At 58.9% G+C, this 913,744-nt stretch carries 807 protein-coding genes, 13 tRNA genes, 3 rRNA genes, 1 other RNA gene, 11 pseudogenes and 1 riboswitch (2 of these 836 running past the window's edge); of the genes and pseudogenes, 469 read left to right on the top strand and 366 right to left on the bottom strand.

The window, feature by feature from the left end:
* Positions 1-422, top strand: partial view of a flavin prenyltransferase UbiX gene (gene ubiX, locus AB7M29_RS30970; RefSeq protein ID WP_007894343.1) — the 3' portion only. Its footprint begins 211 nt before the window's first position; 422 of the gene's 633 nt are visible here — the last part of the coding sequence; its start codon lies off the left edge, out of view; its stop codon occupies positions 420-422.
* The gene (locus AB7M29_RS30965; RefSeq protein ID WP_008009029.1) at positions 415-699 is read left to right on the top strand and encodes a YceK/YidQ family lipoprotein; all 285 of its coding nucleotides are present in this window, start codon (positions 415-417) and stop codon (positions 697-699) included. Before ubiX ends, AB7M29_RS30965 begins: the two co-directional genes overlap by 8 nt.
* A 127-nt stretch (positions 700-826) precedes the next feature.
* Here the strand turns inward: AB7M29_RS30965 and AB7M29_RS30960 are convergent, their stop codons facing one another.
* From AB7M29_RS30960 to AB7M29_RS30950, 3 genes are all read right to left on the bottom strand, one after another.
* A complete protein-coding gene (locus AB7M29_RS30960; RefSeq protein ID WP_030129552.1) occupies positions 827-1,468 on the bottom strand; it encodes an oxidoreductase in 642 nt (213 codons plus the stop codon).
* A 27-nt stretch (positions 1,469-1,495) separates the two neighbouring features.
* Positions 1,496-3,211, bottom strand: coding sequence for a C13 family peptidase (locus AB7M29_RS30955; RefSeq protein WP_454248657.1), 1,716 nt, complete (start codon positions 3,209-3,211; stop codon positions 1,496-1,498).
* A 113-nt stretch (positions 3,212-3,324) separates the two neighbouring features.
* The gene (locus AB7M29_RS30950; RefSeq protein ID WP_052967098.1) at positions 3,325-3,780 is read right to left on the bottom strand and encodes a MaoC family dehydratase; all 456 of its coding nucleotides are present in this window, start codon (positions 3,778-3,780) and stop codon (positions 3,325-3,327) included.
* Positions 3,781-3,974: 194 nt separating this feature from the next.
* Between AB7M29_RS30950 and AB7M29_RS30945 the strand changes: the two genes are divergently transcribed.
* Genes AB7M29_RS30945 through AB7M29_RS30935 form a run of 3 tightly spaced genes read left to right on the top strand, consistent with a single transcriptional unit; the run spans position 3,975 to position 5,651 of the window.
* A complete protein-coding gene (locus AB7M29_RS30945; protein ID WP_038981371.1) occupies positions 3,975-4,337 on the top strand; it encodes a CidA/LrgA family protein in 363 nt (120 codons plus the stop codon).
* Positions 4,334-5,050: an LrgB family protein gene (locus AB7M29_RS30940; protein WP_008009037.1), complete on the top strand. Its 717-nt coding sequence runs from the start codon at positions 4,334-4,336 to the stop codon at positions 5,048-5,050. The genes AB7M29_RS30945 and AB7M29_RS30940 overlap by 4 nt, the downstream gene beginning before the upstream one ends.
* Positions 5,051-5,060: 10 nt before the next feature.
* Positions 5,061-5,651 carry an LON peptidase substrate-binding domain-containing protein gene (locus AB7M29_RS30935; RefSeq protein WP_052967100.1) on the top strand — a complete coding sequence of 197 codons (591 nt, stop codon included), beginning with the start codon at positions 5,061-5,063 and terminating at the stop codon, positions 5,649-5,651.
* 91 nt (positions 5,652-5,742) lie between these two features.
* Here AB7M29_RS30935 and AB7M29_RS30930 read toward each other — a convergent pair whose 3' ends face one another.
* Entirely contained in the window at positions 5,743-7,059 is a 1,317-nt protein-coding gene (locus AB7M29_RS30930; protein ID WP_217858171.1) for a bifunctional DedA family/phosphatase PAP2 family protein, read from the bottom strand.
* 177 nt (positions 7,060-7,236) lie between these two features.
* The gene (locus tag AB7M29_RS30925; protein ID WP_052967102.1) at positions 7,237-7,935 is read right to left on the bottom strand and encodes a DNA-3-methyladenine glycosylase; all 699 of its coding nucleotides are present in this window, start codon (positions 7,933-7,935) and stop codon (positions 7,237-7,239) included.
* A 189-nt stretch (positions 7,936-8,124) separates the two neighbouring features.
* Here AB7M29_RS30925 and AB7M29_RS30920 point away from each other — a divergent pair, with 189 nt between their 5' ends.
* The 13 genes from AB7M29_RS30920 (at position 8,125) to AB7M29_RS30860 (ending at position 20,704) form a co-directional block, all read left to right on the top strand.
* Complete coding sequence (locus AB7M29_RS30920; protein WP_217858170.1) at positions 8,125-9,396, top strand: glutamate-5-semialdehyde dehydrogenase; 1,272 nt, start codon at positions 8,125-8,127, stop codon at positions 9,394-9,396.
* Between the two features lies 1 nt (position 9,397).
* Positions 9,398-10,087: a nicotinate-nucleotide adenylyltransferase gene (gene nadD, locus AB7M29_RS30915; protein WP_008009047.1), complete on the top strand. Its 690-nt coding sequence runs from the start codon at positions 9,398-9,400 to the stop codon at positions 10,085-10,087.
* Between the two features lie 72 nt (positions 10,088-10,159).
* Entirely contained in the window at positions 10,160-10,654 is a 495-nt protein-coding gene (gene rsfS / locus AB7M29_RS30910) for a ribosome silencing factor (RefSeq protein ID WP_038981377.1), read from the top strand.
* 9 nt (positions 10,655-10,663) lie between these two features.
* Complete coding sequence (gene rlmH / locus AB7M29_RS30905) at positions 10,664-11,131, top strand: 23S rRNA (pseudouridine(1915)-N(3))-methyltransferase RlmH (protein ID WP_007937439.1); 468 nt, start codon at positions 10,664-10,666, stop codon at positions 11,129-11,131.
* Positions 11,132-11,141: 10 nt separating this feature from the next.
* A complete protein-coding gene (gene mrdA / locus AB7M29_RS30900) occupies positions 11,142-13,037 on the top strand; it encodes a penicillin-binding protein 2 (RefSeq protein WP_217858169.1) in 1,896 nt (631 codons plus the stop codon).
* A gap of 31 nt (positions 13,038-13,068) precedes the next feature.
* On the top strand, positions 13,069-14,172 hold the full coding sequence (rodA, locus tag AB7M29_RS30895) for a rod shape-determining protein RodA (protein ID WP_187326416.1): 1,104 nt from the start codon (positions 13,069-13,071) through the stop codon (positions 14,170-14,172).
* Positions 14,173-14,189: 17 nt separating this feature from the next.
* Positions 14,190-15,200 (top strand): lytic murein transglycosylase B, encoded by a 1,011-nt coding sequence (gene mltB / locus AB7M29_RS30890; RefSeq protein WP_454248656.1) that lies wholly within the window; start codon positions 14,190-14,192, stop codon positions 15,198-15,200.
* Positions 15,200-16,210: a septal ring lytic transglycosylase RlpA family protein gene (locus tag AB7M29_RS30885; RefSeq protein ID WP_123720531.1), complete on the top strand. Its 1,011-nt coding sequence runs from the start codon at positions 15,200-15,202 to the stop codon at positions 16,208-16,210. The genes mltB and AB7M29_RS30885 overlap by 1 nt, the downstream gene beginning before the upstream one ends.
* A gap of 183 nt (positions 16,211-16,393) precedes the next feature.
* Positions 16,394-17,551, top strand: a complete 1,158-nt coding sequence (locus AB7M29_RS30880; protein WP_123720530.1) for a D-alanyl-D-alanine carboxypeptidase family protein — start codon at positions 16,394-16,396, stop codon at positions 17,549-17,551.
* 80 nt (positions 17,552-17,631) lie between these two features.
* Positions 17,632-17,907 (top strand): DUF493 domain-containing protein, encoded by a 276-nt coding sequence (locus AB7M29_RS30875; protein WP_008009062.1) that lies wholly within the window; start codon positions 17,632-17,634, stop codon positions 17,905-17,907.
* Positions 17,907-18,554, top strand: coding sequence for a lipoyl(octanoyl) transferase LipB (gene lipB, locus AB7M29_RS30870; RefSeq protein WP_123720529.1), 648 nt, complete (start codon positions 17,907-17,909; stop codon positions 18,552-18,554). Before AB7M29_RS30875 ends, lipB begins: the two co-directional genes overlap by 1 nt.
* A 1-nt stretch (position 18,555) precedes the next feature.
* Positions 18,556-19,578, top strand: a complete 1,023-nt coding sequence (gene lipA, locus AB7M29_RS30865) for a lipoyl synthase (protein ID WP_007946663.1) — start codon at positions 18,556-18,558, stop codon at positions 19,576-19,578.
* A gap of 175 nt (positions 19,579-19,753) precedes the next feature.
* A complete protein-coding gene (locus AB7M29_RS30860) occupies positions 19,754-20,704 on the top strand; it encodes a S66 peptidase family protein (protein WP_454248655.1) in 951 nt (316 codons plus the stop codon).
* A 116-nt stretch (positions 20,705-20,820) separates the two neighbouring features.
* On the opposite strand, the gene AB7M29_RS30855 is transcribed toward AB7M29_RS30860, so the two are convergent.
* The 5 genes from AB7M29_RS30855 to leuS all read right to left on the bottom strand — a co-directional run bounded on the left by AB7M29_RS30855 (position 20,821) and on the right by leuS (position 26,861).
* Positions 20,821-22,143 (bottom strand): lytic murein transglycosylase, encoded by a 1,323-nt coding sequence (locus AB7M29_RS30855; RefSeq protein WP_454248654.1) that lies wholly within the window; start codon positions 22,141-22,143, stop codon positions 20,821-20,823.
* A 62-nt stretch (positions 22,144-22,205) separates the two neighbouring features.
* Positions 22,206-22,370, bottom strand: coding sequence for an alternative ribosome rescue factor ArfA (gene arfA / locus AB7M29_RS30850; protein WP_094470475.1), 165 nt, complete (start codon positions 22,368-22,370; stop codon positions 22,206-22,208).
* A 112-nt stretch (positions 22,371-22,482) separates the two neighbouring features.
* A complete protein-coding gene (holA, locus tag AB7M29_RS30845; protein ID WP_007894408.1) occupies positions 22,483-23,520 on the bottom strand; it encodes a DNA polymerase III subunit delta in 1,038 nt (345 codons plus the stop codon).
* 39 nt (positions 23,521-23,559) lie between these two features.
* Positions 23,560-24,165: an LPS-assembly lipoprotein LptE gene (locus tag AB7M29_RS30840; protein ID WP_454248653.1), complete on the bottom strand. Its 606-nt coding sequence runs from the start codon at positions 24,163-24,165 to the stop codon at positions 23,560-23,562.
* Between the two features lie 89 nt (positions 24,166-24,254).
* Complete coding sequence (leuS, locus tag AB7M29_RS30835) at positions 24,255-26,861, bottom strand: leucine--tRNA ligase (RefSeq protein ID WP_454248652.1); 2,607 nt, start codon at positions 26,859-26,861, stop codon at positions 24,255-24,257.
* A 280-nt stretch (positions 26,862-27,141) separates the two neighbouring features.
* Between leuS and AB7M29_RS30830 the strand changes: the two genes are divergently transcribed.
* Both AB7M29_RS30830 and AB7M29_RS30825 read left to right on the top strand, forming a co-directional pair.
* Positions 27,142-27,462, top strand: coding sequence for a hypothetical protein (locus tag AB7M29_RS30830; protein ID WP_052967118.1), 321 nt, complete (start codon positions 27,142-27,144; stop codon positions 27,460-27,462).
* A gap of 106 nt (positions 27,463-27,568) precedes the next feature.
* The gene (locus AB7M29_RS30825; protein ID WP_454248651.1) at positions 27,569-28,348 is read left to right on the top strand and encodes a YdcF family protein; all 780 of its coding nucleotides are present in this window, start codon (positions 27,569-27,571) and stop codon (positions 28,346-28,348) included.
* 118 nt (positions 28,349-28,466) lie between these two features.
* On the opposite strand, the gene lnt is transcribed toward AB7M29_RS30825, so the two are convergent.
* The 5 genes from lnt to miaB form a co-directional block, all read right to left on the bottom strand.
* Positions 28,467-29,990 carry an apolipoprotein N-acyltransferase gene (lnt, locus tag AB7M29_RS30820; protein ID WP_454248650.1) on the bottom strand — a complete coding sequence of 508 codons (1,524 nt, stop codon included), beginning with the start codon at positions 29,988-29,990 and terminating at the stop codon, positions 28,467-28,469.
* A gap of 8 nt (positions 29,991-29,998) precedes the next feature.
* Positions 29,999-30,838: an HlyC/CorC family transporter gene (locus tag AB7M29_RS30815; RefSeq protein ID WP_030129528.1), complete on the bottom strand. Its 840-nt coding sequence runs from the start codon at positions 30,836-30,838 to the stop codon at positions 29,999-30,001.
* 5 nt (positions 30,839-30,843) lie between these two features.
* Entirely contained in the window at positions 30,844-31,338 is a 495-nt protein-coding gene (ybeY, locus tag AB7M29_RS30810) for an rRNA maturation RNase YbeY (RefSeq protein WP_454248649.1), read from the bottom strand.
* Positions 31,331-32,347: a PhoH family protein gene (locus AB7M29_RS30805; protein WP_217858151.1), complete on the bottom strand. Its 1,017-nt coding sequence runs from the start codon at positions 32,345-32,347 to the stop codon at positions 31,331-31,333. Before AB7M29_RS30805 ends, ybeY begins: the two co-directional genes overlap by 8 nt.
* 224 nt (positions 32,348-32,571) lie before the next feature.
* Positions 32,572-33,900, bottom strand: coding sequence for a tRNA (N6-isopentenyl adenosine(37)-C2)-methylthiotransferase MiaB (gene miaB, locus AB7M29_RS30800; protein WP_454248648.1), 1,329 nt, complete (start codon positions 33,898-33,900; stop codon positions 32,572-32,574).
* Between the two features lie 134 nt (positions 33,901-34,034).
* Here miaB and AB7M29_RS30795 point away from each other — a divergent pair, with 134 nt between their 5' ends.
* Positions 34,035-34,364, top strand: coding sequence for a DUF1820 family protein (locus AB7M29_RS30795; RefSeq protein ID WP_007894425.1), 330 nt, complete (start codon positions 34,035-34,037; stop codon positions 34,362-34,364).
* 112 nt (positions 34,365-34,476) lie between these two features.
* Here AB7M29_RS30795 and AB7M29_RS30790 read toward each other — a convergent pair whose 3' ends face one another.
* From AB7M29_RS30790 to AB7M29_RS30775, 4 genes are all read right to left on the bottom strand, one after another.
* The gene (locus AB7M29_RS30790; protein ID WP_008070087.1) at positions 34,477-35,031 is read right to left on the bottom strand and encodes a tetratricopeptide repeat protein; all 555 of its coding nucleotides are present in this window, start codon (positions 35,029-35,031) and stop codon (positions 34,477-34,479) included.
* A gap of 224 nt (positions 35,032-35,255) precedes the next feature.
* Positions 35,256-36,539 (bottom strand): glutamate-1-semialdehyde 2,1-aminomutase, encoded by a 1,284-nt coding sequence (gene hemL, locus AB7M29_RS30785; protein ID WP_052967419.1) that lies wholly within the window; start codon positions 36,537-36,539, stop codon positions 35,256-35,258.
* Positions 36,540-36,557: 18 nt separating this feature from the next.
* Positions 36,558-37,181, bottom strand: coding sequence for a thiamine phosphate synthase (gene thiE / locus AB7M29_RS30780; RefSeq protein ID WP_217858150.1), 624 nt, complete (start codon positions 37,179-37,181; stop codon positions 36,558-36,560).
* A gap of 32 nt (positions 37,182-37,213) precedes the next feature.
* Positions 37,214-38,011, bottom strand: a complete 798-nt coding sequence (locus tag AB7M29_RS30775; protein WP_019581334.1) for a hydroxymethylpyrimidine/phosphomethylpyrimidine kinase — start codon at positions 38,009-38,011, stop codon at positions 37,214-37,216.
* A 427-nt stretch (positions 38,012-38,438) separates the two neighbouring features.
* Here AB7M29_RS30775 and AB7M29_RS30770 point away from each other — a divergent pair, with 427 nt between their 5' ends.
* The 4 genes from AB7M29_RS30770 to AB7M29_RS30755 all read left to right on the top strand — a co-directional run bounded on the left by AB7M29_RS30770 (position 38,439) and on the right by AB7M29_RS30755 (position 44,881).
* On the top strand, positions 38,439-40,814 hold the full coding sequence (locus AB7M29_RS30770) for a hybrid sensor histidine kinase/response regulator (RefSeq protein WP_217858149.1): 2,376 nt from the start codon (positions 38,439-38,441) through the stop codon (positions 40,812-40,814).
* Positions 40,815-40,889: 75 nt separating this feature from the next.
* Positions 40,890-42,539 carry an acyl-CoA dehydrogenase family protein gene (locus tag AB7M29_RS30765; protein ID WP_217858148.1) on the top strand — a complete coding sequence of 550 codons (1,650 nt, stop codon included), beginning with the start codon at positions 40,890-40,892 and terminating at the stop codon, positions 42,537-42,539.
* A gap of 129 nt (positions 42,540-42,668) precedes the next feature.
* Positions 42,669-44,168, top strand: coding sequence for an AMP nucleosidase (gene amn / locus AB7M29_RS30760; protein WP_217858147.1), 1,500 nt, complete (start codon positions 42,669-42,671; stop codon positions 44,166-44,168).
* A gap of 71 nt (positions 44,169-44,239) precedes the next feature.
* Positions 44,240-44,881, top strand: coding sequence for a pseudouridine synthase (locus AB7M29_RS30755; RefSeq protein ID WP_225923286.1), 642 nt, complete (start codon positions 44,240-44,242; stop codon positions 44,879-44,881).
* On the opposite strand, the gene AB7M29_RS30750 is transcribed toward AB7M29_RS30755, so the two are convergent.
* Positions 44,876-45,085, bottom strand: a complete 210-nt coding sequence (locus AB7M29_RS30750) for a DUF2788 domain-containing protein (RefSeq protein ID WP_007894445.1) — start codon at positions 45,083-45,085, stop codon at positions 44,876-44,878. The two genes, AB7M29_RS30755 and AB7M29_RS30750, sit on opposite strands and share 6 nt — an antisense overlap.
* A 225-nt stretch (positions 45,086-45,310) precedes the next feature.
* Positions 45,311-45,790, bottom strand: coding sequence for an Lrp/AsnC family transcriptional regulator (locus AB7M29_RS30745; protein ID WP_007894448.1), 480 nt, complete (start codon positions 45,788-45,790; stop codon positions 45,311-45,313).
* A gap of 435 nt (positions 45,791-46,225) precedes the next feature.
* Here AB7M29_RS30745 and AB7M29_RS30740 point away from each other — a divergent pair, with 435 nt between their 5' ends.
* Complete coding sequence (locus tag AB7M29_RS30740; protein WP_454248647.1) at positions 46,226-47,224, top strand: DUF6515 family protein; 999 nt, start codon at positions 46,226-46,228, stop codon at positions 47,222-47,224.
* On the opposite strand, the gene AB7M29_RS30735 is transcribed toward AB7M29_RS30740, so the two are convergent.
* Complete coding sequence (locus AB7M29_RS30735; RefSeq protein ID WP_217858145.1) at positions 47,218-48,114, bottom strand: cation diffusion facilitator family transporter; 897 nt, start codon at positions 48,112-48,114, stop codon at positions 47,218-47,220. The two genes, AB7M29_RS30740 and AB7M29_RS30735, sit on opposite strands and share 7 nt — an antisense overlap.
* A 41-nt stretch (positions 48,115-48,155) precedes the next feature.
* The gene (locus AB7M29_RS30730) at positions 48,156-48,575 is read right to left on the bottom strand and encodes a polyribonucleotide nucleotidyltransferase (protein ID WP_217858144.1); all 420 of its coding nucleotides are present in this window, start codon (positions 48,573-48,575) and stop codon (positions 48,156-48,158) included.
* Between the two features lie 109 nt (positions 48,576-48,684).
* Between AB7M29_RS30730 and hrpB the strand changes: the two genes are divergently transcribed.
* Positions 48,685-51,201, top strand: a complete 2,517-nt coding sequence (gene hrpB / locus AB7M29_RS30725; protein WP_454248646.1) for an ATP-dependent helicase HrpB — start codon at positions 48,685-48,687, stop codon at positions 51,199-51,201.
* Positions 51,202-51,326: 125 nt separating this feature from the next.
* Here the strand turns inward: hrpB and AB7M29_RS30720 are convergent, their stop codons facing one another.
* Together AB7M29_RS30720 and AB7M29_RS30715 are read right to left on the bottom strand one after the other, a co-directional pair.
* Positions 51,327-52,409: an endonuclease/exonuclease/phosphatase family protein gene (locus AB7M29_RS30720; RefSeq protein WP_454248645.1), complete on the bottom strand. Its 1,083-nt coding sequence runs from the start codon at positions 52,407-52,409 to the stop codon at positions 51,327-51,329.
* Positions 52,410-52,483: 74 nt separating this feature from the next.
* Positions 52,484-53,158, bottom strand: a complete 675-nt coding sequence (locus tag AB7M29_RS30715; protein WP_201062083.1) for a YciC family protein — start codon at positions 53,156-53,158, stop codon at positions 52,484-52,486.
* A gap of 177 nt (positions 53,159-53,335) precedes the next feature.
* On the opposite strand from AB7M29_RS30715, the gene AB7M29_RS30710 reads away from it, so the two are divergent.
* The 3 genes from AB7M29_RS30710 to AB7M29_RS30700 all read left to right on the top strand — a co-directional run bounded on the left by AB7M29_RS30710 (position 53,336) and on the right by AB7M29_RS30700 (position 55,332).
* A complete protein-coding gene (locus AB7M29_RS30710) occupies positions 53,336-54,076 on the top strand; it encodes a DUF2076 domain-containing protein (protein WP_454248644.1) in 741 nt (246 codons plus the stop codon).
* Between the two features lie 142 nt (positions 54,077-54,218).
* Complete coding sequence (locus AB7M29_RS30705) at positions 54,219-54,698, top strand: LabA-like NYN domain-containing protein (RefSeq protein ID WP_030129509.1); 480 nt, start codon at positions 54,219-54,221, stop codon at positions 54,696-54,698.
* A 22-nt stretch (positions 54,699-54,720) separates the two neighbouring features.
* Positions 54,721-55,332 carry a 3'-5' exonuclease gene (locus AB7M29_RS30700; RefSeq protein WP_007895390.1) on the top strand — a complete coding sequence of 204 codons (612 nt, stop codon included), beginning with the start codon at positions 54,721-54,723 and terminating at the stop codon, positions 55,330-55,332.
* Positions 55,333-55,462: 130 nt separating this feature from the next.
* On the opposite strand, the gene AB7M29_RS30695 is transcribed toward AB7M29_RS30700, so the two are convergent.
* Positions 55,463-55,909 carry an Lrp/AsnC family transcriptional regulator gene (locus tag AB7M29_RS30695; RefSeq protein WP_217858139.1) on the bottom strand — a complete coding sequence of 149 codons (447 nt, stop codon included), beginning with the start codon at positions 55,907-55,909 and terminating at the stop codon, positions 55,463-55,465.
* 163 nt (positions 55,910-56,072) lie between these two features.
* On the opposite strand from AB7M29_RS30695, the gene yedA reads away from it, so the two are divergent.
* Complete coding sequence (yedA, locus tag AB7M29_RS30690; protein ID WP_201062086.1) at positions 56,073-56,999, top strand: drug/metabolite exporter YedA; 927 nt, start codon at positions 56,073-56,075, stop codon at positions 56,997-56,999.
* Positions 57,000-57,064: 65 nt separating this feature from the next.
* Positions 57,065-58,399, top strand: a complete 1,335-nt coding sequence (locus tag AB7M29_RS30685) for a DEAD/DEAH box helicase (protein WP_038981420.1) — start codon at positions 57,065-57,067, stop codon at positions 58,397-58,399.
* A gap of 123 nt (positions 58,400-58,522) precedes the next feature.
* Here AB7M29_RS30685 and AB7M29_RS30680 read toward each other — a convergent pair whose 3' ends face one another.
* On the bottom strand, positions 58,523-59,764 hold the full coding sequence (locus AB7M29_RS30680) for a TIGR03862 family flavoprotein (protein WP_217858137.1): 1,242 nt from the start codon (positions 59,762-59,764) through the stop codon (positions 58,523-58,525).
* Positions 59,765-60,046: 282 nt separating this feature from the next.
* Entirely contained in the window at positions 60,047-60,967 is a 921-nt protein-coding gene (locus AB7M29_RS30675; RefSeq protein WP_454248643.1) for a histone deacetylase family protein, read from the bottom strand.
* Positions 60,968-61,196: 229 nt separating this feature from the next.
* Between AB7M29_RS30675 and AB7M29_RS30670 the strand changes: the two genes are divergently transcribed.
* From AB7M29_RS30670 to AB7M29_RS30660, 3 genes are all read left to right on the top strand, one after another.
* Entirely contained in the window at positions 61,197-61,766 is a 570-nt protein-coding gene (locus AB7M29_RS30670; protein WP_454248642.1) for a GNAT family N-acetyltransferase, read from the top strand.
* A gap of 106 nt (positions 61,767-61,872) precedes the next feature.
* The gene (gene tesB, locus AB7M29_RS30665) at positions 61,873-62,742 is read left to right on the top strand and encodes an acyl-CoA thioesterase II (RefSeq protein WP_007895344.1); all 870 of its coding nucleotides are present in this window, start codon (positions 61,873-61,875) and stop codon (positions 62,740-62,742) included.
* Complete coding sequence (locus AB7M29_RS30660) at positions 62,739-63,332, top strand: HAD family hydrolase (RefSeq protein WP_454248641.1); 594 nt, start codon at positions 62,739-62,741, stop codon at positions 63,330-63,332. The genes tesB and AB7M29_RS30660 overlap by 4 nt, the downstream gene beginning before the upstream one ends.
* A 126-nt stretch (positions 63,333-63,458) precedes the next feature.
* Here the strand turns inward: AB7M29_RS30660 and AB7M29_RS30655 are convergent, their stop codons facing one another.
* Entirely contained in the window at positions 63,459-64,418 is a 960-nt protein-coding gene (locus AB7M29_RS30655; protein WP_217858133.1) for an alpha/beta fold hydrolase, read from the bottom strand.
* Positions 64,418-65,311, bottom strand: a complete 894-nt coding sequence (gene ypfJ, locus AB7M29_RS30650; RefSeq protein WP_217858132.1) for a KPN_02809 family neutral zinc metallopeptidase — start codon at positions 65,309-65,311, stop codon at positions 64,418-64,420. Before ypfJ ends, AB7M29_RS30655 begins: the two co-directional genes overlap by 1 nt.
* Positions 65,312-65,554: 243 nt before the next feature.
* Here ypfJ and AB7M29_RS30645 point away from each other — a divergent pair, with 243 nt between their 5' ends.
* Positions 65,555-66,331, top strand: coding sequence for an IclR family transcriptional regulator (locus tag AB7M29_RS30645; protein WP_217858131.1), 777 nt, complete (start codon positions 65,555-65,557; stop codon positions 66,329-66,331).
* A gap of 288 nt (positions 66,332-66,619) precedes the next feature.
* Positions 66,620-67,555, top strand: coding sequence for a DMT family transporter (locus AB7M29_RS30640; RefSeq protein WP_217858130.1), 936 nt, complete (start codon positions 66,620-66,622; stop codon positions 67,553-67,555).
* Here AB7M29_RS30640 and AB7M29_RS30635 read toward each other — a convergent pair.
* Positions 67,545-68,882 carry an MFS transporter gene (locus AB7M29_RS30635; RefSeq protein WP_454248640.1) on the bottom strand — a complete coding sequence of 446 codons (1,338 nt, stop codon included), beginning with the start codon at positions 68,880-68,882 and terminating at the stop codon, positions 67,545-67,547. The genes AB7M29_RS30640 and AB7M29_RS30635 overlap by 11 nt on opposite strands.
* A gap of 490 nt (positions 68,883-69,372) precedes the next feature.
* Here AB7M29_RS30635 and quiC point away from each other — a divergent pair, with 490 nt between their 5' ends.
* Both quiC and AB7M29_RS30625 read left to right on the top strand, forming a co-directional pair.
* Positions 69,373-71,274 (top strand): 3-dehydroshikimate dehydratase QuiC, encoded by a 1,902-nt coding sequence (gene quiC, locus AB7M29_RS30630; RefSeq protein WP_454248639.1) that lies wholly within the window; start codon positions 69,373-69,375, stop codon positions 71,272-71,274.
* A 103-nt stretch (positions 71,275-71,377) separates the two neighbouring features.
* Positions 71,378-72,055: a TetR family transcriptional regulator gene (locus AB7M29_RS30625; RefSeq protein WP_052967454.1), complete on the top strand. Its 678-nt coding sequence runs from the start codon at positions 71,378-71,380 to the stop codon at positions 72,053-72,055.
* Between the two features lie 103 nt (positions 72,056-72,158).
* Here the strand turns inward: AB7M29_RS30625 and AB7M29_RS30620 are convergent, their stop codons facing one another.
* The 5 genes from AB7M29_RS30620 to AB7M29_RS30600 form a co-directional block, all read right to left on the bottom strand.
* Positions 72,159-73,013, bottom strand: coding sequence for a shikimate dehydrogenase (locus AB7M29_RS30620; RefSeq protein WP_095054660.1), 855 nt, complete (start codon positions 73,011-73,013; stop codon positions 72,159-72,161).
* Entirely contained in the window at positions 73,010-73,459 is a 450-nt protein-coding gene (gene aroQ, locus AB7M29_RS30615; RefSeq protein ID WP_454248638.1) for a type II 3-dehydroquinate dehydratase, read from the bottom strand. Before aroQ ends, AB7M29_RS30620 begins: the two co-directional genes overlap by 4 nt.
* A 177-nt stretch (positions 73,460-73,636) precedes the next feature.
* On the bottom strand, positions 73,637-74,548 hold the full coding sequence (locus tag AB7M29_RS30610) for a LysR family transcriptional regulator (RefSeq protein WP_217858125.1): 912 nt from the start codon (positions 74,546-74,548) through the stop codon (positions 73,637-73,639).
* Positions 74,549-74,682: 134 nt separating this feature from the next.
* Positions 74,683-75,762: a tRNA (uridine(54)-C5)-methyltransferase TrmA gene (gene trmA, locus AB7M29_RS30605; protein ID WP_217858124.1), complete on the bottom strand. Its 1,080-nt coding sequence runs from the start codon at positions 75,760-75,762 to the stop codon at positions 74,683-74,685.
* On the bottom strand, positions 75,759-77,054 hold the full coding sequence (locus tag AB7M29_RS30600; RefSeq protein ID WP_030129488.1) for an NCS2 family permease: 1,296 nt from the start codon (positions 77,052-77,054) through the stop codon (positions 75,759-75,761). Before AB7M29_RS30600 ends, trmA begins: the two co-directional genes overlap by 4 nt.
* Positions 77,055-77,280: 226 nt before the next feature.
* On the opposite strand from AB7M29_RS30600, the gene AB7M29_RS30595 reads away from it, so the two are divergent.
* Positions 77,281-77,736, top strand: a complete 456-nt coding sequence (locus tag AB7M29_RS30595) for a DUF4879 domain-containing protein (RefSeq protein WP_454248766.1) — start codon at positions 77,281-77,283, stop codon at positions 77,734-77,736.
* 67 nt (positions 77,737-77,803) lie between these two features.
* Positions 77,804-78,355: a DJ-1 family glyoxalase III gene (locus tag AB7M29_RS30590; RefSeq protein WP_454248637.1), complete on the top strand. Its 552-nt coding sequence runs from the start codon at positions 77,804-77,806 to the stop codon at positions 78,353-78,355.
* A 6-nt stretch (positions 78,356-78,361) separates the two neighbouring features.
* Here the strand turns inward: AB7M29_RS30590 and AB7M29_RS30585 are convergent, their stop codons facing one another.
* The 3 genes from AB7M29_RS30585 to AB7M29_RS30575 all read right to left on the bottom strand — a co-directional run bounded on the left by AB7M29_RS30585 (position 78,362) and on the right by AB7M29_RS30575 (position 80,312).
* The gene (locus AB7M29_RS30585; RefSeq protein WP_038981447.1) at positions 78,362-78,649 is read right to left on the bottom strand and encodes a HigA family addiction module antitoxin; all 288 of its coding nucleotides are present in this window, start codon (positions 78,647-78,649) and stop codon (positions 78,362-78,364) included.
* Between the two features lie 14 nt (positions 78,650-78,663).
* Positions 78,664-78,942 carry a type II toxin-antitoxin system RelE/ParE family toxin gene (locus AB7M29_RS30580; protein WP_038981449.1) on the bottom strand — a complete coding sequence of 93 codons (279 nt, stop codon included), beginning with the start codon at positions 78,940-78,942 and terminating at the stop codon, positions 78,664-78,666.
* 131 nt (positions 78,943-79,073) lie between these two features.
* Positions 79,074-80,312, bottom strand: a complete 1,239-nt coding sequence (locus tag AB7M29_RS30575; RefSeq protein WP_217858119.1) for an MFS transporter — start codon at positions 80,310-80,312, stop codon at positions 79,074-79,076.
* Positions 80,313-80,854: 542 nt separating this feature from the next.
* Here AB7M29_RS30575 and AB7M29_RS30570 point away from each other — a divergent pair.
* The 3 genes from AB7M29_RS30570 to AB7M29_RS30560 are packed head-to-tail and all read left to right on the top strand — an operon-like array spanning position 80,855 to position 83,533.
* Positions 80,855-82,297 carry a cytochrome ubiquinol oxidase subunit I gene (locus AB7M29_RS30570; RefSeq protein ID WP_052967965.1) on the top strand — a complete coding sequence of 481 codons (1,443 nt, stop codon included), beginning with the start codon at positions 80,855-80,857 and terminating at the stop codon, positions 82,295-82,297.
* Positions 82,298-82,300: 3 nt separating this feature from the next.
* On the top strand, positions 82,301-83,308 hold the full coding sequence (gene cydB / locus AB7M29_RS30565) for a cytochrome d ubiquinol oxidase subunit II (RefSeq protein ID WP_217858117.1): 1,008 nt from the start codon (positions 82,301-82,303) through the stop codon (positions 83,306-83,308).
* A gap of 57 nt (positions 83,309-83,365) precedes the next feature.
* Positions 83,366-83,533 carry a DUF2474 domain-containing protein gene (locus tag AB7M29_RS30560; RefSeq protein WP_052967973.1) on the top strand — a complete coding sequence of 56 codons (168 nt, stop codon included), beginning with the start codon at positions 83,366-83,368 and terminating at the stop codon, positions 83,531-83,533.
* A gap of 66 nt (positions 83,534-83,599) precedes the next feature.
* Here the strand turns inward: AB7M29_RS30560 and AB7M29_RS30555 are convergent, their stop codons facing one another.
* Positions 83,600-84,724 carry a methyltransferase gene (locus AB7M29_RS30555; RefSeq protein ID WP_217858116.1) on the bottom strand — a complete coding sequence of 375 codons (1,125 nt, stop codon included), beginning with the start codon at positions 84,722-84,724 and terminating at the stop codon, positions 83,600-83,602.
* A gap of 190 nt (positions 84,725-84,914) precedes the next feature.
* Positions 84,915-85,622: an autoinducer binding domain-containing protein gene (locus AB7M29_RS30550; protein ID WP_217858115.1), complete on the bottom strand. Its 708-nt coding sequence runs from the start codon at positions 85,620-85,622 to the stop codon at positions 84,915-84,917.
* Between the two features lie 271 nt (positions 85,623-85,893).
* Here AB7M29_RS30550 and AB7M29_RS30545 point away from each other — a divergent pair, with 271 nt between their 5' ends.
* Positions 85,894-86,670 (top strand): ferredoxin--NADP reductase, encoded by a 777-nt coding sequence (locus AB7M29_RS30545; protein ID WP_454248636.1) that lies wholly within the window; start codon positions 85,894-85,896, stop codon positions 86,668-86,670.
* A gap of 43 nt (positions 86,671-86,713) precedes the next feature.
* Here AB7M29_RS30545 and mscL read toward each other — a convergent pair whose 3' ends face one another.
* Positions 86,714-87,127 carry a large-conductance mechanosensitive channel protein MscL gene (gene mscL / locus AB7M29_RS30540; protein ID WP_123721377.1) on the bottom strand — a complete coding sequence of 138 codons (414 nt, stop codon included), beginning with the start codon at positions 87,125-87,127 and terminating at the stop codon, positions 86,714-86,716.
* A 285-nt stretch (positions 87,128-87,412) separates the two neighbouring features.
* Here mscL and katB point away from each other — a divergent pair, with 285 nt between their 5' ends.
* From katB to radA, 3 genes are read left to right on the top strand one after another with little or no spacing between them, the layout of a single operon-like run.
* Positions 87,413-88,954: a catalase KatB gene (gene katB / locus AB7M29_RS30535; RefSeq protein WP_217858113.1), complete on the top strand. Its 1,542-nt coding sequence runs from the start codon at positions 87,413-87,415 to the stop codon at positions 88,952-88,954.
* A 57-nt stretch (positions 88,955-89,011) separates the two neighbouring features.
* Positions 89,012-89,566, top strand: coding sequence for an ankyrin repeat domain-containing protein (locus AB7M29_RS30530; RefSeq protein ID WP_217858112.1), 555 nt, complete (start codon positions 89,012-89,014; stop codon positions 89,564-89,566).
* A gap of 45 nt (positions 89,567-89,611) precedes the next feature.
* On the top strand, positions 89,612-90,979 hold the full coding sequence (radA, locus tag AB7M29_RS30525) for a DNA repair protein RadA (RefSeq protein ID WP_007937264.1): 1,368 nt from the start codon (positions 89,612-89,614) through the stop codon (positions 90,977-90,979).
* A 130-nt stretch (positions 90,980-91,109) separates the two neighbouring features.
* Here radA and AB7M29_RS30520 read toward each other — a convergent pair whose 3' ends face one another.
* The gene (locus AB7M29_RS30520; protein WP_217858111.1) at positions 91,110-91,478 is read right to left on the bottom strand and encodes a PilZ domain-containing protein; all 369 of its coding nucleotides are present in this window, start codon (positions 91,476-91,478) and stop codon (positions 91,110-91,112) included.
* Between the two features lie 158 nt (positions 91,479-91,636).
* Between AB7M29_RS30520 and AB7M29_RS30515 the strand changes: the two genes are divergently transcribed.
* The 3 genes from AB7M29_RS30515 to yjiA all read left to right on the top strand — a co-directional run bounded on the left by AB7M29_RS30515 (position 91,637) and on the right by yjiA (position 95,050).
* On the top strand, positions 91,637-93,703 hold the full coding sequence (locus AB7M29_RS30515) for a carbon starvation CstA family protein (protein WP_454248635.1): 2,067 nt from the start codon (positions 91,637-91,639) through the stop codon (positions 93,701-93,703).
* 14 nt (positions 93,704-93,717) lie between these two features.
* The gene (locus tag AB7M29_RS30510; protein WP_007895266.1) at positions 93,718-93,915 is read left to right on the top strand and encodes a YbdD/YjiX family protein; all 198 of its coding nucleotides are present in this window, start codon (positions 93,718-93,720) and stop codon (positions 93,913-93,915) included.
* Between the two features lie 163 nt (positions 93,916-94,078).
* Entirely contained in the window at positions 94,079-95,050 is a 972-nt protein-coding gene (gene yjiA / locus AB7M29_RS30505) for a GTPase (protein ID WP_217858945.1), read from the top strand.
* A gap of 130 nt (positions 95,051-95,180) precedes the next feature.
* Here yjiA and AB7M29_RS30500 read toward each other — a convergent pair whose 3' ends face one another.
* The 5 genes from AB7M29_RS30500 to AB7M29_RS30480 all read right to left on the bottom strand — a co-directional run bounded on the left by AB7M29_RS30500 (position 95,181) and on the right by AB7M29_RS30480 (position 103,597).
* Positions 95,181-95,888 (bottom strand): GntR family transcriptional regulator, encoded by a 708-nt coding sequence (locus AB7M29_RS30500; RefSeq protein ID WP_217858944.1) that lies wholly within the window; start codon positions 95,886-95,888, stop codon positions 95,181-95,183.
* Between the two features lie 26 nt (positions 95,889-95,914).
* Positions 95,915-96,619 (bottom strand): FadR/GntR family transcriptional regulator, encoded by a 705-nt coding sequence (locus AB7M29_RS30495; RefSeq protein ID WP_048396477.1) that lies wholly within the window; start codon positions 96,617-96,619, stop codon positions 95,915-95,917.
* Between the two features lie 67 nt (positions 96,620-96,686).
* Positions 96,687-98,000 carry a C4-dicarboxylate transporter DctA gene (locus AB7M29_RS30490; RefSeq protein WP_454248634.1) on the bottom strand — a complete coding sequence of 438 codons (1,314 nt, stop codon included), beginning with the start codon at positions 97,998-98,000 and terminating at the stop codon, positions 96,687-96,689.
* Positions 98,001-98,272: 272 nt separating this feature from the next.
* Entirely contained in the window at positions 98,273-99,526 is a 1,254-nt protein-coding gene (glyA, locus tag AB7M29_RS30485) for a serine hydroxymethyltransferase (RefSeq protein WP_217858942.1), read from the bottom strand.
* Between the two features lie 222 nt (positions 99,527-99,748).
* Positions 99,749-103,597, bottom strand: coding sequence for a bifunctional diguanylate cyclase/phosphodiesterase (locus AB7M29_RS30480; RefSeq protein ID WP_454248633.1), 3,849 nt, complete (start codon positions 103,595-103,597; stop codon positions 99,749-99,751).
* A 286-nt stretch (positions 103,598-103,883) separates the two neighbouring features.
* Here AB7M29_RS30480 and ettA point away from each other — a divergent pair, with 286 nt between their 5' ends.
* Positions 103,884-105,548, top strand: coding sequence for an energy-dependent translational throttle protein EttA (ettA, locus tag AB7M29_RS30475; RefSeq protein ID WP_123721386.1), 1,665 nt, complete (start codon positions 103,884-103,886; stop codon positions 105,546-105,548).
* A gap of 185 nt (positions 105,549-105,733) precedes the next feature.
* On the opposite strand, the gene AB7M29_RS30470 is transcribed toward ettA, so the two are convergent.
* The 4 genes from AB7M29_RS30470 to AB7M29_RS30455 form a co-directional block, all read right to left on the bottom strand.
* On the bottom strand, positions 105,734-106,228 hold the full coding sequence (locus tag AB7M29_RS30470) for a GreA/GreB family elongation factor (protein WP_454248632.1): 495 nt from the start codon (positions 106,226-106,228) through the stop codon (positions 105,734-105,736).
* Positions 106,229-106,298: 70 nt separating this feature from the next.
* Positions 106,299-106,655, bottom strand: a complete 357-nt coding sequence (locus AB7M29_RS30465) for a hypothetical protein (RefSeq protein WP_217858938.1) — start codon at positions 106,653-106,655, stop codon at positions 106,299-106,301.
* A gap of 204 nt (positions 106,656-106,859) precedes the next feature.
* Entirely contained in the window at positions 106,860-108,713 is a 1,854-nt protein-coding gene (locus AB7M29_RS30460; RefSeq protein ID WP_454248631.1) for an Lnb N-terminal periplasmic domain-containing protein, read from the bottom strand.
* Between the two features lie 105 nt (positions 108,714-108,818).
* Positions 108,819-109,307 carry a DUF3015 domain-containing protein gene (locus AB7M29_RS30455; protein ID WP_007901840.1) on the bottom strand — a complete coding sequence of 163 codons (489 nt, stop codon included), beginning with the start codon at positions 109,305-109,307 and terminating at the stop codon, positions 108,819-108,821.
* 277 nt (positions 109,308-109,584) lie between these two features.
* On the opposite strand from AB7M29_RS30455, the gene AB7M29_RS30450 reads away from it, so the two are divergent.
* Both AB7M29_RS30450 and AB7M29_RS30445 read left to right on the top strand, forming a co-directional pair.
* Complete coding sequence (locus AB7M29_RS30450; protein WP_217858643.1) at positions 109,585-112,023, top strand: Lon protease family protein; 2,439 nt, start codon at positions 109,585-109,587, stop codon at positions 112,021-112,023.
* 306 nt (positions 112,024-112,329) lie between these two features.
* Positions 112,330-112,671 (top strand): PA4575 family protein, encoded by a 342-nt coding sequence (locus AB7M29_RS30445; protein WP_007901845.1) that lies wholly within the window; start codon positions 112,330-112,332, stop codon positions 112,669-112,671.
* Between the two features lie 5 nt (positions 112,672-112,676).
* Here the strand turns inward: AB7M29_RS30445 and AB7M29_RS30440 are convergent, their stop codons facing one another.
* The gene (locus AB7M29_RS30440; RefSeq protein WP_454248630.1) at positions 112,677-114,506 is read right to left on the bottom strand and encodes a hypothetical protein; all 1,830 of its coding nucleotides are present in this window, start codon (positions 114,504-114,506) and stop codon (positions 112,677-112,679) included.
* A gap of 160 nt (positions 114,507-114,666) precedes the next feature.
* Between AB7M29_RS30440 and AB7M29_RS30435 the strand changes: the two genes are divergently transcribed.
* The 3 genes from AB7M29_RS30435 (at position 114,667) to AB7M29_RS30425 (ending at position 116,403) form a co-directional block, all read left to right on the top strand.
* Complete coding sequence (locus AB7M29_RS30435) at positions 114,667-115,155, top strand: TIGR00645 family protein (RefSeq protein WP_007901849.1); 489 nt, start codon at positions 114,667-114,669, stop codon at positions 115,153-115,155.
* A 203-nt stretch (positions 115,156-115,358) separates the two neighbouring features.
* Entirely contained in the window at positions 115,359-115,655 is a 297-nt protein-coding gene (locus tag AB7M29_RS30430; protein WP_052967582.1) for a DUF6482 family protein, read from the top strand.
* Positions 115,656-115,785: 130 nt separating this feature from the next.
* Positions 115,786-116,403, top strand: coding sequence for an FKBP-type peptidyl-prolyl cis-trans isomerase (locus AB7M29_RS30425; protein WP_007901858.1), 618 nt, complete (start codon positions 115,786-115,788; stop codon positions 116,401-116,403).
* 71 nt (positions 116,404-116,474) lie between these two features.
* Here AB7M29_RS30425 and AB7M29_RS30420 read toward each other — a convergent pair whose 3' ends face one another.
* The 3 genes from AB7M29_RS30420 to AB7M29_RS30410 all read right to left on the bottom strand — a co-directional run bounded on the left by AB7M29_RS30420 (position 116,475) and on the right by AB7M29_RS30410 (position 118,415).
* Complete coding sequence (locus AB7M29_RS30420) at positions 116,475-116,732, bottom strand: PA4570 family protein (protein ID WP_095632313.1); 258 nt, start codon at positions 116,730-116,732, stop codon at positions 116,475-116,477.
* A gap of 206 nt (positions 116,733-116,938) precedes the next feature.
* On the bottom strand, positions 116,939-117,280 hold the full coding sequence (locus AB7M29_RS30415) for a zinc ribbon domain-containing protein YjdM (protein WP_454248629.1): 342 nt from the start codon (positions 117,278-117,280) through the stop codon (positions 116,939-116,941).
* 166 nt (positions 117,281-117,446) lie between these two features.
* Positions 117,447-118,415: a polyprenyl synthetase family protein gene (locus tag AB7M29_RS30410; RefSeq protein WP_030129461.1), complete on the bottom strand. Its 969-nt coding sequence runs from the start codon at positions 118,413-118,415 to the stop codon at positions 117,447-117,449.
* A 240-nt stretch (positions 118,416-118,655) separates the two neighbouring features.
* Here AB7M29_RS30410 and rplU point away from each other — a divergent pair, with 240 nt between their 5' ends.
* The 5 genes from rplU to AB7M29_RS30385 all read left to right on the top strand — a co-directional run bounded on the left by rplU (position 118,656) and on the right by AB7M29_RS30385 (position 122,417).
* Positions 118,656-118,970 carry a 50S ribosomal protein L21 gene (gene rplU / locus AB7M29_RS30405; RefSeq protein ID WP_007901869.1) on the top strand — a complete coding sequence of 105 codons (315 nt, stop codon included), beginning with the start codon at positions 118,656-118,658 and terminating at the stop codon, positions 118,968-118,970.
* Positions 118,971-119,005: 35 nt separating this feature from the next.
* Positions 119,006-119,281 carry a 50S ribosomal protein L27 gene (rpmA, locus tag AB7M29_RS30400; RefSeq protein ID WP_007901871.1) on the top strand — a complete coding sequence of 92 codons (276 nt, stop codon included), beginning with the start codon at positions 119,006-119,008 and terminating at the stop codon, positions 119,279-119,281.
* Between the two features lie 193 nt (positions 119,282-119,474).
* The gene (gene cgtA / locus AB7M29_RS30395; protein ID WP_454248628.1) at positions 119,475-120,698 is read left to right on the top strand and encodes an Obg family GTPase CgtA; all 1,224 of its coding nucleotides are present in this window, start codon (positions 119,475-119,477) and stop codon (positions 120,696-120,698) included.
* Between the two features lie 123 nt (positions 120,699-120,821).
* Positions 120,822-121,940 carry a glutamate 5-kinase gene (gene proB, locus AB7M29_RS30390; RefSeq protein ID WP_038981484.1) on the top strand — a complete coding sequence of 373 codons (1,119 nt, stop codon included), beginning with the start codon at positions 120,822-120,824 and terminating at the stop codon, positions 121,938-121,940.
* Positions 121,941-121,952: 12 nt separating this feature from the next.
* Positions 121,953-122,417, top strand: a complete 465-nt coding sequence (locus AB7M29_RS30385; RefSeq protein WP_008068400.1) for a CreA family protein — start codon at positions 121,953-121,955, stop codon at positions 122,415-122,417.
* Positions 122,418-122,601: 184 nt separating this feature from the next.
* Here the strand turns inward: AB7M29_RS30385 and rpsT are convergent, their stop codons facing one another.
* Complete coding sequence (gene rpsT, locus AB7M29_RS30380; protein ID WP_003185593.1) at positions 122,602-122,880, bottom strand: 30S ribosomal protein S20; 279 nt, start codon at positions 122,878-122,880, stop codon at positions 122,602-122,604.
* A gap of 252 nt (positions 122,881-123,132) precedes the next feature.
* Here rpsT and murJ point away from each other — a divergent pair, with 252 nt between their 5' ends.
* The 6 genes from murJ to ispH all read left to right on the top strand — a co-directional run bounded on the left by murJ (position 123,133) and on the right by ispH (position 130,672).
* Positions 123,133-124,671, top strand: coding sequence for a murein biosynthesis integral membrane protein MurJ (gene murJ / locus AB7M29_RS30375; RefSeq protein ID WP_454248627.1), 1,539 nt, complete (start codon positions 123,133-123,135; stop codon positions 124,669-124,671).
* 129 nt (positions 124,672-124,800) lie between these two features.
* Entirely contained in the window at positions 124,801-125,751 is a 951-nt protein-coding gene (gene ribF / locus AB7M29_RS30370; RefSeq protein WP_052967592.1) for a bifunctional riboflavin kinase/FAD synthetase, read from the top strand.
* A complete protein-coding gene (gene ileS, locus AB7M29_RS30365) occupies positions 125,752-128,583 on the top strand; it encodes an isoleucine--tRNA ligase (protein WP_454248626.1) in 2,832 nt (943 codons plus the stop codon).
* A complete protein-coding gene (gene lspA / locus AB7M29_RS30360) occupies positions 128,576-129,088 on the top strand; it encodes a signal peptidase II (RefSeq protein ID WP_007901890.1) in 513 nt (170 codons plus the stop codon). Before ileS ends, lspA begins: the two co-directional genes overlap by 8 nt.
* Before the next feature lie 7 nt (positions 129,089-129,095).
* The gene (gene fkpB / locus AB7M29_RS30355) at positions 129,096-129,533 is read left to right on the top strand and encodes an FKBP-type peptidyl-prolyl cis-trans isomerase (protein WP_176466970.1); all 438 of its coding nucleotides are present in this window, start codon (positions 129,096-129,098) and stop codon (positions 129,531-129,533) included.
* A 191-nt stretch (positions 129,534-129,724) separates the two neighbouring features.
* Positions 129,725-130,672 carry a 4-hydroxy-3-methylbut-2-enyl diphosphate reductase gene (gene ispH / locus AB7M29_RS30350; protein ID WP_033054296.1) on the top strand — a complete coding sequence of 316 codons (948 nt, stop codon included), beginning with the start codon at positions 129,725-129,727 and terminating at the stop codon, positions 130,670-130,672.
* Here ispH and AB7M29_RS30345 read toward each other — a convergent pair.
* Positions 130,641-131,198, bottom strand: a complete 558-nt coding sequence (locus AB7M29_RS30345; RefSeq protein ID WP_217858695.1) for a GspH/FimT family pseudopilin — start codon at positions 131,196-131,198, stop codon at positions 130,641-130,643. The two genes, ispH and AB7M29_RS30345, sit on opposite strands and share 32 nt — an antisense overlap.
* 132 nt (positions 131,199-131,330) lie before the next feature.
* On the opposite strand from AB7M29_RS30345, the gene AB7M29_RS30340 reads away from it, so the two are divergent.
* From AB7M29_RS30340 to thiO, 7 genes are read left to right on the top strand one after another with little or no spacing between them, the layout of a single operon-like run.
* Positions 131,331-131,804, top strand: a complete 474-nt coding sequence (locus AB7M29_RS30340) for a GspH/FimT family pseudopilin (protein ID WP_008008702.1) — start codon at positions 131,331-131,333, stop codon at positions 131,802-131,804.
* Positions 131,801-132,250 carry a type IV pilus modification protein PilV gene (gene pilV / locus AB7M29_RS30335; RefSeq protein WP_305446957.1) on the top strand — a complete coding sequence of 150 codons (450 nt, stop codon included), beginning with the start codon at positions 131,801-131,803 and terminating at the stop codon, positions 132,248-132,250. The genes AB7M29_RS30340 and pilV overlap by 4 nt, the downstream gene beginning before the upstream one ends.
* The gene (locus AB7M29_RS30330; RefSeq protein ID WP_454248625.1) at positions 132,247-132,960 is read left to right on the top strand and encodes a PilW family protein; all 714 of its coding nucleotides are present in this window, start codon (positions 132,247-132,249) and stop codon (positions 132,958-132,960) included. The genes pilV and AB7M29_RS30330 overlap by 4 nt, the downstream gene beginning before the upstream one ends.
* 10 nt (positions 132,961-132,970) lie before the next feature.
* A complete protein-coding gene (locus tag AB7M29_RS30325; RefSeq protein ID WP_217858651.1) occupies positions 132,971-133,450 on the top strand; it encodes a pilus assembly PilX family protein in 480 nt (159 codons plus the stop codon).
* A complete protein-coding gene (locus AB7M29_RS30320) occupies positions 133,437-136,556 on the top strand; it encodes a pilus assembly protein (RefSeq protein WP_454248624.1) in 3,120 nt (1,039 codons plus the stop codon). The genes AB7M29_RS30325 and AB7M29_RS30320 overlap by 14 nt, the downstream gene beginning before the upstream one ends.
* Before the next feature lie 14 nt (positions 136,557-136,570).
* A complete protein-coding gene (locus tag AB7M29_RS30315; protein ID WP_038981497.1) occupies positions 136,571-136,972 on the top strand; it encodes a type IV pilin protein in 402 nt (133 codons plus the stop codon).
* Between the two features lie 56 nt (positions 136,973-137,028).
* Complete coding sequence (gene thiO / locus AB7M29_RS30310; RefSeq protein WP_217858653.1) at positions 137,029-138,129, top strand: glycine oxidase ThiO; 1,101 nt, start codon at positions 137,029-137,031, stop codon at positions 138,127-138,129.
* Positions 138,130-138,253: 124 nt separating this feature from the next.
* On the opposite strand, the gene AB7M29_RS30305 is transcribed toward thiO, so the two are convergent.
* From AB7M29_RS30305 to AB7M29_RS30290, 4 genes are all read right to left on the bottom strand, one after another.
* Entirely contained in the window at positions 138,254-139,594 is a 1,341-nt protein-coding gene (locus AB7M29_RS30305; RefSeq protein ID WP_217858654.1) for a sigma-54-dependent transcriptional regulator, read from the bottom strand.
* A gap of 2 nt (positions 139,595-139,596) precedes the next feature.
* Positions 139,597-141,186, bottom strand: a complete 1,590-nt coding sequence (locus AB7M29_RS30300) for a sensor histidine kinase (RefSeq protein ID WP_454248623.1) — start codon at positions 141,184-141,186, stop codon at positions 139,597-139,599.
* Positions 141,176-141,409 carry a PP0621 family protein gene (locus tag AB7M29_RS30295; RefSeq protein WP_052967613.1) on the bottom strand — a complete coding sequence of 78 codons (234 nt, stop codon included), beginning with the start codon at positions 141,407-141,409 and terminating at the stop codon, positions 141,176-141,178. Before AB7M29_RS30295 ends, AB7M29_RS30300 begins: the two co-directional genes overlap by 11 nt.
* Before the next feature lie 137 nt (positions 141,410-141,546).
* Positions 141,547-142,569, bottom strand: a complete 1,023-nt coding sequence (locus AB7M29_RS30290) for an outer membrane protein assembly factor BamD (protein ID WP_217858656.1) — start codon at positions 142,567-142,569, stop codon at positions 141,547-141,549.
* A gap of 151 nt (positions 142,570-142,720) precedes the next feature.
* Between AB7M29_RS30290 and rluD the strand changes: the two genes are divergently transcribed.
* The 7 genes from rluD (at position 142,721) to AB7M29_RS30255 (ending at position 147,814) form a co-directional block, all read left to right on the top strand.
* Positions 142,721-143,683 carry a 23S rRNA pseudouridine(1911/1915/1917) synthase RluD gene (gene rluD, locus AB7M29_RS30285; protein ID WP_007901932.1) on the top strand — a complete coding sequence of 321 codons (963 nt, stop codon included), beginning with the start codon at positions 142,721-142,723 and terminating at the stop codon, positions 143,681-143,683.
* A complete protein-coding gene (pgeF, locus tag AB7M29_RS30280) occupies positions 143,680-144,405 on the top strand; it encodes a peptidoglycan editing factor PgeF (RefSeq protein ID WP_217858657.1) in 726 nt (241 codons plus the stop codon). Before rluD ends, pgeF begins: the two co-directional genes overlap by 4 nt.
* A 129-nt stretch (positions 144,406-144,534) precedes the next feature.
* Positions 144,535-147,099: an ATP-dependent chaperone ClpB gene (gene clpB, locus AB7M29_RS30275; protein WP_454248622.1), complete on the top strand. Its 2,565-nt coding sequence runs from the start codon at positions 144,535-144,537 to the stop codon at positions 147,097-147,099.
* A gap of 300 nt (positions 147,100-147,399) precedes the next feature.
* Positions 147,400-147,475: transfer RNA gene (locus AB7M29_RS30270), tRNA-Asn, on the top strand.
* 9 nt (positions 147,476-147,484) lie between these two features.
* Positions 147,485-147,561: transfer RNA gene (locus tag AB7M29_RS30265), tRNA-Pro, on the top strand.
* A 5-nt stretch (positions 147,562-147,566) separates the two neighbouring features.
* Positions 147,567-147,642: transfer RNA gene (locus AB7M29_RS30260), tRNA-Lys, on the top strand.
* Positions 147,643-147,737: 95 nt separating this feature from the next.
* Positions 147,738-147,814: transfer RNA gene (locus AB7M29_RS30255), tRNA-Pro, on the top strand.
* A 105-nt stretch (positions 147,815-147,919) separates the two neighbouring features.
* On the opposite strand, the gene AB7M29_RS30250 is transcribed toward AB7M29_RS30255, so the two are convergent.
* From AB7M29_RS30250 to AB7M29_RS30230, 5 genes are all read right to left on the bottom strand, one after another.
* Positions 147,920-148,315 carry an HvfA family oxazolone/thioamide-modified RiPP metallophore gene (locus tag AB7M29_RS30250; RefSeq protein ID WP_217858658.1) on the bottom strand — a complete coding sequence of 132 codons (396 nt, stop codon included), beginning with the start codon at positions 148,313-148,315 and terminating at the stop codon, positions 147,920-147,922.
* A 307-nt stretch (positions 148,316-148,622) separates the two neighbouring features.
* Complete coding sequence (locus tag AB7M29_RS30245; RefSeq protein ID WP_217858659.1) at positions 148,623-149,921, bottom strand: NAD(P)/FAD-dependent oxidoreductase; 1,299 nt, start codon at positions 149,919-149,921, stop codon at positions 148,623-148,625.
* Positions 149,922-149,981: 60 nt separating this feature from the next.
* Positions 149,982-150,155 (bottom strand): DUF3094 domain-containing protein, encoded by a 174-nt coding sequence (locus AB7M29_RS30240; RefSeq protein WP_050681443.1) that lies wholly within the window; start codon positions 150,153-150,155, stop codon positions 149,982-149,984.
* 51 nt (positions 150,156-150,206) lie between these two features.
* Positions 150,207-150,734, bottom strand: coding sequence for an MOSC domain-containing protein (locus AB7M29_RS30235; RefSeq protein WP_123721410.1), 528 nt, complete (start codon positions 150,732-150,734; stop codon positions 150,207-150,209).
* Complete coding sequence (locus tag AB7M29_RS30230; RefSeq protein WP_052967624.1) at positions 150,731-151,357, bottom strand: DUF1780 domain-containing protein; 627 nt, start codon at positions 151,355-151,357, stop codon at positions 150,731-150,733. Before AB7M29_RS30230 ends, AB7M29_RS30235 begins: the two co-directional genes overlap by 4 nt.
* A 129-nt stretch (positions 151,358-151,486) precedes the next feature.
* Between AB7M29_RS30230 and AB7M29_RS30225 the strand changes: the two genes are divergently transcribed.
* Positions 151,487-151,954: an FAD/FMN-containing dehydrogenase gene (locus AB7M29_RS30225; RefSeq protein ID WP_217858660.1), complete on the top strand. Its 468-nt coding sequence runs from the start codon at positions 151,487-151,489 to the stop codon at positions 151,952-151,954.
* A gap of 11 nt (positions 151,955-151,965) precedes the next feature.
* On the opposite strand, the gene AB7M29_RS30220 is transcribed toward AB7M29_RS30225, so the two are convergent.
* The 4 genes from AB7M29_RS30220 to ppk2 form a co-directional block, all read right to left on the bottom strand.
* Positions 151,966-152,412, bottom strand: coding sequence for a potassium channel family protein (locus AB7M29_RS30220; protein WP_217858661.1), 447 nt, complete (start codon positions 152,410-152,412; stop codon positions 151,966-151,968).
* A 22-nt stretch (positions 152,413-152,434) separates the two neighbouring features.
* Positions 152,435-153,535, bottom strand: coding sequence for an AI-2E family transporter (locus AB7M29_RS30215; protein WP_217858662.1), 1,101 nt, complete (start codon positions 153,533-153,535; stop codon positions 152,435-152,437).
* A 108-nt stretch (positions 153,536-153,643) separates the two neighbouring features.
* Complete coding sequence (locus AB7M29_RS30210) at positions 153,644-155,422, bottom strand: SulP family inorganic anion transporter (protein ID WP_454248621.1); 1,779 nt, start codon at positions 155,420-155,422, stop codon at positions 153,644-153,646.
* A gap of 49 nt (positions 155,423-155,471) precedes the next feature.
* Positions 155,472-156,296: a polyphosphate kinase 2 gene (gene ppk2, locus AB7M29_RS30205; RefSeq protein ID WP_217858664.1), complete on the bottom strand. Its 825-nt coding sequence runs from the start codon at positions 156,294-156,296 to the stop codon at positions 155,472-155,474.
* Positions 156,297-156,652: 356 nt separating this feature from the next.
* Between ppk2 and AB7M29_RS30200 the strand changes: the two are divergent.
* From AB7M29_RS30200 to AB7M29_RS30185, 4 genes and pseudogenes are all read left to right on the top strand, one after another.
* A pseudogene (locus AB7M29_RS30200) lies at positions 156,653-157,997 on the top strand (MFS transporter).
* 122 nt (positions 157,998-158,119) lie between these two features.
* Entirely contained in the window at positions 158,120-159,325 is a 1,206-nt protein-coding gene (locus tag AB7M29_RS30195; protein WP_454248620.1) for a benzoate/H(+) symporter BenE family transporter, read from the top strand.
* 108 nt (positions 159,326-159,433) lie between these two features.
* Entirely contained in the window at positions 159,434-160,702 is a 1,269-nt protein-coding gene (locus tag AB7M29_RS30190) for an OprD family porin (RefSeq protein ID WP_454248619.1), read from the top strand.
* A gap of 5 nt (positions 160,703-160,707) precedes the next feature.
* Positions 160,708-160,863 (top strand): annotated as a pseudogene (locus AB7M29_RS30185) (LysR family transcriptional regulator); the annotation flags it as partial.
* On the opposite strand, the gene dctM reads toward AB7M29_RS30185, so the two are convergent.
* The 4 genes from dctM to AB7M29_RS30165 all read right to left on the bottom strand — a co-directional run bounded on the left by dctM (position 160,858) and on the right by AB7M29_RS30165 (position 165,452).
* Complete coding sequence (dctM, locus tag AB7M29_RS30180) at positions 160,858-162,141, bottom strand: C4-dicarboxylate TRAP transporter large permease protein DctM (protein ID WP_454248618.1); 1,284 nt, start codon at positions 162,139-162,141, stop codon at positions 160,858-160,860. The pseudogene AB7M29_RS30185 and the gene dctM overlap by 6 nt on opposite strands.
* A complete protein-coding gene (locus AB7M29_RS30175; RefSeq protein ID WP_030130380.1) occupies positions 162,138-162,770 on the bottom strand; it encodes a TRAP transporter small permease in 633 nt (210 codons plus the stop codon). Before AB7M29_RS30175 ends, dctM begins: the two co-directional genes overlap by 4 nt.
* Before the next feature lie 71 nt (positions 162,771-162,841).
* Positions 162,842-163,837: a C4-dicarboxylate TRAP substrate-binding protein DctP gene (dctP, locus tag AB7M29_RS30170; RefSeq protein WP_217858669.1), complete on the bottom strand. Its 996-nt coding sequence runs from the start codon at positions 163,835-163,837 to the stop codon at positions 162,842-162,844.
* Positions 163,838-163,997: 160 nt separating this feature from the next.
* A complete protein-coding gene (locus AB7M29_RS30165) occupies positions 163,998-165,452 on the bottom strand; it encodes a TrkH family potassium uptake protein (RefSeq protein WP_217858696.1) in 1,455 nt (484 codons plus the stop codon).
* Between the two features lie 247 nt (positions 165,453-165,699).
* Here AB7M29_RS30165 and AB7M29_RS30160 point away from each other — a divergent pair, with 247 nt between their 5' ends.
* Both AB7M29_RS30160 and AB7M29_RS30155 read left to right on the top strand, forming a co-directional pair.
* The gene (locus tag AB7M29_RS30160; protein WP_201062126.1) at positions 165,700-166,389 is read left to right on the top strand and encodes an energy-coupling factor ABC transporter permease; all 690 of its coding nucleotides are present in this window, start codon (positions 165,700-165,702) and stop codon (positions 166,387-166,389) included.
* A 63-nt stretch (positions 166,390-166,452) separates the two neighbouring features.
* The gene (locus tag AB7M29_RS30155; RefSeq protein ID WP_007938959.1) at positions 166,453-166,668 is read left to right on the top strand and encodes a hypothetical protein; all 216 of its coding nucleotides are present in this window, start codon (positions 166,453-166,455) and stop codon (positions 166,666-166,668) included.
* A gap of 9 nt (positions 166,669-166,677) precedes the next feature.
* On the opposite strand, the gene yacG is transcribed toward AB7M29_RS30155, so the two are convergent.
* The 5 genes from yacG to pilB are packed head-to-tail and all read right to left on the bottom strand — an operon-like array spanning position 166,678 to position 171,289.
* Positions 166,678-166,878 (bottom strand): DNA gyrase inhibitor YacG, encoded by a 201-nt coding sequence (gene yacG / locus AB7M29_RS30150; RefSeq protein ID WP_077750267.1) that lies wholly within the window; start codon positions 166,876-166,878, stop codon positions 166,678-166,680.
* Positions 166,875-167,498, bottom strand: coding sequence for a dephospho-CoA kinase (gene coaE / locus AB7M29_RS30145; RefSeq protein ID WP_052967650.1), 624 nt, complete (start codon positions 167,496-167,498; stop codon positions 166,875-166,877). The genes yacG and coaE overlap by 4 nt, the downstream gene beginning before the upstream one ends.
* Positions 167,495-168,367 (bottom strand): prepilin peptidase, encoded by an 873-nt coding sequence (locus AB7M29_RS30140; protein ID WP_454248617.1) that lies wholly within the window; start codon positions 168,365-168,367, stop codon positions 167,495-167,497. Before AB7M29_RS30140 ends, coaE begins: the two co-directional genes overlap by 4 nt.
* A gap of 1 nt (position 168,368) precedes the next feature.
* On the bottom strand, positions 168,369-169,586 hold the full coding sequence (locus AB7M29_RS30135) for a type II secretion system F family protein (RefSeq protein ID WP_454248616.1): 1,218 nt from the start codon (positions 169,584-169,586) through the stop codon (positions 168,369-168,371).
* Between the two features lie 2 nt (positions 169,587-169,588).
* Positions 169,589-171,289: a type IV-A pilus assembly ATPase PilB gene (pilB, locus tag AB7M29_RS30130; RefSeq protein ID WP_454248615.1), complete on the bottom strand. Its 1,701-nt coding sequence runs from the start codon at positions 171,287-171,289 to the stop codon at positions 169,589-169,591.
* Positions 171,290-171,515: 226 nt separating this feature from the next.
* Here pilB and AB7M29_RS30125 point away from each other — a divergent pair, with 226 nt between their 5' ends.
* Positions 171,516-171,941: a pilin gene (locus AB7M29_RS30125; RefSeq protein ID WP_454248614.1), complete on the top strand. Its 426-nt coding sequence runs from the start codon at positions 171,516-171,518 to the stop codon at positions 171,939-171,941.
* A gap of 316 nt (positions 171,942-172,257) precedes the next feature.
* On the top strand, positions 172,258-172,614 hold the full coding sequence (locus AB7M29_RS30120) for a BON domain-containing protein (protein ID WP_123721427.1): 357 nt from the start codon (positions 172,258-172,260) through the stop codon (positions 172,612-172,614).
* Positions 172,615-172,897: 283 nt separating this feature from the next.
* On the opposite strand, the gene AB7M29_RS30115 is transcribed toward AB7M29_RS30120, so the two are convergent.
* From AB7M29_RS30115 to dksA, 15 genes are all read right to left on the bottom strand, one after another.
* Positions 172,898-173,194, bottom strand: a complete 297-nt coding sequence (locus tag AB7M29_RS30115; RefSeq protein WP_454248613.1) for a DUF2845 domain-containing protein — start codon at positions 173,192-173,194, stop codon at positions 172,898-172,900.
* Positions 173,194-176,172, bottom strand: coding sequence for a DUF748 domain-containing protein (locus AB7M29_RS30110; RefSeq protein ID WP_454248612.1), 2,979 nt, complete (start codon positions 176,170-176,172; stop codon positions 173,194-173,196). The genes AB7M29_RS30115 and AB7M29_RS30110 overlap by 1 nt, the downstream gene beginning before the upstream one ends.
* Positions 176,173-176,233: 61 nt before the next feature.
* A complete protein-coding gene (locus AB7M29_RS30105; RefSeq protein WP_454248611.1) occupies positions 176,234-177,250 on the bottom strand; it encodes a class I SAM-dependent rRNA methyltransferase in 1,017 nt (338 codons plus the stop codon).
* Between the two features lie 217 nt (positions 177,251-177,467).
* On the bottom strand, positions 177,468-179,405 hold the full coding sequence (gene acs / locus AB7M29_RS30100; protein ID WP_217858677.1) for an acetate--CoA ligase: 1,938 nt from the start codon (positions 179,403-179,405) through the stop codon (positions 177,468-177,470).
* A 202-nt stretch (positions 179,406-179,607) separates the two neighbouring features.
* Positions 179,608-181,272 (bottom strand): glucose-6-phosphate isomerase, encoded by a 1,665-nt coding sequence (gene pgi, locus AB7M29_RS30095; RefSeq protein WP_217858678.1) that lies wholly within the window; start codon positions 181,270-181,272, stop codon positions 179,608-179,610.
* Between the two features lie 230 nt (positions 181,273-181,502).
* Positions 181,503-181,883, bottom strand: coding sequence for an aspartate 1-decarboxylase (gene panD, locus AB7M29_RS30090; RefSeq protein ID WP_008153310.1), 381 nt, complete (start codon positions 181,881-181,883; stop codon positions 181,503-181,505).
* Between the two features lie 195 nt (positions 181,884-182,078).
* The gene (gene panC, locus AB7M29_RS30085) at positions 182,079-182,939 is read right to left on the bottom strand and encodes a pantoate--beta-alanine ligase (RefSeq protein WP_217858679.1); all 861 of its coding nucleotides are present in this window, start codon (positions 182,937-182,939) and stop codon (positions 182,079-182,081) included.
* Complete coding sequence (gene panB / locus AB7M29_RS30080; RefSeq protein WP_123361272.1) at positions 182,936-183,736, bottom strand: 3-methyl-2-oxobutanoate hydroxymethyltransferase; 801 nt, start codon at positions 183,734-183,736, stop codon at positions 182,936-182,938. The genes panC and panB overlap by 4 nt, the downstream gene beginning before the upstream one ends.
* Before the next feature lie 387 nt (positions 183,737-184,123).
* Positions 184,124-184,609 (bottom strand): 2-amino-4-hydroxy-6-hydroxymethyldihydropteridine diphosphokinase, encoded by a 486-nt coding sequence (gene folK / locus AB7M29_RS30075; RefSeq protein ID WP_454248610.1) that lies wholly within the window; start codon positions 184,607-184,609, stop codon positions 184,124-184,126.
* A 3-nt stretch (positions 184,610-184,612) separates the two neighbouring features.
* Positions 184,613-186,013 (bottom strand): polynucleotide adenylyltransferase PcnB, encoded by a 1,401-nt coding sequence (locus AB7M29_RS30070; RefSeq protein WP_008068509.1) that lies wholly within the window; start codon positions 186,011-186,013, stop codon positions 184,613-184,615.
* Positions 186,014-186,853: 840 nt separating this feature from the next.
* Entirely contained in the window at positions 186,854-188,290 is a 1,437-nt protein-coding gene (locus AB7M29_RS30065; RefSeq protein WP_217858681.1) for a sigma-54-dependent transcriptional regulator, read from the bottom strand.
* Between the two features lie 22 nt (positions 188,291-188,312).
* The gene (locus tag AB7M29_RS30060; RefSeq protein ID WP_217858682.1) at positions 188,313-191,267 is read right to left on the bottom strand and encodes a sensor histidine kinase; all 2,955 of its coding nucleotides are present in this window, start codon (positions 191,265-191,267) and stop codon (positions 188,313-188,315) included.
* Positions 191,251-191,427 carry a hypothetical protein gene (locus AB7M29_RS30055; protein ID WP_003176118.1) on the bottom strand — a complete coding sequence of 59 codons (177 nt, stop codon included), beginning with the start codon at positions 191,425-191,427 and terminating at the stop codon, positions 191,251-191,253. The genes AB7M29_RS30060 and AB7M29_RS30055 overlap by 17 nt, the downstream gene beginning before the upstream one ends.
* A 77-nt stretch (positions 191,428-191,504) precedes the next feature.
* A complete protein-coding gene (gene gluQRS, locus AB7M29_RS30050; protein WP_454248609.1) occupies positions 191,505-192,401 on the bottom strand; it encodes a tRNA glutamyl-Q(34) synthetase GluQRS in 897 nt (298 codons plus the stop codon).
* A 204-nt stretch (positions 192,402-192,605) separates the two neighbouring features.
* On the bottom strand, positions 192,606-193,049 hold the full coding sequence (gene dksA, locus AB7M29_RS30045) for an RNA polymerase-binding protein DksA (RefSeq protein WP_030130357.1): 444 nt from the start codon (positions 193,047-193,049) through the stop codon (positions 192,606-192,608).
* 334 nt (positions 193,050-193,383) lie between these two features.
* Between dksA and AB7M29_RS30040 the strand changes: the two genes are divergently transcribed.
* Together AB7M29_RS30040 and sfsA are read left to right on the top strand one after the other, a co-directional pair.
* Positions 193,384-194,556 (top strand): pyridoxal phosphate-dependent aminotransferase, encoded by a 1,173-nt coding sequence (locus AB7M29_RS30040; protein WP_052967680.1) that lies wholly within the window; start codon positions 193,384-193,386, stop codon positions 194,554-194,556.
* Complete coding sequence (gene sfsA, locus AB7M29_RS30035; RefSeq protein WP_448725247.1) at positions 194,556-195,263, top strand: DNA/RNA nuclease SfsA; 708 nt, start codon at positions 194,556-194,558, stop codon at positions 195,261-195,263. Before AB7M29_RS30040 ends, sfsA begins: the two co-directional genes overlap by 1 nt.
* On the opposite strand, the gene AB7M29_RS30030 is transcribed toward sfsA, so the two are convergent.
* Positions 195,260-195,577, bottom strand: coding sequence for a Rieske (2Fe-2S) protein (locus AB7M29_RS30030; RefSeq protein WP_217858685.1), 318 nt, complete (start codon positions 195,575-195,577; stop codon positions 195,260-195,262). The two genes, sfsA and AB7M29_RS30030, sit on opposite strands and share 4 nt — an antisense overlap.
* A gap of 274 nt (positions 195,578-195,851) precedes the next feature.
* Between AB7M29_RS30030 and AB7M29_RS30025 the strand changes: the two genes are divergently transcribed.
* The 3 genes from AB7M29_RS30025 to AB7M29_RS30015 are packed head-to-tail and all read left to right on the top strand — an operon-like array spanning position 195,852 to position 198,478.
* Positions 195,852-196,835 (top strand): FecCD family ABC transporter permease, encoded by a 984-nt coding sequence (locus AB7M29_RS30025; RefSeq protein ID WP_217858697.1) that lies wholly within the window; start codon positions 195,852-195,854, stop codon positions 196,833-196,835.
* A complete protein-coding gene (locus tag AB7M29_RS30020; RefSeq protein WP_454248608.1) occupies positions 196,835-197,602 on the top strand; it encodes a heme ABC transporter ATP-binding protein in 768 nt (255 codons plus the stop codon). The genes AB7M29_RS30025 and AB7M29_RS30020 overlap by 1 nt, the downstream gene beginning before the upstream one ends.
* A 21-nt stretch (positions 197,603-197,623) precedes the next feature.
* Complete coding sequence (locus AB7M29_RS30015) at positions 197,624-198,478, top strand: ChaN family lipoprotein (protein WP_454248607.1); 855 nt, start codon at positions 197,624-197,626, stop codon at positions 198,476-198,478.
* Between the two features lie 280 nt (positions 198,479-198,758).
* Here the strand turns inward: AB7M29_RS30015 and AB7M29_RS30010 are convergent, their stop codons facing one another.
* From AB7M29_RS30010 to AB7M29_RS30000, 3 genes are all read right to left on the bottom strand, one after another.
* Complete coding sequence (locus AB7M29_RS30010) at positions 198,759-199,031, bottom strand: TfoX/Sxy family protein (RefSeq protein WP_007902045.1); 273 nt, start codon at positions 199,029-199,031, stop codon at positions 198,759-198,761.
* A gap of 234 nt (positions 199,032-199,265) precedes the next feature.
* Positions 199,266-199,610, bottom strand: a complete 345-nt coding sequence (locus AB7M29_RS30005; protein WP_052967693.1) for a pentapeptide repeat-containing protein — start codon at positions 199,608-199,610, stop codon at positions 199,266-199,268.
* 91 nt (positions 199,611-199,701) lie between these two features.
* Complete coding sequence (locus tag AB7M29_RS30000) at positions 199,702-201,258, bottom strand: bifunctional aminoglycoside phosphotransferase/ATP-binding protein (protein WP_454248606.1); 1,557 nt, start codon at positions 201,256-201,258, stop codon at positions 199,702-199,704.
* Between the two features lie 118 nt (positions 201,259-201,376).
* Here AB7M29_RS30000 and mrcB point away from each other — a divergent pair, with 118 nt between their 5' ends.
* The 3 genes from mrcB to AB7M29_RS29985 are packed head-to-tail and all read left to right on the top strand — an operon-like array spanning position 201,377 to position 204,787.
* Positions 201,377-203,701 (top strand): penicillin-binding protein 1B, encoded by a 2,325-nt coding sequence (gene mrcB, locus AB7M29_RS29995; RefSeq protein ID WP_217858689.1) that lies wholly within the window; start codon positions 201,377-201,379, stop codon positions 203,699-203,701.
* A 16-nt stretch (positions 203,702-203,717) separates the two neighbouring features.
* On the top strand, positions 203,718-204,452 hold the full coding sequence (locus tag AB7M29_RS29990) for a tetratricopeptide repeat protein (protein ID WP_454248605.1): 735 nt from the start codon (positions 203,718-203,720) through the stop codon (positions 204,450-204,452).
* A complete protein-coding gene (locus tag AB7M29_RS29985; protein WP_123361256.1) occupies positions 204,452-204,787 on the top strand; it encodes a YqcC family protein in 336 nt (111 codons plus the stop codon). Before AB7M29_RS29990 ends, AB7M29_RS29985 begins: the two co-directional genes overlap by 1 nt.
* On the opposite strand, the gene AB7M29_RS29980 is transcribed toward AB7M29_RS29985, so the two are convergent.
* On the bottom strand, positions 204,788-205,210 hold the full coding sequence (locus AB7M29_RS29980; RefSeq protein WP_454248604.1) for a DUF4124 domain-containing protein: 423 nt from the start codon (positions 205,208-205,210) through the stop codon (positions 204,788-204,790). It lies immediately after the preceding gene.
* Positions 205,211-205,611: 401 nt separating this feature from the next.
* On the opposite strand from AB7M29_RS29980, the gene AB7M29_RS29975 reads away from it, so the two are divergent.
* The 14 genes from AB7M29_RS29975 to AB7M29_RS29910 all read left to right on the top strand — a co-directional run bounded on the left by AB7M29_RS29975 (position 205,612) and on the right by AB7M29_RS29910 (position 221,073).
* Positions 205,612-207,336 carry an acetolactate synthase 3 large subunit gene (locus AB7M29_RS29975; protein WP_217858692.1) on the top strand — a complete coding sequence of 575 codons (1,725 nt, stop codon included), beginning with the start codon at positions 205,612-205,614 and terminating at the stop codon, positions 207,334-207,336.
* Positions 207,337-207,338: 2 nt separating this feature from the next.
* Positions 207,339-207,830 carry an acetolactate synthase small subunit gene (ilvN, locus tag AB7M29_RS29970; protein WP_003176102.1) on the top strand — a complete coding sequence of 164 codons (492 nt, stop codon included), beginning with the start codon at positions 207,339-207,341 and terminating at the stop codon, positions 207,828-207,830.
* A 48-nt stretch (positions 207,831-207,878) separates the two neighbouring features.
* A complete protein-coding gene (ilvC, locus tag AB7M29_RS29965; protein WP_454248603.1) occupies positions 207,879-208,895 on the top strand; it encodes a ketol-acid reductoisomerase in 1,017 nt (338 codons plus the stop codon).
* A gap of 146 nt (positions 208,896-209,041) precedes the next feature.
* Positions 209,042-209,899 (top strand): CDP-diacylglycerol--serine O-phosphatidyltransferase, encoded by an 858-nt coding sequence (pssA, locus tag AB7M29_RS29960; RefSeq protein ID WP_008006914.1) that lies wholly within the window; start codon positions 209,042-209,044, stop codon positions 209,897-209,899.
* Between the two features lie 63 nt (positions 209,900-209,962).
* Positions 209,963-210,976 carry a protein-methionine-sulfoxide reductase catalytic subunit MsrP gene (gene msrP, locus AB7M29_RS29955; protein ID WP_217858693.1) on the top strand — a complete coding sequence of 338 codons (1,014 nt, stop codon included), beginning with the start codon at positions 209,963-209,965 and terminating at the stop codon, positions 210,974-210,976.
* Entirely contained in the window at positions 210,976-211,596 is a 621-nt protein-coding gene (gene msrQ, locus AB7M29_RS29950; RefSeq protein ID WP_217858694.1) for a protein-methionine-sulfoxide reductase heme-binding subunit MsrQ, read from the top strand. Before msrP ends, msrQ begins: the two co-directional genes overlap by 1 nt.
* Before the next feature lie 544 nt (positions 211,597-212,140).
* Positions 212,141-213,679: ribosomal RNA gene (locus AB7M29_RS29945) — 16S ribosomal RNA — on the top strand.
* Between the two features lie 123 nt (positions 213,680-213,802).
* Positions 213,803-213,879 (top strand) — tRNA-Ile (locus tag AB7M29_RS29940).
* Positions 213,880-213,888: 9 nt separating this feature from the next.
* Positions 213,889-213,964 (top strand) — tRNA-Ala (locus tag AB7M29_RS29935).
* A 229-nt stretch (positions 213,965-214,193) separates the two neighbouring features.
* Positions 214,194-217,085 (top strand): 23S ribosomal RNA (locus AB7M29_RS29930).
* 157 nt (positions 217,086-217,242) lie between these two features.
* Positions 217,243-217,358, top strand: a 5S ribosomal RNA gene (gene rrf / locus AB7M29_RS29925).
* Together the 16S, 23S and 5S rRNA genes with 2 tRNA genes alongside form the textbook arrangement of a ribosomal RNA operon.
* 149 nt (positions 217,359-217,507) lie before the next feature.
* A complete protein-coding gene (locus tag AB7M29_RS29920) occupies positions 217,508-218,167 on the top strand; it encodes a paraquat-inducible protein A (protein WP_123501347.1) in 660 nt (219 codons plus the stop codon).
* On the top strand, positions 218,154-218,777 hold the full coding sequence (locus tag AB7M29_RS29915; RefSeq protein WP_007896874.1) for a paraquat-inducible protein A: 624 nt from the start codon (positions 218,154-218,156) through the stop codon (positions 218,775-218,777). Before AB7M29_RS29920 ends, AB7M29_RS29915 begins: the two co-directional genes overlap by 14 nt.
* Entirely contained in the window at positions 218,770-221,073 is a 2,304-nt protein-coding gene (locus AB7M29_RS29910; protein ID WP_454248602.1) for an MlaD family protein, read from the top strand. The genes AB7M29_RS29915 and AB7M29_RS29910 overlap by 8 nt, the downstream gene beginning before the upstream one ends.
* 117 nt (positions 221,074-221,190) lie before the next feature.
* Here the strand turns inward: AB7M29_RS29910 and mksF are convergent, their stop codons facing one another.
* Genes mksF through mksB form a run of 3 tightly spaced genes read right to left on the bottom strand, consistent with a single transcriptional unit; the run spans position 221,191 to position 225,996 of the window.
* Positions 221,191-224,031, bottom strand: a complete 2,841-nt coding sequence (mksF, locus tag AB7M29_RS29905) for an Mks condensin complex protein MksF (RefSeq protein ID WP_454248601.1) — start codon at positions 224,029-224,031, stop codon at positions 221,191-221,193.
* The gene (gene mksE, locus AB7M29_RS29900; protein WP_048397727.1) at positions 224,028-224,729 is read right to left on the bottom strand and encodes an Mks condensin complex protein MksE; all 702 of its coding nucleotides are present in this window, start codon (positions 224,727-224,729) and stop codon (positions 224,028-224,030) included. Before mksE ends, mksF begins: the two co-directional genes overlap by 4 nt.
* Positions 224,719-225,996 (bottom strand): Mks condensin complex protein MksB, encoded by a 1,278-nt coding sequence (gene mksB / locus AB7M29_RS29895; protein ID WP_048397728.1) that lies wholly within the window; start codon positions 225,994-225,996, stop codon positions 224,719-224,721. The genes mksE and mksB overlap by 11 nt, the downstream gene beginning before the upstream one ends.
* 238 nt (positions 225,997-226,234) lie before the next feature.
* On the opposite strand from mksB, the gene AB7M29_RS29890 reads away from it, so the two are divergent.
* Both AB7M29_RS29890 and rimI read left to right on the top strand, forming a co-directional pair.
* Positions 226,235-226,975: a hypothetical protein gene (locus AB7M29_RS29890; RefSeq protein ID WP_048397729.1), complete on the top strand. Its 741-nt coding sequence runs from the start codon at positions 226,235-226,237 to the stop codon at positions 226,973-226,975.
* Positions 226,968-227,420 carry a ribosomal protein S18-alanine N-acetyltransferase gene (gene rimI / locus AB7M29_RS29885; RefSeq protein ID WP_048397730.1) on the top strand — a complete coding sequence of 151 codons (453 nt, stop codon included), beginning with the start codon at positions 226,968-226,970 and terminating at the stop codon, positions 227,418-227,420. Before AB7M29_RS29890 ends, rimI begins: the two co-directional genes overlap by 8 nt.
* A gap of 120 nt (positions 227,421-227,540) precedes the next feature.
* On the opposite strand, the gene AB7M29_RS29880 is transcribed toward rimI, so the two are convergent.
* The gene (locus AB7M29_RS29880) at positions 227,541-227,945 is read right to left on the bottom strand and encodes a serine kinase/phosphatase (RefSeq protein ID WP_048397731.1); all 405 of its coding nucleotides are present in this window, start codon (positions 227,943-227,945) and stop codon (positions 227,541-227,543) included.
* Between the two features lie 174 nt (positions 227,946-228,119).
* On the opposite strand from AB7M29_RS29880, the gene can reads away from it, so the two are divergent.
* On the top strand, positions 228,120-228,764 hold the full coding sequence (can, locus tag AB7M29_RS29875; RefSeq protein WP_052965823.1) for a carbonate dehydratase: 645 nt from the start codon (positions 228,120-228,122) through the stop codon (positions 228,762-228,764).
* Positions 228,765-228,771: 7 nt separating this feature from the next.
* Here can and AB7M29_RS29870 read toward each other — a convergent pair whose 3' ends face one another.
* The 3 genes from AB7M29_RS29870 to AB7M29_RS29860 form a co-directional block, all read right to left on the bottom strand.
* A complete protein-coding gene (locus tag AB7M29_RS29870) occupies positions 228,772-229,296 on the bottom strand; it encodes an SET domain-containing protein (protein WP_217858861.1) in 525 nt (174 codons plus the stop codon).
* A gap of 180 nt (positions 229,297-229,476) precedes the next feature.
* Positions 229,477-230,649, bottom strand: coding sequence for a hypothetical protein (locus tag AB7M29_RS29865; RefSeq protein ID WP_454248600.1), 1,173 nt, complete (start codon positions 230,647-230,649; stop codon positions 229,477-229,479).
* 180 nt (positions 230,650-230,829) lie between these two features.
* Positions 230,830-231,150, bottom strand: coding sequence for a hypothetical protein (locus AB7M29_RS29860; RefSeq protein WP_217858859.1), 321 nt, complete (start codon positions 231,148-231,150; stop codon positions 230,830-230,832).
* Positions 231,151-231,470: 320 nt separating this feature from the next.
* Between AB7M29_RS29860 and AB7M29_RS29855 the strand changes: the two genes are divergently transcribed.
* From AB7M29_RS29855 to AB7M29_RS29845, 3 genes and pseudogenes are all read left to right on the top strand, one after another.
* Complete coding sequence (locus AB7M29_RS29855; protein ID WP_454248599.1) at positions 231,471-232,784, top strand: MFS transporter; 1,314 nt, start codon at positions 231,471-231,473, stop codon at positions 232,782-232,784.
* A 117-nt stretch (positions 232,785-232,901) separates the two neighbouring features.
* Positions 232,902-233,630, top strand: a pseudogene (locus AB7M29_RS29850) (PAS domain-containing protein); the annotation flags it as partial.
* Between the two features lie 156 nt (positions 233,631-233,786).
* Positions 233,787-234,218: a methyl-accepting chemotaxis protein gene (locus AB7M29_RS29845; protein WP_437180809.1), complete on the top strand. Its 432-nt coding sequence runs from the start codon at positions 233,787-233,789 to the stop codon at positions 234,216-234,218.
* 129 nt (positions 234,219-234,347) lie between these two features.
* Here AB7M29_RS29845 and ggt read toward each other — a convergent pair whose 3' ends face one another.
* The 4 genes from ggt to AB7M29_RS29825 form a co-directional block, all read right to left on the bottom strand.
* The gene (ggt, locus tag AB7M29_RS29840; protein WP_454248598.1) at positions 234,348-236,192 is read right to left on the bottom strand and encodes a gamma-glutamyltransferase; all 1,845 of its coding nucleotides are present in this window, start codon (positions 236,190-236,192) and stop codon (positions 234,348-234,350) included.
* Between the two features lie 181 nt (positions 236,193-236,373).
* Positions 236,374-237,165, bottom strand: coding sequence for a lipopolysaccharide biosynthesis protein (locus AB7M29_RS29835; protein WP_217858855.1), 792 nt, complete (start codon positions 237,163-237,165; stop codon positions 236,374-236,376).
* Positions 237,166-237,730: 565 nt separating this feature from the next.
* A tRNA-Met gene (locus AB7M29_RS29830) sits at positions 237,731-237,807 on the bottom strand.
* Positions 237,808-237,923: 116 nt separating this feature from the next.
* Positions 237,924-239,981 carry a methyl-accepting chemotaxis protein gene (locus AB7M29_RS29825; RefSeq protein ID WP_454248597.1) on the bottom strand — a complete coding sequence of 686 codons (2,058 nt, stop codon included), beginning with the start codon at positions 239,979-239,981 and terminating at the stop codon, positions 237,924-237,926.
* A gap of 323 nt (positions 239,982-240,304) precedes the next feature.
* Here AB7M29_RS29825 and AB7M29_RS29820 point away from each other — a divergent pair, with 323 nt between their 5' ends.
* Together AB7M29_RS29820 and AB7M29_RS29815 are read left to right on the top strand one after the other, a co-directional pair.
* Entirely contained in the window at positions 240,305-241,522 is a 1,218-nt protein-coding gene (locus tag AB7M29_RS29820; RefSeq protein ID WP_217858853.1) for an MFS transporter, read from the top strand.
* 148 nt (positions 241,523-241,670) lie between these two features.
* A complete protein-coding gene (locus tag AB7M29_RS29815) occupies positions 241,671-241,904 on the top strand; it encodes a hypothetical protein (RefSeq protein WP_217858852.1) in 234 nt (77 codons plus the stop codon).
* Positions 241,905-242,025: 121 nt separating this feature from the next.
* On the opposite strand, the gene ychF is transcribed toward AB7M29_RS29815, so the two are convergent.
* The 8 genes and pseudogenes from ychF to AB7M29_RS29775 all read right to left on the bottom strand — a co-directional run bounded on the left by ychF (position 242,026) and on the right by AB7M29_RS29775 (position 248,950).
* Positions 242,026-243,126 carry a redox-regulated ATPase YchF gene (gene ychF / locus AB7M29_RS29810; protein WP_052965811.1) on the bottom strand — a complete coding sequence of 367 codons (1,101 nt, stop codon included), beginning with the start codon at positions 243,124-243,126 and terminating at the stop codon, positions 242,026-242,028.
* Between the two features lie 23 nt (positions 243,127-243,149).
* On the bottom strand, positions 243,150-243,734 hold the full coding sequence (gene pth / locus AB7M29_RS29805; protein ID WP_007905795.1) for an aminoacyl-tRNA hydrolase: 585 nt from the start codon (positions 243,732-243,734) through the stop codon (positions 243,150-243,152).
* Between the two features lie 169 nt (positions 243,735-243,903).
* Entirely contained in the window at positions 243,904-244,506 is a 603-nt protein-coding gene (locus AB7M29_RS29800) for a 50S ribosomal protein L25/general stress protein Ctc (RefSeq protein WP_052965810.1), read from the bottom strand.
* A 143-nt stretch (positions 244,507-244,649) separates the two neighbouring features.
* Positions 244,650-245,591, bottom strand: a complete 942-nt coding sequence (locus AB7M29_RS29795; protein ID WP_003171603.1) for a ribose-phosphate pyrophosphokinase — start codon at positions 245,589-245,591, stop codon at positions 244,650-244,652.
* A gap of 46 nt (positions 245,592-245,637) precedes the next feature.
* Positions 245,638-245,712 (bottom strand) — tRNA-Gln (locus tag AB7M29_RS29790).
* Between the two features lie 37 nt (positions 245,713-245,749).
* Positions 245,750-246,602 (bottom strand): annotated as a pseudogene (ispE, locus tag AB7M29_RS29785) (4-(cytidine 5'-diphospho)-2-C-methyl-D-erythritol kinase).
* Positions 246,603-246,604: 2 nt separating this feature from the next.
* Positions 246,605-247,222, bottom strand: coding sequence for a lipoprotein insertase outer membrane protein LolB (gene lolB / locus AB7M29_RS29780; RefSeq protein ID WP_217858851.1), 618 nt, complete (start codon positions 247,220-247,222; stop codon positions 246,605-246,607).
* 3 nt (positions 247,223-247,225) lie between these two features.
* On the bottom strand, positions 247,226-248,950 hold the full coding sequence (locus tag AB7M29_RS29775; RefSeq protein ID WP_454248596.1) for a tetratricopeptide repeat protein: 1,725 nt from the start codon (positions 248,948-248,950) through the stop codon (positions 247,226-247,228).
* Positions 248,951-249,185: 235 nt separating this feature from the next.
* Here AB7M29_RS29775 and hemA point away from each other — a divergent pair, with 235 nt between their 5' ends.
* From hemA to AB7M29_RS29745, 6 genes are all read left to right on the top strand, one after another.
* The gene (hemA, locus tag AB7M29_RS29770) at positions 249,186-250,475 is read left to right on the top strand and encodes a glutamyl-tRNA reductase (protein ID WP_052965803.1); all 1,290 of its coding nucleotides are present in this window, start codon (positions 249,186-249,188) and stop codon (positions 250,473-250,475) included.
* The gene (prfA, locus tag AB7M29_RS29765) at positions 250,472-251,554 is read left to right on the top strand and encodes a peptide chain release factor 1 (protein WP_095051167.1); all 1,083 of its coding nucleotides are present in this window, start codon (positions 250,472-250,474) and stop codon (positions 251,552-251,554) included. The genes hemA and prfA overlap by 4 nt, the downstream gene beginning before the upstream one ends.
* A complete protein-coding gene (prmC, locus tag AB7M29_RS29760) occupies positions 251,555-252,385 on the top strand; it encodes a peptide chain release factor N(5)-glutamine methyltransferase (protein WP_454248595.1) in 831 nt (276 codons plus the stop codon). It abuts the gene before it with no gap.
* Positions 252,379-253,134: a molybdopterin-synthase adenylyltransferase MoeB gene (locus AB7M29_RS29755; RefSeq protein ID WP_454248594.1), complete on the top strand. Its 756-nt coding sequence runs from the start codon at positions 252,379-252,381 to the stop codon at positions 253,132-253,134. The genes prmC and AB7M29_RS29755 overlap by 7 nt, the downstream gene beginning before the upstream one ends.
* Positions 253,127-253,918 (top strand): glutamate racemase, encoded by a 792-nt coding sequence (gene murI, locus AB7M29_RS29750; protein WP_454248593.1) that lies wholly within the window; start codon positions 253,127-253,129, stop codon positions 253,916-253,918. Before AB7M29_RS29755 ends, murI begins: the two co-directional genes overlap by 8 nt.
* A 120-nt stretch (positions 253,919-254,038) precedes the next feature.
* On the top strand, positions 254,039-254,557 hold the full coding sequence (locus AB7M29_RS29745) for an acyloxyacyl hydrolase (RefSeq protein WP_454248592.1): 519 nt from the start codon (positions 254,039-254,041) through the stop codon (positions 254,555-254,557).
* 137 nt (positions 254,558-254,694) lie between these two features.
* Here the strand turns inward: AB7M29_RS29745 and AB7M29_RS29740 are convergent, their stop codons facing one another.
* The 6 genes from AB7M29_RS29740 to AB7M29_RS29715 all read right to left on the bottom strand — a co-directional run bounded on the left by AB7M29_RS29740 (position 254,695) and on the right by AB7M29_RS29715 (position 260,423).
* Entirely contained in the window at positions 254,695-255,000 is a 306-nt protein-coding gene (locus AB7M29_RS29740) for a YkgJ family cysteine cluster protein (RefSeq protein WP_007905822.1), read from the bottom strand.
* A 60-nt stretch (positions 255,001-255,060) separates the two neighbouring features.
* Positions 255,061-255,837, bottom strand: coding sequence for an SDR family NAD(P)-dependent oxidoreductase (locus tag AB7M29_RS29735; RefSeq protein ID WP_454248591.1), 777 nt, complete (start codon positions 255,835-255,837; stop codon positions 255,061-255,063).
* Positions 255,838-255,899: 62 nt separating this feature from the next.
* Positions 255,900-257,348 carry a deoxyribodipyrimidine photo-lyase gene (gene phrB, locus AB7M29_RS29730; protein WP_217858845.1) on the bottom strand — a complete coding sequence of 483 codons (1,449 nt, stop codon included), beginning with the start codon at positions 257,346-257,348 and terminating at the stop codon, positions 255,900-255,902.
* A 33-nt stretch (positions 257,349-257,381) separates the two neighbouring features.
* Complete coding sequence (locus AB7M29_RS29725) at positions 257,382-258,323, bottom strand: MerR family transcriptional regulator (RefSeq protein WP_201062292.1); 942 nt, start codon at positions 258,321-258,323, stop codon at positions 257,382-257,384.
* Positions 258,323-259,282, bottom strand: coding sequence for a YbgA family protein (locus AB7M29_RS29720; RefSeq protein ID WP_454248590.1), 960 nt, complete (start codon positions 259,280-259,282; stop codon positions 258,323-258,325). The genes AB7M29_RS29725 and AB7M29_RS29720 overlap by 1 nt, the downstream gene beginning before the upstream one ends.
* A gap of 154 nt (positions 259,283-259,436) precedes the next feature.
* Positions 259,437-260,423 carry an NAD(P)/FAD-dependent oxidoreductase gene (locus AB7M29_RS29715; protein WP_454248589.1) on the bottom strand — a complete coding sequence of 329 codons (987 nt, stop codon included), beginning with the start codon at positions 260,421-260,423 and terminating at the stop codon, positions 259,437-259,439.
* A gap of 196 nt (positions 260,424-260,619) precedes the next feature.
* Between AB7M29_RS29715 and AB7M29_RS29710 the strand changes: the two genes are divergently transcribed.
* Together AB7M29_RS29710 and hemH are read left to right on the top strand one after the other, a co-directional pair.
* Positions 260,620-261,528, top strand: coding sequence for a TIGR01777 family oxidoreductase (locus AB7M29_RS29710; protein ID WP_454248588.1), 909 nt, complete (start codon positions 260,620-260,622; stop codon positions 261,526-261,528).
* Between the two features lie 8 nt (positions 261,529-261,536).
* Positions 261,537-262,562, top strand: a complete 1,026-nt coding sequence (gene hemH / locus AB7M29_RS29705) for a ferrochelatase (RefSeq protein ID WP_454248587.1) — start codon at positions 261,537-261,539, stop codon at positions 262,560-262,562.
* A gap of 101 nt (positions 262,563-262,663) precedes the next feature.
* Here hemH and AB7M29_RS29700 read toward each other — a convergent pair whose 3' ends face one another.
* Both AB7M29_RS29700 and upp read right to left on the bottom strand, forming a co-directional pair.
* Positions 262,664-263,938, bottom strand: coding sequence for a uracil-xanthine permease family protein (locus tag AB7M29_RS29700; protein ID WP_454248586.1), 1,275 nt, complete (start codon positions 263,936-263,938; stop codon positions 262,664-262,666).
* A gap of 2 nt (positions 263,939-263,940) precedes the next feature.
* The gene (upp, locus tag AB7M29_RS29695; RefSeq protein ID WP_454248585.1) at positions 263,941-264,579 is read right to left on the bottom strand and encodes a uracil phosphoribosyltransferase; all 639 of its coding nucleotides are present in this window, start codon (positions 264,577-264,579) and stop codon (positions 263,941-263,943) included.
* 175 nt (positions 264,580-264,754) lie between these two features.
* Here upp and AB7M29_RS29690 point away from each other — a divergent pair, with 175 nt between their 5' ends.
* Positions 264,755-265,312 (top strand): hypoxanthine-guanine phosphoribosyltransferase, encoded by a 558-nt coding sequence (locus AB7M29_RS29690; RefSeq protein WP_052965782.1) that lies wholly within the window; start codon positions 264,755-264,757, stop codon positions 265,310-265,312.
* 100 nt (positions 265,313-265,412) lie between these two features.
* Here the strand turns inward: AB7M29_RS29690 and dauA are convergent, their stop codons facing one another.
* On the bottom strand, positions 265,413-267,134 hold the full coding sequence (gene dauA / locus AB7M29_RS29685; protein WP_454248584.1) for a C4-dicarboxylic acid transporter DauA: 1,722 nt from the start codon (positions 267,132-267,134) through the stop codon (positions 265,413-265,415).
* Between the two features lie 151 nt (positions 267,135-267,285).
* On the opposite strand from dauA, the gene AB7M29_RS29680 reads away from it, so the two are divergent.
* Both AB7M29_RS29680 and AB7M29_RS29675 read left to right on the top strand, forming a co-directional pair.
* On the top strand, positions 267,286-267,771 hold the full coding sequence (locus AB7M29_RS29680; protein WP_217858838.1) for a hypothetical protein: 486 nt from the start codon (positions 267,286-267,288) through the stop codon (positions 267,769-267,771).
* A gap of 63 nt (positions 267,772-267,834) precedes the next feature.
* The gene (locus AB7M29_RS29675) at positions 267,835-268,122 is read left to right on the top strand and encodes a PA4642 family protein (RefSeq protein ID WP_052965776.1); all 288 of its coding nucleotides are present in this window, start codon (positions 267,835-267,837) and stop codon (positions 268,120-268,122) included.
* Between the two features lie 115 nt (positions 268,123-268,237).
* Here AB7M29_RS29675 and mqo read toward each other — a convergent pair whose 3' ends face one another.
* The gene (mqo, locus tag AB7M29_RS29670) at positions 268,238-269,746 is read right to left on the bottom strand and encodes a malate dehydrogenase (quinone) (RefSeq protein WP_217858837.1); all 1,509 of its coding nucleotides are present in this window, start codon (positions 269,744-269,746) and stop codon (positions 268,238-268,240) included.
* A 740-nt stretch (positions 269,747-270,486) separates the two neighbouring features.
* Positions 270,487-270,720 (bottom strand): hypothetical protein, encoded by a 234-nt coding sequence (locus AB7M29_RS29665; RefSeq protein WP_008012002.1) that lies wholly within the window; start codon positions 270,718-270,720, stop codon positions 270,487-270,489.
* Positions 270,721-270,925: 205 nt separating this feature from the next.
* On the opposite strand from AB7M29_RS29665, the gene AB7M29_RS29660 reads away from it, so the two are divergent.
* Positions 270,926-271,510: a YajG family lipoprotein gene (locus AB7M29_RS29660; RefSeq protein ID WP_007905851.1), complete on the top strand. Its 585-nt coding sequence runs from the start codon at positions 270,926-270,928 to the stop codon at positions 271,508-271,510.
* Between the two features lie 129 nt (positions 271,511-271,639).
* On the opposite strand, the gene AB7M29_RS29655 is transcribed toward AB7M29_RS29660, so the two are convergent.
* Entirely contained in the window at positions 271,640-271,846 is a 207-nt protein-coding gene (locus tag AB7M29_RS29655) for a hypothetical protein (RefSeq protein ID WP_007939788.1), read from the bottom strand.
* Positions 271,847-272,039: 193 nt separating this feature from the next.
* On the opposite strand from AB7M29_RS29655, the gene AB7M29_RS29650 reads away from it, so the two are divergent.
* Positions 272,040-272,318, top strand: coding sequence for a hypothetical protein (locus tag AB7M29_RS29650; protein ID WP_454248583.1), 279 nt, complete (start codon positions 272,040-272,042; stop codon positions 272,316-272,318).
* Between the two features lie 225 nt (positions 272,319-272,543).
* On the opposite strand, the gene AB7M29_RS29645 is transcribed toward AB7M29_RS29650, so the two are convergent.
* On the bottom strand, positions 272,544-273,707 hold the full coding sequence (locus AB7M29_RS29645; RefSeq protein ID WP_217858835.1) for a 1-acyl-sn-glycerol-3-phosphate acyltransferase: 1,164 nt from the start codon (positions 273,705-273,707) through the stop codon (positions 272,544-272,546).
* Positions 273,708-273,849: 142 nt separating this feature from the next.
* Between AB7M29_RS29645 and AB7M29_RS29640 the strand changes: the two genes are divergently transcribed.
* The 4 genes from AB7M29_RS29640 to AB7M29_RS29625 all read left to right on the top strand — a co-directional run bounded on the left by AB7M29_RS29640 (position 273,850) and on the right by AB7M29_RS29625 (position 276,006).
* Positions 273,850-274,032, top strand: coding sequence for a CPXCG motif-containing cysteine-rich protein (locus tag AB7M29_RS29640; RefSeq protein WP_052967976.1), 183 nt, complete (start codon positions 273,850-273,852; stop codon positions 274,030-274,032).
* A 6-nt stretch (positions 274,033-274,038) separates the two neighbouring features.
* Positions 274,039-274,299 carry a putative signal transducing protein gene (locus AB7M29_RS29635; RefSeq protein WP_038981600.1) on the top strand — a complete coding sequence of 87 codons (261 nt, stop codon included), beginning with the start codon at positions 274,039-274,041 and terminating at the stop codon, positions 274,297-274,299.
* A gap of 35 nt (positions 274,300-274,334) precedes the next feature.
* A complete protein-coding gene (locus AB7M29_RS29630) occupies positions 274,335-274,958 on the top strand; it encodes an SOS response-associated peptidase (protein WP_038981601.1) in 624 nt (207 codons plus the stop codon).
* Between the two features lie 229 nt (positions 274,959-275,187).
* The gene (locus AB7M29_RS29625) at positions 275,188-276,006 is read left to right on the top strand and encodes a M48 family metallopeptidase (RefSeq protein WP_217858833.1); all 819 of its coding nucleotides are present in this window, start codon (positions 275,188-275,190) and stop codon (positions 276,004-276,006) included.
* Between the two features lie 150 nt (positions 276,007-276,156).
* On the opposite strand, the gene AB7M29_RS29620 is transcribed toward AB7M29_RS29625, so the two are convergent.
* The 3 genes from AB7M29_RS29620 to AB7M29_RS29610 form a co-directional block, all read right to left on the bottom strand.
* Complete coding sequence (locus AB7M29_RS29620) at positions 276,157-276,741, bottom strand: TMEM165/GDT1 family protein (protein ID WP_217858937.1); 585 nt, start codon at positions 276,739-276,741, stop codon at positions 276,157-276,159.
* Between the two features lie 91 nt (positions 276,742-276,832).
* Positions 276,833-276,957: riboswitch (yybP-ykoY riboswitch) on the bottom strand.
* A 39-nt stretch (positions 276,958-276,996) separates the two neighbouring features.
* Complete coding sequence (locus tag AB7M29_RS29615) at positions 276,997-277,995, bottom strand: methyltransferase (RefSeq protein WP_454248582.1); 999 nt, start codon at positions 277,993-277,995, stop codon at positions 276,997-276,999.
* Positions 277,996-278,028: 33 nt separating this feature from the next.
* Entirely contained in the window at positions 278,029-278,994 is a 966-nt protein-coding gene (locus tag AB7M29_RS29610; protein WP_217858933.1) for a 2-hydroxyacid dehydrogenase, read from the bottom strand.
* A gap of 91 nt (positions 278,995-279,085) precedes the next feature.
* On the opposite strand from AB7M29_RS29610, the gene AB7M29_RS29605 reads away from it, so the two are divergent.
* The 7 genes from AB7M29_RS29605 to AB7M29_RS29575 all read left to right on the top strand — a co-directional run bounded on the left by AB7M29_RS29605 (position 279,086) and on the right by AB7M29_RS29575 (position 289,982).
* Positions 279,086-279,715 (top strand): LysE family translocator, encoded by a 630-nt coding sequence (locus AB7M29_RS29605; protein WP_217858932.1) that lies wholly within the window; start codon positions 279,086-279,088, stop codon positions 279,713-279,715.
* A gap of 262 nt (positions 279,716-279,977) precedes the next feature.
* A complete protein-coding gene (locus AB7M29_RS29600) occupies positions 279,978-281,660 on the top strand; it encodes a fatty acid--CoA ligase (RefSeq protein WP_217858931.1) in 1,683 nt (560 codons plus the stop codon).
* Between the two features lie 334 nt (positions 281,661-281,994).
* Entirely contained in the window at positions 281,995-283,884 is a 1,890-nt protein-coding gene (locus tag AB7M29_RS29595) for a DUF1302 domain-containing protein (RefSeq protein WP_048397782.1), read from the top strand.
* A gap of 28 nt (positions 283,885-283,912) precedes the next feature.
* A complete protein-coding gene (locus AB7M29_RS29590) occupies positions 283,913-285,277 on the top strand; it encodes a DUF1329 domain-containing protein (protein ID WP_454248581.1) in 1,365 nt (454 codons plus the stop codon).
* Between the two features lie 392 nt (positions 285,278-285,669).
* Positions 285,670-288,408 carry a LuxR C-terminal-related transcriptional regulator gene (locus AB7M29_RS29585; protein WP_217858936.1) on the top strand — a complete coding sequence of 913 codons (2,739 nt, stop codon included), beginning with the start codon at positions 285,670-285,672 and terminating at the stop codon, positions 288,406-288,408.
* An 85-nt stretch (positions 288,409-288,493) separates the two neighbouring features.
* Positions 288,494-289,135: an MBL fold metallo-hydrolase gene (locus AB7M29_RS29580; protein ID WP_454248580.1), complete on the top strand. Its 642-nt coding sequence runs from the start codon at positions 288,494-288,496 to the stop codon at positions 289,133-289,135.
* Between the two features lie 118 nt (positions 289,136-289,253).
* Positions 289,254-289,982 carry an OmpA family protein gene (locus AB7M29_RS29575; protein ID WP_217858935.1) on the top strand — a complete coding sequence of 243 codons (729 nt, stop codon included), beginning with the start codon at positions 289,254-289,256 and terminating at the stop codon, positions 289,980-289,982.
* Between the two features lie 133 nt (positions 289,983-290,115).
* On the opposite strand, the gene ehuA is transcribed toward AB7M29_RS29575, so the two are convergent.
* From ehuA to ehuB, 4 genes are all read right to left on the bottom strand, one after another.
* Complete coding sequence (ehuA, locus tag AB7M29_RS29570; RefSeq protein ID WP_454248579.1) at positions 290,116-290,910, bottom strand: ectoine/hydroxyectoine ABC transporter ATP-binding protein EhuA; 795 nt, start codon at positions 290,908-290,910, stop codon at positions 290,116-290,118.
* 80 nt (positions 290,911-290,990) lie between these two features.
* The gene (ehuD, locus tag AB7M29_RS29565) at positions 290,991-291,647 is read right to left on the bottom strand and encodes an ectoine/hydroxyectoine ABC transporter permease subunit EhuD (RefSeq protein WP_052966315.1); all 657 of its coding nucleotides are present in this window, start codon (positions 291,645-291,647) and stop codon (positions 290,991-290,993) included.
* Positions 291,644-292,303, bottom strand: a complete 660-nt coding sequence (gene ehuC / locus AB7M29_RS29560) for an ectoine/hydroxyectoine ABC transporter permease subunit EhuC (RefSeq protein WP_052966314.1) — start codon at positions 292,301-292,303, stop codon at positions 291,644-291,646. Before ehuC ends, ehuD begins: the two co-directional genes overlap by 4 nt.
* 69 nt (positions 292,304-292,372) lie before the next feature.
* Positions 292,373-293,230: an ectoine/hydroxyectoine ABC transporter substrate-binding protein EhuB gene (gene ehuB, locus AB7M29_RS29555; RefSeq protein ID WP_454248578.1), complete on the bottom strand. Its 858-nt coding sequence runs from the start codon at positions 293,228-293,230 to the stop codon at positions 292,373-292,375.
* Positions 293,231-293,512: 282 nt separating this feature from the next.
* Between ehuB and ehuR the strand changes: the two genes are divergently transcribed.
* From ehuR to AB7M29_RS29515, 8 genes are all read left to right on the top strand, one after another.
* Complete coding sequence (gene ehuR, locus AB7M29_RS29550) at positions 293,513-294,907, top strand: MocR-like ectoine utilization transcription factor EhuR (protein ID WP_052966312.1); 1,395 nt, start codon at positions 293,513-293,515, stop codon at positions 294,905-294,907.
* A 107-nt stretch (positions 294,908-295,014) separates the two neighbouring features.
* Positions 295,015-295,986, top strand: a complete 972-nt coding sequence (gene eutB / locus AB7M29_RS29545; RefSeq protein ID WP_454248577.1) for a hydroxyectoine utilization dehydratase EutB — start codon at positions 295,015-295,017, stop codon at positions 295,984-295,986.
* 36 nt (positions 295,987-296,022) lie between these two features.
* A complete protein-coding gene (gene eutC / locus AB7M29_RS29540) occupies positions 296,023-297,015 on the top strand; it encodes an ectoine utilization protein EutC (RefSeq protein ID WP_454248576.1) in 993 nt (330 codons plus the stop codon).
* 42 nt (positions 297,016-297,057) lie between these two features.
* Positions 297,058-298,248 carry an ectoine hydrolase DoeA gene (gene doeA / locus AB7M29_RS29535; RefSeq protein ID WP_217854462.1) on the top strand — a complete coding sequence of 397 codons (1,191 nt, stop codon included), beginning with the start codon at positions 297,058-297,060 and terminating at the stop codon, positions 298,246-298,248.
* Between the two features lie 3 nt (positions 298,249-298,251).
* Positions 298,252-299,253, top strand: a complete 1,002-nt coding sequence (gene doeB / locus AB7M29_RS29530) for a N(2)-acetyl-L-2,4-diaminobutanoate deacetylase DoeB (RefSeq protein WP_217854461.1) — start codon at positions 298,252-298,254, stop codon at positions 299,251-299,253.
* 129 nt (positions 299,254-299,382) lie between these two features.
* The gene (locus AB7M29_RS29525; RefSeq protein ID WP_454248575.1) at positions 299,383-299,862 is read left to right on the top strand and encodes an Lrp/AsnC family transcriptional regulator; all 480 of its coding nucleotides are present in this window, start codon (positions 299,383-299,385) and stop codon (positions 299,860-299,862) included.
* Positions 299,863-300,156: 294 nt separating this feature from the next.
* Positions 300,157-301,629, top strand: coding sequence for an NAD-dependent succinate-semialdehyde dehydrogenase (locus AB7M29_RS29520; protein WP_454248574.1), 1,473 nt, complete (start codon positions 300,157-300,159; stop codon positions 301,627-301,629).
* A 23-nt stretch (positions 301,630-301,652) separates the two neighbouring features.
* Complete coding sequence (locus tag AB7M29_RS29515; RefSeq protein WP_454248573.1) at positions 301,653-303,038, top strand: aminotransferase; 1,386 nt, start codon at positions 301,653-301,655, stop codon at positions 303,036-303,038.
* A 240-nt stretch (positions 303,039-303,278) separates the two neighbouring features.
* Here AB7M29_RS29515 and AB7M29_RS29510 read toward each other — a convergent pair whose 3' ends face one another.
* Positions 303,279-303,713: a YhcB family protein gene (locus tag AB7M29_RS29510; RefSeq protein WP_217854458.1), complete on the bottom strand. Its 435-nt coding sequence runs from the start codon at positions 303,711-303,713 to the stop codon at positions 303,279-303,281.
* Between the two features lie 145 nt (positions 303,714-303,858).
* On the opposite strand from AB7M29_RS29510, the gene AB7M29_RS29505 reads away from it, so the two are divergent.
* From AB7M29_RS29505 to zapE, 3 genes are all read left to right on the top strand, one after another.
* The gene (locus AB7M29_RS29505; RefSeq protein WP_048395377.1) at positions 303,859-304,488 is read left to right on the top strand and encodes an alpha/beta hydrolase; all 630 of its coding nucleotides are present in this window, start codon (positions 303,859-303,861) and stop codon (positions 304,486-304,488) included.
* Between the two features lie 24 nt (positions 304,489-304,512).
* A complete protein-coding gene (locus tag AB7M29_RS29500) occupies positions 304,513-305,868 on the top strand; it encodes a tryptophan--tRNA ligase (RefSeq protein ID WP_048395379.1) in 1,356 nt (451 codons plus the stop codon).
* Between the two features lie 90 nt (positions 305,869-305,958).
* Complete coding sequence (gene zapE / locus AB7M29_RS29495) at positions 305,959-307,053, top strand: cell division protein ZapE (protein WP_008004987.1); 1,095 nt, start codon at positions 305,959-305,961, stop codon at positions 307,051-307,053.
* 179 nt (positions 307,054-307,232) lie between these two features.
* Here zapE and AB7M29_RS29490 read toward each other — a convergent pair whose 3' ends face one another.
* Positions 307,233-308,129 (bottom strand): GlxA family transcriptional regulator, encoded by an 897-nt coding sequence (locus tag AB7M29_RS29490; protein WP_173667540.1) that lies wholly within the window; start codon positions 308,127-308,129, stop codon positions 307,233-307,235.
* A gap of 244 nt (positions 308,130-308,373) precedes the next feature.
* Here AB7M29_RS29490 and AB7M29_RS29485 point away from each other — a divergent pair, with 244 nt between their 5' ends.
* On the top strand, positions 308,374-309,510 hold the full coding sequence (locus tag AB7M29_RS29485; RefSeq protein ID WP_038981619.1) for an acyl-CoA dehydrogenase family protein: 1,137 nt from the start codon (positions 308,374-308,376) through the stop codon (positions 309,508-309,510).
* A gap of 134 nt (positions 309,511-309,644) precedes the next feature.
* Here the strand turns inward: AB7M29_RS29485 and AB7M29_RS29480 are convergent, their stop codons facing one another.
* Positions 309,645-310,685: an NADP(H)-dependent aldo-keto reductase gene (locus tag AB7M29_RS29480; RefSeq protein ID WP_052966296.1), complete on the bottom strand. Its 1,041-nt coding sequence runs from the start codon at positions 310,683-310,685 to the stop codon at positions 309,645-309,647.
* A gap of 245 nt (positions 310,686-310,930) precedes the next feature.
* Between AB7M29_RS29480 and rplM the strand changes: the two genes are divergently transcribed.
* The 7 genes from rplM (at position 310,931) to AB7M29_RS29445 (ending at position 315,818) form a co-directional block, all read left to right on the top strand.
* Positions 310,931-311,359 (top strand): 50S ribosomal protein L13, encoded by a 429-nt coding sequence (rplM, locus tag AB7M29_RS29475; RefSeq protein WP_007905295.1) that lies wholly within the window; start codon positions 310,931-310,933, stop codon positions 311,357-311,359.
* A 14-nt stretch (positions 311,360-311,373) separates the two neighbouring features.
* Positions 311,374-311,766, top strand: a complete 393-nt coding sequence (gene rpsI / locus AB7M29_RS29470) for a 30S ribosomal protein S9 (protein ID WP_002555064.1) — start codon at positions 311,374-311,376, stop codon at positions 311,764-311,766.
* 267 nt (positions 311,767-312,033) lie between these two features.
* The gene (gene petA, locus AB7M29_RS29465) at positions 312,034-312,627 is read left to right on the top strand and encodes a ubiquinol-cytochrome c reductase iron-sulfur subunit (protein ID WP_038981621.1); all 594 of its coding nucleotides are present in this window, start codon (positions 312,034-312,036) and stop codon (positions 312,625-312,627) included.
* Positions 312,627-313,838: a cytochrome b gene (locus AB7M29_RS29460; protein ID WP_038981622.1), complete on the top strand. Its 1,212-nt coding sequence runs from the start codon at positions 312,627-312,629 to the stop codon at positions 313,836-313,838. Before petA ends, AB7M29_RS29460 begins: the two co-directional genes overlap by 1 nt.
* Positions 313,838-314,620, top strand: a complete 783-nt coding sequence (locus tag AB7M29_RS29455) for a cytochrome c1 (RefSeq protein WP_217854450.1) — start codon at positions 313,838-313,840, stop codon at positions 314,618-314,620. The genes AB7M29_RS29460 and AB7M29_RS29455 overlap by 1 nt, the downstream gene beginning before the upstream one ends.
* A 150-nt stretch (positions 314,621-314,770) precedes the next feature.
* Complete coding sequence (locus AB7M29_RS29450; RefSeq protein ID WP_007905304.1) at positions 314,771-315,388, top strand: glutathione S-transferase N-terminal domain-containing protein; 618 nt, start codon at positions 314,771-314,773, stop codon at positions 315,386-315,388.
* A 16-nt stretch (positions 315,389-315,404) separates the two neighbouring features.
* A complete protein-coding gene (locus AB7M29_RS29445; protein WP_018930121.1) occupies positions 315,405-315,818 on the top strand; it encodes a ClpXP protease specificity-enhancing factor in 414 nt (137 codons plus the stop codon).
* Positions 315,819-315,968: 150 nt separating this feature from the next.
* Here AB7M29_RS29445 and AB7M29_RS29440 read toward each other — a convergent pair whose 3' ends face one another.
* The 4 genes from AB7M29_RS29440 to AB7M29_RS29425 form a co-directional block, all read right to left on the bottom strand.
* On the bottom strand, positions 315,969-316,547 hold the full coding sequence (locus AB7M29_RS29440; RefSeq protein WP_052966293.1) for a BON domain-containing protein: 579 nt from the start codon (positions 316,545-316,547) through the stop codon (positions 315,969-315,971).
* A complete protein-coding gene (locus tag AB7M29_RS29435) occupies positions 316,544-317,137 on the bottom strand; it encodes a phosphoheptose isomerase (protein WP_007904374.1) in 594 nt (197 codons plus the stop codon). Before AB7M29_RS29435 ends, AB7M29_RS29440 begins: the two co-directional genes overlap by 4 nt.
* A 104-nt stretch (positions 317,138-317,241) precedes the next feature.
* Positions 317,242-317,604, bottom strand: coding sequence for a YraN family protein (locus AB7M29_RS29430; RefSeq protein ID WP_007904371.1), 363 nt, complete (start codon positions 317,602-317,604; stop codon positions 317,242-317,244).
* Positions 317,604-319,415 carry a penicillin-binding protein activator gene (locus tag AB7M29_RS29425; protein ID WP_217854449.1) on the bottom strand — a complete coding sequence of 604 codons (1,812 nt, stop codon included), beginning with the start codon at positions 319,413-319,415 and terminating at the stop codon, positions 317,604-317,606. Before AB7M29_RS29425 ends, AB7M29_RS29430 begins: the two co-directional genes overlap by 1 nt.
* Before the next feature lie 167 nt (positions 319,416-319,582).
* On the opposite strand from AB7M29_RS29425, the gene rsmI reads away from it, so the two are divergent.
* The 18 genes from rsmI (at position 319,583) to lpxC (ending at position 339,089) form a co-directional block, all read left to right on the top strand.
* Positions 319,583-320,488, top strand: coding sequence for a 16S rRNA (cytidine(1402)-2'-O)-methyltransferase (gene rsmI / locus AB7M29_RS29420; RefSeq protein WP_448725180.1), 906 nt, complete (start codon positions 319,583-319,585; stop codon positions 320,486-320,488).
* A 73-nt stretch (positions 320,489-320,561) separates the two neighbouring features.
* Positions 320,562-320,915: RNase P RNA component class A (gene rnpB, locus AB7M29_RS29415), an RNA gene on the top strand.
* 353 nt (positions 320,916-321,268) lie between these two features.
* Positions 321,269-321,724, top strand: coding sequence for a division/cell wall cluster transcriptional repressor MraZ (gene mraZ, locus AB7M29_RS29410; RefSeq protein ID WP_003205355.1), 456 nt, complete (start codon positions 321,269-321,271; stop codon positions 321,722-321,724).
* Positions 321,721-322,668, top strand: a complete 948-nt coding sequence (gene rsmH, locus AB7M29_RS29405; protein ID WP_052966291.1) for a 16S rRNA (cytosine(1402)-N(4))-methyltransferase RsmH — start codon at positions 321,721-321,723, stop codon at positions 322,666-322,668. Before mraZ ends, rsmH begins: the two co-directional genes overlap by 4 nt.
* Positions 322,665-322,958: a cell division protein FtsL gene (ftsL, locus tag AB7M29_RS29400; protein ID WP_038981628.1), complete on the top strand. Its 294-nt coding sequence runs from the start codon at positions 322,665-322,667 to the stop codon at positions 322,956-322,958. The genes rsmH and ftsL overlap by 4 nt, the downstream gene beginning before the upstream one ends.
* Positions 322,958-324,697: a peptidoglycan D,D-transpeptidase FtsI family protein gene (locus tag AB7M29_RS29395; RefSeq protein WP_177319036.1), complete on the top strand. Its 1,740-nt coding sequence runs from the start codon at positions 322,958-322,960 to the stop codon at positions 324,695-324,697. The genes ftsL and AB7M29_RS29395 overlap by 1 nt, the downstream gene beginning before the upstream one ends.
* Positions 324,697-326,160 carry a UDP-N-acetylmuramoyl-L-alanyl-D-glutamate--2,6-diaminopimelate ligase gene (locus AB7M29_RS29390; RefSeq protein WP_217854447.1) on the top strand — a complete coding sequence of 488 codons (1,464 nt, stop codon included), beginning with the start codon at positions 324,697-324,699 and terminating at the stop codon, positions 326,158-326,160. Before AB7M29_RS29395 ends, AB7M29_RS29390 begins: the two co-directional genes overlap by 1 nt.
* Positions 326,153-327,520, top strand: coding sequence for a UDP-N-acetylmuramoyl-tripeptide--D-alanyl-D-alanine ligase (locus tag AB7M29_RS29385; protein ID WP_454248572.1), 1,368 nt, complete (start codon positions 326,153-326,155; stop codon positions 327,518-327,520). The genes AB7M29_RS29390 and AB7M29_RS29385 overlap by 8 nt, the downstream gene beginning before the upstream one ends.
* Positions 327,520-328,602 carry a phospho-N-acetylmuramoyl-pentapeptide-transferase gene (mraY, locus tag AB7M29_RS29380; protein WP_007904350.1) on the top strand — a complete coding sequence of 361 codons (1,083 nt, stop codon included), beginning with the start codon at positions 327,520-327,522 and terminating at the stop codon, positions 328,600-328,602. The genes AB7M29_RS29385 and mraY overlap by 1 nt, the downstream gene beginning before the upstream one ends.
* 5 nt (positions 328,603-328,607) lie before the next feature.
* On the top strand, positions 328,608-329,954 hold the full coding sequence (gene murD / locus AB7M29_RS29375) for a UDP-N-acetylmuramoyl-L-alanine--D-glutamate ligase (protein WP_454248571.1): 1,347 nt from the start codon (positions 328,608-328,610) through the stop codon (positions 329,952-329,954).
* Positions 329,951-331,168 (top strand): putative lipid II flippase FtsW, encoded by a 1,218-nt coding sequence (gene ftsW / locus AB7M29_RS29370; RefSeq protein ID WP_217854444.1) that lies wholly within the window; start codon positions 329,951-329,953, stop codon positions 331,166-331,168. The genes murD and ftsW overlap by 4 nt, the downstream gene beginning before the upstream one ends.
* Positions 331,158-332,228, top strand: coding sequence for an undecaprenyldiphospho-muramoylpentapeptide beta-N-acetylglucosaminyltransferase (gene murG, locus AB7M29_RS29365; protein WP_050681759.1), 1,071 nt, complete (start codon positions 331,158-331,160; stop codon positions 332,226-332,228). The genes ftsW and murG overlap by 11 nt, the downstream gene beginning before the upstream one ends.
* On the top strand, positions 332,221-333,681 hold the full coding sequence (murC, locus tag AB7M29_RS29360) for a UDP-N-acetylmuramate--L-alanine ligase (protein WP_123719473.1): 1,461 nt from the start codon (positions 332,221-332,223) through the stop codon (positions 333,679-333,681). Before murG ends, murC begins: the two co-directional genes overlap by 8 nt.
* On the top strand, positions 333,678-334,658 hold the full coding sequence (locus tag AB7M29_RS29355; RefSeq protein ID WP_052966283.1) for a D-alanine--D-alanine ligase: 981 nt from the start codon (positions 333,678-333,680) through the stop codon (positions 334,656-334,658). Before murC ends, AB7M29_RS29355 begins: the two co-directional genes overlap by 4 nt.
* A gap of 4 nt (positions 334,659-334,662) precedes the next feature.
* The gene (locus tag AB7M29_RS29350) at positions 334,663-335,529 is read left to right on the top strand and encodes a cell division protein FtsQ/DivIB (RefSeq protein ID WP_052966282.1); all 867 of its coding nucleotides are present in this window, start codon (positions 334,663-334,665) and stop codon (positions 335,527-335,529) included.
* A 15-nt stretch (positions 335,530-335,544) separates the two neighbouring features.
* Positions 335,545-336,804, top strand: coding sequence for a cell division protein FtsA (ftsA, locus tag AB7M29_RS29345; protein ID WP_007904319.1), 1,260 nt, complete (start codon positions 335,545-335,547; stop codon positions 336,802-336,804).
* 67 nt (positions 336,805-336,871) lie between these two features.
* Positions 336,872-338,065 (top strand): cell division protein FtsZ, encoded by a 1,194-nt coding sequence (gene ftsZ / locus AB7M29_RS29340; protein WP_007904318.1) that lies wholly within the window; start codon positions 336,872-336,874, stop codon positions 338,063-338,065.
* A gap of 112 nt (positions 338,066-338,177) precedes the next feature.
* Positions 338,178-339,089 carry a UDP-3-O-acyl-N-acetylglucosamine deacetylase gene (lpxC, locus tag AB7M29_RS29335; protein WP_007939852.1) on the top strand — a complete coding sequence of 304 codons (912 nt, stop codon included), beginning with the start codon at positions 338,178-338,180 and terminating at the stop codon, positions 339,087-339,089.
* Positions 339,090-339,264: 175 nt separating this feature from the next.
* Here the strand turns inward: lpxC and AB7M29_RS29330 are convergent, their stop codons facing one another.
* From AB7M29_RS29330 to AB7M29_RS29310, 5 genes and pseudogenes are all read right to left on the bottom strand, one after another.
* Positions 339,265-340,758: a sensor domain-containing diguanylate cyclase gene (locus AB7M29_RS29330; protein ID WP_217854443.1), complete on the bottom strand. Its 1,494-nt coding sequence runs from the start codon at positions 340,756-340,758 to the stop codon at positions 339,265-339,267.
* Between the two features lie 318 nt (positions 340,759-341,076).
* Positions 341,077-341,256, bottom strand: a complete 180-nt coding sequence (locus AB7M29_RS29325) for a hypothetical protein (RefSeq protein WP_217854442.1) — start codon at positions 341,254-341,256, stop codon at positions 341,077-341,079.
* Between the two features lie 38 nt (positions 341,257-341,294).
* Positions 341,295-342,008 (bottom strand): annotated as a pseudogene (locus AB7M29_RS29320) (heavy metal sensor histidine kinase); the annotation flags it as partial.
* 8 nt (positions 342,009-342,016) lie between these two features.
* Positions 342,017-345,130 carry a multidrug efflux RND transporter permease subunit gene (locus AB7M29_RS29315; RefSeq protein ID WP_454248570.1) on the bottom strand — a complete coding sequence of 1,038 codons (3,114 nt, stop codon included), beginning with the start codon at positions 345,128-345,130 and terminating at the stop codon, positions 342,017-342,019.
* Positions 345,127-346,287, bottom strand: a complete 1,161-nt coding sequence (locus AB7M29_RS29310) for an efflux RND transporter periplasmic adaptor subunit (protein WP_217854440.1) — start codon at positions 346,285-346,287, stop codon at positions 345,127-345,129. The genes AB7M29_RS29315 and AB7M29_RS29310 overlap by 4 nt, the downstream gene beginning before the upstream one ends.
* Before the next feature lie 589 nt (positions 346,288-346,876).
* Here AB7M29_RS29310 and AB7M29_RS29305 point away from each other — a divergent pair.
* On the top strand, positions 346,877-347,239 hold the full coding sequence (locus AB7M29_RS29305) for a DUF6124 family protein (protein WP_217854439.1): 363 nt from the start codon (positions 346,877-346,879) through the stop codon (positions 347,237-347,239).
* A gap of 312 nt (positions 347,240-347,551) precedes the next feature.
* Positions 347,552-347,809 carry a hypothetical protein gene (locus AB7M29_RS29300; RefSeq protein ID WP_007905458.1) on the top strand — a complete coding sequence of 86 codons (258 nt, stop codon included), beginning with the start codon at positions 347,552-347,554 and terminating at the stop codon, positions 347,807-347,809.
* A gap of 167 nt (positions 347,810-347,976) precedes the next feature.
* Here AB7M29_RS29300 and AB7M29_RS29295 read toward each other — a convergent pair whose 3' ends face one another.
* The 5 genes from AB7M29_RS29295 to norR form a co-directional block, all read right to left on the bottom strand.
* Entirely contained in the window at positions 347,977-348,726 is a 750-nt protein-coding gene (locus tag AB7M29_RS29295; protein ID WP_454248569.1) for a YkgJ family cysteine cluster protein, read from the bottom strand.
* A gap of 83 nt (positions 348,727-348,809) precedes the next feature.
* Positions 348,810-349,136 carry a hypothetical protein gene (locus AB7M29_RS29290; protein ID WP_454248568.1) on the bottom strand — a complete coding sequence of 109 codons (327 nt, stop codon included), beginning with the start codon at positions 349,134-349,136 and terminating at the stop codon, positions 348,810-348,812.
* 177 nt (positions 349,137-349,313) lie between these two features.
* Positions 349,314-349,772: a GNAT family N-acetyltransferase gene (locus AB7M29_RS29285; RefSeq protein WP_217854478.1), complete on the bottom strand. Its 459-nt coding sequence runs from the start codon at positions 349,770-349,772 to the stop codon at positions 349,314-349,316.
* A 27-nt stretch (positions 349,773-349,799) separates the two neighbouring features.
* On the bottom strand, positions 349,800-350,702 hold the full coding sequence (locus AB7M29_RS29280) for a chemotaxis protein CheW (protein WP_454248567.1): 903 nt from the start codon (positions 350,700-350,702) through the stop codon (positions 349,800-349,802).
* Positions 350,703-350,920: 218 nt separating this feature from the next.
* Positions 350,921-352,474, bottom strand: coding sequence for a nitric oxide reductase transcriptional regulator NorR (norR, locus tag AB7M29_RS29275; RefSeq protein WP_454248566.1), 1,554 nt, complete (start codon positions 352,472-352,474; stop codon positions 350,921-350,923).
* Between the two features lie 147 nt (positions 352,475-352,621).
* On the opposite strand from norR, the gene hmpA reads away from it, so the two are divergent.
* Both hmpA and AB7M29_RS29265 read left to right on the top strand, forming a co-directional pair.
* Positions 352,622-353,803, top strand: coding sequence for an NO-inducible flavohemoprotein (gene hmpA / locus AB7M29_RS29270; protein ID WP_454248565.1), 1,182 nt, complete (start codon positions 352,622-352,624; stop codon positions 353,801-353,803).
* Positions 353,804-354,036: 233 nt separating this feature from the next.
* Positions 354,037-354,813, top strand: coding sequence for an ABC transporter substrate-binding protein (locus AB7M29_RS29265; RefSeq protein WP_217854433.1), 777 nt, complete (start codon positions 354,037-354,039; stop codon positions 354,811-354,813).
* Between the two features lie 124 nt (positions 354,814-354,937).
* Here the strand turns inward: AB7M29_RS29265 and AB7M29_RS29260 are convergent, their stop codons facing one another.
* The 5 genes from AB7M29_RS29260 to AB7M29_RS29240 all read right to left on the bottom strand — a co-directional run bounded on the left by AB7M29_RS29260 (position 354,938) and on the right by AB7M29_RS29240 (position 360,271).
* Positions 354,938-355,579: a helix-turn-helix transcriptional regulator gene (locus AB7M29_RS29260; RefSeq protein WP_038981650.1), complete on the bottom strand. Its 642-nt coding sequence runs from the start codon at positions 355,577-355,579 to the stop codon at positions 354,938-354,940.
* 99 nt (positions 355,580-355,678) lie between these two features.
* The gene (locus AB7M29_RS29255) at positions 355,679-356,806 is read right to left on the bottom strand and encodes an NAD(P)/FAD-dependent oxidoreductase (RefSeq protein ID WP_454248564.1); all 1,128 of its coding nucleotides are present in this window, start codon (positions 356,804-356,806) and stop codon (positions 355,679-355,681) included.
* Positions 356,807-356,954: 148 nt separating this feature from the next.
* Positions 356,955-357,902: an ornithine cyclodeaminase family protein gene (locus AB7M29_RS29250; protein ID WP_454248563.1), complete on the bottom strand. Its 948-nt coding sequence runs from the start codon at positions 357,900-357,902 to the stop codon at positions 356,955-356,957.
* A gap of 139 nt (positions 357,903-358,041) precedes the next feature.
* The gene (rhlB, locus tag AB7M29_RS29245; protein WP_217854429.1) at positions 358,042-359,529 is read right to left on the bottom strand and encodes an ATP-dependent RNA helicase RhlB; all 1,488 of its coding nucleotides are present in this window, start codon (positions 359,527-359,529) and stop codon (positions 358,042-358,044) included.
* An 85-nt stretch (positions 359,530-359,614) separates the two neighbouring features.
* Positions 359,615-360,271, bottom strand: a complete 657-nt coding sequence (locus AB7M29_RS29240; RefSeq protein WP_123719455.1) for an alpha/beta hydrolase — start codon at positions 360,269-360,271, stop codon at positions 359,615-359,617.
* Positions 360,272-360,740: 469 nt separating this feature from the next.
* On the opposite strand from AB7M29_RS29240, the gene AB7M29_RS29235 reads away from it, so the two are divergent.
* The 4 genes from AB7M29_RS29235 to AB7M29_RS29220 all read left to right on the top strand — a co-directional run bounded on the left by AB7M29_RS29235 (position 360,741) and on the right by AB7M29_RS29220 (position 364,903).
* Positions 360,741-361,772 (top strand): amino acid ABC transporter substrate-binding protein, encoded by a 1,032-nt coding sequence (locus AB7M29_RS29235; protein ID WP_217854428.1) that lies wholly within the window; start codon positions 360,741-360,743, stop codon positions 361,770-361,772.
* Between the two features lie 65 nt (positions 361,773-361,837).
* Positions 361,838-363,019: an amino acid ABC transporter permease gene (locus AB7M29_RS29230; RefSeq protein WP_454248562.1), complete on the top strand. Its 1,182-nt coding sequence runs from the start codon at positions 361,838-361,840 to the stop codon at positions 363,017-363,019.
* 10 nt (positions 363,020-363,029) lie between these two features.
* Positions 363,030-364,127 (top strand): amino acid ABC transporter permease, encoded by a 1,098-nt coding sequence (locus AB7M29_RS29225; RefSeq protein WP_038981657.1) that lies wholly within the window; start codon positions 363,030-363,032, stop codon positions 364,125-364,127.
* Positions 364,128-364,138: 11 nt separating this feature from the next.
* The gene (locus AB7M29_RS29220) at positions 364,139-364,903 is read left to right on the top strand and encodes an amino acid ABC transporter ATP-binding protein (protein WP_038981658.1); all 765 of its coding nucleotides are present in this window, start codon (positions 364,139-364,141) and stop codon (positions 364,901-364,903) included.
* Between the two features lie 65 nt (positions 364,904-364,968).
* On the opposite strand, the gene AB7M29_RS29215 is transcribed toward AB7M29_RS29220, so the two are convergent.
* Positions 364,969-365,457: a type II toxin-antitoxin system MqsA family antitoxin gene (locus tag AB7M29_RS29215; protein ID WP_217854426.1), complete on the bottom strand. Its 489-nt coding sequence runs from the start codon at positions 365,455-365,457 to the stop codon at positions 364,969-364,971.
* The gene (locus tag AB7M29_RS29210) at positions 365,454-365,765 is read right to left on the bottom strand and encodes a type II toxin-antitoxin system MqsR family toxin (RefSeq protein ID WP_217854425.1); all 312 of its coding nucleotides are present in this window, start codon (positions 365,763-365,765) and stop codon (positions 365,454-365,456) included. The genes AB7M29_RS29215 and AB7M29_RS29210 overlap by 4 nt, the downstream gene beginning before the upstream one ends.
* A gap of 166 nt (positions 365,766-365,931) precedes the next feature.
* Between AB7M29_RS29210 and AB7M29_RS29205 the strand changes: the two genes are divergently transcribed.
* The 5 genes from AB7M29_RS29205 (at position 365,932) to AB7M29_RS29185 (ending at position 369,880) form a co-directional block, all read left to right on the top strand.
* The gene (locus tag AB7M29_RS29205; RefSeq protein ID WP_217854424.1) at positions 365,932-366,591 is read left to right on the top strand and encodes a FadR/GntR family transcriptional regulator; all 660 of its coding nucleotides are present in this window, start codon (positions 365,932-365,934) and stop codon (positions 366,589-366,591) included.
* A complete protein-coding gene (locus AB7M29_RS29200; protein WP_454248561.1) occupies positions 366,581-367,897 on the top strand; it encodes a CynX/NimT family MFS transporter in 1,317 nt (438 codons plus the stop codon). Before AB7M29_RS29205 ends, AB7M29_RS29200 begins: the two co-directional genes overlap by 11 nt.
* Before the next feature lie 128 nt (positions 367,898-368,025).
* Positions 368,026-368,496: a nuclear transport factor 2 family protein gene (locus AB7M29_RS29195; protein ID WP_454248560.1), complete on the top strand. Its 471-nt coding sequence runs from the start codon at positions 368,026-368,028 to the stop codon at positions 368,494-368,496.
* A gap of 39 nt (positions 368,497-368,535) precedes the next feature.
* On the top strand, positions 368,536-368,856 hold the full coding sequence (locus AB7M29_RS29190; protein WP_038981663.1) for a GIY-YIG nuclease family protein: 321 nt from the start codon (positions 368,536-368,538) through the stop codon (positions 368,854-368,856).
* Between the two features lie 88 nt (positions 368,857-368,944).
* Positions 368,945-369,880, top strand: a complete 936-nt coding sequence (locus AB7M29_RS29185) for a glutathione S-transferase family protein (RefSeq protein ID WP_217854422.1) — start codon at positions 368,945-368,947, stop codon at positions 369,878-369,880.
* A 147-nt stretch (positions 369,881-370,027) separates the two neighbouring features.
* On the opposite strand, the gene AB7M29_RS29180 is transcribed toward AB7M29_RS29185, so the two are convergent.
* Positions 370,028-370,378 (bottom strand): glutaredoxin family protein, encoded by a 351-nt coding sequence (locus AB7M29_RS29180; RefSeq protein ID WP_454248559.1) that lies wholly within the window; start codon positions 370,376-370,378, stop codon positions 370,028-370,030.
* Complete coding sequence (gene yejK, locus AB7M29_RS29175) at positions 370,378-371,382, bottom strand: nucleoid-associated protein YejK (RefSeq protein ID WP_038981666.1); 1,005 nt, start codon at positions 371,380-371,382, stop codon at positions 370,378-370,380. Before yejK ends, AB7M29_RS29180 begins: the two co-directional genes overlap by 1 nt.
* Positions 371,383-371,778: 396 nt before the next feature.
* Between yejK and AB7M29_RS29170 the strand changes: the two genes are divergently transcribed.
* Together AB7M29_RS29170 and AB7M29_RS29165 are read left to right on the top strand one after the other, a co-directional pair.
* Entirely contained in the window at positions 371,779-372,060 is a 282-nt protein-coding gene (locus tag AB7M29_RS29170) for an HU family DNA-binding protein (protein ID WP_007905514.1), read from the top strand.
* A gap of 374 nt (positions 372,061-372,434) precedes the next feature.
* Positions 372,435-373,382 carry an IS110 family transposase gene (locus AB7M29_RS29165; protein WP_217858081.1) on the top strand — a complete coding sequence of 316 codons (948 nt, stop codon included), beginning with the start codon at positions 372,435-372,437 and terminating at the stop codon, positions 373,380-373,382.
* A gap of 54 nt (positions 373,383-373,436) precedes the next feature.
* Here AB7M29_RS29165 and rlmF read toward each other — a convergent pair whose 3' ends face one another.
* The 5 genes from rlmF to AB7M29_RS29140 all read right to left on the bottom strand — a co-directional run bounded on the left by rlmF (position 373,437) and on the right by AB7M29_RS29140 (position 380,167).
* Entirely contained in the window at positions 373,437-374,459 is a 1,023-nt protein-coding gene (gene rlmF / locus AB7M29_RS29160; RefSeq protein ID WP_454248558.1) for a 23S rRNA (adenine(1618)-N(6))-methyltransferase RlmF, read from the bottom strand.
* Positions 374,460-374,735: 276 nt separating this feature from the next.
* Positions 374,736-377,582, bottom strand: coding sequence for a valine--tRNA ligase (locus AB7M29_RS29155; RefSeq protein WP_454248557.1), 2,847 nt, complete (start codon positions 377,580-377,582; stop codon positions 374,736-374,738).
* Between the two features lie 209 nt (positions 377,583-377,791).
* Positions 377,792-378,181, bottom strand: a complete 390-nt coding sequence (locus AB7M29_RS29150; RefSeq protein WP_217854419.1) for a DNA polymerase III subunit chi — start codon at positions 378,179-378,181, stop codon at positions 377,792-377,794.
* An 8-nt stretch (positions 378,182-378,189) separates the two neighbouring features.
* A complete protein-coding gene (locus tag AB7M29_RS29145) occupies positions 378,190-378,618 on the bottom strand; it encodes a DNA polymerase III subunit chi (RefSeq protein WP_008072051.1) in 429 nt (142 codons plus the stop codon).
* Positions 378,619-378,676: 58 nt separating this feature from the next.
* Entirely contained in the window at positions 378,677-380,167 is a 1,491-nt protein-coding gene (locus AB7M29_RS29140; RefSeq protein WP_217854418.1) for a leucyl aminopeptidase, read from the bottom strand.
* Positions 380,168-380,462: 295 nt separating this feature from the next.
* Between AB7M29_RS29140 and lptF the strand changes: the two genes are divergently transcribed.
* The 8 genes from lptF (at position 380,463) to pdxJ (ending at position 388,932) form a co-directional block, all read left to right on the top strand.
* The gene (gene lptF, locus AB7M29_RS29135; RefSeq protein WP_217854417.1) at positions 380,463-381,581 is read left to right on the top strand and encodes an LPS export ABC transporter permease LptF; all 1,119 of its coding nucleotides are present in this window, start codon (positions 380,463-380,465) and stop codon (positions 381,579-381,581) included.
* Complete coding sequence (gene lptG, locus AB7M29_RS29130; RefSeq protein WP_217854416.1) at positions 381,574-382,635, top strand: LPS export ABC transporter permease LptG; 1,062 nt, start codon at positions 381,574-381,576, stop codon at positions 382,633-382,635. Before lptF ends, lptG begins: the two co-directional genes overlap by 8 nt.
* A 171-nt stretch (positions 382,636-382,806) precedes the next feature.
* Entirely contained in the window at positions 382,807-384,606 is a 1,800-nt protein-coding gene (gene lepA, locus AB7M29_RS29125) for a translation elongation factor 4 (protein WP_052966249.1), read from the top strand.
* 5 nt (positions 384,607-384,611) lie between these two features.
* The gene (lepB, locus tag AB7M29_RS29120) at positions 384,612-385,466 is read left to right on the top strand and encodes a signal peptidase I (RefSeq protein WP_217854415.1); all 855 of its coding nucleotides are present in this window, start codon (positions 384,612-384,614) and stop codon (positions 385,464-385,466) included.
* Between the two features lie 184 nt (positions 385,467-385,650).
* Positions 385,651-386,340, top strand: coding sequence for a ribonuclease III (rnc, locus tag AB7M29_RS29115; protein ID WP_052966248.1), 690 nt, complete (start codon positions 385,651-385,653; stop codon positions 386,338-386,340).
* On the top strand, positions 386,333-387,235 hold the full coding sequence (gene era, locus AB7M29_RS29110) for a GTPase Era (protein ID WP_008073130.1): 903 nt from the start codon (positions 386,333-386,335) through the stop codon (positions 387,233-387,235). The genes rnc and era overlap by 8 nt, the downstream gene beginning before the upstream one ends.
* Positions 387,236-387,403: 168 nt before the next feature.
* Positions 387,404-388,090 carry a DNA repair protein RecO gene (gene recO / locus AB7M29_RS29105; RefSeq protein WP_217854414.1) on the top strand — a complete coding sequence of 229 codons (687 nt, stop codon included), beginning with the start codon at positions 387,404-387,406 and terminating at the stop codon, positions 388,088-388,090.
* A 98-nt stretch (positions 388,091-388,188) separates the two neighbouring features.
* On the top strand, positions 388,189-388,932 hold the full coding sequence (pdxJ, locus tag AB7M29_RS29100; protein WP_217854413.1) for a pyridoxine 5'-phosphate synthase: 744 nt from the start codon (positions 388,189-388,191) through the stop codon (positions 388,930-388,932).
* A gap of 38 nt (positions 388,933-388,970) precedes the next feature.
* Here the strand turns inward: pdxJ and mltF are convergent, their stop codons facing one another.
* Positions 388,971-390,431, bottom strand: coding sequence for a membrane-bound lytic murein transglycosylase MltF (gene mltF, locus AB7M29_RS29095; protein ID WP_217854412.1), 1,461 nt, complete (start codon positions 390,429-390,431; stop codon positions 388,971-388,973).
* 274 nt (positions 390,432-390,705) lie between these two features.
* Between mltF and purL the strand changes: the two genes are divergently transcribed.
* From purL to AB7M29_RS29080, 3 genes are all read left to right on the top strand, one after another.
* The gene (gene purL, locus AB7M29_RS29090; protein ID WP_454248556.1) at positions 390,706-394,602 is read left to right on the top strand and encodes a phosphoribosylformylglycinamidine synthase; all 3,897 of its coding nucleotides are present in this window, start codon (positions 390,706-390,708) and stop codon (positions 394,600-394,602) included.
* 5 nt (positions 394,603-394,607) lie between these two features.
* Positions 394,608-394,919, top strand: a complete 312-nt coding sequence (locus tag AB7M29_RS29085) for a Nif3-like dinuclear metal center hexameric protein (RefSeq protein WP_038981681.1) — start codon at positions 394,608-394,610, stop codon at positions 394,917-394,919.
* 564 nt (positions 394,920-395,483) lie between these two features.
* On the top strand, positions 395,484-395,948 hold the full coding sequence (locus AB7M29_RS29080; protein WP_454248555.1) for a DUF6124 family protein: 465 nt from the start codon (positions 395,484-395,486) through the stop codon (positions 395,946-395,948).
* A 189-nt stretch (positions 395,949-396,137) separates the two neighbouring features.
* On the opposite strand, the gene nagE is transcribed toward AB7M29_RS29080, so the two are convergent.
* The 7 genes from nagE to AB7M29_RS29045 form a co-directional block, all read right to left on the bottom strand.
* The gene (gene nagE, locus AB7M29_RS29075; RefSeq protein WP_454248554.1) at positions 396,138-397,853 is read right to left on the bottom strand and encodes an N-acetylglucosamine-specific PTS transporter subunit IIBC; all 1,716 of its coding nucleotides are present in this window, start codon (positions 397,851-397,853) and stop codon (positions 396,138-396,140) included.
* A 42-nt stretch (positions 397,854-397,895) separates the two neighbouring features.
* The gene (gene ptsP, locus AB7M29_RS29070; protein ID WP_454248553.1) at positions 397,896-400,412 is read right to left on the bottom strand and encodes a phosphoenolpyruvate--protein phosphotransferase; all 2,517 of its coding nucleotides are present in this window, start codon (positions 400,410-400,412) and stop codon (positions 397,896-397,898) included.
* A 47-nt stretch (positions 400,413-400,459) separates the two neighbouring features.
* Positions 400,460-401,482, bottom strand: a complete 1,023-nt coding sequence (locus AB7M29_RS29065; RefSeq protein WP_217854407.1) for an SIS domain-containing protein — start codon at positions 401,480-401,482, stop codon at positions 400,460-400,462.
* Positions 401,463-402,569 carry an N-acetylglucosamine-6-phosphate deacetylase gene (gene nagA, locus AB7M29_RS29060; RefSeq protein ID WP_217854406.1) on the bottom strand — a complete coding sequence of 369 codons (1,107 nt, stop codon included), beginning with the start codon at positions 402,567-402,569 and terminating at the stop codon, positions 401,463-401,465. The genes AB7M29_RS29065 and nagA overlap by 20 nt, the downstream gene beginning before the upstream one ends.
* Before the next feature lie 86 nt (positions 402,570-402,655).
* The gene (locus AB7M29_RS29055) at positions 402,656-403,387 is read right to left on the bottom strand and encodes a GntR family transcriptional regulator (protein ID WP_038981696.1); all 732 of its coding nucleotides are present in this window, start codon (positions 403,385-403,387) and stop codon (positions 402,656-402,658) included.
* 508 nt (positions 403,388-403,895) lie between these two features.
* Entirely contained in the window at positions 403,896-404,399 is a 504-nt protein-coding gene (locus AB7M29_RS29050) for a L,D-transpeptidase family protein (RefSeq protein ID WP_038981698.1), read from the bottom strand.
* 65 nt (positions 404,400-404,464) lie between these two features.
* Positions 404,465-405,016, bottom strand: a complete 552-nt coding sequence (locus tag AB7M29_RS29045) for an NUDIX hydrolase (protein ID WP_217854405.1) — start codon at positions 405,014-405,016, stop codon at positions 404,465-404,467.
* 146 nt (positions 405,017-405,162) lie between these two features.
* Here AB7M29_RS29045 and AB7M29_RS29040 point away from each other — a divergent pair, with 146 nt between their 5' ends.
* The 5 genes from AB7M29_RS29040 to purT all read left to right on the top strand — a co-directional run bounded on the left by AB7M29_RS29040 (position 405,163) and on the right by purT (position 408,524).
* Positions 405,163-405,762: a CoA pyrophosphatase gene (locus AB7M29_RS29040; protein WP_052966546.1), complete on the top strand. Its 600-nt coding sequence runs from the start codon at positions 405,163-405,165 to the stop codon at positions 405,760-405,762.
* Positions 405,763-405,818: 56 nt separating this feature from the next.
* The gene (locus AB7M29_RS29035) at positions 405,819-406,343 is read left to right on the top strand and encodes a gamma carbonic anhydrase family protein (protein ID WP_003221962.1); all 525 of its coding nucleotides are present in this window, start codon (positions 405,819-405,821) and stop codon (positions 406,341-406,343) included.
* A complete protein-coding gene (locus AB7M29_RS29030) occupies positions 406,340-406,555 on the top strand; it encodes a DUF1289 domain-containing protein (RefSeq protein WP_052966547.1) in 216 nt (71 codons plus the stop codon). The genes AB7M29_RS29035 and AB7M29_RS29030 overlap by 4 nt, the downstream gene beginning before the upstream one ends.
* Before the next feature lie 220 nt (positions 406,556-406,775).
* On the top strand, positions 406,776-407,243 hold the full coding sequence (locus AB7M29_RS29025; protein ID WP_454248552.1) for a VUT family protein: 468 nt from the start codon (positions 406,776-406,778) through the stop codon (positions 407,241-407,243).
* 99 nt (positions 407,244-407,342) lie between these two features.
* A complete protein-coding gene (gene purT / locus AB7M29_RS29020; protein ID WP_217854403.1) occupies positions 407,343-408,524 on the top strand; it encodes a formate-dependent phosphoribosylglycinamide formyltransferase in 1,182 nt (393 codons plus the stop codon).
* 121 nt (positions 408,525-408,645) lie between these two features.
* Here the strand turns inward: purT and AB7M29_RS29015 are convergent, their stop codons facing one another.
* The 3 genes from AB7M29_RS29015 to AB7M29_RS29005 form a co-directional block, all read right to left on the bottom strand.
* Complete coding sequence (locus AB7M29_RS29015) at positions 408,646-409,962, bottom strand: MFS transporter (RefSeq protein ID WP_454248551.1); 1,317 nt, start codon at positions 409,960-409,962, stop codon at positions 408,646-408,648.
* A 249-nt stretch (positions 409,963-410,211) separates the two neighbouring features.
* The gene (locus AB7M29_RS29010) at positions 410,212-411,456 is read right to left on the bottom strand and encodes a transporter associated domain-containing protein (protein WP_454248550.1); all 1,245 of its coding nucleotides are present in this window, start codon (positions 411,454-411,456) and stop codon (positions 410,212-410,214) included.
* Between the two features lie 12 nt (positions 411,457-411,468).
* A complete protein-coding gene (locus AB7M29_RS29005; protein WP_217854400.1) occupies positions 411,469-412,281 on the bottom strand; it encodes a cytochrome C assembly family protein in 813 nt (270 codons plus the stop codon).
* Positions 412,282-412,491: 210 nt separating this feature from the next.
* On the opposite strand from AB7M29_RS29005, the gene ffh reads away from it, so the two are divergent.
* The 5 genes from ffh (at position 412,492) to rplS (ending at position 416,062) form a co-directional block, all read left to right on the top strand.
* Complete coding sequence (gene ffh / locus AB7M29_RS29000; protein WP_008014733.1) at positions 412,492-413,868, top strand: signal recognition particle protein; 1,377 nt, start codon at positions 412,492-412,494, stop codon at positions 413,866-413,868.
* A 249-nt stretch (positions 413,869-414,117) separates the two neighbouring features.
* A complete protein-coding gene (gene rpsP, locus AB7M29_RS28995; RefSeq protein WP_003198088.1) occupies positions 414,118-414,369 on the top strand; it encodes a 30S ribosomal protein S16 in 252 nt (83 codons plus the stop codon).
* Between the two features lie 5 nt (positions 414,370-414,374).
* Positions 414,375-414,911, top strand: coding sequence for a ribosome maturation factor RimM (gene rimM / locus AB7M29_RS28990; RefSeq protein WP_123358223.1), 537 nt, complete (start codon positions 414,375-414,377; stop codon positions 414,909-414,911).
* Positions 414,893-415,666, top strand: coding sequence for a tRNA (guanosine(37)-N1)-methyltransferase TrmD (gene trmD / locus AB7M29_RS28985; protein ID WP_173667518.1), 774 nt, complete (start codon positions 414,893-414,895; stop codon positions 415,664-415,666). The genes rimM and trmD overlap by 19 nt, the downstream gene beginning before the upstream one ends.
* A gap of 45 nt (positions 415,667-415,711) precedes the next feature.
* Entirely contained in the window at positions 415,712-416,062 is a 351-nt protein-coding gene (gene rplS, locus AB7M29_RS28980; RefSeq protein WP_003175895.1) for a 50S ribosomal protein L19, read from the top strand.
* A 366-nt stretch (positions 416,063-416,428) separates the two neighbouring features.
* Here rplS and suhB read toward each other — a convergent pair whose 3' ends face one another.
* A complete protein-coding gene (gene suhB / locus AB7M29_RS28975; RefSeq protein WP_123358119.1) occupies positions 416,429-417,247 on the bottom strand; it encodes a type III secretion system regulator SuhB in 819 nt (272 codons plus the stop codon).
* Between the two features lie 146 nt (positions 417,248-417,393).
* Here suhB and trmJ point away from each other — a divergent pair, with 146 nt between their 5' ends.
* From trmJ to AB7M29_RS28870, 21 genes are all read left to right on the top strand, one after another.
* Positions 417,394-418,164 carry a tRNA (cytosine(32)/uridine(32)-2'-O)-methyltransferase TrmJ gene (gene trmJ, locus AB7M29_RS28970; protein WP_217854398.1) on the top strand — a complete coding sequence of 257 codons (771 nt, stop codon included), beginning with the start codon at positions 417,394-417,396 and terminating at the stop codon, positions 418,162-418,164.
* 2 nt (positions 418,165-418,166) lie between these two features.
* Positions 418,167-418,943 carry a serine O-acetyltransferase gene (cysE, locus tag AB7M29_RS28965; RefSeq protein WP_007903579.1) on the top strand — a complete coding sequence of 259 codons (777 nt, stop codon included), beginning with the start codon at positions 418,167-418,169 and terminating at the stop codon, positions 418,941-418,943.
* 239 nt (positions 418,944-419,182) lie between these two features.
* Complete coding sequence (iscR, locus tag AB7M29_RS28960; protein ID WP_007903581.1) at positions 419,183-419,674, top strand: Fe-S cluster assembly transcriptional regulator IscR; 492 nt, start codon at positions 419,183-419,185, stop codon at positions 419,672-419,674.
* A 50-nt stretch (positions 419,675-419,724) separates the two neighbouring features.
* Positions 419,725-420,939: an IscS subfamily cysteine desulfurase gene (locus AB7M29_RS28955; protein ID WP_052967501.1), complete on the top strand. Its 1,215-nt coding sequence runs from the start codon at positions 419,725-419,727 to the stop codon at positions 420,937-420,939.
* A gap of 84 nt (positions 420,940-421,023) precedes the next feature.
* Positions 421,024-421,410 (top strand): Fe-S cluster assembly scaffold IscU, encoded by a 387-nt coding sequence (gene iscU, locus AB7M29_RS28950; RefSeq protein WP_003443374.1) that lies wholly within the window; start codon positions 421,024-421,026, stop codon positions 421,408-421,410.
* Between the two features lie 34 nt (positions 421,411-421,444).
* A complete protein-coding gene (iscA, locus tag AB7M29_RS28945; protein ID WP_007903589.1) occupies positions 421,445-421,768 on the top strand; it encodes an iron-sulfur cluster assembly protein IscA in 324 nt (107 codons plus the stop codon).
* A gap of 8 nt (positions 421,769-421,776) precedes the next feature.
* Positions 421,777-422,298, top strand: coding sequence for a co-chaperone HscB (hscB, locus tag AB7M29_RS28940; protein ID WP_030129844.1), 522 nt, complete (start codon positions 421,777-421,779; stop codon positions 422,296-422,298).
* A gap of 51 nt (positions 422,299-422,349) precedes the next feature.
* Positions 422,350-424,215, top strand: coding sequence for a Fe-S protein assembly chaperone HscA (gene hscA, locus AB7M29_RS28935; RefSeq protein WP_454248549.1), 1,866 nt, complete (start codon positions 422,350-422,352; stop codon positions 424,213-424,215).
* On the top strand, positions 424,215-424,556 hold the full coding sequence (gene fdx / locus AB7M29_RS28930; RefSeq protein ID WP_008014719.1) for an ISC system 2Fe-2S type ferredoxin: 342 nt from the start codon (positions 424,215-424,217) through the stop codon (positions 424,554-424,556). Before hscA ends, fdx begins: the two co-directional genes overlap by 1 nt.
* 14 nt (positions 424,557-424,570) lie before the next feature.
* On the top strand, positions 424,571-424,771 hold the full coding sequence (gene iscX / locus AB7M29_RS28925) for a Fe-S cluster assembly protein IscX (RefSeq protein ID WP_038981733.1): 201 nt from the start codon (positions 424,571-424,573) through the stop codon (positions 424,769-424,771).
* A 92-nt stretch (positions 424,772-424,863) separates the two neighbouring features.
* A complete protein-coding gene (gene ndk / locus AB7M29_RS28920) occupies positions 424,864-425,289 on the top strand; it encodes a nucleoside-diphosphate kinase (protein ID WP_007916882.1) in 426 nt (141 codons plus the stop codon).
* Positions 425,290-425,317: 28 nt separating this feature from the next.
* Entirely contained in the window at positions 425,318-426,466 is a 1,149-nt protein-coding gene (gene rlmN / locus AB7M29_RS28915) for a 23S rRNA (adenine(2503)-C(2))-methyltransferase RlmN (protein ID WP_007903600.1), read from the top strand.
* Positions 426,467-426,478: 12 nt separating this feature from the next.
* Entirely contained in the window at positions 426,479-427,237 is a 759-nt protein-coding gene (gene pilW, locus AB7M29_RS28910) for a type IV pilus biogenesis/stability protein PilW (RefSeq protein WP_007903601.1), read from the top strand.
* On the top strand, positions 427,237-428,271 hold the full coding sequence (locus AB7M29_RS28905) for a RodZ domain-containing protein (RefSeq protein WP_454248548.1): 1,035 nt from the start codon (positions 427,237-427,239) through the stop codon (positions 428,269-428,271). The genes pilW and AB7M29_RS28905 overlap by 1 nt, the downstream gene beginning before the upstream one ends.
* 3 nt (positions 428,272-428,274) lie before the next feature.
* Positions 428,275-429,384: a flavodoxin-dependent (E)-4-hydroxy-3-methylbut-2-enyl-diphosphate synthase gene (gene ispG, locus AB7M29_RS28900; protein WP_007903603.1), complete on the top strand. Its 1,110-nt coding sequence runs from the start codon at positions 428,275-428,277 to the stop codon at positions 429,382-429,384.
* Between the two features lie 37 nt (positions 429,385-429,421).
* Positions 429,422-430,711, top strand: coding sequence for a histidine--tRNA ligase (hisS, locus tag AB7M29_RS28895; protein ID WP_052967496.1), 1,290 nt, complete (start codon positions 429,422-429,424; stop codon positions 430,709-430,711).
* A gap of 40 nt (positions 430,712-430,751) precedes the next feature.
* Positions 430,752-431,393, top strand: a complete 642-nt coding sequence (locus AB7M29_RS28890) for a tetratricopeptide repeat protein (protein ID WP_052967495.1) — start codon at positions 430,752-430,754, stop codon at positions 431,391-431,393.
* A complete protein-coding gene (bamB, locus tag AB7M29_RS28885) occupies positions 431,386-432,537 on the top strand; it encodes an outer membrane protein assembly factor BamB (protein ID WP_032830306.1) in 1,152 nt (383 codons plus the stop codon). Before AB7M29_RS28890 ends, bamB begins: the two co-directional genes overlap by 8 nt.
* A 135-nt stretch (positions 432,538-432,672) precedes the next feature.
* The gene (der, locus tag AB7M29_RS28880) at positions 432,673-434,142 is read left to right on the top strand and encodes a ribosome biogenesis GTPase Der (RefSeq protein ID WP_217854396.1); all 1,470 of its coding nucleotides are present in this window, start codon (positions 432,673-432,675) and stop codon (positions 434,140-434,142) included.
* Between the two features lie 223 nt (positions 434,143-434,365).
* Positions 434,366-435,514: a pyridoxal phosphate-dependent aminotransferase gene (locus AB7M29_RS28875; RefSeq protein WP_454248547.1), complete on the top strand. Its 1,149-nt coding sequence runs from the start codon at positions 434,366-434,368 to the stop codon at positions 435,512-435,514.
* Positions 435,502-436,293, top strand: coding sequence for an amidohydrolase (locus AB7M29_RS28870; protein WP_217854394.1), 792 nt, complete (start codon positions 435,502-435,504; stop codon positions 436,291-436,293). Before AB7M29_RS28875 ends, AB7M29_RS28870 begins: the two co-directional genes overlap by 13 nt.
* A gap of 205 nt (positions 436,294-436,498) precedes the next feature.
* Here AB7M29_RS28870 and leuA read toward each other — a convergent pair whose 3' ends face one another.
* The gene (gene leuA, locus AB7M29_RS28865; RefSeq protein WP_050681792.1) at positions 436,499-438,178 is read right to left on the bottom strand and encodes a 2-isopropylmalate synthase; all 1,680 of its coding nucleotides are present in this window, start codon (positions 438,176-438,178) and stop codon (positions 436,499-436,501) included.
* A 396-nt stretch (positions 438,179-438,574) separates the two neighbouring features.
* On the opposite strand from leuA, the gene AB7M29_RS28860 reads away from it, so the two are divergent.
* A complete protein-coding gene (locus AB7M29_RS28860; protein ID WP_454248546.1) occupies positions 438,575-438,931 on the top strand; it encodes a hypothetical protein in 357 nt (118 codons plus the stop codon).
* 136 nt (positions 438,932-439,067) lie between these two features.
* Here AB7M29_RS28860 and AB7M29_RS28855 read toward each other — a convergent pair whose 3' ends face one another.
* The 3 genes from AB7M29_RS28855 to AB7M29_RS28845 all read right to left on the bottom strand — a co-directional run bounded on the left by AB7M29_RS28855 (position 439,068) and on the right by AB7M29_RS28845 (position 442,339).
* On the bottom strand, positions 439,068-439,889 hold the full coding sequence (locus AB7M29_RS28855) for a peptidoglycan DD-metalloendopeptidase family protein (RefSeq protein ID WP_454248545.1): 822 nt from the start codon (positions 439,887-439,889) through the stop codon (positions 439,068-439,070).
* 3 nt (positions 439,890-439,892) lie between these two features.
* Positions 439,893-441,272, bottom strand: a complete 1,380-nt coding sequence (xseA, locus tag AB7M29_RS28850) for an exodeoxyribonuclease VII large subunit (protein ID WP_038981755.1) — start codon at positions 441,270-441,272, stop codon at positions 439,893-439,895.
* Positions 441,273-441,376: 104 nt separating this feature from the next.
* Complete coding sequence (locus AB7M29_RS28845) at positions 441,377-442,339, bottom strand: LysR family transcriptional regulator (protein ID WP_454248544.1); 963 nt, start codon at positions 442,337-442,339, stop codon at positions 441,377-441,379.
* Between the two features lie 100 nt (positions 442,340-442,439).
* Between AB7M29_RS28845 and AB7M29_RS28840 the strand changes: the two genes are divergently transcribed.
* From AB7M29_RS28840 to guaA, 4 genes are all read left to right on the top strand, one after another.
* On the top strand, positions 442,440-443,207 hold the full coding sequence (locus AB7M29_RS28840; protein ID WP_454248543.1) for a sulfite exporter TauE/SafE family protein: 768 nt from the start codon (positions 442,440-442,442) through the stop codon (positions 443,205-443,207).
* Between the two features lie 164 nt (positions 443,208-443,371).
* The gene (locus AB7M29_RS28835; protein WP_217854390.1) at positions 443,372-443,920 is read left to right on the top strand and encodes a sugar ABC transporter ATPase; all 549 of its coding nucleotides are present in this window, start codon (positions 443,372-443,374) and stop codon (positions 443,918-443,920) included.
* A gap of 207 nt (positions 443,921-444,127) precedes the next feature.
* The gene (guaB, locus tag AB7M29_RS28830; protein ID WP_123358100.1) at positions 444,128-445,597 is read left to right on the top strand and encodes an IMP dehydrogenase; all 1,470 of its coding nucleotides are present in this window, start codon (positions 444,128-444,130) and stop codon (positions 445,595-445,597) included.
* 93 nt (positions 445,598-445,690) lie between these two features.
* Complete coding sequence (gene guaA, locus AB7M29_RS28825) at positions 445,691-447,268, top strand: glutamine-hydrolyzing GMP synthase (protein WP_007903619.1); 1,578 nt, start codon at positions 445,691-445,693, stop codon at positions 447,266-447,268.
* Between the two features lie 293 nt (positions 447,269-447,561).
* On the opposite strand, the gene AB7M29_RS28820 is transcribed toward guaA, so the two are convergent.
* Together AB7M29_RS28820 and AB7M29_RS28815 are read right to left on the bottom strand one after the other, a co-directional pair.
* Positions 447,562-449,865: an autotransporter outer membrane beta-barrel domain-containing protein gene (locus AB7M29_RS28820; protein WP_454248542.1), complete on the bottom strand. Its 2,304-nt coding sequence runs from the start codon at positions 449,863-449,865 to the stop codon at positions 447,562-447,564.
* Positions 449,866-450,134: 269 nt separating this feature from the next.
* Positions 450,135-451,034, bottom strand: coding sequence for an alpha/beta hydrolase (locus AB7M29_RS28815; protein ID WP_454248765.1), 900 nt, complete (start codon positions 451,032-451,034; stop codon positions 450,135-450,137).
* Positions 451,035-451,198: 164 nt separating this feature from the next.
* Here AB7M29_RS28815 and AB7M29_RS28810 point away from each other — a divergent pair, with 164 nt between their 5' ends.
* Positions 451,199-451,561 carry a hypothetical protein gene (locus AB7M29_RS28810; protein ID WP_454248541.1) on the top strand — a complete coding sequence of 121 codons (363 nt, stop codon included), beginning with the start codon at positions 451,199-451,201 and terminating at the stop codon, positions 451,559-451,561.
* Positions 451,562-451,717: 156 nt separating this feature from the next.
* Here the strand turns inward: AB7M29_RS28810 and AB7M29_RS28805 are convergent, their stop codons facing one another.
* Positions 451,718-456,445, bottom strand: a complete 4,728-nt coding sequence (locus AB7M29_RS28805; RefSeq protein WP_454248540.1) for a membrane-targeted effector domain-containing toxin — start codon at positions 456,443-456,445, stop codon at positions 451,718-451,720.
* A gap of 99 nt (positions 456,446-456,544) precedes the next feature.
* Positions 456,545-457,249 carry a trehalose operon repressor gene (gene treR / locus AB7M29_RS28800; RefSeq protein WP_052966223.1) on the bottom strand — a complete coding sequence of 235 codons (705 nt, stop codon included), beginning with the start codon at positions 457,247-457,249 and terminating at the stop codon, positions 456,545-456,547.
* Positions 457,250-457,487: 238 nt separating this feature from the next.
* On the opposite strand from treR, the gene treP reads away from it, so the two are divergent.
* The 5 genes from treP to AB7M29_RS28775 all read left to right on the top strand — a co-directional run bounded on the left by treP (position 457,488) and on the right by AB7M29_RS28775 (position 464,917).
* On the top strand, positions 457,488-458,930 hold the full coding sequence (gene treP / locus AB7M29_RS28795) for a PTS system trehalose-specific EIIBC component (RefSeq protein ID WP_454248539.1): 1,443 nt from the start codon (positions 457,488-457,490) through the stop codon (positions 458,928-458,930).
* Positions 458,931-459,046: 116 nt separating this feature from the next.
* On the top strand, positions 459,047-460,696 hold the full coding sequence (treC, locus tag AB7M29_RS28790; protein WP_217854385.1) for an alpha,alpha-phosphotrehalase: 1,650 nt from the start codon (positions 459,047-459,049) through the stop codon (positions 460,694-460,696).
* Between the two features lie 107 nt (positions 460,697-460,803).
* Positions 460,804-462,027: a maltoporin gene (locus AB7M29_RS28785; protein WP_217854384.1), complete on the top strand. Its 1,224-nt coding sequence runs from the start codon at positions 460,804-460,806 to the stop codon at positions 462,025-462,027.
* A 62-nt stretch (positions 462,028-462,089) separates the two neighbouring features.
* A complete protein-coding gene (gene ptsP / locus AB7M29_RS28780; protein WP_454248538.1) occupies positions 462,090-464,624 on the top strand; it encodes a phosphoenolpyruvate--protein phosphotransferase in 2,535 nt (844 codons plus the stop codon).
* 2 nt (positions 464,625-464,626) lie between these two features.
* The gene (locus AB7M29_RS28775) at positions 464,627-464,917 is read left to right on the top strand and encodes a PTS transporter subunit EIIB (RefSeq protein ID WP_454248537.1); all 291 of its coding nucleotides are present in this window, start codon (positions 464,627-464,629) and stop codon (positions 464,915-464,917) included.
* Between the two features lie 222 nt (positions 464,918-465,139).
* Here the strand turns inward: AB7M29_RS28775 and AB7M29_RS28770 are convergent, their stop codons facing one another.
* Positions 465,140-465,466 (bottom strand): hypothetical protein, encoded by a 327-nt coding sequence (locus AB7M29_RS28770; RefSeq protein WP_217854381.1) that lies wholly within the window; start codon positions 465,464-465,466, stop codon positions 465,140-465,142.
* A gap of 465 nt (positions 465,467-465,931) precedes the next feature.
* On the opposite strand from AB7M29_RS28770, the gene AB7M29_RS28765 reads away from it, so the two are divergent.
* Entirely contained in the window at positions 465,932-467,308 is a 1,377-nt protein-coding gene (locus AB7M29_RS28765) for a multicopper oxidase family protein (protein ID WP_454248536.1), read from the top strand.
* A complete protein-coding gene (gene tadA, locus AB7M29_RS28760) occupies positions 467,308-467,805 on the top strand; it encodes a tRNA adenosine(34) deaminase TadA (protein ID WP_048395492.1) in 498 nt (165 codons plus the stop codon). The genes AB7M29_RS28765 and tadA overlap by 1 nt, the downstream gene beginning before the upstream one ends.
* A gap of 135 nt (positions 467,806-467,940) precedes the next feature.
* Here tadA and cmoB read toward each other — a convergent pair whose 3' ends face one another.
* The 9 genes from cmoB to AB7M29_RS28715 all read right to left on the bottom strand — a co-directional run bounded on the left by cmoB (position 467,941) and on the right by AB7M29_RS28715 (position 479,820).
* Entirely contained in the window at positions 467,941-468,897 is a 957-nt protein-coding gene (gene cmoB, locus AB7M29_RS28755; protein WP_454248535.1) for a tRNA 5-methoxyuridine(34)/uridine 5-oxyacetic acid(34) synthase CmoB, read from the bottom strand.
* Positions 468,894-469,673, bottom strand: coding sequence for a carboxy-S-adenosyl-L-methionine synthase CmoA (gene cmoA, locus AB7M29_RS28750; protein WP_454248534.1), 780 nt, complete (start codon positions 469,671-469,673; stop codon positions 468,894-468,896). The genes cmoB and cmoA overlap by 4 nt, the downstream gene beginning before the upstream one ends.
* A 159-nt stretch (positions 469,674-469,832) precedes the next feature.
* Positions 469,833-470,318, bottom strand: coding sequence for a hypothetical protein (locus tag AB7M29_RS28745; protein WP_454248533.1), 486 nt, complete (start codon positions 470,316-470,318; stop codon positions 469,833-469,835).
* Positions 470,319-470,462: 144 nt separating this feature from the next.
* Positions 470,463-471,104, bottom strand: coding sequence for a lysoplasmalogenase (locus AB7M29_RS28740; RefSeq protein ID WP_454248532.1), 642 nt, complete (start codon positions 471,102-471,104; stop codon positions 470,463-470,465).
* A gap of 2 nt (positions 471,105-471,106) precedes the next feature.
* Complete coding sequence (locus AB7M29_RS28735) at positions 471,107-471,499, bottom strand: protease inhibitor I42 family protein (protein ID WP_217854375.1); 393 nt, start codon at positions 471,497-471,499, stop codon at positions 471,107-471,109.
* Between the two features lie 205 nt (positions 471,500-471,704).
* Positions 471,705-474,122: an endopeptidase La gene (lon, locus tag AB7M29_RS28730; RefSeq protein WP_454248531.1), complete on the bottom strand. Its 2,418-nt coding sequence runs from the start codon at positions 474,120-474,122 to the stop codon at positions 471,705-471,707.
* A 732-nt stretch (positions 474,123-474,854) separates the two neighbouring features.
* Complete coding sequence (locus AB7M29_RS28725) at positions 474,855-475,232, bottom strand: DUF6124 family protein (protein ID WP_123719399.1); 378 nt, start codon at positions 475,230-475,232, stop codon at positions 474,855-474,857.
* 574 nt (positions 475,233-475,806) lie between these two features.
* On the bottom strand, positions 475,807-478,215 hold the full coding sequence (locus AB7M29_RS28720; protein WP_454248530.1) for a glucose/quinate/shikimate family membrane-bound PQQ-dependent dehydrogenase: 2,409 nt from the start codon (positions 478,213-478,215) through the stop codon (positions 475,807-475,809).
* A 222-nt stretch (positions 478,216-478,437) separates the two neighbouring features.
* Positions 478,438-479,820 carry a carbohydrate porin gene (locus tag AB7M29_RS28715; protein ID WP_454248529.1) on the bottom strand — a complete coding sequence of 461 codons (1,383 nt, stop codon included), beginning with the start codon at positions 479,818-479,820 and terminating at the stop codon, positions 478,438-478,440.
* Positions 479,821-480,135: 315 nt separating this feature from the next.
* Between AB7M29_RS28715 and AB7M29_RS28710 the strand changes: the two genes are divergently transcribed.
* Both AB7M29_RS28710 and AB7M29_RS28705 read left to right on the top strand, forming a co-directional pair.
* Complete coding sequence (locus tag AB7M29_RS28710; protein WP_007941719.1) at positions 480,136-480,366, top strand: VF530 family protein; 231 nt, start codon at positions 480,136-480,138, stop codon at positions 480,364-480,366.
* A gap of 2 nt (positions 480,367-480,368) precedes the next feature.
* Positions 480,369-481,025 (top strand): Pr6Pr family membrane protein, encoded by a 657-nt coding sequence (locus AB7M29_RS28705; protein WP_217854372.1) that lies wholly within the window; start codon positions 480,369-480,371, stop codon positions 481,023-481,025.
* A 183-nt stretch (positions 481,026-481,208) separates the two neighbouring features.
* Here AB7M29_RS28705 and AB7M29_RS28700 read toward each other — a convergent pair whose 3' ends face one another.
* On the bottom strand, positions 481,209-482,000 hold the full coding sequence (locus AB7M29_RS28700; RefSeq protein WP_454248528.1) for a siderophore-interacting protein: 792 nt from the start codon (positions 481,998-482,000) through the stop codon (positions 481,209-481,211).
* Positions 481,997-482,587, bottom strand: a complete 591-nt coding sequence (locus AB7M29_RS28695; RefSeq protein ID WP_217854370.1) for a PadR family transcriptional regulator — start codon at positions 482,585-482,587, stop codon at positions 481,997-481,999. Before AB7M29_RS28695 ends, AB7M29_RS28700 begins: the two co-directional genes overlap by 4 nt.
* Positions 482,588-483,064: 477 nt before the next feature.
* Here AB7M29_RS28695 and AB7M29_RS28690 point away from each other — a divergent pair, with 477 nt between their 5' ends.
* The 5 genes from AB7M29_RS28690 (at position 483,065) to AB7M29_RS28670 (ending at position 488,815) form a co-directional block, all read left to right on the top strand.
* Positions 483,065-483,556 carry a CS1 type fimbrial major subunit gene (locus tag AB7M29_RS28690; RefSeq protein WP_454248527.1) on the top strand — a complete coding sequence of 164 codons (492 nt, stop codon included), beginning with the start codon at positions 483,065-483,067 and terminating at the stop codon, positions 483,554-483,556.
* 107 nt (positions 483,557-483,663) lie between these two features.
* Positions 483,664-486,183, top strand: coding sequence for a CS1-pili formation C-terminal domain-containing protein (locus AB7M29_RS28685; protein ID WP_454248526.1), 2,520 nt, complete (start codon positions 483,664-483,666; stop codon positions 486,181-486,183).
* A gap of 5 nt (positions 486,184-486,188) precedes the next feature.
* Positions 486,189-487,454, top strand: a complete 1,266-nt coding sequence (locus AB7M29_RS28680) for a hypothetical protein (protein ID WP_454248525.1) — start codon at positions 486,189-486,191, stop codon at positions 487,452-487,454.
* 59 nt (positions 487,455-487,513) lie between these two features.
* Positions 487,514-488,257, top strand: coding sequence for a molecular chaperone (locus AB7M29_RS28675; protein WP_217854367.1), 744 nt, complete (start codon positions 487,514-487,516; stop codon positions 488,255-488,257).
* A 63-nt stretch (positions 488,258-488,320) separates the two neighbouring features.
* Positions 488,321-488,815 (top strand): CS1 type fimbrial major subunit, encoded by a 495-nt coding sequence (locus AB7M29_RS28670; RefSeq protein ID WP_123719389.1) that lies wholly within the window; start codon positions 488,321-488,323, stop codon positions 488,813-488,815.
* A 157-nt stretch (positions 488,816-488,972) separates the two neighbouring features.
* Here AB7M29_RS28670 and AB7M29_RS28665 read toward each other — a convergent pair.
* Together AB7M29_RS28665 and AB7M29_RS28660 are read right to left on the bottom strand one after the other, a co-directional pair.
* Positions 488,973-493,588: pseudogene (locus tag AB7M29_RS28665) on the bottom strand (dermonecrotic toxin domain-containing protein).
* A 175-nt stretch (positions 493,589-493,763) separates the two neighbouring features.
* A complete protein-coding gene (locus tag AB7M29_RS28660; RefSeq protein WP_454248524.1) occupies positions 493,764-496,877 on the bottom strand; it encodes a transglycosylase domain-containing protein in 3,114 nt (1,037 codons plus the stop codon).
* Between the two features lie 658 nt (positions 496,878-497,535).
* Here AB7M29_RS28660 and AB7M29_RS28655 point away from each other — a divergent pair.
* Positions 497,536-498,957 (top strand): amino acid permease, encoded by a 1,422-nt coding sequence (locus tag AB7M29_RS28655; RefSeq protein WP_217854363.1) that lies wholly within the window; start codon positions 497,536-497,538, stop codon positions 498,955-498,957.
* A gap of 56 nt (positions 498,958-499,013) precedes the next feature.
* Here AB7M29_RS28655 and AB7M29_RS28650 read toward each other — a convergent pair whose 3' ends face one another.
* On the bottom strand, positions 499,014-500,138 hold the full coding sequence (locus tag AB7M29_RS28650) for an OpgC family protein (protein WP_217854362.1): 1,125 nt from the start codon (positions 500,136-500,138) through the stop codon (positions 499,014-499,016).
* Positions 500,139-500,390: 252 nt separating this feature from the next.
* On the opposite strand from AB7M29_RS28650, the gene AB7M29_RS28645 reads away from it, so the two are divergent.
* From AB7M29_RS28645 to AB7M29_RS28635, 3 genes are read left to right on the top strand one after another with little or no spacing between them, the layout of a single operon-like run.
* On the top strand, positions 500,391-501,332 hold the full coding sequence (locus AB7M29_RS28645) for a glycosyltransferase family 2 protein (RefSeq protein ID WP_052966194.1): 942 nt from the start codon (positions 500,391-500,393) through the stop codon (positions 501,330-501,332).
* 1 nt (position 501,333) lies between these two features.
* A complete protein-coding gene (locus AB7M29_RS28640; protein ID WP_454248523.1) occupies positions 501,334-502,842 on the top strand; it encodes a glucosyltransferase domain-containing protein in 1,509 nt (502 codons plus the stop codon).
* Positions 502,843-502,889: 47 nt separating this feature from the next.
* Positions 502,890-504,461: a glycosyltransferase family 39 protein gene (locus AB7M29_RS28635; RefSeq protein WP_454248764.1), complete on the top strand. Its 1,572-nt coding sequence runs from the start codon at positions 502,890-502,892 to the stop codon at positions 504,459-504,461.
* Here AB7M29_RS28635 and AB7M29_RS28630 read toward each other — a convergent pair.
* The 6 genes from AB7M29_RS28630 to AB7M29_RS28605 form a co-directional block, all read right to left on the bottom strand.
* Entirely contained in the window at positions 504,409-504,693 is a 285-nt protein-coding gene (locus tag AB7M29_RS28630) for a putative quinol monooxygenase (protein WP_454248522.1), read from the bottom strand. The two genes, AB7M29_RS28635 and AB7M29_RS28630, sit on opposite strands and share 53 nt — an antisense overlap.
* A 264-nt stretch (positions 504,694-504,957) precedes the next feature.
* On the bottom strand, positions 504,958-506,364 hold the full coding sequence (locus AB7M29_RS28625; protein ID WP_217854360.1) for an ATP-binding protein: 1,407 nt from the start codon (positions 506,362-506,364) through the stop codon (positions 504,958-504,960).
* Positions 506,361-508,172 carry a DAHL domain-containing protein gene (locus tag AB7M29_RS28620; protein WP_454248521.1) on the bottom strand — a complete coding sequence of 604 codons (1,812 nt, stop codon included), beginning with the start codon at positions 508,170-508,172 and terminating at the stop codon, positions 506,361-506,363. The genes AB7M29_RS28625 and AB7M29_RS28620 overlap by 4 nt, the downstream gene beginning before the upstream one ends.
* A complete protein-coding gene (locus tag AB7M29_RS28615; protein ID WP_454248520.1) occupies positions 508,169-509,128 on the bottom strand; it encodes a cytochrome-c peroxidase in 960 nt (319 codons plus the stop codon). Before AB7M29_RS28615 ends, AB7M29_RS28620 begins: the two co-directional genes overlap by 4 nt.
* A 45-nt stretch (positions 509,129-509,173) precedes the next feature.
* Positions 509,174-511,048: a putative bifunctional diguanylate cyclase/phosphodiesterase gene (locus tag AB7M29_RS28610; RefSeq protein ID WP_217854357.1), complete on the bottom strand. Its 1,875-nt coding sequence runs from the start codon at positions 511,046-511,048 to the stop codon at positions 509,174-509,176.
* Positions 511,045-513,351, bottom strand: a complete 2,307-nt coding sequence (locus AB7M29_RS28605; RefSeq protein WP_448725092.1) for an EAL domain-containing protein — start codon at positions 513,349-513,351, stop codon at positions 511,045-511,047. The genes AB7M29_RS28610 and AB7M29_RS28605 overlap by 4 nt, the downstream gene beginning before the upstream one ends.
* A 257-nt stretch (positions 513,352-513,608) precedes the next feature.
* On the opposite strand from AB7M29_RS28605, the gene AB7M29_RS28600 reads away from it, so the two are divergent.
* From AB7M29_RS28600 to AB7M29_RS28585, 4 genes are all read left to right on the top strand, one after another.
* Positions 513,609-514,967 carry an HD domain-containing phosphohydrolase gene (locus AB7M29_RS28600; protein WP_454248519.1) on the top strand — a complete coding sequence of 453 codons (1,359 nt, stop codon included), beginning with the start codon at positions 513,609-513,611 and terminating at the stop codon, positions 514,965-514,967.
* Between the two features lie 206 nt (positions 514,968-515,173).
* Entirely contained in the window at positions 515,174-515,608 is a 435-nt protein-coding gene (locus AB7M29_RS28595) for an NUDIX hydrolase (protein ID WP_448725090.1), read from the top strand.
* 23 nt (positions 515,609-515,631) lie between these two features.
* The gene (locus AB7M29_RS28590; RefSeq protein ID WP_008012224.1) at positions 515,632-516,270 is read left to right on the top strand and encodes a LysE family translocator; all 639 of its coding nucleotides are present in this window, start codon (positions 515,632-515,634) and stop codon (positions 516,268-516,270) included.
* A gap of 2 nt (positions 516,271-516,272) precedes the next feature.
* On the top strand, positions 516,273-516,770 hold the full coding sequence (locus AB7M29_RS28585; RefSeq protein ID WP_454248518.1) for an N-acetyltransferase family protein: 498 nt from the start codon (positions 516,273-516,275) through the stop codon (positions 516,768-516,770).
* Between the two features lie 221 nt (positions 516,771-516,991).
* Here AB7M29_RS28585 and metR read toward each other — a convergent pair whose 3' ends face one another.
* Entirely contained in the window at positions 516,992-517,909 is a 918-nt protein-coding gene (gene metR / locus AB7M29_RS28580; protein ID WP_052966183.1) for a transcriptional regulator MetR, read from the bottom strand.
* Positions 517,910-518,029: 120 nt separating this feature from the next.
* Between metR and metE the strand changes: the two genes are divergently transcribed.
* Positions 518,030-520,342, top strand: coding sequence for a 5-methyltetrahydropteroyltriglutamate--homocysteine S-methyltransferase (gene metE, locus AB7M29_RS28575; protein ID WP_454248517.1), 2,313 nt, complete (start codon positions 518,030-518,032; stop codon positions 520,340-520,342).
* Between the two features lie 82 nt (positions 520,343-520,424).
* Here metE and AB7M29_RS28570 read toward each other — a convergent pair whose 3' ends face one another.
* From AB7M29_RS28570 to AB7M29_RS28560, 3 genes are all read right to left on the bottom strand, one after another.
* On the bottom strand, positions 520,425-523,769 hold the full coding sequence (locus AB7M29_RS28570) for a hypothetical protein (RefSeq protein ID WP_454248516.1): 3,345 nt from the start codon (positions 523,767-523,769) through the stop codon (positions 520,425-520,427).
* Between the two features lie 240 nt (positions 523,770-524,009).
* Complete coding sequence (locus tag AB7M29_RS28565) at positions 524,010-526,910, bottom strand: hypothetical protein (protein WP_454248515.1); 2,901 nt, start codon at positions 526,908-526,910, stop codon at positions 524,010-524,012.
* Positions 526,889-529,585 (bottom strand): dermonecrotic toxin domain-containing protein, encoded by a 2,697-nt coding sequence (locus AB7M29_RS28560; protein WP_454248514.1) that lies wholly within the window; start codon positions 529,583-529,585, stop codon positions 526,889-526,891. Before AB7M29_RS28560 ends, AB7M29_RS28565 begins: the two co-directional genes overlap by 22 nt.
* Before the next feature lie 286 nt (positions 529,586-529,871).
* Here AB7M29_RS28560 and AB7M29_RS28555 point away from each other — a divergent pair, with 286 nt between their 5' ends.
* Positions 529,872-530,906, top strand: a complete 1,035-nt coding sequence (locus tag AB7M29_RS28555; RefSeq protein ID WP_217854349.1) for an alpha/beta fold hydrolase — start codon at positions 529,872-529,874, stop codon at positions 530,904-530,906.
* A gap of 151 nt (positions 530,907-531,057) precedes the next feature.
* On the opposite strand, the pseudogene AB7M29_RS28550 reads toward AB7M29_RS28555, so the two are convergent.
* A pseudogene (locus tag AB7M29_RS28550) lies at positions 531,058-531,401 on the bottom strand (DUF6124 family protein).
* 226 nt (positions 531,402-531,627) lie between these two features.
* Here AB7M29_RS28550 and AB7M29_RS28545 point away from each other — a divergent pair.
* The 3 genes from AB7M29_RS28545 to AB7M29_RS28535 all read left to right on the top strand — a co-directional run bounded on the left by AB7M29_RS28545 (position 531,628) and on the right by AB7M29_RS28535 (position 533,989).
* A complete protein-coding gene (locus tag AB7M29_RS28545; protein WP_217854348.1) occupies positions 531,628-532,293 on the top strand; it encodes a DsbA family oxidoreductase in 666 nt (221 codons plus the stop codon).
* A 95-nt stretch (positions 532,294-532,388) separates the two neighbouring features.
* On the top strand, positions 532,389-533,084 hold the full coding sequence (locus AB7M29_RS28540; protein ID WP_052966172.1) for a hypothetical protein: 696 nt from the start codon (positions 532,389-532,391) through the stop codon (positions 533,082-533,084).
* Positions 533,081-533,989 carry a hypothetical protein gene (locus AB7M29_RS28535; RefSeq protein ID WP_217854346.1) on the top strand — a complete coding sequence of 303 codons (909 nt, stop codon included), beginning with the start codon at positions 533,081-533,083 and terminating at the stop codon, positions 533,987-533,989. Before AB7M29_RS28540 ends, AB7M29_RS28535 begins: the two co-directional genes overlap by 4 nt.
* 109 nt (positions 533,990-534,098) lie before the next feature.
* Here the strand turns inward: AB7M29_RS28535 and AB7M29_RS28530 are convergent, their stop codons facing one another.
* The 11 genes from AB7M29_RS28530 to AB7M29_RS28480 form a co-directional block, all read right to left on the bottom strand.
* Positions 534,099-534,428: a GlpM family protein gene (locus tag AB7M29_RS28530; RefSeq protein ID WP_195840131.1), complete on the bottom strand. Its 330-nt coding sequence runs from the start codon at positions 534,426-534,428 to the stop codon at positions 534,099-534,101.
* 8 nt (positions 534,429-534,436) lie between these two features.
* Complete coding sequence (locus tag AB7M29_RS28525) at positions 534,437-535,765, bottom strand: two-component response regulator AauR (RefSeq protein WP_217854345.1); 1,329 nt, start codon at positions 535,763-535,765, stop codon at positions 534,437-534,439.
* A complete protein-coding gene (locus tag AB7M29_RS28520; protein ID WP_048395546.1) occupies positions 535,762-537,663 on the bottom strand; it encodes a two-component sensor histidine kinase AauS in 1,902 nt (633 codons plus the stop codon). Before AB7M29_RS28520 ends, AB7M29_RS28525 begins: the two co-directional genes overlap by 4 nt.
* A 239-nt stretch (positions 537,664-537,902) precedes the next feature.
* On the bottom strand, positions 537,903-538,637 hold the full coding sequence (locus AB7M29_RS28515; RefSeq protein WP_217854344.1) for an amino acid ABC transporter ATP-binding protein: 735 nt from the start codon (positions 538,635-538,637) through the stop codon (positions 537,903-537,905).
* The gene (locus AB7M29_RS28510; protein ID WP_095051339.1) at positions 538,634-539,305 is read right to left on the bottom strand and encodes an amino acid ABC transporter permease; all 672 of its coding nucleotides are present in this window, start codon (positions 539,303-539,305) and stop codon (positions 538,634-538,636) included. The genes AB7M29_RS28515 and AB7M29_RS28510 overlap by 4 nt, the downstream gene beginning before the upstream one ends.
* On the bottom strand, positions 539,305-540,051 hold the full coding sequence (locus AB7M29_RS28505) for an amino acid ABC transporter permease (protein ID WP_253549898.1): 747 nt from the start codon (positions 540,049-540,051) through the stop codon (positions 539,305-539,307). Before AB7M29_RS28505 ends, AB7M29_RS28510 begins: the two co-directional genes overlap by 1 nt.
* A gap of 191 nt (positions 540,052-540,242) precedes the next feature.
* Positions 540,243-541,157 (bottom strand): glutamate/aspartate ABC transporter substrate-binding protein, encoded by a 915-nt coding sequence (locus tag AB7M29_RS28500; RefSeq protein ID WP_217854342.1) that lies wholly within the window; start codon positions 541,155-541,157, stop codon positions 540,243-540,245.
* 448 nt (positions 541,158-541,605) lie between these two features.
* Positions 541,606-543,144, bottom strand: coding sequence for a glycerol-3-phosphate dehydrogenase (gene glpD / locus AB7M29_RS28495; RefSeq protein WP_217854341.1), 1,539 nt, complete (start codon positions 543,142-543,144; stop codon positions 541,606-541,608).
* A gap of 308 nt (positions 543,145-543,452) precedes the next feature.
* Positions 543,453-544,208: a DeoR/GlpR family transcriptional regulator gene (locus tag AB7M29_RS28490; protein WP_007898523.1), complete on the bottom strand. Its 756-nt coding sequence runs from the start codon at positions 544,206-544,208 to the stop codon at positions 543,453-543,455.
* 84 nt (positions 544,209-544,292) lie between these two features.
* Positions 544,293-545,798, bottom strand: a complete 1,506-nt coding sequence (glpK, locus tag AB7M29_RS28485; RefSeq protein WP_007898522.1) for a glycerol kinase GlpK — start codon at positions 545,796-545,798, stop codon at positions 544,293-544,295.
* Between the two features lie 76 nt (positions 545,799-545,874).
* Positions 545,875-546,726 (bottom strand): MIP/aquaporin family protein, encoded by an 852-nt coding sequence (locus AB7M29_RS28480; RefSeq protein ID WP_217854472.1) that lies wholly within the window; start codon positions 546,724-546,726, stop codon positions 545,875-545,877.
* Between the two features lie 371 nt (positions 546,727-547,097).
* Between AB7M29_RS28480 and ybaK the strand changes: the two genes are divergently transcribed.
* Both ybaK and AB7M29_RS28470 read left to right on the top strand, forming a co-directional pair.
* Positions 547,098-547,568, top strand: coding sequence for a Cys-tRNA(Pro) deacylase (gene ybaK, locus AB7M29_RS28475; RefSeq protein ID WP_217854340.1), 471 nt, complete (start codon positions 547,098-547,100; stop codon positions 547,566-547,568).
* Positions 547,569-547,684: 116 nt separating this feature from the next.
* Positions 547,685-548,467 (top strand): PhzF family phenazine biosynthesis protein, encoded by a 783-nt coding sequence (locus tag AB7M29_RS28470; protein WP_448725078.1) that lies wholly within the window; start codon positions 547,685-547,687, stop codon positions 548,465-548,467.
* A 52-nt stretch (positions 548,468-548,519) separates the two neighbouring features.
* On the opposite strand, the gene AB7M29_RS28465 is transcribed toward AB7M29_RS28470, so the two are convergent.
* Complete coding sequence (locus AB7M29_RS28465) at positions 548,520-549,629, bottom strand: ABC transporter ATP-binding protein (RefSeq protein WP_454248513.1); 1,110 nt, start codon at positions 549,627-549,629, stop codon at positions 548,520-548,522.
* The gene (gene argF, locus AB7M29_RS28460) at positions 549,626-550,546 is read right to left on the bottom strand and encodes an ornithine carbamoyltransferase (RefSeq protein ID WP_217854337.1); all 921 of its coding nucleotides are present in this window, start codon (positions 550,544-550,546) and stop codon (positions 549,626-549,628) included. Before argF ends, AB7M29_RS28465 begins: the two co-directional genes overlap by 4 nt.
* A 406-nt stretch (positions 550,547-550,952) precedes the next feature.
* Here argF and AB7M29_RS28455 point away from each other — a divergent pair, with 406 nt between their 5' ends.
* The 3 genes from AB7M29_RS28455 (at position 550,953) to grxD (ending at position 553,925) form a co-directional block, all read left to right on the top strand.
* Positions 550,953-551,243 carry a hypothetical protein gene (locus tag AB7M29_RS28455; RefSeq protein ID WP_052966158.1) on the top strand — a complete coding sequence of 97 codons (291 nt, stop codon included), beginning with the start codon at positions 550,953-550,955 and terminating at the stop codon, positions 551,241-551,243.
* A gap of 134 nt (positions 551,244-551,377) precedes the next feature.
* The gene (locus AB7M29_RS28450; RefSeq protein WP_454248512.1) at positions 551,378-553,486 is read left to right on the top strand and encodes a molybdopterin oxidoreductase family protein; all 2,109 of its coding nucleotides are present in this window, start codon (positions 551,378-551,380) and stop codon (positions 553,484-553,486) included.
* A 97-nt stretch (positions 553,487-553,583) separates the two neighbouring features.
* A complete protein-coding gene (grxD, locus tag AB7M29_RS28445) occupies positions 553,584-553,925 on the top strand; it encodes a Grx4 family monothiol glutaredoxin (protein WP_007898513.1) in 342 nt (113 codons plus the stop codon).
* 197 nt (positions 553,926-554,122) lie between these two features.
* Here the strand turns inward: grxD and bfr are convergent, their stop codons facing one another.
* Together bfr and AB7M29_RS28435 are read right to left on the bottom strand one after the other, a co-directional pair.
* The gene (gene bfr / locus AB7M29_RS28440; RefSeq protein WP_007898512.1) at positions 554,123-554,596 is read right to left on the bottom strand and encodes a bacterioferritin; all 474 of its coding nucleotides are present in this window, start codon (positions 554,594-554,596) and stop codon (positions 554,123-554,125) included.
* A gap of 198 nt (positions 554,597-554,794) precedes the next feature.
* Positions 554,795-555,013 (bottom strand): bacterioferritin-associated ferredoxin, encoded by a 219-nt coding sequence (locus AB7M29_RS28435; protein ID WP_052966153.1) that lies wholly within the window; start codon positions 555,011-555,013, stop codon positions 554,795-554,797.
* A 313-nt stretch (positions 555,014-555,326) separates the two neighbouring features.
* Here AB7M29_RS28435 and AB7M29_RS28430 point away from each other — a divergent pair, with 313 nt between their 5' ends.
* The gene (locus tag AB7M29_RS28430; protein WP_007898510.1) at positions 555,327-555,929 is read left to right on the top strand and encodes a peroxiredoxin; all 603 of its coding nucleotides are present in this window, start codon (positions 555,327-555,329) and stop codon (positions 555,927-555,929) included.
* Between the two features lie 119 nt (positions 555,930-556,048).
* On the opposite strand, the gene rnt is transcribed toward AB7M29_RS28430, so the two are convergent.
* The gene (gene rnt / locus AB7M29_RS28425; protein WP_007898509.1) at positions 556,049-556,726 is read right to left on the bottom strand and encodes a ribonuclease T; all 678 of its coding nucleotides are present in this window, start codon (positions 556,724-556,726) and stop codon (positions 556,049-556,051) included.
* Positions 556,723-557,769 carry a dihydroorotase gene (pyrC, locus tag AB7M29_RS28420; RefSeq protein ID WP_217854334.1) on the bottom strand — a complete coding sequence of 349 codons (1,047 nt, stop codon included), beginning with the start codon at positions 557,767-557,769 and terminating at the stop codon, positions 556,723-556,725. Before pyrC ends, rnt begins: the two co-directional genes overlap by 4 nt.
* A gap of 157 nt (positions 557,770-557,926) precedes the next feature.
* Between pyrC and AB7M29_RS28415 the strand changes: the two genes are divergently transcribed.
* A complete protein-coding gene (locus AB7M29_RS28415; protein ID WP_454248511.1) occupies positions 557,927-558,835 on the top strand; it encodes a flagellar protein MotY in 909 nt (302 codons plus the stop codon).
* Between the two features lie 129 nt (positions 558,836-558,964).
* The gene (locus tag AB7M29_RS28410) at positions 558,965-560,182 is read left to right on the top strand and encodes an argininosuccinate synthase (RefSeq protein ID WP_052966148.1); all 1,218 of its coding nucleotides are present in this window, start codon (positions 558,965-558,967) and stop codon (positions 560,180-560,182) included.
* Positions 560,183-560,327: 145 nt separating this feature from the next.
* Here AB7M29_RS28410 and AB7M29_RS28405 read toward each other — a convergent pair whose 3' ends face one another.
* Positions 560,328-560,942: a hypothetical protein gene (locus AB7M29_RS28405; protein WP_454248510.1), complete on the bottom strand. Its 615-nt coding sequence runs from the start codon at positions 560,940-560,942 to the stop codon at positions 560,328-560,330.
* 569 nt (positions 560,943-561,511) lie between these two features.
* Between AB7M29_RS28405 and AB7M29_RS28400 the strand changes: the two genes are divergently transcribed.
* Positions 561,512-562,138, top strand: coding sequence for a response regulator transcription factor (locus AB7M29_RS28400; protein WP_008069501.1), 627 nt, complete (start codon positions 561,512-561,514; stop codon positions 562,136-562,138).
* Positions 562,139-562,229: 91 nt separating this feature from the next.
* On the opposite strand, the gene AB7M29_RS28395 is transcribed toward AB7M29_RS28400, so the two are convergent.
* From AB7M29_RS28395 to metG, 8 genes are all read right to left on the bottom strand, one after another.
* On the bottom strand, positions 562,230-562,409 hold the full coding sequence (locus AB7M29_RS28395) for a PA3496 family putative envelope integrity protein (protein WP_007898493.1): 180 nt from the start codon (positions 562,407-562,409) through the stop codon (positions 562,230-562,232).
* Positions 562,410-562,517: 108 nt separating this feature from the next.
* Entirely contained in the window at positions 562,518-563,156 is a 639-nt protein-coding gene (gene nth, locus AB7M29_RS28390) for an endonuclease III (protein ID WP_448725071.1), read from the bottom strand.
* A gap of 25 nt (positions 563,157-563,181) precedes the next feature.
* Entirely contained in the window at positions 563,182-563,772 is a 591-nt protein-coding gene (locus AB7M29_RS28385; protein ID WP_217854331.1) for an Rnf-Nqr domain containing protein, read from the bottom strand.
* A complete protein-coding gene (locus tag AB7M29_RS28380; protein ID WP_454248509.1) occupies positions 563,765-564,376 on the bottom strand; it encodes an RnfABCDGE type electron transport complex subunit G in 612 nt (203 codons plus the stop codon). The genes AB7M29_RS28385 and AB7M29_RS28380 overlap by 8 nt, the downstream gene beginning before the upstream one ends.
* Positions 564,373-565,365, bottom strand: a complete 993-nt coding sequence (locus AB7M29_RS28375) for an RnfABCDGE type electron transport complex subunit D (protein ID WP_217854329.1) — start codon at positions 565,363-565,365, stop codon at positions 564,373-564,375. Before AB7M29_RS28375 ends, AB7M29_RS28380 begins: the two co-directional genes overlap by 4 nt.
* A complete protein-coding gene (gene rsxB / locus AB7M29_RS28370; RefSeq protein ID WP_454248508.1) occupies positions 565,352-566,359 on the bottom strand; it encodes an electron transport complex subunit RsxB in 1,008 nt (335 codons plus the stop codon). Before rsxB ends, AB7M29_RS28375 begins: the two co-directional genes overlap by 14 nt.
* The gene (locus tag AB7M29_RS28365; protein WP_123719347.1) at positions 566,356-566,925 is read right to left on the bottom strand and encodes an Rnf-Nqr domain containing protein; all 570 of its coding nucleotides are present in this window, start codon (positions 566,923-566,925) and stop codon (positions 566,356-566,358) included. The genes rsxB and AB7M29_RS28365 overlap by 4 nt, the downstream gene beginning before the upstream one ends.
* Positions 566,926-567,054: 129 nt before the next feature.
* Positions 567,055-569,106 carry a methionine--tRNA ligase gene (gene metG / locus AB7M29_RS28360; protein ID WP_454248507.1) on the bottom strand — a complete coding sequence of 684 codons (2,052 nt, stop codon included), beginning with the start codon at positions 569,104-569,106 and terminating at the stop codon, positions 567,055-567,057.
* 321 nt (positions 569,107-569,427) lie between these two features.
* Between metG and apbC the strand changes: the two genes are divergently transcribed.
* Positions 569,428-570,522, top strand: coding sequence for an iron-sulfur cluster carrier protein ApbC (gene apbC / locus AB7M29_RS28355; protein ID WP_448725065.1), 1,095 nt, complete (start codon positions 569,428-569,430; stop codon positions 570,520-570,522).
* Between the two features lie 130 nt (positions 570,523-570,652).
* On the opposite strand, the gene AB7M29_RS28350 is transcribed toward apbC, so the two are convergent.
* Positions 570,653-571,411 (bottom strand): SDR family oxidoreductase, encoded by a 759-nt coding sequence (locus AB7M29_RS28350; RefSeq protein WP_454248506.1) that lies wholly within the window; start codon positions 571,409-571,411, stop codon positions 570,653-570,655.
* A 164-nt stretch (positions 571,412-571,575) separates the two neighbouring features.
* Between AB7M29_RS28350 and AB7M29_RS28345 the strand changes: the two genes are divergently transcribed.
* From AB7M29_RS28345 to groL, 4 genes are all read left to right on the top strand, one after another.
* Positions 571,576-572,307 (top strand): HugZ family pyridoxamine 5'-phosphate oxidase, encoded by a 732-nt coding sequence (locus tag AB7M29_RS28345; protein WP_454248505.1) that lies wholly within the window; start codon positions 571,576-571,578, stop codon positions 572,305-572,307.
* A 66-nt stretch (positions 572,308-572,373) separates the two neighbouring features.
* Complete coding sequence (locus AB7M29_RS28340) at positions 572,374-572,850, top strand: FxsA family protein (protein ID WP_052966136.1); 477 nt, start codon at positions 572,374-572,376, stop codon at positions 572,848-572,850.
* A 247-nt stretch (positions 572,851-573,097) separates the two neighbouring features.
* The gene (locus AB7M29_RS28335) at positions 573,098-573,391 is read left to right on the top strand and encodes a co-chaperone GroES (RefSeq protein ID WP_052966135.1); all 294 of its coding nucleotides are present in this window, start codon (positions 573,098-573,100) and stop codon (positions 573,389-573,391) included.
* A gap of 49 nt (positions 573,392-573,440) precedes the next feature.
* Positions 573,441-575,084 carry a chaperonin GroEL gene (groL, locus tag AB7M29_RS28330; protein WP_008155543.1) on the top strand — a complete coding sequence of 548 codons (1,644 nt, stop codon included), beginning with the start codon at positions 573,441-573,443 and terminating at the stop codon, positions 575,082-575,084.
* A 203-nt stretch (positions 575,085-575,287) separates the two neighbouring features.
* Here groL and AB7M29_RS28325 read toward each other — a convergent pair whose 3' ends face one another.
* Positions 575,288-576,031, bottom strand: a complete 744-nt coding sequence (locus AB7M29_RS28325; RefSeq protein WP_217854322.1) for a phosphatase PAP2 family protein — start codon at positions 576,029-576,031, stop codon at positions 575,288-575,290.
* A gap of 217 nt (positions 576,032-576,248) precedes the next feature.
* On the opposite strand from AB7M29_RS28325, the gene colR reads away from it, so the two are divergent.
* The 5 genes from colR to AB7M29_RS28300 all read left to right on the top strand — a co-directional run bounded on the left by colR (position 576,249) and on the right by AB7M29_RS28300 (position 579,966).
* Positions 576,249-576,932 carry a two-component system response regulator ColR gene (colR, locus tag AB7M29_RS28320; RefSeq protein ID WP_008069526.1) on the top strand — a complete coding sequence of 228 codons (684 nt, stop codon included), beginning with the start codon at positions 576,249-576,251 and terminating at the stop codon, positions 576,930-576,932.
* Positions 576,922-578,202, top strand: a complete 1,281-nt coding sequence (locus tag AB7M29_RS28315; RefSeq protein WP_217854321.1) for a sensor histidine kinase — start codon at positions 576,922-576,924, stop codon at positions 578,200-578,202. Before colR ends, AB7M29_RS28315 begins: the two co-directional genes overlap by 11 nt.
* Before the next feature lie 147 nt (positions 578,203-578,349).
* Positions 578,350-579,018 (top strand): class I SAM-dependent methyltransferase, encoded by a 669-nt coding sequence (locus tag AB7M29_RS28310; protein ID WP_217854320.1) that lies wholly within the window; start codon positions 578,350-578,352, stop codon positions 579,016-579,018.
* Positions 579,019-579,022: 4 nt separating this feature from the next.
* Entirely contained in the window at positions 579,023-579,736 is a 714-nt protein-coding gene (locus AB7M29_RS28305; protein WP_454248504.1) for a lipopolysaccharide kinase InaA family protein, read from the top strand.
* Between the two features lie 2 nt (positions 579,737-579,738).
* Entirely contained in the window at positions 579,739-579,966 is a 228-nt protein-coding gene (locus AB7M29_RS28300) for a hypothetical protein (protein ID WP_217854318.1), read from the top strand.
* A 186-nt stretch (positions 579,967-580,152) separates the two neighbouring features.
* Here the strand turns inward: AB7M29_RS28300 and AB7M29_RS28295 are convergent, their stop codons facing one another.
* The 10 genes from AB7M29_RS28295 to AB7M29_RS28250 form a co-directional block, all read right to left on the bottom strand.
* A complete protein-coding gene (locus tag AB7M29_RS28295; protein WP_454248503.1) occupies positions 580,153-583,179 on the bottom strand; it encodes a multidrug efflux RND transporter permease subunit in 3,027 nt (1,008 codons plus the stop codon).
* A gap of 13 nt (positions 583,180-583,192) precedes the next feature.
* Positions 583,193-584,341, bottom strand: a complete 1,149-nt coding sequence (locus AB7M29_RS28290; protein WP_217854316.1) for an efflux RND transporter periplasmic adaptor subunit — start codon at positions 584,339-584,341, stop codon at positions 583,193-583,195.
* A gap of 169 nt (positions 584,342-584,510) precedes the next feature.
* Positions 584,511-585,611, bottom strand: coding sequence for a DUF1513 domain-containing protein (locus AB7M29_RS28285; RefSeq protein ID WP_217854315.1), 1,101 nt, complete (start codon positions 585,609-585,611; stop codon positions 584,511-584,513).
* Between the two features lie 14 nt (positions 585,612-585,625).
* Entirely contained in the window at positions 585,626-586,690 is a 1,065-nt protein-coding gene (locus AB7M29_RS28280) for an imelysin family protein (protein ID WP_217854314.1), read from the bottom strand.
* Positions 586,691-586,717: 27 nt separating this feature from the next.
* Positions 586,718-588,145: a di-heme oxidoreductase family protein gene (locus AB7M29_RS28275; protein ID WP_454248502.1), complete on the bottom strand. Its 1,428-nt coding sequence runs from the start codon at positions 588,143-588,145 to the stop codon at positions 586,718-586,720.
* Between the two features lie 326 nt (positions 588,146-588,471).
* Complete coding sequence (locus AB7M29_RS28270) at positions 588,472-589,815, bottom strand: imelysin family protein (protein ID WP_454248501.1); 1,344 nt, start codon at positions 589,813-589,815, stop codon at positions 588,472-588,474.
* Between the two features lie 237 nt (positions 589,816-590,052).
* Positions 590,053-592,101: a putative bifunctional diguanylate cyclase/phosphodiesterase gene (locus tag AB7M29_RS28265; protein ID WP_123719333.1), complete on the bottom strand. Its 2,049-nt coding sequence runs from the start codon at positions 592,099-592,101 to the stop codon at positions 590,053-590,055.
* A 383-nt stretch (positions 592,102-592,484) separates the two neighbouring features.
* Positions 592,485-593,081, bottom strand: a complete 597-nt coding sequence (locus AB7M29_RS28260) for a superoxide dismutase (RefSeq protein ID WP_007898423.1) — start codon at positions 593,079-593,081, stop codon at positions 592,485-592,487.
* Positions 593,082-593,257: 176 nt separating this feature from the next.
* Complete coding sequence (locus tag AB7M29_RS28255) at positions 593,258-593,860, bottom strand: LysE/ArgO family amino acid transporter (RefSeq protein ID WP_008069553.1); 603 nt, start codon at positions 593,858-593,860, stop codon at positions 593,258-593,260.
* A gap of 5 nt (positions 593,861-593,865) precedes the next feature.
* Positions 593,866-594,267: an ACT domain-containing protein gene (locus AB7M29_RS28250; protein WP_217854311.1), complete on the bottom strand. Its 402-nt coding sequence runs from the start codon at positions 594,265-594,267 to the stop codon at positions 593,866-593,868.
* A gap of 96 nt (positions 594,268-594,363) precedes the next feature.
* Here AB7M29_RS28250 and AB7M29_RS28245 point away from each other — a divergent pair, with 96 nt between their 5' ends.
* The 4 genes from AB7M29_RS28245 (at position 594,364) to AB7M29_RS28230 (ending at position 598,529) form a co-directional block, all read left to right on the top strand.
* Complete coding sequence (locus AB7M29_RS28245; protein WP_454248500.1) at positions 594,364-595,257, top strand: LysR family transcriptional regulator ArgP; 894 nt, start codon at positions 594,364-594,366, stop codon at positions 595,255-595,257.
* 82 nt (positions 595,258-595,339) lie between these two features.
* Complete coding sequence (locus tag AB7M29_RS28240; RefSeq protein ID WP_217854310.1) at positions 595,340-596,332, top strand: NAD-dependent epimerase/dehydratase family protein; 993 nt, start codon at positions 595,340-595,342, stop codon at positions 596,330-596,332.
* Between the two features lie 117 nt (positions 596,333-596,449).
* Positions 596,450-597,319: an ATPase gene (locus AB7M29_RS28235; RefSeq protein ID WP_454248499.1), complete on the top strand. Its 870-nt coding sequence runs from the start codon at positions 596,450-596,452 to the stop codon at positions 597,317-597,319.
* Between the two features lie 361 nt (positions 597,320-597,680).
* Positions 597,681-598,529, top strand: a complete 849-nt coding sequence (locus tag AB7M29_RS28230; RefSeq protein ID WP_448725052.1) for a cache domain-containing protein — start codon at positions 597,681-597,683, stop codon at positions 598,527-598,529.
* Positions 598,530-598,654: 125 nt separating this feature from the next.
* Here AB7M29_RS28230 and AB7M29_RS28225 read toward each other — a convergent pair whose 3' ends face one another.
* Both AB7M29_RS28225 and pobA read right to left on the bottom strand, forming a co-directional pair.
* Positions 598,655-600,172, bottom strand: a complete 1,518-nt coding sequence (locus AB7M29_RS28225) for an MDR family MFS transporter (RefSeq protein ID WP_217854307.1) — start codon at positions 600,170-600,172, stop codon at positions 598,655-598,657.
* Positions 600,173-600,250: 78 nt separating this feature from the next.
* The gene (gene pobA / locus AB7M29_RS28220) at positions 600,251-601,444 is read right to left on the bottom strand and encodes a 4-hydroxybenzoate 3-monooxygenase (protein WP_454248498.1); all 1,194 of its coding nucleotides are present in this window, start codon (positions 601,442-601,444) and stop codon (positions 600,251-600,253) included.
* A gap of 179 nt (positions 601,445-601,623) precedes the next feature.
* On the opposite strand from pobA, the gene AB7M29_RS28215 reads away from it, so the two are divergent.
* The gene (locus AB7M29_RS28215; protein WP_454248497.1) at positions 601,624-602,535 is read left to right on the top strand and encodes a helix-turn-helix domain-containing protein; all 912 of its coding nucleotides are present in this window, start codon (positions 601,624-601,626) and stop codon (positions 602,533-602,535) included.
* 131 nt (positions 602,536-602,666) lie between these two features.
* On the opposite strand, the gene AB7M29_RS28210 is transcribed toward AB7M29_RS28215, so the two are convergent.
* Together AB7M29_RS28210 and AB7M29_RS28205 are read right to left on the bottom strand one after the other, a co-directional pair.
* Positions 602,667-602,843: a hypothetical protein gene (locus AB7M29_RS28210; protein ID WP_167344819.1), complete on the bottom strand. Its 177-nt coding sequence runs from the start codon at positions 602,841-602,843 to the stop codon at positions 602,667-602,669.
* A 219-nt stretch (positions 602,844-603,062) separates the two neighbouring features.
* The gene (locus AB7M29_RS28205) at positions 603,063-603,968 is read right to left on the bottom strand and encodes a LysR family transcriptional regulator (protein ID WP_217854305.1); all 906 of its coding nucleotides are present in this window, start codon (positions 603,966-603,968) and stop codon (positions 603,063-603,065) included.
* Between the two features lie 114 nt (positions 603,969-604,082).
* Here AB7M29_RS28205 and AB7M29_RS28200 point away from each other — a divergent pair, with 114 nt between their 5' ends.
* Together AB7M29_RS28200 and AB7M29_RS28195 are read left to right on the top strand one after the other, a co-directional pair.
* Positions 604,083-604,964 (top strand): MBL fold metallo-hydrolase, encoded by an 882-nt coding sequence (locus tag AB7M29_RS28200; protein ID WP_217854304.1) that lies wholly within the window; start codon positions 604,083-604,085, stop codon positions 604,962-604,964.
* A gap of 215 nt (positions 604,965-605,179) precedes the next feature.
* Positions 605,180-605,794: an NAD(P)-dependent oxidoreductase gene (locus AB7M29_RS28195; RefSeq protein ID WP_217854303.1), complete on the top strand. Its 615-nt coding sequence runs from the start codon at positions 605,180-605,182 to the stop codon at positions 605,792-605,794.
* A gap of 142 nt (positions 605,795-605,936) precedes the next feature.
* On the opposite strand, the gene AB7M29_RS28190 is transcribed toward AB7M29_RS28195, so the two are convergent.
* Positions 605,937-606,818, bottom strand: coding sequence for a LysR substrate-binding domain-containing protein (locus AB7M29_RS28190; RefSeq protein WP_454248496.1), 882 nt, complete (start codon positions 606,816-606,818; stop codon positions 605,937-605,939).
* A gap of 159 nt (positions 606,819-606,977) precedes the next feature.
* Here AB7M29_RS28190 and AB7M29_RS28185 point away from each other — a divergent pair, with 159 nt between their 5' ends.
* The 6 genes from AB7M29_RS28185 to AB7M29_RS28160 all read left to right on the top strand — a co-directional run bounded on the left by AB7M29_RS28185 (position 606,978) and on the right by AB7M29_RS28160 (position 614,402).
* Complete coding sequence (locus tag AB7M29_RS28185; RefSeq protein WP_454248495.1) at positions 606,978-608,615, top strand: 5-guanidino-2-oxopentanoate decarboxylase; 1,638 nt, start codon at positions 606,978-606,980, stop codon at positions 608,613-608,615.
* Positions 608,612-610,060 carry an aldehyde dehydrogenase family protein gene (locus tag AB7M29_RS28180; protein WP_217854300.1) on the top strand — a complete coding sequence of 483 codons (1,449 nt, stop codon included), beginning with the start codon at positions 608,612-608,614 and terminating at the stop codon, positions 610,058-610,060. The genes AB7M29_RS28185 and AB7M29_RS28180 overlap by 4 nt, the downstream gene beginning before the upstream one ends.
* A 218-nt stretch (positions 610,061-610,278) precedes the next feature.
* Entirely contained in the window at positions 610,279-611,382 is a 1,104-nt protein-coding gene (locus AB7M29_RS28175; RefSeq protein WP_454248494.1) for an extracellular solute-binding protein, read from the top strand.
* 195 nt (positions 611,383-611,577) lie between these two features.
* Complete coding sequence (locus AB7M29_RS28170; RefSeq protein ID WP_217854299.1) at positions 611,578-612,486, top strand: ABC transporter permease; 909 nt, start codon at positions 611,578-611,580, stop codon at positions 612,484-612,486.
* On the top strand, positions 612,483-613,331 hold the full coding sequence (locus AB7M29_RS28165) for an ABC transporter permease (protein ID WP_217854298.1): 849 nt from the start codon (positions 612,483-612,485) through the stop codon (positions 613,329-613,331). The genes AB7M29_RS28170 and AB7M29_RS28165 overlap by 4 nt, the downstream gene beginning before the upstream one ends.
* A 15-nt stretch (positions 613,332-613,346) precedes the next feature.
* Positions 613,347-614,402, top strand: coding sequence for an ABC transporter ATP-binding protein (locus AB7M29_RS28160; RefSeq protein WP_454248493.1), 1,056 nt, complete (start codon positions 613,347-613,349; stop codon positions 614,400-614,402).
* 153 nt (positions 614,403-614,555) lie between these two features.
* Here AB7M29_RS28160 and AB7M29_RS28155 read toward each other — a convergent pair whose 3' ends face one another.
* A complete protein-coding gene (locus AB7M29_RS28155; protein WP_217854296.1) occupies positions 614,556-615,485 on the bottom strand; it encodes an AraC family transcriptional regulator in 930 nt (309 codons plus the stop codon).
* A 335-nt stretch (positions 615,486-615,820) separates the two neighbouring features.
* Here AB7M29_RS28155 and AB7M29_RS28150 point away from each other — a divergent pair, with 335 nt between their 5' ends.
* Entirely contained in the window at positions 615,821-616,174 is a 354-nt protein-coding gene (locus AB7M29_RS28150; protein WP_454248492.1) for a putative quinol monooxygenase, read from the top strand.
* Between the two features lie 41 nt (positions 616,175-616,215).
* A complete protein-coding gene (locus AB7M29_RS28145) occupies positions 616,216-616,446 on the top strand; it encodes a hypothetical protein (protein ID WP_052967297.1) in 231 nt (76 codons plus the stop codon).
* Here AB7M29_RS28145 and AB7M29_RS28140 read toward each other — a convergent pair whose 3' ends face one another.
* From AB7M29_RS28140 to AB7M29_RS28100, 9 genes are all read right to left on the bottom strand, one after another.
* A complete protein-coding gene (locus tag AB7M29_RS28140; protein WP_217854294.1) occupies positions 616,447-617,076 on the bottom strand; it encodes a flavin reductase family protein in 630 nt (209 codons plus the stop codon).
* 285 nt (positions 617,077-617,361) lie between these two features.
* A complete protein-coding gene (locus tag AB7M29_RS28135; protein ID WP_217854293.1) occupies positions 617,362-618,681 on the bottom strand; it encodes an MFS transporter in 1,320 nt (439 codons plus the stop codon).
* A gap of 321 nt (positions 618,682-619,002) precedes the next feature.
* Positions 619,003-620,337 carry a sigma-54-dependent transcriptional regulator gene (locus tag AB7M29_RS28130; RefSeq protein WP_217854292.1) on the bottom strand — a complete coding sequence of 445 codons (1,335 nt, stop codon included), beginning with the start codon at positions 620,335-620,337 and terminating at the stop codon, positions 619,003-619,005.
* Positions 620,337-622,097, bottom strand: coding sequence for a sensor histidine kinase (locus AB7M29_RS28125; protein WP_454248763.1), 1,761 nt, complete (start codon positions 622,095-622,097; stop codon positions 620,337-620,339). The genes AB7M29_RS28130 and AB7M29_RS28125 overlap by 1 nt, the downstream gene beginning before the upstream one ends.
* A gap of 76 nt (positions 622,098-622,173) precedes the next feature.
* On the bottom strand, positions 622,174-625,014 hold the full coding sequence (locus AB7M29_RS28120; RefSeq protein ID WP_454248491.1) for an RHS repeat-associated core domain-containing protein: 2,841 nt from the start codon (positions 625,012-625,014) through the stop codon (positions 622,174-622,176).
* A 33-nt stretch (positions 625,015-625,047) separates the two neighbouring features.
* The gene (locus tag AB7M29_RS28115) at positions 625,048-627,816 is read right to left on the bottom strand and encodes an RHS repeat domain-containing protein (protein ID WP_454248490.1); all 2,769 of its coding nucleotides are present in this window, start codon (positions 627,814-627,816) and stop codon (positions 625,048-625,050) included.
* A gap of 33 nt (positions 627,817-627,849) precedes the next feature.
* On the bottom strand, positions 627,850-630,597 hold the full coding sequence (locus AB7M29_RS28110) for an RHS repeat domain-containing protein (protein WP_454248489.1): 2,748 nt from the start codon (positions 630,595-630,597) through the stop codon (positions 627,850-627,852).
* The gene (locus tag AB7M29_RS28105) at positions 630,594-635,090 is read right to left on the bottom strand and encodes a SpvB/TcaC N-terminal domain-containing protein (protein ID WP_454248488.1); all 4,497 of its coding nucleotides are present in this window, start codon (positions 635,088-635,090) and stop codon (positions 630,594-630,596) included. The genes AB7M29_RS28110 and AB7M29_RS28105 overlap by 4 nt, the downstream gene beginning before the upstream one ends.
* 219 nt (positions 635,091-635,309) lie before the next feature.
* Positions 635,310-636,833 carry a fumarate hydratase gene (locus AB7M29_RS28100; RefSeq protein WP_052964313.1) on the bottom strand — a complete coding sequence of 508 codons (1,524 nt, stop codon included), beginning with the start codon at positions 636,831-636,833 and terminating at the stop codon, positions 635,310-635,312.
* A 527-nt stretch (positions 636,834-637,360) separates the two neighbouring features.
* Here AB7M29_RS28100 and AB7M29_RS28095 point away from each other — a divergent pair.
* From AB7M29_RS28095 to AB7M29_RS28085, 3 genes are read left to right on the top strand one after another with little or no spacing between them, the layout of a single operon-like run.
* Positions 637,361-638,467, top strand: a complete 1,107-nt coding sequence (locus tag AB7M29_RS28095) for a diguanylate cyclase domain-containing protein (RefSeq protein WP_454248487.1) — start codon at positions 637,361-637,363, stop codon at positions 638,465-638,467.
* Positions 638,460-639,395: an iron-sulfur-binding ferredoxin reductase gene (locus tag AB7M29_RS28090; RefSeq protein ID WP_217854290.1), complete on the top strand. Its 936-nt coding sequence runs from the start codon at positions 638,460-638,462 to the stop codon at positions 639,393-639,395. Before AB7M29_RS28095 ends, AB7M29_RS28090 begins: the two co-directional genes overlap by 8 nt.
* 31 nt (positions 639,396-639,426) lie before the next feature.
* Positions 639,427-640,176, top strand: a complete 750-nt coding sequence (locus AB7M29_RS28085) for an enoyl-CoA hydratase-related protein (RefSeq protein ID WP_217854289.1) — start codon at positions 639,427-639,429, stop codon at positions 640,174-640,176.
* A gap of 210 nt (positions 640,177-640,386) precedes the next feature.
* Here AB7M29_RS28085 and pyk read toward each other — a convergent pair whose 3' ends face one another.
* Entirely contained in the window at positions 640,387-641,838 is a 1,452-nt protein-coding gene (gene pyk / locus AB7M29_RS28080; protein ID WP_217854288.1) for a pyruvate kinase, read from the bottom strand.
* Between the two features lie 208 nt (positions 641,839-642,046).
* Here pyk and AB7M29_RS28075 point away from each other — a divergent pair, with 208 nt between their 5' ends.
* The 3 genes from AB7M29_RS28075 to AB7M29_RS28065 all read left to right on the top strand — a co-directional run bounded on the left by AB7M29_RS28075 (position 642,047) and on the right by AB7M29_RS28065 (position 643,435).
* The gene (locus tag AB7M29_RS28075) at positions 642,047-642,325 is read left to right on the top strand and encodes a hypothetical protein (protein ID WP_217854287.1); all 279 of its coding nucleotides are present in this window, start codon (positions 642,047-642,049) and stop codon (positions 642,323-642,325) included.
* Positions 642,326-642,469: 144 nt separating this feature from the next.
* Complete coding sequence (locus tag AB7M29_RS28070) at positions 642,470-642,844, top strand: tetratricopeptide repeat protein (RefSeq protein ID WP_454248486.1); 375 nt, start codon at positions 642,470-642,472, stop codon at positions 642,842-642,844.
* A gap of 231 nt (positions 642,845-643,075) precedes the next feature.
* Positions 643,076-643,435 (top strand): PilZ domain-containing protein, encoded by a 360-nt coding sequence (locus AB7M29_RS28065; protein WP_454248485.1) that lies wholly within the window; start codon positions 643,076-643,078, stop codon positions 643,433-643,435.
* A 147-nt stretch (positions 643,436-643,582) separates the two neighbouring features.
* On the opposite strand, the gene AB7M29_RS28060 is transcribed toward AB7M29_RS28065, so the two are convergent.
* Positions 643,583-643,954 carry a DUF6124 family protein gene (locus tag AB7M29_RS28060; RefSeq protein WP_454248484.1) on the bottom strand — a complete coding sequence of 124 codons (372 nt, stop codon included), beginning with the start codon at positions 643,952-643,954 and terminating at the stop codon, positions 643,583-643,585.
* A gap of 510 nt (positions 643,955-644,464) precedes the next feature.
* Between AB7M29_RS28060 and AB7M29_RS28055 the strand changes: the two genes are divergently transcribed.
* The 6 genes from AB7M29_RS28055 to AB7M29_RS28030 all read left to right on the top strand — a co-directional run bounded on the left by AB7M29_RS28055 (position 644,465) and on the right by AB7M29_RS28030 (position 660,269).
* Positions 644,465-644,962: a hypothetical protein gene (locus AB7M29_RS28055; protein WP_454248483.1), complete on the top strand. Its 498-nt coding sequence runs from the start codon at positions 644,465-644,467 to the stop codon at positions 644,960-644,962.
* 67 nt (positions 644,963-645,029) lie between these two features.
* A complete protein-coding gene (locus AB7M29_RS28050; RefSeq protein WP_454248482.1) occupies positions 645,030-648,053 on the top strand; it encodes a hypothetical protein in 3,024 nt (1,007 codons plus the stop codon).
* 150 nt (positions 648,054-648,203) lie between these two features.
* Positions 648,204-649,220, top strand: a complete 1,017-nt coding sequence (locus AB7M29_RS28045) for a Tc toxin subunit A (RefSeq protein ID WP_454248481.1) — start codon at positions 648,204-648,206, stop codon at positions 649,218-649,220.
* The gene (locus AB7M29_RS28040) at positions 649,124-651,808 is read left to right on the top strand and encodes a Tc toxin subunit A (RefSeq protein WP_454248480.1); all 2,685 of its coding nucleotides are present in this window, start codon (positions 649,124-649,126) and stop codon (positions 651,806-651,808) included. Before AB7M29_RS28045 ends, AB7M29_RS28040 begins: the two co-directional genes overlap by 97 nt.
* A gap of 69 nt (positions 651,809-651,877) precedes the next feature.
* On the top strand, positions 651,878-655,963 hold the full coding sequence (locus tag AB7M29_RS28035) for a Tc toxin subunit A-related protein (protein WP_454248479.1): 4,086 nt from the start codon (positions 651,878-651,880) through the stop codon (positions 655,961-655,963).
* A complete protein-coding gene (locus tag AB7M29_RS28030; protein WP_454248478.1) occupies positions 655,956-660,269 on the top strand; it encodes a hypothetical protein in 4,314 nt (1,437 codons plus the stop codon). The genes AB7M29_RS28035 and AB7M29_RS28030 overlap by 8 nt, the downstream gene beginning before the upstream one ends.
* A gap of 23 nt (positions 660,270-660,292) precedes the next feature.
* Here AB7M29_RS28030 and AB7M29_RS28025 read toward each other — a convergent pair whose 3' ends face one another.
* The 6 genes from AB7M29_RS28025 to AB7M29_RS28000 all read right to left on the bottom strand — a co-directional run bounded on the left by AB7M29_RS28025 (position 660,293) and on the right by AB7M29_RS28000 (position 667,194).
* Positions 660,293-661,624: a DUF58 domain-containing protein gene (locus tag AB7M29_RS28025; protein ID WP_454248477.1), complete on the bottom strand. Its 1,332-nt coding sequence runs from the start codon at positions 661,622-661,624 to the stop codon at positions 660,293-660,295.
* A gap of 181 nt (positions 661,625-661,805) precedes the next feature.
* Positions 661,806-662,807, bottom strand: a complete 1,002-nt coding sequence (locus tag AB7M29_RS28020; protein WP_454248476.1) for an AAA family ATPase — start codon at positions 662,805-662,807, stop codon at positions 661,806-661,808.
* Positions 662,804-663,967 carry a DUF4350 domain-containing protein gene (locus tag AB7M29_RS28015; protein ID WP_454248475.1) on the bottom strand — a complete coding sequence of 388 codons (1,164 nt, stop codon included), beginning with the start codon at positions 663,965-663,967 and terminating at the stop codon, positions 662,804-662,806. Before AB7M29_RS28015 ends, AB7M29_RS28020 begins: the two co-directional genes overlap by 4 nt.
* Positions 663,964-665,508 (bottom strand): DUF4129 domain-containing protein, encoded by a 1,545-nt coding sequence (locus AB7M29_RS28010; protein WP_454248474.1) that lies wholly within the window; start codon positions 665,506-665,508, stop codon positions 663,964-663,966. The genes AB7M29_RS28015 and AB7M29_RS28010 overlap by 4 nt, the downstream gene beginning before the upstream one ends.
* Positions 665,495-666,472, bottom strand: coding sequence for a stage II sporulation protein M (locus AB7M29_RS28005; RefSeq protein WP_217854280.1), 978 nt, complete (start codon positions 666,470-666,472; stop codon positions 665,495-665,497). Before AB7M29_RS28005 ends, AB7M29_RS28010 begins: the two co-directional genes overlap by 14 nt.
* On the bottom strand, positions 666,469-667,194 hold the full coding sequence (locus AB7M29_RS28000) for an RDD family protein (RefSeq protein WP_217854279.1): 726 nt from the start codon (positions 667,192-667,194) through the stop codon (positions 666,469-666,471). The genes AB7M29_RS28005 and AB7M29_RS28000 overlap by 4 nt, the downstream gene beginning before the upstream one ends.
* Before the next feature lie 170 nt (positions 667,195-667,364).
* Between AB7M29_RS28000 and sbcB the strand changes: the two genes are divergently transcribed.
* The gene (sbcB, locus tag AB7M29_RS27995) at positions 667,365-668,795 is read left to right on the top strand and encodes an exodeoxyribonuclease I (protein ID WP_454248473.1); all 1,431 of its coding nucleotides are present in this window, start codon (positions 667,365-667,367) and stop codon (positions 668,793-668,795) included.
* A gap of 98 nt (positions 668,796-668,893) precedes the next feature.
* Here sbcB and mvaT read toward each other — a convergent pair whose 3' ends face one another.
* Entirely contained in the window at positions 668,894-669,271 is a 378-nt protein-coding gene (gene mvaT / locus AB7M29_RS27990) for a histone-like nucleoid-structuring protein MvaT (RefSeq protein WP_007903853.1), read from the bottom strand.
* 327 nt (positions 669,272-669,598) lie between these two features.
* Between mvaT and purU the strand changes: the two genes are divergently transcribed.
* Together purU and AB7M29_RS27980 are read left to right on the top strand one after the other, a co-directional pair.
* On the top strand, positions 669,599-670,447 hold the full coding sequence (gene purU, locus AB7M29_RS27985; protein ID WP_007903852.1) for a formyltetrahydrofolate deformylase: 849 nt from the start codon (positions 669,599-669,601) through the stop codon (positions 670,445-670,447).
* 81 nt (positions 670,448-670,528) lie between these two features.
* Positions 670,529-670,705 (top strand): hypothetical protein, encoded by a 177-nt coding sequence (locus tag AB7M29_RS27980; RefSeq protein ID WP_217854277.1) that lies wholly within the window; start codon positions 670,529-670,531, stop codon positions 670,703-670,705.
* 23 nt (positions 670,706-670,728) lie between these two features.
* Here the strand turns inward: AB7M29_RS27980 and AB7M29_RS27975 are convergent, their stop codons facing one another.
* The 5 genes and pseudogenes from AB7M29_RS27975 to AB7M29_RS27955 all read right to left on the bottom strand — a co-directional run.
* Complete coding sequence (locus tag AB7M29_RS27975; RefSeq protein WP_217854276.1) at positions 670,729-671,724, bottom strand: lysylphosphatidylglycerol synthase transmembrane domain-containing protein; 996 nt, start codon at positions 671,722-671,724, stop codon at positions 670,729-670,731.
* Positions 671,721-672,497: a DUF2334 domain-containing protein gene (locus AB7M29_RS27970; protein WP_454248472.1), complete on the bottom strand. Its 777-nt coding sequence runs from the start codon at positions 672,495-672,497 to the stop codon at positions 671,721-671,723. The genes AB7M29_RS27975 and AB7M29_RS27970 overlap by 4 nt, the downstream gene beginning before the upstream one ends.
* Positions 672,490-673,611 carry a glycosyltransferase family 4 protein gene (locus AB7M29_RS27965; RefSeq protein WP_454248471.1) on the bottom strand — a complete coding sequence of 374 codons (1,122 nt, stop codon included), beginning with the start codon at positions 673,609-673,611 and terminating at the stop codon, positions 672,490-672,492. The genes AB7M29_RS27970 and AB7M29_RS27965 overlap by 8 nt, the downstream gene beginning before the upstream one ends.
* A 222-nt stretch (positions 673,612-673,833) precedes the next feature.
* Positions 673,834-674,598, bottom strand: coding sequence for a methyl-accepting chemotaxis protein (locus AB7M29_RS27960; RefSeq protein WP_437180779.1), 765 nt, complete (start codon positions 674,596-674,598; stop codon positions 673,834-673,836).
* Between the two features lie 93 nt (positions 674,599-674,691).
* Positions 674,692-675,723, bottom strand: a pseudogene (locus AB7M29_RS27955) (HAMP domain-containing protein); the annotation flags it as partial.
* Positions 675,724-675,907: 184 nt separating this feature from the next.
* On the opposite strand from AB7M29_RS27955, the gene AB7M29_RS27950 reads away from it, so the two are divergent.
* On the top strand, positions 675,908-677,395 hold the full coding sequence (locus AB7M29_RS27950; protein ID WP_217854272.1) for a helicase HerA-like domain-containing protein: 1,488 nt from the start codon (positions 675,908-675,910) through the stop codon (positions 677,393-677,395).
* Positions 677,396-677,515: 120 nt separating this feature from the next.
* Here the strand turns inward: AB7M29_RS27950 and AB7M29_RS27945 are convergent, their stop codons facing one another.
* Positions 677,516-677,971 carry a DUF721 domain-containing protein gene (locus AB7M29_RS27945; protein WP_007906612.1) on the bottom strand — a complete coding sequence of 152 codons (456 nt, stop codon included), beginning with the start codon at positions 677,969-677,971 and terminating at the stop codon, positions 677,516-677,518.
* A gap of 307 nt (positions 677,972-678,278) precedes the next feature.
* On the opposite strand from AB7M29_RS27945, the gene secA reads away from it, so the two are divergent.
* The 4 genes from secA to AB7M29_RS27925 all read left to right on the top strand — a co-directional run bounded on the left by secA (position 678,279) and on the right by AB7M29_RS27925 (position 684,112).
* Entirely contained in the window at positions 678,279-681,014 is a 2,736-nt protein-coding gene (gene secA, locus AB7M29_RS27940; protein ID WP_052964293.1) for a preprotein translocase subunit SecA, read from the top strand.
* A gap of 135 nt (positions 681,015-681,149) precedes the next feature.
* The gene (argJ, locus tag AB7M29_RS27935; RefSeq protein ID WP_454248470.1) at positions 681,150-682,367 is read left to right on the top strand and encodes a bifunctional glutamate N-acetyltransferase/amino-acid acetyltransferase ArgJ; all 1,218 of its coding nucleotides are present in this window, start codon (positions 681,150-681,152) and stop codon (positions 682,365-682,367) included.
* 165 nt (positions 682,368-682,532) lie between these two features.
* A complete protein-coding gene (locus tag AB7M29_RS27930; protein ID WP_052964292.1) occupies positions 682,533-683,165 on the top strand; it encodes a glutathione S-transferase family protein in 633 nt (210 codons plus the stop codon).
* Entirely contained in the window at positions 683,162-684,112 is a 951-nt protein-coding gene (locus tag AB7M29_RS27925) for a Nudix family hydrolase (protein ID WP_454248469.1), read from the top strand. The genes AB7M29_RS27930 and AB7M29_RS27925 overlap by 4 nt, the downstream gene beginning before the upstream one ends.
* Positions 684,113-684,238: 126 nt before the next feature.
* Here AB7M29_RS27925 and AB7M29_RS27920 read toward each other — a convergent pair whose 3' ends face one another.
* The 3 genes from AB7M29_RS27920 to AB7M29_RS27910 are packed head-to-tail and all read right to left on the bottom strand — an operon-like array spanning position 684,239 to position 687,822.
* On the bottom strand, positions 684,239-684,820 hold the full coding sequence (locus AB7M29_RS27920) for a cob(I)yrinic acid a,c-diamide adenosyltransferase (protein ID WP_217854269.1): 582 nt from the start codon (positions 684,818-684,820) through the stop codon (positions 684,239-684,241).
* A 2-nt stretch (positions 684,821-684,822) separates the two neighbouring features.
* A complete protein-coding gene (locus AB7M29_RS27915; RefSeq protein WP_217854268.1) occupies positions 684,823-686,859 on the bottom strand; it encodes a sensor histidine kinase in 2,037 nt (678 codons plus the stop codon).
* Between the two features lie 45 nt (positions 686,860-686,904).
* Complete coding sequence (locus tag AB7M29_RS27910) at positions 686,905-687,822, bottom strand: putative 2-dehydropantoate 2-reductase (protein WP_217854267.1); 918 nt, start codon at positions 687,820-687,822, stop codon at positions 686,905-686,907.
* 140 nt (positions 687,823-687,962) lie between these two features.
* Between AB7M29_RS27910 and AB7M29_RS27905 the strand changes: the two genes are divergently transcribed.
* Positions 687,963-688,448 (top strand): YajQ family cyclic di-GMP-binding protein, encoded by a 486-nt coding sequence (locus AB7M29_RS27905; RefSeq protein ID WP_007906601.1) that lies wholly within the window; start codon positions 687,963-687,965, stop codon positions 688,446-688,448.
* Between the two features lie 138 nt (positions 688,449-688,586).
* A complete protein-coding gene (locus AB7M29_RS27900) occupies positions 688,587-689,429 on the top strand; it encodes a mechanosensitive ion channel family protein (RefSeq protein WP_052964289.1) in 843 nt (280 codons plus the stop codon).
* Between the two features lie 165 nt (positions 689,430-689,594).
* Here the strand turns inward: AB7M29_RS27900 and AB7M29_RS27895 are convergent, their stop codons facing one another.
* Positions 689,595-690,917 (bottom strand): OprD family porin, encoded by a 1,323-nt coding sequence (locus tag AB7M29_RS27895; RefSeq protein WP_217854266.1) that lies wholly within the window; start codon positions 690,915-690,917, stop codon positions 689,595-689,597.
* An 898-nt stretch (positions 690,918-691,815) separates the two neighbouring features.
* Here AB7M29_RS27895 and AB7M29_RS27890 point away from each other — a divergent pair.
* Both AB7M29_RS27890 and AB7M29_RS27885 read left to right on the top strand, forming a co-directional pair.
* A complete protein-coding gene (locus AB7M29_RS27890) occupies positions 691,816-692,241 on the top strand; it encodes an HIT family protein (protein ID WP_217854471.1) in 426 nt (141 codons plus the stop codon).
* Positions 692,242-692,244: 3 nt separating this feature from the next.
* The gene (locus AB7M29_RS27885) at positions 692,245-692,451 is read left to right on the top strand and encodes a SlyX family protein (RefSeq protein WP_050683199.1); all 207 of its coding nucleotides are present in this window, start codon (positions 692,245-692,247) and stop codon (positions 692,449-692,451) included.
* A gap of 76 nt (positions 692,452-692,527) precedes the next feature.
* On the opposite strand, the gene AB7M29_RS27880 is transcribed toward AB7M29_RS27885, so the two are convergent.
* Entirely contained in the window at positions 692,528-693,130 is a 603-nt protein-coding gene (locus tag AB7M29_RS27880) for a cold shock domain-containing protein membrane protein (protein ID WP_454248468.1), read from the bottom strand.
* 464 nt (positions 693,131-693,594) lie between these two features.
* Between AB7M29_RS27880 and AB7M29_RS27875 the strand changes: the two genes are divergently transcribed.
* The 18 genes from AB7M29_RS27875 (at position 693,595) to nadA (ending at position 708,030) form a co-directional block, all read left to right on the top strand.
* Positions 693,595-693,933, top strand: coding sequence for a ribbon-helix-helix domain-containing protein (locus AB7M29_RS27875; protein ID WP_217854470.1), 339 nt, complete (start codon positions 693,595-693,597; stop codon positions 693,931-693,933).
* Between the two features lie 137 nt (positions 693,934-694,070).
* Positions 694,071-694,292: an FmdB family zinc ribbon protein gene (locus AB7M29_RS27870; protein ID WP_010457489.1), complete on the top strand. Its 222-nt coding sequence runs from the start codon at positions 694,071-694,073 to the stop codon at positions 694,290-694,292.
* A 122-nt stretch (positions 694,293-694,414) separates the two neighbouring features.
* Positions 694,415-696,190, top strand: a complete 1,776-nt coding sequence (gene aspS, locus AB7M29_RS27865) for an aspartate--tRNA ligase (protein ID WP_217854265.1) — start codon at positions 694,415-694,417, stop codon at positions 696,188-696,190.
* 123 nt (positions 696,191-696,313) lie between these two features.
* A complete protein-coding gene (locus tag AB7M29_RS27860; protein WP_008072427.1) occupies positions 696,314-697,060 on the top strand; it encodes a YebC/PmpR family DNA-binding transcriptional regulator in 747 nt (248 codons plus the stop codon).
* 158 nt (positions 697,061-697,218) lie between these two features.
* Positions 697,219-697,743, top strand: a complete 525-nt coding sequence (ruvC, locus tag AB7M29_RS27855; protein WP_007897036.1) for a crossover junction endodeoxyribonuclease RuvC — start codon at positions 697,219-697,221, stop codon at positions 697,741-697,743.
* Between the two features lie 114 nt (positions 697,744-697,857).
* Entirely contained in the window at positions 697,858-698,472 is a 615-nt protein-coding gene (ruvA, locus tag AB7M29_RS27850) for a Holliday junction branch migration protein RuvA (protein ID WP_038981959.1), read from the top strand.
* Positions 698,473-699,534, top strand: coding sequence for a Holliday junction branch migration DNA helicase RuvB (ruvB, locus tag AB7M29_RS27845; protein WP_454248467.1), 1,062 nt, complete (start codon positions 698,473-698,475; stop codon positions 699,532-699,534). It begins immediately after the preceding gene.
* Between the two features lie 127 nt (positions 699,535-699,661).
* Positions 699,662-700,129 carry a tol-pal system-associated acyl-CoA thioesterase gene (gene ybgC / locus AB7M29_RS27840; RefSeq protein ID WP_007897031.1) on the top strand — a complete coding sequence of 156 codons (468 nt, stop codon included), beginning with the start codon at positions 699,662-699,664 and terminating at the stop codon, positions 700,127-700,129.
* Complete coding sequence (gene tolQ / locus AB7M29_RS27835; RefSeq protein ID WP_052964284.1) at positions 700,119-700,814, top strand: protein TolQ; 696 nt, start codon at positions 700,119-700,121, stop codon at positions 700,812-700,814. The genes ybgC and tolQ overlap by 11 nt, the downstream gene beginning before the upstream one ends.
* Positions 700,815-700,837: 23 nt before the next feature.
* Positions 700,838-701,290, top strand: a complete 453-nt coding sequence (gene tolR, locus AB7M29_RS27830; RefSeq protein WP_162556275.1) for a protein TolR — start codon at positions 700,838-700,840, stop codon at positions 701,288-701,290.
* The gene (gene tolA, locus AB7M29_RS27825; protein ID WP_217854264.1) at positions 701,290-702,369 is read left to right on the top strand and encodes a cell envelope integrity protein TolA; all 1,080 of its coding nucleotides are present in this window, start codon (positions 701,290-701,292) and stop codon (positions 702,367-702,369) included. Before tolR ends, tolA begins: the two co-directional genes overlap by 1 nt.
* 29 nt (positions 702,370-702,398) lie before the next feature.
* Positions 702,399-703,667 (top strand): Tol-Pal system beta propeller repeat protein TolB, encoded by a 1,269-nt coding sequence (tolB, locus tag AB7M29_RS27820; protein ID WP_201060569.1) that lies wholly within the window; start codon positions 702,399-702,401, stop codon positions 703,665-703,667.
* 52 nt (positions 703,668-703,719) lie between these two features.
* Positions 703,720-704,217: a peptidoglycan-associated lipoprotein Pal gene (pal, locus tag AB7M29_RS27815; protein WP_003178634.1), complete on the top strand. Its 498-nt coding sequence runs from the start codon at positions 703,720-703,722 to the stop codon at positions 704,215-704,217.
* Positions 704,218-704,223: 6 nt separating this feature from the next.
* Positions 704,224-705,072 (top strand): tol-pal system protein YbgF, encoded by an 849-nt coding sequence (gene ybgF, locus AB7M29_RS27810; protein ID WP_217854263.1) that lies wholly within the window; start codon positions 704,224-704,226, stop codon positions 705,070-705,072.
* A 167-nt stretch (positions 705,073-705,239) separates the two neighbouring features.
* Positions 705,240-705,887 carry a 7-carboxy-7-deazaguanine synthase QueE gene (gene queE / locus AB7M29_RS27805; protein WP_008072914.1) on the top strand — a complete coding sequence of 216 codons (648 nt, stop codon included), beginning with the start codon at positions 705,240-705,242 and terminating at the stop codon, positions 705,885-705,887.
* Position 705,888: 1 nt separating this feature from the next.
* Entirely contained in the window at positions 705,889-706,581 is a 693-nt protein-coding gene (gene queC, locus AB7M29_RS27800) for a 7-cyano-7-deazaguanine synthase QueC (RefSeq protein ID WP_454248466.1), read from the top strand.
* Between the two features lie 63 nt (positions 706,582-706,644).
* Positions 706,645-706,720 (top strand) — tRNA-Lys (locus AB7M29_RS27795).
* Positions 706,721-706,971: 251 nt separating this feature from the next.
* A complete protein-coding gene (nadA, locus tag AB7M29_RS27790; RefSeq protein WP_052964278.1) occupies positions 706,972-708,030 on the top strand; it encodes a quinolinate synthase NadA in 1,059 nt (352 codons plus the stop codon).
* A gap of 135 nt (positions 708,031-708,165) precedes the next feature.
* Here nadA and AB7M29_RS27785 read toward each other — a convergent pair whose 3' ends face one another.
* The 12 genes from AB7M29_RS27785 to arcD (AB7M29_RS27730) form a co-directional block, all read right to left on the bottom strand.
* Entirely contained in the window at positions 708,166-708,654 is a 489-nt protein-coding gene (locus AB7M29_RS27785) for an RDD family protein (protein ID WP_052964277.1), read from the bottom strand.
* A 96-nt stretch (positions 708,655-708,750) separates the two neighbouring features.
* Positions 708,751-708,963: a cold-shock protein gene (locus AB7M29_RS27780; RefSeq protein ID WP_003175786.1), complete on the bottom strand. Its 213-nt coding sequence runs from the start codon at positions 708,961-708,963 to the stop codon at positions 708,751-708,753.
* A gap of 391 nt (positions 708,964-709,354) precedes the next feature.
* Complete coding sequence (gene gcvT, locus AB7M29_RS27775; RefSeq protein WP_429384440.1) at positions 709,355-710,479, bottom strand: glycine cleavage system aminomethyltransferase GcvT; 1,125 nt, start codon at positions 710,477-710,479, stop codon at positions 709,355-709,357.
* 33 nt (positions 710,480-710,512) lie between these two features.
* Positions 710,513-711,889, bottom strand: a complete 1,377-nt coding sequence (locus AB7M29_RS27770; RefSeq protein WP_217854261.1) for an L-serine ammonia-lyase — start codon at positions 711,887-711,889, stop codon at positions 710,513-710,515.
* Between the two features lie 139 nt (positions 711,890-712,028).
* The gene (gene gcvP / locus AB7M29_RS27765) at positions 712,029-714,896 is read right to left on the bottom strand and encodes an aminomethyl-transferring glycine dehydrogenase (RefSeq protein WP_454248465.1); all 2,868 of its coding nucleotides are present in this window, start codon (positions 714,894-714,896) and stop codon (positions 712,029-712,031) included.
* Between the two features lie 11 nt (positions 714,897-714,907).
* Positions 714,908-715,291, bottom strand: coding sequence for a glycine cleavage system protein GcvH (gene gcvH, locus AB7M29_RS27760; RefSeq protein WP_008005432.1), 384 nt, complete (start codon positions 715,289-715,291; stop codon positions 714,908-714,910).
* Between the two features lie 433 nt (positions 715,292-715,724).
* A complete protein-coding gene (locus AB7M29_RS27755; RefSeq protein ID WP_454248464.1) occupies positions 715,725-717,233 on the bottom strand; it encodes a sigma-54-dependent transcriptional regulator in 1,509 nt (502 codons plus the stop codon).
* Between the two features lie 155 nt (positions 717,234-717,388).
* Entirely contained in the window at positions 717,389-717,751 is a 363-nt protein-coding gene (locus AB7M29_RS27750) for a DUF5064 family protein (RefSeq protein WP_217854259.1), read from the bottom strand.
* A gap of 12 nt (positions 717,752-717,763) precedes the next feature.
* Positions 717,764-718,693: a carbamate kinase gene (gene arcC / locus AB7M29_RS27745; protein WP_454248463.1), complete on the bottom strand. Its 930-nt coding sequence runs from the start codon at positions 718,691-718,693 to the stop codon at positions 717,764-717,766.
* A 185-nt stretch (positions 718,694-718,878) separates the two neighbouring features.
* On the bottom strand, positions 718,879-719,889 hold the full coding sequence (locus tag AB7M29_RS27740; protein WP_052967949.1) for an ornithine carbamoyltransferase: 1,011 nt from the start codon (positions 719,887-719,889) through the stop codon (positions 718,879-718,881).
* 69 nt (positions 719,890-719,958) lie between these two features.
* Entirely contained in the window at positions 719,959-721,215 is a 1,257-nt protein-coding gene (gene arcA / locus AB7M29_RS27735) for an arginine deiminase (protein WP_217854257.1), read from the bottom strand.
* A gap of 37 nt (positions 721,216-721,252) precedes the next feature.
* Positions 721,253-722,680: an arginine-ornithine antiporter gene (gene arcD, locus AB7M29_RS27730; RefSeq protein ID WP_217854256.1), complete on the bottom strand. Its 1,428-nt coding sequence runs from the start codon at positions 722,678-722,680 to the stop codon at positions 721,253-721,255.
* Between the two features lie 447 nt (positions 722,681-723,127).
* Between arcD (AB7M29_RS27730) and arcD (AB7M29_RS27725) the strand changes: the two genes are divergently transcribed.
* Both arcD (AB7M29_RS27725) and AB7M29_RS27720 read left to right on the top strand, forming a co-directional pair.
* Positions 723,128-724,555, top strand: coding sequence for an arginine-ornithine antiporter (gene arcD / locus AB7M29_RS27725; RefSeq protein WP_217854255.1), 1,428 nt, complete (start codon positions 723,128-723,130; stop codon positions 724,553-724,555).
* Positions 724,552-724,731, top strand: a pseudogene (locus AB7M29_RS27720) (AlkA N-terminal domain-containing protein); the annotation flags it as partial. The gene arcD (AB7M29_RS27725) and the pseudogene AB7M29_RS27720, both read left to right, overlap by 4 nt.
* Positions 724,732-724,878: 147 nt before the next feature.
* Here AB7M29_RS27720 and AB7M29_RS27715 read toward each other — a convergent pair.
* From AB7M29_RS27715 to gap, 8 genes are all read right to left on the bottom strand, one after another.
* Positions 724,879-726,210 carry a CoA transferase gene (locus AB7M29_RS27715; protein WP_454248462.1) on the bottom strand — a complete coding sequence of 444 codons (1,332 nt, stop codon included), beginning with the start codon at positions 726,208-726,210 and terminating at the stop codon, positions 724,879-724,881.
* A gap of 166 nt (positions 726,211-726,376) precedes the next feature.
* Positions 726,377-726,772: a YbaN family protein gene (locus AB7M29_RS27710; protein WP_052967954.1), complete on the bottom strand. Its 396-nt coding sequence runs from the start codon at positions 726,770-726,772 to the stop codon at positions 726,377-726,379.
* 145 nt (positions 726,773-726,917) lie between these two features.
* Positions 726,918-727,526 carry a biliverdin-producing heme oxygenase gene (locus AB7M29_RS27705; protein WP_217854253.1) on the bottom strand — a complete coding sequence of 203 codons (609 nt, stop codon included), beginning with the start codon at positions 727,524-727,526 and terminating at the stop codon, positions 726,918-726,920.
* A 107-nt stretch (positions 727,527-727,633) separates the two neighbouring features.
* Positions 727,634-730,198 (bottom strand): TonB-dependent receptor, encoded by a 2,565-nt coding sequence (locus AB7M29_RS27700; RefSeq protein WP_454248461.1) that lies wholly within the window; start codon positions 730,196-730,198, stop codon positions 727,634-727,636.
* Between the two features lie 122 nt (positions 730,199-730,320).
* Complete coding sequence (locus tag AB7M29_RS27695; protein ID WP_454248460.1) at positions 730,321-731,286, bottom strand: FecR family protein; 966 nt, start codon at positions 731,284-731,286, stop codon at positions 730,321-730,323.
* A 95-nt stretch (positions 731,287-731,381) separates the two neighbouring features.
* Complete coding sequence (locus AB7M29_RS27690) at positions 731,382-731,900, bottom strand: RNA polymerase sigma factor (protein WP_217854250.1); 519 nt, start codon at positions 731,898-731,900, stop codon at positions 731,382-731,384.
* Between the two features lie 77 nt (positions 731,901-731,977).
* Entirely contained in the window at positions 731,978-732,442 is a 465-nt protein-coding gene (locus AB7M29_RS27685) for a methylglyoxal synthase (RefSeq protein ID WP_007903352.1), read from the bottom strand.
* A gap of 80 nt (positions 732,443-732,522) precedes the next feature.
* Positions 732,523-733,524: a type I glyceraldehyde-3-phosphate dehydrogenase gene (gene gap, locus AB7M29_RS27680; protein ID WP_052967860.1), complete on the bottom strand. Its 1,002-nt coding sequence runs from the start codon at positions 733,522-733,524 to the stop codon at positions 732,523-732,525.
* A gap of 219 nt (positions 733,525-733,743) precedes the next feature.
* Here gap and edd point away from each other — a divergent pair, with 219 nt between their 5' ends.
* The 11 genes from edd to AB7M29_RS27625 all read left to right on the top strand — a co-directional run bounded on the left by edd (position 733,744) and on the right by AB7M29_RS27625 (position 747,510).
* Complete coding sequence (edd, locus tag AB7M29_RS27675; protein ID WP_052967861.1) at positions 733,744-735,570, top strand: phosphogluconate dehydratase; 1,827 nt, start codon at positions 733,744-733,746, stop codon at positions 735,568-735,570.
* A complete protein-coding gene (locus tag AB7M29_RS27670; protein WP_217854249.1) occupies positions 735,567-736,526 on the top strand; it encodes a glucokinase in 960 nt (319 codons plus the stop codon). Before edd ends, AB7M29_RS27670 begins: the two co-directional genes overlap by 4 nt.
* A gap of 176 nt (positions 736,527-736,702) precedes the next feature.
* Positions 736,703-737,434 carry a response regulator gene (locus tag AB7M29_RS27665; protein WP_008006907.1) on the top strand — a complete coding sequence of 244 codons (732 nt, stop codon included), beginning with the start codon at positions 736,703-736,705 and terminating at the stop codon, positions 737,432-737,434.
* 31 nt (positions 737,435-737,465) lie between these two features.
* Positions 737,466-738,893 carry an ATP-binding protein gene (locus tag AB7M29_RS27660; RefSeq protein WP_201060690.1) on the top strand — a complete coding sequence of 476 codons (1,428 nt, stop codon included), beginning with the start codon at positions 737,466-737,468 and terminating at the stop codon, positions 738,891-738,893.
* Between the two features lie 228 nt (positions 738,894-739,121).
* Positions 739,122-740,381, top strand: a complete 1,260-nt coding sequence (locus AB7M29_RS27655; protein ID WP_454248459.1) for a D-mannose isomerase — start codon at positions 739,122-739,124, stop codon at positions 740,379-740,381.
* A gap of 129 nt (positions 740,382-740,510) precedes the next feature.
* On the top strand, positions 740,511-741,818 hold the full coding sequence (locus AB7M29_RS27650; RefSeq protein WP_123719265.1) for an ABC transporter substrate-binding protein: 1,308 nt from the start codon (positions 740,511-740,513) through the stop codon (positions 741,816-741,818).
* A 157-nt stretch (positions 741,819-741,975) separates the two neighbouring features.
* The gene (locus tag AB7M29_RS27645; protein ID WP_007902369.1) at positions 741,976-742,884 is read left to right on the top strand and encodes a carbohydrate ABC transporter permease; all 909 of its coding nucleotides are present in this window, start codon (positions 741,976-741,978) and stop codon (positions 742,882-742,884) included.
* A complete protein-coding gene (locus tag AB7M29_RS27640; protein WP_030131859.1) occupies positions 742,877-743,722 on the top strand; it encodes a carbohydrate ABC transporter permease in 846 nt (281 codons plus the stop codon). The genes AB7M29_RS27645 and AB7M29_RS27640 overlap by 8 nt, the downstream gene beginning before the upstream one ends.
* A 3-nt stretch (positions 743,723-743,725) precedes the next feature.
* On the top strand, positions 743,726-744,886 hold the full coding sequence (locus AB7M29_RS27635; protein WP_217854246.1) for an ABC transporter ATP-binding protein: 1,161 nt from the start codon (positions 743,726-743,728) through the stop codon (positions 744,884-744,886).
* 191 nt (positions 744,887-745,077) lie between these two features.
* The gene (locus AB7M29_RS27630; protein WP_217854245.1) at positions 745,078-746,424 is read left to right on the top strand and encodes a carbohydrate porin; all 1,347 of its coding nucleotides are present in this window, start codon (positions 745,078-745,080) and stop codon (positions 746,422-746,424) included.
* A 231-nt stretch (positions 746,425-746,655) separates the two neighbouring features.
* Positions 746,656-747,510, top strand: coding sequence for a D-hexose-6-phosphate mutarotase (locus AB7M29_RS27625; RefSeq protein ID WP_217854244.1), 855 nt, complete (start codon positions 746,656-746,658; stop codon positions 747,508-747,510).
* A gap of 158 nt (positions 747,511-747,668) precedes the next feature.
* On the opposite strand, the gene AB7M29_RS27620 is transcribed toward AB7M29_RS27625, so the two are convergent.
* Positions 747,669-748,529 carry a MurR/RpiR family transcriptional regulator gene (locus tag AB7M29_RS27620; RefSeq protein ID WP_173667542.1) on the bottom strand — a complete coding sequence of 287 codons (861 nt, stop codon included), beginning with the start codon at positions 748,527-748,529 and terminating at the stop codon, positions 747,669-747,671.
* A gap of 228 nt (positions 748,530-748,757) precedes the next feature.
* Between AB7M29_RS27620 and zwf the strand changes: the two genes are divergently transcribed.
* The 4 genes from zwf (at position 748,758) to AB7M29_RS27600 (ending at position 752,575) form a co-directional block, all read left to right on the top strand.
* Complete coding sequence (gene zwf, locus AB7M29_RS27615) at positions 748,758-750,227, top strand: glucose-6-phosphate dehydrogenase (RefSeq protein ID WP_008072962.1); 1,470 nt, start codon at positions 748,758-748,760, stop codon at positions 750,225-750,227.
* Positions 750,214-750,927: a 6-phosphogluconolactonase gene (pgl, locus tag AB7M29_RS27610; RefSeq protein ID WP_217854243.1), complete on the top strand. Its 714-nt coding sequence runs from the start codon at positions 750,214-750,216 to the stop codon at positions 750,925-750,927. The genes zwf and pgl overlap by 14 nt, the downstream gene beginning before the upstream one ends.
* Before the next feature lie 17 nt (positions 750,928-750,944).
* Positions 750,945-751,610, top strand: a complete 666-nt coding sequence (locus tag AB7M29_RS27605; protein ID WP_217854242.1) for a bifunctional 4-hydroxy-2-oxoglutarate aldolase/2-dehydro-3-deoxy-phosphogluconate aldolase — start codon at positions 750,945-750,947, stop codon at positions 751,608-751,610.
* Between the two features lie 239 nt (positions 751,611-751,849).
* Positions 751,850-752,575 carry an intradiol ring-cleavage dioxygenase gene (locus tag AB7M29_RS27600; protein ID WP_454248458.1) on the top strand — a complete coding sequence of 242 codons (726 nt, stop codon included), beginning with the start codon at positions 751,850-751,852 and terminating at the stop codon, positions 752,573-752,575.
* A gap of 2 nt (positions 752,576-752,577) precedes the next feature.
* On the opposite strand, the gene AB7M29_RS27595 is transcribed toward AB7M29_RS27600, so the two are convergent.
* Both AB7M29_RS27595 and AB7M29_RS27590 read right to left on the bottom strand, forming a co-directional pair.
* Positions 752,578-753,759 carry an aminotransferase class V-fold PLP-dependent enzyme gene (locus AB7M29_RS27595; RefSeq protein ID WP_454248457.1) on the bottom strand — a complete coding sequence of 394 codons (1,182 nt, stop codon included), beginning with the start codon at positions 753,757-753,759 and terminating at the stop codon, positions 752,578-752,580.
* A gap of 25 nt (positions 753,760-753,784) precedes the next feature.
* Entirely contained in the window at positions 753,785-754,021 is a 237-nt protein-coding gene (locus AB7M29_RS27590; protein ID WP_007949456.1) for a DUF3820 family protein, read from the bottom strand.
* Positions 754,022-754,225: 204 nt separating this feature from the next.
* Between AB7M29_RS27590 and AB7M29_RS27585 the strand changes: the two genes are divergently transcribed.
* Together AB7M29_RS27585 and AB7M29_RS27580 are read left to right on the top strand one after the other, a co-directional pair.
* On the top strand, positions 754,226-754,693 hold the full coding sequence (locus tag AB7M29_RS27585) for a PA2169 family four-helix-bundle protein (protein WP_217854239.1): 468 nt from the start codon (positions 754,226-754,228) through the stop codon (positions 754,691-754,693).
* A 324-nt stretch (positions 754,694-755,017) separates the two neighbouring features.
* Positions 755,018-755,752, top strand: a complete 735-nt coding sequence (locus AB7M29_RS27580; protein WP_454248456.1) for a hypothetical protein — start codon at positions 755,018-755,020, stop codon at positions 755,750-755,752.
* 96 nt (positions 755,753-755,848) lie between these two features.
* Here the strand turns inward: AB7M29_RS27580 and AB7M29_RS27575 are convergent, their stop codons facing one another.
* Both AB7M29_RS27575 and AB7M29_RS27570 read right to left on the bottom strand, forming a co-directional pair.
* Complete coding sequence (locus AB7M29_RS27575) at positions 755,849-756,319, bottom strand: MaoC family dehydratase (RefSeq protein ID WP_007902410.1); 471 nt, start codon at positions 756,317-756,319, stop codon at positions 755,849-755,851.
* Between the two features lie 43 nt (positions 756,320-756,362).
* Complete coding sequence (locus AB7M29_RS27570; protein WP_454248455.1) at positions 756,363-757,307, bottom strand: alpha/beta hydrolase; 945 nt, start codon at positions 757,305-757,307, stop codon at positions 756,363-756,365.
* 236 nt (positions 757,308-757,543) lie between these two features.
* Here AB7M29_RS27570 and fadD2 point away from each other — a divergent pair, with 236 nt between their 5' ends.
* The gene (fadD2, locus tag AB7M29_RS27565; protein ID WP_454248454.1) at positions 757,544-759,232 is read left to right on the top strand and encodes a long-chain-fatty-acid--CoA ligase FadD2; all 1,689 of its coding nucleotides are present in this window, start codon (positions 757,544-757,546) and stop codon (positions 759,230-759,232) included.
* Between the two features lie 381 nt (positions 759,233-759,613).
* Positions 759,614-761,314, top strand: a complete 1,701-nt coding sequence (fadD1, locus tag AB7M29_RS27560) for a long-chain-fatty-acid--CoA ligase FadD1 (protein ID WP_217854235.1) — start codon at positions 759,614-759,616, stop codon at positions 761,312-761,314.
* 164 nt (positions 761,315-761,478) lie between these two features.
* Here fadD1 and AB7M29_RS27555 read toward each other — a convergent pair whose 3' ends face one another.
* Complete coding sequence (locus tag AB7M29_RS27555) at positions 761,479-761,856, bottom strand: hypothetical protein (RefSeq protein ID WP_217854234.1); 378 nt, start codon at positions 761,854-761,856, stop codon at positions 761,479-761,481.
* A gap of 190 nt (positions 761,857-762,046) precedes the next feature.
* Here AB7M29_RS27555 and AB7M29_RS27550 point away from each other — a divergent pair, with 190 nt between their 5' ends.
* The 3 genes from AB7M29_RS27550 (at position 762,047) to def (ending at position 763,904) form a co-directional block, all read left to right on the top strand.
* Positions 762,047-762,238, top strand: a complete 192-nt coding sequence (locus AB7M29_RS27550) for a CsbD family protein (RefSeq protein WP_052964952.1) — start codon at positions 762,047-762,049, stop codon at positions 762,236-762,238.
* A gap of 170 nt (positions 762,239-762,408) precedes the next feature.
* Positions 762,409-763,368 carry a YihY/virulence factor BrkB family protein gene (locus AB7M29_RS27545; protein WP_217854233.1) on the top strand — a complete coding sequence of 320 codons (960 nt, stop codon included), beginning with the start codon at positions 762,409-762,411 and terminating at the stop codon, positions 763,366-763,368.
* Positions 763,365-763,904 carry a peptide deformylase gene (def, locus tag AB7M29_RS27540; protein ID WP_217854232.1) on the top strand — a complete coding sequence of 180 codons (540 nt, stop codon included), beginning with the start codon at positions 763,365-763,367 and terminating at the stop codon, positions 763,902-763,904. Before AB7M29_RS27545 ends, def begins: the two co-directional genes overlap by 4 nt.
* 138 nt (positions 763,905-764,042) lie before the next feature.
* Here the strand turns inward: def and AB7M29_RS27535 are convergent, their stop codons facing one another.
* Positions 764,043-764,459 (bottom strand): GNAT family N-acetyltransferase, encoded by a 417-nt coding sequence (locus AB7M29_RS27535; protein WP_454248453.1) that lies wholly within the window; start codon positions 764,457-764,459, stop codon positions 764,043-764,045.
* Positions 764,460-764,801: 342 nt separating this feature from the next.
* On the opposite strand from AB7M29_RS27535, the gene AB7M29_RS27530 reads away from it, so the two are divergent.
* The 4 genes from AB7M29_RS27530 to AB7M29_RS27515 all read left to right on the top strand — a co-directional run bounded on the left by AB7M29_RS27530 (position 764,802) and on the right by AB7M29_RS27515 (position 768,483).
* The gene (locus tag AB7M29_RS27530; RefSeq protein ID WP_454248452.1) at positions 764,802-765,743 is read left to right on the top strand and encodes a fatty acid desaturase; all 942 of its coding nucleotides are present in this window, start codon (positions 764,802-764,804) and stop codon (positions 765,741-765,743) included.
* Between the two features lie 135 nt (positions 765,744-765,878).
* Positions 765,879-766,670, top strand: coding sequence for a phosphate/phosphite/phosphonate ABC transporter substrate-binding protein (locus AB7M29_RS27525; protein WP_454248451.1), 792 nt, complete (start codon positions 765,879-765,881; stop codon positions 766,668-766,670).
* A 239-nt stretch (positions 766,671-766,909) separates the two neighbouring features.
* A complete protein-coding gene (locus AB7M29_RS27520; RefSeq protein WP_454248450.1) occupies positions 766,910-767,473 on the top strand; it encodes a sigma-70 family RNA polymerase sigma factor in 564 nt (187 codons plus the stop codon).
* Positions 767,470-768,483: an ABC transporter substrate-binding protein gene (locus AB7M29_RS27515; protein WP_454248449.1), complete on the top strand. Its 1,014-nt coding sequence runs from the start codon at positions 767,470-767,472 to the stop codon at positions 768,481-768,483. The genes AB7M29_RS27520 and AB7M29_RS27515 overlap by 4 nt, the downstream gene beginning before the upstream one ends.
* A 143-nt stretch (positions 768,484-768,626) precedes the next feature.
* Here AB7M29_RS27515 and gstA read toward each other — a convergent pair whose 3' ends face one another.
* Positions 768,627-769,229 (bottom strand): glutathione transferase GstA, encoded by a 603-nt coding sequence (gstA, locus tag AB7M29_RS27510; protein ID WP_454248448.1) that lies wholly within the window; start codon positions 769,227-769,229, stop codon positions 768,627-768,629.
* A gap of 99 nt (positions 769,230-769,328) precedes the next feature.
* Between gstA and AB7M29_RS27505 the strand changes: the two genes are divergently transcribed.
* The gene (locus tag AB7M29_RS27505) at positions 769,329-770,198 is read left to right on the top strand and encodes a LysR family transcriptional regulator (protein WP_454248447.1); all 870 of its coding nucleotides are present in this window, start codon (positions 769,329-769,331) and stop codon (positions 770,196-770,198) included.
* Positions 770,199-770,327: 129 nt separating this feature from the next.
* Here AB7M29_RS27505 and AB7M29_RS27500 read toward each other — a convergent pair whose 3' ends face one another.
* The 3 genes from AB7M29_RS27500 to gntR form a co-directional block, all read right to left on the bottom strand.
* The gene (locus tag AB7M29_RS27500) at positions 770,328-770,696 is read right to left on the bottom strand and encodes a hypothetical protein (protein ID WP_454248446.1); all 369 of its coding nucleotides are present in this window, start codon (positions 770,694-770,696) and stop codon (positions 770,328-770,330) included.
* A 148-nt stretch (positions 770,697-770,844) separates the two neighbouring features.
* Entirely contained in the window at positions 770,845-771,477 is a 633-nt protein-coding gene (locus AB7M29_RS27495; protein WP_454248445.1) for a glutathione S-transferase family protein, read from the bottom strand.
* Between the two features lie 66 nt (positions 771,478-771,543).
* Positions 771,544-772,575, bottom strand: a complete 1,032-nt coding sequence (gntR, locus tag AB7M29_RS27490) for an HTH-type transcriptional regulator GntR (RefSeq protein WP_454248444.1) — start codon at positions 772,573-772,575, stop codon at positions 771,544-771,546.
* A 215-nt stretch (positions 772,576-772,790) separates the two neighbouring features.
* Between gntR and AB7M29_RS27485 the strand changes: the two genes are divergently transcribed.
* Together AB7M29_RS27485 and AB7M29_RS27480 are read left to right on the top strand one after the other, a co-directional pair.
* Positions 772,791-773,324: a gluconokinase gene (locus AB7M29_RS27485; RefSeq protein WP_217854228.1), complete on the top strand. Its 534-nt coding sequence runs from the start codon at positions 772,791-772,793 to the stop codon at positions 773,322-773,324.
* 81 nt (positions 773,325-773,405) lie between these two features.
* Complete coding sequence (locus AB7M29_RS27480) at positions 773,406-774,758, top strand: GntP family permease (protein ID WP_454248443.1); 1,353 nt, start codon at positions 773,406-773,408, stop codon at positions 774,756-774,758.
* 117 nt (positions 774,759-774,875) lie between these two features.
* Here AB7M29_RS27480 and alaC read toward each other — a convergent pair whose 3' ends face one another.
* A complete protein-coding gene (alaC, locus tag AB7M29_RS27475) occupies positions 774,876-776,093 on the bottom strand; it encodes an alanine transaminase (RefSeq protein ID WP_123357886.1) in 1,218 nt (405 codons plus the stop codon).
* 138 nt (positions 776,094-776,231) lie between these two features.
* Between alaC and AB7M29_RS27470 the strand changes: the two genes are divergently transcribed.
* From AB7M29_RS27470 to AB7M29_RS27460, 3 genes are all read left to right on the top strand, one after another.
* The gene (locus AB7M29_RS27470; protein ID WP_052964940.1) at positions 776,232-776,894 is read left to right on the top strand and encodes a LysE family translocator; all 663 of its coding nucleotides are present in this window, start codon (positions 776,232-776,234) and stop codon (positions 776,892-776,894) included.
* 66 nt (positions 776,895-776,960) lie between these two features.
* Positions 776,961-777,446: a GyrI-like domain-containing protein gene (locus tag AB7M29_RS27465; RefSeq protein ID WP_048395713.1), complete on the top strand. Its 486-nt coding sequence runs from the start codon at positions 776,961-776,963 to the stop codon at positions 777,444-777,446.
* Positions 777,447-777,543: 97 nt separating this feature from the next.
* The gene (locus tag AB7M29_RS27460; protein WP_217854224.1) at positions 777,544-778,032 is read left to right on the top strand and encodes a GNAT family N-acetyltransferase; all 489 of its coding nucleotides are present in this window, start codon (positions 777,544-777,546) and stop codon (positions 778,030-778,032) included.
* A 134-nt stretch (positions 778,033-778,166) separates the two neighbouring features.
* Here the strand turns inward: AB7M29_RS27460 and AB7M29_RS27455 are convergent, their stop codons facing one another.
* The 4 genes from AB7M29_RS27455 to AB7M29_RS27440 form a co-directional block, all read right to left on the bottom strand.
* A complete protein-coding gene (locus AB7M29_RS27455; RefSeq protein ID WP_454248442.1) occupies positions 778,167-779,999 on the bottom strand; it encodes an ABC transporter ATP-binding protein in 1,833 nt (610 codons plus the stop codon).
* Positions 780,000-780,092: 93 nt separating this feature from the next.
* Complete coding sequence (locus tag AB7M29_RS27450; RefSeq protein ID WP_007902463.1) at positions 780,093-780,650, bottom strand: peptidylprolyl isomerase A; 558 nt, start codon at positions 780,648-780,650, stop codon at positions 780,093-780,095.
* A gap of 3 nt (positions 780,651-780,653) precedes the next feature.
* On the bottom strand, positions 780,654-781,457 hold the full coding sequence (locus AB7M29_RS27445; RefSeq protein ID WP_123501439.1) for an alpha/beta fold hydrolase: 804 nt from the start codon (positions 781,455-781,457) through the stop codon (positions 780,654-780,656).
* Between the two features lie 14 nt (positions 781,458-781,471).
* On the bottom strand, positions 781,472-782,395 hold the full coding sequence (locus AB7M29_RS27440) for a LysR family transcriptional regulator (protein WP_008069097.1): 924 nt from the start codon (positions 782,393-782,395) through the stop codon (positions 781,472-781,474).
* Positions 782,396-782,444: 49 nt separating this feature from the next.
* On the opposite strand from AB7M29_RS27440, the gene AB7M29_RS27435 reads away from it, so the two are divergent.
* Entirely contained in the window at positions 782,445-782,774 is a 330-nt protein-coding gene (locus tag AB7M29_RS27435; RefSeq protein WP_048395716.1) for a hypothetical protein, read from the top strand.
* A 229-nt stretch (positions 782,775-783,003) separates the two neighbouring features.
* Positions 783,004-783,603 carry an FMN-dependent NADH-azoreductase gene (locus tag AB7M29_RS27430; protein WP_052964935.1) on the top strand — a complete coding sequence of 200 codons (600 nt, stop codon included), beginning with the start codon at positions 783,004-783,006 and terminating at the stop codon, positions 783,601-783,603.
* 209 nt (positions 783,604-783,812) lie between these two features.
* Here the strand turns inward: AB7M29_RS27430 and AB7M29_RS27425 are convergent, their stop codons facing one another.
* On the bottom strand, positions 783,813-784,760 hold the full coding sequence (locus AB7M29_RS27425; RefSeq protein ID WP_217858081.1) for an IS110 family transposase: 948 nt from the start codon (positions 784,758-784,760) through the stop codon (positions 783,813-783,815).
* A gap of 367 nt (positions 784,761-785,127) precedes the next feature.
* Between AB7M29_RS27425 and AB7M29_RS27420 the strand changes: the two genes are divergently transcribed.
* Positions 785,128-785,994, top strand: a complete 867-nt coding sequence (locus tag AB7M29_RS27420) for a carboxylate/amino acid/amine transporter (RefSeq protein WP_217854222.1) — start codon at positions 785,128-785,130, stop codon at positions 785,992-785,994.
* Positions 785,995-786,104: 110 nt separating this feature from the next.
* On the opposite strand, the gene AB7M29_RS27415 is transcribed toward AB7M29_RS27420, so the two are convergent.
* Positions 786,105-787,403, bottom strand: coding sequence for a mechanosensitive ion channel family protein (locus tag AB7M29_RS27415; protein WP_454248441.1), 1,299 nt, complete (start codon positions 787,401-787,403; stop codon positions 786,105-786,107).
* A 193-nt stretch (positions 787,404-787,596) separates the two neighbouring features.
* Between AB7M29_RS27415 and AB7M29_RS27410 the strand changes: the two genes are divergently transcribed.
* Positions 787,597-788,943, top strand: coding sequence for a DEAD/DEAH box helicase (locus tag AB7M29_RS27410; protein ID WP_008153197.1), 1,347 nt, complete (start codon positions 787,597-787,599; stop codon positions 788,941-788,943).
* 115 nt (positions 788,944-789,058) lie between these two features.
* Here the strand turns inward: AB7M29_RS27410 and AB7M29_RS27405 are convergent, their stop codons facing one another.
* The gene (locus AB7M29_RS27405) at positions 789,059-789,337 is read right to left on the bottom strand and encodes a hypothetical protein (RefSeq protein WP_217854220.1); all 279 of its coding nucleotides are present in this window, start codon (positions 789,335-789,337) and stop codon (positions 789,059-789,061) included.
* Positions 789,338-789,885: 548 nt separating this feature from the next.
* Here AB7M29_RS27405 and AB7M29_RS27400 point away from each other — a divergent pair.
* Positions 789,886-790,446, top strand: a complete 561-nt coding sequence (locus AB7M29_RS27400; RefSeq protein ID WP_454248440.1) for a hypothetical protein — start codon at positions 789,886-789,888, stop codon at positions 790,444-790,446.
* Positions 790,447-790,510: 64 nt separating this feature from the next.
* Here AB7M29_RS27400 and AB7M29_RS27395 read toward each other — a convergent pair.
* Positions 790,511-790,723 (bottom strand): annotated as a pseudogene (locus AB7M29_RS27395) (hypothetical protein).
* Between the two features lie 662 nt (positions 790,724-791,385).
* Here AB7M29_RS27395 and AB7M29_RS27390 point away from each other — a divergent pair.
* Genes AB7M29_RS27390 through AB7M29_RS27380 form a run of 3 tightly spaced genes read left to right on the top strand, consistent with a single transcriptional unit; the run spans position 791,386 to position 795,506 of the window.
* Positions 791,386-794,151, top strand: coding sequence for an aldehyde dehydrogenase family protein (locus AB7M29_RS27390; RefSeq protein ID WP_454248439.1), 2,766 nt, complete (start codon positions 791,386-791,388; stop codon positions 794,149-794,151).
* Positions 794,115-794,300 carry a hypothetical protein gene (locus tag AB7M29_RS27385; protein WP_454248438.1) on the top strand — a complete coding sequence of 62 codons (186 nt, stop codon included), beginning with the start codon at positions 794,115-794,117 and terminating at the stop codon, positions 794,298-794,300. The genes AB7M29_RS27390 and AB7M29_RS27385 overlap by 37 nt, the downstream gene beginning before the upstream one ends.
* Before the next feature lie 48 nt (positions 794,301-794,348).
* Complete coding sequence (locus AB7M29_RS27380) at positions 794,349-795,506, top strand: MFS transporter (RefSeq protein WP_217854217.1); 1,158 nt, start codon at positions 794,349-794,351, stop codon at positions 795,504-795,506.
* A gap of 75 nt (positions 795,507-795,581) precedes the next feature.
* On the opposite strand, the gene AB7M29_RS27375 is transcribed toward AB7M29_RS27380, so the two are convergent.
* A complete protein-coding gene (locus AB7M29_RS27375; RefSeq protein ID WP_454248437.1) occupies positions 795,582-796,316 on the bottom strand; it encodes a DUF899 domain-containing protein in 735 nt (244 codons plus the stop codon).
* A 201-nt stretch (positions 796,317-796,517) separates the two neighbouring features.
* Between AB7M29_RS27375 and AB7M29_RS27370 the strand changes: the two genes are divergently transcribed.
* A complete protein-coding gene (locus tag AB7M29_RS27370; protein WP_052964917.1) occupies positions 796,518-796,910 on the top strand; it encodes a hypothetical protein in 393 nt (130 codons plus the stop codon).
* Positions 796,911-797,035: 125 nt separating this feature from the next.
* Here AB7M29_RS27370 and AB7M29_RS27365 read toward each other — a convergent pair whose 3' ends face one another.
* From AB7M29_RS27365 to AB7M29_RS27350, 4 genes are all read right to left on the bottom strand, one after another.
* Positions 797,036-797,905, bottom strand: a complete 870-nt coding sequence (locus tag AB7M29_RS27365; protein WP_217854214.1) for a DUF6279 family lipoprotein — start codon at positions 797,903-797,905, stop codon at positions 797,036-797,038.
* Between the two features lie 77 nt (positions 797,906-797,982).
* Positions 797,983-798,699, bottom strand: coding sequence for a TorF family putative porin (locus AB7M29_RS27360; protein ID WP_217854213.1), 717 nt, complete (start codon positions 798,697-798,699; stop codon positions 797,983-797,985).
* 210 nt (positions 798,700-798,909) lie between these two features.
* Positions 798,910-799,098: a hypothetical protein gene (locus AB7M29_RS27355; RefSeq protein ID WP_017337097.1), complete on the bottom strand. Its 189-nt coding sequence runs from the start codon at positions 799,096-799,098 to the stop codon at positions 798,910-798,912.
* Positions 799,099-799,238: 140 nt separating this feature from the next.
* A complete protein-coding gene (locus tag AB7M29_RS27350; RefSeq protein WP_454248436.1) occupies positions 799,239-799,451 on the bottom strand; it encodes a hypothetical protein in 213 nt (70 codons plus the stop codon).
* On the opposite strand from AB7M29_RS27350, the gene AB7M29_RS27345 reads away from it, so the two are divergent.
* Together AB7M29_RS27345 and AB7M29_RS27340 are read left to right on the top strand one after the other, a co-directional pair.
* The gene (locus AB7M29_RS27345; protein WP_030131899.1) at positions 799,450-800,286 is read left to right on the top strand and encodes a CvfB family protein; all 837 of its coding nucleotides are present in this window, start codon (positions 799,450-799,452) and stop codon (positions 800,284-800,286) included. The two genes, AB7M29_RS27350 and AB7M29_RS27345, sit on opposite strands and share 2 nt — an antisense overlap.
* 282 nt (positions 800,287-800,568) lie before the next feature.
* Positions 800,569-801,501, top strand: coding sequence for a DMT family transporter (locus AB7M29_RS27340; protein ID WP_454248435.1), 933 nt, complete (start codon positions 800,569-800,571; stop codon positions 801,499-801,501).
* On the opposite strand, the gene AB7M29_RS27335 is transcribed toward AB7M29_RS27340, so the two are convergent.
* Positions 801,437-802,627 (bottom strand): MFS transporter, encoded by a 1,191-nt coding sequence (locus tag AB7M29_RS27335; protein ID WP_217854210.1) that lies wholly within the window; start codon positions 802,625-802,627, stop codon positions 801,437-801,439. The genes AB7M29_RS27340 and AB7M29_RS27335 overlap by 65 nt on opposite strands.
* A 104-nt stretch (positions 802,628-802,731) precedes the next feature.
* On the opposite strand from AB7M29_RS27335, the gene ptrR reads away from it, so the two are divergent.
* Together ptrR and AB7M29_RS27325 are read left to right on the top strand one after the other, a co-directional pair.
* Positions 802,732-803,625 (top strand): putrescine utilization regulator PtrR, encoded by an 894-nt coding sequence (ptrR, locus tag AB7M29_RS27330; protein WP_052964911.1) that lies wholly within the window; start codon positions 802,732-802,734, stop codon positions 803,623-803,625.
* Between the two features lie 139 nt (positions 803,626-803,764).
* Positions 803,765-803,896, top strand: a complete 132-nt coding sequence (locus AB7M29_RS27325; RefSeq protein ID WP_454248434.1) for a PA1414 family protein — start codon at positions 803,765-803,767, stop codon at positions 803,894-803,896.
* Between the two features lie 205 nt (positions 803,897-804,101).
* On the opposite strand, the gene AB7M29_RS27320 is transcribed toward AB7M29_RS27325, so the two are convergent.
* The 5 genes from AB7M29_RS27320 to speB form a co-directional block, all read right to left on the bottom strand.
* Positions 804,102-804,353, bottom strand: coding sequence for a phosphopantetheine-binding protein (locus AB7M29_RS27320; protein ID WP_454248433.1), 252 nt, complete (start codon positions 804,351-804,353; stop codon positions 804,102-804,104).
* Between the two features lie 241 nt (positions 804,354-804,594).
* Positions 804,595-805,974: a sodium:solute symporter gene (locus tag AB7M29_RS27315; protein ID WP_454248432.1), complete on the bottom strand. Its 1,380-nt coding sequence runs from the start codon at positions 805,972-805,974 to the stop codon at positions 804,595-804,597.
* 164 nt (positions 805,975-806,138) lie between these two features.
* Positions 806,139-807,650: a purine-cytosine permease family protein gene (locus AB7M29_RS27310; RefSeq protein WP_217854208.1), complete on the bottom strand. Its 1,512-nt coding sequence runs from the start codon at positions 807,648-807,650 to the stop codon at positions 806,139-806,141.
* A gap of 54 nt (positions 807,651-807,704) precedes the next feature.
* The gene (locus AB7M29_RS27305) at positions 807,705-808,127 is read right to left on the bottom strand and encodes a YybH family protein (RefSeq protein WP_448110412.1); all 423 of its coding nucleotides are present in this window, start codon (positions 808,125-808,127) and stop codon (positions 807,705-807,707) included.
* Positions 808,128-808,136: 9 nt separating this feature from the next.
* Positions 808,137-809,087: an agmatinase gene (speB, locus tag AB7M29_RS27300; RefSeq protein ID WP_030131905.1), complete on the bottom strand. Its 951-nt coding sequence runs from the start codon at positions 809,085-809,087 to the stop codon at positions 808,137-808,139.
* Positions 809,088-809,492: 405 nt separating this feature from the next.
* Between speB and AB7M29_RS27295 the strand changes: the two genes are divergently transcribed.
* The gene (locus AB7M29_RS27295; RefSeq protein WP_448724977.1) at positions 809,493-810,386 is read left to right on the top strand and encodes a LysR family transcriptional regulator; all 894 of its coding nucleotides are present in this window, start codon (positions 809,493-809,495) and stop codon (positions 810,384-810,386) included.
* 4 nt (positions 810,387-810,390) lie between these two features.
* A complete protein-coding gene (locus AB7M29_RS27290; RefSeq protein ID WP_217854205.1) occupies positions 810,391-810,987 on the top strand; it encodes a tRNA-uridine aminocarboxypropyltransferase in 597 nt (198 codons plus the stop codon).
* Positions 810,988-811,125: 138 nt separating this feature from the next.
* Here AB7M29_RS27290 and AB7M29_RS27285 read toward each other — a convergent pair whose 3' ends face one another.
* The 3 genes from AB7M29_RS27285 to AB7M29_RS27275 form a co-directional block, all read right to left on the bottom strand.
* Positions 811,126-812,490: an HlyD family type I secretion periplasmic adaptor subunit gene (locus tag AB7M29_RS27285; RefSeq protein WP_123494640.1), complete on the bottom strand. Its 1,365-nt coding sequence runs from the start codon at positions 812,488-812,490 to the stop codon at positions 811,126-811,128.
* A 70-nt stretch (positions 812,491-812,560) separates the two neighbouring features.
* Complete coding sequence (locus tag AB7M29_RS27280; protein ID WP_454248431.1) at positions 812,561-814,720, bottom strand: type I secretion system permease/ATPase; 2,160 nt, start codon at positions 814,718-814,720, stop codon at positions 812,561-812,563.
* 91 nt (positions 814,721-814,811) lie between these two features.
* Complete coding sequence (locus AB7M29_RS27275; protein WP_454248430.1) at positions 814,812-816,170, bottom strand: TolC family outer membrane protein; 1,359 nt, start codon at positions 816,168-816,170, stop codon at positions 814,812-814,814.
* 591 nt (positions 816,171-816,761) lie between these two features.
* On the opposite strand from AB7M29_RS27275, the gene AB7M29_RS27270 reads away from it, so the two are divergent.
* Positions 816,762-823,892 (top strand): retention module-containing protein, encoded by a 7,131-nt coding sequence (locus AB7M29_RS27270; RefSeq protein WP_454248429.1) that lies wholly within the window; start codon positions 816,762-816,764, stop codon positions 823,890-823,892.
* 109 nt (positions 823,893-824,001) lie between these two features.
* Here the strand turns inward: AB7M29_RS27270 and xopAW are convergent, their stop codons facing one another.
* The 3 genes from xopAW to AB7M29_RS27255 all read right to left on the bottom strand — a co-directional run bounded on the left by xopAW (position 824,002) and on the right by AB7M29_RS27255 (position 826,678).
* Positions 824,002-824,628 (bottom strand): XopAW family type III secretion system calcium-binding effector, encoded by a 627-nt coding sequence (xopAW, locus tag AB7M29_RS27265; RefSeq protein ID WP_454248428.1) that lies wholly within the window; start codon positions 824,626-824,628, stop codon positions 824,002-824,004.
* A gap of 239 nt (positions 824,629-824,867) precedes the next feature.
* Positions 824,868-825,920, bottom strand: coding sequence for a sensor histidine kinase (locus AB7M29_RS27260; protein ID WP_454248427.1), 1,053 nt, complete (start codon positions 825,918-825,920; stop codon positions 824,868-824,870).
* A complete protein-coding gene (locus AB7M29_RS27255) occupies positions 825,920-826,678 on the bottom strand; it encodes a response regulator (RefSeq protein ID WP_454248426.1) in 759 nt (252 codons plus the stop codon). Before AB7M29_RS27255 ends, AB7M29_RS27260 begins: the two co-directional genes overlap by 1 nt.
* A gap of 292 nt (positions 826,679-826,970) precedes the next feature.
* Between AB7M29_RS27255 and pyrF the strand changes: the two genes are divergently transcribed.
* Positions 826,971-827,669, top strand: a complete 699-nt coding sequence (gene pyrF / locus AB7M29_RS27250; protein WP_195840113.1) for an orotidine-5'-phosphate decarboxylase — start codon at positions 826,971-826,973, stop codon at positions 827,667-827,669.
* Between the two features lie 138 nt (positions 827,670-827,807).
* Here the strand turns inward: pyrF and AB7M29_RS27245 are convergent, their stop codons facing one another.
* Positions 827,808-828,812, bottom strand: coding sequence for an NADP-dependent oxidoreductase (locus tag AB7M29_RS27245; RefSeq protein WP_052964897.1), 1,005 nt, complete (start codon positions 828,810-828,812; stop codon positions 827,808-827,810).
* A 236-nt stretch (positions 828,813-829,048) separates the two neighbouring features.
* Here AB7M29_RS27245 and AB7M29_RS27240 point away from each other — a divergent pair, with 236 nt between their 5' ends.
* From AB7M29_RS27240 to AB7M29_RS27225, 4 genes and pseudogenes are all read left to right on the top strand, one after another.
* A complete protein-coding gene (locus AB7M29_RS27240; RefSeq protein ID WP_454248425.1) occupies positions 829,049-829,810 on the top strand; it encodes an SDR family oxidoreductase in 762 nt (253 codons plus the stop codon).
* Positions 829,811-830,142: 332 nt separating this feature from the next.
* Positions 830,143-831,531: an aminotransferase-like domain-containing protein gene (locus AB7M29_RS27235; protein ID WP_217854198.1), complete on the top strand. Its 1,389-nt coding sequence runs from the start codon at positions 830,143-830,145 to the stop codon at positions 831,529-831,531.
* Between the two features lie 108 nt (positions 831,532-831,639).
* Positions 831,640-832,743 (top strand): annotated as a pseudogene (locus AB7M29_RS27230) (HAMP domain-containing protein); the annotation flags it as partial.
* A complete protein-coding gene (locus AB7M29_RS27225; protein WP_437180777.1) occupies positions 832,723-833,604 on the top strand; it encodes a methyl-accepting chemotaxis protein in 882 nt (293 codons plus the stop codon). The pseudogene AB7M29_RS27230 and the gene AB7M29_RS27225, both read left to right, overlap by 21 nt.
* 71 nt (positions 833,605-833,675) lie before the next feature.
* Here the strand turns inward: AB7M29_RS27225 and AB7M29_RS27220 are convergent, their stop codons facing one another.
* The gene (locus tag AB7M29_RS27220) at positions 833,676-834,434 is read right to left on the bottom strand and encodes a hypothetical protein (RefSeq protein WP_195840112.1); all 759 of its coding nucleotides are present in this window, start codon (positions 834,432-834,434) and stop codon (positions 833,676-833,678) included.
* 393 nt (positions 834,435-834,827) lie between these two features.
* On the opposite strand from AB7M29_RS27220, the gene AB7M29_RS27215 reads away from it, so the two are divergent.
* The 4 genes from AB7M29_RS27215 to AB7M29_RS27200 all read left to right on the top strand — a co-directional run bounded on the left by AB7M29_RS27215 (position 834,828) and on the right by AB7M29_RS27200 (position 835,240).
* Positions 834,828-834,903 (top strand) — tRNA-Glu (locus AB7M29_RS27215).
* Between the two features lie 2 nt (positions 834,904-834,905).
* Positions 834,906-834,981: transfer RNA gene (locus AB7M29_RS27210), tRNA-Gly, on the top strand.
* A gap of 104 nt (positions 834,982-835,085) precedes the next feature.
* A tRNA-Glu gene (locus AB7M29_RS27205) sits at positions 835,086-835,161 on the top strand.
* A 3-nt stretch (positions 835,162-835,164) separates the two neighbouring features.
* Positions 835,165-835,240: transfer RNA gene (locus AB7M29_RS27200), tRNA-Gly, on the top strand.
* Between the two features lie 60 nt (positions 835,241-835,300).
* On the opposite strand, the gene AB7M29_RS27195 is transcribed toward AB7M29_RS27200, so the two are convergent.
* Entirely contained in the window at positions 835,301-836,167 is an 867-nt protein-coding gene (locus AB7M29_RS27195; RefSeq protein WP_454248424.1) for a response regulator transcription factor, read from the bottom strand.
* 409 nt (positions 836,168-836,576) lie between these two features.
* On the opposite strand from AB7M29_RS27195, the gene AB7M29_RS27190 reads away from it, so the two are divergent.
* The 11 genes from AB7M29_RS27190 to AB7M29_RS27140 all read left to right on the top strand — a co-directional run bounded on the left by AB7M29_RS27190 (position 836,577) and on the right by AB7M29_RS27140 (position 846,521).
* Complete coding sequence (locus AB7M29_RS27190; protein ID WP_030131923.1) at positions 836,577-836,768, top strand: Flp family type IVb pilin; 192 nt, start codon at positions 836,577-836,579, stop codon at positions 836,766-836,768.
* A 26-nt stretch (positions 836,769-836,794) separates the two neighbouring features.
* On the top strand, positions 836,795-837,325 hold the full coding sequence (locus AB7M29_RS27185; RefSeq protein ID WP_454248423.1) for an A24 family peptidase: 531 nt from the start codon (positions 836,795-836,797) through the stop codon (positions 837,323-837,325).
* A gap of 2 nt (positions 837,326-837,327) precedes the next feature.
* A complete protein-coding gene (locus tag AB7M29_RS27180; protein WP_454248422.1) occupies positions 837,328-838,656 on the top strand; it encodes an AAA family ATPase in 1,329 nt (442 codons plus the stop codon).
* Positions 838,657-838,671: 15 nt separating this feature from the next.
* Complete coding sequence (gene cpaB, locus AB7M29_RS27175) at positions 838,672-839,478, top strand: Flp pilus assembly protein CpaB (protein ID WP_454248421.1); 807 nt, start codon at positions 838,672-838,674, stop codon at positions 839,476-839,478.
* A gap of 75 nt (positions 839,479-839,553) precedes the next feature.
* Positions 839,554-840,900 carry a TadE/TadG family type IV pilus assembly protein gene (locus tag AB7M29_RS27170; RefSeq protein WP_454248420.1) on the top strand — a complete coding sequence of 449 codons (1,347 nt, stop codon included), beginning with the start codon at positions 839,554-839,556 and terminating at the stop codon, positions 840,898-840,900.
* 11 nt (positions 840,901-840,911) lie between these two features.
* The gene (locus AB7M29_RS27165; RefSeq protein WP_454248419.1) at positions 840,912-841,391 is read left to right on the top strand and encodes a TadE/TadG family type IV pilus assembly protein; all 480 of its coding nucleotides are present in this window, start codon (positions 840,912-840,914) and stop codon (positions 841,389-841,391) included.
* The gene (locus AB7M29_RS27160; RefSeq protein ID WP_429428990.1) at positions 841,391-841,885 is read left to right on the top strand and encodes a TadE/TadG family type IV pilus assembly protein; all 495 of its coding nucleotides are present in this window, start codon (positions 841,391-841,393) and stop codon (positions 841,883-841,885) included. Before AB7M29_RS27165 ends, AB7M29_RS27160 begins: the two co-directional genes overlap by 1 nt.
* Complete coding sequence (locus tag AB7M29_RS27155; protein ID WP_454248418.1) at positions 841,879-843,099, top strand: AAA family ATPase; 1,221 nt, start codon at positions 841,879-841,881, stop codon at positions 843,097-843,099. Before AB7M29_RS27160 ends, AB7M29_RS27155 begins: the two co-directional genes overlap by 7 nt.
* A 3-nt stretch (positions 843,100-843,102) precedes the next feature.
* Complete coding sequence (locus tag AB7M29_RS27150; protein ID WP_258616516.1) at positions 843,103-844,545, top strand: CpaF family protein; 1,443 nt, start codon at positions 843,103-843,105, stop codon at positions 844,543-844,545.
* A complete protein-coding gene (locus AB7M29_RS27145; RefSeq protein WP_454248417.1) occupies positions 844,542-845,528 on the top strand; it encodes a type II secretion system F family protein in 987 nt (328 codons plus the stop codon). The genes AB7M29_RS27150 and AB7M29_RS27145 overlap by 4 nt, the downstream gene beginning before the upstream one ends.
* A 30-nt stretch (positions 845,529-845,558) precedes the next feature.
* A complete protein-coding gene (locus AB7M29_RS27140; RefSeq protein WP_454248416.1) occupies positions 845,559-846,521 on the top strand; it encodes a type II secretion system F family protein in 963 nt (320 codons plus the stop codon).
* Positions 846,522-847,004: 483 nt separating this feature from the next.
* Here the strand turns inward: AB7M29_RS27140 and AB7M29_RS27135 are convergent, their stop codons facing one another.
* The 7 genes from AB7M29_RS27135 to AB7M29_RS27105 form a co-directional block, all read right to left on the bottom strand.
* Entirely contained in the window at positions 847,005-847,274 is a 270-nt protein-coding gene (locus AB7M29_RS27135; RefSeq protein ID WP_429428978.1) for a DUF3613 domain-containing protein, read from the bottom strand.
* A gap of 18 nt (positions 847,275-847,292) precedes the next feature.
* Positions 847,293-848,003, bottom strand: coding sequence for a tetratricopeptide repeat protein (locus tag AB7M29_RS27130; RefSeq protein WP_052964879.1), 711 nt, complete (start codon positions 848,001-848,003; stop codon positions 847,293-847,295).
* A 113-nt stretch (positions 848,004-848,116) separates the two neighbouring features.
* Positions 848,117-849,346 (bottom strand): type II and III secretion system protein family protein, encoded by a 1,230-nt coding sequence (locus AB7M29_RS27125; RefSeq protein WP_454248415.1) that lies wholly within the window; start codon positions 849,344-849,346, stop codon positions 848,117-848,119.
* Positions 849,347-849,447: 101 nt separating this feature from the next.
* A complete protein-coding gene (locus tag AB7M29_RS27120; protein WP_217854186.1) occupies positions 849,448-849,693 on the bottom strand; it encodes a hypothetical protein in 246 nt (81 codons plus the stop codon).
* Between the two features lie 396 nt (positions 849,694-850,089).
* On the bottom strand, positions 850,090-850,647 hold the full coding sequence (locus AB7M29_RS27115) for a hypothetical protein (protein WP_217854185.1): 558 nt from the start codon (positions 850,645-850,647) through the stop codon (positions 850,090-850,092).
* A gap of 82 nt (positions 850,648-850,729) precedes the next feature.
* Entirely contained in the window at positions 850,730-851,533 is an 804-nt protein-coding gene (locus AB7M29_RS27110; protein WP_454248414.1) for a putative hydro-lyase, read from the bottom strand.
* Between the two features lie 91 nt (positions 851,534-851,624).
* The gene (locus tag AB7M29_RS27105) at positions 851,625-852,572 is read right to left on the bottom strand and encodes a LysR family transcriptional regulator (protein WP_454248413.1); all 948 of its coding nucleotides are present in this window, start codon (positions 852,570-852,572) and stop codon (positions 851,625-851,627) included.
* Between the two features lie 275 nt (positions 852,573-852,847).
* On the opposite strand from AB7M29_RS27105, the gene AB7M29_RS27100 reads away from it, so the two are divergent.
* Both AB7M29_RS27100 and AB7M29_RS27095 read left to right on the top strand, forming a co-directional pair.
* Positions 852,848-854,131 (top strand): MFS transporter, encoded by a 1,284-nt coding sequence (locus AB7M29_RS27100; protein WP_367372574.1) that lies wholly within the window; start codon positions 852,848-852,850, stop codon positions 854,129-854,131.
* A 120-nt stretch (positions 854,132-854,251) separates the two neighbouring features.
* A complete protein-coding gene (locus AB7M29_RS27095; RefSeq protein ID WP_454248412.1) occupies positions 854,252-855,493 on the top strand; it encodes an OprD family porin in 1,242 nt (413 codons plus the stop codon).
* Between the two features lie 65 nt (positions 855,494-855,558).
* On the opposite strand, the gene AB7M29_RS27090 is transcribed toward AB7M29_RS27095, so the two are convergent.
* The 3 genes from AB7M29_RS27090 to AB7M29_RS27080 all read right to left on the bottom strand — a co-directional run bounded on the left by AB7M29_RS27090 (position 855,559) and on the right by AB7M29_RS27080 (position 857,689).
* Entirely contained in the window at positions 855,559-856,197 is a 639-nt protein-coding gene (locus AB7M29_RS27090; protein ID WP_052964877.1) for a LysE family translocator, read from the bottom strand.
* A 1-nt stretch (position 856,198) separates the two neighbouring features.
* A complete protein-coding gene (locus AB7M29_RS27085; protein ID WP_052964876.1) occupies positions 856,199-856,969 on the bottom strand; it encodes a 2OG-Fe(II) oxygenase in 771 nt (256 codons plus the stop codon).
* A 93-nt stretch (positions 856,970-857,062) separates the two neighbouring features.
* Entirely contained in the window at positions 857,063-857,689 is a 627-nt protein-coding gene (locus AB7M29_RS27080; RefSeq protein WP_454248411.1) for an alanyl-tRNA editing protein, read from the bottom strand.
* 90 nt (positions 857,690-857,779) lie between these two features.
* Between AB7M29_RS27080 and AB7M29_RS27075 the strand changes: the two genes are divergently transcribed.
* Positions 857,780-858,778 (top strand): LysR substrate-binding domain-containing protein, encoded by a 999-nt coding sequence (locus AB7M29_RS27075; RefSeq protein WP_201060630.1) that lies wholly within the window; start codon positions 857,780-857,782, stop codon positions 858,776-858,778.
* 194 nt (positions 858,779-858,972) lie between these two features.
* Here AB7M29_RS27075 and AB7M29_RS27070 read toward each other — a convergent pair whose 3' ends face one another.
* Both AB7M29_RS27070 and AB7M29_RS27065 read right to left on the bottom strand, forming a co-directional pair.
* Positions 858,973-859,380, bottom strand: coding sequence for a PA2817 family protein (locus tag AB7M29_RS27070; protein WP_007905217.1), 408 nt, complete (start codon positions 859,378-859,380; stop codon positions 858,973-858,975).
* A 109-nt stretch (positions 859,381-859,489) separates the two neighbouring features.
* Complete coding sequence (locus AB7M29_RS27065; RefSeq protein WP_454248410.1) at positions 859,490-861,937, bottom strand: acyl-CoA dehydrogenase; 2,448 nt, start codon at positions 861,935-861,937, stop codon at positions 859,490-859,492.
* Positions 861,938-862,185: 248 nt separating this feature from the next.
* Between AB7M29_RS27065 and AB7M29_RS27060 the strand changes: the two genes are divergently transcribed.
* From AB7M29_RS27060 to AB7M29_RS27045, 4 genes are all read left to right on the top strand, one after another.
* On the top strand, positions 862,186-862,845 hold the full coding sequence (locus AB7M29_RS27060; protein WP_123723066.1) for a transglutaminase-like domain-containing protein: 660 nt from the start codon (positions 862,186-862,188) through the stop codon (positions 862,843-862,845).
* A 43-nt stretch (positions 862,846-862,888) separates the two neighbouring features.
* Positions 862,889-863,512, top strand: coding sequence for a glutathione S-transferase family protein (locus AB7M29_RS27055; protein WP_123723067.1), 624 nt, complete (start codon positions 862,889-862,891; stop codon positions 863,510-863,512).
* A 133-nt stretch (positions 863,513-863,645) separates the two neighbouring features.
* The gene (locus tag AB7M29_RS27050; protein WP_454248409.1) at positions 863,646-864,578 is read left to right on the top strand and encodes an ABC transporter ATP-binding protein; all 933 of its coding nucleotides are present in this window, start codon (positions 863,646-863,648) and stop codon (positions 864,576-864,578) included.
* Positions 864,575-865,354 (top strand): ABC transporter permease, encoded by a 780-nt coding sequence (locus tag AB7M29_RS27045; protein WP_030131947.1) that lies wholly within the window; start codon positions 864,575-864,577, stop codon positions 865,352-865,354. Before AB7M29_RS27050 ends, AB7M29_RS27045 begins: the two co-directional genes overlap by 4 nt.
* Before the next feature lie 170 nt (positions 865,355-865,524).
* Here AB7M29_RS27045 and AB7M29_RS27040 read toward each other — a convergent pair whose 3' ends face one another.
* Positions 865,525-866,040, bottom strand: a complete 516-nt coding sequence (locus AB7M29_RS27040) for a DUF2062 domain-containing protein (RefSeq protein WP_123723069.1) — start codon at positions 866,038-866,040, stop codon at positions 865,525-865,527.
* Positions 866,041-866,176: 136 nt separating this feature from the next.
* Here AB7M29_RS27040 and AB7M29_RS27035 point away from each other — a divergent pair, with 136 nt between their 5' ends.
* From AB7M29_RS27035 to AB7M29_RS26965, 15 genes are all read left to right on the top strand, one after another.
* A complete protein-coding gene (locus AB7M29_RS27035) occupies positions 866,177-868,411 on the top strand; it encodes a DNA internalization-related competence protein ComEC/Rec2 (protein ID WP_454248408.1) in 2,235 nt (744 codons plus the stop codon).
* A 96-nt stretch (positions 868,412-868,507) separates the two neighbouring features.
* Positions 868,508-869,143: a MotA/TolQ/ExbB proton channel family protein gene (locus tag AB7M29_RS27030; RefSeq protein ID WP_008067747.1), complete on the top strand. Its 636-nt coding sequence runs from the start codon at positions 868,508-868,510 to the stop codon at positions 869,141-869,143.
* Complete coding sequence (locus AB7M29_RS27025) at positions 869,140-869,568, top strand: ExbD/TolR family protein (protein ID WP_052964865.1); 429 nt, start codon at positions 869,140-869,142, stop codon at positions 869,566-869,568. The genes AB7M29_RS27030 and AB7M29_RS27025 overlap by 4 nt, the downstream gene beginning before the upstream one ends.
* Positions 869,568-870,578, top strand: a complete 1,011-nt coding sequence (gene lpxK / locus AB7M29_RS27020; RefSeq protein WP_038982078.1) for a tetraacyldisaccharide 4'-kinase — start codon at positions 869,568-869,570, stop codon at positions 870,576-870,578. The genes AB7M29_RS27025 and lpxK overlap by 1 nt, the downstream gene beginning before the upstream one ends.
* Positions 870,579-870,603: 25 nt before the next feature.
* Positions 870,604-870,789, top strand: coding sequence for a Trm112 family protein (locus AB7M29_RS27015; protein ID WP_003174668.1), 186 nt, complete (start codon positions 870,604-870,606; stop codon positions 870,787-870,789).
* Positions 870,786-871,550, top strand: a complete 765-nt coding sequence (gene kdsB / locus AB7M29_RS27010; protein WP_454248407.1) for a 3-deoxy-manno-octulosonate cytidylyltransferase — start codon at positions 870,786-870,788, stop codon at positions 871,548-871,550. Before AB7M29_RS27015 ends, kdsB begins: the two co-directional genes overlap by 4 nt.
* On the top strand, positions 871,550-872,014 hold the full coding sequence (locus AB7M29_RS27005; protein ID WP_038982080.1) for a low molecular weight protein-tyrosine-phosphatase: 465 nt from the start codon (positions 871,550-871,552) through the stop codon (positions 872,012-872,014). The genes kdsB and AB7M29_RS27005 overlap by 1 nt, the downstream gene beginning before the upstream one ends.
* Entirely contained in the window at positions 872,011-873,030 is a 1,020-nt protein-coding gene (gene murB / locus AB7M29_RS27000; protein ID WP_038982081.1) for a UDP-N-acetylmuramate dehydrogenase, read from the top strand. Before AB7M29_RS27005 ends, murB begins: the two co-directional genes overlap by 4 nt.
* Before the next feature lie 234 nt (positions 873,031-873,264).
* A complete protein-coding gene (locus tag AB7M29_RS26995) occupies positions 873,265-873,735 on the top strand; it encodes a (2Fe-2S)-binding protein (protein WP_038982082.1) in 471 nt (156 codons plus the stop codon).
* Entirely contained in the window at positions 873,732-876,053 is a 2,322-nt protein-coding gene (locus AB7M29_RS26990) for a molybdopterin cofactor-binding domain-containing protein (RefSeq protein WP_454248406.1), read from the top strand. The genes AB7M29_RS26995 and AB7M29_RS26990 overlap by 4 nt, the downstream gene beginning before the upstream one ends.
* A complete protein-coding gene (locus tag AB7M29_RS26985; protein WP_454248405.1) occupies positions 876,053-877,036 on the top strand; it encodes an XdhC family protein in 984 nt (327 codons plus the stop codon). The genes AB7M29_RS26990 and AB7M29_RS26985 overlap by 1 nt, the downstream gene beginning before the upstream one ends.
* A complete protein-coding gene (locus AB7M29_RS26980; protein WP_454248404.1) occupies positions 877,033-877,626 on the top strand; it encodes a nucleotidyltransferase family protein in 594 nt (197 codons plus the stop codon). The genes AB7M29_RS26985 and AB7M29_RS26980 overlap by 4 nt, the downstream gene beginning before the upstream one ends.
* A 415-nt stretch (positions 877,627-878,041) precedes the next feature.
* The gene (locus AB7M29_RS26975; RefSeq protein ID WP_225922858.1) at positions 878,042-879,184 is read left to right on the top strand and encodes an acyltransferase; all 1,143 of its coding nucleotides are present in this window, start codon (positions 878,042-878,044) and stop codon (positions 879,182-879,184) included.
* An 11-nt stretch (positions 879,185-879,195) separates the two neighbouring features.
* The gene (locus tag AB7M29_RS26970; RefSeq protein ID WP_217854170.1) at positions 879,196-880,113 is read left to right on the top strand and encodes a DMT family transporter; all 918 of its coding nucleotides are present in this window, start codon (positions 879,196-879,198) and stop codon (positions 880,111-880,113) included.
* Entirely contained in the window at positions 880,113-881,009 is an 897-nt protein-coding gene (locus AB7M29_RS26965) for a hypothetical protein (protein ID WP_217854169.1), read from the top strand. Before AB7M29_RS26970 ends, AB7M29_RS26965 begins: the two co-directional genes overlap by 1 nt.
* A gap of 15 nt (positions 881,010-881,024) precedes the next feature.
* Here the strand turns inward: AB7M29_RS26965 and AB7M29_RS26960 are convergent, their stop codons facing one another.
* A complete protein-coding gene (locus tag AB7M29_RS26960; protein WP_217854168.1) occupies positions 881,025-881,912 on the bottom strand; it encodes a LysR family transcriptional regulator in 888 nt (295 codons plus the stop codon).
* Positions 881,913-882,173: 261 nt separating this feature from the next.
* Positions 882,174-885,380 (bottom strand): ribonuclease E, encoded by a 3,207-nt coding sequence (gene rne / locus AB7M29_RS26955; RefSeq protein WP_454248403.1) that lies wholly within the window; start codon positions 885,378-885,380, stop codon positions 882,174-882,176.
* A gap of 701 nt (positions 885,381-886,081) precedes the next feature.
* Here rne and rluC point away from each other — a divergent pair.
* Genes rluC through sppA form a run of 3 tightly spaced genes read left to right on the top strand, consistent with a single transcriptional unit; the run spans position 886,082 to position 888,709 of the window.
* The gene (gene rluC / locus AB7M29_RS26950; protein ID WP_038982087.1) at positions 886,082-887,044 is read left to right on the top strand and encodes a 23S rRNA pseudouridine(955/2504/2580) synthase RluC; all 963 of its coding nucleotides are present in this window, start codon (positions 886,082-886,084) and stop codon (positions 887,042-887,044) included.
* Entirely contained in the window at positions 887,031-887,693 is a 663-nt protein-coding gene (locus AB7M29_RS26945; RefSeq protein WP_217854166.1) for an HAD-IA family hydrolase, read from the top strand. The genes rluC and AB7M29_RS26945 overlap by 14 nt, the downstream gene beginning before the upstream one ends.
* 26 nt (positions 887,694-887,719) lie before the next feature.
* Positions 887,720-888,709 (top strand): signal peptide peptidase SppA, encoded by a 990-nt coding sequence (gene sppA / locus AB7M29_RS26940; RefSeq protein WP_201060641.1) that lies wholly within the window; start codon positions 887,720-887,722, stop codon positions 888,707-888,709.
* 61 nt (positions 888,710-888,770) lie between these two features.
* On the opposite strand, the gene AB7M29_RS26935 is transcribed toward sppA, so the two are convergent.
* Entirely contained in the window at positions 888,771-889,349 is a 579-nt protein-coding gene (locus tag AB7M29_RS26935) for a Maf family protein (protein WP_007904014.1), read from the bottom strand.
* 104 nt (positions 889,350-889,453) lie between these two features.
* Here AB7M29_RS26935 and AB7M29_RS26930 point away from each other — a divergent pair, with 104 nt between their 5' ends.
* The 17 genes from AB7M29_RS26930 to AB7M29_RS26850 all read left to right on the top strand — a co-directional run bounded on the left by AB7M29_RS26930 (position 889,454) and on the right by AB7M29_RS26850 (position 903,145).
* The gene (locus AB7M29_RS26930) at positions 889,454-889,981 is read left to right on the top strand and encodes a YceD family protein (RefSeq protein ID WP_004371317.1); all 528 of its coding nucleotides are present in this window, start codon (positions 889,454-889,456) and stop codon (positions 889,979-889,981) included.
* Positions 889,982-889,994: 13 nt separating this feature from the next.
* On the top strand, positions 889,995-890,177 hold the full coding sequence (gene rpmF, locus AB7M29_RS26925; RefSeq protein WP_003179396.1) for a 50S ribosomal protein L32: 183 nt from the start codon (positions 889,995-889,997) through the stop codon (positions 890,175-890,177).
* A 3-nt stretch (positions 890,178-890,180) separates the two neighbouring features.
* Positions 890,181-891,191: a phosphate acyltransferase PlsX gene (plsX, locus tag AB7M29_RS26920; RefSeq protein ID WP_454248402.1), complete on the top strand. Its 1,011-nt coding sequence runs from the start codon at positions 890,181-890,183 to the stop codon at positions 891,189-891,191.
* A 125-nt stretch (positions 891,192-891,316) separates the two neighbouring features.
* Positions 891,317-892,255 carry an ACP S-malonyltransferase gene (gene fabD, locus AB7M29_RS26915; protein WP_454248401.1) on the top strand — a complete coding sequence of 313 codons (939 nt, stop codon included), beginning with the start codon at positions 891,317-891,319 and terminating at the stop codon, positions 892,253-892,255.
* Between the two features lie 16 nt (positions 892,256-892,271).
* On the top strand, positions 892,272-893,015 hold the full coding sequence (gene fabG / locus AB7M29_RS26910; RefSeq protein ID WP_008014356.1) for a 3-oxoacyl-ACP reductase FabG: 744 nt from the start codon (positions 892,272-892,274) through the stop codon (positions 893,013-893,015).
* 191 nt (positions 893,016-893,206) lie between these two features.
* The gene (acpP, locus tag AB7M29_RS26905; RefSeq protein ID WP_003175607.1) at positions 893,207-893,443 is read left to right on the top strand and encodes an acyl carrier protein; all 237 of its coding nucleotides are present in this window, start codon (positions 893,207-893,209) and stop codon (positions 893,441-893,443) included.
* A 108-nt stretch (positions 893,444-893,551) separates the two neighbouring features.
* Positions 893,552-894,796: a beta-ketoacyl-ACP synthase II gene (gene fabF / locus AB7M29_RS26900; RefSeq protein ID WP_217854164.1), complete on the top strand. Its 1,245-nt coding sequence runs from the start codon at positions 893,552-893,554 to the stop codon at positions 894,794-894,796.
* Positions 894,796-895,611, top strand: coding sequence for an aminodeoxychorismate lyase (gene pabC / locus AB7M29_RS26895; RefSeq protein ID WP_454248400.1), 816 nt, complete (start codon positions 894,796-894,798; stop codon positions 895,609-895,611). Before fabF ends, pabC begins: the two co-directional genes overlap by 1 nt.
* 3 nt (positions 895,612-895,614) lie before the next feature.
* A complete protein-coding gene (gene mltG / locus AB7M29_RS26890; protein WP_217854162.1) occupies positions 895,615-896,829 on the top strand; it encodes an endolytic transglycosylase MltG in 1,215 nt (404 codons plus the stop codon).
* A 19-nt stretch (positions 896,830-896,848) separates the two neighbouring features.
* Complete coding sequence (tmk, locus tag AB7M29_RS26885) at positions 896,849-897,481, top strand: dTMP kinase (protein WP_454248399.1); 633 nt, start codon at positions 896,849-896,851, stop codon at positions 897,479-897,481.
* Positions 897,474-898,460 carry a DNA polymerase III subunit delta' gene (locus tag AB7M29_RS26880; protein WP_052964848.1) on the top strand — a complete coding sequence of 329 codons (987 nt, stop codon included), beginning with the start codon at positions 897,474-897,476 and terminating at the stop codon, positions 898,458-898,460. The genes tmk and AB7M29_RS26880 overlap by 8 nt, the downstream gene beginning before the upstream one ends.
* Positions 898,461-898,503: 43 nt before the next feature.
* Positions 898,504-898,860 carry a PilZ domain-containing protein gene (locus tag AB7M29_RS26875; RefSeq protein ID WP_008014345.1) on the top strand — a complete coding sequence of 119 codons (357 nt, stop codon included), beginning with the start codon at positions 898,504-898,506 and terminating at the stop codon, positions 898,858-898,860.
* Positions 898,861-898,874: 14 nt separating this feature from the next.
* Complete coding sequence (locus AB7M29_RS26870; RefSeq protein ID WP_217854159.1) at positions 898,875-899,666, top strand: TatD family hydrolase; 792 nt, start codon at positions 898,875-898,877, stop codon at positions 899,664-899,666.
* A gap of 382 nt (positions 899,667-900,048) precedes the next feature.
* Positions 900,049-900,687, top strand: a complete 639-nt coding sequence (locus AB7M29_RS26865; RefSeq protein ID WP_007942012.1) for a TetR/AcrR family transcriptional regulator — start codon at positions 900,049-900,051, stop codon at positions 900,685-900,687.
* 138 nt (positions 900,688-900,825) lie between these two features.
* Positions 900,826-901,794, top strand: a complete 969-nt coding sequence (locus tag AB7M29_RS26860; protein ID WP_052964846.1) for a GTP 3',8-cyclase MoaA — start codon at positions 900,826-900,828, stop codon at positions 901,792-901,794.
* Between the two features lie 168 nt (positions 901,795-901,962).
* On the top strand, positions 901,963-902,568 hold the full coding sequence (locus AB7M29_RS26855) for a DUF4823 domain-containing protein (protein WP_007903975.1): 606 nt from the start codon (positions 901,963-901,965) through the stop codon (positions 902,566-902,568).
* A gap of 16 nt (positions 902,569-902,584) precedes the next feature.
* Positions 902,585-903,145: a DUF1285 domain-containing protein gene (locus AB7M29_RS26850; protein ID WP_008067797.1), complete on the top strand. Its 561-nt coding sequence runs from the start codon at positions 902,585-902,587 to the stop codon at positions 903,143-903,145.
* Positions 903,146-903,207: 62 nt separating this feature from the next.
* Here AB7M29_RS26850 and AB7M29_RS26845 read toward each other — a convergent pair whose 3' ends face one another.
* Positions 903,208-904,080, bottom strand: coding sequence for an esterase/lipase family protein (locus tag AB7M29_RS26845; protein ID WP_454248762.1), 873 nt, complete (start codon positions 904,078-904,080; stop codon positions 903,208-903,210).
* A 248-nt stretch (positions 904,081-904,328) separates the two neighbouring features.
* Between AB7M29_RS26845 and AB7M29_RS26840 the strand changes: the two genes are divergently transcribed.
* The 9 genes from AB7M29_RS26840 to AB7M29_RS26800 all read left to right on the top strand — a co-directional run.
* Entirely contained in the window at positions 904,329-905,045 is a 717-nt protein-coding gene (locus AB7M29_RS26840) for a FadR/GntR family transcriptional regulator (protein WP_052964845.1), read from the top strand.
* Positions 905,046-905,176: 131 nt separating this feature from the next.
* Complete coding sequence (locus AB7M29_RS26835) at positions 905,177-906,052, top strand: SMP-30/gluconolactonase/LRE family protein (protein WP_454248398.1); 876 nt, start codon at positions 905,177-905,179, stop codon at positions 906,050-906,052.
* Between the two features lie 273 nt (positions 906,053-906,325).
* Positions 906,326-907,144, top strand: coding sequence for an SDR family oxidoreductase (locus AB7M29_RS26830; protein WP_454248397.1), 819 nt, complete (start codon positions 906,326-906,328; stop codon positions 907,142-907,144).
* Between the two features lie 130 nt (positions 907,145-907,274).
* A complete protein-coding gene (locus AB7M29_RS26825; RefSeq protein ID WP_038982104.1) occupies positions 907,275-908,279 on the top strand; it encodes a substrate-binding domain-containing protein in 1,005 nt (334 codons plus the stop codon).
* A 66-nt stretch (positions 908,280-908,345) separates the two neighbouring features.
* Complete coding sequence (gene araG, locus AB7M29_RS26820; RefSeq protein ID WP_454248396.1) at positions 908,346-909,890, top strand: L-arabinose ABC transporter ATP-binding protein AraG; 1,545 nt, start codon at positions 908,346-908,348, stop codon at positions 909,888-909,890.
* A 9-nt stretch (positions 909,891-909,899) separates the two neighbouring features.
* Positions 909,900-910,868 (top strand): L-arabinose ABC transporter permease AraH, encoded by a 969-nt coding sequence (araH, locus tag AB7M29_RS26815; RefSeq protein ID WP_095055320.1) that lies wholly within the window; start codon positions 909,900-909,902, stop codon positions 910,866-910,868.
* 265 nt (positions 910,869-911,133) lie between these two features.
* Entirely contained in the window at positions 911,134-911,847 is a 714-nt protein-coding gene (locus tag AB7M29_RS26810; protein WP_123723093.1) for a GntR family transcriptional regulator, read from the top strand.
* Positions 911,844-912,842, top strand: coding sequence for an ADP-ribosylglycohydrolase family protein (locus tag AB7M29_RS26805; protein WP_454248395.1), 999 nt, complete (start codon positions 911,844-911,846; stop codon positions 912,840-912,842). The genes AB7M29_RS26810 and AB7M29_RS26805 overlap by 4 nt, the downstream gene beginning before the upstream one ends.
* A 221-nt stretch (positions 912,843-913,063) precedes the next feature.
* Positions 913,064-913,744, top strand: the start of a protein-coding gene (locus AB7M29_RS26800; RefSeq protein ID WP_454248394.1) for a purine-cytosine permease family protein. It continues 786 nt past the right edge of the window; only the first 681 of its 1,467 coding nucleotides appear in the window; it begins with the start codon at positions 913,064-913,066; its stop codon lies beyond the right edge, outside the window.

Raw genomic sequence — 913,744 nt, 5'->3', positions numbered from 1 at the left:
GCGCCGCCGCCGGGCAGATTCGGGTGTATGGCAAGGAAGACTGGATGTCGCCGGTGGCTTCGGGCTCTGGCTCGCCAGCGGCGATGGTGGTGGTGCCGTGTTCCACCGGGACCTTGTCGGCTATCGCGACCGGGGCCTGCAACAACTTGATCGAACGGGCTGCCGATGTGACGTTAAAGGAGCGCCGGCAGCTGATTCTGGTGCCGCGCGAGGCGCCGTATTCGAGCATTCATCTGGAGAACATGCTCAAGCTGTCGAACATGGGCGTGACGATTTTGCCGGCATCGCCGGGCTTCTATCACCAGCCGCAGACCATCGATGACTTGATCGACTTCGTCGTGGCGCGAATTCTCAACTGTTTAAACATCCCGCAAGACATGCTGCCGCGTTGGGGCGAACACCATTTGAGCAGCGATGAATAAGCTGCTGATTATCCTGCTGGCTTTGCAATTGGCGGGCTGCGCCACGGCGCGCACGCTCGATGCCGCCAAGCCTGGAGCGCCGGTGGTGTATTCGGGGACGCGTCTGGATTTGTATGCGATGAATGGCGGGTGCTGCGCTATGGACCGATTCGGCGCAGAAGCGCCGAGCTATCCGGGTGTTGACCTGCCGGCCAGTGCGTTGCTCGACACGTTGCTGTTGCCGCTGTCGTTGTTGACGGTGATTGGCGTAAGTTTTCAAGCGACCGGTGGGTTGTAGCGTTCGGCTGTGAATCGGTGTTGCGCCCTTCGCGAGCAAGCCCGCTCCCACATTTGATCTGTGTCGTTCACAAATCCAATGTGGGAGCGGGCTTGCTCGCGAAGGCGTCCGTTTGGGCGCCGCAGAATCATTTGCCCAACTTGCGCAACTCATCCGACTCGACAATCCGCACGCCATCCTGCTCTTCCAGCGCCAGGCGCCACATGGCACGGGCCAGTTGGCAGGCTTCGATGCCGTGGTACTTGCCCGGAATCAATCGCGACAACGGACCGGCGACTTTCTCGCCCAGTCGTGGCTCGACGCGATCGCCCAGCAACAGCGAAGGCCGGCAAATGGTCAGCTGCGGCCAATTCTGCGCGCGCAATGCGTGTTCCATCTCGCCTTTAACCCGGTTGTAGAAAATCGAGGATCGCCGATCGGCACCCAGAGCGCTGATCACGATCAAGTGCCGTGCGCCCATTTCCCGCGCACGTTTGGCGAAGGCCACCACCATGTCCAGGTCTACCGCGCGAAACGCTTGCTCGGAGCCTGCCTGTTTGATCGTGGTGCCGAGGCAGCAGTAGGCAATGTCGACGCGACCGTTCAATTGCGGCAAAAACACCGCCGGGTCGCCGACCGGGTTTTCCAAGTGAGGATGCTCTGCCAGTGGCCGGCGTGAGGGGGCCAATACTCGTGTAATCGTTGGCTCGTTGAGTAGACGGTCAAGCAAATGTTCACCGGTTAACCCGGTAGCTCCGGCAAGCAATACATGCTGAGGCGTCAAGTACATAGTAATTCCCCCTTGATACTATTCAGCTTAGTTGCTCTTTTCATCCTTGCTGATAGAGACACTTTGCAGTGCCTTTCGTGCCTGTTGTTTGCGCAACAGTTGCCAGTGGCTGAGAACGGTTTTCGGTGCCCAGATCTGTGGCTCGGAAGCTTCGAAGCTGTCGGCCAGTTCACGCTCGGCCACGGTGGCGCTGGCCAGTTTGAAGGCTTGCTCCAGATCGTCGGTCTGGTTCAGCGCCTGGGCGAACAGCGCGTCGCCGAAATACGTGAAGTTGGCTTCTTCCGAACACCCAAAGGACACTCGATCGGCGCGCGAGGCGGTCATGATCAGGGTGCGTTCATCCTTGAGGGCGGGGATGAAACCACCGGAATAGCAGGACGAAATCACGATGATTTTGTCACGCTTCTTCAGGGGCGCGAGGACGGCGGCGAGTTCGTCGGCCGGCAAATCGGCCAGTTCCATGCGCGGCTGGTCGAGCACCAGTTCGTGTTCACTGGAGCCATGGCTGGTCAGGTAAATGAACAGCAAGTCTTCCGGACCGCTGCGTTCGGCCAGGGTCTGGGCGGCGCGGCGCAGGTTTTCCCGGGTGGCCATCGGCCGGTCGCCGAGGTGATCGCGATGGTTGACCAGGCGGATCTGGCCGAAGGCGCCGAAACGGCTGGCGAGCATGTTGGCGACGTAGTCGGACTCGCGCAGGAACACGCTCTGCTTGCCATCGCCGCCCAGGGTCAAGGTGTACAGTTCGACCGCCGGGGTCGAGGCCGGCACGTTGGCCAGTGCATCGTCGAGCAAGCGCCCTTGGGCCAGCAAGCCGAGTTCAAGAGGGTCGGGCAGCAGCTTGCCGTCGGCGTCGCGCACGCGCTGACTATTGACCCAGGTGCCGCTCTGCACCGTGCCATCGGTCAGCACCAAAGTACCTTTGCCCTGATAGTTGTCGCCATCGAACTGGCCGATATAGAAGCTGCCATCGGCCAGGTTCAAGCGGCCCTGACCGGTGAAACGCCAGTCGCTGAACTGACCGATATAGTGACTGCCGTCGGCGCCGATCAACTCGCCCTTGCCGCTGAGCACGCCTTCCTTGAAGTGACCCAGCCAGACATCGCCATCGGCGTTTTCGTAGCGGCCCTTGCCATGCAGTTGATTGTTCTTGAAACCGCCGACATAGATATCGCCATCGGCGCTGTTGAAGGTGCCATTGCCTTCCAGCTGGCCATTGGCGAAATGCCCGGTGAACTGATTGCCGCTGGCATCGCTGCGCTGGCCTTCGCCGTTGGGTTTGCCGTGGGCAAATTGACCCTGGTATTGACTGCCGTCTGCGAGTTCCAGACGACCGAGCCCTGAATATTGATCGGCCTTGAATTCGCCGCGGTAGGTCATGGCGTTTTCTTTGAGGGTGCCTTCACCATCGCGTCTACCCGCCTTGAAACCGCCGGTATAGCTGCTGCCAGTGGTGGTCAGGGAGCCTTGGCCGTCGAATAGCCCTTGCTGGAATTGTCCGCGATAGACCTCGCCGTTGCTGCCATGCCATTCGCCTTGGCCATGCCATTGGCCTTTGTCGAACTGGCCGGCGTACCAGCTGCCGTTCGGGTAATCGATGCGGCCTTCACCTTGCAGCAAGCCATTGACCAGATCACCGCGATAGCGTCCGCCGTCCGGCAGGCGGGCGTCGGGGGGCAACAGCGATTCGCCATCGCCGCAAGCGGTGAGCAACAGGGTCAGAGCAAGGAGTGCAAGTGGGCGCATAGCGGGATCCGGGCAATTAGACGACCGAGTATGCCGCAGCTATGTGTCGCATTTATAGGGACACGGCAGAGACACGGCGCGAAACAGCGTGGCTGCTTCGCATCCGGGATGCTTTACACGAAGCAGAGGGACAGTGGCTCGGCGATATACGCCGGTTTGTCCGACCCTTCGATTTCAAGCGTGGCGGTGGCTTTGAGCAACCATTGGCCGGGTTTCTTCTCGATGACCTCGTTCATGTCGACCTTGAGTCGCACCCTGGAATTGACCTTCACAGGCTGGATGAAACGCACGCTGTCCAGACCGTAGTTGACCACCATCTTCGCGCCTTCGGGCAGGATGAGGATGTCTTCCATCAGTTTGGGGATCAGTGACAACGACAGGAAACCATGGGCAATGGTGCTGCCAAAAGGTGTTTGCGCAGCTTTGACTGGATCGACATGGATGAACTGATAATCGCCTGTGGCTTCTGCGAACAGGTTGATACGTTCCTGGTCGATGGTGAGCCACTGGGAACGTCCGAGTTCCTTGCCGACATAATCTTTGAGCTCCGCAACTGGAACATAGGGCATTGAGACTCTCCTTGGGTTCATCGGTTTTTAGTTTTTCGAGCGGGGGGATGACCTCCCTTGCGAACCACTTTAGATCAACATGACAAATTGTTCCGGTCAACTATCCATGCTTTTGGCGAATGCCGATTCATAGCGTTGGCGTGCTTATAATGTCGGGCCCCTTCTTTGTGGGGAGAGCGCGTGGGAGATGATGGATGTTGTTACGTGGCCTGACCTGGCTGGTGCTTTTTCAATTGCTCGGCACCGCCCTCAATCATCTGTTTTTGCCGGTACTGCCGGGGCCGATCATTGGCCTGCTGTTGCTGCTGGGGTATCTGATTATTCGCGGGCAAGTCGGCGAGCCCCTGAACCTCGCCGCCAGCAGCTTGCTGCGTTACCTGCCGTTGCTGCTGGTGCCGCCGGCGGTGGGGGTGATGGTTTACGCCGCCGACATTGCCGCGGATTTCTGGGCGATCACCGGTGCGCTGGTGCTGTCGCTGCTGTTGTCGATGGCCTTCGCCGGCGTGTTGATGCAGCGCATGGTCAAGCCTCACGCTCATCGCGAGGACGGCCAATGATTTTCGATTGGCACGGCGCCTGGGCGTCGGTAATTCATCATCCATTGTTCGGTATTGGTATTACGCTGGGGGCGTATCAGTTGGTGCTGGCAGCGTTCGAGAAAACCCGCTGGGTTTTTCTGCAGCCGGTACTGGTTTCCATGTTGCTGGTCATCGCTGTGCTGGTCGGTTGCGGCCTGAGTTACGCCGAGTACCGCAAGAGCACCGAGATCCTCAGTATCTTGCTCGGGCCGGCCACTGTTGCGCTGGCGGTACCGCTGTACCTCAACCTGCGGCGGATCCGGCAGTTGTTCTGGCCGATATTTACTACGCTGGTGATAGGTGGTGTGGTCGCCACGGGCATGGGTGTGCTGCTGGGCTGGTGGTTCGGCGCCGAACACATGATCCTGATGACCATGGCACCCAAATCGGTGACTTCGCCGATTGCCATGCTGGTGGCGGAGCAGATCGGTGGTGTCGCGGCATTGGCGGCGGTGTTCGTATTGATTACCGGGGTGATCGGGGCGATCTTCGGGCCGAGTCTTTTGACCCGTCTCGGTGTCCACAGCCCAGAGGCCCGCGGCATGGCTCTGGGCATGACCGCTCATGCGGTCGGCACTTCGGTGGCCTTGCAGGAAAGTGAAGAGTGCGGTGCCTTCGCGGCACTGGCGATGAGTCTGATGGGCGTGGCCACGGCGGTGTTCCTGCCGTTGGCGGTGTCGATGGTGGTGTAAGGAAATGTCTATGAGTCTGCCGCTTTTTCCGCTGAACACGGTGCTGTTTCCGGACTGCATCCTCGACTTGCAGATCTTCGAGGCGCGTTATCTGGACATGATCGGTCGCTGCATGAAACAGGGCGGCGGCTTCGGCGTGGTGTGCATCCTCGACGGTGAAGAAGTCGGCATCGCCCCCGAAGGCTACGCACGGGTGGGGTGCGAGGCGCTGATCACCGACTTCCACCAGCAGGACAATGGCCTGCTGGGTATTCGGGTGAAGGGCGGGCGGCGTTTCCACGTTGTGCGCACCGAGGTGCAGCGCAACCAGTTGATCGTCGCCGAAGTCGAGTGGCTGGAAGACGAGCCCGAGCAACCGCTGCAGGATGAGGATGCCGACCTGGTCGCACTGCTCAAGGCTTTGGCGGAACACCCGATGGTCGAAGCGCTGAGCATGGGCACCGAAGCGACGGGGCAACAGTCGCTGGCTAATCAGCTGGCCTACCTGTTGCCGTTTGCCGAGGTGGACAAGATAGACCTGCTGCAACTTGATGATCCGCAGCAGCGGCTGGATGCGATTCAGGCGTTGCTGGATGAGTTGCAGGGTGAGTTGTTTGCCTGACGTCCGCTAAAAGATCGCAGTCTGCGGCAGCTCCTACATTAAATTGGCGTACTCCCTGTAGGAGCTGCCGAAGGCTGCGATCTTTTGATCTTCAGTACGCATACCTCAACATCGCATGCGGCATGTGCCTCAACACAAAGAAACCGAACAATGCCACCAATGAAGGCAACACCAGCCACCAGATTTTCTGCGGCATGGCGTTGAGCGACGTCTGGCGTTGAGTCAGCCAAAGGCTGGCCGCACACACGCATGCCGCCAGCATCGCGCCGGCCAGTACATCGGTCGGCCAGTGCGCGCCCAGGTACACCCGTGAAAAGGAAATCGTCAGCGCCGGCAAGCAGCCCACCAATAACCAGGTCAGGCGCATGCGCGGCGGTTGTCCGCGACCCGCCAGCACCGCCAGCGTCAAGAACAGCGCGAAAGAGCCCGAGGCATGGCCGCTGGGCATGCTGTAGCTGGTCAGTGGGTCGCTCAGCACTTCCGGGCGCACGCGGGCGAAAAAGTGCTTGGTCGCGGTGTTGCCCAGCGCGGTGAACAGCAGGGTGCCGCCGGCGAAGATCGCGTGCCGCCATTGTCGTGTCAGCAACAGCAAGACTGTCAGCAGCGCGCTGATCATGAACATGTTGCGGAATTCACCGATCAGCGTGAACACCACAGCCGCTTCATCAAGCACCGGGCTGCGGTGCTCCTGTATCAGGGTCATCAATCCCTGGTCGAGGGCGGTCAGGTGCGGGTAGCCGATGAACAGCCCGATCAGGATCAACAGGCTCATGCTGCTGATCCAGATGGTCGCCCGGCGATGGCGGCGAAGGCTGCTGTTTGCGCTCAGACCGACCATCACCGCAATGCTGCCGGCGACAATCCCGGCTTCAGGCCAGAAACCTTCCGGCAATGGCAAGCGAATCGCCGCCCCGGTGGCCCAGCCCGGCAGGAGATAGGCGAGGCTCCAGCCCGCGGCAGCCAACAGGCTGACGACGGCGAAGCGCGGGAATGGCATGTCGAACATCCCGGCGACCATTGGCAGCATTGGCCGCAGCGGGCCGATAAAGCGTCCGACCAACAGGCTGGCGATGCCATAACGCTGGAAATAAGCCTCGGCCCCGGCCATCCATTCCGGATGATGGCGCAACCCTGGCAGGCGACGGATGTTCTGGTGGAAATGTCGCCCTAAAAAGTACGAAACGATGTCGCCCAGTACACCGCCGAGGAAACCCAGCAGCAGCGTTTCACCCAATGACAACGCGCCACTGCCGGCCAGCACCGCCACGGCAAACAGCAACACTGTGCCGGGCACGATCAGCCCGGCAATTGCCAGGCATTCAACGCAAGCCACTATGAACACTGCTGCGGCCAGCCACTGCGGATTGACCGTCAACCAACCGGTCACGCTATCGAGCCATGGGCCCATAAAAACAACTCCATCGAATAATCAATCGGTCCCAAAGGACGAACGCAATCTTCAAAACACTACAGGTCTCATGTGGGAGCGAGCCTGCTCGCGATAGCGGAGTGTCAGACGACATCTACTTCGACGATCAGTCTGCTATCGCGAGCAGGCTCGCTCCCACAAGGGATTTCCCAATATTCAGGACAACAAAAAATAATCGCGACCTTCGACTTGCCCCCGGCGCAGCGGGTTACGCGTGCAGTAAAGTGCGTAAGCCGCATCAACAAAACGGTACATCAAATGTTCGTCGCGCCCGTGGGGGATGCCCAGGCGTGTGGTCTGGATGATATGGCCGGGCGCGGGCCCGACATCTTCCACCAGCAGCACTTCATGGTCGAAGCGCTTGGCATCCCAGACCGGCACCTTCAGTCCCAGCGCTTTGCAGAGCAGCGTCTGCCCGGCACACAGTTTTTGCGAGGGGCGAGGGCGGCCCTGAGCATCGGGATTGTTCAATAGCATCTGCGCCAGGCTCGCCGGCCCGCTCAGTTCGTCGACCCATGGATAGGCGGATTTGATCAGCACTGCATTGCCTGGCCCCTGAGCGCTGAAGTTCAGGGAATCGCCGCCGCGGGCGTAATACATATAGATGTGGCCGCCATCCAGAAACAAAGCCTTACGCTTTTCTGTGTAGCCAAGTGAGGCGTGGCTGCCTTTTTCTTCGCAGTAATAGGCTTCGGTCTCGATAATCCGCGCACTGAGCCACAGATCGCCGACCCGATGACGGATGATTTTGCCCAGTAAATCCCGGGCCAGCGTTTGCGCATCGCGGTCGAAAAATGCATCCGGCAGCCCCTTGGGCTGGTGCGTAGTGGATGCAGAAACAGGCAGATTGGTCATGATGAACAGCGTTTATCAGGGCTGATTGAGTCGTGATGATAACAATATGCAGCTTAATCCCGGCTGAACGTCGGCAAATTGCGCTCCATTTCGACCATCCGCCTGTCACCGCTGTTAGTCCCGGGACGCGACAGCTATAATCTGCCGCTTTACTCTTTACCAAGACTTTAGCAAAGACCATTGCAGACCATGACTGAGTCCGTTCTTGACTACATGACCCGTTTGGGTCGCGCCGCCCGCGAAGCTTCCCGCGTGATCGGCCGTGCCAGCACCGCGCAGAAAAACCGCGCCTTGCAGGCAGCTGCCAATGCGCTGGACGCTGCACGCGCCGAGCTGACCGCAGCCAATGAACGGGATTTGGCCGGCGGCCGCGCCAACGGTCTTGAGCCTGCTCTGCTGGAACGTCTGGCACTGACCCCGGAACGCATCGACGGCATGATCGTCGGTTTACGCCAGGTCGCGGCCTTGCCGGACCCGGTGGGTGCGATCCGCGACATGAGTTATCGCCCGTCTGGCATCCAGGTCGGCAAGATGCGCGTGCCATTGGGCGTGATCGGGATTATCTACGAATCACGGCCGAACGTGACCATCGATGCCGCCAGCCTGTGCCTTAAGTCCGGCAACGCGACCATTTTGCGTGGCGGCTCCGAGGCGATTCATTCCAACCGTGCGATTGCTGCCTGCATCCAGCGCGGTCTGGCCGAGGCCGGTCTGCCGGCCGCCGTGGTGCAAGTGGTCGAAACCACCGACCGTGCCGCCGTTGGCGCGCTGATCACCATGCCTGAATACGTCGACGTTATCGTGCCCCGTGGCGGTCGTGGCCTGATCGAGCGGGTCAGTCGCGATGCCCGCGTGCCCGTCATCAAGCACCTGGATGGCATCTGTCACGTCTACGTCAGTGCCCACGCCGATCTGCCGAAAGCCCAGCGCATTGCATTCAATGCCAAGACTTATCGCTATGGCATCTGTGGTGCCATGGAAACCTTGCTGGTGGATCAATCGGTTGCCAAGGAGTTCCTGCCGTCGATGGCTGCCCAGTTCCGCGAAAAAGGCGTCGAACTGCGCGGTTGCGAGCGCACCCGGGCGATCATCGAGGCCGTTGCGGCCACTGAAGAAGACTGGCACACCGAATATCTGGCTCCGATCCTTTCGATCCGTGTGGTCGACGGTCTGGATCAGGCCATCGAGCATATTAATAAGTACGGCTCCCATCACACCGATTCAATCGTCAGCGAAAACCTGGCCGACACCCGGCGTTTCGTGGCTGAAGTCGATTCGTCTTCGGTCATGATCAACACCCCGACGTGCTTCGCCGATGGCTTCGAATACGGATTGGGTGCCGAGATTGGCATTTCTACTGATAAGCTGCACGCCCGCGGTCCGGTGGGCCTCGAAGGGCTGACCTGCGAGAAGTACATCGTGGTCGGTGACGGTCAGTTGCGCGGCCAGGAGTCGGTCTGACTTGGGCGACTTCGACCCGTCAGCCCAAGTGACCGCCAGCGAGCCCCAGCCTCGACGCATTGGCGTACTGGGCGGGACCTTCGACCCGGTGCACATCGGCCATTTGCGCGGTGCGCTGGAAGTCGCCGAATCGCTGGCGCTTGATGAGTTGCGTCTGACACCCAGTGCCAGGCCGCCTCATCGCGGTACGCCGCAAGTGTCGGCGAAGGACCGTCTGGCGATGGTCAAGTGCGCGGTGGCCGGTGTGCCACCGTTGGTGGTGGACGCTCGCGAATTGCAGCGGGACAAACCGTCCTACACTATCGATACCCTGGAACTGATGCGTGCCGAACTGGCCGCCCCAGACCAGGTTTTTCTACTTTTGGGCTGGGACGCATTTTGCGGCCTGCCCACTTGGCACCGCTGGGAAGAGTTGCTCCAGCATTGCCACATCCTGGTGCTGCAACGCCCGGATGCCGACAGCGAACCGCCGGATGCCTTGCGCAACCTGCTGGCAGCGCGCTCGGTGAGCGACCCGCTGGCCCTCAAAGGGCCGAGCGGACAGATTGCATTCGTCTGGCAGACGCCGCTCGCGGTATCCGCCACCCAGATCCGTCAACTGCTGGCCAGCGGTAAGTCGGTACGTTTCCTGGTGCCCGACGCGGTCCTGGCCTACATCGATGCGCACGGGCTTTACCGTGCGTCGAACTGAAAAAGGGCGCGCTTCAAGGCACGTGAATGCGTGTATCGAAGCGCCCGAACATACGAGCAAAACGAGTTTTATATGACTGACAAAGACGTAAACAAAGTAAAGCGCAAGGGCACGTTCAAGAGCGCTCCACTGCCAGTAGTGGCCAATACCGGCCCGGAGTTGCGCGGCGAAGAGCTGGTCAAGGTCGCCGTAGCGGCCCTGGAAGACGTCAAGGCCCAGGATGTTCTGGTGATCGACGTTCGTGAAAAGCAGAGCATCACTGATTTCATGATCATCGCTACCGGTACTTCCAACCGCCAGATCGGCGCGATGCTGGATAAGGTCCGCGAGGCGGTCAAGGCCCAAGGCGTCAAACCGTTGGGTGAAGAAGGCAAGGGCGACAGCGACTGGGTATTGCTGGATATGGACGATGTCATCGTGCACATGATGACTGCCAGCGCTCGCCAGTTCTATGACCTGGAGCGTTTGTGGCAGGGTGCCGAGCAGAGCCGTGCCGGCAGCGCCGCGCACCACAGCCCGGAAAACACCCATGAGCATTTCATCAAGCTCAACAAAGACCAGCAATAAGGGACCGCTGTGCGACTGCGACTGATCGCCGTCGGTTCACGCATGCCCAAATGGGTGGAAGAAGGCTGGCATGAATATGCCAAGCGTCTTCCGTCCGAGCTGGCGCTGGAACTGGTGGAAATTCCGCTCAACACCCGCGGCAAGAACGCCGACGTGGCGCGCTTTATCCGTCAGGAAGGCGAAGCCATGCTGGCCAAGGTCGGGCCGAACGAGCGCGTTGTCACCCTCGAAGTCCACGGCAAGCCCTGGAGCACCGAGCAACTCGCGGTCGAACTCGATCGCTGGCGGCTGGACTCGCGCACGGTGAATTTCATGGTCGGTGGCCCCGAGGGGCTGGCGCCGGAGGTCTGTGCCCGGGCGGATCAACGCTGGTCGTTGTCGCCGTTGACGTTGCCGCACCCATTGGTGCGGATTCTGATCGGCGAACAGCTGTATCGTGCCTGGACAGTCCTGTCCGGCCACCCTTACCACAAGTAGTTCTGCCCTCATGCCCCAGCCGATCCGCATCAAGGACCACGAAAAAGACGCCCGTCTAGTGCGTGGCCGCGTCGTGTTCGGGGCCATTGCAGTGGTGGCGCTGATTGGCGTGCTGATCGCGCGGCTGTATTTCCTTCAGGTGATCCAGTACGAGTACCACTCGACCCTGTCGGAAAACAACCGCGTCCATGTTCAGCCGATTCCGCCGACTCGCGGGTTGATCTTCGACCGCAATGGCGTCGTAGTGGCCGACAACCGGCCGAGCTTCAGCCTGAGCATGACCCGCGAACGCTCCGGCAACTGGCAGCAAGTGCTCGACGTGATCGTCGAGGTGCTGGAGCTGACGCCCGAGGACCGGGTGATCTTCGAGAAACGCATGCGTCAGGGGCGCCGGCCGTTTGAGCCGGTGCCAATCCTGTTCGAACTGACCGAAGAGCAGATCGCCCGCATCGCGGTGAACCAGTTCCGCCTGCCTGGTGTGGAAGTGGTCGCGCAGCTGGTGCGGCATTACCCGCAGGGCGCGCACTTTGCGCACTCGGTGGGTTACATGGGGCGGATCAACGAGAAAGAGCTGAAGACGCTCGATCCGGTCAACTACAGCGGCACCCACCACATTGGCAAGACCGGCATCGAGCGTTTTTATGAGCCCGAATTGCACGGCCAGGTGGGTTACGAGGAAGTCGAAACCAACGCACGAGGCCGTGTATTGCGCGTGCTCAAGCGTACTGATCCGATTCCCGGCAAGGACATAGTCCTGAGCCTGGACATCAAATTGCAGGAAGCCGCCGAAGCCGCACTGGGCGGTCGCCGTGGTGCGGTGGTGGCGCTGGACCCGAAAACCGGCGAAGTGCTGGCGATGGTCAGTCAGCCGAGTTTCGACCCGAACCTGTTCGTCACCGGCATCAGCTTCAAAGCCTATTCCGAGTTGCGCGATTCCATCGACCGGCCACTGTTCAACCGCGTGTTGCGCGGTCTGTACCCGCCGGGCTCGACGATTAAACCGGCGGTGGCGATTGCCGGTCTGGATGCGGGCGTGGTTACGGCGTCGAGCCGGGTCTACGATCCCGGTTACTACCAATTGCCCAACTACGATCACAAATACCGTAACTGGAACCGTACCGGCGACGGGTACGTGGATCTGGACACGGCGATCATGCGTTCCAATGACACCTACTTCTATGACCTGGCCCACAAGCTGGGGATCGATCGGTTATCGGCGTACATGAGCAAATTCGGCATTGGCCAGAAGGTCTCCCTGGACATGTTCGAAGAGTCGCCGGGGCTGATGCCGACCCGGGAATGGAAGCGCGCGACCCGTCGTCAGGCCTGGTTCCCGGGCGAGACGCTGATTCTGGGGATCGGTCAAGGCTATATGCAATCGACTCCGTTGCAACTGGCGCAGGCCACAGCGCTGGTGGCCAACAAAGGCGTCTGGAACCGTCCGCACCTGGCGAAGACTGTCGAAGGCGAGCGGCCGAAGGACGAAAACCCCATGCCGGACATCGTCCTGCGTGACCCGTCGGACTGGACCAAGGTCAACCACGGCATGCAGCAGGTGATGCACGGTGCCCGCGGTACGGCGCGCAAGGCCTCCATCGGTGCTCAATACCGGATTGCCGGCAAGAGTGGTACGGCTCAGGTGGTCGCGATCAAGCAGGGTGAAAAGTACGACCGCTCCAAGGTTCAGGAGCGTCACCGCGACCACGCCTTGTTCGTCGGCTTCGCGCCGGCCGACAACCCGCAAATCGTAGTGTCGGTGATGGTCGAGAACGGCGAGTCCGGTTCCGGCGTCGCCGCACCAGTGGTGCGTCAAATCATGGACGCCTGGCTCCTGGACCAGGACGGCCGACTGAAAGCCGAATACGCCAGCCCTATCAGTGCGGAGGCTACGGCCCGTGAAGAGTAATTTCGATCGCATCCTCTCCAGCGAGGATGTGATGCGTCGCCGTGCGACGCTGCTGCAACGCATGCACATCGACGGCCCGTTGCTGATTCTGCTGCTGACCCTGGCTGCCGGCAGCCTGTTCGTGCTGTATTCGGCCAGTGGCAAAAGCTGGGATCTGCTGGCCAAACAAGCCACTTCCTTCGGCATCGGTCTGGTATCGATGATCGTCATCGCCCAGTTCGAGCCGCGCTTCATGGCCCGTTGGGTGCCGGTCGGTTATGTGATCGGCGTGCTGTTGCTGGTGGTGGTGGATGTCATGGGCCACAACGCCATGGGCGCCACGCGCTGGATCAACATTCCGGGGGTGATCCGCTTCCAGCCTTCGGAATTCATGAAGATCCTGATGCCGGCAACCATCGCCTGGTACCTGGCCAAGCGCTCCTTGCCGCCACAGCTCAAGCATGTGGGCATCAGCCTGTTTCTGATCGGATTGCCGTTCATTCTGATCGTGCGTCAGCCCGACCTTGGCACTTCGTTGTTGATCCTGGCGGGTGGCGCGTTCGTACTGTTCATGGGCGGCCTGCGCTGGCGCTGGATTCTCAGTGTGATTGCTGCCGCCGTGCCGGTGTCTGTGGCCATGTGGTACTTCGTGATGCACGACTACCAGAAGCAGCGCGTCCTGACGTTCCTCGACCCGGAGAGCGATCCGCTGGGTACCGGCTGGAACATCATTCAGTCGAAAGCCGCCATCGGTTCCGGCGGCGTGTTTGGTAAAGGCTGGTTGCTCGGCACTCAGTCGCACCTGGACTTCCTGCCGGAAAGCCACACCGACTTCATTATTGCGGTGCTGGGCGAAGAGTTCGGCCTGGTGGGCATTTGCGCACTGTTGCTGATTTACCTGCTGTTGATCGGTCGCGGGCTGGTGATTACCGCCCAGGCGCAGACATTATTCGGCAAATTGCTCGCGGGCAGCCTGACCATGACGTTTTTTGTTTACGTTTTCGTCAACATCGGTATGGTCAGTGGCCTGTTGCCGGTTGTGGGGGTGCCGTTGCCGTTCATTAGCTACGGAGGAACTTCGCTGGTGACGCTACTGTCAGCGTTTGGGGTTTTGATGTCGATCCATACCCATCGTAAGTGGATCGCACAGGTTTGAATAAGGTGAAGATTTCAATGCAAGTAATGCGTGGCTGGGCGACTCGATACGCACCGTGGGTCGGCCTGGTAAGCATCCTTGGTACCGCGCAGCAAGCGTGGGCCGGCGATTATGAAGGCTCACCCCAAGTGGCCGAGTTCGTCGGTGAAATGACCCGCGACTATGGCTTTGCCGGCGAACAGCTGATGGGCGTGTTCCGCGAAGCCGAGCGCAAACAGTCGATTCTGGACGCGATCTCCAAGCCCGCCGAACGGGTTAAGCAGTGGAAAGAATATCGTCCGATGTTCATCACCGATGCGCGCATCGCTCGTGGTGTGGACTTCTGGCGTCAGCACGAAGCGGTCCTGGCTCGTGCCGAGCAGGAATACGGCGTGCCGGCGCAGGTGATTGTCTCGATCATCGGCGTCGAGACCTTTTTTGGTCGAAATACCGGAAATTTCCGGGTGATCGATGCCTTGTCGACCCTGGGTTTCGACTATCCTCCCCGTGCCGAATTCTTCCGCAAGGAATTGCGTGAATTCCTGCTGCTGGCCCGTGAAGAGCAGGTGGACCCGTTGACCCTCAAAGGCTCCTACGCCGGGGCCATGGGCTTGCCGCAGTTCATGCCGAGCAGTTTTCGCGCCTATGCTGTGGATTTCGACGGTGACGGCCACATTAATATCTGGAACAACCCGGACGATGCCATCGGCAGCGTCGCCAGTTATTTCAAGCGTCACGGCTGGGTCGCCGGCGAACCTGTGGTCAGCCGCGCCGATGTGCGTGGCGATCAGGTAGACGAGGGTTTGACCGCAGGCATTGAACCGACGAAAACCGTCGGGGAGTTGCGGGCGCTGGGCTGGTCGAGTCATGATGCGCTGCGCGATGATATGCCGGTCACGGCTTTCCGTCTGGAAGGTGACAATGGCCCCGAATACTGGATGGGCCTGACGAATTTTTACGCGATCACGCGTTATAACCGCAGCGTGATGTACGCCATGGCCGTACATCAACTGTCTGAACAGCTGGTCCAAGCACGGGGCGTCAAGTAATGCGGGCATTGCCTATGAATAAACCCCTGAAGCTCATGGCATTCGCCGCGTTGACGGTTCTGGTCGCCAGTTGTTCGACCAGCCGTGCGCCGGCTCAGAAGTCTCCGACCGCCGTTCGTTCGGCACCTGGCCTGGATATCAACCGGGCTCACAAGGATGGCGCACCCTGGTGGGACGTCGACGTATCGCGCATCCCGGATGCCACGCCGACTCTGCACAGCGGTCCTTATAAAGCCAACCCGTACACCGTGCTGGGCAAGACTTATTTCCCGTTGCAAGAGTCCAAGACCTACGTGGCCTCGGGTACTGCGTCCTGGTACGGCACCAAGTTCCATGGTCAGAACACCGCCAACGGCGAGGTGTATGACTTGTATGGCATGAGCGCCGCGCACAAGACCTTGCCATTGCCAAGTTACGTTCGGGTGACCAACCTGGACAACAACAAGAGCGTGATTCTGCGGGTCAACGATCGTGGGCCGTTCTACTCGGACCGGATCATCGACTTGTCCTATGCAGCGGCCAAGAAGCTCGGCTATGCCGAAACCGGTACCGCGCGGGTCAAGGTCGAAGGCATCGACCCGCAGCAATGGTGGGCACAGAAGGGCCGTCCGGCGCCGTTGATGCTTAATGAACCGCAAGTGGCGCAAAATGCCGCGCCGACTGTGACGGCCTCCACCGGCACCGTCGAGCAGTGGACGCCACCGCCGCAGCAGCACGCCGCGGCCGTTGTGCCTGTGCAGATCGATGCAAAAAAAAACGCTTCTGTACCAGCCTCTGGCCAGTATCTGCAGGTGGGCGCGTTCGCCAACCCGGACGCTGCAGAACTCCTGAGATCGAAGCTCAGCGGGATGGTGAGCGCTCCGGTGTTCATCAGCTCGATCGTGCGTAACCAGCAGACCCTGCATCGGGTGCGCCTGGGGCCGATCGGTTCGCCGGGTGAAATCCAGCAGGTGCAGAACAGCGTGCGGCTGGCCAACCTCGGTTCGCCGAGCCTGGTCAGCGCCGAGTAGTACCTGGTACTTGATTGACGGTTCGCCTGCGGTTTGGGGGGGCGAACCGGGTTGTTGGCTCGTTGAAGAATAAAAGCCCGGCAAGGGTTGCAGAGTGAGCAACTGAACACGCGACAACTTTTTAGAGAGTTGTCTGATTAGTTTTGCCCTAGGGCAGTTTCCATTAGCGATTTCGAGAGACGGATGAATATCACCACCTTTGCCAAACGCCTGTGCCTGCTAGTCCCGCTGCTCCTCTCGCCTGCCGCTTTTGCGGTCGAGATGATGCCGTCGCCACCGCAACTGGCCGCCAAAGCCTACGTACTCATGGACGCCAGCAGCGGCAACGTGCTGGTAGAGAACAACGGTGACCAGCGTCTGCCGCCGGCCAGCCTGACCAAGCTGATGACCGCTTACATCGCGACCCTGGAAATCCGTCGCGGCCAAATCGGCGAGAACGACCCGGTGACCGTCAGCGAGAACGCCTGGCGTACCGGCGGTTCGCGGATGTTCATCAAGGTGGGTTCGCAAGTCACCGTCAGTGATCTGTTGCACGGCATCATCATTCAGTCGGGTAACGACGCCAGTGTTGCGCTCGCCGAGCATATCGCCGGCAGCGAGGATGCCTTCGCCGATCTGATGAACAAAACCGGCGCCGAACTGGGCCTGACCAACACCCACTTCATGAACCCGACCGGCCTGCCAAACCCTGAGCACTACTCGTCGGCTCACGACATGGCGGTGCTGGCTCGCGCGATCATCCACGAAGACCCGGCTCACTACGCGATCTACTCGCAGAAAGAGTTCTTCTGGAACGGCATCAAGCAGCCTAACCGCAACCTGCTGCTGTGGCGCGACAAGACCGTCGACGGTCTGAAAACCGGTCACACCGACGAAGCCGGCTACTGCATGGTGTCTTCGGCCGTACGTGATGGCATGCGCCTGATCGCCGTGGTGTTCGGCACTAACAGCGATGTAGCCCGCGCTGCTGAAACCCAGAAGCTGCTGACTTACGGTTTCCGCTTCTTCGAAACCCAGACCTTCTATCAGAAAGGCGCCGAGCTGGCTCAGGCACCTGTCTGGAAAGGCACTACCAATCAAGTCAAGGCCGGCCTGGCTCAAGACCTGACCATGACCCTGCCAAAAGGCCAGCTGAAAAAGCTCGCCGCCAGCATGACCATGACCCCGCAACTGGTCGCGCCAATCGCCAAGGGCGATGTGATCGGTAAAGTCGAAGTGAAACTGGATGACAAGGTGGTGCACAGCGCCGACCTGATCGCTCTGGACGCGGTCGACGAGGGTGGTATCTTCCGCCGCATGTGGGATAGCATCCGTCTATTCTTCTACGGCTTGTTCAACTGAATTAGTGTGGACCTGCATGGCCCCGTTCCAATCCGGAGCGGGGCCATGTCCGTTGCCACGGCTTACGAGGCCGTTACGCCATGACAGACACTGAAGTAAAGGCGCCAAAAATCGAATTCCCCTGCGCGGATTACCCGATCAAGGTAATCGGCGACACCGGCGTGGGTTTCAAGGACAAGATCATCGCGATCCTTGAGAAACACGCCACCGTTGACCACAACACCTTTGCCGAACGGCAGAGTACCAACGGCAAATACACGACCATCCAGTTGCACATCATCGCCACCGGCCAGGAACAGCTGTACGACATCAACAGCGAGTTGCGGGCTACCGGTTTCGTGCACATGGTGCTGTGATGTCTGGCACGCTGGGCTTTCGCGAACTTGGTCAGATGGCTTACGAGCCGGTCTGGCATGCCATGCAGCGCTTCACCAACGAACGCGGCAGCGATGCCGCCGACGAAATCTGGCTGGTGGAACATCCGCCGGTATTCACCCAGGGCCAGGCCGGCAAGGCTGAGCATCTGTTGCTGCCGGGGGATATTCCGGTGGTGAAGGTCGATCGCGGTGGTCAGGTGACTTACCACGGTCCCGGCCAATTGGTGGCCTACCTGTTGCTGGACGTGCGCAAGCTGGGGTTCGGCGTGCGTGACCTGGTCAGCCGCATGGAGCGATGCCTGATCGAGCTGCTGGCCAGCTACGGCGTGACCGCAGTGGCCAAGCCGGATGCGCCGGGTGTCTATGTCGATGGCGCGAAAATCGCTTCTCTGGGTCTGCGGATCCGCCACGGTTGCTCCTTTCATGGCCTGGCCTTGAATGTGGATATGAACCTGGAACCGTTTCGACGGATTAATCCCTGCGGCTACGCCGGGCTGGCAATGACCCAGCTGCGCGATCACGCAGGATCGATTGAATTTGCCGAGGTAAGTGCCCGGCTGCGCGCGCAGCTCGTCAAACACCTCGACTATGCTGAGCAGACGACCCTAACGGGCGGAATCGACTGATATGACTACTGATGCAGTGCAAACCATGATCCCGACGCTCGATGTCACCGAGCGTCCGGCCCCGCGTGCCAAGGTTGAAGCCGGCGTCAAGCTGCGCGGCGCCGAGAAGGTTGCACGCATCCCGGTGAAGATCATCCCGACCACTGAACTGCCGAAGAAACCCGATTGGATTCGCGTGCGCATCCCGGTTTCCCCGGAGGTCGACCGCATCAAGGCCCTGCTGCGTAAACACAAGCTGCACAGCGTGTGCGAAGAGGCGTCTTGCCCGAACCTGGGCGAGTGCTTCTCCGGTGGCACCGCAACCTTCATGATCATGGGGGACATCTGCACCCGTCGCTGCCCATTCTGCGACGTCGGCCATGGTCGTCCGAAGCCACTGGACGTCAACGAGCCGGAAAGCCTGGCCATCGCCATCGCCGACCTGAAACTCAAATACGTGGTAATCACCTCGGTAGACCGCGACGACCTGCGTGACGGCGGTGCCCAGCACTTTGCCGACTGCATCCGCGAAATCCGCAAGCTGTCGCCGAACGTGCAGCTCGAGACCCTGGTCCCGGACTACCGTGGCCGCATGGACGTCGCACTGGAAATCACCGCCGCCGAGCCACCGGATGTGTTCAACCACAACCTGGAAACCGTGCCGCGCCTGTACAAGGCTGCGCGTCCGGGTTCGGATTACCAGTGGTCGCTGACCCTGCTGCAACGCTTCAAGCAGATGATGCCGCACATTCCGACCAAGTCCGGCCTGATGCTGGGTCTGGGCGAGACCGACGAAGAAGTCATCGAAGTCATGAAGCGCATGCGCGAACACGACATCGACATGCTGACCCTGGGCCAATACCTGCAACCGTCCCGCAGCCACTTGCCGGTCCAGCGCTTCGTGCACCCGGATACCTTCGCCTGGTTTGCCGAGGAAGGTTACAAGATGGGCTTCAAGAACGTCGCTTCCGGCCCGTTGGTACGTTCCTCGTACCACGCTGACGAGCAGGCGAAACTGGTCAAGGCCGAGCTGATGTCGTCCTGATCCCGTTTTGAGAGCAAAAAAGGCCCGCAAGGCTTCTCAGGCCTTGCGGGCCTTTTTTTAGCAGTGCCCACGGCGATTACAGTCTTTTCCTGCAAACCGTGGTGCGATTGACCCTCTTCTGTTTATTCCCGTTCCTGACTACTGTGTGCTTAAGCGTTCACAGGGAGAATCATGGATGACTGCTCGACCGACCCACACCCTTTGTCCTCATGCTCCCGTTTCGGCCTTGCCACCTGCAGGGCTGATCGGTGTGATTGCGCCCGCCGGCCCCGCAGCGCTGGACACCGATAAAGCCATTGCCTGGATGCGCGCTCGCGGCTATTCGCTGCGCGTGTTTCCCGGCGTTTATGAGCAAGAGGGTTATCTGGCCGGCAGCGATGATGTGCGGCTCAATGACTTGCATGGCGCATTCGCCGACAGCGAGGTCGATGCCATCATCTGTCTGCGTGGTGGTTACGGTACGCCGCGTTTGCTCGATCGCATCGATTACGAATTACTGCGCAACAACGCCAAGCCGTTTATCGGCTACAGCGACGTCACTGCACTGCACTCGGCCATCAGTCGTTATGCCGGGTTCGTGACCTTCCATGGCCCGATGCTCAACGCTGACCTGCTGGGTGACAAGCAGCAACCCACCGAGTTCTCGTTTTTCAACATGCTGCGTGGGCAGGTGAAGGCGGGCAGTGTGCTTTCTCACCCGGTGGCCTGGCCGTTGACCACAATCGAGCCCGGCATCGCTCACGGGCGTTTGCTGGGGGGCAATCTGTCGATGATCGCCGCAACCATGGGCACGCCTTACGAGATCGATGCCGAGGGCGTCATCCTGTTCATAGAGGACATCAACGAGCCGCTGTATCGCATCGACCGGCTGCTGACTCATTTGCGTCTGGCCGGCACGCTGCACAAGCTGCGCGGGGTTCTGGTTGGGGATGTGGCAGGGGTTGATGCAATTGCGCTGGAGAGGTTGCTCAAGCAGACCTTTGCTCCTTTGCGGATACCGGCGCTGTCCGGATGGCGTAGCGGGCATTGTGATCCGAATTTGACGCTGCCGATGGGCGCGCTGGTCAGGCTGGATGCGGGGAACAAGGTGTTGGTGTTGGAGCAGGATGTGGTGATCGAGCGGTAGTTCGTTAGCGTCTGTTAGTCAGTCTTCGCGGGCAAGCCTGCTCCCACAGGATCAAGGTGTACGCAAATGTCGCCTTCACCTTTGAACTTGTGGGAGCGGGCTTGCCCGCGATGCTTTTAGCGGTTACGCAACCCTTCCAGCAACTTGTGCGTCGGATAACCATCCGCCGGCCAGCCAAACGACTGCTGGGCGCTGCGGATCGCTTTGCGGGTATTGGCGCCGATAATTCCGTCGGCGGTCCCTGCGTCGTAGTTCTGGGCGCTCAGCAGGTTTTGCAGTTCGATTCGCTCGGTACGGCTCAGCGGCAAGTCATCTTTCGGCCATAGACCGCTGATCAAACCGCCGCCATTGAAGCGCTCGGACAGCAGGCTCACGGCCAAGGCGTAGGACGAAGAGTTGTTGTACTTGAGAATCGCGCGGAAGTTATCGAGGACCAGGAACGCCGGGCCGCGATAGCCTGCCGGCAGCAGCAGGGCGGCCGACAGGTGTTCGGAACCTGCTGGAACCTGGCCGCCATTGGGCAGGGTCACCCCCAGTTGCCGCCACTCGGCAACGCTCTTGCGAATCGTGCCATCGGCCAGGGCGTAATTGAAGCCGCTCGGCAATTGCGCTTCGAAGCCCCAGGGCTGGCCTTTCTGCCAGCCGGAGCTTTGCAGGTAGTGCGCGGTCGAGGCCAATGCATCTGCGGAGCTGTTCCAGATATCGCGGCGGCCATCGCCGTCGAAGTCCACAGCGTGGGTATTGTAGGTGGTCGGAATGAACTGGGTCTGGCCCATGGCGCCGGCCCAGGAGCCGAGCATTTTCTCAGGTTCGATATCGCCCTGTTGCAGGATTTGCAGGGCAGCGATCAATTGCGCATGGGCAAAGCCTGGACGTCGACCTTCATAAGCCAAGGTCGCCAGGGAATTGATCACCGACTTGGTGCCCTGGAACTGACCGAAGTTACTTTCCATGCCCCACACCGCGACCAATGCCTGACGGTCGACGCCGTAGCGTTGCTCGATGCTTTGCAGGATGTCGGCGTACTGGCTGACCAGTGCCTGACCTTTGCGCACCCGCAACGGCGACAGCGCGCCATCGAGGTATTCCCACACCGGGCGAGTAAATTCCGGTTGGCTGCGATCGGCACGGATCACGCTGTCGTCCATGCTGACATTGGCAAAAGCACGATCGAACAGGTCGGCGCGAACACCGGCGGCGAGGGCGTCTTTACGGAAACCCGCCTGCCATTCGGCAAAGGTCTGGGTAGGCTGGATATCGAGATTTTCACCGGTTGGAACCACCGGCGGAATGACCGCAGGGGCCGTCGCAACGGTGCGGGTCTGAAGCGGTTGGGCGTCGGCGGCAGTGGGTTTTTCCGCGCAGGCGACAAGCAGAACGAGGCTGGAGGCAGCTATCAGTTGGCGAAGAGGCCAACGACGGGAAAGACAAAGGGGCATGCACAGGTCCAGAGGATACGAATCAGGTGCAGACCTTAACATGTTGAGCGATGGCTTGCCTTTCAGGCCGCCAGAAAGTAAGAAGCCTCCCAGCTATTAGACTGGAAGGCTTCGCGGCGGTAGCTGCCTTTGCCCTTGCCGGCTCGTTCCTGACGGCTGCGGAACAGTGGCTGGGCGATGATGGATTTGGCCTTGTTTGGGCCATTTTTGGATGGCTTTTTGCTCATGATGATCTCTCGCAAGTGAGTGGGTTTTGCGGGGGGAATAATCTGCCGAAGTAGGGATTCTGTCTAGTCCCTACATTGTGTAGGACCTTTCGGACGCCTTCGCGGGCAAATATTACTCGGCAGGCAACGACAATCTCTGACCGGCCATCAACAGCGTCAACCGACTAAGGCTCATCCACGGCGAACCCGCCGCCTGGCCTTTGATTTGCGCGTCGATGCGCTGTGCTTCGAGCAGCAATTGCGCCCAGCGTTGCGCAGAGTAACGTTGCAGCGCCTTGCTCATCAGCGGTTTGCGTTTGTCCCAGATCGGCGGTCGGGCCTGGCTGAAGGCTTTGTCCAGCGGCACGCCCTGGCTGTATTGCAGCGACAGGTTGGCCAGCAGACGCAGCTCCCGGGCCAGCGCCCAGAGAATCACCGGCGGTTCGACACCTTCGCCACGCAATCCTTCGAGCATGCGCAGGGCGTGAGCCGCTTCGCCATTAAGGATTGCATCGGTCAGGCCGAAGACATCGAAACGCGCGCTGTCGGCCACCGCCGCCTGCACGGTTTCGACGGTGATCTGGCCACCCTCGGCCATCAGCTTGAGCTTTTCGATTTCCTGGGCGGCAGCCAGCAGGTTGCCCTCGACCCGAGCGGCGATCAGTTCGACGGCGTCCTGACTGGCGGAAAGCCCGGCCTGGGACAGGCGTTGACGGATCCAGCTCGGTAATTGGTTGGTGTCCACGGGCCAGATCTGCACGAACTGGGTTTGCGGACCTTCGATCAGTGCCTTGCCCCACTTGGTCTTCTGCGCGCTGCCGTCAAGCTTGGGCAGGCTGATCAATAGCACCGTGTCTTCGGCTGGGCGCGAGCAATACTCAATGAATGCCGCGGCGCCTTTGTCTCCGGGTTTGCCGGAGGGCAGACGCAGTTCCAGAAGACGCTTTTCGGCGAACAGCGACATGCTGGCGCCGGCCTGCAGTAGCGTACCCCAGTCGAAACTGGCGTCGGCGGCAAAGACCTGGCGTTCATCGAAACCTTGCTGGCGGGCAGCCGCACGAATGGCGTCGGCGGCTTCCTGACACAGCAGTGGGTCATCGCCACTGATGACGTAAACCGGCGCGAGGGCGCCTTGCAGGTGTTTACCGAGTTGGGCGGGGGCGAGTTTCATAAGAAGAGGCAAACGGGGCGCCTGAGCGCCCCGTAAGGCTTATTGCTGCGGCAGTGCGACAGGCGACTGACGCGGCGTCTGCGCTTCAGCCTTCTGCGCCGCCTCCAGTGCGTCGGCTTCAGCCTTGGCCCTGGCGTCAGCGGTCTGTTGCAGCTGTTCCAACTGCGTCGGGGTCAGCTGTTGCAGGCGCAGCATCATGCGTTGAATCAGCTCACGACGCATTTCCTTGCGGGCATCGTTGGCTTCCTGGTCGGAGCCCACCAGGTTGTTGCCATCATGAATGAAGACTTTCTGTACTTCGAGCTTGTCGCTCAGCAGTTGCAGGTTGCCCTGACCCCGGATGTCGTAGCTCAGCACCGTGCTCATCTGGTACTCGCCAGTACGACCGGCGCCCGCGTAACTGAGGATGCGCTGGCTTTCCTGCTCATCGGCCAGAAACAGCTTGTAAGGCGCGCTGCTGTAGACCTTGACGCCACTGCTTTCCAGCACCTGACGCAGTTGCGTCACGGTTTCGCCGTAGGCATTGCGGGCACTCAGATCGAGTTCCTTGATTGCCAGTTCAGTGGTGCCGGTGCCGCGCAGCTGGAAACCGCAGGCGCTCAGCAGGACTGCAAGGCCCATCACCAGCAAATTGCGTTTGATCATCTTGTTGCTCCCCTTGAAACCATGTGGGCCGGTCAAGCGGCCCGAAAGGTTTTACTCGGCGCCAGGCATGACCTGGCGCCCGATCCAATTTAGCTGGCGACGATATTGACCAGTTTCCCGGGCACTACGATCACTTTGCGAATAGTCAGGCCATCGACGAAGCGCAGGACGTTTTCGTTGGCCCGTGCGGCAGCTTCGACTTCTTCGCGGCTGGCACTGGCCGGCATTTCGAGGTGGCCGCGCAGTTTGCCATTCACTTGAATGACAAGCTGCAGGCTGTCCTGCACCAGGGCGTTTTCGTCTAGTACCGGCCAACCGGCATCGATTACCGGGTCAGCATGGCCCAGTCGATGCCACAGTTCGTGGCTGATGTGCGGGGTGATCGGTGCCAGCAGCAGGACTACGGTTTCCAGACCTTCGTGAATCAGTGCGCGATCCTGTTCGGTGCCTTGCGCGGCTTTTTCCAGCACGTTCATCAGCGTCATCACTTGGGCGATGGCGGTGTTGAATTTGTGGTTCTGGCCGACGTCGTGGCTGGCCTGCTTGATGGCCTGGTGGATCGAACGGCGAATGGCTTTCTGCTCGTCGTTCAGGCTGGCGACGTCCAGTTTGCCCGGAAGGCCCTGAGTGACGTGCGCTTGAGCCAGACGCCAGACGCGTTTGAGGAAGCGGTGCGAACCCTCTACTCCGGAGTCGGACCATTCCGCGCTCATGTCAGGTGGCGAGGCGAACATCATGAACAGGCGGCAGGTGTCTGCGCCGAACTGGTCAATCATCGACTGTGGGTCAACGCCGTTGTTTTTCGACTTGGCCATCTTCTCGGTGCCACCGATTTCCACCGGCAGGCCGTCTGCGATCAGCTTGGCGCTAATGACCTTGGCCTTGCTGTCGCGTTCGAGTTCGACGTCCGCCGGGTTGAACCATGTGTAAGCACCATTGGCTTCGCGACGATAGTAAGTCTCGGCGATCACCATGCCCTGAGTCAGCAGGTTCTTGAACGGCTCGTTGGAGCTCACCAGGCCTTCGTCGCGCATCAGCTTGTGGAAGAAGCGCGCGTAGAGCAGGTGAAGAATCGCGTGTTCGATGCCGCCGATGTACTGATCCACCGGCAACCAATGGTCGGCCGCCGCTTTTTCCACCAGACCACCTTCATAGTGTGGCGAGGCGTAGCGGGCGTAGTACCACGAGGACTCGACGAAGGTGTCCATGGTGTCGGTTTCACGCTTGGCCGCAGCGCCGCATTTCGGGCAGGTGCACTCGTAGAATTCGGGCATGCGCGCCAGCGGCGAACCGGCACCGTCCGGTACGACGTCTTCCGGCAATACCACAGGCAATTGATCTTCCGGGACCGGCACATCACCGCAGGTGTCGCAGTGGATGATCGGGATCGGGCAGCCCCAGTAGCGCTGGCGGCTGATGCCCCAGTCACGCAGGCGGAACTGGGTGCGCGAGGCGCCGAGGTTTTTCTTGATCAGCGCCACTTCTATGGCGTCGAAGGCGCCTGCGAAGTCGAGGCCGTCGAATTCGCCGGAGTTGATCAGCGTGCCGTGCTCGCCGTACGCATCCTGCCAAGGGGCCGGGTTGGTGTCACCAGAACTTGTGCGCACCACGGATTTGATCGGCAGGTTGTACTTGGTGGCGAACTCGAAATCACGTTCATCGTGAGCCGGAACAGCCATCACCGCGCCATCGCCGTAATGCATCAGCACGTAGTTGGCGACCCATACCGGGAGTTTCTCACCGGTCAGCGGATGCTCGACGAACAGCGAGGTCGGCAGACCTTTTTTCTCTTGCGTGGCGACGTCGGCTTCGGCGACGCTGCCGCCCTTGCATTCAGCGATGAACGCTTGCAGCTCAGGGTTGTTCTGCGCGGCCAGGGCAGCCAAATGGTGTTCGGCGGCCACCGCAACGTAGGTTGCGCCCATCAGGGTGTCCGGACGGGTGGTGAATACTTTCAGTGCGCCGGTTTCGCCGATGGAGGCGACGTCGAACGGGAACTGCACTTCCATGCCGCGGGATTTGCCGATCCAGTTGCGCTGCATGGTCTTGACCTGCTCAGGCCAGCCCGTCAGTTCGTCGAGGCTTTCCAGCAGCTCATCCGCGTAGGCGGTGATCTTGAAGTAGTACATCGGGATTTCGCGCTTTTCGATCAGCGCGCCGGAACGCCAGCCGCGACCGTCGATCACTTGCTCGTTGGCCAGAACGGTCTGGTCGACCGGGTCCCAGTTCACGGTGCCGCTTTTTTTGTAGATCACGCCTTTTTCGAACAGGCGGGTGAACAGCCATTGTTCCCAGCGGTAGTAATCCGGCTTGCAGGTGGTCACTTCACGCGACCAGTCCACCGCCAGGCCCAGGCTGCGCAGCTGGGATTTCATGTAGGCGATGTTTTCGTACGTCCACTTGGCGGGCGCTACGTTGTTCTTCATCGCGGCGTTTTCTGCCGGCATGCCGAAGGCGTCCCAACCCATGGGTTGCAGGACGTTCTTGCCTTGCATGCGCTGATAGCGGGAGATCACGTCGCCGATGGTGTAGTTGCGCACGTGCCCCATGTGTAGCTTGCCGCTGGGGTAAGGGAACATCGACAGGCAGTAGAACGTCTCCTTGCCTGGCTGTTCACTGACTTCAAAGGACTTTTGCTCGTCCCAGAACGACTGGGCGTCGGCTTCGATTTCACGGGGCTGATATTGTTCGTGCATGGCTACTTTTGAACTGAATAGGGGTGGCCTAATCCTCTTCAATGCAACGCTGGACGGTGATAACGCCAAATCGACGTTCCGGTGCCCAGACGAGCTGGAAGTGGAGTTACAGGAAGCGCCGTAGCATACATGACCGCACTCTACCGAGGGAAACCCTGATTACACGCAAGGAGGCGGCCAATACCCGCTCCGAGGGCCGTTGGTCGCGGCACTCAGCCGGTTTTTTCAGCGAGGCTAAGCTCTAAAAGGGGAGTGAGTCTTATCTTCAATGAGGTGATGGATGGTTGAGTCACAGCAAAAAGTTACAAAACCGGAGCTGTACGAAAAACTGATAGACCGTCTCGCGATGGCCCTGGATACGGCCAAAACAGCCGGACGGCTGCGTGATGAGCGTCCCCTGGAGCTGGAACTGCGTGGCTTGAGCCCCGCAGAGTTTGAACTGGTCAAGGCCTATCTGGATCGTAGTGAACGTGAAACGCACGGATGCTTGTCAGCAGCAGTGAAGCAACTCGAGGCACCACGTTCGGCCAAGATCATCTGGCTCAAGGATAAGGCACCCGGCAAAGGCGCGGTAAAGGTCCGGTCGTTGCAATTCAAGTAAGGGCACTTGAAGCCATGGGCTATGGTTTTTTGAAGCAAAGTCCTTCCACATTTGTTGTCGCAATGCGTCAACCCACCTAGGCTTCGGGCATCTATGGAGATGCCCGATGCCTTTTCGTTATTTCATTAAACAACTTCTACTGCCGCCCGGCATTTTATTGCTACTGCTGGTGCTTGCCTGGTGGTGGCGCCGCTCAAGGCCGAGGCTGGCGGGGTTGTGTTTCATCCTTGGCGTGGGCGGCTTTTGGTTGATGAGCCTGCCGGTGGTGGTGGAGTGGAGTGCCAAGGCCCTGGAGCGAGAGCCGCCGCTGGCGCGCGAGGAATGGGCAACTTTGGGCCAGCGCGCCGATGCGATCGTGGTGCTGGGTTCAGGGCGTGAGCGTGGCGATCCGGCCTGGGGCGTCGACCAGCCGACTGGCGTAGGCCTGGGGCGCGAGCGCTATGCCGCGCGCCTGGCCAAGGCGTCCGGCTTGCCGATTCTGACCAGTGGCGGCCTGCATTACGGCACGCCACCTACCGAAGCGAAGCTGATGGCGGACTCATTGCTCGATGATTTTGGTGTGACGGTGCGCTGGCAGGAAGGGCGCAGCCGCACGACCTGGGAAAACGCGCAACTCAGCGCCCAGGTGTTGTTGCCGGAGGGGATCAAGCGGGTGGTGGTCGTGACTCAAGCCTGGCACATGCCGCGAGCGGTCTGGAGTTTCCAGCAGGCCGGGTTTGAGGTGGTGCCCGCGCCAGTGGGGTTTTTAGGCGTGGACAATGCCCGGCCGCTGGGCGGCTGGATGCCGGAATTCAAATCGATCTGGCAGAGCGGGCAGTTGATGAATGAGGCGGTGGGGCAGCTCGGGTATTCGTTGTTTTATCGAGGCGATGTTGAGGTTAATTGATATCGTGCCTGTGACGCCGCCTTCGCGAGCAAGCCCGCTCCCACATTTAAACTCTGTCGTTCACACATTATGTGTTCACAGAGGATCAAATGTGGGAGCGGGCTTGCTCGCGAAGCTTTTAAACGGTTTTCGCCATCCGGTTGGCCACGAGCGCCCAACCAAATAACAACACGCAAACGATGATCAACGGCCACGAACGCCATTGCAGGTACGGCGTCAGGTTGTGCATCGGCACCACTTCGCCATACAGAATGCCTTGTTCGAACTGCGGGATCTGCGCAGTGATCTGACCAAACGGGTTGATCAGGCCGGTCACGCCGTTGTTGGTGGCGCGGATCATCCAGCGGCCGGCTTCAAGTGCGCGCATCTGTGCCATCTGCAAATGTTGCAGAGGGCCGATCGAGGTCCCGAACCAGGTGTCATTGCTGATGGTCAGCAGCAAATCGCTGCGGGCGGCGAGGCCGGCGGCGAATTCCGGGTAGACCACTTCGTAGCAGATGAACGGCGCAATCTGATAACCCTTGGCTTGCAGCAGCGCCTGATCGGCCGGCCCACGGGCAAAGTCGGACATCGGCAGGTCGAAGAAAGCGATCAGGCCGCGCAACACTTCCTGCAATGGAACGTATTCGCCGAACGGCACCAGTTTCTGCTTCAGATAAGTGCCATCGCCTTCACCAACAACGGTAATGCCGTTGAAAAAGCGCTTCTCATGATGGACTTCCTGGCGAATCGGTACGCCGGTAATCAGCGCCGATTTACGCTCGGCGGCGAAGCTTCCCATCATGTTCAGGTAGCCCTCGGCGGACTCCTTGAGCACCGGGACCGCCGTCTCCGGCCAGATCAGCAGGTCGACGCGTTTGGAGCTGAAACTCATATCGCGGTACAGCGCCAACTGCGCATTGAGCTGCGAGGGGTCCCACTTCATGCTTTGTTCGATATTGCCCTGAATCGCCGCGACGCTCAGGGGGTCGCCCGCCGGGCTGGTCCAGGCATGTTCCTTGAGCGCCATGCCGGCCACCCATGGGCCAGCCAGCAGTAGCACGCCGACAGCGATGAAGCCTTTACGGCCAGTGCGCACCAATCGTGCAGCGTTGTAGATCAGCGCAGCCGTCAGGGCCAGGGTGAAGGAAATCAGCCACATGCCGCCGACAGGCGCGAGCCCGGTCAGTGGACCATTGAGCTGGCTATAACCGGAATAGAGCCATGGGAAACCGGTAAGGAACCAGCCGCGAAAGGCTTCCTGACCCACCCACAACGCCGCAAATGCCAAGGCATCGGCCAGCGGCGCTTCGTTACGGCGCAGCCAGCGCGCCCAAATCCAGGCGGGCAGGGCAAAGAACCAGGCAATTGCGGCGGTGAAGAGCAGCATCAAGAAGCCGGCCAGCAGCACCGAGGCGCCGCCGAAGTTGTGAATGCTGTAGTAGATCCAGCTGGTGCCTGCGGCAAACAGGCCGAAACCGAAACACCAGCCACGGCCCAAGGCCTGGCGGGGGCTCAGTTCGCGCAGCCCGGCGTAAAAGAAACCGACCGCCAGCAATGCCAGCGGCCAGATATCGAACGGCGCCAGGGCCAGGGTGGTGAGTGCACCGGCTGCCACGGCCAGCAGGTTACCGGGCCAGCCGGGGCGGGTTACGCGAAGCATGTCAATCCTTAACGGGCAATGGGCGACAGACGCAGCAAATGAATACGACGGCTATCGGCATTGAGGATGCGGAAGCGGTAGGCGCCGATTTCAGTGATTTCGTTGCGTTTTGGCAAGTGTCCGAACGCGCTCATCACCAGGCCGCCGACGGTGTCGAATTCGTCGTCGGAGAATTCGCTGTCGAAGAACTCGTTGAAGTTATCGATCGGCGTCAGGGCCTTGATCAGGAAGTCACCGCTGGGCAGCGGCTTGATGTAGCTGTCTTCTTCGACGTCGTGCTCGTCTTCAATGTCGCCGACGATCTGTTCCAGCACGTCTTCGATGGTCACCAGGCCAGCCACGCCACCGTATTCGTCAATGACGATGGCCATGTGGTTATGGTTGGCGCGAAACTCGCGCAGCAGCACATTCAGGCGCTTGGACTCGGGCACGAACGTGGCCGGGCGCAGCAGATCCTTTATGTTGAAGCTGTCGCCGTTTTCCTTGAGGATCAACGGCAGCAAGTCCTTGGCCAGCAACACGCCCATCACGTCATCGTGGCTTTCGCCGATCACCGGGTAGCGGGAGTGGGCCGAGTCGACCACGGCCGGCAGGAACTCGCGAGGTGTCTGGGTCGCCTTGATGCTGATCATCTGCGAGCGCGGGACCATGATGTCCCGCACTTGCAGGTCTGCAACCTGGATGGCGCCTTCGACGATGGCCAGCGCTTCGCTGTCCAGCAACTTGTTTTGATGTGCATCGCGCAGCAGCTCCAGCAGCTCCTGGCGGTTCTTCGGCTCGTGGGCAAAAGCCTGGGTGAGCTTACCCAGCCATGACTTCTGCCCGTTGCTCGATCGATCTTCGCTCATAGCGATTACTCTGAATCCTTTGTTGTTACGATTGGGGATGTGTCTGTTTCGTCGTCCGCATAAGGGTCCGGATGACCCAGCTCTGCAAGCAACGTTCGTTCCAGTGCTTCCATTTCTTCGGCTTCGTCATCATCTATATGGTCGTAACCAAGCAGATGCAAGCAGCCGTGAATGACCAGATGCGCCCAGTGGGCCGTTAATTCCTTGCCTTGTTCCGCCGCTTCGCGCTCGACCACTGCTACGCAGATCACCAGATCGCCAAGCAAGGGAATGTCGAGAAATTCATCGGGAACATCGGCCGGGAACGACAAAACGTTGGTGGCGTAGTCTTTCTGCCGCCAGGTGAAGTTCAGTTCGCGGGCTTCCTCCGCGTCGACCAAACGGATGGTCATTTCGGAGTCGGCAGTACGCTGGCGCAGGGCCAGTTCGCACCATTGACGGAATTCGGCTTCGCTTGGGGCAGACGCTTCGGTAGCCAGTTGCAGATCAAGCTCAAGCATCGGGGCGAGTGTCCTTGGGAGAGAACTTCGCCGGTTCGTCGGCTGTGCGATTTTCGAAGCGCTCGTAGGCTTCGACGATGCGCTGCACCAGCGGATGGCGCACCACGTCCTTGGGCATGAAGTGCGTGAAGCTGATACCCGGTACGTCTTTCAACACCTCGATCACGTGATGCAGCCCGGACTTGGTGCCTTTCGGCAGGTCGACCTGGGTGATGTCACCAGTGATGACGGCGGTGGAACCGAAGCCGATCCGGGTCAGGAACATCTTCATCTGCTCGACGGTGGTGTTCTGGCTTTCGTCGAGGATGATGAAACTGTTGTTCAGCGTACGACCGCGCATGTAGGCCAGCGGCGCGACTTCGATCACTTGACGCTCGATCAGCTTGGCGACGTATTCGAAACCGAGCATTTCGTAGAGTGCGTCATAGAGCGGGCGCAGGTACGGGTCGATTTTCTGGGACAGGTCGCCGGGCAGGAAGCCGAGCTTTTCGCCCGCTTCAACCGCCGGACGGACCAGCAGAATGCGGCGAATCTGCTCACGCTCCAGCGCGTCTACCGCGCAGGCAACGGCCAGATAGGTCTTGCCGGTACCGGCCGGGCCGATGCCGAAGTTGATATCGTTACCGAGGATTTCCTTCACATAGCGCAGCTGATTCAAGCCGCGAGGGCGAATCATGCCTTTCTTGGTGCGCAAGGCGACGGACGGTTCGGCGGGGGAGTGGTTGTCCAGTTCCTCGACGGCCGATTCCTGCAGGAACAGGTGAACCATGTCCGGCGACAGCTCGGTACCTTTGGTTTCCCGGTACAGGCGGCGCAGCAGGTTTTCCGCGGAGGTGGTGTGCTTGGGTTCACCGATCAGTTCGAACTGATTTCCGCGGTTGCGGATCTCGATCGCGAGGCGCTGTTCGATCAAGCGCAGATGCTCGTCGAATTGCCCGCACAGATTGGCGAAGCGGCGAGCTTCAAAAGGCTCGAGGATGAAACGATGTGGTTCTATGGGTGCGTTCAAGGTCGTATTTAGCCGCCCAGGGGCAATTATGATGAATCAAGGATAGCGCCAGTCGCCTGGGTGCGAAAGCTCTTAAATAAGATGCCGGTTGGCGCTTGATCTGTGGCGAGGGGGCTTGCCCCCGTTCGGCTGCGAAGCAGTCGCGAAATATTCGGGATCGCTTCGCGATCCAACGGGGGCAGCCCCCTCGCCACAAAAGCCCGGCTCCCACAGATGACGAGGTGTTATTGGATCAGCGAGCCCCGCAGCGAGTGCGGTTGCGCGGCATCGATGTGCACATCGGCGAACTGGCCGATCAGGGTCGGATTGTCGCAGCGGAAGTTGACGATACGATTATTCTCGGTCCGGCCTTGCAGTTCACCGGGGTCTTTTTTCGAATAATCGGTTACCAGAATCCGCTGAATGGAGCCCACCATTTGTCGGCTGATCTCGAAACCTTGCTGGTTCAGGCGATGTTGCAGGGCGTTCAGGCGTTCTTTTTTCAGCGCTTCCGGCGTTTCGTCAGCCAGATCGGCGGCCGGAGTACCCGGGCGCTGGCTATAAACGAACGAGTAGGAGAAGTCGAAACCGACGTCTTCGATCAGCCTCATGGTCTGTTCGAAGTCTTTCTCGGTCTCGCCCGGGAAGCCCACGATAAAGTCAGAGCTGATGCAGATCCCCGGCACGGCGGCCCGCAACTTGCGCAGTTTGGATTTGTACTCCAGCGCGGTGTGGTTGCGCTTCATCGCCGCGAGGATCCGGTCGGAACCGGATTGCACCGGCAAATGCAGGTGTTTCACCAGTTCCGGTACGTCGGCGTGGGCCTGGATCAGGCTGTCGGAGAATTCCAGCGGGTGCGAGGTGGTGTAGCGAATCCGGTCGATGCCATCGACGGCGGCCACTACGCGGATCAGTTCTGCCAGATCGGCCAGGCGACCGTCGTGAGTGGTGCCGCGATAACCGTTGACGTTCTGCCCCAGCAAGGTCACTTCGCGCACGCCGTTTTCGGCCAGGTGAATGATCTCGGCAATCACGTCGTCGAATGGTCGGCTGACTTCTTCACCGCGCGTATATGGCACTACGCAGAAGGTGCAGTACTTGCTGCAGCCTTCCATGACCGACACGTAAGCGCTCGGCCCGTCGATGCGTGGCTCGGGCAAGTGGTCGAATTTTTCGATTTCCGGGAACGAGACGTCGACTTGCGGCAGCTTGGTCAGGCGCGCGGCGTCGATCATTTCCGGCAGGCGATGCAGGGTCTGCGGGCCGAATACCACGTCCACGTACGGAGCGCGATCACGGATGGCCGCGCCTTCCTGGCTGGCCACGCAACCGCCGACAGCGATGACCATGTCAGGGTTGGCCAGCTTCAATTCGCGCCAGCGGCCCAGCTGGGAATACACCCGGTCCTGGGCGCGTTCGCGGATCGAGCACGTGTTGAGCAGGATCACGTCGGCATCTTCAGCACGAGCGGTGACTTCCAGGGCCTGATGTTCACCCAGCAGATCGACCATGCGCGAGCTGTCGTACTCGTTCATCTGGCAACCGTGGGTTTCGATGTAAAGCTTCTTGGCCATGGACAGAGTCATCACGTGATTCAAAGAACCGCGCATTATAGGGAACATGCACCAAGGTTCCTACCGTTGCGCGTCCGACGGCTATGCTATAGTTCGCGCCCTCATTTTTATCCCCGATGTGTTACCCGCCCACCATGACCAAACGTGAAGCTCCAATCTACAAGGTGATTTTCCTCAATCAGGGCCAGGTGTACGAAATGTATGCCAAGCAGATCTATCAAAGTGATCTGTGGGGCTTCCTGGAAGTGGAAGAGTTCGTCTTTGGCGAGCGCACGCAAGTGGTCGTCGATCCGAGCGAAGAGAAGCTCAAGGCTCAGTTCGAAGGCGTTGTGCGCAGTTTTGTGCCGATGCATTCGATCGTGCGCATCGACGAGGTCGAACGCCTCGGCACCCCGAAAATCAGCGAAGCCCGCGGTGCGGTCGGCAATGTCATGCCGTTTCCGATGCCGATGCCTGAGAAGTAGTCTTCGAGACCGGGTGGCTCACTTCGCGGGCAAGCCTCGCTCCTACAGGCCAGCGCTGCCCTTGTAGGAGCGAGGCTTGCCCGCGAAGAGGCCAGAAAGACCAACGCAGAATTTAAGGCAGTGGCGAAAACGGCGTGCGCCCATCGGCGCTCTGCAATTCCATCAGGTATTTACGGAAAATTTGCCCCAGCACCTGGGTAGCGACTTCCAGATCTTCGCGGGGCATTTTTTCGGCGACTTCGTCGGCGGTGTCCAGCGCCTCTTCGGCACCGTTGACGGCGGCCATTTTCAGCACGATATACGCCTGAACATTATTGGCCGGTACGCCTTCACCGTGGAAGAACATGGTGCCGAGTTTGAATTGCGCCTGGGCGTGGCCTTGCAGCGAGGCCTTTTCGAAGTAACTCAGGGCTTGATTGAGGTCGCGGGGCGCGTTTTTGCCGTCGTAGTAGAACTCACCCAACTCGTATTGCGCTTGCGCATCCCCTTCATCCGACGCTTTCTGACAGGCGGCGAGCGCTTGCGTCAGGTCTTGCGGCTGAGTATTGAGGGTGCAGCGACCCATCGCCGGGATCAACAACGAGTTGCCGCCTGCTTGTGCGAGCGCGAGCAGGGGCTGAAGGAGCAACAGGCAGCCCAATGCAAGGGTGCGGCCGGTGCGGTTCATGGGAATCGACTTACCTCTGAGGGGCGCGTGGACCCATCGAGGGATCCAATAAGCGCGCATTATGAAATAAGCAGGGCCAACCTTACAAAGTCTTTACTCGTTTTTCTGCTGCACGGGGAATATATCGCCCACTTTGCGGGGGATTATTGGCAGATGAGTAGGAAAAAGGACGCGAATGTAGGTGAAAGCTGACGCTGGCAATAGCCAACGTCAGCGTCGCAGCTTTATTTCAGTGCGGCGAATGCACGCTCGGCGGCGTCCAGTGTCAGTTTCAACTCGGTTTCGCCGTGGGCGATCGAGGTGAAACCGGCTTCAAAGGCGCTTGGCGCCAGGTACACACCGCCTTCGAGCATCAGGTGGAAGAAACGCCCGAACAGGCCGGCATCGCTGGCCATCACATCTTCAAAGGTCACGATGTCGTCGGCGCCGCTGAAGTACAGGCCGAACATGCCACCCGCCTGAGTGGTCACGAACGGAATGCCGGCGGCGTCGGCGCGCTGTTGCAGGCCATCGAGCAGACGGCTGGTGTAGTCGCTCAGCTCGGCGTGGAAACCAGGACGACTGATCAGGCGCAGAGTGGTCAGGCCCGCCGCCATCGCCAGCGGGTTACCCGACAACGTGCCAGCCTGGTAGACCGGCCCCAGTGGCGCGATTTGCTCCATGATCTTGCGTTTGCCACCGAAGCAGCCAACCGGCATGCCGCCACCGATGATCTTGCCGAAGGTGCTCAGGTCCGGCGTGACGCCGTAATGGGCTTGGGCGCCACCGAGGGCGACACGGAAACCGGTCATCACTTCGTCGAAAATCAGCACCACGCCGTGCTTGTCGCACAGGGTCCGCAGGCCTTCGAGGAAGCCCGGTGCCGGCGGTACGCAGTTCATGTTGCCGGCCACTGGCTCGACGATGATGCAGGCCACGTCCTGGCCGACTTCGGCGAGCATGGTTTCTACCGCGTCGATGTCGTTGAACGGCAGGGTCAGGGTGTGTTTGGCGAACGCCGCCGGTACACCGGCAGAACTCGGCACGCCTTGGGTCAGGGCGCCGGAACCGGCCTTGACCAGCAGGCTGTCGGAGTGACCGTGGTAGCAACCTTCGAATTTGATGATGCTGTCACGGCCGGTGAAGCCACGGGCCAGGCGGATGGCGCTCATCGTCGCTTCGGTGCCGGAGCTGACCATGCGCACCATTTCCATCGACGGCACGATCGAGCAGACCAGATCGGCCATTTCGGTTTCCATCGCGGTCGGGGCGCCGTAGGACAGGCCGTGTTCCAACTGTTTGCGCACCGCGTCCAGCACGTCCGGATGGCTGTGGCCGAGAATCATCGGCCCCCAGGAACCCACGTAATCCACATAACGCTTGTCGTCTTCGTCGGTGACGTAGGCGCCTTCGGCGTGTTTGAAGAACAGCGGCGTGCCGCCAACACTCTTGAACGCACGAACAGGCGAGTTCACGCCTCCGGGAATGTGTTTCTGGGCATTGGCAAACAGGGTTTCGGAACGAGACATGATCGGGCTCTCAGAAAATCAGGATTTGAATAATTCATTAAAGGCGCGGGCGCGGCGCGTTACTTCAGCCGTGTTCTCGGCGCCAAACAGACCATGCACCACCGCCAGCAAGTCGACCCCGTGGGCCACCAGTGGCGTAGCGTTGTCCAGAGTAATGCCGCCGATCGCGCAGATTGGCAGGTGCAGTTTGCCGCGAGCCTGATCGAGCAGATCGAGGCTGCAGGCCGGTGCGCCGGGCTTGGTGTTGGAGTTGAAGAAGCGGCCGAAGGCGACGTAGCTGGCGCCTTCTTTGGCGGCTTGTTCGGCGAGTTCGAGTTGCGCGTGGCAGGTCGAACCGATGATCGCCTGACGACCGAGCAGTGCGCGAACCGGCATCAGCGGGCCATCGGTCTGGCCCAGGTGCACGCCGACATTCAAGCGTGCGGCCAGTTCGGCGTCGTCGTTGATGATCAGATGGGTCTTGTAGCGTTCGCACAGATCGCGCAGGGCTTCGGCCTCACGCAGGCGACGGGCCTCGTCGCTGCTCTTGTCGCGGTATTGCAGCAGGGTGACGCCGCCTTCAAGCGCCGCCTCCACGTACGAAAGAAATTTCCCGGCCAGTAACTGGCTGTCGGTAATGGCGTACAGGCCACGTAGTTTCATCGGACAAGCCTCACCGCAATACTAATAAAAAGTTACGAACAGAAGTCCAGTGGCAAGCGGCGCGGCACGAACTGGCCTTTGCCCAGCTGCTCCGCATCACGCAAGGTGCGCCAAGTGTAGTCAAGCGCGCTCTGTACGGCACTGGCAAGGTGTTCACCCTGGGCCAGGCGACCGGCGAGGGCGCTGGCCAGCGTGCAACCGGAACCGTGATAGCTGCCGGGCAAGCGCTGGCAGGTAAAGGTTTCGCGGCGACCGTCGCGGCTGTACAGGCGATTGTGTATCTCGTGTTCGTCGCCATGACCGCCGGTGATCAGCAGGTGTTTGACGAACGGCAGGAGTTTTTCAGCGCACTCGTCCGCGGTGCCTTCGGGCAGTTCTGCGAGGATGCGGGCTTCGGGAAGGTTGGGGGTGGCAATGATCGACAGCGGCAACAGGCGTTCGCGCATGGCGTAGCCGACCTCGTCCTTGCCCAGTCGTCCACCGCCACCGGCGCGCAGCACCGGGTCGCAGACCACCGGCAAATGCGGGTGCGCTGAAAGCAGTTCGACCACGGTGTCGACCATTTCCAGGGAACCGAGCATGCCCAGTTTGACGGCGGCGACTTCGGAGTCGTTGAGCACGGCGTTGGCTTGGGCCAGCACCCACTCGCGATCGAGAACGCGGAAGTCAGTGACGTTGACGGTGTCTTGCACGGTCAGGGCGGTGACGGCCGGAGCCGCATGACAGCCCTGAGCGAGCAGGGCTTCGATATCTGCCTGCAAGCCGGCGCCACCACTTGGGTCGTGGCCGGAGAGACAGAGGACAACGGGGCGAGAGCTGTAGATATTCATGGTGCGCGAGCTTACCACCAAACATGTTTTTTCGGGTGTTGTGGCCGCCATCGCGGCCGATACATTGTGGTGGGGGGCTTGCCCTCGTTCGGCTGCGAAGCGGTCGTAAACCGGCCGATGCGGTGTTCCTGGCAGAAGGCAAAGGGGGCGCTTCGCACCCCAACAGGGGCAAGCCCCCTCGCCACAAGTAATCGCTACGCGCTGAGGCATTGTCACAACCTGACCAAGCCAACAGCTCTAACTCAATGCATAGAGCTGGAACGCTTGTTCTAGAGCCTTTGCAGGAAAAATTTCAATGGTGTTCAATGGCCATCAACGGCTATGCTAGAGTGGATCCAAACCAATAACAGGTAATACCGGTTTTACGTCTACTCAAAAGGAATGGGGGGCTTCCTGACAGAACCGGACAGGCCACGCTGGGGCTTAAATGCGCTATTTGCTGATGTTGCTGTTGTGCTTGCCCCTCCTGGCGAGCGCCGTCGAATTCGACGAGTTCACCCAGAGCCTTCCCCTGGGCCGAACGATGCAGGTTTATGAAGACGCGGGCGGTCAGGCGACCATCGCCGATGTCCGTGCGCAAGCGGCGGCCGGGCAGTTCAACCCTCACGATAAAGCCACCCTCAACGCCGGTTATTCGCGTTCGGTGTTCTGGCTGAAAATCGACTTGCAGTACCGCCCGACCAACCCGTCGGCACAACAGACCTGGTTGCTGGAGTTGGCCTATCCGCCCCTCGATCACCTCGATCTCTACTTGCCCGATGCTGGCGGTGACTATCAATTGGTCCGACAGACTGGCGATGCATTGCCGTTTACCACTCGCGAGATCCGCCAGAACAACTATCTGTTCGATCTGAACTTCGCGCCTGGGCAGGCGCAAACCGTGTACCTGCGTCTGCAAAGCGAAGGGTCGGTTCAGGCGCCCGTCACTTTGTGGTCGAGCACCGCTTACCTCGAACAGCAGCCGACCCGGCTCTATGTGCTGGGGCTGATTTACGGTGTGTTGCTGGGGATGCTGGTCTACAACCTGTTCATCTATCTCAGCGTGCGCGACACCAGCTACCTCTATTACATCGTCTATATCGCCTCGTTCGGCTTGTATCAGCTGTCGGTGAATGGCGCGGCCGTGGAGTATTTCTGGCCAAACAATCCGTGGTGGGCCAACGCTGCGACGCCGTTCTTCATCGGCTGTTCAGGATTGTTCGGCAGCCAGTTCGCCCGCAGCTTCTTGCAGACGGCCACCCACAGTCGCTGGCTCGACCGTTTGCTGCTGGTGTTGATTGCGTTCAGCGCGCTGGTGGTCGGGTTGTCATTGATGACCAGTTACGCCCTGGCCCTGCGTCTGGCGACATTGCTGGCATTGGTCTTTACCGTGGTGATTTTCGCCGCCGGGATTTTCGCCTGGTGGCGTGGCCTGCGGGTCGCGCGGTATTTCATCATTGCCTGGTCGGCGTTCCTGCTTGGGGGCATCGTCAATACCCTGATGGTGCTGGGTTATTTGCCCAACGTATTCCTGACCATGTACGCCAGTCAGATCGGCTCGGCGATCGAAGTGGCGCTGCTGTCCCTGGCCCTGGCCGATCGCATCAATGCCATGCGTGAGCAACAGGCTCAAACGCTGTTCGATGCCGGCCAGAAGCTCGAAGTGCTGAACCAGCAACTGGCTCACAGTAACAAGCTCAAGGACGAATTCCTCGCCACCCTGACCCACGAACTGCGCACGCCCATGAACGGTGTTATCGGTTCGCTGGAGTTGATGCAGACCGTCGAGATGAACCCTGAGCTGGAGCAATATCAGCAAACGGCTGCCGGTTCGGCGCGGGACATGATGCGCATGGTCAATGGCATCCTCACACTGACCGAATTACAGGCCGGCAAGCTCAAGGTCTACCCGGACACATTCAGTTTGCGCGGTGTGGTCGAGGCCTTGCGCCTGCAGTTCGATGGCAATGCATCGAGCAAGTCGCTGGACTTCAAGGTCGAGGTTGCACCGGGGCTGCCGGATCGCTTGCACGGCGACAGCGGCAAGCTGACGCAATGCCTGGAATGCCTGCTGGATAACGCGATCAAATTCACCCGGATCGGCGGATTGGCGCTGCGGGTGACGGGCAAACCTGTGGCGCCCGATCGGCTGGCGCTGTCCTTTGCGGTGATCGACACCGGCATTGGTTTTACCGATTTGGACGAGGCAACGCTGTATCAACGCTTCTTCCAGCTCGACGGCTCGATGACCCGTGAATACGGTGGTTTGGGCGTTGGCCTGGCCATTTGTCGGCAACTGGTCGAATTGCTCGGCGGGCGCCTGAGCCACCGCTCGGAACCGGGACGCGGCAGTCGCTTCCAGCTGGACGTCGAATTCGAGCTGCCGATGGAATCTGCGCCTTCGATTATCCGGCAAACCTCCCACCTGCGTTTGCCCCAGGACTGCACGGTGTTGCTGGTCGACGACAACAGCATCAATCAATTGGTGATGCGTGGCATGTTGCTCAAGCTTGGGTTCCGCGTGCGCACCGCCGACAGTGGCATCGCTGCGCTTGATCACTTGCAGCGTGAAACCGTTGATGCGGTGCTGCTCGATTGTCAGCTGCCGCCACTGGATGGCGCCTCGATCTGCAGCCGGATCCGCGCCTTGCCGGGTTGCGCCGAATTACCCGTGTTCATGATTGCCCTGAGTGCGGACCGGGCCTATTGCCCGAGCGACACCTTGGTCGACTACCTGAGCAAACCGGTGAAATTCGCGGATCTGCAGGCGGCGCTTTATCGGCGGGTGCTCTGTCCGGGGCAAGGCGAAAGCGCCGACAGTTAGGCAGATATGCCACTTTGTTCAACCTCGGGGCGGTGCTTAACTGAAAGTCCCTTGGCTGACCAAAGGAGCCCCGTCATGAACCTGCATCAGTTCGCCGAAACCCACGAAGTCACCAACCAGCCTCCATCGCTGGACGGCACCAACCTCTATCGCATCGACCTGCCGTTGCAGGAGTGGTCGCGGCGTTTCGATGCCGGTTGGGCCGAGTCGCGGATCGACGCTTACGGCGCATTGGCCGGCGGGCCGCTGATGGAGGCGGGGTTTGCGGCCAATCAGAACAAACCGGTGTTCGTCAGCCATGACCGCTACGGCTATCGCATCGATTTGGTGGAATTTCACCCGGCTTACCACGAGTTGATGCGCACGGCGGTGGAGCATGGCCTGACAGGCTTGCCCTGGACCGATCCCCAACCGGGCGCCCACGTTGCCCGCGCGTCCATGACCTATTTGCACAGTCAGGCTGAAGCCGGCAGCGGTTGCCCGCTGACCATGACCTTCGCCAGTGTCCCGGCGATGCGCCTGCAACCGGATCTGGCCGAACAATGGCTGCCGAAAATCCTCGCCACCGAATACGACCCGCGCAACGTCGGCATGGCCCACAAGGCCGGGGTCACCATCGGCATGGCCATGACCGAGAAACAGGGCGGCACCGACGTGCGAGCCAACACCACCAAGGCTTATCCGGTCGGCGCCAGTGGGCCCGGTCAGGCGTATGAACTGGTGGGCCACAAGTGGTTCTGCTCGGCGCCGATGTGCGACGCCTTCCTGACCCTGGCCCAGACCGACAAAGGCTTGACCTGTTTCCTGCTGCCGCGTCATCGACCAGACGACACACGCAATCAGTTCTACATCCAGCGGCTGAAGAACAAACTCGGCAACTGGTCCAATGCCTCCAGCGAGGTGGAATTCCGTGGCGCCCTGGCCTGGATGGTCGGCGAAGAGGGGCGAGGTGTTCCAACCATCATCGAAATGGTTGCCATGACCCGCTTCGATTGCATGGTCGGCTCCAGCGCGCTGATGCGCCAGGCGTTGACCCAGGCCAGCCATCACTGCGCCCACCGCAAGGTCGGTGGCAAGTTGCTGAGCGAGCAACCCTTGATGCAAAACGTACTGGCCGACCTGGCCCTGGAAAGCGAAGCGGCGTTGGCCTTGAGTTTGCGCATGGGCCGGTCGCTGGATCATCTGGATGACGAGCACGAAGCAAAATTCGCCCGACTGGTGACGGCGGTGGGCAAGTACTGGATCTGCAAACGCGCGCCCGCGATGATCAATGAGGCTGCCGAATGCATGGGCGGCGCCGGTTATGTCGAAGAAAGCATCTTGCCGCGTTTGTATCGTGAGGCCCCGGTTAACTCGACGTGGGAAGGTTCCGGCAACGTGCAATGCCTCGACGTGTTGCGCGCATTGTCGAAAGAGCCGGGCGTGCTTGATGTGCTGTTCAGCGAATTGGGCGACGGTCATGGCGACAAACGTCTGGCCGCGCATATCAGCCAATTGCAGGCGGCGTTCAAGGACACCGCCGAAATTCAATACCGCGCCCGCCAGCTCACCGAAGACATCGCCTTGGGGCTTCAGGCCAAGCTGTTGCTGGAGGCGGGGAATGCGGCGGTCAGTGATGCCTTCATCGCCAGTCGCCTCGGGTCGGCCGGTCGGGTGTATGGAACGTTGCCGCGCGGGCTGGATGTGGAAGCGATTGTGGCCCGGTCGACCCCGCAAGGGTTCTGACCACAATTTGATCAACAGCACTGAAACCTGTGGGAGCGGGCTTGCCCGCTCCCACAGGGTTTATCTGTATCTCAGAATTGATGTGCAGCCAACACGCCACTGTTCCCGTGAAGCGACGATGCAGGCAAGATGAAGGTCTGCAAGTCAGAACACAGGAAGCTGATCGTGACCGAAGCGTTTATTGTCGTTCAAACCGCCGAGCAAGCCGTGGATCGGCTTGCTGCCTTGCACGAGCGTGCAACCACAGCGCTGAATCAGGCGCTCAAGCGTTATCTCAAGGATCGCGTCGAGCCGGACGCAGAGCAGCGTGCTCTGTTTCGTTATCCCGAGTTGCGTCTGACCTACCTTTGCCAGGGCGAAGTCCCACAGACCACTCGCGCCTATGCCAAGGTTCAACTGCCGGGAACCTACAGCGTCACCGTCACTCATCCCCGCGCTTTCCGCAAATACCTGCTGGAACAACTTGTCCCGTTGATGCACGACTTCACCGTGACCGTGGAAGTCGGCGTCAGTCAGCAGAACATTCCGTATCCGTATGTGGTCGAGCAGGGCGATGAGCTGGCCGGCTCCGGCGTCACGGCGGCGGTGCTGGCGCGCGTGTTCCCGAGTACGGATTTGTCGGCCGCCACCGATGGCATTGCCGATGGTTTGTACGATTGGGAAAACACCGACCCGTTGCCCCTGGCCCTGTTCGACGCCGCGCGAGTGGATTTCTCCCTGCGCCGACTGGTGCATTACACCGGCAGCGACTGGCGCCATGTGCAGCCGTGGATTCTGCTGACCAACTACCACCGCTACGTCGACCAGTTCATCGTTCATGGCCTTGAGCAACTGCGCAACGATCCGCGTTTTGTGCGCATGGTGTTGCCGGGCAACGTGATCATCGAAAAGAGCATGGACCACGGCGAAGCGTCGGCGATTGCCGCGGGCGTGGTCTGGCATCGTTACCAGATGCCGGCCTATCACCTGATCGCCAGCGACGGCCATGGCGTGACCCTGGTGAACATCGGCGTCGGCCCGTCCAACGCCAAGAACATCACCGACCACCTGGCCGTGCTGCGTCCGCATTGCTGGCTGATGATTGGTCACTGTGGCGGCTTGCGTCAGTCGCAGACCATTGGCGACTACGTGCTGGCCCACGCTTACATGCGCCGCGACGGGATTCTCGACCGGGTCGTGCCGCCGAACATTCCGATTCCGGCCCTGGCCGAAGTGCAGATGGCGTTGCAGCAAGCGGCGGCCAACATCACCGGTGAGAAGGGCGACGAGCTGAAGAAACGCCTGCGTACCGGAACCGTATTGACCTACGACGACCGTAACTGGGAACTGCGCTGGGCGCAGGAACGTCCGCTGATCAACCTGTCTCGCGCCGTGGCGGTGGACATGGAAAGCGGCACCATCGCCGCGCAGGGTTACCGCTTGCGGGTGCCATACGGCACATTGCTCTGCGTATCGGACAAACCGTTGCACAGCGAAATCAAACTGCCGGGTTCGGCCAACGCCTTCTATGAACGCGCGGTCAGCCAGCACTTGAAGATCGGCATCGAAGCGGTGGATCTGTTGCGCACCGAGCTCAACTCGCTGCACTCGCGCAAACTGCGCAGCTTCGACGAGCCGCCGTTCCGCTGATTGTTCTCATGGTCATTTAGCGGTTGGGGCACTAGCATTAGCAGCCCTGACCGTTAGATGTTCTTCTCGCCATGTCTCGTCCTCCACGTCCCGTTTCCCGTCGCCCTGGCGTGAAGCCTGCGCCATCCTCTTCAGCCCCGCGCCGTGTCGCCAAAGCGCCGCCGGCCGAGCCGAAGCTGATTCTGTTCAACAAACCTTTCGATGTGCTGACGCAATTCAGCGACGGCGAAGGGCGGGCGACGCTCAAGGATTTTATCGAGATTCCGGGAATTTATCCGGCAGGGCGGCTGGACCGTGACAGCGAAGGCTTGCTGTTGCTGACCAATGACGGTCAGCTTCAGGCGCGAATTGCCGACCCGAAACACAAACTGGCCAAGACTTACTGGGTGCAAGTGGAAGGTGAGCCAACCGCTGTGCAGTTGCAGCGATTGCGCGATGGCGTCGAACTGAACGACGGCATGACATTGCCGGCCGAAGCGCGACAGCTGGATGAGCCCGAACTGTGGCCGCGCAACCCGCCAGTGCGCTTTCGTAAAAGCGTGCCGACCAGTTGGCTGGAGCTGGTGATTCGCGAAGGGCGCAACCGTCAGGTACGACGCATGACCGCGGCGGTCGGCTTGCCGACGTTGCGTCTGGTGCGGGTCAGAATCGGCGACTGGTCGATCGAAGGGCTCGATCAGGGCCAGTGGAAGGAAGTGCCGGCGCGCTTATAGAGTGCCGGATTCGATCAGGCCGATCACCACGCTTTTGATCACGAACGCGGCCACGCCCAGCCCCAGTACGAAGAACAGAATAAACGAGCCGAAGCGCCCGGCCTTGGATTTTTTCGCCAGATCCCAGACGATGAAACCCATGAAAATGATCAGGATGCTGACCAGGCCAGTCATCATCCACTCTTCGAGTACTGCAGGATCCATCGAACATCTCCAGCGCGGGTGGGGCTAAAAGGCGCTGGAGTATACGCCATGGCGGATTGGCGGGGCATTGACCTGCGTCGGTGTGTCGCAGCTATTCGTCGCCCAGAGCACTCTTGTAGGAGCTGTCGAGTGAAACGAGGCTGCGATCTTTTGATCTTGTTTTTAAAAAGCAAAATCAAAAGATCGCAGCCTCGTTTCACTCGACAGCTCCTACAGAAGCGGGTTTCAGCTGCGCAAATGAGTCAGCGGCAACTCGGTGCTGTTGAGCACCTGATTCAACACAAAACTTGACCGCACACTCGTCACCCCTTCAATCCGGGTCAGATGCCCCAGCAGCAGTTTCTGATAGTGGTCCATGTCCGGCACCACTACCTTGAGCTGATAATCCGCATCCATTCCCGTCACCAGGCTGCATTCCAGCACTTGCGGCAAGGTGCGAATGGCGGCTTCGAAGTTCTCGAAACGCTCGGGTGTATGGCGGTCCATGCCGATCAGCACGTAGGCGGTCAGGCTCAGGCCGAGCATCTTGCGGTCCAGCAAGGCGACCTGGCGGGTGATGTAACCGTCGTCTTCCAGTTGCTTGACCCGCCGCGAGCAAGGCGAAGGCGACAGGCCTATGCGTTCGGCCAACTCCTGATTGGAGATGCGCGCGTCGCGCTGTAATTCCGCCAAAATGCTCAAGTCGTATCGGTCGAGTTTGCTCATCAATCTGGCCTTTGTCATAACTATTGCGGCGGATTATCTATCCTGAGTTAAAAATTGCGCAAGTGATGTTTATTTGAGCAATCTTCGCAATCCTCTGTCGTCGCTCCGGGCCTATTCTTATCACCAGAATCACTGCTCGGACAAACAGTCCAATGCGGCTCGCCCAATCAGGCCAGCTGCGGTCGCCACCCCCACCGGGGATGTGTTGGCCCCCGAGCTACACACTGTCCAGAAGACGGCGTGAGGTGAGCCGACGTCATAAGCGTCGAGCACGGACGAAGTTCTCAAAGGGAGGCCGACGGGTCTCCCTTTTTTATTGCCCGGAATTCATGGGCGACCCTCAATAAATAAGTTGCGTGACTGATAACCTGTTGCAGAACCGGCCTGTGCTTTCCCAGTCTTACGTACAGGCCCTAACCCGCAGTGAGGAAAAGCATGAAGTCGCGCATCTGGCGTTTGGCCGGTGTTGGTTTGCTGTGTGTGAGTGTCACTGCGCAATCGCTTGCCGACGAGCCGCAAATCCGTGGGCCCGATGGCGGCCAGCGCGGACCGGATCATCAAGGAAAGGGCCAGGGCCATGACGGTAACAACCAGCCCCGGCCGCAGAACAACGAAATCATTCGTGGCGACAACAGCCGCAAGTTCGAACTCCACGACCAGAATCAGGGCGGCGAGCGGCAGAACCGTCCCTCGCACGATCCCAATACTCAGGGCCGACCGCCGCAACAACCCAGTAACAATCTGCCGATTCAGGGCCGGCCCGACACCGTGCGCCAGACCCAGGAACCCCGGCGTGGCTACTATCAGGACGAACCACGGCGCAACAATGACAACCGGAATTGGCAGACTGGCGGTCAGGGCTCACGTCATGATGATCGTCGCTGGCCCGGTCGCCCGGATGGGCGCGGCAATGGCTGGGGCCCCGGCCCGCAGTATCGTCCGGGGTACGTGATCGACCGCTTCCCGGAGCGCAACTACCGCGTGCCGTATCGTGGCCAGGATTATTTCTATTCCGGTGGTTACTGGTATCGCCCGCACGGCCCACGTTACGTGGTGGTTCAGCCGCCTCGCGGGATTCGGGTCAGCTACTTGCCCGATTACGCGCGTGAAGTGTGGATCGGCGGTGCGTTGTTGTTCCTGGCGGCCGGTGCGTATTACGCCTATCAGGAGAGCACTCGGGATTACGTCGTGGTCGAACCACCCGTGCAGCCGCAACCGGTGAACACTGGTTATGACGTGGTGGCGTATCCGGCCAACGGCCAGTCGCCAGAGGAGGTCAGTCGGGACGGTTACGAGTGCTATCGCTGGGCCATGGAGCAGAGCGGTTTCGATCCGCGCGCCGTCACCTATCAACCGGATCCGTCGGTGGTGCAAGCCTACCGACAGGCCCAGGGCAACTGTCTGAGTAGTCGCGGTTATCAGGTGAGTTACTGAGCCCTGGCGGCGTTCACCACTTCCTGTGGGTCGGCGTGCACCAGCACTTCGGCTCGCGGGTAGGCGGAGTGAATCGCCTCGGCGGCTTGATCGCTGATGCCGTGGGCAACTGACAGAGTCAGCTCCCCCGGCAATTCCAGATGTAACTGTACGAACCACTGGTTGCCGGAGATTCGTGTGCGCAGGTCATGTGCGCCCAAAACCCCCGGTACGCTGCAGGCCAGTTCAAGCATGTGCTGGCTGACATCCGGCGGCAGCTCTTCATCCATCAGCACTGCAAAACTTTCCCGGGCGATATGAATGGCGCTCCAGAGGATGTAGGCCGCGATCCCCAATCCGAACCAGGGGTCGACTTGATGCCAGCCAAACCCGGCCAGCACCAGCGCCACCAGAATGCTGCCGTTGAGCAGCAGGTCCGAGCGGTAATGCAAGGAGTCGGCACTCACGGCGTTGGAACCGGTTGCCTTGATCACCCGATGCTGCAACATCAGCAGGGCCACGGTCAGGGCGAGGGAGAACACAATCACTCCGATGCTGAGCCACGCTGCGCCTATCGGCTCCGGATGTTTCAATCGTTCAATCGCCTGCAAGGCGATCAGCACCGCACTGCCGCCAATGAACAGCGCCTGAGCCATACCCGCCAATGATTCGGCCTTGCCATGCCCGTAACGATGATCGTCGTCGGCCGGGCGCAAGGCGTAATGCACGGCCAGCAGATTGAGCAGCGAGCTGACGCCATCGAGTGCCGAGTCGGTCAGCCCGGCGAGCATGCTCACCGAGCCGCTCAGCCACCAGGCGATGGCTTTGGCGACGATCAGCGTGCACGCCACCGCCACCGAGGCGCGCGTCGCCAGCCGCAGCAGGCGGGCGTGTTCGGTACTGGTGGTCATAGGTGTGGCTGTTCCTTTAAGTGTCCTTTCGAACGCATGAATTATGCGGCCGGTTGCAGGCCGAACATGGCCAGTTGCTGGGCGCTGCCCTTGTGCTGGATCAGGCGTGGATCGTCCAGCGGGAAGCTGCGGCCCAACTCAGTTTCGAGAATAGTCTGCAACTTGTGGTTATCGACCTTGCCATCGACACCGATGGCTTCCTTGAGTTTTTCCGGAGCCACCTGAGCAGTCCGGCCTGGCTCGAAGTAAATGGCGCCCGTGGCGAAGTCCACCGCAAAGGCGATCAGGCCTGGGATGATGTAAAACAGCAGACCCACGGCATCCAGCGCGGCGATGGCCGGGTCGATCTTGCCGTCGATCTGACCGCGACGATCCGGGTAGAAAATCGAGCCGCAGGCCGTTACCTGGGTCAGCAAGGTCGCGACCAATACACCGCCGATCAAGCGAAAGGGAGCACGCATATGAAATCTCCTGGGTTATTACAAAACGAAGGGGTGCCTGTATGAATTAGGACCGTGATAAACACCAAGCAGTTCGCCGTTATACTCGCCGCTCTGTTTGGGAGCCAGCATGATTTCTTTGCCGATTGATGAAGTTTTACCCGCCCTGCGTGAAGCCCTCGCTACACGCCACGAAGCCGTGCTCGAAGCACCGCCCGGCGCCGGTAAAACCACCCGCGTGCCCTTGGCCTTGCTCGATGAGTCGTGGCTGGCCGGGCAGACCATTCTGATGCTCGAACCGCGCCGATTAGCCGCGCGGGCGGCGGCGGAGCGGTTGGCCAGTGAACTGGGCGAGAAGGTTGGTGAAACCGTTGGCTACCGGATTCGTCTCGACAGCAAAGTCGGCCCCAACACCCGCATCGAAGTGGTCACCGAAGGCATCCTCACCCGGCGCTTGCAGGATGACCCGGCGCTGGAAGGCGTGGGCTTGCTGATTTTCGATGAGTTCCACGAACGCAGTCTCGATGCCGACCTGGCGTTGGCCCTGAGCCTCAATGGCCGGGAGCTGTTTCGTGACGATCAGCCACTGAAAATCCTTCTGATGTCGGCAACCCTGGAAGGCGAGCGCCTGGCCGGGTTGCTGGACGATGCGCCGATCCTGCGCAGCGAAGGTCGCATGTACCCGGTGGCAATGCGTTGGGGTCGGCCGTTTCAGCCCGGTGAATTTATCGAGCCGAGGGTGGTGCAGACCATCCTCGACGCGCTGAACGATGAGACCGGTAGCCTGCTGGTGTTCCTGCCGGGGCAGGCCGAGATCCGTCGGGTGCATCAACAATTGGTCGATGCGCTGGGCGAGGGCACGCCTGTGTTGCTCTGCCCGTTACACGGCGAACTGGATCTGACGGCGCAGCGTGCGGCGATCGATCCGGCGCCTGCGGGTAAACGCAAAGTGGTGCTGGCCACCAACATCGCCGAGACCAGCCTGACCATCAACGGTGTGCGCGTGGTGATCGATGCCGGGCTGGCGCGAGTGCCGCGTTTCGACCCCGGCAGCGGCATGACTCGCCTGGATACTCAGCGCATTTCCAAAGCGAGTGCCACGCAGCGCGCGGGCCGGGCAGGGCGCCTGGAGCCCGGCGTGTGTTATCGGTTGTGGTCGCAGGATCAGCACGAGCAACTGGCGGCTTACGCCAGTGCGGAAATTCTCTCGGCGGACCTCGCCGGGCTGGCCTTGCAACTGGGGCGTTGGGGCGTGACGCCGAGTCAATTGGTGTGGCTCGATGTCCCTCCGGCAGCGGCTTATGCACAGGCTCAAGATCTGCTTGAACGTTTGGGCGCGCTGGAGGGCGAGGCGCTGACCCGTCATGGTCAGGCGATGGCTGAACTGCCGGCTCATCCTCGCATCGCGCATTTGCTGTTACGCGGTCAGGCGCTAGGCTTGGCCGACATGGCCTGTGATGTCGCGGCACTGCTCGGCGAGCGGGATATCTTGCGTGGCGCTGGCGCGGATCTGCACAGCCGATTGGTGCTGTTGTCCGGCGAAGAACGGGCCGCACGCGGCGCTCAGGGTGGCGTGCAACGTGCCCGGCAACTGGCGCGGCAGTATCGCGGTTACCTGCGGGGTAAAGCGTCGGAACCGGTCGGCGATCCGGATCATCCGCGCTGGCTCGGTGCGCTGTTGGCGTTGGCCTATCCCGACCGCGTAGCCCAGCAGCGGCGGGCCGGTGGCGCTGAATATCGATTGGCCAACGGTCGTGCGGCGCTGTTTGCTGAAGCGGACAGCTTGATGAAGCAACCGTGGCTGGTGATCGCCGATCTGGGCAGTCGCCAAGGCCAGCGTGAGGAGCGGATTTATCTGGCGACGGATTTCGATCCAGCGTTGTTCGATTCAGTGCTGGCCGAGCAGGTGCGTTGCGTCGATCAACTGGATTGGGATGAGCGCGAAGGCGTGCTGCGGGCCGAGCGTCAGCGCAAGGTTGGCGAATTGATTCTTAGCCGTGAGCCGCTAACCGGGCTCGACGAAAGCGCCCGCTGTCAGGCGCTGGTGAACCTGGTGCGGCGCAAAGGTCTGGAACTATTGCCGTGGACTCCGGAACTGCGTCAGTGGCAGGCACGAGTTGCGTTATTGCGGCAGTTGGACCTTGGCAGCAAGGGTGAGAGTGAGTGGCCGGATGTCAGCGACACCGCTCTGCTCAAAAGTCTCGAACACTGGTTGATGCCCTATCTGGGGAAAGTCTCGCGCCTCAGTCACTTCGCTAACCTGGACTTGTCGAGCATTGTTCACAACTTGTTGCCGTGGCCGCTGCCGCAACGGCTCGACGAACTGGCGCCGCATCACCTGAGCGTGCCTTCGGGTTCATCGATCCGTTTGGATTACAGCGAACAGCCGCCGATTCTCGCGGTGCGCTTGCAAGAACTGTTCGGCTTGGCCGAGACGCCGCGCATTGCCGGTGGGCGGCAAGTGGTGAAACTGCATCTGCTGTCTCCGGCGCGGCGACCGGTGCAGGTGACTCAGGACCTGGCGAACTTCTGGCGCAGTACGTATGCCGAGGTGAAGAAGGATTTGAAGGGGCGCTATCCGAAGCATTACTGGCCGGATGATCCGCTGGTGGCCGAGGCGACCGCGCGGATCAAGCCTCGTAAATAGTCAGTCGCATCGGTGGTGCGGCATTCGCGAGCAAGCCCGCTCCCACATTAAATCTTCAGTGAGCACAGCATTTGTGTACCACCGAGATTCAGTGTGGGAGCGGGCTTGCTCGCGAAGCTTTTGACCTAAGGCGCTGCCGGCAACAGAAACCGCGCAATCACCGGCAAGTGATCGGAAATCCGTAACGTATCGTCCTGTCTCACCCTCGCCTCAACCCGTTTGATGTGCGGGCTGTAAAACAGGTAATCGACGGTCCGGTCCGGGCCGTTCAAGCCTGGGTCATTCGGGTAATGGGTCAGCCATTGCGCCCGGTCGATACCGCTGGCTTCGTTGTTGGTGGGGATCATCGGGTATTTGTCCCACAGCACATGCAGCGCGCTGTCGGCGGAATAGGGCGTGCGTTGTTCAGCGGGCAGGCGTCGATACTGGCCCAGCGGCAACAGGTTGAAGTCGCCACCGATCAGCCACGGCGTGCCGCGGCTTTCATACTTGTCGAGGACCTTGGCCACGGCTGTCACCTGGCTTTGCAAGGTTTCGTCGAGCGCGGTGGTGGCACGGTCCAGATGGGTGTTGAACACGGCCATTTGGCCGCCATTGCTCAATGGCAGGTGAGTGACCAGCAAGGCGTTTTTCGGCTTGAACAGACGGCTGATGAAATTGGTCGGTGCGACCGGTAATTGCAGGCGTTCGGCGTGTTCGATCTGGTAGCGGCTCAGGGTTGCCAATTGCCGGCCAACGCTGCCGTAGATGTGCGGTTCAGGCACGAAGTCGGCTTTCCAGTCGAAGGCCTGCGCGCTGCACGGATACAGGTCGGTGACTCGATCCTGAAGCAATTTGAACTGGTTCTGGTAGTCACTGGCCTTGGCGCCGTCATCGAGTTCCTGCAACAGCACGATGTCCGGTTGCTCGTCGCGAATCACCCGCGCCACTTCGTCGAGGCTGAAGGCCATGTCTTCAGGTGTAGGGCTCTCGTCGTTCCCTGCGGCCAGGTCGTTCCAGAACACGTAGCGCTTGCCTGCCAGATATTGGACGTTCCAGGTCATCACCTTCAGCGCCTGGCCGGGCACCAGCGTCGGCGCTTGGGCGTTGCAACTGACTGGCAACACTTCCTTGGCTTCGGGGCGCCAGGTCAGGCTGTAGATCAGCAATGCAATCAGGCCAATGGCAATCAGCAGGCACAGCAGGGTGTAGCGCAGTAGACGGGTCATGGCTCGGCTTATAGCGTTACAAAATTGACCCCGAGCATAACCGAGAGCAGCGCCCAAGCCCAAGGGTAGAGCGCTTAGAGCGCTCCGTCAGCTTTCTCGGGCGCATCGGCGATCAGCATGAACAAACGGAACACCACCACGCTGGTGAACAGTTGCAGAAAGCTGTGGGCGCTGTCGATCAGCAGTGATATCACCGGGTTCTGCGGATCAGGGTAAACCGCCAGCGTCGCCCCCTTGAGTACCCACAGCGGGCCCATCACGCACAGAATGCACACCAGAATGCGCAGGAAATTCCCGCGGGTCAGGCGCAGGCTTTCCTTCATCGCCGCCAGCGGTGCCAGGCCGCGCAGCACCAGCAGGTACTCGCCGAACGCCAGTGTCACCATCAACCAGATGCCCGGCAGGAAATACAGCGACAGGCCGATCAGGATCAGCAGCGTATTGAGGGCGGTCAGCAGGGCGAAGCGCGGCCACAGGGTCGCGGAGGTTGCCAGCAAGTCGCGGGTGCGCGGCGATTCGCCACGGCTGCGGGCATCGAGAAACAGGATCAGTGCGGCGGTGTACAGCGGATACACCAGCAGGCCGACCAATACACTGATGCCGGGGAAACTGTCCGGCTCGGTGGAGTGGTCGACCACTTGTTGCAGCAGTGCCTCGACAATCACCAGCGGCAGGCACAGCTGCACGATCTGGCGCAGATTGCGCTTGAAGAAATACAGAGAGTCACGCAGTACGTCGAACGGATTCATCAGTCGGTATCGCAGGTTGAAAGCAGTGCCTCACTTTAACCGATGAAACCCTTTAGGGCGCAAACGTAAACGTTCGGTAAAGGTCATTGAAACATCCTGTATCAGCCCCATTACTGGTGAGCACCTTATCCACAGTGGATGAGGACGACGATTTTCCCGGCAATCTATGAGGTCGCCATGAACAGCGAAGAACAAACCCTGATCGATGGACTGTTTTCCCGGCTGCAACAGGCCGAAACGGATTCAGCCCCGCGCGACGCCCAGGCCGAAGCGCGGATCAAGGAACACCTGACTCGCCAGCCAGCGGCGGGCTATTTCATGACCCAGGCGATTCTGGTGCAAGAGGCAGCCATCAAGAGCCTCGACGAACAGAACAAGCAACTCACCCGACAAGTCCAGCAATTGCAGGCTGAACTGCAATCGGCCAAGGCTCAGACGGCGGCTCCGGCGCCGAGCAGCGGTGGCTTTTTGTCGAGTATCTTCGGTGGTGGCTCCCGTGATCCGCAGCCTGCACCGACTCAAAGCGCAGCCCCGTCGAATGGCGGCTGGCGTGAACCGGGGCGGCCATCGTTCAATGCCCAGCCGCCACAGCAGAATTTCGGTGCCGCACCGCAGCCAAATTACGCACCACAACAGGCGGCCGGCAGCGGTTTCCTCGGCGGTGCATTGAAAACGGCAGCGGGCGTGGCCGGTGGCGTGATGCTCGCGCAGGGCATCAGCAGCCTGTTCCAGCACAATCAGCAGCCGGAAGTGGTTGAAGTCATCAAGGAAGAACCGGCTCAGGTCAACGATCAGAGCGACAGCAGCAATGATCAGCGCGTGGCTGACAACTCCAGCGATCAAGGCGGATTCGCCGACGCCGACTATAGCGATGACAGCTCATCGTTCTTCGGTGGCGACGACGACTCCTTCGTCTGATACATCTGTGGCGAGGGAGCAAGCCCCCTCGCCACACGGCCGATTATTCGCGGAACAATCCTTCGGGCTGGCATACTGGGCAACTTTTCGGGCCCTGGTGCCTGATCCTGCCCGCGCTTTGGCACGCTAATGAGGATGTACGGTGAAAAAAATCGCAGTGTTCGCCGATGTCCAGAACCTCTATTACACCGTGCGTCAGGCTTATGGTTGCCACTTCAACTACGCCGCGCTGTGGGCTGACGTCAGTAAAGAAGGGCAGATCGTCGAGGCCTATGCCTATGCGATCGATCGTGGCGACAGCAAGCAGCAGCAGTTTCAGCAGATCCTGCGCAATCTCGGTTTCATCGTGAAGCTCAAGCCCTACATCCAGCGCAGCGACGGTTCGGCCAAAGGCGACTGGGACGTGGGCATCACCCTCGACATCATGGACGCCGCCGATCATGTCGACGAAGTGGTGCTGGCCTCCGGCGACGGTGATTTCGACATGCTGCTGGAGCGCATCATCAGCAAGCACGGTGTGCAAGCGGTGGCCTATGGCGTACCCGGTCTCACCGCCAATTCGCTGATCCGCGCCGCCAGTCGTTATGTGCCGATCGAAGGCGCGTTGCTGCTCAAGAATTGATTTTTACGGAGTTGAAACAGGTTTGGAACGCATAGCAGTCATCGACTTTGAAACCACCGGACTCTCCCCGAGCAGCAGCTGCCGGGCCACGGAAATTGCCGTGGTGATTCTTGAACAGGGGCGCATCGTCGAGCGTTATCAAAGCCTGATGAACGCCGGCGTGCGGGTGCCGGCCTTCATTGAGCAACTCACCGGCATCAGCAACGCCATGCTGCGCACCGCGCCCTCGGCCGAGCAGGTGATGAACGAGGTCAATGAATTCGTCGGCATCACACCGCTGCTGGCGCACAACGCTGCGTTTGACCAGAAGTTCTGGGACTACGAACTCGGGCGAATCAAACGCACACGATTGCAGAACTTTGCCTGCTCGCTGTTACTCGCCCGCCGCCTGATGCCCGCCGCGCCAGACCACAAACTCGGCACCCTCACCACGTTCGCCAGCCTGCCCAATACCGGCAAGGCTCACCGGGCCATGGCCGATGCCGAAATGGCGGCCAACCTGACGGCGCACTTGGCCGAAGAGTTGCGGCGCAAGCATGGGCTGCGGGAGTTGTCCCATGATCTGCTGGTCAGTTTGCAGAAAGTGCCGGCGGCGAAGATTAATGAGCATTTGAAGCGGTATCGTGGGTTCTGAGTACGCCGCAGATTGAGTGTGGGAGCGGGCTTGCTCGCGAAAACGGTGTGTCAGTCGACATTAATGTTGAATGATAAATCGCTTTCGCGAGCAAGCCCGCTCCCACATTGGGTCTGCGGTGACATTAGATCTACTTCCCTTCCAACTGCCCCAACGGCACGCGCTTCTCGATGGCGCTGGACAGCACGATCGAGGTCTTGCTGAACCCGAACGTGGCGATCCGGTTGATCAACTCTTCCAGCTCCGGCATCGAGCCCACCGCCGCTTGCATGATCACGCACGGGTCGCCGGTGACGCGATGGCATTCGGTGAGCTGTGGGATTTTGATCAGTTCGTCGTAGGTTTTCTGGTTGCCGTGCTGATTCAGGCGCAGTTCGATGACGCACTGGATCGGCAGACCGAGTTTGGCCATGTCGACTTTCGCCTGGTAGCCGGTGATCACCCCGCAGGCCTCAAGTTTGGCCACGCGCTCGGCCACCGCCGGAGCGGACAGGTTCACCTTGCGCGCCAGTTCGGCGTAGGACGCACGACCGTTTTCCAACAGGGCGCTGAGGAGCATGCGGTCGTATTTGTCCATCATGGCATTCCTGAAAAAAGGCTGACTTTCGAAAGCACGGTTTATAGCGCTGAACTCCGTGTTTTGAAAAGTGTACCGGTGCGATAAACAGGTTTTGTAACTTATTTTCTGCCGTTGGCCTTTCTAGAATAGCTGCTCTCTTTGTCTTGTTCTCGAGCTGCCCATGCCTGGCATACGCCGTTTTTCCTTACCGCTGATCGCTGCTTTTTTCGCGCTGTACGTGATTTGGGGATCGACCTACCTGGTGATTCGCATCGGCGTGCAGTACTGGCCGCCGTTGTTGCTCGCCGGTATTCGCTTCGTGATCGCCGGTACGTTGATGTACGCGTTCCTGCGATGGCGCGGGGCGCCGGCACCGACGTGGGCGCAGTGGAAAGCGGCGGGGATCATCGGGATTTTGCTGCTCACGTGCGGCAACGGTGCAGTGAGCGTGGCTGAACACACCGGTGTCGCCTCCGGCGTTGCCGCGTTGGCGGTGGCGACGGTGCCACTGTTCACTTTGTTGTGTGGATATTTCTGGGGCGCGCGTAATACCCGTCTCGAATGGGCCGGGATTGTGCTCGGGCTGATCGGTATCGCCATGCTCAACCTCGGTTCCAATTTGCAATCGAGCCCGTTGGGCGCGGCATTGCTGGTGTTCGCGGCAGCGTCCTGGGCTTTCGGTTCGGTGTGGAGCAAACACTTGCCGTTACCGCAGGGTGCGATGGCCAGTGCGGTGGAAATGCTGGTGGGCGGCGTGGTGTTGTTGATCGGCAGCGCGGTGAGCGGTGAGCATCTTGAGGCCATGCCGCCGATCGAAGGCTGGGCGGCGCTGGCGTACCTGACCATCTTCGGTTCGATCATCGCCTTCAACGCCTACATGTACCTGTTGAAACATGTGCGTCCGGCGGCGGCCACCAGTTATGCCTACGTCAACCCGGCGGTGGCGGTGTTGCTGGGTATCGTATTTGTTGGCGAGACCATTGGTATTGAAGAAGCGCTGGCCATGACAGTGATCATCAGTGCCGTGGTGTTGATCGGGTTGCCGCAGTGGCGTCGAGGTGCCGATCGGCCTGCGGTAGTTGTGCCGACAGAATCCCGAGCGAATTAGGGTAAACTGCGCGCCATTGCACACTCGTTTTGCACAACCGCGCTGAATTTTCCTACGGTACTCCCATGACTTTCGCCACCCTTGGCCTGATCGAACCCTTGCTGCGCGCTCTCGAGACGCTCGGCTACCAGACCCCTACGCCGGTGCAGACACAAGCGATTCCGGCGGTGCTGGCCGGTCGTGACCTGATGGCAGCAGCCCAGACCGGCACCGGCAAGACCGCCGGTTTCGCCTTGCCGCTGCTGCAATTGCTGGCCATGGAAGGTCCGAAAGTCAGCGCCAACTCCGTGCGCGCACTGATCCTGGTGCCGACCCGCGAACTGGCCGAGCAGGTTCACGAAAGCGTGCGTCAGTACGCAGAGAACCTGCCGTTGAGCACGTACGCGGTGTACGGTGGCGTCAGCATCAACCCGCAAATGATGAAGCTGCGCAAAGGCGTCGACCTGTTGGTGGCGACTCCGGGCCGCTTGCTCGACCTGTTTCGCCAGAACGCGCTCAAGTTCAACCAGTTGCAAACCCTGGTGCTGGACGAAGCCGATCGTATGCTCGATCTGGGCTTTTCCGAAGAGCTGGGGAATATCTACAAAGCGCTGCCGAAGAAACGTCAGACGCTGTTGTTCTCCGCGACTTTCTCCGACGCCATCCGCACGCTGGCCGGGCAAATGCTCAACGACCCGCTGAGCATCGAAGTCAGCCCGCGCAACGTCGCTGCCAACACCGTCAAGCAATGGGTGGTGACGGTGGACAAGAAGCGCAAGTCGGAGCTGTTCGTTCATTTGATGCGCAAAGGCAAGTGGAAGCAGGTGCTGGTATTCGCCAAGACCCGTAACGGCGTAGACGCGTTGGTGGAAAAACTCCAGGGCCTGGGCATCAATGCCGACGGCATCCACGGCGACAAACCTCAGGCGACCCGTCAGCGGGCACTGGATCGTTTCAAGGCCAGTGAAGTGCAGATCCTTGTAGCCACCGACGTGGCAGCGCGTGGTCTGGATATCGAAGATTTGCCATTGGTGGTCAATTTCGACCTGCCGATCGTGGCGGAGGACTACATCCACCGCATCGGTCGTACTGGTCGTGCGGGTGCAACCGGGCAGGCTATTTCGCTGGTGTGCGCCGATGAAGTGAATCAGCTGTCAGCCATCGAGATGTTGACCCGTCAGACGTTGACTCGCCAGATGGAACAGGACTTCGAGCCTGAGCACCGCGTACCGGATACCGATGCCAGCGGTCAGGTTGTCAAGAAGCCGAAAAAACCGAAGAAGCCCAAGACCTCCAGTGGCGGCAAGCGCAACCTGGGTAAATGGGTTGAGAGCGGTGATGCCTCGGCGCCGGAGCCTTCGATCAAGCCTGTGCGTAAAGTACCGGTGTTCAATACCGGGCCGCGTAAGCGTAAGCCTTGATTAAACGCTGCGCCGGTTAGACCGCTTTCGCGAGCAAGCCCGCTCCCACATTAATCGCATTCTTCCTGAAAGAACTCGGTCAAATGTGGGAGCGGGCTTGCTCGCGAAGGGCGCACCTCGGTCTCAATCCTTGTGTTTCAACCACTCCACCATCCCCAACCCCGCCGCACGCCCACTGGCGAAACACGCGGTCAGCAGATAGCCGCCGGTCGGCGCTTCCCAATCGAGCATTTCCCCCGCGCAGAACACGCCAGGCAGTTGCTTGAGCATCAAACGTTCATTCATCGACTCGAACATCACGCCCCCCGCGCTGCTGATGGCCTCGTCCAATGGCCGGGTTTTCACCAGCGTCAGTGGCAATGCCTTGATCGCCTTGGCCAGCAATGCCGGATCGGTAAAGTAGTCGGCCGGTGTCAGTTCGCGCAGCAACGCCGCTTTCACGCCATCAAGTCCAAGCTGACTGTGCAGGTGTTTGGACATGGAACGGGAGCCCCGCGGTTTGCTCAGCGCAGACTGGATTTTATCCACAGGCTTGCCCGGCAACAGATCGAGGTGAATGGTTGCCGAGCCGTGTTGATTGATCGCTTCGCGGATCGGTGCCGACAGGGCGTAGATCAAACTGCCTTCAATTCCCGTGGCAGTGATCACGCATTCTCCGAGTCGCGGCACATCGTCATTGAGGCCAATGGCGATGTTTTTCAGCGGGCTGCCAGCGAATTTGCTGACCATCAATTCGCTCCAGGCCTGCACCTCGAAGCCGCAATTGCTCGGTTGCAACGGCGCCAGTCCTACACCGCGCTGTTCCAGCGGCAGCATCCAGGCACCGTCCGAACCGAGACGCGACCAACTGCCGCCGCCGAGCGCCAACAGGGTCGCGTCGGGTTGAACAGTTTTTTCGCCTTCGGGACTGTCGATGCGCAAGTCACCGTTGCCATCCCAGCCGAGCCAGCGATGGCGGGTGTGGATAACTACGCCGGCATCGCGCAGGCGTTTGAGCCAGGCGCGCAACAGGGGCGCGGCTTTCATGTCGGTAGGAAACACCCGGCCGGAACTGCCGACAAAGGTTTCGATGCCCAGGTCATGAATCCATTGGCACAACGCTTCGGCGCCGAAGGACCGTAACAGCGGCGCAATCTGCGGTGCCCGTTCGGCATAGCGTGAGAGGAACGCCGGGTAGGCCTCGGAGTGGGTGATGTTCATGCCGCCGACCCCGGCGAGGAGGAATTTTCGCCCCACTGAAGGCATGCCGTCGTACAGGTCGACTTTGATCCCGGCCTGGCTCAGCACTTCAGCCGCCATCAAACCGGCGGGGCCACCGCCGATGATGGCGACGTGAGGGGGGAGGGAAGTGGAGGGCTGGGTCATGGAATGCGCTGCGGTCTGGCGGAGTAAGCGCCGCATTCTAGCAGCCCCGACCAATGTGGGAGCGGGCTTGCTCGCGAAAGCGGTGGGTCAGTCGATATCAATGTTGATTGTTAAATCGCCTTCGCGAGCAAGCCCGCTCCCACATTTGATCTTCGGTGTTCTCAAATGGGTGGTTAAAAAACAACCACCGTTCTGAAGCCTACACCCCACATGGCCTGCAGACCCTTTCACTCAGGTTATCCACAGGCGGTTCCACAGGCATTGTGGGTAAAGACCCATAGATCAATGACAGCCTGATGACTGCCAGACCCGTTGGGCGCTGTGATGGAGGATTCCATGGCGGCGCGCCAGGGCTTTGCGGTCCTTGCTGTAACCGCCACCGATCACGCCGACCACCGGAATATCCCGGCCCAGGCAATGGCGCATTACGCTTTCATCGCGAGCGGCGACGCCTTCGTCTGTCAGCTTCAGATAACCCAGTGCGTCGTCCTTATGCACATCGACGCCAGCGTCGTACAGCACCAGGTCCGGTTGGTAGAGCGGCAGCAAATAGTTGAGTGCGTCGTCCACCACCTTCAGGTAATCGGCATCGCCCATGCCCATCGGCAACGGAATGTCCCAATCACTTTCGGCTTTGCGTGCAGGAAAATTCTTTTCGCAGTGCAGGGAAACGGTCACTGCCTCCGGAGTGTTGTGCAGAATCCGTGCAGTCCCGTCACCCTGATGCACATCGCAGTCGAAGATCAACACGCGATTCACTCGGCCACTTTCCAGAAGGTAATGGCTGATCACCGCCAGGTCATTGAAGATGCAGAACCCGGCGGGATGATCGTAATGCGCGTGATGAGTGCCACCGGCCAGGTGACAGGCCAAACCATGCTCCAGTGCCTGTTCCGCCGCCAACAGCGAACCGCCGACCGCTCGCACCGTGCGCCGGGCCAGCGCTTCGCTCCAGGGCAAGCCGAGGCGTCGCTGATCTTCGCGGGACAATTCGCCGTCCATGTAGCGTTCGATATACGCAGGGTCATGAGCGAGGGCGAGAATCTCCACTGGGCAGAGGTCCGGGTGCAGCAAGTCGGTGTCGCGGGTCAGGCCACTGTCCACCAAGTGATCGCGCAGCAGGCGAAACTTGTCCATGGGGAAGCGGTGATCCGCCGGGAACTCGGGACTGTAGTCTTCGTGGTAGATCAATGGCAGGGGCATGGCTGATTTATACAGGAAGGCATGTAGGAATGAGTGAAGGATCCTAGGGGCTGTATGAAAACTCGCCGAGCGGCGATCAGGCAAGGCAAAAACAGGCGAGGACGCGGAGTTTAGGGGACCTAAATGAGCATTCCGAGCCTGTTTTTAACGCAGCATGATCGTCGCGCAGGCAGTTTTCGTGCAGTGCCTACCAGCGATGTAGACTTGCGGGATAGGAAAGGGGGACGAGATGGAGCCGATACTGGAACTCGAAAGCGCACGACTGTTGTTACGGCAGTGGCGTGACGAGGATTTACCGGCGTTTGCGGCGATGTGCGCCGATCCACAGGTGATGCGTTATTTTCCGGCACCCTTGAGTCGACTGGAAAGTGCCTCGTTGATCGGGCGGATTCGCGGGCATTTTGCCGAGCACGGTTTCGGCCTCTGGGCGTTGGAGCGCAAGGGCACCGGGGCGTTCATCGGGTTTACCGGGCTGGGTGTGGTCGGCTTCGATGCGCCATTCACGCCGGCCATCGAAATCGGCTGGCGCCTGGCGCGCGAGCACTGGGGGCTGGGTTATGCCGGCGAAGCGGCGTGGACCGCTCTGCGCTGCGGGTTTGACCGGTTGGCGCTGCAAGAGGTCGTCGCCTTCACCACCAAGACCAATCTGCCATCCGAGAAAGTCATGCAAGCGATCGGCATGCACCATGCTCCCGCCGATGACTTCGAGCACCCGCGGCTTGCAGCCGATCATCCGCTGCGTCCGCACGTGTTGTACCGCATCACCCGTGAGCAATGGCTGCAAACCTTGCATGGATAAGCAGGCGCGGACGTTTACAATGGCCCTCATGTTGAACCGGGCCATAAACTGAATCGACCGCCGCAGCCAAGACTGCGCGGCATTGCGTTGTGTGAGGAGAGTCTGAATGAGCCAAGTGTTGGAAGATCTGGTAGACCTGCTGACCCTGGAACCGATTGAAGAAAACCTGTTCCGTGGCCGCAGCCAGGACCTGGGTTTTCGTCAGTTGTTCGGCGGCCAGGTACTCGGCCAGTCCCTGTCGGCGGCGAGTCAGACGGTCGAGCCGGCGCGCCATGTGCATTCGATGCACGGTTATTTCCTGCGCCCGGGCGATGCCAAATTGCCGGTGGTGTATCAGGTCGATCGGGTGCGTGATGGCGGCAGTTTCAGCACGCGCCGGGTGACGGCGATCCAGAAAGGTAATCCGATTTTCACCTGCAGTGCCTCGTTCCAGTACGACGAAGAAGGCTTTCAGCACCAGACCGAGATGCCGCAAGTGGTCGGCCCGGAAAACCTGCCGTCGGAGCTGGAACTCACCCAACAGCGCGCGCACCTGATCCCTGAGCACATGCGCGAAAAACTGCTGTGCCCGAAACCGATCGAAGTCCGGCCGGTGACCGAAAAAGACCCCTACAACCCTCAACCTGCCGATCCAATCAAATACGTCTGGTTCCGCGCCGACGGTGCCTTGGCCGACACCCCGGCGCTGCACAAATACCTGCTGGCCTACGCGTCGGACTTCGGCCTGCTGACCACCTCGATGCTGCCCCACGGCAAATCGGTCTGGCAGAAAGACATGCAGGTCGCCAGCCTTGATCACGCCTTGTGGTTCCACGCCGACCTGCGCGCCGATGACTGGTTGCTGTATGCCATGGACAGCCCGTGGGCCGGCAATTCGCGCGGATTCTCCCGCGGTAGCGTGTTCAACCGTGCCGGGCAACTGGTGGCTTCGGTCACTCAGGAAGGCCTGATTCGTCATCGCAAGGATTGGGCATGAGCCTGGCTGAGGTGCGGCACTGGGTGTTCGACATGGACGGCACCCTGACGGTGGCCGTGCATGACTTCGCGGCGATTCGCGTGGCGTTGGCGATTCCCGCCGAAGACGACATCCTCACCCACCTCGCGGCACTGCCGGCCGATGAAGCTGCGGCCAAACACGCGTGGCTGCTGGAGCACGAGCGGGATCTGGCGTTGGGTTCGAAGCCGGCGCCGGGCGCGGTGGAACTGGTGCGTGAGTTGGCTGGGCGCGGTTATCGTCTGGGCATTCTCACGCGCAATGCTCGCGAGCTGGCGCATGTCACGCTGGAGGCCATCGGCCTGGCCGACTGCTTTGCGGCAGAGGATGTACTGGGCCGCGATGAAGCACCGCCCAAGCCGCATCCTGGTGGGTTGCTGAAACTGGCTGAAGCCTGGAAAGTGCCGGCGAGCGAAATGGTGATGGTCGGTGATTACCGCTTCGATCTGGATTGCGGCCGGGCGGCGGGGGCGCGGACGGTGTTGGTGAATCTGCTGGATAATCCATGGCCGGAATTGACGGATTGGCATGCTGCCGATTGCGTAGCGTTGCGAGAAATGTTGCTGGCTTGAAGGCCCCATCGCGAGCAGGCTCGCTCCCACATTTTAATCACCATGAAATGCAAATTTGCATCCGGCGCAGATCTACTGTGGGAGCGGGCTTGCCCGCGCTAGCGTCAGATCAGGCCCCACAAAAACTCACTGACCAAACAACACCTTCTGCCCCTCTGGCGACATAAACATCCCATCACCATCATGCCCGACCCCGGGCACTTCGATCAGTTGCTGGCTCAATCCTTGAGAATGGCGTCGCTTCAGATAATTGAAATAGTGGCGCCCACGAATCAATCGAGAAGCACCCTGGGCTTTAGCCTCACAACTTTTATCCAGCGCCGGATGATTCGGGTCGATGTCCTGCTGCCCGAGTAAGTAAACGATGTCACGTTTGACGTATTTTTCTTCAAGTTGCGCAGGTGTTTGTCCATCGGCGTAAGCAGGCAGATTCGCCAGTCCATACTTCCATCGATTGAAATTCGGACACCCCGCGTGACTGAACGCCACTGGCCGTTGCTCATTGAAGTAGGCGTACGACGAAGGATTGGCGATCACATAGCGCACTTTTATGCCCTCGGTATCGAGGGCTGGCTGAGGGTGGCCCAGCAAGGCATAACGCTGAACCACCTGAGCGCCGCCGGAGTGACCGGCGATGACGATTTGCTTCACGTCCGGAAACTGTCGCCGATCACCCAGTCGAGCGATGATTTCGTCGAGCGCCGCATAGGAGCTCAGCGTAAACGGCTCAGTGGATAAGCCGCCGGCCATCCAGTCATTGCCTTGCCAGCGTAAAACGCTGTCAGACACCGGATGGCTCGCAATGTCGGTTTCGTTGAGAAACTGCGGGGCGAGTACCAACGTGTTCGCGCTTTGCCCGGCCTGCTCGGCTGCCTTTTCGGCGCTTTGGCGGTAGGTTTCCGCATTGCGTAATCGACCATGGACGATGATCAGCACGCGTTCGATTTTCGCCGGCGACGGGCCAATGCTCACTGCAATTTCCCCGGCACTCAACAGCAAGCGCCCGGAACTGATCGCCTTGACCCCTTGCTCGGCAGCCTGGGTGCTTGCGCAGGTGATTAACAGAGCCAGCAGCCACTTACGCATCACAGATTCTTCGCGGCAAAGGTATCGCACTCGCCAACTTGGCCTTGTGCGAATCCGGCCTTGAACCAGCGCACTCGCTGGGCCGAAGTGCCATGGGTGAAGGAGTCCGGCACCACGCGGCCCTGACCTTGCTGTTGCAAGCGATCGTCGCCGATGGCGTTGGCGGCGTTCAAGGCTTCTTCGATGTCACCGGGTTCCAGCCAGTTCAGACGTTTTTGCGCATGGTTGGCCCAGACCCCGGCCAGACAATCGGCCTGCAATTCCTGGCGCACCAGCAAACCATTGTCGCCTTCCATCTGCCGGCCCTGTTGGCGAGCGGTCTGAATTTTCTGGGAAACGCCGAGCAAGGTCTGCACGTGGTGCCCGATTTCGTGAGCGATCACGTAGGCCTGAGCGAAGTCGCCCGCGGCGGAAAAGCGTTGGGACATCTCTTGAAAGAAACTCATGTCCAGGTAGACCTTCTGGTCAGCCGGGCAATAGAAGGGACCGGTTGCTGAAGTCGCCAGGCCGCAGGCCGAATTGACGCGGTTGCTGAACAGTACCAGGGTCGGGTCCTTATATTGCCGATCGGCCTGCTGGAAAATCTGGCGCCAGGTGTCTTCGGTATCGCCGAGGATCGAGCGCACGAATTCGGCCCCTTCATCATTGGCCGGCGGCGCCTTGCGGGTTTGGGTGGGGGCCGGAGCTGATTGCTCGCTCATCTGTCCGGTCAGTTGGCCGAGGATCTGCATCGGGTCCTGGCCGGTGATCCAGCCGATCCCGACGATCAACAGGATTGCCGTCAGGCTCAGGCCCTTGCCTCCACCGAAGCGCATTCCACCGCCCCCACCACCGACATCATCGCCACGTGCATCGACCACGTTGTCGCTGCGTCGGCCTTTTTTCCAAAGCATGGGGGATCCTCTTTTTTACCTGATGAAGGCGCATGGTGATGAGTGTTGCCGGTGAGTAGGTATGGCGCCAGTCCGGTCGTCTGACAGCCCTTGGCGATATGGGTTCTCCGAAGTGGCGACATTAGCGGTTTCATGGACGGACGGGTACTGCAGATCGGTCAAGACAACTGCCGGACAGGTTCCAGATTTTGCTTACCTGGAGTTGTCTTTTAGAATCAGCCAAATTTCATTTTGGAATCTCCCATGGCAGGCAGTCAGATCGAACGTGTTTTCAGCGTGCTGGAAAGCCTTACCGGTGAACCCCAAGGTCTACCGATGCAGACCCTGGCCGAGCAACTGGACATTCCCAAGAGCGCGACCCACCGTCTGCTCGCCGAACTGATTCGTCTGGGGTATGTGCGGCAGAATCCGGAAAACCTGCGTTATCACTTATCGACCAAACTGGTCGCCATGGGCTTTCGTTACTTGTCCGGCAGTGGTGCGGATATTGTGCAGCCAGTACTCGATCGGCTGGCCCGGGAGACCGGTGAGCTGGTACGCCTGGGGGTGATCGAAGGGGAGCGCCAGACCTGGATCGCCAAATCCCAGGGCGCCCGATCCGGCTTGCGTTATGACCCGGACATGGGTCGCGATGCACCGTTGTTTTACACCGCGTCGGGGCATGCGTGGCTGGCGTGCATGAGCGATGCCGAGGCCTTGTCGCTGGTGGAACGCCAAGGCATTGAGCGGCCCAAGGACCTCGGGCCGAATGCACCGCGCTCCAACATCGAATTGCTCGAGCGCCTGCGTCTGGCCAGGGAGCAGGGCTATGCCTGGGTCGAGGAAAGTTCGGCGGTAGGCACGTCGGCGATTGCAGCAGTGGTGCGGCATCCGGGTGATGGCCGGGTGATCGGCGTACTCAGCATCGCCGGGCCGAGTGCGCGGATGCCGGGGGCGCGGTTGCATGAACTGGCGCCACTGTTGTTGAAGTTTGCGGAGGAGTTGTCGGCGGCGAGTCTGGCGTCGGAGTTGTTCGTTTAATTCAGCCTGCACAGAAAAACAGTGTGGGAGCGAACTATGCGAATCTGTGCGCTGATCGAACACAATTTGCCGTTACTCCTGTGAGAATCTGGAACCAGGTTCTAAATTATTGGAACCCATCCCGGCAACAATAAATCACAAGAGACCACGCCTTGACTTCAGTCCCTTCGCATTGCCCTGATCGGTGCTGACAATAATGGGCCAACAGCATTACCAGCATCTGCAATCCATGGCTGACGGTGCTGGAGTTATCGCCGCTTTTGATCTCAAGACACCAAGGGATACCCCATGACCCTCAGCACTCCGCTTTCCGGTGTCAATCAGCCCTTCAAAGGGATTCTGCTGATCGTCGTTGCCACCTTCCTGTTTTCCAGTCACGACGCTTTGTCGAAATACCTCTCGGGGTTCTATCCGGTGATCATGGTGGTCTGGGCCCGTTATGTGGTTCACACGTTACTAATGGCGGGGATTTTTCTGCCGCAGTCCGGGTTGCGTGTTCTACGGACCAAACGGCCATTGCTGCAACTGTTGCGGGCGTTGTGCCTGCTGGGGACCAGTTTGCTGTTCACCACCGGGTTGCTGTTCATCCCGTTGGCCGAAGCCACGGCGGTCAATTTTCTCGCACCGGTATTGGTAACGGCGCTGTCAGTGCCACTGCTCGGTGAACAGGTGACGCGCGGGCAATGGCTGGCGGTGATTTGCGGGTTCATCGGGGTGTTGATCATCGTCCATCCCGGCGGCGAACTCTTCACGCCTGCAGTGTTGCTGCCGTTCTGCTCAGCCCTGTTTTTCTGCTTCTATCAACTGCTCACCCGCAAGCTCAGCGAAATCGACAGCCCGACCACCAGTAACTTTTTCGCCGGGCTCTGCAATACCTTGGTAATGAGCGCGCTGGTGCCGTTCTTCTGGCAAGTCCCCAGCCTGGGTCATGGGTTTTTGATGGTGGCGCTGGGGGCGTGCGGGATGACGGCGCATCTGTTTCTGACCCAGGCCTTCCGTCACGCCGCGCCCGCGTTGTTGGCGCCGTTCGGCTATTGCCAGATTGTCTTTGCCGGTTTGCTGGGCTGGTTGCTGTTTTCACACACACCGACCCTGACCACGGTGATCGGGATCGCGGTGATTTGTTGCAGCGGGTTGGCAGCGGCGTGGCAACAACGGCGCCGACAAGAGGAGGGAGGCAGGCCTGGAATCAGGCCTGCCGGAGGAAGGGAGTTTACTCGGTGACGGTAGGAATCTTGCGCGGTGCCATGAAGTACATCCAGGTCAGCGCGATGAAGTACATCGCGGGGATCATGGTGAACAGCACGGTGTAGTTGTTGTTGGTGATCGTCAGAATGTGGCCGACCAACTGAGTCATGAACATCCCGCCGATTGCCGCGCACATCCCGCCGAAGCCGAACACCGTACTCATCATGTGCTTGGGCGTGTAGTCCATCACCAAGCTCCAGATGTTCGCGGTCCAGGCCTGGTGCGCACCGATGGCCAGGGAGATGGCAAACACTGCGAGCCACAGGCTGCTTGAGCCGGCGGCCATGACCACGCCGATGATGCAGCAGGCGAACAGGAACATGGACATCAGTCGTGCCTTGATCGGGTTGACCCCGCGACCGATCAGGAACGAGGACAGAATCCCGCCGCCGACACTGCCGAAGTCCGCGGTGAGGTAGATGATGATCAGCGGGATACCCATCTGGGTCACGTTGATCCCCAGGTTGTATTGCTGATTGAGAAACGGCGGCAGCCAGTACAGGTAAAACCAGAACACCGGCGCGGTGATCGAGTAGGCCAGGGCGAAGGCCCAGGTGCCACGCATGCGCAGGATTCGTGAGAACGGCACGCGGGATTGTTCCGGCTCGACTTCCTTCTGGATGTAGTCCAGTTCCGATTGTTTAACGCTCGGGTGATCTTCCGGGTTGAAGTACTTCAGGCCCCAGAACAACAACCAGATGCCGCCCAGTGCCGCCATGCACAGGAACGCGGCTTGCCAGCCCCAAGCGTGGAGGATCAGCGGCAACAGCATCGGCGTGAACATCGCGCCAACGTTGGTGCCGGCGTTGAAGATGCCGGTGGCCACGGCACGCTCACCGGCGGGGAACCACAACCGGGTGGTTTTCACGCAGGCCGGGTAATTCGCCGCTTCGGTCAAACCGAGAATGAACCGGCAGACCATGAAGCCCACCGCCGAAGTGGCCAGGCCGTGAGCACCGGTGGCCAGGCTCCAGAGCAGCACCGCGCAGAAGAACACGCGTTTAACGCCGACCCGGTCGATCAACCGGCCCTGCAGCACAAAGCCGATGGCGTAGCCGACCTGAAACCAGAAGTTGATGTTGGCGTAGTCCATCGCCGTCCAGCTCATTTCCTTGGCCAGGATCGGCTGCATGACGCCTAGGGCGGCGCGGTCGATGTAGTTCAGAGTGGTGGCGAAAAACACCAGCGCCAGCATCCCCCAACGGGTTTTGCCGACCGCTATGGCGCCGCGGATTTTGTCGCCGATACTGCCAGTGGCGACGCCCATGGCCGGAGCCACGCGAGAGCTTTGAGAAGGAAACATGTATGTGCCATCCGTTCAATGACTGACAAGCGAGGCTTGTCGGGACTTCAAGGGCGCGTGATCAATCGACGGCGACAGGCGCGGGTGTGATTGATCGGCTGAGGTGTTTTCGTCGAACTGACGACAACGGTTATTCAGCGAGCGGCACGGTTCGGCCGAGGGGGCGCAAGGTTCGGATGGATGCCAGGTACGGCGGGAGGGCGATGGAGCAAGCAAACAAGGCGTTGAATGAGCGCATGAGCGTGTACCCGTTTTTTGAAATTTTTATGTGGTGTTCAGGGTCTTTGGTAACCGAGTCCATGGGGGCGTGACCGGACTCAATGTGGTGTCGATGTTGCGCAGTGGACGAAAAATCGTCAATTCGCCAACCGCCATTGTGTTCGATAATCGCCCGCAAAACTAACCGGGTAGTACACTTTGAATTGCTGTGTGGATTCGTCAAGCCAATAATTTGCCCAACAAGAATGTCCCCACCACCGGGAGTCGACACATGCAGCGTTCCATTGCCACCGTTTCCTTGAGCGGCACCCTGCCGGAAAAACTCGAAGCCATCGCCGCCGCCGGTTTTGACGGGGTGGAGATTTTCGAGAATGACCTTCTCTACTACGACGGCAGCCCACGGGAAATCAGACAGATGTGCGCCGATCTCGGGATCGCGATTACGCTGTTTCAACCCTTTCGGGATTTCGAAGGTTGCCGCCGCGATCGTCTGCCACGCAATCTGGAGCGGGCCGAGCGCAAGTTCGATTTGATGCAGGAACTGGGCACCGACCTGGTGCTGGTATGCAGTAACGCCTCGGCCGATTCGATCGGCGATGAGCAGATTCTGGTTGATGATTTGCACCAGCTCGCAGAGCGGGCCAGCATTCGTGGCCTGCGGATCGGCTATGAAGCGCTGGCCTGGGGCCGGCATGTGAACACCTGGCAACAGGTGTGGAACATCGTTCGCCAGGCCGATCATCCGAGCCTCGGCGTGTTGCTGGACAGTTTTCATACGCTGTCGCTCCAGGGCGACCCGAGCGCCATCGCCGAGATTCCCGGCGACAAGATCTTCTTCGTGCAAATGGCCGACGCACCGATCCTGGCCATGGATGTGCTGGAGTGGAGCCGACACTTCCGCTGTTTCCCGGGCCAGGGTGAATTTGATCTGCCGGGCTTCCTCGCTCCGATCATCAAGAGTGGCTACACCGGGCCGCTGTCGCTGGAGATCTTCAACGACGGCTTCCGCGCCGCACCGCCACGGGCCAACGCCGCCGACGGTTTGCGTTCGTTGCTGTATCTGGAAGAGAAAACCCGCCAACGTCTGGAACAGGAAGCCACGCCCGCAGCCAATCGCGACATTCTGTTCGACACCCCCAGCGCCAGCGAATACAACGGCATCGAGTTTCTTGAATTCGCAGTAGATGAAAGCCTCGGTGCCAAGCTGTCCCATTGGCTGGAGCGGCTGGGTTTCGTCAAGGCCGGGCAACACTGTTCCAAGAGTGTCAGCCTGTTGCGTCAGGGCGATATCAACCTGATCCTCAACTCTGAGCCTTATTCCTTCGCCCACAGTTTTTTCGAGGCTCACGGCCCATCACTGTGCGCCACCGCCGTGCGGGTCAAGGACAGCGCCAGTGCGCTGGCCCGTGCCATTGCGTACAAAGGCCAGCCCTATCGCGGACTCGTAGGCCCCAATGAGCTGGAACTGGCAGCGGTGCGTGCGCCGGATGGCAGCCTGATTTACCTGGTGGACAAGAATGCTGACGTCTACGGCACCGACTTCAACCTGCAACCGACGGCCGTGACCAGCGGTGGCCTCAAGCGCATCGACCATATGGCGATGGCGCTACCGGCCGACAGCCTCGACAGTTGGGTGCTGTTCTATAAAAGCCTGCTGGATTTCGAAGCCGACGATGAAGTGGTGTTGCCTGATCCGTATGGTTTGGTGAAGAGCCGCGCATTGCGCAGTCGTTGCAGTTCGATCCGCCTGCCGCTGAACATTTCCGAGAACCGCAACACCGCCATCTCACACGCACTGTCGAGTTATCGCGGTTCCGGCGTGCATCACATCGCGTTCGATTGCGACGACATCTTTGCCGAAGTCAGCCGCGCCAAGGAGGCGGGTGTACCGCTGCTGGATATCCCGCTCAACTACTACGATGACCTCGCCGCGCGGTTCGATTTCGACGATGAGTTCCTCAGCGAGCTGGCCTATTTCAACGTGCTCTATGATCGCGATGCTCAGGGCGGCGAGCTGTTTCATGTGTACACCGAGCCGTTCGAAGGGCGGTTCTTCTTTGAAATCATCCAGCGCAAAAACGGCTACGCGGGTTACGGCGCGGCCAACGTGGCAGTGCGACTGGCGGCCATGGCTAAATCGCGAAGTGGTGGCGTACGTCAGGCAAAGTTGTAGGAAAATCGTAAACACGGGTACAAAACCGCTGCCTCGCGGCTTCCTTCACTGCGCGCGGCAGCCCATAATCGCCTGCTTGTGCAGTGATGGCCGTGAGCCCGCAATGACAATAATTACAGAACTCTCCGTAGCGCCCGAAAAGCCAATTGCCGAGCCTCGCAAGAGTCGCAAGAACAATCCGGAAAAGACCCGCGAGAACATCCTTCAAGAGGCCATTGTCGAGTTCGTTCAGCAGGGGCTTTCCGGTGCGCGCGTTGATGCGATCGCCGAACGCATCCACACCTCCAAACGCATGATCTATTACTACTTCGGCAGTAAGGAACAGCTCTACGTCGAGGTGCTGGAGAAACTCTACGGGGATATCCGCAGCACCGAAAACCGTCTGCACCTGGCCGAACTGGCGCCGGTGGAAGCGATTCGGCGGCTGGTGGAATTCACCTTTGATCACCATGATCGCAACGTCGATTTCGTGCGTATCGTCAGCATCGAGAACATTCACAACGCCGAGTACGTGAAGCGCTCCGATGCGATCAAGGCGATGAACAACACCATCCTCGATTCACTGGGCGAGATTTTGCGTCGTGGCTCCGAAGAAGGTGTATTCCGCACCGAGCTCGATCCATTGGATGTGCATCTGCTTATCAGCTCGTTTTGCTTCTATCGGGTGTCGAACCGCCATACCTTCGGTGAGATCTTTCAGATCGACTTGCCGGACGAAAGTATCAAACAGCGTCATCGAGAGATGATTTGCGAGTCGGTTTTGCGATACCTGCAGGCCTGATTTGTAGGTCCCTTAAAAGATCGCCGCCTGCGGCAGCTCCTACAAGGTAATCGGCGTTTAACCAATCCTGTAGGAGCTGCCGAAGGCTGCGATCTTTTGATCTTCAACCATTCATGCTCTGAAAATGCGCCAGCATCCGCTGAGCATCCGGCACCACCCCGCTGAACAGTTCAAACGCCTTCACCGCCTGAAACACTGCCATGTTGCCGCCATCCAGCGTTCGGCAACCCAACGCACGAGCGTTGCGCAGCAGTTCGGTTTCCAGCGGGAAGTAAACGATCTCCGCGACCCACAACTGCGCCCGAAGCAGCTCCACTGGCACGGGCATGCCCGGCAGTTTTTTCATGCCCATCGGCGTGGTATTCACCAAACCGTCAGCCTGACCCAGCGTGCCTGGCAAATCATGCCCGGCCACGGCGCGACCGAAGCCGAAATGCTGATTGAGGTTGTTCGCCAGCGACTGAGCACGACTTTGATCCACATCGAAAATGCTCAGCAGCTGTACGCCTTCGCTCAATAGCGCGTGGGCCACTGCCGCGCCTGCGCCACCGGCGCCCATTTGCACCACACGCTCACGGGCAACGTCCTTCAAACCACGGCGAAACCCTTCGGCAAAACCCAGGCAATCGGTGTTGTGGCCGATGCGTTTACCGTCCTTCAGCACCACCGTATTCACCGCGCCAATACCGCGGGCTTCCGGCGACAATTCGTCAAGCAACGGGATGATCGTCTGCTTGCACGGGAAGGTGATGTTCAGCCCGGTGAAGTTCATTCGTTCGGCGGCCATCAGCAGGTCGGGCAGGGCGCTGCTGTCGAGTTTCAATTGATCCAGATCGATCAACCGATACAGGTAACGCAAACCCTGCGCATCGCCTTCATGCTCGTGCAGCGCCGGAGTGCGGGAAGCCTGAATGCCGGCACCGATCAGCCCGGCCAATACCACGGTGTTGTGTGTCATGACGCTAAACCTTCCAAACGTTGGCTGAAATGCTCCAGCGCCAAACGATAGCCGTGGCTGCCGAAACCGCACATGACCGCGGTGGCGATGGACGAAACAAAGGAGTGATGCCGGAAGGGTTCGCGGGCATGGACGTTGGACAGGTGTACTTCGATCACCGGCAGTTCGCTGGCGACCAAGGCATCGCGAATGGCAACCGAGGTGTGAGTCCAGGCGGCCGGGTTGATGACGATCCCGGCGCAACGGCCACGGGCGGCGTGAATCCAGTCGAGCAGTTCGCCTTCATGGTTGGTCTGGCGAAATTCCACGGTCAGGCCGAACTCTTCGGCAGCACGACCGCACAGCGCTGAAATGTCCGCCAAGGTTTCGTGGCCGTAAGTCGCCGGTTCACGGGTACCGAGCAGGTTCAGGTTCGGGCCGTTGAGCACCAGAACGATAGGGGACATCGGGTCTCTCCACATATTATTTTTGGCATTGGCCGAGGGTTTCAGCCTGTGGGGAGAAATTGTACCAACTGGTTAATAAGGTCAATTGAAGAGGGCGTCAGGCCTGGATTATTTGTGCGGTGATCGGACAGATGCAAAAGATCGTAGCCTTCGGCAGCGCCTACAGGTGCGATCTTTTCAGCGCGGCAAATGCTCAACCAGAAAATCGATAAACGCTCTTAGCCGCAACGGCACATGGCGGCTTTGCGGGTACAGCAGAGTGAAAGGGCGGGAGCGTCCGCCGTAGGGCTTGAGCACTTCCACCAGCGAACCGTCCGCCAGTTGGTTTTCGACGATGAAGCGATAGGTTTGAAAGATCCCGGCGCCGCTTTTTGCCAGCGTCACGCCACCCAATACGTCATCGGAACAGCAGTAGTTGCCCTCGGCCAGAATCTCCAGCGGCACACCGTTGTCGTTGAACAGCCAGGCAATCCGCCGGCCGCTGCTGGGCAGTTCGTACTGAATGCATTCGTGCTGAGCCAAGTCATCCAGTGTTTGCGGGGTGCCGGCGCGCTTCAGGTAATCAGGGCTGGCAATCATCACCAGCCCGGCGTCTTCCAATGGCCGTGCGATCAGCCCTGAGTCGGGAATGGCCCGCACACGGATTGCCATGTCATAGCCTTCGCCGACGAAATCGATGTTGCGATTGCTGATGTGCGCCTCGACCTTCACGGCAGGGAAGCGAGCCCGAAACGCAGGCAGCAAGGGCAGGATCCGATGATGGGCATAGGTCGTGGGAATGCTGATGCGCAAGGTGCCGGAAGGTTCTTGCTGCTGCCCCATCACCTCGCGCTGGGCCTCGACCAGCTGGGCAAGAGCCTCGCGACACTCCTCGAAATAACGCCGGCCACTATCAGTCAGCTTGACGCTGCGGGTGGTACGCGCAAATAGCCGTACACCCAAACGTTCTTCCATGCGCGACACCGAGCGGCTGACGGCGGCCGGGGTCACGCCCGCTACAAGTGCTGCTGCGGTAAAGCTGCCGGCCTCTGCGGCCAGGCAAAACAGTTCGATGCTGCCCAATTGAAGATCGTCGAAATGTCGCTGCATGATTGATTACACCGGGAATCAAATGAAGTGCCAGTGGCTGTATTTATCAAATCAGGACGCACAAATACAGGGCGTTTCAATCGCCCACAAAAAAGCCGTCCTGTGGACGGCTGATTTGTATATGGAGGCTGCAATCAACGACGGGTCAACAACACTCCGGATTCCATGTGATGGGTCCACGGAAACTGGTCGAACATCGCGCATTGAGTAATGCGGTGGGTGTCGTGCAGTTGGGCGATGTTGGCCGCGAGGGTTTCCGGGTTGCAGGAAATGTAGAGGATGTTGTCGAAGCGCCGGGTCAGTTCGCAAGTGTCCGGGTCCATGCCGGCGCGGGGCGGGTCGACGAACACGCTACCGAATTCGTAGCTCTTGAGATCGATGCCATGCAGGCGGCGGAACGGGCGAACTTCGTTCAGGGCTTCGGTCAGTTCTTCGGCAGACAAACGCACCAGCGTGACGTTATCCACCGCGTTTTCACTCAGGTTGCTGAGTGCTGCGTTGACCGAGGTCTTGCTGATTTCGGTGGCCAGCGCTTTGCGCACGCGGGTCGCGAGCGGCAGGGTGAAGTTGCCGTTGCCGCAATAAAGCTCCAGCAAATCGTCGGAGCGATCGCCGAGGGCGTCGTACGCCCAGTTGAGCATTTTCTGGTTCACCGTGCCGTTGGGTTGGGTGAACGCGCCTTCCGGCTGGCGATAGCTGAAAGTGCGGCCGCCAACTTCGAGTTTCTCGACCACGTAATCGTGACCGATCACTTCGCGTTTGCCCTTCGAGCGACCGATGATGCTGACGTTCAGGTCGGCTGCCAGTTTCGACGCCGCTGCGTGCCAGTGCTCGTCCAGCGGGCGGTGATAGCACAGGGTGATCATCGCATCGCCAGCCAGCGTGGTGAGGAACTCCACCTGAAACAGCTTGTGGCTCAGCGCCGCACTCGCTTGCCAGGCCGCCTTGAGTTGCGGCATCAACTGGTTGATGCGCAGGCTTGCGATCGGGAATTCTTCGATCAGGATCGGCGTGCGTTTGTCTTCCTGGGAAAACATCGCGTAATGGCGCTCGCCGGCTTCGCGCCACAGGCGGAATTCGGCACGCAGGCGGAAGTTTTTCAGCGGCGAATCGAACACCGCAGGTTCGGGCGCACCGAACGGGGCCAGCAGGTCGCGCAGGCGCGTGACCTTTTCTTCGAGCTGAACGGCGTAAGCCTGGGAATCAAAAGTCATGCGTTGAACCAACCCAACTTGATCACGAACAGGATCGACAGAATCACCAGCGCCGAATTCAACTCACGGCCGCGACCGGACAACAACTTGATGGCAGTCCAGGAGATGAAACCGAAGGCGATGCCGTTGGCGATGGAATAAGTGAATGGCATGGCCAGGGCGGTGACCACGACCGGTGCGGCGACGGTGATGTCATCCCAGTCTATTTCGGCCAGGCCGGATGTCATCAGTACGGCGACGAACAGCAAAGCAGGCGCGGTGGCAAAGGCCGGAACACTGGCCGCCAATGGCGAGAAGAACAGCGCCAGCAGGAACAGAATCGCGACCACGATGGCAGTCAAGCCGGTGCGGCCACCGGCACTCACGCCGGCTGCGGATTCGATGTAGCTGGTGGTGGTCGAGGTGCCCAACAAAGAACCGGCCATGGCCGCGGTGCTGTCGGCGATCAGGGCGCGGCCCATTTTCGGCATGTGGCCGTCCTTGCCCATCAGGCCGGCACGCTTGGCGACGCCGATCAGGGTGCCGGAGTTGTCGAACAGATCGACAAACAGGAAGGCGAAGATCACGCTGACCAGACCGATGTCCAGTGCGCCTTTGATGTCCAGTTGCAGGAAGGTCGGTGCCAGCGACGGCGGCATCGACATCACGCCACCGAACGGGGTGAAGCCCATCACGATCGAAACGATGGTCACCGCCAGAATGCCGATCAGCACGGCGCCGCGCACTTTCAGCGCTTCAAGGGCCACGATCAGGGCAAAACCGAGGGTCGCTAGAATCGGCGCCGGTTGCTTCAGGTCGCCGAGGCCGACCATGGTCGCCGGGTTGCTGACCACGATGCCGGCGTTGTGCAGGGCGATCAGTGCCAGGAACAGGCCGATACCGGCAGCAATCGCCGAGCGTAGCGCCAGCGGGATGCTGTTGATGATCCATTCGCGGATGCGGAAGATCGACAGCAGGAAAAACATCACCGCCGAGATGAACACCGCGCCCAGCGCCACTTGCCAGGTGTGGCCCATGTGCAGGACCACGGTGTAAGTAAAGAAGGCGTTCAAGCCCATGCCCGGCGCGAGGGCGATCGGGTAGTTGGCGATCAGGCCCATGGTCGCCGAGCCGATGGCGGCTGCCAGACAGGTGGCGACAAACACCGCACCCTTGTCCATGCCGGTCTCGCCGAGAATACTCGGGTTGACGAACAGAATGTAGGCCATGGCCAAAAAGGTCGTGACGCCCGCCAGAATCTCGGTCCGCACGTTGGTGTTGTGTGCCTTGAGTTGAAACAGCCTTTCCAGCATGTCTGCTCCCCGTGGCGCGCCCGGCGCCGTGAATGTATCGACCTCAACAGCAAAGCACAGACCGCTGCAGGCGCCTGGGAATTTTCTGTGGGTCGGAAAAAGCCGCGCATCATACCAGCAGCGTGGGGCTATGGCTGCTTATGGCTGCGATCGTCGTCGATGTTTTGCACAAAAGGGAACTGCGCCATACTGCGCGCTGTTTTTTTGGGGGAGGGAGGGGGTAGATATGTATTGCATTAATAAGCGTGTGATTGCGGCATTTGGATTGCTGTTCACCTGTTTCGTCGGAGCGCAAACAGCCATTGCAGCCACGGCGCCACCGTTGAGCCAGGTGAAGGTGCTCAAGGTAGAATCGCCAGGCTGTGGCTTTGAAAATATCGCGGACGGCCAGGCGCAAACCCGTTGCGACCACAAAGGGCCAAACATCAAGGTGTACGTGCTGGAAGTCGGCTACGGCCGTGCAGCCCATGTCGCACTGGACGGTTTCGAGGTGAACGGCACGCGAACCCCTGTCTGTGCTTTTGATACCGGCAACCTGACCGAGTGTTCCGCCGGGAAAAAAACCGTTGGCTATCTGTACATCTTCAACCTGGCAGGCAAGCAGGACGGCACCTTCACGTTTAGCAACACCTCGATCAACGCACCCGGCAATACGATGTCGACGCAGCTTTACATCAAGTAACGGCTGGGCTCGAACAAGGGTCAGGAAAGCTGACTACGCTTTAAAGATTATCCTGTGGACCGCACCCATGACCTTTAGAGCCCTGATTACCCTCGCCGAGGGCATCGACGATCTGCAAACCGTGACCCTGATCGATGTGCTGCGCCGCGCCAAGGTTGAAGTGGTGGTGGCCAGCATCGAGGCACGGCGCATGCTTACCTGCGCTCGCGGCACCCGTTTGACCGCCGATGCGATGTTGGTGGATTTGCTCGCCCAACCCTTCGACCTGATCGTGCTGCCTGGCGGTGCCGTAGGGGCGCAGCATTTGGCGGCCCACCAACCCCTGCAACAATTGATCAAGGACCAGTCCGCCGCCGGGCGTCTGTTCGCCGGTATTGCTGAATCTCCGGCGCTGGCGCTGCAAACCTTTGGCGTTTTGCGTCAGCGACGCATGACTTGCCTGCCCATGGTCAGCAATCAACTGTCGGGCTGTAACTTCATCGATCAACCGGTGGTGGTCGATGGCAACTGCATCACCGCCCAGGGTTCAGGCTCCGCGCTGGCGTTTGCGCTGACGCTGGTGGAGCAACTCTGCGGCAAAGCCACGCGGTCGACGGTGGCGGGGGAATTGGTGGTCTAGTGAATGTCAGGCGTGGATAGCAATCGGTTCGATAAAGGGTTGCTCACGCTGCTCCGCTTGCCAGAGATCGTAGTCGGTCTGAACCCCTAACCACATCCGGGCCTTACCGATTCCAGCCCGCTCCAGACGTACCGCCAAGTCCGGACTGATGGGCGCATGGCCGTGCAGCACTCGCGAAAGATGCGGGCGGGCGAATCCAAGGTGCCTGGCCAATTCGGTGACGCTGATACCAAGCTCGGGCAATACATCCATCAAGAGTGTTTCACCAGGGTGTGGCGGGTTGTGCATGGGCATGGTCCTGCCTCCTGTCAGTGGTAATCCAGATAGTCGACCAGTTCGATATCCGAACCAATAAAACGAAAAATCACCCGCCAGTTCCCCGAAACGCTGAGTGACCAATATTCGGTCAGCTCGCCCTTGAGCGGATGTAACCGCCATCCCGGAAGGTCGAGGTCGTCGGGCGCCACTGCACGATCCATGAACTGCAGCATGCGAGCCAGACGTTTCGCATGATCTGCTCGAATCCCACGAGTCGAACCGGTTTCGTAGAAGCCACGAAGGCCTTTGTGCTGAAAGGATTTGATCATGCTCGAAGTGTAAGGCGATACATTACACTTGATGCACTATCTATGTATTGCACTTGGTCGGAGAATTTATGCTTTGTGCTGATTTCCGGTCTTTTGGAAGCAGGTACGGGACCTCCGTATCCTGAGTTACGTCAGGCCCTGACCTCTTCCACCGGCACATGCATGCGGTCGCGGTTGGCCAGGGTCGGGAACAGTTTGATCCAGGTCCCGGTCACCATCAGCGTGCCGATGCCGCCCATGACCACTGCCGGCACGGTGCCGAACCAGTGGGCCGTCAGACCTGATTCGAACTCGCCGAGCTGATTCGAAGCGCCGATGAACAAGCCATTCACAGCACTGACCCGGCCGCGCATTTCGTCGGGGGTTTCCAGTTGCACGAATGAGGCGCGGATCACCATGCTGATCATGTCCGCTGCGCCCAATACCACCAGCACGGCGAGAGAGAACCAGAACGAAGTCGACAGGCCGAAAGCGATGGTCGCCACGCCGAATACACCCACGGCCGTGAACATGACCCGCCCGACGTTGCGCTCCACGGCAAATCGCGCCAGGAATAGCGACATCAGCAGCGCACCGACTGCCGGAGCTGAGCGCAGCAGGCCCAGACCCCAGGGGCCGGTCAACAGAATATCTTTGGCGAACACCGGCAGCAGCGCGGTCGCGCCACCCAGCAGGACAGCAAACAGATCCAGGGAAATCGCCCCGAGAATGTCCGGGCGACTGCGAATGAAGCGGATGCCCGCCAGCAGCGAATCCAGGGTCGCCTTGCCTTTGTTCAGAGGTGTCTGCCGGGCCGGGAGGTTGAGCATCAGCGCACAAGCGATGAGGTAAAGGATCACCGTCGGGCCATACACCCACACGCTGCCGAAGGCATAGAGCAAACCGCCCAGCGCCGGGGCGACGATGGTCGCTGATTGTTGCGCAGATTGCGCGGCGGCAACGGCACGGGGAAATAACGCGCTGGGCACGATGCTTGGCAGCAAGGCCTGGGTGGTCGGCATTTCGAAGGAGCGGGCGGCGCCGAGCAGGAACGCGAGGATGAAGATCATCTCTCGGGTGACATGGTCGGTCGCGCTACCGATGGCCAGCGACAGGGCGATCAGCGCTTGCAGGAACTGACAGGTCGCCGCGACCTTGCGCCGGTCATAGCGGTCTGCGACATGCCCGGTGTGCAGCATGAACAACACTCGAGGGGCAAATTCCACCAGCCCCACCAGGCCCAGATCGAGCACATTGCCGGTCAGTTGATACAGATTCCAGCCAATGGCCACGGTCAACATCTGAAAACCGCTGGCGGTAAACACCCGCGCCAGCCAGAACGCGATAAACGGGCGGTGATGACGTAACAGCAGGGGCGCTTGGCTGGGCATCTGAAGGCAGGTCTGGGCAAGGGAAGGGCGAGATTATCACCAACCTGTAACTAGAAGTTGCAAGGCTGGGAAATTTAGTTAGCTAGACACCGATCTATGGAACATACGAAATCCCTGTGGCGAGGGGGCTTGCCCCCGTTGGGCTGCGAAGCGGCCCCAGACCTAGGCAACTCATTTCTGCCAAGTACACCGCAGTAACCGGATTTACGACTGCTGCGCAGCCGAACGGGGGCAAGCCCCCTCGCCACAGTTAGTCCACCCATAAAAATGTATTGCAGCCTATGACCAAACCTATGAGGCAACCTGTCACGCGGCAAAAGACCACACCGTCCATCGGCAAAAATGCGACTACTCTTTCAACGTTGCTTGATCCAGATCAAGACCCTTCGTGGAATTGATCCGGTGGCCAGATGGCCAGACTCCCTACGTTTGTGATGATGGTACAAAAAGAACGAATTCGAATTCGCCACACTCCATATCCGTGGGGGCAGTGGGTGTAGGCCGCAAGCCTTCAGCCGGTATTACCTGACAGAGGAAGACTTATGTTCGGTTTGGAGGCACTTGATCTCGCCCGGATTCAGTTCGCATTTACCATTTCGTTCCACATCCTGTTCCCGGCTATCACCATTGGCCTGGCGAGTTACCTGGCGGTGCTCGAAGGCCTGTGGCTGAAGACGCACAACGACACTTACCGCGATCTGTACCATTTCTGGTCGAAGATCTTTGCCGTCAACTTCGGCATGGGCGTGGTTTCCGGCTTGGTCATGGCCTATCAGTTCGGCACCAACTGGAGCCGTTTCTCGGACTTCGCCGGTTCGGTGACCGGGCCATTGCTGACCTATGAAGTGCTCACTGCCTTCTTCCTTGAGGCCGGTTTCCTCGGCGTCATGCTGTTCGGCTGGAACAAGGTCGGGCGCAAGCTGCACTTTTTCTCGACGGTCATGGTAGCCATCGGCACCCTTATTTCGACCTTCTGGATTCTGGCCTCCAACAGCTGGATGCAGACCCCGCAAGGTTACGAAATCGTCAATGGCCAGGTTATTCCGGTGGACTGGCTGGCGATTATCTTCAACCCGTCGTTCCCCTACCGCCTGATGCACATGGCCACGGCGGCGTTCGTTGCGACGGCCTTCTTCGTCGGTTCGTCGGCGGCCTGGCACTTGCTGCGCGGCAAGGACAACCCGGCGATCCGCACCATGCTTTCGATGGCGATGTGGATGGCCCTGATCGTGGCGCCGATTCAGGCGGTTATCGGTGACTTCCACGGCCTCAATACCCTCAAGCATCAGCCGGCGAAAATCGCTGCGATCGAAGGCCACTGGGAAAACCACGGTGATGAACCGACCCCGCTGATCCTGTTCGGCTGGCCGGACATGAAAGCCGAAAAGACCAAATTCGCCGTCGAGATTCCATACCTGGGCAGCCTGATCCTGACCCACTCCCTGGACAAACAGGTGCCGGCGCTCAAGGAGTTCGCGCCTGAAGACCGGCCGAATTCGACCATCGTCTTCTGGTCGTTCCGGATCATGGTCGGTCTGGGCATGCTGATGATCTTCACTGGTTTGTGGAGCCTGTGGCTGCGCAAACGCGACAAGCTGTATACCTCGCGGCCGTTCCTGTACCTGGCGCTGTGGATGGGCCCGTCTGGCCTGATCGCAATCCTCGCCGGCTGGTTCACCACTGAAATCGGCCGTCAGCCATGGGTGGTTTATGGGCTGATGCGCACGGCAGACGCGTCCTCCGGGCACAGCTTCGTGCAGATGAGCATCACCTTGATCATGTTCGTCGTGGTCTATTTCGCGCTGTTCGGTGCCGGTCTTGGCTACATGATGCGCCTGGTGCGCAAAGGGCCGAAGATCGACGAAGGCAAGGAAACCAACGAAGGTGGTCCTGGCCAGAAACGCACACCGGCCCGTCCGCTGTCTGCAGCCGATGACGATGGTACCGAAGCTGATAACAGCCCCAGCCTGACCAAGGAGATTTGAATCATGGGTATTGATCTTCCGCTGATCTGGGCCGTGATCATCATCTTCGGCATCATGATGTACGTGGTTATGGACGGCTTCGACCTGGGGATCGGGATTCTCTTCCCGTTCATCAAGGGCAAGAGCGACCGTGACGTGATGATGAACACCGTCGCCCCAGTCTGGGACGGCAACGAAACGTGGTTGGTATTGGGTGGCGCGGCATTGTTCGGCGCCTTCCCGCTGGCTTATTCGGTGGTGCTCTCAGCGTTGTACTTGCCGCTGATCTTTATGCTGATCGGGTTGATTTTTCGCGGTGTGGCCTTCGAGTTCCGCTTCAAGGCCAAGGACGAAAAGCGCCATCTCTGGGACAAGGCATTCATTGGTGGCTCGATCGCCGCAACCTTCTTCCAGGGCGTGGCATTGGGGGCGTTCATCGATGGGCTACCGGTAGTCAATCGTCAGTTTGCCGGCGGTTCACTCGACTGGCTGACACCGTTCACGATGTTCTGCGGTGCGGCGCTGGTGGTGGCTTACGCACTGCTCGGTTGCACCTGGCTGATCATGAAAACCGAAGGTAAATTGCAGGAGCAAATGCATGACCTGGCGCGGCCATTGGCCTTCGTGTTACTGGCGGTGATTGGCATCGTCAGTATCTGGACGCCGTTGGCCCATGCTGAAATCGCTGCACGCTGGTTCTCCCTGCCGAACCTGTTCTGGTTCTTGCCGGTGCCGATTCTGGTGCTGGTGACCCTGTACGGTTTGATTCGCGCGGTGGCCCGCAATGCGCATTACACGCCATTCCTGCTGACCCTGGTGCTGATCTTCCTCGGCTACAGCGGTCTGGGTATCAGCCTGTGGCCGAACATCGTACCGCCGTCGATTTCGATCTGGGACGCCGCAGCACCGCCGCAAAGCCAAGGCTTCATGCTGGTGGGCACGCTGTTCATCATCCCGTTCATCCTGGGTTACACCTTCTGGAGCTACTACGTGTTCCGCGGCAAGGTCACCCACGAAGATGGTTACCACTAGCCCATATGACTACGGCGCGGGATTGATACCTGCGCCGTTCCAGAGGAGATCACGATGATGGCTGGTAAACCTGATTTGCAGGAAATCGAAGCTGCCGAGAAAAAGCCGCTCTGGCAGCGACTCGGCTGGCTCGCGATGATCTGGACCGGCAGTGTCGTGGCACTGTTTATTGTGGCCTCGCTGATGCGCATGTTCATGAATGCCGCCGGTTTGAGCACCCACTGAAATTCCCATCCCGTTGCCTTGCGGCACGGATTTATAACCCTCCCGATGGAGGGTTTTTTTTCGCTTTTATTTACGTGCTTTGAGAATGACGAACTTGGGGGTGGCCGCTACTTGCTCGACGCCGCGGAACAACCGCGCCAGCTTGCTGTGATAACCCAAGTGACGGTTGCCGACGATGTACAGCGCGCCCCCCACCACCAACGATTCACGCGCCTGCTGGAACATCCGCCAAGCCAGGAAATCGCCGACCACTTGCTGTTGGTGAAATGGCGGATTGCACAGCACTACGTCCAGGGATTGAGGCTCCTGCTCTGCCAAGCCATCGCCGGCCCGCACGATCACGTCACGATCACCCAGCGCCGCGCGCCAGTTTTCAGCGGCCGATTGCACGGCCATGAACGATTCGTCCACCAGCGTGTAGTGGGCCTCAGGGTTTTGCAGGGCACTGGCAATCGCCAACACACCGTTGCCACATCCGAGGTCGGCAACTCGCGCTGCGCCGAGGTTCTTCGGCAAGTGCGGCAAAAAGGCCCGCGTACCGATATCCAGCCCTTCGCGGCAGAACACGTTTGCGTGATTGAGCAGTTCGATTGCAGGGGCGTCGAGTCGATAGCGGGTCGGGTAGGGGGAGACCGCAGGGGCTTTGGCTTCGGCTGTGGCGATCAGCAGTCGAGCCTTTTTCACTGCCAGCGAGGCTTGCACCGGGCCGATGTAACGCTCCAGCAGATCGCCCGCAGCGCGTGGCAAATGCTTCACCATCGCGGCCGCAATCACTTGAGCGCCGGGAGCCAGTTGCCCTTGTAGCCGGATCAGTTGCTCTTCCAGCAGGGCCAGGGTTTTCGGTACCCGGATCAATACCCGGTCGAACGGCCCGATGAACGCTTCGCTGGCAGGCACCTTCGGCACTGCATCAAACGCCTGGCCGTTGCGTATCAGGTTTTTTTCCAGCCCCTGAAAAGCCAGAAACGAATCGCCGCTGCTGGTCACCCGAACCTTGCCCACCAGGCTGGCTGCCAAAGCACCGAAGCTGTCGTTGAGCACCAGCACTCGGGTATCGGCTGCCGGTTGTTGCTCGGCCAGATGAGTCAGCAGGTATTCGTCTGCGGCATCAAACGCTTGTAATGGTTCGTTCTGCTGTTCTGGCTGGCGGATAAGATCGAGTTGAGCGAAGGGGGTTTCGAGCAGAGGCATGAGGCGGGGGCTCTGGGTAGTCAACGGAAGATGAACAACGAGTGGCCCGGCGCTCAGGGGCGTTGTAGCGGGCGGAACCATCCGAGCGAACTGCGTCGTGGAACTTCACACGGCATCACTCAGGATGGATCGCAGATGGTACGTTTTTTTGGTCTGGATTACTCGCAGGGATTACCTGATTCGAGCAGTTTCAGATAATGCCCGCTCTCGCTGCTTTGATCACTGCGGACATTTTGTTGTTGGCGCCGAATTTGTGGATGGCGCCCCGTATATGGAACTGTACCGTGCTTTCACTCAGGCTGAGGATGATCGCGATCTCGCCTGCGGTCTTGCCGTCGGCTGAATATTTCAATACCTCGACTTCTCGGGTTGATAAATGCACTGTGCCCGGTTTCGGGGGGGTAGGCAGATCTTTCGCGACAAGCCCGTGCAGGTGGCGGCTAATGAACAACGCGTAGCCCAGATTTTTGTACAGATCATGCGTAGTAACCGGGCAGTGGCTTCTGGCCAGGCTCAGCATACTGCAAAGCCCATTCTGATCATGAACGGATTGGGACCAGCCATAGCGCAAACCTTGCTGTTTTTGTGCTTGCCACAATATCGGTGTCTTGGAGAAGAGCTCTTCCTGCCAAAGAATCGGCAGTTCGCAATGATTGCAATGGGCTAGTATCGGGTCGACTTCACTGAAATGCTCTTGTTCATATTTCGTGTTCCATTCGATGGGATAATTATTCAGGCTGATCGTATGGCGATGTATCCCTCTTGTTTGGGAGGTTATTGAAAATGCACAGAAATTAAAGCCAAGATTTTTAACGAGATTGAGAGAAATCTCGTACGCGGTCTCTATTTTCTGAGCGTAAGAAAGCTGCGTTAACTGTGATTCCTTCCACACTTTCATTGGGTGGCTCCATGCGGACTTACTTGTTTGGCGTTGATTGGATCCAAGATCCGGCACGCCACGAGTGTAGGAGAATTCCTACTTGTATGCTGGATTTTTTTGCTCTTGAAAAAGCTTGCAACTGCATAGCCGGTTCTTAGGTTTGTTACTAGCGGAGAAACAGAATTGTATGGGTACTGTTAATGATAGGGGCAAAAGCCATTACAAATCACCGGTGTTTATGTCATCTGCTTTGCGGGACACTGGGGTTATCTGTTGAATGGAGCGACCCATGACCGCCAGTGCAGAAAAATTCACGCGCCAGACGCTGCTTGATGTCCAGACGTTGACGCCAAACCTGTTCACCCTGCGTACCACCAGGGATCCGGGCTTTCGTTTTCGCGCAGGGCAATTCGCCCGGCTGGGCGTTACCAAGACGGACGGCAGTACGGTATGGCGGGCTTATTCCATGGTCTCGTCTCCCTATGACGAGTTTCTGGAGTTCTTCTCCATTGTCGTGCCGGAAGGGGAATTCACCAGTGAACTGAGTCGGCTGGAAGTCGGCGATACGCTGCTGGTCGACCGGCAGGCCTTTGGCTATCTGACGCTGGATCGCTTCGTCGATGGCCGTGACCTCTGGTTGTTATCCACAGGCACTGGGCTGGCGCCGTTTCTGTCGATCTTGCAGGACTTCGAGGTTTGGGAAAAATTCGAGCGAATCATCCTGGTCTACAGCGTGCGCGAAGCGCGGGAGCTGGCGTATCAGGAGCTGATTGCAGGGCTGGCACAGCGCGACTATCTGGCTGAGTACGCGTACAAGCTGCAGTTCATCGCCACCGTTACCCGCGAGCAGCATCCGAGTGCCCTGAATGGGCGGATCACGACACTCATTGAAAGTGGTGAGCTAGAGCGGACGGCCGGTGTAGCGCTGACAGCCGAGCATTCGCGGGTGATGCTCTGCGGTAATCCACAGATGATCGATGACACGCGCAAGTTGCTCAAACAACGGGACATGCACCTGAGCCTTAGTCGACGACCCGCCCAGGTGGCAGTGGAAAACTACTGGTAAACAAACGGCGCCCAAAGGCGCCGTTTCTTGGGGCAATCAGTCATCAGGGCTGATTGTTCTGAGCCTTGAGCAGATCGCGAATCTCCTCCAGCAGCTCTTCTTCCTTGGTCGGAACCGGCGGCAGGGTTGGCGCAACGGCCTCTTCACGTTTCAGGCGGTTGATGGCTTTGACGCCCATGAAGATCGCGAAGGCGACGATGATGAAGTCGATCAAGCTCTGGATGAACTTACCGTAAGCCAGCGCCACCGCCGGGACGTCACCGTTGGCGTCCTTGAGCGTAATGGCCAGGTCACTGAAGTCGACCCCACCGATCAGCAAGCCGATTGGCGGCATCACCACGTCACCGACAAACGACGAAACGATTTTGCCGAAGGCCGCGCCGATGATAATACCCACGGCCATGTCGACCACATTCCCTTTGACCGCGAAGGCCTTGAACTCACTTATCACGCCCATAGGTTATTTCCTTGTTACAGATGAGGTTGGTGAGCGCAGTGTAAATCAGCAAAACGGCTCGTGCTCGAAACACCGTCTTACAATGCTCGCTCTTATCGACACATCTTCCGGCAATTAGTTTACAAAGTGCCACCAGTCGCGCGCGACTACCCGCTCTAGACCGGGCTTTCCAGAACCTTTTCGCTATCGGCTCGGTACGGGATTTCTATTTATGTTTTGGCCTTTGGGTCACTAGCCTCTGAGGGGCGCACCTGGATGCGCCTTATAAAACCAGAGGAAACTTCCATGACAACTCCCCTCGGCCTCGGGGCTTTGCCCCTCCGTCGTACGTTTGGCGTTCTGACCGCCAGCCTGCTGTCCTTCTCCGTCAGCGCGGCGACGTTGACCCGCGATAACGGCGCTGCCGTCGGCGACAACCAGAACTCGCAAACCGCTGGCGCGACCGGGCCGGTGCTGTTGCAAGACATACAACTGATCCAGAAACTCCAGCGTTTTGACCGCGAACGCATTCCCGAACGCGTGGTGCATGCCCGTGGCACTGGCGCCCATGGCACGTTCACCGTGACCGACGATCTCAGTGACCTGACCAAGGCCAAGGTTTTCGCCGGCGGCCAGAGCACGCCGGTATTTGTACGTTTCTCCGCTGTGGTCCATGGCAACCATTCGCCGGAAACCTTGCGTGATCCGCGGGGATTCGCCACCAAGTTCTACACCGCAGACGGCAACTGGGACCTGGTTGGCAACAATTTTCCGACCTTTTTCATCCGTGACGCGATCAAGTTTCCAGACATGGTCCACGCCTTCAAGCCGGACCCGCGCACCAACCTTGACGACGATTCCCGTCGTTTCGACTTTTTTTCCCATGTTCCGGAAGCCACTCGTACCTTGACCGAGTTGTATTCCAACTCCGGCACGCCAGCCAGTTATCGGGAAATGGACGGCAATGGTGTACATGCCTACAAGTTAGTTAACGCCAAAGGTGATGTGCACTATGTAAAGTTTCACTGGAAAAGTTTGCAGGGGATAAAAAATCTTGACCCTAAAGAAGTGACGGGTGTTCAAGGTCAAGACTACAGTCATATGACTAACGACTTGGTTTCACATATTAACAAGGGTGACTTCCCGAAATGGGACTTGTACATCCAGGTTCTAAATCCTCAAGACTTGTCCAAGTTTGATTTCGATCCATTGGACGCGACCAAAATCTGGCCAGGTGTGCCAGAGCGAAAAGTTGGACAAATGGTGTTGAACCGTAATCCAGCGAATGTTTTCCAGGAAACCGAACAAGTGGCCATGGCCCCGGCCAATTTAGTTCCGGGTATCGAACCTTCGGAAGATCGCTTATTGCAAGGACGAGTGTTCTCGTATGCCGATACCCAACTGTATCGTCTGGGGGCCAACGCTCTGCAGTTGCCGATCAACGCACCCAAAGTCGCCGTGAATAACGGTAATCAGGATGGCGCAATGAACATCGGCGCCAGCAGCACAGGCGTGAATTACCAGCCGAGTCGCCTGCTGGCCCGTGAAGAGCCGCAAACCGCGCGTTACAGCCAGTCGACCCTGTCGGGCAGCACGCAGCAGGCGAAGATTCAGCGTGAGCAGAACTTCAAGCAGGCCGGTGATCTGTATCGCTCGTTCAACCCAAAGGAACGTCAGGACCTGATCGACAGCTTTGGTGGCTCACTGGCCACCACCGATGACGAGAGCAAGCACATCATCCTGTCCTTCCTTTACAAAGCCGATCCGGAATACGGGACCGGGGTGGCCAAAGTAGCCAAGGGTGATCTGGCTCGGGTCAAGGCGCTGGCGGCCAAACTGGTCGACTGATCCATCCGCCTGAAGCGGGACCTCATGCGAGGTCCCGTCTGATCAAGGAGTTGCGCCATGCGTTTTTATCTGTCTGTGTTTCTGGCGTGCTGGTCGCTCAGTGTGTTCGCTGGGCCCGACGTGCAAACCTCGAAGAACCCCCAGGCGCTGAAAGTCCAATTACAGGATTTCTACTTCGATGCCGCTCGACGCGGTGATGTGCCCATGCTCGATACCTTCATCGAGGCCGGCTATTCCCTCGATACCCGCGACAGCAAGGGTTACACCGCACTGATTCTGGCCGCCTATCACGGCCAGAGCGCCGCAGTGGAGCGTTTGCTCGCTGCCGGGGCGGACGCCTGCGCTCAGGATCAACGTGGCAACACGGCGTTGATGGGGGCGATTTTCAAAGGCGAAGTGCAGATTGCCAGAACGCTGCTGGCCGCCCAGTGCAACCCCGACCAACGCAACGGCGCGGGACAGACTGCCGCGATGTATGCCGGGTTGTTCAAGCGCGTTGAGTTGCTGGACGCACTCAAGGCCAACGGGGCGGACATGAACGCCGAAGATCCGCTGGGCAATAGTGCCGCGCGTCTGGCCAGCGGTGAAATCCGTACGGTGGCGCCGCGCTGATCCGCGCGAGCTGAGCTATCATCGCGGTTTTTGCCGGGAGTTCAGATGGCCAAGGCCAAGCGCATGTACGGCTGCACCGAGTGTGGCTCAACCTTCCCCAAGTGGGCCGGCCAGTGCGGCGAATGCGGGGCCTGGAACACGCTGACCGAAACCATGGTCGAGAGCGGCGGCGCCGCAGCCCCCAGCGGGCGCACCGGTTGGACCGGCCAGCAGGCGCAGATCAAAACCCTGGCCGAAGTCAGCGTTGAAGAGATTCCGCGTTTCTCCACGGCATCCAGCGAGCTGGATCGGGTTCTGGGCGGCGGCTTGGTGGATGGCTCGGTGGTGTTGATCGGTGGTGATCCCGGCATCGGCAAGTCGACCATTTTGTTGCAAACCTTGTGCAACCTCGCCAAGAGCATGCCGGCGCTGTATGTCACCGGCGAAGAATCCCAGCAACAAGTGGCCATGCGCGCCCGGCGCTTGGGCTTGCCACAGGATCAGCTGCGGGTGATGACCGAAACCTGCATCGAAACCATCATCGCCACCGCCCGGCAGGAAAAGCCCAAGGTGATGGTGATCGACTCGATTCAGACGATTTTCACCGAGCAACTGCAATCGGCACCGGGGGGCGTTTCCCAGGTGCGCGAAAGTGCGGCGTTGCTGGTGCGTTATGCCAAACAAAGCGGCACGGCGATTTTCCTCGTGGGCCATGTCACCAAAGAAGGCGCGCTGGCTGGCCCCCGAGTGCTGGAGCATATGGTCGACACCGTTCTGTACTTCGAAGGCGAATCCGATGGGCGCCTGCGCCTGCTGCGAGCGGTGAAAAACCGTTTCGGCGCGGTGAATGAATTGGGCGTGTTCGGCATGACCGACAAGGGCCTGAAAGAAGTCTCTAACCCTTCGGCGATTTTTCTGACTCGCGCCCAGGAAGAAGTCCCGGGCAGCGTGGTCATGGCCACGTGGGAAGGCACCCGGCCAATGCTGGTGGAAGTCCAGGCGTTGGTGGACGACAGCCATCTGGCCAACCCCCGCCGGGTGACGCTCGGTCTGGATCAGAATCGCTTGGCCATGTTGTTGGCGGTGTTGCATCGCCACGGCGGCATTCCGACTCACGATCAGGATGTATTCCTCAACGTGGTCGGCGGGGTGAAGGTGCTGGAAACCGCTTCCGACCTGGCGCTGATGGCGGCGGTCATGTCCAGTTTGCGCAACCGGCCGCTGCCCCATGATCTGCTGGTGTTCGGCGAAGTCGGCTTGTCGGGTGAAGTGCGCCCGGTGCCCAGCGGCCAGGAACGCTTGAAAGAAGCAGCCAAGCACGGCTTCAAGCGCGCTATCGTGCCTAAGGGCAACGCGCCGAAAGAGGCGCCGCCGGGATTGCAGATTATTGCTGTGACGCGTCTGGAGCAGGCGCTCGACGCGTTGTTTGAGTAGTTTTCAATGTTTGCACATTCCCTGTGGGAGCGGGCTTGCTCGCGAAAGCGGTCTGACAGTCAGCATTGATGTTGAATGTTGAGCTGCCTTCGCGAGCAAGCCCGCTCCCACATTAGAATGGGATTGGCCTTCAGATTTCGATCAGCGCTCCCAGTTCACGCTCCAGCTCTTGCGGATCGCCCAGGTTGAACTCGATCAACCGCCGCAGCCGTTCAATCGATTCCAGGCTGATGTGTTTGCAGACAAACCCGAGTTGACCATGGTCATCGTGGGTCAACATCACATCCATCTTGATCTCGACGTCTTCGTTAAGGTGGATATCAACCAGGAAATGCCAGTCTGGATTACCCAGCCACGGCTCGGGCTTCTCGATAAGCAGCCCCTTGAGCGACAGGTCGATCAACTTCACTGGCCAGATGTATTCCCCTTGGCTCAGCTCGGTTCGGGCATCGAACGCAATACGTTTGAAGCGGCGGCGATCAGCAGGGAGGTCACTCATGGCGCAATCCTCTGAATGTCCGCTGACTATAGACCCGCATCGTTAAAGCCCGCCAGCAAAGACAGGCTCTGGATCAATGTCGGGGTATGGCCTTTGCCGTCAGTAGCGCTAAACTCCGGATGGCTGTCTTTCTTGTCCACTCTGGCTGGAATCATAAAATGAAAAATAATAATAGCCTGCTACGCCACCTACCTTGGCTGCTGCTGGCAATCCTGGGAGCGTGCGCCCTGGGCGTAGTGGCATTGCGCCGAGGCGAGGCGATCAACGCCTTGTGGATTGTGGTCGCCGCCGTGGCCATTTATCTGGTCGCGTACCGTTACTACAGCCTGTTCATCGCTAACAATGTGATGCAACTCGATCCGCGTCGGGCTACACCTGCCGTACTCAACAATGACGGTCTGGACTATGTGCCGACCAACAAACATATCCTTTTCGGTCACCACTTCGCAGCCATCGCTGGCGCTGGGCCGCTGGTCGGCCCGGTATTGGCGGCGCAGATGGGCTACCTGCCTGGTACGCTGTGGCTGATTGCCGGGGTGGTGCTGGCCGGTGCGGTTCAGGACTTTATGGTCCTGTTCATGTCCACCCGCCGCAACGGTCGCTCCCTGGGCGATATGGTCCGTGAAGAAATGGGCCGCATCCCCGGGACCATCGCGCTGTTTGGCTGCTTCCTGATCATGATCATCATCCTCGCGGTGCTGGCGCTGATCGTGGTCAAGGCCCTGGCCGAAAGCCCGTGGGGTATTTTCACGGTGATGGCGACCATCCCGATCGCGATGTTCATGGGCATCTACATGCGCTACATCCGCCCGGGTCGCATCGGTGAAATCTCGGTGATCGGCGTGGCATTGCTGCTGGGTTCGATCTGGCTGGGCGGGCAGATTGCCGCTGATCCAGTGTGGGCCAAGGCGTTCAGCTTTACCGGGGTTCAGATCACCTGGATGCTGATCGGCTACGGTTTTGTCGCGGCGGTGTTGCCGGTGTGGCTGATTCTGGCGCCGCGTGACTACCTGTCGACCTTCCTTAAAATCGGCACCATCGTTGCGCTGGCGATCGGCATCCTGATCACCATGCCCGAGCTGAAAATGCCGGCATTGACCCAGTTCATCGACGGCACCGGGCCAGTGTGGAAGGGCGGGCTGTTCCCATTCCTGTTCATCACCATTGCCTGTGGCGCGGTGTCGGGTTTCCACGCGCTGATCTCCTCCGGCACCACGCCGAAGTTGCTGGATAACGAGGTTAACGCCCGTTACATCGGTTACGGCGGCATGTTGATGGAATCCTTCGTCGCGATCATGGCCATGGTGGCTGCGTCGGTGATCGAGCCAGGCGTGTACTTCGCCATGAACAGCCCGGCGGCGGTCGTCGGTGGTGACGTGGTGGCTGTGGCACAAGCTGTCAGCGGCTGGGGTTTTGCAATTACCCCGGAAGCGCTGCAAGCGGTGGCCAAGGACATCGGTGAAACCACCATCCTGGCTCGTGCCGGCGGTGCGCCGACCCTGGCGGTCGGTATCGCGCAGATCCTGCACAGTGTGCTGCCGGGTGAAAACACCATGGCGTTCTGGTACCACTTCGCGATCCTGTTCGAAGCGTTGTTCATCCTGACCGCGGTCGACGCCGGCACCCGTGCCGGGCGCTTCATGCTGCAGGACTTGCTTGGCTCCTTCGTGCCAGCGCTCAAGCGCACCGAATCCTGGACCGCCAACCTGATCGCAACCGCCGGTTGCGTGGCGATGTGGGGTTATCTGCTGTACCAAGGCGTGATCGACCCGCTGGGTGGCATCAACACCTTGTGGCCGCTGTTCGGCATCTCCAACCAGATGCTGGCTGGTATCGCGCTGATGCTGGCGACCGTTGTGCTGATCAAAATGAAACGCCAACGCTACGTCTGGGTCACCATGCTGCCCGCGGTGTGGCTACTGATCTGTACCACCACCGCAGGCTTCATCAAGCTGTTCGACGCCAACCCGGCGATCGGCTTCCTGTCGTTGGCGAAGAAATACAGCGATGCGTTGGCCAACGGGCAGATTCTGGCCCCGGCCAAGAGCATCGAGCAGATGCAGCATGTAATCTATAACGCCTACACCAACGCAACGCTGACGGCGCTGTTTTTGCTCGTGGTGTTCAGCATCCTGTTCTATGCGCTCAAGGTCGGCATTGCCGCCTGGGGCACCAAAGAACGTACGGATAAAGAATCGCCGTTCCAGGCTCAGCCGGATGCGTAATCGAGGATTGCACCATGTTCAATGACCTGAGTCGCCTCGGTAAATACCTCGGTCAGGCCGCGCGCCTGATGGTCGGCATGCCCGACTACGACAACTACGTCGAGCATATGCAAACCAAACACCCGGACAAACCGGTGATGAGCTACGAGATGTTCTTTCGCGAACGTCAGGAAGCCCGTTATGGTGGCAAGGGTGGGCCGAAGTGCTGTTGATGCAACAGCCTGGCTGATGCAATCCCTGTGGGAGCGGGCTCGCTCGCGAAAGCGGTGTGTCATTCAACATTAATGTCGACTGACACGACCTCTTCGCGAGCAAGCCCGCTCCCACATTTGTTTTGTGTTGTTTCTTAACTTTGTGAAAAACAGGAGAACCCGTTTGTCCTCTCCCATTCCAGTAACAATCCTCAGTGGCTTTCTCGGCGCGGGAAAAACCACGCTGCTACGCTACCTGCTCAAAGCCGAGCACGGCCTGAAAATAGCCGTGATCGAAAACGAATTCAGTGACGCCGGTATCGACACCCAATTGTTGGGCGACGAGCCGGTGCAAGTGATGACGCTGTCCAACGGCTGCGTCTGCTGCACCATCCACACCGATTTGACCAAGGCGCTGTACCTGCTGCTCGAACGCCTGGACAGCGGCGAAATCGCCTTCGATCGTCTGGTGATCGAGTGCACCGGTCTGGCCGATCCGGCCCCGGTGGCGCAAACCTTCTTCATCGACGAAGAACTGCGTGAGCGCTACATCCTCGATGGCATCATCACCCTGGTGGACGCGGCTCACGCCGACCTGCACCTGACTCAGACCATCGCCCAGGCGCAGATCGGTTTCGCCGACCGTCTACTGGTGAGCAAGCGGGATCTGGTGGACGAACCGACCTTCACCGCCCTCAGCGAACGCCTGACCCGCATCAACCGTCGCGCGCCGATTCGCATGGTTGATCACGGCAAGATTGATCTGGCCGAACTGCTCGACGTGCGCGGCTTCAACCTCAATGCTGATCTCGGCGGTGGCGTGAGTCTGCGTCCAGTGAGCAAGGCGCCGTCCATCGACCGTATCTCCAGCCTGGTATTGCGCACCGACAAGCCGTTGGATATCGACAAACTCAGTGAGTTCATGAACGAACTACTGGAAGAACATGGCAAGCAACTGCTGCGCTACAAAGGTGTTTTGAACATCCGTGGCGAACCGCGGCGCATGGTGTTTCAAGGCGTGCTGAAGTTGTACGGTTTCGACTGGGATACCGAGTGGGCCGATGATGAAGTGCGGGAAAGCGTGATCGTGTTCATTGCCGATGATTTGCCGGAAGAGAAGATTCGTGAGGGGTTTGCGCGGGTTGCAGCCGGGTAAGGTCGGATATCTTCAGCGTGTTTGAGGCCGCTTTCGCGAGCAAGCCCGCTCCCACATTGGCTTTGTGTCGTCCCGGATAGAGTGGGCAACATGGATCAAATGTGGAAGCGGGCTTGCTCGCGAAGGCGATCTACCCGGCAGCACAGTTTCGAATGGTCGATGGTCCAGAGTTCAGCAATCTTTCTTCAAGATGATCCAGACGCCGGGTCATCAACCTCTCGGCCGCCGTAACATCCCCACGCTCCACTGCATCGACAATCTCCGCGTGCTTCTGCCACGCGCAATCACCGCCTACCTGCGCATCACACTGCGCAATCGCCAGCGAAGTCAGCGGCACCAGACTACCGAGAAAATGCACCAACGGTGCGTTCCCCGCCATTTCGGCCAGTTGCAGATGAAACTCCCCTGACAATCGAATGGCCGGACCACGCGCCGTGCATTGGCGTTCGCTGTCGATCAAGGCGCGCAGGCGTTTCAGGTCCTGCGGGCGAGGTTGCTGGCAGGCCAGTCGAACCAGCGTGATTTCGGTCAGTCGTCGGGCATGCAGCGTCTGCCGAGTCTGCTCGACATCGGGCGCGGTGACTCGGGGACGATGATTGGTCCGAAGGATAATGATCTGCTGATGGGACAACTGCGTCAGTACGCCACGAATGTCACTGCGTCGAGCGCTGAACATCTGCGCCAGGCTGTCTTCGGTAAAACGACTGGCTGCATGGATGCGCTGTTCGAGAATGGCGTCGAAGATCCGTGAATAGAGATCATCCGCTGGCGGTTTCCCGGTGTTGGTTCGGGAGAAGGGCAGGGCAGTGAATATCTGTGGTGAGGCGAAGCTGTTCATGGCCTGTCTCCAGTTCGAAGAGGGGGTCAACTGCCGAGATGGTCGTCCGGGATGTTCAATTCGATGCCCATCCGCTGGCCTTCCCGAAGGATGTGCCGACGCATTTCGGCGCTGGCCTGGGCGCTGTTCTTGCTGCGGATGGCACGCACCACGGCTTCGTTTTCTTCTAGGCGTTCAGCCAGATGCTCCGGCGAATTGCGCAGCACGTCGGCGCTTTGCTTGAGGGCGTTGCTGGTCTGCTGCACCACGCTCTGGAAAATCGGGTTCGAGGTCAGGGCGAACAGTTCCTCGTGGAATGCGATGTAGGCATTCACGCCAGCCTCGCTGTCGTTGGCCTCAAGGGCTTCGCGCATGTCCATCAAGGTCAGACGCAGTTGCCCGACTTCCTTACTGCTGATGGACTGCGCCACCAGGCCGACGATGAACGGTTCGAGGGTGTAGCGCAGTTGCAGCACGTCTTCCAGGCTGGCCCCGGCAACCGCGCTGTCGTGGCTTTGGCTGTCGCTGAGATTGGCCTCTAGCACCACCACGCCTTTACCCGGCATGGAACGCACCAGCCCGAGGGTTTCCAGCACGATGACCGCTTCGCGCAGGCTCGGGCGGCTGATGCCCAGTTGTTCAGCCAGTTCACGCTGGCCCGGCAGCATTTCGCCGGAACGCCACTGGCCACGGGCCAGTGCGGCCCGAAGTTTTTCTACGACTGAATTTACAACGGTTGACGAGGTAATCACGGTTCGCTCCATGAGCATCCATAACGATTGATGACCGTGCCTGCCCTCGGGCAGGCACGGCGATTATTCAAAACTCTTGCTGGTGCGCCGGGGCAACCGGTTTTCTCGGCTGGAAGGTATAACCCTGCTGGCCGGACAGCACCTTGTTTGCCCGTTGGATATCGATGTCTTTTTCCCAACGGGCGATGGCCACGGTGGCGACGCAGTTGCCGATCAGGTTGGTCAGCGCCCGGCCGATGCCCATGAACCAGTCCACTGCCAATACGAGCACCAGGCCGACTACCGGAATCGCCGGGATCGCCGTCAGTGTCGCCGCGAGAATCACCAGCGCCGAACCGGGAATCCCGTGGGCACCTTTGGAGGTGATCAGCGACACCAGCAGAATCGTCAGCAGGTCTGTCATGGCCAGTGGCGTACCGGTGGCATTGGCGATGAACACGATGGCCAGGGTCAGGTAGATCGAAAAACCATCAAGGTTGAACGAGTACCCGGTCGGAATCACCAGCCCGACCGTGGAGCTGCCGATGCCCAGATGCTCAAGCTTGCGCATGATTTGTGGCAGCACGGCGTCGGAAGACGCGGTGCCCATGACGATCAGCAGTTCTTCGCGCAGGTACTTGAGCAACGGCCACATCTTCAGGCCAGAAAGGCGCATCACCAGGCCGAGAATCAATGTCACGAAGGCCACACATGTCATGTAGAAAAGACCAACCAGGCTACCCAAGTGCTGCAGCGAATCCAGGCCATATTTACTGGTGGTGAAAGCGATGGCGCCGAACACGCCGATTGGCGCCAGGCGCACAATCATGCCCATGATGCGGAAGATCACGTGGCTCAGCTCATTGATCAACCGGGAAATACCCGACGCCGCTTCGCCCACCAGATTCAGCGCACTGCCGAACAGCACCGAAAACAGCAGGACTTGCAGAATGTTGTTTTCCGCGAAGGCGCCGATCACCGAAGTCGGGATCAGGTTCATCAGGAACTGGGTGGTGGTTTGCATGTGCTGACCGCGCTGCGCGATGTCGCCGATATCGGCGGCGGAGAGCTGGTCCAGATGAATGTTCGCGCCGCTGCCGATGCCGGTCGTGAAGGCAAACACCAGGCCGATCACCAAGGCGATGGTGGTCAGGATTTCGAAGTAGATCACCGATTTCAGGCCGATGCGTCCGACCTTCTTCAAGTCGCCGGCACCGCTGATGCCGCTGACCACTACGCAGAACACGATCAAGCCAATGAGCATCTTGATCAGTTTGATGAAACCGTCGCCGAGGGGGTTGAGTTGCGCGGAGTATTCAGGAAGGGCCAGCCCACAGACGATGCCGAGCACCAGTCCGAGAACCACTTGGAGGAAGATTGAACGCGAGCACCATCTGAGCATGGGAGGAATCCTGGTCGGTGTCCTGGCTGCCGTGCGCGAGGCGCATCAGATTCAGGACTTAATTATTGTGGTCTTACCGGTATGTCCAGTGCAGGCGCAGTCTACGCTGGGGTTTTTCAGGATTACAAGTGGAAATAGAAAAATTGGCATGACCGGTCTGACCGGTTGAGCCGATTTCTTTGAGAATCAAAAGATCGCAGCCTTTATGGCGGACGAAAAAAAACCGGCCATCACTGGCCGGTTTTTCATTGCTGCGGTTTAGCGGGGCTTGATCAAGCGCCGTATACCGGCAGTTTCTTGCAGATGGCCTTGACCTTCTCACGAACGGCGTCGATCACCGCTTCGTTGTTCAGGTCCGCCAGGATGTCGCAGATCCAGCCGGCCAGCTCTTTGCACTCAGCTTCCTTGAAGCCACGAGTGGTCACTGCCGGCGTACCGAAACGCAGACCGGAGGTGACGAACGGGGAGCGTGGATCGTTCGGTACCGAGTTCTTGTTCACGGTGATGAACGCTTTGCCCAGTGCGGCGTCGGCGTCTTTACCGGAGATTTCCTGCTTGATCAGCGACAGCAGGAACAGGTGGTTCTGAGTACCGCCCGACACCACGTCGAAACCGCGCTCGATGAACACGCCGGCCATGGCCTGGGCGTTTTTCACCACTTGTTGCTGGTAGGTCTTGAACTCAGGCTGCAGCGCTTCTTTGAAGCAGATCGCCTTGGCAGCGATCACGTGCTCCAGCGGGCCACCTTGGGCGCCCGGGAATACCGCGGAGTTCAGCTTCTTCTCAATGTCGGCGTTGGCGCGAGCCAGGATCAGGCCGCCACGTGGACCGCGCAGGGTCTTGTGCGTGGTGGTGGTCACGACGTCAGCGAATGGAACCGGGTTCGGGTAGACGCCAGCGGCGACCAGACCGGCCACGTGAGCCATGTCGACGAACAGGTAGGCACCGACTTTGTCAGCGATTTCGCGGAAACGCGGGAAGTCGAGGATCTGCGAGTAGGCAGAGAAACCGGCCACGATCATTTTTGGCTTGTGCTCAACCGCCAGACGCTCGACTTCGTCGTAGTCGATCAGGCCGTTGGCGTCGATGCCGTACTGAACAGCGTTGTACAGTTTGCCGGAGGACGAAACGCTGGCACCGTGGGTCAAGTGACCGCCGTGGGCCAGGCTCATGCCCAGGATGGTGTCGCCCGCTTGCAGCAGGGCCAGGTAAACGGCGCTGTTGGCTTGGGAGCCGGCGTGTGGCTGAACGTTGGCGTAATCGGCGCCGAACAGTTCTTTAGCTCGATCAATTGCAAGCTGCTCAACCACGTCGACGAACTCGCAACCACCGTAGTAGCGCTTGCCCGGGTAACCTTCGGCGTACTTGTTGGTCAGTACCGAGCCTTGAGCTTCCATCACCGCAGGGCTGGTGTAGTTTTCCGAAGCGATCAGCTCGATGTGTTCTTCCTGGCGCTGAGCTTCTTGCTCCATGGCGGCAAAAAGGTCGGCGTCGTACTTGGCAATAGTCAAATCACGGCTGAACATGGCGGTCCTCAAGGATCGGGGCAGAAAAGGGGGCATTCTAACTCAATGGGTTTTAGATGGCATATGAAAGGACATCATGTCGCAGACAAGTGGTGTTCATGCGCGGGATTTGCGGTGTCTGAGTGGGCCTCTTCGCGAGCAAGCCCGCTCCCACAGGGGAACGCATTCCAAATGTGGGAGCGGGCTTGCTCGCGAAGAGGCCATCAGCTACACCCGAAAGCTTCAGTCCAGCATGAACAAAGCATCATTGCTGAACTGCGCCTCAAACCGACTCGCCGGCATTGGCCGACCAAACAAATACCCCTGAACCTCATCACAACCATGCTCACGCAGGAAGTCGAGCTGCTCGTGGGTTTCCACGCCTTCAGCGATCACCGCCAGATTGAGGCTGTGGGCCATGGCGATGATCGCCCGGGCAATTTGCGCATCCTGTTCGCCCGAGGGCAGGCCATCGACGAAAGTGCGGTCGATTTTCAGCACATCGATCGGGAATTGCTTGAGGTAGTTGAGCGATGAATAACCGGTGCCGAAGTCGTCGACCGCAATGCTCAGACCGAGGTTCTTCAACCCGGCGAGAATCTGCATCGCCTCGCTGACTTCGCGCATCAGGATACTTTCAGTCAGTTCAAGCTCCAGGCACGCCGGTGGCAGGCCGGTTTCCTTCAGGATGTTGGCGATCCGCGTGCCCAGTTGCCCGTCGGAGAACTGCCGGGCCGAAATGTTCACCGAAACCTTCGGCACCCGCACCTTGGCTTGATGCCAGGTCTTGAGTTGACGGCAGGCTTCGCTGATCACCCAGTCGCCGACATCCACCACCAGCCCGAGCTCTTCGAGCACCGGAATGAAATCCCCCGGCGGCACCAGACCGCGTCGCGGGTGGCGCCAGCGCAGCAGGGCTTCGGCACCGGTCAGGCGTTTGCCGTCGCCGCTGAATTGTGGCTGGTAGTACAGGACGAATTCGTTTTGCTCCAGGGCATGGCGCAAGTCGCTTTCCAGCTCCAGACGCTCCAGGGCGCTGGCGTTCATGTCGGCCTGATAGAACTGGAAGTTGTTCTTGCCGCGCTCCTTGGCGTGGTACATCGCGGTGTCGGCGTTCTTCATCAATTGACTGAGTTCGCTGCCGTCCTGAGGGCTCAGGGCGATGCCGATACTGGCAGTGACAAAGAACTCGCGGCCTTCCAGTACGAACGGTTTCACCAGGCTGGCGAGGATCTGTTCGGCCACGTGAATCGCCCGGTTCAGCGCGATCTCCCGATTGACCCGCGGTTGCAGCAGCAACGTGAACTCATCGCCGCCCATGCGCGCCACGGTGTCGTCATTGTCGACGCAACCGAGCAGGCGCGTGGCCATTTCCTTGAGCATGCGGTCGCCGGCGGCGTGGCCCAGGGAGTCGTTGATCGGCTTGAAACGGTCGAGGTCGAGGAACATCAGCACCACCCACGACTTCTGCCGTTCGGCCGATTGCAGCGCGGTGTGCAGGCGATCCTGGAACAGCGTGCGGTTGGGCAGGTGGGTCAGGGCGTCGTAATAGGCGAGACGGTGAATCCGTTGCTCACTGGCCTTGCGCTCGCTGATGTCGCTGAAGAAACACACGTAGCTGGCCAGATCGCCTTCATCGTCGAGCACCGCGGTAATCCCGACCCAGGCCGGGTAATGCTCGCCATTGCGTCGCTTGAGCCAGACTTCGCCTTCCCAAGTGCTGTGTTGATGCAATTGCTTGAGCACATAGCGCAGATGGGCTTCCTGCTGCTCGTCGACAGTGAGCATGTTCGGCAACTGGTCGAGGACCTGGGCCACCGCATAGCCGCTGACGCGACTGAAAGCTTCGTTGGCCTGGACGATGTAGCCCGCCGGGTCAGTGATCAGAATCGCCGAGGTCGAGTGCTCGAATACCGTAGCCGCCATGCGCAGGTCTTTCTCGGCTCGACGTTGCTGGCTGATGTCGCGGCCAACCCCGAGCACGCCTTCGAAGGCACCGTGTTCGTCCCAGACCAGTACCAGACGCAGCTCGATGGGAATCTTGCGTCCGTCGGCCCGCAGGCAGTCGAACAGAAACAGCTGGGTCTGCACCTGATTGCGCAGCAGTGCCAGTTGTTCGGGTTTATCCAGCGCTTTGCTGACCCGGTCCATCAGGCTGTAGATGCCGGTCAGTTGTTGCGGGTTGGCGATGGTCGATTGCCAGCCGTTCTGGAATATCCAGTCGGCGTCGAAACCCAGCACGGCTTGCACCGAGGGGCTGACGTAGTTGAGCGACATCTTGCTGTCGGTGGAGAAAATCACGTCGCTGATGCTTTCGGCGAGCATCCGGTAACGCTGCTCGCTGTCGCGCAGGGACTCACTGGCTTCGATCTGCTCGGTGATGTCCTTGGCCACGCCGATGATGCGCGTGACCTGATCGTGTTTGTCCCGCGCCAGGGCCTGTTCGCGAATGTCGAAACGCCGCCATTTACCATCACGATGGCGGAAACGCAGCTGGCATTGCATCAGTTGGGTGTAACCCGCGTGACGTTGGGACTGGCGTGATCGGTGGTAGTAGTCGGCATCCTCGGGGTGCAACAGGATTTCCCAGAAATACTCGCCCATCTGGTGCAGTTCGGTGCGGTTGTAACCCAGTGTTTGCCCCAGGTGATGGTTGCTGAAGATCATCCGCTGGCTGACCACATCCTGCACATACAGATGATCCGGCACGGTGCGCACCACGTCGGACCAGAACCCTTCACGCTCCAGCAGCGACAGCTCGATGAGCTTGCGACTGGTGATATCGCTGATGCTCAGGATCACCGCTTTGTAGTCGGCCTGATCTTCCGGCAGACGCAGCACCAGCCACAGGTGCTGATCACGGCCATTGGCATCCTGGAGCTTGATTTCCAGCTCAAGCTGTTTCTGCTGGTGGAGCACCGCTTCGAGCACTTGATTGCCGATGGCCGTGCAGTCCAATGGGCAGCCGTCGATCAGCAGTTTCCAGGCTTGATCGCAGGAATTGACATTGAGCAGTTGCAGGGCGACCTGGTTGACCTCGGTGATGCGCAGTTCCTGCAGCAGTTGCTGGCGTTGCTCCGGTGTCTCGAGCCAGGCCTTCAACTGCTCGCTGCTGTTGAGTTGGGCCCTGTCGAAGATACTTTTGAGCCCGGACAGGTCGAGCACGCACAACGCAACGCCGGTGCCTTCGAAAATGTCCTGATAGCGTCGGCGACCCTCATGCAGTTGACGTTGACGGCGACGAATGTTCAGCAGAGCGATGAACGGCAACAAGGAGAGGGCCAGACCCAGCAAGCATTTGCCGATGAACGCCGGCAGCAGTTGTTCGATCACCCGTTGCCGGTCGAACAGCCCGCGCAGTTGCCAATCGCTGCTACTCAAGGGGATTGTCAGCACGCTGTTGGCCAGTTCGTCGGCGGTCAGCACGGCCGGTTTGGCCGAGGGCTGGGCGTCATCGCGACTGATGATCTGATGATTGATGCGGTTCTCCACCAGCCACTGGGGGCGGATGCCAACGTCGCCCTGTTTGGTCAGTGAGGAGAAAAACGTTGGCGTCAGGCGCAGGACCCAATAGCCGCGGCTGCTGCCGCTGGCCTGATGCAGGAGCAGGTGCACCACCGAACCGTCGTCGGCATTGCTGAAATAGTGGGCCTGGGCGCGGCTGCGCTGGACCAGTTCGCTCAGGTAATGGGCGTCTGGGCTGTCGGCGGCACTGTCGCTGAGGATTTTTCCGGAGGGACTGAGCAGCGCCAGGCTGCGCAGGTCGGGCAGTGATTGCTGCAGTTTGCGCAGCAACGCCTGCTGTTCGTCGGGACTTTGTGGTTGTTCGATGATCGGTAGCAGATTAAGCGCGATCTGGGCATTGAGCGCCATGTTGAGGCTGACTTGCGCAGCCAGATCAGCGGAGTAGTCGATGGTGTACTGGCGCTGGTTTTTCTGGGTTTCGCGAAGCTGATCCAGCAGTTGCCAGAACAGCAGTGCGAGCAGCAACAGCACGAGGGTCGCCAGCGCGCCCTTCAAGGTTCCGCGCAGGGGCGAGCCGGTCGCAGGATTGAGTGCGCTCACGGACGATGGCGGAGAGACATTAGACAAACTGTAATCCTGCGGTTTGGCTGGACTGGCGCGACGTGCACTATAAGCCGGACGCCCGAAGGGCGGCTAGCATGCCTTGAGTTGTGGCTAAGTGCCAGTCCCACTCGGCTGGACTGCCTTCTATCAATAAGGTAGCTTTGCCGGTTACGCGGGAGCGTTCCAGCTCCTAGAATCAGGTTTTTTTCAGCGCGCACGGCTTGATACCCATCAAACGAACGACGCGCATGGCCTGGCCGGGCATCGCCTGCGCTCCAATCATTCATCAGTCACTGACCCAAGGTTCTCCATGGCTCAATACGTCTTCACCATGCATCGGCTGGGCAAAGTTGTTCCGCCGAAGCGGGAAATCCTGAAAAACATTTCGCTGTCGTTCTTCCCAGGCGCCAAGATCGGCGTACTCGGTCTCAACGGTTCGGGTAAATCCACGCTGCTGAAAATCATGGCGGGCGTCGATACCGAGTTCGACGGTGAAGCCCGTCCGATGCCGGACCTGAACATTGGCTACCTGCCACAAGAACCGATCCTGGACCCGACCAAGACCGTTCGTGAAGTGGTCGAGGAAGCAGTCAGCGTAATCAAGGACGCTCAGGCGCGCCTGGACGAGGTTTATGCGGCCTACGCTGAACCGGATGCAGACTTCGACAAGCTGGCGGCAGAACAGGCCAAGCTTGAATCCATCCTGCAAGCCAGCGACGGTCACAACCTGGATCGCCAACTGGAAGTCGCCGCCGATGCGCTGCGTTTGCCAGCGTGGGATGCCAAGGTCGAATTCCTGTCCGGTGGTGAAAAGCGTCGTGTGGCCCTGTGCCGCCTGCTGCTGTCCGCACCAGACATGCTGCTGCTCGACGAACCGACCAACCACCTGGACGCCGATTCCGTCGCCTGGCTGGAGCACTTCCTGCACGATTTCCCGGGCACCGTGGTTGCGATCACGCACGACCGTTACTTCCTGGACAACGTCGCCGGCTGGATCCTCGAACTCGACCGCGGCGCCGGTATCCCGTACGAGGGCAACTATTCGGGTTGGCTCGAAGCCAAGTCCGATCGTCTGGCGGCCGAATCCAAGCAGCAGTCGGCTCACGAAAAGGCCATGAAGGAAGAGCTGGAGTGGGTGCGCAAAGGCGCCAAGGCCCGCCAGTCAAAATCCAAGGCTCGTCTGCAACGCTTCGAAGAAATGCAATCGCAGGAATTCCAGAAGCGCAGCGAAACCAACGAGATCTACATCCCGGCCGGTCCGCGCCTGGGCGACAAAGTCATCGAGTTCAAGAACGTCAGCAAGGGCTACGGCGATCGCGTGCTGATCGACAACCTGTCGTTCTCCATGCCTAAAGGCGCCATCGTTGGCGTGATCGGCGGTAACGGTGCCGGTAAATCGACCCTGTTCCGCATGCTGATGGGCAAGGAAACACCGGATTCGGGCTCCATCGAAGTCGGCGAAACCGTGCAACTGGCGTGCGTCGATCAGAGCCGTGAAGACCTGGATGGCAGCAAGACCGTGTTCCAGCAAATCTCCGACGGTTCCGATCAGATTCGCATCGGCAACTACGAGATCCCGTCGCGCACCTACGTGGGTCGCTTCAACTTCAAGGGCGGCGATCAGCAGAAGTTCGTCAAGGACCTGTCCGGTGGTGAGCGTGGTCGCTTGCACCTGGCCCTGACCCTGAAAGAGGGCGGCAACGTCTTGCTGCTCGACGAACCGTCCAACGACCTCGACGTTGAAACCCTGCGTTCCCTGGAAGAAGCCTTGCTGGACTTCCCGGGCGCCGCCATTGTGATCTCTCACGATCGGTGGTTCCTTGACCGCGTCGCGACTCACATCCTGGCGTATGAAGACGACTCGCAAGCGGTGTTCTTCGAAGGCAACTACACCGAGTACGAAGCCGATCGCAAGAAACGCCTCGGCGAAGCGGCTTCCCAGCCACACCGCGTACGGCACAAGAAACTGGCCTGATTTCAGGTTGGCTGGATAAAAAAACGGAGCCTCTCAAGGCTCCGTTTTTTATGTGCATTCGGTAAGACCGCAGTGCGGCCTTCGCGAGCAAGCCCGCTCCCACAGGGATCTGTTTCAGGCTCGGATTTTGAGAGCGCTCGAGATACCCTGTGGGAGCGGGCTTGCTCGCGAAGGCGTCATCGAATTCACCCGATCTCTATGGCCATAACCTCAATCACCAAATCCCCCGCCGGTCGCTTCCATAACACTTCATCGCCCACCTGCGCCCCGAGCAACGCCCGCCCCAGCGGCGAGCTCCAATTGATCAAGCCATGGGCGGCATCCGCCTGGTCTTCTCCGACCAATTGCACACGCTGCTGATGATCGTGTTCGTCGGCAAAGGTCACCCAGTTGCCGATCTGCACTTTATCGGCCGAGGAGGCCTGTGCGACCACTTGGGCGCTTTGCAAGCGCTGCTTGAAGTAGCGCCAGTCGCGATCGAGGTCGGCCTGGCGCTGCTTATCGGCCAGTTCGCCTTTGGCGCTTTCCTCATCAAGCAGTTTTTGCAGTTCGGCGACTTTCGCCTGAAGCTGCGCCAGGCCCACTGGCGTGACGTAATTGGGCTGCGCGCTGACCTGCCGTTCGACTGGCTGATCGGCTTGCGCGGCGGCGTTATCTTCATTGACGAAGGCGCGACTCATGCTGGTCTCCCGTTATAGGGTTTGGGCCATGGTCGCAGGCTTTAAGTTTCGACGAATGTCTGTAAACGACTTATTGCGAGCGATAGGCTCGCGCGGCGTCCCTGTCTTTCTCTTGTTGCCAGGCCCGTTCGCGCTCGTCCCAATGGCGGTCCTTGTACTCGTTACGATCCTCGTTTTCACGCATGGCCTGGCACTGACGGAAGCCATCGGTCCAGCCTTCGGCGTATTGCTTGTCCTTGAGGTAACGCGGGACATTCTTGCGAAACTCGCCGGTGATCGCCCCGGCGGCTTGCCGGCCACTGATGCAACCGTCATCGAAGCCATCAGCGAACGCCGGCGGATAGCCCTTGGCGATCAGATCCTCGTGGGTCGACTGGCACCCCGTGATCACTACCAACAACCCCAACACACCCAAGCAACGCCACATCTCGGACTCCGGACCGTTCAACGGCCTATAAGGGAAGTCTAGAAGCGGATTTGTCGGGTGTATGTGAAAGGCGTGTGATTAATCTGTGGGGTAGCGCAAATCCCTTGTGGGAGCGAGCCTGCTCGCGATGGCTGTGGAACAGGCAGCATGGATGTTGAATGTGATGGCCTTATCGCGAGCAGGCTCGCTCCCACAGAGGGCAGATCAATAGTGATACCACTTCACCTCAAGCATCACTTCGTTTTCGGGCGAAGCCAGGTGGCTGAATTCCCGTTGAGCACTCAGGCGCACACCCAGATTGCGCGACAGTTCCCACTGCTGATTCAGGCTCACGCTGCGGCGCACTTCGCCGTTGGTGAAGTAATCACCCTTGGCTTCCAGGCTGAAATTGCCCAGCGGGTTTTTCCACAGCAGGCCGCTGTTGAAGCCCGCCGCCGGGGCGACGAAGGCCGCGAAGTCGTTGTTATGCTCCACACGCACGGTGCCCAAGGCGAAACCGAGCATGTCCTCACCCAGTTGCCAGGTCCCGCCGCCACCGCCGTTGACATGGCTGACCAGGGTTTCGTCATCATGCTTGCCCGGTACGCGCTCCAGGCCGCCGGTGACTTGCCATGACAGCGGCTGCAACAACTCATTGCGAGGCGTCAGCGAGCGGATGGTCGCCAGGTCCAGTTGCTGTAACTGCCAGTCATTGCCTTCGTATTGGCGCAGCTTTATCTGCAGAATTTCGATCTGCGCGCCGAGGGGGAAGCTTTCCATGTTGTCATTGAGGTCGTGATAGGCCATGCGCAGGCCATAATCGCCGAAGGCGCGATCGCCCCGGGTGCCGATGCCAGCCTGCCAGGTGCGCGATTCGTGACCGTCCTCGGGCAAGCCGGGTTGTGGAATTTCCAGCTCCGGGGGCGGGTTTTGATTGATTGCGCGTAGCAATTCGAAACTGCGTTGAGCCCGTTGCGGGTCACGCTCCTGACCATTGGCGCGATAACGCTCCAGACGATAAGCCCCATCGATGATCAACGCCTGACGGTCGCGAGGTAGAGCCTTGAACGCCGGGGTCTGCAATTGCTTCTGATCGGCGCTGACTTTCAGCACCCACTCCTGCTCTTCGGAGGTTAATGGCTCGGCACGGCTGAGCAGTTCACGCTCACGGGACGGGCGATACTCGATCGACTCCACCAACCCGGCTTCTTTCACCGCTTTGACCGTGTCGGTAGGGATAGCGGTCAACGGGAATTGCTCGGTCAGCTGCAGGTTCGGCCGCGCCACTTGCAGCAGTTCAAGCAGGCGGTAGGAGCAGTTTTCGTCGAAGAAGAAGTAGTCGAACTGGATCTGCTTGAGTTCCCAGACGTGTTCGACCATGCGTTCAGTTTCCTGCTGGGTCAGGTTCAGGCGGTATTCCCACAGGTCGCGGTTCTCGAGGCTGCGGTATTCCGAGAGTTTTTCCTGATACGGCACCAGTGCGAACAACCCTGGATAGCCGCCCATCAAGCCTTTCCAGGCGTACAGAATGCTGTTGTCCGAACCTTCGATGTAGGCGCCGAAGTTGATCGCGTAACTGAGCAGCGACGTCTTGTCGCTCTGCACATTGGCCTGATCGATACGCAGCAATGTGTGGCCAAACATCGACGATGGGCTGTTCAGGTAAGCCGCCGGGAAAATCATCACCGCGCTGTGGGGTGAAACATCCTTGAACCATTGCTTGAACTCGGCACAGTCCGGTGTCGGCAGATCGCTCAGCTCAAGTTGCGCCTTGAGCCAGCGGGTGCGGGCCGGATAGACGCATTGTGCATGCTGCTCGCCGGCACTGGCCGGGGCATACAGTGCCTGCACGGTCGCCGCCAGTTCGCGGTCGGGGTGTTCGTTGCCATCGGGGGCGAGAAAGAATTTCTTGTCGCTGACATAGCTGCGCCAGCCACCGAGCTTGGCGGTTTCGTAATGCCCCAGGGAAATCCAGAAGGGGTCGTTGGCCAGTTGCTGCAAACGTTGATTGTCGATATGTGGCGCGGCGGACAGCGGGGCGCAGACACAGAGCGCCAGCCAGGCAAGGCGTTTGAACATAGTGAGCAACTTAAGCCGAAAGAAACAAAGACCCAAAGGGGCAGGCCAAAAGGGCCAGGTTCAAAAAATAAAACCCGCTCCCCAAAGAGAGCGGGCCGGTCGAGCTTAAGCTTGAGTAGCGTACTTGGCCAGACGAGGGTCGCTTTTCAGCACGGCCAGGGTGTTGGTATGCACGTCATCAGCGGTCACGTCAGCTTTGCTGAAGATCTGCTGGAAGTGCTGATGAGTCACAGCGGCGAAGTGCGCACGGTCTTCCGGCGCCACGCCCAGTACCACGGCGTAAGTGGTCAGCGCTTCGCCCTGACCTTTCGCCATGTCTTCGGACAGCTCATTCATCATGCCATTCATGGCGATCCAGGATTTGCCGCCATAGGTCAGCGACGCATTGGTCGAGCAACCGTTGGTGCCGGAGGTCATACCGAATGTTGCGTTACCGGAAGTGCCGTTGGTGGTGGATGCCAGGAAGTGTGCCGGGGTGCCACGCTGACCTTCGAACAGCATGTTGCCCCAACCGCAGTCCGGACCGCCTGGCGCCTGTGCCATGGCGTTGATGGATACAGCGGTGAAGAGAGTACCGAGAAGAATCCGTTTCATAGCTATGTTCTCTTTGTGTGCATACCAATGGACAGGGTGCTGGCCCCTAATGGTGCCAGTGGGCCGGTTATTCGTTCCAGCCGCGCAGTTTGGAGTTTAGGCACGTTCCGGGGGTTCCGTTACTTTTTGCGAAACATTCGTTGAAAAACCCTGATTTTGAGCGGCTCGGCCCCAGGCGGAGGGTTTGTCTGAGCTTTGGCTTGAGGCGCGCCTTGCCAGTGAGGTACGGGCAGCGCCAGAATGCCGCTATCTGCCCCGCCTGATGTAAGGAAGCCCGATGCCTGATCCTGTTGCTGCCAGCTTGCGTCTAGCGCCTGAAGCGCTGACCCGTCCGTTTTCCGCTGAACAGTTCAGCTTCTCTACCACCAATGATCTGGAGCCCTTCCGCGGTGTGCTTGGCCAGGAACGCGCGGTCGAAGCCTTGCAGTTCGGTGTGGCCATGCCACGCCCCGGTTACAACGTATTTGTCATGGGTGAGCCTGGCACTGGCCGGTTTTCGTTCGTCAAACGCTACCTCAAGGCCGAAGGCAAACGCCTGCAAACCCCGGCGGACTGGGTCTACGTCAATAATTTCGATGAACCGCGCGAGCCTCGTGCGTTGGAGTTGCCGTCGGGCACCGCCGGTGCTTTCATCGGTGACATCAATGGTTTGATCGACAACCTGCTGGCAACCTTTCCGGCCGTGTTCGAGCACCCGTCCTATCAGCAGAAGAAAAGCGCCATCGACCGCGCTTTCAACCAGCGTTATGACCGTGCACTGGATGTGATCGAGCGTCTGGCGCTGGAGAAAGAGGTCGCGCTCTACCGCGACAGCAGCAACATCGCTTTCACGCCGATGAGCGAAGGCAAGGCACTGGATGAGGCTGAGTTCGCCCAGTTGCCGGAAGCCGAGCGCGAACGCTTTCATGACGACATTTCCGGGCTGGAAGAGCGGCTGAACGAAGAACTCGCCAGCCTGCCGCAATGGAAGCGCGAGTCGAGCAATCAACTGCGTCAGCTCAACGAAGAAACCATCACCCTGGCCTTGCAGCCATTGCTCGCTCCGCTGTCGGAAAAGTACGCGGAAAACGCAGGCGTTTGCGGTTACCTGCAAGCGATGCAGGTGTACCTGCTCAAGACGGTGGTCGAGCAACTGGTGGACGACGGCAAGACCGACGCCATCGCCCGTAAAATGCTCGAAGAGCAATACGCCCCGAGTCTGGTGGTCGGTCATCCGGCCAACGGCGGCGCGCCCGTGGTGTTCGAGCCGCACCCGACCTACGACAACCTGTTCGGCCGCATCGAATACAGCACCGATCAGGGCGCGCTCTACACCACCTATCGACAGCTGCGACCGGGTGCGTTGCACCGGGCCAACGGCGGTTTCCTGATCCTCGAAGCGGAAAAAATGCTCAGTGAGCCGTTCGTGTGGGATGCGCTCAAGCGCGCCTTGCAATCGCGCAAGCTGAAAATGGAATCGCCGCTGGGTGAGTTGGGCCGTCTGGCCACTGTGACGCTGACACCGCAACACATTCCGTTGCAGGTCAAAGTCGTCATCATCGGTGCCCGGCAGCTCTACTACACGTTGCAAGACCTCGATCCAGACTTCCAGGAGATGTTCCGTGTCCTGGTGGATTTCGACGAAGACATCCCGATGGTCGACGAGAGCCTGGAGCAGTTCGCCCAGTTGCTCAAAACCCGTACATCCGAGGAAGGCATGGCGCCGCTGACCGCCGATGCGGTGGCGCGTCTGGCAACTTACAGCGCGCGTCTGGCTGAACATCAGGGACGTTTGTCGGCGCGGATCGGCGATCTGTTCCAACTGGTCAGCGAGGCGGATTTCATTCGCGATCTGGCGGGTGACGAGATGACCGACGCCGGGCACATCGAGCGTGCGCTCAAAGCCAAGGCGACCCGTACCGGGCGCGTTTCGGCGCGGATTCTCGATGACATGCTGGCCGGAATCATTCTGATCGACACCGATGGCGCAGCTGTCGGCAAGTGCAACGGGCTGACAGTATTGGAAGTCGGCGATTCGGCTTTCGGCGTGCCGGCGCGGATTTCCGCTACGGTTTATCCGGGCGGCAGCGGCATCGTCGACATCGAGCGCGAGGTCAACCTCGGCCAGCCGATCCACTCCAAAGGCGTGATGATCCTCACCGGGTATCTGGGCAGCCGTTATGCACAGGAATTCCCGTTGGCGATTTCCGCGAGCATCGCCCTGGAGCAGTCCTACGGTTATGTCGACGGTGACAGCGCGTCTCTGGGTGAGGCGTGCACGCTGATCTCGGCCTTGTCGAAAACCCCGCTCAAGCAGTGCTTTGCGATTACCGGTTCGATCAATCAGTTCGGTGAAGTGCAGGCGGTGGGTGGGGTCAACGAGAAGATCGAAGGTTTCTTCCGACTCTGCGAAGCCCGTGGTCTGACGGGGGAGCAAGGGGCGATCATTCCTCAGGCCAACGTCGCCACGCTAATGCTCGACGAGAAGGTACTGGCGGCGGTGCGGGCGGGGCAGTTCCATGTCTACGCAGTGCGCCAGGCCGACGAGGCCCTGAGCCTGTTGGTCGGCGAGCCGGCCGGTGCGCCGAATGAGAATGGCGAATTCCCTGAAGGCAGCATCAATGCGCGGGTAGTGGAACGCTTGCGGGTGATCGCGGAAATGATCAGCGAGGAAGACCTCAAGGAAGCCGAAAAGGAGTTGGCGCAGGAAGCAATGCTGGAAATCAAACCGGCCTGACGCACCCCTCATGTGGGAGCGGGCTTGCTCGCGAAGACTGACTAACATTCAACATCAATGTCGACTGTTATGCCGCCTTCGCGAGCAAGCCCGCTCCCACAGGGTTTTGTGTTCAATGCAAAATAAAAAAGCGCCGTCAAAATGGCGTCAATATTCACACAGTGACCACTCGGCACCTTCTGGTCTTGGTTCGCGTGCGAGCCAGACTTTTCTTCTATTATCTGCTCAAGGATATCGACAGTAATCACTGGATCGAGACAGCCTTCCCGTGGAGGCTGAAGACCGGATCTACCGAGGGTCGCCGCCATGTCGCGCAACCTCTGCCTCACCCGTCAATGCCTGGGTCTTGTGACCCGTATCGAATGTGCTATCCGCCCGCTGGCGGGAGATACGGGCATGTGGACCTTACTCTTCGCCGCCGGAATGGCCGGCGAGCAGCCTTCTGCTATCAAAGCCCAAGGCCCGTTCCGTGGACCTGTCGTGGCTGAATCGATCCTCGACACTATTGTTGAAAGTCTGACTTTGCATGGTTACGAACTGGCCGACGACCCGCAAATCTGGTGTCTGCATCTGCAAGCCCAATTGCGAGAGATCAATGGCGGTCGTTATCGCAACCTTAGCGGTCCCGAGTTTCGTCCCGAGCACTGAACAGACTATTGATCAAGGTTGCCTGACTCAGCCTTGTCGAGTTTGACCTCAAACCCATATTGCACAGTGGTGAGGTTGGTTCGCTGATAAGTTTCCAGACGTGTGGGCTGGCCATAGAGGTAATGCACTGCAAATAACGCCGGGCCTTGCGCGCTGGCGTCGTGACTGACCGAAAGAATCTCTTTCAAATAGTTGCCACTGTCGTCCTTGGCGAAAAAACGCCAGTCCTGGGCTGGAAACAGCTTCAAATCCACCACCAACGCATTCCCTTTGAGCTCAAGGCCTTTGGGCAATTGGCGGGCGTCGTACGATTGCTGGTCGACAGTCGCCAGGAACTGCGGCATAGAGCCCACGGCGTAGGCCGGTGTTTCCGGAAACAGGTTCAGATCATAGGTGATGGCGCCGCGTATCGGATCGACCTGATACGCCTCCGGCGGCAGCTCTATCGGCCCGTCGCGCTGACCATTGCGATCTTGGGTGAAGAACGTCACCGGGCTTTCGCCGGGATTGAAAGAGGTGCCGAGCAGTTCGTCATTGAAGCTTCTGGGGTGATCGAATTCGATGCGCGCGGCACTCGGGTCATCCACCGACTGACTGATGCTGATGCTTTTTTTCAGTTGTTCCTCGCCCAGCGTTGCGCCTTTGAGCCAGGTCGCGGCCTGGTCGTCATACACCACCACCGGCAAGGTCAGTGGCTGGATGGTTTTTTCCGTGGTGTGCGGGTCGAAGCGGAGTATCGGCAGGTTCAGGTCCTTGTGGGTCACCGTGACCGCCGAGAAGTCCAGCAGGCTGACTTCGACGGTGTCGATCGGCCCGTTGAAGTAGACCTTGGTGTAATGCCGGGTTTGTTGCTTTTCGAACGCGCGCTGCTCGTCATCAAGCTGTTTTTCGAACGCTTCGCTCCAGGCCTTCTGCTGTTGCATCTGTGTCAGTTGTTTTTGATAAAACGCAATTTGCGCGGCGGTTTCGTTGATCGCCCCTGAGCGAGAGATGAATTGCCCGGTGGCGTCCCTGGCCTGAACGATCAATGGGTTGAGTGATATGTCACGTATCTCGGGGGCCAGCGGTGCGCTGTTATTGAATTCGATTTCGGCGTAGTTATTGTCCAATTTCAATAAGGTGACACTGAGATTGTCGTTAGTGCGAGTCTGGCCGACGTCCTTTTTCGTCAGGTCGAAGCTGTAGAGCCTGCGTGGGGCGATGACTTCCACCTTGCCTTGCAGGCTCACCGGTTGTGGCTGGCTCTTCTTATCCACATCCAGGCCTTCGATGAAGGGGTAGGTCACCGTCAAATCATCGGGGTTGGTCAGGTTGGAGCTCGACGGGCTCAGCTGAATGCCGGGATCGGTTTCCGACCATTCCGGCTGGAACGGGATGACGCGCTTGTTACTCAGGGTCACCGATTGCCATTCCAGGCCATGAGGAAAAAGGAACGCGCCAGGAATGTTGAAGTTGAAGGGGAATACCGGCTGCAGGTCGGTCAGGTAATCCGAGCTGGACTCCTTGTGCAGCACGAACAGGCCGTTGATGTAGGTGTCGACCAGCGCCTGGGGCGTGGGGTAGTGCTTGAGCACGGCGAGAGCGTCTTCGCCGTATTCGGTGACTACTGGTTTGGTGTCGAGCTTCAGTTGCGCGCGCTCGAGTAATAACAGCGAACCGCCTAGCTCAGCCACGGCATCCTTGAGTTTTGGATCCTCGATCGTCTCCAGGGACTGTTCGAACTGTGCGATCTTTTCTTCGAGGCTGACCTGACGTTTCTCATCGCTGGGTGAACAACCACCCAGCAACAACGTGAGGCAAAGTCCGGCACTCGTTAAAGGCAATCGCACATCCATTTCCAGTTTTCCTGTCCGACGTTGCTGACCGTTCAATGATCTGGACACTAGCAGAAAAACTTTGTCACACACACGCAGGTTGCGGATTTTCCGGCGGTTTCTGGGTGTAACAGGTGGCTGTTATACTCGCCGCCATTTCCAGCCCCTTGTGTGAGATTCAATGGAACGCTTTATCGAAAATGCAATGTACGCCTCCCGCTGGTTACTGGCGCCGATCTATTTCGGTTTGTCCCTGGGCTTGCTGGCGTTGGCACTGAAATTCTTCCAGGAAGTCTTCCACGTCATTCCTAACGTGTTCTCGATGGCCGAGTCGGATCTGATTCTGGTCCTGCTGTCGCTGATCGACATGGCGCTGGTGGGCGGCTTGTTGGTGATGGTGATGATCTCCGGTTACGAGAACTTCGTTTCTCAGCTGGATATCGACGACAGCAAGGAAAAGCTCAACTGGCTGGGCACCATGGATTCGTCTTCGTTGAAGATGAAGGTCGCGGCGTCCATCGTGGCGATTTCGTCCATCCACTTGCTACGGATCTTCATGGACGCCAAGAACGTCGATCCCGAGCATTTGAAGTGGTACGTGGTCATCCACATGACCTTCGTGGTGTCGGCGTTTGCCATGGGTTATCTGGACAAGCTGACCAAGCACTGATCGACTGATCCCTGTGGGCGCGTGGCTTGCCCGCGATGGCATCACTGCGGTTTATTGTCAGACCGAGGTGATGTCATCGCGGGCAAGCCACGCTCCCACAGAATTGCCAAAACAGACGGGCGGTGTTGTTTGTAGCTTGTACTTTGGCCCGTCGAGGCCTATCCATGTAGAGATCCTGGCTCGCCACTGCGTGAGGTGCGTTCATGAACCTGCAAGAGTTGAATGCGTATGCCATCGCCGGAAAGGTCGATGAGCTGAACCTGATCTCGGTAGATGGCGTGATCTACGTGCTGGAGGCTCGTATGCATGGTTCGGCGTATCCATTGCGCGATACCCACGGCGAAATAATGCATCTGCGCTCGGTCGAGCATGCGCGTGACATGCTTCATGCCTTTCCCAAGTTGTCGTTCAACGTTATGCATGCGTCGGTCCATGACGAAATGTGCGGTGCCAGCACCGAGGAAAGCCTGAAAGTACCGATCACCTTCCGTTCTGTGTGACAGCGCTGGCGCCGCTCATCAACGACGGCATCTGTGCTAGTCTGCTCGCCCTTTTGATTCCGGGCGCGTTCCGGGACGCGCTGTGCACGCACGGCAAGTTCCAGGGCCGTCCGCACAGCGGAGCAGTGTCATGTCCGAAGTAAATCTGTCCACCGACGAAACCCGGGTCAGCTACGGCATTGGCCGTCAGTTGGGCGACCAGCTGCGTGACAACCCGCCACCGGGCGTTAGCCTGGACGCGATTCTGGCTGGTCTGACCGACGCGTTCGCCGGCAAGCCAAGCCGTGTGGGTCAGGAAGAAATGTCTGCCAGCTTCAAGGTGATCCGCGAAATCATGCAAGCCGAAGCTGCAGCCAAGGCTGAAGCCGCTGCGGGCGAAGGTCTGGCTTTCCTGGCTGAAAACGCCAAGCGCGAAGGCATCACCACGCTGGCTTCCGGCCTGCAATTCGAAGTGCTGACTCAAGGTGAAGGCGCCAAGCCAACCCGTGAAGATCAAGTGCGCACTCACTACCACGGCACCCTGATCGACGGCACTGTGTTCGACAGCTCCTACGATCGCGGTCAGCCTGCCGAATTCCCGGTTGGCGGCGTCATCGCTGGCTGGACCGAAGCCCTGCAACTGATGAATGCCGGCAGCAAATGGCGTCTGTACGTGCCGAGCGAACTGGCTTACGGCGCTCAAGGCGTTGGCAGCATTCCGCCGCACAGCGTACTGGTATTCGACGTCGAACTGCTCGACGTTCTGTAATGCCCGGTCTGTCGTTATGACGGGCTAATGTGGGAGCGAGCAGGCTCGCTCCCACAGCTTTTTACGTTGTCTCATAGTTCGATCTTATGGTTCAGATCGCTGGTCGGGCGCAATGCCCGGGCATAGCAGAACAGAAACAGATTGCGCACCAGCTCCTTGAGCACCACCGGCTCGCTGGAACTCAGGCCGTTGACGTCCAGATCACCCTGATCCTGTAGCTCGTTCAAGGCTTCTTCTTCAAGCACTGCACAGACTTCCCCGGTTTCCCGATGCAGGATCCTGAGGTAGGGGTGTGGGCGGTCCAGCCAGGCATCGATCAAATAAGTCATGGGTCTCATCTCCATTGATGGGTTTCAATGAGAATAATTCTTATTCATCAAATAGCAAGGGTCTATTGGCGGTTTGTGTTTTTTTCTGCAGGGAAATTGCTGAGCATCAAAACGACTGGCGTTTGGCTACTGCGCGGGAATGCTGGGTGATGCGGGGAAGGGCGAAGCACCATCCCACGCCGGGCGCGGGATGGAATACAGCAGATTCAGACTTTTCTGACGAACTCGGATTTGAGTTTCATCGGGCCGATGCCATCGATCTTGCAGTCGATGTCGTGGTCGCCATTGCACAGGCGGATGTTCTTGACCTTGGTACCGACCTTGACCACCAGCGACGTGCCTTTGACCTTGAGGTCCTTGATCACGGTGATGGTATCGCCGTCCTGCAGGACATTGCCGACCGAATCCTTTTTCACGGTGTCATCGGAGGCCACTTCGGCTTCGCCACTGGCGGACCACTCGTGGGCGCACTCCGGGCAGATCAGCTGTGCGCCGTCTTCATAGGTGTATTCGGAATTGCATTTCGGGCAGGGTGGCAACGTGCTCACTAAAGCTCCTTGGATTCAGGATGGCTAAAAAGCGCACATTATATAGGGTTTTGTTGCAGGAGGGGGCTGACAGCAAAAGATCGCAGCCTTCGGCAGCTCCTACGGGGGTTTGTATACACCTGTAGGAGCTGCCGAAGGCTGCGATCTTTTGATCTTGCCGTGAATGTCAGTGCGTACGGGCGACCGCAAACTCGCTCAATTCCACCAACGCATCGCGGTATTCGCTGGCGGGCAGGGCGTCGAGGCACTTGATCGCACGGGCCACGTAGTCGCGGGCCAGTTGCGCGGTGTAGTCCAGCGAGCCGGAAGCTTCAACGGCTTCGCGAATGCTTTCCAGGTCTTCGATGCCACCTTTCTGGATCGCCTGACGAACCAGTGCGGCCTGCTCCGGAGTGCCTTCGCGCATGGTGTAGATCAGCGGCAGAGTCGGTTTACCTTCGGCCAGATCGTCGCCGACGTTCTTGCCCAGGGTTTCGGCGTCGCCACGGTAATCCAGCAGGTCGTCGACCAATTGGAAGGCTACCCCCAGGTGATCGCCGAAGGTGCGCAGTGCTTCGCTCTGTTCCGGCGAGGCACCGGCCAGAGCGGCGGCACTGTGGGTCGAGGCTTCGAAGAGCATCGCGGTTTTGCCGCGGATGACTTCCATGTAGGTTTCTTCGGTGGTGCTGGCGTCGCGGACCTTCGACAGCTGCAACACTTCGCCTTCGGCGATGATGCGCGTGGCTTGCGAAAGGATTTTCATCACCGGCATGGAGCCCAGTTCGACCATCATTTCGAAAGAACGCGAATACAGGAAGTCGCCCACCAGCACGCTCGGTGCGTTGCCCCACATGGCGTTGGCGGTCGAGCGGCCTCGGCGCATGCCGGACATATCGACGACGTCGTCGTGCAGCAGGGTGGCGGTGTGCAGGAACTCGATGGTCGCGGCCAACAGGCGCAGGTCATCGCCTTCGCGGCCGAGTGCCTTGCCGCACAGCAGCACGAGCAACGGGCGCAGGCGTTTACCGCCAGCCGAGGTAATGTAGTCGCCGATTTTCGATACCAGCGGCACTCGGGAAGTCAGCTGTTTCTTGATGATGCCGTCGACGGCGCTAAAATCGTCCGCCACCGCGCGGTAGAAAGCTTGGGGTTGCATCAGCGACAGTTGCTCCAGAAGGGTTGCGCGGCATGCTAGGACCCACGTCCGGGCCTGTCAAGGCACGATGGACAGCCTCTTGCATCGCCCCGGCAGCTTGCGTACAATCGCGCACCCTGAACTTCCTGGGCAGCACCTGCCTTACGCAATTGCAAAAAGGCCTTCCAGCCTTATGCAGCCATGCCAGCCAATACCTCTTCTTATAAAGAGCTGGGTGAGCAGGATTATCGGAGAAATACCATGTCTTATGCAGTAATCGTTACTGGTGGCAAGCAGTACAAAGTTGCTCCAGGTGAATACCTGAAGATCGAAAAACTGGAAATCGCTACCGGCGAATCCGTTACTTTTGATCGCGTTCTGTTGGTTGCCAATGGCGACGACGTGAATATCGGCGCTCCAGTTGTTCCTGGCGCTACCGTTGTGGCTGAAGTGATCTCCCAAGGTCGTCACGATAAAGTCCGCATCATCAAGTTCCGTCGCCGTAAGCACCACATGAAGCGTATGGGCCACCGCCAGTGGTACACCGAGATCAAAATCACCGGTATTCAGGCTTAATTTCAGCCTAATTCCTCACTAGGAGAATTGAACTCATGGCACACAAAAAAGCTGGTGGTAGTACCCGTAACGGTCGCGACTCAGAAGCCAAACGCCTTGGCGTGAAGATGTATGGCGGCCAGGTTATCATTCCGGGCAACATCATCGTGCGTCAGCGCGGCACCCAATTCCACGCTGGCTACGGCGTTGGCATGGGCAAAGATCACACTCTGTTCGCTAAAATCGACGGCGTGATCAAGTTCGAAGTAAAAGGCGCCTTCGGTCGTCGTTACGTAAGCATTGTCCCGAAGACTGACGTCGTCGCGGCATAATTACGTAGTTGCTGGAAAAGCCCTGTCTTGCGACGGGGCTTTTTCGTTTGTGGGGTGAGTCTCTTGCAAAGCTGTTTGTGATGGGCTCCAGCGCTGTATTGGCGGTCGTTGATTGAGGTCGCTGCGCTCATTTTTGCAAGAGTCTTATGTCTAGGTTTTTTCGGCTCGTCCGTATGGCGAGAGGCGTTTTGTTATGAAGTTTGTTGATGAAGTATCGATTCGAGTAAAGGCCGGGGACGGCGGCAACGGTTGCATGAGCTTCCGTCGCGAAAAATTCATTGAAAACGGCGGCCCGAACGGCGGTGATGGTGGTGATGGTGGCTCGGTCTACATGGTCGCCGACGAAAACCTTAACACCCTGGTGGACTACCGTTACACCCGGCACTTCGATGCCGAGCGCGGTTCCAACGGTGGCAGCACTGACTGCACCGGCAAGAAAGGTGAGGAGCTGGTGCTGCGCGTTCCGGTCGGTACTACCGTCATCGATTCCGCGACTCAGGAAGTGATCGGCGACCTGACCAAGGCCGGCCAGCGTCTGCTGGTGGCTCATGGCGGCTGGCACGGTCTGGGTAACACTCGTTTCAAATCCAGCACCAACCGGGCGCCGCGCCAGACCACGCCGGGCAAGCCGGGTGAGCAGCGCGACCTGAAGCTGGAAATGAAGGTGTTGGCGGACGTCGGTCTGCTTGGTTTGCCGAACGCCGGCAAAAGTACCTTTATTCGCTCGGTATCGGCCGCCAAGCCGAAAGTCGCCGATTATCCGTTCACTACCTTGGTGCCGAACCTGGGTGTGGTCAGCGTCGATCGCTGGAAGAGCTTCGTGGTGGCGGACATTCCGGGCCTGATCGAAGGTGCTTCCGAGGGCGCGGGCCTGGGGATTCGTTTCCTCAAGCACTTGTCGCGTACCCGTCTGCTGCTGCACCTTGTCGACATGGCGCCGCTGGATGACACCAGTGCTCCGGATGCTGCTGAAGTGATCGTCAGCGAGCTGACCAAGTTCAGCCCGTCCCTGGCTGAGCGTGATCGCTGGCTGGTGCTGAACAAGTGCGACCAGATCCTTGAAGAAGAGCACGACGCTCGCGTCAAGGAAATCGTTGATCGTCTGGAGTGGACCGGTCCGGTCTACGTGATCTCCGCGATCGCCAAGCAAGGCACTGAGCGTCTTTGTCATGACATCATGCGTTACCTGGAAGATCGTGCCGATCGTCTGGCTAACGATCCGGCCTACAAGGAAGAGTTGGCCGAACTCGATCAGTGCATCGAAGATGAGGCGCGCGCTCAGTTGCAGGCGCTGGATGATCAGCGTGCCCTGCGTCGCAGTGGCGTGAAGTCGGTCCATGACATCGGTGACGATGATTGGGACGAAGAAGATGTGGATGACGAAGACGGTCCGGAAATCATTTACGTGCGTGACTGATTCGTTGCGATAAACTTAAACGCCGCTCACTGGAGCGGCGTTTTAGTATCTGGAAATCGGTAGTCACGAATAACGTTACGGGCAGCGCTGGGTCGTGCTGTCCTCAAGCTAAGGTTGAAGATGATGCGGAGCAAGGTGACAGGTGCGCAGCGTTGGGTCGTGAAGATCGGCAGCGCTTTGCTGACGGCGGACGGCAAGGGCCTGGATCGCGCGGCAATGGGTGTCTGGGTTGAGCAGATGGTTGCCCTGCACGAGGCGGGTGTTGAGCTGGTGCTGGTGTCCTCCGGGGCAGTGGCGGCGGGTATGAGCCGTCTGGGTTGGACTGTACGACCCAGTGCAATGCACGAGTTGCAGGCCGCTGCCGCCATCGGTCAGATGGGGTTGGTGCAGGCCTGGGAGTCGAGCTTTGCCGAGCATGGTCGGCACACCGCGCAGATTCTCCTGACGCACGACGATTTGTCCGACCGCAAGCGCTACCTGAACGCTCGCAGTACGCTGCGCGCGCTGGTCGAGCTCAAGGTGATCCCGGTGATCAACGAGAACGACACCGTGGTCACTGATGAAATCCGTTTCGGCGACAACGACACGTTGGCGGCGCTGGTGGCGAACCTGGTCGAAGCCGATTTGCTGGTGATCCTCACCGATCGCGATGGCATGTTCGATGCCGATCCGCGCAACAATCCCGACGCCAAGCTGATTTACGAGGCGCGTGCCGATGACCCGGCGCTGGATGCGGTGGCTGGCAGCACGGGCGGTGCGCTGGGTCGTGGCGGTATGCAGACCAAGTTGCGCGCTGCGCGTCTGGCGGCGCGTTCCGGTGCGCACACCATTATTGTCGGTGGGCGCATCGAGCGAGTGCTGGATCGTCTCAAGGCGGGCGAGCGCATCGGCACCTTGTTGTCACCTGAGCGCGGCATGCTGGCGGCGCGCAAGCAGTGGCTGGCCGGGCATCTGCAAACCCGTGGCACGCTGGTGCTGGATGCAGGTGCGGTGACGGCATTGTCCCAGGGCAACAAAAGTTTGCTGCCGGTGGGCGTCAAACTTGTCCAGGGCAGTTTCCGTCGTGGCGAAATGGTGGTCTGCGTGGCGCCGGACGGTCGTGAAATCGCCCGTGGCCTGGCCAATTACAGTGCTCTGGAAGCACAAAAAATCATCGGTCAGTCGTCTGAGGCGATTGTCGGTCTGTTGGGTTACATGGCTGAACCGGAACTGGTTCACCGCGATAACCTGATTCTGGTCTGAAGGAATACCTGAATGCGTGTGGCAAAAGGATTATTGGGCTTGTTGTTGGCGATGCCGCTGCTGGCCTCGGCCGATGAAATTGGCCAAGTGTCGACGGTGTTCAAATTTGTTGGCCCGAACGACCGTATCGTTGTCGAGGCGTTTGATGATCCGAAAGTGGATGGCGTGACTTGCTACCTGTCGCGCGCCAAGACCGGCGGCGTAAAGGGTGGGTTAGGTCTGGCCGAGGATCGCGCAGAAGCATCTATTGCGTGTCGTCAGGTCGGGCCGATCAACTTCAAAGGTGAGCTCAAGGATGGCGAGGAGGTGTTCAAGGAGCGCACGTCCTTGGTGTTCAAGACCATGCAGGTGGTGCGATTCCTCGACAAGAAGCGTAATACGCTGGTGTACCTGGTTTATAGCGATCGTTTGATCGAGGGCAGTCCGCAGAATGCGGTGACGGCGATTCCGATTCTGCCGTGGGCGCACGCTCAATAAGCTAGCGAAGATCCAAATGTGGGAGCGGGCTTGCTCGCGAAGACTGACTGGCATTCAGCGCCTGTGCTGACTGTTGCGACGCCTTCGCGAGCAAGCCCGCTCCCACATTTTTTTGTGTGGCGTTTGCCAAATCGCAGGCAATAAAAAACCGACCCTGAGGTCGGTTTTTTAATGAGCGTGTCGCTTAGGCAGCAGCGGCAACGTTCAGGGCCTTTACGTGGCCATTCAGGCGGCTCTTATGACGAGCAGCTTTGTTCTTGTGGATGATGCCTTTATCGGCCATACGGTCGATAACTGGCACAGCCAGAACGTAAGCAGCTTGAGCTTTTTCAGCGTCTTTTGCGTCAATGGCTTTAACTACATTCTTGATGTAGGTACGAACCATGGAACGCAGGCTGGCGTTGTGGCTGCGACGCTTCTCAGCCTGTTTTGCACGTTTTTTGGCGGAAGGTGTGTTGGCCACCGTCGAGCTCCTCGAAAGACTTTTTAGGAAATAGCAAACAAAATAGGCCGCGAATCATGCCGATGAGTTGATGTCTTGTCAAGGGCGGTTGAGACGATCCGCTAAGTGGCAGGTATAGAACGTCGGGATATTTCTTTCCGGCGTGCGACCTGTAAACTCGCGAGCTTTGGCTCTGTGCTGTTGCGGCGCGGAGTATCGCATAAGTGGGCGCGTTGTTCGCCTGCTGTTTATCGACAGGCAAAAACTCTTTCAATGAATCTGCTCAAATCGTTGGCCGCTGTCAGCTCTATCACGATGCTCTCCCGGGTTTTGGGGTTTGTTCGCGACACCCTTATCGCTCGCGCATTTGGTGCGGGAATGGCGACCGACGCCTTCTTTATCGCCTTCAAACTGCCCAATCTGCTGAGGCGGATCTTCGCCGAGGGAGCATTTTCGCAAGCTTTCGTGCCGATTCTCGCCGAATACAAAAGCCAGCAGGGCGAGGAGGCGACGCGAACCTTCATTGCTTATGTCTCGGGCCTGCTGACGCTGGTTCTGGCGCTGGTCACTGCGCTGGGCATGCTCGCCGCGCCATGGGTGATCTGGGCAACGGCACCGGGTTTCGTCACTACCCCGGAAAAATTCGAGCTGACCACCGATCTGCTGCGGGTCACTTTTCCTTATATATTGCTGATCTCCCTGTCTTCATTGGCCGGAGCGATCCTCAATACCTGGAACCGCTTCTCGGTGCCAGCCTTCGTGCCGACCCTGCTCAATGTCAGCATGATCATCTTTGCCGTGTTCCTGACGCCGTATTTCGATCCGCCGGTAATGGCGCTGGGCTGGGCCGTTCTGGTGGGCGGTCTGGCGCAATTGCTGTTTCAGCTGCCGCACCTGAAGAAAATCGGCATGCTGGTGCTGCCGCGCCTGAATCTGCGCGATAGCGGCGTCTGGCGGGTCATGAAACAGATGCTGCCAGCGATCATCGGCGTTTCGGTGAGTCAGATTTCGCTGATCATCAACACCATATTTGCTTCGTTTCTGGTGGCGGGTTCCGTTTCCTGGATGTATTACGCCGATCGCCTGATGGAATTGCCGTCCGGTGTGCTGGGTGTAGCGCTGGGCACGATTCTGCTGCCGACGCTAGCCAGGACCTATGCCAGCCAGGATCGCCACGAATACTCGCGGATCCTCGATTGGGGGCTGCGTCTGTGCTTCATGCTGGTGTTGCCGTGCGCCCTGGCGCTGGGGATTCTGTCTGAGCCGCTGACGGTTTCGCTGTTCCAGTACGGTCAGTTCAGCGCTTTCGATGCGGCCATGACCCAGCGCGCGTTGATTGCTTATTCCGTCGGCTTGCTGGGGATTATCGTGATCAAAGTGCTGGCGCCGGGCTTTTATGCGCAACAAAACATCCGCACCCCGGTAAAAATCGCGATTTTCACCCTCATCGTCACTCAGCTGTTCAACCTGGTGCTGATCGGTCCGTTGGCTCACGCTGGTCTGGCCTTGGCCATCAGTGCGGGTGCCTGCATCAATGCCGGGCTGTTGTTTTATCAGCTGCGCAAGCAGCAGATGTATCAACCGCAACCGGGCTGGGCGAAGTTCGGGCTCAAACTGCTGGTGGCGGTGGCGGTAATGTCCGCGGTATTGCTGGGCGCAATGCACTTTATGCCCGCCTGGGGGGAAGGGCATATGCTGGAGCGTTTGCTGCGTCTGGGCGAATTGGTGATCGCCGGCGTGGTGGTCTATTTCGGCATGTTGCTGTTGATGGGCTTCCGTTTGCGCGACTTCAATCGCAAGGCCTTGAACTGAGGCTTATGTCTCGATAAACACGGGCGGGCCGGCGGTTTTGTCGGCTCGATCACTTTGGGTTACGGTGTTGCCTGTCGTCGGCCGCCGGGTGTGGTTATAATCGACCACTTTATGAGCAAGAAGCGCGTTATGCAGCTGGTTCGAGGCCTCCACAACCTGCGCCCCCAGCATCGGGGCTGTGTCGCCACTATTGGCAACTTTGACGGTGTTCACCGTGGTCACCAGGCTATCCTGGTCCGGCTGCGTGAACGTGCGCTCGAGTTGGGCGTGCCCAGCTGCGTGGTGATTTTCGAGCCGCAGCCGCGAGAATTCTTCGCCCCGGACACCGCCCCGGCCCGTCTGGCCCGCCTGCGGGACAAACTGCAGTTGCTGGCCGAAGAAGGCGTCGATCGGGTGCTGTGCCTGGCTTTCAATCAGCGCCTGAGCAAGCTCAGCGCGAGCGAATTCGTCGATACCATTCTGGTGGACGGCCTCGGCGTGCAGCACCTGGAAGTCGGTGACGATTTCCGTTTTGGCTGTGATCGGCTAGGGGATTTCGATTTTCTGCAACAGGCCGGCGTCCTTCAGGGGTTTACCGTCGAAGCGGCGCAGACCGTCGAGCTGGACGGCATTCGTGTCAGTAGCACTCAGGTGCGTAATGCACTGGCCGCTGCCGATTTCGCCTTGGCCGAGCGGCTGCTCGGGCGTCCGTACCGGATTGCCGGGCGAGTCCTGCATGGCCAGAAGCTGGCGCGCCAGCTCGGTACGCCGACCGCCAACATACAACTCAAGCGTCGTCGTGTGCCGCTGAGCGGGGTTTACCTGGTCAACGTCGACATCGACGGCAAGACCTGGCCAGGCGTCGCCAATATCGGCGTGCGGCCAACGGTCGAAGGGGATGGCAAAGCCCACCTCGAAGTACACCTTTTAGATTTTGCCGGCGATCTGTATGACCGGCGTTTGACGGTGGTCTTCCACCACAAGCTGCGTGAAGAGCAGCGTTTCGCCTCTCTGGAGGCGCTTAAGACGGCGATCAATGCGGATGTCGCCGCCGCCCGTGCCCTGTCGCACCTAGCGCCAATCGCTAATGAAGAGCCTTAAATGACCGACTATAAAGCCACGCTAAACCTTCCGGACACCGCCTTCCCAATGAAGGCCGGCCTGCCTCAGCGCGAACCGCAGATTCTGCAGCGCTGGGACAGCATTGGCCTGTACGGTAAGTTGCGCGAGATTGGCAAGGATCGTCCGAAGTTCGTACTTCACGACGGTCCTCCGTACGCCAACGGCACGATTCACATCGGTCATGCGCTGAACAAGATTCTCAAGGACATGATCATCCGCTCGAAAACCCTGTCGGGTTTCGACGCGCCTTATGTGCCGGGCTGGGACTGCCACGGTCTGCCGATCGAGCACAAAGTCGAAGTGACCCACGGCAAGAACCTGGGCGCGGACAAGACCCGCGAACTGTGCCGTGCCTACGCCACCGAACAGATCGAAGGCCAGAAGTCCGAATTCATTCGTCTGGGCGTGTTGGGCGACTTCGCCAACCCGTACAAGACCATGGACTTCAAAAACGAGGCCGGTGAAATCCGTGCCCTGGCGGAAATCGTCAAGGGTGGCTTCGTGTTCAAGGGCCTGAAGCCTGTGAACTGGTGCTTTGACTGCGGTTCGGCTCTGGCTGAAGCGGAAGTCGAGTACGAGAACAAAAAGTCCGCGACCATCGACGTGGCCTTCCCGATCGCCGACGAAGCCAAACTGGCTGCCGCGTTCGGTCTGCCATCGCTGGGCAAACCCGCCTCGATCGTGATCTGGACCACCACCCCGTGGACCATCCCGGCCAACCAGGCGTTGAACGTTCACCCGGAATTCAACTACGCCCTGGTCGACGTCGGCGACAAACTGCTGGTGCTGGCTGAAGAGCTGGTCGAGTCGTGCCTTGCCCGCTATAGCCTGGAAGGTTCGGTCATTGCGACCACCACCGGTAAAGAACTGGAACTGATCAACTTCTGTCACCCGTTCTACGATCGTCTGTCGCCGGTTTACCTGGCCGAGTACGTTGAGCTGGGCGCTGGCACCGGCGTGGTTCACTCCTCGCCAGCCTACGGCGTAGACGACTTCGTGACCTGCAAAGCCTATGGCATGGTCAACGACGACATCCTCAATCCGGTGCAAAGCAATGGCGTGTACGCGACATCGCTGGAGTTCTTTGGCGGCCAGTTCATCTGGAAGGCCAACCCGGCCATTGTCGACAAATTGTCGGAAGTCGGCGCGCTGCTGCACACCGAAACCATTGAACACAGCTACATGCATTGCTGGCGTCACAAGACTCCGCTGATCTACCGTGCCACCGCGCAGTGGTTCATCGGCATGGACAAAGAGCCTGCGACCGGCGAAACCCTGCGCAAGCGGGCGATCAAAGCCATCGAAGAGACCAAGTTCGTTCCGGCCTGGGGTCAGGCGCGGCTGCACTCGATGATCGCCAACCGTCCTGACTGGTGCATCTCCCGTCAGCGCAACTGGGGCGTGCCGATCCCGTTCTTCCTGAACAAGGAAAGCGGTGAGCTGCACCCGCGCACTGTCGAGCTGATGGAAGTCGTCGCCCAGCGCGTCGAAGTCGAAGGCATCGAAGCCTGGTTCAAGATGGACGCCGCCGAGTTGCTCGGTGAAGAGGCGCCGCTGTACGACAAGATCAGCGACACCCTGGACGTCTGGTTCGACTCGGGCACCACGCACTGGCACGTCCTGCGCGGCTCGCACTCGATGGGTCACGAGACCGGTCCACGTGCCGATCTGTACCTGGAAGGTTCGGACCAACACCGCGGCTGGTTCCACTCGTCGTTGCTGACCGGTTGCGCCATCGACGACCACGCCCCGTACCGCGAGCTGCTGACCCACGGTTTCACCGTTGACGAGTCCGGTCGCAAAATGTCCAAGTCTTTGGGCAACGTCATCGCGCCGCAGAAGGTCAACGACACCCTGGGCGCCGATATCATGCGTCTGTGGGTCGCTTCTACCGACTACTCGGGTGAAATGGCGGTTTCCGAGCAGATCCTGCAACGCAGCGCGGACGCCTACCGGCGCATCCGTAACACCGCGCGCTTCCTGCTTTCCAACCTGACCGGTTTCAACCCGGCCACCGACATCCTGCCGGCCGAAGAAATGCTGGCGCTGGACCGTTGGGCCGTGGATCGCACCCTGCTGCTGCAACGCGAGTTGCAAGAGCACTACGGCGAATACCGCTTCTGGAATGTCTACTCCAAGATCCACAACTTCTGCGTGCAGGAGCTGGGCGGTTTCTACCTCGACATCATCAAGGACCGTCAGTACACCACTGGCGCCAACAGCAAGGCCCGTCGTTCGGCGCAAACCGCGCTGTACCACATCAGCGAAGCGCTGGTGCGCTGGATCGCGCCGATCCTGGCGTTCACCGCCGACGAGCTGTGGCAGTACCTGCCGGGCGAGCGTAACGAGTCTGTGATGCTCAACACCTGGTACGAAGGCCTGACCGAATTGCCGGAAGGCTTCGAGCTGGACCGCGCCTACTGGGAGCGGATCATGGCGGTGAAGGTGGCGGTCAACAAGGAAATGGAAATCCAGCGCGCGGCGAAGGCCGTCGGTGGCAACCTGCAAGCCGAAGTGACGCTGTTCGCCGAAGACGCGCTGAGCGCCGACCTGGCCAAGCTGAGCAACGAACTGCGCTTCGTGTTGATCACCTCGACTGCTACTGTTGCACCATTCGTGCAGGCTCCGGCCGATGCAGTGGTCACCGAAGTCGGCGGTTTGAAACTGCAAGTGGTCAAGTCGAGCCATGCCAAGTGCGCCCGTTGCTGGCACTGCCGTGAAGACGTCGGCGTGAACCCGGAGCATCCGGAAATCTGCGGTCGTTGCGTCGACAACATCAGCGGCGCTGGCGAGGTTCGTCACTATGCCTAATGCCGTTGGCCGTTTCGGACGGCTGAGCTGGCTCTGGTTGAGTTTGCTGGTCCTGGTCATCGACCAGGCCAGCAAGTTCTACTTCGAAGGCTCGCTGAGCATGTACCAGCAAATCGTGGTGATCCCCGATTACTTCAGCTGGACCCTGGCCTACAACACCGGCGCGGCGTTCAGTTTCCTGGCTGACAGCTCGGGCTGGCAGCGCTGGCTGTTCGCCCTGATCGCGGTGGTGGTTAGTGCGGTGCTGGTGGTTTGGCTCAAGCGCCTGGGGCGCAACGAAACCTGGTTGGCAGTCGCCTTGGCGCTGGTGCTGGGTGGCGCGTTGGGTAACCTGTACGACCGCATTGCCTTGGGCCATGTGATCGATTTCATTCTGGTGCATTGGCAGAACCGCTGGTATTTCCCGGCGTTCAACTTTGCCGACAGTGCAATTTCTGTCGGCGCCGTGATGCTTGCACTGGATATGTTCAAAAGTAAAAAGACCGGAGAAACCGTTCATGACTGAACAGGTATTGGCTGAGCAACGCATTGGCCAGAACACGGAAGTCACCTTGCACTTTGCATTGCGTCTGGAGAACGGCGACACCGTCGACAGTACCTTCGACAAAGCCCCGGCGACCTTCAAGGTTGGCGACGGCAGCCTGTTGCCAGGTTTCGAAGCAGCGCTGTTCGGCTTCAAGGCCGGCGACAAACGCACCCTGACCATCGAGCCGGAAAACGCTTTTGGTCAACCGAACCCGCAAAATGTGCAGATCATCCCGCGCTCGCAGTTCAAGGATATGGAACTGTCGCCTGGCTTGCTGGTGATCTTCAACGATGCGGCCAATACTGAGCTGCCCGGTGTGGTGAAAGAGTTCGATGACGCCCAGGTGACCATCGACTTCAACCACCCGCTGGCCGGTAAAACCTTGACCTTTGACGTCGAGATCTTCAACGTCAAAGCGTTGTAACTGACCGAATTCGGTCCAATGTGGGAGCGGGCTTGCTCGCGAAAGCGTCATCACATGTAACATCAATGTCGACTGACACACCGCTTTCGCGAGCAAGCCCGCTCCCACATTAAGATTTCACTGTTTTCGAGGCCGGTGTTCGAATGACAGGTGGCATTACTATTTCTTGCGCGCAAGACACGAGGCACAGCATGCAAATCAAACTCGCCAATCCCCGTGGCTTCTGCGCCGGTGTGGACCGGGCGATCGAAATCGTCAACCGCGCCCTGGAAGTCTTCGGGCCGCCGATCTACGTGCGCCACGAAGTGGTCCACAATAAATTCGTCGTCGAAGACCTGCGCGCCCGTGGGGCGATCTTCGTCGAAGAGCTGGATCAGGTGCCGGATGACGTGATCGTGATCTTCAGCGCCCATGGCGTTTCCCAGGCCGTGCGCACCGAAGCCGCTGGCCGTGGCCTGAAGGTGTTCGACGCTACCTGCCCGCTGGTGACCAAGGTACACATCGAAGTCGCGCGCTACAGCCGCGACGGCCGTGAATGCATCCTCATCGGCCACGCCGGTCACCCGGAAGTCGAAGGCACCATGGGCCAGTACGATGGCAGCAATGGTGGCGCGATCTATCTGGTCGAGGACGAGAAAGACGTCGCCGCGTTGCAAGTAAACAACCCTGAAAAACTGGCCTTCGTCACCCAGACCACCCTGTCCATGGACGACACCAGTCGTGTGATCGACGCCCTGCGTACTCGGTTCCCGGCGATCGGCGGTCCGCGCAAGGACGATATCTGCTACGCCACGCAAAACCGTCAGGACGCCGTCAAACAGCTGGCAGACGAATGCGACGTGGTGCTGGTGGTCGGCAGCCCGAACAGTTCCAACTCCAATCGCCTGCGTGAACTGGCTGAACGCATGGCCACCCCGGCCTATCTGATCGACGGCGCCGAAGACCTGCAAAAGAGCTGGTTCGACGGTGTCGAGCGGATTGGCATCACGGCCGGTGCCTCCGCTCCGGAAGTACTGGTGCGTGGTGTGATCCAGCAATTGCAGGCCTGGGGCGCCACCGGGGCCGATGAACTGGCCGGCCGCGAGGAGAACATCACGTTCTCCATGCCTAAAGAATTGCGCGTGCGTTCGTTGCTTTAACGTTTTTCGCCTTTCGACACAGCGCCTGCTCAGCCTTTTCGCTGGTCAGGCGCACTCGGCCACTTCGTGCCAGTACAACCTGGAGGTGGCTGACTGGCTCACGAGCCGCGCAAATGTGTAGTCTCCCTGCCTGAAATGTCCCCTCGGGCATCTGCGGTTCCCCTAGATTGCTGAACCGCACAAAACGTCTGACCCACCAATTACCGACAATCGGCGTCCGAGCATCGCTCGCGCGCTCCACTAGCAGTGGATTGCTGCTGTCCTCCGGCCCTTTGCCGCTGATGTCCAGAATGATCCGCCAGCCTTGGCTCCAGTCGCCGTTGATGCCATGAATGACCACGCTCTGGTTGAGGGTGATGGCCTGGGTTCTGGCGTGCCGGATCCCGCTGATCAGCGACTCGGCTGCCTGCTCCCGATGGTTCGATTCTGTGAATGCAGCGAACGCCGGGCTGACCAGTTGCAGAACAATCCCGACAATTGTCAGTCCCATGAGCAGTTCGATCAGGCTGAAACCTTGCTGATGCATGTCATTTCCTTCCCTGGAGTGCTGCGGCCCGCACGATCCCTGCGCGAGTAATGGCAAAAACAACCGTACATCCGGCGGTCGAATGTTCTAGCGTGTAGAAGCAGGTATAGCCGACGGCAACGGAGGGCACTGATGGATCATCGTACAAAAGGTTTCACGCTGATCGAGCTGCTGATCACGCTCGCCGTGTTTCTGATCCTGATCAGCCTGGCTGTTCCGGCGTTTACCCGCTCGGTGCAAAGCACCAAGGCCGACACCGAGATCGGCGACCTGCAACGCGCACTCAATTACGCCCGGCTTGAGGCGATCGACCGGGGCATTACCACCCGGGTTCGCCCGACAGCAGGCGGGAGTGTCTGGACCGGCGATCTGACCGTTTATGACGGTACCGGCAACCCAGCCAATGTATTGCGGGTTGTTCCAGCGATGAGCAGTGGTGCAACTCTGACGCTAACCTCAGGAGTGACCGCTATTGATTTCAACAATCTGGGCGGTTTGTCGGCACCGTCTACGGCAGTCGTGATCAGTTATGTACTGGGGGCGCAGAGCCGGACGCTGAATGTGTGTTTGAACGGACGAATTCTATTGGGTGGAAGTTGCGGATGAGGGGTTGGAGCAAGCGTGCACAGGAGGGCATGACGCTGATCGAGGTACTGGTCGCGTTATTGGTTCTGGCCGTGGGGTTGTTGGGCGCGGCGGCGATTCAGCTCAATGCGCTGAAGTACACCGATAGCTCGCGGATGACCAGTCAGGCGAGTTTTATCGCCTACGACATGATGGACCGCATACGCGCCAACTCCGGCGCCGATTACACCGTCACGCCACCGACCTCGGGCAACCTGAGCGTGGCCCGGGATCAGGATCTTTACGATTTCACCACCAACATCGTCAATTTCGGCGGCGCCACAGCGACCGGTAGCATCACCCGCAACCAGCGGGTGTACACCATCACCATTACCTGGGACGACTCGCGGGCCGCCAATACCGCCGACTCGCGCCGCAGTTTTGTCCTCACCAGTCGCGCCACCGTTGATCCGGCGACGACACCATGATCAGAGCCAATAGAGGGTTCGGCCTGATCGAATTGCTGATCGCCCTGGCGTTGAGTCTGGTCGTGGTTCTTGGCGTGGCGCAGATCTTCATCGCAGCTAAAAATACCTACGTCAGTCAGAACACCGCCGCCGGCATGCAGGAAGATGCGCGGTTCGTCCTGAGCAAAATGATTCAAGAAATCCGCATGGTCGGCATGTTCGGTTGCCTGGGCACGATCATCGACGGCAGCTCGGCAGGGAATTTCAATGCCAGTCAGATCACGCCAATCAGTTGGGACAATGCCAACCTCAAATTAACGCTTGTCACCGCCGATGTCGGCGGCAGTGGCGGGGTGCCGACCTGGACGGTCATTTCCGATTGCCGCAATATCGCGACGGCCTACACCGGTGCACGCATCCCGGCATCGGGGCAGTTGGCATTTCCGATCCGGCGATTGGTCTACAGCTTCAGCAACAACCAGCTGCTGATGGGCTCCGGTGCCGGCACTCCGACGCAGCAGGTGCTGGTGAACAACGTCAGTGCCTTCAATGTGAGCTTCGGCCTCGCCAGTTCGGCCACGGATACGGCCGCCTCCACCTACAGCAGTAACCCATCTGACCCGGCACGAATCCGCAGTGTGCGACTGACGCTGACGCTAACCGACCCGAACGGCCGGGTACACGAACAAACCTTCAACGTGGTTGCCGCCTTGCGCAACCGGTTGCCATGAGGGAGGGCCGATGAGTATTGCTCCCATGACCCCTCACGCCCAGCGCGGCATGGCGCTGTTGGTCAGCCTGGTGTTTCTTCTGGTGCTGACGTTGATCGGCCTTTCGTCGATGCAGAGCGCGACGTTGCAGGAAAAAATGGCCGGCAGCGTGATCCTGCGTAATCAGTCGTTCCAGGGCGCAGAAGCGGCATTGCGTGTCGGTGAAAGCGCGGTGCAACTGGACACCTATTCATTGCCGGTTTGCAGCGGTACCAGCCAATGTGTGCCGCCGGCCGAGGTGTCGGTCATTACCACCGCCGGGTTCAACTCCACCTCGGGGGTGACCTGGATCGCCTCCGGCAGCGGCTTTTACGGGGTGCAGAACATCGGCACCACCCTGACGGCCGTGAACGTGCCGAGCAACACGTCGGCAACGCTGTACCGGGTGACCGCCGTGGGCATCGCGGGCAATTCGCGCAGTGTGGTGGAGAGTATCTATGCGAAGTACTGAGACCCGTACAGGCTGGCGCCGTTGGTTGTTGCAATTGTTCTGCGGCGCGGCGTTGAGTCTTTATCTGGCAGCGCCGACTTACGCCTTCACGCCCTCGGATTCGCCGCTGTTGAACGCCGCCGCCGTGGCGCCCAATGTAATGCTGTTACTCGACGACTCGAAGAGTATGAACAGCATTATCTGGGCGACAGGCTTCGACCCGACGGTCGCGCGCGCCCCGGTGACTATTTGCCTCTCCAATGGTTCGTGCAAGAAAGGCCGCGAGCTTGACATGACCGATACCAATATTGCTTTGTCGAGTTTGACTCGAGGAACATGTTCGAAGGATTGGTACGGTTTTTATAACAACAGCTCTACCGGTCTGGAGTCGCTTTGCCTCAAGCTTCCCGATCCGGTGGGGAGCGAGGACACGCTATATACGGCGAATTACCTGTCCTATCTGATAAGCCTGGCGAACAATGCCGACCGGGATTTCACCGATGGCTCGATCCCCAATGATTACCGGATGAATGTGGCGCGCAACGTTTCCAAGACGTTGGTGGCCAGCAACCGCTCGCTGCGCATCGGCCTCGCGACGTTCAACCTGGCGGTCGGCAACCATAAGAATGACGGCGGTTACATCGTCCGTTCGGTCAGTGATTTGTCGGCAGTCAGCGGCACCGTGACCCAGGCTCAGGCCGATACCAACTACAACGCATTGATCGCCGGAATCGACGAACTGAGCGCGGAGGCCAATACGCCCCTGGCGGAAGCCTATTACGAGATCACCCGCTATTTCCGTGGCATGGCGCCGTACAACAACTCGACGCCCACCACCTACACCAGTCCGATTCAGTATCGCTGCCAGAGAAATTACGGCGTGGTAATCACCGGTGGTCTGCCGACCTACGACCGAACCTTTCCGACCGACGATCCGCTGGGTGGTAGCCAGTTACCGAACTGGGACGGTATCAGCAATAACGATGGCGCCAACCTCTTCGGCGATGATCAGGGCGACACCCTGTTCCTGGATGACATCGCCAAGTTCGCTTTCGACATCGACATGCGCTCCACGGGAACCGATGCTACGGGCAAAAGCTGGGACGCCCTGGACTTTCCCAGGCAGAACATGAATACCTACACCGTGGGTTTCACCGCGGCAAACCAGATGCTGGCGGACGCCGCGACCTACGGACAGGGAAGGTACTACCAGGCGACTGATGGCACGGGACTGAACAGCGCACTTTCTTCGGCTTTGAGCGACATCACCTCCAAGGCCGGATCAGGTGGCAGCGGCGTTGCCAGCGGCACAACCCTGACCAGCAACTCAGCCTACTTCCAGACCACCTACGACCCCAAGGACTGGCGGGGCACCATCAAGTCTTTTGGCTTCACATCGGCGGGCGCGGTGAACACGGCGGCGGTGCTGTGGACGACCGATACCACCATCGTGCCCGGTGCTACCGCGCCGACCTACCAGTCCTGGAATACCCTGACCAAAGCTGCTGTCACTCTGGCCTACAGCAACTTCTCCCCGGTCCAGCAGGATTCTCTCAACCAGGGGCTGCCCGTCGGCATCACCGGTAGCGATCTGGTGGAGTGGAGCAAGGGCACCAATAAAACCGGCTTGAAAACGCGCAGTGTATTGCTCGGCGATATCATCAATTCGCCTCTCGTGCTGGCCGCGCCCACGGACAAAACCGCGTCCGATCTGGTGGGTGACACCACCTACAGCACCTACCTCGCCACCAAAGCCGCCAACATGAACTCCAGCTTGGTGGTGAACGCCAACGACGGTTTTGTAAACGTCATCAACTCGACCAACGGTGTCAGACGCTACGGCTATATGCCCTCCAGTGTGCTGCCATCATTGCGCTACATCGCTGACCTCACTTACATCAACGGTGTAAGCCACAAGTTTTTGGTCGACGGTCAGGTCGGTGTGTTCGATGCTCAACTCGATAGCGCCTGGAAAACCCTGGCGATTGGTGGAACAGGGGCGGGCGGCAAAACGTTTTATGCCCTGCAACTGTTCGACGCCTCGGCCGGTAATGTGACTAACGCGTTGTGGGAAATCAGTGCGCCAGCCACGGCTGATGCGGCGAACGTTTTCAATGATCTGGGTTATGCCTATGCGCGCCCCGAAGTGGCACGCTTGGCCGATGGTCGCTGGGCGGCGTTCATTTCCAACGGTTATGGCAGTCACTCCGGAGTGGCAGCGCTGTATGTGGTGGATATCCGCGACGGCTCACTGATCAAGAAGATCGTGGTCGACAGTACAGACACCACCAACGGCTTGTCGTCGGTGAAGCTCAGGGTCAATTCGCAGAACGTGGTGCAGGCCGCCTATGGGGGCGACTTGAAGGGGCGGTTGTGGAAGTTCGATTTGAGTGGCACCACCACAGACACCTGGGGCGTGGCGTTTTCCGGCAAGCCGTTGTTCACCACGGCGGGAGGGGCGACCCAACCGATCACTGTGCAGCCACTGCTTGCCGATCACGCATTGGGCGGTAAGCAAGTGTTGTTCGGTACCGGCAAATTAAATGAGGCCGCCGACAAGACCAACAAGGATCTCCAGGCGTTCTACGCGGTATGGGATGCGGAGGGTGGCGCGGGGCAAATCACCACTTCCAGCTTGCAGGCGCAGGCGGTGACCGGCGTTTTTTCGGGCAGCTCCGGGCAATTCATCACCACCAGCCAGAACGAAGTGACCTACCCGGCAAAGAAAGGCTGGTACTTGCCGTTGGTGTACAACAATGTGCTGACGGGAGAGCGAGTGATCAATCAGGCCACTCTGGTATCGGGGCGAATCGTGTTTAGCACGGCCAGTATGGATACCACGGACCCCTGTGCCGGCTTCGGCAGCGGCAAACTGATCGAACTCGATGCGTTCAGCGGTAAGATGCTCAATTACGCGGTGCTCGACACCAATGCCGACGGGACGGTCGACAGCACTGACACAATTTCCAGTGGGGTGATCTTCACTGGCGGCATCCCGACCCTGAACGCGGTCGTCAACGACGCCTCCCGCAAGATTGTGAACGACTCCGGTGGCGGCATCAGCACACTGGTGGAAAAATCCGGTGGCGGCAGCGGCCGTCGCATCATGTGGCGACAAATACAGTAAGTGAGAGTTGAGGCATGCGCAGATCCAACCGAGGTTTTACCCTGATCGAAATCATGATCGTGATTGCGATCATCGGGATCGTCATCACTATCGGCTATCCGAGCCTCACCGAGTATGTAAAAAAGGGGCGCCGTACTGAAGTGGCCGGGCTGCTTTCCGAGCAGGCACAGATCCTTGAGCGCTTCTATTCGAAGAATAATGTCTACACCAATGCCACCGGTCTGAGCGCCGGCAATGATTTCTATACCATCACCCCGACCCTGACCGATCAGACCTTCCTGCTGACGGCAACACGCAAGGCCGGATCGAGCATGGCGAGCGACAAGTGTGGTGACTTCACGCTCACCAACACGGGCGTCAGAAGCATGGTCAATGCGACGGCCGGCCAGACCACCAAGAGTTGCTGGGGTCGCTGAGTTTATTTTTCGGGCGCCCTTTACGCCCTCTGTCTATTGAACGGTTGGATCAGAACATGAGCAGGCAGCAGCAAGTGGTGATTGTCGGCGGCGGGGTGATTGGCCTGCTGACGGCGTTCAATCTCGCGTCCGAAGTGCAGAGCGTCGTGCTGCTGGACCGCTCGAATGTCGGTCAGGAGTCGTCCTGGGCCGGTGGCGGGATCGTCTCGCCCCTCTACCCGTGGCGTTACAGCCCGGCGGTCACTGCGTTGGCTCATTGGTCCCAGGATTTTTATCCACAGCTGGCGGAGCATTTGTTTGCCACCACTGGTGTCGATCCTGAAGTGCACACCACCGGATTGTACTGGCTGGACCTGGATGACGAAGCCGAAGCGCTCGCCTGGGCCACACGGGAAAACCGCCCGCTGCGGGCTGTGGATATCTCTGCGGCACACGATGCGGTGCCGGTATTGGGCGCCGGTTTTTCGCGGGCGATCTACATGGCCGATGTGGCCAATGTGCGTAATCCACGGCTGGTGAAATCCCTCAAGGCAGCCTTGCTGGCGCTGCCGAATGTGACGATTCATGAGCAGTGCGAGGTCAGCGGGTTTATCCGTGAAGGCGCTGCGGTGGTCGGGGTTCAGACTTCGATGGGGGCCATTGCGGGTGATCAGGTGGTTTTGACGGCCGGAGCCTGGAGCGGTGACTTGCTGAAAAGCCTGGGCCTGGAGTTGCCGGTCGAGCCGGTCAAAGGCCAGATGATTCTCTACAAGTGCGCGGCGGACTTCCTTCCAAGCATGGTCCTGGCCAAGGGGCGTTATGCCATTCCGCGGCGCGACGGGCACATTCTGATCGGCAGTACGCTGGAGCATGAAGGCTTCGACAAGACGCCGACCGACACCGCACTGGAAAGCCTGAAGGCCTCGGCGGTGGAGTTGATTCCGGCGCTGGCGGATGCCGAGGTGGTGGGGCATTGGGCCGGGTTGCGGCCGGGGTCACCGGAAGGGATTCCCTATATTGGCCGGGTGCCGGGTTTTGACGGGCTCTGGCTCAACTGCGGGCACTACCGTAATGGACTGGTGCTGGCGCCGGCGTCGTGTCAGTTGTTTGCGGATGTGATGCTGGGTAGGGCGCCGATTATCGATCCTGCGCCGTATGCACCAGTCGGACGAATCTGACAGAAGATCAAAAGATCGCAGCCTTCGGCAGCTCCTACATTGAATTATGTTTGACCGCGATATCGATATGGCGGCGAACACCGAATCTGTAGGAGCTGCGGAAGGCTTGCGATCTTTTAACGGTTCAATCCAACCCCAATTTCTTGAGCCTGTAACGCATCGACCGAAACGACAGATTCAACCGCTGAGCCGCTGCCGTGCGGTTCCAGCGGGTTTCTTCCAGGGCCTGGAGGATGAGTTTGCGTTCGACGTTTTCCAGATAGGCCTCCAGGTTGTCGATCTGCGTCAGGTCCGGCACGTCGCCGTCCGGGTTGCAGTTGCCTTCGGCCAGCCGCAGGTCGCTGGCTTCGATTTGTTTGTTCTCGCACAAGGTGTGCGCCCGCTCAAGCATGTTCTCCAATTCCCGCACGTTTCCTGGAAAACGATAGCTTTTCAGTGCGTCGAGGGCTTGCGGGTGGAGTTTTGCAGCGGGTTGGCCAGTGCCGGTCGCCAGCCGCTTGAGCATATTGTTGGCCAGAAGCTCAATGTCGTCGCGGCGTTCGCGCAAGGGCGGCACCCGCAGCTCGATCACGTTCAGACGGTAGTACAAGTCCTGGCGAAAGCGTTCGGCGGCGACTTCGGTATCGAGGTCTTTGTGGGTGGCGCAGAGTATGCGCACATCGACCACGGTTTCCTGCTGCCCACCGATGCTGCGCACGGCTTTCTCTTGAATGGCCCGCAATAGTTTGACCTGCATCGCCAGCGGCAGGTCTGCCACCTCATCGAGGAACAAAGTGCCGCCCTGTGCGGCCTGGAACAGCCCGGGTTTGTCTTCGATGGCGCCGCTGAAGCTGCCTTTGCGATGGCCGAAAAATTCGCTTTCCATCAATTCCGACGGGATAGCCCCGCAGTTCACCGGCACGAACGGTCGGTTGGCGCGTGGGCCTTGATCGTGGATCAGTCGGGCGACCAACTCTTTGCCGCTGCCAGACTCGCCGCTGATGTACACCGGGGCCTGACTGCGGGCTAGTTTGTCGATTTGTTTGCGCAGGCTGCGCATGGGCAGTGAGTCACCCAGCAGTCGACGGTCGATGGCACTGCTGGCGCCGCCTGGCGCAGGCAAACTCAGCGCGCTGGTGACCAGTTCGCGCAGGCGGGTGAGGTCGACCGGTTTGGTCAGAAAATCGAAGGCTCCAGCCTTGAGGGCGTTGATTGCCGTCTCCAGGCTGCCATAGGCCGTGATCATCGCTACCGGCACTTGCGCATAGCGCTGCTGGATGTGCTGCACCAGCGCCAGACCGGTGCCGTCGGGCAGGCGCATGTCGGTCAGGCACAGGTCGAATGTCTCCCGTGCCAGCATTGCTTGCGCTTCTGCGAGATTGCGGGCGCTGAAGGTGTCGAGTTTCATCCGCCCCAGGGTTATTTCCAGGAGTTCGCGAATATCCGGCTCGTCGTCGACGATCAGGATTTTTTGCCGTGGGCTCATGTTCAACTTTGTTTCCGTCCGTGAGCAAAAGTGATGCGAAAGCAGCCGCCGCCTTGGCGTGGTTTGAAGTCTAGGCGGGCCTGATTGCTTTCGCACAGCTCACGGGACAGATAAAGCCCCAGGCCAGTACCCTGGCTGCTGGTGGTGAAGAACGGTTCGAACAAGTGCGAGCGCTGCTCCGGCGCCACGCCGGGGCCATCGTCCAGGACTTCAAGGGTCGGCAACTGGCTCTCCGGGTCGAGGTGCAACTCAAGCCAGGCTTGAGCCTGAGCGTGCTTCAGTGCGCTATGGCGCCAGGCGTTGCGCAGCAGATTGTCGAGAATCTGGGTCAGCTGATTCGGGTCCATCAGGGTTTTGAAGTTTCCCGAACCGATGCGCAGGTGAATTTGCTGACGTTCGGTCGCCCCTTCGCGAGTTTCAGCGACAAAGTGCTCCAGCCACGGCCGTAGATCCAGCCGTTGCGGCACGGTTTGCTGGCGACGAGACAGTTGCAGGACGTTTTCGATTACCCGATTCATTCGCTGAGAGTGGTCTTGAATAATCTGTGTCAGACGCCGATCCGCGCCGTTCAGTTCCTCGGATTCCTGCAGTAACTGCGCGGCATGACTAATGGCACCCAGTGGATTGCGGATCTCATGGGCAATACCGGCGGTCAGGCGACCGAGGGCGGCGAGTTTAAGTTGCTGGGCCTGTTGGGCGATTTGGGCGAGGTCTTCGAGAAAAACCAGCGTCTGGTGGTGCGGGCTATGGTTCAGGGCAATGAAACTCGGTTGCAGCTCAAGACCATTGCTGGCGATTTTCAGGCTTTGTGGGCGCAAAGTCGGATTGTTGAACCACAGTTGGAGCCGCTCGACCAACGGCATCGAATAGTCGTCGATCAACTGGCCATCGAGTTTTTCCTGCCCCAGCAAGGTCAAGGCGCTGTGATTGGCCAGTTGCACATGCCGTTGGTCGTCCAGCACCAGAATGCCCGTGCGCATGCGTTGCAGGATCAGTGCGTTGAGGGCTTCGAGGCTGAGCACTTCGCTGGCCCGCTGCTCGGCCAGGGTTTCGCTGACTTCCAGTCTTCGGATCAAGCCTTGCACCAGCAATGCTGCGGCAAAACACAGGGCCCCAAGAGTGCCAATTTGCAGGTAATCGTTGGGGCTGGTGGGATGGCTGAAGCTCAGAAGGAAGCTCAAGCCCACGATGCCGAGGGCGCCAACTGCCGCAATCAACAGGCCGATGCGCCCGCGCAGCAGGGTGTTGCTGATGACCACCGACACGATCAACAGGTTGCCGATGGCGCTGGGCATGCCGCCAGCGGCATAGAACAGGCCGCATAGCAGCAGCACATCGACCAGCGCCAGGCTGAACAACTGCGCCGGGCGCCGGGTGTTCCCCTGAAAGACCACCAGCAGGATATTCAGCACCAGGTACAACCAGCTGCCGTTACGCAGCAAGTCATCATTGGCGAACGTCAGCAACTGGTTGTCCATGTTGCTGGAGATCAACAGCACCAAGGTGATGCCGATGCTTAAACGGTAGAGGTGATAGAGGCGCAGCAGTCGCTGGGCCTGTTTGTTGCCGGGACTGGACGTCTCAGCGATCACTGGAACCCGGGCCTTGCTCAAGGTGAGCCTGGCTGCAATACCACTGTTGTTGAAGGCTCAGCGCGCGGTCGCGGGGCAGGTGTACACCGCAATGAGCACAGCGGACCATGGGTGGAGCATCTTGCTCGCGCGGCGTGTTGGTGCCCGAAGCCGGGCCCTTGAACTTGCGCCAGAACCATATCGCAGCGGCAATCAGGGCGATCCAGAACAATAAACGAAGCATGGTGAGCTGCTTTTTGAGTAGTGAATTGGCAGTTTAGCCAAGGACGGGTCAGGCGCACAGCGCAATACGCTCACCCCTGAAATCCGGTAATAAAAAAGGCGCCTCGAAAGGCGCCTTCTCGGCACAACACCCCAGCGTCAGTCGAACACGCCGAAGGTCATGTAGCTGAACCACGAGCGATCGGTATTGTTGGCTTCGGACTCGTGCTGCTCTTCTTCGATCACATCGCCGTTTTCATCTTTAGGCTTGAGCTCGTTCGGAATCGAGTCCTTGGCATCCTGGAACTGCCTCTGTACGTCCTGGTTGGCGCGGGTTTCACCCGGCGGCAGCGGCGGACGGGATTCGATCAGGCCCAAGGTGGCCTTGCTCAGCCACGAACGGTTGTCGGCTTCGTCCTTCGAAGGCACGAACTGACCGTCCACCAGGCTTGGGTGGTTCGGGTAGTTGAGCTTCAGGGTTTCGAGGGTGGTCGCGGCCAGTTCGTCCAGGTGCAGACGCTGGTAGGCTTCAGTCATCACCGCCAGGCCGTCACCGACCGAAGGGGTTTCCTGGAAGTTTTCCACCACGTAACGACCACGGTTCGCGGCGGCGACATAGGCCTGACGAGTCAGGTAATAGTCGGCAACGTGAATCTCGTAGGAAGCCAGCAGGTTGCGCAGGTAGATCATGCGCTGCTTGGCATCCGGTGAGTAGCGGCTGTTCGGGAAGCGGCTGGTCAGCTGCGCGAACTCGTTGTAGGAGTCGCGAGCGGCGCCCGGGTCACGCTTGGTCATGTCCAGCGGCAAGAAGCGCGCCAGCAGGCCGACGTCCTGGTCGAAAGAGGTCAGGCCCTTGAGGTAGTAGGCGTAATCCACGTTCGGGTGCTGCGGGTGCAGACGAATGAAACGCTCGGCGGCGGACTTCGCAGCCTCAGGCTCGGCATTCTTGTAGTTGGCGTAGATGAGCTCGAGTTGAGCCTGATCGGCGTAGCGACCGAACGGATAACGCGACTCCAGGGCCTTCAGCTTGGCTGTGGCGCTGGTGTAACTATTATTGTCCAGGTCGGTCTGCGCCTGCTGGTACAGCTCGACTTCGCTCAGGTTTTCGTCTACGACTTCCTTCGATGAGCAAGCAGCGGTCAATGCGAGGATGGCGATCAGCAGCAGGTGTTTCACTTGCATGGCGGCTTGCGTCCCTATGACGGCCGCTGTCTTGGGCGGGGCCGTCCTGTTATGATGAGCGCCCCGTTGAAAAGCCTCGGGGCAAAAGACGCCGTATTTAACCACAAGCGCGCAGCCGAAACCAAAGGCTGTGCCGACGCCTAGTCTGAGCATGTCCGATAAAATTGAACTTCGCGCAGAGGTGCCGTCCGAATTGGGCGGCCAACGCCTCGATCAAGTCGCCGCACAATTATTCGCTGAGCACTCGCGCTCGCGCCTTTCCGCCTGGATCAAAGACGGCCGCCTGACTGTGGATGGGGCGGTTATCCGCCCGCGAGACATCGTTCATGGTGGCGCCATTCTTGAACTGACTGCCGAGCAGGAAGCTCAGGGCGAATGGATCGCTCAAGACATCGAGCTGGACATCGTCTATGAAGACGACGACATCCTGGTGATCAACAAGCCTGCGGGCCTGGTGGTGCATCCGGCTGCCGGTCACGCTGATGGCACTTTGCTCAACGCCTTGCTGCACCACGTGCCGGACATTATCAATGTGCCCCGCGCCGGTATTGTGCATCGCCTGGACAAGGACACCACCGGTCTGATGGTGGTAGCCAAGACCATTCAAGCGCAGACGCAGCTTGTCACGCAATTGCAGAGCCGCAGCGTAAGCCGGATCTACGAGTGTATCGTGATCGGTGTGGTGACAGCCGGCGGCAAGATCAATGCGCCGATCGGTCGTCACGGCCAGCAACGCCAGCGCATGGCCGTGATGGAAGGTGGCAAGCAGGCCGTCAGCCATTACCGCGTGCTCGAGCGTTTCCGCTCCCACACTCACGTGCGGGTGAAGCTGGAAACCGGTCGTACTCACCAGATTCGCGTGCACATGGCGCACATCAACTACCCGTTGGTCGGAGATCCTGCCTATGGCGGTCGTTTCCGTATTCCGCCGGCCGCCAGTGTGACCATGGTCGAATCCCTGAAGAATTTCCCGCGTCAGGCGCTGCATGCGCGGTTCCTGGAGCTGGACCATCCGACCACCGGAAAACGCATGAGCTGGGAATCGCCACTGCCGGATGACTTCGTCTGGTTGCTGTCGCTGCTCAAGCAAGACCGTGAGGCGTTCATCGGATGAGTGACTGGCTGATTCCCGACTGGCCTGCGCCTGCCGGGGTGAAAGCCTGCGTCACCACCCGTGCGGGCGGCGTCAGTCTGGCGCCGTTTGACAGCCTCAATTTGGGCGATCATGTCGACGACAGCCCCGAAGCTGTCGCCGAAAACCGCCGTCGCCTCACCGATCATTTCTCTATTCAACCGGCCTGGTTAAAGCAGGTTCACGGCATTGTCGTGGCCCAAGCAGATCCAAGCCTGGTAGCCACTGCCGACGCCAGCTGGACGGCAACACCCGGTATCGCCTGCACCGCGATGACCGCTGATTGCCTTCCGGCGCTGTTTTGCGACCGTGCCGGCACCCGCGTCGCTGCCGCCCATGCCGGTTGGCGCGGGTTGGCGGCGGGTGTGCTGGAAGCTACCCTCGACAGTCTGGCCGTGCCGCCTGAAGACGTGCTGGTCTGGCTCGGCCCGGCCATTGGCCCGCAAGCCTTTGAAGTCGGCCCGGAAGTGCGCGAAACCTTCGTCCAGCAATTGCCTGAAGCCGCCAAAGCCTTCGTGCCGAGCCAGAATGCCGGCAAGTTCATGGCCGACATCTATGAGCTGGCGCGTTTACGTCTGGCCGCTCGCGGCGTTACCGCTGTTTATGGTGGCGGTTTCTGCACCGTGACCGACCCTCGCTTCTTTTCTTACCGCCGCAGTCCACGCACCGGTCGGTTTGCTTCCCTGATCTGGCTCGAACGCTAGACTTCTCTGATCTGCATCAACGTCACGACGCTTGAATCTCCCAGAATCGACCACATCTAGTGAGGTATCTGGCAGGTTTCTTCATTCAGGATGTTTATAGGTCCGGCCTGCTCAAAAGGAAGGTGACCCATGCGTATAGACCGTTTAACCAGCAAGTTGCAGTTAGCCTTGTCCGACGCCCAATCCCTGGCTGTCGGCCTCGATCATCCGGCGATTGAGCCGGCGCATTTGATGCAGGCCATGCTTGAACAGCAGGGTGGTTCGATCAAACCCCTGCTGATGCAGGTGGGTTTTGACGTCAACAGCTTGCGTAAAGAACTGACCAAAGTCCTCGATCAGCTGCCGAAAATCCAGAATCCCACCGGCGATGTGAACATGTCGCAGGATCTGGCGCGCCTGCTCAACCAGGCTGACCGCCTGGCTCAGCAGAAGGGTGATCAATTCATCTCCAGCGAACTGGTGCTGCTCGCTGCCATGGACGAGAACAGCAAGCTCGGCAAATTGTTGCTGGGCCAGGGCGTGAGCAAGAAAGCCCTGGAAAACGCGATCAATAACCTGCGCGGCGGTGAGGCAGTCAATGATGCCAACCATGAAGAATCCCGTCAGGCGCTCGACAAATACACCATCGACCTGACCAAGCGCGCCGAAGAAGGCAAGCTCGATCCAGTGATCGGCCGCGACGACGAAATTCGTCGCACCATTCAGGTCCTGCAACGCCGCACCAAGAACAACCCGGTGCTGATCGGTGAGCCTGGGGTGGGTAAAACCGCCATCGCCGAAGGCCTGGCCCAGCGCATCATCAACGGCGAAGTACCGGATGGCCTGAGAGGCAAGCGTCTGTTGTCTCTGGACATGGGGGCTTTGATTGCCGGTGCCAAATACCGCGGCGAGTTCGAAGAACGCCTCAAATCCCTGCTCAACGAACTGTCGAAGCAGGAAGGGCAGATCATTCTGTTCATCGACGAACTGCATACCATGGTCGGCGCCGGTAAAGGCGAAGGCTCGATGGATGCGGGCAATATGCTCAAGCCTGCGTTGGCTCGTGGTGAACTGCACTGCGTGGGCGCGACCACGCTCAACGAGTACCGCCAATATATAGAGAAGGATGCGGCCCTTGAGCGGCGCTTCCAGAAAGTCTTGGTGGATGAGCCGAGCGAAGAAGACACCATCGCCATCCTGCGTGGCCTGAAGGAGCGTTACGAGGTTCACCACAAGGTGGCGATCACCGACGGTGCGATCATCGCCGCGGCCAAGCTCAGTCATCGCTACATCACCGACCGTCAGCTGCCGGACAAAGCCATCGACCTGATCGACGAAGCCGCCAGCCGCATCCGTATGGAGATCGACTCCAAGCCGGAAGTGCTGGACCGTCTGGAACGTCGTCTGATTCAGCTGAAGGTGGAATCCCAGGCGCTGAAGAAAGAAAGCGACGACGCGGCGAAGAAACGTCTGGAAAAACTGCAGGAAGAAATCGTTCGTCACGAGCGTGAATACTCGGACCTCGAAGAAATCTGGAACTCGGAAAAAGCCGAAGTCCAGGGTTCGGCACAGATCCAGCAGAAGATCGAACAGTCCCGTCAGGAACTGGAAGCCGCGCGCCGTAAGGGCGACTTGAACCGCATGGCCGAGTTGCAATACGGGGTGATCCCGGACCTGGAGCGCAGCCTGCAAATGGTCGATCAGCACGGTAAAAGCGAAAACCAGTTGCTGCGCAGCAAGGTGACTGAAGAAGAGATCGCCGAAGTCGTGTCGAAGTGGACCGGCATTCCTGTGTCGAAAATGCTCGAGGGCGAGCGCGAAAAACTGATGAAGATGGAAAGCCTGTTGCACCAGCGTGTGATCGGTCAGGACGAAGCGGTGATCGCCGTTTCCAATGCCGTGCGGCGTTCCCGCGCCGGGTTGTCCGACCCGAATCGCCCGAGCGGTTCGTTCATGTTCCTCGGCCCGACCGGTGTCGGTAAAACCGAGTTGTGCAAGGCGCTGGCCGAGTTCCTGTTCGATACCGAAGAGGCGATGGTGCGGATCGACATGTCCGAGTTCATGGAGAAACATTCCGTGGCTCGACTGATTGGAGCGCCACCGGGCTACGTGGGCTATGAAGAGGGTGGTTACCTGACCGAGGCGGTGCGTCGCAAGCCTTATTCGGTGATTCTCCTGGACGAGGTCGAGAAGGCCCACCCGGACGTGTTCAACATTTTGCTGCAAGTGCTCGAAGATGGCCGTTTGACCGACAGCCATGGTCGCACGGTGGATTTCAGAAATACCGTGATCGTCATGACCTCCAACCTCGGATCGGTGCAGATTCAGGAACTGGTGGGTGATCGCGAGGCGCAGCGCGCGGCGGTGATGGATGCGATTTCCACGCACTTCCGGCCGGAGTTCATCAACCGGGTCGACGAAGTGGTGATTTTCGAGCCGCTGGCTCGGGATCAGATCGCCGGCATTACCGAGATCCAGTTGGGTCGCCTGCGTAGCCGCCTGACCGAGCGCGAGCTGAAGCTTGAGCTGAGTCCGGAAGCGATGGATAAGCTGATCGCTGTCGGTTACGACCCGGTGTATGGCGCACGGCCGCTCAAACGGGCGATCCAGCGCTGGATCGAGAACCCATTGGCACAGTTGATTCTGTCGGGCCGATTCATGCCTGGCGACACCGCCAAAGGTGTGGTGGAGAACGACGAAATCGTTTTCGTCTGACGCTCGGCGGCAGTGCAATAAAAGAAGGCCTCGCATTGCGAGGCCTTTTTTTCGCCAGGCTGTTGAACTTAAAGGAAAAGGCTTGTAAAGTGCGCCCCGCAGTAAGTCACCCCAAAGGGGTTTCTGCTCCCCAAGCAGGAATCTGAAATAAGTTGCAAATCATTAACTTGAAAGCAATTTAGGGGGTTGACAGAGGTGCTTAAGATTGTAGAATAGCGCGCCTCAGACACACGAACGCAGCGATGCGAACGGGTCGAAGAGGTGAAGCAAGCTTCACAGTTGTAAATTGAAATATGTAGTTCCGTGATAGCTCAGTCGGTAGAGCAAATGACTGTTAATCATTGGGTCCCAGGTTCGAGTCCTGGTCACGGAGCCAATTTCAAACCGGGGTATAGCGCAGTCCGGTAGCGCGCCTGCTTTGGGAGCAGGATGTCAGGAGTTCGAATCCCCTTACCCCGACCATTTTTGGGTCGTTAGCTCAGTTGGTAGAGCAGTTGGCTTTTAACCAATTGGTCGTAGGTTCGAATCCCACACGACCCACCATTTTTGAAACCAGTTAGCGCTGGAATCGAATCTTAAGATCAGAGGCCAAAAGCGCTGATCGAAGAAGGCGCCTTTAAAAGGTGCCTTTTTTTTACCGGGGTATAGCGCAGTCCGGTAGCGCGCCTGCTTTGGGAGCAGGATGTCAGGAGTTCGAATCCCCTTACCCCGACCATATTAAAAATCCTCGTATCGAAAGATACGGGGATTTTTTTTGTCTGCGGCAAATGCAAAAAAGCCCTGCTTCTCGTTGGAGAAGCAGGGCCTGGTCTTCAGCGACTTAGCTATTGTCTTTCAGGTGCTCGAACAAGCCCTTCGGCATTTTTTTGCCATTGGTTTCGTAGTTGGCTTTTACGTTATCAAAAGCCTCTTGTTCGTCGATCTGGTCGTCATGGTTGGTGTCGATCTTGTCGAAGTCAGCCTTGGGCGCCACTTTCAAAAATTCCGCGCGGGATACCTTGCCGTCATCATCGGTGTCAGTCTTGGCCATCGAGGCGTCACCGCACTTGCCTTCACCACATTTGCCTTCAGGCGTCTTCACGACCTGTTCCGCCGAGGCCAGCAGGTAGCCCTGAGTCAGCGGCTGCGAAGCGAAGACAGAACCGGACAACATTATGCCTCCGGCAAGAACAGCGCCGAGCAGGCCAACGGTGTTTTTACTGAGAGTACGGGGCATTACAAATCTCCTTGGTTGCACAACACAACCGCTCGATAAAGGACGCCACGTGAGTGCGGCGATGACCGAAGCAGGCAGTGCCTTGCTCGGGTGTGGCCATTTAGCGGGCGTGGTGTATCGCTACTGTGTCGCGCAAGGGGGGCTTTGTAAGCGAAGGAATGGAATCAGGGGGGAGATACAGTGAGACACAGATCTCTAAGTTGATAGAGCTAATGTGGGAGCGAGCCTGCTCGCGATGAGGGATTAACATTCAACAAAGGTGCTGGATGTCAGACCGCTATCGCGAGCAGGCTCGCTCCCACAGTGTTTAGTGCAGCTTCAACCGCGGCTCAGTCCCGCGCCCAATCTTGCTACCCAGCATCAACATCGCTGTGCGAAACGCGCCGTATAGCGCCATCTGGTGCATGCGATATAGCGACACGTAAAACATCCGCGCCAGCCAGCCTTCGAGCATCACGCTACCGGTGAGGTTGCCCATCAAGTTACCCACAGCCGAAAAACGCGACAGCGAAATCAGCGAACCATAGTCGGTGTACTTGTACTCCGGCAGGGCTTTGCCTTCGATCCGCAGTTTCAGCGATTTAGCCAGCAACGAAGCTTGCTGGTGCGCAGCCTGGGCGCGCGGCGGCACATTGCGATCAGTGCCCGGTTGTGGGCAGGCCGCACAGTCACCGAAGGCGAAGATGTTCTCGTCGCGGGTGGTTTGCAGGGTCGGCAACACTTGCAGCTGATTGATGCGGTTGGTTTCCAGGCCATCGATATCCTTGAGGAAACCCGGCGCACGAATCCCGGCGGCCCAGACTTTCAGGCTGGCATTGATCACTTTGCCATCGACGGTAATCAAGCTGTCTGCCGTCACTTCGCTGACCGCGGCATTGGTCATGACGTTGACCCCGAGTTTCTCCAGGGTCTTATGCACAGGCCCGCCGATTCGTTCCGGCAGGGCTGGCAGCACTCGGGGTCCGGCTTCGATCAGGGTGATGTGCATGTTTTCCGGTTTGATCCGGTCCAGGCCGTAGGCCGCGAGTTCATGGGCGGCGTTGTGCAGTTCTGCCGCCAGTTCCACCCCGGTGGCACCGGCGCCGACGATCGCGACGCTGATCTGTTGCACCGTATCAGTTTGCCCGGCGTGGGCGCGCAGGTAGTGATTGAGCAGTTGTTGATGGAAGCGCTCGGCCTGTTTGCGGGTGTCGAGGAACAGGCAGTGTTGCGCCGCGCCCTGCGTGCCGAAATCGTTGGTGGTACTGCCGACGGCAATCACCAGCGAGTCGTAAGGCACTTCGCGCGCCGGCACCAGTTCCAGACCGGCCTCGTCGTAGGTGGCGGCCAGCTGGATTTTCTTCTGCGTGCGATCGAGCCCGCTCATGCGCCCCAGCTGGAACTCGAAGTGGTTCCATTTTGCCTGGGCAACATAGTTGAGTTCGTCTTCGGAAGAGTTCAGGGAACCTGCCGCCACTTCGTGCAACAACGGTTTCCAGATGTGGGTCAGGTTCGCGTCGACCAGCATCACACTGGCCGTGCCGCGCTTGCCCAGAGTCTTACCCAGACGGGTAGCCAACTCCAGACCGCCGGCGCCGCCGCCAACGATGACAATACGATGAGTCATGGGGATATCTCGCAAGGCTAAAAGAAATCGGTGCAGTTACCCGAGCGAGCGCGATGCTGCTCATAGCGTCAGGTAACTGATAAGTCGGCTCAACAGGCCTAGACCAATGGTCACTGCCAACACCAGCACCAGGAGCATCCACGGCCGGAAAGGCCGGCGCTCGACTTGGTGCTGGGACAGGCGCAGGTACTCTTCGACATGCTTTTGGTCGTCCGGGTTCAGGCGGCTGGTCATATTGGGCCTCGTCAGATAGACGTTGCTGAATGTTTAGAAGCTACAGGGCTTTTATCCTGGGTTGAACGGAGCATAGCCGCTGTCCGGAATCGGCTCGACATTCACCCTGTCGTCCAGGCGAATGATGCCACTTTGTAACACTCGGGCAGTGATTCCACCATGTCCGCGAACGGCCTGAAAGGTCCCGGGGCCGAGGTTGTTTTCGAGACGTGCGCAGGGCTGGCACCAGCCGCTGGTTTCAAAAATCGCCTGGCCGATCCTGAAACGCCGACCTTTGAGGCTGAACAGGTTGATGCCGCTGACGACGATATTGCGCCGCAGATCCTGAGGTCGTACCGGTTGATCGTCCGGGCGGCCCATCAGCGAATTGATTACGGCCAGGTGTTCCCACTGAATCAACGTCACCTGCCGCGCATTGCGCACACCGGGACGGGCATGATCACCGGTCAACCCGGCCTCAAGTCGTGCTTCCACGGCATCGAGTTCGATCATCGGCGAGCGGGATTGCGGCCGCACACCGATCCAGCGCACACGTCCTTGTTGCGGTACTTCGGCGATCAACTCCTGCAATGGACTCACAGACTGATTCCGACATCGAAAACGATGCTGCGACCCAGGTTGCTGCGCAAGAAGTCCGGAGCATCCGGATGGGCGAATAGCACTCGGGCGAAGGTCGGACCGACCAGCGACAACGAGCGCCAGCCCTGACGCAAGTATTCGGTAGGTGGCGGAAAGTGGCTGTTGAGGTCCAGCACTTCGCGCTTGAGGCTGGCGAAGGCGATGATGTCCAGCTCTCCCAAATCCATGCCCCGTTCTTGGTAGTTGTGGGCTTTTTTACGCAAGGTCGGCGCCAGTCTCAGCAGAAATTCATTGGCCGGGATGCGCCGGGGCTTGGCCTCGCGGCGCACCAGTTGGCTCAGGGAAAACGCGCTGCGCCGACGTTGCAGCTCGTCGCGCCATTCGTCGTTGAGGCGCCGGCCTTCGTCGAGCACGAAAAACACCTCGAAATTCGCGTCGCGGAACAACACGTCCGGCGGCTCCCCGGCAGGGGCAAATTCGTCGGCGCGATAGGGAATGTTCAGGCCTTGCAGCAGGCGCTGGCAAACCCAACGCTCACGCTCCCATTTGCGGGCATTGGACAGGAACGTGTTGGCTTGCTCGGCCGCAATGGTCAGCAGGCGTAAATAATCTGAGTCATCCATAGGCCCAAGCTTAGCGTTCATTTGCGACAAGCAGAAAGCGTGAAACGGTAAACGGGGGCACTGAGCACTCGGAACGGGTGGTGTAGACTGATGGCCATTACGCATATGCGCTCGAACAAGGAGTAGAACTTGAAATATTGGCCGGTGTTATTGCTCAGTCTTCTGCCTCTTTGGGCCCAGGCGCTGGAGGTTGGCGAGCGCCTGGCGCCGTGGACCTTACTTGATCAGTTCGATCAGGCTTTCACGCTCGATAGTCAGACTCAAACGCTACTGGTGGCGCGCAGCATGGATGCCGCCAAACTGGTCGGCGCCGCTCTGCAGGACGAGCCCAAGGGCTACCTGGAGGCTCGGCACACGGTATTTGTCGCGGACATCCAGCGCATGCCTCGACTGATCGCGAAAATGTTCGCAGTACCGGCTATGCGCGATTATTCCTATCGAGTGATGCTTGACCGTGATGGTCGCGTGGCGCCGCGCTACCCCGGGGCCGAGGATAAAGTGCTGTGGCTGCAGCTCAAGGACGGCCAATTGGTGGAGCAGCACGAATACGCCACGGCGGCACAATTGCGTGAGGCGCTGGAGAAGGCCCTACCATGATCGGCGCATGCCTATGGGCGTTCACGCTGCTTTAGCCTGTCCATGTTGTGCTTTATGACATCCATCACCGCAGCGGTCATCACCGCGGTGGAGACACCAAACATCAGGATTCCGTTGGCGGCCTCCAATGGGCCAAGCAGACGCCAGCGAGAGGACATGACGATGTCGCCGTAGCCCAGCGTGGCGAAGTTGACCGCCGAGTGGTACAGCGCGGTGGCGAATTGGTCGAATTCGTTGAGCAGCATGAATAGCGTGGCCCAGATGGCGATCTGCACGAAATTACCGAGCATCATCAGCAGCATCACCATCGACAACAACAGGATATTCAGCCATTGCGTTTCAGGCGGTTTGGAATGCCTGAAATGCACGTATTGACGCAGGCATATGGTCACGAAAATGGCTTGCAGTACCAGGCAGAGCAACATCACGGGAAGGCCGGCCAGTAAATTCGACAACATGGGAATATCCTCGGCCGCCGTGTCAGGTCTGTCCCTGGTTGTCTGGCCCCGGCTCTTGCACTTGATCCACCCATTCCCAGAACAGCTGATAGCCGACCGCGAGTATCACAGGGCCGATAAACAGGCCGAGGATACCGCCCGTGACCATGCCGCCCAAGGCACCGATCAGCACCACCGGCATCGGTACATCGACCCCACGACCCAGCAGCAGCGGTTTGAGGACGTTATCGACCAATCCGGCGATGAAGACATAGATGGCAAACACAATGGTCGCCGTACTGGCACCTTCGCTCATGAAAACAAAGACGATGACCGGAAGGGTAATCAGGGTCGCCGGTAATTGCATGATGCCAAGCAGCAGCACCGCCAAGGCGAGAAGACCGGCGCCGGGAACGCCCATGAACACAAAGCCGATGCCCACCAACAGCATCTGGATGAACGCGATGCCGACCACCCCCAACGCCACTGCCCGGATGGTGGCGGTGCACAGATCGGCGATTTTCGGCCCGTTGATCGGACCGCTGAAGCGCGTAACGATTCGCACCGCGCTGCGGTGGCCGCTTTCTCCATAGGCTAAAAAAATACCGGCAATAATCAGGGCGACGATGAATAAAAGGAGCCCCATGCTGACACCCGCAAGCTTGCTCAGCAGGGAGAGGCTCACGCCTTTGATCTGCGGTATGAACTTCTGAGCCAGATGAGGCAAGTCAGTGGTGGCTTGTGCCCATAAGTTATAAAGAGGCTCTCCCACCAGTGGCCAACTGGCTACCGTGGCGGACGGTGGCGGAATATGGAAACTGTCGGTTTTGACCATGGTCATGACCCTTTCCACGGACTCCGCAAGCGAGGCTCCCAACAAATAGACAGGCACCATAAGAATACTGATGACGATCAATACGATCAGCGTCGCGGTGATCCCGTCTTTGTTTCCCAGCTTGCCTTTGAACCTGACTTGCAAGGGGTAGAGGGTGATTGCCAGGATCACCGACCACAGCATCAGGTCGAGGAACGGGCTGAATATCTGAAAGCAGAACATCACCAGAACGGCAATCACTCCGGCACGAATCAGTACATCGAGCAGGTCTCGGGAAAAAACCTTTTCGAGAGTGGGTATGGGAACCATTGATTACCTCCTGTAGAGAGTGGCAAAGGCATGCGCTCGATAAGCCGCGGGCGAGCCGGTAAACATGGAAACATTGATAAAACCCGTCGCTGAGTGCCTCCATGCCACTCAGCGATCCTCCTCCTCCCAATCCACCGGATGAATCATCAGATAGCTGTCGACTGCAGTGCCTATTGTTGGAAAGAACGCCGTTTCGCCAAGCCGCGCGAAAAGCCCGAATCGCTTCAGCTTGTCCTTGACCGGGTCCTTCATCTCGGCCACGCACAACTTGATGCCCGCGGCGTTCAAGGTTTCGTCCAGCTCAGCCAACATGTCGGCCGAGGTCACGTCCACGCTGGTGACGGGTTCCGCCGCAACGACCAACCAGCGCACTGGCGTAGGCGACGCCGCCACGGCGTCGAGCACTCGGTCATGGAACAACTCGGCGTTGGCGAAAAACAACGGCGCATCCCAGCGAAACAGCACCAGACCGGGTACAAGGCGCGCGTCGGGATAGCGCTTGATGTCGTGATAACCCTTGACGCCTTCCGCGCGTCCCAGAACGGCAGAATAAGGGCGCCAGCCATCCCACAGAAATTCGATAACGGCGATCACGATGGCCAGGCCGATGCCTTCAATCGCGCCCAGTACGGCCACGCCGACGGTGCAGACGATTGACAGCCAGAACTCCCAACGCTGGATTCGATAAATTCGTCGCAGGTCGGTGACCTCAATCAGGCCGATGGCGGAGGCGATCACCACCGCAGCCAGTGCGCTGGTGGGTAAATCCTTCAACAGGTCCGGCGCCACCACTAGCAATAAGGCAACAGCAATCGCGCCGATGACTCCGGTCAACTGGGTTTTGGCGCCTGCAGCCTCGGCCACGGGCGTACGTGACGAGCTGCTGCTGATCGCAAAACCCTGAAAAAATCCGGCGGCCAGGTTGGCGACGCCCAGGCCCACCATTTCCTGGTTCGGGTCCACATAGGTGCGTGTCCGCGCCGCATAGACACGCGAGAGCACGCTGGTATCGGCGAACGAAACCAGGGCAACGGCGCAACCGCCGATCAGGACAGGGACGATATCGGCGCGAGTGATCCAGGGGATGTCGAACGCAGGCAAGCCTTGTGGAAGAGAGCCGAGGACTGATATTCCAGCGCGCTCTGCAAGGTCCAGCACACCCACGGCGACAGTCGCTCCTGCCACGGCGATCAGAATGCCCGGCACGCGCTTGTTGCCCTTGAGCAGCAGAATCACGGCCAAGGTGGCTGCGCCGACCATGAAGGCGGTCCAGTTGGTTTTCCCCTCCATTACCGCTGTAGCGATCGCCCACAGGTTTCTCAGCGGACCGTCGGACTCAATCGAAAAACCGAAAAACTTGGGCAGTTGGCTGATCAATACCGTCAGCGCGATCCCGTTCATGTACCCGTAGCGGATCGGTTTGGAAAGAAGCTCCGTGACAAAGCCCAGGCGCGCTATGCCGGCCAGGATGCACACCACCCCCGATACGATCGCCATCATGCTCGCAAGGGCGATGGCACGACGCGGATCACCGCCGGACAGTGGCAGCACGACGGCGAGAATAACGGCAGCCAGCGAGGAATCCGGCCCCAGCACCAGAATTCGGCTGGGTCCGAACAGCGCATAAGCGAGCAGCGGAACGATGGTCGCGTAAAGGCCATAGATGCCGGGTACGCCCGATGCCACTGCGTAGGCGATGCCGACAGGCACCAGCATCGTGGTCAGCACCAGTCCGGCCACGAGGTCGTGCCGCAACCAGGCGATTTTGTATCCACGTAGTGTGCGCAGCCCCGGCAGCCAGCGGCTCCAACCGGTGTCGCCGTCGGTATCCCGATGGACAATCCGGCCGGGTTCCGGGACGGGAGGCGAAACATCCGAATCGCTCATAGGACTGTGGCCCTTTGGTGTACAGCGCAGATCCGCTTGGACGTGCCGGTCAGAATTTTTCTGGAATTCGCCGCAGCGGATAATTCGGTTCACGATAGCCACCTGATTTCTGCCGTTTGGGCAAAATCACCTTCTCGCGCGGTACATTCTTGTACGGAATGCGGCTGAGCAAATCAGAGATGATGTTGAGGCGGGCCCGCTTCTTGTCGTTCGAGTTGGCCACAAGCCACGGAGCATGGTCGGTGTCGGTCGCCTTGAACATGTCGTCACGTGCACGCGAGTATTCATACCAGCGGCTGTATGACTTGAGATCCATTGGCGTCAGTTTCCAGATTTTGCGGCCATCCTTGATCCTCGCCTCGAGCCGGCGGGTTTGCTCCTCTTCGCTGACTTCCAGCCAATACTTGAACAGCATGACACCCGAGTCGACCATCATGCGTTCCATGAGGGGGGCCAGGCTCAGGAAACGGGTCACTTGCTGATCGGTACAAAATCCCATCACACGCTCGACCCCTGCGCGGTTGTACCAACTGCGATCGAAGATCACCACTTCGCCAGCCGCTGGCATGTGCGCCATGTAGCGCTGCATATACATCTGGCTCTTCTCGCGCTCGGTCGGTGCCGGCAATGCCACGACCCGAAAGACACGCGGGCTCACCCTCTCGGTGAGCGCCTTGATCGTCCCGCCCTTGCCGGCACCGTCGCGCCCCTCGAAGACGATACAAATCTTGATGCCTTTGTGTTTCACCCATTCCTGCAACTTGACCATTTCGACATGCAGTCGGCGTAACTGCTCAAGATAGGCTTTGTTCGTCAGTCTCAAGGGTTCAGCGGCGTTTCTTTTAACAGCGGGTTTCTTCTTGTCCTTTGCCATGACCAAAGCCTCACCTATGCCAGTCGCTGACTACCGATAGATAGACCCTGCAGGTGCCACTATCAGCTTGCAGATCGCGCATTGCTTCGAGCAAACCTGGCGTCGGTCGTGGACGGCCCTCTGCTCTTGACGTTCATTACCACCGCGTGAGTCTAGTCCATGAATCAACCCTCTACAGGGTTGCTACAGGCTCTTGGAGCGCGCCTCACCCCACGCCCGGTTCAGGGCATTGCACAAAACGGATAGCGATCTGCGCAAAGCGGCTATTGCCCCGTGCCCGGCGTCTTTACCCTCGGCTGTACGGACGTTAGCCGCGTTACCGACTCTTAAAAAAACAACAACAAGAGATAGATGCCATGCGCAAGATCAACGTACATGAGGTTATCGACAACGCTCGATTCAACCGCTTTCACTGGATGGTGCTGTTCTGGTGCGCCCTGATCATCATTTTCGACGGATACGATTTGGTGATTTACGGCGTGGTGTTGCCGATGCTGATGAAAGAGTGGGGGCTCAGTCCCCTGCAAGCCGGCGCGCTGGGAAGTTACGCGCTGTTCGGGATGATGTTCGGCGCGCTGTTTTTTGGCCCGTTGTCGGACAAGATCGGCCGCAAAAAAGCCATCACCCTGTGCGTGATGCTCTTCAGCGGTTTTACCGTGCTCAATGGTTTTACCCGTAACCCCACCGAGTTTGGCCTCTGCCGGTTCGTTGCCGGGCTGGGTATTGGCGGGGTGATGCCCAATGTCGTGGCGCTGATGAACGAGTACGCGCCGAAGAAAATCCGCAGCACGCTGGTGGCGATCATGTTCAGCGGTTATTCGGTGGGCGGCATGCTCTCGGCGGGGCTCGGCATCGTGCTGATCCCCAGTTTCGGCTGGCAGTCAGTGTTTTACGTGGCGGTGCTGCCATTGCTGTTGTTGCCGTTGATCATGTATTTCCTGCCCGAATCGGTGGGTTTCATGCTGCGTCAGGGGCGCAATGAAGAGGCGCGCAACGTTCTGGAGCGGGTTGACCCGGCTTACGTTGCACTCGCCAGCGATCAGTTGCACATGAGCGAAGTGAAGGGCACTGGCACCCCGGTGTTGCAACTGTTCCGCGAGGGTCGTGCGCTGCGCACGCTGATGCTGTGGCTGGCATTTTTCTGCTGCTTGCTGATGGTCTACGCCTTGAGTTCCTGTGCTGCCGAAACTGATGGCTAACGCCGGTTACAGCCTGGGCTCGAGTCTGTCATTCCTGCTGGTGCTCAACTTCGGTGCCATTTTCGGTGCGGTCGGCGGCGGGGTACTGGGCGACAAGCTCAACCTGCCGCGCGTGCTGGCGGTGTTCTTCGTCGTTGCTGCGGTATCGATCACCTTGCTGGGCTTCAACAGCCCGATGCCGGTGTTGTACCTGCTGATCGCCCTTGCCGGCGCCACCACCATCGGTTCGCAGATCCTGCTGTACGCCTGCGCCGCGCAGTTCTACTCCATGACCATTCGCTCCACCGGTTTGGGTTGGGCGTCGGGCATCGGCCGCAACGGCGCGATTGTCGGTCCGCTGCTGGGCGGTGCCTTGCTGGGGATCAGCCTGCCGCTGCAACTGAACTTCATGGCGTTTGCCTTGCCCGGTGCGGTGGCCGCCCTCGCCATGACCGTGTTCGCCATCAGCAGCCAGCGCAGCGCCAAGGGTGCCGCCCAGACGCTGGCGCCGACCAGCGCTTGAGCCAGGCAGCGGTCGGCACGGCGTCATGCCGTGTCGCCTGCCTGGTCACCCACACTTTTTTCCGAACAAGAGCGGCCGGGCTTGTGCCACGGATCGCCTGACGCGTCTTGCGGCGAGGTTTCATGAAAGCGTTATTTCAGGACTTTTCCCTGTCTGCTGCAGTCGCCGGATTTATCGCCACGGTGATTTCCTACGCAGGCCCCTTGGTGATCATCTTTCAGGCCGCCGAGACCGCGCACCTCTCGCGGGAAGTGTTGTCGTCCTGGGTCTGGGCGATTTCCATCGGCAGCGCCGTGCTTGGCATCGGTTTGAGCCTGCGTTATCGCGTCCCGGTGATCATCGCGTGGTCGGCACCGGGCTCGGCGTTGCTGGTGGCGCTGTTGCCGGGGATCTCCATGCCGGAGGCGGTGGGCGCTTATCTGGTCAGCAGCCTGATTATTTTCCTGGTCGGGGTGTCGGGGGCTTTTGACCGGATTATCGGCAAACTGCCCGCGGCGATTGCGGCGGCGATGCTGGCGGGGATTCTGTTCAGCTTCGGCACGGGGTTGTTCGTCTCGCTGCAAGGCAAGCCATTGCTGGTGCTGGCGATGTTTGCCACGTACCTGATCTGTAAGCGGGTGATGCCGCGCTATGCGGTGTTGATGGTGCTGCTGGTGGGTTGTTCGATTGCGTTTCTCGCCGGTGATTTGCACCGCGAAGCACTGGTGATTGGCTTGGCGACGCCGGTGTGGATCACCCCCGCGTTCAGCCTGAGTGCGACCCTGAATGTCGCCTTGCCGCTGGTGATGGTGGCGCTGACCGGCCAGTTTGTTCCCGGCATGGCGGTGCTGCGTGCCAGCGGCTACACAACGCCGGCCGGCCCGATCATCGCCAGCAGCGCGTTGGGCACTGCACTGTTGGCACCGTTCGGTTGTCACGGGTTGAATCTGGCGGCGATTACCGCAGCCATTTGTACCGGTCGCGAGGCCCATGAAAATCCGCGCAAACGCTATGTGGCCGGAGTGGTGGGCGGGCTGTGTTACCTGGTGCTGGGGATCTTCGGTGCGACGCTGGTTTCGTTGTTTTCGGCGTTCCCCAAGGAACTGATCGCAGCCTTGGCCGGGCTGGCGCTGTTTGCGGCGATAGCTGGAGCGTTGGCCGGCGCAATGGCGGTGCCGAGTGATCGCGAAGCCGCGTTGGTGACCTTTCTCACCACCGCCTCGGGCATGTCGCTGTTTGGTTTGTCCGCCGCTTTTTGGGGGCTGATTTTCGGCATGGTCACGCACGTGCTGTTGAGTGCCGGGCGTCCCGCGCCTCAGGTTACGCCCGCACAGGAGGTAGCGCGCTGACCGCGTAATCGCAACCCCGATCCTTATCCGTTTTCACCATCCCCCGCGGCGAATCCGCCACGGGTGGAGCACTTCAACCTGTCGATCAATAACAATAAGAGAACAGCGATGAAACAGACTTTTCCAGCAACCGGTTCAGTGTTGTCCCTGGCGGTCGTCTTGGGTTTTTCCAGTGGCGTGATGGCCGCGGAGGGCGGCTTCATCGAAGACACCACGGCCACCTTGCAGGCGCGTAACTATTACTTCAGCCGGGACTTCTCGGACATCGTCGGGGCCAATCAACAGTCGAAGGCCGAAGAGTGGGCGCAGGGCTTCATCCTCAACGTCAAATCCGGTTATACCCAAGGCCCGGTCGGTTTTGGCGTGGATGTCATCGGCCTGCTCGGCCTCAAACTCGACAGTAGTCCGGACCGGGTCAATACCGGTTTGCTGCCGGTGCACGATGATGGGCGCGCGGCAAATGATTACAGCCGTCTGGAAGGTGCGCTGAAGATGCGTTACTCCAAGACCGAGTTGAAAGTGGGTGAGTTGCAACCCAACCTGCCGGTGCTGGCCTTCAGCGATATCCGCCTGCTGCCGCCCAGCTATCAGGGCGCGAGCATCAGCTCCAATGAGATCGATGGCCTGACCTTGCAAGGTGGCCACTTGAATTCAACCAGCCTGCGCAACGAGGCCGGCGACGAAAAGATGCAAGCCATGCTCGGTCATGTACCGCAGCGTCAGGTCAGCAGCGATGGTTTTAACTTTGCTGGCGCCGATTACGCCTTCAATGACAAACGCAGTTCGGTCAGTGCCTGGTTCGGGCAACTGGAAGATATCTACAACCAGCGCTTTCTCGGCTTCAAGCACAGCGAGCCAATGGGCGACTGGACCCTGGGCGCCAACCTTGGCTATTACGATTCGCGTGAAGACGGCAAAAAGTTGCTGGGCAATATCGACAACCAGGCGTTCTTCTCCTTGCTGTCGGCCAAGCGCGGCGGCCACACGTTTTATGTCGGCTATCAGGGCATGTTCGGCGACAGCGCCTTCCCGCGAGTCTTTGCCAACATCTCGCCACTGGGCAATGAAGTGCCGACCTATGAGTTCGCCTACACCGATGAACGTTCCTGGCAGGCGCGCTACGACTACGACTTCGCGGCCCTCGGCATACCCGGCCTGACCAGCACCGTGCGCTACATCACCGGCAATAACGTCGACACCGGCAAGGGCTTTGAAGGCAAGGACCGCGAGCGCGATCTGGATATCGGCTATGTGCTGCAGAGCGGGAGTCTCAAAGGCCTCGGCATCCGTGTGCGCAACGTCATGGCGCGCTCCAACTACCGCAGCGATATCGACGAAAACCGCCTGATCCTCAGCTACACGTGGAAGTTGTTATGAGCCTCGTCAGCCCGGGCAAGACCTCTCAGTGCAACGTCGCCGAATCAATGATCAAGGCGTCGGAGGCCGGCATGGGGATCAGCCTGATTCCGTTCTATACCGCGACACGACCCTTGAGCGACTGCACGTTACTGCGCTTGCTGCCGGCCTCTCGTTTACGTCATCCCCAACGAGTTCGGCAGGACCAGAGAAATCCACGGTACATAAGTAATCAATATCAGGAACAGGAACAGGATGATCAGCCAAGGCATTGCTGCACGTATGGTGGCGGTCAGTGACATGCCGGTCACCGCCGAGGTGACGAACAGGTTCAGGCCCACGGGCGGGGTGATCAGGCCGATCTCCAGGTTCACCACCATGATGATCCCCAAATGAATCGGGTCGATTCCCAACTTCATGGCAATCGGGAACATGATCGGCGCCAGGATCAGGATGATTGCCGAGGGTTCCATGAAGGCGCCAGCCACCAATAACACGATGTTCACCACGAGCAGGAATGTCACCGGTGTCAGGCCCGCGCCGATGACCCAGGCGGTGATTTGTTGGGGCAATTGCTCGGTGGTCAGTACGTGGGCAAAAAGCATGGCATTGGCGATGATAAACATCAGCATGATGCTCAGCTTGGCGGATTCGAGCAGTACCTTCGGTATCTCGCGGAACGACATGTCCTTGTAGACGAATAGCGCAATGAATGCCGCGTAGACCGCCGCCACTGCTGCCGCCTCGGTCGGGGTGAACATTCCGGTGTAGATGCCGCCCAGGATGATGAACATGAGCAGCAAGCCCCAAACGGCCTTGCGTGCCGCACTCAACCATTCACGAACGGTCGCCCGCGGCATGGCGGGCAGGTTTTTCCTGACGGCGACGACGTAGATAGCCACCATCAGCGCTGTACCCAGCAGCAGGCCGGGCACCACACCGGCCATGAACAGCTTGCCGACCGAGGTTTCCGTCGCCGCGGCATACACCACCATCACGATGGATGGAGGAATAAGGATGCCCAACGTGCCGGCGTTGCACACAATACCGGCACCGAATGCCTGTGGATAACCGGAGCGGACCATCCCCGCGATGGCGATGGAGCCCACGGCGGCTACCGTCGCAGGGCTTGAGCCGGACAACGCAGCGAACAACATGCACGCCAGCACCGCCGCAATGGCCAGGCCGCCGCGAATATGCCCAACGCAAGCGTTGGCAAAGTCGATCAAGCGCCGTGCCACACCGCCTGTGGTCATGAAGGCACCGGCCAGCAAAAAGAACGGGATGGCCAGCAGCGTGTAGTGCTCGGAGGTCTCGAACAGCTTGATGGCCAGTGAGCGCACGGAGTCGGGGCTGAAAAAGATGATCGTCAGCGAACCGGCCAGGCCAAGGGAAATGGCGATCGGTACGCCGATAAACATCAGCGCGAACAGAGCAACAAAGAGAAAAAGAATGGTCATTTCTTGTCATCCTCATGCTCGGTCAGTTTCAGCACCTCCGCGGCCTCGTCGGCCAGGCCCAGGCCCGTTTGACGATTTTGCACAATGCGCACCAGGATCTCGGCAAAGCGGATGAACACCAAGGCAAAACCCACCGGCACAATCAGCCCGATGTGCCATTGCATGATGCCGTAATGACCGAGGTCCTCGGCACCGATGCCGGCGATGAACAACGTCTGAATCCATTCGAAACTGGCGACGCTAAGCAGGCCCGCATAGGCCAGACTGCAGAGGCAGGCAATGATGCCAATGATTCGCTGAACCGGTTTACTGGCCAGTTTCACCAAGGCATCGACACCGATGTGTCCGGCCGTGCGCACGCCATAGGACAAGCCGAAAAAGATCAACCAGGCGAACAAGGCTTTGGTCAGCGAGATGCTCCACGTCATGGCTTGGGCCATCCCCATGACGCTGTCGCCAATGGCGAACAAGGGTTCACTGGCGCTCTGCCACTGCTCGGCGAGGCTGTAGAAAACGCTATAGAGGTTGTTAAGGATGACGTAAACGAACGTTACCAGCGTCATTGCCGCCAGCAGGAAGACGATAAAACCTTCTTCGAAGTGATCCCAAATGCGCCGTAAGGCATTCATGAGTGGCATCTCCCGATCGAGTGACGACTATGAAACAGGGGTCGCCCTTTCGGGCGGCGCCCGCCGGCAGATTACTGAGCCTGGTTGGCAGCTTCGGCGGCCTTGATCAGGTCGGCACCGATATCACCTTCGAACTTCTTCCAGACCGGTTTCATTGCTTCACGCCACTTGCCACGTTGCTCTGGGGTCAGGGTAATGATTTCAGTGGTCTTGGCGTTGATGATGTTCTGTTTCGCATCCTGGTTCAGTTTCTCTGCATCTTTGTTCACCTGAGTGGTGACCTCGACGATGATCTTGTCCAGTTCGGTTTTTATATCCGGCGGCAGGCCAGTCCAGAACTTCGTATTGGTGATCAACATGTAATCGAGCAAGCCATGATCGGACTCAGTGATGAACTTCTGCACTTCGTGCATTTTCTGGCTGTAGATGTTCGAGTAAGGGTTTTCCGCGCCATTGACGACGCCGGTCTGCAAGCCCTGATACACCTCGGCGAAACTCATCTTCCGAGGGTTGGCGCGTACCGCCTTGAATTGCTCTTCGAGCACGGCTGAAGCCTGCACGCGGAATTTCAAACCGCGGGCATCGCCCGGTTCACGCAGCGCCTTGTTGGCGGACAATTGCTTCATGCCGTTGTGCCAATAGGCAAGTCCGGTGATGTTCTTGCTTTCCATTGCCTTGAGAAGCCCCTGGCCGTCAGGGCTTCGCTGGAAGCGGTCGACTGCCGAGATGTCGTTGAACAGGAACGGCAGATCGAACAATTGCAGCTTGGGTGTGTATTGCTCGAACTTGGCCAGCGACGGCGCAATCATCTGCACATCGCCCGACAGCAGCGCCTCCATTTCCTTACCGTCACCGAACAGCGAAGAGTTTGGATAAACCTCTACCTTGACCTTGCCGGGCAAACGTTCTTCGACGAGTTTCTTGAACAGCAGGGCGCCCTGGCCTTTAGGCGTTTGTTCGGCAACTACGTGAGAAAACTTGATAACGACTGGATCAGCCGCCAGCGCCAGGCTCGACGCGCCCAGCGCGAGTGCGCAGACGGCAGCGCTCCACAATGATTTGAGCATTTAGATGTTCCTCTTGTTTTAGTTCTCGTGCTGTTCATGTCTGAAACGCGTTTGCACGGTGGACAAGAGGAGTCTAGGCAATAAATCACCATTGGTCGTTGGGGTAGGGGGCGTTCTCAATTAGCTTCCCCGCCGCGGTGAAACTAATTGAGAACGCCCCCTAATATTTCCAGAAAACCGGGATGAACAGCACCAGAACGGTGAGGATCTCCAGTCTTCCCAGCAGCATGCCGATGGTCAGCAGCCATTTGGCCGAATCGGGCAGTGTCGAGAAGTTACCTGCCGGGCCAATGATCGAACCAAGGCCAGGCCCCACGTTGCAGACGGCAGTGGCCGCGCCACTCAATGCCGTGGTCCAGTCCAGGCCGATGAGCGCCAAGCCCATGGCGATCGCCCCGATGGTGATGGTGAAAAAGAAAGAAAACGTCAGGAGCGAGCGGGCGATATCCTCGTCGATGGGGTGATTGTTGTATTTTTTCCGGATGATGGCTCGAGGATGGATCAGTTGTTTCAGGCTGCCCATGAGCAGTGCGCCAGCCACTTGAAAACGGAAGATTTTAAGGCCGCCAGCGGTGGAGCCGGAGCAGCCGCCGACAAAGGTCAGATAAAAAAACAGCAACACGGAGAAACTGCCCCATAACGTGTAATCCCCCAGCGCCACGCCGGTCGTCGTGACCACCGACGTCACGTTGACCGCCACGATTCGAAACGCCTCCCACCATCCGAAATCGCTGTGCAAGCACAACCAGGTACCGAACAGCAGCCAGGTGATGAGCAAAAAGCCAATGAACCCGCGTACCTGATGATCTTTGAACAAGGCCCGTTTATTCCCGCGCAACATGCTCACATACAGCGTAAAAGGCAGGCTACCCAGAATCATGACAACCACCGACACCCAATGAATGGCCGGTTGCGTCCAGTGCGCCAGGGAAGCATCGGAGGTGGAAAATCCTCCCGTGGAAATCAACGCCATTGCATGATTGACGGCTTCGAACGGCGTCATCCCGGCTATCCACAGGGCCAGCGTGGAAACAGCGGTAAGCCCGATATACAGCCCAAGAATATATTTGGCGGCTACGTGGGAGCGTGGTGTGACCTTCTCTGACCAGTCGGATGATTCGGTCTGAAACAGCCGCATGCCCCCGACCCGCAATAGCGGCAGGATGGCCACGGCCATGCCGATGAAACCGATCCCGCCCAGCCAATGCAGCATTGAACGCCAGATCAGCAATCCGGGAGAGGCGGTGTCCAGACCGGTCAGGATGGTCGATCCGGTGGTGGTGATGCCGGACATCGTTTCAAAAAACGCGTCGGTGTAGCTGATGTGCTGGATCAGGACCATGGGCAATGCGGCGAACATGCAGACGACTACCCAACTGGCGGTCGTCAGCATGTACATATCGCGGGGGCGCAACTGAGCGTCCTCAGGACGTCCCTTGTTGATCAACAGCAGCCCGGACACCGCCGTGATCAGACTCGACCACAGAAAGGCCGACATATCATCGTTGCGTTCATAGATCACCAGCGTGAGCATTGGTATCGCCATGCTCACTGCCAGTGTGATCAAAAAAATACCCAGGATGAAGCCGATAAGCCGCAGTACCGCAATGGACATAAATAACGCCTGTCTTGTTAGCGCCGCGCAGTATCGACCGGCTTGTCGTTTTGTCTCGTAAAGTTTGTGTAACTTTTTTCCTTTGCCCCTGATTTTCTGTACGCCGGGGTAAAAGAGCGACACGGGCGGTCAGAATCGCCGGTATAGACTGAGAGCTATCACGACAGGAGAGACGCGTGAAATATAGAACAGTGTTGCTGCTCAGTCTTTTGCTTTTATGGGCTCAGGCGCCGAAGAAGGCACGCCCATGATTGGCGCCGAACTGTTGTCATCGCAAAGCCTCACAGTTGGCTGGCTGATTTACGTGCCGGTAGTGATCTGGGCTGTCTGTCGAACGCCTTGGGTTGAATTGTTCAGCGATAGCCGCCGTCAGCATCTGTTGTTCGGCACGGTGTTCGCACTGTTCATGCTCTGGCTGGTGCGACGAGACTTCGACACTGGCGTGTCCTATCACTTCATCGGCATGACGGCAGTGACGCTACTGCTGGATTGGCCGTTGGCGATTGTTGGCGGGTTGGTCGCGCAAACGGGATTGGTGCTGCTGGGGCGGCAGGACATGGCGGCCATGGGGGTCAACGGCGCGCTGCTGATTCTGCTGCCGGTGCTGGTCACCGAGTGCTGCGCAATCCTGGTCGAGCGCGCGCAGCCGCGTAATCCCTTTGTGTACATCTTCTGTTCCGGTTTTTTTGCCGCTGCGTTGTCGGCCCTGTTGTGCCTGATTCTGGCGCTTACATTGCTGTGGTACGACGAACGTTTTGCCATGCCGTATTGGCTGGAAGATTTTGTCGGCTATCTGTGGCTGCTCATTTTCCCGGAAGCATTTATCAACGGCATGGTGGTCAGCGCATTGGTGGTGTTCTGCCCCGAATGGCTGGAGACGTTCAATCGCACGCGCTACCTTTCGGCGCCCTGGAAGGACGACGATCCCAAATCTTGATCCACATCAAATCCAAAAAACGTTGCCGAATCCATGCTCTGGAAAACCTTCAGGAGCAATGGCATGAGTGTGTATGAGTGGGCCCGGCAGGAGTTGCGTCAGAGTCTGGATGTGGCGCAAGAGGTGGGCTTCGATCCGGGGTTGAGCCTGCGCGCCTTGCTCAGTGCGGTGGTGCAGCAGAGCAAGGCGGTACGCAATATAGAAGACCTGGCCGATGAGTTGCGGTTTCTCGCCGAGAACCTCGACGAGGGCCAGGACTATGGCTTTATGCGGCCCTGAGGGGCGGGATCAGTGACGCGGGTCGAAGTCTTCGCTGAACATTTCGTCTTCGGCATCCGGGCTCACCGGAATCTTGTGTTCTTCCGACGCCCAGGCGCCCAGGTCGATCAGTTTGCAACGGTCTGAACAGAACGGCCGGAACTTGTTTTCGGGGCTCCATTCGACAGGGGCGCCACAGGTTGGGCAATCGACGGTTGGGGTTTGGCTCATGACTGGCCTCCACGCAAAGTAAGGTAAAAGTGATGCAGGCGTTCGACCTCGCTGTGCAGCCAGGCGAGGTCGCGGTCGTTGACTACCACATCATCGGCATGGCTCACGCGGTCCTGTCGGCTGGACTGGGCCTTGAGGATCGCCTGGACCTGCTGTTCGCTGGTCTGGTCACGCTGCAGGGTGCGTTCGATCTGTAACTGTTCCGGGGCATCGATCACCAAAACCCGTTGGGTCATGGCGTACTGCCCGGACTCGATCAGCAGAGGCGAAACCAGAATCGCGTAAGGCGATTGTGCCTTGGCCAGATGGTGGGCGATCTCTTCGGCGATCAGCGGATGCAGCAGCGCTTCGAGCCAGCGGCGTTCATCCGGCACTTCGAAGATCAGCTTGCGCAGCGCCGCGCGATCCAGTTGGCCATCGGCTTGCAGCACGCCGGGGCCAAAGTGCTCGGCGATCTTCGCCAGTGCCGGGCGACCGGGTTCGACCACCCAGCGAGCCGCATGATCGGCGTCCACCACGTGCACGCCCAAGTCGATGAAGTGCTGGGCGGCCGCGCTTTTGCCGCTGCCGATGCCGCCGGTCAGGCCGAGAATCCAGGGTTTTTCCACAGGGGTATTCATTTCAAACCGACAAACTGCCAATAGAAGCCGGTTATTTGACCACCCCAGAGCAAGGCAATCCAGCCGGCAATGGCCAGATAGGGGCCAAAGGGCAGCGGAGTCGAGGTTTTTGCGTCCCGCAGGCGCAGCAAAATCACCCCGATGATGGCGCCCAGCAGCGATGACAGCAGGATGGTCAGCGGCAGGATCTGCCAGCCGCCCCAGGCGCCGAGCATCGCCAAGAGCTTGAAGTCGCCGTAGCCGATGCCGTCCTTGCCGGTGATCAGCTTGAACAGCCAGAACACCGTCCACAACGCCATGTAGCCGGCCACCGCGCCCCAGAGCGCGTCATGCAGTGACACGAAGAGCCCGAAGCTGTTGACGATCAACCCCAGCCATATCAACGGCAGCACTAGCACGTCCGGCAACAGCTGGTGTTCGGCGTCGATCAGGCTCATCGCCAACAGACCCCAGCTCAGGACCAGCACCATGCAGGCCTGCCAACCGAAACCGAAATGCCAGGCGACGAACGCCGACAGCACGCCGCAGGCCAGTTCGGTGAGCGGGTAACGTTTGCTGATCGGCGTCGCGCAGTTCGAGCATCGCCCACGTAAAAACAGATAACTGAGCACGGGAATGTTTTCCCAGGCTCGAATCCGATGGCCGCAGTCGGGGCACTCGGAGTGAGGCAGTATCAGGTTGTAAGCCGGGCCGGGGGCTTCGGGTGGTAAATCCAGGACGTCATGGGCCTGCAGGCGCCATTCACGCTCAAGCATTTTCGGCAGGCGCCAGACCACCACGTTGAGAAAACTGCCGATCAGCAAGCCGATCACCGATGCGGTGATCACGAAGGCCAGCGGGTTGAGACTCAGAAATTCGTTCAGGGACATATCAGATCGCTGAGCCAAGTTGGAAGATGGGCAGGTACATCGCAACCACCAGGCCGCCGACGATAACCCCCAGCACCACCATGATGAAAGGCTCCATCAGACTGGTCAGGTTGTCGACCATGTTATCCACTTCGTCCTCATAGAAACTCGCGACTTTGTCGAGCATGTCGTCCAGTGCGCCGGACTCTTCGCCGATGGCCGTCATCTGGATTGCCATGTTCGGAAAGATACCGGAGGTGCGCATGGCAAAATTCAGCTGCATGCCTGTGGAAACATCCTGCTTGATGCGTAACACCGCTCGCTTGAACACGATGTTGCCGGTCGCGCCTGCCACTGAATCCAGGGCTTCGACCAGTGGCACCCCGGCGGCAAATGTCGTCGACAAGGTGCGGGCGTAACGGGCCACGGCGGACTTGTACATGAGCGCGCCAACCAACGGCAGTTTCAGCAGCCAGGTGTCCATCCGGTCCCGAAAGCCCGGGGACTTTTTAAAGGCATGGCGGACGCCGAAGACCACCGCGCCCAGCATGCCGAGCACCATCCACCACCAGGCCTGCAGGAACTCCGACAAGCCGATGACCATCACGGTGAACCCTGGCAGCTCGGCGCCAAACCCCGAGAACACCGACTCGAACTGCGGCACAACCTTGACCAGCAGAATACCGGTCACAATGATCGCGACGAACACCACCGCCAGCGGGTAGGTCATGGCTTTCTTGATTTTGGCCTTGAGGCTTTCGCTCTTTTCCTTGTAGGTCGCCACCCGTTCCAGCAGGGTATCCAGAGCCCCGGCCTGTTCGCCGGCATCCACCAGGTTGCAGTACAGCTCATCGAAGTACTGGGGTTTTTTGCGCAGGGCTGCGGCGAAGCTGTTACCAGCCGCGACTTCCTGTTTCACCTCGTCCACCAGCTTGCGCATGTTCGGGTTATCGAAGCCTTCGCCGATAATGTCGAACGATTGCAGCAGCGGTACGCCGGCTTTCATCATGGTCGCCATCTGCCGGGTAAACAGGGCAATGTCCAGGGCCTTGATGCGTTTGCCGGCACTGAAAATGGACGCGGTTTTTTTCCGCACCTTGCCCGGGTTGATCCCTTGCTTGCGTAACTGGGCCTTGATCAGCGCGGGATTCTGACCGGTCAATTCACCGGTCATTTTGGTGCCTTTTTTGTCTGTGCCTTCCCAGGCATATACGCTGATTTTCGCTGCTTTGACCGCCATGTTCAGTCCTTGGTGACCCGATTGATTTCTTCAAGGCTGGTGATGCCTTGCATGGCCTTGAGCAGGCCCGAAGTACGCAGGTCGTTGAAGCCGTCCTTACGCATCTGGATGTCGATTTCCAGTGAATTGCCTTCGGCCATGATCAGCCGTTGCAGGTCTGGGGTGTTCTTTACCACTTCATAAATCCCTACTCGCCCTTTGTAACCGCTGTTGCACTGATCGCAACCGACCGGTTCATAGATCGTGAACGAGCCAATGCGTTCCTCGGGAAAGCCTTCCTTGAGCAAAGCCTCGCGGGGAATCTCGATCGGCTTTTTGCAATGGCTGCACAGTTTACGCGCCAGGCGCTGGGCGATTATCAGGCTGACCGAGGTCGCGATGTTGAACCCCTGAATCCCCATGTTGTGCAAGCGGGTCAGGGTTTGCGCGGCGCTGTTGGTGTGCAGTGTGGAAAGCACCATGTGCCCGGTCTGGGCGGCCTTGATGGCGATTTCGGCGGTTTCGAGGTCGCGGATTTCACCGACCATGATCACGTCCGGGTCCTGACGCAGAAACGAGCGCAGCGCCTGGGCGAAATCCATTCCCTGCCTGGGATTGACGTTGACCTGGTTGATGCCTTCCATGTTGATTTCTACCGGGTCTTCGGCGGTGGAAATATTGATGTCGACGGTGTTGAGGATGTTCAGGCCGGTATAGAGCGACACGGTCTTGCCCGAGCCGGTGGGGCCGGTCACCAGGATCATTCCCTGTGGCTGCTTGAGAGCGGCCATGTACAGGTCTTTCTGGTCGGGTTCGTAGCCGAGGGCATCGATGCCCATTTGGGCACTGGATGGGTCGAGGATCCGGATCACCACTTTCTCGCCCCACAGGGTTGGCAGCGTGTTGACCCGGAAGTCGATGGACTTGCTTTTGGACAGGCGCATTTTGATTCGCCCGTCCTGGGGTTTGCGCCGCTCGGAGATGTCGAGACTGGCCATGACCTTCAGCCGCGAAGCAATGCGGTTGGCCAGTTGTGTCGGTGGCCTGGCGACCTCCCGCAGCATGCCGTCGGTGCGCATCCGCACGCGGTAGATTTTTTCATAGGGTTCGAAATGCAGGTCGGAAGAGCCGCTCTTGATCGCGTCGAGCAACATCTTGTGGACGAAGCGCACCACCGGCGCGTCATCGGCATCCTGGCCTACGATAGAGTCCTGTTTCTGCTCGTCGACCGACTCGATATCCAGCCCATCGAGATCGACGTCGGCCATGTCTTCCAGGCCGGTGGAGTGGTTGTCGAAGAATTTTTCGATGGCGTCGCTGAGCTTGTCTTCCTCCACCAGAATGGCTTCAGTACTCAGCCCGGTGCTGAACTGGATGTCGTTGATGGCTTGATGATTGGTCGGGTCGGAAATCCCCACGAACAGCTTGTTGCCGCGCCGCCAGAGGGGCAGGGCGTGGTGCTGACGGATCAGCTTCTCACTGACCAGCCCTCGGGGTTGGGTGTCCTTGTCCAGGCAGTTGAGGTCCAGCAGGGCCATGCCGAAATGCTCCGAGGCCACCTCGGCGACCTGCCAGCTTTTCAGCAGTTTGTTTTGCACCAGATAGCTGACCAGCGAGATTCGATTGCGTTGGGCTTGTTGATACGCCTGTTGCGCACTTTGATCAGTGATCAGCTCGGCCAGCACCAATTGCTTGGCCAGACCGCTAAGGGCAATGTCATTCATTGGGATACCGGACGCAGACAGTTAATGACTTATAGCCTAGTCAAGCAGTGGAACCAAACCAGCCGGGGTGAGGTGACAAAAAGTGTCAGATAATGCGAATCCTTGGAGTAGGAAAGGTCTTTGCCTCGATCTCGCGCCTAGCAGGCAGGGGCGCGCGTGGCTTGGCATGACCTGTGCTGTGCCTTGTTCAGATCATGAGATTTCGACTCATGCATGGAGCCTGTCTATGAAAAATCAAAAAGGTTTTACCCTGATCGAGCTGCTGATCGTGGTGGCGATCATCGGGATTCTGGCGACGTTTGCGTTGCCGCAGTATTCGAAGTACCAGGCGCGGGCGAAAGTAACCGCTGCTCTTGCAGAAATCTCGGCACTGAAGGTGCCTTTCGAAGACATCATCAACCAAGGCACTAACCCTACCCTCGATCTGATCGGCGGTAAGCTGACCACAGGTAATTGCACGATTTCAGCAACGGGTACCGCCGCTGACGGTGCAGGTACTATTGGCTGCATCATTCTTAATGCCCCAGGGCCGGTGCTTAGCAAAACCATCACGCTTACGCGCACGCTCGCTGGCGGCTGGACTTGCGCCACGACGGTTGAACAGGAATATGCGCCCAAAGGCTGCACTGGCGCTGCCGCTGCTGGCGCCTGATCCATAGTCATCCTGCCAATGCCCCGCGTTTCACGACGCGGGGCAGTTTTTTACTCGTCATTTGTGGGTCGATTCAATAATCAAGAAAATCCCCGACAATTCATGGCCTTAGGCCTGCGCTAAAACCCGCATGTTGCATGTAGATAATTTCGCAGTCATGCAATTTACATGATTTCGAAAATTGCCGTTGTTTTTAACTAATTGATTTATAAGCATTTATTTTTTATCGGGCAGTTGGCACAACGTTCGCACTATCTCCTGTAACCCTGCTGACAAGACACGCAGCAGACTTTCCAGAAATACAGGAGTTACTCGTATGAAGAAGTTCGCTATCGCTGCCGCTACTGCTACCGCGCTGACCCTGACCATGGCCAACGCTGCATTTGCACAGACCACCCAAGCGACTCAGGCACCTATGATGCTGGCCGCCGGTGAAGTTACTGAAGCGAAAGAGGATGTTTCCGATACCTGGATCACAACCAAAGTCAAAGCAGACTTGGTCACCGAAAAAGGCATCCCAGGCACCGACATTAAAGTCGAAACCAACAAAGGCGTTGTTTCCCTGTCTTCCATGACTGTTCTGACAGACGCTCAGAAAACAACCGCCGTGGCTATCGCCAAGAAAATCAAAGGCGTCAAAGATGTGTCCGCTGACGGCCTGAAATCCGAGTAAGGCAAGGCTTCTCGCCTGGACCGGGAGAAGGTGCGGTAGACGGGCCGAGTCATACGTCTGCCGCGACTTGAGAGTTCATGCGAAGGCCACAAGGACGTGGCCATTACAGGCCCCGGCATTCGTGTCGGGGCCTGTTCTATTGCGGGCTACGCAAAAACAACTGTGGGAGCGGGCTTGCTCGCGAATGCGGTGTATCAGTCAACATTGATGCCGACTGACACACCGCATTCGCGAGCAAGCCCGCTCCCACATTGACTGGCACCCACATTGGTTTGTGGTGGATTTAATTGCCGCGCTTGCTGGTGATTCGAACCAACCGGTTGCCTTCAAAGCGCAGGTACTGGTACATCCCGCTGTTGGGCCCGTAGGTCCATTCCTCGACCTGAAACTCTTCCCGCCGATTGGCGCTGCGCTTGTAGCCCAACACGTCGCGGGCAATGGGCTCTCCGCATTTTTGCAGCACTTCGCCGGACCTGTCCCCGACGCTGATCAATTGACTGCCGCATCGCAAGGTATCGGCCGCCGCAGCCTGACCGACAGCCAACCCCAGGGCCAGGCTCAGAAGCCAGCGAGCGCCCATCACTCGGCATCCAGATGCATGGGGGTGATAACGCGGCCATCGCTTTCTGCCTCACCGAGGCTGGCGTCGATGAAGTACACGCGGTCATCGGCCAACTGACCCTTGTCCACCAGATAATCCTTGATGCTGCTGGCCCGTTCTTGCCCCAGTTGACGCAACAGCACCTCGCTGGAACTCCAGAACGCGATCACGCCTTCACGCATTTTTTTGCTGCGTTCTTCCTTGCCCAGATCCTTCCATTCGGCGGGCGGCTGAGTCTTGAGGCGTGTTCGGTAGATCCCTTCAAGCAGCGGGCCTTTCTCGTTGTCCGGCACTTTCAGCAACGACGCCTGAGCCGGCACTTTGTCACCGCGGCGCTGGAGCATTTTGTAGTAGTTGTACTGGTATTCCCGTTCCAGACGTTGCTCGGCAATCAGCGGGCCATCGCTGGTCTTGGCGGCGGTTCCTTCGATTTCCAGGCGCAGGGCCGGACGTTCCTTGAGCGCCTGGGACAATTTGACCAGCGCTGTTTCAGCGTCTTTGCTCAGGTCGCTTGAACCCGGTGCAAATGCCACGGTGCCCAAGTCTTCCGAACCACCGCCGCTCACCAGCCCGCCAATCATTTTGAATGGCGCTGCGGCTGCTTTCACGATCAGGTTGCGCAGGGTCTGCCAGATAATAGGCATGACACTGAACTGTGGGTTGTTCAGGTCGCCGCTTACCGGCAGTTCGATGGAAATCTTGCCGTCGACATCCTTGAGCAAGGCAATTGCCAGTTTCAGCGGCAGGCTCACCGCGTCCGGGCTGTCGACCTTTTCACCCAGTTGCAACTGCTCGACCACCACTTTGTTTTCGGCCAGGAGCTGGCCGTTGGTGATCTTGTAATGCAGGTCGAGATTGAGCCGGCCCTTGCGGATACGGTAACCGGCGAACTTGCCGGAGTAGGGCGTCAAGGTCGTCAATTCCACCCGTTTGAAACTGGTGGCGATGTCCAGGCTGGCCATCGGGTCGAACGGGTTGACCGAACCCTTGATGGTCACCGGTGCATAGCGGTCGACCTTGCCTTTGACGTCGACACTGGCCGGTTTTGCCTGGCGGCTGTCGATGGTGCCGATCTTCCCGTTGAGCTGTTGAACAGCTGTGGCGAAGTTCGGGGTCAGGCTGAAGTCGGCGAAGTTTGCCGAACCGTCATTGATGGCAATGCCGCCAATGTGGATGCCCAGCGGTTTTTCTTTTCCGGCTGCCGGTTTGGCCGCGGTGGCTGTGGTGCCGGAATCGGCCGGTTGCGGGATCAGCAGGTCATCGATGTTGGTGGTGCGGTCATCGTTGATCATGAAGCGCGCATAAGGCTGGAACAGGTTGACCTTGTCGATCGACAGGCTGTCGCCATGTTGATAATTCACACCTTCGAGCACCAACTGTTGCCACTTGAGGAAGTCGCGGGTTTTCAGGGTGTCGAGGGTGTGCAGTTGATCGACCTGGGCGCGGCCGGTGACGTTGAACGCCAGCGGCTCAGTGCTTTTCAGGTCGACGGCCAGATCACTGCCAAGCATGCCGCTGCGCAGCTCGAGACGAATGAACGGGTTGATGTAGGACTGGGCGACGCGCAGGTCGATGTCCTTGGTCTGCACGTTCAGTTTGGCGCTGATCGGAGCCAGATTGACCACGCCATCCGCGGTGATCTTGCCTTGCTTGCCCACACCGGTGTCGAGCTTGAGGTTGAAAGGTGAGCCATTGAGGCTGTCGAAATTTTGCAGGTCCAGGTTCAGTGGGCCAAGCTCCAGCGCCACCTCCGGTTGTGCCTTGCGGTCGGCCAGGTGCACCTGATAATCACGCAGCTGCACGTCTTTGAGCAGCACCTGCCAAGGCTTGTTCGGCGCAGGCTTTGGCGAATCGGCAGCCGCTGGTGCGCTGATTGGCTCGGCATTGGCTTTGGCGGCCGCCTTGGACGGCTGATTGGCGAACAGTTTTTGCCAATCGAGTTGCCCATCGGCCTCAAGGGCGGCCCAGGTTTCCAGTTTCTGACTGCGAATTTTGCCGACCACTACTTGCTGTTTGGCCAGGTCTACGGTGGTTTCACTGATGTCCAGCCGCTCGAGCTTCGCCAGCGGTCGACCGTCCGGAGTCTTGATAGCGAAAGGCGCGACGCTGACGGCAACGTTGCTCAGCAGCAGTTCGGTTTCCTTGGCCAGGTTGAGTTTGTAGTCGGTGCTGAGGCTGACGACGCCGTCTTCGAGCGCGAGTGGCACAGCATCGCGCACATAGGGCCAAAAGGATTTCATCTTGCCATCGGTGATTTTCAGCTTACCTTCGGAGGCGATCGGGATCAGGCTGAAGTTACCGGTCCAGTCGATCTGTCCACCTGCCGGGCCGACGGCCACCAACGTCATGTCGGCGCTGTCTTCGGGCAGGGTGCTGAGGTTTTTCAGTTCGAAATCGAGTTTGTCGTAGAGAAATTCGATGGGTTCGCTGGGCCGTGCATCCTCGAAATGGACGGAGCCGCTGGCCAGTTTGATCCGCTCCACGCGCAGCGGGAATGGTTTGGCGTCCGGATCGGCCGGAGTCGGCTCGCTGGCGGGGATTTTGAACAGGCCGAGCAGGTTGAGTTTGCCGTCCTTGCCGAAAAGGATTTCGGTCTTGGGTTTGTCCAGTTCGATATCGGACAAGTGCAGCGCCTTGGTCCAGAGACTATCGATCTGCAGGTTGGCGTACAGACGTTCGAAGCCCACTTGCTCCTTGCCCGGCTCGCCGATGACCAGCCCCCAAAGAGTGACTTCAAGGCTGAACGGGTTGAGTTCGATCCGCGAAATCGTGGCGGGCGTCGTGGCGTAGTTGGCCAATTGTTGGTTGGCAATCCGCAACGCGATACCCGGCAGAATCAGAAACCCCAGCAGGCTGTAAAGAGCCAGGGCAGTCAACAAGGCGCCGATAGCGCGAATCAATCCTTTGGGCATGTGCGGCTTCATTTGTCGGAATCGGAGTGCCTTGGAGTATGGCATGCGTTTGCGGTTCCGAAGCAACCAGGCTTTATAGGATTTATCTGATTATCGGTGCGGATTTTCAGAGCTGCAGGATCAGTGTTTTCAGTGGCGGCTGCTGATCCATCGACGGGAAATCGCTGCCCGGCGTCAGCACGCTCCACTCACGCACCGGGCGCCCGGCCTTCTCTGCGCAGCGCAAAACCTGCTCGCGCCAATCATCCATGCTGACCTTCGCCAGGTTGTTGCAGCAGATCAGCACGCCATCGTCAGCGGTGGTCAGCAGCGCCGGTTTGAGCAGGCTCTGGTAGTCACGCAACAGGTCGACTGTGCCGAAAGCACTCTTGGCCCAGGCCGGAGGATCAAGCAGCACCAGATCGTACTGACGTGGGTCCAGACGTTGATAGCTCGGCAGTTTCTGGCCGCGACGCTGGCTGATCGGCAGACCGGCCAATTGACGAATCGCCGGGAAATAATCGGACTGGATGAATTCCATCGTCGGCAATTGCGGGTTGAGCAGACCGTTCTCGCGGCCGACCGCCAGATTGCCTTCGGCAAAATCCAGGTTGCATACCTCACTCGCTCCACCCGCTGCGGCGCTGAGGCCGACGCCACAGGTGTAGGCAAACAGGTTCAGTACACTTTTGTTTTTGCTGTGCGCCTTGACCCAGCCGCGAGCGTTGCGCAGGTCGATAAACAGCAATGGGTCCTGGCCGGCGTGGCGCCCGCGAACCCGGTAGTTCAGTCCCCATTCGTGACCGATCAAATCTTGCAGGGCGGCTTCGTCGGCGCGGTAGACGGTGTCTTCGCGGTCGATGCGCGAGTTGCCACGGGAACGGTCGTTGTAGACCAGCAGGGTGTCGAGGCCTAGCTGCTGATTGACGATCTCATGCAGTTGCAGCAGGGCGTCACGCTCCAGTGCCTGATGAAAACTCTGCACCAACAGTTGCGGACCGTAGCGGTCGATGGTCAGGCCGCCGGCGCCTTCCTGGCTGCCGTGGAACAGGCGATAGCAATCGGTGCCCTGCTGATGCAACTCGGCAAGCAGGTCCTGACGATGATCGAGGGCGGCGCGCAGCGCCTGATTCAAGGAAGACATGCTAAGCGCCTTGCAGGAGGGAATTGGGGGCGCGGGAGTTTAACAGCTATGGGCTTTGAGTTTTGTGGGCAAATGTGTGGGATGTGGTGGCTGTGAGGGCGTCTTCGCGAGCAAGCCCGCTCCCACACAGGATTGATGAACGACACAAATTCACTGTGGGAGCGGGCTTGCTCGCGAAGCTTTTAAGCTCTTTCGATGGCCAATGCACAACACGGGCTCATTGGTTCAGCCGCTGATCGATCAACCCTTGCACCACACTCGGGTCGGCGAGGGTCGAGGTATCGCCCAGGCTGTCCAGTTCGTTGCAGGCGATCTTGCGCAGAATCCTGCGCATGATTTTGCCCGAGCGGGTTTTCGGCAGGGCCGGAGCCCATTGGATCAAGTCCGGTTTGGCGAAGCTGCCGATTTCCTTGCTGACATGCGCCAGCAATTGTTTCTTCAGTTCGTCGTTGGGTTCGGTGCCATTCATGGGCGTGACGAAGGCATAGATGCCCTGGCCTTTGACGTCGTGGGGGTAACCGACCACGGCGGCCTCGGCGATGCTGTCGTGCAGCACCAGCGCGCTTTCAACTTCGGCCGTACCGATGCGGTGCCCGGAGACGTTGATCACGTCGTCGATGCGCCCGGTGATCCAGTAGTCGCCGTCCTCGTCGCGACGTGCACCATCGCCGGTGAAGTAATAGCCGGGGTAGGGCTTGAAGTAGGTTTCGATCATCCGTTTAGGGTCGCCGTAGACGCTGCGGATCTGCGCCGGCCAGCTGGACTTGATGGCCAGTATGCCGCTGCCAGCGCCTTTGATTTCCTTGCCGTGTTCGTCGAGCAGTACCGGTTGCACGCCGAACATCGGTTGAGTAGCGCAACCGGGTTTGATCCGTTGGGTGCTGACCAGCGGGCTGAGCATAATGCCGCCGGTTTCGGTCTGCCACCAAGTATCGACAATCGGGCAGCGCTGCTCGCCGACCGTATTGAAATACCACTCCCAGGCTTCCGGGTTGATCGGCTCACCGACGGTGCCGAGTAACCGCAGGCTCTCGCGGGACGTTTCCTTTAACGGTTCGGGGCCTTCGCGCATCAGCGCACGCAGGGCGGTTGGAGCGGTGTAGAAGATGTTCACATGGTGCTTGTCGATCACCTGCCAGAAGCGCGAGGTGCTGGGGTAGCTCGGCACGCCTTCGAAGATCAGCGTGGTCGCCCCGTTGGCCAGCGGCCCGTAGACAATGTAGCTGTGGCCGGTGACCCAGCCGACATCGGCGGTGCACCAGAAAACTTCACCGTCGCGATAGTCGAGCACGTACTTGAAGGTCATGGCAGCTTGCAGCAAGTAGCCGCCGGTGGTGTGCAGCACGCCTTTGGGTTTACCGGTGCTGCCGGAGGTGTAGAGAATGAACAGCGGGTCTTCGGCGTCCATCGGCTCTGGCGGGCAGTCGTCGCTGACGTCGCGCAAAGCCTGGTGGTACCAGATGTCCCGATCGTCGACCCAGTTAACCTGGCCTTGGGTACGTTCGACCACGATCACGGTGTTCACGTCGGGGCAGCTTTGCACCGCCGTGTCGACGTTCTGTTTGAGCGGCACGAATTTACCGCCGCGCACGCCTTCGTCGGCAGTGATCACGGTGCGGCAATCGGCGTCGAGGATCCGGTCACGCAGCGAGTCCGGGGAGAAGCCGCCGAACACCACCGAATGAATCGCGCCGATCCGCGCACAGGCGAGCATGGCGTAGGCGGCTTCGGGGATCATCGGCATGTAGATGCACACGCGGTCGCCTTTCTTCACGCCACGGCTTTTGAGCACGTTGGCCAGTCGGCAGACGTTGTAATGGAGTTTTTTGTAGGTGATCTGGGCGGATTCGGCGGGGTCATCGCCTTCCCAGATGATCGCGATTTGATCGCCGCGTTTTTCCAGGTGACGGTCGATGCAATTGTAACTGACGTTTAACTGTCCACCAGCGAACCAGCTCGCCTCACCGGTTTTCAGGTCGTAACGCTGGACGGTTTGCCACGGTGCGCTCCAGTCGAGAAAGCGTGTGGCCTGTTCGGCCCAGAAGGTGCTGGGGTGCTCGATGGATTGGCGGTACAGGCGTTGGTAGTCGTCTTGACTTAACTGTGCAGCCCGGCGGACGGCATCGGCTTTGGGGAACGTGCTGATATCGAACATGACGGTTCCTTATTCTTGTTACGACAAGTAATAAAGATGCGCCCTGTGAATTTTGAGTTCAAGTGTACGTAGAACCAATGTGGGAGCGGGCTTGCTCGCGAAAGCGGTGTGTCATTCAACATTGGTGTCGACTGATACACCGCTTTCGCGAGCAAGCCCGCTCCCACAGGGTCAGTGATGACCTGTGGGAAAGAGTCTCAAATCACCCGCGGTGACGACCGCGGAAGTAGTTGATCAAGCCTTGGGTGGAGGCATCGTCGGCCGGGCTTTCTTCGCTGCCGACCAGGCGGTTGTAGACGCCTTTGCCCAGTTCCTTGCCCAGCTCCACACCCCACTGGTCGAAGGCGTTGATGCCCCAGACCACGCTTTGCACGAAGACTTTGTGTTCGTACAGCGCCACCAGTGCGCCAAGACGACGCGGGCTGATGCGTTCGACCACCAACGTGTTACTCGGACGGTTGCCCGGGATCACCTTGTGCGACGCCAGCTTCTGCACTTCGTCCTCGCTCATGCCCTTGTCACGCAGCTCGGCTTCGGCCTCGGCGCGGGTCTTGCCCAGCATCAGTGCCTGGCTTTGCGACAGACAGTTGGCGTACAGCCACTGGTGGTGGTCGGACACCGGGTTGAAGCTGACGATCGGCACGATAAAGTCGGCCGGAATCAGCTGGGTGCCCTGGTGCAGCAACTGGTGGTAAGCGTGCTGACCGTTGCAGCCGACGCCGCCCCAGATCACCGGGCCGGTATCGGTGGACACTGGCGTGCCGTCCTGACGCACGCTCTTGCCGTTGGATTCCATGTCCAGCTGTTGCAAGTGTTTGGTGATGTTGCGCAGGTAGTGGTCGTACGGCAGGATCGCGTGGCTTTGCGCGCCCCAGAAGTTGCCGTACCAGACGCCGAGCAACGCCAGCAGCACCGGCATGTTCTGGTCGAATGGAGCGCTCTGGAAGTGCTGGTCCATGGTGTAGGCACCGGACAGCAGTTCCTTGAAGTTCGACATGCCGATGGCCAATGCAATCGGCAAACCGATAGCCGACCACAGCGAATAACGCCCGCCGACCCAGTCCCACATCGGGAAGATGTTTTCTTCGCGAATACCGAACGCTACCGCTGCCGCGTTGTTGCTGGAAACGGCGATGAAGTGACGGTACAGCTCGGCTTCCGAACCGCCCTGAGCCAGGTACCAGGCGCGTGCGGCCTGGGCGTTTTTCAGGGTTTCGAGGGTGTTGAAGGATTTCGACGAGACGATAAACAGCGTGGTCTCGGCGCGCAGCTTCATGGTCAGTTCGTGGAACTCACTGCCGTCGATGTTCGCCAGGTAATGGCAGCGCACGCCTTTCTGGGCGTAGGACAGCAGCGCTTCGGATACCAACTCAGGGCCGAGGAACGAGCCACCGATGCCGATATTCACCACGTCAGTGATCGGCTTCTCGGTGTAACCGCGCCACAAACCATCGTGGATGCGGCCCACGAGGTCGGTGATCTGGTTCAGCACCTTGTGCACATCGGGCATCACGTTGACGCCGTTGACCGACAGCTTGTCGCCCACCGGGCGGCGCAGTGCGGTGTGCAGCGCGGGGCGGCCTTCGGAAGAGTTGACGATTTCGCCATCGAACAGCGCTTTGATCGCGCCTTTGAGGTCGACCTCGTTGGCGAGGCCCACCAGCAGATTGCGGGTCTCGGCGTTGATCAGGTTTTTCGAGTAGTCGAGAAACAGGCCGCAGCTGCTAAGGGTGAATTGAGTAAAGCGCTGCGGATCGGCATTAAAGGCTTCGCGCATGCTGAAATCCTGCATGGCTTGGCGGTGGTCATTCAGCGCTTGCCAGGCGGGCAGAGCGGTAACGTCGTGAGGAGTGCGGTAATACGCCATCGCTGCGGTTTTCCTTTTTACTTGAACGGCCTTTTGAACACTAAAATCCCGGAGCGCTGCGGGTGGGCGTCCGGTCAACTGCGTCGACACGATTTCATGGCGCAGGGCGAATACAGTAAACCTCGCGCTGCAATCTGTCTTGACTTTGTCTGACCTGCTCCCGGTACTTTTTTAACATTTAAACAGGGAGCGGTCCGACAAACGGAAGGCTGACAGGGGGAGGGACTCGATCAGGCGACCTGAACCGGAATGGCATTACTGGTGTGGCTCAACTCGTTACCCGGCGCCATGTAGAGCATGCGCGGTTTGAAGTTGAGCAGCTCGGCTTCGCTGTAGTGGGCGTAAGCGCAGATGATCACGCGGTCGCCGACCTTGGCTTTGTGCGCCGCGGCACCGTTGACCGAAATCATGCGCGAACCTTCTTCGCCACGAATCGCGTAGGTGGTGAAGCGTTCGCCATTGTCGATGTTGTAGATCTGGATCTGTTCGTACTCACGGATGCCGGACAGGTCCAGCCATTCGCCGTCGATGGCGCAAGAGCCTTCGTAATCGAGTACAGCGTGGGTGACTTCGGCGCGATGCAGCTTGGCCTTGAGCATGATGGCGTGCATGAGTGTTTCCCCAGGTCGGAATCGAACGGCGGGCAGTTTGCCCGAAGGCTTTGTGAGCGGCAATACAGTCTGGACACGACGTAGATCCAATGTGGGAGCGGGCTTGCTCGCGAAGAGGCCATCACATTCAACATCATCGTTGACTGTCAGACCGCTTTCGCGAGCAAGCCCGCTCCCACATTGGTTTTGCGGTGCTCAGGCTGGCGCGTCGAGGTTCAGATGCAGGTTGTCGATCAACCGCGTCGTGCCCAGGAACGCCGCCACCAGAATCACCAGATCCCGATCTTCGGCCGTCGCCGGACGCAAGGTCAGCGCATGGCGAATTTCCAGATAATCCGTACGCAGGCCAGCGGCTTCAAGCTGTTTGATCTGCTCATTGATCAAGGTCGGGTAATCCCGCTCACCCTGTTTGATTGCATCGGCAATATGGGTCAGGGTGCGATAGACCACTGGCGCGACGGCACGCTGTTCTTCGCTGAGGAAGCCATTGCGCGACGACAGCGCCAGACCGTCGGCGGCACGCACGGTGGGTTCGCCGATGATCTGAATCGGCATGTTCAGGTCATGCACCAGGGCGCGAATCACCGCCAGTTGCTGGAAGTCTTTCTGGCCGAAGATCGCCAAGTCCGGCTGGACCATGTTGAACAGCTTGCTGACTACCGTCGCCACGCCTTCGAAATGCCCCGGACGGCTGGCGCCGCACAGTCCTTCGGACAGTTGCGGAACGCTGACGCGGGTCTGGCCGGCCATGCCGTCGGGATACATTTCTTCGACGGTGGGGGCGAACAGCAGATGGCAACCGGCCTGGAGCAGTTTCTCCTGATCGGCGGCCAGGGTTCGTGGGTACTTGTCGAGGTCTTCGCCGGCACCGAACTGTAGCGGGTTGACGAAAATGCTCGCGACCACGAAATCCACCCGTTGGGTGGCTTTGGTAATCAGCGCGATATGCCCGCTGTGCAGGTTGCCCATGGTCGGCACGAAGCCGATGCGCTTGCCTTCGCTACGGGCACGGGCCACGGCGGCCCGCAGTTCGCGTGCGGTTTTTACGGTGTTCATGCAGAGAATCCGTGTTCGATGCCAGGGAAAGTCGCCGCTTTGACTTCAGTGACGTAAGCGCTCAAGGCGGCTTGAATGCTGGTTTGGCCAGTCATGAAGTTCTTCACGAATTTTGGTACGCGGCCGGTAATGGACAAGCCCAGCATGTCGTGCAGGACCAGTACCTGGCCGTCGGTGCCACTACCGGCGCCGATGCCGATCACCGGGATCTTCACCGCCTGGGTGATTTCTTCGGCGAGTTCGCTAGGCACGCATTCGAGCAGCAGCATGGCCGCGCCGGCCTGTTCCAGGGAGATGGCGTCGGCACGCATTTGCCGCGCCTGGTTCTCGTTGCGGCCCTGGACTTTATAGCCGCCGAGGATGTTGACCGATTGCGGTGTCAGCCCCATGTGCGCGCACACCGGGATGCCACGTTCGGCCAGCAGACGGATCGAGTCCGCGAGCCACAATGCGCCTTCAACCTTGACCATGTGCGCACCGGCCTGCATCAACAGGGCGCTGTTGGTCATGGTTTGTTCAATGGTGGCGTAGGCCATGAAGGGCAGGTCGGCGAGGATCAGGGCATCGGCGTTGCCGCGTTTGACGGCCGCTACGTGGTAGGCCATTTCAGCGGTGGTCACCGGCAGAGTGCTGTCGTGACCTTGCAAGACCATGCCGAGGGAGTCGCCCACCAGCAGCACTTCAACCCCAGCCTCATTGCAGGCATGGGCGAAGGTCGCGTCATAGCAGGTCAGCATGGTGATCTTTTCACCTTTCTGCTTGAGGCTCTGGAGCGTGGTCAGGGTGATGGCTGGCATGAAAAAATCCTCATTACAGGCGCTATGGAAACTACTGCGAGTAACGCGCGTGATTCGTCATTTATACAGGCGCACCTTCTTTCGTGGTGCTTGTAAGGCCTGGATTGCGCCCTTTAGCGCCGCGTTGGCGGCAGCGGGACGCCTATAGTCGTGAGGAGAACCCGGGAAGTCAATTGCGTGTGTTACCGCATTGTTACGCGTGGGGTGTTACCGGCGTTACTGATGCGATTCAGCAGATTTTATGGGAGGGGTGTGCTGCAGATTTGGTGTTCGGCACCAAACCAATGTGGGAGCGGGCTTGCTCGCGAAGGCTGATTCACATTCAATACATTTACTGACTATCAGACCGCTTTCGCGAGCAAGCCCGCTCCCACAGGGGGATTTGCGTTAAATCGGCGGGTGCCGTTCCAACCCGACGAACGGGCAGGCGGCGAGCAATGCTGTGAGGGTCCGGCCATCGGCGAGGCGCAGATCAACCGGTGCCAGCTCGGCCAGCGGATAGAGCACAAAGGCCCGTTCCTGCAGGTGATAGTGGGGGACTTTGAGGCGCGGTTCGTCGATCAGTCGATCGCCGAACAGCACGATGTCCAGATCCAGCGTGCGCGGGCCCCAGCGTTCAAGGCGCTCGCGGCCCTGGCCATTCTCGATGGCTTGCAGCGCATCCAGCAGGTCCAGTGGCGCGAGGCTACTGTCGAGCGCGGCGACGGCGTTGGTGTAACGCGGTTGGCCGGGCAGCAGCGAGTCGCTTTGATAAAACCCGGAAACCCCGACCAGTTCGGTCTGCGGCAATTGCGCCAGCGCTTCGACAGCGCTGCGCAACTGTTCGGCGGGGTCAGCCAGATTGCTGCCCATGCCGATGTAGATGCGTTCCATGGCTTATTCGCCTGTAGCGCTCGGTGCGCCGGCAGCGCGCTTGCGCTTGGCACCGCCGCTACGGCGACGTTTGCGTGGAGCACCGGTACCGTCGTCCTTACCGCTGAGGTCGCGGATCATGTCCCGGCGTTCGCTGTCGTTGGCGTCCTGATAGTCGGTCCACCATTCGCCCAGGCCATCGGTCTGCTCACCGGCGCTTTCACGCAGCAGCAGGAAGTCGTAACCGGCGCGGAACCGCGGGTTGTCCAGCAACAGGTCGGCGCGTTTGCCGCTGCGCCGCGGCAGACGCTCCTGCATGTCCCAGATCTCGCGGATCGGCATGGTGAAGCGTTTTGGAATGGCGATGCGCTGGCACTGTTCGGCGATCAACTCGTGAGCGGCTTCCTGCATCGCCGGAATCGGCGGCATGCCGCGTTCTTGCAGACGCAACACACGGGCCGGCAGGGCAGGCCAGAGCAGGGCGGCAAACAGGAATGCCGGGGTGACCGGTTTGTTCTGCTTGATTCGCAGGTCCGTGTTGATCAGCGCTTCACTGATCAGCGTGTGCGTGTAGGTCGGGTTGTACTCCAACGCTGCCGCACTGGCCGGGAACAGCGGATCGAACAACTGCAGATCGACCAGCATTTCGAAGGTGTCCGCGGCATAGCCGGAGAGGAACAACTTGAGCACTTCTTCGAACAGACGAGCCGACGGGATCTCGCGCAGCAACGGCGCCAGTTCGCGGATCGGCGTGGCGCTGTGTTTTTCGATGCCGAAATTCAGCTTGGCGGCGAAACGCACGGCCCGCAACATCCGCACCGGGTCTTCCTGGTAGCGTTGCTTTGGATCACCGATCAGGCGGATCAGATGATTGCGGATGTCGTGTACGCCGTTGGCGTAGTCGAGAATGCGCTCGCTGACCGGATCGTAATACAAGGCGTTGATGGTGAAGTCGCGGCGTTGCGCGTCTTCTTCCAGGGTGCCGTAGACGTTGTCGCGCAGAATGCGCCCGCTTTCGTTACGAGACGATTGATTGCTGTCTTCGTCCTCGTCGTTTTGCGGGTGATTGGCGCGGAAGGTCGCGACTTCAATGATTTCGCGGCCAAAGTGGATATGCACCAGTTTGAAACGCCGACCGATAATCCGCGCGTTGCGGAATTCGGCGCGTACCTGTTCAGGCGTGGCGCTGGTGGCGACGTCGAAATCTTTCGGCGTGATGCCGAGCAGCATGTCACGCACACAGCCGCCGACCAGGTAAGCCTGGTAACCGGCGTTCTGCAGGCGTTCGACGATATTCACCGCGTAACGGCTGAATTGAGCCTTTTGCAGCGAATGTTGGCCGCTATTGAGCACTTCAGGCGTACTGCGAATGTGTTGCGTATGACGCTTGGGAGAACGGAATGACTGGAACAACTTCTTCAGCATGGGATGCACTGTTTGAAGGAATGTTCGGCCATAACGAAGAATGACCGCATGATGGGCCGGGATTCTAGCATTTAGTCGGGGGATGGTGTAGGAAGCTGCGCAAGTGCTTGAAGGGGATGTCTGGCATGGGGTTTTGTAGCAACTGCCGTGTGGCGAGGGGGCTTGCCCCCGTTCCAGTGCGCAGCACTGGCATGATTTCGGAAACGCTCAAGAGCTTGGGGCTGCTTCGCAACCCAACGGGGGCGAGCCCCCTCGCCACAGGCCAAACGCCAGAAACCACAAGGGGAGCCGAAGCTCCCCAAGAAGTAGTTGCATGCTCTATTTTTATTATTGGTTTCGGGCTTCTTGTTTTTGTTAAGCGCCCTCGCCATGAAGTTTTCCTTCATGACCCTCCCAATCGGGAGCCAAGAGCAAACGGATTGCTTTGGTCGCTGTGTTGCTGTGATCGTTCGATCCAACCAGTTCAGGCACTGTCTTGGGACAGTTTTTTATTATTCTCGGCCTGGTCGTGGGGCAAGCCCCAAATGCAACGCCTCTCCAAAAGAATCAGTTAGCTACGCCTCTCGCCGTCTTGTTTTTATTGTGCGTGAGTCGATACGTCTTATTTTTATTGTCTTGTGCATTGCTTGTTATTGTTGTTGTACCAAACATATAGCAGGGGGCGTGCCAACTTTTGTGAGGCCCAGTAAAACAAGGGGTTAGGCGGGCTGATGGTGTTTTTCGAGGCCCAAAAAAACCGGGGCTTCGTTACCGTAAGCCCCGGCTTCTGTTACGCGAAAAAGCTGAGGTAACAGTTTTTTCACAATGTCATGTGTTACCCGCACATCCGACAGGTGCGGTTCAGCTCTCGCTGGCCACTCCTGTCTTGCGTCGCGGAATGCCCAGGCGCTGACGGCGTTCCCACAGGCATTTGCGGCTGACCCCGAGTTTGCGGGCCAGTTCGGTTTCGGTCATGTGGTCTTGATGCTCGAGAACGAAATGCTGGAAGTAGTCTTCCAGGGACAAATCTTCGGTCGGTTCGTGGCTGGTGTTACCGGCGCCGTTGCCCTGCTGGGGCGCCAGGCCGATGAAGTCGTCGTCATCCAGATCACTCAGTTCGATATCGATGCCCAGCAGCTCGGCGGAAATCTCCGGGCTTTCGCACAGGATCACCGCGCGTTCGACCGCATTTTCCAGCTCGCGAACGTTACCCGGCCAGGAGTAATGACGAATCGCCTGCTCGGCATCCAGGGCGAATTTCAGATCGGTGCGGTTGACCCGAGCGCTCTGCCGCGCGAGGAATGCAGTGGCAATTTCATTGACGTCCGCGCCGCGCTCACGCAAGGCCGGCAGTTTCAGGGCGATCACGTGCAGGCGGTAATACAAGTCTTCACGGAACTGACCAATCTTCGCCAGGCTCTTGAGGTCGCGGTGGGTCGCGGCGATCAAGCGTACATCGACCTTCTGCGACTGCACCGAACCGACCCGGCGGATTTCCCCTTCCTGCAACACACGCAGCAGGCGGGCCTGGGCTTCCAGTGGCAGTTCGCCGATTTCATCGAGGAACAAGGTGCCGCCGTCCGCCGCTTCCACCAACCCGGCACGCCCGGCACTGGCGCCGGTAAACGCGCCTTTTTCGTGGCCGAATAGCTCGGACTCGATCAGGCTTTCCGGAATGGCCGCGCAGTTCACCGAAATCATCGGCGCCTTGGCGCGTTTGGACAGGTTATGCAGGGCGCGTGCTACCAGTTCTTTACCGGTACCGGATTCACCCTGGATCAGGACGTTGGAATCGGTTGGCGCGACTTTACGGATCTTGCTGTACAGGTCCTGCATCGGCGGACACGAGCCGATAATGCCGATTTCGCCGTTGCTGTTGTCGACACCGCTTTTCGCGGCGCCATTGGTCGTTTTGCCGACGACCGGTTCACCGCTGGCTTGCGCCGATTGCCGGTCACGCAAGATTCGCGCGACGGCCTGGAGCATTTCGTCGTGATCGAAAGGCTTGGCGATGTAATCCACCGCGCCCATCTTCATGGAGTCGACGGCCGAACGCAGGCTGGCGTAACTGGTCATGATCAGCACCGGAGTGCCCTGGCCAAGTTTGATCAACTCGGTACCGGGGGCGCCCGGCAGACGCAGGTCGCTGACGATCAGGTCAAATGTGGGGATGCTGAAACGCTCTTGTGCTTCCTGCACGGATCCGGCTTCGCTGACCTGGTACTGGTTACGTTCCAGCAGACGGCGCAAGGCGGAGCGGATAATTGTTTCGTCTTCGACGATCAAAATGTGCGGCATTGATTCGATACTCTCGACGGTCTCAGTTCACAGCGGACGTCGCTTCGACATGACGTGGCAAAGTTACCCGGATACGGGTGCCGCGTTGGCTTTGAACATCAGCCGGGCTGTCGATGGTGATTTGTCCATAATGCTCTTCAACGATGGAATAGACCAGTGCAAGGCCCAGACCGGTGCCTTCGCCAGGGTCTTTGGTGGTGAAGAAAGGTTCGAACAATCGGTCCATGATGCTCGAGGGTATACCGCTGCCTTCGTCTTCGACGATCAGATCGACCGTGTGTTCGCCGGCTTCGCTTTTGACTCGTACCGCACTGCCCGGAGGCGAGGCGTCGCGGGCGTTTGAGAGCAGGTTGATCAATACCTGGGCGAGCCGCTGCGGGTCACCTTCGACCCAATGGTCGGGATCGCACAGGTTATAGAACTGTACTTCGAAATTGCGCCGGTTCAAGGCCAGCAGGCCGATGGCATCCTGGGCCACTTCCGCCAGACAGACGGGCTCGTCAGTGTGCTGATAACTGCCGGCATGGGCGAAGCTCATCAGCGACTGAACAATGCGTGACACGCGTTTGGTCTGCTCGAGGATCTGCCCGCTGATTTCCGTGAGTTCGGCGTCTTCTTCACGCTCTTCGCGCAAGTTTTGCGCGAGACAGGCAATGCCGGTGATCGGGTTGCCAATTTCATGGGCCACGCCGGCCGCCAGTCGGCCGATGCTGGCCAGGCGTTCGGAGTGCACCAGTTTGTCTTCGAGCATCTGGGTGTCGGTCAAATCTTCCACCAGCAGCACCAGGCCGCTGTTACCCGGCGCCAGCGGTTCATCGATCGCCGCTTTGTGCAGGTTCAGCCAACGCGTCTGACCGTCGAGGGCCAGGTGCTGTTTGTGCAAATGCTCGTCCGGCAGATTGATGAAGCCTTGCAGCAGTTCTCTCCACGGATCGCCAATGGTGCTCAGACGCGAACCGACCACACGCTGCGCGGCAATCCCGGTCAGTTCCTCCATGGCTTTGTTCCACATGAGGATTTCCTGATCCTTGGCCAGCGAGCACACGCCCATCGGCAATTCCTGCAAGGTCTGGCGGTGGTAGCGGCGCAGGGCATCGAGCTCGGCGGCAAGACCGGTGAGGCGCGAGTGGTAGTCCTCAAGGCGGCTTTCGATGAAGTGGATGTCTTCGGTGACGTAGTTTTCGCCGCCAGCCTTGTAGGGCAGGAAGGTTTCGACCATGTCCTGCGCCACGCTCGGCCCCATCAGGCCGGAAAGGTTGGCTTCGATACGATCACGCAGACGGCGCAAGGCGTATGGCCGGCGTTCATCGAACGGCAGATAGAGGTCACGCAGCGCCTGTTCGACTTCTTTCTGCGCTGCCTTGGCGCCCAATGGTTTTGCAAGCTGTGTGGCAAATTCCTGGGGCGAGGCGGCATGCAGTTCGCGACGTTGCGGGCGGCGAACGTTGTCCACCGCGCAGGCTTCGGCGGCGCTGGCCTCTTCGGGGCTGGCGTTGGTGAACAACGAGATCAGCGTGAACATCAGCACGTTGGCGGCCAGCGAGGCAATCGCTGCCATGTGCCAGCTGGTGTCGTCCAGCACGTAAATCATGTTCAGCAGTGGAATGTAGAAGCCCTGCAGATTGCCGACCAGCGGCAGCAGCATGGTCACCAGCCACACCAGAATCCCCGCCAGCAGGCCGGCGATGAAGCCGCGACGGTTGGCAGTCGGCCAGTACAGCACCGACAACACCCCCGGCAGGAACTGCAACGTGGCGACGAAGGCGACGATGCCTAGGTTAGCCAGATCCTGCTCGGCGCCCAGCATCAGGTAGAAACCGTAACCGGCCATGATGATTGCGACGATCAGCGCCCGGCGGGTCCATTTCAGCCAACGGTAAATATTGCCTTCGGCCGGCGGCTGATAGAGCGGCAGCACCAGATGGTTCAGCGCCATCCCGGACAGCGCCAGCGTGGTGACGATGATAAGGCCGCTGGCCGCCGACAATCCGCCGACATACGCCAGTAGCGCCAGGGCTTTGCTGTTGGCGGCGATGCCGATGCCCAGGGTGAAGTATTCCGGATTGGTCGTGGCGCCGAGTTTCAGCCCGGCCCAGAGAATCAGCGGCACCGCGAGGCTCATCAACAGCAGAAACAGCGGCAGACCCCAGCTCGCACTGACCAGCGAGCGCGGGTTGAGGTTTTCGGTAAAGGTCATGTGGTACATGTGCGGCATCACGATCGCCGAAGCGAAGAACACCAGCAGCAGCGTGCGCCACGGGCCTTCCTGCAAGGGCGTGTGCAGGGCGGCGAGGGCGGTCTGATTTTGCAGCAGCCACAGTTCCAGCTGCTGCGGGCCGTCGAACACGCCATACAGCGCATACAGACCGACACCGCCAATCGCGATCAGTTTGATCACCGACTCGAAGGCAATCGCAAACACCAGGCCTTCATGTTTCTCGCGGGTAGCGATGTGGCGTGAGCCGAAGAAAATCGTGAACAGCGTAATCAGTGCGCAGAAGCTCAAGGCCACGCGATGCTGCACCGGCTCGCGGGTGAGGATGCTGATGGAGTCGGCCACTGCCTGAATCTGCAACGCCAGCAACGGCAACACGCCGATCAGCATGAAAATGGTCGTCAGTGCGCCGGCCCAAGTGCTGCGGAAACGAAACGCGAACAAGTCGGCCAGGGACGAGAGCTGATAAGTGCGGGTGATTTTCAGGATCGGGTACAAAAGTACCGGTGCCAGCAGAAAGGCCCCGGAAACCCCGAGGTAGCTGGACAGAAAACCGTAGCCGTACTGATAGGCCAGGCCCACCGTGCCGTAAAACGCCCAGGCACTGGCGTAAACGCCCAGCGACAGGGTGTACGTCAGCGGGTGGCGAATGATCGCCCGGGGGATCATGCCCCGTTCGCTGATCCAGGCCACGCCGAACAGCACCGCCAGGTACGCGGCGCTGATCAGGATCATCTGGGTCAGGCTAAAGCTCATCGGCATCTTTTTGGCTCTGCAGAATGAAGGTCACGACAATCAGAATCAGCCAGAGCAAATAAGGGCGATACCAGGCGCCCGTGGCGTCGATCCACCAATCCATGATGGCCGGGGAGAACAGATAAATCCCCACTACCAGGAGCAGGACCAAGCGATAGATGTACATCCCGGCCTCTCTTTTTTATGCGCGTGCCCGAAAACGTGCGGCGATGGTAACGGATGGGCGCGCCACTGCAAGTGGCATCACTGCAGTTGCGCTTCAGGCAACGTTAGTGTGCGCGGGATCAGCGATGCATCCCAGTGGGCAATGCCCCAGTTCAGCACGTCCCGTGGCGTGGCGTCATTCAGTTCGGTCGCAGGTTTGTGCCCCAGCGCCCGCAATGCACGCAGCAACAGCGGCGTGGCCTGATCTTCGGTCAGCGGCGGCGAGCGATAGGATTTGCCGAGTTTGTGGCCGTCCGGCTGGGTAATCAGCGGGATGTGCAGGTAGCGTGGCTGCGGCAGGCCGAGCAGCTCTTGCAGATAGAGCTGGCGCGGCGTGGAATCCAGCAAATCGGCACCGCGCACGATATCGGTGATGCCTTGCCAGGCGTCGTCCAGCACCACCGCCAATTGATAGGCGTAGAGCCCATCTCGACGGCGGATCACAAAATCGCCGACCTCCCGGCCGAGATGTTGACGGAATTCGCCCTGCACCCGGTCGATGAAGTGGTATTCCAGCTCCGGTACACGCAGGCGGATCGCTGCGTTTTCGGTGCCGTGCCCCGCGTTGCGGCAGAACCCGGGATAGATGCCGTGATACGGCTCCAATTGTTTGCGCGAACAGGTACAAGCGTAGGCCAGGCCCTGATTGAACAGGCGATTGATGACTTCGTCGTAGGCCGCGTGCCGCTCACTCTGTCGGACCATGTCGCCATCCCACTCGAAACCGTAGCTTTCCAGTGCCTTGAGAATCGCCGCTTGAGCGCCGGGTTCTTCGCGCGGCGGATCGAGATCCTCCATGCGCACCAGCCAACGGCCGCCGACCGAACGGGCGTCGAGGTACGAGGCCAGTGCGGCGACCAGTGAACCGAAATGCAGATGCCCGCTGGGTGTGGGAGCGAAACGCCCGATGTAGCGAGGGGAAGTCGTGGCAGTCATGGACGAATGTTACTTTCTCTGGTCGTGCGCAAGTCCCTGTGGGAGCGAGCCTGCTCGCGAAGGGGCCATCAGCTCCAACATTAGTGTTGCCTGATACACCGCATTCGCGAGCAGGCTCGCTCCCACAGGTTTTCTGCCGAGGCGAAATTCAGAAACAAAAAACGGAGCGTTCGCACGCTCCGTTCTTCGTTCAAGTCGCAAAGATTACTTGCCGACTTGTTTTTCCTTGATTTCCGCCAGGGTCTTGCAGTCAACGCACATGTCGGCGGTAGGACGGGCTTCCAGTCGCTTGACGCCGATTTCGACGCCGCAGGACTCACACCAGCCGTATTCTTCGTCTTCGATCAATTGCAGGGTTTTGTCGATTTTCTTGATCAGCTTGCGCTCGCGGTCGCGAGCGCGCAATTCGAGGCTGAATTCTTCTTCCTGGCTGGCACGATCTGCCGGGTCAGGGAAGTTGGCCGCTTCGTCTTTCATGTGATCAACAGTACGGTCGACTTCCTGCATCAAGTCCTGTTTCCACTTGTTCAGGATCTTGGTGAAGTGAGCGCGCATGGGCTTGCCCATGTACTCTTCGCCCTTCACTTCTTTGTAGGGTTCGAAGCCGCTGATCGACTGGTTCTGCTGTTGCTTTGCTTGGGTGGGCATGAAATGGACCGCCTCTACTCTTGTAATCCATTGCGCAGGATTGCTCCATCACCGACACCTGCCGGCCCTGCGGCTGCAAGCGGGCGAACTTACCAGATCAAATCGGACCGCGCTACTCCCGGATGTCGAGCCCGCGGCCCGTGGGCCTTGCAAAAGATTGCAAAGCCTTGCCTGGTGGCTCTGGAGACCTGATCAATTATTGATTTTAGTCAAACCTGGAGCATACGCTTGAACTGTTTGAGACCCGCGTTATATGGGCTCTGACTGCTTTAGGTTCTCGCTCGTTCCTGCGCTTGGGTAGAATCGATTCTTTTCCCCGTTGTAAGGAAGGCTAATGGCTCTGTCCTACAGTGCGCGCAGTCGCGCTATCGAACCGTTTCACGTTATGGCCCTGCTGGCGCGGGCCAACGAGCTGCAAGCAGCCGGCCACGACGTGATTCACCTGGAAATCGGCGAGCCGGACTTCACCACCGCCGAGCCGATCATCCAGGCCGGCCAAGCCGCGCTGACGGCGGGGAAGACTCGTTACACCGCTGCCCGCGGTATTCCCGAGCTGCGCGAGGCCATTTCGGGTTTTTATCAGCAGCGTTACGGGCTGAACATTGATCCGCAACGAATTCTTATCACACCCGGCGGTTCAGGCGCGTTGCTGTTGGCCAGTGCCTTGCTGGTGGACCCAGGCAAGCATTGGCTGCTGGCAGACCCGGGTTACCCGTGCAACCGGCACTTCTTGCGGTTGGTGGAAGGCGCGGCGCAACTGGTGCCGGTCGGCCCGGACGTGCGTTATCAACTGACCCCGGACCTGGTCGCACGTCACTGGGATCATGACAGCGTCGGTGCCCTGGTTGCATCGCCGGCCAACCCGACCGGAACCATCCTGACCCGCGACGAGTTGGCCGGGCTCTCTGCAGCGATCAAGGCCCGCCACGGCCATTTGGTGGTCGACGAGATCTACCATGGTCTGACTTACGGCACGGATGCGGCTAGCGTGCTGGAAGTCGATGACAGCGCCTTCGTCCTCAATAGTTTTTCCAAGTATTTCGGCATGACCGGCTGGCGCCTCGGTTGGCTGGTAGCGCCAGAAGCCGCGGTCGGTGAGCTGGAGAAGCTCGCCCAAAACCTCTACATCAGCGCGCCGAGCATGGCCCAGCACGCTGCATTGGCTTGCTTCGAACCCGCCACCATCCAGATTTTCGAGGAGCGCCGCGCCGAGTTCGGCCGACGTCGTGATTTCCTGCTGCCAGCCTTGAGGGAGTTGGGCTTCGGTATCGCTGTAGAGCCGGAAGGTGCGTTCTATTTGTACGCCGATATCAGCAAGTTCGGCGGCGATGCCTTCGCGTTCTGCCGACATTTTCTCGAAACCGAACACGTTGCGATCACCCCAGGCCTGGACTTCGGGCGCTATCAGGCCGGGCATCATGTGCGGTTTGCCTACACCCAAAGTCTTCCACGCTTGCAGGAAGCGGTTGAGCGGATCGCTCGTGGTTTACGGAGCTGGCAAGGCTGATGCGTTTTCATCCTCCCCTCGAAGAAGGTCGCCTGATTCGTCGTTACAAACGTTTCCTTGCCGATATCGAAACCGTTAGCGGCGAGTTGCTGACTATTCACTGCCCTAACACCGGATCGATGCTTAATTGCCAGGTCGAAGGCGGGCAGGTCTGGTTCAGTCGTTCCAACGACCCCAAACGCAAGTTGCCCGGCACTTGGGAAGTCGGCGAAACCCCGCAGGGACGGCTGTTCTGCGTAAACACCGGCCGGGCCAACGGTTTGATTGAGGAGGCGTTGCGGGCCAATGTCATCACCGAGCTGAACGGCTTTACCGAACTGAAGCGCGAAGTAGCCTACGGTCAGGAAAGCAGCCGCATCGATTTCCGTCTCGATTACCCGAGCGGGCCCGCGTATGTGGAAGTCAAAAGCGTCACCCTGGGCTTCGATGGCTCGTTGGTGGCGGCGTTTCCCGATGCGGTGACCCAGCGCGGGGCCAAGCATTTGCGCGAGTTGGCGCATTTGGCCCGGGACGGGATTCGTGCGGTGCAGTTGTATTGCGTGAACCTGACCGGCATCGACTCCGTGCGTCCTGCTGAAGAAATTGATTCGGCCTACGCGGCGGCGTTACGCGAAGCGGTGGCGTGTGGGGTCGAAGTACTGGCGTATGGCGTGCACCTGACCCACGAAGAGATGGTGGTCGATCGGCGGCTGGAAGTGCTGCTTTAGAGCGTGACCCAGATCCCTTGCGCGTCTTCGCGGCAGGGGATGGTGGTCAGTGATTGCCCGGCGCACGGGCCCGCGACGCATTCGCCGTCTTCGATCAGAAACAACGCGCCGTGGGTGGCGCACTGGATCAGGCTGTTGCTGGGGTCAAGAAACTGGTCGGGCTTCCATTCCAGTCCGACGCCCCGATGCGGGCAGCGATTTTCATACACATACACCCGGCCGCCCCGGCGTACGGCCAGGAGCTTCTGACCGTCGACGTCGAAACCGCGACTGCTGGCGTCAGCCAATTCGGCGCCTGTGCAAAGAAGCTTCATGTCTATCCTCAAGTCTCGCTCGTGACCAGATATGTCCGAGCTTGACGTTCAAATGCAAACAAATATCAAATTGCCGTTCGCCCACAGGGGCGATTGCCGGATGCCGAGGATACTTGGCTTGTCCTCTCGATGCCCGGGAAAACCTTTAAAGGAAGCTGTTTATGCGCCTGAGTACCCGCGTTGCTGCGCTCTGTGCGTTCTATCCCGGTACGACCGGCCAATGATCCTTCTGGTTAAACCCCGTGTATTATTCATTGGCCTGAGCTTGCTGTGTTTGCTGGCGATCTGGTTGTCGCTGGCGTTGGGGCCGGTGAGTTTGCCGTTGTTCGATACCTTGCGCGCGGCGTTGCGGCTGATCGGGTTGCCAATCGCGCCCGACGGGCTGGAGCAGGCCGAACTGATCCTCGGGCAGATTCGATTGCCACGAACCTTGCTCGGCTTGGCGGTGGGCGGCGTGCTGGCGCTGTCCGGCGTGGCGATGCAGGGCTTGTTTCGCAACCCTCTGGCCGATCCGGGATTGGTGGGGGTCTCCAGTGGCGCGGCATTGGGCGCCGCCATCGCGATTGTCGGCGGCTCGGTGTTCGGTGGCCTGCCTGAATCCTTCGGCCCTTATTTGTTGTCGGTGTGTGCGTTTCTCGGCGGGCTGGGTGTAACGGCGCTGGTGTATCGATTGGGGCGACGCAATGGCCAGACCAACGTCGCCACTATGCTGCTGGCCGGTATTGCATTGACTGCCCTGGCCGGTTCGGCGGTAGGACTGTTCACCTATCTGGCGGATGACGCGACCCTGCGCACCCTGACGTTCTGGAATCTGGGCAGCCTTAACGGCGCCAGTTATTCGCGACTTTGGCCGTTGCTGCTGGTGAGCACCGGTGTGGCGCTGTGGTTGCCGCGTCGGGCCAAGGCCTTGAATGCATTGTTGCTGGGGGAGTCGGAGGCCGGTCACCTGGGCATCGACGTCGAAGGCCTCAAGCGCGAACTGGTGTTCTGCACGGCGCTGGGCGTCGGCGCGGCGGTAGCGGCAGCGGGGATGATCGGGTTTGTCGGCCTGGTGGTGCCGCATCTGGTGCGATTGCTGGCCGGCCCCGATCATCGTGTACTGTTGCCGGCGTCGGTATTGGCGGGCGCCAGTCTCTTATTGTTTGCCGATCTGGTGGCGCGACTGGCCCTGGCGCCGGCCGAGTTGCCGATCGGGATCGTCACAGCCTTCATCGGCGCACCGTTCTTTCTGTATCTACTGGTCAGAGGGCGTGCCTGATGTTGCGAACGCAGAATCTGCAAATCCGGCGCGGTCGAAAGATTGTTCTCACGGACATCACCCTTGAACTCAAGCCGGGCGAAGTCCTCGGCGTGCTTGGCCCCAATGGTGCCGGCAAAAGCACATTGCTCGGCGCCCTGTGTAGCGAATTGCATGCGGACCATGGCAGTGTCTGGCTCGATGAGCGCGAGCTGAGTCATTGGGCCGGGGCGCAGCGAGCCCAGCGTTTGGCGGTGTTGCCGCAGGTGTCGACCCTGGACTTTGCCTTTCGCGTCGAAGAAGTGGTCGGCATGGGGCGTCTGCCTTATCAAAGCGGCCGGGTCCGGGATGACGAGATCGTTGCCGCCGCGCTGCACGCGGCCGATGCGCGGCACCTGAGTGGACGCAGCTATCTGGCGTTGTCTGGTGGCGAGCGTCAGCGGGTGCACTTGGCGCGGGTGCTGGCGCAGCTATGGCCGGGGGAAGCGGGGCAAACGTTGTTGCTCGATGAACCGACGTCGATGCTCGACCCGCTGCATCAACACACTACTCTGCAAGCGGTGCGCGAGTTCGCCGATCGTGGTGCGGCGGTGCTGGTGATCCTGCATGATCTGAACCTGGCGGCACGCTATTGTGATCGTCTGTTACTGCTCGAAGGAGGGCGGCCCGTGGCGCTGGATACGCCGGAGCAGGTGCTGCGCCCGGAACCGCTCAAGGCCGTGTTCGGGCTGGAAGTACTGGTGCAACCGCACCCGGAGCGTGGGCATCCGCTGATCATCGCCCGCTGAGCATTTCATCGAGGTGAGAACATGCGTGTGATGGTGATCCTGGCTGTGCTGTTACTGAGTGCCTGTCAGCATGTGCCGGTGGTGCCGCCACCCGTCAGCGGCGAGATCCGGGACCTGCACAGCGGCCAAACCCTGACAGCGCAGGAACTGCTTGCACGGTTAGCCAAGCCTTCGCGGTTGATCGTCGGCGAGCAGCATGACAATCGTGATCACCATCAACTGCAATTGTGGTTATTACAGGCGCTGGGTGAGCGGCGGCCCCAAGGCAGTTTGCTGCTGGAAATGCTCACGCCGGATCAGCAAGCGCGCGTCGATCACGTTAGGCATGCTTCACCGCTACCTGCTGACTTGCCCAATGCATTGGCCTGGCAATCGGGTTGGGACTGGAATCTGTATGGGCCAATCGTTGGTTTTGCCCTGACTCAGCCGTACCCGTTGCTGGCGGCTAATCTGGATACGCTTGAAGTCCGTACTGTCTATGCCAAACCGCCGACATTGAGCGGTTCGCGCTCCAACGCCCCGATGGTCAAGGAGACGTTGCTGGCACAAATCAGCGATTCCCACTGCGGCTTGCTGCCTACATCGCAAATGCCCGCGATGCTGGCCGTCCAGCAGCAGCGTGACCGGCGGATGGCCGAGCGATTACTGGCCGCACCGACGCCTTCACTGCTGTTTGCTGGCGCGTACCACGCACGCAAGGATGTCGGGGTGCCGATCCATGTGCGGGATCTGGATGAGCCTGAAGCGCCAACGGTATTGATGCTGGCAGAGCAGGGCGCTGAGGTCACACCGGCCATGGCCGATTACGTCTGGTATACGCCCGCCACGCCACCGCAGGATTACTGCGCGCAAATGCGTAAACAGTTCGGCAAGTAGTCAGGGCAGTAAAACCTGGCGAGTTTTGCGCAGGCAAAAAAAGACCCGGCAAGAGCCGGGTCAAATAACCGTGATTAGCCTGATGAGGAGATAATCTGAGAGTCCGAACCAAGGGCTTTTCAGAATATCGACCAGTCTCGCGACCAGTTGTGATAATCATAGCGATTCTCATTACCAAGTCAACCGCTGATTTTTAATTTCTGTGGATCTCACCAGTTCCCTTGGTGAGGGCCCTGCAATCATTGGTCTTCAGGCTGTGTGCGTAAGCGTAATTACCCGTTCAAATCTTGTGGCGTGACGAAATAGCGTCCAGCTGTTTGTTCAAGGCTTCCTTGCGTTCGGCGGGAATGTCGTTCCAGTGAACATCCATCAATGCGCCTTCGATCGCATACAACAACACCTTGGAAGCCCGAAAACCGCGCGTGCGCACGGCCCGATAAGCATCCACAGCTCCCAGCCGACGCAAGTCCGATGCACTGTGGATGCCCACGGCATGCAGCCATTGCGCCGACGTCTTGCCAAGATTTTTCAGGTGTTGCAGTTCATCATTCATCAAGCCTCCTTGCGACAGCCGAACGGTGCGTGGGCGAGCCTCTCAGCAGTGTAGCCATCAGTAGGAAAAGCGTGATTGTTTGGTCGGTTTCGACGCAAAAGCTTCTAAGAGGTGGACACAAGAAGCGGCGTGAAAAGGCTGCGAGGGCAGTCGGAAGGCGTGAGTTTCAGGGGTAAAAAAAATTACAGAGTCCAGCGCAAAGCAGAGACGCCGGACCTGGTAGAAACGTCGCTTTTAGCGGGTGCGATAACGCAGTCGCGTGCCGAAATTCATCGACATCAGAATCTCATCGGCACTCAGCTCTGGCGGGAAGTAGGCGCCGGAGATCTGCGCGTGGGCCAGGCTTGCACCTTCCAGGGACGAGTTTCGAAAGTCGATGCCGCGCAAATCGGCAGAACGAAAATAGGCATCGGTGAAGTCGACGCCGTCGGCATTTAGTTCACGCAGATCGAGACCACGGAAGTCGCCACCGACCATGTCGATAGGTCCATCTTTCGGGCGTTCATTGTTAAAGCCTGTGATGTCGTCTTTGTGCAGCAAGGCATAAAGCGGGGTGTCGAGAAGTTTCGGCTGGCTCATGTCACATCACCTGATGGTTTTATGACGCCATTATAGTGCCACTATTTGGCAGCCGTGAAGCCGGTGAAGGCTTCACGGTTGAAATAGTTTTTTACAGGCCTGGCAGGCGTTGGCGAATCTGCGCAACGACGGTATCGAGCGTGCCACTTTCATTGGTCTGGACGCGTTTGCTGCACAGAATTTCTGCTGGCGTCAGGGCCTCGCGGCTGGCTTGCTGGGCGGCGATAACGGTCAGGTTGGCGTCGGATGGATCGTTATTGTCTGCCTGACGTTGCTTCAACCAGCTCTCGATTACCGCTTGCGGTGCGTCGCAGTCGAGGATCAGGAATGGTGCACCCGTGGCTTCGGCGATTTTTGCCGCGCCGTCGCGTTGGTCGCGCTTGAGGTACGTGGCATCGACCACTACCGGGAAACCGGCATGCAAAATTACCTCGGCAATTTCATGCAGACGGCTGTAGGTGGCAGCGCTGGCGTCGGCGCTATAAATACCGGCCTGCAGGTCGTTCGGTACGGCTTGCTCGCCGAACATACGCTTGCGCTCGACATCGGAACGCAGGCGGATGGCGCCCAGCGCTTCCACCAGGCGCATGGCCACGTGGCTTTTACCAACAGCGGAAACGCCGTGGGTGATCGCCAGGAAGCGCGAAGGAATGGTGCTGTAGCTTTCCGCCAGGTTGGCGTAGTTGCGGTACTGGCGCAGGGTGGTGGCGCGCTGCACCGGATCGGCCTCTGCGGGCATGCTGAACAGGCTGACCTTGGCGCGAACCAGTGCGCGGTAGGCTTTGTAGAAGTTCAGCAGCTCAAGGCCCTGATAGTCGCCGGTCAGCTCCAGGTATTGGCTGATGAAACGGCGTGCCAGGCTCTTTAGGCCACGGTCTTCCAGGTCCATCGCCAGAAAGCCGGTGTCGGCGTAAACGTCGGTGAAGCGGAACGGTTCGTTGAACTCGATGCAGTCGAAGATCACCACGTTGCCGTCGATCACGGTGGCATTGCCCAAGTGAATGTCACCGTGGCATTCACGAATGAAGCCGTCGGCCTTGCGCTGGGCGAACAGTGGCTTGAGGCGCTCGAAGCTGCTTTCGGCCCAGGCTTGCAGCGCTTCGAGTTGCAGAAGATCGGCCTTGTCGCTGAGGAACGGACGGATTTGTTCGAAGTTCTGCCGTACCGGCGCCATCACGCTGTCCGGCGTGCCAGCTTCGTGTTCGGCAGGCACTTTCGGTGCGCTGAGGTGGAATTGAGCGATTTGCGCGGCCATCTCGTCGATGTGCGTAGTGGTCAGCTCGCCGTTGGCTTGCAGGGTGCTGAGCAATTGGCTTTGCGGGAACTGACGCATTTTCAGGGCGTAATCGACGACCGGGCCTTCGCCGCCCAGTTGTGGTGCCTCGGCGCTGCCAGTGATCGGCAACACTTCAAGATACAAATCATGGGTCAAGCGCTGGTTCAGGCGCAGCTCTTCAGCGCAGAAATGCTTGCGAGCTTCAAGACTGGTGAAGTCGAGGAAGCCGAAATTCACTGGCTTCTTCACTTTATAAGCATAGGGCCCGGTGAGCAGCACCCAGGAAATATGGGTCTCGATGACCTGGAACCCTTCTACGGGATGCGGGTAGAGGGCCGGGTTTTGCAGGGCAGCGATCAGGGACTGGCTCACAGGCGATCCTTCAGAGTCTGGGGGAAATTCAAGGCCGTCATTATGGCCGCAAGTCCGCCCGACGCAAACCTCGGCGGGCTTCTGTTGAGGATGAATAAAGTGCGTATAATCCGCCGCCATGACTCGTACTCGATCCCCCCGCACTCCTAAAAAACCACCTTCCAAGGGCATGCGCCCCTGGCTGGGCTGGGCCCTTAAACTCAGCCTGGTCGGCCTCGTGGTGCTCGCCGGGTTCGCGGTTTACCTCGACGCTGTGGTCCAGGAGAAGTTCTCCGGCAAGCGCTGGACCATCCCGGCCAAGGTGTATGCGCGCCCGCTTGAGCTGTTCACTGGCCAAAAACTGAGCAAGGAAGACTTCCTCACCGAGCTCGATGCCTTGGGCTACCGACGTGAAGCCGTCAGCAACGGCCCCGGCGCGGCGGCGGTCAATGGCAATACCGTCGACCTGAATACCCGCGGCTTCCAGTTCTATGAAGGCATGGAGACGGCTCAGCCTGTGCGCGTGCGCTTCTCCGGCGATTACGTGGCCGAGCTTTCGGCGACCAACGGTTCGAAGCTTTCTGTGGTGCGACTGGAGCCATTGCTGATCGGCGGGATTTACCCGAAAAACCTTGAAGACCGCATCCTGATCAAGATCGATCAGGTTCCGCCGTATCTGCTCGAAACCCTGATTGCCGTAGAAGATCGGGATTTCTACAGCCACTGGGGCGTGTCGCCGAAATCGATTGCCCGAGCCATCTACATCAACACCTCGGGTGGCAAGATGACCCAGGGCGGCAGTACGCTGACGCAACAGTTGGTCAAGAACTTCTACCTCACCAGCGAGCGCAGCCTGACCCGTAAGCTCACCGAAGCCATGATGGCGATGTTGCTTGAGCTGCATTACGACAAGCGCGAAATTCTTGAGGCTTACCTCAATGAAGTGTTCGTCGGCCAGGATGGTCAGCGCGCGGTGCACGGTTTCGGCCTGGCCAGCCAGTTCTTCTTCGGGCAGCCATTGTCCGAGCTGAAACTGCATCAAGTCGCTTTGTTGGTGGGCATGGTCAAGGGGCCGTCCTATTACAACCCGCGTCGCAACCCTGAGCGGGCGCTGGAGCGGCGCAATCTGGTGCTCGATGTTCTGGGGGAACAAGGCGTTGCTACCGCCGAGCAGGTTGAGGCGGCGAAGAAAATGCCTCTGGGTGTGACCACTCGCGGCAAGTTGGCTGACAGCTCGTTTCCGGGCTTCCTCGACCTGGTTAAACGTCAGTTGCGCGAAGACTACCGCGACGAAGACTTGACCGAAGAGGGGCTGCGGATTTTCACCAGTTTCGACCCGATCCTGCAGATGAAAGCCGAAGCCTCGGTCAACGACACGTTCAAGCGTCTGGCCGGGCGCAAGGGTTCCGATGAAGTTGAGGCGGCCATGGTCGTGACCAACCCGGAAACCGGAGAAGTCCAGGCGATGATTGGCAGCCGTCAGGCGGGTTTTGCCGGTTTCAACCGGGCGCTCGACGCGGTACGACCGATCGGCTCGTTGATCAAACCAGCGGTTTATCTGACAGCCCTTGAGAAGCCGAGCCAGTACACGTTGACCAGTTGGCTGTCGGACGAATCCTTCTCGGTCAAAGGCGCGGACGGTCAGGTCTGGAAACCGCAGAACTATGATCGTCGTTCCCACGGTACAGTGTTCCTTTATCAAGGGCTGGCGCATTCCTACAACCTGTCGACCGCGCGTCTCGGCTTGGCGGTGGGTGTACCCAATGTCCTCAAAACCCTGGCACGCCTTGGGGTGAGTCGCGAGTTCCCCGCGTTCCCGTCGATGTTGCTGGGTGCCGGTGGCTTGACCCCGATCGAAGTGGCGACCATGTACCAGACACTGGCCAACGGCGGATTCAATACGCCGATGCGCGGGATTCGTAGCGTGCTGACGGCCGAGGGCGAGCCGCTCAAGCGTTATCCGTTCCAGATTCAGCAGCAATTCGATCCGGCGTCCATTTACCTGGTTCAGAGCGCCATGCAACGAGTCATGCGTGAAGGCACCGGTAGCTCGGTTTATAACGTGTTGCCGAAAACCCTGACTCTGGCCGGCAAGACCGGTACCAGTAACGATTCGCGGGACAGCTGGTTCGCCGGTTTCAGTCAGGATCTGCTGGCAGTGGTCTGGCTGGGGCGCGATGATAACGGCAAGACGCCGTTCACCGGTGCCACCGGTGCATTGCAGGTCTGGACCAGTTTCATGCGCAAGGCCGATCCGCTGCCGCTGGACATGCCGCAGCCGGACAACATTGTTCAGGCTTGGGTCGATTCGCGCACCGGGCAAGGTTCTGAAGGCAGCTGCCCAGGTGCGGTGCAGATGCCGTATATTCGCGGCAGCGAACCGCCTCCCGGTCCCGCTTGCGGTGGCGAAGGCCCTGCTTCCGGCGAATCGGTGATGGATTGGGTCAAGGGCTGGATGAATTAAGCAAAGAGGGTTTCAAGTGAACAAGTGGTTGATTCCAGCAGTGACCGCCGTGGCTTTGCTCAGCGGCTGCTCCACCGTACAGCGTGGTTCGATTCCGGTTGTGGATTCCGGCAGCGCCGTTTCGAACAGTGAACGGATACAGGCCAATGGCGGTTACCGTCAGACGACGGTAAAACGTCCTGTGCAAGGCCAGACTCAGGCAATCCCGCAAGGTGACACTGGCGTTGTCGTGATGGTGCCGGGTGGTGGCGCGGTTTCCTCGGCCCCGATCAGCACTTCGCCGATTACCCCAGGCCCGATCACTCCGGGGCCGATCGATACCTCGCCGGTCCAGTCGGCACCGGTCAACCAGGGCAGCTACAGCATGCCATCGACGCCGAGCGGAATTCCTTCGGCGAGCTCCGGCGGCCTGTCTGCCGATGAGCAACTGGACGGTCCGGTCCTGGCATTGTTGACCACTGCCCAGCAGCAACAGGCCAGCGGCGACCTTAATGGCGCGTCGTCCAGTCTCGAGCGCGCCCAGCGTGTCGCACCGCGTGAGCCGCAAGTACTTTATCGCCTGGCCCAGGTGCGTATGGCTCAAGGTGATGCGGCACAGGCCGAGCAATTCGCTCGTCGTGGTCTGACGTTCGCCAATGGTCGTCCGGCTCTTCAGGCCAGCTTGTGGGGATTGATCGCTCAGGCTCGTGAGAAGCAGGGTGACTCCGCCGGTGCGGCGTTGGCGCGTCAGAAGGCCAAGGTCTCGCTGTGATGGATGCACGCTTCCCGAAGATTGCCGAGCAGTTGCTGTTGATCGAACGCGAACTGCGTGTCCAGGGCTGGTGGGACGAAGTCGCGCCGTCCGCTGAAGCGCTATCCAGTGTCGAGCCATTTTCGGTGGATACGCTGGATTTCGAGCAATGGCTGCAATGGATCTTCCTGCCGCGGATGAAGACCATCCTTGAACAGGATCTGCCGCTGCCCAACGCGTCGGGAATCCAGGAGATGGCCGAAATGGTCTTCGCCGCCCGCAACGTCCAGGGCAAGGATCGGCAGCTTCAGGTCTTGCTCAAAGAGTTCGACCTGTTGATCACCGCTTCTCGCTAACTACTGGCAGTTTTTCGCAATCTGTTTCTGTGCTTCGGTGATGCGCTCCTGACGTTGTTGGTCGGTCAGGCGGCGCATCTCACCGTCGACATCCTCCCGTAGTCGCGGATTATTCTGCAGTTGAGCCAGGTTCGTTCGGGCCTGTTCGCAGAATACTTTTAGCTGGGCTTGCTGCTCGGCGACCTGCTTTTTCACTTTGTTGTCGATGGCCCGTTGATCGCCTATGACGTTACTGCGCGCTGGCGTACTCGGTTTGCCGACGGGCGGGGCGGGCGTCACCACGAGGGTGGGCTCCTGGCCTGGGGGCGGTTGCGCATCAAAATGGGTAACGCCCTGGGCATCGACCCATTTATAGATCTGACCCGCCATGCACAAAGGGCTCAGGCTGATCAGCAAGCCGGCGGTGAAGAAGAACGTTCGCATGCCATTTCCTTGTCATGGGTGCGCAATCGAAGCTAACACAGTTGCGGTTTAAAGGTTTTTTCTTGCGTTCTCATGCGCTTAGTTCGAATAAAGCACATTGACGGCTTGACTTGCGATGGGCGAAACAGAAGAATCCAAAGTCCGCTGTAGAGGGACTGCCAGAAGCAGACCCACTCGGTAGATCATGAGGCGCACATCCGCGCCGACCTGTTACACCCGCAACGCGTTACCTCGCGCTGGGTGGGAAAGGCCCGCAACACTTGGGACGATCCCAATACTTGCTCAGTCAGTGCTGACGTAGTCGGCGACCACCGTCGCTCATGCTCTGCCGAGAAGTAAACCTATTAAGACCCGTCCTCTTTGTATGTGGGCGGTATTCTGGCGTTTTAGAGGTGAACAACGTGGAGCTTTTATCTGGCGGTGAGATGCTCGTCCGCTTTTTGCGTGACGAAGGCGTCAAATATATCTACGGGTACCCGGGTGGTGCTCTTCTTCATGTCTATGATGCCCTGTTCAAAGAACCGGAAGTGACCCACATTCTGGTTCGTCACGAACAGGCTGCGACCCATATGGCTGACGGCTATGCCCGTGCCACCGGTAAAGCCGGTGTGGTACTGGTAACCTCCGGCCCGGGTGCAACCAACGCCATCACCGGTATTGCCACGGCCTACATGGACTCCATTCCGATGGTGGTCATTTCCGGCCAGGTGCCTAGCACCATGGTAGGTACCGATGCATTCCAGGAAACCGACATGATCGGTATCTCCCGGCCAATCGTGAAGCACAGCTTCATGATCAAGCATGCGTCGGAAATCCCGGAAGTCATGAAGAAGGCGTTCTACCTGGCGCAATCCGGTCGTCCTGGTCCGGTCGTTGTCGATATTCCGAAAGACATGACCAACCCGGCCGAGAAGTTCGAATACATCTTCCCGAAAAAAGCCAAGCTGCGTTCCTACAGCCCGGCCGTTCGCGGTCACTCCGGGCAAATCCGCAAGGCAGCTGAAATGCTCCTGGCGGCCAAGCGTCCTGTGCTTTATGCAGGTGGCGGCGTGATTCTCGGTGGTGGCTCCGCGCCGCTGACCGAGCTGGCAAAGATGCTCAACCTGCCAGTGACTAATACCCTGATGGGCCTGGGTGCCTACCCTGGCACCGACCGTCAGTTCATCGGCATGCTCGGCATGCACGGCAGCTACACCGCCAACCTGGCGATGCACCATGCCGATGTGATCCTTGCAGTCGGCGCGCGCTTCGATGACCGCGTGATCAACGGCCCGGCCAAGTTCTGTCCGAATGCCAAGATCATTCACATCGACATCGACCCGGCTTCGATCTCCAAGACCATCAAGGCAGACGTGCCTATCGTCGGTCCGGTCGAGAGTGTCCTGACCGAAATGGTCGCGATTCTCAAGGAAATCGGCGAGACCCCGAACAAGGAGTCCGTTGCCAGCTGGTGGAAGCAAGTCGATGAGTGGCGTGGTGACCGTGGTCTGTTCCCTTACGACAAGGGTGACGGCAGCGTAATCAAGCCGCAGACCGTGATCGAAACCCTGTGCGAAGTGACCAAGGGCGACGCCTTTGTGACCTCCGACGTGGGCCAGCACCAAATGTTTGCCGCTCAGTACTACACGTTCAACAAGCCGAACCGCTGGATCAACTCCGGTGGCCTGGGCACCATGGGCTTCGGTTTTCCGGCGGCCATGGGCATCAAGCTGAGCTTCCCGGATGATGACGTCGCCTGCGTAACGGGCGAGGGCAGCATCCAGATGAACATTCAGGAACTGTCGACCTGCCTGCAATACGGTTTGCCGGTGAAGATCGTCATTCTGAATAACGGTGTACTGGGTATGGTTCGCCAGTGGCAGGACATGAGTTATGGCAGCCGCCACTCGCACTCCTACATGGAATCGTTGCCTGACTTCGTCAAGCTGGCCGAGGCCTATGGTCACGTTGGCGTGCGCATCACCGAATCGAAAGATTTGAAGTCGAAGATGGAAGAGGCGTTCGCCATGAAAGATCGCCTGGTGGTTATCGATATTTCGGTCGACACCAGCGAGCACGTCTACCCGATGCAGATCAAAGACGGCTCCATGCGCGATATGTGGCTGAGCAAGACGGAGCGTACTTAATCATGCGGCACATTATTTCCTTGCTTCTGGAAAACGAACCGGGCGCTCTGTCTCGTGTAGTCGGCCTGTTCTCGCAGCGCAACTACAACATCGAAAGCCTGACCGTGGCACCAACCGAAGACCCGACCCTGTCGCGTCTGACGCTGACCACTGTCGGCCATGATGAAGTCATCGAACAGATCACCAAGAACCTGAACAAGCTGATCGAAGTGGTAAAACTGGTCGACCTGTCGGAGAGTGCTCACATCGAGCGCGAACTGATGCTGGTCAAGGTCAAGGCCACCGGCGCCCAGCGCGCCGAGATCAAGCGCACCACCGATATTTATCGTGGGCAGATCGTTGATGTCAGCGCCAGCGTGTATACCGTTCAATTGACCGGTACCAGCGACAAGCTCGACAGCTTCATTCAATCGATCGGCACTGCCTCGATTCTGGAAACCGTACGCAGTGGCGTCACCGGGATTGCCCGCGGCGACAAAGTACTGAGCATCTAAACCAAATTAGCGAATGGCCTGAACGGCCAGGATATAGAGGGGAAATTCATGAACGTTTTCTACGATAAAGACTGCGACCTGTCGATCATCCAGGGCAAGAAAGTTGCCATCATCGGTTACGGTTCCCAGGGCCACGCTCAAGCGTGCAACCTGAAAGACTCCGGCGTTGACGTTACTGTTGGTCTGCGTAAAGGTTCGGCTACTGTTGCCAAAGCTGAAGCCCACGGCCTGAAAGTGACTGACGTTGCTTCCGCCGTAGCGGCTGCCGACCTGGTCATGATCCTGACCCCGGACGAGTTCCAGTCTGCCCTGTACAAGAACGAAATCGAGCCGAACATCAAGAAAGGCGCCACCCTGGCCTTCTCCCACGGTTTCGCGATTCACTACAACCAGGTTGTGCCACGTGCTGACCTCGACGTGATCATGATCGCCCCGAAAGCTCCGGGCCACACCGTGCGTTCCGAGTTCGTCAAAGGCGGCGGTATCCCTGACCTGATCGCTATCTACCAGGATGCTTCGGGCAATGCCAAAAACGTTGCACTGTCCTACGCCGCTGGCGTTGGTGGCGGTCGTACCGGCATCATCGAAACCACCTTCAAGGACGAGACCGAAACCGACCTGTTCGGCGAACAAGCCGTTCTGTGCGGCGGTACCGTTGAGTTGGTAAAAGCCGGTTTCGAAACTCTGGTTGAAGCTGGCTACGCGCCGGAAATGGCCTACTTCGAATGCCTGCACGAACTGAAGCTGATCGTTGACCTCATGTACGAAGGCGGTATCGCCAACATGAACTACTCGATCTCCAACAACGCTGAGTACGGCGAGTACGTGACCGGTCCGGAAGTGATCAACGCCGAATCCCGTCAGGCCATGCGCAACGCCCTGAAACGTATTCAGGACGGCGAATACGCCAAGATGTTCATCAGCGAAGGCGCCACCGGCTATCCTTCGATGACCGCCAAGCGTCGTAACAACGCCGCTCACGGTATCGAAATCATCGGTGAGCAACTGCGCTCCATGATGCCGTGGATCGGTGCCAACAAGATCGTCGACAAAGCCAAGAACTAAGTCCCGAGCTTGTACGGAAAACGCGGCCTAGGCCGCGTTTTTTCGTTTGGATCCGCCGGTTCTGGTATAAAGCTGCATTGTTTGTGGCCGAGCCGTCGTCCCAGACACCTGTCGAAACTTTCCACCCCGTTGCAAGGTAAATGTCCATGAGCGAACGTCCCGAAGAGCCAAAGCAGGCTTCTGACGCCGAAAGCCTTCTGCCTATCGATGAACACATCGAAGAAGGGCATGATGCTGAAGGCCGTAAAGTCCGGCATCGTGGTATCTATCTTCTGCCGAATCTGTTCACCACTGCGAACCTCTTCGCAGGGTTCTATTCCATCATCAACTCGATGAGCGCCCAGAGTGCCTTGAGTGCCGGTGATGCCATCGGCGCGAGCAAATATTTTGCGTTCGCCGCGATCGCCATTTTCGTCGCCATGGTGCTCGACGGTCTCGACGGTCGCGTTGCCCGTATGACCAATACCCAAAGTGCTTTCGGTGCCGAGTACGACTCGCTGTCGGACATGGTTGCCTTTGGTGTGGCGCCGGCATTGCTGGCATTCGGCTGGGCCCTGGGCGATATGGGCAAGGTCGGCTGGATGGTCGCCTTCATCTATGTAGCGGGGGCGGCGTTACGTCTGGCGCGTTTCAACACTCAGGTCGGCACCGCAGACAAACGTTACTTCATCGGTCTGGCCAGCCCGGCCGCCGCCGGTGTGGTCGCGGGCATTGTCTGGGCATTCAGCGACTACGGCATTCAGGGTTCCAAGATGTCGTTCCTGGTTGCGCTGATGGTTGCCGCCGCTGGCATGCTGATGGTCAGTAACATCAAGTACAACAGCTTCAAGGAGCTGGACTTGAAAGGGCGCGTTCCCTTTGTCGCGATCCTCGCAGTGGTATTGGTATTCGCCGTAGTGTTCAGTGATCCGCCGCGCATCCTGCTGCTGGTTTTCCTTGCTTATGCGGCTTCCGGGCCGGTGCAGTACCTGCTGCGCCTTCGTCGGCACAAAAAAGCCGAGTGATGTAATTTCCCTCATACTCCGCAGTCTATGGGTGCATCTGTCCTCCAAAGCTGCGGAGTTGTCATGCTGATCAAAGTCCCCAAAGCGTCTGACTGTCATGAGTCGGACGTCACGCCTGAATCCCTCTACCTTTCTCGTCGCAGTGTATTAGGTGCCGCCGTCGCCGGTTTGGCGGTGAGCAGTCTGCCGCGTTGGGCGAGTGCCGACGATGTTGCACGTTATGCTGATGTCGAGCCTGGCAAGGCGCCGTCCTGGTTTGCCGAAAAGCTTCCTTCTGTTAAATGGGGGGCGATCAACGTCAAAGACGAGGCGATCACACCTTTCAAGGACGCGACCCACTACAACAACTTCTATGAGTTCGGTACCGATAAAGGCGATCCCGCGGCCAACGCCGGTGCGCTGAAAACCGAACCCTGGAGCGTGGTGGTGGACGGGGAGGTGGGGAAGCCGGGGCGGTATGCGCTGGAAGACTTCATGAAGCCTTATCAGCTGGAAGAGCGTATTTATCGCCTTCGCTGTGTGGAGGCCTGGTCGATGGTCATTCCGTGGATCGGTTTTCCTGTTTCGGCCTTGCTCAAGGAGGTCGAGCCAACCTCCAAAGCCAAGTTCATTCGCTTCGAAACCTTGCAGGATCCCAAAACTATGCCCGGGCAGCGTTCCGGTTTTGCCCTGATTGACTGGCCTTATGTAGAAGGGCTGCGTCTGGATGAGGCGATGAATCCGTTGGCGATTCTTGCTGTGGGCATGTACGGGCGTGAGCTGCCGAATCAGAACGGTGCGCCGCTGCGTCTGGTGGTGCCTTGGAAGTACGGCTTCAAGAGCATTAAATCCATCGTGCGGATCAGCTTGGTCAGCGAGCAGCCGAAAACTACCTGGCAGAGTATCGCCTCGGATGAGTATGGTTTTTATGCGAACGTGAACCCGACAGTCGATCACCCGCGCTGGACCCAGGCACGGGAAAGGCGTTTGCCGAGTGGGCTGTTCAAGCCCAATGTGCGGGACACGCAAATGTTCAATGGTTATTCGGATGAAGTCGCTTCTCTATATACAGGGCTCGATCTGCGGAAGAATTACTGATGCGATATCCGTTCTGGCGTATTGGCGTCTTCATCGCCGCAGCGATTTGGCCGCTGCTTTGGTTGTATCAGGCCTGGGCGGATGTGCTGGGGCCTGATCCAGGCAAGGTATTGGTTGACCGTCTGGGGCAGGGGGCGCTTGTGCTGCTGCTCATTACATTAAGCATGACGCCTTTGCAAAAGCTCACCGGTTGGGCGGGGTGGATTGCTGTTCGACGGCAGCTGGGTTTGTGGTGTTTCGCTTATGTGGTTCTGCATTTGAGCGGTTACACAGCGTTCATCCTTGGTTTTGATTGGTCGCAGTTGGGGGTTGAGTTGCGTAAGCGGCCGTACATTATTGTCGGAGTCCTGGGATTTCTCTGTTTGTTGGCATTGGCGGTTACCTCCAATCGCTACAGTCAGCGGCGTTTGGGTTCTCGCTGGAGGAAGTTGCATCGGTTGGTCTATGTGGTTCTCGGGTTTGGATTGCTGCATATGTTGTGGATCGTGCGTGCCGATCTGAAGGAGTGGGTAATCTATGCTTCTATAGGTGCGTTGTTGTTGGTGTTGAGATTGCCGCCTGTAACCCGCCGGATTCCACGTTTAGCAGCCAAAAAGGCACCTTCTGAAAGAAAGGCGTAATTAGAGGTTGACGGCAGATTCTGGAAGTCTATAATTCGCCCCACTTCCGGCGCAGTCGAAACGGAAAACTCCTTGGTAAACAAAGAGTTGCGCAGTTTTCGACAGCGGTTACGCTTCAGTTCATCGAAGCCAGAAGGAGTTGGTAAGGCAGTGTGTTTTCGCTTTATTGACGGTTCGATCATCTCGGTCGAAAGCGGAGAAAAAGAGGTGTTGACAGCAGCGAGTAACGCTGTAGAATTCGCCTCCCGCTAACGAGAGATCGGAAGCGCAAGTGGTTGAAGTTACAAAGGAAACTTTGAAAACTTCTGAAAATAACCGCTTGACAGCAACAGAGGCTGCTGTAGAATGCGCGCCTCGGTTGAGACGAAAGATCTTAACCAATCGCTCTTTAACAACTGAATCAAGCAATTCGTGTGGGTGCTTGTGGAGTCAGACTGATAGTCAACAAGATTATCAGCATCACAAGTTACTCCGCGAGAAATCAAAGATGTAACCAACGATTGCTGAGCCAAGTTTAGGGTTTCTTAAAAACCCAAAGATGTTTGAACTGAAGAGTTTGATCATGGCTCAGATTGAACGCTGGCGGCAGGCCTAACACATGCAAGTCGAGCGGCAGCACGGGTACTTGTACCTGGTGGCGAGCGGCGGACGGGTGAGTAATGCCTAGGAATCTGCCTGGTAGTGGGGGATAACGCTCGGAAACGGACGCTAATACCGCATACGTCCTACGGGAGAAAGCAGGGGACCTTCGGGCCTTGCGCTATCAGATGAGCCTAGGTCGGATTAGCTAGTTGGTGAGGTAATGGCTCACCAAGGCGACGATCCGTAACTGGTCTGAGAGGATGATCAGTCACACTGGAACTGAGACACGGTCCAGACTCCTACGGGAGGCAGCAGTGGGGAATATTGGACAATGGGCGAAAGCCTGATCCAGCCATGCCGCGTGTGTGAAGAAGGTCTTCGGATTGTAAAGCACTTTAAGTTGGGAGGAAGGGCAGTTACCTAATACGTAATTGTTTTGACGTTACCGACAGAATAAGCACCGGCTAACTCTGTGCCAGCAGCCGCGGTAATACAGAGGGTGCAAGCGTTAATCGGAATTACTGGGCGTAAAGCGCGCGTAGGTGGTTCGTTAAGTTGGATGTGAAATCCCCGGGCTCAACCTGGGAACTGCATTCAAAACTGACGAGCTAGAGTATGGTAGAGGGTGGTGGAATTTCCTGTGTAGCGGTGAAATGCGTAGATATAGGAAGGAACACCAGTGGCGAAGGCGACCACCTGGACTGATACTGACACTGAGGTGCGAAAGCGTGGGGAGCAAACAGGATTAGATACCCTGGTAGTCCACGCCGTAAACGATGTCAACTAGCCGTTGGGAGCCTTGAGCTCTTAGTGGCGCAGCTAACGCATTAAGTTGACCGCCTGGGGAGTACGGCCGCAAGGTTAAAACTCAAATGAATTGACGGGGGCCCGCACAAGCGGTGGAGCATGTGGTTTAATTCGAAGCAACGCGAAGAACCTTACCAGGCCTTGACATCCAATGAACTTTCCAGAGATGGATTGGTGCCTTCGGGAACATTGAGACAGGTGCTGCATGGCTGTCGTCAGCTCGTGTCGTGAGATGTTGGGTTAAGTCCCGTAACGAGCGCAACCCTTGTCCTTAGTTACCAGCACGTTATGGTGGGCACTCTAAGGAGACTGCCGGTGACAAACCGGAGGAAGGTGGGGATGACGTCAAGTCATCATGGCCCTTACGGCCTGGGCTACACACGTGCTACAATGGTCGGTACAGAGGGTTGCCAAGCCGCGAGGTGGAGCTAATCCCAGAAAACCGATCGTAGTCCGGATCGCAGTCTGCAACTCGACTGCGTGAAGTCGGAATCGCTAGTAATCGCGAATCAGAATGTCGCGGTGAATACGTTCCCGGGCCTTGTACACACCGCCCGTCACACCATGGGAGTGGGTTGCACCAGAAGTAGCTAGTCTAACCTTCGGGAGGACGGTTACCACGGTGTGATTCATGACTGGGGTGAAGTCGTAACAAGGTAGCCGTAGGGGAACCTGCGGCTGGATCACCTCCTTAATCGACGACATCAGCTGCTCCATAAGTTCCCACACGAATTGCTTGATTCATTGAAGAAGACGATAGAAGCAGCTTTAAGCTCCAAGCTGATAGCTCAACGCTAACAGTTACGCGCTCGAAATTGGGTCTGTAGCTCAGTTGGTTAGAGCGCACCCCTGATAAGGGTGAGGTCGGCAGTTCGAATCTGCCCAGACCCACCAATTTTGTATGGGGCCATAGCTCAGCTGGGAGAGCGCCTGCCTTGCACGCAGGAGGTCAACGGTTCGATCCCGTTTGGCTCCACCATTAACTGCTTCGAAACGTTTGAGAGTTTAGAAATGAATATTCCGCTGTGAATATTGATTTCTAGTCTTTTGATTAGATCGTTCTTTAAAAATTTGGGTATGTGATAGAAAGATAGACTGATGGCCACTTTCACTGGTGGTGATCAGGCTAAGGTAAAATTTGTGAGTTTAATCGCGAATTTTCGGCGAATGTCGTCTTCACAGTATAACCAGATTGCTTGGGGTTATATGGTCAAGTGAAGAAGCGCATACGGTGGATGCCTTGGCAGTCAGAGGCGATGAAAGACGTGGTAGCCTGCGAAAAGCTTCGGGGAGTCGGCAAACAGACTTTGATCCGGAGATGTCTGAATGGGGGAACCCACCTAACATAAGTTAGGTATCTTAAGCTGAATACATAGGCTTAAGAAGCGAACCAGGGGAACTGAAACATCTAAGTACCCTGAGGAAAAGAAATCAACCGAGATTCCCTTAGTAGTGGCGAGCGAACGGGGACTAGCCCTTAAGTGGCTTTGAGATTAGCGGAACGCTCTGGAAAGTGCGGCCATAGTGGGTGATAGCCCTGTACGCGAAAATCTCTTGGTCATGAAATCGAGTAGGACGGAGCACGAGAAACTTTGTCTGAATATGGGGGGACCATCCTCCAAGGCTAAATACTACTGACTGACCGATAGTGAACTAGTACCGTGAGGGAAAGGCGAAAAGAACCCCGGAGAGGGGAGTGAAATAGATCCTGAAACCGTATGCGTACAAGCAGTGGGAGCCCACTTTGTTGGGTGACTGCGTACCTTTTGTATAATGGGTCAGCGACTTATTTTCAGTGGCGAGCTTAACCGAATAGGGGAGGCGTAGCGAAAGCGAGTCTTAATAGGGCGTCTAGTCGCTGGGAATAGACCCGAAACCGGGCGATCTATCCATGGGCAGGTTGAAGGTTGGGTAACACTAACTGGAGGACCGAACCGACTACCGTTGAAAAGTTAGCGGATGACCTGTGGATCGGAGTGAAAGGCTAATCAAGCTCGGAGATAGCTGGTTCTCCTCGAAAGCTATTTAGGTAGCGCCTCATGTATCACTGTAGGGGGTAGAGCACTGTTTCGGCTAGGGGGTCATCCCGACTTACCAAACCGATGCAAACTCCGAATACCTACAAGTGCCGAGCATGGGAGACACACGGCGGGTGCTAACGTCCGTCGTGAAAAGGGAAACAACCCAGACCGTCAGCTAAGGTCCCAAAGTTATGGTTAAGTGGGAAACGATGTGGGAAGGCTTAGACAGCTAGGAGGTTGGCTTAGAAGCAGCCACCCTTTAAAGAAAGCGTAATAGCTCACTAGTCGAGTCGGCCTGCGCGGAAGATGTAACGGGGCTCAAACCATACACCGAAGCTACGGGTATCACTTAGGTGATGCGGTAGAGGAGCGTTCTGTAAGCCTGTGAAGGTGAGTTGAGAAGCTTGCTGGAGGTATCAGAAGTGCGAATGCTGACATGAGTAACGACAATGGGTGTGAAAAACACCCACGCCGAAAGACCAAGGTTTCCTGCGCAACGTTAATCGACGCAGGGTTAGTCGGTCCCTAAGGCGAGGCTGAAAAGCGTAGTCGATGGAAAACAGGTTAATATTCCTGTACTTCTGGTTATTGCGATGGAGGGACGGAGAAGGCTAGGCCAGCTTGGCGTTGGTTGTCCAAGTTTAAGGTGGTAGGCTGAGATCTTAGGTAAATCCGGGATCTTAAGGCCGAGAGCTGATGACGAGTGTTCTTTTAGAACACGAAGTGGTTGATGCCATGCTTCCAAGAAAAGCTTCTAAGCTTCAGGTAACCAGGAACCGTACCCCAAACCGACACAGGTGGTTGGGTAGAGAATACCAAGGCGCTTGAGAGAACTCGGGTGAAGGAACTAGGCAAAATGGCACCGTAACTTCGGGAGAAGGTGCGCCGGTGAGGGTGAAGCATTTACTGCGTAAGCCCACGCCGGTCGAAGATACCAGGCCGCTGCGACTGTTTATTAAAAACACAGCACTCTGCAAACACGAAAGTGGACGTATAGGGTGTGACGCCTGCCCGGTGCCGGAAGGTTAATTGATGGGGTTAGCTAACGCGAAGCTCTTGATCGAAGCCCCGGTAAACGGCGGCCGTAACTATAACGGTCCTAAGGTAGCGAAATTCCTTGTCGGGTAAGTTCCGACCTGCACGAATGGCGTAACGATGGCGGCGCTGTCTCCACCCGAGACTCAGTGAAATTGAAATCGCTGTGAAGATGCAGTGTATCCGCGGCTAGACGGAAAGACCCCGTGAACCTTTACTATAGCTTTGCACTGGACTTTGAATTTGCTTGTGTAGGATAGGTGGGAGGCTTTGAAGCGTGGACGCCAGTTCGCGTGGAGCCAACCTTGAAATACCACCCTGGCAACTTTGAGGTTCTAACTCAGGTCCGTTATCCGGATCGAGGACAGTGTATGGTGGGTAGTTTGACTGGGGCGGTCTCCTCCTAAAGAGTAACGGAGGAGTACGAAGGTGCGCTCAGACCGGTCGGAAATCGGTCGTAGAGTATAAAGGCAAAAGCGCGCTTGACTGCGAGACAGACACGTCGAGCAGGTACGAAAGTAGGTCTTAGTGATCCGGTGGTTCTGTATGGAAGGGCCATCGCTCAACGGATAAAAGGTACTCCGGGGATAACAGGCTGATACCGCCCAAGAGTTCATATCGACGGCGGTGTTTGGCACCTCGATGTCGGCTCATCACATCCTGGGGCTGAAGCCGGTCCCAAGGGTATGGCTGTTCGCCATTTAAAGTGGTACGCGAGCTGGGTTTAGAACGTCGTGAGACAGTTCGGTCCCTATCTGCCGTGGACGTTTGAGATTTGAGAGGGGCTGCTCCTAGTACGAGAGGACCGGAGTGGACGAACCTCTGGTGTTCCGGTTGTCACGCCAGTGGCATTGCCGGGTAGCTATGTTCGGAATAGATAACCGCTGAAAGCATCTAAGCGGGAAACTAGCCTCAAGATGAGATCTCACTGGGACCTTGAGTCCCCTGAAGGGCCGTCGAAGACTACGACGTTGATAGGTTGGGTGTGTAAGCGCTGTGAGGCGTTGAGCTAACCAATACTAATTGCCCGTGAGGCTTGACCATATAACACCCAAGCAATTTGCTGACCTGAAAAGGCACCAGATTGCGGTGTGTGAAGACGAAACGAACCGAAAGTTCGAGATACTCACAAACACCAAACTATCGCATACCCATTCGCTGGAGCGTGAGCCGCAAGGCAAACGAGCTGGCTACCGAATTTCTTGACGACCATAGAGCATTGGAACCACCTGATCCCATCCCGAACTCAGCAGTGAAACGATGCATCGCCGATGGTAGTGTGGGGTTTCCCCATGTGAGAGTAGGTCATCGTCAAGATTAAATTCCGAAACCCCTATCTGCATATGCAGGTAGGGGTTTTGTTTTGTCCGCAGGAAAAGAGCACTCTGGCGACAATACAAAATTGCACAGTTATTTTTGAGTCAGGACACTAGAATAGGTCCAACTTTTTTGGAGCCAGAGCCTTTATGCCAGATCCGGTTGACGCCCCAGGGCTGTCAGATTTACCGCTGGACGACTTGGTAGCGTGTCATGAGTGCGACTTGCTGATGCGCAAGCCTGAGCTTGCTCATGGTGAGAAAGCCATCTGTGTACGCTGCGGTTATGAGCTGTATGCCCATCGACACAATGTCGTGCAGCGCAGTCTCGCCTTGGTCATTGCCGCGCTGTTGTTGTTCATCCCGGCGAACTTTTTACCCATCATGCAGCTCCATCTACTCGGACAGTCGTCGCACGATACCGTCTGGAGTGGCGTTGTCGGTCTGTTCGATACCGGTATGCGAGGCGTAGCGGCAGTGGTATTCCTTTGTAGCATGGGGATTCCGCTACTCAAGCTGCTTTGCCAGCTGTTCGTGTTGCTGAGTATTCGCTTCGATATCGGACGCAGTTACGGCTTGCTGCTCTACCGCATTTATCACCATCTACGGGACTGGGGGATGCTCGAGGTTTACCTCATGGGCGTACTGGTTGCGATCGTCAAATTGGCCGATATGGCGGCGATCACCGTAGGTCTTGGTCTGGTGTGCTTCATCAGTTTGTTGTTGGTTCAGGTCTGGCTGGAAGTAGTGATGTCACCGCACCAGATCTGGCAGGCTCTATCAGGAGAAGATGCCCATGCGGGCGATTGATGCAGGCATTCTGATTTGTGCCGAATGCCACGAGTTGAATAAGCAGGAAGCCGATACCGACGAGCAGGTTTGCACTCGCTGCGGTGCGCTGGTTCACGCCCGCCGCCCGAACAGTCTGATGCGTACTTGGGCGTTATTAATCACGGGCGCGATTCTCTACATCCCGGCCAATGTGCTACCGATCATGACCGTCAATTCCCTGGGGCAGGGCGATCCGAGCACCATTATGTCCGGTGTGATCCAACTGGTTCAGCACGGCATGATTCCTATCGCTGCCGTGGTTTTTATCGCCAGCATCCTGGTACCCACGTTCAAGCTGGTAGGCATCGCATTGCTGCTGTTTTCGGTGCAGCGCCGTCAGCCGCTCTCGGCACGCCAGCGCATTCTGATGTACCGCTTTATCGAGTTCATCGGCCGCTGGTCGATGCTGGATATCTTTGTAATCGCCATCCTGGTGGCGGTTGTGAATTTTGGACGGCTTGCCAGCATCGAAGCCAATCTTGGCGCCATCGCATTCGCCAGTGTGGTGATTCTGACGATGCTTGCCGCAGTAACTTTCGATCCCCGACTGATTTGGGATAACACGGAGTCGGACGACGACCATGACTGATTTGCCTAAAGCGAAAACCCGACCGGCCTCAAACTGGTCAGCCATTTGGGTATTGCCTCTGATCGCCTTGATCATCGGCGGCTGGCTCGGCTGGCGTGCCTACAGCGAGACGGGCATCGAGATTCAGGTGCGCTTCGAAAGCGGTGAAGGCATTCAGGCCAACAAGACCGAAGTCGTCTACAAAGGCATGTCGGTCGGTAAGGTGAAAGCCCTCAAACTCGATGACGAAGGCAACTCTAAAGGAGTGATCGCTACCATCGAGATGAACAAAGACGTGGAGCAATACCTCAGGACCAGCACGCGTTTCTGGCTGGTCAAACCGAGCGTGAGCCTGGCCGGTATCACTGGCCTGGAGACGCTGGTCTCGGGTAACTACGTGGCTGTGAGCCCGGGTGAAGGCGAGCCGACCCGCAAGTTCAAGGCCCTGGCCCAAGAGCCGCCGCTATCGGACGCCCAACCCGGCCTGCACCTGACCATCAAGGCTGATCGCCTTGGCTCGCTGAATCGCGGCAGCCCGGTGTTCTACAAGCAGATCCAGGTCGGTCAGATCAAAAGCTACGTTCTCTCCACAGACCAGAGTACTGTCGAACTCAAAGTCTTCATCGAGCCGACCTACGCCAACCTGGTGCGTAAACACACGCGTTTCTGGAATGCCAGCGGCATCAGTATCGACGCCAACCTGTCAGGTGTGAAAGTGCGTAGCGAGTCCCTCGCGAGCATCGTCGCCGGTGGTATTGCATTTGCCACTCCGGAGAACCGCAAGGACAGTCCGCCCACCGATCCAAGCTTGCCGTTCCGTCTCTATGAGGATTTCGATGCGGCCGCAGCGGGTATTCGGGTCAAGGTCAAACTCAGCGATTTCGAAGGACTGCAGGCCGGTCGCACGCCGGTAATGTACAAAGGCATCCAGGTCGGTAATCTGAAAACGCTCAAGATTGACCCGGACCTGTCCAGTGCTAGCGCCGAGTTGACTCTCGACCCACTGGCCGAGGATTACCTGGTCACTGGCACCCAGTTCTGGGTGGTCAAACCATCGATTTCGCTCGCCGGTATTACGGGTCTGGAAGCGCTGGTCAAAGGTAACTACATCGCCGTGCGCCCAGGCGACAAGGGCGGTGCACCGCAGCGCGAGTTCGAAGCACGGCCCAAGGCGCCGCCGCTGGATCTGCGTTCGCCAGGCCTGCACTTGGTGTTGTTCACCGACAACCTTGGTTCTCTGGAAGTCGGCAGTCCGATTCTCTACAAACAGGTCAAGGTCGGTTCGGTTCAGAGCTATCAATTCTCCCGCACCAAAAAGCAGCTGGTGATCGGGGTGCATATCGAGAAGGAATACGAAGGGCTGGTCAACGCCTCGACGCGCTTCTGGAATGCCAGCGGCATCACGCTCACCGGTGGGTTGACCGGCGGTATCCAGGTCAAAAGTGAGTCGTTGCAAAGCCTGATGGCTGGTGGCATCGCCTTCGAAACCCCGGAAGCCAAAGCACCGTTGCAAAAGCGTATTCCACGTTTCCGCCTGCATGCCAACCATGATGAGGCAACGCAGAAAGGCACTATGGTGACGATCAAGGTCGATCGCGCCGATGGTCTGCGCAGTGGCACGCCGGTTCGATTCAAAGGCCTGGACGTTGGGAAGATTGAGGACGTCGACCTCAGTGATGACCTTCAATCAGTACTGCTGACCGCGCGGATCACAGAAGTGCCGGAGCGTATCGCTCGGGTTGGCAGTCAGTTCTGGGTGGTCAAACCTGAGCTTGGCCTGATGAAAACCTCGAACCTCGAAACGTTGGTCACCGGGCAATACATTGAAGTGCAACCGTCGCCGAAGAACCTGGGCCCGCAGAAGACTTTCGAGGCCTTGACCAATCCTCCGGAAACCGCCAAGGAAGAGGCTGGTTTAAGTTTGGTGTTGAGCGCTGCTCGTCGGGGTTCGCTGAAGACTGGCGTCCCCGTCACCTATCGCGAAATAACGGTAGGCAAGGTGACCGGTTATGAGCTGGGCCAGACGGCTGATCGAGTATTGGTGCACATCCTGATCGAGCCGAAGTACGCACCCCTGGTGCGCAGTGGCACGCGGTTCTGGAACACCAGTGGTTTCGGTTTTGACTACGGCTTGTTCAAAGGCGCGACAATACGCACCGAGTCACTGGAGACGCTGGTTCAGGGCGGTATCGCCTTTGCCACACCGGATGGCGACCGCATGGGTGTCCCGGCGCGGCCTGAGCAAACCTTCCCGTTGTTCGATCAGTTTGAAGATGAGTGGCTGACCTGGGCGCCGAAGATCGCAATCGGCAAGTAATTTATCGGCGCCTGTGATCTGCCTTCGCGGGCAAACCTCGCTCCTACAATGAAAAGATAAAAAAAGGCCGCGATCCATTTGGATCGCGGCCTTTTTGTTGGCTTGGATTAAGTCAAATCAGACCGCATCCAGCTCTGGCTCATCAGCTTGTACAACAACGGTTGCCTTCACTTCATCGTGGCGACGAATGTACTTCCAGTCCGCCTCGTCAATGTAGATGCCGTTCGGGCCGCTGCCGCCTTCCAGGTCGATGGCGACACTGGCGCAAACTTGCGGCTTCACACTCGCCAGAATCGGCACGAAGCCCAGTTGCAGGCTGGTTTCCAGCAGCGCGGCCTGGTTCTTCTCGTCGATGTCCGCCGCCTCGTCGAGGTAGTACGGCAGGCGCACGCGCCCGGCCTGGTCGCGGTCCATCAAGTGCAGCAACAAGTACATGTTGGTCAGCGCCTTGATAGTCATGGTGGTGCCATTGGATGCCGCACCGTCGATGTCGGTGTGGATCACCGGCTGGCCGTTGACCTTGGTGATCTCGAACGCCAGCTCGAACAGATCCTTGAGACCGAGTTGGTTGTGGTTCGCCGCCACCAGCCGCGCCAGGTATTCCTTGGCTTCTTCGTTCTTGTTGTCCTGATCGGCGCTTTGGCTCAGGTCGAAGACGGAAAGGGTTTCGCCTTCTTCGTACTGACCGGCGCTGTGGATGATCTGGTCAATGTGCTTGAGCGCTTCCTTGTTCGGCGCGAGCACGATGCGGAAGCTTTGCAGGTTGGAGACCTGACGCTTGTTGATCTCGCGGTTGAACAGCGCCAGTTGGTGTTCGAGGCTGTCATAGTCGCTGCGGATGTTACGCAGGGTCCGGGCGATGTCGGTAACCGCCGCACGGCGCGCCTTGCCGAGGGTCAGGGCTTCATCGGTGCGGTGTGCATAGGCGTTGATCAGCAGTTGCAGGCGACGTTCCATGTCGTCTTCGCTGTCAAACTTGGCCACGCCTTTCAGGCGAACCTGAGCGTACAGCGCGTCGATCTGCCCGTCGCTGCGCAGCAATCCTTGCCAGCTGTCCTGATAGTCATTGAGCAACGGCAGCAGGTTATCCATGGAATCGTCGATCGGGTCCATGAACGGCGTGCCGAATGGCAGGTCCGCTGGCAACAGCTGACGACGGCGCAGGGCGTCGTCGAGGGTGCGTTGCTTGGCTTCCATGTCGCCGATCTGCCGGCCGACCAGTTGCAGCTTGGCCGACAGTTGCTGGACGCGCTCGGTGAAGGCATCGCTGGAACGTTTCAATTCGTCCTGAGCGGCTTCCATCTGCGCCAGTTGTTCCAGCTTGTCGCCTTCCTCGGCGCTCAGGGTTTGCGCGCGGCGGAAGTCTTCCAGGGCTTTCTGCGCATCCAGCACTTGCTGGTACAGGGCTTCGGTCTGGGTCTTGCTGGCCGCACGGTCGGCTGCCACGGCAGCTTGAGTTTTCAGCTGCTTGAGTTCTTTTTCCAAACGGTCTTTCTGATCGCGCAATGCCGCGCGGTCGGCTAGGGCTTGCAGGGCCGGCGGCTCGATGTGCGAGATGTCGATGGACAGGCCCGGCACTTCGAAGCGCTCACCTTTGAAGCCATCAAGGATCAGCTCCATGGATTTGACCCACTGACCATCCTCGTCCAGCGTAATGCCATGCTCGCCCAGCGGGAGGCTGAACAACGCGCTGTTGAACAGGCGCATCAGGCGCTCGACGTCCTGCTGCGAGAATTCTTCGCGCAAACGGGCGTAGCTGTTGTTGTCGGCATGATCGAGTTGTTGCTTGACCGACTTCAGGCGTTTTTCCAGATCCCGCAGGCGCTCTTCCAGGTCTTCGGCGCTGAACTGCCGCGACTGGGCCAGTGCACCGGCCAGTTCGTCGTGCGCGTCCTTGGCGGCCAGCAGTTGCTGCTCGAGGACTTTGACGTCATCGACCAGCGCGAAGCGATGCTTGAGCACCGACAACTCGCCGAGCCATCGCTGGATACCGGTGATTTCCCGCTCCAGACGCATCAGCTCCTGAGTGCCACCACGCTGATCGTTTTGCAGCGCGTCCTGCTCGTTGCGGTAGTGCTCGGCCTGAATCGTCAGTTCTTCCTTGCGCGCACTGGCGTAGTCCGACCAGGTGCCGAGCAAGGAATCGAGCAGCGGCGAGATCCGGTGCAGTTTACCGCGCAGGATATTGCGCTGGGCCACGCCAGCGGCCAGTGCTTCAACCAGCGGGCCAGCGGTGACCAGCGAGTTGTAATCCTGCTCCATGCGACGTACATCGCGGAACGCTTCTTCACACGCTGCGATGTAATCGACGCTACCGGAACGCAGGCTGTGTTCGAAAGCATCGAGGAACAACTGCTTGAGTTTGGCCGCGGTGATTTCGCGCATGTGCAGCAAGTTGATAAACAGGGCCCGGAAGGTCTTCAGGCTCTGCTCGCTGGTGGAGCGCAGCGGGATCAACGTCAGGTCCAGCGGAATCGAAGTGTGGCCGCCAACCAGCAAACGACGCAGTTCATCCGGCTTGAGTTCGTAGGCTTTCAGGCCTTCGCGTTCGAGGTTGTTGAACAGCTCTTTCTGCCGCAGGCAGGTGTCGTCTTTCTGGTAATGGGCCAGATCGAGTTTGCCGGCATAGGCAAAGAACTGGTGACCGAAACCGCCGCCCGGGCCGCGGCCGACCACGCCGATTACGTGCGGGCCGTGGGGCAGGGAGACTTCCACCAGGATGTAACTGGTGTCCGAAGCGAAGTAGAACCGACGGGATTGCTCCAGGCTGTACTTGCCGAAACTCATGTCCGACATGCGCGCCAGAATCGGGAACTGCAAGGCGTTGATCGAAGCGGATTTACCGAGGTTGTTCGCGCCGTAAACCGACAGCGGCTCTTCCAGCGGGAACAGGCCGAGGCTGTAACCGGCGGTGTTCAAAAGGGCAAAGCGGCGAATGCCGTAGCGTTCCTTGCTCATGCGTCAGTCTCCTGTTCTTCGGCAATGGCGCGGGCCATGGCGTCTTCTTCGCTTTCTTCCTCGAAGTCGCTGAGGTCTAGCGGATCATCGGTTTGCAGCAGCTTCTCGTCGCTGTCGTCATCGATCAATACCGGAACTGGCAATGGCAGCACGCTGTGCAGGCTGGCCGCCAGATCGCGGTCCTGCTGAACCGACAGGCAAACATCGAGGAAGCGGTGCATCGGCGGCAGGAAGCGGTAGATGCCAGGCTCTTCGCTGGCGAAACCGAGTTGGGTCATGCGACGCATGATCTTTTCTTCCAGTTCGTCCTGAGTCTGGACCTCGGCCTGGATGAACAGGTCGCGGTACTTTTCCAGCAACGATGGCAGTTCATCTCGGCCGAGACTGCCGCCGTCGAGCACGGAGATCGGGTCGCGGCCCTGGTCGGCCAAGTGCTCGACAAGGATGAAGGTGAACAGCGCCAGACGTTGCGCGGTCTTGTTTACTGCCGCAGCAGCCAGGTCTGGTACGAAGTAGTAGAAACCCCGGGTGTCGCAGACCAGTTCAAAGCCCAGTGCCTTGAACAGCGTGCGGTACTGGTCCTGGAAGTTCGACAGTTGCGCGTACAGCTCCGGATCGCGGCGGCTGACGTGGTAGCCCTTGAACAGCTCGCGAAAGATCGGTGCCAGATGGGACAGTTCGGATAGATCAAGATGCATTTGGAATGCTCGCAGAATTCTCGGCGGCGGTGTCACCGGACGAGAGCAGGGCGAAGGAGCGCAGGCTGACCTGATGCTCGTGAGTGTGGTAATCGCGGCGTTCCAGACGCTCGCGTTTGAAGCGTTTTTCCCGCGACAGACGCGAGAACCAGTAGAGCAATTCGTCGGTGGCGCCGTCCGGCTCCTGCTCCAGCAGCCAGGTCATCAGGTCCGGCATCGGCAGGGCGTCTTCGCAGCGTTCGAGCATTTCCCGAACCGTGCGTGGCGCGCGTGGGGCTTCGCCTTTCTGGGTCTTGTGAGCCTTGGGGAAACGCGCAGGTTTCGGCTCGAAACGGGCCAAGGCGTACACGTAGGCTTCGACCTGACTGGCGCTGCCGAGGAAGGTGCTTTGAGGCCGGGTGAACATCGGCATCGCGGCTTGCGGTACCGCATCGATACCTTTACGACGAATGGCCGACAAGGCCAGCGCCGCGCCACGGGTCACGGCGTTGTGCCGGCGCGCTTCTTCACGCAACGGCAGCAGCAGTTCACGGGCATGACGCAAGGTCAGTTGGGCACTGGTCTGCATTTCGAGAATGCGCGCGTGGGTGCGCAGCAGCATATCGTCGTCGACCAGATGGCCGAGGCGCTGCTGTTCAGTGAGCATCTTCAGCAGGACGTTTTCGACCTTGCGCACGCCTTGTTCGAAGGCGCCGTCAGCGTTCACCAACTGGATCATCGGCTCGACGTATTCATCCCAGGTCGCCAGTACTTCAGCGTAGCGTTGACGCAATGGGATCTGCCGGTCGCTGGTCTTGGCCCGCTCGGCGACGGCCACCAGGGCCTGTTCGTCGTTGGCAAGCTTCTTCAAAACGTCTCGCACGCGCATGTCGAGCAGACGCAACTGGCGCGCCAGATCGTTGCCGTCGCGAATCTCGAAGGCGTCCTGAATGTAACCGGCCAGGCGCTCGAGATGGCGCAAATAGGCTTCGATTTCCAGACACAGGCCCAGACGGTGCTCACGGCGCAGGTAAGCGAGGAAATCGTGGATCTGCGCATTGAGCTCGAAACGGTTCGGGCTTTTCGCCACGGGAACCAGAATATCGAGGCGGATCCACACGTCCAGAAGGCTGGTGATGTCCTGCGGTGTACTGTCGAGTTGCTGGGCGGCCAGTTGCGTGCGCAGTTCGTTGAGGCTCAGGGTGCCTTGGTCGAAGTGCTCGCACAGTGGCTCCAGAAGTGCCCAGTGTTCAGCGAGGGCGCGCAAGACGCGCTTGGGTTCGATCATCGGAATGGCCGGCTGGTTGGCGATTAAAAGCCGCGATTGTACTGCATCGCAGCCGTGTCGATTCACTCTCGGGATGGGCTGTCGCCATTTTTCATAGGTGGAAAGACTATCGGTGAAGTCTATCGATCAACAGCGCGGGCGATCTTGAGCGAAGGGCGGTAGAATCACTGCACTTTAGTTATCCACAAGTGGCCGACCTTTGCTTATCGAGTCCCGTCGCCGCGCTTATTTGACCGCCATGCAGGTGGTCAACTGGCTGCCGCGCACCGAATTGCCCTTTGCTGCGCCCTCGCGGCCTGAACTGCTGGAGATGCCCGAGCCGTTGGTCATCGCCAAGGTTGTACAGGCTCCTGTGGCTGAGACGCCCGTGGAACCGGTGGTCAAACCTGCTGAACGGGTAAAGATCGAGGTGCCACGGCCATCGTTGGCCAGCACGCGCACGAACGCCAAGGTCGAAGAAGAGGAAGCCCCGGTCGCGGTTAGGGCGCCGGTCGTTCCGCCACCGCGCTTCGCCCTGCAATTACTGCGTGCAGGTCGTTGCCTGTTGCTGGTGGAGTTACCCACAGGCGAAAGCTTCCAGACCCGCGATCCGGCCTATCTGTTGCTCAAAGACATGCTGCGCGCCGCCGGCCTGCCAGACAGCCCGCAAATCATCGGCGAGCCGGTGCGCTGGCCGCTGCTGGCACGCGGCACCATGGATCAAGGGCCGGAAGCGGCTCGGGATTTCGTACAAGGCTTTCTGTCGGCCCGTCTGGAAGACGCTCCATGCGTCTGCCTGTGGCTGATCGGACTGCCGGCGGTGCGTTTTGCCGGTGAGGCCAACGCCGAATCCTTCAACCGTGAACTTCAGGTCGAAGGCCTGGGGTCGGTCTGGGCCCTGCCGGGTCTGGAATTATTAATGGAAGAGCCACAGCGTAAGGCTGATGTCTGGCAAGCCATGCGTCGGCTGATGGCGCGCTGGAAAGAATCGAATGAGTGACGCTGTATCGTTCCGCCCGATGATCGAGGCGGACCTGGACACTGTACTGAAAATTGAATACGCGGCTTACAGCCATCCCTGGACCCGCGGGATTTTTCTCGATGGCCTGGGCAAGTACCAGATCTGGCTGATGTTCGAAGGGCAGCAACAGGTCGGTCATGGCGTGGTGCAGATCATTCTTGATGAGGCGCATCTGCTGAACATCACCGTCAAACCGGAAAATCAGGGCCGAGGCCTGGGTTTGACGCTTCTGGAGCATTTGATGTCGATTGCCTACAAGGCAGAGGCGCGGGAATGTTTTCTGGAAGTGCGCGACAGCAACCGGGCGGCGTTTCGGTTGTATGAGCGGTATGGGTTCAACGAAATCGGACGTCGGCGGGATTACTACCCGGCGGTTGGCGGGCGCGAAGATGCCGTGGTAATGGCCTGCACTTTGGTTGACTGAAACGCCCGTAGGAGCTGCCGAAGGCTGCGATCTTTAGATCTTTCTATGTCGCGGCAATAAAAAATCAAAAGATCGCAGCCTTCGGCAGCCCCTACGTTGGAATCCGGGCAGACCTGTAGATCAACGCTTGCCATCCATCGGATCGCGTCGCGCCAATTCCTCCTCATCCAGCCCATTGCCCCCGCCGATGTCGTCTTCATCGACAATGCTCAAATCCCAATCCGCCTGGTCGCCTTCACCCTCTTCGCGGCTGTCCCGTGCGCCGTCTTCACGGATCAAGGTTTCCGGGCTCATGTCATCGTCGGTGGACTCATGGTCATCGGTCGAGCCGCCGGTCATGCCAGCCTCACGGATGCGTTCGTCGGGCATCTTCTGCGCACGCTCGTGTTCGGGGATCAAGTCGCCGATTCTGGCGCTCGGTTCTTCCTCGTCGAAATCCAGCTCATGCACTGAGCCCATGCGGTCTTCGTTGTCGTCGATGGGCTCGGGTTGCGCTTCATCGAACGGACGTCGTGAATCAGTCATGGCATTCCCTCATACTGTAGGCCTTACTACAGTGGACCCACTGGGCTTGCGAGAATTCCACCGGCAGGGAGCACCGGACAGCCATTTAATGCATCAGGGGAATCTGCATCTCGCGCGTGACCCCGACACAGGGTTGTCTGTCAAAGCAGCAAATCATTCTTGAGGCTTCATTGCATGAACGAATTACAAGATCTGATTGATAACAATGAGCGCTGGGCCGACGCGATCACCCAGGAAGATCCTGATTTCTTCGCCAAGCTGGCCCGTCAACAAACCCCGGAATACCTGTGGATCGGTTGCTCCGATGCCCGCGTGCCGGCCAATGAAATCGTCGGCATGCTGCCGGGTGATCTGTTCGTGCACCGCAACGTGGCCAACGTTGTACTGCACACCGACCTCAACTGCCTGTCAGTGATTCAGTACGCGGTCGACGTGCTCAAGGTCAAACACATCCTGGTCACCGGCCACTATGGTTGCGGCGGTGTACGCGCCTCGATGCAGGACCGTCAGTTGGGCCTGATCGATGGTTGGCTGCGCTCTATTCGCGATCTCTATTATGAAAAGCGCGACGAACTGGCCAAGTTGTCCACCGAAGAAGAAAGGGTCGACCGCCTCTGCGAACTCAATGTGATCCAGCAGGTGGCGAACGTCGGTCATACCAGCATTGTGCAAAACGCCTGGCATCGTGGGCAGAGCCTGTCGATTCATGGTTGCATCTATGGCATCAAGGATGGACGCTGGAAAAGCCTGAACGCCACCATCAGCGGTTTCGAACAGTTGCCGCCGCAATACCGTTTGCGCCCGGTCGAGGCGTTGTAAAAGCTTTTCAGCCGAGACTTCGTCGACGCCGGTGTTGAAAAAACTGTTCTCCATTGGCATTCGGCGACTCGTCGTAGCCGATGATCCAGCCACGGCAGCAGGAACAACCGCAACGGCAGGCGAACTGTCGCTGCAGCTTGTCTTCTGTCGCGGCGAAATCCATCGTCAGCCGGTCACCCTTTTTGATGTCTTTGAGCGACCATAACCACAGCTCGCTCATGTCGAGAAAGACGTTGGGGTCGCAGGAGTGGCTTAGCAAGCCGCAGAAGCGCGGATCGTAGACGTGGATACCTGGCGCTAGCTGTCGGGTGTGTCGGCAGCGATAGGGCAACAGATGTCCGGAAACCCTGCAGATTCGGCTGATGCGGGGGAACTCGCGCAACGCCGTGACAGCTATTGCCGATCCCTCAGCGTTGTAGATGATTTCAAAGTCGTCCTTGGAGGGGAATCCAAGGCGAAGGGGCAACTCTTCAAAGGGATAGATGCCATTGGATGGCGGTGGGGGTATTTCTTGGTGGGCATGGGCTCTCATCACAATCCTTGTCAGCTGGGTGCTACAACCTCCGTCAGCTGATATCCGGTCAGCTCTGCAGCACATGGGTATGCCCCAAGCCTCTCGCAAATGAAACATTTGATCTACTGTCAGATATGACAGGCGAAAAAGGCTCTTTCCCGCGTCAGCCATGGCTCACGCGGGAAAGACTTTCATCGTTTACAAGTGTGGAGCAGGAGCAGAGGTCGCAAGAGACGGGCTCTTCAGCTGTTTCAGCTGAGATTTGACCGTCGTTGTTGCGCATTTGGCCACGGCCTGTTCGGGCGTCAGGTTGCGGATCGAGGTGTAGAACAGTTCGCAGGTTTTTTCTTTCTGGGTGACTTGCCAGGTCTGAGTACAGCTTTTCAGCTGAACGGTAGGGTCAGTGCCCGGTTTGCTGCCCATCCCGGCCTGCCAGCACGCGGCGCTCAGATCCTGCCCCATGACTTTCAGCCCCGCGGCGTCAGCCTTGGCCTGGGCATCGCTGCCGCTATAGGCCTCGGGATCGGCGGCGTACCAGATGTAGCTCGGGTGGTTGGAACCCAGTACTGGCACCTTCACACCCTCGCTCGGGCTGATGGTTGCCAGGCCCAGCACGTCCACGGTCGGCCCGTATTGTTGCTTGATCCAGTTACGCACCGGTGCACCGAAGGCAACCATTGGCAACGCAGCGCCACTGGCGTTCTGGCTGACTTCCTTGACCATGGTGGTCTGGTAATCCTTGAAGTAGTTATAGACGCCTTCGAGGTCCTTGCCGGCGCTGGACGGCGCGGCAATCGGTGCGATGTCGATGATGGTCTGATAGCCCGGTGTCTGGTCGTCAGGGATGCCATTGGCGGTCAGCAGCGTGGCCCAGCGATCGGTTGTCTTGGACTCCAGATAGTCCTGAGCCTGGGTCAGCGAGTAATCCGGCGGGAAGTGCAGCAGTTCGACGCTTTTACGGTTTTCCAGTGCCATGCCCAGCGGCAGGAACAGATACCAGTTATAGGTCCATTTACCATCGGCACTCAACTTGCTGGCGCCGTTGTAAGCCAAATCCCCAGCCTTGAGCAATGCGGTCAATGGTTTGTCATAACCTTTGGGCACACCGCTGATATTGGCGTAGAGCTGCTCATTGTCGGTTTTGACCACCACTTTTGCGGTTTTGTAGCCATCGCGTTGTACGCTCTGGGTCAGGTAGTGCTCGACTGTCTGTTCCAGTGTCCAGTTGCGATAGCAGATGACGTTGCAGTTGTTGGGGTAGGCGAACAGCCGGGTAACACGTTCGGTACTGCCCAGATTCAGATCGACATCGGCGTGAGCGGCGGCACTCAGGGTGAGGGCTGCGAGGGTGAGTCCTGTGAGTTTTAACATGCTCAGATCCTTTTCAGCGTGGTCCCGATGATGGGATGCATGCCATATTGGATCAGCGGCGTTACATATAAAAGCGGGTTCTCATGGTTTTTTTCACAGGATTGCCCCTGCCTATTTAGGCCGGCCGGGGCGAGAGCCCGGCCCCCAAGTAAATGTCCGGAGCCGGGTGAATATTAAGTATTACAACAAATGCAAAGCCAAATGGCCGCCAGCGCGCAGGTATTCTATTTGCGCAACAACAGCATCTTTGACGATGGCTTCGCCTGTATCGGTCAACTTGGCTTTTTTTGCATCGATGATGGACGATTGCATTAATTGCATGACCACATCCATTGCTTTCTGGAACGCTGTCAGATTGTTGTGCAGGCCAAACTCGCGAACGACAGCGTCCATGCGGCGATCTGCATCGTCACGCAACTTCCTATATTCAACGACTGAAACTCTGCCGTCCTGGTAAATTTCATTGATCATTTCTTCCAGCGTTTTTGATACTAAAGACATCTGACTTGTTCATCCTTGGAGTGGTGTTGTTTTTAACTTTAAAAATCAGGTTGTGAGATGCCGAAGTTTAACCCGCTGATTTATATATTTGAGATAGGAACTGGCTGGATTTAATGTCAGGCGCAATCGAGCCTGTATGTAGGAGAAGTCTTGGTCGTTGTCGATTAGCCTGATGGCGAGGCCATCTCGGTTGGTACCAACAATCAACCAATCGCTCCGTTGCAGTGATGCTGTTTGGGATGATGGTCTGACGGGTTGTCCACAAGCGCATTTGCGTAGACCATGGGCGCCTTGGTTTTTTGCCTGCCAGAGTTTTTTCCATGACTACCAATAACGATGCGCGCCCGGCGCCCTTCACCCGCTCGGACTACAAGACACTGGGGCTTGCAGCCCTTGGCGGCGCGCTGGAAATCTACGACTTCATCATTTTCGTATTTTTCGCGCTGACCCTCAGCCAGCTGTTCTTTCCGCCAGAAATGCCCGAGTGGCTGCGTCTGCTGCAAAGCTTCGGGATCTTCGTTACCGGCTACCTTGCGCGGCCTCTGGGCGGGATCCTGATGGCGCATTTCGCCGATAAATTGGGACGCAAGAAGGTTTTCAGCCTGAGCATCCTGATGATGGCGTTGCCATGCCTGCTGATCGGGATCATGCCGACCTACGCCCAGATCGGTTATTTCGCTCCACTGCTGTTGTTGGCCCTGAGGGTCCTGCAAGGCGCGGCGGTAGGCGGTGAAGTGCCGAGTGCCTGGGTGTTCGTCGCCGAGCATGCACCGGTCGGGCATCGCGGCTATGCCCTCGGTTTCCTGCAGGCGGGGCTGACCTTCGGCTACTTGATCGGAGCTCTGACGGCGACATTTCTGGCACAGACGTTCACCCCGGCGCAAATCCTTGATTACGCCTGGCGCTACCCGTTTCTCCTGGGCGGTGTGTTTGGCGTCATCGGTGTCTGGCTGCGTCGCTGGCTCAGTGAAACCCCGGTATTCATGGCTATGCAGGCCCAGCGCGAGGCTACTGTCGAACTGCCGCTGCGCACGGTCCTGCGCGAGCACCGCCTGGCGATGCTGCCGGCGATGATTCTCACCTGCGTGCTGACCTCGGCCGTGGTGGTGTTCGTAGTCATCACCCCGACCATGATGCAAAAAACCTTCGGCATGACCGCCAGCCATACTTTCGCCCTGAGTGCTTTGGGCATCGTGTTTCTGAACATCGGCTGCGTACTCGCGGGGCTACTTGTCGACCGCATTGGCGCCTGGCGCACGGTGATGCTGTATAGCTTGCTGCTGCCTTTGGGCATCGGCGTGCTTTATACCTGCCTGATCATTGAAGGCCAGTGGATCGGTTTGGCCTATGCGGTGGCCGGCCTCGGTTGCGGGGTAGTTGGCGCGGTGCCGTCGGTGATGGTCAACCTGTTTCCGGCGCGAATTCGCGTCTCGGGGATTTCCTTTACCTACAACATTGCCTACGCCGCCTGGGCCAGTATCACGCCGCTGTTGTTGATCGGTCTGATGCCGTGGAGTCCATGGATTTGTGTGATTTTCTGCGCAGTGATGGGGGCGGTGGGCGTCAGCAGCGCAGCGTATTTCGGCGCGCGAGTACCGCGAGTTGGGCGCTGTTCGGTAGCTGGCGCGGTATAAAGGTGATCGTGTTGCCACTATTTTTGTAGGACAATCCCGAAACACCCTTCAGAAAATATTCCCAAGGCCGATGGCTAGGCTGTATGCAGCTTTTATCCCTGTCCATCGGTGCTTTCCATGTTCAACAAACGCTTGAAGCAGGAGCTGTCGGCTCTTCGCGAAGAACTCTCCAGCCTTCAGCAAGTCAAGGAGAGCCTGGACAGCGAGATGTTGGCCCTGACTCTTGATTCCGATGGCAGGATTCAATCGGTCAACCAGAACTTCATGGGTGAGATGCTCTACAAGGGCAACGATCTGGTCGGCCGACACATCGAAGACATCGTCCCCGTCCATGTGAAATCGGACGAATTCCACCGCCGCTTCAAGACTGCGCTGACCCGTGGCGAGCACTTTGCCGGCACGGTTCGTTTATTGCGGGGCAATGGTGCCGAAGCCTGGCTGCGGTCGATCATGCAGCCGGTGCGGTCCTCGGATGGCCGGATCAAACACTTCTCGATTTACTCCAGCGACCTGACCCGCACCATTGAGGCGTCCCGTGAACATGAGAACCTGATCGGTGCGCTGGTGCGTTCGACCGCGCTCATCGAGTTCGACCTCAATGGCAATGTGCTGTCGGCAAACGAGCGGTTTCTCAATGGCATGGGCTACAACCTGGCGCAGGTCCAGGGCAAACATCACCGCACCTTCTGTGAGCCAGAGGAATATAACAGCGCCGAGTATCAGAACTTCTGGCGCCGCCTGAATGCCGGTGAGTTCGTGGCCGATCGTTTCAAGCGTATCGACAGCCACGGTCGCGTGGTCTGGCTGGAGGCTTCCTACAACCCGGTGGTCGACGCGAACAACAAACTCTACAAAGTGGTGAAATTCGCCACGGTGATTACCGATCAGGTCAATCAGGAGCAGGCCGTCGCCGAAGCGGCCAACATCGCCTACAGCACCTCGTTGCAAACTGACAGCAGTGCCCAGCGCGGTACCACTGTGGTGACTCAAGCGGTGGACGTCATGCGTGACTTGGCCAGGCACATGCAAACCGCTGGCGAAGGCATCGAAGCGCTGAACGCACAATCATTGGTGATCGGCACCATCGTCAAAACCATCAGTGGTATCGCCGAACAAACCAACCTGCTGGCGCTCAACGCAGCCATTGAAGCGGCCCGTGCAGGTGAACAGGGTCGAGGTTTTGCCGTGGTGGCTGACGAAGTCCGGCAACTGGCCTCGCGCACCAGCCAGGCGACCGATGAAATTGTCGGCGTCGTTCGCCAGAACCAGGACATGGCACGCAACGCCGTGGCCCTGATGACCGATGGCAAACTCCAGGCCGAACAGGGGCTGGCGCTGGCGGCGGAGGCGGGCACAGTGATCGTCGAGATCCAGGATGGGGCGCAGAAAGTGGTAAGCGCGGTCGGGCAGTTTGCCAATCAGTTATCGACTTGATGCTATCTGTGCGGCATGAATAGCGCTAAAAAGGGCAGGCCTGCTTTTGCGGCTTGATCAGGCTAGGATTCTTCGCTGACAAAAAAAGGCCTACCTCGCGGTAAGCCTTTTCTTATTCGTGTGTACGACTCAATCCCCCAACGCTTGCCCCTCACGCCGCGGATCGGCACCACCGGCCAACGCCGCATTCCCTTGTGCGTCCTTGACCCGAACAATCGCCTGAGTCCCGCTGGTCATGTCGATCTCGTTCACGTTGTGCCCTTTGTCCTTCAGTACCTGAATCAGCTCTGTGCTGAACTGCCCCTGTTCCAGTTCGGTCGGGCCGTTGCGGCTGCCGAAGTTGGGCAGGTTGATAGCCGCTTGCGGGTCGAGGTTCCAGTCGAGCAGGCCGATGGTGGACTTGGCCACGTACTCAATGATCTGCGAGCCGCCGGGGGAGCCGACGGTGGCCAGGAATTCGCCGTTCTGGCGATCGAAGATCAGAGTGGGCGCCATGGATGAGCGGGGGCGTTTACCGGGCTCGACGCGGTTGGCGACTTTTTGCCCGTTCTCTTCGGGGATGAACGAGAAGTCGGTCATTTGGTTGTTGAGCAGAAAACCCTGGACCATCAGGTGCGAGCCAAACGCTGCTTCCACGGTGGTGGTCATGGACACCGCGCCACCTTCGTCATCGACCGCCACCACTTGCGAGGTAGAGATGCGCAGTGGCGAGCGGTCCGGCGCATAGGCAATCTGAATCCCCGGCGGGGTGCCGGGTTTGGCCTGCCTCATGCTGCGGTCACCAATCAGCGCGGCGCGGCTGGCCAGATAAGTCGGGTCGATCAGACCTTTTATCGGCACGGGTACGAAGTCGGTGTCGGCGACATACTGTGCTCGGTCGGCGTAAGCCAGGCGCTCGGCTTCAGCGATCAGGTGCACAGCTTCTGGGGCTGGTTCGATGCCCGCCGGTTGGCTGGTCTTGACCGGTTTGAGTGGTGCCAGGGCAAAACGCGGGTCGCGGGATTCCAGCGCCTGCAAGGTGCCGAGAATTTGCGCCACTGCGATCCCGCCCGACGATGGAGGTGGCATGCCGCAGACCTGCCAGCGTTTGTAGTCGGTGCAAAGCGGCCCGCGTTCCTTGGCCTTGTAGCCTTGGAGATCGTTTAGCGACAGGCTGCCGGGGTTGGCGTGACCCTGAACCTTGGCGACGATCTCTTTCGCGATTGGCCCTTTGTACAGGGCGTCGGGACCTTCCTTGGCGATGCGCTTGAACACCGCGGCGAGTGCCGGGTTCTTCAACTGTGTACCGATGGCTTTCGGGCTGCCATCGGCGTTCAGGAAGTAGGCGGCCATGTCGGGTGAACGCTGTATGAACGCGTCTGCCGCGATCAACTGATGCAGTCGTGGCGAAATGGCGAAGCCTTGTTCCGCGAGTTTGATGGCGGGTTCGAACAACTTCGCCCACGGCAGTCGACCATGCTTTTGATGGGCCAATTCCAGTGCCCGCAACACACCCGGCGTCCCCACTGAGCGTCCGCCGATCTGTGCCTGGGTGAACGGCATCGGTTTGCCGTCGGCTTGCAGAAACAGTTTCTCGGTGGCGCCGGCCGGAGCGGTTTCGCGACCGTCGTAGGTGCGCACAACCTTGCCATCCCACAGCACAATCAACGCGCCACCGCCGATACCCGACGATTGTGGCTCGACCAGTGTCAACACCGCTTGCATGGCAATGGCCGCATCAATCGCCGAGCCGCCCTCACGCATCATCTGCCGTCCGGCTTCGGCTGCCAGCGGGTTGGCGGCTGCGGCCATGTGTTTGGAGGCGTATCGGGTCTGCAGGTCGGTGCGATAACCAGAGGCGATTTCTGGCGCGACTGGCAGGGTTGAGACTGACGGCGAAGAGGGCGGGGCACTGCACGCGGCGAGGGTTAAAGCGGTTGCGATCAGCGAAAAGGCTGACAGGCGATAGCGACTCAAGTGGAAGGCTGAGAACACGCGGAGCACTCCGTCCATGGGATAAAAGGTCCGGGGACTTTATCGAGCGAGGGCGTGGTGTGCAAATCAGAGGGCTCTCGCCACATTTCTCGAGGCATAAAAAAAACGGTCTACCTTTCGGTAAGCCGTTTCAGTACTTGGTGGAGCACAGTCATTTGAACTCGACCGTTAATCTAAAGACTTACAAGCGGTTTTTTTTTGAACAATCCAAGTCATACACGTGGGCATCGAGATCATCCAAATGTATCTGGGGGATAATGTCGGCGGGAATTCTTGAGGAACTGGAAAGGTTGTAGACGTGGAATTGATCACTGATTACTTTTCTCGCCACTATTTTGAATGACGGTAAAATCCTGGTGTGAAAATGCTGATCCAGTCCGCAAGGAGAAACTACGGTGTTCTTCTCTTCATAGAATCGACTGACAGCTTGATTTAGGTCAACCCCCACCATCACCACCTTATTGAAACCGGCGTGATAAGCGATTTGCAGAGCCGCATAGGCAACAGTGCGCGCGTCGAAAAAACCTCGCTTCAGATTTTTGCTGAAACCGATGCGCCGATTGCGACGCTTAAGAAAGTTACGATTTCTTATCAGGTCTTTATCTACACCAATAAGTTCGCCCCAAGAAAGCTTTGGCGCCTTGCTCAGCAAAAACACTTCCCCTTTTGGCGCAACCGACAGGTTTTGAACCTGGTCCTCCCATAAGGCAACTCGCTCACTAAGAAGTAAGGCTTGGGAGAACAGTTCCGGCTGCTGCTCGGGAAAATTCTTATCGGTACAGGCATAGAAAAAAGGCTTAACGCCAGTCCCGATAAACTTTGAGATAGCCCCATTCATTGTGATCATGGGGACATCTGCGAATTGTTCAGGATGAAAGTCTTTGGCAGACCCTCCCGAGGCTACAATAAAAACAGCGCCTTTATGAATATTGCGACACTCATCAAAGTCACGAATATTAATCCTAGCGCTCATTCTTGGTTAGTCCTGTTGTTAGGATCATTTGATGCGATATCGGCACCAAACAATATTGCTGAAGCATGGTTTGTGAAGCGGTAAATTGTATCAAGTTATGTCTTGAGGCATTTTGCGGATGAGGTTTACATTTTATAAAGCTACCGGTGCAAGGTCCAGTGTGCCATCACGGCATTTCATATGGCAAAAAAACATACTGATGTCGTCGAACTCCGCAGTGAGAGGAGGGTGGTGAATGTCCTGAATTTCGGCTGAGAAGAAAAAACGGCATATCTGCGACGAATCTTCATGCGTTCGGGCGGTATCGTCCAGAGTTTTTTACTGAGGTGGAAGATACCAGGCGTAGACAAAGCCGAGCATCTGGCAGTCCGCTGAGGAAGTATGTGCGAAATTGGAGCTCTTGCTGGTTTGCAGGAGTTTACGCAGGCCTTCAATGCGCTAGTGTATGGCGCGACCCGGTACGTGGGAGAGAAGCAAAACGAATGCTCCAGACACAAGAAAGCCCGCACTAGGCGGGCTTCTTGTGTGGCTTATAGACTTCACTAGATGTCTGTAAACCGGTACTTGGTGGCTACACAGGGACTTGAACCCCGGACCCCAGCATTATGAATGCTATGCTCTAACCAACTGAGCTATGTAGCCAAGTGGCGCGCATTATTCACCTGGAACGAAGATGCGTCAAGCGTAAATTTAAAATATTTCTCCACACTTTCAACCGCTTATCCCGCTGACCCGAAAAACCGGGCCAAGGGAGGGCGTCAACCGAGCTGAAATTTCCCGGTATTCGCACTCAAAGCCTTGCTGCCCTGGCTCAAGGTGTCCGCAGCCAGATTCACCGCCCGCGCGCCTTCAAGCAAGCGTACCGCCGCCTGATCGACTTGCTGGATGTTGCCGCTGACTTCATCGGCGGTGCTCGCTTGCTCGTCAACAGCGGTGGCGATCTGCGCCAAGGTGTCGGTGACACTCTGCACCGCGTTGGCGATTTCCCCCAGGCGCTCGCCCAGACCGGTGACGGCCTGCGCATCCGATTGCGCCTGGCCGCAGGCCGCTTCCATCAGGCTCACGGCTTCGTTGACGGTGCTGCGCAGGCTGTCGACGGTGCCGGCGATTTGCGCGGTGGACGATTGGGTGCGTTGTGACAGGCTGCGCACTTCATCGGCCACTACGGCAAAGCCACGACCTTGCTCGCCGGCCCGTGCGGCCTCGATGGCGGCGTTGAGGGCTAGCAGGTTGGTCTGCTCGGCGACGCCGCGAATGGTATCGACCACCAATTGAATTTGCTGTCCTTGCTCGCTGACCCGGCCCAGTGCCGCCGCAGTGTCGTTCAAGCGCTGATTGAGCTGCTGAATACTCGCTGTCGTGCGTTGGCTGTCACGGCTGCTGTCGGCGGCGATGCGCTGGGTGTGCTGAGCGCTGCCAGATGCCTGTTCGCAACTCTGGGCGACCCCTTGAGAGGTCGCGGCCAATTGTGTGGCCGCAGCGGCGATCTGGCTGATCTGCAACTGCTGAGCTTCGACTTCCCCAAGGGCACCACTCGAGTGATGGTTGAGGGTGCGCACCGCGTTGCTGAGCTGCAAGGTCTCGTGATCGACCCCCAGCAGGCTGTTGCGCAGTTGCACTACAGCGACGTTGAGGGCGGTGCTGATAGCAGCCAGTTCGTCGCGGCCCTGCACCGGTACTTGCAGGCTCAGGTTGCCGTCACGCAACGCTTCGGCCAGTAGCGTGATGCCGCTGGCGCTGCGACGGATCGAGGCCTGCAAACAGATGAACAGGTACAACGCGGCCAGCAGCAGGCAGCCAAAAACTGTCGCCACCAGGATGAACTGGCGTATGGCCGAGCCGTGGTAGTAATCCAGCCGTTGATCCAGAGAAACCAACGATTGCTGGCGCAACGAGGCGAGGTCGCCGAGGAGGGCGTCGAGGCTGCGTTCAAAGTCTTCCGGCTTGAGGTTGATGCTGCCGCCGAAAACGCCCTCGTCCAGCACTTTCAAACCGGCGTCCAGGTGCTTGAGGCTGTCGTGGTATTGCCCGGCCCAGGTTTGCAAGGCGCTGGGCAGGCGCGCTTCCAGCAGGCCGGCGGTTTTCACCAGCTGCTCCCGGGCATCGCCGATGCGGCTGCGCAAGTCCCGCAGTTGCAGGCGGCTTTGCAGGGTGAACTGCCCGGATACTACTGAGGCCTGACCGACGGCGGCGAGACGACCGACCCGTTCGATCAGGTCCGGCGCGTGTTGAATGGAGATCTGCGTCAGTAGCCAGGTTTCCAGCCATGGCGCGAGGGTCAGGCGATTGTCCATCGCGATTTGTTCGCGCAAGGCTTGCAGAGCACCCAAGGCATTGGTGAAGCGATCGTAACCGTCCGGCCACCAACCGACGCTGCTCAGGCTTTTCGAGTCCAGGCCGGTGAGTGCGGTTTGCAGGGCTTGATAGCGGGTGAGGATTTGGCCCTCGGCGCCTTCGGTTTTCAAGGCGTTGCCCAGGTCCATGGTGGCTTGGGCGACGGCCGGCTGAACCGCGTCGAACGCTGCCATCGCCGCGATGGTTGCGGGTGTCGGCTGGCGATTGGTTTCGGTGGCGCGCCAACGCGCGGCGCGGTCACGCTGGGCGGTGAGCAGATTGTCGAGCGCATCAAGTGCGAGCAATTGACGAACTCCGGCGCGTTCACCGGAGATCAGGTTCAACTTGTCACGATAATCCTGACCGATCATCCACAGACTGCCCCCGAGTGGCAGGATGAACAGCAGAAACAGCAGCTGAAATTTGCGTGCGAAGCCGAAACGCCCCAGCAGCCCGATCCCCGGTGATAAAAAAGCCTGCATGCCCCATGACTCCTCTGGACACCACGCACCATTGGCGTGCGTCGAGGTCATTGCGACCGCGACTCGTGCCCTGCTAAAAGGCCTCGAAAGTTCACCCTTGGTCCGCTCTGTAGGCCGACTCTGTAGCGAAACTTCCCATTCTCGGTTCCCTTTGTAAGGGGCCGCGTTGAACGGATAAACAAGGCAAGATTCAGACCATGGCTTTGCGCTATCACCTTCTTTTTTGAAGTCGTTAGCAGGCTAAGGGGATGGCGCTACTGTACCGAAAAATGGCACATTGACCGGCCTGCCAGTGCGCACCCATCCGCAGTACGGAAACTCTCATGGCTATCAGCAACACTCAGTCCGCCGCGACCTCGGCGCCTACCACTTCACAAAGCAGTCCGCTGGTCATGCGCATCATTGGCGCGGTGGCGCTGGCGCATTTGATCAACGACCTGATTCAGGCGGTATTGCCGTCGATCTATCCGATGCTCAAGGCCAGCTATGGCCTGACCTTCACTCAGATCGGTCTGATCACCCTGACCTTTCAACTGACGGCCTCGCTGTTGCAGCCATGGGTCGGTTACCACACTGATCGTCATCCCAAACCCTGGCTGTTGCCGGCCGGTACTGTCTGCACATTGATCGGTATTCTGATGATGTCGGTGGTCGGTAGCTTCCCGATGATTCTGCTGGCGGCGGGGTTGATCGGTGTCGGTTCATCGACCTTTCACCCGGAAGCTTCCCGGGTGGCGAGATTGGCCTCGGGCGGGCGGTTCGGCTTGGCGCAGTCGACGTTTCAGGTCGGCGGTAATGCGGGCTCGGCTTTCGGGCCGTTGTTGGCGGCGGCGATCATCATTCCCTACGGTCAGGGTCATGTGGCGTGGTTCGGATTGTTCGCGCTGTTTGCGCTGTTCGTGCTGTATCGGATCAGTCGTTGGTACGCCAACCACCTGAACCTGTTCAAGCTCAAACAAGGTCAGGCAGCGACTCACGGCTTGTCGAAAGGCCGGGTGATCAGTGCACTGGTGGTACTCGGGTTGCTGGTGTTCTCCAAGTATTTCTACATGGCCAGCCTCACCAGCTACTTCACGTTCTATCTGATTGAAAAATTCGACCTGTCGGTGGCCAGTTCGCAGTTGCACCTGTTCCTGTTTCTCGGTGCGGTAGCGGCGGGGACCTTCTTCGGCGGGCCGATCGGCGACAAGATCGGGCGCAAGGCGGTGATCTGGTTCTCGATCCTTGGCGTCGCACCGTTCACCCTAATGCTGCCCCACGTCGATCTGTTCTGGACCAGCGTCCTGAGCGTGGTGATCGGTTTCATCCTCGCCTCGGCATTCTCGGCCATTGTGGTGTATGCGCAAGAACTGGTGCCGGGGAATGTCGGGATGATTGCCGGGGTGTTCTTCGGCCTGATGTTCGGCTTCGGTGGGATTGGCGCAGCGTTGCTTGGGCATCTGGCGGATGTCCACGGCATCGAGTACGTGTACTTCCTGTGTTCGTTCTTGCCGCTGCTTGGGGTGTTGGCGATCCTTCTGCCACGAACCAAAAAAGTCTGACCCGTACCGACCGGTATAGAGATTTGTAGTATTAAAGCGCGCCTGCAGCCGTGATTGCCGTTTGCGCAAATCACTATCCTGATGGAAACTTCGCGCCTTTCTGGACTCGATAAGGATGCGAGCAGTGGAGTTTGACAGGAATCAATTTATGACTCTCTACAGTCAGTATGCGTTGGCCTGCGTGGGGATGATGCTGCTGCACACTTGCGTAAGGAGCTATGTACTCAGGAAATGGCTGGGTGTTGGTCTGGTTGGTTTGGGCTTTTGCGTGATATTTGTGCTGCCGCCCTACATTGGCAGCATCGATGTCGGGATCTTTGCAATCGCGATAGTGGGGGCGGGGGCTTCGATGTTCTTCAATCGGAGTAAGTACCGAGTGTGAACATAACGGTGGCAGCGCCTGAAAAAGGAGCCGCCGTAGCCTTTGTTGTGCTGGTTTTATACGCGAAAAAAGAGGCACAAAAAAGCCGCGTCTAAACGCGGCTTTTTCTTGAGCGGGTGTTTTACACGTTGAAACGGAAGTGCATCACGTCACCGTCTTTAACGATGTAGTCCTTGCCTTCCAGGCGCCATTTACCAGCTTCTTTGGCGCCGGCTTCGCCCTTGTACTGAATGAAGTCTTCGTAGGCGATGACTTCGGCGCGGATGAAGCCTTTTTCGAAGTCGGTGTGGATCACGCCGGCGGCTTGTGGCGCGGTAGCACCGACGCGGACGGTCCAGGCGCGGACTTCTTCGACACCGGCGGTGAAGTAGGTCTGCAGGTGCAGCATCTCGTAGCCGGCACGAATCACGCGGTTCAGGCCAGGCTCTTCGAGGCCCAGGGCTTCGAGGAACATGTCTTTCTCTTCGCCGTCTTCCAGTTCGGCGATTTCGGCTTCGATCTTGTTGCAGACCGGAACCACCATGGCGCCTTCTTCTTCGGCGATGGCTTTGACGATGTCCAGCAGTGGGTTGTTCTCGAAACCGTCTTCAGCGACGTTGGCGATGTACATGACCGGCTTGGTGGTCAACAGGTGGAAGCCACGAATCACCGCTTTGTCGTCGGCGCCCATGTTCTTCATCAGCGTGCGCGCTGGCTTGCCGAGGGTGAAGTGAGCGATCAGTTGCTCCAGCAGGCCTTTTTGGACCACGGCGTCCTTGTCGCCACCCTTGGCGTTGCGGGCGACTTTCTGCAGTTGCTTCTCGCAGCTGTCGAGGTCGGCGAAGATCAGCTCCAGGTCGATGATCTCGATGTCGCGTTTCGGGTCGACGCTGTTGGAGACGTGAATCACGTTCTCGTCTTCGAAGCAGCGGACCACGTGAGCGATAGCATCGGTCTCGCGGATGTTGGCGAGGAATTTGTTGCCCAGGCCTTCACCTTTCGAGGCGCCGGCAACCAGGCCCGCGATGTCGACGAATTCCATGGTGGTCGGCAGGATGCGCTTTGGATTGACGATGGCTGCCAGGGCTTCCAGACGCGGATCCGGCATCGGCACGATACCGGTGTTCGGCTCGATGGTGCAGAAGGGGAAGTTCTCGGCCGCGATCCCGGATTTGGTCAGGGCGTTAAACAGGGTGGACTTGCCGACGTTAGGCAGGCCGACGATGCCGCAATTGAATCCCATGGTGTTTCCCCGAGGAGTTAGAGTCAGGCCTTCTGGCTGTGCAGGTTTTTCATCGCGCGGTTCCATTCACCGGCGAGGATATCCGGCAGCACGCCGAGGGCAAAGTCGATGCTGGCATCGAGTTTTTCCTGTTCGGCGCGTGGCGCACGACCGAGGACGAAATTTGAAACCATACTGGCAACGCCCGGGTGGCCAATGCCAAGCCGCAAGCGGTGAAAGGTATTCTGATTGCCCAGTTGCGCGATGATGTCGCGCAACCCGTTGTGACCGCCATGGCCGCCGCCCTGTTTGAGCTTGGCAACGCCCGGCGGCAGATCGAGTTCGTCATGCGCCACCAGGATTTCTTCAGGCTTGATGCGGAAGAAGCCGGCAAGTGCCGCGACGGCCTGGCCGCTGCGGTTCATGTAGGTGGTGGGAATCAGCAGACGAACATCCTGACCCTGATGCGAGTAGCGCCCGGTCAGGCCGAAATATTTGCGATCGGCTACAAGGTTGACACCCTGCGCGTGCGCGATGCGCTCAACAAAAAGGGCCCCTGCGTTATGCCGGGTCTGTTCGTATTCAGCGCCTGGATTTCCCAGGCCAACGATCAGTTTAATGGCAGTCACGATAGGGGCCCTTCCTTGAAGTGGTGGATAACATCGCCGCCATCAGGGCGTGCGGCGAAAGTGGACGACAAGTGCTCATTTACCATTATGTAAACTCCGCGTTCTCGCCCGCTTTCTCGCTACGCTCTAGTCCGCGATGTTTCCGGTCACTCCGGCGAACAGAGTGAAATTACTCTGCTGCGCCTTCTTCAGTAGCTTCTGGAGCAACACGTGGAGCGTGGACGTTGGCAACAGCCTTGTCATCGCCGTGTGCCAGAGCAACAAACTCAACGCCTTTAGGGGCTTTGAGGTCGGACAGGTGAATGATCGAACCGACTTCGGCGTTAGCCAGGTCGACTTCGATGAATTCAGGCAGGTCTTTTGGCAGGCAGGTCACTTCGATTTCCGAAACAACGTGCGAAACTTCGCCGCCTTTCTTGATCGGAGCTTCTTCACCAACAAAGTGTACAGGCACGATAGCGGTCAGTTTCTGGCCAGCTACAACGCGTACGAAGTCAGCGTGCAGTACGTGGCCTTTGGCCGGGTGACGCTGCAGAGCCTTGATGATTACGTTTTGCTTGGTGCCGCCAACGTTCAGCTCGATGATGTGGCTGTAAGCCGCTTCGTTTTCGAGCAGTTTGGCAACTTCTTTAGCCAGCATGCTGATGGATTCAGGGGCTTTGTCGCCGCCGTAAACTACAGCTGGAACCAGGCTTGCGAGACGACGCAGGCGGCGGCTCGCACCTTTCCCCAGGTCGGAACGCACTTCAGCATTCAGAGTAAAATCGTTCATGTTGTATCTCCAAAATAACCACATTCGCCCCAGCGTTTGCGACCAGCGCTTAAGGGCGATATGGGCAAAAAAGCCCCGCCCCGACAGGAATGCCGGGGCGGGGCGCTTTTCGTCAACGAGATGTAATGAAAAGGGCAGGGCCCTTAACGGAACATCGCGCTGATCGATTCTTCATTGCTGATGCGGCGAACCGCCTCGGCAACTACCGGTGCGATATCCAGTTGACGGATACGCGCACAGGCTTGTGCTGCAGCGGACAGCGGAATGGTGTTTGTTACCACCAGCTCGTCCAGCACGGAATTTTCAATGTTTTCGATCGCCCGACCCGACAGCACAGGGTGCGTGCAGTAGGCGAAAACCTTGGCAGCGCCATGCTCTTTCAAGGCCTTGGCCGCGTGGCACAGAGTGCCGGCGGTATCGACCATGTCATCGACCAGAATACAGGTACGCCCTTCGACATCACCGATGATATGCATCACTTCAGAGTGATTGGCTTTCTCACGGCGTTTGTCGATGATCCCGAGGTCCACGCCCAAGGATTTGGCAACAGCCCGTGCACGCACGACGCCGCCAATGTCCGGGGACACGATCATCAGGTTTTCGAAGCGCTGATCTTCAATGTCATCCACCAGTACCGGGGAGCCGTAGATGTTATCTACCGGAATATCGAAGAAGCCCTGAATCTGGTCAGCATGCAGATCAACCGTGAGAACACGGTCGATGCCGACTACGGTAAGCATGTCAGCAACGACTTTCGCGCTGATAGCCACACGTGCGGAACGCGGACGGCGATCCTGACGGGCATAACCAAAGTAAGGAATAACAGCAGTGATACGAGTAGCCGAGGAGCGGCGGAAGGCATCAGCCATCACTACCAGTTCCATCAGGTTATCGTTGGTCGGAGCGCAAGTCGGCTGAATAATGAAAACGTCTTTACCGCGAACGTTTTCATTGATCTCGGCAGTAATTTCGCCGTCGGAGAACTTACCGACAGAGATGTCACCGAGAGGGATATGCAGCTGACGTACAACACGCCGAGCCAGATCGGGGTTAGCGTTCCCCGTAAAGACCATCATCTTGGACACGCGCAGTACCTGAAGGCTGAGGGTAACCTGGATGAGTATAGGAAAATGGCAGGGGCGGCTGGATTCGAACCAACGCATGGCAGGATCAAAACCTGCTGCCTTACCGCTTGGCGACGCCCCTGTATCTGTTGCAACGAGTACCCAGTACTCGATTCCTTTTAGAGCAGACTTTGCAGCTTGCGATGCAACATCGAAACGTTGCTTCCTTTTGCTACAAACCCTGTAAGGGTCTCTGTCAGAAGGGCCGAGACTTTATCAGCTTCAGCTTTGCTTGGGAAGCCCCCAAACACACAACTTCCAGTTCCGGTGAGTTTTGCTTCGGTAAATTTACCTAACAAATTCAATGCGTTACGTACATCTGGGTAACGCCTTGCTACCACCGGGTAAGCAGTCATTTCGACTGTTTCCCTTGGGAACGGGGCGCACTTTAATGGGAGGAGTGTTACGTGTCAACAGTGGATCTGAAAAAATTTCTGCTGTACTTACAGATACTTGCGGCACCAGCACGAGATACCACGGTTCTTCGGGCTCTACAGGGGTGAGTTTCTCCCCTACGCCCTCGGCGAAAGCCGCGTGGCCACGAACGAAAACCGGGACGTCGGCGCCAAGCGTAAGGCCCAGTGCGGCCAGCCGATCTTCATCCCAACCCAGTTGCCAAAGATGATTGAGGCCCAGCAATGTGGTCGCCGCATTCGAACTGCCGCCACCGATTCCACCACCCATGGGCAGGATTTTTTCGATCCAGATGTCGACACCCAGCGAACAGCCGGATTGCTCCTGAAGTTTTTTTGCGGCTTTGACGATCAGGTTACTGTCGTGAGGGACGTCGGCGAATTCGGTGTGCAACCGAATCACGCCATCGTCGCGAACGGCGAAGGTGATTTCATCGCCGTAATCGAGGAACTGAAAAATCGTCTGCAACTCGTGGTAGCCGTCTTCACGGCGACCGAGGATGTGCAGCATCAGGTTGAGCTTGGCGGGCGAGGGCAATGTCAGGCGCGGTGCAGTCATGTTCACTGCCCCAGTTTGCGTGGTTGCCATTCCTTGATCACCAGCGTGACATCAAGGTCGGTGCCGTGCAGTTTGATCCGCTCGGGCAGCCAGTAGCCGTTTTGCTCGGCATAACTGAGGTATTCGACCTGCCAGCCATCCTGTTCGAGATTGGCCAGGCGGCTGTCGACGTCGAGGGTCAGGCGACTTTTGCTGTCCGGGGCCGGGAGCCCGCGAACCCACCAGGCCAGATGGGATACCGGCAATTTCCAGCCCAGTTGTTCTTCAACCAGGGCTTCCGGTGTCTGTGCGTCATAGCGGCCCTGATTGGCCACTTCCAGCGAGACTTTGCCCGGGCGACCGGTCAAGCGGGCTGCACCACGACCCAGCGGGCCGGAGAGACGGATGTCGTAGTAATCCTGGCGTTGCAGCCAGAACAGCGTGCCGCTACCCGAATCTTTTGGCGCGCGGATGCCGATTTTGCCGTTGATCTGCCAGCCGTCGAGGCCGGTCAGTTGCTGTTTGTGCTCGCGCCATTGGGCCTTGTTGCCTTGACCCTGGACCGATTCGCGGGCAACGAAGCCCGCGCAACCGGCGAGCAGGGCGATGAAGCTGAAAACGATGATGTGGCGCAAAAACATAACTTAAAGAGTCTCTGATCCGGTCAGGCGCTTGATGGTGCCGCGCAGGGTAGGGCTGTCGGGCTGTTTCTTGAGGAACTTGCTCCAGATTTGCTTGGCTTCGCGTTGTTTACCGTTGGCCCACAGCACTTCGCCCAAGTGAGCGGCGACTTCCTGATCGGGGAAGCGCTCCAGCGCCTGGCGCAAATACCGCTCGGCTTCATCGAGGTTACCCAGGCGGAAATTGACCCATCCGAGGCTGTCGAGGACTGCCGGGTCTTCCGGGTTGATCTGGTGCGCCTGTTCGATCAAGGCCTTGGCTTCGGCGTAGCGTGTGGTGCGGTCGGACAGGGTGTAGCCGAGGGCGTTCAACGCCATCGCATTGTTCGGGTCGCGCTTGATGATCAGTCGCAGATCTTTTTCCATCTGCGCCAGGTCATTGCGTTTTTCTGCCAGCATGGCCCGGGTATACAGCAGATTCAGATCATCGGGGTATTGCTGCAGCGCCTGCTGCAAGACTTTCCAGGCCTTGTCGCCCTGTTTGTTGGCAGACAAGGTTTCGGCTTCGATCAGGTACAACTGGATCGCGTAATCGGGTTGCTCGCCGCGTTCGGCTGCCAGACGGCTTTGGGCTTCGGCGGTCTTGCCGTTGCTCATCAGAATATCGGCCTGACGCAATTGCGCCGGCAGGTAATCGTTGCCCGCCCCGACCTGAGCGTATTCGATCAATGCGCCCTGCGGGTCGTTACGCTCTTCAGCAATGCGCCCCAGGTTCAGGTGTGCCGAGTCGACATGGCTTTCCCGAGCGATCAAATCTTCCAGGTAACCTTTGGCCTCGTCCCACGCCTTGGCTTCAAGGCAGACCAGCGCCAGGGAATAACGCAGTTCGTCGTCTTCGGGGTATTGCTGCACCAGGCTCGAGAACTCGGCCTTGGCATCTTCCATGCGGTCCTGCTCAACCAGCATGCGCGCATAGGTCAGGCGCAGGCGTTTGTCGTCCGGGTATTTCTTGATGCTTTTTTGCAGCAGTGGCAGGGCTTCATCGCCACGGTTGAGCCCTTGCAGCAGGCGTGCGCGCAGCAGGATCGGGGCTATTTCGCCCTCGTCCGGCGGGTTGTCTTCGAGCAGGGTCAGGGCGCCCTTGGTATCGCCGTCCTGTTGCAGCAGCAAGGCCTTGCCGAAAATCAGCTGGTTATTGTGCGGATGGCGCTGCAACAGGCGATCAAAACCCTTCATCAGACCGTTGCGGGTTTCCTGGTCGGTATCGGCCGCGGACAGGGCGAGGAAGTCGAAATGTGTGTCGCCTTTGCCTTGCAGGACCTTCTCCATATAGACCATGGAGTCGTCGTAACGCCCGGCGCGGGCAAGTTGCACGGCAGCCGCCCGTTGCGCTTCGAGATCGTCCGGGGCGTTTTTGGCCCAGACCAGTGCGGTGTCGAGGGCGGCCTGATCGGCACCCAGATACTCGGCAATGCGAAATGCCCGCTCGGAGATGCCCGGATCCTGGGTGTTGATGGCTTGGGTCACGTAGTTGTCCAGGGCAATGTCGTAACGATTGCGCTGGCCAGCCAGTTCGGCGCTCAACAGGCTGAAGACGGTTTCTTCACTGAACGAGCTGTAAACCTTGGGCTTTTCAGGGGCCGGAGTGCTGTCTTCGACTGGCGGCGTACCGTCCGATGAAACGGGAGCCAAGGCCTGGCAGCCGCTGAGGAAGACAAAAGCGAGGAGCAACGCGGAAGATCTATTCATATAGGAAAAGGACGACTAACCTGCGGTCGGATCATCATGACACAAGCCTTCGGCCAAACATAACCGCCCGGCCAATTTACCCGCGCGGGCAATCCCCGCAGGCCCGGCGCCCTTGTAAACGAGAACGGATCGCAGCCTTCGGCAGCTCTTACATGAGCGATAGATATCGAGTGGTTGTTCTGGCTCTGTCGAAGTAGGACAATTGTCGGCTTCACGTCACCATCAGCGACCTTGAATGGCCTTCCTTGCACTCGGTATTAACCACAAGACTGCTTCAGTAGACGTCCGCGAGCGCGTGGCCTTTACCCCTGAGCAGCTGGTTGAGGCCTTGCAGCAGCTCTGCCGACTCACCGACAGCCGCGAAGCTGCGATCCTCTCCACCTGCAATCGCAGTGAACTGTATATAGAACAGGATCACCTTTCGGCTGACGTCATATTGCGCTGGCTGGCCGATTATCATCATCTGAGCCTCGATGAGCTGCGCGCGAGCGCTTATGTGCATGAAGATGATGCGGCAGTTCGTCACATGATGCGGGTTGCTTCCGGGCTCGATTCGCTGGTGTTGGGTGAACCGCAGATTCTCGGTCAGATGAAATCGGCCTACGCTGTGGCTCGCGAGGCTGGCACCATCGGTCCGCTGCTCGGGCGGCTGTTCCAGGCCACGTTCAATGCGGCCAAACAGGTGCGAACCGATACCGCCATCGGCGAAAACCCGGTATCCGTGGCGTTTGCCGCGGTCAGCCTGGCGAAACAGATTTTCAGTGATTTGCAACGCAGCCAGGCTTTGCTGATCGGCGCCGGCGAAACCATCACCTTGGTCGCCCGTCATCTGCATGAGCTGGGGGTGAAGCGAATCGTGGTCGCCAACCGCACCCTGGAGCGTGCGAGCATTCTGGCTGAACAGTTCGGCGCCCACGCCGTGCTGCTCTCGGACATCCCGGCAGAACTGGTGCGCAGCGACATCGTCATCAGTTCCACCGCCAGCCAGTTGCCGATTCTCGGTAAAGGCGCGGTGGAAAGTGCCTTGAAATTGCGCAAGCACAAGCCGATTTTCATGGTGGATATCGCCGTTCCTCGGGATATCGAACCGGAAGTCGGCGAGTTGGACGACGTATACCTATATAGCGTCGACGATCTCCACGAAGTGGTCGCCGAAAACCTCAAGAGCCGTCAGGGCGCAGCCCAGGCCGCCGAAGAGATGGTGTCGATCGGTGCCGAAGATTTCATGGTTCGCCTGCGCGAACTCGCGGCGGTGGATGTGCTCAAGGCCTATCGTCAACAAAGCGAGCGCATGCGCGACGAAGAATTGCAGAAAGCCCAGCGCATGCTCGCCAATGGCAGCAGCGCCGAAGACGTGCTGGTGCAACTGGCCCGCGGCCTGACCAACAAACTCTTGCATGCCCCAAGCGTGCAATTGAAAAAGCTCTCTGCCGAAGGCCGCCTCGATGCGCTGGCCATGGCCCAGGAACTCTTTGCCCTCGGTGAGGGCTCATCGGATAGCTTTTCGGATAAGAAACCGCAATGAAAGCGTCACTGCTCAATAAGCTGGACATCCTCCAGGACCGTTTCGAGGAATTGACCGCCCTGCTTGGCGACGGCGAGGTCATTTCCGATCAAAACAAGTTCCGCACCTATTCCAAGGAATACGCGGAAGTCGAGCCGATCGTGGGCACCTATAAACAGCTGCTTAAAGTGCAGGGCGACCTCGAAGGCGCTCAGGCGCTGCTCAAGGACAGCGACCCGGACATGCGCGAAATGGCCGTGGAAGAGGTCCGCGAAGCCAAAGAGCAGCTGATCGAAATCGAAGCCCAACTGCAACGCATGCTGCTGCCCAAAGATCCCAACGACGGGCGCAACGTATTCCTCGAAATCCGTGCCGGCACTGGCGGTGACGAAGCAGCGATTTTCTCCGGCGATCTATTCCGCATGTATTCGCGTTACGCCGAGCGGCGTGGCTGGCGGGTAGAGATTCTCTCGGAGAACGAAGGTGAACACGGCGGCTATAAAGAAGTCATTGCCCGGGTCGAAGGCGAGAACGTTTACGGCAAGCTGAAGTTCGAGTCCGGTGCGCACCGCGTACAGCGGGTTCCGGCCACTGAATCCCAGGGCCGCATCCACACGTCAGCCTGCACCGTGGCCGTGCTGCCCGAGCCGGACGAGCAGGAAGCGATCGAGATCAACCCGGCGGATCTGCGGGTCGACACCTATCGCTCCTCCGGTGCCGGTGGTCAGCACGTCAACAAGACCGATTCGGCGATTCGTATCACACACTTGCCGTCCGGTATTGTCGTCGAGTGCCAGGAAGAACGTTCCCAGCACAAGAACCGTGCCCGGGCGATGTCCTGGCTGTCGGCCAAGCTTAACGATCAGCAGACCAGCGCCGCCGCGAACGCAATCGCTAGCGAGCGTAAATTGCTGGTAGGTTCCGGTGACCGTTCCGAGCGTATTCGCACCTATAACTTTGCCCAGGGCCGGGTCACCGACCACCGGGTCAACCTGACGCTGTATTCGCTCGACGAAATCCTCGCCGGTGGCGTGGATGCGGTGATCGAACCGCTGCTGGCCGAGTACCAGGCCGACCAATTGGCAGCGATAGGTGAGTAAATGACGATCATTGCCAGTTTGTTGCGCGCCGCTGATTTGCCCGACTCGCCCACCGCGCGTCTGGATGCCGAATTGCTGCTGGCGGCTGCCTTGGGCAAGTCCCGCAGTTTTCTGCACACCTGGCCTGAACGTATCGTCCCGAGCGAAGCAGCACTGAAGTTTGCCGAGTATCTGCAGCGCCGCCGTAGCGGTGAGCCGGTGGCCTACATTCTGGGGCAGCAAGGTTTCTGGAAACTCGATCTGGAAGTCGCGCCTCACACGCTGATTCCACGTCCCGACACCGAATTGCTGGTAGAAGCCGCGCTGGAACTGTTGCCGGCCAAACCGGCCAAGGTGCTCGACTTGGGCACTGGCAGTGGTGCCATCGCCCTGGCGCTGGCCAGTGAGCGTCCGGCCTGGAGCGTCACCGCCGTGGATCGCGTGCTGGAAGCCGTGGCCCTGGCCGAGCGCAATCGCCAGCGCTTGAGCCTGAGCAATGCCACCGTGCTGAGCAGCCATTGGTTCAGCGCCCTGGAAGGCCAGCGTTTCCAACTGATCATCAGCAATCCGCCCTATATCGCTTCGAGCGATCCGCATTTGGTGGAGGGCGATGTGCGCTTCGAACCGGCCAGTGCACTGGTGGCCGGCGTCGATGGGCTCGACGATTTGCGTCTGATCGTCGCCCAGGCACCGGATCACCTCGAGGCGGGTGGCTGGTTGATGCTCGAACATGGTTACGATCAAGCCGAGGCCGTGCGCGATTTGCTGCTGACCTGCGGCTTTGAAGAGGTCCATAGCCGCACCGATCTGGGCGGTCACCAACGCATCAGTCTGGGGCGCTTGCCGTGCTGAATGATCAGGAATTACTGCGCTATAGCCGGCAGATTCTGCTGCAACACGTCGACATCGACGGCCAGTTACGGCTCAAAGAAAGCCGCGTGCTGATTGTCGGCCTCGGCGGTCTCGGTTCACCGGTTGCGCTGTACCTGGCGGCGGCCGGTATCGGTGAGTTGCATCTGGCGGACTTCGACACGGTCGACCTGACCAATCTGCAACGCCAGATCGTTCACGACACCGACAGCGTCGGCCTGAGCAAAGTCGATTCGGCGATCCGTCGCCTGACCGCGATCAATCCCCAGATTCAGCTGATTGCCCATCGCACCGCCCTGGATGAAGATTCCCTGGCAGCGGCCGTTGCGGGGGTGGATCTGGTGCTGGACTGTTCCGATAATTTTTCCACCCGCGAAGCGGTCAACGCCGCGTGTGTGGCTGCGCGCAAACCGCTGGTCAGCGGTGCGGCGATTCGGCTGGAAGGGCAATTGTCGGTCTTCGACTCCCGTCGTCCGGAAAGCCCGTGCTACCACTGTTTATACGGGCACGGCAGCGAGGCCGAGCTGACCTGCAGCGAGGCCGGCGTACTCGGTCCACTGGTAGGCCTGGTCGGTAGCCTGCAAGCCCTTGAAGCGCTGAAATTGCTGGTGGGGTTCGGTGAACCGCTGGTGGGGCGTCTGTTATTGATCGATGCCTTGGGCACGCGCTTCCGTGAGTTGCGGGTCAAGCGTGATCCGGGCTGCAGTGTCTGCGGGTCAAGCCATGCGTGAAGCACCGATTGGAGTGTTCGATTCCGGTGTCGGTGGGCTGTCGGTGTTGGCCGAGATCCAGCAGTTGCTGCCCAACGAATCTCTGTTGTACCTCGGCGATTGCGGGAATATTCCCTACGGTGAGAAATCCCCGGCATTCATCAGTCAGCGTTGCAGTGTCATGGCGCAGTTTTTTCAGCAGCAGGGCGCCAAGGCGCTGGTGCTCGCTTGCAACACCGCGACCGTCGCGGGTGTTGCGGACTTGCGGCGCGATTTCCCTGAGTGGCCCATCGTCGGCATGGAGCCCGCGGTCAAACCGGCTGCAGCGGCGACGCGCAGCGGTGTAGTTGGCGTACTCGCCACCACCGGTACTTTACAGAGTGCCAAGTTCGCCGCCTTGCTCGACCGTTTCGCCGCCGATGTGCGAGTCATCACTCAGCCATGCCCCGGGTTGGTGGAGCTGATTGAAAATGGCGATTTGCATAGCGAGGCATTGCGTCAGTTGCTGCAAGGGTATGTTGATCCGCTGCTGGCTGCAGGTGCAGACACGATCATTCTTGGCTGCACGCATTATCCCTTTCTAAAGCCGCTGCTTAAGCAGATGCTCCCCCAGAGCATCAGCCTGATCGATACCGGTGCCGCTGTAGCACGGCAGCTTCAACGATTGTTGGCCGAGCGTGAGTTGCTGGCCGAGGGACCTGCTCGCGCTGCCCGGTTCTGGACGAGTGCGGATCCGGAGCATTTCAGAAATATCTTGCCGGTTTTGTGGCATTCGACGGGCGTTGTGCAAAGCTTCGACTTGTAGATAAAAAAAGAGATCACACGAATAATTGAGCTGAACTTCTGATCAAGCTTCAACTTCTATAGCTTTGTCTGTTGGGCAGCATAAAAACCATACGAAATTGTTCGGAAAAGGATGTTTCTAATGAAGCGACTATTCTGCTTGGCCGCGATTGCGACCGCATTGATGGGGCACAGTTTTACCGCGCAGGCAGCAGGGGTGGAATTCGGGGTCGGCCAGACCAGCGATTCGACCATGACCTACCGATTGGGCATGCAATTCGACTGGGACAAGAGCTGGTTGCAGAGTGATATCGGTCGCTTGACCGGCTACTGGAGCGGCGCTTACACCTATTGGGATGGCGATGAAACGTCGAGCAATCACAGTTTGTCATTCTCGCCGGTGCTGGTGTACGAGTTTGCCGGTCAGACCATCAAACCCTACGTTGAAGCGGGTATCGGCATCGCGGTGTTTGCCAACACCGAAGTCGAAGACAACAAACTGGGTAGTGCCTTTCAGTTCGAAGACCGTTTCGGGTTTGGTCTGCGCTTTGCCGGAGGACATGAAGTCGGGATTCGCGCTACGCACTATTCCAATGGCGGGATCAGTAGCCCGAACGATGGCGTAGAGAGTTACTCGCTGCATTACACGATGCCGTTGTAAGCAGTACTGCACCTTTAATGTGGGAGCGGGCTTGCTCGCGAATGCGATTTAACATTCAACACTGATGTTGACTGACAATCCGCTTTCGCGAGCAAGCCCGCTCCCACATTGGATTTTCGGTAGCCTGTTGTGTTCGCTCACCGATACGCCGTCGCAATCCCTTGGCGTTCGGTGATGCATTCCGGTGCGCCCATTTCGAACTCCCGGCAGATCAGCGGACGTTTTTCGTAGATGGTGCACATCATGCTGTTGCGATCCAGCGCGGCGCACCAGCCGTCATCCAGTCGCAGCATGACTTCCCCGCCCCAATCATCGGTATCGATAAAACGCTCGGGCACGCCGGTGTCGGTGATCAACATGACTTCAAGCTGGCAACAGCAGGCCGCGCAGGTTGAGCAGGTGACCGCAGGTTCGGCAATTTGCGTGTGGGGAATGGTTTTCATGGCACGCAGTGTAAGGCAGTGGGCCCACGCTGTGTGAAAGGCCTGACGGACGCTCAGGCTTCACGGCAGATCCTCGACCGGCGGATTGTTTCGCTCCACGTGCTTGCCGATTTCCAGTCCCGTCTGGTCGGGTTTTTGCGGCAGAGGCCAAAGGACAGGCATGACCAGTTCCGGTAAGGAGAGCTCCAGTGGACGATGCTTGAGCATGTCGAAGAGGTATTGCGCAGCTTTTTCCGCCGACCAGTCGAGGTGTTCTGGAACGTCGTTGCTCAGGGGAATATCGATAAGTCCTGGGCTGACTATGGTCATTTCGATGTTTTCCGGCGCCACGTCGAGGCGCAAGGACTCGAAAAGGTGACGCAACCCGGGTTTTGAATCGCCATAGGATTCGGCCCGCGGCAGAGGCAGATAGGTCACCGAGCTGGCCATGCCCACCAGATGCGGTGCAGTGCCCGCCTGCAGCAGAGGCCGGGCGGCTTCGATGCAATAGCTGCTGGCAAGCAGGTTGGTACGCACGATGTGCTCGATGATTGACGAGTCGAACTGATTGGTGTCGACGTATTCGCAGGTGCCCGCGTTGAGGATCATGGTGTCCAGAGAACCCCATTCCTTGGCAATCTGCTCACCGATTTCGCGCACCCGTTGGCCATTGGTCAAATCACCCGCGACCACCAGCACTTGTCCGGGATAACGCTGAGACAGGGCTTCCAATGGCGCCAGTGAGCGGGAGCTGACAGCCAGGTGGGCACCGGTTTTCAGTATTTCTTCGGCCAGCGCGGCACCAATACCGTTGCTGACACCGGTCAACCAGTAGCGCCTTGGAGGTGTGCGACTCATTCCAATTCCCTTTTTATAATTTTCCGGATCAATTGCGTATTTTATAACGCAATGCTGCGGCATCAAACTAATTCCAGGGGTGATAAGCCATGTCGGGATGGCAGGTTCTTGAACGCGGCCAAGGCCCGTTCGCGGGAAGTGCTCAGGTTGACGATCGGCGATGGATAATTGCTTACGCCGAATAATCCGTCGAAATTTGCCGGGTTGTGCAGGTCTTTTTTGTTCATTCCATTGATCTGCGGCAACCAATGCTTGATGAAAACCCCCTCGGCGTCGAACTTTTCCGACTGGCTCAGTGGGTTGAAAATCCGGAAGTAGGGCGCCGAATCGGTGCCGGTGGACGAACTCCACTGCCAGCCACCGTTGTTCGCCGCCAGATCGCCGTCAATCAGATGCCGCATGAAGAAACGCTCGCCTTCACGCCAGTCGATCAGCAGGTTTTTGGTCAGGAACATTGCCACGACCATGCGTAAACGGTTGTGCATCCAGCCGGTCTCCAGCAATTGGCGCATGGCGGCATCAATGATCGGCAGGCCGGTACGGCCTTGTTGCCAGGCCTTGAGGTCTTCCGGGGCGTCACGCCAGGCGAGGGCTTCGGTTTCCTGGCGAAAGGCGCGGTGCCGGGAGACCCGTGGGTAGCCCACCAGAATGTGCTTGTAGAATTCGCGCCACAGCAACTCGTTGATCCAGGTGACCGCACCGATCTTGCCGCTTTCGAGTTCCCCCTGATTGCTTTGCAATGCGGCGTGCAGACACTGACGAGGGGAGATGACCCCAGCGGTCAGATAGGCCGAGAGCCGGCTGGTGCCGGGTTTTGCCGGGAAATCGCGCTCGCTGTGGTAATTGTCGATCTGCGCGTCGGTAAAGGTCTCGAGGCGGCGTCGGGCCTCGGCTTCGCCGGCCGGCCAGAGAGCACGCAAACTGTCGCTGGGCGTGTCGAAACCCTCGACATGAGAGGGCGGTTTGTCGCTGGCGATACCCAGTGGCGCCTGAATGGCGGGGGCGGTAACCAATCTCGGCAATGATGCATGCAAGCGTTCGTAGCAGACCTTGCGGAACTGGCTGAAGACCTGGAAATAGGTGCCGGTTCTGGTCAGCACAGTGCCAGGCTTGAACAGCAGTTGATCGAGGTAGCAGTAAAAGTCGATGCCTTGGGCTTTCAGGGCTTGAGCCACCGCGGCATCACGACGGGTTTCATGAATGCCGTATTCCTCGTTGGCGTGCACTGCGTTGATCTTCAATTGCTGGCACAACTCGAGCAGGACCTTCGGTGCCTCATCCCAACGGGGCGCCTTGCGAATCAGCAGCGGGATGTTCAGGGCGCCCAGCGCATGACGTAATTCGCTCAGGTTGCGCAGCCAGAAATCCACTTTGCACGGCGCATCGTCATGCGCCAGCCATTGCTGTGGACTCAGCAAATACACCGCCACACTCGGGCCCCGCGCTGCGGCGGCCGAGAGGGCGGTGTTGTCATGTAGACGCAAGTCGCTGCGCAGCCAGATCAATTGCATGGTGGTATCCGCGCGATCCATTAAAAATCCGATTTAAATGAGCCCACGCTGAATCAGGCCCTGATGGGCCGACAACGGGTCTTCGGCCAGGGACAAGTCAGCAATGGCGGCGGTTCTTGCGGATAACTCGGTGTGGTGAATACGCACCGTTGATCCGGCAATCATTTTTGGGCAGCTGACGCCATTCAAAAGTTTCGTCAGCTGCGAAAGATTCATGGCTTTGCTGGAATACAGCAGTACGCCGCGGGCTTGCAGGTGATCGACCGCCAGCGCAAGTTCGCCAGCGGGGAGCGGCCAGTCGAAGACTTCCACCGGGCAATCGACGCTGCTGATCAGCCAGGCCGTGAGCCACAGATAAGGCTCCAGCGGCAGGTCCGAGTGATTGATCAGCAGCAGCGGCGCGGTGCGTAACTGACGGTTGTTATGGTAGATCCTCGCGCCGAATTTGCTGCGCAACCAGGAATAAACAAACACCCGCTCCATCTGCGCGCCGAACTGGCCTTGCCAGCGTTGTTCCAGTTCCGCCAGCAACGGCATCAACAATTTTTCACACAAGGTGCGTGGCGGATACAGCGCCATCGCCTGATTCACCGTGTCATCAAGGGTGCGTTCGGCCAGCTGAGTGACCGCTTGCAGCAACGTCTGGCGTAGCACCAGCCAATCGTTCCCGATGGGATCGGTAAGCCCCTGAGGCGTGTCGAGCAGTTGTTTGACCTGGCTGACAGCCACGCCGCGATTGAGCCAAGTGAGGATCGTCAGGATCCGTTGAACATGTTCGGCACAGAACAGCCGATGTCCCTTGGGCGTACGCTGAGGCACGATCAACCCATAGCGCCGTTCCCAGGCGCGCAAGGTGACGGCATTGACCCCGGTCTGCCGGGCCACTTCACGAATGGGCAGCCAACCAGCGTCCAGGGCTTTCTTGAAGTCGCTGCCAAGGTCTTCGCTGGCGCTGGTGTCCGGTGGATTTTTCATTAAATCGCGTTTCGCAGGCTGAGGTTTTCCGGGTGCGGTTGCAGGTAAACCTGTTGCGCAATGTATGGATCCGGGTGTTGGCGAAAGTAGTGTTTGAGCAACGTCAATGGCACCACCAGCGGCACGATTCCCTGGCGATACTGGCCGATGAGGTGCTGCACTTCCTGTTTGTCTTCAGGGCTGATGACTTGTTTGAGATAGCCGCTGAGGTGCTGCAGCACATTGGTGTGGGTGCGGCGTGTGGCGCATTTTTTCAGGGCCGCCATCAGCTCGCTGAAATAGCGCGGGCCGAGCTCTTCGAGATCGGACTGACCCATGTTGCCCAGCAAGTTGCCCAGGGTTTTGTATTGCACTGGGTTGTGGGCCATCAACAGGTATTTGTAGCGCGAGTGAAAGTCAGTGAGGCTGCGCCGGGTCAGGCCTGTGTGCAGCAACTGCTGCCAGGCGCTGTAGGCGAACACGCGGGTGAGGAAGTTTTCCCGCAGCACCGGGTCGTTGAGGCGGCCGTCTTCTTCCACCGGTAGATCAGGGTGCAGCGCACAGAAGGCTTGGGCGTAGATACCACGGCTACCGCCGTCCACTGGCGCGCCATTGTCGTGGTAGACCTTGACCCGTTCCAGCCCGCACGAAGGGGATTTCTGCATGAAGATATAGCCACAGATGTCGCCCAGCTCCATCGCCATTTTTTGACCGTACTCGGCCAGCGGCTGGGTGACGTTGATCTGCGGGTTGATCGTACCGACAGCCTCCGGATGTGCAGGGTTGCCGACCAGACGGATTGGTTGGCGAGGGATACCCAGGCCAATGGCGACTTCCGGGCACACCGGGAGGAAATCGAAATAATCGGTGAGGGTAATGCTGCACAGCTGTGATGCTTTGTGCCCGCCGTTGTAACGCACTTCGGCTCCCATCAGGCAGGCGCTGATGGCGATTTTGGGTTTCATGACTGTAGGGGGCATCGGAGCGCCTCGAATCCAGATCTGTACAGATTATTAGGTCTGTACAACATGACTTCATCATAGATTCAAAGGTGTACAAGTCAAATTTTTTGTATAGGTTTTTGCGGGGCTGCTGCCCATGTCGACAGCAGCGATAGGCTGGACTTGATTCAATTCACTGCAGGTGTTCATGCAGCCGGCGGGCTGCTTCCTGACCACTGAGCCAGGCACCTTCGACACGGCCAGACAGGCACCAGTCACCGCACACATAAAGGCCCAGATCGGCATCGGCCAAGGCCCCCCATTCATGGCTGCTGGCCGGCCGGGCATACAGCCAACGGTGAGCGAGGCTGAAGGTTGGAGCAGGCATGGCGTCGTGCAGCAGTTCGGCAAAGGCACCGTGCAATTGCTCGATCACGGCTTCCCTGGGAAGGTCGATATGCTGCCGGCTCCAGGCGCTCGTGGCGTGCAGCACCCAAGTGTCGAGAGTCGTGTCGCGTCCCGGTTTGCTGCGGTTGCGCGCCAGCCAGTCGAGGGGGCTGTCCTGTACGAAGCAGCCTTCGATCGGGGTTTCCAACGGTATTTCGAACGCCAGCGCGACGGCCCAGGTGGGTTCCATTTTGACCCCGGCGGCAGCCCCGGCGAGTTTCGGTGCAGTCGCCAGCAGTGCGGTTGCCTGAGGGGCGGGTGTGGCGATGACGACATGGCTGAACGGACCGTGAGTGAAACCCTCGGCGTCTTGCAGGTGCCAATGTTCTTCACCGCGATAGACCTCGGTGATGCGGCAAGCGAAATGCGCCTCCAGATCACCGAGCAGGCCGCGCGTGATCGCGCTCATGCGTGGCGTGCCGACCCAGCGGGTCTGTTCGTCCGGCGAAGGCCTGAGCTGGCCGCCGTGAAAGGTATAGAGCTGCGGCGTCCATACGGCGACCCAGTCGTTGGCTTGCCAGCGCTGGACTTCAGTGACGAAGCGGCGGTCGCGGGCAGTGAAATATTGCGCGCCCATGTCCAGAGCACCCGCATCGCTGCGCTTGCTCGACATGCGTCCGCCACTGCCGCGGCTTTTATCGAAAAGTTGAACGACATGCCCGGCCTCCGTAAGGGCCTGGGCGGCTGAGAGTCCGGCGATGCCGGTGCCGATGATTGCGATAGGTACAGTCATAGGGGCCTCGTTTACCTTTCTGTACAGACTACGCCGTGGTTCAAACCTGTACAATATTGTTTTTTGGTATAACTTTTAGCGTTCTCGTTCTGACAGCTTGGCCTATTGTTAAGCACAGAGCCTGCCCGATACCAAAGATCCCTGCTTATAAAAATAGACTAGTGATCAGGGTAAAACGCCACGCGAGGAAGATGTCATGCACATATTGCTGACCGGCGGTACTGGTTTGATAGGACGTCAACTCTGCCGACACTGGTTGAGCCAGGGACATCGCCTGACGATCTGGAGTCGCACGCCTGCCAAAGTCGCCAAAGTCTGTGGCACTCAGGTTCGTGGAATCGCACGGCTTGAGGACTTGGGTCAAGAACCGGTGGATGCCATTATCAATCTCGCGGGGGCACCGATTGCCGATCGGCTCTGGACTCATAAACGCAAAGCGTTGTTGTGGAGCAGCCGGATCACCCTGACCGAAACTCTACTTTCTTGGCTCGAAAGCCGCGAGCAGAAACCGCAGGTATTGATTTCTGGCTCCGCGATCGGTTGGTACGGCGACGGTGGTGAGCGGGAGTTGACCGAAGAATCTCCACCGGTCATTGATGATTTCGCCAGCCAGTTGTGCGTCGCCTGGGAGGAAACCGCGCAGCGCGCCGAAGCCTTGGGCATTCGCGTGATCCTCATTCGTACCGGGTTGGTGCTGTCTGCCGAGGGCGGCTTTTTGTCGCGGCTGCTCTTGCCGTTCAAACTGGGGCTGGGCGGGCCGCTCGGCAGTGGTCGGCAGTGGATGTCGTGGATTCATATCAAGGATCAAATCGCCCTGATTGATTTTCTTCTGCACCGCAATGAGGCCAGCGGTCCATATAATGCCTGCGCGCCCAAGCCGGTGCGCAATCGCGAATTCGCCCAAACGTTGGGTAGCGTGTTGCATCGTCCGGCGTTCATGCCGATGCCGACTCTCGTGTTGAAGGTGGGCCTGGGCGAGTTGTCATTGTTGCTGCTGGGTGGCCAGAAGGCCATGCCGGCTCGCTTGCTGGAAGCGGGCTTCACTTTCCAGTTCACCGATTTGCGCGCGGCGTTGGACGATCTGTCCAGCCGCCTTAAGAAATAGGACGTTGCATGACCGATCACGCGTTGCTTCTGGTCAACCTGGGTTCACCCGCTTCCACCTCGGTGGCGGATGTGCGCAGCTACCTCAATCAATTTCTGATGGACCCGTATGTGATCGACCTGCCGTGGCCGGTGCGGCGTTTGCTGGTGTCGCTAATCCTGATCAAGCGGCCAGAGCAATCGGCTCACGCTTACGCGTCGATCTGGTGGGCGGACGGCTCGCCACTGGTGGTACTCAGCCGTCGTCTGCAACGGGCCATGACCGCGCAGTGGACCCACGGGCCGGTGGAACTGGCGATGCGTTACGGCGAGCCGTCTATTGAATCCGCGCTGGTGCGGCTGGCTGCCCAAGGGCACAAAAAAGTGACTTTGGCGCCGCTCTATCCGCAGTTCGCCGACAGCACTGTGACCACGGTGATCGAAGAAGCCAAGCGGGTGGTGCGGGAGAAGAAACTCGACGTGCAGTTCTCGATTCTCCAGCCGTTCTACGATCAGCCGGAATACCTCGACGCCCTGATGGCCAGCGCTACGCCGTATTTGCAGCTGGATTACGATCACCTGCTGCTGAGCTTTCATGGTTTGCCGGAACGGCACCTGACCAAGATCGACCCCACCGGTCACCATTGCTTCAAAAGCGATAATTGCTGTCAGAACGCGTCATCGGAAGTATTAGCCACCTGCTACCGCGCTCAATGCCTGCGCACTGCGTCAGAGTTTGCCCGGCTCCTGGGCCTGCCGGACGGCAAATGGTCGGTGTCGTTCCAGTCGCGTCTGGGGCGAGCCAAGTGGATCGAACCCTACACCGAAGCGCGCCTTGATGAGCTGGCCAAAAGTGGCGTGAAGAAAGTCCTGGTGATGTGCCCGGCGTTCGTTGCCGATTGCATCGAAACTCTGGAAGAGATTGGTGATCGCGGGAAGGAGCAGTTCCTCGAAGCGGGAGGGGAGGAGTTGGTGCTGGTGCCGTGCCTCAACGATGATCCGCAATGGGCCAAGGCGTTGAACGCATTGTGTGAAAGAGCGCCGTTGGCGCTTTAAAAGCATCGCGGGCAAGCCCGCTCCCACAGGTATTACGCTGACCTTGTGGGAGCGGCGGTGCGGCGGTCCGACTTGCCCGCGATGGCGTTCTTGAGACCTGCTTAGATCAGCGGCTCTTCCGCCTTCTTGTGCTTCCAGCTGTCATGGCCCGGCAGCAACAGGTTCAGCGCAATCGCCACCACCGCGCACAGCGCGATGCCTTTGAGGCCGAAATCGTCCGGGCCGGTTCCTGTGCCGACCAGCACGCCACCAATCCCGAACACCAGCGTCACCGAAACAATCACCAGATTGCGTGCTTCGGCCAGGTCGATCTTGTGGCGAATCATTGTGTTCATCCCCACCGCCGCAATCGAACCGAACAGCAGACACAGAATCCCGCCCATCACCGGCACCGGTATGCTTTGCAGCAGGGCGCCGAACTTGCCGATGAACGCCAGGCTGATCGCAAAGATAGCCGCCCAGGTCATGATTTTCGGGTTGTAGTTTTTGGTCAGCATCACCGCGCCAGTCACCTCGGCGTAGGTGGTGTTGGGTGGGCCGCCAAACAGTCCGGCGGCGGTGGTGGCAATGCCATCGCCGAGCAGGGTGCGGTGCAGGCCGGGTTTTTTCAGGTAATCGCGACCGGTCACGCTACCGACCGCGATCACGCCGCCGATGTGCTCGATGGCCGGGGCCAGGGCTACCGGAACGATGAACAGAATCGCCTGCCAGTTGAATTCCGGCGCCGTGAACTGTGGAATCGCGAACCACGGTGCAGCAGCAATCTTTGCGGTGTCGACTACCCCGAAATAGAACGCCATGGCAAAACCCACCAGCACACCGGAGATGATCGGCACCAGGCGGAATATACCTTTGCCGAACACCGCGACAATCAGGGTGGTCAGCAGCGCCGGCATCGAGATCAACATCGCCGTCTGATAAGGAATCAGCTCGGTGCCGTCACCGGCCTTGCCCATCGCCATGTTGGCGGCGATCGGCGCCATGGCCAGACCGATGGCGATGATCACCGGGCCAATCACCACCGGTGGCAGCAGGCGGTCGATGAAGCCGGTGCCTTTGATCTTCACGGCAAGGCCGAGGAAGGTGTAGACGAAACCAGCCGCCATCACACCGCCCATGGTCGCCGCCAGGCCAAACTGGCCCTTGGCGAGAATGATCGGCGTGATGAAGGCAAAGCTCGAGGCGAGAAATACCGGCACCTGACGCCCGGTGACGATCTGGAACAGAATCGTCCCAAGGCCTGCGGTGAACAGCGCCACATTCGGGTCGAGGCCGGTAATCAACGGCATCAACACCAGCGCGCCAAAGGCCACGAACAGCATCTGCGCACCCGATAGCACTGTGCGCCAGAGCGGATCGTTGAACGCTTGCTGCATGCTCAAGCGTCCTTCTGCTTGGTGCCGAAGATCTTGTCACCGGCATCGCCCAAGCCCGGGATGATGTAACCGTGTTCGTTCAGTTTCTGGTCAATGGAGGCGGTGTAGATGGTCACGTCCGGGTGAGCCTTCCCCACAGCGGCGATGCCTTCAGGGGCGGCCACCAGGACCATCGCGCGGATGTCCTTGCAGCCGGCCTTTTTCAGCAAATCAATGGTGGCGACCATGGAGCTGCCGGTGGCGAGCATCGGGTCGATGATCATCGCCAGGCGTTCGTCGATTTCCGGCACCAGTTTTTCCAGGTAGGTGTGGGCCTGCAGGGTTTGTTCGTTGCGGGCTACGCCCACGGCGCTGACTTTGGCGCCCGGGATCAGGCTCAGCACGCCTTCGAGCATGCCGATACCGGCACGCAGGATCGGCACCACGGTAATTTTCTTGCCGGCGATTTTCTCCACCGACACCGTGCCGCACCAGCCTTCGATGTCGTAGCTTTCCAGTGGCAGGTCTTTGGTGGCTTCATAGGTCAGCAGGGCACCGACTTCCTGAGCGAGCTCACGGAAATTCTTCGTGCTAATGTCGGCGCGGCGCATAAGGCCAAGTTTGTGACGGATCAGCGGATGGCGGATCTCGAAAATGGGCATGGGAAAGGCTCCGGCGGCGGGCAAAAAAACCGGCCTAGATTAATCTATCCGAGGGTGTTGTCCTATAGACATTCAGAACGTTAGTCCACAAACGCTTGATCTGGCCTCGCTTGATGCGTACCTTTGCCCGCTTTTCCTCACTTAGTCCCCCCGTTACCACCCCCAGGAGAGCGCCATGTCCGCTGATCTCGAGCATATCCGTCAAATCATGCGAGAGGCTGACTGCCTGTACACCGAAGCTGAAGTCGAGGCGGCCATCGCCCGCGTCGGTGCACAAATCAACGATCAGCTGGCTGAACGTAACCCGGTGGTGTTCTGCGTGATGAACGGCGGGCTGATTTTCTCCGGCAAGCTGCTGACGCATCTGAACTTCCCGCTGGAAGCGTCCTACCTGCACGCCACCCGTTATCGCAACGAAACCAGCGGCGGCGACCTGTTCTGGAAAGCCAAGCCGGAAGTCTCGTTCATTGACCGTGACGTACTGATCATCGATGACATCCTCGATGAAGGTCACACCCTGGGCGCGATCATCGACTTCTGCAAACACGCCGGCGCCCGCGCTGTGCACACCGCCGTGCTGATCGACAAGGACCACGACCGCAAGGCTCGTCCGGACCTGAAAGCCGATTTCGTCGGCCTGCCGTGCATCGACCGTTACATCTTCGGTTACGGTATGGACTACAAAGGCTACTGGCGTAACGCCAACGGGATTTTTGCCGTTAAAGGCATGTAAACAGGATGACGGTCTGGGGGCGATTTGCCGTCAGGCGCGTTGAGGCTTGAATATAAGGCCTCACATCAGGATGCGTGCGCAGTTTGCTTGAACTGCGCGCTCAGTCCTGTCCGGCAAGCCAGCGTTCGCTTTTGCGTCGAGCCTGTTCCAGATTATTCACGTAGGCCAATTTGCGCTGTTCCCGATGGATGCCCGCGCGTCTGAGTTTCAGGCGTACCCGTGGAGCAGTTCCGACCAGAATCAGGCCGATGCCGTCGGTGCGGTAATCCCTGAGGATATTGTCGAAGGCCGCCAGCGCCGTCATGTCCAGCATGGGCACGGCACTCATCTCGACGATCACCACTTTGACCTCCGGGCTGAATTTGCGCAGCACGCCCAGGGCTTTTTCCGCCGCGCCGAAAAACAGCGGCCCGCGTATCGCATAGCAACGAACATGCTCCGGCATATCCTGCAAGGCTTGATGGAACTCGCGAGGCAGTTCGGCGGTGTCCGTGAGGTCGCTCATGCGTTTGATGAACAAACCGGCGGCCAGCAGCAGGCCGACGGCGACGGCCAGCACCATGTCGAACAGCACCGTCAGGCTCAGGCAGGTCAGCAAGACCAGCACATCGCTGCGTGGTGCAATGCGCAAGGTGTGCACGACGTGCCGGGCTTCGCTCATGTTCCACGCCACCATCACCAGCAGTGCCGCCAGCGCCGCCATCGGCAAGTAGCTGAACAGGGGAGCGAGGACGAGTATCGCCAGCAACACCACCGCACTGTGGATAATCGCCGCTAATGGCGAAAAAGCCCCGCTGCGCACGTTGGTGGCGCTACGGGCGATCGCCGCGGTGGCGGTAATGCCGCCGAACAGCGGTGCGACCAGGTTACCCAGACCTTGACCCAGAAGCTCGGCATTGGGGTCGTGTTTGCTGCCCGTCATGCCGTCGGCCACCACCGCGCACAACAATGATTCGATGGCACCGAGCATGGCGATGGCAAAGGCAGGCGCCATTAATTGGCGGATCAGGTCGTAAGACAGGTGCAGCGGCTGGCCGTAGGGCCCCGGCAGATTCCACGGCCAATCGAAGCTCGGTAGAAACGGCGGTATGCCGGGATGGCTGACGCCATCGACGATATAGCTGAAGCGCTCCCCCAGCGTCGCAACCGGTAACCCGCCGCTTTCCAGTGCCACCCCCAGCAATGCGCCGACGGCCAGCGCCACTAAATGCCCCGGAATCCTCGGCACAAAACGCGGCCAGACGATCAGCACCGCCAGGCACATGACACCGATGATCCCGTCCCCTAGACGAGCGCTGGGTAACGCCTGGAGCAGCCCGCCTAATTGCTCGATGTAATGTTCGGCATGCCCGGTGGTACTCAGGCCCAGCAAATCCTTTAATTGAAGGGTGGCGATGACAATGCCGATCCCGGCGGTAAAGCCCAGGGTCACTGGATAAGGGATGTACTGAATCAGCCGTCCGGCCCGAATCAGCCCCAAGGCAATCAGGATTGCCCCGGCTAGCATGGTGCAGAGCAGTAGGCCACCCAGGCCATATTGTTGCGTGATCGGCAGCAGTATCACCACGAATGCGGCAGTTGGCCCGCTGACATTGAAGCGCGAACCTCCCGTCAGAGCGATCAGGGGCGCGGCGATCAGCACCGTATACAGACCTTGCTGGGGCGCTACCCCCACCGCAATCGCCAGGGCCATGGCCAGAGGGATGGCGATAATCCCGACCGTCACCCCGGCGCTGATATCGCCGCGCAAACGTCTGAGGCTATAACCTGCGCGCCAAGTCTGACGCCAGGCGGCGAATAACGGGGGCATGGAGAATGACATAGGTACTCCACAACAGAGGGTGCACTGTCGAAATGGGGCTGAAAGCTCTTTCAGTATGCCCAGCCTTGTCTTCCAGAGTATTGACCTGGATCGGTGATTCGCCGGGTAGATCCTCATGCTAGAGTGCTCGGCCCCGCCCCCGGAGCCATCCATGAGCCTTTTGATCCGCAGCTGCGCCGCCCTGTTGCTGACCGTCAGCCTGCCCCTGGCCGCCACCCCGTCGCCGATGCATGCGCAGTTTTTGCCCCCGGACGACCTGACTCTGCGTGACGCCGAACCCGAGCAGCAGCAACTGTTGCAGATCACTGAGTATTCGGTAGTGATCGGCAGTCAGCGCCAGTCCAACCAACAGCCGATCCCGGTCACATCGCCATTGCTGATCCGCCTCAAGGGCAAATCCTTGAACAAGGGCGCGACCATCAGCCAGGTGCTGGTCAACTTCGATGGCGAAAGCAAAAGCCTGAAAAAACCGATCTACGATGAAAAAAGCAAAACCCTGACGCTCTATTACCCGTTGGCTCAGTACCGGGTGGTGATCGACTTGTTGCGCAATGACACGGTGTATTGCCAGTTCCTCAGTTACGCCAACGGCCATATCTGGGCCGATTTGCACACAGGCAGCGTTCGTCCGCGTTGAGCCTGGCGCCTGCGCAGGGGTAAACTGCCCGCCCCGTGAAATGTCTGCGAGCTGGAGTCGGCAATGCGTAAAGATAAGAAGCAAGTGATTGGTGACGAGATCGGCGATGAGCAGATCAAGCTGTTCCTCGATTTTGAGCCGGTCGACGCCACTTCACCGTCGCTGCACAAACTGATCAAGGCGTACCGTGGCCTGCGCATCGATGACTTCGAGCGTTTTCTGACATTCTTTGTTGAAGCCGGCTATGACCTGGATGGCAAGGATGAGCACGGCAATGACTTCGTCGCCCTGATCAAGGATCAGCGCAACGCGGCGGAATACATCGAGCTGATCAACAAGGCTCGCGGTTAGATCAAAAGACCAGGATCAAAAGATCGCAGCCTGCGATCTTTTTCCAAGACTGACGAAGATCCATAAAAAAACGCCCCGCCTTCAATGAGGACGGGGCGTTTTTTATGCGGCCGAATCAAGCGTAGCTTTCGGTCTCGTTACTGGCTTCAACCAGTTCCAGCGCGACGTTGTTGTGCGCATTGATCTTGCGATACAGCGCAGCGTCGGTTTCCAGAACCTTTTCCCGAGCCGGGAAGATTTCTGCCAGCTTGGCAGCCCATTCACTGGACGCTTTGTTCGGGAAACATTTTTCGATCAGCTCAAGCATGATCGAAACAGTCACCGAAGCGCCTGGTGAAGCGCCGAGCAGGGCGGCAAGAGAACCGTCCTTGGCTGCGACCAGTTCGGTACCGAACTGCAGAACGCCGCCTTTCTTCGGGTCTTTCTTGATGATCTGCACCCGTTGGCCGGCCACTTCCAGGCGCCAGTCTTCGGCTTTCGCCAGCGGATAGAAGCGACGCAGGGATTCCAGGCGCTGTTCCATCGACTGCATCACTTCGCTGACCAGGTACTTGGTCAGGTCCATGTTGTTTTTGGCCACGGCCAGCATCGGGCCGATGTTGCCGGCGCGGACTGACATCGGCAGGTCCATGAACGAACCGTGCTTGAGGAACTTGGTGGTGAAACCGGCGTAAGGTCCGAACAGCAGGGACTTCTTGCCATCGACCACGCGGGTGTCCAGGTGCGGCACGGACATCGGTGGCGAACCTACCGCAGCCTGGCTGTAGACCTTGGCCTGGTGGTGCTTGACCACTTCCGGGTTATCGCAACGCAGCCATTGGCCGCTAATCGGGAAACCGCCGAAGCCTTTGCTTTCTTCGATACCCGAAGCTTGCAACAGTGGCAGTGCCGCACCACCAGCGCCGAGGAACACGAATTTCGCATCGACGTCACGGCTATTGCCGCTGTTGACGTCCTTGATGCTGACGGTCCAGCCACCGTTGTTACGCTTCAGGCCAGTCACGCGCTTGCAGTACTTGACCTGGGCATCGGGTGCGCTGGTCAGGTGCTTGAGCAATTGGTTGGTCAGGGCGCCGAAGTTGACGTCGGTGCCGTTCATCACGCGGGTGGCGGCGACGACTTCGTCAGCCGGGCGGCCCGGCATCATCAACGGCATCCACTCGGCCATGGTGGCCTTGTCTTCGGTGTATTCCATGTCCGAGAAGGCGTGGTGCTTGCTCAGCGTCTTGAAACGTTCCTTGAGGAAGGAGACGCCGTCGTCGCCCTGCACGAAGCTCAGGTGCGGCACCGGGCTGATGAATGACTTGCACGAGCCGAATGTGCCTTTCTTGGTCAGGTAGGACCAGAACTGCTTCGACACCTCGAACTGGGTGTTGATGTGCACGGCTTTCTTGATGTCGACGGTGCCGTCGGCGGCCTGTGGCGTGTAGTTCAGCTCACACAGCCCGGCGTGACCGGTACCGGCGTTGTTCCACGGATTGGAACTTTCCGCGGCACCGGAATCCATCAGCTCGACGACTTCCAGCTTGATCGCGGGGTCGAGCTCTTTGAGCAGTACCGCAAGGGTGGCACTCATGATGCCGGCCCCAACCAGTACTACGTCGACTGCTTCGTTATGCGCCATTTAACGCGTCTCCAAAATCTGCAGCACCAAATTGTCGGCATAGCTGCCAGGAGTGACGGGGCGTGTCAGTGATGCCCCAGGTACCCATGGCCAGGATCGCCATGTCCGAATCTTCGCAATTTTTCGCAACTTCGACGGATGCATGCGGCCTGGCCTCAAGAGTCACATGAACTCATTTCGGCGCGCGGCTGGCAATTCGACTTATGGTCGAGACATCCGTTTGTGCAACCAAATCCGTAGCGGACAGGCTTCAGGCTCCGGTGTTCGAGGAATACTCGGTCCTGTGTCGTTGGGCTGTTGTAGACGCTAATGGTGCATGTTCAGACGCAAAACTATTCATTTGCTCGCCACACTCTTGTGAAGTTGTGAAAACCCGTTTTTTTCACGCTCTTTTGAAGACGTGAACCTCAAAAAAGGGCTGTCCCAGCCTGGCACCGTGCCCGGATGGATTGCCGCCATGGGATACATGACAAGCAAAACGGGCAAACAGCTCAGTGACCGAGCGTAATGACAGCTCTGCAGATTCGCGAAAAGTGGTGTTTTTGCTTAGGGAACAGCAAGCGCGCCAGCTTCACTCGATCTGTGTGGGCGGCTCTCTGTGGGCGGTGCGGGGGTGTCAATACCGAGGCATTAACGATGCTGCGAGGCCCGATCAGGAGACGTCCTTATAATCGGGGGGAGATTGTAACGAAGAAACGCAGGGAAATGGTCGTGTTTAATGACTTTTATTAGGCGTCCGGTCAGGTGGTCAACAGTTGTTGCGCCCGCGCACGTGGCTGGCGCTGGCTGACACGGGCGCTGGCGGGCAGGGGATGGTGCAGCCAGTTGAGGCGGATTTCTTCGATTTCGACCCAGCCATCGCCCATGGGCTGAAGGCTGCACTGTTTGAATGCCTGGCAACGGCCATCGCGGTCGAGCAGGGCAAAACAGCGATGCAGTGGACGTGGCGCGAACATCGAGATGAGAAAACGCATGGCAAAGTACCTTGTGGGGTGACTGCTGTGAAGGTTGCCAGTGAGCCATGACGTACATGTGTAAGGTCGGTGACAGATGTGTGACAGGAACCGCGCTGTGCCGGGTTTGTCAGAGATTTCAGTAATCGTTGCTGGACGCTAGTTCGCCGCAGTGGCGCACCGCTATACTGCGGGCCTGTTTGTGCCTGATTCTGGAGAGAAGAGCATGTTGCAACGCCTGTTGTTCGGTTTGATCACTGTGACCAGTTTGACCCTCGTCGGCTGCGCCCACAGCCCGCAACAACTGAACCCGGAACCCAAGCTGACGGCTCAGCTGGCGCCGGTCGGCCGTGGACAACCGGTGGTGGTGCGTGTGGTGGACGGTCGTCCGTCGCCAACGCTGGGGACTCGTGGTGGTCTGTATCCGGAGACCAGTGCGATCACTGTGCAGGGCGCGCAGATTCTGCCGAAGTTGCAGGCTCAGGCTGAAGCCGCCGTGCGCTTGCTGGGCTTTACCCCGACGGCCAATGCGCTGAATGCACCGCAATTGACCGTGACACTGGCCGAGCTGAAGTATCAGTCGCCCAAGGAAGGCCTGTATGTGACTGAGGCAACGATTGGCGCGACGTTCCGTTCGGATGTGCAGAATGCCAACCGCCGTTACAGCGGTCGTTACGGTGCGTCGCTGGATCAGCGTTTTGGCATGGCGCCGAATCAGGAAACCAATACCAAGCTGGTCAGTGATGTATTGAGTGATGCGTTGACCCGCTTGTTCAAGGACCCGACGATTGGTCAGGTGCTTGCCGAGTAACGGTTTGCGGCTTGTTTAAAGAACCCGGTGTCAGTGATGGCGCCGGGTTTTTTTGTGTTCGCAGATTCATTGTGGAGCGAACCTGCTCGCTCAGGAATCAGGCGCGTGGCGCAGGCTTCGACACGACGCTCAAGCCGCCTCCGAATAAAAATCCAGAACACTCACCCCCGTCAGCAAATCCGTCTCCGGCAAATCCGCATGTTGATGCCCGCCCAGCGCGCAATACACCAGCCAATGCCGGTCCTGTACGTTGAAGGCGAGGCTGCCGACTAAAGTTTGTTGTTCGTCGCTTTGGGCAATGAGGTAGAGGCGGTCCTGGTTTTCGGCGTGGAGCATGACGGGGTCCGTGTCGGTTTCGAGGGGCGACAGACTGGCGGATTCAGATGACGGCGCCGTGACACAGGACAGTAATCGGCTAAATGGTTTCGTTATTTGTCGGAAAGCCGGGGCAGGTCGGAGCGCTTTCGGTAGAATCCGCGCCGTGGTCGTCGGTCCGGCGTCTGCTACACCGGTTTGCCTGAGGTTTGTGATGTCGCTGCAATTGATTTCGCTCTTTACTGCTCATCCCGCCAAATTGATCAATTTGCTGGCCTTGCTGTTCGCCTTCCCGGGCGGCTGGTTACTGCACGCCACGCGTCGTCGCGAACAGCGCGCCTTGGCCAGTATCGAAGCGCAACGCCAAAGTCGTCCCAGTGAAGAGCCAACGCTGGATTGGGCGACCTTGCGCATGAACCGTTTTTTCTACCGCTTCGGTTTCGCCTGCCTCGGGATGGCGTTGCTGGTGTCGTGGATCAGCACTCGCGTCTAAAGATCTGACATGACCCCTGTGGCGAGGGAGCTTGCTCCCGCTGGGCTGCGAAGCGGCCCCACCCACCCCTTGTTGTGTCCGACACATCGCGAGCACTGACTTTACGACTGCTATGCAGCCGGGCGGGAGCAAGCTCCCTCGCCACAGGTGCCTGACTGTCCTGTCGCATCAAGACAAACAAAAACGGCACCCGAAGGCGCCGTTGTCGTATCCAACCAAAATCGCTTACAGCGGCAACCCGGCCTTCACCCGATACTGATTGCGCACCGGCGTCGCATATTGCAGCACCAGATACGGACGATGCTCCTCAGGGCAGGCATCCAGCCGACGCTGCCATTCTTCCTGAGCCTTGGCCAGTTCGTCCGCCGCAAACACCTCGGCCGCTTTCGGCACCTGCAGTTGCGGGTCGGCGTCTTTCCACTGCGCATACGCCAGGTAGTGCGCCGGGAACAACCGGTAACCGCTGAGGATCTGCTTGTCCATTTCGATCGCCAATTGCTTGGTGTCTTCGAACAGTTCAGTGATCGGCGCGGCGAAGTTCACGTGGACCCGGCCTTTGTAACCGGTGATGCCTTTGGCGATGCTGACGTCATCCTCGCCCGGCACCTTGGAGTAGCTGCCGGTGGTGGCGCGGATGTACAGCTCGCGGGCCTTGGCCTGGTCGCACGGGTCGTATTCGTAGCTGATCGACACCGGGGTGAGGTTCAGCGAGCGGATGACTTCGCCAAACGGCTCGTCCTTGCGGCTCATGTGGAACATCTTGAGGATCGCCGACTCGGTGCGGTCGTCGCCGTCCTTGGCTCGGCCTTCAGCCTGGGCGATCCAGATCGAGGCGCAGTCGTTGCGGATCGAGTGGTTGATGTACGCCGACAACAGCTGATACGCCGCCATTTTTTCCCGGCGACCGGTGATCGAGCGGTGCACGATGAAGCTCTTGTTCAGGCGCATCAAATCGCTGACAAAAGGCTTTTGCAGCAGGTTGTCGCCAATGGCAATGCGCGGGGTCGGCAGGCCGGCGTGGTACACGGCGTAGTTGACGAAGGCCGGGTCCATCACAATGTCGCGGTGGTTGGCGATGAACAGGTAGGCGCTGCCGGACTTGAATTGCTCCACGCCGGTGTAGGTCACCCCGTCCGTGGCGCGCTCGATGGTGTGGTCGACGTAAAACTCGACTTTGTCCTGCAAGGTGGCCACCGACGTGATGCCGGCGAACTCACGGCGCAGCCGATGCGCTATAAGAGGTTTGAGCATCCAGCCGAAGGCACCGGCATAGCGCGGGAAGCGGAAGTGGATGAGGATATCTAGAAACGCCTTGTCACCAAGTAACCGGTTCAGTACTGCCGGGACTTCGCTGTCGTCGTAAGGTCGGATGGCATCGAATTCGCCCATCATGCTCTCTTGTTAGAAACGGCTAGGGTAAGTAAAGGTTTTGATAAAAAACCAACGGGGCACGGTCTGAAAAGGTAGCCAGACGAAAATAGCCCTGCAAATAGACCGGCGATTATACGCACAAGTCACCCGGGAGACCGCGATGCTGGAAACCGAGCGCTATGAATGTCCATATTGCGGTGAAGAGGTCGAGGCTGTTCTGGACTTGTCCGGCGGCGATCAGACCTATATCGAAGATTGTCCTGTGTGTTGCCGTCCCATTACTTTTGTTTTGCAGACTGACGGTCATGAATGGTTGCTCGAAGTTCACAGCGAAAACGAGTGAGGGTCTATGCAGCGCATCTACGAACCGGAAAACCTGATGGAGGGCGAGTTGCTGCAAGGCATGCTCGCCAGTGAGGGCATCGAGGCGCACCTGGTTGGGCGTGATTTGGTCGGCGGCACCGGGGAGTTGCCGATGTTCGGCCTGCTGGGCTTATCGGTCGATAATGATCAGGCCGAATACGCCCGGGAGCTGATCACCGCGTACAATGCCGCGCTGCCGCTGTCCGGTGATGAACCGGACAGTTTTCCCGGCACGCTGGTCTGTTAGGCTGACGTTCGTTTGATCAAGAGTCGTATTGCCCCATGTGTGGACGTTATGCCCTGTTTCGCTGGAACCCCGCTTTCGCGGCCCTGCCCGGATTCCCCGCCGATCAGCAGGCCCAGTGGAATATCTCCCCCAACGATTCGGTGTTGATGCTGCGTGCCGGCGCTGACGGGCAACGTGAGTTGGCCCGCGCCCGCTGGGGCCTGACGCCGCCGTGGCTGACCGACCTGTCCCGCACTCCGGCCCATGCCCGCGCCGAAACCGTTGCCGAACAACCGATGTTTCGCGAAGCCTTGCGCCTGCGTCGTTGCCTGCTGCCAGCCAATGGTTTCTACGAGTGGCGCGGCACCACCCGTAAACGTCCGTACTGGTTGACCCCGGGGGAGGGTTCGGCGCTGTTCTTCGCGGCGATTTGGGAGGCGTATCCGGTGCAGGAGCAGGTGTGGTTGAGCACGGCGGTGATCACCCAGCCGGCTTCGAGTCAGCGTCGACCGTTGATTCTCGATGCGGCGGGGCAGGAAGCCTGGCTCAACCCCGAAACCCCGTTGCATGCCTTGCAGGCGTTGCTGGCCAGTGAGCCCGCGGCGTTGCGTGAGCGGGTGTTGGCGAACCTGGTGAATGATCCGAAGCTCAATGGGCCGGAGTGTTTGACGCCCGGCTGATCTGTTGTCTGGGCTGACGTCATCGCGGGCAAGCCAGCTCCCACAGGGATTTGTGGCGTTCACAAAACTTGAATGAGTCATTGCGGACCTATGTTCGGCCGTGGCGTGCTGTGAAATTTATCTTGGGTTGAAGAGTCTTATACGAAAGTGCGTGCTACACGTCCGTTGTATCTGGCGCCGATACAAATCCCCACCTAGGATACCCGGCATGTTTCCAGGGAGCTTCTTGATGAATAAGACATTGGTTTTGTGTGCACTGAGCGCAGGTTTGCTGCTCGCCGGTTGTCAGTCGGTCAACACCACCAGCGGTGGCGCCGTAGGGGTTGAGCGCAAGCAGTACATGTTCAGCATGTTGTCGACCTCCGAGGTCAATCAGATGTACGCCCAGTCTTATCAAAAGACCGTCGGGGAGGCGAACAGCAAAGGGGTGCTGGACAAAACCAGTAACGATGCGAAGCGCGTTCAGGCGATCTCCAAGCGGCTGATTGCCCAGGCGCCGGTGTTCCGGCCGGATTCGGCCCAGTGGCAATGGGAAGTGAACCTGATCAAGAGCGACGAGCTGAATGCCTCCTGCGGGCCTGGCGGCAAGATCATTTTCTACTCCGGGCTGATCGACAAGCTGCAACTCACCGACGACGAAATCGCCGCCATCATCGGCCATGAAATTGCTCACGCCTTGCGCGAGCACGGTCGTGAAGCGATGTCCAAGGCTTATGGTATCGAAATGGCCAAGCAGGGCGCCGGTGCGTTGTTCGGTCTGGGCGAGGGCAGCCTGGCCCTGGCGGACACCGTAGCCCAATACGGCATGACCTTGCCCAACAGTCGCAGCAATGAAAACGAAGCAGACTTGATCGGCCTCGAATTGGCTGCCCGCGCCGGGTACAACCCGAACGCCGCGATCACCCTGTGGAACAAGATGAGCAAAGCCTCGAATGGCGCGCCGCCAGAATTCTTGAGCACTCACCCGGCGTCGGCCAGTCGGATTTCTGCCTTGCAGGCGGCGATTCCGAAGGTGATGCCGTTGTACGAGAAAGCACCGAAATCCTGATAATTATCGGGTGAGGTTACTGACGCCTTCGCGAGCAAGCCCGCTCCCACAGTGAGTTTTTGGTGTACACAAAACTTGTGTTCACACCGATCAAATGTGGGAGCGGGCTTGCTCGCGAAGAACGATGACACGGTCTAATGACTTACGGCGTCAAACCCACCCACTGCTCTCCATCGCCTTGTACACCGCAACAATCGCCAGGATCAGGAACGCCGACGCCGCCAGGCGACGGATCAGGGTCAAGGGCAGTTTGTCCGCCGCAAAGTTACCTGCCAGTACCACCGGCACGTTGGCAATCAACATCCCGACGGTAGTGCCGATGATCACCAGCCACAGGTCCGGGTATTGCGCGGCGAGCATCACCGTTGCGACTTGGGTCTTGTCGCCCATCTCCGCGAGGAAGAACGCAATCAACGTAGTCAGGAACGGCCCGAATTTGCGGGCGGTGCTGGCTTCGTCTTCGTCCATTTTGTCCGGCACCAGCGTCCACAGGGCCGTAGCGGTGAAGCTCGCGGCGAGGATCCAGTGCAACGTCGCATTCGAGAAGAAACTGCCGAACCAGGCGCCTACCGCACCGGCTGCCGCATGGTTGGCCAGGGTCGCGGCGACGATGCCGGCGATGATTGGCCAGGGCTTGCGAAAGCGGGCAGCGAGAATGAGCGCGAGCAGTTGCGTCTTGTCGCCGATTTCGGCCAAGGCAACGATTGCGGTGGGAACGAGCAGGGAATCCAACATCATCAGGGTTTTCCTAAGGGGCGGGTCGACACGGCTATGACACGTACAGCCTTCCCGCCCCGGGTAAGGTGTTCGTGTCATAGGTCTTGTCAAACCCTGCGATCCGTCTGATGCGGACGCTTGGGTCGCATACGCCATGGTCTGAGGACCAAGTATGTTGACGTATGCCGGACGAGCATGGCGCTCGTGGGAGACTACTCCCCTAGGACGGAGCGGATTCTGCCTAGGCAGAATCCGTTAGGCAAGCACTTATTATCAGCCGCGCTTGGCCCGGTAGATTCGGAAACCCTGTCCTTCAGCCTTGATCGCACACACGCCCAAGTGCTCTTCGATCAGCGGTTGATACTTCAGGAAGCTGTTCGCTACCAGTCGAAGTTCGCCGCCGTTTTTCAGATGTTTAGCCGCTTTTCGCAGCAAGTTCTCGGTGGCGAAGTAATCGGTGTGTACGCCGACATGGAACGGTGGGTTGCTCAGGATCGCGCTCAAACCCATGGGCGCGGCATCGATGCCGTCACCGGTCATCACCTCAGCATCCAGGCCGTTGGCGGCCAGGGTCAGGCGACTGCTGGCGGCGGCAAACGCATCTACATCAAGCAGAGTGACCTGGTTGTGCGGATAACGCCGCTTGACCGCCGCCCCCAACACACCCGCGCCGCAACCGAAGTCCAGCAAGTGGCCGCTCGGCAGTTTGTCCAGGTGCTCCAGCAGCAGGGCGCTGCCGCGATCCAGGCGACCGTGGCTGAACACGCCCGGCAGGCTGATGACTTTCAATGGGCCTTCGGCCAACGGCAGTTCGTAGGTCTGTGCCAGGCTTTCCAGCGACTTGGCTTCTGGTGCATTGGTCACGGTGACTTGCCAGAGTTGGCAATGCCGTGCGCTGTCGAGCTTACGGGGTTTGCCGAAGGGATTCAGTTGCTTGGCCGCGCCTTCGATGCCGCTGCGTTTTTCGCCTACCAAATACAACTCACGGCCGGCCAAACGAGAGGCGAGGGCGTTGAGGATGTAGTCGGTCAGGTCTTTGGACTTAGGCAGAAACACCACGGCGCTGTCGAACTCGCGCTCCGGCGCATTCACGCCGAAATGGCTGCGCTCGGCGAAACGGGCGTTCAGTGCCGTTTGATCACCAGCATGCCAGCACCAACCGTGGGCATCGGGCAGCCGGCCCAGCAAATCATCGGCGGGCAAACCGGCCAGCAGCACCGAACCCTGGAATAACTCAGCCTGACGAAGCAGTACTTCACTGCGCGGATCCATACTCTGCTCCTGGAAAAAAAGTGCCGCAGTTTATCAACTGACGACCCGCAGCGCTTGACCGCTGAAGTAGCCTTGGGCGTTTTCGGTCAACTGGCCAACGATTCGCTGCCGCGCCTCGCGACTGCCCCAAGCGTTGTGCGGGGTGACGATCAATCGTGGGATATCGTGGGCCAACAACGGATTGCCCGCGGTGGGTGGTTCGATGCTCAACACATCAGTGGCCGCACCGCCCAAGTGACCGTTGCGCAGGGCATCAGCCAATGCTTGTTCGTCAATCAAACCGCCGCGCGCGGTGTTGACCACGAAAGCACCGGGTTTCATCGAGGCCAGTTCACGGGCGCCGATAAAGTGGCGAGTGTGTTCGTTGAGCGGGCAGTGCAGGGTCAGGGCGTCGATTTGCGGCAGCAGTTCATTCAGCGGCAAACGATCCGGCCGGGCAGGGCGCCCCGGAATCTGCCCCAGCAACACGCGCATACCGAACGCCTCGGCCAACCGCGCCACGGCACTGCCCAGTTCACCGTGGCCAAGCAGGCCGAGGGTTTTGCCTTCGAGTTCGACGATCGGGTAATCAAGCAGGCAGAATTGTTTCGCCTGCTGCCAGCGACCTTCGGCGACCGCCTTCTGATAATCGGCCAGGCGCGTCGCCAGATTCAGCAGCAACATGATCGTGTGCTGAGCCACCGACGGCGTGCCATAACCCTGGCAGTTACAGACAGTGATTCCGTGAGCACGGGCGGCGGCGAGGTCGACGTTATTGGTGCCGGTGGCGGTGATCAGGATCAACTTCAATTCTGGGCTGGCCGCCATGGCCGCCGCATCGATCAGGATTTTGTTGCTGATGGCGACGGTGGCGCCTTTGAGGCGTTCGACCACCTGATCAGGCGTGGTTTGCGCGAACAGCTGCAAGTCGCTGAAGCACTCGCGTAGCGGACTGAGGTCGAGATCGCCGAGGTCCAGGGACGGATGGTCGAGGAAAACGGCGCGGCGAGAGTTCGTCATCAACTGTACCTTTTGTGCATTGAACTGAAGGCGTAATCTGACGAGCCTACCAGATGAAACAAACAGTTACGCTGGCCCAAAAGGAGCCCCCATGTATTGGACAGAGTTCTTGACCGTTGCCCTGATTCACCTGCTGGCCGTCGCCAGTCCCGGCCCGGACTTTGCCGTGGTTGTGCGTGAGAGCGTGACCCATGGTCGCCGTGCCGGAACCTGGACCGCGCTGGGCGTCGGCTCGGCGATTTTCCTGCACGTCGGCTATTCGCTGTTGGGTATCGGGTTGATCGTGTCTCAGTCGATCGTGCTGTTCAACGCCTTGAAATGGGCCGCCGCCGCGTACCTGCTGTACATCGGTTTCAAGGCCTTGCGCGCGCAACCGGCCCCACCTGTGGCTGACGACCTGCATCAGGAGGCCGGCGAACGTACCGCGCGTGGCGCTTTCACCTCGGGATTCGTGACCAATGGCCTGAACCCGAAAGCCACGTTGTTTTTCCTGTCGCTGTTCACCGTGGTGATCAGCCCGCACACACCATTGGCGGTACAGGCCGGTTACGGGATTTATCTGGCCGCGGCGACGGCAGTCTGGTTCTGCCTGGTGGCGATGCTGTTCAGTCAACAGCGCGTGCGCGCCGGTTTCTCCCGCATGGGCCACTGGTTCGACCGGACCATGGGCGCGGTGTTGATCGCGATCGGCGTGAAACTCGCGTTCACCGAGATGCACTGATTCCCGACCCTCTGTAGGAGCTGCCGAAGGCTGCGATCTTTTGATCTTGACGATTTTCGATACCGCCAAAGATCAAAAGGTCGCAGCCTGCGGCAGCTCCTACGCCGGGTTCAGCTGCACGTTCGTACCTATAAATGCTGGCGCAAAGCTAGCATTTATACGGTTGTGCAAATCATCCCTTTGGCTGATTTGGCTGGCGTTCAAGGGCTCTAGAGTGCTTAGCTTTAAAAGCCAAGACCGTGCAGTCAGAAAAGGGACTCTTATGTTGCAGACTCGCGTTATCCCCCCAGCCGAGGGCGCTTACCAGTATCCGCTGTTGATTAAACGGCTGCTGATGTCCGGTGCCCGTTACGAAAAAACCCGCGAGATCATCTACCGCGATCAATTGCGCTACAGCTATCCGACTCTGATCGAACGGGTCGCGCGGCTGGCCAACGTGCTGACGGCCGCTGGCGTGAAGGCCGGAGATACCGTGGCGGTGATGGACTGGGACAGCCATCGCTACCTGGAATGCATGTTTGCCATCCCGATGATCGGCGCGGTGATCCACACCATCAACGTGCGCCTGTCGCCAGAACAGATTCTCTACACCATGAACCACGCCGAGGACCGCTTCGTGCTGGTCAACAGCGAGTTCGTCGGGCTGTATAAGGCGATTGCCGGGCACCTGACTACTGTGGAGAAAACCCTGCTGCTGACCGACTTGCCGGAAAAAACCGCCGACCTGCCAAACCTGATTGGCGAGTACGAGCAATTGCTGGCCGCTGCGAGCCCGCAGTACGACTTTGAAGATTTCGACGAAAACTCGGTCGCCACCACGTTCTACACCACCGGCACCACCGGTAACCCCAAAGGCGTGTATTTCACCCATCGCCAGCTGGTGCTGCACACCATGGGCGTGTCGACCATCATGGGTTCCATCGACAGCGTGCGCCTGCTGGGCACCAACGACGTGTACATGCCGATCACCCCGATGTTCCATGTGCATGCCTGGGGCTTGCCATATGTAGCAACCATGCTCGGGCTCAAGCAGGTCTACCCCGGCCGTTACGATCCCGAGTATCTGGTGGAACTGTGGCGCAAGGAGAAGGTGAGCTTTTCCCACTGCGTGCCGACCATTCTGCAAATGGTCCTCAATGCCAAGGCGGCGCAAAACATCGATTTCGGTGGCTGGAAAATCGTCATCGGCGGCAGTGCGCTCAACCGTGCGCTGTATGAAGCGGCCAAGGCCAAGGGCATTCAGTTGACCGCCGCTTACGGCATGTCGGAAACCGGGCCATTGGTATCGTGCGCGCACCTCAACGAAGAGCTGATGGCCGGCACCGAAGACGAACGCACCACCTACCGGATCAAGGCCGGTGTACCGGGGCCATTGGTCGAGGCGGCGATCGTCGACACCGACGGCAACTTCCTGCCTGCCGATGGCGAGACCCAGGGCGAATTGGTGTTGCGTGCGCCGTGGCTCACCGAGGGTTATTTCAACGAGCCGCAGAAAGGTGCCGAGCTCTGGGCCGGAGGCTGGTTGCACACCGGCGACGTGGCGACGCTGGACAGCATGGGCGTGATCGACATTCGCGACCGGATCAAGGACGTGATCAAGACCGGCGGCGAGTGGATCTCCTCCCTGGACCTGGAAGACCTGATCAGCCGCCACCCCGCGGTACGCGAAGTAGCAGTGGTGGGCATCGCCGATCCGCAGTGGGGCGAGCGGCCGTTTGCGCTGCTGGTGGTCCGCGACGGGCATGAGATCGGGGCCAAGGATCTCAAGGAACACCTCAAGCCGTTCGTTGAGCAGGGGCACCTGAGCAAGTGGGCTATCCCGAGCCAGATCGCCATTGTTACTGAAATTCCCAAGACCAGTGTCGGTAAGCTCGACAAGAAGCGCATCCGCGTCGACATCACCGAATGGCAGGCCAACAACAGTACCTTCCTCTCGACGCTTTAAGCGTCATCTGGCGCGCCGAAAACGGCGCGCCAGACCCACCAAGCAAGCGCTTGGCTTGTGAAATCCGAATTTTCAGCCATCCTTGCCGTGCCGACATGTGTCGGACTGGCGAAAGGACTGTTCCAGAGTGGCCGGCAGCTGCAAATCACACTTTAGAGGGATCAAGCACTACTACCTGCTGGCTATAGTCCGCTCAAGGAATTTTTAAGAACGGAGCGCGCACAAAACGGGGCGATGCAACTTTGGAGTGACGTCGGAACCGCTTGGCTTCCGGTCACCCACAACGTTTTTAAAAGTACTTAGCCATAACAATAATGCACATGGAGTAGCGTCGATGACATCAGTAAACCAGTTCTGGCGCCGGGCGAAACTGCCCCTGGCGGTCAGTCTCGCCTCTTCGCTCGCCGGGCCTGCATTCGGCGTCAGTTTCAACGTCGGTGAGATCGAAGGTCAATTTGACTCATCCCTGTCGATCGGAGCCAGTTGGTCTACTCAGAGCCCCAACAAGAATCTTATCGGCGTCAATAACGGGGGCCACGGCCTGTCCCAGACGTCCGATGACGGTCACAACAACTTCAAGAGCGGCGAAACTTTTTCGAAGATCTTCAAGGGCATCCATGACCTTGAATTGAAATACGGCGACACCGGTGTCTTCGTCCGGGGCAAATACTGGTACGACTTCGAACTCAAGGATGAAAGCCGCGAGTTCAAGGACATCAGCGACAGCAACCGTAAAGAAGGCGCCAAGTCCGCTGGCGGCCAGATCCTCGACGCCTTCGTCTACCACAACTACGCCATTGCCGATCAGCCGGGTTCCGTGCGTCTGGGCAAGCAGGTCGTGAGCTGGGGTGAAAGTACTTTCATCGGCGGCGGCATCAACTCGATCAACCCGATCGACGTGTCCGCGTTCCGTCGTCCCGGTGCCGAGGTCAAGGAAGGTCTGATCCCGGTCAACATGTTCTACGTGTCCCAGAGCCTCACCGACAATCTGTCGGCCGAAGCCTTCTATCAGCTGGAATGGGACCAGACGGTTGTCGATAACTGTGGCACCTTTTTCTCCCAGCCAGACATCATTGCCGACGGTTGCGACAACAACCTGCGCGTGCTGAACAAGCGCTCGACCATTCCGGCCGCGGCCCTGCCTACATTGACCAGGCTGGGCGTCGACGTGAACGATGAAGGTGTGCTGGTGCGTCGTGGGGCGGATCGCGATGCGCGGGACAGCGGCCAGTGGGGCGCGTCCCTCAAATACATGTTCGAGCCGCTAGACACCGAGTTCGGTGCCTATTTCATGAATTATCACAGTCGTGCGCCGATCTTCAGCGCCACCGGTGCTCCAGCGGCGGCCTACGCCCGGGCAGCGGCTTTGCCAGGGGCGCTTCGTGCTCTGGCGCCGTTGGTGGTCGCAGGTAATTCCGAGTACTTCGTCGAGTACCCGGAAGATATCCGCCTCTACGGTCTGAGCTTCTCCACTACCCTGCCTACTGGTACGGCGTGGAGCGGTGAGATCAGCTATCGTCCGAACGCGCCGGTGCAACTCAACTCCACCGACATCCTGTTTGCCGGCGTACGCCCATTGGGTGGCGCCCTGACCAATGCTTCGCTGCTCCCCGGTGTACCGGGTCAGGATCTGCACGGCTATCGCCGCAAGGAAATCACCCAGTTCCAGACCACCCTGACGCACTTCTTCGATCAGGTCATGGGCGCCAGCCGTCTGACCCTGGTGGGCGAAGTGGGCGTGACCCATGTTGGCGGTCTGGAAAGCAGCTCTGATGTCCGTTACGGCCGTGACCCGGTCTACGGTCCTGGTGAACTGCCCAATACCGGCGGCCTCAACACCTGCTCGGCGATCCTTAACACCAGCACCATCAACGGTGCCGGCGCGGGTGCCGCTACCAACAACCGCAGCCGCAACTGCAACAACGAGGGCTTTACCACATCGATGTCGTGGGGTTATCGCGGTCGCGCCATCTGGGATTACAACGACGTGTTCGCCGGTGTGAACCTCAAGCCGAACGTGGCCTGGTCCCATGACGTGAGCGGTTACTCGCCTGGCCCTGGCGGTAACTTCGAGGAAGGTCGTAAAGCGGTGAGCCTGGGTGTCGATGCCGAATACCAGAACACCTACACCGCGAGCCTGGCGTACACCAACTTCTTCGACGGCAAGTACACCACCGTGGATGATCGCGACTTCGTTGCGCTCAGCTTCGGCGTGAACTTCTAAGCACTGTATTTTCAGGACGAACACATTTATGAAAATAACAAAGAGTCTGTTCCACGTTGGCGTTCTGGGGCTGTCGCTGCTGGCAACCGGTGTCATGGCGGCGGTCCCTGCGGCCGAAGCGGACAAGCTGGGCAAGAGCCTGACCCCGATGGGCGCCGAGATGGCGGGCAACGCCGACGGCTCGATCCCGGCCTGGAAACCCATGCCGAAAAACGCCGGTAGCGTGGATAGCAAGGGTTTTCTGTCTGATCCGTTCGCGAGTGAAAAACCGCAGTTCACCATCACCGCGCAGAACGTCGACCAGTACAAGGACAAGCTCGCGCCGGGCCAGTACGCAATGTTCAAGCGCTACCCGGAAACCTTCAAGATGCTGGTCTACCCGTCCCATCGCGGTGCCACCGTGCCGGATGACGTGTTCGCCTCCATCAAGAAAAACGCCACCAACACTAACCTGGTGTCCGGCGGCAACGGTCTGGAAAACTTCGAAACCGCGATCCCGTTCCCGATTCCGAAAAGTGGCGTTGAAGTCATCTGGAACCACATCACCCGTTATCGCGGCGGCAGTGTGACCCGTCTGATAACCCAGGCCACGCCGCAGCCGAACGGCTCGTTCAGCCTCGTGTACTTCGAGGACCAGTTCGTGTTCCGCGACAAGATGAAGGATTACGACCCGAAAAATCCGGGAAACATCCTGTTCTACTTCAAGCAGAAAGTGACCGCGCCGGCGCGTCTGGCCGGTGGTGTGCTGCTGGTACACGAAACCCTCGACCAGGTTAAAGAACCGCGTTCGGCGTGGGTCTACAACGCCGGGCAGCGCCGTGTACGTCGTGCGCCGCAAGTGTCCTATGACGGGCCGGGTACCGCTGCCGATGGCCTGCGTACCTCCGACAACCTGGACATGTACAACGGTGCGCCGGATCGCTATGACTGGAAGCTCGAAGGCAAGAAAGAGATGTACATCGCCTCCGACAGCTACAAGCTCGATGATCCTAAACTGAAGTACGCCGACATCATCAAGGCCGGTCACATCAATCAGGACCTGGCTCGTTATGAACTGCGTCGGGTCTGGCATGTGGTCGCGACCCTGAAGGAAGGTCAGCGTCATATCTACGCCAAACGTGACTTCTACATCGACGAAGACACCTGGCAGGCGGCTGTGGTCGACCACTACGACGGTCGCGGGCAACTGTGGCGTGTCGCTGAGGCTCACTCCGAGAACTACTACGACAAGCAAGTGCCGTGGTACGCCCTCGAAACCTTGTACGACCTACAATCGGGCCGTTACCTGGCCCTGGGCATGAAGAACGAAGAGAAGTCGGCCTATAACTTCGGCTTCACTGCCAGCACCGCAGACTTCACGCCGGCAGCTTTGCGTCAGGAAGGCGTTCGCTAATACGATGTAAACCGAGGCCGCATCCTCGAAAAAACGCCCCGACTGGTTCGGGGCTTTTTTTATCGGAGTTTTGTATCAGGGCGCACTTGTTAACGCGGGGGGGGCTCGCGGAACGTCGGTGACTGTGATGGCCCTTTCGCGAGCAAGCCCGCTCCCACATTGGATCTTCGGTGGACAGACAATCTGTGAGCAATGGAGATCCAGTGTGGGAGCGGGCTTGCTCGCGAAGGGAGCGATACGGTCTGTCGAAAAAACTGCACCTCAGGCTTGGCAACTTCTGTTCGTAGTCTTTTTGTAGCCATTTGTAGCAATAACCTTCAATAGCTCTTCGTTTACCGCTAGGCTGCGGACATCTGTAACGCCGCCATCAGCCTTTCAAACAAGAGCCGGCCATGACTGATCTGTCCCCACTTCCGGGCCCTGCAAGCGTTGCCGTCGCCGCATTGGACGGGCGCTTTTTCCGGCCTCCGCTGCCCGACGGCCATGTGCTGCGGCCGCGTTTGTGCGAGCGCCTGAGCGCCGGCCTCGGTGGCAGGCTGTTGCTGGTGAGCGCGCCGGCGGGGTTCGGCAAGAGTTCATTGGCGGTGGAGTTTTGCCAGGGGTTGCCGGATCACTGGCAAAGCCTGTGGCTGGGGTTGAGTCCTCGGGACAGCGATCCCGGTCGTTTTCTTGAACGCCTGCTTGAAGGTCTTCAGGAGTATTTTCCGCAACTGGGCAGCCAGGCACTGGGGCTGCTGAAAATGCGCCAACGTCATCAGCCGTTCGCCTTCGAAGAATGGCTGGACGGTTTACTCGATGAACTGGCTGTGCACCTTTCACCCGTTACACCGCTGTTGCTGGTACTTGATGATTATCATCTGGCCCAGGGCCCGGTGCTTGATCGTTGCCTGCAGTTTTTCCTCAATCATTTACCCGATGGCCTGCTGGTCATGGTCACCAGCCGGCAACGTCCCGACTGGCATCTGGCACGCCTGCGACTGTCGCGGCAACTGCTCGAGTTGCATGAGCAGGATCTTCGACTGACCCACGATGAAGCCCTGAGTCTGCTTGATCGGCACAGCATTTCATTGCGTGGCGAAGCGCTGGAGAGTTTGATTCAGCGTAGCGAAGGCTGGGTGGCCGGGCTGCGCTTCTGGTTGCTGGCGGCCTCCGAGGCGGGCAGCGAGGGCGCATTGCCCCAATCGCTGTACGGTGGGGAAGGGCTGATTCGCGATTACCTGCTCGAAGAGGTCATCGATTGCTTGCCCGCCGAGGTGCAGTCATTCCTGTACGAGACCGCGCCTCAAGAGCGCTTTTGCAGTGAGTTGTGTGACGCCGTGCGCGAAGCCCATGATAGCGCCGAGATCCTGCGCTTCCTGCTGGCGCATCAGGTGTTTCTGGTGCCGCTGGACGAACACGGTCACTGGTATCGCTATCACCACCTGTTCTCCGACCTGCTGCGCAGCCGGCCCACTGCTCAAGCGATGGTGCCGACGGCCAGCCTGCATCTGCGTGCCTGCCGCTGGTTCAACGCCCAAGGGTTACTCGATGAGGCGGTGGAGCAGGCGTTGCGTGCCGGGCATCTGGATGTTGCGGCGAATCTGGTACAAAACCTCTCTGAAGAACAGCTGCTGGCCGAGCAGAACGTCGGCATGCTGCTGCGCTGGAAAATGGACTTGCCCGACAGCCTGCTAATCAGCACACCACGGCTGATCGTGCTCTACAGCTGGGCGTTGGGGCTGGCCTGCCAACTGGACGCCGCTGAGGAACTGGCCAGCCACTTGAGCCGCTTCCTGCCGGCCCCGTCGGCCACTGCGCAGAAATCCATGCTGGCGCAATGGCTGGCCCTGAGCGGCATCATTGCCCGGGGGCGAGGCAATCGCGAGCTGACGTTGCTCTATTGCACCGAAGCGCTGGAGAGCCTGCCGGCCAAACGCTATGGGCAGCGCCTGATGTGCCTCTCGACATTGTCTAACCTGGCCATTGCCGACAGCGACCTCTGGCGTGCCCGGGGGCTGAATCGTGAATCCCTTGAACTGGCACAACGGGTGGGCAATCCGCTGTTCGAGGCGCTGGCCCATTACGACCGCGCTCGTGTGCTGCAAGCGCGCGGGGAGATTCTTCGCTCACTGGATGAAGTCCGCCAAGGGCTGCAACGCCTGCAAGGCCTATCCCCGCAACGGCTGTATGCGGTGCGCGCGCGCCTGACCCTATACGAGGGTTTTTTGCTGGCGCTGCGCTTGCAACCCCAGGCCGCGCGGGCACGTTTGCTCGCGGGATTGGCCGAAGCGCGGGCCTGTCGCGACATCAGTGTGCTGATCGGCCACTGCGTGATTGCCCGTCTGGAGGGCAGCAGCGGCGAGTTCGCCAAAGCCTTCGCCGAACTCGCCGAGGCCGAGCGCCTGATGCACATCTGGGACGTCCCGCCGATTTACTACCTGGCGATGATCACCCTGGTCAAATGCGAACTCTGGCTGGCCCAGGGCCGTACCGACCTCGCCGAAGCCTGGCTTGCGCGATTGGGCCAGACCTACAACGGCGAGCATCCGGCGGCCCCTCCAGAATTCCATCCGCAATTGCCGCTGCACATTGAACTGCAACAGGCGGTGCTGGACATGATGAAAGGCCAGTCCATGCTTGCCGAAGGGCGCTTGAACGCGTTGCATGAACACGGTCAGCACAGCGGCCGGCAGATGCTCAGCGTGATGGCGCTGAGTCAGAAAATTACTCTGTTGCTGGCGGGCGGGCGTGAATCTGAGGCCCGCAAGGCGCTGGCCCAGGCTTTGGAAGCGGCCGCCGGTGGCGTCCTGCAACCGTTTGACCCATTGTTGACCGCACACCCGGACTGGCTGCGCGGGCAACTTCAACTCTGTGCGCCGACGGCCGTTTCGCAGAGTCTCTCGGAAAAACTTCCGGCCCTGGCCTCCCGGCCGGTGGTGGAGCCATCACCTGCTGCCGAACAACTCAGTACGCGTGAACTGGCCGTTCTGCGACTGATCGCCCAAGGGTGTTCGAACCAGGAAATCAGCGATCAGTTGTTTATTTCGCTGCACACGGTGAAAACCCATGCCAGTCATATCAACAGTAAGTTGGGGGTTGAGCGGCGCACGCAGGCGGTGGCACGGGCGAAGGAGTTGGGGGTGTTGGCGTAACGCATTTTTACGATGGACATGGGGTCAATGGATCAGGGCAAATCTGTGCCAAAATTGGTCATTCCTGTTTCCCGAGCGTGCCCCGATGTCCCAGCAACCCACCCTCATCCGCGAAACCTTCCCCGTCGGCCCTTTGCAGTGCAACTGCACAATCATCGGCGACCCGATCACCAAAAAAGCCATCGTGGTCGACCCGTGCGGCAATCATGAACTGATCCTCGCGCGTCTCGACGCCTTGGGCCTGAAGGTGGTCAGCATCATTCACACCCACGCGCACCTGGATCATTTTCTGGCTTCCGGGCAGCTCAAGGAGAAAACCGGCGCGACGCTGCACCTGCATAAAGAAGATCAATTCCTCTGGGACAACCTGGAGATGCAGTGCCAGATGTTTGGTGTGCCTTACACCCCTGTGCCATCACCAGATCGCTGGTTGGCCGACGATGAGGAGCTGGCTTGCGGTTGTGGCGTTGCGCTGCATACGCCGGGTCATACACCCGGTTCCATGAGCTTTTGGTTTTCAGAGGCTAAGCTGCTGATTGCCGGTGATACGCTTTTCAAGCGTGGGGTAGGGCGCACGGATTTATGGGGAGGCGATCAGGCGACTCTCGTGCGGTCGATCAAGCAACGGTTGTATACCCTCGACGAAGAGGCGACGGTGGTGACCGGTCATGGTCCGGATACTCGTCTGGGCGATGAAATGCGCGGTAACCCCTTTGTACGAGCCTGAAGATGCAGTTGTGAAAGGCACAACGGAATTTTTGGCGTTGGCCATGATCCAACGCCCGCAAAGGTTCATTGCTTAAGTCCGCTGCACCACAGAATGCAAAAAAAAGTAGGAGCTCTCCATGTTCACCTCGCGTCGTTTGATTATTGTCGCTACTGCTGTGGCTTTGTTGTCCGGTTGCGCATCGCAGAACCCTTATGACAACCAGGGTCAGGCTGATGGCGGTTCTACGGGCATGAGCAAAACCGCCAAATACGGTGGCCTCGGCGCCTTGGCTGGTGCACTGGCCGGTGCTGCCATCGGTCACGATAACCGTGGCAAGGGCGCGCTGATTGGCGCCGCCGTGGTGGGGGCTTCTGCCGCCGGTTACGGTTACTACGCCGACCAGCAGGAGAAAAAACTGCGGGCCAGCATGGCCAACACTGGGGTTGAAGTGCAGCGTCAGGGCGATCAGATCAAGCTGATCATGCCGGGCAACATCACCTTCGCCACCGATTCGGCGAACATCGCGTCGGGCTTCTACCAGCCGCTGAACAACCTGGCGGGCTCGCTCAAGGAGTTCAACCAGAACCAGATCGAGATCGTCGGCTACACCGACAGTACCGGCAGCCGTCAGCACAACATGGACTTGTCCCAACGTCGTGCCCAGAGCGTGGCGACTTACCTGACCTCCCAGGGTGTCAGCGGCGCCAACCTGTCGGCGCGTGGTGCCGGGCCGGATAACCCGATTGCCAGCAATGGTGATGTGAATGGCCGGGCTCAGAACCGTCGCGTCGAGGTCAACCTGAAGGCGATTCCGGGTCAGGAATATCAGCAGCAGGGCCAAGGCCAGGTACAGCAGTATCCATAACATCTGTCCATAAAAACTGTGGGAGCGGGCTTGCTCGCGAAGGCGGTGTATCAGTCGACATTAATATCGACTGGCACGCCCCCTTCGCGAGCAAGCCCGCTCCCACATTAAGAATTGTGTTTCCCCTTCTTTCCTAGTTCGCCTCTTTCACCGCGCTGAGAAACGCGCAGGTACGTTCCTGTTGCGGATGTTCGAAGATCTGCGCCGGCGTGCCTTGCTCGTGAATCTGACCCTTGTAGAAGAAACACACGCGATCGGCGAACTCCCGGGCAAACCCCATCTGGTGCGTGACCATCAGCATGGTCAGGTTGTGCTCGGTGCCAAGCTTGCGGATCACGTTGAGCACTTCGCCGCACAGTTCCGGATCGAGCGCCGAGGTCACTTCGTCGAACAGCATGACTTTGGGCCGCATGGCCAAGGCCCGGGCAATCGCCACCCGTTGTTGCTGGCCGCCCGATAGCTGCGAAGGGTAGTGCCCCAGCTTGCTGCCCAACCCCACCAACTCCAGCAGGTCCGCGGCGCGCTCGCGTGCTTCAGCGGGTTTCATTCCGAGCACTTGAACCGGGGCTTCGATGACGTTTTGCAACGCCGTCATGTGCGGGAACAGGTTGAAGCTCTGGAACACCATGCCGATCTTGCCGCGCACCCGACGGATATGCCGATCGTTGGCCGGCACCAGCACGCCGTTGCGATTGGGCATGTGGGTCAGCAGGTCGTCCTCGATGCGGATCAGCCCGTCATCAATACCTTCAAGCGTCATCAATACTCGCAGCAGCGTGGATTTGCCCGAGCCGCTAGGGCCGATGATCGCGACTTTTTCGCCCGGCGTGACGTCCAGGTTCAAGTGGTCGAGCACGGTGAAGTTGCCGTAGCTCTTGGTGACGTCCTGGAAGCTGACAATCGGCTTGACCGGGTCAGGTGTTTGCATGGCCGTGCCCTCCTGCGAGTGCAGCTCTGTCAGATTGCTGCGCCGGGAAAGGTCGCTGGATGTCGAGAGTGGAGAAGTCATTAGCGTAGCTCCAGGCGCACTTCAAGGCGCCGTACCAGATAAGCCAAAGCGATGCTCAGGGCGAGGAAAAACAGGCCGACCATGGTGATCGGTTCCAGATAGCGGAAGTTCTCGGAGCCAATGTTCTTGGCCTGTTGCATGATTTCCACCACGGTAATCGCCGACAGCACAGGCGTGTCCTTGAGCATCGCCACCAGGTAGTTGCCCAATGGCGGCAGGATCGGCCGCAGGGCCTGGGGCAGAATGATATTGCGGTAGGCGCTGTACGGAGCGATGTTCAGCGCGGTGACCGCCTCCCATTGCGCTCGCGGCACGGCGTCGAGGCCGCTGCGATAAACCTCGGCGATGTAGCAGGCGTAATGCAGGCCGATGCCCAGGATCCCCACTTGCATGGCGGTCATGCTGACGCCGTAGTTGGGCAGCACGTAGTAGAGGAAGTACACCTGGATCAGCAACGGTGTACTGCGAATGAACTCGATCACCGCGGTGGCCGGCCACGACAGCCAGATGCTGCGGCTGCGTCGGCCGATGGCCAGAAACAATCCCAGCACAATCGCGATCAAAAAGCCGATCAGGGTAATCCCGACGGTATTGAGCGAGGCGCGCAGCAAATCGGGGAGGATTTGCCAGGCATAGGTCCAGTCGAACAGGGTCATGACAGACCTCCGCGCATCCGCCCGCGAGCCAGATGGCGCTCGATGCGGCGCATGCCGATGTTGATCGCTTGCGCGAGGACGAAATACATCACCAGCGCCAGGCTGAAAATTTCCAGGGTCTGGAAGGTCGCCTGATCCAGTTGACGAGCCCGGAAGCTCAGGTCGGACAAGGTGATCAGCGACACCAGTGAGGTGTTTTTCAGCAATTCGATCAGCAGGTTAGTGCCCGGCGGGATCGCCGCCAGCAACGCCTGGGGCAAGATGATTCGCCGAAAGCGTTTGTACTTGCTGAAATTCAGCGCCGTGGACGCTTCGTATTGCCCCTTGGCGACCGAGCTGATCGCACCGCGCATCACCTCCGCGCCGTAAGCGCCGATGTGCAATCCGAGGCCGACGATGGCCACGCTGTAGGGACTCAGTTCAAGATTGAACGGCGGCAGCGGCAGCACGAAAAACAGCCAGAACAATTGCACCAGCAACGACGTGCCCCGGAACACTTCAATGTAGGCAATGGAAAACCAGCGCAACGGCCGCCATGGCGACATGCGCCCCAGCGCCGCGAGAACCGCCGCGACAATCGCCAGCAGCGAACCGAAGATCGTCACCTGGAGCGTGACCCAGGCGCCTTGTATCAATAGCGGAAGTAATTCACCCATGGTTTAAACCTGGCCATCCGGATTAAGCAGGGAAATAGGCATCGCGCCAGAGCGCCATGCCTGTTTCGGCTATTGAGCGCAGAGCTCTGCAGCCGTTTTGCTTGTCACGTTGGATTTGTCGAAGCCGAAAGGTGCGACAGCCTTCAGGTGCTCTTCGGAACCCAGCCACTTCTTCAGTTCGGCGTTGACCGCATCACGCAGGTCTTTGTCTTCCGGACGGAAGGCGAGGGCGCCGTAACCGATGTGCGACGGGTCGTCCTTGAACTCGGTGACTGCTTCGACTTTTTCGCCCCCCTTGGCCGCCAGGCCTTTCATGGTCAGCTGGGTGCCCACTGCGGCATCGGCGCGACCGGCGCGTACGGCTTGCAACTGCGCGGTGGTGTCCGGCACCTGAAGAATTTGCGCATCCTTGACCCCGGAATCCCGCGCATACGCCAGGTTCACTGTGCCGGACATGATCGCCAGTTTCACATCGGGGTTTTTGGCGATGTCTTCATAGCTGTGCAGGTTCTTCGGGTTGCCCTTGGCCGTGAGCAGCGCGTCCGGCAGTTGATACTGCGGATCGGTGAACAGCACCTGTTTGCAGCGAGCCGGGGTGATGTACATGCCGGCGGCAATCACATCGAAACGCCCGGCGCGCAGGCCCGGAATCAACGAACCCCACTCGGTCAATACGCCATCGACCTTGGTAATGCCCATTTTGGCGAAGATGGCTTTGGCGATTTCCGGTGATTCACCGGTGACCTTGCCGTCGGTTTCGGTAAACGCGAACGGGGTTTCGTTGGCGTAACCGATGCGGATACTGCTGTTCTGTTTGACGGTTTCCAGCGTGGTGGCGGCGTGGGCGCTGGCGGCCAGGCCGAACATCGCGCAAGCCACGAACAGGCGACGCAAAGCATGAGTGGTGCTGGAGGGGAAATTGCTCATCGATAAAATCTCCTGTTTCTTGTGGACCCGTCGTTGACGGCTCTGTGATAGGAGGCAGTGTGACAAGAGCAAAGCGTACAAGGGCTGATCCCAAGAACAGGGACACAGTTCCGGTACAGGTCGATTGGTTTTGTTGTGGGGGCTTGAAACATTGCCCGGGTATCGACCTTGAACCGAGCATACAAAAGCCCTGAGCATCATTGCATTGCACTAGGACAATTGCTTTGCGCGGATTCTCGCGGGATGCTGTCCGCACTGGCACCTGCGCGGGTTTGAGCGGCGATGGAGAAGTGGAAAGCAGCATTGGAAATCGCCCGTAGCGGTGAGTCCAAATACAAGATTCTGGTGCAGGCGATTGCCGATGATATCGAGCAAGGCGTACTGGCCAACGATCAACGCCTGCCACCCCAACGGCATGTCGCCGATGCCATGGGCATCAGCGTGCAGACGGTCACCAACGCCTATAAAGAGCTGGAGCGTCAGGGGCTGGTGCGTTGCGAAGTCGGGCGCGGCAGCTTTGTCTCACGGCGCATGAGTGATCGGGTCGCGAGTTACATTCTCGACAGCCCCGAACGGGCGCTGGTAGATTTTTCCATCACGCGGATCCTGCACACCCGCGAGCATGACCAGTTCTGGCGCGATACCTGTCGTGAGCTCAGCACTGAAGAGGATCAGCCGTGGATTCATGCCTTTCGTCCGATCGCCGGTTTTGAATCGCACCGCGAAGCCGCCATGCACTGGATCGGTCGACAGGGCCTGCGGGTCGAACGCGATGACATCTTGATCACCAACGGCGCAGCCCACGGCATCTTCCTCGCCTTAGCGTCGCTGGCCGGTCCTGATGATGTGGTGCTTTGCGAAGGCGTGACCGACCACGGCGTGATCGGCAATTCCCAGGTATTGGGGTTTACCCTCAAGGGCCTGGAGATGGACCGTTATGGTATCGACCCGGAACACTTTGAAGACATGTGCAGCAACGAGCGCATCACCGCGCTGGTGTGCACGCCGAACCTGAACAACCCCACCACCAGCCTGATGCCGGACAGCCGCCGTCGCGAGATCGCCGACATCGCCCGGCGCTTTGGTGTGCATATTATTGAAGACGATGTTTATGGGCCGCTGCTGGATGAGCGTCGCGCACCGCCGATCAGCCATTACCTGCCGGAGCTGTCGTTCTATTGCACCAGCATGACCAAGTCGGTGCTGACCGGTTTGCGTATTGGCTATCTGGTAGTACCCAAGCGGCTGGCCTTGCGTACCGAAAGCATTTTGCGCGTGAATAGCTGGATGGCCACGCCCATGGTTTCGGAAATTGCAGCGCGCTGGATTCGCGATGGTCGCGCTGACACGCTGGTGAGCTTGCAACGCAAATTGTTGGCCGGGCGCCAGGCGATGGTCACTGAATACCTGGATGAATACCTGCTGGGCCAGCATCCCCACGCATTGAATGCCTGGGTCGGCATTCCAGCCCATTGGGAGCTCGACAGCCTGGTGCGGGCGTTGCGTCACAAGCACATTGCGGTCACTTCACCCGACCCGTTCACCGTGCGCGGCACGCCTCGGCCACGGGCGGTGCGGGTGTGTGTCGGCGCCGAATGCAGCGACGACGAAATGCGCGATGCGCTGATCGGCATGCGCGAAATCTTCGGCCAGTACCCGCAAATCCATGACTTTTGAGCGGGAAAAAATCCGCAAAAAGTTTGTCGGCTAAATTGCCCTAGTACATTCATCGCGACAATCCAGCCCTCTTAGACTGCGCCCAACACCTCAATCGGGATGCGGTCATGTCAGCGCTGCAGCTAAACGATATTTACCTCGCTCGCCAGCGAATCGAATCGCTGGTGCGGCGTACCCCCATGGAGTATTCGCCGAGCCTTTCGCAGCGATTGGGCGTGGCGGTGTACCTCAAACTCGAATCCCAGCAAATCACCGGCAGCTTCAAACTGCGCGGCGCGAGCAATGCCGTGGCGCAGCTCAGCGTCGAAGAAAAAGCGCGTGGCGTGGTAGCGGCGTCGACCGGTAATCACGGTCGCGCACTGGCGTATGCCGCGTCTCGGCAAGGGGTGAAGGCGACGATTTGTTTGTCGCATCTGGTGCCGATGAACAAGGTTCAAGCCATTCGCGAACTCGGCGCAGAGGTACGCATCGTCGGCCAGTCTCAGGACGACGCCCAACGCGAAGCCGAACGAATCGCCCGCGAGCACGGCGCGACATTGCTGCCGCCATTCGATCACCCGGCCATCATCGCCGGCCAAGGCACCCTCGGGCTGGAAATCCTCGAACAGCAACCGGACGTGGCGCAAATTCTCGTGCCGCTATCTGGCGGCGGTCTGTTTGCCGGCGTGGCGCTGGCGATCAAAAGCGCCAGCTCAAGCATCGTCACCCATGGCATCAGCATGCAGCGTGGCGCGGCGATGCACGCCAGCCTCGCGGTCGGGCATCCGCTGGAAGTCGAAGAGCTGCCGACCCTGGCTGATTCGCTCGGCGGCGGCATCGGGCTGGACAACCGTTACACCTTCAGCATGACCCGCGACCTCTGTGATCACCTGCATCTGCTCAGTGAAGCCTCCATCGCCAATGCCATCCGCCATGCCTATCGCGAAGAGCGTCTGGTGCTGGAAGGCGCGGCGGCGGTCGGGATTGCCGCGTTGCTCGATGGCCTGATCGAACCGCGCGGGCCGATCGTGGTGGTGGTCAGCGGTCGCAACGTCGACATCGATCAGCATCTGCGTGTACTCGCTGGCGCTGATGCCTGAACCCCAACAATAACGACTGACTGGAGTGCTGCGCTGATGACTGCCATTACCTTATTGAGCGAAGCGGATCTGCATGCCTGTGTCGCGCTGGATCTGCCGAGCATCGACGCCATCGAACAGGCCTTTGTGCTGCTGGCCACGGCGGCGGTGGCGATGCCGCCGATCCTGCGACTGGACATCCCCGAGCACAACGGCGAAGTGGACGTGAAGACTGCGTACCTGCCGGGTCTGGAACGCTTTGCGATCAAAGTCAGCCCGGGTTTTTTCGACAACCCGAAACTGGGGCTGCCGAGCCTCAACGGCATGATGATGCTGTTGTCGGCCCGCACCGGTTTGCTGGATGCCTTGTTGCTGGATAACGGTTACCTGACCGCCGTGCGCACGGCGGCGGCGGGCGCGGTTGCTGCTCGCGCCCTGTCGCGGGCCGACAGTCGTAGTGTGGCGTTGATCGGTGCCGGCGAGCAGGCCGCGTTGCAGCTTCAGGCATTGCGTCTGGTGCGGCCGATTGAATCCGTGCGGGTCTGGGCACGTGACAGCGCCAAGGCCGCAGCCTTCAGCGCCGAGCTGGCGCGCGACAGCGGTCTGCAGGTCACGACGTGCGCGAGTATCGAAGAGGCCATGGCCGATGTCGACATCGCAGTCACCTGCACACCGAGCCGCGAGCCTTTAATCGAAGCGCGCCATCTGCATCCCGGCCTGCACATCACAGCCATGGGCTCAGACGCCGAACACAAAAACGAAATTTCCCCGAAGGCCCTGGTCAAGGTCGACCGCTACGTGGCGGATCGCTTGAGCCAGACCCGCATCCTTGGCGAGTTGCATCACGCCTTGGCAGCCGGCGTCATCGCTGACGAATCGGCGCTGGCGGAACTCGGTCAGGTGCTGGCCGGCCAGCGCCCCGGTCGTACCAGCGAGGCGCAGATCACTTTGTGCGACCTCACCGGCACCGGCGCCCAGGACACGGCCATGGCCAATCTGGCATTCGAGCGCGCGCGCTCGGCGGGCAAGGGTTTCCAGTTCGGCAGCTAATCCGTTTTTTCATCCGTGCGTCATTTATCAGAGGGCATGTGTATGTCTCAGATAGTCGTCAATCTTCCGTTCGAACGGGAGGAATACGCCCAGCGTCTGGCTAAGGTTCGAGCGGCCATGCAGGCACAGGGCATCGAGCTGTTGCTGGTCACCGATCCGTCGAACATGGCTTGGCTGACTGGCTATGACGGTTGGTCGTTTTATGTTCATCAATGCGTGCTGCTGGCGCTCGACGGTGAGCCGGTCTGGTTTGGTCGCGGGCAAGATGCCAACGGCGCCAAGCGCACGGTGTTCATGCAGCACGAAAACATCGTCGGTTACCCGGACATTTATGTGCAGTCCCGGGAACGCCATCCCATGGATTACTTGTCGCGAGAAGTCATCAATGCTCGCGGCTGGGACGCGCTGACCATCGGTGTGGAAATGGACAACTATTACTTCAGCGCCGCCGCGTATTTGTCGCTGAAAAAGAATCTGCCGAAGGCCAATCTGATCGATGCGGTCGGGCTGGTGAACTGGCAGCGGGCGATCAAGTCGCCACAGGAAATTGCCTACATGCGCATCGCCGCGCGCATCGTCGAAAACATGCACGGGCGGATCCTCGAACGCATCGAACCGGGCATGCGCAAAAACGAACTGGTGGCCGAGATCTACAGCAGCGGCATCCTCGGGGCCGACGGTCATGGCGGCGATTACCCGGCCATCGTGCCGCTGTTGCCCACGGGGGCGGATGCCAGCGCGCCGCACCTGACCTGGGACGATTCACCGTTTGAAAAGGGCGCCGGCACGTTCTTCGAAATCGCCGGTTGCTACAAGCGCTATCACTGCCCGTTGTCGCGCACGATCTACCTGGGCAAACCGCCGCAGCATTTTCTCGATGGTGAAAAAGCCGTGGTCGAAGGCATCGCCGCGGGGCTTGAAGCGGCCAAACCGGGCAACACCACCGGTGACATCGCCGTAGCATTTTTCAAAGTGCTGGAGAAGTTCGGCATCCACAAGGACAGTCGCTGCGGCTATCCGATCGGGATCAGTTATCCCCCAGACTGGGGCGAGCGCACCATGAGCCTGCGTCCCGGCGACACCAGTGTGTTGCAGCCGGGCATGACTTTCCACTTCATGCCGGGCCTGTGGATGGACGATTGGGGGCTGGAAATCACCGAAAGCATTCTGATCACCGACACGGGCGTCGAGACGCTGTGCGACGTGCCACGCCAACTGTTCGTGAAGGATTGAGCCATGAGCGAATTGCCTGACAACCCCATCAGCGCCACGGTGGATTTCGCCCGCGAAGGCGTGCAGCACGGGTTTCTCAAATTGCCGTATTCGCGGGACGACTCGGCTTGGGGGGCGGTGATGATTCCGGTCACAGTGATTCAGCGCGGTCAGGGTCCGACCGCGCTGCTCACCGGTGGCAACCACGGTGACGAATACGAAGGCCCGGTAGCGCTGAGCAAACTGGCGCAGGGGCTGACGGCCGTCGAGGTAAGGGGGCGGGTGATTATCATCCCGTTCATGAACACCCCGGCGTTCCATGCCGGGCGGCGCACGTCACCCATCGACAAGGGCAACCTCAACCGCAGCTTCCCGGGCAAGCCGGACGGTACGGTGACCGAGAAAATCGCCGACTATTTCAACCGGACCTTGTTGCCGCTGGCCGATATCGTGCTGGATATTCATTCCGGCGGTCGCACCCTGGATTTCCTGCCGTTCGCGGCGTGCCACGTGCTGCCCGATAAAGATCAGCAGGCGCAATGCGAGGCGGGCATGCGCGCGTTCAATGCGCCGTACAGCATGCGCATGCTGGAGCTGGATGCCGGGGCGATGTACGACACCGCCGCCGAGCGTCAGGGCAAAGTATTCGTCACCACCGAATTGGGTGGCGGCGGCACGTCCAGCGCACGCAGCGTGGCGATTGCCGAGCGCGGGGTGCGCAATTTGTTGGTGCATGCCGGGATTCTTGTAGGCGAGGTTCAGGCCGCGGAGTCGATCATGCTCGACATGCCTGACGCCGATTGTTTCATCGCCAGCGAACACAATGGCTTGCTGGAAATGTGCCGCGATCTGGGCGACAACGTGAACAAAGGCGAAGTCATCGCCCGCATTTACGACGCCACCCGCAGCGGCGTCGCCCCGGTGGAATATCGCGCCGCCCGCAGCGGCCTGTTGGCAGCGCGGCATTTTCCCGGTTTGGTGCAATGCGGCGATACCGTGGCAGTCATCGCGGATGTTTTGGCATAACACAATCCCTGTGGGAGCGGGCTTGCCCGCGATGTCGGCGGCACATCCAACATTGATGTGACTGACATACCGCAATCGCGGGCAAGCCCGCTCCCACAGGTTCCTAATCGCACAGGAGATCCTCGGCCCATGCACAAACTCGATCGCTACGACCTGAAAATCCTGCGGATCCTCGCTGAAGACGGGCGGATCACCAAATCGAGCCTGGCCGAGGCGATCAATCTCTCGGTGACCCCAGCGTGGGAGCGGGTTCGCAAGCTGGAGGCGCTGGGATTGATCAAGGGTTACCGGGCGCAGATCGATTGGAACGCAGTGTTCAAAAGTCAGCAGGTGCTGGTGGAAATCACCCTGGCCCGACACACCGCCCAGGACATGCGGCGTTTCGAGCAACGCATGAATGAGGCCGTCGAAGTGGCGTTCTGTTACGCCACCGGAGGTGGTGTCGATTACATGGCAATGATCCAGGCGCCGGACATCGACCACTACCAGCGCTTTATTGATCAGCTGTTGCTGGATGACTTGGGCATCGAACGCTACTTCACCTACATCGTGACCAAAACCATCAAGACGGCGGGGGCGTTGCCTGCCGAGCTTGCGCAGGAACCCTGAAAACACCACAGATCCAATGTGGGAGCGGGCTTGCTCGCGAAAGCGGTGTATCAGGCAACATCAATGTTGACTGACACTGCCTCTTCGCGAGCAAGCCCGCTCCCACATTGGATCTGCGTTGGTTTTTGAACTGCGCTTTCTTGACCGATATCGAGGCAAATCCCACACCGCAAAAATCTTTGTTTATCGTCGTTCAATCAGAAAAAACCACCTGCCAAGCCCCCGCCAAACCCCAAATCACCCACACCAATCTGCCCTAGCATGACTCCACACACACGGTTTGGAGTGAACGCCATGACATACAAACATCCGCTGTTGTTCAAAGCACTTTGCTACGTCGACGGGCATTGGGTCCACAGCGACAGCGGCCACAGCGTCGCCGTGCATAACCCGGCCGATCAGGCGTTGATCGGCCATGTGCCGATGCTCGATCAGCCTCAGATCGTCACCGCGGTTGATGCGGCGCATCGTGCCTTTGCAGGCTGGCGCGAACAAAGTATCGATGCCCGTGGGGCGATTCTGCGGCGTTGGGCGGCCTTGATGCTTGAGCACCAGGAAGACCTGGCGCGCATCCTCAGTCAGGAGCAAGGCAAACCGCTGGCTGAGTCCCGAGGCGAAATCGCCTACGCCGCCAGCTTCATTCCGTGGTTCGCCGAAGAAGCGCGACGCCTGTATGGGCAGAACATCCCCAGTCATATTCCCGGCGCGCATCTGGGCACGGTCAAGGAACCGGTCGGCGTCTGTGCGTTGCTGACCCCGTGGAATTTTCCGTCAGCGATGATCACTCGCAAAGCGGCCGCCGCATTGGCCGCAGGCTGTACCGTAGTGATCAAACCGGCCCATGAAACGCCGTTTTCGGCATTGGCCCTGGCGCAACTGGCGGAGGAGGCAGGCTTCCCGGCTGGCGTCTTCAACGTGGTGCTGGGCGAGCCGCAAATGACCATGGAAACCCTGGTGCAGGACAACCGTGTGCGTTCGGTCAGTTTCACCGGCTCGACCCGCGTCGGTAAGTTGGTCCTGCAAGCGGCCGCTCAGGATGTGAAGAAGGTCTCGCTGGAACTGGGTGGCAACGCGCCGTTCATTGTCTGCGCCGATGCCGATCTGGAACTGGCGGTGAAAGTCGCGGTGGAGGCCAAGTTCCAGACCTCCGGCCAGGATTGCTGCGCGGCCAATCGGATCATGGTGCAGCGCTCGATCTACCCGGCGTTTCTCAATCGCTTCACCGCTGCGGTGCGCGAACTGCGGGTTGCCCCGGCGCTGGTGGGCAATCAAGAGCAAAGTGTTGACATCGGCCCGCTGATGCATCAAGCCGCGTTCGATGTCACCGCCGAGCGTGTTGAAGACGCGCTGCAACGCGGTGCGCAACGGCTGGTCGGCGGCGAGGCCCATGCCCTTGGCGGGTTGTTTTACCAACCGACGGTGCTGGCCGATGTCACGCCGCAGATGCGTATCTACCGCGAAGAGAACTTCGCGCCGATTGCCGGGGTGATGCCTTTCGACACCCTTGAGCAGGCCATCGAAATGGCCAACGACACCGAATACGGTCTGGCAGCCTACATTTGTTCCAACCGTCTGGACCTGATCTACCCCCTGATTCGCCGGCTCGACCACGCGATGATCGCGGTCAACGGCGTCAAGTTCACCGGCCACCCGATCCCGTTCGGTGGCATGAAAGCCTCGGGGCTGGGCCGTGAAGGCGGCACCGAGGGCTTCGAAGCCTTTGTCGAAACCAAATACTTTTGCCTGCACCATCAAGGCCAGTTCTAAGGCCAGTTCTCAGGAGACATGCCATGAACCAAGAACTCGATACGCTGTTCGAACAAGACCGCGCGCACTTCATGCACCCCTCGACCCACGCCCATGACCACGCCAGCGGGGCGCTCAAGGGGCGCATCATCAAGAGCGCGTCGGGCATCCGTATTCGCGACCATGAAGGCCGGGAATTCATCGACGCCTTCGCCGGGCTGTATTGCGTGAACATCGGCTACGGTCGCACCGAAGTCGCCGACGCAATCTACAAACAGGCCAAGGAACTGGCCTACTACCACACCTACGTCGGCCACTCGACCGAGGCGATCATCGAGCTGTCCAGTCGCATCATGGATTGGGCGCCGCAAGGGATGAAAAAGGTTTACTACGGCCTGTCCGGTTCCGACGCCAACGAAACCCAGGTCAAACTGGTGCGTTACTACAACAATGTGCTGGGCCGCCCGCAGAAGAAGAAAATCATCTCCCGTGATCGCGGTTATCACGGCTCGGGCATCATGACCGGCAGCCTGACTGGCCTGCCGACCTTCCATCAGCATTTCGATTTGCCGGCCGATGGCGTCAAACACACCGTTTGCCCGCACTGGTATCGCAAGGCTCCCGCCGGAATGGATGAAGCCGCGTTCGTGCGCTACTGCGCGAATGAGCTGGAAAAAATGATCCTGGCCGAAGGCCCGGACACCGTGGCCGCGTTCATCGGCGAGCCGTTGATGGGCACCGGCGGCATCATCGTGCCGCCAGCCGGTTATTGGGCAGCGATTCAAGCGGTGCTGAATAAATACGATGTATTGCTGATCGCCGATGAAGTGGTCTGCGCCTTCGGTCGCCTGGGTTCGAAGATGGGCAGTCAGCGTTACGGCATGCGCCCGGACCTGATCACCACGGCCAAAGGCCTGACCAGCGCCTATGCGCCACTGTCGGCGGTGATCGTCGGCGAAAAGGTTTGGGACGTGATCGAAAAAGCCTCCGAATCCCAAGGTGCAATGGGCCATGGCTGGACGTATTCCGGGCATCCGATCTGTGCCGCGGCTGCTTTGGCTAACCTTGATATTCTCGAGCGGGAAAACCTGACGGCCAACGCCGAGAAGGTCGGCAGCTACCTCAATCGCCGTTTGCGCGAAACCCTGGAAGGTCACCCGTTGGTGGGTGAAGTGCGGGGCGACGGCATGCTCGCTGCCGTCGAGTTCATGGCCGATCGTGAGCAGCGCACGCCGTTCGATGCGGCGTTGAAGGTCGGCCCGAAAGTGTCGGCGGCTTGTCTCGAGCGCGGCATGATTGCCCGGGCGATGCCCCATGGCGACATTCTCGGCTTCGCCCCGCCATTGATCCTGACCGAGGAAGAGGCCGACCTGATTGTTGATATCACCAAGGGTGCGATTGATCAGGTGGCCAGTGAGGTGTTGGGCTAAATCCCTGGACCTGTTGAGATCAGATGGGCTTTCTGCGTCGCCTGTTCAGGCCTCATCGCGGGCAAGCCCGCTCCCACAGGATTTGTGTTTGACCGCTATTTTGTGATCGACGAAGAACACTGTGGGAGCGGGCTTGCCCGCGAAGAGGTCCTGACAGGCACCAGAGATATCGGATCAGAAACAAAAAAGCCCTCGAACGATCACTCATCCGAGGGCTTTTTCATGTCGCGCGAAACCTGATTACTTCTTCAGGCCGTAATGCTCATCGAGCATGCCCGGCGCGTTCGGGGCTTTGGGGGCGTAGTCGCGAGGCGGTTCCTGATCGCGCGGTGGCGTCAGACGTTCCCGTGGAGCCTGCGCCGCGTCGGCGTGCAGGGCAGCCAGCAAGCGTTGGCGAGTCTGCTCGTCCAGGGCCAGACGGTTGGCGCCCTCGGCGAGGTGATCTTGCACTTCCTGATAGCTCTGAGTCAGTTTCTTGACCAGTGTTGCAGTGCTGTTGAAGTGGGTGACCACTTCGTTCTGATAATTGTCAAAACGTTCCTGAATATCATCCAGCTGACGTTGCGTGCGGTTAGGCGCGGCATTCGGCACCAGGCGAGCGATCAGGAATCCAATGGCGACACCCACAACCAGGGCAAGAGTCGGCAACAACCAAACTAAGAGCGAGTGTTCCACGAGTCCTTCCTCTATAAACGGCTTTGCTTTACGTTAACGGCTCGAACCTGCGCTGTATACCGCGATTCACTCGCAATAGAATTGGCACAGACAATTGGCTAGACGAGTCGACCCGATTCGAGGTCACGGAGTTCCTTCCTTGCTTATGCGCGAAACCCCTGTAGTGATTGATGGCCCGGTCGGTCAACTGGAAAGTTTGTACCTGGATAACGAGCAGCCGCGCGGCATTGCGCTGATCTGCCACCCGAACCCGGTGCAGGGCGGCACCATGCTCAACAAAGTCGTCTCGACCTTGCAGCGCACCGCGCGCGACGCCGGTTTGATTACTTTGCGTTTCAACTACCGTGGCGTCGGCGCCAGTGAAGGCACGCACGACATGGGCACTGGCGAAGTCGACGATGCCCAGGCGGCGGCCGAGTGGCTGAGAGCCAGACATCCTGACGTGCCCCTGACCCTGTTCGGTTTCTCCTTCGGCGGATTTGTTGCAGCAAGTCTCGGCGGACGCCTGGAAGCTAAGGGCGAACAACTCAAGCATTTGTTCATGGTCGCGCCCGCCGTCATGCGTTTGGGCGATCAGGATCAACTGCCGCAACAAGGTACATTGACCCTGATTCAGCCGGAAACCGACGAAGTCATCGATCCACAGCTCGTTTACGATTGGTCCGACGCACTCGATCGCCCCCATGAGCTGCTGAAAGTGGCAGAATGCGGACACTTTTTTCATGGCAAGCTGACCGATCTCAAGGATCTGATCCTGCCGCGTCTTTCGAATTGATTGCAGTCTGACAAGCGATTACCCATGACGACTCGTACCCGTATCCTCACCGGCATCACCACCACCGGAACGCCGCACCTGGGCAACTACGCCGGCGCTATCCGCCCGGCGATCATCGCCAGCCGTGACAGCAATGCCGATTCGTTCTACTTCCTGGCCGACTACCACGCCCTGATCAAATGCGATGACCCGCTGCGCATCCAGCGCTCGCGTCTGGAAATCGCCGCGACCTGGCTGGCCGGTGGCTTGGACGTGGACCGCGTGACGTTCTATCGCCAGTCCGACATCCCGGAAATCCCTGAACTGACCTGGCTGCTGACCTGCGTGGCCGCCAAGGGCCTGCTCAACCGCGCTCACGCCTACAAGGCCTCGGTGGACAAGAACGTCGAAAATGGCGAAGACCCGGATGCCGGCATCACCATGGGCCTGTACAGCTACCCGGTGTTGATGGCTGCGGACATTCTGATGTTCAACGCCCACAAGGTGCCGGTCGGTCGTGACCAGATCCAGCACGTGGAAATGGCGCGGGATATTGGTCAGCGCTTCAACCACTTGTTCGGCCAGGGCAAAGAGTTCTTCACCATGCCCGAAGCGCTGATCGAGGAGAGCGTCGCCACCTTGCCAGGGCTCGACGGTCGCAAGATGTCGAAGAGCTACGACAACACCATTCCGTTGTTCAGCAGCGCCAAAGAGATGAAAGACGCGATTTCGCGGATCGTCACCGACTCCCGTGCCCCGGGCGAAGCCAAGGATCCGGACAATTCGCACCTGTTCACCTTGTTCCAGGCCTTCGCTACGCCGGCACAATCCGACGAATTCCGCAGCGAATTGCTTCAGGGCCTAAGTTGGGGCGAGGCGAAGAATCGTCTGTTCCAACTGCTCGACAGCGAATTGGGCGAATCCCGCGAGCGTTATCACCAGCTGATCGAACGCCCGGCGGATCTGGAAGACATGCTGCAGATCGGCGCCAAAAAGGCCCGTTCGGTGGCGACGCCGTTCCTCCACGAACTGCGTGAGGCGGTTGGCCTGCGTTCTTTCGTCGCTCAGACCCAAGTCGCAGCGACCACCAAGAAGAAGGCTGCGAAAGCCGCGCGCTTCGTCAGCTTCCGTGAAGACGACGGCAGTTTTCGCTTCCGTCTGCTGGCGGCCGATGGCGAACAACTGCTGCTGTCGCGCAACTTCGCCGACGGTAAAACCGCAGGCCAAGTGACCAAGCAACTGCAATCCGGTCAAGCCTTGGACGTGCGCAGTGAAGACCTGAGCTTCAGCGTCTGGCTGGAAGGCGAGTGCGTTGCCGACAGTCCGGCCTTCGCCGACAGCGCTGCTCGCGATGCTGCCATCGGTGCTTTGCGCGTTGCCCTGACACCGGTTCAGGAATAATCAACGGCTCGGTCCGACCAAGGGCCGATTGCCATTCCCACGGGCCGTCGCTACAGTGACGGCCCGTTTTTGTTGCCTTGCTAACGAATTATGACGCCCCTAGAACGATATCAAGCTGATCTGAAACGCCCGGAATTCTTCCACGATGCTGCCCAGGAAACGGCGGTGCGTCATTTGCAGCGTCTGTACGACGATCTGGTCGCGGCCTCGCAGAACAAGCCGGGCCTGCTCGGCAAACTGTTTGGCAAGAAAGACCAGGTGCCGGTCAAGGGCCTGTACTTCTGGGGCGGCGTTGGTCGCGGCAAGACTTACCTGGTCGATACCTTCTTCGAAGCGCTGCCGTTCAAGGAAAAGACTCGCACTCACTTCCACCGCTTCATGAAGCGCGTGCATGAAGAGATGAAGACCCTCGGCGGCGAGAAAAACCCGCTGACCATCATCGCCAAGCGTTTCTCCGACGAGTCGCGAGTGATTTGTTTCGATGAGTTCTTCGTCTCCGACATCACCGACGCGATGATCCTTGGCACGTTGATGGAAGAGTTGTTCAAGAACGGCGTGACCCTGGTCGCGACGTCGAACATCGTGCCGGACGGCCTGTACAAGGACGGCTTGCAGCGTGCGCGTTTCCTGCCGGCCATTGCGCTGATCAAGCAGAACACCGAGATCGTCAACGTCGACAGCGGCGTCGATTACCGTCTGCGCCACCTCGAGCAAGCGGAGCTGTTCCACTTTCCGCTGGATGATGCTGCCCAGGAAAGCCTGCGCAAGAGCTTCCGGGCCTTGACGCCGGAATGCACGGCAGCCATCGAGAACGACGTGCTGGTGATCGAGAACCGTGAAATCCGTGCCGTGCGCACTTGCGATGACGTGGCCTGGTTCGACTTCCGCGAACTCTGCGACGGCCCACGCAGCCAGAACGATTACATCGAACTGGGTAAAATCTTCCACGCCGTATTGCTCAGCAATGTCGAGCAGATGAGCGTCACCACCGACGACATCGCCCGCCGCTTTATCAACATGGTCGACGAGTTCTACGACCGTAACGTGAAGCTGATCATTTCCGCCGAAGTCGAGCTCAAAGACCTCTACACCGGCGGTCGCCTGAACTTCGAGTTCCAGCGCACGCTTAGTCGTTTGCTGGAAATGCAGTCACACGAATTCCTGTCTCGGGCGCATAAGCCGTAGGAATTTTCTGACAATAAAAAGGGCCTGCATATGCAGGCCCTTTTTTGTGCGCGCCGAAGAACCCATGTGGGTGCGGGCTTGCTCGCGAAAGCGGTGTGTCAGTCGACATCAAGTTTGAATGTCAGACCGCTTTCGCGAGCAAGCCCGCTCCCACAGTTGATTTGTGTTGTTCTCTAGGGCTACGCCGCTTGCTGAAACTGCTGCCGATACTGGTTCGGCGACAACTCCGTGTGCTGGCGGAACAGCCGCGCGAAGAAGCTCGCATCGTCGTAACCAACTTCATAGCTGATGGTCTTGATGCTCTTGCGGCTGCCGGACAACAAGCCCTTGGCGGTTTCGATGCGCAGTCGCTGCAGGTAATGCAGCGGTTTGTCGCCGGTAGCGGTCTGGAAGCGCCGCATGAAGTTGCGGATGCTCATGCCGTGTTCGCGGGCCACGTCTTCGAAGCGGAACTTGTCGGCGAAGTGTTCTTCGAGCCAATGCTGGATCTGCAGAATGATCACGTCCTGGTGCAGCTTCTGCCCGCCGAAACCGATCCGCCCCGGCGCATAGCTGCGCTGCACTTCGTAAAGAATGTCACGGGCCACAGCCTGAGCCACGTTGGCGCCGCAAAAACGCTCGATCAGGTAAATGTAGAGATCGCAGGCCGAGGTGGTGCCGCCGGCGCAATACAGGTTGTCGGCGTCGGTCAGGTGTTTGTCCTGATTGAGCTGCACCTGCGGGAAGCGCTCGGCAAACGCATTGAAGAAACGCCAGTAGGTCGTTGCTTCCTTGCCATCGAGCAGCCCGGCCTCGGCCAGCCAGAACACACCGGTGGCCTCGCCACACAACACGGCACCGCGTGCATGCTGCTGACGCAACCACGGCAGGACCTGTGGATAACGTTTGCAGAGCGTGTCGAAATCGTCCCAGAAGGCGGGAAGGATGATGACGTCGGCATTTTCCAGGCCGCCGTCTACCGGCATGATCACGTCGCTGAAGCTATTCACCGGTTTGCCGTCGGGGCTGACCAGCCGGGTTTCAAACGCCGGTGTCAGGCCGTGGCCCAGTTGTTTGCCATAGCGCAGGCTGGCCAGATGGAAGAAATCCTTGGCTTGCATGAGGGTGGAAGCGAAAACCCGGTCGATAGCCAGGATGCTGACGCGCCGTAAGGGCGTGGAGACTTGGTTAGACATAATTCAACTTTATTCTTATAGGGGAAAGTGGTCACCAGACGGCTGGATCGTCTTATTTTTTGTCGGATGTGTCCAGTGTCCTGTATCGGAAGCGAGGCTTAGTCTCTAAAGGTCAATTCCGGCTAACAATAACCACAGGTGCCGCATGATCCCCAGAACCTTGTTCAGCTCCGAGCACGAACTTTTTCGCGACAGCGTGCGAACGTTCCTCGAAAAAGAGGCCGTGCCGTTCCATGGGCAATGGGAAAAACAAGGCTATATCGACCGCAAACTCTGGAACAAGGCGGGGGAGGCGGGAATGCTCTGTTCGCATTTGCCGGAAGAATACGGCGGGCTGGGGGCGGACTTTCTCTACAGTGCGGTGGTGATCGAAGAGGTCGGCCGCCTGGGTCTGACCGGCATCGGTTTTTCACTTCATTCGGACATTGTCGCGCCTTACATCCTGCATTACGGCAGTGAAGCGCTGAAACACAAATACCTGCCCAAACTGGTGTCTGGCGAGATGGTCACCGCGATTGCCATGACCGAGCCGGGTGCCGGTTCCGACCTGCAAGGGGTAAAAACCACTGCTGTGCTGGATGGCGACGAATACGTGATCAACGGTTCGAAGACCTTCATCACCAATGGCTTTCTGGCGGACCTGGTGATCGTCGTGGCCAAGACCGATCCGAAGGCGGGGGCGAAGGGCACCAGTCTGTTTCTGGTGGAGGCCAATACGCCGGGCTTCGCCAAGGGCAAGCGTCTGGAAAAGGTCGGCATGAAGGCTCAGGACACCTCGGAGCTGTTCTTCCAGGACGTTCGGGTGCCCAAGGAAAATCTGCTGGGCCAGGCCGGGATGGGTTTCGCTTACCTGATGCAGGAACTGCCGCAGGAGCGTCTGACGGTCGCGGTAGGTGGCTTGGCGTCAGCCGAAGCAGCGTTGCAATGGACGCTGGATTACACCCGTGAGCGCAAGGCGTTCGGCAAGGCCATCGCCGACTTCCAGAACACTCGCTTCAAACTCGCTGAAATGGCGACCGAAATCCAGATCGGCAGGGTTTTCGTCGATCGCTGCCTGGAACTGCATCTGCAAGGCAAACTCGACGTGCCGACCGCGGCAATGGCCAAGTACTGGGGCACCGACCTGCAATGCAAGGTGCTCGATGAATGCGTGCAGTTGCATGGCGGTTACGGGTTCATGTGGGAATACCCGATCGCCCGGGCGTGGGCGGATGCGCGGGTGCAGCGGATCTATGCCGGGACCAATGAGATCATGAAGGAGATTATTGCGCGGTCGCTTTGATGGCGTGGTGAGTTCGAGATCGCCTTCGCGAGCAAGCCCGCTCCCACATGAGGTCTGTGTCGATCACAAATATGTGTATCAACACTGATCAACTGTGGGAGCGGGCTTGCTCGCGAAGGCTTTTCACCTATCAATCAAGGAGCAGGATTCGGATGATCCTGGTGAATCGCCTCGATCCCAGCCAACACTTCGTCGGAAAGTTTCAGCTCGAAGCTGGCAATGTTGCTGTCCAGTTGCTCAAGCGTGGTGGCGCCAATGATGTTGCTGGTGACGAACGGTTGCTGGGTGACGAATGCCAGTGCCATCTGCGCCGGATCCAGGCCGTGTTCACGAGCCAGTGCCACATATCGGCTGCACGCCGCTTCCGATTGAGGATTGAAATAGCGGCTGAAGCGGCTGTAGAGGCTCAAGCGACCTTTGGGCGGACGCGCGCCACCTTCGTATTTGCCCGACAGGAAGCCAAACGCCAGCGGCGAGTAGGCGAGCAAACCACACTGTTCACGGATGGCGATTTCCGCCAGGCCGACTTCGAAGCTGCGATTGAGCAGGTTGTAGGGGTTCTGGATCGATACGGCGCGCGGCCAGCCACGGGCTTCGGCGAGGGCGAGGAAACGCATGGTGCCCCACGGGGTTTCGTTGGACAGGCCGATGTGGCGGATCTTGCCGGCCTTGACCTGTTCGTCCAGTGCTTCGAGGGTGTCTTCCAATGGCGTGAGGTTGACTTCGCTCGTGTGCTTGTAGCCCAGTTGCCCGAAGAAATTGGTGCTGCGTTCTGGCCAGTGCAACTGATAGAGGTCGATGTAGTCGGTCTGCAAGCGTTTGAGGCTCGCATCCACGGCCTGGACGATGTGCTCGCGGTTGTGCTTGAGGTTTTTGTCGCGGATGTAGTCGATGGTGTTGCCGGGGCCGGCGATCTTGCTCGCCAGGATCCAGTCGGCGCGATCGCCACGACTTTTAAAGTAATTGCCGATGTAGCGCTCGGTGGTGGCGTAGGTTTCGGCCTTGGGCGGCACCGGGTACATTTCGGCGGTGTCGATGAAATTGATCCCGGCGCTCTTGGCCCGTTCGATCTGGGCGAAGGCTTCAGCCTCGCTGTTTTGCTCACCCCAGGTCATGGTGCCGAGGCAGATTGCACTCACGTTCAGATCGGTACGGCCTAGCTGGCGATAGTCCATCGGGTGCTCCTTGGGCAAAACAATCATAAAAGCAGGTTGAAATATTTTTCGCAATCTGCATAATTGCGCACCTCTTTCTGCAGTGGAAGTGATGCGCCGCCGCCGAAGAATCTTGCCGTTGAACGGACGCGCCGACCCGAGCCCCCGAAAGCGTCTGTATCCGGCTGCCTTTGACTTGTCAAAGTACGCACTATTCAGTAAGATCCGCCGTCTAATTTACAGGGCGGCCCCTGAGGCTATAAAGAATGAAAACTTTTACTGCTAAACCGGAAACAGTACAGCGCGACTGGTTTGTCGTCGACGCTGCAGGTCAGACCCTGGGTCGTCTGGCCACCGAAATCGCGAGCCGTCTGCGTGGCAAGCATAAAGCTGAGTACACTCCTCACGTTGACACCGGCGATTACATCGTCGTTATCAATGCCGAGCAGATTCGTGTAACCGGTGCTAAAACCACCGACAAAATCTACTACTCCCACTCCGGTTTCCCGGGCGGCATCAAGTCGATCAACTTCGAAAAGCTGATCGCTAAAGCCCCTGAGCGCGTGATCGAGACCGCGGTCAAAGGCATGCTGCCTAAGAACCCGCTGGGTCGCGACATGTATCGTAAGCTGAAAGTCTATGCGGGCGCTGTACACCCTCATACTGCTCAGCAGCCCCAAGAACTGAAGTTTTAACGGAATAGTTCATTATGTCGGCGACTCAAAATTACGGCACTGGCCGTCGCAAGACCGCAACCGCACGCGTTTTCCTGCGTCCGGGTACTGGTAACATCTCCATCAACAACCGTTCGCTGGATAATTTCTTCGGCCGCGAAACTGCCCGCATGGTAGTTCGTCAGCCGCTGGAATTGACTGAGACTGTCGAGAAGTTCGACATCTACGTCACCGTGATCGGCGGTGGTGTAAGTGGTCAAGCTGGCGCAATCCGCCACGGTATCACTCGCGCACTGATGCAGTACGACGAAACCCTGCGTGGCGCTCTGCGCAAAGCTGGCTTCGTTACTCGCGATGCTCGTGAAGTTGAACGTAAGAAAGTTGGTCTGCGTAAAGCGCGTAAGCGTCCGCAGTACTCGAAGCGTTAATTCGCTTTCGCGTTCAAAAAGAACGCCCAGTTTCCTCGCGAAGCTGGGCGTTTTTTTATGGGCGCGATTTATCAGTGAATTGCGCTGTGACAACTTGCCACATCCGCAGAAGCCCTATACTGCAAGGCTTGGCAGTGGAGCCCCTCGGTAATTACCTTGTCAGAATTGGGGCTTTTCATTACCATTCGGCAAAATTTTTATAAGTTCAGATTTTTACTTAGTAGACGCCTGATTTAACAGGCCACAAAGCTGATGGGAGAGGACTGAATGAGCAATGACGGCGTGAATGCAGGCCGGCGTCGCTTCTTGGTAGCAGCCACATCCGTGGTGGGTGCTGCAGGAGCGGTGGGGGCTGCGGTCCCGTTCGTGGGGTCATGGTTTCCCAGTGCCAAGGCGAAAGCTGCAGGTGCACCGGTGAAAGTGAATGTCAGCAAAATCGAGCCAGGTCAGCAAATGATTGCTGAGTGGCGCGGCCAGCCGGTGTTCATTGTCCGCCGTACGGAGGAAATCCTGGGGAATCTGAAAAAGATCGAGGGCCAGCTGTCTGACCCGACCTCCAAGAACTCTACGCAACCGACCTATGTCGACCCGGAGACGCGTTCGATCAAGCCAGAAGTTCTGCTGCTGATCGGTATCTGCACTCACCTGGGTTGCTCTCCGACCTTCCGCCCGGAAGTGGCGCCTGCCGACCTGGGCAAGGATTGGGTAGGTGGTTATTTCTGCCCTTGCCACGGTTCCCATTACGATTTGGCTGGCCGCGTCTACAAGTCGCAACCTGCGCCTTTGAACCTGCCAGTTCCCCCGCATTCCTATGAGACCGATGACGTCATTGTCATTGGCGTCGATACGGAGAAAGCGTGATGAGCAAGTTCATGGATTGGGTTGATGCGCGCTTCCCCGCGACCAAAATGTGGGAAGACCATCTCAGCAAGTACTACGCCCCGAAGAACTTCAATTTCTTCTATTTCTTTGGCTCCCTGGCGCTGCTCGTTCTGGTCAACCAGATCGTTACCGGTGTCTGGCTGACCATGAGCTACACCCCGTCGGCGGAAGAAGCGTTTGCTTCCGTCGAGTACATCATGCGCGACGTCGAGCACGGCTCGATCCTGCGCATGTTGCACGCAGTCGGTGCTTCGATGTTCTTCATCGTCGTTTACCTGCATATGTTCCGTGGCCTGCTTTACGGTTCGTACCAGAAGCCGCGTGAGCTGGTGTGGGTGTTCGGCATGCTGATCTACCTGGCGTTGATGGCTGAGGCCTTCATGGGTTATCTGCTGCCGTGGGGCCAGATGTCCTACTGGGGCGCCCAGGTGATCATCTCGCTGTTCGGTGCGATCCCAGTCATCGGTAACGACCTGACCCAGTGGATTCGTGGTGACTACCTGATTTCCGGTATTACCCTGAACCGCTTCTTCGCCTTGCATGTGGTTGCGCTGCCGATCGTGATCCTCGGTCTGGTGGTGGTGCACATTCTGGCGCTGCACGAAGTCGGTTCGAACAACCCGGATGGCGTCGACATCAAGAAGCACAAAGACGAAAACGGCGTACCGCTGGACGGCATTGCCTTCCACCCGTACTACACCGTGAAAGATATCGTCGGCGTGGTGGTGTTCCTGTTCATCTTCTGCTCGATCGTATTCTTCTTCCCGGAAATGGGCGGCTACTTCCTCGAGAAGCCGAACTTTGAAGTGGCGAACGCCTTCAAGACCCCTGAGCACATCGCTCCGGTCTGGTACTTCACACCGTTCTACGCGATTCTGCGGGCGGTTCCGGACAAGCTCCTGGGCGTAATCGCCATGGGCGCTGCCATCGCTGTGCTGTTCGTCCTGCCATGGCTGGATCGCAGCCCGGTCAAGTCGATGCGCTACAAAGGCTGGCTGAGCAAGATCTGGCTCTGGGTGTTCTGCATCTCGTTCGTGATCCTGGGTGTGTTGGGTGTTCTGGCGCCAACGCCAGGCCGTACGTTGCTGTCGCAGGTATGTACCTTCCTGTACTTCGCCTACTTCATTCTGATGCCGTTCTACACCAGGCTCGAGAAGACCAAACCGGTTCCGGAAAGGGTGACTGGCTGATGAAAAAGCTATTTGCTGTACTGATTCTTGCGGCGATGCCTGTACTGTCTTTCGCATCGACATCGAGTGGCCCGGAGCTGGAAAAGGTCGATATCGACGTTTCTGACAAGGCTGCCATGCAGGACGGCGCACGTACGTTCGCCAACTATTGCATGGGCTGCCACAGCGCCAAGTTCCAGCGCTACGAGCGTGTTGCCGATGACCTAGGGATTCCTCACGAGCTGATGCTTGAGAAGCTGGTGTTCACCGGCGCCAAGATCGGTGACCACATGAACATCGGCATGCAGCCGGCTGACGCCAAGACATGGTTCGGTGCGGCGCCGCCCGACCTGACGTTGGTGGCTCGTGTTCGTGGCACAGACTGGCTCTACGGCTACCTGCGTTCGTTCTATGAAGACCCGTCGCGTCCTTGGGGCGTGAACAACAAGGTGTTCCCGAACGTCGGCATGCCTAACGTTCTGGTCGGCCTACAGGGTCGTCAAGTGGTAGGCTGTAAGCAAGTTCAAATCGTCGAAGACGGCAAGAAGCAATACGATCCGCTGACCGGCACCGCTTTGACCCATGAAGCCTGCGATCAACTGACTGTATTGCCGAAAACCGGCACGCTGAACGAAGAGCAGTTCGACGAGAAGGTCAAGAACCTGGTGACCTTCCTGGCCTACTCGGCCAACCCGGTGAAGCTGCAGCATCAGCGCATCGGTACCTATGTGTTGCTGTACCTGGCGTTCTTCTTCGTATTCGCTTACTTGCTCAAGCGTGAATACTGGAAAGACGTCCATTGATAAAGCTGTAAGCCATTGCTGTTAATCGCGCGCGCCCAGGGGCGTCTCTGAAGGTGTAACGAGTCTGGTGATCCAGGCGTTACGGGAGGCGCCCTCTGGGCGCGCGTGTTTTTCCGTTTCCGATAATTTCAACAAGCGAGGAGGACCGCCATGGGCGTGACCAATCGGTTGGCCTGTTACTCCGACCCCGCCGACCACTATTCCCACCGAGTGCGCATCGTACTTGCAGAGAAGGGTGTCAGCGCCGAGATCATTTACGTGGAAGCTGGTCGCCAGCCGCCTAAACTGATTGAAGTGAACCCTTACGGAAGTCTACCCACCCTGGTCGATCGTGACCTGGCGTTGTGGGAGTCGACCGTGGTGATGGAATATCTGGATGAGCGTTACCCGCACCCGCCATTGCTGCCGGTTTATCCTGTGGCACGTGCCAACAGTCGTCTGCTGATTCATCGCATTCAACGTGACTGGTGTGGTCTGGTGGATTTGATTCTGGATTCGCGGACCAAGGAAGCAGCCCGTGTCGTGGCTCGTAAAGAGCTGCGCGAAAGCCTGACAGGCGTGTCGCCGTTGTTTGCCGACAAGCCGTTTTTCCTCAGTGAGGAACAAAGTCTGGTGGATTGCTGCCTATTACCAATACTCTGGCGATTGCCGATTCTGGGTATTGAACTGCCGCGGCCTGCCAAGCCGCTGCTTGATTATATGGAGCGCTCGTTTGCGCGTGAGGCTTTCCAGGCGAGTCTGTCTGGTGTCGAACGCGATATGCGCTAAGGCTTAAGGAGCCGCTATGAACTCCAGTCGACCTTATCTGGTCCGCGCGCTCTACGAGTGGATTGTGGACAACGATTGCACCCCGCACATGCTGGTTAATTCCGAGTATCCATCGGTGCAGGTGCCTCAGGGTTTTGCCAGTGACGGACAGATTGTCCTGAACGTTTCCCCGGCAGCCGTGCGTCATCTGCACATGGACAACGAGGCAGTCAGTTTCGAGGGGCGCTTCGGTGGCGTGCCGCACACCCTGTACGTGCCTATCGCATCGATCCTGGGCATTTACGCTCGGGAGAACGGTCAGGGCATGGTGTTCGATATGGAATCGCCTCTGGAAGACGAGGAAGATATCGAGCCGGATGATGATGTTCCGCCACCCGACAGCGAGCCGCCGCGTCCCAGCGGTCGACCGAGTTTGAAGGTGGTGAAATAAAAAAAGGCGATCCGAAAGGATCGCCTTTTTTATTACTTCTGTAGGAGCCAGGCTTGCCGGCGAAGGCGATCTCAAGGGCGCCATCGCCAGCAAGCTGTGCTCCTACAGAACGGTGGCGATCTCGAGGACGCCATCGCCGGTAAGCAAGTATCAGTCGATGTACTCAAACAACTTCACGATCTTCTGCACGCCGGAAACGCCTTGTACCAGGTTGGTCGCCTGGGCTGCTTCCTGCTTGGTCAGAAGACCTAGCAAATAGACGATGCCGTTTTCGGTAACAACCTTGATGCGCGACCCCGGGATGGAGGCGTCGGTGAGCATCTGGGTCTTGATCTTGGTGGTTAGCCAGGTGTCGTTCTGGCGCGCCAGCAGCGAGGAGGGCGCCAGTACTTGCAGCTCGTTGTGCACCTTCTTTACCCGCTGAACGGCCGAGGCAACCTGTTCGGCCTTGGCCTTGAGGTCGGCGCGAGGGGTTTGCCCGGCGAGCAACACCACGCCGTTGAAGCTGGTGACGACGATGTGCGAATTGTTGTCCAGGTCTGGATCGGCCTTGGCGATGTTTACACCGGCCTTGGTTTCGATCAGGGAGTCGTCGATCTTGCTACCGAAGGTGCGGGTGCCGCGGTCATCATCGATCGGCGCTTCACGGCTGGCGTTAACCACCGAGGTGCAGCCGCTGATGCCAAGACACAGGGTCAAGGCCAGAAGGCCTAGGCGATTAGGGGTCATTCTTCACTCCCGAACAGTTGGCTGTCGATCAAATCGCAAAGGCAATGGATCGCCAGCAGGTGGACTTCCTGAATACGTGCGGTGACGTTGGCCGGTACGCGAATCTCGACGTCCTCAGGCAAAAGCAGTGACGCCATGCCGCCGCCATCACGACCGGTCAATGCTACGACAATCATTTCGCGATCATGTGCGGCCTGGATCGCTTGAATTATGTTTGCCGAGTTGCCGCTGGTGGAAATCGCCAGCAAAACATCACCCGGCTGGCCGAGGGCACGAATCTGTTTGGAGAAGATTTCGTTGTAGCTGTAATCGTTGGCGATCGAGGTGATCGTCGAGCTGTCGGTGGTCAGCGCGATGGCGGGCAGGCTCGGGCGCTCGCGCTCGAAGCGGTTGAGCAGCTCGGACGAGAAGTGCTGTGCGTCACCGGCGGAACCGCCGTTGCCGCAGGACAGCATTTTGCCCTCGTTGAGCAGGGCGTTGACCATGACCTGGCTGGCTTGCTCGATGTGCGGTGCAAGTACGTCCATCGCCTGTTGCTTGGTGTCGATACTGGCCTGAAAAAGCTGGCGAATTCGCGATTGCATGTCCATCTGTGTGACCTTAATTAGCGCGGCTACTCGGCACATGAATGTGCAGCCCGCAAAGCAAAGAGCAAAAGTGTTGGGTGAAGGTGTCCGGTTCGGGGCGCACGCGATCAGCTGTCGAAGGCATTCTGCAACCAGTTCAACTGATCAAGGTTGCTGTCGATGGCAACCACGTCGAAGCGGCAGGGGGAATTGGCCCAACGCGACTCGCGCTGAAGAAAATACTGCGCGGCGAAAATCAGTTTCTGCCGTTTGCGCCCATCGATGCTATCGAGCGCGCCACCCCATTGGGTGTTTTTTCTGTAGCGGACTTCGACGAATACTACTGTATCGCCATCAAGCATGACCAGATCAAGCTCGCCGCGTTTACACAACCAGTTCTGCGCCAGCAGGCGCAGACCTTGTTGTTGAAGATGCTCGAGCGCATGACGCTCGGCATCTTTACCGCTTTGCTGGCGTGACCTGTCAGGCATCAGCGCGAGGTATCCGGCAGGCGTTGAATCTGACCGTTGGTGAACTCTGCCCATGGCAACTGACGCTCGACCCGTTGATTCTGAGTCATGCCCAGGCTGCCCGATTGACCCTGGATGCGGCTGTCCGGCAAGGCCTTGAGTTGCCCCAGGCGCGGTGCCAGACGATAGGCGTCAACGCCCATCGCATACAGGCGGCCCAGGCTGCCACCGGCTTGTGGCCATTGTGCAGTGACTTGTTTACGCAGCGGGTCGTTGGCATCCAGCAACCATGGGGTTTCGCAGAAGCGAATACCGTTCATGTCGTTGTACTGGTTCTGATCGCCGCTGGCGCTGAACACGTGGGAGGTGGCATAAACCGGCACGTCACCCGCGTACTGGAAGTTCAGGGTCGGTTTGATCTGCTGAGCCTGTTGCGGCGTCGCGGCCAGGAAGATGAACTCGATGTCCTGGCGACGCGAAGGTTGTGCGGCAACCTGCGAGCCAACGGTGCTTTGCAGGCTCTTGGCGCGGCCTTCGCTCTGGCGCAGCTGGAACATGTCGGCAATCTGCTGGGCCAGTTGCACTGGCTGGTCGACGCGTTCGGTGGCGACGATGCTGCCACCGTTGGCTTGCCAGTCCTGGCTGAACGCCCGGAGTACGCGATCACCCCATTCGCCTTTCGGCACCATGATGGCGGCGCGGTGCAGGCCATCGGCGCGCGCACGACGGGACACTTCGCGGGCTTCATCTTCAGCAGCAAGGCCGAACTGAAACAGTTGGGCCGGACCTTGTTCGCCTTCGCTGTAGTTCAGCGCCAGGGTGGTGATCGGCAGTTGTGGGCGTGCGCTGAGCTGTTTGACCAGCGGCTTCTCCAGCGGGCCGACTACCAGTTGCACGCCATCAGCCTGGGCCTTGCGATAGAACTCGTCGAGGGAGGTCAGGCGCGAGCTGTCATAGAACTCGATGGCTGGCGGCTTCTGCCCGGCTTGTTGCGCCTGGTAGTGAGCGGCCATGAAGCCTTCGCGTAGTGCTCTGCCAACCGAACCCAGTGGGCCGTCTTGCGGCAGCAGCAGGGCGATCTTGCTCAGGGGCTGGCTGGCCAGCTCCTTGAGTTTGGTCAGTGGCAGCGGCAGCTGGATGGCAGCCGGGTGCTTTGGATTCTTTTCGCGCCAGTTGTCGATCGCCGCTTGCTGCTGTTCCAGGGTGCCGGCTGTTTTCACTGCCAGCGCCAGACGTATCCAGCCGCCGAGGTCGTCGTCGGTAGTCGGCTGCAATTGATCGGTCGGCAGCGAAGCGATCAAGGTCCAGATCGCTTCGTGGTTTTTGCTGGCTGCTTCACCTTCAAGCATCGGGGCAATAAAGATGCGCTCCCGTGCGGCGGCCAGGGTCTGGCCGTCGGCCTCAAGGGCGCGGGCATGTACGGTGCCGGTGCGAACTTGTTGTTCGACGGGCAGTTCGCCCAGACGTTGCAGGCTCGGATGGCTCAGGGCAGTCAGCGCCGCTTTGGGCTGATTGCGGGCCATGGCCAGTTCAGCCGCCAGGGTGCTGGCGAAGACTTGTTGGCCAGGCTTGAGTTGTTCCACCGGGACCTGTTGCAGGATTTGCGCGGACTGGCCGGCATTGCCCTGACGATAAGCCAGGTCTGCTGCGCTCAAGCGCAATAGGGCGGCTTTTTCCGGATCTTTGCTTTTAGTGGCCTGTTCGAGCAGTTGCTCGATACTGGCGTCCGGGGTCCGTGGAAGTTCGCCAAGGCTGGAAGAGGGCGAGCTGGCGCAAGCCGCCAGCAAGGCAGCGAGGCAGAGGGCAGTGAGCAGCCGCAGGCAAGCGATCATGTAAGTGTTCCTGATACTCGATCAAATTAGCGTGGAATTGTACCCAAGCACTGGCCGGGGCGCGATGTTACTGGCGTGAATCGATCAATTTAGCTCGTGCAAATGTTGCAGCTCTGCACAAAAGGCTGGAAAACCCGGGGAGGGCAAGGCGTATCGCACGCGCTACAATGTCGCCTTTTACCGATCATGAGGTGTGCGCTTTGACTGCTCCAGGTGCTTTGAATTCCGCTGCTGGCTCGCTTTATGTGGTGGCGACGCCCATCGGCAACCTGGACGATATCAGTGCGCGTGCGCTGAAGATCCTGCGCGAGGTCGCCTTGATCGCGGCCGAAGATACTCGCCATTCCCAGCGATTGATGCAGCATTTCGGTATTCCTACGCCGCTGGCGGCCTGCCATGAGCACAACGAGCGGGAGGAGGGTAACCGCTTTATCACGCGTCTGCTGGCGGGCGACGATGTGGCGTTGATTTCCGACGCCGGGACGCCGCTGATTTCCGATCCGGGTTATCACCTCGTGCGTCAGGCCCGTGCCGCGGGAATCAATGTGGTGCCGGTTCCGGGTGCATGTGCATTAATTGCAGCGTTGTCGGCGGCGGGGCTGCCGTCCGACCGTTTCATCTTCGAAGGTTTTTTGCCGGCCAAGGCTGTCGGCCGACGTGCTCGTCTGGAACTCGTGAAAGAAGAACCGCGCACGCTGATTTTCTATGAAGCACCGCACCGCATCCTCGAATGCCTGCAAGACATGGAGCTGGTATTCGGTGCCGAGCGTCCGGCGTTGCTGGCTCGTGAGCTGACCAAGACCTTCGAAACCCTTAAAGGCTTGCCGTTGGCTGAGTTGCGCGAGTTCGTCGAATCGGACAGTAATCAGCAGCGTGGCGAGTGTGTGGTGCTGGTGGCGGGTTGGTCTGCCCCTGAGACCGAAGACGCTGTCAGCAGTGAAGCCATGCGTATCCTCAATCTGTTACTCGAAGAGATGCCGCTCAAGCGTGCGGCGGCATTGGCCGCGCAAATTACCGGCGAACGCAAGAATGTGCTCTATCAGGTCGCGCTGGATAAACAGAAGGGCGAGTAAACCGACATGCAGCGCCGGCCAGAGGCTTTTAGCGCTTGTTCTTCGGCCGCTCTGCCGTTAATCTTCGCGGCGGAGAGTCGATCGGACAGTCGCTGCCCTCTATGAAAATTAGGGGGGGGAGGAAAGTCCGGGCTCCATAGGGCGAAGTGCCAGGTAATGCCTGGGAGGCGTGAGCCTACGGAAAGTGCCACAGAAAATAACCGCCTAAGCGCTTCGGCGCCGGTAAGGGTGAAAAGGTGCGGTAAGAGCGCACCGCACGTCTGGCAACAGTTCGTGGCTAGGTAAACCCCACTTGGAGCAAGACCAAATAGGGTCCCAAGGCGTGGCCCGCGCTGGGACCGGGTAGGTTGCTAAAGATGTCCAGTGATGGCCATCGTAGACGAATGACTGTTCAAGACAGAACCCGGCTTACAGATCGACTCTCCACCTTTTTTCCTCTCTGCCGAGTCATTGGCAGCGATGTGTGTAATGGCAATTTCCCTCCCTGCTGAATCAATAGCAGAAGCGCTTTTGTAATACCGAAAAAATCTTACTCTTAACAAACTACTTTAACTTCTGAACGCAGCCTTCTGTGCTGATTCAAGTTATTGAGCGAATTCATCCGTCAGATTCTCGTTAACCCTCCTTTTACGCTCCTAAATCTCCGTTCTGTAAGGCTTTTCCTTTAATCCGCGCCTTGACGGTGTGGTGGGCGCATTCCTATAGTGTGCGCAAGTGGCGGAAAGTGGCATGAAGTGGGTTTTTTGAGCGTAAAACGCTAATATTTGGAGAAACGCTGACGTGTTTCGCGGAGCTAACGCTATCAGTCTCGATGCAAAGGGCCGTCTCGCAATGCCGAGCCGGTACCGTGACGAGCTGGTTTCGCGTAGTTCCGGTCAATTAATCGTCACCATCGATGCCGTTGATCCGTGTTTGTGTGTTTATCCCCTCGATGAGTGGGAAATTATCGAAACCAAACTGCGCGCACTGCCTTCGCTTCGCGAAGAGAACCGCCGCCTGCAACGTTTACTGATTGGTAATGCCGTCGACCTCGAGCTCGATGGCAGTGGTCGTTTTCTGGTTCCGCCACGTCTTCGCGAATATGCCAAGTTGGATAAGCGCGCAATGTTGGTAGGCCAACTGAACAAGTTCCAATTGTGGGACGAGGATGCCTGGAATGCGGTTTCTGCCGCTGACCTGGCTGCTATTCAACAACCGGGCGCTATGCCTGATGAACTGCGTGATTTAATCCTGTGACTATTGATAGCGGCTTTAACCACATCACCGTACTGCTTGACGAAGCCGTCGAGGCTCTCGCCGTACGTCCTGATGGCTGCTATCTGGACGGTACGTTCGGACGTGGCGGGCACAGTCGGTTGATCCTCAGCCAGCTCGGGCCTGATGGCCGGTTGCTCGGATTCGACAAAGATCCTCAAGCGATTGCCACCGGGCAAACGCTAGCGGCCGAAGACGGCCGCTTTGTCGTTGTGCAGCGCAGCTTTGCCGAGCTCGGTTCGGAAGTCGCAGAACGCGGTCTGGCCGGCAAGGTCAGCGGCGTTCTGCTCGACCTCGGCGTGTCTTCGCCGCAACTCGACGACCCGGAGCGCGGTTTCAGTTTTCTCAATGACGGTCCGTTGGACATGCGCATGGACCCGTCCCGCGGGATCAGCGCCGCCGAGTTCGTCAACACCGCGCCAGTGGAAGAAATCGCCCGGGTGTTCAAGCAATACGGCGAAGAACGTTTCTCCGGTCGCATGGCCCGTGCCGTGGCCGAGCGTCGCGACATCAAGCCGTTCGAGCGCACTGGCGATCTGGCTGAAGTGCTGAAAGTCGCCAACCCGGCATGGGAAAAGGGCAAGAACCCGGCCACCCGTGCATTCCAGGGCCTGCGTATTCACGTCAACAACGAACTGGGCGATCTGGAAGCCGGCCTCGAAGCCGCGCTGGAATGCCTGGAAGTGGGCGGCCGTCTGGTCGTCATCAGCTTCCACTCGCTGGAAGACCGCATCGTCAAACTGTTCATGCGCAAACTGGTGAAAGGCGAAGCCGACAACCTGCCGCGCAACCTGCCGGTCCGTCACGTCGCTTTCGAACCGAAAATCAAAATCCATGGCAAAGCGCAGTCCGCCTCCGAGGCCGAACTCAAAGCCAACCCACGTTCCCGTAGCGCCATCATGCGTGTCGCGGAGAAGTTGCGGTGAGCAAGCTTTTCGCCAAGCCACTTCCCGGCGGAAGCTTTTTCATGCTGCTGCTGTTTGTCGGCGTGCTGGTGTCGGCCATCGGCGTGTCCTATAGCGCGCACTGGAACCGTCAGCTGCTGAATTCTCTGTACGGCGAATTGAGTGTGCGCGACAAGGCGCAGGCGGAGTGGGGCCGGTTGATTCTCGAGCAGAGCACCTGGACCGCCCATAGCCGTATCGAAGTCCTGGCCACCGAGCAGCTGAAGATGCGCATTCCCGGTGCCGCTGAAGTGCAGATGGTGGCGCCATGATGAAACTCGAAGGCGCGCTCTTTCCCTGGCGGTTCCGTCTGGTGGTCGGGTTGCTCGGCATCATGGTGGCGGCGATTGCCTGGCGCATCATCGATTTGCAAGTGGTCGACCGTGCCTTCCTTAAAGGTCAGGGCGATGCGCGCAGTGTTCGTCATATTCCAATTCCGGCTCACCGTGGTCTGATTACCGACCGTAACGGCGAGCCGTTGGCCGTGAGTACCCCGGTCACCACCCTGTGGGCCAACGCCAAGGAAATGCAAACGGCCAAAGAGAAGTGGCCGGCACTGGCGGCTGCCTTGGGGCAGGACCCGAAAGCCCTGGCAGAACGTCTCGAAGCCCAGGCCAATAAAGAATTCATTTATCTGGTGCGCGGGCTGACCCCCGAGCAAGGCCAGGCTGTGCTCGATCTGAAAGTGCCGGGCGTTTATGGCATCGAAGAGTTCCGGCGTTTCTACCCGGCCGGTGAAGTCACCGCCCACATGGTCGGCTTTACCGACATCGATGACCACGGGCGCGAAGGCGTCGAGCTGGCCTACGACGAATGGCTGGCTGGCGTCCCCGGCAAACGACAAGTGATCAAGGACCGGCGCGGCCGGCTGATCAAAGATGTCCAGGTCACCAAAAACGCCAAGGCCGGCAAGCCCTTGGCGTTGTCCATTGACCTGCGTCTGCAATACCTGGCCAACCGTGAACTGCGCAACGCGATCATCGAGAACGGCGCCAAGGCTGGCAGCCTGGTGATCATGGACGTGAAGACCGGCGAGATCCTGGCCATGGTCAACCAGCCGACCTACAACCCGAACAACCGTCGCAACCTGCAGCCGGCGATGATGCGTAACCGTGCGATGATCGACGTCTTCGAACCAGGTTCGACCATGAAGGCGATTTCCATGAGCGCCGCGATTGAAACCGGGCGCTGGAAGCCGACCGATACCGTCGAGGTGTATCCAGGTACCTTGCAGATTGGTAAGTACACCATCAAGGACGTATCCAAGAGTGAAGGCCCGGTACTCGACCTGACCGGTATCCTGATCAATTCCAGTAACGTCGGCATGAGTAAGGTCGCGTTCGATATTGGCGGCGAAACGATTTTCCGCCTGGCGCAAAAAGTCGGCCTCGGCCAGGACACCGGTCTCGGCTTCCCGGGCGAGCGCGTCGGCAACCTGCCGAACTACCGCGAATGGCGCAAAGCTGAAACTGCGACGCTGTCCTATGGCTACGGTATTTCCGTGACCGCGATCCAATTGGTCCACGCCTTCTCGGCCCTGGCCAACAATGGTCGCCTCGCGCCGCTGACCCTGATCAAAACCGACAAGGCGCCGCAAACCACACAGGTATTGCCGGAAGCCGTCGCGAAAACCATGCAAACCATGCTGCAACAAGTGATCGAAGCCCCGCGCGGTGTATTCCGTGCGCAGGTGCCGGCGTATCACGTGGGCGGCAAGTCGGGTACTGCACGTAAAACGTCGGTCGGCACCAAGGGCTACGCCGAGAATTCCTACCGCTCTCTGTTCGCCGGCTTCGGCCCGATGAGCGATCCGCGCTACGCAATCGTGGTGGTGATCGATGAACCGACCAAGGCCGGTTACTTCGGTGGTCTGGTATCGGCGCCGGTGTTCAGTAAAGTGATGTCCGGGACCCTCCGTCTGATGAACATCACCCCGGACAATTTGCCTGCCACTCAACAAGCGAACGCCGCACCGGTTGTTCCGCTGAAAGCTAATGGAGGGCGCGGCTGATGTCGCTGAGCCTGAACAAGATTTTCGCCCACGCCGGCCGCGATCTGTTGATCCGCGAATTGGCGCTGGACAGCCGCAACGTACGGGCAGGCGATCTGTTTCTCGCGGTTCCTGGTGGCAAGTTCGACGGGCGTGCGCACATCGCCGACGCCTTGCAACGCGGCGCTGCTGCCGTGGCTTATGAAGTCGAAGGCGCGACCGTGCTGCCGATTACCGACGTGCCATTGATTCCGGTCAAAGGCCTGGCGGCGCAGCTGTCGGACATCGCCGGGCGCTTTTATGGCGACCCGAGCCGTCATTTGAACCTGATCGGCGTGACCGGCACCAACGGTAAAACCAGCGTGACCCAATTGGTTGCCCAAGCGCTCGACCTGCTTGGTCAGCACTGCGGCATCGTCGGCACCCTGGGCTCCGGTTTTTACGGCGCGCTGGAAAGCGGTCTGCACACCACACCGAACCCGATTGCGGTGCAAGCGACCCTCGCCGACCTGAAAAAGGCCGGCGCCAAAGCCGTGGCCATGGAAGTCTCTTCCCACGGCCTGGATCAGGGCCGCGTGACTGCGTTGGCGTTCGATGTGGCGGTGATGACCAACCTGTCGCGCGATCATCTGGATTACCACGGCACCATGCAGGTTTATGGCGAAACCAAGGCCAAGTTGTTTGCCTGGAATGATCTGAAGTGCCGGGTGGTCAACCTGGACGACGATTTCGGTCGGCAACTGGCTGCCGATAAAGGCGAGTCGCGATTGATCACTTACAGCCTGGAAGATTCCAGCGCCTACCTGTATTGCCGCGAAGCGCAGTTCGACGACGAAGGCGTGCGCGCCACGCTGGTCACGCCGCAAGGCGAGCACCATTTGCGCAGCACCTTGCTCGGTCGTTTCAACTTGAGCAACGTGTTGGCCGCGATCGGCGCCTTGCTCGGGCTGGACTACGCGCTGGACGAAATCCTCAAAGTGCTGCCGAAACTCGAAGGCCCGGCCGGTCGCATGCAGCGCCTGGGCGGCGGTACTCAGCCGTTGGTGGTGGTCGATTACGCCCACACACCGGATGCGCTGGAGAAAGTCTTGATGGCCCTGCGTCCTCACGCCAAAGGGCGGTTGCTGTGCCTGTTCGGTTGCGGTGGTGATCGCGATCGCGGCAAGCGTCCGCTGATGGCGGAAGTGGTCGAGCGTCTGGCCGATGGCGTACTGGTCACCGATGACAATCCACGCACCGAAGACCCTACCGTGATTTTCGACGACATCCGCGCCGGTTTCACCGCTGTGGATAAAGTTGCCTTCGTCGCCGGCCGTGGCCAGGCGATTGCCCAATTGATCGGCAGTGCTTCGGCGGATGATGTGGTTGTCCTGGCCGGTAAAGGTCACGAGGACTATCAGGAAATCAACGGCGAGCGCCACGCTTTCTCCGATCTGGTCGAGGCCGATCACGCCCTGACCGCGTGGGAGGTGGCCCATGCTTAAAGCCTTGAAACTGAGCGAACTGACCAGCGCGTTGAATGGCCGTCTGATTGCCAGCGACGCCAGCTTCGACGGCGTTAGCATCGACAGCCGTGCGATCACGCCCGGCCAGTTGTTTATTGCTCTGGCCGGCCCGCGTTTCGATGGTCATGACTACCTCAATGATGTCGCCGCCAAAGGTGCCGTGGGTGCCTTGGTCGAGCGCGAAGTCGCCGACAGCGCGCTGCCGCAACTGCTGGTCAAGGACACCCGCCAGGCCCTCGGCCAATTGGGCGCGATGAACCGTGCGGCATTCACTCAGCCGGTGGTGGCCATCACCGGTTCCAGCGGCAAGACCACGGTCAAGGAAATGCTCGCGAGCATCCTGCGCACGCGCGGTCCGGTGCTGGCGACCCGTGGCAACCTGAACAATGACCTGGGCGCTCCGCTGACCCTGCTCGAACTGGCACCGGAACACATCGCTGCCGTGATCGAACTCGGCGCTTCGCGGCTCGGCGAAATCGCTTACACCGTCGGCATGACCAAGCCCCACGTGGCTGTCATCAACAACGCCGGGACCGCCCACGTCGGCGAGTTCGGCGGGCCGGAAAAAATCGTTGAAGCCAAGGGCGAGATTCTTGAAGGGCTGGATGCCGATGGCGTCGCCGTGCTGAATCTTGACGATAAGGCTTTTGAAATCTGGAAAACCCGAGCCGCCGGTCGCAAAGTGCTGACGTTTGCCCTGAGCAATATCAGCGCCGACTTCTACGCCAGCGATCTGGACCGCGATGCCCGCGGTTGCCCGGCGTTCAATCTGCACAGCCCTGAAGGTGTGGAACGGGTTCAGCTGAACCTGCTCGGCACCCATAACGTCGCCAATGCCATGGCCGCCGCCGCTGCAGCCCATGCCTTGGGCGTGTCGCTGTTCGGCATCGCCACCGGTCTCGGCGCGGTGCAACCGGTCAAGGGCCGCACCGTCGCGCAATTGGCGACCAACGGCATGCGCGTGATCGATGATTCATACAACGCAAACCCCACCTCCATGTGCGCCGCCGTTGATATACTCGCCGGCTTTTCCGGTCGCACCGTTTTGGTGCTCGGAGATATCGGCGAGTTGGGCGATTGGGCGGAGCAGGGGCACCGCGATGTGGGCGAGTACGCCCGCGGCAAGGTTTCCGCGCTTTACGCGGTCGGGCCAATGATGACCCACGCCGTAAACGCTTTCGGCGAGCAGGCTTTTCACTTCAGCACACAGGCTGAGCTGATCAAGGCCCTGGAAGCCGAGCAGGACACAAACACCACCATATTGATCAAGGGCTCGCGCAGCGCCGCGATGGAAAACATCGTCGCCGCTTTGTGCGGGACCCGTCTGGAGAAACATTAATGCTGCTGCTGCTAGCGGAGTATCTGCAACAGTTCTACAAAGGCTTCGCGGTCTTTCAGTACCTGACCCTGCGCGGGATTCTCGGTGTGCTGACTGCGCTGGTCTTGTCGCTGTGCTATGGCCCGTGGATGATCCGCACCTTGCAGAACCGTCAGATCGGTCAATCCGTTCGTAACGACGGCCCGCAATCGCACCTGTCCAAATCCGGCACCCCGACCATGGGCGGTGCGCTGATTCTTTCGTCCATCGGCGTTAGCACCTTGCTCTGGGCTGACCTGGCCAACCGTTACGTTTGGGTGGTGTTGTTGGTGACCCTGCTGTTCGGCGCCATCGGCTGGGTCGACGATTACCGCAAAGTCATCGAGAAAAACTCCCGCGGCCTTCCGAGCCGCTGGAAGTATTTCTGGCAGTCGGTGTTCGGCCTGGGCGCGGCGATCTTCCTTTATATGACTGCCGCGACGCCGGTAGAAACCACCCTGATCCTGCCGATGCTCAAGGACTACAGCATTCCGCTGGGCGCGGGCTTCATCGTCCTGACCTATTTCGTGATTGTCGGCTCGAGCAACGCGGTCAACCTGACCGATGGCCTCGACGGTCTGGCGATCATGCCTACCGTGATGGTCGGCGGCGGCTTGGGGATCTTCTGCTACCTGTCGGGTAACGTGAAGTTCGCTGAATACCTGCTGATTCCTTACGTACCGGGCGCGGGTGAGTTGATCGTGTTCTGCGGCGCGCTGATCGGCGCGGGCCTGGGGTTCCTCTGGTTCAACACCTATCCGGCCCAAGTATTCATGGGCGACGTCGGCGCACTGGCGCTGGGCGCGGCCTTGGGCACCATCGCGGTGATCGTCCGTCAGGAAATCGTCCTGTTCATCATGGGCGGCGTGTTCGTGATGGAGACCCTGTCGGTTGTCATCCAGGTTGCCTCCTTTAAGTTGACCGGTCGCCGTGTATTCCGCATGGCACCGATACACCACCACTTTGAACTCAAGGGCTGGCCCGAGCCGCGTGTGATCGTCCGTTTCTGGATCATCACCGTGATTCTGGTACTGGTCGGCCTTGCCACCCTGAAGCTGAGGTAGAACGAGTGTCTCTGATCGCTTCTGACCACTTCCGCATCGTTGTCGGCCTCGGCAAGAGCGGCATGTCCCTGGTTCGCTTCCTGGCGAACCGGGGCGTGTCGTTTGCTGTCGCCGATACGCGGGAAAATCCACCGGAACTGGCCACGCTCAAGCGTGACTATCCGCACGTGGAAGTGCGTTGTGGCGAGCTGGATGTCGAATTCCTGTGCCGTGCCGACGAGCTCTACGTGAGCCCCGGCCTGGCGCCGGCGACCCCGGCCCTGCAGGCTGCCGCCGCCCGTGGCGTGAAGTTGTCCGGCGACATCGAGCTGTTCGCGCGTAACGCGAAGGCGCCGATTGTCGCCATCAGCGGTTCCAACGCCAAAAGCACTGTCACCACCCTGGTCGGCGAGATGGCGGCTGCGGCCGGCAAACGTGTTGCCGTCGGCGGCAACCTTGGTACGCCGGCGCTGGATTTGCTCAGCGACGATGTCGAGCTGTACGTGATGGAACTGTCGAGCTTCCAGCTCGAAACCACCGATCACCTCGGTGCCGAAGTGGCAACCGTGCTCAACATCAGCGAAGACCACATGGACCGCTACAGCGGTCTGCCGGCTTATCACTTGGCCAAGCACCGGATCTTCCGGGGCGCCAAGCAATTTGTGGTCAACCGTCAGGACGCCCTGAGCCGTCCGCTGATGGGCGAAGGCCAACCGTGCTGGACCTTCGGTTTGAGCAAACCCGACTTCAAGGCCTTTGGTATCCGGGAAGAGAATGGCGAGAAATACCTAGCCTTCGAATTCCAGAACCTGATGCCAGTGCGCGAGTTGAAAATTCGTGGCGCGCATAACCAGTCCAACGCCCTGGCGGCCTTGGCGCTGGGCCACGCCGTGGGGCTGCCGTTCGACGCCATGCTCTCGAGCCTGCGCACCTTCGCCGGCCTCGAGCATCGCTGCCAATGGGTTCGCGACCTGAACGGCGTGAGCTACTACAACGATTCCAAAGCCACTAACGTCGGCGCCGCACTGGCCGCCATCGAAGGTCTGGGGGCAGACATCGACGGCAAACTCGTGCTGATCGCCGGTGGCGATGGCAAGGGTGCCGAGTTCAAGGACCTGCGTGATCCGGTCGCGGCCAACTGCCGTGCCGTGGTGCTGATGGGCCGGGATTCCGAGTTGATCGCCCAGGCCATCGGCGATGGCGTACCACTGATTCGCGTCAACTCGCTGGACGAAGCTGTCGCGCAATGCCGCGCCATCGCCGAACCGGGCGACGCGGTGCTGCTGTCGCCGGCCTGCGCCAGTTTCGACATGTTCAAGAACTACGAAGATCGCGGTCACCAGTTCGTCCGCGCGGTGGAGGACTTGGCATGAGCCTCCTGAATATCATCAAGCCGTATCCGTCGCCGATCATCACCGGGCGCGGCATCGACCTCGACTTCCCGATGCTCGCCGGTTGCCTGGCGCTGTTGGGCCTGGGGCTGGTGATGATTGCGTCGGCATCGACCGAAGTGGCGGCGGTGCAGTCGGGCAGTGCCCTGTATTACATGATTCGCCACCTTATCTACGTGGTGCTGGGCCTTGGTGCCTGCATCGTTACCATGATGATTCCGATCGCTACCTGGCAACGCCTGGGCTGGCTGATGCTGATTGGTGCGTTCGGTTTGCTGGTGCTGGTGATAATCCCCGGGATCGGTCGTGAAGTGAACGGTTCGATGCGCTGGATCGGCTTCAGTTTCTTCAACGTCCAGCCTTCCGAGATCGCCAAGGTATTCGTGGTGATCTACCTCGCCGGTTATCTGGTGCGTCGCCAGAAAGAAGTGCGTGAAAGCTGGATGGGCTTCTTCAAGCCGTTCATCGTTCTGCTGCCGATGGCGGGTCTGTTGCTGATGGAACCGGACTTCGGTGCCACCGTCGTGATGATGGGGGCTGCGGCGGCGATGCTGTTCCTCGGCGGGGTCGGGCTGTTCCGTTTTTCCTTGATGGTCGTCCTGGCTGTCGGTGCGGTGGTGTTGTTGATTCAAATGCAGCCGTATCGAATGGCGCGACTGACCAACTTTGCGGATCCGTGGGCCGACCAGTTCGGCGCTGGCTATCAGTTGTCTCAAGCCTTGATCGCTTTCGGTCGCGGCGAATGGCTGGGCGTTGGCCTGGGCAACAGCGTGCAGAAACAGTTCTACCTGCCGGAAGCCCACACTGACTTCGTGTTCTCGGTCCTGGCCGAAGAGCTGGGTGCTGTGGGTTCTTTGTGCACCGTAGCGCTGTTCGTCTTTGTCTGTATTCGTGGCATGTACATCGGTTATTGGGCGGAGAAGGCTAAGCAATTTTTCGCCGCCTACATCGCGTACGGCTTGTCGTTCCTGTGGATTGGTCAGTTCCTGATCAACATCGGGGTGAACGTCGGCCTGCTGCCAACCAAGGGTCTGACCCTGCCATTCCTCAGTTATGGCGGCAGTTCGTTGGTGATCTGCTGTGCCTGTCTTGGCTTGTTGCTGCGCATCGAGTGGGAGAGTCGAACCCACTTGGGCAGTGAAGAGATGGAGTTCCATGAGAGCGACTTCGCCGAGGAGCCGAACCATGGGCGCTAACGTATTGATCATGGCTGGCGGCACTGGGGGCCACGTGTTCCCGGCGTTGGCCTGCGCTCGAGAGTTCCAGGCCCGCGGTTACACCGTGCACTGGCTCGGCACGCCGCGCGGGATCGAAAACGATCTGGTGCCGGCGGCCGGTCTTGAATTGCATCGGATCAACGCCAGCGGTTTGCGCGGCAAGGGCAAATTGTCCCTGCTCAAGGCACCGTTCATGTTGCTCAAGTCGATCTGGCAGGCGCGGGCGATTATTCGTCAGTTGCGGCCGGTGTGTGTGGTCGGCTTCGGTGGTTACGTGACCGGCCCCGGCGGCGTTGCAGCCAAACTGGCCGGCGTGCCAGTGATTGTTCATGAGCAGAACGCTGTGGCAGGTACCGCCAATCGGTTGCTGGTGCCGTTGGCCGCCCGAGTCTGTGAAGCGTTCCCTGACACCTTTACCCTGTCGAGCAGCCGTCGCACCACCGGTAACCCGGTGCGCACCGAGCTGTTCCTCGAAACACCGCGACCTGCCCTGGCCGGTCGCAAGGCGCGTTTGCTGATCCTGGGCGGAAGCCTGGGCGCAGAGCCGTTGAACAAGTTGCTGCCTGAAGCCCTGTCGCAAGTCGCCCCCGACCTGCGCCCGGACGTGTTTCATCAGGCCGGCAAAAACCACGATGAAGTGACTGCAGAGCGCTATCGCGCAGCTGGCGTCGAGGCGCAAGTGCAGCCTTTCATCAAAGACATGGCCCAAGCCTATGGCTGGGCCGACCTGGTGGTGTGCCGCGCAGGCGCATTGACCATCAGTGAACTGGCGGCTGCCGGTCTGCCCTCGATGCTGGTGCCTTTGCCCCACGCGATCGACGATCACCAGACCCGCAACGCCGATTATTTGGCCCGTGAAGGCGCTGCCTTCCTGATGCCGCAAAGAACGACTGGCGCAGCGGATCTTGCCGCTCGCCTGACAGAGGTCTTGATGCAACCGCAACGACTCAACGACATGGCCACCGCGGCACGCCGCCTGGCCAAACCCGATGCCACTCGTAACGTGGTCGATACCTGCCTGGAGGTGGCCCATGGTTGAGAACAAGAAAGCCATGCCGCACCCGGAAATGCGCCGGATCCGTCGCATCCACTTCGTCGGTATCGGCGGCGTGGGCATGTGCGGCATTGCCGAAGTGTTGCTGAACCTGGGCTATGAAGTATCCGGTTCCGACCTCAAAGCATCGCCGGTGACTGAGCGCCTGGAATCCTTCGGTGCCCACATCTATATCGGCCACCGTGCCGAGAACACCGCGAACGCCGATGTGCTGGTCACCTCCAGCGCCGTGAACACTTCCAACCCGGAAGTGGCCACGGCCCTGGAGCGCCGGATTCCGGTGGTGCCGCGTGCCGAGATGCTGGCCGAACTGATGCGCTACCGTCACGGTATCGCCGTCGCCGGTACCCATGGCAAAACCACCACCACCAGCCTGATCGCTTCGGTGTTCGCCGCCGGTGGCCTGGACCCGACGTTCGTCATCGGTGGTCGTCTGAATGCCGCGGGCACCAATGCCCAGCTCGGCACCAGCCGTTACCTGATTGCCGAAGCCGACGAAAGCGATGCCAGCTTCCTGCACTTGCAGCCGCTGGTGGCTGTGGTCACCAACATCGACGCCGACCACATGGCGACCTACGACGGCGACTTCAACAAACTGAAGAAAACCTTCGTCGAGTTCCTGCACAACCTGCCGTTCTATGGTCTGGCCGTGGTGTGCCTGGACGATCCGGTGGTGCGTGAAATCCTCCCGCAGGTGAAACGTCCGACGGTCACTTATGGCTTTGGCGACGATGCCGACGTGCGCGCCATCAATGTGCGTCAACAGGGCATGCAGACCTTCTTTACCGTGCTGCGCCCGGATCGTGAGCCGCTGGATGTCTCGGTGAACATGCCGGGCAACCACAACGTGCTGAACGCGCTGGCGACCATTTGCATCGCCACCGACGAAGGCGTCAGCGATGAAGCGATCGTCCAGGGCCTGTCCGGGTTCCAGGGTGTCGGTCGCCGCTTCCAGGTGTACGGCGAACTGCCGGTTGAAGGCGGCAACGTGATGCTGGTGGACGACTACGGTCACCACCCGACCGAAGTCGCGGCCGTGATCAAAGCCGTGCGCGGTGGCTGGCCGGAGCGCCGTCTGGTGATGGTTTACCAGCCGCACCGTTACAGCCGCACCCGAGATCTGTACGACGATTTCGTCAATGTGCTGGCCGACGCCAACGTGCTGCTGCTGATGGAAGTCTATCCGGCCGGCGAAGAGCCGATCCCGGGCGCTGACAGCCGCAAGCTGTGCAACAGCATTCGCCAGCGCGGTCAGCTCGACCCGATCTACATCGAGCGCGGCATCGACCTCGCACCGATCGTCAAGCCGCTGCTGCGTGCCGGCGACATTCTGTTGTGCCAGGGCGCCGGTGATATCGGCGGTCTCGCACCGAAACTGTTGAATAGTCCGTTGTTCGCTGGCGCGGTTGCCGCGCCAAGCGTGGGGAAGTTGAAATGACTGCTGCTTACGCCAACCTCGTCTCCACTGTCGCGCCGAAAGATTTCGGCCGTGTCGCCGTACTGTTCGGCGGCAAGAGTGCCGAGCGTGAGGTCTCCCTGAAGTCCGGTAACGCGGTGCTCGAAGCACTGCAAAGCGCCGGTGTGGACGCCTTCGGTCTTGATGTGGGCGATGACCTGCTGCAGCGTCTGCTGAACGAAAAAATCGACCGCGCCTTCATCATCCTCCACGGTCGTGGCGGTGAAGACGGCAGCATGCAGGGTTTGCTCGAATGCCTGGGCATTCCATACACCGGCAGCGGCATTCTGGCCTCGGCACTGGCCATGGACAAACTGCGCACCAAACAGGTCTGGCACAGCCTTGGTATTCCGACGCCACGCCATGCGGTACTGAGCTGCGAGGCCGATTGTATTTCGGCGGCCACGGAACTGGGCTTCCCTTTGATCGTCAAACCGGCCCATGAAGGTTCCAGTATCGGGATGGCCAAAGTGACCTCCGCGTCTGAATTGATCGACGCGTGGAAAGCGGCCAGTACCTACGATTCGCAAGTGTTGGTCGAGCAATGGATTCAAGGTCCGGAGTTCACCATCGCCACCCTGCGTGACCAGGTGTTGCCACCGATTGCCTTGGGCACGACGCACAGTTTCTACGACTACGACGCCAAGTACGTGGCTTCCGATACCCAGTACCGGATCCCGTGTGGCCTGGACAGCAACAAAGAAAAAGAACTCATGGACCTCACGGCCAAAGCCTGTGAGGCGCTGGGTATCGCCGGTTGGGGCAGGGCAGACGTGATGCAGGACGCCGACGGGCAGTTCTGGTTCCTGGAAGTCAATACCGCACCGGGCATGACCGATCACAGTCTGGTGCCGATGGCTGCCCGTGCCGCTGGCCTGGATTTCCAGCAACTGGTTCTGGCGATTTTGGCCGCTAGCGTTGCCGGTAATGCTGCTGGCAATAACGAGCCGCGAGGTTAAGACCATGCAAGGCGCTCAGCTACGTCATCAGCCCTCCGCACCCGGCCGCAAGCCGGTGCCGCGGGGTGCCAGCCGAATGGTTGCCAAAGAGCCGATGTCCGCGCGCCTGCCGAAAGCCAACTTTGGTTTTCTGAAAAGCCTGTTCTGGCCCGTGCTGCTGGTTGCGTTGGGGTTCGGCACTTATGAAGGCGCACAGCGTTTGCTGCCGTACGCCGACCGGCCGATCACCAAGGTCGCGGTGCAGGGCGACTTGAGTTACATCAGCCAGCAAGCGGTGCAGCAGCGAATCGCCCCCTACGTGGCGTCGAGCTTCTTCACCATCGACCTGGAGAGTATGCGTACCGAGCTTGAAACGATGCCATGGATTGCCCACGCCGAAGTGCGCAGGGTATGGCCGGATCAAGTAGTGATTCGTCTGGAAGAACAGCTGCCGGTGGCCCGTTGGGGCGACGAATCGCTGTTGAACAACCAGGGGCAGGCGTTCACCCCGCGTGAGCTGGCGAACTACGAACACTTGCCACAGCTGTTCGGCCCACAGCGGGCCCAGCAGCAAGTGATGCAGCAATACCAGGTGCTGAGCCAGATGCTCAGGCCATTGGGCTTCTCGATTGCACGCCTGGAACTGCGTGAACGAGGCAGTTGGTTCCTGACCACCGGCGCCGGCAGCGCGGGCCCGGGAATCGAACTGCTGCTGGGACGCGGCAAGCTGGTGGAAAAGATGCGCCGCTTCATTGCCATCTATGACAAGACGCTCAAAGAGCAGATTACGAACATTGCGCGCATCGATCTGCGCTACGCCAACGGCCTCGCTGTTGGCTGGCGGGAACCTGTAGCGCCCACGACAGCCCAACCCGCTGTCGCGAAGAATTAAGAAGAGGCAGGACCCATGGCAAACGTGCAAAGCGGCAAAATGATCGTCGGTCTCGATATCGGCACCTCCAAGGTGGTGGCGCTGGTAGGCGAGGTCTCGGACGACGGCACGCTCGAAATCGTCGGAATCGGTACTCATCCGTCCCGCGGCCTGAAAAAAGGCGTAGTGGTGAACATCGAGTCCACCGTCCAGTCGATCCAGCGCGCGATCGAAGAAGCGCAGCTGATGGCCGGTTGCCGGATCCACTCGGCGTTCGTCGGCGTGGCCGGCAATCACATCCGCAGCCTGAATTCCCACGGCATCGTGGCGATTCGTGATCGCGAAGTCAGCTCCGCCGACCTTGAGCGCGTCCTCGACGCCGCCCAGGCTGTGGCGATCCCGGCTGACCAGCGTGTGCTGCACACCCTGCCGCAGGATTACGTGATCGATAACCAGGAAGGCGTTCGCGAGCCGCTGGGCATGTCGGGCGTGCGTCTGGAAGCCAAGGTTCACGTGGTCACCTGCGCCGTCAACGCCGCACAGAACATTGAAAAATGCGTGCGCCGCTGCGGTCTGGAAATCGACGACATCATTCTCGAGCAACTGGCCTCGGCCTACTCGGTCCTGACCGACGACGAGAAAGAGCTGGGCGTTTGCCTGGTGGACATCGGCGGCGGTACCACCGACATCGCGATCTTCACCGAAGGCGCGATCCGTCACACCGCGGTGATCCCGATTGCGGGCGATCAGGTGACCAACGACATCGCCATGGCGCTGCGCACCCCGACCCAGTACGCCGAAGAAATCAAGATTCGCTACGCCTGCGCCCTGGCCAAACTGGCCGGTGCCGGTGAAACCATCAAGGTGCCGAGCGTCGGCGACCGTCCACCGCGCGAGCTGTCCCGTCAGGCCCTGGCCGAAGTGGTCGAGCCGCGTTACGACGAGCTGTTCACCCTGATCCAGGCCGAACTGCGTCGCAGCGGCTACGAAGACCTGATCCCGGCCGGCATCGTGCTGACCGGCGGTACGTCGAAGATGGAAGGCGCGGTGGAACTGGCCGAAGAGATCTTCCACATGCCGGTTCGCCTGGGCGTGCCGCATGGTGTCAAGGGCCTGGACGACGTGGTCCGCAACCCGATTTATTCCACCGGCGTTGGCCTGTTGATGTACGGCCTGCAGAAGCAGTCCGACGGGATTTCGTTCTCGGGCATCGGCAGCCGCGACAGCTACAGCAATGACGAACCGAAAGTTGCCTTGCTCGATCGCTTCAAGAGCTGGGTGCAAGGCAATTTCTAAAGCTTTACCGCAACACCGCTTCAAACAGCAGTAGGCGAAAAAACTAGAGAATGTAAGGAGAGGGAAAATGTTCGAACTCGTAGACAACATCCCCGCAAGCCCGGTAATTAAAGTTATCGGTGTTGGCGGTGGCGGCGGCAACGCTGTCAATCACATGGTCAAGAGCAACATTGAAGGCGTTGAATTCATCTGCGCCAACACTGATGCCCAAGCGCTGAAAAGTATCGGCGCGCGGACCATCCTGCAACTGGGCACCGGCGTGACCAAAGGCCTGGGCGCCGGCGCCAACCCTGAAGTAGGTCGTCAGGCCGCTCTCGAAGACCGCGAGCGCATTGCCGAAGTCCTGCAGGGCACCAATATGGTGTTCATCACAACCGGCATGGGCGGTGGTACCGGTACCGGTGCTGCGCCGATCATTGCCGAAGTGGCCAAGGAAATGGGGATCCTCACCGTTGCGGTGGTGACCCGTCCGTTCCCGTTCGAAGGTCGCAAGCGTATGCAGATCGCCGACGAAGGTATTCGTCTGCTGTCTGAAAGCGTCGACTCGTTGATCACCATTCCCAACGAGAAGCTGCTGACCATCCTCGGTAAAGACGCGAGCCTGCTGTCGGCTTTCGCCAAGGCCGACGATGTACTGGCCGGTGCCGTTCGCGGTATCTCCGACATCATCAAGCGTCCGGGCATGATCAACGTCGACTTTGCCGACGTGCGTACCGTGATGAGCGAAATGGGCATGGCGATGATGGGCACTGGCTGCGCCAGCGGTCCGAACCGTGCACGCGAGGCCACCGAAGCGGCCATTCGCAACCCGTTGCTCGAAGACGTGAACCTGCAAGGCGCACGCGGCATCCTGGTGAACATCACCGCCGGTCCTGACCTGTCCCTGGGTGAGTACTCCGACGTGGGTAGCATCATTGAAGCCTTCGCTTCCGAGCACGCGATGGTCAAGGTCGGTACCGTTATCGATCCGGACATGCGCGACGAGCTGCACGTGACTGTTGTTGCCACCGGTTTAGGCGCTAAAATCGAGAAGCCTGTGAAGGTCATCGACAATACCGTTCACACCTCGATGGCTTCCCAGCCACAACAACAAGCCCCTGTTCGTCAGGAACAGCCTGCGGTGAACTACCGTGACCTGGACCGTCCGACCGTCATGCGCAACCAGGCTCAGGCCGGTGCTGCGACTGCCGCGAAGATGAACCCGCAAGATGACTTGGACTACCTGGACATCCCGGCTTTCCTGCGTCGTCAGGCCGATTGATGAAATGTATCAGGGGTATTAGGGTGATTGGTGTTCAGCAAAGGTCTGGTCTGCTATCATCGCCAGCCTTTGTTGATACCAGTTCGCAATTTGCGCTGAAGCGGCCCATGCCATGATAAAACAACGCACCCTGAAGAATATTATCCGTGCCACAGGTGTCGGCCTGCACTCCGGGGAGAAGGTCTACCTGACCCTCAAGCCAGCGCCCGTCGACACCGGCATTGTGTTTTGTCGTGCTGACCTCGACCCTGTGGTGCAGATTCCTGCCCGCGCGGAAAACGTTGGCGAAACCACTATGTCGACCACGCTTGTTAACGGTGACGTCAAAGTGGACACGGTGGAGCACCTGCTCTCGGCCATGGCTGGCCTGGGCATCGATAACGCCTACGTCGAGCTCTCCGCGTCCGAAGTCCCGATCATGGATGGTAGCGCTGGACCCTTCGTATTCCTGATTCAATCGGCCGGCCTGGAAGAGCAGGACGCCGCCAAGAAGTTCATCCGGATCCTGCGGGAAGTGACAGTGGAAGACGGCGACAAGCGCGCCACTTTCGTCCCTTTTGAAGGTTTCAAAGTGAGCTTCGAGATCGATTTCGATCACCCGGTTTTCCGTGACCGCACACAAAGTGCAAGCGTGGATTTTTCCAGCACTTCGTTCGTAAAAGAAGTCAGCCGCGCCCGTACCTTTGGTTTCATGAGTGATATCGAGTACCTGCGCAAGCACAACCTCGCACTCGGCGGCAGCGTTGAAAACGCTATTGTGGTCGACGCGGATGGTGTACTGAACGAAGACGGCCTTCGCTATGAAGACGAATTCGTGAAGCACAAGATCCTCGATGCAATTGGTGACCTCTACCTGCTGGGCAATAGCCTGATTGGTGAGTTCAAGGGCTTCAAGTCCGGACATGCATTGAACAACCAGCTGCTGCGCAAGTTGATTGAGCAGACAGATGCTTGGGAAGTCGTGACTTTCGAAGACGCCAGCACTGCACCGATCTCTTACATGCGTCCTGTTGCGGCCGTGTAAGCAAAAAACCTCTCTAGTTTTTAAAGGCTACCTTCGGGTGGCCTTTTTTTATGATCCGGTTTTTTGTGGCGTCTGGGCTGACCCCTTCGCGAGCAAGCCCGCTCCCACAGTAGACCGCGTACCCATGTGGGAGCGGGCTTGCTCGCGAAGAGGCCAGTAGATCCACTACAAATGGTCAGTCGGCAACCACCCGATTCCGCCCACTTTCCTTGGCCTGATACAGCGCCTTGTCCGCCGCAAACAGCAACTGCTCCAAGCTGATGTCGGACGCCGTCGTCCAAGTGCTGATACCAATACTGACAGTAATCGGCGACGTATCACTCCCCACCAACGGCAACTGCTCCACCGCTGCGCGGATGTTGTCGGCAATCTGTTGCGCGCCGGCGCTGTCGGTTTCAGCCAGGATCACCGAAAACTCCTCGCCACCGTAACGGGCGACCAGGTCCGCGGGCCGTCGAACATGAGTGCTGATCACCTTGGCCACCCAGCGCAAGGCATCGTCGCCGCCTTGGTGGCCATGGCGATCGTTGAACGCCTTGAAGTGATCGACATCAATCATCAACAACGACAGTGGCAGACCGGAGCGTTGGGCGCGGAACCATTCATGGCGCAGGGCCTGATCCAGGCTTCGACGGTTGGCCAGACCGGTCAGGGGATCGGTGGCGGCCAGTTGCGCCAATTCCTGCTCGGCACTTTGGCGCCGACGCAATTCCCGGCAGAGCAACCAGGTCAACCACAACAGGCTCACGCAGAGGGCAATGGTCGCAAAGCTGACCACCACCGCAGTGCGCTTCCAGGCCGCAAAGACTTCCTCGCTCGAGAGCGCAACGATGACGATCAACGGCAAGTTCCCGACCTTGGAGAAGGTGTACAAACGCTTGGCCTGGTATCGATCGGACATGCTTGTGAAGCTGCCGTTGCCTTCTTTGACGATGCGCTGGAAATTGGGGCGGTTACTGAAGTTCTTGCCGATCAGCTCTTCGGCAAGGCGTGGTTGCTGAGCCAGAAGAGTCCCATCCTTGCTGATCAGATTGACCGTGCTATCACGACCGATGTTCAAGCTGTTGAACAACTGATCGAAGTAACTCAACCGCATGGCAGCTTCGGCCACGCCCAGGAACTCACCCTGGGAGCCGTTCACCCGTCGGCTGAAACTGATCCGCCAATCCTGTTCGGGGGACCTGGCTCGGAAGGGGGGACTGATGAACATGCCCGGGTCTGGGTTATTCACGTGAGACTGAAAGTATTCGCGATCGGCATAGTTACCCTGCCTGGGCTCCACCGAGGCCGAGTCGGCGATCACATCGCCCTTGTTGTCGAGCAACAAAATGTTGCCCTTGTACGGCGCGGCGGTGGCGCGGTCGAAATAGGCCAGATGGCGAATGGCTGGAGAAACGCTCTTGAGGTCTTCTCGCTGGGAGGCAGCGATCAAACCCAGCAGGGACACATCATAGAGTTCGACATTGCGCAGCACGTCGGCGTCGATCAATTGCACGATATTGTTGGCGGCGCGAGCAGCGGACAATTCGGCATTGGCGCGTTCACGGATCAGCAGAAAGGTCACGATGCTGAGTATCGCAATCACCAACAACAAACTGCCGAGAACCAGAAGCCGCTCCGATCGTGTCGAACGGATCGGATGTTGAGATTTCGCACTGCTCACACTCATGGTTCTGACTTCTGCAAATAAGGCGTTATGAAAGTTCTTTTACAAGAATCGGGCAGAGTCCCAGAAACCGGTCGCGTCCAGAGCGCCTATATAAATGCCGGATAAAAAAAAGGCCAGCAAAACATGCTGGCCTTTTGCTAATTGAAGCTTAGAAGACATTCATCGGGTCGTCGACAATTACCGAAAACCGACGGAGCAGGTTCAACACCACAACAAAAAAAAGCCGCTGATAGCAGCGGCTTTGAAAACAACTTTTCAAAGGGAAGAGCCGATGAAAAGTGTCGAGGGAAACAGAGCGATACGTAAAAGTCAGCTGTCTTAATCAACCCGTGGCTGGGCTTGAGTGCTCGATGCTTGAGGGGTTTGCGCAGCTTCCTGGGCCTTGGCCGTCAGTTCGCTTTGATACTGTTCGTAAGCCTTGGCTCGCACCGCGTTTTGCGCAACGAATGTCTGCGACTCTTCAGCCATGGCGAACGGGGACAGAAACAGGGAAGACATACAAGGAGCTGCCGAAGGCTGCGATCTTTTGAGGTCTGTCAGACCGGTAGATGAATCCCGAACGTATTCATCCCATGATCACTGCGCACAAACACATCCCCGCCATGCATCAGCGCAAACGCCTTGACGATTGCCAACCCCAGACCGTGGTTGTTGCCACTGTTGCTGCTCGACGCATCGACCCGGTAGAAGCGCTCGAACAATCGCGGCAGATGCTCATTGGCAATCGGCGATCCCGGGTTGGCGACGCCGATGCTGACCTGATGCTCTTCGACTTCGATCCGTACCTGAATCACTTGCCCGGGCTCGGTGTGCTGCACCGCGTTGCTCAGCAAGTTGATCAACGCCCGGCGCAGATGGGCGATCTCGATTCGTACCTGCGCATCGCCACTGACCTCGACCTGAACCTGCGCATCCTCAAGAATGAAATCCAGATACTCCAACGTCGTCGCCACTTCGTCGGCCAATGAGGTGGACGTCAGTTTAGTGGCCTTGCTGCCCTGGTCGGCGCTGGCGAGGAACAGCATGTCGTTGATGATCGAGCGCAGCCGCTCGAGTTCTTCGAGGTTCGATTACAGCACTTCAAAATAGTGTTCGGCCGAACGCCCACGGGTCAGCGCAGCCTGGGTCTGGCCGATCAGGTTGGTCAGGGGCGAGCGCAGTTCATGGGCCACGTCGGCGTTGAACGATTCCAGGCGCGAATAGGCCTGTGCGACCCGTTCCAGAGTGGCGTTGAACGAGCTGACGAACTGACCCCGCCTCAGTCTGTGGTCGCCAGCGCCGTTAGCGGTGCTGATGCTGGTGGGAGAGAGTGCCGATGGAATAGCCGCTCAAGCCACAAGTATATGACCGGCGTGGTGAACAGTGTCAGCGCCTGGCTCACCAACAAACCGCCGACCACCGCGATGCCCAGCGGCTGGCGCAGTTCGGCGCCGGTGCCGTAGCCGAGCATCAGCGGCAGGGCGCCGAGCAGGGCGGCGAGGGTGGTCATGATGATCGGCCGGAACCGCGTCATACAGGCCTCATAGATCGCCTCTTCCGGCGGCAAGCCACGGTTGCGTTGGGCTTCCAGTGCGAAGTCGATCATCAGAATGCCGTTCTTCTTGACGACGCCGATCAACAACACCAGCCCGATCAGCGCCATGATCGAAAAGTCCTGGCCGCAGATCCACAGCATGATCACCGCCCCGAGCCCCGCCGAGGGCAGGGTCGAGATGATCGTCAGCGGGTGCACGAAGCTCTCGTACAGAACGCCAAGAATGATGTACACCGCCACCAGCGCCGCCAGAATCAGCCACGGCTGGCTGGCCAGCGAACTCTGGAACGCCTGGGCCGCGCCCTGGAAATTACCGCTGATGGCCGTCGGCATGCCGATGTCGGTCTTGGCCTGATTGAGCATGATCACCGCATCGCCCAACGCGACGCCGGGCGCCAGGTTGAACGACAGGTTGGCCGCCGGGAACATCCCGTCGTGAGCGATAGACAACGGACCGATAGTTGGCGCATCGAATTTCGCCAGGGCCGACAGCGGCACCATTTCCCCGCTCAGCGGCGAACGCAGGTAGAAATAGTTGAGGCTTTCCGCCTTGCCGCGCTGTTTGGTGTCCAGTTCCAGAATCACGTTGTACTGGTTGGTCTGGGTCTGGAACTCGTTGATCTGCCGCTGACCGAAGGCGTCGTACAGCGCTTCATCGACATCGCTGGCGGTCAGGCCGAAACGCGCTGCCGCACTGCGGTCGATGCTGATGTGGGTGATGCTGCCGCCCAGTTGCAGGTCGTTGGAAATGTCGCGGAACGCCGGGTTGCTGCGCAGTTTTTCCGTCAGGCGCTGGGTCCAGGTGCTCAGGAGTGCACCGTCGTTGCTCTTGAGCACGTATTGGTACTGCGCACGGCTCGGGCCGGAGCTGAGGTTGATGTCTTGCCCGGCGCGCAGGTACAGCACGATGCCCGGGACCTTCATCAGCTGCGGACGAATCCGGTCGATGAATTGGCTGGCCGATACGTCACGGTCGCCACGTTTTTTCAGCGAAATCCAGAACCGTCCGTTGGCGATAGTCTGGTTGCTGCCCGAAACGCCGACCGAATGGGAGAACGTCTCGACGGCAGGATCGGCGGCGACGATTTCAGCCATCGCCAAGTGTTTTTTCACCATGTCGCCGTAGGAAATATCGGCGGCTGCTTCGGTGGTGCCCAGGACGAAACCGGTGTCCTGCACCGGGAAGAAACCCTTCGGAATGAAAATGTACCCGGCGACCGCCAAGCCGAGGGATAGGCCGAACACACCGATCATCAATTTCTGATGGGCGAGGGCGCGGCGCAGGCCTTTTTCGTACAGCGCCAGCAAGCTTTCGCCGAAACCCGGTTTGTCGTGGGCGTGATGCACCGGCGCGCGCATAAATAGCGCAGCCAAGGTCGGCGCCAGCGTCAGGGACACCACCACGGAAATCATGATGGTCGAGGTGGCGGTCAGGGCGAATTCCTTGAACAACCGCCCGACCACGCCGCCCATGAACAGCAACGGAATGAACGCCGCCACCAGCGAGAAGCTGATTGAGACCACGGTAAAACCGATCTCGCCGGCGCCCTTGATCGCCGCCTCGCGCATGCCATCGCCGGCCTCCAGATGGCGGTGAATGTTTTCCACCACCACAATCGCATCGTCCACCACAAACCCGACGGACACCACGATCGCCACCAGCGTCAGGTTATTCAGGCTGAAGCCCATGATGTACATCAGGGCAAAACTGGCGATCAGCGACACACCGAGCACCGACGCCACGATCAGGGTCGCCGACAACTGCCGCAGGAACAGCGCCATCACCGCCACCACCAGCAGGATCGCGATCAGCAGGGTGACTTCCACTTCATGCAATGAAGCGCGGATGGTCTGGGTGCGGTCGACCAACACCTTGACCTGCACCGAGGCCGGCAGCATGGCCTCCAGCGTCGGCAGGGCCGCTTGAATACGGTCGACGGTCGCGACGATGTTGGCCCCCGGCTGCCGGAAAATCACCAGGTTCACCCCCGGCTGACCATCAGCCCAAGCCTGGATGTAGGCGTCTTCCGAACCGTTGACGACTTTGGCCACATCCTTGAGATGAACCGGTGCGCCGTCCTTGTAGGAAACAATAAGCTGACCGTATTCCTGGGGGTGGAACAATTGGTCGTTGGTGGACAAGGTCGAAATGCTCGACTCGCCGTACAACGCACCCTTGGCCAGGTTGAGGCTGGTCTGCTGGATCGCCAGGCGAATGTCCGCCAGGGTCAGGCCAATGGCGGCGAGTTTGTCCGCCGACGCCTGCACGCGGATTGCGGGACGTTGCTGACCGGTGATGTTTATATTGCCTACGCCGTCGATCTGGCTGATCTGACGGGCGAGCAGGGTTTCCACCAGGTCACTGACTTCGGTGCCCGGCATTTGCGGCGAGTTGATGCTGAGGATCAGCACCGGGCTGTCGGCCGGGTTGACCTTTCTCCAGTTCGGCAGGTTCGGCATGTCTTTGGGCAGTTTGCCGGCGGCGGTATTGATCGCGGCCTGGACTTCCTGCGCGGCGGTGTCGATGCTTTTGTCGAGGGTGAATTGCAGGGTCAGAATGGTCGAGCCCAAGGCGCTGCTCGAGGTCATCTGGGTCACGCCGGGGATGGCACTGAATTGCACTTCAAGCGGCGTAGCCACCGACGAGGCCATGGTTTCGGGGTTGGCGCCGGGCAGCTGCGCGGCCACCTGGATGGTCGGGAATTCCGCTTCTGGCAGCGGGGCAATTGGCAGTCGCGGAAAGGCAATAACACCGAGCAGCACCAAGGCAAAAGTCAGCAGGACCGTCGCCACCGGATGATCGATGCACCACGCGGAAACCGAGCCATGGCCCTTCATGGTTTCGGCTCCGATTGCACCACTTGCGGCGGGTCGGTCACTACCTGCACGGTCGAGCCAGGTTTGAGCCGCGACTGGCCGTCGCTGACCAGCACATCGCCCGGTTTCACGCCTTTGATGATGTCCTGGCCGCTGCCTTGATAAACCATCTGCACCTGAACGGCTTCGACCTTGTCGCCGTTGACCCGGTAGACGAAATGTTGATCGAGGCCACGTTGTACGACGGTGGGCGGCACCACCAGCGCATTTTTATCCAGCGCTGTCTGAATCTTTACCGTAACCAGCAGGCCCGGCCAGAGTTTCTGTGCGGGGTTGGCGAACTCGGCCTTGGCGCGGATGGTCCCGGTGTTGGCGTTGATCTGGTTGTCGATCAGGGTCAGGCGGCCTTCGCCCAGCAGGTTGCCGGTTTCGCCGTCGGTGTCGGCACCGATGTAGGCCTTGACCGGCGTGTGCTGGGGATCGTTGATCAGGCCTTGCAGGGTCGGCAGCATTTGTTGCGGCAGGGAAAACGCCACGGCGATCGGGTCGATCTGGGTCACGGTGAACAAGCCTTGGGTGTCAGTCATGCGCAGGAAGTTGCCTTCATCCACTGTGCGAATACCGACGCGACCGGTGACCGGGGAGCGAATCTGTGTGTAGGAAAGCTGCACCAGAGCGGCGTCGATCGAGGCCTGATTGCCTTGGGCAGTGGCTTTGAGTTGGTTGACCAAGGCTTGTTGCTGGTCATAGGTTTGCTTGGACACGCCGTCGTCGACGCTCAGCAGTTTGTAGCGTTTGAGGTTGACCTGAGCCACTTGCAGTTGCGCCTGACTTTCGCCCAGTTGCGCCCGGGCCTGGTCGAGGCTGGCGCGGATCGAGCGGTCGTCGATGGTGGCCAACAGATCGCCTTTGTTCACCAGTTGGCCTTCCTTGACCAGCAGCTTGGTGAGGATGCCGTCGATCTGCGGGCGCACGACCACGCTGTGCAACGACAGCACCGAGCCGATGCCGCTGATGTAGCGGGGCACATCTTTTTCAGCGACGCTGACTACTCGCACGGGGATGGCGGTGGAGGTGGCCAGTTTGGTCGTGGCGGGTTTGGTGGCGTACCACACGCCCAGCGCTGCCAGGACGATCAGAAGGGCGGCGAACAGGGCGGTTTTTTTCTGAATTCGCATGCGAGTGGGGCGCCGGGCAGAGTGGTCGGAGTTTTGTCAGGTTTATACCTTCCTTTATAAACCTGTTCGCCCGTCAGGAGAGTGACTGGTAACTGACGGCGCTGTCAGTTTGGACCTTTTTGGGTTGATGCTGATTCCCCGTGATCAAAAGCGGCAGGCGAGCTAATGAGTGGCGAGGGCGGGTGCACACCGCTCCACTGTGGGAGCGGGCTTGCTCGCGAAGGCGGCCTGACAGCCGACCAATCTCTCGCGGGTGTACGCAACCCCACGGAGCTGCCAAAGGCTGCGATCTTTTGATGTGGATTTTCAAGATCAAAAGATCGCAGCCTCGTTTCACTCGACAGCTCCTACAGCAATGAGTGTCAGACGTGGGATTGGTGGGTGAGTGCTGTTTTTGAATGTTTAATCGATGTGTCGGAACGCAGATCTTTCCCACGCATTTTTCAGGTTGTCCGTCGGAAGCAGGCTCTTTAGTCTTTGGCTGTCGCTGCACATTCAGCGACCGGGCGTGAGATCCCCGAAACGAGTAGGCGAAAGCCTCACGACCATAACGGCAAGTGATGGCTCCAATTGAGATTAGGAGCTACAAATGGAAAACGATAATTCTGATTCGAAATTCAACAAAGCCAACCCCGACACCCTGTGCACCGAAGAATTACTCAAAGACCGCGAAGCCATAAAACGCGCCCTCGACTACTACCTCGATCCCCCGGCGCCATACACCGAAAAGCCCCGTCGCCCCAGCACGATGTTCATGGTCGCCCCGGGTGCCGGCACCGAAAGCCTGCTGGCCCACGCCTACGAATCGTTGGCCTCAGCGAGTGTCCTGGCCACCGATTTCGCCAACAATCTGATCGGCCCGCAGCGCCATACGGCGATGGCGATTCAGCAGATCATCATGGTGGCGGAATTGGCGGTGAACCGGGCACTGGATAACGTCGATCCGGCGTAGACACACCGCAAACAATGTGGGAGCGGGCTTGCTCGCGAAGACGGCGGTACATCCAACATCGCAGTGACTGACACACCGCTTTCGCGAGCAAGCCCGCTCCCACAGGATTTGTGCTGATTTGAAATTGGCGCATGACCTTGTGGGAGCGGCGGTGCGACGATTCGACTTGCCCGCGATGGCGGCAGGTCGGTCAGCACAAAACCCGACGGACTCGCTTGCGGCGTGAAGCTTGCGGCTCCCGACACAGGTATACTGCCGCCTTTCGCGGCTCGCCTACCGGGCCCGACTCTTTGAGCATCACCCGGAGCTTTCATGACTTCCCCGACACAACCGCCGGTTGCCGACGCTTTGAGCGACGACCAGGCAGACCTGCCAGACAGCGTCGACTCCAGCGCAGACAGCGAAACCAAAGCGGCGATTCCAGCGTTCAAGTTTCCGTTCAAGCCGGGTGAATTGGCCGCGGCGAAGAATGCCAGCCAGCCTTGGTACAAGAACGGCGCCAAGAATGGTCACACCAAGACCCCGGGTGCAGCGCCTCCTGGCACTCGTCGTTCGATGGGTAAGCGCTGATCGTTGATCTTCTGCCATAGACGGCGGTGCCTGATCTGCCGTCTTCGCGAGCAAGCCCGCTCCCACAGTGGTTCATCGTCGTTCACAGATTCGGTGTACGACACAAATCCACTGTGGGAGCGGGCTTGCTCGCGAAAGGGCCAGCACAAACACCACAGATCTTGGTCTCACGCCGCCCGCAACGAAATAAACGCATAGTTCAGCGGCGCTTCAGTCGCCACTTGCGCCCCGGCTGCCAGCACTTGCCCGGCGATATCGTCGCCTGATACATGAAAGACCCATTCACCGCCCGACCCCGCCAACGGCTGTTGCGCCACCTGATCAATGACCATGGCAAACGCCGTCATGTCCGGCAGATAAGCAGTAAATCCATCGCCCTTCAGCGCTGTCGTCCGAATCCCCAATAACGCGCAAATCGCATCCTTGGTCTGAATCTCATCGCGATCCGCCTGACGGGAACGTTGGATCAATCCCGCAAGCTCCTGATCCACCAGCTCACCACCGATGATCAAATCCGGCCCTGTTTCCCAGGACTCGGGCGGGCATTCTTTGATCGCCGGGTTGAGCGGGATGTGCGGATTGATTTCCATCGGGTAGATGCGGCACACCAGCGGTCGGCGTTCGTAGATGCGGCAGAGGTTGTCTTCGTCAAGATTCCGGCAGGGACCGACGTTATAGGCGGCGAAGGTGATCGCCACGTACGCCTCGCAGGCGCCGCTTCGAACCACCAACGAGCGGCGTTCGGCGTGTTCGCGTTGCTGCACGGGCAGGCCCAGGCCATTGGCGAGAAAGGCCTCCGCCAGCACGATCACCTGACCGCCATCGGCCGCCCACATCCGGGCTTCGGCCAGTGTCAGGGGCACGTGGTGGTCGTTGCAGCATTTGCCACAACCTACGCAGGAAAACGTTGTATTCATCGGACGGCCAGTCACCTGTGGGGGCATGAAATGGCGACAAAAAGCCACCGCAAAGGCCTGTGCCGAAGCAAGTTATGCGCCATTCACTGCGCTTTTGCTGTTGGGCGGATGGAGTCCCACTCGGTCACGTAGGCGGTTTTGCTTTTCTTGTTGTAGAGGCACAGCTCGGTGCCTTGCTGGCCTTTCATGTGTTTTTGCGGGTACTGGCCTTGCAGAAGGAGCGCGGTATAACCGACTCGGTCATCGAACTGCGCGGCGTTGCCGACGGGTTTGACGTTCTTCAGGCCGCTGGCTTTGGTGCAACTGGCGAGTACGGCTTTGTCGTAGGCGGCCCAGGCGTCGGGGCTGGAGGCGTGGGCTTGGGTGGCGAGGGTGGTGAGGCAGAGGAAGGTCAGGGTGGTGGCTTTCATGGTTTTGGCATCCTTGGCGTGTAGTGGCCGAGGTCGGAGTATGCCTGATGGTTTTGGGTGGTTGTGCGGGCCTCTTCGCGAGCAAGCCCGCTCCCACAGTGGTTCATCTGTCGTTCACAGATTTGGTGTACGACACAAATCAACTGTGGGAGCGGGCTTGCTCGCGAAAGCGGTGTGTCAGACAGGCACGGGCTCCCGGCGGACCACATACATCCCGGCACTTTCATACAAACGCTGGGCCCGAAGGTTGTTTTCCAAGACCTTCAAATCCACAAAGCCTTCGCGGCGTTGCTGAAACACGTTGAAAGCATTCAGCAGCAGCGCACGGCCAAGTCCGAGGCCTTGAGCGCGCGGGTGCACGACCAGGCTCTTGATGTAAGCGCTGGTCCAGCACTGGGCGACGCCGACGATTCCTTCGGCATCCAGGGCAATGAAGCACAGGGACGGATCATATTCAGGATCGGTTTCAAAACGCTGTTGCCAGACCTCCAGAGCCGGTACGCGACCGCTACCTTCCCGATAGCCCAGTTCCATCAGGTGATGAACGGCTTCGGCCAGTTCGGGACGGTACTCAGTCAACTCAATGCCATTTGGCCAAGTGAAAGGCGGCACATCCTCAGCCAGGTTGCGCCGCATCAGAAAACAAAAAATCTCGGCCAAAACTCAGTGACCTTGTTCGGCGACGGCCCTGGCCGCCGCGATCAGGCATTTGGTCAGTTCCGGTGAGGAGAATTTGGTCAGCACCGCGTTGGCCCCGGCCAGTCGAGCCTTCTCACTATTCATCGCGCTGTCCAGCGAGGTATGCAGCAACACATAGAGGTGCGAGAAGTCCGGCGTTTCGCGCAATGTGCGGGTGAGGGCATAGCCGTCCATTTCCGACATTTCGATGTCCGAGACAATCAGGTTGATTTGCTGGGAGGTGCCTTGCAGGTCCAGCAGGCAGTCGATGGCTTCCTTGGCGCTGCGAGCGGTGTGGCATTGCAGGCCGAGGTTGCGCAGGGTATGCACCGATTGTTGCAGGGCGACCTGGCTGTCATCGACCACCAGAATCCGCGCGTTGCCGAGTACTTCGGCGTCTTCCATGCTCAGTTCGGTCGGGGCCGTTTCGATCTGCGCCGGAGCGATGCCGTGGATGACCTTTTCGATGTCCAGCACTTGCACCAGCGTGCCGTCGACCGAGGTCACGCCAGTGATGTACGAGCGCACGCCACCGGAGCCGAAGGGTGGTGGGCGGATGTCGGTGGTCAGGCAATGGACGATTTTGCTCACCGCCTGAACGTGCAGGCCCTGCTTGGAGCGGCTGACGTCGGTGACGATCAGGCAGCCACCGTTCGGGTCTTCCAGCGGTCGCTCGCCGATGGCGCGGCTCAGGTCGATCACTGACAACGATGCGCCGCGCAGGGTGGCGATGCCTTTGACGTGGGGGTGCGACTCCGGCAGCCTGGTCAGCGGCGGGCAGGGGATGATTTCGCTGACTTTCAGCAGGTTGATCGCCATCAGCTTGCCGCTGCGCAAGGTAAACAGCAGAAGCGAAAGTGAATCTGCGCGGGCTTTGTTGGAAGACATAAAAACCTTCTGTGGAAAAAGGTGATGGGCGATTGTGAAGATCGCCAACAGCTATCGATGCCGGGTTATCGACTTGATAGAGGCAGGCTTTAGCAATTTGGGTGAATGGTAGGGCCCCATCGCGAGCAGGCTCGCTCCCACAGCGGGTTTTCGACGAACGCAATATGCGTGTCTCATGAAGATCAAATGTGGGAGCGAGCCTGCTCGCGATGAGGACGTCACTTCATTCCAAGCCGCTTGGCCATCCGTCCAAGGTTCGCCCGATCCAGACCCAGCTCCCGCGCCGCACTAGCCCAGTTATTCTGGTGCCGTTCCAGGCAAGTGCTGATCAGTTGGCGCTGATAATGCTCGGTGGCTTCACGCAAATCCCCTGAAACCAACACCGCCGCCGGTGCAGCATCCACCGGTTCTGGCGCGGGTTCAACGCTGCCATTGGGCAAGTCCAGATCCGCCGCGCTCAAGCTGAGAATCTTCGGCCGTTGCTTGCAGTTGCCCAAGGCCTTCAGCGCACTACGACCAATCAAATGCTCCAACTCCCGCACGTTCCCCGGCCAGTCATACGCCAATAGTGCCGCTTGCGCATCGCTGGTCAGGCGCAGGCTATCGAGGCCCATGCGTGAGCGGTTTTGTTCCAGAAAGTAGCCGCTGAGCAACAGCACATCCCGACCGCGGTCCCTCAGTGCAGGCACCAGCAGCGGGTAAACGCTCAGGCGATGATAAAAATCGGCACGGTAGCGACCACTGCGCACTTCTTCGGCCAGGTCGCGGTTGGTTGCTGCGATCAATCGCACGTCGACCTGATGTTCCTTGTCTGAGCCCAGGCGCTGCAATTGTCCGCTCTGCAGCACCCTCAATAATTTGGCTTGCACCGTCAGTGACAGTTCGCCCACTTCATCAAGGAACAACGTGCCGCCATTGGCCAGTTCGAACTTGCCGCGCCGATCATTCGTTGCGCCGGTGAAAGCACCGCGCACATGGCCGAACAATTCGCTCTCCACCAGCGTGTCTGGCAGGGCGGCGCAATTGAGGCTGATGATCGGTTTGTCGGCCCGTGGGGATGCCGCGTGGATGGCTTGGGCCACCAGTTCTTTGCCGACTCCGGTTTCGCCGGTGATCAGCACCGTCAGGTCGCTGCCGCCCACCAGGCTGATCTCTTCCACCAGTCGTTTGTAAGTCTTGCTCTGGCCGATCATGTCGCGGTTCTGTTGGCCGCTGGCCTGACGGTAAACCTCGGCGCGCTGATGTTCGTCCTCGACGCGATTGGCCAGCCGTTCGATGCGCTCGGCGGCGTTGACCGTGGCGGCGGCGAGGCTGGCGAAGGCTTGCAGGGCGTCCAGTTCAATCGGCTCGAAACGTTCAGGGGAGAGCGCATCGAGGGTCAGCAAACCCCATGGGCGCTCGTCGATAAACAGCGGGCAGCCCATGCAGTCGTGGACTTCCAGGTGATCGTGCAGGCCATCGATCAAGCCGTCATAAGGATCGGGCAAATCGCTGTCGGCGGCGAAGCGAGTCGGGCCGGGACTGCTGAGCAACGCTTCGAAGCGCGGATGTTCACTGATCTTGAAACGTCGACCGAGGGTGTCGGTGCTCAATCCATCCACCGCCAGCGGCACCAGCCATTCGCCATCGAGTCGCAGCAGGGCCGCGGCGTCGCAAGGGAGCAGGGCGCGCATGGCTTCGAGCAGGCGTCGGTAGCGCTCGCCTTCGGGCAATTCGCGGGACAGGTCGGAGACCAGGGGCAGCAGGGTCGTGAGCAGTAATTTTGCAGTCATAATGACTCCGTGTAGTCGGTGTGACTATAAGGCCTAGGGTGTCGATATGACTACTGTGATTTCAATTGACTGATTTATAAGGATTTAATTGTTGGCATGGAAACTGATACGTAAAGGTCATTCATATAAAGCCCAGGAGTTGCTCTTATGCTTAGCGTTCAAGACCGTGCAATCATCAAATCCACCGTGCCGTTGCTGGAAAGCGGTGGCGAAGCGCTGATCACGCACTTCTACCGCATGATGCTCTCCGAATACCCGGAAGTCCGCCCGCTGTTCAACCAGGCCCACCAGGCCAGCGGCGATCAGCCGCGCGCCTTGGCCAACGGTGTATTGATGTATGCGCGGCACATTGATCAGCTCGATCAGTTGGGCGACCTGGTGGCCAAGATCATCAACAAGCACGTGGCACTGCAAATCCTCCCGGAACATTACCCGATTGTAGGTAGCTGCCTGTTGCGAGCAATCTCCGAAGTACTGGGCGACGAGATTGCCACGCCTGAAGTGATGAGCGCCTGGGGCGCTGCCTACAATCAACTGGCTGATATCTTGATCGGTGCCGAAGCCAGCATCTACGACCAGAAAGCGCAGGCGCCGGGCGGCTGGCGTGGCGCGCGGGAATTCATCGTGGCGGCCAAGGTCGAGGAAAGCGCGGAAATCACCTCGTTCTACTTCGAACCGGCGGACAAGGGCCCGATTCTCGCGGCAGAGCCTGGCCAGTACATCGGCATGAAACTGATCCTCGATGGCGAAGAAATTCGGCGTAACTATTCGTTGTCGGCGCTGGCCAACAAGGGCCAGTACCGCATCAGCGTCAAGCGCGAAACCGGCGGCCGCGCGTCCAACCATTTGCACGATCAACTGCACGTCGGCGCGAGCATCATGCTATTCCCGCCTGCGGGCGATTTCACCCTGACCGCCAGCGACAAACCGCTGGTGCTGATCAGTGGCGGCGTTGGCATCACCCCGACGCTGGCGATGCTCGAAGCGGCGCTGGCGACCGAGCGGCCGGTGCACTTTATTCACTGCGCGCGCAACGGTAGCGTGCATGCTTTCCGTGACTGGATCGATGGCCTGGCCGAACGTCATCCGCAGCTCAAGCGTTTTTATTGCTACGCCGAAGACGATGGCGTCAGCCCGGCGGCGGACAAAGTTGGCCTGTTGAGCCAGGAGCAACTCGGCGAGTGGATGCCGGAACAGCGTGATGTGGATGCGTATTTCCTGGGGCCTAAAGGCTTCATGGCGGCGATCAAGCGTCACCTCAAGGCCTTGGGTGTGCCTGAGAAGCAGAGCCGTTACGAGTTCTTCGGGCCGGCTGCCGCACTGGAATAACTGCCCCGGGCGGTTCCTGAGGGCCGGGTCGGTGTTTCGCTTGTTTGCGAAGCACCGACCCGGCCTTTTTTGCATTCGGTTAGTACCCGACCAGAGGCCGGGTATAAGGCTGTCTGCCCGATTGACGGATAATACGTAAAAGTCCAGTATGGAATTATAAGTACAAAAAAGTGCTTTTCTGTTTCAGCTTCTTCTGTCTTGCCAAACCAACAACAACCCGCGAGAGAACGAATATGAAGAAATTCCCCCTCATCACCGGTCTGGCCCTGAGCCTGTTGGCGTGCAGTAGCTTGTTTGCCGCCGAGAAAAACCTGCGTATCGGCATCGAAGCGGCTTATCCGCCGTTCGCGTCCAAAACCCAAGAAGGCAAAATAGTCGGTTTCGACTACGAGATCGGCAATGCCTTGTGCGCGCAGATGAAGGTCAAGTGTGAGTGGGTCGAAGGCGAGTTCGACGGTCTGATTCCTTCCCTGAAAGTGAAGAAAATCGACATGGCGCTGTCGTCCATGACCATCAACGAAGACCGTAAGAAATCGGTGGATTTCACTCACAAGTATTACTTTACCTCATCGCGTCTGGTGATGAAGGACGGCGCAGTGGTGGATGACCAGTACGCCAGCCTCAAGGGCAAGAATGTCGGCGTGCAACGCGCAACCACCACCGACCGTTACGCTACCGAGGTTTTCGAACCCAAGGGCATCAACGTCAAGCGCTACGGTAACAACGAAGAGATCTACATGGATCTGGCCGCCGGCCGCCTCGATGCGATTTTTGCCGACACCATCCCCTTGAGTGACTTCCTGTCGATGCCGCGTGGCGCCGGTTACGCTTTTGTCGGGCCGGAACTCAAGGATCCGAAATACGTGGGCGAGGGCGCCGGGATTGCCGTGCGCAAGGGCAACACGCAGTTGGTGGCGGATCTGAACAAGGCGATCGACGAGATTCGCGCCAATGGCGAGTATCAGAAGATTTCGCAGAAGTACTTCAAGTCCGATATCTACGGCGACTGATAAATCGCTTTCGCGAGCAAGCCCGCTCCCACATTCGATCGCATTTCTTCAGGAAGAACTCGATCAACTGTGGGAGCGGGCTTGCTCGCGAAGGGGCCCTATCAGGCTGTACACATCTTAGGGCTCAACCCTTCAATTCCTTCAAATGCTTGTACACCGTCGCTCGCCCCATGTTCAGCACATTGGCCACATAGTTGGAGGCGCTTTTGCCTTTGAAGGCGCCTTCGGCGTGCAGCGCCAGCACCAGTTCGCGTTTGTGGTCGCGGGTCAGCACGTTCAGGCTCAACTGACGCTCGCGCAGCCAGGCATGCAGAAAGGTGTTGATCCGTTCCTGCCAGTCATCGCGAAACAGTGAGTCCGGTTGCGGGATCAGCTTGGTCGGCGACAGGAACAAATCCAGCGCCGCTTTCGCGTTCTCGAACAACGAGATATTCAAGTTGATGCACAGCACCGCCAACGGACGACCCTCGCTGTCGCGCAGTACGCTGCTAAGGCTGCGAATCTTTTGGCCGTCCCAGTTGAGCTTTTCATACGGCCCGATGTTTCGTTCGCTGACCTCTTCGCTGAGCATGTCTTCCAGCGACGAGTCGTCACCGATTTCCCGTTTGGACAGGTTGTTGGCGATGTAATCGACCTTTTGCGTGCGCAAGTCATGCAGCACCACCTCGGCGTGAGGGAAGAACAACGTGGCGATCGCGTCGGCAATCGCGCGGAAGTTGTCCATGGACGTAGCGTCCAGGGCCGAGTCTTTTTCAGGTGCGTTCATACAGTGGAACTCCAGGCAGCGTCAGCGCCCCGTTAAAAAAGGGACGCTGGAAGTTTGCCGCAATCGTGTGGACACGTCACCTGAGGGGCAGGATCAGGATCAGCTCAGGCGGGCGGGGGAGAGCATCTCGGCGTCCAGGCCGAAACGGCTGAGCTGCTCGGGCAAGGCTTCACCGCGTACCAGGGCAGCGCTGGCCTGGCCCATGGCTGGCGACGTCTGGATACCGTAGCCGCCTTGTGCCGCGACCCAGAACAGCCCCGGCACCTGCTGATCGAAGCCGGACAGCAAATCCCCGTCGCGCACGAAACTGCGCAGGCCGGCCCAGGTGCGGGTCGGGCGGCGGATGGTCAGGGTGGTGGCTTCTTCAATCTGGTAAATGCCCATGGCGATGTCCAGCTCTTCGGGCTGCACGTCGTGCGGTTCCACCGGGTCGGCGTTGGCGGGTGAGCCGAGGAACATGCCGGCGTCGGGCTTCATATAGAACGACTCATCGAGGCTGACCAGCATTGGCCAGTCATGGATATCCAGACCTTCGGGGCCGGCGAAGATAAAAGCTGCCCGGCGCTTGGGTTGCACGCCCAGAGGTTGGGCGCCGGCCAGCTCGCCAATCTTGTCGGCCCAGGCGCCGGCGGCATTGATGATGATCGGGGCGCTGAAGGTCTGAGTGTTGGTTTGAACCTGCCATTGCCCTTCGGCATCACGGCTCAGGCTCAACACCTCGCTGTCGGTATGCACTTCACCTTTATTGCGTCGGATACCGCGCAGATAGCCCTGATGCAGAGCATCGGTATCGATGTCGCTGGCGGTCGGATCGTAGATCGCTCCATGAACTTTTTCCCGACGCAGGATCGGCAGACGCGCACAGGCTTCGTCGGCGCTGAGCCATTGCATTTGCGGCACCGTGGCTTTGGCGCTCAGGTATTGATTGCTCAGCTCGGCCGGATCTCCGGTGAAGTCGACGGTCATCTCGCCGCGCGGGGTCAGCAGCGGGTGTTCGCAGAAACCGGGTGGCGGTGCGTCGAAGAAGTCGCGGCTGGCCTGGGTCAATGCCCGAACCTGCGGTGTGCCGTAGGCGGCGGTGAACAGCGCCGCCGAGCGTCCGGTGGAGTGATAGGCCGGATGGGATTCGCGTTCGAGCACAATCACCCGCCCGTGCTGCGACAGCCAGAAACCGGTGGAAGCGCCGGCAATCCCGCCGCCGATGATGATGAAATCTGCCTGGTTCATGAACGTCTCCTGTGGGGGCGCAAATGCCGAAATTGTTAGAGGCCCCCTGTGGGAGCGGGCTTGCTCGCGAATGCGGTCTGACATTCACAAGGATGTCGACTGACCCACCGCTTTCGCGAGCAAGCCCGCTCCCACAGGGTTTGTGGTGTTAGCGCTGTAGTTGGTAAAGGGCATTGGCCAGTGCGATGTCTTCCAGGCCCAGGCCGATGGAGCGGAAGAACACCGTGCGATCGTATTCGGGGCGCTGGACTTTTTCGCTGAGCAAGTCGGGCAGGTCGCCGACAATCGAACGCTTGTCCCAGCCATGCTGCTCACCGGCGATCAGCATTTCACCGGCCGAGCCCGGGGTGGTTTGACGATAGTCACAGAACACCTGCATGTCATTGAGGCTCTGCGGCGGCACTTCATGGGCGCGTGGGGCGTTAGTGCTGATGGAGGTGATCAGCGCCGGTTTGCTTAAGTTCGACGGGTCGATCACCGGGCCGGCGGACGAGGTGCAGAGCATGATCACGTCGGCATCCTGAATCGCAGCTTCGCAACTGTCGGCGGGGGTCAGCCGTGGATCGAGGCTTTTGAGCTGTGCCAGCGCTTCGGGGCTCTTGCCATTCAGGCTCGGCGAATAAAGGCTGATGCTTTGCCAGTCCCGCAGGTCCTTGACGTAGTGCAGGTGCGCCTGAGCCACCTTGCCGCTGCCGATGATCGCCAGACGTTGGGCCTTCAACGGCGCGAGGGCATCGACCGCCACCGCCGTCGTCGCGGCGGTGCGAGCCGTGGTCAATTCACCGGCATCGCAGAGCAGCAGCGGCTGGCCGGTCTGCATCGACATCAGCAGCGTCCAGGCGGTTACCAGCGGGCCTTGCTCGCGCACAATGTAAGGCGAGGTCTTGACGCCATATACCCCGTCTTCGCCCAGCACACCCAAGTAGTTGATGAAGTCCCCGGCACCCTGCGGGAATTCCACCAGCTGTTGCGCCGGCTGCACGGCTTGCCCGGCGGCCAAGTCGCGGAACAGCTTGCGCAGGATCTGCGGCACGTCAACGTGTGCCAACAGTTCGCGGGCTTGAGGTTGGGTGATCACGTAAGGCGTGCTGGGCATGGTCGGCTCCGGGCGCTAGAAGTAAACTAATTTGTCCATTATGGACTTTTAGTTGTCTCTAGCAAGTCCTGTTGAAAAAAGCCGGACGAAAAAAAAGCGCAGTCCGTTGCCGGCTGCGCCTCTTTCTGAATGGCCCGAGTTACGGGCGCTTGCGCTCAACCGCCCGCAGCAGATGCGTCGGTGGCGTTTCACAACTGATCTTGCGACCCAGCAGCGCCTCGATGGACGGTAGCTGGTAGGAGTCGTCTTCACCGGCAAAGCTGATGGACACGCCATCCGCGCCGGCACGGCCAGTACGACCGATGCGGTGCACGTAGTCGTCCGGGACTTCCGGCAGGGTGAAGTTGATCACGTGGCTGATGCCGTCGATGTGAATGCCGCGACCGGCAACATCGGTGGCCACCAGCACGCGGATCTTGCCTTCGCGGAAACCTTCCAGGGTCTTGATGCGCTTGTGCTGCGGCACATCGCCAGACAGTTGCGCCGCGTTGACGCCATCGCGTACCAGGCGTTCTTCGATGCGCCGCACTTCGTCCTTGCGGTTGGCGAAGACCATCACCCGCTCCCAGCCGTTATCGTTGACCAAGTTGTAGAGCAATTTGTATTTGTCGGCACCGGCCACCGCGTAGATGTGTTGCTCGACGTTTTCGCTGGCCACGTTCTGCGCTTCGATCTCGACGATCGACGGGTCGGTGGTCCATTGCTTGGCGAGGTTCATCACGTCTTCGGTGAAGGTTGCGGAGAACAGCAGCGTCTGACGCTCGTTCTTCGGCGGAGTCTGGCGAATGATCTGACGCACTTGTGGGATGAAACCCATGTCGAGCATCCGGTCGGCTTCGTCCAGCACCATCACTTCGACCATGTCCAGGTGCACATCGCCGCGCTGGTTGAAGTCGAGCAAGCGGCCCGGAGTGGCCACCAGGATGTCGCAGTGACGGGCTTCGAGGTGCTTGAGTTGCTTGTCGAAGTCCATGCCGCCGACAAATGTCATGACGTTGAGGCCGGTGTACTTGGTCAGGTCGGCTGCGTCCTTGGCGATCTGCACCACCAGTTCCCGGGTCGGGGCGATGATCAGTGCCCGCGGTTCACCCATGTAGCGCTCTTTGGGCGGCGGGGTTTGCAGCAGCTGAGTGATGATCGAAATCAGGAAGGCAGCGGTCTTGCCGGTGCCGGTCTGGGCGCGACCGATGGCGTCTTTGCCCGCGAGGGTGAAGCCAAGCACCTGCGCCTGGATCGGCGTGCAATACGGAAAGCCCAGGTCCTGAATGGCGTGCATCAGTTCGGGGGCGAGTTTGAAATCGTGGAAGCGGGTTTTGCCTTCCTGGGGTTCGACGACGAAGTCTTCGAGTTTCCAGGGAATAACCGGCGCTTTTGGCTTTGGTTCGCGACGCGGTTTTGCCGGTTTCGGGGCTTCGCTGCGCGGCTGCTCAGAGGCGATGGCCGGGGCTGCGGGGGCGGTCGGTGTGGTCACCGGCTCGTGTTTCGGTGCCGCTACGGTTGCGGTCCGGCCAGGCTGATTACCGTCGGTGCGGTGGCTGGGAGTATGAGAAGGAGCGCTGGAGACTGGCGCGAGCTGCTCAGTCTCGCTTTTACCGAACATTTTCTTGAGTGCTTTGAGCACGGTCATCTCATCAATTGGTTAAGGAATATACGCCGGCCAGTGTAATGCAAGAATCGGGCGCGGCGTAGTGGGATGGATCAATGGGTAGCTTTTAGCGCAAACGCTCGGCGAGCCAAACGCCAATGTCGCGGATTTCTTCGGGTAACACTTCGTGGCCCATTGGGTATTCCTGCCATGTCACGGTGACACCATGTTGCTTTAAATACTCGTAGGCGGTCCGGCCCATGGAGTTTTGCACAACGTCATCGTACTGGCCGTGCAAAGACAGCACCGGAATGCGCTGCTGGCTGGCGGAAAGCTCCAGTTCATCGCTGAAGGTCGGCGCATAAGTAGAGAGGGCAAGTACGCCACCCAACGGACCCTGCCATTTCAAAAAGGCCGTGTGCAATACCACGGCGCCACCTTGGGAAAACCCGGCGAGAAAAATGCGCGAGGCGTCTATTCCGCTGGCCTTCTGCTCTTCGATCAAATCAAAGACCCGTTGCGCGGACGCTTCCAGCTGCTCGCGGCTGATCGCGCGCGCCGGGCTCATAGCCAATATGTCGTACCAGCTCGGCATTTCGTAGCCACCATTAATGGTGACGGCGCGAGTCGGTGCCTGGGGCAGGACGAAGCGAGTGGTCAGCAAGCTTTCCTGCAGCGCTTCAGCCACCGGCAAGAAGTCGTAGCGGTCGGCGCCCAGCCCGTGTAGCCAGATAACGCAGGCGTCTGCGGGCTTGACGGGTTGAAGAATCAAGGGCTCGGTCATGGGTGCTCCATATTTGTGCATGCGCTCTCATTTAAGTGCGAGGTTGGAGTGCGCAACGGGTTGATCAGTTAAGAAGATGTCGCAAGGCTACAAGTTTTGCTATTGACCTGCCGCTGAATCGCTTTAGCGAGCGGTCTGGTACGGGCTTTGCTATAGGGAAGCCTGTGCAACCAATCTCATGCTTGGCGGTAACACTATCAGTGTACGGCTGGTCATGGGATAGCAAAGAATCCGGTGATGGATGTTCGCCAAAGGCCGCTACGGGCTTCGCGAACGTGAAAGGGCTACCGCCCGTTCGGCCGATTGGTGAGAAGGGAGTTATCCATAACGTGGATTTTCTCCTACTAGACTCATAGCGACGGTCCTGCGTCGGTTGACCCTAAAAAAAGCCAACACGGGTCAACAACGCCTCATAAGGGTGCGACAGGGCTCAAGCTCCGACACAACAAGAGCAAAACTGGAGGTTTGAATGAAGTTATTGAAATCCACCCTGGCCATCGTGACTGCAGCCGCAGTGCTCGGTGTCAGTGGGTTCGCTCAGGCGGGTGCAACCCTGGATGCAGTGCAAAAGAAAGGTTTCGTACAGTGTGGTGTGAGTGACGGTCTGCCGGGTTTCTCGGTTCCGGACTCTACCGGCAAGATCGTTGGTATCGATGCTGACTTCTGCCGCGCTGTGGCCGCTGCCGTTTTCGGCGATGCGACCAAGGTCAAATTCAGCCAGTTGAACGCCAAGGAGCGCTTCACCGCGCTGCAGTCCGGTGAAATCGACATTCTGTCGCGTAACACCACCATGACCAGTTCCCGTGACGCGGGCATGGGCCTGAAGTTTCCTGGCTTCATCACCTACTACGACGGCATCGGCTTCCTGGTGAACAACAAGCTGGGTGTCAAGAGCGCCAAAGAGCTGGATGGCGCGACCATCTGCATCCAGGCCGGTACCACCACCGAGCTGAACGTTTCCGACTACTTCCGCGGCAATGGTCTGAAATACACCCCGATCACTTTCGACACCTCCGATGAAAGCGCCAAGTCGCTGGAATCCGGTCGTTGCGACGTGCTGACCTCCGACAAGTCCCAGTTGTTTGCCCAGCGCAGCAAGCTGGCCTCGCCGAAGGACTACGTAGTTCTGCCGGAAACCATCTCCAAAGAGCCGCTGGGTCCGGTCGTGCGTAATGGCGACGACGAGTGGCTGGCCATCGTGCGCTGGACTGGTTATGCCATGCTCAACGCTGAAGAAGCAGGCATCACTTCGGCGAACGTCGAAGCAGAAGCCAAAGCCACCAAGAACCCGGACGTCGCTCGTCTGCTGGGTTCGGACGGTGAGTACGGTAAAGACTTGAAAGTGAAGAAAGACTGGGTCGTCCAGATCATCAAACAAGTCGGTAACTACGGCGAAGTGTTCGAGAAGAACCTCGGCAAGAAAACTCCGCTGGAAATCGACCGCGGGCTGAACGCTCTGTGGAACGCTGGCGGCATTCAATACGCACCACCAGTGCGCTGATGGTTCTATCACCCGGTGGGCCAACCACCGGGTGATGTTCTGTTCCATTATTTCCGGGGCACTTCATGCAAAATTCAATCGGCGCACCAAAGCAGAGGCTCAGCCTCAGCGATCCACGAGTGCGTGCGTGGGTATTCCAGATCATCACCATTGTGGCGGTGGTCTCGCTGGGCTGGTTTCTGTTCGATAACACGCAAACCAACCTCCAGCACCGGGGCATCACCTCGGGTTTCGACTTCCTTGAGCGCAGTGCCGGTTTCGGCATCGCTCAGCACCTGATCGACTACACCGAATCGGACAGCTATGCCCGGGTGTTTGTCATTGGTCTGCTCAACACACTGCTGGTCACCTTTATCGGTGTGATCCTGGCGACGATCCTCGGTTTCATCGTCGGTGTGGCACGGCTGTCGAAGAACTGGATCATTGCCAAGCTGGCAACGGTTTATGTAGAAGTCTTCCGTAACATTCCGCCGCTGCTGCAAATCCTGTTCTGGTACTTCGCGGTGTTCCTGACCATGCCAGGGCCGCGCAACAGCCATAACTTCGGCGACACCTTCTTCGTCAGCAGCCGCGGCCTGAACATGCCCGCAGCGTTGGCGGCGGACGGTTTCTGGCCGTTTGTGGTGAGCATCGTCGTGGCCATCGTGGCCATCGTGCTGATGTGCCGTTGGGCCAACAAGCGTTTCGAAGCGACCGGCGTACCGTTCCACAAGTTCTGGGTGGGCCTGGCGCTGTTCCTGGTGATCCCTGCGCTGTGCGCATTGATCTTCGGCGCGCCATTGCACTGGGAAATGCCAGAGCTCAAGGGTTTCAACTTCGTCGGTGGCTGGGTATTGATCCCGGAACTGCTGGCGCTGACCCTGGCCTTGACGGTGTACACCGCGGCGTTTATCGCCGAAATCGTGCGTTCGGGCATCAAGTCGGTTAGCCACGGCCAGACCGAAGCGGCCCACTCGTTGGGGCTGCGCAACGGTCCGACCCTGCGCAAGGTGATCATCCCGCAAGCCCTGCGCGTGATCATTCCACCGCTGACCAGCCAATACCTGAACCTGGCGAAAAACTCCTCGCTGGCGGCCGGTATCGGTTATCCGGAGATGGTGTCGTTGTTTGCCGGTACGGTGCTGAACCAGACCGGGCAGGCGATCGAAGTCATTGCCATCACCATGAGCGTGTACCTGGCGATCAGTATCAGCATTTCCTTGCTGATGAACTGGTACAACAAGCGCATTGCGCTGATCGAGCGGTAAGGAAAAGCGCATGACGACTCATACTTTCAAACCCGACATGCCACCACCGAGCAGTAGCATCGGTATCGTGGCGTGGATGCGGGCGCACATGTTCTCCAGCTGGATCAACACCCTGCTGACGTTGTTCGCGTTCTATCTGATTTACTTGATAGTTCCACCTATCGTGAGCTGGGCGATTCTCGATGCCAACTGGGTCGGTACCACCCGCGCCGACTGCACCAAGGAGGGCGCCTGCTGGGTGTTCATCCAGCAGCGCTTTGGCCAGTTCATGTATGGCTACTACCCGGTGGACTTGCGCTGGCGCGTGGATCTGACCGTGTGGCTGGCGGTGATTGGCGTGGCGCCGCTGTTCGTCGCACGCGTTCCACACAAGGCAATCTACGGCCTGAGCTTTTTGGTGCTCTATCCGATCATTTCCTACACCTTGTTGCACGGTGGCTGGTTTGGTCTGACCGAAGTGCCGACCAGCCAGTGGGGCGGCCTGATGCTGACCCTGGTGATCGCTACCGTCGGTATCGTCGGCGCATTGCCGCTGGGTATCGTTCTGGCCTTGGGCCGGCGTTCGAACATGCCGGCGATTCGTGTGGTCTGCGTGACCTTCATCGAATTCTGGCGCGGCGTGCCGTTGATCACGGTGCTGTTCATGTCTTCGGTGATGTTGCCGTTGTTCCTGCCCGAAGGCATGAACTTCGACAAACTGCTGCGGGCGCTGATCGGCGTGATCCTGTTCCAGTCGGCCTACATCGCTGAAGTGGTGCGTGGCGGTCTGCAAGCGATCCCCAAAGGTCAGTACGAAGCGGCTGCAGCGATGGGCCTCGGTTACTGGCGCAGCATGGGCCTGGTGATTCTGCCGCAAGCCCTGAAGCTGGTGATCCCTGGCATCGTCAACACCTTCATTGCGCTGTTCAAGGACACGAGCCTGGTGATCATCATCGGCCTGTTCGACTTGCTCAACAGCGTCAAGCAAGCCGCCGCCGACCCGAAATGGCTGGGCATGGCCACTGAAGGCTATGTGTTCGCGGCCTTGGTGTTCTGGATTTTCTGTTTTGGTATGTCCCGCTACTCCATGCATTTGGAACGTAAGCTGGACACTGGCCACAAGCGTTAGGAGCGTAGTTTATGAGTGAAGCGATCAAACAGCCTGTGAGCCCTGAAGGCATTATTCAGATGCAGGGCGTGAACAAGTGGTACGGCCAGTTCCACGTGTTGAAAGACATCAACCTGAACGTCAAGCAAGGCGAGCGTATCGTTTTGTGCGGCCCATCGGGTTCCGGCAAATCCACCACCATCCGTTGCCTCAATCGTCTGGAAGAACACCAGCAGGGCCGCATCGTGGTCGATGGCGTGGAACTGACCAACGACCTCAAGCAGATCGAATCGGTCCGCCGCGAAGTCGGCATGGTGTTCCAGCACTTCAACCTGTTCCCGCACCTGACCATCCTGCAGAACTGCACCCTGGCGCCGATGTGGGTACGCAAGATGCCCAAGCGCAAGGCCGAAGAAATCGCCATGCATTACCTGGAGCGCGTACGCATTCCGGAGCAGGCGCATAAATACCCGGGGCAACTGTCCGGCGGTCAGCAACAGCGTGTGGCGATTGCCCGTGCCCTGTGCATGAAACCGAAAATCATGCTGTTCGACGAACCGACTTCGGCACTCGACCCAGAGATGGTGAAAGAGGTTCTGGACACCATGATCGGCCTGGCCGAAGACGGCATGACCATGCTCTGCGTGACCCACGAAATGGGCTTCGCCCGTACCGTGGCCAACCGCGTGATCTTCATGGACAAGGGCGAGATCGTTGAACAGGCGGCGCCGAATGACTTCTTCGACAATCCGCAGAACGAGCGTACGAAGCTGTTCCTGAGCCAGATTTTGCATTGATCGAAGCCAGGCAGTGAAATAAACCCGGACAGTGTTCCGGGTTTATTTTTGTCTGGATTTCGAGGTCAGGACGCCAGTGTTGTTTCCTGTTCCGGGAATCGTGCAGCGAGCAATCGCCTCAAGTCAGTGCCTTCGTTCATTGCTTGTATTTCAGCAAGTAAATGCGGATGACGATCCAACAGGCGCATTAGCGTGAACAAAGCTTGAGGTGGGGGAATTTCGCCGCGCTCGTATCGTGAGAACGCATTGTGGCCAGCGCCGGAAAGCAATTTCACTGCTTCCTTCTGCGTGAGATGCATTTTGCGGCGGATACGCTTCATCTCGGTGCCCATGATTTGAAAGCAGTCTTCGAGCAATTTGTCGCCGGCGTCGGAGTAGCGCTCGGCGCTGTCAGTATCATTATCGAAAATGATCTCACCACAGACCGTGCACTCCCAGCCGGCAATGTCGTGCACCCAGCGTGATACGTTCTTGTAGTCGACACTGAGGCTGCGACCTTCAAAATGTTGCATGGTATGTTGAGTGCCACAACTCATGCATTGCCGCGTATTCATACGTTCTGCTCCTTGAAAGAGATCACCGGGGGCCCACCTTTGGGGCAGTAGGTCACTTTGATGTAGAGCTCCATTTCATGAAATGTAGTGTGGTAAACGTCCTGCCAGCTTCGGTGATCGGTGTAGCCCGTCATCGACTTGTAGAGCATCCGGCGTTCCAGCGAGCAAATGACTAACTCCATATCTCGCAGGTTCAATCCCATGCGCTTGCCGGACCTCAATGCGACTTGAGTAAACGCTTTGGCTCCTTGCCTTCTGACCTCATCCTTGACGACTGACAAGGCGTAGTGGGGTGTGTTCTTTTCCATAAGAAACCGTGAACCCTATCCCTGAAATTACCCTTAAAGGGTAATTTTGACTAATCGAAAATCCCGCTCCATTCCCTCTCTCTGACCGTAGGCGGTTGTCGTCCTACATGAAGCTGACTAACATGTCAGAAAATTCATCCTATGATTGGATGAAAGGGCGAATCCTATGTCAGACATTTCTCCATTAATTAAACGATCCTTGGTCGATCAGGCCCTGGACCAGTTACGCCTGCGCATCAATCAAGGCATCTGGACGGTCGGCCAGCGTTTGCCCACCGAGCCGGAGCTGGCGACTGAACTGGGCATCAGCCGCAACACCGTGCGTGAAGCCATGCGCGTGCTGGCGTTTTCCGGGTTGATCGAGATTCGCCAGGGCGACGGCAGCTATCTGCGGGCGGTGATCGATCCACTGGACACCATGAAGGCGCTGTCCCGTTGCACTCAGGAACAGGCTCGGGAAACCCGGCACATTCTGGAAGTCGAAGCCATCGGTCTGGCCGCATTACGCCGCACTGATGAAGACCTGGTGGCATTGCGCGAAGCGCTAGGTGTCAGCGGCAGTCACTACCATGGCGATCTCGACACCTACATCGCCTGCGATCTGGTGTTTCACCGTCGACTGGTGGAGGCGGCGCACAACCCGACACTCAGCGAGCTGTATCGCTACTTCTCCAGCATCGTCGGCGCGCACTTGCGCCAGACCCTGAACATCTCACCTCGGCGGCAAGCGGTGTTCGACCTACATGTCGAACTGCTCGATGCCGTCGAGCAACGCGACCCGGAACGGGCCAAAGCCCTGTCGAGGCAGTTGATCAATGAACCTTGAAACCGAGAACCCCATGTCCACCCAGCAGGCCAGCAACAGCAGCATCACTGAGCTCAAGCGCAAGGCGGAGCTCGAAGAGCTGTTGATCGACGCCGAGGCCGATGACGAACAGGTTCAGCAAGCTCACCCGGTCCTTCAGCGACCATGGTTGCTGTTGCTCGGCCTGATTCTGGTGGCGCTGAATTTACGTCCGGCGTTGTCGAGCATGGCGCCGATGCTCAGCGAGATCTCGAAGACGCTGGGGCTATCGGCCGCCCAAGCCGGGTTGCTGACGACCTTGCCGGTACTTTGCCTCGGTCTGTTCGCACCGTTGGCGCCGGTGCTGGCGCGACGTTTTGGGGCCGAGCGGGTGGTGTTGGGGATTCTTCTGATGCTGGCAGGCGGGATCATTTTGCGCAGTTCGTTCGGTGAGATCGGTCTGTTCGCCGGCAGTGTGCTGGCCGGCGCCAGCATTGGGGTGATCGGCGTGCTGCTGCCCGGCATTGTCAAACGCGACTTCCCGAAACAGGCCGGGACCATGACTGGCGTCTACACCATGGCCCTATGCCTGGGCGCGGCCATGGCGGCTGGCGCGACCGTGCCGTTGAGCGAACATTTCGACAAAAGCTGGGCCTTGGGTCTCGGTTTCTGGGTGGTTCCAGCGTTGGTCGCGGCGATTTTCTGGTTGCCGCAAGTCGGTCAGAAACACGGCGCGCATCATGTTGCCTATCGGGTCCGAGGTCTATTGCGTGATCCACTGGCCTGGCAAGTGACCTTGTACATGGGCCTGCAATCGTCTTTGGCCTACATCGTGTTCGGTTGGCTACCGTCGATTCTGATCGGCCGCGGTCTGACGCCGACCCAGGCCGGTCTGGTGTTGTCGGGTTCGGTGATTGTCCAGTTGATCAGCTCGCTGGCAGCACCCTGGTTGGCGACGCGTGGCAAGGATCAGCGGCTGGCAATCGTGATCGTCATGGCAATGACCCTCGGCGGTTTGTTCGGTTGCCTCTATGCGCCGATCGATGGCTTGTGGGGCTGGGCGATCCTGCTGGGATTGGGGCAGGGCGCCACGTTCAGCCTGGCGTTGACCCTGATCGTGCTGCGCTCGCGGGATGCCCATGTCGCGGCCAACCTGTCGAGCATGGCCCAGGGTTTCGGTTACACCCTGGCGTCCATGGGGCCGTTCGCGGTCGGCGTGGTGCATGACTGGACCGGCGGCTGGAGCGCCGTGGGCTGGATCTTTGGCGTTATTGGCCTCGGCGCGATTATCGCGGGCCTCGGTGCCGGACGTTCGTTGTACGTTCAGGTTCAAAGCGAGAGAGTCTGACGTTCTGCGCACTGTCGGTATTCGGGCCACGAATGCCGATAGTGTTCTGCGCATTTGTTGACTATCGTGCAGGCAATCTTTCGACGCCACTTTGTGCATCTATTTGCACATCCAGAGGGAACCTGTCCATGAGTGATGCCCACAACGCCTTGATCACCCGGTTCTACCAAGCCTTCCAGCGGCTCGATGCCGAGGCCATGAGTGTCTGCTACACCGACGACGTGGTGTTCAGTGATCCGGCGTTCGGCGAACTGCGCGGGCGCGATGCCGGCGACATGTGGCGCATGCTCACCACCCGCGCCAAGGACTTCTCCCTGACCTTCGATAACGTGCGCAGTGATGAGCGCACCGGCGGTGCCCATTGGGTGGCGACGTACCTGTTCAGCCAGACCGGCAATACCGTGGTCAACGATATCCAGGCGCGTTTCGTGTTTCGCGACGGCAAGATCTGCGAGCATCACGACAGCTTTGATCTGTGGCACTGGTCGCGTCAGGCGCTGGGTTTCAAAGGGCTGTTGTTGGGCTGGACGCCGGTGGTGAAAAACGCCGTGCGCGCTCAGGCCTTGAAGGGGCTGAAGGCATTTCAGGCCAGTCGCTGATAAGATCGCGGCTTGTTTCCTACAAGCCTTGATCGTCACGTGAACACCTCGAGCGAATCTTCCGTCATTGCCGCCGAACCGCCGCTGCCTGTCAGCAAGCCCTGGTTCGTCTACCTCGTTCGCGCGGCCAATGGTTCGCTCTACTGCGGGATCAGCGACGACCCCGTCCGCCGTTTCGCCACCCACCAAAGTGGCAAAGGCGCGCGCTTCTTCCTGTCGAGCCCGGCCGTGGCATTGGTCTACACCGAAATCTGCCGCGATAAAAGCGAAGCACTGCGCCAGGAACGATTGATCAAAAAACTCAAGAAAAGCGCCAAGGAATGTCTGGTGGCGAGCGCGGCTGCGGGTTTATCAATCTGACTGATAAGCGCTCATCAGGCAGATGGGTAGGCCGCGTGCGGATTGCGCGCTAAGCTGCTGGCTCCTTATCCGAGCGGCGGAGCCGAGCATGTCCGAGTTGATTCTTCATCACTACCCGACGTCCCCTTTTGCCGAAAAGGCCCGCTTGCTGCTGGGCTTCAAGGGGCTGTCCTGGCGCTCGGTGAACATCTCGCCGGTGATGCCAAAACCCGATCTGACAGCCCTGACCGGCGGCTACCGCAAGACGCCGGTATTGCAGATTGGCGCGGATATCTATTGCGACACCGCGCTGATGGCTCGTCGTCTGGAGCAGGAAAAAGCCTTGCCGGCGTTCTTCCCGGAAGGCCAGGAAATGATCACCGCAACCTTCGCGGCGTGGGTCGATTCGGTGGTGTTCCAGCATGCGGTCAGCCTGGTGTTCCAGCCGGCGTCGGTGGCGGTGCGCTTTGGCAAGTTGTCGCCGGAAGCGATCAAGGGGTTCCTGGCCGATCGCGCCGGCTTGTTCAGCGGTGGCAGCGCTACTCGGTTGTCCGCCGAGCAGGCTCGGCACCAGTGGCCAACGATCATGGCGCGTCTGGAGCAGCAGCTTCAGCGCGAACAGGGTGACTTCCTGTTCGGCGAGCCGTCGATTGCCGACTTTGCCTTGGCCCACTCACTGTGGTTCCTCAAAGCGACGCACGTGACGTCACCGTTGGTGGATGCTTATCCGGCTGTTTTGGCGTGGTTTGGTCGTGTGATGGGCTTTGGTCATGGCGCGTTCAGCGAGATGACGGCTGAGGAAGCGCTGGAGATAGCCCGCAATGCCACACCGGCTGCGTTGCCGGATGAGCAGTTTGAGGAGCCAAACGGGTTCGAGGTTGGCCAGCAAGTGGTGATCGCTGCGACCGATTACGGCGTTGATCCGGTGACGGGTGAGTTGTTGTTTGCGGGTAGCGAAGAATTGATTTTGCGTCGAGAAGACGAGCGGGCCGGCGTTGTGCATGTGCACTTCCCGCGATTCGGGTTTCGCATCGAAGCGCATTAGGCGCTGGCCATGCACTAACTTGTGGGAGCTGGCTTGCTTGCGATGAGGTCAGCCCAGCAATATTGATGTTGCCTGACACTCCGCTATCGCAGCGGTGCGGCGATCCGACAAGCCAGCTCCCACAAGGGACGGCGTCGGTCTGAAGAGCTATTTCAGCGCCGCAAGAACCTTGTCCGGGTCATACCCGCGTATCAACGTTCCGTTCACATCGATCAGCGGAATTCCGCGTCCTCCGAGCGCCTCGTAGGCTTTGCGCGCCTGAGCATCTTTCTCGATATCGAATTCCTTGTACGGAATGCCCTTCTGGTCGAGAAAGCGCCGGGTCAGCTTGCAGTAGCCGCACCAATCGGTGGCGTAGAGCACGACATTGGCCTTGGCCTGGGTCCGCTCGGACACCACCTGCGAGGGGTGAAACACCCGCTCGATCTTGCCCCAGTTCTGGTAAACCACGACCACCAGCAAGATCAGCAGGCATTTCTTCAATACGCCGCCGAGCATCAGTTGCGTCGCTTGAGCTGGTCGGTCAATTGGGTCGGCAGGCCCTTGATGATCAGCGTACCGGCTTCTTCGTCGTATTCGATCTTCGAGCCCAGCAGGTGCGCTTCGAAGCTGATGGACAAGCCCTCGGCGCGGCCGGTGAAGCGGCGGAACTGGTTCAGGGTGCGCTTATCCGCAGGGATCTCGGGCGACAGGCCGTAGTCCTTGTTGCGGATGTGATCGTAGAAAGCTTTCGGGCGCTCTTCGTCGATCAGTTCGGACAGTTCTTCCAGACCCATGGGCTCGCCCATTTTTGCCTGGCTGCTGGCGTAATCCACCAGGGTCTTGGTCTTCTCGCGTGCGGACTCTTCCGGCAGGTCTTCGCTTTCGACGAAGTCACTGAAAGCCTTGAGCAGGGTGCGGGTTTCGCCGGGGCCGTCGACGCCTTCCTGGCAGCCGATGAAGTCGCGGAAATACTCCGAAACTTTTTTGCCGTTCTTGCCTTTGATGAACGAAATGTACTGCTTGGACTGTTTGTTGTTCTGCCACTCGGAGACGTTGATCCGCGCTGCCAGGTGCAACTGGCCAAGGTCCAGGTGTCGCGAAGGCGTCACGTCCAGCTGATCGGTCACTGCCACGCCTTCGCTGTGGTGCAGCAGGGCGATGGCGAGGTAATCGGTCATGCCCTGCTGGTAATGAGCAAACAGCACGTGGCCGCCCACAGAGAGGTTCGACTCTTCCATCAGCTTTTGCAGATGTTCCACCGCCACCCGGCTGAAGGCTGTGAAGTCCTTGCCGCCGTCGAGGTATTCCTTCAGCCAGCCGCTGAACGGATGCGCCCCGGACTCGGCATGGAAGAAACCCCAGGCCTTGCCTTGTTTGGCGTTGTAGCTCTCGTTGAGGTCGGCAAGCATGTACTCGATGGCGCTGGACTCGGCCAGTTCGGAATCGCGGGCATGAAGAACTGCGGGTGTGCCGTCGGGTTTTTTGTCGATCAGGTGGACGATGCAATGACGGATCGGCATGGGCTTCTCGGCTGATTGAAGAGAGGAGGGCGTGCTCCCCCGAAAAAGCGCTCAGTGTACCGCAACCACTGGTTTTGGCGTGGTGCCAAGGGCAATTTGCAGCTGTCCACCGGCCCTTATGCAGTTTTTTGCCGATTTAGAGCAATAAAGCTGACCAAATGGGTAGCTAGAGGCGGATATTTCCCCGTCTCTGTGCTAGTTTTGCCCGGTCTTACGCGAAGTCACTGCGTTAAGCGTGCATTCAGCATTTGTCAGGTCGAACCAAACCCTGATTTCGGTATCTATAACCCCGACTCGTCGTGGTTATGGCCGAGGGTGCCAGATCCAGAAGATCGGGCTCGATGGCTGACACTGCACTCTGCAATCCATATGAATTTGATAGGGAAGGAACATTACATGGCTCTTACTAAAGACCAACTGATCGCCGACATCGCTGAAGCTATCGACGCGCCAAAAACCACCGCGCGTAACGCTCTGGACCAACTGGGCCAAATCGTTGCTGATCAGCTGGAAAACGGCGGCGAAATCACCCTGCCAGGTATCGGCAAGCTGAAAGTGACTGAGCGTCCTGCCCGTACCGGCCGCAACCCTTCGACTGGCGCAGCCATCGAAATCGCTGCCAAGAAAGTTATCAAGCTGGTTGTGGCCAAAGGCCTGACCGACGCTGTTAACAAGTAAGACTTGTTAAAAAAAACCGTGCGCCGGAGCAATCCGGGCACGGTTTTTTTGTGTCTGCGATTTACCCGCCAACACTGTATGACCGATGTGGGAGCGGGCTTGCTCGCGAAGGCGGTGTGTCAGTCACCATTGAATTTGACTGACACACCGCCTTCGCGAGCAAGCCCGCTTGTATGGTAGGACTTGAAGGGAGGAGGAGGGACAAAGCCCGATTCTGACTGTTGACGCAGTACAGATCCGTGGGAGATTTCGCCCCTCCTCCTTTCACCCAAGCGCCGATAAAGAATGCATCTGGCTAGGACCGACGATAGGAACAAGCCTGCGCCTCTGGGTGAGCCCTTCAAGTGCTCAAAACATATCCCGGAGGAAATCCAATGGCAATGCCGGTTTCTGTCACAAAGCCAATCGTAGGCGTGGATGTCGCCAAGAACGAACTGGTGATCTATCACGCCGAACTTGACCTGCTTGAAGAGATTCCCAACAACAAGGCTGCCATCAAGCAGTGGTTGAAAGCCTTGTCGGGGACAGTCGCGGTAGCCATTGAGTCGACCAATATCTATCACCTGGAGTTCGCCGATCTGGCCTATGAGGCTGGCTGCGTGATTTACATGGTGGGTGGCTATGAACTCAGCCATTACCGAAAAGGGGTGAATATCCGCGCCAAAACCGATGCGTTGGATGCCAGACTGCTCGCCCGCTATCTGAAGAACGAAGGTGATGATCTTCATCCTTGGACCCCGCCATCACCGCTGTACCGCCAGCTCTTGAGCCTTTTTCGTCGTCGCGCAGCCTTGGTTCAGGCGCGGGTCGGCCTGGTGCAAAGTTGGGCGAATGAACCGCTGCTGAAATCTGCTTTCGCCGCGCAAGTGAAAGCCATGCAGCAGCTTGAAACGCTGGTCGAAAAGACGATTAATGATCATCTGAAAGAAGCCGGTTTGCTCGGTCAGTTGAAGCGTTGCCTGAAAGTTGAAGGCATTGGATTTCTGACCGGAGCCCGCTTGCTCACGGCGTTTCAGCGGGGCGACTTCAGAAACGCAGATGCCTTTATTGCCTTTCTGGGAATGGATTTGCGGGTGGCGAAGTCAGGGCAAAAAGACGGGCGCCGGAGCTTGACCAAGCGAGGTGACCCGGAAGCTCGCCGGCTTCTGCACAATGCAGCTATGTCGGCCAGCCGTACGCCAGCCTGGAAAGGCTTTTATGAAGAGCAAAGAGCTCGAGGTTTCAGCACCACTCAGGCGCTGGTGATACTGGCTCGCAAGCTTGCTCGGATCGTATTCGCTCTACTGAAAGGACAGAGCGAATATCAACCCAAAGCTGGTTGAGGGCTTCCCTTCAACCATAGAATCTCCCACCGTTGATCTACGTCGGTCAGCTAATCAGCTTTTACGCGCCCAACGTTCGCGCCAGACCTGCTGTTCGGATTTGGTCTGGAAGGTCCAGGCGACGAATCGGCTTTGCTTCTGCCCTTGCGACATTTCCACGACCTGGCTTTCCAACACACCGGCCTTTTTCAGCGCTGTCTGGATCGCAGGCAGGTTCGAGGCTTTCGAGACCAGGGTGCTGAACCAAAGCACTTTGTGTTGAAAATGCGCGCTCTCGGCGATCAGTTGCGTCACAAACCGTGCTTCGCCACCTTCACACCACAGTTCGGCCGATTGACCGCCAAAGTTCAGCACCGGCAGTTTGCGTTTTGGGTCGGCGCGGCCCAGTGCGCGCCATTTACGCTCGCTGCCTTTGGTTGCCTCGTCCATCGAGGCGTGGAACGGCGGGTTGCACATAGTCAGGTCAAAGCGTTCGCCGGGTTCGAGCAGGCCCAGCAGAATGTGCTTGGGATTGCTTTGCTGACGCAGCTGGATGGCTTTGTTCAGCCCGTTGGACTGCACGATGGCTTTAGCGGCGGCCACGGCCGTCGGGTCGATTTCCGAGCCGAGGAAGTGCCAGCGGTAGTCGCTGTAGCCGATCAACGGATAGACGCAGTTGGCGCCCATGCCGATATCGAGGACCTTGACCGGCGCACCGCGAGGGATCTCGCCGTCATTGACGCTGGCCAGCAGGTCAGCCAGGAAGTGCACGTAGTCAGCACGACCTGGCACCGGTGGGCACAGGTAATCGGCCGGGATGTCCCAATGGGCGATGCCGTAGAACGACTTGAGCAGGGCCCGGTTGAACACCCGAACCCCGTCCGGGCTGGCGAAGTCGATGCTTTCCTTGCCATACGGATTGATGATCACGAACTTCGCCAGTTCCGGCGTGGTTTTGATCAGCGCCGGGAAGTCGTAACGACCCTGATGGCGATTGCGCGGATGCAGGCTGGCCTTCTCGCGGGGTTCCACGGCTTTGGCCGGGGTAGCTGAGTCAGGCTTCTTGCGCGCAGGTCTTGGTGTGCGGGGGGCGTTCATGGGCGTTGTCGATTCGGGTATGGCTAAAAGTGGCGGGTATTGTCCCACATCCAGTGTGGGAGTGGTGTCGATCGCCCATCGTGCTGGGCACACTGATCAAATGTGGGAGCGGGCTTGCTCGCGAAAGCGGTCATTCATTCAACATTGATGCTGACTGACTTATCGCCTTCGCGAGCAAGCCCGCTCCCACAGGGGGATTTGCGGTGTTTGGGGGAAGGGGGCGGGCATAAAAAAGGGAGGCCGCTGCGGGCCTCCCTTTTTCATTGCATCTTGCCGTTACAGGCTGGCAATCCGCGCATGTTGCTCGGCCAGCTTGCCCAAAGCCTGTTCAGCTTCAGCCAGTTTGGCGCGTTCCTTCTCGATGACTTCGGCCGGGGCCTTATCAACGAAACCGGCGTTGGACAGCTTGCCGCCGACACGCTGAACTTCGCCCTGCAGACGCTGGATTTCCTTGTCCAGACGAGCCAGTTCGGCGTCCTTGTCGATCAGGCCAGCCATTGGTACCAGCACTTCCATCTCGCCGACCAGTGCGGTGGCGGACAGCGGTGCTTCTTCGCCGGCCTTCAGAACGGTGATCGATTCCAGACGCGCCAGCTTCTTCAGCAGCGCTTCGTTTTCGGTGAGACGGCGCTGATCTTCGGCGCTGACGTTTTTCAGGAACAGGTTCAGCGGCTTGCCCGGACCGATGTTCATTTCGCCACGGATGTTGCGCGTGCCGAGCATCAGGCCCTTGAGCCATTCGATGTCGTCTTCGGCGCCTTGATCGATGCGTGCTTCGTTGGCCACTGGCCAAGGTTGCAGCATGATCGTCTTGCCTTCGATACCGGCCAGCGGCGCGACGCGCTGCCAGATTTCTTCGGTGATGAACGGCATGAACGGGTGCGCCAGGCGCAACGCGACTTCCAGCACTCGAACCAGCGTGCGACGGGTGCCGCGCTGACGTTCAACCGGTGCATTTTCATCCCACAGCACAGGCTTGGACAGTTCCAGGTACCAGTCGCAATACTGGTTCCAGATGAACTCGTACAAGGCTTGTGCGGCCAGGTCGAAACGGAACTGATCGAGCTGACGAGTCACTTCGGCTTCGGTGCGTTGAAGCTGCGAAATGATCCAGCGATCTGCCAGGGACAACTCGTACGCTTCGCCGTTCTGACCGCAGTCTTCGCCCTTGTCCAGCACGTAGCGCGCAGCGTTCCAGATTTTGTTGCAGAAGTTGCGATAGCCTTCGACGCGGCCCATGTCGAACTTGATGTCGCGACCGGTCGATGCCAGCGAGCAGAACGTGAAGCGCAGGGCGTCGGTGCCATAGCTGGCGATGCCGTCAGCGAACTCGTCGCGGGTCTGCTTCTCGATCTTCTTCGCCAGTTTCGGCTGCATCATGCCGGAGGTGCGTTTCTGCACCAGTTCTTCCAGCTCGATGCCGTCGATGATGTCCAGCGGGTCCAGGACGTTGCCCTTGGACTTGGACATCTTCTGGCCCTGGCCATCACGTACCAGACCGTGCACATAAACGGTCTTGAACGGAACCTGCGGCGTGCCGTCTTCGTTTTTCACCAGGTGCATGGTGAGCATGATCATCCGGGCAACCCAGAAGAAAATGATGTCAAAACCGGTCACCAGCACGTCGGTGGAGTGGAATTTCTTCAGGAACTCGGTCTGCTCCGGCCAGCCGAGCGTGGAGAAAGTCCACAGGCCCGAACTGAACCAGGTATCCAGAACGTCGTTGTCCTGTTGCAGCGCAACGTCCGGGCCGAGGTTGTGCTTGGCACGCACTTCGGCTTCGTCGCGACCGACGTAGACCTTGCCCGACTCGTCGTACCAGGCCGGAATCCGGTGGCCCCACCACAGCTGACGGCTGATGCACCAATCCTGAATGTCGCGCATCCATGAGAAGTACATGTTTTCGTACTGTTTTGGCACGAACTGAATGCGGCCGTCTTCAACCGCAGCGATGGCCGGCTCGGCCAATGGCTTGGTGGAGACGTACCACTGGTCGGTCAGCCACGGCTCGATGATGGTCCCGGAGCGGTCGCCTTTCGGCACTTTCAGGGCGTGATCGTCGACGCTGACCAGCAGGCCGGCGGCTTCGAACGCTGCCACGATCTGCTTGCGCGCTTCGAAGCGGTCGAGGCCGGCGTATTCGGCCGGGATCTTGCCGTCGATGCTTTCGTTAAGCGTGCCGTCGAGGTTGAACACCTGACAAGCCGGCAGCACGTGGGCATTTTTGTCGAAGATGTTCAGCAGCGGCAGGTTGTGGCGCTTGCCGACTTCGTAGTCGTTGAAATCGTGGGCCGGGGTGATTTTCACGCAACCGGTGCCGAATTCAGGATCGCAGTAATCGTCGGCGATGATCGGGATGCGGCGGCCAACCAGCGGCAGCTCGACAAATTTGCCGATCAGGGCTTTGTAGCGTTCGTCGTTCGGGTTAACCGCCACGGCGGCGTCGCCGAGCATGGTTTCCGGGCGAGTGGTCGCGACGATCAGGTAGTCGTTGCCTTCAGCAGTTTTGGCGCCGTCGGCCAGCGGGTACTTCAGGTTCCACAGGAAACCTTTCTCGTCGTGGTTTTCCACTTCGAGGTCGGAAATCGCCGTGTGCAGCTTGGTGTCCCAGTTGACCAGACGCTTGCCGCGGTAGATCAGACCGTCTTCGTGCAGGCGCACGAACGCTTCTTTAACCGCTTCCGAGAGGCCGTCATCCATGGTGAAGCGCTCACGGCTCCAATCCACGGACGAGCCGAGGCGGCGGATCTGACGGCTGATGTTGCCGCCGGACTGATCCTTCCATTCCCAGACTTTCTCGAGGAATTTTTCGCGGCCCAGATCGTGGCGATTCTGGCCTTGGGCTTCGAGTTGGCGCTCCACCAGCATTTGCGTGGCGATACCGGCGTGGTCGGTACCCGGCTGCCACAGGGTGTTGCGACCCTGCATGCGGCGGAAACGGATCAGGGCGTCCATGATCGCGTTGTTGAAACCGTGACCCATGTGCAGGCTGCCGGTGACGTTCGGCGGCGGGATCATGATGGTGTAGGACTCGCCCGCGCCTTGCGGGGCGAAGTAATTCTCAGACTCCCAAGTGTTGTACCAGGAAGTTTCAATGGCGTGCGGCTGGTAGGTCTTATCCATGCGCGGCGGGACCCTATTGGCATTTATTCAGGAAAAGCCGGCAAGTATAGCGAGGCATGGGGCGTAGGGCGAGCGGGTGCAGACAGGGCGCTTGATCAATTACAGCTCAGATGAAATGTGGGAGCGAGCCTGCTCGCGATGCAGGCGCCGCGGTCTATCAGGAAACCGAGGTGATGCTATCGCGAGCAGGCTCGCTCCCACAGGGGGGGTTATTCGTACTGGCTGAGCAACCGTTCCATCCGCGCATCAAGACGGCGTTTGATTTCGGTTTCGATGTGCGGGGCGAAGTCGTCGATCACGTCTTGCATGATCAATAGCGCGGCGGCACGCAGTTCGCTGTCCAGGTGCAGCAGGGCGTCGGGGCCTTTGCTGGCGGCAGGCGACGGTTGCGCGGCTGGGGCGGGTGGCGGTGTCGCTTCGACCGGCTGCGGCGCATTGCCGACCGTGTCGAACAGCATGGGGATCTGTTCCTGATCACCTTCAATGACCGTGTCGGTCAGCAAGGGCGGTTGCAGGTTGTCATCACCGAGCAGTTGGCGGATCGACTCGAGGTCATCCAGCAGATGCGCGGAATTTTGCTGCGGTTTTGGAGTGTCCATCGGAATGCTCAGAGTCGCTGTAAACGGTGATCTTGCAGAGGATAGCCCTGTTCGCGGTAGAAACGGAAACTCTCCCGCGCAGCCGAACGAATCGTCGGATCTTCCACCACCACTTCCGCCACGCGGGCGAACTGTTTGGCAAATACCGGGACTTTCAGGTCCAGATTGACCAGCAGATCCTGATGCTGACCGCAGTCATCGCCAAGGCCCAGGACAATCAAACCCTCCGGCTCGCTTTCGGCGGGACCGTGGGGCACGAAGCTTTCGCCCTTGAAGGCCCACAAGCGCGCGTCGAGGTCATCACGCTGGGCGGCATCGCTGCAGTGCAGGTAAATGCGGTGGCCCATGCGCCAGGCTTTTTCGGTGAGCTTGCAGGCGAAATCCAGCCGTGCCGAAGGATCGGCGCTGGGCAGGATATAGAAGTCGACTTTGGTCATTGCGGTTCCTGAGCCCTGAGGGCATCACTGGAAAGTGACGCCCTCAGGGTCATCGGTTTCAGGCTTTGGCGCGGTCCAGCAGGTATTGGGTCAGCAGGGGAACCGGGCGGCCAGTGGCGCCCTTGTCCTTACCGCCGCTGGTCCAGGCCGTGCCGGCGATGTCCAGGTGCGCCCAGTTCAGGTTCTTGGTGAAGCGCGACAGGAAGCAGGCAGCGGTGATGGTGCCGGCTTTCGGGCCGCCAATGTTGGCGATGTCGGCGAACGGGCTGTCCAGCTGCTCTTGATATTCATCGAACAGCGGCAGTTGCCAGGCGCGGTCGTCGGCGGATTGGCCGGCGCTCAGCAGTTGACCGATCAGCTCGTCGTTGTTGCCCAGCAGGCCCGAGGTGTGAGAACCCAGTGCGACGACACACGCGCCGGTCAGGGTGGCGATGTCGATCACCGCTTGCGGCTTGAAGCGTTCGGAGTAGGTCAGAGCATCGCACAGCACCAGGCGGCCTTCGGCATCGGTGTTGAGGATTTCCACGGTCTGGCCGCTCATGGTGGTGACGATGTCGCCCGGGCGCGAAGCGTTGCCGCTCGGCATGTTCTCGGCGCAGGCCAGGATGCACACCAGGTTGATCGGCAGTTTCAGCTCAAGCACGGCACGCAGGGTACCGAACACGCTGGCGGCGCCGCCCATGTCGTACTTCATTTCATCCATGCCGGCGCCCGGCTTGAGGCTGATGCCGCCGGTGTCGAAGGTGATGCCTTTGCCGACCAGTGCGTACGGCTTCTCGGATTTCTTGCCGCCGTTGTATTGCATGACGATCAAGCGCGGCGGCTGGGCGCTGCCTTGGCCAACGGCGTAGAAAGAGCCCATGCCCAGGTCCTTGATCTTCTTCTCATCGAGGACTTCGACTTTCAGGCTCTTGAATTCTTTGCCCAGGTTCTTGGCTTGTTCGCCCAGGAATGTCGGGTGGCAGATGTTTGGCGGCAGGTTGCCCAGATTGCGGGTGAAGGCCATGCCATTGGCGATCGCAGTGGCGTGGGCCACGGCGCGTTCGACTTCAGCCTGTGCTGCCTTGATGGTCACCAGGGTGACTTTCTTCAAGGAGAGCGGGTCGGCTTTCTGGCTCTTGAACTGGTCGAAGGTGTACTCGCCATCCACCAGGGTTTCGGCCAACAGACGAGTCTTGCCATAGCTGTCGCGGCCTTTGACCACGACTTCGTCCAGGGCCAGCACTGCATCGCTGCCGCCCAGGCCTTTAAGGGTGTTGAGGATACCGGCGATGATTTTGCGGAACGGGCGATCGCCCAGCTCTTCATCCTTGCCCACGCCCACCAGCAACACGCGCTCGGCCTTGAGGTTAGGCAGGCTGTGCAGCAACAGGCTCTGGCCGACTTTGCCGGCCAGGTCGCCGCGCTTGAGCACGGCACTGATGGTGCCACCGCTCAGCTCGTCGAGTTGTTTGGCAACGGCGCCGAGTTTGCGGCCCTCGCCGACGGCGACCACCAGCGTGGCGGTCTTCAACGTTTCCGGGCTAACGCTTTTTACAACCAGTTCCATGTCTGGGTCCCTGAATTAATGGTCAAAGTGCGCGACGCGCAGAGTCTTGCTTATAAGTAGAAAGACGCAGGTGCAGTGCCAGCGACAAAGGCCGCAGTTTGAACCTCGCTACCGGCGCCTGACAACCCTCGGTCGTGCGAACTTCGGTGGTTCAGGTGTCTGCTTGAGCGTGCGCAGTGACAGGCGCACCCAATCACAGGATAATGCGCCATCTTTTTCGGCGGCTCTGCTCTGCGGGCCGACCGATACGTTTGTTTGTTTGGCCGCTTAGCCTGACAACCCTGGAGTGTCTGGTTTGATTGTCTTCCGTTATCTATCCCGCGAAGTCCTGTTGACCTTGAGCGCCGTCAGCGCCGTGCTGCTGGTCATCATCATGAGCGGACGCTTCATCAAGTACCTCGCCCAAGCGGCCTCTGGCCTTCTGGATCCGGGTTCGCTGTTCCTGATCATGGGTTTCCGTCTGCCGGGTTTCCTGCAGTTGATTCTGCCTTTGGGGCTGTTTCTCGGCATCCTGCTGGCCTACGGTCGTCTGTACCTCGACAGCGAAATGACCGTGCTGTCCGCCACTGGCATGAGCCAGCAGCGACTGTTTCGCATCACCCTGTTTCCGGCCACGCTGGTTGCTCTGGTGGTGGCATGGTTGAGCCTGAGCCTGGCGCCACAGGGTGCCAACCAGTTCCAGTTGCTGCTGAACAAACAGGACGCACTGACTGAATTCGATACCCTTGAGCCAGGCCGCTTCCAGGCCTTGCGCGACGGTACTCGGGTGACCTATACCGAAACGCTGTCGGATGACCGCATCAACCTCGGCGGCGTATTCATTTCGCAGAAGAACATCAATTCCGATAAGAAGGATCGTGGAATTTCCGTGTTGGTGGCCGAGAAAGGGCGCCAGGAAATTCGCCCCGACGGTAACCGCTATCTGATTCTCGACAACGGCTACCGCTACGACGGTAATCCGGGGCAGGCCGACTACCGTGCCATCAAGTACGACGAGTACGGCGTATTGCTGCCTAAGCCGGACGTCAGTGACGAAGTCACCGATCGTGACGCGATGACCACCCGCTCCCTGTTGGGCAGCGATGACATCCGCTCGCGCACCGAACTGCAATGGCGTCTGTCTCTGCCGTTGCTGGTCTTCATCGTGACCCTGATGGCGGTGCCGCTGTCGCGGGTCAACCCGCGTCAGGGCCGTTTCCTCAAGCTGCTGCCGGCGATTCTTCTTTATATGGCTTACCTGACCATCCTGATTGCCGCTCGCGGCGCCCTCGAAAAGGGCAAGATCCCGGCGGCATTGGGCTTGTGGTGGGTGCATGCGATCTTCCTGGCCATTGGCCTTGGCTTGCTGTATTGGGAGCCGTTGCGCTTGAAGATGGCGAGTCGCCGCAGTGCGCTGGAGGTGGCCCGTGGATAAGCTCGATCGCTACATCGGTAGCAGCGTGTTCGTCGCGATCCTGGCAGTGCTGGGGATCATCCTCGGTCTGGCAACGCTGTTTGCCTTCATCGATGAAATGAGTGAGGTCAGCGATACCTACACGCTGATGGATGTCCTGAGCTACGTGCTGCTGACCGCTCCACGCCGTCTGTACGACATGTTGCCGATGGCGGCGCTGATCGGTTGCCTGATCGGCCTCGGCAGCCTGGCCAGCCACAGCGAACTGACCATCATGCGCGCTGCGGGCGTGTCGTTGGGGCGGATCGTCTGGGCTGTCATGAAGCCGATGCTGCTTTTGATGGTGGTGGGGTTGGTGATTGGTGAATACGTCGCGCCGGCCACGGAAGTTACCGCTCAGGCCAATCGCTCGCTGGCCCAGGGCAGTGGCGACGCGCAAAGCGCCAAGCACGGTCTCTGGCACCGTCAGGGTGACGAGTTCATTCATGTCAACTCTGTGCAACCCAATGGTCTGCTGTACGGCGTGACCCGTTATCGCTTCGACGATCAACGCCACATGCTGTCTTCGAGCTTCGCCAAGCGCGCGGAATTTGACACGGATCACTGGCAACTGAGCGATGTCACGACCACGTTGTTCCATGAAAAGAACACCGAAGTGGTGACGACCCCGGTGGAGCGTTGGGAAGTAGCCCTGAGCCCGCAACTGCTGAGCACCGTGGTGATGGCGCCTGAATCACTGTCGATCACCGGTCTGTGGAGTTACATCCACTACCTGGCTGATCAGGGCCTGAGCAACGGTCGGTACTGGCTGGCATTTTGGGTCAAGGTGTTGCAGCCGCTGGTGACCGCCGCATTGGTGCTGATGGCGATTTCCTTCATCTTCGGCCCGCTGCGTTCGGTGACCCTCGGTCAGCGGGTGTTTACCGGTGTGCTGGTGGGCTTCACCTTCCGCATCGTCCAGGATTTGTTGGGGCCTTCGAGCCTGGTATTCGGTTTCTCGCCGCTGTTTGCGGTGCTGGTACCGGCCGGTGTCTGTGCCCTGGCCGGGGTATGGTTGTTGCGCCGGGCCGGTTGATCGCGGGTTATTCCCGACATTGCTTGTCACTCAAAACGCCCCTGTCGCAAGACCGGGGCGTTTTTGTACGCGCCGTCTGACCTGCGAACGTGACGCTTGCGCCGTGGATCAGGTACAATTCCCGGCTATTTTTCGGCGGGCTATGCCTGCAGCCTTTTTGAGTGTTGATCCGTGAGTGATTTGAGTCATATCCGCAATTTCTCCATCATCGCCCACATTGACCATGGCAAGTCGACGCTGGCCGATCGCTTCATCCAGATGTGCGGCGGCCTTGCCGAGCGTGAAATGGAAGCCCAGGTACTGGACTCCATGGACCTGGAGCGTGAACGCGGGATCACCATCAAGGCCCATAGCGTCACCCTTTATTACACCGCTCGCGATGGCATCAAGTACCAGCTGAACTTCATTGACACCCCGGGCCACGTTGACTTCACCTACGAAGTCAGCCGGTCGCTGGCGGCCTGTGAAGGTGCATTGCTGGTGGTCGATGCCGGTCAGGGCGTTGAGGCGCAGTCGGTTGCCAACTGCTATACGGCGATCGAGCAGGGCCTGGAAGTCATGCCAGTCCTGAACAAGATCGACCTGCCACAGGCCGATCCGGACCGCGTCAAAGAAGAAATCGAAAAAATCATCGGCATCGATGCCACCGATGCGGTCGAGTGCTCTGCCAAGACTGGCCTGGGCGTCGACGAAGTGCTCGAGCGTCTGGTAACCACGATTCCTGCGCCGACCGGCAACTACGAAGATCCGCTGCAAGCGTTGATCATCGACTCCTGGTTCGACAACTACCTGGGCGTTGTGTCCCTGGTACGCGTGCGTCACGGTCGTGTGAAGAAGGGCGACAAGATTCTCGTTAAATCCACCGGCAAGATCCACCTGGTGGACAGCGTCGGTGTCTTCAACCCGAAACACACCGCCACCGTTGACCTGAAGGCCGGCGAAGTGGGCTTCATCATTGCCGGTATCAAGGACATTCACGGTGCACCGGTCGGTGACACCCTGACCTTGAGCTCCACGCCAGACGTTGACGTGCTGCCAGGCTTCAAACGCATTCAGCCGCAGGTGTACGCCGGTCTGTTCCCGGTCAGCTCCGACGACTTCGAAGATTTCCGTGAAGCCCTGCAAAAGCTCACCCTCAACGACTCGTCCCTGCAGTACACCCCGGAAAGCTCCGACGCCCTGGGCTTCGGCTTCCGTTGCGGGTTCCTCGGCATGCTGCACATGGAAATCATCCAGGAGCGCCTGGAGCGCGAGTACGACCTGGACCTGATTACCACGGCGCCGACGGTAATTTTCGAGCTGTTGCTGAAAACCGGCGAAACGATTTACGTCGATAACCCGTCGAAGCTCCCGGACCTGTCGTCGATCGAAGACATGCGTGAACCGATCGTGCGGGCCAATATCCTTGTGCCGCAAGAGCACCTGGGTAACGTCATTACCCTGTGTATCGAAAAGCGTGGCGTGCAGCACGACATGCTGTTCCTCGGCACTCAGGTCCAGGTGACCTACGATTTGCCGATGAACGAAGTGGTTCTGGACTTCTTCGATCGTCTGAAATCCACCAGCCGTGGCTATGCTTCGCTGGATTACCATTTCGACCGTTATCAATCAGCTAATCTGGTGAAACTGGATGTGCTGATTAACGGTGACAAGGTCGACGCCCTGGCGCTGATCGTGCACCGCGACAATGCGCACTACAAAGGTCGCCAGTTGACCGAGAAGATGAAAGAACTGATTCCGCGCCAGATGTTCGACGTCGCGATCCAGGCCGCCATCGGCGGGCAGATCATTGCGCGGACTTCCGTCAAGGCACTCAGAAAGAACGTATTGGCCAAATGCTACGGTGGCGACGTCAGCCGTAAGCGCAAGCTGTTGGAAAAGCAGAAGGCCGGTAAAAAACGCATGAAGCAGGTCGGTAACGTGGAGATTCCACAAGAAGCCTTCCTTGCAGTGCTCAGGTTGGATAGTTAGGTCCTATGTCACTAAATTTCCCGCTGTTGCTGGTCATCGCCGTGTTCGTCTGCGGCCTGTTGGCGTTGCTCGATCTGCTGTTCCTGGCGCCACGGCGCCGGGCTGCCATTAACTCTTACCAGGGTAGCGTCAGCCAGGCTGACATGGTGGTGGTCGAGAAACTGAACAAAGAGCCGCTGCTGGTCGAATACGGCAAGTCGTTCTTCCCGGTGTTGTTCATCGTGCTGGTGCTGCGTTCGTTCCTGGTGGAACCGTTCCAGATTCCTTCCGGCTCGATGAAACCGACCCTGGACGTCGGCGACTTCATTCTGGTGAATAAATTTTCTTACGGGATCCGCCTGCCGGTGATCGACAAGAAAGTCATCGAAGTCGGTGATCCGCAGCGCGGCGATGTGATGGTGTTCCGCTACCCGAGCGACCCGAACGTCAATTACATCAAGCGTGTGGTGGGCCTGCCGGGTGACCAGATTCGCTACACCGCGGACAAGCGTCTGTTCGTCAACGGTGAGTCGGTTGCCGAACAACTGGTCGGCTCCGAGCCGGGCACGTTGGGCAGCGCCGAACTCTACAAGGAAAAACTCGGCATCGCCGAGCACCTTATCCGCAAGGAAATGAGCCGCTACCGCGCAGCGCCGGATCGTTCGTGGACCGTGCCTGCCGGGCACTACTTCATGATGGGCGACAACCGCGACAACTCCAACGACAGTCGCTACTGGGATGATCCGAGTATTCCCAAGGATCTGCTGGGCATGGTTCCCGACAAGAATATTGTCGGCAAGGCCTTCGCAGTCTGGATGAGCTGGCCGGAACCCAAACTCAGTCACCTGCCGAATTTCTCGCGGGTTGGCCTGATCAAGTAATCACACGCGGCGCTGTTGAACACAGCGCCGAATGCATTTCTGGAGTCGGCATAATCGGCGACAGAAGCATGAAAACAACGATATTCAGGACGTTATTTTTGAACACAGCGTTAATTGTCCCAAGCCTGCGCCGCACCACGGCGATGGCGGTGGAATCCAGCCACGAACTCAGCGTGGGTAAACCGTGAGCGTCTCCTTAAGCCGTCTAGAGCGTCAGCTCGGCTACACCTTCAAAGACCAGGAGCTGATGGTCCTGGCCCTGACTCACCGCAGCTTTGCCGGGCGCAACAACGAACGCCTGGAGTTCCTCGGTGATGCCATCCTCAACTTCGTCGCTGGCGAGGCGCTGTTCGATCGCTTCCCGTTGGCCCGCGAAGGCCAGTTGTCGCGTTTGCGCGCCCGCTTGGTGAAAGGTGAGACCCTGGCCGTGCTGGCCCGTGGTTTCGACCTGGGCGAATACCTGCGCCTGGGCTCTGGCGAATTGAAAAGCGGTGGTTTCCGTCGCGAGTCGATTCTGGCCGATGCCCTGGAAGCCCTGATCGGTGCGATCTATCTGGACGCCGGCATGGACATGGCGCGCGAGCGCGTGCTGGCTTGGCTGGCCGGGGAGTTCGAAGGCCTGACGCTGGTCGACACCAACAAAGATCCGAAAACCCGCCTGCAGGAATTCCTGCAGTCCCGTGGTTGTGAGCTGCCGCGTTACGAAGTGGTGGATATCCAGGGTGAGCCGCATTGCCGGACGTTCTTCGTCGAATGTGAAATCATCTTACTGAATGAAAAAAGCCGAGGTCAGGGTGTGAGCCGTCGTATTGCCGAACAGGTAGCGGCCGCCGCAGCACTGATTGCCCTGGGCGTGGAGAATGGCCATGACTGATTCAACCGCAACTCGCTGTGGCTATGTTGCCATCGTCGGCCGTCCCAACGTGGGCAAGTCCACGCTGCTGAACCACATTCTGGGTCAGAAGCTGGCGATCACCTCGCGCAAGCCGCAGACCACCCGTCACAACATGCTCGGCATCAAGACCGAAGGCGCCGTTCAGGCGATCTATGTCGACACCCCTGGCATGCACAAGGGGGGCGAAAAGGCCCTGAACCGTTACATGAACAAGACCGCTTCGGCGGCGTTGAAAGACGTCGACGTGGTGATCTTCGTGGTTGACCGCACCAAGTGGACCGACGAAGACCAGATGGTCCTCGAGCGCGTACAGTACGTGACCGGCCCGCTGATCGTGGCGCTGAACAAGACTGACCGTATCGAAGACAAATCCGAGCTGATGCCGCACCTGAGCTGGTTGCAGGAGCAGCTGCCGAACGCGCAGATCATGCCGATCTCGGCCCAGCACGGGCACAACCTGGACGCACTGGAACGAGTGATCGCCGAGCACCTGCCGGAAAACGATCACTTCTTCCCGGAAGATCAGATCACTGACCGTAGCAGCCGCTTCCTCGCCGCCGAATTGGTGCGCGAGAAAATCATGCGCCAGTTGGGTGCCGAGCTGCCGTACCAGATCACCGTGGAAATCGAAGAGTTCAAGCAGCAGGGCAAAACCCTGCACATTCATGCGTTGATCCTCGTCGAACGTGACGGCCAGAAGAAAATCATCATTGGCGACAAGGGCGAGCGCATCAAGCGCATCGGCACCGAGGCGCGCAAGGACATGGAGCTGCTGTTCGACTCCAAGATCATGCTCAACCTGTGGGTCAAGGTTAAGGGCGGCTGGTCCGATGACGAGCGTGCATTGCGTTCGCTGGGTTATGGCGACCTGTAAACCGTTTGGCAGCACATAGATCTACTGTGGGAGCGGGCTTGCTCGCGAAGAGGATGTAACATTCAGCATTGATGTTGACTGTTACACCGCTTTCGCGAGCAAGCCCGCTCCCACATTGGTTTTGGGTTGTTTTTAAAACTGCGCTCCGTCATTGAGAACCCTGACTCCATGTCTCAAGCCCCCATCGGCCAAGCCGCCTACGTCCTCCACAGCCGCGCCTACCGCGAAAGCAGTGCGCTGGTGGATTTCCTTACGCCGCAAGGTCGGCTGCGGGCGGTGTTGCGTAGCGCGCGGGGCAAGGCCGGGACATTGGCGCGGCCGTTCGTGCCGCTCGAAGTCGAGTTTCGGGGGCGGGGTGAACTGAAAAACGTCGGCCGCATGGAAAGTGCCGGTGTTTCTACCTGGCTCAACGGCGAGGCGCTGTTCAGCGGCCTCTACCTCAACGAACTGCTGATCCGTCTGCTGCCCGCCGAAGACCCTCATCCCGCAGTTTTCGATCACTACGCCGCGACCTTGCTCGCCCTGGCGGAAGGCCGTCCGCTGGAGCCTTTGCTGCGCTCCTTCGAATGGCGTTTGCTCGACGACCTCGGCTACGGCTTTGCGTTGAATACCGACATCCATGACGACCCCATCGCGCCGGACGGCCTCTATCGCTTGCAAGTGGATGCGGGTCTGGAGCGGGTCTATCTGCTGCAACCGGGTCTGTTCAACGGCACCGAACTGCTGGCCATGGCCGATGCCGACTGGTCCGCACCCGGAGCGCTGTCCGCTGCCAAGCGCCTAATGCGTCAGGCATTGGCCGTTCATCTGGGCGGTCGTCCTCTGGTCAGTCGCGAGTTGTTTCGCAAGCCATAGTTTCGCAAGCCACAGGAACTGTTGATGCTTGCGTCAACAGACCCAAGCTCCCCGTGTATGCTGTGCACCGAACTTTCCCTTATTTCAGGAGCGCTTCCGTGACCACCAGCAATCGCATTCTTCTTGGCGTGAACATCGACCACGTTGCCACCCTGCGTCAGGCCCGGGGTACTCGTTACCCGGATCCGGTCAAGGCAGCGCTGGACGCGGAAGAGGCGGGCGCTGATGGCATCACCGTGCACCTGCGCGAAGACCGCCGGCACATTCAGGAGCGCGATGTGCTGCTGCTCAAGGATGTGCTGCAAACCCGCATGAACTTCGAAATGGGCGTCACCGAAGAAATGATGGCGTTCGCCGAACGCATCCGCCCGGCACATATTTGCCTGGTTCCGGAAACCCGTCAGGAGCTGACCACCGAAGGCGGTCTGGACGTGGCAGGGCAGGAGGCCCGGATCAAGGCAGCGGTGGATCGCCTGACGAAGATCGGCTGTGAAGTGTCGCTGTTCATCGACGCAGACGAGCGGCAGATCGAAGCGTCCCGCCGTGTCGGTGCACCGGCCATTGAATTGCACACCGGGCGTTATGCGGACGCCGAGACGCCAACCGAAGTCGCTGAAGAGCTCAAGCGCGTGGTCGATGGCGTGGCATTCGGTCTGGCCCAGGGGCTGATCGTCAACGCCGGTCACGGCCTGCACTATCACAACGTCGAAGCTGTTGCGGCGATCAAGGGCATCAACGAGTTGAACATCGGCCATGCGCTGGTGGCCCACGCGTTGTTCGTCGGGTTCAAGTCGGCGGTGTCGGAGATGAAGGCGCTGATTCTGGCTGCTGCAAAAGCCTAAACCGAACACAAACTCCCACATTTGATGGGTGGTAGCTGTTAGAGCGGCGGGGTTTCCTGGCTCGGCTTGGTCTTGTCGACCCCCGGCACATGCAGGTTGCCCTCGGCGACCTGATTGCCTTCCAACTGCGGCTGCGTGACCCATGTCAGGATGTCGTAGTAACGACGAATGTTCGCCACGAAGTGCACCGGCTCGCCGCCCCGGGCGTAGCCGTAACGGGTTTTGCTGAACCATTTCTTCTCGGACAGGCGCGGCAGGATTTTCTTCACGTCCAGCCACTTGTCCGGGTTCAACCCTTCCTTGGCCGCCAGTTTGCGCGCGTCATCCAGGTGACCGCTGCCGACGTTGTAGGCTGCGAGCGCGAACCACGTACGATCCGGCTCCTGGATCGACTCGTCCAGTTGCTCCTTCATATAAGCCAGGTACTTTGCGCCGCCCATGATGCTTTGCTTGGGGTCGAGGCGATTGGACACGCCCATGGCTTGCGCCGTGTTCTGGGTCAGCATCATCAATCCGCGCACGCCGGTCTTGGACGTGACCGCCGCTTGCCACAGCGATTCCTGATAACCGATCGCCGCCAACAAGCGCCAGTCGACTTTCTCTTTCTTGGCGTACGTCTTGAAATGCTGTTCGTACTTGGGCAAGCGCTGCTGCAGATGCTGGGCGAAGGTGTAGGCGCCCATGTAACCCAGTACGTCGACGTGCCCGTAATAGCGGTCTTTGAGGCGTTGCAGGGTGCCGTTTTTCTTCACCTTATCAAGGTAGGTGTTGATCTCGTTTAGCAGGCTGTTGTCTTCGCCGGCGGCCACGGCCCAGCTCTGATTGCTGGCGTCACCGAGATCGAAGGCGACCCGCACTTTGGGGAAGTACACCTGGTTCATCGCGACTTCGTTGGAGTCGACCAGGGTCAGATCGATCTGGGCTTCGTCGACCATGCGCAGCAAGTCGACGACTTCAACCGCGTCGGACTCTTCGTATTCAATGCCGGGATATTTCTTTTTCAGCTCTGCCAATTGCTCGGCGTGGGTGCTGCCCTTGAGCACCATGATCTTCTTGCCGACCAGATCGCCTGCGTCGGTCGGCCGTGACTGGCCGTTGCGGTAGATGATCTGTGGGGTGACTTCGAGGTAAGAGTGGGAAAACCGCACCTGCTGTTTGCGTTGCTCGCTGCTGACCAAGCCGGCAGCAGCCAGCACCGGGCCATTGGGCTTGCCCACCTGACTGAACAGGTCATCGAGGTTGTCGGCGGTTTCGATCTTGAGTTCGACCCCCAGATCGTCGGCGAAGCGCTTCACCAGCTCGTATTCGAAGCCGGTTTCACCGTTGCGATCCTGAAAGTAGGTGGCGGGACTGTTACGGGTAACCACCCGCAGCACGCCATCCTCCTTTACGCGCTCCAGCGTGTTGGGTTTATCAACACAGCCACTGAGCACCAGGAAGAGTCCGGTTGCGATCAGCCATTTGGCATACCGCGGACGCAAAGCCGTTGGGGAAAACATCTGCGCAGTATACGCAAAGGACCACGAGCGCCATATCTCGACAGCGAAGGGCTTGTCTGCTAGAGAGTCTAAAACCCGCTTGGAGCCCGCAGGAATGGGCCCGAACAGCATTTTGTGACAGAAAAAATAACCCGCGGCGCGCGCCTGTTTCGGGCTCGAATACCCGGCCCGACGTTCGGGTGCAGCCGTGCGTACCGTTTCGGGTGCTGTCGCGGGCGGTTTAGGCTAGAATGCACGGCCTCAAAGCACACCCCTTCCCGAGGCTGTCCCGAAGATGTTGATCCTGCGCGGCGCTCCTGCCCTTTCTGCCTTTCGCCACAGCAAACTCCTTGAGCAACTGAGCCAGAAGGTTCCGGCTGTCAGCGGCTTGTATGCTGAATTCGCTCACTTCGCCGAAGTTACCGGCGTCCTGACCGGCGACGAACAGCAGGTGCTCGCGCGCCTTCTGAAGTACGGCCCAAGCGTTCCAGTACAAGAGCCAACCGGTCGTCTGTTTCTGGTGTTGCCACGTTTTGGCACTATCTCGCCGTGGTCCAGTAAAGCCAGCGACATCGCTCGCAACTGCGGCCTGACCAAGATCCAGCGCCTGGAGCGCGGTATCGCGTTCTACGTCGCCGGCCAGTTCAGCGATGCCGAAGCGCAGCTGATCGCAGGCGCGCTGCATGACCGCATGACCCAGATCGTATTGGACAACCTTGAACAAGCCGCCGGCCTGTTCAGCCACGCCGAACCCAAGCCCCTGACCGCGATCGACGTGTTGGGCGGCGGCCGCGCCGCGCTGGAAAAAGCCAACACCGAACTGGGCCTGGCCCTGGCCGAAGACGAGATCGACTACTTGGTCAACGCCTTCATCGGCTTGAAGCGCAACCCGCATGACATCGAACTGATGATGTTCGCCCAGGCGAACTCCGAGCACTGCCGTCACAAGATCTTCAACGCCAGTTGGGACATCGACGGTCAGAGCCAGGAAAAAAGCCTGTTCGGCATGATCAAGAACACCTATCAGATGCACAGCGAAGGTGTTCTGTCGGCTTATAAGGACAACGCCTCGGTAATCGTCGGCTCCGTTGCCGGCCGTTTCTTCCCGGACCCTGAAACCCGTCAGTACGGCGCGGTGCAGGAACCGGTGCACATCCTGATGAAAGTCGAAACTCACAACCACCCGACCGCGATTGCCCCGTTCCCGGGCGCGTCCACCGGTAGCGGCGGTGAGATTCGCGACGAAGGTGCAACCGGTCGCGGCGCCAAGCCAAAGGCTGGCCTGACCGGTTTCACCGTGTCCAACCTGCAAATCCCGGGCTTCGAACAGCCGTGGGAAGTGCCGTACGGCAAGCCTGAGCGCATCGTTACCGCGCTGGACATCATGATCGAAGGCCCACTGGGTGGCGCCGCGTTCAACAACGAATTCGGCCGTCCGGCCCTGACCGGCTACTTCCGTACCTTCGAACAATCGATCACCACCCCGCGTGGCGACGAAGTTCGCGGTTACCACAAGCCAATCATGCTGGCTGGCGGCATGGGTAACATACGTGCCGAACACGTGCAGAAAGGCGAGATCACCGTTGGCTCCAAGCTGATCGTGCTCGGCGGCCCGGCAATGCTCATTGGCCTGGGCGGCGGCGCTGCCTCTTCCATGGCCACCGGCACCAGCTCGGCGGATCTGGACTTTGCATCCGTACAGCGCGAAAACCCGGAAATGGAGCGTCGCTGCCAGGAAGTTATCGACCGTTGCTGGCAGTTGGGTGACAAAAACCCGATCAGCTTCATCCACGATGTCGGCGCGGGCGGTCTGTCCAACGCCTTCCCGGAATTGGTCAACGACGGCAACCGTGGCGGTCGCTTCGAACTGCGCAACATTCCAAACGATGAGCCGGGCATGGCCCCGCACGAAATCTGGAGTAACGAATCCCAGGAACGCTACGTCCTGGCAGTTGGCCCGGCGGACTTCGAACGCTTCCAGGCGATCTGCGAACGTGAGCGTTGCCCGTTTGCCGTGGTCGGCGAAGCCACTGCTGAACCGCAACTGACCGTGACCGACAGCCACTTCGGCAATAGCCCGGTGGACATGCCGCTCGAAGTGCTGCTGGGCAAAGCCCCGCGCATGCACCGTTCGGCCGTTCGCGAAAACGAGCAGGGCGACGATTTCGATCCGTCGACCCTCGAGATCGCCGACTGCGTCGAGCGCGTTCTGCATCACCCGGCCGTGGCCAGCAAAAGCTTCCTGATCACCATCGGCGACCGCACCATCACTGGCCTCGTGGCCCGTGATCAGATGGTCGGCCCGTGGCAGGTTCCGGTGGCCGACGTTGCCGTCACCGCCACCAGCTTCGACGTCTACACCGGTGAAGCCATGGCCATGGGCGAGCGTACTCCGCTGGCTCTGCTGGACGCTCCGGCGTCGGGCCGCATGGCCATCGGCGAAACCCTGACCAACATCGCGGCGTCGCGCATCGCCAAAATCTCCGACATCAAACTGTCGGCCAACTGGATGTCCGCCGCCGGTCACCCGGGTGAAGACGCGCGTCTGTACGACACCGTGAAAGCAGTCGGCATGGAATTGTGCCCGGACCTCGGCATCACCATTCCGGTAGGCAAGGACTCCATGTCCATGGCCACCCGCTGGAACGACGAAGGCGTCGACAAGACTGTCACTTCGCCGATGTCGCTGATCGTGACCGGTTTCGCGCCTGTGGCTGACATCCGTCAGACCATGACCCCGCAGCTGCGCATGGACAAGGGCACCACCGACCTGATCCTGATCGACCTCGGTCGCGGTCAGAACCGCATGGGCGCTTCGATCCTCGCTCAGGTTCACGGCAAACTCGGCAAGCAGGCACCGGACGTCGATGACGCCGAAGACCTGAAAGCCTTCTTCGCCGTAATCCAGGGTCTCAACGCCGACGGTCACTTGCTGGCTTACCACGACCGTTCCGACGGTGGTTTGCTGACCAGCGTGGTGGAAATGGCCTTTGCCGGCCACTGCGGCCTGAGCCTGAACCTCGACGGTCTGGCAGAAACCTCCGCCGACATCGCCGCGATCCTGTTCAACGAAGAACTGGGCGCTGTGATCCAGGTTCGCCAGGACGCCACTCCAGACATCCTCGCGCAGTTCAGTGCTGCTGGCCTGGGTGACTGCGTGTCGGTGATCGGTCAGCCGATGAACAACGGCCAGATCAGCATCACTTTCAACGGCGACACCGTGTTCGAAGGTCAGCGTCGTCTGCTGCAACGTCAGTGGGCTGAAACCAGCTACCAGATCCAGCGTCTGCGTGATAACGCCGACTGCGCCGAACAAGAGTTCGACGTGCTGCTGGAAGAAGACAACCCGGGCCTGAGCGTCAAGCTCAGCTACGACGTCAATCAGGACGTCGCCGCGCCTTACATCAAGAAAGGCATCCGCCCACAGGTTGCCGTACTGCGTGAGCAGGGCGTCAACGGTCAGGTGGAAATGGCGGCCGCGTTCGACCGCGCCGGTTTCAACGCGATCGACGTGCACATGAGCGACATTCTGGCCGGCCGTGTCGACCTGAACGAGTTCAAAGGTCTGGTGGCTTGTGGCGGTTTCTCCTACGGCGACGTATTGGGTGCCGGCGAAGGCTGGGCCAAGTCCGCGCTGTTCAACAGCCGCGCTCGCGATGCCTTCCAGGGCTTCTTCGAACGTAACGACAGCTTCACCCTCGGCGTGTGCAATGGTTGCCAGATGATGTCCAACCTGCACGAGCTGATCCCGGGCAGCGAGTTCTGGCCGCACTTCGTGCGTAACCGTTCCGAACAGTTCGAAGCTCGCGTGGCGATGGTACAGATCCAGGAGTCGAACTCGATCTTCCTGCAGGGCATGGCCGGTTCGCGCATGCCGATCGCCATCGCGCACGGCGAAGGCCATGCCGAATTCGCCAGCGAAGAAGCGTTGCTGGAAGCCGATCTGTCGGGTTGCGTGGCAATGCGTTTCGTCGACAACCACGGCAAGGTCACCGAAAACTACCCGGCCAACCCGAACGGCTCGCCGCGCGGGATCACCGGTTTGACCAGCCGTGACGGTCGCGTGACCATCATGATGCCGCACCCGGAGCGTGTATTCCGCGCCGTGCAGAACTCGTGGCGTTCGGAAGACTGGAACGAAGACGCACCTTGGATGCGTATGTTCCGTAATGCTCGCGTCTGGGTTAACTAAGCGCCGTGTACAAGCTCAGTTTTTTTGTTCCGGCCAGTCATGTCGAGGTGGTCAAGAGTGCTGTGTTCGCTGCCGGTGGCGGGCGAATCGGGGCTTATGATCACTGTGCGTGGCAGGTGTTTGGGTTGGGTCAGTTTCGTCCACTGGATGGCAGTCAGCCGTTTATTGGCGAAGCGGGGCAGGTCGAGCAGGTTGAGGAATGGAAGGTTGAGCTTGTGGTCAGCGATGAGTTGATTCGGGCGGTGGTGGTGGCTCTGAAAGAGAGCCATCCCTATGAGACGCCGGCTTACGAGGTATGGCGGTTGGAGGATTTCTGATCTTCCTGACTGCTGAAATGAGAAACCCGCTGAAAGTGATTTCAGCGGGTTTTTTGTTGGCTGCGATTTAGAGCGTGGCGGCCTTAAAGCCGACCAATCTCTCTCAGACATACGCCGGCTCACTTGTAGGAGCGAGGCTTGCCCGCGAAGACGGCCTCACAGCCGATCAATCTCCCCCAGATGTACGCCTACCCACTGTGGGAGCGAGCCTGCTCGCGATGGCGGCCTCACAAGCAACGATGTTTATCGGTCAGCCAAAACATCAGAACCTTCCCACAAGTCTTTCAGGTTGTGCGTCGGAAGTGGGCTCTCTAACCTTTAGCTGTCGCTGCCAATTCAGCGACCGGGACTGCAAGCCCGCCGATAGTTTGTTAGGCACCTCTAAGCGCACCTATAATCGTTGCGCTTAGATTAATGGTCATCGATTTATGGTGGCTGTGTGCGGGAGATCTCCGGGTCTGCCGAGGTTGCCTAATGACTTTGGTCTTGCAGGCCCGCACACAGCTGCCACCCATCATCTGCAAGTGATGCTGGTAGCTCCGACTTTTCATTAGGAGTTACACAATGATCAAAGACAGCCCAAATCCTCCAGAAACAGACGTAGAAACAGACGTAGAAACAGACGTAAAAGATGTAGAAACAGACGTAAAAGATGTAGAAACAGACGTAAAAGATGTAGAAGCAAACATGGAAAACGAATCCGTTTCCCCCTACGCCTGCCTCAATTCCAAAAAGCTCCACGACGCCGCAATCCGTGCACTCGATCACTATCTCGCGCCACCTTCCCGAAAGAAGGCCAAAGCCGGCCAGCGTCCAAGCACGATCTTCGTCGTCGCGCCCAACGTAGATTCCGAAACCCTGCTGGCCCATGCCTGTGAAACCCTGGCTTCAGCGAATGTCATGGCTAGCGAGTTGGCGTTCGATCTGACCGGGCCGGCGTGCAATCTGGCATTGGGGATTCAGCAGATGATTTCTCTGGCGGAGTTGTCGGTGAATCGTGTGCTGGATCATCTGGACCCGCAGGTGTAGCACGATAAAAAAAGCCCGCTGGACCTGTGACGGTCAGCGGGCTTTGAGATTTGTGGTGTTCGTGAGGGCCTCTTCGCGAGCAAGCCCGCTCCCACATTTTGACCGAGTTGGTCACAATAATTACGAACGCCGCCGATTTACTGTGGGAGCGGGCTTGCTCGCGAAAGCCGACTCTCAGCCGCCAAAAATCTAAACCCTGGCACTCACCTCATTGCGATTAACCAATGCTTCCAGCGCACAACTCAAACTCGCTGCCTTGTCGCCAATCAGCAAATGCCAAACCCCACCGTCCAACTGACTGACCCCCAGGCAACCAAGTACTTTCAACTGACCCTCCGACAACGCCTTGCCATCCGCCAGTTGCAGCCGAATCCGGGTCATGGCCACGCAATCCATTTGCAGCACATTGTCGCCACCGCCCAGTGCCTTCAGCCATTGCTGGGCTTCTGTATCTGCCACGGCGGCAGGTTCTGGTACGTCGACAACGGCAGCGGGGGAGGCGATAACCGCTCGCCCCAACGCCGGCATCGCCAACCGGATTTCATCGGCAATGCTGTCGGCCATCGGCCCGACCACCACTTGCAAACTCCCGCCTTTACCTGGGCGCACAACCGCCATCGCACCCAGCGCTTTCAAATCAACGTCGGACACTTTGTTGCGATCCACCATATCCAGCCGCAACCGAGTGGTGCAGGCGCCCACGGTGATCAAATTATCCGCACCACCCAGCGCCTTGATGTAAGCCCCGGCGCGCTCATTCTCGGCGACCACCACTTTGTCGCCGGTCGGCACATCTTCACGTCCCGGCGTCTTCAAGTTGAATCGACGAATACAGAAATCAAACACAACGTAGTAAATCACCGCATACGCCAACCCCACCGGAACCACTCGCCAACCATTGGTGGATTCACCCCAGCCCAGAACCATGTCGATGAAGCCGCCTGAGAACGTAAAGCCCAGGTGAATGTTCAGCAAATTGGTGACGGCCATCGACAACCCCGTCAGCAGCGCGTGAAGCAAAAACAGCATCGGCGCGAGGAACATGAAAGCGAATTCGATTGGTTCGGTCACGCCCGTCAGAAACGAGGTGAGGGCCATGGACAGAAATATCCCGCCCATGACTTTGCGCCGTTCCGGCAGGGCGTTGCGGTACATCGCCAGGCAGGCGGCGGGCAGGCCGAAGATCATCATCGGGAACATGCCGGTCATGAACTGGCCACCTTTAGGATCGCCGGCAAAGTAGCGCGACAGGTCGCCTGTCACTAGAGCTCCCGTGGTCGGGTCGGTGAAGTTGCCGAACACGAACCACGCCATGTTGTTGAGAATGTGGTGCAGGCCGGTGACGATCAGCAGGCGGTTGAACACGCCGAAGACGAAAGCACCGAAGCTGCCGCTCTCCATCATCAATGCGCCGAAGCCATTGATGCCGTGCTGGATCGGCGGCCAGATGAACCCAAACACGACGCCCAGGCCGACGGCGGCGAACCCGGTGACGATCGGTACAAAACGCCGTCCGCCGAAGAACGCCAGGTACTCCGGCAACTTGATGTCTTTGAAGCGGTTGTACAGTGCGCCGGCCATCAGGCCGCTGACGATCCCGGCGAGCATGCCCATGTTGATGCTCGCATCGAGCACTTTGAGGGTGGAGATCATCACCAGATAGCCAATAACCCCGGCCAGGCCTGCGGTGCCGTTGTTGTCTTTGGCGAAACCGACCGCGATGCCGATGGCGAAGATCAATGCCAGGTTGGCGAAGATCACCTGACCTGCGTCGTGGATGATCGCGATGTTCAGCAGGTCGGTGTCGCCGAGGCGCAGCAGTAACCCGGCAATCGGCAGGATCGCGATCGGCAGCATCAGCGCACGACCGAGGCGCTGCAGGCCTTCGATGAAGTATTGGTACATGGCGGATCTCCCAGGGTTCTTGTTGTTTTTAGTGGCTGTTGTTCAGCTCAGCGGCCATTGCTGGTGACAAGCGTGACGCACCGCGCTGGCGCTGCTCAGCTTGAGCAGGTCCTGGCTGATGCGTCGGCATTGGGTAGCATCGAGGTGGCGGACGCGGTCCTTGATTTCCCCGATTTGCACCGGGCTCACTGACAACTCGCTGACCCCCAGGCCAATCAATACGGGCGTGGCCAACGGATCGGAAGCGAGGGCGCCGCAGACGCCGACCCAACGGTTATGCACCGCCGCACCGGTGCAGGTTTGGGCGATCAGTCGCAGCAATGCCGGGTGCAGCGCATCGACCCGCGAGGCGAGGCCGGCGTGGTCGCGGTCCATGGCCAGGGTGTATTGGGACAAATCGTTGGTGCCGATCGACAAGAAGTCCGCGTGTTCGGCCAGTTGCTCGGCCAGCAATGCGGCGGCCGGGACTTCGATCATCACGCCCAGCTCCGGGCGTTGGATCAGGCCGAGTTCGTCGCACAACGCATCGAGACGCTGGCGGATGTGCAGCAGTTCGTCGACTTCGGTGACCATCGGCAGCAGAATCCGACAGCGCGACAGCGGGCTGACCTGCAGGAGCGCGCGCAGTTGCTGATCCAGCAGTTCCGGGCGGACTTGAGCCAGACGAATGCCGCGTAATCCGAGCACCGGATTCGCTTCGACCGGAAGCGGTAAATAGTCGAGTTGCTTGTCGCCGCCGACGTCGATGGTGCGGATGATCACCGACTTATCACCCATGGCATCGAGCACAGCTTGATAGGCGACGCGTTGTTCCTGTTCGTCCGGCGCTGTGTTGCGGTCCACAAACAGAAATTCGGTGCGCAGCAGGCCGACGCCGTCCGCACCATTGGCCAGAGCATCGGCCGCTTCAGCACTGGAAGCGACATTGGCGGCGACTTCGATTTGCAAACCATCAAGTGTCAGTGCCGGGGTATGAGCCTGAGACTGTTGAAGCGCACGACGTTGTTGATGATCGAGTTGCGCCTGATGCACCTCGGCCAGGCGCTCGGCGTTGGGCGTCAGTTCGAGACGTCCGCCGTCGGCATCCAGCACCACCGCTTGACCTTGCACCTGATCCAGCAGCGTCGAACCCAGTGCAACCATGCACGGCAAGCCTTTCCCGCGAGCGAGAATTGCCACATGGGAAGTCGCGCCGCCCTCGGCCATGCACAACCCGGCCACACCTTGCTGGCTCAGTTGCAGCAGGTCGGACGGGGTCAGTTCATGGGCCGCGACGATGGCGCCGGCCGGCACGTCGTACTGCCAGGTTTCACCGAGCAGGGCGCGCAACACGCGCTGTTTGAGATCGCGCAGGTCGTTGGCGCGTTCGGCCAACAACGGGCTGCCGAGTTGTTGAAGGACTTCGCACTGCACGTCGATGGATTGGCTCCAGGCGTGAGTCGCGGCGATGCCTTGGTCGATGGACTGATAAGCCGCATCAAGCAGCGCAGGGTCTTCGAGCAGCGCCAGGTGCGCGGCGAAGATGGCTTCTTCGTCGGTATTCTTGTACTTCTTCGCTTGGGCCAGAGTGGCGTCGATGTCGCTGCGCACCCCAGTCAGTACGGTGTCCAGACTTTGCCGTTGTTGCTCGGGATCATGATTGCCGGCATCCATCGGCAGGCTGATCGAGTTCAGACGAAACAACGACCCAGCCACCAGACCGGGAGCTGCGCACACGCCATGCAACACACCCGCTTCGGCAGGGCGATTGCGTTGGACCATCGGTGCTGGCGCAGCGGCGTGGCTGTCTTCGGCCAGGGCTGTGGATAACGCCGCCAACAGGGCTTGCAGCGCGGCCTCGGCGTCCGGTCCCTGGCAGCTGACCCTGATTTCATCCTGCTCACCGACGGCTAGCGCCATCAGGCCGATCAAACTGTCGCAGGCCGCCGATTTGCCGGCGAAGTGCAGCCGGGATTTGCTCTTGAACTGTTGGGCGGTCTGGCGGATCAGCGCGGCAGGCCGGGCGTGCAGGCCGCCGCGATGGGCGACATGAATATGCCCCTGAACCTCGATGCCGACGACCTCAATGTCGATCTGCACACCGTTGGCCACTTTCGGCACGATGTGCAGCAGCGGATCGCCAACCTTCACCGATTTCAGCGTTATCGGCCGCGCCTGAAAGTCCTGGCTGTTGGTCAGGATCATCAGGCTGACCAGGCTTTTGCACTGCTGCGCGACCTGGTCCAGGTCATAACGCAACAGCGGCTGGCCATTGCTGACGCGCGCACCTTCCTTGACCAGCATCGAGAAACCGACGCCCTGTAACTCGACCGTATCGAGGCCCAAGTGCAGCAGCAACTCGGCGCCGTTATCGGCGCGCAAGGTGATGGCGTGGCCAGTGCGGGCGACGTGGGTCACGACCGCTTCACAAGGCGAGTACAGGGTGTCGTTCAGCGGATCGATGGCGATCCCGTCGCCCATCGCGCCGCTGGCGAACACCGGGTCCGGGACTTTGGCAAGTGTGAGCACCGGGCCGCTGAGCGGGGCGCTGAGGGTCAGCTCTTTATTGTTGTTGTGCATGGCTCGGTCTCATCAATAAAAACTACGGTTCAGACTTGTCATTGGGCTTAGTGCGTGCGCGTCACTTTGCTCAAATGACGCGGCTGGTCCGGGTCCATGCCTCGGGCGACGGCCAAGCCTGCGGCCATGACGTAGAAACTCTGGATCGCCAGAATCGGGTCCAGGGCCGGGTGTTCGGCGCGACTCAGGGTCAGATCGCGTTCGGCGACGTCATCCGGCGCGGCCAGTAGCACGCGGGCGCCGCGCTGGCGCATGTCCGCCGCCAGGCTCAGCAACCCGGCCTGCTCGGCGCCGCGCGGGGCGAAGATCAGTAGGGGATAGTTCTCGTCGATCAACGCCATCGGGCCGTGCCGGACTTCGGCGCTGCTGAAGGCTTCGGCCTGAATCGCTGAGGTTTCCTTGAATTTGAGGGCCGCTTCCTGGGCGATGGCGAAACCGGCGCCACGGCCGATCACCATCAAGCGCTGACAATCGCGCAACGCATCAATGGCCAGGCTCCAGTCTTGTTTTGCCGCTTCGCGCAGTCCTTCCGGCAGGGCAAGGCCTGCTTCCAGCAACCCCACGTCTTCTTTCCAGTGGGCGATCAGGCGGACGCTGGCGGTGAGGGTGGCGATAAAACTTTTGGTCGCGGCGACGCTGCTTTCAGTGCCAGCGCACAGCGGCAGGCTGAATTCGCAGGCGGCTTCCAAAGGCGAGTTCTCGGCGTTGACCATGGAGATGCTCAGGGCACCGCGCTTGCGCAGCAGACGCAGGCTGTTCACCAGATCCGGGCTTTGCCCCGACTGCGAGAAGGCGAACGCGACCTGGCCGCTGACCTTCAGCGGCGCTTGCTGCATGGTCACCACCGACATCGGCAATGACGCCACCGGAATGCCCAGTTGCTGCATGGTCAGGTAGGCAAAGTAGCTCGCGGCATGGTCGGAGCTGCCGCGAGCGACAGTCATCGCCACTTGCGGCGGCTGACGGCGCAGGCGCCCGGCGATCTCGATCATCTGCGGGTCGAGTTGCTGCAATTGGGCGTGCACGGCCTCGAACGAGGACAACGCCTCTTCAAGCATTTTTGAAGTCAATGTCTTCTCCTTCGACCATGACGGCGGTCAGTGTGAGTGAGCGGTCCAGCTGCACGCAGTCGGCCCAGGCGCCGGGTTGCAGGCGTCCGCGTTCTTGAAGGCCGAGGTAGTCGGCGGGGAATTGCGAAAGTCGTTGCGAGGCTTCGGCAATCGGCAAACCAATCTTCACCAGGTTGCGCAGGGCTTGATCCATGGTCAGGGTGCTGCCGGCCAGCGTGCCGTCGGGCAGGCGCACGCCGCCCAGGCATTTGGTCACCGTGTGGCTGCCGAGCTTGTATTCACCGTCGGGCATGCCGGCGGCAGCGGTGGAATCGGTGACGCAATACAGGCACGGGATCGAGCGCAAGGCCACGCGGATCGCGCCGGGGTGCACGTGCAGCAAGTCCGGAATCAGCTCGGCGTACTTGGCGTGGGCCAGCGCCGCGCCGACGATGCCCGGCTCGCGGTGATGCAGCGGGCTCATGGCGTTGTAGAGGTGAGTGAAACTGCTGGCCCCGGCCGCAAGCGCGGCGACGCCCTCCTCGTAACTGCCCAGCGTATGGCCGATTTGCATGCGCACGCCGCGAGCGCTGAGGGCACGGATCAAACCGTCGTGGCCGGCGATTTCCGGGGCGATGGTAATCACCCTGATCGGCGCCAGCGCCAGGTATTCTTCGACTTCGGCCATCAACGCGGTGTGGGCGAAATTCGGCTGAGCGCCGAGTTTGCCGGGGTTGATGTATGGGCCTTCCAGATGCACGCCGAGGACCCGGGCGCTGCCTTTGGGTCGCTGCTCGCAGAACTCGCCGACGTCCTTGAGCACTCGCGAGATTTCTTCGTTCGGCGCAGTCATGGTGGTCGCCAGCAGCGACGTGGTGCCGAAGCGCACGTGGGTTTTGGTGATGGTTTCGAAGGCGGGCGCACCTTCCATGATGTCTTTACCACCGCCGCCGTGAACGTGCAGGTCGATGAAACCCGGCAGCAGGTAAGGCAAGTCGTTGTCCGCCGGATCGCACGGCAGGCCTTCGATGGACACGACCTTGCCGTGTTCGTGGATCAGCCGGCCGCGAACCCAGCCGTGGGCGGTGAGGATGTTGTCTTCGGACATGATCGGTTCTCGTTTGCTCGTTTTGGCAACGAAGCTCTTTATCGAGGGAGCTCTTTATCTGCGGAGCTCTTTATCTACGGAGCTCTTCATCTACGGAGCTCTGCGACAAAGTCGTAGTAGTCGTTGCGGCAATAGGTGTCGGTGACTTCGATTGGCGTGTTGTCTTCCATGTAGCCGACCCGGGTCATCAGCAGCATGGCGGTGCCGGGAGCGATGCCCACCAGGGCGGCGAATTCGTCCGAGGCGTTGATCGCCTGAATGTGTTGCAGGGCGCGGACTACGGGTTTGCCGATGCCGTCGAGGTATTCATAAAGGGAATCGCCCACCGCTTGTGGCTTGGGAATGATCGAGGCGGGCAAGGTGCTCATCTCGATCGCCATCACTGTGTCGTCGGCTTTGCGCAAGCGTTTGAGTCGCGCGACCTTGTCGTTGGGCGACAGGCCGAGGCGGATCAATTCTTCGTGGGTCGGCGGGGTGATTTCCCGTTCCAGCCATTGCGAACCAGGGACGAAGCCTTTGAGCCGGAGCATTTCACTGAAGCCCGAGAGGCGCGACAGCGGTTGTTCCAGGCGTGGCGTGATGAACGTGCCAGAGCCTTGATTGCGCCGGATCAGGCCTTGCTCGAACAGCACTTCCAGTGCTTTGCGCGCGGTGACGCGAGAGATGCCCAGCAGTTCACTGAGGTTGCGTTCCGATGGCATCGCCTGTTCGGCTTTCCACTGGCCGGCATGGATTGCGGCTTCCAGATTGCGCGCCAGTTGCAGGTACAGCGGCGTGGGCTGGGTGTCGTCAGGGCGTAGGGCCTGTAGGTCATTCATGTAGGTTTGGTCCGATGCGGATGTAGGATTGTTGTCGCCCGGTTGTGGGGAAAAACTAATACCACTTAAATACCATGTCAATGCCAGTACTTAGCTGTGGGCGCAGCAAGGCCGGGCTTACTGGAGGCTATTAATGGGGGAAGGTTCTAAGTGGTATTAGAGGCGGGGATTTTGAAAGCAAAGATCGCAGCCTTCGGCAGCGCCTACAGGGGGAATTGGTATCTACCCTGTAGGCGCTGCAGAAAGCTGCGATCTTTTGAAATTATTTTTCGATGCCGACCGAAGGTAGCGGTCAGAACTTATGTTGGAGTTCGCTCGATCCCTTGTGGTGAGGGGGCTTGCCCCCGTTCGGCTGCGAAGCAGTCGCAAAATCAGCAAACGCGGTGAGCCAGACAGGATGCGATGGCAGGTTTTAGCACTGCTTCGCAGCGCAACGGGGGCAAGCCCCCTCGCCACAGGCAAGCCCCTTTGCCACAAAAGCGCTGCACAAGTCAGGGAGATTTTAAGATTACGGACGAATCTCAATCATCGTGCCATCCGGCACCAGACCCCACACCTCGCGCATGTCCATGTTGCGCATGGCGATGCAGCCGTCGGTCCAGTCCAGCGTATGGAACAGGTCTTCGGGGTTGTCTTCGGTGTCCGGGGTGCCATGGATCATGATCATGCCACCAGGCTCAACGCCTTCGCGCCGGGCGCGGGCGGCGTCGCTGATATTAGGGTAGGAGATGTGCATCGCCAGGTTGAAGCGATCGCTGATCTTGCGCCAGTCGACCCAATAAAAGCCTTCGGGGGTGCGTTTGTCGCCCTCCATCAGCTTCGGCCCCTTGGGGCGTTTACCCAGGGAAATGCGATAGGTCTTGATCGGCTTGCCGTCATTGATCAATTGCAACTGGTGGGCAGATTTGAGAACCAGAACTTTTTCGATGACTTTGCCGTCCAGCGTTTCCGTGGAGGAAGCCTGGCTGACAGCGACGAACGACAAGCAAAAAACGGCAAGCAACCAGCGCATTGAAACGATATCCCTAAGAGGTGTCGCGATTATTGATTTTATAGATGCTTTTACGTGTAAGTGCGTTAAATGATGGCAGGCTGGACGAGCGGTGGGATCGATTCGGACCGCACGGGGTAGATCTCGGTCCGCCGGTCAGCGAAGAAGCATTCTAAGGTACGCCCCACCGTGCGGAAAGCCAGTTCGCCCCAAGGGATGTCGGCTTCTTCGAACAGTTGCACTTCCAGGCTCTCGGGACCCGCGGAAAAATCCAGGTCCACCAGCTCGGCGCGAAAGAAAACATGCACCTGGCTGATGTGTGGCACGTCGATCAGCGTATAGATGCTCAGGTTGCGCACCCGGGCACAGGCTTCTTCGGCGGTCTCGCGAATGGCGGCCTGTTCGATGGTCTCACCGTTTTCCATGAAGCCGGCGGGCAGGGTCCAGTAACCGAGCCGTGGCTCGATGGCGCGACGGCATAGCAACACCTTCGAACCCCAGGTCGGCACGCAACCGGCAACAATATTGGGGTTCTGGTAATGGATGGTATGACAGCTATCGCAGACAAAACGCAGGCGCGAATCGCCTTCGGGAATGCGCTGGGTTACCGGGTTGCCGCATTGGCTGCAAAATTTCATGCTTGGGTTCCTGAATGCTGCGCCTATCTTGGCGTGCAGCGGTGTCGGTCGGCAAGTTGTCGTTTCGCGACATGAGGCTGTTCGGGGCTTGGGCGGCCGGTGCGATTGGTGCATGATGCAGGGTAAGGCACAGATCGAGAAGACTCATGCTGGACGAGCTACTGCACCGGGTAAGTAATCACACGCCGCGTACGCTGGAAACCGACCTGCGTTTCCCTGAAGCCGCGGTATTGGTGCCTATCACGCGCAGTGACGAACCGGAACTGGTCCTGACCCTTCGCGCCAGTGGGCTCTCGACCCATGGCGGTGAAGTTGCCTTCCCCGGCGGTCGACGCGACCCCGAAGACCCAGATCTGATTTTTACCGCCCTGCGCGAAGCTGAAGAAGAAATCGGCCTGCCACCGGGGTTGGTTGAAGTGATCGGCCCGCTGAGCCCACTAATCTCCCTACACGGTATCAAGGTCACGCCCTATGTCGGCGTGATTCCGGATTTCGTCGAATACCTGGCCAACGATGCCGAGATTGCTGCCGTGTTCAGCGTGCCGCTGGAGTTCTTCCGCAAAGACCCGCGCGAGCACACCCACCGCATCGACTATCAGGGCCACAGTTGGTACGTGCCGAGCTACCGTTATGGCGAGTACAAGATCTGGGGGCTGACGGCGATCATGATCGTCGAGTTGATCAACCTGCTCTATGACGCGAAAATCAGCCTGCATCAACCACCCAAGAGTTTTATCAAAACCTGAAGTCATCGTTCGCATGGCATGAGTCTGCGGCTGCCTGAGCCTTTGAGGACAACAAGATGAAATACCGCCTGGGCGACGCCCGTGTCGACACCCATCCGCAGAGCTGGGTCGCCCCCAATGCCGTTTTGGTGGGCAAGGTCAAACTGGAAGAGGGCGCCAACGTCTGGTTCAACGCCGTGTTGCGTGGCGACAACGAATTGATCCTGATCGGCAAGAACAGCAACGTGCAGGACGGCACCGTGATGCACACCGACATGGGCTACCCGCTGACCATTGGCACCGGCGTGACCATCGGCCACAACGCCATGCTCCACGGCTGCACGGTGGGCGATTACAGCCTGATCGGCATCAACGCGGTGATTCTCAACGGCGCGAAAATCGGCAAGAACTGCATCATCGGCGCCAACTCGCTGATCGGTGAGGGCAAGGAAATTCCGGACGGTTCACTGGTCATGGGCTCACCGGGCAAAGTCGTACGCGAGTTGACCGAGCCGCAAAAGAAGATGCTCGAAGCCAGCGCCGCCCACTATGTGCATAACTCGCAGCGTTATGCCCGCGATCTGGTCGAGCAGGAAGAATGAGCACCATTGAACGACCGGTTCCATCGCCGTGCGTGAGCATTTGTGCGCTGGATGAGGATGACATTTGCACCGGGTGTCAGCGCACGGTGGAAGAAATCACTCGCTGGAGCCGGATGGACAACGCAGAGCGGCGCAAGGTGTTGGGGTTGTGCCATGAGCGGGCGAAGTCGAGTGGGTTGATCTGGATGTTGCCCTCCAAGTCTGACTCGTGAATTTTTTGTGGTTAGAGTGGCTTTTGTGGCGAGGGGGCTTGCCCCCGTTCGGCTGCGCAGCAGTCGTAAAGTCGGTACGCGCGGTGATTCAGGTAGAAAACAGTTGCAGGTTTTAGCACTGCTACGCAGTGCAACGGGGGCAAGCCCCCTCGCCACAGGTGATCTGTGCGCTGAAGATGAAGTACCCTGTGCACCAAATTGACAGGTATCCCCCCGCCCCATGCTCTTCCTGATCGCCTACATCAGCAGCGTCGTGCTGATCAATTGCGCCTTTTCCAGCGCCCCGCACCTGGACATCATCTGGTCGGCCTGGGGTGGGCTGGTGTTCGTGCTGCGTGACATGGTGCAAACCCGCTTCGGTCACGGCGCGATCGCGGCGATGCTGGTGGCGTTGGTACTGTCCTACGTCACTTCCGACCCATCCATCGCACTGGCCAGCGCCATCGCATTCGCCGTGTCGGAGTGCATCGACTGGCTGGTATTCAGCATCACCAAGCGTCCATTGCACGATCGCCTGTGGATAAGTTCGGCGCTGAGCATCCCGCTGGACACCTTCATCTTCTTCGGCATGATCGATGCCTTCACTCCGGCCGTGATCCTCACCGCCATGGGCTCGAAGTTCGCAGGTGTGACAGTCGTGTGGCTGATCATGGCCTGGCGCTTGCGTAATCAGGCCGTTGTCAGCTGAAGCCAAACCCTCAGGTTCATGTAAAATGCCGCGCTTTCTCCCCATGGGAAGCGTGCCAGGCACCGCATCCCTCGATGATCCGCTTCTTGAGGACCTGAGATGACCCGTATCGGAACTCCATTGTCGCCAACCGCGACCCGCGTATTGCTGTGTGGCTGTGGTGAGTTGGGCAAGGAAGTGGTGATCGAGCTGCAACGCCTGGGCGTTGAAGTGATTGCCGTCGATCGCTACGCCAATGCGCCGGCCATGCAAGTCGCCCATCGCAGCCATGTGATCAACATGCTCGACGGCGCCGCCCTGCGTGCAGTGATCGAAGCCGAGAAGCCGGACTTCATCGTGCCGGAAATCGAAGCCATCGCCACCGCGACCCTGGTAGAGCTGGAGTCCGAAGGCTTCACCGTGATCCCGACCGCTCGCGCCGCACAGCTGACCATGAACCGCGAAGGCATCCGTCGCCTGGCCGCTGAAGAGCTGGGCCTGCCGACGTCGCCGTACTACTTCGCCGACACCTTCGAGGACTACAACAAGGCTGTCGAAGATCTGGGGTTCCCATGCGTGGTCAAACCGGTCATGAGTTCCTCGGGCAAAGGCCAGAGCCTGCTGCGCAGTGTCGATGACGTGCAGAAGGCCTGGGATTACGCTCAAGAAGGTGGCCGCGCCGGTAAAGGTCGCGTGATCATCGAAGGCTTCATCGATTTCGACTACGAAATCACCCTGCTGACCGTGCGTCACGTTGGCGGCACTACGTTCTGTGCGCCGGTTGGCCACCGTCAGGAGAAAGGCGACTACCAGGAATCCTGGCAGCCACAAGCCATGAGCCCGGTTGCTCTGGCTGAATCCGAGCGCGTTGCTAAAGCGGTGACCGAAGCCTTGGGTGGCCGTGGTTTGTTTGGCGTCGAGTTGTTCATCAAGGGTGATCAGGTCTGGTTCAGCGAAGTCTCGCCGCGCCCGCATGACACCGGTCTGGTGACCCTTATTTCCCAGGACCTGTCGCAGTTCGCGCTGCATGCACGGGCGATCCTGGGCCTGCCGATTCCATTGATCCGTCAGTTCGGGCCTTCGGCTTCGGCGGTGATTCTGGTGGAAGGGCAGTCGACTCAAACCGCATTCGCCAATTTGGGCGCTGCGTTGAGCGAACCGGATACTGCGTTGCGTCTGTTCGGCAAGCCAGAGGTCAATGGCCAGCGCCGGATGGGTGTGGCGTTGGCGCGTGATGAATCGATCGAGGCTGCCCGGGCTAAAGCGACCCGTGCTTCTCAGGCTGTTGGTGTAGAGCTCTAAACCGAGTCGCGCCATTCGCGAGCAAGCCCGCTCCCACACTTGATCGGTGTGAATACAGATTTTGTATACATCCAAAATCTAATGTGGGAGCGGGCTTGCTCGCGAAGCTTTTGCTTTTTCTTCAGGCCACCCGATTCAAATCGTTATGCCGCGTCTCCTTCAGGCACAGCACCGCAATCAGGCTCAGCACCGCCGCCCCCGACACATACCCGCCGACATAACTCAAACCGCCCATCGCCACCAGTTTTTGCGCAAAGAACGGTGCCGCCGAGGCTCCGACAATCCCGCCCAGGTTGTACGCCGCCGATGCGCCGGTATAGCGCACGTGGGTCGGAAACAGCTCTGGCAGCAGCGCGCCCATCGGCGCAAACGTCACGCCCATCAGAAACAGCTCGATGCACAGGAACAGCGCCACGCCCCAGGTCGAGCCTTGGGTCAGCAGCGGCTCCATCAGGAATCCGGACAGAATCGCCAGCACACCGCCGATGATCAGCACCGGTTTGCGCCCGAAACGATCACTCGCCCAGGCCGACAGCGGTGTCGCGGCCGCCATGAACAACACAGCGAAACACAGCAGGCCGAGGAAGGTTTCTCGGGTGTAGCCGAGCGTCGACACGCCATAGCTCAGCGAAAACACTGTCGAGATGTAGAACAGCGCATAGCACACCACCATCGCCCCGGCACCTAGCAGCATCGGCGCCCAGTATTGGCTGAACAGCTCGACCAATGGGATCTTCACCCGCTCCTGGCGAGCCATGGCGTTGGCGAACACCGGGGTTTCGTGGAGCTTGAGGCGCACATACAGGCCGACCATCACCAGCGCGGCACTGAGCAGGAACGGAATCCGCCAGCCCCACGAACGGAACTGCTCGTCGTTGAGGCTCATGGCCAGGGTCAGGAACAGGCCGTTGGCCGCGAGAAACCCGATCGATGGACCGAGTTGCGGGAACATGCCGTACCAGGCGCGCTTGCCTTTGGGCGCGTTCTCCGTGGCCAGCAATGCGGCGCCGCCCCATTCGCCGCCCAGCCCCAGACCCTGGCCGAAACGCAGCACGCAAAGCAGGATCGGCGCCCAGGCGCCAATGCTGTCGTAACCCGGTAGCACGCCAATCAGCGTGGTACACACGCCCATCAGCAGCAGGGAGGCGACCAGTGTCGATTTGCGCCCGATGCGGTCACCGAAATGGCCGAACAGCGCCGAACCCAGTGGCCGCGCAAGGAAGGCGATCCCGAAGGTGAGGAACGCCGACAGCATCTGGGCGGTGCCGGAGGTTTGCGGAAAGAACACCGGCCCGATCACCAGCGCTGCTGCGGTGGCATAGACGTAGAAGTCGTAGAACTCGATGGCCGTGCCGATGAAACTCGCGGTGGCTACTCGGGTGGCGGAATTGGTTGGTTGCGCAGGCGCGGTGTCGCTGAACGTTGTGCTGGTCGTCATGCGGTAATCCCTGACAGTCATGTGCCCCAGTGGAGCGAATTATTATGGTCGAATACCCAGGGATGTGGGTGGAGGCACGGTCGCTGTTCAAGGTAGGAACAGTCGTCGCAGTGGTGCGGATATCGTCGATGATCTGGCCGGAACCTGCTGCGTGCGGGGTAAGCACGTGGTTCGGCGGGGGCTTGGGTAAGCGGCTTGATTATAGGAAGGCGGCTAACGATCTAACAAGGGCATAGATCTTTTAACTATCTAACGGATAGAGGCAATCGCAGGCGTCGAACTGGTATGCCAGATCAGCACGCGCGTGACGCGATTGTCTTCCGTTTCCAGAATCTCCAGCCGATAACGCCCGATCTTCAGGCAAACCGCGCTGTCCGGAATCGTTTCCAGTGCCTCTGTCACCAGTCCATTGAGCGTTTTCGGGCCATCGCTGGGCAGGTGCCAGCCAAGGCTCTTGTTCAATTCGCGAATCGACGCTGCACCTTCGATTACCAGGCGACCATCGGCCTGCGGGTGGATGTGCGGATTATCCAGGCTGTGCTGGCTTTCGAATTCACCGACGATTTCTTCGAGAATGTCTTCCAGGGTCACGATGCCCAGCACTTCTCCATATTCGTCGACCACCATGCCCAAACGCCGCTGCTGCTTGTGGAAATTCAGCAATTGCAACTGCAGCGGGGTGCTTTCCGGTACGAAGTACGGTTCGTGACTGGCTGCCTGCAGCGCTTCCATGGTCAGGCTTGAATCCGGCAGCAAATGACGGATCTGCCGGGTGTTGAGCACCGCTTCGACCTGGTTGATGTCGCTGTGGAATACCGGTAGGCGGGTGCGCCTGTTATGGCGCAGTTGTTCGATGATTTCTTCGAGGGGATCGTCCAGGTTGATTCCGTCGACCTCACTGCGCGGCACCAGAATATCGTTGACCGTGATGTTATCCAGCGCGTGGATACCTGATAGCGGATGCGGGCGACTGGCGGCGTGTTCGTGATCGTCATGCCGGTCGGCTGGCACCTCGTCTCCGCTTTGTTGCACCACATTGATTTTGCGGGCGAATGGTCGCGTCAGCAGCTGGCTGATGCCATTGAGGAGCCAGGCAGCCGGGTAGACGATCTTCAAAGGTATGCCGAGCAATGTGTTGCCCAGGGACAGGACGGCATCCGGATAGCGCATGGCAAGGGTGCGCGGCAGGTAGTCGGCGAACACCAGCAGCACCGCGCTGGCACCGAGGCAGGCAATCCATGGGCCGTTTTGTGCCCAGGTGAAAATCGCCAGCAAGGTGCTGATGACCACCACCAATGCGCGGCACAGGGTGTTGCAGAGGATCAGGCTGTTGAGTGGGAAACTCAGCTTGGCCACCGGTTTGTCGCTCGAGCGCGAGGCCGTTCGCTGGGCCAGCAAGTGCTGTTGTGCAATTTCGATGGCGGTAAACAGCCCCGACCATAAAACCAGCAGGGCCAGCACCGCGAGCATCGGCCCTATGGGCAAGTCGTCCATTAATGCCGCCCGTCAGATATGCAGAATGTATTCGCGGACCAGCTTGCTACCGAAGTACGCCAGCATCAGCAGGCAAAAACCGGCAAGGGTCCAGCGGATGGCTTTGTGTCCGCGCCAGCCGAGGCGGTTGCGCCCCCAAAGCAGCACGCTGAAAACGATCCAGGCCAGGCACGCCAGCAGGGTTTTATGCACCAGGTGCTGGGCGAACAGGTTCTCGACAAACAGCCAGCCGGAGATCAGCGACAGCGACAGCAGGCTCCAGCCGGCCCAAAGGAAACCAAACAGCAGGCTTTCCATGGTTTGCAGCGGCGGGAAATTTTTGATCAGACCGGACGGATGCTTGTGTTTGAGCTGATGGTCCTGAACCAGCAGCAGCAAAGCCTGGAAGACCGCGATGGTGAACATGCCGTAAGCGAGGATCGACAAGAGGATGTGGGCGAGGATGCCTGGCTCTTCGTCAATGATCTGCACCGTGCCGGCGGGGGCAAACTGTGCCAGCAGCACGGTGGCGGCGCCTAGCGGAAACAGCAATAGCAGCAGGTTTTCTACCGGAATACGCGAGCAGGCCAACAGAGTCAGGGCAATAACCGCTGCGGCAATCAGGCTGGCGGCGCTGAAGAAGTCCAGGGCCAGGCCGATCGGTGTCAGCAGATAGGTGATCAGGCTGACGCTGTGGGCCAGCACGGCCAGCACACCGAACGTGACCAGCAGGCGCTTGTTCGCCTTGGCGCCGGTGGCCAGACGAGTGCCCTGATAGAGGGTCGCAGCGGCATATAAGCAGGCGGCGGCGAGGGTGGTAAGCAAACTGGGTGACAAGGGGAGCATAAATCCTGTTAGGCAAGCCCGAAAGGCGCTGAGTTTGGCATAGAACCCCCACAGCACGAAAGACCATGCAACCTGACGGCGAGGTGTCCGCCAGACGCAGTCTTCGCTATAATCCGCGACCTGCCCACGCCGCAGGCTCGCCGAGCACATGTTTATTCCGGTCTGGGCCGCCATTATCCCGGTCTACACAGGGCCTGAAAGGATCGCGCAATGTTTGAAAACTTAACCGACCGTCTCTCGCAGACGCTGCGCCATGTCACCGGCAAAGCCAAGCTGACCGAAGACAACATCAAAGACACCCTGCGCGAAGTGCGCATGGCGTTGCTTGAAGCCGACGTCGCCTTGCCGGTGGTCAAAGACTTCGTCAACTCGGTCAAGGAACGCGCTGTTGGCACCGAGGTGTCGCGCAGCCTGACGCCGGGCCAGGCCTTCGTGAAAATCGTCCAGGCCGAACTCGAAAGCCTGATGGGCGCGGCCAACGAAGACTTGAACCTGAGCGCCGTTCCTCCTGCCGTCGTGTTGATGGCCGGTTTGCAGGGTGCGGGTAAAACCACCACCGCCGGCAAACTCGCGCGCTTCCTTAAAGAGCGCAAGAAGAAGTCGGTCATGGTCGTGTCCGCGGACGTTTACCGTCCGGCGGCGATCAAGCAGCTGGAAATGCTCGCGGGTGAAGTTGGTGTTACCTTCTTCCCGTCCGACCTGAGCCAGAAGCCGGTCGACATCGCGCAAGCAGCTATTAAAGAAGCAAAACTGAAATTCATCGACGTGGTCATCGTCGATACCGCCGGTCGTCTGCACATCGACGAAGAGATGATGGGCGAGATCAAGGCGCTGCACGCCGCGATCAACCCGGTCGAAACCCTGTTCGTGGTCGATGCCATGACCGGCCAGGACGCCGCCAACACGGCCAAGGCCTTCGGCGATGCACTGCCGCTGACCGGTGTGATCCTGACCAAGGTCGACGGCGATGCCCGTGGCGGTGCCGCGCTGTCGGTACGTGCCATCACTGGCAAGCCGATCAAGTTCATCGGTATGGGCGAGAAGAGCGAAGCGCTCGAACCGTTCCATCCTGAGCGTATCGCTTCGCGCATCCTCGGCATGGGCGACGTGCTCAGCCTGATCGAGCAGGCCGAACAGACCCTCGACAAAGACAAGGCCGATAAACTGGCCAAGAAGCTGAAGAAGGGCAAGGGCTTCGACCTTGAAGACTTCCGCGATCAGCTGCAACAGATGAAGAACATGGGCGGCCTCGGCGGCCTCATGGACAAACTGCCGAACATCGGCGGTGTGAATCTGGCGCAAATGGGTAATGCCCAGGGCGCGGCAGAGAAGCAGTTCAAGCAGATGGAAGCCATCATCAACTCCATGACCCCGGCCGAGCGCCGCGACCCTGAGCTGATCAGCGGTTCGCGCAAGCGCCGGATCGCCATGGGTTCCGGCACTCAGGTGCAGGACATCGGTCGCTTGATCAAGCAGCACAAGCAGATGCAGAAGATGATGAAGAAGTTCTCCGCGAAAGGCGGAATGGCCAAAATGATGCGCGGCATGGGCGGTATGTTGCCCGGCGGCGGCATGCCGAAAATGTAAAAAATTCGCGCCGGCAGTCATGTCGGCGCTGCCCACATGGAAGTGGGATCTCCAGCAAACCCGCACTTGGCGGGAGCTGACTGGCCGTTTTCAACGACGGCTCTATAGCAAATCTGCATGGCGACCGATAGGCCGCCGGAAAAAGACATTTGCAAAAGTCCGGATATTCCTTAGAATATGCGGCCTTTCGGGCACCTATGCCCGCTGTGCCTTTAGATTTGCAGCACCGACTACAGGAACGATGTTCACATGCTAACAATCCGTCTTGCCCTTGGCGGCTCCAAAAAGCGCCCGTTTTACCACTTGACCGTAACCGACAGCCGCAACCCGCGCGACGGTTCGCACAAGGAACAGGTTGGTTTCTTCAACCCTGTTGCTCGTGGTCAAGAAGTTCGTCTGTCCGTGAACCAAGAGCGCGTAGCCTACTGGCTGAGCGTTGGTGCACAACCTTCTGAGCGCGTTGCTCAGTTGCTGAAGGAATCTGCTAAGGCTGCGGCCTGAGCAATATGAACGCGACGCCAGCTGTTGCCGATGATTTGATCGTTATTGGCAAAATTTATTCTGTTCATGGCGTTCGCGGCGAAGTGAAGGTGTATTCCTTTACTGATCCGACTGAAAACCTGTTGCAGTACAAAACCTGGACGCTCAAGCGCGAAGGCAATGTGAAACAGGTCGAGCTGGTCAGCGGACGTGGGAACGACAAGTTCCTGGTCGCAAAGCTCAAGGGTCTTGATGATCGTGAAGAAGCACGTCTTCTGGCTGGTTATGAGATCTGTGTGCCGCGCAACCTGTTCCCTGAATTGACCGACGGCGAGTACTACTGGTACCAGCTGGAAGGTCTGAAGGTTATTGATCAACTTGGGCAATTGCTCGGGAAAATCGATCATCTTCTGGAAACCGGCGCCAATGATGTAATGGTGGTCAAGCCTTGCGCTGGCAGCCTGGATGATCGCGAACGCCTGTTGCCCTATACGGAGCAATGCGTGTTGGTTGTCGACCTTGCCGCAGGCGAGATGAAGGTGGAATGGGATGCGGACTTCTAAACGTGGCTAACCTGCGCGTAGAAGTGATCAGTTTGTTTCCCGAGATGTTCTCCGCCATCAGCGAGTACGGCATCACCAGTCGGGCGGTGAAGCAGGGGCTGTTGCAGCTTACCTGTTGGAATCCGCGAGACTACACGACGGATCGACATCACACTGTGGATGATCGCCCATTTGGCGGTGGTCCGGGCATGGTGATGAAGATCAAGCCCCTGGAAGATGCGTTGGTTCAGGCCAAGGCAGCAGCCGGGGAGGCGGCGAAGGTGATTTACCTGTCCCCCCAAGGCCGTCAACTGACTCAGTCGGCGGTGCGCGAGTTGGCGAATCTGGATGCATTGATCCTGATTGCTGGCCGCTATGAAGGCATTGACGAGCGTTTTATTGATGCTCATGTCGATGAAGAGTGGTCGATTGGCGACTATGTACTGTCTGGCGGTGAGCTGCCGGCGATGGTCCTGATCGATGCGGTTACACGACTGCTGCCTGGAGCTTTAGGGCATGCGGACTCCGCCGAGGAAGATTCCTTTACGGATGGTTTGCTGGATTGCCCGCACTACACCCGACCGGAGGTGTATGCGGATCAGCGTGTTCCCGACGTATTGCTAAGTGGCAATCACGCGCATATCCGGCGTTGGCGTTTACAGCAGTCCCTTGGTAGGACCTTTGAACGACGCGCCGATCTTCTGGAAAGCCGCTCGCTTTCTGGAGAAGAGAAGAAGCTGCTCGAGGAATACATCCGCGAGCGGGACGATAGTTAACAACGTATCGATGGTAGATCCGACGATTTACCTTAGGAGCACAGCATGACTAACAAAATCATCCTTGCACTCGAAGCAGAGCAGATGACCAAAGAGATCCCTACCTTTGCCCCGGGCGACACCATTGTCGTTCAGGTGAAAGTGAAGGAAGGCGATCGTTCGCGTCTGCAAGCGTTCGAAGGCGTAGTTATCGCCAAGCGTAACCGCGGCGTAAACAGTGCTTTCACCGTTCGTAAAATCTCCAATGGTGTTGGCGTAGAGCGTACTTTCCAGACCTACAGCCCGCAAATCGACAGCATGGCCGTTAAGCGTCGCGGTGACGTACGTAAAGCCAAGCTGTACTACCTGCGTGACCTGTCCGGTAAAGCAGCTCGCATCAAGGAAAAACTGGCTTAAGTCCAGCTTCCGATGCCGAAACGCCAGCCTGTTCAGGCTGGCGATTCAAGAAAATGCCTCGTATCGAAAGATACGGGGCATTTTTCGTTATGGGTGCTTCTAAAGTGGTCACACAGTCCAGTGCCAATCAGTTAGGTGCAATCCCTGTGGGAGCGGGCTTGCTCGCGAAGAGGCAGTATCAGTCGACATCAATGTTGCCTGGCATATCGCCTTCGCGAGCAAGCCCGCTCCCACAATTGGCTGACTGGCGTTAGTTGTTCGGCCTATTCCCGGTCTCGTGTTGGTGGGAAAAGTCTTTTTCGTCTTTTTCTGCGCAAAAAAAACGCCCCGAACAAGTCGGGGCGTTTTCTTGAGGTGCTTTTGCGTTTAGCGCTTAAGCGAAGCTGGCAGGTGCGGCTGGATCGCCGTCAATACTGCCTTGAAGCACTTGGTGTTACCGGCAACGATGTGGCCTTTCTCAAGGAAGTCGTGACCGCCGGTGAAGTCGCTCACCAAGCCGCCAGCTTCCTGGATCAGCAGGGCGCCTGCAGCCATGTCCCATTCGGACAGGCCCGACTCCCAGAATGCATCGAAACGGCCGGCAGCCACGTAGGCCAGGTCCAGACTCGCTGCGCCAGCGCGGCGGATGCCGGCGGTCTGGCCTACCAGGGCGCGGAACATGCCCAGGTAGTTGTCGAGGTTGTCCATTTGCTCGTCGCGGAACGGGAAGCCGGTACCCAGCAGGGCGCCGTCCAGGCTGGTGCGGCCGCTGACGCGCAGGCGACGACCGTTCAGTTGGGCGCCGCGACCACGGCTGGCGGTGAATTCTTCCTGGCGAACCGGGTCCAGAACAACGGCGTGTTCCAGGCGACCGCGGTATTTGCAGGCGATGCTGACAGCGAAGTGAGGAATGCCGCGCAGGAAGTTGGTGGTGCCATCCAGTGGATCGATAATCCACAGGTACTCTTCGCCTTCGATGCCGCTACCGGCGTGCATGCCGGTTTCTTCACCCATGATCGAGTGATTAGGGTAGGCCTTGCGCAGCGCATCGATGATTTTCTGTTCGGCGGCGCGATCCACTTCGGATACATAATCCTTGGCGTCTTTTTCGTCGACCTTGATGGTATCCAGGCGCTCGATGGAGCGGAAAATCAATTCACTGGCGCTGCGGGCGGCGCGCAGCGCGATATTCAGCATGGGCTGCATGGATGTGTCACCTAAGGTTGTTAAAGAAAGCCGGGCATTCTATCAGAAAGTTTCTACAGGTGAAGGTCGGTGTTCGCTTTCGTAGCTTAACGGTAGGATGAACTGTAAGATTCTGCTCCCTAATTCTGTGTTCGAGAGCGCCTCCCTTGCTGCAAAACATTCGTGTCGTCCTGGTCAATACCAGTCACCCCGGGAATATCGGCGGGGCTGCGCGTGCCATGAAGAACATGGGCCTGTCGCGGCTGGTGCTGGTCGAACCGCGGTTGTTCCCGCATCACGAGGCCGATGCACGTGCGTCCGGCGCCGGTGACATCCTTGAAAATGCTCAGGTCGTCGCCACCCTGGAAGATGCCTTGGTCGGCTGCAATCTGGTGCTCGGTACCAGTGCTCGTGATCGTCGCATTCCCTGGCCGTTACTCGATCCCCGCGAATGTGGTGTGAAGGTGGTCGAGGAGGCGGAGCAGGGTGCCGAGATCGCATTGGTGTTCGGTCGTGAAGATTCCGGCCTGACCAATGAGGAGCTGCAGCGATGTCATTATCACGTGCACATCCCATCAGACCCTGAGTTCAGTTCGCTGAACCTTGGGGCGGCGGTGCAGGTGCTGAGCTATGAAGTGCGCATGTCCTGGTTGGCGGCTGCTGGTCAGCCGAGCAAGGTCGAGAAGGATGAAGTGGCATCCACCAAAAGTGGTGAGCTGGCGACCATGGATGAGCTGGAGCGATTCTATGAACACCTGGAGCAGACGCTGGTGGCCATCGAATTTCTCGACCCGGAAAAACCACGGCACTTGATGGCGCGTCTGCGCCGGTTGTACGGACGCAGCTCGGTCAGTCGGGCGGAAATGAATATATTGCGTGGCATCCTCACGGAAACCCAGAAGGCGGCCCGTGGTGAGCTTCTAAAGCGGAAGGATTAATGATGTTCGAGCGTTTGCGTGAAGATATCCAAAGTGTTTTCCATCGTGACCCAGCGGCGCGTAATGCTTTTGAGGTTCTGACGTGCTACCCGGGCATGCATGCCATCTGGATCCATCGCCTGTCGTCAGCGTTGTGGGGCATGGGCTGGAAATGGCTGGCGCGGCTGGTATCGAACTTCGGTCGCTGGTTGACCGGGATCGAGATTCATCCGGGTGCCAAGGTCGGTCGTCGCTTCTTTATCGACCATGGCATGGGCATTGTTATCGGTGAGACCGCTGAGATCGGCAACGATGTCACCCTGTATCAAGGCGTGACCCTTGGCGGCACCAGCTGGAACAAGGGCAAGCGTCACCCGACTCTGGAAGACGGCGTGGTGGTCGGGGCGGGCGCCAAGGTGCTCGGCCCGTTTACGGTGGGTGCCGGAGCCAAGGTGGGTTCCAATGCCGTGGTCACCAAGGCGGTTCCGCCCGGGGCGACGGTGGTAGGGATTCCGGGGCGGATCATCGTCAAGTCAGATGAAGAGCAGGACGCCAAGCGCAAGGCCATGGCCGAGAAGATCGGTTTCGATGCCTACGGTGTTGGTGAAGACATGCCGGACCCGGTGGCCCGAGCCATTAACCAGTTGCTCGATCATCTGCAGGCTGTAGATGGTCGACTTGAAGGGATGTGCGGGGCGCTGAAGGACCTGGGCAGCAATTACTGTGCGAAAGATCTGCCTGAACTGCGCGAAGAAGACTTTGCCTGTGTGAAGGACAAGGATCAGAGCCAGGCCAGCTAGACCGTGTCAGTGTCTTCGCGGGCAAGCCTCGCTCCTACAGGATTCGCGCAACCCATGTAGGAGCGAGGCTTGCCCGCGAAGAACGATAGCGCGCAATTGCTGGCTGTACGCGGTCAGCCTTTGCTATGATGCGCGCGCTCTTTTGCGGGTAAACCTGAGTAAAGTACTAGGTCTTATAGTTGACTTAAATACTCGGGAATTGCATACTCGCCCCATTCCGAACTCCGTGGTAATTGTCCATGCGACTGACTACAAAAGGCCGATACGCCGTGACCGCCATGCTTGACCTGGCGTTGCACGCGCAGCACGGGCCGGTGTCCCTGGCCGATATCTCCGAGCGCCAAGGCATCTCCCTGTCCTACCTCGAGCAGCTTTTTGCCAAATTGCGCCGCAGCAATCTGGTTTCCAGTGTTCGCGGTCCAGGCGGTGGTTACCAGCTGTCCCGAGACATGCAGGGCATCCAGGTCGCCCAGGTGATCGATGCGGTTAACGAATCGGTCGATGCAACCAAATGCCAGGGCCAAGGTGATTGCCATCAAGGCGACACCTGCTTGACCCACCACTTGTGGTGCGATCTGAGCCTGCAGATTCACGAATTTCTGAGCGGTATCAGCTTGGCTGACCTTGTAACTCGCCGTGAGGTGCAAGAAGTAGCCCAGCGTCAGGACCAGCGTCGTTGCAACAGCAAGGCGCCACGCCTGGACAAGATTGAAGCGTCCGCCGTCGAATGACAGCCAAAGAGCTAGCGGCACGCCAGCCAGCCTGATTTAGGAGATAGTCCATGAAATTGCCGATTTACCTTGATTACTCTGCGACGACCCCGGTTGATCCACGTGTCGCGCAAAAGATGAGTGAATGCCTGCTGGTCGACGGAAACTTCGGTAACCCGGCGTCCCGTTCCCACGTGTTCGGCTGGAAAGCTGAAGAGTCCGTCGAGAACGCTCGTCGTCAGGTCGCTGACCTGGTTAACGCCGACCCGCGTGAAATCGTCTGGACCTCCGGTGCCACCGAGTCCGACAACCTGGCAATCAAGGGTGCGGCGCATTTCTACTCCACCAAAGGCAAGCACCTGATCACCACCAAGATTGAGCACAAGGCTGTCCTCGACACCATGCGCCAACTGGAGCGTGAAGGTTTCGAAGTGACCTACCTCGATCCTCGCGAAGATGGTCTGGTTACTCCAGAGATGGTTGAAGCTGCCCTGCGCGACGACACCATCCTGGTGTCGATCATGCATGTGAACAACGAAATCGGCACCATCAACGACATCGCGGCCATCGGCGAACTGACCCGCTCCAAGGGGATTCTGTTCCACGTCGACGCTGCTCAGTCCACCGGCAAGGTCGAGATCGATCTGTCGAAACTGAAAGTCGACATGATGTCGTTCTCTGCCCACAAAACCTACGGCCCTAAAGGCATCGGCGCACTGTACGTCAGCCGCAAGCCGCGTGTTCGCATCGAAGCGACCATGCACGGCGGCGGTCACGAACGTGGCATGCGTTCCGGCACCCTGGCGACCCACCAGATCGTGGGCATGGGCGAAGCTTTCCGTGTAGCCAAGGAAGACATGGCTGCCGAGAACGTACGCATCAAAGCCCTGAGCGACCGTTTCTTCAAGCAGGTCGAAGGCCTCGAAGAGCTGTACGTCAATGGCAGCATGACCGCCCGCGTACCGCACAACCTGAACCTGAGCTTCAACTACGTTGAAGGCGAGTCGCTGATCATGGCGCTCAAGGATCTGGCGGTTTCGTCCGGTTCGGCCTGCACCTCGGCATCGCTTGAGCCTTCGTATGTACTGCGCGCCCTGGGCCGCAACGACGAACTGGCACACAGCTCGATTCGCTTTACCTTCGGCCGTTTCACCACCGAAGAAGAAATCGACTACGCCGCGCAGAAAGTCTGCGAGGCCGTTACCAAGCTGCGCACTCTGTCGCCGCTGTGGGACATGTACAAAGACGGTGTCGACATTTCGAAAATCGAGTGGGCGGCACACTGATTTCAAGTCGCCGCAAACCGGCCCTGTAAAACTACGGTTCGCAGGGCTTAAGAGCGACTCTCTGATGAGTGAGGATTAAGAATCATGGCTTACAGCGAAAAGGTCATCGACCACTACGAGAACCCGCGCAACGTCGGCAAGATGGACGCGGAAGATCCTGATGTCGGCACCGGCATGGTCGGCGCTCCGGCGTGCGGCGACGTGATGCGCCTGCAGATCAAGGTCAACGAACAAGGCATCATCGAAGACGCCAAGTTCAAGACTTACGGTTGCGGTTCGGCGATCGCCTCCAGCTCCCTGGCAACCGAGTGGATGAAAGGCAAGACTCTGGATGAAGCAGAGACCATCAAAAACACTCAGCTGGCCGAAGAACTGGCTCTGCCGCCAGTAAAAATTCACTGCTCCGTACTTGCTGAAGACGCTATCAAAGCGGCCGTTCGCGACTACAAGCAGAAGAAAGGCTTGATCTGACTTTCAAGATTTGGCGACGAGTAAGGAGTCACCGATGGCTATCAGCATGACAGAAGCGGCTGCTCAACACGTGCGACGCTCCCTCAACGGGCGCGGCAAAGGTGAAGGGATTCGTCTGGGTGTTCGCACCACAGGCTGTTCCGGCCTTGCCTACGTGCTGGAGTTTGTCGACGAGGTAGTGGCAGAGGATCAAGTGTTCGAAAGTCACGGCGAGAAAGTGATCATCGACCCGAAAAGCCTCGCCTACCTGGACGGCACCGAACTCGATTTCGTCAAGGAAGGGTTGAACGAAGGCTTCAAGTTCAACAACCCCAACGTGCGCGGTGAATGTGGCTGCGGCGAAAGCTTCAACATCTGAGGCTGCTTGTGGGAACTCCTTGTCATTTCGCTTTATTTGAACTGCAGCCGAGCTTCCGTCTGGATCTTGAGCAGTTGGCCACGCGCTACCGTGAGTTGGCGCGCGGTGTTCATCCGGACCGCTTTGCAGACGCTTCCGAGCGTGAGCAGCGGCTGGCGCTCGAGCAATCCGCGAGTCTCAACGAGGCCTACCAGACGCTCAAAAGCCCCCCCAAACGCGCGCGCTACTTGCTCGCCATGGGCGGTCGCGAGCTGCCGCTGGAGGTCACGGTGCATGATCCGGAGTTTCTTCTGCAACAGATGGAGTTGCGTGAAGAGCTCGAAGACCTGCAAGACAGCGCCGACCTGGCGGGTGTTGCAGTGTTCAAGCGTCGCCTGAAGACCGCGCAGGATGAACTGAACGAAAGCTTCGCAGCCTGTTGGGATGATGCAGCGCAACGTGAACAGGCCGAACGCCTGATGCGGCGCATGCAGTTCCTCGACAAGCTCACCTACGAAGTGCGCCAGTTAGAAGAGCGCCTCGACGATTAACCCAGTGCCGCTCCGGTCGCACGCCTGATATACAGATAAGTCCTGATAACGATGGCCCTACTGCAGATCGCCGAACCCGGCCAAAGTCCTCAACCGCACCAGCGTCGTCTGGCTGTGGGGATCGACTTGGGCACTACCAATTCGCTGGTCGCTGCGTTGCGCAGTGGTCTTTCCGAGCCTCTGGCCGACGCGCAAGGGCAGGTCATCCTGCCGTCTGCCGTGCGCTATCACGCCGATCACGTCGAAGTCGGCGAGTCGGCCAAACTGGCCGCCGCGTCCGATCCTTTGAACACCGTGCTGTCGGTCAAGCGCTTGATGGGTCGTGGTCTGTCCGACGTCAAGCAATTGGGCGATCAGCTGCCGTACCGTTTTGTCGACGGCGAGTCGCACATGCCGTTCATCGACACGGTGCAAGGCCCGAAAAGCCCGGTCGAAGTTTCCGCCGATATCCTCAAGGTGCTGCGTCAGCGTGCTGAAGCGACTTTGGGTGGCGAATTGGTTGGCGCGGTGATCACCGTTCCGGCCTATTTCGATGATGCTCAGCGTCAAGCCACCAAGGATGCGGCCAAGCTGGCCGGTCTGAACGTGCTGCGTTTGCTCAATGAGCCAACCGCCGCCGCGGTCGCTTACGGTCTGGATCAGCACGCCGAAGGCCTGGTCGCGATTTATGACCTGGGCGGCGGTACTTTCGATATTTCGATTCTGCGCCTGACCGGCGGTGTGTTCGAAGTGCTGGCTACCGGCGGCGACAGCGCCCTGGGTGGTGATGACTTCGATCATGCTATTGCTGGCTGGATCATCGAGAGCGCCGGTCTGTCGGCCGATCTCGATCCGGGTACGCAACGTAATCTGCTGCAAACCGCGTGTGCGGCCAAAGAAGCCCTGACCAATTGCTCGTCCGTCGAAGTCGCTTATGGTGACTGGAAGGCCGAGTTGACCCGCGAAGCCTTCAATGCGCTGATCGAGCCGATGGTCGCTCGCAGCTTGAAAGCCTGCCGCCGCGCGGTGCGTGATTCCGGCATCGAGCTGGAGGACGTTCACGCTGTGGTCATGGTCGGCGGCTCGACCCGCGTGCCTCGCGTCCGTGAAGCTGTTGCGCACGCCTTCGGTCGCGAACCGCTGACCGAAATCGATCCGGATCAAGTCGTCGCCATCGGTGCCGCGATCCAGGCCGATACCCTGGCCGGCAACAAGCGTGACGGCGGCGAACTGCTGTTGCTCGACGTGATTCCGTTGTCCCTGGGGCTGGAAACCATGGGCGGCCTGATGGAGAAGGTGATTCCGCGCAACACCACCATCCCCGTCGCCCGCGCCCAGGACTTCACGACTTATAAAGATGGCCAGTCGGCCATGGCGATCCACGTATTGCAGGGCGAGCGCGAGCTGATCAGCGACTGCCGCTCCCTGGCACGCTTCGAATTGCGCGGTATTCCGGCGATGGTGGCCGGTGCGGCGAAGATTCGCGTGACCTTCCAGGTCGACGCCGACGGTCTGCTCAGTGTCTCGGCCCGCGAATTGGGTTCGGGCGTCGAAGCCAGCATCCAGGTCAAGCCGTCCTACGGCCTGACCGACGGCGAAATCGCCAAAATGCTCAAGGATTCGTTCCAGCACGCCAACGACGATAAAGTCGCCCGCGTATTGCGTGAGCAGCAGGTCGATGCCCAGCGCCTGATCGAAGCGGTGCAGGGTGCTCTGGAGGTTGACGGCGAACGCCTGCTCGACGCCGAAGAGCGCATGGTCATCGAATTGCAAATGCAGGAACTGACCGAATTGATGAAAGGCACCGATGGTTACGCCATCGAGCAGCAGACCAAGCGTCTGTCGCAGGTGACCGATGCCTTTGCTGCCCGCCGCCTGGATTCGACGGTGAAAGCCGCTCTGGCGGGGCGCAACCTGAATGAAATCGAGGATAACTGATGCCGCAGGTCATTTTTCTGCCACACGAGAAGTTCTGCCCGGAAGGCATGGTTGTAGAGGCTGAGCCCGGTATTTCCATTCTCGAACTGGCCCACGAACACCATATTGAGATGGAAAGCGCCTGTGGCGGCGTCTGCGCTTGCACTACCTGCCATTGCATCATCCGCGAAGGCTTTGACTCGCTGGAAGAGGCTGACGAGCTGGAGGAAGACTTTCTTGATCGGGCCTGGGGTCTGGAAGCGCAATCGCGTCTAGGCTGTCAGGCGATCGTCGGGACTGAAGACCTGACTGTCGAAATTCCGAAATACTCGCTCAACCATGCAGCCGAAGCGCCGCACTGATTCAAGGAACCGACATGAGTCTGAAATGGGTTGATGTGCTTGAAATCGCGATCCAGCTGGCTGAAGCCAAGCCGGAAGTGGATCCGCGTTACGTGAACTTCGTCGATCTGCACAAATGGGTGCTGGCATTGCCGGAGTTCAGTGATGATCCAACCCGCGGTGGCGAGAAGGTGCTTGAAGCCATTCAGGCCGCCTGGATCGAAGAAGCAGACTGAATCTGCACCGTACGCAGTTAGGCAATACCAAAGAACCCGCGTATAATTCGCGGGTTTAATTTTTCGCAAATTACCGTTTCTGGAGTTACACCATGGCTGTTCAACGTACTTTCTCCATCATCAAGCCTGACGCTGTTGCAAAAAACGTTATCGGCGAGATCACCACTCGTTTCGAAAAAGCTGGCCTGCGCGTTGTAGCTTCGAAACTGAAGCAACTGTCCAAAGCTGAAGCTGAAGGCTTCTACGCTGAGCACAGCGCTCGTGGTTTCTTCGGCGACCTGGTTGCTTTCATGATCTCCGGTCCGGTTGTCGTTCAGGTTCTGGAAGGCGAAAACGCTATCGCTCTGAACCGTGAGCTGATGGGCGCTACCAACCCTAAAGAAGCTGCTGCCGGCACCATCCGCGCTGACTTCGCTGATTCCATCGACGCCAACGCTGTACACGGTTCGGACTCCGAAGCCGCTGCTGCTCGCGAAATCTCGTACTTCTTCGCAGCTACTGAAGTAACCACTCGCTAAGCATTGGCTTAAGAGTGAAGGTGAATCCATGACTACATCGACTGTAAAAACCAACCTGCTGGGTCTGACTCAACAGGAAATGGAAAAATTCTTCGACTCAATCGGGGAGAAGCGTTTCCGTGCCGGTCAGGTAATGAAATGGATTCACCACCTTGGCGTTGATGATTTCGACGCCATGACGAACGTCAGCAAGGCCTTGCGCGACAAGCTCAAGGCCATTGCTGAAGTCCGCGGCCCCGAAGTGGTCAGCGAGGACATCTCCACCGATGGCACCCGTAAGTGGGTGGTGCGCGTGGCGTCCGGTAGCTGCGTCGAGACCGTGTACATTCCCCAGGGCAAACGCGGCACTCTGTGCGTTTCGTCCCAGGCAGGCTGTGCCCTGGATTGCAGTTTCTGCTCCACCGGCAAGCAAGGTTTCAACAGCAACCTCACCGCCGCCGAAGTGATCGGTCAGGTGTGGATTGCCAATAAATCGTTCGGCAGCATCCCGGCGACCGCCGACCGTGCCATCACCAACGTGGTGATGATGGGCATGGGTGAGCCGCTGCTGAACTTCGACAACGTCGTGGCCGCCATGCATCTGATGATGGATGACCTGGGCTACGGGATCTCCAAGCGCCGCGTAACCCTGTCCACTTCGGGCGTGGTGCCGATGATCGATGAGCTGTCCAAGCACATCGATGTGTCCCTGGCGTTGTCGCTGCACGCACCAAACGACGCATTGCGTAACCAATTGGTGCCGATCAACAAGAAGTATCCGCTTAAGATGCTGCTCGAGTCGTGCCAGCGCTACATGTCGTCCCTGGGCGAAAAGCGCGTGCTGACCATCGAGTACACCTTGCTCAAGGACATCAATGACAAGGTTGAACATGCCGTTGAGATGATCGAGTTGCTCAAGAACATCCCGTGCAAGATCAACCTGATTCCGTTCAACCCGTTCCCGCATTCCGGTTACGAGCGCCCGAGCAACAACGCGATTCGCCGTTTCCAGGATCAGCTTCACCATGCAGGCTTCAACGTCACCGTACGCACCACCCGCGGTGAAGACATCGATGCCGCGTGTGGCCAATTGGTAGGGCAGGTGCTGGATCGCACCCGTCGCAGCGAACGTTATATCGCCGTGCGCGAATTGAGCGCCGAAAACGATATCGCAACAAACGCCGCGAACAATAATTAAGAGAGGATCTCTATGTCCCTGCGCTTCGCGCTGCTTGTGCTGTTGGCCAGCCTCTGTGCTGGTTGTGTCCTGTCGGGCGATTTCAACCCGATGAAGACCAGCAAGGGCCGTGATGAAGCGCGTGCCGCCTACGTGCAGCTGGGCCTGGGGTATCTGCAGCAGGGCATGACCGAGCGCGCCAAAGTCCCGTTGAAGAAGGCTTTGGACCTGGATAGCTCGGATCCTGACGCCAACGCGGCCCTGGGGCTGGTGTTCCAGGCCGAGATGGAGCCGGAACTGGCCGATCAGCATTTTCGCAAGGCACTGTCTTCTCGTCCCGCCGATGCGCGAATCCTGAATAACTACGGCAGTTTTCTTTTCGAAGAGAAACGTTACAAAGAGGCTTACGAACGCTTCGAACAGGCCGCCGCCGATACCCTGTATCCTGAGCGTTCACGGGTTTTCGAAAACCTGGGCATGACCGCTTCAAAGCTTGGCCAGCGTGATCTGGCCCGTCAGCAACTGGAAAAAGCCCTGCGTTTGAATCGCCAACAGCCACGTGCATTGCTGGAAATGGCTGAGTTGTCTTACGAAGACAGGCATTATGTGCCCGCGCGTGACTATTACGACCGTTTTAGCCTGCTCACCGAACAAAATGCACGTAGTCTATTGCTCGGCGTTCGGCTGGCAAAAGTGTTCGAAGATCGCGACAAGGCCGCCAGTTTTGGCCTGCAATTAAAACGACTCTATCCCGGTACGCCGGAATATCAGCAATACCTGTCGGAGCAATGATGAAAGCGGCGCATCCCGAAGTTGTAGCAGCGAATCGCGTTAACCCCGGTGAGACTTTGCGCCAGGCCCGCGAAAGCAATGGCTGGTCGCTGGCCGAAGTGGCCCTCAAGCTCAACCTCACCGTCAATTCCCTGAGTAATCTGGAAGCCGGCGCTTTCGACAAGCTGCCTGGGCACACCTTTGCCCGTGGCTATATTCGCGCGTATGCCAAATTGCTCGGCATGGACCAAACCATTCTGGTCCAGCAGTTCGACCAATCCACCGGTACCGATTCCCAAGGCAGCAACGTCCATAGCCTGGGGCGTATCGAAGAGCCGGTTCGGGTTTCCCACACCATTTTGCGAATTGTCAGCCTGCTGTTGCTGCTCGCGGTGATTGGCGGTGGTTTTGTCTGGTGGCAGGATCAAACCTCATTGCGCACCAAGGACCTGACCGGCCTGGCTCCGGAACACGTTGAAGTCGAAGGCGCCGATGGCACCACCCAGATCCATCCACTGGACGAGCCGGAAGACCAGGCCGTTGCACAAGGTCAGGTTGAAGGTGAAACGCCTCTTGCGCTGCCTCAGTCCGAGACTTCGGCCGAGGAGCCAGTCAGTGCCGAAACGAGCGCAGCGGTTCCAGCGCCAGCGGCTCCAGCAGTAACACCTGCGGCTGCAACCCACAGCACTGCTCCGGTTGTCGCGACACCGACGACGCCGGCGACACCAGCCCCCGCTGTTCCCGCTGTACCGGCACCGGTTGTTACTGCACCGATTGCTCCGACGGCCCCGGCTCCAGCAGCCGCGGTGGCCGGCCAAGGCCAGGTTCAACTGCAATTCACCGCCGATTGCTGGACGCAAGTAACCGATGGCACGGGTAAGGTGCTGTTGAGTGGTCTCAAGCGTAAAGGCGAAAATGTTACTGTCAGCGGCAAACCGCCTTTTACCGTGCGTCTGGGCTTCGCCCGTGGTGCGCAGGTCAGCTACAACGGGCAGGTGGTCGATGTCGCTCCGTTCACCAGTGGCGAGACTGCTCGCCTGAAGTTGGGTCAATAAGTCATGCACGGCGAATCTCCAATCAAACGTCGCGAATCCCGCAAGATCTGGGTCGGCAACGTGCCCGTGGGCGGCGATGCGCCTATCGCTGTGCAGAGCATGACCAACAGCGACACCAATGACGTGGCCGCCACCGTGGCCCAGATCAATCGTCTGGAAGCCGCTGGCGTCGATATCGTGCGGGTTTCCGTGCCGGACATGGACGCCGCCGAAGCCTTCGGCAAGATCAAGCAGTTGGTCAAAGTGCCATTGGTGGCCGACATCCACTTCGACTACAAGATCGCTTTGCGCGTAGCCGAACTGGGCGTGGATTGCCTGCGGATCAACCCGGGCAATATCGGTCGTGAAGACCGCGTGCGTGCGGTGGTCGATGCTGCCCGTGATCGCGGGATTCCGATCCGCATCGGCGTCAACGCCGGCTCCCTGGAAAAAGACCTGCAAAAGAAATATGGCGAGCCGACTCCAGCTGCGCTGGTCGAGTCCGCCTTGCGTCACGTTGAGCACCTCGAGCGCCTGAATTTCCAGGACTTCAAGGTCAGCGTGAAAGCCTCCGACGTGTTCATGGCTGTCGCCGCCTACCGCTTGCTGGCCAAGGAAATCGTCCAGCCGCTGCACTTGGGGATTACCGAAGCCGGTGGTTTGCGTTCAGGCACGGTGAAATCCGCCGTGGGCCTCGGTATGCTGCTCGCCGAAGGGATTGGCGATACTATTCGCATCTCGTTGGCGGCCGACCCGGTCGAGGAAGTGAAAGTCGGCTACGACATTCTCAAATCCCTGCACCTGCGTTCCCGTGGCATCAACTTCATCGCCTGCCCGAGCTGCTCGCGGCAGAACTTCGATGTGGTCAAAACCATGAACGAGCTGGAAGGGCGTCTCGAAGACCTGCTGGTGCCGCTGGATGTCGCGGTGATCGGTTGCGTGGTCAACGGGCCGGGCGAAGCCAAGGAAGCCCATATCGGCTTGACCGGCGGCACGCCAAACCTGATTTACATCGACGGCAAGCCGTCGCAGAAACTGACTAATGACAATCTGGTGGATGAGCTTGAACGCTTGATCCGCCAGAAAGCGGCCGAAAAGGTCGAAGCCGACGCAGCTGTAATCGCTCGCGGCTGACCCTGACTAAAGAGCCGAACGAATTTAAGGATTTTAAGTGAGCAAGTCTCTGCAAGCCATTCGTGGCATGAACGACATCCTGCCCGAACAGACTCCCCTGTGGCGTCATTTCGAGGGCACCGTCTCGCGTTTGCTGGATAACTACGGTTACAAGCAGATTCGCATGCCGATCGTCGAGTTCACCGAGCTGTTCAAACGCTCCATCGGTGAAGTGACCGACATCGTCGAAAAAGAGATGTACACCTTCGATGACCGCAACGGCGATTCCCTGACCCTGCGCCCTGAAGGCACGGCGGCCTGCGTGCGTGCGGTGCTCGAGCACGGCATCACCGGCGGCGGTCAGGTGCAGAAACTTTGGTACATCGGCCCGATGTTCCGTCACGAACGTCCACAGAAAGGTCGTTATCGCCAGTTCCACCAGATCGGTTGCGAAGTCTTCAACCTCGACGGTCCGGACATCGACGCTGAGTTGATCGTGCTGACCTGGCGCCTGTGGGGCGAGCTGGGTATCCGCGATGCGGTCAAGCTCGAACTCAACAGCCTGGGTACCAGCGAGTCCCGTGGTCGTTATCGTGAAGCACTGGTCGAATACCTGTCCGCTCGCCTGGATCAACTGGACGAAGACAGCCAGCGCCGTCTGAAGACCAACCCGCTGCGGGTTCTGGATACCAAGAATCCTGACACTCAAGCGGCGTTGGCCGACGCGCCAAAAATGGCCGACTACCTCGACGAAGAGTCCCGCGTGCACTTCGAGGGCCTCAAGGCTCGTCTGGACGCCGCCGGCATTCCTTATGTAATCAACCCGAAGCTGGTTCGCGGGCTGGATTACTACAGCAAGACCGTTTTCGAATGGGTCACCGACAAGTTGGGCGCCCAAGGCACTGTGTGTGCCGGTGGTCGTTACGACGGTCTGGTGGAGCAGATGGGCGGCAAGCCGACCACGGGCGTTGGCTTCGCCATGGGCATCGAGCGTCTGGTGCTGCTGCTTGAAACCCTGGAGCAGATTCCTGAAGAAATCTCCCGTCAGGTCGATGTCTACCTCTGCGCCTTCGGTGAAGCCGCCGAGCTGGCCGGTCTGGCCCTGAGCGAACGTGTTCGTGATCAATTGCCCAACCTGCGCCTGCAAGTCAATGCCGGCGCCGGCAGCTTCAAAAGCCAGTTCAAGAAAGCCGACAAGAGCGGTGCGCTGTACGCATTGATTCTCGGTGAGGACGAAATGGCCCAGCAAGTGGTAGGTTTCAAACCCCTGCGTGGCCAGGGCGAACAACAAAGCATTGCCTGGGATGCGCTTGCTGCACACCTGGCCACCTGCGTCGTGCAGGGTTGAAGCTGTCAAACAGCCGATTTAGCGATTAAGGAGTATTGGGGTGTCGAGTACCGAAGACGAACATCTGGCGGAGTTGAAGGACTGGTGGACACGCAACGGCAAGCCCCTGGTCACTGGCGGCCTGTTGGCGCTGGTCATCGTGTTCGGCTGGCAGGCCTTTCAGAAGTATCAGAGCAATCAGTCGCAAGGCGCCTCGATTCTCTATCAGCAATTGCTTGAAACCACGCTGACGCCTGATGGCAAGCCTGATGCTGCACGTGTTTCGGATCTGGCCGGCAAGCTCAACGCTGAGTTCGGCGGCACCGCTTACGCGCAATACGGCAGCCTGTTCGTGGCGAAAGTCGCGGTCGACAGCGGCAAGCTGGACGACGCAGCCAGCGAACTGAAAGCCATTGTCGCTAAACCGGCCAATCCGGCACTCGGCGAAATTGCTCGTCAGCGCCTGGCGCAGGTACTGGCCGCGCAGAACAAGGTCGATGAAGCCCTGAAACTGCTCGAAGGCGATGCCGACAAAGCCTTCCTGGCCACTCGCGAAGAACTCAAAGGCGACCTGCTGGTGCAGTTGGGTCGTACCGACGAAGCGAACACGGCGTATCAAAAAGCCAAGGCGGCACTGTCGGATGAAGCGGCGGTCGGTGGCCTACAAATCAAGCTGGACGACCTGGCCAAAGGGGATGCGTGACGTGATCCGTTGGAAACATGCAGCATTGCTGGCTCTGGCCATATTGGCCGCGGGTTGCAGCAGCAACAGCAAAAAAGAATTGCCACCGGCCGAGTTGACCGACTTCAAAGAAGAAGTGGTTCTGCAAAAGCAGTGGAGTCGTTCGATCGGTGACGGTCAGGGCGAAACCTACAACATGCTGGTTCCGGCGATCGATGGCGATACCATCTATGCCGCCGACGTCACCGGTGTGGTGATGGCGATGGATCGCAGCAATGGCGACGTCAAATGGAAGAAAGATCTCGAACTGCCTGTCTCCGGCGCCGTTGGCGTGGGTTACGGTCTGGTCATGATCGGCACGCTCAAGGGCGAAATCGTTGCTCTGGACGCCAGCAGCGGTGAAGAGAAATGGCGCGCTCGCGTGACCAGTGAAGTGCTCGCGCCGCCGGCCACCAACGGTGACGTTGTTGTGGTTCAGACCCAGGATGACCGTCTGATCGGTCTGGATGCCGCTACCGGCAACCAGCGCTGGTTGTATGACAGCACGCCGGCGGTTCTGACCCTGCGCGGCACCAGCGCACCGATCGTCACCAACCGCCTCGCGGTGGCTGGCCTGTCGACCGGTAAAGTGGTCGCTCTGGATGTTTCCAACGGCGTGCCGGTATGGGAACAACGCGTAGCGATTCCACAAGGTCGTTCGGAACTGGAGCGTGTGGTCGATATCGACGGTGGCTTGCTGTTGTCCGGCGGTACACTGTATGTCGCCAGCTACCAGGGTCGTGTCGCGGCACTGGACCTGGAAAGCGGTCGTCAGCTCTGGCAGCGTGATGCTTCCAGCTATGCCGGCGTTGCTCAGGGTTTTGGCAGCGTCTACGTGAGCCTGTCCGCAGGCACCGTTGAAGGCGTCGACGAACGTTCTACCACGGCTTTGTGGAGCAACGATTCGCTGGCCCGCCGTCAACTGTCGGCTCCGGAAGTGTTCTCCAGCTATGTTGCAGTCGGTGATATGGAAGGTTACCTGCACCTGCTGAGTCAGGTGGATGGTCGTTTCGTCGGCCGCGAGCGCATCGACAGTGACGGCCTGCGTGCCCGTCCGCTGGTGGTGGGTGACACGATTTATCTGTATGGCAACAGTGGCAAACTGGAAGCCCTGACCATTAAGTAAAGACTATGCTTGGGGTTTAACCCCCAAGCGGCCCCGTTCTGCGGGGCTCGCAGCGCTAACAGGCGCTGCCCCGAGCACCAGCCGCTGCCTCGCAGCGGCTTTTGTATTTTCTGAAATAACGAAGTGGAGAGCCGCATGGTTCCCGTAATCGCCCTGGTGGGCCGACCGAACGTCGGCAAGTCCACCTTGTTCAACCGCCTGACCAGGACTCGTGACGCCATCGTCGGCGACTTGTCCGGTCTGACCCGTGATCGCCAGTACGGTGAGGCCAAGTGGCAAGGGCGTTCCTACATTCTGGTCGACACCGGCGGTATCTCCGGTGACGAGCACGGTATGGACGAAAAAATGGCCGAGCAGTCGCTGCTGGCCATTGAAGAAGCGGATGTCGTTCTATTCCTGGTAGATGCCAAGGCCGGTTTCACCGCGGCCGACCAGATGATCGCCGAGCACTTGCGCAAGCGTAACAAGCGTTCTTACGTGGTTGCCAACAAGGTCGACAACATCGACCCTGAAATGGCCCGCGCCGAATTCGCCCCGTTGGGCATGGGCCACGCGATTCCGATCGCCGGTGCTCATGGTCGTGGCATCACCCAGATGCTGGAAATCGCCCTGAGCGACTTCCCGAAAGACGACGAAGAACCGGAAGAAGGCGAAGAAGAGATCGTTGCCGAAGGTGAGGAAGCCAAGCGCATTCCTGGCCCAAGCGAAAAAGACGGTATCAAGATCGCCATCATCGGCCGTCCGAACGTTGGCAAGTCGACCCTGGTCAACCGCATGCTCGGTGAAGACCGGGTCATCGTTTATGACCAGCCCGGCACTACCCGCGACAGCATCTACATCCCGTTCGAACGTAACGAAGAGAAGTACACGCTGATCGACACCGCCGGTGTGCGCAAGCGCGGCAAGATCCACGAAGAAGTCGAAAAGTTCTCCGTGGTCAAAACCCTGCAAGCGATCAAAGACGCCAACGTGGTGATCTTCGTGATGGACGCCCGCGAAGGCGTGGTGGACCACGACCTCAACCTGCTGGGCTTTGCCCTTGAAGCCGGTCGTGCGTTGGTCATCGCGATCAACAAGTGGGACGGCATGACGCCGAGCGAGCGCGACTTCGTGAAGGTCGAGCTGCAACGTCGACTGTTCTTCGTCGACTTCGCCGACATCCACTTCATCTCGGCCCTGCACGGCACTGGCGTAGGCAACCTCTACGCCTCGGTACAGAACTCGTTCAAGTCCGCGGTCACCCGCTGGCCGACCAACCGCCTGACCCAGATTCTGGAAGATGCGGTTGGCGAGCACGCGCCACCGATGGTCAACAACCGCCGGATCAAGCTGCGTTATGCCCACTTGGGTGGTGCAAACCCGCCGATCATCGTGATTCACGGTAACCAGATCGAGAAGGTGCCGAAGTCTTACGTCCGTTACCTGGAAAACACCTACCGTCGCGTGCTCAAACTGGTCGGTACTCCGATCCGCATCGAGTTCAAGGGCGGTGAGAACCCGTATGAAGGCAACAAGAACTCGCTGACCGACCGTCAGGTCAACAAGAAGCGTCGGATGATGTCGCACCACAAGAAAGCCGACAAGAAGCGCCGCGACAAGCGTTGATTTATGGCTAACCCGGTTCCTGTGGGAGCGGGCTTGCCCGCGATGAACGATAACGCGGGGTACCTGTGACACCGCGGCATGACTATCGCGGGCAAGCCACGCTCCCACAGGATCGGGTTACAGAAAGGGCGCTTTATGCGCCTTTTTTTATGGGCGCCGTTTGGGCTATTCTCGAGCTCTCCCGTGCCGTCGTAGAGCCGGGTGTAGAGCCAGGGAATCACCGATGATCACCAGTAAGCTGCCGAATGTCGGCGTCACTATCTTCACGCAGATGTCTCAGCTCGCGGCGCAAACCGGGGCGATCAATCTGTCTCAAGGGTTTCCCGATTTCGACGGCCCGCAGGCCCTGCGCGATGCAGTCGGTCGGCATATCGCCATTGGCCACAACCAGTATTCGCCGATGACTGGCTTGCCGGTGTTGCGTCAGCAGATTGCGGCGAAGATCGCCCGCAGCTACGGCGCCCATGTCGATGCTGACAATGAAGTGACGGTCACCCCCGGCGCGACTCAGGCAATCTTCTGCGCCATTCAGGCGGTGATCCACAGCGGTGATGAAGTCATCGTGTTTGATCCGGCCTACGACAGTTATGAACCTTCGGTGGAGCTGGCCGGTGGCCGTTGCGTGCATGTGCAACTGGGCCTGAAAGACTTTGCCATCGACTTCCAGAAGCTCGCTGAGGCCATTACGCCGCGCACGCGGATGATTATCCTCAATACCCCGCACAACCCCAGCGGAGCACTGATCAGCCGTGCCGAGCTGGATCAACTGGCGGCGTTGATCCGCGACCGCGACATCTATGTGATCAGCGACGAAGTCTACGAGCACCTGGTATTCGACGGCGTGCCTCACGTCAGCGTATTGGCCCACGAAGAGCTCTATCAACGCGCATTTGTGGTCAGTTCGTTCGGCAAGACCTACCACGTCACCGGTTGGAAAACCGGTTATGTAGTGGCACCGCCAGCCCTTACCGCGGAGCTGCGCAAGGTTCACCAGTACGTCAGTTTCTGCGGCGTGACGCCGTTGCAATATGCCTTGGCCGATTACATGGCCGAGCACCCGGAACACGTCGAAGAATTACCGGATTTCTATCAGGCCAAGCGCGATCTGTTCTGCGATCTGCTGACACCGTCGCGCTTCAGTTTCACCCGCGTGGCCGGTACTTACTTCCAGCTGGTCGATTACTCGCAGATTCGCCCGGACCTCAATGACGTCGAGATGGCGCTGTGGATGACCCGCGAGCATGGCGTCGCGAGCATCCCGATCTCGGTGTTCTACCAGACTCCACCGGTCGGCCAGCGCCTGGTGCGCCTGTGCTTTGCCAAACGCGAGGAGACCCTGCGTGAAGCAGCGGCAAAACTATGCGTGATCTGAGTGCTCTGCCTAATCTGAATGTTGCGCTGATCCAGACCACCCTGGCCTGGCATGATCGTCAGGCCAATCTGCAGCATTTCGAACCCTTGCTGGAACAGGCTCGCGGCGCTGACCTGATCATCCTGCCGGAGATGTTCACCACCGGTTTCTCCATGGAATCGGAAACCCTCGCCGAGCCGGAAAATGGCCCTACCAGTAAATGGCTGCGGGTTCAGGCGGCGAAACTGGATGCGGTGATCACCGGCAGCATCATCGTCCAGGTGGCTGACGGCAGCCATCGCAATCGTCTGTTGTGGGCGCGGCCGGATGGGGAGGTGTGGCACTACGACAAGCGCCACCTGTTCCGCATGGCGGGCGAGCACAACCATTTCACTCCGGGCGAGCGTCAGGTGCAGTTCGAATTGAAGGGCTGGCGTGTGCGGCCGCTGATTTGCTACGACCTGCGTTTTCCGGTCTGGAGCCGCGACCCTCAAGACACCGACTTATTGCTATACACCGCCAATTGGCCGGGCGCCCGGCGCCAGCACTGGAACCGTTTGCTGCCGGCACGGGGGATCGAAAACCTTTGCTATGTGGCGGCGGTGAACCGCATCGGTACCGATGGCAAAGGCTTTGCGTATACCGGTGACAGTCAGGTGCTGGATTTTCAGGGCGAGACGTTGCTCAGCGCAGGCGATGCCGATGGGGTCTTCAAGGTCGTTCTGGACGCGGCGGAGCTGGCGGCTTATCGCGCACGGTTTCCGGCGAATCTGGATGCGGATACCTTCGAGTTCACCTGAGACTTTCGCTGCCTGACCGTCCGTCTTCGCGAGCAAGCCCGCTCCCACACTTGATCGGTGTGAACACAGATTTTGTGTACACCAAAAATCCACTGTGGGAGCGGGCTTGCTCGCGAAGAGGCCAGAACAGGCAACACAAAAATCCCAGGCAAACAAAAAGGCCCCGAGGTTCACACCCCGGGGCCTTTTGCGTTGCAGCGCAAACTTACGCCGCTTTCGCTTCCGGCTGGCTCAGGGAGCGGTTCAGCGCGCTGAACAGGGCCTTGAAGCTGGCGGTAGTGATGTTTTCATCGATACCGACGCCGTGCACCGCACGCTCACCATTCACCCGCAGTTCAATGTAGGCCGCAGCCTTGGCATTGGTACCCGCGCCGATCGCGTGTTCGTTGTAGTCCATGATTTCCACCGGGATCGGCAGACCGGCCACCAGCGCTTCCAGAGCGCCGTTACCTTTGCCACGCCAGTGCAGGTTGGTTTCACCCTGACCTTTGCTGGAGACTTCCACTTCCACGGCGCTGTGACCGTTTTCTTCCTGCAAGCGATGGCTGACCAGCGCGTACGGAGTGTTGGCCTGCAAGTACTCGCTGTGCAACAGCGCGTGGATCTGTTGGGCTGTCATCTCCAGGCCCAGACGATCGGTTTCACGCTGCACCACCTGGCTGAACTCGATCTGCATGCGGCGCGGCAAGTTGATGCCGTATTCCTGTTCCAGCAGGTAAGCGATACCGCCCTTGCCCGACTGGCTGTTGACGCGGATCACCGCCTCGTAGCTGCGGCCGATGTCGGCCGGGTCGATCGGCAAGTACGGCACTTCCCACAGGGCGTCCGGTTTTTGCTGGGAGAAGCCCTTGCGGATCGCATCCTGGTGCGAGCCGGAGAACGCGGTGTGAACCAGGTCGCCGACATACGGGTGACGTGGGTGCACCTGGATCTGGTTGCATTCTTCGACGACTTTGCGCACGCCGTCGATATCGGAAAAGTCCAGTTCAGGGTGGATGCCCTGGGTGTAGAGGTTCAATGCCACGGTCACCAGGTCGACGTTACCGGTCCGCTCGCCGTTGCCGAACAGGCAACCTTCGACACGGTCGGCGCCGGCCATCAGGCCCAGCTCGGTGGCGGCTACGCCAGTGCCACGGTCGTTGTGGGTGTGCAGGCTGATGATCACGCTGTCACGACGGTTGATGTGGCGGCCGAACCATTCGATCTGGTCGGCATAGATGTTCGGGGTGGCGCATTCGACGGTGGCAGGCAGGTTGAGGATCACCTTGTGCTCAGGCGTCGGGTTCCACACTTCGATGACCGCGTCACAGACTTCCTTGGCGAATTCCAGTTCGGTGGCGCTGAAGGTTTCTGGCGAGTACTCGAAGGTCCACTCGGTTTCCGGCTGCTGGGCGGCGTATTTGACGAACAGCTTGGCGGCGTTCACAGCGATGGCCTTGATCCCGTCCTTGTCCTGGTTGAAGACAATGCGGCGGAAGGAAGGGGAGGTCGCGTTGTACAGGTGAACGATGGCTTTCTTGGCACCGCGCAGGGATTCGAAGGTACGTGCGATCAAGTCTTCACGGCCCTGGGTCAGCACCTGAATGGTGGTGTCGTCCGGGATGTGGCCGTCTTCGATCAGGGTACGCACGAAGTCGAAGTCGGTTTGCGAAGCGGCCGGGAACGAGGCTTCGATTTCTTTCACGCCGACTTGCACCAGGGTTTTCCAGAAACGCAGCTTCTTGACCGCGTCCATGGGCTCGATCAGCGACTGGTTGCCGTCACGAAGGTCCGAGCTGCACCAGATCGGCGCTGCGGTGATGGTCTTCGATGGCCAGGTGCGGTCCGGGATATCGATAGTCGGGAACGCACGGTATTTCGAAGACGGGTCTTTGAGCATGCTCATCGGAAAATCCTTATTGTGTGGGCCGAAAAAAGGCGGCCTGCCGGTGGATCAAATGTTCTGGGGGTAAAGCGTAAGACGAGGCACCGCAATTCAGCCCGGCAGTCGTGCGCTGACGAGGCACAGGCTGCGGTGCTGGCGAAGCTGAATGAGGGTGTGAGAGGTTTTCATGCCTTCAACCCTAACCGCGGGGGGAAAGGATGGCAAGCAGTCGAAAAAAATTGAGAGGAATACTCGAAAAGTGGAGTTTATTGAGATTTTGTTGCGGTGAATGGCAGAGATTGTATTGATGTTTGCGCGAGGTTTGAGCGATGCGCAATTGAAGGTTGGCGATTGCAGTTCGGTCGACGCAGCTATTCTTAAAGCCTCAACCAGACGACCAGAAAGCAGGAGTTGGCAATGAACGAGTCGGATTGGAAGCTCTATAGCGCACTGCGTCCGGTAGCCCATGAGCGGATGTGTATCCGGATCATGGAGGAGGTCGAGCGCACGGTGCTGGATAAAAGCCTGGCGCCTTATGAGCGTATTGAAGCCAGTGAAGAAAGGCTGAAGGCCGGTCAGCAGGAGCTGTATTGGGCGTTTGGCGTTTTCAGTCACTCACGCAATGAGGCGCCTGCTCACTTGCTGGGGCTGTGTACTCATGAGCTGATCACATCTGAAGAATTGGCTGGTTTCTCGGAGGAGACTCAGACCTGGATCAAAGAGCGTCTGGCGCACAGGGAGGTCCACGGGATTGAGGATATGGAGGCGGAATAAGTGGTGCCAATGAGGCCGCCTTCGCGAGCAAGCCCGCTCCCACATTTGATCGGCGTGAACACATATTCTGTGCACGCCGAAAATCTAATGTGGGAGCGGGCTTGCTCGCGAAGAGGCCGGTAGTCTTAACAACTATTTAGGGCTGAAACGCCCCAATAAAAATCGCCGGATCCACCCGCGCATCATTCAGGCTGATGTTCCAGTGCATATGCGGCCCGGTCGCGCGCCCCGTGGCGCCGACTTTCCCGACCACGCCACCACGCGCCAATTGCTGCCCAACTTTTACGTCGATCTTCGACATGTGACAGAACATGCTGATGAAGCCTTGCCCGTGGTCGACGAACACCGTATTGCCGTTGAAGAAGTAGTTACCGATCAGAATCACCTTGCCGGCGGCCGGGGTTTTGATCGGCGTGCCGGCAGGCACCGCGAAGTCGAGGCCCGCGTGGGGATTGCGCTCTTCGCCATTGAAAAAGCGGCGCACGCCGAACTTGCTCGACAGCGGTCCGTTGACCGGTTTGTCCAGCAGCAGATTGCTCGGGGTGTTCGGGCTGAAGCTGCGGTAGGCCTGGATCTGCTCCGCCAGCTCACCCTCGATGCGCTTGAGATTCTCCGGGTTCGGATTGACCTGCTGAGTGTTTTTCAGAGTGATGTGCTGTTCAGGGTATTTCTTGCTGCCGACGGTGAAGTTCAGGTTACGACCGCCGCTGCTAAGCGACTGGCTGCCCGGTTTGACGGTCAGCGGCACGCCGACGATGGCCAGCCAGTTGTTCTGTTCCTTGACCACCAATACCGGTTTGCCTTGATAGCTGGCTTTGGGTGCCTGGGCGGAGCTGCCCAGATCCACCACCGCCACGCCACCCGGCACCGGTTTGTTCAACAGGCGGGTGATGTAACTGTCGGCGTGGGCGTTGAAGGTCAGGCACAGCAACAGCAGCGGAGCTAAAAAACGCGGCATGGATCAATCCAGTAAAGAAAGGGTGACAGGCGTCAGGTGATTGTCTTCGACGCGCACTTGCAGCTCGCCTTCGCCGAGTTTGGCTTTCAGGCGCTGGCCGGTATGGGTCTGCGCGGCGCTACGAATCGCGTTGCCGCGCTCGTCCAGCAGAATGCTGTAGCCACGCGCGAGGGTCGCCAAGGGGCTGACCACGTGCAGCGTCTGCATCTGACTTTGCAGTTGCAGCCGGCGGGATTTAAGCCCTTCACGCATGGCTCGGGGCAGGCGCTCGGCGAGGCTATCGAGGCGCTGGCGAAGCATCGCCAGTTGTCGACCCGGATGTTGCCCGGCGAGGCGGGTTTCCAGGCGGATCAAACGTTCGCGACGGGTATTGAGGCTGCGTTCGAACGCGCGGCGCATGCGCATGTCCAGGTCATCCAGACGTTGTGCTTGCTGACGCAGTCGTTCGCCGGGATGACGCAGGCGCCGGGCCATGCCTTCCAGACGCAGCCGGTCGCGCATCAAACGGTCGCGGATGCGCATCACCAGGCGTCGGTGCAGGCTTTCGACGCGTCGAACCAGATCGCTGGAATCCGGCGCGAGCAGTTCGGCCGCGGCGGACGGTGTCGGGGCGCGGACGTCGGCGACGAAGTCACTGATCGACACGTCGGTTTCGTGGCCGACGGCGCTGACAATCGGCGTCACGCAGGCATCCACGGCGCGGGCCACGGCTTCTTCGTTGAAACACCAAAGGTCTTCCAGCGAACCGCCGCCACGGGCCAGGATCAACGCGTCGAAACCGCGGGCATCCGCCAGTTTCAGCGCGCGGACAATCTGCGCGGTAGCTTCGCGGCCTTGCACGGCGGTGGGGATCAGCGTCAGTTGGATCTGCGGCGCGCGGCGGCGAAACACACTGATGATGTCGCGGATCACCGCGCCCGTGGGCGAGCTGATGATGCCGATGCGTTGCGGGTGCGCCGGCAGCGGCACTTTGCGCTCGGCACTGAACAGGCCTTCGGCGCTGAGCTTTTCCTTCAACGCATCGAAAGCCAGACGCAGGGCGCCGTCACCGGCCGGTTCCACGGTGTCGAGAATCAGTTGGTAGTCACCACGGCCTTCAAACAGCGAAACCTTGCCGCGTACCTTGACCGCCAAGCCGTCCTTCAGCGCCTGACGAACCCGCGCGGCGTTCTGCCGGAACAACGCACAACGCACTTGGGCGCCGCTGTCCTTGAGGGTGAAATACACATGGCCGGACGCCGGGCGGGCGAGGTTGGAAATTTCGCCTTCGACCCAGATGTTGCTGAACACGTCTTCGAGCAACACCCGCGCGCGGCCGTTGAGCTGGCTGACAGTCAGGACTTCCCGGTCCAGGCCGAGTCTTGCAAAGGGATCTTTAATCATGGGGCGCATGATAAAGGCATTCGTCCATCAATCTCCATGAATCAACACAAATCCCCTGTGGGAGCGGCGGTGCGGCGATCCGACTTGCTCGCGAAGAGGTCATGTCAGTCGCCATCATTGTTGAATGACCCACCGCTTTCGTGAGCAAGTCGGATCGCCGCACCGCCGCTCCCACAGTGGGTTGTGCAGGTATTGATGAAGTGTTGAACCAGTGCCGCGGGATGCTGCCGATAGGCGAGGGCAACAGTGCTGTGGCAATCCGGGTCGGCCAAGGGCAGAAAGTGGATATCCGGCGGCGCGATGTCTTGCATCGATTCCGGTAACAGTGCGATGCCGAACCCGGCCTGGATCAATTGCAGTTGCGTGGTTTTGCGTGACACCACTCGAGCCGCCCGGGGAAAGAACCCCTGGCGCATGCACAACTCGGCGGATAAATAGCTCAGGCCGCCCCGCTGTGGATGAGGGATGGAAATAAACGCTTCATGCTTCAACTGCGCCAGATCGATGCCTTGCGCGGACTGATCCACAGCCAGCCGATGATTTGGCGGCACCGCCAGCAACAGGCGCTCGCTGTACAGCGGAACAATCTGCACCCCTTCACGCTGACGCAGCACCGGCAGGCGCAACAGCCCCACATCAAGGCGCCCTTCGGCCAATTCTTCCAGTTGCGCCTCGGAGGACAGCTTGACGATGTCCATCGACACACCGGCGTGCCGATCCAGATAGACGCTGATGCCTCGCAGCAGCCGACCGCTCATGGGCACCGTACTGGAGTGACTCAGACGCAATACACCCAGTTGACCGTTTCCCACCTGAGTGGCCATTTCGCTGGCCTTGGTCAGTTCGTTCAGCAGGTTTCTCGCCCGAGGCAAAAAGGCTTCACCCGCCGCCGTCAAACGGGGTTGGCGTGCGGTGCGTTCGAACAGCGGCGTTTGCAGTCGGGTTTCCATGTCCTTGATCTGCCGGCTCAAGGCCGATTGAGCAATAAACAGTCGTTCGGCTGCGGCGCTGAAGCTGCCACTCTCGGCTATTTCCACGAAGTAGCGCAATTGACGGGTTGAAAGCACGAGGCATGCCTTTTCGAGATGGGTAGTCGACATTGAAGATATTAGTCGCAACGCTCGGCGCTGGCTAAAGTCATCACAGGAATTAAAGGAAGCCGTGACGATGAGTGTGCTGGAGTTGTTAAACCAATGGCCGTGGGGTGCGGTGGATTGGCTGGTGATCGGGTTGGGCGTTGCGCTGGCCTACATCGTGTTCGGCATCGCCGGTTTTGGCACCGCGCTGGTGGCCGGGCCGATTCTGATCCTGTTCATGCCGCTGTCGAAAATCGTGCCGCTGCTGGTGCTGCTGGATTTCGTCGCGGCGTTCGGCAATCTGCTGCCCTCGCGACGGGATGTGGCGAGGCCCGAATTGCTGCGGCTGCTGCCGTGCATGGCGGTGGGCTGCACGTTGGGGGTGATTTTTCTGCTGAACCTTAAATCCGATGTTTTGTTGCTGTTGATGGGGCTGTTTATCAGCGCCTATGCGATTTACAGCCTGTGGATTAAAACCCGTCCGGCGCAATTGTCCGCCGGGTGGGCGGTGCCGATGGGCACGGTGGGCGGGATGTTCGGGGCGCTGTTTGGCAGTGGCGGCTTTTTATATGCGATCTATTTGAACAGTCGGCTGCCCAAGGACGCAGCCCGGGCAACCCAGAGTGCGCTGATCAGTTGCAGCACCGTGGTGCGTTTGAGCCTGTTTGCCGTCGCCGGTGTGTATGCCGAGCTACCCTTGTTGGTATTGGCACTGTGTTTGTTGCCAGCGATGGCGCTGGGGTTGTGGATCGGTCGGCGGTTGATCATGAAATTGTCCCGCGAGGCATTCGTGCGGCTGGTGACCTGGCTGGTGCTGGCCAGCGGGATTGCCTTGGTCGGGCGCTATTTGAGTACTTGACCGGATTTCGTCAGGGATTAAGCTGCCGGCCGCAAATCCTGTGGGAGCGAGCCTGCTCGCGATGGCGGTGGGTCAGGCAACAACAATGTTGACTGCAATGGCCTCATCGCGAGCAGGCTCGCTCCCACAAGGGTGGACTCATTCAGCATTTGTAGGCTTGCACCATGAATTCCCAAAGCATCATCGTCCCGAAAATCTCCACCCTGCCGGTACACGAACCCCGGGCCCGGGCGGTCGTGCGTTGGCTGGTGCGCAAGAACATCATTAAAGAACAACTGACCACCTGTGGCCGCACCGGCAATCGCATGGCCCACGCCCTCGCCGACGGTGCCCGCGCCGTGGTCCTGCACCCTGACGCGCTGCCGTTCGGCGAGCCGATCAATGGCCTGGAAATCATCACCAAGCGCTGCATCTATACACCGGCCAAGGGGTTTCTCGAAGAAGCCGGCTGCGCCGAGTGCCGCAAGGAAATCGGCGAAGCGCTGTTCGAAAGCCTGGAAGAGTGGATGCCGGGGCGCACCGATAACTTCACGTGCCCTGAGTGCGGGCATGAGGACGATATCAACGGGTTTCTGTTCTTGCAGGAATGCGGCTTTTCCAACCTGGGCTTCATCTTCAACAACTGGCTCGAGGCCGGGTTCAAGCAGAGCTTTATCGACGAATTTGCCGATTGGCTGGATCAGCCCGTGAGCTGGGTCAAAGTCGAACTGTAGGAGCGAGGCTTGCCCGCGAAGACATCGATTCGGTCTACCTGATGTACCGCGGTGATGCCTTCGCGGGCAAGCCTCGCTCCTACGGGATTTGTGTGCCAAAACCTCCGTCGATCACTGCGTCGATAATAGACAGAGTTTTACATTGAACCCGAGGGGGTGTCTGACTATAATGGCGCGCTTCCATTTTCCCGCTCGGGAGCCCCCGCGATGCTGCGTATCAGCCAAGAAGCTCTGACCTTCGACGACATTCTTTTAGTGCCCGGTTATTCCGAGGTTCTTCCTAACGAAGTCAGTCTCAAGACCCGCCTTACCCGTGGCATCGAGCTGAATATTCCACTGGTTTCTGCTGCCATGGACACCGTTACTGAAGCCCGTTTGGCAATTGCCATGGCTCAGGAAGGTGGCATCGGTATCATCCACAAGAACATGACCATCGAGCAGCAAGCTGCCGAAGTGCGTAAGGTCAAACGGTACGAGGCCGGCGTGGTCAAGGACCCGATCACCATCGAGGCTGACGCCACGGTTCGTGAACTGTTCGAACTCACCCGCCTGCACAACATCTCCGGCGTTCCGGTACTGCACGATGGCGACCTGGTCGGCATCGTCACTTCCCGTGACGTGCGTTTCGAAAACCGCATGGACGCCAGCGTCCGTGAAGTGATGACGCCTAAAGAGCGTCTGGTCACGGTCAAGGAAGGCGCCGACAAGAACGACGTCCGTGAGCTGTTGCACAAGCACCGTATCGAACGCGTGCTGATCGTCGACGACAAATTCGCCCTCAAAGGCATGATGACCGTCAACGACATCGAAAAAGCCAAGGCTTACCCGCTGGCCAGCAAGGACGATCAAGGTCGTCTGCGCGTTGGCGCTGCAGTCGGTACCGGTAAAGACACCGGTGACCGCGTAGCTGCCCTGGTCCACGCGGGTGTTGACGTGGTAGTGGTCGACACTGCTCACGGTCACTCCAAAGGCGTGATCGACCGCGTTCGCTGGGTCAAGCAGAACTTCCCTGAAGTGCAGGTCATCGGCGGCAACATCGCCACCGGCGCTGCCGCCAAGGCCTTGGCCGAAGCTGGCGCTGACGCAGTCAAGGTCGGTATCGGTCCTGGCTCGATCTGCACCACCCGTATCGTCGCCGGTGTCGGCGTCCCGCAAATCAGTGCCATCGCCAACGTCGCCGCTGCCCTTGAAGGCACAGGCGTTCCGTTGATCGCCGACGGCGGCATCCGTTTCTCCGGTGACCTGTCCAAGGCCATCGTTGCCGGTGCTTCCTGCGTGATGATGGGCTCGATGTTCGCCGGTACTGAAGAAGCGCCGGGCGAGATCGAACTGTTCCAGGGCCGTTCGTACAAGGCTTACCGCGGCATGGGTTCGCTGGGCGCCATGTCCCAGGCTCAAGGTTCCTCCGACCGTTACTTCCAGGACTCCTCGGCAGGCGCCGAGAAACTGGTTCCGGAAGGCATCGAAGGGCGTGTTCCGTACAAGGGCACCCTGAGCGCCATCATCCATCAACTGATGGGCGGCCTGCGTTCTTCCATGGGCTACACCGGTAGCGCCGATATCGAAGAAATGCGCACCAAGCCTGAGTTCGTGCGGATCACCGGCGCTGGCATGGCCGAGTCCCACGTTCATGACGTGCAAATCACCAAAGAAGCACCAAACTACCGCGTAGGTTGAGGCTTCCAGCAATAAGTTAAGTAACCGGGGCTGTTTTCAGCCCCGAGTTGTTTCTGATTCTCTTCACCGAACTGCATAGACGAGACTGACCACATGGCCCTCGACATTCACGCCCACCGCATCCTGATCCTCGACTTCGGTTCCCAGTACACCCAGCTGATTGCCCGCCGCGTGCGTGAAATCGGCGTGTACTGCGAACTGCATCCGTTCGACATGGACGACGAAGCGATTCGCGAATTCGCTCCAAAAGGCGTCATTCTCGCCGGCGGCCCCGAGTCCGTGCACGTAGCCGACAGCCCGCGCTGCCCGCAAGCGGTGTTTGACCTGGGCGTACCGGTCTTCGGTATCTGCTACGGCATGCAAACCATGGCTGAACAGCTGGGTGGCAAGGTCGAAGGTTCCGAGCTGCGTGAGTTCGGTTATGCCCGCGTTGACGTGGTTGGCAAGAGCCGTCTGCTCGATGGCATCGAAGACCATATCGACGCCGATGGCCTGTTCGGCCTCGACGTATGGATGAGCCACGGTGACAAGGTCACCAAGATGCCGGAAGACTTCCACATCCTGGCCAGCACCCCGAGCTGCCCGATTGCCGGCATGTTCAACGATGCTCGCGGCTACTACGGCGTGCAGTTCCACCCGGAAGTGACCCACACCAAGCAGGGCGGTCGCATCCTCTCGCGCTTCATCCTCGACATCTGCGGCTGCGAAGCGCTGTGGACACCTTCGAAGATTGCTGAAGACGCCATCGCCCAGGTCCGCGCCCAGGTTGGTACCGACAACGTATTGCTCGGCCTGTCCGGCGGCGTTGACTCCTCGGTGGTTGCCGCGCTGCTGCACAAGGCCATCGGCGACCAGTTGACCTGCGTCTTCGTCGACAACGGCCTGCTGCGCCTGCACGAAGGCGAGCAAGTGATGGCCATGTTCGCCGAGAACATGGGCGTCAAGGTGATTCGCGCCAACGCCGAGGACCAGTTCCTCGACAATCTGGCAGGCGAAAGCGACCCAGAGAAGAAGCGCAAGATCATCGGTCGTACCTTCATCGACGTGTTCGATGCCCAGTCCAACAAACTGGATAACATCAAATACCTCGCCCAAGGCACCATTTACCCGGACGTGATCGAGTCGGCTGGCGCCAAAAGCGGCAAGGCGCACGTGATCAAGTCGCACCACAACGTGGGTGGCCTGCCGGAAGAAATGAACCTCAAGCTGGTTGAACCCCTGCGCGAGCTGTTCAAGGACGAAGTCCGTCGTCTGGGCCTGGAACTCGGCCTGCCGTACGACATGGTCTACCGTCATCCGTTCCCGGGCCCGGGCCTGGGTGTGCGGATCCTCGGTGAAGTGAAGAAGGAATACGCCGACCTGCTGCGTCGCGCCGACCACATCTTCATCGAAGAGCTGCGCAAGGCCGACTGGTACCACAAAGTCAGCCAGGCATTCGTGGTGTTCCAGCCGGTGAAATCGGTTGGCGTTGTCGGCGATGGCCGTCGTTACGCCTGGGTCGTGGCCCTGCGTGCCGTGGAAACCATCGACTTCATGACCGCGCGTTGGGCACACCTGCCTTACGAACTGCTGGAAACCGTCAGCGGCCGCATCATCAATGAAATCGAAGGCATCTCCCGCGTCACCTACGACGTGTCGAGCAAGCCGCCAGCGACCATTGAGTGGGAGTAGGGTTGATCCGCAACTATCTGTTTTGTAAGTAAAAAATCAGAGTGTTTGCGATTTCTTCCACGTCATCAATGGCTTGGTTCATGGTACGTGGTGCCGGTCTCATCAGAAACGAATATCGACACCATGTTCGGTAGAGCAATGCCGACATGGTATCGATAGCGCTTTTCTGCGCAGAGACAGTTACTGCCTGGGGCGGTTTTGATTCAGTGCCCAGACGCTTACGGGCTTTACCATCAGCCTCAAACAACAAAACCCGCATTGGCGGGTTTTGTTGTTTCAGACGAAGACGTTGATCAGAAGTCGTAACGCACGTTCGCAGTGAAGGTGTCGGCGTCGAAACCACTGCTGGTCAGGTAGTTGTACGTCCCTCCCACGCTCCACGCGCCTACGCGGTAGTTCGCACCCAGTCCCAGCTCGTAGCTGTCGCGCGCCGGTGTCGCCCCTGTGGTGGTGAATGGGGTACCGCCAAGCACGAAGGTGGAGGTGGTGCCGGCCTTGTCGCCGATGAAATCGTGCCAGGCCATCAGCTTGGCTTCCGGTTCCAGGCTGCCCACACCTATGTCAAAAGCGGCCGCCAGACGAGCGCCCAGGCCCATTTCGCCGATTTCATAGCGCTGGCTGCCGACGTTGAGGGCGGCTGAGCTACCTTTTTCACGGTACGAATCCATCGATACGTTGGCATAGCGCGCACCGACCTGGGGTTCCAGCAGCCACTGCTTGTCGAGCTGGAAAGTGTAGCCTGCCAGTGCGTTGACGCCGAAGATCTCACTGTCGTAGTCGGCCTTGGCGCGGGTACCAGCTATGTAGCGTTTGGACTCGTTGTCGTTCCAGCCATACATCAGCGAGGTGTCGACAAAGAAGTTGTCACGGGCCCAGTTGCCGTACAGGGTCAGTGCATGGCCGCTGACGTCGGTTTTTTTGCCCAAGTCGGATTTGACGTCGCTGGTCAGGTAGCTGTAAGCCAGGCCCACGGTGGTATCGGCGTTGAGTTTGCCGTCGGCACCCACGGCGATGCCGTTGGTGTTGGCGTCGTAGCCGTCGATACCGTGGCGGCTGTCCTGGTTGGCATCGCTGGACAGCGCTTGCAGCCATACGCCTTGTTCTGCCAGGACGTCACCGGAGGACAGACCGCTACGGGCTTTGCTGGCGCGGCGGTTGATGGCACTTGCGACCAGGTTCTGGCTGTTGGTGGCGGCGTTGATCGCCCCACGGCTGACGTCAGGGGTCAGGGTTTCGGAAAGTTTGGCCAGATCTTCACTGGTGGCGGCGTTGGCGAAACGCTGGAATACCGGGTCGCTTTCGTCCATCTGGCCCAAGACCGTGTTCTTGAACGGCTTGATGGCGTTCACCGCGTTGCGCGAACCACGGGCACCCAGCAGGTCTTGCGTGATCACCTCATCACTGCGGGTGGCAACCAGTGCTTTTACGTCCTGGCCTTCAATGCCGAAGTTCCTCACCTCAAGCAGCGCCGAGGAGGAAACCACGGACAGGTTCTGCGAGTCTTCCCACGTGCCAGAGTTGATGAGGGTGTAGCGGGTGCCCTGGGCCGACGTGCGGAAGTCGTCGGAGCGAGCCTGCAGTTCGATCTGGCTGCCTGGAGAGAAGAAGGTATTGCCGGTGACTTTCAGGATCGGCGTGTTGGGCAGAGTGTTGTTATCCAGCAGCAAGCGCAAGCGCGCAGTGTCGCTGTCCATGTCGAGGTCGCCCACAATCGTAGTCTGCGGGCGAAGCAGAGTCAGGCGGCCACCGTCGATATCGACGAAACCGGCGCGGATGGTCGAGCCATCGAACATCGCGTCCCCTTGCACCAGCACACCACTCAGGCCCAGCAGGTCACCCTTGACCTGACCACCTTGCCAGTAGAAATACGAAGGGGAGGCATTGTCGTCCGCTAGAATTGCTGCGGTGCCGCCTTCGATCAGGCCACCTGTCTGCCTGATGGAGAGGGTGTCGAAACCGCCGGAGGTGTCGAGGCTGCGAAAGTGGATACCGACTCCGTCGGCGGAGATAGTCCCGCTGTTGTTGATATCACTCTTGAAGGGAGCGCCTGTCATCTGACCGGTAAAGCGAGCGTTCTCGATCTCGATACCCGCAGAGTCGATGCCGCGAGCGGTGATAGTGCCCGAGTTATTGATGCGCGACTGGGTCGAGGTGATCATCATGCCATTGGCATCTTCACCAGTCACAGTGATGTTGCCGTTGTTGTTCACTTCACCAGCGATATTCGCCAGATACAGGTCCAGCCCCATGGCGCCGTTGCCGCTCACCGTAATGTCGCCATTATTTACCAGATCGCCAGCGACGGTGGAATTGAGGGTCATGGAGATACCGGCCGGGATGTCGCTGGGGTTCGCAGCCGTCAGGTTGATTTTGCCCTGGTTGACCAGGTTGCCCGCCAGGGTCACGTCGGTCAGCTCTACACCTGCGTTTTGCGACGTCCCGGTGAAGGTGGCGTTATTGAAAACATCGCCGGAGCTGCTGTATGCCCCTGTGCTCAGGTCGTGGTTGAGGTCGGGTGCGGGTGCGGCATGGACCGTGGCAGTGGTAGCCGCGACGGACAGCGCCAACAACGAGCGGCGCAGGTGGGAAATGTTCAAGGCAGTATCCTTACAGGGCAGAAACTGACAGGGAACAACCTGCGCGTCAGCGTCTGTTTTAGGCATCCCTGCCAGCTTGTCAGTGAAGTGCTGATTCAAGCGCGTGCAAATCTACACGATGCTTGTAGGACAATTCATCATAAAAATAATCAATGACGAAAAAAAAAGCTAAAAAATGCGACGCTACAGTTGTTTTTTGAGGATTTACGGAGTTATTCAGCAATAAGCGGAACTTTAGGGTGTTATTGCGGTCAGGCCCGGGTCCGGCACTAGGGGGAATAGTATTCGAATGTTTTTAAACGGACCTGCCCACCCTTAATCTCAGGATTTTCATGTACCAACGGTGTTTTAACCCATCGGCTCCATGTCGCTTCCCACCCCCTGTCATGGCTTGCTCCTGGTACATGGACGCATTGGGAGAGGGGCGAGCCAAGCGCCTGTTGGTAACTATCAACTAAACTACCTGGAATAATCAGGTCTGCTTCTCCGATGAGATGACGCTGGGGTATTAAGGCGAGTCGATTACGATAGTCCAGCGGATCCAGTGAACCGTCGAGTGGCGACAATCCTTTCATCGTCGCCCACAGAGGTGGACTGAGATTGCCAGCAAGGGTTTGCACCTGGGTAACATCATTGCGCTGCGCCGCTAACAATAATGCGAGAGCGGCTCCACCTGAATACCCCACCAGTTCGAACTCCCTATTGCCATATCGCTGTTTTAATTGGTCCAGCGCCTGGCTGAGGCGGGTGACCACTTCCTGAGAAAATCGTCGATTGGTCCAGAGTGCTGATTGACAGGCTGCGACCATGACGAACTGGCAGGGGCGTGCCAGGTACGCATTCGGTGTCGGATCATCGACCGCCAGCCGTGGCACTAACAGATTGTGCGGGCTCGGATCCAGGCTGGGTTGAGTGGCCGTCGCCCAGGAATGGCCATCGCCTTCCAGGTAGACACGCAGGCGAGTCATCTTTTCTGCAGTTTGCGGCGCAAGTATGAAGAGGGGGAAGCCGTGTCCCGGCAGGACCTCCAATTGTCGGCCGTGCTCTTCAGCCAGTTGTTGCAGTGCCTCGCGCGGCGATTGGCAGGCGATGAGAAGCGCGCTGACCATCACCATCCAGGCTTTATAGAAGCCGGCCAATGTCCGACGACAGGGAAAGTATCTACTCATCATATGTCATAACACACCTTGGCAATGGAGGTATCGGCATTGAAGTCGGCATTGGCGGTGTAGTTCTAGGTTAAGTTAGGGCAGCAATGGCAGGATGTGGCGACCCTGTGGGAGGGCCACAAAACCATTACCCAATAAACGAACAGGTGCTTCAATTTCAGTTTATGCAACGTCTCGGTTTTACTCGTAATGATGGGTTTAAATACTGTGAACTAATGAGGAATATTCCGGCCTGCGTCGAAGAAAGACAGGGCCATCCGCTTAGCCTATCCCAGCTCGAAGCGCTGCCATTTATGGAAGATGAAGCCTTCTTTCCAATAAATCCTAATTCTGGCCGAGATGAAGACATGCAGGTCTCTTGGAGTAGAGTGTATTTGGATAGGTCAAAGAGTTCCTGCCGCCTGGGTCAAAATCTGATCAGCGCCAACACCTTTTGGGACTTGTTCGGAGAAATCTTAGGTTGTTTATCAATCATGGTATTTTCCATGGTTTTGGATGATTTTGTTTATCTTGGGGCCATTATTTAAAGGGTGAAATTGTCTAGTTGATAATAGAGTGGGAATGATCGTTTTGAGCCTGTGAACTCAGGCTCAAAACGATAGTGACAAAAGAAGCCCCCGATCGCGAGATCGGGGGCTTCTTGCGTTTCAGGGGATGTGTACCTTGTAGAAAAGAATGATGAGTTAAAGCGGCAAGCGGCCTTCGAGGTCCATGCCCATACGGCTCAGGGCCCAGGACAGTTCGACGATGTCGGCATAAGGCACCTGGTGCACTTCGGTCCATGAGGGGCGATTGATCAGATACTTGCCGTCAACTGTACGCTCGACCAGTGTTCGTGCAATTCGGCCATCCCTTCCGCGATGAATCAGCGTCCAACCGCCGTCCGACTTCTCGAAAGTGAACATGCCTTGGCGGAACAGCAGTCGCTCGAGCTCCTCCGGTGTCCTTTCGAGCAAGGGCAGTGGCGTCTGCAGACTCAGGTCGGCAAACAGGGTGTCGGAATCTCCCCTAATGGATTCGTGTTGCGAGCCAAAACCGCGTCCTATCTCAATCCCCCGATCCGTTTCGATCAGCAAGTTTTCTTCCGGTAGCACCTCTTCAATGCGCAAACCAATACCACCCTGCATTTCACTGATGCCAGGCATGCTGCGAAACGTGTTCAAGTTTTCCTGATCCGTCAGCACCACCCATTTTCCAGCCCCGTTGAGCGATTTGTCGGCCTGCATGATGGTGTGGGTGAGGTAGGTTTTTATGGCTTGTTCATGCATGTCGGGAAGTGGCGAGGCGGGGTAGCGGTAACTCGCCAGACAGTCCGTTGCCTGTATTCGAATGCGGTTGTGTTGAGCGACCTTGACCACTTCAAGCGGCGTGAACCGTCCGGAAGGATCGCTTTGCAGCTGTCGTAGAGACTTTTCCAGGTCGTCGGACATTTCCCCACTTCTGAAAAACTGATTGAGATCCAGTTGACTGAAATCGTTGAGCAGGCGATGGAAATAGAGCGTCTTGACCTCCTTTTGGGCCAGGATCGGCATGTTCTCGATAAGAAACCGCATGCTGGCAATGCGATCCTGGCTTTCGCCGATGACCAAGCCTGGTGCGGCGTTAAAAATCTCCGGAATCAGTTCTGCGGCGGTGGTCGATGGTGTCACGACAGGAAGCACCGGGCGTGGGGGTAATGAACCGGTGAACTCACTACGGGAAAAGAACTGTCGGGCGTCCCGTGACAGGTTTGCGCGATGGGCTGCGACGTATTCGTCGTAAGTGGACATCCCGCGCAGATGTCCATCGGGCTGGCGCATGATTTTGATGTGAGTTTCTCTTATGCCCAGAGCCAGTTTTCTGAGACGGAGTCCGCCCGATGTATCGTACTGAGTGGCGGGACGGTTCAGGGTGGCCAACGGTGGATTTTGAACAGTGACCTGGGACGTTCCTGGCTGCGTGTTGCCGCCGCCCTTGAGTTCGGCTCGGGGTGCCAGTTCCCATTCGCCCTGGGCATTGAGGCGTACCGGTAGAGATCCTGAAAACGCGTTCGGTCGTTCAGGATCAATGATGGCCCAAGTGCCGCCGCCATTGACGTCGGCTTCGTAGCGCACGTAATAGGCCGTGTCATCCAGCATGATGGCAGTTGAAGGGTTGGCGTCGAGTTGATAGATGCCCTGGAATTTTCCGGAATCGGTGCCGGGTGTTTTGTCCTCCAGCAGTTCGTTGGCCTGCCAGTTGTCTGGAATGCCCGATCGCTGGATTTCAGGCAGCGACCGAGGAGGGTTTTCGATCAGCGATGCTGCTCCGTCAACCTCGTCAACCTCGCCAGCCACTTCCGGCCAGCCCATGGGCTTCATCTTCTTTGCAATCAATGCCTCTTTGAGTTCATCGAGGTTATCCACAGTCATGGATTCATAGGCTGGCCGAAGCGGGGTATCCAGGTTGAGCCTTCCACCGGGTGTCGACCTGATGGCGCTCTCTACAATTTCGTTATCGGCGTTGCGATAAACCACCAGCACGCTGCTTCTGAAGCGCTGAAAGGTGAACATTCCCGACTCCGGCAACAGTGCTCTCAGATCCTGCGGGGTCCGGTAGGCCCATGGGGTTTCCATTTGAACGCGCCAGTCGCCTTTGATCAGGTCATGGATGCTGTCGAAATCAGTTCCGTCTGACACGTCATAAACAGGGGAGTCCGGATAGTCTGCATATTCCACTGCTAGCCCGGGATCGGAGCCGATGGGTTGCGCCTGCCCCGGCACTACATCATCGATACGAAGGCTGAAGGCATCGGTCTGTTCGCTGATGCCCCGGTAGCCTCTGAACGTCGCCATGTTCTCCTGATTGACCAGGGCAATCCATTTGGCCGGCTCTTTCAGTTCTTCATTGAAGTAGATGACCTCGCTGGCAAAAAAACTCCTGGCCATCTGGTAATCCGATTCCCAGTTAAAAGCATCTTTATTGATGTTGTAGGTCGTCGACATGTCGATAGCTTGAACCCGAATGTGCTGGGCATTGGCGGCTTTCACCAGCGTGAGCAAATTGTATTTGCCATCGGGATCGTTGCCGGTCTTGATGTCGAGTTTCCTCAAGTAGTTTTCCAGTTCTTCCGGCATTTCGCCGGTTCGCGCGAAGGCATCCAGTTCAAGTTGGTTGGCGTTCGCCAGCAGCTCCTGCAAGTACAGGGTTTTCACCCCGCGCTGGGCCAGCGCGGGCATGTTATCGATCAGGAACTGTTTGCTGCCGATGCTGCCTTGGCTCTCACCGACGACTAACCCCGGCTTTCCCGCGAATGCAGCATCGAGCAGATCGGTGGACGTTTCGATCAGTTGTGCCGTAGGTATCGGTAGACGAGGACTGGGTGGATTAAGCTCGTAATACGCCTTTGCGTCACTGACCAGGTTGCTGCGAGGTTCTTCCTGAGCCAGGTCAAATTCGCTCAAGGAGCCTGTGAGTTCGTCCATAGGGGACATGAATACACTACGGGCGCCGACTGTATCTACATCGGACATGAGCACACTGCGCACGTCTATTGAGCCGATTGTCCATACCCTTCTGAACAGGCCGCGAACGTCTGCCCCACCGAGTGCCCAGGCCCTCATCTCAGGGTCGTCGAGCCCGGGCACATGAATGCCTGGCGTTCGTGCCCATTCTTCGACAACGGGTTCAGCGGATGGGCCAGCGGTCGCAATGGGCGTTACGTTCATGCCGCCCCTCAGCCCCAGTCGCGGGATGATTTGCCACTTGCCTTCGGCGTCCAGGCGCACGGGAATCGTGCCCGAGAATGCATCGGGCTTGGCCGGGTCGACAATGGCCCAGCTACCACGGCCGTTTATGTTGGTTTCATAGCGCACGTAATAAGCATTGTCGTTGAGCTTGATGGCGCTCGAAGGGTTGGACGCGAGTCGATAGGTCCCTTGAAACTTGCCCGGTTCACGAACCAGCGCATTGTCATCGAGTGACACATCGATCTTGAAAGTCTCTGGCATCTTCACAGCAGGCTCGGTCTCGCCCGCTGCTTCAACGGTGACCTCGGTCGGCGTCAGTCCCGGGCTTTTGACGGGTAGTGTCGATTCCTTCAGATCGGCCATTTCTTTCGCTTCGGCAGCGTCGATTTCCGGGCCGACTTCCTCCAGTGAGCCCGGACCTTTGAGGGCTAAAAGGTTGAACAGCAAATCTATGCTGCTGAGCACCGCGCCTAGGACTCCGGCCTTGCGTTCCTCGGCGGTTTTTCCATTGACCGCCTGATCGATGTTCAAGCCCAGGCTGGCGATGCTGGCGCCGACCACTGGCAGTGCAATCGGCCAGCCGACGACCGCCATCGGACCGAGCACTCTCACCCCCGCGCTGAGGTAGCCGATCCAGAGTTTTTTGCGCAGATCGCCATTGGACGTCAGCGAGAGTTCGGCTTCGGCGAACATCGCGGCTTTGGTCGAGTCGCCCAACCAACTGAACGCGTCGCCAGTGACAGCCTGGTTCTTTTGATTGATCAGGTGATGGTCGTACTTGCCCCAGGTGCTGACCAGCCGGTTCATGATATCGGTGATGTTCTGGGCGATGGTCTGGCGATCGGCCAGGGAAAAATGCGTCATGAACGTCTGGCGCGCATCTTCCGTGTTCATCCGCTGCAACATCCAGTAGTGCATGTCTATCGCGGTTTCCAGCACCTGAAAGGCGTCGGTTTCACCGGGCAGGTAAACAATCTGCCGGCCCTTGGGCGCGACAAAACGAAGAATGTTGTTGGCCATGTAGCCATCGACATCCAGGGTTCGAACGCTGTCAGCGCAGGGGTGTTGTGATTGCAGCAACTGCAGGCTGACAGGCCAGGTAATCGGGCCAATGACCGCATTGGTGACGAACTGGAAGTCCTTTTCACTCAACTGGCGTTTATCACGCGCCTGCAGGGCTTTGATAAGAAAATTGCACTTGGCCAGGGTGCGGAAGTCGGTGCCGGAATCGTTCCAGAACGCGGTTAGCTTATCGGTATAGCGCGTGCTGAAATCAATGCTCCAGAAGTCCTTCAAAACCTCATTGCCATGCAGGCGCACTTCGTTGGTTTCATTGAAATCGCCCGTTTTCGGGCCGACGGTATAGAAGCCCGCATAGACATCCAGCAAGTCGGCGTTGTCCTGGTCGGCGGTGCGGAAGCGATGGATCACCAGCTGCGTCAGGGTCATGGAACTGGTGGGCGTAGCCTTGACGTGTTCCCAACCGGTGAAGGCTTTCGAGCTGCTTTGGGACGCGTCGAATCGGTGGAAGTACACCTGATCCGGATCGAGGCCGACGATGTCATATTTTTTCAGCAGGTCACTGGCAACTTCGTGCGCCGTGTCTTGCAGGCTGGGGCACGTCTGGATGACGCTGGTGGCGATTGCCTTGAGCGCTGCCTTGTCGGCGGCATTGGGCAGTGGGCGGGTTTCGATCGGGTTCATGCTCTCTATCCTTGAGAAATGGGCATCGAGGATGACCCGTTCGCTCAAGAAATGTGCACTACATAGTTATGCCCATTGTCGATTCAGTACCGTGTAGTGTCAGCGCCGGGCCACATCCGAAAAGTAGAACTTGTCCAGGGTATGTCGCGACTCGGTGTACTCGAATTGTCGACCGTCCTGCAGGAAGGTCTGGTTGCTGACCACGATCACATGGCTCTGGCCGTCGAGGTCCAGGTGTTGTTGGTCATCCTTGCTGCGCGGCACCGCTTCGATGGTGCGCTGGGCGTAGGCGATTTGCAGTTGCAGGGTTTGCTCGATGAAGGCGTAAATCGATTGTTCGGCGATGTCGCGGGACAGGCCGGGAATCACGTCGCTGACGAAATGGTTGATGTCGAGGATCACCCGTTTACCGTCGATCCGTCGCACTCGCTTGATTCGTGTGATCAGGCTGCCTTCTTTGGCCTTGATGTGTTCAAGCAGCGAGCCTTCGAGGGGTATTTGTGCGAATTCGACCACCTCGGTGCTGACGTCATTGCCCAGTCGTGGGTAGGTTTCCTGGAAGCTGACGATGCCGCCGAGTTGAAATTCGATCGGGTTGGTCGACAGCACGAAGGTGCCTTTGCCGTGGACTTTCTGGGCGAAACCGCGCTCCTGCAATTGCTCGATGGCCTTGCGCACAGTGCCGCGACTGGCCTGATAGCTGTCCATCAGCTCGGTTTCGGAAGGCAGTCGTGCGCCGCGTTCCAGACGTTCGGTCGTGATGCTGGCAAGCAGATCGCTGTAGATCTGGTTGTATTTACTCATGGGGATGGCTCTGTGCCGCGCTGTGCTCAAGGTTTTGAACCTTAAGGGCAGGGTAGGGGTTTGTCCATGCGGCTTTGGGTTTCTTTGACTTCGGAGGTAGGAAATGTCGCCGCCTGTCGGGTTTGGGAGAAACCAAATCAAACTCGTCTGTACGAGTTGTTGCAATAACTCGTACAGACGAGTACTTTTCGCTTCGGCGTGCTGCCAATAACAAAAAACTACAGCGGAAGAAAAAAGCATGAGCCACGACTATCCGAATATCGCCTCCGAGCTGCTGCACAGCCTCGGTGGCAGCGACAACATCGAGCAGGCCGCGCATTGCGTCACACGGCTGCGCCTGGCCCTCAAAGACCCGAAACTGGTCAACAGTGCCACGCTGAACCAGATCGATCTGGTCAAAGGTTCATTCTTTACCGGCGGCCTGTTCCAGGTGGTGATCGGCCCCGGCGAAGTGGAAAAGGTCTACGCCGAACTGCGCCGTCAAACCGGTCTCGCCGCCTCGACCATCGCCGACGTCAAACAGAAAAGCGCCGACAAGATCAACCCGATGCAGCGATTGGTGCGGGTATTTTCGGACGTGTTCATGCCGATCCTGCCGGCGCTGATCATTGCCGGCCTGTTGATGGGCATCAACAACCTGATCGGCGCCAAGGGCATGTTCATTGAGGGCAAGACCCTGCTGGACGCCTACCCCAAGCTTGACGGGCTCTGGAGCCTGGTCAACCTGATGGCCAATACCTCGTTCGTGTTTCTCCCGGCGTTGGTGGGCTGGTCGGCGGCGAAGCGCTTTGGCGGCAGCGAAATCCTCGGCATCGTGCTCGGCCTGATGCTGGTGCACCCGGATCTGCTCAACGTCTGGAACTACGGCAAAGCGGTGGCGGGGCTGGAGGGGCAGAGCCTGCCGTACTTTGACATCCTCGGTTTGTTTCAGATCGAGAAGGTCGGTTATCAGGGGCAAATCCTGCCGATCCTGCTGGCGGCTTATGTGATGAGCGTCATCGAAAAGTGGCTGCGGGCGCGGGTGCCTAATGCGGTGCAATTGCTGGTGGTGCCGATCACCACCATCGTTGTCACCGGTGTGCTGGCGCTGGCAGTGATTGGCCCGGTGACTCGCCATCTGGGGATTCTCATCACCGAAGGCATGGTCACCCTGTTCGACCTGGCGCCCATGATTGGCGGCGCGATTTTCGGCCTGCTTTACGCACCGCTGGTGATCACCGGCATGCACCACATGTTTCTCGCGGTCGACCTGCAACTGATCTCCACCCAGGGCGGCACTTTCATCTGGCCGATGATTGTCATGTCCAACCTCGCCCAAGGCAGCGCGGCCCTGGCGGTGTTCTACACGACCCGCAGTGTGCGGGACAAAAGCATGGCCTCGACCTCGGCGATTTCTGCCTACTTCGGCATCACCGAACCGGCCATGTTCGGGGTCAATCTGCGCTACAAGTTTCCGTTCTATGCGGCTCTGATCGGCTCGGCGCTGGGCTGCATCTTCCTGTCGCTGAACAAGGTCCAGGCCTCGGCAATCGGCGTCGGCGGCTTGCCCGGTTTCATCTCGATCATTCCGCAGTTCATTCCGATGTTCGTGGTCGGGATGGTGATTGCCATGGTCGTGCCGTTTGTTCTGACCTGCGGGTTGAGCATGAGGATTGTCCGGCCCGGGTATCGGGTCGCTTGATAGATCCATTCGCGAGCAAGCCCGCTCCCACAGTTGACCGCATTCCAATGTGGGAGCGGGCTTGCTCGCGAAGGGGCCAGAACAGTCACCGCCCAATTTATTGAAGGAATCCCGCCATGCAAGACTGGCAACGTTCGGTGATCTACCAGATCTACCCGAAGAGTTTTCACAGCCACGCCGGCAACCCCACGGGGGATTTGCTCGGCGTCGTGGCCAAGCTCGACTACCTGCACTGGCTGGGTGTCGATTGCCTGTGGATTACGCCGTTCCTGCGTTCGCCCCAGCGCGACAACGGTTACGACATCAGCGACTACTATGCCATCGACCCGAGCTACGGAACCATGGCCGACTGCGAGTTGCTGATCGCCGAAGCCGGCAAGCGCGGGATTAAATTGATGCTCGACATCGTGGTCAATCACACCTCGATCGAGCACACCTGGTTTCAGCAGGCCCGCAGCAGCCTCGACAACCCTTACCGCGATTTCTACATCTGGCGCGATCAGCCGAACAACTGGGAATCCAAGTTCGGCGGTTCAGCCTGGGAGTACGAGGCCCAGACCGGTCAGTATTACCTGCACTTGTTCGACCACACGCAGGCCGACCTGAACTGGGACAACCCCCAGGTGCGCGCCGAAGTCTTCAAGATGATGCGTTTCTGGCGCGATAAAGGCGTGGGCGGTTTCCGACTGGACGTGATCAACCTGATCTCCAAACCGGCGGATTTCCCCGAGGACAACACCGATGGTCGGCGCTTCTACACCGACGGCCCGCACGTCCACGACTACTTGCAGCAGATGCACCGTGAAGTGTTCGAAGGCCATGACCTGATCAACGTCGGCGAGATGTCGTCCACCAGTCTGGAACACTGCATCCGCTATTCACGGCCAGAGTCGAAAGAGCTGTCGATGACCTTCAACTTTCATCACCTGAAGGTTGATTACCCGAACCTGCAAAAGTGGGTTCGCGCCGATTTCGACTTCCTCGCACTCAAGCGCATTCTCTCCGACTGGCAAACCGGGATGCAGGCTGGCGGCGGCTGGAACGCGCTGTTCTGGTGTAACCATGATCAGCCGCGGGTGGTCTCGCGTTTTGGGCATGACGGCGAGCATCGGGTGGTGTCGGCGAAGATGCTCGGCACGGCGCTGCATTTTCTGCAGGGCACGCCGTTCGTGTACCAGGGTGAAGAGCTGGGCATGACCAATCCGGGCTTCGATCACATCGATCAATACCGCGATGTCGAAACCCTGAACATCTTCCGGCTCAAGCGCGAAGCCGGTAGCAGCGACGCCGACAACATGGCGGCAATCATGCAGAAGTCCCGGGACAACGGTCGCACGCCGATGCACTGGAACGCTGAGCCGAACGCTGGTTTCAGCGCTGCCGAACCATGGATCGGCGTGCCGGCCAACGCGGCACAGATCAACGTCGCTCACCAGCTCGACGATCCGGATTCGGTGCTGCATCACTACCGTCAGCTGATTGCCCTGCGCCGCAGTGAAACGCTGATGTCCGACGGCGTGTATCGGCAGTTATTGCCTGAGCACACGAAAATCTGGGCGTACGTGCGTGAAGGCCATGGCGAGCGTTTGCTGGTGCTGAACAACTTCTATGGCGCGCCGTGCGAAGTCGAACTGCCGGATGAGGTGATCAGCGAAGCGATGACTCAACGTCTGGTCATCAGCAACTATCCGGACTGTCCGCTGCGCAATCAGCAGGTGTTTTTACGGCCGTTTGAGTCGTTCGTGCTGCACCTGACTAACCACTAGCCCTTAACCAATAAAAGCACCGTTTTAAAAAACACGCAGAACGCTGCGCGGGGGAGTTTTGCGCGCCGATTTTGCTGCATCACACAATAAAAATAATGAGGTGGTTCTTGAAAACAACAATAAATCGCAGCCTTGTAGCGGCGGGTGTATGTCTGGCATTACCACTGTCAGCCCAGGCGCTGGAGTTCGCCGGTTACTTGCGCAGCGGCGTCGGGACCTCGGTTAATAGCGGTAAACAGCAGTGTTTCCAGCTACCGGGAGCGCAGACTAAATACCGCTTGGGTAACGAATGTGAGCAATACGCCGAACTTGAGTTGCGCCAGGATCTGTACACCCTGGACGATGGTTCGGTGCTCAGCGTCGACGGCATGGCATCGCTGTATAACCAGTACGACAAGGACCTGACGTTCAACGGTGACAACGGCTCGGTGCGCCTGCCGCAGCTGTATGCGCAATGGTCGAACATGCCCAGCCTCAACGGCGGTTCGCTGTGGGCCGGTCGGCGTTACTACAAACGGAACGATATCCACATTTCCGACTTCTACTACTGGAACCAGAGCGCCACCGGCGGCGGTATCGAAGATGTGCTGATCGGTGATCTGAAGTACAGCTACGCCTTCTCGCGCAAGGACAACCTGTACCAGAAGGACTACATCAACCGTCACGATTTCAACGTCGCTGGCTTCAACACCAACCCTGGCGGTGAGCTGGAGTTCGGCTTGAGCTACATCGACAAACCCGACAGCCGCGACGCTCACCACGGTTGGGCGATAACCACCCAGCATGTGCAGAAGGGCTTTCTGGGCGGCAAGAATAAACTGGCCTTTCAGTACGGCGAAGGTCCGGGCACCGGGTTGGGCTATACCGGTAACGTGAAGCTGGATGACAGCAGCAAAAGCTACCGAGTGGTGGAGTTTTTCGACTGGCAAGTGACGCCGCGTTTCGGCGGGCAAGTCGAAGCGGTCTACCAGAAAGACATTCGCCAGGACGGTGCCGACCAGAACTGGATTTCCCTAGGGATTCGCCCTGCGTATGCGATCACCGAGCAGTTCAAACTGGTGACCGAACTGGGCCACGATCAGGTTGAAGCCACGGGTGGGACGCGCAAGTTGAGCAAGTTCACCTTCGCCCCGACGTGGTCGCCCAAGGGCCCGGAATTCTGGGCGCGCCCCGAGGTGCGTCTGTATTACACCTATGCCAGCTGGAACGAGGCGGCCAAACGGGCGGCCAATGAACTGGCGGCGGGTTCGGCGTTGTCTGACACCGGCGCCTTCGGCACAGCGCGACACGGTGCGAACGTCGGATTGCAGGTCGAGTATTGGTGGAAATAAGCGATGCTGTCGGAGCCTCGCGCTCCATCGGCACTTCAAAGAACAAAACAGCAGGTGACGTCATGGCCACACCCCAACAATTGCAACTGCTGGCACCTTTGTCCGGCGTGCTGATGCCGCTGGACCAAGTGCCCGATCAGGTGTTTTCCAGTCGTGTGATCGGCGACGGTCTGTGCATCGATCCGACCTCGCAAACCTTGTGCGCACCGCTGGCCGGGGTGATCAGTAATGTGCAGGTCAGTGGGCATGCCGTCAGCATCACCGACGACAATGGCGTGCAGGTGCTGATGCACATCGGCCTCGATACCGTGAACCTGGCTGGAAAGGGTTTCACCCGGTTGGTGGAGGAAGGTCAGCGGGTAGTAGTGGGGCAGGCGCTGATCGAGTTCGATGCCGATTACATTGCCTTGAACACCCGCAGTTTGTTGACCTTGATGCTGGTGGTCAGCGGCGAGCCGTTCACCTGGCTGACGCCCGAAACGGGTGTAGTGGAAAGCGGTCAGCCGCTGCTGAGTCTGAATCCATCCGAAGTGGCGGTCGATGAGCCGATGCCGGAGAAGGGCGAAGCGCTGTTCTCCAAACCGGTGACCCTGCCCAATGCCAACGGCTTGCACGCTCGACCTGCGGCAGTGTTTGCCCAAGCAGCGAAAAGCTTTTCGGCGAGCATTTGCCTGCATAAACAGCAGGACAGCGCGAACGCCAAATCCCTGGTGGCGATCATGGCTTTGCAGACCGCCCATGGTGATGTCCTGCAGGTCAGCGCGGCGGGCGCGGATGCCGAAGTGGCGATCAAGACGCTGGCCGAGTTGCTGGCCGCCGGTTGCGGGGAAGCCGTCACGGTGATGGCAGAAGTTGAGACGGTTGTGGTCGAGACCTCATCGCTGAAGGTGCTGCGCGGCGTCTGCGCCTCGCCGGGGTCGGCGTTTGGCCAAGTGGTGCAGATTGCCGAGCAGACCCTCGAGGTGAGCGAATCAGGCGTTAGTCCTCAGGTTGAGCGTGAGCACCTGTCCCGGGCGTTGGCGGCGGCGGTTCTGGCCTTACAGCAGTTGCGAGACAAGGCCACGGGTGACGCCCAGGCAGACATCTTCAAGGCTCATCAGGAACTGCTCGAAGACCCAGGCCTGCTGGATCAGGCCCTGGCACTGATCGATGCAGGCAAAAGCGCCGCTTTCGCCTGGCGTGCGGCCACCGAGTCGACGGCAACCTTGTTCAGAAGCCTGGGCAATGCCTTGCTGGCCGAACGGGCGGCGGATTTGGCCGACGTCGGTCAACGGGTACTCAAGCTGATTCTCGGCGTAGAGGATCGTGCGATGGAGTTGCCGGACGGGGCGATTCTGATTGCCGAGCAACTGACGCCCTCCCAAACGGCTGGCCTGGACACGCGCAAGGTGCTGGGGTTCGCGACGGTCGGCGGTGGTGCCACCAGCCACGTGGCAATTCTCGCGCGGGCCTTCGGTTTGCCGGCGATCTGCGGCTTGCCGGTTCAGGTGCTGACATTGATCAATGGCACCCGGGTTTTGCTTGATGCCGACAAGGGTGAGTTGCAGCTGGATCCCGAGCTGGCCGCTATTGAGCAGTTGCAAGCCAATCGTCAGCGACAAAAGAAACGCCAACAATACGAGCTGGAAAATGCAGGCCTGGCCGCCTGTACCCGAGATGGGCATCACGTTGAAATCACCGCCAATATCGCGTCGCTGACCGAAGCCGAACAGGCCATGACGCTGGGCGGCGAGGGCGTCGGTCTGTTGCGTTCGGAGTTTCTTTATCTGGATCGCAATCACGCGCCAAGCCATGACGAGCAGGCATCCACTTACAGCGCCATCGCCCGAGCCTTGGGCCCGGCGCGCAATCTGGTGGTGCGGACCCTGGATGTCGGCGGTGACAAACCGTTGGCCTATGTGCCGATGGAGCGTGAAACCAACCCATTCCTGGGCATGCGCGGAATTCGTTTGTGCCTGGAACGTCCGCAGCTGTTGCGCGATCAGTTCAAGGCGATTTTGAGCAGCGCCGGGCTGGCGCGCCTGCACATCATGCTGCCGATGGTCGCGCAGCTGTCGGAGTTGCGGCTGGCCCGTCAGCTGCTTGAAGAAGAGGCGCTGGCATTGGGCCTCACTGAATTGCCGAAACTGGGGATCATGATCGAAGTGCCGGCGGCGGCGCTGATGGCTGATCTGTTTGCGCCCGAGGTGGATTTCTTCTCCATTGGCACTAACGATCTGACCCAGTACACCCTGGCCATGGATCGCGATCACCCACGGCTGGCCAGTCAGGCCGACAGTTTTCATCCCTCGGTGCTGCGCCTGATCGCCAACACTGTGAAAGCCGCTCATGCCCATGGCAAATGGGTCGGAGTGTGCGGCGCCATGGCTTCGGAAAAACTGGCGGTGCCGCTGTTGCTCGGGCTTGGGGTGGATGAACTGTCGGTGAGCGTGCCGTTGATTCCGGCAATCAAAGCGGCGGTTCGCGAAGTGGATCTGCTGGACTGCCAGGCCATCGCCCTGCAGGTGCTGGGGCTGGAAAGTGCCGAGCAGGTACGCGAGGCATTGCTGCTGCACCACGAGGCGACGGTCGATACTTCATTAATTCTGGAGAACTGAGCATGTTCGAGAAAATGCAGCGAGCGTTCTGGAAAGCGTTGACGCCGGATTTGGTGGTGGATGAGCCGAAACTGGAGGCTCAGCCTGTTTTCGGTTTGGCCGCGAATGTCGTGGCCGCGCTTGGCGGAGTGGATAACCTCAAGTCGCAACAGCCGGTGGCGCTGACCCGGGTGCGGGTGGAATTGCGGGATATGACGCAGATGGATCGGCAGGCGTTGACGGTGGCAGGGGTGCCGGGAGTGATGATGCTGGAGGATGGAGTGGTTCATCTGATCACCGGCCTTCAGCCATAACCGGACCTTTGTGGTGAGGGGCTTGCCCTAATGCCGGTAAGTTAAGACGCAGAACCTGTGGGAGCGTGGCTTGCCCGCGAAGACGGCGGCACAGTCAACATTGATGTTGCCTGATACAACGCTTTCGCGAGCAAGCCCGCTCCCACAGGTTCCGCGGCTTAACTGGATGGCATTAAGGCTTGCCTGCGAAGACGCCGGATCAGAAGCCCGAAATCTCTGAAACTAATCCGCTGCTGACCGAGCCCGCAACCGCCGCCCAATCACATCCAGCACATCACACCCATCGCGCAATGGAATGGTGCAGAGCAAAGCGAAGTCACTGAGAATGAAGGATTCGCACTCGACCGAACCGCGCATCGAAATGTTTTCGAGCACTTGGGTGACTGCACGAATTCGATAGCTGGCAGCGTCATACAAAACATCGATCGGCGCGTGGGTATCGACGAACAGGGTGGGCATGTCGTTACAGTTGCCGGTGAGGGCCATGAAGCGGTTGTCGGGGTGGGGAATTGGTTCTTCGTAGGGTGGGTCTGGCGTTAGCGTCGTCATTTGTAATTTCCATGAGTATGAATATGAGCTGCCAACGCACCCTCCTACAGGTTTGGGTGGCAGCCATGCGCAGGAGTAGGAGTACCGAGCACTCATGAACCTCGGCCACGCCGAAGCGTGTCCCGCGCACAGCCGCCGCGAACGATCTTACGGACACGAATTAAGCGCCGCAATCAAACGACAAAGCTGTTGCACCATGAGAGAGGGCTCCTACACCCTGCCACTGCATTTGCAGTGACCACTAAAGACTATCGTTTTACGACTGTTGCGCAGCCGAACGGGGGCAAGCCCCCTCGCCACAGGGTTTCATTTCAATCAATTAGCTGAGGTTGAACACAGGTGCATTGCCAGCCGTGCCTGTGACCATCCGCCGCGCTGCCCTTACTGTTTCTCATCCGCAGGTGTATCGTATTCGCCTTTTGCAGGCCTCCGCGCCTGTGGCTGATACGTGAGGTAGTTGAGTTCATGTCCTTTACCCGTCGACAAATACTCGGTGGTCTGGCCGGTCTTGTGGTGGTTGGCGTGGGGGCCGGTGGCGTGTCGCGTTACTGGCTGGGCAAAATGGCCGACGCTGACGCCGGCCACGACTATGAGCTGATCGCCGCACCGCTGGACGTCGAACTGGTGGCCGGGCACACAACCCAGGCTTGGGCGTTCGGCCCATCGGCGCCGGGCACTGAGTTGCGCGTGCGTCAGGGCGAATGGCTGCGGGTGCGCTTCATCAACCATCTGCCGGTGGCGACCACCATTCACTGGCACGGCATCCGCCTGCCGCTGGAAATGGATGGCGTGCCGTACGTGTCGCAGTTGCCGGTGCTGCCGGGCGAGTACTTCGACTATAAATTCCGCGTACCCGACGCCGGCAGCTACTGGTATCACCCGCACGTGAACAGCAGCGAAGAGCTCGGTCGCGGATTGGTCGGCCCATTGATCATCGAAGAGCGCGAGCCCACCGGTTTCAAATACGAAAAGACCTTGAGCCTCAAGAGCTGGCACGTCGATGAAGAGGGTGCTTTTGTAGCGTTCAGCATTCCTCGCGAAGCGGCCCGTGGCGGCACGGCGGGGGGCTTGTCGACCATCAACGGCGTCTCACAAGCGGTGATCGACTTGCCCGCCGGGCAGATCACTCGTGTACGCCTGCTCAACCTCGACAACACGTTGACGTACCGCCTGAACATTCCTGGCGTCGAAGCGCAGATCTACGCGTTGGACGGCAATCCGATTGAACCGCGCCCATTGGGCAAGGAATACTGGCTGGGTCCTGGCATGCGCATTTGCCTGGCGATCAAGGCACCGCCGGCTGGTGAAGAACTGTCCCTGCGCAACGGCCCGGTACGCCTGGGCACCTTTCGCTCAGTGGCCAATACCGATGCGCCAACTGAGTGGCCACCGGCACTGCCCGCCAACCCGGTGGCCGAGCCGGACCTGGCCAATGCCCAGAAACTCAACTTCAATTTTGAATGGGTGGGCTCGGTGTCGGTCAATGTCGAAAACGGCAAGCCGCCAAGCCTCTGGCAGATCAACGGCAAGGCCTGGGACATCACCGACAAGACCTGCGCCGATCGACCGATTGCCAAGCTCGAAAAGGGCAAAAGCTATATTTTCGAATTGAAGAACATGACCCAGTATCAACATCCGATCCATTTGCACGGCATGAGCTTCAAGGTCATTGCCTCGAACCGGCACAAGGTCATCCCGTACTTCACCGACACGTACCTGTTGGGCAAGAACGAGCGTGCGCAAGTGGCGCTGGTGGCGGATAACCCTGGGGTCTGGATGTTCCACTGCCATGTGATCGACCACATGGAAACCGGCCTGATGGCCGCCATCGAGGTGGCGTGATGCGTCAGATTCGCCCCGCAGCGATTATCGACCGCAGCCGTGATCGCGACTTCATGCGCGAAGCCCTGGCCCTCGCTGCTCAAGGCGCGGCCCTTGGCGAAGTGCCGGTGGGCGCGGTGCTGGTGCAGGACGGTGAAATCATTGGGCGCGGTTTCAATTGCCCGATCAGCGGCAACGACCCCAGTGCCCACGCCGAGATGGTCGCGATCCGCGCTGCGGCCCAGGCTGCCAGCAACTATCGCCTGCCGGGCAGTACGCTCTACGTGACCCTGGAGCCGTGCAGCATGTGCGCCGGGCTGATCGTGCACTCGCGGATCGCGCGGGTGGTGTATGGCGCGCTGGAGCCCAAGGCCGGGATTGTGCAGAGCCAGGGGCAGTTCTTTACCCAGGGCTTTTTGAATCATCGGGTGTTGTATGAGGGTGGGGTATTGGCGGAAGAATGCAGCGCGGTGTTGACTGAGTTTTTCAAGGCCCGTAGAGCCAAGCCAGCAGACTAAAACACACATCAAATGTGGGAGCGGGCTTGCTCGCGAAAGCGGTGGATCAGTCAACATCTCTGTTGAATGTTAGTCCGTATTCGCGAGCAAGCCCGCTCCCACATTTTGATCTCCTTGGGGAGGGAGATCGGTGTTTTACTTGCGGGCAACGATGACGGCACGCATCGGCGCCGGCAGCCCTTCGATCGTTTTGCTGTGATCTTGCGGGTCAAGGAAGTCGCTCAACGATTGATACTTCATCCACTCCGTCCCGCGTTGTTCCTCGACCGTGGTCACGCTCACATCCACGCAACGCACATCGCTGAAACCGGCGCGGCGCAGCCACAGTTCCAGCGCCGGCACCGACGGCAAAAACCACACGTTACGCATCTGCGCGTAGCGGTCTTCCGGCACCAACACCTGCTGTTGATCGCCTTCGATCACCAGCGTCTCCAGCACCAGTTCTCCGCCCTTGACCAGGCAATCCTTCAGCGCCAGCAAATGCTCGATCGGCGAACGGCGGTGATAGAACACACCCATGGAAAACACCGTGTCGAAGCCTTCCAGATTGGGAGGGAGATCCTCAAAGGGAAACGGCAAGTGCCAGGCATTGGGCTCGGACAGGTAACGCTGCACGGCCTGGAACTGGCAGAAGAACAGCCAGTTGGGGTCGATGCCGATCACGCTGTCGGCACCCGCGCCGAGCATGCGCCACATGTAATAACCGTTGCCGCAGCCGACATCGAGGATGCGTTTGCCTTTCAGGTCCAGGTGCGGAGCCACCCGGGACCACTTCCAGTCCGAACGCCATTCAGTGTCGACATGCACGCCGAACAGGTCGAACGGGCCTTTGCGCCATGGCGACAACCCCATCAGCGCGCTGCGCATTTGCGCGCGGGTCTCAAAGTCGCAATCGGTGTCCAGTTTCAAGCCATTCAACAAATCGACTTCGCTTGGCTGAATCTTCGGTAGCGCGTCCAGCGCACTCTGCCAGCGTTCCAGGTCGCCGTGACCTTTTTCCATTTTCTTGTCGAGTTGACGCTGCAGGGTGTTGGCCCATTCGGCCAGCGGGGTGCCAGCCAGACGGCGGGCGAGGGGAGACAGATCAATCATGGCAAGGCAATCAACGAGGCAAAGTTAAGACACTGGAACCACGGCACGACTTTCGAGAACCCGGCGGCCAGCAGGCGTTCGCGATGTTCTTCGAGGCTGTCGGGCTTCATGACATTTTCGATGGCGCTGCGCTTCTGGGCGATTTCCAGTTCGCTGTAGCCGTTGGCGCGTTTGAAGGCCACATGCAGGTCGGTGAGCAGCGCGTGTTCTTCGGGGTCGTTGAAGCGCAGCTTCTCCGAGAGGATCAGCGCGCCACCGGGCAACAACGATTGGCGGATGCGCGAGAGCAGCGCGGTGCGCTGGTCCGGGGCGATGAATTGCAAGGTGAAGTTCAGCGCCACCACCGAGGCAGGCTGAAATTCCAGGGCCAGGATGTCGCCTTCGATCACTTCCACCGGCAGCAACTCCTGGAACATCGAGTCCTGGCCGTTGAGGTATTCGCGGCAACGCTCGACCATGGCGGCGGAGTTATCCACAGCGACTACCCGGCAGCCATCGGTGCGCACATGACGGCGCAGAGCCTGGGTCACCGCGCCGAGGGAGGAGCCCAGATCGTAGAGCACGCTGTTGGGTTGGGAGAACTGCGCGGCGAGCACGCCGAGGTTTTCCACGATGGTCGGATAACCCGGCACCGAGCGCTTGATCATGTCCGGGAACACCCGAACCACGTCCTCGTTAAAGGCGAAGTCAGGCACCTGGGTCAAAGGCTGGGCGAAAAGGCGATCGGATTCTTTGCTCACGGCGGTTCCAGCGGCGTAGGTGGAAAAGGCTGGCATTTTAGCCAAATTGACGGGGGGATGCGCGGGTTGTCTGATAAAGCGTGGGGAATTTGCGAAGGGGGCAGATGGGGCCTTGGCTGCAGAGAGCATTTGGAAAAGACAAATGAATGACCAGGTCGAGAAGCAAGACTTGGTCATTCATTGTTTAGAGCGAGATCATAAAGGACGCATGAACACGTTGAGTTCGGCTTTGCCAGTGATGTGCAGCTCTTCGGTCCTGCTGTCTTTGCCTTTGAAGTCAAAGTTGATGATGTAGCGGGATGCCTCGGAGTTGCTCTCGACTACTTCGACGTTAATAGTGCCGATTTCGGGTTTGTAGTTGTAAAAAGTCGTAAAATCGTCGTTAGCTCCAGATTCATAATAATTTAATGTCTCAAATGGAAAGTTTGAGTCTTTGGGTGAATAGGTGCCGGACTGAATGTCACTGGAAAAAATAAACATCATCCCTTTTTTGGAATCATTAAAGCCGTTTTCATAGGATCGACCGATAAAAGCAACCGAATTGCTGTTAATGTCTTTTTCGAACTGGATGTTTTGAGTATGAAACTTTACGCGGCCTGAAACCTTGGCTTCAATATCGCAGTTGACGCTGATAAAGGGGTCTAAAGAAAGTGTCGAATTTTTGCTTTTAAAAAGACTCATGATTTTCTTCCTTGGTTTACGTTCGTGGTTGGATAACGCCACTGGAATAGTAAGTAGGCTAGAAAATCTGAGCTACTGTCAGATCTGACAGGTTTTTATAACGTTTCGAGATGGCTCATTGGTTTTATGGTTATGAAAATCTGGCTAAGTTGCTATTTGTCTTTTATTAAATGCCGAGGCTGCGATACCCCATTGTCCCAACCAGTAACTGAGGATGATGATATATGGCGCGGCGGCGAATGGTGATACGAAACGGTTAATGCCAATCACACTGTCAGAAAACACAAACGCCACCGCGCCCGCCGCCGCCAACAGCGCCGAGCGTTTGGGCACGTCGGTGCCGAGTCGGGCCAGGGCGCGCCAGAGCATGGCGCTGATGGCCAGCCCGTAGACGATCACCGGGATCAGCAGCGGTCCCAGGCCATTGGAAATCAGAATCCCCAGCAGTACCGCGCCGACGCTCAACGCGAGGATCAACGGCAACAGTGCCAGACGCCGGCAATCGCTCAAATAAGCCTTCAGATACGCCAAATGCGCGACCAGAAACGCCCCAAGGCCAAACACGAACAAATCCCCCGGCCATGCCAGCAACACGTCGCCGATCAGGGAGAAAATCAAACCCAGGCTGATCCAGCGCCGATAGTCACTGGGCGGTGCATCGTGCAACCAACCAAGCAGGGCCAACACTGGCAACGGTTTGACCAGCAAGCACAGCAACGCGGCATGCACGCTCAGGCCATACAGAAAGGTCACCGCGCCCATCAGCGCCAGAATCAGCCAGCCCACGATCAGTTAACCGCGATGGCGCAGTCGAAGGTTTTCACCGCCGGTACTTCGGGTGCCCACGGCTGTGAATAAGTCAGCCGCAAGCGGCCAGTACCGGTGGCAAAGGCTTGGAAGCGCCAGGTCGAAAGGCCGGCACTGCCGACGACACCGGCGTCTTCCGGGTTGCTGTAAACCTCGGGGCTGAGCCCGCGCAACACGCCACCGGCCGAATCCTGAATCGTCCAGCGGTAACCCGTGGTCGGGTTGCTGGGCAGGGTCAGGATCAGGTTCTGCCCGTTGTTCAGTTGCACCGGGCATTCGCTTTGTTTTTCCACGGTCACGTTCTGTTTCGATTGCGTGGCGCAAGCGCTCAGCAGGGCGAGGGCGAGGGGGATCAACAGGCGGGTGGGGGACATAAGATCAGCAGCTCCGGCATTCACGACGAACGGCGAGCATAACTGAAGATGAGACAAAGTGTGACGGTCGAACCGGGGGGCAGGCGAAGGTTTGGAGGCGTTAGTACCGACGCCTTCGCGAGCAAGCCCGCTCCCACAGGTTCATCGCAATCCTTGTGAGAGCGGGCTTGCTCGCGAAAGCGGCTGCATGAGCACTACTTCATTATCAGAAGAGAATCTTCGCCACATCCGCAAAGCGCTTGGCAAAGTGCACGGTAATCCCTTCCTTCAGATAATCCGGCAACTCTTCAAAGCTTCCACGGTTTGGTTCCGGCAGAATCAACTCGAAAATCTTCTGCCGCCGCGCTGCAATCACCTTCTCGCGCACGCCACCAATCGGCAGTACATGGCCGGTCAGCGTCAGTTCACCGGTCATGGCCACGCCTTTTTTCGGCGACTGGTTGCGGGCGAGCGAGAGCAGGGCGCTGGCCATGGTCACGCCGGCGCTCGGGCCGTCTTTCGGCGTGGCGCCTTCCGGTACGTGGAGGTGGACGAAGGCTTCGTCGAAGAACGTCGGATCACCGCCAAATTGCTTCAGATTGGAGCTGACGTAGCTGTAGGCAATTTCTGCCGACTCCTTCATCACTTCTCCCAGTTGCCCGGTGAGTTTGAAGCCACGGTTGAGGGTGTGAATGCGAGTAGCTTCGATCGGCAGGGTCGCGCCGCCCATGCTGGTCCAGGCCAGCCCGGTGATCACGCCAATGCCGGACAGCACTTGTTCATTGCGGAACACTGGTCGGCCGAGTGAGGCTTCCAGGTCTTTCGGGCCGAGTTTGATCACTGCTTTCGGTTCGTCGAGCAGCTTCATCACGGCTTTGCGCACCAGTTTGCCGAGGTTTTTTTCCAGCTGCCGCACCCCGGCTTCCCGGGCATAGCCGTCGATCAGGGCTTTCAATGCGTTGTCACTGATGCTCAGGCTACCCTTGGACACGCCGGCTTTCTCAAGCTGCTTCGGCCACAGGTGACGCTTGGCGATCGCGACTTTCTCTTCGGTGATGTAACCCGACAGACGAATCACTTCCATCCGGTCCAGCAACGGGCCGGGAATCGAGTCCAGAGTGTTGGCGGTGCAGACAAACAATACTTTCGACAGGTCCAGGCGCAAATCCAGGTAGTGGTCGAGGAATTCGACGTTCTGTTCCGGATCGAGGGTTTCCAGCAGCGCCGAGGCGGGGTCGCCCTGGTAGCTCTGGCCCATTTTGTCGATCTCGTCGAGCATGATCACCGGGTTCATCACTTCGACGTCTTTTAACGCATGGACGAGTTTGCCCGGTTGCGCGCCGATGTAAGTACGGCGATGGCCCTTGATCTCGGCTTCGTCGCGCATGCCGCCAACGCTGAAGCGATAGAACGGCCGGCCCAGGGTTTCGGCGATGGATTTGCCGACGCTGGTCTTGCCCACGCCCGGCGGGCCCACCAGCAACACGATGGAGCCGCTGATCTCGCCTTTATAAGCGCCGACCGCGAGGAATTCGAGGATGCGGTCCTTGATGTCATCGAGGCCAGCATGGTGTTTGTCCAGCACCTTGCGCGCGTGTTTGAGGTCGAGTTTGTCCTCGCCGTACACGCCCCACGGCACTGAGGTCGCCCAGTCGAGGTAGTTGCGGGTCACCGCGTATTCCGGTGAACCGGTCTCGAGGATCGACAGCTTGTTCATTTCCTCTTCGATGCGTTTCTGCGCTTGCGGCGGCAACACCTTGCCCGTCAGACGTTGCTCGAACTGCTCGATGTCGGCGCTGCGATCGTCCTTGGTCAGGCCCAGCTCTTGCTGGATGACCTTGAGCTGTTCCTTGAGGAAGAACTCACGCTGATGCTCGCCGATCTTGCGGTTAACTTCGGCGGAGATTTCTTTCTGCAGGCGCGCGACTTCGACTTCCTTGCGCAGCATCGGCAGGACTTTTTCCATGCGCTTGAGCATAGGCACGCAGTCGAGCACTTCTTGCAGCTCGCTGCCAGTGGCCGAGGTCAGCGCGGCGGCGAAGTCGGTCAGCGGCGACGGATCGTTGGGACTGAAGCGGTTGAGGTAATTCTTCAGCTCTTCGCTGTACAGCGGGTTAAGCGGCAGCAGTTCCTTGATCGCATTGATCAGCGCCATGCCGTAGGCCTTGACCTCATCGGTCGGCTCGGTGGGCTGATGCGGGTATTTGACTTCCACCAGGTACGGTGGGCGATGGTGTTTGAGCCAGGTTTTGATGCGCACCCGGGTCAGGCCCTGGGCGACGAATTGCAGTTTGCCGTTTTCGCGACTGGCGTGGTGCACTTTGACCAGGGTGCCGTATTCCGGCAGGGCTTTGGTGTCGAAGTGGCGCGGGTCTTCCTGGGGGGCGTCCATGAAGAACAGGGCCAGGGAGTGATGATCGGATTGGCTGACCAGTTCTAGGGTTTCGGCCCACGGCTCTTCGTTGACGATGACCGGCAGTACTTGCGCCGGGAAGAAGGGCCGGTTGTGGATCGGGATGATGTAGACCTTGTCCGGCAGGTTCTGGCCAGGCAGGGCGAGGCCTTTGCCGGTGGAGTGGTGTTCGACGTTGTCTGTTTCGGCGTATTCGCTCGTGTCTTCGGGGAATTCTTGCTGGTCGGTCATGGGGCACCTGCGCAATAGGGTATGGGTCTTAGATGGGGCAGGTGGGGGGTGGTTTCAATGGCTCTGGATATTTCAGTGTGTGTGTTCAGGGTTTTGACAGGTCTTGGCGGCCTTAGGGCCGACCATGCTTTGGTTGGGTTGTGTACATATCCGTTGCTGCGGTAACGGCGGCTTATGGTTTCGCCCTTACGGCGAGTCCCTTTTGGCAAACGCCCCAAAAGGAACCAAAAGGTCTCGCCCCAAGCGTACGGCCCCTCGCTAAGGCTCGGCGTTCCTTCGCTCCGGTATCCATCTGGGGGCATCGCCCTACGGTTGGCTTCGCTTCAACCTACATGCGATGAGTTCGACTGCGTCGAACGGCGCTGCGCGCCAATCCCCAGATGAACACCTCCACTCAGCCTCCCGAAGGGGCGGGCAGATCAAGATCAAAAGCGGCAGGCGAGCTAACGCTCGGCCTGTTGAGTGGTGAGGGGCGGGTGCACGCCGCTCCACTGTGGGAGCGGGCTTGCTCGCGAAGGCGGCCTGACAGCCGACCAATTTCTCTCAGACATACGCCGCCCCATTTGTAGGAGCGAGGCTTGCCCGCGAAGGCGGCCTGACAGCCAACCAATCTCTCGCAGATGCACACGGTTCAATTGTGGGAGCGAGCCTGCTCGCGATGGCGGCGTGTCAGGCGATCTCAATGTTGAATGTCAGACCGTCTTCGCGGGCAAGCCTCGCTCCTACAGGGGATTAGCTGTGTGGCGCAGGTTTTGAGATGGCAACGTTATTCAGCATCCGGTTTACCGCCAGTTCTGCCAGCATGACGATCTGTTGAATCGCCATTGCCGTGTGCCGGTGCGGCCCCTCCAGATACCCTGCAAAATCACTCGCCATCACACTGGCCTGGGCCAATGACTCACAGGTATGAACCAACAGGTCTTCGTCTTTGATATCCGGCGCAACCATATACATCGTGCTCGGTTTGCGGGCCACGGGGGATTTGAGGGCGGACGGATTGAGGTAGTGATCGAGCGCGCGGTTAGCGGCGTCGTGGAATTTTTTTGAATCGTTGGATTCGTAGGGCGAAACGTTCTCGGTTTCAGGGGGATTCGGTGTTTCTTTGAACATGATGAAGCTCCAAGTAAGTAATGGAGCTGCCACTGATCGCCGCGACGCGATGGAGGGTGGCAGCTGTACGCAGGTTCGCGGACCGAGCTACTTGGAAACTCGGCATACCCGAAGGTATCCCGCGCACAGCCACCATGAGACCAAACGACAGGAACGTCGATTGGGGCCGGTGATTATGCACCAAGTAAGCTAATTCAGGCCGCGACGCCCGGTCGCTGATTTGCAGCGACCCCCAAAGCCTATACACCGCTCTTCCGAGCGACAACCGTCAAAACCTGTCGGAAAGTTCTCAAAAAATCACCACATCTGTAGGACCTGCGCGGATATCTCTGACGACCACAATCAACTGTAGGAGCGAACTGTGACGAGGGGGCTTGCCCCCGTTGGGCTATGAAATAGCCCCAAAATCACTGATGTACCAAAGATCTGGTGAGTGCTACGCACTCAAATGGGGCAAGCCCCCTCGCCACAGTTCGCTCCTACAGGGATTTTTGGATATGGCGGGGATTGCAGCGCCCACAAAAAAAGGCGACCCCCTCACAGGAGTCGCCTTTGCTTTAACTGCCGCTACCGCTTATTCCGACAGTTTGTACGCAATCACATAGTCACCTTGCTTGGTGCCCAGCGATCCGTGACCGCCAGCAACAACGAGTACGTATTGCTTGCCGTCTTTACCGGTGTAGGTCATCGGTGTGGTTTGCGCGCCGGCTGGCAGGCGGCCTTCCCACAGTTGCTTGCCGTTTTTCACGTCGTAGGCGCGCAGGTACTGGTCGAGGGTGCCGCTCAGGAAGGCCACGCCACTGGCAGTGGTGAAGGCCCCGCCCAGGCTTGGTACGCCCATGCTCAGAGGGATTGGAACCGGCGAACTGTCGCGCACGGTGCCGTTCTTGTGCATCCAGATGGTTTTGTTGGTGGTCAAATCGACCGCGGCCACGTAACCCCAGGCCGGTGCCTGGCACGGCAGGCCCATTGGCGACAGCAGGGCTTCGAGGATCACGCCGTAAGGCGCGCCTTTGTTGGGCTGCACGCCTTCGGTTTCGCTGACACGAGGGCCTTGTTTGGCGATTTCGGCGGCCGGGATCAGTTTCGATTTGAACGCCATGTAGCTCGGGTTCACGAAAGCAATCTGACGAACTGGGTCAACCGAAATTCCGCCCCAGTCGAACACGCCGAAGTTACCGGGATAAACGAGCGAGCCTTGCAGCGATGGCGGGGTGAACATGCCGTCGTAACGCAGGGATTTGAAGTCGATCCGGCACAGCATCTGATCGAACGGGGTCACGCCCCACATGTCGCGTTCCTTGAGGGTCGGCGGCACGAAGTTCAGGTCGGACATCGGTTGGGTCGGCGAAGTGTGGTCGCCTTCCACCGCGCCTTGCGGCACCGGGATTTCCTTGATCGGCACGATCGGCTGACCATTGCTGCGGTCCAGCACGTAAATGCTGCCTTGCTTGGTGGACGCCAGCACCGCCGGTTTCACACCGTCTGCGGTTTTCAGGTCCATCAGGGTTGGCTGGCCACCGACGTCCATGTCCCACAGGTCATGGTGAGTGAACTGGAAGTGCCAGCGCACTTTGCCGGTGGCGATGTCCAGAGCGGTCAGGCCGGCGGCGTGCAGTTCCGATTCAGGGGTGCGCGCGCCACCGAACTGATCCGGGGTCTGGTTGCCCATCGGCAGGTAGATCATGCCGAGTTTTTCGTCGACGCTGAAGATGGACCACATGTTCGGCGAGTTGCGGGTGTAGACCTTGCCTTCGGCAATCGGCGTGGTGTCGTCCGGGTTGCCGCTGTCCCAGTTCCACACCAGTTTGCCGGTGTGCACGTCGAACGCGCGGATCACACCGCTTGGCTCGTCGATCGAAACGTTGTCGGTCACGTGGCCGCCAATCACCACCAGGTCTTTGGTGACCGCCGGTGGCGAAGTGGAGTAGTAACCGCCAGCGGTGAATTCACCGATGTTGGTCGTCAGGTCAACCTGGCCACCGTTGCCGAAGTCTTCGCACATTTTGCCGGTGTCGGCGTTCAGGGCGATCAGGCGGGTGTCGGCGGTCGGCAGGAAGATCCGGCGCGGGCAGACGCTGGTCACTGGCGCGTTGGCCGTGCCGGTCGGGCTCTGCTCGGACGCGTAGGCGGCGTCATCGTGATAGGTCACGCCACGGCAGGTCATGTGCGCCCAACCCTTGAAGTTCGCCGCGTTCTGCGTGGAGAGCTTCGGATCGAAACGCCAGAGTTCCTTGCCGGTGTCCGGGTCCAGCGCGATCACCTGGCTGTGCGGCGTGCAGACATAGAGCATGCCGTTGGCTTTGAGCGGGGTGTTTTCGGCGGTGGTTTCGCCCGGATCGTTCGGGCCAGGCAGGTCGCCGGTGCGGTAGGTCCAGGCGGGAACCAGTTTGCTGATGTTCTGCGGCGTGATCTGCGCCAGTGGCGAGTAACGATCGCCATGGGCGCTGCGGCCGTAGGAGTTCCAGTCGCCATCGGGCATGGCCGGGGCGGTGTTGGTCATGCCAGGTACGGCGTCGCGATCCAGTTCGCCTTTGATTTCACCGGGGTTGGTGAACAGGCTGGCCAGCGCGGCGATACCGGCGATGACCACGGCAGCGCTCAGTACACCGGTGCCGATCGGGTTGAATTCGCCGGTACGCAATGGGCGACGAAACCATGGCAGCAGCATGACGATACCAAGGGCAAAGAGCAGCGCCAGACGTGGCACCAGTTGCCACCAGTCCAGGCCGACTTCCCACAGTGCCCAGACCGTACTGGCGAACAGCACCACCGCATACAGGCTCAGCGCCGCATAACGGTCGGCCAGCAGCAGCCCCCCGGTCAGCATCAGGCCGATACCGGCCAGCAGGTAATACAGCGAGCCGCCGAGCATGCTCAGCTTGATCCCCCCGGCCAGCAAGGCCAGGCCCATTAGTAGAAGCACGATACCGAGCAAGCTCGGCAGCAGACGGCTTCGACTGAAAGCACCATCAGCGCTCATAGTGTGGTTCTCCGTGACGTTTTAAGTAGTCCTGCGCAAGTTCACTGTAGATGACGATCTGGCGCGGGCATGGTTCAGGTTAAAAAGTGTTCAGTTGAGTCTTTGAGCCGCAATCCCTGTGGGAGCGGGCTTGCTCGCGAAGAGGTCATCACATTCAACATCCTGGTTGGCTGAAAGATCGCTTTCGCGAGCAAGCCCGCTCCCACATTTTTGTGCGTCTAATCAGAACGACGACTGGATCTTGATCCCGCCAATCAGCGCGTCATCGACCTTGTCCACGCCACCGGGGTGGCGGATGTATTGCAGGTTCGGGCGCACGGTCAGCCAGTTCGTGACGTGCACGCCGTAATAGAGTTCGGCGCTGTATTCGGTGTCTTGTGGCGGCAGGAACGACGGGTCGTTGTAGTCATAGACGGCGCGGGCCTGATTGGTCGCTTCGGCGTTCTTGCGGTAGGCCGGGTTGACGTGGACACGGGCCAGGGCAAAACCGATGTCGTCTCGGGCGCGGGCATCGAACAAGCCTTTGTAGACGACGCCAGCCTGGACGTAGTTGTCGATGGCGTTGGTCTTCTTGTCGTGCATCGTGCCGTTGGCGAACACGCTCAGGCCCCGAGAGTGGTCACTGGCGCGGCTGGTCAACTGCTGCTGAATACCGAGCCACACACCATGCTTGCTCGATGCGCTGCGATAAGCCTCGCCACTCAGGGCTGCAGGCTGGCCGTTGCTGTCCTTGTAGACGTCGGTGGCCTTGGCATTGCTGTAGTAATAACCGGCACGGTATTCACCCGGCAGGCCATTGAATTTTGGAGTCCAGACCAGTTCCACCGGCAGGATCGCGCCCTGGGTGCCGCTGCCGCTGAGCTTGAAGCCGTTGTCGCGATCAAGGTTGGACGGGTTTTGCTCGTAAGCCCCGACTTGCGCGTAGAGATCCGGCGTCAGGTGATATTTGACGCGCATCGCCCACTGGCTGACCGGCCAGTTGTACCAGATGTCGCCAACCCAGTTGCCGACCTGGGAGCCGCAAAACGCCAGGTTCTGGAAGTCGCAGGGGAAGCTATTGAAGTCTTCGCCCTCGCCGAAGCGGCCGACTTTGATATCGAGCTTCTGATCGAAGAATTTCTGCTGATACCACATCTGCGTCAGGCGCCAGGTCTGGCCGCGGCCCCAGACTTCCTGAGCCGAGGTGAAACCGCCGACCCGCGGATCGTTGATCCGGTCGTTGCTGATGTTGTTGCCATTGCGCTCGGTGATGGTCAGCTGAAATTCAGCGTCGTCCCAGCCGAGAATCTTCTGCAAGTCCAGGTGGGTACCAAAGCCGAACTGGTCGCTGTAGCGAGCGGTGCGGTCATGGTCGTAGCCGCCGTGCAGGTTGCTGCCCATTTCACCGGTGTAATCGACCTTGAAGTCGTAGCCCTTTTCCGAAAGTTCGGTGCGCGTGCCGTTCCAGTCACCGAGCATCCACGGCGAATCGCTATCGAAGGCCGGCGCAGCCTGGGTGCAGGTGGCGAGGCTCAACGCGGTGAAACCGCCGATCAGGTTCAGGGCTTTTCGATTGGCCACAGGGGATAAGACAGCGCTGTCTCGCGGAGTTTGAAAATCAGGCATAGAGAAGAAATTCTTGGTCTTTTTCTAAAGGGGGTGAACTGAACGCAGCAGGGATGAAGCAGGGGAGAAGCGTTTCAGCTGGACGGGCGTAAGGATAATGATCTGTTACCCATAGAGAAAGGGCTTTTACTGACATGGATCATTTCGGATTTGGTAATAGTGTGCAGAAACACATCGCTGCGTAGGAGCTGCCGAAGGCTGCGATCTTCTCAAGGTCACCTACATTTAACAGAGAGCACACAGATAGCTTCCCCCCAACGAAGCCCTCGGCTAAGGTGCGCGGCTTCCAATTCCCACTTCGCTCGAAGGCCCGGCATGACCGAACAGAACACCAACCCGCTGCACGGCGTAACGCTGGAACAGATCCTCAACGCGCTGGTTGAACACTATGAATGGTCGGGGCTGGCCGAGCGCATCGATATCCGCTGCTTCAAGAGTGACCCGAGCATCAAGTCGAGCCTGACTTTCTTGCGCAAAACCCCGTGGGCGCGGGAGAAGGTCGAACGCCTGTACGTGAAGTTGATGCGCACCAAGCGACCGGTCTGAGCATGGTCATACCCTCGGCGCCAGGTTCTGCCGCGAGGCGTCGTTGTGTTGCCGTGGCGGCGATTCTGGGCTGGGCGGGATTAACCATTCAGCTGTACCTGATTCTCTACTTACGCTGGAGTGTTGCGGCCAGTCTGCTGGGCGGGCTGATGAGTTTTTTCAGTTTTTTCACCGTGCTGACCAATACGCTGGTGGCGGTGGTTCTGACCTGTGAACTGACGTCCCGCGAATCGGCGGCGCGGCGCTGGTTTTTGCAGCCGTGGGTAAGCAGTGGAATTGCGGTGAGCATCGCCGTGGTCGGTGTGGCGTACAGCCTGTTATTACGCCATTTGTGGCATCCCGAAGGCTGGCAATGGCTGGCCGATGAGCTGATGCATGACGTCATGCCGCTGCTGTTTCTGGTTTATTGGTGGCTCTGTGTGCCCAAAGGCACGTTGCGGCTGCGGCACATTGCGCTATGGGTGATCTATCCGTTGGTGTACTTCGGCTATGCGTTATGGCGTGGGCATCTGCTGGCGGTTTATCCGTATCCATTCATTGATGTGGATAAGCTGGGTTATCCACAGGTGTTTGTGAATGCGGGAGGATTGTTGGCGGGGTTTGTGCTGATTGCGCTGCTGGTGGTTGGGCTGGATCGGTGGCGCACGGGGCGGAAGTGAACACTGACTGTGGCGAGGGAGCTTTGTGGCGAGGGGGCTTGCCCCGTTGCGCTGCGTAGCGGCGCTAAACCTGCAACGGAGTTTTAACCGGCACACCGAGTTTGCTGATTTTGCGACTGCTTCGCAGCCGAACGGGGCGGTGCGGCGTTCCGACAAGCCCCCTCGCCACATTTCGATTTGTGGTTACTCCTCGTCACTGTCGTCCAGTCGCCAGTAACCGACAGCCTTCACAAACTGCTCGTCCAGGCCATGCTCATCGAGCAATACCCGGCGGATCTGCCGCGATACTTTGGACTCAGTCGCCACCCACGCATACAGATTGCCATCGGGTACCTCGATCTGTTGCACGGTGGTCAGCAGGTTATTCCTGCCACCTTCTCGCAATACCCAGATCACATCGACCTGTGCTGCGCTTTCCAGGCGTTGTTGTTCGGCGCCGTTTTCCACTTCCACGATCACCAGTGCACGCCGATTGGCGGCCAGGCCTTCAAGGCGGCGGGCGATGGCGGGCAGGGCGGTTTCGTCGCCGATCAGCAGGTAGCTGTCGAAGATGTCCGGCACGATCATCGAGCCCCGAGGCCCGCCGATGTGCAGGAACTGGCCGGGTTTGGCCTGCTCGGCCCAGGTCGAGGCAGGGCCATCGCCGTGCAGTACGAAGTCGATGTCCAATTCCAGGGTATCCAGATCGTAACGACGAGGCGTGTAGTCGCGCATTGCGGGCATGGGCCCGTTGTCTTTGCCAGCCCCAAGAACCAGCGTTTCCAATGCCGCTTGTTCCGCTGCGTTTTGGGGGAACAGCAGTTTGACGTGGTCGTCCGTTCCGAGGCTGACGAAGCCAGCCAGCTCTGGGCCACCCAGGGTAATCCTGCGCATACGCGGGGTCAGGTCGACCACTCGCAGTACTTCCAGACGACGGCGTTTGATCTCGTGGCTGACACGGTGAATGGATTGGGATGGCACGATAACGTCGGTCATTCGGCGTTCTCCTGAACGGGTTGAACGGGTTGAACGGCGGGGCCGTCGACGATGGCTTTGGCCGTGTTGTTGAGCAGGTCGCGTACCCGCAGGATTTCTTCCGGGCTCCAGCGACCATGGTGCATTTGCAAGGCATGGCGCAGGTTGTGCACCGCTTCGTGAATTTCGGCCGGGCGGTCATGGCCGCGCAACGAGCGCTTGCTGACCTCGATGCGCATGCGCACGCCATCCAGGGCAATCGCTTGTTCACTTAAAGACAGACGTCCGGCGTCGGTGATGCTGTAGCGTTTTTTTCCGCCTTCGGCATCGCCCAGGATCATTTCGCTTTCTTCAAGGAAGGTCAGGGTCGGGTAGATCACGCCGGGGCTGGGGCTGTAGGCGCCGTCGAACATGCTTTCGATCTGGCGGATCAGGTCATAGCCATGACACGGCTGCTCGGCGATCAGCGCCAGCAGCAACAATTTCAGGTCACCGGGGGCGAACACCCGTGGTCCGCGTCCACCGCGCTCGCGGCCGGGTCCCGGACGTTTCTCGAAGCCGTCGCGGCCGTCGCCGTGTTCGCGGTGGGGGGAATGATGGTCTCTCATTTTTGCTTTCTCTCGTCGTGTTTAGATACAACTTAAGATATATCTTATGGCGCGAGCAAGACGTCTTTTGGGAGCCGTTCAGTCGGCCGACAAGCGGTGCATGGGTTGGCAACCTGACTTTTTCTTCCGGAAACAGGACTTGAAAGTTAAAGTTATCGATCTATTAGTGTCGTACCCTCTATTCTAAAAGCCCTGAAGTCCCGTGTTGTATAGTTAAAACTGCTGTATGGTTTTTTTAATAAAACTGTATGTAGGGCATAACTTACAGTCGATGTTTTGTATTTTGATTTTTTGTTCTTTTTTCTTGCTTGTCATGAGGGTGTTTAACTACGTGATCATCGGAAGTTACTTGCTTACTTTCCAGAGCGAACAGCCGATCATGCCTCGGCGTTGAAAGTTCAAATCAACACGAGCCCTTACCGGTGTGCGTTGTGTGGATTTTCAATGAATCGATCCTTTCAAGAAGACAGGTACTGAATGATGTTCAAAAAATTCGCGATTGCCGCTCCACTGGCTGTTTTGGCTCTGAGTTCTTCCGCCGTGTTTGCCGCGGGTGAAGCCCGTCACTCGATCAGCTTGGTGGCTGATGTGCCGAGCAACGGCTTCTATGTGGTCCCGTCCGATCCGGACCTGGTCAACAAGGATCAGGACATGAGCTATAGACCCACCACCGGCAAAATGGGTGAAGTCAACGGCTACTTTGACATGATCAACAATAATGGGTCTGTGCACGCCAGCCTTGAAAGCGTACCGCAGCTGTACTCTGGTTCTAGCGCGATCAATCTGCAAGTGGCGGTTAATGGTGTAGTCCTCTCCACGACTCCGCAAATGGTGGTTGGCGAGACCGAGTCGAACGTCAACTTCCGTGCCCCACTCAATATCAAGGCTATTAGCCCCAATATTGCGCCAGGGTATTACACCGGCGCAGTCACCATGACGTTCGACGCTGTTCCCCCTGTTGCTCTTTGAACTTGATCAGGAGTCATAAGCGCTTACTTGCTTAAGTAACGTGACCGGCCGGCATGCTTCCATCTGTCGGTCGGGATTCAACTTCTTCGTAATCAGAGTACCTGTTCATGTTCCCGATGACGCCCATCGCGGCAGCGCTTGCGTTGCTGTTATGTAGCAGTGCATTTGCGGCGCCCACTTCCGTTGATACGCCGCGAAGTTTGCTGGCTCAGGCCAAAGGCTTGCCGGCAGAGTTTGAGGAGCATTTCTTTGATGTTCCGCTGGCGGTTCGGGTAGAGCTCGATCAACAACCGCTCGGCGAGGCAATGGTTGTGTTGTCCCGTGATGACCGCGTGACGTTGCTCGATTTCACCGATACCAGCGAAAGCCGATTCGGCGCAAGTGAGCGCGAGACCTGGGCCGATATCCTCAAACCCGGTGTGGCGCTGGGCAGCTGCACAGGTCAATGCCCGGAGCAAATGCTGGCGGTTCACTACAACCTCGAAAATTCATTGGTATCGATCGTCACCGAAAACGCTGAGCGCGATCTGGAGGCCAAGCGTTACTACGACCAACCCGAAGGTGGCAGCAGCGGCCTGATGGTGCGCAACCAGCTCAACCTCAATGGGGGGCAGGATCAGGATCTGGGCGGTCGTTTCGGCCTCGAAGCCAGCGCCAGCCTGGGCAGCTGGAGCCAGACGTTCAACATGCAACTGGCTCGCCTCGGCGGGCCGGACGAGAAGCTTTATCACGCAGTTCACGAGCTCTACACCCAGCGTGAATTGCCCGGCAGTTTCGTTCGCCTGGGCTACTTCACCCCCAATTCCGAAGGCCTGACGCGCCAGCCCCGTTCGTTCGGCACCAGTCCCGACACAGCCGTCGGCTTGATGTACGGCAGTTCCGACAGCCTGGCGATCGACAGTTCCCGGCCCAGCGTGTACCCGGTTTATGTGACGGCGAACCGTCAGGCGTCCGTGGAGATTTTCCGCGATGGCCTGTTGATCAATACCCAATCGGTGCCTGCCGGTTTGCAAACCCTCGACACTCGCCCGTTGCCCGGTGGCATTTACGAGGTGGAAGTGCGGCTGATCGAGGACGGTCAAACCACCTCGAGTACTCAGGAGCTGATCTACAAACCGAACAACTGGCGCAACCTTGATGAGCGCTGGCGCTACAACCTGTTCGCCGGGCAGGAAACCAAACTGCTCAGCAACTGGGATCAACAGGCCAGCGGCGATTCGACTGCTGGCGCGTCGCTCAACTACCTGCTGCACCCGAGAGTGATTCTCGGGCTGTCGGCCCGTCAGGTGCGCGAAAAACTGCAATACGGCAGTTCCATCGACTGGACGTTGGCGAACAGCACCAGCCTCTATGCCAATCTTTACCAGACCGAAGATCACGGCACCGGCGCCGATCTGCAGGGGCTCTACAACTATGGCTCCGGCAGCCTGGTGATCAGCCACAACCGCAGTTGGCTCGACACCCGCAACAGTTACGACACGCTGCCTGATGGTACTCGGGTACGTCAGCGCAATGTGTTCACCGGCCAGACCAGCAATTCATCGCTGGCGCTGAACCATCGCATCAGCCGCAAGAGTTCACTCAATGCCCGGGTGTCCCACAGTGACGGCAACACCGAAGGCGTGGGGGTGGATCTGGGCTGGTCGCAACGCACTGTGATGTTCGGCAGCGACGCCAACTGGCGCCTGTCGCTGTTTGATCGTCCTGGCAGTTACAGCAGTGGCGATGCGCGCAATCGCGGGGTCGACCTGAGTATCAACATGGCGCTGGGCGGGCCGGACCAGCAGGTCTCCGGCAGCATCGGCACCCGCACTGCCCGGAATGGCAGCCGCGACAACAACGCCTCGATCGGTTACCGCAAGACCCTGCGGGACCACGTTTTGCAGAACGTCTCGGTGACGGCGCTCACCGACACTTACGGCATTGGTCTGTCGAGCCTGGCGAACTTTCGTACTGACGCGGTCAATGGCGATGGCTTCGTCCAGCGCTCGTCTTATAACGGCAACTTCACCGGTGGCCTGAATCTGGACAGCACGCTGATCGTTGGAGGCCAACGCATGACGTTGACCAGCCAGCATCAGGGTCGTGGCGCCGGGATGATCGTCGATGTCGAGTCCGATATCGATGGCATTGCCTTGCGCGCCGATGATTTGAGCGGTGGCAGCGCCGCGTTGCGCCCAGGGCGCAACTTCATTCCGATTACCGCCTACAGAAACGGCTCGGTGAGCTTCGACTTCGAAGGCAATCACGCGCCGGCGGCCAGCATCGAACCGGCGCGTACCCGCTATCACCTGAACAAGGGCGGCGTCGAGTACCGCAAGGTGCGAGTGATGAAAACCCTCACCGTGCTGGGCCGTCTGCTCGACGCACAAGGCCAGCCGCTAAAGGGCTACCACGTGATCAACCACGCCAGCCGTGGGGTCAGTGAGGTCGATGGGTTCTTCTCGATGGAAATGAATGCCGGCTCTCCCACCCTGGACGTTCGTTATGCCGACCAGTTGCTGTGTCAGTTCCGACTCGATGTGGATAAGCACCGCAGTGAAAACGATGTGCTGATGATCGGTGATTTGCGTTGTTCACCGGACACCTTGGCAGACGCTACTTTCAAGGACGCTACGGCGAGCTGACTGACATGAAGATATTGACCAGGCTTGGAAAAAACCTCAGTCGCGCGATGCCGCTGGCAGCGTTGTGTGGATTGAGTTCATTACCGGCGAATGCCGCTGTCTTGAACATTGACGCTACGTTTTCGCCGGACTCGGCGGCTCCGCATAAAAATGAATTCGTGAATAAGACGCCGTCTCAGGGTTTCTGTCTTCAGGTGCCAAGGGCCTGTGAGTCGGAGGGTCTATTCAGTTTGATTGCGCCGATTTCATTTACTGCTAATGCACCGATCCGTGCCAATCATGTCGATCCTCGGCAAGGTGGAATGGCCAAAGTGCCCTCGGACTGGCGGGATGTGCAGGTTACCCACTCATCCGGAGAAGTCCAGACCGTCAAGGTCCGGATTGCGGGAATCGGACATGAGTCGCAGCTACCGGTGTCGGTCGCCGAATTGACCGGGGTGGCGGGCGGGCCTGGATGGGACAGGCTTTGGAACGGCGGATCCTGGATGTATGCCCCTCCACCCTGTCAGGGAGTCGGGTGGTCGACCGTGGGTAATATTGGTTTCAACAGCTTCTGGAAAGTGCCCCTCGGCGCGGGGGTGTGTTCAAAGCAACCTTTGTTCGAGATACCACTGTCCTTTCGATACCTGTACTTCGTGTTCGGTTATCAATTGATAACGCCGAACCCACTGACTATGCAGAGTGGGTCTTACAACGGATCGATTACCTTTGGCGTCGGGCCGAATCAGGATTTCGACATGGGTGATGTAATGCAACCCGATGATTCTGCATTGACCCTGAACTTCAATCTCGACGTGCAGCACACCCTGAAGGTCGATATCCCTCCCGGTGGCGAAAAAATCGATCTGGTACCGGCCGGTGGCTGGCAAAGCTGGCTGCAAGCCGGGCGCCGGCCCGTGCGTTTGTTCCGCGATCAGACCTTCAATATCTCGGCGTCTTCGCGCTTCAAGATGCAGTTGGAGTGTGAGATTGCGGGGTTCTCTTACGACTGCATGATTAAAGACCCGGTCTCGAAAAAATCGGTTGAGTTGCAGGTCAGTGTCAGCCTGCCCAATGGCCTGACCGATTTTGCCGGACTACCCGTCAAGCGCCAGCGCCTGAGAGCGGGAGCGGCCAATGCACAACAGTTTCAACCCGGCTTCTATGTCGATAGAGCACCCGGAGTTCTGCATTTCGAAATTCCGCAAAACCAGATGGAGTTCATGCTGGAGCCCGGCAGCGGCGGCAGCTATTCGGGCAGGGTGACGGTGATCTGGGACTCGGAAATCTGATGGGCTGCGCATCGATTATTCGAGCCAGCGTTGTGTTCAATAGTATGAGGTTCAAGGGTATGAAACGTCTGTGGGCACTGTTGGGTTTGGGCGGATTTTCTCTGGCGATTCAGGCCGGGCCGCAAATCAATGTGGGAACGGTTTACGACTATCTGGATGGCGATAAGAGCACGTACCTCAAGCGCGTATTCAACAGCGGCGACAGCACGGCCTTCGTCAAGGTCAATATTCTGGAAATCATCTACGACGCGGATGGCACGCCTCGCGAAGTGCCGGTCAAGGCTCAGGCCGATGCCAGCGCTCGCGACGGGCTGATGGCCAGCCCGGCGCGTTTGATCATCCCGGCCACCGGCATGCAGGGCACGCGTCTGTTGGCCATGGGAGAGCGGGAAACCGAGCGCTATTTTCGTGTGCGTTTCGTGCCAGTGGTGCCGGAAAAGGAAGACGAGTTCGCGATGTCCAGCGAGGAGCGCGAGGACTACAAAAAGACCCTGTCGGCAGGCGTTAACGTTATGACCGGTTTCGGCACGGTGTTCTTCGTCCGGCCGCAGAACAGTCGCTATGACAGTGTGGTCGACGACAGCGCCGAACGTTACAGGCTGCGCAATAACGGCAACACGGTGGTGGTGATCGATGAGTTCCGTAACTGCTCGCGCAAAAACGAAACCGACTGCGAGCCCACTACCAAGCACCACGTGCTGGCGGGCAAGACGTTTGAGTTCGACAAGAAACCGGGGCGTGAGTACCGCTTCAACCTGATCGAGGGCGGCTCGAAAAAGGCGTTGCACATCGCCGGCCGGTGACCTTCGACCACGCGGGTAGCCGCTGGCGCTCGTGGCCTTTTTTTGACGCAACAGGTATCTGACATGATCAAGCAAGCGGCCATCGTCCTGTGGATGGGCAGCGTGGCACTGATGAGTGCGTCGGCGTTCGCGGCGCGGGAAGAACACACGTTCGAAGTGTCGGTGAATATTCCGACGCTGGGGTTCTACGTGATCCCGGCCGAGACGGACTGGATTCATCGGGAGCAGATTCTGGCCTGGAACATCCACACTTCAACCCTGGGCGGGCTGCGCAAAAACTTCGATGTCAAACACGACACCAGTGCCATTGAGGCACGACTGGAGAGCGAACCCTATTTGTCCAATGGGCATGACGATCAGAACATCTACTTGCGGGTCAGCTTCAACGGCCAGGAGTTGAGCCACGATCCGCAATCCCGGGAAGTGGTATCGGCGGCGCAAGCGATGGCGGGCGGCCGCTTTCCCCTGGAGATACGACCGAAAGTGCCTGCCGGTGGCTACAAACCGGGCACTTACTATGGAAATGTCCAGCTGATTTTCAATGCTGTCGCGCCCTGATCTCGAATATGTCCCACGAATGACACCAACACGTATTCGCCTTGTTCGAGATGGGTAATGAGGGGTTCGTTGAAGAATGGGGTCGGTAGATGGTTAACGTCAGTCTGACGGCGGTTCCGCCGTCAGACTTCATCTTGCAACTTGAAGCGTGGCCGTTTTACTGCCCGGCTCTTCTCAATGCTTCGCGGGTCAGACGCCTCGACAGTTCTTTTTCCTCATCGCCCATGTCGACCAGCCACCGGTCGAAGATGACATCGCTTATCGGCTCATCGGCAAACACTACAGTCTCTGGCACCGATAGATCGTTCATCAGTTCCTTGAGCCGGTTTCTCAGCACGGCACGCTGGGTGTCGCTCAACTGTGTGGCGTCGGCCCATTCCCGCTGGACACTGCGCAACGACACAAACTGTTCGGATTTATTCAGGTACAGGCGCTTGTTGGTTTCAATCCGCACCGGCCAGGTTTCGTGCAAATACTGTTCCCAGAAATCCTGTTCAAGCATTTTGTTCACCAGACCATCGCCTTCCTCCAGTTCCAATACCGTGTCACCGGCCTGGTCGATCATGGCATCGGTGACGCCGGACATGCCAGACCCGTCTGGTAAGCCAGATAGACTTCGACATCGTCAGGGTTGCTGTCGCGACCGCCAATATCGGCCCGGGCAATATCGTTGACCCACTCCAGGCGCGCGGCGCCTTTGGCCAGGGTTACCAGCGATCGTTCCAGTTGCGGGGTATCGGTGGAATACGAATACGCCTCGGAGGCGAGCACATTGATGCCCATGTGATTGAACAACTGTGCACCGGCATCGGCGCAATCGACCGGGGCGATGGCCATGGTGAACAGCTTCTCCCTGAGCCGGGCATCGATATGCACGGCGTCGAGCATCCGCCATACGCGCTGCAACAGTTGCGCCTGAGCCTGGCCGCCCACCCGATAGTCGGCCGAGTTTTGGGTGTCGATCAGCACGGCCATGAACCGTTGGGCATCGGGTTCGTCGAGCAGCTCAGACCATAAGGTGGCTCGATCCACCCCCCAGCCTGGCACGTCGTTCCAGTGCGAGGCGCTGTAAGTCGAACTGATCATCGGTGGGACCAGCGTGCTTGAGGGTTCGACAGGTTCGGCAGGCAACTGCACGGATCGGCGCAGTGCCTGATAAGTTACCTGATGCACCTCGTTCAATTGGCCGACATCCAGACGTGTACGCGCCACCACCCATGCATCCGGCGAGCCGGATACCACGTCGGGGAGCTGATCGATCGGGTTTTCGCGCAGGTCCATAAAGAAACCGCGCGGGCGGGGTTTGGCCAATGTGCCTTCCGGCCAAGTGCTGAGCCCGGTATTTTTCAGGGCCACGACCTTCAGTCTGGGCATGCGTCCGATGTCCGGCAGCCTGCCCAGGGGATTATCCTCAAGCCTGAGGATCTCCAGGTAGGTCAGATTTCTCAGCTGCTCAACCGCCGGCGCGTCCAGCACGATGCGGTTGCTGCTCAGTCGCAGACGTTCCAGCCTGCGCAACTGGCCGATGCCGTAGGGCAGTTGAGTCAGTTCACAGTTTTCGGCGCTGAGTTCTCGAAGGTTGGGGAAGTCTTTCAACAGGCCATTCGGCTCGCTGCCGAACCGCGTGTTATCGAGCTTCAGGACCGTGATTCGATTGAGAAACTTCTTCAGTTCCGGGCGTTTCGACCACCAGGTTTCCAGATCCACCGGCCACAATTCTCGGGAAAGGTCGAGGGCATAATGGGCAGGGTCGGTGCGGTTGCCGAGCTCCAGGTTTTTGCGCTCGAAACACTCAATGAGGCGTCGGGAAATGTGCTGCCCGCCACCGTTCATGAAACCCTGGCGATCCGGGCCCCAGTATTGTGGTTGCTGGTATTCCCAACGGTTCAGGATCACCCGCAGTTCATCAAGATCGTCTTCTTCCTGCTCCATGGCTTTCAGCGGCTCACCCTTTTCGATCAGCGCGTTGGCGAACATATCGACCTCGCGCTCACTGAAATGCGGGTACTGATCGCGAATACGATCATGCACCGTTTCGCCATCCTTGCTCAGTCCGCCGCCGCGTACCAGCAACAGCGTTTCGTGCTCGGCAACGGGGCGAACGGGGGGGCGGGCGAGCAACGTCCGACGCTCGCTGGGCGGGGCGGTCTTGGCAATGACCCACTGCCTGAAGGACTCGGCGCCACCCGGTTTATAGCCCAACGCATTTTGTCGATCCCTGCCCATGGCATGGAGGATCGCTTCAAGAAAGCCCTCGTCCTCATGGATCGGTTGATCCGAGGCATCCCGTACCCGGTACTTTCCGGCCTCGTTTCGAATCAATACCCGAACCTGCGTCGCATCCTCGGGGCCCGCACTGCAACGAAGCTCCCCATCAAATGCACCCTCACGAATTTCAATGCGCAAGTCGCCGAATGTGTCGGTGTAGGTTCGCAACGTCCCCAGCAGCAGGCGTTCGGTATCAATGTTGATCAAAGCATCCTGGTACAGACCCTGGGCAGCCCGAACCGATTGCGTCTCGAACTGAAGCTCCCGTGCCCGGGTTTTCAGGCGCAACGGCAGACGTCGTTGTTGCGTCATCTGTTGTTGTTCTTGGAGTGTGGCGCCCTTGATGATTTTTTCCGCAACAGGTGTGGGGAGGTCGGGGAAGTCGATGAGCAGCAGGGTGACGTCGGGGGATACTACTTCGGCGACTTTTGCGGATGCGCCGAGGCGCTGCAAGGTATCGGTCAGCAGTGCGGGGGACGGGGCGTGTTCAACGTGTACCCTGCGCAACACGGTTTCATCGGTACCGCTGATCTGGCGAATCTGTTCCAGCTGCGTGTCGGTAAACGTGTCGACGCGGTGACCGATGCGACGCATCAATGTCGTGCCTTCCCAACCGCGCGGGTTTTCCGTTTCGCTGATCCAGGCGCCTTCACCGTTGTGGGTGAGCGCCGGTGCATAAGCATCGGGGCGTTGCGGATGCTTGATGCGGTGCTGGTCGCTGTCCGGGGCTTTTTCCACCTCAAACAATTGACCATCCAGCGGTAGCAGGCGCTTGCCCTGGTGTTGATACAGGCCGAGCGTATCCGGCCGGGTGTCGCTGGGCAAAGCCACTCTGGGTGGTTGTTGATAGGGCGCGAGATCCGGGTTCCACAAGCGGGTCTTGCCATCGGCCAGTTGCACCGGTTTCAGCCCTTCGACAAACGACGAAAGCTGGTGGTTCGCCAGCTTGCCCACTGCTGCACCCGCGGCGAAAGCGCCCAGCTGAACAATGCTTTCAAGCACGCCGATGGCTTGTTCACCGGCTTCGGCCAAATGGCCTTCGGCCAGGTCGACAATGCCCTCGACCACTTCATCCGTCAGTTGATATGCCGTGTACGCCAGCATCAGTTCGCCCAGGCCGGGCACCAAGGGAGTCGCCACCAGCAACGCGACATTGAGAATATCCGAGAGCATTTTTTCCAGATTGTCCCACCAGGCCCAGCGCGCCATGCGATCGGCATAGTCGGTGGAAATCACGATGTCTCGCGCGTCATTGAGAATCTTGTTCAGCTTCTCCTGGTAGAGGTACTTCCACAGCTCGCCGTCGAAGCGGGTCTGGCGATCATCCTCGATCTTCGACAGGCTGAACTGCAGGTTCGGGTTGTCCACCGGTGTCTCTCGCCAGCTCGGCGTGTTCGGGCCGGGGGCAGCCTGGTGCCATTTCACTTGGCTCAAACGTGCGTTCAGCCTGGCGAAAAAAGCACCGCGCTGCGAGTGAGCAATGAACTGACTGAAAAATGTTTGATAGCGTCCTGATCCCGGTGTTGGCGAGGCTGGATCATCCCGTAACTGGCGAGTCAGCTCGGCCATGAATTCGATGGATGAAGGGTATTCCTTGAGCGGATGTTCGGGGTCGTTGGGGACATAGGCAATCAGTGGCTCGGGGACTTTGCTGGTGAGCACATCGGCTGTGATCAACACGATGCCGGTCAGGGCAACGTCCATCATCGCCAGGTTGTAGTAGCTGACGGCTTTACCGTTCCATGTCGGTTTTTTTTGCTCATTGAGCATGCCCTGTACAACGGCGTAGGCGTGTTGGCTGAGGTCTTTTTTCATCAGTGCCATGCGCGCGGCAGCTTTTAATGCACTTTTCTGGCTTTGAGTGACCCGGTAGCGCAGTAGATTGCTGGCCAGCCTGTCGGCCGGTAGCAGAAACGATTTGAGATGTCCTTCGTATTGAGCACCGAGGTTCAGATCGCGACAGAGTGTCTTGAACTGATCGATGCGCATTTTGTGCTTGATGGGTTTTGTTCTGAAATGCCCCCGGTTGTCGGGCCGGGTAATGAACTCTGAATCCGCGGTGAAGGTTTCACTGCTCGAAAAGTTGTGCAGCGCCGCATCGAGCAGGGACACCGTGCGGCTTTGAGTGCCGGACGCGAAGTCATGCACCCACCAAGACGTTTTCACTGGCGCATACAGGCGTAGCCAGGTTTCCTTCACATCTTCTTCCAGGCCGAATCGGTCTTTCAGGGCTTTTTTCAGAATCGGTTCAGCGAAGGCGTAAACGTCTTGCAGTTCGCTGAGTGCCTTGTCCACGCTGTTCTGCGCGACCCAATGATCTTTGATGTCTTCCTTCAAGCGCTGGTGTTCGGCTGCCGAGGCGGATCTGTGCCAGTCGGGAAGATTCAGCCTGACAGTTTTCAGCGCACTGACGCGTTGCAATGATGCATCGGTGAGCCACGGTGGGATGGCATTGCGGATTAATTCGTGATGAGTACTTTCAGGTGTAAGCGGGGTAATCGGCATGGGTTTATCGTCCAGTCATCCATGATGGGACGACCAGACTAGGCAAGGGGGAGCGCTGAAAAAAGCGCAAATATAAGCAGGATTCAGGCAGCGTTTACGACGCGATGCTTTCAATAATCAAGAGCGAAAAATACATAGTTAACACCACGCTTGAAACAGCGGCTGAAACGCCCCGTTAGCGTTCAGCCGTTGTCACCGTGCCCTGGCACAACGTATGAGTGCCGGGTTGCAGGTAAGGCGAAAGAATCGGCGCCATGCCCTTGAGCACTTGCGTAGGTAACGCCGAAGTGAATTTGAAATTCTCGGCCGTGCGCCCGGGGACATAGGCGGTGAGGGTACCGAAATGCCGGTCGCCAATGTAGAACACGAAAGTCGCTGTGCGGTTGATCGATTTCGAGCTGAGAATCCGCCCGCCGGAACCGATGGCCTCAATGCGGTTGTCGCCAGTACCGGTTTTGCCGCCCATGGCCAACGGGCTACCGTCAGCCAGTTTGAAACTGCCCGCCACGCGTTTGGCCGTGCCGGCATCCACCACTTGCGACAAAGCCTCGCGCATGGCCGTTGCCACCTCGGAAGGCATTACCCGTTTGCCGACATCCGGGTCATTGATCAGTTTGGTTTCGTACGGTGTATTTTCCGCAAAGTGCAGGCTGTCGATACGCAGTGTCGGCATGCGCACACCGTCGTTGAGGATGGTGCCGATCAGTTCAGCCAATGCCGCCGGACGGTCACCGGAGCTGCCGATGGCGGTGGCCAGCGAGGGCACCAGATGATCGAACGGATAACCGACCTTCTGCCAGCGCTGGTGAATGTCGAGGAACGCCTCGATCTCCAGCATGGTGCGGATTCGGCTGTCGCGGGCACCCTTGTGCCGACTCTTGAACAGCCAGCTGTAGACTTCCTGGCGCTCGAACTGGCTGGCTTTGACAATCTGGCTGAACTTGGCGTCGGGGTTGTTCAGCAAGTAGCCGATCAACCACAGATCCAGCGGGTGAACCTTGGCGATGAAGCCCTGGTCTGGCAGGTCATAGCTGCCAGGGCCATAACTCAGGTAGAGGCGTTCGAGGCGTTCGTCAGTCAGTTTTTCATTGAGCTTGGCGCCTTTGAGGTGCGAGCGCACGAAGGTGTTGAAGCTTTCCTGGTCGGCCTGGGGGAATAGATAACGATGCACGGCGGCCATGCGAATCGGCGTCGGGCGCATGCCGTCGAGAAAGGTCTCGAGCCGCGCCTGGGTGTCCTTGTTGCGGTATTTCTTCCAGAACTTCAGCAGGAACGAGGTGCCTTCTTTGTCGGCGAATGAGGCCAGGTATTCCTGACGCCGAGGGTCGCGATCATCTTTGAGCAATTCGGCGCTGTTGTTGGGACCGGAATAGGTGGTGTAGCGCACCAGGTCACGCATCAGCCGAATGAACGGCAGGTTGATCGACTCACGAATGGCATCGCGCAGGGTCGGCAGGCGGCCGTTGTCTTCCTTGCGAAAGTTATTAAAGGTATGCAGCCCGCCACCGGTGAAAAAGGCCTCGCCAGGGCTGGCGGAGTATTTGCGATCCAGCGCGGCATTCAGCATGTTCGGCAGATTGCGGTCTTTGTTCTGCATCAGGTAATCGACGGCCCAGCGGCTCAGACGGTCCTGGTCCGGGACCTCGACTTTTTTCAATTCAGGGACGGTCATCGCTGCGTACTTATCGTGCAGCTCGGCGATGATTTGCAGGTATGTGGTGAGCACGCGCATTTTTGCCGTGGAGCCCAGTTCCAGCTTGCTGCCTTCATTGATGTCGAACGGCTGGTCGGTGCTATCGGTCTGCACCCGCACCCGCGAGCCGTCCGGCGTCAGTTCGAACAGGGTGAAGCTGTAGCGCACCTGCGCGGTGCTGGTGGGCGTGAGCAGGCGTTCGCCAATCAGGCCGATTTCCGCTGCATAAGTGGGGTCGGCCAGATGCTTGAGGTACGCGGTGGCCTGGGTTTGCAACTCGCCTTGCAGCGTACTGGTGGCTGACAGGTCGAGGCGGTCGAGGTCATACAGCGGACGGTTGAGCAATCCGCCCAGACGGCTGCGCGCCACACTGATGCCCTTGTTGGTTTCGATGGGTTGAATGGTGGGCTGGGTGGCCCAGTCGCGGTAAGTCACTTTACTGGCCAATGCCGCCGTCGCGAGTGGTGCATCGATCACGCCATTCTGAGCCAGAAGCCGAATATGGCTGTCGGTGAGACTGGCCAATTCATCACGGCCCTTGGTCAAGTAATGGGAAGGGCGACGTTGAGCGATCATCAGTGACAGCATTTCACGCAGGGCCAGGCCTTTTTCCGACAGACTTTTCGGATCCGTGTCCGGGCTGGCCAGCCGTTCATTGGCCTTGTTGAAGTCGGCGCCGTACCAGACGCGCAAGCCTTCAGCCATGCCATGCACTTCACCGTGGCCTGGCACCGCCGACAGCGGAACACTGTTGAGGTAATCGCGAATCACATTTTGCCGGGCCTGGAGGGTCTCCGGGCCCGCCTGGTAGGCCCGCACGCTGGCGGAAATCATTTGCCGGATCTTTTCCGCGCCCGACACCGTCAAGCCATCGGGCGAGTGTCGATATTTCTCCAGCTGAGTGGCCAGCGTGCTGCCGCCCGCCGACTGGCCTGGCAGGCGCAACAACTTGGCCACCTGGGACCACGCCGCCATGCCGAACCGTGGCCAGTCAACGGCCGGGTTGGCCAAAGGCTGGCGGGGATCGAGCAAAAAGCGGTTTTCGATGAAGAGTAAGCTGCTGACCACTACCGGAGGGATCGCCGCAAAGCTCGAATAGAGTTGTTGTGGGTATTTGAACTGGTACAGCGGTGCCGCGCGGCAATCGGTGATCGACAGCCCGGCCTGGATTTTTTCTGCATAAGGCACGAAAAAGCCTCTGTCGCTGTACTTCATCAGCGCCGGGGAAAAGCGGGTTTGTGCCGACACCACGTAGTTGCGCTTGAGCAGGCGCGGCAGAAATTCATCCAGGGTGCTGTAACCCAAACGCTGATCGAACGGGCCCGCGCCAGGGTAGCGAATCGCATCGCTAGGGCCGGGCTGCAGCTCGTACTTCAGCGAGGCGGCATATTTACTGAGTTCCCGGGCCTGAAACTTGGAAGTGCGCATTTCCTTGGCCGCGGCGAGGCCGAGGACAATCAGAATAATCAACAGCAGCAACCAGAAAGCCCCCCAGCCGTGTCGGGAACGACGGGGTTTCTCAGGTAAAGGCGCTTCATCCACTCGTTCAGTCGGAACCACAGTTTTACTCGAATCGGTTTGCCACAAAGCGCCCATAGTCGACTGATCCATTCACGCAGATTGATCGGACTTGTCTGAAGCTTAGACGGTGGTTGGCGTTGGTGAAAAAATTGTGAAGTAGTAAGTGATGCATGGACGGACCGATATTTGTAGTGAGGGGGGGCTTGCAGTGGCGAGGGGGCTTGCCCCCGTTGGACTGCGCAGCAGTCCCCCGAAACTTGAACCCTCGATGTTGTGTCAGGCATGCCGCGTGTATCGGATTTGCGACTGCTTCGCAGCCGAACGGGGGCAAGCCCCCTCGCCACAACAGCTCCCCTCACCAAGAGGGGGTCGTCGTCTGAAATAGCCGAGCTAGACGCATCAAAGAGGTAAATGCTGCCTAGGTAGGGGCATGACGATGCACCATTGCTGTGCAATACTCCGCGCCGTTTCAGTGGCGAATAATCCTACATAAGTCAGGTAATGCCACTCCGTAAACCCCGCTTTTGCCGAGAGTTATGGCTGAATGTTGTGGTTTATAGAGTGAAAAACCCTGCTGGAAGCTTTTTATACTGCATGCCCGCTGATCTTGCAGGTTTGGTCCTGCAAGACGTGTCTGCCCATGAAGCAGGCCCGGTTTCGCAGAAGCGCTGGCCTATCGGTCGGTGCTTCGACACTCGGTGGTCACATCCAATAACAAGACGAGGTTGTACCTATGCCAGTCGGCAATCACCTGCCTCACGGCGAGACCGCTCAGGGCGGCCCGCTTAAACGCGAACTCGGCGAACGGCATATTCGCTTGATGGCGCTCGGTGCCTGTATCGGCGTCGGCCTGTTCCTGGGTTCGGCCAAGGCCATTGAAATGGCCGGCCCGGCCATCATGCTCTCCTACATCATTGGCGGTCTGGCGATCCTGGTGATCATGCGCGCCCTCGGCGAGATGGCCGTGCACAACCCGGTCGCCGGCTCGTTCAGCCGTTATGCACAAGACTACCTTGGCCCATTGGCAGGCTTTCTGACCGGCTGGAACTACTGGTTCCTGTGGCTGGTGACCTGCGTCGCGGAAATCACCGCGGTGGCGGTGTACATGGGCGTCTGGTTCCCCGACGTGCCGCGCTGGATCTGGGCTCTGGCGGCGTTGATCAGCATGGGCTCGATCAACCTGATCGCGGTGAAAGCCTTCGGTGAGTTCGAGTTCTGGTTCGCCCTGATCAAGATCGTTACCATCATTGCGATGGTGGTCGGCGGCATTGGCGTGATCGCTTTTGGCTTCGGTAATGACGGCGTCGCCTTGGGGATTTCTAATCTCTGGGCTCACGGCGGCTTCATGCCCAATGGCGTGCAAGGCGTGTTGATGTCCCTGCAAATGGTGATGTTCGCCTACCTCGGCGTCGAGATGATCGGCCTCACTGCCGGTGAAGCGAAGAACCCGCAGAAGACCATCCCCAATGCGATCGGCTCGGTGTTCTGGCGGATTCTGCTGTTCTACGTCGGCGCCTTGTTCGTGATCCTGTCGATCTACCCATGGAATGAAATCGGCACCCAGGGCAGCCCGTTTGTGATGACCTTCGAGCGTCTGGGCATCAAGACCGCCGCCGGCATCATCAACTTCGTGGTGATCACCGCTGCGCTGTCGTCTTGCAACGGCGGCATCTTCAGCACCGGGCGCATGCTCTACAGCCTGGCGCAGAACGGCCAGGCCCCGGCCGGTTTCGCCAAGACCTCGAACAACGGCGTGCCGCGTCGTGCGCTGCTGCTGTCGATCGGTGCCTTGCTGTTGGGCGTGTTGCTTAACTATCTGGTGCCGGAGAAGGTCTTCGTCTGGGTCACCGCGATTGCCACTTTCGGCGCGATCTGGACCTGGGTGATGATCCTGCTGGCCCAGCTCAAGTTCCGCAAAGGCCTGAGCGCCAGCGAACGGGCCGGTCTGAAATACCGCATGTGGCTGTACCCGGTCAGTTCTTACCTGGCACTGGCCTTTTTGGTGCTGGTGGTCGGCCTGATGGCGTACTTCCCGGACACTCGCGTGGCACTGTATGTCGGGCCTGCTTTCCTGGTGCTGCTGACGGTGTTGTTCTACGTGTTCAAGCTGCAACCGACCAATGTGTCGCAAGGTGCGGTGCGTTCGGCTTCTTGAGTCTGTAACGCCAGAAATACAAAAAGCCCCGGTCGAGATGACCGGGGCTTTTGATCTTAAGCTGCCGTCACCACAATCGAGCGATTCAACCGCTTGTTGAACTCCAGCCAGACCCCCAGCAATGCCATCAACCCGACCCCCAGCAGTGCACTGAATATCTGTATCGCCAGTGTGTTCCCGCCCAAGGCGTTGAGCATGTCTGCCAATGGCGCCAGCAACACGCCAAAGCAGAATATTTCCAACGAATAACGACCCATGCGACAGCTTTGTTGCGCCAGCCAGTGTCGCGTCCAGCCCGTGTCCGGCAACAATCTCGCGGTGACGTAGGCGAGGGCGAGGAAATGCAGCAGGCGTGCCGGCGAGAGGTTGGTCTTGCTGATCGGATAGAGCGATTCGCCGAGCCATTGGGGCATGAAGGCGTCATGTACGCTCGGCCATTTCCACGACAGTGCGATCAGCCCTGTCACCATCAGATAGGTCAGCGCTGCAATGAAAACCGGCTGCCGAGTCAGCGCTCGAGGTTGCGACACCAGAGGCCTTTGCCCGTGAATCGCCACCGCGCCACCGAGAATAAACAGTAGCTGCCACGCCATAGGATTGAAAAACCACACTCCACCGTCGGTGCCCGCCAGGTTCCACTGAAGCCATGGCGCCAGCAGGTACAAAACCACCGACAACCCCACCACATATTTAGCCTTGCGCAGCAGCATCGGCAGCACCAGCGGCAGGCCAAGCAGCAACAAAATATACAGCGGCAACGGGTCCATCAGGTTCGGCTTGAAGCGCAGCAACAACTCATCCATCAACGCCTGCTGCGGATTGCTGAGGAAATACTGCAAGCCCATTTCCTGCACCAGATCACGGGTTTCCACGTGACTGTTGGCGAAAAACACGATGCCCATCAATAGCGCCAGCAAAAAGATATGCACCACATAAAGCACCCAGGCGCGACGCAGGATTTTTACCGTGGCGACCATGAAACCGTCGCGCCGGGCGATCTTTCCGTAGGCCAGTACTGCCGCGTACCCGGCCAGAAACACGAAAATCTCCGCCGCATCGCTGAACCCGAAATTGCGCACCGTGAACTGGGCGAGCGGGTTTTGCGGCACGTGATCCCAGAAAATGAAGATCAGGGCCAGGCCACGAAAAAAGTCGATTCGGTGATCGCGTTCAAACGTCATGACGGTGGCTCTTGAACGGGTTGTGGATAAGAAGTGGCCGGCGAGCAAAAGATTCGCCGCACATTGGCGGCGCGCAGGGTGGCGTGATTCGCGGGCAATTGCAAAAGACGGATATTACTGAATGTCTCAGTTGCCTATAGCGAACGAATTGGGACGGCATGTCCGTTGGTCTGCCGGGCAGTTCGCGCGCCAGAACGCCCCCTGATGGCGGCCTGACGAACATCTACACTTCGTTTTTCAGGAGTGTGAAACGTGAAAGTTTCGCTGATTGTTCCGGTATTCAACGAAGAGCAGGCGATCAATCTGTTCCATCAGGCGGTGCGTCGCGAATTGAAACTCGACCCGTGTGAGGTCGAGATCGTGTTCATCAACGATGGCAGTACCGACCGGACAGCTGAGCAGGCCAAGGCGCTGGCACAGGTCGATGAACAAGTATTGCTGATCAACTTCTCGCGCAACTTCGGTAAGGAGCCGGCATTGTTTGCCGGGCTGGAATACGCCACAGGCGATGCGGTAATTCCCATGGACGTGGACCTGCAGGATCCGATCAGCGTCATCCCGCAGTTGATTGCCGAGTGGCAAAAGGGCGCCGATGTGGTGCTCGCCAAACGCCGGAATCGTGACAGTGACAGTTATTTGAAACGCCACAGCGCATCGCTTTTCTATCATTTGCTGAACAGAATTTCCTACACCCGGATTGAAGAAAACGTCGGGGATTTCCGGCTCATGGACCGCAAGGTGGTCAATGTGATTCGCGCGCTTCCCGAGCACCAGTTGTTCATGAAAGGCGTTCTGTCCTGGGCCGGGTTCACCACGGCGGTGGTGGAATACGAACGGGCCCGGCGAGTGGCAGGACGCAGCAAGTTCAATGGCTGGAAGCTGTGGAACCTGGCGCTGGAAGGCATTACCTCGTTCAGCACCGTGCCGTTGCGATTGTGGACTTACATCGGTGGCGGCATTTCGATCTTCGCGGTGCTGTACGCGGTGTACATGGTGCTGGACAAGATTTTCTTCGGTAACAGTGTTCCCGGTTATCCGTCGCTGATGACGGCCATTCTGTTTCTCGGCGGCGTACAGCTGATCGGCATCGGCATCCTCGGTGAGTATGTCGGTCGCATCTACATCGAAGCCAAGCACCGTCCCCGTTATGTGGTCAAAGACGTCATTGGCGGCAAAGACCGGATCGGGCTTTAGCATGGGCAGACTGGGCGACTTTTTCAGCAAAGAACTCGGGCGTCGCCGGGTCTGGTTGTTTTTTTTTATCGCGACGCTGGTTTATGTTTTTCCGCTGATCCTCGCGGACTATCCCTACATCGATGACAACTGGCGCTCGCTGTCGGCGGGTACTGCCTGGGCAGGGCAGGGGCGATTGTTCACCGAGCTGTTCTACAACCTGCTGACGTTCAGCGACGGCGCACCAAACATCTTTCCGTTGCCGCTGTTGATCGCCACGCTGGCCATGGCTTTTGCGTTGACCAGCCTGACATTCCATTACTACCCGCAGCCGACGATTTCCTGCTGCCTGGTGCTGTTGCCGCTCTGGTACAACCCGTTCTTCCTGCAGAACCTGTCTTATCAATACGACGGGCCGGCCAATGCCTTGAGTCTGGTGGCAGTGATCTACGCGATCACTTTTCGTCATCCCTCGCGTATTCTGCAATGGCTGGTGCCGGCCTTCCTGATTGCGCTGGCGCTGGGGTTCTATCAGGTGAGCCTGAATGTGTTTTTGGGCCTGTGTTGCCTGGAACTGCTCAGGGGCGTGAATGACAGATGGGTCTGGCGGCAATGGTACGAATTGATCGGCTGGAAACTCGCGCAGGTGGGGCTCGGCGGGTTGATCTACAGCGTCACGGCTTATCCCTACATGAATCACGATCGCGCCTTATTGCTGAACTGGGCAACGGGGCCTTTGCTGCAACTTGAAATCAACATCGGTCGGGTGCTGGAAAAAGTCGCGCTACTGTTTCACGGAGGATTTACTTGGGTGTTCGCCGTGCTGCTGTTGTGTGCCCTTGTGGGCGGCGCACAGTTAGCCCGGAACGTGATTGAACGCCACGACACTGGGCTGAGAAAAATCGTGATGGGCTTGGTGTGCGTGCTGACGGTGCCGGTCGTGACTTTACTGGTGTCGGGGGCTGCGCTGTTTTTCCGCGACTTCAATGAAGGCGCCAGAACCTTGATGGGTTTCGCGGTGTTGCTGGTCCTGTTGTTCTATTTGAGTCATCTGGCGCTGGCCCCCATCCATGAGCGGCTGACGCTGCTGTTGGCGGTGCCTCTGTTGGCCATGCTTTCGTTGTCTTACGCCTATGGCCGCGTGCTGACGGTGCAGAACACCTTTGCGTCCAGCGCGTTGTTTTCCCTGGGGCATGACATTGCGGCCCATCGGCAACTGCACGAGGCCAAGCGCATTTACCTGGCGGTGAGTTATTCCGATTACTGGCTGGTGGGGGCCGCGGGTTCGTTCAAGCAGATGCCGGTTTTGCATTATCTGCTGAACATCAACTTCTTCATGCTGGCTGAAAACCTGCCGAAGGCGGGCATCACCAACGTGGAGGTGGAGAGGGAACGGCGTAACGCCACCCTGATGGGTTACCAGGGTTATCCGCCGCTGGTGGAGAGCAAGTTCTATCGCCTCTATCTGCTGGGCGATTACGGTTTTATCGTCATGAAAGAACCGACCCCAATCACCACGCTGCAGTGGTGAGCCTGGTGATTACCTCTTCGATCCCTCCCGAAAGTTTTCCATCCCGGATGGCTGACAGGGCAGGTCTGGTGGCGGTGATCGTCCTCGCGTTATTCGCAAGGTTTCACTCCATCACCGTGCCGGTCATCTGGTATGACGAGGCCTACAGCCTGCTGCTGGCCGAGGGTTCGCCTGCGTATATCTGGGCCACGACAGCGCGGGATGTTCATCCGCCGCTTTATTACGTTTTGCTGCATTTCTGGATGTTGCTGTTCGGCAATGGCGTGCTGGCTGCACGATCCCTGAGTGCATTGGCCGATGTCGGCACGCTGTTGCTGTGCATTAAATTGATGAGCCTGGTGACGACGCGAAAGGCGACCTGGATAGCGGCGGTGTTGTTGGCGTTGCTGCCGATGTCGGTGCGCTATAGCCAGGAAGTGCGAATGTACACCTTGCTCGGCTTTTGGCTGATGGGCGCGACCGTGGCGCTGGTGTGCTGGATCAAGGCACCGGATCAAAAACGCTATCCGTTTTTTTACGTACTGCTGATGGCAGCTGCTTTCTATACGCATTACTTCGCTGCGCTGTGCGTTTTGGTTCATTGGCTTTGTTGGTGGCGAGTGCGAGATGGCGGTCGACCCACGGCAATATCGTTTCGTGCGTGGCTCGTGGCCAACAGCGCAATCGTTGTGTTGTACCTGCCCTGGATTCCTCATTTCATCGATCAATTGCTGCGAATGGACGGGCTCGAATGGATACCGCCGCTCACTTGGCAAACAGCGCTGACCTTCGTTTGGCAACTGGTGATGATGGGGGATTCGGCCAGTTACTCATCCTTATGGCGTGCGTTGCCCTCGGTGTTGATCGTCGTTTGCGCCGCTGCGGTGCTGCTCAAAACACGCAATGAGCGACCTTTCAGCGTCTTGCTGGTGGGCTATTTCTTTGTGCCGGTGCTGACCGTTTTTCTGGTGTCGCTGATCGTGCCGGTATTCAACGCCAGGTACCTGGTGTTCGCTGCCGCCGCGTTACCCCTTATCGTTGCGCTCGCGCTAGATACATGGAGCCAACGCCACACCGTTCTTGCCGCTGTCGGCATGGCTTTGGTTTTATTGGCAGAAGTCCATGGGCTTTCGGCGGTCTATGCACAAACGGATGAGATGAACGGGACAAGCATTCGCAAAGACGCAAGGCTGGACGCGGTGGTCGAAGGTCTTGGCCACGAAGCCCGTCCGGGTGACGAAATCATCGTCGATAACCTGTATTGGTACTTGCCGTTCACGTACTACAACTCGACCGGTATTCAGCCGAGGCTATACGCCTTCAAAACACCGACAGGCGCCCTGTGGGGAACCGCCGAATACGGTGGCTGGGCACTCATCCCCCGTCACCTGCACTCGATTCTCTTCAACGATTTTTCAACCTTGAAACTCAATACCAGGCGGATCTGGTGGGTAACGGGCTACGCGCGCCCTGAACATGACGCATTGTTTCCCAAACACTGGAAACATGTGCTGACGCTAAAGGCAGGGGACAGTGAAGCCCGCTTGTTCATTCTTGATGTAACGCCAACCACCCTTGAGGCTGGCGTCAGAACGCATCCATCAGCACAACAATACAATCCCTCGCCTGGTAACCGTTGATCTGCGGCACCAGACGCCGAAAATGCTCAGACTGGCAATGAGCATCCAGCGCCGCCTTATTCGGCCATTGTTCGACGAAGATAAAGTGCCCCGGGTCTTTTTGATCGATGAACAGGTCGTAAGCAATGCAATCAGGCTCCAATCGAGTCTTCTCGACCAGTTCGGCGTACCACGGGCGAACGGTTTCAACGTATTCGGGTTTGATGAAATCTTGAGCGATTACTTTCAGCATCGTGTCCTTCCTTGGTGTTAAGCCAACCATCCGATGAGGTTGGCGTTCGCTTGCCCCCGTTGGACTGCGCAGCAGTCCCAAACGATTCACTGCATTCTTCCTGACAGATCTCATTTGCAGGTTTTACGGCTGCTTCGCAGCCGAACGGGGGCAAGCCCCCTCGCCACAGAGATCTCCTGTGTTAGAAACAGGATGTCAGGCATTCTGCGCCTGGAGAAAAAACGAAAACAGCCCGGATTGAGATTTGATCCCTTGTTCGGCTGGTCAGACAGCCGCTTTCGATTGCCGCACCGGCAATTCGACCCGAAAGGTGCTGCCTACCCCGACTTCGCTACGTACCGAAATATCGCCCCGGTGTTTTTTCACGATGCCATAGGACAGGGATAACCCGAGCCCTGTCCCCTGGCCCACCGGTTTGGTGGTGTAGAACGGGTCGAATATTTTTTGCAGGTTGTCCGGCTCGATGCCTATTCCCGTGTCCACGACCTCGATCGACACCGTTTCACCTTCCAGCCCGGTGCGTAGCGTGATGGTGCCCCGTTCCGGCCCTATCGCCTGAGAGGCATTGACGATCAGGTTCATGATTACCTGATTGATTTGCGACGGCAGGCATTCGATATCGGGTAGCTTTTGAAACTCCTTCACAACATCGGCCTTGTACTTGAGTTCATTGGCGACGATGTTCAGGGTTGACTCGATGCCTTGTTGCAGATTGGTCCACTGCCATTCCTGATTGGAGTCGACGCGGGAGAATTCCTTCAGGTCTTTGACGATTTGCCCGACCCGGCCGATGCCTTCCTTGGATTCCTTGATCAGCAGCGGAATGTCTTCGCGCAGAAAGTCCAGTTCCACCCGTTCACGTACTTGACCGAGTCGTTCGATGACCTCGTTTGAGCCAATGGCGTTTTCCGCCTCCCGATAGGCATCGAGCATGTCCTGCAGTTGCTTGAAGTAGCCATCGAGGGCGCCAAGGTTGGAGGAAATGAAGCCGATGGGATTATTGATTTCATGGGCGACGCCCGCCGCCAGTTGCCCCAGCGAAGCGAGTTTCTCCGACTGCACCAATTGGCTTTCCAGTTGTTTGCGCTCGTCGATTTCCCGCTGCAACGCCTCGCTGGCCTGCTTGAACTGGGCCGTGCGTTGATCCACCAGATGCTCCAGATGGCTCATCTGAATGGACGCCCGTTCGGTCATTTCCCATTTGGTGAGCAGGGTGTTGGCCATCTGCTGGACTTCAATGTTGTCGAACGGCTTTTTCAGAATCAGCAGGCGGTCGTGGGCGTGCAAGCGTTCCAGCAGTTCATCCCAGGAATAGTCGGAATAGGCGGTACACACCACCACTTGCAGTTGCGGGTCTTGCTGCCACAGGTGTTCGATAGTTTGCGCGCCATCCCAGCCTTCAGGCATGCGCATGTCGACGAAAGCCAGCGCGTAGGGGCGGTTTTCCTGTAATGCCTGGATGAGTTTGCCCAGACCCTCCTGACCGCCATAGGCAGAGTCCAGTTCGAACAAGGCGCTGGCGGACTTCACTTCGTTGCCGAACAGCGCGGCCTCCATTTCGTCCAGTTCTACATGCTGCTCCGATGCAGGGGTGAGGATCTTGCGAAAGTCTTCATGGATGGACGGCGTGTCGTCGATCAGCAGAATGCGTCGGTTCGAAAGATCGCTCATGCTTTCTCCATGACGGGTTTCAACGGGATCTGCAAAGTGAACAGTGCACCTTTGCCTGGCCCGTCACTGTGGGCGGTGAGATGGCCGTTCATCTCGATCGCGGCCAGGGCACAGCTGTGCAGGCCGAAGCCGTGACCTTCCTTGCGGGTGGTAAAACCGTGGGCAAAGATCCGTGTCATGTTTTCCGGGTCGATGCCTTCGCCATCATCCTTGACGCTGATTTGCAGGATCGTGTCCTCGACGACTTTCACCCCAAGGGTCATTTGCCGGGGGCGATTGCTGAGGTCGGTCATGGCGTATTTGGCGTTGCTGATCAGGTTGATCAGGATCAGCAACAACCGGTGTTTGTCGCCCATGACTTGCGGTACGTCGCCGTACTCCTTGACCACCGTGACGTGATGCCGGGTCAGGGCGCCGGCGTTCATCCGTAGGGCGTCCTCCAGCAGTTCGCTGATGTACAGCGGTTCCACCAGGCTGTTGGCACCGGCATAAGACTGCTGGGTGGCGACGATGTCCTTGATGTGGTCGACGCTTTTGCTCAACTGAGCGAGTTCGTCGGTCATGCCCTGTTGTTCAAGGGCAATGGCGTCCACCAGTTGGTTCAGGTAACCGGGCAGCAGTTTTCCTTTCTCGTCCTGAGTCAAAAAGGTGCCCAGGTCGCCTTGATGCTCGTTGATCAGATGCATCGCCTTGGCCAATCCCTGGGCCTTGCTGCTCCGCAGTTTGCGGGTGACCAGGTCAGCCGAGATGTTTACGCTGTTGAGCACATTGCCGACGTTGTGCAGCACGTTAGTGGCGATTTCAGCCATGCCGGCCTGGCGTGCGGTGTCGAGCAATTCGCTCTGAGTATCCTTGAGTTCGCGGGTGCGCTCTTCGACCCGTTGTTCGAGTACGTCGTTGGCAGTTTGCAGTTCTTTGTTGACCCGGTTGATCTCCCCGAAGCTGCGCATCAGGCGAATTGCCATGTACACCAGCACCAGTACCAGCAGCGTCGAAAACACCAGCATGTAGAGGTGGTAGCGCCGGTTGGCCGCCTCGGTTTGCTGCTGATCCTTGTTCAGCAGAGCAGTAATGTCGTCCAGCCGTGCGGCTACAGGAACGGCTTCGATGTTTTGCAGCAGCCGATTGACCACGGGTTGTTCCCGCAGGATCAGCGCGATGTGATTGCTCAAGACATCGATCGGGCTATGAAACTGCTCCGGTAATCGTTCCTTGTTCACCTTCAGTTTGTTCAGCCCGACCAGGATATCGGCCGCTTTGTCGTCGGAGGTGACCTGGGCGAACTCCAGGCTGCTGAGCAGCAAGTCGTAGGTGTCGGTGGCAATGTTCTGGAGTTGCAGTTTGTCTTCGTCGAGCAGTCGGGTAAGCGGTTCCTGAATGTCGTCTTCGGCAGTGGGCAAAAACGCCAGTGAGTTGCGCAGCACCGCGTTATGGGATTTGAACTGCTCCACCAGCCGGGTTTTTTCCTGAATGGCGGCGTGGTAGGCATCATGGCTGGCACGCCAGGTCGGCGAGTCATTGCGGCCATGAGTGGATTCCATGGTCTCGAACCGCTCCCACAGGTGTGTTATCTCGGTCAGCGGTGCCACCAGCGGATCGTAATTGTGGCTGATGGCAATTCGGGATTTGAGAATCTCGGTTTCCCACTGCGCGTTGAACTGTTTGATCTGGCCGATCAGGCCCCGGGACTCGGCGTACGTCGAGGTCTGGTCGGAGCTTGATTTGAGGTACAGAAACAGCAATGTCGAAGCCAATAGCAAGGCCACGCCACTGAGCAATGCCAGGTTGCGACGGTGGTATGTTTTCATAAAGGTTTGCCTCCCCACTCACCGGTCAGGGTCTTGAGGAATTTGATAATCAAGGTCTTGTCCTGGTCAGAGGGCACGCGACCGAGCTGGAACTTGAACATCACATCTACCGCGTCTTCGAGCGTCTTGGCCGAGCCGTCATGAAAGTATGGCGCGGTCACGGCGACGTTACGCAGGCTCGGAACCTTGAACACGTTGCGGTCCTCTTCAGCCTTGGTGACCAGATAGCGGCCCAGATCGGCTTCGGTGGGGTTGCCCCGCACCTGGAAGTAATCGCCCATGACTCCGAATTTCTGGAACATGTTGCCGCCGATGTTCACCCCCTGATGGCAGGCGATGCAGCCATAGTCCTTGAAGCGTTGGTAACCGTATTTCTCCTCGGTCGTCAGAATCTCGGTATTGCCCAGCAGGTATTGATCGAAACGTGAGTTGGCGCTGATCAGCGTGCGCTCATAGGTGGCCAGGGCTTTTTGCACATTGTTCATGGTCACGCCGTCCGGGTAGGCCTGGGCGAAAGCGCTTTTGTAAGCCGGGTCAGAGGTGAGTGTCCTAACAACATGCTCCCAATGACTGCCCATTTCGCTGGGGCTCTGCACCACTTCGTGAACTTGTGTTTCCAGCGTGTCGGCGCGACCGTTCCAGAATTGGCGAAAATTCAGACTTGAGTTGAAGACGGTGGGGGTGTTGATCGTCAAGGGGGCGCCGTTGAAGCCGATGGAAAATGCCTTGGCGTCAGCCCCCCCGGCTTCCAGACGATGGCAACTGGCGCACGACAGGGTGTTGTTGACCGACAGGCGTGGCTCGTTGAACAACCGACGCCCCAGTTCGACTTGCAAGGGATTCAGCTCGGGCACCGTGGGCAAGGGCTTGAGCGGTTCGTCCAGCGGTGCGCCGTTGGCTATCAGACAACATCCGAGTAGAGGTGCAAGAAGCAGGTAGTAGAAGGGGCTCGACATCTTATGATTCCTTGGCGCAGGGCCCTGGGTGTCGTTGCTTATCGTTCATGTGGCGGCGGATGGAGCGTGCTGCACAGACATCAAGTATTGCACGAAGGCGTCCGGCTCCACGGCTTTGCTGAAGTAATAACCCTGGCCTTCCTCGCACTGCAGGCCCTTGAGAAAATTCAGTTGCTCAAGGGTTTCCACCCCTTCGGCAATGATGGTCAGTTTGAGGCTTTTGCCCAGGCTGATGATAGCGCTGACCAGGGCCGCGTCATTGCTGTCCTGGCTCAGGCCACGAATGAATGACTGGTCGATTTTCAACACATCGATGGGAAACCGTTGCAAGTAACTCAGGCTGGAATAGCCGGTGCCGAAATCATCAATAGCCAGCCGCACGCCCAATGCCTTGAGGCGATTCAGCGAGACCATCGTGGCATCGATATTCTGCATCAATACGCCTTCGGTAATTTCCAGCTCCAGTAAGGTGGGGTCCATACCGGTTTGCTTGAGTATCTGTTCGACACCTTCGACAAAGTCCCGCTGGCGGAAATCGATGGCCGATACGTTCACCGACATGCAGAGCTTCGGCAGGCCTTTCGCCTGCCAGGCACGGGCTTGTTGGCAGGCCTGGGCAAGTACCCATTTGCTCAACGGTACGATCAAGCCGCTGTCTTCGGCCACACCGATGAAATCTGTCGGGTAAATCCAGCCGTGCCCCGGCTTTTGCCAGCGGATCAATGCCTCGGCGCCGACCACCTTCCCGCTGCCCAGGTCGAGTTTGGGCTGGTAGTGCAGGACAAACTCGTTGCGTTCCAGCGCCAGGCGAATGCCCGATTCGATACTCTGCTGTTCCCGGGCGCGTTGGTTCATCTCATCGATGAAAAAGCTGAAATCGTTCGGGCCGCTTTCCTTGACGTTGCGCATGGCGGTTTCGGCTTTTTTGATCAGTGCGATGGCATCGAAACCGTCCTCGGGATAGATGCTGATGCCCAGGCTGGCTGTCACGCTCAGGTCGTGGCCGGCAATGTGTTGAGGCGCACGTATGGCGTTCAGGAGCTTTTCGGCGATGCCCTTGGTCTGTTGGGGATGGTGGATGTCAGCCAGGATCACCACAAACTCATCGGAGCCGTAGCGAAACACCGAGTCGGACGCGCGCACGCAGGCCACCAGGTTGTGCCCGACACGTTTGAGCATCTCGTCACCGGTCGGGTGACCCAAGGCATTATTGATGCGCTTGAAGCGATCGAGCCCCAGAAACATCACGGCCAGTTGTTTGTCATGGCGTCTGGACAGGGCCAGTGACTGGTTCAGCCGATCGCCCAGCAAGGTGCTGTTGGGCAATTCGGTCAATACGTCGTACTGCAACAAGTGCGACACCTTGAGCAGCTCATGGACCCGGGCCTCGATGGTTTGCTCCAGGGTCTGCACTTTCATGGCCGCGTCCTGCGCCATCTGCCACTTCCAGGTCAGGGCGCTGGCCATCTGGCGGATTTCCAGGCTGTCGAAGGGCTTTTTCAGCACCAGCAACTGATCGCCGAACTCTAGTCGTTCGGCCATGGCTTCCCAGGTGTAATCGGAGAAGGCCGTGCACAGCGCGATTTGCAGGTGAGGATCCGCCTTCCAGAGCCGTTCGATGGTTTCCAGGCCATCCCAGCCCGGGGGCATGCGCATGTCGGTGAACGCCATGGCGTAAGGGCGACCTTGTGCCTGGGCGCGCTTGACCAGTTCGAGCGCTTCCTCGCCCTGATAGGCGGAGTCGAGCTGGAACACCAGCCGTGAGGACTGCGGGCTGCCGAACAGCGCTGCTTCAGTGCCGGCGAGGGTTTGTTCGTCGTCGGTATCCGGGCCGAGAATCTTGCGAAAGTCCTGATGGATCGAAGGCGTGTCGTCGATGATCAGAATGCGCCGGTTAGCCTGGACGAACGGAGTTTTCATTCCTTGTCCTCCGTGGCACGCCGCGGGTCGTCGGGTATCGCTCCGGTTCCGTGGTTGGCGTGCACGATGCTCCCGGCCTTCAGCAACTCGGCGGCTTGTTGGCTGCTGACCGCTTGGCTGAAGTAGTGACCCTGGGCGTTCATCGGTGAGCCGGTGGCCATCAGCGAACTGCGTTGCTCCTGGGTTTCGACGCCCTCGGCGATAATGCCGATCCCTACTTCGCGGGCGAAATTGATGATGGCCCGCAAGGTGGTCGCACTGGCCGGGTCGCGTGCGGCCATGTCGATGAAGGTCTGGGCGAGTTTCAGGTGATTGACCTGATAAGTCTTGAGGTAATCGAACGAGGAGTATTCGGTGCCGAAGTCGTCGATGGCGATTTTCACCCCGAGTTCACGCAGGCGCGGCAGTACATCGTTGTGCGTCCACTTGGTCTGGGCCAGGGTTGCTTCGGTGACGTCGAAGCGCAGGTCCCACGGGCACAGTTCCCAACGCGCGGTGGTGCGTAACACGTCATAGATCAGCTCGGGACCGCTCTTGAGCTGAGCCAGGGACAGTTTTATCGCCACCACCGGTGGCGCCATGCCTTCGTCACGCCACTGGCGCATTTGCCGACAGGCGCGCTCCAGCACCCAGTGACCGAGGGCGACGATGGTGCCGGTTTTTTCCGCCGCGGGCAGAAACGCCTGGGCTTCCAGCAACCCGCGCTGAGGGTGGTTCCAGCTGACCTGCGCTTCCATGCCGAGGATCTTGCCACTGCTCAGGTCTACTTCCGGCCAGTAACGCAGTTCGAGTTCGTCGTGTTCGATGGCGGTTTTCAAGTCGTTGGCGATGGTCATGCGCTCGACCACTTCCTGATTGATCTCCTCGGAATGAAAGTGGTACTGGTTGCGGCCCTTTTCCTTGGAGCGATACAGCGCCATGTCGGCCTGGGTCAACAGGCTGTCGGCGCTGAGGCTGACCGGGGCGTAGCTGCTGATGCCGATGCTGACCGAGACCCGTACATCATTGCCGGCCAGAGAGTAGGGCAGCACCAGTGCATCGCGGACCTTGGCGGCCAGGGCCGCTGATTGGGTCGGATCGCCGACATCCAGCTGCAGTATCGCGAACTCGTCGCCACCCAGGCGGGCAACCACGTCGTTTTCGCGCACGCAGTTTTTGATGCGCCTGGCGACCTCCTGCAACAGCAGGTCACCCACTGGGTGGCCCAGGGTGTCATTGATGCGTTTGAAGTGATCCAGGTCCAGGTAAAACATGGCGAACGGTGTGGCCCCGCGCCGGGCGGCGGCGAATGCCTGGTGCAATCGCTCGATCAGCGTCGCGCGGTTGGCCAGCCCGGTCAGCCCGTCGGTACGGGCCAGCAGGGCGATTTTTTCCTCGGCCAGTTTGCGTTCGGTGACGTCGATGATGATGCCTTCGACTTCCAGCAAGCGGCCTTCATCGTCGCGCACCGGGATATAGCGGTTTTCGACCCAGCGCCAGTCACCGTCGCCGGTGCGCATCCGGAATTCGATGGAAGCGCCTGCCGCATGGCGGTCCAGCACCCGGGCCATGGCCGTATCGACTTTCGATTGATCGTCGGGATGGATCAGCTCCTGCGCCCAGTTGGACGAGGCCACCAGGGCCGCCGCGATATGGCCGTATTTGGTGATGTTGTGGGAGATGTACATCAACGGAAACGACGGTTCGCCCCGCAGCCGATACAGAATGGTCGGGCTGTTCTGCACGATGATGTTGGCGTCGGACAGCTCCCGGGTACGCTCTTCGACCGCGAGCTCCAGCAAGGACATTTTCAGCGCCGCGTCTTCGGTCATTTGCCACTTGGCGGTCAATGCGCTGGCCATCTGGCGAATTTCGATGGCATCGAAAGGCTTTTTCAGGATAAGCAGGCGATCGCCCAGTTCCAGACGCTCGGCGATGTCTTCCCAGGAATAGTCGGAATACGCGGTGCAGAGCGCCACCTGCAACTTGGGATCGACTTGCCACAAACGTTCGATGGTTTCCAGGCCGTCCCAGCCCGGCGGCATGCGCATGTCGATGAAGGCCATCGCGTAGGGCGAGTCATTCGCCAGCGCGCTCTCGACCTTGTCCAGCGCTTCGCGGCCCTGAAACGCGGAATCGATGACGAAACTTTGCAACGATACCGACGCCGTGGTACCGAACAGGGCGTTTTCGGCGCTGATCAGGCTGTCGTCTTCGATCGATGGCGGGCTGAGAATCTTGGCGAAATCCTCATGGATCGACGCGGTGTCATCGACAATGAGAATCCGACGATTAATGCGCGCAAGTAGCGTGTTCACTGACATGCGCCTGTACTGACAGCAGGTTGGTGCAATGAGCTCATAGAGGGTATCCCTTCCCTGATCGCTGGATGGAGCGAGTATCGTTCTGGATCCGAGTGATCTGAGCATAGTCGCCAGGCCGGCACTTCGCCCGGTTGACTGAAACGAATCATTTCCGGGGTCGGGCTGAAAATCATCTAGCCTGTAGGTCAGGCTCGGGAACGTCAGGACGTTCGCCCCGCGCGCGACATTAAAGACACACGATTTCTTGAGGTAATGCCATGGAAGAGCAACTCCCCACGACTATGACCTATAAACCCAAGTTATTGCTGGTCGACGATGAGGAGTCGATTCTCAACAGCCTGCGCCGCCTGTTGCGCGGCCAACCCTACGAGGTGCTGCTGGCCACCAGCGGTGCCCAGGCTCTGGAGATCATGGCGCAGCAGCCGATCGATCTGGTGATGAGTGACGCGCGGATGCCCAATATGGACGGCGCTACACTGCTGGCGTACATCCATCAGCATTACCCCGACACTACCCGGATCATGCTGACCGGTTATGCCGATCCGTCGGCCATTATCAAAGCCATCAATGAAGGGCAGATTCATCGTTACATCAGCAAACCCTGGCACGATGAGGAAATGCTGCTGACCCTGCGACAATCACTTGCCTATCAGCATTCCGAGCGTGAACGCTTGCGTCTGGTGCAGGAGGCGTGGGATCAGAACGAGAAACTGAAGCAGCTTAACGCCACACTGGAAAAACACGTCGCGGCCCGCACCAGCGAGCTGCAGCAGACCGCCGACATGCTGGACCTGGCCTATGAAGAACTCAAACGCAGCTATGTCACTGGCACCGAAGTGTTTTCGTTGCTGGCCAACCTGCGCCTGCCGCCCGCCAAACAGACCAACCGGCAGATCATCGAACTGGTGCGGGTGTACTGCAAACTCCATGGCCTGGACGAAGGCACCAGTCGTGACCTGACCATGGCAGCGGCGCTCTACAACATCGGTAAATTGAGCTGGACCGACAGCATGATGAGCACGCCTTCGGATTTGCTGCATCACAATGACCGCGAGCGCTATCGGGGTTATCCAAAGCAGAGTGAGTCGCTGCTGATGACGCTCGACCCCATGAAGGATGCCGTTCGGCTGATCCTGCATCACCAGGAGCGTTGGGACGGCAGCGGTTTTCCTGATCGGCTCAAGGGCGCAGCGATTCCGTTCGGTTCGCGGTTGCTGAAACTGGCGGTGGATTTCATCGAGTTGCAGCGCGGGTTGATCCTTGAACGACAGATGAACAGCGATGAAGCCCTGGTGTATATCCGCCAGTACGCCGGTCGCCTCTACGACCCGGAACTGGTGGAGGATTTCATTCAGGTCTGCGCGGCTTATCTGAGCGACGTGACGCTGGCCGATCCGACGGTCAAGGTACTGACCACCCGGGATCTGGTGGCGGGCATGATCCTGGCGCGCAATCTCAATGCCGACAATGGCATGCTGCTGCTCAATGCCGGCAAGGTGTTGAATGGGCCGCTGGTGGAGAAGTTGATCGCTTTCGAGGCGATGGAAAGTGCCAAGTACAGCATTTTCGTGAAAGTACCGGAGGAGGTGGAGGGCGCGCTTCTCGAGACGAGTTGAGCTTCCTGGCCTTTGCACAGATCCAATGTGGGAGCGGGCTTGCTCGCGAAGACGGTTTTATATTCAACATTAATGTTGGCTGATACACCGCTTTCGCGAGCAAGCCCGCTCCCACAGTTTGGCGCTAGGCAAATGCTTTTTCGGCGTGACGAAGAACCGGCATGCATGTGATCCTTGCTGCTTTTACCCAAGGCCAATCCTGATTCATGACGCATTCATCCGCTGCTTCGCCCCGCCTCATCCGCATTGCCGCTGCCCTGCTGATCGGCCCCGACGGTCGCACCCTGCTGGTGCGCAAGCGCGGCACCCAGGCGTTCATGCAGCCGGGGGGCAAGATCGAGGCCCATGAGCAACCGGTCCATGCCCTCGCCCGTGAGCTGGAAGAGGAACTGGGGTTGGTCATCGATCCGGCGCACGCTGCCTACCTGGGGCAATTCTCGGCACCGGCCGCCAATGAGCCGGGTTATGTCGTACAGGCCGAACTCTATCAACTGACCATCGATTCGCACGTTTCCCCAGCGGCGGAGATCGAAGAGGTGCGCTGGATCGATCCGGCCACCGACGGCGATGTCACGCTGGCGCCATTGACACGGGACCTGATCTTGCCGTTTTATCGAGCCTCACTGATCGAAACTGCCTGATCGTCCAAGGACGGAGGATGCCCATGATCCCGCTTCAAGACTTGCTGATTTTCGCCGCCGCGGCGCTGTTGATGGTGCTCACGCCCGGGCCGAACATGATCTACCTGATCTCTCGTTCAATCTGCCAGGGCCGCAAGGCCGGGGTGACTTCGTTGCTCGGCGTGGTCGCGGGGTTTTTAGTGCACCTGTTCGCGGCCGCCGCGGGTTTGACCGCGGTGTTCGTGGCAGTGCCGATGGCTTATGAAGTGTTGAAGTGGGCCGGCGCGCTGTACTTGCTGTGGCTGGCCTGGCAGGCGGTCAAGCCCGGTGCGCGCTCGCCGTTCGAGGCGCAGCAGTTGCCGGCGGATTCGTCGCGCAAGTTGATCACCATGGGCTTTCTCACCAGCGCGCTGAACCCGAAGATCGCGGTGTTTTACCTGTCGGTGTTTCCGCAGTTCATTACCCCTGAGCACGGTTCGGTGTTTACCCAGAGCATCATCCTCGGCCTGACCCAGATCAGCGTGAGCTTCAGCGTCAACCTGCTGATCGCGCTGTTTGCCGCGGGCATCGCGTCTTGGTTCGTCAACAACCCGAACTGGCTGGCGATGCAACGTTACTTCATGGGCTTCGTGCTGTCCGGGTTGGCGGTGCGCTTGATGCTTGAGCAACGGCGAGCGGCCTGAAGATGTGGATTCAACGGCTTGATGCCAGTCATGCCCTGGATTATCGGGCGCTGATGCTTGAGGCCTATGACTTGCATCCTCAGGCGTTTACTTCCAGCGTGCGCGAGCGCGCGGTGATGCCGCTGAGTTGGTGGGAATCGCGCCTGACCAGCAAGCTGGACCGGGTACTTGGTGCGTTCGAGGAGGGCAAGTTGGCGGGCATCGTCGGCCTGGCGTTCGAACCTCGGGAAAAGGCCCGGCACAAGGCGACGCTGTTTGGCATGTACGTTTCGGGTGCGGTTCGCCAGCGAGGACTCGGCTATCAATTGGTTCAGGCCGCGTTGGTTGAAGCGCAGACCCATCAGGGCCTGAGGCTGATCCAGTTGACCGTCACCGCCGGTAATGAAGCCGCCTTCAAGCTGTATCAGCGTTGCGGCTTCGTGCAGTTCGGGCTTGAGCCGCTGGCAGTGCGGGTCGGCGAAGACTACTTCGACAAGATCCATATGTGGCGCGAACTCTAAAACCACCCCGATCCCTTGTAGGAGCGAGGCTTGCCCGCGAAGACGGTTTCAAATCGAGCATTGATGTCGGCTGACACACCGCTTTCGCGGGCAAGCCCGCTCCCACAGTAATCGATGTCGTTCACAAATTTTCTGGTCAAAGTAGATATTTGTGGGAGCGGGCTTGCCCGCGATGAGGCCTGAACAATCACCCTTCAACTTTGATCAGAATCGACAGGGTTTCAGCGAACAGCACTAACCCCATCCAGCGTCGAAAACGACGTGTCCTTGGCCGTCAGCAAAAAGTCGCGCATGTATGGAGCATCAAGCATGTCGGCGCGAATCCCGGCGTAGAGCGTCGCGAACAAGCCTTTTTCCCCCAGCCGTTTAGCCTTCACATAACCCCGTGAGCTGTATTCATGCAGCGCCCAATGAGGCATGCCGCAGACACCGCGACCGCTGGCCACCAGTTGCATCATCATCACCGTCAGTTCCGACGTGCGCACCTGGGCTGGTTCGATGTCAGCCGGTTCGAGGAAGCGGGTGAAGATGTCCAGCCGATCACGCTCTACCGGGTAGGTGATCAAGGTTTCCGTGAGCAAATCTTCGGGCACGATGTACGGTTTGCTCGCCAAACGATGCTGATTAGCCACTGCAAGCATGGCTTCGTAGGTGAACAACGGCACGTAAGTGATCCCGACCAGTTCCAGCGGGTCGGAGGTCACCACCAGGTCCAGGTCGCCCCGGGCCAGCGCCGGCAGCGGGGCGAAGGAGAAGCCCGAGGCCAGGTCCAGCTCGACTTCCGGCCAGGCATCGCGGAACTGGTCGATGGTCGGCATCAGCCACTGAAAGCAACTGTGGCACTCGATCGCCATGTGTAAACGCCCCGCAGTGCCGCCGGCCAGCCGCGCAATGTCACGCTCGGCGCCGCGCAGCAATGGCAGGGTGGCGTCGGCCAGTTGCAGCAGGCGCAAGCCGGCACTGGTGAAACGCACCGGTTTGGTCTTGCGCACGAACAGCTGCATGCCCATTCGCTCTTCCAGCTCCTTGAACTGGTGGGACAGTGCCGACTGGGTCAGGTGCAAGCGGTCGGCCGCATCCACCAGGCTATCGGCGTCGCGCAGGGCGTGCAGGGTTTTCAGGTGACGGATTTCAAGCACCGGGGGCTCCATGAGGAAAACTTGTGATCAACACGAAAAGGTTGAGTTTGTCTCATGCTGGGTGGGCTGTCGACAATAGCACCATGTTTTATAGCGTCCTTTATAGAGAGAACTCTTACCATGGCCTTGGCCCACACACTCGGTTTTCCGCGCATCGGCGCCGACCGCGAACTGAAAAAAGCCCTCGAATCCTACTGGAAGGGTGACCTCGATCAGGACGCATTGAAAAGCGTCGGCCATCAATTGCGTGCTACCCACTGGCAATTGCAAAAAGACGCTGGCATCGACCTGCTGCCCGTGGGCGACTTCGCCTGGTACGACCAGGTGCTGACTCACTCCCTGACCTTCGGTGTCATCCCCGAGCGTTTCGACAGTGCCAAGGATTCCCGTGGCCTGCCGACACTCGACACCTTGTTCGCCATGGCCCGTGGCGCTAGCGCGGCTTGCTGCGGCGGTGATCATGGCAAGGCGCAATATGCTCAAGAACTGACCAAGTGGTTCGACACCAACTACCACTACCTGGTCCCGGAGTTCAGCGCTGATCAACAGTTCAAACTGAGCTGGGAACAGCTGTTCGACGAAGTCGAAGAAGCCAAGGCCCTTGGCCACAACGTCAAACCGGTGATCATCGGCCCGTTGACTTACCTGTGGCTGGGCAAGGCGAAGGGTGATGGCTTCGACAAACTCGACCTGCTGGAGCGCCTGCTGCCGATCTACGGCGAAATCCTCGGTCGCCTTGCTGCCCAAGGCGTGGAGTGGGTGCAGATCGACGAACCGATCCTGACCCTCGACCTGCCACAGGCCTGGAAAAATGCCTTCGAGCGCGCTTATCACATCCTCCAATACTCGCCGCTGAAAAAACTCGTGGCGACCTACTTCAGTGGCCTGGAAGACAACCTTGGCCTGGCTGTCAGCCTGCCAGTGCAAGGCTTGCACATCGACGCGGTGCGCGCGCCGGATCAACTTGGCCAAGTGCTGGATCGCCTGCCGACCTACAAGATTCTCTCGGTAGGTCTGGTTAACGGCCGCAACGTCTGGCGCTGCGAGCTGGAGCAAGTCCTCGCGCAACTGCAGCCGGCTCAGGAGCGTTTTGGCGATAACTTGTGGGTCAGCAGTTCCTGCTCGCTGCTGCACAGCCCGGTGGACCTGGATCGTGAAGACCAACTCGATCCGGAACTGAAAAGCTGGCTGGCGTTTGCCGTGCAGAAGTGCGGTGAAATCGCCGTGCTGCGTGATGCCCTCAACGACCCGCAAGCGCCCAAAGTACAAACCGCCCTGGCGGAAAGCCGCGCCATTGCGGCCAGTCGCGCCCAATCTTCGCGTATCCACAAAGAGGATGTTCAAGCCCGAATCAACGCCATCGGCGCAGCGGACAGCCAACGTCACTCGCCGTTTGCCAAACGCATCGAACAACAACAGGCACGGTTGAAACTGCCGGCGTTCCCGACCACCACCATTGGCTCGTTTCCGCAGACGGGTTCGATCCGTCTGGCGCGCCAGGCCTTCAAGCAAGGCAAGCTGTCGGCCAACGATTACACCGATGCCATGCACAGCGAAATCCGCCACGCCGTGCAAATCCAGGAACGCCTGGGCCTGGACGTATTGGTACACGGTGAAGCCGAGCGCAACGACATGGTCGAGTACTTCGCCGAACAACTGGACGGCTACTTGTTCACCCGCTTCGGCTGGGTCCAGAGCTACGGTTCGCGCTGCGTCAAACCGGCGATAATTTATGGCGACCTGAGCCGTCCGAAGCCGATGACGGTCGACTGGATCACCTATGCCCAGAGCCTGACCGACAAGGTCATGAAAGGCATGCTCACCGGTCCCGTGACCATGCTGATGTGGTCGTTCCCGCGCGAAGACGTCTCGCGCAAAATTCAGGCGCAGCAACTGGCCCTGGCCTTGCGCGATGAAGTGGTGGACCTGGAAAACGCCGGCATCAAAATCGTCCAGATCGACGAAGCCGCGTTCCGTGAAGGGCTGCCGCTACGCCGGGCGCAATGGCAGGAATACCTCGACTGGGCGGTGGAAGCCTTCCGTCTGAGTGCATCGGGCGTGCGCGACGAAACCCAGATCCACACCCACATGTGCTACAGCGAATTCAACGACGTGATCCAGTCCATCGCCGCCATGGATGCCGACGTGATCACCATCGAAACCTCGCGCTCGGACATGGAACTGCTGGAAGCCTTCGAAGCGTTCGACTACCCGAACGACATTGGCCCGGGCGTCTATGACATCCACTCACCACGGGTGCCGGACACCGCGGAGATGGTGAAGTTGATGAGCAAAGCGGTGAAGCGAATTCCGGCCGAGCGGTTGTGGGTCAATCCCGATTGCGGGTTGAAGACCCGTGCCTGGCCGGAGACTGAGGCGGCGTTGGTCAACATGGTGGCGGCGGCGCGGCAGTTGCGCAGTCAACGGGCTTGATTGGAGAACTGGCAAACAAACCGCCTCTGGCATCAGAGGCGGTTTTGTTTTGTGCGGCATAACTCTTGTGAGCCCGAATGGTTCATGCCTGTGTACCGTTGCCGATCTGTTTGACTTGCAGATGGTCGAGGTAGAAATCGTTGCCGATGTTCTGATTTTCAAGGTTGAAGATTCTGAAGATCGTCATGCCACTTGTGACGGCGACAAAGCTACCCTCTATCAGCTTCCATGTTCTCTTAGGCACTGGAATAGGACCAATATCCAGGTTGGCGTCCACTCGTAAGCGTAGCTTCGGATCTGTGTCGTAACTGTTGATCGCAAAGTTATACACGTAACAGGAAAAGTGATATCTCGCGCCTTTGATCAAAGGATGGTGTTTTAACAGCAACTCACCGGCGTGATTGCCTGGGTGCGTAGTATTGACCACGTACATATTTTGGAGGACCCGCCCGGATAGTCGGCCCGCCTCGCCTATGGCCCATCCGTTGGTATCATGCTCAAAACCGGTGAAGTGAACATAGTCCTGAATCACTGTCACCACCCACGGGGCGGAGACCTCTGCCGGATTGCTGCCTTCGACTGTGGCGGTCAGCGTGTGTTTGCCCAAGCCCAGATTCACTTTCTCATTCCAGATACCGTTGGGGTCAACTGTGAGGGTGACCAGAGTAACGCTGTTCTTTTTCAGGATGACTTTGCTGCCCGGCGTACCTGTGCCAATTAACCGCGGCCTTGTATCGTCGGTGCTGCCGCCGTTGACGACCTGACCAAGAATAGGGGGGGCTTCATCGATCAGTTGGGTTATCACCGGCTTGGCCGGCATTTCGGTTTTGATCGTCAGTTCCCGCATGGGGAAGAACGTATCGGCACCACCCCTGTCGCTGAAGTTGGCCACCGACAAACCGAACACTTGCGTACCGTCCTTGTACTGTTTGAGTTGCGCCCGGTCGATGACACCGCTTAGTCCAGCGTTGACATGATTGGCGTTGATGACGCCGTCGAACAGCATGATCACGTACTCGCTGCCGTCCTGTTTCTGGCCGCTCAGGGCTACGCGCATTAGGGTCCCAACGGCAATGAACAGCCAAGGGATCAGCGTCCAGTGAGCGTCACCTGTGAACTTGTTGAGATTGAGCACCTTGTGATCCGGTGCCTCGGCAATGCTCATGCGCGGGTAGTTGATTTCGGGAGCGGGAATGGAGGTGACTTCATACTTGGTGACCGGGGAGCTTTGGTCATGTATCCCTTCCTGAGTCACGACATACCGAAAGGACATGAATGTCCGCATATTGGCGGGTATTGCGGTAAGAAGCAGCGTGAAGAACAACAATCCACTGGCGCTTCCTTGAAGTGTCGCAAGGATTGGGCTGCCAAAACCCTCGCGCCCTATGACGAAGAGGGTGACGCGATGGCTGGGGTCCATTCCGGTATAGCTGACTTCAACCGTGGCATTTTTCTGAGTGTTCTGCGGGTTGATGATATTGCCAGGCGAAGCCTGCACTAGCTTGGGTGGCGGCAGTACCAACGCCTTGGATCCGATTCGCAACACCAGTTCGGGTGCTGTCAGCGGCAGTTCCCCGGGGCGTTTGATAAACCAGTACACACGGATCACTAGATTGAACAGTGACTTGATGAGTTCCAGCGAGAACCGAAATTCAAGGTCTTTGCCGACGTTGTCTGCGGTAACCGGCAATGAGTCCATAAATACGAGGGTGCCGTCGTCTCTTCGGACCTGGATCTCCGCTTCATGGCCAATCCGCGTGTGGGCCGTCGCCGGGCAAATGGCCGGAGTGCCGTAGGGAGTGTCTTTCGGATCGAGTACCCCGTTTTCATCCTTGCCGACATCGACGACGCCCAGGGTATGTGTCACTTGAGCGATGCGCAGCCAACTGACGTAGGATTCCAGGGCTGTGGCATGTCCGATGCCGGTGACCGTATAGGACAGCTTGGCCGAACCGTTCTGAAAGGTATCAAGATGTGTGGTTTCCCAATCGAATGGCACCACGATCCCTACCCCTGGAATCTCCATTGACGAGGTGACAAACCGTTCGTAGGTTTGCAGGCGAGTGGTGCCGCCGGCGCTTGTACTCAAGCAGGTCAGTCTCACCTTGTCACCGACCACCAAACCTTCAATTCCCGGCCCGGCGTAGACAACGGTTTCTGGCAAGTCTGACGATAAGACTGCTCCGTGAGCTTGCGGGGCAGTGGGGGCGGGAGCGCGGTACTTTTCGCCGATCAGCTCCAGAAAACAGGAGTAGGACGGGGTTCGTTCCTCTATGCCCGCCGATACTCTTATGCGTTCGTAGTCGAGTTTGATTATCGCCAGAGCCTTCACTGTTTCGTAAGGCACCTCGAACGTGACGATGCCTCTTTGGTAATCCATCGGACCATAGGACTGAGTGAGTCCGGTGGTGGAGTCGTAAAGGGTCAATACCACCTTGTCTCCAGCGATGGCGTCGGCACGCTCCACGAAGACTTCAACTTTCATGGGTTCGCCATTGAGATCGTCGATTTTGAGCACATTGTTGACTGAGCCAGGAACTGAAGGTGCTTCAAGGTAGGTGACATCCGGAACCAGTTTTCCTTCACCTGTTTTGGACGTAAGGCTGCTGTTGTGTACTTGGTCACGGATCTGGTATTTCGCCAACAACGGGTCAGCGGGACCGATCAACTTGAGGATGGCAGACGCCACAAATATCACGATGTCCCGACCGACCTCTTCACTCTTGAGGATGTATTCGATGATTTGATTGCCAAACCAGAGGGTAATAACGTCACCAACGGTCATGATTAGCCAAGCGGGAATAACGACATCAACACCAGCCTCTACCATCGCCTCATCGATAATGGCCGGAAACACTGGCGCCCGCAAAGTAACGCGTTCATCGGATTTTCCGGTCGGATCAAGGCTGTCCGGGTAAGTCGTCTTGAACCACACGGTTATCTCATCCGAACGTTCCAGATTCCCACTGGTGCGCTCGATGGTGTACCACATCAGATGGATACCCGGTCTTTCGATAAAGCGTTCATGAATGAAACTGAAGATATCTTCGTTGTTGTGGTTTTGCGGGACGATCGTAGTCTTGATCAATGTGCCTTGATCTGCCGGGTCTGGAAGCTGACCGGGTTCCAGTCGCTTACCCATATACAGGTTAATTGTGTCGCCTTCCTCCATCAATAAATAGGAAGGGATCAGTGCCCACCATCCCGGCCCAGGATTTGCGGTCTTGTCGGCATTGATCCCGTGCGATGCCGCAGGATAGTCAACCACATGCCAGCCGGGAATCAGAATGGGGAATAGTCTGAGTATTCCATTCTCCGTGAACAGGCCACCCGACCTGACCTCGGCAAACAAGTCGACCCGGTGTTGCGGGCTTTCTTGCTTCAGGACCGCGAGTTGCTCTGGGGGGTAAATGAAAAAGGCAGTCATGGCGTTCTCCGATTCACGTGAGGGCGCGCGAACCGGTGCGGTAACTGCGCGTCAGACCCATTGAGCGGGAAAAACCATAAAGGTGCTACTGTCAGAAATAACAGGTGCAAACGGTTTTCTGACCAGCGGCTGGCTTGAGGTCATGTCTGACCACTCGGTAATCCTCATCGCAGTCAGCTGGCCTGACATCTCCAGTTATTGGCTGGCAACGGAGCGCTTCGGGCGCTCCGTTGTCGTTCTTCACAGCTGTGGAAAATGTTTGAGCGCCAGCGGTTTGCCGATGTCGCCCCGCCAGATTGACTCCACCTGAGCGCCGCTGTTGGCTTGAGCCTGTTGCCATTGCAGGCCCAGGTTGCGTTGTTCAGGCAATTTCAGATGACCTTTGACGAACTCGTTGAACGGTGATTTCGCCGAGGTGTAATGAAAGTGCGCATACCACAGCGGTTGCGGCGGCTGTCGGGTCAAATCGCGAACTTCATACTCCTGCAGAAAATCCCGTCGACCGTCCGGGCGCTTGCCGATATCGCGCAATGCGCCTTCCTTGCGAATGTCCACCACCCGTTGCTCCAGCAGGTAGTCCAGATAACCCTCGGTGGGGGTTTTGCTGTTCATGGACTGTTCGATGCGCAGGGTGCGTCCCGCACGCGCAAGATCCCGCGCCTTCTCCTTCAATTGCACGATGATCGGATCGGTGGGTGACAGTCCTTCGATGTCCCGCGCCCGCATGATGAGTTCGTCAGCTTCGCTGTTCATCATGTGCTCAAGGTCGACCGGCAGCATGCCCTGATCGGCATATCCTTTGACCTTGCTCTGGTAGTTTTCTATGGCAGCAAGCCGTGTTCGGGACTCCGCCAGTAACGGCCGAACATCTGTCTGCTGCGGACGTTGTACGGCGACAGATTGCTCGCTGAGGTGATATTTGCCGCTTGAGCGCGGCAGCCAGGTTTCCGTGTGCCCATCGACCCCCTCGATGGTGAACCGCTTCTGCTGAGTCACCGCATCGGTTTTTTCGACGCCGATCAGTAACTGGTTGTCTTCGGTCTCAAAAAACTTTTTACCGGATGCGACTTCATTCGGTGAGGTGGAGGCGCGGTTACCCAAGACTTTTTGAGCAGATGTCTCGAGATTCGCCAGGTTATCCAGAAACCGGGTGACTTGTTCCTTATCCAGGTGTTGCGGATAGCCCAGTACCCAGGCATTCAGGTCGCGGCGGAATTTGGAGTAAGTCTCCAGACCGTCTTTCAGCACTCTGTGGCGTTGTGTCACGTTGGCGTGCACGGTCGGAAGGTTGTGCTGGGTGACCATGGCACGATCCACTTTGATCCTGGCGTTTTTCAACTGCACATGAAAATACAACCAGGACTGGTCGTGGACGGCGTCGTATCGGGTAATGATTTCGAGGCTGTGTGCGGCTTTCAGGTAACGGTAGCTTGTCCCGCTGAACGCCTTGTTTACCTTCGCCAGATCATCGGCCATTTCCAGTTTTTGGTTTTTAAGGGTGATTCGACCATTCCACAGGTTGGCCTGTTCGGTCGCGGTGTAAGCGTATTCGAGGTCCTGAAGAAAAGCTTTACGGACCGCCGTGCGTTGCGCCATCAAGTCCAGGTGTTTGCGGATATCGCTCGCGGGTGTGGTGTTGGAAAGTTCATTGAATTCATCGATCCGGTCGAGGCAGCCCTGTAGTCGCTGATTGGCCAGGTCGATCCGGCACAGGGTGCGATCAACCACTAAAAAGGCGCATTTGTTTTTAACCTCAGCAATTTCCCGGGCTTGTCGTCGCCCGCCCAAACTGCGCAGTTCTTCCAGATTGGCGTATTGGTTCTGGGCGATGTCGATGTCTTTGGCACAGGCAGCGTCGACGGAAGGTTGCAGTTTTATGCGTTGTTCCGTGCCGGCTTCATAGTATTCCATGAGGTCGATTTTAGTTTTTTTGGACTGCGTCGTGAGCTGCCGGGTACTCGCGTCGATGGTGTGTTTCAATGTCCCCAGACGACGCGCAGTCCGATCAGCCCACCAGCGGGGCAGCCAACGCCTGATGACCGCTGGCCAGAGCGGATCCATGCCGTCGGCAAGATGCCCGAGCACCGCACCGCCGCCCACGCCACCGCCCTCCATCAATGTGCCGTACACCGCATAGTGGGTGTTCCAGTTGCCGGTCTCATCAAGGGCGATCGGCTGTTTATAGGCGCGGGCCCGAGTGCCGTGCAAGCGCCAGCCACGAGGAGCATCGCTCAGCTCGATCCGGTAGATACGCCCCTGGCTGATCATGAAGTCGCCCTCGGCATGCCGATAGACATTGCGATAGATGCCGTGTGTAGCAGGTTGCAGATCAGCCAGAGAAATTTCGTGTTCGTATTCGTAGCCGTAGAAGTAATCACGGACGCGACGGGCCTGTTGGCGCGAGGGCATCTGCAAGGCACCGGCCTTTCTGGCCACTGTGCGTAACTGACGATGGCGCGTTATTGCACGGGCAGCACCCGGAGCCGCGTTGGCACCCGGAAGCACATCCATGGCAGCGTCGATCAACGACAACAACACCGCCTCCACTTCGGCCAGACCATGACCGACATCGCCACGCAAGAACGCAGCGACCGCCAGATTGGCGCTGCCCCAAGCGTCATACAAGGCAATGGCCGAGCCCACGAATGGCACCATGCCAAAGGCCATTTTCAGATAGTTGAACATCGCGCCGGACTTCAGTGCGCAGTGCTCCAGGTACAAGGCGTCATTGGAGCGTGAGGTACTTCGATGGGCTTCCAGTAAACGCCCCATATGCACATTGAGCAGATGCGCCGCCAGCGACGTGGTGGCCGGCCACGCCATGCCGACGCCGATCAGCGAATTGAAGTTTCGCAGCAATGCCTCATTGATCCGACTGACGTGAAGGGCGAAGTCGCCTTGCAAGGCACGCCCGGCCAAATAGTTGACCATGCTGTTGTGCAGGCACAGGTTGAACAGGCTTTGGCGTGCCTGCTCAAGGGTGTCGTATTGGCGCAGGTGGATACCGTCCGGGCTGTCCGGCAGGTAGAGCAGCGTCAGGCCACTGACCTGTTCCTCGATGAAAGTGACCCCAGACAAAGTGCTCGGGCCCTGATGCGGCGTGTCTTCACCGCCCACTGTCAGGTGGGCCGGCAGCAGCACGATACGCGTGCCTTGGGCAGCAAAGGCTTGTGAGGTATGGGCTCAATCGCGATATTCAGCACTTGCCGTCCATGGGCGTCGATCTGTTGTTGCAACAGGGCAAACTCGCCTTGCAGTTTCAGCATCTGGCGCCATGGCTCGGTCAGGCTTTCACGGCGATATTCAAGGTCGAAGGCCGAAGCGGTGGGGGCGCCCAGAAAAGCGTGGCGGATCTGTGTCTCGTAATGTCCGGCCAGATCCATCTCGGTGATCAGTTTGCGCAGATAGGGTTGTGTGATGCCGGTTTTCAGCTTCTGGCGTTCTGCCTCGTCATCCGTAGAAATCTCGACCTGCATGAGCGACAGTCGCCACCATAATTCCTGATCGATATTGGTTTGGGCCAGATCGGCGAGGGACAGCTTGCTGCGGTTTTTACTGGCTATCAGCACATTCTTTTGCGGCGTTCCCGGCGCGGCGCCATCGGTTATGACCTTCTGCCAGGTGGTTGAATCGGGCAGGTCCAGCATCACCTCAAAGTCTTGCTTGAGGGCAAAGTCTTTACGCAGGCGAGTGTCGATGCGTTTTTTGCTGAAATCATCCCGGGGCGGCAGATCCCGCTCGAGTAATTCATGGGAGCGTTTCATCGCCGCAATGTACGTCTTGAACAGATGCTTGAACTGCGAGCGCCGAGCATCGGATAGCGTGCCGAGCCACTGCGGCAGTGCTTTAGCCAGGACGCTACTGTGGTTTTGCTCGAGGAGTTGCGCGAAGGCCAGTTCCCGCGCGGCGGGCATCGGCACTGTCAGACGGGGGAGGGTGTGTTCGCGCAGTTTTTCCAGCGCCACGGTACGTTGCTGGGTTTTGGCCGGTACGGGGTTGTCGGCAATCAGTCGTGTCGCCTGCTGTACACAGCGGTAAAGCTGATTTTGCAGGGCATATTCGAACGGGTCGCCGCTCAACTCGCTCAGGTGCAAGGCCAATACCTCGTCGTTGGCGCTCAGTTTGAACAGTGCTTGTTCCAATGCTCGCCGAGAGGCGAAATGCTGCAAGCCACCGAACCGGCCGGGCCAGTACAGCAACAAACTGTGTCGCGCGACACCGCGCAGCACGGATGGATGCGTGATCAACAGCACGCCGTCCAGTTCCTCGCTTTGAGTGCCGCCGTCGCCTTCAGTGGTCGACAAAGTCAGCCGCGCCACCGCGACATCTGCATTGCGCGGCGCAGTGGGAGCATCGAGAAGCGCTTGAACCCAGCGGTGTTCTTCAGGGCTGAGCTGGTTCAGGGTCAGTTGAATCTCTGCCTCGCTGCGCAACCCCGCTAGCCGTGCCTGATACAGCGCGGTGTAATGCGGATTCGATGCATGGCGCAGTTCCAGCATCTTCAGCGCGTCGCGGCTGTCCAGCAATGCGGAGGCGGCGGTTTGGCTGGCTTGTTCTGCTGCCGCCAGGGCGTCGAGGTGTTTTTTCAGGTTCTGCAGGCGCGAGTCATTCAGCCCCCCCGCGAAGTCTTTGCCAAGCAGGGTTTCGAGCGCTGCGCAGTGATACGCCAAGGCACTCTGGCGGGTGTCCAGCGCAATGTCGGGGGTGAGCAAGCCGAACTGCGGAACGCTGTCGCCGGTCTCTTCCTCGCTGAGGGTATCCGCCGGCCATTCGGCAGGCTCGGCAAAAACAGCTTCTTGCCGGCGTTGCCGATCCAGTCGGTCAGCGGCGTCCAGCGCGGTGGCGCCGTGCTCGGCGATATCACTGCCGTTGCCCTGACGAATGCTGTTCATCCAGGCGACCGATACACGTGCAATCAGCTGCTCGGCGTCGACTGCCAGCGGTGTGGTTACGATGCGGGTGTATTCGAGGCTGATGCCGTCGAGTGGAGGCATTCCGGCAGTATTGTGCGGGTGTGTGGTCAGCCAGTTTTCCACCTCATGACGGTGCCGGAAGTGCCTCCATGCCGGTTGCTGCTCTGGCAAGTACAGCAATTGCGCGGCCGGTTGTTCGGTGCTGATGAGCAGAACCCCGGGCAACTCGACACGGCGACTGTCAGCGAACCTGAGCGCCAGTTGCTTGATCGTCATTGGAGGGGCGTCGACAAGCGTACTGTCGCTGGGGGCATCGATCAGCGTCAGCAGGGACTTCATCTGTTCGGCCGTCAAAGTGCGCTGGGCATGGGCCACTTGGCTGGAGGCTTCGAAGTGCTGGCGATACAGCTGGATGGCCAGCGCTCTGCGCGATACCGCCGTCCCGGGCGCCCGGCCATTCCACCAACGCTCCCAGTCGTGATTGAGCAGGTGCTCCGGGTTCAGGTTTTTCAGCTGTTCGAGCAATTCGGAAGGGGGCTTGCCGAAGAGGCGGTGTTCCCGTGCAAGACCGGTCACCGCGCAACGTGCGTCGAGTGAAACCTCGATCGCAGGCTGTTGCAGCACAAAGGCGCAGGCGTGGGTCAGGCTGACAAAATGTTCCGGCCGGTTGCCGGCGGCGAAGAAGCCCAGACCGACCCGGTTGCCATCCAGATCCCAATGGTCTTTGAGCAAACGCGTAATCGAGGCGCGTGCCTGCGGGCTTTGCTCCATGAGTTCGAGCCATTGTCGGTGACAGTCGCGCCAGCGTTCCGAAGCTGTCAGTAACAGGTTCTGATCGGGGCTGGGTGCAAGCAGGTGGGAAAAGCCGAAATCGGCCTGTAAGGGCTTGGTGGCGTCGGACATGGCGACTGGTCTCCAAAGGGCAAGAGGGCCGGGTGTTCCGGCATCGGGGCCATTAGAGGTCAGTTGTGAGGGGGGCTGGTGGTACATAGTTATAGGATTGTGCGTTTATCAAACGCCTGGTTACGTCCACGCTACGCCCCATTTTTATAGCGATGACCGACGGTCGAACGCGCTCGGCCGTACCGCTCGGCAATCTTCATCAAACTGTCACGTAACTGTGGCAGCGCGCTTGAACAAACTTCATCAGACTCGCGCTCTACTGGAGTTCTGCGTTTCGGTGTTTTTCATGCGTGCTTTATTTTTATCGGCGGCCACTTTTCTGGCCGCTTTATTGTTCAGCCTGTCGTCCCTGGCGGCTTCGCGGTGCGATGTCAATGTTCCGACCGAGCGGGTCGATCTGGAACAGGTGAGCCTGGCGTACCAGAGCATTGGCCGTGCCTCGGACCCGGCGTTGTTGCTGGTGATGGGCCTGGGCGGGCAATTGATTCACTGGCCGGACGAGGTGGTGATTGCGCTGTGTCAGCAGGGTTTTCGGGTGATCCGCTATGACAATCGCGATGTGGGTCTCTCCACTTGGCGGCAGACGCCTGTCGACGCCAACCTGACCTTCGAAGTGCTGCGCTACAAACTCGGTTTGCCGGTATCGGCGCCATACACCCTGACCGACATGGCTGATGATGCCTTTGGGCTGATGGATGCCTTGCACGTCAAGCAATTCCACGTACTGGGCGCCAGCATGGGCGGGATGATCGCCCAACATATGGCGGCGATGGCACCGCAGCGTATCGAGAGCCTGACGTTGTTGATGACCAGCTCGGGTGCCGAAGGTTTGCCGGCACCGAGTGCGGCGCTGGTGCAGTTACTCGCGCGACGCGGTGCACCGAATCGCGAAGTGGCGCTGGAGCAACAGGCCGATTTGCTCGCGGCGCTGGGTAGCCCGACGGTGAGCGATGACCGGCAGGCGTTGTTGCAGCAAGCGGCGCAATCCTATGACCGGGCGTTTAACCCGGAGGGCGTGAAGCGCCAGATCATGGCAATCCTCGCCGAACGGAGCCGCGTGGCGCTGCTCAACCAACTGAGGGTGCCGACGCTGGTGGTGCACGGTACCGCCGATCCGTTGTTGCCGGTGATGCATGGCGTGCACTTGGCGGCGCACATTCGCGGCAGTCAGTTGAAGTTGATTCCGGGTCTGGCTCATCGTTTTCAAGAGGCGTTCAAGGCGCCGTTGTTGGCGGCAGTGTTGCCGTATTTGCAGGCCCATCGCGAGGATACTTCGCATTGGGCACAGATCGATCCAGTGGCCGAACGCAATCTTCTGTAACCCCAGATCCAAACTGTGGGAGCGGGCTTGCTCGCGAAGGCGGTGTATCAGTCAAAGCAGATGTCGACTGACACACCGCCTTCGCGAGCAAGCCCGCTCCCACATTTGATCTTCTGTGTCAGTGGAACCTCATTGGTCAGTAGGTCGCCAATTACGTTGGAACGAAGTTATCAAGCATCCGGTTCACCGCCAGTTCACCCAGCATGACCGAGTTCTGAATGCCAAGCACGGTGTTGCGCTGCGAGCCATTCAGCAGCCCCGCGAAATCACTCAACATCACGCTCGCCGCCGCCAGCGATTCGCAGGCGCTGACCAGCAGGGTTTCGTTATCGGCTTCGGGGCGACGGAGTAAAGGGTGCTGGGTTTGCGTGGGGTGTCTTTGGGAATGACCGGTTTGAGGTAGTAATCGAGGGCGCGGTCGGCGGCTTCGTTGAGCTTTTTGGAGCTTGGGGTTTCGTACGGGGAAACGTCGTCGCAAGGCGCTGTAGCTTTCAGGAAGTAACGCTAAACGGAACTAAACACGCCCTCCCAAACACCCCAAAACCTGTGGGAGCGGGCTTGCTCGCGAATGCGGTGCTTCAGTCAAAGCAGATATCGACTGACACGACGCCTTCGCGAGCAAGCCCGCTCCCACAGGTGGAATAGTGGAATGGCTGCCACTTCGGACTGTCAGGTGTATCGTTCAAACTTTCCGGCGCGACCCAAGCCTGCGAGGTGTGTGATGAGTACCCCCTTGAAAATAGATTTCGTCAGCGACGTGTCCTGCCCCTGGTGCGTCGTCGGCCTGTACGGCCTGACCCGTGCCCTGGATATGCTCGGCGACGAAGTGCAGGCCGAGATCCGTTTCCAGCCGTTCGAACTGAACCCGAAGATGGGCCCCGAAGGCCAGAACATCACCGAACACATCAGCGAAAAATACGGCTCGACGCCTGAGCAATCGCAGAAGAATCGCGAAATGATCCGCGCGCGTGGCGCCGAGGTCGGGTTTGCCTTCCGCACGGACGGCAACAGCCGTATCTACAACACTTTCGATGCTCATCGCTTGCTGCATTGGGCGGGGCTGAAAGGGTTGCAGTTCAACCTGAAAGACGCACTGTTCAAGGCGTATTTCACCGAGGGCGGTAATCCGTCCGATCACGGGCAATTGGCGCAGATCGCCGAAAGCGTGGGGCTGAATCGGCAGCGAGCCGAGGCGATCCTGGCGTCCGATGAATTCGCCAAAGAGGTTCGCGAGGAAGAACAGTTGTGGCTAACGCGCGGCGTGAGTTCAGTGCCGACGGTGGTGTTCAACGGGCAGTACGCCGTCAGTGGCGGGCAGCCGGTGGAGACGTTTGTCGGTGCGATTCGCCAGATCATGAGTGAAGCCAAGGGCGGTACGGTCAACTAGCGATTGCTGGTCGAAAATATATCAATGTGCCACTATGGTTTTTGCCGATGCTGCCGACATAGGCAGCATCACTAATAATCATAGGGACTTGATCCATGAATCTTCACGCTCTACGCACCTGGGCAGCACTGATGTTGCTCGCCTGCCTGACCCTCACTGGCTGTGCTCACGTGCAACCTCCAGTACCGCTGGACCACCAATTCTGGGATGCCAAAGAGCCGACTATCGGCGTGGCGATGACTGTGGTGCCGGAACCGGTGCTGGCGTTGACCGGCAATCAGGGGCTTCTCGATTACGCCATCAACAAGGGCGTTAACAACAATCTCAGTGACAGCGTCGAAAAATGGCAAGTGGGTGACCTCAACACCTTGCCGGATGTCCTTGTCGCCAAGCTGCAGGCCAAGGGTTACAAAGCCAAGCGGATCAACGAGCCGGTCGACCTGAAGGTTTATAAGGAAACCAGTTTCCGCGAAGGCTACATGACCCGTGACATGACGCCGGTCAAGGCCACCTACGGCGTCGATCGTCTGCTGCTGGTGAATGTCTACGCCACCGGCGCTACCCGCAGCTACTACAGCATCGTGCCGACCAGCGTGCCGATGGCGCAGGTGGGCGGGCAGGGCATGGTGATCGATCTGGCAGACAACAAACTGCTGTGGTTCAAACCCTTTGTCGCGACACAAGCCGCCCAGGGCGAGTGGGACGAGCCGACCTACACCAACCTGTCTAACGCGTTCTATCAGGCTGTGGACAATAGCCGTCAGCAAATGATCACCCCGTTCGCGCAATGAAGCGTCTGCCTATAGTGGCTGGTGCGCTGGCCCTGCTGATGCTGCCGGGGTGTGCGCAAAAACCGGCCCCTGAGGCCGGTTTCAAGGACCAGAGTGCCTTGCCTTATGTCCAGACCCACGGGCTTAAGGTCGATGTGCAGTTGCCGCAATCCTTTGTGGGTGCGAGCACCGTGATTGACTCCCAAGCGGCCTTGAAGGCTGCATCGTCGAGTCATAATCTGGTGGCAAGCTCGGGCAACACTGCCGGGCTTGCCGGTTTGCTGGTCGCCAGCCTGATCAACACCCAGATGGGCAGCGGCAGCTTGCAGCGCGATGCGGAAAAAACCGCGCTCAACGAGGCGCGACCGATGGCCGACTTGCTCGCTGGCGTTGCGTTGCAGGAGCGTCTGCAAAAGCGCTATCAACAGGCTTCGCAAGTGGCCGGGTTCAAGCAAGGAGAAGGGCAGGTCACCGCGCGCTTGGTGATTGAACCCAAACTGATGCTTACCCCCGATCGCGGCAGTTTCGTGCTGGTCAATCAGGTGCAAGTCCAGGACATTGCCGGTTCGGCGCTGTATCGCATGCGGATCGAAGTCGTCAGCCAGCCGATTCGGCGCTGTGGCAAGCAGTGCATCGATGACGGCGGCCTCGATTTGGCAAAGGTCACGGCCGTGCTCGACGAGTGTGTCGACGAGTCGATGCGCGTTCTGTCCACCGACCTGATGCAGCCGACACCGCCAGCGGCCGCCCAGGAAACCTTGCGTTATATCCTTGATGGCCAGCGAGTGGTCGAGCGTGGTTATCAACTGGCCAACAACGGTAACTATTGGCGTTATCGCAACCTCTACGGGGCGGTGAAATCGGTGCCGGTGCCGTTTGAAGATGCGTTGACACAAGCGCAGTTGCAGAAGGTTTACGGGCAGTAATGCGACCCTGTGGGAGCGAGCCTGCTCGCGATGATGGCGGCACAGTCAGTATTGATGTGACCTGACACACCGTCATCGCGAGCAGGCTCGCTCCCACAGGGAATTGTGTTCAGGATTGAAAGCGCATCCACACCGTCACCAACACCGTCGCCGCCATCAACCATGCCACCGCAGCCACCGCCAACGAAGCCTCCAGCCGCATCCGGTCGACCATCACATACAGGGTCGCCAGATAGACGAAGTACGGAATGATCGACCACATGCCAAACACGATAGTGGTCTTCAGATCATCCAGCGAACGCCCCTTGCCGACGATGTAATGGGCGATCAGCGCAAAGGTCGGAAACAGCGGGACCAAGCCTGCGATGTAATAGTTTTTGGTCTTGGCCAACATGGCGAGGATCACCACCACCGCCGCGCCCAGGGTTGCTTTGAAAATCAGGTCCATCAGTGACTCAGCCCGTATTTCTTCACTTTGTCGAACAGCGTGGTCTTGGCCATCCCCAGTTCCTGGCTGGCCTGGGTCAGGTTGCCGCCGCTGCGCTGCAAGGCGTCGCTGAGCAAGTTGCGCTCGAAGGCTTCCACCGCTTCGGCGAAGGCCAGGCCCTGATTGCTGCCATTGGTACCGGATTTTTTGAAGGCCGGCAGGCCCAATGCGAAACGCTCGGCGACGTTACGCAGTTCGCGCACGTTGCCCGGCCAGTCGTGGCTCATCAGGGTCGACAGGGTCTGGTTATCCAGTTCCGGCACCGCACGGTCGAAGCGCAGGGATGACTGCTGCAAAAAGTGTTCGAACAATTGCAGGATGTCTTCGCGGCGTTCGCGCAGCGGCGGCAGCTCCAGGGTCACCACGTTCAGGCGGTAATACAGGTCGCTGCGAAACTCGCCGGCCTTGCTCGATTGATCCAGATCGGACTTGGTCGCGGCGATCACCCGGCAATCCACCGCCACGCTCTGGTTTGAGCCGAGGCGTTCGAGGGTGCGTTCCTGCAACACCCGCAGCAGTTTGATCTGCAACGGCAGCGGCATGCTTTCCACTTCATCGAGGAACAGCGTGCCGCCGTCGGCGTGTTCGATCTTGCCGATCCGCCGCTTGCCGGCCCCGGTGAAGGCGTTGGCCTCGTGGCCGAAGATTTCACTTTCGAACAGGTTCTCCGGCAGGCCACCGCAGTTCAGCGCGACGAACTGTTTGGTGTGCCGACGGCTGAAGTCGTGCAGGCAGCGCGCAACCAATTCTTTACCGGTACCGGTCTCGCCTTCGATCAGCACGTTGGCCGAGGTATCAGCGACGTTGGCGATCAATTCCCGCAGGTTTTGCATGGCCGGCGAGCGTCCGATGATCCGGCCTTCGAGCGAATCCCGCTCGAACAGTTGTCGACGTAACGACGACACTTCCCGCGCCAGGCTGCGTTGCTCCAGCGCGCGGCGGGCTACGTCCACCAGACGTTCCGGGGAGAAGGGTTTCTCCATGAAATCGTAGGCGCCTTTCTGCATCGCGCCGACAGCCATGGAGATGTCGCCGTGACCGGTAATCAGCACCACTGGCAGGCTGCGATCACGGGCCTTGAGCCGGGTCAGCAGTTCCAGGCCATCGATGCCCGGCAGGCGGATGTCGCTGATGACGATGCCGGCGAAGTTGTCGCCGACTCGCTCCAGCGCTTCTTCGGCGCTGCCGACGCCCACGCAGGGAATATCTTCCAGGGTCAGCGCCTGTTGGCAACCGAGCAGGACATGGGGGTCGTCTTCGACGATCAGCACACTAAGGTCGTTGTTCATATTGGCTCGGCGGGAGTGGGGCTTACCAACGGTAAACTGAGGACGAAGGTGGTACCACCGCTGGCCGGGTGCTCGACACCCAGATGCCCGCCGGTGGCGGCGGCCAGGCTGGCTGAAAGGGTCAGGCCGAGGCCCAGGCCTTGTTCGCCGGGTTTGGTGGTGAAGAACGGTTCGAACAGATGCTTGCGCGCTTCGGCATCGATGCCGTGACCGTTGTCGCGCACCCGCAGACGATACTTGCCGTCGAATTCCTCGCCTTCGAGCCACAATGCCGGTTGAGGCTGCGACTGCATGGCGTCGAGCGCGTTGCCGATCAGGTTGACCAGAATCTGCTCCAGCCGGGTCTGGTCGATCTGCACCTGCACGTCTTTGAAGTCGCGGTGCAATTGCAGGTGCGCGCTTTCCATCCGACTGCCCAGCAATTGCAGGGCGGCGTCTACGGCTTTGCCAAAGCTGGCCTGGCCCTTGTCATCACCGCGCCGGGCGAAGGAGCGCAGGCTCGCGGTGATCCGGCCCATGCGGTCGATCAGCTCATTGATGGTCTTGAGGTTGGTGCTGGCCACATCCAGCTGACCGCGTTCCAAAAAGCGCACGGTATTGCCGGACAAGGTCCGCAAGGCTGCCAGCGGCTGGTTCAATTCGTGAGCGATGCTGGTGGACATCTGACCGATGGCCGCCAGTTTACCGGCCTGGACCAGTTCATCCTGGGCACGGCGCAACGTCTCTTCCGCCTGCCGCCGTTCGCGGATCTGACCCTTGAGCCGTTCGTTACTGGCGCGCAGGTCAGTGGTGCGTTCGGTAATCCGACGCTCCAGTTGATTGTTGGCTTCCTGCAAGGCTTCCCGCGCCGCGAGGCGGGTGGCGATCACCTTGCGCCGTTCGTTCCAGGCGATCAGCAGAAACGCCACCAGGGCAAACGCCACCGCCACCAGAATCCCCTGATTGATCGCTTCACGCCGCAAATCCTGCAGGGGGGTGAGGAGGGTGAAATTCCATGGTGTGTCGCTCAGCGGCCGGGTTTGCGAGAGGTAGCTGATGTTCTCTTCATCGGACATCAATTCGCTGTTGGCGGGGAAGGTCAGTTTTTCCTCGCCTTCGGCCAGTTTCTCCCGCGCCAGCGGTTGCAGTTCGTTCAGTGGAAACCAGTAGTACTGCAGGCTACGGGCCAGTTTTTCCTTGGTTTCCTCGCTCAATGGCACAACCGATTTAAGCCGCCGCGCCGGATCGCTGGAGAGAATGATGATGCCGTTCTCGTCGCTGACGAAGGCTTCCAGGCGCGCACGCTGCCAGCGTTCTTCCATGGCTTCGAGGCGAACCTTGACCACGGCGACGCCGATGATCTTGCCGTGCTCTTCCAGACCATGCGCCAGGTAATAGCCGGGTTCGCCGCTGGTGCTGCCGATGCCGTAGAAACGCCCCGGCTGACCGCGCACTGCATTCTGGAAATAGGCGCGGAAGGACAGGTCTTCACCCAGATAACTGTCGACATCGCGCCAGTTGCTGGTGGCCAGTACGCGACCGGTGGTGTCCATCACATAAATGGCCCGACTGCGGCTGCGCCGGTTCAGGCCTTCAAGGTATTCGTTGACCGTCTGCCGGTGTTCCGGTGACGTGTCGGCCAGCAGCTTGGAAACACTGGATTCGAGTTCCAGCAGGCTGGGCAGGTAGGTGTACTTGCTGATCTCGCTCTCGACGGCGCGGGCGTGCAGTTCCAACTGACGCTGGCCATTCTCGCTGAGGCCGCGAATTCCGTAGTGTTCACTGACCCAGAAGCCGATGTAACCCAATCCGATCATCAGGGCGATGACCAGCGGCGGCAGGAACAGATGGCGAATCAAACGGGGTTTCACGGCGAGTGATGGCGGCGCGGCGCGATAGAGAGTGGAGTCGCATTTCATCACAGATGCCTTGGGTCAACCACAACACAAATATCCATATACCCACAGATCCTTGTGGGAGTTGGCTCTGTGGCGAGGGGGCTTGCCCCCGTTCGGCTGCGAAGCAGTCGTAAACCCGTTGCATGCGGTTTGACTTCGAAATGCCGGGGCCGCTTCGCGACCTAACGGGGCGATGCGGCGTTCCGACAAGCCCCCTCACCACACAAGCCCGCTCCCACAGGGGGAGCGGCGTCCGATGCTTAGTGCTGCAAAATTTTCGCGAGGAAGTGCTGTGTACGCTCGGCACGGGCGTTGATGTCGCCGAAGAACTCTTCTTTCTTGCAGTCTTCGATGATCTTGCCCTGGTCCATGAAAATCACCCGGTCCGCTACCTTTCGGGCGAAGCCCATTTCGTGGGTCACGCACATCATGGTCATGCCTTCGTGGGCCAGTTGCACCATCACGTCGAGTACTTCGTTGACCATTTCCGGGTCCAGCGCCGAGGTCGGTTCGTCGAACAGCATGACGATCGGGTCCATCGCCAGCGCACGGGCAATCGCCACACGCTGTTGCTGACCACCAGAAAGCTGGCCCGGGTGCTTTTTGGCGTGGGCGGTGAGGCCGACGCGCTCAAGCAATTGCAGGGCTTTTTTGCTGGCTTCTTCCTTGCTGCGGCCCAGCACCTTGATTTGCGCGATGGTCAGGTTATCCATGATGCTCAGGTGCGGGAACAGTTCGAAATGCTGGAACACCATGCCGACGCGCGAACGCAGTTTCGGCAGGTTGGTTTTCGGGTCGGCGATGGACGTGCCATCGACGATCACGTCGCCTTTCTGGAACGGTTCCAGCGCGTTGACGCATTTGATCAGGGTGGATTTGCCGGAACCGGATGGCCCGCACACCACGATCACTTCGCCTTTTTTGACCTCGGTGCTGCAGTCAGTCAGTACCTGGAAGTCGCCATACCACTTGTTGACATTCTTGATAGAGATCATACGGCAAACCTTTTTTGCAGACGCTTGACCAGCTGCGAGGCGGCAAAGCTGATGATGAAGTATGTGAAACCGGCGAAGATCAGGAACTCATTGGAGCGGCCGATGATGTCGCCACTGGCGCGCGAGGCATTGAGGAAGTCCACCAGACCCACCGCGTAAACCAGCGAGGTGTCCTGAAACAGGATGATGCTCTGTTGCAGCAACAGCGGGGTCATCTTGCGGAACGCTTGCGGCAGGATGATCAAACGCATCATCTGGCTGTAAGTCATGCCCATGGCCTGGGCAGCAGCCATCTGGCCCTTGGGAATCGACTGCACGCCGGCCCGGACGATTTCGCAGAAGTACGCCGCTTCGAACATCATGAAGGCTACGATGCACGAGGCGAACGCGCCGATCGGAGTATCTTCGCCGGTGATCCAGCGTAGTACGAACGGCACCGCCAGGTAGAACCAGGTGATGACCAGCAGCAATGGAATCGAACGGAAGTAGTTAACGTAGGCGCCGGCGATGTTCGACAGCAGTTTGCTGTGGGACAGGCGCATCAGTGCCAGGATCGTGCCGAGGATGATCCCGCCGACGACGCCCAGAGCCATCAGTTTGAGGGTCATGACCATGCCGTTCCACAAACCCGGCAGGGACGGAATGATGCCCGTGAAGTCGAATTCCATCATTTACCCCCTACGGAGATCAGGCCCGGTACGGCGACTTTTTTCTCGACCGCGCGCATCACCAGCATCAGGCCCATGTTCAGCGTGAAGTAGATCAACGTGGCCAGGGTGAAAGCTTCGAACAGGTTGGCGGAGAACTCGGCGGTCTGTTTGGTCTGCGCGAGCAGCTCCATCAGGCCGATCAGCGAGGCCACGGAGGAGTTCTTGAATACGTTCAGGAATTCCGAGGTAAGCGGCGGAATGATGATGCGGTAAGCCTGGGGCAGCAGCACATTCCAGTAGATCTGTGGCAGCTTGAAACCCATGGCACGGGCAGCGGATTCCTGGCCGCGAGGCAGCGCCTGGATACCGGTGCGCACTTGTTCGCAAACCCGAGCGGTGGTGAACAGGCCCAGGCACACGACGACGCTGAGGAAGGCCGAGGTGGTCGGGTTGAGATCCTGCTTGTACCACTCCTGGATGTCCGCAGGCAGCAGGTCGGGCACCAGGAAGTACCAGATGAACAGCTGAACCAGTAGCGGCACGTTACGGAAGAGTTCGACGTAGCAGGTCGCGATGCCCGATACGATGCGGTTAGGCACCGTGCGCATGACGCCCAGAATCGAGCCCAGCAGCAGCGCGATGATCCAGGCTGCGATGGCGATGGCAATGGTCCAGCCCAAACCGGAGAGGTACCAGTCGAAATAAATCTCGCTGCCCACGCCGGTGGACTTGAAGAACACGCCCCAGTCCCAGTTGTAATTCATTAGGGTCTCCCCTCGGATTCGTTCGATTTACAATGCCCGCCTGGGGAATCTCCGTTCCCGCCCGACCATGACGTCAGGCACACACGAGCGGCTCGACAACCACCGGTTCGAGTGTTTCCAAAAATGCCAGCAGGGAGTGACAAATCCCTGAAAGGGCGCAGGCCCTCTCAGGAAATAAGGTTAGTCAGAAATCAGGATTTCTTTTCGTCAGCCGCTTTGTCGGTCGGATTGGCGATCAGGGCCTTGAGCTCTTCGCTCATCGGGAACATCAGGTTCAGGCCTTTTGGCGGAATTGGCTGCATGAACCATTTTTCGTAGATCTTGTTGATCTCGCCGGACTTGTAGGTCGCGGTGATGGCGTCGTCGACAGCTTTCTTGAACGGTGCGTCGCCCTTGCGAACCATGCAGCCGTAAATTTCGTTGGACTGCGCAGTCCCGGTCACGGCCCAATCGGTCGGTTTCTTGGCCTTGGCCATTTCACCGGCCAGCAAGGCGTCGTCCATCATGAAAGCCACGGCGCGGCCGGTTTCCAGCATCTGGAAGGACTCGCCATGGTCTTTGGCGGAGATCACGTTCATGCCCATCTGCTTGTCGGCGTTCATCGACTTGAGGATGCGCTCGGACGTGGTGCCCGCGGTGGTCACGACGTTCTTGCCTTTGAGGTCGGCGAAGTCTTTGTACGGGGAATCTTTCTTGGACAGCAGCTTGGTGCCGATTTCGAAGATGCCGACGGAGAAGTCAACTTGCTGCTGGCGTTCGACGTTGTTGGTGGTGGAGCCGCACTCGAGGTCCACGGTGCCGTTCTGTACCAGCGGAATACGGGTTTGCGAGGTCACCAGGTTGTATTTGACCTGCAGGTTTGGCAAGTCCAGATCTTTTTTCAGGGCTTCAACGACTTTCAGCTGGATATCGTGGGAGTAGCCAACCGGTTTGCCGGAAGCGTCCGCGATGTAGGAAAACGGAATGGAAGCGTCACGATGCCCGAGGGTGATGGTGCCGGACTCTTTGATCTTCTTCAGTGTGCCGGTGAGTTCGGCAGCGAAAACTGGAGTGCTAATCAGAGCGGCAGCAATGGCTGCGCCCAGGATATGGGGAACGATGCGCATCAAATTTTCCTCGACATTGTTTTTTTTATGGAGCCAGTTCATCGGCCTTTTGGTGCTTCTAATGCCTGACGGCTCCTGAAGTGTTGGCACAACAGGCATTCGTCCAAGAGTGTAGAGCATGACTCGTGCCAGGCCAGGCGATATAGATCAAGTTGTTGATTTATAACGTTATTAAATATTTATGGCGTTGAGTTTTCTATCGGGAGATCCGGTTTACCGAATCGACTGGCAAGTCGCGTTCGGAAAACCGAATGCAATTCCATGACTTGCACGTACCCTGTGGGAGCGGGCTTGCTCGCGAAAGCGGTCTATCAGCCGACGGATATGTTGAATGTTAGTCAGTCTTCGCGAGCAAGCCCGCTCCCACAGTTGATCAATGGTGTTCTCTAGAATGCAAAAAGCCCCTGAACCTTTCGATTCAGGGGCTTGGGCTCAACCGGCTTCCCGATCAGGCCGCTTGGATCTTGCTGCGGTTCTGTTCGACCTTGTTCAGGTAATCCTTGAGCTTTTGCTGTTCCGCCGGGGTGGTGAACAGCCCAAGCTTGCTGCGGCGCCACAGAATGTCGTGGGCGGTGGTCGCCCATTCTTCGCTGCACAGGTAATCGACTTCGCGGGTGTAGAGACCACCGCCGATGTGTTCGCCCAGATCACTGAGGCTTTCCACACCTTCGAGCATGCGCCAGGTGCGGCTGCCGTAAGTGGTGGCCCAACGACGGGCGATCTCGGTGGGCACCCAATCGAATCGGTCGCGGATCCGCGAGCTCAAGGCCTGCGGCGTGGTCATGTCTTCGCCGCCAGGCAGGGTGGCGCTGGCGGTCCAGCTTGGCTTGATGTGCGTGAAGTACGGGGCCAGTTGCGCCAGCGCCGACTCGGCGAGTTTGCGGTAAGTCGTCAGTTTGCCGCCGAACACCGATAGCAGCGGCGCCTCTTCGCCACTGCCCGACAATGCCAGGGTGTAGTCGCGGGTGACGGCCGACGGGTTGTCGGATTCGTCGTTGCAAAGCGGACGAACGCCGGAATAGCTGTGCAGGATATCGTCGCGGCTGATTTGCTTCTTGAAGTGGGCGTTGACCACTTTCAGCAGGTAATCAGTTTCGCTTTCAGTGATCGCTACTTTCGCCGGGTCGCCGGTGTATTCGCGGTCGGTGGTGCCGATCAGGGTGAAGTGATTCAGGTACGGAATGGTGAACACGATGCGCTGATCTTCGTTTTGCAGAATGTGCGCGTGTTCGCCTTCATACAGCTTCGGCACGATCAGGTGGCTGCCCTGGATCAGACGGATGCCGTACGGCGACTCCATCTTCAGGTCGTCACGGATGAACTTGGCAACCCATGGGCCGGCCGCGTTCACCAGCGCTTTGGCGCGGATCGAAAACAGGCTGCCATCGGCGCGTTCCAGGTGCAGGTGCCACAGGCCTTTGGTGCGACGGGCGCTGACGCAACGGGTTTGGGTATGAACGTGAGCGCCTTTCTCGCGGGCGGCCATGGCGTTCAGTACGACCAGGCGTGCGTCATCGACCCAGCAATCGGAATATTCGAAGCCTTTGGTGATTTCGCTTTTCAGCGGGCTGTCCGGGCCAAACTTCAGGCTTTTCGAGCCTTCGAGTTTTTCCCGTTTGCCGAGGTGATCATAAAGGAACAGGCCGGCGCGGATCATCCAGGCCGGGCGCAGGTGCGGGCGGTGCGGCAGCACGAAGCGCATCTGTTTGACGATGTGGGGTGCCTTGGCCAGCAGCACTTCGCGTTCGGCGAGGGCTTCGCGCACCAGGCGGAATTCGTAATGTTCGAGGTAGCGCAGGCCGCCGTGGATCAGCTTGCTGCTGGCGGACGAGGTGTGGCTGGCCAAGTCATCCTTTTCGCAAAGGAATACCGAAAGACCGCGACCGGCGGCATCCGCTGCGATCCCCACGCCATTGATCCCACCACCGATGACGGCGATATCGTAGACCTCGGCGAGAGGGGGCGTAGGCAAGGTAGAAGTGGGCATCGGCTGGCCTCGGGCTTTTGATTTTCTATATTGGAATTCGAACATTAATGTTCATTTGCGAAAATATTAGCCCATAAAGACGCCCGCAGCCAGTCAACTTCGATTGAAAATACTGATCGAAGGGCGGTTAAAGGAAAATTTACGAACATTTAGACGCGGTTTTGTGGCGAGGGGGCTTGCCCCCGTTCGACTGCGCAGCAGTCGCAGAGCGGGTTGCGATGTTTAACTGAGGGATTGGCGGTGAATGGTTTTGGGGCCGCTTCGCGGCCCAACGGGGCAAGCCCCCTCGCCACAGGGGGCCGATGTGCTTACACGACCTCCAACCGAATCTTGTGCTGGCTCAACAACTGCGCCAAGGCTGGCGAGGGCTGCTGATCGGTGACCAGGCAATCGATCAGGCTGATCGGCCCCAGGCGAATCATGGCATTGCGCCCGAATTTGCTGGAGTCCGCTGCGAGGATTACCTGTCGGGCATTGGCAATGATCGCCTGGGACACCCGCACTTCCTGATAATCGAAGTCCAGCAAACTGCCGTCTTCATCGATGCCGCTGATGCCGACCAGGGCGAAGTCGACCTTGAACTGATTAATGAAGTCGACACTCGCCTGACCCACCACGCCACCGTCACGCCGCACGTTGCCACCGGTCAGCAAAACGTCGAAGTCGTCCTTGGCGCTGAGCATCGAAGCGACGTGCAGGTTGTTGGTGATGATCTTCAGGTGGTTGTGGTTGAGCAGCGCCCGAGCGATGGATTCGGTGGTGGTACCGATATTGATGAACAGCGAGGCGTGATCGGGAATCTGAGCGGCAATGGCTTCGCCGATACGCTGCTTTTCATCGCGCATCTGATCGGCGCGCATGGCGTAGGCGGTGTTTTCGACGCTGGAATCATAGGCTGCGCCGCCGTGGTAGCGACGCAGCAGATTGACTTCCGCCAGTTGATTGATATCGCGGCGGATGGTTTGCGGTGTAACGACGAACAGCTGAGCCATTTCCTCGATGCTGACATAGCCGCGTTCGCGGACCAGTTCGAGGATTTGCTGCTGACGGGGAGGCAGATTCATGGGGCTTCCTTTGGGCTGCCGTGCAAAATTTGCCCATGATGCCGCAGGAATCTGCTCCCTACCAGTTAGAACCCCATCCTTGGCTTATTCAGCGCCTTCGTGCGGTTCCCAATCACGAGTGCGGCTGACGGCTTTTTTCCAGCCAGCGTAGAGTTTTTCCTTCGCGGTTTCGTCCAGCGTCGGTTCGAACTCGCGCTCGATCACTGCCTTGCCGCGCAACTCGTCCAGGCTGCCCCAGAAGCCACAAGCCAAGCCAGCCAGGTAAGCCGCGCCCAACGCGGTAGTTTCGCGCATTTGCGGGCGCTCGACCTGAGTGCCGAGGATGTCGGCCTGGAATTGCATCAGGAAGTTGTTCGCGACTGCACCGCCGTCCACGCGCAGTGACTTGAGGCGTTCGCCGGAGTCCTGTTGCATGGCGTCCAGAACGTCGCGGGTCTGGTAGGCAATCGACTCCAGCGCGGCACGAATGATGTGATCCACGCGTACGCCGCGAGTCAGGCCGAACAGCGCGCCGCGGGCATACGGGTCCCAATACGGAGCGCCCAGGCCGGTGAAGGCCGGCACCAGGTACACACCGTTGCTGTCCTTGACCTTGTTGGCGAAGTATTCGGTGTCGTGGGCATCGTTGATGATTTTCAACTCGTCACGCAGCCACTGCACGGTGGAGCCACCGTTGAATACCGCGCCTTCGAGGGCGTAGGCCACTTCGCCACGCGGGCCGCAAGCGATGGTGGTGAGCATGCCGTGCTTGGATTTCACTGCTTTGTCGCCGGTGTTCATCAGCAGGAAGCAACCGGTGCCGTAGGTGTTTTTCGCCTGGCCTGGCTCGACGCACATCTGGCCGAAGAGGGCCGCCTGTTGGTCGCCAGCGATACCACCAATGGCAATGCCGCTTTTGGTGTGGCCGTAGATTTCGGACGAGGACTTAACTTCCGGGAGCATCTCGCGCGGGATGTCGAGGACTTCCAGCATCTTCGCGTCCCACTCCAGCGTGTGGATGTTGAAGAGCATGGTGCGCGAGGCGTTGGTGTAGTCGGTGACGTGCACTTTGCCGCCGGTAAATTTCCAGATCAGCCAGCTATCGATGGTGCCGAACAGCAGTTCACCCTTGCGCGCACGCTCACGGCTGCCTTCGACGTTGTCGAGGATCCACTTGAGTTTGGTGCCGGAGAAGTACGGGTCGGTGACCAGGCCAGTGGTGTCGCTGATGTATTGCTCGTGGCCATCGCGCTTGAGCTGCTGGCAGATTTCGGTGCTGCGGCGGCACTGCCAGACGATCGCGTTGTAGATCGGGCGGCCGGTGGTCTTGTCCCAGACCACGGTGGTTTCGCGCTGGTTGGTGATGCCGATGGCCGCGACTTGGTCGTGGTGCAGGCCGGCTTGCGCCAGGGCCTCGACCATCACGGCGCTTTGGGTGGCGAAGATTTCCATCGGGTCATGTTCGACCCAGCCGGCTTGCGGGTAATGCTGCGCGAATTCGCGCTGGGCGGTGCAGACCACGTTCGCGTCACGGTCGAAAATGATCGCGCGGGAGCTGGTCGTACCCTGATCGAGGGCAATGATGTAGTTCTTATTCTGTATGTCGGTCATGTCGATTGCCTTGGACGAAAATTAGGAAGTGAGGTCAGGCGCGGGACCACATGGGCAGGATCACGCGCCAACGGTTTCAAGACGTTCTTGGTTTGCCGTCAATGGCCGGTGCTGCATCCTTTGTAGCAGGTATGGCGCTGGGCAGATGACGGGCAATCAGCCCGCGATAAGCTGCAGCACCAAGGCAGGCACCGACAATCGGTGCAAAAATCGGGATCAGGAAGTACGGGATATCGCGTCCGCCAGTGAAGGAAATTTCACCCCAGCCGGCGAAGAAAGTCATTAGTTTAGGACCGAAGTCGCGGGCCGGGTTCATCGCGAAACCGGTCAGCGGGCCCATCGAGCTACCGATCACGGCAATCAGCAGGCCGATCAGCAACGGCGCCAGCGGCCCTTTGGGCAGGCCATTGTTGTCGTCGGTCAGCGACATGATCACGCCCATCAGGATGGCGGTGATGATCACTTCAACCAGAAAGGCCTGGGCTGTGGACAGGGCAGGGTTCGGGAAAGTGGAGAACACCGAAGCCAATTCAAGGCTGGCCTGGGTGCCACGAACCATTTGGTGAGTTTGTTCGAAATCGAAGAAAAGGTTGCTGTACAGCGTGTAAACCAACAAGGCCCCGCAGAAGGCGCCGGCCACCTGGGAGAGGATATAGAACGGCAGTTTGCGCTTTTCGAAGTCAGCGAAAATGCTCAGCGCGATACTCACGGCAGGATTGAGGTGCGCGCCGGAAACGCCGGCGGTGAGGTAGATCGCCATGCTGACGCCAACCCCCCAGATGATGCTGATTTCCCACAGTCCGAAGCTGGCACCCGCCACCTTGAGCGCGGCAACGCAGCCGGTACCGAAAAAGATTAGCAGTGCAGTACCCAGAAACTCGGCCATGCATTGGCTCGAGAGCGACGGTTGTTGTAAAGCAGTTGTCATTGAAAACCTCGTTTTTGTTGTTGTCTGGCGCTTTTTCATCAAGGTCAAAAGCGCGATTTTCACCAAGGCAGGATCCCCATCCTGTGCTCGGCTTACTGCTGGGTGCTGCGGTGAGACATTCGTACAGTATTCAGATTCGAAAAAATATAGACAAGAAACGCTGCTGTCAAAGGTCGAAAGTGAACTGTCGGTCACATTTCAACTATTAGTCACGTGAATGACCACATCGTTCATCAGGCAGGCCGACCGTGGACGAACGGCACAGAAGCCCGGCCAAGCTATTGAAATGGCGTTGTAATAGAGCCTTTTATCGATCAATGACCTAGAATCCTGCGCAGTATTTTTCTTCTGCCGCCAAGCTTGGAGCTGCCATGACCCCCGCATTGGATTTGTTGAAAAAAGTTCGTGCCGAACATCGCGTGCACAGTTACGAACATGATCCGAAGGCAGCGTCCTATGGTCTGGAGGCCGCGGAAAAACTGGGGTTGGACCCGGCGCAGGTGTTCAAGACATTGCTGGCGGCCAGCGAGAAGGGAGAATTGTTGGTGGCGGTGGTGCCGGTCGTCGGAAGTCTGGATTTGAAGGCGCTGGCGCAGGCCGCTGGGGTGAAAAAAGTCGAAATGGCCGACCCCGCGGCTGCACAGCGTTCGACGGGGTATCTGTTGGGCGGCATCAGCCCGCTCGGGCAGAAGAAGCGCCTGCGTACCTTTATTGACAGTTCAGCTCAGCCTTTTTCTAGCATCTTCGTCAGCGCCGGACGGCGCGGTCTGGAAGTTGAACTGGCGCCTGCCGTGTTGGCCGAACACACCCAAGCGAAGTTCGCCGATATCGGTCGCACCTGAGTAGAGGGGCTCGGGCGTTCAGCCCGGCCCTGTATGGTGGAAATTGATTGGTTCTGTCACTGGTGAAGGGCTCTTCGTGGCTTCATGCTCGTCGACCTAAAAAAGGGAGAATTGGCATGCAGCTAGAGTTTCATCAGGTCGACGCGTTCAGTGATCGGCCGTTCAGTGGCAATCCGGCAATGGTGTACCGGCTCGATACTTGGCTCGACGATGAGTTGATGCAAAAAATCGCCGCCGAACACAACCTCGCCGAAACTGCATTTCTGGTGCGTGAGGGTGCTGTCTGGCACATCCGCTGGTTTACCCCGACCACCGAAGTCCCGTTATGCGGCCATGCGACCTTGGCCAGCGCTTATGTTCTGTTTGAAATCTATAAGGAACCGGTCGAACGGCTGGATTTCATCTGCAAGTCCGGCCCGCTGAGTGTCAGCCGTGAAGGCAAGCGCTTGTGGCTGGATTTCCCGGCCATCGTGCCGACAGAAGTGGGCGTGACCCTGGATGTCGAGCGCGCCTTGGGTGTGAAAACAGTCGATGTGTTGGGTTCGAAAGAACTGTTCGTGGTGCTGGAGTCCGAGCAAGCGGTGCTCGATTGTCAGCCGGACATGGTTGCGCTGGCAAAACTGCCGTGGCTGGGCGCCATTGTGACGGCCAAGGGCAGCAAGCATGATTTTGTGTCGCGATACTTTGCCCCGGCAATCGGCATCAACGAAGATCCGGTGACCGGGTCGACCCATTGCAGCCTGATTCCGTATTGGTCGGAACGCTTGAGCAAGTTGAGTCTGACGGCTTATCAGTGCTCGGCGCGGGGCGGGGAGTTGTTCTGCCAGCTTGAAGGGGATCGAGTGAGTATTGGTGGGAATGCAACGCTGGTCGCTAGCGGAACACTAATGTTGGGTTAACCAAAATCCAATGTGGGAGCGGCACCGCCGCTCCCACATGTATCCGCGTTGTTCAACTGGCGGTGCTGTACCGCCGAACACCGGATTCGATCACCGGAATCTGCGCCGCCGTGCTGCCGTTCGCCTGGAACAACACCAGGTGTTCAGCCGCCACCCGAATGCCTACTTCAGCACCGACCAGATGATCGGCATGACTTGGGAAAATCGACTCCAACTGCGCGCCCGTAGGCAACTGCAAGCGGTACAGGGTTGATGCCCCCTGGAAGCTCTTGCCAACAATCTGCGTCCTCAGTGGGCTGTCTGGCGCATAGACGATATCGTCCGGACGCAACAACACATCCACGGCACAACCGATTGGCCAGGTGTAGGCACGGTTGCCGCGCAATTCACCCAACTCGGTCTGTACCGACTCCGGGCTGCTCAACTGACCGCGAATGAAATAACCCTGGCCAATGAAACTGGCCACGAATGGCGTCAGGGGTTCGTGATAGAGGTTATAGGGCGTATCCCACTGTTCCAGGCGACCTTCCTTGAAAACACCCACGTGGTCGCTGACCGCGAAGGCTTCTTCCTGATCGTGGGTCACCAGAATCGCACTGGTGCCGCGAGCCTTGAGAATGCCGCGTACTTCATGGCTGAGCTTGCGTCGCAATTCGCCGTCGAGGTTGGAGAACGGTTCGTCGAGCAACAGCAGTTGCGGTTCCGGCGCCAAGGCACGGGCCAATGCCACGCGTTGTTGCTGGCCGCCGGACAACTCATGGGGGAAGCGCTTGCCAAGGTTTTTCAGGTTGACCAGTTCGAGCAGTTCTTCGGTGATGCGATCCTTTTGCGGGTGCTTGCGGATCCCGAAGGCGATGTTCTCGGCCACGCTCAAATGCGGAAACAGTGCGTAATCCTGGAACACCATGCCGATCCGGCGTTTCTCCGGGGCGAGGGTGAAGCCGGCGCTGGAAATGGTCTCGCCCGCCAACTGTATTTCACCTTCGTGCACCGGTTCAAAACCGGCAATCGCCCGCAGGGTGGTGGTTTTGCCGCAGCCCGAAGACCCCAGCAGGCAACCGATATCGCCGGCATTCAAATGCAGGTTGAGGTTCTGCACAACCCGCTGGTTTTGATAACCGCAGGCCAGGTTGCGCAGGTTCAGCAGTAATGGCTGGCTCATGCGTGGTGGTACGAAGGCGGGACGAGGAATTCGAGCAAGGCCTTTTGTGCGTGAAGACGGTTTTCGGCTTGATCCCAGGCCACCGAACGCGAATCGTCGAGCAGGTCGAGGCTGATTTCCTCGCCACGGTGGGCCGGCAGGCAATGCATGAACAGCACATCCGGCGCGGCGAGGTCGAGCAGGGCACGGTTGACCTGGAACGGCGCGAACAACTTCAGACGCTTGGCGGTTTCCTCTTCCTGACCCATGGAGGTCCAGACGTCGGTGCTCACCAGGTGCGCGCCGCGCACAGCTTCCTGCGGATCGCGGACGATGGTCACTCGATCGCCGGCTTTAGCCAGGAATTCAGGGTTGGGTTCGTAACCTTCCGGGCAGGCGATGCGCAACTGGAAGTCGAACTGGATCGCCGCTTCTATATAGCTGTTGCACATGTTGTTGCCATCGCCGATCCAGGCCACGGACTTGCCTTGAATCGAACCGCGGTGTTCGAGGAAGGTTTGCATGTCGGCCAGCAACTGGCAGGGGTGCAGGTCATCGGACAGGCCGTTGATCACCGGTACGCGGGAGTTGGCGGCGAATTCGGTCAGGGTGCTGTGGGCAAAGGTACGGATCATCACCGCATCGAGCATGCTCGACATGACGATGGCGCCGTCGCCGATCGGCTCGCCGCGACCCAGTTGGGTATCGCGTGGCGACAGGAAGATCGCCTGCCCACCAAGCTGGATCATGCCGGCTTCGAACGAAATACGGGTGCGAGTCGACGATTTCTCGAAAATCATCCCGAGCACGCGGTTTTTCAGAGGCTCGAACAGTACGCCGCGGTTACGCAGGTCTTTGAGCTCAACGCCTCGACGGATCACGCTGACCAGCTCTTCGGGCGTGCAATCCATCAGGGAGAGAAAGTGCCTTGCGCTCATCATTGACTACCTTTTTGCAACAGACCGCAGATACTCAAAGCCTTGTTTAACTGAAAAACGGGCGAGACCTGCGGCGTAAGCCGCACGGGGCGACGAAATAGGGGAAGGCGCGATATTGACATTAAATGTCGCGTTTTTCCAATAGGCTACGGTGTTTAGAGGATTTCAGAGGGGCTACGGGGTGACCGCAGTAGCGCTTTTGAAGCCTGTTTCCTGACAGCAGCTAACCATTTGTACACCGGGCTCGCCGGGCTTGGCAATCAAACAGGGCGCGGGCGACACGCTGGCGGTCGGTTTTTGACCTGTCATTCGGGCCTTTGGCGGGCAATGTGTCTTGTCCGAAACATTTGCTAAAGCAAAGTGCTGGGTTATAACTAGAGCACGAGCGACGCAGGAAGCCTCAGGAATGGAATCGAAAGAACAACTGTTGATGGAGCTACTCGGCCTTACGGCCCGCTCCCTGACTCACCTCACCGCTTCCATGACCTCGATGTCTTTCGAGCTGATGCGTAGTGAAGACGAAGTCACGAAGGTGGCCGGCCGGCGCATGATCGACCGCATGGCCACCATCAGCGCCGGGCTCGACGAGCATTGGCGACTGATCGGCGAGCTCACCGGCGTGCATGTTGCCCACGAGCAGATCGAAACCATCGAGGAGATCCAGTTGCAGGCGCCGCCGAGTCTGCCGTCCAACTGATCCCTTGCTGTCATCGGCTGGCCTGATGGTCGCCGATTCACAAGACGAACGTCGCTGGCAAAGGGGCGAGTCGCGCGCCATAGTTTTGTTCCCGCGGCCGATATTGCCCGCCCAGAACAAAACAGAGACTGGCCATGACCAAGACTCTCCATCACCGTGCGTGCCACCTGTGTGAAGCCATCTGCGGCCTGACCATCGAAACCACTGAGGTCGAAGGCAGCGGCGTACAGATTACCTCAATCAAGGGTGACCCCCAAGACACCTTCAGCCGCGGGCACATCTGCCCCAAAGCGGTTGCCCTGCAAGACATCCAGAACGATCCGGATCGCCTGCGTCAGCCGATGCAGCGAGTAGGCAGCGAATGGCAGCCTATCGAGTGGGAAGATGCCTTCAGTCTTGTGGCCGAACGCCTGGCGGCGATTCAGGAGCGTCACGGGCAGAACGCGGTGGCGGTTTATCAGGGCAACCCCAGCGTGCACAACTACGGGTTGATGACCCACAGCAATTATTTTCTCGGCCTGCTGAAAACCCGTAACCGGTTTTCAGCGACATCGGTCGATCAGTTGCCCCATCACCTGACGAGTCACTTGATGTACGGCCACGGCTTGCTGTTGCCGATCCCGGACATCGATCACACCGATTTCATGCTGATCCTGGGCGGCAATCCACTGGCCTCCAACGGCAGCATCATGACCGTGCCGGATGTGGAAAAGCGCCTCAAGGCGATTCAGGCCAGGGGCGGCAAAGTGGTGGTGGTCGATCCGCGTCGCAGCGAAACGGCGGCGATTGCCGATCAGCATCTGTTCGTGCGCCCCGGTGGCGATGCGGCGCTGTTGTTCGGGCTGCTCAATACCTTGTTTGCCGAAGGCTTGACCCGCGACAGCCATTTGCCCGTCGATGGTCTGGATGAGGTGCGTGAGGCGATCGCAGGTTTCACCGCCGAGGCCATGAGCCCGCTATGCGCAGTGCCCGCCGAGCAGATTCGCCAACTGGCACGGGACTTCGCGGCAGCGCCGACAGCGGTCTGCTACGGCCGCATGGGCGTTTCGACTCAGGCTTTCGGCACCCTGTGCCATTGGCTGGTGCAATTGATCAATCTGGTCACCGGCAACCTCGATCGGGTGGGCGGTGCGCTGTGCACCGAGCCTGCGGTGGATCTGGTGGCATCGACCTCGGGCGGGCATTTCAACCGGTGGCAGAGTCGCGTGTCCGGACGTCCGGAATACGCGGGAGAACTGCCGGTATCGACACTGGCCGAAGAGATGCTCACCGAAGGGGAAGGGCAGGTCCGCGCCCTGATCACCGTGGCGGGTAATCCGGTGCTGTCCACGCCCAATGGCCGACAACTGGAGCAGGCGCTGGATGGATTGGAGTTCATGGTCAGTGTCGACCTGTACATCAATGAAACCACGCGTTATGCCGACCTGATCCTGCCGTCGACTTCTGCGCTGGAAAACGATCATTACGACACCACGTTCAACATGTTCGCGGTGCGCAACGTCACCCGCTTCAACCGGGCGATCCTCGCCAAGCCGGAAGGCGCGCTGCATGACTGGGAAATCTTCGTGGGGCTGGCCAAAGCCTTTGCGGCGAAGACCGGCAAGGAACTGAAACCGACCATCGCGCCGGCGCAGATGATCGACCGAGGGCTGCGGATGGGCCTGTATGGCGACGCTTCGGAACACAAGTTGTCGCTGGCGACCTTGTTCGATCATCCTCACGGTATCGATCTGGGCGCGCTTAAACCCAACCTGACGCCACGCCTGAAAACCGCCAATCAGCGAGTCCAGGCAGCACCTGTCGAGATCCTCGCCGACCTGGCGCGCTTCGCGGCACTGCAAGCACCGGCCGCCGATGAGCTGCTGATGATCGGCCGCCGTCATGTGCGTAGTAACAACTCATGGATGCACAATTATCACCGTCTGGTGAAGGGCAAACCGCGCCATCAACTGCTGATGAACCCGGACGATTTGGCCAGCCGGGGGCTCAGCGATGGGCAGCGGGTGCGCGTCAGTTCGCGGGTCGGCGTGATCGAGGTTGAAGTGGTTGCCAGCCTGGATATGATGAAAGGTGTGGTCAGCCTTCCTCACGGTTGGGGGCATGCGCGACCGGGTGTGCAGATGACGATTGCCAGCGGTCAACCCGGCTCCAGCGCCAATGACCTGACTGACGAATGTCAGCTCGATGAGTTGTCGGGCAACGCGGCGTTGAACGGCGTACCGGTGACCGTGGCGGCGGCGTGAACATGACTGTCGGGGAGGCCGAGCATGGCGCTCGGGTTTCCGTTACAATGCGCCACCGTGCCGACCACTGAGTCGGAAAGTTCAGCCGAGGTGCTCCATGGATATCATCGAAACGATTAAAGAGCAGATTGCCAACAACACCATTCTGCTTTACATGAAAGGCTCGCCGAATGCCCCACAGTGTGGGTTCTCCGCGAAAGCCGCTCAGGCTGTTATGGCCTGTGGCGAAAAGTTTGCCTATGTGGACATCCTGCAGAACCCGGAAATCCGCGCCAACCTGCCAAAGTACGCCAACTGGCCAACCTTCCCGCAACTGTGGGTCGGCGGCGAACTGGTCGGCGGTAGCGACATCATGACTGAAATGGCTGCCGACGGTTCGTTGCAAGCGACGATCAAAGCCGCTGTTGAAGCTGCTGCTGCCAACAAGACCGACGCCTGATTCACTGTGTGTGGGAGCGGGCTTGCTCGCGAAGGCGGTATAACATTCAACAGATAAGTTGACTGATCTACCGTTTTCGCGAGCAAGCCCGCTCCCACATTTGTTCTAGGGTGAACCTGAAATTCGGTCATAAAAAAGCCCCGCCTCTTTAAAAGAGAGCGGGGCTTTTTATTGCATCGCGATTAGCTGCGTAGCATTTACTCTTCGCCCATCTGCGATTGCAGATAGTTCTCAAGACCGACTTTATCGATCAGGCCCAGTTGGGTTTCCAGCCAGTCGATATGTTCTTCTTCGGATTCCAGAATGTCTTCGAGCAGTTCACGGCTACCGAAGTCGCCGACGGTTTCGCAATGAGCGATAGCGACTTTCAGATCGGCATGGCCGTCGCGTTCGATCTTCAGGTCACACTCAAGCATTTCCTTGGTGTGTTCGCCGATGTGCAGTTTGCCCAGGTCCTGGACGTTCGGCAGGCCTTCAAGGAACAGGATGCGCTTGATCAGCTTGTCCGCGTGCTTCATCTCGTCGATGGATTCGTGGTACTCGTGCTTGCCGAGCTTGTTCAAGCCCCAATCTTCATACATGCGTGCATGCAAAAAGTATTGATTGATCGCGACCAGCTCATTGGCAAGGATCTTGTTGAGATGCTGGATGACTGTAACGTCGCCTTTCATGATGGGGTCCTGCCCTGAGTAGCTGTCTATAAGGCAGAGTTTGAGCCGCGTAATTAAGAGTGTCAAACCTAAGTTATTGAAACTTAAATGAAAATTAATCGGAATAAGAATGTTTTTGTTCCGCGTCTGGCATCTAAGCGATTGATTTGCAGACATAAAAAAACCGGACATCAAGTCCGGTTCTTTGAAATACGGTAGTTATGCGGCGGTAAATTCTACGGGGTAGGGGATCGCCGCCTGGGCTGATTGCACTTTCCCCAAGGTGTCACGGACCACTTCCTTGGCAAGGCAGGCGCATTTGCCGCATTGGCTGGCAACGCCGGTGGCCTGACGTACTTCCCGATAGCTGCAGCAACCTTCATAGATTGCATCGCGGATTTGACCGTCGGTGACGCCAGTGCAGAGGCAGACATACATAAGTGAGAACCGTCGCTGGTTGTGACTCAATTGCGATGGATCTTAATGTTAACGAGAATGATTGTCAAAGTGGTTTCTGAAGGTTTTCGTCATAAGGGCGTGTGACTGACGAACGGCTTCTTCTCACACCTTCCATAAGGAAAATATAGCAGCGGCCTTTCACCTGGCAGAAAAAACCGTTGAGGACAGGTCAAAAACGCGGTGTATGATGGTCGGCCTTTGCGAAGGGGGATCGTGTCACAGGGCTGTCGCCTGAGGGTGGCAGGCTGATACGAACCCTGTACTTCACCGTTATTACACCAGGAGATATCCAATGAGCGTACTCGTAGGCAAACAAGCCCCTGACTTCACCGTACCGGCCGTACTCGGCAATGGCGAAATCGTAGACAGCTTCACCCTGTCCTCGGCCATCAAAGGCAAATACGGCCTGGTGTTCTTCTACCCACTGGACTTCACCTTCGTTTGCCCGTCCGAGCTGATCGCTCTGGACAACCGCATGTCTGACTTCAAGGCACGCAACGTGGAAGTGGTAGCCGTTTCGATCGACTCGCACTTCACCCACAACGCCTGGCGCAACACCCCGGTCAACAATGGTGGCATCGGCGAAGTTCGCTACACCATGGCGGCCGACCTGAAGCACGAAATCGCCAAGGCCTACGACGTTGAGTCCGAAGGCGGCGTGGCTTTCCGTGGCGCGTTCCTGATCGACGACAAAGGTGTTGTCCGCTCGCAGATCATCAACGACCTGCCGCTGGGCCGTAACATCGAAGAGCTGATCCGTCTGGTCGACGCTCTGCAATTCCACGAAGAGCACGGCGAAGTTTGCCCTGCCAACTGGAAAAAAGGCGACAAAGGCATGACCGCTTCCACCGAAGGTGTTGCGGCTTACCTGACCGAGAACGCTGCTGCGCTGTAAGGCACGTTCGAGGCATAAAAAAACCGGCTGATAAGGCCGGTTTTTTTATGGGCGGGATAAACCCATGCTGTTCACTTGTGGTGAGGGAGCAAGCTCCCTCGCCACAGATCAGTGACGGATCAGTCGTTGTAGTCTTCCCAGCCGCCCATTTGTTTCCAGCGATTGACGATGCCGCAGAACAGATCAGCCGTCTTCTCGGTGTCGTAGCGGGCCGAGTGGGCCTCGCGACCGTCGAAGTCGATATCCGCTGCCTGGCAGGCCTTGGCCAATACGGTTTGACCGTAAGCCAGACCGGCGAGGGTCGCCGTGTCGAAGCTGGAGAACGGGTGAAACGGGTTGCGTTTCATGTCCAGGCGCGCAACCGCGGCGTTGAGAAAGCCCAGGTCGAAGCTGCTGTTGTGCCCGACCAGAATCGCCCGTTTGCAGCCGTTGGCTTTCAGAGCCTTGCGCACGCCGCGGAAGATATCGGTCAGGGCCGCTTCTTCACTCACCGCCATGCGCAACGGGTGATCGAGCTTGATCCCGGTGAATTCCAGGGCTGCCGCTTCGATGTTCGCGCCTTCGAAAGGCTCGACCCGGAAGAAATAGGTGTGCTCAGGGTACACAAAGCCTTTTTCATCCATGCCGATCACGGTGGCGGCGATTTCCAGCAGGGCATCGGTGGCCGAGTTGAAGCCACCGGTTTCTACGTCGACAACGACCGGCAGGTAACCACGGAACCTGGCTGCCATTGGGTGGCGGGAACCGCCTCCGCCGCCATTACCGTCCTGTTCGTCGTCGAAATGGTCTTCACTCACGCGTGTTCCTCCAGCAGGCGCCAGCGCAGTTTTTCACCGGCGCGCAGCGGGATTACGGTCAGCTCGCCAAACGGCAGGCTGGTTGGGGCGGTCCACTCGTCGCGGACCAGGGTGATGCGATCGGTGTTCACCGGCAGGCCGTAGAAGCGCGGGCCATTGAGGCTGGCGAAAGCTTCGAGCTTGTCCAGCGCGTTGCGCTGTTCGAAGGCTTCGGCATACATCTCGATCGCGGCATAAGCGGTGTAGCAACCGGCACAGCCGCAAGCCGCTTCTTTGGCGTGCTGGGCATGGGGCGCCGAGTCGGTGCCGAGGAAGAACTTGTCGCTGCCACTGGTGGCGGCGTCGAGCAGGGCTTCCTGATGGGTATTGCGCTTGAGGATCGGCAGGCAATAGAAGTGCGGCCGAATCCCGCCCACCAGCATGTGGTTGCGGTTGTACAGCAGGTGATGCGCGGTGATGGTTGCGCCAACGTTGGCCGAAGCCTCGTTGACGAACTGCACGGCGTCAGCGGTGGTGATGTGTTCGAACACCACTTTGAGGGTCGGGAAACGCTCGACCACCCGGCGCATGTGTTCGTCGATGAAGATTTTTTCGCGATCGAAAACGTCGACATCGCCACGGGTGACTTCACCGTGAACCAACAAGGGCATCCCGATTTCGGCCATGGCCTCGAGTGCGGGGAAAATCTTGTCGATGCTGGTGACGCCAGAGTCCGAGTTGGTGGTCGCGCCGGCCGGGTACAGCTTGGCGGCGTAGACGAAACCGCTGGCCTTGGCTTCACGAATTTCTTCGGGTTGAGTGCGGTCGGTCAGGTACAGAACCATCAGCGGTTCGAAACGGCTGCCGGCAGGGCGTGCGGCGAGAATCCGCTGGCGATAGCCATTGGCTTCAGCCGCGTTGCGCACCGGCGGTACCAGGTTGGGCATGATGATGGCGCGACCAAAGGTGCGCGCGACATCCGCGACGGTATTGGTCAATACAGCACCATCGCGAAGATGAATATGCCAGTCGTCGGGACGCAGCAGGGTCAGGCGGTCGGACATGAGGGGATTCCAGGCGGGTCAAACTCATGGGAATGCTACCGGAAAAGACTCTTCCAGGCACTCGCTATCAAGTTTTGCGACAAGCTTCCGATATCCAACAGGTACGCCGTAAATATGTGTGTCGGTCTTTTTGTTGCAGAAGCCAGTGGAGCCTCCCGTGCGCCAGCGTTATTTAGCCTTGCTCAGTGTGTTTGCCAGCCTTCCTGCGATGGCGCTCACTTTCCAGACCCGTCTGGAGAGCATCGAGTGGACGGTCGAAGGTGACAAGTTCGAATGCCGCCTGACTCAACCGATCACTGATTTCGGTTCGGGTGAGTTCGTGCGTCGTGCCGGCGAGCAGGCGACATTTCGCTTGAAGGCCTACAACTCGATGATCGGTGGCGGTTCCGCGACCTTGCTGGCGGCCGCTGCGCCATGGCAGCCGGGGCGTGGCGACATCAACCTGGGCTCGGTGCGCATCGGCAATGGCAACGTGCTGTTCAACAGCTCGCAAGTTCAGGCCGGGCGCCTGATCAGTGGGTTGATGGACGGTCGCAGCCCGGTCGTTCGACACTCCTCAGGCGACGGTCGGGTATCTGAAGTCCGTCTGCTGCCGGTCAAATTCAGCAAGGCCTACAGTGACTATCAGGGTTGCGTGGCCAAGTTGCTGCCGCAGAATTTCGAGCAGGTGAAGCAATCCGAAGTCGGCTTTCCGGGGGAGGGCATCGATCTCGATGCCCAAGCCAAGGCCCATTTGCAGGTCATGCTGGAATTCATGAAAGCCGATCCGACGGTCAACCACATCGAACTTGACGGCCATTCCGACAATAGCGGCAACCGCCTGACCAACCGTGAACTGTCACGACGCAGGGCGCTGGCCGTGATGGACTTCTTCAAGGCCAATGGTATTCAGGAATCGCAGATCACCCTGCGTTTTCATGGTGAGCGCTATCCTCTGGCGCCCAACAAAAACGCCGCCAATCGGGCGAAGAACCGCCGGGTTGCCGTACGCCTTGAACGGGTAGCGCCGACCGAGCAACCAGCGCCTCAAGCCACCGCTTCCACGGGCAGCACACCGAAGTCCTGAGCTTGCCGGAATCGTCGCTCGTTCGACATAATCTGTCGCTTCGTCGTCATAAGCTGTCGCGCCTCTGTAAATTATTCTGCATGAGCGTTAGACTTGACGGCTTTCCGTAGAACCCCGTGGAGTGATGGCATGGCGGACGTAAACAAGGTCGTTCTGGCGTATTCCGGCGGCCTGGACACTTCGGTGATCCTCAAGTGGCTGCAGGATACTTATAACTGTGAAGTAGTGACCTTCACCGCTGACCTGGGTCAGGGCGAAGAGGTCGAACCGGCCCGCGCCAAGGCTCAGGCCATGGGCGTAAAAGAAATCTACATCGACGATCTGCGCGAAGAATTCGTGCGCGATTTCGTGTTCCCGATGTTCCGCGCCAACACCGTTTACGAAGGTGAGTACCTGCTGGGTACTTCCATCGCTCGTCCGTTGATCGCCAAGCGCTTGATCGAAATCGCCAACGAAACCGGCGCTGACGCCATTTCCCACGGCGCGACCGGCAAGGGCAACGACCAGGTTCGTTTCGAACTGGGCGCCTACGCCTTGAAGCCAGGCGTGAAAGTGATCGCTCCGTGGCGCGAATGGGATCTGCTCTCCCGTGAAAAGCTGATGGATTATGCTGAAAAGCACAACATCCCGATCGAGCGTCACGGCAAGAAGAAATCCCCGTACTCGATGGATGCCAACCTGCTGCACATCTCCTATGAAGGCGGCGTGCTGGAAGACACCTGGACCGAGCACGAAGAAGACATGTGGAAATGGACCGTCTCCCCGGAGAAGGCTCCAGACAAGCCGCAATACCTGGAACTGACCTACCGCAACGGCGACATCGTCGCGCTGGACGGCGTCGAAATGACCCCGGCCACCGTGCTGGCGACCTTGAACCGTATCGGTGGCGAACACGGTATCGGCCGTCTCGACATCGTCGAGAACCGTTACGTGGGCATGAAGTCCCGTGGCTGCTACGAAACCCCTGGTGGCACCATCATGCTGCGCGCTCACCGTGCGATCGAATCGATCACCCTGGACCGCGAAGTGGCTCACCTCAAAGACGAGCTGATGCCTAAATACGCCAGCTTGATCTACACCGGTTACTGGTGGAGCCCTGAGCGTCTGATGCTGCAACAGATGATCGACGCTTCCCAGGCCCACGTGAACGGCGTAGTGCGCCTGAAGCTGTACAAGGGCAACGTGATCGTCACCGGCCGCAAGTCCGACGAGTCGTTGTTCGACGCCAACATCGCGACCTTCGAGGAAGATGGCGGCGCCTACAACCAGGCCGATGCGGCGGGCTTCATCAAGCTCAACGCCTTGCGCATGCGTATCGCGGCGAACAAAGGCCGGAAGCTTTTCTGAGACCTTTGAGTCGGTAATGGATATGTGGCCTCGTTGAGGCCACATATCTGAAAGAGGGATACCCTGTCGTACACTGTGTGTTCAGCTTTTCTTCTTGTCTCTGTTAATTCCTTTCTTCGCTTCCTTCCCCTACCCCTATGGCTCTTCAAGAGCTGGCTGCTGTGTGCCTGTAAAGATTTTGACCAATCATCGTCAGGCCGTGTGAATTCAAATTGTAAGCAATGCAGAACGTTGCGCCGTTGCGTTTCCTTGTGTGCTTTGAAAGCCGGAGCGCACTTTCCTTCAGCAGCGTCTCTGACTTGGCACAGGTGAGAAATACGACCACCTGCGCAGGATTGTCCTGTGATTGCTGAATTCTCTGCACCAAGGTGCTGAATGCCATTTTGTTGTTCATCCAGCGTGCATCAATGATATGCAGGTCTTTTAAGTGCTCGGGCAAGCGTACGTGGTGTTGGGTCGAGCTTTCTGGCGGTACCCAGGAAGGGTCGTCTCCTGACCGGTTAGCGTTGTCCATGACTTTCATGAAGTGCTTCCCTTTATTGAAATCAGAGGGCGCGTAAAGTGATCGATAGTTGAAGTTTAGTGTGACGTAAAAAAGGAAAAGCAAATAAAATGGGAAACTAATCAAAAACCAGACATAGAGTTCTCTCTCCTTGTTATCGAGGAAGGGGAGGGATACAGCAGCCGATGTTTCAGACAGTACTGCAAATATTGCAATGATTGTCATGGGGTTGGTGATTCTTTTTTTGAGTTTTATCATGTCTTCTGCTCATGAGATATTATTTCTTCTCGATTTGTTTATGGGTATTGAACTCGGGGTGATAATGAGTGAATGAGGTTTTCTTTGTTGTTATGTTGTGCTCCTTTCTTGTTGAGTGATATTGGTTGTTATAGTAACTGTATTGTTCTTGGTTTAGGTGTGGCTGTTTGTTTGTTTTAAGGTTATATGGGTTTATTTCGCTGGTTAAATGTTGCTGTATGTGAAGGTTTATAAGTCGTTCAAGTCGACTTGCAGGGGCTGGCAAATGCTCGTTACTTTTAAGGGTAGCTCAATAGTCGAAGTCTGTTGGATTACTAGTATCAAACCCTGTTTTTGTGTTTTTCTGGTTGTAAGTCGATACAAAAAGATTGTCGAAGTACTGAGCAGCGTTCGGCTAGTAGCAATCTCATGACTCATGATGTGCAATGATTTTTTGTAGGAATTATCCGTGTTGTTTGTAGGCCATGTCTCTCGCTGCGAGTGGCCGGGGGGGACGGCATGCCATGGGTGAAACGACTAGGCTATGGTGCGGGCTCTAAAAATTCGAACAGCGAAAATTGGACTTGCCCATGAATAAAGTGCTGATCGTGGATGATCACCCCGTCATTCGTCTTGCGGTGCGTATGCTAATGGAGCGTCATGGCTACGAAGTCATTGCAGAAACAGATAATGGTGTGGACGCATTGCAACTTGCCCGTGATCTTATGCCGGATATTGTCATATTGGATATTGGGATACCGAAGCTGGATGGGTTAGAAGTTATCGCGCGCCTGACGTCGACGGCGATGCCTCTTAAAGTACTGATATTGACGTCCCAGGCGCCAGGGCACTTTTCCATGCGTTGCATGCAATCGGGGGCCGCCGGATATGTCTGCAAACAACAGGATCTCACTGAATTGCTCAGTGCAATAAAAGCCGTGTTATCAGGCTACAGCTACTTTCCTAATCAGGCTCTGCATACCGTGCGTTCCAGTCTTGGGAACGCCAGTGAGGCCGATATGGTGGATCGTTTGTCCGGGCGGGAAATGATGGTCCTGCAACAGTTGGCCCGAGGCAAGACAAACAAGGAGATCGCCGATGGAATGTTCCTCAGCAATAAAACTGTCAGTACTTACAAAACCCGTTTGCTGTTAAAGCTTAATGCTCGCTCACTGGTTGACCTGATCGAATTGGCTCAGCGCAATGGTCTGGTATGAAGCTGTCAGCGTTTGACGAGGTGCGATGAACGGGCGTTTATCAGGGGGCGGCACTTAGTAAAAAGCCTCCGTTTCGGGAGGCTTTTAAGTGTCATAAGTCAAAATCGTAATCGGCCAATTGCTTCTGCAGTCGGCGCTCCTCCAGCAGATTGTCGATGGTGCGGCGTTTGCTCAGGTTGGTCTTTGCCACCTCCACTACCGGCTCTGCGTCATCGGCCTCAACGGGGGTGAAGTCGTCCTCTACGTCCAATTGCTCTTTGCCAGTGCTCATAAGGTTAACTCCAGGCTAAGGCTGCCCTTTGGCGCTCCTTATATCGACAATTTCCCGGCGGGTAAAAAAGATTTTTTCAATCGATCAATCAAAAAAACTAATAGCGCCTCAATCGTCCGAGGTCTTTTGCTTGTATTCGCACAAATCCTCGATCCGGCAACTGCCACAACGGGGCTTGCGGGCCAGGCAAACGTAGCGCCCATGAAGAATCAGCCAGTGATGAGCGTCGAGCAGATATTCCTTCGGCACGAATTTCATCAGTTTTTGCTCCACCTCGACCACGTTCTTGCCCGGAGCAATGCCGGTACGGTTACTGACCCGGAAAATGTGAGTGTCCACGGCCATGGTCAGCTGACGAAAGGCGGTATTAAGCACCACGTTGGCGGTCTTGCGACCGACGCCGGGTAATGCCTCCAGTGCCACGCGGGTCTGCGGTACTTCACCGCCATGGAGCTCCACCAGCATGCGACAGGTTTCGATCACGTTTTTCGCTTTGCTGTTGAACAGGCCGATGGTCTTGATGTACTCCGACAGCCCTTCGACGCCCAAGGCATGGATCGCCGCTGGCGTGTTGGCCACCGGGAACAGTTTGGCGGTGGCCTTGTTCACGCCGACATCGGTCGACTGCGCGGAGAGAATCACGGCGATCAGCAATTCGAACGGTGAGGAGTAGGCCAGTTCGGTCTTCGGTTCAGGATTGTCTTCGTGAAACCTGCGGAAAATTTCAAGACGTTTTGCGGCATTCATGGGCGATGCGTTTCCTCGAAGGCGGTCAATGTGGGGCCGCCGGGCGGCGGGTCCAGGCTTGATGTGCGGCGATCAACAGTCCCAGCAGAATAAACCCGCCAGGGGCCAGCGTGGCCAGATGCAGGCCTCCGTCGGCGATCAGCGTCCAGCCTTGCCAGTCCGGTTGCGTGGCACCGGCCATCCAGGACAGATGGCTAGCGAGTGTCCCGTTGCCGATGAGCTCCCGCAGCAGCCCCAGGCCCACCATCAAGGCGCCGAACAGGCCACACAGACGCAGTCGATCACGCCGTGGGCTCTGGAAAAAACCGTTATGTTCCAGCACAACGCATTGCAGGGCGATCAATCCTGCATAGAAACCCAGATGCTGGTGCCATTGGAGCGACCAGGCTTGCGTGGCGAGTTCTGCGCAACTGGTCAGCGTGGCAGCCAGCAGCAGGCATGCCAGCAAATGTGTTGCCGGAATCAGTCGCGAGCGCAAGACGCCCATGCTCACACCGTAAGCACTGAGTACCAGCGCAAACATCAGCCACAGGCCCAGGGCCGTTACCAATGAATCAGTGACGCCGATCAACGGCGTAAGCATCAGCGAGTTCTGCAGGGTCGATGACTTATTCATGAGCGCTGCTCCCGATCAGCGGTTGCCGGTGTTCATCGAAGTAGCGCAGCGCGTCATGGGTGGCATTGATCACCGCTCTTGAGGTGATGGTCGCGCCCGCGATCTGATCGAATTGACCTTGGTCTTTTTTCAAGGCCCAGCCATTGTCATCGGGGTCGGTTAGCGACTTGCCGGTAAACACCTGAAGCCAAGTATTGGGCCATTCGGCAAGCTTGCCGCCCAGCCCCGGGGTTTCCGATTGCTTGAGGGTTTTGACCCCCACTAACTTGCCTTGGGGGTCGATGGCGATCAGCAAGTCGATGGCGCCAGCGTAGCCCAGTGTCTGGCTGCGCAGCAACACAGCGCTCGGTTGGCCGGCCTTGGACGCCAGGTAGCCCCCCAACAGTGTGCTGTTGGCCAGGCGAGTGCTTTCGAGGCTGAGGGGGTGTTCCAGCGGCTGATTGTCGTAGCTGTCGGGCGGTAGTAGATCCAGTAACTGGCGGCTGTCGATCAGGCGTTGTTCGGCGGCAATGCGCGCGGCGCTGGTGTGCTGCACGAGGTAAGTCGCGCCCATCCCCAGGCTTGCCAGCACTACCAGGCTCACAACGCTCGTCGCTCGGTTCATGGGGCAACCTGTTCCTGTCTGGACGCGGCAAACCGTTCCAACGCCGGTACACAGAGGTTCATCAGCAAAACCGCAAAGGCCACGCCGTCCGGATACCCGCCCCACGTCCGAATCAGGTAAGTCAGTAACCCCACGCCTGCGCCGAACAGTAATCGGGCAGTGGGGCTTTTCGCGCCGGATATTGGTTCCGTTACGATGAAGAAGGCACCGAGCATGCTCGCGCCGGTGAGCAGATGAAACAGTGGCGAGCCATTTGAGTCGGAGCCCGTACCGTTCCAGCACAACAGGCTGATGATGAACAGGCTGGCGAGCATGCCGACCGGCGCATGCCAGCTGAATACCCGCCGTTGCAGCAGAAACACACCGCCGGCCAGAAACGCCAGGTTGACCCATTCCACGCCTCGGCCGCCAAAACGGCCGAACGCCGGATTGTCGGCGAACAGTTCTTCCATGGTCAGGCTTTTGTTGATTCGCAGACTGTCCAGCGCCGTGGCCTGGGCCCATGCATCGGGCGCCTGGCCGGAGCTGAAGCCGAACACCTGTTGCAACCCACCGAACAAATCCATGCCGTGGGACGCTGGCCAATGGGTCATTTGCTGAGGAAACATCACCAGGACCAGCGCGAAACCGAGCATCGCCGGATTGAACGGATTCTTGCCGACACCGCCATACAAGTGCTTGCCGAAAAACAGTCCGAACGCCGCAGCACTGACTGTCAGCCACCACGGGCAATAAGGCGGCAAGGCCAGCGCCAACAGCGTCGCACTGACCAGCGCACTGCCATCGCTCAATGTCGGTTTTACCGGTTGCTTGCGCAGCTGCAACACCGCCGCCTCAACGGCCAACGCGGTGGCAGCCGCCAGAATCAGGTTGATCAACACCCCCCAACCGTACAGCCAGAACAACATCAGCATCCCCGGCACGGTGGCCAGCAATACCAGCTTCATGGCTTGCTGAAGGCGTTCGTCCACTGATTCAAGGGGTGACATAGGCATCCACCTGACGCTCGGCTTCGCTGAGCGCATGTTGCAACGCTTCGATCTGTTCGGCCGGCGCCTCGCTTGTTTGAGCTTTCTTGAGTTCGGCACGGCGCATGGCCAGCTGGATCTTCGCTCGTTTCAACTCGGCATCTTTTGCCGGGGCAGGTGGCGCAGAAACCGGCGGTGCGCTGCTTTCCAGTTGCGCCAGTGCCTGTTCGGCGGCTTCGAACTGCTGTTGCAGCACGATCAGTTGCGATTGCTGTTCGAAGGTCGGTGGATGCCCGAAAGCCTTGAGCGATTTGTTCAGCTGCGCCCGACTCATCGCCAGATCGACCTTGGCCTTTTTCAGTGCCGCATCGGCATTGGCGGCCTTCTGTGCGCGGACACGCTCGAGTGCAGCCTGAACCGGGTCGAGCGTCACTTCGCTGTGCTGCACGGCGCGTTGGGCGCGGGCCTGGCGTTCGGCGAGTTTCTGTTCTTCTTCGCGATGCAAACGGGCATTGCGCTGTTCGAAACGGCGTCGCGCATGATTGCGCTTGGCGGCCCGAGCCTGTTGTTCCTCCAGACTGAACGCCAGCCCGCCAACAATCGGCAGCACCGTGGCCAGCGGTAACGGATGCATCTCGATGCAGTCCACTGGGCAGGGCGCCACGCAGAGGTCGCAACCGGTGCATTCGTCGACGATGACCGTGTGCATGAATTTCGCCGCGCCGACAATGGCGTCGACCGGGCAGGCCTGGATGCACTTGGTGCAGCCGATGCATTCGGCTTCGCGGATGTAAGCGATCTGCGCGGGTGCCGAACCGCGACTGACGTCCAGTTCCAGCACCGGCACTTTCAGCAGGTCGGCCAGGGCCGCGATGGTTTCGCTGCCGCCCGGTGGGCACTTGTTGATCGGCTCGCCGCTGGCGATGCCTTCGGCGTAGGGTTTGCATCCGGGATGGCCACACTTGCCGCATTGGGTCTGCGGCAAGAGGGCGTCGATGCGTTGAATCAGACTCATGTTTTGATCAGCCCGCTGAATCCGAGAAAAACCACCGCGATCAATCCGGCGCCGATCAACTCGATCGGCAGGCCGCGAAAGGGCAGGGGGATATCGTTATCGAGTGTGCGCTGGCGCAAGTCGCTGAACAGACTCAGTACCAGCCAGAAACCCAGCCCGGCACCAAGGCTCAGGGCTATGGCGTGGAAAATGCCCTTGTCGTCTTGAGCATTGAGCAATGTCAGCCCCAGCACGCCGGCATTCCCCAGCAGCAGGGGCCAGAGGCCATCGAATGACAGCTTCGCCAATAACCGGGAAAGCAGTTTCAGCAGCGGGCCGATCAGCAGAACGCTCAACGGCAGGAACACGAATAAACGCAGCGACGTCAGCCCTAACGGCACCAGTAGCCAATGATAGAGCGCATAGCCGAATGTGCCGACGATCAGCATCAGACACGTTGTCGCGATGCCCAGCGCGTGGACCTGCGGCCGCTCGCTGCCCAGCACCGAATCGACGCCCAGCGGCCAGTGCAACACGAGGTTGTTGATCAGGGCAGCGCTGATAAGCGTTAAAAGCAGTTCGGTCATGATCGTGCCGGCAAAAGGAGTCCTGTCTAACAAGGTTAGGCATTATCCGGCAAGGAAGGAGGGTGGGCCAGACATGAAAATCCCACAGTCGCGCCGGGCACGACTGTGGGATCGATTTACCGCAGAACTTTACTTGATGCGCTGACCCGGCTTGGCGCCGCTGTCGGGGCTCAGCAGGTAGATTTCTTCACCGCCAGGGCCGGCTGCCATCACCATGCCTTCGGAGATCCCGAATTTCATTTTGCGGGGCTTGAGGTTGGCGATCATCATGGTCAGGCGACCATTGAGCTTGGACGGGTCCGGGTAAGCGCTCTTGATCCCGGAGAACACGTTGCGTTGCTCGTCACCGATGTCCAGGGTCAGGCGCAGCAGCTTGTCGGCACCTTCCACGGCTTCGGCCTTGACGATCAGCGCCACGCGCAGGTCTACGGCGGCAAAGGCGTCGAACTCGATCTCTGGCGACAGCGGATCCTTGGCCAGTTCACCGTTGCCGGCGGGTGCAGCTTCGCCGGTGTCGGTTGCGCTGGCGGTCAGGTCTTCTTTCGAGGCGTCGGTCATGGCTTGTACTTTTACCGGGTCGATGCGGGTCATCAACGGTTTGAACTCGTTCAGCTGATGATTGCTGAGCAAGGTGGCGTGGTCGTTCCAGGTCAGCGGGGCGACATTCAGGAATGCCTCGGCATCGGCGGCCAGCAGCGGCAGTACCGGTTTGAGGAAAATCACCAGCTGGCGGAACAGGTTGATGCCCAAGGCGCAAATGGCCTGGACTTCATCTTGCTTGCCTTCCTGTTTGTTCAGCGACCACGGCGCCTTGTCGGCGATCCAGGCGTTGGCGCGGTCGGCCAGGCCCATGATTTCGCGCATGGCACGTGCGAAGTCGCGAGCTTCATAGGCTTCGGCAATGCTTGGCGCTGCCGCCAGGAAGGCGTCGGTCAGTTCCGGCGCGGCGTTGCCGGCTACCAGTACACCGGCGTTGCCTTTATGGATGAAACCGGCGCAACGGCTGGCGATGTTGACGACTTTGCCGACCAGGTCGGAGTTGACCTTCTGCACGAAGTCTTCGAGGTTCAGGTCCAGGTCGTCGACGCCACGGCTCAGCTTGGCGGCGTAGTAGTAGCGCAGGTATTCCGGCGACAGGTGATCCAGGTAAGTCCGTGCCTTGACGAACGTGCCGCGAGACTTGGACATCTTCTGGCCGTTGACGGTCAGGTAGCCGTGTACGTTGATGCCGGTCGGTTTGCGGAAACCGGCGCCTTCAAGCATGGCTGGCCAGAACAGCGCGTGGAAGTTAACGATGTCCTTGCCGATGAAATGGTACAGCTCGGCGGTGGAATCCTTGCTCCAGAACGCGTCGAAGTCCAGGTCCGGACGGCGGGCGCAGAGGTTCTTGAAGCTGGCCATGTAGCCGATTGGCGCGTCCAGCCACACGTAGAAATACTTGCCCGGCTCGTCGGGAATCTCGAAGCCGAAGTACGGCGCATCGCGGGAAATGTCCCACTGTTGCAGGCCGGCATCCAGCCATTCGGCGATCTTGTTGGCGACGGCCTCTTGCAACGTGCCGCTGCGAGTCCAGGCTTGCAGCATTTCCTGGAAGTCCGGCAGCTTGAAGAAGAAGTGCTGGGAGTCCTTGAGCACCGGGGTGGCGCCGGAGATTGCCGACTTCGGATCTTTGAGGTCGGTCGGCGCGTAGGTCGCACCGCATTTTTCGCAGTTGTCGCCGTATTGGTCCTCGGTGCCGCATTTCGGGCAGGTGCCCTTGATGAAGCGGTCGGCCAGGAACATTTTCTTTTCCGGGTCGAAGTACTGAGTGATCGAGCGCGTGGCGATGTGCCCGGCGTCGCGCAGCTTCAGGTAGATCTGGCTCGACAGCTCACGGTTTTCTTCAGCGTGAGTGGAGTGGAAGTTGTCGAAGTCCACCAGGAACTCGGCAAAGTCGGCGCTGTGTTCAGCCTGGACATTGGCGATCAGTTGTTCCGGGGTGATGCCTTCCTTTTCCGCGCGCAGCATGATGGCCGAACCGTGGGCGTCGTCGGCGCAGACATAAATGCATTGATTACCGCGATGCTTCTGGAAGCGCACCCACATATCGGTCTGGATGTACTCCAGCATATGGCCGAGGTGGATCGAACCATTGGCATAGGGCAGGGCGCTGGTGACGAGGATCTTGCGTGGCTCGGACATGGGGCTCGGCTACTTGATGAAACGGAGGTCGGCCACTATAAAGCGCCGGCGCATATTTTTCACCCCTGCGACCTGAAGGCTTATTGTTGCAAAAGAGCTTTTGTGGCGAGGGGGCTTGCCTGTGGCGAGGGGGCTTGCCCCCGTTCGGCTGCGAAGCAGTCGTAAAAAACCGATCACTACGGTATTCCTGACAGAAAACACCAGGGGCGCTTCGCACCCCAACGGGGGCAAGCCCCCTCGCCACGGTATTCTGTTCGCCACAAATGTGTGTCCGGCGTACGATACCCGCCTGATTTTCCAGTCTTGCTATCGGAGTTGCCCATGAGCGCCGTCAATCGCGCAGCGGTGGAAGCCGTCCTTCGCCAATACACCGACCCTTACCTGAACCAGGACCCGGTCAGCGCCGGGTGCGTGCGCAGCATCGACATCCAGGGTGATTGCGTCAGCGTCCAACTGGAGCTGGGTTACGCCGCCGGTCTGTTCAAGAGCGGTTGGGCGCAGTTGCTGCAACTGGCCATCGAAGGCCTGGACGGCGTCGTCACCGCGCGCGTCGAGATCACCAGTGTGATTTCCGCACACAAGGCCCAGGCACAGATTCCGGGGCTGGCCAACGTCAAGAACGTCGTGGCCGTGGCGTCCGGCAAGGGGGGCGTGGGCAAATCCACCACCGCTGCCAACCTGGCCCTCGCGCTGGCCCGTGAAGGCGCCAAAGTCGGGATTCTCGACGCGGATATCTACGGCCCGAGCCAGGGCATCATGTTCGGCATCCCTGAAGGCACCCGACCAAAGGTCAAGGATCAGAAGTGGTTCATTCCGATTGAATCCCATGGCGTCGAAGTGATGTCCATGGCCTTCCTGACCGACGACAACACGCCGATGGTCTGGCGTGGGCCGATGGTTTCCGGCGCCCTGTTGCAACTGGTCACGCAAACGGCCTGGGGCGACCTGGATTATCTGGTTATCGACATGCCGCCGGGCACCGGCGATATCCAGTTGACCCTGGCGCAGAAAGTCCCGGTGGCCGGTGCGGTAATCGTGACCACCCCACAAGATCTGGCATTGCTGGACGCGCGCAAGGGCGTGGAGATGTTCCGCAAGGTCAACATCCCTGTGCTGGGCGTGGTGGAAAACATGGCCGTGCACATCTGCTCCAACTGCGGGCATGCCGAGCATCTGTTCGGTGAGGGGGGCGGTGTGAAGCTGGCCAACCAGTACGGTGTCGAACTGTTGGCTTCGTTGCCACTGTCGATGCTGATCCGCGAACAGGCCGATGGCGGCAAGCCAACGGTGATCGCCGAGCCGGACAGTCAGATTGCGATGGTTTACCAGGAACTGGCCCGCCATGTCGGCGCGCGGATTGTGTTGCAGGAAGCGGTAACGCCGGCGATGCCGAACATTACCGTCAGCGACGACTAATTCGCTGAAGAAATGCGATCCAATGTGGGAGCGGGCTTGCTCGCGAATGCGGTGTGTCATTCAACAGATAAGTTGACTGATCTACCGCCTTCGCGAGCAAGCCCGCTCCCACATTTGGTTTGTGTTGACCCTAGATCCGCAACCCGCCATCCAATTCCAGAATCCGACCGGTGTAGTAGTCGTTTTCGAAAATGTAGGCCGCCGACTGGGCGATTTCTTCAGGTTTACCCATGCGTTTGAGCGGAATCCCGGAGGTCATTTTCTCCAGCGCTTCCGGCTTCATGCTCAGGGTCATCTCGGTCTCGATGAAACCCGGCGCAATGCCCGCCACGCGAATGCCGTAACGTGCCAGTTCCTTGGCCCAGGTCACGGTCGCCGCAGCGACACCGGCCTTGGCGGCGGAGTAGTTGGTCTGGCCAACGTTGCCGGCGCGCGAAATCGACGAGATATTGATGATCGCGCCGCTGTTGTTCAGCTCGACCATTTTTGCCGCGACTTCACGGGTGCACAGGAACACACCGGTCAGATTGACATCGATGACTGCCTGCCATTGGGCCAGGCTAATCTTGGTCATTTCGCCATCCTTGACCTTCAACAGCAGGCCGTCGCGCAGAATGCCGGCGTTGTTGATCAGGCCATGGATCGCGCCGAAATCGTCAGCCACCTGGGCAGCCATGTGGGTCACTTGCTCTTCATCGGCGACGTTGCACAGGTAGGCGCGGGCCTCGACACCCTTGGCTTTGCACGCCGCGACGGTGGCGTCGAGTTTTTCCTGATTCAGGTCCACCAGCGCCAGTTTCGCGCCTTTGCCTGCGAGATACTCGGCCATGGAGCGACCTAAACCCTGGCAACCGCCGGTGATAATGATTACTTTGTCAGTGAGTTGCATTCGCATAGCCCCATAGCAGATCGGAGTGGTTTTCCTTCTAGAGGGCCTCTCGATCTGAGCCTGATGTGGCCTGGCTGCACATGAGAACTGCCCCTGTGGCGTGCTGGAACTTTACCCAGATGCCTGTCCGTTTTTTTGACGGATTCTATATAAGGAGTCATAAATTGAGCGTTGTAGTGGCTAAGCATGCCCGAGAATTGCTTCTCAAGGAATACCGTGGAGTGCTCTCGACGCACTCCAAATCGATGCCCGGTTTTCCGTTTGGCTCCGTGGTTCCTTACTGTCTGGACGAGCAGGGCCGACCGCTGATCCTTATCAGCCGCATCGCTCAGCACACTCACAACCTGCAGAAAGATCCGAAATGTTCGCTGCTGGTGGGTGAGCGTGAAGCCGAAGACGTACAAGCCGTTGGTCGCCTGACTTACCTCGCCGAGGCAGAAAAGCTTCAAGACCCCGCTGCTATCGAAGCGGCCGCCGAGCGTTACTACCGCTATTTCCCCGATTCGCAGAACTATCACAAGGCCCATGATTTCGATTTCTGGGTGCTCAACGAGGTACGTCACCGCTACATCGGTGGCTTCGGCGCGATCCACTGGATCGATCAGTTGACCCTCGCCAACCCGTTCTCCGGCAAGGCCGAAGTGAGCATGGTCGAGCACATGAATGCCGATCACGCTAAAGCCATTGCGCACTACGTCGAGCTGGCGGGGCTGCCGAAAACCGCTCGGGCGCAATTGGCCGGCATCGACACCGAAGGCATGCACTTGCGCATCGGTCAGGGACTCTACTGGCTGCCGTTTCAAATGCCCTGTAATACGCCGACACAAGTCCGGGAAGCCTTGGTTTCCCTGGCTCACGCCGAGCATTGGCCGAAAAATGAAGTGGCCGACGCTTGAATTCACGAAACGGCGACGTCATCTAAGGAAAACTGGCAAGGTATTCTTGCGTTGAGGAACCATTTGATGCGCCCTTTTTTATTGCTCTTTGTACTGTTCCCGGTGTTGGAGCTGTTCGTATTCGTCAAGGTTAGCGGGGCGATCGGGTTTTTCCCGGCCCTGCTGCTGATCATTCTCGGCTCGATGCTCGGCGTGTTCGTGCTGCGTATCGCCGGTCTGGCTACTGCGCTGCGCGCCCGTGAAAGCCTGAATCGCGGCGAACTGCCGGCTCAGACCATGCTCGAAGGCCTGATGCTGGCTCTGGCTGGCGGTCTGTTGATTCTGCCGGGCTTCGTCACCGACGTGCTGGGTCTGATCATGTTGCTGCCGATCTCTCGTCGACTGCTGGCCAACAAAATGCGTCTGCGCGCCGAGGAACAAGCGATACGTCAGCGTGCGTTCGCCGATGACCTTCAGCCACGGGGCGGTCCTGCTCCGCAGCAGCCATTGGGCCGTGAGCCCAATGTGATTGAAGGCGAGTTCGAACACCGCGATTCCAAGTAACACTTCCATCGACACGGCACCCTCGGGTGCCGTGTTCGTTTTCAGGGCATTGAGGTAAAAATTTTTCGCTCCACGCCCTTGAAATAAGCTTGTGCGCCCTTATGTAACGGTCACCGCAAGGTTTCTGGCAATTGCGCCAGACAGACTTCCGCGGTTCGCTTGACGAACCGCACCCGGCTCCGCCGGATTTGTTAAACCCGCCGGGACTACACCGGCCGATGAAAACCACAATTAGGAGAGATCGACAATGAAGCTTCGTCCTCTGCATGACCGCGTCGTCGTCCGTCGCAGCGAAGAAGAAAAGAAAACCGCTGGCGGTATCGTCCTGCCAGGTTCGGCTGCTGAAAAGCCAAACCAGGGTGAAGTCCTCGCTGTAGGCCCAGGCAAAGTGCTGGACAACGGCGAAGTGCGTGCGCTGGCCGTGAAAGTGGGTGACAAGGTTGTGTTCGGCCCTTACTCCGGCAGCAACACTGTGAAAGTTGACGGCGAAGACCTGCTGGTCATCGGCGAGAGCGAAATCCTCGCTGTTGTCGAAGGCTGATTCCCCGCTCATTTTCCCGTTACTACAAAGTATTTAAGGAATATCGATCATGGCTGCTAAAGAAGTTAAATTCGGCGATTCCGCCCGCAAGAAAATGCTCGCCGGTGTCAACGTCCTGGCTGACGCAGTAAAAGCGACCCTGGGCCCTAAAGGCCGTAACGTGATCATCGAGAAGAGCTTCGGCGCTCCGACCATCACCAAGGACGGCGTTTCCGTTGCCAAAGAAATCGAGCTGAAAGATCGCTTCGAAAACATGGGCGCGCAGCTGGTCAAAGACGTTGCCTCCCGTGCCAACGATGACGCAGGCGACGGCACCACCACCGCTACCGTTCTGGCTCAATCGATCGTCAACGAAGGCCTGAAAGCCGTCGCTGCCGGCATGAACCCGATGGACCTGAAGCGTGGTATCGACAAAGCGACCATCGCGATCGTCAAAGAGCTGAAAGCCCTGTCCAAGCCTTGCGCTGACACCAAGGCCATCGCTCAGGTCGGCACCATCTCGGCCAACTCCGACAGCTCCATCGGCGACATCATTGCCGAAGCCATGGAAAAAGTCGGTAAAGAAGGCGTGATCACCGTTGAAGAAGGCTCGGGCCTGGAAAACGAACTGTCGGTTGTTGAAGGCATGCAGTTCGACCGTGGCTACCTGTCCCCGTACTTCGTCAACAAGCCAGAGACCATGACTGCCGAACTGGACGGTCCGCTGATCCTGCTGGTCGACAAAAAAATCTCGAACATCCGCGAAATGCTGCCAGTACTGGAAGCCGTTGCCAAAGCCGGCCGTCCACTGCTGATCGTTGCCGAAGACGTTGAAGGCGAAGCCCTGGCGACTCTGGTTGTGAACAACATGCGTGGCATCGTTAAAGTCGCAGCCGTCAAGGCTCCAGGCTTCGGCGACCGTCGCAAGGCCATGCTGCAGGACATCGCTGTTCTGACTGGCGGTACCGTTATTTCCGAAGAGATCGGTCTGAGCCTGGAAAGCACTACCCTGGAACACCTGGGTAATGCCAAGCGCGTGATCCTGTCCAAAGAAAACACCACCGTGATCGACGGTGCCGGCGTTGAGGCTGACATCCAGGCTCGCGTTCTGCAGATCCGTCAGCAAGTGGCTGATACTTCGTCCGACTACGACCGTGAAAAACTGCAAGAGCGTCTGGCCAAACTGTCCGGCGGCGTTGCAGTGATCAAGGTTGGCGCTGGTTCCGAAGTTGAAATGAAAGAGAAGAAAGCCCGCGTTGAAGACGCCCTGCACGCTACCCGTGCAGCCGTTGAAGAAGGCGTGGTACCTGGCGGCGGCGTGGCACTGGTTCGCGCTCTGCAGGCTATCTCCGAGCTGAAAGGCGACAACGATGACCAGAACGTTGGCATCCAGTTGCTGCGTCGCGCCGTTGAAGCGCCACTGCGTCAGATCGTTGCCAACTCCGGCGACGAGCCAAGCGTAGTAGTCGACAAGGTCAAGCAGGGTTCGGGTAACTACGGTTACAACGCTGCTACCGGCGAATACGGCGACATGATCGAAATGGGTATCCTGGACCCGGCTAAAGTGACTCGTTCGGCTCTGCAAGCGGCTTCGTCGATTGCCAGCCTGATGATCACCACCGAAGCCATGATCGCCGAGATCAAGGAAGACGGTCCAGCTGGCGGCGGCATGCCAGACATGGGCGGTATGGGCGGCATGGGCGGCATGATGTAAGCCAGCCTTACCCCGTACATAAAAACCCCGCCTGCGTTGAGCCGGCGGGGTTTTTTATTACCCGGAGTTTGTCCCAATCGTGGGATCTTCATCGGCCTCCTGTGGGAGCGGGCTTGCTCGCGAAAGCGGTCCGACATTCAACATCTTCGGTGAATGTTAAGCCGCCTTCGCGAGCAAGCCCGCTCCCACATTGGATTTGTGTTTCAGGTACTGACTGGTTGTGCCTTGGTGACTAGCTCAGCTTTGGAAGCCGGTCGATAAAGGATGCAGTAATACGCCCCCAGACAAATCAGCCAGCAGAAAATCGCCGTCCATACGTTGTGCGAAAAGAAGTGCGCCCCCTGCATCATCCGGCTGAGGGAAAACACTGAGCCCAACGTGAAGGCCAGGACAAACGCCTTGCGTGCCAGTCGCGGACGACGGTCGCGTAATACGAAAAACAGCGCAAATAACGTGAAGCCAGTCGCCGCATGACCACCCGGCCAGCAGCGGCCCGGCTTGTCGGTGTGGGGGCGAGGGCTGAGCAGTTCGCTGTAGGTTTCGTGCCCGCCGAATTGCTCCAGGCTCCATGGACATTGCACCGCCGTCACCGCTTTGACTGGAGTGACAAACGAGGTTGCCAGTGCCAGAGACAACACCAGGCAACCCAGTTCACGCTTGAACGGTTTGAGCCTTTCCATGAAAAAGGAGCCGATGAAGCCCAGGATGGCGAACACCGAAAAGGCGATGACCACTTGCTTGGCCCGGTCATGCAGGATGTTTTCCAGGAAGTAACTGTGCCGTCCGATGAACTCGCCTGCCACCGGGTCATAGAACCGCTTGGCAAGGTCCATGTCCAGGGAGGTCAGTTCGAGCAACAGCAGGGTGATCGCCGCAATGGCGGGCACTCCCAGGCATAGCCAGGCATTCAGTGGCCTGGAATCGGGGCGGGCAGCGGTCGAAGCCATGGCAAATCCTTTGTGAGTGAAATGTTCTGAAGAGCACAACCGCGGGAGTCTGAACACGCCTCTGTCGTCAGCCTGTGAATCGATGGTGAAAAAGTTGTTAAGGCCGTTTCAGGTTTTTTTTGTCGGATTTACCCCTGCACGCCACCCTATCCCTGAGCCACACTTGGCCTTAAGCTGCGCGCCAAGACAGCCGTTACTGTGTACGGAGGAGGTGCCGATGCGAATTCTATTGGTTGAAGACAACCGCGATATCCTGGCCAATCTGGCCGATTATCTTGGGCTCAAGGGTTACACCGTGGATTGTGCGCAGGACGGTTTGTCGGGCCTGCACCTGGCCGCCACCGAGCATTACGATTTGATCGTGCTCGACATCATGCTGCCCGGCATCGACGGCTACACCCTGTGCAAACGCCTGCGCGAAGACGCTCGCCGTGACACGCCAGTGATCATGCTTACTGCGCGCGATCAACTGGATGACCGTTTGCAAGGCTTCAAGTCTGGTGCCGACGATTACCTGATCAAACCCTTTGCCCTGTCTGAACTGGCCGCGCGGATAGAGGCGGTCATGCGCCGTGCCCAAGGGGGCGGTCGCCGAGCCTTGCAAGTCGGTGATCTGAGCTACGACCTCGATACCCTGGAAGTGACGCGCGAAGGCCGTCTGCTGAAACTCAATCCGGTGGGCCTGAAGTTGCTGGCCGTGTTGATGCAGAAAAGCCCTCATGTGTTACGCCGCGAGGTTCTCGAAGAGGCCCTGTGGGGCGATGATTGCCCGGACAGCGACAGCCTGCGTAGCCACGTCCATCAACTGCGTCAGGTGATCGACAAGCCTTTCGACAAGCCCTTGTTGCACACGGTGCATGGCGTCGGTTATCGCTTGGCCGAGGGCCGTGATGGAGTTTAAACAGAGCCTTGCTCAACGGATCATCATCGCCTTTGCGTTGATGAGTGCACTGGTGGCGGGAGCCTTCGCCATGGGCATTGTGGCGACCGTGCACCTGGTGGAAGAAAAGCTTATTTCGGCAGGTCTGGGCGGCGATTTGCAACGCCTGTTGCTGATGGACAGCGTGTCGGACTGGAGCCACCGTCCCGAGCCGGACCAGCTATTCTATTTCAGCGGTGGGCCGGGCGACTTTGAATTGCCCAAGGATTTGCGGCACCTGGACTCAGGCTTTCATGAGGTCTTTCGCGAGCAGCTGTCGTATCACGCAATGGTCGAAATCGTCGACGGTCGGCGTTACGTGCTGTTGCAGGACCAGAGCGATTTCGAAGAGCGCGAGCGGGTGCTGTTTGCCGTGGTGCTGGTGGGTTTCGTCCTGAGCCTGGCATTGGCGGTATTTCTTGGCTGGGTGTTGGCGCGCAAGGTCATGGCGCCGGTGGTGCGACTGGCCCGTCAGGTGCGTCATCGCGATCAGTTGCTGGGCCTGGCGCCGCCGCTGGCGCCGGATTATGCCGCCGATGAAGTGGGCGAACTGGCCGTGGCCTTCGACGCTACCCTGGGGCGCTTGCGTCAGGCGTTGACCCGTGAGCGATTGTTCACCAGTGATGTCAGCCACGAACTGCGCACACCGTTGATGGTGTTGGCCAGTTCCTGTGAGCTGTTGCTGGAAAACCCCGGTATCGATCAGCGCGGCCGTGCTCAGGTCGAGCGAATCGCTCGTGCGTGCGCTGAGATGCGCGAGCTGGTGCAAACCTTCCTCATGCTGGCTCGTGCTCAACATGAAGACGCCAGCATGGCCCCCCAGCAGACCCTGAGCCAGGTAGCTGACGGGCTGCTCTCTCAATGGCGCGAGCCGATCGAAGCCAAGGGTCTGACGCTGAACTTTGAGCCGGGCAATCCGCCGGACACCCGCTATAACGCGACCCTTTTGCATGCGGTGATGGGCAACCTGTTGCGTAATGCGCTGCATTACACCGAGCACGGTTACATTCGCCTCGCCCTGACGGATACAGGGTTCGTGGTCGAGGACAGTGGTGTCGGCATTCCCGAGGAAAAACGCGAGGCGATGTTCGAGCCTTTCGTGCGCGGCAACGAAAAACGCGGCGAGGGCCTGGGGCTGGGACTGTCGCTGGTGCAGCGGATTTGCGAGAACCAGGGCTGGAACGTCAGCTTGACCAACATGGAACCCAATGGCTGCCGTTTTCAGGTGGAGCTGAGTCCGTCCCGAATCTGATCGGGGGCCGAAAAGACCGCATTCGGCCTTGTAAAACCTCGTAATAATTCCGGGTTTTACATGACAGTTTTTTCACAAACGCATGACCTGACGCTGACACTGCGCTATCTAAGGTGGTGGTCATCAGAGGTTCAGGAGACTGCAGTGATGGCTGGTCCGATCAAACTCGATTTTTCCGAAAAGTACGACGATCAACACGCCCAGAAATATTTGCGCAAGCATCAGGAGGGACTCGGCCGCCGACTGTCCCACTGGCGTGACGAACAATTGGCACGAAAAGCGCTGACGCTGGCCGGTGAGCCAGGATTGGTCCTCGATTTGCCGTGCGGCGCGGGGCGTTTCTGGCCGCTGCTGGCGGAAAAACACAACCGTGTCATCATCGGGGCCGACAACTCGGAGTCCATGTTGAAGACTGCCATGCAGGCGCAACCCGCCGACGTGGTAAAACGGGTACAACCCTTGCACACTTCTGCATTCGACATTGCCTTGCCCGATAATGCCGTCGATAGCATTTTCTGTATGCGTTTGCTCCATCACATCGGTGAAGCCGAGCATCGACTGGCCATCCTGCGCGAATTCGAGCGCGTCACCCGTGACAGCGTGATTATTTCGTTGTGGGTAGACGGAAATTTCAAGGCCTGGAAACGCAAGCGCACCGAGAAAAAGCGTGGACATAAGGGTTACCAAAATCGATTTGTGTTACCGGCTGCCACGGTTGAAAAAGAATTCGATCAGGCGGGTTTTCGGATCCAGGAACAACTGGATTTTTTACCGCTCTACGCCATGTGGCGGGTCTACGTATTACGCAAGAGGTAACAAGATGGCAGTGCAGTATGCAGCACAAACGGAAGTTGCTTCTCAGGACCGCTTCGACTACTTCTGGAACCTGCGCGGTGAATGGGTAGAAGAACCCAACGTCCGTCGTGGTGGCGAAAGTGGCGTGCAGCGCGTCATGGGCAGTGATGGACAGCTGCTCTACACCAAGCGTCAAACCGGGCATATCTATCGCAGCGCGTTACACCCGTTCGGCCGGCCGACAGTGTTGCGCGAGCGCGATGCGCTCATTGGCCTGCGCCTGCTCGACGTTCGTGTTCCGGAAATCGTTTTTTGCGGGGCACAGCGCGATCCCGTGCATAAATGGCGCGCATTGCTGGTGACCAAGTCCCTGGATGGCTTCGAGGAAATCGAACACTGGTACGCGGCTGGCGGTCGCGAGCGTTACGGTGAGGCGGTGCATGATCGCGTATTGAAGGATCTGGCCGACAACCTGGCCCGCATGCACAAAGGCCGTTGGCAGCACAGCTGCCTCTACATCAAGCACGTATTCGTGCGGGTCGCCGGCGAGGGCGAGTCAGCCAAGGTCGAAACTGCCTTGATTGATCTGGAGAAATGTCGGCAGCGTTTGACCGCTCGTCAAGCGGCGGCCCATGACCTTAAACAACTGCGTCGCCACTCGTCGTTCAGCGATACAGACTGGAAAAAACTCGTCTATTTTTATGAGACGGCGTTTGGCAGCGCTATCAAAGGCTTATAACAATGAAACTCGAAATTGCACGAGGTTTGTTTTTAGCCGGAGCCTTGGCAGTTGCTTCATTGGCGGTGGCGGCCTGGGAGCAGCCCCGCACTCAAGTCCTGAGCTCCGTGCACGGTGACGCGCATTGTCCATTGCCCCGGGTTGCCAAAGCACCCGTGGGGACTCAACCCGATCATGACTTGTTGCTGTTCATGTTCGGACTTTCTCAGGGACTGAGGCCACAGAGTTGAACAGATTAAAGCCCAAATAAAAGGCCTCGCAGATGCGAGGCCTTTTTTGTGTCCGATGGCTCAAGTCTTGCGCGATCCATTGTGGGAGCGAGCCTGCTCGCGATAGCGGTGTGTCAGTCACCTCAATGCTGGCTGTGCCATTGCTATCGCGAGCAGGCTCGCTCCCACAGGGATATGTTGTGTTCTTCAGGGCTTATCAGGCTTGGCCAGCAACGTGTAGATGCACGGCAACACGAACAAAGTGAACAGCGTCCCGATCGACATCCCCGTCGCGATCACCGTGCCGATGTCGAACCGGCTGACCGCCCCCGCGCCCGTGGCGATGATCAACGGCACCATGCCGAACACCATCGCCGCCGTGGTCATCAACACCGGACGCAGGCGAATGGCCGCCGCTTCCTCCACCGCTTCGCGAGGCGACAGCCCCTTCTCGTTGCGTAACTGGTTGGCGAACTGAACGATCAGAATCCCGTGCTTGCTGATCAGCCCGATCAACGTCACCAATCCCACCTGGGTATAGATGTTCATGCTCGACCAGCCAAGGAACAGCGGGATCAACGCGCCGCAGATCGACAGCGGCACGGTCACCAGAATCACCAGTGGGTCGCGGAAGCTTTCGAACTGGGCCGCCAGCACCAGGAAGATGATCGCCAGCGCCAGGGCAAAGGTGACCCACAGCGCGCTGCCTTCCTGAACGTATTGCCGTGACGCACCGGCATAGTCGACGGCATAACCCGCCGGCGCTTCTTCCCGGGCGATCTGGCGCACGATGTCGATGGCTTCACCCATGCTGACCAGCGGGACCCCGGAAAGAATCGCCGAATTGAGTTGCTGGAACTGGTTCAACTGACGAGGTCGCGCCCGGTCGGTCACGGTGATCAGGGTCGATAGGGGCAGCAATTCGCCCTTGGTGTTCTTGACGTAGTAATGGTTCAGCCAGTCGGGGTTATCCCGGAAGGGTCGTTCCACCTGCGCAATGACTTTGTAGCTGCGGCCTTCGATGGTGAAACGGTTGATCTCCGCTTCACCCAGCAACGTTGCGAGGGTGCCGCCCAGGTCCTGCATTGATACACCCATCTGTGCAGCCTTGGCGCGATCGATATCCACCACGACTTCAGGCTTGTCGAAGGCCAGGTCGACGTCGACAAAGGCAAACTTGCCGGACTCCATCGCTCTTTTTTTCACCCGATCCATCACTTCCAACAATGACTCATAAGTGTTGGCCGAGTTGATCACGAATTGAAATGGCAAACCTTCGCCGGTGCCCGGCAGGGAAGGCAGATTGAAGCCGAAGATTTGCAATCCGGGAATGTTCTCCAGCTTGCTTTGGACCTCGGGCAGGATCTGCATCTGTGTCCGGTCGCGTTCGTTCCAGGGTTTGAGCAGGAAGCCGCCGATCCCCGATTGCACGCCGTTGAAACCGTTGATCTGGAACGAGGAGTAATACTCGGGGAACTCCTTGAAAATCGCGAGGAACTCGTCGGTGTAGGTGTTCAGGTAGTCGAGGTTGGCCGGTTGCGGGGCACTGGCCATCATGAAGATGACGCCCTGGTCCTCGTCCGGCGCCAGTTCCGACTGGGTGAATTTGAGCAGCACCGGAATCAGGCAGAGCACGATCACCGCGAACACCAGCACCACCGGCCGGGTGTTGAGGGTGCCATGAAGCACACTCTGGTAACGGCGCTTGAGGCCTTCGAAGATCACGTCCAGGCGATGGGCAAGGCCGGTAGGGTTTTCATCGTGGCGCAACAGCAGGGCGCACATCATCGGCGACAGCGTCAGGGCTACGACGCCGGAAATCACCACCGCCCCGGCCAGGGTCAGGGCGAACTCCTTGAATAGCGCCCCCGTCAGGCCGGTCAGGAAGCCGATCGGCGCATAGACCGCCGCCAGGGTAATGGTCATCGACACCACTGGCATGGCGATTTCGGCAGCGCCTTCAAGCGCGGCATCCAGCGGTGTCTTGCCTTCTTCAACGTGCCGATGGATGTTTTCCACCACCACGATGGCGTCGTCCACCACCAGCCCGATGGCCAATACCATCGCCAGCAAGGTCAGCAGATTGATCGAGTAGCCCATCATCTGCATGAAGAACATCACGCCGATCATCGACAGCGGAATGGTGACCACCGGGATCACCACCGAGCGCAGGGCGCCGAGGAACAGGAACACCACCACGATCACGATCAGCACCGCTTCGAACAGGGTTTTCACCACTTCGTCGATGGAGGCCTGGATAAACAGCGTGGCGTCGTAGGCGATTTCACCTTTCAGGTTCGGCGGCAGCTGGGCTTCCAGCTCTGGCATGATCTTGCGCACTTCCCTGATCACGTCCAGCGGGTTGGCGCCTGGGGTAGCCTTGATGCCGATGTACACCGAGGGCGTGCCGCCGAAGGAACTGATGGTGTTGTAGTTCTCCGCGCCCATCTCGACCCGCGCCACGTCCCGCAGCAGTACGCGACTGTCGCCCTCTACCTTGAGCGGGATCGCGCCAAAGGCCTCGGCGGATTTGAGTTCGGTGTTGGCGTTGATACTGGTGACCACATACTCGCCTTTCACTTCGCCGGCGGCGGAGAGGAAGTTGTACTGGCGCACGGCATTGGTCACGTCGCTGGCGCTCAGGCCGAAACCGGCGAGTTTCACCGGGTCCAGCCATAGGCGCATGGCGAACACCTGGTTGCCGAGAATCTCGGCTTCGGCCATGCCCGGCAGGGTCGCCAGTTTCGGCTGGATGACCCGTGACAGGTAATCGGTGATCTGCGGATTGCTCAGCTCGTCGCTGAAGAAACTGATGTACATCAGCGCTGAAGCGTCGGCAGCTTCCTTGCTCAGCACCGGGTCTTCGGCGTCTTGGGGCAGCTGGTTCTTGACCTCGTTGGCCTTGGCCAGCAGTTCGGTGAACAAGCGGTCGCTGTTGGAGCCGATGCGCGCGTAGATCGAGATCACCGAGAAGTTCTGGCGACTGACCGAGGTCATGTAGTCGATGCCTTCGGCACTGGCCAGGCTCTGCTGCATCGGTTGGGTGATGTAACCCTGGATGGTTTCGGCGTTGGCCCCGGGGTAAGCGGTGGTCACCGTGATCAGGGCGTTTTCCATTTGCGGGTATTGGCGCAGCGGCAATTTGCTCCAGGCCTGGAAGCCCAGCAGCACAATCAACAGGCTGACCACGGTGGCGAGCACCGGGCGGCGGATGAACGGGTCGGTAAAAGCCATGGGGATTCCTTGATCAGTCAGCGCGCGGCTGACTGCTCTTCTCGGCTAGGGTCTTGTCGTCGCTGATGGCAATGTGCGCGCCGTGGTCCAGTTTGATCTGGCCCCCCGTGACCACTTTTTCGCCGTTCTGCACGCCTTTGGTGATCATGACCATTGCGTCGCGGCGCTCACCGGTTTCGATGAAGCGCCGCTCGGCGATCAGAATCGGCTCACCCTTGTCGTCTTTTTCGAGGCTGCCGTCTTCGGCCTTTTTCTGCGCAACGACGTACAGCGAGTTGCCATAAAGGGTGTAGGTGATCGCGCTTTCCGGCACGACGATGCGTGGTTGCGGATCGGGCAACAGCACCTGCAGGCTGGCGAACATTCCCGGCAGCAACTTGCCATCGGGGTTGGCCAGGGTGGCGCGTACCATCACGTTGCGGGTGCTGTTCTCGACTTTCGGGTTGATCGCGCTGATGGTGCCGGGGAAGTGCTCTGTCGGGTAGGCTGAGACAATGACCTGTACCGGTTGGCCAAGGGCGATTTTCGGCACGGCCTGTTCGGGTACAAAGAAGTCGACGTAGAGGCTGCTGAGGTCTTGCAGGGTGGCGATCATCGTGCCGCTGGCCACGTAGTCGCCGACGTCTACCTGACGAATGCCGATGGTCCCGCTGAACGGAGCGAGGATGCGTTTTCTTTCCAGTGCCGCCTTGAGTTGATTGACCGTGGCCCGGCTCTTTTGCAACACCGCCGAGAGTCGGTCGAACTCGCCTTTGGAAATAGCCTGGCTGCCCACCAATTGGCTGCCGCGTCCGTAATCCAGTTGCGCCAGTCCCAGGTCGGCTTGAGCGGTTGCCAGCAGGGCAGTTTCAACGGCGGTATCGAGTTGCAGGATTGGCTGACCGGCCTTGACCTTCTGCCCCGACTCGAACTGCACCTCCTTGACGGTACCGGCGATCTCCAGGCTCAGGTCGACCCCTTGCAGCGCCGTGAGGGTGCCGACCGTTGGCAAACGGCTTTGCCACGGACGTTCGGTGGCGGTGGCCACGGCGACGCTTATCGGCGGTTTCGGCGCGGAGAAGCCCTGCATCATCGTATAGATGGAGAAGGCTTTGTAACCGGCCAGGACCAGCACGATTAGCAGAACAACACCCAACATGATCAGCATGCGGCGACGCAGCATATTTCCAGTTCCTTGGAGAAAATCAGGTGAGACAGGCGGGAACATTACTCCGAGTGTGAGGGGGATTCCAATGGATGTTTTTTGCGTGATCTTACGAAAAAGATCGCCGCCTGCGGCAGCTCCTGCAGGTACGCATTCCCCTGTAGGAGCTGCCACAGGCGGCGATCTTTTAAACCATCAGATGAAGATGGTTGTCCCAGAGCCCGGCAGGCAACTCCAGAGGTTTTGCGACAAGAGTTGTCTGGCGGCAATCGTAGTACCGGCATCGTCCTTGACCGGAGGTCACGACAAAACCATCGGCCACGGCCCCGACACCTGCGCAATCGGGAAGTGGCGCATCCAGGCGTACTTCACCGCTATCCAGGTCCCAGATAAAAAAGCGGTTGCCCCGCGGCGCGGTCAGGGCGACCAGACGCAGTTCACTGTGTATGGCGACGCTGGCGGTGTAATGCCCCATGGCCTGCAACTGATGCTCGGGCACCGGGAACGCCACGAACGGTTGGCCGGGCCGCTTGATCGCCAGCAGCTCCGATGACTCGTGGGCAGCGCCCATGAACTGCTGGCCGGCGACGATGGTGCCATCGCTGGCGACGCCCAAGTGCCGCACGCTGTTCATCTGCTGGGCCAGTGTTTCCTTGCTCAACAATGTGCCATCGCGCTGCATCAACACCAGGCTCGGTTCCATCGCGTTGAGGTTCATCTCGACCCGGCTTTCGGCCTCGGTGCGAATGCCACCGTTGGCCACAATCAGCGTCTCGCCATCGGGCATCCACGACACCTGATGCGGGCCGACACCGTGGGTGGAAAGCTCGCCGCTGTGCACCAGTCGCTCACCTTCGAACTTATACACACCGAGCAGGCCACGGCCCGGATCGGAGGTGTCGTTTTCGGTGGCGTACAACCAGTCGCCGCTCTGATGAATCACCGCGTGACCGTAGAAGTGCCGGTTCGGCTGCGACACCACGGTTTGCAGCAACGTGCCGTCGCGCAGATCGATCAGGTAACTCTCGGTGCCGGGACGTCGAGCGACGAACAGCGCTATCGGCAGCGTCGGGTGGTTGATGATGTCGTGGCAACGCTGGCCGACCTGGGTGGCAAACACCCGGGTACCGTCCAGCCGATAACCGACGGCGTAATGCTTGCCGTCACCATCGTCCCGCGCCGAGAGCAGCAGCGGGCTTTTGTCCTTTTGCTTGAACAGCGTCCAGCCGCCCAGTGTCACCGCACCCAGCAGCAAACTCCCTAACGTCAGAGCCTGGCGTCGCAGCATGGCACTTGCCCTCATCAGTCACCGTCGTTGGCGTTGAAGCCCAGTTGGATGCCCAGCGCCTTGGCCAGTTCGCCTTCGTGCAGGCGATGGACAACGTTGAGGCTGTCGTAGATCGCGTTGAGCTGCTGGCGCCCGGCATCGTCGGTGAGCATGTCGGTCAGCGAGCGCTGGTTGCTGGCGAACAATTTCAGGGACGTTGCATAGGCCGCGTCGATCTTGTCGGCCAAGGGTTTCTGCTCGCTCGGCAAGAGACCGCGCAAGCCTTTGTTGTCGACACCGACCCAAACGGTTTGCGCCGCGCTCAGGCTCGCTTGCAGGCCTTGCAGCGACGATTGGCTGCGCCACGCATCGGCCTGGAACGGCTGTGGAGTACCCTTACTCTGACGGCCCATCGGCGTGCCGAGTTTTTTCTTCAGGGTGTCCAGCGCCGTCACTTGCACGCGCAGCAGATCGGCGATCGCTTCGTGGGAGTCGGCGTAGCGCTGGTTGGGGAACTTGCTCATCTGCGCGAGCATGCCGTCGTTGGTATTCCAGCCTGACAGGATCTCTTCGGCCAGTTGCTTCTGGCGTTCGCCAATGGCGGTCAGCAGTGGGCAGTATTTGGCTTTCTGCGCGCTGTCGGCCATGTCGATCTTGCTGTCGAACAGGATGTATTCATAGGCCGAGAGCCCCTGAACCACAACGCTGGACTTGGTCAGGGCGGCGGCATCGATCTGCGGTTGCGCGGTCACCAATTGCTCGACCTGACGGCCCACGAGGTTTTTCTTGTCCGGCCAGAACTGCACCTGCCACGAACGGTTGCCCTCGGCCAATGGCCCGATCAGCAGCGGTTGCAACTCGGCCCAGGCTTTCTGCGCGTGCAGGAAGTCGGCGCGGGCGGTGTCCAGGGTTTCCTTGCCTTGGCAGAACGCCAGGGCGCTGACCGCCAATTGACGGTCGGCCTCGACCCAGCGGCTGTAGGTCGGCAGGATTACTTGCTTGGCGATGGCCGCCGACGTGACCGCTTGCGGATCCTGAGGCGAACAGGCGCCCAGGGCGAGGGCGGCAAGGCTGGTGAACAACAATTTGGGACGGAACATGTCGGGCTCCCGCTGAAGGAAAACGTATTAAAGGGAATTCAAAAACGCCAGCAATGCCGCGCGCTGCTCGGCATTGAAAGACATAACCTGTTGCTGCGCCGCCTTTGCCTCGCCGCCATGCCAGAGCACGGCCTCGAGCAGGTTACGGGCGCGGCCGTCATGCAAAAACTGGGTGTGGCCGCTGACTGCCTGCGTCAAGCCGATGCCCCACAACGGCGGCGTACGCCAGTCGCGGCCACCGGCCTGGAACTCGGTGCGGTTGTCGGCCAGTCCGTCGCCCATGTCATGCAGCAGCAGGTCGCTGTAAGGGCGAATCACTTGATTGGCCAATTCAGGTTCCGCGGCGTTGGCGGCGGTGGTGTATTTCGGGGTGTGGCAGGACTGGCATCCCGCCTGGAAAAACAGATTCTTGCCGGCCAGCACTTGCGGCGTGCCGACATCGCGCCGGGCCGGTACCGCGAGGTTACGGCTGTAGAACAGCACCAGACGCAGGATGTTATCGCTGACTTCCGGCTCACCATCCGGGCCATTGCCGTTGGGTGCCTGCTTGCAAGCGGTTTGCGCGTCGGTGCAGTCATCAACGGTTCTCAGGCTGGTCGTGAGGCCCATATCACCAGAGAACGCGTGAACGTTTTGTTGATTGAGGTTCGGTTGCCCGGCCTTCCAGCCAAATCGCCCGAGGACGGTTTTCTGTTGTGCGTCGTCCCAGACCCGGTTCGGTCGTCCGGCGATGCCGTTCTTCTCGCGCGCCTGAGCCTCAGCGTTGGCCAGAATGGCCTCGTCGGGGATCGCTTCAAGCAAGCCCAGGCCAATCATCGGTGGTGCGATGCGCGCCGAGAAACGCGTGTCGGGGTGCATCGGGCCGTAGCCGAGTTGGGTGATCTGCAGGGTCGGCTTACGCAACTCGATTTCGCTGCCGTCCTTGAAACGCACCGGGACCGGGGTGTAATCGACGCGCACCTTGCCTTCCGGGACGACGCCGGGTACCGACATGTCCTGGAACTGCCCGCCGTAGACCGGCTCCGGAACCACACCCAGTTGTTCGATGACTTTGGCGTAGGCCGGCGCATCAGGGATCGACAGACGCACCAGCATCGACACCGCATTCGGTGCATCGGGCGCGGGCGGGTGACCGCGCCCGTCCTTGATGTGGCAGTTCTGGCAGGCGTTGGTATTGAACAACGGGCCGAGGCCATCGCGGGCGGTGGTGGTCGATGGGGCAATCACCCAAGGGCTGCGAAAGAAACTGTTGCCGACGCTGAAATCAACGCGCCGTGACGGTGGCAGATTGGCGGAGGGCAGGGAGAATGAGTTCTGATCGGTCTTGCGCACCGTTGCGCTGCCGCCGGAGCGGGCTTCACCGGGTTCGGCCTGGGTAAAGCGGGGGGCGTCATCGCAGGCACTCAGACCCAGGGCCAGCAACAGTGCAGACAAGCGAAGAGGCAGCGAGGGCATCAGACATCCTGCAAGACGAGCAAAACAAGGGCGCAAAGTCTAACAGGGCAGGGGAGTTTGAATAAGAGGAATTATCGTTTGGTTGATCTGAGGCAGGATTTGACTTGAGACCGAGTCGCGGCCATCGCGGGCAAGCCACGCTCCCACAGGTTCAGTGCAAGACCCTGTGGGAGCGGGCTTGCTCGCGAAAGCGGATTTACATTCAACATCGATGTTGGCTGACAGTCCGCCTTCGCGAGCAAGCCCGCTCCCACATTTTGATCTGCGTTCGGGCTAACAGAAAGGCGACCCGAAGGTCGCCTTTCTGTTCATTCAGCCAGCGTTGATCAGAACTCGTGATCAGCGTTGTCCGGGTTCAGGTCGCTGATGCCCAGTTTGCCGGCGGCAGCTTCGATTGAACCGGTCTGCTTGACCAGCGAGGCGATGGCGTCGCGCACGATCTGGTTGCCAGCAGTGTTGCCCGCAGCGATCAGTTGGTCGTAGTGCTCACCCTTGTTGGCGTGATCGACCATGACCTGAAGCTTGGCTTCGGTGGTAGCCAGGTCGGCTTTCAGCGCGGTGTCGGCTGCCGGGTCGGCTTTGGCGACCAGCGACGACAGGCTGGCGCCGGTCATTTTGGTGCCATCGACGCGGGTGTATTCGCCCAGGTACACGTTACGCACGCCTTTGGCATCGTAGAAGTGCGAGTTGTGGGTGTTGTCGCTGAAGCAATCCTGTTCGTCTTCCGGGGAGTTGGCTTCCAGGGAAACCTTCATGCGCTCGCCCGCCAGTTCGCCCAAGGACAGGCTGCCCATGCCGAACAGCATTTTGCGCAGGCCGGTTTCAGCCGGTTCCGCTTCCAGGGTGGCGCGGTAGTTGTCGGCCACGTTCGGCTTCCAGTTACCGACCATTTCTTGCAGATCGTTGACCAGCAATTGGGTCACGGATTTCAGGTAAGCGCGACGACGATCGTTGTGACCGCCGGTGGCGCCTTTGCCTTCCAGGAAGTCGGAAGCAGGACGGTTGCCGGCGCCAGGGCCGGTGCCGTTCAGGTCCTGGCCCCAGAGCAGGAATTCGATGGCGTGGTAGCCGGTGGCGACGTTGGCCTCGGAACCGCCCAGCTCGTTCAGGCTGGCGAGTTTTTCCGGGGTGATGTCTTTCACGTCGACCTTGTCTTCGCCGACCTGAACCTGAGTGTTGGCGATGATGTTGGCGGTGGCACCCGGGTTACCCAATGCGTGTTCGTAGGATTTGTCGACGTAGTCGATCAGGCCTTCGTCCAGTGGCCAGGCGTTCACCTGACCTTCCCAGTCGTCGATGATGGTGTTGCCGAAGCGGAACACTTCGCTCTGCAGGTAAGGCACGCGGGCCGCGACCCAGGCAGCCTTGGCGGCTTTCAGGGTGTCGGCGTTCGGCTTGGCGAGGAATGCGTCGACGGCGGTTTGCAGGGTTTTCGCGGTGGATTCGGCATCGCTGTAAACGGCGAAGACGATGTCGGCGTAGTGCGCAACCACAGCCTTGGCGGCGGCTTCATCGACTTTACCGGTAGCAGCAGGTGCAGCCGGGGCAGCGGTGCTGGCGGCCGGGGTCGGCGCTTGTGGGGCGGCAGCCTTGTCTTTGCCTTCGCCGCAACCGGCGAGGGAAATAGCGATGGCCAGCAGACTGGCGGTGGCCAGAGGCATACGAATCATGGCGAACATCCTGCTTCGGTGATTAATGGACGCGCGTGGAGGGCGCGCAAAACTGCGACATAATGCAAATCTTTCGCATTATGTGTAAAGGGTTGTGCTTGTAAATATTTCTTATTCGCGCGGAAGTTGTGTCATAGATCAAGAGATCGCAGCCTCGTTTCACTCGACAGCCCCTACACAAGCACGCGGTTCATGTAGGCGCTGTCGAGTGAAACGAGGCTGCGATCTTTTGATCTTCTACAAAATAGCCGCGTTACTGCGCTGGGCTTGCTTGAGGTAGGCGCTCAATTCCCGCGCCGGCAGTGGTTTGCTGTAGTGATAACCCTGACCTTCGTGGCAGCCTTCGGAGATGATGTAGGCCTCTTGCTCGGCGGTTTCCACCCCTTCGGCGATCACCTGCATGCCCAGGCTCTTGCCCAGCTGGATGATGGCGCGAACGATGGTCGCATCGTCGTCGTCATCGAGCAGGTCCTGAACGAAGCTCTTGTCGATCTTGATCTTGTCCAGCGGCAGGCTTTTCAAATAGCTCAGTGATGAATAACCGGTGCCGAAGTCGTCAATGGCGATCAGCGCGCCGGAGCGACGCAGGCTCAGCAGATGCTGGGCGGCGGTGCTGATGTCTTCCATCAGGCCGGTTTCGGTGACTTCCAGCTCCAGGCTGCGCGGTGGCAGGCGATACATCTGCAGCAGGTTATTGACCACCCGCGGCAATTCGGCGTGATGCAATTGCACGGTGGACAGGTTCACCGCCATGCGCAGGTCGAAACCCTGATCGTGCCATTCGCGCAATTGTTTGCAGGCCTGATCCAGCACCCATTCGCCGATGGCGATGATGGTGCCGTTCTGCTCGGCCAGCGGGATAAACAGGTCCGGCGGCACCAGCCCGTGTTCGGGATGCTGCCAGCGAATCAACGCCTCGACGCCCACCACGCGATGATCGCGGTAACTGATCTGCGGTTGATAGACGAGGTAGAACTGGTCGCGGATCAAGGCATCGCGCAGGTCTTTTTCCAGCTCGCGGCGCCGACGCATTTCCGTGTCGACGCTGGCGATATAGAACTGATAGCGGTTGCGCGAGCGAGTCTTGGCCAGGGTCATGGTCTGCTCGGCTTTTTGCAGCAACTTCTCGGTGCTGTCACCGTCCTCGGGGAACAAGGTGATGCCGATGGTGGCGCGCAGGCGAATTTCCTGATGATCGAGGGCGAATGCCGCTTCCAGGTCATCAAGAATGCTTTGGGCCAGTTCGGCCGCTTCATAGGGTTGTTCGATGTCGGCCTGGACCAGTGCGAACTGGTCGCCACCCAAACGGGCGAGGGCGCCGAGGCGACCGCTGTGAGCCCGCAGGCGATCGGCCAGGGCCAGCAGCAATTGGTCGCCAGTCTGATAGCTGAACTGTTCGTTGATGCCTTTGAAATCATCGAGCCCGACACACAGCACCGCTACCCGGCGCTGCAATTTGCCGGCGTCGACGAGGATTTTGTCCAGTTGTTGCTGCAATTGCTGGCGGTTCGGCAAACCGGTGAGGAAGTCGTACTGGGCCATGCGCAGCAGGCTGTTTTCTGCTTCGTGGCGCAGGTGAGTATTGCGCTCGATGGATTCGAGCAACTGGTTGGCGGTATTGATCCAGACACCCAACTCGTTTCTCTCATGCCCCTTGAGCTGCGGAATCTTGTGGGCGCTGGGTCGGTCCGGGTTGATTTCGGTCAGGTGTTCGATAATCCGCGACAGCGGTTTGGTCAGCAGCCAGTGATAGACCAGATACAGCACCAGAGCCATGGCCAGGGCGCGCAATACGCCAGAGATGAAGATGATCACCGAGCTGACAATGAAGCCCTTGCCGTAGGTGGCCGTGTCGAGGGTAATGCTCAGGTCGCCGTAGTACTCGCTGTAGGGCCCGCGGCCCACCAGTTGGGTGGTGAAGGTGCGTTCGTTGCCGAGGATCAGGTCAGTCAGCCAGCGGCTGTTGGAGTGCTGCAGTTCACGGGTTTTTTGCGCAAGCATGGCTTCATTAGGATGGCCGATGGAGGCCATGCGCACGGCGTCGTCCTGAAACAGGCCTTCGATCACCTGCATACCCATTTCCCGGTCCAGGCTGTAGACGGCCTGGGTCGAGGGGTCACGGAACATATCGAGGATGCGCTGAGCATCGTTGGCCACGGCCTGGCGTGTTTTATAGGCATCGAAAACGATCTGCGCGCAGCTCAAGACCACGCCGACGATCAATGCCGACAGGAGCACGACCCGGAGCAACTTCACCGACAAGCTGTTCTTGAGTTCCAGCTTCAAAGGGTTATTCCTTGTTCCGTGCGGGTAGCGTCAAGTTGCCATGAGTATTGGCAATCCCGTGATGTCAGTCAAAGGGACAATCCAACCCAGGGGATTTTGCCGGTAGCTTGGCCGATATGCTGTTGTTTGGAGTATTTGCCCTATTAGCACTGTGTCGGTTGTTGAGGCCCTCAACTTGAGGGGAACGGGACAATTTTTCCTTGTGGTTGATGTTAGACGGCTGTGATGTGGGGGCAAGAGGGCAAATGCCACTCGCGTTGTGGGAATGTTCCCTCCAACTGTAGGCGCGAGACTTGACCGCGAAGGCGGCTATAGGAATGTACCCATTTCCCCAGCCCATAAAAAAACCCGGCAAAAGCCGGGTTTTTTGACTGGCGCGAAGCTTAAGCGGTGAAGGTTTTGCCTTCGAACTGCTCAGCGACGAATTTCCAGTTGACCAGGTTCCAGAACGCTTCGACGTATTTCGGACGAAGGTTGCGGTAGTCGATGTAGTAAGCGTGTTCCCAGACGTCGCAGGTCAGCAGCGGGGTGTCGCCGCTGGTCAGCGGGTTGCCGGCGCCGATGGTGCTGGCCAGGGCCAGGGAACCGTCAGCCTTTTTCACCAGCCAGCCCCAACCGGAACCGAAGGTACCGATGGAGGTTTTGCTGAACTCTTCCTTGAACTTGTCGAACGAACCGAACGCTGCGTTGATGGCATCAGCCAGCGCGCCGGTTGGTTGACCGCCGGCGTTTGGCGCCAGGCAGTTCCAGTAGAAAGTGTGGTTCCAGACCTGAGCGGCGTTGTTGAAGATACCGCCCGAGGAAGTCTTGACGATTTCTTCCAGGGTCTTGCCTTCGAACTCGGTGCCTGGCACCAGGTTGTTCAGGTTCACGACATAGGTGTTGTGGTGCTTGTCGTGGTGGTATTGCAGAGTTTCCTCTGAAATGTGCGGCTGCAGGGCATCGTGTGCGTAAGGCAGCGGCGGCAATTCGAAAGCCATGATGATTCTCCTAATCAGGTCAGTTGCGGTGAGCGCAAGGCCGATCACGGGCGGCCAGACATGCGCCGGGGAGTTTGTACTCTTTGCGGCGCAGGGATCGGATCATAGCACCGGGGGTGCGGCATAACCACGCAACAACTGTGTGGAATAGAGGTTCCAGAGCCTTTTGGAATAAATCACCCGGCGCTGATTAACTGGAACGCTACGGTGAACATCATCACGGCGACCAACAGGTCGAGAATTCGCCAGGTGCTCGGCCGTGCCAGCCACGGCGCCAGCCATGCCGCGCCAAGGGCTAAAGTGAAAAACCACAGCAATGACGCACTGGCCGCGCCCACCACATAAGCGCCGGGCTCGGTTTGTTGAGCGCCGAGGGAGCCGATCAGCAACACGGTGTCCAGATACACATGCGGGTTGAGCAGTGTCACTGCCAAAGCACTGAGCAGCACCGCCCGCAGCGAGCGTACTGTCTGATTTTCACCCTGTTGCAGGCTTTGTTTCGAGCAGGCTCGACGCAGCGCCAGGCTGCCGTACCACAGCAAAAATGCCGCGCCACCCCAACGGGCGATGGCCAGCAGGGTCGGGTTTTGCGCCAGCACTGTCGCCAGCCCGAACACTCCGGCGGCCACCAGCAACGCATCGCAGGTCACGCAAAGCGCCGCCACCGGCAGGTGATGTTCACGCCGAAGGCTCTGCGCCAACACAAATGCATTCTGGGTGCCGATTGCCATAATCAGCCCCGCGGCCACCAACAGGCCGTTCACATAGCTTTGCCACATATGTATTACTCCGCGTTGGACGCCAGATCCCGCAGTACCTGCAGGGCGCGTTCGGCATCGGCCTGGCCGACGAACAAATGGTCGTGGTAATACCCGGCGATCACGTTGCAACTGATGCCGGCCTTGCCCAGTGCCGTGGCGAACGCGGCGGTCAGGCCGACGGCTTCGAGGGCTGAGTGCACGTTCAAGGTGATCCAGGCGGCGACGTAATCGAAGCTGAAACCGGCCTTCTCAGCGTGGGAACGTTCCAGAATCACCGTCAGGCCTTCCCGTTCACGAAAACTGCCGACAATCTCAAGGCCGGTGGGCAACTTGCCGTTGCGCAACGTGCAGAACACGTATTCGCCGTCGTTGAGTTGCGGGCTCATGCTGCGCAGCAGGGTTGCCAATGACGTTTCGCCAGCCATGTCGGTGATCCTTGTTCAAGAGTTCTTGCTGGCCATTCTCCGGTTGAAGGCTGTATAAGAAAAACCAATAGTCCTGATCGCCCATTAGGAGAACTGATGTTCGACTACAAATTACTTTCCGCGCTCGCCACCGTGATCGAACAGGCCGGATTCGAACGCGCCGCGCAGGTGTTGGGTTTGTCCCAATCGGCCATCTCCCAACGGATCAAACTGCTGGAGGCACGGGTCGGCCAACCGGTGCTGGTGCGGGTCACACCCCCGGCGCCGACGGAGATTGGCCGGCGATTGCTTAACCATGTGCAGCAGGTGCGATTACTTGAGCGCGATCTACAAACGTTGGTCCCGGCGCTGGACGAAGAAGGCCTGCCAGAACGCCTGCGTATCGCTCTGAATGCCGACAGCCTTGCCACTTGGTGGGCCGAGGCGGTGGGGGACTTTTGCGCGGAACAACATCTGTTGCTCGACTTGGTGGTAGAAGACCAGACCGTCGGCCTCAAACGCATGCGCGCAGGCGAAGTGGCGGGGTGTGTCTGTGCCAGTGAGCGGCCAGTGGCTGGTGCGCGCAGCGTTCTGTTGGGGGCGATGCGCTACCGTGCGATGGCGAGCCCGGCGTTCATTGCCCGGCATTTTCCCGAAGGTGTGCGCGCCGATCAATTGGCCAAAACCCCGGCCCTGGTGTTTGGCCCGGATGATTTTCTACAGCATCGCTACCTCGCATCCCTCGGTGTGGATGGCGGTTTCGAACACCATTTATGCCCATCGTCCGAAGGCTTTCTTCGTCTCACCGAAGCAGGGCTTGGCTGGGGCCTGGTGCCTGAATTGCAGGTGCGCGAGCAACTGGAACGCGGCCAATTGCAGGAGCTTTTGCCAGATAAGCCGATCGATGTGCCGCTGTACTGGCATCATTGGCGCAATGGCGGTCAGCTTTTGGGGTTACTCACCGATCAATTGGTGCGCTCGTCGAAGCAATGGCTGGTGCCGTTGGACTGACGGGCAGCGTCAAGACCTCACGCCCTACGCCCTACGCAATATGCAAAGCGCAAAACGCAAAACGAAATATTCGGAGCAATTCATGAAGATTCTGGTCACCGGCGCAAGCGGCTTCATTGGCGGACGCTTTGCGCGTTTCGCCCTGGAGCAGGGCCTGGACGTGCGGGTCAACGGTCGCCGGGCCGAAAGCGTCGAGCATCTGGTGCGCCGTGGCGCCGAGTTCATTCAGGGCGACTTGAGCGACCCGCAACTGGCACGCGACCTGTGTTCAGACGTTGAAGCCGTGGTGCATTGCGCCGGCGCTGTCGGTTTGTGGGGGCGGTATCAGGACTTTCATCAAGGCAACGTCGAAGTCACCGAGAACGTGGTCGAGGCCTGTCTGAAACAGCGGGTCCGGCGTCTGGTGCACTTGTCGTCGCCGTCGATCTACTTCGATGGCCGCGATCATCTGGGGTTGACTGAAGAGCAGGTGCCCAAGCGCTTCAAACATCCCTATGCCGCGACCAAATACCTGGCTGAGCAAAAAGTTTTCGGTGCGCAGGAATTCGGCCTCGAAACCCTGGCCCTGCGCCCGCGCTTCGTGACGGGTGCCGGCGACATGAGCATTTTCCCCAGACTGCTGAAGATGCAGCGCAAAGGGCGCTTGGCAATTATCGGCAACGGCCTGAACAAGGTCGATTTCACCAGCGTGCAAAACCTCAATGAAGCGTTGCTCAGCAGCTTGCAGGCCAGCGGTTCGGCTCTGGGCAAGGCCTACAACATCAGCAACGGAGCACCGGTTCCATTGTGGGATGTGGTCAATTACGTGATGCGCCAAATGGATGTCCCACAGGTTACCCGCTACCGTTCCTACGGTTTGGCCTACAGCCTTGCCGCGCTCAACGAGGGTGTGTGCAAGCTGTGGCCAGGTCGTCCCGAGCCGACGCTATCGCGGCTGGGCATGCAGGTCATGAACAAAAACTTCACCCTGGACATCAGTCGCGCACGGCATTATCTGGACTACGATCCGAAAGTCAGCCTCTGGACCGCCCTCGATGAATTCTGCGGCTGGTGGAAGGCTCAGGACATTCGCTGACACACAAGGGTGACCCCTTACTGAACCGAGTTCGGGGTTCAGGGTCAACCGGTGCGGCAGCGGGGGTTATACTTCGCCGCATCAAGCCATCACCGCGTTCCACAAAGGTTGACCCTAATGCCCATGCGTAACGATGCCAACGACGACTTCGACGATGTCCCGAGCCTGCGCGCCGACAGCCTCGATGACGATGATTTTCCGACCACCGCTCGCACTGCCGTGCATTCGCGCACCACACCGGTGGTCAAGGTCAAAGGCCCGAGCACTGGCCCTCTGTGGGCATTGGTCGGCGCGTTGTTCTTTGCCTTCGCCGGCCTTGCCTGGTGGAGTTTTCAGCAGATCTCGCTGATGGAACAGCAACTGGTGGCGACCCAGGAAAGTTTTGCGCGCATCAGTGAGGAAGCGGCGGGGCGCTTGCAGGACATTTCCGGCAAGGTCGTGGCCAGCCAGTCCAACGTCAGCACTGGCAGTGAAGCGTTGAAGCTGCAAATCAAACAGCTCGAAAGCAAACTACAGGACCAGAGCAAACAGCTGGAAAGCAAGCTTCAGGATCAGAGCAAGCAGCAGCAAGGCGTACTCGGCCAGACCTCCGATCTGGACAAGCGCCTGGCGCAAATGACCGCGCAAGCCACCGAACAACAAACCGCCAATGCTCAGTTGCAGGCTCAGGTCAAAGCCTTGAGCGGTGAACTGGCCGCGTTGAAGAACGCGTCGGACGATACCAGCAAATTCGACGCCCAACTCAAAAGCCTGGGCGCTGACATCGTCGCGCTGAAGAAACAAAGCAACCCGAGCGCCGCCATCGAACGCCTGGAGCAAGACATGATCGTGCTCAAAAGCCAACAGGACAACCGCCCGGCCGCCGCACAAGGTGGCACCAACACCGCCGAGTTCGACGCCTTCCGCGGCCAGGTCACCCGCAACATCAACACCCTGCAGGCGCAGATTCAGAATCTGCAGCAACAACTGCGCACCCGGTCTCAATAGCCCGATGCAGTGATGGGGCCTGTGGAGTGGGGCTTTTGTAGAATGGGTTTTGTGGTTAGGGGCTTGCTGTGGCTAGGGGCTTTTTGTGGCGAGGGGGCTTGTCGGAACGCCGCATCGCCCCGTTGGAGTGCGAAGCGCTCCCCTACATTCTTCCAGCTGCACCGCATGCTCAGGTTTTACGACTGCTGCGCAGCCGAACGGGGGCAAGCCCCCTCGCCACAAAAAGCCCCTCCCTAAAGAGAGTCCCCTGGCCACACAAAGCCTCTTCAAAGCACAGACCTTCCCACCGTTTCCTGAATATTCATACATAGCCCCAAGCCGTCTACGCTCTTGAAACACTAACAAGAACGGGGAATACGCGATGGGGGTTCTTCACAAGTTTGCCTGGCTGGGCGGGTTGCTTTTACTGTGCCTGGGGCCGATTCACGCCGCCACGACGGAAAAGGATGACAGCCAGGCCGCCAAAGCCTTGCTGGAAAAAGCCCTGGCCTATTACCACGAGCAGGGTGACAAGGCTTTCGCGGCGTTCAGCCGTCAGGGCGAGTTTGTCGACAAGGATCGCTATGTCTTCGTGGTCGACACCAAGGGCGTGATGCTCGCCAGCGGCGGACCATCTTCGGCGTTGATCGGTCGTGATGTGTCCGAGGTACTCGGACCGGAGGTGCAAAAAGCCTTCAAGGACGCCTTGAAAGTGCCGGAGGGCAACGGCATTCAGCAAGCCGAATACCGCTGGCAGAACTGGGCCGACGGTAAGGTTGAACGTAAGCATGTATTCTATCAGCGCATCGGCCAGCGGATTCTGGCGGTCGGTTACTATCTGCCACGAGCCTCGCCGCAACAGGCGCAAGCGTTGCTCGATAAAGCAGCGGTCGATCTGGCCAAAAACGAAAAGGGCACGCTCACAGCGATCAACTCCCTCAAGGGCGGTTACTTGCAGGATGACCTGTACGTGTTTGTCGTCGACCTGGATACCCAGCGTTATGTCGCCCACGGCACCAATCTGCGACTGATCAATACCGACTTCGGCAAGATCAAGGACCCGGAAGGCAAACCGGTGGGCGAGCCGATTCTGGCGCTGATGGCCAAACAGGATGACGGCGAATACGAATACCGCTGGAAAAACCCTGTGACTGGCAAAGTGGAAGACAAGCATGCCTACCTGAAAAAGGTCGGGCATTTTCTGGTGGCGGTGGGGTATTACAGCCCTTGAATGGCGGTGAGTGACAGACCGCTTTCGCGAGCAAACCCGCTCCCACACTGGACCGTATTTCATCTGGAAGAACTCGGTCCACTGTGGGAGCGGGCTTGCTCGCGAATGCAGGCGACTCGATTGGCCTATCGAACCTTGTCCTCCCGCCCCCGCAACACCCTGTTCGGCATGGCAATCGCCGCCGCCAGCCCCAGCAGCGACACCGCCGCGCTGACCATCAGCAAATGCCGGAAGGTCAGCAGCAGCTCAGCGCGCAGGGCGTTTTGCGCATCACCCGGCGCGGCGTTCAAACCATCGAGCAAGACATTCCCCGAGTGACCCTCGGCAATCAGCGACGAGCCGGCCAAGTGCGCGAAACTCGAATCCTGTAACAACGCCAACAACAGCGCCGACATTAACGCCACACCCACCGCGCCACCCAGGGAACGGAACAGATTGGTGGTGCTGGTGGCGACGCCGATGTCCCGTTGTTCCACCGAGTTTTGCGTACCCACCAACGACGTCGGAAACTGCATACCGCTGGCGATGCCGCTGAGCAACATGAACAGGCTGCTTAGCACAAACGCCTGAGGCGCACTGAACGCCATGCCGAGAATCGAGAACGGCATCAGCAAGGCGCCGGTCAGGATCATCGGTTTGTAACGACCGGTCACCGAGGTCTGGCGTCCGGCGAAATACGCGCCTATCGGCAAGCCCATGGCCAGCGGCAACAGATGCAACGCGGCGCTATCGGCCCCGGCGCCGGTGACGCTCTGGAAGCGCAGCGGCATCAGCACGATCAAGGAAATCGCCTGGAAACTGGTGAAGAAAATCGTGCACCAGCAAAGAATCGCGCTGCGGTTGGTGAACAAGTGCATCGGAAGCAACGGTTCCCGCGCCCGCCGTTCATGCCAGACGAACACGGCCAGCACCACCACCGCACAACCGAGCAAACCCGACACTTCGGTGCTGCGCCACGAATGGCCTTGGCCGACCTGAGTGATGCCCAGCAACAACGCCGTCAGGCCGATGATCATCAGCACGGTGCCGAAGTAGTCGATGATCGGCTTGCGCTGCGGCACTGGCAACCCCACCAGCGTGCGGTGGGCCACGAGCCAGGCACCTAGGCCCAATGGAAGATTGATCAGGAACACCCAGCGCCAAGACAGGTATTCGGTCATGTAGCCACCGAGAACCGGGCCGGCCACGCTGGCCACCGCGTACATGCTGCTGAAGTAACCCTGATAGCGACCGCGCTCGCGGGGCGGAACGATGTCGCCGATGATCGCCTGGCTCACCGAAATCATCCCGCCGGCACCGATGCCCTGAAGGATCCGCGCCAGCACCAGTTGCTCCATGCTTTGCGCCATGCCGCAGAACAACGACGCCAGGGTGAACAAGCCCATGCCGAACAGCATCAACTTGCGGCGGCCATAGAGATCGCCGAGTTTGCCGTAGATCGGTACCGCCACGGTCATCGCCACCATGTATCCGGAAATCACCCAGGCCAACAGGCTGACATCCTTGAATTGCGCGGAAATGGCCGGCATCGACACGGCGACGATGGTCTGGTCCAGCGCGCCCAGAAAGATCGCCAGCATCAAGGCGATCAGCACGCTGCGAATAGCCGGTTTGGGCGTTTCAGGCTGGTTGAGATTGGTCACGGGTAAAACCTGCGGGCAGTGATGGACCCGCAGCAGGCAAGGCGAGCGGGATGCTCGCCAGTGTAAGTCGATAGGAGGCTATTCGATAGCCTCATATGGAAGCCCGACGTAATTTTCGGCAATGGTTTTGCGACCGGCCTCGGAGTCCACGAAATAGGCCAGCTCCGATTCGCTGATGCGCTGGCTGAACGCGTCGTGCTCGTCGAAGCGATGCAACATCGAGGTCATCCACCAGGAAAACCGCTCGGCTTTCCACACCCGCCGCAAGCAGACTTCGGAATACTTCTCCAGCAAATCCACACGGCCTTCACGGTAAACCTTCAGCAGAATGTTGAACAACGTACTGACGTCGCTAGCCGCCAGGTTCAGGCCCTTGGCGCCGGTGGGCGGGACGATGTGCGCGGCGTCGCCGACCAGGAACATCCGCCCGTACTGCATCGGCTCGACCACGAAACTGCGCAGCGGCGCGATACTTTTTTCGATTGACGGGCCGGTCACCAGCGCGTCGGCGAGGGCGGTCGGCAGACGGGATTTGAGCTCATCCCAGAAGCGCTGATCGGACCAGTCCTCGACTTTGTCCTGGGCCGGTACCTGGAGGTAATAACGGGTGCGTGTCGGCGAACGCATGCTGCACAGCGCAAAACCCCGTTCATGCCGCGCATAGACCAACTCTTCATGCACCGGCGGCGTGTCGGCGAGAATCCCCAGCCAGCCGAACGGATAAACCCGCTCGAACACCTTCAGGCAGTCCGTAGGAATCGACTGCCGCGCCACGCCATGGAAACCGTCGCAGCCGGCGATGTAGTCACAATCGAGTCGATATGTTTCGCCGTCCTTGTCGAAGGTGACAAAGGGTTCGGCGGTTTTCATGCCGTGGGGGACGACATTGCTGGCTTCATAGATCGTCTGCGCACCGGCGTCCCGACGAGCGGCCATCAGATCGCGGGTGACCTCGGTCTGGCCATAGATCGTTACGGTTTTGCCGCCCGTCAGCGCCTGCAAATCGATGTGTACCCGGCGCCCATCGAGGGCCAGTTCGAAGCCTGCATGCACCAGCCCTTCGGCGTCCATGCGCTGACCCACTCCAGCCTGACGCAACAGCTCTACCATGCCTTGTTCGAGGACACCGGCGCGGATGCGTCCGAGCACGTAGTCCGGGGGCTGGCGTTCGAGGATCAGGGTGTCGATGCCGGCGTTATGCAGCAATTGGCCGAGTAGCAGACCAGAGGGGCCGGCACCGATGATCGCGACTTGGGTTTTCAGTGTTTTCATTGTTTTTATGACTCGCAAGCTCCACACGGCCAAGACCGGTGAATGATTTTTATGGATCGAGTACTTGCATTTTTCACTTGCGAGTCTGTCAATTGAAGGGGAAAACTGAGCCGATACCTGTACATTCTGCCAATCGGTGCGATTATCGCCCCGTTACCTTCGAGGCCTGGATTGAAGTGATGAACAAGCCTGACCTGCCATCGATTCCGGTGTTCAAACTCTACGGTGAAAGCCTGGACTGGCCGACCCCTGACTTGTTGCACTGTGAAACCATTTCCAAACGCAGCCGCGAACATCAATGGGAAATCAAACCTCACCGCCACGCGGATTTGTGTCAGTTGCTCTTCGTCTTCAAAGGTCAGGCAGAGCTTGAGATCGAAGGCAAACGCTCACAATTGACCGAACCGGCAATCCTGATTCTGCCGCCGTTATCGGTGCATGGTTATCGGTTTTCCGAGGACGTCGAGGGTTTCGTCGTCACGCTGGCCGCGCCGCTGATCGCCCACCTGCAAGCACAACTGGGCAATTCGGTGAACGCTCTGGCACAGGCCGAAAGCTACCCGGCGGGCAAGGACAGCGAGTACCTCAACAGCCTGTTTTCGGCGCTGAAAAGCGAGTACACCGGCCATCAACCGGCGCGGGAAATGCTCATGCATTCGCTGGTCAGCGTGATTATGGTGTGGATCAGCCGCCAGGTGATTCAGCGCCAAACCGCCACTCAGCGTCCGCAGCGGGCTCGGGAATACCTCAACGGCTTTATTCAACTGGTGGAAGAGACTTATCGCCAGCACGTCAAGGTCGAGGACCTGGCTCATCGGCTGGGGATTTCCGTGTCCCACCTCAACGGCACGTGCCGTGAGCTGGCGGGGCAACCGGCGTTGCAGATCATGCACGAGCGTCAATTGCTGGAGGCCAAGCGCTTGCTGACCTACACCAGCATGACCATTTATGAAATGTCCGACGTGTTGGGGTTTTCCGATCCGACCAACTTCACACGCCTGTTCAGGCGTCGCGTGGGGATTTCGCCCAAGGCTTTTCGCGACCGCTTGAAGGCCGATCAGGACCATGCCGATCAGGACAACGAGGCCTGAACCTGTACCGAGGGGGCTTGCCCCCGTTGGGTCGCGAAGCGGCCCCAGCATTTCAATGAGAACACCGCATTCACCGAATTACGACTGCTGCGCAGCCGAACGGGGGCAAGCCCCCTCGCCACAGGTGTTCGTTACCGGAGGGCGTTGAGGGTCGCGTTGTGGGGAATGCAGCGCTCGAAGTTGCAGCTCGCGTATTCACGGGGCACTTGTCGCAACTGCTCGACACGCCAGGCGGCTGTGCCATACAGCGCTAGTGTCGCCGCGCAAGTGATGAAAATGGCGAGGTATCTTTTTGTTTTGATGTTCATGGCGTTGACCTCTGAACGAATACCTTTCGGTACTGCTTTGAGCATAGGTCAGCGCGGATGAGTTGCCAGCAAAGCCGCTTTCGCGGTTAACGCGATATTCAGAACAATGATGAGCCAATGTGGGAGCGGGCTTGCTCGCGAATGCGGTGGATCAGTCGACATCATTGTTGAATGTCACACCGCTTTCGCGAGCAAGCCCGCTCCCACATTTTGATCCGTTTACAACCCAACATCCCACTCCGGTTCTTCGGGAAATCTAAGCACCAAAAAATCCAGCATGCTGCGCAACGCCGCCGGCATGTGTTTGCGTGAGGCGTACACCGCATAGATGTTCAGCTGCCGAGGCTTGGCCTGGGGCAACAGGCGGATCAGTTCGCCGCTGTGGATATGCACGCCGGCCAGGTAACTGGGCAGCATCACCACGCCAGCCCCGGCCATCGTCGCGCGCAACAGCGTGCTGGCTTCGTTGGCGCTGATGTTGCCCTCCACCGGCACCGAGACGGGCTCGCCGTCCTGTTCGAAATGCCAGAGGCTTTTGCCGAAGTAGGAGTGGGTCAGGCAGTTGTGCAGGCTGAGGTCCTCGACCCGTTGCGGTGTCGGGTGCTCGCGCAGGTACGCGGGGGAAGCGCAGATCACTGAACGGCAGACCGTCAGCCGCCGGGCGATCAGGTTCGGGTCCAGGTCGTTGCTGGTGCGGATGGCCAGGTCGATGCGTTCATCCACCAGGTTCACCGTGCGGTCGAGCATTTGCATATCGATGCTGACGCCGGGGTAACGTTTGACGTAGGCCGCCATGGCGTCCGCCAGTTGCGCTTGGCCGAATGAGGTGCTGACGCTGATCCGCAACAGGCCTCGCGGTGCGTCGTCCGGTTCGCTGACGGCGGCTTGCATGTCGGTGGACAAATCGAGCATCTGCCGACAGCGAGGCAGGATCTCACTGCCGGCGGCGGTCAGACTCAATTTGCGCGTGGTGCGATGCATCAGGCGCGCGCCGACCCAATCCTCCAACTCCGCCAGATAGCGTGAAACCACCGGCCGTGAGAGGTCCAAGTGATCGGCGGCGGCCGATTGGCTGCCCAGGTCCACCACCGTGACGAATACCCGCATTGCTTGTAGACGATCCATGATTTGCCCGCTTTCAGAAACAAACTATGTTCAAGCATCGCATTTTTTGTATCGAACCAGGCAACTAAGCTCTGTCCCATCGCCAAGCATGGCATTCGGACAACGGAGCAACAGATGATCGGCTTCACTTCAATCAAACGCATTCTTCTGGCAACCGCTACGCTCGGCTTCGCGGCCCATGCCGCTGCGGCATCCACCCTGACGCTGGACGTCTACAACCCTGGCATCAACGCGATCTTCCCGGTGACCTCGGTGCTGGTCAGCGGCGAGAAGGAAGCGATTCTGGTGGACGCGCAATTCGGCAAAGCCCAGGCCGAACAAGTGGTAGAAAAAATCCGCGCCAGCGGCAAGCAACTGACCACCATCTACATCAGCCACGGTGACCCGGATTACTACTTCGGCCTCGACACCGTCACCCAAGCGTTCCCGAAAGCCAAAGTGCTGGCCTCGCAACCGACTGTCGATCACATCAAAAAAACCGTCGACGGCAAACTGGCGTTCTGGGGCCCGAAAATGGGTGCTGACGTACCGAACAAAACCATCGTGCCGCAGGTGCTCAAGGGCGATAGCCTGATGCTGGAAGGGCAGAAATTGCAGGTGATCGGCCTGGACGGCAAGCAGCCGGATCGCAGTTTTGTGTGGATCCCGTCGATCAAGGCAGTGGTTGGTGGCGTGGTGGTCGCGGAAAACATTCACGTGTGGATGGCCGACACCCAGACCCCGCAATCCCATGCCGATTGGCTGACGACGCTGCAGGCGATCGAAGCGCTGAAGCCCACCACCATTGTGCCGGGTCACTACCTCGGTGAGAGCGCGCGTTCTCTGTCGGCGGTGCAATTCACCGCCGATTACATCAAGGCTTTCGACGAAGAAACCGCCAAGGCGAAAGACGCTGCCGAACTGATCGGCGCAATGAAAAAACGCTACCCGACCCTGGGTGAAGAAAGCTCGCTGGAGCTGAGCGCCAAAGTCGCCAAGGGCGAGATGAAGTGGTAATCCGCCGCAGCTGAAACTGCTTACCTGTGGCGAGGGTTGTGGCGAGGGGGCTTGCCCCCGTTGGAGTGCGAAGCGCTCCCCTACATTCTTCCCGCCGCACCGCATGCTCAGGTTTTACGACTGCTTCGCAGCCGAGCGGGAGCAAGCTCCCTCGCCACACTGATCAATGCAAACCAAGTAACTTCGCGTACACCCAAACCAACTGGAGAAACGTCATGAGCAACATCGCAATCATCGGTGCCACCGGTCGTGCCGGTAGCCAACTGTTGGAAGAAGCCCTGCGTCGCGGTCACAGCGTCACTGCCATCGCCCGCGACACTTCGAAAATCGCCCCGCGTGCCGGGGTCGTGAGCAAAAACGTGGACGTGCTCGACGCTGCTGCATTGCAAGCCGCCGTGGCCGGGCATGATGCGGTGATCAGCGCTGCGCATTTCTCGACCATCCCTGCCAGCGCGATCATCGAGCCAGTGAAGAAGGCCGGGGTCAAGCGTCTGTTGGTGGTGGGCGGTGCGGGTTCGCTGTTGCTGCCGGGCGGCTCTCGGGTGATCGATAGCGAAGGTTTCCCGGAGGAATACAAGGCCGAGGCTAGCGCCGGTGCTGCGTTCCTGAATACTTTGCGTCAGGAAAAAGACTTGGACTGGACGTTCCTGTCGCCGTCGGCAGAGTTTGTCGAAGGTGAGCGCACCAGCGCGTTTCGAGTCGGCAAGGATGACTTGCTGGTGAGTGCCGAAGGCCGCAGCTGGATTACCTTTGCTGACTTCGCGATTGCGCTGCTTGATGAACTGAAAACGCCGAAGCATTCAAGGCAGCGGTTTACTGTCGGGTATTGATCCACGAAACACCGCACGCCAGCGTTGATCGTTCCCACGCTCTGCGTGGGAATGCCTCATCGGACGCTCCGCGTTCGGCTCTTGATGGGACGCGGAGCGTCCCGGGCTGCATTCCCACGCAGAGCGTGGGAACGATCATCTCTCAGCGGCTCTGAGCCTGCTCCACCAACCACCCCATCAATTCACGCAACTTCGGCGAGGGCGCAGGTTTTTCAGGGAACACCAGGTAATACGCCAACCCGGTTTTCACCTTCAAGTCAAAGGGCATGACCAGCCGTCCGGCACTCAGGTCATCGCCGATCAACGACCAATCGCCAATCGCAACCCCCGTTCCCTGAGACGCCATCGACATCGCCAGGTCCAGGGTTTCGAAATGCTGACCTTTGCCGACATTGCTCAGCCGAATATCCGCAGCCTTCAGCCAGGCGTTCCAGTCCCGTTCATCGCGGGTGGGGTGCAGCAACAAGTGCTGCTGCAGATCGGCCGGAGTCTGCAAAGCCATCGGCCCTTCAAGCATCGGTCGGGAACACACGGGCGTCAGTTGCTCATCGAACAGATGCTGGGAGGCCAGTGAGCTGTCCGGCGGTGGGCCATACATCACTGCCGCATCGAACTGCTCGCGATGAAAATCCACGCCGTGTTTCACCGTGGTGGTCAATTCCACCGGCACATCCGGGCGTTCCTTTTGCCACTGCAACAGACGCGGCAACAGCCAGCGCATCACGCAGGTCGGGGCTTTCAGTTGCAGGGTTTCGCGCTTCTCGCCGATCTGCTCCACCGCCTCGTCGATCAGGCTGAAAATCTGCTGCACCCGTGGCAGCCACTCCCGTCCTTCGGCGGTCAGGCTCAAGCCCCGCGCCTGGCGAATAAACAGCTCATAACCCAGATGATCTTCCAGCCCGGCGATCTGCCGGCTTACCGCGCCTTGGGTGATGTGCAGCTGTTCGGCGGCCCGGGTGAAGTTGCAGCACTGCGCGGTGATCAGAAAAGTGTGCAGCGCCGGCAGGGGAGGCAATCGTTTCATTGGGATCCAAGGTATGACGTGAAGACATGGCTAGTATGACTTTTTATCCATTGTTGCGGCTACGCGTCGCCCGTTCCAATGAGGCCATCCCTGGACCTGCCAACCCATCATAAACACTGCGCAGGCCCGGCGTCTCAAACGAACAAAAAGGGCAAAGACATGGCGACGTGCGGCGAAGTATTGGTCAAGTTACTCGAAGATTACGGGGTCGAGCAGGTGTTCGGCATTCCCGGGGTGCATACCGTGGAGCTGTATCGCGGGCTGGCCCGTTCGAGCATCAACCACGTCACTCCGCGTCACGAACAGGGCGCCGGTTTCATGGCCGACGGTTATGCGCGCACCAGCGGCAAACCGGGTGTGTGCTTCATCATCACCGGCCCTGGCATGACCAACATCACCACCGCCATGGGCCAGGCTTATGCCGACTCGATCCCGATGCTGGTGATTTCCAGCGTGCAATCGCGCAGCCAATTGGGCGGCGGTCGCGGCAAGTTGCATGAACTGCCGAACCAAAGCGCACTGGTCGGCGGCGTGGCAGCGTTCTCTCACACCTTGATGTCGGCGGCTGAATTGCCGGGCGTGTTGGCCCGCGCCTTCGCGCTGTTCCAGGCTGGCCGTCCGCGTCCGGTGCACATCGAAATTCCGTTGGACGTGTTGGTCGAAGAGGCCGATGACTTGCTCGCCAGCGTGCCGGTGAACATTGATCGAGCCGGTGCTTCGCCAAGCGCGATCAGCCGCATGACCGACTTGCTGGCCGGTGCCAAGCGCCCATTGATTCTCGCCGGTGGCGGCGCCATCGATGCCGCGGCCGAGCTGACCGAATTGGCGGAACTGCTGGATGCGCCAGTGGCCCTGACCATCAATGCCAAGGGCATGCTCGAGTCCAGTCATCCGCTGCTGATCGGCTCGACCCAAAGCCTGGTAGCCACTCGCGCGCTGGTCGCCGAGGCCGACGTGGTGCTGGCCATCGGCACCGAACTGGCCGAAACCGATTACGACGTCACCTTCGCCGGCGGCTTCGACATTCCCGGCGTGTTGCTGCGCGTGGACATCGACCCCGACCAGACCGTGCGTAATTACCCGCCGAAAGTCGCGTTGGTGGCCGACTCGCGCAACGCCGCTCAGGCCTTGCTGAGTGCGCTGTCCCACCAGTCGCTGGCCGAGCGTCGCAACGATTGGGGGCAGGTGCGTGCCGCGCGTTTGCGCGATGAACTGGCCGCATCCTGGGACGCCCCGACGCTGGCCCAGACCCGTTTCCTGGAAACCGTTTTGCACGAATTGCCGAGCGCGGTATTCGTCGGCGATTCGACCCAACCGGTGTACACCGGCAACCTCACCTTCAACCCGGAACGCCCGCGCCGCTGGTTCAACTCGTCCACCGGCTACGGCACCCTCGGTTACGCCTTGCCGGCGGCGATAGGCGCCTGGCTCGGTGGCAGCATCGAAGGCGGCGTGCGACCTCCGGTGGTGTGCCTGATCGGCGATGGTGGTCTGCAATTCACCCTGCCGGAACTGGCCAGTGCGGTTGAAGCACGCACCCCGGTGATCGTACTGTTGTGGAATAACCAAGGCTACGAAGAGATCAAGAAATACATGGTCAACCGCGCCATCGAGCCGGTGGGCGTGGACATCTACACCCCGGACTTCATCGGTGTGGCCAAGGCGCTGGGTTGCGCAGCCGAGGCGGTCAGCGGTGTCGAAGAACTGCGCAGCGCGCTGCGTCTCGCCACCGATCGCCAGGGTCCGACCCTGATTGAAATCGATCAGACCCAGTGGATGAAGGCGGTGTCGAAATGAGTTTTCCTATTACTCTGGATGGCCTGTACATCGATGGCCAATGGTTGGCTGGCAACGAACATTTACGCGTGATCAACCCGGCGACCGAAGCGCTGCTGACAACCGTCAACGGCGGCGATGAACACGCTGTCGATCAGGCCGTCACGGCGGCGACCCATGCTTTCAAACAGTGGTCGAAAACCACCGGCGCCGAGCGCGGGGCGATCCTGCGCAGAATCGCCGCTGGCGTACAGGCCGGTCGTGAACAGTTGATGAAGTTGCAGTCGAGCAACAACGGTAAACCGCTGTTTGAAGCGGCCATTGATGTCGACGATGTAATCGCCACGTTCGAGTACTATGCCGATCTGGCCGAAGGCCTGGACGGTAAACAGGACAGCGCCGTGGCGTTGCCGAGCGACGATTTCAGCGCCCGTTTGCGCCGCGAGCCATGCGGTGTGGTGGGGCTGATCGTGCCGTGGAATTTCCCGATGGTCACCACCGCCTGGAAGCTCGCCCCAGCGCTGGCCGCCGGTTGCTGCGTGGTGCTTAAACCGTCTGAAGTGACGCCGCTGCCGGAGCTGGAACTGGCGACGATCATTGCCGAAGCCGGTCTGCCAAACGGTGTGTTCAATCTGGTCTGCGGCACCGGCCTGGCCGTTGGTGCGCCGCTGTCGGCTGATCCGCGCATCGCCAAGATTTCCTTCACCGGCAGCAACGCGGTGGGCGTGCAGGTGATGCAGCGGGCAGCGGAAACCGTGAAGGGTGTGAGCCTGGAACTGGGCGGCAAATCCTCGCTGCTGGTACTCGCCGATGCCGACATCGAATTGGCCGTGGAAGTGGCCTGTGGCGGTGGTTTCTTCAACGCCGGGCAGATGTGTTCCGCCACCAGCCGCGTGCTGGTTGCCGATGAACTGGCGGAAAAATTTGTAGCGCGATTGAAGGCGCGCGCCGAAGCCATTCGCGTGGCCGACCCGTTCGACCCGAACGTGGAAATGGGCGCACTGGTCAATCAGGCGCAATACCAACGGGTGCTGGGCCACATCGATCGCGGTTTGAGCGCAGGCGCGAAGCTGATCTGCGGCGGTAATCGCCCGGCAGACCTGCCACGCGGCTATTTTTTGCAGCCGACCATTTTCATCGACGTGCCCCTCGACAGTGCGCTGTGGTGCGAAGAGATTTTCGGCCCGGTGATCTGCGTGCGCAGTTTCAGCTCTGAAGCCGAGGCGATTGCCTTGGCCAACGACAGCCAGTTTGGTCTGGTGGCCAGCGTGGTCACGCGCGACGCAGAAGCCGCCGATCGGGTCGCCAACGCTTTGCAGGCGGGGCTTGTGTGGATCAACGCGCCGCAAGTGATCTTCCCGCAGACCGCTTGGGGTGGCTACAAACAGAGCAGCATCGGCCGCGAATTGGGGCCGTGGGGCTTGCAGGCTTTCCAGGAAATCAAACACGTGATTCGGGCCGTCTGACAGCACGAAAAAGGTGAGCGCATGCCTCGCGATGAGGCATGCGCCAGCGTCATGGCTTCAATGAGTTTTTATCGATAGTCAGGTGTTTTGCACGACCTCAGGATGAACCCGCTGGCATCGCCAAGGCCCATTGAAACCGGGGGCTTGAAGCTGATCTGGCCGCGCGGATGCAACGGTTGCGACCAACCTCATACTTAAAAAAACAAAGGGAGTCCTTCATGGGCGAGCACGATCTGAACAGACGTCAATTCATCAAAACCGTGGGCGTGGCGTCCGTGGCTGCGGCGGCCATGAGCATGCCGTTCATCAAGGCCAATGCCAGCGACACACGTTTCCAGGGCAAGATCCTGCGCTTGCTGACCTGGTCCGATGACACCGGCCTTGCCGCATTGCGCAACATCGCCGCGACTTTCGAAGCCAAGTACGGCTGCAAGGTCATCGCTGACCGCACCGGCAGCACCTCGGAAATGGTCGCCAAACTCAAGGCCGGCGGTGATCGTCCGCAGTACGACATCATCACTCTGGCCGGCGTCGGCGCTGAAGGTCTGGCCGCCGCCAACCTGCTGGAAAAACCCGATCTCAACCGCATCCCCAACCTGGTCGACGTGCCGGAGCAATACCGCACTGGCGCCAATGGTCATGGCATCGGTTACCTGCTGTGGTGCAACAGCCTGGTCTACAGCACCCGCACCATCAAAGAAGCGCCGGACAGCTACGCCGCCCTGTGGGACGCAGAGCTGTCGCCGAACATCTTCCTGCCGCCGCCGAACTGGACCGAGGCCATGGACCTGATCATCATCGCCGCCAAACTGGCCGGTGGTGACGAACACAACATCGAGCCGGGCTTCAAGAAACTCGCCGAGCTGAAAGATCGCGTCGTGACCTTGGGCGAAAACCCGAACCAGATCGCCGAGCTGTTCCGCACCGGTTCCCTGGACATGGGTGGCTTGTACGCGCCGGCGTTTTTCCCGAAACAGATTCGCGATCCGGCCTACGGCCTGGGCGCCACGTTTGGCATGAAGGAAGGCTTCTACACCGACCTGATGTTGTCGGTGATGCCGAAGAATCGCCCGGGCGATATCGACTTGGCCTACGCCTTCATCAACCACTCTCTGGACCCGCTGGTGCAGGGCAAGATGGCCGAAGACATCTACAACGGCCCGGTTAACGCCAAGGCGATCATCTCCGCCGAAGCGCGCAAAAGCCCGTACATCCTCACGCCGGAGCAGATTGCCGAGAAGGCGATCATGCACGACAACGCCTTCCTGGCCACCGTGCATGACCAATGGATTCGTCGTTACACGGAAATCTTTTCTTCCTGATCGAGTGGCGAACACAGTTCCTTTGAAACACCACAAATCCAATGTGGGAGCGGGCTTGCTCGCGAATGCGGTGTGACATTCAACATTGATGTCGACTGACATGGCCTCTTCGCGAGCAAGCCCGCTCCCACAGGGTTCAACGTGGTTTTAAGGCCTGTGCTCGCTCAGCTGCTTTCCATTGACGAGACCCTTGCTATGGAACACCAACCTCTGACCCATCCGGTAAGCGCCGCACCCGTGCGCCTCAATCGGGGTGTCTCACCGACGGCGCGTGCCTGGTTTTTCCTCTCGCCGTCGATGCTGTTTCTCGGCGTGCTGATTGCCGCCAGCCTGCTGGTGCTGCGCATGAGCGTCGGCACCAAAGGCGCGGAGTGGACCGGGTTCAGCCTGGCCAGTTACGCCCAATTGCTGGAACCCTATTACCTCAAATCGTTGCTGCTGACGTTGCGCCTGGCGCTGATCAGCGCGGTGATTGCGGTGCTGCTGGCGATCCCGGTCGCCTACACCATGTCACGGCTGACCTCGCCGTTTGTGCGGCGGATCTTCCTCGCGGCGGTGCTGCTGCCCTTGCTGGTCAACCTGCTGCTGCAAAGCTACGGCTGGCTGGTGATCCTCGGGCCGGGCGGGATGCTCAATCAGGCGCTGATGGGCCTGGGCCTGATCAAGCGCCCGATCATGCTGCTCTACAACCAGAATGGCGTGTTGATGGGCCTGGTGCAAACCGCGTTCCCGTTGGCCGTGCTGCCGATTGCCAGCGCCATGCGCGGCGTTGCCCGCACTTACGAAGAGGCCGCTGCCACCCTCGGCGCCAGTCGCTTGCAGGTGTTTCGCCAGGTGGTGTTGCCGATGAGTTTGCCGGGGATTATCACTGGCGCGACATTGGTGTTTGCCTATAACGCCAGCAGTTTTGTGGTGCCGCTGCTGCTCGGTGGTCGGCGCGTGCCGATGCTGGCGGTGATGGTGCATGACCAGATCGCCCCGCTGATGAACTGGCCCGCCGCGTCTGCTGCCGGTGTGGTGCTGATCGTTACCACCCTGGCGATCATGACCTTGTCCGAATACATCACCGGCCGTCGTCGGCGCATGCTGGAGGCTTCCCAATGAGCACCCTGATCAAGAAGCGCCACTCGCTGCTGCCAGGCGATACCGGCAAGTTCGCCGGCATCCTGTCGGGCTTCATTCTGCTGCTGGCGGTGCTGCCGATTTTGACCATGATCGTCATGTCGTTCAGCGGTGCGTCGAACCTCGACTTCCCGCCCAGCAGCTACAGCCTGCAATGGTACGAGGCCGCCTGGAACACCTTCGTGTCGCCAGACGCCAGCGATGTGCTGAGCCTCGGCAAAGCCATGACCACCAGCCTGATGGTGGCCTGTCTGACCATGGTTTTCGCCACGATTATCGCGGTGCCGGCAGCCTACGCCCTGACCCGTTGCGAGTTCCGCGGCAAGGCTGTGGCGCTGCAATTGATGTCGCTGCCACTGGTGTTCCCGATGGTGGTGTTGGGCCTGGCTTTGCTGCTGGTGTTCGACAGCCTGCCGTTCCACATCACCACCTCGCGGCTGGTGATTGCCCACGTGATTCTGGCGCTGCCGTTCGTGGTGAAAAACTGTACCGCGGCGATGCTCTCCATCGGCAGCGAAGTCGAAGAGGCCGCGCAAATGCTCGGCGCTTCACCGCTGCGGGCGATTGTCGATGTGGTGGTGCCGCTGATGAAGTCGGGGATTCTGGCGGGCATGCTGCTGGCGTTCATCGTCTCGTTCAACGAATTCACCGTGACCTATTTCCTCTACACCATCGACGTCATGACCGTGCCGATCTGGATGTACAGCCGCACCGTGTCTTCGCTCGACCCTACCGTTTTCTCGTTTGCCGTGCTGATCGTGCTGATCGACTTCGTCCTGATCTGGGCGTTGGAGAAGCTGGTCGGTGAAGGTGGCGTTTCGTTCTGATTCTTGAGGTGCAACATGACTGGTCTGATTCTGGAAAACGTCGAGAAACATTACGGCTCGGCCTGCGCGGTAAAAGATGTGAACCTGCATTTGCCTGAGGGCAAACTGGTGTGTTTCCTCGGCCCTTCGGGCTGCGGCAAAACCACTTTGCTGCGGATGATTGCCGGGCTTGAAACCCTGACTGGCGGCGAGATTCGCCTGGACGGTGAAGACATCGGCCATACGCCGGCGCATCAGCGTAATTTCGGCATGGTGTTTCAATCGCTGGCGCTGTTTCCGCACATGACGGTGGGGGAGAACATCGCCTATCCGCTGAAACTGCGCGGGGTCAGCAAGACTGATCAACAGGCGCGGGTGGTGGAGTTGCTGGAGCTGATTCAGCTGCAGGAAATGATTGATCGTCCGGTGGCGAAACTCTCCGGCGGGCAACGTCAGCGCGTAGCAATTGCCCGGGCGATTGCTTCGCGGCCGAAAATCCTCCTGCTTGATGAACCGTTGTCGGCGCTGGACGCCAAGCTGCGTGAGTCGATGCAGGTGGAAATCCGTCAGCTGCAACAGCGTTTGAACATCACCACCATCATGGTCACCCACGACCAGCGCGAAGCCATGACCATGGCCGATATCGTGGTGGTGCTGGGTGAGCATCGGGTGCAGCAGGTCGGTACGCCGATTGAAATCTATCGGCATCCGGCCAATGAATTCGTCGCGGACTTTATTGGCTCGGGGAACATTTTCCCGGCCACGGCGCTGGGCAACGGCAAGGTCAGCTTGCCCGGTGGCGATGCGCTGCAAGTGCCTATTTGCAGCAGCATTGTGGTGGGGGAGAAAGTGAAAATGCTGATTCGCCCGGAGGATCTGCAACTGTCGCAACCCCAGGCGACGGCGGGGAATCGCTTGCTCGGCAAGGTGACGTTTGTGCGGGATATCGGGGCGACGATTGAAACGACCGTCGAGTGTTCCGGGGTGTCGTTTACCGCGTTGAGTACGCCGTGTCAGGGGGGGGGGTTGAGCATTGGCAATCCGGTGTCGGTGACCTTGCCGGCTGAGGCTTGCCGCGTGTTGAGCGCCTGACTTTAGAGGTGGGTCGCCTTTGCCGGCCTCTTCGCGAGCAAGCCCGCTCCCACATTGGATCTGCGGTGTTCACTTAATTTGTGTCCACCACAAATCCCCTGTGGGAGCGGGCTTGCTCGCGAAGGCGTCAGTAGCCGCACCGAAAAAGTCAGATCAAACCGACAACCGCAACCGCGCCAAATCCCGGAGCGGCGGCGCTCCGAACAATCGGCTGTACTCCCGGCTGAACTGGGAGGGGCTTTCATACCCCACCCGATAACCCGCCGCCGAAGCTTCCAACCCTTCAGCCAGCATCAACCGCCGCGCCTCTTGCAGGCGCAATTGCTTCTGATACTGCAGCGGACTCATCGCCGTCATCGCCTTGAACCGGTGATGCAATGTTGACACGCTCAGGTTCACTTCCCGCGCCAGATCATCAATGCGCAGCGGTTGCTCATAATTGCCGTTGAGCCATTTGATCGCCTGGCTGATGCGATGGCTCTGGCTGTTGGCAATGGCAATCTCATACAGCCGATGACCCTGCTGGCTGCGCAACAGCCGATACAGAATCTCTCGACGAATCAGCGGCGCCAGCATGGCGATGTCTTTCGGTGTGTCCAGCAAACGCGCCAGACGCAGCACGGCATCGAGCATTGCCGTGTCGATCTGCTCGACATACAGGCCACGGCCAGTGGGCCGTGTGGGTACGCCGATGGGGCCGGCGTCGGCAATCAGCGCGCTGATTTCTGCCGGATCGATATCCAGTCGTACGGCGAGGATCGGTTCCTCGGGCGAGACATTCACCACCCGCCCGCTCAATGGCATCGAGACCGACACCACCAGGTAATTCAGCGGGTCGTAATTGAAGTATTCATCTGCCAGCCGCACTTCCTTGCGCCCCTGGGCCATGATGCACAGGGCCGGTTGCGCCAGCACTGGAGCGAAGTCATGGTTTTTACTGTGGCGCGACATGAACAGCGAACCGACGGAGGTGGCATAAGTGCCATCCTCCATCGTGTTACGACGGATGAGGGCGGCCAGTTCCGCGCGCTGTTTTTCCATGTCGGCATCCAGCGGGGCTTGAAAATGATCGAGCGACGACATGCTGGGCATCCTCGGTGACGCGTTGGTGATGGGCTGAGCTTAAATTTGTGCAAGGGACAGCGGTAGACACATCCTGCCAAAAGCTTGCCTGATTCTGCACGAGGTAAATACGCGAGGCTGCTATGGCAGGTCAGCGCCGGGAAAACTTGCTTGAAAGTCGTGTTGCAGCGATGTGACAGTGGTTTACATGTTGTTACAGACGTTTTTTGCAGTCGCGCAGGATTGTGCAACAAGCCGGCAGGAATCGACTAACGACGACCAGGGCGCGCCGCCTAATCTTGGATCCTGTCGCAGCCCGTCCCCGGCTGCCACTGGATGACCTGGGAGGGTTGAACATGTCTACGCAGATCCCCGTCAGTCATATGGCCTTCGTCCGCGCCCGCGCCCGGCGTTCGGCAGAACTCGGTGCACGCCTGAGCGCCTTGATCGAGCCGTCGCGCAACGCACCGGGTTGCCTGAGCTTCGCCCTGCAGCACTCGCAATGCGATCCCGAGCTGTGGCTGGTGTCCGGTTTCTGGGCCAACCAACAGGCCATGACCGCTTACTTCGGCAGCCCGGCGATGCAGATCTTTGCCGAGCTGGTGCAAGAGCTGGTGGTCAATAGCCTGGATTTCCATACCTTCAAGGATGTCTCGGCGGCCCAGGCGCTTGGCCAGTCTCAGGCGGCGGTACACAAACTCGCCGGTTGAGGGTTTAATGGCGCAACTCTCCATTAGCCAGGATCCGCGACATGGCACGCAAAGCCTTTGAACACTTCGAAGCCGTTTCAGCAGTAGTACCGGGCGAGGGCGGTTACCACGCCGCGATTGCCGTCAAAGCCCTCGGCGGTTCCGGTGCCCCGCGTTTTCACAAAGTGCTGGAAAGCCAGACCTTCAAAACCGCCCATGAAGCCGACGAGGCCGCTGCCAAAGAGCTGACCCGCCTCAAAGACGTTAAAGAAGACACCGACCTGCTCTGGTAATTACTTGACCGCCCCCGGGCGGAACATCTTGAACAATGCCTCTGGCCCCAGCTGAAAGTAATCCGCCGGCCCGCCGCCGCGCAGAATCGGTTCTGCCGCGGCGGTGTCGTACACCCCATCTTTCAACAGCCACTTGGCGATATGCACGGCGACCACTTCGCCGAGAATCAGCCAGCTCGGCACCACTTCCTTGTTTGCACGTTGCAACTGAATGATCTGCGTGACCTTGCACTCAAAGGACACCGGACTTTCGGCAACCCGTGGCACCTGAATGATTTTCGACGCGGCGGTGGTCAGCCCGGACAGTTCAAACTCATCGACCTGCGGCCCGACCATGGCGCAGCTCTGGTTCATCTGCTCGGCCAGCGGCCGGGTCGCCAGGTTCCAGGCGAATTCGCCTGTCTGCTCGATATTATTCAGGCTGTCTTTGCGCCCGACGCTGGAAAAACCAATGATCGGCGGGATGTAGTTGAAGGCATTGAAAAAACTGTAGGGCGCCAGGTTCAAGCGACCGTTGGCGTCCTGGGAGGAAATCCAGCCGATAGGGCGCGGGCCGACGATGGCGTTGAACGGGTCATGCGGCAGGCCGTGGCCGTTGGCGGGTTCGTAGAAATGGATGTCGTCGGGCATGGACGGAGGTTCCTGAGGGCTTTGTTTCGGGATCGATCATAGTGCAAGGACGAGCGGGTTATTTCCAGCGATGAGATCTAATGTGGGAGCGGGCTTGCTCGCGAAGGCGGTGTATCAGTCAGCATCCTTGTTGAATGTTAAGCCGCTTTCGCGAGCAAGCCCGCTCCCACATTTTTTGTGTCGAGCCTGGAGTTTTGTTTACCCCCAGAAATGACTAAGCCCGGCCAAGGCCGGGCTGTGGTGTTGCGTTCAGGGAGGCCATAACAGCCTCCATCAATGTTGCTATTAGTCCGTCTCGATCCGCGAATGCTTGCGGGTATCTTTCATGGTCACGTACACCAGCAACGACACCGCGATGCACGCCGTGACATACCAGTAGTAACCGGTTTCCATGCCGATGCTCTTGAACCACAGCGCGATGTATTCAGCGGTGCCGCCGAAGATCGACACGGTCAGCGCGTAGGGCAGGCCGACGCCCAGCGCACGGATTTCGGTCGGGAACAGTTCGGCTTTAACCACCGCGTTGATCGAGGTGTAGCCGCTGACGATGATCAGCGCCGCCATGATCAGGAAGAACGCGCCCCACCAGGTCTGGATGGTGTGCAGGGTGGTCAGGATCGGCACGGTGAACAGTGTCCCGAGAATACCGAAGGCGATCAGGATCGGCCGACGACCGACTTTATCCGACAGCCCACCGATGATCGGTTGCAGGCACATGAACAGGAACAGCGTGGCTGCGGAAATCGTAGTGGAGTCGGAGATGCTCATGCCGACGGTGTTCACCAGGTATTTCTGCATGTACGTGGTGTAGGTGTAGAACGCCAGCGTGCCGCCCATGGTCAGGCCGACCACGGTCATCAGTTCTTTCGGATGGCGCATCAAGGTGCGCATCGCGCTTTCCTTGGCTTTCTCTTTCTTGGTGAACGACTCGGTTTCTTCCATGCCACGACGCAGGTAGAGCGCGACCACGGCACACAGTGCGCCGATGGCGAACGGAATGCGCCAGCCCCAGGCGTACAGCTCTTCAGTGGTCAGGGTCTGTTGCAGCACGATCAGCACTGCCAAAGCGATGAGCTGGCCGGAGATCAGGGTCACGTACTGGAAGCTGGAGTAGAAGCCGCGACGATCCTTGGTCGCCATCTCGCTGAGGTAAGTCGCCGAGGTGCCGTACTCGCCACCGACCGACAGGCCTTGCAGCAAACGGGCGAAAATCAGCAGGATCGGTGCGCCGATACCAATGGTTTCATAACCCGGGCTCAGGGCGATCAGCAGCGAGCCGAAACACATCAGGTACACCGAAGCCATCAGCGCTTTCTTGCGACCGGCCTTGTCGGCGTAGAGGCCCATCAACCAGCCACCGATCGGGCGCATCAAAAAGCCCACGGCGAAGATCGCGGCGGTGTTGAGCAGTTGTGCGGTGGTGTCGCCTTTAGGGAAGAAGGCTTTGGCGAAGTACAGGGAGAAGGCGGCGTAGACGTACCAGTCGTACCACTCGACCATATTGCCGACAGAGCCGCTGAAGATCGATTTGATCCGGCTAGCGGTGGTTCTTTCTTTGGCCGGCGCGGCAGCCGACCCAAGGGGCAGGGCGTTGGAGTTATCCATTGAAGGATCCTTCATTTAATTGTTTTTGTGGAGCGCGTTGAAACGCAGCCTGCTGGAGCTATAGCAGGAGCTGTGCCAAGGGGAGGAGGGCCGGTTTAGAGGGGGTAGCGGGTTTTGTTGAGCGGAAATCCGCTTATTCAGGGGCGGGTTCGAGCGGAAAACCGCTTATTCACGAGTGGTATTGCTTCGTCAGTGCTGGCCCCTTCGCGAGCAAGCCCGCTCCCACAGTTGATTTGTGGTGTAGGCGAATTTTGTGTTCGCCATAGATCCAATGTGGGAGCGGGCTTGCTCGCGAAGGGACCAGTTCAGGCACCACAAAAATCAGCTGTCCTGCAAAAACATCTCGCGCGTCAGTCCATGCCGCTGCATCTTTTCATTAAAGGTACGGCGCGGCAGTTGCAGCTCTTCCAGCACCGCTTTCACATCACCTTTATGCCGGGTCAAGGCCGCCCGCAAGCAATGCGCTTCAAAGGCTTCCTGCTGCGCCGCCAATGACTGGCCGGGGTCGATCCCCGCCGGTTCCGGTTCGCCAAGGCCCAGCACTTGTCGCTCGGCGACGTTCGCCAGTTCGCGCACATTGCCCGGCCAGTCGTGGCTCAGCAGATGGCTCAGTTGCGGCCCGCTCAAGGGTGCAAAGGTGCGGCCCAAACGCTCGGCGGCACTCTGCGCGAAGAACTCGAACAGCAGGGGAATGTCTTCACGCCGGTCACGCAACGGCGGCAGACGCAATTCGGCGACGTTCAATCGATAGGCCAGATCTTCGCGAAAACGTCCGGCCCGGGCTTCATCCAGCAAGTCGGGTTTGGTCGCGGCAATGATCCGCAAGTCCACGTGGATGCTCTGGTTGGAACCCAATCGCTCAAGCTTCTGCTCCTGCAACACCCGCAGCAGTTTCACCTGTTGGGCAAGCGGCATACTTTCGATTTCATCGAGAAATAGTGTGCCGCCGTCGGCGTATTCGAGCTTGCCGATGCGTTTACCCTGGGCGCCCGTGAACGCGCCGCTCTCATGGCCGAACAGTTCGGCCTCGAACAACTGCTCGGGAATCGCCGCGCAGTTCAGCGCCACAAAGGGCTTGTCTGCGCGGGGACCGAAGTCGTGCAGGCAACGGGCAACCAATTCCTTGCCGCTGCCGGTTTCGCCACGGATCAGCACATTGACCGGCAACGTCGCCAAGTCCAGCACCTGCCGACGCAACGTCTGCAAGCCACGGGAAACCCCCAGCAGGGTGGCATCGAGTTTGGCGCGATTGTCCGCTTGCTCGTGCAAGGCACGGTTTTCCAGCACCAGCCGACGCTTGTCCAGCGCACGGCGCAAGCTGCTCAACAGGGTTTCCGGGCTGAAGGGTTTTTCGAGGAAATCGTAGGCGCCATCGCGCATCGCTTCGACGGCCATCGGCACATCGCCGTGACCGGTCAGCAGGATCACCGGCAAGTCGGCATCGCGGCGCTGGACTTCGGCCAGCAGCTCCAGCCCGGTCATGCCAGGCATGCGCACGTCGCTGAGAATCACCCCGGGGAAATGTTTCGGCAGTTGCGCCAGACACTCGTCGGCGCGACTGAACAGCTGCACCTCGAACCCTGACAGGCTCAGCCACTGTTCGACGGCGCTGCGGATGCTGCTTTCGTCATCGACCACCATCACCGAATTGAGCATCAAGCAGGCACCTCCAGATCAATGGGCAACGTCAGGGTGAACACCGCGCCGTTATCACCATTATCGGCACTCAGGCGGCCGCCTGCTTCGTGAGCGATGGCGAACGAGACGGCCAGCCCGAGGCCCAGGCCATCGCCCACCGGTTTGGTGGTGAAGAACGGATCGAACACTTTACCCAGGTTCTCTTCGGCAATGCCGCCACCGTTGTCGGAAACGCTCAGGCGCCACAATTGTTCATCGGCTTCGAGGCGAATTTCCAGACGCTTGCAAGGTTTGTCATGCATCGCATCCAGCGCATTGCGCAGCAGGTTGATCAGCACCTGTTCCAGACGAATCGCATCGCCACGCACCCAGGCCGGGCGAGTCAGATGCAGCACGGTGCTAACGTGCTCGTCACGCAGGCGCGCATCCAGCAACTGCAGGGATTGATCGACCACCGCCGCCAGGTCCAGCCGTTCGCGCAGACCGCTGGGGCTTTTGCGGGCGAAGGTTTTCAGGTGGCCGGTGAGGGCGGCCATGCGCGTGAGCATGTCGTCCACCGGTTTGAGCGCCTTGTAGGCGTCCTCGACCCGACCGTGATCGAGCAACAGCCTCAGAGTAGCAAGCTGCATACGCTGGGCGGTCAGCGGTTGATTGATTTCATGGGCCAGCGCCGCAGACATCTGGCCGAGGGCCGCGAGTTTGGCCGATTGCACCAGCCCGTCCTGAGCGGTGCGCAAATCCCGGGTGCGTTCTTCCACCAGTCGCTCGAGTTCTTCACGGCTGCGCTGACGCATCTTGGCCAGGCGCCAACGCTGGTTGAGGAACAGCAACAGAAACACGATGGCCAGCCACAACCCGGCCGCGGCGAGCCCGGCGTTGCGGCGGTCTTCGAACGCGACTTGCGGGCGACGCAATAGATGCAGCGTCCAGCCTTCGGCGGCCAGCGGCAGCGATTCCCAGAGGTAATCCGCCGTCCCGTCGGGACCAACGACCCGGGTCAGCGCACTGTTGTCGTCGAAGCGTCGCAGCGATTGATAGTCAAGCGGGGTCAGCGGCTGTTTATCGTATTGGCGGGTGGCTTTGAGCTCGGCGCGGTCGCTGTCGCTCAGCGGTTTCAATTGGCGATAGCGCCAGCCGGGCTGATTGGCGATGAAGATAATTCCCCGGGCATCGCTGACCAGCAACGTGTCACTGCCCTGGCGCCATTCGCGCTCAAGTTCCGGGAATTCGAGTTTGACCACCATGGCCCCGAGGAACTCACCACCGTCGCTGGTCACCGCGCTGGACAGGAAATAGCCGGGAATGCCGCTGGTCACACCCACCGCGTAAAAGCGGCCGGTGCCTTGGGTGCGGGTCTGGCTGAAGTAGGGGCGAAAGCCGTAGTTGTGGCCGACGTAACTGCTGGGCAAGCGCCAGTTGCTGGCGGCCACGGCCAGGCCAGTGCGGTCGAGCAACTCCAGGGTCGAGGAGTGTGCAGCGCCGTTGATTTTTTCCAGTTTGCGATTCAACGCAAGCTGCTCTTCGGGGCTCACTTCACCGTTTAGCGCGGCGCGCAATTCCGGGTCCAGCGCCAATACGGCGGGCAGGGCGCGGTAGCGGTCAATCAGGGTGTGCAGGGAGTTGGCGTACAGCGCCAGTTGCTGATTGGCCCGCGCGGCATCTTCCACCAACGCTTGGCGTTCGGTGTGGCGGATGGCCAAGGTGGCGGCGAGCACTGCACCGGCGATGATCAGCAAGGAGTACAACGACAGGCGCAGGGTACGGGAAGTCGGCGGCATGCTGTAGGAAACAGGTTGAAGGATGGGCTGGCACCATACCATGAGGCCGAGCATCCTTCGTCCCGGCATGACGTGTTCAGACGGTAGTAAATTTACTCGATCGAGAGCGCAACATGGTCTGTGTATACGCCAATTCGTTAGTGACCTCTTTTGTAGCCTGCCAAAGGCTCTGGATAGAGTCGCCAGCGCTTTCTCCAAAAAGACTGAACGTATGCATCGCGGTGACGCCTGTCGCGTTGAAACCTTCTTCGATCTCAACCATGTTGGCGTTTATGGCATTGATCAGGTTCGACAGATTGTTGTCAGCCTTGTTTATTTTTTCCTGGGAAAGCTCAGTGCCCGCCCCGACGGTTTCGTGAATGATTTCCATGGCTCCAACGACAGCGCTGACAGTAGCGCTGAGTTCGCTGGCCGTCTGCGGCACTGTTGCTTTCAGGATTAAACCCGTGCCGGTCGTCGTCACTTCCTTGGCCCCTTTGAGCAGCCCTTTTTGGGAGCCTATGTTCATGTTCTGGTATTTCTGTTGAATGTAGTCCGGCAGGGCCATTGTCTTGTATTCGGCTTTCTGGATTATTTTTTCCGGGGACAACTTACTGCCTTTTAGATTGACAGAGGCACTGGCTCCCGTTCGTTCTGCAATGTAATCCACCGCCAGGCTCACCGCTTTTTTTGCACCGAAACCGATGGCGACGCCGACCACATTGCCGACGCCAGGCGCGACAATCCCCAGAGCCTGGGCGCCAATTCCGATCCCGATCCCTGCACCGTAACTCAAGGCCTGGCCCGTCAGATGGACGGCTGTTCGACGAGCACTGGAGGTGGCGTGTTGTGAGAACGAGCGGTGGTTCAGAATCTGTTGTTGTGCATCCAGTGCCCGACGTTTCGACAGCCCAAGAATATTCAGGTGTCGGTCGATACTATTGGAAAGCTCCCGCCTCACTATGCGTGGAGCATTGCGCTCCCGGGCTTTTTGAGAACTGGCGATGTTCATGGCCACGATTCTGTCGACACCCTTAAATGAAAGGTGGCCGCGTTTGGTTTCGCCCTCCCAGTCGACGTAACCGATCGGATTGCTTCCCACCATCTCGTACAGATTCATGCCATCGACATAGCCCGCCGGATCGACACTGATCCAGCGCTGCAGCCACGGTGCGTAATAACGCGCGCCGTAGTAATACAAACCACTGGCATCCATTTCCTTGCCCGAATAACGGATGGTTTTGTAACCGGCCTCCAGCACTGAGCGTGTCGCCCACCAAGCGGTACCACCGTAAGGGTAATAGAACTCGTGGGTGATCAAGTCGCCATCGCGATCCAGTTCCAGCGTACATGAGCCAAGGTGATCATCGAGGCTATAGCGCAATTGATCGTCCTTGATGCCGTCGGGCCTTGCACTGATCCAGTGCAGGCAACGGGCGCCGGGCAAAACGATAACGTGCAAGTGCTGGCCATCGCTGCGCCGATGAATTTCCAGCCCCGGCAGGTAGAGCACTTCACGACGGTGAGTGACGGATGGGGTATGACTCACGTGGCTCTTGTAGACCCGCTCACCTTGGCTATAGCGGTAGGTTTCTTCGTCGTCGGGCAGGCCACTACTGTGTTGCAACAAGGTAACTTTGGTCAGTTGATCGCGAGCGTTCCAGTTGAGGGCTTGGGTGCCGGGTTGCAGTTGCAGCTGATTGCCGTGAGGGTCGAAAAGCTCGTCGAATACCGGTTCCGGGTCGCCTTCCTCCCAACGCACCCCACGGTTGCTGGCGGGGTCGATACGCATCCGGCGCGTGAAGGTATTGCCATCGCGAACGTGGCGCAACTTGATCAGGTTGTTGCCCGAATCATATTCATAGTGCTCGGTGTAGCGGTAACGACGGCCCGGATCAATGGGCTGGATCAGCTCCGGCAGTCCGGGTTGCAGGTGGGGTGTTTGCGCCTCGAACCCGCTGGCGCTGTGCAATCGGTACAGCGAGTCATAGGTGAAGTCACGGTGCCCGTCGACCTGCTGGTTAGCGAAGTACACCGTACTGAGGGTGTGATCTTCTATGCGCAGCACATTGCCCATCCGGTCGTAACAATACGTGAGGTTTTGTCGTAACGCTTCGCCGGGTTTGCCGGCCTTGAGGGTGATCAGGCGACCGTCGGCCGGGTCGTACGTCGAGCGGCTGACTACGCCGTTGCCCGCCCATTGTTCGATGACCTGGCCGGCGGCGTTGTACCGGATATCGATCATGACGGGATCCGGCTCGCTGCTCTCGGCCAGTTGCAAAGACACCTGTTCGAGCTGCCCGGCAATATCGTAGCCTGACTGTTTTCGATGGCCGCCGGCGTCGGTCTGGCTCAGTACCGCACCGAGGGGGCTCCAGTTTTGGTGGCTGGTGTAGGTTTGAGCATCATCGATGTAGGTGCGGGTTTCACGCCGTGACTCCCCGTGCAGGCTGTAACTGGCAATGTGCTGCGTACCAGATGGATCGGTATGTTCAAGTAACTGACCTCGCAGATTATGGCCGGGGTCATCCGAAGCGTTGGCATAGGTGAAGCGTTCGACGTTCGGTTGAGCATTTTCCTCGATGGCGGCCACCCGCAGCTGCTCGTCGTAAGTCGTGCGCCAATGATTGCCGCGTTGATCCCAGCGTTGCAGTTCTTCACCGGCCAGCCCCGACAGGCTCAGGCGCCAACCGGCATCGACGCTATCGACTTTCAAGGGAGCGCCGCCCAACCCATAAACGGTGGTGAGGTTGGGTTTGGACAGACGCGGATCCCATTGCGCCACCAGGCGTCCGGCCGCATCGTGTTGCTGGCAGGTAATCAGGGCGGTCGCCGTTTCATCGGCGATGGTGCGCAGATACGCGATCTGGCGAATCGGCAGGCCCCGGCCGTCAATCACATTGAGCGAAGGCGTGCGGCGATGAATGGATGAAGTCATATTCACGACTTCGGTCCAGTCATGAGCATTGACTTACGCCGCATGCTGTTTTTCCACTAAATATTGCGACACCCTGACGAGCAGGCTTCTCGATTGCCTGATAGCACTTCGGGCCACCTTCATCTGTTGTTGGAGGGTCGGCAGGTCATTGTCCGATGGCATCGGCATTTGGGCTGCGCCGACCAATTGCCCAGGCGCGGGTGCCGCGTTTGCCAAGGTTTCAAAGCTCTCCAGTGCCTGGGTTTCTTTGCTGTCGAGAAAGGTCGTCAGTTCATCAAGTTTGGCGCTGATTTGATCAAGATCGCCCTGGCCCCAGGCGCCATTGAGTGCTTCGGTCAATTGGGCTGCTTGTCGTGCGATGGCGAGCCCCTGTTTCAGGTAGGACACTTTGAGGTGTTTGCCCATGGTTCTGGCGGTGGTTTCGATCACCGTTTTGGTCAGGCCTTCAGACGTCTGTGGATTGAAACTGTTGACCACCGCTTTGACGCTGAAGGGGGTGGCCGATGCCTTGCTTTTCAGCCGGCTCACCGACAGTGCCGAGGGATCGGGCTTGATGGTGTAACCCAGCGTGGTTTCTTCGCCCAGTTTCTCCATGACTTTATTAGCCGCGTCCGCAGCGAAAATACCACCGACCGCAGCAGCCACCGGTACCAAAACGGGGGCCGCAGGCCCGGTGACACTGGCGGCTCCGCCCCCGATCACAGCACCGAACGCTCCGGCTTTGATCGTGACGGCGAACGTCGCCACACTGAATAACAGTTTCTTGCCTGCCGTTTTGTAAATGTCCCGGGTACGGGTGAGGTTATAGAGTTGATAGTTGAGTTTTTTCACCTCGCTGTTCACTTGCGACAGCAGGTTCGAATACTCGGTGATCTGTTGGCGGGCCGCACTTTCTTCCTGATTCGCGCCGTTGGGGTCGATGTAGCGCAATGGATTGTCATTGACCATCGAATACAGATTCAGGCCATCGACATCGCCCGCCGGATCGGCGCTCATCCAGCGCCATAGCCATGGCGCGTAGTAACGCGCGCCGAAGTAATACAGGCCACTGAGGTCCATTTCTTTGCCGGAGTAGCGAATGGTCTTGTAATCGGCCTCCACTGCACTGCGCGCCGCCCACCACGCCGTGCCGCCAAATGGGTAATAAGCCTCAAGGCTCATCAGCGCGCCATTACCGTCCAGTTCTACAGCGCACGACCCCAAGTGGTCATCGTAGTGGTAGCGCAACTGGTCAGGTTCGATATCGGCAGGTTGACCGGCGACCCAATGCAGGCAGCGAGAACTGCTCAGCCCCATTGCCAGGGTGATGACATGCAGCGTCTGACCGTCGCTGCAGACATGAATTTCCAGCCCCGGCAAATAACGGACCTCACGACTGTGAGTCGCCGAGGGCGTATGGCTAACGTGGCGTTTGTACACCCGTTCACCTTGGCTGTAGCGATAGGTTTCTTCATCGTCTGGCAGGCCGTTGCTGTGCGTAAGCAACGTCACTTTGGCCAGTTGATCCCGGGCATTCCAGATCAGCGGCTGGGCGCCTGTTTGCAGGTAGTACTGGTTGCCATGCCGGTCGAAGCGTTCGTCGAAAATCGGCTCCGGATCACCTTCCTCCCAGCGCAGGCCACGGTTGCTATGGGGATCGATGCGCATCCGCCGGGTGTAGGTATTGCCTTCGCGAATATGCCGCAGTTCGGTCAGATTGTTGCCTGCGTCGTAGTCGTACTGTTCGCGGTAATGGTAGCGACGACCCGGGTCGATGGGGCTGATCAGCTCTGGCAAACCGGGTTGAAGGTTGGGCACTTGCGCCTCGAAACCGCTGGCGCCGGTCAGTCGGTACAGTGAGTCGTAAGTGAAGTCGCGATGGCCATCCACCCGCTGGTTGGCGAAGTACACCGTTGTCAGGCTGTGGTCTTCGATGCGCAACACATTGCCCATTGGGTCATAGTGATAGGCGAGGTTTTGCCGTAGCGTTTCGCCAGGTTTGCCGCTCTTGAGCGTCATCAGGCGGCCGTCGGCAGGATCATAACTCCAGGTGCTGACCACACCGTTGGCGGTCGTCTGCGTTTCGATTTGCGCGGCGGCGTTGTACCGGGCCTCCTGCAGAATCGGCTTTGGCTGGCTTTGATCCGAGAGTTGCAGGAAAACCTGCTTGAGTTGTCCGGCGACGGTGTAGCGCATCTGTTGTTGATGGCCGCCAGCGTCGGTCTGAGTGATCAGCGAGCCCATGGGGCTATAGGTGCGGCTGCTGACAAACCCTTTTGCATCGTCAAAGGTGCGGGTTTCGTGCAGCGATTGACCGAGCAGGCCATAGCTATCGAGGTATAAGCTGCCAGACGGATCCACTTGTTCCAGCAACTGGCCGCGCAGGTTATGACCCGCGTCGGCCGAGGCATCGGCGTAAGTGAAGGTTTCGACGTCTGGCTGTGCATCTTCCTCGACGGTCACTACGCGTAGTTGGTCATCGTAGGCCGTGCGCCAATGACTGCCGCGTGCGTCCCAGCGCTCAAGTGCTTCCCCGGCCAGGCCCGGCAGGCTCACACGCCAGCCGGCATCGACGCTGGTTATTTTAAGTGCCATGCCGTCAAGGCGATGGATGGTTTGCTGATTGGCCGGTAAGGGGGCTTCGGCCAGCCGTGGATCGCGTTGTTCGACCAGATGGCCGGCGGCGTTGTGCGACTGACGGGAAATCAGTGACCGCACTGGGCCATCGTCTGCGTTGCGAAAGTAGGCGACATGGCGCACCGGTAAACCGCGAGGGTCGTTGGCTGTGATTTGCGGGGTGTGCCAATGCATCCGTGGACTCATGTCGCAACCTTTTGTTCAAGGACTGTGGCTCGATCAATGACGCTGGTGCGTGTGTTTGCGCTCTTGTGCATTTTTCATCAGGTACTGGTTGTCCGTGGTACCCATTTCCTTGTACCAGTTCACGATTTGTTGGGTCCGGTCGATCAAGCCCAGCACAGTCTTGCTTTGTTGTTGCAAGGTACTGCGGCGGATTGGCTGGTAATTTGACATGTCGGTCATGTGCGTCACATTGGGAATCAGGTCGATTGGATTCACCGTTTCCTGCTTCAAGTTGCCATACGCCATTTCGACGCCTGTCGAGCGTTTTTCGATGGTTTGTTTCCAGCTTTCAAGCATCGTTTCGATTTTCTGGATCTTGACCGGGTCCAGGCGATTCTTGATGTCCTCGGCTTCCTGCACCCGAGAGCCCATGTTGAGCGCCACACTGACGGCCGGCACCACTGACCCGACGACACGGTTCAGGAAAAAACCGACACTTTCCTGCCCCCAGTCCGTCGAATCGTCTGATGTGCTGATGCCTGCCTCTCGATCAATGGCTTGTATGGTCATCGCCGATGTTTGTGGAATCAGTGGCCTGATCAGGCTTGCGGCCGGAGTGAAGGCACCGATTGTCCCTCCCGCAATATCACCGCCGATATTCCCGCCAACCACACCTTGCGAATACATGGGTTTGCTCTGCAGGGTGAAGTTGGCCACATGCAGGTTATCGGGCAGGAGAAAGTCGAAATTCTGGCTGCCGTAATAGCCGCCGACAAAACCGATCCCGGCATTGATGGATTCTCCCGCCAGGTTTTTCAGCAGTTCCTTACCGATATTCTGCTGATGGGCAACGTTGTGCATCTGGTCCAGTGTGGTGGCGGCATAGCCACCGAGTACGGTAATGAACTTTGAGTAATCGACGATTTCACGCTTCTCTTTCTGGCTGCCGTCCGGATCCACGTACGACAACGGATTGTTACCGACAAACCTGTACAGGTTCAGCCCGTCCACATCCCCCGCCGGGTCGGCACTGACCCAACGCTGCAACCACGGTGCGTAATAACGTGCCCCGTAGTAATACAAGCCGCTGACATCCATTTCCTTGCCCGAATAGCGCACGGTCTTGTAACTGACCTCCAGCGCAGAGTGCGCCGCCATCCATGCCGTGGCGCCGAACGGGTAATAACCTTCGTGGCTGATCAGCCGGGCCTGTTGATCCAGCTCCATCAGGCAAGAGCCCAAGTGGTCATCGAGGCTGAAACGCAGTTGATCGGCGTCGATGCCCGGCGGTTTGCCGGCGAGCCAATGCAAGCAACGGATGCCGCCCAGGATAATCACGTGCAGCACCTCGCCGTTGTCTTTGGCGCGGATCTCCAGCCCCGGTAAATAGCGCACTTCGTGAAAATGGCTGGTGGCGGCGGTATGGGTTTCATGGCGTTTGTAGACCCGCGCGCCCTGGCTGTAGCGGTACTGCTCTTCGTCGTTGGGGCCGTTGTCGCGCTGGACCAGCGTCACCGAGGCCAGTTGATCGCGGGCGTTCCAGCGCAGGCCTTGCCCCGGCTGCAAGGCCTGGAGGTTGCCGTGGCGGTCGAACAGAGTGTCGAACTGCGGATCGGGATCACCCTCAATCCAGCGCACGCCACGGTTGCTGGCAGGGTCAATGAACATCCGGCGGGTGTGAGTGGCGCCTTCGCGCACATGGCTGAGCTTGATCAGGTTGTCGCTGTGATCGTATTCGTACGTCTGGGTGTAGTTGCGCCGATCCTGAGGATCGGTCGGCTGCGGCAGGCCCGGGATGTCCGAGGGCGGGCCGTCGTCATAACCGCTGGCGCTGTGCAGTCGATACAGCGAGTCGTAGCTGAACTCGCGATGGCCGTCGACCCGCTGATTGGCGAAATGGCTCGGCGTGAAAACATGGTCGAGGATGCGGGTGATATTACCCACCGGATCGTAAACGTATTCAAAGTCCTGAAGGGCCGGCTGCTGATCTTTTTGCCCGCGTTGGCGCAGCAGGCGTACATCGGCCGGGTCATAGCTCCAGCGGCTGATCACACCGTTACCCGCTCGTTGTTCGATGATTTTCCCGGCGGCGTTGTACTGCATCTCTTGCAGCACCGGCTGCCAGTCGGGTTGCCCGTTGATCTGCAACTGCACCTGTTTGAGTTGTCCGGCGAGGTCGTAGCGTGACTGTTGCCGGTGATCGCCGGCATCGATCTGTTCCAGCACGGTGCCCAACGGGCTGTAGGTACGGCGGCTGACAAAGGCCTGAGCATCGTGAAAGGTACGGGTTTCGCGCAACGACTGGCCGAGCAGGCCGTAGCTGTCCAGGCGCAAAGTGCCCGACGGGTCCACTTGTTCGAGCAACTGGCCGCGCAGGTTGTGGCCGGCGTCGGTCTCGGCGTCGGCGTAGGTGAACGTTTCGACGTCAGGTTGGGCGTTTTCCTCGACCGTCAGCATCCGCAACTGGTTATCGTAAGTGGTGCGCCAATGACTGCCGCGGGCGTCCCAGCGCTGCCGTGCCTCTCCGGCCAGCCCCGGCAGGCTCAGGCGCCAGCCGGCATCGACGCTGTCGACTTTCAAGGGTTCGCCGCCCAACCCATAAACGGTTGCGAGGTTGGGCCTGGACAGACGCGGATCCCATTGCGCCACCAGGTGTCCCGCAGCATCGTGCTGGTGGCGGGTAATCAGGGCGGTCGCCGTTTCGCTGGCGACGGTGCGCAGATACGCGACCTGGCGAATGGGCAGGCCGCGACTGTCACTCGCTGTGAGCGAGGGCGTGCGTCGATGGACATTGGCAGTCATGGGCGCGACGCCTGCGGTTGCGTGGACAGCGGCGACTCATCAGTGTCATTAAAGTCTTCGCTGGTGTGGTACCACGGATGATAGGTCTCGCGGGAAAAATACTGTTTGGCGTTGATCAGTTTGATCTGCCGGCCCAGCACGTCATAGAACAGTTGATCGAAATAGCCGAGTTCACGCAGGGAATGGTCGTCGACGTAGCCATGGGTGTTGGCGAAAAACGGCCGGTACTGTCGAGTCGGCAGACCTTTATTGTTGTATTCAACCCGTTCGCTGATGCGCCAGCGCCGGTCGGCGTGCACTTCGAGAAACTGGTCATTCTCGATGATCAGCTTGCCGTCGGCATCCACTGCGTAGGCCATGCCGGGCTCGACCAATTGTTGGGTTTGCAACGCCCGGCCGAAGCCATCCACGCAGGCTTTGACGATCTGGATCTGTGCCGGAACAGGATCGTCGGGGTAGCGGTCGGCGCTGAGGACGACGCTGTGCACCGGCTCGCGGTGAACTGTCGCGATGATCTCGCGCAACGCTTGTTCCGACACGGTCAGGTCGGTGCCCTGCTGCAACCGCTGGCGGGCGCTGGCGCAGATGTGCCCACTGGGCAGGACATAACCCTTCGCGATCCATTCGGGGAATTGTTCGGGGCTGACGGTAAGTGGCAGTTGCCCCATCCAGCTGAACAAGTCCTTGCGCAACGTGCTAGCGGCTTTTTGCACGGCCGCAGCCGGGTCGTCGATCGCCGGATCCGGGTGATGATTCGCCGGGCGTACGTATTCACTTAGCGGGTTGAAGCCAGCTACGATGTCATTCTCGGTACCGTGAGAACTGATGGCCAGAGATTGTCCGGAGGGTCCGTAAATGGCTTCCTGAGTATTTTCGTTGGCATCGATGATGCTCACGGGTTGCAGTGCGTGATAGTCGTATTTGACCCGGGTCGTACAGCTATCGGGTAGTTCGACGCTCTCGATCGCCAGACCGTAGGTATCGTATTTGGCTTTGGTCACGCCGTGGCTGGGGGTCTCGTGGTATTCACGTACCTTGTAAAAACCGTCGAGACCGTCGTACCTGGCGAAACCGTAGTGGGCCGACCACAAGTTGTCTGTCGGGGGTGGTGTTTCGAACAGCCATGGCATCAGCGTGTAACCGATTTTCGCCAGTTCGGCCTGGATATTGAAGGGCGGCGGCAGGATGCTGTAAGCGTCCTGCGCCTTCTTGTCCATTTGTGCCACTTCCAGCGGGCCGGCCAAGGCTTCGAATTCGGCCTTGCCATCGGGCAGCAGCGACTGATCGGCAGTCTTGAGGTAACGCTGCACCGACTGCATCGTCAGCACTCGCTGGGCATTCCACTCGGATGAGCCCTGATGCTGCGTCAGTTGCTCATATGAAACCTGATTCGGCGCGAGGCCCTCGGGGAGTGAACCTTTGGGCAGCAGCAACGCATTGCTGCGTTGCTGCCACGGCAGCGCCAGCCGCCAGTGCTGCGGATCCTTATCCAGATCAATGAACCGGGCGCGGCTTTCGCTCAGGTAATAAACCTGTTGCGCATCGTCATGGGCGTCGCGCCACCACTGTTGTTCATCGGGGTCAGTAAAGGGCGGCGTGTCCGACTCGGTGCGGCGGCGTGCATGGTTGACGGTCACGGCATGGGTGGGCACACCGTATCCGTTCCAGCACAGGGTCACGTCATGCTGGCACATCGGGTCGTCGATAAAACGCTCGTACTGGTAAGCGATCTTCTCCAGCGCCAATGGCAGCAGCACCGCAGCGGCATATTGATCTCTGGGCCGTACTTCGCGAACCAGGTAGCGGTGTTCCTCTACCGTGTACGGCTGAGCCGTGGCCGGGTCGTCCCCGGCAGCCCAGATTTCGGCCCTGGCGATCGAGCCGACCAGCGCTCGGGCGATTTCGTACTCCGTGGCGGCGTCGGGGGGCGTAATCGTCTGATCGCACTCATCATTGGCGTGATAGCGGCTGAATAACGTGTCGCCCAGCGGGCAGGCCTCTGCGTCGCGATTGAAATAGCCATCCCGTGACCTGTCCATGGACTGACCCGTGTGGAACCAGGTACACACCCGTACTGGCGCCGTGAAGCCGGGATCGTCGTTGCCGGTGGCGGTTTCACTGTCGGTGTGCTGCAGCTGACCGAAACCGCGGAATTCGCGTTCCTGACCGTCGTAAACACCTTGGCGATAGTTGAACGATTGAGTCAGGCAGTTGCCCGTGACTTCGTCCAGCTGCAGCTGTTCGCTGACGACCTGGACGGGGAATGGTAAGTAAGAAATCGGGAAGCGTTTGAGTTTGAGTATTCGATTCTTTTCATCCAGCCATTCCTGCGCCGAACTGCGATAGACCACCCGGGCACTGCACCCCATGTTGTTGTTGCTGGCCGTCAACAGATAGGGTTTGGCCGGCACAAAATCGTAACGCCAATGCTGCGGCTGCATGTGCGGCACGGTCAGAATCAGGCTGGCACAGCCCAGGCCTTGCAGGTCGGTGAAGGTGACCTGGCACAGCCGGTCGTAGCGCACGCCCTCGGGCCACGGCACGATCACCGGAATCTGTTCCAGGCCCTTACCGCCACGGTTCAGGTAAATCTCGAACGCGTCGGATTTCAGATAGATCAGGGCCGGCGCGCCGGAACCGTTGAGGTCGGCGATCCGCACCCGTGTGGAATCGAACTCGCCGTATTCGAACGGCAGGGCGCTGATCACTCGACCCTCACCGAACCTGCCGTGCCCCAGGTTGGGCCAGCATTTGATTTCGTTATGCCGGATGCGGCACAGCTCGCTCATGTCGCTGCCCAACAGATTGCCCAGCAACACCAGTTCGCAGGGGGAATTGCTGAACAGCGGTAATCGGTCATCCACCGGCTTATGCTCGACTTCTTCGCCCCGGGCAAAACCTTCCTCGCGAAGATTGGCGTAGATGCGCACGGAGCTCGGGCCGATCAATGCCAGCGAACTGAGTCCATCGCCAGACAGATCGCCCAGCTGCGAAAGGGTATTCAAAAACTCTACCGGGAACGCGGTAAACGGTATGAACTCGGCGAAACTGCGGTCCGCGTTCAACGTGCGAAAACCGCTCATACCTGGTTGCACGGTGATCCAGTCCAAGCGGCCGTCGCCGGTCAGATCGGTCAGTATCTGTTGCACTGATGTGTTGCGGTTCGCGACGGGAATTTTGTTCAGTGCTGCCCAGGGGCTGTAGCCGATGTCATCAGGCCCCGATGCGGCGCGTAGCGGTTCACGGTAATACCAGCTCTGGTCATAACGGCAGAGGAAACCCGGCACACCCTCACCGTACAGGTCGACACACTGGTAATACTGGCCATCCTCAATGCCTGGCATGTTGTCCAGTTCGAGCAGTCGTGCGGGCGTTTTATTGATCACGAAGGATGAATAATCGAACTCCACCGGTGGGGTGTTTTCCACGAAACCGCTAGCGTCGTACGCTTGGTAGTGCGCCGCGGTTATCTGGCTGAAGGTCCATGCCGGGGCATTCTTCGAGTACTCGAGCAGCAGGCGTCGCACCAGCACCGGCTCGACGCCCAGCTCGTCAGGAAAATAGTGAAACATCAACACTTGCTGGCAGAGTCGGCGTGTGCCCACCTCAAAGCCCTGCCTATAGGTCGAAAAGGGATCGGGGCGAGTCAGCCAGGGTTGCAGCGTGGCACCGTCGCACATGGGCTTTTCTGTCAGCGACCGGGTGCGCTCGCCATAGTCGAACAGCAGATGAAAATGCCAATCCAGCTCGGCCGGGTTTTCCACTGTCCAGGCGTATAGATTCTGGTTGGCCGTGAAGTTGCCGTAGAACACCTGGTGCAGGTAACACTGGGCGCGGTAGTCATGGATGGGGTCGGGATCCTGGTCATCGATTTTGTAATCGAAGCAAATGTGTTCGCCGTGGGCATTCATGCTTTCGCAGAGCCGCCAGGAGCCGACGCGTAGCGGATTGTCGGGATCCGCCCGGCGCGAAGCCGCGGTTTTGCCATAGATATGTAACGAGCCGTCACTGCCATGCACCAACCAGAATGGCGGCTCATCACCTTGGGGTTGCCAGCGTTCGCGCAGGGCAAAATCGCTTTCGACTCGTGGCCAGTAACGCACCACCGTGTGCTCGCCGACGCCCACTCCGTTGTAGGTGCTTTCGAAGCGCGACTTGATCGTACCGTCGTCGGCAAGCTCGGGCATCCAGACTTCGCCGTCGTGGCCGATGATCTCGTCATGATCGGTATAACGCGGCACGCCTTTGTTGGTGCGGCGGCTGATCTGGCCGAGTCCCAGGCTCCAACCGATGCCGAACGGCCCATTGCCGGCCTGACTGCTGTAAGTCAATGACAGTCGCGGACCCCAACCTCGCCCGGGGGAAGCCGGTATCGGCAACACGAACGACGCCACGCCTGTCGGGCCCACGGCACCCCAACTCTTGCCGATCGTGGCGATCGATGAGCTTTTCGCGATGGACGGCGTCGTGATGCTGAGGTCTTGATCGGCCATGGTTTCATCCAGTGCGCACGCGGTGGGGCGTGGGTGGATTAACGCTATCAAGATGGGCGCGCAACGTAACCTGTCAGATCTGACAGGTAGGGCCGTTTTTTCTAGACCGAATGGATTGGTCTGAGTGGCTGCTTAGATCGAAGGACTAAGTCGTTATCCAAAAAAAGGCCGGGTCGTCTGGGAAGACGGCCCGGCCTTTTTTGGTAGCAGGGGAGGCGCTTACTGCACTTCTACCGCCAGGCTTTCACTGATCTTTTTCTGCCAGATCGCAGGACCGGTGATGTGTACAGACTCGCCTTTGCTGTCGACCGCAACGGTCACAGGCATGTCTTTGACGTCGAACTCGTAGATCGCTTCCATACCCAGTTCGGCGAAAGCTACCACGCGGGATTTCTTGATGGCTTGCGCCACCAGGTAAGCCGCGCCGCCGACAGCCATCAGGTAAACGGCTTTGTGGTCCTTGATCGCTTCGATTGCGGTCGGGCCGCGCTCGGATTTGCCGATCATGCCCAACAGGCCGGTTTGCTCGAGGATCTGACGGGTGAACTTGTCCATCCGCGTCGCGGTGGTAGGACCAGCAGGGCCAACCACTTCGTCACCGACCGGATCGACCGGGCCGACGTAGTAGATGAAGCGACCTTTCAGATCTACCGGCAGGGTTTCACCCTTGTTCAGCATCTCGACCATGCGCTTGTGCGCAGCGTCGCGACCGGTGAGCATTTTGCCGTTGAGCAGGACGGTTTCGCCCGGCTTCCAGCTCTGCACTTCTTCCGGTGTCAGGGTATCGAGGTTGACGCGACGGGCCGATGGACCGGCTTCCCAGACGATTTCCGGGTAGGCGTCCAGCGGTGGCGCTTCCAGCGAGGCCGGGCCGGAACCGTCGAGCACGAAGTGTGCGTGACGGGTGGCGGCGCAGTTGGGGATCATGCACACCGGCAACGAAGCGGCGTGGGTCGGGTAATCCATGATCTTCACGTCGAGCACGGTGGTCAGGCCACCCAGGCCCTGGGCGCCGATGCCCAGTTGGTTGACCTTCTCGAACAGCTCCAGACGCATCTCTTCGATACGGTTGGACGGGCCGCGCTTCTTCAGCTCGTGAATGTCGATGGACTCCATCAACACTTCCTTGGCCATGACGGCGGCTTTCTCGGCGGTGCCGCCGATGCCGATGCCGAGCATGCCCGGTGGGCACCAGCCGGCGCCCATTTCCGGAACGGTCTTCAGCACCCAGTCGACGATCGAGTCGGACGGGTTGAGCATGGCCATTTTCGACTTGTTCTCGGAACCGCCACCCTTGGCCGCGACGTCCACTTCCACGGTGTTACCCGGAACGATGGAGTAGTGAATAACGGCCGGGGTGTTGTCCTTGGTGTTTTTACGAGCGCCCGCCGGGTCGGCGAGGATCGAGGCACGCAGGACGTTTTCCGGCAGGTTGTAAGCCCGGCGCACGCCTTCGTTGATCATGTCGTCCAGGCCCATGGTGGCGCCATCCCAACGAACGTCCATGCCCACGCGCACGAACACGGTAACGATACCGGTGTCCTGGCAGATCGGGCGGTGGCCGGTAGCGCACATGCGCGAGTTGATCAGGATCTGCGCCATGGAATCGCGGGCTGCTGGCGATTCTTCACGCAGGTAGGCCTCGTGCATCGCCTGGATGAAATCCACGGGGTGGTAGTAGGAAATGAATTGCAGGGCGTCGGCAACGCTCTGAATCAGGTCGTCTTGCTTGATCACGGTCATGAGTCGCGCTCCTCTAAAAGACGGGAACATTCAATAAGGTGCTTGCAGCTTGGGTGCATCGGTCGGTTGCAAGCACCTTTCAAGGCACGCCGGGCATGCTGGCGCGACGCTAAAAAGGCGCGGCAGTATACCGCGCCTCGATGGCGGGCACATCCGTTGACAGTCAAACGTTGGTCGCATACCGCCCACAGATGAATATGGGTGAAGGGCTTTTGTGGCGTGGGAGCTTGCCTATGGGGGGCTTGCCTGTGGCGAGGGGGCTTGCCCCCGTTGGAGTGCGAAGCGCTCCCCGACATTTTTCAGAAACATACCGCATCGGCAGATTTTACGACTGCTGCGCAGCCGAACGGGGGCAAGCCCCCTCGCCACAGTAAAAGGTGTACTTGCTACAAATTTGGGTCATGGCTTTGACGCCAGTTTTCTGCCCTGAAAATTGAATGGTCATTTATCAGACACGCCACTAAAGTGGCATCCGGCCTGTAGAGTAGGACACTCCAACAGCCCCCTTTCCCACGGTGAATCAACGATTGACCCATAACGCCATCCAGCGGCTTTTGCTCAAACGTTTTGCCCTCGCAGCTGGCACCTACGCCCTGGCTTTGCTGCTGCTGTGGCTGGCGTTTTTCACCGGTCACTACCAAGAATCCGTCACCGGAATGGCGATCGGCAGCGCGTTGGTGGTATTCAGCCAGGCGGTGTTGTTCGCGGTGTTCTCCAGCGGCCGCAACCTGCGCTTTTCCGACCCGAGCCTGACCGAAGTGCAAATACTGCTGGGGCTGGGTTGGCAAACCTGGCTGATCGCTCATCTGGACGAGGCGCGCGGCGCGTTTCTGGTGTTTTACCTGCTGATTCTGTTGTTCGGGTTGTTTCATCTTTCGCGCACGGCTTTCGCCCGTTGCGCGTTTTTGGTGTTTTTCAGTTTCAGCGCCATCACCTTGTGGGAGGGCTACCACTTCCAGCTACCCGACCCGACGCTGGCACTGTTGCAGGTGTGCGTGCTGTTTGTGGTGCTCGTGTGGCTGATGCTTTATGCCCGTTACGTCCAGATGTCGCGCCAGCGTATGCGTCAGCGGCGGTTTGCCTTGCAGGCGCATCAGGACACCCTGCGCGGAATGATGCGCCAGCTCGAAGGCCTGGTGGCGACCGACGAACTCACCGGGCTGTTCAACCGCCGGCATTTCCTGCGCCTGGCCTCCCGCGAATTGAACGCCATGGAAGCCGACGTGGTGCATGGCCTGGCGTTGATCGACCTCGACCACTTCAAACGCATCAACGATGTTCACGGCCATGCCGCCGGCGATCAGGTGCTGCAAGCGTTTGCCGGAGTGGCCACCGCCTGCCTGCGCGATGGCGATATTCTGGCCCGCTATGGCGGTGAAGAGTTCGTGGTGCTGTTGCCCGATTGTGATCCCGAACGCCTGACCGCTTGCTGCGAACGGTTGCGCGTTGCCTTTATGGATGTGGAGATGATCGGCCTCAATGTGCGCAACCTCAGCCTGTCGGCGGGCATGACGTTATTGACGCTTGGCGACGATTTGGATGACGCCTTGCACCGCGCCGATCAGGCGCTGTATCGCGCCAAGCGTGACGGCCGTAACCGTTGCGCGGCGGCCTGGGAGAATGTCGATGCCTGAGTTACGGGTCGGCGAACGCCAATGGACGGTGGCGGCGGGCAGCAATCTGCTCGATGCCTTGAATCAGAACGGCGTGTCGGTGCCCTATAGTTGCCGCGCCGGCAGTTGCCATGCGTGCCTGGTTAAATGTGTCGAGGGCTTGCCCAGCGACAGCCGTCCAGATGCCTTGAGCAATGAGCAGCGTCAGCAGGGTTGGCGGCTGGCCTGTCAGTGCCAGGTGGTCGACGATCTGCAAGTCGAAACCTTTGATCCGCTGCGTGATGGGCTTGCCGCCCAAGTGACCGCCAGCGATTGGCTGAGCCCCAGCGTTTTGCGTTTACGCCTGACCAGCGAGCGACCGTTGCGCTATCAGGCGGGGCAGCATCTGGTGTTGTGGGCGGGCCAGGTAGCGCGGCCGTATTCCCTGGCCAGTCTGCCGGAAGAAGATCGCTTTCTGGAGTTCCACCTCGATTGCCGCCAACCGGGGGAATTCAGTGATGCGGCGCGCTGCTTGAAAATCGGCGATCCGCTCCGCCTTGGCGAGTTGCGCGGCGGGGCACTGCATTACGACCCGGACTGGTATACCCGACCGCTCTGGTTGCTGGCAGCCGGCACCGGTCTGGGGCCGTTGTTCGGTATTTTGCGCGAAGCATTGCGTCAGGATCACCAAGGCGCCATCCGTGTCATTCACCTGGCCCATGATGCGGGTGAGCATTATCTGGCCAAACCCCTGCAAGCCATGGCCGATGGCCGTGAAAACCTGACGGTCGAGTTGTGGACGGCGGCCGAGTTGCCCGCGGCTTTGGCGCAACTGCGCCTTGTTTCACGGCAAACCCTGGCCTTAGTCTGCGGGGCCCCCGACAGCGTCGACGCCTTTGCCCGGCGCTTGTACCTGGCCGGTTTGCCGCGCAATCAACTGCTGGCGGATGTCTTTCTACCCCGTGGTTGAGCGCTGATCGTTTAACGACGCGAGACTCACCATGCCCGATACCATCCGATTTGAACGCGAGCGCGGTCTGCTGACCCTGCGCATCAATCGCCCCGAGAAGAAAAACGCCCTGACTCGCGCCATGTACAGCCACTTGGCCGAGGCCCTGAAGCAAGCCGATACCGACCCCCAAATCAATGCGGTGCTGATCACCGGTGGCGCTGAGTGTTTCACCGCCGGCAACGACATCCTTGATTTCCTTCAGCAACCCCCGAGCAACCTCGACAGCCCCGTGTTCCACTTCATGCTCAATTTGCTGGAGTGCCGTAAACCGGTGATCGCCGCCGTGGCCGGTGCGGCGGTGGGGATCGGCACGACGATGCTGCTGCATTGCGACCTAGTTTACGTCAGCACCGACGCCCGGTTGCGTATGCCGTTCGTCAACCTCGGGTTGTGCCCGGAGTTCGGTTCCAGCCTGATCCTGCCGCGCTTGCTCGGCCATGCCAAAGCGGCGCAGTTGTTGCTGCTCGGCGAAGCGTTCAGTGGTGAACAGGCGGCGGCGTGGGGGATAGCGACAGAAGCCTTGGACAGTGGCGAAACGGTGTTGGCCAAGGCGCGGGAGATGGCGTTGCGATTTGAATCGCTGCCAGCAGAGGCGGTGCGCATCAGCAAGCAATTGATGAAAGCCCCGGATCGGGAACATTTGCGCAAGGTGATCGAAGAAGAGGGGGCGTTGTTCACCCAGCGGCTGCGTTCGCCGGAAGCGATGGTGGCGTTGAGCGGATTCATCAAACGCCATTGAGTTTTTCGTTGTCTGGGCCGGCCTCTTCACGAGCAAGCCCGCTCCCACAGGGGATTTGTGGGTGACACAAAACCTGTGAACACTGCAGATCCAATGTGGGAGCGGGCTTGCTCGCGAAGAGGCCAGACCGAACAACATCTCTTTTGGACCAAAAACCAAAAAACCCCGCCATTCACATGGCGGGGCTTTTGTTTTTCAGCGCTCGATCACTCAGACCATCGGGTCGCCAACGTGCAGGATTTTCATCCCGTTGGTGCCGCCGGTGGTGTGGTAGCTGTCGCCCTTGGTCAGGATGACCCAGTCGCCTTTCTCCACAACGCCGCGTTTGAGCAACTCGTCGATCGCGGCCTGGCTGACTTGCTCAGCCGGCAGCGATGCCGGGTCGAACGGTACGGTGTAGACGCCACGGAACATGGCCGCGCGGGCCTGGGTTTCGCGGTGCGGGGAGAACGCGTAGATCGGCACCGAGGAACGAATGCGCGACATGATCAACGGCGTGTAGCCACTTTCGGTCAGCGCGATGATCGCCTTCACACCCGGGAAGTGGTTGGCGGTGTACATCGTTGCCAGTGCGATGCTCTCGTCGCAACGTTCGAACGTTTTGCCGATGCGGTGGCTGGAGGTCTTGCTGGTCGGGTGCTTTTCAGCGCCGATGCAGATGCGCGCCATGGCCTGTACGGCTTCCAGCGGGTACAAACCGGCAGCACTTTCGGCCGAAAGCATCACGGCGTCTGTGTAGTCGAGTACGGCGTTGGCTACGTCGGACACTTCGGCGCGGGTTGGCATCGGGTTCTGGATCATCGACTCCATCATCTGGGTCGCGACGATCACAGCTTTGTTGTGGCGGCGTGCGTGCAGAATGATTTTCTTCTGAATGCCCACCAGCTCGGCGTCGCCGATTTCCACACCCAAGTCACCACGGGCAACCATCACCGCGTCGGAGGCTTTGATCAGGCCGTCGAGGGTTTCGTCGTCGGCCACGGCTTCAGCGCGTTCGATCTTCGCCACCAGCCAGGCAGTACCGCCGGCTTCGTCGCGCAGTTGACGGGCGTATTCCATGTCGGCGGCGTCTCGCGGGAAGGATACCGCGAGGTAGTCGACTTCCATTTCGGCTGCGAGCTTGATGTCGGCCTTGTCTTTCTCGGTCAGGGCCGGTGCGGTCAGGCCGCCACCGCGACGGTTGATACCTTTGTGGTCCGACAGCGGGCCGCCGATGGTCACGGTGCAATGCAGCTCGGTGGCGGTGGCGGTATCGACGCGCATTACCACGCGGCCGTCGTCGAGCAGCAGCTCGTCGCCCACGCCGCAGTCTTTCACCAGGTCCGGGTAGTCGATGCCGACCACTTGCTGGTTGCCTTCGGTCAACGGATGGCTGGTAGAGAAGGTGAATTGATCACCGATCTTCAGCTCGATCTTCTTGTTGGCGAATTTGGCGATACGAATTTTCGGGCCTTGCAGGTCACCCAGCAGGGCGACGAAGCGGCCGTGCTTGGCAGCGAGGTCACGCACCAGCTTCGCGCGAGCCTTGTGCTCGTCGGGGGTGCCGTGGGAGAAGTTCAGACGGGCGACGTCCAGGCCAGCCAGAATCAACTGTTCGAGAACTTCCGGCGAGTTACTGGCCGGGCCAAGGGTAGCGACGATTTTGGTACGACGGACGGACATGCAAAGACTCCTGAGTTCAAGCGCTAGCAGAGGCTACTATGGTCTTTGGGTGTAGTCATTGTTCGTTTGCACTACTTATTGGTTTCTTTATTGAACGTTATGTCGACCGTTTGTCTGGACTGTCATTTCTGTCAGGTAGTCTTGGGCAGGTGGGGATGTTGGAATTCTCTGGAGTGTCGTCAACAGGTGACGCACCAAGGAGATGAAGATGACAACACAAACTTTGATTTCCGTTCCGGTCATCGTACTACCGGAAGAAGGATCGACGGGTTCCGATCCAGTCAGTATTTCAGGTACGGCAGTACCTAACGCTACTGTTGAGGTAGCAGCCTCAGGCGCCTTGGTGCTTTCGGTGAGCGTGGATCCCTCTGGCAGATGGCAGGGGCAGGCCAAATTGGCGAAAGGTGTGCACCAGATTAATGCGCGTCAGCAGTTTAATGGTTCCACTTCGGTATGGTCACCCGTTCGAACATTCACTGTCGATTGATCAGGCGTTTTGTTGCGTTGAACATGCGCCGACCCAGGTCGGCGTTTTTATTCACACGTTTTGGCTCAGTGCTTTTTTCAATCCGGGTTTCCTGAAGATTTCCGCCAAGGGGTCGATACAGAGCGCAAGACAGGAGATCCCCCCATGCGATTCGTGCTCATTGCCGTTCTTGCCCTCAGTGTTGTGGGCTGCACCCGTTGGTCGATGAACCATCATTTGAATAATGCCTACAGCGCCTATGAGCGCGGCAACTGCGAGCAAGTGATGCTCGAACTGTCCAAGGTCGAGCGCGCCAGCCGCGCGCGACCTTATGTGTGGCCGGAAGTGTCGATGATGCGCGGCCAGTGCCTGGAACGACAAAAGCTGTTTATTGATGCGGCGCAGACTTACGAGTTCATCATCGCGTCCTACCCGCAAAGCGAGTACGCCTATCGCGCCCGTGCCCGCCTGGAAACCTTGCAAAGTCTGGGGCATTACCCGATCCGCAGCGCGGCGGCCGTGCGTCCGACCCGGTTCTGATTGAAGCGGCTGGCTGACCGGCGGCGGTGAGCTATAGTCGAATAGATCGGTTTAGAACCTGGTTTCTAATCGACGTAACACCTGTGATCGGCAGCAGTAAGCGGCAGCGGTTGGATGGACTGTCGCACCAGGATCGGGGAGAGCGCGGCTTATGCCTATAAAACAATAGAGCAGGCCCGTTCCGAAGCATTAGTGCGGCCCTGCTTAAGGGCCTTGCGTAGCGAAATCAGCATGTTCACTGACCGCCGGATCGAGCGGCATCAACTGCCGTATTTTCTCAAAGTGTTCAATAGCGTTACCGACAAGCCCATTGGCTTTCTGGGCAATCTGTCCGAGGACGGGCTGATGTTGATCAGCCAGTTGCCGATGATGGTGGGCGCCGATTTTAATCTGCGCCTGAAAATCCCCATGGAGGGCCATTGTCAGCAGGTGATCGACCTCAACGCCTGCTGTCTGTGGTGCCACGAGGACGAAACCCCTCACCACTATGACGCCGGCTTCAGCCTGCAACAGGCACCGCCGGAATATGGGCAATTGGTCGAGGCACTGAAGCAGTACTTCAGTTTTCAGCCTTTGCCAGCTTCGGCCTGAAGGCTGCTGCGCTTTCACAATCGCCATCGCGGGCAAGCCCGCTCCCACAGTGGTCAGCGTCGTTCGCAAAAAGTATGTTCACCGAAGATCCCTGTGGGAGCGGGCTCGCCCGCGATGGCGTCAGACCAGACGGCCAATACTTAAAGGCTAGGCCGGGCTGATCGCCCGCTCAATATCCAGCGACCGCTCCGCCAGCATCAACCCCATCTCACTCATCTGATAAATCGCCATCGCCAGATGCCGCTGCTTGTCATCCAGGCTTTCCGCCAGGTCGAGCAGCAAAATGCTGACCGAGGAAAAGGTTTCATAGGTCTGGATGACGAGGGCTTCGGGGTTTGCATCAGGTACGACGGTGAACATTTTCATGGCACGGTCCTGGGATGAGCGCAGCGATTCGATGTCGGGTTTGAGGTAGTGGTCGAGGGCCTTTTCGGCGGCGGCGTGGAGCTTTTTTGAATCGAGGGAGGCGTAGGGGGAAACCGGGTCGGTTTCGGGTGGATTGGGTGTTGGTTTGAACATAAACGTGAATCCTCTAATGGGGCTACCACCGTCTCGCGACTAAACGAGGGGGTGGCGGCTGTACGCAGGTTAGTCGACCGGGAGGATCACGAAAAAACCGGCGCGCCCGAGGGCGCCCTGCGCACAGCCACCATCGAGTGCGGGGATAGGGATTACCCGACTGGATGACGCTTATGCACCTTCCGCAATACCTACCCGGGCGACTAAACCCGGTCGCTGATTGGCAGCGACGCGGATCAAGTTACGGGGCAATACCAAAGCGCACAAGCCGGCGGATTCTGAGGGATCTGTAGGCAAAGGCGCAAGACGTTGTAGTTTGCGACCGATGTCCGAAACGCAGGCTGACGCGGATTAAAAAGAAACGAATGCTTTCAAATTTAGAATTAAATTATTTAATTTTATTCCGTTTTGGTCTTTGTAACTGTCAGTTCTGATAGTAGTCGACAACTCGCGAGGTGGGATATGTTTTGTTCGTGATTTCTAAGTTTGATTTTTGTGGGGGTGGGTGAAATGAATGACAAACTTGATAATGCAATACTATGCGAAGACTATTCTCGCATCAAAAAGCTCGCCGACGGTTCATTTCAAGAAAAAGGTGAAGGCGAACAATTCTCTAAGATTTTTTGGGAGAGCGCCAAAACCGCCACTTACCATCATCAGCATCTTCGTGTGCCAGAGCTGCGGACTGAGTTGACATATCAATATAAGCTTGATGTTGGCCGGGTATGGCTAAGAACCTTGCAATATAAAATGACCACTCGACCGGCTGGCAGGTATTGGTATAGGGCAAATATCGATGTCGCCGTTATTTCCCGTGAAATACATCGTGTGAACTCACCTGATGCAATGTGGCAAGACGAAAAGTGGCACTCCTACGTTACGAACTTTATGGTTCCATTTAGTGGCGTCTCCGGGGCATCTGTTTTGGTTCGAGTTGAATATGACGGAACAAATAACGGTGTCGGCGAACAAGATAGCTGGGGAGAATCGGTACAACTGATTTTTTAAAAATACAGTTGCCCGGATTGTTGTGCCAACGAGTCAGTTTTGATTTTCGCTGCCAAGGAGCCTTTCAATGAATCAGGTGTATGAAGAGGATAACGAACCCACTAATGTAGTGATTGGTTCTCCTCTGAATAATGCGAAGATTCCTCCCGTTGCTATTCCGGTCAGTGGAAGCACATCCCTTGGTGGCACGTTACCTATCGTACTGCGCTTGTATAGCGGTGCGTCGTTAGTTGACCAGGCCACTGCTACCATATCGGGAAATGCGTGGTCTGCCACGTTGACTAAATCGCAGGCTCCTGGCACCTATAAGCTAGAGGTGACACAGGCCGCACCGACCAGTATTACGCTCATTCTTGAAGTGCCCGCACCGGTCATAGACAGTCCTTCCGGAGAAATACCAGCGCCTCAGTTCACGGTACAAGGAAGTGCTGGTGTGGTGACTCACGGCACTATCACCCTCCACAACGCCGCGAACGGCGGGGTGCTTGGCAATGCAGTGATTCAGTCGAATGGCAGCTGGAGCGCGGTTGTCACACTGCCCGATCAGGCTCTCCCCCTGACGTTCTATGCCAGGCAAAAAATCGGAAGCTACTTTTCCGTCAACTCCAATCAAAAGACGGTGACCTTGCTGAGGGTGGCCCCGGTCATCGACTCCCCGAAACCGGGTGAGGTTGTGGTGGTGGGTAGTCAGCTTCTGATAAGTGGACGGGGCACGCCGGGTAAAACAATTGACGTCATGACACCCGGTGGGGCGATTCTGCACGCAACGGCAACGGTTGAAGCTGATCGCACGTGGGAGGCGGTGTTCAATCTGGCCAACTACCCCAATGGCGGTACCGTTGAGATGCAGGCGGGTCATCGCGGTATGGATGATTGGTCACCGCCACAATCATTTATTTTGCTTGCCTCGCCAATGATTACCACCCCGGGTAATGGCGCTGTTACCGATCCGGGGGGGCCGATATCTGGAAGTGGCCATTCGGGTGCAATTGTCGAGGTGTTAAAGGATCTCGATCATTCGTTCAAGGTCGGAGAGGGAACCGTAGGCACTAGCGGACAGTGGAGCATGACGAGGCTCATCCGAGAAATGCCCCCCGGTCCGTTTTCGATTGTCGCGCGACAAACTTTACAAAGTGTCCCATCCAGTATCAGTGACCCTCGAGCGGTCAAGGTTCGCCCACCTGCCTTGACGGCCCCCAGCGTTACCTTCCCGACCGGAACCGCCGTGAAGTTTTCAGGTGCCGGCCATACCGGCGCGACAGTGGAGATCACCGTGGTCAGCGGGCCAGGTGGAACGGCGCCGCCCCCCGTGCCTGTATCAGGAGGGCGATGGGAAACGACAGCAACCAACTGGCCTTTTGGCAATTATCAGCTGACGGCGACGCAGAAGGTTTCCGACAATGCCGGTGGCTGGATTGTTTCACAACCGGTCTCCTTCGCCGTCACGAGGGAAATGCCGGATGTGAGCGATGTGATATTCACAACCGACTATCAGCCGACCTTTTCGGGCAAAGGTTTTACCGGTGCCACGGTGAGGTTTTTTGATGATGGCGGTACCACCTTTCCCGCCCCGGATGCGCCGGTGACCGGCGACCAGTGGTCGAGCAGGGCATTAGTGGAGTGGGGCCCTACGTTTGAACGCCCTGTCCATATCAAGCAGTTCATAGGCAATCAAGGGTCACCGAACTATGTCACCGTCAAAGTCACCATCCCTCCGTTGGCACCGACCATCAATGCACCTGTAGAGAACGGCCTGTCGCCACAGCTCAGCGGTACTTGCTGGCCAGGCGCTGGGGTGAATATTCAATACAGTGACAGCGTCACGGTGCATCGTCCTTCCGGCAACAACGGCACCTGGACATTTCGACGCGATATACCCTTTGCACCGGATATCACCCATACCGTCACCGTCACCCAGACTATGGCCGGGCAGACTTCCCCGACAGCGTCCCAAACCTTCGTGGTGTATGCACCCATTCCCCAACCCGTGATCACCTACCCCACCGCCAACTCGGAGGTGGGTCGTGACGTGACCGTTCGGGGACGGGATGGCATGGCCGGAGCGACGATGCAATTGCGGGATGCTCAGTTCGGCAAGGATTTGGGCTCGCCCAAGACCCTCACGAGCAACGGCGAATGGTCGATTGACCTCAGGACTCTGGATTTTCGGGGGTACACCATCGATGCGAAACAGGTGCGCAATGGTCGGGGGGCCGAGCGCAGTGCCCCTTGCGTTTTTGAGGTGGTGCTTTTGCCGCCGGTCATCGAAGTGCCGCAGCAGGGCGGAAAACTGCCGCGAACCTCGAAGCTGTCAGGGACAGCGATGCCGGGCGGGCGGGTCGAAGTCCTGCTGGAGGGCGTGACTGAGTCTTTGCTCAGGGATATTCCAGTGGACGCCGATGCTCGCTGGGAAGGCCAAGTGACGTTGCCGGTCGGCAGCAAAACCCTGCGGGCCCGGCAAACCTTTGAAACCCAGCGTTCCCAAGACAGCCTTCCACGGACCTATAGCGTCGTGCCGGCTGCACCGTTTATCGAAACCCCGGCCACGGACGAGCATATCGGTCGGCGGGCGGTGATTTCAGGCTTCGGTGTGCCGGGTGATTCGGTCGCGGTGAAGCTGGCCGGCGCCGGGCGCATGGTGCTGGGGCAAAGCCCGGTGCTTGAGGACCGTACCTGGTCGGTGACGCTGGACATCGATCTGCCCGGTGGTCGCTATAGTGTGGTGGTCGTGGCCTCGTATGGCGAATTCGACTCAGAAGATTCTCCCGAGCGTCCCGTTCTGTTGGGGACGTTTATGCCTGTTTTTGACCTGCCTGCAGCCGGACACTGGGCCGGCCATCCGGTCAGCTTTACAGGCCAGGGCAGGCTGGGCAGCGGGCAAGTGGTGAGTTGGTACAACGCTGACCAAACGTGGACGCATCCTGTGTCCGTCACTGCAGGACGCTGGCAAGGCGAGGCATCGCAGACGCTGCCCCACGGCGGCAATTGGTGCCGGTTCAAGCAAACCATTACCGATAACGCGGATGGTGCAACGATTTCCGACTGGGCGGACAGCAGGCGTTTCGACGTGTCGCCGGAATCGGAGCCCTGAATCCGGATTTCCTGATGAGCGGTCATCATTACTGTCAGTTCTGACAGTAGACGGTGGCCGACATCTGGCGCCAAATCTCATTGACAGAACGTATGGCCTGACAGGATCGCCAGGCTATTCAGGATCGTTATCGACCCAAGGAACCTGATCATGGCTGACTCTAGCGACCGCGACTCTAACGACCATCCTGTCTTGGAACTGTTTCAGCAGGTGTTTGAGGATGAAAAACCTGTCGAGCTGGAGGTTTACCTTAAAGAGGGTGGTTCAATCTTTCCTTTGGTGGAAAAGGGTCTCCAGGCACTGATCAGCGAATACGGGGTGAACGATAAAGATGCCCGGCAGTTTTTGCGCCGGGCCAATAGCCTGGCCACTTATCTGCGCCGCCAGTTCATCGAGCACAGGCTGACGGGCAATCGACAGCACGCAGCAGGGCCGTCGAGCGGGTTGCTGTCGATGGTTGCCGGGCCCAGTTATGAGCGGTTGTTCGCCACACCTTTTGATCAACTGTGCCCGCCGGATGCCTTGGAGCCCTGCGCTTCGCCAGTGGCCTATCTGATCGAGCTGTTGCGCTGGATCCGCGACCGTATCGAGCCTTATGGCGTCGCGGCGGAAAAATACCCGCTGCATGACCGCCGCAAAGACTTGAAGCTGTTGCAAGTGGACTTCAACGCGGTGCATCAAGCAGTGTCCTCGGTCGACATCATCGTTGCGGTGCTGGAAAAATTCATCACCGAGCATGGACCGAATCAAGATCTTGAAGAGGCCTTGATCCAGGCGCGTTATCCGAACGGACTGCCTTATTACCAGCATTGGGTATCCATTGACGCTGTCGCACGCCACCACGGTCTGTCGGTCGGCAACTTTGCGCACATGGTCGACTTGTCTTCCCCTTATTTTCTGCAAGCCGGAGCCTGGGATATCGATGCGGGGCGTGCTCTGGCCCATGCATCGCGGCTGGGGCCCTATCAGCGCCAGTTGCTGACGGAAGATCCTGCACCGTTTGAGGGGCTGGAGGACTTTTACCTGAAAAACTACGGTGCCGAAGGCTGTCGTGGCAGAACGTCAACCAGGTGCCGTTCTTTGGTGAACGCACGAAACTCGTCACCCCGGACATCGAGGCCTTGCTGTCGGTTCGTGGTTTTGCTCCCGTACGTTCAGCCAATGTGACGTATGCCGGGGTTGCACCCGCAGACCCGGAAAGCGAGCGCTCCGGTTCGGTTTACCTCAATGCCAATGCGGCACCCGCTGTCAGCATTACGGGAAAGGAAGAGGACCAAACGTTCCTTCATCGATTATCGGAGGATCCGAGATTCGAAGAAAGTCTTGCCCGTTACGACCGGATGAACCGCAAGATACGTCTGGATGCCTGGCTGGAACTGCCCAGCGATCACGTGGATGCATTGCTGGTCGCGGCCATCAGGGCTGAAGTGCGCGGCGGGGCGAAGGCTGGCGAATGGTGGATTTCAGACAACGTAGTGCATGCATTGGGGCTATTCCAGTCACTGCGCGAGCGCTATGGCTGTACGGCTCCGGACTTCGCAGCGTTTATCGACGAGCTGTCGGTTTACGGTCGTGGGGAAACGCTTTCGCAGTTTGATCAGGTTTTCAATAACCTGGGCGACTATCGCCAACCGTTGAAGCTGGATGACCAGCCGTTCCCGGTGTTGCCCGCCGAGGGGGCGACCGACTTGACAGTCAACCAACTGTGCAGCGGTCTGGGGATTGATCCACAGACTTATCGTTACCTGGCTTTGGCGATTGCCCAGGCGCATGGTCTGGACGCAACGCTCAAACGCAGCTCGGCGATCATTTCCAGTTTTTACCGTCTGGTGAAGCTGCCGCGATTGCTGGGAATCACCCCGGTGGAAGGCGTGTTGATGTTGAGCTTGCTGGGAGGGGAGGACTGGCTCAAAGGCTTGGCCGGCGCACCGCGAATCAACACGACCCCGGGTGGCATGCCGGATGTGCTGAACCTTATCTATGCCCTGCATTCCTGCGTGGGCTGGTGCCGGGATCGCGACCTGCCGGTGCTGTGGATGCTGCAACAAGTCTCTGAGCCGCAACCACTGGGCGCGGCCTCTGAACCTGAACTCCAATTGTTCGAGCAGGTTCGCAATCTGCTGCCGGTTGCACTGTTTACCAACGCGGGGCTGTTAATGGCAGCCGTACCCCCCCTGCCGGCTGCCGACTGGCTGGATCTGTTGAGTGTCTTGGTCGATGCCGATGGTCTGGTGCTGGCATCGTCCAGAACGGAGACCGAGTATCTGGCCTTTGCCCGCGAACAATTGGACAGGGCGGTCAAGGATGGTCTCGGTGACATCGATGCCGCGTTACGGGCTGCGATTGTCGAACAAATGCTTGGCGTGCTCTTGCAGGCCAGGGAGGCCCAGGTGTCGGTGGTCAAGGAATGCCTGGCGGTGTACGCCGGCGTCGATGCAGAACAGGCGATACGGGTGCTGAACTGGGCAGACGCCACAGTTCACCTGCTGTTACGGCAAGTGCTTGAGCGAACCGGTTTCACAGCTGACGAATCCGTTCGCAGACGCAATGAACAGCCCGATCCGTTACTCACGCTGCTGGCCGATGTAAAACGCCGCAGCGCAGTCGTGGCGAAGCTGGGCCTGAGTGCCGTCCTGTTACAGGACTATCTGGATTACGGCCACAAGGCCTGGCTGGATCAGGATGACAAACACGCGTTCTCGGTGAAAACCCTCTACCACCTCTCGACGCTCACCCGGGCGTTTGAACTGAGCGAACAACCGGCGCAGAAACTGCTCGACTACCTGCGTCAGGTCAACGCGTTGCCTGACGTTTCGGGAGATGCGTTGTGGCTGGCGCAGCAGGCGGCGTCCATCAAGTTGGCCGAGTTTTTTGGCTGGAGCGTTCAGGAAGTGCGCGAGTGTGTCAGCCGCATTGATTCATCCAGCCTCAAAATACTGAAAAACCTGACTCAACTGGATCTGTTGATGCGCATTCGTGTGCTGTCGGCGCACAGCGGCATGGACGCCCTGACGATTTTCCTGATCGGTACTTTGCCGGAGGTGGTGGAGAAGCAGGCTTATGCCGACGCCGCCGAGCATGCGTTGCTGAGTCTGTCCGAAGTCCGTGCGCCCGTTGTCCAGCTCCCCAGCGACCTGAAGCAACTCGTCCAGATGACCTGCGTCGTCGATAAAACCGAGGTGGTGGCCAACAAACCGGGGGAAAAAATCACGTTTACGGTGACCCTCAAGGACGCCGCAGGAAAGCCTTTGAGTGGGGTCAATGTTTACTGGAACACCAAGCTGGGCAGCATCGATACCACAGCGACCTGGACTGATGGAACGGTCGAGGCGGAATTTATTCCAGGCAAGGTGATGGGCACGGACACCCCGACCTTCTGGCTGGATCTGTTTGAGGAGGAGCACGCCGTCACCGTCCACGTTGTCTCTGAGACCACATCGCTGATGTTTCCGCGTCCGCTCATGTCGCCGGTGCCGCTGGGCGTCGTGGCGCGAAGTGATGAAGTCGAGCTCTATGCCACGCTGATGGACACGTATTCAAACCTGGGAAAAAACAGGCTGGTGCGCTGGTCTGTCGAATCCGATGAGGCAGGCAAACGGGCATCGGTGGTGATCCGGCCTGAACAGGCGTTCACCAATCAACAAGGGCAAACACAGGTGTTTGTCTCCAGCACTACCGGCGGAACATTCACGTTGAGTGTTTTCAGCGAGGGCAGTGAAAACAAAGCGCTCTTCGAACCCATTACGTTCGCCTAGTGACTTCTGTCTGAAAGCACTTACTTGCTGGACTTGCGTGCGCGGCTCATACACTCAGGAGAAAGGATCGTGGAACTGAACACTATTGGCGGGCTGCTTGAAAAACGCCGTTCGGCGCTGGTCGAGTATTGCATCGGACAAGTCAACGAATCAGGCGGCAGGGATTACAACTTTCTGAGAACCCCGACCGACTTGTTCGAACTGTTGCGCATGGATCCGCTGGACAGCTATCCGGTGCAGAGCTCCTGGGTTGCCGAAGCGACGAGTTGCGCCCAGCAGTACATCCACGCGGTGTATCGCAAGCTGGAACCAGGGTTTGAGAAGCATCTGTTTGACAAGCGGGATTTGGCCACCTGGGAACTCTACAGCAACTATCCAGACTGGGCGGCGCTGCAACTGATCGCGCTCTACCCGGAAAACTTCATCAACCCCTTCGTACGGCAGCGTAAGACGAGCCTGTTCAAAGCGCTTGAAAACAACCTCAATCAGACGCGCTTGAACACGGACACCGTTCAGGCCGCTCTGCAGGGCTATCTGCAAACGTTCGAGCAGACCTGCAATCTGGACGTCATCAGTTGTTACATGGATGGTACGTCGCCCGCTCAGGCGGATTACTACTTTGTCGGTCGCCAGCGCATTGCCCCCTATCAATACTTCTGGCGTAGGGCACAGGTTGAACTCTCCCCCACATGCGTCGCGATCAATCCAGCGGCATGGGATGAATGGCAACCCGTGGAGATTCCCGTCGGCGCGAAGGTGCTGGATATTCGCCCGGTGTTCTGGAGCGGGCGGTTGTGCCTGGTCTGGGCCGAGTGGCGTGACAAGGTGGCCGGTCAGCAGGCGGGGGAATTCCTGCCGCACAAACTGGACATCAACCTGGCCTTCATGACGCAGAACGGTCAGTGGTCGGCTCCCCTGAACATGCACAGTTCCGAACACGACGAGGATAAATCCCTGGGAGCCCGGCTGATTGCAACCGTGTGGGCTGATCGGCATCACCCCAAGGGCAAACTGGGCGTTTTGCTGACTGACGGCAAGGCTGGCGAGCAATCGCTCAAGGCGATCTCGGTGCGCGATGTGCTGTTCCGCCCTGTGGTCGAAGATGATGGCGACTGGCTGGAGCACGCGGCGAACCATCGATTTGTCGACGCCGGGACGGTTCAACACCCGCTGATGAATCAGCCGGTCGTAGTCGCCACGGTAGAAACGTCCGGCAGCCTGACGCCTTATCTGGATCTGCAAGCCGTGGCGTTTCGTGATGGCAACGATGATGTATTGGTTGTTCAGGGGCTTTGCAGGGCAACGGGGTTGAGCGGAAATACCGCAGCGCTGGAGTTGATCCTGATCCATAAAACCGAGACAGACCCGGAGCCGATCAAGGCTAGCTTTCCGATTGCCGGCGACTGGAGCACCGAATGGCAAGTCTTCAGACGCGCCAAAGGTTCATGGGCGCAGCCGACCACCTTCACCTTCGGAGGGGCTGCAACCTACGGACTCAAAAAATTTGAGCTGACCATCAGTAACGTCACGGGCTTCACCCCAGCAGCGCTGCTTAAAAATACCGTTGATGCGGCTCAATTTCTCTCTCTCAACCAGCCGGGGCTGGCACTCGAATATGCCCGTTTGAACTCGTTGTTCGGCCCCGAGTTGGTGCAGCGATCCAATATTTCCGTCGATGCCGTTCTCGACTGGGACACGCAATTCCTGGCTGAGCCGCCGCCCGCCTCGGGGCCGATCAATGAGCCGAATGGTGCGTTCAACGGCGCCAACGGTTTGTTTTTCTGGGAGCTGTTTTTTCACCTGCCGCACCTGGTGGCCACACGCTTGCGCGCCGAAGACCGCTTTGCCGAGGCGCAGAACTGGCTGCATTACCTGTTTGACCCGCAGGCGCCGGCCGACCCTGAAATACCTGTCAAGGACAATCCAAAACCATTGTACTGGCGCTGTCGGCCACTGAATGGTCCCGGAAATCTGGGGTGTGAAGTCGAGGCGCCGACCGATCCCGACGCTATAGGCTATTCGGCGCCCAGGCATTTTCAGATTCTGGTGTTCACCGAATACGTCAACAACCTGATGGCCTGGGGGGACTGGTATTACCGCCAGCTCACCCGTGACAGCCTGGTGGCGGCCAAGTTGTGTTACGTGCAGGCCGAGTTTTTGATGGGCAAGGCGCCTTCGGCGCGGACGGTGAACCGTTGGCAGACAGACACTGTCGGCAGCCTATTGAACAAGAGCGTCCTACGCCCGGCCCTTGAGCAGTTTGAACAAAACTTTGAATTCAGCCTGGCGGATGTACCTGCCGGCTCCGATACCGCGGCACCGCTTGGGCTGTTGGCAAGCGAGCCTTTTGAGTTGCCGATCAATCAGCAGTTGCTCGACCGTTTCGAGTTGCCCAGCCTGCGTCTGCACAACTTGCGCAACAACCTTACGCTCGACGGCAAACCGCTGCAGATTCCACTCTTCAGCCCGCCCACAGACCCCAATCAGTTGCTGCGTGACTTGGCAAGCGGTGGGGTCGGTACCGCGCGGCCGATGGGGGGGCGACTGGTGGTTGGCGCTTTCCGCTGGCGCGTTACGTTTGAGGCCGCTTTGCGCGCCGTACAGACCCTGCAGGAGTACGGCAATCAGGTACTGAATCTGCTTGATCGGCGGGATCGGGCCGAACAGGAAGAAATGCAGCAAAACCATCTGGTGAAACTGGGAACGTACGCCCAGACCGTGCAGGAGCAGACCATCACCCAACTGGAAGCGAATGTGACTGCACTGGGGCAGAGCCGGATCATGGCGCAGGAGCGGGCCGAGGCGTATGCACGACTCTATGACGAAAACGTGTCGGCGGTTGAATACGACGTTATGGAGAGCCTGCAACAGTCAAAAATAATGGCGCTCACGTCCGCAAGTATCAAACCCGCAGGCGCGGTGCTTGCCTCTTTACCCAACATTTTTGGCCTGGCCAATGGTGGGCATCGTCTGGATAAAATTGTCGATGCAGTGTGCTTCGGATTGGACATCGCCTCGGCGGTGATGCAACTGGATGCGGATAAACAAGCCACCACCGAAGCTTACCGTCGTCGTCGCGCCAAATGGGAGCTGCAACGCAATCAGGCCATGGCGGAGATCCGCGCCATTGATGAGCAAATCACGGCGCAGACTCATGCGGTAACCGCGGCCCGATCAAGCCTTGCACAAACCCTCAGGGCCAACAGTCAGGCATTGACCGTTTACAACTTCCTGAAAAAACGGGCGACCAATGCCGAGTTGTATGGCTGGTTGCTGGGCCAGCTCAAGGCATTGCACTACCAGGCTTACGATGCGGTGGTCAGCCTGTGCCTCAATGCCCAGGCGTCGCTGAGTGCCGAAACCGGCGATTACGATTCGACCATTCCCTTGCCCCAGGTCTGGCTGGACAACCGCCACGGTTTGACGGCAGGCGAGCACCTGCGCGGGCATTTGCTGCGCATGGAACGTGAATACCTGCAGCGGCATGAACGGCGGCTGGAGTTGGTCAAAACCATTTCTCTGCGGCAGTTGTTTGAAGACAAGGTCGATCCGCAGGCGGGCATCGACAGTTGGGAGTCCGCGCTAGGGCAGTTGCTGGACAGGGGGACTCTGGAATTCAACTTCTCCCAGTTGCTGTTCGATCGCGATCATCCGGGGCACTACTGTCGTCAGATCAGTTCGGTGGAGGTCGATCTGCCGGTGCTGACCGGGCCTTACGAAGACGTGCGGGCCACGCTGCTGCAGATCAGCAGCATGACCGCGACCAAGGCAACGGCCCAGTCAGTGAAGTACTTGCACCAACCGCAGGCCGGCGTTGCGCCTGCCGATGTGCAAGTCAATCTGCGCAGCGGCCAGCAAGTGGCCCTGTCGATGGGAATTGCCGACAACGGCATGACCGCGATGAAGCCGGATGAAGGTTTGCTCAACCCTTTTGAATGCACAGGCGTGGTTTCTCGCTGGGCCCTGAACTTCCCATGGCCGAAAAAAGAGCCGCAATGGTCCATGTTGCTTTCTTTGACGGACATCATCGTGCGCCTTCGTTACACGGCCAAAGCAGGCGAGCCGACTTTCACTCGCAGGGTACAGGACATGGTCACTCAGGCCGAAACCGCCGCGCAAAACAAAACGGTCAAGGGAGTAGGCAACCATGCGTGAACCGATCATTCAGGCCAACCAGAGTCTGGTGCTCAATGGTGATTTCTACCAGGCGTTCAGCCAATGGGCCAAAGGCCCGGTGAACCCGGACTGGCTCGGCGTAGACGTAGAAATGTATGAGGGGGAAATGACACGTTTCCTGGTGGCCGGCAATGAGTCTTCGGTCAGGCAGGACATTATCGTTCCCAAGAATCTTGATGCGAAGGCGCGCTATTTCCTGAGCTTTCTGTGCGAGACGCGACATACCGAAGCGGGTCTGCTGCGCATCGGCATCAATGGGTCCGACGATACGTTGGAGATCAGGCTATTACCGGGCAAGCAGCGCGATCCTGAGCAAGATCAGAGACGTCTTGCCGCCAAGCAGCCGCTGGAGTTCCTGCCAACGGTGTACAACGTCGAGCTGCAACTGCCGCTAAAAAGTCAGGACACAATTCAGGTCAATATTTCCAGCCCGAAAAACGATACTTCGGACTATGTCTCGAAAATCTGCATTACCCGCATCAAGCTCCATTTGCATCTGGAACCTGTAGTAATGCAAACGTTGATGCTCGACGAGGAATCGGTGCCACTGTCCGGGCCCTTGCACCTGTGTCTGGGAGCCTCGGCGAGCCTGACTCACCGTCTGAAATTCGTACCCGAGCCTGACAATGCATGGCTGGGCACCCGAGCTTCTATCGTCAGCGACAACAACCCGGACGGGGCAATTGTCGCAACGCCTGCCTGGGGCGTCGACCATCCACTGGAAGATCACTGGCTGCTTGATTGCCCATGGATCGGCGATCAGGAACCCTATCTCTTTTCGATGGAGCTGCTTAACCAGTACACCGCCGACGCTTATCCGGTGAACGTATCGTTGGGGCATCACCGATTGGTGTTTCGGGAAGTGCTCGAGGCGGCTTATTACCCGGTGCTGGAATACGGCCAGAGTGTTCGTCTGGGCGTTAAGGTGGCTTCGTATTACACCGGGCAATCACTGAGTGGGCGTACCGTGACCTGGACCGTTGCAGGTCAGCAGGTTGAAGGGGCGGCCGTGACCAATGAAGATGGTTGGGCCTACTTTGACTATCAGCCCACCGAGGACGGTAGTTTCCTCATCTATGCCTCGGTCGAAAGTCGCTATTACGCCGCGGGCGTAGTGACAGAAACGCTGGCGGTGCGGGTGCTGGCGACGGATCCGTGGAAGGAGGTCCTGGCGATCGTCGACAGCGTTGGGGCGCGTTGGGAGGAGAAAACCGGTTACCCCAATCGGGGCACGGACTATCCCCTCCACTTGGAACTGCCCGCAGGGAGTCCGCTTTCGGGCACGGAGCTGTCGCTGCACTGGAGCGGCGACTCCCATGAGCAATTGGGTGTGGCCGTCAGCCCGGCGCTTGAAGTCCCGGTGCCGGTGGCTGGTGTGGGACTTGGCTGGGTACTGACAAGCGAAGATCGATTGGACGGTCGGTTCGAACTGTCGCTGATCTGCTCGAAATTGTTGCTGCCCTCACCCAAAAAACGCATGTCCCTGGCGCGGAATCTGGTCAGGGTCGGCGAAGTGCGAGAGGCCAACAAGTTTCCGGTGGTGGACGAAAACGAAAGCGTTTTGTTGCGGCTACAGGTGGTGCATCAACTGGTCAGCGGCGATGGCGATCCGGTCGTCAATGCGCTGATTGACTGGATAACCCCTGAAGGCAGAGTCGCGACCCGCTCGGGAGCCGATGGCTGGGCCAGTGTGCTGTTTACGCCGAATACTGAGGGGGATTGGGTGGTCACCGCCCGCATCAAAGCCCATGCGGACGCCGTCGCGTTTGAGCGGCCGTTCAACGTGAAGGCGTTGGCGACCAGTCCCTGGAAAAACGAGGTCAGGATCCTGCTTGATGATGTGGAAGTCGATCGGGTCACGCTGGGTGTGCTCTGTCGCCGCGGCCAAACCCATACGATGAAGGTTGTCCCGGTTCCCGGTAGTCCGTGGATCGGCAAAGCCATCAGTCTGCACTGGCGCGGTGCAGCGCCTGATATCGGACTGCTACCCAGTGACCTTGGAACGCCGAAGCCTCTGTTGGCAGTCGGTGTGGAATGGAAACTCGTCTCACAGGTGAACTCCAGCACCAGCAGTCTGTTTGAACTGGAGCTGCGTCTTGACGGCGTTTCAGCTGTACGAGAGCTGTCCGGGCGATTGCTCTCGGTGGATCTGACAGAAGAGATGAGCCTGGTGCTGGATCAGATTCGGGCACAGCTCGATGGTCAAACGCTGTATCCGTGCCTGGGCGCACTTCACCGCTTTAACGTTTTGCCCAATGCACTGAGCCCACTCGTGGGGTTGATGTCATCGCTGATCTGGTCGGGGACGCCAGCCAATCAGTTGGGGGCAACCATCAAGCCGGCGTTGAACCTCCCTCAAACCCTCAGCGACGCGGGCGCGCTGTGGGAGTTGGACTTTACCGCCAGTCAGCAATCCGGCCAGTTTGCCTTGGCATTGGCGCTGCCTCAGTTGGCGTTTGTAGCCGATGTCAATCCTATGGTGCTGGCGCATAACAAAGTCAGGATCGAGGCGGTGCGTGAATCGCCGGTGGATGCGGTTGTCGGGCAGGATCCTGCCTGGCAATGGGTTCGGGTGTTCTCCCATTTCACAGGGCGTGCAGTTGATCAGGTTCCGGTGACATGGCTGGCGTCGCAGAGCCCGAGTGTGGTGAAAACCGATGCTGATGGCTGGTCCGGTTTCGCATTTGCGCCCGCTGCCGCTCACTCGGAGCATCAGGTAGAAGCCTTGGTGACAAGTCCCTACGATACCTATCAAGACAAACGTGTCATGAAGGTCACTGCGTTAGCGAGCGACCCATGGGCAGGGCTGATGGTCAGTTTCGACAAGCAATCGCCTCAGCCCTGGGGCCAGAAAACCTGCTTCCCACGGCGCAAGGGTGAGCACTCTATTGATCTGGAGGCGCCAAGTAACAGTCCATTGTTCGGCAAGGACTTGACGTTGGGGATGACCGGTACCGGCCCCGACGAACTGGGGATCACCTTTTTGACCCAGGGGCTCGGTGTGCCAAGACCGTTCTACGACACCGGGTTGCAGTACCTTTTCAAGGTGGGGGACCTGAAGGCCGGAAGTTTTGCGTTGCGCCTGTCGTCGGAGCGGCTGGCGAGTCTGTCGCCGGCCAATGCGATGTCTTTGGGCTCAGGGGAGCAGGTACTGAAAATCCTCATCCGAGACCGTGTCCATCAAATACTGGATTGGGGGCAGGTACTGGAAGAACAGGTCACAGTGGTATCGGCCATCAGCGGTAAACCGATGGTGGGCTGGAGGGTAAGCTGGCAAAGCGCTGATCTTGGCGTTGTGACTTCGGTGACCGACTATTACGGCGTGGCGAAAATACGTTTTATCCCCACCACGCCTGGCGCGGCAAACGTGATCGCGACAGTGGGGGATCAGCTCAATTCAGATTCAATAGCCCTGACCTTCACGCTCAATGAACCGCGCAAAGTCATTGAGTTGTATGAGCCGACCGGATCCAGAGAGCCTCCTCAAGAGTCTGAAGCCTACGCCAAGGCCAAGGTGGTTTCTGCATTGACCGGATTGCCATTGGCTGGAGTCGAAGTTTGGTGGGATTTCGCCGGACGTGCGTTGGCGCCTTCGCTGACCGATGCTGATGGTATCGCAAGTTTGACCTTTACGTTCTCTGCGGAGGGGGATGGCATTTTATCGGCCACGGTGAAAGGCGGTTTGGGGGGCTGGGACACTGTGCAGTTGTTGTATGGCGGAGTGGTGCCGGTGATTGAGTCGTTGACGAGCCTTCATACGGATATTGATTTGGGGAGGGAAGCCGATGCGGTCGTGAAGGTTGTATCCCGTACTGACGGGAGGCCGTTGGAGGGAGTGAAAATCGCATGGATACTTTCCGGGCAGTTGTTGCCAGCAACGACGACCAATGCTGACGGTAAAGCGACAATAACTGTCAAACCGGTTGAGCTGGGAGAGAACAGGCTTGTAGCGAGTGCCGGTTGGGGAGAGTCGGCATCGTTGATCTTTTATGTATTCGATCCAGCGAACACTCCACTGATCGAACGCATCACCAATCGTTCACCGCAAAACGCTGTGGGTAAGGAGGCGCGTATAGAAGTCAGGGTCGTCGGTCAGCAAACGAGACTTCCTTTGGAGCATGTGCGGGTAGCGTGGAACTATTTGAATCTGTCACTTGCCTCAGTGCGAACGAATGCCGAAGGGATTGCCGAGGTCAGGTTTACATTCCCGAGAGCGGGTAGCGCGCTGTTTCAGGCATTGGCTCGCTCCTCGCTCAAAGAATTGACCCTTGTCGTTGCGCCATAGCCTGAGAGAGGATCTGAGCGGTATTAGAGCACCCCTGCTTTCTTCCAGCTCAAGTACCGCGTCACAAGCCCCGCGCCCAGCTCCCCCGGCCGCGTATCCAGCACCGATACTCCATGAGCACTCAACCGCTCATGGAGTTCAGCCCGGGCGTTCAGATAATCCACCGTGCCGCAGTAGACCAACGTCTCGGGCAGGGTTTGCGCCGGCGTATGGCGCAAGTGGTCAAGAGCCTCTTCGTGAAGGCTGACCACCAGTACTTGATGCTGCTTGCTCAGACGTTTAACGGCAGTGAGCAATTCTTCGTCGTCTTCATCGCGCAGGTTGGTCACCAACACCACCAGTGCTCGGCGTTTCTGTCGGGCCAATAGCTGGTTTGCAGCGGTCTGGTAGTCGGCCGGGCGCTGGCTGCTATCGAGGTCGTAGACGGTGTTAAGCAGTACCTTGAGTTGCCCTGAGCCTTTGATCGGGGCGAGGTAGCGCGGTTGATCGCTGGCGAAAGTGCACAGACCCACAGCATCTCCCTGGCGCAAAGCCGCATAACTCAGCAGCAAACAGGCATTGAGTGCATGGTCGAAGTGCGACAACTCATCATCCTGGCTACGCATGCGCCGACCGCAATCAAGCATGAAAATGATCTGCTGATCACGCTCGTCCTGATACTCACGGGCAATCGGTGTGCGCTGGCGTGCCGTGGCTTTCCAGTCGATCTGGCGCAGGCTGTCGCCTTCTCTGAATTCGCGCAGTTGATGAAACTCCAGACCCAGACCGCGGCGTTGACGTTGGCGCACCCCGAGTTGGCTGAGCCAGTTATCCACTGCCAGCAGTTGGCCGCCGTAGAGGCGGGCGAAGTCGGGGTAGACGCGGGTGTTGTCGACTACGTTCAGTAGGCGTTTGCCAGACCATAGGCCCATTGGGCTCGGCAGGCTGATTTCGCAGTGGTCGAAGGTGAAGTGGCCGCGCTTGAGTGGGCGCAGGCGATAGCCGATCTGGCTCTGTTGGCCGGGTTGCAGTTCGACCGACAGGGGAAGGAATTCGAAGTCAAGGCCGTGCGGCACATGATCGTAGATGTGTACGTTCAGCGGTTGAGCAAAATCGTGCTCGACCTCCAGTCGCACTTCGCCCCATCGACCGAGCGCCAGGCTGCCGGGCATTTGCCGTTGCACGCGGGGCGAGGGCAGGCGTTTGAGGCGGATGGCGTCGATGATCGCCAATGCCAGCAGTGCTAACAGTAATCCCCAGTTGATCGCCAAAAGGCTCGATGGAACTGCGATGTCCAGTGCCCGTAATGCGCCGAGCACGATGCCGATGGCCAGCAGTGCTGCGAGCCAGATCAGCAGCAGGCGCGTGGGTTTCATTGCGTCGCGATTCCTTGGTAAGGGCTACATTCAACCATCGGGCACAGCACCTTTGTGGCGAGCGGGCTTGCCCGCGTTCGGCTGCGAAGCAGTCGTAAAACGGCTTGAAAGTTTTTGGAAGCGCTTCGCACTCCAACGGGGGCAAGCCCCCTCGCCACAAGGTTGGTCTGCATGAGGGTGTTCACAGCCGCGGCGCCGGCACTTGATCGAGCAGTTGCTTGAGCACTTGATCGACTTCCAGCCCTTCGATGTCCAGCTCCGGGGCAATTCGCACGCGGTGACGCAGAACGGCCAGCGCGCAGCCTTTGATGTCATCGGGAATCACAAATTCGCCGCCACGCAACAAGGCCCGAGCGCGGGCGCAACGTACGAGGGCGATTGATGCGCGCGGCCCGGCGCCCAGGGTCAACCCCGGCCAGGTCCGGGTGGTGCGAGCCAGGCGCACCGCGTAATCGAGTACCTGATCGTCCATTGGCAGGTCACTGGCAATGCGTTGCAAGGCCAGCACGTCCTTGGCTTGCAACACGGTGCGCAACGGTTGCACGTCGAGCATGTCGGCCCGGGTCGAGCGGCTGACCTGGCGCACCATGTTCAACTCCTGCTCGGCATCGGGGTAGTCCATGCGCACCTTGAGCATGAAGCGGTCGAGTTCGGCTTCCGGCAACGGGTAAGTGCCTTCCTGTTCGATGGGGTTTTGCGTGGCGAGCACCATGAACGGCTGCGCGATGGGCAGGGCGCGGCCTTCGAGGGTGACTTGGCGTTCCTGCATGGCTTCGAGCAGCGCCGCCTGGGTTTTCGCCGGGGCGCGGTTGATCTCGTCGGCCAGCAGCAGGTTGGTGAATAGCGGGCCTTTGCGCAGTTTGAATTGCTCGGTTTGCAAGTCGTACACCGCGTGCCCGGTGACGTCGCTGGGCATCAGGTCCGGGGTGAACTGGATGCGTGCGAACTCACCACCGAAGCAGCGAGCGAGGGCGCGCACCAACAACGTCTTGCCCAACCCCGGCACGCCTTCGAGCAGCACATGGCCGCCGGCGATCAGGGCGGTGAGCACATCGTCGATCACGATGTTCTGGCCGATCACGGCTTTTTGCAGTTCCGTCCTTATCGCTTGGGCCAACTGGCTGGCGCGCTGGCGTTGCTGGACGGCGTGGGTCTGTGTGCCTGGCTCGATCTGTTCACTCATAAGGCGTTCCTCAAGGTTTGCAGGTGGGCGACCTGACGGCTGAATTCAGCGCTGGGCAGCCGCTGCTTCGGTCGCGGGCTCATGGCCTGGCTGATGGCGCGTGTGGGTTGGCCGGTCAGGCGTGCGAGCACCAGCCATTGTTCGGCAACGCCGAGTTGTTCAAAACCGGGATGACGGTGACGGACACGACGCAGGATGTCTTGTTGCAAGGCTTGCAGCAGGCTGTGCTGACCGTTGTGGCGGAGCATGAAATCGGCGCTGGCACGCAGGTGTTCCTGAAGCTGGCGGCGGGCTCTCGTGGCCGGCTCCAGCAACGGGCCGTTACGCACGCCCACATGCCAGAACCCGAAAACGATCAGGGCGATCAGGGCCACCAAGGCTTGTGGAAAGTAGCGCCACAGCAAGGTCAGCAAGTTGTCGTGATCGGTATTGAACAGCAGGGTCACGTCTGTGTCGGCCGTCAGGTACCACAGCAGCCAGGCGTTGTCGTACTGGTCGATGGCCGGGGTTTTCCAGAGGTCGGCGTCGGTGACCACGGTGATCGAACCGAGCCCGTGGCTCAGCTGCATCATGTGCGTGGCTTTGCCGCTGTTGGCCCAAGCCTGGGCGAGGTTCTTCGGGTCGTCGAGGTGGAACGCGGTATCGAAGCTGAAGTAGGCCGGCGCCTCTTCGTTTTCCAGATAGAGCTTGGTCAGTTTGGGGTAAGGATCGTCGACAGGATCGGGCGGCGGTTCTTTGAGGTCTTTGCTCAGGGATTGGTGCAACTGCACACGGTCGAGCAACAGGTCGTTGCTCTGACCGGTCTTTTCATCCCACAGGGCTTCGGCGACGAATAAAAGACGTCCACCGGCCCGGGTCCAGTTCAACACCTGATTCACCTGTCGCGGCGACATGTTCGACCGATCGCCGAGCAACAACAAACTGCGCTGATGAGGCTCGAGAGTCGGCAAGATGTCGAGGCTGTTGGCATGGCTGACGGTCAGGCCCTGTTTGCGCAGAAAGTGCTCGGCCGCCAGATAGGGGTTGGCTTGGGCTTCGGGCGATGGGCCGTGATCGATTTCTGCTGAATAGGGTATGGCCTTGAAATACAGGTAAACACTCAGCGCACACACTAGCAGGGCGATGAACGCACCGACTGAAAGCCACAAGCGCCGGTTCAACGGACCGCTCCCGGGCCGAACAACGCGCGCCAGCCATCACAGAGTTCCTGTTGCAAATGCGCGGGGGGCAATCGATGCCCATACGCCATGTTTTGCCAGTGCCCGGTGAGGTTTTTACTGAAGGCCAGCAAGGCAGGTTGTTGCAATTGTTCAACGCGCTGAAGCACTTCGCCTTCGGTGTCGGCGGGTTTGAGCGTCATGTTGAAGTCGTGCAGCAAGTGGCTGAGCAGGGCGCGATAGAGCAGTCCGAGGGCTTCACGGGGATGGGTCTGCCAGAGGCTTTCGGCGCTGGCTGCGATGTCGGCGGGCAGGGTTTCGCGGTTGAGGTCCAGGCCGAACGCCTGCTGCGGTAATGGCCGCGCGACTTTGCGATTTAACGTGGGTCGGCGGCTGACGAAGGCCTGCAGCCAGTCGCGGTAACGCCAGATCAATAGCCCAATAGCGCCGATCACTGTGCCCCACAGCAACACTTCGATCAGGTTGGCCAATACGCCAAAGCGCTGGCTGTCCAGCAAGCTGAACAACGCCTTCAGCCAGGCGGGTGTTTGACTATCATCGGCAGTGTTGGAGGCGGGTTTGTCTTCGCCAAAACGATAGCGCGTTACTGTTTCCTTATTCTTGAAGGGGGGCTGATCGAGGATGGCCTTGATGCTGTCCCGGGACGCCTGGCTGGTCAGTGGCTGGTCCAGCAGACGCGCAGAGTCCGGTGAAATAACCGGTTCGGCGGCCCAGACGCTTTGTGTCGTCGGCACCAGCAGGATCGCGGCCAGCAGCAGCGTGACGACCACGCTGGTCATGCGTTGGCGCAATCGGCGAAAGACCAGCTCGATATCCCAAGCCTCCAGCCGCGTGCGCCGGTTCAGATAAAGGCTGAAACCGCAGGCCACATAAATCGGTTCCCAGACAATCAGCACCAGAACGTAAAAGGTATTGGTCAGGTGTTCCAGCCAGAGCCAGTCTTGGGTGGCGGCGGTAATCAAGGTCTGCCAGCCCCAGTCGAGTTCGACCTGCTGCGGCAAGAGCATGTAGAACAGCACCATCAAGCCGATCCACAGCGCAGTTTCCAGATGCACGCCGATGATCGTCAGCCACTGGGCGGCGCCCGCGTTGCGTTGCAGCAACACGCGCAAACGTTGTTGGCGTTCTTCGCCCCCCAGACCTTCGAGTTGCACCACCGGCATCAGAAAACTGCGGCTCAGACTCAGGCGGCGCCAGGTCAGGCTGGCCAGCAGTTGCGGTTTGAGCAGGCGTGGCCATTGGCGCAGGGCCTGTTTCAGCGTGGGGGTTTCGCCGAACATGGCTTTGGACAGGATGTACAGCGGCAGCCGATCGAACGCCGGTTTGAGCCACCAGAACAGGAACACGGCGAGGGAGGGCGAATCCCACAGCAGCAAGCTGAGCAGGGCAAAGATCGGCAAGGTCACGATCGCCCAACTGGTCATCAACAGGCGTCGATGGCGCTGACTCAGCAGCACTCCCAGGTCCATGGCTTCCCAGGTTGTGCGCGGGCGGATCACAACACTGGCATCACTCAGGCGCATGACGGGTCCGTCCGGCAAACAGCAGATAAGTCGCCACCAAGCACCAGAGCGCCGCGCCGACCAGGTATTTGGTCAGCGGCGTGAGCCCGGTCCGCGACGACCAATAGGCTTCTATAAATGCTGCAATCAGCAGAAACAGCATGACCCCGCAAATCAGCAACACGCTCTTGCGCGCAGCCAGTTGCAGGGCTTCGGCGCGGGGCAAACGCCCCGGAGCGATCAAGGCCCAGCCCAGTTGCAGGCCTGCGGCACCGGCCAGGGCAATGGCACTCAGTTCGAAGGCGCCATGGCCGATCACGAACGACCAGAAGGTCTGCCCGTAACCAATGTGCGTCAGGTGCCCGGCCACCGCGCCGATCATCAACCCGTTGTAGAACAGGAAAAACGCGCTGCCCAGGCCAAACAGCAAACCGCTGGCGAAGGTCTGAAAGGCGATGCCGATGTTGTGCATGATGTAGTAACCGAACATCACCCAGTCTTCGCTGGCTGCCCGATCTGCCAAGCGCCCCAGATGACCGGCGGCGGGGTCGTACATGCTTTGCATCTCACTGACCTGCTCGGCCGGGATCAGGTTGTAGATCAGTTCCGGGAACAGATACACCAACAGCGCGAAGCCGATCAGGCTGCCAAAAAAAATCAGGCTGGCGGCAAGGACGAAACGCCACTGCTCACGCACCAGTCGCGGGAAGTCGGCGAGGATGAAACTCAACACGTTGGCACCCAGTCGACTGCGATGCCGATAAAGCTGTTGATGCCCGCGCAGAACCTGTTGCTGCAATGAGTCGATCAGGAAACTGCTGTAACCGCGCTCCCGAGCGAGGGCCAGGTGGTGACAGATCCGTCGATAGTCGTTGGGGAAACTGGCGATCCCAGAGGCGTCCTTGCCTCGTTCCAGCCGTCCAAGCATGAGTGCAAACTGCTCCCATTCGGCTTGGTGGCGACTTTCGAAAAGGCTTTGCTTCATGTGGGGCCCAACAGTCCGCGGGCGATACCGTTGAGTTCGGCTCTGGCCTGTGGCTTCGATACCTGCAACGGTTGCGCGAGTATCGAGGCGAGTTCGTTGGCCCGTGCCTCGGAGAGCTCACCCTGACGTTCGGCAAACCCGAGGATGGCGCGTTGCTCGGTCAGCGTCAGCGCGAAGGCTGCGCGTCGCGGCGGGACGTCGGGCAGTTGCGGTCGGGTGAGCGGTTGTTCGCGGTAGATCACCAGCGTACCGGCGGCCAGGTCGCCAAGGCGTTTGAAGGTGGGATGTTGCAGGCAGCTGATTGCTCCGAGAAAGTAGCCAAACGGCAACATGTCGACAAATCGCAGCAGGTTACGCAGCAAGGACGCGGACCAGCCGATCGGCGTGCCATCGTCATGCACTACGCGCAACCCCATCCATTGCTTGCCCGGAGAGCGGCCCTGGTTGAGCACCTCGAACAGCACCATGTACCACCAACTCACCACGAACAGCAGAATCGAACCCAGCCCGGCGCCGAGTTTTCCCAGAAACGCCAACATAATAAATAGCAGGCCCAGAATCACCCCGCGCAGGCCCAGGTCGATGGCGAACGCCAGCGCACGTACCATCAACCCGGCCGGGCGCAGCGGCAAGTCGATGCCTTCGGGCGTTTCGACGTGATACCGCGTGTCCAGTGGCGGGGCCAGCGTCGCTTTCCCTGGCAGTGCTGTGGTTTTGAGCATGGGCAACCTTGATGTGGCCTGGTTCGTCGGATGCTAGCAGCCTCTCGGGGGAAAACGACATAACTATGTATTGCATGGTGCGTGGTCAGAGATGTTTGAATAACAAGATTGCTGGTCGGGGCGCCGTGTGTGCGCCTAGACTTCGCCGGTCTTCAGTTCAGGAACAGCCCGTGACCTCGATCTTCTGGTACGACTATGAAACCACTGGCATCAACCCCCGTTGCGACCGTCCGCTGCAAGTGGCGGGGATTCGCACCGACTTCGATCTCAATGAAATAGACGAGCCGGTCAATCTTTACTGCCAGCCCAGTGACGACATACTTCCGCATCCGGCGGCGTGCGCGATCACCGGGATTACGCCTGGCCGCTTGGCCGAACAAGGTTTGATCGAAGCCGATTTCATGACCCGGGTTCATGCCCAGCTCGCGGCGCCCGGCACTTGTGGGGCAGGGTACAACACCCTGCGTTTCGACGACGAGATGACCCGTTACAGCCTGTATCGAAATTTCTTCGACCCTTACGCACGGGAGTGGCAGGGTGGCAACAGCCGCTGGGACCTGATCGATGTTGTGCGCGCGGCCTATGCCTTGCGTCCCGATGGCCTCGTCTGGCCCAAGGACGACGAAGGGCGAGTCACGCTCAAACTCGAACGTCTGACCGCCGCCAATGGCATCGATCACGGGCATGCACACGAGGCGCTGTCGGATGTTCGCGCCACCATCGCCCTGGCGCGCCTGATTCGGGAAAAACAGCCGAAGTTATATGACTGGCTGTTTCAATTGCGCAGCAAACAAAAGGTCATGGATCAAATTCGGCTGTTGCAGCCGATGGTGCATATTTCCGGGCGCTTCTCGGCGGCCCGCAACTATGTGGGTGTGGTGCTGCCGCTGGCCTGGCATCCGCGTAATCGCAACGCGCTGATTGTCTGTGACCTGCATCTGGACCCTCTGGGGCTGCTCGATCTGGATGCCGAGACCTTGCGTCAGCGACTTTATACCCGCCGCGATGACTTGGCCGAAGGCGAACTGCCGGTGCCGCTCAAGCTCATACACATTAATAAGTGCCCGGTAGTGGCGCCGTTATCGGTACTTCGTCCTGTAGATCAGCAACGTTTGGGGCTGGATATGGCGCTTTATCAGGAGCGTGCGCTGCGGCTAAGTGACGCACAACAAGTTTGGCGAGACAAAGTGTCGGGCATTTACGCCAACGACGATTTTTCCCCGAGCCTGGATCCCGAGCAACAGTTATACGACGGTTTTATTGGTGATCGGGATCGGCGGCTATGCGAGCAAGTCAGAACCGCTGACCCTGAGCAATTAGCACAAGAACAGTGGCCTTTCGATGATGAGCGTTTGCCGGAATTATTGTTTCGTTATCGCGCACGCAACTTCCCTGATACGTTGAGTTTCGAAGAGCAAGAGCGCTGGCGAATATTCTGTCAGAAACGTTTGTCTGCACCCCAGTGGGGCGCGCCCAATACTCTGGAAAGTTTTCTGACAGATGCTGCCCAATTGATGATTAGTGCTACATCGTTTCAGCGAGAGGTTCTGGACGAATGGAAAAATCATGTCCAGGCATTACGCAAACGTTTGAGTCTTTGAAAACGAAAATAATCTGCGCTTGAATTCCAGGCATAAAAAAACGCCAGCATTTGCTGGCGTTCTTTTGGTCGCGGATCAGTCTGCGACACGCTTGCGGCTTAGCCCAGCAGGGTAGCCCAGCTTTCAACCACGTCACCGCCCCACTTGGCTTTCCACTCTTTCAGAGTCTTGTGGTTGCCACCTTTGGTTTCGATGACTTCGCCGTTGTGCGGGTTTTTGTATTGTTTAACTTTGCGAGCACGCTTGGTGCCGGTAGTTTTTACTGCGCCGCCACGTGGAGCCTTGGTTTTGGACTCTGGATCCAACAGCGCGATGATGTCGCGCAGGGATTTGGAGTATTCGCCCATCAGGGTGCGCAGTTTGCCTTCGAATTCCAGCTCGGTTTGCAGTTTGTCGTCTTGGGACAGATTCTTCAAACGGGCTTGCAGCTCTTTGATAGCTTCTTCGGTGGCGCGATATTCGTTGATCAAGGACATGGGGACTACCTTATGTTAGGCGCTGGATGGCAGGGTGACAGTGCGACAATAATAGTCAGGGTGTTTCATCAAGTAAACATTTAACCGGAGTTTTATTTAAATTAGTTGCGGAATAGGACACACATTGGAGGGGCAGTTAAATAGCGTCACAAATATTCACAGTTGACCTCTTGAAGATTGCCCGCAAGAACACCATCGCGTGGGCCAGCCTGGTGCTTGCAGAACCTGTATCGGACCTGCGGGCAAAGCCATGCGTCATCAATACTGCAGTTTTGCTGCGCAATCGCTAGAATAGCGGCCTTTGCGAAGTTCTGGAGTTTCCCCCTCATGCGCACTTTTCGGCTGGTGATTGCTTGCCCGGACCGCGTCGGCATCGTTGCTAAAGTCAGTAACTTTCTGGCGTCACATAACGGCTGGATCACTGAAGCGAGCCATCACTCGGATAATCTCAGTGGCTGGTTCTTCATGCGTCACGAAATTCGTGCCGATTCGCTGCCTTTCGGTATCGAAGCCTTTCGCGAAGCGTTTGCACCGATTGCCGAAGAGTTCTCGATGGACTGGCGCATCACCGACACCGAGCAGAAGAAACGCGTGGTGTTGATGGCCAGCCGCGAATCCCACTGCCTGGCCGACTTGCTGCACCGCTGGCACAGTGACGAACTGGACTGTGAAATCGCCTGCGTGATCTCCAACCATGATGATTTGCGCAGCATGGTCGAGTGGCACGGTATTCCTTACTACCATGTCCCGGTCAACCCACAGAATAAGGAGCCGGCCTTCGCCGAAGTCTCGCGTCTGGTCAAACAGCACGAGGCCGAAGTGGTGGTACTTGCCCGTTATATGCAGATTCTGCCGCCTGAGTTGTGCAGCGAATATGCCCATAAAGTCATCAATATTCATCACAGCTTCTTGCCGTCGTTTGTTGGCGCCAAGCCGTATCACCAAGCTTCGATGCGCGGTGTGAAGTTGATCGGCGCTACTTGCCACTATGTCACCGAAGAGCTGGATGCCGGTCCGATCATTGAGCAAGACGTAGTGCGCGTGAGTCACAGCGACAGCATTGAAGACATGGTGCGCTTCGGCCGTGACGTCGAGAAAATGGTGCTGGCCCGTGGTCTGCGTTATCACCTGGAAGACCGGGTGCTGGTGCATGGCAACAAAACCGTCGTGTTCTGATAGCCATACAGTTGAAATTCGAAGGGCCTGGGCGTTCAATCGCTGCAGGCCCTTCGCCGTTTTTGCACTGAGAACATAACCATGGCCGATCCATTGGACAAAGCTACTTCCAAGGCACCCGCCACGCAGGGTGAGGGCTGTTTGAGTCGCTATGACCCGGATGACCTGAGCCCCGAAGACGGCACGGAATTTCCCGGTGCCGCCGAGTTGTGGGAGCAGTTGCAGAATGATTCAGAGGATGAATCCGGGGACTCCTGAAAAAGATCACCCTGTGGCGATCTTTAAGCCTGCTTGAGCTTCATCAACTTCCTGAGCAATGGCCGCCCAAGCATCAGCAAAAACACCGGCCCACCGACCACCAGATAGAAGTAATAGGTCACTGTCCGCCAGATCAGAATCGCCGCCGCCGCGGTGGATTTCCCGACCATGGGCGCCAGCAGCGCCGCCGATGTCAGTTCCGCCGCCCCGGCACCGCCCGGCAACAGGCTGAACTGCCCTGCACTCAGCGACAGCATCTGGATCAGAAAACACCAGGCCCACTGCAAATCCACACCCAGCCCACGTAACGCCAGATACAACACGCTATAGCGCAAGAGCCAATGCAGGCAGGTCAGTGCAAACACCGTGATTAACGTCTGAAAAGGCAACTTCAATGTGTCAGTAAAGGCCGCCAGGAAGTGCAGGAGCTTTCGCGCCCAACGCATCCGGGTGGTGCCTTTGACATTGAGACGAGCGAGCAACCGACCACTCAGGCGAATCAGCGAACGGTGGTAGCGAGCCGCCAACACGCAACTGAACAGCCCACCGAACATTGAGACGGCGCTGACGGTCAACAGCCATTCCATGCGCTGACTGAGGTGCTGGAACAGTGCATAAATCAGAATCCCGCTTAGCGCGCAGAGAAAAAACAGCAGATCGCTCAACTGGTCCATGGCGAACACAGCGCTGCCCCTGGCCGGTCGTACGCCATGGCGTGCCAGCAGGGCCATGATGGTCAGCGGTCCGCCACTGCCGCCGGGGGTGGCGCAGTAGGCGAACTCGGCGGACATCACCACCCCAAGGCTTTTGAAGCGACTGACCTTGCCGCACTGATCCCCCAGCAGCAGGCGCAAGCGTAGGGTGTTGAGCATCCAGCAGAGCAGGATCATGCCGAACATGATCAGCAGCCATTTCAGCGGAAAGCTTTGCAATCGCGACCATGTCTCTCCGCCACCCAGCAACGACGGGATGAGCACCGCAGCGAGCAGGGCGACGACCAGCAGAATCCCGCGGCTCATGCGGCGCGACCGACGACGTCGCGTTGCTGTGCCAGCCAGTTGGCCTTGGTCATCGGAACACGTCCCTCGTCGAGCAAGCGCTTGAGGGTTTGCAGCCAGTACTGACGCGAGAACTCATGGCGCATGTCTACCGGGTGCAGGCCGAGACGAATCACCGGCGCCTGGCGCCAACGTTGTTCGCGCTGATCGCTGACAATTTTCGACAGGCCCCGACGCCAGGCGCTGCGCGCGCTCCAGACCAGGCATGGGGCATCGATCGCGGTGAAGTCCGGCAATCGATACAGATGCTGCGAGTCGCTGGTGTAGCGCAGCGGTACCTGGCGCAAGGCTTGACGGGTGCCTTCGCTCATCAACCAGGCTGGAGCGACGAAACCTTCCAATGGCCAGTTGTAACGGTGGAACACCTCGATTCCGGCACGCAGGCGGGTGAGGGCGGCCTCCTGTGACAGGTCGTAGAACTCGCCTTCATGGGTGTAGATTCGACGCATGAACCAGTCTCGGGGAGTGATGGGGATCGGTCCTTCATCGCAATGGAAGTAACCGTGCAGTGCCAGTTCGTCGCCGCGAGCGACCCGGCGGGTCAGCAAACGTCGAAACGCCGGATACGCGGCCAGGTCATTATGTTTGTGGAAATTCGGCACCACCAGCCAGGTGATAGGCACCTCACCCAACGCGTCGACGGCTTCGACGAAGGCTTGGTAATCGGGCCAGGTTTTCGGCGCAACGTCGTGCAATACCAGTAACAGGCTGGGCGCGTTCATGGGCTCAACCATTGGCGGTTAGCGGCCATTGAGTGCCGAGTACAGCGTGATAGTGCCCCAACAGGCTGTCGACCACGATATCCCAGGCGTAATGCTGTTCGACATGGCTGCGGGCTTGTTTGCCCAGCGCGGCGCTGCCCTGACTGAACAATTCACGCACAGCGTTGGCCATCGCCGCTGGATTATTCGGCGTGCAAAGCAGGCCGCATTGATCGGTGACAATTTCCTGAAAAGCCCCGGCGGCTACGGCCACCACCGGAATGCCGCTGGCCATGGCTTCAAGGACCACCAGGCCAAAGGTTTCCTGATCACCTGCATGCACCAGCGCATCGGCACTGGCCATCAAGCGCGCGACTTGCGCCGCCGGGTAGAACTCATTGAGGACGGTGACATTGCGCGGTACCAGGGTCGGCATCGACGAGCCCACCAGTAACAGGTGATAGCGACGGCCCAGGCGTTTCATGCATTTGAGCAGCACCGGCAGGTTTTTTTCCTTGGATCCACGGCCGGCGAAGATCAGCAGATGAGTGTTTTCATCGATGCCCAATTCGGCCCGCAAACCTGTATCCCGTTTACTGGGGTTGAACGTTTGCAGGTCGACGCCCAGCGGTTGTACGAAAACGTTTTTCACCCCCAACCCGATCAGTTTATCGGCCATGATTTGACTCGGCGCCAAAACCCGGTCGAAGTTGCCATAGAGCTTGCTGACATAAGCTTCGACATTGGGTGTAACCCAGTTGCCCATGCGATTGCTGACCAGCAGCGGCAGGTCTGAGTGATAAAAACCGATCACTGGCACATCGAGTTGCCGCTTGGCGTCCAAAGCAGCCCAGGCAGTCAGGTAAGGATCGCCGACTTCAATCAGATCGGGCTGCAAATCCTGCAGGACATTGCGCCAAGGCGCGAGACGGAGGGGAAAGCGATATCCCTTGCCAAAGGGCAGGGCAGGGGCCGGAACCGTGTAAACGCCATCCTGTTCACTCAAATGAGCCCCAGGGATCAGCAAACTGTGACGAATGCCTGGCTTGCTGCCCAGGCGACGGTGTTTGGCATCCAGATAAGTGCGCACGCCACCGCTGGCAGGGGCGTAGAACATGGTTATGTCAGCGATATGCACGATGAACATTCCTCCGGTCCGTTTGTTCTCCCTTGGTTGACCTATATGAAGGATAGATGTTCGGTCGGGGTTTTGCGGCGCGGGGTGTCAGCGGGGTTTTGCGGGGCTTTACAGACCGCTATCGCGAGCAGGCTCGCTCCCACACTGGATCTGTTGTAAACACATTATTTGTGAGCAACGGAGATCAAATGTGGGAGCGAGCCTGCTCGCGATTGGGGCCTGTCAAACGTTCTAGATGCGGAAACTGCCTACCAATTGCTTCAATCGCGAAGCCTGCTGCTCAAGGTCCGAGCACGCACGCAACGTCGATTGCAGGTTTTCCACGCCTTCCTGGTTGAGCGTGTTGATCTCGGTAATGTCGACGTTGATCGACTCAACCACTGCCGTCTGTTCCTCGGTCGCTGTGGCCACCGACTGGTTCATGCCGTCGATTTCGCCGATGCGCAGTGTCACGCTGTTCAGGCGTTCGCCTGCCAGGTTGGCGATTTCCACGCTGTCCTGGCTGTGGCGCTGGCTTTCGCTCATGGTGCTGACCGATTCGCGGGCGCCGACTTGCAGTTCTTCGATCATGGTTTGCACCTGTTGCGCGGACTCTTGTGTGCGGTGCGCCAGGTTGCGCACCTCGTCGGCCACCACGGCAAAACCGCGCCCGGCTTCACCGGCCCGCGCCGCTTCAATGGCGGCGTTCAGCGCCAGCAGGTTGGTTTGCTGGGAGATGCTGGTGATCACTTCGAGAATCTGCCCGATGTTCACGGTTTTGCTGTTCAGCGATTCGATGTTGGTACTCGAGGCGCTAAGCATGCTCGACAGCTGGTTCATCGCGGCAATGCTGCGATCCACTACTTGCTGGCCATCTTCGGCCAGGCTGCGCGCGTCGCTGGCCTGATTCGACGCTTGCGCGGCGTTTCGGGCGATTTCCTGGGCGGCGGCGCCGAGTTGGTTGATCGCCGCGGCGACGCTGCTGGTGCGCGAGGCTTGCTGGTCGGAATTGAACATCGACGAGTTCGAAGCCGCCACTACACGCAAGGCCACTTCGTTGACTTGCCCGGTGGCCGAGGACACTTCGCGGATCGACGTATGAATCCGCTCCACGAAGCGGTTGAACGCCGTGCCAAGGATGCCGAATTCGTCCTGATTCTGAATGGTCAGGCGTTTGGTGAGGTCGCCTTCACCGTCTGCGATGTCTTCCATGGCGCGGGTCATGACGTGCAGCGGCTGGATCAGGATGCGGATCAGCATGCCGAGCAGGGCGATGATGATTGCCACGGCAATCAGGGTGGCGACGACCGCCGAGGCGCGGAATTCGCTGAGCATCGAGAAGGCTTTGTCTTTATCCACCGACAGGCCGATGTACCAATTGACCGAGGACAGGCCTTTGATCGGGGTGAACGTGACGATGCGGGGCTTGCCGTCGACGTCGATTTCACTGAGTTCGCTGCTGATGCGCGGGGTGTTTTTCGGATACGCCTCGCTCAGGGACTTCATCGCCAGGGATTTATCCGGGTGAACCAGGATCTTGCCATCGGCGCTGATCAGAAAGGCATAACCCATGCCGTCGAAGTCCAGCGCGTTGAGGCTGTCGGCGATCACCTGCAAGCTCAGGTCGCCACCGACCACGCCGATGCTTTGACCGTCCTTGAGCACACTGTTGACGATGGAAATGACCAGCTGGCCGGACGCGAGATCGATGTACGGTTCGGTCAGTGCCGAGCCGCCGGTGCTTTGGGCGCTCTTGTACCAAGGCCGGACGCGAGGGTCATAGCCGTCGGGCATCTTGCTGTCAGGGCGGATGATGAAGGTGCCATCCTTGTTGCCCAGATAGGCGCCCATGAAAGTCGAGGTCACGGCCTTCTGCTCAAGTAGTTTGGAGACATTGCCGGTGTCAGCGTTCAGGGCGACGTTTTGTGACAGGTTTTCTATCAGCAGGCTGCGTCCGGCCAGCCAGGTCTGGATATTGTTGGCCGTCACGCTGCCCATTTCTTGCAGATAGTTGTCTAGATCGTTGCGTATCGCATTGCGCTGCAAATAGTCGTTGTACAGTGTGAACGAGGCGAAGGCAGCAATGACGATGAGGGCGGCGGCAAGCAGTATTTTATGGCTGAAGCGCAGATTTTTATTCATGGCTTGGGGTCCGCTAAAGTCTTAATGTCCAGGGCGTGCTTTTATAAAGGCGCGCAAAATGGGCAGTGTTGAAAGTAAGCTGATATTTCCACCTCTCCTTAGGGAATTACCGACGCTATTTTTCAGTCTGGTCTCACGCTTGTTATCGGCCATGAAGGATCAAAGATTAACCATGGGTGACAAAATGCCTGACTCATCGCAACTCGTTATCGGCGCCGACCTCGCGGGCCAGTCCATCGCCCAGGCTATGCGCCTGGCCAACCGTCACGGCCTGGTGGCGGGCGCTACCGGGACCGGTAAAACCGTCACCTTGCAGCGCCTGGCCGAAGCCTTCAGCGATGCCGGCGTGGCGGTGTTTGCGGCAGACATCAAAGGCGACCTGTGCGGCCTGGGCGCCGCCGGCAACCCTCAAGGCAAGGTCGCGGAGCGGATCGCCGGGATGCCCTGGCTGAACCATAAGCCTCAGGCGTATCCGGTGACCTTGTGGGACATTAACGGTCAGTCCGGTCATCCATTGCGCACAACCTTGAGCGAAATGGGCCCGTTGCTGCTCGGCAGCCTGCTGGAACTGACCGACAGTCAGCAGTCGGCGTTGTATGCCGCGTTCAAGGTGGCCGACCGCGAAGGGTTGTTGCTGCTGGATTTGAAGGATTTGAAGGCGCTGCTCAATCACCTGCGCGACAACCCCGAATTGCTGGGGGATGACGCCGCGTTGATGACCACCGGTTCCAGCCAGGCGCTGTTGCGCCGTTTGGCGACGCTGGAACAGCAGGGCGCTGAAGCGTTGTTCGGCGAACCGGCGCTGCAACTGGAAGATATGTTGCAACCGGCCGTGGATGGGCGCGGGCGCATTCACTTGCTAGATGCCAGTCGACTGGTGCATGAAGCGCCGAAGGTCTATGCGACGTTCCTGCTCTGGCTGCTGGCCGAACTGTTCGAGCAACTGCCGGAGCGCGGCGATGCCGAGAAACCGCTGCTGGCGCTGTTTTTCGACGAAGCGCACTTGTTGTTCGCCGGTACGCCCAAGGCGTTGCAGGAGCGTCTGGAACAAGTGGTGCGACTGATTCGCTCGAAAGGCGTGGGGGTGTATTTCGTCACCCAATCGCCGGGCGACTTGCCGGATGATGTGCTGGCGCAACTGGGCCTGCGTATTCAGCATGGGTTGCGTGCGTTTACCGCCAAAGAACAGAAATCCCTGCGCGCGGTGGCCGACGGTTTCCGGCCGAACCCGGCATTTGAAGCCTTGTCGGTGTTGACGGAGTTGGGGATCGGCGAGGCGCTGGTCGGCACCCTGCAAGACAAGGGTACGCCGGGGATGGTCCAGCGTGTATTGGTTGCACCGCCGCAATCGCGGATCGGGCCGCTGACCGAGACCGAACGCACCGTGCTGATCGCCGGTTCGCCGTTCAAGGGGCGTTACGACAAACCGGTCGATCGTGAATCGGCTTATGAAGTGCTGATGGGGCGTAAAGGGCTGGCGCCGGATCCTGAAGCCGCGCCGGGCAAACCTGCACCTGAAGAGCCGAGTTTCACCGAACAGGCCGGGGAATTCCTCGGTACGGCGGCGGGACAGGCATTGAAATCAGCCATGCGACAGGCGGCGAATCAATTGGGCCGACAATTGGTACGCGGGTTGATGGGGTCTTTGCTTGGCGGCAGCAAACGCCGATAGCGAGCAGGCACAGTAAAAATGTGGGAGCGGGCTTGCTCGCGAAAGCGGTCTGACAGTCAATATTGATGTTGAATGTGATGGCCCCTTCGCGAGCAAGCCCGCTCCCACATTGGTTTTATGTCAGGTTTTGGGTTTGGCGTGCGCCGCCAGGCGTTCGAGGGCCGCCCGCAGATTCGGGTCGGTAATCCCGTCAGCCGTCGCCTGAATGGTCGCCGCAGCATCGGTCGACAAATTTATCGTATGCCCCGCCGCCCCTTGCTGAACGGTAGGCGGCTGAACCTTGAACAGAATTCGCGTCAGGCTGGCGAACTCGTCGAACAACTGTAACTGCCGTTGCAGACGCTTTTGTTGATAGCGCAGGCGGGTGGCCCAGTGACCGTCGGTGACAATCAGCAATAAACTGCCTTCACGCCACGACGCCACATGGCAATGCTCGCGGGCAGCCGGCTGCAGCTGGCTTTCCACCAGACGTTGTAAATGACCCAGGCGTTGAGCGTGGCCAAAGATGGCTTTCAGCGGTTTGGCTTCGCGAAGCAGAACGGCGGGTGCTCTGGCCGTGAGAGGGCGAAATGCCATGATCGAACACCTGAAGTAACAGAGTGGCCATGGTAACAGAAAGCACCCGTTGCCCCCGACCCATTGCTTTGCGAGCGCTTTACCCATTAAATCAACGAGTAACTTGTGCCCTCGATGGGTTGAAGTTCAGCAAAAAGCCCTTATTTTAAGTGAGCCCCGTCACAGCGCAGTGCATGCATCGTGGAATAACGCCACTTTCCTCACCATCGTTTCCGGGTAGAATACTCGTTCGCATGCGGCCATGAGGGCTGCACGGGCGACTCTCGGGGCCGCCCTCCATCCCTTTAGTGTGGAAGATCCTGCCGATATGTTTGCGCCTTTGTTAAAGAAACTTTTTGGAAGCAAGAACGAGCGTGAAGTCAAACGCATGCTCAAGACGGTGCAGCTCGTCAATGCCTTCGAAGAGCAAATGGTGGCCCTTTCGGACGATCAATTGCGTGCCAAGACCGACGAGTTCAAGGCCCGCCTCGCCAAAGGGGAAACCCTCGACAAACTGCTGCCCGAAGCCTTTGCGGTCGCCCGCGAAGCCGGTAAGCGCGTCATGGGTATGCGCCACTTCGATGTCCAGCTGATCGGCGGCATGACCTTGCATGAAGGCATGATCGCGGAAATGCGTACCGGTGAAGGCAAGACCCTGGTGGCAACACTGGGCGTTTACCTCAACGCGCTGTCCGGCAAGGGCGTGCACGTTGTGACGGTGAACGACTACCTGGCCCGCCGTGACGCCAACTGGATGCGTCCGCTCTACGAATTCCTCGGCATGACGGTCGGCGTGGTCACCCCATTCCAGCCGCCGGAAGAGAAGCGCGCCGCTTACGCCGCCGACATCACCTACGGCACCAACAACGAATTCGGTTTCGACTACCTGCGCGACAATATGGCGTTCAGCATGGAAGAAAAATTCCAGCGCGAACTCAATTTTGCCGTGATCGACGAAGTCGACTCCATCCTCATCGACGAAGCCCGTACCCCGCTGATCATCTCCGGTCAGGCCGAGGACAGCTCCAAGCTGTACATCGAGATCAACAAACTGATCCCGCAGCTGGAATTGCACGTCGAAGAAGTCGAAGGCGAAGTCACCAAGGCTGGCCACTACACCGTGGACGAGAAGACCCGTCAGGTCGAACTCAACGAAGCCGGTCACCAGTTCATCGAAGACATGCTGACCCGTGTCGGCCTGCTGGCTGAAGGCGAGAGCCTGTATTCGGCGCATAACCTCGGTCTGCTGACCCACGTTTATGCCGGCCTGCGCGCGCACAAGCTGTTTAACCGCAACGTCGAATACATCGTGCAAGACGGCCAGGTCGTGCTGGTCGACGAACACACCGGCCGTACCATGCCGGGTCGCCGTTTGTCCGAAGGTTTGCACCAGGCCATCGAAGCCAAGGAAAACCTGAACATTCAGGCCGAGAGCCAGACCCTGGCGTCGACCACGTTCCAGAACTACTTCCGTCTGTACAACAAGCTGTCCGGCATGACCGGTACCGCAGACACCGAAGCGTTCGAATTCCACCAGATCTATGGCCTGCAGGTCATGGTGATTCCGCCAAACAAACCGTTGGCACGTAAAGACTACAACGACCTGGTGTTCCTGACCGCCGAAGAGAAATACGCGGCGATCATCAACGACATCAAGGAGTGCATGACTCAGGGCCGTCCGGTGTTGGTGGGTACCGCCACCATCGAAACGTCCGAGCATATGTCCAGCCTGCTCGTGAAGGAAGGCATCGAACACAAGGTTCTGAACGCCAAGTTCCACGAAAAAGAAGCCGAAATCATTGCTCAGGCCGGTCGTCCGGGCGCACTGACCATCGCCACCAACATGGCCGGTCGTGGTACCGACATCCTGTTGGGCGGTAACTGGGAAGTGGAAGTGGCTTCGCTGGAAGACCCGACCCCTGAGCAGATTGCCCAGATCAAGGCCGACTGGCAGAAACGCCACCAGCAAGTGCTGGAGTCGGGCGGTTTGCAGGTGATCGCTTCCGAGCGTCACGAATCGCGCCGTATCGACAACCAGTTGCGCGGTCGTGCCGGTCGTCAGGGCGACGCCGGTTCCAGCCGTTTCTACCTGTCGCTGGAAGACAGCCTGATGCGCATCTTCGCCTCTGACCGGGTGAAGAACTTCATGAAGGCGCTGGGCATGCAGTCCGGTGAAGCGATCGAGCACCGCATGGTGACCAACGCCATCGAGAAGGCTCAGCGCAAGGTTGAAGGCCGTAACTTCGATATCCGTAAACAACTGCTCGAGTTCGACGACGTCAACAACGAACAACGTAAAGTGATCTATCACATGCGTAACAGTTTGTTGGCCGCTGACAACATTGGCGAAACCATCGCCGATTTCCGTCAGGACGTGCTCAACGCAACCGTCAGCGCACACATTCCACCGCAATCGCTGCCAGAGCAGTGGGACGTGGCCGGTCTGGAAGCAGCGCTGCAGAGCGACTTCGGCGTGGCGTTGCCGATCCAGCAATGGCTGGACGAAGACGATCACCTCTACGAGGAGACCCTGCGCGAGAAGCTGATGAACGAGCTGATCGCCGCGTACAACGAGAAAGAAGACCAGGCCGGTGCCGAAGCACTGCGCACCTTCGAGAAGCAAATCGTTCTGCGCGTACTGGACGATCTGTGGAAAGACCACCTGTCGACCATGGACCACCTGCGTCACGGCATCCACTTGCGTGGTTATGCGCAGAAGAACCCGAAGCAGGAATACAAGCGCGAGTCCTTCACCTTGTTCTCCGAGTTGCTGGATTCGATCAAACGCGACTCAATCCGTGTGTTGTCGCACGTTCAGGTTCGCCGCGAAGACCCGATCGAAGAAGAAGCTCGCCTGCGCCAGGAAGCCGAGGCACTGGCTGCGCGCATGCAGTTCCAGCACGACGAAGCACCTGGCCTGGAGCAACCGGAAGTGTTGGGTGAAGAGGTCGATGTAGCCCTCGCCACCGCACCGGTACGCAACGAGCAGAAGCTGGGCCGTAACGAGCTGTGCTACTGCGGTTCGGGCAAGAAGTACAAGCATTGCCACGGGCAGATCCAGTAAACCCGTTTCATACGCTGAAATACCCGCGCCGCGACCGGCTTATGCCGTCGCGGCGTTTTGCCATTTAAACCACCGCGCCACGTTAAAAGAACGGGGTAATGACGGTGCAGACACTACTTTTTAAGGAGCGCATTCATGGCTGTTGGTCTTGGTCCTTTGCCAACGTTGCACCCGGTTGCCGGTTTTGAACTCGGTATCGCCTCGGCCGGTATCAAGCGCCCGGGGCGCAAGGATGTCGTGGTCATGCGCTGTGCCGAAGGTTCCACAGTGGCGGGCGTGTTCACCCTGAACGCCTTTTGCGCCGCTCCCGTAATCCTGGCCAAACAACGTGTGCAAGGCCCGGTACGTTACCTGCTGACCAACACCGGCAATGCCAACGCCGGCACCGGCGAGCCAGGCCTTGCTGCCGCCGAGCGCACTTGCGCCAAACTGGCTGAGCTGACCGGTGTCGATGCAAGCCTGGTGCTGCCGTACTCCACCGGTGTGATCGGCGAGCCGCTGCCGGTCGAAAAAATCGAAGGCGCGCTGCAAGCCGCCCTCGACGACCTGTCGGTCAACAACTGGGAAGCCGCCGCTACCGGCATCATGACCACTGACACCCTGCCAAAGGGCGCCAGCCGCCAGTTCCAGCATGACGGCGTGACCATCACCGTCACCGGCATCAGCAAAGGCGCGGGCATGATCCGCCCGAACATGGCGACCATGCTTGGCTACATCGCCACCGACGCCAAAGTCTCCCGCGACGTGCTGCAAAACCTGCTGCTGGACGGCGCCAACAAGTCGTTCAACCGCATCACCATCGACGGCGACACCTCGACCAACGACTGCTGCATGCTGATCGCCACCGGTCAGGCAGCACTGCCGGAAATCACCGAAGCCAGCGGTTCGCTGTTCGCTTTGCTGAAGCAAGCGGTGTTCGAAGTCTGCATGGACGTGGCCCAGGCCATCGTGCGCGACGGCGAAGGCGCGACCAAGTTTGTCACCGTGGAAGTCAACGGCGGCGGCAATCACCAGGAGTGCCTGGACGTCGGTTACACCGTGGCCCACTCGCCGCTGATCAAGACCGCGTTGTTCGCCTCCGACCCGAACTGGGGTCGCATTCTGGCCGCCGTGGGCCGTGCCGGCGTACCGAACCTGGACGTGAGCAAGATCGACGTGTTCCTCGGCGACGTGTGCATCGCCAGCCGTGGCGCTCGCTCTGCCACCTACACCGAAGCCCAGGGCGCGGCGGTGATGCAGCAGGAAGAAATCACCATCCGCATCGAGCTGGGTCGCGGCGATTGCAGCGAAACCATCTGGACCACTGACCTGTCCCACGAATACGTGAAGATCAACGCTGAGTACCGTACGTAAATAAGGTCCGGACCGAGTCGCGTCCTTCGCGAGCAAGCCCGCTCCCACATTCGATTGCATTTCTTCCGGAAGAACTCGGTCAACTGTGGGAGCGGGCTTGCTCGCGAAGGCGGCCGACCAGACACCAAAGATTCTGGTCCATCCCCCTATCAAAAGGTCCCGAATATGAGCCTCCACCTGATCATCGGCGACAAACTGTATTCCTCCTGGTCCCTGCGCGCCGCACTGGCCCTCGACCTGACCGGCGTGTCCTACACCGAAGAACTGATCAAGCTGAACCAGCCGGACACTCGCGAGCGCGTGCTCAAGCATTCGCCGACCGGGAAAGTCCCGCTGCTGAAAACCGAACACGGCACCGTCGCCGATTCTCTGGCGATTGCCGAATACCTGGCCGAACAATTTCCCGATGCCGGCCTGTGGCCTAAAGACACTGCCGCCCGTGCCCAGGCGCGTTCGGCGTGCGCGCAGATGCACAGCGGTTTTTTCGCCATGCGCAGCAATATGCCGTTCGACCTGAGCCACGATGCGCCACTGTCGCCGACCCCGCCTGAGGTTCAGGCTGAAATCGAGCGCATGCTGGCATTGTGGGCTGAATGTCGTGCCGTCGCGACTGAAACCGGCCCGTTCCTGTTTGGCGGCGCGACCCTGGCCGATGCGTTTTTTGCACCGATCGCCGTACGCCTGCGCACCTATCAGGTGAAGCTACCCGAGGCCGATGCGGCCTATGTCGAAACCATCTACCAATGGCCAGCCTTCAAGGCTTGGCGGAAGGCGGGTCTGGAGGAAATAGAGCGGTGAAACGAGTCCATGTAGCAGCCGCGGTTATCCGCGATAGCAGCGGCAAGATCCTCATTGCCCGCCGTGCCGACACCCAGCATCAGGGCGGTTTGTGGGAGTTCCCCGGGGGCAAGGTCGAGGATGACGAGTCCGTCGAAACGGCCCTGGCCCGCGAGCTTCACGAAGAGTTGGGCATTGTGGTCAACACCGCGCGGCCGATGATCAAGGTCCGCCACGATTACCCGGACAAGCAGGTGTTGCTGGATGTCTGGGAAGTCTCGGCGTTTACCGGCGAACCCCATGGCGCCGAAGGTCAGCCTTTGGCTTGGGTGACCGCACGGGAGCTGGTGGATTACGAATTTCCGGCCGCCAACCAGCCGATCGTCGCCGCTGCACGCTTGCCCGGCGACTACCTGATCACCCCGGAGGGCCTGGAAACCCCGGCCTTGCTGCGCGGTATCCAGAAAGCCATCGCTGGCGGCATCAAGCTGATTCAATTGCGCGCACCCAACGGCTACGACCCGCAATACCGCGATCTGGCGGTGGACGCGGCGGGGCTGTGTGCCGGCAAGGCGCAGTTGATGATCAAAGGGCCGTTTGAATGGCTGGGGGATTTCCCGTCTGCCGGTTGGCACATCACGTCGGCGCAGTTGCGCAAGTACGCGGCAGCGGGGCGACCGCTACCGGCGTCGCGCTGGTTGGCAGCGTCCTGCCACAATGCTGAGGAACTGGCGCTGGCCGAGCAGATGGGCGTGGACTTCGTGACCCTGTCGCCGGTACAGCCGACACAGACTCATCCGGATGCGTTGCCATTGGGTTGGGAGCAGGCTTCGACTTTGATCGAGGGCTTTAGCAAACCGGTGTTTTTGCTTGGTGGGGTTGGCCCGGCGGAGCGGCAGAAAGCCTGGGAAGCGGGGGCGCAGGGTGTGGCGGGGATTCGGGCGTTTTGGCCTGATTCTTCTGTGTAGCCACTGGCCCCTTCGCGAGCAAGCCCGCTCCCACAGTTGACCGAGTTCTTCCTGAAGAAATGCGATCGAATGTGGGAGCGGGCTTGCTCGCGAAGGCTGCTGATCAGACGAAAAACATCTTCCTGATTAAACCCCGGGTTTCGCTGCCGCTTGCCACAAAATCTCGGTAATCCCCTGACGCTTGGCAATCAACCGTGCCGCCACAAACAACAAATCCGACAACCGATTGATATACGCCAAGCCAACCCCGGCCAACGGCTCGATCGCATTCAACTGCTGACAGCGCCGCTCGGCGCTACGTGCCAGGCAGCGGCATACATGAGCCTGGGCAATCAGCGCCGAACCGCCCGGCAGAATGAAATTCTCCAGTGGTCCCAACTCTTCATTCCACACATCGATCGCCGCTTCCAGTCGCTCGACTTCTGCCGTGTTCAGTGCCTGATAAACCGGCATCGCCAGTTCGCCACCCAGGTCGAACAACCGATGTTGGCAGGGCGCCAACACCTCGATTACTTCGTTCAACCCCGGATACGTATCACTTTGCGCCGCCAACCCGGCCAACAGCACACCCACCTGGCTGTTCAGCGTATCGACCTCGCCAATGGCCTCGATGCGCGGATGGTCCTTGGGCACCCGGCGGCCATCGCCGAGCCCGGTTTCGCCTTTGTCGCCAGTGCGGGTGTAAATCTTCGACAAGCGAAAGCCCATGGTTACCTCGACAGCTGATTGAGTTCTTGAGAAACCACCGGAGTGCCCGACAACGGCAGGCGCAAGGTGAAACAGGTACCTTGGCCCGGCGTCGATTGCACTTCCATCTGGCCTTTGTGGTTGTTGGTGATGATGAAATACGAGACCGAGAGGCCAAGGCCGGTGCCCTGACCGATTTCCTTGGTGGTGAAGAACGGCTCGAACGTGCGTTTGCGCACGTTCTCGCTCATGCCGATGCCGTTGTCCTCGACCTGAATTTCCGCCCACGGAGGATTCAGTTTTGTACGCAGAATGATCCGCCCCGGTTCGCGATCGTCGGTACGCTGGTGAATGGCTTGCGCGGCGTTTTTCAGCAGGTTGAGCAGCACTTGTTCCAGTTCGTTGGCGGTGCCGGGCACCGGGCCCAGTGCTGGATCGAACTGCCGAATGATCGCCTGACCCTTGAAGTCGAAACCGATGGCCAGGTCGAAGTCGTTGCCGGCGATTTCCACCGCTTGATCGATCAGCGCCGGCAAATCGCAGGGAGCCATCTGCCGGGTACTGCGGCGGCTGAAGCTGAGCATGTGGGTCACGATTTTTGCCGCCCGGGCGCCAGCCTGTTGAATGCCATCGAGTAACTGCGGCACTTCGCGAGCTTTCAAGTACTGGTTGACCGTTTCCAGCTCAATGCCCAGTTGCTCGGCTTGCTCGAGGTTTTTCGGCAGATCGGGTGACAGGCGCCGACGTATGTTCTGCACGTTGTGCAGGATTGCGCCCAGTGGATTATTGATCTCGTGAGCCATGCCGGCGGCGAGGCCGCCGACCGAGAGCATTTTTTCCGACTGCACCATCATTTCTTCCAGGGACAGACGCTGAGTGATGTCATCGATCCGGATTACCACGCCGCGCCCGGCCCCCCCCATCAACGGGTAGAACGTCAGGGCGTAATGCCGGGGCTCTTCGTCCTTGAGCCAGGTAACACGTTCGATCTTCGCCACTGTGTGCTGCTCGACGGTTTGCCTGAGTTGCGGCAGGAACGGTTTGAGCGGTTCGAAGGCGAGGAAGATCGGCTGGTTCAAGGCTTCGTCGAGACGCGTACCGGACAGGGCGCTGGCTTCCTGATTCCACTGAGTCACGTAGAGCTGCTCGTCGAGGGCGATCAGTGCCGACGGCATGGAGTCGATGATGCTGTTGAGGTAGTTCTGGAAACCGGTGAGTTTTTTCTCGATCTTGCTGCGCACCTGAACTTCCAGTTCCAGCTTGCGGTTGGTGTGACGGGTCTCTTCGGCCAGCCCCTGGGCCTGATCGTAAGCGGCTTGGGAATCGTCGCGGGCGCGCTTGAGTTGTTGCTCCCGAGCCTCGATGCGCGAGAGCATGGTGTTGAACGCTTCGGCGAGGCTACCGATTTCGTCGTGGTTGCCGCGAGAGGCGCGCAAGGCATAGTTCTCTTCCCGGGTGACTTGCCGGGACAACTCTTCGAGCTGATGGATCGGCCGGGTAATCAGGCGTTTGATCTGCCGGGCAATCACCAGCCATAACAGCACGCTGAAGATCAGAATCCCCAGGCTGGCGGTCAGGGTCCCGGTGTAGAACGCCATCGGCAACTCGCTGCTGGCCACCAGCAGCAAGTGCCCCGGCGCAACGCCGGGACGGGGCAGGGTAATCACTTGATTGCTGCGAAACTCCGTGGCTTGCCACGCTTCGAGGTGCCGGTAGTGCTCCGGCAGGTTCAGCTTGTCGCCGTGTTGCAATTGCGCCAGACGCACGCCTTTACCGTCATAGAGCGCTGCTGCACGCAGCGGCGTATAGCTGCTGAGTTCGTTGAGCAGGCGCTCGGCGGTTTGCGGCGACTTCAGGGCTTCGGAGATCAGGCTCGGGTTGGACACCAGTCGGCCGATGGTCTGCAAGGCCTGGGGGGCCATGCTTTCCTGGGAGATGTAATAAGCGGCGCTGATAAAGGTCAGGTTGGCGACCAGTAAAACGGTGGTCAACAGCACCAGCAGGGCGGCCAGCAGTTTCTGGCCGACTGGAAGGTTTTCAAGGCGCTGGCGCAATGGCATCAGGTTCATCGCTGAAAAGGAACAAGTGGCCAGCGTAGCCGCTGCTCAGTCGCTGGGCAATCCAAGGCTGCGCAGATGGGCGATCAAGCGCTGCTGTAATTGATTGAGGTGGGGCAAGTTCAACTGATGCCGCGACGCGACTTTGCAGGCATGGCCCAACAGGTAGCTGATTTCGGTGCGGCGCTGATTCGCGACGTCCTGGTACATCGAGGAGAAATTGGCCGCGGTGGCCTGGATCACCCGTTCGACTTCCTCCCGGAGATTTTCCGCCGCTGCCGGTTGGCCGCAGTGCTCAAGCAGCTCGGTGAGCTCGGCGCACAGGGTGGCGACTTCGCAATGGTGTTGCTGCAAACCGCCGTTGCGGCATTCGTGCAGCACGGTCAGCGGGTTGATCGCACAATTGAGCGCCAGTTTTCGCCACAGCCTTGTGAGGATGTCCGTGCTCCATTCATGGGGAATACCGGCGGCGCTCAAGTCCTCCAGCCAGATCGGTGCCACTGGATGGCCGACGTCCCCCAGCCAGGTGTAGCCGTGGCCGGCGAACACTACCCGCCAGTCGCCATCGCGAAACGCGCCTTCGGTGCTGGAGGCGAAGATGCAGCGCGCCTGAGGCACCAGCGCGGCAACCGCGTCCTGACTGCCAAGGCCATTCTGCAACAGGATCAGTTCGGCGTTGGGTGTCAGACGGTGGGCGAGTTGGGCGACGGCTTTCTCGGCATCGTAGGCTTTGCAGGCCACCAGCAGACGGCTGATGGGCTCGCCGCTGTCGGCCGTTTCGCCGGGCACCGGATACAGCTGCGCTTCGCCATGTTCGACCAGCGTCAGCCCGCCAGCCGTCTGATAGGCCTGTAAGCGTGTCGCGTCCCGCACGATCAGCCTGACCGGCACGTCAGCCCGTGCCAGACGTGTGGCCCAAAGGGTGCCGAGGCTGCCGGCGCCGAGAATATGCCAAGGGGTAGACATCAGCTTTTTGCCCGGTTTGTCGCTGGCATGTGAGGCTCGCAGTATCGGTTGGAAAAGACCCGTTATAATGAGCCCGATTTTAACCGCAAGCCAAGCGCGCTCCATCGTTATCGAGCGTGCCTTTTTATTGGAGAGATTACATGCCGTCGTTCGACGTGGTATCCGAACTGGACAAACACGAAGTCACCAACGCGGTCGAGAACGCCGTCAAGGAACTCGATCGTCGTTATGACCTGAAAGGCAAAGGCACCTTCGAGTTCAAGGAAAAGGACCTGACCGTCAACCTGACCGCGGAAGCCGATTTCCAGCTCGAAGCGATGATCGAGATCCTCAAGCTGGCCTTGGTCAAGCGCAAGATCGACGTGCAATGCCTTGAAGTCAAGGATGCCTACGCATCGGGCAAGTTGATGAAGCAGGAAGCGGTCCTCAAGGAAGGCATCGACAAAGAGCTGGCGAAGAAAATCGTCGCTCACGTCAAAGACGCCAAGCTCAAGGTCCAGGCCGCCATTCAGGGCGAGCAAGTGCGCATCACCGGCAAGAAACGTGACGATTTGCAGGAAGCGATTGCCGCCCTGCGCGCCAAGACGTTCGACATGCCGCTGCAGTTCAACAACTTCCGCGACTGACTTTTCAAGCGGGAACCTCTTGGCGTTTTCGACGTCCGAGGCCCAAGCAACGGCAGAAACGATTGAATCCCCCACGGGTTCGGTCTTTCTGCCGCTCATTTTTTGCGTGCCGGGTAGCCGGAAATCAGGAGAAAAAAGATGGATTTGAATGCTGAAGTGGACAACCTGGTCAAGGCATCCCAAGCCTGGATTCCGATGATCATGGAATACGGCAGCCGCGTGCTGCTGGCGGTGATTACCCTGGCCATCGGCTGGTGGCTGATCAACAAAGTCACGCAAAAGCTTGGCGGCCTGCTGGCGTTGCGTAATGCCGACCTGGCGCTGCAAGGTTTCATCAGCAGCCTGGCGAACATCATCCTCAAGGTTCTGCTGATCGTCAGCGTAGCGTCGATGATCGGTGTGGAAACTACTTCGTTCGTCGCAGCCATCGGTGCAGCCGGCCTGGCGATCGGTCTGGCCTTGCAGGGTAGCCTGGCGAACTTCGCTGGCGGCGTGCTGATTCTGTTGTTCCGCCCGTTCCGTATTGGTGACTGGATCGAAGCTCAAGGTGTTGCCGGTACTGTCGACAGCATCCAGATCTTCCACACCGTACTGCGTACCGGCGATAACAAAACCATCATCGTGCCTAACGGCAATCTGTCGAACGGCATTATCACCAACACCAACCGTCAGCCGACCCGCAAGGTGGTATTTGATGTAGGTGTGGCTTACGAGGCGGATTTGCAAAAGGCCCGTGAAGTATTGCTGGAATTGGCCAAGGACCCGCGTGTATTGGCTGATCCGGCACCGGAAGCCGTGATTTCCACGCTGGGCGACAGTTCGATTACTGTTTCCCTGCGGGTGTGGGTGAAGACCGCTGACTATTGGAATGTGATGTTCATGTTTAACGAACAATCGCGTGACCGTTTGAAAACAGCCGGTATCGATATTCCGTTTCCGCAGCGAGTTATTCGTATGGTTCAGGAAACTGTGCCGCAATAACGTCTCGGATATAACCTGGCGATGAGGTCAGGTTTAAACTAGTTAGCTTGCTATTTAAGAAGTTGTGTTGGCGCTGGTATGTAGTGGATACAAAAAAACCGCTCACCTGGAATCAGGTAAGCGGTTTTTGTTTGTTGCTGGTGTAGCTATCGTACTCCCGCTGAATTACAAAATGCTCAGTGGGTACTCGATGATTACACGGGTGTCGTAGTTGTCAGATGCATAGCCGCTGTAAGCGCCGTTCGAGCGATAGTTGGCGAAACGTACGCGGAACGACAGGTCTTTGGCTGGACCTTCCTGCATAACGTACTTGGACTCAACGTTCCACTCGTTTTCTTTGCCTTCGCCCAGACCGTTGGTGGTGATGTGATCACCCATTACGTAACGGGTCATGAAGCTCAGGCCCGGTACACCGTAGGTCTTCATGTTCAGGTCGTAGCGAGCCTGCCAGGAGCGCTCGTCGCGACCTACGAAGTCGGAGATCTGAATGGAGTTGGCTACAAAGATAGTGCTGTTGCCGTCAACGCCATAGTAGTAAGCGTTGTCGCCGCTGGAGCGTTGGTGAGCAACGGTGAACTTGTGGGCACCGATGCTATAGGCAGCGGCCAGGGACCACAGATTGTTGTCTACGCCGAGGGTGCCGTCGCCAATGGCGTCAACCTGATCGCCGCGGTCATCGCCTTTGGTTTTATAACCGTTGAAGTCGAAGTTCAGGGACTGATCGTCGTTGATTGGCAGGGTGTAGTTCAGGTTGACGTAGTATTTTTTGAAGTAGTCTTCAGCATCCGACGCAGCCACAGCACCGGTGAAGTTATCAGTGAAAGAGTAGCTGGCACCGAAGATGTTGATGCCGTTGCTCAGGCCTTTGCCGTGATTACCATCTTCATCTGGCAGGCCGCCGATGCTGTCGCGAGCCATGCCGGTTTGTTTGCTCAGAGCGGTGAAGCGACCGGCGGTCAGTTCCAGGCCTTTGATCTCTTTGGAAGTGATCAGGGTACCGGTAGCAACTTCTGGCAGCATACGGCTGTCGTCAGTAGCGAATACTGGGCTGGCAACAAACTGCTGGCCGTATTTCAGCACGGTGTCGGAAAGACGCAGTTTTACTGCACCGCCAATCTTGCCCTGGGATTTTTCAGGGTTGTTATCGCTATCGACTGCGAACAGACCGGTACCACGGTGGCCCGAACCGCCATCAAGTTTGACCGCGCCCATTGCCATGGCATCGAGACCGAAGCCTACTGTGCCTTGAGTGAAGCCCGACTCGTAAGTGAGCAACTGGCTGATACCGGACTCCTGACGATAGCCGGAGTCTGCGTTGTTACGTGCACCGTTCTTGAAATCACGGTTCATGTACTCAAAACGGGTTTTGAGTTTCAAGCTCTGGTCGCCGAAGAAACCCTTGGAGTCATCTTGAGAAGACGCCACTGCGAACTGAGAGGTACCAGCTGCAACAGCCAGTGCGATCATGCTCCACTTCATCACGCGCATCGTGATTTGCTCCTTTGGTTTTTAGAAGAGTACTGCCGTCCCGCCTGTTTTATTATCCGGGCGGCTCTTTCTTTTTGTGTCGGCGCAAACTTATATCACGCCGACCATGTTGGCGATACTTGCGCATCTAACCTTTCAGCTTCTTTATGACCCTGTCGCAAATGGCTGGGTAGATGTCGCAAATTCACAATCCCGACGCAATCGGACTGACAACTTTAGCGCTGTTTTCCATCGCTTGAGCATCGGTAAAAAAGAGTCCCTGGTCCTGCACTTGAATCTCCATCGGGCAATCCTGCCACTGTTTTTATTGGCCTTAAGGCTTCCACTTCCAGCGGACGCCTTATAGACGATATAGGTGTGAATGCAACAAGCGTGCACAAATCGAAATTCTGTTGCTGTTTTTTTCCAAAGGCCTGCCTGCTGCTGTAAAAACCCCATAAAACCGGGGGGCTCAAGCTCGTTTTTCTTGAGCTTGACGCCATGCTTCGCATCGTGTTTACCACATCGAACCAGTGGGGGCGACAACCAAAAACGTTACCGGTTCACCCCGTCAGTGAGTAGTTAGCGGATGCTGACGCACTGAGCGTAGACGCGTTGTGCGGTTTTGGTGCAAAAAATTTCAATTGCTGTACCGAATTCACACAGTGTCGCTTTGTGATCGAATCGAGCAGTCCGTTGTTTATCGGTCATTTCGGCATTTTTTGTGCGGGGGCTGGTTCTGTCATGGTGCATGCCGGATCAAAATGGCTCATGTCGGGGCGTCCGGAGGACGCTGCAGGTGGCAGTTCGTCGTGAAGCGCATGGCGTTCGCAGGTATGCTGCCGTCCTGTCGCTTGGCGCGCCGTCTTTTGGTATGGGCGCTAAGCTGAAAAAAGATCACCAGAGGGGAGTGCGCGCTGTGTTCGCTTTAGATCCACGACTTCAACAAGACACGTTGCCGATTGGCGATTTCCCGCTCTGCCGGTTGCTATTGTCCAATGATTCGAACTACCCATGGTTCATCCTCGTGCCACGCCGCGAGGATATCAGTGAGATATTTCAGTTAGATGTCGCAGATCAACAGCAGCTGTGGCAAGAAACAACCGCGCTGGCGGAAATGCTCAAGGACTCGTTCGATGCGGATAAGTTGAACGTCGCGGCCTTGGGTAATGTAGTCAGTCAGCTGCACATGCATGTGATTGTGCGCAAGCGTGAGGACGCTGCCTGGCCAGCCCCGGTCTGGGGCAAGCAGCAGGCTTTACCCTACAATCCAGAGCAGATCGCGACGATTCGCGAACGGCTGCGTCTGGTGTTGACCGATGACTTCACGTTTCTGGAGGGTTGAGTCATGAGCCTGGAAGAACGCGTTACCGATCTGGAAAGCCAGTTGGCATTTCAGGATGACACCATCCAGGCATTGAGTGATGTGCTGGCGACGCAGCAGCGCGCAGTGGAACGCCTGCAACTGCAAATGGCCGCATTGCTCAAGCGGCAAGAGGAAATGGCCGGTCAGTTCGAGTCCTTCGAAGAAGAGGCGCCACCGCCGCATTACTGAGCCGCATTAGTGAAAAGCCGGCCATAAAAAAACCGCGAACAGCCTGGGCTGTTCGCGGTTTTTTTTAGCCTTGGAGTCAGCGACGCGGCAGGGCGGCGATCACATCTTCGGCTTGCAGGCCTTTGTCACGGTTCATGACAGAGAACTCCACGCGCTGGCCTTCGACCAGAACACGGTGGCCTTCACCGCGAATTGCCCGGAAGTGCACAAAAATATCATCACCGGAATCACGGGAAATAAAGCCGAAGCCTTTGGAGGTGTTGAACCATTTAACGGTGCCAGTATCGCGGTTGCTCATGTCATAGCTTGGCGAAGCGGCGGCCGGTGAAGATTTGTAGAAGCTGACGGCCAGGTGCAGAAAAATGGCGATCAGGGCAACGATCAGACTGAACAGAACGGCAGGTTGACCGGCGATGACAGGCATCGGGGCGATCAGCGTCAGGGTTTGCAGCACGACAGCCAGAACCAGCAGGGCACTGACCAGGTTTTGCAGTTGATGACGCGGGCCTTTGTTCCAGTAAGGGATAACAGGTGCAAGGGTGAGGTTGAGCAGGCCGAAAAAGGCCAGGTACAGCGCATCAGGTTGTTGCAGGTAAGGTACCGCTTCGGATCGCAGGCTAGGGATGAAGGACAGCAGCAGGGCTGCTGCGCCCATTAGCAGGTGGACGATTTTCAACATTTTGATTAACTCACGTTAAGACGGATCACAAGGAAGAGCTGATGGAGCACGGTTCGCTTCAGAACAATAAGAGGCGTTGGACACGTACCCGGTATCAGCCTATGCGCAACCCCCGGAAAATAGGCGGTAGCGACACACTGCCTATTTAACAGCAAAGCCCGCGGCTACTCAAATCAGGCAGTCCAGCGGTGCTTTCCACTGGCCGGTGGGCGAATGACGCTTGCTGAGTGTTGTTCGCGCGCAGTGTTCCTCGGATCTATTGCCTTTTCCTTGAGTGATGTTGCGTCAGTACCTGTGGGAAAACGTCCGGCCTAGGACGTGCTCCATGATCTCCCCTCCGTTGTTGGCTTATCCTACGTTGATGGTCATAAAGTCATCTGGATATGCCGGTGCGCCTGCGCTTTTATAAGGAAACGGAATATGACTCTTATAAGCAGCAAGGATGGCAAAGGAGTGTCAACGGTATGGTTCATGAAGACAGGCGAAACGAGGGGAGGGTCGGTCCACTCAAGGAGGTAAGGATTGATTCATTAGTCAGCGAATTCGATATGGGCCTGGCCCAGCCATTGTCCCGGTCAGTGCGTTTGAATGGCTTTGCGACCTGTTTGCGGCTGGAGCAGGTCTATTGGGATATTTTGGGTGATATGGCCAAGGTCAATTGCTGCTCGGTCAGTGCGCTGTTGTCCCACGTGGATCGCGAAGTGCATCTGCGTCATGGCGGGGTGAAGAACTTCACCGGGCTGGTGCGCGTGGTCTGCGTCGTGCACAGCCTGAAGGAGGGAAGTTGCCTCGTCATTGCTTAGCGGTTGGTGGTTGATCGGGTCGAGTGTCGGTCTGTGCAGTCTTACGGCTGCACAGGCTGCATTTAATGGATATAATCCCGCCCTTTGCCGCAAAGCCCAGCATGCGCGGTAGCAATCTGATCGCCGAGACAACCCCCATGCCGATGTACGACTATCAATGTGCTTCCTGTGGTCATCAGTTGGAAGCCATTCAAAAGATCAGCGCAGCACCGCTGGTCGACTGCCCTGCCTGCCAGGCGCCAGAGCTTAAAAAGATGCTGTCCATGCCGGGCTTCCGCCTCAGCGGCACCGGCTGGTACGAAACCGACTTCAAGACCGGTTCCAAGAAGAATCTGGCCGGTGGCGACAAAGCTGACTAGGGTCTAGCGCCCGGGCTGAATGACACGCGTGAGCTCTTGCATCATCTGGCACCTTATTTAAGTGTGGGGGTGCGGCAAGACCTCCAACCGAATTTCGAATTACGAGAAGTGAAACCACTACCATGATGCGCAGCCATTATTGCGGCCAACTGAACGAAAGCCTGGAAGGCCAGGAAATTACCCTTTGCGGATGGGTTCACCGTCGCCGTGACCACGGTGGGGTGATTTTCCTCGATATCCGTGATCGTGACGGTCTGGCCCAGGTGGTGTTCGACCCGGACCGCGCTGAATCCTTCGCCGCCGCTGATCGCGTGCGCAGCGAATACGTGGTCAAGATCACCGGCAAGGTTCGCCTGCGTCCGGCCGGTGCCACCAACGCCAACATGGCGTCGGGCATGATCGAAGTGCTGGGCTACGAGCTGGAAGTATTGAACGAAGCGGAAACCCCGCCGTTCCCGCTCAACGAGTTCTCCGACGTCGGCGAAGAAACCCGCCTGCGTTATCGCTTCCTTGACCTGCGTCGCCCGGAAATGCTCGAGAAGCTGCGTCTGCGTTCGCGCATGACCACCAGCATCCGTCGCTTCCTGGACGAGAACGGCTTCCTCGATGTCGAGACGCCGATTCTGACCCGCGCCACGCCAGAAGGCGCTCGCGACTACCTGGTGCCGAGCCGTACTCACGCAGGTAGCTTCTTCGCCTTGCCGCAATCGCCACAGCTGTTCAAGCAGCTGCTGATGGTCGCCGGCTTCGACCGTTACTACCAGATCGCCAAGTGCTTCCGCGACGAAGATCTGCGCGCCGACCGTCAGCCGGAATTCACCCAGATCGACATCGAGACCAGCTTCCTCGATGAAAAAGAGATCATGGGCATCACCGAACAAATGATCCGCAACCTGTTCAAGGAGGTGCTGGACCTGGAGTTCGGCGACTTCCCGCACATGACCTTCGAAGAGGCCATGCGTCGTTACGGTTCCGACAAGCCGGACCTGCGTAACCCGCTGGAACTGGTTGACGTTGCCGATCAACTGAAAGAAGTCGACTTCAAGGTGTTCAGCGGCCCTGCCAACGACCCGAAATGCCGTGTTGCCGCCTTGCGCGTTCCCGGCGCGGCAAGCATGCCGCGCAAGCAGATCGACGACTACACCAAGTTCGTCGGCATCTACGGTGCCAAGGGCCTGGCGTACATCAAGGTCAACGATCGTGCTGCCGGTGTTGAAGGCCTGCAGTCGCCGATCGTGAAGAACATTCCGGAAGCCAACCTCAACGTGATCCTCGATCGCGTCGGTGCAGTCGATGGCGACATCGTGTTCTTTGGCGCCGACAAAGCCAAGATCGTCAGCGAAGCCCTGGGCGCGCTGCGGATCAAGGTGGGTCACGATCTGAACCTGCTGACCTGCGAGTGGGCACCGATGTGGGTCGTCGACTTCCCGATGTTCGAAGAAAACGACGACGGCAGCTTCACCGCGTTGCACCACCCGTTCACCGCGCCGAAGTGCACGCCGGAAGAATTGGAAGCCAACCCGGCAGCCGCGCTGTCCCGTGCCTACGACATGGTCCTGAACGGCACCGAGCTGGGTGGCGGTTCGATCCGTATCCACCGCAAGGAAATGCAACAGTCGGTGTTCCGTCTGCTGGGTATCAGCGAAGCGGAACAGGAAGAGAAGTTCGGCTTCCTGCTCGACGCCCTGAAATACGGTGCGCCGCCGCACGGTGGTCTGGCCTTCGGTCTGGACCGTCTGGTGATGCTGATGACCGGCGCCCAGTCGATCCGTGAAGTGATCGCCTTCCCGAAAACCCAGAGCGCTGCCTGTGTCATGACTCAGGCACCAGGTCTGGTGGATGCCAAGGCACTGCGCGAACTGCACATTCGTCTGCGCGAAACGCCTAAAGCTGAGTAAGGCTGACCAGAAGGGCGCATCTTCGGATGCGCCCTTTCTTTATACAATGGTCGAGATTTTTATTTGCTGGCTGGCGCATCATGGCGTGGCGGGCAATGTTTCAAAGAGAATTCGGAGCGAGTTATGGCGGGTCATTCCAAGTGGGCGAACATCAAGCACCGCAAAGAACGTCAGGATGCCAAGAAGGGCAAGATTTTCACCAAGTGGATTCGTGAACTGACGGTTGCTGCTCGTCAGGGTGGCGGTGATCCCGGCTCCAACCCGCGTTTGCGTCTGGCGCTGGATAAAGCGCTGGGTGCGAACATGAGCCGCGACATCATCGATCGCGCGGTTGCTCGTGGTGCCGGTGCCGCCGATACCGACGACATGGTCGAACTGACCTACGAAGGTTACGGCCCGGGCGGTGTGGCGGTGATGGTCGAATGCATGACCGACAACCGCAACCGCACCGCAGCGGCTGTTCGCCATGCGTTCAGCAAGTGCGGCGGCAACCTCGGCACCGACGGTTCGGTGGCTTATCTGTTCGAACGCAAGGGGCAGATTTCCTTCGCGCCTGGCGTTGATGAAGATGCATTGATGGAAGCGGCCATGGAGGCCGACGCCGATGACGTGGTGACCCACGAAGACGGCTCGATCGACGTGTTTACCTCGTTCGCCGGCTTCTATTCCGTGCGCAACGCTTTGGAGGCTGCCGGCTTCAAGGGCGATGATGCGGAAATCGTCATGCTGCCGACCACCAGTGCCGAACTGGACCTGGAAGGCGCCGAGAAGGTTCTGAAGCTGATCGACATGCTTGAAGACCTGGATGACGTGCAAAACGTGTATTCCAACGCCGACATTCCAGAGTCGGTCGCCGCTCAGCTCGGATAAGGGCGACTAAGATTCAGTGTGGGAGCTGGCTTGCCTGCGATGGCGGCGTGTCAGGCTACATCATTGTTTGATGTGCCTACGCCATCGCAGGCAAGCCAGCTCCCACATTTGTTATTCGCTGTGTTGAATATCGTGCTCTTACCTAACCCGCAGGCGTTATGACTTTAATTCTTGGAATCGACCCCGGTTCGCGTATCACCGGTTATGGCGTGGTACGTGATACCGGGCGTGGCTGCGTGTACGTGGCGTCGGGCTGTATTCGCACGGGCTCCGGCGAGTTGCACGAGCGTCTGCAAATCGTCTATCGGGGTGTGCGTGAAGTGATCCAGACCTATGGCCCGGTGACCATGGGCATTGAAAAAGTCTTCATGGCCCGCAATGCCGACTCCGCCCTCAAGCTCGGCCAGGCGCGCGGCGCAGCCATCGTGGCCGGTGCCGAGGAAAGCCTGGAAATCGCCGAATACACCGCGACCCAGGTCAAACAGGCGGTGACCGGCACCGGCGGGGCGAACAAAGAACAAGTGCAAATGATGGTCATGCACATGCTGAAATTGACCAGCAAGCCGCAAATCGATGCTTCGGATGCCCTGGCCATCGCGATTTGCCACGCTCACACCCGTTCCAGCCTGTTGCCTCATGGTCTGGGTACAGCACGCAGTCGTGGCGGGCGCCTGCGTCTCTGATAGCATCAGCAATCATTTTTTATGGAATGAGGTTTTGCGCCTGTGTTGTCGGCGCAAAACTCTTGTTCTGTCAGTCGCCAGCCCTGATCTGGCCAAGGCTCAAGGATCTGAAACGTGATTGGACGCTTGCGCGGCACTTTGGCTGAGAAACAGCCGCCGCACCTGATTCTGGATGTAAATGGTCTGGGGTATGAGCTGGAAGTGCCCATGACCACGCTTTATCGCTTGCCGTCGGTCGGTGAACCACTGACCTTGCACACCCATTTGGTCGTACGCGAAGACGCGCAGTTACTCTATGGCTTCTTTGGCAAGCGCGAGCGAGACTTTTTCCGCGAGTTGATCCGTCTCAATGGTGTGGGGCCGAAACTGGCGCTGGCCTTGATGTCGAGCCTGGAGGTCGACGAACTGGTTCGTTGCGTGCAGTCCCAGGACACTTCGGCGCTGACCAAGGTGCCGGGCGTGGGCAAGAAGACGGCTGAGCGTTTGTTGGTGGAACTCAAGGATCGCTTCAAGGCTTGGGAAACCGTGCCAGCGATGTTCGCATTGGTGCCAAACCAGCCGGGTGGGCCAGATGCGCCTCCGGTCGCCACCGCCGAAAATGACGCGGTCAGTGCGCTGATTTCCCTGGGCTACAAGCCGCAGGAGGCCAGCAAGGCGATTTCCGCGATCAAGGAGAAAGGTTTGAGCAGTGAAGACATGATTCGTCGTGCCCTTAAGGGAATGATCTAAGTGATTGAAGCTGATCGTCTGATCGCCGCCACGGGAGGTCCCCGTGACCGCGAGGAAGTCCAGGACCGGGCGATTCGTCCCGTCAGCCTGGCCGAATACATTGGCCAGCCGACCGTTCGCGAGCAAATGGAGTTGTTCATCCAGGCCGCGCGCGGGCGCAATGAGTCACTGGATCACACGCTGATTTTCGGTCCTCCGGGTTTGGGTAAAACCACCCTGGCCAACATCATTGCCCAGGAAATGGGTGTGTCGATCAAAAGCACTTCGGGGCCGGTCCTTGAGCGTCCGGGTGATTTGGCGGCGTTGCTGACCAACCTTGAACCCCATGACGTGCTGTTCATCGACGAGATCCATCGGTTGTCGCCGATCGTCGAAGAAGTGCTGTACCCGGCCATGGAAGATTTCCAGCTCGACATCATGATTGGCGAAGGGCCGGCCGCGCGCTCGATCAAACTCGATCTGCCGCCGTTCACCCTGGTCGGCGCAACCACCCGGGCCGGCATGCTGACCAACCCGTTGCGCGACCGTTTCGGGATCGTCCAGCGCCTGGAGTTCTACAACAACGCCGACCTGGCAACGATTGTCAGCCGTTCGGCGAACATTCTCGGTTTGCCGCTGGACCCGGAAGGCGCCTTCGAAATCGCCCGCCGTGCCCGTGGCACGCCGCGGATCGCCAACCGCTTGCTGCGTCGGGTCCGGGATTTTGCCGAGGTCCGCGCCAAGGGCCACATCACCAAGCCGATCGCCGACCTGGCGCTGAACCTGCTGGATGTCGACGAGCGAGGCTTCGACCATCAGGACCGACGCCTGCTGCTGACCATGATCGAGAAGTTCGACGGTGGGCCGGTGGGGGTGGACAGTCTGGCGGCGGCAATCAGCGAAGAACGCCACACCATTGAAGACGTGCTGGAGCCATATTTGATCCAGCAGGGCTATATCATGCGCACTCCGCGGGGGCGGGTGGTCACTCGGCATGCGTACCTGCACTTCGGTTTAAACATCCCGTCACGATTAGGCGAGATGCCCGTGGTAGACGAGTTCCTCGATGCCGTGGACGATTAGTCACCTTTGCGCGCTGATTTATTCGGGGTTTGTGCTGTCCCAGGACCGTACTTTCGCCAGAAAGCCGCGAATCAATGAAAAACAGTTGCCTGGCCGGATTGGCAACCTGAGGAGTAAGCACTAGAGTATGCGCGCGCAAAACGGGCTTGAGCCTTTCGCACATCGTTGTCGCGTTTATTACGAGGACACCGATGCGGGCGGCATCGTGTATTACGTCAATTACCTCAAGTTTATGGAACGGGCTCGAACCGAGCGGCTCCGAGAGCTGGGCTTTGCCCAGTCGGCGCTGGCAGGGGAGGACCTGTTGTTTGTCGTGCATTCCAGCGAAGCGCGTTACCACGCGCCGGCGCGACTGGACGACGAACTGCTGGTAAGCGCTGAAGTAATTGAATTGAACCGGGTCAGCCTGCGCTTCAAGCAGCAAGTCAGGCGGGCTACGGATAATGCGCTGCTCTGCGAAGGGCAGTTTCTGGTGGCCTGTGTGCGCACCAACAGTTTAAAACCCCGGGCCATTCCCGAAGCTCTACGTGCGGCCTTTGCCGACGTGAGCGGCGCGGGTACACACTCAAAGCAGGAGATAAAGCGTGGAAGCTAACGTCGTCGACCATTCCTCCATGTGGAGCCTGGTCAGCAATGCCAGTATCGTGGTGCAACTGGTAATGCTGATCCTGGTAGCCGCATCGGTGACCTCATGGATCATGATTTTTCAGCGCAGCAACTTGCTGCGCGCCGGTCGACGTGCCCTGGAGAGCTTTGAAGAGCGCTTCTGGTCTGGCATCGACCTGTCCAAACTCTACCGTCAGGCCGGTAGCAACCCTGATCCGGATTCGGGCGTCGAGCAGATCTTCCGTGCCGGCTTCAAGGAGTTCTCCCGTCTGCGTCAGCAGGCAGGCGTTGACCCGGAAGCAGTCATGGAAGGCGTGGCCCGTGCCATGCGCGTGGCCATCTCCCGTGAGGAAGAAAAGCTCGAGCAGAGCCTGCCATTCCTCGCCACCGTCGGTTCCGTCAGCCCGTACATCGGTCTGTTCGGTACGGTCTGGGGCATCATGAACTCCTTCCGTGGTCTGGCAACTGCCCAGCAAGCGACCCTGGCCACTGTGGCCCCGGGTATTGCCGAAGCACTGATTGCTACCGCGATCGGTCTGTTCGCCGCCATCCCGGCCGTTATCGCTTACAACCGTTTTGCTGCTCGCAGCGAAACCCTGCTGGGCCGTTACTACACCTTCGCCGACGAATTCCAGGCGATCCTGCACCGCAAAGTGCACACCAGCGAAGAATAAGCAGGTAATTTCCAATGGCTTTAATCGCTCGAGCTCGCAAAAAGCGCAAGCCGGTTGCCGAGATGAACGTGGTGCCTTACATCGACGTGATGTTGGTACTGCTGGTCATCTTCATGGTGACCGCGCCGATGCTCAATCAGGGCGTGAAAGTTGATCTGCCCAAGGTTTCCAGCGAAGCCTTGCCGCAGGACAACAACACTCAGGTCCTGACCATTTCGATCAAGTCTGACAAGACCTACTACTGGAACCTTGGCAGCGAAGTCGACACCGAAAAGCAGCAGGACAAGGCCATGACCTTGCCGCAAATGACTGACGCGGTGACCAAGATCATTCGCGCCGGTACTGAAGGCGGCAAGCGTACCCAGGTATTCATTCGCGGCGACAAGACTGTCGATTACGGCTCCGTCATGGGCGCGATGGGCGGGTTGCAGAAAGCCGGGGTCGGTAATGTTGGCTTGATTACCGAGGCACCCTGATGCAGCAAATGCGAGAGCCGTCCGCCTCGGAAAGCTACTTCTGGCCTAGTGTCTGGGCGATTGTCTTGCACGTGCTGGTTTTCGGCATGCTGTTTGTCAGTTTCGCCTTCACACCGGAGCTGCCGCCGGCCAAGCCCATTGTCCAGGCGACCTTGTACCAGCTGAAATCGAAAAGTCAGGCGACCACCCAGACCAATCAGAAGATTGCGGGTGAGGCGAAGAAATCTGCCGCGCGCCAGACCGAAGTCGAACAGATGGAACAGAAAAAGATCGAGCAGGAAGCGATCAAGGCCGCGGAACAAAAGAAGGAAGATGCGGCTCAAAAAGCCGAAGAATCCAAGAAGGCCGACGAGACGAAGAAAGCGGAAGAGGCAAAAAAGGCTGATGAAGCCAAGAAAGCCGATGAAGCCAAGAAGACCGCCGAAGCCAAAAAGGCCGAAGAGAAACAATTGGCTGATATAGCCAAGAAGAAATCTGAAGAAGAAGCCAAGAAAGCTGCTGAAGAAGAGGCCAAGAAAGCGGCCGCTGAAGAAGCGAAGAAAAAGATCGTCGAAGACGCGAAGAAGAAAGCCGCCGAAGACGCCAAGAAGAAATCTGAAGCTGAAGAGGCGAAAAAGAAAGTCGCCGAAGACGCGAAGAAGAAAGCTGCTGCCGATGCCGCGAAGAAAAAATCGCAGGAAGCGGCACGTAAATCCGTCGATGAGAAAAAGGCTCAGGCCCTGGCAGATTTGCTTTCCGACACGCCGCAGCGTCAGCAGGCCTTGGCCGATGAGCAGGGTGACGAAGTCGCCGGCAACTTCGATGACCTGATTCGCTCGCGTGCTTCTGAAGGTTGGGCGCAGCCACCGTCGGCCCGCAAGGGCATGAAAGTGATCCTGCAAATCAACATGCTGCCTGACGGAACGATCTCCGGCGTATCGGTTGCCCGTTCCAGTGGTGATGTGCCGTTCGACAGTTCAGCGGTAGCGGCGGTAAAAAATATTGGTCGATTGACCGAAATGCAGGGTCTGAAGCCAGCTGATTTCGCACCCTATCGTTCATTCAAGATGACATTCACACCTGAGGATCTAGCCTTGTGAGAAACCTTCTTCGAGGACTGCTTGTAGTCATGTTCTGCTTTGCGGGACTGGCCACGGCAGATGAAAAAAATATCCTGGTCAGCAGTGGTAGCTCCCAGGCAACTCCAATTGCCGTAGTGCCATTCGGTTTCCAGGGTGGCACCGTGCTGCCGGATGACATGGCCGAGATCATCGGTAACGACCTGCGTAACTCGGGTTACTACGCACCGATTCCAAAGCAGAACATGATCAGCCAGCCAAGCCAGGCGAGCGAAATCATTTTCCGTGACTGGAAGGCTGTTGGCGCCCAGTACATTATGGTCGGCAGTATCGTTCCAGCGGGCGGTCGCCTGCAGGTTCAATACGCACTGTTCAACGTCGCCACCGAGCAGCAAGTGCTGACCGGCAGCGTGTCGGGCAGCGTCGATCAACTGCGCGACATGGCGCACTACATCTCCGACCAGTCGTTCGAGAAACTCACCGGTATCAAAGGTGCGTTCTCGACTCGTCTGCTGTACGTGACGGCCGAGCGGTTCTCCGAGAAGAACACTCGCTACACGCTGCAACGTTCGGACTATGATGGCGCCCGTGCCGTGACCCTGCTGCAATCGCGCGAGCCAATCCTGTCGCCGCGTTTTGCACCGGATGGCAAGCGTATTGCCTACGTGTCGTTCGAGCAGAAGCGTCCGCGCATTTTCATGCAGAACATCGACACCGGTCGCCGTGAGCAGATCACCAACTTCGAAGGCCTGAATGGTGCGCCAGCATGGTCGCCGGATGGTCAGCGTTTGGCATTCGTGCTGTCGAAAGACGGTAACCCGGACATTTATGTAATGAACCTGGGTTCGCGTCAGATCAGTCGCGTTACCAACGGTCAAGGCATCAACACCGAACCGTTCTGGGGTAAAGATGGTTCGACCATCTACTTCACCTCCGACCGTGGCGGCAAGCCACAGATCTACAAAACCAGCGCAAGCGGTGGTGGTGCGGAGCGTGTGACCTTCATTGGTAACTACAACGCCAACCCTAAACTGTCGGCCGATGAAAAGACCCTGGTGATGATCCATCGTCAGGAAGGCTTCACCAATTTCAAGGTGGCGGCCCAGGATCTGCAGCGAGGTAGTGTAAAGATCCTCACTGATAGCACTCTGGACGAGTCACCTACTGTTGCGCCCAACGGCACCATGGTAATCTACGCCACCCGCCAGCAGGGCCGGGGAGTCTTGATGCTCGTGTCCATTAATGGACGCGTAAGGCTCCCGCTTCCTACCGCACAAGGCGAAGTCAGAGAACCTTCCTGGTCCCCTTACCTGAACTGACGCGGCGCTACACGTTGTACTTAACACACTGGGGTTCATTAGGAGTTTCACGATGGAAATGCTGAAGTTTGGTAAATTTGCTGCGCTGGCTCTGGCCATGGCTGTAGCTGTAGGTTGCTCGTCCAAAGGCGGCGACAATGCCGGTGAAGGCGCTGTTGATCCAAACGCTGGTTACGGCGCAAACACTGGTGCTGTTGACGGCTCCCTGAGCGAAGAAGCTGCTCTGCGCGCAATCACCACCTTCTACTTCGAATACGACAGCTCGGACCTGAAGCCAGAAGCCATGCGCGCTCTGGACGTTCACGCCAAAGACCTGAAAGCAAACGGCGCTCGCGTTGTTCTGGAAGGCAACACCGACGAACGTGGTACTCGTGAGTACAACATGGCACTGGGCGAGCGTCGTGCGAAAGCCGTTCAGCGCTACCTGGTACTGCAAGGTGTTTCCCCAGCTCAGCTGGAACTGGTTTCCTACGGCGAAGAGCGTCCAGTTGCTACCGGCAACGACGAGCAGTCCTGGGCTCAAAACCGTCGCGTCGAACTGCGTAAGTAATTCGTCATGCGAACGTGCCGTCGTGCTGTAACTGTTTTGGCTCTCAGCCTCGCACCGTTTGCGGTGTGGGCTGCGGTTCCTGTGGTCGAGGACAACTCCGGCTATAACAATAGCGGGAGTAGTTATCCGCCTGCGGGTTACGGTACGAACGGCGCCTATGCCGGGGGAGGGGTTTCGGCCCCTGTCTCGGCACAGGGCGAGCTGTTCAACCAACTGCAATCGATGCAGGAGCAGATCTCACGCCAACAGGGTGTGATCGAAGTTCTGCAAAATGATGTAGCGCGCATGAAGCAAGAGAACCTGGAGCGATATCAGGATCTTGATCGGCGCATAGGAACCGGCGTTGCACCAGCCGCGACTCCTGATAATTCTTCCACCGGTGGCAATTTGAATGCCCCCGGTGCAGCAGCAGCCGGCGCAGGTGCCGGAGCGGCAGCCGCTGCCACACAAGCGCCTGCCGCGGGTAGCGAACCGGCTGATCCGGCGAAGGAAAAACTGTATTACGATGCAGCCTTCGACCTGATCAAGGCCAAGGATTTCGACAAGGCCAGCCAGGCTTTCGCCGCATTCCTGCGCAAATACCCGAACAGCCAATACGCGGGCAACGCCCAGTACTGGTTGGGTGAAGTGAACCTGGCCAAAGGCGATCTGCAGGGTGCAGGTCAGGCATTTGCCAAGGTTTCGCAGCTGTACCCCAAGCACCCCAAAGTGCCTGATTCGCTGTACAAGCTCGCTGATGTAGAGCGCCGCCTCGGTCATACCGACAGGGTCAAAGGCATTCTGCAGCAGGTTGTGTCCCAATATCCGGGTACTTCCGCCGCTCAGTTGGCCCAGCGTGATCTGCAAAAAATGTAAGGGCTGCTTGACCCGTTTCGAAGAAACCCGCGCTTGTCGCGGGTTTTTTCGTTAGAATTCACGCCCTTTTTATGAAACACGCTTTTTGGGATCTGCGCGTTGGCGAGGTTCCTTGAAGTGCCTGACGGAGGCGGACAGCCTGTTTAGCTGTTACGCCCGTGGCGACTATGCAAGACACATTGAGAATCACCGAAGTTTTCTACTCGTTGCAGGGTGAAACGCGGACTGCCGGGCTGCCCACTGTTTTTGTGCGCCTGACCGGTTGCCCATTGCGTTGCCAATACTGCGACAGCGCCTACGCGTTCACTGGCGGCACCATTCGCACGCTCGACGACATCCTCGAGCAAGTGGCCGGTTTTCGTCCGCGTTATGTTTGTGTCACGGGTGGCGAACCCCTGGCGCAACCGAATGCCATTCCCTTGCTCAAGCAGTTATGTGACGCCGGCTACGAAGTGTCCCTGGAAACCAGTGGCGCGCTGGATATCTCGGCGGTCGATCCACGAGTCAGTCGCGTCGTCGATCTGAAAACCCCGGGTTCGAAAGAAGCGCACCGCAACCGCTACGAGAACATCGAGCTGCTCACGCCTAACGATCAGGTAAAGTTTGTCATCTGCTCGCGGGAAGACTACGACTGGGCCGTGTCCAAGCTGATTCAATACGGTCTGGATCAGCGTGCCGGCGAAGTCCTGTTCTCGCCGAGCCACCATGACCTGAACGCGCGTGATCTGGCGGACTGGGTGGTGGCGGACAATCTGCCTGTGCGTCTGCAATTGCAGCTGCATAAATATCTTTGGAATGACGAGCCGGGGCGCTGAAATGACTGAACAAACGAACACTGCAGAAAAACGTGCGGTCATCTTGCTGTCCGGCGGTCTCGACTCCGCGACAGTCGTGGCCATGGCCCGTGCTGAAGGCTACCGCTGCTACACCATGAGCTTCGATTATGGTCAGCGGTCACACGCCGAATTGCACGCCGCCGCACGTGTCGCCCAAGACTTGGGTGTGGTCGAGCACAAGGTGATCGGCCTGAACCTGAACGGTATCGGCGGTTCGGCCCTGACCGACACTAGCATCGATGTGCCGGAAACACCGGGTGAAGGTATCCCGGTGACTTACGTGCCAGCGCGAAACACCGTGTTTCTGTCCCTGGCCCTGGGTTGGGCCGAAGTGCTGGGCGCACGTGACATCTTTATCGGTGTCAACGCGGTGGATTACTCCGGTTATCCGGATTGCCGTCCCGAGTTCATCGAAGCCTTTGAGCGCATGGCCAACCTGGCGACCAAGACCGGGGTAGAAGGGCAGGGCTTCCGTATCCAGGCGCCACTGCAGAACCTGAGCAAGGCCCAGATCGTTCAGGCCGGCGTGAAGCTTGGCGTCGATTACGGGCTGACCGTTTCCTGCTATCAGGCAGACGATAATGGCCGCGCCTGCGGTAAATGCGACAGCTGCCGCCTGCGTGCAGAAGGCTTCGCGGCGGCCGGTGTGACTGACCCAACACCTTATTTTTGATTTATTTCAAATTAGGTGTTGAATAGTCCTTAAAAATCAGTATTATACGCGCCACCACACAGCGGGTCGTTAGCTCAGTTGGTAGAGCAGTTGGCTTTTAACCAATTGGTCGTAGGTTCGAATCCCACACGACCCACCATTTTAAAAAATCTGGAAGGCCCACGTAAGTGAGGATTTCCGGGTTTTTTTTTGCCCGCGATTTGAGGTCGACTCAGTCCGGGTGACGCAGGTCAGAATCATCTTTTGCATCCACGGGATATTCTGTAGCCTTGCGCAGCTTCAACGCTATCCACGCCTGATGAATACTCACTCTCCCGGCGGTACCCCGAAGGGTCCGGAGCCGGGTGTATACTCGACTTTCGCGCGAAAGCGCCTGCAGGTCTTGCGAACATGACGCAGATTTCCGAACGCCTTCTGGTTCAAGCCCACCTCGACGCCAAGCAGCCCAAACCGCTGACCGCCGAGGAAGAGGCTTATTACCGTACTGCCATCGCTGCCGAGCTCAAGGCTCAGGACGCGGTGCTGGTTGCCCACTTCTATTGCGATCCGGTCATTCAGGCCCTTGCCGAAGAAACCGGTGGCTGCGTCTCCGACTCTCTGGAGATGGCCCGCTTCGGCAATGCCCACCCGGCCAAGACCGTGGTGGTCGCCGGCGTGAAGTTCATGGGCGAAACCGCGAAAATCCTCAACCCTGAAAAACGCATACTGATGCCGACCCTGGAAGCGACTTGCTCGCTGGACCTGGGTTGCCCGGTAGACGAGTTCTCGGCGTTCTGCGATCAGCATCCGGAACGTACGGTGGTGGTGTATGCCAACACTTCGGCGGCGGTCAAAGCGCGGGCGGACTGGGTGGTGACTTCCAGCTGTGCGCTGGAAATCGTCGAAAGCCTGATGGATAACGGCGAAACCATCATCTGGGCTCCGGACAAGCACCTGGGCACTTACATCCAGCGCAAGACCGGCGCCGACATGCTGCTGTGGGACGGTGCCTGCATCGTCCACGAAGAGTTCAAGGCCAAGCAGCTCGAAGACATGAAGGCGCTGTACCCGGATGCGGCCATTCTGGTGCACCCGGAGTCGCCGACCGCCGTCATCGAGTTGGCCGACGCGGTGGGTTCCACCAGTCAGCTGATCGCTGCTGCGCAAAGTCTGCCGAACAAGACCCTGATCGTCGCCACCGACCGCGGCATCTTCTACAAGATGCAGCAGCTATGCCCGGACAAGGTCTTTATCGAAGCGCCAACTGCCGGTAACGGCGCAGCGTGCCGCAGTTGCGCGCATTGCCCGTGGATGGCGATGAATACGCTTGAGCGCACGCTGAAGAGCTTGCGTGAAGGGACCAACGAGATCTTCGTTGATCCGGCGTTGATTCCACAGGCGGTGCGGCCGTTGAAGCGGATGCTTGATTTCACTCAGGCGGCGCGGATGAAGTTGGCCGGCAACGCTTAAGGTCTGTCAGTCAAACCGCAAAAACTGTGGGAGCGGGCTTGCTCGCGAAGAGGGCGTATCAGTCAACATTGATGTTGTCTGACACACCGATTTCGCGAGCAAGCCCGCTCCCACAGTGATTTTCATACGGCAAAATTACTTGGTTTTCTTCGGGATCCGCACGAGCTGGGTATTGGAATAGATGTCATGCCAGCTGCGCTTCTGCTTGTCGAACAGCGACCAGAAGAATCCCAGCCCGAGGCATAGCCAGGACGCGATCGACACCACAAAGCGCAGCAGCGCCTGCCACAGGCTGATGGATGAGCCATCGGCGTTTTGCACGCGGATGCCCCAGACCTGCATCCCCAGAGTCTGCCCCGACCAAGTCCAGAACTTGGCAAAGAAACCGAACAGCACGAACAACAGCACCGTCGATAACAGCGGATCACCGTCCAGTGCGCCAGCGTCGGTCATAGCTCGCATTTGGCCTTCGCCGATGATCGCCATCTGGATCATCTTGTAAATGCCGCTGGTGACGATCAGCAGGGCAGTGCATAACAGAAAGTCGTAGAACATCGCTGCCAGGCGACGACCCAGGCCGACGGCGGGGAAGTCGCCCTGTGGGTTGAGCAGGTGTTTCGACATGGCAGCCTCTGAACGGAAAAAAGAAGCCATTTTACGGATTTACGCGCACAAAAAAGCCCCTGATATCAGTATCAGGGGCTTTTTCGTTACAGAAGATCAGGCTTCTGCTTGTACTTCGTCAGCCTGCATGCCTTTCTGGCCTTGCACAGCAACGAAAGTCACTTTCTGGCCTTCTTTCAGGCTTTTGAAGCCGTTACCCTGAATAGCGCGGAAATGTACGAACAGATCCGGACCGCTTTCTGGAGTGATAAAACCAAAACCTTTCTCGTCGTTAAACCACTTGACGGTACCGCTCTGACGTTGGGACATTTCTTATTTCCTTTGACGCAAAAATGAATGACAGTCTCCTTCTCGTGAAAGAGTACTGGGGCTGGTTGCAGGAGAGTAAGAAGACGTCGAACGGGATGTAGCTAACTTGTAGGCTACTGCCCAGGTCACGATTCCAAGCGACCCATGCAAACACAGTGAACAAACTCTACGCCAACTACGGGAGAAAAAACAAGCCCTGCGAAGGCCCGGGTTTCCTCGGGTTGGGACAATCAGGGGCGACACTAACGCAGGCTTATTCGATAGAGTTGTTCAGTTGTTTTCGATCGTTATAAGTAACGTTCATAAACGAAACGTTCGCACTGTTTTATGGCGGCTGCGTTACAGATTAGTGCACTGTTAACGCAACCGCGTTACTTATAGAAACAGTCAATCAACCGCGATAGTAGCGTTGTGGAACAAATGGCATTTTGCTTACAAGCAAAGGCACCTTTTTCCCACGAACAATTGCCCAAACCGGCGTATCCAAAGCGATGTAAGCGCTGTCGAGGTAACCCATGGCCAAAGGACCGCCAAGGGTCGGACCGAAACCGCCGCTGCACACGCTGCCGATGATTTCGCCGGCTTCGTTGACGATTTCCGCACCTTCGCGCACTGGCGTACGTTCCTGCGGCAACAGGCCAACGCGTTTGCGGCTGACACCCGCTTGCTGCTGGGCGAACACCGTTTCAGCGCCAGGGAAGCCACCGGCCCGAGCGCCATCGGCACGACGAGGCTTGGAGATAGCCCACAGCAGGCTCGCTTCGATTGGGGTGGTTTCGGTGTTCATGTCGTGGCCGTAGAGGCACAGGCCGGCTTCCAGGCGCAGGGAGTCGCGAGCGCCGAGGCCGATGGCCGCGACTTCCGGTTCGGCCAGCAGGGCGCGAGCCAGGGCTTCGGCGTTGGCCGCTGGTACGGAGATTTCGAAACCGTCTTCGCCGGTGTAGCCTGAACGGCTGACAAAGCAGTCCACGCCCAACAGCTTCACGCGGGCGAACTGCATGAAGGTCATCTTCGCCACTTCAGGCGCCAGGCGTGCGAGCACCGTGACAGCGGCCGGACCTTGCAGAGCCAGCAACGCGCGCTCTTCGAACAATGGCTCGATCGTGCACTGATCGCCGATGTGCTTGCGCAGGTGCGCCAGGTCCTGATCCTTGCAGGCCGCGTTGACCACCAGGAACAGTTCGTCGTTACCGAGGTTGGCGACCATCAGATCGTCGAGGATGCCGCCGGTCTCGTTGGTGAACATCGCGTAGCGCTGCATGCCCACCGGCAGGTCGATGATGTCCACCGGCACCAGCGTTTCCAGGGCTTTGGCCGCGTTGGCGCCGGTCAGGCGGATCTGGCCCATGTGCGAGACATCGAACAGCCCGGCCTGATCACGGGTGTGCTGGTGTTCTTTCATCACGCCCAACGGGTATTGCACCGGCATGTCGTAGCCGGCAAACGGCACCATGCGGGCGCCGAGTTCGAGGTGCAGTGCGTGCAACGGGGTTTTCAACAATTGTTCGGTGGACATATCCAGCTCCTGAAAATAGTGCAGATGCGCGCATCAGCACTCGATAATGTTGACCGCCAAACCGCCACGGGCGGTTTCCTTGTATTTGCTTTTCATGTCGGCGCCGGTCTGGCGCATGGTGCGAATGACTTTGTCGAGGGAGACGAAGTGCTGACCGTCGCCGCGCAGGGCCATACGCACCGCATTGATGGCCTTGACCGAACCCATGGCGTTGCGCTCGATGCAAGGCACTTGCACCAACCCGCCAATCGGGTCGCAGGTCAGGCCGAGGTTGTGTTCCATGCCGATTTCGGCGGCGTTTTCCACCTGCTGCACCGTGCCGCCCAGCACTTCACACAAGGCGCCGGCGGCCATGGAACAGGCGACGCCAACCTCTCCCTGACAGCCGACTTCGGCGCCGGAGATCGAGGCGTTTTCCTTGTACAGAATGCCGATCGCGGCGGCCGTCAGTAGAAAGCGCACGACGCCATCTTCGTTGGCCCCGGGGATGAAGCGCATGTAGTAATGCAGCACCGCCGGGATGATTCCGGCCGCGCCATTGGTGGGTGCGGTAACCACGCGCCCACCGTTAGCGTTTTCTTCGTTGACTGCCAGGGCGTACAGGTTGACCCAGTCCAGCACCGACAGCGGATCGCGCAGCGATGATTCCGGGTTGTTGCACAGTTGCCGATGCAGCGCCGCGGCCCGACGTTTGACCTTCAGTCCACCAGGAAGGATGCCTTCATTGCGGCAACCAGCCGTGACGCAGTCCTGCATCACTTGCCAGATCTTCAGCAAACCGGCACGGGTTTCCGCTTCGGGGCGCCAGGCGCTTTCATTGGTCAGCATCACCTGACTGATTGATAAACCATAGGTGGTGCAATGACCGAGCAGGTCCTTGGCGCTTTTGAACGGGAAGGTCAGGGGAGTCGCGTCTTCGACGATCCGGTCGGCGCCAGCGGCGTCTTCATCGACGACGAACCCGCCACCGACCGAGTAGTACTCGCGGCTGCGGATTTGTATGCCCGCCGCATCGAATGCGCGAAAGATCATGCCGTTGGGGTGATAGGCCAACGGTTTGCGAATCATCGCCAGGTGTTCTTTCTCGTTGAACGCAATGCTGTGTTCGCCGAGCAGGTTCAGGCGACCGTTGCCACGAATTTCTTGCAGGCGAGCGGCGACGGTTTCGGTGTCTACGGTATCCGGGTGTTCGCCTTCCAGGCCCAGCAACACAGCCTTGTCGCTGCCGTGGCCTTTGCCGGTGGCGCCGAGCGAGCCGTAGAGCTCGACTTTGACGCAGGAGGTTGCGGCCAGCAGCCCTTCACGGCGCAGACCTTCGGCGAAACGCGCAGCGGCACGCATCGGGCCGACGGTGTGGGAGCTGGAGGGGCCGATGCCAATCTTGAACAGGTCGAACACGCTTAACGACATGGTTGTTCTCCGGTTTCTTGTTATAGGAATTGGCGGAACTTGAGGCTTGGCACAAATCCTTGTGGGAGCGGGCTTGCTCGCTCCCACAAGGGGATATGCGCTGTTCTTGAGTGGGGCGGATCAACCGCCCCACACTGGTTTAAGCGTAGCTTTCGATCGACGGGCAGGCGCAGACCAGGTTGCGATCGCCGAAGACGTTGTCGACGCGACCGACCGGTGGCCAGTACTTGCCTTCGATCAGCGACGCTACCGGGTAAACCGCTTGCTCGCGGCTGTACGGATGCGTCCACTCGCCGACGATTTCCGCGGCGGTGTGTGGCGCGTTTTTCAGCGGGTTGTCGTCCTTGTCCAGCGTGCCGTTTTCCACCGCGCGGATTTCTTCGCGGATACGGATCATGGCGTCGCAGAAGCGGTCCAGTTCTTCCTTGGATTCGCTTTCGGTCGGCTCGATCATCAACGTGCCGGCCACTGGGAACGACATGGTCGGGGCGTGGAAGCCGAAGTCGATCAGGCGCTTGGCGACGTCATCGACACTGATGCCGCTGCTGTCTTTCAACGGACGCAGGTCGAGGATGCATTCGTGCGCCACCAGGCCATTGCTGCCGGTGTACAACACTGGGTAATGCTCTTCGAGGCGACGGGAAATGTAGTTGGCATTCAGGATCGCCAATTGCGAAGCACGCTGGAGACCCGCGCCCCCCATCATTCGAATGTACATCCAAGTGATCGGCAGAATGCTCGCGCTGCCGAACGGTGCCGCGCAGACCGCGCCTTCCTTGCGTTCCATCTGGGCGTGGCCCGGCAGGAATGGGGTCAGGTGCGACTTGACGCCAATCGGGCCGACGCCCGGGCCGCCACCGCCATGGGGAATGCAGAAGGTTTTGTGCAGGTTCAGGTGGGACACGTCGCCGCCGAACTTGCCCGGTGCGCAGAGGCCGACCATGGCGTTCATGTTGGCGCCGTCGATGTACACCTGGCCGCCGTTGTCGTGAATGATGCCGCAGATTTCGCGGATGCCTTCTTCGAACACGCCGTGGGTCGACGGGTAGGTGATCATCAGCGCAGCGAGGTGTTCGCGGTGCTCGATGGCCTTGGCGCGCAGGTCTTCGATGTCGACGTTGCCTCGGGCATCGCACGCGGTCACGACTACACGCATGCCAGCCATGTTGGCGGTGGCCGGGTTGGTGCCGTGGGCGGACGACGGGATCAGGCAGATGTCGCGACGGTCTTCGCCACGGCTCTGGTGGTACGCACGAATCGCCAGCAGGCCAGCGTATTCACCTTGGGAACCGGCGTTCGGTTGCAGGGAGATCGAGTCGTAACCGGTGGCGGCGCAGAGCATCGCTTCCAGTTCATCCGTCAGCTGCTGATAACCGGCGCTTTGCTCGGCCGGGGCGAACGGGTGCAGGGCACCGAATTCAGCCCAGGTCACCGGGATCATTTCGCTGGCGGCGTTGAGTTTCATGGTGCAGGAACCCAGCGGGATCATGGTGCGATCCAGGGCCAGGTCCTTGTCGGCGAGCTTGCGCAGGTAGCGCATCAGCTCGGTTTCCGAATGATAACGGTTGAACACCGGGTGGCTGAGGATCGGCGATTGGCGAACCAGAGCGGCCGGGAGGGTGCTTTCGACCGAGGCGGCGAGGGCGGCGAAGTCTGGCAGCGCCTTGCCGTCGGCCAGCACGCTCCACAGGGTTTCAACGTCAGCCTGGCTGGTGGTTTCGTCCAGGGACAGGCCCAGACGCTCGCCATCTACAACACGCAGGTTGATCTTCTGAGCACGCGCCTTGTCGTGCAAAGCAGCTGTTTGCGCGCCGGTCTTGAGCGTCAGCGTGTCGAAGAAGCTGGTTTGCTCGACGGTCAGGCCCAATGCGCTCAAGCCTTTGGCGAGGATCGCGGTCAGGTGATGTATGCGCTTGGCGATCTGCGTCAGTCCTTTCGGACCGTGGTACACGGCGTACATGCTGGCGATGTTGGCCAGCAGCACTTGGGCGGTGCAGATGTTGCTGGTGGCTTTCTCGCGGCGGATATGTTGCTCGCGGGTCTGCATGGCCAGGCGCAGGGCCGGCTTGCCGAAACGGTCCACGGACACGCCAACCAGACGGCCTGGCATGTCGCGTTTGAACGCATCACGGGTGGAGAAGTAGGCCGCGTGCGGACCACCGAAGCCCAGCGGCACGCCGAAGCGTTGCGCACTGCCGATGGCCACGTCAGCGCCGAATTCGCCCGGCGGGGTCAGCACGGTCAGGGCCAGCAGGTCAGCCGCGACTGCGACCAGCGCATTAGCCGCGTGGAAACGCTCGGTCAGTTCGCGGTAGTCGAACACGTCACCGTTGCTGGCCGGGTATTGCAGCAGGGCGCCGAAGAACGGCGTCACGTCAGTCAGTTCGCGCTCGTCGCCGACCACCACGTCGATGCCCAACGGCTCGGCACGGGTGCGCAAAACGTCGAGGGTTTGCGGGTGGCAATGCACCGATGCGAAGAACGCGTGGCTGCCTTTGTTCTTGCTCAGGCGTTTGCAGAAGGTCATGGCTTCGGCAGCGGCGGTGGCTTCGTCGAGCAGCGAGGCGTTGGCGATCGGCAGGCCGGTGAGGTCGCTGATCAGGGTCTGGAAGTTCAGCAGCGCTTCGAGACGGCCTTGGGAAATTTCTGGTTGGTACGGGGTGTAAGCGGTGTACCAGGCCGGGTTTTCCAGCAGGTTGCGCAGGATCGGCGACGGCGTGTGAGTGCCGTAGTAGCCCTGGCCGATGTAGGTCTTGAACAGCTGGTTTTTGCCGGCGATGGATTTGATCAGCGTCAGGGCATCCGCTTCACTCAGGCCGTCTTCCAGGCCGAGGACGCTGGTGCCCTTGATGCTGTCGGGAATGACGCTGGCGCTCAGGGCTTCCAGCGAATCAAAGCCCAGGCTGTTGAGCATGGCTTGCTCGTCGCCCGAACGCGGGCCGATATGGCGCGCGATGAATTCGTTGGCGGTGCTGACATTTACAGAAACAGGAAGTACTTGAGTCATGTCAGCGCTCCTCAGGCTTCAGCGTTGGCTTTGATCAGACGGTCGTAAGCGTCTTGATCCAGCAGTTGGCCGACAGCCGAGGCGTCGGTTGGCTGGAAGCGGAAGAACCAGCCTTCGCCCAGCGGATCTTCGTTGACCAGTTCAGGGCTGCTGTCCAGCGCCGGGTTCACTTCCAGCACTTCTCCGTCGAGTGGCATGTACACGCCGCTGGCGGCTTTTACCGATTCCACAGTGGCGGCTTCAGCGCCTTTGTCGTAGGACTGCAGCTCAGGCAGTTGTACGAAAACCACGTCGCCCAGGGCGTTCTGTGCGAAAGCAGTGATGCCGACGGTGACGGTGCCGTCAGCTTCGGTGCGCAGCCATTCGTGATCTTCAGTAAAACGCAACTCGCTCATGGAAACTCCTAAGGGGGGCCAGACTCGTCTGGTGGACGCGATTGAATGCTCGGGCAATGCCCTGATTTATGAAGGGTTACTTAGCAAAATCGCGGCCAATGTTATTTTTTCTTTATAAATCAATTAGTTGTTGGTTTTTACGAAAGACTGAAAAGGACTGGCTGTAGCGAAATCGCTACAGCACAGACTGAAGAAAAAAGCTGAGGTGGATCAAAGCCTTGCGCAGCGGTGTTCAGGAGAGGGTGTATCGATATCGTTCCGCTGTAGCGCTTTCAGTACAGATGGAGGTCGTTTTTGAAAACGATTTTGAAAACAGCGCAGACCCCTGTGGGAGCGGGCTTGCTCGCGAAAGCGGTGGGTCAGACAACATTGATGGTGACTGACCCACCGCTTTCGCGAGCAAGCCCGCTCCCACAGTTGACCGAGTGATGCGTTAAGGTTTGTTGGGTATGCCGTACTTACGCAACCGATGGGCAATCGCGGTGTGGGAGGTTTGCAGGCGGCTGGCCAATTGACGAGTCGAGGGGTAGCTGACGTAGAGCTTTTCCAGCAGGGTTTTCTCGAACTCTTCCATGGCCTGTTCGAGACTATCGACCTCGCTGTCGCTCTGGCGCGCCACGGAGGTGCCGGCGATATCGAGGTCGCCGATGTCCACCAGGCTGCTTTCGCAAATCGCCGCGGCACGGAAGATAACGTTCTGCAGTTGCCGCACATTACCCGGCCAACGGTTGCCCAGCAGCGCGGGATAAGTGCCCGGCGCAAGGCGACAGACCGTTCGCTGGATCTGCGCGCAGGCCTGCTGCATGAAGTAGCGTGCCAGCAGCAGAATGTCCTGGCCGCGCTCGCGCAACGGCGGCACTTCAACATTCAGCACGTTGAGGCGATAGAACAGGTCTTCGCGGAAGGTGCCTTCACTGACCATTTTTTCCAGATCGCGGTGGGTCGCGCTGAGGATCCGCACATTGACCTTCACTTCGCGATCGCCACCGACCCGACGGAAGCTGCCATCGTTGAGAAAACGCAGCAATTTCGCCTGCAAGTACGGCGACATTTCACCGATCTCGTCGAGAAATACCGTGCCCTGGTTGGCCAGTTCCATCAGCCCCGGTTTGCCGCCTCGCTGCGCGCCGGTGAAGGCGCCGGGGGCATAGCCGAATAGCTCACTTTCGGCGAGGTTTTCCGGCAGTGCGGCGCAGTTCAAGGCCAGGAACGGCGAACTGTGGCGGGCGCTGATGGCGTGGCAGGCGCGGGCCACCAGTTCTTTTCCGGTGCCGGTTTCGCCCTGGATCAGCAACGGTGCATCAAGGGCTGCGACCCGTTGAGCGCGCGCCTTGAGTGTACGAATCGCCGGGGATTCGCCGAGCAGGGCATCGAAGCCTTCGGCGTGATCGTGGTGCAGCGCCGAAAGACGTTCACCGATGCGGTTCGGTTGGTACAGGGTCAGCAGCGCACCGGCGTCGGTGATTGGCGTGGCGTCCAACAGCAGGGTCTGACCGTTGACGGTGATCTCGCGCAGCGGCAGGCGGAAGCCGTTTTCCAGCAACGTGTCGAGCAGTGCCGGATCGGCAAACAGCTCGCTGATGCTTTCACCTGCAGGTTCGCGGCCGTACAGGGCAATAAGCGCCGGGTTGGCCAGCAGCACCTTGCCAGCGCTGTCGAGGGCCAATACCGGGTCGGTCATGGCGGCGAGTAACGCATCGAGCTGCAAGTGACGGCGCTGGCCGGGAAGGATGTCGACCACCGTCACCGCTTGCACGCCGCGCACGCTGAACAGCGCGTCGCGCAGCTCTTCGAGCACTGCCGGGCTCAAGGTCGGGGCGTCGATGTAGACGTTGGGCGGCACCATTTCCACCGCATCCAGATTGAGATTGCGCCCACCGAGCAGGGCCAGGACTTCCTGGGTGATGCCGACGCGGTCGATGAAACTGACGTGGATGCGCATGGGGCGGTTGGGTTCTGGAGTGCGGAGGGTGGCAAGTATGCCTTGGGGCGGGCCAATGGTGAAATCCTGCGCAGGACTTCAGGGCAACGATGATCCCTGTGGGAGCGGCGGTGCGGCGCTCCCACAGGTACAGCGTTCATCCAGGGGAATAGGGGTTATTCGAAGTTCTCGAGGTTTACCGGGTCGCCGGATTTCATATCCAACTGCTTGCGGATGTCTTCAAACATTAAATCGTAATGCTTGTGAATCGAGCCGATCTGGCTGTGTGTCTTCGGGATTCCGTACTTCTCGGCGATTTTCGTCACGTTGTTGGCGAAGTTGTAAGCCTCCTCCTTGGGTAGAAAGAAGGTCTCCGTCATCTCCTTTCCCTGCATGCTGCCGTGCATGGTGAACAGCATCCCCTTGCCTTTCTTGGGATCCTGCGTGACCTCATAGTCGAGGTGCACGTTGTAGTTGACATCATCCGGGGTCAGCGCGTGGCGCTCGATGTGCAGATGACCGGGCTCAAACGTTGCCATTGACGTCTCTCCTTACAAGTAAGTTATGCCAGGTGTCGCCGTACTGATGCGGGTGCCGGCCTTGCCCTGGACGATCGCTTCGATGTCCGAGAGTGAACCGATCACCGCGGTTTTTCCAGTATGGCGGGCGAACTCGCAGGCCGCCTGGACCTTTGGTCCCATGGAGCCGGCCGCGAAGCCGAGTTTTTCCATCTCGTCGGGGTGAGCCTGGGCGATGGCTTTCTGGGTGGGTTTGCCGAAGTCGATGAACGCGGCGCTGACGTCGGTGGCGATCACCAATAGATCGCTTTCAAGTTGTTCGGCCAGCAGCGCCGAGCACAGGTCTTTGTCGATCACCGCTTCCACGCCCTGCAGTTTGCCGCTGGCGTCGTACATCGTCGGGATGCCCCCGCCACCGGCGCAGATCACGATGCTGCCTTTTTCCAGCAACCACTTGATCGGGCGGATTTCGAAGATGCGTTTCGGTCTCGGGCTGGCCACCACGCGGCGGAATTTGTCGCCGTCCGGAGCAATCGCCCAGCCTTTCTCGGCGGCGAGTTTCTCCGCTTCGGCCTTGGTATAGACCGGGCCGATGGGTTTGCTGGGCTTCTGGAACGCCGGATCGTTGGGGTCGACTTCGACCTGGGTCAACAGGGTGGCGAACGGGACTTCGAAGTCCAGCAGGTTGCCCAGTTCCTGTTCGATGATGTAGCCGATCATGCCTTCGGTTTCGGCACCCAGCACGTCCAGCGGATAAGCGGAAACCTGGGTGTAGGCCGCCGCTTGCAGCGACAGCAGCCCGACCTGCGGACCATTACCGTGAGCGATCACCAGTTGATTGCCGGGATGGACCTTGGCGATTTGTTCGGTGGCGACCCGGATGTTGATGCGCTGGTTGTCCGCGGTCATGGGTTCACCCCGGCGGAGCAGGGCGTTACCGCCCAGAGCAACGACGATACGCATAATGCAGTCCTTCTAAATAGAGGGCGGGTAACTCGATCTCCCTGTGGGAACCGGGTTTGTGTGGGAGCGGGCTTGCTCGCGAAGGCGGCGTGTCAGTCGACATCAATGTTCCCTGTCAGACCGCTTTCGCGAGCAAGCCCGCTCCCACATTGACCGTGTTTCGTCAGGGAGACCCGAGTGAGCCGTTAGATATCCGCCAGCGCCGACACCAGAATCGCCTTGATGGTGTGCATGCGGTTTTCCGCTTGCTCAAAGGCGATGTTGGCCGGCGATTCGAAGACGTCTTCGGTCACTTCAACCCCGTTGGCCAGGTGCGGATAGCGCGCGGCGATGTCTTTGCCGACCTTGGTTTCGCTGTTGTGGAACGCCGGCAGGCAGTGCATGAATTTCACGCGCGGATTGCCCGAGGCCTTCATCATGTCGGCGTTGACCTGGTACGGCAGCAGTTGCTCGATGCGCTCGTCCCACGCTTCCACCGGCTCACCCATCGATACCCAGATGTCGGTGTGGATGAAGTCCACGCCCTTGACCGCTTCTTTCGGGTCTTCGGTGATGGTGATGCGCGCGCCGCTTTCCTCGGCGAAGGCTTTGCACTGATCGATGAAGTCCTGATGTGGCCATAGCGCTTTCGGTGCGGCGATGCGCACGTCCATGCCGAGTTTGGCGCCAATCATCAACAACGAGTTGCCCATGTTGTAGCGCGCGTCGCCGAGGTAGGCGTAGCTGATATCGTGCAGCGGTTTGTCGCTGTGTTCACGCATGGTCAAGGTGTCGGCAATCATTTGCGTCGGGTGGAATTCAGCGGTCAGGCCGTTGAACACCGGCACGCCGGCGAACTTCGCCAGCTCTTCGACGATTTCCTGTTCGAAGCCGCGGTACTCGATGGCATCGAACATCCGCCCGAGCACGCGGGCGGTGTCTTTCATGCTTTCCTTGTGGCCGATCTGTGACGACACCGGGTCGATGTAGGTGACGTGAGCGCCCTGGTCATGGGCCGCGACTTCGAAGGCGCACCGGGTGCGGGTCGAGGTTTTTTCGAAGATCAGCGCGATGTTTTTGCCTTGCAGGTGTGGACGCTCGGTGCCGGTGTACTTGGCGCGTTTGAGGTCACGGGACAGGTCCAGCAGGTAGTTCAGCTCGCGAGTGGTGTGGTGCATCAAACTCAGCAGGCTGCGGTTACGCATATTAAAAGCCATGATTGGATCTCCTTGGGTATCGGTTATCCCCCGGGCCGCGCTGGATAAGCGGCGGCCAGGGTTTGAAAGTTAATAGTCGATAGGGTCGCGAATGATCGGGCAGGTCATGCAGTGGCCACCGCCACGCCCGCGACCGAGTTCACCGGCGCTGATGGTGATGACTTCCACACCGGCCTTGCGCAGCAGGGTGTTGGTGTAGGTGTTGCGGTCGTAGCCGATCACCACACCTGGTTCCACCGCCACCACGTTGTTGCCGTCGTCCCATTGCTCGCGTTCGGCGGCGAAGCTGTTGCCGCCGGTTTCGACGACGCGCAGCGCTTTCAGGTTGAGGGCCTTGGCCACGGTATCGAGGAAGCTGGTTTCTTCGCGGCGGATATCGACGCCGCCCGGTTTGCTTTCATCAGGGCGCACGCTGAAGGCGACGATTTGGTTCACCACTTCCGGGAAAATGGTCACGAGGTCGCGGTCGCAGAAGCTGAACACGGTGTCCAGGTGCATCGCTGCGCGGGACTTCGGCAGGCCGGCGACAATCACACGTTCGACAGCCTTGTTCTTGAACAGGTTGACCGCCAATTGGCCAATAGCCTGGCGGGACGAACGCTCGCCCATGCCGATCAACACCACGCCGTTGCCGATCGGCATCACGTCGCCGCCCTCAAGGGTGGCACTGCCATGGTCCTGATCCGGATCGCCGTACCAGATCTGGAAGTCGGCGTTGGTGAACTGCGGGTGAAATTTGTAGATGGCGGTGGTCAGCAACGTTTCCTGACGGCGCGCCGGCCAGTACATCGGGTTCAACGTCACGCCGCCGTAGATCCAGCAAGTGGTATCGCGGGTGAACTGGGTGTTGGGCAGCGGCGGCAGAATGAAGCTGGAGTGACCGAGAAATTCGCGGAACATCTGAATGGTTTTGCCGCCGAAGCTGTCCGGCAGGTCATCGGCGGAGACGCCGCCAATCAGGAATTCAGCGATCTTGCGCGGCTCCAGGCTACGCAGCCAGGATGCGGTTTCATTGACCAGACCCAAGCCCACCGAATTCGCGGTGATCTTGCGCTCCAGGATCCAGTCGAGGGCTTCAGGAATTGCAACGATGTCGGTCAGCAGGTTGTGCATTTCCAGCACGTCGACGTTGCGCTCGCGCATTTTGGTGACGAAGTCGAAATGGTCACGCTTGGCTTGAGCAACCCACAGCACATCATCGAAAAGCAGTTCGTCACAGTTGTTCGGGGTCAGCCGCTGGTGGGCCAGGCCGGGGGAGCAAACCATGACTTTGCGCAGTTTGCCGGCTTCGGAATGGACGCCGTACTTAACTTTTTCGGTGGTCATTACAGTGATCCTCCAGATGACAAATGAGAGTCGGGTGTTACAGAGTCAGGAAGCCGTCATACAGCCCGTAAGCTGCCACCAGGGCGCCCACGACAACCGCTGCGAAAATCAGCTTCTCGACGTTGGTGAAAACCGGTTTGTTGACTTCAAGTTTGGCCTTGGCGAACAGGATCACGCCGGGCGCATAGAGCAGGGCGGAGAGCAGCAGGTATTTGACCCCGCCGGCATAGATCAACCAGACCGCATAGATCAACGCGACGGCGCCGATGAACAGGTCTTTCCTGCGCTCGGCTATAGCGTTCTCATAACTCTCGCCGCGCACCGCCAGCAGCAGCGCGTAAGCCGCCGACCACAGGTACGGCACCAGAATCATTGAGGTGGCGAGGTAGATCAGCGACAGATAAGTGCTGGCCGAGAACAGCGTGACGATCAGGAACAACTGGACCATGACGTTGGTCAGCCACAAGGCGTTGGCCGGTACATGGTTGGCGTTTTCCTTGCGCAAAAACGCCGGCATGGTGTGGTCCTTGGCGGCAGCGAACATGATCTCCGCACATAGCAACACCCATGACAGCAACGCACCGAGCAACGAGATGATCAGGCCGACGCTGATCAGCACCGCGCCCCAATGACCGACCACATGTTCCAGCACGGCGGCCATGGACGGGTTCTGCAGTTTGGCCAGTTCCGGTTGGGTCATGATGCCCAGCGACAGCACGTTCACCAGCACCAGGAACAGCAGCACGGTGATGAACCCGATGACGGTGGCTTTACCCACGTCGCTGCGTTTTTCCGCACGGGCTGAGAAAATGCTCGCGCCTTCGATACCGATGAATACCCACACGGTGACCAGCATCATGTTGCGCACCTGGTTCATCACACTGCCCAGGTCCGGGTTTTTCAGGCCCCAGATGTCAGCGGTGAAGATGTCCAGTTTGAACGCGAACACCGCGATCAGGACGAACAGCAGCAGCGGCACGACCTTGGCGATGGTGGTCACCAGGTTGATGAACGCTGCTTCCTTGATGCCGCGCAGCACGAGGAAATGCACACCCCAGAGCAGCACAGACGCGCCGATCACGGCAGCAACCGTGTTGCCTTCGCCGAAGATCGGAAAGAAGTAACCGAGGGTGCTGAACAACAGAACGAAGTAACCAACGTTACCCAGCCAGGCACTGATCCAGTAACCCCAGGCGGACGAAAAACCCATGTAGTCGCCGAAACCGGCTTTGGCGTAGGCGTAAACACCGCCGTCCAGATCAGGTTTTCGATTAGCGAGGGTCTGGAAGACGAAGGCCAGGGTCAACATGCCGACTGCGGTAATTGCCCAACCGATAAGAACGGCACCGACGTCTGCACTGGCGGCCATGTTCTGGGGCAAAGAGAAGATCCCGCCACCAATCATTGAGCCGACAACCAATGCAACCAGGGCGCCGAGTTTCAGTTTTCCGGGGGATTCAGACATTGCATGACTCCAGTGCAGGAGAAGAGAGAAAACAGGTTAGTTTTGTTCGCTGTTCAATCATCTGACTTAGATCAATGCATGGTCACATTCCATTGTTAAGTAAAGACTTATGGGTCTTTTGCAGGCATAAGGCTAATGCCCGGAAAGCCCTGTGCAAAGGCCTCGGATAAAAGTGAAAGAAATAGAGCGTATCAGTTGAGGTTTAGACGCTAGTTTGTTTTTTTGTTTTGGCAAGTATTGGTCATTGGGTTTTGCAGTGATATTGATTTATTAGGGGCTACCGACAAAAACCGCTATTTCCGGACTGCTGCAATAGCGTGATCAGTTATAAATAAAGACAAGATTGGCATTAATTGATAAACGTTATTACGCTTTATCTATTTAGTTAAAAACCGACTATGTGACGGTCTCGAAGCCATAGCGCGCCAGGGAAATGGAGATGCACGAATGTCGCAACCGACGCAAAAGCTTCGCCTGAGTGCGCTGATCGCTTTGGTGGTGGGATCGATGATTGGCGGCGGGATTTTTTCCTTACCGCAAAACATGGCGGCGCGTGCCGATGCCGGGGCGATATTGATTGGTTGGGCGATCACTGCCGTCGGCATGCTGACCCTGGCCTTCGTCTTTCAGACCCTGGCCAATCGCAAACCGGAACTGGACTCCGGGGTGTACGCCTACGCCAAGGCCGGGTTTGGCGATTACATGGGGTTCTCGTCTGCCTGGGGATACTGGATCAGCGCCTGGCTGGGCAACGTCGGTTATTTCGTGTTGCTGTTCAGTACGCTCGGTTATTTCTTTCCGGTGTTTGGCCAAGGCAACACGCCGATTGCCATCGGCTGCGCGTCGGTGCTGCTGTGGGCGGTACATTTTCTGGTGCTACGCGGAATCAAGGAAGCGGCGTTCATCAATCAACTGACCACCGTGGCCAAGATCGTGCCGCTGATCATGTTCATCGTCATCGCCGCTGTGGCCTTCAAGGCGGACATCTTCACCCGTGACATCTGGGGCCGCAGTAACCCGAATTTCGGCGGCGTGATGGATCAGGTGCGCAACATGATGCTGGTTACCGTGTTCGTCTTCATCGGCATTGAAGGCGCCAGTGTGTATTCGGCGAAGGCGCAGAAGCGTTCGGACGTGGGCCGAGCGACAGTCATCGGTTTTATCGGTGTGTTGGCGCTGCTGGTGCTGGTGAACGTGTTGTCCCTTGGAATCATGAGCCAGCCGGAATTGGCCACGTTGCAGAACCCGTCGCTGGCGGCGGTGCTGGAACATATCGTCGGCCCTTGGGGCGCGCTGTTGATCAGCATCGGCCTGGCTATTTCGCTGTTGGGAGCATTACTGTCCTGGGCGCTGCTGTGCGCCGAAATCCTCTTCGCCACCGCGAAAGACAAGACCATGCCAGCGTTCCTGACAAAGGAAAACGCCAATCATGTGCCGGTCAATGCACTGTGGCTGACCAACGCGATGGTCCAGATTTTTCTGCTGATCACGCTGTTTTCCGCCGGTACCTACACCAGCCTGATTTACCTCGCTTCATCGATGATTCTGGTGCCCTACCTGTGGTCGGCGGCGTACGCGGTGTTGCTGAGCGGGCGAGGGGAAACCTATGAGCATGCGTCGGCCGAGCGCACGAAAGACTTGCTGATCGGTGGCATTGCCCTGTGTTACGCGATTTGGTTGTTGTATGCCGGCGGCGTGAAATACCTGCTGCTCTCGGCGTTGTTGTATGCGCCGGGGGTGATTCTGTTTGCCCAGGCCAAACGGGAACAGGGCGAGCCATTGTTTACCTCAGTGGAGAAGGGGATTTTCAGCTGTGTGGTCGCCGGGGCGGGGTTGGCGGCGTACGGGCTGTACAGTGGGTTACTGTCGTTGTGAGGTTATTGCTGGCGTATCAACGGCCTTATGACTGGTCGGCAATACTGGGTTTTTTGTCGGCGCGGGCGGTGGTCGGGATGGAAACGGTGGTCGATGGCGTGTATTCGCGCAGCATCGGGTTGAACGGCGTTCACGGTGTGATGAGGGTATGCGGCGCAGGTGCTTTGGACACTCTGAGCCGACCAGACTGAATACAGTTCCAGCAATTGTGTTGAGTTTTTCGTCCCTATCGCGAGCAGGCTCGCTCCCACAGTTGACCGAGCCGCATTGGAGAAATGTGATCACCTGCGGGAGCGAGCCTGCTCGCGATAGCTATCTGATGGTCACCACCACTGCGCGCGATGGGAACCCAACTCCCCGGCCGGCAGCGCCCACTGCAACGGTGTCCCGGTGATCTTCAACGGTACCTGCAACCGATGGGCCGGTCCCCAAGGTGTCTGCTCAACCAACATCCCTTGATCGCTTTGATCCTCCGCCCGCAACGCCTCATCTGTCCCCGCGCCATGCTCAATCAGCAACTTGGCGGTCCGCGCCAACGACAATCTGGCTGACCCGCCACGTCCCAATAACGTGATCGCCGCAGCCGCCATCAAATACCCGGTGGCGTGATCAAGCGCCTGCACCGGTAGCGGTGTCGGCTTGTTCGCTTTCTTCCACTGCATCCCCGCTTCGGCAATTCCGCTGCTCATCTGAACCAAACTGTCGAACCCTCGACGGTTCTGCCAGGGGCCGCTCCAACCGTAGGCGTTGAGGCACACATCAATCAGGCCCGGTGCCAGTTTTTGCCGCGCGGCGACACCGTAACCCAACCTTTCCAAGGCATCGGCGCGGTAGCCGTGGAGCAAGATATCGGCGTCCTTGAGCAGGTTTTCGAACACTGCTCGATCCGTCTTGTCGTGCAGGTCCAGGCGTGCGCAGCGTTTGCCCAAAGTGACTTCCGGCACCACGCCCGGTTCGTTCCAGGTCGGTGGGTCGATGCGCAAAACATCGGCGCCGAGCCCTGCGAGGAAGCGGCTGGCGATCGGGCCGGCGAGTACCCGTGTGAGATCCAGCACTTTGATCCCGGCCAGCGGTTGCGCCACTGAACCTTGCCACGGTTTGGGGTTTTGGCCGTTGTCGGCGCTGAACTGAATCAGCGGTTCGGCGTTCACAGCCTGACCTTGGGGGTGGACCTGCCATTGCTTCCAGCTTCGCATTTCCGCCGCGCAACCACCGGCATCAACGACGGCTTGTTCCAGATCACTTTTCCCCCATTGCGCAACCTTGCTCGCCATGGCTGCGCGGTCGACACAGGCGCCGAGCACGCTTTCAGCCGCGCTACGATGATGAGGCGCGTTGGTGTGCAGGCGGATCCAGCCGTCCTTGGTCGCGTAATCACCGGCAACCGGGTCCCACAACGGTGGAACGCTCCAGCCCACAGGGCGGATCGACGTCGCGAACCAGAACGACGCCAGGCGCCGGTCGACTTCAAGAGTAGGCAAACGGCCGGTGTGTTGTTGCAGCAATTCACTGACAGCCTGACCGGCAGCGGCAATGCTCGCGCAGGCAAGGTCGGTGACGGCAAACGCCGAGGGCAGGGCGCCGCTCGAGGTGAACGGGATTGAGGTGTGATGCAAGCCGAGTGCGGCTTGAATGGACGTGAGTAAACCAGTCATCGAAGGCCCTCCGGAACGAGAGCCCGAGCATAGATCAAAAATCTTCCAAGCCGGATGAAATCCCCCTGTGGGAGCGAGCCTGCTCGCGATAGCGGTTTTACAGTCGACATCATGGTGAATGTCATTCCGTCATCGCGAGCAGGCTCGCTCCCACAGGAGATTTGTGTCAGGAGGGTGTCGCGAGTGATTCCGGCCGTGACCAGATCCATATATTCCCCAGACCCATGCCCGCGATGGCCAGGTAAATCGGCCAGCCATGATCAAGCATCACCAGCATCAACCCTGCGCACAGCAGCATGCTGACGGTGGCGCTGACCTTGGCGCGACGGGCGATGATTTTGCCGTTGCGCCAGTTGCACAGGATCGGCCCGAACAGCCGATGGTTTTCCAGCCAGGCACTCAGGCGCGGCGAACTTTTGGTCGCGGCCCAGGCAGCCAGCAGGATGAACTCGGTGGTCGGCAGGCCGGGGATGACGATGGCGATCAGACCGATGCCCAGGCTGATGTAAGCCAGCAGGGCGAAGAGGATTCGGGTGAGTTTTGAGGTGGTTGGGTGAGACATGGGGCTCAAGGTAGATCGTGAGGCTTGCGGTAATGCACATACCCTGTGGGAGCGGGGCTTGCTCGCGAATGGGGTCTGACATTCAACAGAGAAGTCGACTGTTACACCGCTTTCGCGAGCAAGCCCGCTCCCACAGGACCGTATTTCAGGCAAGTTCGGGGGTGGTGGCGTAAGCCTGTTCCAGCAACACGGTAAAGCGGTTGAACGCATCGATTGCGCCTTTATCCAGCTCGGCTTCTTCCTGCTCGCTGAACGTCAACCCATCGAGCGTCTTGACGAAGCTTTTCCAGCCTTCAGCGCGGCCGCCAGCTGGTTCGGCGAGATGACGAGCACCAAAGGTTTCACTCAAGCCAAGACCCACGGCACGCTTGATCAGGAAAGCCGCACCGAGCTTCGAGCCTTCCGAAACAAACAACCAGCCCAAGGCCTCGGCTTTGGCTGGATTGTTGACTGCACCCGCAACCGGGGCCGGAACTTCAGTGTCCAGATCCGCCAGGTCAGCCTTGGCCGCTTCAGCACGGCAGCGGGCCGGTAAGTCCGCAATGATGGCAGCCAGTTGCGCATCGTTGTACAGCGACACCAGTTCCGACTGGAACAAGTACTGCGCAACCACGAAACGCGCGAAGTTGGCCTGGGTTTCGAACGGTGCGTGGGCTTTGACCAACGCGTCGAGTTTGCTGTGAGGTTCGTGAGTGATCTGATTCAAACGTTGCGAACGCAGAGCAGGGCGTTGAGCAGTGTCCTGGGAAGTCATGAGAAGTCCTTGAGAAAAAGAGGCGCTTGGTAACGAGACGAACGGGGCGGCGCCAGACAGTAAAAAATCCCCGCGCTCCTGTGAAAGAGCGCAGGGAGGACACTGGGTCAGATATCCCAGACCAGATTGACCGCGAAGTTGCGACCCGGTTGGGTCAGGCGATCGAGGTTGGCCGGTTGCGTAACCGAGGCTTCGCCGACGCTGTCGTAACCGCGCACGTCATCCCACTGCCAGTATTTCTTGTCGGTCAGGTTGTACAGGCCGGCGTTGAGGGTCAGATCGTCGGTCACCTTGTAGAAGCCCGCCAGGTCGAGCACGCCATAACCTGGGGTCTTGAACTGGGTGCTGGTGCCGTCCGGAGTATTGAAGCTGGTGCTGTCGACGCGGGTCTTGCGTTTGACCAGGGTCCAGCTCAACAGGCCACCGTAGGTGTCCTGGTCATAACCCAGACCGAACACGCCGGTCAGCGGGTTGATGCTGTTAAGCGGCTGGCCGCTGTCATCGTTGCGACCATACAAGTAGGACACCGAGCCTTGGGTGTAGAGGCCGTTCGGCGCACCGAAGCTGTCCAGGTTCAGGCGACCCTTGAGCTCCAGGCCCTTGATGGTGGCGTGCTTGATGTTGTTGCTCTGGAACGTGGTCTCGGTGTAACCGGGGGTGATAGCGTTTTCGTCGATGAAGTCGCGGTACTTGTTGTAGAACACCGCCACATCGAAGGTACCCGCCTCGAACTGGCCGCGCAGGCCGGTTTCATAGCTCTTGCTCTTTTCCGGTTTAAGGTCGGGATTGGGCTCGACCTGATAGCCGCCGGACAGGTTTTCGAAGCGGCCATACAAGGCTTTGGCGGTCGGCGTACGGAAGCCTTCGGCGTACTGGCCGTACCAGGTGTAGTTGTCGTTGAAGCTGTAGGTGGTACCGAATTTGGGTGACAGCCGATGCCAGGTCTTGGTGTCGTCGCTGACCACGCCGTTGCCGCTCTGGTCGGCGGTGACCAGGAACTCGTCGGTGATGTGCGGCTTGAGCTGGGTGTAGTCATAGCGTGCGCCGGGCAGGAAGGTCCAGTTGTTCCAGCTGATCTCATCCTGGGCGAACAGGCTGTAGGTGTTGATGGTCGGATCCGGGAAATCGCTGGCCGGGGTCAGGGTGTCGGTGGCGCTGGCGGCGCCGATGGTGCGGCAGCTGCCGGCCACGGTCAGGCAAGTGCCGCTACCGGTACGCAGTCCGGTGACTTTGTTCTGTTTGAGGGTGGTGCCATAGGTGACGCGGTGGTCGGTGTTGGCGATGGCGAACGACTTGTCGGCCTGGGCATCGAACACCCATTGGCGATCCTTGTAGGTGGTTTCGCGGGTACGCAGCACCGTGCGCGACGGCGCGTAGATTTCTTCGGTGCTCTGGTCGGTCTTGGCGATCTGGTAGTTCAGCGTCCACTTGATGTGATCGGCCAAGGCGCTGTCCAGGCCGAAGCTGTGCTCCAGACCGAAGCGTTCACGGGTGATGGTGTCGTTGCCGGTACGCGATTTATAGAAACCGAAACCGCGTCCCGCGTTGAATGGGCCGCCCAGCGCGCTCAGTTGGTTGGTGTCGCGGTCATCCTTGTAGTGCTCGTAAGTCAGCCCGAAGCGCGAGTCGTCGGCGTAGTTCCAGCCCAGTTTTGCCAGCACGTTGGTGGTGCGTACGTCCTCGGGGTTGGCCTCGGAGCGGTTCAGGCCGATGCCGCCGGTTTCGCCATAGGATTCTGTTTCATGACCATTGCGCTGGCTCAGGTGCAGCAGGCCGTCGAACTCGCCGGTGCGGCCGGCCACGGTGCCGGAGGTCAGCCAGCTGTCATCGGCCGAGCTGTAGCCAGTCTTCAGGCGTGCGCCGACGTCTTTGCCGGGCTTGATGATGTCGTCCGGGTCGAGGGTGTAGTAGCTGACCGCGCCGCCGATGGCGCTGCTGCCATACAGCACTGAAGCCGGGCCGCGGAGGATTTCCACGCGCTTGACGATTTCCGGGTCGACATAGTTGCGGTTGGTCTGGGCATACGGGCCGTTGAAGAAACCGTCGGGCACCTGCACCCCATCGACCTGAGTCAACACGCGGTCACCGTCGATGCCGCGGATGTTGTAGCCGGTGAGGCCGCTGCGCTGACCGGCACCCCCCACCGAAACACCGGGCTCGTAACGCACCAGATCCTTGATGCTATTGACGTTGTTGCGGTCCAGTTCTTCGCGGGTTTGGACAGTGACAGTGCTCGGCACGCTGGCCACGTCTTGTTCCTGACGGGTGGCGCTGATGGTCACCTGTTGCAGATTGAGGGCGCCGCTGGTGCTGCGTTTTTCCAGCACGATGTTGTTATTGCCCAGTTTGCGATAGCTCAAGTTGGTCCCCACCAACAGGCGATCCAGGGCTTTTTCCGGCGGCAGCGAACCCTGCACACCCGGCGAGGCCACGCCTTCAGCCAGTTCGGCCGGCAAGCCGACTTGCCAGCCGGTGATGGCGGTAAACGCATTGAGCGCCGACACCAGCGGCTGCTGCGCAATGGCGAACGAATAGTCGCCCATGTTGCGGCTCGGTTGCTCGGCGGCGGTGGCGGCCATGAGCGATGCGCTGCCGGCCATCAGGATGGCGGCGGTCAGCAGCGACAATACGCGTGAAGGTGAAGAGGACTGGCGGGTAAGGCGAGAGGACATCGATAGAGCTCCGTGTCGCACGAATCTTTATAGGTGCTGATGGGCATCGCGAGATGCGAATCAATTGCATTGGCTATAACGAGACGAACGAGCTTCAGCTATCGAGTAAAAATAATTCTCATTTAGTTCAGGATCACCAGCGCGGGGAATTCCTGAAGTCTGGCGGAAGTGATGTGCGCGAGGGAGCGGACCACGTCCAGTGGCTGGTCAAGCCGGTAATTACCGGTGACGGCAACATCGGCCAACTGCTCGTTGGTGTTGATGATCCAGCCTGGATAATAACGGCGCAGTTCCGCCAGCACCTGGCTCAGTGGGCAGTTCTCGAACACCAGCCGACCCTGGACCCAGGCCAGATCGGTGGCCGCATCGAGCCTGGCCGGATGATCGAAGCCGTTGGGACCGATGCGGATGCTTTCGCCGGCGGAGAGCCGCACTCGCGCGTCATTACGCGTGGCGCGCAAATCGACATCGCCGCGCTGCACCCGAACCTGGGCCACGCCGTCCAGATAGCGCACGGCAAACGCGGTATCGCGCACACTGGCCTTGACCGGCCCGGCGTCGATCTCCAGCGGTTCGGCGCGATTGGCCGGTACTTCGAAAAACGCCTCGCCCTGATACAAGCGGGCGACGCGTTGCTGATCGTTGATGGTGCTGGAAAACGCCGAATTGGTGTTCAGCAGGACTTTCGAGCCGTCCTCCAGTTGCAGGCGCTGGCGTTCACCGATTACGGTCAGATGATCCGCCTGAAGGCGCATCGGCAGATTGCTGAAACTGAACAACCCGAGAATCAGCACTGCCGCCGTGGCCAACGGTCTCCAGTGCGGACGAAGACGCGACAGGACGGTCACTTTCGGTGGCTGGGCGGCCAGGTTTTGCGCACATTGCGTGACCTGCGGGCCGTCCCAGATCGCCTGCGCCTTGGCAAACGCCTCGGCATGCAACGGGTCGGCGTCGAGCCAGTCATGGAATTGTCGGGTCTGTTCTTCGCTCGGACTGCCCAACACGATGAGCCAGTCCAGCGCCTGGTCCATTGCACTGGCGGAGTCCCGCGCCGGGGAGGGCGGAGGGGAGCGATGAGTGTCCGTCACGGTGTTTCCTCGGCAGTGTCTGTGCACGGCTGTTTTTTTAGTGAAGCTCGAAGTGGAGCAAGAGTAGCAAAGCCTGCGCGCGTAAATCTGCGCTCTCAGTCGCCGTTTAGCCGCTGCGCGATGCCGATGCAGATCGCCATGATCAGCTTCAGCTCCTTTTGCACGGTGCTCAACGACACGCCGAGCTTCTCGGCAATCTCCAGATAGCTGTGCCCATGCAGGCGACTGAGGATGAAAATCTTCTGCTGACGCGGGCTGAGTTCACTGAGGCTCACGTTCAAGCGTTCGAGCAACTGTTCGGCATGAGCGGCATCTTCGGCGCTACTGACGGGTGAGGCGACCGCCTGCACCACGTCCGGCGGCACATTGTCGAGCATGGTGCGGGACTGGATGCGTCGCGCACGCAGATGGTCCAGCGCCAGGTTGCGGGCGGTCTGGAACACGAAGGGTTCAAGGTGATCGATGGCCCGCTCGCTGAGCGCTCGGGTCACGCGCAGGTAGGTTTCCTGCAAGAGGTCTTCGGCGGTGCTGTGATTGTTGACCATCCGCTCCAGCGTACGCAGCAGCGAGACGCGCTGGGCGATGAAGAGGTGATTGAAGCGCGATTGACTCACGGGAGGACCTGATCCATTTCGAGCAAATGATAATGCTTATCATCCGCTCGAATGGTCAAGTGCTGATTTGTGACGCTTTACCCACGACCCAGCAGATAGGTCGCGTAATCCGGGATGCGGTGTTCGTGAGCCTGATCCATCAACGGGCTGCTGAGCAGGTAATCGGCGCTGCACTCGTTGCAGGCCACCGGGATGTTCCACACCGCCGCGACCCGCAGCAGCGCCTTGATGTCCGGGTCGTGGGGTTGCGGTTCAAACGGATCCCAGAAGAACACGAGCATATCGACCCGCTGCTCGGCGATTCGCGCGCCGAGTTGTTGGTCGCCGCCCAGCGGACCGCTGATCATGCTTTCCACCGGCAGGTCGAGGCGTTGTTGTAACAACAACCCCGTCGTGCCGGTGGCGACCAGTTCATGTTGCGCGAGCTTGTCTTTCTGCCGCTCGGCCCAATCCAGCAAAAATACTTTGCAGTGGTCGTGGGCAACCAGGGCGATACGCTTGCGCGCTGCCAGGGTTTTTTGCGTAAAACTGATACCGATCATCGCTTGCTTCTCCAGACGAGAATGCGCCTGGGACGACGCATTTTTCGGCGTTTCACCGCGTTCAACGTAGAGTGAGACGCTTACTCGGCGTTGCAGAGCGCCAGGCAGTTATCGAGCATGCGGTTGGAGAAGCCCCATTCGTTGTCGTACCAGGCCAGCACTTTGAGCAGCTTGCCGCTGGACTTGGTGTGGTTGGCGTCGAAAATCGAGGACAGCGGGTTGTGGTTGAAGTCGCTGGAAACCAGCGGCAGGGTGTTGTAACCGAGAATCTTCGAGTGCAGGCTGGCTTGTTTGAGCATCGCGTTGACTTCATCGGCCGATGCTTCACGCTTGAGCTGCACGGTCAGGTCCACCAGCGACACGTTGATCACTGGAACACGCACCGCCATGCCGGTCAGTTTGCCCGCCAGTTCCGGCAGCACCAGGCCCACTGCTTCAGCGGCGCCGGTCTTGCTCGGGATCATGTTCTGGGTGGCGGAACGGGCGCGGTACGGGTCGGTGTGGTAGACGTCGGTGAGGTTCTGGTCGTTGGTATAGGCATGGATAGTGGTCATCAGACCGCTTTCGATGCCCAACTCGCGGTGCAGCACCTGAGCCACCGGGGCCAGGCAGTTGGTGGTGCACGAAGCGTTGGAAATGATCTGGTGCGATTGGCGCAGAATGTCGTGGTTAACCCCATAAACCACAGTGGCGTCGGCGCCTTTGGCCGGGGCCGAGATAATCACTTTGCGCGCGCCGGCCGTAATATGCGCGGCGGCTTTGGCACGGTCGGTGAACAGACCGGTGCACTCGAACACGACGTCGACCTTTTCCGCGGCCCAAGGCAATTCGGCCGGGTTGCGAATGGCGCTGACCGAAATACGGTCGCCGTTGACGGTCAGGCTTTCCTGATCGTGCTGGACATCGGCATCGAATGTGCCGTGAACAGTGTCGTACTTGAGCAGATGGGCATTCATCGAGCTGTCGCCCAGGTCGTTGATCGCTACGATCTGCAGATCCTGACGATAACCTTGGGTATACAGTGCCCGCAGGACATTACGGCCGATACGGCCAAAACCATTGATTGCGATTCGAAGAGTCATTTACAGCGCCGCCGTCGTTTTGTTGTTGGAATTACAAGATTATTCGCAAAAAAATAGAAAACAAGCCTTTTTAGTGGCAATATTTTGTTTTATCTACAACGAGTGACCTGAATCAACTGGTCCGAATGATCAAGAAAACCGTCTGTCATCCCAATCACAGCGGTGCTTGATCAGCATAGACAATCAGGTCGCCACATCCGTTAGCCTGGAGTTCTACACATGCATCCCCGCGTCCTTGAGGTCACCGAACGGCTTATCGCCCGCAGCCGCACCACGCGTGAGGCTTACCTTGCATTGATCCGCGGCGCCGCCAGCGACGGCCCTATGCGCGGCAAGCTGCAATGCGCCAACTTCGCCCATGGCGTAGCCGGGTGTGGCAGCGACGACAAGCACAGCCTGCGGATGATGAACTCCGCCAACATCGCCATAGTTTCGTCATATAACGACATGCTGTCGGCGCACCAGCCGTACGAAGTCTTCCCGGAACAGATCAAAAAAGCCCTGCGCGAAATCGGCTCCGTCGGCCAGTTCGCCGGTGGCACCCCCGCCATGTGCGATGGCGTGACCCAAGGCGAGCCGGGCATGGAACTGAGCCTGCCGAGCCGCGAAGTGATCGCGCTGTCCACTGCGGTAGCGCTTTCCCACAACATGTTCGACGGCGCGCTGATGCTCGGCATCTGCGACAAGATTGTGCCGGGCTTGATGATGGGCGCGTTGCGGTTCGGTCATCTGCCGACGATTTTCGTGCCGGGCGGGCCGATGGTTTCGGGCATCTCCAACAAGCAGAAAGCCGATGTGCGTCAGCGCTACGCCGAAGGCAAGGCGACGCGCGAAGAGCTGCTGGAATCGGAGATGAAGTCCTATCACAGCCCTGGCACCTGCACCTTCTACGGCACCGCCAACACTAACCAGTTGTTGATGGAAGTCATGGGCCTGCACTTGCCGGGCGCCTCGTTCGTCAACCCGAACACCCCGTTGCGCGATGCCCTGACCCGCGAAGCAGCGCACCAGGTCACGCGCCTGACCAAGCAGAACGGCGACTTCATGCCGATCGGCGAAATCGTCGACGAGCGTTCGCTGGTCAACTCCATCGTGGCCCTGCACGCCACCGGCGGCTCGACCAACCACACCCTGCACATGCCGGCCATCGCCATGGCTGCGGGCATCCAGTTGACCTGGCAGGACATGGCCGACCTCTCCGAGGTGGTGCCGACCCTGAGCCACGTGTACCCGAACGGCAAAGCCGACATCAATCACTTCCAGGCGGCGGGCGGCATGTCGTTCCTGATCCGCGAACTGCTGGAAGCCGGCCTGCTTCACGAAAACGTCAACACCGTGCTCGGCCATGGCCTGAGCCGCTACACCAAGGAACCGTTCCTCGATAACGGCGAACTGGTCTGGCGCGAAGGCCCGATCGAAAGCCTCGACGAAAATATCCTGCGTCCGGTCGCTCGCGCATTCTCGGCAGAGGGTGGCTTGCGCGTGATGGAAGGTAACCTCGGCCGTGGCGTGATGAAGGTCTCGGCGGTCGCGCTGGAAAACCAGGTTGTCGAAGCGCCAGCCATGGTGTTCCAGGATCAGCAGGACCTGGCCGATGCGTTCAAGGCCGGTTTGCTGGAGAAGGATTTTGTCGCTGTGATGCGCTTCCAGGGCCCGCGTTCCAACGGCATGCCGGAACTGCATAAGATGACGCCGTTCCTCGGCGTGCTGCAGGATCGCGGCTTCAAAGTCGCGTTGGTGACTGACGGGCGTATGTCCGGCGCCTCGGGGAAAATCCCGGCGGCGATCCACGTCAGCCCCGAAGCTTATGTGGGCGGCGCTTTGGCACGGGTGCAAGAGGGCGATATCATCCGCGTCGATGGCGTCAAAGGCACTCTGGAGCTTAAGGTGGACGCCGAAGAATTCGCAGCGCGCGAACCTGCCAAGGGTCTGTTGGGCAACAACATTGGCAGCGGTCGCGAACTGTTTGGTTTCATGCGCATGGCCTTCAGCTCCGCAGAGCAAGGCGCCAGCGCCTTTACTTCTGCCCTGGAGACGCTTAATTGAAACTGGCTCTGGTCGGTGACATCGGTGGCACCAACGCACGTTTCGCGTTGTGGAAAAACCAGCAGCTGGAATCAGTCCAGGTGCTGGCGACGGCAGACCACGCCAGCCCGGAGGAGGCCATTGCGCTCTACCTGAGCGGGCTCGGTCTGGCGCCGGGTTCGATCGGTTCGGTGTGCCTCTCGGTGGCAGGCCCCGTGAGCGGTGATGAATTCAAGTTCACCAACAATCACTGGCGGCTCAGTCGCAAGGGGTTCTGCAAGACCTTGCAGGTGGATCAACTGCTGTTGATCAACGACTTCTCGGCGATGGCGCTGGGCATGACCCGCTTGCAACCGGGCGAGTTTCGGGTGGTCTGCGAAGGCACGCCGGAACCGTTGCGGCCGGCGGTGGTGATCGGTCCGGGCACTGGCTTGGGCGTGGGCACGTTGCTCGATCTGGGCGCGGGCCGTTTTGCCCCGTTGCCGGGGGAGGGCGGTCACGTCGACCTGCCGCTGAGCAGCCCGCGAGAAACCCAGCTGTGGCAGCACATCTTCAACGAGATCGGCCATGTCAGTGCTGAAACGGCGTTGAGCGGCAGTGGTTTGCCGCGGGTCTACCGGGCGATCTGCGCGGTGGATGGGCACACGCCGGTGCTCGACACGCCTGAGTCGATTACGGCGGCCGGACTGGCGGGCGATCCGATTGCCCTGGAAGTGCTCGAGCAGTTCTGCTGCTGGCTCGGTCGCGTGGCCGGCAACAACGTGCTGACCACCGGGGCGCGCGGCGGTGTTTACATCGTTGGCGGGGTAATTCCACGGTTTGCCGACTTCTTCATCAAAAGCGGTTTCGCCCGGTGCTTCGCCGACAAGGGGTGCATGAGCGATTACTTCAAAGGCATTCCGGTGTGGCTGGTGACGGCGCCGTATTCCGGCCTTGTTGGCGCGGGTGTGGCGCTGGATCAATCCATTCCAGCCTGAAATGCAATCAAATGTGGGAGCGGGCTTGCTCGCGAAGGCGGTGTGTCAGTCAACCAAGATGTTGAATGTGATGGCCCCTTCGCGAGCAAGCCCGCTCCCACATTGGTTCTGCGGTGTTTGTAGATTTCGTGCTTAAGGCATAATCCACCTAATTCAAACAACAAGGACGCCGCCCCGTGAGCTCAGTCAACAAGTCGATTTTGTTGGTCGATGACGATCAAGAGATACGCGAGTTGCTGGACACCTACCTGACCCGCGCCGGTTTCCAGGTCCGCACCACGCCCGATGGTGCAGGTTTTCGTCAGGCCCTGAACGAGGCGCCGAGCGATCTGGTGATTCTCGACGTGATGCTGCCGGACGAAGACGGTTTCAGCCTCTGCCGCTGGATCCGCCAGCACCCGCGTCAGGCCCATGTACCGATCATCATGCTCACCGCCAGCTCCGACGAGGCCGACCGCGTCATCGGTTTGGAACTGGGCGCCGACGACTACCTTGGCAAACCCTTCAGCCCCCGTGAATTGCAGGCGCGCATCAAAGCCTTGTTGCGCCGCGCGCAGTTCGGTCAGGAACGTTCCGGCAGCGAAGTGCTGGCCTTCGATGATTGGCGGCTGGACATGGTCAGCCATCGACTGTTCCACATCGACGGCGAGGAAGTGATTCTCTCGGGCGCCGATTTTGCGCTGCTGAAACTGTTCCTCGATCACCCTCAGGAAATCCTCGATCGCGACACCATCGGCAACGCTACCCGTGGCCGTGACCTGATGCCGCTGGATCGCATCGTCGACATGGCCGTCAGCCGTTTGCGCCAGCGCCTGCGCGACACCGAAAAACCGCCACGGCTGATCCGTACCGTGCGCGGCAGTGGCTACCAACTGGCAGCCAACGTGGTTGCCAGCAATGGTCACTGAGTTCCTGCGCAAGCTCGCCGGGCGGGTGCCGGTGCCGCGCTCGTTGCTCGGGCGCATGTTGTTGCTGACCCTGCTGGCGGTATTGTTCGCCCAGACGCTGTCGAGCGTGATCTGGGTCTCGCAATTGCGCGCCACGCAGCTTGAAGGCCTGGTCACCAGTGCCCGCAGCCTGGCCCATTCGATGACGGCCAGCGTCAGTTATTTCCGCTCGTTGCCGGTGGCGTTTCGGCCGCTGGTGCTCGATCAATTGCGCAGCATGGGCGGCACCCGGTTCGTGGTGACGCTCAACGACAAACCCTTAGGGATGGAAGTGCTGCCAATCACCCCGCGCAAAGAAGCGGTGCTCAAAGCGGTGGACGAAGTGCTGCGCCAGTCGCTGGGCCAGGACACCGACATCTCGGTGACCTTCGTCAGCCCCGAAGACCTGCGGATTTTCAACGGCGGCTTGAAGCTCGATGAGTTGCCGCGTTCCTGGGCGCACTACGCGTTGACCCTGGAGCCGGTGAATCCGCCGGTGCTGGTCACGCAAATCCAGATGGCACCGGGCGAATGGCTGTACATCGCCTCCCTGTTGCCCGAGCCCTACACCAGTCTTGAAGAACAAGGCCTGCCGGCGCAGCAGGTCTGGTTCATCGTGCTCACCAGCGGTTTCCTGTTGCTGTTCATCGGTCTTTTGGTGCACTGGCAGAGCCGACCGCTCAAGCGATTGGCGCGGGCGGCGCGGGACATGTCTCTGGGTGCCGAAGTCGAACCGGTGGCCGAGGGCGGCGGCAGCGAAGTGGTGGAAGTGGGTCGCGCCTTCAATGCGATGCGCGAACGTATCAGCCGTTACCTGACCGAACGCAGCCAATTGTTCAGCGCGATTTCCCATGACTTGCGCACGCCGATCACCCGCTTGCGATTGCGGGTGGAATTGCTTGAAGACGAAAAACTGCAAGCCAAATTCGGTCGTGATCTGGATGAGCTGGAGTTGCTGGTCAAAGGCGCGTTGCAATGCGTGAAAGACACCGACATCCACGAAAACATCGAGCCGGTGGACCTCAACCATGTGCTCGACTGTCTGGTGGAACCGTATCTGGCGCCCAACGGCAATGGCCGTGTGACTCAACATGGCCGGGCGTTGGCGCCGTATCCCGGCAAGCCGTTGGCGCTCAAGCGTTGCATCGGCAACCTGATCGACAACGCCTTGAAATATGGGCAGAACGCGCATCTGCATATCGATGATGACGAGAGCGCGTTTGTCCTGCATGTCGACGATGAAGGGCCGGGTGTGCCGGAGCAGCGGTTGGAGCAGGTGTTCGAGCCGCACTTCCGCTTGGCCGGGCAGCAGCAGGGTTATGGCCTGGGGCTGGGGATTGCACGCAACATTGCCCATAGCCATGGCGGTGAAGTCAGCCTGCAAAACCTGCGTGAAGGCGGGTTACGGGTGACGTTGCAGTTGCCGCGTAGTGTTGATTAGGAAGACCGCGTTATCGTTCTTCGCGAGCAAGCCCGCTCCCACAGTGGTTCTGCGTCGTACACAAATCCAATATGGGAGCGGGCTTGCTCGCGAAGGCGTCAGTCCCTTCAATACATCCCTCAAGGCAAATGTCACAACTCGGTGACATAACTCGCCCCCTTCGTTACCTGCCCGCCACCGCCCGTTGTTTAGACTGCCCCCAGTCATAACAACAAAAAAGGGACTCCCATGGACACCTTCCAACCTGCCTTCAGCAGTTGGCTGAACGCGCCTGCCCATCAGCAATGGCTCGCCGCCGAAGGCCTGCGCCTGCTGGCATTTGCCAAGGCTTCAAAGCTTGCCGAAGGCTTTGGCAATCTCGATGAAAAGGGTCGCCTCCCGGCCAACGCGCAAGCTGAAACCATGAACACCGCGCGCATGACCCACAGCTTCGCCATGGCCCACATCCAGGGCCTGCCGGGTTTTGCCGAGCTGGTGGATCACGGCATCCAAGCCCTCAGCGGGCCGCTGCGTGATGCCGAACACGGAGGCTGGTTCGCCACGCCCGAACACCGCGACGGCAATACCGACAAAGCCGCTTACCTGCATGCTTTCGTGGCGTTGGCCGCGAGTTCTGCGGTGGTCGCTCAGCGTCCTGGTGCACAAGCCTTGCTCGACGATGCGATCCATATCATCGACATGCATTTCTGGTGCGAGGAGGAGGGCGCCATGCGCGAATCCTTCAACCGCGATTGGAGTGAAGAGGAAGCCTATCGCGGCGCCAACAGCAACATGCACGCCACCGAAGCCTTTCTCGCCCTGGCCGATGTCACCGAGGACAACCGCTGGCTGATTCGCGCCCAGCGCATCGTCGAGCGCGTCATTCACGATCACGCCGCGGCCAATGACTATCTGGTGGTCGAGCATTTCGACCGCGACTGGCAGCCGCTACGCGACTACAACCACGACAACCCGGCTGACGGATTCCGCCCTTACGGCACCACGCCGGGCCATGGTTTTGAATGGGCGCGGCTGTTGCTGCATCTTGAAGCGGCGCGGGTACAGGCCGGGATACTCACGCCGGGCTGGCTCGCCACCGATGCGCAAAAACTGTTCGACCACAATTGCCGTCACGGCTGGGACGTCGACGGTGCGCCGGGCATTGTCTACACCCTCGACTGGGACAATCGCGCAGTGGTTCGCCATCGGCTGCACTGGACGCACGCCGAAGCCAGTGCCGCCGCCAGTGCGCTGCTGAAACGCACCGGGGATGAGCAATACGAGCACTGGTACCGGCTGTTCTGGGAATTCTGTGACAGTCATTTCATCGACCGTTGCGATGGCAGTTGGCATCACGAACTCGATCCACTGAACCGTCCGAGCGCCGATATCTGGGCCGGCAAACCCGACCTGTATCACGCCTGGCAAGCCGTTTTGATCCCGCGCCTGCCGCTGGCGCCGAGCATGGCCACTGCGCTGGCGCAATTGTCCCAGAGCGTTGCTGTGTAATCAGTTGTGTAACCATATGGTGACATTCGCGCGTCCCTTCGTTACCTGCGAAGGGGCATCCCCTGTTTAGAATCCTATGCAGCGCAAGCACCAGACTTGCATGCATAACAACAAGAAAGGTACTACTAGATGAATGCGATTTCTCGCCTCGCTACTGTCATTTCTCTCGCTTCACTGCTTCCCGTTGCTGCATTCCCTGTCAGTGCCCTTGCCGCCGATGCCAAAGGTTCGGTGGAAGTCGTTCACTGGTGGACGTCTGGTGGTGAAAAAGCGGCCGTCGATGTGCTCAAGGCCCAAGTCGAAAAAGACGGCTTCACCTGGAAAGACGGCGCAGTCGCCGGCGGTGGCGGTTCCACGGCCATGACCGTACTCAAAAGCCGCGCCGTGGCCGGTAACCCGCCGGGCGTTGCCCAGATCAAAGGTCCGGATATCCAGGAGTGGGGCAGCACAGGTCTGCTCAGCACCGACACCCTCAAAGACGTTTCCAAGTCCGAAGGCTGGGATAACCTGCTGATCAAGAAAGTCTCCGACACCGTGAAATACGAAGGCGATTACGTCGCCGTGCCGGTGAACATCCACCGCGTCAACTGGCTGTGGATCAACCCGGAAGTCTTCAAGAAAGCCGGGATCGAAAAAGCGCCGACCACCCTCGAAGAATTCTATGCCGCTGGCGACAAACTGAAAGCCGCCGGCTTCATCGCGCTCGCTCACGGTGGCCAGCCTTGGCAGGACAGCACCGTGTTTGAAGACGTGGTGCTCTCGGTCATGGGCGCCGACGGTTACAAGAAAGCCCTGGTCGATCTGGATCAGAAAACCCTCTCCGGGCCGGAGATGGCCAAGGCCTTCACCGAGCTGAAAAAAATCACCGGCTACATGGACCCGAACCGCGCTGGTCGTGACTGGAACATCGCGGCCGCCGACGTCATCAATGGCAAGGCCGGCATGCAGATGATGGGCGACTGGGCCAAGAGCGAATGGACCGCCGCGAAGAAAGTCGCGGGCAAGGACTACCAGTGCGTGCCGTTCCCGGGCACCGAAAAAGCCTTCACCTACAACATCGACTCGATGGCTGTATTCAAGCTCAAAGCCGATCGCAAAGGCGACATCGCCGCCCAACAAGACCTGGCCAAGGTCGCTCTGGGCAAAGACTTCCAGAAAGTCTTCAGCATCAACAAAGGCTCGATCCCGGTGCGTACCGACATGCTTAACGACATGAGCGCGCTGGGCTTCGATTCTTGCGCTCAAGCGTCCGCCAAGGATTTCCTGGCTGACGAGAAGACGGGCGGCCTGCAACCGAGCATGGCGCACAACATGGCCACGTCCCTGGCCGTGCAGGGCGCGATCTTCGATGTGGTCACCAACTTCATGAACGACAAGAACGCTGATCCGGCCAAGGCCAGCGCACAACTGGCATCGGCTGTTAAAGCTGCCCAGTAATCCCTGACGCCGCTTGACCCCTGTGGGAGCGAGCCTGCTCGCGATAGCTGACTGACATTCAACATCGATGTCGACTGATACACCGCTATCGCGAGCAGGCTCGCTCCCACAAGGGATCGCCGTGCCGATTTCTTTCCTCTTCACCTGGATTATCCCGATGAGCTCTGTGGCGGTTTTCAGCAAAGCCTCACCGTTCGACGCACTGCAGCGCTGGCTCCCCAAGCTGGTTTTGGCGCCAAGCATGCTGATCGTCCTGGTTGGTTTTTACGGTTACATCATCTGGACATTCGTACTGTCCTTCACCAATTCCAGCTTCATGCCGAGCTACAAGTGGGTCGGCCTGCAGCAATACATTCGCCTGATGGACAACGATCGCTGGTGGGTCGCGAGCAAAAACCTCGCGGTGTTCGGCGGCATGTTCATCGGCATCAGCCTGGTGCTGGGTGTGTTCCTCGCCGTGCTGCTGGACCAGCGCATTCGCAAGGAAGGCTTCATCCGCACTGTTTACCTGTACCCGATGGCGCTCTCGATGATCGTCACCGGTACCGCGTGGAAATGGCTGCTTAACCCAGGCCTGGGTCTGGACAAAATGCTGCGCGACTGGGGCTGGGAAGGCTTCCGTCTCGACTGGCTGGTGGATCAGGATCGCGTGGTGTATTGCCTGGTGATCGCCGCCGTGTGGCAAGCCTCCGGGTTTGTGATGGCGATGTTCCTGGCCGGCCTTCGTGGTGTCGATCAATCGATCATCCGCGCAGCGCAAGTCGACGGGGCGAGCCTGCCGACCATCTACCTGAAGATCGTATTGCCGAGCCTGCGCCCGGTGTTCTTCAGCGCTTTCATGATCCTGGCGCACATCGCGATCAAGAGCTTCGACCTGGTGGCGGCGATGACCGCGGGTGGCCCGGGCTACTCGTCTGACCTGCCGGCGATGTTCATGTACTCCTTCACTTTCAGCCGTGGCCAGATGGGCATTGGTTCGGCGAGCGCCATGATGATGCTCGGCGCGATCCTGGCGATTCTGGTGCCGTACCTGTACTCCGAATTGCGAGGCAAACGCCATGAGTAATCAACTCGGAAAACCGGCCATCAGCTTCAGCCGTATAGCCATCTACGCAACCCTGTTGCTGGCCGCCGCGATCTATTTGGTCCCGCTGGTGGTGATGCTGCTGACCAGTTTCAAATCGCCGGAAGACATCCGCACCGGCAACCTGTTGAGCTGGCCGCAAGTGATTGACGGCATCGGCTGGATCAAGGCCTGGGACAGTGTCGGCAGCTACTTCTGGAACTCGGTGAAAATCACCGTCCCGGCAGTGCTGATCTCTACGTTCATCGGTGCCATGAACGGCTATGTGCTGTCGATGTGGCGCTTCCGTGGTTCGCAACTGTTCTTCGGTCTGCTGTTGTTCGGCTGCTTCCTGCCGTTCCAGACCGTGCTGCTGCCAGCCTCGTTCACCCTCGGCAAGATCGGCCTGGCCAACACCACCACGGGCCTGGTGCTGGTGCACGTGGTCTACGGCCTGGCGTTTACCACGCTGTTCTTCCGCAACTACTACGTGAGCATTCCGGATGCGCTGGTCAAGGCGGCGCGGCTGGATGGCGCGGGCTTCTTCACGATTTTCTGGAAGATCCTGCTGCCGATGTCGATCCCGATCGTGATGGTCTGCCTGATCTGGCAGTTCACGCAAATCTGGAATGACTTCCTGTTCGGTGTGGTCTTCGCCAGTGGCGATGCCCAGCCGATTACCGTGGCCCTGAACAACCTGGTCAACACCAGCACCGGGGCCAAGGAATACAACGTTGATATGGCCGCCGCGATGATCGCCGGGCTGCCGACACTGCTGGTCTACATATTCGCTGGCAAGTATTTCCTGCGTGGGCTGACGTCCGGCGCGGTCAAGGGGTAGAACATGGCAACTCTCGAATTACGTAACGTCAACAAAACCTACGGCGCCGGTCTGCCGGACACCCTGAAAAACATCGAACTGAAGATCGATGACGGGGAGTTCCTGATCCTGGTCGGCCCATCGGGCTGCGGTAAATCCACGCTGATGAACTGCATCGCCGGTCTGGAAAACATCAGCGGCGGGGCGATCCTGGTGGACGACGCCGACATCAGCGGCATGAGCCCGAAAGATCGCGACATCGCCATGGTGTTCCAGTCCTACGCGCTGTACCCGACCATGAGCGTGCGCGACAACATCGCGTTCGGCCTGAAGATTCGCAAAATGCCCACCGCCGAAATCGACGAAGAAGTCGCTCGCGTGGCCAAGTTGCTGCAAATCGAACACCTGCTGAGCCGCAAGCCCGGTCAGCTCTCCGGTGGTCAACAACAGCGCGTGGCCATGGGCCGGGCGCTGGCGCGGCGGCCGAAGATTTACCTGTTCGATGAACCGCTGTCCAACCTCGACGCCAAGCTGCGGGTCGAGATGCGCACCGAAATGAAACTGATGCACCAGCGCCTGAAAACCACCACGGTCTACGTGACCCACGACCAGATTGAAGCCATGACCCTGGGCGACAAAGTGGCGGTGATGAAGGACGGGATCATTCAGCAATTCGGCACGCCGAAAGACATCTACAACAACCCGGCCAACCTGTTCGTGGCGAGCTTCATCGGTTCGCCGCCGATGAACTTCATCCCCCTGCGTTTGCAGCGTAAGGAAGGTCGGTTGGTAGCGCTGCTCGACAGCGGTCAGGCGCGCTGCGAATTGCCGCTGGGCATGCAGGACGCCGGGCTCGAAGACCGTGAAGTGATCCTCGGCATGCGCCCGGAGCAGATCGTTCTGGCGGGCAGCGAGCCGAATGGTTTGCCGACCATTCGTGCCGAAGTGCAGGTCACCGAACCGACCGGTCCCGACACCCTGGTGTTCGTCAATCTCAACGACACCAAAGTCTGCTGCCGCCTGGCACCGGATGTCGCGCCGGCCGTGGGCGAGACCCTGACCCTGCAATTCGATCCATCGAAAGTGCTGTTGTTCGATGCCAAGACCGGTGAACGCCTGGGGGTGGCCGGCCTGCCGAAAGCTGAAGCTCACAGCGCCAACGTAGCCCAATTCAAAGGCCGCTGAAGATCAAAAATGTGGGAGCGGGCTTGCTCGCGAAAGCGGTCTGACATTCAACAGATGTCGACTGACACACCGCCTTCGCGAGCAAGCCCGCTCCCACAGGGGGATTCGCGGCAGATGGGGACATCCGTCGCAATCGATGTAAACCGCGTTAGATAAAAACAGTTAATAACAATAAAGACGAGGATGTAGGGATGAAGAAGAAGAACAACGCTCAGCTTATCTGCCAGTTGTCAGCGATTGCGGCAATGATGCTGGCCGGTAGCGTGCAAGCGGCTGACGCGTTCAGTGCCGACTCGCAGTGGATGACCGGGGATTGGGGCGGCGAGCGGACCAAGCTGATCGAACAAGGTATCGACATCAAGGCCGACTACGTCGGTGAAGTGGGCGCCAACCTGCATGGCGGCTACAACGACGACAAGACGGCGCGTTACGCCGACCAGTTTGGCCTGGGCGTGGCACTGGACCTGGAAAAGCTGTGGGGCTGGGATAACACACAAGCCAAGATCCAGCTCACCAACCGTAACGGTGAGAACATCTCCAATGACCGTGTCGGCGACCCGCGTGCCGGCACCTTGAGTTCTTCCCAGGAAGTCTACGGCCGTGGCCACATGGTCCGTCTGACCCAGTTGTGGATCAAGCACCAGTTCCTCGACGGTAAACTGGACGTCAAGGCCGGTTACTTCGGCGAAGGCGAAGATTTCAACACCTTCCCTTGCGAGTTCCAGAACCTGGCGTTCTGCGGTTCCCAAGCGGGTAACTGGGCTACCAACATCTGGTACAACTGGCCGGTCATGCAGGCGGCGGTTCGCGTGAAGTACAACATCACGCCTGAGTTCTATGCGCAGATCGGCGCGTACAATCAGAACCCGTCGCAACTGGAGCACGGTAACGGCTTCAAGCTCAGCGGCAGTGGTACCAAGGGCACCGTCTTGCCGGTCGAACTGGTCTGGTCACCGAAGGTCAACAACCTGCCGGGCGAATACCGTGTGGGTTACTACAAGAGCACGGCCGATGCCGATGACGTCCGTAAAGACGACAACGACAATGACGCAGCGACCACAGGTAACTCCTATCGCAGCCACGACAGCAAGCATGGCTACTGGTTTGTGGCGCAGCAACAACTCACCACCCACAACGGTGATGCTTCACGCGGTCTGAACATCGCGGCCAACGCCACCTTCCACGACAAGGACACCAACATCGTCGATAACTACCAGTCGCTGATGTTTGTGTACAAGGGCCCATTCGACGCACGTCCAAAAGATGACGTCGGGATCGGTTTTGCCCGTATCCATGTCAATGATGACGTGAAGAAAAACGCCGAATTGGTCAACGCCGCCAATGGTGTCAGCGACTACAACGATCCGCTGTTCGCGCCGTTGCGTTCCACCGAGTACAACTACGAAATCAACTACGGCTTCCACGTTACCAACTGGCTGACCGTCCGTCCTAACCTGCAATACATCACTCACCCGGGCGGTGTGGATGAAGTCGACAATGCTCTGGTGGCCGGTCTGAAAATTCAGTCGGTGTTCTAACGCTGTTGCGATAAGCTCCTCTCTATGTGCGCATTTTTGCGGACGGCCATGGCTGTCCGCTTTTTTTTGGGGGCAGCACACCCCTTGGACAGATCGTTCCCACGCTCTGCGTGGTAACGCCGCTCTGGACGCTCTGCGTCCATCGTATGTGACGCAGAGCGTCACGGGATGCATTCCCACGCAAAGCGTGGGAACGATCAGGTAGAAAAATGATTTTCAGGACCGTGGCACATGCTTGAGCATCCGCTACAACGCTTCTTCAAATCCTTGCGCGAACGTCCGGTGTTCGCGTGGGAGCGCTACCAGATGCGCGACGTGCTGGTGATCGACCATCCGCTGTGTCAGGCGGTGTTCAGTCGGCAGGGCGCGCAGTTGCTGCACTTCCAGCCAAAGGGTCAGAAACCCTGGCTGTGGTGCGCGGCGAAGTGGCCACATGTCGGTGCGATTCGCGGCGGTGTGCCGGTGTGCTGGCCGTGGTACGGCCGTCATCCGAGCGAAAACGCCTGGCCGTCCCATGGTTGGGCGCGTTTGCTCGACTGGAAACTGCTCGACAGCAGCAGTGATGACGATGGCGTGCGCCTGCACTGGCAGTTACAGCTGTGCGACTGGCAAGTGGACTTGCATGCGCACCTGGGCGAACGCATGGATTTGCACCTGAGCACCGAGCATCAGGACGACATGCCGTGCCAGTTGAGCCAGGCGTTGCACGCCTATTGGCGTATTGGTGACGTGGGTGAGGTAGCGCTGTCTGGGCTCGACGGCGCGCAAGGTTACGACCAGTTGAGCCGCCAGGTTTGCCAGCAGGAAGGCGAGTTGAGGGTCGACGGGGGTTGTCAGCGAGTGTTCCAGCATGACGGCGAATTGCAGCTCATGGACCACGCCTGGCAGCGGCAGCTGTGCATCGATACCGGTGACCATGCGGACACGGTGGTCTGGCATCCCGGCTCGCGGCCGTTGCTGGGGGTGAGCTGGAATGAGGTTTTAGAGTTCGTCTGTGTGGAGGCAGCCAGCGGCGGGACCGACAGCCTGTGCCTGGCACCGGGAGAAAGGGCGCATTTGAGTTTGCAGGCGCGGGTTGGGGCTTAGCTCAAGATCCAGGGTGTTGCGGGTATCGCCTTCGCGAGCAAGCCCGCTCCCACAGTGGATCTGCTTTGAACACAAATACTGTGTCCACTGAAGATCTAATGTGGGAGCGGGCTTGCTCGCGAAGGCGGCTTGTCAGGCGATATAAAACTCAGATTGGGTTAATTAAACTCATCCCCAATCGGATACCGACTGGCATTCAGGCTTTCCTTGATCTTGCGCAAATGCGGCTGGAAATCCACGCCCCGGCGCAGGGTCATGCCGGTGGCGAGCACATCGAGCACGGTCAACTGAATGATCCGCGACGTCATCGGCATATAGATGTCGGTGTCTTCCGGCAGCGGAATGTTCAGGCTCAAGGTACTGGCCTTGGCCAGCGGCGACCCCTCGGCCGTCAAACCCAGCACTGAAGCGCCGTTTTCCCGGGCGATGCGCGCCACTTCCACCAGTTCGCGGGTGCGGCCGGTGTAGGAAATGATCACGAACAACTCACCGGTATGGGCCACCGAAGCAATCATGCGTTGCATCAGCACGTCGGCATGGGCAGTCACCGCCAGGTTGAAGCGGAAGAACTTGTGCTGCGCATCCAGCGCCACCGGGGCCGAGGCGCCGAGGCCGAAGAAGTGGATCTGCCGGGCCTGGATCAACAGGTCGACGGCGCGACTGATCAGGTTCGGGTCAAGCGCCTGCAACGCACTGTCCAAAGAGGCGATGGCGCTGCCGAAAATCTTTTTCGTATACGCTTCCGGATTGTCATCGGCTTCAACCGCCCGGCTGACATACGCCGCGCCACTGGCCAGGCTCTGGGCCAGCTGCAGTTTCAGTTCCGGGTAGCCGCTGACACCGAACGAACGGCAGAAACGGTTGACCGTCGGCTCGCTGACCTTAGAGGCTTGGGCGAGGGCGGCGATGCTGAACCGGGTGGCCTGCTCTGGGTTGAGCAGGATCACTTCGGCGACTTTGCGTTCTGCCTTGTTCAGGTCTTCAAGGCGATTCTGGATCTGTTCCAGTAAATTTCGCACGCGGTCCATTACATGTTCCTTAGGTCAGCAGCGCAAATAAGCGTTCGGCTAATGCAAATTGGGCCTTTGATACGACCCATAAAGGTGGCCTATCCTACTGATGGCTCCGATCGACCACCACTCGGAATCTGTATTTTGCGAAAATGTTGTGGTTATTACTACATTTTCCCTTGAGTGATGCCTTGAAAAAAGGTATTTGTAGCTTAACTTGATAAAAGAACAAACATCATGCCTTCGATTACGGTTGAACCGTGCACCTTTGCCTTGTTCGGCGCTCTCGGCGATCTAGCCCTGCGCAAGCTGTTTCCTGCCCTCTATCAACTCGATGGTGCCGGCCTGCTTCATGAGGATACGCGTATTATCGCGCTGGCCCGTGAACCCGGCAGCGAGCAACAGCATCTGGCATTCATCGCCACTGAGCTGCGCCGTTACGTGGGCGCCAAAGAGCTGGATGAAGCGGTGGTCGAGCGCTTCCTGGCCCGTTTGAGCTACCTGCACGTCGACTTCCTCAAGGCTGACGATTACGTCGCCCTGGCCGAGCAGGCTGGCAGCGCCCAGCGAGTGATTGCCTACTTCGCCACTCCGGCAGCGGTTTATGGCGCTATTTGCGAGAACCTGTCGAAGGTCGGCCTGACCGAAAACACCCGTGTAGTGCTGGAAAAACCCATCGGTTCGGACCTGGAATCCTCGCGCAAGGTCAACGACGCCGTGGCGCAGTTCTTCCCGGAGAACCGCACTTACCGCATCGACCACTATCTGGGCAAAGAGACCGTACAAAACCTGATCGCCCTGCGTTTCGCCAACAGCCTGTTCGAAACCCAGTGGAACCAGAATTACATCTCCCACGTGGAAATCACCGTGGCCGAGAAGGTCGGGATCGAAGGCCGTTGGGGCTATTTCGACAAGGCCGGCCAGCTGCGGGACATGATCCAGAATCACCTGCTGCAACTGCTCTGCCTGATCGCCATGGACCCACCGGCCGACTTGTCCGCCGACAGCATTCGCGACGAGAAAGTCAAAGTCCTCAAGGCCCTGGCGCCGATCAGCCCGGAAGGCCTGACCACTCAAGTGGTGCGCGGCCAGTACATCGCCGGTCACAGCGAAGGCAAATCGGTACCCGGGTATCTGGAGGAGCCTAACTCCAACACCCAGAGCGACACCGAAACCTTCGTCGCCCTGCGCGCCGATATTCGTAACTGGCGCTGGGCCGGCGTGCCGTTTTACCTGCGGACCGGCAAGCGTATGCCGCAAAAACTGTCGCAGATCGTCATCCACTTCAAGGAACCGTCGCACTACATCTTCGCCCCCGAGCAGCGCTTGCAGATCAGCAACAAACTGATCATCCGCCTGCAACCGGACGAAGGTATTTCCTTGCGCGTGATGACAAAAGAACAAGGCCTGGACAAGGGCATGCAGCTGCGCAGCGGTCCGTTGCAGCTGAATTTTTCCGACACCTATCGCAGCGCGCGGATTCCCGACGCCTACGAGCGGTTGTTGCTGGAAGTGATGCGCGGCAATCAGAACTTGTTTGTCCGTAAAGATGAAATCGAAGCCGCGTGGAAGTGGTGTGACCAGTTGATCGCCGGGTGGAAAAAATCCGGTGATGCGCCCAAGCCGTACGCGGCCGGGTCGTGGGGGCCGATGAGCTCCATTGCACTGATTACGCGGGACGGGAGGTCGTGGTATGGCGATATCTGAATTGAAACTGCCTCAGGGCGTTAGCGCTCATGAGTTCAAAAGCCCGGTGCTGCTGGCCGAAGGCCTGGCATTGACAGTGGCCAAGCAACTGAGCGACGCGATTGCCGCACAAGGCGCCGCGACGCTGGTGGTGTCTGGAGGACGTAGTCCGGTGGCGTTTTTCCAGCACCTGGCCAAGCAGGCACTGGACTGGTCGAAAGTGGTGGTCAGCCTGGCTGACGAGCGCTGGGTGCCGGTAGAACATGCCGACAGCAATGCCGGTCTGCTCAAGCGTTATCTGTTGCAAGGCCCGGCGGCCAAGGCCCAGTTCCTGAGCCTCTACAGTGCCACCGCCAACCTGGAACAGGCCGCCGAGCAGGCTGATCGCTTGCTCGCCGAATTACCGTCGATCGACGTGCTGGTGCTGGGCATGGGTGACGACGGTCATACCGCGTCGCTGTTCCCCAACAGCCCGAACCTGGCCGACGCCTTGAAAGTCGACGGCACCCGTCGTTGCTGGCCGATGCTGGCGCCGACCGTGCCCCATCAACGCCTGACCATGAGTCGCGCGCTGCTGGCTTCGGCGAAGCACACCGTTCTATCGATTTCCGGTCAGTCCAAGCTGACCACCCTGAATGCCGCACTGGCCGGTGACGATGTCGCCGCCATGCCGATTCGGGCGTTTCTGCAACCTACGTTAGAGATTTACTGGTGCCCATGAACCAAGGATCAGCCGCTATGACAAACACATCCCCGACCGTTTCCATGGCGGACAAAGTTGCCCTGATCGACAGCCTCTGCGCCAAGGCGCGGATCCTGCCGGTGATCACCATCGCTCGTGAACAGGACGTACTGCCGTTGGCCGACGCCCTGGCGGCCGGTGGCCTGACGGCGCTGGAAGTGACCCTGCGTTCGCAGTTCGGTCTCAAGGCGATCCAGATCCTGCGCGAGCAGCGTCCGGAACTGGTGACCGGTGCCGGCACCGTGCTTGATCGCAGCATGCTGGTCGCTGCCGAAGCGGCCGGTTCGCAATTCATCGTCACGCCGGGTATCACCCGTGACCTGCTTGAAGCCAGTGTCGGTAGCCCGATCCCGCTGTTGCCGGGCATCAGCAACGCTTCCGGCATCATGGAAGGCTATAGCCTGGGTTATCGCCGCTTCAAGCTGTTCCCGGCGGAAGTCAGCGGCGGCGTCGCGGCCATCAAGGCCTTGGGCGGCCCGTTCGGCGAAGTAAAATTCTGCCCGACCGGTGGCGTCAGCCCGGCCAATATCAAAAGCTACATGGCGTTGAAAAACGTGATGTGCGTGGGCGGTAGCTGGATGCTTGACCCCGAGTGGATCAAGAACGGTGACTGGGCCCGCATCCAGGAGTGCACCGCCGAGGCGTTGGCCCTGCTGGACTGATTTACCGAATTTTTACCAAACACTTCGTTGTGTGTTCTACGGCTTTACGGTGCGCTTGGTCAGTGCACCGTTTTTTTTTGCCTGAAATAACCCCCCCTGTGGGAGCTGTCAGACCGCTTTCGCGGGCAAGTCGGATCGCCGCACCGCCGCTCCCACAGGACATCATGCGATACATAGTTACCGCATCTCGTCGCTCGTCCAGCGTTAACCTGCGTTCATCTTATGGAAGAGAGAACGTCATGGAAGACAACACTGCAATTACATTCCCGCCACCGGCTTGCCAACTGTCACCCGAACAGATCGACGGCCCGTATTTTCGAAACCCGAAACTGATCAGACGAAACATCAGCGAAGGCATGGATGGCATCCCCTTGGTGCTGCGACTGACGATCGTCGATGCGATGACCGGTCAACCGGTCACGGGGGCGGTGGTTGATATCTGGCATTGCAATGCGCGCGGGGCGTATTCGGGCTGGAGCAAGATCGACCCGGACAAGGAAGTCGACGTCGATGCCATCGGTTCAATCCCGCGCACCGATGACGATACCTACCTGCGCGGCGGGCAATTTACCGATCACCAGGGCGTGGTGCGATTTACCACCATTTACCCGGGTTTTTATGCCGGCCGCGCCCTGCATATTCATGTGGCGGTACGAATCACGGCCGGCAACAACTACCTGGAAGAGCGGCATGTCGCCTGGGTTGGGCAGCTGTACTTTCCCGAGGTGGTTTCGCGGTCGGTACTCAAGGCCCGCGAGTACCGTGGGCGTGGCATCTGCGCGCTGAACAACGAGCAGGATGAGTTCTATCAGGGCATGGGCGGTGAAGCCTCGACCTTGAATGTTCATGCCATCGGTCGAGACTCGAACGACGACGGCTTTTTCGGCCACATGACCATCGGTGTCGACACGTTTGCGGTGTCATCGCAAATCAAGCCCGAGGACTTCGACAAGTACACCGTGTGACGTCAGCGCAATTCGGTCAGCGCCCGGGCCAGCAGATCCATGTCGGCTGCGGTGGTGGTGAGTCCCGGCGTAATGCGGATGCACGGGCCACACGCCGCACCGCTGCGCGCCACGGTAAACAGGTTGTAGTCGTTGAGCAGTCGCTCGACCATCACCTGCTGATCGGCATGCCGGGTAAAGCGCATCGCGGTGATGCCGCAATACAGGCGCGGGTCATTCGGGGTCATGACTTCGATTCCCGGTAACCCCCGAACGGCATCGACCCATCGGTTGCGCAGGTAATTGAGTCGCGTGCCCTTGGCGACGGAACCGCCCATCGCGTGATGTTCTTCGAACACCAGCGGCAGGGTTAGCAGGGCCGGGATATTCGGGGTGCTGTACGGCGTGCGGGCGCGAATGTCGGTGACCGGGAAATGCATCTCGCCCATGTCCGGGTCGATGTCGGCCAGCCGCTGAGGGGCGATGTAAATGAAACCCAGGGTCAGCGGCGCACCGATCCATTTATGCAGGTTGTAGCCGGCAAAGGCGATGCCCAGTTCATCGAGATTGAATTCGATCTGACCGAGGGCATGGGCGCCGTCGAGAATCACATCGATGCCGTGTTCCCTGGCGGCGGCGGCAATCGCCTGCACCGGCATCACCAGTCCGGTGCGATGGGTGACGTGGGTCAGGGCCATCAGCTTCAGTCGCGGATAACGCATGAAAGCTTCGCGGTAAGTGGCCAGTAAACTGTCGAAACTGGCGGGGTGGCGGTGTTCGATCTCGATCACTTCCACGCCTCGATAGCGCGCGAGCCAACGCATCGCGCCCTTGACCGTGTCGTACTCCAGATCGCCTATCAGCACCTGATCGCCTGGCTCCAGGCGGTTGTAGTTTCGGATCAGCGATTGCAGGCCGTCCGAGGCGTTGCGGGTGAGGGCGACGGCTTCGGCGGGGGCTCCGATCAGCTCGGCCAATTGCGCACGAATCTTGACGCTTTCGCCCTGTTCGAAGCGCTGGCGCACATGCACCGAGTTGCCGCGGTTGATCAGCTCGATGTTGCGCTGATACTCCTCGACCACGGTGCGCGACATGCGCCCGAAGTAACCGTTCTCCAGGTTCAGGGGGCCGGGTTCAACAGCATAACGGTCGGCAAAGGTCTGCCAAAAGGCTTCATCGCGGGAACGGCGGGTGTTATCGGGCATGAGCAACTCGGTGAGGTAGGGCGGGTCAGTGGCGAGGGGCGGGTTTGCCGTGTTTGGCGCGTAGCGGTTCAAGCAGCTCCGACAAGCCGTTGTGGTCGATTTCCTGCATTAAAGCCAGCAAACCGCCCAGTTCACCGTGGGGGAAACCTTCGCGAGCGAACCAGTTCAGGTACTGGCCGGGCAGGTCAGCGATGATGCGACCCTTGTATTTGCCGAAGGGCATTTCGCGGGTAATCAGCAGTTCGAGCTTTTCGGGATTCATCATCAGTCGTCTTGATTCGAAACAGTCTGGAAAATACAGGCATTCTGCATGCAGGCCAAATGACAGTTCATGCAAAAAAAGCGGATACAGATCTCTCGTTAAAAGCCAACCGATTGAAATATAAGTAAAAAGTAATCAATTCAAAGCTGGCATGCAGGGTGCAACTACTTATTGCATCTTTCATCAACCGCAAGGAATTGAAAAATGACCGACATTAATAAAGACGCGATCTCTGTACTCAACGACCTGATTGAAACCAGTAAAGACGGTCAGGAAGGGTTCAAGACTTGCGCTGAAGACATCAAGCATCCAGAACTTAAAAACCTGTTCATTCAGCGCTCCGCCGACTGCGCTGCTGCCGCTGCCGAGCTGCAGGCTGCCGTGCGTTCCCTGGGCGGTGATCCGGAAACCTCCACCAGCGTCAGCGGCGATTTGCACCGTCGCTGGGTCGACGTGAAGGCGATGTTCACCGGCAAGGACGAAGAGGCCGTGCTGAACGAGGCCGAACGCGGTGAAGACCATGCGCTGAAGGCTTACAAGGAAGCCCTGGAAAAAATCAACAAGGACAACCTGGTGAGCATTCGTGACATCGTTGAACGCCAGTATCACGGCGTGCAACGCAATCACGATCAGGTGAAAGCTCTACGTAACCAGGCTCGCGCACGCTCATAAGCGTTCGTTATCTGTCAAAACGCCAGCAAGTCTGGCGTTTTTTTATGTTCGGGATTTAACGCTGGACGGGATATAGCTAGCTAGTAATTTGCTTTTCAAGTGATCTTGCCTGTCTTACGTGTCCATCACTTTGCAGGCCTTGTTCGCGCCTGACCGCCACGCCTTGGATTTCGCGATCAAGACTTTGATCGGCGGCGACCTGGCGCTGCGAAGTGTCATTAGTGGTGGTGAATTCTGGAAAGTCTAGTGGCTAATTAGTGGCGTCCTCCGCATACGGATCTTTCTCCTGCACGTCCGATCGACGTGGGTCATCAAGGAATCGAAATGCACAACTTCACCCATGGCGATAAAACCGTTTCTTTCACTGTCTTGAGCGGTGAAGTGGTGGGTAGCGAAAAAGTCAGCGAGACCCGTGTGACATCCACGGGCGGCGTTCATGTGAACGGTAACGACGGTGATGTGACGCCTGTGCGCATCAGTTCTGTTTCGATCATCAATCATGAGTTCTGGGTCAAAACCCCGGACGGCGTCGAGCATGATGTAAAGCTGCGCGGCGTGGACATTCCTTTGCGCACAGGTCAGGAAATCTCTTTGATCAGTGCCTTGAACAAGGATGGTTCGCCGCTGCACACCATTTTGCAGAACCACACGGCGTCCAAGCGCTGGGTGCTGCGTGACGCGAATGTGCTGAATACCGAGCTGGAGCTGTCGCCCTTTAACTGGAAGACAGTGCTGATCGTGCTTGGATTGTGCGTCGCCGGTCTTGCTACAGCCGGGCTAGGCTTCCTGGCGGCGACGGGCTATTTTTGCTACGCGTGGTATCAGGGCTCCCTGCGCAAGAAACTGCTGATTAGCGATTTGAACGCCTACATTGAGAAGCTGGGCAATCAGGTCGCCAGTCGCGGTCAGGCGCCAAGCCCTGTTCAAGTTGAAAGCCCGGTCCAGTCTGAAATCTCTTTCCAGGCCGAAAGTCCTGCACCGGCACACCCCCCTGCCGAGACTGAACGCCCTGCGCTGAACAGTGAGAGCGTGCGCAGGGCGTTATCGCGCAATCTCTGATTTGTCTCAGAGGCAGGCACAGCAAGGGGGAGCACGCTCCCCCTTCAGTTTTCCCGGACACCAGTGACGTGTGGGAGCGATCAGCGGACTTGCAAATCAGCCGATGCTGATCGCCGGCAGGGTAGGCAATGTCACAGTCTGTTGCTTGCGTGGCGCCAGAATCTCCGCCTCGCCATCCACCACCAACTCATCGCGCTGGTTGAACACTCGCGTGGCGATGCGTACACGAAACTTCGGTAGTTTCTCGAGAATCTCCAGGCGCACCGTCAGCGTGTCGCCAATTTTCACTGGCTTCTGAAAGCTCATCGTCTGACCGATATAGATAGTCCCCGGCCCAGGCAACTCGCAAGCGACCGCCGCGCTGATCAACGCGCCGCTGAACATGCCGTGGGCGATACGCTCCTTGAACATGCTGGCGGCGGCGAATTCGGCGTCCAGGTGCACCGGGTTGTGATCGCCGGACATGGCGGCGAACAACTGAATGTCACGCTCTTCGACGGTTTTGCTGTAGCTGGCCGTCTGGCCGACTTCGAGGGCTTCGTAAGGGGTGTTGGTAACCTGGGTCATCTGTCTCGATTCCTGTGACGAATTAAAAAAATCCACAAAAAAACTATTCGGTTCTGGGTGGCCGGCGAGTGCTCAAGGCCTGGGCGATCCAGTTCAGCACGTCGGCCGTCACTTCGTCGCGGTTGCTCTCGTTGAACAGTTCATGCCGGGCCTGCGGGTAAATAGTCAGCTGCAGGCTCTGGCAGCCAGCGTCGCGTAGCGCATGGGCCAGATCTTTCAGACGTTTACCTTCGCTCACCGGATCACATTCGCCGCCAATCACCAGCAGCGGCAGGCCCGGATCGATCTGGGCGAGATTGGACGCTTTGCTGATTTGCTGCAAGCCGCCGAGCAAATCGACCCACAGTTGATTGGTGCAACGAAAGCCGCAGAGCGGGTCATTGGCGTATTTGTCGACTTCGGCCGGGTCGCGGCTCAGCCAGTCGAACGGCGTGCGCGCCGGTTTGAATTTTTTGTTGAACGAGCCGAATGACAGCCATTCGATCAGCGCACTGCACCCCTTGGGCCCTTGGCGCAGGCGTTCCAGACGAGCAATCTGTCGCGCTGCGCGATAGAGCGCCACGGGCTGGAAGTTCGAGCCACTGAGAATCGCCCCATGCAGGCTGGCGCTGTGGTGCAGCAAGTAAGCCTGGGCGATGTAGCTGCCCATGCTGTGGCCCAGCAATACGATCGGCACGCCGGGATGCTGTTGGCCGATATGTTGGTTAAGGCTGGCGAGGTCGCCGACCACTTTGCACCAGCCATCATCGTCGGCGAAATAGCCCAGCGTGCCGTTTTCGGCAGATTTGCCATGTCCACGCAGGTCCGGCGCATAAACGCCGTAATCCTGATCACAGCAGGCTTGCGCCAGACGGGCGTAGCGACCGCTGTGTTCCGCCATGCCGTGGGCCAGGAGGATCACCGCCTTGAGCGGCGCGGCCGGCAGCCACTGGTTGACGAAGAGGCGGCTGCGGTCACTCGCGGTCAGCCAGAAAGTGTCGTGGATCATGGCGATTCCTTTGCATTGGGCTGCATGATGGGAAAACAGCCCCGCTGCATTGTATAGCGCATCCGTCGTCTACCGTCTGATCAGGCCACGGCGGGGCAGCAAGATTCACGCGATCTATGACGCCCGTGCGCATATTTGCCTGATTCACCATAGCTGCTAGTGTCCGGGAAGCACCGCTTTTTCAGAAGTGACAGAAAGCGGCCCCCGGATAGGCTCAGGTAAAGAGGACAAAAATAATGCAACCTGATTTCTGGAATGACAAACGCCCGGCCGGCGTGCCCCTGGATATTGATCTTGGAGCCTATAAGTCGGTGATCGAGGTGTTCGAGCGTTCCTGCAAGAAATTTGCTGACCGCCCGGCATTCAGCAACATGGGCGTGACCCTGACCTACGCCGAACTGGAACGCTACAGCGCCGCGTTCGCCGGTTACCTGCAAGCCCACACCGACCTGGTGCCGGGGGATCGCATTGCGGTGCAGATGCCCAATGTCCTGCATTATCCGATTGCCGTGTTCGGTGCCTTGCGCGCCGGGCTGATCGTGGTCAATACCAACCCGTTGTACACCGCGCGGGAAATGCGTCATCAGTTCAAGGACTCCGGTGCCCGGGCGCTGGTTTACCTTAACGTGTTCGGGCAGAAGGTCCAGGAGGTGCTGCCCGACACCGATATCCAGTACCTGATCGAAGCGAAGATGGGCGACTTGATGCCCACCGCCAAGGGCTGGCTGGTCAATACCCTGGTGAGCAAAGTCAAGAAGATGGTCCCGGACTATTCCTTGCCGCAGGCCATTTCCTTCAAGAGCGCGCTGCGTCTGGGTCGGGGCTTGGGCATCAAACCGCTGAACGTCGGCCTCGACGATATCGCCGTGCTGCAATACACCGGTGGCACCACCGGGCTGGCCAAGGGCGCCATGCTGACCCACGGCAATCTGGTGGCGAACATGCAGCAGGCGCGCGCGGTTTTGGGGCAATTCGGTGCAGACGGTCAACCACTGCTGCGCGAAGGTCAGGAAGTGATGATCGCGCCGCTGCCGCTGTACCATATCTATGCGTTCACGGCGAACTGCATGTGCATGATGGTGACCGGCAACCACAACGTGCTGATCACCAATCCACGGGATATTGGTAACTTCATCAAGGAACTGAAAAACTGGCGGTTTTCGGCGCTGCTGGGGCTCAACACGCTGTTCGTCGCACTGATGGACCATCCCGACTTCAAGACCCTGGATTTCTCCAGCCTCAAACTAACCAACTCTGGCGGTACCGCGCTGGTCAAGGCCACGGCCGAGCGCTGGGAACAGCTCACCGGTTGCCGGATCACCGAGGGTTACGGCCTGACCGAAACCTCGCCGGTGGCCTGCACCAATCCCTACGGCGACCAGTCGCGCATCGGCACGGTCGGCCTGCCGGTGCCGGGCACGACCCTGAAAATAATCGACGATGAAGGCGTCGAGCAGCCGCTGGGCGAGCGTGGTGAACTGTGCATCAAGGGCCCACAGATCATGAAGGGCTACTGGCAGAAACCCGAAGCCACCGCCGAAGTGCTGGACGACGACGGCTGGTTCAAGTCGGGCGACATTGCGGTGATCGACCCGGACGGTTTCGTGCGTATCGTCGATCGTAAAAAAGACATGATCATCGTCTCGGGCTTCAACGTGTACCCGAACGAGATCGAAGACGTGGTGATGGCCCATCCGAAAGTCGCCAACTGCGCGGTGATCGGCGTGCCGGACGAGCGTTCGGGGGAGGCGGTAAAGTTGTTTGTAGTAGCTCGTGAATCCGGGGTCAGCCTTGAAGAGCTGAAGGCCTACTGCAAAGAAAACTTTACGGCGTACAAAGTGCCCAAGCACATCGTATTGCGTGAGTCGTTGCCGATGACGCCGGTGGGCAAGATTCTGCGGCGGGAGTTGCGAGAGATCGCCTGATCGTTGAATGGCCGCGCTTCGCGCGATTCGCGGGCAAGCCTCGCTCTCACGGGTTTGGTGTTGTGCACAAAGAATGTGTACGACGCGGACCTTATGGGAGCGGGCTTGCCCGCGATGCTTTTGAGGGAAGAGGCCAAAAATACGGGGCTTTTAAGGCTTTATAGAATTTTTGCTCTAAAATGACTGCTTGTTAATCTTGAGTCATTAAAGTGACTGTAGAGCCCGATTTTGGCTCTAGTCGGCCCTTGGCAAAGCTGCTACTCTCGGCGCGCTTTGTGACTTCTCGGCCTTGTTAAAAGCCAGACTCACCAATAATTAAACACCAATAATAATCGCATCAAATGCGGTATTTGAATTCGCGTTGCTGAGGAGTGGGCTTCCATGATCGAAGACTTTTGGAAGGATAAGTACCCAGCTGGAATTGCTGCCGAGATCAATCCAGACGAGTATCCGAATATTCAGGCAGTGTTGAAGCAATCCTGCCAACGCTTCGCTGACAAACCGGCATTCAGCAACCTGGGCAAGACAATCACCTACGGTGAGCTGTATGAATTGTCCGGTGCCTTTGCCGCTTACCTGCAACAGCATACCGATTTGCAGCCAGGCGATCGAATCGCCGTGCAACTGCCCAACGTGTTGCAGTACCCGGTCGCCGTTTTCGGTGCCATCCGCGCCGGGCTGATCGTGGTCAACACCAACCCGTTGTACACCGCGCGGGAAATGGAACACCAATTCAACGATTCCGGTGCCAAAGCCCTGGTTTGCCTGGCCAACATGGCGCATCTGGCCGAGCTCGTCGTGCCGAAAACCGGCGTCAAGCACGTGATCGTCACTGAAGTGGCCGACCTGCTGCCGCCGCTCAAGCGTCTGCTGATCAACAGCGTCATCAAGTACGTGAAGAAGATGGTCCCGGCGTATCACTTGCCCAAGGCCATCAAATTCAATGACGTGCTGAGCAAGGGCCATGGCCAGCCAGTGGCTGAAGCCAACCCGGCCAGCAGCGACGTTGCCGTGCTGCAATACACCGGCGGCACCACCGGCGTGGCCAAGGGCGCGATGCTGACCCACCGCAACCTGGTGGCGAACATGCTGCAGTGCAAGGCGCTGATGGGCTCCAACCTTAACGAAGGTTGCGAGATTCTGATCACGCCGCTGCCGCTGTACCACATCTATGCCTTCACCTTTCATTGCATGGCGATGATGTTGATCGGCAACCACAACATCCTGATCAGCAACCCGCGCGACCTGACGGCGATGGTCAAGGAACTGTCGAAGTGGAAGTTCAGCGGTTTCGTCGGCCTGAACACGCTGTTCGTCGCGTTGTGCAACAACGAAGCGTTCCGCAAGCTGGATTTCTCCAGCCTGAAAATCACCCTGTCCGGCGGCATGGCCTTGCAACTGGCCGCAGCCGAGCGCTGGAAAGCGGTCACCGGTTGCCCGATCTGCGAAGGTTACGGCATGACCGAAACCAGCCCGGTGGCCACGGTGAACCCGAGCCAGAACATCCAGATCGGCACCATCGGTATTCCGGTGCCCTCGACCCTGTGCAAAATCATCGACGATGCCGGCGTTGAACAGCCGTTGGGCGCCATCGGTGAGCTGTGTGTGAAAGGTCCGCAAGTCATGAAGGGCTACTGGCAGCGCCAGGACGCCACCGATGAAATACTCGACAGCGAAGGCTGGCTGAAGACCGGTGACATTGCGCTGATCCAGCCAGACGGCTACATGCGTATTGTCGATCGCAAGAAAGACATGATCCTGGTCTCCGGTTTCAACGTGTACCCCAATGAGCTTGAAGACGTGCTGGCGACCCTGCCGGGCGTGCTGCAATGCGCGGCCATCGGCGTGCCGGACGAGAAGTCGGGGGAGGCGATCAAGATTTTCATCGTCGTCAAACCGGGCGTGACCCTGACCAAGGAACAGGTGATGGAGCACATGCGCGCCAACGTCACCGGCTACAAAGTACCGAAAGCCGTGGAGTTCCGCGACGCGCTGCCGACCACCAACGTCGGCAAGATCCTGCGCCGCGAACTGCGCGACGAAGAGCTGAAGAAACTGGGCGTGAAGAAAGTCAGCGCCTAGCCAAAGCCCCGCAGATGCGGGGCTTTTGTTTCTGGTCAGGTTATTTTAGGCGCCTGTCAGACCGCCTTCGAGCAAGCCCGCTCCCACATGAGATCGCATTCTTTCTGAATGAACTCGGTTAAATGTGGGAGCGGGCTTGCTCGCGAAGCTTTTAGCTTTTGCTGTTACTGACGGAACTGCGCGAAATTGACGTTGGTACCGGCCGGGCGCATGTCCTGCAGGTAGGAGTCCTTGTCGGCGCTCAGTTCCAGGCTCAAGGCAGCTTTGCGCTTGCCCTGGTTGCGCACCACCAGTCCTTCGAGTTTCTCGCGCAGGAACACCGTCGGCACTTTCAAGTGCAGCAGTTCGTCGGTTTCCGGGGTGTGCATCAGCAAGTGAATCCATTCGTACTGACCAACGGCCAGACGCGCGACCGGAATATCGAACCAGAAGATATTGCGGTTGCGATTCAATTCGGTGAAATGGCAGTTGTTGACGCCAAGCACAGCACCGCCGAGTTCCTGGTTTCTGCGGGCAATGGCCTGCTTTTTATCGAGTTTCATAACGTTCCTACGGGATTGGATCTTCAGCGCCACGGCCTGAATACGTTGCGCATTCTCGGGGCAAAGCCTGCAAACATAAAGCCTAACCTGCGAAATGTCCGGTTAATAAATAAATGAAACTCCGCGCAAAGGCCCCCGGTCAATCCTTGTGTAACCACTTTCCCCGTTGAATGTTCACAGGAGAAATACCATGGGCAGCACTGGCGATAAAGTTAAAGGCATGGCAAACGAAGCGGCCGGCAACGTCAAGCAAGGCGTCGGCAAGGCCACCGGCAACGAAAAACTGCGCTCCGAAGGCGTGGCGCAGGAGAGGAAAGGCGAAACCCAGCAAGCAGTCGGCAAAGCCAAGGATGCTCTTAAAAAAGGCATCGACAAGGCGTAACCCGGGCTTTGACGAGTAATAGAAACGGCCATCCGCGGATGGCCGTTTCTGTGTCAGCTTGAACTTGAGGAAGGAAATTGTTTCAAAGTCGCCAAGTAGGCTACTTTGTTGTAGAAAACGGCCCCTGAGTCGCCATGACTTCAACCTTTTTGCGGCGAAAGGAGACGCTAATGTTTTTTCCGACCATGAAAGGTTTGCCCCTGCATCGGGTGATGATGCGCACGGTCACCGAGTTCGTTGACGACGAGATGTCGACCTATGCCTCGGCGCTGGCCTATCAAATGCTGTTCTCGCTGTTCCCTTTCATTCTGTTCCTGATCGCCCTGATCGGTTTCCTGCATTTGCCCGATTTTTTCTCCTGGCTGCGCCTGCAATCGGAACTGGTTCTGCCACCCCAGGCGCTGGAACAGGTGAACCCGGTGATTGACCAGCTCCAGCAATCCAAGGGGGGGTTATTGTCGGTAGGTATCGTGATCGCCCTGTGGACCGCGTCCGCCGGTGTGCGGCTGATGATGAGCGCGATGAATGCCGCGTATGACGTGGTCGAAGGCCGTCCTGTCTGGAAACGTTTTCCGCTGTCGATTTTCTACACCATCGGCATCGCCGGCATGTTGCTGATCGCTGCCGCGCTGATGGTGCTCGGGCCGCAGGTGATGGGCTGGATTGCCGCGCAAGTGGGCCTTGAAGATTTTATCGTGACCGTCTGGACCATCGTCCGCTGGCCGGTGATCGTGATTTTGCTAATGATGGCGGTGGCGCTGATTTACTACGTCATGCCAGACGTCAGACAAGAGTTTCGCTTTATCACTCCGGGTGCGGTGTTGTCCGTGGTGGTCTGGATCATCGCCTCGCTGGGCTTCGGTCTCTACGTCAAAACCTTCGCCAACTACAACGCCATGTATGGCAGTATCGGCGCGATCATCGTGTTGCTGCTGTACTTCTATATTTCCGCCGCGGTGCTGTTGCTCGGCGCGGAAATGAATGCGGTGATCGAGCACATGTCGCGCGAAGGCAAAGACCCAGGCGAGAAGGTCCCTGGCGAGCATGGTCCCGGCCATGAAGAAAAACACCACGTTTCGGGACTGGGGCGTGACCACTCAAAGCCGACCACTGACGAAGTCATAAAATGATCCGTGAAATTCTGAAAATGGGCGATGAGCGCCTGCTGCGTATCGCCCCACCGGTACCGGCAGAAATGTTCGACAGCCCCGAGTTGTGGCAATTGGTCGACGACATGTTCCAGACCATGGAAAGCGTCGGCGGAGTCGGCCTGGCCGCGCCGCAGATCGGTGTCGACCTGCAACTGGTGATCTTTGGTTTTGAACACAGCGAACGCTACCCGGACGCCGAAGCGGTGCCGCAGACGATTCTGATCAATCCGCTGATCACGCCATTGAGCCCAGTCCTTGAAGAGGGTTTCGAAGGCTGCCTGTCCGTGCCGGGCCTGCGCGGGGCGGTGGATCGTTATCAGCAGATTCGTTATGAAGGCTTCGATCCCAAGGGCGAGCCGATCGTGCGCGTTGCCTCGGGATTTCACGCGCGGGTGGTGCAGCATGAATGCGATCACCTGATCGGCCGGCTATACCCGTCGCGCATCATTGATTTCAGCAAGTTCGGGTTTACCGAGGTGATGTTCCCGGATCTGGATCCAGCGGCAGACGACTGATACCGCCCTTCCAATCCAACACAAAACCAATGTGGAAGCGGGCTTGCTCGCGAAAGCGGAGTGTCAGTCGACAGAAATGTCGGATGTGACGCCCTCTTCGCGAGCAAGCCCGCTCCGACATTTAATCTTCACTGGTCTCTAGTGCTTCGGTTCCATACCCATCGCAATCATCGGTTTGCTGCGCGCATAACGGCTCAACCGTTCAGCCATGGCGTAGGGCAGGGGCGGGTCGAACGTAAAACCGCGGCGCTCATAAAAGCCGCGCAAATCCGGATGGCAGAACAACCAGACCGGCTCTTCGAGATGCTTGACGGCGTGGTCGATCAACGCCGCGGCGATCCCTTGTTCGCGACAGCGCGGGTCGACGAACAGCCCGGTCAGCCAATGCCCGCCGGCCACTGGCCGCAAACATAGCGCCGCAATGATCTCGTCGCGTTTTGCGACCCACAGCTGTGCGTCGCGGACTGCTTTCATCGACGATTGGTGGGCGCGGTAAAACTTGTTCATCAACGGCCATAACGGCTCGTCGAGCAAGGTGTACTGGGTGTTGGGCATGGGCCTGGACTGTCGGTGCGCAAAGCGGGTGATTATAAAAGAACGCGGGCGCCGCGATAGGTGTATACCTGATCTCACGTCCCGTATGAGTGGAGTATGTATCATGGCCAAAGGCATGGATTCAAAGAAAGCGGCAAAGAAGAAACCGGCTAAAACCGCCGATGAAAAACGTGCGGACAAGAAGGCCAAGAAGGTGGGCGTGTTCGGCCACTGATCCCGCGTCAACGGAGCCCGAGTTCTCGGGCTCCTTGTTTTTCAGGCCTATCGAAATAACCAGATAATCTGCAAGAAATCCCTGCGCCATTGCACAGAGGGGGACTGGTTCCCGTTCTGAGCAAAGCCATGCCCCATTATTTTGATGCTGCCCACCGTGAAGAAATCGAAACCCTGCGCCAACGCTTCACCGCTCGCACCGAGTGGCCGACCTGGCTACTGTTGGTCGGCGTGTACGTCGGCTGGTTCAGCATTGTCCTGGGCAGCGACCGATTGGGGTTTTGGTGGAGCACGCTGTTGCTGATTCCACTGCTGGTGTTGTGGTTGTCGGTGCAGCACGAATTGCTGCACGGCCATCCCACCCGTTGGCAAACGCTGAACAAAGTCCTCGGTTATGCGCCGTTCGCGGTCTGGTATCCCTACACCCTGTACCGCGACAGTCATTTGCTGCATCACCGCGACGAGGACCTGACCGTCCCCGGTCGCGATCCGGAAAGCCGTTACCTGAGCGCTGAACAGTGGCAGCGCAGTTCGCCGTTCGAACAGGGCCTGCACTGGTTGAACAAAACCGTGCTCGGTCGCTTCGTTCTCGGTGCGCCACTGGCCTTGCTGGCGCTGGCCCGGGAAGAGCTGAAACGGCTAAAAGCGGGTGAGCGCCAGGCCTGGTTGATGTGGTTGACCCACGGCGCGCTGACGCTGCTGATGCTGACGTTCATCGCGCGCTACAGCGTGTTGCCGGTCTGGCATTACCTGTTGCTGATCAGCGTGCCGGCGCTGTCGATTGCGATGATCCGCTCCTACTATGAACACCGTCCCCACGTGCAACCCGAGCAACGCACCGTCATCAATGAAGCAGCATGGCCGTGGCGCTGGCTGTTCCTGAACCTCAACCTGCACTTGGTGCACCACGACTTGCCGGGCCTGCCCTGGTACGACCTGCCACGGGCCTATCGCGCACGTCGCGAGCAATGGCTGGCGCGCAGTGGCGGGTTTGTGGTGCAGGGTTATGCTCAGTTGATGCGTCAGAACGGGGTGAAGGCCATCGACAGTCCCAGGCACCCGTTCCACTGATTGCGAATGAATACCCCTGTGGGAGCGGGCTTGCTCGCGAAGGGGTCATGTCAGTCAATATTGATGTTGCATGACACACCGCCTTCGCGAGCAAGCCCGCTCCCACAGGGGGGTTTTGTTGCATGGGAGATTTTGATGACTCAACACCTCGCTGAATTACTGATGTACATCGCCCCCGAGCCGATCCGCCAAGCCAACGAGCGTTGGTTGGCGCGGATTCTCGAACGGCTCGGCAGCACTCGCCTTGATACCGAAGGGCTGTCGCTGATGGACCTTTGGCTGTCTCCGCACCTGCTGCTGACCCAGACCTGCGGCTATCCCTTGATGACGGCTTTGCGCGGTCGCGTCCGGGTCATCGGTCGTCCTCGTTACGAACTCCCGGACAGCAATGGCGGTAATCATTGCAGTCTGTTGCTGACTCGCGCCGATGATCCTCGATGGACCTTGTCGGCCTTTCGGGGCAGTCGCGGTGTGATCAACGGCGATGACTCCAACAGTGGCATGAATCTATTGCGCCACCGACTGGCACCGCTGCAGCGCGATGGAGAATTTTTTGCCACTGTCGCCATCAGCGGCAGCCACCGCGAAAGCCTGCGCTGGCTGCGTGATGACCGGGCGGATCTGGCCGCCATCGACAGCGTGACCTTCGCTTATCTCGCGCAATATGCGCAGGCAGAGGTCGAAGGCCTGCGCGTGTTGGCGCGCACGGCGTTCAGCCCGACGCTGCCCTACATCGCAGCCGCTGGCACCACCGATGAGCAGGCTGAACAGCTTCGACGGGTGATGAATCAGGCGTTGAAGGAGCTACCCGACGTCGCCGAGATTTTGGGCCTGCAAGAAGTGCTGCCGGCCACCGAGAGCGACTATCAAGTCATTCTCGATTATCAGCAGGAGGCCGAAGCGCTGGGGTACGGGCGATTGCGATGAGGCTTGAGACTTGTACCGACAGTTCCATCACTCGCGGGCAAGCCACGCTCCCACAGGATTTCGGTGGACTTGTGGGAGCGTGGCTTGCCCGCGATAGCGATGTATCAGGCGCCGCTTATTTAAATTCATTTATGGAATATAAAAATTCGTTTTAAGTATTATTAATGAATAAGGCTCTTTGCTAGGATCGCGCCACCGGATCACCGGACATTCAGCGACCCCTAACCCATGGAGCCTCTATGTCCGGCGCCGACTTTTCCCATCGCAACGACGTGGGCGGATTGTTCCGCGCCCACTACGCCTGGCTGTGCGCACGGCTGCGCCGATACCTGGGGGCCAGTCCCAGCGTCGAAGACATCGCTGCCGAGACCTTCATGCAGTTGCTCGAATCGCCAGGCCTGACGCCAATTCGCGAACCTCGCGCCTTGCTCACCACCATTGCCCATCGGTTGATTTATCAGCTGTGGCGTCGTCGTAATCTGGAACGCCAACACCTCGATCAGCTACCGGCGATTGACCCGCTCGGTGGGCCATCGCCTGAAGATCTGGCGCAGTTTTCCCAGGCCCTGACACACCTTGATCGAACCCTCGACCGCCTGCCGGGCAAGGTCAGGGCAACCTTCCTGCTGTCGAGAGTCGGCGGCCTGACCTACCCACAAATCGCCGCCGAACTGGGCATTTCCCAGCGTTCGGTCAGCGTCTACATGACCCGCTCCCAGGCACTGTGCGCCCAGCACAGCGCCAACGAACCCTTGAACCGATTACCCCTGAGCCGATTCCCACTGAACCAGAGGTCCGCATGAGATCGATCAAAACCCTGCTCGGCAGTTCGCTGCTGGCCCTGAGCCTTGTGGCTGGACACGTTCCGGCCGCAGAAAAAACCACGCCCATCCACTTCGGTGACATCACTTGGGAAAGCGGCAGCCTGATCACCGAAATCCTGCGGTTGATCGTCGAGAAAGGTTACGGCTACCCGACCGACACCTTGCCGGGCAGTACCGTCAGCCTCGAAGCAGCCTTGGCGAAGAACGATATTCAAGTGATTGGCGAAGAGTGGGCGGGGCGTAGTCCGGCCTGGGTCAAGGCGGCGTCGGAGGGCAAAGTGTTTGGTTTGGGCGACACGGTCAAAGGCGCCACCGAAGGTTGGTGGGTGCCGGAATATGTGATCAAGGGCGACCCGGAACGCGGCATTAAACCTTTGGCGCCGGAGCTGAAATCCGTCGCCGACCTGGCGCGCTACAAGGACGTGTTCCGCGACCCGGAAGACCCAAGCCGCGGACGTTTCCTCAACAGCCCGACCGGCTGGACGTCGGAGATCGTCAACAGCCAGAAACTCAAGGCCTATGACCTGAGCGCCAGCTACGTCAACTTCCGCACCGGTTCCGGCGCGGCGCTGGATGCCGAGGTCGCTTCATCGATCCGCCGTGGCAAACCGGTGCTGTTTTACTACTGGTCGCCGACGCCACTGTTGGGCCGCTTCAAACTGGTGAAACTCGAAGAACCGCCGTTCGATGCTGAAGCCTGGAAGACCCTGGCCGATGCCAACAACCCGAACCCCAAGGGCACACGTTCGATGCCGGCCAGCCTGGCTATCGGTGTGTCGGCACCGTTCAAGGCGCAGTACCCGGACCTGGTGGCGTTCTTCGAAAAGGTCGATTTGCCGATCGATCTGCTGAACCAGACCCTCGGGCAAATGAGCGAAAAACGCCAGCCACCGCGGCAGGTCGCCGAAGCGTTTTTGCGCGATCAGCCGCAGGTGTGGAAGGCCTGGGTGCCGGGGGAGGTGGCAACGAAGGTGAGTGGGAGTTTGTAGTTTCTGTCTTGTGTTTTTTAGTGCCTGAACTACCGCTTTCGCGAGCAAGCCCGCTCCCACATTTCGATTGTCGGTGTTCACAAATACTGTATTCACAGCAGATTCACTGTGGGAGCGGGCTTACTCGCGAATGATCTCAAGCCTTACACCAACTCCGCAGCCAACGCCGCCTTCACCGCAGGCCGCGAATCAACCCTGGCCTGAAACCGTGCCAACGCCGGCCACCGATTCAAATCGATGTCAAACACCTGCGTCCAGCGCAATACCGTAAATAGATATGCATCAGCAATACTGAATCCGCCAGCCATCAAATAATCCTGCCCCTCCAACGTCTGACTCAACACGACAAAACGCTTGAACAGCTTCTCTTTGATGAGCGCTTTCACATCATCCGGAAACTGCGAATTGAACAGCCAACCCAGCCCGCCATGAATCTCTGTCGAAACGAAATTCAGCCATTCCTGCAAACGCACCCGCTCGAACGTCCCGTTCGCCGGTGCCAGGTTCGCCTCGGGCCGTAGATCCGCCAGGTACTGGAGGATTGCCGGGCCTTCGGTCAGCACATCGCCATTTTCCAGCTGCAATGCCGCAACGTAACCTTTGGGGTTGATGGCAAGAAAGTCCTCGCCGCTGACGGTTTGCTTGGTGCTGTTGTCGACGTGGACCAACTCGAACGGCAAATCCAGTTCGCGCAGCACAATGTGCGGCGCCAATGAGCAGGCTTGCGGGGCGTAATACAACTTCATGGGCAGGGCTCTGGTTGCGGATTTGCGCCAGTGTCATAGTGCGCGGCACGCTCGGTAAAATTAATCTTTCAGAAAACTGCCATTAGGAAAGCTACTGCCATGATGAACCTGATGCACTGGCGAATGGTGGTGGCGGTGGCCGATACCGGCAACATTACCCGGGCCGCCGAGCGGGTCGGAATGACCCAGTCCGGTGCCAGTCAGGCGCTGGCACTGATCGAAGAAACCCTGGGCGTTCAGCTGTTCAGCCGGGAAAACCGTCAGACCTTGCCGACCGCCATCGGCTTGCCTGTGATCGAACAGGCGCGAACCATGCTCGGTGCTCTGGAGAACATTCGCAGTACTGTCGATGCCACTAAAGATATCCAGCGCGGGACGATTCGCCTGGCCAGTTTCCCATTGGTGCTGGCGACCTTTCTGCCGCCGCTGCTGCGCCAGTTCAATCGGCTTTACCCCGGCATTCAAGTGGTGGCGCTGGAAGTCAGCGACGATGAAGTGGAAACGTTGCTCAGTGACGGGCTGGTGGATGTCGGTGTGGTGTTGAACCCGGCACCCGCGCGCAATGCCGGCCGTTTGGGACGCGATGCCTGGGTGGCGGTTCTGCCCGGTGGCCACCCCTTGGCGCGCCGCTCGAATGAAGAGGGCGTCTCACTGGCGGAACTGGCGGAGCAACCCTTCGTGCTGGCCACAGGCGGTTGTTCGACCAATGCCCGCAGCCTGGCCGCCAATGCCGGGCTGCAACTGCTGGATGTGCGGGCCGAGGTGCGAGAGTGGAGCAGTGCATTCACTCTGGTGCGGGAAAATATCGGTGTGACCCTGGTGCCGGAAATGACCTTGCCGGCCAATCGTCAGGGCCTGCGGGTAGTGCCTGTGACGCCGCGTATCGATCGGGAATTTGCGTTGGTAGTCGCGCCCAACACGGAGCCTTCGGCGGCGGTAAAGGCGCTGTTGGGTATGCTTGTTATATAACGAGTTTCAACAGGGGATATGGCGTGGAGGAATTCGATCAGACTGTTGAACCTGACTTTACAGATCAATTGTCGTATCCCAAGAAAGAGTCCTATGAGGACCCTTTCTTCGAAACGTCTGTGGTCACCATTATTGGAGGGAATACTGACCGTCAAATTCTCCTTTGAACAGGATGTGACGACCAATAGCGTCAAAGTAGGTGGCGTCGAATGTTCCAACTTGTTGAGACAGATCACTACTCACCGTCCCTTCTGGACGGAGAATTTTACCTCCAACTCTGTACTCTAGTTTCGCCTCTTTCTCTGGTCCTACCATCAGCTCATGATCGCCCGCTTCGAGGTTTTCTCCGTAGAAGATTTGAACGAAATCTTGCCCCTTCTGAGCGGCGTAGAAGTTCATGGAAAAGTGAATCTCTTCTGTGAAGAAATCTGTACCCACCGGATTACCGTTGAAATAAGACTTACCACTGCATTTGCCGACAAATTGATTCGTCTTCATGATGAACTCCTGTTCAACGTGATAAAAAACAGTGAACACGGATGTGTTCACAAGTCTGATTAAACAAATCGTATCGGAAGTCTGGCTACTGTCATATTTGACAGGTTTAGCGTTTTTCTGATGAGTGGTAACGGGAAGGGGGAGAAAATCAAGGCACACCATTACAGGCATGCGTCATAAACCCCGGCCGCAACGCCAGTCGTTGGCAATAGGCGTCGACGGCAGGGTAGTCCGGGCGCTCCATCGGTGTCATGCGCCAGCGGTTGACCGACAGCCCGATGAGGATATCGGCCAGTGTGAAGTGTGGTCCGGCAACATATGCATCGGTTGTCGCGAGTTGCTGTTCGAGGATGCCCATTTTCGCGTTCCAGCCGCGAACGCCATCAGCAATCCGCTGCGAGTCCTGGAAGTTCGGCAATTGCCGGACCAGTGCAAAAAATGCGTAACCCCACGACGGGTTGAGTTCGGTGGCTTGCCAGTCCATCCACTGCTCCACGCGAGCGCGCGCCACCGGTTCGATGGGCAACAGGTCAGTGTTTTGGTGTTTGCCGGCCAGGTACCGGCAAATGGTATTGGACTCCCACAGCACGCCGGCTTCATCGATGAGGACCGGCACTTGTGCGTTGGGGTTGAGCTGGAGAAATTCCGGGCTCTGGGTCGATGCGAAACCGCTGCCCCAGTCTTCGCGTTCGTATGAAACGCCCAGTTCGTCGCAAGTCCACAGGACTTTTCTGACGTTGATTGACGAGGCCCGACCCAAAATCTTCAGCGTATGTCCCATTGAGCTTCTCCGTTTGCTGTTCCAGGTATCGGAATCTAGCACGCGGAGCGTGGGAATGGTCGTGCGTCAGGTGCTCTCGCGCACCTTCAATTCAAACCCCATATCCTGCACCGGTTTGGTCACTGAATTGCCGGCCAGCAAGGTCAGCATCAGCTCCGCGGAGCGACGGCCAATGGCTTCTCGTGGGGTGCTGATGCTGCTCAGGCGCGGGACCATGTGTTCGGACATGGGCAAGTCGTTGAAGCCGAGAATCGCCACTTGTTCGGGGATCTTGATGCCGCAGCGCAGGGCTTCGAGCAATGCGCCCTGGGCCAGGTCGTCGTTACCGAAGAAGATCGCATCGAGGTCCGGATGCGCGGCTAGCAGTTGCAGGAACAGTTCGCCTCCTAGGCCGACCGATGAGGCCCGTGGCGTCAACACTTCCAGATCCGGGTCGTAACGCCCGGCTTTTTGCAGCGCACGGCGGAAACCTTCACCCCGCAACAACGTGCGCTGATCCAGTTGCGCGCCGATGTAGGCCAGGCGTTTGCGACCGCGTGACAGCAAATGCTCGGCCGCGGTTTCGCCGGCAGCGACTTGCGAAAAGCCGACACAATTGAGCCCGGCCGCGCTGTCCAGTTCCATCATGTAGACGCAGGGAATGTTGCTGGCCTCGATCATTCGCCGCGAACTTTCGGTGCGGTCGAAACCGGTCAGCAGCAAGCCGCGAGGCTGATAAGCCATGTAATTGCGCAGCAGGTTTTCTTCTTCATCACGCGAATAATGGAAGTTGCCGATCAGCACTTCGAAGCCCTTTGGTCGCAAAACCTGATGAATGGCTTCCAGTGTGTCGATGAACAGCAGGTTGGACAGCGAGGGCACCAAAACCACCACGGAATGGCTCTGGGCCGAGGCTAATGCGCGGGCGGCGGGGTTGACCACGTAGTTCAGGTCGAGGGCGGCCTTCTGGACTTTTTCCACCAGTTCGGTGGCCACCGTGCTGACGCCGCGCAGGGCGCGGGACGCGGTAATCGGGCTAACACCGGCCAGGCGCGCGACTTCATTCAGGGTAGGGCGGCCAGTGGTGCGAGTATTTTTATCGTTTTTAGGGGTATTCATCGGACGGCTTGCCAAACAAAATTCAAGGCACTAAGGTAGCGCTGTCTCGATGCAGCTGCAAACGCGTGAACGAGGTTTGCCTGATCCTCGTTTTTTGGCCTTGAGAACGAACATGCTGCAACCCACAAAAATGACAAGAAGGCGTCGGCAACTTCTGCTTTTGCACTTGAGTCTTACGTAGCAAAGGTAGCGCTGTCTGCGCGCTGAGGTGTTACATGAATCATCCCATCACCGCCCTGGTCATCATGGGCGTTGCCGGTTGCGGCAAGACCTGCGTCAGCCAGTCCCTGTGCCATCTTAGCGGCGCGACCGCCATTGAAGGCGACACTTTTCACCCTGCCGCCAATATCGAAAAGATGAGCGCGGGTATCCCCCTGAATGACGAAGACCGTGCCGGCTGGCTCGACAGCCTGTGCGATGAACTGCGCCGCATCGATGCCAAGGGCGAACGCCCGGTGCTGACCTGCTCGGCCCTCAAACACAGTTACCGCGAACGCTTGCGCAGTGCCTTGCCGGGCCTGGGCTTCGTTTTCCTTGAGCTAACCCCCGAAGTCGCCGCCGATCGTGTGTCTCATCGGCCGGGCCACTTCATGCCGTCGACCCTGATCGACAGCCAGTTCGCCACACTTGAATCCCCCGTTGGTGAGCCCCTGACCCTGGCTCTGGATGCGTCCAGCCATAGCGTCGATGAATTGGCGAAGCAGGCTCATGCCTGGTGGCTCGATCATGGCTTGAAACTCGCCAGTTGAGTTTTACTCCAAAAGATAGCGCTGTCCTGACGACTTCTGATTAACCGCTTTAATAACAACAACAAACAGGAGACACCCCTAATGTTTGGCATGTCCCACGAGACGTTTCTGCTGCTAGATGCAGTGGTCACGGTAATCGGGCTTATCGTCCTGATCACCAAGTTCAAGTTGCACCCATTCCTCGCACTGATTATCGCCGCCGCCTTCCTCGGGCTGACGTCCGGCATGCCGATCGGCACCATCATCAAGGCGTTCCAGGACGGCTTCGGTGGCGTGCTTGGTTTCGTCGGCATCATTCTGGCGCTGGGCACCATGCTCGGCAAAATGATGGCCGAATCAGGCGGTGCGGATCAGATTGCGCAGACGTTGATCCGCGCTTTCGGCAAGGACAAGGTGCAGTGGGCGATGATGTTCGCCGCGTTCCTGGTCGGTATTCCCCTGTTCTTCGAAATCGGCTTCGTGCTGCTGATTCCGCTGGTGTTCATCGTGGCCCGTCGCACTGGCGTGTCGATCATCAAGATCGGGATCCCGCTGTTGGCTGGTCTGTCCGCGGTACACGGTCTGGTGCCGCCGCACCCGGGTCCGCTGCTGGCCATCGGTGTGTTTGGTGCCGACATCGGTAAAACCATTCTGTACGGTCTGATCGTTGCGTTGCCGACCGCTATTATCGCCGGTCCGATCTACGGCACGTTCATTGCCAAGCACATTCCCGGTCATCCGAATCAGGAGCTGGTGGATCAACTGGTGCGCGATGAGGATGCAGGCGATCTGCCTAGCTTCGGCATTACCTTGGTCACCGTGCTGTCGCCCGTGTTCCTGATGCTGCTCAAGACCTTTGCCGATGTGGCGCTGCCGGACGGCAACTTCTTCCGCACCTTCATGGACCTGATCGGTCACCCGATCTCGGCGCTGCTGCTGGCGTTGCTGCTGTCGCTGTACACCTTCGGCTACAAGCAGGGCATCGGTTCGCAACAGATGCTCAAATGGCTGGACGCGAGCCTTGCACCAACCGCCGCGATCATCCTGATCATCGGTGCCGGTGGCGGCTTCAAACAGATGCTGGTGACCAGCGGTGTGGGTAATGTCATCGGCAACATGGCGGTGGAAGCGCAGATCTCGCCAATCCTTCTGGCCTGGCTGGTGGCGGCGGTGATTCGCATCGCGACCGGTTCGGCAACCGTGGCAACCATTACTGGCGCGGGCATCGTGGTGCCGGTGGTGGGGATGATTCCGGGTGTGAACCGTGAGTTGCTGGTGTTGGCCACCGGTGCCGGTTCGTTGATCCTGTCTCACGTCAACGACGCCGGTTTCTGGCTGGTGAAGCAGTACTTCAACATGACCGTGGCGGAAACCTTCAAGACCTGGACCGCGATGGAAACCATCCTGTCCGTGGTGGCCCTGGGCTTCATCCTGCTGTTGTCGTTGTTCGTTTAAGCACACCGCAAAACAAATGTGGGAGCGGGCTTGCTCGCGAAGGGGACATAACATTCAAAGTAGATGTTGAATGTAAGTCCGCTTTCGCGAGCAAGCCCGCTCCCACAGTTATTTGTGTCAGGCGTTGGTTTTGGTAACCAGCCCATCCGCCCGGAACATCCCGCGAATCCCGCGCACGGCCTGACGAATCCGGTCCTGGTTTTCGATCAGCGCGAAGCGCACATGATCATCCCCATACTCGCCAAATCCCACACCCGGCGAGACGCAAACCTTGGCCTCGGCCAGCAATTTCTTGGCGAATTCCAGCGAGCCCATGTGTGCGTAAGCCTCGGGAATCTTGGCCCAGACATACATCGAGGCTTTCGGGTTTTCGACCATCCAGCCCAGTTCATGCAGGCCTTTGACCAGTACGTTGCGACGCTGCCGATACTGATCGGCAATGTCTTTGACGCATTGCTGATCGCCTTCCAGCGCCGCGATGGCCGCGACTTGCAGCGGAGTGAACGTGCCGTAGTCGTGATAGCTCTTGATCCGCGCCAAGGCGTTAACCAGCTCCGGGTTGCCGACCATGAAACCGATGCGCCAGCCCGCCATGTTGTAGCTCTTGGACAGGGTGAAAAACTCCACCGCGATGTCCTTGGCGCCGGGCACTTGCATGATCGACGGGGCTTTCCAGCCGTCGTAGACGATGTCGGCGTAGGCCAGGTCGTGCACCACCAAAACGTCGTACTGTTTGGCGAGGGCGATCACCCGCTCGAAGAAATCCAGCTCCACGCACTGGGCGGTGGGGTTGGACGGGAAGCCGAGGATCATCATTTTCGGTTTAGGGATCGAGCCACGAATCGCCCGTTCCAGCTCGGCGAAGAAGTCCACGCCAGGGATCAACGGCACCGAGCGCACCTGGGCACCAGCAATCACGGCACCGTAGATGTGAATCGGGTAGCTCGGGTTCGGTACCAGCACGGTGTCGCCCTGGTCGAGGGTGGCCAGCATCAAATGCGCCAGGCCTTCCTTGGAACCGATGGTGACGATGGCTTCGGTTTCCGGGTCGATGTCGACTTCGTAGCGATCCTTGTACCAATTGGAGATCGCCCGGCGCAGGCGCGGAATCCCTTTGGACGTGGAGTAGCCGTGGGTGTCTTCACGTTGGGCGACGGTGACGAGTTTTTCGACAATGTGCGGCGGCGTGGCGCCATCGGGGTTGCCCATGCTCAAGTCGATGATGTCTTCGCCACGACGACGGGCGGCCATCTTCAGCTCGGCAGTGATGTTGAAAACGTAAGGAGGGAGTCGATCTATGCGCGCAAAGCGGCGCGGCGAACCTTGTTCGGCCATTGTTGCCTCGGATAACGTAAGCGCCCGGAACCGTCCGAGCGACGCTGGCCACTGCGGTGGCCTGTGGCGGAATGTAAGGGCAGTCATGGCAAACTGTCTAGCCTGCGCATCAATAAATTTTCCCCAAGGATATGGTCGATGGAATTTACCAGTGGCTTCTTGTTGAGCCTTTCGCTGTGCCTGGACATCGGCGTGGCCAATATCGCGATGATCACGCTGGCGATGCAGCGCGGCTATTTTCAAGGCTTTGCGCTGGGGTTGGGGACGTGTGTCGGCGACCTGATATACGCCGTGCTGGCATTGGCCGGCATGACCGTATTGCTGCAGTACGAGACCGTGCGCTGGGTGTTGTGGATTGGCGGGTCGGCGTTGCTGGTGTATTTCGCGGCGAAGATGATTTATTCGGCGATCCACCATGAAGCGCTGTTGGCGCAAACCCCTGAGGTGGGGCACAACTCGCACCGGCGCGAGTTTTTCCGCGGGATTTTTCTCGCCATGTCATCGCCCAGTGCCATTCTCTGGTTTGCCGCGGTAGGCGGCACGCTGATCGCCCGTTCCGGCGGCGGTGGCACGCTCAGCTCGGCACTGTTTCTCAGCGGCTTCTTGTGCGCCGGAGTGCTCTGGTGTGTCGGTCTGTGCTTCGCTGCGAGCCACGGCGGCAAATTGCTCGGTGACAAATTACTGCGTTATTCCTATATGGCATCGGCAGCGATCTTCTGCTATTTCGCGGTCTACGTGATTCTATCGGGTTATAACGAGTTCATCGGTCCAGGCGCCATCGAACAGTTGCACGCACTGTAATTGGGCGAATCGGGTTTGGCTTCTATACTCCCTGCCGAACCCACCTTTTGTACCAGGAGTTGAGTCATGGATGAGCAAACAGGCGTCGAAACGGCCGAGCCACGCTTCGAAAACGGGCACTTCATGCTCATAGCGGGGCTTGGTGGACGATTTACGGCGGATACGACCAAAGCGATCCCCGACCTATGGGAGAAGTTCATTCCCGAGATTGGCAAAATTCCCGGTCAGAAAAGCGAAGTAACCTACGGCATCTGCTGCAATCCGGATGGCAAGGGTGGTTTCGAATACATAGCCGGTGTCGAAATCAGCAAGCTCGACGACCTGCCCGAAAAGTACCGCTGGATCGAAGTTCAGCCTCAGAAGTATGCAGTCTTCGAACACAAGGGCTCTCTGGATACCTTGCCCCAGACCTTTCAATACATCTGGAAAACCTGGTTGCCGAAGTCCGGCCATGAAGCGGCGGACGCTCCGGAGTTCGAACGTTATAGCGACGATTTCAACCCGAAGCTCAATACCGGCGTGCTGGAAATCTGGCTGCCGCTCAAAGCGTAATGAGCGGGTCGAGCGGCGGATCGGTGATTCGCCTCTCGATGTCGTGTTGATGCTGATTTATGATCCCCAACCTTTCCCACGCCGATTCCGAGCTGCCATGAACACCGTCATCCGCCACGTCAGCCCCGCTGACCTGGACCGTTGCTACGCCATCGAAACCGTTGCCTATGAAGGCGACGAAGCCGCCACCCGAGAGAAAATCGCCACCCGCATCGCCACTTGGCCCGACGGCTTCATCGTTGCTGAAGTGGATGGTGTTGTCGCCGGTTTCATCAATTCCGGTGCGGCGTTTGAGGTGGAAATGTCGGACGAGGCGTTCAAGGAACTGATCGGCCACGACCCGGCCGGCCCGCACGTGGTGATCATGTCAGTGGTGGTGCATCCGGACTACCAAGGGCAGGGTCTGGCGAAACGCTTGCTGGATGAGTTCATCCAGCGCATGCGTACACTGAACAAGGCCAGCATCCATCTGATGTGCAAAGAGCGGCACATTGCGCTGTATGCCGGGTTTGGTTTTGCCTACATCAAGCCTTCGGCGTCGGACCATGGCGGGATGGCGTGGCATGAGATGGTGTTGACGCTGTAACCCGCGGGTACTGGAGATCCAGTGTGGGAGCGGGCTTGCTCGCGAAGAGGGAGTGTCAGTCAATATCGATGTTGCCTGACACACCGCATTCGCGAGCAAGCCCGCTCCCACAGGGCCGGTGTTGATCACAAGCCTCAATCGATTCCGACAAACCCCCCGGTCTGGTGTTGCCACAACCGCGCATACAAACCACCATGGGCCAGCAGTTCGGCGTGGCTGCCGGTTTCGGCGATCTTGCCCTTTTCCAGCACCACCAAGCGGTCCATCCGCGCGATGGTCGAGAGGCGGTGGGCAATGGCAATCACGGTCTTGCCCTGCATCAGGGTTTCGAGGCTCTCCTGAATCGCCGCTTCGACTTCCGAGTCCAGCGCCGAGGTGGCTTCGTCCATGATCAGAATCGGCGCATCCTTGAGCAGCACCCGGGCGATGGCAATCCGCTGACGCTGGCCACCGGAGAGCTTCACTCCGCGTTCACCGACGTGAGCATCGAAACCGGTGCGGCCTTCGGAGTCCGATAGCAACGGGATGAATTCGTCGGCGCGGGCCTTGTGCACTGCTTCCCAGAGTTCGGCGTCGGTGGCGTCGGGTTTGCCATACAGCAAATTGTCGCGAATCGAACGGTGCAGCAGCGAGGTGTCCTGGGTGATCATGCCGATGCGTTCACGCAGGCTTTCCTGGCCGACTTCGGCGATGTTCTGGCCGTCGATGAGAATCCGCCCGCCCTGCACGTCATAGAGGCGCAGCAGCAGATTGACCAGCGTCGATTTGCCGGCACCGGACGGGCCGATCAGGCCGATTTTCTCGCCAGGTTTGATGGTCAGATTGAGGTCGCCGATGATCCCGCTTTTCTTACCGTAGTGAAAATCGACGTGATCGAAACGCACCTCGCCACGCGCCACATTCAAAGGCTTGGCCTGCTCACGGTCGGTGATGCTGACTGGCTGGGAAATGGTCTGCAAACCGTCCTGAACCATGCCGATGTTTTCGAAGATGCCAGTGACCACCCACATGATCCAGCCAGACATGTTGACGATGCGGATCACCAGGCCTGTGGCGAGGGCGATGGCGCCCACCGTGATCAGCGATTGCGTCCACAGCCACAGCGCGAGGCCAGTGGTGCTGACGATCAGCAGGCCGTTCATGCTGGTAATGGCTACGTCCATGCTGGTGACCACCCGGCCGGCCAGTTGGGCTTTTTCGGTTTGTTCCTTGATCGCTTCGCGGGCGTATTGCTGCTCGAAGTTGGTGTGGGCGAACAGCTTCAGGGTGGTGATGTTGGTGTAGCCATCGACGATCCGCCCCATGAGTTTGGAGCGCGCATCGGACGACACCACCGAGCGTTCCTTGACCCGTGGCACGAAGTAGTAGAGGGCGCCGATGAAGGCGGCGATCCAGGTCAGCAGCGGGATCATCAGGCGCCAGTCGGCTTCGGCGAACAGCACCAGCGAACTGATCGCGTAGATCAGCACGTGCCATAGCGCGTCCACCGCTTGCACAGCCGAATCGCGCAACGAGTTGCCGGTCTGCATGATGCGTTGGGCGATGCGCCCGGCGAAGTCGTTCTGGAAGAAATTGAGGCTCTGTTTGAGCACGTAACTGTGGTTTTGCCAGCGGATCAGGCTGGTCAGGCTGGGGCTCAAGGTCTGGTGCACCAGCAAGTCATGCAAGCCGACGAATATCGGGCGCAGGACCAGCGCAACCACCGCCATCCAGGCCAATTCGATGCCGTGTTCCTTGAAAAAATTGACGTTGGGCGTGCCTTGGGCGAGGTCGATGATGCGGCTCAGGTAGCTGAACAGCGCCACTTCGATCAGTGCGCCGAACAGGCCGACGATCAGCAGGACGGCGAAACTCGGCCAGACCTGCTTCAGGTAATAGGTATAGAAGGGGAGAACCCGATCCGGCGGAGCCGCCGTCGGTGCATCGCGGAAAATGTCGATCAGTTTTTCAAAACGGCGATAAAGCATCAGTTCTTCGCCCGCGCACGGGCTCTCCTTTAAACGATATGAGCGGCGCCGGAAGCACCGGCGGCCGCTCAAAACTCCCTGTTCAGCTTAGTCTCAGTCGATGCGCTTGGCCGACTTGATGAACACGGGATCGGCTGGCACGTCTTTCATGCCGCTTTTGGTGGTGGTCTGGGAGTTGACGATGACATCGACGACATCCATGCCTTTAACGACTTTACCGAACACGGCATAACCGTCGCCCTGGTCCAGGAAATCGTTGTCTTTGACGTTGATGAAGAACTGGCTGGTGGCCGAATCCGGGACGGAAGTACGGGCCATGGACAGCGTGCCACGCACGTTATGCAGGCCGTTTTTGGATTCGTTCTTGATTGGCGCCTTGGTTTCTTTTTGCTGCATCTGTTGAGTGAAACCACCGCCCTGGACCATGAACCCAGGAATCACACGGTGAAAAATCGTGTTGTTGTAGAAGCCGCTGTCGACGTACTCAAGGAAGTTCTTGGTACTGATCGGCGCCTTGACCGGGTCCAGTTCGATTTCGATCTGGCCGTTGGTGGTTTCCAGCAGCACGTGCGGCGCCTTGGCGGGCGTGGCGGCCATCAGGTTGGCGGCAAACAGAACAGAGCCGGCGACGAGGGCGATTTTTTTCAGCATAAGTCAGTGATCCTGAGTGGTGGTGTCGACTGCGGTGAGAAACTCGAGCAGCGTTTGGTTGAAACGTTCGGGTTGATCCAGCGGGGTGGCGTGGCGCGAGTCGGCGATCACCACCAGCCGCGCATCGGGCAGCAGTTTTACATAGGTTTCTTTCAACGCGACCGGGGTGTAGTCACGGTCGGCGCTGACGATGAGGGTTGGACAGGAGACCTTGGAAAGTCGTTCCTGAACCCCCCAGCCGACGATGGCATCGAAGCTGGCGAGATAAGCACGTTTGTCGTTTTTTGCCCAGCGCGCCGCTATTTTTTGTCGTAACGAAGCTTGTTCGGGCTTGGGAAACAGCTTGGCACCCAGGGCCTTGCCGATGGTGCCCATGCTCAGCGCGCGCATCAGACTCCAGCGCTTGAACCACTGCCAGTAATCGTTGCGGCTGCGCCGTTTGACTTCGGGCGCGCTGTTGACGATGCACAGGCTCTTGAGCAGTTGCGGCTGGTCCACCGCCAGTTGAAAAGCGATCATGCCACCCATCGAAAGCCCGACAAGATGCGCAGGGCCAAGATTCAAGTGTTCCATCAACGCAATCAGGTCGGCGCTGAACCCGGCGATGCTGTAGCGCTCGCGGGGTTTGTCGGAGCGCCCGTGGCCGCGCACATCCGGGACAATCACCCGATGATGGGCTGAGAGCGCCGGGATCTGCATTTCCCAGTCCAGGGTGCTGGAACCCAGCCCGTGAACCAGCAGCAACGGCGTGCCGTGGCCATATTCCTCATAGTGCAGGTTGCAACCTTCATGTTCGAAATAGGCCATGGGTACACTCCGTGTCAGGCTTGTTCAGGGGCGGCGAAGGGCGCATCCAGCGGCGCGGTATCGAAGGTGCGCAGCAGTTCGATGAGAATCTGCGTGGCCGGGCCCAAGGGTTTGTCCTTGTTTGAATACAGATAGAAGCTCGGGTTGCGGCTGCCACCCTGGTCCAACGGTAGCACTTTGAGCGTCCCTTCCTTGAGTTCGCGCTCGATCATGTGCCGAGGCAACCACGCGAAGCCCAGGCCGCTGCTGACGAAGGTCGCGGCGGTGGCCAGGCTGCCAACGGTCCAGCGCTGTTCGGCGCCGAGCCAGCCGACATCTCGCGGTTGCTGACGGCCGGAGTCGCGGATCACCACTTGCATCTGGCTTTCCAGGTCCTGGAAGTTCAGTTCGCGGTTCAAGCGATGCAAGGAATGCTCGGGGTGGGCGACCGCGATAAATTCGACGTCGCTCAATTCTGCGCCCAGGTACCCGGGAATGCTGAAACCGGTGATGGCCAGATCGGCCACGCCTTCAAGCAACACTTCCTCTACACCTGACAACACTTCTTCGCGCAGACGCACCCGGCAGCCACGGCTTTGCGGCATGAACGCGGTCAGTGCGCGGACGAGGCGGGCGCTGGGGTAGGCGGCGTCGACCACCAGCCGCACTTCCGCTTCCCAGCCTTGTTCCATGTGATGGGCCAGGTCTTCCAGTTGGCTGGCCTGTTTCACCAGTTGCCGGGAGCGGCGCAGCAGCACGCCGCCGGCTTCGGTGAGCACCGCTTTGCGGCCGTCGATGCGCAGCAATGGCACACCGAGTTGGTCCTGCATGCGCGCTACGGTATAGCTGACCGACGATTGCGAGCGGTGCAGCGCTTCGGCGGCCTGGGCGAAACCGCCGTGATCGACCACGGCCTGCAATGTTCGCCATTGATCAAGGGTCACGCGGGGCGCTTTCATGTTGAGCTCCTCTTGTCCTAAGCTGGCAGTCCTTATTGGAGGCTGCTGAATGAAAAAACTTTGTAGTGTGATGGCGGGTTGTGCGGTGTTGGCAATGCTGCCGCTGACTGCGTTTGCTTATCCGATCGACGTTCAAAAGCAATTGAACGGCTTGAGCATCGACTACAACTCGTACGACACGGATAACGACATCGCCTCCATTCAAGTGAACAACTACGGCAGTACTGATGCGATCTGCAGGGTGGTTTTCAACAATGGCCCGGAGTCGCCGCGTACCCGCACCATCGAAGTGCCCGCCGGTAAACACAAAAACGCCACCGCCAAGTTCACCCGGACCATCATCAAGATGCGTATCAACCTGACCTGCACCCCGAAATGACTTTACAACCCTGTGGGAGCGGGCTTGCTCGCGAAGAGGGAGTATCAGTCGACATCAATGTTGCCTGACACACCGCCTTCGCGAGCAAGCCCGCTCCCACAGGGCACGCTCCGCTTATAAACGAATTTATCGATGCTTTATAGCAGTTATTTGCGCTTTTTCATCGATATGACTCTGTTTAACCTTCACTCCATCGACCTACAGCATTCTCAGATGGAGGCTACATCCCATGTCCCGCGTTCTGATCATCGAAAGCAGCGCCCGTCAGCAAGACTCGGTTTCCCGCCAGCTGACCCAGACCTTCATCAGCCAATGGAAAGCCGCCCACCCGGCCGACCAGATCACCGTCCGTGACTTGGCCAGCACCCCGGTGCCGCACCTGGACATCAACTTGCTGGGCGGCTGGATGAAACCTGCCGAACAACGCAACGACATCGAACAAGCCTCGCTGGAACGCTCCAACCTGCTGACCGATGAACTGCTGGCCGCCGACGTACTGGTGATGGCCGCGCCGATGTACAACTTCGCCATTCCGAGCACCCTTAAAGCCTGGCTTGACCACGTGCTGCGTGCCGGTGTGACCTTCAAGTACACCGAAACCGGCCCTCAAGGTTTGCTCAGCGGCAAGCGTGCTTATGTGCTGACCGCGCGGGGCGGGATCTACGCCGGCAGCACCGCGGATCACCAGGAACCGTACCTGCGCCAGGTCATGGGCTTCATCGGCATCCACGACGTAACGTTCATTCACGCCGAAGGCATGAACCTGGGCGGCGACTTCCAGGAGAAAGGCTTGAACCAGGCCAACGCCAAGCTTTCCCAGGTCGCCTGATCCGTTAATCGCCAGATAATCGCTGGATGGTCTAGTGACCTGGCGCAACCCTTCAAGCCTGTACGCGCATCGAACCTCCCTTTGCACTTGTTGCTCCTGAGTGCTCTAGCCCGATTGAACGCATTAGCGAGATCGGGCTTTTTTTTGCCTGCGATTTAGTGAATGAGCACACACCCCCTGTGGGAGATTCTATGGTTGAAGGGAAGCCCTCAACCAGCTTTGGGTTGATATTCGCTCTGTCCTTTCAGTAGAGCGAATACGATCCGAGCAAGCTTGCGAGCCAGTATCACCAGCGCCTGAGTGGTGCTGAAACCTCGAGCTCTTTGCTCTTCATAAAAGCCTTTCCAGGCTGGCGTACGGCTGGCCGACATAGCTGCATTGTGCAGAAGCCGGCGAGCTTCCGGGTCACCTCGCTTGGTCAAGCTCCGGCGCCCGTCTTTTTGCCCTGACTTCGCCACCCGCAAATCCATTCCCAGAAAGGCAATAAAGGCATCTGCGTTTCTGAAGTCGCCCCGCTGAAACGCCGTGAGCAAGCGGGCTCCGGTCAGAAATCCAATGCCTTCAACTTTCAGGCAACGCTTCAACTGACCGAGCAAACCGGCTTCTTTCAGATGATCATTAATCGTCTTTTCGACCAGCGTTTCAAGCTGCTGCATGGCTTTCACTTGCGCGGCGAAAGCAGATTTCAGCAGCGGTTCATTCGCCCAACTTTGCACCAGGCCGACCCGCGCCTGAACCAAGGCTGCGCGACGACGAAAAAGGCTCAAGAGCTGGCGGTACAGCGGTGATGGCGGGGTCCAAGGATGAAGATCATCACCTTCGTTCTTCAGATAGCGGGCGAGCAGTCTGGCATCCAACGCATCGGTTTTGGCGCGGATATTCACCCCTTTTCGGTAATGGCTGAGTTCATAGCCACCCACCATGTAAATCACGCAGCCAGCCTCATAGGCCAGATCGGCGAACTCCAGGTGATAGATATTGGTCGACTCAATGGCTACCGCGACTGTCCCCGACAAGGCTTTCAACCACTGCTTGATGGCAGCCTTGTTGTTGGGAATCTCTTCAAGCAGGTCAAGTTCGGCGTGATAGATCACCAGTTCGTTCTTGGCGACATCCACGCCTACGATTGGCTTTGTGACAGAAACCGGCATTGCCATTGGATTTCCTCCGGGATATGTTTTGAGCACTTGAAGGGCTCACCCAGAGGCGCAGGCTTGTTCCTATCGTCGGTCCTAGCCAGATGCATTCTTTATCGGCGCTTGGGTGAAAGGAGGAGGGGCGAAATCTCCCACGGATCTGTACTGCGTCAACAGTCAGAATCGGGCTTTGTCCCTCCTCCTCCCTTCAAGTCCTACCATACAAGCGGGCTTGCTCGCGAAGAGGGCGTGTCAGTGGATATTAATGTTGACTGACCCACCGCATTCGCGAGCAAGCCCGCTCCCACAGTAGATTTGTGTATTGCCTGACTGTTCGCGATCAAGGGCAAAACCCGCTATCGTCGCCGCCATTCGAAATGAGGCGACCATGGGCTATCTACTTTTTGTCACGCTGATCCAGGCGTTTTCCTTCAGTTTGATCGGCGAATACCTGGCCGGGCATGTCGACAGTTACTTCGCGGTGCTGGTGCGGGTGCTGCTGGCGGGGCTGGTGTTCATTCCGCTGACACGCTGGCGTCAGGTTGAGCCGGCGTTCATGCGCGGCATGTTGCTGATCGGCGCGTTGCAGTTCGGCGTGACTTACGTCTGCCTGTACCTGAGCTTCCGGGTGCTGACGGTGCCGGAAGTATTGCTGTTCACCATCCTCACGCCGCTGCACGTGACCCTGATCGAAGACGCGCTGAACCGGCGCTTCAACCCGTGGGCATTGATCGCGGCACTGGTGGCGGTCGCGGGTGCGGCAGTGATTCGTTATGACCGGATCAACCCGGATTTCTTCATGGGCTTTTTGTTGCTGCAACTGGCCAACTTCACCTACGCCGCCGGGCAGGTGCTCTACAAACATCTGGTGGCCCGACATCCGAGCGATCTGCCGCATTACCGACGCTTCGGCTACTTCTACCTGGGCGCGTTAGCGGTGGCATTGCCGGCGTTTCTGCTGTTCGGCAAACAGAACTTCCTGCCCGAAGCGCCGCTGCAATGGGGCGTGCTGCTGTTCCTCGGCCTGGTCTCGACCGCGCTGGGTTTGTACTGGTGGAACAAGGGCGCGTGCCTGGTGAACGGCGGGACGCTGGCGGTGATGAACAATCTGCATGTGCCGGTGGGGTTGCTGATCAACTTGCTGATCTGGAATCAGCATGAAGAGCTGGGACGGTTGTTGTTTGGTGGGTCGGTGATTCTGATGGCGGTGTGGATTAGTCGGTTGGGTGTACGCCAGCCGGCGGTTGCACACTAATCCCTTGTGGGAGCGGGCTTGCTCGCGAATGCGGTATGACATTCAACATAGATGTCGGCTGACACTCCGCCTTCGCGAGCAAGCCCGCTCCCACAAAGGGATATGTGGTGCTACATGACGTGTTTTTCAGACTCGGGAATGTGGCTCGCGCCCAACACCGCCGGGAGCAACCCCGACCGCAAATCACCACCGCTCGGCTGCTGATAAAGGCTCAAGCCAAACTCCGGCAGCACCGCCAGCAGGTAATCGAAAATATCCCCCTGAATCCGCTCGTAATCGGCCCACACGGTAGTGCGGGTGAAGCAGTAGATTTCCAGCGGAATGCCCTGGGCCGTGGTTTGCATTTGCCGAACCATGCAGGTCATGTTCGGCTGAATCTCCGGGTGACTCTTCAGATACGCCAACGCATAGGCGCGAAAGGTGCCGATGTTGGTCATCCGTCGACGGTTGGCCGACATCGCCGCGACGTTGCCCTGAGCTTCGTTCCAGGCCTTGAGCTCGGCTTTCTTGCGGCTCATGTAGTCGGTCAGCAGATGCACCTGAGCCAGTTTCAGCTCTTCGTCATCGCGAATAAACCGCACGCCGCTGGCGTCGATGAACAGGCTGCGCTTGATTCGGCGCCCACCGGACTGCTGCATGCCGCGCCAGTTCTTGAACGACTCGGACATCAGGCGCCAGGTCGGGATCGACACAATGGTCTTGTCGAAATTCTGCACCTTGACCGTGTGCAAGGTGATGTCCACCACGTCACCGTCGGCACCGACTTGCGGCATCTCGATCCAGTCGCCGACCCGCAGCATGTCGTTGCTGGTCAGTTGCACACTGGCAACGAACGACAGCAGGGTGTCTTTGTAGACCAACAGAATCACCGCCGACATGGCGCCCAGACCCGACAGCAGCAACAGCGGCGAACGGTCGATCAGCGTGGCGACGATGATGATCGCGCCAAACACGAACAGCACCATTTTCGCCAGTTGCACGTAGCCTTTGATCGAGCGGGTGCGGGCATGTTCGGTGCGGGCGTAGATGTCCAGCAGGGCATTGAGCAATGCGCTGACGGCCAGCACCAGGAACAGAATGGTGAACGCCAGCGCCACGTTGCCGAGGAAGTTCAGGCTGGTCTTGCCCAACTCCGGCACCAGGTGCAGGCCGAACTGGATCACCAGCGAGGGCGTCATCTGTGCCAGGCGATGAAACACTTTGTTGTGGCGAAAATCGGTGATCCAGTGCAATGACGGCTGGCGACCGAGGATTTTGGTCGCGTGAAGAATGAGGTAACGCGCCACTCGTCCGAGCATCAGCGCCACCACCAGCAGCAACATCAGCGCGAGCGTGGAATGCAGGAGCGGGTGCTGATCGAGAGCACCCCAGAGGTCTTGGGCGTTGAGCCAGAGCTGTTTGATATCCATGGGCGAAAACGGTTCTTCTGTAGGACGCGACGGGGCGATTAGAGCATTTAAGACGTTCCGGATGACGTTTAGGGACAAATCAGGCAACAAAAAAACCACTGTTTGCAGCCGTTTGTATAAAGAAACTCGGCCTTCGCGCTCGAAACCGTTACCCTATGCAGCTGTTTTTTTGTATTTCTTCGAGGTAGCACCCGTGTTTTCCCAATTCGCCCTGCACGAACGCCTGCTCAAAGCCGTGGCCGAGCTTAAATTTGTCGAGCCAACGCCTGTGCAAGCAGCGGCTATCCCGCTCGCGCTCCAGGGGCGTGACCTGCGGGTGACAGCGCAAACCGGTAGCGGCAAAACCGCTGCATTCGTTTTGCCGATCCTCAACCGCTTGATCGGCCCGGCTAAAGTCCGCGTCAGCATCAAGACCCTGATCCTGCTACCGACCCGCGAGCTGGCCCAGCAGACCATCAAGGAAGTCGAGCGCTTCGCTCAGTTCACCTTCATCAAGTCCGGCCTGATCACCGGCGGTGAAGACTTCAAGGTCCAGGCCGCCATGCTGCGCAAGGTGCCGGACATCCTGATCGGTACGCCGGGCCGGATGATCGAGCAACTGAACGCCGGTAACCTCGACCTCAAAGAAGTCGAAGTGCTGGTGCTCGACGAAGCCGACCGCATGCTCGACATGGGCTTTGCCGAAGACGTGCAGCGTCTGGTGGAAGAGTGCACCAACCGTCAGCAGACCATGCTGTTCTCCGCCACCACCGGCGGTTCGGGCCTGCGCGAGATGGTCGCCAAAGTCCTGAACAACCCTGAACACTTGCAACTGAACAACGTCAGCGATCTGAACGCCACCACTCGTCAGCAGATCATCACCGCCGACCACAATCAGCACAAAGAACAGATCGTGAACTGGCTGCTGGCCAACGAGACCTATCAGAAGGCCATCGTGTTCACCAATACCCGGGCCATGGCCGACCGTATTTACGGCCGTCTGGTGGCGCAGGAATACAAAGCGTTCGTGCTGCACGGTGACAAAGACCAGAAAGACCGCAAACTGGCCATCGACCGTCTGAAGCAGGGCGGCGTGAAGATCCTTGTGGCCACCGACGTCGCGGCCCGTGGCCTGGACGTGGAAGGCCTGGACCTGGTGATCAACTTCGACATGCCGCGCAGCGGCGACGAATACGTTCACCGCATCGGTCGCACCGGCCGCGCCGGCAACGATGGCTTGGCCATCTCGCTGATCTGCCATGGCGACTGGAACCTGATGTCGAGCGTCGAGCGCTACCTCAAGCAGAGCTTCGAGCGCCGCACCATCAAGGAAGTCAAAGGCACCTACGGCGGACCGAAAAAGGTCAAGGCCTCGGGCAAAGCCGTTGGCGTGAAGAAGAAAAAGGTCGACGCCAAAGGCGACAAGAAGAAAACCGGCGCCAAGGCTCCGACCAAACGCAAGATCGCCAACCGCCCGAAGACCGACGCCCTGTCGCTGGTCAGCAAGGACGGCATGGCCCCGCTCAAGCGCCGCAAACCGGAAGCGCCGGCTGCTGAATAAAGCGCGGTAGCGATCCAATAAAAAACCCGGACAGTGTCCGGGTTTTTTTACGTCAAAAAATCGCAGAAACCCGTGTAGGAGCTGCCGAAGGCTGCGATCTTTTGATCTCGCCGTTTCAGCTCTCGGCTTTCTTCTCTGCCGACTGCAACTCCTTGAGACGCTGATCAATCAACTGGCACTTGTCCGGCAAATCCGCGCTGGCCGTTTCCAGGTCCATCTTCTGCAACTCGTCATTGATCTCCTTGGCCTTGGCCGGGTTCTGCTCAGTGATCTTGGCGACTTCCTTGGCCAGTAGTTCGCGCTTGGCGGTGGCTTCGTCGGGCGGGCAGGCCCAAACGGGGAGGGCACAGGCGAGAGTGGCGGCGAAGGTCAGTTTCAGCAGGGTGGTTTTCATCAGTGAGCCTCACTTATCAATGTCACGGCGTTATTGAGTGGAGGGTTTTTCCACTCGGAAAGTTCAGGCCATGAACCAAAACCCGCGCGCTAGAGCGTCCAACCAAAAACATCCTGAACGGCTTATTGACGCCAGAGTGATGGCAACTTAAATATCGTGCCATCACATTGATATCGCTTCGCCGTTTCGAGGGACCGAACAGACCATTCGCACGCCGATGCAATGGTCGTTTACGCCACGCTTTGGACCTTCTGACCCAAGCGCGCACTTACCCCCTTATGACGTATTCGCTCTGCAAACGCCCTCAGCGTTTGCCGTGTCGGGGCGGCGTCGAGCCTTTTGGGGGGCAGCTATCTTCAATCATTTGTTCGTAATTTTTTGAAGTTTTTCCTGCTTTTTTTAGATTGGGAGTTTGTTTTTTATGGGGCTCGGAAAAGATTGGGCGATATGCTCGCTTCAACAGTAGTGATCAACGCGAAATAGTGTCGTGCCAAACACTAACTCCGTTCCCCGTCAGCTAAAATATACGACTCTAAGGATATTTATACATGAAGCAATACGCACTACTATTACTGCCTCTGATTCTGGCATTACCAGGCTGTCACTCCAACACCAGAGACTCCTCACCCAGTTTTCTAAAAGACGGCGTCCAGCTTCGTCAGAACACGGTGACGGTGGATGCGCAGCACGCCAAGGTCATCATGAGAGCCTCCGGTTATACGCACCCGGTAGAGTTTTCGATCAGGCGCGCAGCAGATCCCGACCAGCGCATGGAGGTGCTTGGAACGGTGGTGGACTCGGGTCGTGAGAAGGTGTTCGGCTGGATCGCTAAACTCAACGAAGTGGCCAATAGTGCGACGGTGAAACGATTCCCGCAGTTGGAAGCACAGGCTGATGTCGATCAGCCCTTCCACGTATCGGGTTATTCAACGGATGGGAGAGCCGGGAATATTTATAGCTGCGGTCCGCTCAAGAGCACCTTTACTCCGGAAAAAAGTAGAGTCTATCTGGTGGAGTTCCAGTTTATTGGTGATCGCTGCGAGCAGCATGTTTACGACATTACTCAGCCTCAGCAGCGCATTCCTGTGAGTAGCTTACCTGGAGCGTAAACGTCATTCGTTTAGTTGGACTCACTATTTAAATTGGGCGACCTACAGGTCGCCCGTTTTCATTTCACTCCACAACCTGCGCCCGCAACCGCCTGCCAATCATATCCATCAAATTACAACCATCCCGCAACGGTATGGCCAGCAGTTTGGAAAAGTCGGACAGCACCGCCGTGTCGCAACCGATCTAGGCACGAAAGGCTATGTTTTCCAGCACCTGGGTGGCGGTGCGGATTCGGTAGTCGGCCATGGCTTGCAGGACGTCTTGGGTGCGGACCATAAGCCTCGTTCCAACGGTGTAAGGCGCCTGATTCCAAGGTTGTTGTAGCCGTTTTCCTGGTGGCGGTCAGGCGCGCGGATGCAATCTACAGCGGATGCAATCTACAGAGGACGACGGAACCTTGTGGGAACGAGCTTGATCGCTCCTGGGGATTGATTTCCGATAAGCGGCTGACGTAGGCTATTTCCGTTTGTCGTGTCAGTTGTTTCTCAAGGTTGAGTCAATAACGACACGGATCAGTACCAGATCAGGACGCTTCATTTTTACAAGGGTTGGTGGGCGACAGGTTGTTCGGACCGTTTTGTTGCCTGCCTGTAATCGAACACTGCAAGTGCGTTGGTAAAAGCGTTTGCGAATATCTGGTTATTGATACTTCCATGTTTCCTTCCGTATTGAGTTCACATCGATTCATTGTGCGTGTCCGCCCGGACGTCGCCCTTTTCGATAGCCATGTTGCGAACAGCCGTCGTCGCAGCATTTTGTTTGCTTTTACTTTCTCTCCTCCCCTCCAAAAACGCTAAGTCGTTATTGAACCCATTGCCTTCCTGATATTGGGCCGGGCGTTTTGCCCTGTCAGTCAGCGATTGCCTGAGCCTTTTTTAACGGGGACGTCCTCTTGGGTGGGGCGGGTCTATTGATGCATCAAACAGGGAGTTCACTGCATGTGGTGGAAGAGTCTTGCTCGGCAAATTCAGGAAAGAACTGCCGATAACAATGGGGTCGTCGCGTTTGGCGCGGGTTTCGGACCCTCTGGGCTTCCCCATATCGGAACGTTGTGTGAGGTGTTGCGCGTCAGCATCGTCAAAACAGCATTTGAAAAAATATCCAGCAAAGAAACCCGGCTGTTTATTGTTTCCGACGATCTGGACGCGCTGAGAAAAGTACCTGGAACATTCCCTCAGCCGCAGCGCCTGCAAGATTGTCTGGGGCTGCCGTTGTGCGATATCCCCGACCCTTTCGAACAGGCGGGAAGTCTGTCGGCAGGCATTAACGCTCGACTTGATCAGGCACTGATGCCCTATGCGCTGGACTATCAGTTGATTGAAAACAGTGCGCTCTATCGATCCGGTTACTACAACTCGACCATCAAGCAGTTTCTCTCTCGAATGGAGGCGATCAATCAGGTTGTAGCCTCACGCCTGGGAATTACCCGCAGAAAGAGCTACAGCATGTTCATGCCTGTTTCGCGTTTTTCCGGGCGGGTCATCGAGCATCTGGTGGTCCGGCACGTTGATCTGCAGCGTGGGGAGATTGTCTATCAGATTCCGCCAGACCTACTGATCAATCGACCGGGCGAGGAGTACAGCATCACCTCCCAGGAGTACTACGCCGATGAGCCGATTGGCGAAGATATCACCACGTCGGTGTTGGACGGTCACTGCAAGTTGCAATGGAAGGCCGATTGGGCAATGCGCCTGATTCACCGCAATATTGCTTTTGAAATGCATGGCGAAGACCTGACTGACTCGGCGAATACGGTACGCGATATCTGCCAGGTACTGGATGTGCGGGCACCAATCCTGATGAAGTACGGGCTGTTTACCGACATCGCCGGCAAGAAAATATCCAAAAGCAAAGGCAACGGTTTTTCTCTGGAACAAGTCAGCAAGTACATGCCCGAAGGGGCGTTGCAGCATTTCATGTTCAACAATCCTTATCGCACCACTCGTTTCCACCCTCAAGTGTCAATCAAGGCTTATGACGATTATCGGGCCGACCATGCGCGCATGGTCGAGGGAGACGCTGACAACCCCGTCGGTTATTTCCATCGCCCACCGACCCATGGCAAGCGTTGCTCCAGCTACCAGCGGATGCTGAACATCTTCACTGCCTGCCATCCAGGTGACATTGATGCGGCTTACCACTACCTGCTCAAACACGACAAAACCCGGCAGGACATCCTTGCGGATGACGCCTTTACCGACGTGGTACAGAAAGCCTTTACCTATTTCCAGGAACGGGTTGCCCCGCGTTTCCAGCCGCGGTTGCTCAACGAGCGTGCGGAGTCGGTACTGTATCGGATTTCAGAGCAGTTCAAACAACTGTCGGTTCACCGCAGACCGGTTGCTCGCGAACAGATCACGCAAGTCTTCGATCAGGTTGGTGTTTCCAGTCACAGCGCTGCTTATCGGATGCTTTATGCCTGCCTGTTCGGCGACGAGAGCGGGCCGCGACTGGACGGGTACATCAATCGTCTGGGAGTGCAGGCTTTTTGTATGGAACTCGAATCACGAATCAAACAGGCTGTTCATTACAGGGAAAGTGAAACCATGAGCGTTGCGCAGGTCAATCAAGTCACTACCGAGTCTTCCGAGGCTCCGCGCCCGATAGCTATGATCGAACCGCCTCGGGAGGCCGGGCGAGTGCTGGAGGCCATCGATTTCGAGGAGGTAAAAGCCCGTGCCGCGGCGTTTGCACAGCATCTTCGAAGCAACAGTGAGACGATCGCCGAGAGCCTTTCGGGGTTCGAGTGCTACAACGTCGCGGTGGATGAGATCGAGCGGTGTGTCGAGTTTCTGAAGTGCCTGGAGCTCAACAGTCCGTTCTTTGAACGCAGGGTGCATTGCGTCACCAGTTACCTGCCGCTCAATCAGCCGATCTACGCCACGACTTGCTTTGGCATTATTCCTTCATTGCTGGCCGACTCAGCCTGGCTTCGGCCTCCGACGGCGATGCACTCGCACTATAAAAAGTTGCTGGAGTCGTTGCAGCTGGAGCGTTTCTTTCCGAACCTGAATATCTCTTTTGCCGATAAAGAGACGTTCGTCAGCCAGACCGCGGCGATGTCCGATGTGGTGATTTTTACCGGTACACCGGAAAACGCGACCAAGGTCAGAAAGTCCTACCTCAAGCGCACCTTGTTCATTCTCAACGGGGCAGGTCATAACCCATTGGTGGTGTCCGCTGATGCATCGATCGACACCGCTATCGAAAGTGCCCTGCGGGTGGTGTTGTACAACCAGGGGCAGGATTGTGCCGGTCCCAATAGCATCCTGGTGCATCGACAGGTCTACGGTGAGTTCATCCGTCGGTTGCGCGAGGAGCTGGTCAAGTGCGAGGGCTATGTGGGCGATTACGCGTGCAAAGAGAACATCGTCGGGCCTAACAGCGACCCTGACCACACGTTGAAAGTGGTGAAGATGTTCAAGGAGTATCGCGAACACTGCACTTATGGGGGCGAGATCAATCCGATCAGCGGATTGATCCGTCCGACCGTGTTCGAGCGGCCATTGTCGCTGGGCGGCAACTACAAAGAGTTCTTTGCTCCGGTGTTCTTTGTTCAACCCTATGCCGAAGACGCAGAGTTGGCGGGCTATTTCGAACATCCGCTCTATGCACCCAACTCCATGTACGTGTCGTTGTTTGGCAGCAGTGGCTACACGACGGCCTGGTGGCGTCCGGCAAACATGACGTGGACACGGTGCTGAATAACACCGATCTGCATGTCGTGGAGAAGGGTTACAACCCTTACGGCGGGCATGGGGTCGCGGCGTCCTGCCTGTACGTGAACGGTGTGCGGATTGCCAAACCGACGTTGCCTCAACGGGACATCCACGAGCATCTCGTTGCGGTTTGAACGTGAGTGGGGCGGCTATCGACGGGCAGTAAGCCTGAGGTGTGATTAATGAATAAATTATTGTTGGCGGCGCTGATACTCGGGGTTTCCATTGTCGGGTTGAGTATCGGTTCGACCGTGCCAGTGGTCGCGCTGCGCTTGTACGAGGCGGGCGCTTCGAATGTGCACATCGGCGTGATGTCTGCACTGCCGGCGGCCGGCATGATGCTGTCGGCCTTTGTGGTGGACTGGATCTGCCAGCGATTGAGCCGCCGACATATTTATTTGGGGTGTTTCACGCTGTCGGCCCTGAGTATTGCCGCCGTCGAGGTCTTTGCCTCGACGTTGTACAGCCTCGCCTTGGCCAGGTTGGTGATGGGGCTGGCCGCGGGAATCATCATTATTCTGGGGGAGTCCTGGGTGAATGAAATCGCCGAGGACTCCCACAGGGGGCGGGTTGTTGCGATCTACACCACCTGCTTTACGATTTTCCAGCTGCTCGGGCCGGGGATGGTGGCCCTGTTCGGCACCGCTGGGCCACAGGTGATCGGTGTGGTGATTGCCGGGCATCTTTTGGCGCTAGGGATGATCTGGTTCACCTTGCCCAAACAGATGAGCTATCACGGACACTCTGAAAGCAAGACGTTCTCGGTGCTGGGCTTCATTCAAGTGGCTCCGGCGCTGTGCATGGGCATCATCTTCTTCTCGTTCTTTGATAGTGTGATTCTGTCGATGTTTCCGGTTTTCGCCGCCGATCACGGCTATGCCATCAAATTCGCTGCGCTCATGGTGACGGTGATCCTGCTCGGTGACGCGGCCTTCCAGTTTCCGTTGGGCTGGCTCTCGGACAAAGTCGCCAGGCCGACAATCTACCTGGGGTGCGGTGTGCTTTCTCTGGCAATCGGTGTGTGCCTGCCGTGGCTGATGAACTATCCCTTCTTGCTCTGGCCAAGCCTGGTGTTGCTCGGGGCCGTCGCCGGTGGGGTCTACACCCTGGCGATCATTTTGATCGGCGAAGGGTTCAAGGGCCCGGACCTGGTCACGGCGAATGCCAGCGCCGGGTTCTTATGGGGGGTAGGCAGTTTGCTCGGGCCGCTGGTCAGCGGCGCGGCGATGACAACCAGCGCCCACGGCCTGCCGTTGGCGCTGTCTGCTGCGGCTGCGCTGTTTGTGTTGTTTGCGCTGCCGCTGTTCAGGAGGACGGTCGGGGTGAAGGTGCTGGATTGAACGGATGAGTCCTCCCTTCAAGTCTAAACATGCAAGCGGGCTTGCTCGCGTAAGCCGCGACCCGGGCTCTGAGCGCTATCCCCCATGGCAGCAGCCCGCTGAGGCCTTGTCCTCATACCGATCGTGATGCCTCACCCAATCCATGATCTCCTCTTCATTACGGCCCTTAGGCGTGAGGTCGAGGTAGTTATAGGCGCCGACCAGCAGGTCCAAACCTCGGGCATAAGTTGAATAGGTATGGAAAATCTCCCCCGCTTCATTGCGATAAAACACGCTGAGTCCTGGGAGTTCTTCCTCGGCGCCGTCAGTTTTTTCGTAGTTGTAGGTAGCTTTTCCCGCGGCGACGTCTTCGGCTCGAGCCGAGACGCCAAAGTCGTAGTTGAAGTCGCAGCCTTCGGACGACACCCAGTCGAATTTCCAGCCCATGCGCTGTTTGAAGGATTGAAACTCGGCAAACGGTGCGTGGGAAACCGCGACCACGGCCACGTCGTGGTGGGCCAGGTGTTGGTTGGCGCCGTCGATGTGGTCGGACAGGAACGAGCAACCCGGGCAGCCTTCGTCCCAGCCAGCGGCGAACATGAAGTGATAGATGATCAATTGGCTGCGACCGTCGAACAGGTCGGCCAGGCTCAGTTCGCCGTTGGGGCCCTGGAAGCGGTAGGGTTTGTCGATTTTCACCCAGGGCAGGGCGCGGCGTTCGGCGCTGAGTTTGTCTCGTTCCTTGGTGAAGGCTTTTTCGTGGGCCAGGTGTTGTTTGCGGGCGGCGAGCCATTCTTCCCGGGATACGACCGGATGATTCTGAATGTTCATGGTGATTTCTCCTGCATGCTTTGGCGAAAGTCGATCCGTGCAGAGGGGTAAACCGTCTTACATAGCCTAGTCGTTTGGCCTGTGCCCTATTCGACATACCGCCGGTCGGTAGGGCGAAATAACCAGGCTGAACGGCCGCCCTCCCTGTCGGTCACAACCTATGAAGGCCATTTCACTCACGGGCTCTGGAGGTTGATCAGGATGACGACTTATAACTGGGATTTGCTTGAACGCTTGCTGCATGAAGTGCAGAACGGCGCTGGCCACAGTTTCACCCCACGACCCTATGCCGAGCAGTATGCGGTAGAGCAAGCGTCGAAAGGTGAGCCGTTTGAGAATCTGGATCACCTGAAAACGGTGGCTGGCGAGTACGAAAAGTTACTGTTGCTACGGGGCTATATCGAGCCTCGCCCAGAAGATCAGGGTGGCAATGGCGAGAACTACATTTTGACGCCTAGGGGCTCGAGTTTATTGAGCCTGATCGACAGCAGCATTCCGGGGAATGAACATCCGCGGCAGGTGCTGGATGAACAGGAGGATGCGCTGGAAGAGTTGACGTTTGATGAGGTGGCGTCGAAGGCGCAGATTGCCTGAAGATCGCGTTTACCCCCTGTGGGAGCGGGCTTGCTCGCGAATGCGGTGTGACAGTCGACATGGCTTTTGAATGTTAAATCCATTCGCGAGCAAGCCCGCTCCCACATTGGATTGTGGTGGTCCGCTTAATCCTGCCGCGCCGCTTTCAGGCATTGCAAATCAGTGAAATCCTTGCGTACGCCTTCAATCTTCTGCAGCAACCGTTCACGCTGAACCGGCGTACTCTCGGCCATCACGTCCACCAGCAACGCCCGAGCCTGGGCTTCGGTGTTGGCGAAGGCCTCGCGGTAAGCGGGCGTCCACAAACTCTCGCGATTCACCAGAAGTGTCTCGATTTGTTGTGGGAATTCTGGGCTCTGCCGTTGCGCAACTGCTGCGCTGAATTGCTGCTGCCAATGGGCACGGTTGGCAATCCATTGTTTGTTCTGATCACCCAAGGCATTCGACCAGGCCACTACCCGTTGCTGTTGGCTCGGGCTTAGCGGTCCGAGCCAGACATTCAGGCGTTTCTCCATGCGCTTGCTCCGCTCTCTGATCTGTTGCTCCAGAGACGGTTTGAGGTAGGCCTCCTGACGTTTGCGCTGGTCCTTGGCGAAGGCATCGTTCATTTCCGCGACTTGCTTGTCATCAAGGCCCTGCAACAACTCGATGGCCGACGGGGTGATTTGCCGGGCGGTTTCGGCGATGGCCTGTTTGGCTTCCTGGGTGCGGGTTTGCAGCGCGGCGTCGGTGATCTGGTTGGCTTCGACCATAGCCTGTAAACGATCCAGCCAGTCGAGGTAACCGGGCAATTGCGTGGTGCAGTGCCAGCTTAGGTGTTCTTTGAGGCGCTCGTTGAACCAGTCTTTTTGCTCGTGGTTCATTTCCAGATAGTCGCTGAGCGTCCAGGGAATGATCACGTCGAGATTGCGGTAAGCCAGGCCCACGCGGCTGCACGCGGCGACGGTGAGACTGAGGGTGATGATGACGCCGATCTGTTTCAACCAGTGCGACATGGCGAGTCCTTGCGAAGACCTGGTTTCTTTAAGGGTTCTCTTGTGTGATCGCGGGATGAGCCCGGCGGTTCAGCCGATTAATAGAAACTGTGTGCAGCCTTGAGCGTGACCAGGCCGTCGCACTCGGTATTGTGGCCGGAATAAGCGGAGCAATCGCTGCCGCTCAGGCTTGAATCACTGTAGATCAAGTCCAGATCGATGCCCATGAACGGCCGAGACAATTTCACTGACCAGTCGGTAAAACTGCCTACATACCCATCGTCGACGGATACCGGTGTATTGAGTTGGTGGGTGGTGTATTTCAGGCTGATCCCGATGCCGAACGGCTGATTGCCACTGAGGTCGGCGAAAAGGGTGCTGTTCTGTTTGTCCGGGTCGTTGCTGAAAGCCGCGCCGAAGCGACTGCCCAGCAGGGTCAGGCCGCCGAACAACTCCTGGCTGTCGAGGGTGTCCACTTTCGGGTAGCTGTATTGGATCATGCCCACTTCGTAACCGAGGGATTGATCGAAAGGCTGTTTAAAGCCCATGTAGGAATCGACTTCAAGGTTGCTCGACGGGCTCAGTCCCATGCTGGGGGACCATTGACCCACGTAGAAGCCGCTGTCGTGGCTCAGGTCGAGGCCACCATGGAACGAGCCGGTCGTCGAGGGCTTGACCAGACCTTGGGCCATGCTGCGGCTGGGGGTGGTGGCGAGCTTGAGATCGAAGTCGCCCAGTTCGCGCTGGAAGACTTGTGCAGGGGCGACCGAACACCACAGCAGGCTGCCGAGCAGGAAATAAGAGGGCTTGAACATGCGTCACTCCATGAACAGCGAGGAGCAGGTACGGAAAACCTGCTGAAACGCTTGATCCAGACACGTGCAAGCATACCGGCGAATGTTCGGCATCGAGGGCCGTTCGTCGATTTTTGAAATATTGATTTGTTTGATTGGGTATTGCGGGAGGGTTCCAGTCCAAGCGCTTCGAAGCTCAAAGCGCTTACGGACCAGTTAACGCGGGGGGAATTACTTTTTGCCCAGCGTGATCTGCTTGGACGGGCCGAACGTCTGGCCGCTGACGCCTTTGGCAATTTGCTGGATCTCTCCGCCGGACTTGAGGAACGCAGCGATCTGGTTGTTGATCGATTCGCTGGTTTCAACGGCTGGAGCTGGCTTTGCTTTGCTGTTGGATGCTTTTACACGCATGGCGGCCATTAACCTGTAGAAATTAACTTGGCCAGGCATCGTACAGGAAATACTTGACAATTGCTTGGTAAATATCCTCCCGAAATACACATTGGAGCAGCACGATTTATCGCAAGTTATTATTCGCAATGTTCCCCTAAGCTGCTGTTTTAACTAAGAACCCAAGTGAAGAAAAAGCGTTTTTCGGATGGGCTGGCGAGGGGGAAGAACAGCCGAACGGCCTGACGAGCGGCCAAACGCGCACGGCAAAACCCAGGAAAATTAAGGCCTTCGACGGATTTTCTTGCGCCACCGGGCCGGCCGCCGAACGCGGCCCGCAAAACCGGGTAGAATGCCGCCCACGCAATGAGGGTATTGGACATGGCTTTAGTCGGGCGCTACAACAGTTTGCAAGTGGTTAAACACACTAACTTCGGTTTATATCTGGACGGTGGCGCGGATGGTGAAATCCTCCTGCCTAATCGTTATATCCCCAAAGATATTCCCAGCGAAGATGAAGATTGGCTCAACGTTTTTATTTATCTGGACAGCGATGACAAACTTATCGCTACGACCGAAAAGCCAAAAGTTCAGGTCGGTGAATTCGCCAGTTTGAAAGTCGTTGAAGTCAACAGCATCGGCGTGTTCCTGGATTGGGGTTTGCCGAAGGATCTGCTGCTGCCGTATTCCGAAGAAAAGCGCCAGATGACGGCCGGCGAGTATGTCGTGGTGCACGTCTACCTCGACAAACACACGCGACGCATCACCGCGACGGCGCGTCTGGATCGCTACCTGGACAAGACTCCGGCCAATTACACCCCGGGTCAGGAAGTTGATTTGCTGGTGGCCGAAGCGACCGATATGGGCTTCAAGGCAATCATCAACAACAAGCACTGGGGCCTGATCCACAAGAACGAAATCTTCAAGTTCATGCGTGCCGGTAAAGAAGAGAAGGGCTTTATCAAAGAAGTCCGCGCCGACGGCAAGATCAGCCTGAGCCTGCAACCGGTGGGCGAAGAAGCTGCCACCAGTCTGAACTCGAAGATTCTTGCCAAGTTGCGCGACAACAACGGCACCCTGCCAGTCAGCGACAAGAGCGACCCGACGCTGATCAGCAGCATGTTCGGCGTCAGCAAGGGCAACTTCAAAAAGGCCATCGGTGCGTTGTACAAGAACGGCCAGATCGTCATTCACGCTGATCGTATCGAACTCAGCTGACCTTACGCCGGCCCCTGTAGGAGCTGCCGCAGGCTGCGATCTTTTGATCTTGATCTTTTACAGGCAAAAGATCGCAGCCTGCGGCAGCGCCTACAGAGAGGACGCGACCGCCATATGACGCAAGCGGCGATTTAAAGGTCTTTTGCAGACACCTTTTTCTGTCCATCTGGTTAATAATCGGCAGCATAATTTTTCGCCTCGGCACCTCTGTTCAGCCAGAAGTCCGGGGCTTTGCTTTTACTGTCGAGTCACTGCCATGGATTGTGTTGTCGAGGTGTTCCGGTGAGCGCCACCCGGCGTAGCGCCGATGGGTTTGCCCTGCAAGTAATGGTCGGGTTGTGCCTGATCTGGGGTGTGCAACAGGTGATGATCAAGTGGGCCGCGCCCGACATTGCGCCGGTCATGCAGGCGGCGGGGCGGTCGGGTATTTCCGCGTTGCTCGTAGGATTGTTGATCTGCTGGAAGGGCGGTTGGGATCAGGTCGGTAATACCTGGCGCGGCGGTTTGCTGGCGGGTGCGTTGTTTAGCCTGGAGTTCTTCTTCATTTCCGAAGGCTTGCAACTGACCACGGCGGCGCACATGTCGGTGTTCCTCTACACCGCGCCGATCTTCACCGCGTTGGGCGTGCATTGGCTGCTGCCGAGTGAGCGTTTAAGACCGGTGCAGTGGCTGGGGATTTTTCTTGCCTTCGTCGGCATTGCCATTGCGTTTGCCGGTGGCGTGTCGTGGGACAACCTCGATCAACGCATGCTGATGGGTGATGCGTTGGGCGTGCTGGCCGGCGCGTCGTGGGGCGCGACCACTGTGGTGGTGCGCGCCTCGCGTCTGTCGGAAGCACCGGTGACCCTGACGCTGTTTTATCAACTGATCGTCGGCTTTGTTGGCCTGCTGTTGATCGCGATCCTCAGCGGGCAGGTCGCCCATGTCAGCCTGACCACCGTTGCCGTGGCCAGCGTGTTGTTCCAGGGATTGGTGGTGTCGTTTTTCAGTTACCTGACCTGGTTCTGGTTGCTGCGTCGTTATCTGGCAGCGAACCTGGCGGTGTTTTCGTTCATGACGCCATTGTTCGGCGTCACGTTCGGCGTGGTGCTGCTGGGCGAAGAACTGAGCCTCAACTTTGTGATCGGCGCGGTGCTGGTTCTGCTCGGGATCACTTTTGTGAGCGCAGAACAGTGGGTCCGCCGTCGTTTGCGCAAAGCACTTGGGCAACCCTGACCGGGCTCAGCAACAGGCCTCCTGCGATGAGCAAACCGCTACCGGCGATTACCAGCGCCGGTTGCAATCCACCGCTGAAATGGCTGCTCAGCGCTGCCAGCAACGGCCCGCTGAGCTGGCCCACGGCGAAGCACGCGGTCAGCAGCCCGGCGTTGCGCTGGGTGGCATGGGGCGCCAGTTCCCGGGAGCGCTGCATCACCAGTTGCATGCAGGCCAGGAACGGCCCGCCACACAGGATCACCCCCAACGCCAGGCCGGCACCGCTGCCCAACAGGCAGGCGAAGACCCCGGCCGCCTGCAACCACAACGTTGCCATCAGCCAATGGCGGGTGGCGTTCGGGTTGTGCCGACGCAGGCTCACCAAGACCACCCCGATTGCTGCCGCCAGGCCGAAGCATGGCCAGAACAGATCGGCTTGCCATTGGCCATGGAACTGCGCGCTGGCCATCTGTGAGAGGAAAGTGGCCGGGATGATGTAGCCCAAACCGTACAACCCATAGATCACCGGTAAACGTCCGACATCTTGGGGGCCCGATGTAACGGCAGGCGGTGTCGCAGTGGAAGGGCTGGCCGGTTGCGGCAGGAACGGCAGAATCCCCAGCAGCATCACCAGTCCGACACCGGCATACACCAGCCACAAGGTCGCGGACGTCTGACCCAGCAGGTTCGAGCCCAAGGCCAATAATCCTGTCAGAAAAATCCCCAGCCCCGGCCCGGCAAATACCAGTGCGCCGAGCCGCGGACGACCGGCCGCCGCTGCCAGCGGTTGGCTCAATGCGGTAATCATCACCAACACCCAGGCGCTGGCCACGCCCGTGCCGAAACGCAGCACCAGATGCGCCCAGAACCCGTCGGCCCAGAACGAGGCAAGGGTCAGCAAAACACAGAGCCACAAACCGCCGAGCAGGCGCCGGCGAACCTGGTCGGGGCGACGGGCGAACATCGCGTCCACCGCGCCGACGAAGTAGCCGAGGTAGTTGGCGGCGGCAATCAGACCGGCGGCGGTCAGGTCGATCTGGCCTTCGCTGAGCAAGTGCGGCAGTTGCGGGGTCAGGGCGAAACGCCCGATGCCCATGGCCATCATCAGCGCGATGAAACTGGCGGTTAAGCGAATCAGAGGGGACATAGTCTGAGTTCCGTTTCGAGGATCAATGACCGTCAGGCTAGGACTGATTGACTTTCTTTAAAAATGAATAATAGTGAGCAACTTGTTCTGATTTGGAGAATGGAGTGGAATTCAGCCAATTGCGGATTTTCCAGGCGGTGGCGGAGGAGGGCTCCATTACCCGCGCTGCTGAACGCCTGCATCGTGTGCCGTCCAACCTGTCGACCCGGCTCAAGCAGCTCGAAGAGCAACTCGGTGTCGAATTGTTCGTACGCGAGCGTCAGCGTTTGCAGTTGTCACCTGCGGGAAAAGTCCTCTTGGACTACACCGCCAAACTGTTCGCCTTGCACGACGAAGCCCACGCGGCGGTGCAGGGCGGGCAACCGGCCGGGGATTTCGTGCTTGGCACCATGTACAGCACCGCTGCCATTCACTTGCCAGAGCTGTTGGCGCGCTATCACCGCAGCTATCCGGCGGTAAACCTGCAAGTGCAGTCGGGGCCCAGCGGCGAATTGCTCGAAGGTCTGCTCACCGGACGCCTCGATGCGGCGCTGGTGGACGGCCCGCTGGAACTGGCCGGGCTCGACGGCGTGCCGTTGTGCGACGAACGGCTGGTGTTGATCAGCGAGGCCGATCATTCGCCAGTACGCAGCGCGCTGGATGTCGAAGGGCGTTCGGTGTTTACGTTTCGGCAGGGCTGTTCCTACCGGATGCGTCTGGAAGCCTGGTTCGCCCATGATCACGCGGCCATGGGCCGGGCCATGGAGATCGAGTCTTATCCGGGAATGCTCGCCTGCGTGATCGCCGGCTCCGGCGTGGCGCTGATGTCGGAGTCGATGCTTGCCAGCCTGCCGGGGCGCGAAAGCGTGGCAGTGCACCCGTTGGCCGAGCCGTTCGCCAGCGCGACCACCTGGTTGATGTGGCGCAAGGGCATGGTCGGCGCCAACCTGAATGCGTGGATCGAGCAGCAGCAGGCGGTGTATCCGTCGGCAGCGATTCAGGCCCAGGCATTTGCTTGAACGGGCGTGCAAGGATTTGGATCAATTCAGTAACAGATCATTGCGATGTTGGACGAGCATTGCGTAGGACTTCGGACTATTATCAGTGCGAAGGGGCTACAGAACTTCGGCCGCTCGGCACTACCCTGAAGGGGGCACCATGAAAGAGAAAATCCAAAACTGGCTGCATGACCTGGGCGTCGCACTCGGTTTGATCGAACCGCCTCTGCAACCCGTGCCTATTCGCACTGACGACGAACAACGTCGCAGCCAGCAGCAACGCCGCCGGTAAGCCTGGATCTATTTGGCAAACGGGCTTGCCGTGGCGAGGGGGCTTGCCCCCGTTCGGCTGCGAAGCAGTCGTAGAATCTGCTGACGAGGTCTATCTGATTCAACCAGGCTGAATGGTTTTGGGGTCGCTCCGCGGCCCAACGGGGACAAGCCCCCTCGCCACAGGTAACTGCATCTGCCGCAAAAGATGCATGTGGCAACCCATCTCAATACCGCCCAATCTCAATCAAAAACCGGCTCAAGTCGTCGACGGTTGTCGCAGTCTTGAGCATCCGGTCTTCTTCGGCGGTAAACGCTGTCAATCCCAGCTGATCTTCCAGATGGAAGACCAGCTCTTGGATATCCTCTTTATCCAGCCCCAACTGCACCAGGTTGGAGTTGTCGTCGAAATCATCCTGATTTTCCAGCAGGCGGCTGATAAGGCGATGCACGGCTGTACGAACGGCGTCTTTGGTCATGGTTGTTCTTCGAGGGCGTTATTGTTGTTGTCCCTGGCGCTGAGTACAGCAGGCTTCAGGCGTGTCAGCGCTGCCACTCGTCTCATCGTAGCCAGCGTGCAAACGATCGAACCCGTCGCCTCACCTCCAACCACCGATCGCGGCTGACGATCTTCGCGGATAGATTCCTTCAGGCGAAAAAAACGGGTGTGGCAACCGACGCCGCACCCGTCGAAGAAAGCATCAAGTCGTTATAGAAAGCTTAGATCGCGCGCGCCACCGCAGCCGGGCGACGGGACAGCAAGCTGACCGCCACGAAACTCACCAGGCCCACGCCGAGGCTGTAGTAGATCGGGGTGTTGGCGTCCATTCCATCCTTGAACATGAACACCAGCGCGGTGATGAAGCCCAGCGCCATACTGGTGATCGCACCAGCGGTCGTGGCGCGTTTCCAGTAGATCGCCCCCATCAGCGGGATCAGCATGCCGCCCACCAACAGGTTGTAGGCCAGGGTCAGTGCGCTGATCACATCATTGACCACCAGCGCGATGCCCAGTACCGCGATGCCAGTCAACAGGGTAAACAGGCGATTGACGCTCACGTTCGATTGTTTGCCGCCACGCAGTTTCGGCAGCAGGTCTTCGGTCAGGGTGGTGGATGCGGCGAGCAGGCCGGCGCTGGCGGTGGACATCATGGCCGCCAGTGCAGCAGCGATCACCAGGCCGCGGATACCGTCCGGCAGGGACACTTTGACGATGGCGGCAAAGGCATTGTTGACGTTGTCCAGATCCGGAATCAGCACATGAGCAGCCATGCCGATCAGCGCGCACACCAGGCCATAGACAATGCAGTAGATCCCGGCAGACGTACCGGCGTACCTGGCGACTTTCTCGCTTCGTGCGGTGAACACTCGTTGCCAGATGTCTTGACCGATCAGGATGCCAAAGAAGTAGATCAGGAAGTAGGTGATGATGGTGTCCCAGCCGATGCTGGTGAAGTTGAAGCTGGCGGCCGGCAATTGCGCAACCAGTTGATCCCAGCCACCGACCCGGTACAGGCAGATCGGCAGCAACAGGAACATCAGACCCACGGTCTGGATACCGAACTGGACGATGTCGGTCAGGGTCAGGGACCACATGCCACCGATGGTCGAGTAAATCACCACCACACCGCCACCCAGCAGCACCGAGAGCCAGAACGGCAGACCGAAAAGCACTTGCAGTACGGTGCCGATCGCCAGGATCGAGGTCACACCGATCATCAATGCATAAGCCAGCATGATGGTTGCGCTCGCGGTACGCGCCATTGGGTTGTAGCGCTTTTCCAGCACCTGGGTAACGGTGAATACCTTCAGCTTCAGCAGCGGTTTGGCGAGGAACAGGTTCAGCGCCACGATGCCGCAGCCCAGTGCAGCACACAGCCAGAAACCGGAGATGCCATGAACATAGCCCAGGCGCACGGTGCCGACGGTGGATGCGCCACCCAGAACGGTAGCGGCCATGGTGCCCATGTAGAGACCAGGGCCGAGGTTACGACCGGCGACCAAATAGTCTTCGTGGGTCTTGGCCTTGCGCATGCCGTAGTAGCCGAGCACCAGCATTGCGGCGGCGTAAATGAGAACGACGAATAAATCCAAAGCCATGATGGCGTGTCTCCGATTGTCTTTTTATTGTGAAACAAAGTCGATTCTGTGGGGCAAACTCTCTGTGGGAGCGGGCTTGCTCGCGAAAGCGGTCTGTCAGTCACATCATTGTTGGATGTACCGCAGTCTTCGCGAGCAAGCCCGCTCCCACAGGTGGATCAGTGTCAGGCGGGCTGACGTAGCTCAGGCTTCGCCGTGGTGCTGGCGCCGTGGCTACGAACATCCTCCAGGCCAAACACTTCCCGCGGTTCCGGGAACAGGTTCAGCAGCGTCAGGTACACCAGCGAGGCCAGGCCGAGGGTCACCGGCAGGCTGATGTCGATCCCGCCCGCCAGATTCCCGAGTGGCCCGACAAACTGCCCCGGCAGGTTCACAAAGCACAAACCCACCAGCGCGCTCGGGATCCAGGCACCCAGGCCACGCCAGTTCCAGCCGTGAGTGAACCAGTAACGGCCACCTTTCTCGCCACGGGTGAACACTTGCAGGTCATCCGGGCAGTAGAAACCGCGACGTACCAGCAGGCCGATGATCATGATCACCATCCACGGGGTGGTGCAGGTGATGATCAGCACGGCGAAGGTCGACACGCTCTGCACCAGATTCGCCGCAAAGCGCCCGATGAAGATGAAGGCAATCGACATCACGCCGATCAGCAGTGTTGCCTTGACCCGCGACAGCACCCGCGGAAACACGCTGGACATGTCCAGCCCGGTGCCATACAGCGAGGTGGTGCCGGTGGACATGCCGCCGATCACCGCAATCAGGCACACCGGCAGGAAGAACCAGCTCGGCGACACTGCCAGCAGACCGCCGACGTAGTTGTTGGCCGCGATGTAGTCCGGTGCCTTGATCGCCACGATGGTGGCCGTGGCGAGGCCGAACAGGAACGGGATCAACGTGGCAAGTTGCGCAGCAATCACCGCCAGCATGATGCGACCCTTCGGGGTTTCACGCGGGATGTACCGCGACCAGTCGCCAAGGAATGCACCGAAGGAAATCGGGTTGCTCATGGCGACCAGCGCGGCACCGATGAAGGCGGCCCAGAAACCGGCCTGCCCTATGGCGACGGTACCGGCGAACTGGCTGTCGAAGGTCGGGGCGAACGCGAAGATGCCGAGCAGGAACAGCAGGCTGGCGGCCCACACAGCGATGCGATTGACCCACAGCATGAAGCGGAAGCCGTAGATGCACACGGTCAGTACCAGGATCGCGAACAGACCGTAAGCCAGGCCCAGTGTCAGGTCGGTTTCCGGGATGCCGATCAGGCGTTTCGCGCCACCGATCAACGCATCGCCCGAACTCCATACCGAGAGCGAGAAGAAGGCAATGGCGGTCAGCAGCGACAGAAACGAACCGACGATCCGTCCGTGCACGCCGAAGTGGGCGCCGGAGGACACAGCGTTATTGGTGCCATTGATCGGCCCGAACAGGCCCATCGGCGCTAGGATCAGCGCCCCGATTACCACGCCCAGCACAATCGCCCACACGCCCGCCTGGAAGGACAGGCCGAACAGCACGGGAAAACTGCCGAGCACCGCTGTGGCAAAGGTATTGGCGCCGCCGAAGATCAGGCGAAACAGGTCGCTGGGTCTGGCGTCGCGCTCATGATCCGGGATCTGTTCGACCCCGTTTGTTTCGATGCTGCTAAGGCTTTTTTCTTTGTTGTTGTTATTCATGATCTGCTCCGATCATAAAGGCGCGCTCATCGTGCGTGAGCGTCACCTGTTTGGCTAAGGGGGTGGCAGCCCTTCCGGCATTGCGGACAAATGTTCGTGGCAGGCCAGCCATAGGCCTTGTTGTTCTTGGCCAGACGTCTGTTTTTTGAAAACAATCGTCTCGCGCTCCTGGCTGAAGTGTTGCTCCCCTTGCATGCGCAGCTCGGTGGCCACGTCATGGATGAAAATCGCCACGTCACCCTGCAGGCTGACGAAGGCGTTGCTCGAGGTGCATGACAGCACCTCGAAGCCGTCCTCGGCGCGCCAGGTGTCCCACAACGCCTGATAGGCATCGCGCGACAGCAGGGGCTGCTCGAGGGTGTAGAACACGAAGCTGGCATCAACGCTGAATGCGCCGAAGTAAGCTTCGCGATCGTTACGGGCAAAGGCCGACACCAGTTCTGCGGCGGCGTTGAGTACCTGATCACGTTCGTTCATGACCGATCCTCAGCGATGGACCACACCCGGCAGTACGCAGAGCATTTCGTACAGCAGGTTGGCGCCCAACAGCGAGGTGTTACCGGTGGTGTCGTACGCTGGCGAGACTTCTACCAGATCGCAACCGACCAGATCGAGGCCTTGGCAGCCGCGCACGATTTCGATCGCCTGAATGGTCGTCAGACCGCCAATTTCCGGGGTGCCAGTGCCTGGTGCCCAGGCCGGGTCGATTCCGTCGATATCGAAACTCAAATACACCGGACCGCCGCCGACTTTCTCGCGCACTTCGGCCATCAGCGGTGCCAGGGATTTGTGCCAGCATTCTTCCGCCTGAACCACACGGAAGCCTTGATTGCGGCTCCAGTTGAAGTCATCAGCGGTGTAACCCTGAGCGCGCAGGCCAATTTGCACCACACGGTCGCAATCCAGAAGGCCTTCTTCTACGGCGCGACGGAAGGTGGTGCCATGGGCGATTTTCTCGCCGAACATGTGATCGTTCACATCGGCGTGGGCGTCGATGTGCACCAGGCCGACCTTGCCGTGCTTTTTATGGATGGCACGCAGAATCGGCAGGGTGATGGTGTGATCGCCGCCGAGGGTCAGGGGGATCACGTCGTGTTCGAGGATATTGTCGTAGGCCTCTTCGATGATCCGCACGGCGTCCAGCAGGTTGAACGTGTTGATCGCCACGTCACCGATGTCGGCAACCGACAGCGAATCGAACGGTGCGGCGCCGGTGGCCATGTTGTACGGGCGGATCATCACCGATTCAGCGCGGATTTCACGCGGCCCAAAACGGGTGCCGGGGCGCAGGGAAGTGCCGATGTCCAGCGGGATGCCGATAAAGGCAGCGTCCAGGCCAGCAGCAGATGGCAAATGGGGGAGTCGCAGCATGGTGGCGATGCCGCCGAAGCGCGGCATTTCGTTGCCGCCCAGTGGTTGGTGAAGAATCTTGTCCACGGGTAAGGCCTCATCGTCGTTGTTTTATTTATGTCGGCTGCACGCTCGGGGAGAGACGGGCACCGCTGTGGGCCGATTCTGCGAAATGTAGTGACCGGGAAGAATCGCTACGGGCAAATACTTAGTTCAGATTTTTCTAAACTAATGACGAGGGCGGAGATAGACTTGCCGTAATACAGAACCCCTGTGGTGAGGGAGCTTTTGTGGTGAGGGGGCTTGTCGGACCGCCGCACCGCCCCGTTCGGCTGCGCAGCAGTCGTAAACCGGCGCGCTGCGTTCTGTCTGATACACCGGGGGTGAATGGTTTTGGGGCTGCTGCGCAACTCAACGGGGGCAAGCCCCCTCGCCACAGTGATCTCCCATAGTCACCAAAAAACCGCGTTCCCTGGCACTTCGGAGCATCCAATGGCCAACGCTTTACCCGACCTGAAACTATTGCGCATCTTCGTCAGCGTGGTCCGCCATCAGGGGTTCGCCAACGCCCAGCAAGAACTCAACCTCTCGACCTCGGCCATCAGCACTTACATGAGCCAGCTCGAAGCGGCCCTGGGCCTGGTGCTTTGCCATCGCGGTCGCGGTGGTTTCAGCCTGACCAGCAAGGGCGAGCTGTTCCATCAGGAAACCCTGCGTCTATTGGCGGAACTCGAAGGTTTTGAACAATACGCCGCCGCCCTCAAGGGCGAGCTGCGCGGAACCTTGAACCTCGGCGTGATCGACTCCACCGTCAGCGACAAGGCCTTGCCGTTCGCCGAAGCCATCGGTGCCTACACTCAGGAACACCCGGCGGTGCACTTGCATCTGTCGGTCATGAGCCCCTACGAACTGCAACTCGGCGTGCAGGACAACCGCCTCGACCTGGCCATCGGTGCCTTTTCCACGCGCATGAGCGGTCTGGTCTACATGCCGCTGTACCGTGAGCAACACTGGCTGTATTGCAGCAGTCGCCACCCGCTGTTCACCGAGCGGCGCATCCCCGAGCAAGTCATCACCCAACAGCGCATGGTCGGTCGCGGCTATTGGAGCCAGGCCGAACTGGCGCGCCATGGTTTCAAACACAGCGCGGCGACGGTGGAAAGTATGGAGGCCCAGCTGATTCTGGTGCTGTCCGGCGCCTACATCGGTTACCTGCCGGAACACTACGCCCAGGCTTGGGCCGACAAAGGTGATTTACGCGTGCTACTGCCAGCGACATTCGGTTATCAGGCACCGTTCTCGATGATCGTGCGCCGTGGCCGCAGCCGCGAACCGCTGATCCAGACCTTTCGCGACCTGCTCAAAGCGCAGCTCAATCAGGCTTAAGAAAATGTCCAGAATCCAATGCCCACGCTGTCTACGCCCGCAAACCCATTGTCTGTGCCCGCTGATCCCGAGCCTCGACAGTCGCACTCGGGTGTTGCTGCTTCAGCATCCAAGCGAAGTGAACCACGCGCTGAACACAGCGCGATTGGCTGCGCTGGGGTTGAAGAATGCCGAGTTGATTGTGGGTGAGGTGTTCGAGGATTTGCCGACGCTGTTGAATCAGCCGGGCTATCAAGCGCGGCTACTGTTTCCCGGTGAGGAGGCGCAGCCAATGCAGGCCTACACCGCTAATGATGAGCCGCTGCTGCTGGTGGTTCCGGACGGCACCTGGCGCAAGGCGCGTAAAATGCTGCACCTCAATCCGTTGTTGGCGGCGTTGCCCAGAGTGACATTGGCCGAGGGCGGGGTGTCGCGTTATCGCCTGCGCAAGGCTCCGGGGCCGGGGGCGTTGTCGACGGTGGAGGCGATTGTGCAGGCGTTGCAGACGCTTGAGTCATCGGTCAGTTTTGAGCTGTTGTTGAAGCCATTCGAGGCGTTGATCGAGGGGCAGATTGCGGCGATGGGGGAGGAGGTTTTTCAGCGTAATCATGGGCCGAAATAGTTGTTGTTTATGCCGGCCTCTTCGCGAGCAAGCCCGCTCCCACATTGGACCGGGTTTCTTCAGGAGAAAAGCGATCAAATGTGGGAGCGGGCTTGCTCGCGAAAGCGGTAGATCAATCACAGATAATCCCAACAAAGACTACCTTTCCCGCATCGCCTCAGTCCGCGCTTTCAATACCGGTTTAAGCAAATAATCCAGCACGCTTTTCTCCCCGGTAATAATGTCCACCGTCGCCACCATCCCCGGAATGATCAGCAGCGGTTTCGCATCCCCGCCCAAGTGATTCTTGTCGGTGCGCACCTGAATCAGATAAAAGCTGTTGCCCTTGTCATCGGTGATGGTGTCCGCGCCAATCAACTCCAGCTTCGCACTCAACCCGCCGTAAATCGTGTAGTCGTAAGCGCTGAACTTGACCATGGCTTTCTGGCCCGGGTGCAGGAACGCCACGTCTTGAGGACGGACCTTGGCTTCGATCAGCAGGTTGTCTTCCAGCGGCACGATTTCCACCATGTCGTTGCCCGGCTGGACCACGCCGCCGATGGTGTTGACCTTCAGCATTTTGATAATGCCGTGAACCGGCGACACCACGGTGGTGCGCGTCACCCGGTCGTCGATAGCGATGCTCGAGGCAGTGATTTTCGACAGGTCAGTGCGTTTCTCATTCAGCTCTTTTGCCGCGTCTGAACGGAAGGATTGTTCGGATTCGTCGATCTTGCTTTTGATCTCATTGATTGCCGATTCCGCCCGGGGAATCGCCAGGGTCGTGGCGTTCAGCGAACCGCGGATTTCCACCGCGCTGCGTTTGAGCCGCAGGATCTCCACCGGCGAAACCGCCCCGGTGCCCACCAGCGGCGCAGACATGTTCATCTCTTGTTGCAGCAGGGCCAGGCTGGAACTGAACTGCCCCTGTTTGGAGCGGAATTCCGCCAGCTCCTGGGTTTTCTGTCGAAGTTGTTCGGTCAGCGTGCGCTGTTCGCTGGCCAGTCGGCGCTGACGTTGTTCGTACAGCGAGCGTTCGTCCTCGGCCACTTGCGGCGCCTTGGCGATGACTTCCGCGGACAGCTTGAACGGCCGGCCTTCCGCTTCGGCCGACAGCCGTTCGACCTGCGCGGTCAGTGCATAACGGTCCGCTTCGCTTTCACCTTTGTTCGACAGAAAACGCGTGTCATCCAGGCGCAGCAAGGTGTCGCCCTTGTTCACCATTTGCCCTTCGCGCACGAAGATTTCGGTGACGATGCCGCCCTCCAGGTTCTGGATCACCTGAATCTTGCTCGACGGAATCGCCTTGCCTTCACCCGTGGTGACTTCCTGCAACACGGCGAATTTGGCCCAGACCAGCGAGGTGATCAGCAGCGCCGCCGCCAGCCACACGGTGATCCGCGACCAGCGCGGCGAATCCTGCAACGAGGCGCCGGCGGTTTCCGGCATGAATTCGCTTTCGGCACTTTTGCTGAAACTGCCGAGGTAGCTTCGGGCCGCAGAATCCGGGGTTTGAGCAGACATGGGCAATACCCGTCAGTTAGAGAAATAAAGCCGAATACAAACCTGTGGCGAGGGCATCGAGTGGGTGCCCCTAAGCCGTCGCAGAGCCGACACGGCCCTTGCGCAACGCATCGATGACCGCTTCTTTCGGGCCGTCGGCGACGATCCGTCCGTTGTCCAGCACCACCAACCGGTCCACCAGGCTGAGCATCGACGTGCGGTGAGTGACCAGCAGCAGGGTTTTGCCCTGAATCCAGCCGTGGAGTTTTTGCCGCAGGACGTCTTCGCTGCTGTTGTCCATGGCGCTGGTGGGTTCGTCGAGCAGCATGATCGGCGGGTCGAGCAACAAGGCCCGCGCCAGCAACACCGCTTGGCGTTGACCGCCCGACAGCAACTGACCGCGTTCACCCACCGGCCGGTCGAAGCCCTGGGGATGTTGGCGAGCCAGTTCGGTGACGCCAGTCAGTTCGGCGACTTCAAGCATCCGGGCATCGTTGATGTAGCGCGCGCCGAGGGTCAGGTTGTCGCGCAGGCTGCCGGCCAGCAATGGCAGGTCGTGGGCGACGTAGCCGATCTGTTGACGCAGGTCGGCGACGTCCAGTTGTCGCAGGTCCAGGCCATCGAGCAGCAACTGGCCTTCTTCCGGTGCATAGAATCCCATCACCAGCCGCGCCAACGTGCTTTTGCCCGAGCCGCTGCGGCCGATGATGCCGATCCGTTCGCCGGGTTTCATGCTGAAGCTGACGTTGGCCAGGGCCGGAGCATTCTGGCCGTTGTAGTGAAACGTCACGCCGCTGACGTCGAGCGCGCCTTGCAGTTGCGTACGCTCCAGTGGCCGCTGTTTGGCGTCACGTTCTTGCGGCAACGACATCAGCGCATCGGTGCTTTTCATGGTCAGTTGCGCTTGTTGATAACGGGTGATCAGCCCGGCGATTTGCCCCAGCGGCGCGAGCACGCGGCTGCCGAGCATGTAGGTCGCCACCAGCGCACCAACGCTGAGGTTGCCGGCGATGATGCTGTAGACCCCGGCGACGATGGTCGCCATGCCGGAGAATTGCTGAATGAACAGCGTGCCGTTGGTGGCCAGCGCCGAGAGGTTGCGTGCATGGCTGTCGAGGCGGGTGAGGGCGCCGTGGGTGCTTTCCCATTTGTGTTGGCGTTCGCTTTCGGCGCTGCACGCCTTGAGGGTTTCCAGACCGCCGAGGGTTTCGATCAGCAGGGCCTGGCGTTCGGCGCCGAGGCTCAGACTCTTCTGCACGGTGTCGCGCAGACGTGCCTGAATCACCATGGCAAAGATGATCGTGATGGGGAAGGCCAACAGCGGAATCACCACCAACCAGCCACCGAGCAAGCCGATCACCACCAGCATCAATACTGCGAAGGGCAGGTCGATCAGGCTGGTCAGCGTGACGGCGGTGAGAAACTCCCGCAGGCCCTGAAAATCATGAATGCTCTGGGCGAAACCACCGATGGTCGCTGGTCGCGCTTTCATTGCCATGCCGGTGATGCGTTCGAACAAGGTCGCCGAAAGAATCACGTCGGTTTTCTTCCCGGCGGTGTCCAGCAGGTGCGCGCGAACCACCCGCAGCACCAGTTCGAAGCCGGTGCCGATCAGCAAGCCGATCGACAACACCCACAACGTTGAAGTGGCCTGGTTCGGCACCACCCGGTCGTAGGTCTGCATCACGAACAGCGGCACCATCAGCCCCAGCAGGTTGATCAGAAAACTCGCCAGAATCGCATCGCTGTACAGCCACTTCGACAACTTCAACGTGTCGCGAAACCACGCTTCCACTCGTGGCACCAGCGGTGCGCGCAGGTCTTCGAGTTCATGCCGCGGCCGGGCGAACAACGCCTGGCCGCTGTAGTTGGCGGCCAGCTCGTCCGTGCTGACCCATTGTTCTCCGCCGTCGGCTTCGCTCGGCAGAATCAGCGCCTGACCGTCATCGCCGAAGCGACGCAAGACCGCGCAGCGGCCATGGTTGAGGAGCAGCATCACAGGCAGGTTGAGCGCGGAAATCTCCCCCAGTTCACGGCGCAACACACGCGCCTGCAAACTGGCCCGGGCCGCTGCGCGCGGCAGCAGGTCCAGGCTCAAACGTTGGTGTGCCATTGGCAGCCCGGCACTCAGGCTGGCGCGACTGACCGTCGCGCCATGAAGTTTGCAGAGGATCAACAGACCGTCCAGAAGCGGGTCATCGAAGCTCAGACGCGGATCGACGCCAATGTTGCCGGGTTCCATGCTGGTCACTTGATCGCTCCCGTTGCGCTGCGGCAATTGGCATAAATATCTACATATCTCCCTGTAGGAGCTGCCGAAGGCTGCTCCTACAGGGGTTATTTCATTTCAGTTCAGGCAAGCGAGCTTCGTTTTTCACTTCGGTGGAGGCGATCGCATCGGCGGGCAGCACCACCCGTTGTTTGCTCAGCAACTGACCCATGTTCGCCAGCACGCGGTACATCGAAAACTCCTCGGTGTAGCGCACTTCGGTGTAGCGGCGGTTGGCGTTGTAGAGTTCGTTTTCACTGTCGAGCAAGTCGAGCAAGGTCCGTTGACCAAGGCCGAACTGATCCTGATACGCGGCCCGCACACGGGTGGTGGTTTCGGCGTATTCACGGGCAGTCGGGGTTTGTTTCTTGGCGTTGAGCATGGCGTTCCAGGCCAGGTGGATGTTCTCGTTGAGTTGGCGCAGGGCGTTGTTGCGGATGTCCAGCGCCTGGTTGATCTGGTGCGCATTGGAGGCCAGCCGGGCCTTGTCGCTGCCGCCGCGGAACAGGTTGTAGTTCATCACCACACCCACTCGCCATTCGTTGTCGTGGCCTTCGTCGCCCTGAATATTGTTATTCGCGCCCACCGCCGCTTCAGCGTCAAAACGCGGGTAAAACGGCGACTTGGAGACTTCGTACTGGCTTTCGGCCGATTGCACATCGGCCTGGGCGGATTTCAGGTACGGGTTGTTTTCCACCATGCTCTGCTGGGCTTCCGGCAGGGTGGCGGGCAATTCGCCGCGGGTCGATGGCGGCGCTTCGAGTTCATCGGGCATGCGCCCCACGACGCTGTAGAAGTTCGTCTCGGCATCGGCCAGATCGACTTCGGCGGTGTCGAGGTTGTTTTGCGCCAGCGCCCGGCGAGCGGTGGATTGGTCGGAGTCGGCGTTACTGCCGACTCCGCGTTCGGTGCGCAGGCCGATCTGATCGTTGACTCGCATGTGCGCTTGCAGGTTGTTCTTGGCCAGGGTCACCAGTTCGCGGCGCTTGAGCACTTCGAGGTACACCTCGATGGTGCGCAGGGCCAGATCCTGGGCGGTGCCCTGTGCGTAATAGGCGCGCGAGTTGGCCACGCCTTTGGTGCGCGCGACCTCGTTGGAGGTGTTGAAGCCGTCGAACAGCATCTGCCGCAGGCGCAGTTCCGACTGGGTGTAGGTGAGGATTTCGGTGTGGTGATTGCCCTGCGCCCGAGTGGTGGTGTTATCGCTGTACCCGCGCCCGTAGCCGGCGTTCAAATCCACCGATGGATAGAAGCCCCCTTTGGCGACTTTAATCTGCTCGTCGGCCGAGAGCCGGGCATCGACCCGCGACGACAGTTCCGGGTGGGTCGCAATGGTGCTCTGGATCGCCTCGGTCAATGACATCGCCTGAGCCTGAGAAGTGCAGGCCATGGCCAGCAAAATCGCGCTGCAGAGGGGGGTTAAAACGCGCATGGATGCCTCTCCCTGATTCCTGATGGTACTTAGTGAGTCGCCAAATATTTGACGTTATTTTTAAGTGAAACCGTCTCACGCTTGTTACATCAGAGCTAAGAACATCCTGACGCGAAGCTAAGAAGGATTTCTCATAAGACTTATGCCGAAAAAAACTTATGCGCTCTGAAAAATCCAGCACATTGTTCAATGCGAAAGCCTTTGTTTATGAGCTCTGAGGAGCATCGAAGGGCTTGAGGAAAGTTCAATTCACTTTTCGACACAGAGCGAAGAAGTGCTGGAGGGGAGGGAAGCGAGACGGTTTAGAGGCGACAATTTTTTGTCACTCGAGTGATTCAAAACCGTTACGCATCGTTAGCAGGGCGGTTATTTTGGAAGTGGACCCCGATGCCGTTGATTGCACAGGGTTTTATCCCGATCCAGAAATTCCCCTTGCGAGCGACACGCCTGGCGAGAGTGTCGGGAGGCAGTGGTTTACGTCAGGTAAACGCTTTCTCGGCAAACGATCCGCCAGGCCAACCTGCTTGAACCATGAGCAACTTCTTCGCGCAAACAGGATGCCGACAGCAGTTGGCAGCGGAGGAAATGCACATGGCAACGCTCATCGGTATCGTCAGTAAGGTCATCGGTCAGGTGTACGCAGTGGCGGGTGATGGCACCCGACGCACCCTGGTCGAGGGCGATCGGCTGTTTGCCGGCGAGCAACTGGTCACTGGGGCCGAAGGCGCGGTGGCGGTGCAATTGAAAAATGGCCAGGAGCTGACTCTGGGGCGTGACAGCAGCCTGCAGATGACAGCCCAGTTACTGGCGCATCAGGCCCCGCACGTGGAGACCGCCGAGGCGGTGACGCCGAGTCAGGCGCAACTGACCGATGTCGAGCAACTGCAAAAAGCTATTGCCGCCGGTGCAGACCCGACTCAGACCGGTGAAGCCACCGCCGCCGGGCCGGGCGCCTCGGGCGCGCCGGGTGGATTGGGCGGCGGTCACAGTTTTGTGTTGCTGGAGGAAGTGGCGGGTCGGGTCGATCCCATCATTGGTTTCCCTACTGCGGGCTTCAACGGCATTCCCGAATTCCCCCTGGAGCGCCGGGACCCGGACAACGGCGACAACGGCGCAGGCGGTGCAGGTGGGACCGGCGCGCTGAACAACCCGGTCATCCTCATTGGCTTGTCGGGGGCGGGAGGCGAACTGACCCTCAATGAAGCCCACCTGGCGGACGGTTCGGCCAGCAACCCCGGAGCGCTGATTCAAAACGGCACCTTCACAATCATTGCGGCTGACGGGCTGACCAGCCTGAACATCGGCGGAATCAACGTGATTAGCGGCGGTGTGCCCGCCGGTTTTCCGCAATCGATCACCACTCAACTGGGCAACACCCTGACGATCACCGGCTACAACCCGGCCACCGGCGTGGTGAGTTACAGCTACACCCTGGTCGGCAACGAAACCCACTCGGCTGGCGACGGCACCAACAACCTCAGCGAACAGTTCACCGTCGTCGCGAGTGACAGCAACGGCGATACCGCCACCGGTTCGCTGGACGTCAACATCACTGACGATGTGCCCAAAGCCATCGACGACACCAATGCCAATAGCGCCTCGGAAACCCTGCTAACCCTGACTGGCAGCGTGCTGCCCAACGACCTCCAGGGCGCCGATCGCATAGCTACCGGCCCCGACAGCGGGCCGATCATCGGCGGCACGTTCAACGGGACTTACGGCACGCTGGTACTCAACGCCAACGGCACATACACCTACACCCTGAACACCAGCGATGCCGACTTCAAAGCCCTGAACGGTGGTGGCAATGCCACGGAAACCTTCACCTACACCCTGACGGATGCCGACGGCGATACCAGCACCGCGAACCTGGTGTTGGAGATACACAACAACGATGATCCGGTGATCATCGATGGGCTGAATGCCGAAGGCGGCGAGCTGACTGTCCACGAGAAAAACCTTTCGGACGGCAGCAACCCCGATGCACCGGCGCTGACCCAAAGCGGCACCTTCACCCTCACTGCGCTGGACGGCGTGCAGACCCTGACCATCGGCGGCATCGCCGTGGTCACTGGTGGTGTGGCCGCAGGTTTCCCGCAATCGATTGTCACCCCGCTCGGCAGCACGCTGACCATCACCGGGTTCGACAGCACGACCGGCGTGGTCAGTTACAGCTACACCCTCACCGATAACGAAACCCATCCGAATGCCAACGGCGCCAACAGTATCTCCGAGCAGTTCGCGGTAACCGTGGTGGACGACAACGGCACCACCGCCAACGGCAATCTCGATGTGAACATCGTCGATGACCTGCCCCAGGCCGTGAACGACAGCAACGCCAATACCGCCTCGGAAACCCTGCTGACCCTGACCGGCAGCGTACTGCCCAACGACATCCAGGGCGCTGACCGCATTGCCACCGGCTCCGACAGCGGGCCGGTCATCGGCGGCACGTTCAACGGGACGTACGGCACGCTGGTGCTCAACCCCAACGGCACGTACACCTACACCCTGAACACCAGCGACGCCGACTTCAAAGCCTTGAACGGCGGTGGCAACGCTACCGAGAATTTCGTCTACACCCTCACCGATTCCGATGGCGATACCAGCACCGCCACGCTGGTGCTGAACATCCAGAACAACGATGACCCAGTGACCCTCGATGGCCTGAACGTCAACGGCGGTGAACTCAACGTTTATGAGAAAAACCTCAGCGACGGCACCAGCCCCAACACGCCAGCCTTGACTCAAAGCGGCACCTTCACCGTCACCGCCCTCGACGGTTTGCAAACCCTGACCGTGGGCGGCATCGCGGTAGTCACCGGTGGCGTGGCCGCAGGCTTTCCACAATCGATCGTCACTGCGCTCGGCAATACGTTGACCATCACTGGTTTCAACAGCACGACCGGCGTGGTCAGCTACAGCTACACCCTGACGGATAACGAAACCCACCCGAACGCCGACGGCACCAATAGCATCACCGAGAACCTCAACGTCGTCGCCACCGACGTCGATGGCAGCACGGCATTGGGTCAGATCAACGTCAACATCGTCGATGACTTGCCCACCGCCAACCCTGATCAAGCGACGATAGCCGAAGGCGCAACGGCCTCGGGCAACGTGCTGAACAATGACGTCGGAGGTGCCGACGGCCCGGCACTTAGTGGTGCGGTGGTTGGCGTGCGCGCCGGCAGCGACACGTCGACTTCGGCCATCGGTGGCCTGAATACGCAAATCAACGGCGCCTATGGCTACCTGACCCTGGATGCCAACGGCAACGCCGTGTACCACAGCAACCCGAACTCGGTCAGCGCGCCGGGGGCCACGGATGTGTTTACCTACACCGTGCGTGATGCCGACGGCGATGAAAGCACCACGACCATCACCATTAACGTGGCGGACTGCACCCTCGTAGCGGCCAGCGATAGCGACGTGACGGTTAACGAAAAAGCCCTGGATTTGACCCAGGATGGCCAGGATCTGGCGGCAGGCACGGTCACCGGCAGCGAGCCGGGCAACACCGGTGAAACCGGCTCCGGTACGCTGGTCGGTTCGGTCACTGGCACCACTGGCACGATCACTTACACCTTGGTCGGCAGCGCCACCGGGACTTATGGGCAAATCGTGCTCAACCCCGACGGCAGCTACACCTACACCCTGACCTCTGCACCAACGACCACCCCCCACGCCAACGACGGGCCGAATACCCTGAGCGAAAGTTTCACCTATCAAGCCACCGATCCCTTGGGTAACAGCGTCACCAGTACCATCGTGATCAACATCGTCGATGACGTACCCACCGCTCATGCCGATGCGGTCGCGGTGGCGGAGGGTGGAACGGTCAGCGGTAATGTGTTGGGCAATGATGTGCTCGGCGCTGATGGCCCTGCATCGGGTGGTGCAGTGGTTGGCGTGCGCGCCGGCAACGACACTTCGACGTCTGCCATTGGCGGTCTGAATACGCAAATCAACGGCACCTACGGCTATCTGACCCTGAATGCCAATGGCAACACCGTGTACCACAGCAATCCGAATTCGGTCAGCGCGCCGGGCGCCACGGATGTGTTTACCTACACCGTGCGCGATGCCGACGGCGATGAAAGCACCACGACTATTACCATTAACGTGGCCGACTGCTCCCTCGTAGTGGTCCCCGATAATGACGTAACGGTTCACGAAAAAGCGCTGGATTTGACCAAGGATGGCCAGGATCTGGCGGCAGGCACGGTTACCGGCAGTGAACCTGGCAACACTGGTGAAACCGCCTCCGGCACGCTGGTCGGCTCCATCACTGGCGCTATTGGCGCAATCACTTACACCTTGGTCGGAAGCACCACTGGGACCTACGGGCAAATCCTGCTCAATCCGGATGGCAGCTACACCTACACCTTGACGTCCGCACCAGCGACCACGCCCAACGCTAACGACGGGCCGAATACTCTGAGCGAAGGCTTCACCTATCAGGCCACCGATTCTTTAGGCAACAGCGTCACCAGCACCATCGTGATCAACATCGTCGATGACGTGCCGACTGCGCACTGCGATTCAGTCGCGGTGGTAGAGGGCGGGACAGTCAGCGGTAATGTGCTGGACAACGATGTGCTCGGTGCTGACGGTCCGGCAGTGGGAGGTGCAGTAGTCGGCGTGCGTGCCGGCAGCGACACCTCGACTTCGGCCATCGGCGGCTTGAACAGCCAAATCAACGGCACCTACGGCTATCTCACACTGGATGCCAACGGTAATGCCGTGTACCACAGCAACCCCAACTCGGTTGGTGAGCCGGGCGCCACGGACGTGTTCACCTATACCGTGCGCGATGCCGACGGCGATGAAAGCACCACGACCCTAACCATCGACGTGTCCAACAACTGCCTCGTAACGGTCACCGATACCGACGTGACGGTCTACGAAAAAGCCCTGGACTTGACCCAGAACGGTCAGGACCTGGCAGCGGGCACCGTCACTGGCAGCGAGCCGGGCAACACCGGTGAAACCGGCTCCGGTACGCTGGTCGGTGCGGTCACCGGCGCCAGCGGTGCGATCACTTACACCTTGGTCGGCAGTGCCACCGGAACCTACGGGCAGATCCTGCTCAACCCCGACGGCAGCTACACCTACACCCTGACCTCGGCGCCGAAAACTTCGCCCACCGCCAACGACGGCGCGAACACCCTGAACGAAAGCTTCACCTACACCGCCACCGATGCCGTGGGCAACAGCACCACCGGCACCCTTGTGGTGAGCATCGTCGATGACGTGCCCAAAGCCGTCGCCTCGGACCGATCGGTGCCCGCGGTGCAGATTGACTCCAACCTACTGCTGGTGATCGATGTGTCCGGGAGCATGGTCGACCCTTCCGGTGTGTCGGGTCTGTCGCGGCTGGACCTGGCCAAGCAGGCGATCAGCGCATTGCTCGACAAGTATGACGACCTCGGCGATGTGAAAGTGCAGATCGTCACCTTCAGCAGCAGCGCCACGGACCAGACTTCGGTGTGGGTCGATGTGGCGACCGCCAAGTTGATCATCGCTACGCTGACGGCGGGCGGCGGGACCAACTACGACGCGGCCGTGGCGACCATGCAAACCGCGTTTGACACCTCGGGCAAACTCACCGGGGCGCAGAACGTCGGCTACTTCTTCTCCGATGGCAAACCCAACGAAGGCGACATCGGCCCCGCGGACGAGGCCGCGCTCAAAGCCTTCCTCGACGCCAATGACATCAAGAACTACGCCATCGGCCTGGGCAGTGGCGTCAGTAACGCCAGCCTCGATCCAGTGGCCTATGACGGCAGCACGCACACCGACACCGACGCCGTGATAGTGACCGACCTCAATCAGCTCAACTCGGTACTCTCGGGCACCGTGCAAGGCGCGCCGGTCACCGGTTCGCTGCTGGGCGAGGGCGGTACATTTGGCGCCGATGGTGGCTTCATCAAATCCATCACGATCGACGGCACCACTTATACCTATGATCCGAAAGCCAACAGCAATCAGGGTTCGCTGAGCTTCAGCGGCGGCGCCAACCACGGCACCTTCAACACCGCCAACAACACCCTGAGCATCGCCACCAATGACAGCGGCACCCTGGTGGTGAACCTCGATACCGGCGAGTACACCTACCTCTCGCAGAAAACCACGGCCGCGGTGATCACCGAAAACATCGGCTTCACCGTCAGCGACAACGACGGCGACCAGGCCAGCTCCACGCTGGTGATCAACGTGATTCCGAACACGCCACCGGTGGCGGTCGATGACCATGTCATCACCAACATTCTGTCGGGCAGCATTGTGCTGCCGGGCGAACTGCTGCTGGCCAACGACAGCGACGTCAATGGCGACACGCTCACGGCATCGCCGACCACCTTCAACACTGGCTGGACGGCCAGGGGCGGGGACTTTACCGGCACCAATCCGAACTTCAGTTTCACCGCCAATAACACCCAGGCAGTGACCATCGCCCGCAGCGCATTCGTCGCCAACACAGCCGCCATGACGGCGATGTTGGTGGTCAGCGGGGCGCTCGGGGCGGTCAGCGCCAACAATACCAATGATGAGGACCGGATCACCGTCACCCTCAAACAAGGTGAAACCCTCAACCTGGACCACAACCTGGCGGCCGGCCACGTCACGATGGAGTACTCGGTCAACGGCGGTGCTTTCACTGCCATCGCCGACGGCCAGACCATCACCGCCACAGCGGACGGCACGTACCAGATCCACATCACCAACATCGACGACGGTGGCCCGGGCAACAGCGGGAAGGGGGCGGAAAACTACCAGCTGACCATGACCGTCAACTACGCTGGAGCCCACGATGCCACGCCGGACTTTCACGGCACCTACACCGCCAACGACAACCACGGCGGCAGCGACTCGGCCAATGTGACCATCAGCTATCAGGATGGCCATACGCTGACCGGCACTTCTGGGGACGACGTACTGGTGGCGGGCGCTGGCAACAACCTCATCAATGCCGGCGACGGCAATGATGTGCTCACCGCCGGTTCCGGCAACAACGAGATGCATGGCGGCGCCGGCAACGACTTGCTGTTCAGCGGCGCGGGCAACGACCTGCTCGACGGCGGCACCGGCAATGACACCGCGAGCTCTGCGCACGCCACCGCCGGCGTCACCGCCAACCTGAGCCTGCCTACCGCGCAAAACACCCTTGGCGCGGGCACCGACACCCTGACCGGCATCGAAAACCTCACCGGCTCAAACTTTAACGACAGCCTCATGGGCGACAACAACAGCAACATCATCAACGGCGGTTTGGGCAACGATGTGCTCAACGGCGGGGGCGGTGACGACTTCCTCATCGGCGGCCTCGGTAACAACACCCTCACCGGCGGCAGCGGCGCCGACACCTTCCAGTGGCTCAAAGGCAACAGCGGCCACGACGTCATCACCGACTTCACCCCAGGCACCGACAAACTCGACCTGTCGCAACTGCTGCAAGGCGAAAACGGCACCGCGGCTTCGCTGGATGACTACCTGCACTTCACTGTCAGCGGCAGTGGTGCATCGGTGATTACCAGCATCGACGTCAGCGCCATGGCCGGCGCCACGCCGAACCAGACCATCGACTTGGCGGGCGTAAACCTGGCCAGCCACTACGGCGTCACGCCGGGGGCGGATGGGGTGATTGCCGGCGGTCACGATACCGCGACGATCATCAGCGGCATGCTCAATGATCATTCGTTGAAGGTGGATACCGTGTGATCTGAAAGTACAAAACCCGCCATCCCGGTGAAAGGGGATGGCGGGTTTGTCACGTACAGCCGTAGGAGCGAGCGGTGCGGCGATCCGTCTTGCCCGCGAAGCTTTTGACTCAGGTCGCCTCGTTCAGGTATTTGCCCACGGTCGCCACATTGTCGAGCGAGTACTGTTTGCTCAGGTTGGCGATCATTTTGTTCAGGGCTTCGGTCACGTTGAACTGATTGGTGGAGCTGTCAGTGTTCTGCCCGCGACCGGCTTGCAGGGCGGCTTTCAGTTCATCGCTGCTGACGCCACCGCTGCTGTCGCTATCCAGGATCTTGGGCAATGCAGCGCTGTCGGCCGTGCTGCCGGCGCTGGTCAGGCCGTTGCTCAGTTCATCGCTGCTGATGGCGCCGTCACCGTCAGTGTCCAGAGCGCTGATCAGCGCATCGGCCAGTTCGGTGCTCGGCGCCTGATCGCGCGGTGGCGGCGGAGGGGCCATCGCGGCCATTTCCTCGCTGCTCAGGCTGCCGCTTTCGTCGCTGTCCAGATCGCTGAAGTTCTTACTCAGGCTGACCAGCAGACCGTCATCGGTTTTCTGCGACAGGGCGCTCGTGAGCTCGTCCTGATCCACCGCACCGTCGCTGTTGCTGTCGAGTTTGGCGAGCAGTTCTTTCTGGAATTGCTGGCTGCGGGCACTGTTGGTGGAGGTGCTGCTGGTGCTGGTATAGCTCGTGTAGTTACTGACGCTACCGATCATTGTGCTCACTCCTTGGAATGGGAAACCGGTGAGTGCACCGGCTTATGCAGCCTCAAGGGGTGAGTTGTCGTGGGTATGTGGGGTTTGTACCGTCCGGTACACAAACACAAATATCAGGCCCGCCTACGATCCTGTGGGAGCGGGCTTGCTCGCGAAAGCGGTGTGTCAGGCGACATCAATGTTGACTGGACTGCCGTCTTCGCGAGCAAGCCCGCTCCCACATTGGATGGGGGTGTGGCTTAGAGGCGGGGCAGGCGGATGACTGCGGTTAAACCACCACCGGAAGTTTCTTCCAGGCTCAACTGCCCACCCAGACGCTCCGCTGCTTCTCGGGCGATGGTCATGCCCAGGCCGACGCCGCCGGAGTTGCGATTACGTGAACCTTCCAGGCGAAAGAACGGTTCGAACACCGCTTCACGTTTATCCGCTGCGATACCCGGGCCATGGTCGATGACCCGGATCACCAGCTCCTCGCGGCTGTCCTCAAGCGTGATCAGCGCGTCCCCGGCATAACGCAGGGCGTTGTCCAGCAGGTTATTGATGCACGAGCGCAAGGCCATCGGCTGAACCTGCAACGGCGCGCAATGGCCGCTGGCCTGGACATTGGAGCCCTGGTCCTGGGCGTTTTCGCTCAGGGATTCCACCAGCGCCTGCACGTCCATCCACTGTGGCGCCTCGCTGGTGCGTTGTTCGTGCAGGTAGGTGAGGGTGGAATCGAGCATGCTGATCATGTCGTCCAGGTCCTGACGCATCTGGCCTTGCAGCTTGTCGTCATCGATCTGCTCCAGCCGTAGCTTGAGTCGCGACAGCGGCGTGCGCAGGTCATGGGACACCGCGCCAAGCATCCGTGAGCGTTGCTGCACTTGCTGCAGAATGCGTTGCTGCATCAAATTGAAGGTGTGGGCCGCTTGCCGCGCTTCCCGTGGGCCGGACTCATCCAGCGGTGGACTGTCGAGATTTTCACTCAGGCGCTCGGCGGCGTCGCTCAGGCGTTGAATCGGACGGGTCAGCAGCTTGGCGCCGTACCAGGCGGCGATGATCAGCGAGACAAACTGAAAGGTCAGCGGCACCAGCGGCCCGCCGAACCACGGCCGTGGTGGCCGGTTGCCGAAGCGCGGGTCCGGTGGTGGGCGTTGTCCGTCGAAGCGCTCGGAAAATTCCGACGGCGGCGGAGGGGGAGGCGGTGGACCGTAATGCTTGAACCAGAAGAACGCCAACAAATGCGCCAGTACGATCGCCAGCAGCAGCACGCCAAACAGGCGACCGAACAGCGTATCGAAGCGCGCACGCATCAGCCGATGTCTCGTGCGTCGAACAGATAACCCTCGCCGCGAACAGTCTTGATCAGTTGTGGTGCTTTTGGGTCGTCACCGAGTTTCTGGCGCAGGCGCGAGACGAGCAAGTCGATGCTGCGATCAAAGGCTTCGATCGAGCGACCACGGGCGGCGTCCAGCAGTTGTTCGCGGCTGAGTACCCGGCGCGGACGTTCGATGAACACCCAGAGCAAACGGAATTCGGCGTTGGACAACGGCACCACCAGGCCATCGGCGGCGATCAACTGGCGCAGCACACTGTTGAGGCGCCAGGTGTCGAAGCGAATATTCGCACGCTGTTCGGTGCGGTCGTCGCGCACCCGACGCAGAATGGTCTGAATCCGTGCGACCAGCTCCCGCGGCTCGAATGGCTTGGCCATGTAGTCGTCGGCGCCCAGTTCCAGGCCGATGATCCGGTCGGTGGGTTCGCAACGGGCGGTGAGCATCAGGATCGGGATGTCCGATTCGGCGCGCAACCAGCGGCACAGCGACAAACCGTCTTCGCCCGGCAGCATCAGGTCGAGCACCACCACGTCGAAATGCTCGGCTTGCAGGGCCTGACGCATGGCGGCGCCATCGGTGACGCCGCTGGCGTGGATACTGAATCGGGCCAGGTAGTCGATCATTAATTCACAGATCGGGACGTCATCGTCTACGATCAGGGCGCGAATGCTCCAGCGTTTATCGTCGGCCGGCGCTTTTTGATCGTCGTTCTGGGGTGCTGGGGAGTTGTGCATGCGTGCGTTCATCTGCCAGATAGGCTGCCAACCACAAAGATAGGCTGCGAGGTTGTGGCTTCAGCATAGGCGTCCGGCCGTGAGGCGGGAAGTGCTGTAGGACCTGTTGCGGCTGCCGAGGGTAGCGTTGAAGGGTGTTGTGGGCGTGTCATGTATGTACCGAGCTCGACACAATTGCTGCAGTAGCTAGTCTTGTATTAACCGCGACGACGAATTACCGATCATCGGGTCCCGCAGCGGCGCTGGTTCCGCTACAATGCGCGCCGATTTCGACTTGCCTGAGAGCCCACTCATGTCCGCCTGCCAGACGCCTATTATCGTCGCCCTGGATTTCCCTACCCGTGACGCCGCACTGAAGCTGGCCGATCAATTGGACCCGAAGCTGTGCCGGGTCAAAGTCGGTAAAGAACTGTTCACCAGTTGCGCCTCGGAAATCGTCGGCACCCTGCGCGACAAGGGTTTTGAAGTGTTCCTGGACCTCAAATTCCACGACATTCCGAACACCACCGCCATGGCCGTCAAGGCCGCTGCGGAAATGGGCGTGTGGATGGTCAACGTGCACTGCTCCGGCGGTCTGCGCATGATGGCTGCCTGCCGTGAAGTGCTCGATCAGCGCAGCGGCCCGAAACCGCTGCTGATCGGCGTGACCGTGCTGACCAGCATGGAACGTGAGGATCTGGCGGGTATCGGTCTGGACATCGAGCCACAGGAGCAGGTGTTGCGCCTGGCCGCGCTGGCGGAAAAAGCCGGGCTGGACGGTCTGGTCTGCTCGGCCCTGGAAGCCCGGGCCCTGAAAACCGCTCACCCGTCGTTGCAACTGGTAACCCCGGGGATTCGTCCGGCGGGCAGCGCCCAGGACGATCAACGCCGCATCCTGACCCCGCGTCAGGCGCTAGAGGCTGGTTCCGATTACCTGGTGATCGGCCGTCCGATCAGCCAGGCGGCGGATCCGGCGAAGGCGTTGGCGGCCGTAGTGGCCGAACTCGCTTAACCAAACGCCGCAGATCCAAATGTGGGAGCGGGCTTGCTCGCGAAGGCGGCATATCAGTCGACATCATCGTTGACTGACACACCGCTTTCGCGAGCAAGCCCGCTCCCACATTTGTTTGTGGTCGTTTCAGATATCGGGTTAAACCTTCAACACCAACTTCCCGAAATTCTCGCCGCTGAACAATTTCATCAGCGTCTCCGGGAATGTTTCCAGTCCTTCGACAATATCTTCCTTGCTCTTGAGCTGCCCCTTGGCCATCCAGCCGGCCATTTCCTGCCCGGCAGCGGCGAACTGTGCGGCGTAATCCATCACCACAAAGCCTTCCATCCGCGCGCGGTTGACCAGCAACGACAGGTAGTTGGCCGGGCCTTTGACCGCTTCCTTGTTGTTGTACTGGCTGATGGCGCCGCAAATCACCACCCGCGCCTTCATGTTCAGGCGGCTCAGCACGGCATCGAGAATATCGCCGCCGACGTTATCGAAATACACGTCGACGCCTTTCGGGCATTCGCGCTTGAGGCCGGCCTGCACGTCTTCGTTTTTGTAGTCGATGGCACCGTCAAAACCCAGCTCGTCGATCAGGAACTTGCACTTATCCGCGCCGCCGGCGATGCCGATCACCCGGCAACCTTTGATCTTGGCAATCTGCCCGGCAATGCTGCCCACCGCACCGGCCGCGCCCGACAACACTACGGTGTCGCCGGCTTTCGGCGCGCCGACATCGAGCAGGGCGAAGTAGGCGGTCATCCCGGTCATGCCCAGCGCGGATAAATAGCGCGGCAGCGGTGCCAGTGTCGGATCGACTTTATAGAAACCTCGCGGCTCGCCGAGGAAGTAATCCTGCACGCCGAGGGCGCCGTTGACGTAGTCCCCCACGGCGAAACCCGGATTGTTCGAGGCAATGACTTTGCCTACACCCAATGCACGCATGACTTCGCCAATGCCGACCGGAGGGATGTAGGACTTGCCCTCGTTCATCCAGCCACGCATGGCCGGGTCCAGGGATAGGTATTCGTTCTTGACCAGGATCTGACCCGCCGCCGGCTCGCCGACCGGTACTTCTTGATACGTGAACGTCTCACGGGTGGCTGCCCCTACGGGGCGTTTGGCGAGCAGGAACTGGCGATTGGTCTGGGTAGTCATGACAGGCACTCAAGATGAATGAAGTCTTGTTGATAGACCTTCATTGGCGATGCTGCAAGGTTGGCTGACACTGCGAATGCACATCGATCCAGTGCAGTGATAGTCAGGGCGCCCGTTCTATCACTGCAACTCATGGGTGCCCAACCGGCCTTCTGATAGTGCTGCCGTGCCATACGCCCCTGTGACTAGACTGGGCACACGCGATCCCCCGCATTCTTCCCTCCGAGGACATAACAATGAGCATGACGTTTTCCGGCCAGGTCGCCGTTGTGACAGGCGCGGCCAATGGTATTGGCCGCGCGACCGCTTTGGCGTTTGCCGCTGAAGGTTTGAAAGTGGTGGTGGCCGATCTGGACGCGGCCGGTGGTGAAGGCACTGTGGCGCTGATTCGCACCGCGGGCGGTGAAGCGACCTTCGTGCGCTGCAACGTCACTCTGGAAGGCGATGTAAAAAATCTGATGGACGAGGTCGTGAATACCTACGGCCGTCTCGACTATGCCTTCAACAACGCTGGTATCGAAATAGAGAAAGGCAAACTGGCCGACGGCACGATCGATGAGTTCGACGCGATCATGGGCGTCAACGTCAAAGGCGTCTGGTTGTGCATGAAGTATCAGTTGCCGTTGCTGCTGGCCCAGGGCGGCGGCGCGATCATCAACACCGCTTCGGTCGCCGGCCTGGGCGCTGCGCCGAAGATGAGCATCTACGCTGCCTCGAAACACGCGGTGATCGGCCTGACCAAATCGGCGGCCATCGAATACGCCAAGAAAAAGATTCGCGTGAATGCCGTGTGTCCTGCGGTGATCGACACCGACATGTTCCGTCGAGCCTATGAAGCGGACCCGAAAAAGGGCGAGTTCGCCAACGCCATGCACCCGGTCGGGCGTATTGGCAAAGTCGAAGAAATTGCCAGCGCGGTGCTCTACCTGTGCAGCGATGGCGCGGCATTCACCACCGGTCATTCGCTGGCGGTGGATGGTGGGGTTACGGCGTTTTAAAGTTTTAGGCTGCGATGGTGCGGAGCGTGTGAGAGCGGGCTTGTGTGGCGAGGGAGCTTGCCCCCGTTGGGTCGCGAAGCGGCCCCCGGCGCCCGTCCAGACAGACCGAGTTGTCTGGATTTACGACTGCTTCGCAGCCGAACGGGGGCAAGCCCCCTCGCCACACAAGCCCGCTCCCACATTTTTTATTGTTCGGCGTTGATTCCATGAAGACGCCGATCAATGTGTTTCAAATGGTTAGAACCGAGGGTTTTGGCGGCGTTGTCGCACATCCCCCGGAGCGCTCCTGTGATTAACTGCTTCCCGCAAAACGGACAGGAGTTTGCTTGCTCATGGAGTTGAGAATCGATCGACAGGCATTGGTGCCTGTCGTGCAGCAAATCGTCGACGCATTGGCCGACTGGCTCCGTCGCGGCGAGGTGTCGCCGGGGACGCGTTTGCCTTCTGTGCGGCAAATCGCGCGAATCAATCTGCTCAGTCAGTCCAGTGTCGTCGAGGCCTGTGAACGGCTTGTGGCTCAAGGTGTACTGACGACGCGCAACGGGGCGGGTTTCTTTGTCGCGGCCACGGCGCTGGCCGCTCAGGGGCAACGGGATCTTCCCTGGTCCGAAGGGGTTGAGCAGCAGAGCGGCCTCGTCGGTGAACTGAACCTGGGTTGCGGCGGATTACCCGAAAGCTGGCGCGAGACTGACGACCTGAGCTACGCCATACGCCAGGTCAGCCGCACCGACATGGCCGGGTTGTTCAACTACAGCACGCCACTGGGCCTGCCTGCTTTACGCCAGCAGATCCTCAAACGGTTGAAGCAGCTGAGTATCGAGGTGGATGAAAGTAGAATACTGACCACGGCGGGGGCCAGTCATGGGCTCGATCTGATTGTGCGTACTCTATTCAAACCGGGCGATTGCGTGGTGGTAGAGAGTCCCGGCTATTCGATGCTGTTCGATCTGCTCAGGCTGCACGGGGTTTGCATGATCGAGGTACCACGAACCCCTCGCGGGCCCGATACCGAAGCACTCGAGGCATTGTTGTTGAAGTACAAACCCCGTGGCTTGTTCATCAACAGCTTTTATCACAACCCTACCGGCAGCAGTTTGACCCCGGGGGTGGCTCAGCAGGTCCTGCAACTGGCCAAAAACCATGGCGTGCTGGTGATCGAAGATGACGTCTATGCGGATCTTCACAGCGGTCCCGGCACGCGCCTCGCGGCACTGGGCATCGATGACAACGTGATCTACGTCGGCAGCTACTCCAAAACCCTCAGCAGTTCGTTGCGGATTGGCTTTGTAGTGGGCAGTGCCGATGTAATTTCGCGACTGGCGCAGGTCAAAATGATCAGCAGCATGGGGGCTTCTCGGTTTAGCGAGTCGGTGCTGGCTTGCCTGTTGGCCGGTGGTGCCTATCGCAAATTGGTGCAGCGTCAGCGCCAGCGTTTAAGCACTGGCAGGGAAGCGGCCTTGCAGGTGCTCGAAGACGCGGAGTGGGAGGTTTTCGGCAAACCGGCGGGTGGCCTGTTCATCTGGGCGCGATCGCGCAAGTCTGACTACGTCCAGGTGCGAACTCAGGCGCGGCGCTTCGGTGTTCTGCTGTCTTGCCCGACGGCGTTCAGTCCGACCGGACAAGCTTATGACTGGCAGCGGATCAACGTTGCTTATGCCTGTGATCCTCGCGCCCGGGCATTTTTTCAGGCTACCGCTCGGGATCGACCTCAAACGTTCTGAAAGCGACGCGGGCGTAGCTTTTTGCCATTATTCCGACGCCCGAGACTTGTGTTGGCACAAGCCCGTTGCGAATCTGCATCAACAGACAATGGCAGGGGACTAAGCGCAATGATTTCGGCCGTGCAAGGACGTTTTGCCAACCTCGGTATGGCGAAAAAACTGGGTGTCGGGTTTGTACTGGTACTGCTGTTGACAGCCTTGGTGGCGGCCATCGGCGTATGGTCCTTGCAAACCATTAGTCAGCGCTTCGACGGGCTCAAGCAGATGTCGTCGCTCAACAGCGGTTTGCTCAAGGTGCGTTTGCTTGAGCAGGAATACGCCTTGCACGGTAATCCGAAAACCGCGGACGCCTTGCGCGCCGGGGTGGATGCGCTGATCGCTCTGGCGACCCAGCTCAAGGCCCAGTCAACGGCCAACGTGCCAGTCATGAACGACGTCGAGCAGTCGCTGGGAGCCTATCGCAAGGCGTTCGACGAGTTCGTCTCGCTGAGTCAGGCCAAGGACCTGGCGCTGGAAATGGCCAGTTGGTCGGTGTCCAGCGTGGCCAATAACCTCGATGTGCTGCAGGCCGGGCTCACCGATGATGGTGCCTATACCTTGAAGGAATCCGAGGGCAAGGACGGCGCGCAATTCATCGAGCAGGCCAATCAGGTCAGCCAGGTTTCGCGGCTGATGTTGCAGGCCATGAACGAAGCGCGCGTACGCCTGGACCAGAGCCGCAAGGGCGACGACAGCGGCGGGCAGGGCAAGATTGAGCAAGCCGATCAGGCACTGACCCAGGCCGAGCAACTGAAAACCACGATCAAGGATGAGGGTTACCAGACTGTCCTCAATGAAGTGGCCGGTCATATTGCCGGTTTCAGTGAAAAACTCGCCGAGTACACCGGGTTATTGGCACAGGAAAAAACCGTCTATGAGCAACTCCACCAGCGCGCCGCTCAAGTGGTGGAGCGGGTGGATCAGGCCTACGTTGCCGAAGACCAGTCGATGCAGGCAGAGCTGAAAAAGAACTCGCTGTTGATCATCGGCTCCTCGGCACTGGCCTTGCTGGTGGGGCTAATTGCTGCTTGGGTGATCACTCGGTTGATCGTCGCGCCGCTGCGCAGTGTGATTCGTGTGGCTCAGCAGATCGCCGCGGGCGATTTGAGTGCAACGATTGAAGTGACCCGTCGTGACGAGATCGGCCAGTTGATGCAAGCCATGCAGCAAATGGGCGCAGGGCTCAGCAATATCGTCAGTGGTTTGCAGGCCGGTATCGAACAGCTGGCAAGCTCTGCTCAATCGCTGTCGGCGGTGACCGAGCAGACCAACCTTGAAGTCAGCAGCCAGAAGGAAGAAACCGAGCAGGTCGCCACCGCAATGAACCAGATGACAGCCACGGTGCACGACGTGGCACGTAACGCGGAGGAGGCTGCCCAGGCGGCGCAGACTGCGGATGGCAAGGTCGAAAGCGGTCAGCAGGTGGTGCGTCAGAGCATGGCGCGGATCGAACAATTGGCGGACTCAGCCACCTCGGCCAGCTCCAGTATCGAAAGCCTCAGTGCGGAAATCCAGAACATTGGCACGGTGCTCAGTGTGATCAAAAGCGTTGCCGAGCAGACTAACCTGTTGGCGCTCAATGCGGCCATCGAGGCGGCGCGGGCCGGCGAGCAGGGCAGGGGCTTTGCGGTGGTGGCCGATGAAGTTCGGGCGCTGGCCAAGCGAACCCAGCAATCGACTGAAGAAATCGAACGGCTGGTCAGTGCCTTGCGCTCGGCGGCGCATTCGTCGGTACAGCAGATTCAGAACAGTGGCGAGTTGGTGAAGCTGGCGGTGAGCGATGCGTTGCAGACCGAGAGCGCCTTGGGGAGCATTGCGGCAGCGGTGTCGTTGATTCAGCAGATGAACCAGCAGATTGCGGCGGCTGCGGAGGAGCAGAGTTCAGTGGCCGAGGAGATCAATCGCAGCGTCACCAGTATCCGCGCCAGTGCGGATCAGTCGTCGTTGGCGATGCGGGGCAATGCGGCGTCGAGTATTGAGTTGGCGCAGCTGGGAGTTGAGCTGAAGGGGATGGTGGGGCACTTCAGGCTGTAAGCGCTGCCCTTCCATCAATCCCAACGCAAAAAAAAGCCACCTGACCCGGTGGCTTTTCAGCATTTACATGATCAGTCGTAGAGCGCTTTTTTCTTCCAGTCGGCATCAGCCTCGACGTCTTTGAGGCCTTCGGTCAATTGGTTCACCTCGCCTTCAACCGGGGCGATGGTGTCCATGACTTGGGCGTTGGCGCGGGCCAGGAGTTTCTCCAGGTATTCCAGCTGTTCAGCGTAAACCTGCGGTTCCTGTTGTTTGCGCAGGTATTGCACGCCGCGTTCAAAGGCCAGGCGAGCCTGGCCGGGCTGGTTCTGTTGCAGGGAATGCTGGCCCAGGTTGTTGAAGAATTCGATGTGCAGCAGCACCAGGATGTGACGGACCTCGCGGATCCAGCGCTTGGCTTCGTTGGTTGGCAGGAAACCGTCCTGTGCGGCCCGGGTGATCTGGCCATGCAGGGCTTCGAGCAAGAAACGCACGTCTTTGGCTTTGGCTTCGGTCTGGATCGGTGCCGGTGGGTTGTTGACCGGGATCGATTCGCCTTGCGCGACCAAGGCACTCAGCTCGGTAATCCGTGCCTTCAACGTGGCGTTGGTTTTTTCCAGGTTCAGCAGGCGCTGGCAGACGTTCAGCTCCAGACGGGTCAACAGCAACTTGAGCGTCGGTGTCATCAACTGACCGGGGAAGGTCTCGGTGATTTCACCGCAACGACGCAGACGGTCGTTGAGTTCAACCTTGGTGCGGGCCTTTTCCAGCTTATTGTTTTCCACCACATGGTTCATGTAGCCAATGGCGATCAATAGTGCGATCCCGGCTACGACTAGCAGGGTGATCATGAGTGGTGTCACCGGTAAGACCTCTTATAGGGTTCGCGTGCGAGTCGAGTGTAGTAGCTTGGCATTTGGGCGCCTAGAGCCGCTCGACGAGTTGAATCGGCAGTGGCTCTGCTTATATCGGCCGTAACGCTGCAGATATAAGTAAATAGCGTGTGAGGTGCACATTGCCATCATCTCGACGCGGACTATAGCGCCTTGGTGGATGCCAGAATATAGGCGCCAAAGGTCAGTCGACGGAAAAGCCTGAATCGCTGCTGAAAGCAGGGCGAAGTCATTGATTTAAATAAATTTATATCTGGGGGTTGACGACCCCTCAATCCATCCATAGAATGCGCGCCACTTACAGCGTAAAGCACACAGCGAAACGCGGTAGGGAGTGAATGTTGTACGTGTGTCCCCTTCGTCTAGTGGCCTAGGACACCGCCCTTTCACGGCGGTAACAGGGGTTCGAGTCCCCTAGGGGACGCCAATGCGGGAATAGCTCAGTTGGTAGAGCACGACCTTGCCAAGGTCGGGGTCGCGAGTTCGAGTCTCGTTTCCCGCTCCAGTTTTAAACGGCTTTGCTTTCGGGCAGGGCTGAGTGAAACCAGAACCAAATCTTCGGATGCGGATCTGGGCACCGAAACACACACCATGTGTTCCGGGCAGCGTGTCCCCTTCGTCTAGTGGCCTAGGACACCGCCCTTTCACGGCGGTAACAGGGGTTCGAGTCCCCTAGGGGACGCCATTTGCGGGAATAGCTCAGTTGGTAGAGCACGACCTTGCCAAGGTCGGGGTCGCGAGTTCGAGTCTCGTTTCCCGCTCCAAATTCAAAGAAAACGCCGCTCATTGAGCGGCGTTTTTTTGTGCGCGTGAAAAAAGCTGCCTCAACTTCCGAGGCTCTGCACCAGGCTTTCGAGCACTTCAGCGGTTGTATCCTCCAGCGCGGGTTGCGCGGCTACCGCTCTGAGTTGGCATGTCAAACGGTATTCGCTGGGCGTGCAGTTGACGAACTGCTTGAAGGCGCGAGCGAAGTAGGACGGATCCTTGAAGCCAGCCTCATAGCCGATGCTGGTAATAGGCATCTGGCTATTGTCGAGCAGTTGCTTGGCGAAGTTCATGCGTTTGTCCAGGATGTAATCGGTGAAGCCAACGCCATTGGCTTCCTTGAACAGGCGGCTGAAGCGAAAGGTCGTCATGCCGCAGCGCTTCGCCAAATCCCTCTGATCGATGCTGTCCCGAAAGTGCTGATCGATGTACAGCATAACGCTGCTCAGTGCCTGGTGTTTTTGGTGCCCTGAGGTCAGCCGGATGCTGTCCGGCAGGGTCGGGGAGTGATCGATCAGCGATGTCTGGCCCAGACCGTTGGCATTTCGGCGCAACTCGCACAGCTGCACCACTGCTGTCAGATAGCGCTTTCTCTCAGTGCCTGAGAGCGGGAGCACCATGTATTCCCAGACGCTGGAACGCATGGCCCAGACAGCCAGTTCTTCCGAGTGCTGCACGGTGAACATGGTGATCGGGATGGTGGGGGTGGTGCGTTTGATCTCCAGCAACAGCCTCAAGCCTGGTGTGTCGGGGCGATCAAAATGGATGCAGATCATGTCTGCCTGTTCCCCGTGGGGCAACACGGAGTTTTTCGCCAATTTGCAGTCGCAGGTACCCTCGAACTGCGCGATGAGTTCCTTTGTGGAATGATCGTGGGTCTGATCGAACCACAGTAGCGATGGCCTTTTGGTCAAATTGGACGTCATGTCTCTACTCTGCGGTTCTTCGTGCCGTTCTCGGTGAGTAGTATTGCTAACGTGCTATCACTTTGCAGACTAAATGCTGATAAGAAAGGCGAAAGTTAGTTCTATTTGCTCTATGTGTTGTCCGAAGTCGGTCTAGGGCAACTGTTTGTTGACGTGGTTTGGTACACACGGCGTCAACCGCTCGTCGCTTGTGAATCAATGGCAACCACCTTTGCCTGCCACCCCTCGTTTTGCCCCCTCTTAATACCTCTTCAAAGGCCAATGGCCCGTATTTGGCCCACCCGCAAAAAAGTCCTAGTGATGTGCAAAATCCTCCTAACGCACATGCCTTGCCCCTGACTAGTGTTGCATCCAGGCAGAGCAGAACGCACTGCCTCCGAAAAAACAACATTCGAGTGAGGTGGGCAAAATGATCATGCAAACAATCAAGGCTTCAGTAGTGAAGTTCGCCAAAGACGAAGACGGCCTGACCATTGTGGAATACGCGGTGGCCGGCGGGTTAATTACGGTCGCTGTTGTTGCAACGTTCACGCTTCTTGGCGGAGCCGTAAACACCAGGATGATAGCTCTTTGCAACGCCGTTCTTCCTGGTACTTGCTAATAACAACTCTAATAGGGAGATGTGCGATGTCCATGGAACAGCTGGTTGCTACCGTTGTGCTGATAGGACTGCTGGGCGTGGCGGTGGTGAGCGACTTGCGTCGCCACCGCATTCCCAACCTGCTGATCCTGGTGGGTCTGGCCTTGGGATTGGCCGGCCAGACTTACTCAGGCGGAGTCAGTGGGATGGGGGACGGCCTGATGGGCCTCCTGATCGGTTTTGCGCTGTTCCTGCCCATGTATGCCTTGGGCGGCATGGCTGCCGGCGACGTCAAGCTGATGGCCATGGCTGGCAGTTTTCTACCTCCCCATTACGCCTTGTGGGCTGTGTTCTTCAGTCTGCTATGGGGAGGCTTGTGCGGTTTCCTGATCGTGCTGGTGCGCGGTCAATTGTTGCAGACCCTGGGGCGCTATCGGTTGATGCTTCGGGCGCGGGCCTATATGGCACCGAGCTCGGACGACGTGGCCAGCAAGCCCTTTCCTTATTCGGTTGCGATCTTGCTCGGGACGTTGAATAGCGTCTACTGGCTACTCGTTGCCGGTGGATTTGGAGGTTAGTCATGCACGTCATCGTCGATAGTGATGCCTACCCCAGCGAACGGGAAGCGGTGCAGCGACTGGCTCCTCAGCCCTGCACTATTCGCGAAACTGGTCTGACCGACAGCTTTCTCGGCGAGTTGGTGTGCAAGCATCTGCATGACGCCGGTGTGCTCGACATGACGCGGCTGGTGGAGCGCCTGGCACTGACCGGCGCCGTACTTGAAGAGGTCCTGGCGTTTCTGCGCAAGGACGGCCGTGTCGAAGTGCTTGGCCAGATGGGGCAATCCGGTGGGCAGATGCTGCGTTATGGCCTGACCGAACGTGGTCGCAGTGCCGCTCGCGACGCCTTATCGCGCAGTGGCTACATCGGCGCGGCACCTCTCCCGGTGAGTACTTACCGTTCCCTGATCAAAATCCAGACCATCCACCATGGTCGTATCAACTCCAACGATATGCACAACGCCCTGGCTGGCGTGGTGCTTACCGAAGGGATGCTCGATCAGTTGGGTGTGGCGCTGAACTCCGGGCGCGCAATCATGATTTATGGCCCTGCGGGTACCGGCAAGACTTATGTCAGCAGTCGGCTGATTCGTCTGTTCGCCGAGGCCATCTGGGTGCCTCACGCTATCGTCATCAACGAGTCGGTGATCGAGATCTATGACCCGCAGGTGCATCAGCGCCTGGATGACAACAGCCAACAAAACAATCTGATGCTCAACGAAGGGATCGACCGTCGACTGCTGTGCTGCAAACGCCCCATCGTTATTACGGGTGGTGAGTTGAGCATGGAGCAGTTGGACGTTCGCTTTGACCCCTCCACCCGTCAGTACCAGGCCGCCTTGCAACTCAAGGCCAGCAATGGCCTGTTCATCATCGATGACATGGGACGCCAGCGCATGGCCCCCGCCGAACTGTTGAACCGCTGGATCGTACCGATGGAAGAGAAGCGCGATTTCATCAATCTGGGCGGTGGTCGGCATTGCGAGCTGCCGTTCGATCTGATTCTGGTGTTTTCCACCAACCTCAATCCCCTGGAGCTGGCCGATGAGGCCTTCCTTCGCCGGATTGGCTACAAGCTGCAATTCGGTTACCTGAAGCCCGAGGAGTACGAAAAGATCTGGCGTCAGGAATGCGAGCGTCTGGGCATTCCTTTCGACCCGCTGCTGCTGCGTTACGTACTGCAAAGGCTTTATGCAAGCGAAGGCATGCCCCTGGTGCCTTGCCATCCCCGAGATCTCCTGAACATGGCGCTCGATCGTCAGCGTTATATGGGCGGTTCCGGACCATTGTCACCGCAAGAGTTGGAATGGGCATGGCACAACTATTTCGTCCAGCTCGACTTTCTTTGATACGGAGATACTGACATGAGCTCTCGTACTCTTTCCCTGATAGGCGTTTCCCTGGTCATGGGCCTTGGTGCTGCATGGATGGCCGACTCCTGGCTGAGCTCACGGCTCAATGCCAGCCCTGATGACCACCTCCGAAACGTGGTGGTCGCCACGGTGGAAATCCCCTTCGGGCAGATGGTCGAGGCTCAGCAGGTCACGACCCTGCGCATGCCCATGGACACGATCCCGGCCGATGCCTTCGACTCCACCGACAAAGCAGTGGGCAAGATCGCAACGTTCGACATCCTGAAGGGCGACATCATGCGCGGCGCGCGTCTGAGTGAGCATTTGGGGGGCAGTACCCTGGCTTCTCTGATTGCGACAGACAAACGTGCCATCTCGGTACGGGTAGACGATGTGGTCGGTGTGGGCGGGTTCCTGTTACCCGGTAACCGGGTCGATGTGCTGGCGACTAAAAAAACTGATGGCGCCGGCAATAACGCCGTGTCCAAGACCATCCTCGAGAACTTGCGAGTACTGGCAGTGGACCAGACAGCAGGTACCGATAAGACCCAACCGGTAGTGGTACGTGCAGTGACGCTAGAAATGACGACTGCAGAGGCTGAAACCCTGGTAACGGCGCAAACGGAAGGAAAATTGCAACTGACCCTACGCAATCCGCTGAATGACCAGAAGAAAATCGCGACCGTTGCGCCTGCGGCACCGGTCATGGCGATGGCCGCTGCCCCGGCGCCAAAACGCGTGGTGCGTCGCGGCAATGGCGAGGGTGGTGGGGCTATCACCATTATCCGTGGGACCCAAGCCAGTGTAGTCAAACGTTGACACGGCGGTAAGGGTGCCTGGGCACCAAGGTATTGGCGGAGCCGATCCGGATCAGTTTCGGTAAATGAGGGCTTGATGATGAATCTTCGAATTCAGCAGCCGTTCACTGCGACGCCAAGGCGCCAGGAAGGTTCGGTGAGCGTATTGATGGTGATCGCATTGGCGGCGATCTTAATGATGGCGGGTCTGACGCTCGACATGGGCCACATGTTGTTGAACAAAACGCGCCTGCAGAATGCGGTAGACGCCGCCGCCCTGAGTGGCGCCAAAACCCTCAGTCAGGTGATGGGGGGGATCAACTCTGCCAGCACAACGCAGGCTGCGGCGCTCAATACTCTGGCGCAGAATGCCAATGCAGCGGGCAATAACGAACTGGCCACGGCAGTCGCCGGCAGCCCAGGCACCTTTGCGGTGGTGGAACTGTCCAGCAGTGTCTATGGCCCGTTCTCCTTTCCCGGGCCGGCGGATGCCAAATACGTTCGGGTATCGGTACCGAACTATAGTCTGACGGGTTTTTTCTGGAGCTTCGTCCAGACATTCGGCACCAGCGGCTTGGGGAACAAAAGAGTGGCGGCGATCGCCACCGCTGGACCCAGCCCTACCAGCCCGTGTGACCTTGCCCCGTTGATGATCTGTGGCGACGCGACCCAATACGACCCTGACGCCGGTATGTTCTGGGGCTTCCAGTTTGGTGATTTGCAGGTATTGAAGTCGGCTGCCGGCAATTCGTCAGCCATTGGCCCAGGCAACTTCCAGTTGCTCGATTTCGGCTCGGGCGGCAGTACGGTCAGGCAGGATCTGGCTGGAGGTGGCTCGGTCTGCCGCAATGTGGGAGACAACGTCCAGACCTCTCCCGGCAACATGGTCGGCCCTACCTCCCAAGGCCTGAATACGCGCTTTGGCATCTACAACGGTCCGGTCAGCGCTTCGAACTATCCGCCAGACCTGGTGACTGCGTCTAGCAACCCTCGAATTACTTACGACGATTCAGTTACCCCGGCACAAGCGCAATACAAGGGGCAGCCTGTCGCATCGAACGATGGCGATCTTACGGCGGGTGGCGAGGCGATAATGGATTACAACGACTGGCGTACCAGCGTGGCCGCGTGCGTGGCAGGGACCGGCAGTGGCTGTGAGAGCAATGGGGTGTTCGAGCGCCGGATGTTGAAAATCGTGGTGGGTGAATGCACCGGGAAACAGGGCGGTTCAACCTCGATCCCCGTCCTGGGTTTTGGCTGCTATTTCGTGGTGCAGCCCATGAGCGGGGGCGGCACTGAAGCGCAGATCTTCGGACAGTTTGTGAAGGAGTGCGAAGGCGACAACGTGCCCAGTCCTACACCGGTGAACGATTCCGGCCCGAATATCATTCAGCTCTACAAAACATATCTCAACGGCAGCGGCACTCCGAGCACCGACTCGTAGGAGGGAACGTCATGAGACTTCACACGTTTAAACAGTCGCAGCGCCAGCAAGGCCTGGCCCTGGTGGAATTCACCCTCGTGCTGCCGTTATTGCTCCTGCTGTTGCTGGCTTTCGGCGAGTTCGGCCGCATGCTCTACCAGTACAACGTGTTATTGCAGGCCAGCCGTGATGCCGACCGTTTCGTTGCCAGCCAGGCCTGGAACTCGACGCTTGGCGCTGTCGCTCTGAGCGATGCGCTGAAGGCCCAGACGAGAAATGTCGCGGTCTATGGCGTGCCTGCAAATACCGGGACGGCGGTGGTGTCAGGGTTGACGACCAGCATGGTGGAGGTCGCCGCGGTGGGCATCGACCATGTGCGGGTCACCATCACTTATACGTTCTGCCCGGTGATTGGCAGTGGCAACTGCACTGGAGCGATTCCGGGTTTCTTCGGTAATCCGATTGCGCTGAGCATTCCGCTAGTCGCCACCACCGTCATGAGGGCACTGTGATGAATCGCAAACGCATGCGCGGCACCTATGTCGTGGAGTTCGCCATCATTGGCGCGCTGATATTTACCCTGTTGTTCGGTACGTTGGAATTCGGTCGCCTGTACTACACGATCAATACGCTGGATGAAGTCGTGCGCCGTGGTGTGCGTCTGGCATCGGTGTGCAATATCAGCGACCCGGTGGTGTTGCGGCGGGCGATCTTCAACGCAGCGACCGACGCCGGCGCGAGCCAGATCATTACCGATCTGGCCACCACCCACTTGACGTTGACCTATCTGGATGCCAACGGTGCTCAGGTGGGAAATCCCGCCGATACGAGTGGAGCTAACGGCTTTCGTGCCATCCGCTATGTCCAGCTGAGCCTGCAAAACTTCGTTTTCAATCTGTTCATTCCCGGGTTCGGCGTGCCCATTACCTTGCCCACATTCAGGGCAACGTTGCCACGCGAAAGCCTCGGGCGTCATTCCGATTCCGGGGAGATCACACCATGCTGAATACCAAGGAAACGCCAGTCGCCAGCTCGACTGGCAAAACCGGGCTCCGGTTGCTGATCAGCAGCCGTGATGCCACCTCTTTGCGCGATCTGCAGAGCGTTTGCCAACGCATGCCCAGCCTGGAGGTGAGCACTCGCCTGGTGAGTAATGGGCATGTCGACCCGCTCTACGGTCTGGACCGGATGCCCGATCTGTTGCTGTTGCGCGTCAGCCACCTGTGGCGCGAGGAGCTGGCGGCGCTGTTGCTGCATCCGGCCCATGAGCGTCCGCCGATGTTGGTCTGCGGCCTGCTAAGCGATCAGGAAGGCATGCGTATGGCGATGCAGGCCGGTGCCCGTGACGTGCTGCCGGAGCCCATCGCCGAGGCAGAACTGGTCGCCGCCTTGAATCGGCTGGTCATGGAGGTTCGGACCGGCAGTGGGGCGGAAGGGAAATTGATCGCCGTGATGAGCGCCAAGGGTGGCTCCGGCGGAACACTGGTGGCCTGTAACCTGGCTCAGCAGCTCAGCGCCAGGGGCGGCAGTACCCTGTTGCTCGATATGGATTTGCAATTTGGAAGCGTCACGCATTATCTGGATGTGGCGCAGACGCACAGCCATCTGGAGGTATTGCACCAGATCGATGGCATGGACAGCGTCGCATTACGCGGTTTTTGCAGTCACTTCAGCCCGACCTTGCATGTGCTGGGTGGTCGGGCCGGTGAGCTGTGTCTGCCACAGGATGCCCAACCCGAGCAACTCGACGCCCTGTTGAAGTTGGCCCGCGCCAGCTACGACTGGGTGGTGATCGACCTGCCGCGGCAAATCGACCACCTCACCGGCTCCGTGCTGGAACAGGTGGATCGGGTGTACGTGGTGGTGCAGCAAAGTGTTAGCCATCTGCGGGATGCCAGCTCCCTGGTGCGGATCCTTCGCGATGACCTGGGCGTGCGCGGCGATCAATTGCAGATCGTGGTCAACCGCTTTGACAAGGCGGCACCGATCAGCCTCAAAGACATCGGTGAGGCATTGCGCTGCACCAATCTGTCGAAATTACCCAACGACTTCAACCTGGTCAGCCAGAGTCAGAACACTGGCGTGCCGTTGGGTCTGCATGCGCCGAGGGCAGCGATCACTGCCGCACTGCGCGACATGACCGAGGACCTGGTCGGTCAACAGGTAGCCGGGAACAAAGGCTTACTCAAACGCGCCTTCAACCGTTTTTTCGGGGGATGACCCATGATCAGCGACTTTCGTAACCGCTTGCGCAAACAGTCCGGTAAACCCGCCTCTTCGTCGGCGACTCAGTTGGGCGATGATCTGCCGGATCCGGCAGATGAAATGATGGCGTGGGAGCACATAGTCCCGGACGTTCTGTATGAAACCAGAAGCCAGGTCACCCCGGTTGAGGCCGAGTGGCGGGAAAAGATCTACCAGCAGTTGCTCAAGGTCATGGACCTGTCCTTGCTGGACTCCCTTGAACAGGCCGAGGCCACGCGGCAGATTCGCGATATTTGCCAGCGCCTGCTCGATGAACATTCGGCGCCAGTGAGTTCCGTCAGCCGCCAGTTGATCATCAAGCAAATCACTGACGAAGTGCTTGGCTTGGGTCCCCTGGAACCGTTGCTGGCCGATCACAGCGTGTCCGACATTCTGGTCAACGGCCATGCCTCGGTCTATGTCGAGCGCTTCGGCAAACTGCAACGGACCGATGTGCGCTTTCGCGATGATCAGCATTTGCTGAACATCATCGACCGCATCGTTTCCAGCCTGGGTCGTCGTATCGACGAGTCCTCGCCATTGGTGGACGCCCGACTCAAGGACGGTTCGCGGGTCAACGCAATTATCCCGCCGCTGGCCATCGATGGCCCGAGCATGTCGATTCGCCGCTTTGCGGTGGACCTGCTCAACACCGACAGCCTGATCTCGGTGGGGACGTTAACCCCGGCCATTGCCCTGCTGCTCAAGGCGATTGTCCGTGGACGCTTGAACGTGTTGATTTCTGGCGGTACCGGCAGCGGCAAGACCACCATGCTCAATGTGCTGTCCAGTTTCATTCCGCAAAATGAGCGGATCGTCACCATCGAAGACTCGGCTGAACTGCAACTGCAGCAACCCCACGTGGTGCGCCTGGAAACCCGGCCTTCCAACATCGAAGGGCGCGGCGAGGTGAGCCAGCGGGAATTGGTGCGCAACAGTCTGCGGATGCGTCCGGACCGCATTGTCATCGGTGAAGTGCGCGGCGCCGAAGCGCTGGACATGCTGACGGCCATGAACACTGGCCACGACGGCTCCTTGACCACCATCCACGCCAACACCGCACGCGATGCGTTGGGGCGTATCGAGAACATGGTGTCGATGACCGGCGCCACCTTCCCGATCAAGGCCATGCGGCAGCAGATCGCGTCGGCCATTGATGTGGTGATCCAGCTGGAACGTCAGGAGGACGGCAAGCGCCGCCTGGTCAGCGTGCAGGAGATCAACGGCATGGAGGGCGAGATCATCACTATGACCGAAATCTTCTCCTTTGCGCGCCAAGGCATGGGCGAAAACGGTGAAGTGCTCGGCGACTATCGCCCCAGCGGCATGATCCCGGCCTTCCGCGATGTACTGGCCAAGCGCGGCATCGAGTTGCCGCTGACGATGTTCAGGCCTGAATGGATGGAGGCACGGCAGTCATGAACAATATTCCTGGTGAATTTATTCTGATGTTCCTCGGCATGGTGTTTGTTGCCGTGTTCCTCCTGTCCCAAGGCGTGGTGGTGCCGGTGTTCGGCGAGGCCGGCAAGATGCGCAAGCGCATCCGCGGCCGCTTGAATGTGATGGAGAAGGCCAACAATCTGCCCAACATGCAAACGGTTTTGCGGCAGAAATACCTGACGCGCTTGTCGCCACTGGAGGCCATGCTCGAACAGTTGCCCTTTATGGCGAATCTGACACAGGTGATCGAGCAAGGCGGACACGAATATCGGGCCTATCGGGTGCTATTGCTCGGACTGTTCCTGGGCGCCTGCGCGGGTATCTCGGTCTGGATGATCTCGGCAGTCTGGTGGATGGCGCTGTTGGCGGGCTTCGGGGTGTTCTGGTTACCCGTGCTGAAAATTTCTCGTGACCGTGGCAAACGTTTCGCTGAGTTTGAGGAAGGCCTGCCGGATGCGCTGGATGCCATGTGCCGTGCCCTGCGCGCCGGGCACCCGTTCAACGAAACCTTGCGCCTGGTCGCCGAAGAGCACAAGGGGGCAGTCGCCCATGAGTTCGGTCTGACCTTCGCCGACATCAACTATGGCAATGATGTGCGCCGCGCCATGCTCGGCCTGCTCGAGCGTATGCCGAGCATGACGGTGATGATGCTGGTGACCTCGATCCTCATCCATCGCGAGACCGGCGGCAATCTTACAGAAGTGCTGGAGCGTCTGAGTCGCCTGATTCGTGGGCGTTACCGCTTTCAGCGCAAGATCAAAACCCTGTCGGCCGAAGGACGGATGTCCGCTTGGATACTGGTGGCCATTCCCTTCGTGCTGGCGATCGCGATCATAGTTACAAGCCCCACCTACATGCCTGTGCTGCTCAATGATCCCATAGGCCATAAGCTGATCATCGGGGCTTTCTGCGCCATGTTGATCGGGATTTTCTGGATAAAAAAAATCATCCGGATTCAGGTTTAAAGCGGTATTTGCTACCGGGAGGTATAGGTCATGGACTTTTTACTCGGGTTGTTCAGTCGGGTCACGGGGAACGAGGAGATGGGGCGTCTGTTGTTTCTCGGCGCCATTGGTATCAGTACGGTGCTTGCGGTGGTCGCCGTGATCTTGCTGATGCTGGGTCTTCAAGACCCGGTGCAGCGTCGCCTGGCGCTGATCAAGCGTGGTCATTTAGGCAATACGACCGGGCAGGATGCTCCAGGTAATCTGCAACTGTTGCTGGAACGGGTCGGCCAGCGCTTTGCTTCCGCCGAATCGGCTCAGGCATCCGCCACCCAGACCCTGTTGACGCATGCGGGTTACCGTTCTGCTTCGGCGGTGCAAATGTACTGGGCGGTGCGTTTGATGTTACCGCTGTTGCTGGTTGGCGTTGCATTGCTGCTATTGCCTTTGATCCCCAAGGTTTCGCTGAGCATCGGTCTGCTGTTTGTGGTCTTGATGGCTGGTATTGGATGGCTGCTGCCGGCCCTGTATGTCGGCAAGCGCAAGCAGGCACGGCAAGGTAGGCTGCGCGCCGCGTTTCCGGATGCGCTGGACCTGATGGTGGTGTGCGTGGAGTCAGGCTTGGCCCTGCCCACGACCATCGAGCGGGTGGCTGAAGAAATGTCGGTCAGTCAGGTTGAACTGGCTGAAGAACTGGCCCTGGTCAATGCGCAAATCCGCGCGGGCATTTCCAGTACCGAGGCGCTCAAGCAGCTGGCCGTACGCACTGGGCTGGATGATGTACAAGGGTTGGTCAGCCTGTTGGCGCAGAGTATTCGCTTCGGTACCAGCGTGGCCGATACCCTGCGCATCTATGCCCATGAGTTCCGTGACCGGCGTATGCAGGCTGCCGAAGAGGCAGGGGCGAAAATCGGTACCAAACTGATTTTCCCGCTGATTTTCTGCCTGTGGCCGAGCTTCTTTCTGATAGCCATTGGCCCAGCCATGATCGGAGTAATGAAAGCATTCGGGTGAGGTAAACAGGTAGGGCTATCGAGCGCGATAGCCCTACCACCCGAGCCTGATCTGCACTTTCCTTCCATAGGTTTACAAATCTCTGTAGGAGCTGCCGAGCCTGCGATCTTTTTTATTTTTATGCCAGGCAATTCGTTGCCCAGGCCTCTGAAATCAAAAGATCGCAGCCTTCGGCAGCTCCTACAGAGATTTGCTTACATCTGTTAATCACGCTCTGGCGCTGATTGTCGTGACAGGCGCCTCTTTAAGGAACATCGACGCGGTCAAGCGTAGGAGCCGGCGAAGCCTGCGATCTTTTGATGTTGATGGCCGAGGGGAATCGCTGAAGAGCAAAAGATCGCAGCCTGCGGCCGTTCCTACAGGGTAATCCGGCCTGGCTTGGATAATGTGTAGATACCAATGCTTTCTTGCAGACGACGTCTAGCCCGGCTTTTCAGCCAGGCCACTCTGGGCTCCGCCAGAGGTTGATTACCCGTTGAGGTCTCAGTTACTGCCAGGAATCTCACCCGCCATATCCTGATCAAAAAACTCCGGAATCGGGTAGTTGAAGCTGTTCAGCCAACGCTGCATGGCCAGGTCACGTTCGGTGGCCGAAGCGGTTTGCAGTTTTGGCGAAGCAACGATGCCGCGAATCTGTAGCTGCATCCACTGCTCGGTGCCTTTTTGCTCCTTCGAAGAGGGACCCGGTTCAATAGCCCAGGCACTGGTGGACAGGCAAGCCATGCACACAATCAACAGCCTCTTGGTATTCATCTCGACTCCTCGTACGTTTTACTTGGTCGCACTGGATGAGGCAGCGGCTACCTCAGTTCTGCGATTCCCCTCGGATGCCACTGCTTTTTTAGCAGAAGCCTTGAGTTTTTCCGCGCGGCTCTGAGCCTCTGCGACTTGCTGAGGACTCAAGCTGGCGCGGGTCACGAGTTCGGAAGCTGCCTTCCAGTTATCCTGATAGATCAACAGCGTCACCATATTCAGTGCCGCCAGTGAATTGGACTGTTTGAGCTCCATGGCAGTCATGAACTCAAAGCGTGCTTCAGGGATCCGTCGCTGATTGAGGTAGACCACCCCCAGGTCATTGCGCATCCTGTCGTCGGTGGGGGCCATCTTCACCGCGCGCTCAAGGTGAGTGGTAGCGTTGGCGTAATCATTTTTGGCCGCGGCCAACTGGCCCAAGCCATGTTCCCCGTCAGCGGCCATACAGGTGCCGAGCAAGCTTTGATACAACGGCCCCGCCTCGTTACGCCCCATCAAGCGCAGCACCCGAGCCTTGCGCAGGCGAACCTGAACCAGGTTGTCGGGCAAACCTTCAAGATTCGCCAGGCTGGCATACAAACGGCCCTCATTGACCATGTTATCGGCCAAGCTCAGGGCCAGCTCTTGATCCGAAGCGGGCTTGGCACACTCAGCCGGTCGCGACGACAAGCCATTGCTGGCACAACCTGTGAGCATGATTGTCGCCGCTATTGCAATGACTGCTTTCATCGAGTGTCCTCTGGCTACAACACGTTGAACGCCTGGCCAATGGCAATAAAGCTGGCTTGGCAAGCGTTCAAGATCACCGTTACGAGTGAGGTCGAGGCAAGTCTGATTCAGGCTCATTGCGAGAGCCCGGAGCGACTGTCGAAATCGCCATTTTCGAGGAAGAACATGCGGTAGAAGTTCGGGTCGTAATTGCGCAGCTGTTCGCCAGGCAACGACGGTAGTTGTGCGTTGGCAGCCAGTGGCTGGACCAGGTGTGGGGTGACGATCATCAGCAGTTCGCGCTCTTCACGGTTGATGGTGTTATCGCGAAAGAACGCCCCCAGAATCGGGATATCGCCCAGCCCCGGAAATTTGTTCACCTGGGAATTGTTACGGGTGCTGATCAGGCCGCTGATGACGAAGCTTTCGCCGTCGGCCAGGGAGATGCTGGTGTCGGTACGTCGAATGGTCAGCGCCGGAACGATGGTGCCGGCGATGCTTACGGCGTTGGTGAAGTCCAGTTCACTGACTTCCGGCGCCACCTTCAGCGCGATACGGTTTTTCCCGATGATGGTCGGCGTCAGGGTCAGGCGAATACCGAATTCCTTGTACTCGATGGACACGTTATCGCTGCCGGAACTGGGCACTGGAATCGGTACTTCACCACCGGCCAGGAAGCTCGCACTCTGCCCGCTGAGCGCGACCAGGCTTGGTCGTGCCAGGGTGTAGGCGAAACCGCTGCCTTCCAGCGCGTTGATCGACACTAGAGTATCGCTGGACGCAAAAGCGAAGTTGAACATGCCGTTGTTCACCGGCACCGACGGCGTGACAATGCCGCCGACGGTGGGCAAGGTTCTCGGTGAGCCGAACAGGAAGTTGCCTTGGCGGCCAAAAATCGAGGCATTGGCTTCCTTGAGTTTGGTCCGGCTGACTTCAACGAAGCGGATGTCAGTTTGCACCTGGATCGGCAACAGCGGGTCTTCGGAAGGCACTGTCGACACGCTGGTCAGCGCTGCCGTGGCCTTGCCCTTGACGAACACCATGCTTTGGCGCGGCGTTGTCGAACAGGCGGTCCAGACCATCAGGCTGGTGGTCCCCGGCGCCATACCGGTGAGCAAGAAGGCGTTGGGGTTGTTGCCGCTGGGTTGCACGTCGGCGATTTTCGGATCGCCGACTGCCAGCTGTGTCACCGGGACGGGGACGCGCAGTTCATTCTGGAGCCCCTGACCGACCTCAAACGTTGTCGGCATATTATCCAGTTGTGAACAATTGGCCGGCGCGGCCTGAGCCGCATTCACGCTGAGGCCCGTCCAGAACAGGCCATGGATAATTCGCTTGAAAGCGGGCACGGTACGATAGCTCATTAAGTGCATCCTCGCTGAATAGGCCATCTTTGAGGCTAACTAGGTTGCCTCGGATCACTACAAGGGGCCTTGGTCGGCCCTCTACCCCGCCAGACCCCTGACTAATGGCCCCGGCAATATTCCGTGGTGCTACATGCAAGCAACTGCAATACGCTGTTCTGACGGAACAACGAGCGACCTTCGCTATAACGGTTTTTAGTGATCCAGATACCTGAGCTGTCGAGCCGAGCGATAGGCTCAGACTCGAAAGCAACTGCAGCTAAAGACGGCACTTTGCGCCGACCTGACTCCCCTAAAAAGCAACCGGCAATCAAAGCAAAGAGCCGGAAAATGCTTGCCAGGATCATAGTGAGGTAACTCCTTTTGCCATTCCGCTATCTGATCGCTGAACCTAACGTGGCATTTCGAACCGTTATGTCTTCTTCTTGTTTGAAAGGTAGTTCAACCAAGGCAAAGCGCCATGCTTTGAACGAAAACTTTCGATACATATGCCGGTTTTTTTCTGACAGCCACGGTCAGGCCACGCAATCATTGGTATTGCGCCGGATGCTGATGGAATAAGGGGTGCTTTACGGTCCCGCGAGTTTTTCTTTGGGGTTTGCGCTGCATATTTCACAAAAACGCCACTCATTGAGTGGCGTTCTCAGGCGTGCCGGTTTGTACATTCTCGAATGCAGACCAATAGTAACAACGGCATCTGGCGGGATATGACAAGGAAGCTGAATACGACTGATTGTGTAGCTCTACACCTGCGAAGTGCAGGTCGGAGTATTGGCCGCAAGGTACTGGATCACCTCTTCAAGCGTGTCGATGTCAGGAACATTGTTCACTAACGCTTGCGAACTGCACCATGGGTAGTCCAGTTGCGATACCCACTCCATGATGCAGTGCAGATCAGTCGCCGGCAGGGTTTTCATGTGTTCAATGGTGATAGTGAGCCTCTCGACAAGTCTCGACTCGGGGCTGAACTGCCACTCATACAGACCGCAACCGACTCGGGCTTCACCGGAGCTCTTGTCGGACATGCCGACCAGCCATTTGCACTGGAATGTTTTGGCCTGCGGTTCAGGTGGGAGTCCCAGGCAAAAGGTATAGACGTTTTCGAAGGTCTGGCCGAATCGCCTGACCAGCACATCGCCAATAGGTCCAATGCCTTCAACGTGGGGTGGAAACGAGATAGACCCGGTGTGCACGACCATGTCCAGGATCGCGTCTGGCGCAAAGGCCTGGGGTAACAAATGTGGGCGGTTACCGTCCTTGGCGTTTATGTACTGTCGAATCGATTGTTGAGCAGTGTTCATTGTTTGTCCGTGGCATCCATATCAGGTTGAAAACAGTCCAATCCAAGGCTCACGTTACTATTTCACGCGAGCCCGCACTCATTTACAAAGCACTATTCAAAACATCCGTTACCAGCATGCAGCCGGGGGCGTGGGTGATGCACAGTGGCGGACGCGAAGTTTGCACCACCGATTGCGGGGTCACACCGCAGGCCCAGAATACCGGGATTTCATCGGCTTCGACTGGCACGGCATCGCCGTAGTCCGGGCTGCTGAGTGAATCGATGCCGATCAGCGCCGGATCACCGATGTGCACAGGTGCGCCGTGGACGTTGGGCATGCGTGCGGTGATCTGGATCGCCTGGATCGCCGCGGCGGCCTTCATCGGGCGCATGCTCACCACCAGCTTGCCGCTCAGGCGCGCGGTAGGGCGGGTGTCTATGTTCGTTCGGTACATGGCGACATTGCGCCCCAGATCGATGTGCCTGAGGGCGATGCCGGCATCCAGCAGCGGTTGTTCGAAGGAGAACGAGCAACCGATGGCGAAGGCCACCAGATCGTCCTGCCACAAATGCTCGATATCCGACGGCTCTTCTCTCAGTTCGCCATGGCGATAGACCCTGTATCGGGACACCTCGTGGCGGATATCGATGGCTGTGCCGAGATTGCGAAAATACGGATCACCCGGTTCGGTAACGTCGAGCACCGGGCAAGCCTGCCGATTGAGCGTGCAATAGCGGAGAAACTCGTTAGCCCAATCATTGGGCAGAATCACGATATTGGCTTGCACCCGACCTTGGGCCAAGCCGCTGGTGTGGCCCCGATATTGTCCGGCAGCGATGCATTGGCGCAGGGCCAGTGGAACGCTGTGCCTTAGTTGTTCGAAAGACAGAGTGGGTTGGCTCATCACGGCATCTCTTCAGGTTCGATGACCCTTTTTAGAAAACCATGACGATGGCGTCCAACCAGGAATGTTGTTACCCCCGGACAACAAAAAGTTATTCAAGAGTCCGTCGGCTGTTGAGACTGGGTGCCGGAACCATTCGAAGCGGGCCGACATCCGCAGCGTATTGGGAGACTACTTGGCGGCTCATGTCGACGATGCTTTCGATCAATTCCAGGCCGACGCCGGCGCGCCATGAAGCCACGACATCCAACTGCGGCAAGCGAGTGCCTGGTTCCAGCTGAATCAGCTCGCCGCTGGCCAAGGGCTTGGCCACCAGCGCGGCCGGCAAGGCGCCAATACCGAAGCCGTCACGAATCAGCCGGGTCATGGCCGACACCGAGTTGACGCAACTGACGCGTGGCGTGCTGATGCCGTGAGCGTGCAGCAGGTTGAGTACATCCTGATGCGGCCGGGAGTTTTTGACGAAGGTGATGATGCGCTCACTGGCCATTTCGGCCAATGAGGCATAGGGGCGGGCATAGATTGAGTTACTGGCGGCGATCCAGTGCATGGGGTAGTGCGCCAGTTCGAGGTTGCGCACACTTTCGTGGCGGATCAGATCCGTCTGGAACACGATGTCCAAATAGCCCTTTTGCAGCTGATCGCACAGATTGCGTGCGGCGTCGGCGGTGATCTCGATTTCCACGGCGGGGAAGGTCTGCATCAAGGTCGACATCAACGGGCTGAGCCAGGTGTGGATCACCGTATCCATCACACCGATGCGCACCAGGCCCTGTTGCGGGTTGGTGTTATCCAGCGAGTGTTTCAACGCTCGCTGAACCTCGAGCATCTGCTCGGCGTAGTCGAGCACCTTGAGACCTTCGAGCGTTAGCGACACACCGCGCGAATCGCGCACGAACAAACGCAGGCCCAACTCTTCTTCCAGCGAGGCAATCCGGCTGGAGATAGCCGCCTGAGTGCTGAACATTTTCTCGGCGGTAAGGCTGAAGCTTTGCAGGCGTGCGACCCAGACGAAGGTTTCGAGAAATTTGAGGTTCATGGCGGTTCTCGTGGTGGGGCGTTCACTGTTTTTCCACAGAGAACCGTGGTGGGGGTGCAGTAATTGTTACTCCAGAGTTCGTCGCCGGGGGTATCAAATTTTCTTATGCATAACCTCGTTTTTTTCCCGTTTGACGCCGTTTGGCCTTGGCGCGAAGAATCCGCTCCACGACGCAGCCACTGCGTCTGCCCCCCACGACAACGCCTTCACAAAAAAATAATGAGGCGTGTCCGTCATCTTCGCTTGCTGCCGCAGGAACTCCCATGGAAAAGACCATGACTGACCACGTGCTTTCAGGTTCGGGCCGCACCGGCCCGTTCAGTTGGTACGGCCCCCTGTCGAAAAATGAAAAGCGTACCTTCTGGAGTTGCAAGATCGGCTATGCCCTGGATGGCATGGACACACAGATGCTGAGTTTCGTCATTCCGACCCTGATCGCAACCTGGGGCATCTCCAAGGGCGATGCCGGGATGATTGGCACTTGTACGCTGCTGGCCTCGGCGGCGGGTGGCTGGATCGCCGGAATACTGTCCGACCGCATCGGTCGGGTGCGCACCTTGCAACTGACGGTGCTGTGGTTCGCCTTCTTCACCTTCCTCTGCGGACTGGCACAGAACTACGAGCAATTGCTGGTGGCCCGGACTTTGATGGGCTTTGGTTTCGGCGGTGAATGGACTGCGGGTGCGGTGCTGATTGGCGAGGTGATTCGCTCTCAGGATCGCGGCAAGGCAGTGGGCATGGTGCAGGCCGGATGGGCGCTGGGGTGGGGACTTACGGCATTGCTCTATGCCGGATTATTCAGCTTTCTGCCGCCGGAAGAGGCCTGGCGGGCGCTATTCATGATCGGGTTGGTGCCAGCGCTATTCGTATTGGTGATCCGCCGACTGGTCAAGGAGTCGGACACCTTCGAACAGGCCTGCATTGAGCGCAAGGCCAAGCCTGAAAAGGATTCGCGTTGGGCCTTCTTTGAAATCTTCGCACCTCGGATGCTCAGTACCACCTTGCGCGCTTCGTTGCTGACCACTGGCGCGCTGGGCGGTTATTACGCGATCACCACGTGGTTGCCGACCTACCTGAAAACCGAGCGCGGCCTGAGCGTGCTCGGGACTGGCGGCTATCTGGCGATGGTGATCGTCGGCTCTTACATCGGCTATGTGACCAGCGCGTTGCTGACCGATGCCATCGGCCGAAAGAAGAACTTCATCCTGTTTGCCGTCGGCTCCATGGCGATCGTCCTGGCTTACACCCAACTGCCCATCGACAACACCTGGATGCTCTGGCTGGGCTTTCCGTTGGGTTTCTTCGCTTCGGGCATTTTTGCCGGCATGGGCGCTTTTCTGACCGAGTTGTTTCCGACCCGCATGCGCGGTTCGGGCCAGGGCTTTTGCTATAACGCCGGGCGCTCCATCGCCGCGCTGTTTCCGTTGTTCATCGGTGCGCTGAGCGAAACGTTGCCGATTGGTACGGGGATCGGAATCTTCGCTGCCGGTGCCTATGGCGTGGTGATTCTGGCCGCGTTAAGCCTGCCGGAAACCCGCGGTCGCCAACTCGAATCCTGAACCCCGACACGTCTGGGCAATTGTGCCCAGACGTCGCTGATCCATTGCTAATCGACAAACATCGGTCGCGATCGCAACGCCCCCGAGAGGGCTCGCTCGCGTCCGAAACAGGAGCACGGCATGCACTATTCGCTTTCCACCCAACGGTTGTACCTCCCGGTCGGCACATTGCTCGGTTTGAGCTTGTTTGGCGCACCAGCCGCTCAGGCGGATTTCATTGCCGACAGTAAAGGCAGCCTGGAAGCACGCAACTTTTACTTCAATCGCGATTTCCGTCAGGGCGGCTCGCGAGACAAAGCCGAGGAATGGGCACAGGGTTTTCTGTTGCGGATGGAGTCCGGGTATACCGCCGGCACGCTGGGTTTTGGTCTGGATGCGCTGGGCATGGCCGGTTTTAAACTGGACTCCGGCGGCGGCACAGCGGGCACTAATCTGTTGCCGCCGGATCTGTCGGGCGGCTCACAAGATCGCTATGGCGAGTTGGGCCTGACAGCTAAAGCACGCTGGTCCAAGAGCACCCTGAAGCTGGGGACGTTGCAGATCAAGGATCCGGTGGTGAACTCCAACGACACTCGCCTGTTGCCGTCAACTTTCAAGGGCGGCCTGGTCAACGTGCAGGAAATCGACCGTTTGAAGCTCACCGCCGGTCAACTCACGCAGATCAACTTTGTTGATTCCACTGACTACCAGGACATGACTGCCAATCGCATCGGCGGGCAAAGCGACAAGTTCCAGTTCGCCGGGGCTGACTATCAATTCCTGCCGAACCTGACAGCGCAGTACCGCTACGGCAAGCTGGAAAATATCTATCAGCAGAACTACCTCGGATTGGTCCACCTGTTGGATCTGGGGGCCGGTCAGTCGCTCAAGAGCGACGTGCGCTATGCGCGCAGCATTGAAGATGGCAACTTTCCTGACCTCGACAACCAGGCTCTCGGTGCGATGTTTACCTACAGTCTCGGCGGTCACGCGCTGGGCTTCGGCTACCAGCGCATGAGCGGCGATGATCCGTTTCCGTACATTGGACGCAGCGACCCGTACTTGGTCAACTTCGTGCAGATCAATGACTTTGCCAACGTTGACGAACACTCCTGGCAAACGCGCTATGACTATAATTTCGCCGCATTGGGTGTACCGGGGTTGAGCTTTATGACCCGCTACATCTCGGGGGATAACGTGCAGCGCAGTGCTGCGGGTGAAGGCAAGGAGTGGGAGCGCGACACCGATATCGCTTACGTGGTGCAGGACGGTACGTTGAAAGGCCTGGGCTTGAAATGGCGCAACGCGTCGGTGCGTTCGAACTTTGGCAATGATCTGGATGAGAATCGCTTGATCGTCAGCTATACCCTGGCGCTTTGGTAAATGTCTGGGCTATCAAGCAAGCAATGAATCGACGGCCCGCCAGTCAGACTGGCGGGCCGTTTGTTTTACATCGACAGAATCAACCGGCCAGCGAACAGAATCAGGATCACCCCCATGGTTCGTTCGAACCAGTGCCCCATACGCATGAACAGCAATCGCACCCGGGCGCTGGAAAAAAACAGCGCCACGATCACGAACCACAAGGCATTCACGAAACACATCCACAGCCCGTACAGCGCCTGAATCTGCAACGGTGTAGTGGCGCTGATGATGGTCGTGAAGATTGCCAGAAAGAACAGGGTGGCCTTGGGGTTGGTGGCATTGGTCAGAAACCCCGTGCTGAAGGCCTTGAACAAGGTCTGCCGTTCAGCTGACGCTTCTGCACCCTTGTCGCCTTCAATTGCCGATTTGGGTTTGCTGCGTATCAGGCTCACGCCGAGGTACAAAATGTAGGCGCCCCCCACAACCTTGGCCACCGTCAACAACCAGGGTGTGGTGTGCATCAGCGCACCGACGCCGAGCAAGGTGTAAAGCACATGCACGGAAATGCCCGCGCCGATGCCCAGCGCCGTGCAAATCCCCACTAAGCGGCCGAAACGCACGCTTTGGCGGATGGTTACGGCGAAGTCCGGTCCGGGAGCGACCACGGCCAGAAAGTGGATCGTTGCCAGCGCCAGAAACTCGCCCAGGTAATTCGAAAACATCTCAGCTCCAGAAAGTCAGGGGTGAAGCATTGCCGCGATAGCCGACAAAGAAGGAAAGGCTCAATCGCGGATCGTCCACACCCGGGGTGACCGAATGCATGCAGCGCGAATTGAACATGATGAAATCACCCGACTCAGGACGAATCTCCAGGGTTGGAGGGCCGAGCAAGGCCGGGTCGATGCCGTAACTGTCGCCACGCATTTCGTCGAACTGGTCCGGGGAAATGTCGTGGTCCCACATCTGCAACGCGCCGCCCTCGGTCGGCATGTTCAGATAGACGTTGCAGGCGAACTGCGCCTCCAGGCTTTTGGCCTGGAAGCTGTCCGGGGCATCCTTGGCGAAAATGTCGTGATGGGCGAGGAAGCACACCCCGGGTTTCACGACCCGGGATAGCCCTACATACATCTTGCGGCCGTAGAGATTTTCCAGATGCGCCCCCGCCGGCCAAGACTCGTCGAGCATGCAGCGCAACGTATCGACAGGAGAGGAGTAGGGCGCGCAACGGCTGCGCAATTCGGCGATATTGCTGGTGGCGCGCTCGAAGTAATCCTCGATCAGCAGCGGCTGGTTTTCCGCTTCATAAAACGCCATGCCAATGCGACCGATGCTCGGCGCGTTGATGTAACCTTCGAAGCCGGGGGCAAGAATCTTGTCGCCGATCTGGATCGCCAGCGGCCGAGGCAACAAGCCTTTGACGCGGATGGCGAGGACTTCTTCGTTGGCCAGTTTTTGTATGCACGTCTCATCGAGACGCTCGACGTCAAGCATCATGTCTTTAGGTCCATCTATCAGATAGTCAACAGAACCCGCGAACGCAGGTTCCCCCGGCGTCAGGCGATGACGGGGCCGACATCGCCCAAATGCTCAATCCACGCTGTAGTGGACTGACAGCGTTCCCTTTTTCTGTGAAAGGGAAGCGATCGTGACCGTACCCAAATCCTTCAGGCTCCGTACATGGGTGCCGCCGCAGCCGTAGGCGGGCAGTTCACCGAAACCGATTTCCCGGGCGCCTTCGCGCAACGACGTCAGGCGCGGCAGGTCATGGGCGATCCATTGCTTGATGCCGTGTTGAATCGTCTGGGCATCGACCTCCTGCGCGCTATCAGCCGGCTTGAACTGGACACGTCCTTCATCCGGCCAGTGATGAGCCTTGATCGGCATCCAGCCCATCGCCTGGACGAAGTGGCCGATCAGGTGACCCGCCGAATGCATGCGCGTGTTGAACCGGCGTCGTTGCTCGTCGACCCGAATCTGGATCATGCCGAGTTTTACCGGGTGGTCGACGAAGTGGATGATCCGGTCCGGATCCTGAACCACGCGCAGCACCTGGCTTTCGCCGATCCAGCCGGTATCCCAGGGTTGCCCGCCGCCTTGGGGATGAAACAGTGTGGCGCGCAGCACTACTGCGAATTCGTTCTCGTAGGGCGTGCAATCCAGGACTTCCACATTGGCCTTGAGGTCATCACTATGGAAAAAGAGGCGAAGCGTCATATTCCATGCCCTTATTAAAGTTTCTATTTTTATTATATGAACCGTGGAATTGCGTGATAATCCGTTCAATCATCAAAGGACTGTTGCGCTGTGAGCATAAATCTTCCCCTGCCGCTGCTCGGTGAAATGGCGATTTTCGTCAAGGTTGTCGAGACCGGCAGTTTCTCCGAAGCGGCGCGTCAATTAGGTTCTTCACCCTCGGCGGTGAGTCGCAGCATTTCGCGGCTGGAGAAGGCACTCGCCACGCGGCTGCTGCAACGAACCACGCGCAAGCTGCGCCTGAGCGACGGTGGCGAAGAGGTGTTCAAGCGTTGCCAGGAGATGGTCAGCGCGGCGAAGTCGGTGATGGAAATCAGCGGTCAGTTCACCCATGAAGCGGAAGGACTGGTGCGTGTCAGCGTGCCCAAAGCCGTCGGGCGATTCGTGATTCATCCGCACATGCCGGAATTTCTGCGGCGCTATCCCAAAGTGAATGTGGAGTTATTGCTCGAGGACCGTCAGGTGGATCTGATCGACGACAACGTCGATCTGGCGATCCGCATTACCGACCGCCCGCCAGCGGGGCTGGTGGGACGGCAGTTGCTGACCATCGATCATTTGCTCTGTGCAACACCGCAGTACCTGGCCGAACACGGCACGCCAACTCATCCCCACGACTTACTCAACCACAGCTGCATCTATCTGGGCGAAACCCCGAGCGATGCGCGCTGGAAATTCAAGAAAGGCAGCAAAGCCGTGACCGTCGGCGTGCGCGGACGTTATGCCGCCAATCACACGGGCGTGCGACTGGGCGCGGTATTGCAACACATCGGAATCGGCAGCCTGCCGTACTTCACCGCCCGTTATGCGCTGGAACAAGGGCTGATCGTGCAGGTACTGCCGGACTGGACTTTTCTGGCGTCCTACCACGGAGGCGCCTGGCTGCTGCATTCGCCAACCCGCTATCTACCGCCCAAGTTACGGGTGTTGATCGACTATCTGGTGGAATGCCTGGAGAAGGAGCCAACCTTGAGCAGGCCGGGCAAGCCAAGTGCATTGGGCACGGTTGCGGTGGCGTATGAGTTGCCGGAGAGTGATGGGTTGCTTTGACGGGCCCTTTCGCGAGCAAGCCCGCTCCCACATTGGATCTTCAGTGGACACAGATTCTGTGTACGACAGAAATCCAATGTGGGAGCGGGCTTGCTCGCGAAGACGGCAGCCCAAACACCACATCACTCGGCAAATGCCACAAAAAAGGCCCGCATATTCAACCATGCGGGCCTTTTGCATTACTGACTGTGGGATCAGTGCTTGCTGTCCTGGTTCGACATCGCCAGCAGCTGTTTTTCCTGATTCCAGTCGAACGGTTCGTCGTTCTGTTCGGCTTCGAAGCGACGTTCTTCAAGGGCCTGGTACAGGTCGATTTCATCATCGGGCATGTAATGCAGGCAGTCGCCGGCGAAGTACCACAGCAGGTCGCGCGGAACCAGGTGGGCGATTTGCGGATAACGAGTGATCACCTGACACAGAATGTCCTGGCCCAGGTATTGGCTTTCGATCGGGTCGACCGGCAGCAATGCACGCAGTTCGTCGAAGCGCTCCAGGAACAAGGCATGGCTTTCTTCGGGAACCTGTTCGGCCTCACCTACGGCGACCAGGATGCTGCGCAGGTGGTCGAGCAAGACGAGATGATCGGCAACGACGTTGGACACGAGATAAGTCCTCAAGAGCAAAACGGGCGCGAGAGTATAAAGCTCCTGCGCCCCTTTTTCACATGGTAAAGAGCCCCCATGATAGCGAGAAGACACACGGTCTGCTGGATCAGCGAACCTTGCCTTTGGCCAATACCAGCTCCTTGGGGTCGAAATCATCGACATCGATCACCTTGCGTCGTGCCACTTCTGCCTCGCGCAAAGTCTGGGCTTCAACCGGTTGCAAGACGCCGGCCTCCAGGGCGGTATCGATGACAGATTCTCCGAGAGTGGGTTTGACCTGGCGACTTTTCAGCGCCGTATTGAGTTTTTTCTGTAGCGGTTTGGCGGCGTTCAGCAAATCGCAGGCGTGCTGCAGAGCACCGACCGAGTCTTCTGGTGATTGCGGGCGATAGCAGCCCCCCAGTAACTCCTCAAGCGTTGGATCGCCCTTGGGACGGCCGATGACGGCTGCGACGTTGGCCGCCAGTCTGTCCGACGGGCCTCTGTGGCGACGACCGAACGGAAACACCATCACCCGCAGCAGGCATCCAAGCACCTTGTTCGGGAAGTTGGTCAGCAGTTCGTCCAGCGCACGTTCGGACTGGCCGAGGCTCTCTTCCATGGCCCAGGCGAACAGCGGGTGCATATGCTCGGGCGAATCGAGATCGTGATAACGCTTGAGTGCGCCGGAGGCCAGATACAGATGGCTGAGTACATCACCCAGACGTGCGGACAGCCGTTCGCGGCGTTTGAGTTCACCGCCCAGCAGCATCATGCTCAGGTCTGCCACCAGGGCAAAGGCCGCGGCTTGGCGGTTGAGGGCGCGGAAATAGCCTTGGCTGAGTTTGTCCCCGGGCATGTGTTCGAAATGCCCGAGGCCGAGGTTCAGCACCAGGGTGCTGGCAGCATTGCACACAGCAAAACCAATGTGGTCGAGCAGCAATGCGTCGAATTCGACCAGTGCCTGTTGTTTGTCTTCGCGATGGGCGAGGGCCATCTCCTTGAGTACGAACGGATGGCAGCGAATAGCACCCTGGCCGAAGATCATCAAACTGCGTGTCAGGATGTTCGCACCTTCGACCGTGACGGCAATAGGTGCACCTTGCCAGTTACGCCCCAGGTAGTTGTTCGGACCCATGATGATGGCCCTGCCGCCGTGAACATCCATGGCGTGGCTGATGCATTCGCGGCCGCGTTCGGAGAGGTGGTATTTGATAATGGCCGAGGGTACCGACGGCTTTTCGCCGAGGTCGACCGCGTTGGCGGTGAGCATCCGTGCGCTGTCCATCAGCCAGGTGCTGCCGGCGATCCGCGCCAGTGCTTCCTGAATCCCTTCGAAGGCTGACAGCGGTGCGTTGAATTGTTCGCGAACCTGCGCGTATTGGCCTGTCACCAGACTGGTGAACTTACCCGCAGCGGTACCGATGGCAGGCAGCGAAATGGAACGCCCGACTGACAGGCAGTTCATCAGCATCATCCAGCCTTCACCGAGCATCTCCTGACCGCCGATGATGAATTCCAGCGGTACGAACACATCCTTGCCGGAATTCGGGCCGTTCATGAACGAGGCGCCCAGCGGCAGGTGACGGCGACCGATTTCTACACCGGGGGTCTGGCTCGGAATCAAGGCGAGGCTGATGCCCAGGTCGACTTTGTCGCCCAGTAGATGATCCGGGTCATAGGCCTTGAAGGCCAGGCCGATCAAGGTCGCCACCGGGCCGAGGGTGATGTAGCGCTTTTCCCAGTTCAGACGCAGGCCGAGGGTTTCTTTGCCTTCCCATTCACCTTTGCAGATCACCCCGGTGTCGGTCATCCCGCCGACGTTGGAGCCCGCCATCGGGCCTGTCAGGGCAAAGCAGGGGATATCGTCGCCACGGGCCAGCCGTGGCAGGTAATGATTGCGCTGTTCGTCAGTGCCGTAATGCAGCAGCAGTTCCGCGGGGCCGAGGGAGTTGGGCACCATGACGGTCGACGCCAGGTCGCCGCTGCGGGTGGCCAGTTTCATCGCCACTTGAGAGTGGGCATAGGCCGAGAAGCCTTTGCCTCCGTACTCTTTGGGGATGATCAGGGCAAAAAAGCCATGTTGTTTGATGTGATCCCAAGCCTTGGGCGGCAGATCCAGCAACTGGCCGATCTGCCAATCGCTGACCATCGCGCAGAGCTCTTCGGTCGGGCCATCGATGAAGGCTTGTTCCTCTTCGCTCAGTTGTGCTTTTGGATAGGCCAGCAGCTTGTTCCAGTCCGGGCGGCCGTTGAACAGCTCGCCGTCCCACCAGACCGTGCCAGCTTCAATGGCTTCACGTTCGGTTTGCGACATCGGCGGCAGGTTTTTTTGAAACCAGCTGAACATCGGCGCCGTGAAGAGTTTTCGGCGCAGATCCGGCAGCAACAGGAAAGCGCCCACGGCTGCGAGCATCACCCAGAAAATCAGCATCAGCCAGACGGGGGCATGGCTGAAGATGCCCATCGCCAGCAAATAGACAGCGATGATGCCCAAGGCGGGCAGTGGCGCAGTGCGGCGATGGGCCAGATAGGCAATCCCGACCACCAGAACCAGTATCCACAACAGCAGCATATTCAATTCTCCATGAAGCCAAGGGCAAAACCACTTTCAGAGCTTAGACGGCATCCATAAAAGTGGAGGTCAGAGCGATAGGTCTGAGTTTGTAGGAATCAACGGCTGAAACTTGTCAGTTATTTCGAGGGCAGACGGTTGAGCGCTGTTATCGACAGGGCAGCAAACGCTGATATTTGGCCGAAACGTCGTTATCTCTGTGCTGAAGGTGTCGCTAGACTCGTGGCTTCCCCCAGGAGATTGTTCCCATGCACGCATGTCTGAGCCCCGGCCGCTTCATCGATAGTGACCACCCCTCGGTGGTGGAGTTCGCCGAAAAACATCGTGGCGCCGGGCGCGATCCGCTTGAACAGGCGATCAATCTCTATTACGCAGTGCGCGAGGCCGTGCGCTACAACCCGTACACCTTCAGCCGCGATCCAGAGACCTTGCGCGGCAGCTATGCGCTGGCGGCAGGGGAGAGTTATTGCGTGCCCAAAGCCACGCTGCTAGCAGGTGCAGCCCGGCATTGCGGGATCCCGGCGCGTATCGGTCTGGCGGATGTGCGTAATCATTTGTCGACGCCGCGTCTGCTCGAATTGCTCAAGAGCGATGTGTTCGCCATGCATGGCTACACCGAGTTATATCTGAACGATCGTTGGGTCAAAGCCACGCCGGCTTTTAATCAACAACTCTGCGAACTGTTCAATGTCGCGCCGCTGGAGTTCGACGGGATCAACGACAGCGTGTTCCACCCCTTCAACCGTGACGGCGAGCAACTGATGGAGTACCTGATCGATCACGGCCAGTTCACCGATGTGCCGGAAGCATTCTTTTTCGAACACCTGGAAAAGTGCTATCCGCATCTGTTCGACGAGCAACTGCCGGTGCTGCTGGGTGACATGCAGAGCGATTTGAGTCGCGCCTGATCCGGCGTATGCTGCCTGCGCATTCATCCAAAAAGGGGCGGTCATGCTGAAGATCTGGGGTCGGAAAAATTCGTCGAATGTCAGGAAGCCGTTGTGGGCGGCCGAAGAACTGGGCCTGGCCTATGAAGCCATCGATGCCGGCGGCGCCTTTGGCGTGGTCGACACGCCTGAGTACCGCGCGATGAATCCCAACGGCCGCGTGCCGGTGATCGAAGACGACGGTTTCGTGCTGTGGGAATCCAACACCATCGTCCGTTATCTGATGGCCCGTCATGCCAGCGATACGGCTTGGTATCCGACAGATCTGCAGGCCCGTGCTTCGGCGGAAAAGTGGATGGACTGGACCACCTCAAGTTTTGCCGCCCCGTTTCGCACGGTGTTCTGGGGCGTGTTGCGCACTCCGGAAGACCAGCAGGACTGGCCGGCCATCAAGGCCGCGATCAAAGAGTGCGACGGTCTGCTGTCGATGGCCGATCAAGCGCTGGCGGCCAAACCGTACCTGTCCGGCGATGAGATCGGCATGGGCGACATCCCATTGGGCTGCTTCATTTATGCCTGGTTCGAGATGCCGATCGAGCGTGCGCCGCAGCCTCATTTGCAGGCCTGGTACGAGCGCCTGAAACAACGTCCGGCGTATCGCAAAGCCGTCATGACCGCGTTGACTTAATACTCACTATCGACACGCTTGACTGTACTTGTGCGGCAGCGACAAGCACCATTGCGCTCATGCGCCGCGGTTGCATTGCTCGCCGCCCGCGCTTATTTATTCCTTTCTTCCCTTCTTGGTGCGTAAATCCGATATGAGTTCCGCTCTGTCCATCCGGCAGCTAACCAAAACCTACGGCAACGGTTTCCAGGCCTTGAGTGGTATCGATCTGGACGTCGCCGAAGGTGACTTTTTCGCCTTGCTCGGCCCCAACGGCGCCGGCAAATCCACGACTATCGGCATTCTCTCGACCCTGGTGAACAAGACCAGCGGAACAGTGAATATCTTCGGTCATGACCTGGACAATGAACCGGCGGCGCTCAAGCGCTGCATTGGTGTGGTGCCCCAGGAATTCAATTTCAACCAGTTCGAAAAGACGTTCGACATTGTCGTGACCCAGGCCGGTTACTACGGCATTCCGCCGAAAATCGCCAAGGAACGCGCCGAGCAGTACCTGACCCAACTGGGCCTGTGGGACAAACGCGATGTGCCGTCGCGCTCCTTGTCCGGCGGCATGAAGCGCCGACTGATGATCGCCCGTGCTCTGGTTCACGAACCGCGCCTGCTGATCCTCGACGAACCGACGGCGGGAGTAGACATCGAATTGCGTCGCTCGATGTGGACCTTCCTCACCGAACTGAACAAGAAAGGCATCACTATCATCCTCACCACTCACTACCTGGAAGAGGCTGAGCAGTTGTGCCGCAACATCGGCATCATCGACCACGGCACCATTGTCGAGAACACCAGCATGAAGCAGTTGCTCAGCCAACTGCATGTCGAAACCTTCCTGCTGGATTTGAAGAACACCTTGCAAGTGGCCCCGCAGTTGCTCGGTTACCCAACCAAACTGATCGACAGTCATACCCTGGAAGTCCAGGTCGACAAGGCCATGGGCATTACCGCGCTGTTTACCCAATTGGCGCAGCAGAACATCGAAGTGTTGAGCCTGCGTAACAAAACCAATCGCCTCGAGGAGTTGTTCGTGTCCCTGGTGGAGAAGAATCTGTCGAAGGTGGCGGTATGAGTTCCGAGCTGCAACCCAACCTCGTTGCCCTCAATACCATCGTCTACCGTGAGGTCAAGCGCTTCACCCGGATCTGGCCGCAGACCTTGCTGCCGCCGGCCATCACCATGGTTCTGTACTTCGTTATCTTCGGCAACCTGATCGGTCGGCAGATCGGCGACATGGGTGGCTTCACTTACATGGAGTACATCGTGCCGGGGCTGATCATGATGTCGGTGATCACCAACTCCTACGGCAACGTGGTGTCGAGTTTCTTTGGCAGCAAGTTCCAGCGTTCCATCGAAGAACTGATGGTGTCGCCGGTGTCACCGCATACGATTCTGATCGGCTACACCCTGGGCGGCGTGCTGCGCGGGTTGATGGTCGGGATCATCGTGACCCTGCTGTCGCTGTTCTTCACTCAATTGCAGGTGCATCACCTGGGCGTGACCGTTCTTGTGGTGGTGCTGACGGCGACGATCTTCTCGCTGCTGGGTTTCATCAACGCGGTATTTGCGCGCAACTTCGATGATATCTCGATCATCCCGACATTCGTGCTGACGCCGTTGACGTACCTGGGCGGGGTGTTCTATTCGATCAGCTTGCTGCCACCGTTTTGGCAGACTGTGTCGCTGGCCAACCCGGTGCTGCACATGGTCAACGCTTTCCGTTACGGCATTCTCGGTGTGTCGGATATCAGGATCAGCGTGGCGATTACCTTCATGCTCATTGCGACTGTTGTGCTGTACATCGGTTGTGCGCGGTTGCTGGTGAGTGGGCGCGGGATGCGTACCTAAAGAAAACCGCGTCGCCTGCATCGCGAGCAAGCTCGCTCCCACATTGGTTTTGTGTCGATCGTAAAGTAGATGGGCAACGCCAAACAGTGTGGGAGCGAGCCTGCTCGCGATGGCGTGAACACAAACACCGCAAAAAAAACGGCCTCCCAAGCGGAGGCCGTTTTTCATTCTCACATTCGACTTTTCTTACGCCGCTTCCACTGCCGACTCACCCACCAGCGCCAATACATCATCACCAGGCAATAGGCGAGGGCACCCAGCACCAGCCCCGTGACCACCGAGCCGAGCAAGAACGGTTGCCACAGGCTCGAGAGTTCGCCGCTGATCCATTCCCAAGTCAACTCATCCGGCAGGCTGCGGGCGGGGACGTCCATCAGCCAGGCACCGGTCTGGTAAGTGCAGAAGAACACCGCCGGCATGGTGATCGGGTTGGTCAGCCAGACCAGGCTGACGGCAATCGGCATGTTGCCGCGCACCACAATCGCAAGGATGGCCGCCAACAGCATCTGCAACGGGATGGGCAGGAACGCCGCGAACAGACCGACCGCCATGGCCCGCGCGACGGAGTGGCGATTGAGGTGCCAGAGGTTCGGGTCATGCAGCAGGGTGCCGAGAAAGCGTAAGGATTTGTGTTCCCTGATGCTGGTCGGGTCTGGCATGTAACGTTTGAATAAGCGCCGGGGCATAAGGCTTCTCGGTCGGTTCAGGCGGCAAGTATGTCTGGATTCTACGAACCGCCCATTCAGACTTTGTGACAATTGATAACGACAGACGTGCGACGGACCGGCTAAGCCTAGGGCGGGGACTCTCAAGGACGGGCTTATGCGCACAGGGATGATGGCGCTGGCGTTGGGTCTGCTGGCCCTGCGTTTTTTACCGGTATTACCGCCGGCGGGATTGTGGCTGTTGTTGTCGGTAGTGGGTTTGATGTTGCTGCCGTTTCGCACCTTTCCCCTGGCATTTTTTCTGTTCGGTCTCAGTTGGGCGGGCGCGAATGCACAGTGGGCGCTGAATGATCGCCTGGCGCTGAATCTCGATGGCGAGACTCGCTGGGTCGAAGGTCGTGTGACCGGGTTGCCGCAGCAGGCCGAGGGCGTAGTGCGTTTCGAACTGACGGACAGTCAGTCGCGTCGCACCAGACTGCCTCGGCACCTGCGCCTGGCCTGGTATGGCGGGCCGCCCGTCAACAGCGGTGAGCATTGGCGGCTGGCGGTCAAATTGAAGCGTCCTGTCGGGTTGCTCAACCCGCATGCGTTCGATTACGACGCCTGGTTACTGGCCCGGCACATCGGCGCCACCGGGACCGTCAAAGATGGCCAGCGACTGATGGAAGCACAGTGGGCCTGGCGCGACGGCATCCGTCAGCGTTTGCAGGCCGTGGATGCCCAAGGGCAAACGGGGGCGCTGACGGCGTTGGTGCTGGGGGATGGCGCCGGGCTGAGTCGTGAGGACTGGCAGGTGCTGCAAGACACCGGCACCGTGCATTTGTTGGTGATTTCCGGGCAGCACATTGGTTTGCTGGCGGGCGTGATGTATCTGCTGATTGTCGGGTTGGCGCGTTATGGCTTATGGCCCAAGCGCTTGCCGTGGTTGCCATGGGCATGCGGATTGGCGTTCGCGGCGGCCCTCGGTTATGGGCTGCTGGCCGGCTTCGAAGTGCCGGTGCGGCGGGCCTGCCTGATGATCGGTCTGGTGCTGTTATGGCGACTACGGTTTCGTCACCTCGGCGCATGGTGGCCGCTGTTGCTGGCCCTTGACGGTGTTTTGCTGCTGGACCCGCTGGCGAGCCTGCAACCGGGTTTCTGGTTGTCCTTTGCGGCGGTGGCGGTGCTGATTTTTACCTTTGGCGGGCGATTGGGTGCGTGGCGCTGGTGGCAAACCTGGACCCGCGCCCAATGGCTGATCGCAATCGGTCTGTGCCCGCTGCTGTTGGTGCTGGGGTTGCCGATCAGTCTCAGCGGGCCGCTGGCCAATTTGCTGGCGGTGCCCTGGGTCAGCCTGGTGGTCCTGCCGCCGGCTTTGCTTGGGACGATGTTGTTGCCCGTTCCTTATGTGGGCGAAGGATTGCTGTGGTTGGCTGGCGGTCTGATCGATCTTTTGTTCAAGGGATTGGCGCTGATCGCCGGGCAATTGCCCGCGTGGGTGCCGGTGGCGGTCCCGTTGTGGGTATGGGCGCTCGGCACGCAGGGGGCCTTTCTACTGTTACTGCCGCGAGGCGTGCCGTTGCGCCCGCTGGGCTGGCCGATGTTGCTGTTACTGGTTTTTGCGCCCCGGCACACGTTGCCTGAAGGCATGGCTGAGGTCTGGCAGCTGGATGTCGGTCAGGGTTTGGCAATCCTGGTGCGTACCCGTCATCACACCTTGCTGTATGACGCCGGGCCACGGTTCGGCGATATCGACCTGGGAGAGCGGGTGGTGCTGCCATCATTGCGCAAACTGGGCGTGAACGGCATTGATCTGATGCTGATCAGCCATGCCGATGCCGATCACGCCGGCGGTGCGCGAGCGATTGCCAATGGAATACCGGTGAAGCAAATACTGAGTGGCGATCATCTGGCCCTGCCAGACGAACTGCACGCCGAGGGCTGCGAGAGCGGTCAGCAATGGGCCTGGGACGGCGTGAAGTTTCAGCTCTGGCAGTGGCCGTCTGCCAGCGACAGCAATCAGAAATCCTGCGTGTTGCAGATCGAGGCCAACGGCGAGCGGTTGCTGCTGACCGGTGACATCGATGCCGCAGCCGAGCGGGCGCTGCTCGACGGTCCATTGGCGGTGCCGACGGATTGGTTGCAGGCCCCGCACCATGGCAGTCGCAGTTCGTCTTCGGTGGCATTGCTCAGCGCCTTGCAACCCAAAGCGGTATTGATCTCCCGTGGTAACGGCAATTCTTTCGGTCATCCCCATCCCACGGTCGTGGCGCGGTATCAAAAACGTGGTGTGGCGATCTACGACAGCGCCGAGCAAGGTGCCATTCGTCTGCAACTGGGACGCTTCAAGCCGCCGTGGACGATGCTTCAAGAACGGCGCTTCTGGCGCGGTCCGCCACCATCCAGCCAGTAACCCGAACTATCGAAGCCCGACCGGATGCGACATCGCGGTCTTCGGTGCGTCCACCCCCTATGTTAGAGTGGCGCACTTTTCGAGGGGACTGTCACTGTGTGGGAATTGGTCAAATCCGGCGGCTGGATGATGCTGCCGATCATTCTGAGTTCCATCGCCGCCATGGCGATCGTTGCCGAGCGTCTATGGACCCTGCGTGCCAGCCGCGTGACCCCGGAGCACTTGCTCGGGCAGGTCTGGGTCTGGATCAAGGACAAACAACTCAATAAAGAAAAACTCAAGGAACTGCGCGCCAACTCTCCGTTGGGCGAGATTCTGGCTGCCGGTCTGGCAAACTCCAGGCATGGTCGCGAGATCATGAAAGAGTGCATCGAAGAGGCCGCTGCGCGGGTGATTCACGAGCTCGAACGCTATATCAATGCCCTGGGCACCATCGCCGCCATGGCCCCGTTATTGGGGTTGCTGGGTACGGTGCTGGGCATGATCGATATTTTCAGTGCGTTCATGGGCACGGGCATGGGCACCAACGCCTCAGTGCTGGCCGGTGGTATTTCCAAAGCGTTGATCACCACCGCCGCTGGCCTGATGGTCGGCATCCCGGCCGTGTTCTTCCACCGTTTCCTGCAACGCCGCATAGATGAGCTGGTGGTGGGCATGGAGCAGGAAGCGATCAAGCTGGTCGAGGTAGTGCAGGGTGACCGCGACGTGGACCTGGCTGAGGGCAAAGCGTGAAATTCCGTCGTAAACCACGGGAAACGATAGACATCAACCTCGCGTCGTTGATCGACGTGGTGTTTATCCTGCTGCTGTTTTTCGTCGTGACCACCACTTTCACCCGTGAAACCCAGTTGCGCGTCGACTTGCCGGAAGCGGTCAGCGGTTCCCCGGCCGAAGACCAGCAGGCCAAACAACTGGACATCGCCATCAGCGCCGAGGGGGTGTTTTCGGTCAACAACCACTTGTTGCCCAAGAATGACCTGACCAGCCTGATGGAAGCGCTACAGAAAGAATCCAATGGCGACACCAACCTGCCATTGTCCATCAGCGCCGATGGCAAGACCCCCCATCAGTCCGTCATCACCGCGATGGATGCTGCCGGCAAGCTCGGTTTCAGTCACTTGCGCATGACCACTGTCGAGGCGGCGCCGGCGTCCTGATGGCCATGTCCGATCGATTGCTCGCTGCGTGGTACGAAGGCCATCCGGCGCTGAAGCTGTTGCAGCCTCTGGAATGGCTGTATCGACGCGTGGTTACCGGCAAGCGCAAGCGCTTTTTGGCCGGCGAAGGCGAGATTTATCAGCCGCCGGTGCCGCTGATCGTGGTCGGCAACATCACCGTGGGCGGCACCGGCAAGACACCGCTGATTCTGTGGATGATCGAGCATTGCCAGCGCAGCGGGCTGCGGGTCGGCGTGGTCAGCCGTGGTTACGGCGCCAAACCTGCGCAATTGCCGTGGCGGGTCAAGGCGGATCAAAGCGCGGACGTGGCGGGTGATGAACCGCTGTTGATCGTCCAGCGCACCGGCGTGCCGCTGATGATTGACCCGGACCGCAGTCGCGCAGTCAAAGCCTTGCTGGCGAGCGAGCCGCTGGACCTGATCCTCTCCGACGACGGCATGCAGCATTACCGGCTGGCCCGGCACCTGGAACTGGTGCTGATCGATGCCGCCCGGGGTCTGGGCAACCAGCGTTGCCTGCCGGCCGGGCCGTTGCGCGAACCGATCGAGCGCCTGCAAAGTGTCGATGCAGTGCTTTACAACGGTGCCACGGCCGACCGCATCGACGGTTTTGCCTTCCAGCTGCAACCCACCGCGCTGGTCAATCTGCAAAGCGGCGAACGCCGGCCTCTCGACCACTTCCCCGCAGGCCAGGCCATTCACGCCGTGGCCGGGATCGGCAATCCCCAGCGTTTCTTCACGACCCTCGAAACGCTACACTGGCGGCCAGTGCCGCATGCATTTGCCGACCACGCCGAATACAGTGTGCAGGCCTTGAATTTCACACCGTCATTGCCAATGGTGATGACGGAAAAAGACGCGGTGAAGTGCCGTGCCTTCGCCGCCGCCGATTGGTGGTACCTGGCGGTCGATGCTGCGCCGTCGCCGGCCTTCGTGGTCTGGTTCGATACGCAGCTGATACGCCTGTTGCCGGCTCGTCTTTTGCCTTAACTCCGTTTCTATCCAGGGAATGTTCATGGACACCAAATTGCTCGATATCCTCGCTTGCCCGATCTGCAAAGGTCCGCTCAAGCTCAGCGCCGACAAAACCGAGCTGATCAGCAAGGGCGCTGGCCTCGCATACCCGATTCGCGACGGCATTCCGGTGATGCTCGAAAGTGAAGCGCGCACCCTGACCACCGACGAGCGTCTGGATAAATGACCACAGCCTTTACCGTTGTCATTCCATCGCGCTACGCCTCCACCCGTCTGCCGGGCAAACCCCTGCTGCTGATCGCCGGCAAGCCGATGATTCAGCATGTCTGGGAACAAGCGAGCAAAAGCAGCGCCCAGCGTGTGGTCGTGGCCACTGACGATGCGCGCATTGTCGAGGCCTGCAAAAGCTTTGGTGCCGAAGTGGTGCTGACGCGCGAAGACCACAATTCCGGCACCGATCGTCTGGCCGAAGTCGCGGCAAAACTGGGCCTGGCTCCGGACGCCATCGTGGTCAACGTTCAGGGCGACGAGCCATTGATTCCGCCGAGCGTGATCGATCAGGTCGCCGCCAACCTGGCCGTCCACACCGAAGCGCGCATGGCCACCCTGGCCGAGCCGATCGAAGACGTGGAAACTCTGTTCAACCCCAACGTGGTCAAGGTGGTCAGTGACCTCAATGGCCTGGCGCTGACGTTCAGTCGTGCCACCTTGCCGTGGGCTCGCGACGCGTTCGCCAAGAGCCGCGAGCAATTGCCGGAAGGTGTGCCATATCGCCGCCACATCGGCATTTATGCCTATCGCGCCGGTTTTCTGCATGACTTTGTCACTTGGGGCCCGTGCTGGCTGGAAAACACCGAGTCTCTGGAGCAACTGCGGGCGCTCTGGCACGGCGTACGGATTCACGTTGCCGATGCGCTGATCGCCCCGCCTACCGGCGTCGATACCATTGAAGACCTCGAGCGCGTTCGTCGCTTGCTGGAGGCCTGATGCGGGTTCTGTTCGTCTGCCTGGGCAATATCTGCCGATCCCCGACGGCCGAAGGCGTGCTTCGGCACAAGCTGCGTGAGGCGGGGCTGGCCGATCAAGTCGAAGTGGCTTCCGCCGGCACTGGTGACTGGCACGTCGGCAAGGCCCCGGACAAGCGCAGCCAGGCCGCGGCCAAGTTGCGCGGTTATGACTTGTCGGCCCAGCGTGCGCAGCAAGTCAGCCGTGCCGATTTCGCCGCTTACGACCTGATTCTGGCGATGGACAACAGCAACCTGCGCCATCTCAAGGCCCTGCAACCGGCCAAGTGCAAGGCCGAGCTGGATCTGTTCCTGCGTCGCTTCCAGTCGGAAATCGATGAAGTACCGGACCCTTATCACGACAGCGACCAGGGGTTCGAAACGGTACTGGACCTGATCGAGCGCGCCAGCGATTTGCTGGTGATCGAATTGAAGGGCCGGTTATGAGTTTTCGGGTGCAATCTCAGGTTTCGCTCAAGCCGTTCAACAGCTTTGGCGTGGATGTTCAGGCCCGGCTGTTTGCCGAGGCCCATAGCGATGCTGACGTGCGCGAAGCCCTGGCCTATGGGTTGGAACATGATGTGCCCGTGCTGGTGATTGGTGGCGGCAGCAATTTGCTGCTGACCGCTGATGTGCAGGCACTGGTGCTGCGCATGGCCACACGGGGGATTCGCCTGCTGAGCGATGACGGCAACCAGGTGGTGATCGAAGCCGAGGCGGGCGAGCCGTGGCATCCGTTTGTGCAGCACACGCTGGTGCAAGGGTTGTCGGGGCTGGAGAACCTCAGCCTGATTCCCGGCACCGTAGGCGCGGCACCGATGCAGAACATCGGCGCTTACGGCGTCGAGATCAAAGACGTTTTTGCCGGCCTGACGGCCCTTGATCGCCAAACCGGCGAGTTGCGGGACTTCACGCTGGCCGAGTGCAACTTTGCCTACCGTGACAGCCTGTTCAAACAGGAGCCGGGGCGTTGGTTGATCTTGCGGGTGCGTTTCACCCTCAATCGCACCGCTCACCTGCACCTGGAATACGGTCCGGTTCGCCAGCGCCTGACGTCGCTAGGCATCGATCACCCGACGCCTACCGATGTCAGTCAGGCCATTTGCAGCATTCGCAACGAAAAGCTCCCGGACCCGGCGGTGCTCGGCAATGCCGGCAGCTTCTTCAAGAATCCCTTGGTGTCGGCGACATTGGTGGCGCAACTCAAGGAGCAGTACCCGGAGCTGGTGGCCTACGCGCAACCTGACGGGCAAATGAAGCTGGCGGCGGGCTGGCTGATCGAACGGGCCGGCTGGAAAGGCTTTCGCGACGGTGATGCCGGTGTGCATAAATTACAGGCGCTGGTGCTGGTCAACTACGGCACCGCAACGGGCCTGCAATTGCTGAACCTGGCGCAGCGTATTCAGAAAGACATTGCAGAGCGTTTCAAGGTCGACCTGGAAATGGAACCCAATCGGTATTGAGGCTACGCTTCAAGCTGATTCCAAAGCCCTGCACATCTTCAGATGTGCAGGGCTTTTTTGTTAATGCTGGGTTAACTTAGCTACCTAACGATGCAAGCATTTGCTCCACCAAAGGCCCGGTGCAGACGTTGCTGTCCGCATAAGAGAGCCTATTAGCCTGAGTCGATCTGCGTGAAGGAACCCACGCGGCAGATTGCTCGACCCCATAACCTCTATAACTATGCGGGCGTGCCCATGATTACCCTGAAACTCAATGGACAAGATCATCAACTCGATGTCACCGAGGACATGCCGCTGCTCTGGGCGATCCGTGACGTGGCCGGTTACAACGGCACCAAATTTGGCTGCGGCATGGGCCTGTGTGGCGCCTGCACCATTCATATCGATGGCGCGCCTGCGCGCAGTTGCATCACGCCGATCGGCTCGGTAGTCGGCCAGAACGTCACCACTATCGATAACCTGCACGCTGACCCGGTTGGCAAAGTCGTCCAGCAAGCCTGGCTCGACAGCGCCGTGGCTCAGTGCGGTTACTGCCAGGGCGGGCAGATCATGTCGGCCACCGCCTTGCTGAAAACCAACCCGAACCCCAGCGACGAGCAGATTGAAGAGGCGATGGTCGGCAACATTTGCCGTTGCGGCACCTACAACCGGATCAAGACCGCCATCCGCCAGGCATCCACTCACCTGAAGGAGGCCAAGGCATGAGCCAGTTACCGAACGATTTTGCGCTGAGCAACCTCAGCCGCCGGGGTTTCCTCAAAGGCGTGGGCGCCACCAGTGCGCTGGTGCTGGCGGCAAGCTGGGGCTGGCAGGACGCCCTCGCGGCCGAAAAAGACAAGAAGTTCGGCGCTGACGGCATGCCCAATGGCTGGATCGATGATCCAAAGGTTTACGTCAGCATCGCCGCCGATGGCAGCGTGACAGTGGTCTGCAACCGCTCGGAAATGGGCCAGGGCGTGCGCACCAGCCTGACCATGGTAGTAGCCGATGAACTGGACGCCGACTGGGCGCTGGTCAAAGTGCAACAGGCGCCGGGCGACGAAGTGCGTTTCGGTAACCAGGACACCGACGGTTCGCGCAGCATGCGTCACTGGTACGAGCCGATGCGCCGTTGCGGGGCTGCCGCGCGGACCATGCTTGAGCAAGCCGCCGCCGCGCAGTGGAAAGTGCCGGTCAGCGAGTGCCATGCGCAATTGCATAAAGTCATTCACCAACCGACCGGTCGTGAACTGGGCTACGGCGCGTTGGCCGCTGCTGCCGGTGCACTGGCGGTGCCGGCCCGCGAGAGCCTGCGGCTCAAGCAGCCATCGGAGTTTCGTTATATAGGCAAGGAAGGCACCAAGGCTATCGACGGTGCGGACATCGTCAATGGTCGCGCGGTGTACGGCGCCGATGTGCATTTCGACGGCATGCTCTTCGCCACCATCGCGCGTCCAGCGGTCTACGGTGGCAAGGTCAAATCCTTCGATGCCAGCGCCGCGATGAAAGTCCCGGGCGTAATCAAGGTTCTGCAAATCGAAAGCCGTCCATTGCCGTCCGAGTTTCAGCCTCTGGGCGGTGTGGCTGTGGTGGCCAGCAATACCTGGGCGGCGATCAAGGGCCGCGAAGCGCTGAAAATCGAGTGGGATGACGGCCCCAACGCCAGTTATGACTCGATCGCCTACCGCAAGGAGCTCGAAGCCGCCTCCCTCAAGCCCGGCAAAGTGGTGCGCAATACAGGCAGCATCGACCAGGCCATGAGCAGTGCCGACAGCACCCTCGAAGCCTCTTACTACCTGCCGCACCTGGCGCAATCGCCGATGGAACCGATGGTCGCCATTGCCCGTTTCAAGGACGGCGTGTGCGAAGCCTGGGCGCCAAGCCAGGCACCGCAAGTCACGCGCGAACGGATCGGCGAGCGCCTCGGCATCCCATTCGATAACGTCACCTTCAACGTCACCTTGCTCGGCGGCGGTTTCGGTCGCAAATCCAAGCCGGACTTCGTCGTTGAAGCGGCGATCCTGGCCAAAGAGTTTCCGGGCAAGGCGGTGCGGGTGCAATGGACCCGTGAAGACGACATCCACAACTCCTATTTCCACACTGTTTCTGCCGAATACCTGAAGGCCAGCCTGAACAAGGACGGCCTGCCGTCCGGCTGGCTGCACCGCACGGTGGCACCGAGCATCACCGCGCTGTTCGCCCCGGGAATGAACCATGAGGCGGCTTTCGAGCTGGGCATGGGCTTTACCAACATGGCTTACGCGATCCCCAACGTGCGCCTGGAAAACCCCGAAGCGGCGGTCCATACCCGGGTCGGCTGGTATCGCTCGGTATCGAACATTCCACACGGCTTTGCGATCCAGAGCTTTGTCGATGAACTGGCCCACAAGGCTGGCCAGGATCCGCTCAAGTACCAGATCAAACTGCTCGGCCCGGACAGGTCGATCGATCCGCGCACCTTGAGTGAAGAGTGGAACTACGGTGAATCCCCTGAGCGTTACCCGATCGATACCGCACGGATGCGCACCGTGCTGGAAACTGCCGCCAAAGCGGCCGGTTGGGGGCGTGAGTTGCCCAAGGGCCGAGGCTTGGGCTTGGCAGTGCACTATAGTTTTGTCACTTATGTGGCGGCGGTGATCGAGGTGGAAGTCAAAGACGATGGCACGTTGATCGTGCACAAGGCCGACATCGCCGTGGATTGCGGCCCGCAGATCAACCCTGAGCGGATTCGCTCGCAGTTCGAAGGTGCCTGCGTCATGGGCCTGGGCAACGCGGTGCTGGGGGAAATCAGCTTCAAGGACGGCAAGGTTCAGCAGGACAATTTCCACATGTACGAGGTGGCGCGCATGTCTCTGGCACCGAAAGAAGTCGCCGTGCACCTGGTTACGCCACCGGGCAATGTTCCGTTGGGCGGAGTCGGTGAGCCGGGCGTGCCGCCGATTGCGCCAGCGCTGTGCAACGCGATCTTCGCCGCCACCGGCAAGCGTATTCGTGACCTGCCAGTACGTTATCAGCTGCAAGGCTGGCAGAAGGCGCAAGCCTGATGGACAGCGTCGACCTGAACGTCCTGCGCAGCGTGCTGGAGTGGCGCCGCGGCGGTCAGCGGGTGATGTTGTACAGCGTGGTCCAGACCTGGGGCACCGCGCCCCGGGCACCTGGCGCCATGCTCGCCTTGCGTGAAGATGGCGTGGTGATTGGCTCGGTGTCCGGTGGCTGTGTCGAGGATGACCTGATTGCCCGGCTGCACGATGGCCGTATCCCGGCCGAAGGGCCACCGGTGCAGTTGATTACCTATGGCGTCACCCGTGAGGAGGCCGCACGGTTTGGTTTGCCATGCGGCGGCACGTTGCGCCTGACCGAGGAGCGCGTCGGCGATCCGGCGTGGGTCGCCGAATTGCTGACGCGCTGCGAGGCCCATGAAATCGTTGCGCGTGAGCTGAATCTGGCGACCGGTGAAGTGATCCTGCAACCAGCGAGCAAGACCGATGCGCTGGTGTTTGACAGGCAGACCTTGCGCGCCATTTATGGTCCGCGCTGGCGGTTGTTGCTGATCGGCGCTGGCCAACTGTCGCGCTACGTTGCCGAGATGGCGCGGCTGCTGGATTTCGAAGTGCTGATCTGCGATCCGCGCACCGAGTTCGTCTACGGCTGGGAAGAGCAACACGGTCGCTTCGTTCCGGGCATGCCCGATGAAGCGGTGCTGACCATCCAGACCGACGAGCGCACAGCCATTGTCGCGCTGACCCACGATCCGCGCCTGGATGACATGGCGCTGCTCACGGCGCTGGACTCCAAGGCGTTTTATGTCGGTGCGCTGGGTTCGCGGGTCAACAGCCAGAAGCGCCGGGACAACCTGGCTCAGCTAGGCTTGTCACAACAGGCCATCGAGCGTTTGCACGGGCCGATCGGTTTGCACATCGGCAGCCATACACCGGCGGAAATCGCCTTGTCGCTGCTGGCCGAAATTGTGGCGATCAAGAACGGCGTCGAGCTGAAACAGAAGAAGCCGTTGCAGGAGGGCATATGAGCGACCCCATCGGCGTTATCGTAGTGGCCGCTGGGCAGGGCAGTCGGTTTCGACAGGTAGCGGGTGACGATAAGGACAAGCTGCTGGTGGACTGCACCGGTCGTGATGGCGTCTCCGTGCATTCGATGATCGAGCAGGTGCTGGTGAATCTGCCGGCCACGCTTGAGAAGCGCGTGCTGGTGACCACGGCGGATCGCCCGCAAGTGATTCGCATGGCTCAGGCCTATGGTTGTGAAATTGTGCGGATCGAATCGACCGGTCTGGGCGACAGCATTGCGGCGGGTGTGGCGGCGTGCTCACAACTCGCTGGCTGGCTGGTCGTGCTCGGGGACATGCCGTTTATTCTGCCGTCGAGCATTGAACAGGTTGTTGCGAATATTGCGGAGGATGCGATCAGCGTGCCGGTGCATGAGGGGCAATATGGGCACCCGGTGGGGTTCGGGCGAAGCTTCGGTCCGGGATTGATGGCATTGACCGGTGATCACGGCGCTAAGTCTCTATTCGCACAGGCGAGGGTGGTCGAAGTGGCGGTGGAGGATCCCGGGGTGTTGTGGGATGTGGATGTGCCTGAGGCGCTGGTTTTTCAATAACGGTTGTCAGCGGGATTGCATTCGCACTTTCCTCGGAATAATCGGCTCTTCCATTCGCCCATTCGTATTTATCGATGGGTGCCAGATATAAAACTCGTTATTCAGCGGGTTCTATCCGACATACGATCATGTGGCGTGTGGTGTTCACAGTTGGGGTGAACATCCGGTCAGTACTCATTAGAAAAAAAGAGCCTACATGATAAAGCACTATATGGATGCGTCGGTCAGTGTCAGTCCTTTGGAGCTGGACAGTGATATTCAGGAGTTGGGAGCATTGGAGCGGGCATTAAGTTCTGCAGATGTTTCTCAACCTGTTCCGCGTTATGTCAAAACACTTCGGCAACTTAGAAAAGCGTCGCAAACAATTAGTTGTCATCGCGACGAGATCAAGTTCGGGGTCACTTTTGGAGAACGTTTGAAAGAACTGGGTGACGACTTCGGTTTGTCCCCGGAACACTTTTCGGTCAATACCAGTGGCTCACCGCTGCTCGTCAAGGAACAGGTCGGAGAACACCTGATTTCGCCCACTCATTTTGAAAACGGTGCGTATTTCAGCCACCCCCATGCCGATCATCAACTCGATCACTCGGCGCAGGATTTGCCTTCGATCAAGATTGGACAGTATGTGCGTTTTGGTCGTAACGCTGCGGTCAATGCCGGCGGCGATGTGGATATAGGCGATGGTGTCTGGCTATCGCCGGGAAGTCAGTTACTGCGTCAGGACCATGACCCGTATGGCCGGCTCTCCATCGGCTCGCGGACTGTCGCGATGACGCGCCTGCCACCGGTGCGATTGTGCGATTACGCGTGGGTCGGGCGTGAAGCGATTGTGGGCTGGAACGCGGATTACCTGGGTAAGGCGAGCATCGTCGGAATCCGTTCCTTCCTTAATACATGGGTCGGCGATTATTCCATCGTTGGCGATCAGGGAAAGGTCCTGCAATACCTGCCGTTCAAGGCTCACCTCATGGAAACCTACCAGCCGTCGATCGAGCAGACGCTGCAAGTCAGCAATTGGGCCGCGATCAATTCGGACTGGTTGATGATCTACCGTGACAGCCCGAAGCGCGAGACGCCGACATTGCCGGCGCCACTGGCGGAGTATCTCGACACGCCGGGCAAAAAGTCCGTATTGCTGATTGCCCCATCCGATAACGCTCAGCTTCAAGCGTTCGGCCAGCACAGCCTGGATGTCATTTCCAGTTCCCGGCAGCCGTTTGCCCACCACTTGCAGTGGGCTCAGGACTACGGCCATAAGCAACTCAGGTTGCGCGCCGATCTCGATTTTTCGAGATTGCCATTCGCCTCGGCCGGCGACTTTCACTATCGCCGTCGATTGGGTTACTCACTGATTGTCGCCAACAGTTCGCCTGTCGAGGCCGAGCCTTGCCGAGTCTATGTCAATGAACTGGCCCGGGTGCTAGCGACGCAGGCACTGTTGTTGGTGCCCATTACGGATGTGTTGCAGGCGCAACTGTCTGTGTATCAAGACTTGTTCCATCTGCAAGGGGAAGTCGAGTTCGACGGTGCCTCTTTCATGTTAATGAAGAAGATCTAACGGAGGCGTCAATGCCGTACTTATTACTTTCACTCGCTGCCGTGTTCTGGGGCGGTAACTATGTCGTCGGAAAGTTGATGGTGGTGGATGTCGATCCGGTGCTGCTGTCGCAACTTCGATGGCTTATTACCAGCGCTTTGCTACTGCTGATTAACTATAAAGCCGTGATCACCAGTTTGCCGGCTGCACGTAAGTCATGGTTGACCCTGGTTATGTTGGCGGTCTGTGGCCAAGTTATATTTCCGCTGACCTTATATATCGGTTTGCAATACACCAGTTCGTTGAATGCGGCGATTTACCTGTCGGCCACGCCGTGTCTGGTACTGGCCCTCAACCGTTTCGTTTTCGGTGATTTCATCTCCAGGTCGAACATGCTTGGGGTGGTCATCAGTACGGTGGGTGTGTTTTGGCTGGTGACGATGGGGCATCTGTCCGATTTGAGCTTCCTGGAAGGCTTCAACAAAGGCGATTTCTGGACCATGGCCTCGGCTGCCAGTTGGGCTGTCTATTGCTCCTTTTTGCGGACAAAGCCAAAAACCATCGCCGGCAATGCGTTCGTGACGTATTGCGCGGTGGTGGGGGCGCTGTGCCTGATTCCGTTCAGCCTGGGTATTTGGGCATTGCACCCTGATCTGACGTTCAACCTGGGGCAGGGCGCTGCACCGTGGCTGGGCCTGGCGTATCTGGTGATCTTCCCGTCCTGGCTGTCGTACTTGTTCTGGAGCAAAGGTATCGGTGAAATCGGTGCCACCCGTGGTGAGATCTTCACTCACTTGGTGCCACTGTCCGGTGGGCTGTTCAGTATCGTGTTCCTCGACGTGCAATTGCACGCCTATCACCTGGTCAGTCTGGTGCTGATCGTATTTGGGGTGATCCTCTGTTCCATTAAAAAGCGGGCACCGGTGGTACTGCGCACGGAGGCGGTTTGATGGACAGAATCATCGACTCGGTCGACCGTCACGGTGTGCGGTGGGTGGGGATTGTGCAGGGCAAGGGGGCATCGGCTACGGTCTGGCAGGTCGAAGATGCCGAAAATTCTCAGGCGTTGGCTGTGCGATTCATGCGTAGCAAGCAATCCTGGGAGCACTTCAAAAGCAACTTGTCCTTGGTAGCGGTGCCGCTTGAAGCGCTTTCATTGATGACCTTTAACGTGCCGCTGCGGCCCGTACGGGATGCCGTGTGCATGGTGAGCGGTTTTGGTTACACGCATCGCTCGGTCAATGGTCTGCCCATGCCTCAGAGGTCCTCGCCGGACTGGTACTACAAAGGTAACGGCAAAGGGTTGGTGGCCGCTTCCCGGGCGATCAAATCACCGTGTCATGCCAGTGGCGCGGGAATCGAGATCGAGTATGCCTGTGTGTACCTCATCGACGACTGCCGAAACCCCCGCTATATCGGTTACACCTTGGCGGTGGATTTTTCTGACCCGGTGCTGCGTCACACTCAACCCGGGCTGGCTGGTCTCTCCAAGTTGCGCAATACCGCGTTGTGCCACGAGCTGGTGATCGCAGAACCACCGCGCTACTCAGTGGTGAGGAGTTCGATTGTCCGGCGTGGTGAAACCGTGTGGGACAAACAGTCGCTATTAGGGCTGGATCAGTTGATGTTTGCCAAACGTGAACTCGAAGCCCTGTTGTTCCAGCATGAAGAGCTTTGCGAGCCCGGTACGGTTCACTATGTTTTGCTCGGTGCCTCGTTAAGCACCGACAAGGATGCCTTCGAGTTGCAGCACGGTGACGTCATTCGGGCGAGCAGCCAGGAGGATGGACTGCAACTGTCCAACCTCTTCGAGGACGAGGTGGTGCGGCAATCGTGTAACTGCTGACGGGTGCCCGGCCCGTTACCCTTCCGTCAGCGGTAAGCGGGCTGGTTTTTCGAAGTCCAGCACCCATTGCGCCAGCGCTCTGGGGGCTGGTTTGCCAGGGTGATCGAAAAACACGAATTCGGTGGTCAGCGAGGCATATGAACCACTCAGGAAATACGTTTGCACTTGTTCACTGCGGCAGCACGAATCGACCAGTGACAACGGCACCAGGGCAACGCCCACGCCGTTGATCACATTAGAAAACAACAGCGGATAAGAGCCACACTCGATGATTTTTTCCGGGGTGATATTGCCCATCATGAACAGTTCGTCGAGATTACGTTGTGAAGCGCTGCGCCGGCTGTTGACCAGGAACACTTGGCCACTGAACGCTTTCAGGTCCTGGATGGCGGGGTGTGCTGCGCTGTAGATCAAGGCCAGCGGATCGTTGAACAACGTTACCCGGCGATAATGCGAAGGCGCAAAGCCTGCGCCGACAATCACTGCGTCGAGCTTGCCGGCCTCAAGATCCTTGAGCAGCGACTGTGTATTACCAATGCTGACATCCACTGCCAGCCCGTCGGGATTGGCAACGATGCTTTGCAACAGGTTCTGGCGAGTAATAGTGAGGTTTTCGATGACACCCAAACGCACCCGTGTTTCGGTTTTTGTCTGGCTCAGGCTGGCTTGAGCGCGAGCAACCAGTTCGAGGATTTGTGAGGCGTAGGCATAGAGCTCCTTGCCTGGCGCCGTCATCGTGATACCGCGACCGGAGCGTTCGAACAGCTTGGTATCGAGCCGTGATTCGAGCGTCTTGATGCGGAAGGAAATACTGGATTGAGCGCGGTTTAACCTGATCGCTGCTTGTGTGACGCTGCCGTAGTCAACAATCGCTTTGAAAGCGTCCAGTTCAGCAATTTCCATAGTCACGCACTCTTTGCTCCATAACGGGCCGAAGGCTTTCGGGCCGTGGCAGGACCTACTTGGAACCCTGCACCGCTCTATTCTGCACGTTGCACAGCTCTTTCGTAATACTTGCTTACAAATATTTAAGCGGGTGTTTAGCGAGGAACGCAATCGCCTCGACAATAAACCGTTGCCAGGCAGCAACAAGCTTCAGTTTCTATTAGCAAAAAAAAAGCCCCGCCTGGATCACCAGGCGGGGCTTTTTAGTGGCCGATGGAATCAGACGAGGGGTTTAGGCTCGTGCTCTTTTTCCTGGGCTTGCTCGTGTTGCTCTACCGCTTCCTGAACGGAGCGCGGTGCTTCGTCGATTGCGGATTCAACCGGCTCGGCAGGGACTTCAGCGGCCGGGGCAGGGGCTGCCTCGACGACTTCAGCAACAACCGGGGCTGACTCGGCAGCGGCCGGAGCAGCAGTGGCAGTCAGTTCGGCTTCCTTCTGCAGACGCTCGGCTTCACGCTTGCGACGACGTACTTCACGCGGGTCGTTCGGCGCACGGCCACTTGGGGTCAGAGCGCTGACAGGGGCGGCTTCAGCCACCGGAGCAGCCTCTTCGGCAACAACTGGCGCTTCAACAACCGCTGGAGCAGGCTCGGCAGCAGCAACCACTGGCTCGGAGACCATGGCATCAGCAACCGGGGCTTCAGCGACTGGCGCTGGAGCTTCGGTCGCTACGGGTGGCTCGGCAACCCAGTTGAACGCGGTTTGTTCTTCGCGAATTTCACGGGCCGGTTCAGCCGTTGGCGCTTCAACTACAGGCTCAGCGGATGCAGCAGGCTCGGCAGCAACTGCCGGTTCAGCAGCAGCTTCAACTTCAGGCTGGGCTTCACGAACCGGTGCCACTTCGATTTCCGGAGAAGCAGTGACTTCTACCGGCGTGGTCGCTTCAACGACTGGCGCTTCGACCGGAGCGGTTTCCTGTGTGGCGGCAGTGGCGCGTTCGGCTTGCTCGTTGGCTTGTGCTTCAGCAGGTGCGCTGATCACAGAGCTGGCAACGGCTGCGGTAACAGCCAGGCCGGCGGCCAGATCGGCAGCGCTTGGCGCTTCGGCGTTTTCAGCCGATTCGGACTCTTCCGAACCTTCGATCACGTTGCCGTTGGCATCGCGTTGACGCTCACGACGGTTGCTGCGACGACGCTGGCCACGGGAGCGGCGGCGTGGACGATCGCCTTCGGCGCCTTCCTGACCGTCTTCCTGCAGTTGCTCTTCGTTGGTGGTCAACTCTTCTTCAGCAACGGCGGCAGCGGCTGGCTCGGTACGTGGCTGACGTTCTTCACGCGGTGGCCGTGGAGCGCGTTCTTCACGTGGCTGACGGGCTGGACGTTCTTCAGCGTTGGCAGCGGCGGCCGGAGCGGTATCCAGAGGCTCGCGCAGTTCACGAACCGGACGTTCTTCACGCTCGCCACGTGGCTTGCGATCTTCACGCGGAGCGCGCGGTGCACGTTCTTCACGAGGGGCGCGTGGTGCGCGCTCTTCACGCGGAGCGCGTTCCTGGGCGACCGCTGGAGCTTCTTCGCGGGCTTCGCGGGCTTCGCGTGGCTCACGTGGTGCGCGTTCTTCACGCGGTGCACGTTCCTCACGAGGCTTGCGCTCTTCATCGCGGCGACCGTTACGGTTGCGGCTCTGCTGACGGCCGTTACGGCGCTCTTCGTTGCGGGCAGGGCGTTCGGTAGCTGGCTTTTCAACCACAACCGGCGCAGCAGGCTCTTCCTTGGTGGCGAACAGGCTGACCAGCGACTTCACCAGGCCTTTGAACAGGCTTGGCTCTGGAGCGACGGCCGGTGCAGCCACCGGAGCGGCGACGACTTCGGTCGGAACCGGAGCGTTGGCACGAGCCGGAGCGGTCTTGACCGCGGCTTCCTGGCGAACCAGGGTACGGGTCGCAGCGGCTGGCTGGACTTCTTCGACTTCGGCAGCAGCGGCAGCGATTTCGTAGCTGGACTGGTTGATGCTGGCTTCCGGGCTGTCATCGCGCAGACGCTGAACTTCGAAGTGCGGCGTTTCGAGGTGATCGTTCGGCAGGATGACGATGCGGGCACGGGTGCGCAGTTCGATCTTGGTGATCGAGTTGCGTTTTTCATTGAGCAGGAAAGCTGCAACCGGAATCGGCACTTGTGCGCGAACTTCGGCGGTGCGGTCTTTCAGGGCTTCTTCTTCGATCAGGCGCAGGATCGCCAGCGACAGCGATTCAACGTCACGGATGATGCCGGTGCCGTTGCAACGCGGGCAGACGATGCCACTGCTTTCGCCCAGCGATGGGCGCAGGCGCTGACGGGACATTTCCAGCAGGCCGAAGCGCGAGATGCGACCGACTTGCACGCGAGCGCGGTCGGCTTCCAGGCATTCGCGGACTTTCTCTTCCACGGCGCGCTGGTTCTTGGCAGGGGTCATGTCGATGAAGTCGATGACGATCAGGCCGCCGATGTCGCGCAAGCGCAACTGACGGGCGATTTCTTCGGCAGCTTCAAGGTTGGTCTGCAGTGCGGTTTCTTCGATGTCGCTGCCTTTGGTGGCGCGCGCCGAGTTGATGTCGATGGACACCAGGGCTTCGGTCGGATCGATAACGATGGAGCCGCCGGAAGGCAGTTCGACGACGCGCTGGAAGGCGGTTTCGATCTGGCTTTCGATCTGGAAACGGTTGAACAGCGGAACGCTGTCTTCGTACAGCTTGATTTTGCTGGCGTACTGCGGCATCACCTGGCGAATGAAGGTCAGGGCTTCGTCCTGGGCTTCAACGCTGTCGATCAGCACTTCGCCGATGTCCTGGCGCAGGTAATCGCGGATGGCGCGGATGATCACGTTGCTTTCCTGGTAGATCAGGAACGGCGCGGAACGATCCAGCGAAGCTTCTTTGATGGCGGTCCAAAGTTGCAGCAGGTAATCGAGGTCCCACTGCATTTCTTCGCTGCTGCGACCAAGGCCGGCAGTGCGAACGATCAGACCCATGTCGGCCGGGGCAACCAGACCGTTCAGGGCTTCACGCAGTTCGTTGCGCTCTTCACCTTCGATGCGACGGGAGATACCGCCGGCACGCGGGTTGTTCGGCATCAGCACCAGGTAACGACCGGCCAGGCTGATGAAGGTGGTCAGGGCGGCGCCCTTGTTGCCACGTTCTTCTTTTTCGACCTGAACGATGACTTCCTGGCCTTCGCTCAGGACGTCCTTGATGTTGACGCGGCCTTCGGGGGCTTTCTTGAAGTATTCGCGGGAGATTTCTTTGAGGGGCAGGAAGCCGTGGCGCTCAGAGCCGAAATCGACAAAGGCAGCCTCCAGGCTTGGTTCGATGCGAGTAATCCGGCCTTTATAGATGTTGGCCTTCTTCTGCTCGCGTGCACCGGATTCGATGTCCAGGTCGTAGAGGCGTTGGCCATCTACCAGTGCAACACGCAACTCTTCGGGTTGAGTTGCGTTAATCAGCATTCTTTTCATGTAGTACCGTCGGTTTCCGGGCTGCCGGAAACGGCGTTCGGCACACACGACTTCTCATGGTCGGTGTCAGGTGCGTCGGGAGTGGTTGGCCATTCCCGTGTCCAGCGAAGTCCGGCCAATGTGGGCCTTCATCGCGACGTACGCGTCCTGCTTGCTGTGGCTACTTAAGCACTCAGTCAGGAGGAGGAATCAACCGGCGGCTGTGGACGAGATGAAGCGTCTTGAGAAAGCCTATTGCTACACAGTCCAGCGGTTGTGCATCTCCACCCTACACGTATCCCTGATAATTCGGGTGCTGCCGCGCGCAGAATCCGCAGCGGGTTGGCATTTACCGTGAGCTCCGAAAGGGGAGGTCACGCATCATGGCTAATTTAGGCGTTGTTTCCGAAGCGTTCGCTCGGGGTCGTTCGCAGCTGACTGCACTTTGTGAACTGGCCGTGAATATTTGCTCGGAAGGCGAGTGAAAACTCTGCTTTGCGGCATGATTCAGGCCTTATGTCACCTGCGCTCGTTACAACTGAAAACTCTGCCGTTACGTAGCGAAAGCCCCGTAGGACGGCCTCTCGTCCTCGTGAATTGCGTTGGTCAGGGCCGGTTTTTGACCGTTAGTCCGCTGTCCAGGCCACTTTTGGCGGCGTTCGCGACTATAGCAGCAATGATTAAGTGCTTCAATTCCATAAAAAATTGTTATCATCCGCACCATGACGACTACTGCCCCTTCGACCCCAGCCGTACAACTGCTGGAGGTCTCGCCGGAATATGCCGGCCAACGTATTGATAACTTCCTTCTCGCTCGGCTCAAAGGCGTGCCCAAGACCTTGATTTATCGCATTTTGCGCAAGGGCGAAGTGCGGGTGAACAAAGGTCGGATCAAGCCCGAATACAAGCTGCAGGCGGGCGATATCGTGCGCGTGCCACCGGTTCGCGTGCCTGAGCGCGACGAGCCCGTGCCATTGGCCCAGGGTCTGCTGCAGCGGCTCGAGGCCTCGATTGTCTACGAAGACAAGGCGCTGATCGTGGTCAACAAGCCTTGCGGCATTGCGGTTCATGGTGGCAGTGGCTTGACCTACGGCGTGATTGAAGCCTTCCGTCAGTTGCGTCCGGATTGCAAGGAGCTCGAGCTGGTTCATCGTCTCGATCGTGATACCTCCGGCCTGCTGATGATTGCCAAAAAGCGCAGCATGTTGCGCCACTTGCACACGGCATTGCGCGGCGATGGCGTCGACAAGCGCTATATGGCGCTGGTGCGCGGCAACTGGGCGGCCTCGATCAAGCAAGTCCGTGCGTCGCTGGGCAAGAGCAATCTGCGCTCCGGCGAGCGCATGGTCGAGGTGGACGAGGAGGAGGGCAAGGAGTCTGTGACCGTGTTCAAGGTGCTGCGTCGCTTCGGTGACTTCGCCACTATGGTCGAGGCCAAGCCGATCACGGGTCGCACTCACCAGATTCGCGTCCATACTCTGCATGCCGGGCATTGCATCGCTGGTGATACCAAGTACGGCGATGAGGGTTTCAGCAAAGAGATTCGTGATCTGGGCGGCAAGCGCCTGTTCCTGCACGCCTACATGCTGACTGTGCCGCTGCCTGATGGTGGTGAGCTCAAGTTGCAGGCGCCCGTCGACGAGATGTGGGCCAAAACCGTGGAGCGCTTGAGTGCACCCTACTGATTACAAGTTGCTGATTTTCGATTGGGACGGCACGCTGGCTGACTCCATTGGTCGGATTGTCGAGGCGATGCATGTCGCGTCCGAGCGGTCCGGTTTTCAGTTGCGTGATGATTTTGCCGTCAAAGGCATTATCGGTCTGGGTTTGCCGGAAGCGATTCGCACGCTGTATCCCGAGATTGGCGACACCGAGCTGATAGCATTCCGTCAACACTATGCGGATCACTACATTGCGGCGGAGGCCGTGCCTTCGCCACTGTTTGAGGGCGTTATCGAGTCTCTCGAAGCGTTTCGTGTCGAGGGGTATCATCTGGCAGTAGCGACCGGCAAGGCTCGTCGTGGGCTGGATCGGGTGCTGAAGTCTCACGGTTGGGAAGATTATTTCGATATCACCCGTGCTGCTGACGAAACCGCCAGTAAACCGCATCCGTTGATGCTTGAGCAGATTCTCGCCCATTGCGAGGTTCGTCCGGAGCAAGCGCTGATGGTCGGCGATTCGTCGTTCGACCTGCAGATGGCGCGCAATGCGGGCATGGATTCAGTGGCAGTCAGCTATGGCGCTCAATCGATCGACGCCTTGAAGCTATTTGAGCCGAGACTGGCCATTGATCGTTTTTCAGAGTTGCACGCCTGGCTGAATCAGCGGGTTTAATTGGTTTTTTTGCTGGGGTACATGGCATGACCGACGAATGGAAAGCGCCCGCCAAGGCGAGTGCGGAAAGCGGTGACGAGAAAAGCTGGAAGCTGCTGGAAAAAACCCTGCTGGCTGGTGTGCAGGAACAGCGCCGGTCCCGTCGCTGGGGGATATTCTTCAAGTCGCTGACTTTTTTGTACCTGCTCGGCGCGTTGATTCTGTTATCGCCGTTGATAGGCATGGAGAAGGGCGCGAGCCTCGGCTCTGGCTACACGGCGCTGATCGATATAACAGGCATGATTGCCGACAAAGAGCCGGCCAGTGCCGACAATATCGTCGGCAGTCTGCGTGCAGCCTTCGAGGACAAGAAGGTCAAGGGTGTGATTCTGCGGATCAACAGCCCTGGCGGCAGTCCGGTGCAGTCGGGTTATGTCTACGACGAGATCCGTCGTTTGCGCGGCCTGAATCCAGATACCAAGGTTTATGCGGTGATCTCGGATCTGGGCGCTTCCGGTGCCTACTACATCGCTAGCGCCGCGGATCAGATCTACGCCGACAAGGCGAGCCTGGTAGGTTCCATCGGTGTGACAGCGGCCGGTTACGGTTTTGTCGGGACCATGGAGAAGTTGGGCGTAGAGCGTCGTACCTACACCTCCGGTGAGCACAAATCGTTCCTCGATCCGTTCCAGCCGCAGAAGCCTGCGGAAACCCAATTCTGGCAGAGCGTGCTCGATACTACTCATCAGCAGTTCATCAGCAGCGTCAAGAAGGGTCGTGGTGATCGCCTGAAGGATAAAGATCATCCGGAGCTGTTCTCCGGGCTGGTCTGGTCCGGCGAGCAAGCGCTGTCGCTGGGCTTGATCGATGGTCTGGGCAATGCCAGTTCGGTTGCCCGTGATGTGATCGGCGAGAAAGAGTTGGTGGATTTCACTGTTGAGGAATCGCCGTTCGATCGCTTCTCGAAAAAGCTCGGCTCCAGCGTGGCTGAGCATTTGGCGATGTGGATGGGCTTTCAGGGGCCTTCGCTGCGCTAATCGTCTGGCTGCATAAAGAAACCGGCCTGCGTGGCCGGTTTTTTTTCAGATCAAAAGATCTTTAGGGTATCTGCACACCTTCAGCCAACAGCATATCGATCAAGCGAATCAGCGGCAGGCCGATCAGGCTGGTGGCGTCAGGGCCTTCGGTGCTTTGAAACAGGCTGACCCCCAAACCTTCGGCCTTGAAGCTGCCAGCGCAGTCATAGGGCTGTTCGGCGCGCAGGTAGCGTTCGATGCGCGCTGCGTCGAGTGTGCGCATGTGTACGGTGAAAGGCACGCAATCGACTTGGCAGTGGCCAGTTTGGCTGTTGAGCAGTGCCAGGCCGGTCAGGAAAGTCACGCTCGCACCGCTGGATGCCAGCAGTTGTTCGCGGGCCTTTTCGAAGGTGTGAGGTTTGCCGATAATCCGCTCGCCGAGTACGGCGACCTGATCCGAGCCGATGATCAGATGGGCTGGATGACTGCCTGCAAGTGCGCGGGCTTTTTCTTCGGCGAGACGCTTTACCAGTTCGACGGCTGACTCGTCCGGACGGTGGCTTTCGTCGATATCCGGCGAGCTGCAGGTGAACGGCAGCTGCAAGCGGGCCAATAATTCACGGCGATACGCCGAGCTTGAAGCGAGTAATAAAGGCAGCATGCGCATCTCCAAAGGGCAGGGACGAATTCTAGCGCAGGCTCAAGTGACGGACAGGGCTGAATTTCCTTTGACATGGCTGGGGGCATCCCTATAATGCTGCGCCTATGTTGAATGACCCGATTCCACCTCACGTTGACCCGCGCAAATTGGCTGACCGTGGCACCACCCTTCAAGGTGAACTGCTGCTGGCCGATTTGGAGAGACTCTGCGACCCGCTTTCCGATACTGTCGGTACGGTGCAGGCTAAATTCGTTTTTGAACGAGATGAACGTAAATCTGTGGTAATTCACAGCTTTATCGACACCGAAGTCAAAATGGTTTGCCAGCGTTGTCTTGAGCTGGTCACCCTGCCGATCCATAGCGAATGCAGTTATGCTGTGGTGAAGGAGGGTGCGAATACCCAGTCGTTGCCGAAAGGTTATGACGTGCTGGAACTGGGCGAAGATCCTTTGGATCTGCAGTCACTGATCGAGGAGGAGCTTCTGCTCGCCTTGCCCATTGTGCCTGCTCATCATCCGGAAGAATGCCAGCAGCCGGCGGGTCTCGATGAGCCCGAACCGAGCGAGGACGAGGTAACGCGGTCCAACCCGTTCAGTGTATTGGCGCAGTTAAAGCGTGACCCAAACGTTTAGGAGTTAATCAATTATGGCTGTTCAGCAGAACAAAAAATCCCGCTCTGCCCGTGACATGCGTCGTTCGCACGACGCTCTCGAGGCTAGCACCCTGTCTGTAGAAAAAACCACCGGTGAAGTTCACCTGCGTCACCACGTATCGCCAGAAGGCGTATACCGTGGTCGTAAAGTGATCGACAAGGGCGCTGACGAGTAATCCTTGTCCGCTCAAGTCATCGCGATTGACGCAATGGGCGGGGACTTCGGTCCCCGCAGCATTGTTCAGGCCAGTCTTGCTTGCCTGTCTGCTACACCCTCGCTGCACCTGACCCTCGTCGGTCAACCCTCCCTTCTTGAAGAATTGCTCGCCAGCCAATCGGCTGTGGATCGCGCGCGCCTGTCGATTACGCCGGCGTCCGAAATCATCACCATGGACGAAAAACCTGCCCAGGCCTTGCGCGGCAAGCCCGATTCGTCGATGCGCGTGGCGTTGGAATTGGTGCGAGACGGCAAGGCCCAGGCCTGCGTCAGTGCGGGTAACACCGGTGCGCTGATGGCGTTGTCACGGTTTGTGCTCAAGACGTTGCCTGGCATCGATCGGCCGGCAATGATCGCGGCCATTCCGACGCAGAAGGGCTACTGCCAGTTGCTCGATCTGGGTGCCAACGTCGATTGCAGTGCCGAGCACTTATTGCAGTTTGCCGTGATGGGCTCGGTCGCGGCAGAAACCCTGGGCATCGTTCGCCCAAGGGTCGCATTGCTAAACATCGGCACCGAAGACATCAAGGGCAATCAGCAGGTCAAGCTGGCGGCCACCTTGTTGCAGAGTGCTCGGGGCATCAACTACATCGGGTTTGTCGAAGGTGACGGTTTGTACCGTGGCGAGGCGGATGTGGTGGTGTGTGACGGCTTTGTCGGCAATATCCTGCTCAAGTCCAGTGAAGGCTTGGCGACCATGATTGCCGGGCGCATTGAGGCGTTATTCAAGAAAAATTTCGCGTCGAAAGTGGTGGGCGCATTGGCGCTGCCGCTGATGAAACGTTTGCAGGCCGAGCTGGCGCCGGCACGCCATAACGGCGCAAGTTTCCTCGGTTTGCAGGGAATTGTCGTGAAAAGCCACGGTTCGGCGGGGGTGCAGGGTTTTCAGAGTGCGATTCAACGCGCGTTGATCGAGATCCAGGAAAACTTGCCGGAGCGGCTTCATGGGCGCCTGGAAGATTTGTTGCCTTAGGTGTTTTCGTCGGACAATGCTTAAATGTGACCGCTCAGTTCAATGGGCCATCCAACTGTGAGTTTCTTGCGTTCCACAAGCGGGACGTCAATTCTCCGACGACAAGATCATTAGGGGCTTGTTACATGTCTGCTTCCCTCGCATTCGTCTTTCCAGGACAGGGTTCGCAGTCCCTCGGCATGTTGACCGAGTTGGGCGCGCAACATCCGGTGGTCCTCGAAACATTCAAAGAAGCTTCCGATGCTCTGGGTTACGACCTGTGGGCACTGACCCAGCAAGGGCCGGAAGAACAACTCAATCAAACCGATAAAACCCAGCCGGCCATTCTGACCGCCTCGATCGCCTTGTGGCGCCTGTGGCTGGCTGAAGGCGGCGCGCGTCCGGCTTACGTTGCCGGTCACAGCCTGGGCGAATACAGCGCCCTGGTGGCTGCGGGCAGCCTGAGCCTGGGCGACGCAGTGAAACTGGTAGAGCGTCGCGGTCAGTTGATGCAAGAGGCCGTTCCGGCCGGACAGGGCGGCATGGCTGCAATCCTGGGTCTGGAAGATGCCGACGTGCTGGCAGCCTGTGCCGAAGCGGCGCAGGGCGAAGTGGTTAGCGCGGTCAACTTCAACTCCCCGGGCCAGGTAGTGATCGCCGGTGCGAAGGCTGCGGTCGAGCGCGCCATCGAAGGCTGCAAGGCACGTGGCGCCAAGCGCGCCATGCCATTGCCGGTCAGCGTGCCGTCTCATTGCGAATTGATGCGCCCAGCCGCTGAGCGGTTCGCCGAATCGATCGCCGCGATCGACTGGCAGGCACCGCAGATTCCTGTAGTACAGAACGTCAGCGCCAACGTGCCGGCCGATCTGGAAACCCTCAAGCGCGATCTGCTTGAACAGCTCTACAAGCCTGTACGCTGGGTCGAGTCGGTCCAGGCGCTGGCTGCCAAGGGCGCGACCGAACTGGTCGAATGCGGCCCTGGCAAAGTACTTGCCGGTTTGAACAAACGTTGCGCCGAAGGCGTGTCGACCTCTAACCTCAATACCCCAGACGCTTTCGCTGCCGCCCGTGCAGCGCTGGCCTGAACAAGGAGAAGCTTGCATGAGTCTGCAAGGTAAAGTTGCATTGGTCACCGGTGCCAGCCGTGGTATCGGCCAGGCTATCGCTCTGGAATTGGGTCGTCAGGGTGCCATTGTTATCGGCACCGCGACTTCCGCTTCGGGGGCTGAGCGTATCGCTGCTACCCTGAAAGAAAATGGTATTCAGGGCACTGGCCTGGAACTCAATGTCACCAGCGACGAATCTGTAGCGGCCGTGCTGGCGAGCATTCAGGAGCAATTCGGTGCGCCGGCGATCCTGGTCAATAATGCCGGTATCACCCGCGATAACCTGATGATGCGCATGAAAGATGACGAATGGCATGACGTCGTCGATACCAATCTGAACAGTCTGTTCCGCCTGTCCAAGGGTGTTTTGCGCGGCATGACAAAAGCCCGTTGGGGACGAATTATCAGTATTGGTTCGGTTGTGGGTGCCATGGGCAACGCAGGCCAAGTAAACTACGCTGCCGCCAAGGCCGGTCTGGAAGGTTTCAGCCGTGCACTGGCGCGTGAAGTCGGTTCGCGTTCGATTACGGTAAACTCGGTGGCCCCTGGGTTCATCGACACCGATATGACCCGTGAACTGCCCGAGGCGCAGCGTGAAGCCTTGCAGACGCAGATTCCGCTGGGTCGTCTGGGGCAAGCTCAAGAGATCGCGTCTGTGGTCGCTTTTCTTGCATCCGACGGTGCGGCTTACGTTACTGGGGCTACAATCCCGGTGAACGGCGGGATGTACATGAGTTAAATGTGACGGATTGCTTCAAAAAAATGTCATACGAGCTGTCTAAAATCCGTTATAAAGCTGCAATCTATTTATAGACAGAGGGTCGCCGGGTTTGAGGAGTGAAGCTTTCAGTTGAAAAACTGAAAAGTCTTTCTATACACTTACCCACCGGCCAGCTGCCTGAATTTGTCCATTAGGAGTGAAAACAAGGTATGAGCACCATCGAAGAGCGCGTCAAGAAAATCGTTGCTGAGCAACTGGGCGTTAAAGAAGAAGAAGTGGTCAACACTGCTTCCTTCGTTGAAGACCTGGGTGCCGACTCCCTTGACACCGTTGAGCTGGTGATGGCTCTGGAAGAGGAATTCGAGACCGAAATCCCTGACGAAGAAGCTGAGAAGATCACTACTGTACAAGCAGCAATCGACTACGTTACCAGCCACCAGGCGTAATAGTTTTTAGTCGTCGCTCGCTGTCATGGAAAAACCGCACTGCCATCATGGCGTGCGGTTTTTTCTTTAGGCCTGATGCAAAGTCGTCATTTGAAAAAGGAGAGTGCTGTGTCGCGTAGACGCGTCGTAGTCACCGGTATGGGTATGTTGTCGCCACTGGGCACGGATGTGCCGAGCAGCTGGCAGGGCATTCTGGCTGGCCGCAGTGGCATTGGTCTGATCGAACACACCGACCTTTCTGCCTATTCCACCCGTTTTGGCGGCTCGGTAAAGGGCTTCAATGTCGAGGAATACCTGTCGGTCAAGGAAGCTCGCAAACTCGACCTGTTCATTCAATACGGTCTGGCTGCAGGTTTTCAAGCCGTGCGTAATGCAGGTCTTGAGGTCACCGACGCTAACCGCGAGCGGATTGGCGTGGCCATGGGCTCGGGTATTGGCGGTCTGACCAATATCGAAGAAACCAGCCGTACACTGCATGATTCCGGCCCACGACGGATCTCTCCGTTTTTCGTGCCTGGCTCGATCATCAATATGATTTCCGGTTTCCTGTCCATCCACTTGGGCGCACAGGGACCTAACTACGCCATCGCCACGGCGTGTACCACCGGTACGCACTGCATCGGCATGGCGGCACGCAACATCATGTACGACGAAGCCGACGTCATGATCGCCGGTGGTGCCGAGATGGCCGCGTGTGGTCTGGGCATGGGCGGCTTCGGTGCCTCCCGCGCACTGTCGACCCGCAACGACGAGCCGACCCGTGCCAGCCGTCCATGGGACAAGGGCCGTGATGGCTTCGTGCTGTCCGACGGCGCCGGCGCACTGGTGCTCGAAGAACTGGAGCACGCCAAGGCCCGTGGCGCGACCATCTACGCCGAGTTGATCGGTTTCGGCACCAGTGGCGATGCTTACCACATGACCTCGCCACCGGCTGATGGCGCGGGTGCTGCACGTTGCATCACCAATGCCTTGCGCGATGCGAAGATCAATGGCGATCAGGTTCAATACATCAACGCCCACGGCACTTCGACCTCGGCGGGCGACCTCGCCGAAGCCTGTGCGATCAAGTCCGTGTTCGGCGATCACGCCTATAGGCTGGCGGTCAGTTCGACCAAGTCCATGACCGGTCACCTGTTGGGTGCGGCGGGCGCGGTCGAGGCGATTTTCAGTGTACTGGCAATCAACAGCCAGGTAGCACCGCCGACCATCAACCTCGATGAGCCGGACGAAGGTTGCGACCTCGACTTCGTACCCCACACCGCGCGTGGCATGGATATCGACGTGGTGCTGTCCAACTCCTTCGGATTTGGCGGTACCAATGGCTCGCTGGTGTTCCGCCGGTTCGCTGACTGATGGACAGCTGGGTCGACGGTCAACCGGCTGACGCTTTGTCGCTGAAGGATCGCGGCCTGGCTTACGGTGATGGTCTGTTCGAGACCATCACGGTCAAGAGCGGGCAGCCGCTGCTGCTGGATCGACATTTGTCGCGTCTGGCGGAGGGTTGTTCGCGCTTGGCGATTGCCGCCGATCATGAATTGATTCGCGAGGAGCTGCTGGCCTATGCCACCGCGCTGGGCGAGGGCGTGCTCAAACTCATCCTCACCCGCGGTGACAGCCTGCGCGGTTACGCCGCCGATCCCTCGGCTCAGGCTCGACGCATTCTGCAAGGCAATCCTCCTGCAGCTTATCCGGCTGTTCATGCGGAGCAGGGTGTTCGTCTGTTTCCTTGTGCGACACGGCTTTCCAAACAGCCATTGCTCGCCGGTCTCAAGCATTTGAACCGTCTGGAGCAGGTCATCGCCCGTTCCGAATGGCAGGACACCGAGCATGCCGAAGGCTTGATGCTGGATCAGGTCGGGTGGGTGATCGAAGGCGTGTTCAGCAATCTGTTCCTGGTGCGCGATGGCGTGCTGGTAACCGCCAATCTCAAACGCTGTGGCGTGGCGGGTGTGATGCGTGCCGAATTATTGTTTCAAGCCAAGTCATTGGGGATTGCCACGCAAATCACCGATATCACCCTCGAGCAGCTGCAATGGGCTGACGAGGTCTTTGTCTGCAACAGCGTGTATGGCGTTTGGCCGGTGCGCGCCTATGCCGCACTGAGCTGGCCGGTTGGGCCGCTCACCCGTAAACTCCAAACCATTGCTCGTGCGCTACTGGATGCTTGATTCGTGAGACGTAAATTCTTGCTGCTGCTGGAAACCGGATTGGTTCTGGCGGGGCTGTTGGCGGGCGCTTGCGCCTGGAAAATCGATTCGGCGCTGGAACAGCCGCTGAACATCGCCCAGGAAGAGCTGCTGGAAGTGCCCAAAGGCACTACGCCAAACCGCACCTTCCTTCGACTTGAAGCCGATGGCGTCATCAAAGACGCTTTCTGGCTGCGTGTGTATTGGCGCTTCAACCTGGCAGGACAACCGCTGCACAGCGGCGAATACCGCATGGTGCCCGGTATGACAGTCAACGGGCTGATCGACCTGTGGAAGCGCGGAGAAATGGTGCAGTACAGCCTGACGCTGGTCGAAGGCTGGAATTTCCATCAGGTTCGCGCGGCCCTGGCCAAGGATGAAAAACTCGAGCAGACCCTCAACGGTCTGAGCGACAGCCAAGTGATGGACAAACTCGGGCACAGCGGGATTTTTCCGGAAGGACGATTCTTCCCCGATACGTATCGTTTCGTGCGGGGCATGACCGACGCCGATCTGCTCAAGAAAGCTTACGACCGCCTCGACGAGGTTCTCGCCAAGGAATGGAACCAGCGCGCTGCTGACGTCCCTTACACCGAGCCCTATCAGGCGCTAATCATGGCCTCGCTGGTGGAAAAGGAAACCGGTGTGCCGCAGGAGCGTCGGCAGATCGCCGGCGTGTTCGTGCGGCGCATGGAGATGGGCATGCTGTTGCAGACTGATCCGACCGTGATTTACGGTTTGGGTGATCGTTACAACGGCAAGTTGACCCGCGCTCATCTCAAGGAGCCGACGCCGTATAACACTTACATGATTGCTGGTCTGCCGCCGACGCCGATAGCGATGGTGGGCCGCGAAGCGATCCATGCGGCGTTGAATCCGGCGGACGGCAACAGCCTGTATTTTGTCGCGCGCGGTGATGGCAGCCACGTGTTCTCCGATGATCTGGACGCCCACAACAATGCGGTGCGCGAGTTCCAGATCAATCGACGTGCCGATTACCGGTCCAGCCCTGAGCCGACTGTTACGCCGTCGACGGAGGATAGCCAGGCGCCAATCCCGGCGGCTTCGCCTAATACGGCGCCCGAAGAAATGCCGCCAGTAGCGCCGCAAGACTCCGTGCAAGGCTCTGAACAAGAGCCTGCACAAGAGCCTGCGCCAGCACCCGAAGCGGATGCGCCCGCGCCGCAAAGCCCGCAATGACTCTGACTAAGGACTGCCTGTGACTGGCTTGTTTATTACCCTGGAAGGCCCGGAAGGCGCCGGCAAGAGCACCAATCGCGAATACCTGGCCGAACGTCTGCGTGCTGCCGGGATCGAGGTGGTGTTGACCCGGGAGCCCGGCGGCACGCCCTTGGCCGAACGGATCCGTGACGTGCTGTTGGCGCCGGTCGATGAGGTCATGAATCCCGACACCGAGCTGCTGTTGGTGTTCGCCGCGCGAGCCCAGCATCTGGCCGAGGTGATCCGTCCGGCGCTGGCCCGTGGCGCGGTAATCCTGTGCGATCGCTTCACCGATTCGACCTATGCCTACCAAGGCGGTGGTCGTGGTTTGTCACTGGAGCGCATCGCGACCCTCGAAACATTTGTTCAGGGCGATCTGCGCCCGGACTTGACGCTGATCTTCGATCTGCCGGTAGAAGTGGGCCTGGCCCGCGCCAGCGCCCGGGGTCGCCTGGACCGCTTCGAGCTTGAAGGCCGAGCGTTTTTCGATGCTGTGCGCACAGCCTTCCTTGAGCGTGCCAAAGCGGATCCTGCGCGTTATGTCCTGGTGGATGCCGCTCAGCCGCTGGCACAGGTTCAGCAGTCTCTGGACGCCTTGTTGCCACGTCTGCTGGAGCTGACCCGTGGCTGAAGCCTATCCATGGCAGGACAGTCTCTGGCAGCAATTGGCCGGCCGTGCCCAGCACGCTCACGCCTATTTGCTGCATGGCCCGGCCGGGATCGGCAAGCGTGCGCTGGCCGAGCGTCTGATGGCTCATTTGTTGTGTCAGCGCCCGACCGCCCAAGACGCCTGCGGTGAGTGCAAATCCTGCTTGTTGCTGAAGGCCGGCAGTCACCCCGATAACTACATCCTGGAGCCGGAAGAAGCAGACAAGGCGATCAAGGTCGATCAGGTGCGTGATCTGGTCAGCTTCGTGGTTCAGACCGCGCAAATGGGCGGTCGCAAAGTGGTGCTGATCGAGCCAGTCGAATCGATGAACATCAACGCCGCCAACGCCTTGCTGAAAAGCCTTGAAGAGCCGTCTGGCGATACCGTTTTGCTGTTGGTCAGCCATCAGACCAGCCGTCTGCTGCCGACCATCAAGAGCCGTTGCGTGCAGCAAGCCTGTCCGTTGCCGAGTGAAGCGATGAGTCTGGCTTGGCTGGCCAGCGCTTTGCCGGACTGTTCGGAAGAAGAGCGCATTGAACTGCTGACCCTCGCCGCCGGTTCGCCATTGGCCGCGGTCAAATTGCAGGCGCAAGGCGTGCGCGAGCAGCGGGCTCTGGTGGTTGAAGGCGTAAAGAAACTGCTCAAGCAGCAGCAATCGCCGACGCAACTGGCCGAGGAGTGGAAAACCATTCCCATGTTGCTGCTGTTCGATTGGTTCTGCGACTGGTCGAGCCTGATCCTGCGTTATCAATTGACTCAGGATGAAGCAGGGCTGGGGCTGGCAGACATGCGCAAGGTGATTCAATACCTGGCGCAGAAATCCGCACAGGACAAAGTCCTGAATATCCAGGACTGGATTCTCGCCCAGCGGCAGAAAGTGATGAGCAAAGCCAACCTCAATCCTGCGTTGTTGCTGGAGGCGCTGTTGGTGCAATGGGTATCTTTGCCTACCCAGAAGTGACTGTCTGAGCCTAGACTCTGATCATCAGACAGTGGAGGTCAGCATGAATGAACCCATCAGTCCGGGGCCGCGAAATGGCATTTTGTCCTTGACCATCAAGGACAGGGCCGTGCTCTACGCGGCCTACATGCCATTCATCAAGAACGGTGGCCTGTTTATCCCGACCAACAAAAGCTACAAGTTGGGCGATGAGGTCTTCATGTTGCTGCACCTGATGGACGAACCGGAAAAGATTCCGGTCGCCGGCAAGGTCACCTGGATCACCCCCAAAGGTGCCCAGGGCAACCGTGCCGCCGGGGTTGGCGTGCAATTCAACGAAGGCGACAACACCGCGCGCAGTCGAATCGAAACCCATCTGGCCGGAGCCCTGAAGTCCGACCGTCCCACTCATACGATGTAAGTTGCAGCCCTTTTATGCTCGTAGATTCCCATTGTCACCTTGATCGCCTCGACCTCACCGCCCACGACGGCTCCCTCGACGCCGCGCTCGATGCGGCCCGTGCGCGCGGGGTGGGGCACTTCCTGTGTATTGGCGTCAGCGCCGATAACGCCGCCGACGTCAAAGCCCTGGCCGAACGTTACGACGATGTCGACTGTTCGGTCGGTGTGCATCCACTCGATGTGCAGCCGGGTGCCGCGCCGGCGCTGGATTGGCTGTTGCACGAACTCAATCATCCGCGGGTGGTGGCGATCGGTGAAACCGGTCTGGATTATCACTACGAGCCGGAAGCAGCAACGTTGCAACAGGAATCGTTCCGTCTGCACCTGCAAGCGGCGGGGCAGACCGGCAAACCGGTGATCATCCATACCCGTGGCGCGCGGGCCGATACCCTTGAGCTGCTACGCGAAGCGGCGCTGCCTCAGGCGGGTGTGCTGCATTGCTTCACCGAAGACTGGGAGATGGCCAAGGCTGCGCTGGACATGGGGTATTACATTTCCTTGTCCGGTATTGTCACTTTTCGCAATGCCGATGCCCTGCGGGATGTGGCCAGCAAGGTGCCGGCTGACCGGTTGTTGGTGGAAACCGACTCGCCGTACCTGGCGCCAATCCCTTATCGCGGCAAACCGAATCTGCCGCAGTACGTGCGTGAGGTAGCAGAATTTCTGGCAATGTTGCGAGGTGAGACCTACGAGCGATTTGCCGAGCAGACCACCGAGAATTTCAAGCGTTTGTTCCCGTTGGCGCACGTCGGGGCATCGGTGTAACGTTAGAAAAGCTCGCAGCCTATGGGATTTTGGCCGCTGAATCGCAGGCAAAAAAAACCCGGGTTCTGGGGGGTGAATCCGGGTTAAGACCATTAGGAGTAAAACAAAGGCACGCAATCCGTTGGTACCTTCATCGACGCGACACTTGGGGGAGATGCCTCGCCGACAGTTGAAGTATTGATCAGTATTGCGCCGAGTCCAGTTTAGCTGGTCGGGTTTTTAAACAAATTTGGAATACGCGCGCTTCGGTTGAGTTCTCATCAACCGGCGAGGTTGCGCGAATTCATCAAGAAACACATATATGGTCGGATGATCCGTGCATTTTGGCGTAAGTTAGGCATAATACGCGGCTTCGAATTTTGACCCCTACAGACCTTTTCTTATGCATAAAGAACCTCGTAAGGTCCGTGAGTTTCGTCGCCGCGAGCAAGAAATTCTCGATACCGCGCTCAAGCTGTTCCTCGAACAAGGTGAAGACAGTGTCACCGTCGAGATGATTGCTGATGCCGTCGGTATCGGCAAAGGCACGATCTACAAGCACTTCAAATCCAAGGCGGAAATCTATCTGCGCCTGATGCTCGATTACGAGCGCGATTTGAACGAGCTGTTGCATTCGGCCGATGTCGATAAGGACAAGGAAGCCCTGTCCCGGGCCTATTTCGAATTCCGTATGCGCGATCCGCAACGCTATCGATTGTTCGATCGCCTGGAAGAAAAGGTGGTCAAGGGCAACCAGGTGCCGGAGATGGTCGAGGAACTGCACAAGATCCGCGCCTCGAACTTCGAACGCCTGACCCTGCTGATCAAGGGCCGGATCAGCGAAGGCAAGCTCGAAGACGTGCCGCCTTACTTCCATTACTGCGCGGCCTGGGCGCTGGTGCACGGCGCCGTGGCGTTGTATCACTCGCCGTTCTGGAGCAATGTGCTGGAAGATCAGGAAGGTTTCTTCCAGTTCCTGATGGACATCGGCGTGCGCATGGGCAACAAGCGCAAGCGCGATACCGACACGCCGAGCAGCTGAACCATTCAGTTGCCTTATTGCGCCATGATTTAGTACATGGCGCAGTACCGCAGGAATATACTCAGGCATAGGGCTTGCTAAAACTTGATTTGTGAGTCAAGTTTTGCGCGTTCGAATCTTCTTTCGCCGGAGTGATCCATGATCGTTGACCGTCAAGGCAGGCGTTTTCGCAATTTGCGGATTAGTCTGACCTCCGCCTGTAATTACGCTTGTACCTACTGCGTGCCCAATGGCAAGCGGCTGGTGGCTGCGCAGGATGAATTGTCGGCGGAGGCCATGGCACGCGGCGTGGCCTATCTGATCGAGGCCGCGGGCATTGAGCGTTTGCGCATTACCGGTGGCGAGCCGCTGGTCAGTCCCAAACTCGAATCCTTCATGACCGCCGTCGGGCAGATGGGCCTGGCGGATATCAGCTTGACCACCAATGGTCAGTTGCTGGCGAAGAAGTTGCCATTGCTGGTGGATGCCGGCATTCGGCGCATCAACGTTTCCCTCGATACCCTGGATGCCAGCGCTTTTCGCAGTATTGCGCGCGGCGGTGATCTGGCGACCGTTCTCGACGGCATGGGCCAAGCCGCCGCGGCCGGCATGAAAATCAAGGTCAATATGGTGCCGTTGCGTGGGCAGAACCTCGATCAGGTAATGCCATTGCTCGACTACTGCCTGGAGCGTGGCTACGAGTTGCGCTTCATCGAGTTGATGCGCATGGGCCACCTGGCCACCGACTCCAACGCTTTTCTGCAACAATTCGTCAGCCTTCAGCAATTACTGAGCCTGATCGGTGAGCGCTACGAGTACCTTCAGGCCGATGCGCCGGTCGATGCCACGGCGGTGCGTTACCAGATTCCGGGGCTGGGACACTTCGGCGTGATCGCCAACGAAAGCGTTCCGTTCTGCCGCACCTGTTCGCGTCTACGCTTGTCGTCCACTGGCTGGCTGCATGGCTGCCTGTCGTCAAGCAATCGCCACTATGTCGGCGACCTGCTGGACAAGCCTCGTCACCAGGCGCTACCGGCGTTGCAGCGACTGCTGGTCAAGGCGTTGGGGGACAAACAGGAAGTGGCGTTCTCTGGTGGCGCGACCATCATGAAAATCATCGGCGGCTGATCCAAAGTTATCGCGGGCAAGCCACGCTCCCACAGGTACTGTGAAAACCTGTGGGAGCGTGGCTTGCCCGCGATTGCAATCTATCAGGCGACGCTATCTTGAGCTGGCGCGGAAGCTGCATCCCATGGCCATTCGCCGGTTTTCCGTCACCGGCCTCTGGAGGGTAGGATGCGTAGCCTGGTTTTGCTGCTGGCCGTTTTGGCGCTTGGTGGCTGCATGAATGTCAGCGATATGGCCGAAGGGACTCGCTACCACATGAGCGACGCGGGCCTGCTGGACCACAGCGACAGCCGTCGTGTGAATAACTTTCGCATTCAGCCGGACTCGTTCATCTACATCGCCCAGGGTGCTTTCGTCCCACCGGGCAATGCCTACCCGCGTCCTAACGTGGTGGCCGAGGAAGCCTTCAACGGCTTTATCGAATATTTCCCGATGGTCCGCCGCGCCCGTGCGCCGGAAGGCCTCGACGCTGCCATGGGCGAAGCCCGTGCCGCTGGCGCCCATTACCTGCTTTACACGCGTTTCGCCAAGGCCGACGACCGCATCGGCAACTCGGACGAATGGCTCGACCAGGAGCACGTGGATCGCCTCGGCATCGACAACGGCGTGATTCAAATCATGTTGATCGAGACCAGCACCCAGTATTTGATTGATACTGCACGTATCAAAAGTCGTGGCGGTTTACTGACGTTCCACGACAACAAGCCAGAAGACTTGCTGGGCCCGCCGCTGGAGCAATACGCTCGTAGCCTGCTGGGGCTCAGCGACCAGTAATTCATAGGAGAACGCCATGAGTGGCCCGCAAAAAGCCAACGACCTGTTGGGGCAAATCCCCAAAACCAAAGGCTTGCCGCCCGTCCACTTGTGGAACCCCGACTTCTGCGGCGATATCGACATGCGCATCGCCCGCGATGGCACCTGGTATTACCTGGGCACGCCGATCGGGCGCAAGCCGATGGTCAAGCTGTTCTCCACCATTATTCGCCGCGATGGCGATGATTACTTTCTGATTACCCCGGTCGAAAAGGTTGGCATCAAGGTTGACGATGCGCCGTTCGTGGCGATTGCTGTGGAGGTCGAAGGCGAGGGTGAAGCTCAGGTCTTGCGCTTTACCACCAACGTCGATGAAACGGCCGATGCCGGCGCCGAGCACCCTATGCGTGTGGTGATCGATCCGGTCACTCAGGAGCCCGCGCCGTACGTGCATGTACGTACCAACCTTGAAGCGCTGATCCATCGCAACGTGTTCTACCAACTGGTGGAGCTGGCGGTGAGTCGTGAAATCGACGGGCAGCGTTGGTTGGGCGTGTGGAGCGGTGGCGAGTTCTTCCCTATCGGACTTGAGCCGTAACGCGCTGTGCTTCTGTGCTGTAAAAAAAACGGCCCGTTATTTCAACGGGCCGTTTTTTTTGCTTACAAACCTTTGCTCTTGAGTCGCTCTGCATGTTCCAGGTAGAGCCTGACCGGGCTCACGTTCCAGCTGTCGACTCCGGCTATCTGATTGACTGCATCAAAGTGGTCCATCGGGTAATCCGAGCGAATCACTTTGCCCAAGTGCGAGCTGTAGCGGCCGACCAGCCCATCGTTGGCGTTTTCCTCTTTATAAAACAGCTTCGATAGCACGATACAATTCAAATGACTCGGGTCGAGTGGTTGCAGACTTTGGAAGTTCTGCACGATCCCGCTCCAGGAATAGTAATACACGCCGTTCTCAACTTCGTTGCCTTCGCCGCCCCAAACCTTTGGCACCCCTTGTGGGTACTTGCGATTGAAGGCCGCCAACCCTGCGCTGGTCAGCGATTGGAATGCCGCCTCAGCGTCAATCGGGTTTTCCGGATGGCCGCTGATCAGCGAAATGAAGGTGCCGACGGCGCCCAGCAGGGCCAGTACGAAGGCTTCGGGCAACTCTCCGGGCGTCAGCGCCTTGTGCAATTGGTCGGCAATCTCCGAGCCATGATTGGGGCAACTGACCGAGGTGACCGACGCGACTTTTTCCGGGTGCAGAGCTGCTACGTAGCGTGCGGCCAGGGGGCCTTGGCTATGGCCGATCAGATTGACCTTGGCAGCTCCGGTTTCCAGCAAAATGCGGTTGACGTGTTCGAGCAGTTTTTCACCGCGTTCCTCATTACCGTTGACGGTTGGAATATTGACGGCAAACACCTGGGCGCCGGCGCGTTCCAGGGCTTCCTCGATTTCGAAGAAGTAGGGATAACCGGCGATTTTATCGAAGCCGAAAAGACCGTGAACCAACACAATGGGGTATTTCGTAGACGCATCCATGTCCATGTTCATACCTATCAATAGCGGATTTGAAGGGGAGCAGATCGCTGACTGCCTGATCTGTTGCGGCTAACCGTAGTTTACAAAGTGGATGGGATCAAAGCGCTTCGAGCAGGATTCGGACGAACAGCCATGTCCGTATGGGCGGGGCAGCTGAAAATCCAATTGACACCCAATCATATGATGATTAGCGTGGACACCCATCGCGAAGGCTTTGCATCGTTTGTTTTTTATCACCGCTCGATGAGGTGCCCATGTCCAGCAGTTTTCATGCGTCGACGGTCGACTGGCTAGGTTGCTGGATTGCTGCCGGCCAGGTAAAACCCGGCGAAACCATCAAGGTCGAAGCCGATTTGGGCGAGCAGCTCGGTGTCAGTCGTACGGTCATCCGCGAAGCCATCAAAACCCTGGTGGCCAAAGGCATGCTTGAAGTCGGGCCGAAGGTCGGCACACGCGTATTGCCGGTGCGGCGCTGGAATCTCTTTGATCCGCAAGTTGTCGGCTGGCTGTCGCGCAGTGGCTTACCGGAAAACTTCGTCGACGACTTGCTCGATCTGCGCCGCACCATCGAACCCATGGCGGTGCGCTGGGCCTGCGAGCGGGCGACGGTGGAACAAGTGCAAGCCATACTCCAGGCCTATAACGCGCTGGAACGGGCAGTGGACAGCGGCATTGATTACAACCGCGCCGACCAGTTCTTTCACGAGTGCATTCTCGCCGCCAGCCACAATCAATTCATCGAACAAATGGTCCCGGCCCTCGGCGCGTTACTGGCAGTGTCTTTCGAAGTGTCTGCCGCCGACCCGGACGAACTGCGCCGAACCTTGCCAATCCACAAAGACATGGCCGACGCCATCGCGGCCCGGGATTCCGCGCGGGGTGTATGGGCCTGCATGACCCTGATCGATAACGCGGACCTGGCGATCAAGCGCTTCTACCCCCAGGTCATGGCCGACAAAAAGGCCAGCTAACCAGACGAACCCTTGTGGGAGCGGGCTTGCTCGCGAAGGCGATGTGTCAGGCGACAGAGATGGTGAATGTCACGGCCTCTTCGCGAGCAAGCCCGCTCCCACATAAAAACAAGAACAATGCAGGAGGTTTCATGACGTGGACTGCGGTTACCGGACACCGTGCGCAACTCGGCGAAGGCCCGTTCTGGGATGCTCCGACCCAAGCGCTGTATTGGGTAGATATCGCCGGTAAGCAAGCGCTCAGGCTGATCGGCGCCAATGTGCAAATCTGGCAGATGCCGGAGCACGTGTCCGCGTTCATCCCCTGCGAAAGCGGCGATGCCCTGGTGACATTGAGCAGTGGGGTTTATCGGCTGGATCTGGATTCTCCAGGCCTGGAACCTCGGCTGACCTTGTTCTGCGTCGCCGATCCGCAACCCGGCAATCGCCCCAATGAAGCCCGCTGCGATGCCCAGGGCCGGCTCTGGCTGGGCACCATGCAAAACAACATCGGTGAGCAGGGCGAAGATTTGCCCGTCGTGCGCCGCTCCGGTGGCCTGTTTCGCATCGACCGCGATGCTCGGGTCACGCCGCTGCTTCGAGGATTAGGCATCCCCAACACGTTGTTGTGGAGCGACGACGGCGTAATCCTGTATTTCGCCGACAGCCTCGACAGTACGCTTTACCGGCATTTCATCCATACCGACGGCAACCTGGACACCGCCTATGTCTGGCTTGGCCCCCATGAACGCGGCGGCCCCGATGGCTCGGCGATGGATGCCGAGGGCTATATATGGAATGCCCGTTGGGACGGCAGTTGTCTGCTCAGATTGAACCCCGAAGGTCATGTGGATCGGGTGATCGAACTGCCGGTCAGCCGTCCCACCAGTTGTGTATTCGGTGGCGAAGACTTCAAAACCCTGTACATCACCAGCGCCGCAAGCCCGCTCAATCACCCGCTGGACGGCGCGCTGTTATCGATTCGAGTGGATGTGCCCGGAAAAGCCTGTCAACGGTTTGCTGGATAAATCCCTAAATATGGGATGCAAAATTATATATTGAGATTGTTTGGTGGTCGGGTTTATAGTCGGCCCCATCAGTTACACGCACTCACACTTAAAAAAACAAAACAGGTGAAGTGATGCAGCGATATTCCACCGCACTCCCTTACGGAGTCAGTGCTTCAGGCCGCCTCGGCGCCCGGGCGTTTTCGCGCCTGCCTGCCTATTCCCAAAAGCCTTTTGACCGGACATCGACAGATGTCCGGTTTTCGTCGTGCCTTCGAACAGGAGTGTTGATCCATGGCTGAACCTCTTTCCTTGCCACCGGTGCCCGAACCGCCCAAGGGTGAGCGCCTGAAAAACAAGGTTGTGCTGCTGACTGGCGCCGCTCAGGGTATCGGCGAAGCGATTGTCGCAACCTTCGCCTCTCAGCAGGCCAAGCTGATCATCAGTGATATCCAGGCTGAGAAAGTTGAAAAAGTCGCGGCGCACTGGCGTGAACAAGGCGCGGATGTCGTGGCGATCAAGGCCGACGTGTCGCGCCAACAGGACCTGCACGCCATGGCCAAATTGGCCATCGAACTTCACGGCCGGATCGACGTGCTGGTCAACTGCGCCGGGGTCAACGTGTTCTGCGATCCGCTGGAAATGACCGAGGAAGACTGGCGTCGTTGCTTCGCCATCGACCTGGACGGTGCCTGGTACGGCTGCAAAGCGGTGTTGCCGCAAATGATCGAGCAGGGCATCGGCAGCATCATCAATATCGCCTCGACCCATTCCACTCACATCATTCCCGGCTGTTTCCCGTACCCGGTGGCCAAACATGGCTTGCTCGGACTGACCCGCGCCTTGGGTATCGAATATGCGCCCAAAGGCATTCGCGTCAACGCCATCGCGCCGGGCTACATCGAAACCCAACTGAACGTTGATTACTGGAACGGTTTTGCCAACCCTCATGCCGAACGTCAGCGGGCCTTCGACCTGCATCCACCGCGGCGCATCGGCCAGCCGATTGAAGTGGCGATGACCGCTGTGTTCCTGGCCAGCGATGAAGCGCCGTTCATTAACGCTTCATGCATCACCATCGATGGTGGGCGCTCGGTCATGTATCACGACTGAATAACTCGGGTTTCAAGCGCGAAACTACGCCTGAAATACAATCATCATACGATATGACTATTGGCTGCATGCTTCGACCGCTGTATTGGCTTTCAAATAACGCTCAAAAAAAATAACAAGGAGTCAGCTTATGAAACGTCGTCGTGGGATCCGTTCCCTGTGCTGTGCCGCTTTGGCGGTCACCGCGGTCAGCCTGAGCAGTACGTTGTTGGCGGCCGAAGAAGTGAAGATCGGTTTTCTGGTCAAGCAAGCGGAAGAGCCCTGGTTCCAGACCGAATGGGCCTTCGCCGAAAAGGCCGGCAAGGACAAGGGCTTCACCGTCATCAAAATCGCCGTGCCTGATGGCGAGAAAACCCTCTCGGCCATCGACAGCCTGGCGGCCAACGGCGCCAAGGGCTTCGTGATCTGCCCGCCGGACGTCTCCCTCGGCCCGGCAATCATGGCCAAGGCCAAGCTCAACGGTTTGAAAGTGATCGCTGTCGATGACCGCTTCGTCGATGCCGGCGGCAAGTTCATGGAGGACGTGCCTTACCTCGGCATGGCAGCCTTCGAAGTCGGCCAGAAGCAGGGCGCCGCCATGGCCGCCGAAGCGAAAAAACGCGGTTGGGAATGGAAAGACACCTACGCGGTGATCAACACCTACAACGAACTCGACACCGGCAAGAAACGTACTGACGGTTCCGTCAAAGCGCTGGAAGACGCCGGTATGCCGAAAGACCACATCCTCTTCTCGGCGCTGAAAACCCTCGACGTACCGGGCAGCATGGACGCCACCAACTCGGCCTTGGTGAAGCTTCCGGGGGCGGCGAAAAACCTGATCATCGGCGGCATGAACGACAACACCGTGCTGGGCGGCGTGCGCGCCACCGAAAGCGCCGGTTTTGCCGCGGCCAACGTGATCGGCATCGGCATCAACGGCACCGATGCCATTGGCGAACTGAAGAAGCCCAACAGCGGCTTCTTCGGCTCGATGCTGCCGAGCCCGCACATCGAGGGCTACAACACCGCGAGCATGATGTACGAGTGGGTCACCACCGGCAAAGAACCGCCGAAATACACCGCGATGGACGACGTTACGCTGATCACGCGCGACAACTTCAAGCAGGAGCTGGAAAAGATCGGCCTGTGGAACTGAGGCGCGGTTGATTTCATCGGCAGCCCTGGCGACGGGGCTGCCTGACCGGTGTGATGAGGTGGGTTTATGCACGCACAAGTACAGACAGATCAACAGAGCATTGGCGGCAGCCTGCGCTTCAATGGAATCGGCAAAACCTTTCCCGGGGTGAAGGCGCTGGACGGCATCAGCTTCGTCGCCCATCCGGGGCAGGTTCACGCCTTGATGGGCGAGAACGGCGCCGGTAAATCCACGCTGCTGAAAATCCTTGGCGGTGCTTACACGCCGAGCAGCGGCGATCTGCAGATCGGCGAGCAGACGAGGATCTTCAAGTCCACGGCCGACAGCATTGGCAACGGGGTCGCGGTGATCCATCAGGAGTTGCACCTGGTGCCGGAAATGACCGTCGCCGAGAACCTGTTTCTCGGGCATCTGCCGGCGAGTTTCGGCCTGATCAATCGCGGCGTTTTGCGGCAACAGGCATTGGCCTGCCTTAAAGGCCTGGCCGATGAAATCGACCCGCAAGAGAAAGTCGGGCGCCTATCCCTCGGCCAGCGACAACTGGTGGAAATCGCCAAGGCGTTGTCCCGTGGCGCGCATGTGATTGCGTTCGACGAACCCACCAGCAGCCTGTCGGCACGGGAAATCGATCGCTTGATGGCGATCATCGGGCGCCTGCGTGACGAAGGCAAAGTGGTGCTTTACGTCTCCCATCGCATGGAAGAAGTCTTCCGTATCTGCAACGCGGTGACGGTGTTCAAGGACGGTCGCTTCGTGCGCACCTTCGAGGACATGAGCGCGCTGACCCATGACCAGTTAGTGACGTGCATGGTCGGTCGCGACATTCAGGATATCTACGATTACCGCAGCCGTCCGCGCGGCGCAGTGGCGCTCAAGGTCGACGGATTGCTGGGGCCGGGCTTGCGTGAGCCGGTGAGTTTCGAGGTGCACAAGGGTGAAGTCCTCGGGCTTTTCGGCCTGGTCGGCGCCGGGCGCACCGAGCTGTTCCGGATGCTCAGCGGGCTCACGCGCAACACCGCCGGGCGCCTGGAATTGCGCGGTCGTGAACTGAAACTGCGTTCGCCGCGCGATGCCATCGCGGCGGGGATTCTGCTGTGTCCCGAGGACCGCAAGAAGGAAGGCATCCTGCCGCTCGCCAGCGTCGCCGAGAACATCAACATCAGCGCTCGCGGCGCCCATTCCACCTTCGGCTGCCTGTTGCGCGGCCTGTGGGAAAAGGACAATGCCGACAAGCAGATCAAGGCGCTGAAGGTGAAGACGCCCAACGCGGCGCAGAAAATCATGTACCTGTCTGGCGGCAATCAGCAGAAGGCGATTCTCGGTCGCTGGCTGTCGATGCCGATGAAAGTCCTGCTGCTCGACGAGCCCACTCGTGGCATCGACATCGGTGCCAAAGCCGAGATCTACCAGATCATCCATAACCTGGCGGCCAGCGGCATCGCGGTGATTGTGGTGTCCAGCGACCTGATGGAAGTCATGGGCATTTCCGACCGCATCCTGGTGCTCTGCGAAGGCGCGATGCGCGGCGAACTGACCCGCGAACAAGCCAATGAATCCAACCTGCTGCAACTGGCGTTGCCACGCCAACGCGCTGCCGACGTGGCGAACTGAGAGGTGACTATGACCGTCCAAAACAACGCTCTGCCAACCCCGCGAAAACCTCTGGACCTGCGGCGCTTTCTCGATGACTGGGTGATGCTGCTGGCGGCCGTGGGGATCTTTGTGCTTTGCACCTTGCTGATCGACAACTTCCTGTCGCCACTGAACATGCGTGGCCTGGGCCTGGCGATTTCCACTACCGGGATTGCCGCGTGCACCATGTTGTATTGCTTGGCGTCCGGGCATTTCGACTTGTCGGTGGGCTCGGTGATTGCCTGCGCCGGCGTGGTTGCGGCAGTGGTAATGCGCGACACCGACAGCGTGTTCCTCGGTGTCAGTGCGGCGCTGGTGATGGGGCTGATCGTCGGGCTGATCAATGGGATCGTGATCGCCAAGCTGCGGGTCAATGCGTTGATCACCACGCTGGCGACGATGCAGATCGTTCGTGGCCTGGCTTACATTTTTGCCAACGGCAAAGCGGTGGGCGTTTCGCAGGAACAGTTCTTCGTCTTCGGTAACGGTCAGTTGTTCGGTGTGCCGGTGCCGATTCTGATCACCATCGTCTGCTTCCTGTTTTTCGGCTGGTTGCTGAATTACACCACCTACGGACGCAACACCATGGCCATCGGCGGCAACCAGGAAGCAGCGTTGCTGGCCGGGGTAAACGTTGATCGGACCAAGATCATCATCTTCGCCGTACACGGTGTGATCGGTGCGTTGGCCGGGGTGATTCTGGCGTCGCGCATGACGTCCGGTCAGCCGATGATTGGCCAGGGTTTCGAGCTGACGGTGATCTCGGCTTGCGTGCTCGGCGGGGTGTCGCTGAGTGGCGGGATCGGGATGATTCGGCATGTGATTGCCGGGGTGCTGATTCTGGCGATCATCGAGAATGCGATGAACCTGAAGAATATCGATACGTTTTATCAGTATGTGATTCGTGGTTCGATCTTGCTGCTGGCCGTCGTAATCGACCGACTGAAACAACGCTGATTTCCCTTTGTGGGAGCGGGCTTGCTCGCGAAAGCGGTTTGTCTGTCACATCGATGCTGGATGTGCCGACGCCTTCGCGAGCAAGCCCGCTCCCACAGTAGATCTCTGTCGTCCTCAAGTTGTGTTTACACAGCAAATACGATGTGGCGAGCCGACGATTGACCGCGTAGCGGTCGATTTGAACCTGGATTCTTCACCCACTTTCACAAAATATCCCTTGCTCGCCCCAACCCGTTTCAGCTATGAGGGTACACCCGAGGTGTACATGATTAGACCGCTACGAATTGACAAGAAACAACAGGTGCTCGACGAGCTCGTCCGGCGCATCGAAAACGGCCTCATGGAGGACGGCGTTCTATTGCCGGGCGAACATCAGTTGGCTCAAGAATTCAAGGTCAGCCGAGGCACGCTGCGTGAAGCCCTGGCCGAACTGAAACGGCGCCACTACATCGCTACGCAAAGCGGGGTGGGGTCCATCGTCACGTTCGACGGTGTGGTGCTCGATCAGCGCAGCGGCTGGGCCCAGGCGCTGGCCGACAATGGGGCACTGATCAATACCGAAGTGCTGCGGCTGGAGGCGGTCAGCCGTCCTGACCTGCTACCACGTTTCGGCATCGATCAGTTCATCACCCTCGACCGTCGCCGTCGCGGCACCGATGGCACGCTGGTGTCCCTTGAACGTTCATTGATGCCCGCCACCGGAGGCCTGGAAGGCCTGCCGCGAGTCGGTCTGATCGATGACTCCCTGACCATCACGTTGGCCGCCTACGGCTACATCGGCGACCACGGCGATCAGTGGATCGGCGCCGAACCCTTGAATGCCGAAGACGCTGAATTGCTCGGGCGCCCGGAGGGCACAGTGTTCCTCAAGGCCCTGCGCACCACTTACGACCGTCAGAACCGATTCATGGAGCAGGTCGAAAGCCTGCTCGATCCGGTGCATTTTCGTCTGCACCTGCAAATTGGAACTTCAAAATGACCGCGCTCGACCGTGCGCTGGGCGCCTTCTATGGGCTGGCCTTGGGCGATGCGTTGGGCATGCCGACACAATCCCTGAGCCGCGCCGAGATCAAGGCGCGCTTCGGCGAAATCACCGATCTGCAAGACGCTGGCCCGGATCAACCAATCGCGGCAAACATGCCCAGAGGCTCGATCACTGACGATACCGAACAGGCGATTCTGGTCGGTCAGTTATTGATTGAAGGCGAGGGCTGGATCGAGCCGGAGGTGCTGGCCCAGCGCTTGATCGAATGGGAAGCCGGGATGCAGGCCAAGGGCTCGCAGGATTTGCTCGGCCCCTCGACCAAACGCGCGATCGAGATGATCCTCGCCGGCCACTCGCTGGAAGAGGCGGGTCGCCACGGCACCACCAATGGCGCGGCGATGCGCATCACGCCGGTGGGGATTGCGGCCGATGTTGCCGATCTCGAGCGTTTCATCCGCGCCGTGGTGCAAGCCTGTCAGGTGACCCACAACACCACGCTGGGAATAGCCAGTGCTGCGGCGGTGGCGGCGGTGGTTTCTGCCGGGATCAACGGCATGGAGCTGGGCGAGGCATTGAACCTCGGCCAGCAGATCGCTCAGCAAGCCGAAAGCCATGGCCACTGGGTCGCTGGCGGACGTATCGCCTCGCGCATCAGTTGGGCGCGGAGCATCAGCGTCGACAGCGACAAGGCGTTGCTGGCGGACTTGTTGTACGACGTGATCGGCACGTCGGTGGCCTCGCAGGAATCGGTAGTGGTGTCGTTTGCGCTGGCTCAGCAAGTGGCTATCGGGGAGATGACGGCCTTCGAAGCGTTGTGCATGGCTGCCAGTTTGGGCGGAGATACCGACACCATCGCGGCGATTCTCGGCGCCATGCTTGGGGCTTGTCTGGGGCTTGAGAGTTGGCCGGTGGCGATGATCGAGCAGGTTAAAGCGGTAAATGATTTGCAGCTGGAACCGTTGGTGCAGGGGCTGTTGTCTTTGCGTTGACTGTACTGACGTCTTCGCGAGCAAGCCCGCTCCCACAAGGATGGCGCAATTCTCATGGTTCACATCGAACCTGTGGGAGCGGGCTTGCTCGCGAAGGGCGCAACGCACATTTGAGATTTTTCACCCGCAATGGAGCGCACTGATATGGCCAGGACCGCCGGAAAGTTATGTCAACTTCCGAATTGCCCACAATCACAACAATGGCAACAGGAGCAGTTTTCATGAGTTCATCGAACACCGGACAAAGTGCCGGACAATTGGAAACCCGTGGTATCGAGCCGGTGCCGGAAGGGGAGTGCAATGGTCATCCACTGCAACTGTTCTGGGTCTGGTTCGCAGCGAACATTTCCATTCTTGGTTTGCCGTTGGGCGCCACGCTGGTGGCCTTCCGCGGCCTGGCGATCTGGCAGGCGATCATCGTCGCCATCCTCGGTGCCGCCGGCTCTTTCGCGGTGGTCGGGATCATCTCCATTGCCGGTCGCCGTGGTCGCGCACCGAGCCTGACGTTGTCGCGAGCTATCTTCGGTGTGCGCGGCAATATCGGCCCGACGCTGGTCTCGCTGATGTCGCGACTGGGTTGGGAAACCGTCAACACCACCACCGCTGCATTCGTCTTGCTGTCGTTGTGCTCGATTCTGTTCGGCTCGCCGGTGGAAGCCAAAAGCGCGCCGCTGCTGACCCTGGTTTTTATCGCGATTTTTGTACTGCTGACGTTGTCGGTGTCCGGCCTCGGTCACGCTACGTTGCTGGTAATCCAGAGATGGGCGACCTACGTGTTCGGTGCGTTGAACATCCTGGTCGGCGGTTTCCTCTGCGCGACCATCGACTGGAGTGCCGTATTCAACGCCACGCCAGCACCCCTGAGCGCGATGATCATCGGCATCGGCACCATGGCCGCCGGC

It is taken from the genome of Pseudomonas sp. F-14 TE3623 (assembly GCF_053629015.1).
The sequence above is the reverse complement of the archived record's forward strand: the minus strand, read 5'-3'. Positions and strand labels throughout refer to the sequence as shown.

What these genes read in the sequence shown, in the direction of transcription:
- rplM (WP_007905295.1), top strand. Translation starts at nt 310,931, where the DNA reads ATGAAAACTTTTACTGCTAAACCGGAAACAGTACAGCGCGACTGGTTT.
- AB7M29_RS27245 (WP_052964897.1), bottom strand. Translation starts at nt 828,812, where the DNA reads ATGACTACCCAGACCAATCGCCAGTTCCTGCTCGCCAAACGCCCCGTA.
- rluC (WP_038982087.1), top strand. Translation starts at nt 886,082, where the DNA reads ATGACGACTACTGCCCCTTCGACCCCAGCCGTACAACTGCTGGAGGTC.
- ettA (WP_123721386.1), top strand. Translation starts at nt 103,884, where the DNA reads ATGGCTCAATACGTCTTCACCATGCATCGGCTGGGCAAAGTTGTTCCG.
- AB7M29_RS27500 (WP_454248446.1), bottom strand. Translation starts at nt 770,696, where the DNA reads ATGAAGACGAATCAATTTGTCGGCAAATGCAGTGGTAAGTCTTATTTC.
- AB7M29_RS30015 (WP_454248607.1), top strand. Translation starts at nt 197,624, where the DNA reads ATGCGTGTGATGGTGATCCTGGCTGTGCTGTTACTGAGTGCCTGTCAG.
- leuS (WP_454248652.1), bottom strand. Translation starts at nt 26,861, where the DNA reads ATGCACGAACAATATCAGCCCCGTGAAATCGAAGCCGACGCCCAGTCG.
- AB7M29_RS27295 (WP_448724977.1), top strand. Translation starts at nt 809,493, where the DNA reads ATGGCCAACGCTTTACCCGACCTGAAACTATTGCGCATCTTCGTCAGC.
- AB7M29_RS30695 (WP_217858139.1), bottom strand. Translation starts at nt 55,909, where the DNA reads ATGGACAAATACGACCGCATGCTCCTCAGCGCCCTGTTGGAAAACGGT.
- AB7M29_RS28140 (WP_217854294.1), bottom strand. Translation starts at nt 617,076, where the DNA reads ATGCCCGACGACATCCATTTCTACGAACCCGCCAACGGCCACGGCCTG.
- AB7M29_RS27640 (WP_030131859.1), top strand. Translation starts at nt 742,877, where the DNA reads ATGAGTAATCAACTCGGAAAACCGGCCATCAGCTTCAGCCGTATAGCC.
- def (WP_217854232.1), top strand. Translation starts at nt 763,365, where the DNA reads ATGATCCGTGAAATTCTGAAAATGGGCGATGAGCGCCTGCTGCGTATC.
- lipA (WP_007946663.1), top strand. Translation starts at nt 18,556, where the DNA reads ATGACTACTGATGCAGTGCAAACCATGATCCCGACGCTCGATGTCACC.
- AB7M29_RS26965 (WP_217854169.1), top strand. Translation starts at nt 880,113, where the DNA reads ATGGACAGAATCATCGACTCGGTCGACCGTCACGGTGTGCGGTGGGTG.
- AB7M29_RS27485 (WP_217854228.1), top strand. Translation starts at nt 772,791, where the DNA reads ATGAATCATCCCATCACCGCCCTGGTCATCATGGGCGTTGCCGGTTGC.
- AB7M29_RS30720 (WP_454248645.1), bottom strand. Translation starts at nt 52,409, where the DNA reads ATGACCCGTCTACTGCGCTACACCCTGCTGTGCCTGCTGATTGCCATT.
- AB7M29_RS28165 (WP_217854298.1), top strand. Translation starts at nt 612,483, where the DNA reads ATGAGCACCCTGATCAAGAAGCGCCACTCGCTGCTGCCAGGCGATACC.
- AB7M29_RS30420 (WP_095632313.1), bottom strand. Translation starts at nt 116,732, where the DNA reads ATGACTTATTTGATCGATGCCTGGCTGGACCGCCCACACCCCTACCTC.
- ypfJ (WP_217858132.1), bottom strand. Translation starts at nt 65,311, where the DNA reads ATGCTTTGGAAAAAAGGCCGACGCAGCGACAACGTGGTCGATGCACGT.
- thiO (WP_217858653.1), top strand. Translation starts at nt 137,029, where the DNA reads ATGAGCAGGCAGCAGCAAGTGGTGATTGTCGGCGGCGGGGTGATTGGC.
- AB7M29_RS28185 (WP_454248495.1), top strand. Translation starts at nt 606,978, where the DNA reads ATGGCGACGTGCGGCGAAGTATTGGTCAAGTTACTCGAAGATTACGGG.
- AB7M29_RS30625 (WP_052967454.1), top strand. Translation starts at nt 71,378, where the DNA reads ATGACAATAATTACAGAACTCTCCGTAGCGCCCGAAAAGCCAATTGCC.
- AB7M29_RS27035 (WP_454248408.1), top strand. Translation starts at nt 866,177, where the DNA reads ATGCGCACAGGGATGATGGCGCTGGCGTTGGGTCTGCTGGCCCTGCGT.
- AB7M29_RS29145 (WP_008072051.1), bottom strand. Translation starts at nt 378,618, where the DNA reads ATGACCAAAGTCGACTTCTATATCCTGCCCAGCGCCGATCCTTCGGCA.
- AB7M29_RS30730 (WP_217858144.1), bottom strand. Translation starts at nt 48,575, where the DNA reads ATGCGTGCTCCCTTTCGCTTGATCGGCGGTGTATTGGTCGCGACCTTG.
- AB7M29_RS27325 (WP_454248434.1), top strand. Translation starts at nt 803,765, where the DNA reads ATGAAAGAGAAAATCCAAAACTGGCTGCATGACCTGGGCGTCGCACTC.
- AB7M29_RS30930 (WP_217858171.1), bottom strand. Translation starts at nt 7,059, where the DNA reads ATGGGCCCATGGCTCGATAGCGTGACCGGTTGGTTGACGGTCAATCCG.
- AB7M29_RS30965 (WP_008009029.1), top strand. Translation starts at nt 415, where the DNA reads ATGAATAAGCTGCTGATTATCCTGCTGGCTTTGCAATTGGCGGGCTGC.
- AB7M29_RS28715 (WP_454248529.1), bottom strand. Translation starts at nt 479,820, where the DNA reads ATGCCTGATTTTCAAACTCCGCGAGACAGCGCTGTCTTATCCCCTGTG.
- AB7M29_RS30175 (WP_030130380.1), bottom strand. Translation starts at nt 162,770, where the DNA reads ATGAATGCCTTACGGCGCATTTGGGATCACTTCGAAGAAGGTTTTATC.
- AB7M29_RS27415 (WP_454248441.1), bottom strand. Translation starts at nt 787,403, where the DNA reads ATGGATATCAAACAGCTCTGGCTCAACGCCCAAGACCTCTGGGGTGCT.
- AB7M29_RS30645 (WP_217858131.1), top strand. Translation starts at nt 65,555, where the DNA reads ATGGCAGGCAGTCAGATCGAACGTGTTTTCAGCGTGCTGGAAAGCCTT.
- AB7M29_RS27885 (WP_050683199.1), top strand. Translation starts at nt 692,245, where the DNA reads ATGAGCCTGGAAGAACGCGTTACCGATCTGGAAAGCCAGTTGGCATTT.
- mqo (WP_217858837.1), bottom strand. Translation starts at nt 269,746, where the DNA reads ATGGCGCATAACGAAGCAGTCGACGTAGTACTGGTTGGGGCCGGCATC.
- rhlB (WP_217854429.1), bottom strand. Translation starts at nt 359,529, where the DNA reads ATGACCGTGCTCAAAGCACTCAAGAAAATGTTCGGTAAAAGCGAGACT.
- doeB (WP_217854461.1), top strand. Translation starts at nt 298,252, where the DNA reads ATGAGCGAATTGCCTGACAACCCCATCAGCGCCACGGTGGATTTCGCC.
- ftsW (WP_217854444.1), top strand. Translation starts at nt 329,951, where the DNA reads ATGAGCCTCCTGAATATCATCAAGCCGTATCCGTCGCCGATCATCACC.
- hemL (WP_052967419.1), bottom strand. Translation starts at nt 36,539, where the DNA reads ATGTCTCGTTCCGAAACCCTGTTTGCCAATGCCCAGAAACACATTCCC.
- tolB (WP_201060569.1), top strand. Translation starts at nt 702,399, where the DNA reads ATGTTCTGCTTTGCGGGACTGGCCACGGCAGATGAAAAAAATATCCTG.
- AB7M29_RS28070 (WP_454248486.1), top strand. Translation starts at nt 642,470, where the DNA reads ATGCGATTCGTGCTCATTGCCGTTCTTGCCCTCAGTGTTGTGGGCTGC.
- AB7M29_RS28260 (WP_007898423.1), bottom strand. Translation starts at nt 593,081, where the DNA reads ATGGCTTTCGAATTGCCGCCGCTGCCTTACGCACACGATGCCCTGCAG.
- AB7M29_RS28170 (WP_217854299.1), top strand. Translation starts at nt 611,578, where the DNA reads ATGGAACACCAACCTCTGACCCATCCGGTAAGCGCCGCACCCGTGCGC.
- AB7M29_RS28470 (WP_448725078.1), top strand. Translation starts at nt 547,685, where the DNA reads ATGCAGCTAGAGTTTCATCAGGTCGACGCGTTCAGTGATCGGCCGTTC.
- AB7M29_RS30750 (WP_007894445.1), bottom strand. Translation starts at nt 45,085, where the DNA reads ATGGATCCTGCAGTACTCGAAGAGTGGATGATGACTGGCCTGGTCAGC.
- AB7M29_RS27240 (WP_454248425.1), top strand. Translation starts at nt 829,049, where the DNA reads ATGAGCATGACGTTTTCCGGCCAGGTCGCCGTTGTGACAGGCGCGGCC.
- AB7M29_RS30860 (WP_454248655.1), top strand. Translation starts at nt 19,754, where the DNA reads ATGACTGCTCGACCGACCCACACCCTTTGTCCTCATGCTCCCGTTTCG.
- AB7M29_RS29520 (WP_454248574.1), top strand. Translation starts at nt 300,157, where the DNA reads ATGACATACAAACATCCGCTGTTGTTCAAAGCACTTTGCTACGTCGAC.
- AB7M29_RS27710 (WP_052967954.1), bottom strand. Translation starts at nt 726,772, where the DNA reads ATGTCTCACCCAACCACCTCAAAACTCACCCGAATCCTCTTCGCCCTG.
- AB7M29_RS28510 (WP_095051339.1), bottom strand. Translation starts at nt 539,305, where the DNA reads ATGGAATTCGACTTCACGGGCATCATTCCGTCCCTGCCGGGTTTGTGG.
- AB7M29_RS27255 (WP_454248426.1), bottom strand. Translation starts at nt 826,678, where the DNA reads ATGCACAACTCCCCAGCACCCCAGAACGACGATCAAAAAGCGCCGGCC.
- AB7M29_RS29210 (WP_217854425.1), bottom strand. Translation starts at nt 365,765, where the DNA reads ATGGAAAAGAACACACCCCACTACGCCTTGTCAGTCGTCAAGGATGAG.
- AB7M29_RS27650 (WP_123719265.1), top strand. Translation starts at nt 740,511, where the DNA reads ATGAATGCGATTTCTCGCCTCGCTACTGTCATTTCTCTCGCTTCACTG.
- AB7M29_RS28230 (WP_448725052.1), top strand. Translation starts at nt 597,681, where the DNA reads ATGGGGGTTCTTCACAAGTTTGCCTGGCTGGGCGGGTTGCTTTTACTG.
- AB7M29_RS29505 (WP_048395377.1), top strand. Translation starts at nt 303,859, where the DNA reads ATGCGCGAAACCCCTGTAGTGATTGATGGCCCGGTCGGTCAACTGGAA.
- AB7M29_RS27530 (WP_454248452.1), top strand. Translation starts at nt 764,802, where the DNA reads ATGCCCCATTATTTTGATGCTGCCCACCGTGAAGAAATCGAAACCCTG.
- AB7M29_RS30610 (WP_217858125.1), bottom strand. Translation starts at nt 74,548, where the DNA reads ATGCAGCGACATTTCGACGATCTTCAATTGGGCAGCATCGAACTGTTT.
- iscA (WP_007903589.1), top strand. Translation starts at nt 421,445, where the DNA reads ATGGCTATCAGCATGACAGAAGCGGCTGCTCAACACGTGCGACGCTCC.
- trmD (WP_173667518.1), top strand. Translation starts at nt 414,893, where the DNA reads ATGGGATGCGGACTTCTAAACGTGGCTAACCTGCGCGTAGAAGTGATC.
- AB7M29_RS28160 (WP_454248493.1), top strand. Translation starts at nt 613,347, where the DNA reads ATGACTGGTCTGATTCTGGAAAACGTCGAGAAACATTACGGCTCGGCC.
- AB7M29_RS27100 (WP_367372574.1), top strand. Translation starts at nt 852,848, where the DNA reads ATGACTGACCACGTGCTTTCAGGTTCGGGCCGCACCGGCCCGTTCAGT.
- AB7M29_RS26835 (WP_454248398.1), top strand. Translation starts at nt 905,177, where the DNA reads ATGACGTGGACTGCGGTTACCGGACACCGTGCGCAACTCGGCGAAGGC.
- AB7M29_RS27770 (WP_217854261.1), bottom strand. Translation starts at nt 711,889, where the DNA reads ATGTCGTTAAGCGTGTTCGACCTGTTCAAGATTGGCATCGGCCCCTCC.
- AB7M29_RS29575 (WP_217858935.1), top strand. Translation starts at nt 289,254, where the DNA reads ATGTTCACCTCGCGTCGTTTGATTATTGTCGCTACTGCTGTGGCTTTG.
- AB7M29_RS27305 (WP_448110412.1), bottom strand. Translation starts at nt 808,127, where the DNA reads ATGAACGAACGTGATCAGGTACTCAACGCCGCCGCAGAACTGGTGTCG.
- AB7M29_RS28000 (WP_217854279.1), bottom strand. Translation starts at nt 667,194, where the DNA reads ATGCTCAAAACCACAGCACTGCCAGGGAAAGCGACGCTGGCCCCGCCA.
- AB7M29_RS29055 (WP_038981696.1), bottom strand. Translation starts at nt 403,387, where the DNA reads ATGAATGACCTACAGGCCCTACGCCCTGACGACACCCAGCCCACGCCG.
- AB7M29_RS28085 (WP_217854289.1), top strand. Translation starts at nt 639,427, where the DNA reads ATGCCCGATACCATCCGATTTGAACGCGAGCGCGGTCTGCTGACCCTG.
- AB7M29_RS30435 (WP_007901849.1), top strand. Translation starts at nt 114,667, where the DNA reads ATGGAACGCTTTATCGAAAATGCAATGTACGCCTCCCGCTGGTTACTG.
- AB7M29_RS27465 (WP_048395713.1), top strand. Translation starts at nt 776,961, where the DNA reads ATGGATGAGCAAACAGGCGTCGAAACGGCCGAGCCACGCTTCGAAAAC.
- AB7M29_RS28200 (WP_217854304.1), top strand. Translation starts at nt 604,083, where the DNA reads ATGATCGGCTTCACTTCAATCAAACGCATTCTTCTGGCAACCGCTACG.
- AB7M29_RS29350 (WP_052966282.1), top strand. Translation starts at nt 334,663, where the DNA reads ATGCAAGGCGCTCAGCTACGTCATCAGCCCTCCGCACCCGGCCGCAAG.
- cysE (WP_007903579.1), top strand. Translation starts at nt 418,167, where the DNA reads ATGTTCGAGCGTTTGCGTGAAGATATCCAAAGTGTTTTCCATCGTGAC.
- AB7M29_RS30595 (WP_454248766.1), top strand. Translation starts at nt 77,281, where the DNA reads ATGTATTGCATTAATAAGCGTGTGATTGCGGCATTTGGATTGCTGTTC.
- metG (WP_454248507.1), bottom strand. Translation starts at nt 569,106, where the DNA reads ATGTCCGAGCCACGCAAGATCCTCGTCACCAGCGCCCTGCCCTATGCC.
- gap (WP_052967860.1), bottom strand. Translation starts at nt 733,524, where the DNA reads ATGACTCTTCGAATCGCAATCAATGGTTTTGGCCGTATCGGCCGTAAT.
- ychF (WP_052965811.1), bottom strand. Translation starts at nt 243,126, where the DNA reads ATGGGATTCAATTGCGGCATCGTCGGCCTGCCTAACGTCGGCAAGTCC.
- AB7M29_RS29595 (WP_048397782.1), top strand. Translation starts at nt 281,995, where the DNA reads ATGACATCAGTAAACCAGTTCTGGCGCCGGGCGAAACTGCCCCTGGCG.
- acs (WP_217858677.1), bottom strand. Translation starts at nt 179,405, where the DNA reads ATGTTCGATATCAGCACGTTCCCCAAAGCCGATGCCGTCCGCCGGGCT.
- AB7M29_RS29500 (WP_048395379.1), top strand. Translation starts at nt 304,513, where the DNA reads ATGACGACTCGTACCCGTATCCTCACCGGCATCACCACCACCGGAACG.
- AB7M29_RS30745 (WP_007894448.1), bottom strand. Translation starts at nt 45,790, where the DNA reads ATGAGCAAACTCGACCGATACGACTTGAGCATTTTGGCGGAATTACAG.
- AB7M29_RS29010 (WP_454248550.1), bottom strand. Translation starts at nt 411,456, where the DNA reads ATGGACGACTTGCCCATAGGGCCGATGCTCGCGGTGCTGGCCCTGCTG.
- AB7M29_RS30755 (WP_225923286.1), top strand. Translation starts at nt 44,240, where the DNA reads ATGTCTCGTCCTCCACGTCCCGTTTCCCGTCGCCCTGGCGTGAAGCCT.
- AB7M29_RS30140 (WP_454248617.1), bottom strand. Translation starts at nt 168,367, where the DNA reads ATGTCCCTGAACGAATTTCTGAGTCTCAACCCGCTGGCCTTCGTGATC.
- AB7M29_RS30710 (WP_454248644.1), top strand. Translation starts at nt 53,336, where the DNA reads ATGAACAGCGAAGAACAAACCCTGATCGATGGACTGTTTTCCCGGCTG.
- norR (WP_454248566.1), bottom strand. Translation starts at nt 352,474, where the DNA reads ATGACTGCAAAATTACTGCTCACGACCCTGCTGCCCCTGGTCTCCGAC.
- AB7M29_RS27705 (WP_217854253.1), bottom strand. Translation starts at nt 727,526, where the DNA reads ATGACTTCCCAGGACACTGCTCAACGCCCTGCTCTGCGTTCGCAACGT.
- der (WP_217854396.1), top strand. Translation starts at nt 432,673, where the DNA reads ATGGTTCCCGTAATCGCCCTGGTGGGCCGACCGAACGTCGGCAAGTCC.
- AB7M29_RS28725 (WP_123719399.1), bottom strand. Translation starts at nt 475,232, where the DNA reads ATGTTCAAAGAAACACCGAATCCCCCTGAAACCGAGAACGTTTCGCCC.
- bfr (WP_007898512.1), bottom strand. Translation starts at nt 554,596, where the DNA reads ATGAAAGGCGACGTTACAGTCATCCAGCATCTCAACAAGATCCTTGCC.
- AB7M29_RS29870 (WP_217858861.1), bottom strand. Translation starts at nt 229,296, where the DNA reads ATGAGAGCCCATGCCCACCAAGAAATACCCCCACCGCCATCCAATGGC.
- AB7M29_RS27425 (WP_217858081.1), bottom strand. Translation starts at nt 784,760, where the DNA reads ATGGCAATGCCGGTTTCTGTCACAAAGCCAATCGTAGGCGTGGATGTC.
- arcC (WP_454248463.1), bottom strand. Translation starts at nt 718,693, where the DNA reads ATGCGTATCGTCGTTGCTCTGGGCGGTAACGCCCTGCTCCGCCGGGGT.
- araH (WP_095055320.1), top strand. Translation starts at nt 909,900, where the DNA reads ATGACCGTCCAAAACAACGCTCTGCCAACCCCGCGAAAACCTCTGGAC.
- AB7M29_RS29835 (WP_217858855.1), bottom strand. Translation starts at nt 237,165, where the DNA reads ATGAGCGCTAGGATTAATATTCGTGACTTTGATGAGTGTCGCAATATT.
- AB7M29_RS29330 (WP_217854443.1), bottom strand. Translation starts at nt 340,758, where the DNA reads ATGAGTGTGAGCAGTGCGAAATCTCAACATCCGATCCGTTCGACACGA.
- pgi (WP_217858678.1), bottom strand. Translation starts at nt 181,272, where the DNA reads ATGGCGTATTACCGCACTCCTCACGACGTTACCGCTCTGCCCGCCTGG.
- AB7M29_RS29715 (WP_454248589.1), bottom strand. Translation starts at nt 260,423, where the DNA reads ATGACTGTACCTATCGCAATCATCGGCACCGGCATCGCCGGACTCTCA.
- AB7M29_RS28630 (WP_454248522.1), bottom strand. Translation starts at nt 504,693, where the DNA reads ATGCTGAAAGTAATCGCTCAAGATTTCATCAAACCCGAATACGTTGAA.
- AB7M29_RS29890 (WP_048397729.1), top strand. Translation starts at nt 226,235, where the DNA reads ATGCAGGTGGTCAACTGGCTGCCGCGCACCGAATTGCCCTTTGCTGCG.
- AB7M29_RS30295 (WP_052967613.1), bottom strand. Translation starts at nt 141,409, where the DNA reads ATGCTTCGTTTATTGTTCTGGATCGCCCTGATTGCCGCTGCGATATGG.
- AB7M29_RS28450 (WP_454248512.1), top strand. Translation starts at nt 551,378, where the DNA reads ATGACCAAGACTCTCCATCACCGTGCGTGCCACCTGTGTGAAGCCATC.
- AB7M29_RS27535 (WP_454248453.1), bottom strand. Translation starts at nt 764,459, where the DNA reads ATGCCCAACACCCAGTACACCTTGCTCGACGAGCCGTTATGGCCGTTG.
- doeA (WP_217854462.1), top strand. Translation starts at nt 297,058, where the DNA reads ATGTCTCAGATAGTCGTCAATCTTCCGTTCGAACGGGAGGAATACGCC.
- AB7M29_RS28135 (WP_217854293.1), bottom strand. Translation starts at nt 618,681, where the DNA reads ATGGATAACTCCAACGCCCTGCCCCTTGGGTCGGCTGCCGCGCCGGCC.
- AB7M29_RS28635 (WP_454248764.1), top strand. Translation starts at nt 502,890, where the DNA reads ATGGCTGACAGGGCAGGTCTGGTGGCGGTGATCGTCCTCGCGTTATTC.
- AB7M29_RS28380 (WP_454248509.1), bottom strand. Translation starts at nt 564,376, where the DNA reads ATGAACCGAGCGACGAGCGTTGTGAGCCTGGTAGTGCTGGCAAGCCTG.
- sppA (WP_201060641.1), top strand. Translation starts at nt 887,720, where the DNA reads ATGACCGACGAATGGAAAGCGCCCGCCAAGGCGAGTGCGGAAAGCGGT.
- gstA (WP_454248448.1), bottom strand. Translation starts at nt 769,229, where the DNA reads ATGAAGTTGTATTACGCCCCGCAAGCCTGCTCATTGGCGCCGCACATT.
- AB7M29_RS27405 (WP_217854220.1), bottom strand. Translation starts at nt 789,337, where the DNA reads ATGAAAACCACCCTGCTGAAACTGACCTTCGCCGCCACTCTCGCCTGT.
- AB7M29_RS27060 (WP_123723066.1), top strand. Translation starts at nt 862,186, where the DNA reads ATGCACGCATGTCTGAGCCCCGGCCGCTTCATCGATAGTGACCACCCC.
- AB7M29_RS30685 (WP_038981420.1), top strand. Translation starts at nt 57,065, where the DNA reads ATGACTTTCGCCACCCTTGGCCTGATCGAACCCTTGCTGCGCGCTCTC.
- pgl (WP_217854243.1), top strand. Translation starts at nt 750,214, where the DNA reads ATGGCGATATCTGAATTGAAACTGCCTCAGGGCGTTAGCGCTCATGAG.
- miaB (WP_454248648.1), bottom strand. Translation starts at nt 33,900, where the DNA reads ATGGCCAAGAAGCTTTACATCGAAACCCACGGTTGCCAGATGAACGAG.
- AB7M29_RS30570 (WP_052967965.1), top strand. Translation starts at nt 80,855, where the DNA reads ATGTTCGGTTTGGAGGCACTTGATCTCGCCCGGATTCAGTTCGCATTT.
- ffh (WP_008014733.1), top strand. Translation starts at nt 412,492, where the DNA reads ATGTTTGAAAACTTAACCGACCGTCTCTCGCAGACGCTGCGCCATGTC.
- pilW (WP_007903601.1), top strand. Translation starts at nt 426,479, where the DNA reads ATGTCCCTGCGCTTCGCGCTGCTTGTGCTGTTGGCCAGCCTCTGTGCT.
- AB7M29_RS29195 (WP_454248560.1), top strand. Translation starts at nt 368,026, where the DNA reads ATGAGTGATGCCCACAACGCCTTGATCACCCGGTTCTACCAAGCCTTC.
- AB7M29_RS28410 (WP_052966148.1), top strand. Translation starts at nt 558,965, where the DNA reads ATGGCGGACGTAAACAAGGTCGTTCTGGCGTATTCCGGCGGCCTGGAC.
- AB7M29_RS30005 (WP_052967693.1), bottom strand. Translation starts at nt 199,610, where the DNA reads ATGAGCCAGCCGAAACTTCTCGACACCCCGCTTTATGCCTTGCTGCAC.
- fabD (WP_454248401.1), top strand. Translation starts at nt 891,317, where the DNA reads ATGTCTGCTTCCCTCGCATTCGTCTTTCCAGGACAGGGTTCGCAGTCC.
- AB7M29_RS26855 (WP_007903975.1), top strand. Translation starts at nt 901,963, where the DNA reads ATGCGTAGCCTGGTTTTGCTGCTGGCCGTTTTGGCGCTTGGTGGCTGC.
- AB7M29_RS30560 (WP_052967973.1), top strand. Translation starts at nt 83,366, where the DNA reads ATGGCTGGTAAACCTGATTTGCAGGAAATCGAAGCTGCCGAGAAAAAG.
- AB7M29_RS28395 (WP_007898493.1), bottom strand. Translation starts at nt 562,409, where the DNA reads ATGAGCACTGGCAAAGAGCAATTGGACGTAGAGGACGACTTCACCCCC.
- coaE (WP_052967650.1), bottom strand. Translation starts at nt 167,498, where the DNA reads ATGAATACCCCTGTGGAAAAACCCTGGATTCTCGGCCTGACCGGCGGC.
- phrB (WP_217858845.1), bottom strand. Translation starts at nt 257,348, where the DNA reads ATGCAATTGATCTGGCTGCGCAGCGACTTGCGTCTACATGACAACACC.
- pilV (WP_305446957.1), top strand. Translation starts at nt 131,801, where the DNA reads ATGAGGGGTTGGAGCAAGCGTGCACAGGAGGGCATGACGCTGATCGAG.
- AB7M29_RS27970 (WP_454248472.1), bottom strand. Translation starts at nt 672,497, where the DNA reads ATGGTTGAGCCCATGAACGCGCCCAGCCTGTTACTGGTATTGCACGAC.
- ilvN (WP_003176102.1), top strand. Translation starts at nt 207,339, where the DNA reads ATGCGGCACATTATTTCCTTGCTTCTGGAAAACGAACCGGGCGCTCTG.
- AB7M29_RS30920 (WP_217858170.1), top strand. Translation starts at nt 8,125, where the DNA reads ATGACTGAGTCCGTTCTTGACTACATGACCCGTTTGGGTCGCGCCGCC.
- AB7M29_RS27905 (WP_007906601.1), top strand. Translation starts at nt 687,963, where the DNA reads ATGCCGTCGTTCGACGTGGTATCCGAACTGGACAAACACGAAGTCACC.
- AB7M29_RS27320 (WP_454248433.1), bottom strand. Translation starts at nt 804,353, where the DNA reads ATGACCAAAGACGCCGTTCGTACAGCCGTGCATCGCCTTATCAGCCGC.
- ybeY (WP_454248649.1), bottom strand. Translation starts at nt 31,338, where the DNA reads ATGCTTGAGCTTGATCTGCAACTGGCTACCGAAGCGTCTGCCCCAAGC.
- lepB (WP_217854415.1), top strand. Translation starts at nt 384,612, where the DNA reads ATGTCACTAAATTTCCCGCTGTTGCTGGTCATCGCCGTGTTCGTCTGC.
- ybgF (WP_217854263.1), top strand. Translation starts at nt 704,224, where the DNA reads ATGCGAACGTGCCGTCGTGCTGTAACTGTTTTGGCTCTCAGCCTCGCA.
- AB7M29_RS27625 (WP_217854244.1), top strand. Translation starts at nt 746,656, where the DNA reads ATGCTTGAGCATCCGCTACAACGCTTCTTCAAATCCTTGCGCGAACGT.
- alaC (WP_123357886.1), bottom strand. Translation starts at nt 776,093, where the DNA reads ATGGCCGAACAAGGTTCGCCGCGCCGCTTTGCGCGCATAGATCGACTC.
- AB7M29_RS28155 (WP_217854296.1), bottom strand. Translation starts at nt 615,485, where the DNA reads ATGTCGTCGCTCGATCATTTTCAAGCCCCGCTGGATGCCGACATGGAA.
- AB7M29_RS27605 (WP_217854242.1), top strand. Translation starts at nt 750,945, where the DNA reads ATGACAAACACATCCCCGACCGTTTCCATGGCGGACAAAGTTGCCCTG.
- AB7M29_RS29610 (WP_217858933.1), bottom strand. Translation starts at nt 278,994, where the DNA reads ATGACGAACTCTCGCCGCGCCGTTTTCCTCGACCATCCGTCCCTGGAC.
- lipB (WP_123720529.1), top strand. Translation starts at nt 17,907, where the DNA reads ATGTCTGGCACGCTGGGCTTTCGCGAACTTGGTCAGATGGCTTACGAG.
- lnt (WP_454248650.1), bottom strand. Translation starts at nt 29,990, where the DNA reads ATGCTTCGCGTAACCCGCCCCGGCTGGCCCGGTAACCTGCTGGCCGTG.
- AB7M29_RS29290 (WP_454248568.1), bottom strand. Translation starts at nt 349,136, where the DNA reads ATGAAAGCCACCACCCTGACCTTCCTCTGCCTCACCACCCTCGCCACC.
- AB7M29_RS28190 (WP_454248496.1), bottom strand. Translation starts at nt 606,818, where the DNA reads ATGAAACGATTGCCTCCCCTGCCGGCGCTGCACACTTTTCTGATCACC.
- AB7M29_RS30430 (WP_052967582.1), top strand. Translation starts at nt 115,359, where the DNA reads ATGAACCTGCAAGAGTTGAATGCGTATGCCATCGCCGGAAAGGTCGAT.
- AB7M29_RS30660 (WP_454248641.1), top strand. Translation starts at nt 62,739, where the DNA reads ATGAGCCTGGCTGAGGTGCGGCACTGGGTGTTCGACATGGACGGCACC.
- AB7M29_RS29165 (WP_217858081.1), top strand. Translation starts at nt 372,435, where the DNA reads ATGGCAATGCCGGTTTCTGTCACAAAGCCAATCGTAGGCGTGGATGTC.
- AB7M29_RS28745 (WP_454248533.1), bottom strand. Translation starts at nt 470,318, where the DNA reads ATGAGTCTTTTTAAAAGCAAAAATTCGACACTTTCTTTAGACCCCTTT.
- AB7M29_RS28540 (WP_052966172.1), top strand. Translation starts at nt 532,389, where the DNA reads ATGAATCTTCACGCTCTACGCACCTGGGCAGCACTGATGTTGCTCGCC.
- leuA (WP_050681792.1), bottom strand. Translation starts at nt 438,178, where the DNA reads ATGAGCATGCTCAAAGACCCGTCTTCGAAATACCGTGCGTTCCCGACT.
- tadA (WP_048395492.1), top strand. Translation starts at nt 467,308, where the DNA reads ATGCGTCAGATTCGCCCCGCAGCGATTATCGACCGCAGCCGTGATCGC.
- AB7M29_RS26845 (WP_454248762.1), bottom strand. Translation starts at nt 904,080, where the DNA reads ATGGACATGGATGCGTCTACGAAATACCCCATTGTGTTGGTTCACGGT.
- AB7M29_RS30675 (WP_454248643.1), bottom strand. Translation starts at nt 60,967, where the DNA reads ATGCCCCTGCCATTGATCTACCACGAAGACTACAGTCCCGAGTTCCCG.
- AB7M29_RS27570 (WP_454248455.1), bottom strand. Translation starts at nt 757,307, where the DNA reads ATGATCCACGACACTTTCTGGCTGACCGCGAGTGACCGCAGCCGCCTC.
- AB7M29_RS27040 (WP_123723069.1), bottom strand. Translation starts at nt 866,040, where the DNA reads ATGCCCCGGCGCTTATTCAAACGTTACATGCCAGACCCGACCAGCATC.
- AB7M29_RS27165 (WP_454248419.1), top strand. Translation starts at nt 840,912, where the DNA reads ATGAGACTTCACACGTTTAAACAGTCGCAGCGCCAGCAAGGCCTGGCC.
- AB7M29_RS29725 (WP_201062292.1), bottom strand. Translation starts at nt 258,323, where the DNA reads ATGAAAAATCCACCGGACACCAGCGCCAGCGAAGACCTTGGCAGCGAC.
- AB7M29_RS28735 (WP_217854375.1), bottom strand. Translation starts at nt 471,499, where the DNA reads ATGTCCCCCACCCGCCTGTTGATCCCCCTCGCCCTCGCCCTGCTGAGC.
- AB7M29_RS27780 (WP_003175786.1), bottom strand. Translation starts at nt 708,963, where the DNA reads ATGTCCCAACGTCAGAGCGGTACCGTCAAGTGGTTTAACGACGAGAAA.
- AB7M29_RS30220 (WP_217858661.1), bottom strand. Translation starts at nt 152,412, where the DNA reads ATGTTGTCGAATTTACTGGCCGGCCTTCCCGTGATGTTGCTCTGCCTG.
- gntR (WP_454248444.1), bottom strand. Translation starts at nt 772,575, where the DNA reads ATGAATACCCCTAAAAACGATAAAAATACTCGCACCACTGGCCGCCCT.
- AB7M29_RS27155 (WP_454248418.1), top strand. Translation starts at nt 841,879, where the DNA reads ATGCTGAATACCAAGGAAACGCCAGTCGCCAGCTCGACTGGCAAAACC.
- AB7M29_RS27400 (WP_454248440.1), top strand. Translation starts at nt 789,886, where the DNA reads ATGAAGCAATACGCACTACTATTACTGCCTCTGATTCTGGCATTACCA.
- AB7M29_RS27910 (WP_217854267.1), bottom strand. Translation starts at nt 687,822, where the DNA reads ATGTCTACCCCTTGGCATATTCTCGGCGCCGGCAGCCTCGGCACCCTT.
- AB7M29_RS30070 (WP_008068509.1), bottom strand. Translation starts at nt 186,013, where the DNA reads ATGCTGAAGAAGTTGTTCCAGTCATTCCGTTCTCCCAAGCGTCATACG.
- AB7M29_RS29355 (WP_052966283.1), top strand. Translation starts at nt 333,678, where the DNA reads ATGACTGCTGCTTACGCCAACCTCGTCTCCACTGTCGCGCCGAAAGAT.
- AB7M29_RS27360 (WP_217854213.1), bottom strand. Translation starts at nt 798,699, where the DNA reads ATGTTCAAGCCCTCTTATTTCCTGCTCGGCAGCCTGCTGTGGTGTTCG.
- AB7M29_RS27700 (WP_454248461.1), bottom strand. Translation starts at nt 730,198, where the DNA reads ATGTCCTCTCGCCTTACCCGCCAGTCCTCTTCACCTTCACGCGTATTG.
- AB7M29_RS27880 (WP_454248468.1), bottom strand. Translation starts at nt 693,130, where the DNA reads ATGTTGAAAATCGTCCACCTGCTAATGGGCGCAGCAGCCCTGCTGCTG.
- AB7M29_RS30955 (WP_454248657.1), bottom strand. Translation starts at nt 3,211, where the DNA reads ATGCGCCCACTTGCACTCCTTGCTCTGACCCTGTTGCTCACCGCTTGC.
- AB7M29_RS28855 (WP_454248545.1), bottom strand. Translation starts at nt 439,889, where the DNA reads ATGCCGCGTTTTTTAGCTCCGCTGCTGTTGCTGTGCCTGACCTTCAAC.
- gcvH (WP_008005432.1), bottom strand. Translation starts at nt 715,291, where the DNA reads ATGAGCGAGTTGCGTTTTACTGAAGATCACGAATGGCTGCGCACCGAA.
- AB7M29_RS27750 (WP_217854259.1), bottom strand. Translation starts at nt 717,751, where the DNA reads ATGGCAACGTTTGAGCCCGGTCATCTGCACATCGAGCGCCACGCGCTG.
- arcA (WP_217854257.1), bottom strand. Translation starts at nt 721,215, where the DNA reads ATGACCACCGAAAAAGTTAAGTACGGCGTCCATTCCGAAGCCGGCAAA.
- AB7M29_RS29485 (WP_038981619.1), top strand. Translation starts at nt 308,374, where the DNA reads ATGATCCCCAGAACCTTGTTCAGCTCCGAGCACGAACTTTTTCGCGAC.
- AB7M29_RS30620 (WP_095054660.1), bottom strand. Translation starts at nt 73,013, where the DNA reads ATGACACACAACACCGTGGTATTGGCCGGGCTGATCGGTGCCGGCATT.
- thiE (WP_217858150.1), bottom strand. Translation starts at nt 37,181, where the DNA reads ATGAAACTACGTGGCCTGTACGCCATTACCGACAGCCAGTTACTGGCC.
- AB7M29_RS26995 (WP_038982082.1), top strand. Translation starts at nt 873,265, where the DNA reads ATGATTACCCTGAAACTCAATGGACAAGATCATCAACTCGATGTCACC.
- ehuA (WP_454248579.1), bottom strand. Translation starts at nt 290,910, where the DNA reads ATGCAAACACCTGACCCGGTCAAGCCGATTGTCAGCTTCCAGGACGTC.
- AB7M29_RS29665 (WP_008012002.1), bottom strand. Translation starts at nt 270,720, where the DNA reads ATGCGTTTTCTCATCTCGATGTTCGCGCCACGTCCACTGCATCGCTGT.
- AB7M29_RS28545 (WP_217854348.1), top strand. Translation starts at nt 531,628, where the DNA reads ATGAGTACCCCCTTGAAAATAGATTTCGTCAGCGACGTGTCCTGCCCC.
- sfsA (WP_448725247.1), top strand. Translation starts at nt 194,556, where the DNA reads ATGCGTTTTCATCCTCCCCTCGAAGAAGGTCGCCTGATTCGTCGTTAC.
- AB7M29_RS27345 (WP_030131899.1), top strand. Translation starts at nt 799,450, where the DNA reads ATGGCTTTAGTCGGGCGCTACAACAGTTTGCAAGTGGTTAAACACACT.
- eutB (WP_454248577.1), top strand. Translation starts at nt 295,015, where the DNA reads ATGTCAGCGCTGCAGCTAAACGATATTTACCTCGCTCGCCAGCGAATC.
- AB7M29_RS27545 (WP_217854233.1), top strand. Translation starts at nt 762,409, where the DNA reads ATGTTTTTTCCGACCATGAAAGGTTTGCCCCTGCATCGGGTGATGATG.
- guaB (WP_123358100.1), top strand. Translation starts at nt 444,128, where the DNA reads ATGCTGCGTATCAGCCAAGAAGCTCTGACCTTCGACGACATTCTTTTA.
- rodA (WP_187326416.1), top strand. Translation starts at nt 13,069, where the DNA reads ATGCGTCGCCGTGCGACGCTGCTGCAACGCATGCACATCGACGGCCCG.
- argJ (WP_454248470.1), top strand. Translation starts at nt 681,150, where the DNA reads ATGGCTGTTGGTCTTGGTCCTTTGCCAACGTTGCACCCGGTTGCCGGT.
- AB7M29_RS28610 (WP_217854357.1), bottom strand. Translation starts at nt 511,048, where the DNA reads ATGAAAACTCCGTTCGTCCAGGCTAACCGGCGCATTCTGATCATCGAC.
- AB7M29_RS28250 (WP_217854311.1), bottom strand. Translation starts at nt 594,267, where the DNA reads ATGGCTGGCGAAACGTCATTGGCAACCCTGCTGCGCAGCATGAGCCCG.
- fadD1 (WP_217854235.1), top strand. Translation starts at nt 759,614, where the DNA reads ATGATCGAAGACTTTTGGAAGGATAAGTACCCAGCTGGAATTGCTGCC.
- AB7M29_RS29985 (WP_123361256.1), top strand. Translation starts at nt 204,452, where the DNA reads ATGGATGCACGCTTCCCGAAGATTGCCGAGCAGTTGCTGTTGATCGAA.
- lpxC (WP_007939852.1), top strand. Translation starts at nt 338,178, where the DNA reads ATGATAAAACAACGCACCCTGAAGAATATTATCCGTGCCACAGGTGTC.
- gluQRS (WP_454248609.1), bottom strand. Translation starts at nt 192,401, where the DNA reads ATGACTGCCACGACTTCCCCTCGCTACATCGGGCGTTTCGCTCCCACA.
- AB7M29_RS30245 (WP_217858659.1), bottom strand. Translation starts at nt 149,921, where the DNA reads ATGACTCATCGTATTGTCATCGTTGGCGGCGGCGCCGGCGGTCTGGAG.
- AB7M29_RS28875 (WP_454248547.1), top strand. Translation starts at nt 434,366, where the DNA reads ATGATCACCAGTAAGCTGCCGAATGTCGGCGTCACTATCTTCACGCAG.
- panD (WP_008153310.1), bottom strand. Translation starts at nt 181,883, where the DNA reads ATGCACGCCATCATGCTCAAGGCCAAGCTGCATCGCGCCGAAGTCACC.
- AB7M29_RS28570 (WP_454248516.1), bottom strand. Translation starts at nt 523,769, where the DNA reads ATGACTGCCTTTTTCATTTACCCCCCAGAGCAACTCGCGGTCCTGAAG.
- AB7M29_RS30115 (WP_454248613.1), bottom strand. Translation starts at nt 173,194, where the DNA reads ATGGGCGCTCGCTGGCTTCTGAGCCTGGCCCTGGGGTTGGCTGTCGGT.
- AB7M29_RS29650 (WP_454248583.1), top strand. Translation starts at nt 272,040, where the DNA reads ATGTCGCTGCAATTGATTTCGCTCTTTACTGCTCATCCCGCCAAATTG.
- AB7M29_RS27315 (WP_454248432.1), bottom strand. Translation starts at nt 805,974, where the DNA reads ATGGCTTTGGATTTATTCGTCGTTCTCATTTACGCCGCCGCAATGCTG.
- AB7M29_RS28010 (WP_454248474.1), bottom strand. Translation starts at nt 665,508, where the DNA reads ATGCGCCTGAGTGATGCCAGTGTTGTGATCCGCCCGCGCACAACCTGG.
- AB7M29_RS29310 (WP_217854440.1), bottom strand. Translation starts at nt 346,287, where the DNA reads ATGCGAATTCAGAAAAAAACCGCCCTGTTCGCCGCCCTTCTGATCGTC.
- AB7M29_RS30230 (WP_052967624.1), bottom strand. Translation starts at nt 151,357, where the DNA reads ATGGATGACTCAGATTATTTACGCCTGCTGACCATTGCGGCCGAGCAA.
- AB7M29_RS28870 (WP_217854394.1), top strand. Translation starts at nt 435,502, where the DNA reads ATGCGTGATCTGAGTGCTCTGCCTAATCTGAATGTTGCGCTGATCCAG.
- AB7M29_RS29235 (WP_217854428.1), top strand. Translation starts at nt 360,741, where the DNA reads ATGAAGTTATTGAAATCCACCCTGGCCATCGTGACTGCAGCCGCAGTG.
- ehuD (WP_052966315.1), bottom strand. Translation starts at nt 291,647, where the DNA reads ATGACCCTGTTCGACTGGACCTATGCCTGGCAAATCCTCCCCGATTTG.
- AB7M29_RS28270 (WP_454248501.1), bottom strand. Translation starts at nt 589,815, where the DNA reads ATGATTCGTATGCCTCTGGCCACCGCCAGTCTGCTGGCCATCGCTATT.
- AB7M29_RS30875 (WP_008009062.1), top strand. Translation starts at nt 17,632, where the DNA reads ATGACAGACACTGAAGTAAAGGCGCCAAAAATCGAATTCCCCTGCGCG.
- rpsI (WP_002555064.1), top strand. Translation starts at nt 311,374, where the DNA reads ATGTCGGCGACTCAAAATTACGGCACTGGCCGTCGCAAGACCGCAACC.
- AB7M29_RS27145 (WP_454248417.1), top strand. Translation starts at nt 844,542, where the DNA reads ATGAACAATATTCCTGGTGAATTTATTCTGATGTTCCTCGGCATGGTG.
- AB7M29_RS27420 (WP_217854222.1), top strand. Translation starts at nt 785,128, where the DNA reads ATGGGCTATCTACTTTTTGTCACGCTGATCCAGGCGTTTTCCTTCAGT.
- AB7M29_RS29800 (WP_052965810.1), bottom strand. Translation starts at nt 244,506, where the DNA reads ATGAACGATTTTACTCTGAATGCTGAAGTGCGTTCCGACCTGGGGAAA.
- AB7M29_RS28615 (WP_454248520.1), bottom strand. Translation starts at nt 509,128, where the DNA reads ATGTCGAGCCCCTTCTACTACCTGCTTCTTGCACCTCTACTCGGATGT.
- AB7M29_RS26805 (WP_454248395.1), top strand. Translation starts at nt 911,844, where the DNA reads ATGACCGCGCTCGACCGTGCGCTGGGCGCCTTCTATGGGCTGGCCTTG.
- lpxK (WP_038982078.1), top strand. Translation starts at nt 869,568, where the DNA reads ATGGCCATGTCCGATCGATTGCTCGCTGCGTGGTACGAAGGCCATCCG.
- AB7M29_RS28385 (WP_217854331.1), bottom strand. Translation starts at nt 563,772, where the DNA reads ATGAATAAGTCATCGACCCTGCAGAACTCGCTGATGCTTACGCCGTTG.
- AB7M29_RS27930 (WP_052964292.1), top strand. Translation starts at nt 682,533, where the DNA reads ATGAGCCTCCACCTGATCATCGGCGACAAACTGTATTCCTCCTGGTCC.
- murB (WP_038982081.1), top strand. Translation starts at nt 872,011, where the DNA reads ATGAGTTTTCGGGTGCAATCTCAGGTTTCGCTCAAGCCGTTCAACAGC.
- AB7M29_RS28840 (WP_454248543.1), top strand. Translation starts at nt 442,440, where the DNA reads ATGAGTGTGCTGGAGTTGTTAAACCAATGGCCGTGGGGTGCGGTGGAT.
- AB7M29_RS27065 (WP_454248410.1), bottom strand. Translation starts at nt 861,937, where the DNA reads ATGCTGCTGTTGTGGATACTGGTTCTGGTGGTCGGGATTGCCTATCTG.
- dctM (WP_454248618.1), bottom strand. Translation starts at nt 162,141, where the DNA reads ATGACCATTCTTTTTCTCTTTGTTGCTCTGTTCGCGCTGATGTTTATC.
- mrcB (WP_217858689.1), top strand. Translation starts at nt 201,377, where the DNA reads ATGACTCGTACTCGATCCCCCCGCACTCCTAAAAAACCACCTTCCAAG.
- AB7M29_RS30120 (WP_123721427.1), top strand. Translation starts at nt 172,258, where the DNA reads ATGAAGAAGTTCGCTATCGCTGCCGCTACTGCTACCGCGCTGACCCTG.
- AB7M29_RS26980 (WP_454248404.1), top strand. Translation starts at nt 877,033, where the DNA reads ATGAGCGACCCCATCGGCGTTATCGTAGTGGCCGCTGGGCAGGGCAGT.
- AB7M29_RS27275 (WP_454248430.1), bottom strand. Translation starts at nt 816,170, where the DNA reads ATGCGCGTTTTAACCCCCCTCTGCAGCGCGATTTTGCTGGCCATGGCC.
- glpK (WP_007898522.1), bottom strand. Translation starts at nt 545,798, where the DNA reads ATGACCGACATACAGAATAAGAACTACATCATTGCCCTCGATCAGGGT.
- AB7M29_RS29600 (WP_217858931.1), top strand. Translation starts at nt 279,978, where the DNA reads ATGTTGCAGACTCGCGTTATCCCCCCAGCCGAGGGCGCTTACCAGTAT.
- hemA (WP_052965803.1), top strand. Translation starts at nt 249,186, where the DNA reads ATGGCCTTCCTTGCACTCGGTATTAACCACAAGACTGCTTCAGTAGAC.
- prfA (WP_095051167.1), top strand. Translation starts at nt 250,472, where the DNA reads ATGAAAGCGTCACTGCTCAATAAGCTGGACATCCTCCAGGACCGTTTC.
- AB7M29_RS30925 (WP_052967102.1), bottom strand. Translation starts at nt 7,935, where the DNA reads ATGACCAATCTGCCTGTTTCTGCATCCACTACGCACCAGCCCAAGGGG.
- AB7M29_RS29305 (WP_217854439.1), top strand. Translation starts at nt 346,877, where the DNA reads ATGGAAAACGATAATTCTGATTCGAAATTCAACAAAGCCAACCCCGAC.
- AB7M29_RS30935 (WP_052967100.1), top strand. Translation starts at nt 5,061, where the DNA reads ATGAGTCTGCCGCTTTTTCCGCTGAACACGGTGCTGTTTCCGGACTGC.
- pgeF (WP_217858657.1), top strand. Translation starts at nt 143,680, where the DNA reads ATGAGTGACTGGCTGATTCCCGACTGGCCTGCGCCTGCCGGGGTGAAA.
- AB7M29_RS28075 (WP_217854287.1), top strand. Translation starts at nt 642,047, where the DNA reads ATGACAACACAAACTTTGATTTCCGTTCCGGTCATCGTACTACCGGAA.
- grxD (WP_007898513.1), top strand. Translation starts at nt 553,584, where the DNA reads ATGGATATCATCGAAACGATTAAAGAGCAGATTGCCAACAACACCATT.
- iscX (WP_038981733.1), top strand. Translation starts at nt 424,571, where the DNA reads ATGAGTCTGAAATGGGTTGATGTGCTTGAAATCGCGATCCAGCTGGCT.
- AB7M29_RS30190 (WP_454248619.1), top strand. Translation starts at nt 159,434, where the DNA reads ATGAAACAGACTTTTCCAGCAACCGGTTCAGTGTTGTCCCTGGCGGTC.
- treP (WP_454248539.1), top strand. Translation starts at nt 457,488, where the DNA reads ATGAGCCACGACTATCCGAATATCGCCTCCGAGCTGCTGCACAGCCTC.
- AB7M29_RS30250 (WP_217858658.1), bottom strand. Translation starts at nt 148,315, where the DNA reads ATGCCCCGTACTCTCAGTAAAAACACCGTTGGCCTGCTCGGCGCTGTT.
- AB7M29_RS29425 (WP_217854449.1), bottom strand. Translation starts at nt 319,415, where the DNA reads ATGATCGCTTGCCTGCGGCTGCTCACTGCCCTCTGCCTCGCTGCCTTG.
- ehuC (WP_052966314.1), bottom strand. Translation starts at nt 292,303, where the DNA reads ATGGGTGAATTACTTCCGCTATTGATACAAGGCGCCTGGGTCACGCTC.
- cgtA (WP_454248628.1), top strand. Translation starts at nt 119,475, where the DNA reads ATGAAGTTTGTTGATGAAGTATCGATTCGAGTAAAGGCCGGGGACGGC.
- AB7M29_RS30460 (WP_454248631.1), bottom strand. Translation starts at nt 108,713, where the DNA reads ATGTTCAAACGCCTTGCCTGGCTGGCGCTCTGTGTCTGCGCCCCGCTG.
- AB7M29_RS27575 (WP_007902410.1), bottom strand. Translation starts at nt 756,319, where the DNA reads ATGACCCAGGTTACCAACACCCCTTACGAAGCCCTCGAAGTCGGCCAG.
- AB7M29_RS29240 (WP_123719455.1), bottom strand. Translation starts at nt 360,271, where the DNA reads ATGACCGAGCCCTTGATTCTTCAACCCGTCAAGCCCGCAGACGCCTGC.
- AB7M29_RS27095 (WP_454248412.1), top strand. Translation starts at nt 854,252, where the DNA reads ATGCACTATTCGCTTTCCACCCAACGGTTGTACCTCCCGGTCGGCACA.
- AB7M29_RS28400 (WP_008069501.1), top strand. Translation starts at nt 561,512, where the DNA reads ATGAATAAAGTGCTGATCGTGGATGATCACCCCGTCATTCGTCTTGCG.
- AB7M29_RS30490 (WP_454248634.1), bottom strand. Translation starts at nt 98,000, where the DNA reads ATGCTCAGATGGTGCTCGCGTTCAATCTTCCTCCAAGTGGTTCTCGGA.
- AB7M29_RS30960 (WP_030129552.1), bottom strand. Translation starts at nt 1,468, where the DNA reads ATGTACTTGACGCCTCAGCATGTATTGCTTGCCGGAGCTACCGGGTTA.
- fabG (WP_008014356.1), top strand. Translation starts at nt 892,272, where the DNA reads ATGAGTCTGCAAGGTAAAGTTGCATTGGTCACCGGTGCCAGCCGTGGT.
- mvaT (WP_007903853.1), bottom strand. Translation starts at nt 669,271, where the DNA reads ATGTCCTTGATCAACGAATATCGCGCCACCGAAGAAGCTATCAAAGAG.
- AB7M29_RS28210 (WP_167344819.1), bottom strand. Translation starts at nt 602,843, where the DNA reads ATGAACATCAAAACAAAAAGATACCTCGCCATTTTCATCACTTGCGCG.
- AB7M29_RS30470 (WP_454248632.1), bottom strand. Translation starts at nt 106,228, where the DNA reads ATGAGTCGCGCCTTCGTCAATGAAGATAACGCCGCCGCGCAAGCCGAT.
- AB7M29_RS30885 (WP_123720531.1), top strand. Translation starts at nt 15,200, where the DNA reads ATGCGGGCATTGCCTATGAATAAACCCCTGAAGCTCATGGCATTCGCC.
- AB7M29_RS28515 (WP_217854344.1), bottom strand. Translation starts at nt 538,637, where the DNA reads ATGATCTCTATCAAGAATGTCAACAAGTGGTATGGCGACTTCCAGGTA.
- AB7M29_RS29440 (WP_052966293.1), bottom strand. Translation starts at nt 316,547, where the DNA reads ATGACCCCTAATCGCCTAGGCCTTCTGGCCTTGACCCTGTGTCTTGGC.
- ftsZ (WP_007904318.1), top strand. Translation starts at nt 336,872, where the DNA reads ATGTTCGAACTCGTAGACAACATCCCCGCAAGCCCGGTAATTAAAGTT.
- AB7M29_RS27595 (WP_454248457.1), bottom strand. Translation starts at nt 753,759, where the DNA reads ATGCCCGATAACACCCGCCGTTCCCGCGATGAAGCCTTTTGGCAGACC.
- panB (WP_123361272.1), bottom strand. Translation starts at nt 183,736, where the DNA reads ATGCCAGCCATCACCCTGACCACGCTCCAGAGCCTCAAGCAGAAAGGT.
- rluD (WP_007901932.1), top strand. Translation starts at nt 142,721, where the DNA reads ATGTCCGATAAAATTGAACTTCGCGCAGAGGTGCCGTCCGAATTGGGC.
- AB7M29_RS29710 (WP_454248588.1), top strand. Translation starts at nt 260,620, where the DNA reads ATGCACATATTGCTGACCGGCGGTACTGGTTTGATAGGACGTCAACTC.
- AB7M29_RS28720 (WP_454248530.1), bottom strand. Translation starts at nt 478,215, where the DNA reads ATGAGCGCTGATGGTGCTTTCAGTCGAAGCCGTCTGCTGCCGAGCTTG.
- AB7M29_RS28195 (WP_217854303.1), top strand. Translation starts at nt 605,180, where the DNA reads ATGAGCAACATCGCAATCATCGGTGCCACCGGTCGTGCCGGTAGCCAA.
- AB7M29_RS28595 (WP_448725090.1), top strand. Translation starts at nt 515,174, where the DNA reads ATGACGCATTCATCCGCTGCTTCGCCCCGCCTCATCCGCATTGCCGCT.
- rlmF (WP_454248558.1), bottom strand. Translation starts at nt 374,459, where the DNA reads ATGAACGCCCCCCGCACACCAAGACCTGCGCGCAAGAAGCCTGACTCA.
- AB7M29_RS30135 (WP_454248616.1), bottom strand. Translation starts at nt 169,586, where the DNA reads ATGGCGGTCAAAGCAGCGAAAATCAGCGTATATGCCTGGGAAGGCACA.
- AB7M29_RS29385 (WP_454248572.1), top strand. Translation starts at nt 326,153, where the DNA reads ATGCTTAAAGCCTTGAAACTGAGCGAACTGACCAGCGCGTTGAATGGC.
- AB7M29_RS28625 (WP_217854360.1), bottom strand. Translation starts at nt 506,364, where the DNA reads ATGAGCGATCTTTCGAACCGACGCATTCTGCTGATCGACGACACGCCG.
- AB7M29_RS29250 (WP_454248563.1), bottom strand. Translation starts at nt 357,902, where the DNA reads ATGCCCAGCACGCCTTACGTGATCACCCAACCTCAAGCCCGCGAACTG.
- AB7M29_RS29920 (WP_123501347.1), top strand. Translation starts at nt 217,508, where the DNA reads ATGCCAGATCCGGTTGACGCCCCAGGGCTGTCAGATTTACCGCTGGAC.
- AB7M29_RS26840 (WP_052964845.1), top strand. Translation starts at nt 904,329, where the DNA reads ATGTCCAGCAGTTTTCATGCGTCGACGGTCGACTGGCTAGGTTGCTGG.
- suhB (WP_123358119.1), bottom strand. Translation starts at nt 417,247, where the DNA reads ATGCAGCCCATGCTGAATATCGCGCTGCGCGCCGCCCGCAGCGCCAGT.
- AB7M29_RS28090 (WP_217854290.1), top strand. Translation starts at nt 638,460, where the DNA reads ATGCCTGAGTTACGGGTCGGCGAACGCCAATGGACGGTGGCGGCGGGC.
- katB (WP_217858113.1), top strand. Translation starts at nt 87,413, where the DNA reads ATGACAACTCCCCTCGGCCTCGGGGCTTTGCCCCTCCGTCGTACGTTT.
- AB7M29_RS29025 (WP_454248552.1), top strand. Translation starts at nt 406,776, where the DNA reads ATGCTCTTCCTGATCGCCTACATCAGCAGCGTCGTGCTGATCAATTGC.
- AB7M29_RS28055 (WP_454248483.1), top strand. Translation starts at nt 644,465, where the DNA reads ATGAATGACAAACTTGATAATGCAATACTATGCGAAGACTATTCTCGC.
- aspS (WP_217854265.1), top strand. Translation starts at nt 694,415, where the DNA reads ATGATGCGCAGCCATTATTGCGGCCAACTGAACGAAAGCCTGGAAGGC.
- AB7M29_RS29140 (WP_217854418.1), bottom strand. Translation starts at nt 380,167, where the DNA reads ATGGAACTGGTTGTAAAAAGCGTTAGCCCGGAAACGTTGAAGACCGCC.
- AB7M29_RS30765 (WP_217858148.1), top strand. Translation starts at nt 40,890, where the DNA reads ATGAACCTGCATCAGTTCGCCGAAACCCACGAAGTCACCAACCAGCCT.
- AB7M29_RS28650 (WP_217854362.1), bottom strand. Translation starts at nt 500,138, where the DNA reads ATGACGTTTGAACGCGATCACCGAATCGACTTTTTTCGTGGCCTGGCC.
- ruvC (WP_007897036.1), top strand. Translation starts at nt 697,219, where the DNA reads ATGACTTTAATTCTTGGAATCGACCCCGGTTCGCGTATCACCGGTTAT.
- eutC (WP_454248576.1), top strand. Translation starts at nt 296,023, where the DNA reads ATGACTGCCATTACCTTATTGAGCGAAGCGGATCTGCATGCCTGTGTC.
- AB7M29_RS28455 (WP_052966158.1), top strand. Translation starts at nt 550,953, where the DNA reads ATGGAATCGAAAGAACAACTGTTGATGGAGCTACTCGGCCTTACGGCC.
- AB7M29_RS29580 (WP_454248580.1), top strand. Translation starts at nt 288,494, where the DNA reads ATGTCCCAGCAACCCACCCTCATCCGCGAAACCTTCCCCGTCGGCCCT.
- AB7M29_RS29050 (WP_038981698.1), bottom strand. Translation starts at nt 404,399, where the DNA reads ATGCGCTGGTTGCTTGCCGTTTTTTGCTTGTCGTTCGTCGCTGTCAGC.
- AB7M29_RS29315 (WP_454248570.1), bottom strand. Translation starts at nt 345,130, where the DNA reads ATGAAGGGCCATGGCTCGGTTTCCGCGTGGTGCATCGATCATCCGGTG.
- rpmA (WP_007901871.1), top strand. Translation starts at nt 119,006, where the DNA reads ATGGCACACAAAAAAGCTGGTGGTAGTACCCGTAACGGTCGCGACTCA.
- arfA (WP_094470475.1), bottom strand. Translation starts at nt 22,370, where the DNA reads ATGAGCAAAAAGCCATCCAAAAATGGCCCAAACAAGGCCAAATCCATC.
- AB7M29_RS30680 (WP_217858137.1), bottom strand. Translation starts at nt 59,764, where the DNA reads ATGACCCAGCCCTCCACTTCCCTCCCCCCTCACGTCGCCATCATCGGC.
- AB7M29_RS29820 (WP_217858853.1), top strand. Translation starts at nt 240,305, where the DNA reads ATGGCTATCAGCAACACTCAGTCCGCCGCGACCTCGGCGCCTACCACT.
- AB7M29_RS29150 (WP_217854419.1), bottom strand. Translation starts at nt 378,181, where the DNA reads ATGGACACTCCAAAACCGCAGCAAAATTCCGCGCATCTGCTGGATGAC.
- AB7M29_RS28620 (WP_454248521.1), bottom strand. Translation starts at nt 508,172, where the DNA reads ATGAAAACATACCACCGTCGCAACCTGGCATTGCTCAGTGGCGTGGCC.
- AB7M29_RS27355 (WP_017337097.1), bottom strand. Translation starts at nt 799,098, where the DNA reads ATGGCCGCCATGCGTGTAAAAGCATCCAACAGCAAAGCAAAGCCAGCT.
- AB7M29_RS29260 (WP_038981650.1), bottom strand. Translation starts at nt 355,579, where the DNA reads ATGAACGCACCTGAAAAAGACTCGGCCCTGGACGCTACGTCCATGGAC.
- msrQ (WP_217858694.1), top strand. Translation starts at nt 210,976, where the DNA reads ATGCGATATCCGTTCTGGCGTATTGGCGTCTTCATCGCCGCAGCGATT.
- aroQ (WP_454248638.1), bottom strand. Translation starts at nt 73,459, where the DNA reads ATGTCCCCTATCGTTCTGGTGCTCAACGGCCCGAACCTGAACCTGCTC.
- amn (WP_217858147.1), top strand. Translation starts at nt 42,669, where the DNA reads ATGAAGGTCTGCAAGTCAGAACACAGGAAGCTGATCGTGACCGAAGCG.
- AB7M29_RS28860 (WP_454248546.1), top strand. Translation starts at nt 438,575, where the DNA reads ATGAACGAGTCGGATTGGAAGCTCTATAGCGCACTGCGTCCGGTAGCC.
- AB7M29_RS30290 (WP_217858656.1), bottom strand. Translation starts at nt 142,569, where the DNA reads ATGCAAGTGAAACACCTGCTGCTGATCGCCATCCTCGCATTGACCGCT.
- AB7M29_RS28125 (WP_454248763.1), bottom strand. Translation starts at nt 622,097, where the DNA reads ATGCCGCCGACTTCCCGTACCCTGCGCCTGTCGTTGTACTCCTTGCTG.
- AB7M29_RS29450 (WP_007905304.1), top strand. Translation starts at nt 314,771, where the DNA reads ATGGGCGTGACCAATCGGTTGGCCTGTTACTCCGACCCCGCCGACCAC.
- AB7M29_RS29630 (WP_038981601.1), top strand. Translation starts at nt 274,335, where the DNA reads ATGTGTGGACGTTATGCCCTGTTTCGCTGGAACCCCGCTTTCGCGGCC.
- yacG (WP_077750267.1), bottom strand. Translation starts at nt 166,878, where the DNA reads ATGAGCCAAACCCCAACCGTCGATTGCCCAACCTGTGGCGCCCCTGTC.
- AB7M29_RS27495 (WP_454248445.1), bottom strand. Translation starts at nt 771,477, where the DNA reads ATGGGACATACGCTGAAGATTTTGGGTCGGGCCTCGTCAATCAACGTC.
- nadA (WP_052964278.1), top strand. Translation starts at nt 706,972, where the DNA reads ATGACGCAGATTTCCGAACGCCTTCTGGTTCAAGCCCACCTCGACGCC.
- mscL (WP_123721377.1), bottom strand. Translation starts at nt 87,127, where the DNA reads ATGGGCGTGATAAGTGAGTTCAAGGCCTTCGCGGTCAAAGGGAATGTG.
- rne (WP_454248403.1), bottom strand. Translation starts at nt 885,380, where the DNA reads ATGAAAAGAATGCTGATTAACGCAACTCAACCCGAAGAGTTGCGTGTT.
- AB7M29_RS26960 (WP_217854168.1), bottom strand. Translation starts at nt 881,912, where the DNA reads ATGGAAATTGCTGAACTGGACGCTTTCAAAGCGATTGTTGACTACGGC.
- ndk (WP_007916882.1), top strand. Translation starts at nt 424,864, where the DNA reads ATGGCTGTTCAACGTACTTTCTCCATCATCAAGCCTGACGCTGTTGCA.
- AB7M29_RS29915 (WP_007896874.1), top strand. Translation starts at nt 218,154, where the DNA reads ATGCGGGCGATTGATGCAGGCATTCTGATTTGTGCCGAATGCCACGAG.
- AB7M29_RS30455 (WP_007901840.1), bottom strand. Translation starts at nt 109,307, where the DNA reads ATGAAACGGATTCTTCTCGGTACTCTCTTCACCGCTGTATCCATCAAC.
- AB7M29_RS30210 (WP_454248621.1), bottom strand. Translation starts at nt 155,422, where the DNA reads ATGAGCGATTCGGATGTTTCGCCTCCCGTCCCGGAACCCGGCCGGATT.
- AB7M29_RS29775 (WP_454248596.1), bottom strand. Translation starts at nt 248,950, where the DNA reads ATGAATAGATCTTCCGCGTTGCTCCTCGCTTTTGTCTTCCTCAGCGGC.
- AB7M29_RS29035 (WP_003221962.1), top strand. Translation starts at nt 405,819, where the DNA reads ATGAAATACCGCCTGGGCGACGCCCGTGTCGACACCCATCCGCAGAGC.
- cydB (WP_217858117.1), top strand. Translation starts at nt 82,301, where the DNA reads ATGGGTATTGATCTTCCGCTGATCTGGGCCGTGATCATCATCTTCGGC.
- murJ (WP_454248627.1), top strand. Translation starts at nt 123,133, where the DNA reads ATGAATCTGCTCAAATCGTTGGCCGCTGTCAGCTCTATCACGATGCTC.
- AB7M29_RS27965 (WP_454248471.1), bottom strand. Translation starts at nt 673,611, where the DNA reads ATGTTCATCGTGCATATCGCTGACATAACCATGTTCTACGCCCCTGCC.
- AB7M29_RS27380 (WP_217854217.1), top strand. Translation starts at nt 794,349, where the DNA reads ATGAATAAATTATTGTTGGCGGCGCTGATACTCGGGGTTTCCATTGTC.
- AB7M29_RS27445 (WP_123501439.1), bottom strand. Translation starts at nt 781,457, where the DNA reads ATGGCCTATTTCGAACATGAAGGTTGCAACCTGCACTATGAGGAATAT.
- AB7M29_RS26825 (WP_038982104.1), top strand. Translation starts at nt 907,275, where the DNA reads ATGAAACGTCGTCGTGGGATCCGTTCCCTGTGCTGTGCCGCTTTGGCG.
- AB7M29_RS30640 (WP_217858130.1), top strand. Translation starts at nt 66,620, where the DNA reads ATGACCCTCAGCACTCCGCTTTCCGGTGTCAATCAGCCCTTCAAAGGG.
- AB7M29_RS29265 (WP_217854433.1), top strand. Translation starts at nt 354,037, where the DNA reads ATGAAGAAATTCCCCCTCATCACCGGTCTGGCCCTGAGCCTGTTGGCG.
- AB7M29_RS29735 (WP_454248591.1), bottom strand. Translation starts at nt 255,837, where the DNA reads ATGAGTCGCACACCTCCAAGGCGCTACTGGTTGACCGGTGTCAGCAAC.
- AB7M29_RS29185 (WP_217854422.1), top strand. Translation starts at nt 368,945, where the DNA reads ATGTCCGAGTTGATTCTTCATCACTACCCGACGTCCCCTTTTGCCGAA.
- AB7M29_RS28505 (WP_253549898.1), bottom strand. Translation starts at nt 540,051, where the DNA reads ATGAATTACAACTGGGACTGGGGCGTGTTCTTCAAGTCCACCGGCGTG.
- AB7M29_RS29825 (WP_454248597.1), bottom strand. Translation starts at nt 239,981, where the DNA reads ATGCAGGCTTTTTTATCACCGGGGATCGGGCTGCTGGGGCGTTTCGGC.
- AB7M29_RS28050 (WP_454248482.1), top strand. Translation starts at nt 645,030, where the DNA reads ATGAATCAGGTGTATGAAGAGGATAACGAACCCACTAATGTAGTGATT.
- AB7M29_RS30330 (WP_454248625.1), top strand. Translation starts at nt 132,247, where the DNA reads ATGATCAGAGCCAATAGAGGGTTCGGCCTGATCGAATTGCTGATCGCC.
- AB7M29_RS27645 (WP_007902369.1), top strand. Translation starts at nt 741,976, where the DNA reads ATGAGCTCTGTGGCGGTTTTCAGCAAAGCCTCACCGTTCGACGCACTG.
- AB7M29_RS27900 (WP_052964289.1), top strand. Translation starts at nt 688,587, where the DNA reads ATGGATTTGAATGCTGAAGTGGACAACCTGGTCAAGGCATCCCAAGCC.
- araG (WP_454248396.1), top strand. Translation starts at nt 908,346, where the DNA reads ATGCACGCACAAGTACAGACAGATCAACAGAGCATTGGCGGCAGCCTG.
- AB7M29_RS27740 (WP_052967949.1), bottom strand. Translation starts at nt 719,889, where the DNA reads ATGGCTTTTAATATGCGTAACCGCAGCCTGCTGAGTTTGATGCACCAC.
- mksF (WP_454248601.1), bottom strand. Translation starts at nt 224,031, where the DNA reads ATGAGCAAGGAACGCTACGGCATTCGCCGCTTTGCCCTTTTGAACACC.
- quiC (WP_454248639.1), top strand. Translation starts at nt 69,373, where the DNA reads ATGCAGCGTTCCATTGCCACCGTTTCCTTGAGCGGCACCCTGCCGGAA.
- AB7M29_RS27260 (WP_454248427.1), bottom strand. Translation starts at nt 825,920, where the DNA reads ATGCGTGCGCGCTTCGATACGCTGTTCGGTCGCCTGTTTGGCGTGCTG.
- AB7M29_RS28295 (WP_454248503.1), bottom strand. Translation starts at nt 583,179, where the DNA reads ATGGCTTTTACCGACCCGTTCATCCGCCGCCCGGTGCTCGCCACCGTG.
- AB7M29_RS27135 (WP_429428978.1), bottom strand. Translation starts at nt 847,274, where the DNA reads ATGAATACCAAGAGGCTGTTGATTGTGTGCATGGCTTGCCTGTCCACC.
- AB7M29_RS30795 (WP_007894425.1), top strand. Translation starts at nt 34,035, where the DNA reads ATGACCAAACGTGAAGCTCCAATCTACAAGGTGATTTTCCTCAATCAG.
- mksB (WP_048397728.1), bottom strand. Translation starts at nt 225,996, where the DNA reads ATGATCGAACCCAAGCGCGTCTTGCGCGCCCTCGCTGAACACTGGGCA.
- AB7M29_RS30105 (WP_454248611.1), bottom strand. Translation starts at nt 177,250, where the DNA reads ATGTCTTCCTTGAATCAGGCGCTGCGCGCCGCCCTCGATCATCGTCAG.
- mraY (WP_007904350.1), top strand. Translation starts at nt 327,520, where the DNA reads ATGCTGCTGCTGCTAGCGGAGTATCTGCAACAGTTCTACAAAGGCTTC.
- AB7M29_RS28705 (WP_217854372.1), top strand. Translation starts at nt 480,369, where the DNA reads ATGGTCATACCCTCGGCGCCAGGTTCTGCCGCGAGGCGTCGTTGTGTT.
- AB7M29_RS30055 (WP_003176118.1), bottom strand. Translation starts at nt 191,427, where the DNA reads ATGTACATCTATCGCTTGGTCCTGCTCCTGGTAGTGGGGATTTATCTG.
- AB7M29_RS27685 (WP_007903352.1), bottom strand. Translation starts at nt 732,442, where the DNA reads ATGATCGGTATCAGTTTTACGCAAAAAACCCTGGCAGCGCGCAAGCGT.
- AB7M29_RS28180 (WP_217854300.1), top strand. Translation starts at nt 608,612, where the DNA reads ATGAGTTTTCCTATTACTCTGGATGGCCTGTACATCGATGGCCAATGG.
- ybaK (WP_217854340.1), top strand. Translation starts at nt 547,098, where the DNA reads ATGACCCCCGCATTGGATTTGTTGAAAAAAGTTCGTGCCGAACATCGC.
- AB7M29_RS28605 (WP_448725092.1), bottom strand. Translation starts at nt 513,351, where the DNA reads ATGTCAGTGAACACGCTACTTGCGCGCATTAATCGTCGGATTCTCATT.
- mksE (WP_048397727.1), bottom strand. Translation starts at nt 224,729, where the DNA reads ATGCATCTTGATCTATCCGAACTGTCCCATCTGGCACCGATCTTTCGC.
- AB7M29_RS28675 (WP_217854367.1), top strand. Translation starts at nt 487,514, where the DNA reads ATGAAACGTCTGTGGGCACTGTTGGGTTTGGGCGGATTTTCTCTGGCG.
- AB7M29_RS30305 (WP_217858654.1), bottom strand. Translation starts at nt 139,594, where the DNA reads ATGAGCCCACGGCAAAAAATCCTGATCGTCGACGACGAGCCGGATATT.
- dauA (WP_454248584.1), bottom strand. Translation starts at nt 267,134, where the DNA reads ATGTCATTCTCCATGCCCCCGTTATTCGCCGCCTGGCGTCAGACTTGG.
- treR (WP_052966223.1), bottom strand. Translation starts at nt 457,249, where the DNA reads ATGAGTAAATACAACCAGATCTACAGCGATCTGCTTGCCAGCATCACG.
- AB7M29_RS28365 (WP_123719347.1), bottom strand. Translation starts at nt 566,925, where the DNA reads ATGACCGAACTGCTTTTAACGCTTATCAGCGCTGCCCTGATCAACAAC.
- AB7M29_RS29655 (WP_007939788.1), bottom strand. Translation starts at nt 271,846, where the DNA reads ATGCTCCACGCCGAAAACCAGGACCGCCTCTACCTCATTGCCCAAAGC.
- radA (WP_007937264.1), top strand. Translation starts at nt 89,612, where the DNA reads ATGGCCAAGGCCAAGCGCATGTACGGCTGCACCGAGTGTGGCTCAACC.
- AB7M29_RS29605 (WP_217858932.1), top strand. Translation starts at nt 279,086, where the DNA reads ATGTATTGGACAGAGTTCTTGACCGTTGCCCTGATTCACCTGCTGGCC.
- AB7M29_RS28060 (WP_454248484.1), bottom strand. Translation starts at nt 643,954, where the DNA reads ATGTTCAAACCAACACCCAATCCACCCGAAACCGACCCGGTTTCCCCC.
- AB7M29_RS29395 (WP_177319036.1), top strand. Translation starts at nt 322,958, where the DNA reads ATGAAACTCGAAGGCGCGCTCTTTCCCTGGCGGTTCCGTCTGGTGGTC.
- AB7M29_RS28805 (WP_454248540.1), bottom strand. Translation starts at nt 456,445, where the DNA reads ATGAACCCGATCGAAACCCGCCCACTGCCCAATGCCGCCGACAAGGCA.
- AB7M29_RS28375 (WP_217854329.1), bottom strand. Translation starts at nt 565,365, where the DNA reads ATGTCACCCCTTGAATCAGTGGACGAACGCCTTCAGCAAGCCATGAAG.
- AB7M29_RS27555 (WP_217854234.1), bottom strand. Translation starts at nt 761,856, where the DNA reads ATGAAACTCGATAAAAAGCAGGCCATTGCCCGCAGAAACCAGGAACTC.
- AB7M29_RS28815 (WP_454248765.1), bottom strand. Translation starts at nt 451,034, where the DNA reads ATGAGTAGATACTTTCCCTGTCGTCGGACATTGGCCGGCTTCTATAAA.
- glpD (WP_217854341.1), bottom strand. Translation starts at nt 543,144, where the DNA reads ATGCCCACTTCTACCTTGCCTACGCCCCCTCTCGCCGAGGTCTACGAT.
- AB7M29_RS27470 (WP_052964940.1), top strand. Translation starts at nt 776,232, where the DNA reads ATGGAATTTACCAGTGGCTTCTTGTTGAGCCTTTCGCTGTGCCTGGAC.
- AB7M29_RS27655 (WP_454248459.1), top strand. Translation starts at nt 739,122, where the DNA reads ATGGACACCTTCCAACCTGCCTTCAGCAGTTGGCTGAACGCGCCTGCC.
- AB7M29_RS28290 (WP_217854316.1), bottom strand. Translation starts at nt 584,341, where the DNA reads ATGCTGCGTCGCCGCATGCTGATCATGTTGGGTGTTGTTCTGCTAATC.
- pabC (WP_454248400.1), top strand. Translation starts at nt 894,796, where the DNA reads ATGGACAGCTGGGTCGACGGTCAACCGGCTGACGCTTTGTCGCTGAAG.
- AB7M29_RS27105 (WP_454248413.1), bottom strand. Translation starts at nt 852,572, where the DNA reads ATGAACCTCAAATTTCTCGAAACCTTCGTCTGGGTCGCACGCCTGCAA.
- AB7M29_RS30670 (WP_454248642.1), top strand. Translation starts at nt 61,197, where the DNA reads ATGGAGCCGATACTGGAACTCGAAAGCGCACGACTGTTGTTACGGCAG.
- AB7M29_RS28115 (WP_454248490.1), bottom strand. Translation starts at nt 627,816, where the DNA reads ATGAGTCCACGGATGCATTGGCACACCCCGCAAATCACAGCCAACGAC.
- iscR (WP_007903581.1), top strand. Translation starts at nt 419,183, where the DNA reads ATGCGACTGACTACAAAAGGCCGATACGCCGTGACCGCCATGCTTGAC.
- AB7M29_RS30450 (WP_217858643.1), top strand. Translation starts at nt 109,585, where the DNA reads ATGCCTGATCCTGTTGCTGCCAGCTTGCGTCTAGCGCCTGAAGCGCTG.
- AB7M29_RS29300 (WP_007905458.1), top strand. Translation starts at nt 347,552, where the DNA reads ATGACTTCCCCGACACAACCGCCGGTTGCCGACGCTTTGAGCGACGAC.
- AB7M29_RS28590 (WP_008012224.1), top strand. Translation starts at nt 515,632, where the DNA reads ATGATCCCGCTTCAAGACTTGCTGATTTTCGCCGCCGCGGCGCTGTTG.
- AB7M29_RS27220 (WP_195840112.1), bottom strand. Translation starts at nt 834,434, where the DNA reads ATGATCACCCTGCTAGTCGTAGCCGGGATCGCACTATTGATCGCCATT.
- AB7M29_RS27600 (WP_454248458.1), top strand. Translation starts at nt 751,850, where the DNA reads ATGGAAGACAACACTGCAATTACATTCCCGCCACCGGCTTGCCAACTG.
- AB7M29_RS28340 (WP_052966136.1), top strand. Translation starts at nt 572,374, where the DNA reads ATGCGCCCTTTTTTATTGCTCTTTGTACTGTTCCCGGTGTTGGAGCTG.
- AB7M29_RS26810 (WP_123723093.1), top strand. Translation starts at nt 911,134, where the DNA reads ATGATTAGACCGCTACGAATTGACAAGAAACAACAGGTGCTCGACGAG.
- AB7M29_RS30445 (WP_007901845.1), top strand. Translation starts at nt 112,330, where the DNA reads ATGTCGCGCAACCTCTGCCTCACCCGTCAATGCCTGGGTCTTGTGACC.
- AB7M29_RS28005 (WP_217854280.1), bottom strand. Translation starts at nt 666,472, where the DNA reads ATGAAGCAAAGCCTTTTCGAAAGTCGCCACCAAGCCGAATGGGAGCAG.
- AB7M29_RS27585 (WP_217854239.1), top strand. Translation starts at nt 754,226, where the DNA reads ATGACCGACATTAATAAAGACGCGATCTCTGTACTCAACGACCTGATT.
- AB7M29_RS30515 (WP_454248635.1), top strand. Translation starts at nt 91,637, where the DNA reads ATGAAAAATAATAATAGCCTGCTACGCCACCTACCTTGGCTGCTGCTG.
- AB7M29_RS29515 (WP_454248573.1), top strand. Translation starts at nt 301,653, where the DNA reads ATGAACCAAGAACTCGATACGCTGTTCGAACAAGACCGCGCGCACTTC.
- arcD (WP_217854256.1), bottom strand. Translation starts at nt 722,680, where the DNA reads ATGTCTGAATCCCCCGGAAAACTGAAACTCGGCGCCCTGGTTGCATTG.
- AB7M29_RS27120 (WP_217854186.1), bottom strand. Translation starts at nt 849,693, where the DNA reads ATGATCCTGGCAAGCATTTTCCGGCTCTTTGCTTTGATTGCCGGTTGC.
- hmpA (WP_454248565.1), top strand. Translation starts at nt 352,622, where the DNA reads ATGCTTAGCGTTCAAGACCGTGCAATCATCAAATCCACCGTGCCGTTG.
- AB7M29_RS29180 (WP_454248559.1), bottom strand. Translation starts at nt 370,378, where the DNA reads ATGCTCGGCGGCGTATTGAAGAAATGCCTGCTGATCTTGCTGGTGGTC.
- zapE (WP_008004987.1), top strand. Translation starts at nt 305,959, where the DNA reads ATGACGCCCCTAGAACGATATCAAGCTGATCTGAAACGCCCGGAATTC.
- AB7M29_RS27635 (WP_217854246.1), top strand. Translation starts at nt 743,726, where the DNA reads ATGGCAACTCTCGAATTACGTAACGTCAACAAAACCTACGGCGCCGGT.
- AB7M29_RS30855 (WP_454248654.1), bottom strand. Translation starts at nt 22,143, where the DNA reads ATGCCCCTTTGTCTTTCCCGTCGTTGGCCTCTTCGCCAACTGATAGCT.
- AB7M29_RS29045 (WP_217854405.1), bottom strand. Translation starts at nt 405,016, where the DNA reads ATGAAATTTTGCAGCCAATGCGGCAACCCGGTAACCCAGCGCATTCCC.
- AB7M29_RS27960 (WP_437180779.1), bottom strand. Translation starts at nt 674,598, where the DNA reads ATGTTCAATTCCGACCAGCAAGCCTCGCGCACCAGCAGCGTCGCCGCG.
- rsmI (WP_448725180.1), top strand. Translation starts at nt 319,583, where the DNA reads ATGTCGCCTTTTACCGATCATGAGGTGTGCGCTTTGACTGCTCCAGGT.
- AB7M29_RS29865 (WP_454248600.1), bottom strand. Translation starts at nt 230,649, where the DNA reads ATGTTAAAACTCACAGGACTCACCCTCGCAGCCCTCACCCTGAGTGCC.
- AB7M29_RS28145 (WP_052967297.1), top strand. Translation starts at nt 616,216, where the DNA reads ATGGCACGCAAAGCCTTTGAACACTTCGAAGCCGTTTCAGCAGTAGTA.
- AB7M29_RS28105 (WP_454248488.1), bottom strand. Translation starts at nt 635,090, where the DNA reads ATGGCCGATCAAGACCTCAGCATCACGACGCCGTCCATCGCGAAAAGC.
- AB7M29_RS27290 (WP_217854205.1), top strand. Translation starts at nt 810,391, where the DNA reads ATGTCCAGAATCCAATGCCCACGCTGTCTACGCCCGCAAACCCATTGT.
- AB7M29_RS28285 (WP_217854315.1), bottom strand. Translation starts at nt 585,611, where the DNA reads ATGCTGCGACGCCAGGCTCTGACGTTAGGGAGTTTGCTGCTGGGTGCG.
- AB7M29_RS30950 (WP_052967098.1), bottom strand. Translation starts at nt 3,780, where the DNA reads ATGCCCTATGTTCCAGTTGCGGAGCTCAAAGATTATGTCGGCAAGGAA.
- AB7M29_RS27505 (WP_454248447.1), top strand. Translation starts at nt 769,329, where the DNA reads ATGATGAACCTGATGCACTGGCGAATGGTGGTGGCGGTGGCCGATACC.
- cmoA (WP_454248534.1), bottom strand. Translation starts at nt 469,673, where the DNA reads ATGCCAGCCTTTTCCACCTACGCCGCTGGAACCGCCGTGAGCAAAGAA.
- panC (WP_217858679.1), bottom strand. Translation starts at nt 182,939, where the DNA reads ATGAACACCGTAAAAACCGCACGCGAACTGCGGGCCGCCGTGGCCCGT.
- AB7M29_RS29445 (WP_018930121.1), top strand. Translation starts at nt 315,405, where the DNA reads ATGAACTCCAGTCGACCTTATCTGGTCCGCGCGCTCTACGAGTGGATT.
- treC (WP_217854385.1), top strand. Translation starts at nt 459,047, where the DNA reads ATGCAAGACTGGCAACGTTCGGTGATCTACCAGATCTACCCGAAGAGT.
- clpB (WP_454248622.1), top strand. Translation starts at nt 144,535, where the DNA reads ATGCGTATAGACCGTTTAACCAGCAAGTTGCAGTTAGCCTTGTCCGAC.
- colR (WP_008069526.1), top strand. Translation starts at nt 576,249, where the DNA reads ATGCGAATTCTATTGGTTGAAGACAACCGCGATATCCTGGCCAATCTG.
- AB7M29_RS29455 (WP_217854450.1), top strand. Translation starts at nt 313,838, where the DNA reads ATGAAAAAGCTATTTGCTGTACTGATTCTTGCGGCGATGCCTGTACTG.
- AB7M29_RS29745 (WP_454248592.1), top strand. Translation starts at nt 254,039, where the DNA reads ATGAAGCGACTATTCTGCTTGGCCGCGATTGCGACCGCATTGATGGGG.
- AB7M29_RS28045 (WP_454248481.1), top strand. Translation starts at nt 648,204, where the DNA reads ATGGCTGACTCTAGCGACCGCGACTCTAACGACCATCCTGTCTTGGAA.
- AB7M29_RS29640 (WP_052967976.1), top strand. Translation starts at nt 273,850, where the DNA reads ATGCTGGAAACCGAGCGCTATGAATGTCCATATTGCGGTGAAGAGGTC.
- can (WP_052965823.1), top strand. Translation starts at nt 228,120, where the DNA reads ATGAACGAATTACAAGATCTGATTGATAACAATGAGCGCTGGGCCGAC.
- AB7M29_RS27005 (WP_038982080.1), top strand. Translation starts at nt 871,550, where the DNA reads ATGCGGGTTCTGTTCGTCTGCCTGGGCAATATCTGCCGATCCCCGACG.
- AB7M29_RS29460 (WP_038981622.1), top strand. Translation starts at nt 312,627, where the DNA reads ATGAGCAAGTTCATGGATTGGGTTGATGCGCGCTTCCCCGCGACCAAA.
- AB7M29_RS29230 (WP_454248562.1), top strand. Translation starts at nt 361,838, where the DNA reads ATGCAAAATTCAATCGGCGCACCAAAGCAGAGGCTCAGCCTCAGCGAT.
- AB7M29_RS27550 (WP_052964952.1), top strand. Translation starts at nt 762,047, where the DNA reads ATGGGCAGCACTGGCGATAAAGTTAAAGGCATGGCAAACGAAGCGGCC.
- AB7M29_RS27015 (WP_003174668.1), top strand. Translation starts at nt 870,604, where the DNA reads ATGGACACCAAATTGCTCGATATCCTCGCTTGCCCGATCTGCAAAGGT.
- AB7M29_RS30635 (WP_454248640.1), bottom strand. Translation starts at nt 68,882, where the DNA reads ATGTTTCCTTCTCAAAGCTCTCGCGTGGCTCCGGCCATGGGCGTCGCC.
- AB7M29_RS29205 (WP_217854424.1), top strand. Translation starts at nt 365,932, where the DNA reads ATGTCAGACATTTCTCCATTAATTAAACGATCCTTGGTCGATCAGGCC.
- AB7M29_RS30770 (WP_217858149.1), top strand. Translation starts at nt 38,439, where the DNA reads ATGCGCTATTTGCTGATGTTGCTGTTGTGCTTGCCCCTCCTGGCGAGC.
- ileS (WP_454248626.1), top strand. Translation starts at nt 125,752, where the DNA reads ATGACCGACTATAAAGCCACGCTAAACCTTCCGGACACCGCCTTCCCA.
- AB7M29_RS26860 (WP_052964846.1), top strand. Translation starts at nt 900,826, where the DNA reads ATGATCGTTGACCGTCAAGGCAGGCGTTTTCGCAATTTGCGGATTAGT.
- AB7M29_RS27370 (WP_052964917.1), top strand. Translation starts at nt 796,518, where the DNA reads ATGACGACTTATAACTGGGATTTGCTTGAACGCTTGCTGCATGAAGTG.
- AB7M29_RS29215 (WP_217854426.1), bottom strand. Translation starts at nt 365,457, where the DNA reads ATGAATACGCGGCAATGCATGAGTTGTGGCACTCAACATACCATGCAA.
- AB7M29_RS29740 (WP_007905822.1), bottom strand. Translation starts at nt 255,000, where the DNA reads ATGAAAACCATTCCCCACACGCAAATTGCCGAACCTGCGGTCACCTGC.
- AB7M29_RS29390 (WP_217854447.1), top strand. Translation starts at nt 324,697, where the DNA reads ATGTCGCTGAGCCTGAACAAGATTTTCGCCCACGCCGGCCGCGATCTG.
- bamB (WP_032830306.1), top strand. Translation starts at nt 431,386, where the DNA reads ATGCGTGACGTGATCCGTTGGAAACATGCAGCATTGCTGGCTCTGGCC.
- AB7M29_RS28955 (WP_052967501.1), top strand. Translation starts at nt 419,725, where the DNA reads ATGAAATTGCCGATTTACCTTGATTACTCTGCGACGACCCCGGTTGAT.
- AB7M29_RS27195 (WP_454248424.1), bottom strand. Translation starts at nt 836,167, where the DNA reads ATGACGTCCAATTTGACCAAAAGGCCATCGCTACTGTGGTTCGATCAG.
- AB7M29_RS29855 (WP_454248599.1), top strand. Translation starts at nt 231,471, where the DNA reads ATGACTACCAATAACGATGCGCGCCCGGCGCCCTTCACCCGCTCGGAC.
- AB7M29_RS27920 (WP_217854269.1), bottom strand. Translation starts at nt 684,820, where the DNA reads ATGGGCTTTCGCTTGTCGAAGATTTACACCCGCACTGGCGACAAAGGC.
- AB7M29_RS30410 (WP_030129461.1), bottom strand. Translation starts at nt 118,415, where the DNA reads ATGCAACCCCAAGCTTTCTACCGCGCGGTGGCGGACGATTTTAGCGCC.
- AB7M29_RS26850 (WP_008067797.1), top strand. Translation starts at nt 902,585, where the DNA reads ATGAGTGGCCCGCAAAAAGCCAACGACCTGTTGGGGCAAATCCCCAAA.
- AB7M29_RS27130 (WP_052964879.1), bottom strand. Translation starts at nt 848,003, where the DNA reads ATGAAAGCAGTCATTGCAATAGCGGCGACAATCATGCTCACAGGTTGT.
- xopAW (WP_454248428.1), bottom strand. Translation starts at nt 824,628, where the DNA reads ATGATCGGTAGCGTCAGTAACTACACGAGCTATACCAGCACCAGCAGC.
- pobA (WP_454248498.1), bottom strand. Translation starts at nt 601,444, where the DNA reads ATGAAAACACTGAAAACCCAAGTCGCGATCATCGGTGCCGGCCCCTCT.
- AB7M29_RS30530 (WP_217858112.1), top strand. Translation starts at nt 89,012, where the DNA reads ATGCGTTTTTATCTGTCTGTGTTTCTGGCGTGCTGGTCGCTCAGTGTG.
- AB7M29_RS27140 (WP_454248416.1), top strand. Translation starts at nt 845,559, where the DNA reads ATGGACTTTTTACTCGGGTTGTTCAGTCGGGTCACGGGGAACGAGGAG.
- folK (WP_454248610.1), bottom strand. Translation starts at nt 184,609, where the DNA reads ATGGAACGCATCTACATCGGCATGGGCAGCAATCTGGCTGACCCCGCC.
- AB7M29_RS28695 (WP_217854370.1), bottom strand. Translation starts at nt 482,587, where the DNA reads ATGAGAGACCATCATTCCCCCCACCGCGAACACGGCGACGGCCGCGAC.
- AB7M29_RS27755 (WP_454248464.1), bottom strand. Translation starts at nt 717,233, where the DNA reads ATGCGCATCCACGTCAGTTTCATCGACCGCGTCGGCATCACCCAGGAA.
- AB7M29_RS27390 (WP_454248439.1), top strand. Translation starts at nt 791,386, where the DNA reads ATGTGGTGGAAGAGTCTTGCTCGGCAAATTCAGGAAAGAACTGCCGAT.
- AB7M29_RS30320 (WP_454248624.1), top strand. Translation starts at nt 133,437, where the DNA reads ATGCGAAGTACTGAGACCCGTACAGGCTGGCGCCGTTGGTTGTTGCAA.
- cmoB (WP_454248535.1), bottom strand. Translation starts at nt 468,897, where the DNA reads ATGATTGATCTGTCTCCCCTCGCCCGCCGTCTGGCTGGCACCCCGCTG.
- AB7M29_RS27335 (WP_217854210.1), bottom strand. Translation starts at nt 802,627, where the DNA reads ATGTCCCCTCTGATTCGCTTAACCGCCAGTTTCATCGCGCTGATGATG.
- AB7M29_RS29170 (WP_007905514.1), top strand. Translation starts at nt 371,779, where the DNA reads ATGGCTCTTACTAAAGACCAACTGATCGCCGACATCGCTGAAGCTATC.
- AB7M29_RS26870 (WP_217854159.1), top strand. Translation starts at nt 898,875, where the DNA reads ATGCTCGTAGATTCCCATTGTCACCTTGATCGCCTCGACCTCACCGCC.
- AB7M29_RS29005 (WP_217854400.1), bottom strand. Translation starts at nt 412,281, where the DNA reads ATGCTCCCCTTGTCACCCAGTTTGCTTACCACCCTCGCCGCCGCCTGC.
- AB7M29_RS30155 (WP_007938959.1), top strand. Translation starts at nt 166,453, where the DNA reads ATGAGTGTGTATGAGTGGGCCCGGCAGGAGTTGCGTCAGAGTCTGGAT.
- AB7M29_RS30585 (WP_038981447.1), bottom strand. Translation starts at nt 78,649, where the DNA reads ATGCCCATGCACAACCCGCCACACCCTGGTGAAACACTCTTGATGGAT.
- rplS (WP_003175895.1), top strand. Translation starts at nt 415,712, where the DNA reads ATGACTAACAAAATCATCCTTGCACTCGAAGCAGAGCAGATGACCAAA.
- AB7M29_RS26985 (WP_454248405.1), top strand. Translation starts at nt 876,053, where the DNA reads ATGGACAGCGTCGACCTGAACGTCCTGCGCAGCGTGCTGGAGTGGCGC.
- trmA (WP_217858124.1), bottom strand. Translation starts at nt 75,762, where the DNA reads ATGACTTTTGATTCCCAGGCTTACGCCGTTCAGCTCGAAGAAAAGGTC.
- AB7M29_RS28150 (WP_454248492.1), top strand. Translation starts at nt 615,821, where the DNA reads ATGTCTACGCAGATCCCCGTCAGTCATATGGCCTTCGTCCGCGCCCGC.
- edd (WP_052967861.1), top strand. Translation starts at nt 733,744, where the DNA reads ATGCATCCCCGCGTCCTTGAGGTCACCGAACGGCTTATCGCCCGCAGC.
- purT (WP_217854403.1), top strand. Translation starts at nt 407,343, where the DNA reads ATGACCCGTATCGGAACTCCATTGTCGCCAACCGCGACCCGCGTATTG.
- petA (WP_038981621.1), top strand. Translation starts at nt 312,034, where the DNA reads ATGAGCAATGACGGCGTGAATGCAGGCCGGCGTCGCTTCTTGGTAGCA.
- AB7M29_RS29585 (WP_217858936.1), top strand. Translation starts at nt 285,670, where the DNA reads ATGACTGATCTGTCCCCACTTCCGGGCCCTGCAAGCGTTGCCGTCGCC.
- AB7M29_RS27160 (WP_429428990.1), top strand. Translation starts at nt 841,391, where the DNA reads ATGAATCGCAAACGCATGCGCGGCACCTATGTCGTGGAGTTCGCCATC.
- AB7M29_RS29645 (WP_217858835.1), bottom strand. Translation starts at nt 273,707, where the DNA reads ATGGGCGAATTCGATGCCATCCGACCTTACGACGACAGCGAAGTCCCG.
- AB7M29_RS30840 (WP_454248653.1), bottom strand. Translation starts at nt 24,165, where the DNA reads ATGATCAAACGCAATTTGCTGGTGATGGGCCTTGCAGTCCTGCTGAGC.
- nagA (WP_217854406.1), bottom strand. Translation starts at nt 402,569, where the DNA reads ATGTCCGAAGACAACATCCTCACCGCCCACGGCTGGGTTCGCGGCCGG.
- AB7M29_RS27375 (WP_454248437.1), bottom strand. Translation starts at nt 796,316, where the DNA reads ATGAACATTCAGAATCATCCGGTCGTATCCCGGGAAGAATGGCTCGCC.
- AB7M29_RS29285 (WP_217854478.1), bottom strand. Translation starts at nt 349,772, where the DNA reads ATGCGGCGCAACCTGGCTGAGGATGTGCCGCCTTTCACTTGGCCAAAT.
- AB7M29_RS29860 (WP_217858859.1), bottom strand. Translation starts at nt 231,150, where the DNA reads ATGTCTTTAGTATCAAAAACGCTGGAAGAAATGATCAATGAAATTTAC.
- ispG (WP_007903603.1), top strand. Translation starts at nt 428,275, where the DNA reads ATGCACGGCGAATCTCCAATCAAACGTCGCGAATCCCGCAAGATCTGG.
- iscU (WP_003443374.1), top strand. Translation starts at nt 421,024, where the DNA reads ATGGCTTACAGCGAAAAGGTCATCGACCACTACGAGAACCCGCGCAAC.
- AB7M29_RS27085 (WP_052964876.1), bottom strand. Translation starts at nt 856,969, where the DNA reads ATGATGCTTGACGTCGAGCGTCTCGATGAGACGTGCATACAAAAACTG.
- AB7M29_RS30425 (WP_007901858.1), top strand. Translation starts at nt 115,786, where the DNA reads ATGTCCGAAGTAAATCTGTCCACCGACGAAACCCGGGTCAGCTACGGC.
- AB7M29_RS27050 (WP_454248409.1), top strand. Translation starts at nt 863,646, where the DNA reads ATGAGTTCCGCTCTGTCCATCCGGCAGCTAACCAAAACCTACGGCAAC.
- AB7M29_RS29480 (WP_052966296.1), bottom strand. Translation starts at nt 310,685, where the DNA reads ATGGACTATCGCCAGCTAGGCCGTACCGATCTGAACGTGAGTGCAATC.
- AB7M29_RS28030 (WP_454248478.1), top strand. Translation starts at nt 655,956, where the DNA reads ATGCGTGAACCGATCATTCAGGCCAACCAGAGTCTGGTGCTCAATGGT.
- AB7M29_RS28520 (WP_048395546.1), bottom strand. Translation starts at nt 537,663, where the DNA reads ATGAAATGCGACTCCACTCTCTATCGCGCCGCGCCGCCATCACTCGCC.
- yejK (WP_038981666.1), bottom strand. Translation starts at nt 371,382, where the DNA reads ATGCCGATCCGTCATTGCATCGTCCACCTGATCGACAAAAAACCCGAC.
- AB7M29_RS30160 (WP_201062126.1), top strand. Translation starts at nt 165,700, where the DNA reads ATGATTGGCGCCGAACTGTTGTCATCGCAAAGCCTCACAGTTGGCTGG.
- AB7M29_RS28770 (WP_217854381.1), bottom strand. Translation starts at nt 465,466, where the DNA reads ATGACGACGCTAACGCCAGACCCACCCTACGAAGAACCAATTCCCCAC.
- AB7M29_RS27915 (WP_217854268.1), bottom strand. Translation starts at nt 686,859, where the DNA reads ATGCCATTGCGCCAGCGCCTTGAAAACCTTCCAGTCGGCCAGAAACTG.
- ppk2 (WP_217858664.1), bottom strand. Translation starts at nt 156,296, where the DNA reads ATGGCAAAGGACAAGAAGAAACCCGCTGTTAAAAGAAACGCCGCTGAA.
- AB7M29_RS30715 (WP_201062083.1), bottom strand. Translation starts at nt 53,158, where the DNA reads ATGAATCCGTTCGACGTACTGCGTGACTCTCTGTATTTCTTCAAGCGC.
- queE (WP_008072914.1), top strand. Translation starts at nt 705,240, where the DNA reads ATGCAAGACACATTGAGAATCACCGAAGTTTTCTACTCGTTGCAGGGT.
- AB7M29_RS30110 (WP_454248612.1), bottom strand. Translation starts at nt 176,172, where the DNA reads ATGCCATACTCCAAGGCACTCCGATTCCGACAAATGAAGCCGCACATG.
- nth (WP_448725071.1), bottom strand. Translation starts at nt 563,156, where the DNA reads ATGAATGCCGCAAAACGTCTTGAAATTTTCCGCAGGTTTCACGAAGAC.
- AB7M29_RS29625 (WP_217858833.1), top strand. Translation starts at nt 275,188, where the DNA reads ATGAATAAGACATTGGTTTTGTGTGCACTGAGCGCAGGTTTGCTGCTC.
- pyrF (WP_195840113.1), top strand. Translation starts at nt 826,971, where the DNA reads ATGTCCGCCTGCCAGACGCCTATTATCGTCGCCCTGGATTTCCCTACC.
- AB7M29_RS28025 (WP_454248477.1), bottom strand. Translation starts at nt 661,624, where the DNA reads ATGAAACCCACGCGCCTGCTGCTGATCTGGCTCGCAGCACTGCTGGCC.
- AB7M29_RS29675 (WP_052965776.1), top strand. Translation starts at nt 267,835, where the DNA reads ATGCGTAAAGATAAGAAGCAAGTGATTGGTGACGAGATCGGCGATGAG.
- ybgC (WP_007897031.1), top strand. Translation starts at nt 699,662, where the DNA reads ATGCGCGCGCAAAACGGGCTTGAGCCTTTCGCACATCGTTGTCGCGTT.
- rimI (WP_048397730.1), top strand. Translation starts at nt 226,968, where the DNA reads ATGAGTGACGCTGTATCGTTCCGCCCGATGATCGAGGCGGACCTGGAC.
- AB7M29_RS27525 (WP_454248451.1), top strand. Translation starts at nt 765,879, where the DNA reads ATGACTCAACACCTCGCTGAATTACTGATGTACATCGCCCCCGAGCCG.
- AB7M29_RS27440 (WP_008069097.1), bottom strand. Translation starts at nt 782,395, where the DNA reads ATGAAAGCGCCCCGCGTGACCCTTGATCAATGGCGAACATTGCAGGCC.
- AB7M29_RS27875 (WP_217854470.1), top strand. Translation starts at nt 693,595, where the DNA reads ATGGTTCATGAAGACAGGCGAAACGAGGGGAGGGTCGGTCCACTCAAG.
- AB7M29_RS30010 (WP_007902045.1), bottom strand. Translation starts at nt 199,031, where the DNA reads ATGAATGATGAACTGCAACACCTGAAAAATCTTGGCAAGACGTCGGCG.
- gcvT (WP_429384440.1), bottom strand. Translation starts at nt 710,479, where the DNA reads ATGTCCACCGAACAATTGTTGAAAACCCCGTTGCACGCACTGCACCTC.
- pyk (WP_217854288.1), bottom strand. Translation starts at nt 641,838, where the DNA reads ATGTCCGTCCGTCGTACCAAAATCGTCGCTACCCTTGGCCCGGCCAGT.
- AB7M29_RS27945 (WP_007906612.1), bottom strand. Translation starts at nt 677,971, where the DNA reads ATGGCATTTCGCCCTCTCACGGCCAGAGCACCCGCCGTTCTGCTTCGC.
- AB7M29_RS28710 (WP_007941719.1), top strand. Translation starts at nt 480,136, where the DNA reads ATGACCGAACAGAACACCAACCCGCTGCACGGCGTAACGCTGGAACAG.
- AB7M29_RS26830 (WP_454248397.1), top strand. Translation starts at nt 906,326, where the DNA reads ATGGCTGAACCTCTTTCCTTGCCACCGGTGCCCGAACCGCCCAAGGGT.
- AB7M29_RS28500 (WP_217854342.1), bottom strand. Translation starts at nt 541,157, where the DNA reads ATGCGCATCGTTCCCCATATCCTGGGCGCAGCCATTGCTGCCGCTCTG.
- AB7M29_RS30740 (WP_454248647.1), top strand. Translation starts at nt 46,226, where the DNA reads ATGAAGTCGCGCATCTGGCGTTTGGCCGGTGTTGGTTTGCTGTGTGTG.
- AB7M29_RS28490 (WP_007898523.1), bottom strand. Translation starts at nt 544,208, where the DNA reads ATGAATCTGCCTCCCCGTCAGCAGCAAATCCTCGAACTGGTCCGCGAA.
- AB7M29_RS27125 (WP_454248415.1), bottom strand. Translation starts at nt 849,346, where the DNA reads ATGAGCTATCGTACCGTGCCCGCTTTCAAGCGAATTATCCATGGCCTG.
- AB7M29_RS28240 (WP_217854310.1), top strand. Translation starts at nt 595,340, where the DNA reads ATGAAGATTCTGGTCACCGGCGCAAGCGGCTTCATTGGCGGACGCTTT.
- AB7M29_RS29635 (WP_038981600.1), top strand. Translation starts at nt 274,039, where the DNA reads ATGCAGCGCATCTACGAACCGGAAAACCTGATGGAGGGCGAGTTGCTG.
- AB7M29_RS29280 (WP_454248567.1), bottom strand. Translation starts at nt 350,702, where the DNA reads ATGTCTTCCAACAAAGCCCGCGCAGATTCACTTTCGCTTCTGCTGTTT.
- AB7M29_RS27480 (WP_454248443.1), top strand. Translation starts at nt 773,406, where the DNA reads ATGTTTGGCATGTCCCACGAGACGTTTCTGCTGCTAGATGCAGTGGTC.
- AB7M29_RS30830 (WP_052967118.1), top strand. Translation starts at nt 27,142, where the DNA reads ATGGTTGAGTCACAGCAAAAAGTTACAAAACCGGAGCTGTACGAAAAA.
- hscA (WP_454248549.1), top strand. Translation starts at nt 422,350, where the DNA reads ATGGCCCTACTGCAGATCGCCGAACCCGGCCAAAGTCCTCAACCGCAC.
- AB7M29_RS29720 (WP_454248590.1), bottom strand. Translation starts at nt 259,282, where the DNA reads ATGCCCCCTACAGTCATGAAACCCAAAATCGCCATCAGCGCCTGCCTG.
- AB7M29_RS28435 (WP_052966153.1), bottom strand. Translation starts at nt 555,013, where the DNA reads ATGTATGTCTGCCTCTGCACTGGCGTCACCGACGGTCAAATCCGCGAT.
- AB7M29_RS30510 (WP_007895266.1), top strand. Translation starts at nt 93,718, where the DNA reads ATGTTCAATGACCTGAGTCGCCTCGGTAAATACCTCGGTCAGGCCGCG.
- rsfS (WP_038981377.1), top strand. Translation starts at nt 10,160, where the DNA reads ATGACTGACAAAGACGTAAACAAAGTAAAGCGCAAGGGCACGTTCAAG.
- AB7M29_RS27860 (WP_008072427.1), top strand. Translation starts at nt 696,314, where the DNA reads ATGGCGGGTCATTCCAAGTGGGCGAACATCAAGCACCGCAAAGAACGT.
- AB7M29_RS30775 (WP_019581334.1), bottom strand. Translation starts at nt 38,011, where the DNA reads ATGAATATCTACAGCTCTCGCCCCGTTGTCCTCTGTCTCTCCGGCCAC.
- mrdA (WP_217858169.1), top strand. Translation starts at nt 11,142, where the DNA reads ATGCCCCAGCCGATCCGCATCAAGGACCACGAAAAAGACGCCCGTCTA.
- ribF (WP_052967592.1), top strand. Translation starts at nt 124,801, where the DNA reads ATGCAGCTGGTTCGAGGCCTCCACAACCTGCGCCCCCAGCATCGGGGC.
- pssA (WP_008006914.1), top strand. Translation starts at nt 209,042, where the DNA reads ATGAGCGAACGTCCCGAAGAGCCAAAGCAGGCTTCTGACGCCGAAAGC.
- AB7M29_RS28560 (WP_454248514.1), bottom strand. Translation starts at nt 529,585, where the DNA reads ATGTCCGACGCCACCAAGCCCTTACAGGCCGATTTCGGCTTTTCCCAC.
- AB7M29_RS30060 (WP_217858682.1), bottom strand. Translation starts at nt 191,267, where the DNA reads ATGCCGATGAGCTTTAGCCTGACCCAGATGATCCTGATCAGCGCCGCG.
- proB (WP_038981484.1), top strand. Translation starts at nt 120,822, where the DNA reads ATGCGGAGCAAGGTGACAGGTGCGCAGCGTTGGGTCGTGAAGATCGGC.
- pal (WP_003178634.1), top strand. Translation starts at nt 703,720, where the DNA reads ATGGAAATGCTGAAGTTTGGTAAATTTGCTGCGCTGGCTCTGGCCATG.
- AB7M29_RS30440 (WP_454248630.1), bottom strand. Translation starts at nt 114,506, where the DNA reads ATGGATGTGCGATTGCCTTTAACGAGTGCCGGACTTTGCCTCACGTTG.
- lon (WP_454248531.1), bottom strand. Translation starts at nt 474,122, where the DNA reads ATGACCGACCAGCAAGAATTCCCCGAAGACACGAGCGAATACGCCGAA.
- AB7M29_RS26875 (WP_008014345.1), top strand. Translation starts at nt 898,504, where the DNA reads ATGAATGAACCCATCAGTCCGGGGCCGCGAAATGGCATTTTGTCCTTG.
- murC (WP_123719473.1), top strand. Translation starts at nt 332,221, where the DNA reads ATGGTTGAGAACAAGAAAGCCATGCCGCACCCGGAAATGCGCCGGATC.
- AB7M29_RS28325 (WP_217854322.1), bottom strand. Translation starts at nt 576,031, where the DNA reads ATGGCTTCGACCGCTGCCCGCCCCGATTCCAGGCCACTGAATGCCTGG.
- msrP (WP_217858693.1), top strand. Translation starts at nt 209,963, where the DNA reads ATGCTGATCAAAGTCCCCAAAGCGTCTGACTGTCATGAGTCGGACGTC.
- ehuB (WP_454248578.1), bottom strand. Translation starts at nt 293,230, where the DNA reads ATGAGCAATTTCCCCTCCAGCACCACTCATGCTTTGCGTCGCCTGTTC.
- murG (WP_050681759.1), top strand. Translation starts at nt 331,158, where the DNA reads ATGGGCGCTAACGTATTGATCATGGCTGGCGGCACTGGGGGCCACGTG.
- AB7M29_RS30520 (WP_217858111.1), bottom strand. Translation starts at nt 91,478, where the DNA reads ATGAGTGACCTCCCTGCTGATCGCCGCCGCTTCAAACGTATTGCGTTC.
- AB7M29_RS29590 (WP_454248581.1), top strand. Translation starts at nt 283,913, where the DNA reads ATGAAAATAACAAAGAGTCTGTTCCACGTTGGCGTTCTGGGGCTGTCG.
- fdx (WP_008014719.1), top strand. Translation starts at nt 424,215, where the DNA reads ATGCCGCAGGTCATTTTTCTGCCACACGAGAAGTTCTGCCCGGAAGGC.
- AB7M29_RS26935 (WP_007904014.1), bottom strand. Translation starts at nt 889,349, where the DNA reads ATGCTGCCTTTATTACTCGCTTCAAGCTCGGCGTATCGCCGTGAATTA.
- AB7M29_RS27180 (WP_454248422.1), top strand. Translation starts at nt 837,328, where the DNA reads ATGCACGTCATCGTCGATAGTGATGCCTACCCCAGCGAACGGGAAGCG.
- guaA (WP_007903619.1), top strand. Translation starts at nt 445,691, where the DNA reads ATGGCCCTCGACATTCACGCCCACCGCATCCTGATCCTCGACTTCGGT.
- AB7M29_RS29700 (WP_454248586.1), bottom strand. Translation starts at nt 263,938, where the DNA reads ATGCAGCAAGCGTTCAACGATCCGCTCTGGCGCACAGTGCTATCGGGT.
- ptsP (WP_454248553.1), bottom strand. Translation starts at nt 400,412, where the DNA reads ATGCACAACAACAATAAAGAGCTGACCCTCAGCGCCCCGCTCAGCGGC.
- AB7M29_RS28205 (WP_217854305.1), bottom strand. Translation starts at nt 603,968, where the DNA reads ATGGATCGTCTACAAGCAATGCGGGTATTCGTCACGGTGGTGGACCTG.
- AB7M29_RS30825 (WP_454248651.1), top strand. Translation starts at nt 27,569, where the DNA reads ATGCCTTTTCGTTATTTCATTAAACAACTTCTACTGCCGCCCGGCATT.
- AB7M29_RS27520 (WP_454248450.1), top strand. Translation starts at nt 766,910, where the DNA reads ATGTCCGGCGCCGACTTTTCCCATCGCAACGACGTGGGCGGATTGTTC.
- AB7M29_RS30240 (WP_050681443.1), bottom strand. Translation starts at nt 150,155, where the DNA reads ATGACCAGCCGCCTGAACCCGGACGACCAAAAGCATGTCGAAGAGTAC.
- gcvP (WP_454248465.1), bottom strand. Translation starts at nt 714,896, where the DNA reads ATGACTCAAGTACTTCCTGTTTCTGTAAATGTCAGCACCGCCAACGAA.
- AB7M29_RS28245 (WP_454248500.1), top strand. Translation starts at nt 594,364, where the DNA reads ATGTTCGACTACAAATTACTTTCCGCGCTCGCCACCGTGATCGAACAG.
- AB7M29_RS30945 (WP_038981371.1), top strand. Translation starts at nt 3,975, where the DNA reads ATGTTGTTACGTGGCCTGACCTGGCTGGTGCTTTTTCAATTGCTCGGC.
- AB7M29_RS29690 (WP_052965782.1), top strand. Translation starts at nt 264,755, where the DNA reads ATGTCCGCTGATCTCGAGCATATCCGTCAAATCATGCGAGAGGCTGAC.
- AB7M29_RS26970 (WP_217854170.1), top strand. Translation starts at nt 879,196, where the DNA reads ATGCCGTACTTATTACTTTCACTCGCTGCCGTGTTCTGGGGCGGTAAC.
- hemH (WP_454248587.1), top strand. Translation starts at nt 261,537, where the DNA reads ATGACCGATCACGCGTTGCTTCTGGTCAACCTGGGTTCACCCGCTTCC.
- AB7M29_RS30500 (WP_217858944.1), bottom strand. Translation starts at nt 95,888, where the DNA reads ATGAACAGCTTCGCCTCACCACAGATATTCACTGCCCTGCCCTTCTCC.
- AB7M29_RS28690 (WP_454248527.1), top strand. Translation starts at nt 483,065, where the DNA reads ATGATGTTCAAAAAATTCGCGATTGCCGCTCCACTGGCTGTTTTGGCT.
- AB7M29_RS28685 (WP_454248526.1), top strand. Translation starts at nt 483,664, where the DNA reads ATGTTCCCGATGACGCCCATCGCGGCAGCGCTTGCGTTGCTGTTATGT.
- AB7M29_RS28275 (WP_454248502.1), bottom strand. Translation starts at nt 588,145, where the DNA reads ATGCCCTCGCTGCCTCTTCGCTTGTCTGCACTGTTGCTGGCCCTGGGT.
- groL (WP_008155543.1), top strand. Translation starts at nt 573,441, where the DNA reads ATGGCTGCTAAAGAAGTTAAATTCGGCGATTCCGCCCGCAAGAAAATG.
- AB7M29_RS27950 (WP_217854272.1), top strand. Translation starts at nt 675,908, where the DNA reads ATGCCTGACTCATCGCAACTCGTTATCGGCGCCGACCTCGCGGGCCAG.
- hrpB (WP_454248646.1), top strand. Translation starts at nt 48,685, where the DNA reads ATGATTTCTTTGCCGATTGATGAAGTTTTACCCGCCCTGCGTGAAGCC.
- recO (WP_217854414.1), top strand. Translation starts at nt 387,404, where the DNA reads ATGTCTCAAGCCCCCATCGGCCAAGCCGCCTACGTCCTCCACAGCCGC.
- AB7M29_RS28835 (WP_217854390.1), top strand. Translation starts at nt 443,372, where the DNA reads ATGAATTCCCAAAGCATCATCGTCCCGAAAATCTCCACCCTGCCGGTA.
- lspA (WP_007901890.1), top strand. Translation starts at nt 128,576, where the DNA reads ATGCCTAATGCCGTTGGCCGTTTCGGACGGCTGAGCTGGCTCTGGTTG.
- AB7M29_RS30590 (WP_454248637.1), top strand. Translation starts at nt 77,804, where the DNA reads ATGACCTTTAGAGCCCTGATTACCCTCGCCGAGGGCATCGACGATCTG.
- AB7M29_RS28905 (WP_454248548.1), top strand. Translation starts at nt 427,237, where the DNA reads ATGAAAGCGGCGCATCCCGAAGTTGTAGCAGCGAATCGCGTTAACCCC.
- AB7M29_RS27435 (WP_048395716.1), top strand. Translation starts at nt 782,445, where the DNA reads ATGAAAAAACTTTGTAGTGTGATGGCGGGTTGTGCGGTGTTGGCAATG.
- AB7M29_RS28405 (WP_454248510.1), bottom strand. Translation starts at nt 560,942, where the DNA reads ATGATAAAACTCAAAAAAAGAATCACCAACCCCATGACAATCATTGCA.
- AB7M29_RS27975 (WP_217854276.1), bottom strand. Translation starts at nt 671,724, where the DNA reads ATGAGCCGCGGGATTCTGCTGGTCGTCGCCCTGCTCGCTGCGGTGCTC.
- AB7M29_RS28300 (WP_217854318.1), top strand. Translation starts at nt 579,739, where the DNA reads ATGAAACTCGAAATTGCACGAGGTTTGTTTTTAGCCGGAGCCTTGGCA.
- AB7M29_RS27110 (WP_454248414.1), bottom strand. Translation starts at nt 851,533, where the DNA reads ATGAGCCAACCCACTCTGTCTTTCGAACAACTAAGGCACAGCGTTCCA.
- rpsP (WP_003198088.1), top strand. Translation starts at nt 414,118, where the DNA reads ATGCTAACAATCCGTCTTGCCCTTGGCGGCTCCAAAAAGCGCCCGTTT.
- AB7M29_RS27430 (WP_052964935.1), top strand. Translation starts at nt 783,004, where the DNA reads ATGTCCCGCGTTCTGATCATCGAAAGCAGCGCCCGTCAGCAAGACTCG.
- AB7M29_RS27580 (WP_454248456.1), top strand. Translation starts at nt 755,018, where the DNA reads ATGCACAACTTCACCCATGGCGATAAAACCGTTTCTTTCACTGTCTTG.
- AB7M29_RS28310 (WP_217854320.1), top strand. Translation starts at nt 578,350, where the DNA reads ATGGCTGGTCCGATCAAACTCGATTTTTCCGAAAAGTACGACGATCAA.
- AB7M29_RS30065 (WP_217858681.1), bottom strand. Translation starts at nt 188,290, where the DNA reads ATGCCGCACATTTTGATCGTCGAAGACGAAACAATTATCCGCTCCGCC.
- AB7M29_RS28305 (WP_454248504.1), top strand. Translation starts at nt 579,023, where the DNA reads ATGGCAGTGCAGTATGCAGCACAAACGGAAGTTGCTTCTCAGGACCGC.
- AB7M29_RS28480 (WP_217854472.1), bottom strand. Translation starts at nt 546,726, where the DNA reads ATGACAACTGCTTTACAACAACCGTCGCTCTCGAGCCAATGCATGGCC.
- purL (WP_454248556.1), top strand. Translation starts at nt 390,706, where the DNA reads ATGTTGATCCTGCGCGGCGCTCCTGCCCTTTCTGCCTTTCGCCACAGC.
- AB7M29_RS28350 (WP_454248506.1), bottom strand. Translation starts at nt 571,411, where the DNA reads ATGCAACTCACTGACAAAGTAATCATTATCACCGGCGGTTGCCAGGGT.
- AB7M29_RS29880 (WP_048397731.1), bottom strand. Translation starts at nt 227,945, where the DNA reads ATGACTGATTCACGACGTCCGTTCGATGAAGCGCAACCCGAGCCCATC.
- AB7M29_RS30655 (WP_217858133.1), bottom strand. Translation starts at nt 64,418, where the DNA reads ATGCGTAAGTGGCTGCTGGCTCTGTTAATCACCTGCGCAAGCACCCAG.
- glyA (WP_217858942.1), bottom strand. Translation starts at nt 99,526, where the DNA reads ATGTTCAGCCGTGATTTGACTATTGCCAAGTACGACGCCGACCTTTTT.
- nagE (WP_454248554.1), bottom strand. Translation starts at nt 397,853, where the DNA reads ATGTACCAATACTTCATCGAAGGCCTGCAGCGCCTCGGTCGTGCGCTG.
- AB7M29_RS28215 (WP_454248497.1), top strand. Translation starts at nt 601,624, where the DNA reads ATGAACAAGCCTGACCTGCCATCGATTCCGGTGTTCAAACTCTACGGT.
- pyrC (WP_217854334.1), bottom strand. Translation starts at nt 557,769, where the DNA reads ATGTCCGACCGCCTGACCCTGCTGCGTCCCGACGACTGGCATATTCAT.
- AB7M29_RS29980 (WP_454248604.1), bottom strand. Translation starts at nt 205,210, where the DNA reads ATGCGAACGTTCTTCTTCACCGCCGGCTTGCTGATCAGCCTGAGCCCT.
- argF (WP_217854337.1), bottom strand. Translation starts at nt 550,546, where the DNA reads ATGAGCGCAAGGCACTTTCTCTCCCTGATGGATTGCACGCCCGAAGAG.
- AB7M29_RS28670 (WP_123719389.1), top strand. Translation starts at nt 488,321, where the DNA reads ATGATCAAGCAAGCGGCCATCGTCCTGTGGATGGGCAGCGTGGCACTG.
- mltF (WP_217854412.1), bottom strand. Translation starts at nt 390,431, where the DNA reads ATGTTTTCCCCAACGGCTTTGCGTCCGCGGTATGCCAAATGGCTGATC.
- AB7M29_RS27980 (WP_217854277.1), top strand. Translation starts at nt 670,529, where the DNA reads ATGGCCGATCCATTGGACAAAGCTACTTCCAAGGCACCCGCCACGCAG.
- AB7M29_RS29255 (WP_454248564.1), bottom strand. Translation starts at nt 356,806, where the DNA reads ATGAACCAGGCAGATTTCATCATCATCGGCGGCGGGATTGCCGGCGCT.
- AB7M29_RS29225 (WP_038981657.1), top strand. Translation starts at nt 363,030, where the DNA reads ATGACGACTCATACTTTCAAACCCGACATGCCACCACCGAGCAGTAGC.
- AB7M29_RS28810 (WP_454248541.1), top strand. Translation starts at nt 451,199, where the DNA reads ATGCAACGTCTCGGTTTTACTCGTAATGATGGGTTTAAATACTGTGAA.
- AB7M29_RS27715 (WP_454248462.1), bottom strand. Translation starts at nt 726,210, where the DNA reads ATGACTGGTTTACTCACGTCCATTCAAGCCGCACTCGGCTTGCATCAC.
- AB7M29_RS28465 (WP_454248513.1), bottom strand. Translation starts at nt 549,629, where the DNA reads ATGAGCCAGCCATTACTGCTGAACCTGCGCAACCTGGCCTGCGGTTAT.
- AB7M29_RS26990 (WP_454248406.1), top strand. Translation starts at nt 873,732, where the DNA reads ATGAGCCAGTTACCGAACGATTTTGCGCTGAGCAACCTCAGCCGCCGG.
- AB7M29_RS28235 (WP_454248499.1), top strand. Translation starts at nt 596,450, where the DNA reads ATGCCCATGCGTAACGATGCCAACGACGACTTCGACGATGTCCCGAGC.
- AB7M29_RS29200 (WP_454248561.1), top strand. Translation starts at nt 366,581, where the DNA reads ATGAACCTTGAAACCGAGAACCCCATGTCCACCCAGCAGGCCAGCAAC.
- tolA (WP_217854264.1), top strand. Translation starts at nt 701,290, where the DNA reads ATGCAGCAAATGCGAGAGCCGTCCGCCTCGGAAAGCTACTTCTGGCCT.
- AB7M29_RS30545 (WP_454248636.1), top strand. Translation starts at nt 85,894, where the DNA reads ATGACCGCCAGTGCAGAAAAATTCACGCGCCAGACGCTGCTTGATGTC.
- acpP (WP_003175607.1), top strand. Translation starts at nt 893,207, where the DNA reads ATGAGCACCATCGAAGAGCGCGTCAAGAAAATCGTTGCTGAGCAACTG.
- AB7M29_RS27630 (WP_217854245.1), top strand. Translation starts at nt 745,078, where the DNA reads ATGAAGAAGAAGAACAACGCTCAGCTTATCTGCCAGTTGTCAGCGATT.
- AB7M29_RS28680 (WP_454248525.1), top strand. Translation starts at nt 486,189, where the DNA reads ATGAAGATATTGACCAGGCTTGGAAAAAACCTCAGTCGCGCGATGCCG.
- lolB (WP_217858851.1), bottom strand. Translation starts at nt 247,222, where the DNA reads ATGTTTTTGCGCCACATCATCGTTTTCAGCTTCATCGCCCTGCTCGCC.
- rimM (WP_123358223.1), top strand. Translation starts at nt 414,375, where the DNA reads ATGAACGCGACGCCAGCTGTTGCCGATGATTTGATCGTTATTGGCAAA.
- AB7M29_RS30940 (WP_008009037.1), top strand. Translation starts at nt 4,334, where the DNA reads ATGATTTTCGATTGGCACGGCGCCTGGGCGTCGGTAATTCATCATCCA.
- arcD (WP_217854255.1), top strand. Translation starts at nt 723,128, where the DNA reads ATGTCGCAACCGACGCAAAAGCTTCGCCTGAGTGCGCTGATCGCTTTG.
- yedA (WP_201062086.1), top strand. Translation starts at nt 56,073, where the DNA reads ATGCCTGGCATACGCCGTTTTTCCTTACCGCTGATCGCTGCTTTTTTC.
- AB7M29_RS27170 (WP_454248420.1), top strand. Translation starts at nt 839,554, where the DNA reads ATGATGAATCTTCGAATTCAGCAGCCGTTCACTGCGACGCCAAGGCGC.
- ptsP (WP_454248538.1), top strand. Translation starts at nt 462,090, where the DNA reads ATGGCCACACCCCAACAATTGCAACTGCTGGCACCTTTGTCCGGCGTG.
- AB7M29_RS27115 (WP_217854185.1), bottom strand. Translation starts at nt 850,647, where the DNA reads ATGAACACTGCTCAACAATCGATTCGACAGTACATAAACGCCAAGGAC.
- metE (WP_454248517.1), top strand. Translation starts at nt 518,030, where the DNA reads ATGGCCTTGGCCCACACACTCGGTTTTCCGCGCATCGGCGCCGACCGC.
- queC (WP_454248466.1), top strand. Translation starts at nt 705,889, where the DNA reads ATGACTGAACAAACGAACACTGCAGAAAAACGTGCGGTCATCTTGCTG.
- AB7M29_RS29910 (WP_454248602.1), top strand. Translation starts at nt 218,770, where the DNA reads ATGACTGATTTGCCTAAAGCGAAAACCCGACCGGCCTCAAACTGGTCA.
- AB7M29_RS28555 (WP_217854349.1), top strand. Translation starts at nt 529,872, where the DNA reads ATGCGTGCTTTATTTTTATCGGCGGCCACTTTTCTGGCCGCTTTATTG.
- ilvC (WP_454248603.1), top strand. Translation starts at nt 207,879, where the DNA reads ATGAACGTTTTCTACGATAAAGACTGCGACCTGTCGATCATCCAGGGC.
- AB7M29_RS28430 (WP_007898510.1), top strand. Translation starts at nt 555,327, where the DNA reads ATGAGCGTACTCGTAGGCAAACAAGCCCCTGACTTCACCGTACCGGCC.
- cpaB (WP_454248421.1), top strand. Translation starts at nt 838,672, where the DNA reads ATGAGCTCTCGTACTCTTTCCCTGATAGGCGTTTCCCTGGTCATGGGC.
- AB7M29_RS27785 (WP_052964277.1), bottom strand. Translation starts at nt 708,654, where the DNA reads ATGTCGAAACACCTGCTCAACCCACAGGGCGACTTCCCCGCCGTCGGC.
- AB7M29_RS30030 (WP_217858685.1), bottom strand. Translation starts at nt 195,577, where the DNA reads ATGAAGCTTCTTTGCACAGGCGCCGAATTGGCTGACGCCAGCAGTCGC.
- ehuR (WP_052966312.1), top strand. Translation starts at nt 293,513, where the DNA reads ATGGAGAAGTGGAAAGCAGCATTGGAAATCGCCCGTAGCGGTGAGTCC.
- AB7M29_RS30215 (WP_217858662.1), bottom strand. Translation starts at nt 153,535, where the DNA reads ATGGTTCCCATACCCACTCTCGAAAAGGTTTTTTCCCGAGACCTGCTC.
- zwf (WP_008072962.1), top strand. Translation starts at nt 748,758, where the DNA reads ATGCCTTCGATTACGGTTGAACCGTGCACCTTTGCCTTGTTCGGCGCT.
- AB7M29_RS30345 (WP_217858695.1), bottom strand. Translation starts at nt 131,198, where the DNA reads ATGCATCAGCAAGGTTTCAGCCTGATCGAACTGCTCATGGGACTGACA.
- dksA (WP_030130357.1), bottom strand. Translation starts at nt 193,049, where the DNA reads ATGCCCACCCAAGCAAAGCAACAGCAGAACCAGTCGATCAGCGGCTTC.
- AB7M29_RS28535 (WP_217854346.1), top strand. Translation starts at nt 533,081, where the DNA reads ATGAAGCGTCTGCCTATAGTGGCTGGTGCGCTGGCCCTGCTGATGCTG.
- AB7M29_RS27590 (WP_007949456.1), bottom strand. Translation starts at nt 754,021, where the DNA reads ATGAATCCCGAAAAGCTCGAACTGCTGATTACCCGCGAAATGCCCTTC.
- AB7M29_RS29615 (WP_454248582.1), bottom strand. Translation starts at nt 277,995, where the DNA reads ATGGATCCGCGCAGTGAAGTACTGCTTCGTCAGGCTGAGTTATTCCAG.
- AB7M29_RS28100 (WP_052964313.1), bottom strand. Translation starts at nt 636,833, where the DNA reads ATGACCGTGATCAAGCAAGACGACCTGATTCAGAGCGTTGCCGACGCC.
- AB7M29_RS30165 (WP_217858696.1), bottom strand. Translation starts at nt 165,452, where the DNA reads ATGTCCATTGCGGTACTGCGGCTTATCGGCTTCATCCTGGGTATTTTT.
- AB7M29_RS29080 (WP_454248555.1), top strand. Translation starts at nt 395,484, where the DNA reads ATGATCAAAGACAGCCCAAATCCTCCAGAAACAGACGTAGAAACAGAC.
- AB7M29_RS28640 (WP_454248523.1), top strand. Translation starts at nt 501,334, where the DNA reads ATGGGCAGACTGGGCGACTTTTTCAGCAAAGAACTCGGGCGTCGCCGG.
- AB7M29_RS27090 (WP_052964877.1), bottom strand. Translation starts at nt 856,197, where the DNA reads ATGTTTTCGAATTACCTGGGCGAGTTTCTGGCGCTGGCAACGATCCAC.
- AB7M29_RS28775 (WP_454248537.1), top strand. Translation starts at nt 464,627, where the DNA reads ATGTTCGAGAAAATGCAGCGAGCGTTCTGGAAAGCGTTGACGCCGGAT.
- AB7M29_RS27055 (WP_123723067.1), top strand. Translation starts at nt 862,889, where the DNA reads ATGCTGAAGATCTGGGGTCGGAAAAATTCGTCGAATGTCAGGAAGCCG.
- upp (WP_454248585.1), bottom strand. Translation starts at nt 264,579, where the DNA reads ATGCCCATTTTCGAGATCCGCCATCCGCTGATCCGTCACAAACTTGGC.
- AB7M29_RS28175 (WP_454248494.1), top strand. Translation starts at nt 610,279, where the DNA reads ATGGGCGAGCACGATCTGAACAGACGTCAATTCATCAAAACCGTGGGC.
- AB7M29_RS27450 (WP_007902463.1), bottom strand. Translation starts at nt 780,650, where the DNA reads ATGCTGAAAAAAATCGCCCTCGTCGCCGGCTCTGTTCTGTTTGCCGCC.
- AB7M29_RS28280 (WP_217854314.1), bottom strand. Translation starts at nt 586,690, where the DNA reads ATGTTCCGTCCCAAATTGTTGTTCACCAGCCTTGCCGCCCTCGCCCTG.
- AB7M29_RS29325 (WP_217854442.1), bottom strand. Translation starts at nt 341,256, where the DNA reads ATGTCTTCCCTGTTTCTGTCCCCGTTCGCCATGGCTGAAGAGTCGCAG.
- AB7M29_RS27270 (WP_454248429.1), top strand. Translation starts at nt 816,762, where the DNA reads ATGGCAACGCTCATCGGTATCGTCAGTAAGGTCATCGGTCAGGTGTAC.
- AB7M29_RS27870 (WP_010457489.1), top strand. Translation starts at nt 694,071, where the DNA reads ATGCCGATGTACGACTATCAATGTGCTTCCTGTGGTCATCAGTTGGAA.
- AB7M29_RS28110 (WP_454248489.1), bottom strand. Translation starts at nt 630,597, where the DNA reads ATGACTGCCAATGTCCATCGACGCACGCCCTCGCTCACAGCGAGTGAC.
- AB7M29_RS27235 (WP_217854198.1), top strand. Translation starts at nt 830,143, where the DNA reads ATGGAGTTGAGAATCGATCGACAGGCATTGGTGCCTGTCGTGCAGCAA.
- AB7M29_RS29620 (WP_217858937.1), bottom strand. Translation starts at nt 276,741, where the DNA reads ATGTTGGATTCCCTGCTCGTTCCCACCGCAATCGTTGCCTTGGCCGAA.
- AB7M29_RS28660 (WP_454248524.1), bottom strand. Translation starts at nt 496,877, where the DNA reads ATGGGCGCTTTGTGGCAAACCGATTCGAGTAAAACTGTGGTTCCGACT.
- AB7M29_RS29430 (WP_007904371.1), bottom strand. Translation starts at nt 317,604, where the DNA reads ATGCCTGACAGGTCACGCCAGCAAAGCGGTAAAGATGCCGAGCGTCAT.
- apbC (WP_448725065.1), top strand. Translation starts at nt 569,428, where the DNA reads ATGAGCGCCGTCAATCGCGCAGCGGTGGAAGCCGTCCTTCGCCAATAC.
- AB7M29_RS30575 (WP_217858119.1), bottom strand. Translation starts at nt 80,312, where the DNA reads ATGCCCAGCCAAGCGCCCCTGCTGTTACGTCATCACCGCCCGTTTATC.
- kdsB (WP_454248407.1), top strand. Translation starts at nt 870,786, where the DNA reads ATGACCACAGCCTTTACCGTTGTCATTCCATCGCGCTACGCCTCCACC.
- AB7M29_RS27460 (WP_217854224.1), top strand. Translation starts at nt 777,544, where the DNA reads ATGAACACCGTCATCCGCCACGTCAGCCCCGCTGACCTGGACCGTTGC.
- AB7M29_RS26930 (WP_004371317.1), top strand. Translation starts at nt 889,454, where the DNA reads ATGTTGAATGACCCGATTCCACCTCACGTTGACCCGCGCAAATTGGCT.
- AB7M29_RS27045 (WP_030131947.1), top strand. Translation starts at nt 864,575, where the DNA reads ATGAGTTCCGAGCTGCAACCCAACCTCGTTGCCCTCAATACCATCGTC.
- AB7M29_RS28525 (WP_217854345.1), bottom strand. Translation starts at nt 535,765, where the DNA reads ATGAACAACGACCTTAGTGTGCTGATCGTCGAAGACGACCCCCATGTC.
- prmC (WP_454248595.1), top strand. Translation starts at nt 251,555, where the DNA reads ATGACGATCATTGCCAGTTTGTTGCGCGCCGCTGATTTGCCCGACTCG.
- AB7M29_RS30790 (WP_008070087.1), bottom strand. Translation starts at nt 35,031, where the DNA reads ATGAACCGCACCGGCCGCACCCTTGCATTGGGCTGCCTGTTGCTCCTT.
- AB7M29_RS30125 (WP_454248614.1), top strand. Translation starts at nt 171,516, where the DNA reads ATGAAAAATCAAAAAGGTTTTACCCTGATCGAGCTGCTGATCGTGGTG.
- AB7M29_RS30195 (WP_454248620.1), top strand. Translation starts at nt 158,120, where the DNA reads ATGAAAGCGTTATTTCAGGACTTTTCCCTGTCTGCTGCAGTCGCCGGA.
- AB7M29_RS30020 (WP_454248608.1), top strand. Translation starts at nt 196,835, where the DNA reads ATGTTGCGAACGCAGAATCTGCAAATCCGGCGCGGTCGAAAGATTGTT.
- AB7M29_RS28130 (WP_217854292.1), bottom strand. Translation starts at nt 620,337, where the DNA reads ATGCTCAATTCGGTGATGGTGGTCGATGACGAAAGCAGCATCCGCAGC.
- AB7M29_RS30465 (WP_217858938.1), bottom strand. Translation starts at nt 106,655, where the DNA reads ATGTGGCGTTGCTTGGGTGTGTTGGGGTTGTTGGTAGTGATCACGGGG.
- AB7M29_RS30735 (WP_217858145.1), bottom strand. Translation starts at nt 48,114, where the DNA reads ATGACCACCAGTACCGAACACGCCCGCCTGCTGCGGCTGGCGACGCGC.
- AB7M29_RS27285 (WP_123494640.1), bottom strand. Translation starts at nt 812,490, where the DNA reads ATGTCTGCTCAAACCCCGGATTCTGCGGCCCGAAGCTACCTCGGCAGT.
- AB7M29_RS27350 (WP_454248436.1), bottom strand. Translation starts at nt 799,451, where the DNA reads ATGTCCAATACCCTCATTGCGTGGGCGGCATTCTACCCGGTTTTGCGG.
- AB7M29_RS27515 (WP_454248449.1), top strand. Translation starts at nt 767,470, where the DNA reads ATGAGATCGATCAAAACCCTGCTCGGCAGTTCGCTGCTGGCCCTGAGC.
- AB7M29_RS27150 (WP_258616516.1), top strand. Translation starts at nt 843,103, where the DNA reads ATGATCAGCGACTTTCGTAACCGCTTGCGCAAACAGTCCGGTAAACCC.
- AB7M29_RS30600 (WP_030129488.1), bottom strand. Translation starts at nt 77,054, where the DNA reads ATGCTGGAAAGGCTGTTTCAACTCAAGGCACACAACACCAACGTGCGG.
- AB7M29_RS30555 (WP_217858116.1), bottom strand. Translation starts at nt 84,724, where the DNA reads ATGCCTCTGCTCGAAACCCCCTTCGCTCAACTCGATCTTATCCGCCAG.
- AB7M29_RS28585 (WP_454248518.1), top strand. Translation starts at nt 516,273, where the DNA reads ATGTGGATTCAACGGCTTGATGCCAGTCATGCCCTGGATTATCGGGCG.
- AB7M29_RS30040 (WP_052967680.1), top strand. Translation starts at nt 193,384, where the DNA reads ATGGCTCTGTCCTACAGTGCGCGCAGTCGCGCTATCGAACCGTTTCAC.
- AB7M29_RS26865 (WP_007942012.1), top strand. Translation starts at nt 900,049, where the DNA reads ATGCATAAAGAACCTCGTAAGGTCCGTGAGTTTCGTCGCCGCGAGCAA.
- rplU (WP_007901869.1), top strand. Translation starts at nt 118,656, where the DNA reads ATGTCTTATGCAGTAATCGTTACTGGTGGCAAGCAGTACAAAGTTGCT.
- rpmF (WP_003179396.1), top strand. Translation starts at nt 889,995, where the DNA reads ATGGCTGTTCAGCAGAACAAAAAATCCCGCTCTGCCCGTGACATGCGT.
- ftsA (WP_007904319.1), top strand. Translation starts at nt 335,545, where the DNA reads ATGGCAAACGTGCAAAGCGGCAAAATGATCGTCGGTCTCGATATCGGC.
- AB7M29_RS29435 (WP_007904374.1), bottom strand. Translation starts at nt 317,137, where the DNA reads ATGGACATGCAATCGCGAATTCGCCAGCTTTTTCAGGCCAGTATCGAC.
- AB7M29_RS29295 (WP_454248569.1), bottom strand. Translation starts at nt 348,726, where the DNA reads ATGAATACAACGTTTTCCTGCGTAGGTTGTGGCAAATGCTGCAACGAC.
- AB7M29_RS28315 (WP_217854321.1), top strand. Translation starts at nt 576,922, where the DNA reads ATGGAGTTTAAACAGAGCCTTGCTCAACGGATCATCATCGCCTTTGCG.
- era (WP_008073130.1), top strand. Translation starts at nt 386,333, where the DNA reads ATGACTGATTCAACCGCAACTCGCTGTGGCTATGTTGCCATCGTCGGC.
- AB7M29_RS27310 (WP_217854208.1), bottom strand. Translation starts at nt 807,650, where the DNA reads ATGAATAACAACAACAAAGAAAAAAGCCTTAGCAGCATCGAAACAAAC.
- ispH (WP_033054296.1), top strand. Translation starts at nt 129,725, where the DNA reads ATGCAAATCAAACTCGCCAATCCCCGTGGCTTCTGCGCCGGTGTGGAC.
- AB7M29_RS29220 (WP_038981658.1), top strand. Translation starts at nt 364,139, where the DNA reads ATGAGTGAAGCGATCAAACAGCCTGTGAGCCCTGAAGGCATTATTCAG.
- AB7M29_RS28020 (WP_454248476.1), bottom strand. Translation starts at nt 662,807, where the DNA reads ATGAGTGAACAGATCGAGCCAGGCACACAGACCCACGCCGTCCAGCAA.
- AB7M29_RS27365 (WP_217854214.1), bottom strand. Translation starts at nt 797,905, where the DNA reads ATGTCGCACTGGTTGAAACAGATCGGCGTCATCATCACCCTCAGTCTC.
- tesB (WP_007895344.1), top strand. Translation starts at nt 61,873, where the DNA reads ATGAGCCAAGTGTTGGAAGATCTGGTAGACCTGCTGACCCTGGAACCG.
- holA (WP_007894408.1), bottom strand. Translation starts at nt 23,520, where the DNA reads ATGAAACTCGCCCCCGCCCAACTCGGTAAACACCTGCAAGGCGCCCTC.
- AB7M29_RS27895 (WP_217854266.1), bottom strand. Translation starts at nt 690,917, where the DNA reads ATGCGCGTGATGAAGTGGAGCATGATCGCACTGGCTGTTGCAGCTGGT.
- AB7M29_RS29030 (WP_052966547.1), top strand. Translation starts at nt 406,340, where the DNA reads ATGAGCACCATTGAACGACCGGTTCCATCGCCGTGCGTGAGCATTTGT.
- AB7M29_RS28120 (WP_454248491.1), bottom strand. Translation starts at nt 625,014, where the DNA reads ATGACTTCATCCATTCATCGCCGCACGCCTTCGCTCAATGTGATTGAC.
- AB7M29_RS27225 (WP_437180777.1), top strand. Translation starts at nt 832,723, where the DNA reads ATGCAAGCCATGCAGCAAATGGGCGCAGGGCTCAGCAATATCGTCAGT.
- AB7M29_RS27455 (WP_454248442.1), bottom strand. Translation starts at nt 779,999, where the DNA reads ATGCTTTATCGCCGTTTTGAAAAACTGATCGACATTTTCCGCGATGCA.
- AB7M29_RS29845 (WP_437180809.1), top strand. Translation starts at nt 233,787, where the DNA reads ATGCGTGACTTGGCCAGGCACATGCAAACCGCTGGCGAAGGCATCGAA.
- AB7M29_RS29155 (WP_454248557.1), bottom strand. Translation starts at nt 377,582, where the DNA reads ATGGATAAGACCTACCAGCCGCACGCCATTGAAACTTCCTGGTACAAC.
- AB7M29_RS28655 (WP_217854363.1), top strand. Translation starts at nt 497,536, where the DNA reads ATGCCAGTCGGCAATCACCTGCCTCACGGCGAGACCGCTCAGGGCGGC.
- AB7M29_RS29680 (WP_217858838.1), top strand. Translation starts at nt 267,286, where the DNA reads ATGAGCCTTTTGATCCGCAGCTGCGCCGCCCTGTTGCTGACCGTCAGC.
- AB7M29_RS30315 (WP_038981497.1), top strand. Translation starts at nt 136,571, where the DNA reads ATGCGCAGATCCAACCGAGGTTTTACCCTGATCGAAATCATGATCGTG.
- AB7M29_RS28700 (WP_454248528.1), bottom strand. Translation starts at nt 482,000, where the DNA reads ATGACCGACGTTATCGTGCCATCCCAATCCATTCACCGTGTCAGCCAC.
- AB7M29_RS28600 (WP_454248519.1), top strand. Translation starts at nt 513,609, where the DNA reads ATGGAAGAGCAACTCCCCACGACTATGACCTATAAACCCAAGTTATTG.
- AB7M29_RS30580 (WP_038981449.1), bottom strand. Translation starts at nt 78,942, where the DNA reads ATGATCAAATCCTTTCAGCACAAAGGCCTTCGTGGCTTCTACGAAACC.
- purU (WP_007903852.1), top strand. Translation starts at nt 669,599, where the DNA reads ATGCGCACTTTTCGGCTGGTGATTGCTTGCCCGGACCGCGTCGGCATC.
- AB7M29_RS27190 (WP_030131923.1), top strand. Translation starts at nt 836,577, where the DNA reads ATGATCATGCAAACAATCAAGGCTTCAGTAGTGAAGTTCGCCAAAGAC.
- AB7M29_RS28255 (WP_008069553.1), bottom strand. Translation starts at nt 593,860, where the DNA reads ATGTGGCAAAGCTATGTGAACGGCCTGTTGGTGGCCGCGGGGCTGATT.
- AB7M29_RS30815 (WP_030129528.1), bottom strand. Translation starts at nt 30,838, where the DNA reads ATGAGCGAAGATCGATCGAGCAACGGGCAGAAGTCATGGCTGGGTAAG.
- AB7M29_RS29815 (WP_217858852.1), top strand. Translation starts at nt 241,671, where the DNA reads ATGACTCTCTACAGTCAGTATGCGTTGGCCTGCGTGGGGATGATGCTG.
- secA (WP_052964293.1), top strand. Translation starts at nt 678,279, where the DNA reads ATGTTTGCGCCTTTGTTAAAGAAACTTTTTGGAAGCAAGAACGAGCGT.
- rlmN (WP_007903600.1), top strand. Translation starts at nt 425,318, where the DNA reads ATGACTACATCGACTGTAAAAACCAACCTGCTGGGTCTGACTCAACAG.
- AB7M29_RS29040 (WP_052966546.1), top strand. Translation starts at nt 405,163, where the DNA reads ATGCTGGACGAGCTACTGCACCGGGTAAGTAATCACACGCCGCGTACG.
- dctP (WP_217858669.1), bottom strand. Translation starts at nt 163,837, where the DNA reads ATGCTCAAATCATTGTGGAGCGCTGCCGTCTGCGCACTCGCGCTGGGC.
- AB7M29_RS29660 (WP_007905851.1), top strand. Translation starts at nt 270,926, where the DNA reads ATGTTGCAACGCCTGTTGTTCGGTTTGATCACTGTGACCAGTTTGACC.
- pilB (WP_454248615.1), bottom strand. Translation starts at nt 171,289, where the DNA reads ATGAATGACATTGCCCTTAGCGGTCTGGCCAAGCAATTGGTGCTGGCC.
- rsxB (WP_454248508.1), bottom strand. Translation starts at nt 566,359, where the DNA reads ATGAGTCTGATTCAACGCATCGACGCCCTCTTGCCGCAGACCCAATGC.
- AB7M29_RS30340 (WP_008008702.1), top strand. Translation starts at nt 131,331, where the DNA reads ATGGATCATCGTACAAAAGGTTTCACGCTGATCGAGCTGCTGATCACG.
- fadD2 (WP_454248454.1), top strand. Translation starts at nt 757,544, where the DNA reads ATGCAACCTGATTTCTGGAATGACAAACGCCCGGCCGGCGTGCCCCTG.
- AB7M29_RS28765 (WP_454248536.1), top strand. Translation starts at nt 465,932, where the DNA reads ATGTCCTTTACCCGTCGACAAATACTCGGTGGTCTGGCCGGTCTTGTG.
- murI (WP_454248593.1), top strand. Translation starts at nt 253,127, where the DNA reads ATGCGTGAAGCACCGATTGGAGTGTTCGATTCCGGTGTCGGTGGGCTG.
- xseA (WP_038981755.1), bottom strand. Translation starts at nt 441,272, where the DNA reads ATGATTAAAGATCCCTTTGCAAGACTCGGCCTGGACCGGGAAGTCCTG.
- AB7M29_RS28335 (WP_052966135.1), top strand. Translation starts at nt 573,098, where the DNA reads ATGAAGCTTCGTCCTCTGCATGACCGCGTCGTCGTCCGTCGCAGCGAA.
- AB7M29_RS27185 (WP_454248423.1), top strand. Translation starts at nt 836,795, where the DNA reads ATGTCCATGGAACAGCTGGTTGCTACCGTTGTGCTGATAGGACTGCTG.
- AB7M29_RS27080 (WP_454248411.1), bottom strand. Translation starts at nt 857,689, where the DNA reads ATGACGCTTCGCCTCTTTTTCCATAGTGATGACCTCAAGGCCAATGTG.
- AB7M29_RS30325 (WP_217858651.1), top strand. Translation starts at nt 132,971, where the DNA reads ATGAGTATTGCTCCCATGACCCCTCACGCCCAGCGCGGCATGGCGCTG.
- AB7M29_RS29015 (WP_454248551.1), bottom strand. Translation starts at nt 409,962, where the DNA reads ATGACGACCAGCACAACGTTCAGCGACACCGCGCCTGCGCAACCAACC.
- AB7M29_RS29525 (WP_454248575.1), top strand. Translation starts at nt 299,383, where the DNA reads ATGCACAAACTCGATCGCTACGACCTGAAAATCCTGCGGATCCTCGCT.
- mltB (WP_454248656.1), top strand. Translation starts at nt 14,190, where the DNA reads ATGCAAGTAATGCGTGGCTGGGCGACTCGATACGCACCGTGGGTCGGC.
- AB7M29_RS30385 (WP_008068400.1), top strand. Translation starts at nt 121,953, where the DNA reads ATGCGTGTGGCAAAAGGATTATTGGGCTTGTTGTTGGCGATGCCGCTG.
- AB7M29_RS30550 (WP_217858115.1), bottom strand. Translation starts at nt 85,622, where the DNA reads ATGAAAGTGTGGAAGGAATCACAGTTAACGCAGCTTTCTTACGCTCAG.
- AB7M29_RS30880 (WP_123720530.1), top strand. Translation starts at nt 16,394, where the DNA reads ATGAATATCACCACCTTTGCCAAACGCCTGTGCCTGCTAGTCCCGCTG.
- AB7M29_RS28065 (WP_454248485.1), top strand. Translation starts at nt 643,076, where the DNA reads ATGTTCACTGACCGCCGGATCGAGCGGCATCAACTGCCGTATTTTCTC.